At 68.4% G+C, this 917339-nt stretch carries 735 protein-coding genes, 2 tRNA genes, 3 rRNA genes, 12 pseudogenes and 3 riboswitches (1 of these 755 only partly in view); of the genes and pseudogenes, 344 read left to right on the forward strand and 408 right to left on the reverse strand.

What is annotated here, in order from left to right; translation table 11 throughout:
• Positions 1-74 precede the first annotated feature (74 nt).
• The gene (locus PM1_RS12715) at positions 75-815 is read left to right on the forward strand and encodes a sulfite exporter TauE/SafE family protein (protein WP_009622847.1); all 741 of its coding nucleotides are present in this window, start codon (positions 75-77) and stop codon (positions 813-815) included.
• 442 nt (positions 816-1257) lie between these two features.
• On the opposite strand, the gene PM1_RS12720 is transcribed toward PM1_RS12715, so the two are convergent.
• The 4 genes from PM1_RS12720 to PM1_RS12735 all read right to left on the reverse strand — a co-directional run bounded on the left by PM1_RS12720 (position 1258) and on the right by PM1_RS12735 (position 5323).
• Positions 1258-2109 carry a shikimate dehydrogenase gene (locus PM1_RS12720; RefSeq protein WP_009622846.1) on the reverse strand — a complete coding sequence of 284 codons (852 nt, stop codon included), beginning with the start codon at positions 2107-2109 and terminating at the stop codon, positions 1258-1260.
• A gap of 4 nt (positions 2110-2113) precedes the next feature.
• Positions 2114-2554, reverse strand: coding sequence for a type II 3-dehydroquinate dehydratase (gene aroQ / locus PM1_RS12725; protein ID WP_009622845.1), 441 nt, complete (start codon positions 2552-2554; stop codon positions 2114-2116).
• A gap of 193 nt (positions 2555-2747) precedes the next feature.
• Positions 2748-3587 carry an aldo/keto reductase gene (locus PM1_RS12730; RefSeq protein ID WP_009622844.1) on the reverse strand — a complete coding sequence of 280 codons (840 nt, stop codon included), beginning with the start codon at positions 3585-3587 and terminating at the stop codon, positions 2748-2750.
• A complete protein-coding gene (locus PM1_RS12735; protein ID WP_009622843.1) occupies positions 3554-5323 on the reverse strand; it encodes an FAD-dependent oxidoreductase in 1770 nt (589 codons plus the stop codon). The genes PM1_RS12730 and PM1_RS12735 overlap by 34 nt, the downstream gene beginning before the upstream one ends.
• A gap of 940 nt (positions 5324-6263) precedes the next feature.
• On the opposite strand from PM1_RS12735, the gene PM1_RS12740 reads away from it, so the two are divergent.
• The 3 genes from PM1_RS12740 to PM1_RS12750 all read left to right on the forward strand — a co-directional run bounded on the left by PM1_RS12740 (position 6264) and on the right by PM1_RS12750 (position 7701).
• Positions 6264-6533, forward strand: a complete 270-nt coding sequence (locus tag PM1_RS12740; protein WP_009622842.1) for a LasR-specific antiactivator QslA — start codon at positions 6264-6266, stop codon at positions 6531-6533.
• 24 nt (positions 6534-6557) lie between these two features.
• Entirely contained in the window at positions 6558-6860 is a 303-nt protein-coding gene (locus PM1_RS12745; RefSeq protein WP_009622841.1) for a helix-turn-helix domain-containing protein, read from the forward strand.
• 538 nt (positions 6861-7398) lie between these two features.
• Positions 7399-7701: a LasR-specific antiactivator QslA gene (locus PM1_RS12750; protein ID WP_009622840.1), complete on the forward strand. Its 303-nt coding sequence runs from the start codon at positions 7399-7401 to the stop codon at positions 7699-7701.
• Between the two features lie 113 nt (positions 7702-7814).
• Here the strand turns inward: PM1_RS12750 and lpdA are convergent, their stop codons facing one another.
• From lpdA to PM1_RS12770, 4 genes are read right to left on the reverse strand one after another with little or no spacing between them, the layout of a single operon-like run.
• Positions 7815-9221, reverse strand: coding sequence for a dihydrolipoyl dehydrogenase (gene lpdA / locus PM1_RS12755; protein WP_009622839.1), 1407 nt, complete (start codon positions 9219-9221; stop codon positions 7815-7817).
• A 5-nt stretch (positions 9222-9226) separates the two neighbouring features.
• Positions 9227-10498: a dihydrolipoamide acetyltransferase family protein gene (locus PM1_RS12760; RefSeq protein WP_009622838.1), complete on the reverse strand. Its 1272-nt coding sequence runs from the start codon at positions 10496-10498 to the stop codon at positions 9227-9229.
• On the reverse strand, positions 10499-11551 hold the full coding sequence (locus PM1_RS12765; protein ID WP_009622837.1) for an alpha-ketoacid dehydrogenase subunit beta: 1053 nt from the start codon (positions 11549-11551) through the stop codon (positions 10499-10501).
• Entirely contained in the window at positions 11548-12780 is a 1233-nt protein-coding gene (locus PM1_RS12770) for a 3-methyl-2-oxobutanoate dehydrogenase (2-methylpropanoyl-transferring) subunit alpha (RefSeq protein ID WP_009622835.1), read from the reverse strand. Before PM1_RS12770 ends, PM1_RS12765 begins: the two co-directional genes overlap by 4 nt.
• A 272-nt stretch (positions 12781-13052) precedes the next feature.
• On the opposite strand from PM1_RS12770, the gene PM1_RS12775 reads away from it, so the two are divergent.
• Positions 13053-13514: an Lrp/AsnC family transcriptional regulator gene (locus PM1_RS12775; RefSeq protein ID WP_009622833.1), complete on the forward strand. Its 462-nt coding sequence runs from the start codon at positions 13053-13055 to the stop codon at positions 13512-13514.
• Between the two features lie 195 nt (positions 13515-13709).
• On the opposite strand, the gene PM1_RS12780 is transcribed toward PM1_RS12775, so the two are convergent.
• The 16 genes from PM1_RS12780 to ccoN (PM1_RS12855) all read right to left on the reverse strand — a co-directional run bounded on the left by PM1_RS12780 (position 13710) and on the right by ccoN (PM1_RS12855) (position 29469).
• Positions 13710-14258, reverse strand: coding sequence for an adenine phosphoribosyltransferase (locus tag PM1_RS12780; protein ID WP_009622831.1), 549 nt, complete (start codon positions 14256-14258; stop codon positions 13710-13712).
• A gap of 99 nt (positions 14259-14357) precedes the next feature.
• On the reverse strand, positions 14358-15092 hold the full coding sequence (gene anr / locus PM1_RS12785) for a transcriptional regulator Anr (RefSeq protein ID WP_009622830.1): 735 nt from the start codon (positions 15090-15092) through the stop codon (positions 14358-14360).
• 158 nt (positions 15093-15250) lie between these two features.
• Positions 15251-16633, reverse strand: coding sequence for an oxygen-independent coproporphyrinogen III oxidase (gene hemN / locus PM1_RS12790; protein WP_009622829.1), 1383 nt, complete (start codon positions 16631-16633; stop codon positions 15251-15253).
• Positions 16634-17038: 405 nt separating this feature from the next.
• The gene (locus tag PM1_RS12795; RefSeq protein ID WP_009622828.1) at positions 17039-17731 is read right to left on the reverse strand and encodes a sulfite exporter TauE/SafE family protein; all 693 of its coding nucleotides are present in this window, start codon (positions 17729-17731) and stop codon (positions 17039-17041) included.
• Positions 17724-17951 carry a cbb3-type cytochrome oxidase assembly protein CcoS gene (gene ccoS, locus PM1_RS12800; RefSeq protein ID WP_009622827.1) on the reverse strand — a complete coding sequence of 76 codons (228 nt, stop codon included), beginning with the start codon at positions 17949-17951 and terminating at the stop codon, positions 17724-17726. The genes PM1_RS12795 and ccoS overlap by 8 nt, the downstream gene beginning before the upstream one ends.
• Positions 17952-17981: 30 nt before the next feature.
• Positions 17982-20438 (reverse strand): heavy metal translocating P-type ATPase, encoded by a 2457-nt coding sequence (locus tag PM1_RS12805; RefSeq protein WP_009622826.1) that lies wholly within the window; start codon positions 20436-20438, stop codon positions 17982-17984.
• Positions 20435-20971 (reverse strand): FixH family protein, encoded by a 537-nt coding sequence (locus PM1_RS12810; RefSeq protein ID WP_009622825.1) that lies wholly within the window; start codon positions 20969-20971, stop codon positions 20435-20437. The genes PM1_RS12805 and PM1_RS12810 overlap by 4 nt, the downstream gene beginning before the upstream one ends.
• A gap of 143 nt (positions 20972-21114) precedes the next feature.
• Entirely contained in the window at positions 21115-22530 is a 1416-nt protein-coding gene (gene ccoG, locus PM1_RS12815; RefSeq protein WP_009622824.1) for a cytochrome c oxidase accessory protein CcoG, read from the reverse strand.
• A gap of 216 nt (positions 22531-22746) precedes the next feature.
• On the reverse strand, positions 22747-23718 hold the full coding sequence (gene ccoP, locus PM1_RS12820; RefSeq protein ID WP_009622823.1) for a cytochrome-c oxidase, cbb3-type subunit III: 972 nt from the start codon (positions 23716-23718) through the stop codon (positions 22747-22749).
• Positions 23715-23906, reverse strand: a complete 192-nt coding sequence (locus PM1_RS12825) for a CcoQ/FixQ family Cbb3-type cytochrome c oxidase assembly chaperone (RefSeq protein WP_009622822.1) — start codon at positions 23904-23906, stop codon at positions 23715-23717. Before PM1_RS12825 ends, ccoP (PM1_RS12820) begins: the two co-directional genes overlap by 4 nt.
• A 6-nt stretch (positions 23907-23912) precedes the next feature.
• A complete protein-coding gene (gene ccoO / locus PM1_RS12830) occupies positions 23913-24521 on the reverse strand; it encodes a cytochrome-c oxidase, cbb3-type subunit II (RefSeq protein ID WP_009622821.1) in 609 nt (202 codons plus the stop codon).
• Positions 24521-25963 carry a cytochrome-c oxidase, cbb3-type subunit I gene (gene ccoN / locus PM1_RS12835; protein WP_009622820.1) on the reverse strand — a complete coding sequence of 481 codons (1443 nt, stop codon included), beginning with the start codon at positions 25961-25963 and terminating at the stop codon, positions 24521-24523. The genes ccoO (PM1_RS12830) and ccoN (PM1_RS12835) overlap by 1 nt, the downstream gene beginning before the upstream one ends.
• Before the next feature lie 332 nt (positions 25964-26295).
• Positions 26296-27225, reverse strand: a complete 930-nt coding sequence (gene ccoP / locus PM1_RS12840; RefSeq protein ID WP_009622818.1) for a cytochrome-c oxidase, cbb3-type subunit III — start codon at positions 27223-27225, stop codon at positions 26296-26298.
• Positions 27222-27413 carry a CcoQ/FixQ family Cbb3-type cytochrome c oxidase assembly chaperone gene (locus PM1_RS12845; protein WP_024128706.1) on the reverse strand — a complete coding sequence of 64 codons (192 nt, stop codon included), beginning with the start codon at positions 27411-27413 and terminating at the stop codon, positions 27222-27224. The genes ccoP (PM1_RS12840) and PM1_RS12845 overlap by 4 nt, the downstream gene beginning before the upstream one ends.
• A 5-nt stretch (positions 27414-27418) precedes the next feature.
• On the reverse strand, positions 27419-28027 hold the full coding sequence (ccoO, locus tag PM1_RS12850) for a cytochrome-c oxidase, cbb3-type subunit II (protein WP_009622815.1): 609 nt from the start codon (positions 28025-28027) through the stop codon (positions 27419-27421).
• Positions 28027-29469: a cytochrome-c oxidase, cbb3-type subunit I gene (gene ccoN / locus PM1_RS12855; RefSeq protein ID WP_009622814.1), complete on the reverse strand. Its 1443-nt coding sequence runs from the start codon at positions 29467-29469 to the stop codon at positions 28027-28029. Before ccoN (PM1_RS12855) ends, ccoO (PM1_RS12850) begins: the two co-directional genes overlap by 1 nt.
• A 115-nt stretch (positions 29470-29584) precedes the next feature.
• Here ccoN (PM1_RS12855) and PM1_RS12860 point away from each other — a divergent pair, with 115 nt between their 5' ends.
• Complete coding sequence (locus PM1_RS12860) at positions 29585-30289, forward strand: alpha/beta family hydrolase (protein WP_009622813.1); 705 nt, start codon at positions 29585-29587, stop codon at positions 30287-30289.
• Positions 30290-30641: 352 nt separating this feature from the next.
• On the opposite strand, the gene PM1_RS12865 is transcribed toward PM1_RS12860, so the two are convergent.
• Complete coding sequence (locus PM1_RS12865; protein WP_009622812.1) at positions 30642-32207, reverse strand: methyl-accepting chemotaxis protein; 1566 nt, start codon at positions 32205-32207, stop codon at positions 30642-30644.
• Positions 32208-32931: 724 nt separating this feature from the next.
• Entirely contained in the window at positions 32932-35664 is a 2733-nt protein-coding gene (acnA, locus tag PM1_RS12870) for an aconitate hydratase AcnA (RefSeq protein ID WP_009622811.1), read from the reverse strand.
• A 337-nt stretch (positions 35665-36001) separates the two neighbouring features.
• Here acnA and rlmM point away from each other — a divergent pair, with 337 nt between their 5' ends.
• Both rlmM and PM1_RS12880 read left to right on the forward strand, forming a co-directional pair.
• Positions 36002-37054 (forward strand): 23S rRNA (cytidine(2498)-2'-O)-methyltransferase RlmM, encoded by a 1053-nt coding sequence (gene rlmM / locus PM1_RS12875; RefSeq protein WP_009622810.1) that lies wholly within the window; start codon positions 36002-36004, stop codon positions 37052-37054.
• An 86-nt stretch (positions 37055-37140) separates the two neighbouring features.
• Positions 37141-38019, forward strand: a complete 879-nt coding sequence (locus PM1_RS12880) for a MaoC family dehydratase (protein WP_009622809.1) — start codon at positions 37141-37143, stop codon at positions 38017-38019.
• 1 nt (position 38020) lies between these two features.
• On the opposite strand, the gene PM1_RS12885 is transcribed toward PM1_RS12880, so the two are convergent.
• On the reverse strand, positions 38021-39580 hold the full coding sequence (locus PM1_RS12885) for an alpha/beta fold hydrolase (RefSeq protein WP_009622808.1): 1560 nt from the start codon (positions 39578-39580) through the stop codon (positions 38021-38023).
• A gap of 157 nt (positions 39581-39737) precedes the next feature.
• Here PM1_RS12885 and tusA point away from each other — a divergent pair, with 157 nt between their 5' ends.
• Together tusA and PM1_RS12895 are read left to right on the forward strand one after the other, a co-directional pair.
• Positions 39738-39977 (forward strand): sulfurtransferase TusA, encoded by a 240-nt coding sequence (gene tusA, locus PM1_RS12890; protein ID WP_009622807.1) that lies wholly within the window; start codon positions 39738-39740, stop codon positions 39975-39977.
• A gap of 274 nt (positions 39978-40251) precedes the next feature.
• Complete coding sequence (locus tag PM1_RS12895) at positions 40252-41115, forward strand: LysR family transcriptional regulator (RefSeq protein ID WP_009622806.1); 864 nt, start codon at positions 40252-40254, stop codon at positions 41113-41115.
• Positions 41116-41557: 442 nt separating this feature from the next.
• Here the strand turns inward: PM1_RS12895 and PM1_RS12900 are convergent, their stop codons facing one another.
• The 3 genes from PM1_RS12900 to PM1_RS12910 all read right to left on the reverse strand — a co-directional run bounded on the left by PM1_RS12900 (position 41558) and on the right by PM1_RS12910 (position 46259).
• Positions 41558-42127 carry a DUF4865 family protein gene (locus tag PM1_RS12900; RefSeq protein ID WP_009622804.1) on the reverse strand — a complete coding sequence of 190 codons (570 nt, stop codon included), beginning with the start codon at positions 42125-42127 and terminating at the stop codon, positions 41558-41560.
• A gap of 89 nt (positions 42128-42216) precedes the next feature.
• Positions 42217-44613 (reverse strand): ATP-dependent DNA helicase, encoded by a 2397-nt coding sequence (locus PM1_RS12905; RefSeq protein ID WP_009622803.1) that lies wholly within the window; start codon positions 44611-44613, stop codon positions 42217-42219.
• Complete coding sequence (locus PM1_RS12910) at positions 44610-46259, reverse strand: VRR-NUC domain-containing protein (RefSeq protein ID WP_009622802.1); 1650 nt, start codon at positions 46257-46259, stop codon at positions 44610-44612. Before PM1_RS12910 ends, PM1_RS12905 begins: the two co-directional genes overlap by 4 nt.
• Positions 46260-46760: 501 nt before the next feature.
• Between PM1_RS12910 and PM1_RS12915 the strand changes: the two genes are divergently transcribed.
• Positions 46761-47105, forward strand: coding sequence for a PilZ domain-containing protein (locus PM1_RS12915; RefSeq protein WP_009622801.1), 345 nt, complete (start codon positions 46761-46763; stop codon positions 47103-47105).
• On the opposite strand, the gene PM1_RS12920 is transcribed toward PM1_RS12915, so the two are convergent.
• Genes PM1_RS12920 through PM1_RS12950 form a run of 7 tightly spaced genes read right to left on the reverse strand, consistent with a single transcriptional unit; the run spans position 47106 to position 53364 of the window.
• Complete coding sequence (locus PM1_RS12920; protein WP_009622799.1) at positions 47106-49202, reverse strand: flagellar biosynthesis protein FlhA; 2097 nt, start codon at positions 49200-49202, stop codon at positions 47106-47108. It abuts the gene before it with no gap.
• Entirely contained in the window at positions 49199-50341 is a 1143-nt protein-coding gene (gene flhB, locus PM1_RS12925) for a flagellar type III secretion system protein FlhB (protein ID WP_009622797.1), read from the reverse strand. Before flhB ends, PM1_RS12920 begins: the two co-directional genes overlap by 4 nt.
• The gene (gene fliR, locus PM1_RS12930; protein ID WP_009622795.1) at positions 50334-51134 is read right to left on the reverse strand and encodes a flagellar biosynthetic protein FliR; all 801 of its coding nucleotides are present in this window, start codon (positions 51132-51134) and stop codon (positions 50334-50336) included. The genes flhB and fliR overlap by 8 nt, the downstream gene beginning before the upstream one ends.
• A 2-nt stretch (positions 51135-51136) precedes the next feature.
• Positions 51137-51409, reverse strand: coding sequence for a flagellar biosynthetic protein FliQ (locus tag PM1_RS12935; RefSeq protein WP_009622793.1), 273 nt, complete (start codon positions 51407-51409; stop codon positions 51137-51139).
• A 7-nt stretch (positions 51410-51416) separates the two neighbouring features.
• Positions 51417-52172 carry a flagellar type III secretion system pore protein FliP gene (gene fliP, locus PM1_RS12940; protein WP_009622790.1) on the reverse strand — a complete coding sequence of 252 codons (756 nt, stop codon included), beginning with the start codon at positions 52170-52172 and terminating at the stop codon, positions 51417-51419.
• Positions 52169-52528, reverse strand: a complete 360-nt coding sequence (gene fliN, locus PM1_RS12945) for a flagellar motor switch protein FliN (RefSeq protein WP_009622789.1) — start codon at positions 52526-52528, stop codon at positions 52169-52171. The genes fliP and fliN overlap by 4 nt, the downstream gene beginning before the upstream one ends.
• Entirely contained in the window at positions 52525-53364 is an 840-nt protein-coding gene (locus PM1_RS12950; RefSeq protein WP_009622787.1) for a FliM/FliN family flagellar motor switch protein, read from the reverse strand. Before PM1_RS12950 ends, fliN begins: the two co-directional genes overlap by 4 nt.
• 503 nt (positions 53365-53867) lie before the next feature.
• Between PM1_RS12950 and PM1_RS12955 the strand changes: the two genes are divergently transcribed.
• From PM1_RS12955 to PM1_RS13035, 17 genes are all read left to right on the forward strand, one after another.
• Positions 53868-55259 carry a sigma-54 dependent transcriptional regulator gene (locus PM1_RS12955; RefSeq protein WP_009622785.1) on the forward strand — a complete coding sequence of 464 codons (1392 nt, stop codon included), beginning with the start codon at positions 53868-53870 and terminating at the stop codon, positions 55257-55259.
• Between the two features lie 13 nt (positions 55260-55272).
• Positions 55273-55599, forward strand: a complete 327-nt coding sequence (locus PM1_RS12960; RefSeq protein WP_024128711.1) for a flagellar hook-basal body complex protein FliE — start codon at positions 55273-55275, stop codon at positions 55597-55599.
• Between the two features lie 20 nt (positions 55600-55619).
• Positions 55620-57302: a flagellar basal-body MS-ring/collar protein FliF gene (fliF, locus tag PM1_RS12965; protein WP_009622783.1), complete on the forward strand. Its 1683-nt coding sequence runs from the start codon at positions 55620-55622 to the stop codon at positions 57300-57302.
• Complete coding sequence (locus PM1_RS12970) at positions 57274-58317, forward strand: FliG C-terminal domain-containing protein (protein ID WP_009622780.1); 1044 nt, start codon at positions 57274-57276, stop codon at positions 58315-58317. The genes fliF and PM1_RS12970 overlap by 29 nt, the downstream gene beginning before the upstream one ends.
• A gap of 7 nt (positions 58318-58324) precedes the next feature.
• On the forward strand, positions 58325-59020 hold the full coding sequence (gene fliH / locus PM1_RS12975; RefSeq protein ID WP_009622779.1) for a flagellar assembly protein FliH: 696 nt from the start codon (positions 58325-58327) through the stop codon (positions 59018-59020).
• Between the two features lie 2 nt (positions 59021-59022).
• Complete coding sequence (gene fliI, locus PM1_RS12980) at positions 59023-60357, forward strand: flagellar protein export ATPase FliI (RefSeq protein WP_009622777.1); 1335 nt, start codon at positions 59023-59025, stop codon at positions 60355-60357.
• The gene (locus tag PM1_RS12985; protein WP_009622775.1) at positions 60354-60779 is read left to right on the forward strand and encodes a flagellar FliJ family protein; all 426 of its coding nucleotides are present in this window, start codon (positions 60354-60356) and stop codon (positions 60777-60779) included. The genes fliI and PM1_RS12985 overlap by 4 nt, the downstream gene beginning before the upstream one ends.
• 71 nt (positions 60780-60850) lie before the next feature.
• A complete protein-coding gene (gene flgM, locus PM1_RS12990) occupies positions 60851-61132 on the forward strand; it encodes a flagellar biosynthesis anti-sigma factor FlgM (protein ID WP_009622774.1) in 282 nt (93 codons plus the stop codon).
• On the forward strand, positions 61129-61569 hold the full coding sequence (gene flgN, locus PM1_RS12995) for a flagellar protein FlgN (RefSeq protein ID WP_009622773.1): 441 nt from the start codon (positions 61129-61131) through the stop codon (positions 61567-61569). Before flgM ends, flgN begins: the two co-directional genes overlap by 4 nt.
• Positions 61570-62200: 631 nt before the next feature.
• On the forward strand, positions 62201-63508 hold the full coding sequence (gene fliD, locus PM1_RS13000) for a flagellar filament capping protein FliD (RefSeq protein WP_009622772.1): 1308 nt from the start codon (positions 62201-62203) through the stop codon (positions 63506-63508).
• Positions 63505-63900 (forward strand): flagellar export chaperone FliS, encoded by a 396-nt coding sequence (gene fliS / locus PM1_RS13005; protein WP_009622771.1) that lies wholly within the window; start codon positions 63505-63507, stop codon positions 63898-63900. The genes fliD and fliS overlap by 4 nt, the downstream gene beginning before the upstream one ends.
• The gene (locus PM1_RS13010; protein ID WP_009622770.1) at positions 63884-64207 is read left to right on the forward strand and encodes a hypothetical protein; all 324 of its coding nucleotides are present in this window, start codon (positions 63884-63886) and stop codon (positions 64205-64207) included. The genes fliS and PM1_RS13010 overlap by 17 nt, the downstream gene beginning before the upstream one ends.
• A complete protein-coding gene (locus tag PM1_RS13015) occupies positions 64204-65316 on the forward strand; it encodes a flagellar hook-length control protein FliK (RefSeq protein WP_009622766.1) in 1113 nt (370 codons plus the stop codon). Before PM1_RS13010 ends, PM1_RS13015 begins: the two co-directional genes overlap by 4 nt.
• A 40-nt stretch (positions 65317-65356) precedes the next feature.
• The gene (locus PM1_RS13020) at positions 65357-65842 is read left to right on the forward strand and encodes a flagellar basal body-associated FliL family protein (RefSeq protein ID WP_009622764.1); all 486 of its coding nucleotides are present in this window, start codon (positions 65357-65359) and stop codon (positions 65840-65842) included.
• Positions 65843-65852: 10 nt separating this feature from the next.
• Positions 65853-66584, forward strand: a complete 732-nt coding sequence (locus PM1_RS13025; RefSeq protein WP_009622762.1) for a FliA/WhiG family RNA polymerase sigma factor — start codon at positions 65853-65855, stop codon at positions 66582-66584.
• A gap of 3 nt (positions 66585-66587) precedes the next feature.
• Entirely contained in the window at positions 66588-67460 is an 873-nt protein-coding gene (gene motA / locus PM1_RS13030) for a flagellar motor stator protein MotA (RefSeq protein WP_009622761.1), read from the forward strand.
• Positions 67457-68401 carry an OmpA family protein gene (locus tag PM1_RS13035; RefSeq protein ID WP_009622759.1) on the forward strand — a complete coding sequence of 315 codons (945 nt, stop codon included), beginning with the start codon at positions 67457-67459 and terminating at the stop codon, positions 68399-68401. Before motA ends, PM1_RS13035 begins: the two co-directional genes overlap by 4 nt.
• Before the next feature lie 208 nt (positions 68402-68609).
• Here the strand turns inward: PM1_RS13035 and PM1_RS13040 are convergent, their stop codons facing one another.
• From PM1_RS13040 to flgA, 4 genes are all read right to left on the reverse strand, one after another.
• Positions 68610-69071: a hypothetical protein gene (locus PM1_RS13040; RefSeq protein WP_009622757.1), complete on the reverse strand. Its 462-nt coding sequence runs from the start codon at positions 69069-69071 to the stop codon at positions 68610-68612.
• Entirely contained in the window at positions 69068-69913 is an 846-nt protein-coding gene (locus PM1_RS13045) for a winged helix-turn-helix domain-containing protein (RefSeq protein ID WP_009622755.1), read from the reverse strand. The genes PM1_RS13040 and PM1_RS13045 overlap by 4 nt, the downstream gene beginning before the upstream one ends.
• A 218-nt stretch (positions 69914-70131) precedes the next feature.
• Positions 70132-71028 carry a lateral flagellin LafA gene (gene lafA, locus PM1_RS13050; RefSeq protein WP_009622753.1) on the reverse strand — a complete coding sequence of 299 codons (897 nt, stop codon included), beginning with the start codon at positions 71026-71028 and terminating at the stop codon, positions 70132-70134.
• A gap of 604 nt (positions 71029-71632) precedes the next feature.
• Positions 71633-72301 (reverse strand): flagellar basal body P-ring formation chaperone FlgA, encoded by a 669-nt coding sequence (flgA, locus tag PM1_RS13055; protein WP_009622751.1) that lies wholly within the window; start codon positions 72299-72301, stop codon positions 71633-71635.
• Between the two features lie 219 nt (positions 72302-72520).
• Here flgA and flgB point away from each other — a divergent pair, with 219 nt between their 5' ends.
• The 14 genes from flgB (at position 72521) to PM1_RS13125 (ending at position 84450) form a co-directional block, all read left to right on the forward strand.
• Positions 72521-72889 (forward strand): flagellar basal body rod protein FlgB, encoded by a 369-nt coding sequence (gene flgB / locus PM1_RS13060; RefSeq protein ID WP_009622749.1) that lies wholly within the window; start codon positions 72521-72523, stop codon positions 72887-72889.
• Between the two features lie 2 nt (positions 72890-72891).
• Positions 72892-73323, forward strand: a complete 432-nt coding sequence (gene flgC / locus PM1_RS13065; RefSeq protein ID WP_009622747.1) for a flagellar basal body rod protein FlgC — start codon at positions 72892-72894, stop codon at positions 73321-73323.
• Entirely contained in the window at positions 73320-73985 is a 666-nt protein-coding gene (locus tag PM1_RS13070) for a flagellar hook capping FlgD N-terminal domain-containing protein (RefSeq protein ID WP_009622745.1), read from the forward strand. Before flgC ends, PM1_RS13070 begins: the two co-directional genes overlap by 4 nt.
• A gap of 20 nt (positions 73986-74005) precedes the next feature.
• Complete coding sequence (gene flgE, locus PM1_RS13075; RefSeq protein ID WP_009622743.1) at positions 74006-75193, forward strand: flagellar hook protein FlgE; 1188 nt, start codon at positions 74006-74008, stop codon at positions 75191-75193.
• Positions 75194-75202: 9 nt separating this feature from the next.
• The gene (locus PM1_RS13080) at positions 75203-75928 is read left to right on the forward strand and encodes a flagellar basal body rod protein FlgF (RefSeq protein WP_009622741.1); all 726 of its coding nucleotides are present in this window, start codon (positions 75203-75205) and stop codon (positions 75926-75928) included.
• Between the two features lie 53 nt (positions 75929-75981).
• On the forward strand, positions 75982-76767 hold the full coding sequence (flgG, locus tag PM1_RS13085; protein WP_009622739.1) for a flagellar basal-body rod protein FlgG: 786 nt from the start codon (positions 75982-75984) through the stop codon (positions 76765-76767).
• Positions 76768-76772: 5 nt separating this feature from the next.
• Positions 76773-77435: a flagellar basal body L-ring protein FlgH gene (gene flgH / locus PM1_RS13090; RefSeq protein ID WP_024128717.1), complete on the forward strand. Its 663-nt coding sequence runs from the start codon at positions 76773-76775 to the stop codon at positions 77433-77435.
• Between the two features lie 13 nt (positions 77436-77448).
• The gene (locus tag PM1_RS13095; protein ID WP_009622735.1) at positions 77449-78552 is read left to right on the forward strand and encodes a flagellar basal body P-ring protein FlgI; all 1104 of its coding nucleotides are present in this window, start codon (positions 77449-77451) and stop codon (positions 78550-78552) included.
• Positions 78553-78561: 9 nt separating this feature from the next.
• Positions 78562-79527, forward strand: a complete 966-nt coding sequence (locus tag PM1_RS13100; RefSeq protein WP_009622733.1) for a lytic transglycosylase domain-containing protein — start codon at positions 78562-78564, stop codon at positions 79525-79527.
• The gene (gene flgK, locus PM1_RS13105) at positions 79524-80891 is read left to right on the forward strand and encodes a flagellar hook-associated protein FlgK (RefSeq protein ID WP_009622731.1); all 1368 of its coding nucleotides are present in this window, start codon (positions 79524-79526) and stop codon (positions 80889-80891) included. The genes PM1_RS13100 and flgK overlap by 4 nt, the downstream gene beginning before the upstream one ends.
• Before the next feature lie 32 nt (positions 80892-80923).
• Positions 80924-81838, forward strand: coding sequence for a flagellar hook-associated protein FlgL (gene flgL, locus PM1_RS13110; protein ID WP_009622728.1), 915 nt, complete (start codon positions 80924-80926; stop codon positions 81836-81838).
• A 13-nt stretch (positions 81839-81851) separates the two neighbouring features.
• Positions 81852-82886, forward strand: a complete 1035-nt coding sequence (locus tag PM1_RS13115; RefSeq protein WP_009622726.1) for a hypothetical protein — start codon at positions 81852-81854, stop codon at positions 82884-82886.
• Between the two features lie 115 nt (positions 82887-83001).
• Positions 83002-83331, forward strand: a complete 330-nt coding sequence (locus PM1_RS13120) for a hypothetical protein (protein ID WP_009622724.1) — start codon at positions 83002-83004, stop codon at positions 83329-83331.
• Between the two features lie 408 nt (positions 83332-83739).
• A complete protein-coding gene (locus PM1_RS13125) occupies positions 83740-84450 on the forward strand; it encodes a 2OG-Fe(II) oxygenase (protein ID WP_009622722.1) in 711 nt (236 codons plus the stop codon).
• Between the two features lie 677 nt (positions 84451-85127).
• Here the strand turns inward: PM1_RS13125 and PM1_RS13130 are convergent.
• Positions 85128-85397: pseudogene (locus PM1_RS13130) on the reverse strand (acetoin dehydrogenase dihydrolipoyllysine-residue acetyltransferase subunit); the annotation flags it as partial.
• 7 nt (positions 85398-85404) lie between these two features.
• On the opposite strand from PM1_RS13130, the pseudogene PM1_RS13135 reads away from it, so the two are divergent.
• A pseudogene (locus PM1_RS13135) lies at positions 85405-85533 on the forward strand (helix-turn-helix domain-containing protein); the annotation flags it as partial.
• Positions 85534-85613: 80 nt separating this feature from the next.
• On the opposite strand, the gene PM1_RS13140 reads toward PM1_RS13135, so the two are convergent.
• The 10 genes from PM1_RS13140 to PM1_RS13185 form a co-directional block, all read right to left on the reverse strand.
• Complete coding sequence (locus tag PM1_RS13140; RefSeq protein ID WP_009622698.1) at positions 85614-86357, reverse strand: class I SAM-dependent methyltransferase; 744 nt, start codon at positions 86355-86357, stop codon at positions 85614-85616.
• A gap of 317 nt (positions 86358-86674) precedes the next feature.
• Complete coding sequence (locus tag PM1_RS13145; protein ID WP_009622697.1) at positions 86675-88066, reverse strand: efflux transporter outer membrane subunit; 1392 nt, start codon at positions 88064-88066, stop codon at positions 86675-86677.
• Positions 88063-91248 carry an efflux RND transporter permease subunit gene (locus PM1_RS13150; protein ID WP_009622696.1) on the reverse strand — a complete coding sequence of 1062 codons (3186 nt, stop codon included), beginning with the start codon at positions 91246-91248 and terminating at the stop codon, positions 88063-88065. The genes PM1_RS13145 and PM1_RS13150 overlap by 4 nt, the downstream gene beginning before the upstream one ends.
• Before the next feature lie 117 nt (positions 91249-91365).
• Positions 91366-92598, reverse strand: coding sequence for a multidrug efflux RND transporter periplasmic adaptor subunit MexE (gene mexE, locus PM1_RS13155; RefSeq protein ID WP_009622695.1), 1233 nt, complete (start codon positions 92596-92598; stop codon positions 91366-91368).
• A gap of 477 nt (positions 92599-93075) precedes the next feature.
• The gene (locus PM1_RS13160) at positions 93076-93978 is read right to left on the reverse strand and encodes a hydroxymethylglutaryl-CoA lyase (protein ID WP_009622694.1); all 903 of its coding nucleotides are present in this window, start codon (positions 93976-93978) and stop codon (positions 93076-93078) included.
• Between the two features lie 190 nt (positions 93979-94168).
• Positions 94169-96124, reverse strand: coding sequence for an acetyl/propionyl/methylcrotonyl-CoA carboxylase subunit alpha (locus PM1_RS13165; RefSeq protein WP_009622693.1), 1956 nt, complete (start codon positions 96122-96124; stop codon positions 94169-94171).
• 89 nt (positions 96125-96213) lie between these two features.
• Positions 96214-97011, reverse strand: coding sequence for a gamma-carboxygeranoyl-CoA hydratase (locus tag PM1_RS13170; protein WP_009622692.1), 798 nt, complete (start codon positions 97009-97011; stop codon positions 96214-96216).
• A gap of 88 nt (positions 97012-97099) precedes the next feature.
• Positions 97100-98707 carry a carboxyl transferase domain-containing protein gene (locus PM1_RS13175; RefSeq protein WP_009622690.1) on the reverse strand — a complete coding sequence of 536 codons (1608 nt, stop codon included), beginning with the start codon at positions 98705-98707 and terminating at the stop codon, positions 97100-97102.
• Positions 98708-98799: 92 nt separating this feature from the next.
• Positions 98800-99963, reverse strand: a complete 1164-nt coding sequence (locus tag PM1_RS13180) for an isovaleryl-CoA dehydrogenase (RefSeq protein WP_009622689.1) — start codon at positions 99961-99963, stop codon at positions 98800-98802.
• 43 nt (positions 99964-100006) lie between these two features.
• Positions 100007-100399, reverse strand: a complete 393-nt coding sequence (locus tag PM1_RS13185) for a MerR family transcriptional regulator (RefSeq protein ID WP_009622686.1) — start codon at positions 100397-100399, stop codon at positions 100007-100009.
• 210 nt (positions 100400-100609) lie between these two features.
• Here PM1_RS13185 and PM1_RS13190 point away from each other — a divergent pair, with 210 nt between their 5' ends.
• The 4 genes from PM1_RS13190 (at position 100610) to qhpG (ending at position 106439) form a co-directional block, all read left to right on the forward strand.
• Complete coding sequence (locus PM1_RS13190; protein ID WP_024128719.1) at positions 100610-102517, forward strand: sigma-54-dependent Fis family transcriptional regulator; 1908 nt, start codon at positions 100610-100612, stop codon at positions 102515-102517.
• The gene (locus tag PM1_RS13195; RefSeq protein ID WP_009622683.1) at positions 102517-104250 is read left to right on the forward strand and encodes an ABC transporter ATP-binding protein; all 1734 of its coding nucleotides are present in this window, start codon (positions 102517-102519) and stop codon (positions 104248-104250) included. The genes PM1_RS13190 and PM1_RS13195 overlap by 1 nt, the downstream gene beginning before the upstream one ends.
• Positions 104243-104911 carry a subtilisin-like serine protease QhpE gene (gene qhpE / locus PM1_RS13200; RefSeq protein ID WP_009622681.1) on the forward strand — a complete coding sequence of 223 codons (669 nt, stop codon included), beginning with the start codon at positions 104243-104245 and terminating at the stop codon, positions 104909-104911. The genes PM1_RS13195 and qhpE overlap by 8 nt, the downstream gene beginning before the upstream one ends.
• 220 nt (positions 104912-105131) lie before the next feature.
• The gene (qhpG, locus tag PM1_RS13205) at positions 105132-106439 is read left to right on the forward strand and encodes a flavin-dependent monooxygenase QhpG (RefSeq protein ID WP_009622680.1); all 1308 of its coding nucleotides are present in this window, start codon (positions 105132-105134) and stop codon (positions 106437-106439) included.
• Here the strand turns inward: qhpG and PM1_RS31350 are convergent, their stop codons facing one another.
• The 9 genes and pseudogenes from PM1_RS31350 to PM1_RS13245 form a co-directional block, all read right to left on the reverse strand.
• On the reverse strand, positions 106440-106994 hold the full coding sequence (locus tag PM1_RS31350) for a methyl-accepting chemotaxis protein (RefSeq protein ID WP_372242281.1): 555 nt from the start codon (positions 106992-106994) through the stop codon (positions 106440-106442). It lies immediately after the preceding gene.
• 303 nt (positions 106995-107297) lie between these two features.
• Positions 107298-108572: pseudogene (locus PM1_RS31355) on the reverse strand (HAMP domain-containing protein); the annotation flags it as partial.
• 92 nt (positions 108573-108664) lie between these two features.
• Positions 108665-109990 (reverse strand): hypothetical protein, encoded by a 1326-nt coding sequence (locus PM1_RS13215; RefSeq protein ID WP_009622676.1) that lies wholly within the window; start codon positions 109988-109990, stop codon positions 108665-108667.
• A 408-nt stretch (positions 109991-110398) separates the two neighbouring features.
• Positions 110399-111214 carry an ABC transporter permease gene (locus tag PM1_RS13220; protein ID WP_009622674.1) on the reverse strand — a complete coding sequence of 272 codons (816 nt, stop codon included), beginning with the start codon at positions 111212-111214 and terminating at the stop codon, positions 110399-110401.
• 10 nt (positions 111215-111224) lie between these two features.
• Positions 111225-112058: an ABC transporter permease gene (locus PM1_RS13225; protein WP_009622672.1), complete on the reverse strand. Its 834-nt coding sequence runs from the start codon at positions 112056-112058 to the stop codon at positions 111225-111227.
• Between the two features lie 9 nt (positions 112059-112067).
• Positions 112068-113183, reverse strand: a complete 1116-nt coding sequence (locus tag PM1_RS13230) for an ABC transporter substrate-binding protein (protein WP_009622670.1) — start codon at positions 113181-113183, stop codon at positions 112068-112070.
• 59 nt (positions 113184-113242) lie between these two features.
• Positions 113243-114328 (reverse strand): ABC transporter ATP-binding protein, encoded by a 1086-nt coding sequence (locus PM1_RS13235; RefSeq protein ID WP_009622668.1) that lies wholly within the window; start codon positions 114326-114328, stop codon positions 113243-113245.
• Positions 114329-114445: 117 nt separating this feature from the next.
• Positions 114446-115375: a LysR substrate-binding domain-containing protein gene (locus tag PM1_RS13240; RefSeq protein ID WP_009622667.1), complete on the reverse strand. Its 930-nt coding sequence runs from the start codon at positions 115373-115375 to the stop codon at positions 114446-114448.
• Between the two features lie 4 nt (positions 115376-115379).
• Positions 115380-116423, reverse strand: a complete 1044-nt coding sequence (locus PM1_RS13245; protein ID WP_009622665.1) for a helix-turn-helix transcriptional regulator — start codon at positions 116421-116423, stop codon at positions 115380-115382.
• Between the two features lie 103 nt (positions 116424-116526).
• Here PM1_RS13245 and PM1_RS13250 point away from each other — a divergent pair, with 103 nt between their 5' ends.
• Both PM1_RS13250 and PM1_RS13255 read left to right on the forward strand, forming a co-directional pair.
• Positions 116527-118272 (forward strand): amidohydrolase, encoded by a 1746-nt coding sequence (locus PM1_RS13250; RefSeq protein WP_009622663.1) that lies wholly within the window; start codon positions 116527-116529, stop codon positions 118270-118272.
• The gene (locus tag PM1_RS13255; protein ID WP_009622660.1) at positions 118269-119174 is read left to right on the forward strand and encodes a CobW family GTP-binding protein; all 906 of its coding nucleotides are present in this window, start codon (positions 118269-118271) and stop codon (positions 119172-119174) included. Before PM1_RS13250 ends, PM1_RS13255 begins: the two co-directional genes overlap by 4 nt.
• Positions 119175-119679: 505 nt before the next feature.
• On the opposite strand, the gene PM1_RS13260 is transcribed toward PM1_RS13255, so the two are convergent.
• From PM1_RS13260 to PM1_RS13270, 3 genes are all read right to left on the reverse strand, one after another.
• Positions 119680-120993 carry an NAD(P)/FAD-dependent oxidoreductase gene (locus PM1_RS13260; RefSeq protein WP_009622658.1) on the reverse strand — a complete coding sequence of 438 codons (1314 nt, stop codon included), beginning with the start codon at positions 120991-120993 and terminating at the stop codon, positions 119680-119682.
• A 202-nt stretch (positions 120994-121195) separates the two neighbouring features.
• Positions 121196-122560, reverse strand: coding sequence for a glutamine synthetase family protein (locus tag PM1_RS13265; protein WP_009622656.1), 1365 nt, complete (start codon positions 122558-122560; stop codon positions 121196-121198).
• Between the two features lie 149 nt (positions 122561-122709).
• Positions 122710-122895 (reverse strand): hypothetical protein, encoded by a 186-nt coding sequence (locus tag PM1_RS13270; protein ID WP_009622653.1) that lies wholly within the window; start codon positions 122893-122895, stop codon positions 122710-122712.
• A gap of 176 nt (positions 122896-123071) precedes the next feature.
• Between PM1_RS13270 and PM1_RS13275 the strand changes: the two genes are divergently transcribed.
• Together PM1_RS13275 and PM1_RS13280 are read left to right on the forward strand one after the other, a co-directional pair.
• On the forward strand, positions 123072-123341 hold the full coding sequence (locus PM1_RS13275; RefSeq protein ID WP_009622652.1) for a MoaD/ThiS family protein: 270 nt from the start codon (positions 123072-123074) through the stop codon (positions 123339-123341).
• A 17-nt stretch (positions 123342-123358) separates the two neighbouring features.
• Complete coding sequence (locus tag PM1_RS13280; RefSeq protein WP_009622650.1) at positions 123359-124462, forward strand: WD40/YVTN/BNR-like repeat-containing protein; 1104 nt, start codon at positions 123359-123361, stop codon at positions 124460-124462.
• Here PM1_RS13280 and PM1_RS13285 read toward each other — a convergent pair.
• The gene (locus PM1_RS13285) at positions 124459-124722 is read right to left on the reverse strand and encodes a hypothetical protein (RefSeq protein WP_009622648.1); all 264 of its coding nucleotides are present in this window, start codon (positions 124720-124722) and stop codon (positions 124459-124461) included. The genes PM1_RS13280 and PM1_RS13285 overlap by 4 nt on opposite strands.
• A 218-nt stretch (positions 124723-124940) precedes the next feature.
• Between PM1_RS13285 and PM1_RS31095 the strand changes: the two genes are divergently transcribed.
• Together PM1_RS31095 and PM1_RS31100 are read left to right on the forward strand one after the other, a co-directional pair.
• Complete coding sequence (locus PM1_RS31095) at positions 124941-125684, forward strand: CatB-related O-acetyltransferase (RefSeq protein ID WP_009622646.1); 744 nt, start codon at positions 124941-124943, stop codon at positions 125682-125684.
• Between the two features lie 105 nt (positions 125685-125789).
• Complete coding sequence (locus PM1_RS31100; RefSeq protein WP_009622644.1) at positions 125790-126542, forward strand: CatB-related O-acetyltransferase; 753 nt, start codon at positions 125790-125792, stop codon at positions 126540-126542.
• A 51-nt stretch (positions 126543-126593) separates the two neighbouring features.
• On the opposite strand, the gene PM1_RS13300 is transcribed toward PM1_RS31100, so the two are convergent.
• The gene (locus PM1_RS13300) at positions 126594-126851 is read right to left on the reverse strand and encodes a hypothetical protein (protein ID WP_009622642.1); all 258 of its coding nucleotides are present in this window, start codon (positions 126849-126851) and stop codon (positions 126594-126596) included.
• Positions 126852-127214: 363 nt separating this feature from the next.
• Here PM1_RS13300 and PM1_RS13305 point away from each other — a divergent pair, with 363 nt between their 5' ends.
• From PM1_RS13305 to PM1_RS13325, 5 genes are all read left to right on the forward strand, one after another.
• On the forward strand, positions 127215-127631 hold the full coding sequence (locus PM1_RS13305; protein ID WP_009622640.1) for a hypothetical protein: 417 nt from the start codon (positions 127215-127217) through the stop codon (positions 127629-127631).
• Between the two features lie 32 nt (positions 127632-127663).
• Positions 127664-127725: riboswitch (Fluoride riboswitch) on the forward strand.
• Positions 127726-127861: 136 nt separating this feature from the next.
• Positions 127862-129106 carry a cation:proton antiporter gene (locus PM1_RS13310; protein ID WP_009622639.1) on the forward strand — a complete coding sequence of 415 codons (1245 nt, stop codon included), beginning with the start codon at positions 127862-127864 and terminating at the stop codon, positions 129104-129106.
• Positions 129103-129522 carry a universal stress protein gene (locus tag PM1_RS13315; protein ID WP_009622637.1) on the forward strand — a complete coding sequence of 140 codons (420 nt, stop codon included), beginning with the start codon at positions 129103-129105 and terminating at the stop codon, positions 129520-129522. The genes PM1_RS13310 and PM1_RS13315 overlap by 4 nt, the downstream gene beginning before the upstream one ends.
• A 21-nt stretch (positions 129523-129543) precedes the next feature.
• Positions 129544-130014: an HAD family hydrolase gene (locus tag PM1_RS13320; RefSeq protein WP_009622635.1), complete on the forward strand. Its 471-nt coding sequence runs from the start codon at positions 129544-129546 to the stop codon at positions 130012-130014.
• 20 nt (positions 130015-130034) lie between these two features.
• Positions 130035-130661 (forward strand): histidine phosphatase family protein, encoded by a 627-nt coding sequence (locus PM1_RS13325; protein ID WP_009622632.1) that lies wholly within the window; start codon positions 130035-130037, stop codon positions 130659-130661.
• 762 nt (positions 130662-131423) lie between these two features.
• Here the strand turns inward: PM1_RS13325 and PM1_RS13330 are convergent.
• Together PM1_RS13330 and crcB are read right to left on the reverse strand one after the other, a co-directional pair.
• The gene (locus PM1_RS13330) at positions 131424-131768 is read right to left on the reverse strand and encodes a DUF190 domain-containing protein (protein WP_009622630.1); all 345 of its coding nucleotides are present in this window, start codon (positions 131766-131768) and stop codon (positions 131424-131426) included.
• Positions 131769-131781: 13 nt separating this feature from the next.
• Complete coding sequence (gene crcB / locus PM1_RS13335) at positions 131782-132165, reverse strand: fluoride efflux transporter CrcB (RefSeq protein ID WP_009622628.1); 384 nt, start codon at positions 132163-132165, stop codon at positions 131782-131784.
• A gap of 124 nt (positions 132166-132289) precedes the next feature.
• Positions 132290-132351: riboswitch (Fluoride riboswitch) on the reverse strand.
• Between the two features lie 163 nt (positions 132352-132514).
• Between crcB and PM1_RS13340 the strand changes: the two genes are divergently transcribed.
• Positions 132515-133783 carry an MFS transporter gene (locus PM1_RS13340; RefSeq protein WP_024128722.1) on the forward strand — a complete coding sequence of 423 codons (1269 nt, stop codon included), beginning with the start codon at positions 132515-132517 and terminating at the stop codon, positions 133781-133783.
• Positions 133784-133794: 11 nt separating this feature from the next.
• Here PM1_RS13340 and PM1_RS13345 read toward each other — a convergent pair whose 3' ends face one another.
• Positions 133795-135297 carry a MutS-related protein gene (locus PM1_RS13345; RefSeq protein WP_009622624.1) on the reverse strand — a complete coding sequence of 501 codons (1503 nt, stop codon included), beginning with the start codon at positions 135295-135297 and terminating at the stop codon, positions 133795-133797.
• Positions 135294-136898, reverse strand: coding sequence for a MutS-related protein (locus PM1_RS13350; protein ID WP_009622622.1), 1605 nt, complete (start codon positions 136896-136898; stop codon positions 135294-135296). The genes PM1_RS13345 and PM1_RS13350 overlap by 4 nt, the downstream gene beginning before the upstream one ends.
• Positions 136899-136930: 32 nt before the next feature.
• Positions 136931-136992, reverse strand: a riboswitch (Fluoride riboswitch).
• Between the two features lie 124 nt (positions 136993-137116).
• Here PM1_RS13350 and PM1_RS13355 point away from each other — a divergent pair.
• The 10 genes from PM1_RS13355 to PM1_RS13400 all read left to right on the forward strand — a co-directional run bounded on the left by PM1_RS13355 (position 137117) and on the right by PM1_RS13400 (position 149495).
• On the forward strand, positions 137117-138130 hold the full coding sequence (locus PM1_RS13355) for a LacI family DNA-binding transcriptional regulator (RefSeq protein WP_009622620.1): 1014 nt from the start codon (positions 137117-137119) through the stop codon (positions 138128-138130).
• A gap of 82 nt (positions 138131-138212) precedes the next feature.
• Entirely contained in the window at positions 138213-138989 is a 777-nt protein-coding gene (locus tag PM1_RS13360) for a xylose isomerase (protein WP_009622618.1), read from the forward strand.
• Entirely contained in the window at positions 138982-139935 is a 954-nt protein-coding gene (locus PM1_RS13365) for a sugar kinase (RefSeq protein ID WP_009622616.1), read from the forward strand. The genes PM1_RS13360 and PM1_RS13365 overlap by 8 nt, the downstream gene beginning before the upstream one ends.
• Before the next feature lie 70 nt (positions 139936-140005).
• Positions 140006-141283: an MFS transporter gene (locus tag PM1_RS13370; RefSeq protein WP_009622614.1), complete on the forward strand. Its 1278-nt coding sequence runs from the start codon at positions 140006-140008 to the stop codon at positions 141281-141283.
• Between the two features lie 12 nt (positions 141284-141295).
• Complete coding sequence (locus PM1_RS13375; protein ID WP_009622611.1) at positions 141296-142282, forward strand: 2-hydroxyacid dehydrogenase; 987 nt, start codon at positions 141296-141298, stop codon at positions 142280-142282.
• A 63-nt stretch (positions 142283-142345) separates the two neighbouring features.
• Positions 142346-143512 (forward strand): lactonase family protein, encoded by a 1167-nt coding sequence (locus PM1_RS13380; protein WP_009622609.1) that lies wholly within the window; start codon positions 142346-142348, stop codon positions 143510-143512.
• Positions 143513-144243: 731 nt separating this feature from the next.
• Positions 144244-145416: an IS4 family transposase gene (locus PM1_RS13385; protein WP_024128628.1), complete on the forward strand. Its 1173-nt coding sequence runs from the start codon at positions 144244-144246 to the stop codon at positions 145414-145416.
• Positions 145417-145619: 203 nt separating this feature from the next.
• Positions 145620-146378 carry a gluconate 2-dehydrogenase subunit 3 family protein gene (locus PM1_RS13390; protein WP_009622605.1) on the forward strand — a complete coding sequence of 253 codons (759 nt, stop codon included), beginning with the start codon at positions 145620-145622 and terminating at the stop codon, positions 146376-146378.
• Between the two features lie 4 nt (positions 146379-146382).
• Positions 146383-148170, forward strand: coding sequence for a GMC family oxidoreductase (locus PM1_RS13395; RefSeq protein ID WP_009622603.1), 1788 nt, complete (start codon positions 146383-146385; stop codon positions 148168-148170).
• An 11-nt stretch (positions 148171-148181) separates the two neighbouring features.
• Positions 148182-149495, forward strand: coding sequence for a c-type cytochrome (locus tag PM1_RS13400; protein ID WP_009622601.1), 1314 nt, complete (start codon positions 148182-148184; stop codon positions 149493-149495).
• Positions 149496-149751: 256 nt separating this feature from the next.
• Here the strand turns inward: PM1_RS13400 and PM1_RS13405 are convergent, their stop codons facing one another.
• On the reverse strand, positions 149752-149931 hold the full coding sequence (locus PM1_RS13405) for a hypothetical protein (RefSeq protein WP_009622599.1): 180 nt from the start codon (positions 149929-149931) through the stop codon (positions 149752-149754).
• Positions 149932-150276: 345 nt separating this feature from the next.
• On the opposite strand from PM1_RS13405, the gene PM1_RS13410 reads away from it, so the two are divergent.
• Both PM1_RS13410 and PM1_RS13415 read left to right on the forward strand, forming a co-directional pair.
• Positions 150277-150942 (forward strand): TIGR04211 family SH3 domain-containing protein, encoded by a 666-nt coding sequence (locus PM1_RS13410; RefSeq protein WP_009622597.1) that lies wholly within the window; start codon positions 150277-150279, stop codon positions 150940-150942.
• Positions 150943-151658: 716 nt separating this feature from the next.
• On the forward strand, positions 151659-152279 hold the full coding sequence (locus PM1_RS13415; RefSeq protein WP_009622596.1) for a DUF502 domain-containing protein: 621 nt from the start codon (positions 151659-151661) through the stop codon (positions 152277-152279).
• A gap of 13 nt (positions 152280-152292) precedes the next feature.
• Here the strand turns inward: PM1_RS13415 and yghU are convergent, their stop codons facing one another.
• From yghU to PM1_RS13515, 20 genes are all read right to left on the reverse strand, one after another.
• Positions 152293-153135, reverse strand: a complete 843-nt coding sequence (yghU, locus tag PM1_RS13420) for a glutathione-dependent disulfide-bond oxidoreductase (RefSeq protein WP_009622595.1) — start codon at positions 153133-153135, stop codon at positions 152293-152295.
• Between the two features lie 162 nt (positions 153136-153297).
• Positions 153298-154062 carry an SDR family NAD(P)-dependent oxidoreductase gene (locus PM1_RS13425; RefSeq protein ID WP_009622593.1) on the reverse strand — a complete coding sequence of 255 codons (765 nt, stop codon included), beginning with the start codon at positions 154060-154062 and terminating at the stop codon, positions 153298-153300.
• Between the two features lie 43 nt (positions 154063-154105).
• Positions 154106-154813 carry a GntR family transcriptional regulator gene (locus tag PM1_RS13430; protein ID WP_009622591.1) on the reverse strand — a complete coding sequence of 236 codons (708 nt, stop codon included), beginning with the start codon at positions 154811-154813 and terminating at the stop codon, positions 154106-154108.
• Positions 154814-154875: 62 nt separating this feature from the next.
• Positions 154876-155904, reverse strand: coding sequence for a proline racemase family protein (locus tag PM1_RS13435; protein ID WP_009622589.1), 1029 nt, complete (start codon positions 155902-155904; stop codon positions 154876-154878).
• Between the two features lie 10 nt (positions 155905-155914).
• Complete coding sequence (locus tag PM1_RS13440) at positions 155915-157393, reverse strand: aldehyde dehydrogenase family protein (RefSeq protein WP_009622587.1); 1479 nt, start codon at positions 157391-157393, stop codon at positions 155915-155917.
• Entirely contained in the window at positions 157390-158670 is a 1281-nt protein-coding gene (locus tag PM1_RS13445) for an NAD(P)/FAD-dependent oxidoreductase (protein WP_009622585.1), read from the reverse strand. The genes PM1_RS13440 and PM1_RS13445 overlap by 4 nt, the downstream gene beginning before the upstream one ends.
• Positions 158667-159710 (reverse strand): 4-hydroxyproline epimerase, encoded by a 1044-nt coding sequence (locus PM1_RS13450; RefSeq protein ID WP_009622583.1) that lies wholly within the window; start codon positions 159708-159710, stop codon positions 158667-158669. The genes PM1_RS13445 and PM1_RS13450 overlap by 4 nt, the downstream gene beginning before the upstream one ends.
• A 55-nt stretch (positions 159711-159765) precedes the next feature.
• A complete protein-coding gene (gene dapA / locus PM1_RS13455) occupies positions 159766-160644 on the reverse strand; it encodes a 4-hydroxy-tetrahydrodipicolinate synthase (RefSeq protein WP_009622581.1) in 879 nt (292 codons plus the stop codon).
• 28 nt (positions 160645-160672) lie between these two features.
• Positions 160673-161338, reverse strand: coding sequence for an amino acid ABC transporter permease (locus PM1_RS13460; RefSeq protein ID WP_009622580.1), 666 nt, complete (start codon positions 161336-161338; stop codon positions 160673-160675).
• A 10-nt stretch (positions 161339-161348) separates the two neighbouring features.
• Positions 161349-162020: an amino acid ABC transporter permease gene (locus tag PM1_RS13465; RefSeq protein ID WP_009622578.1), complete on the reverse strand. Its 672-nt coding sequence runs from the start codon at positions 162018-162020 to the stop codon at positions 161349-161351.
• Positions 162021-162030: 10 nt separating this feature from the next.
• The gene (locus tag PM1_RS13470) at positions 162031-162852 is read right to left on the reverse strand and encodes an amino acid ABC transporter ATP-binding protein (RefSeq protein WP_009622576.1); all 822 of its coding nucleotides are present in this window, start codon (positions 162850-162852) and stop codon (positions 162031-162033) included.
• 54 nt (positions 162853-162906) lie between these two features.
• The gene (locus PM1_RS13475; RefSeq protein WP_009622574.1) at positions 162907-163746 is read right to left on the reverse strand and encodes a substrate-binding periplasmic protein; all 840 of its coding nucleotides are present in this window, start codon (positions 163744-163746) and stop codon (positions 162907-162909) included.
• 390 nt (positions 163747-164136) lie between these two features.
• Entirely contained in the window at positions 164137-164892 is a 756-nt protein-coding gene (locus PM1_RS13480; RefSeq protein ID WP_009622572.1) for an IclR family transcriptional regulator, read from the reverse strand.
• 43 nt (positions 164893-164935) lie between these two features.
• On the reverse strand, positions 164936-165619 hold the full coding sequence (locus tag PM1_RS13485) for a sarcosine oxidase subunit gamma (protein ID WP_009622570.1): 684 nt from the start codon (positions 165617-165619) through the stop codon (positions 164936-164938).
• Between the two features lie 3 nt (positions 165620-165622).
• The gene (locus PM1_RS13490) at positions 165623-168526 is read right to left on the reverse strand and encodes a 2Fe-2S iron-sulfur cluster-binding protein (protein WP_009622568.1); all 2904 of its coding nucleotides are present in this window, start codon (positions 168524-168526) and stop codon (positions 165623-165625) included.
• On the reverse strand, positions 168523-168819 hold the full coding sequence (locus PM1_RS13495; protein WP_009622566.1) for a sarcosine oxidase subunit delta: 297 nt from the start codon (positions 168817-168819) through the stop codon (positions 168523-168525). The genes PM1_RS13490 and PM1_RS13495 overlap by 4 nt, the downstream gene beginning before the upstream one ends.
• A gap of 10 nt (positions 168820-168829) precedes the next feature.
• Positions 168830-170071, reverse strand: coding sequence for an FAD-dependent oxidoreductase (locus PM1_RS13500; RefSeq protein WP_009622559.1), 1242 nt, complete (start codon positions 170069-170071; stop codon positions 168830-168832).
• A gap of 5 nt (positions 170072-170076) precedes the next feature.
• A complete protein-coding gene (gene folD / locus PM1_RS13505; protein WP_009622558.1) occupies positions 170077-170964 on the reverse strand; it encodes a bifunctional methylenetetrahydrofolate dehydrogenase/methenyltetrahydrofolate cyclohydrolase FolD in 888 nt (295 codons plus the stop codon).
• Positions 170961-171827 carry a formyltetrahydrofolate deformylase gene (gene purU, locus PM1_RS13510; RefSeq protein WP_009622556.1) on the reverse strand — a complete coding sequence of 289 codons (867 nt, stop codon included), beginning with the start codon at positions 171825-171827 and terminating at the stop codon, positions 170961-170963. Before purU (PM1_RS13510) ends, folD begins: the two co-directional genes overlap by 4 nt.
• Positions 171828-173328: 1501 nt before the next feature.
• Entirely contained in the window at positions 173329-173922 is a 594-nt protein-coding gene (locus PM1_RS13515) for a helix-turn-helix domain-containing protein (protein ID WP_009622552.1), read from the reverse strand.
• Between the two features lie 287 nt (positions 173923-174209).
• Between PM1_RS13515 and glnT the strand changes: the two genes are divergently transcribed.
• The 7 genes from glnT (at position 174210) to PM1_RS13550 (ending at position 181435) form a co-directional block, all read left to right on the forward strand.
• On the forward strand, positions 174210-175544 hold the full coding sequence (gene glnT, locus PM1_RS13520; RefSeq protein WP_009622550.1) for a type III glutamate--ammonia ligase: 1335 nt from the start codon (positions 174210-174212) through the stop codon (positions 175542-175544).
• 91 nt (positions 175545-175635) lie between these two features.
• Positions 175636-176541, forward strand: coding sequence for a class II glutamine amidotransferase (locus PM1_RS13525; RefSeq protein ID WP_009622549.1), 906 nt, complete (start codon positions 175636-175638; stop codon positions 176539-176541).
• A 32-nt stretch (positions 176542-176573) separates the two neighbouring features.
• A complete protein-coding gene (locus PM1_RS13530; RefSeq protein WP_009622548.1) occupies positions 176574-177248 on the forward strand; it encodes a GltB/FmdC/FwdC-like GXGXG domain-containing protein in 675 nt (224 codons plus the stop codon).
• A gap of 22 nt (positions 177249-177270) precedes the next feature.
• Positions 177271-178596 (forward strand): FMN-binding glutamate synthase family protein, encoded by a 1326-nt coding sequence (locus PM1_RS13535; protein WP_009622547.1) that lies wholly within the window; start codon positions 177271-177273, stop codon positions 178594-178596.
• A gap of 759 nt (positions 178597-179355) precedes the next feature.
• Entirely contained in the window at positions 179356-180675 is a 1320-nt protein-coding gene (locus PM1_RS13540) for an ammonium transporter (protein ID WP_009622546.1), read from the forward strand.
• Positions 180676-180686: 11 nt separating this feature from the next.
• Complete coding sequence (locus PM1_RS13545) at positions 180687-181025, forward strand: P-II family nitrogen regulator (RefSeq protein WP_009622545.1); 339 nt, start codon at positions 180687-180689, stop codon at positions 181023-181025.
• Between the two features lie 68 nt (positions 181026-181093).
• Positions 181094-181435, forward strand: coding sequence for a DMT family transporter (locus tag PM1_RS13550; protein WP_009622544.1), 342 nt, complete (start codon positions 181094-181096; stop codon positions 181433-181435).
• Positions 181436-181883: 448 nt separating this feature from the next.
• Here the strand turns inward: PM1_RS13550 and PM1_RS31230 are convergent.
• The 8 genes and pseudogenes from PM1_RS31230 to PM1_RS13595 all read right to left on the reverse strand — a co-directional run.
• Positions 181884-182852: pseudogene (locus PM1_RS31230) on the reverse strand (methyl-accepting chemotaxis protein); the annotation flags it as partial.
• Between the two features lie 69 nt (positions 182853-182921).
• The gene (locus PM1_RS13565) at positions 182922-185267 is read right to left on the reverse strand and encodes a DUF1989 domain-containing protein (protein WP_009622542.1); all 2346 of its coding nucleotides are present in this window, start codon (positions 185265-185267) and stop codon (positions 182922-182924) included.
• A 49-nt stretch (positions 185268-185316) separates the two neighbouring features.
• Positions 185317-186687: a flavin-containing monooxygenase gene (locus tag PM1_RS13570; RefSeq protein ID WP_009622540.1), complete on the reverse strand. Its 1371-nt coding sequence runs from the start codon at positions 186685-186687 to the stop codon at positions 185317-185319.
• 25 nt (positions 186688-186712) lie between these two features.
• Positions 186713-187570 (reverse strand): formyltetrahydrofolate deformylase, encoded by an 858-nt coding sequence (purU, locus tag PM1_RS13575; RefSeq protein ID WP_009622539.1) that lies wholly within the window; start codon positions 187568-187570, stop codon positions 186713-186715.
• Positions 187571-187623: 53 nt separating this feature from the next.
• Entirely contained in the window at positions 187624-188754 is a 1131-nt protein-coding gene (locus tag PM1_RS13580; RefSeq protein WP_009622538.1) for an aminomethyltransferase family protein, read from the reverse strand.
• A 32-nt stretch (positions 188755-188786) separates the two neighbouring features.
• Positions 188787-189803, reverse strand: a complete 1017-nt coding sequence (locus PM1_RS13585) for a heme-dependent oxidative N-demethylase family protein (RefSeq protein WP_009622537.1) — start codon at positions 189801-189803, stop codon at positions 188787-188789.
• Between the two features lie 10 nt (positions 189804-189813).
• Positions 189814-190740 carry a PDR/VanB family oxidoreductase gene (locus PM1_RS13590; protein WP_009622536.1) on the reverse strand — a complete coding sequence of 309 codons (927 nt, stop codon included), beginning with the start codon at positions 190738-190740 and terminating at the stop codon, positions 189814-189816.
• Positions 190737-191267 carry a dimethylamine monooxygenase subunit DmmA family protein gene (locus PM1_RS13595; RefSeq protein WP_009622535.1) on the reverse strand — a complete coding sequence of 177 codons (531 nt, stop codon included), beginning with the start codon at positions 191265-191267 and terminating at the stop codon, positions 190737-190739. The genes PM1_RS13590 and PM1_RS13595 overlap by 4 nt, the downstream gene beginning before the upstream one ends.
• Before the next feature lie 244 nt (positions 191268-191511).
• Between PM1_RS13595 and PM1_RS13600 the strand changes: the two genes are divergently transcribed.
• The 4 genes from PM1_RS13600 (at position 191512) to PM1_RS13615 (ending at position 194467) form a co-directional block, all read left to right on the forward strand.
• Positions 191512-192642 (forward strand): sensor histidine kinase, encoded by a 1131-nt coding sequence (locus PM1_RS13600; RefSeq protein ID WP_084229696.1) that lies wholly within the window; start codon positions 191512-191514, stop codon positions 192640-192642.
• The gene (locus PM1_RS13605; RefSeq protein WP_009622532.1) at positions 192611-193237 is read left to right on the forward strand and encodes a response regulator; all 627 of its coding nucleotides are present in this window, start codon (positions 192611-192613) and stop codon (positions 193235-193237) included. Before PM1_RS13600 ends, PM1_RS13605 begins: the two co-directional genes overlap by 32 nt.
• 12 nt (positions 193238-193249) lie before the next feature.
• Positions 193250-193984 (forward strand): PAS domain-containing protein, encoded by a 735-nt coding sequence (locus PM1_RS13610; protein ID WP_009622530.1) that lies wholly within the window; start codon positions 193250-193252, stop codon positions 193982-193984.
• 84 nt (positions 193985-194068) lie between these two features.
• Entirely contained in the window at positions 194069-194467 is a 399-nt protein-coding gene (locus PM1_RS13615; RefSeq protein WP_009622528.1) for a DUF1801 domain-containing protein, read from the forward strand.
• A 7-nt stretch (positions 194468-194474) separates the two neighbouring features.
• Here PM1_RS13615 and PM1_RS13620 read toward each other — a convergent pair whose 3' ends face one another.
• Both PM1_RS13620 and PM1_RS13625 read right to left on the reverse strand, forming a co-directional pair.
• Positions 194475-194636, reverse strand: coding sequence for a DUF2474 family protein (locus PM1_RS13620; protein ID WP_009622514.1), 162 nt, complete (start codon positions 194634-194636; stop codon positions 194475-194477).
• A gap of 28 nt (positions 194637-194664) precedes the next feature.
• A complete protein-coding gene (locus tag PM1_RS13625; protein WP_009622512.1) occupies positions 194665-195564 on the reverse strand; it encodes a LysR family transcriptional regulator in 900 nt (299 codons plus the stop codon).
• A gap of 303 nt (positions 195565-195867) precedes the next feature.
• Between PM1_RS13625 and moaB (PM1_RS13630) the strand changes: the two genes are divergently transcribed.
• Entirely contained in the window at positions 195868-196407 is a 540-nt protein-coding gene (gene moaB, locus PM1_RS13630; RefSeq protein ID WP_009622510.1) for a molybdenum cofactor biosynthesis protein B, read from the forward strand.
• A gap of 42 nt (positions 196408-196449) precedes the next feature.
• On the opposite strand, the pseudogene PM1_RS13635 reads toward moaB (PM1_RS13630), so the two are convergent.
• The 4 genes and pseudogenes from PM1_RS13635 to PM1_RS13650 form a co-directional block, all read right to left on the reverse strand.
• Positions 196450-197339, reverse strand: a pseudogene (locus PM1_RS13635) (bestrophin family protein).
• Between the two features lie 407 nt (positions 197340-197746).
• A complete protein-coding gene (locus PM1_RS13640; RefSeq protein WP_009622504.1) occupies positions 197747-198916 on the reverse strand; it encodes a GGDEF domain-containing protein in 1170 nt (389 codons plus the stop codon).
• 126 nt (positions 198917-199042) lie between these two features.
• Positions 199043-203524 carry a PAS domain S-box protein gene (locus PM1_RS13645; protein ID WP_009622502.1) on the reverse strand — a complete coding sequence of 1494 codons (4482 nt, stop codon included), beginning with the start codon at positions 203522-203524 and terminating at the stop codon, positions 199043-199045.
• A 40-nt stretch (positions 203525-203564) separates the two neighbouring features.
• Positions 203565-205256 (reverse strand): putative bifunctional diguanylate cyclase/phosphodiesterase, encoded by a 1692-nt coding sequence (locus PM1_RS13650; protein ID WP_009622500.1) that lies wholly within the window; start codon positions 205254-205256, stop codon positions 203565-203567.
• Between the two features lie 263 nt (positions 205257-205519).
• Here PM1_RS13650 and PM1_RS13655 point away from each other — a divergent pair, with 263 nt between their 5' ends.
• From PM1_RS13655 to PM1_RS13670, 4 genes are all read left to right on the forward strand, one after another.
• Complete coding sequence (locus PM1_RS13655) at positions 205520-207211, forward strand: sensor domain-containing diguanylate cyclase (protein WP_009622499.1); 1692 nt, start codon at positions 205520-205522, stop codon at positions 207209-207211.
• 60 nt (positions 207212-207271) lie between these two features.
• Positions 207272-207724 (forward strand): GNAT family N-acetyltransferase, encoded by a 453-nt coding sequence (locus tag PM1_RS13660; RefSeq protein WP_009622497.1) that lies wholly within the window; start codon positions 207272-207274, stop codon positions 207722-207724.
• A gap of 69 nt (positions 207725-207793) precedes the next feature.
• Positions 207794-208081, forward strand: coding sequence for a hypothetical protein (locus PM1_RS13665; protein WP_009622496.1), 288 nt, complete (start codon positions 207794-207796; stop codon positions 208079-208081).
• A gap of 468 nt (positions 208082-208549) precedes the next feature.
• Positions 208550-209170 carry an START domain-containing protein gene (locus PM1_RS13670; protein WP_009622494.1) on the forward strand — a complete coding sequence of 207 codons (621 nt, stop codon included), beginning with the start codon at positions 208550-208552 and terminating at the stop codon, positions 209168-209170.
• Positions 209171-209462: 292 nt separating this feature from the next.
• On the opposite strand, the gene paaZ is transcribed toward PM1_RS13670, so the two are convergent.
• The 15 genes from paaZ to paaF all read right to left on the reverse strand — a co-directional run bounded on the left by paaZ (position 209463) and on the right by paaF (position 225354).
• Positions 209463-211514, reverse strand: a complete 2052-nt coding sequence (paaZ, locus tag PM1_RS13675) for a phenylacetic acid degradation bifunctional protein PaaZ (RefSeq protein WP_009622492.1) — start codon at positions 211512-211514, stop codon at positions 209463-209465.
• 354 nt (positions 211515-211868) lie between these two features.
• Positions 211869-212945, reverse strand: a complete 1077-nt coding sequence (paaE, locus tag PM1_RS13680; protein ID WP_009622490.1) for a 1,2-phenylacetyl-CoA epoxidase subunit PaaE — start codon at positions 212943-212945, stop codon at positions 211869-211871.
• Positions 212946-212970: 25 nt separating this feature from the next.
• Entirely contained in the window at positions 212971-213504 is a 534-nt protein-coding gene (gene paaD, locus PM1_RS13685) for a 1,2-phenylacetyl-CoA epoxidase subunit PaaD (RefSeq protein ID WP_009622488.1), read from the reverse strand.
• Positions 213491-214252 (reverse strand): 1,2-phenylacetyl-CoA epoxidase subunit PaaC, encoded by a 762-nt coding sequence (gene paaC, locus PM1_RS13690; RefSeq protein WP_009622487.1) that lies wholly within the window; start codon positions 214250-214252, stop codon positions 213491-213493. The genes paaD and paaC overlap by 14 nt, the downstream gene beginning before the upstream one ends.
• Positions 214253-214262: 10 nt before the next feature.
• Positions 214263-214544, reverse strand: a complete 282-nt coding sequence (gene paaB, locus PM1_RS13695; protein ID WP_009622486.1) for a 1,2-phenylacetyl-CoA epoxidase subunit PaaB — start codon at positions 214542-214544, stop codon at positions 214263-214265.
• Positions 214545-214564: 20 nt separating this feature from the next.
• Positions 214565-215560, reverse strand: coding sequence for a 1,2-phenylacetyl-CoA epoxidase subunit PaaA (gene paaA / locus PM1_RS13700; RefSeq protein ID WP_009622485.1), 996 nt, complete (start codon positions 215558-215560; stop codon positions 214565-214567).
• A 363-nt stretch (positions 215561-215923) separates the two neighbouring features.
• A complete protein-coding gene (locus PM1_RS13705; protein WP_009622479.1) occupies positions 215924-216277 on the reverse strand; it encodes a DUF1428 domain-containing protein in 354 nt (117 codons plus the stop codon).
• A 479-nt stretch (positions 216278-216756) separates the two neighbouring features.
• On the reverse strand, positions 216757-218391 hold the full coding sequence (locus tag PM1_RS13710) for a cation acetate symporter (protein ID WP_009622477.1): 1635 nt from the start codon (positions 218389-218391) through the stop codon (positions 216757-216759).
• Positions 218388-218693 carry a DUF485 domain-containing protein gene (locus PM1_RS13715; RefSeq protein ID WP_009622475.1) on the reverse strand — a complete coding sequence of 102 codons (306 nt, stop codon included), beginning with the start codon at positions 218691-218693 and terminating at the stop codon, positions 218388-218390. Before PM1_RS13715 ends, PM1_RS13710 begins: the two co-directional genes overlap by 4 nt.
• Before the next feature lie 422 nt (positions 218694-219115).
• Positions 219116-220435 (reverse strand): phenylacetate--CoA ligase PaaK, encoded by a 1320-nt coding sequence (gene paaK / locus PM1_RS13720; protein WP_009622473.1) that lies wholly within the window; start codon positions 220433-220435, stop codon positions 219116-219118.
• A 128-nt stretch (positions 220436-220563) separates the two neighbouring features.
• A complete protein-coding gene (gene pcaF / locus PM1_RS13725; RefSeq protein WP_009622471.1) occupies positions 220564-221790 on the reverse strand; it encodes a 3-oxoadipyl-CoA thiolase in 1227 nt (408 codons plus the stop codon).
• Positions 221787-222233: a hydroxyphenylacetyl-CoA thioesterase PaaI gene (paaI, locus tag PM1_RS13730; protein WP_009622469.1), complete on the reverse strand. Its 447-nt coding sequence runs from the start codon at positions 222231-222233 to the stop codon at positions 221787-221789. Before paaI ends, pcaF (PM1_RS13725) begins: the two co-directional genes overlap by 4 nt.
• A complete protein-coding gene (gene paaH, locus PM1_RS13735) occupies positions 222226-223743 on the reverse strand; it encodes a 3-hydroxyacyl-CoA dehydrogenase PaaH (protein ID WP_009622462.1) in 1518 nt (505 codons plus the stop codon). The genes paaI and paaH overlap by 8 nt, the downstream gene beginning before the upstream one ends.
• A gap of 1 nt (position 223744) precedes the next feature.
• Complete coding sequence (gene paaG / locus PM1_RS13740) at positions 223745-224536, reverse strand: 2-(1,2-epoxy-1,2-dihydrophenyl)acetyl-CoA isomerase PaaG (RefSeq protein WP_009622460.1); 792 nt, start codon at positions 224534-224536, stop codon at positions 223745-223747.
• 44 nt (positions 224537-224580) lie between these two features.
• Positions 224581-225354, reverse strand: coding sequence for a 2,3-dehydroadipyl-CoA hydratase PaaF (paaF, locus tag PM1_RS13745; protein ID WP_009622458.1), 774 nt, complete (start codon positions 225352-225354; stop codon positions 224581-224583).
• 510 nt (positions 225355-225864) lie between these two features.
• On the opposite strand from paaF, the gene paaY reads away from it, so the two are divergent.
• The 7 genes from paaY to PM1_RS13780 all read left to right on the forward strand — a co-directional run bounded on the left by paaY (position 225865) and on the right by PM1_RS13780 (position 232463).
• A complete protein-coding gene (gene paaY, locus PM1_RS13750; RefSeq protein ID WP_009622454.1) occupies positions 225865-226461 on the forward strand; it encodes a phenylacetic acid degradation protein PaaY in 597 nt (198 codons plus the stop codon).
• Positions 226462-226541: 80 nt separating this feature from the next.
• A complete protein-coding gene (gene paaX, locus PM1_RS13755; RefSeq protein ID WP_024128733.1) occupies positions 226542-227465 on the forward strand; it encodes a phenylacetic acid degradation operon negative regulatory protein PaaX in 924 nt (307 codons plus the stop codon).
• A 139-nt stretch (positions 227466-227604) separates the two neighbouring features.
• Entirely contained in the window at positions 227605-228522 is a 918-nt protein-coding gene (gene feaR / locus PM1_RS13760) for a transcriptional regulator FeaR (protein WP_009622450.1), read from the forward strand.
• 818 nt (positions 228523-229340) lie between these two features.
• On the forward strand, positions 229341-229742 hold the full coding sequence (locus tag PM1_RS13765; RefSeq protein WP_009622449.1) for a c-type cytochrome: 402 nt from the start codon (positions 229341-229343) through the stop codon (positions 229740-229742).
• Between the two features lie 67 nt (positions 229743-229809).
• Positions 229810-231300: an aldehyde dehydrogenase family protein gene (locus tag PM1_RS13770; RefSeq protein WP_009622448.1), complete on the forward strand. Its 1491-nt coding sequence runs from the start codon at positions 229810-229812 to the stop codon at positions 231298-231300.
• 75 nt (positions 231301-231375) lie between these two features.
• Positions 231376-232089, forward strand: coding sequence for a hypothetical protein (locus PM1_RS13775; RefSeq protein WP_009622447.1), 714 nt, complete (start codon positions 231376-231378; stop codon positions 232087-232089).
• Positions 232086-232463, forward strand: a complete 378-nt coding sequence (locus tag PM1_RS13780) for a cytochrome c3 family protein (RefSeq protein ID WP_009622446.1) — start codon at positions 232086-232088, stop codon at positions 232461-232463. The genes PM1_RS13775 and PM1_RS13780 overlap by 4 nt, the downstream gene beginning before the upstream one ends.
• Here PM1_RS13780 and PM1_RS13785 read toward each other — a convergent pair.
• The 4 genes from PM1_RS13785 to PM1_RS13800 all read right to left on the reverse strand — a co-directional run bounded on the left by PM1_RS13785 (position 232460) and on the right by PM1_RS13800 (position 236965).
• Positions 232460-233395 carry a FecR family protein gene (locus tag PM1_RS13785; protein ID WP_009622439.1) on the reverse strand — a complete coding sequence of 312 codons (936 nt, stop codon included), beginning with the start codon at positions 233393-233395 and terminating at the stop codon, positions 232460-232462. The genes PM1_RS13780 and PM1_RS13785 overlap by 4 nt on opposite strands.
• A gap of 61 nt (positions 233396-233456) precedes the next feature.
• The gene (locus PM1_RS13790; RefSeq protein ID WP_009622438.1) at positions 233457-233978 is read right to left on the reverse strand and encodes an RNA polymerase sigma factor; all 522 of its coding nucleotides are present in this window, start codon (positions 233976-233978) and stop codon (positions 233457-233459) included.
• Positions 233979-234130: 152 nt separating this feature from the next.
• Positions 234131-235519 carry an FAD-dependent oxidoreductase gene (locus PM1_RS13795; protein WP_009622437.1) on the reverse strand — a complete coding sequence of 463 codons (1389 nt, stop codon included), beginning with the start codon at positions 235517-235519 and terminating at the stop codon, positions 234131-234133.
• An 87-nt stretch (positions 235520-235606) separates the two neighbouring features.
• Positions 235607-236965: an MFS transporter gene (locus tag PM1_RS13800; RefSeq protein WP_009622436.1), complete on the reverse strand. Its 1359-nt coding sequence runs from the start codon at positions 236963-236965 to the stop codon at positions 235607-235609.
• A 269-nt stretch (positions 236966-237234) separates the two neighbouring features.
• Here PM1_RS13800 and PM1_RS13805 point away from each other — a divergent pair, with 269 nt between their 5' ends.
• Positions 237235-238119: a LysR substrate-binding domain-containing protein gene (locus PM1_RS13805; protein ID WP_009622435.1), complete on the forward strand. Its 885-nt coding sequence runs from the start codon at positions 237235-237237 to the stop codon at positions 238117-238119.
• 186 nt (positions 238120-238305) lie between these two features.
• On the opposite strand, the gene PM1_RS13810 is transcribed toward PM1_RS13805, so the two are convergent.
• Positions 238306-239175: a LysR substrate-binding domain-containing protein gene (locus PM1_RS13810; protein ID WP_009622434.1), complete on the reverse strand. Its 870-nt coding sequence runs from the start codon at positions 239173-239175 to the stop codon at positions 238306-238308.
• Between the two features lie 146 nt (positions 239176-239321).
• On the opposite strand from PM1_RS13810, the gene PM1_RS13815 reads away from it, so the two are divergent.
• Both PM1_RS13815 and phnX read left to right on the forward strand, forming a co-directional pair.
• A complete protein-coding gene (locus PM1_RS13815) occupies positions 239322-240437 on the forward strand; it encodes a 2-aminoethylphosphonate--pyruvate transaminase (protein WP_009622433.1) in 1116 nt (371 codons plus the stop codon).
• A gap of 51 nt (positions 240438-240488) precedes the next feature.
• Positions 240489-241316, forward strand: coding sequence for a phosphonoacetaldehyde hydrolase (phnX, locus tag PM1_RS13820; protein WP_009622432.1), 828 nt, complete (start codon positions 240489-240491; stop codon positions 241314-241316).
• Between the two features lie 350 nt (positions 241317-241666).
• Here phnX and PM1_RS13825 read toward each other — a convergent pair whose 3' ends face one another.
• Entirely contained in the window at positions 241667-242269 is a 603-nt protein-coding gene (locus PM1_RS13825) for a helix-turn-helix domain-containing protein (RefSeq protein ID WP_052059046.1), read from the reverse strand.
• A 50-nt stretch (positions 242270-242319) separates the two neighbouring features.
• On the opposite strand from PM1_RS13825, the gene rhtA reads away from it, so the two are divergent.
• Complete coding sequence (rhtA, locus tag PM1_RS13830; protein ID WP_009622429.1) at positions 242320-243207, forward strand: threonine/homoserine exporter RhtA; 888 nt, start codon at positions 242320-242322, stop codon at positions 243205-243207.
• On the opposite strand, the gene PM1_RS13835 is transcribed toward rhtA, so the two are convergent.
• The 3 genes from PM1_RS13835 to PM1_RS13845 all read right to left on the reverse strand — a co-directional run bounded on the left by PM1_RS13835 (position 243208) and on the right by PM1_RS13845 (position 247313).
• On the reverse strand, positions 243208-244107 hold the full coding sequence (locus tag PM1_RS13835) for a LysR family transcriptional regulator (protein ID WP_009622427.1): 900 nt from the start codon (positions 244105-244107) through the stop codon (positions 243208-243210). It lies immediately after the preceding gene.
• A gap of 452 nt (positions 244108-244559) precedes the next feature.
• Positions 244560-245363 carry a 2,5-didehydrogluconate reductase DkgB gene (dkgB, locus tag PM1_RS13840; protein ID WP_009622425.1) on the reverse strand — a complete coding sequence of 268 codons (804 nt, stop codon included), beginning with the start codon at positions 245361-245363 and terminating at the stop codon, positions 244560-244562.
• A 483-nt stretch (positions 245364-245846) separates the two neighbouring features.
• Positions 245847-247313, reverse strand: a complete 1467-nt coding sequence (locus tag PM1_RS13845) for a sodium:solute symporter family protein (protein WP_009622423.1) — start codon at positions 247311-247313, stop codon at positions 245847-245849.
• Between the two features lie 459 nt (positions 247314-247772).
• On the opposite strand from PM1_RS13845, the gene PM1_RS13850 reads away from it, so the two are divergent.
• A complete protein-coding gene (locus PM1_RS13850; RefSeq protein WP_009622421.1) occupies positions 247773-248657 on the forward strand; it encodes a Dyp-type peroxidase in 885 nt (294 codons plus the stop codon).
• A gap of 16 nt (positions 248658-248673) precedes the next feature.
• Here the strand turns inward: PM1_RS13850 and PM1_RS13855 are convergent, their stop codons facing one another.
• A complete protein-coding gene (locus PM1_RS13855) occupies positions 248674-248838 on the reverse strand; it encodes a hypothetical protein (protein WP_009622419.1) in 165 nt (54 codons plus the stop codon).
• Positions 248839-249029: 191 nt separating this feature from the next.
• Here PM1_RS13855 and PM1_RS13860 point away from each other — a divergent pair, with 191 nt between their 5' ends.
• From PM1_RS13860 to PM1_RS13880, 5 genes are all read left to right on the forward strand, one after another.
• Positions 249030-249392, forward strand: a complete 363-nt coding sequence (locus tag PM1_RS13860; protein ID WP_009622417.1) for a VOC family protein — start codon at positions 249030-249032, stop codon at positions 249390-249392.
• 186 nt (positions 249393-249578) lie between these two features.
• On the forward strand, positions 249579-249740 hold the full coding sequence (locus PM1_RS13865) for a hypothetical protein (protein ID WP_009622415.1): 162 nt from the start codon (positions 249579-249581) through the stop codon (positions 249738-249740).
• Between the two features lie 11 nt (positions 249741-249751).
• A complete protein-coding gene (ilvA, locus tag PM1_RS13870) occupies positions 249752-251266 on the forward strand; it encodes a threonine ammonia-lyase, biosynthetic (RefSeq protein WP_024128737.1) in 1515 nt (504 codons plus the stop codon).
• Between the two features lie 118 nt (positions 251267-251384).
• A complete protein-coding gene (locus PM1_RS13875) occupies positions 251385-251783 on the forward strand; it encodes a cupin domain-containing protein (protein ID WP_009622411.1) in 399 nt (132 codons plus the stop codon).
• Positions 251784-251847: 64 nt separating this feature from the next.
• Complete coding sequence (locus PM1_RS13880; RefSeq protein WP_009622410.1) at positions 251848-252372, forward strand: thioredoxin family protein; 525 nt, start codon at positions 251848-251850, stop codon at positions 252370-252372.
• Between the two features lie 179 nt (positions 252373-252551).
• Here the strand turns inward: PM1_RS13880 and PM1_RS13885 are convergent, their stop codons facing one another.
• Positions 252552-253001, reverse strand: coding sequence for a GNAT family N-acetyltransferase (locus PM1_RS13885; RefSeq protein WP_009622409.1), 450 nt, complete (start codon positions 252999-253001; stop codon positions 252552-252554).
• Between the two features lie 96 nt (positions 253002-253097).
• On the opposite strand from PM1_RS13885, the gene PM1_RS13890 reads away from it, so the two are divergent.
• The 4 genes from PM1_RS13890 (at position 253098) to PM1_RS13905 (ending at position 256514) form a co-directional block, all read left to right on the forward strand.
• Positions 253098-253658, forward strand: a complete 561-nt coding sequence (locus tag PM1_RS13890) for a GNAT family N-acetyltransferase (RefSeq protein ID WP_052059047.1) — start codon at positions 253098-253100, stop codon at positions 253656-253658.
• Positions 253659-253800: 142 nt separating this feature from the next.
• The gene (locus tag PM1_RS13895) at positions 253801-254229 is read left to right on the forward strand and encodes a nuclear transport factor 2 family protein (protein WP_024128739.1); all 429 of its coding nucleotides are present in this window, start codon (positions 253801-253803) and stop codon (positions 254227-254229) included.
• Between the two features lie 103 nt (positions 254230-254332).
• Complete coding sequence (locus tag PM1_RS13900) at positions 254333-255526, forward strand: MFS transporter (RefSeq protein WP_009622404.1); 1194 nt, start codon at positions 254333-254335, stop codon at positions 255524-255526.
• A 106-nt stretch (positions 255527-255632) separates the two neighbouring features.
• Positions 255633-256514, forward strand: coding sequence for a helix-turn-helix domain-containing protein (locus PM1_RS13905; protein ID WP_009622402.1), 882 nt, complete (start codon positions 255633-255635; stop codon positions 256512-256514).
• 206 nt (positions 256515-256720) lie between these two features.
• Here the strand turns inward: PM1_RS13905 and PM1_RS13910 are convergent, their stop codons facing one another.
• The 3 genes from PM1_RS13910 to PM1_RS13920 are packed head-to-tail and all read right to left on the reverse strand — an operon-like array spanning position 256721 to position 260519.
• The gene (locus PM1_RS13910; protein WP_009622400.1) at positions 256721-258016 is read right to left on the reverse strand and encodes an NAD(P)/FAD-dependent oxidoreductase; all 1296 of its coding nucleotides are present in this window, start codon (positions 258014-258016) and stop codon (positions 256721-256723) included.
• A gap of 14 nt (positions 258017-258030) precedes the next feature.
• A complete protein-coding gene (locus PM1_RS13915; protein ID WP_009622399.1) occupies positions 258031-259116 on the reverse strand; it encodes a polyamine ABC transporter substrate-binding protein in 1086 nt (361 codons plus the stop codon).
• Between the two features lie 44 nt (positions 259117-259160).
• On the reverse strand, positions 259161-260519 hold the full coding sequence (locus PM1_RS13920) for a glutamine synthetase family protein (protein WP_009622397.1): 1359 nt from the start codon (positions 260517-260519) through the stop codon (positions 259161-259163).
• Between the two features lie 533 nt (positions 260520-261052).
• On the opposite strand from PM1_RS13920, the gene PM1_RS13925 reads away from it, so the two are divergent.
• The 3 genes from PM1_RS13925 to PM1_RS13935 all read left to right on the forward strand — a co-directional run bounded on the left by PM1_RS13925 (position 261053) and on the right by PM1_RS13935 (position 262275).
• Positions 261053-261322, forward strand: a complete 270-nt coding sequence (locus PM1_RS13925) for a hypothetical protein (RefSeq protein ID WP_009622396.1) — start codon at positions 261053-261055, stop codon at positions 261320-261322.
• Positions 261323-261498: 176 nt separating this feature from the next.
• Complete coding sequence (locus PM1_RS13930) at positions 261499-262062, forward strand: GNAT family N-acetyltransferase (protein ID WP_009622394.1); 564 nt, start codon at positions 261499-261501, stop codon at positions 262060-262062.
• Positions 262063-262077: 15 nt separating this feature from the next.
• Entirely contained in the window at positions 262078-262275 is a 198-nt protein-coding gene (locus PM1_RS13935; RefSeq protein ID WP_009622391.1) for a hypothetical protein, read from the forward strand.
• 79 nt (positions 262276-262354) lie between these two features.
• On the opposite strand, the gene PM1_RS13940 is transcribed toward PM1_RS13935, so the two are convergent.
• Together PM1_RS13940 and PM1_RS13945 are read right to left on the reverse strand one after the other, a co-directional pair.
• Positions 262355-263251, reverse strand: coding sequence for a universal stress protein (locus tag PM1_RS13940; protein ID WP_009622389.1), 897 nt, complete (start codon positions 263249-263251; stop codon positions 262355-262357).
• Positions 263252-263357: 106 nt separating this feature from the next.
• Positions 263358-264059, reverse strand: coding sequence for a hypothetical protein (locus tag PM1_RS13945; protein ID WP_009622387.1), 702 nt, complete (start codon positions 264057-264059; stop codon positions 263358-263360).
• Between the two features lie 205 nt (positions 264060-264264).
• Between PM1_RS13945 and PM1_RS13950 the strand changes: the two genes are divergently transcribed.
• The 4 genes from PM1_RS13950 to PM1_RS13965 all read left to right on the forward strand — a co-directional run bounded on the left by PM1_RS13950 (position 264265) and on the right by PM1_RS13965 (position 266954).
• On the forward strand, positions 264265-264807 hold the full coding sequence (locus PM1_RS13950; protein WP_009622385.1) for an Hsp20/alpha crystallin family protein: 543 nt from the start codon (positions 264265-264267) through the stop codon (positions 264805-264807).
• 111 nt (positions 264808-264918) lie between these two features.
• On the forward strand, positions 264919-265659 hold the full coding sequence (gene fnr, locus PM1_RS13955; RefSeq protein ID WP_009622383.1) for a fumarate/nitrate reduction transcriptional regulator Fnr: 741 nt from the start codon (positions 264919-264921) through the stop codon (positions 265657-265659).
• Between the two features lie 144 nt (positions 265660-265803).
• Entirely contained in the window at positions 265804-266268 is a 465-nt protein-coding gene (locus tag PM1_RS13960) for a CBS domain-containing protein (RefSeq protein ID WP_009622381.1), read from the forward strand.
• Between the two features lie 14 nt (positions 266269-266282).
• A complete protein-coding gene (locus tag PM1_RS13965) occupies positions 266283-266954 on the forward strand; it encodes a phosphoribosyltransferase (RefSeq protein ID WP_009622379.1) in 672 nt (223 codons plus the stop codon).
• A 2-nt stretch (positions 266955-266956) separates the two neighbouring features.
• Here the strand turns inward: PM1_RS13965 and PM1_RS13970 are convergent, their stop codons facing one another.
• Positions 266957-267523 (reverse strand): phosphoribosyltransferase family protein, encoded by a 567-nt coding sequence (locus tag PM1_RS13970; RefSeq protein ID WP_009622377.1) that lies wholly within the window; start codon positions 267521-267523, stop codon positions 266957-266959.
• 190 nt (positions 267524-267713) lie between these two features.
• On the opposite strand from PM1_RS13970, the gene PM1_RS13975 reads away from it, so the two are divergent.
• The gene (locus tag PM1_RS13975; protein ID WP_009622374.1) at positions 267714-268622 is read left to right on the forward strand and encodes a universal stress protein; all 909 of its coding nucleotides are present in this window, start codon (positions 267714-267716) and stop codon (positions 268620-268622) included.
• Here PM1_RS13975 and PM1_RS13980 read toward each other — a convergent pair.
• Positions 268619-269305 carry a type 1 glutamine amidotransferase domain-containing protein gene (locus PM1_RS13980; RefSeq protein WP_009622372.1) on the reverse strand — a complete coding sequence of 229 codons (687 nt, stop codon included), beginning with the start codon at positions 269303-269305 and terminating at the stop codon, positions 268619-268621. The two genes, PM1_RS13975 and PM1_RS13980, sit on opposite strands and share 4 nt — an antisense overlap.
• 179 nt (positions 269306-269484) lie before the next feature.
• On the opposite strand from PM1_RS13980, the gene PM1_RS13985 reads away from it, so the two are divergent.
• The 8 genes from PM1_RS13985 to PM1_RS14020 all read left to right on the forward strand — a co-directional run bounded on the left by PM1_RS13985 (position 269485) and on the right by PM1_RS14020 (position 277151).
• Positions 269485-269802 (forward strand): DUF2388 domain-containing protein, encoded by a 318-nt coding sequence (locus tag PM1_RS13985; RefSeq protein ID WP_009622370.1) that lies wholly within the window; start codon positions 269485-269487, stop codon positions 269800-269802.
• 121 nt (positions 269803-269923) lie between these two features.
• Entirely contained in the window at positions 269924-270439 is a 516-nt protein-coding gene (locus tag PM1_RS13990) for a sigma-70 family RNA polymerase sigma factor (protein WP_009622368.1), read from the forward strand.
• On the forward strand, positions 270436-271410 hold the full coding sequence (locus PM1_RS13995) for a FecR domain-containing protein (protein ID WP_009622367.1): 975 nt from the start codon (positions 270436-270438) through the stop codon (positions 271408-271410). Before PM1_RS13990 ends, PM1_RS13995 begins: the two co-directional genes overlap by 4 nt.
• Positions 271411-271531: 121 nt before the next feature.
• A complete protein-coding gene (locus PM1_RS14000; RefSeq protein WP_009622365.1) occupies positions 271532-273970 on the forward strand; it encodes a TonB-dependent siderophore receptor in 2439 nt (812 codons plus the stop codon).
• A 609-nt stretch (positions 273971-274579) separates the two neighbouring features.
• Positions 274580-275038: an HvfA family oxazolone/thioamide-modified RiPP metallophore gene (locus PM1_RS14005; protein ID WP_009622364.1), complete on the forward strand. Its 459-nt coding sequence runs from the start codon at positions 274580-274582 to the stop codon at positions 275036-275038.
• A 61-nt stretch (positions 275039-275099) separates the two neighbouring features.
• Positions 275100-275945 carry an HvfB family MNIO-type RiPP peptide maturase gene (locus PM1_RS14010; RefSeq protein WP_009622362.1) on the forward strand — a complete coding sequence of 282 codons (846 nt, stop codon included), beginning with the start codon at positions 275100-275102 and terminating at the stop codon, positions 275943-275945.
• Complete coding sequence (locus PM1_RS14015; protein WP_009622359.1) at positions 275938-276729, forward strand: HvfC family RiPP maturation protein; 792 nt, start codon at positions 275938-275940, stop codon at positions 276727-276729. The genes PM1_RS14010 and PM1_RS14015 overlap by 8 nt, the downstream gene beginning before the upstream one ends.
• Positions 276726-277151: an organic hydroperoxide resistance protein gene (locus PM1_RS14020; protein ID WP_009622357.1), complete on the forward strand. Its 426-nt coding sequence runs from the start codon at positions 276726-276728 to the stop codon at positions 277149-277151. Before PM1_RS14015 ends, PM1_RS14020 begins: the two co-directional genes overlap by 4 nt.
• Positions 277152-277622: 471 nt before the next feature.
• On the opposite strand, the gene PM1_RS14025 is transcribed toward PM1_RS14020, so the two are convergent.
• From PM1_RS14025 to PM1_RS14035, 3 genes are all read right to left on the reverse strand, one after another.
• A complete protein-coding gene (locus PM1_RS14025) occupies positions 277623-278111 on the reverse strand; it encodes an HvfX family Cu-binding RiPP maturation protein (protein ID WP_009622355.1) in 489 nt (162 codons plus the stop codon).
• Between the two features lie 109 nt (positions 278112-278220).
• Positions 278221-279513: a sensor histidine kinase gene (locus PM1_RS14030; protein WP_009622353.1), complete on the reverse strand. Its 1293-nt coding sequence runs from the start codon at positions 279511-279513 to the stop codon at positions 278221-278223.
• A 5-nt stretch (positions 279514-279518) separates the two neighbouring features.
• The gene (locus PM1_RS14035) at positions 279519-280259 is read right to left on the reverse strand and encodes a response regulator (RefSeq protein WP_009622351.1); all 741 of its coding nucleotides are present in this window, start codon (positions 280257-280259) and stop codon (positions 279519-279521) included.
• A gap of 222 nt (positions 280260-280481) precedes the next feature.
• Here PM1_RS14035 and PM1_RS14040 point away from each other — a divergent pair, with 222 nt between their 5' ends.
• Together PM1_RS14040 and PM1_RS14045 are read left to right on the forward strand one after the other, a co-directional pair.
• Positions 280482-280736 (forward strand): DUF2790 domain-containing protein, encoded by a 255-nt coding sequence (locus tag PM1_RS14040; protein WP_009622349.1) that lies wholly within the window; start codon positions 280482-280484, stop codon positions 280734-280736.
• Positions 280737-280793: 57 nt separating this feature from the next.
• The gene (locus PM1_RS14045; protein ID WP_009622347.1) at positions 280794-281999 is read left to right on the forward strand and encodes a cytochrome c biogenesis protein DipZ; all 1206 of its coding nucleotides are present in this window, start codon (positions 280794-280796) and stop codon (positions 281997-281999) included.
• Positions 282000-282048: 49 nt separating this feature from the next.
• On the opposite strand, the gene PM1_RS14050 is transcribed toward PM1_RS14045, so the two are convergent.
• The 3 genes from PM1_RS14050 to PM1_RS14060 form a co-directional block, all read right to left on the reverse strand.
• Complete coding sequence (locus PM1_RS14050) at positions 282049-284049, reverse strand: peptidase U32 family protein (RefSeq protein WP_009622345.1); 2001 nt, start codon at positions 284047-284049, stop codon at positions 282049-282051.
• 126 nt (positions 284050-284175) lie between these two features.
• Entirely contained in the window at positions 284176-284556 is a 381-nt protein-coding gene (locus tag PM1_RS14055; protein ID WP_009622344.1) for a RidA family protein, read from the reverse strand.
• A gap of 239 nt (positions 284557-284795) precedes the next feature.
• Entirely contained in the window at positions 284796-285560 is a 765-nt protein-coding gene (locus tag PM1_RS14060) for an AraC family transcriptional regulator (RefSeq protein ID WP_009622343.1), read from the reverse strand.
• 135 nt (positions 285561-285695) lie between these two features.
• Here PM1_RS14060 and PM1_RS14065 point away from each other — a divergent pair, with 135 nt between their 5' ends.
• Positions 285696-287378 carry a 2-isopropylmalate synthase gene (locus tag PM1_RS14065; RefSeq protein ID WP_009622342.1) on the forward strand — a complete coding sequence of 561 codons (1683 nt, stop codon included), beginning with the start codon at positions 285696-285698 and terminating at the stop codon, positions 287376-287378.
• A gap of 636 nt (positions 287379-288014) precedes the next feature.
• Here the strand turns inward: PM1_RS14065 and PM1_RS14070 are convergent.
• From PM1_RS14070 to PM1_RS14080, 3 genes are all read right to left on the reverse strand, one after another.
• Positions 288015-288902, reverse strand: a complete 888-nt coding sequence (locus PM1_RS14070; protein ID WP_009622341.1) for an amino acid ABC transporter substrate-binding protein — start codon at positions 288900-288902, stop codon at positions 288015-288017.
• Entirely contained in the window at positions 288899-290236 is a 1338-nt protein-coding gene (potE, locus tag PM1_RS14075) for a putrescine-ornithine antiporter (RefSeq protein WP_009622339.1), read from the reverse strand. The genes PM1_RS14070 and potE overlap by 4 nt, the downstream gene beginning before the upstream one ends.
• Positions 290237-290782: 546 nt before the next feature.
• Positions 290783-291148: a hypothetical protein gene (locus PM1_RS14080; RefSeq protein WP_009622337.1), complete on the reverse strand. Its 366-nt coding sequence runs from the start codon at positions 291146-291148 to the stop codon at positions 290783-290785.
• 212 nt (positions 291149-291360) lie between these two features.
• Here PM1_RS14080 and PM1_RS14085 point away from each other — a divergent pair, with 212 nt between their 5' ends.
• Entirely contained in the window at positions 291361-291675 is a 315-nt protein-coding gene (locus PM1_RS14085; protein WP_009622335.1) for an I78 family peptidase inhibitor, read from the forward strand.
• An 83-nt stretch (positions 291676-291758) separates the two neighbouring features.
• On the opposite strand, the gene PM1_RS14090 is transcribed toward PM1_RS14085, so the two are convergent.
• Both PM1_RS14090 and PM1_RS14095 read right to left on the reverse strand, forming a co-directional pair.
• On the reverse strand, positions 291759-292022 hold the full coding sequence (locus tag PM1_RS14090; protein ID WP_009622333.1) for a hypothetical protein: 264 nt from the start codon (positions 292020-292022) through the stop codon (positions 291759-291761).
• A 254-nt stretch (positions 292023-292276) separates the two neighbouring features.
• Entirely contained in the window at positions 292277-293374 is a 1098-nt protein-coding gene (locus tag PM1_RS14095) for an FUSC family protein (protein ID WP_009622331.1), read from the reverse strand.
• An 88-nt stretch (positions 293375-293462) separates the two neighbouring features.
• Between PM1_RS14095 and PM1_RS14100 the strand changes: the two are divergent.
• A pseudogene (locus tag PM1_RS14100) lies at positions 293463-293706 on the forward strand (MHYT domain-containing protein); the annotation flags it as partial.
• Here the strand turns inward: PM1_RS14100 and PM1_RS14105 are convergent.
• Complete coding sequence (locus PM1_RS14105) at positions 293666-294532, reverse strand: LysR family transcriptional regulator (protein WP_009622329.1); 867 nt, start codon at positions 294530-294532, stop codon at positions 293666-293668. The pseudogene PM1_RS14100 and the gene PM1_RS14105 overlap by 41 nt on opposite strands.
• 112 nt (positions 294533-294644) lie before the next feature.
• Between PM1_RS14105 and PM1_RS14110 the strand changes: the two genes are divergently transcribed.
• Positions 294645-295100, forward strand: coding sequence for a nucleoside deaminase (locus PM1_RS14110; protein WP_009622328.1), 456 nt, complete (start codon positions 294645-294647; stop codon positions 295098-295100).
• Positions 295079-296311, forward strand: coding sequence for a CynX/NimT family MFS transporter (locus tag PM1_RS14115; RefSeq protein WP_052059058.1), 1233 nt, complete (start codon positions 295079-295081; stop codon positions 296309-296311). The genes PM1_RS14110 and PM1_RS14115 overlap by 22 nt, the downstream gene beginning before the upstream one ends.
• Here PM1_RS14115 and PM1_RS14120 read toward each other — a convergent pair.
• The 12 genes from PM1_RS14120 to PM1_RS14180 all read right to left on the reverse strand — a co-directional run bounded on the left by PM1_RS14120 (position 296287) and on the right by PM1_RS14180 (position 313512).
• Positions 296287-296457, reverse strand: coding sequence for a hypothetical protein (locus tag PM1_RS14120; protein WP_009622326.1), 171 nt, complete (start codon positions 296455-296457; stop codon positions 296287-296289). The genes PM1_RS14115 and PM1_RS14120 overlap by 25 nt on opposite strands.
• A gap of 531 nt (positions 296458-296988) precedes the next feature.
• On the reverse strand, positions 296989-298656 hold the full coding sequence (locus PM1_RS14125) for a methyl-accepting chemotaxis protein (protein WP_009622325.1): 1668 nt from the start codon (positions 298654-298656) through the stop codon (positions 296989-296991).
• Positions 298657-298807: 151 nt separating this feature from the next.
• The gene (locus PM1_RS14130) at positions 298808-299755 is read right to left on the reverse strand and encodes an alpha/beta hydrolase family protein (protein WP_009622324.1); all 948 of its coding nucleotides are present in this window, start codon (positions 299753-299755) and stop codon (positions 298808-298810) included.
• 598 nt (positions 299756-300353) lie between these two features.
• Positions 300354-302930 carry a LuxR C-terminal-related transcriptional regulator gene (locus PM1_RS31105; protein WP_009622323.1) on the reverse strand — a complete coding sequence of 859 codons (2577 nt, stop codon included), beginning with the start codon at positions 302928-302930 and terminating at the stop codon, positions 300354-300356.
• Between the two features lie 55 nt (positions 302931-302985).
• Complete coding sequence (locus PM1_RS14145) at positions 302986-304422, reverse strand: amidase (protein WP_009622322.1); 1437 nt, start codon at positions 304420-304422, stop codon at positions 302986-302988.
• Positions 304423-304537: 115 nt separating this feature from the next.
• Entirely contained in the window at positions 304538-305893 is a 1356-nt protein-coding gene (locus PM1_RS14150; RefSeq protein ID WP_009622321.1) for an MFS transporter, read from the reverse strand.
• Between the two features lie 89 nt (positions 305894-305982).
• Positions 305983-307593: a WS/DGAT/MGAT family O-acyltransferase gene (locus PM1_RS14155; RefSeq protein WP_238603254.1), complete on the reverse strand. Its 1611-nt coding sequence runs from the start codon at positions 307591-307593 to the stop codon at positions 305983-305985.
• A gap of 130 nt (positions 307594-307723) precedes the next feature.
• Complete coding sequence (locus PM1_RS14160) at positions 307724-308527, reverse strand: lipase family alpha/beta hydrolase (RefSeq protein WP_009622319.1); 804 nt, start codon at positions 308525-308527, stop codon at positions 307724-307726.
• 34 nt (positions 308528-308561) lie between these two features.
• A complete protein-coding gene (locus PM1_RS14165; protein WP_009622318.1) occupies positions 308562-310262 on the reverse strand; it encodes a long-chain-fatty-acid--CoA ligase in 1701 nt (566 codons plus the stop codon).
• Positions 310263-311454: 1192 nt separating this feature from the next.
• Positions 311455-311757 carry a Dabb family protein gene (locus tag PM1_RS14170; protein WP_009622317.1) on the reverse strand — a complete coding sequence of 101 codons (303 nt, stop codon included), beginning with the start codon at positions 311755-311757 and terminating at the stop codon, positions 311455-311457.
• On the reverse strand, positions 311754-312734 hold the full coding sequence (locus tag PM1_RS14175) for a 2-hydroxyacid dehydrogenase (RefSeq protein WP_009622315.1): 981 nt from the start codon (positions 312732-312734) through the stop codon (positions 311754-311756). The genes PM1_RS14170 and PM1_RS14175 overlap by 4 nt, the downstream gene beginning before the upstream one ends.
• A gap of 10 nt (positions 312735-312744) precedes the next feature.
• Positions 312745-313512, reverse strand: a complete 768-nt coding sequence (locus PM1_RS14180; protein ID WP_009622313.1) for a class II aldolase/adducin family protein — start codon at positions 313510-313512, stop codon at positions 312745-312747.
• Positions 313513-313734: 222 nt separating this feature from the next.
• Here PM1_RS14180 and PM1_RS14185 point away from each other — a divergent pair, with 222 nt between their 5' ends.
• Complete coding sequence (locus PM1_RS14185; protein WP_009622312.1) at positions 313735-314454, forward strand: Crp/Fnr family transcriptional regulator; 720 nt, start codon at positions 313735-313737, stop codon at positions 314452-314454.
• Positions 314455-314464: 10 nt separating this feature from the next.
• Here PM1_RS14185 and PM1_RS14190 read toward each other — a convergent pair whose 3' ends face one another.
• The 5 genes from PM1_RS14190 to PM1_RS14210 form a co-directional block, all read right to left on the reverse strand.
• Entirely contained in the window at positions 314465-316585 is a 2121-nt protein-coding gene (locus PM1_RS14190; RefSeq protein WP_009622311.1) for a PQQ-dependent dehydrogenase, methanol/ethanol family, read from the reverse strand.
• Positions 316586-316704: 119 nt separating this feature from the next.
• Positions 316705-318153, reverse strand: coding sequence for an aldehyde dehydrogenase family protein (locus PM1_RS14195; RefSeq protein WP_009622310.1), 1449 nt, complete (start codon positions 318151-318153; stop codon positions 316705-316707).
• Positions 318150-319373, reverse strand: a complete 1224-nt coding sequence (locus tag PM1_RS14200; protein WP_009622309.1) for an alpha-hydroxy acid oxidase — start codon at positions 319371-319373, stop codon at positions 318150-318152. Before PM1_RS14200 ends, PM1_RS14195 begins: the two co-directional genes overlap by 4 nt.
• Positions 319370-320764, reverse strand: a complete 1395-nt coding sequence (locus tag PM1_RS14205) for an FAD-binding oxidoreductase (RefSeq protein ID WP_009622308.1) — start codon at positions 320762-320764, stop codon at positions 319370-319372. The genes PM1_RS14200 and PM1_RS14205 overlap by 4 nt, the downstream gene beginning before the upstream one ends.
• Positions 320765-320777: 13 nt before the next feature.
• Positions 320778-324287 (reverse strand): indolepyruvate ferredoxin oxidoreductase family protein, encoded by a 3510-nt coding sequence (locus PM1_RS14210; protein WP_009622307.1) that lies wholly within the window; start codon positions 324285-324287, stop codon positions 320778-320780.
• A 179-nt stretch (positions 324288-324466) separates the two neighbouring features.
• On the opposite strand from PM1_RS14210, the gene PM1_RS14215 reads away from it, so the two are divergent.
• Entirely contained in the window at positions 324467-325177 is a 711-nt protein-coding gene (locus PM1_RS14215) for a Crp/Fnr family transcriptional regulator (protein WP_009622306.1), read from the forward strand.
• A 4-nt stretch (positions 325178-325181) separates the two neighbouring features.
• On the opposite strand, the gene PM1_RS14220 is transcribed toward PM1_RS14215, so the two are convergent.
• A complete protein-coding gene (locus PM1_RS14220) occupies positions 325182-326111 on the reverse strand; it encodes an AraC family transcriptional regulator ligand-binding domain-containing protein (RefSeq protein ID WP_161788531.1) in 930 nt (309 codons plus the stop codon).
• Between the two features lie 141 nt (positions 326112-326252).
• On the opposite strand from PM1_RS14220, the gene PM1_RS14225 reads away from it, so the two are divergent.
• The 7 genes from PM1_RS14225 (at position 326253) to PM1_RS14255 (ending at position 332062) form a co-directional block, all read left to right on the forward strand.
• Positions 326253-327857 (forward strand): arylsulfatase, encoded by a 1605-nt coding sequence (locus tag PM1_RS14225; RefSeq protein ID WP_009622304.1) that lies wholly within the window; start codon positions 326253-326255, stop codon positions 327855-327857.
• 84 nt (positions 327858-327941) lie between these two features.
• Entirely contained in the window at positions 327942-328475 is a 534-nt protein-coding gene (locus tag PM1_RS14230) for a 2,4'-dihydroxyacetophenone dioxygenase family protein (protein ID WP_009622303.1), read from the forward strand.
• A gap of 1 nt (position 328476) precedes the next feature.
• Entirely contained in the window at positions 328477-329517 is a 1041-nt protein-coding gene (locus PM1_RS14235) for an NAD-dependent epimerase/dehydratase family protein (protein ID WP_009622302.1), read from the forward strand.
• Positions 329514-330335 carry an SDR family NAD(P)-dependent oxidoreductase gene (locus tag PM1_RS14240; RefSeq protein ID WP_009622301.1) on the forward strand — a complete coding sequence of 274 codons (822 nt, stop codon included), beginning with the start codon at positions 329514-329516 and terminating at the stop codon, positions 330333-330335. The genes PM1_RS14235 and PM1_RS14240 overlap by 4 nt, the downstream gene beginning before the upstream one ends.
• 61 nt (positions 330336-330396) lie before the next feature.
• The gene (locus PM1_RS14245; RefSeq protein WP_009622300.1) at positions 330397-330582 is read left to right on the forward strand and encodes a hypothetical protein; all 186 of its coding nucleotides are present in this window, start codon (positions 330397-330399) and stop codon (positions 330580-330582) included.
• Between the two features lie 15 nt (positions 330583-330597).
• Positions 330598-331545, forward strand: a complete 948-nt coding sequence (locus PM1_RS14250; RefSeq protein ID WP_009622298.1) for a SphA family protein — start codon at positions 330598-330600, stop codon at positions 331543-331545.
• A 55-nt stretch (positions 331546-331600) separates the two neighbouring features.
• Positions 331601-332062 carry a DUF1214 domain-containing protein gene (locus PM1_RS14255; RefSeq protein WP_009622296.1) on the forward strand — a complete coding sequence of 154 codons (462 nt, stop codon included), beginning with the start codon at positions 331601-331603 and terminating at the stop codon, positions 332060-332062.
• Positions 332063-333243: 1181 nt separating this feature from the next.
• Here the strand turns inward: PM1_RS14255 and PM1_RS14260 are convergent.
• The 9 genes from PM1_RS14260 to PM1_RS14300 form a co-directional block, all read right to left on the reverse strand.
• Complete coding sequence (locus tag PM1_RS14260; protein ID WP_009622294.1) at positions 333244-334608, reverse strand: DUF1329 domain-containing protein; 1365 nt, start codon at positions 334606-334608, stop codon at positions 333244-333246.
• 17 nt (positions 334609-334625) lie between these two features.
• Positions 334626-336443 carry a DUF1302 domain-containing protein gene (locus tag PM1_RS14265; protein ID WP_009622292.1) on the reverse strand — a complete coding sequence of 606 codons (1818 nt, stop codon included), beginning with the start codon at positions 336441-336443 and terminating at the stop codon, positions 334626-334628.
• Positions 336444-336721: 278 nt separating this feature from the next.
• Positions 336722-337489: an SDR family oxidoreductase gene (locus PM1_RS14270; protein WP_009622290.1), complete on the reverse strand. Its 768-nt coding sequence runs from the start codon at positions 337487-337489 to the stop codon at positions 336722-336724.
• Between the two features lie 193 nt (positions 337490-337682).
• Positions 337683-338216: a cytochrome b gene (locus tag PM1_RS14275; protein WP_009622288.1), complete on the reverse strand. Its 534-nt coding sequence runs from the start codon at positions 338214-338216 to the stop codon at positions 337683-337685.
• Positions 338217-338901: 685 nt separating this feature from the next.
• Positions 338902-341001, reverse strand: a complete 2100-nt coding sequence (locus PM1_RS14280) for an HlyD family efflux transporter periplasmic adaptor subunit (RefSeq protein WP_009622286.1) — start codon at positions 340999-341001, stop codon at positions 338902-338904.
• Entirely contained in the window at positions 341001-342341 is a 1341-nt protein-coding gene (locus PM1_RS14285) for an efflux RND transporter periplasmic adaptor subunit (protein ID WP_009622284.1), read from the reverse strand. Before PM1_RS14285 ends, PM1_RS14280 begins: the two co-directional genes overlap by 1 nt.
• 6 nt (positions 342342-342347) lie before the next feature.
• Positions 342348-343133: an efflux RND transporter periplasmic adaptor subunit gene (locus PM1_RS14290; protein WP_009622282.1), complete on the reverse strand. Its 786-nt coding sequence runs from the start codon at positions 343131-343133 to the stop codon at positions 342348-342350.
• On the reverse strand, positions 343117-344721 hold the full coding sequence (locus PM1_RS14295; RefSeq protein ID WP_009622281.1) for a TolC family protein: 1605 nt from the start codon (positions 344719-344721) through the stop codon (positions 343117-343119). The genes PM1_RS14290 and PM1_RS14295 overlap by 17 nt, the downstream gene beginning before the upstream one ends.
• Before the next feature lie 44 nt (positions 344722-344765).
• On the reverse strand, positions 344766-355082 hold the full coding sequence (locus tag PM1_RS14300) for a VCBS domain-containing protein (protein WP_009622280.1): 10317 nt from the start codon (positions 355080-355082) through the stop codon (positions 344766-344768).
• A gap of 639 nt (positions 355083-355721) precedes the next feature.
• Here PM1_RS14300 and lapG point away from each other — a divergent pair.
• Together lapG and lapD are read left to right on the forward strand one after the other, a co-directional pair.
• Positions 355722-356423 carry a cysteine protease LapG gene (gene lapG, locus PM1_RS14305; protein ID WP_009622279.1) on the forward strand — a complete coding sequence of 234 codons (702 nt, stop codon included), beginning with the start codon at positions 355722-355724 and terminating at the stop codon, positions 356421-356423.
• A 10-nt stretch (positions 356424-356433) separates the two neighbouring features.
• Positions 356434-358386: a cyclic di-GMP receptor LapD gene (gene lapD / locus PM1_RS14310; protein ID WP_009622278.1), complete on the forward strand. Its 1953-nt coding sequence runs from the start codon at positions 356434-356436 to the stop codon at positions 358384-358386.
• Positions 358387-358735: 349 nt separating this feature from the next.
• Here the strand turns inward: lapD and PM1_RS14315 are convergent, their stop codons facing one another.
• Positions 358736-359068, reverse strand: a complete 333-nt coding sequence (locus tag PM1_RS14315) for a hypothetical protein (RefSeq protein WP_009622277.1) — start codon at positions 359066-359068, stop codon at positions 358736-358738.
• Positions 359069-359132: 64 nt separating this feature from the next.
• Positions 359133-372815: a retention module-containing protein gene (locus tag PM1_RS14325; protein ID WP_024128756.1), complete on the reverse strand. Its 13683-nt coding sequence runs from the start codon at positions 372813-372815 to the stop codon at positions 359133-359135.
• Positions 372816-373164: 349 nt separating this feature from the next.
• Between PM1_RS14325 and PM1_RS14330 the strand changes: the two genes are divergently transcribed.
• Genes PM1_RS14330 through PM1_RS14340 form a run of 3 tightly spaced genes read left to right on the forward strand, consistent with a single transcriptional unit; the run spans position 373165 to position 378068 of the window.
• Positions 373165-374514, forward strand: coding sequence for a TolC family outer membrane protein (locus PM1_RS14330; protein ID WP_009622251.1), 1350 nt, complete (start codon positions 373165-373167; stop codon positions 374512-374514).
• A gap of 37 nt (positions 374515-374551) precedes the next feature.
• Entirely contained in the window at positions 374552-376708 is a 2157-nt protein-coding gene (locus PM1_RS14335; protein ID WP_009622250.1) for a type I secretion system permease/ATPase, read from the forward strand.
• Positions 376698-378068, forward strand: a complete 1371-nt coding sequence (locus tag PM1_RS14340) for an HlyD family type I secretion periplasmic adaptor subunit (protein WP_009622249.1) — start codon at positions 376698-376700, stop codon at positions 378066-378068. Before PM1_RS14335 ends, PM1_RS14340 begins: the two co-directional genes overlap by 11 nt.
• A gap of 401 nt (positions 378069-378469) precedes the next feature.
• Here the strand turns inward: PM1_RS14340 and PM1_RS14345 are convergent, their stop codons facing one another.
• Positions 378470-378937: a YbaK/EbsC family protein gene (locus tag PM1_RS14345; RefSeq protein ID WP_009622248.1), complete on the reverse strand. Its 468-nt coding sequence runs from the start codon at positions 378935-378937 to the stop codon at positions 378470-378472.
• A gap of 263 nt (positions 378938-379200) precedes the next feature.
• Between PM1_RS14345 and PM1_RS14350 the strand changes: the two genes are divergently transcribed.
• From PM1_RS14350 to pcaD, 6 genes are all read left to right on the forward strand, one after another.
• Entirely contained in the window at positions 379201-379626 is a 426-nt protein-coding gene (locus tag PM1_RS14350; RefSeq protein ID WP_009622245.1) for a YciI family protein, read from the forward strand.
• Positions 379627-379644: 18 nt separating this feature from the next.
• Entirely contained in the window at positions 379645-380058 is a 414-nt protein-coding gene (locus PM1_RS14355) for a VOC family protein (RefSeq protein WP_009622243.1), read from the forward strand.
• 361 nt (positions 380059-380419) lie between these two features.
• The gene (locus PM1_RS14360; protein ID WP_009622241.1) at positions 380420-381268 is read left to right on the forward strand and encodes a CoA transferase subunit A; all 849 of its coding nucleotides are present in this window, start codon (positions 380420-380422) and stop codon (positions 381266-381268) included.
• Positions 381268-382050 (forward strand): CoA-transferase subunit beta, encoded by a 783-nt coding sequence (locus PM1_RS14365; protein WP_024128759.1) that lies wholly within the window; start codon positions 381268-381270, stop codon positions 382048-382050. Before PM1_RS14360 ends, PM1_RS14365 begins: the two co-directional genes overlap by 1 nt.
• On the forward strand, positions 382047-383252 hold the full coding sequence (gene pcaF, locus PM1_RS14370; protein WP_009622237.1) for a 3-oxoadipyl-CoA thiolase: 1206 nt from the start codon (positions 382047-382049) through the stop codon (positions 383250-383252). Before PM1_RS14365 ends, pcaF (PM1_RS14370) begins: the two co-directional genes overlap by 4 nt.
• 111 nt (positions 383253-383363) lie before the next feature.
• A complete protein-coding gene (pcaD, locus tag PM1_RS14375) occupies positions 383364-384152 on the forward strand; it encodes a 3-oxoadipate enol-lactonase (protein WP_009622236.1) in 789 nt (262 codons plus the stop codon).
• A 381-nt stretch (positions 384153-384533) separates the two neighbouring features.
• On the opposite strand, the gene PM1_RS14380 is transcribed toward pcaD, so the two are convergent.
• The 6 genes from PM1_RS14380 to pbpG all read right to left on the reverse strand — a co-directional run bounded on the left by PM1_RS14380 (position 384534) and on the right by pbpG (position 393120).
• Positions 384534-386486 (reverse strand): acetoacetate--CoA ligase, encoded by a 1953-nt coding sequence (locus tag PM1_RS14380; protein WP_009622235.1) that lies wholly within the window; start codon positions 386484-386486, stop codon positions 384534-384536.
• Between the two features lie 114 nt (positions 386487-386600).
• Complete coding sequence (locus PM1_RS14385; protein ID WP_009622234.1) at positions 386601-387371, reverse strand: 3-hydroxybutyrate dehydrogenase; 771 nt, start codon at positions 387369-387371, stop codon at positions 386601-386603.
• Positions 387372-387425: 54 nt separating this feature from the next.
• Positions 387426-388817 (reverse strand): GntP family permease, encoded by a 1392-nt coding sequence (locus PM1_RS14390; protein ID WP_009622233.1) that lies wholly within the window; start codon positions 388815-388817, stop codon positions 387426-387428.
• A gap of 73 nt (positions 388818-388890) precedes the next feature.
• Positions 388891-390156 (reverse strand): OprD family porin, encoded by a 1266-nt coding sequence (locus PM1_RS14395; RefSeq protein WP_009622232.1) that lies wholly within the window; start codon positions 390154-390156, stop codon positions 388891-388893.
• A 297-nt stretch (positions 390157-390453) separates the two neighbouring features.
• Positions 390454-391878, reverse strand: coding sequence for a sigma-54 interaction domain-containing protein (locus PM1_RS14400; RefSeq protein ID WP_009622231.1), 1425 nt, complete (start codon positions 391876-391878; stop codon positions 390454-390456).
• Positions 391879-392205: 327 nt separating this feature from the next.
• Complete coding sequence (pbpG, locus tag PM1_RS14405) at positions 392206-393120, reverse strand: D-alanyl-D-alanine endopeptidase (RefSeq protein WP_009622230.1); 915 nt, start codon at positions 393118-393120, stop codon at positions 392206-392208.
• A 441-nt stretch (positions 393121-393561) separates the two neighbouring features.
• Between pbpG and PM1_RS14410 the strand changes: the two genes are divergently transcribed.
• From PM1_RS14410 to PM1_RS14420, 3 genes are read left to right on the forward strand one after another with little or no spacing between them, the layout of a single operon-like run.
• On the forward strand, positions 393562-395232 hold the full coding sequence (locus PM1_RS14410) for an AMP-binding protein (protein ID WP_009622229.1): 1671 nt from the start codon (positions 393562-393564) through the stop codon (positions 395230-395232).
• Positions 395233-395247: 15 nt separating this feature from the next.
• On the forward strand, positions 395248-396303 hold the full coding sequence (locus tag PM1_RS14415; protein WP_009622228.1) for an AraC family transcriptional regulator: 1056 nt from the start codon (positions 395248-395250) through the stop codon (positions 396301-396303).
• A gap of 35 nt (positions 396304-396338) precedes the next feature.
• Positions 396339-398477 (forward strand): methyl-accepting chemotaxis protein, encoded by a 2139-nt coding sequence (locus tag PM1_RS14420; RefSeq protein ID WP_009622226.1) that lies wholly within the window; start codon positions 396339-396341, stop codon positions 398475-398477.
• Positions 398478-399072: 595 nt separating this feature from the next.
• Here the strand turns inward: PM1_RS14420 and PM1_RS14425 are convergent.
• Positions 399073-399777 carry a glutathione binding-like protein gene (locus PM1_RS14425; protein ID WP_009622225.1) on the reverse strand — a complete coding sequence of 235 codons (705 nt, stop codon included), beginning with the start codon at positions 399775-399777 and terminating at the stop codon, positions 399073-399075.
• Between the two features lie 96 nt (positions 399778-399873).
• Positions 399874-401259 (reverse strand): NAD-dependent succinate-semialdehyde dehydrogenase, encoded by a 1386-nt coding sequence (locus PM1_RS14430; protein WP_009622224.1) that lies wholly within the window; start codon positions 401257-401259, stop codon positions 399874-399876.
• A gap of 157 nt (positions 401260-401416) precedes the next feature.
• Between PM1_RS14430 and ptrR the strand changes: the two genes are divergently transcribed.
• Positions 401417-402289, forward strand: a complete 873-nt coding sequence (ptrR, locus tag PM1_RS14435) for a putrescine utilization regulator PtrR (protein WP_009622223.1) — start codon at positions 401417-401419, stop codon at positions 402287-402289.
• A gap of 131 nt (positions 402290-402420) precedes the next feature.
• Here the strand turns inward: ptrR and PM1_RS14440 are convergent, their stop codons facing one another.
• The 8 genes from PM1_RS14440 to PM1_RS14475 all read right to left on the reverse strand — a co-directional run bounded on the left by PM1_RS14440 (position 402421) and on the right by PM1_RS14475 (position 410897).
• Positions 402421-403950, reverse strand: a complete 1530-nt coding sequence (locus tag PM1_RS14440) for a nucleobase:cation symporter-2 family protein (RefSeq protein WP_009622222.1) — start codon at positions 403948-403950, stop codon at positions 402421-402423.
• Between the two features lie 430 nt (positions 403951-404380).
• Positions 404381-405328 (reverse strand): phospholipase D family protein, encoded by a 948-nt coding sequence (locus tag PM1_RS14445; protein ID WP_009622220.1) that lies wholly within the window; start codon positions 405326-405328, stop codon positions 404381-404383.
• A 475-nt stretch (positions 405329-405803) separates the two neighbouring features.
• Positions 405804-406328: a hypothetical protein gene (locus tag PM1_RS14450; protein ID WP_009622219.1), complete on the reverse strand. Its 525-nt coding sequence runs from the start codon at positions 406326-406328 to the stop codon at positions 405804-405806.
• Positions 406329-406333: 5 nt separating this feature from the next.
• Positions 406334-406855, reverse strand: a complete 522-nt coding sequence (locus PM1_RS14455; RefSeq protein WP_009622218.1) for a methylamine dehydrogenase light chain — start codon at positions 406853-406855, stop codon at positions 406334-406336.
• A gap of 20 nt (positions 406856-406875) precedes the next feature.
• Positions 406876-407514: a methylamine dehydrogenase accessory protein MauD gene (mauD, locus tag PM1_RS14460; protein ID WP_009622217.1), complete on the reverse strand. Its 639-nt coding sequence runs from the start codon at positions 407512-407514 to the stop codon at positions 406876-406878.
• A gap of 3 nt (positions 407515-407517) precedes the next feature.
• Positions 407518-408057: a MauE/DoxX family redox-associated membrane protein gene (locus PM1_RS14465; protein WP_009622216.1), complete on the reverse strand. Its 540-nt coding sequence runs from the start codon at positions 408055-408057 to the stop codon at positions 407518-407520.
• A 13-nt stretch (positions 408058-408070) separates the two neighbouring features.
• Positions 408071-409219, reverse strand: a complete 1149-nt coding sequence (locus PM1_RS14470; RefSeq protein WP_009622215.1) for an amine dehydrogenase large subunit — start codon at positions 409217-409219, stop codon at positions 408071-408073.
• Positions 409220-409406: 187 nt separating this feature from the next.
• Positions 409407-410897: a sensor histidine kinase gene (locus tag PM1_RS14475; RefSeq protein ID WP_009622214.1), complete on the reverse strand. Its 1491-nt coding sequence runs from the start codon at positions 410895-410897 to the stop codon at positions 409407-409409.
• A gap of 231 nt (positions 410898-411128) precedes the next feature.
• On the opposite strand from PM1_RS14475, the gene PM1_RS14480 reads away from it, so the two are divergent.
• The 8 genes from PM1_RS14480 (at position 411129) to PM1_RS14515 (ending at position 417959) form a co-directional block, all read left to right on the forward strand.
• The gene (locus PM1_RS14480) at positions 411129-412283 is read left to right on the forward strand and encodes an acyl-CoA dehydrogenase family protein (RefSeq protein WP_009622213.1); all 1155 of its coding nucleotides are present in this window, start codon (positions 411129-411131) and stop codon (positions 412281-412283) included.
• Positions 412284-412305: 22 nt separating this feature from the next.
• Positions 412306-412677 (forward strand): hypothetical protein, encoded by a 372-nt coding sequence (locus PM1_RS14485; protein WP_009622212.1) that lies wholly within the window; start codon positions 412306-412308, stop codon positions 412675-412677.
• A gap of 3 nt (positions 412678-412680) precedes the next feature.
• Positions 412681-413187, forward strand: coding sequence for a nuclear transport factor 2 family protein (locus tag PM1_RS14490; RefSeq protein ID WP_009622211.1), 507 nt, complete (start codon positions 412681-412683; stop codon positions 413185-413187).
• Positions 413184-414341: an amidase gene (locus tag PM1_RS14495; RefSeq protein WP_009622210.1), complete on the forward strand. Its 1158-nt coding sequence runs from the start codon at positions 413184-413186 to the stop codon at positions 414339-414341. The genes PM1_RS14490 and PM1_RS14495 overlap by 4 nt, the downstream gene beginning before the upstream one ends.
• 10 nt (positions 414342-414351) lie before the next feature.
• A complete protein-coding gene (locus PM1_RS14500) occupies positions 414352-415635 on the forward strand; it encodes an aromatic ring-hydroxylating oxygenase subunit alpha (protein ID WP_009622208.1) in 1284 nt (427 codons plus the stop codon).
• Entirely contained in the window at positions 415632-416129 is a 498-nt protein-coding gene (locus tag PM1_RS14505; protein WP_009622205.1) for an aromatic-ring-hydroxylating dioxygenase subunit beta, read from the forward strand. The genes PM1_RS14500 and PM1_RS14505 overlap by 4 nt, the downstream gene beginning before the upstream one ends.
• A gap of 10 nt (positions 416130-416139) precedes the next feature.
• Positions 416140-416880 (forward strand): SDR family NAD(P)-dependent oxidoreductase, encoded by a 741-nt coding sequence (locus PM1_RS14510; protein ID WP_009622203.1) that lies wholly within the window; start codon positions 416140-416142, stop codon positions 416878-416880.
• 125 nt (positions 416881-417005) lie between these two features.
• A complete protein-coding gene (locus PM1_RS14515) occupies positions 417006-417959 on the forward strand; it encodes a PDR/VanB family oxidoreductase (protein ID WP_009622201.1) in 954 nt (317 codons plus the stop codon).
• A 327-nt stretch (positions 417960-418286) separates the two neighbouring features.
• On the opposite strand, the gene PM1_RS14520 is transcribed toward PM1_RS14515, so the two are convergent.
• The gene (locus tag PM1_RS14520; protein ID WP_009622199.1) at positions 418287-418901 is read right to left on the reverse strand and encodes a response regulator transcription factor; all 615 of its coding nucleotides are present in this window, start codon (positions 418899-418901) and stop codon (positions 418287-418289) included.
• 238 nt (positions 418902-419139) lie between these two features.
• On the opposite strand from PM1_RS14520, the gene hpaC reads away from it, so the two are divergent.
• The 6 genes from hpaC (at position 419140) to PM1_RS14550 (ending at position 425939) form a co-directional block, all read left to right on the forward strand.
• Positions 419140-419652, forward strand: a complete 513-nt coding sequence (hpaC, locus tag PM1_RS14525) for a 4-hydroxyphenylacetate 3-monooxygenase, reductase component (protein ID WP_009622197.1) — start codon at positions 419140-419142, stop codon at positions 419650-419652.
• 141 nt (positions 419653-419793) lie between these two features.
• On the forward strand, positions 419794-420792 hold the full coding sequence (locus PM1_RS14530) for an LLM class flavin-dependent oxidoreductase (RefSeq protein WP_009622195.1): 999 nt from the start codon (positions 419794-419796) through the stop codon (positions 420790-420792).
• Positions 420793-421158: 366 nt separating this feature from the next.
• Positions 421159-422820 (forward strand): acyl-CoA synthetase, encoded by a 1662-nt coding sequence (locus PM1_RS14535; RefSeq protein WP_009622193.1) that lies wholly within the window; start codon positions 421159-421161, stop codon positions 422818-422820.
• Positions 422821-422834: 14 nt separating this feature from the next.
• Complete coding sequence (locus PM1_RS14540) at positions 422835-423605, forward strand: 3-hydroxyacyl-CoA dehydrogenase (protein ID WP_024128761.1); 771 nt, start codon at positions 422835-422837, stop codon at positions 423603-423605.
• 14 nt (positions 423606-423619) lie between these two features.
• Positions 423620-424801, forward strand: coding sequence for an acetyl-CoA C-acyltransferase (locus tag PM1_RS14545; protein WP_009622189.1), 1182 nt, complete (start codon positions 423620-423622; stop codon positions 424799-424801).
• A gap of 10 nt (positions 424802-424811) precedes the next feature.
• On the forward strand, positions 424812-425939 hold the full coding sequence (locus tag PM1_RS14550) for an acyl-CoA dehydrogenase family protein (protein ID WP_009622187.1): 1128 nt from the start codon (positions 424812-424814) through the stop codon (positions 425937-425939).
• A gap of 310 nt (positions 425940-426249) precedes the next feature.
• Here PM1_RS14550 and PM1_RS14555 read toward each other — a convergent pair whose 3' ends face one another.
• Complete coding sequence (locus PM1_RS14555; RefSeq protein ID WP_009622185.1) at positions 426250-427212, reverse strand: GlxA family transcriptional regulator; 963 nt, start codon at positions 427210-427212, stop codon at positions 426250-426252.
• 274 nt (positions 427213-427486) lie between these two features.
• Here PM1_RS14555 and PM1_RS14560 point away from each other — a divergent pair, with 274 nt between their 5' ends.
• Entirely contained in the window at positions 427487-427735 is a 249-nt protein-coding gene (locus tag PM1_RS14560; protein WP_009622183.1) for a DUF2790 domain-containing protein, read from the forward strand.
• A gap of 55 nt (positions 427736-427790) precedes the next feature.
• Here the strand turns inward: PM1_RS14560 and PM1_RS14565 are convergent, their stop codons facing one another.
• Positions 427791-428717, reverse strand: a complete 927-nt coding sequence (locus PM1_RS14565) for a LysR family transcriptional regulator (protein ID WP_009622181.1) — start codon at positions 428715-428717, stop codon at positions 427791-427793.
• 124 nt (positions 428718-428841) lie between these two features.
• Between PM1_RS14565 and PM1_RS14570 the strand changes: the two genes are divergently transcribed.
• From PM1_RS14570 to PM1_RS14585, 4 genes are all read left to right on the forward strand, one after another.
• A complete protein-coding gene (locus tag PM1_RS14570; protein WP_009622180.1) occupies positions 428842-429540 on the forward strand; it encodes a CoA transferase subunit A in 699 nt (232 codons plus the stop codon).
• Positions 429541-429566: 26 nt separating this feature from the next.
• Complete coding sequence (locus PM1_RS14575; protein ID WP_009622178.1) at positions 429567-430223, forward strand: CoA transferase subunit B; 657 nt, start codon at positions 429567-429569, stop codon at positions 430221-430223.
• 262 nt (positions 430224-430485) lie between these two features.
• A complete protein-coding gene (locus tag PM1_RS14580; RefSeq protein WP_009622176.1) occupies positions 430486-431667 on the forward strand; it encodes an acetyl-CoA C-acetyltransferase in 1182 nt (393 codons plus the stop codon).
• A gap of 98 nt (positions 431668-431765) precedes the next feature.
• Positions 431766-433190 carry a short-chain fatty acid transporter gene (locus tag PM1_RS14585; protein WP_009622174.1) on the forward strand — a complete coding sequence of 475 codons (1425 nt, stop codon included), beginning with the start codon at positions 431766-431768 and terminating at the stop codon, positions 433188-433190.
• Between the two features lie 474 nt (positions 433191-433664).
• On the opposite strand, the gene PM1_RS14590 is transcribed toward PM1_RS14585, so the two are convergent.
• Positions 433665-434870 carry an NAD(P)/FAD-dependent oxidoreductase gene (locus tag PM1_RS14590; RefSeq protein ID WP_009622173.1) on the reverse strand — a complete coding sequence of 402 codons (1206 nt, stop codon included), beginning with the start codon at positions 434868-434870 and terminating at the stop codon, positions 433665-433667.
• A 261-nt stretch (positions 434871-435131) separates the two neighbouring features.
• Here PM1_RS14590 and PM1_RS14595 point away from each other — a divergent pair, with 261 nt between their 5' ends.
• Complete coding sequence (locus tag PM1_RS14595) at positions 435132-435920, forward strand: SDR family NAD(P)-dependent oxidoreductase (protein ID WP_009622171.1); 789 nt, start codon at positions 435132-435134, stop codon at positions 435918-435920.
• 19 nt (positions 435921-435939) lie between these two features.
• Here PM1_RS14595 and pdxR read toward each other — a convergent pair whose 3' ends face one another.
• The gene (gene pdxR, locus PM1_RS14600) at positions 435940-437373 is read right to left on the reverse strand and encodes a MocR-like pyridoxine biosynthesis transcription factor PdxR (RefSeq protein WP_009622169.1); all 1434 of its coding nucleotides are present in this window, start codon (positions 437371-437373) and stop codon (positions 435940-435942) included.
• A gap of 154 nt (positions 437374-437527) precedes the next feature.
• Between pdxR and PM1_RS14605 the strand changes: the two genes are divergently transcribed.
• On the forward strand, positions 437528-437968 hold the full coding sequence (locus tag PM1_RS14605) for a carboxymuconolactone decarboxylase family protein (RefSeq protein WP_009622167.1): 441 nt from the start codon (positions 437528-437530) through the stop codon (positions 437966-437968).
• On the opposite strand, the gene PM1_RS14610 is transcribed toward PM1_RS14605, so the two are convergent.
• A complete protein-coding gene (locus PM1_RS14610; protein ID WP_009622166.1) occupies positions 437965-438132 on the reverse strand; it encodes a hypothetical protein in 168 nt (55 codons plus the stop codon). The genes PM1_RS14605 and PM1_RS14610 overlap by 4 nt on opposite strands.
• Positions 438133-438332: 200 nt before the next feature.
• Positions 438333-438761: an organic hydroperoxide resistance protein gene (locus PM1_RS14615; protein ID WP_009622165.1), complete on the reverse strand. Its 429-nt coding sequence runs from the start codon at positions 438759-438761 to the stop codon at positions 438333-438335.
• 138 nt (positions 438762-438899) lie between these two features.
• Between PM1_RS14615 and PM1_RS14620 the strand changes: the two genes are divergently transcribed.
• Positions 438900-439487: a CGNR zinc finger domain-containing protein gene (locus PM1_RS14620; RefSeq protein ID WP_009622164.1), complete on the forward strand. Its 588-nt coding sequence runs from the start codon at positions 438900-438902 to the stop codon at positions 439485-439487.
• A gap of 3 nt (positions 439488-439490) precedes the next feature.
• Here the strand turns inward: PM1_RS14620 and PM1_RS14625 are convergent, their stop codons facing one another.
• Entirely contained in the window at positions 439491-440636 is a 1146-nt protein-coding gene (locus PM1_RS14625) for a YbfB/YjiJ family MFS transporter (protein WP_009622163.1), read from the reverse strand.
• The gene (locus tag PM1_RS14630; RefSeq protein WP_009622162.1) at positions 440633-441511 is read right to left on the reverse strand and encodes a LysR family transcriptional regulator; all 879 of its coding nucleotides are present in this window, start codon (positions 441509-441511) and stop codon (positions 440633-440635) included. Before PM1_RS14630 ends, PM1_RS14625 begins: the two co-directional genes overlap by 4 nt.
• Positions 441512-441600: 89 nt before the next feature.
• Between PM1_RS14630 and PM1_RS14635 the strand changes: the two genes are divergently transcribed.
• Entirely contained in the window at positions 441601-442644 is a 1044-nt protein-coding gene (locus PM1_RS14635; protein WP_009622161.1) for an NAD(P)H-dependent flavin oxidoreductase, read from the forward strand.
• Positions 442645-442924: 280 nt separating this feature from the next.
• Here the strand turns inward: PM1_RS14635 and PM1_RS14640 are convergent, their stop codons facing one another.
• Positions 442925-443812, reverse strand: a complete 888-nt coding sequence (locus PM1_RS14640) for a DMT family transporter (RefSeq protein WP_009622159.1) — start codon at positions 443810-443812, stop codon at positions 442925-442927.
• Positions 443813-443906: 94 nt separating this feature from the next.
• Between PM1_RS14640 and PM1_RS14645 the strand changes: the two genes are divergently transcribed.
• Positions 443907-444698 (forward strand): AraC family transcriptional regulator, encoded by a 792-nt coding sequence (locus tag PM1_RS14645; protein WP_009622157.1) that lies wholly within the window; start codon positions 443907-443909, stop codon positions 444696-444698.
• Between the two features lie 208 nt (positions 444699-444906).
• Here the strand turns inward: PM1_RS14645 and PM1_RS14650 are convergent, their stop codons facing one another.
• The gene (locus PM1_RS14650; protein WP_009622155.1) at positions 444907-446253 is read right to left on the reverse strand and encodes an aryl-sulfate sulfotransferase; all 1347 of its coding nucleotides are present in this window, start codon (positions 446251-446253) and stop codon (positions 444907-444909) included.
• A 16-nt stretch (positions 446254-446269) separates the two neighbouring features.
• Positions 446270-448618, reverse strand: coding sequence for a TonB-dependent receptor (locus tag PM1_RS14655; protein WP_009622154.1), 2349 nt, complete (start codon positions 448616-448618; stop codon positions 446270-446272).
• 177 nt (positions 448619-448795) lie between these two features.
• Here PM1_RS14655 and PM1_RS14660 point away from each other — a divergent pair, with 177 nt between their 5' ends.
• The gene (locus PM1_RS14660) at positions 448796-449701 is read left to right on the forward strand and encodes a LysR family transcriptional regulator (protein ID WP_009622153.1); all 906 of its coding nucleotides are present in this window, start codon (positions 448796-448798) and stop codon (positions 449699-449701) included.
• 414 nt (positions 449702-450115) lie between these two features.
• Complete coding sequence (locus PM1_RS14665; protein WP_009622152.1) at positions 450116-451732, forward strand: alkaline phosphatase family protein; 1617 nt, start codon at positions 450116-450118, stop codon at positions 451730-451732.
• Between the two features lie 4 nt (positions 451733-451736).
• Here PM1_RS14665 and PM1_RS14670 read toward each other — a convergent pair whose 3' ends face one another.
• From PM1_RS14670 to PM1_RS14705, 8 genes are all read right to left on the reverse strand, one after another.
• On the reverse strand, positions 451737-452015 hold the full coding sequence (locus PM1_RS14670) for a gamma-butyrobetaine hydroxylase-like domain-containing protein (protein WP_009622151.1): 279 nt from the start codon (positions 452013-452015) through the stop codon (positions 451737-451739).
• Positions 452012-452977, reverse strand: coding sequence for a HEAT repeat domain-containing protein (locus PM1_RS14675; RefSeq protein ID WP_009622150.1), 966 nt, complete (start codon positions 452975-452977; stop codon positions 452012-452014). The genes PM1_RS14670 and PM1_RS14675 overlap by 4 nt, the downstream gene beginning before the upstream one ends.
• Positions 452974-453828: an ABC transporter ATP-binding protein gene (locus PM1_RS14680; RefSeq protein WP_009622149.1), complete on the reverse strand. Its 855-nt coding sequence runs from the start codon at positions 453826-453828 to the stop codon at positions 452974-452976. Before PM1_RS14680 ends, PM1_RS14675 begins: the two co-directional genes overlap by 4 nt.
• On the reverse strand, positions 453825-454613 hold the full coding sequence (locus tag PM1_RS14685) for an ABC transporter permease (RefSeq protein ID WP_009622148.1): 789 nt from the start codon (positions 454611-454613) through the stop codon (positions 453825-453827). Before PM1_RS14685 ends, PM1_RS14680 begins: the two co-directional genes overlap by 4 nt.
• A gap of 48 nt (positions 454614-454661) precedes the next feature.
• On the reverse strand, positions 454662-456068 hold the full coding sequence (locus tag PM1_RS14690; RefSeq protein ID WP_009622147.1) for an ABC transporter substrate-binding protein: 1407 nt from the start codon (positions 456066-456068) through the stop codon (positions 454662-454664).
• Positions 456069-456242: 174 nt separating this feature from the next.
• On the reverse strand, positions 456243-456488 hold the full coding sequence (locus PM1_RS14695) for a 4Fe-4S dicluster domain-containing protein (RefSeq protein ID WP_009622146.1): 246 nt from the start codon (positions 456486-456488) through the stop codon (positions 456243-456245).
• A 242-nt stretch (positions 456489-456730) separates the two neighbouring features.
• Positions 456731-458473, reverse strand: a complete 1743-nt coding sequence (locus PM1_RS14700; protein ID WP_009622145.1) for a fumarate reductase/succinate dehydrogenase flavoprotein subunit — start codon at positions 458471-458473, stop codon at positions 456731-456733.
• Positions 458470-459219, reverse strand: coding sequence for a GntR family transcriptional regulator (locus tag PM1_RS14705; RefSeq protein ID WP_009622144.1), 750 nt, complete (start codon positions 459217-459219; stop codon positions 458470-458472). Before PM1_RS14705 ends, PM1_RS14700 begins: the two co-directional genes overlap by 4 nt.
• A gap of 306 nt (positions 459220-459525) precedes the next feature.
• Between PM1_RS14705 and PM1_RS14710 the strand changes: the two genes are divergently transcribed.
• A complete protein-coding gene (locus PM1_RS14710) occupies positions 459526-460485 on the forward strand; it encodes an alpha/beta fold hydrolase (RefSeq protein WP_009622143.1) in 960 nt (319 codons plus the stop codon).
• Here the strand turns inward: PM1_RS14710 and PM1_RS14715 are convergent.
• Both PM1_RS14715 and PM1_RS14720 read right to left on the reverse strand, forming a co-directional pair.
• Entirely contained in the window at positions 460473-461690 is a 1218-nt protein-coding gene (locus PM1_RS14715; RefSeq protein ID WP_009622142.1) for an MFS transporter, read from the reverse strand. The genes PM1_RS14710 and PM1_RS14715 overlap by 13 nt on opposite strands.
• 73 nt (positions 461691-461763) lie before the next feature.
• A complete protein-coding gene (locus tag PM1_RS14720) occupies positions 461764-462681 on the reverse strand; it encodes an AraC family transcriptional regulator (protein WP_009622141.1) in 918 nt (305 codons plus the stop codon).
• Between the two features lie 104 nt (positions 462682-462785).
• Between PM1_RS14720 and PM1_RS14725 the strand changes: the two genes are divergently transcribed.
• The 8 genes from PM1_RS14725 to PM1_RS14760 all read left to right on the forward strand — a co-directional run bounded on the left by PM1_RS14725 (position 462786) and on the right by PM1_RS14760 (position 469889).
• Positions 462786-463340: a carboxymuconolactone decarboxylase family protein gene (locus PM1_RS14725; protein WP_009622140.1), complete on the forward strand. Its 555-nt coding sequence runs from the start codon at positions 462786-462788 to the stop codon at positions 463338-463340.
• A gap of 54 nt (positions 463341-463394) precedes the next feature.
• Positions 463395-464456, forward strand: coding sequence for an acyl-CoA dehydrogenase family protein (locus PM1_RS14730; protein ID WP_009622139.1), 1062 nt, complete (start codon positions 463395-463397; stop codon positions 464454-464456).
• The gene (locus PM1_RS14735; protein WP_009622134.1) at positions 464453-465289 is read left to right on the forward strand and encodes an ABC transporter ATP-binding protein; all 837 of its coding nucleotides are present in this window, start codon (positions 464453-464455) and stop codon (positions 465287-465289) included. The genes PM1_RS14730 and PM1_RS14735 overlap by 4 nt, the downstream gene beginning before the upstream one ends.
• Positions 465255-466454 carry an ABC transporter substrate-binding protein gene (locus PM1_RS14740; protein WP_009622133.1) on the forward strand — a complete coding sequence of 400 codons (1200 nt, stop codon included), beginning with the start codon at positions 465255-465257 and terminating at the stop codon, positions 466452-466454. The genes PM1_RS14735 and PM1_RS14740 overlap by 35 nt, the downstream gene beginning before the upstream one ends.
• Positions 466451-467212, forward strand: coding sequence for an ABC transporter permease (locus PM1_RS14745; RefSeq protein WP_009622129.1), 762 nt, complete (start codon positions 466451-466453; stop codon positions 467210-467212). The genes PM1_RS14740 and PM1_RS14745 overlap by 4 nt, the downstream gene beginning before the upstream one ends.
• 81 nt (positions 467213-467293) lie before the next feature.
• Positions 467294-468211, forward strand: a complete 918-nt coding sequence (locus PM1_RS14750) for a ketopantoate reductase family protein (RefSeq protein ID WP_009622127.1) — start codon at positions 467294-467296, stop codon at positions 468209-468211.
• A 410-nt stretch (positions 468212-468621) separates the two neighbouring features.
• Positions 468622-468912 carry a hypothetical protein gene (locus PM1_RS14755; protein WP_152604524.1) on the forward strand — a complete coding sequence of 97 codons (291 nt, stop codon included), beginning with the start codon at positions 468622-468624 and terminating at the stop codon, positions 468910-468912.
• 53 nt (positions 468913-468965) lie between these two features.
• Positions 468966-469889 carry a hypothetical protein gene (locus tag PM1_RS14760; RefSeq protein WP_009622125.1) on the forward strand — a complete coding sequence of 308 codons (924 nt, stop codon included), beginning with the start codon at positions 468966-468968 and terminating at the stop codon, positions 469887-469889.
• 116 nt (positions 469890-470005) lie between these two features.
• Here the strand turns inward: PM1_RS14760 and pheT are convergent, their stop codons facing one another.
• Genes pheT through PM1_RS14775 form a run of 3 tightly spaced genes read right to left on the reverse strand, consistent with a single transcriptional unit; the run spans position 470006 to position 474086 of the window.
• Positions 470006-472318 (reverse strand): phenylalanine--tRNA ligase subunit beta, encoded by a 2313-nt coding sequence (gene pheT, locus PM1_RS14765; RefSeq protein ID WP_009622123.1) that lies wholly within the window; start codon positions 472316-472318, stop codon positions 470006-470008.
• On the reverse strand, positions 472315-473304 hold the full coding sequence (locus tag PM1_RS14770) for a phenylalanine--tRNA ligase subunit alpha (protein ID WP_009622121.1): 990 nt from the start codon (positions 473302-473304) through the stop codon (positions 472315-472317). Before PM1_RS14770 ends, pheT begins: the two co-directional genes overlap by 4 nt.
• A 38-nt stretch (positions 473305-473342) precedes the next feature.
• Entirely contained in the window at positions 473343-474086 is a 744-nt protein-coding gene (locus PM1_RS14775; RefSeq protein ID WP_009622120.1) for a response regulator transcription factor, read from the reverse strand.
• Positions 474087-474510: 424 nt separating this feature from the next.
• Between PM1_RS14775 and PM1_RS14780 the strand changes: the two genes are divergently transcribed.
• Complete coding sequence (locus tag PM1_RS14780) at positions 474511-475641, forward strand: MFS transporter (protein WP_009622118.1); 1131 nt, start codon at positions 474511-474513, stop codon at positions 475639-475641.
• Positions 475642-475892: 251 nt separating this feature from the next.
• Here PM1_RS14780 and PM1_RS14785 read toward each other — a convergent pair whose 3' ends face one another.
• The 8 genes from PM1_RS14785 to PM1_RS14820 all read right to left on the reverse strand — a co-directional run bounded on the left by PM1_RS14785 (position 475893) and on the right by PM1_RS14820 (position 485933).
• The gene (locus PM1_RS14785) at positions 475893-476753 is read right to left on the reverse strand and encodes an efflux RND transporter periplasmic adaptor subunit (protein WP_009622115.1); all 861 of its coding nucleotides are present in this window, start codon (positions 476751-476753) and stop codon (positions 475893-475895) included.
• 13 nt (positions 476754-476766) lie between these two features.
• Positions 476767-476979: a DUF1656 domain-containing protein gene (locus tag PM1_RS14790; RefSeq protein ID WP_009622113.1), complete on the reverse strand. Its 213-nt coding sequence runs from the start codon at positions 476977-476979 to the stop codon at positions 476767-476769.
• Complete coding sequence (locus PM1_RS14795) at positions 476966-478963, reverse strand: FUSC family protein (protein WP_009622111.1); 1998 nt, start codon at positions 478961-478963, stop codon at positions 476966-476968. The genes PM1_RS14790 and PM1_RS14795 overlap by 14 nt, the downstream gene beginning before the upstream one ends.
• Positions 478964-479344: 381 nt before the next feature.
• On the reverse strand, positions 479345-480955 hold the full coding sequence (gene aceF, locus PM1_RS14800) for a dihydrolipoyllysine-residue acetyltransferase (protein WP_009622110.1): 1611 nt from the start codon (positions 480953-480955) through the stop codon (positions 479345-479347).
• A gap of 11 nt (positions 480956-480966) precedes the next feature.
• On the reverse strand, positions 480967-483615 hold the full coding sequence (gene aceE, locus PM1_RS14805) for a pyruvate dehydrogenase (acetyl-transferring), homodimeric type (protein WP_009622108.1): 2649 nt from the start codon (positions 483613-483615) through the stop codon (positions 480967-480969).
• Between the two features lie 218 nt (positions 483616-483833).
• A complete protein-coding gene (locus PM1_RS14810; protein WP_009622106.1) occupies positions 483834-484808 on the reverse strand; it encodes a DNA-binding protein in 975 nt (324 codons plus the stop codon).
• 152 nt (positions 484809-484960) lie between these two features.
• On the reverse strand, positions 484961-485275 hold the full coding sequence (locus tag PM1_RS14815; RefSeq protein ID WP_009622105.1) for a hypothetical protein: 315 nt from the start codon (positions 485273-485275) through the stop codon (positions 484961-484963).
• 148 nt (positions 485276-485423) lie between these two features.
• Positions 485424-485933, reverse strand: coding sequence for a DUF4142 domain-containing protein (locus tag PM1_RS14820; protein WP_009622104.1), 510 nt, complete (start codon positions 485931-485933; stop codon positions 485424-485426).
• A 169-nt stretch (positions 485934-486102) separates the two neighbouring features.
• Between PM1_RS14820 and PM1_RS14825 the strand changes: the two genes are divergently transcribed.
• The 3 genes from PM1_RS14825 (at position 486103) to PM1_RS14835 (ending at position 490140) form a co-directional block, all read left to right on the forward strand.
• Positions 486103-486600, forward strand: coding sequence for an RNA polymerase sigma factor (locus PM1_RS14825; protein ID WP_009622103.1), 498 nt, complete (start codon positions 486103-486105; stop codon positions 486598-486600).
• 52 nt (positions 486601-486652) lie between these two features.
• A complete protein-coding gene (locus tag PM1_RS14830; protein WP_009622102.1) occupies positions 486653-487615 on the forward strand; it encodes a FecR family protein in 963 nt (320 codons plus the stop codon).
• A gap of 164 nt (positions 487616-487779) precedes the next feature.
• Complete coding sequence (locus tag PM1_RS14835; RefSeq protein WP_372241104.1) at positions 487780-490140, forward strand: TonB-dependent siderophore receptor; 2361 nt, start codon at positions 487780-487782, stop codon at positions 490138-490140.
• Positions 490141-490534: 394 nt separating this feature from the next.
• Here PM1_RS14835 and PM1_RS14840 read toward each other — a convergent pair whose 3' ends face one another.
• Positions 490535-490912 (reverse strand): hypothetical protein, encoded by a 378-nt coding sequence (locus tag PM1_RS14840; RefSeq protein ID WP_009622100.1) that lies wholly within the window; start codon positions 490910-490912, stop codon positions 490535-490537.
• Positions 490913-491097: 185 nt separating this feature from the next.
• Here PM1_RS14840 and PM1_RS14845 point away from each other — a divergent pair, with 185 nt between their 5' ends.
• The gene (locus PM1_RS14845) at positions 491098-491643 is read left to right on the forward strand and encodes a GNAT family N-acetyltransferase (RefSeq protein WP_009622099.1); all 546 of its coding nucleotides are present in this window, start codon (positions 491098-491100) and stop codon (positions 491641-491643) included.
• On the opposite strand, the gene PM1_RS14850 is transcribed toward PM1_RS14845, so the two are convergent.
• On the reverse strand, positions 491619-493007 hold the full coding sequence (locus PM1_RS14850; protein ID WP_009622098.1) for an aminotransferase-like domain-containing protein: 1389 nt from the start codon (positions 493005-493007) through the stop codon (positions 491619-491621). The two genes, PM1_RS14845 and PM1_RS14850, sit on opposite strands and share 25 nt — an antisense overlap.
• A gap of 150 nt (positions 493008-493157) precedes the next feature.
• Here PM1_RS14850 and PM1_RS14855 point away from each other — a divergent pair, with 150 nt between their 5' ends.
• The 5 genes from PM1_RS14855 to PM1_RS14875 all read left to right on the forward strand — a co-directional run bounded on the left by PM1_RS14855 (position 493158) and on the right by PM1_RS14875 (position 497864).
• Positions 493158-494438: a hydroxymethylglutaryl-CoA reductase, degradative gene (locus PM1_RS14855; protein ID WP_009622097.1), complete on the forward strand. Its 1281-nt coding sequence runs from the start codon at positions 493158-493160 to the stop codon at positions 494436-494438.
• On the forward strand, positions 494435-495355 hold the full coding sequence (locus PM1_RS14860) for a hydroxymethylglutaryl-CoA lyase (protein ID WP_009622096.1): 921 nt from the start codon (positions 494435-494437) through the stop codon (positions 495353-495355). Before PM1_RS14855 ends, PM1_RS14860 begins: the two co-directional genes overlap by 4 nt.
• A gap of 33 nt (positions 495356-495388) precedes the next feature.
• Complete coding sequence (locus PM1_RS14865; RefSeq protein WP_009622095.1) at positions 495389-495880, forward strand: hypothetical protein; 492 nt, start codon at positions 495389-495391, stop codon at positions 495878-495880.
• Positions 495880-497262 (forward strand): tripartite tricarboxylate transporter permease, encoded by a 1383-nt coding sequence (locus PM1_RS14870; RefSeq protein ID WP_009622094.1) that lies wholly within the window; start codon positions 495880-495882, stop codon positions 497260-497262. The genes PM1_RS14865 and PM1_RS14870 overlap by 1 nt, the downstream gene beginning before the upstream one ends.
• Positions 497263-497396: 134 nt before the next feature.
• Positions 497397-497864 carry an aminoacyl-tRNA deacylase gene (locus PM1_RS14875; RefSeq protein ID WP_009622089.1) on the forward strand — a complete coding sequence of 156 codons (468 nt, stop codon included), beginning with the start codon at positions 497397-497399 and terminating at the stop codon, positions 497862-497864.
• Between the two features lie 15 nt (positions 497865-497879).
• Here the strand turns inward: PM1_RS14875 and PM1_RS14880 are convergent, their stop codons facing one another.
• Positions 497880-498797, reverse strand: a complete 918-nt coding sequence (locus PM1_RS14880; RefSeq protein ID WP_009622088.1) for a LysR family transcriptional regulator — start codon at positions 498795-498797, stop codon at positions 497880-497882.
• A gap of 99 nt (positions 498798-498896) precedes the next feature.
• On the opposite strand from PM1_RS14880, the gene PM1_RS14885 reads away from it, so the two are divergent.
• From PM1_RS14885 to ycaC, 3 genes are all read left to right on the forward strand, one after another.
• Positions 498897-499763, forward strand: a complete 867-nt coding sequence (locus PM1_RS14885) for a pirin family protein (RefSeq protein ID WP_009622085.1) — start codon at positions 498897-498899, stop codon at positions 499761-499763.
• 99 nt (positions 499764-499862) lie between these two features.
• The gene (locus PM1_RS14890; protein WP_009622083.1) at positions 499863-500549 is read left to right on the forward strand and encodes a hydrolase; all 687 of its coding nucleotides are present in this window, start codon (positions 499863-499865) and stop codon (positions 500547-500549) included.
• A 54-nt stretch (positions 500550-500603) separates the two neighbouring features.
• Complete coding sequence (gene ycaC / locus PM1_RS14895; RefSeq protein ID WP_009622081.1) at positions 500604-501230, forward strand: isochorismate family cysteine hydrolase YcaC; 627 nt, start codon at positions 500604-500606, stop codon at positions 501228-501230.
• A 419-nt stretch (positions 501231-501649) separates the two neighbouring features.
• Here the strand turns inward: ycaC and PM1_RS14900 are convergent, their stop codons facing one another.
• Positions 501650-502573, reverse strand: a complete 924-nt coding sequence (locus PM1_RS14900; RefSeq protein ID WP_024128771.1) for a LysR substrate-binding domain-containing protein — start codon at positions 502571-502573, stop codon at positions 501650-501652.
• A 115-nt stretch (positions 502574-502688) separates the two neighbouring features.
• Here PM1_RS14900 and PM1_RS14905 point away from each other — a divergent pair, with 115 nt between their 5' ends.
• From PM1_RS14905 to PM1_RS14925, 5 genes are all read left to right on the forward strand, one after another.
• A complete protein-coding gene (locus tag PM1_RS14905) occupies positions 502689-503516 on the forward strand; it encodes an FAS1-like dehydratase domain-containing protein (protein WP_009622076.1) in 828 nt (275 codons plus the stop codon).
• A 20-nt stretch (positions 503517-503536) separates the two neighbouring features.
• Entirely contained in the window at positions 503537-504697 is a 1161-nt protein-coding gene (locus PM1_RS14910; protein ID WP_009622074.1) for an acyl-CoA dehydrogenase family protein, read from the forward strand.
• Between the two features lie 25 nt (positions 504698-504722).
• Positions 504723-506072: an MmgE/PrpD family protein gene (locus tag PM1_RS14915; protein WP_009622073.1), complete on the forward strand. Its 1350-nt coding sequence runs from the start codon at positions 504723-504725 to the stop codon at positions 506070-506072.
• 138 nt (positions 506073-506210) lie between these two features.
• Positions 506211-507401 carry a CaiB/BaiF CoA transferase family protein gene (locus tag PM1_RS14920; protein WP_009622071.1) on the forward strand — a complete coding sequence of 397 codons (1191 nt, stop codon included), beginning with the start codon at positions 506211-506213 and terminating at the stop codon, positions 507399-507401.
• A gap of 24 nt (positions 507402-507425) precedes the next feature.
• Complete coding sequence (locus PM1_RS14925) at positions 507426-508241, forward strand: HpcH/HpaI aldolase/citrate lyase family protein (protein WP_009622069.1); 816 nt, start codon at positions 507426-507428, stop codon at positions 508239-508241.
• A 139-nt stretch (positions 508242-508380) separates the two neighbouring features.
• On the opposite strand, the gene PM1_RS14930 is transcribed toward PM1_RS14925, so the two are convergent.
• Positions 508381-508725, reverse strand: coding sequence for a cupin domain-containing protein (locus PM1_RS14930; protein WP_009622067.1), 345 nt, complete (start codon positions 508723-508725; stop codon positions 508381-508383).
• 284 nt (positions 508726-509009) lie between these two features.
• On the opposite strand from PM1_RS14930, the gene PM1_RS14935 reads away from it, so the two are divergent.
• The gene (locus tag PM1_RS14935) at positions 509010-509516 is read left to right on the forward strand and encodes a DUF3015 domain-containing protein (protein WP_009622065.1); all 507 of its coding nucleotides are present in this window, start codon (positions 509010-509012) and stop codon (positions 509514-509516) included.
• Between the two features lie 591 nt (positions 509517-510107).
• Here PM1_RS14935 and PM1_RS14940 read toward each other — a convergent pair.
• The 3 genes from PM1_RS14940 to PM1_RS14950 all read right to left on the reverse strand — a co-directional run bounded on the left by PM1_RS14940 (position 510108) and on the right by PM1_RS14950 (position 514326).
• The gene (locus tag PM1_RS14940) at positions 510108-511280 is read right to left on the reverse strand and encodes an IS4 family transposase (RefSeq protein ID WP_009618623.1); all 1173 of its coding nucleotides are present in this window, start codon (positions 511278-511280) and stop codon (positions 510108-510110) included.
• 622 nt (positions 511281-511902) lie between these two features.
• Positions 511903-513486, reverse strand: coding sequence for a GGDEF domain-containing protein (locus PM1_RS14945; RefSeq protein WP_009622061.1), 1584 nt, complete (start codon positions 513484-513486; stop codon positions 511903-511905).
• Positions 513487-513774: 288 nt separating this feature from the next.
• The gene (locus PM1_RS14950; protein ID WP_009622059.1) at positions 513775-514326 is read right to left on the reverse strand and encodes an RNA polymerase factor sigma-70; all 552 of its coding nucleotides are present in this window, start codon (positions 514324-514326) and stop codon (positions 513775-513777) included.
• 263 nt (positions 514327-514589) lie between these two features.
• Between PM1_RS14950 and PM1_RS14955 the strand changes: the two genes are divergently transcribed.
• The 7 genes from PM1_RS14955 to PM1_RS14990 all read left to right on the forward strand — a co-directional run bounded on the left by PM1_RS14955 (position 514590) and on the right by PM1_RS14990 (position 558899).
• Positions 514590-527597 carry a non-ribosomal peptide synthase/polyketide synthase gene (locus PM1_RS14955; RefSeq protein WP_372241090.1) on the forward strand — a complete coding sequence of 4336 codons (13008 nt, stop codon included), beginning with the start codon at positions 514590-514592 and terminating at the stop codon, positions 527595-527597.
• A gap of 231 nt (positions 527598-527828) precedes the next feature.
• Complete coding sequence (locus PM1_RS14960; RefSeq protein ID WP_009622055.1) at positions 527829-529247, forward strand: aspartate aminotransferase family protein; 1419 nt, start codon at positions 527829-527831, stop codon at positions 529245-529247.
• Between the two features lie 224 nt (positions 529248-529471).
• Complete coding sequence (locus PM1_RS14965; protein WP_009622053.1) at positions 529472-529690, forward strand: MbtH family protein; 219 nt, start codon at positions 529472-529474, stop codon at positions 529688-529690.
• Positions 529691-530443: a thioesterase II family protein gene (locus PM1_RS14970; RefSeq protein WP_009622051.1), complete on the forward strand. Its 753-nt coding sequence runs from the start codon at positions 529691-529693 to the stop codon at positions 530441-530443.
• A 209-nt stretch (positions 530444-530652) separates the two neighbouring features.
• Complete coding sequence (locus PM1_RS14975) at positions 530653-549264, forward strand: non-ribosomal peptide synthetase (RefSeq protein WP_009622050.1); 18612 nt, start codon at positions 530653-530655, stop codon at positions 549262-549264.
• Entirely contained in the window at positions 549264-557870 is an 8607-nt protein-coding gene (locus PM1_RS31110; RefSeq protein ID WP_009622048.1) for a non-ribosomal peptide synthetase, read from the forward strand. The genes PM1_RS14975 and PM1_RS31110 overlap by 1 nt, the downstream gene beginning before the upstream one ends.
• A gap of 66 nt (positions 557871-557936) precedes the next feature.
• Positions 557937-558899, forward strand: a complete 963-nt coding sequence (locus tag PM1_RS14990) for an alpha/beta hydrolase (protein ID WP_009622046.1) — start codon at positions 557937-557939, stop codon at positions 558897-558899.
• A gap of 422 nt (positions 558900-559321) precedes the next feature.
• On the opposite strand, the gene PM1_RS14995 is transcribed toward PM1_RS14990, so the two are convergent.
• From PM1_RS14995 to pvdM, 5 genes are all read right to left on the reverse strand, one after another.
• Positions 559322-561778, reverse strand: a complete 2457-nt coding sequence (locus PM1_RS14995) for a TonB-dependent siderophore receptor (protein WP_009622045.1) — start codon at positions 561776-561778, stop codon at positions 559322-559324.
• Between the two features lie 209 nt (positions 561779-561987).
• On the reverse strand, positions 561988-563643 hold the full coding sequence (locus PM1_RS15000; protein ID WP_009622044.1) for a cyclic peptide export ABC transporter: 1656 nt from the start codon (positions 563641-563643) through the stop codon (positions 561988-561990).
• A gap of 116 nt (positions 563644-563759) precedes the next feature.
• Complete coding sequence (gene pvdO, locus PM1_RS15005) at positions 563760-564614, reverse strand: dihydropyoverdine dehydrogenase (protein WP_009622042.1); 855 nt, start codon at positions 564612-564614, stop codon at positions 563760-563762.
• 27 nt (positions 564615-564641) lie between these two features.
• Positions 564642-565922, reverse strand: a complete 1281-nt coding sequence (gene pvdN, locus PM1_RS15010) for a pyoverdine-tailoring periplasmic protein PvdN (protein ID WP_009622041.1) — start codon at positions 565920-565922, stop codon at positions 564642-564644.
• A 19-nt stretch (positions 565923-565941) separates the two neighbouring features.
• Positions 565942-567288 (reverse strand): pyoverdine-tailoring dipeptidase-like protein PvdM, encoded by a 1347-nt coding sequence (pvdM, locus tag PM1_RS15015; protein WP_009622040.1) that lies wholly within the window; start codon positions 567286-567288, stop codon positions 565942-565944.
• Positions 567289-567460: 172 nt separating this feature from the next.
• Here pvdM and pvdP point away from each other — a divergent pair, with 172 nt between their 5' ends.
• A complete protein-coding gene (gene pvdP, locus PM1_RS15020; protein WP_009622039.1) occupies positions 567461-569089 on the forward strand; it encodes a pyoverdine maturation tyrosinase PvdP in 1629 nt (542 codons plus the stop codon).
• A 66-nt stretch (positions 569090-569155) separates the two neighbouring features.
• Here pvdP and PM1_RS15025 read toward each other — a convergent pair whose 3' ends face one another.
• The 8 genes from PM1_RS15025 to PM1_RS15060 form a co-directional block, all read right to left on the reverse strand.
• Positions 569156-570115: a hypothetical protein gene (locus PM1_RS15025; RefSeq protein WP_084229712.1), complete on the reverse strand. Its 960-nt coding sequence runs from the start codon at positions 570113-570115 to the stop codon at positions 569156-569158.
• Between the two features lie 5 nt (positions 570116-570120).
• A complete protein-coding gene (locus PM1_RS15030; protein ID WP_009622028.1) occupies positions 570121-571449 on the reverse strand; it encodes a hypothetical protein in 1329 nt (442 codons plus the stop codon).
• An 11-nt stretch (positions 571450-571460) separates the two neighbouring features.
• Complete coding sequence (locus PM1_RS15035; protein ID WP_009622026.1) at positions 571461-572924, reverse strand: hypothetical protein; 1464 nt, start codon at positions 572922-572924, stop codon at positions 571461-571463.
• 9 nt (positions 572925-572933) lie between these two features.
• The gene (locus PM1_RS15040) at positions 572934-575498 is read right to left on the reverse strand and encodes a type VI secretion system Vgr family protein (protein ID WP_024128923.1); all 2565 of its coding nucleotides are present in this window, start codon (positions 575496-575498) and stop codon (positions 572934-572936) included.
• Positions 575499-575633: 135 nt separating this feature from the next.
• The gene (locus PM1_RS15045) at positions 575634-577046 is read right to left on the reverse strand and encodes an efflux transporter outer membrane subunit (protein ID WP_009622022.1); all 1413 of its coding nucleotides are present in this window, start codon (positions 577044-577046) and stop codon (positions 575634-575636) included.
• An 11-nt stretch (positions 577047-577057) separates the two neighbouring features.
• On the reverse strand, positions 577058-579037 hold the full coding sequence (locus PM1_RS15050; RefSeq protein WP_009622021.1) for a MacB family efflux pump subunit: 1980 nt from the start codon (positions 579035-579037) through the stop codon (positions 577058-577060).
• Positions 579038-580210, reverse strand: a complete 1173-nt coding sequence (locus PM1_RS15055) for an efflux RND transporter periplasmic adaptor subunit (RefSeq protein WP_009622019.1) — start codon at positions 580208-580210, stop codon at positions 579038-579040.
• 131 nt (positions 580211-580341) lie between these two features.
• On the reverse strand, positions 580342-581349 hold the full coding sequence (locus PM1_RS15060) for a FecR family protein (protein WP_043300495.1): 1008 nt from the start codon (positions 581347-581349) through the stop codon (positions 580342-580344).
• Positions 581350-581633: 284 nt separating this feature from the next.
• Between PM1_RS15060 and pvdQ the strand changes: the two genes are divergently transcribed.
• From pvdQ to PM1_RS15080, 4 genes are all read left to right on the forward strand, one after another.
• On the forward strand, positions 581634-583922 hold the full coding sequence (gene pvdQ / locus PM1_RS15065; RefSeq protein ID WP_009622015.1) for a bifunctional acylase PvdQ: 2289 nt from the start codon (positions 581634-581636) through the stop codon (positions 583920-583922).
• 127 nt (positions 583923-584049) lie between these two features.
• On the forward strand, positions 584050-584352 hold the full coding sequence (locus PM1_RS15070) for a transcriptional repressor (RefSeq protein ID WP_024128922.1): 303 nt from the start codon (positions 584050-584052) through the stop codon (positions 584350-584352).
• 159 nt (positions 584353-584511) lie between these two features.
• Entirely contained in the window at positions 584512-585834 is a 1323-nt protein-coding gene (locus PM1_RS15075; RefSeq protein WP_009622011.1) for a lysine N(6)-hydroxylase/L-ornithine N(5)-oxygenase family protein, read from the forward strand.
• Positions 585835-585891: 57 nt separating this feature from the next.
• Complete coding sequence (locus PM1_RS15080) at positions 585892-586884, forward strand: GNAT family N-acetyltransferase (protein ID WP_009622009.1); 993 nt, start codon at positions 585892-585894, stop codon at positions 586882-586884.
• A gap of 549 nt (positions 586885-587433) precedes the next feature.
• Here PM1_RS15080 and fhuE read toward each other — a convergent pair.
• The 3 genes from fhuE to PM1_RS15095 form a co-directional block, all read right to left on the reverse strand.
• Positions 587434-589860 carry a ferric-rhodotorulic acid/ferric-coprogen receptor FhuE gene (gene fhuE / locus PM1_RS15085; RefSeq protein ID WP_009622007.1) on the reverse strand — a complete coding sequence of 809 codons (2427 nt, stop codon included), beginning with the start codon at positions 589858-589860 and terminating at the stop codon, positions 587434-587436.
• 99 nt (positions 589861-589959) lie between these two features.
• The gene (locus tag PM1_RS15090) at positions 589960-590958 is read right to left on the reverse strand and encodes a FecR domain-containing protein (RefSeq protein ID WP_306153370.1); all 999 of its coding nucleotides are present in this window, start codon (positions 590956-590958) and stop codon (positions 589960-589962) included.
• Positions 590925-591449, reverse strand: coding sequence for a sigma-70 family RNA polymerase sigma factor (locus PM1_RS15095; RefSeq protein ID WP_009622003.1), 525 nt, complete (start codon positions 591447-591449; stop codon positions 590925-590927). The genes PM1_RS15090 and PM1_RS15095 overlap by 34 nt, the downstream gene beginning before the upstream one ends.
• 211 nt (positions 591450-591660) lie before the next feature.
• Between PM1_RS15095 and PM1_RS15100 the strand changes: the two genes are divergently transcribed.
• Both PM1_RS15100 and PM1_RS15105 read left to right on the forward strand, forming a co-directional pair.
• Complete coding sequence (locus PM1_RS15100; RefSeq protein ID WP_024128920.1) at positions 591661-591810, forward strand: hypothetical protein; 150 nt, start codon at positions 591661-591663, stop codon at positions 591808-591810.
• Positions 591811-592201: 391 nt separating this feature from the next.
• Positions 592202-592579: a hypothetical protein gene (locus tag PM1_RS15105; RefSeq protein WP_238603258.1), complete on the forward strand. Its 378-nt coding sequence runs from the start codon at positions 592202-592204 to the stop codon at positions 592577-592579.
• A gap of 118 nt (positions 592580-592697) precedes the next feature.
• Here PM1_RS15105 and PM1_RS15110 read toward each other — a convergent pair whose 3' ends face one another.
• The 8 genes from PM1_RS15110 to PM1_RS15145 all read right to left on the reverse strand — a co-directional run bounded on the left by PM1_RS15110 (position 592698) and on the right by PM1_RS15145 (position 606223).
• On the reverse strand, positions 592698-593534 hold the full coding sequence (locus PM1_RS15110; protein ID WP_173427914.1) for a hypothetical protein: 837 nt from the start codon (positions 593532-593534) through the stop codon (positions 592698-592700).
• 48 nt (positions 593535-593582) lie between these two features.
• Positions 593583-595586, reverse strand: coding sequence for a UvrD-helicase domain-containing protein (locus tag PM1_RS15115; protein WP_009621997.1), 2004 nt, complete (start codon positions 595584-595586; stop codon positions 593583-593585).
• Positions 595583-597649 carry an ATP-dependent nuclease gene (locus tag PM1_RS15120; protein WP_084229711.1) on the reverse strand — a complete coding sequence of 689 codons (2067 nt, stop codon included), beginning with the start codon at positions 597647-597649 and terminating at the stop codon, positions 595583-595585. The genes PM1_RS15115 and PM1_RS15120 overlap by 4 nt, the downstream gene beginning before the upstream one ends.
• A gap of 320 nt (positions 597650-597969) precedes the next feature.
• Positions 597970-599316: an RES family NAD+ phosphorylase gene (locus PM1_RS15125; protein ID WP_009621993.1), complete on the reverse strand. Its 1347-nt coding sequence runs from the start codon at positions 599314-599316 to the stop codon at positions 597970-597972.
• 157 nt (positions 599317-599473) lie between these two features.
• Positions 599474-603355, reverse strand: coding sequence for a YobI family P-loop NTPase (locus PM1_RS15130; protein WP_009621991.1), 3882 nt, complete (start codon positions 603353-603355; stop codon positions 599474-599476).
• Between the two features lie 277 nt (positions 603356-603632).
• The gene (locus tag PM1_RS15135) at positions 603633-604271 is read right to left on the reverse strand and encodes a DCL family protein (RefSeq protein WP_009621982.1); all 639 of its coding nucleotides are present in this window, start codon (positions 604269-604271) and stop codon (positions 603633-603635) included.
• Positions 604272-604473: 202 nt separating this feature from the next.
• Complete coding sequence (locus PM1_RS15140) at positions 604474-604878, reverse strand: hypothetical protein (RefSeq protein ID WP_152604551.1); 405 nt, start codon at positions 604876-604878, stop codon at positions 604474-604476.
• 112 nt (positions 604879-604990) lie between these two features.
• The gene (locus PM1_RS15145; RefSeq protein WP_009621980.1) at positions 604991-606223 is read right to left on the reverse strand and encodes an NADH:flavin oxidoreductase/NADH oxidase family protein; all 1233 of its coding nucleotides are present in this window, start codon (positions 606221-606223) and stop codon (positions 604991-604993) included.
• A gap of 204 nt (positions 606224-606427) precedes the next feature.
• On the opposite strand from PM1_RS15145, the gene PM1_RS15150 reads away from it, so the two are divergent.
• Complete coding sequence (locus tag PM1_RS15150) at positions 606428-607423, forward strand: acetoacetate decarboxylase family protein (RefSeq protein WP_043300494.1); 996 nt, start codon at positions 606428-606430, stop codon at positions 607421-607423.
• Between the two features lie 324 nt (positions 607424-607747).
• Here the strand turns inward: PM1_RS15150 and PM1_RS15155 are convergent, their stop codons facing one another.
• Positions 607748-608209, reverse strand: coding sequence for a MerR family transcriptional regulator (locus tag PM1_RS15155; RefSeq protein ID WP_009621970.1), 462 nt, complete (start codon positions 608207-608209; stop codon positions 607748-607750).
• Between the two features lie 133 nt (positions 608210-608342).
• Between PM1_RS15155 and PM1_RS15160 the strand changes: the two genes are divergently transcribed.
• Both PM1_RS15160 and PM1_RS15165 read left to right on the forward strand, forming a co-directional pair.
• Complete coding sequence (locus tag PM1_RS15160; protein WP_009621968.1) at positions 608343-609173, forward strand: alpha/beta fold hydrolase; 831 nt, start codon at positions 608343-608345, stop codon at positions 609171-609173.
• Between the two features lie 130 nt (positions 609174-609303).
• Positions 609304-610290: an NAD(P)H-quinone oxidoreductase gene (locus tag PM1_RS15165; protein WP_043300506.1), complete on the forward strand. Its 987-nt coding sequence runs from the start codon at positions 609304-609306 to the stop codon at positions 610288-610290.
• Positions 610291-610473: 183 nt separating this feature from the next.
• Here the strand turns inward: PM1_RS15165 and PM1_RS15170 are convergent, their stop codons facing one another.
• From PM1_RS15170 to PM1_RS15190, 5 genes are all read right to left on the reverse strand, one after another.
• Entirely contained in the window at positions 610474-611247 is a 774-nt protein-coding gene (locus PM1_RS15170; protein WP_009621965.1) for an alpha/beta fold hydrolase, read from the reverse strand.
• A 67-nt stretch (positions 611248-611314) separates the two neighbouring features.
• On the reverse strand, positions 611315-611818 hold the full coding sequence (locus PM1_RS15175) for a cytochrome P460 family protein (RefSeq protein ID WP_009621963.1): 504 nt from the start codon (positions 611816-611818) through the stop codon (positions 611315-611317).
• 13 nt (positions 611819-611831) lie between these two features.
• A complete protein-coding gene (locus PM1_RS15180; RefSeq protein ID WP_009621960.1) occupies positions 611832-612821 on the reverse strand; it encodes an alpha/beta fold hydrolase in 990 nt (329 codons plus the stop codon).
• Positions 612822-612866: 45 nt separating this feature from the next.
• Entirely contained in the window at positions 612867-614216 is a 1350-nt protein-coding gene (locus PM1_RS15185) for an epoxide hydrolase family protein (RefSeq protein WP_009621958.1), read from the reverse strand.
• Positions 614217-614465: 249 nt separating this feature from the next.
• A complete protein-coding gene (locus PM1_RS15190; RefSeq protein ID WP_009621956.1) occupies positions 614466-614882 on the reverse strand; it encodes an organic hydroperoxide resistance protein in 417 nt (138 codons plus the stop codon).
• Between the two features lie 225 nt (positions 614883-615107).
• On the opposite strand from PM1_RS15190, the gene PM1_RS15195 reads away from it, so the two are divergent.
• The 3 genes from PM1_RS15195 to PM1_RS15205 are packed head-to-tail and all read left to right on the forward strand — an operon-like array spanning position 615108 to position 618568.
• A complete protein-coding gene (locus PM1_RS15195) occupies positions 615108-617501 on the forward strand; it encodes a PAS domain-containing protein (RefSeq protein ID WP_009621954.1) in 2394 nt (797 codons plus the stop codon).
• On the forward strand, positions 617498-617869 hold the full coding sequence (locus tag PM1_RS15200; protein WP_009621952.1) for a response regulator: 372 nt from the start codon (positions 617498-617500) through the stop codon (positions 617867-617869). The genes PM1_RS15195 and PM1_RS15200 overlap by 4 nt, the downstream gene beginning before the upstream one ends.
• 27 nt (positions 617870-617896) lie before the next feature.
• Positions 617897-618568 carry a response regulator transcription factor gene (locus PM1_RS15205; protein WP_009621950.1) on the forward strand — a complete coding sequence of 224 codons (672 nt, stop codon included), beginning with the start codon at positions 617897-617899 and terminating at the stop codon, positions 618566-618568.
• A 20-nt stretch (positions 618569-618588) separates the two neighbouring features.
• On the opposite strand, the gene PM1_RS15210 is transcribed toward PM1_RS15205, so the two are convergent.
• Positions 618589-619788 (reverse strand): MFS transporter, encoded by a 1200-nt coding sequence (locus PM1_RS15210; RefSeq protein WP_238603257.1) that lies wholly within the window; start codon positions 619786-619788, stop codon positions 618589-618591.
• A 281-nt stretch (positions 619789-620069) separates the two neighbouring features.
• Between PM1_RS15210 and PM1_RS15215 the strand changes: the two genes are divergently transcribed.
• Positions 620070-620819, forward strand: coding sequence for a creatininase family protein (locus tag PM1_RS15215; RefSeq protein ID WP_009621946.1), 750 nt, complete (start codon positions 620070-620072; stop codon positions 620817-620819).
• A gap of 92 nt (positions 620820-620911) precedes the next feature.
• Here the strand turns inward: PM1_RS15215 and PM1_RS15220 are convergent, their stop codons facing one another.
• The 9 genes from PM1_RS15220 to PM1_RS15260 form a co-directional block, all read right to left on the reverse strand.
• The gene (locus PM1_RS15220; RefSeq protein WP_009621944.1) at positions 620912-622351 is read right to left on the reverse strand and encodes a catalase; all 1440 of its coding nucleotides are present in this window, start codon (positions 622349-622351) and stop codon (positions 620912-620914) included.
• Positions 622352-622606: 255 nt separating this feature from the next.
• Positions 622607-625474: an ATP-binding protein gene (locus tag PM1_RS15225; RefSeq protein ID WP_009621942.1), complete on the reverse strand. Its 2868-nt coding sequence runs from the start codon at positions 625472-625474 to the stop codon at positions 622607-622609.
• A 108-nt stretch (positions 625475-625582) separates the two neighbouring features.
• Entirely contained in the window at positions 625583-625999 is a 417-nt protein-coding gene (locus PM1_RS15230) for an organic hydroperoxide resistance protein (RefSeq protein ID WP_009621941.1), read from the reverse strand.
• 40 nt (positions 626000-626039) lie between these two features.
• Positions 626040-626417, reverse strand: coding sequence for a hypothetical protein (locus PM1_RS15235; RefSeq protein WP_183029864.1), 378 nt, complete (start codon positions 626415-626417; stop codon positions 626040-626042).
• A gap of 127 nt (positions 626418-626544) precedes the next feature.
• On the reverse strand, positions 626545-627813 hold the full coding sequence (locus PM1_RS15240) for an MFS transporter (RefSeq protein ID WP_009621937.1): 1269 nt from the start codon (positions 627811-627813) through the stop codon (positions 626545-626547).
• Positions 627814-628038: 225 nt separating this feature from the next.
• Positions 628039-628734 carry a ribonuclease activity regulator RraA gene (locus PM1_RS15245; protein WP_009621935.1) on the reverse strand — a complete coding sequence of 232 codons (696 nt, stop codon included), beginning with the start codon at positions 628732-628734 and terminating at the stop codon, positions 628039-628041.
• Between the two features lie 10 nt (positions 628735-628744).
• Positions 628745-629530 carry an SDR family oxidoreductase gene (locus PM1_RS15250; protein ID WP_009621933.1) on the reverse strand — a complete coding sequence of 262 codons (786 nt, stop codon included), beginning with the start codon at positions 629528-629530 and terminating at the stop codon, positions 628745-628747.
• Between the two features lie 135 nt (positions 629531-629665).
• Entirely contained in the window at positions 629666-631012 is a 1347-nt protein-coding gene (locus PM1_RS15255; RefSeq protein WP_009621931.1) for an amidase family protein, read from the reverse strand.
• 40 nt (positions 631013-631052) lie between these two features.
• A complete protein-coding gene (locus PM1_RS15260) occupies positions 631053-631520 on the reverse strand; it encodes a RidA family protein (protein ID WP_009621929.1) in 468 nt (155 codons plus the stop codon).
• Between the two features lie 173 nt (positions 631521-631693).
• Between PM1_RS15260 and PM1_RS15265 the strand changes: the two genes are divergently transcribed.
• Positions 631694-632596, forward strand: coding sequence for a LysR substrate-binding domain-containing protein (locus PM1_RS15265; protein WP_009621927.1), 903 nt, complete (start codon positions 631694-631696; stop codon positions 632594-632596).
• A gap of 23 nt (positions 632597-632619) precedes the next feature.
• On the opposite strand, the gene PM1_RS15270 is transcribed toward PM1_RS15265, so the two are convergent.
• The 8 genes from PM1_RS15270 to PM1_RS15305 form a co-directional block, all read right to left on the reverse strand.
• The gene (locus PM1_RS15270) at positions 632620-633381 is read right to left on the reverse strand and encodes a maleate cis-trans isomerase family protein (RefSeq protein WP_009621924.1); all 762 of its coding nucleotides are present in this window, start codon (positions 633379-633381) and stop codon (positions 632620-632622) included.
• Positions 633382-633393: 12 nt separating this feature from the next.
• The gene (locus tag PM1_RS15275) at positions 633394-634728 is read right to left on the reverse strand and encodes a hypothetical protein (protein WP_024128911.1); all 1335 of its coding nucleotides are present in this window, start codon (positions 634726-634728) and stop codon (positions 633394-633396) included.
• A gap of 11 nt (positions 634729-634739) precedes the next feature.
• Complete coding sequence (locus tag PM1_RS15280; RefSeq protein ID WP_009621920.1) at positions 634740-635882, reverse strand: M20 family metallopeptidase; 1143 nt, start codon at positions 635880-635882, stop codon at positions 634740-634742.
• A 288-nt stretch (positions 635883-636170) separates the two neighbouring features.
• Positions 636171-637646: an aldehyde dehydrogenase family protein gene (locus PM1_RS15285; protein WP_009621918.1), complete on the reverse strand. Its 1476-nt coding sequence runs from the start codon at positions 637644-637646 to the stop codon at positions 636171-636173.
• Positions 637647-637690: 44 nt separating this feature from the next.
• Positions 637691-639322, reverse strand: a complete 1632-nt coding sequence (locus PM1_RS15290; RefSeq protein WP_009621915.1) for a GMC family oxidoreductase — start codon at positions 639320-639322, stop codon at positions 637691-637693.
• Entirely contained in the window at positions 639319-641346 is a 2028-nt protein-coding gene (locus tag PM1_RS15295) for an ABC transporter permease (RefSeq protein ID WP_009621913.1), read from the reverse strand. The genes PM1_RS15290 and PM1_RS15295 overlap by 4 nt, the downstream gene beginning before the upstream one ends.
• A gap of 11 nt (positions 641347-641357) precedes the next feature.
• Positions 641358-642392: a quaternary amine ABC transporter ATP-binding protein gene (locus PM1_RS15300; RefSeq protein WP_009621911.1), complete on the reverse strand. Its 1035-nt coding sequence runs from the start codon at positions 642390-642392 to the stop codon at positions 641358-641360.
• 77 nt (positions 642393-642469) lie between these two features.
• On the reverse strand, positions 642470-643369 hold the full coding sequence (locus PM1_RS15305; protein ID WP_009621909.1) for a glycine betaine ABC transporter substrate-binding protein: 900 nt from the start codon (positions 643367-643369) through the stop codon (positions 642470-642472).
• Positions 643370-643759: 390 nt separating this feature from the next.
• On the opposite strand from PM1_RS15305, the gene PM1_RS15310 reads away from it, so the two are divergent.
• On the forward strand, positions 643760-644698 hold the full coding sequence (locus PM1_RS15310) for a dihydrodipicolinate synthase family protein (protein ID WP_009621907.1): 939 nt from the start codon (positions 643760-643762) through the stop codon (positions 644696-644698).
• 3 nt (positions 644699-644701) lie between these two features.
• Here PM1_RS15310 and PM1_RS15315 read toward each other — a convergent pair whose 3' ends face one another.
• Positions 644702-645586 (reverse strand): LysR substrate-binding domain-containing protein, encoded by an 885-nt coding sequence (locus PM1_RS15315; protein ID WP_009621905.1) that lies wholly within the window; start codon positions 645584-645586, stop codon positions 644702-644704.
• Positions 645587-645842: 256 nt separating this feature from the next.
• On the opposite strand from PM1_RS15315, the gene PM1_RS15320 reads away from it, so the two are divergent.
• Together PM1_RS15320 and PM1_RS15325 are read left to right on the forward strand one after the other, a co-directional pair.
• Entirely contained in the window at positions 645843-646907 is a 1065-nt protein-coding gene (locus PM1_RS15320) for a Dyp-type peroxidase (protein ID WP_009621903.1), read from the forward strand.
• A complete protein-coding gene (locus tag PM1_RS15325) occupies positions 646900-647706 on the forward strand; it encodes a family 1 encapsulin nanocompartment shell protein (RefSeq protein WP_009621901.1) in 807 nt (268 codons plus the stop codon). Before PM1_RS15320 ends, PM1_RS15325 begins: the two co-directional genes overlap by 8 nt.
• Before the next feature lie 414 nt (positions 647707-648120).
• Here the strand turns inward: PM1_RS15325 and PM1_RS15330 are convergent, their stop codons facing one another.
• Positions 648121-650445, reverse strand: coding sequence for an FdhF/YdeP family oxidoreductase (locus PM1_RS15330; RefSeq protein ID WP_009621900.1), 2325 nt, complete (start codon positions 650443-650445; stop codon positions 648121-648123).
• Between the two features lie 490 nt (positions 650446-650935).
• Between PM1_RS15330 and moaA the strand changes: the two genes are divergently transcribed.
• Together moaA and PM1_RS15340 are read left to right on the forward strand one after the other, a co-directional pair.
• Positions 650936-651940 carry a GTP 3',8-cyclase MoaA gene (moaA, locus tag PM1_RS15335; RefSeq protein WP_009621899.1) on the forward strand — a complete coding sequence of 335 codons (1005 nt, stop codon included), beginning with the start codon at positions 650936-650938 and terminating at the stop codon, positions 651938-651940.
• Positions 651941-651960: 20 nt separating this feature from the next.
• A complete protein-coding gene (locus PM1_RS15340; protein ID WP_009621898.1) occupies positions 651961-652860 on the forward strand; it encodes a bestrophin family protein in 900 nt (299 codons plus the stop codon).
• Here the strand turns inward: PM1_RS15340 and PM1_RS15345 are convergent.
• Positions 652845-653861, reverse strand: a complete 1017-nt coding sequence (locus PM1_RS15345; RefSeq protein ID WP_009621897.1) for an AraC family transcriptional regulator — start codon at positions 653859-653861, stop codon at positions 652845-652847. The genes PM1_RS15340 and PM1_RS15345 overlap by 16 nt on opposite strands.
• 140 nt (positions 653862-654001) lie before the next feature.
• Here PM1_RS15345 and PM1_RS15350 point away from each other — a divergent pair, with 140 nt between their 5' ends.
• Together PM1_RS15350 and PM1_RS15355 are read left to right on the forward strand one after the other, a co-directional pair.
• Positions 654002-655060 (forward strand): 2Fe-2S iron-sulfur cluster-binding protein, encoded by a 1059-nt coding sequence (locus PM1_RS15350; protein WP_009621896.1) that lies wholly within the window; start codon positions 654002-654004, stop codon positions 655058-655060.
• 33 nt (positions 655061-655093) lie between these two features.
• Positions 655094-656275: an alkane 1-monooxygenase gene (locus PM1_RS15355; RefSeq protein ID WP_009621895.1), complete on the forward strand. Its 1182-nt coding sequence runs from the start codon at positions 655094-655096 to the stop codon at positions 656273-656275.
• A 428-nt stretch (positions 656276-656703) separates the two neighbouring features.
• On the opposite strand, the pseudogene PM1_RS15360 reads toward PM1_RS15355, so the two are convergent.
• A pseudogene (locus PM1_RS15360) lies at positions 656704-657006 on the reverse strand (molybdopterin molybdenumtransferase MoeA); the annotation flags it as partial.
• A gap of 14 nt (positions 657007-657020) precedes the next feature.
• Positions 657021-657560, reverse strand: a complete 540-nt coding sequence (moaB, locus tag PM1_RS15365) for a molybdenum cofactor biosynthesis protein B (protein ID WP_009621893.1) — start codon at positions 657558-657560, stop codon at positions 657021-657023.
• Positions 657561-658072: 512 nt separating this feature from the next.
• Here moaB (PM1_RS15365) and fdhD point away from each other — a divergent pair.
• A complete protein-coding gene (fdhD, locus tag PM1_RS15370; RefSeq protein ID WP_009621892.1) occupies positions 658073-658903 on the forward strand; it encodes a formate dehydrogenase accessory sulfurtransferase FdhD in 831 nt (276 codons plus the stop codon).
• A 167-nt stretch (positions 658904-659070) separates the two neighbouring features.
• Here fdhD and PM1_RS15375 read toward each other — a convergent pair whose 3' ends face one another.
• On the reverse strand, positions 659071-661794 hold the full coding sequence (locus tag PM1_RS15375) for an ATP-dependent Clp protease ATP-binding subunit (protein WP_404944713.1): 2724 nt from the start codon (positions 661792-661794) through the stop codon (positions 659071-659073).
• Positions 661795-662187: 393 nt separating this feature from the next.
• On the reverse strand, positions 662188-663126 hold the full coding sequence (locus PM1_RS15380) for a Dyp-type peroxidase (RefSeq protein WP_009621890.1): 939 nt from the start codon (positions 663124-663126) through the stop codon (positions 662188-662190).
• Positions 663127-664138: 1012 nt separating this feature from the next.
• On the opposite strand from PM1_RS15380, the gene PM1_RS15385 reads away from it, so the two are divergent.
• From PM1_RS15385 to PM1_RS15405, 5 genes are all read left to right on the forward strand, one after another.
• A complete protein-coding gene (locus tag PM1_RS15385; protein WP_009621889.1) occupies positions 664139-664411 on the forward strand; it encodes a DUF1652 domain-containing protein in 273 nt (90 codons plus the stop codon).
• 222 nt (positions 664412-664633) lie between these two features.
• Entirely contained in the window at positions 664634-666448 is a 1815-nt protein-coding gene (gene ftsH, locus PM1_RS15390; RefSeq protein ID WP_043300498.1) for an ATP-dependent zinc metalloprotease FtsH, read from the forward strand.
• Positions 666449-666626: 178 nt separating this feature from the next.
• Positions 666627-667049 (forward strand): hypothetical protein, encoded by a 423-nt coding sequence (locus PM1_RS15395; RefSeq protein WP_009621885.1) that lies wholly within the window; start codon positions 666627-666629, stop codon positions 667047-667049.
• 154 nt (positions 667050-667203) lie between these two features.
• Entirely contained in the window at positions 667204-667359 is a 156-nt protein-coding gene (locus tag PM1_RS15400) for a hypothetical protein (RefSeq protein WP_009621884.1), read from the forward strand.
• A 168-nt stretch (positions 667360-667527) separates the two neighbouring features.
• Positions 667528-667896 (forward strand): DUF3509 domain-containing protein, encoded by a 369-nt coding sequence (locus tag PM1_RS15405; RefSeq protein WP_009621883.1) that lies wholly within the window; start codon positions 667528-667530, stop codon positions 667894-667896.
• 1 nt (position 667897) lies between these two features.
• On the opposite strand, the gene PM1_RS15410 is transcribed toward PM1_RS15405, so the two are convergent.
• On the reverse strand, positions 667898-668863 hold the full coding sequence (locus PM1_RS15410; RefSeq protein ID WP_009621882.1) for an AraC family transcriptional regulator: 966 nt from the start codon (positions 668861-668863) through the stop codon (positions 667898-667900).
• 144 nt (positions 668864-669007) lie between these two features.
• Here PM1_RS15410 and PM1_RS15415 point away from each other — a divergent pair, with 144 nt between their 5' ends.
• The 3 genes from PM1_RS15415 to PM1_RS15425 are packed head-to-tail and all read left to right on the forward strand — an operon-like array spanning position 669008 to position 672422.
• Entirely contained in the window at positions 669008-669934 is a 927-nt protein-coding gene (locus tag PM1_RS15415) for a bile acid:sodium symporter family protein (protein ID WP_009621881.1), read from the forward strand.
• The gene (locus tag PM1_RS15420) at positions 669931-670671 is read left to right on the forward strand and encodes a sulfite exporter TauE/SafE family protein (RefSeq protein ID WP_009621880.1); all 741 of its coding nucleotides are present in this window, start codon (positions 669931-669933) and stop codon (positions 670669-670671) included. The genes PM1_RS15415 and PM1_RS15420 overlap by 4 nt, the downstream gene beginning before the upstream one ends.
• Entirely contained in the window at positions 670668-672422 is a 1755-nt protein-coding gene (locus tag PM1_RS15425; RefSeq protein WP_009621878.1) for an N-acyl-D-amino-acid deacylase family protein, read from the forward strand. Before PM1_RS15420 ends, PM1_RS15425 begins: the two co-directional genes overlap by 4 nt.
• A 230-nt stretch (positions 672423-672652) precedes the next feature.
• Here PM1_RS15425 and PM1_RS15430 read toward each other — a convergent pair whose 3' ends face one another.
• Positions 672653-674047: a spinster family MFS transporter gene (locus PM1_RS15430; protein WP_009621876.1), complete on the reverse strand. Its 1395-nt coding sequence runs from the start codon at positions 674045-674047 to the stop codon at positions 672653-672655.
• 266 nt (positions 674048-674313) lie between these two features.
• Between PM1_RS15430 and PM1_RS15435 the strand changes: the two genes are divergently transcribed.
• Positions 674314-674697: a cupin domain-containing protein gene (locus PM1_RS15435; RefSeq protein ID WP_009621872.1), complete on the forward strand. Its 384-nt coding sequence runs from the start codon at positions 674314-674316 to the stop codon at positions 674695-674697.
• Positions 674698-674704: 7 nt separating this feature from the next.
• On the opposite strand, the gene PM1_RS15440 is transcribed toward PM1_RS15435, so the two are convergent.
• Positions 674705-675751: an MBL fold metallo-hydrolase gene (locus PM1_RS15440; RefSeq protein WP_009621870.1), complete on the reverse strand. Its 1047-nt coding sequence runs from the start codon at positions 675749-675751 to the stop codon at positions 674705-674707.
• A 497-nt stretch (positions 675752-676248) separates the two neighbouring features.
• Between PM1_RS15440 and PM1_RS15445 the strand changes: the two genes are divergently transcribed.
• Together PM1_RS15445 and PM1_RS15450 are read left to right on the forward strand one after the other, a co-directional pair.
• Positions 676249-677118, forward strand: a complete 870-nt coding sequence (locus PM1_RS15445) for a 3-hydroxybutyryl-CoA dehydrogenase (RefSeq protein WP_009621868.1) — start codon at positions 676249-676251, stop codon at positions 677116-677118.
• A 196-nt stretch (positions 677119-677314) separates the two neighbouring features.
• The gene (locus tag PM1_RS15450) at positions 677315-678571 is read left to right on the forward strand and encodes an OprD family porin (protein ID WP_009621866.1); all 1257 of its coding nucleotides are present in this window, start codon (positions 677315-677317) and stop codon (positions 678569-678571) included.
• A 409-nt stretch (positions 678572-678980) separates the two neighbouring features.
• Here PM1_RS15450 and PM1_RS15455 read toward each other — a convergent pair whose 3' ends face one another.
• The 5 genes from PM1_RS15455 to PM1_RS15475 all read right to left on the reverse strand — a co-directional run bounded on the left by PM1_RS15455 (position 678981) and on the right by PM1_RS15475 (position 683060).
• Complete coding sequence (locus tag PM1_RS15455) at positions 678981-679481, reverse strand: VOC family protein (RefSeq protein WP_009621864.1); 501 nt, start codon at positions 679479-679481, stop codon at positions 678981-678983.
• 117 nt (positions 679482-679598) lie between these two features.
• Positions 679599-680705, reverse strand: coding sequence for a cell division protein ZapE (gene zapE / locus PM1_RS15460; protein WP_009621862.1), 1107 nt, complete (start codon positions 680703-680705; stop codon positions 679599-679601).
• A gap of 9 nt (positions 680706-680714) precedes the next feature.
• Positions 680715-681218 carry an OmpA family protein gene (locus tag PM1_RS15465; protein ID WP_009621860.1) on the reverse strand — a complete coding sequence of 168 codons (504 nt, stop codon included), beginning with the start codon at positions 681216-681218 and terminating at the stop codon, positions 680715-680717.
• Positions 681193-682500 carry a diguanylate cyclase domain-containing protein gene (locus PM1_RS15470; protein WP_009621858.1) on the reverse strand — a complete coding sequence of 436 codons (1308 nt, stop codon included), beginning with the start codon at positions 682498-682500 and terminating at the stop codon, positions 681193-681195. The genes PM1_RS15465 and PM1_RS15470 overlap by 26 nt, the downstream gene beginning before the upstream one ends.
• The gene (locus PM1_RS15475) at positions 682497-683060 is read right to left on the reverse strand and encodes a YfiR family protein (RefSeq protein ID WP_009621856.1); all 564 of its coding nucleotides are present in this window, start codon (positions 683058-683060) and stop codon (positions 682497-682499) included. The genes PM1_RS15470 and PM1_RS15475 overlap by 4 nt, the downstream gene beginning before the upstream one ends.
• A 275-nt stretch (positions 683061-683335) precedes the next feature.
• On the opposite strand from PM1_RS15475, the gene PM1_RS15480 reads away from it, so the two are divergent.
• Positions 683336-683977: an HD domain-containing protein gene (locus PM1_RS15480; protein WP_009621854.1), complete on the forward strand. Its 642-nt coding sequence runs from the start codon at positions 683336-683338 to the stop codon at positions 683975-683977.
• 17 nt (positions 683978-683994) lie between these two features.
• On the opposite strand, the gene PM1_RS15485 is transcribed toward PM1_RS15480, so the two are convergent.
• On the reverse strand, positions 683995-684894 hold the full coding sequence (locus PM1_RS15485; protein ID WP_009621852.1) for a LysR family transcriptional regulator: 900 nt from the start codon (positions 684892-684894) through the stop codon (positions 683995-683997).
• Positions 684895-685016: 122 nt separating this feature from the next.
• On the opposite strand from PM1_RS15485, the gene PM1_RS15490 reads away from it, so the two are divergent.
• The gene (locus tag PM1_RS15490) at positions 685017-685775 is read left to right on the forward strand and encodes an SDR family NAD(P)-dependent oxidoreductase (RefSeq protein WP_009621850.1); all 759 of its coding nucleotides are present in this window, start codon (positions 685017-685019) and stop codon (positions 685773-685775) included.
• Between the two features lie 405 nt (positions 685776-686180).
• Here the strand turns inward: PM1_RS15490 and PM1_RS15495 are convergent, their stop codons facing one another.
• The 6 genes and pseudogenes from PM1_RS15495 to PM1_RS15520 form a co-directional block, all read right to left on the reverse strand.
• The gene (locus tag PM1_RS15495) at positions 686181-686501 is read right to left on the reverse strand and encodes a DUF2025 family protein (protein WP_009621849.1); all 321 of its coding nucleotides are present in this window, start codon (positions 686499-686501) and stop codon (positions 686181-686183) included.
• Positions 686502-686564: 63 nt separating this feature from the next.
• Positions 686565-687737: a 5-demethoxyubiquinol-8 5-hydroxylase UbiM gene (ubiM, locus tag PM1_RS15500; protein ID WP_009621847.1), complete on the reverse strand. Its 1173-nt coding sequence runs from the start codon at positions 687735-687737 to the stop codon at positions 686565-686567.
• A 128-nt stretch (positions 687738-687865) separates the two neighbouring features.
• Positions 687866-689002, reverse strand: a complete 1137-nt coding sequence (locus PM1_RS15505) for a saccharopine dehydrogenase family protein (protein WP_009621845.1) — start codon at positions 689000-689002, stop codon at positions 687866-687868.
• A 327-nt stretch (positions 689003-689329) separates the two neighbouring features.
• Positions 689330-689488: pseudogene (locus tag PM1_RS15510) on the reverse strand (GFA family protein); the annotation flags it as partial.
• 81 nt (positions 689489-689569) lie between these two features.
• Positions 689570-689833, reverse strand: a complete 264-nt coding sequence (locus tag PM1_RS15515) for a DUF6021 family protein (RefSeq protein WP_009621843.1) — start codon at positions 689831-689833, stop codon at positions 689570-689572.
• Positions 689834-689912: 79 nt separating this feature from the next.
• A complete protein-coding gene (locus PM1_RS15520; protein ID WP_009621842.1) occupies positions 689913-690797 on the reverse strand; it encodes a LysR family transcriptional regulator in 885 nt (294 codons plus the stop codon).
• Between the two features lie 105 nt (positions 690798-690902).
• On the opposite strand from PM1_RS15520, the gene PM1_RS15525 reads away from it, so the two are divergent.
• Together PM1_RS15525 and PM1_RS15530 are read left to right on the forward strand one after the other, a co-directional pair.
• On the forward strand, positions 690903-691625 hold the full coding sequence (locus tag PM1_RS15525) for a CTP synthase C-terminal region-related (seleno)protein (protein ID WP_009621841.1): 723 nt from the start codon (positions 690903-690905) through the stop codon (positions 691623-691625).
• The gene (locus PM1_RS15530; RefSeq protein ID WP_009621834.1) at positions 691622-691954 is read left to right on the forward strand and encodes an antibiotic biosynthesis monooxygenase family protein; all 333 of its coding nucleotides are present in this window, start codon (positions 691622-691624) and stop codon (positions 691952-691954) included. Before PM1_RS15525 ends, PM1_RS15530 begins: the two co-directional genes overlap by 4 nt.
• A 258-nt stretch (positions 691955-692212) precedes the next feature.
• On the opposite strand, the gene PM1_RS15535 is transcribed toward PM1_RS15530, so the two are convergent.
• Both PM1_RS15535 and PM1_RS15540 read right to left on the reverse strand, forming a co-directional pair.
• A complete protein-coding gene (locus PM1_RS15535; RefSeq protein ID WP_009621832.1) occupies positions 692213-692527 on the reverse strand; it encodes an AzlD domain-containing protein in 315 nt (104 codons plus the stop codon).
• Positions 692524-693222: an AzlC family ABC transporter permease gene (locus tag PM1_RS15540; protein WP_009621830.1), complete on the reverse strand. Its 699-nt coding sequence runs from the start codon at positions 693220-693222 to the stop codon at positions 692524-692526. The genes PM1_RS15535 and PM1_RS15540 overlap by 4 nt, the downstream gene beginning before the upstream one ends.
• A gap of 202 nt (positions 693223-693424) precedes the next feature.
• Here PM1_RS15540 and PM1_RS15545 point away from each other — a divergent pair, with 202 nt between their 5' ends.
• A complete protein-coding gene (locus tag PM1_RS15545) occupies positions 693425-693970 on the forward strand; it encodes a C40 family peptidase (RefSeq protein ID WP_009621828.1) in 546 nt (181 codons plus the stop codon).
• Positions 693971-694246: 276 nt separating this feature from the next.
• Here PM1_RS15545 and PM1_RS15550 read toward each other — a convergent pair whose 3' ends face one another.
• From PM1_RS15550 to tpx, 5 genes are all read right to left on the reverse strand, one after another.
• A complete protein-coding gene (locus PM1_RS15550; protein ID WP_009621826.1) occupies positions 694247-695734 on the reverse strand; it encodes an efflux transporter outer membrane subunit in 1488 nt (495 codons plus the stop codon).
• Entirely contained in the window at positions 695731-698841 is a 3111-nt protein-coding gene (locus PM1_RS15555) for a multidrug efflux RND transporter permease subunit (protein ID WP_009621824.1), read from the reverse strand. Before PM1_RS15555 ends, PM1_RS15550 begins: the two co-directional genes overlap by 4 nt.
• Positions 698841-701966, reverse strand: coding sequence for an MdtB/MuxB family multidrug efflux RND transporter permease subunit (locus tag PM1_RS15560; RefSeq protein ID WP_009621823.1), 3126 nt, complete (start codon positions 701964-701966; stop codon positions 698841-698843). The genes PM1_RS15555 and PM1_RS15560 overlap by 1 nt, the downstream gene beginning before the upstream one ends.
• Entirely contained in the window at positions 701963-703273 is a 1311-nt protein-coding gene (locus PM1_RS15565; RefSeq protein ID WP_024128895.1) for an MdtA/MuxA family multidrug efflux RND transporter periplasmic adaptor subunit, read from the reverse strand. The genes PM1_RS15560 and PM1_RS15565 overlap by 4 nt, the downstream gene beginning before the upstream one ends.
• A 320-nt stretch (positions 703274-703593) precedes the next feature.
• A complete protein-coding gene (tpx, locus tag PM1_RS15570) occupies positions 703594-704094 on the reverse strand; it encodes a thiol peroxidase (RefSeq protein ID WP_009621821.1) in 501 nt (166 codons plus the stop codon).
• 600 nt (positions 704095-704694) lie between these two features.
• Here tpx and PM1_RS15575 point away from each other — a divergent pair.
• Positions 704695-705168 (forward strand): thermonuclease family protein, encoded by a 474-nt coding sequence (locus tag PM1_RS15575; RefSeq protein ID WP_009621820.1) that lies wholly within the window; start codon positions 704695-704697, stop codon positions 705166-705168.
• 51 nt (positions 705169-705219) lie between these two features.
• Here the strand turns inward: PM1_RS15575 and PM1_RS15580 are convergent, their stop codons facing one another.
• Positions 705220-705828, reverse strand: a complete 609-nt coding sequence (locus PM1_RS15580; RefSeq protein ID WP_009621819.1) for an FMN-dependent NADH-azoreductase — start codon at positions 705826-705828, stop codon at positions 705220-705222.
• 114 nt (positions 705829-705942) lie between these two features.
• Here PM1_RS15580 and PM1_RS15585 point away from each other — a divergent pair, with 114 nt between their 5' ends.
• Positions 705943-706848 (forward strand): LysR substrate-binding domain-containing protein, encoded by a 906-nt coding sequence (locus tag PM1_RS15585; protein ID WP_009621818.1) that lies wholly within the window; start codon positions 705943-705945, stop codon positions 706846-706848.
• A 6-nt stretch (positions 706849-706854) separates the two neighbouring features.
• Here PM1_RS15585 and PM1_RS15590 read toward each other — a convergent pair whose 3' ends face one another.
• Both PM1_RS15590 and PM1_RS15595 read right to left on the reverse strand, forming a co-directional pair.
• Positions 706855-707541: a DUF1294 domain-containing protein gene (locus PM1_RS15590; protein ID WP_043273017.1), complete on the reverse strand. Its 687-nt coding sequence runs from the start codon at positions 707539-707541 to the stop codon at positions 706855-706857.
• Positions 707542-707557: 16 nt separating this feature from the next.
• The gene (locus PM1_RS15595; protein WP_009621814.1) at positions 707558-708388 is read right to left on the reverse strand and encodes an undecaprenyl-diphosphate phosphatase; all 831 of its coding nucleotides are present in this window, start codon (positions 708386-708388) and stop codon (positions 707558-707560) included.
• 604 nt (positions 708389-708992) lie between these two features.
• Here PM1_RS15595 and PM1_RS15600 point away from each other — a divergent pair.
• The 6 genes from PM1_RS15600 to PM1_RS15625 all read left to right on the forward strand — a co-directional run bounded on the left by PM1_RS15600 (position 708993) and on the right by PM1_RS15625 (position 713937).
• Positions 708993-709439, forward strand: a complete 447-nt coding sequence (locus PM1_RS15600; RefSeq protein ID WP_009621812.1) for a hypothetical protein — start codon at positions 708993-708995, stop codon at positions 709437-709439.
• 1 nt (position 709440) lies between these two features.
• The gene (locus tag PM1_RS15605) at positions 709441-710016 is read left to right on the forward strand and encodes a hypothetical protein (RefSeq protein WP_009621810.1); all 576 of its coding nucleotides are present in this window, start codon (positions 709441-709443) and stop codon (positions 710014-710016) included.
• Positions 710017-710068: 52 nt separating this feature from the next.
• Positions 710069-711088 (forward strand): hypothetical protein, encoded by a 1020-nt coding sequence (locus PM1_RS15610; protein ID WP_009621808.1) that lies wholly within the window; start codon positions 710069-710071, stop codon positions 711086-711088.
• A gap of 75 nt (positions 711089-711163) precedes the next feature.
• A complete protein-coding gene (locus PM1_RS15615; RefSeq protein WP_009621806.1) occupies positions 711164-711844 on the forward strand; it encodes a C39 family peptidase in 681 nt (226 codons plus the stop codon).
• Positions 711845-711887: 43 nt separating this feature from the next.
• Positions 711888-712622 carry a hypothetical protein gene (locus PM1_RS15620; RefSeq protein ID WP_009621804.1) on the forward strand — a complete coding sequence of 245 codons (735 nt, stop codon included), beginning with the start codon at positions 711888-711890 and terminating at the stop codon, positions 712620-712622.
• 55 nt (positions 712623-712677) lie between these two features.
• A complete protein-coding gene (locus tag PM1_RS15625) occupies positions 712678-713937 on the forward strand; it encodes a hypothetical protein (protein ID WP_009621802.1) in 1260 nt (419 codons plus the stop codon).
• A 54-nt stretch (positions 713938-713991) separates the two neighbouring features.
• Here PM1_RS15625 and PM1_RS15630 read toward each other — a convergent pair whose 3' ends face one another.
• From PM1_RS15630 to PM1_RS15640, 3 genes are all read right to left on the reverse strand, one after another.
• The gene (locus PM1_RS15630; RefSeq protein WP_009621799.1) at positions 713992-715329 is read right to left on the reverse strand and encodes a sigma-54 dependent transcriptional regulator; all 1338 of its coding nucleotides are present in this window, start codon (positions 715327-715329) and stop codon (positions 713992-713994) included.
• Between the two features lie 258 nt (positions 715330-715587).
• A complete protein-coding gene (locus PM1_RS15635; protein ID WP_009621797.1) occupies positions 715588-716022 on the reverse strand; it encodes a carboxymuconolactone decarboxylase family protein in 435 nt (144 codons plus the stop codon).
• Positions 716023-716130: 108 nt separating this feature from the next.
• A complete protein-coding gene (locus PM1_RS15640; protein WP_009621795.1) occupies positions 716131-716559 on the reverse strand; it encodes an Lrp/AsnC family transcriptional regulator in 429 nt (142 codons plus the stop codon).
• Between the two features lie 265 nt (positions 716560-716824).
• Between PM1_RS15640 and PM1_RS15645 the strand changes: the two genes are divergently transcribed.
• Both PM1_RS15645 and PM1_RS15650 read left to right on the forward strand, forming a co-directional pair.
• The gene (locus PM1_RS15645) at positions 716825-718507 is read left to right on the forward strand and encodes a flavin monoamine oxidase family protein (RefSeq protein ID WP_009621793.1); all 1683 of its coding nucleotides are present in this window, start codon (positions 716825-716827) and stop codon (positions 718505-718507) included.
• A gap of 16 nt (positions 718508-718523) precedes the next feature.
• The gene (locus PM1_RS15650; RefSeq protein ID WP_009621791.1) at positions 718524-719312 is read left to right on the forward strand and encodes a carbon-nitrogen hydrolase family protein; all 789 of its coding nucleotides are present in this window, start codon (positions 718524-718526) and stop codon (positions 719310-719312) included.
• A gap of 864 nt (positions 719313-720176) precedes the next feature.
• Here the strand turns inward: PM1_RS15650 and PM1_RS15655 are convergent.
• Together PM1_RS15655 and fusA are read right to left on the reverse strand one after the other, a co-directional pair.
• The gene (locus PM1_RS15655) at positions 720177-721280 is read right to left on the reverse strand and encodes an IS110 family transposase (RefSeq protein ID WP_024128888.1); all 1104 of its coding nucleotides are present in this window, start codon (positions 721278-721280) and stop codon (positions 720177-720179) included.
• A gap of 208 nt (positions 721281-721488) precedes the next feature.
• A complete protein-coding gene (fusA, locus tag PM1_RS15660) occupies positions 721489-723597 on the reverse strand; it encodes an elongation factor G (protein ID WP_009620411.1) in 2109 nt (702 codons plus the stop codon).
• 251 nt (positions 723598-723848) lie between these two features.
• Here fusA and PM1_RS15665 point away from each other — a divergent pair, with 251 nt between their 5' ends.
• The 3 genes from PM1_RS15665 (at position 723849) to PM1_RS15675 (ending at position 727895) form a co-directional block, all read left to right on the forward strand.
• A complete protein-coding gene (locus PM1_RS15665; protein WP_009620409.1) occupies positions 723849-724352 on the forward strand; it encodes a sigma-70 family RNA polymerase sigma factor in 504 nt (167 codons plus the stop codon).
• Positions 724352-725326: a FecR domain-containing protein gene (locus tag PM1_RS15670; protein ID WP_009620408.1), complete on the forward strand. Its 975-nt coding sequence runs from the start codon at positions 724352-724354 to the stop codon at positions 725324-725326. The genes PM1_RS15665 and PM1_RS15670 overlap by 1 nt, the downstream gene beginning before the upstream one ends.
• A gap of 160 nt (positions 725327-725486) precedes the next feature.
• Positions 725487-727895 carry a TonB-dependent receptor gene (locus PM1_RS15675; RefSeq protein WP_009620405.1) on the forward strand — a complete coding sequence of 803 codons (2409 nt, stop codon included), beginning with the start codon at positions 725487-725489 and terminating at the stop codon, positions 727893-727895.
• Between the two features lie 36 nt (positions 727896-727931).
• Here PM1_RS15675 and PM1_RS15680 read toward each other — a convergent pair whose 3' ends face one another.
• Entirely contained in the window at positions 727932-729422 is a 1491-nt protein-coding gene (locus PM1_RS15680) for an AbgT family transporter (RefSeq protein ID WP_009620404.1), read from the reverse strand.
• A gap of 129 nt (positions 729423-729551) precedes the next feature.
• The gene (locus PM1_RS15685) at positions 729552-730712 is read right to left on the reverse strand and encodes a M20 metallopeptidase family protein (RefSeq protein WP_009620399.1); all 1161 of its coding nucleotides are present in this window, start codon (positions 730710-730712) and stop codon (positions 729552-729554) included.
• Between the two features lie 135 nt (positions 730713-730847).
• Here PM1_RS15685 and PM1_RS15690 point away from each other — a divergent pair, with 135 nt between their 5' ends.
• Positions 730848-731735, forward strand: coding sequence for a LysR family transcriptional regulator (locus tag PM1_RS15690; protein ID WP_009620393.1), 888 nt, complete (start codon positions 730848-730850; stop codon positions 731733-731735).
• A gap of 445 nt (positions 731736-732180) precedes the next feature.
• Entirely contained in the window at positions 732181-732840 is a 660-nt protein-coding gene (locus PM1_RS15695) for a DsbA family oxidoreductase (RefSeq protein WP_009620392.1), read from the forward strand.
• A 401-nt stretch (positions 732841-733241) separates the two neighbouring features.
• On the opposite strand, the gene PM1_RS15700 is transcribed toward PM1_RS15695, so the two are convergent.
• The 4 genes from PM1_RS15700 to PM1_RS15715 form a co-directional block, all read right to left on the reverse strand.
• Positions 733242-733577 (reverse strand): ribonuclease E inhibitor RraB, encoded by a 336-nt coding sequence (locus tag PM1_RS15700; protein WP_009620390.1) that lies wholly within the window; start codon positions 733575-733577, stop codon positions 733242-733244.
• A 150-nt stretch (positions 733578-733727) separates the two neighbouring features.
• Positions 733728-735986: a xanthine dehydrogenase family protein molybdopterin-binding subunit gene (locus PM1_RS15705; RefSeq protein WP_009620388.1), complete on the reverse strand. Its 2259-nt coding sequence runs from the start codon at positions 735984-735986 to the stop codon at positions 733728-733730.
• Positions 735987-735997: 11 nt separating this feature from the next.
• On the reverse strand, positions 735998-736456 hold the full coding sequence (locus PM1_RS15710; RefSeq protein ID WP_009620386.1) for a (2Fe-2S)-binding protein: 459 nt from the start codon (positions 736454-736456) through the stop codon (positions 735998-736000).
• 587 nt (positions 736457-737043) lie between these two features.
• Positions 737044-738063: a zinc-dependent alcohol dehydrogenase family protein gene (locus PM1_RS15715; RefSeq protein WP_009620384.1), complete on the reverse strand. Its 1020-nt coding sequence runs from the start codon at positions 738061-738063 to the stop codon at positions 737044-737046.
• A gap of 293 nt (positions 738064-738356) precedes the next feature.
• On the opposite strand from PM1_RS15715, the gene PM1_RS15720 reads away from it, so the two are divergent.
• The 3 genes from PM1_RS15720 to PM1_RS15730 all read left to right on the forward strand — a co-directional run bounded on the left by PM1_RS15720 (position 738357) and on the right by PM1_RS15730 (position 741111).
• Positions 738357-739274 (forward strand): LysR family transcriptional regulator, encoded by a 918-nt coding sequence (locus PM1_RS15720; protein ID WP_009620382.1) that lies wholly within the window; start codon positions 738357-738359, stop codon positions 739272-739274.
• A 73-nt stretch (positions 739275-739347) separates the two neighbouring features.
• On the forward strand, positions 739348-739914 hold the full coding sequence (locus PM1_RS15725; RefSeq protein ID WP_009620380.1) for a TetR/AcrR family transcriptional regulator: 567 nt from the start codon (positions 739348-739350) through the stop codon (positions 739912-739914).
• Between the two features lie 261 nt (positions 739915-740175).
• Positions 740176-741111, forward strand: a complete 936-nt coding sequence (locus PM1_RS15730) for an IS110 family transposase (RefSeq protein ID WP_009615021.1) — start codon at positions 740176-740178, stop codon at positions 741109-741111.
• Positions 741112-741524: 413 nt separating this feature from the next.
• Here PM1_RS15730 and PM1_RS15735 read toward each other — a convergent pair whose 3' ends face one another.
• Positions 741525-742319, reverse strand: a complete 795-nt coding sequence (locus PM1_RS15735; protein WP_024128885.1) for an SDR family NAD(P)-dependent oxidoreductase — start codon at positions 742317-742319, stop codon at positions 741525-741527.
• A gap of 304 nt (positions 742320-742623) precedes the next feature.
• Here PM1_RS15735 and PM1_RS15740 point away from each other — a divergent pair, with 304 nt between their 5' ends.
• Entirely contained in the window at positions 742624-742785 is a 162-nt protein-coding gene (locus PM1_RS15740) for a PSPA7_2676 family Cys-rich small protein (protein ID WP_009620367.1), read from the forward strand.
• 45 nt (positions 742786-742830) lie between these two features.
• Here PM1_RS15740 and peaD read toward each other — a convergent pair whose 3' ends face one another.
• The 5 genes from peaD to ccsA form a co-directional block, all read right to left on the reverse strand.
• Positions 742831-743952: a quinohemoprotein amine dehydrogenase subunit beta gene (gene peaD, locus PM1_RS15745; protein ID WP_009620365.1), complete on the reverse strand. Its 1122-nt coding sequence runs from the start codon at positions 743950-743952 to the stop codon at positions 742831-742833.
• 29 nt (positions 743953-743981) lie between these two features.
• A complete protein-coding gene (gene qhpC, locus PM1_RS15750) occupies positions 743982-744305 on the reverse strand; it encodes a quinohemoprotein amine dehydrogenase subunit gamma (protein WP_009620363.1) in 324 nt (107 codons plus the stop codon).
• 1 nt (position 744306) lies between these two features.
• Complete coding sequence (peaB, locus tag PM1_RS15755) at positions 744307-745737, reverse strand: quinohemoprotein amine dehydrogenase maturation protein (RefSeq protein ID WP_009620361.1); 1431 nt, start codon at positions 745735-745737, stop codon at positions 744307-744309.
• 77 nt (positions 745738-745814) lie between these two features.
• Positions 745815-747332, reverse strand: a complete 1518-nt coding sequence (gene peaA, locus PM1_RS15760) for a quinohemoprotein amine dehydrogenase subunit alpha (protein WP_372241114.1) — start codon at positions 747330-747332, stop codon at positions 745815-745817.
• A gap of 250 nt (positions 747333-747582) precedes the next feature.
• Positions 747583-749763: a cytochrome c biogenesis protein CcsA gene (gene ccsA, locus PM1_RS15765; protein ID WP_009620357.1), complete on the reverse strand. Its 2181-nt coding sequence runs from the start codon at positions 749761-749763 to the stop codon at positions 747583-747585.
• A gap of 377 nt (positions 749764-750140) precedes the next feature.
• Here ccsA and PM1_RS15770 point away from each other — a divergent pair, with 377 nt between their 5' ends.
• Positions 750141-751817 (forward strand): MFS transporter, encoded by a 1677-nt coding sequence (locus PM1_RS15770; RefSeq protein ID WP_009620356.1) that lies wholly within the window; start codon positions 750141-750143, stop codon positions 751815-751817.
• A 209-nt stretch (positions 751818-752026) separates the two neighbouring features.
• A complete protein-coding gene (locus PM1_RS15775) occupies positions 752027-753520 on the forward strand; it encodes an aldehyde dehydrogenase family protein (protein WP_009620354.1) in 1494 nt (497 codons plus the stop codon).
• Positions 753521-753683: 163 nt separating this feature from the next.
• On the opposite strand, the gene PM1_RS15780 is transcribed toward PM1_RS15775, so the two are convergent.
• Positions 753684-753914 carry a DUF7683 domain-containing protein gene (locus tag PM1_RS15780; RefSeq protein ID WP_009620352.1) on the reverse strand — a complete coding sequence of 77 codons (231 nt, stop codon included), beginning with the start codon at positions 753912-753914 and terminating at the stop codon, positions 753684-753686.
• The gene (locus PM1_RS15785) at positions 753911-755191 is read right to left on the reverse strand and encodes a colicin E3/pyocin S6 family cytotoxin (protein WP_009620350.1); all 1281 of its coding nucleotides are present in this window, start codon (positions 755189-755191) and stop codon (positions 753911-753913) included. The genes PM1_RS15780 and PM1_RS15785 overlap by 4 nt, the downstream gene beginning before the upstream one ends.
• A gap of 246 nt (positions 755192-755437) precedes the next feature.
• On the opposite strand from PM1_RS15785, the gene PM1_RS15790 reads away from it, so the two are divergent.
• The 3 genes from PM1_RS15790 to PM1_RS15800 all read left to right on the forward strand — a co-directional run bounded on the left by PM1_RS15790 (position 755438) and on the right by PM1_RS15800 (position 757008).
• Positions 755438-755767 (forward strand): O-methyltransferase, encoded by a 330-nt coding sequence (locus tag PM1_RS15790; RefSeq protein ID WP_372241113.1) that lies wholly within the window; start codon positions 755438-755440, stop codon positions 755765-755767.
• Positions 755768-755866: 99 nt separating this feature from the next.
• Positions 755867-756334, forward strand: a complete 468-nt coding sequence (locus tag PM1_RS15795) for a GNAT family N-acetyltransferase (RefSeq protein ID WP_009620346.1) — start codon at positions 755867-755869, stop codon at positions 756332-756334.
• A 383-nt stretch (positions 756335-756717) separates the two neighbouring features.
• A complete protein-coding gene (locus PM1_RS15800) occupies positions 756718-757008 on the forward strand; it encodes a LasR-specific antiactivator QslA (RefSeq protein WP_009620344.1) in 291 nt (96 codons plus the stop codon).
• 531 nt (positions 757009-757539) lie between these two features.
• Here PM1_RS15800 and PM1_RS15805 read toward each other — a convergent pair.
• Positions 757540-758532 (reverse strand): asparaginase, encoded by a 993-nt coding sequence (locus PM1_RS15805; protein ID WP_009620342.1) that lies wholly within the window; start codon positions 758530-758532, stop codon positions 757540-757542.
• A gap of 60 nt (positions 758533-758592) precedes the next feature.
• Positions 758593-760035 (reverse strand): alanine/glycine:cation symporter family protein, encoded by a 1443-nt coding sequence (locus tag PM1_RS15810; RefSeq protein ID WP_009620340.1) that lies wholly within the window; start codon positions 760033-760035, stop codon positions 758593-758595.
• 181 nt (positions 760036-760216) lie between these two features.
• Between PM1_RS15810 and PM1_RS15815 the strand changes: the two genes are divergently transcribed.
• The 6 genes from PM1_RS15815 to iadA all read left to right on the forward strand — a co-directional run bounded on the left by PM1_RS15815 (position 760217) and on the right by iadA (position 765843).
• Positions 760217-761032: a helix-turn-helix domain-containing protein gene (locus tag PM1_RS15815; protein ID WP_009620338.1), complete on the forward strand. Its 816-nt coding sequence runs from the start codon at positions 760217-760219 to the stop codon at positions 761030-761032.
• A gap of 188 nt (positions 761033-761220) precedes the next feature.
• Positions 761221-762096: a MurR/RpiR family transcriptional regulator gene (locus PM1_RS15820; protein ID WP_009620336.1), complete on the forward strand. Its 876-nt coding sequence runs from the start codon at positions 761221-761223 to the stop codon at positions 762094-762096.
• A 76-nt stretch (positions 762097-762172) separates the two neighbouring features.
• Complete coding sequence (locus PM1_RS15825; RefSeq protein ID WP_009620334.1) at positions 762173-762436, forward strand: hypothetical protein; 264 nt, start codon at positions 762173-762175, stop codon at positions 762434-762436.
• Entirely contained in the window at positions 762429-763955 is a 1527-nt protein-coding gene (locus PM1_RS15830; RefSeq protein ID WP_009620332.1) for a sodium:solute symporter family protein, read from the forward strand. The genes PM1_RS15825 and PM1_RS15830 overlap by 8 nt, the downstream gene beginning before the upstream one ends.
• The gene (locus PM1_RS15835) at positions 763937-764641 is read left to right on the forward strand and encodes a creatininase family protein (protein ID WP_009620330.1); all 705 of its coding nucleotides are present in this window, start codon (positions 763937-763939) and stop codon (positions 764639-764641) included. Before PM1_RS15830 ends, PM1_RS15835 begins: the two co-directional genes overlap by 19 nt.
• The gene (iadA, locus tag PM1_RS15840) at positions 764638-765843 is read left to right on the forward strand and encodes a beta-aspartyl-peptidase (RefSeq protein ID WP_009620328.1); all 1206 of its coding nucleotides are present in this window, start codon (positions 764638-764640) and stop codon (positions 765841-765843) included. The genes PM1_RS15835 and iadA overlap by 4 nt, the downstream gene beginning before the upstream one ends.
• Before the next feature lie 375 nt (positions 765844-766218).
• Here the strand turns inward: iadA and otsA are convergent, their stop codons facing one another.
• The 3 genes from otsA to otsB are packed head-to-tail and all read right to left on the reverse strand — an operon-like array spanning position 766219 to position 770227.
• Positions 766219-767631 (reverse strand): alpha,alpha-trehalose-phosphate synthase (UDP-forming), encoded by a 1413-nt coding sequence (otsA, locus tag PM1_RS15845; RefSeq protein WP_009620325.1) that lies wholly within the window; start codon positions 767629-767631, stop codon positions 766219-766221.
• A complete protein-coding gene (locus tag PM1_RS15850) occupies positions 767616-769409 on the reverse strand; it encodes a glycoside hydrolase family 15 protein (RefSeq protein ID WP_009620323.1) in 1794 nt (597 codons plus the stop codon). The genes otsA and PM1_RS15850 overlap by 16 nt, the downstream gene beginning before the upstream one ends.
• The gene (gene otsB / locus PM1_RS15855; protein WP_009620321.1) at positions 769406-770227 is read right to left on the reverse strand and encodes a trehalose-phosphatase; all 822 of its coding nucleotides are present in this window, start codon (positions 770225-770227) and stop codon (positions 769406-769408) included. The genes PM1_RS15850 and otsB overlap by 4 nt, the downstream gene beginning before the upstream one ends.
• A 330-nt stretch (positions 770228-770557) precedes the next feature.
• Between otsB and PM1_RS15860 the strand changes: the two genes are divergently transcribed.
• On the forward strand, positions 770558-770722 hold the full coding sequence (locus tag PM1_RS15860) for a hypothetical protein (RefSeq protein WP_009620319.1): 165 nt from the start codon (positions 770558-770560) through the stop codon (positions 770720-770722).
• On the opposite strand, the gene PM1_RS15865 is transcribed toward PM1_RS15860, so the two are convergent.
• Entirely contained in the window at positions 770719-772245 is a 1527-nt protein-coding gene (locus tag PM1_RS15865; protein WP_009620317.1) for a DHA2 family efflux MFS transporter permease subunit, read from the reverse strand. The genes PM1_RS15860 and PM1_RS15865 overlap by 4 nt on opposite strands.
• A 185-nt stretch (positions 772246-772430) precedes the next feature.
• Between PM1_RS15865 and PM1_RS15870 the strand changes: the two genes are divergently transcribed.
• The 4 genes from PM1_RS15870 (at position 772431) to PM1_RS15885 (ending at position 777584) form a co-directional block, all read left to right on the forward strand.
• A complete protein-coding gene (locus tag PM1_RS15870; protein ID WP_009620315.1) occupies positions 772431-772898 on the forward strand; it encodes a MarR family winged helix-turn-helix transcriptional regulator in 468 nt (155 codons plus the stop codon).
• A 477-nt stretch (positions 772899-773375) separates the two neighbouring features.
• Entirely contained in the window at positions 773376-773780 is a 405-nt protein-coding gene (locus tag PM1_RS15875) for a DUF2946 domain-containing protein (protein ID WP_009620314.1), read from the forward strand.
• 97 nt (positions 773781-773877) lie between these two features.
• Positions 773878-776190, forward strand: a complete 2313-nt coding sequence (locus tag PM1_RS15880) for a TonB-dependent receptor (RefSeq protein WP_009620312.1) — start codon at positions 773878-773880, stop codon at positions 776188-776190.
• 8 nt (positions 776191-776198) lie between these two features.
• The gene (locus tag PM1_RS15885) at positions 776199-777584 is read left to right on the forward strand and encodes a PepSY-associated TM helix domain-containing protein (protein WP_009620311.1); all 1386 of its coding nucleotides are present in this window, start codon (positions 776199-776201) and stop codon (positions 777582-777584) included.
• Here the strand turns inward: PM1_RS15885 and PM1_RS15890 are convergent.
• Positions 777560-778681, reverse strand: a complete 1122-nt coding sequence (locus tag PM1_RS15890) for an ATP-NAD kinase family protein (protein ID WP_009620309.1) — start codon at positions 778679-778681, stop codon at positions 777560-777562. The genes PM1_RS15885 and PM1_RS15890 overlap by 25 nt on opposite strands.
• Positions 778682-778868: 187 nt before the next feature.
• On the opposite strand from PM1_RS15890, the gene PM1_RS15895 reads away from it, so the two are divergent.
• A complete protein-coding gene (locus PM1_RS15895) occupies positions 778869-779051 on the forward strand; it encodes a PA1571 family protein (protein ID WP_009620307.1) in 183 nt (60 codons plus the stop codon).
• Between the two features lie 39 nt (positions 779052-779090).
• Here the strand turns inward: PM1_RS15895 and pdxB are convergent, their stop codons facing one another.
• Positions 779091-780239, reverse strand: a complete 1149-nt coding sequence (gene pdxB, locus PM1_RS15900; protein WP_009620306.1) for a 4-phosphoerythronate dehydrogenase PdxB — start codon at positions 780237-780239, stop codon at positions 779091-779093.
• A 158-nt stretch (positions 780240-780397) separates the two neighbouring features.
• Between pdxB and PM1_RS15905 the strand changes: the two genes are divergently transcribed.
• Complete coding sequence (locus tag PM1_RS15905) at positions 780398-781798, forward strand: MATE family efflux transporter (protein WP_009620305.1); 1401 nt, start codon at positions 780398-780400, stop codon at positions 781796-781798.
• 75 nt (positions 781799-781873) lie between these two features.
• A complete protein-coding gene (locus PM1_RS15910; protein ID WP_009620304.1) occupies positions 781874-782269 on the forward strand; it encodes an OsmC family protein in 396 nt (131 codons plus the stop codon).
• Between the two features lie 27 nt (positions 782270-782296).
• Here PM1_RS15910 and PM1_RS15915 read toward each other — a convergent pair whose 3' ends face one another.
• On the reverse strand, positions 782297-782857 hold the full coding sequence (locus PM1_RS15915; RefSeq protein ID WP_009620303.1) for a cytochrome b: 561 nt from the start codon (positions 782855-782857) through the stop codon (positions 782297-782299).
• Positions 782854-783915 carry a catalase family peroxidase gene (locus PM1_RS15920; RefSeq protein WP_009620302.1) on the reverse strand — a complete coding sequence of 354 codons (1062 nt, stop codon included), beginning with the start codon at positions 783913-783915 and terminating at the stop codon, positions 782854-782856. The genes PM1_RS15915 and PM1_RS15920 overlap by 4 nt, the downstream gene beginning before the upstream one ends.
• A 170-nt stretch (positions 783916-784085) precedes the next feature.
• On the opposite strand from PM1_RS15920, the gene PM1_RS15925 reads away from it, so the two are divergent.
• The 7 genes from PM1_RS15925 to PM1_RS15955 all read left to right on the forward strand — a co-directional run bounded on the left by PM1_RS15925 (position 784086) and on the right by PM1_RS15955 (position 790914).
• On the forward strand, positions 784086-784595 hold the full coding sequence (locus PM1_RS15925; protein ID WP_009620300.1) for a sigma-70 family RNA polymerase sigma factor: 510 nt from the start codon (positions 784086-784088) through the stop codon (positions 784593-784595).
• Positions 784592-785341 (forward strand): anti-sigma factor family protein, encoded by a 750-nt coding sequence (locus PM1_RS15930; protein ID WP_024128877.1) that lies wholly within the window; start codon positions 784592-784594, stop codon positions 785339-785341. Before PM1_RS15925 ends, PM1_RS15930 begins: the two co-directional genes overlap by 4 nt.
• Positions 785342-785733: 392 nt before the next feature.
• Complete coding sequence (locus tag PM1_RS15935) at positions 785734-788337, forward strand: TonB-dependent receptor (RefSeq protein ID WP_009620263.1); 2604 nt, start codon at positions 785734-785736, stop codon at positions 788335-788337.
• Between the two features lie 327 nt (positions 788338-788664).
• Positions 788665-789264, forward strand: coding sequence for a biliverdin-producing heme oxygenase (locus tag PM1_RS15940; RefSeq protein ID WP_009620261.1), 600 nt, complete (start codon positions 788665-788667; stop codon positions 789262-789264).
• Positions 789265-789331: 67 nt separating this feature from the next.
• Positions 789332-789742: a YbaN family protein gene (locus PM1_RS15945; RefSeq protein WP_024128875.1), complete on the forward strand. Its 411-nt coding sequence runs from the start codon at positions 789332-789334 to the stop codon at positions 789740-789742.
• Positions 789743-790120: 378 nt separating this feature from the next.
• On the forward strand, positions 790121-790483 hold the full coding sequence (locus PM1_RS15950) for a YajD family HNH nuclease (RefSeq protein WP_009620259.1): 363 nt from the start codon (positions 790121-790123) through the stop codon (positions 790481-790483).
• Between the two features lie 89 nt (positions 790484-790572).
• On the forward strand, positions 790573-790914 hold the full coding sequence (locus PM1_RS15955) for an FKBP-type peptidyl-prolyl cis-trans isomerase (protein WP_009620257.1): 342 nt from the start codon (positions 790573-790575) through the stop codon (positions 790912-790914).
• 12 nt (positions 790915-790926) lie between these two features.
• Here PM1_RS15955 and thiM read toward each other — a convergent pair whose 3' ends face one another.
• The 5 genes from thiM to PM1_RS15980 all read right to left on the reverse strand — a co-directional run bounded on the left by thiM (position 790927) and on the right by PM1_RS15980 (position 794539).
• Positions 790927-791790 (reverse strand): hydroxyethylthiazole kinase, encoded by an 864-nt coding sequence (gene thiM / locus PM1_RS15960; RefSeq protein WP_009620255.1) that lies wholly within the window; start codon positions 791788-791790, stop codon positions 790927-790929.
• A 61-nt stretch (positions 791791-791851) separates the two neighbouring features.
• Complete coding sequence (locus PM1_RS15965) at positions 791852-792871, reverse strand: hypothetical protein (protein ID WP_009620253.1); 1020 nt, start codon at positions 792869-792871, stop codon at positions 791852-791854.
• A 110-nt stretch (positions 792872-792981) separates the two neighbouring features.
• Positions 792982-793518 (reverse strand): cysteine hydrolase family protein, encoded by a 537-nt coding sequence (locus PM1_RS15970; RefSeq protein WP_009620251.1) that lies wholly within the window; start codon positions 793516-793518, stop codon positions 792982-792984.
• 69 nt (positions 793519-793587) lie between these two features.
• Positions 793588-794205 (reverse strand): FMN-binding negative transcriptional regulator, encoded by a 618-nt coding sequence (locus PM1_RS15975; RefSeq protein WP_009620249.1) that lies wholly within the window; start codon positions 794203-794205, stop codon positions 793588-793590.
• A gap of 103 nt (positions 794206-794308) precedes the next feature.
• Positions 794309-794539 carry a hypothetical protein gene (locus PM1_RS15980; protein ID WP_009620247.1) on the reverse strand — a complete coding sequence of 77 codons (231 nt, stop codon included), beginning with the start codon at positions 794537-794539 and terminating at the stop codon, positions 794309-794311.
• 232 nt (positions 794540-794771) lie between these two features.
• Between PM1_RS15980 and PM1_RS15985 the strand changes: the two are divergent.
• Positions 794772-794921 (forward strand): annotated as a pseudogene (locus PM1_RS15985) (general stress protein); the annotation flags it as partial.
• Between the two features lie 228 nt (positions 794922-795149).
• Here the strand turns inward: PM1_RS15985 and PM1_RS15990 are convergent.
• From PM1_RS15990 to PM1_RS16000, 3 genes are all read right to left on the reverse strand, one after another.
• Positions 795150-796010 (reverse strand): LysR family transcriptional regulator, encoded by an 861-nt coding sequence (locus PM1_RS15990; protein WP_009620244.1) that lies wholly within the window; start codon positions 796008-796010, stop codon positions 795150-795152.
• 316 nt (positions 796011-796326) lie between these two features.
• A complete protein-coding gene (gene cfa, locus PM1_RS15995) occupies positions 796327-797484 on the reverse strand; it encodes a cyclopropane fatty acyl phospholipid synthase (RefSeq protein ID WP_009620241.1) in 1158 nt (385 codons plus the stop codon).
• A gap of 37 nt (positions 797485-797521) precedes the next feature.
• Positions 797522-798901: a nitronate monooxygenase gene (locus PM1_RS16000; RefSeq protein ID WP_009620240.1), complete on the reverse strand. Its 1380-nt coding sequence runs from the start codon at positions 798899-798901 to the stop codon at positions 797522-797524.
• Positions 798902-799302: 401 nt separating this feature from the next.
• On the opposite strand from PM1_RS16000, the gene ccoN (PM1_RS16005) reads away from it, so the two are divergent.
• The 13 genes and pseudogenes from ccoN (PM1_RS16005) to PM1_RS31370 all read left to right on the forward strand — a co-directional run bounded on the left by ccoN (PM1_RS16005) (position 799303) and on the right by PM1_RS31370 (position 811154).
• Complete coding sequence (ccoN, locus tag PM1_RS16005) at positions 799303-800739, forward strand: cytochrome-c oxidase, cbb3-type subunit I (RefSeq protein WP_009620238.1); 1437 nt, start codon at positions 799303-799305, stop codon at positions 800737-800739.
• An 11-nt stretch (positions 800740-800750) separates the two neighbouring features.
• A complete protein-coding gene (locus PM1_RS16010) occupies positions 800751-800960 on the forward strand; it encodes a hypothetical protein (protein ID WP_009620237.1) in 210 nt (69 codons plus the stop codon).
• Positions 800961-801542: 582 nt separating this feature from the next.
• Positions 801543-802529 carry a methyl-accepting chemotaxis protein gene (locus tag PM1_RS16015; RefSeq protein WP_152604550.1) on the forward strand — a complete coding sequence of 329 codons (987 nt, stop codon included), beginning with the start codon at positions 801543-801545 and terminating at the stop codon, positions 802527-802529.
• 17 nt (positions 802530-802546) lie between these two features.
• Complete coding sequence (locus PM1_RS16020) at positions 802547-802912, forward strand: response regulator (protein ID WP_009620233.1); 366 nt, start codon at positions 802547-802549, stop codon at positions 802910-802912.
• A gap of 1 nt (position 802913) precedes the next feature.
• A complete protein-coding gene (locus PM1_RS16025) occupies positions 802914-803246 on the forward strand; it encodes an STAS domain-containing protein (protein ID WP_009620231.1) in 333 nt (110 codons plus the stop codon).
• Between the two features lie 4 nt (positions 803247-803250).
• A complete protein-coding gene (locus PM1_RS16030; protein ID WP_009620229.1) occupies positions 803251-805491 on the forward strand; it encodes a chemotaxis protein CheA in 2241 nt (746 codons plus the stop codon).
• A pseudogene (locus PM1_RS31360) lies at positions 805475-805975 on the forward strand (MCP four helix bundle domain-containing protein); the annotation flags it as partial. The gene PM1_RS16030 and the pseudogene PM1_RS31360, both read left to right, overlap by 17 nt.
• Positions 805958-806993, forward strand: a pseudogene (locus PM1_RS31365) (methyl-accepting chemotaxis protein); the annotation flags it as partial. The pseudogenes PM1_RS31360 and PM1_RS31365, both read left to right, overlap by 18 nt.
• A 130-nt stretch (positions 806994-807123) precedes the next feature.
• Positions 807124-807621, forward strand: coding sequence for a chemotaxis protein CheW (locus PM1_RS16040; protein ID WP_009620224.1), 498 nt, complete (start codon positions 807124-807126; stop codon positions 807619-807621).
• On the forward strand, positions 807621-808430 hold the full coding sequence (locus tag PM1_RS16045; protein WP_009620222.1) for a CheR family methyltransferase: 810 nt from the start codon (positions 807621-807623) through the stop codon (positions 808428-808430). The genes PM1_RS16040 and PM1_RS16045 overlap by 1 nt, the downstream gene beginning before the upstream one ends.
• 13 nt (positions 808431-808443) lie before the next feature.
• Positions 808444-809484, forward strand: coding sequence for a protein-glutamate methylesterase/protein-glutamine glutaminase (locus PM1_RS16050; protein WP_009620220.1), 1041 nt, complete (start codon positions 808444-808446; stop codon positions 809482-809484).
• Between the two features lie 170 nt (positions 809485-809654).
• On the forward strand, positions 809655-810302 hold the full coding sequence (locus PM1_RS16055; RefSeq protein WP_009620218.1) for a response regulator: 648 nt from the start codon (positions 809655-809657) through the stop codon (positions 810300-810302).
• Between the two features lie 372 nt (positions 810303-810674).
• Complete coding sequence (locus PM1_RS31370) at positions 810675-811154, forward strand: DUF2778 domain-containing protein (RefSeq protein ID WP_084229700.1); 480 nt, start codon at positions 810675-810677, stop codon at positions 811152-811154.
• Between the two features lie 411 nt (positions 811155-811565).
• Here PM1_RS31370 and PM1_RS16060 read toward each other — a convergent pair whose 3' ends face one another.
• Positions 811566-813845, reverse strand: coding sequence for a nitric-oxide reductase large subunit (locus PM1_RS16060; RefSeq protein WP_009620214.1), 2280 nt, complete (start codon positions 813843-813845; stop codon positions 811566-811568).
• 190 nt (positions 813846-814035) lie between these two features.
• On the opposite strand from PM1_RS16060, the gene norR reads away from it, so the two are divergent.
• On the forward strand, positions 814036-815601 hold the full coding sequence (gene norR / locus PM1_RS16065; RefSeq protein ID WP_009620209.1) for a nitric oxide reductase transcriptional regulator NorR: 1566 nt from the start codon (positions 814036-814038) through the stop codon (positions 815599-815601).
• 40 nt (positions 815602-815641) lie between these two features.
• Here norR and PM1_RS16070 read toward each other — a convergent pair.
• Positions 815642-815983, reverse strand: a pseudogene (locus PM1_RS16070) (choline transporter); the annotation flags it as partial.
• 673 nt (positions 815984-816656) lie between these two features.
• Here PM1_RS16070 and PM1_RS16075 point away from each other — a divergent pair.
• On the forward strand, positions 816657-818003 hold the full coding sequence (locus PM1_RS16075) for a chloride channel protein (RefSeq protein WP_024128868.1): 1347 nt from the start codon (positions 816657-816659) through the stop codon (positions 818001-818003).
• 604 nt (positions 818004-818607) lie between these two features.
• Here the strand turns inward: PM1_RS16075 and epsC are convergent.
• Positions 818608-819558, reverse strand: coding sequence for a serine O-acetyltransferase EpsC (gene epsC / locus PM1_RS16080; RefSeq protein ID WP_009620203.1), 951 nt, complete (start codon positions 819556-819558; stop codon positions 818608-818610).
• A 388-nt stretch (positions 819559-819946) separates the two neighbouring features.
• On the opposite strand from epsC, the gene PM1_RS16085 reads away from it, so the two are divergent.
• Complete coding sequence (locus tag PM1_RS16085; protein ID WP_009620202.1) at positions 819947-821518, forward strand: GGDEF domain-containing protein; 1572 nt, start codon at positions 819947-819949, stop codon at positions 821516-821518.
• A 22-nt stretch (positions 821519-821540) separates the two neighbouring features.
• Here PM1_RS16085 and PM1_RS16090 read toward each other — a convergent pair whose 3' ends face one another.
• From PM1_RS16090 to PM1_RS16155, 14 genes are all read right to left on the reverse strand, one after another.
• Complete coding sequence (locus PM1_RS16090) at positions 821541-821780, reverse strand: hypothetical protein (RefSeq protein ID WP_009620201.1); 240 nt, start codon at positions 821778-821780, stop codon at positions 821541-821543.
• A gap of 382 nt (positions 821781-822162) precedes the next feature.
• Positions 822163-822258 (reverse strand): NrsF family protein, encoded by a 96-nt coding sequence (locus PM1_RS16095; protein WP_084229699.1) that lies wholly within the window; start codon positions 822256-822258, stop codon positions 822163-822165.
• 34 nt (positions 822259-822292) lie between these two features.
• Entirely contained in the window at positions 822293-823078 is a 786-nt protein-coding gene (locus tag PM1_RS16100) for a cyclase family protein (RefSeq protein WP_009620200.1), read from the reverse strand.
• Entirely contained in the window at positions 823075-824058 is a 984-nt protein-coding gene (locus PM1_RS16105; protein ID WP_009620198.1) for an NAD-dependent epimerase/dehydratase family protein, read from the reverse strand. The genes PM1_RS16100 and PM1_RS16105 overlap by 4 nt, the downstream gene beginning before the upstream one ends.
• Positions 824049-825041 carry a fumarylacetoacetate hydrolase family protein gene (locus tag PM1_RS16110; RefSeq protein ID WP_009620196.1) on the reverse strand — a complete coding sequence of 331 codons (993 nt, stop codon included), beginning with the start codon at positions 825039-825041 and terminating at the stop codon, positions 824049-824051. Before PM1_RS16110 ends, PM1_RS16105 begins: the two co-directional genes overlap by 10 nt.
• Positions 825038-825610 (reverse strand): cupin domain-containing protein, encoded by a 573-nt coding sequence (locus PM1_RS16115; RefSeq protein ID WP_009620192.1) that lies wholly within the window; start codon positions 825608-825610, stop codon positions 825038-825040. The genes PM1_RS16110 and PM1_RS16115 overlap by 4 nt, the downstream gene beginning before the upstream one ends.
• Positions 825611-825681: 71 nt before the next feature.
• On the reverse strand, positions 825682-826872 hold the full coding sequence (locus PM1_RS16120; protein ID WP_009620190.1) for an MFS transporter: 1191 nt from the start codon (positions 826870-826872) through the stop codon (positions 825682-825684).
• 160 nt (positions 826873-827032) lie between these two features.
• Positions 827033-829504, reverse strand: coding sequence for an efflux RND transporter permease subunit (locus PM1_RS16125; RefSeq protein WP_009620189.1), 2472 nt, complete (start codon positions 829502-829504; stop codon positions 827033-827035).
• Positions 829505-829507: 3 nt separating this feature from the next.
• Positions 829508-830569, reverse strand: coding sequence for a WD40/YVTN/BNR-like repeat-containing protein (locus PM1_RS16130; protein ID WP_009620188.1), 1062 nt, complete (start codon positions 830567-830569; stop codon positions 829508-829510).
• A 129-nt stretch (positions 830570-830698) separates the two neighbouring features.
• Positions 830699-832063: a DUF1329 domain-containing protein gene (locus PM1_RS16135; RefSeq protein WP_009620187.1), complete on the reverse strand. Its 1365-nt coding sequence runs from the start codon at positions 832061-832063 to the stop codon at positions 830699-830701.
• Between the two features lie 14 nt (positions 832064-832077).
• Positions 832078-833748 carry a DUF1302 domain-containing protein gene (locus PM1_RS16140; RefSeq protein ID WP_009620186.1) on the reverse strand — a complete coding sequence of 557 codons (1671 nt, stop codon included), beginning with the start codon at positions 833746-833748 and terminating at the stop codon, positions 832078-832080.
• An 86-nt stretch (positions 833749-833834) separates the two neighbouring features.
• Complete coding sequence (locus tag PM1_RS16145) at positions 833835-834959, reverse strand: FAD-dependent oxidoreductase (RefSeq protein ID WP_009620185.1); 1125 nt, start codon at positions 834957-834959, stop codon at positions 833835-833837.
• Between the two features lie 141 nt (positions 834960-835100).
• Complete coding sequence (locus PM1_RS16150) at positions 835101-835448, reverse strand: Rieske (2Fe-2S) protein (protein WP_009620182.1); 348 nt, start codon at positions 835446-835448, stop codon at positions 835101-835103.
• A 3-nt stretch (positions 835449-835451) separates the two neighbouring features.
• The gene (locus PM1_RS16155) at positions 835452-836393 is read right to left on the reverse strand and encodes a VOC family protein (protein ID WP_009620180.1); all 942 of its coding nucleotides are present in this window, start codon (positions 836391-836393) and stop codon (positions 835452-835454) included.
• A 282-nt stretch (positions 836394-836675) separates the two neighbouring features.
• On the opposite strand from PM1_RS16155, the gene PM1_RS16160 reads away from it, so the two are divergent.
• Both PM1_RS16160 and PM1_RS16165 read left to right on the forward strand, forming a co-directional pair.
• Positions 836676-837614, forward strand: coding sequence for a LysR family transcriptional regulator (locus tag PM1_RS16160; protein ID WP_009620179.1), 939 nt, complete (start codon positions 836676-836678; stop codon positions 837612-837614).
• Between the two features lie 182 nt (positions 837615-837796).
• A complete protein-coding gene (locus tag PM1_RS16165; protein WP_009620178.1) occupies positions 837797-838954 on the forward strand; it encodes an alpha/beta hydrolase family protein in 1158 nt (385 codons plus the stop codon).
• Between the two features lie 586 nt (positions 838955-839540).
• Here the strand turns inward: PM1_RS16165 and PM1_RS16170 are convergent.
• Positions 839541-839921 carry a nuclear transport factor 2 family protein gene (locus PM1_RS16170; protein WP_009620177.1) on the reverse strand — a complete coding sequence of 127 codons (381 nt, stop codon included), beginning with the start codon at positions 839919-839921 and terminating at the stop codon, positions 839541-839543.
• Positions 839922-840181: 260 nt separating this feature from the next.
• Here PM1_RS16170 and PM1_RS16175 point away from each other — a divergent pair, with 260 nt between their 5' ends.
• Complete coding sequence (locus PM1_RS16175; RefSeq protein ID WP_009620176.1) at positions 840182-841525, forward strand: metal-dependent hydrolase family protein; 1344 nt, start codon at positions 840182-840184, stop codon at positions 841523-841525.
• 2 nt (positions 841526-841527) lie between these two features.
• On the forward strand, positions 841528-841971 hold the full coding sequence (locus PM1_RS16180; RefSeq protein WP_009620175.1) for a GlcG/HbpS family heme-binding protein: 444 nt from the start codon (positions 841528-841530) through the stop codon (positions 841969-841971).
• On the opposite strand, the gene PM1_RS16185 is transcribed toward PM1_RS16180, so the two are convergent.
• The 7 genes from PM1_RS16185 to PM1_RS16215 all read right to left on the reverse strand — a co-directional run bounded on the left by PM1_RS16185 (position 841962) and on the right by PM1_RS16215 (position 848806).
• Positions 841962-842891, reverse strand: a complete 930-nt coding sequence (locus PM1_RS16185) for a LysR family transcriptional regulator (RefSeq protein WP_009620174.1) — start codon at positions 842889-842891, stop codon at positions 841962-841964. The genes PM1_RS16180 and PM1_RS16185 overlap by 10 nt on opposite strands.
• 83 nt (positions 842892-842974) lie before the next feature.
• A complete protein-coding gene (locus tag PM1_RS16190; RefSeq protein WP_009620173.1) occupies positions 842975-843181 on the reverse strand; it encodes an FAD-dependent oxidoreductase in 207 nt (68 codons plus the stop codon).
• A 551-nt stretch (positions 843182-843732) separates the two neighbouring features.
• Positions 843733-844731: a GlxA family transcriptional regulator gene (locus PM1_RS16195; protein ID WP_134163521.1), complete on the reverse strand. Its 999-nt coding sequence runs from the start codon at positions 844729-844731 to the stop codon at positions 843733-843735.
• Between the two features lie 45 nt (positions 844732-844776).
• Positions 844777-846192: a GABA permease gene (gene gabP / locus PM1_RS16200; RefSeq protein WP_009620170.1), complete on the reverse strand. Its 1416-nt coding sequence runs from the start codon at positions 846190-846192 to the stop codon at positions 844777-844779.
• A 440-nt stretch (positions 846193-846632) separates the two neighbouring features.
• On the reverse strand, positions 846633-846842 hold the full coding sequence (locus tag PM1_RS16205) for a cold-shock protein (RefSeq protein WP_009620169.1): 210 nt from the start codon (positions 846840-846842) through the stop codon (positions 846633-846635).
• Positions 846843-847265: 423 nt separating this feature from the next.
• Positions 847266-847523: a hypothetical protein gene (locus PM1_RS16210; RefSeq protein ID WP_009620168.1), complete on the reverse strand. Its 258-nt coding sequence runs from the start codon at positions 847521-847523 to the stop codon at positions 847266-847268.
• A 155-nt stretch (positions 847524-847678) separates the two neighbouring features.
• Positions 847679-848806: an AGE family epimerase/isomerase gene (locus PM1_RS16215; RefSeq protein ID WP_009620167.1), complete on the reverse strand. Its 1128-nt coding sequence runs from the start codon at positions 848804-848806 to the stop codon at positions 847679-847681.
• Between the two features lie 200 nt (positions 848807-849006).
• Here PM1_RS16215 and PM1_RS16220 point away from each other — a divergent pair, with 200 nt between their 5' ends.
• Both PM1_RS16220 and PM1_RS16225 read left to right on the forward strand, forming a co-directional pair.
• Entirely contained in the window at positions 849007-849606 is a 600-nt protein-coding gene (locus PM1_RS16220) for an NAD(P)H-binding protein (RefSeq protein WP_009620166.1), read from the forward strand.
• 5 nt (positions 849607-849611) lie between these two features.
• Complete coding sequence (locus PM1_RS16225; RefSeq protein ID WP_009620165.1) at positions 849612-849962, forward strand: hypothetical protein; 351 nt, start codon at positions 849612-849614, stop codon at positions 849960-849962.
• Positions 849963-849984: 22 nt separating this feature from the next.
• Here PM1_RS16225 and PM1_RS16230 read toward each other — a convergent pair whose 3' ends face one another.
• From PM1_RS16230 to PM1_RS16265, 8 genes are all read right to left on the reverse strand, one after another.
• On the reverse strand, positions 849985-851679 hold the full coding sequence (locus PM1_RS16230) for an NAD-dependent malic enzyme (protein ID WP_009620164.1): 1695 nt from the start codon (positions 851677-851679) through the stop codon (positions 849985-849987).
• An 85-nt stretch (positions 851680-851764) separates the two neighbouring features.
• A complete protein-coding gene (locus PM1_RS16235) occupies positions 851765-853051 on the reverse strand; it encodes a dicarboxylate/amino acid:cation symporter (RefSeq protein WP_009620163.1) in 1287 nt (428 codons plus the stop codon).
• A 553-nt stretch (positions 853052-853604) separates the two neighbouring features.
• Positions 853605-853720 (reverse strand): 5S ribosomal RNA (gene rrf / locus PM1_RS16240).
• Positions 853721-853854: 134 nt separating this feature from the next.
• Positions 853855-856744 (reverse strand): 23S ribosomal RNA (locus PM1_RS16245).
• 235 nt (positions 856745-856979) lie between these two features.
• A tRNA-Ala gene (locus PM1_RS16250) sits at positions 856980-857055 on the reverse strand.
• Between the two features lie 27 nt (positions 857056-857082).
• Positions 857083-857159, reverse strand: a tRNA-Ile gene (locus PM1_RS16255).
• Positions 857160-857307: 148 nt separating this feature from the next.
• Positions 857308-858844, reverse strand: a 16S ribosomal RNA gene (locus PM1_RS16260).
• Together the 16S, 23S and 5S rRNA genes with 2 tRNA genes alongside form the textbook arrangement of a ribosomal RNA operon.
• Positions 858845-859455: 611 nt before the next feature.
• Positions 859456-860109, reverse strand: coding sequence for an alpha/beta hydrolase (locus PM1_RS16265; RefSeq protein WP_009620162.1), 654 nt, complete (start codon positions 860107-860109; stop codon positions 859456-859458).
• Positions 860110-860335: 226 nt separating this feature from the next.
• On the opposite strand from PM1_RS16265, the gene PM1_RS16270 reads away from it, so the two are divergent.
• The gene (locus PM1_RS16270) at positions 860336-862045 is read left to right on the forward strand and encodes an amidase (RefSeq protein WP_009620161.1); all 1710 of its coding nucleotides are present in this window, start codon (positions 860336-860338) and stop codon (positions 862043-862045) included.
• Between the two features lie 670 nt (positions 862046-862715).
• Positions 862716-864890 carry a TonB-dependent siderophore receptor gene (locus PM1_RS16275; RefSeq protein ID WP_009620160.1) on the forward strand — a complete coding sequence of 725 codons (2175 nt, stop codon included), beginning with the start codon at positions 862716-862718 and terminating at the stop codon, positions 864888-864890.
• A gap of 453 nt (positions 864891-865343) precedes the next feature.
• On the opposite strand, the gene PM1_RS16280 is transcribed toward PM1_RS16275, so the two are convergent.
• Positions 865344-865994, reverse strand: a complete 651-nt coding sequence (locus PM1_RS16280) for a cell wall hydrolase (protein ID WP_009620159.1) — start codon at positions 865992-865994, stop codon at positions 865344-865346.
• Positions 865995-866186: 192 nt separating this feature from the next.
• Entirely contained in the window at positions 866187-866969 is a 783-nt protein-coding gene (locus PM1_RS16285) for an alpha/beta fold hydrolase (protein ID WP_009620158.1), read from the reverse strand.
• A gap of 560 nt (positions 866970-867529) precedes the next feature.
• On the opposite strand from PM1_RS16285, the gene PM1_RS16290 reads away from it, so the two are divergent.
• A complete protein-coding gene (locus PM1_RS16290; protein ID WP_009620156.1) occupies positions 867530-867808 on the forward strand; it encodes a hypothetical protein in 279 nt (92 codons plus the stop codon).
• Here the strand turns inward: PM1_RS16290 and PM1_RS16295 are convergent.
• Positions 867805-869283, reverse strand: coding sequence for an MFS transporter (locus tag PM1_RS16295; RefSeq protein ID WP_009620154.1), 1479 nt, complete (start codon positions 869281-869283; stop codon positions 867805-867807). The two genes, PM1_RS16290 and PM1_RS16295, sit on opposite strands and share 4 nt — an antisense overlap.
• A 239-nt stretch (positions 869284-869522) precedes the next feature.
• Here PM1_RS16295 and PM1_RS16300 point away from each other — a divergent pair, with 239 nt between their 5' ends.
• A complete protein-coding gene (locus tag PM1_RS16300) occupies positions 869523-869744 on the forward strand; it encodes a DUF1654 domain-containing protein (protein ID WP_009620152.1) in 222 nt (73 codons plus the stop codon).
• A gap of 18 nt (positions 869745-869762) precedes the next feature.
• Here PM1_RS16300 and PM1_RS16305 read toward each other — a convergent pair whose 3' ends face one another.
• Positions 869763-869972, reverse strand: coding sequence for a DUF6434 domain-containing protein (locus PM1_RS16305; protein WP_009620151.1), 210 nt, complete (start codon positions 869970-869972; stop codon positions 869763-869765).
• A 181-nt stretch (positions 869973-870153) separates the two neighbouring features.
• On the opposite strand from PM1_RS16305, the gene PM1_RS16310 reads away from it, so the two are divergent.
• From PM1_RS16310 to PM1_RS16330, 5 genes are all read left to right on the forward strand, one after another.
• Positions 870154-871794 (forward strand): response regulator, encoded by a 1641-nt coding sequence (locus PM1_RS16310; RefSeq protein WP_009620149.1) that lies wholly within the window; start codon positions 870154-870156, stop codon positions 871792-871794.
• Positions 871795-871895: 101 nt separating this feature from the next.
• Positions 871896-875900 (forward strand): MBG domain-containing protein, encoded by a 4005-nt coding sequence (locus PM1_RS16315; protein ID WP_009620147.1) that lies wholly within the window; start codon positions 871896-871898, stop codon positions 875898-875900.
• Between the two features lie 2 nt (positions 875901-875902).
• Positions 875903-877648: a ShlB/FhaC/HecB family hemolysin secretion/activation protein gene (locus tag PM1_RS16320; protein WP_009620145.1), complete on the forward strand. Its 1746-nt coding sequence runs from the start codon at positions 875903-875905 to the stop codon at positions 877646-877648.
• A 267-nt stretch (positions 877649-877915) separates the two neighbouring features.
• On the forward strand, positions 877916-879301 hold the full coding sequence (locus PM1_RS16325) for an NAD(P)/FAD-dependent oxidoreductase (protein WP_009620144.1): 1386 nt from the start codon (positions 877916-877918) through the stop codon (positions 879299-879301).
• A 19-nt stretch (positions 879302-879320) separates the two neighbouring features.
• Positions 879321-879665 carry a cupin domain-containing protein gene (locus PM1_RS16330; protein WP_009620142.1) on the forward strand — a complete coding sequence of 115 codons (345 nt, stop codon included), beginning with the start codon at positions 879321-879323 and terminating at the stop codon, positions 879663-879665.
• Here the strand turns inward: PM1_RS16330 and PM1_RS16335 are convergent.
• The gene (locus PM1_RS16335; RefSeq protein WP_009620140.1) at positions 879655-881130 is read right to left on the reverse strand and encodes a PucR family transcriptional regulator; all 1476 of its coding nucleotides are present in this window, start codon (positions 881128-881130) and stop codon (positions 879655-879657) included. The two genes, PM1_RS16330 and PM1_RS16335, sit on opposite strands and share 11 nt — an antisense overlap.
• A gap of 224 nt (positions 881131-881354) precedes the next feature.
• Here PM1_RS16335 and PM1_RS16340 point away from each other — a divergent pair, with 224 nt between their 5' ends.
• Positions 881355-882389 (forward strand): ABC transporter substrate-binding protein, encoded by a 1035-nt coding sequence (locus tag PM1_RS16340; RefSeq protein WP_009620130.1) that lies wholly within the window; start codon positions 881355-881357, stop codon positions 882387-882389.
• Between the two features lie 322 nt (positions 882390-882711).
• On the opposite strand, the gene PM1_RS16345 is transcribed toward PM1_RS16340, so the two are convergent.
• A complete protein-coding gene (locus tag PM1_RS16345; protein WP_009620128.1) occupies positions 882712-883470 on the reverse strand; it encodes an SDR family NAD(P)-dependent oxidoreductase in 759 nt (252 codons plus the stop codon).
• A gap of 10 nt (positions 883471-883480) precedes the next feature.
• Positions 883481-884248 (reverse strand): SDR family NAD(P)-dependent oxidoreductase, encoded by a 768-nt coding sequence (locus PM1_RS16350; RefSeq protein ID WP_009620126.1) that lies wholly within the window; start codon positions 884246-884248, stop codon positions 883481-883483.
• A 198-nt stretch (positions 884249-884446) separates the two neighbouring features.
• Here PM1_RS16350 and PM1_RS16355 point away from each other — a divergent pair, with 198 nt between their 5' ends.
• A complete protein-coding gene (locus PM1_RS16355) occupies positions 884447-885385 on the forward strand; it encodes a LysR substrate-binding domain-containing protein (RefSeq protein ID WP_009620124.1) in 939 nt (312 codons plus the stop codon).
• A gap of 83 nt (positions 885386-885468) precedes the next feature.
• Here the strand turns inward: PM1_RS16355 and PM1_RS16360 are convergent, their stop codons facing one another.
• The 6 genes from PM1_RS16360 to PM1_RS16385 form a co-directional block, all read right to left on the reverse strand.
• On the reverse strand, positions 885469-886818 hold the full coding sequence (locus PM1_RS16360) for an MmgE/PrpD family protein (RefSeq protein WP_009620122.1): 1350 nt from the start codon (positions 886816-886818) through the stop codon (positions 885469-885471).
• Positions 886819-886886: 68 nt separating this feature from the next.
• Positions 886887-887918 (reverse strand): glycine betaine/L-proline ABC transporter substrate-binding protein ProX, encoded by a 1032-nt coding sequence (gene proX / locus PM1_RS16365; protein ID WP_009620117.1) that lies wholly within the window; start codon positions 887916-887918, stop codon positions 886887-886889.
• Positions 887919-887982: 64 nt separating this feature from the next.
• Complete coding sequence (proW, locus tag PM1_RS16370) at positions 887983-888930, reverse strand: glycine betaine/L-proline ABC transporter permease ProW (protein ID WP_009620115.1); 948 nt, start codon at positions 888928-888930, stop codon at positions 887983-887985.
• A 53-nt stretch (positions 888931-888983) separates the two neighbouring features.
• A complete protein-coding gene (locus PM1_RS16375) occupies positions 888984-890150 on the reverse strand; it encodes a quaternary amine ABC transporter ATP-binding protein (RefSeq protein WP_009620114.1) in 1167 nt (388 codons plus the stop codon).
• Between the two features lie 1178 nt (positions 890151-891328).
• On the reverse strand, positions 891329-892210 hold the full coding sequence (locus tag PM1_RS16380) for a DMT family transporter (protein WP_024128419.1): 882 nt from the start codon (positions 892208-892210) through the stop codon (positions 891329-891331).
• 124 nt (positions 892211-892334) lie between these two features.
• Positions 892335-893546 (reverse strand): aromatic ring-hydroxylating oxygenase subunit alpha, encoded by a 1212-nt coding sequence (locus PM1_RS16385; RefSeq protein WP_009620111.1) that lies wholly within the window; start codon positions 893544-893546, stop codon positions 892335-892337.
• A 242-nt stretch (positions 893547-893788) separates the two neighbouring features.
• Between PM1_RS16385 and PM1_RS16390 the strand changes: the two genes are divergently transcribed.
• On the forward strand, positions 893789-894739 hold the full coding sequence (locus PM1_RS16390; protein WP_009620110.1) for a LysR family transcriptional regulator: 951 nt from the start codon (positions 893789-893791) through the stop codon (positions 894737-894739).
• A 26-nt stretch (positions 894740-894765) separates the two neighbouring features.
• On the opposite strand, the gene PM1_RS16395 is transcribed toward PM1_RS16390, so the two are convergent.
• On the reverse strand, positions 894766-895794 hold the full coding sequence (locus PM1_RS16395; RefSeq protein WP_009620109.1) for a GlxA family transcriptional regulator: 1029 nt from the start codon (positions 895792-895794) through the stop codon (positions 894766-894768).
• Between the two features lie 709 nt (positions 895795-896503).
• On the opposite strand from PM1_RS16395, the gene PM1_RS16400 reads away from it, so the two are divergent.
• The 5 genes from PM1_RS16400 to PM1_RS16420 all read left to right on the forward strand — a co-directional run bounded on the left by PM1_RS16400 (position 896504) and on the right by PM1_RS16420 (position 902923).
• Positions 896504-897823: an NAD(P)/FAD-dependent oxidoreductase gene (locus tag PM1_RS16400; protein WP_009620108.1), complete on the forward strand. Its 1320-nt coding sequence runs from the start codon at positions 896504-896506 to the stop codon at positions 897821-897823.
• Between the two features lie 165 nt (positions 897824-897988).
• Positions 897989-899317 (forward strand): MFS transporter, encoded by a 1329-nt coding sequence (locus PM1_RS16405; RefSeq protein WP_009620107.1) that lies wholly within the window; start codon positions 897989-897991, stop codon positions 899315-899317.
• A 63-nt stretch (positions 899318-899380) separates the two neighbouring features.
• Positions 899381-900292, forward strand: a complete 912-nt coding sequence (locus PM1_RS16410; protein WP_009620106.1) for a dihydrodipicolinate synthase family protein — start codon at positions 899381-899383, stop codon at positions 900290-900292.
• A complete protein-coding gene (locus PM1_RS16415; protein ID WP_009620105.1) occupies positions 900285-901775 on the forward strand; it encodes an aldehyde dehydrogenase in 1491 nt (496 codons plus the stop codon). The genes PM1_RS16410 and PM1_RS16415 overlap by 8 nt, the downstream gene beginning before the upstream one ends.
• Positions 901776-902011: 236 nt before the next feature.
• Complete coding sequence (locus PM1_RS16420) at positions 902012-902923, forward strand: DMT family transporter (RefSeq protein WP_009620104.1); 912 nt, start codon at positions 902012-902014, stop codon at positions 902921-902923.
• A gap of 50 nt (positions 902924-902973) precedes the next feature.
• Here the strand turns inward: PM1_RS16420 and gabP (PM1_RS16425) are convergent, their stop codons facing one another.
• A complete protein-coding gene (gene gabP, locus PM1_RS16425) occupies positions 902974-904386 on the reverse strand; it encodes a GABA permease (RefSeq protein WP_009620102.1) in 1413 nt (470 codons plus the stop codon).
• A gap of 329 nt (positions 904387-904715) precedes the next feature.
• Here gabP (PM1_RS16425) and PM1_RS16430 point away from each other — a divergent pair, with 329 nt between their 5' ends.
• From PM1_RS16430 to PM1_RS16445, 4 genes are all read left to right on the forward strand, one after another.
• The gene (locus PM1_RS16430) at positions 904716-905480 is read left to right on the forward strand and encodes an SDR family NAD(P)-dependent oxidoreductase (RefSeq protein WP_009620100.1); all 765 of its coding nucleotides are present in this window, start codon (positions 904716-904718) and stop codon (positions 905478-905480) included.
• Between the two features lie 99 nt (positions 905481-905579).
• The gene (gene eutH / locus PM1_RS16435; protein WP_009620098.1) at positions 905580-906812 is read left to right on the forward strand and encodes an ethanolamine utilization protein EutH; all 1233 of its coding nucleotides are present in this window, start codon (positions 905580-905582) and stop codon (positions 906810-906812) included.
• A 105-nt stretch (positions 906813-906917) separates the two neighbouring features.
• A complete protein-coding gene (locus PM1_RS16440) occupies positions 906918-907724 on the forward strand; it encodes a helix-turn-helix transcriptional regulator (RefSeq protein WP_009620096.1) in 807 nt (268 codons plus the stop codon).
• Positions 907725-908150: 426 nt separating this feature from the next.
• Positions 908151-909599: a PucR family transcriptional regulator gene (locus tag PM1_RS16445; RefSeq protein WP_009620094.1), complete on the forward strand. Its 1449-nt coding sequence runs from the start codon at positions 908151-908153 to the stop codon at positions 909597-909599.
• Between the two features lie 57 nt (positions 909600-909656).
• Here PM1_RS16445 and PM1_RS16450 read toward each other — a convergent pair whose 3' ends face one another.
• From PM1_RS16450 to PM1_RS16475, 6 genes are all read right to left on the reverse strand, one after another.
• Positions 909657-911168 (reverse strand): CoA-acylating methylmalonate-semialdehyde dehydrogenase, encoded by a 1512-nt coding sequence (locus PM1_RS16450; RefSeq protein ID WP_009620092.1) that lies wholly within the window; start codon positions 911166-911168, stop codon positions 909657-909659.
• Between the two features lie 56 nt (positions 911169-911224).
• The gene (locus PM1_RS16455; RefSeq protein ID WP_009620090.1) at positions 911225-911575 is read right to left on the reverse strand and encodes a cupin domain-containing protein; all 351 of its coding nucleotides are present in this window, start codon (positions 911573-911575) and stop codon (positions 911225-911227) included.
• A 12-nt stretch (positions 911576-911587) separates the two neighbouring features.
• Complete coding sequence (locus tag PM1_RS16460) at positions 911588-912970, reverse strand: NAD(P)/FAD-dependent oxidoreductase (protein WP_009620087.1); 1383 nt, start codon at positions 912968-912970, stop codon at positions 911588-911590.
• A 35-nt stretch (positions 912971-913005) separates the two neighbouring features.
• Complete coding sequence (locus tag PM1_RS16465) at positions 913006-914400, reverse strand: amino acid permease (RefSeq protein ID WP_009620085.1); 1395 nt, start codon at positions 914398-914400, stop codon at positions 913006-913008.
• 499 nt (positions 914401-914899) lie between these two features.
• Complete coding sequence (locus PM1_RS16470) at positions 914900-916114, reverse strand: NAD(P)/FAD-dependent oxidoreductase (protein ID WP_009620083.1); 1215 nt, start codon at positions 916112-916114, stop codon at positions 914900-914902.
• Between the two features lie 9 nt (positions 916115-916123).
• A protein-coding gene (locus PM1_RS16475; protein WP_009620082.1) for an amidase crosses the window boundary here: on the reverse strand, positions 916124-917339 show its 3' portion. It continues 86 nt past the right edge of the window; the window shows 1216 of its 1302 coding nt (coding positions 87-1302); its start codon lies beyond the right edge, outside the window; the stop codon is at positions 916124-916126.

The following is a 917339-nucleotide window of genomic DNA, read 5'->3' on the forward strand; positions in this document are numbered from 1 at the left end:
GATCGCCCGCGGGGCCTGGCGCAGACGCGTCGACGCGGCATAATCGGCGGCTCCGTGTGCCGACGAGTTGCGTGATGACCCTCGAATTCCTTCTGGTGGCGATCCCCGCCGTGCTGCTCACCGGCGTCTCCAAGGGCGGCTTCGGCGGCGCCCTGGGCGGCATCGCCGTGCCGCTGATGGCCCTGGCCATGCCACCGACCCAGGCCGCCGCGCTGATGCTGCCGATCCTCTGCATGGCCGATTTCACCGGCCTGCGGCGCTTCTACGGCAAGTGGGACCTGCGCAACCTGAAGATCATGCTGCCCGGCGCGCTGCTGGGCGTGGCGGCGGGCGCGCTGAGCTTCGGCCTGCTCAGCGAGCGCTTCATCGCCCTGCTGATCGGCGGCATCGCCATCGCCTTCGTGCTGCTCAACACCCTGGTGGCCCGCGCTGCCGCCCAGCCAAAGCCGGCGGCGGTGGGCAAGGGCGTGGTGCTCTCGGGCATCGCCGGCTTCACCAGCTTCGTCGCCCACGCCGGCGGCCCGCCGGTGATGATGTACCTGCTGCCGCAGCAACTGGAGAAGGTGCGCTACATCGCCACGGTGAACTGCTTCTTCCTGCTGACCAACGCCATCAAGCTGGTGCCCTACGCGCTGCTCGGCCAGTTCACCTGGAGCAACCTGGGGACGAGCCTGCTGCTGGCGCCCATCGTGGTGCTGGGTGTGTGGCTGGGCATCTGGCTGCAGGACAAGGTCAACCATGTGTGGTTCTACCGCATTGCGCGGCTGGGGTTGCTGGCGACCGGGGTGCAGTTGGTTTGGGAGAACTGGCGCTAGGGGCTTTTCGTAGGAGCGAGGGGGACGCCTAGTTCTTGCTCGCGAACGGGCTGCCTCTGGAGTGGAGTCGAAGTCCGCAACCCTCTCCCCAGCCCTCTCCCTGAAGGGAGAGGGGGCTAGTCCGTGCCGAGATAAGTGATGGTTTCAACCTGATATCGCCGAGATTGCCGGCTAACACCATGACATCCAACTCTGCCCAACGGTCCCCTCTCCCTTCAGGGAGAGGGTTAGGGAGAGGGCGCTCTTCAACGCAAACACCATGGACCCAAGGAGCGTAGGGCGACGCTCCGCGTTATCCGCCGCCTGACACTGGTCGAACGCCCGCTGGTTGTAGAGCAGGGCTCCGCTTTGGTGGCCGATGAGGCGTCCAGCAGAACCTCGCGGCCGGGCAGGGGGGCCAGGTGTATAGGCGTATAACCGCGAACGGTTATACGCCCTACGCTCAATCCAGGCTGCGGAAGTGGGCCTGCATCCGCTGTGCATCGGCCGCTCGGCCGCTGAACAGCTCGAAGGCCTTCACCGCCTGGAACACCGCCATGGTGCCGCCGTCCAGCGTGCGGCAGCCGAGGCTGCGGGCGTGGCGTAGCAGTTCGGTTTCCAGCGGGAAGTAGATGATCTCCGCCACCCACAGCTCGGCGCGCAGCAGCTCCACCGGCAGCGGCGTGCCGGGCAGCTTGGCCATGCCCACCGGGGTGGTGTTGACCAGGCCGTCGGCCACCGCCATGGCGGCCGGCAGGTCGGTGCAGAGCAGCGCCCGGCCATGGCCGAAATGCTGGTTGAGGTTGTCCACCAGGGCCTCGGCGCGGGCCGCGTCCACCTCGTAGACGCTCAGTTGCTCCACGCCTTCGCTGAGCAGTGCGTGGGCCACTGCAGCACCCGCACCGCCGGCGCCCAGCTGCACCACGCGGTTGCGCTTCACGTCGGCCAGGCCGCGGCGAAAGCCTTCGGCGAAGCCCAGGCAATCGGTGTTGTGGCCGACGCGCTTGCCGTCCTTCAGCACCACGGTATTCACCGCGCCTATGCCGCGCGCTTCCTCGGAGAGTTCATCGAGCAGCGGGATGATCGCCTGCTTGCACGGGAAGGTGATGTTCAGCCCGGTGAAGCCCAGGCGCTGGGCGCCGTCGAGCAGTTCGGGCAGGGCGTCGAGGTTCAGCTTCAGCTGGTCCAGGTCGATCAGCCGGTACAGGTAGCGCAGGCCCTGGGCGTCGCCTTCGTGCTCGTGCAGGGCGGGGGTGCGCGAGGCCTGGATGCCGGCGCCGATCAGGCCGGCGAGGATGGCGGTCTTCTGGCTCATGGCATCAGCCCCGCAGCAGGTGGGCGAAGTGGTCGAGGGCCAGGCGGTAGCCGTTGCTGCCGAAGCCGGCCAGCACGCCCACGGCGATGCCCGAGACGAAGGAGTGGTGACGGAACTCCTCGCGCTTGTGCACGTTGGACAGGTGCACCTCGATCACCGGCAGCTCCACCGCCGCCAGGGCGTCGCGGATGGCCACCGAGGTGTGCGTCCAGGCCGCCGGGTTGATCACGATGCCGGCGCAACGGCCGCGCGCTTCGTGGATCCAGTCGATCAACTGGCCCTCGTGGTTGGTCTGCTTGAACGCCACCTGCAGGCCCAGTTCGTCGGCGCGCGCCTGGCAGAGGGCTTCGACGTCGGCCAGCGTCTCGTGGCCGTAGGTGGCCGGTTCGCGGGTGCCGAGCAGGTTCAGGTTGGGGCCGTTGAGGATCAGGATCGGGAGGGGCATGCGGGTGTCTCTTGTAGGTCTTGTCGCCGCTGGAGTGCGGTCATCAGAAAATGTACTAAATGGTTACTTTCGTCAATTGGCTCGCCGGACTCTGGGCGAAATCGCTGCAAGCCAGGCGCGGCAAGGCCCGGCGCGGTTTCTGGCCGGGCCGGGCGGAAGGAGGGATACGTAGAAGTGTGCGATCAGCGGACGGTCAGTCCCATTTCGGGGCGAACTCCGGGCTGACCAGGCGGACGTTTTTCGGCAGGGCGGCGATCTGCGCGCGGTCCTCGTCGTCCAGGCGCAGGTCGAGGGCGGCGAGGTTGGAGCGCTGGTTGGCCAGGCTGGCGGCCTTGGGGATGGCGGCCACGCCGTCCTGCTCCAGCAGCCAGGCCAGGGCCACTTGGCTGGGCAGCACGCCGTGGCGTTGGGCGATGGCCTGGATCGCCGGTTCCTCCAGCATGCGCCCGCGGCCCAGCGGGGTGTAGGCGGTGAGGGCCATGTCGTGGGCGCGGGCGTAGTCCAGCAGCGGTTGCTGGTTCAGCATCAGGTGGTATTCGACCTGGATGGCCGCCAGCGGCGCGCCCAGGGTTTCCACGGTCTCGCGCAGCAGCGCCAGGGGGAAGTTGGCCACGCCGATGGCGCGCGCCTTGCCGCTGTCGCGGGCGGCCACCAGGGCCTCGACGCTGCGCTTGAGGTCGTCGCCGACGAGGCTGCCGTTCTTGCCCGGCCAGTGGATCATGAACAGGTCCAGGTAGTCGCTGCGCAGCGCGCGCAGGCTGTCGTCCAGGGACTGAGCGAGGTCGGCCGGGGCCAGGCGGTCCCACCAGACCTTGCTGGTGACGTGGACGTCCTCGCGGGCCACCGGGCTGTCGGCCAGTGCCTGGCCCACGGCGTCCTCGTTGTGGTAGCCGGCGGCGGTGTCGATGTGCCGGTAGCCCAGTTCCAGGGCCTGGCGCACGGCGGCGCTGCACTCGGCGCCGGTCAGCGGCCAGGTGCCCAGGCCGAGCTTGGGCATGTTCAGGCCGTGGCGGTTGCGGATGCGTGCTTGCATGGGGTGGCTCCTGCTTGGGGTTCGTAGTCGTGGGCGCCGGCGGCGTGGCGGCCGGCGACGTAGCCGAAGGTCAGCGCCGGGCCGAGGTTGATGCCGCCGGAGGGGTAGTGGCCGCCGAACACGCTGGCCATGTCGGTGCCGGCGGCGTACAGGCCGGGGATCGGCTGGCCGTCGGCGCCGAGCACGCGGGCCTGGCCGTCGGTCTTCAGCCCGGCGAAGGTGCCGAAGCAACCCGGCTGCACTTTGACTGCATAGAACGGGCCGTGCTCGATGGGCGCGACGCACGGGTTGGGCCCGGAGTTGGCCGCATCGCCCTGCTTGCGGTTGAAGGCGGTGCTGCCGCGGCCGAAGGCCGGGTCCTCGCCGTTGCGGGCGTGGCGGTTGAAGTCGGCGACGGTCTGCGCCAGGCCCTGCGGGTCGATGCCGCACACCTGCGCCAGTTGCTCGATGCTGGCGCCGCGCTTGAGGTAGCCGCTGCGCAGGTGCGCGCCGATGGGCAACGGCGCCGGGCGCACGTAGCCCAGGCCGTAGCGGCGCAGGAAGCGCTGGTCGCAGACCAGCCAGGAGCAGGGCACCTGGTCCTCGGGCAGGGCGGCGAGCATCGCGCTGACGTAGTCGTAGTAGCCGTGGGCCTCGTTGACGAAGCGCTTGCCGTTGGCCAGCACGCCGATGATGCCGGGCTTGCCGCGCTCGATGATGTGCGGGAAGTGGCCGACGCTGCCGTCGCGGTGCGCCACCTTCGACACCGGGGCCCAGGCCACCGGCGAGCGCAGGTTCGTCTCGACGCTGCCGCCGGCGGCTTCGCCCAGGCGCAGGCCATCGCCGGAGCAGGACGTCGGCGGCAGGGCGAGGTTGGCGTGGCCGCTGGCGTCGCGGGGGAACAGCTGGCGGCGGCGCTCGGGGTCGTTGGGGAAGCCGCCGGCGGCGAGGACCACGGCCTTGGCGCGGATTTCCAGTTCGCCGCGCGGCGTCTTCACCACGGCACCGCGCATGGCGCCATCCTCCAGCAGCAGGCGTTGCGCCGGGCAGGATTCCATCAGGCGCACGCCCAGGTCTTGCGCCGACTTGGCCAGCCGCGCCACCAGCGCCACGCCGTTGACCAGGTGCATGGCACGACCGTAACGGGCCAGGTGGTAGAAGTGGGCGAGTACGCGCTTGGCCACGTGGACGAACGCGCGCGGCGAACGGGTCATGCTGAGGAAGGCGGCCAGGTCGGCGCCGGCCATGATCGGCATGCCGAGGAAGGAGGTCTCGCGCATCGTCCTGCGCAGGCGCGGCAGCAGGTCGCCGACCTCGCGGGCATCGTAGGGCGCGGCTATCACCTGGTGGCCGCCGCTGGCGGCGCCGGGGGTGTCGCCATGCATGTCGGGGATGCCGTTGCCGTCGGCGAACTGCAGGCGGGTGTGCTGCTCGAAGAAGGCCACCATGTGCGGCGCGGCTTCGAGGAAGGCATCAACCCGCGCGGCGTCGTAGTAGTCGCCCAGCTCGTTGCGCAGGTAGGTGCGCGGCTGCTCGATGTCTTCCTCGATGCCGGCGCGGCGCGCCAGCGGGTTGCGCGGCACCCAGGCCCAGCCGCCGGACCAGGCGGTGGCGCCGCCGAACACCGCTTCCTTCTCCACCAGGATGACCTTCTGGCCGTGCCAGGCGGCAGTGACGGCAGCGGCCAGGCCGGCGGCGCCGGAGCCTACTACCAGCAGGTCGCAGTCGGTGAGCGGCAGGTTCGGGGCAGGGGACATGGGCAGGGGACTCCGCGGGATTGTTTTTGGAACTTGGTTCCATAATCCTGTTTGGGGCGGAGAGAAGGCAAGCTGCCGGGCGCAACTACTGGTCGATAATCGGCCGGGGAGCGGACGTAGGATGGGTTGAGCGAAGCGATACCCATCATTCATCGGGGTGCTGGGCTGATCATTTCCATGCAAGGCTTGGTGGTGGGCTGGGCCTCGCCCCTCTCCCTAACCCTCTCCCTGAAGGGAGAGGGGACCGTTGGGCAGATGCGGATGTACAGGCGTTAGCCGGCAACGCCAAAAGTCTCAGGCTAATGCCATGCCTTCTCTCGGCACGGACAAGCCCCCTCTCCCTTCAGGGAGAGGGCTGGGGAGAGGGTTACGGACGCCAACCCAACTCCAGAGTTAAACCTGACGCCATTGTTCGCGAGCAAGCTCGCTCCTACAGATATTTCCGGCCTTCCCTGAAAATTGGGAAAGCTCACGCGAGAGCCTGCGATACTTCGCCTTGTTGCGCCTGAGTGGGGCTCGCTAGGGTTCGTCCGTCACGGCGATTGTCGTGATCGGGCGTGGAAACCCGGGTTGTCTTCGTAAGGGCGGTAGCACCATAGCTGTCCGGCAGGCGCTTCCTGTGCCGGTCGAACGCTGTTCTATGGTGGGCCGTGCGAGGCGGGCTTCGGCCCGGCCGGGTCCTACGAAGCCGGTATTTCCACCCTCGCACGGTCTGCCTCCTCATCCGTGGAAAGATAGAGGCAGGCTCCCATCACTTCGTAGGAGCTAACCAGGATGCATTCACCGGCTTTTATCCCCGCGCGCCTCCCAACCTCTCTCATTTTCAGGCGTCCCCGGCAAAAACCATTGTCCGCCTGAACGTTACCCGGCGTCAGGCCGGTCAGCGCCTGGCGCCGTCCATTCAGCCCTCGCTGTAGGGCAATGAGAGAGGGACCTTGCGATGCATGAAAAACTCTTCACCACCCACATCCCCGCCGCTGATGGCCAGCCGGCGCTGGAGCTGTTCTGGCTGCAGGATTGCCAGGCCGCCATCGATGCCGGGCAGCGACGTGCCGAGCGCTGGCTGATGGAAAAGGAGCCGGCCAGCCTCTGGGCGGTCCTGCTGGTCGGCCGCGAGGGGCAGGTTCCGGAGGGACAACGCACGGCATATGAGGTGGCTTTCCTGGCGCGCTTGCAGCAGCGTTTGCTGGCGCAGGATGCGAGTACCTAGCTGGCGTGCTATTGGAGGTGCATTGTGAGCAAGCTCATTGACTCCCTGCGTGACGACCTGGCTGTGCTCCATGAAGCGGGAGCGATCAGCAAGGTGACGATGCGCGAGTTCGACACGATCTGCCCGCCGCCGGTACGGGAGTTCAGTGCTGCCGACATCAAACGCCTTCGCGAAGAGCTGAAATTCAGCCAGCCGGTGTTCGCGCTCCATCTGCACACCATCGCTTCGACCGTGCGCAAGTGGGAGCAAGGCGAAACCCATCCGACGGGGCCTGCGCTCAAACTGCTCAACGTCATCGCCGACAAGGGCTTGCAGGCGATTCTCTGATAAAGGCATTCGGGCGTCCCCGGTCGAGCCGTGTTGCCGTGCTTCGCCCGGAAGGGGGACCGGCCAACTCCAGAACACCCAACTCTGCCCAACGGTCCCCTCTCCCTTCAGGGAGAGGGTTAGGGAGAGGGCCGGCGCTCAGCCCCGCACCTGACTCACCGGCAAACTCCATCCGCGAGCAAGCTCGCTCCTACAGATATTTCCGGTATTCCCTGAAAATTGGGAAAGCTCACGCACAAGCCTGCGATACTTCGCCTTGTTGCGCCTGAGTGGGGCTCGCTAGGGTTCGTCCGTCACGGCGGTTGTCGTGATCGGGTGTGGAAACCCGGACCAACTATGCAGGCGCGGTAGCGCCATAGCTGTTCAGCTGGCGCTTTTTTGTGCCCGCTGAACGTTGTTCTATGGCGGGCCGTGCAAGGCGGGCTTCGGCCCGGCCGGGTCCTGCATAGCCGGTATTTCCACCCTTGCACGGCCTGCCACCCCAACTGTGGAAAGTTTGGGTGGTGGCTTCCGAACCTACTATGCAGGAGTGATGGATATGCACCGCCCAGCTTTTACCCGCGCGCACCACCCGACTAAAAAACTCTTCACCACCCACATCCCCGCCGCTGATGGCCAGCCGGCGCTGGAGCTGTTCTGGCTGCAGGACTGCCAGACCGCCATCGATGCCGGGCAGCGACGCGCCGAGCGCTGGCTGATGGAAAAGGAGCCGGCCAGCCTCTGGGCGGTCCTGCTGGTCGGTCGCGAGGGGCAGGTTCCGGAGGGGCAACGCACGGCGTACGAGGTGGCTTTCCTGGCGCGCTTGCAGCAGCGTTTGCTGGTGCAGGAGGCGGGCAGCTAGCGGCGTGGGCGTCGATGGATTTCGCAGGCTCAACCCATCCTACGGGTGCCAGGTGTGTGCGACGTAGGATGGGTTGAGCGCAGCGATACCCATCGGCGGGTATCGCAGGGGGCTCAGATATGCAGCGCGTGCCCCAGGGCGCGCAGGGCGGTTTCCTGTACCGCTTCGCCGAGGGTCGGGTGGGCGTGGATGGTGCCGGCGATGTCTTCCAGGCGCGCGCCCATCTCGATGGACTGGACGAAGGCCGTGGAGAGTTCCGATACCGCCTTGCCCACCGCCTGCCAGCCGAGGATGAGGTGGTTGTCAGCGCGGGCCACCACGCGGACGAAGCCGTCGTGGGCCTCCAGGGTCATGGCGCGGCCGTTGGCGGCGAAGGGGAAGTTCGCTGTCAGCACTTCGTGTCCGCCGGCGCGGGCCTGGTCCGGGGTGAGGCCGACCACCACCACTTCCGGGTCGGTGAAGCACACCGCCGGGATGGCCGCTGGGGTGAAGGCGCGGCGCTTGCCGGCGATGAGTTCGGCGACCATCTCGCCCTGGGCCATGGCGCGGTGCGCCAGCATGGGTTCGCCGGCGATGTCGCCGATGGCCCAGACGTTGCGCATCGAGGTGCGGCACTGCTCGTCGATCTTCAGCGCGCGGCCGTCCATGTCCAGGTGCAGGCTCTCCAGGTTCCAGCCTTCGGTGTTGGGCCGGCGGCCAACGGCGACCAGCACCTGGTCGGCCTCGATCACCCGTTGCTGGCCCTGGCCGTCGCGCAGGCGCAGGCCCTTGCCGTCGGGTTCCAGGCCCACCACGCTGTGGCCCAGGTAGAGTTCCACGCCGAGTTTGCGCAGGGCGGCCGCCACCGGCTTGGTCAGTTCTTCGTCGTAGCTCGGCAGGATGCGCGGCTGCGCTTCCACCACCGTCACTTCCACGCCCAGCTTGCGGTAGGCGGTGCCCAGCTCCAGGCCGATGTAGCCGCCGCCGATCACCGCCAGGCGCTTGGGCAGGGCTTTGGGCGCCAGGGCTTCGGTGGAGGAGATGACCTTGCCGCCCACTGGCAGGAAGGGCAGTTCCACCGAGCGCGAACCGGCCGCCAGCAGCAGGTGTTCGGTGTGGATGCGCTGGGTGCCGCCGTCGGCCAGGGCGACTTCGACGGTCTTGCCGTCGACGACCTGCGCCCAGCCGTGCACCACGCCCACGCCGTGCTTTTTCAGCAGCGCGGCGACGCCGGTGGTCAGGCGGTCGACGATGCCGTCCTTCCATTCCACGGTGCGCTGGATGTCGATGCTCGGCGCCTGCACGCTGATGCCCAGTGCGGACTTGCCGGCGAACTCGCGGGCCTTGAGGTATTCCTCGGCGGCGTGGATCAGCGCCTTGGAGGGGATGCAGCCGATGTTCAGGCAGGTGCCGCCCAGGGCCGCGCCTTCCACCAGCAGGGTGCGGATGCCCAGCTGCCCGGCGCGGATGGCGGCGACGTAGCCGCCGGGGCCGCCGCCGATGATCAGCAGGGTGGTTTCCAGTGTCTGGTTCTGCTTCACGGCGGTCACTCCAGGAACAGGGTGGCGGGGTGTTCGAGCAGGGCGCGCACGGCCTGGATGAAGGCCGCCGCGTCCATGCCGTCGACCACCCGGTGATCGAAGGACGAGGACAGGTTCATCATCTTGCGCACCACGATCTGGCCGTTGACCACCATGGGCCGCTCGACCATGCGGTTGACGCCGACGATGGCCACTTCCGGATGGTTGATCACCGGCGTGCTGACGATGCCGCCCAGCGCGCCGAGGCTGCTGAGGGTGATGGTCGAGCCGGAGAGTTCCTCGCGGCTGGCCTTGCCGTGGCGGGCGGCCTCGGCCAGGCGCGCCACTTCCGCGGCGTTGCCCCACAGGTCGCGGGATTCGGCGTTGCGCAGCACCGGCACCATCAGGCCGCTGTCGCTCTGGGTGGCCACGCCCAGGTGCACCGCGCCGTAGCGGGTGATGACCTCGGCCTCGTCGTCATAGCGGGCGTTGAGCTGCGGGAACTCGCGCAGGGCCACCACCATCGCGCGGGCGATGAAGGGCAGCAGGGTGAGCTTGCCGCGGCTGGCGCCGTACCTGGCGTTGAGGTGCTGGCGCAGGTCCTCGAGGTCGGTGACGTCGATTTCCTCGACGTAGCTGAAATGCGGGATGCGCCGCTTGGCCTCGGCCATCTTCTGGGCGATCTTGCGGCGCAGGCCGATGACCTGGATCTGCTGCTCGTCGTGGCGCGCGGCGTAGCCGGAGGCGACCACCGCGCCGCCATGGGCCAGGTACTGGTCGAGGTCGTCGTGGAGGATGCGCCCGGCGGGGCCGGAGCCCTGCACGAATTGCAGCTCCACGCCCAGGTCGCGGGCACGCTGGCGCACCGCCGGGGAGGCCAGCGGCTTCTCGCCGGGGGCGCGGCGCGGGGCCGGCGCGGCGGCTGCCGGACGTGGCGCGGGGGCCGGTTTGGCTTCAGCGCGCGGGGCTTCCTTGGCCGGCTGGGGTTTCGCTTCGGCTTCTGCGGCGGGCGCGCTTTCATGGGCCTTGGCCGCGGCTTCGCGGTGGTTGCCGGCGCCTTCCACTTCCAGGCGCACCAGTTCGCCGCCCACGGCCATCACCTGGCCGGGCTCGCCGCCCAGGGCGAGAATCCTGCCGGAGACCGGCGAGGGGATTTCCACGGTGGCCTTGTCGGTCATCACTTCGGCCAGCACCTGGTCCTCATGGACCTCGTCGCCGACCTTGATGTGCCATTCCACCAGTTCCACTTCGGCGATGCCTTCCCCGATGTCCGGCATCTTGATCACGTGAATGCCCATTCAGACCTCCATGGCACGCTTGAAGGCGGCGCCGACGCGGGCCGGGCCGGGGAAGTAGTCCCATTCCTGGGCGTGCGGGTAGGGGGTGTCCCAGCCGGTCACGCGGGCGATGGGGGCTTCCAGGTGGTGGAAGCAGTTTTCCTGCACCAGCGACATCAGCTCGGCGCCGTAGCCGCAGGTGCGGGTGGCCTCGTGGACGATGACGCAGCGGCCGGTCTTCTTCACCGACTCGACTATGGTGTCCAGGTCCAGCGGCCAGAGGCTGCGCAGGTCGATGATCTCGGCGTCGATGCCGGTCTCCTCGGCGGCGGTCTGCGCCACGTAGACGGTGGTGCCGTAGGTGAGCACGGTCAGCTCGCTGCCCGGGCGGGCGATGGCCGCCTTGTCCAGCGGCACCCGGTAGTAGCCTTCGGGCACCTGGCTCTGCGGGTGCTTGGACCAGGGCGTCACCGGGCGATCGTGGTGGCCGTCGAAGGGGCCGTTGTACAGGCGCTTGGGCTCGAGGAAGATCACCGGGTCGTCGTTCTCGATGCAGGCGATCAGCAGGCCCTTGGCGTCGTAGGGGTTGGACGGCATCACCGTGCGCAGGCCGCAGACCTGGGTGAACATGGCCTCCGGGCTCTGGCTGTGCGTCTGCCCGCCGTAGATGCCGCCGCCGCAGGGCATGCGCACCACCATGGGCACGACGAAGTCGCCCACCGAGCGGTAGCGGATGCGCGCCGCCTCGGACACCAGTTGGTCGGTGGCCGGGTAGACGTAGTCGGCGAACTGGATTTCCACCACCGGGCGCAGGCCGTAGGCGCACATGCCCACCGCGGCGCCGACGATGCCGCTCTCGGAGATGGGCGCGTCGAACACCCGCGAGGTGCCGTACTTCTTCTGCAGGCCTTCGGTGCAGCGGAACACGCCGCCGAAGTAGCCCACGTCCTGGCCGAACACCACCACGTCGTCGTCGCGTTCGAGCATCACGTCCATCGCCGAGCGCAGCGCCTGGATCATGCTCATGCTGGTGAGCGCCTGGGCGTTCTCGTGTTGCGGATTCATGGCGTTCATACCCCGAGCTCCTGGCGCTGCCGGCGCAGGTGTTCCGGCAGGTCCTTGTAGACGTCGTCGAACAGGCTGGCGGCGCTGAAGACGTGGCCGTCCACCAGCGAGCCGTGGCGTTCGGCCTCTTTCTGCGCAGCCATCACTTCGGCTTCCAGTTCCTTGTGCAGCGCCTCGTGCTGTTCCTCGCTCCAGATGCCCAGGGCCAGCAGGTGCTGCTTCAGGCGGGCGATGGGGTCGCCCAGGGGGAAGTTGGTCCAGTCGTCGGCCGGGCGGTACTTGGACGGATCGTCCGAGGTGGAGTGCGGGCCGGCGCGGTAGGTGACCCACTCGATCAGGCTCGGCCCATGGCCGCGGCGGGCGCGTTCGGCGGCCCACTGCGAGGCGGCGTACACGGCGAGGAAGTCGTTGCCGTCCACCCGCAGCGAGGCGATGCCGCAGCCCACGCCGCGGTTGGCGAAGGTGGTGCCTTCACCGCCGGCGATGGCCTGGAAGGTGGAGATCGCCCACTGATTGTTGACCACGTTGAGGATCACCGGGGCGCGGTAGACGTGGGCGAAGGTCAGCGCGGTGTGGAAGTCCGACTCGGCGGTGGCGCCGTCGCCGATCCAGGCCGAGGCGATCCTGGTATCGCCCTTGATCGCCGAGGCCATGCCCCAGCCCACCGCCTGGATGAACTGGGTGGCGAGGTTGCCGGAGATGGAGAAGAAGCCCTTCTCGCGGCTGGAGTACATGATCGGCAGCTGGCGGCCCTTGAGCGGGTCCTGCTCGTTGGAGAGCAGCTGGCAGATCATGTCTTTGAGCGGGTAGTCGCGGGTGATCAGGATGCCCTGCTGGCGGTAGGTGGGGAAGCACATGTCGCCGCCCTGCAGGGCCATGGTGTGGGCGGTGGCGATGGCTTCCTCGCCCAGGCACTGCATGTAGAAGGACATTTTCTTCTGCCGCTGCGCGGTGAGCATGCGGGCGTCGAAGATGCGCGTCTTGAGCATCAGGCGCAGGCCGCGCAGCAGCTGTTCGTGGCTGAGTTGCGGGTCCCAGGGGCCGAGGGCGTTGCCCTGGTCGTCGAGCACGCGCACGAGGCTGTAGGCGAGGTCGGCGGTCTGCGCCGGCTCGACATCGACGTCGGGCTTGCGCACTTCCCCGGCGGGGGACAGGTGCAGGTAGGAGAAGTCGGTCTTGCAGCCCGGGCGCCCGGTGGGTTCGGGGACGTGCAGGCGGAGGGGGGCGTAGTCGGTCATGGTGGGTCTCCAGTTGTGATCGGGGGTGGGGATCAGCAGACGGAAGACGCCGGACCGGGCGGGTGCGACTGGCCTGGTTGGGCGACGGTGCGGGTGCCGCGCGCGGTAGCGCGGCGGGTGCTGACATCACTCATGGTGAGGTCCTCGTTCGTTGTTCTTGTGATTTCAGTATAGGTGTGACCGGCTGGTTTTTTGCTCCAATTTGACTAGCTTTGAGCAGAAGATTTAGTGTCTTTGAACTACAAAAACCCTCTTTCGTAGAAGTGAGCGCCATGGCCGACATCGACCGCACCGACCTCAAGATCCTCCGCGCCCTGGCCGACGACGGCCGCCTGAGCTGGCGCGACCTGGCGCAGAAGATCGGCCTGTCGCTGACGCCGACGCTGCGCCGGGTGCGGCGCCTGGAGGAAGAGCGGTACATCCAGGGCTACTTCGCTCAGCTCGACGAGGAGCGCCTGTCCGGGGCCATGAGCGTGTTCGTTTCGGTCACCCTGGAAAAACAGACCGGCGATTACCTGGCGCGGTTCGAGGAAAGCATCGTCCAGGCGCCGCAGGTGATGAGTTGCTTCCAGATGACCGGCGACGCGGACTACATGCTGCGCGTGGTGGTCAAGGACCTGGCGGCCTACCAGGCCTTCCTCACCACCACCCTGACGCAGATTCCCGGGGTGGCCGGGATCAAGTCGGCGTTCGCCTTGAAGTCGGTGCTCAAGCGCTCGGCGCCGCCGCTTTGAGGGGGCGGGCAACTGACTTGCCGGCTGCGCCGAGGCGCTTTCGTAGGATGGGTTGAGCTTGCGAAACCCATGCAGTGGCGGTGATGGGTATCGCTTCGCTCAACCCATCCTACGGGAAAGCGCCGTGCTTCCCGGCAACCTGTAGGAGCGGGCCCTGCCCGCGATTCGCGCGCAGGGCGCGCTCCTACATGCTCCTCACTGCTCGTCGAGGGCGAAGGCGGTGAGGCTGTAGGTGGGGATGCCGGCGTCGGCCAGCTTGGCCGAGCCGCCGAGTTCCGGCAGGTCGATGATGGCGGCGGCTTCCAGGACCCTGGCGCCCATGCGCCGTACCAGTTGCGCGGCGGCCAGCAGGGTGCCGCCGGTGGCGATCAGGTCGTCGAAGATCAGCACGCTGTCGCCTTCGCACAGGCTGTCGGCGTGCACTTCCAGCAGGGCTTCGCCGTACTCGGTCTGGTAGGCCTGGGCCAGCACGTCGGCGGGCAGCTTGCCCTGCTTGCGGAACAGCACCAGCGGCTTGTTCAGTTCGTAGGCGATGATCGAGCCGATCAGGAAGCCACGCGCGTCCATGGCGCCGATGTGGCTGAAATCCGCTTCGACGTAGCGCTGGATGAAGCTGTCGGCGACGAAGCGCAGCGCGCGCGGCGACTGGAACAGCGGGGTGATGTCACGGAACACCACGCCCGCCTTGGGGAAGTCGGGGACCGCGCGGATCATGGATTTCAGGTCGAGCTGGTTGAGGATCATGCTGGCAGGGTACCTGGTGACGGCTTTTCGAAGCCCCCAAGTATAACGGGCCAGCCACAAGGCGAGCCCGTTTTGCGCGATGACCGGAAGGTCGCGCCTTCAGCTTTCCATCTGGCCGCCGGCCAGGGCGCACAGCTCGATGGAGTCGAGGATGCGCACTTCCTTGCCTTCGGCGGCGATCAGGCCGTTCTGCTGGAAGCGGGTGAACACCCGCGACACGGTTTCCACCGCCAGGCCCAGGTAGTTGCCGATCTCGTTGCGCGACATCGCCAGGCGGAACTGCTGAGCGGAGAAGCCGCGGGCGCGGAAGCGCGCCGAGAGGTTGACCAGGAAGGTGGCGATGCGCTCGTCGGCGGTCTTCTTCGACAGCAGCATCATCATCTGCTGGTCGTCGCGAATCTCGCGGCTCATCACCCGCATCAGCTGGCGGCGCAGTTGCGGCAGCTGCTCGGACAACTCGTCCAGGCGCTCGAAGGGAATCTCGCAGACCGAGGTGGTCTCCAGGGCCTGGGCCGACACCGGGTAGGCCTCGGTGTCCATGCCGGACAGGCCGACCAGTTCGCTGGGCAGGTGGAAGCCGGTGATCTGCTCTTCACCGCCGTCGGTGATGCTGAAGGTTTTCAGCGCGCCGGAACGCACCGCGAACACGGAACCGAAGGCGTCGCCCTGGCGGAACAGGAATTCGCCCTTCTTCAGTGGCCGGCCGCGCTTGACGATTTCGTCGAGGGCGTCCATGTCGTCGTTGTTCAGCGACAGGGGCAGGCACAGCGGCGCCAGGCTGCAATCCTTGCAATGCGCTTGCGGCAAGGCGCGCACCTTGATGGTTTCGGCCATGGTTGATCCTTGGGTGGAAAGGCACAAGAAACGCAAGGGTAACGCACCCAAGGGTTCGGCTGCCAGCTTGCCGGGTGGATTTCGGAACATTCCGGCGTTTATTCCGAAACCTTATGTAAAAAAGGTCAGATTCGTACTTATTCTCTAAGCAAATTCCTTCAGATTACCCGCGAGAACCGTTGCAGGTTCTGGTGCGGCAGGTAGTGGTCGAAGAGCATGCACAGGCTGCGCACCAGCAGCCGGCCGGCGGCGGTAACGTCGATGCCGCGCGGGCTCAGCTCGATCAGGCCGTCCTTGGCGAAGCGCTCCAGCTCGTCCCAGATGTCGGCGAAGTAGCCGTGGAATTCGATGTTGAAGCGTTCCTCGATGCTTTCGAAGTCCAGCTGGAAGTGGCAGATCAGTTGCTGGATCACCGCGCGGCGCACGCGGTCGTCGGCGTTGCAGTAGAGGCCGCGGCGGGTGGCCAGTTGGCCGTTGTCCAGGCTGTTCTGGTAGTCGTTGATGTCGGTGCTGTTCTGGCAGTAGAGGTCGCCGATCTGGCTGATCGCCGAAACGCCCAGGCCCACCAGGTCGCAATGGCCGTGGGTGGTGTAGCCCTGGAAGTTGCGTTGCAGGGTGCCGTCCTCCTGGGCGCTGGCCAGTTCGTCGTCGGGCAGGGCGAAGTGGTCCATGCCGATGTAGCGGTAGCCGGCGGCGCTCAGTTGCTCGATGGTGCGCTGGAGCATTTCCAGCTTCTGCGCGGGGGAGGGCAGGTCCTGGGCGTTGATGCGCCGCTGCGGCATGAAGCGTTCGGGCAGGTGCGCGTAGTTGAACACCGAGAGGCGGTTGGGCTGCAGGCCGATGACCTGCTCGACGGTGCGGGCGAAGCTGTCGGGGTTCTGCTTGGGCAGGCCGTAGATCAGGTCGATGTTGATCGAGCGGTATTGCAGGGTGCGGGCCGCGTCCATGATGGCGCGGGTCTCGTCGAAGCTCTGCATGCGGTTGACCGCCTGCTGCACTTCCAGGTCGAAGTCCTGCACGCCGACGCTGACGCGGTTGAAGCCCAGCTCGCGGAGCAGGCCCATGGTCGACCAGTCGGCCTCGCGCGGGTCGATCTCGATGCCGTAGTCGCCGGAGTCGTCTTCCACCAGGTTCAGGTGCTCGCGCAGCTGGCCCATGAGTTCGCGCAGCTGGCCGGGGCTGAGGAAGGTGGGGGTGCCGCCGCCGAAGTGCAGCTGTTCCACGCACTGGTCCTTGCCCAGGTGGCGGCTGACGATCTCGATTTCGTGGATCAGCCGGGCGAGGTAGGGCGCGCTGCGCCCGCGGTCCTTGGTGATGACCTTGTTGCAGGCGCAGTAGTAGCAGATGTTGGCGCAGAACGGGATGTGCACGTAGAGCGACAGCGGCCGGTCGGCCTTCTGGCTGTTGCGCAGGGCATGCAGCATGTCGAAGGGGCCCACGCCTTCGTGGAACTGCACGGCGGTGGGATAGGAGGTATAGCGCGGGCCGGACAGATCGTAGCGACGGATCAGATCTGTGTCCCAGCGGATATCGTCGAGCATGCCGCAGTCCCCGAATCAGGCGAGCTTTTCGGCGCAGTCTAGGGAGACTGTGGGAAAAGCCTCTTGACCTGCATCAAGCGGTCGCAGGGGGTACCTCGTTGGAGGGGCTTGCTTGTGAGCAGTGGTGTTGGGGTTGGCTTTGGAGTTGGGGTGGAGTCCGTGACCCTCTCCCCAGCCCTCTCCCTGAAGGGAGAGGGGGCCGTTCGTGCCGAGAAGGGGAATGGTTTCAACCTGCCACTTCGGCACTAGCCGGATGACTCCTTGCTACCCGCCTGCTCCGAACAGTCCCCTCTCCCTTCAGGGAGAGGGTTAGGGAGAGGGCGCTCTTCGGGCCAGGCACCAGGGTGAATCCTGTTCGCGAGCAAGAGCTAGGCGCCCCCCTCGCTCCTACGAAAAGCGGGGGCTTCAATGCATCGCATGCCCCATCAGCCATGCCTGGTGCGGGCCGGGCAGGGTCCACAGGCCGAAGAGGATCACCAGCAGACCGCCGGCCATGCGCACGCTGCGCTTGCGCAGCAGCGCTGTGATGCGTTCGGCGGCAAGCCCCGTGGCCAGCAGCACCGGCCAGGTGCCCAGGCCGAAGGCCAGCATCAGCAGCGCGCTTTCCAGCGCCGAGCCCTGGCTGCTGGTCCACAGCAGGGTGCTGTAGACCAGGCCGCAGGGCAGCCAGCCCCATAGCGCGCCGAGCAGCAGCGCGCGCGGCACGCTGGCCACCGGCAGCAGGCGGCTGGCGAAGGGCTGGATGTATTTCCACAGGCCGCGGCCGAGGGCTTCGATGCGCGTCAGGCCGCTCCACCAGCCAGCCAGATACAAGCCCATGGCGATAAGCAGCAGGCCGGCGACCACGCGCAGCGCCGAGGCGAAGGGGGTGCTGGCGATGGCCCAGCCGGCCAGGCCCAGCAGCAGGCCGGCGGCGGCGTAGCTGAGGATGCGCCCGAGGTTGTAGGCCAGCAGCAGCTGCAGGCGGCGCCCGCGCTGTTCCGCTGGAATGGCCAGGGTCAGCGCGCCCATCAGGCCGCCGCACATGCCCAGGCAGTGGCCGCCGCCGAGCAGGCCGAGGATCAGCGCGGACGCCAGCATGGGCGCCAGCTCAAGCATCGCGCGAGTCCTTGTCCCGGGCTTCGGTCTGCGCATCCTTGGCGCCTTCGGCCTCGTCGATGCCGGCCTGGTGCTTGGGGTCCTCGTCGTCGAACAGGATGCTGTGGGCCGGGCCGTCCATGTCGTCGTACTGGCCGCTGTTCACCGCCCAGAAAAAGATCCAGACGGCGATGGCGACGATGATCAGCGCCACCGGGATCATTACGTAGAGAGCGGGCATATCGACTCCGTTGAAAAGGCCTGCGCGCCTTCAGTGGGCGGCGAGCGGGATGGCCAGCGGCGCGGCTTCGGGGGCCGCCGGCAGGGCGCGCACGCGGGTCAGGCGCAGGGCGTTGAGCACCACGGTCAGCGAGCTGACCGACATGCCGATGGCCGCCCAGGCGGGGGTGATCCAGCCGAGGGCGGCGAAGGGCAGCATCAGGCCATTGTACAACCCCGCCCAGACCAGGTTCTCGACGATCACCCGACGGGTGCGGCGGGCCAGGACGAAGGCCTGCACCAGGCTGTCCAGGCGGTTGGACAGCAGCACCGCGTCGGCGCTGGTCTTGGCCAGGTCGGTGGCGCTGCCCATGGCCACGCTGATGTCGGCGGCGGCCAGCACCGGCACGTCGTTGACGCCGTCGCCGAGCATCAGCACGTGGCGGCCTTCGCCGTGCAGCTGTCTGAGGATCGCCAGTTTGTCGTCCGGGCGCAGGCCGCCGTGGACTTCGTCGATGCCCAGTTCGGCGGCCACGCTCTGCACCATCGGCGAGCTGTCGCCGGACAGCAGCAGGGTGCGCCAGCCGCGCTCGCGGCAGGCCTGCAGCAGGGCCGGGGCGTCGTCGCGCAGGCGGTCGTCGAGCACCAGCCAGGCCAGCGGGCCGCGCGCGTCGCCCAGCAGCAGCCACTGGCCGTGCTCATTGGGCATGGCCGGTGCGGGCTGGCCGCTCAGGGCGCAGACGAAGGCGGTCTGGCCGATGCGCAGGCGCTGGCCGTCGACCACGCCTTCCAGGCCCAGGCCGGGGTGGCTTTCCACCGCCTCGGCGGGTTGCGGGGCGCGGCCGAAGGCGCGGGCGATGGGGTGTTCGGAGCGGTTCTCCAGGGCCGCGGCCAGGGCCAGGCAGCGTTCGCCATCGAGTTCGCCCAGCGGCTGCACGGCGCGCAGGGTCAGGCGGCCTTCGGTGAGGGTGCCGGTCTTGTCGAAGATCACCGTGTCGATGCGCTTCAGGCCTTCCAGCACGTGGCCGCGGGTGAGCAGCAGGCCGAGCTTGTGCAGGCTGCCGGTGGCCGCGGTGAGGGCGGTGGGCGTGGCCAGGGAGAGGGCGCAGGGGCAGGTGGCGACCAGCATCGACAGGACCACCCAGAAGGCCCGCGAGGCGTCGTGCTGCCACCAGAACAGGCCGACCACCGCGGCCAGCGCCAGCAGCACCAGCAGGAACCATTGCGCGGCGCTGTCGGCGAGCTGCGCCAGGCGCGGCTTGTCGGCCTGGGCGCGCTCCAGCAGGCGGACGATGGCCGACAGCCGGCTGTCGTCGCCCAGGGCCTGCACCTGCAGGGTCAGCGGGCCTTCGACGTTGAGGGTGCCGCCGGTGACGCTGTCGCCGGCCTGGCGCGGTTGCGGCAGGTATTCGCCGGTGAGCAGGGATTCGTCGACGCTGGACTGCCCGGCGAGGATCAGGCCGTCGGCCGGCAGCACCGCGCCCGGCGGCACCAGCACGCGGTCGCCGATGCGCAGTTCGCTGAGCAGGATGCGCTGGCTGTTGCCGGCTTCGTCCAGGCGCAGGCAGGAGGCCGGCAGCAGGTTGACCAGCTGCGCGGTGGCCGCCGCCGTGCGCTCGCGGGCGCGGCGCTCCAGGTAGCGGCCGGCGAGCAGGAACAGGGCGAACATGCCCACCGCGTCGAAGTACAGGTCGCCCTTGCCGGTGATGGCGGTCCAGATGCCGGCCAGGTAGGCGCCGCCGATGGCCAGGGACACCGAGACGTCCATGGTCAGGTGGCGCGTGCGCAAGTCGCGCAGGGCGCCGCGGAAGAACGGCTGGCAGGAGTAGAAGACGATCGGCGTGGTGAGGAACATCGCTACCCAGCGCAGGATTTCGTGCATCTCGGCGCTGAGGTCGATGTTGAATTCCGGCCAGGTGGCCATGGTCGCCATCATCGCCTGGAACCACAGCATGCCGGCCACGCCCAGCTGGCGCAGGGAACGGCGGTTCTCTTCGGCGAGCTGCTCGGCGGCCTTGTCCGGCCGGTAGGGGTGGGCGGCGTAGCCGATTTTGCGCAGCTCGGCGAGCAGGCCGCTGAGCGGCAGCTGGCCGTCGGCCCAGCGCACGTGCAGGCGGTGGTTGGACAGGTTGAGCCCGGCCTCGGCCACCGCCGGCAACCGCCGCAGATGTTTTTCGATCAGCCAGCCGCAGGCGGCGCAGCTGATGCCTTCGAGGATCAGGGTGGTCTCGGCCAGTTCGCCCTGGTGCTGGACGAAGGGCTGCTGCACGTCGGGGCGGTCGAGCAGGGCCAGTTCGTCGCCGAGTTGCGCGGGCAGCGCCTCGGGGTTGGCGGCCGATTCGGTGCGGTGCCGGTAATAGCCTTCCAGGCCGCCGGCGACTATGGCCTCGGCCACGGCCTGGCAGCCGGGGCAGCAGAATTCGCGGGTCTCGCCGAGGACCCGGGCGGTGAAGCGGCTGCCGGGCGGAACCGGCAGCGCGCAGTGGTAGCAGGGCAGGGGGGCGCTCATGGGCGCTGGACTTCATCCCCCTTGAGGGGTTCGTCGCCGAGAAGGATCTCGCCGTCGGCGATGAGCTTCTCTTCTTCGAACAGGCGCCAGGCCTTGCCATCCTGTTCGCCGAGCAGTTCGACGAAGCGGCGGCCTTCGACGGCGCTGTCCAGGCGGCCGGTGTAGCGGCCCGGTTCGTTGGCCGGCAGCAGGGCGACGTGGCGGTCCTGGGATTCCAGGGTGGGGGAGATCAGGTTGAGGGTCAGCTGCGCCGGCTGGCTGTCGCCCTTCAGGCGTACCTCGACCTCGCCGGTGAGCTTGTCCAGGCGCACCTGGGCCTGCATGTGCAGTTGCTGGGCCAGGTGTTCGCGGTCCAGCGAGCGGTTGATGCCCTTGCCGGCCTCGTAGTAGTTGTCGTTGACCAGGGTGTCCTGGTTCTCCACGGCGATGCGCACCATCGTCAGGCTGAGGAACACCGAGGTGGCGAGCATGCCGATGATGATCCAGGGCCAGAGGTGCTTGTACCAGGGTTGTTGGGCGGGCGCCGACTGCATGGGTTTTCTCTCTCGTGGTCCGCGGGGCGGAAGCGGCCTGCCCGAGGGGTGGGCGGCGCGCCTGGGTGGGGCGGATTCTACGTGCTCCGCGTGCCGCTGGCATCCCGCCGCGGGGGCGGGATGCGTTGCGGTTCAGCCGGGGTTCAGCGTACCACCGGGCCGATGAAGCGGCTGTCGGCTTCCTTGCTGATGGACGGCTCGTCCACCGACTGGATAGTGAAGGTGATCTTGTTGGTGCTGGACGGCAGCTTGTCCGGGTCCACCGCCAGTTCCACCGGCATGGCGAGGATGTCGCCGGCGGCCACCTGCACTTCCTTGCGGCCTTCCAGGGTCAGGCCTTCCAGGCCCTTGGCGCCGAGCACGTAGGTGTGGTCGCGCTGGTCCTTGTTCATGATCTTCAGGCTGTAGACGTTCTCGATGCGGCCTTCGGCGTTCTCGCGGTAGAGCACGCGGTCCTTGCTGACGTCGAAGCCCACCAGCGGGCGGATCACGATGGCGGTGGCCAGCAGGCTCATCATCACGCACAGGGCGATGGCATAGCCGATCAGGCGCGGGCGCACCAGGTGCGTCTTCTGCCCGGACAGGTTGTGCTCGGTGGTGTAGCTGATCAGCCCGCGCGGGTAGCCCATCTTGTCCATGATGCTGTCGCAGGCGTCGATGCACGCGGCGCAGCCGATGCACTCGATCTGCAGGCCGTCGCGGATGTCGATGCCGGTGGGGCAGACCTGTACGCACATGGTGCAGTCGATGCAGTCGCCCAGGCCCTGGGCCTTGTAGTCCAGGGTCTTCTTGCGCGGGCCGCGCTTCTCGCCGCGGCGCGGGTCGTAGGAGACGATCAGGGTGTCCTTGTCGAACATCACGCTCTGGAAGCGCGCGTAGGGGCACATGTAGATGCACACCTGCTCGCGCAGCCAGCCGGCGTTGCCGTAGGTGGCCAGGGTGAAGAAGCCGACCCAGAAGTAGGCCCAGCCGTCGGCTTCGCCGGTGACCAGGTCCATCAGCAGTTCGCGGATGGGGGCGAAGTAGCCGACGAAGGTCAGGCCGGTGACCAGGCCGATCAGCAGCCACAGCGTGTGCTTGGCGGCCTTGCGCAGCAGCTTGTTGCCGCTCATCGGCGCCTTGTCCAGCTTCATGCGCTGGTTGCGGTCGCCTTCGGTGACCTTCTCGCACCACATGTAGATCCAGGTCCACACGCTCTGCGGGCAGGTGTAGCCGCACCAGACGCGGCCGGCGAACACCGTGATGAAGAACAGCCCGAAGGCGCTGATGATCAGCAACCCGGAGAGGAGGATGAAGTCCTGCGGCCAGAAGGTGGCGCCGAAGATGTAGAACTTGCGCTCGGGCAGGTCCCACCACACCGCCTGCCGACCGTTCCAGGTCAGCCACACGGTGCCGAAGTAGAGAAGGAACAGGAAGGCGCCGCCGACACGGCGCAGGTTGCGGAAGAACCCGGTGAAGGCCCGGGTGTAGATCTTCTCGCGGGAGGCATATAAGTCGACGTTCTCCCCACCCTTCTTCGCGGGCGGTGTGACGTCTTGCACGGGAATCTGTTTGCTCATCAGTGCGTACCACGGCAGTGGGAGGGCGCCCTGTCGATACGTGCCGAAAGGGTCAGGATATGGCTGCACGCCTAAACATGATACGACTTGGCCCGGTGTGCAACGGTGCGACCGTTGGTCGCGTCAGAATATTCGGAAGATTTTTCGTTCCCCGAAATAGAGCGGCGCCGGTAGGAACCGGCGCCGCTGGGTGTTGCGAGGGGAGGGCGGAAGCGCTTATTCGCTCTTCTGCGCATCACCCTGGGACAGGCTGTACACGTAGGCGGCCAGCAGGTGCACCTGGTCGGCGCCCAGGCGTTCCAGCTGGGCCGGCATCTGGCCCTGGCGGCCGTAGCGGATGGTCTGCTGCAGCTGGGAGAAGCTCGAGCCGTAGATGAAGGCGGCCGGGTGCGTCAGGTTCGGCGCGCCCATGGCGGCGGTGCCCTTGCCTTCCGGACCGTGGCAGGCGACGCAGGTGGTGGCGAAGATCTTGCCGCCGTTGGCCACCTGCTCGTCGGTCACGCCTTCGGGCAGCTTGCGGCCGTCCAGCTTGCTGGTGACGAAAGCGGCCACGTCGTGCACGCCCTGGTCGCCCAGGACTTCGCCCCAGGCCGGCATGGCGGCGTGGCGGCCACCCTTGATGGTGGTCTCGATGTCCGCGGTGGCACCGCCCCAGCGCCAGTCCTGGTCGGTCAGGTTGGGGAAGCCGTAGGCGCCCTTGGCGTCGGAGCCGTGGCACACCGAGCAGTTGGAGGCGAACAGGCGGCCGCCCATCTTCAGCGCCAGCGGGTCCTTGGCCACATCTTCGATGGGCATGGCGGCGAATTTGGCGAAGATCGGGCCGTACTTCTCGTCGGCCTTGGCCATTTCCTTCTCCCACTGGTGCACGCCGGTCCAGCCCGGCTGGCCATTGGCGAAGGGCTTGCCGTCGCTGACTTCCTGGTAGCCCGGCAGCAGGCCCTTCCAGTTGCCCAGGCCCGGGTACAGGACCAGGTAGCCGAGGGCGAAGACGAAGGTGGCGACGAACAGCATGAACCACCACTTCGGCAGCGGGTTGTCGTACTCCTCGATGCCGTCGAAGGCGTGCCCGACGGTCTCGTCGGTGGCTTCGCTGCGCTGGCCGCGGCGGGTGGCGAACAGCAGCCAGGCCAGGGCGAAGATGGTGCCCAGGGTAAGTACGGTGACGTACAGACTCCAGAAGGTTGTCATTCTTTGTTGCTCCTAGAAGCTTGTTCTTTCTCGACGTGCTTCATGGCTGCCGGGTCGTCCGCGAAGGGCAGCAGGGCGTCGTCGTCGAAGCGCTGCTTGCGCTTGCCGCTGTAGGCCCAGAGCAGTACGCCGATGAAGGCGACCATCACTACGACGGTGCCGAGGCCGCGAATCGTCCCGATATCCATCTGCTGTCACCGTTTGCTCTTGATGATGGTGCCCAGGCTCTGCAGGTAGGCCACCAGGGCGTCCATCTCGGTCTTGCCTTTCACGGCATCGCGAGCACCGGCGATGTCTTCGTCGGTGTAGGGCACGCCGAGGGTGCGCATGGCCTTGAGCTTGCCTTCGATGTCCTTGCCGTCGAGCTTGTTCTCGACCAGCCAGGGGTAGGCCGGCATCTTCGACTCGGGCACCACGTTGCGCGGGTTGTACAGGTGCGCGCGGTGCCAGTCGTCGGAGTAGCGGCCGCCGACGCGGGCCAGGTCCGGACCGGTACGCTTGGAGCCCCACAGGAAGGGGTGGTCCCAGACGCTTTCGCCGGCCACGGAGTAGTGGCCGTAGCGCTCGGTCTCGGCGCGGAACGGGCGGATCATCTGCGAGTGGCAGCCGACGCAGCCTTCGCGGATGTAGATGTCACGGCCTTCGAGCTCCAGCGCGGTGCGCGGCTTCATGCCTTCCACCGGCTTGTTGGTCACGTCCTGGAAGAACAGCGGGACGATCTGCGTCAGGCCGCCGATGCTCACGGCGATGACCATGAAGAAGGCCAGCAGGCCGATGTTCTTCTCGACTGCTTCGTGCTTCATCAATGAGCTCCTACAGCGGGAATGCGGGCAGCGGCATCGACTTCAGCAGCGTTGTAGCCACGCACGGTACGGAAGGTGTTGTAGGCCATCAGCAGCATGCCGAAGGCGAAGAAGAAGCCGCCCAGCGCGCGGACCATGAAGCCCGGGTGGCTGGCCTGCAGCGCTTCGACGAAGGAGTAGGTGAGGGTGCCGTCGGTGTTCACCGCGCGCCACATCAGGCCCTGGGTGATGCCGTTGACCCACATCGAGGCGATGTAGAGCACGGTGCCGATGGTGGCGAGCCAGAAGTGCGCGTTGATCAGGCCGGTGCTGTGCATCTGCTCGCGGCCGAACACTTTCGGGATCATGTGGTACAGCGAGCCGATGGAGATCATCGCTACCCAGCCCAGCGCCCCGGCGTGCACGTGGCCGATGGTCCAGTCGGTGTAGTGGGACAGCGAGTTCACCGTTTTGATGGCCATCATCGGGCCTTCGAAGGTGGACATGCCGTAGAAGGCCAGGGACACCACCAGGAAGCGCAGGATGGGGTCGGTGCGCAGCTTATGCCAGGCGCCGGAGAGGGTCATCATGCCGTTGATCATGCCGCCCCAGCTCGGGGCCAGGAGGATCAGCGACATCACCATGCCCAGGGACTGCGCCCAGTCGGGCAGGGCGGTGTAGTGCAGGTGGTGCGGGCCGGCCCAGATGTACAGGGTGATCAGCGCCCAGAAGTGGACGATGGACAGGCGGTAGGAGTAGACCGGGCGCTCGGCCTGCTTGGGCACGAAGTAGTACATCATGCCGAGGAAGCCGGTGGTCAGGAAGAAGCCCACGGCGTTGTGGCCGTACCACCACTGGACCATGGCGTCGGTGGCGCCGGAGTAGATGGAGTAGGACTTGAACCAGCCGACCGGGATCTCCAGGTTGTTGACGATGTGCAGCATCGCGGTCACCAGGATGAAGCCGCCGTAGAACCAGTTGCCCACATAGATGTGTTTGGTCTGGCGCTTGACGATGGTGCCGAAGAACACCACGGCATAGGTGACCCAGACGATGGCGATCAGGATGTCGACCGGCCATTCCAGCTCGGCGTACTCCTTGGAGGAGGTGTAGCCCAGCGGCAGGGTGATGGCGGCCAGTACGATCACCGCCTGCCAGCCCCAGAAGGTGAAGGCGGCCAGGCTATCGGAGATCAGACGGGTCTGACAGGTGCGTTGCACCACGTAGTAGGACGTTGCGAACAGAGCACAGCCGCCGAAGGCGAAGATCACCAGGTTGGTGTGCAACGGGCGAAGTCGCCCGAAACTGGTCCACGGCAAGCCGAGGTTCAGCTCGGGCCATACCAACTGTGAGGCGATGAAAACACCCATCCCCATTCCTAGTATTCCCCAGACCACCGTCATGATGGCGAACTGGCGGATTACCTTATAGTTATAAGCAGTCGGACTGATTGCTGTGCTCATTCTAAGGTTCCACGGTTTTTTTGCTATTTAGGGACAAAAAACGGCGGCAAGTATGTAGAAAGCCACTAGGCAATGCAACGCGCCGGAATAAGCCCCGGAGCCGCTGCGCATGCTGCTTTGAAGGCATTTCTGCCAATGTTTTTCTGGCTTTCTATCGGCGTGGAAACCCTGATAAGCGTAGGGATTCCCCCAATTACTGCCGACTCACGGATGGAATGAGCTTAGTCTTGATCTAGAGCAGTGTGAAGGAATGGCGCGCGCGAGGTGCGACACTTGGTCGCGTAACTGCGCGGAAGTTGCTCGCGCCCGGGCGGGCGCGAGCGGAGGGTGGATCAGTTGGCGTTTTCCGGGCGGGAAATGTTGTAGATGTACGCGGCCAGGACGTGGACCTTGTCCTTGCCCAGGTAGGCTTCCTGTGCCGGCATCTGGCCCTGGCGGCCATGGCGGATGGTCTGCTGCAGCTGGGCGAAGCCCGAGCCGTAGATGAACGCACCCGGATGGGTCAGGTCCGGCGCGCCCAGGGCGGCGGTGCCCTTGCCTTCCGGGCCGTGGCAGGCGACGCAGGTGGTGGCGAAGAGTTTCTCGCCATTGGCCACCTGGGCGTCGGTCACGCCTTCGGGCAGCTTGCGGCCGTCCAGCTTGGTGGTGACGAACGCGGCCACGTCATGCACGCCCTGGTCGCCCAGCACCTCGCCCCAGGCCGGCATCACCGCGTGGCGGCCGCCGAGGATGGTGGTCTGGATGGTTTGCGCGTCGCCGCCCCAGCGCCAGTCCTGGTCGGTCAGGTTGGGGAAGCCCATGGCGCCCTTGGCGTCGGAGCCGTGGCAGATCGAGCAGTAGGTGGCGAACAGGCGTTCGCCGGTCTTCATGGCCTGTGGGTCCTTGGCCACGTCTTCGACGGACATGGCCGAGTACTTGGCGAAGATCGGCGCGTATTTCTCGTCGGCCAGGGCCTGCTCGCGTTCCAGCTGCTTGACCTGGGTCCAGCCGTCGGTGTAGCCCGGCAGCACGCCTTTCCAGTTGCCCAGGCCCGGGTACAGGGCCAGGTAGCCGACGGCGAAGACGATGGTGCCCACGAACAGCAGGAACCACCAGCGCGGCAGCGGGTTGTCGTATTCCTCGATACCGTCGAAGGAGTGCCCCATGGTCTGGTCGGTGGCGCCCTTGGTTTCGCCGCTGCGGGTGGCGAAGACCAGCCATAGCAGGGCGATCAGCGATCCGACGGTCAGTACGGTGATGTACAGACTCCAGAAGGTAGTCATGCTTTGTTGCTCCCAGAAGCTTGTTCATGCTCGGCGTGGCGCAGAGCCTGCGGATCGTCGGCGAAGGGCAGCAGGGCGTCGGCGTCGAAGCGCTGCTTGCGCTTGCCGCTGTAGGCCCAGAGGGTGACGCCGATGAAGGCGAGCATCACCACGACGGTGCCGAGGCCGCGGATGGTTCCGATGTCCATGGCCATCACCGCTTGTTCTTGATCGCTGTGCCCAGGCCTTGCAGGTAGGCCACCACGGCGTCCATCTCGGTCTTGCCCTGAACGCTCTCGCGGGCGCCGGCGATGTCCTCGTCGGTGTAGGGCACGCCGAGGGTGCGCATGGCCTTGAGCTTGCCTTCGATGTCCTTGCCGTCGAGCTTGTTCTCGACCAGCCAGGGGTAGGCCGGCATCTTCGACTCCGGCACCACGTTGCGCGGGTTGTACAGGTGCGCGCGGTGCCAGTCGTCGGAGTAGCGGCCGCCGACGCGGGCCAGGTCCGGACCGGTACGCTTGGAGCCCCACAGGAAGGGGTGGTCCCAGACGCTTTCGCCGGCCACGGAGTAGTGGCCGTAGCGCTCGGTCTCGGCGCGGAACGGGCGGATCATCTGCGAGTGGCAGCCGACGCAGCCCTCGCGGATGTAGATATCGCGGCCTTCCAGTTGCAGGGCGGTGTAGGGCTTCATGCCTTCCACCGGGGTGTTGGTCACGTCCTGGAAGAACAGCGGGACGATCTGCGTCAGGCCGCCGATGCTCACGGCCACGGCCATGCACAGGGCCAGCAGGCCGACGTTCTTCTCGAGTACTTCGTGTTTCATCAGTGGGCTCCTACGACGGCGGGAATCCGGGCGGCCGCTTCAGCTTCCTCGGCTTTGGAGGAGGCGATGGTGCGCCAGGTGTTGTAGGCCATGATCAGCATGCCGCTGAGGAACACGGCGCCGCCGATCATGCGCACGACGAAGCCGGGGTGGCCGGCGGCGAGCGCTTCGACGAAGGAGTAGGTGAGGGTGCCGTCGGCGTTGACTGCACGCCACATCAGGCCCTGGGTGATGCCGTTGACCCACATCGAGGCGATGTAGAGCACGGTGCCGATGGTGGCGAGCCAGAAGTGCGCGTTGATCAGGCCCACGCTGTGCATCTGCTCGCGGCCGAACACTTTCGGGATCATGTGGTACAGCGAGCCGATGGAGACCATGGCGACCCAGCCCAGCGCGCCGGCATGCACGTGGCCGATGGTCCAGTCGGTGTAGTGGGAGAGGGCGTTGACGGTCTTGATGGCCATCATCGGGCCTTCGAAGGTGGACATGCCGTAGAAGGCCAGGGAGACCACCAGGAAGCGCAGGATCGGGTCGCTGCGCAGCTTATGCCAGGCCCCGGAGAGGGTCATCATGCCGTTGATCATGCCGCCCCAGGAGGGCGCCAGGAGGATCAGCGACATCACCATGCCCAGGGACTGCGCCCAGTCGGGCAGGGCGGTGTAGTGCAGGTGGTGCGGGCCGGCCCAGATGTACACCGCGATCAGCGCCCAGAAGTGCACGATCGACAGGCGATAGGAGTACACCGGACGCTCGGCCTGCTTGGGCACGAAGTAGTACATCATCCCCAGGAAGCCGGCGGTGAGGAAGAAGCCCACGGCGTTGTGGCCGTACCACCACTGCACCATGGCGTCGGTGGCGCCGGAGTAGATGGAGTACGACTTCATGAAGCCGACCGGCAGCTCCAGGTTGTTGACCACGTGCAGCAGCGCCACGGTCAGGATGAAGCCGCCGAAGAACCAGTTGCCCACGTAGATGTGCTTGGTCTTGCGCTTCACCAGGGTGCCGAAGAACACCACGGCGTAGGCGACCCACACGATGGTGATGAGGATGTCGATCGGCCATTCCAGCTCGGCGTACTCCTTGGAGGAGGTGTAGCCCAGCGGCAGGCTGATGGCGGCCAGCAGGATCACCAGCTGCCAGCCCCAGAAGGTGAAGGAGGCCAGGGTGTCGGAGAACAGGCGTACCTGGCAGGTACGCTGCACCGCGTAGTAGCTGGTGGCGAACAGGGCGCAGCCACCGAAGGCGAAGATCACGGCGTTGGTGTGCAGTGGGCGCAGGCGCCCGAAGCTCGTCCACGGCAAGCCGAGGTTGAGTTCCGGCCACACCAGCTGGGCGGCGATGACGACGCCGACCAGCATGCCGACGATTCCCCAGATCACCGTCATCACGGCGAACTGGCGGACCACCTTGTAGTTATAAGCGGTCTGATTGGTTGTGCTCATGGTATATGGGCTTCCATCCACGGTTATGGGCTAGCCCATCCCGGCGGGTTCCTTACGGCGAACGCCGCCCCTCCCCCAGGGACAGGTACTAATTACGCAACTAGCGGAGCGAAGAATGGATAAACCCCGGAAACCGAATATTGATTTTGATCAATCGCCCTCGGCGCCCGGCCCGGCGGGGGAGTGTGGCGCTTTGTCGCTGCTGTGGAACCGGCCGGCCGGTGCGTTGTCGGCAACCCTCGTCCTGGCCCATGGCGCCGGTGCGCCCATGGACAGCCCGTTCATGGACGAAATGGCATGGCGCCTGGCCGCCCGGGGCGTGGCGGTAGCGCGCTTCGAGTTCCCCTACATGGCCGCCCGCCGCGAGGACGGCCGCAAGCGCCCGCCGAACCCGCAGAAGCAACTGCTGGAGTGCTGGCGCCAGGTGTTCGAGCAGGTGCGCGGGCAGGCGCAGGGCCCGCTGGCCATCGGCGGCAAGTCCATGGGCGGGCGCATGGCCAGCCTGCTGGCCGACGAACTGGGCGCCGACGCCCTGGTGTGCCTGGGCTACCCCTTCTACGCCGCGGGCAAGCCGGAGAAACCGCGGGTGGCGCACCTGGCCGAACTGCGCACGCCGACGTTGATCGTCCAGGGTGAGCGCGATGCGCTGGGCGACCGGGCGCATGTGGCGGAGTACGTGCTGTCGCCGGCGATCCGTGTCGAGTGGCTGGCGGCGGCGGACCATGACCTGAAGCCGTTGAAGGCGTCAGGGCTGACTCATGAGCAGCACCTGGAGAGTGCGGCGGGGATGGTGGCGGGGTTTTTGGAGGGGCTTTCGTAGGAGCGAGCTTGCTCGCGAACAAGGGCGTCGCCAGGTTCGGCTTCGGAGTGGCGTGGGAGTCCGCAACCCTCTCCCCAGCCCTCTCCCTGAAGGGAGAGGGGGCCGTCCGTGCCGATGGTGGGATATGGATTCAGCCGGAGCCCCCGGCTGACTCCAACCTCGTCAAACGCGCCGACCAGTCCCCTCTCCCTTCAGGGAGAGGGTTAGGGAGAGGGAGCGGAGTCAATCCAGACACCGAAACCGCCGGGAGCGTAGGGCGAATAACCGTTCGCGGTTATCCGCCGCCTGACCTCGGTATCCGCGCGCTGTGGACCCCGAACCCGAAGCCCCCGTTACGAACGAACACCAACACTCAACGGTTGAACCGCTCCACCAGCGAATACTGGCTCTGCGCCGTCCCCGTCAGCTCCTCGCTCAGCTGCGCGGTGCGCTGGGCCTCGTCGGAGGTCTGGTCGGCGAGTTGAGCGATGGTGGCGATGTTGCGGTTGATCTCCTCGGCCACCGCGCTCTGTTCCTCGGCCGCTGCGGCGATCTGGTTGGCCATGTCGGCGATGTTGGCCACCGAGTCGCTGATGCCCGACAGCGCCTGGTCGGCCAGCAGCACCCGTTCCACGCCTTCGTCGGCCTGGCGGCGGCCGACTTCCATGGCGCTCACCGCGCCCTCGGCGGTTTGCTGCAGCTTGGCGATCAGGCCGTGGATCTGCTCGGTGGATTCGGCGGTGCGCTGGGCCAGCGAGCGCACCTCGTCGGCCACCACGGCGAAGCCGCGGCCCATCTCGCCGGCGCGGGCCGCTTCGATGGCGGCGTTGAGCGCCAGCAGGTTGGTCTGGTCGGCGATGCCCTTGATCACGTCGACCACGCCGCCGATCTCGTTGCTGTCCTGGGCCAGCTGGCTCACCGCCAGGCCCGTCTCGCCCACCGAGGCGGACAGGCGCTGGATGGCCTCGCGGGTCTCGCTGGCCACGCTGCGGCCGCGGCGCGTCAGCTCGTTGGCCTGGCGCGTGGCGTCGGCGGTGCGCTGCACGTTGTTCGCCACTTCCTGGGTGGTGGCGGCCATCTGGTTGACCGCGGTGGCCACCTGCTCGGTCTCCACGCGCTGGCGTTCCAGGCCGGAGGAGCTGTGGTGGGCCAGGGTATCGGCCTGGCGGGCCTGCTCGGTGAGCTGCTCGGCGGTGTCCTGCAGGCGCGTCAGGCAGGTCTTCAGGCGCGCTTCCTGGCTGAGGATGGCCATTTCCAGGCGCGCCTGGGCGCCGCGGCTGTCGGTGTACATCTGCGCGATCAGCGGGTCCGAGGTGGTCTGCTCGGCCAGGCGCAGCAGGCGCTTGAGGCCGCGCTGCTGCCAGCCCAGGCCGGCCAGGCCGAGGGGGACGGCGAGCAGGGCGGCGAGGGCGAAGCCCCAGTGCGAGTCGAGCCAGACGCCGATGAGGAAGGCCACCTGGCTGATCAGGATGAACGGCAGCCAGTCCAGCAGCACCGGTAGCCACAGGTCGCGGCGCGGGATCGCCGGCTTGCCGGTGTTGATCCGCTGGTACAGGGCCTGGGCGCGCTCCACCTGCTCGGCGGTGGGGCGCACCCGCACCGACTCGTAGCCGACGATCTCGTTGCGCTCGAAGATGGGCGTGACGTAGGCGCTGACCCAGTAGTGGTCGCCGTTCTTGCAGCGGTTCTTGACGATGCCCATCCACGGCTTGCCGTTCTTCAGCGTGGCCCACATGTGGGCGAACACCGCGGGCGGCACGTCGGGATGGCGCACCAGGTTGTGCGGCGAGCCCACCAGCTCGTCCCGCGCGAAGCCGCTGATGTCGACGAAGGCATCGTTGGCATAGGTGATCACGCCACGGCTGTTGGTGGTGGAGATCAGGCGTTGTTCCGCCGGGTAGGTGCGTTCACGCTGGGTGACGGGCTGGTTGTTGCGCATTCAGGGCAAGGTCCACGAAGAAGGCATGTGACGGTTTTGTTATCGGCTGGGATCAACGGAAGTTGAAGCCTTGTTCGATATTTGGCGTGGGAATATTGGCAGTGGACGATATCAAAATGCTACTTGTCACATAGTCGTAAGAGATTTTCCTATGAGCTCATAGGTTTTTCTGCAAGACCTGGGCCGGGTGAAAGGCGGGGCATGGCTTCTCGTAGGAGCGAGCTTGCTCGCGAACAAACTCCTCTGCGGGGCTTGTTCGCGAGCAAGCTCGCTCCTACAAGGGGGGTATGGTGCGAAAGGGGAAACCGTAGGAGATCTCATCCGCGAACCGCGCCGATACCTCCGGCTATCGCGGACAAGGTCCGCTCCTACGGGGGAGGAATACCGTGCCTCCCGGTAACTTGTAGGAGCGGGCCCTGCCCGCGATTCGCGCGCAGGGCGCGCTCCTACAGGGGAATGGCGCGGGTGGGGCAGCGTAGGAGCGGATCTCATCCGCGATCCGCGCCGATACCTCCGGCTATCGCGGACAAGGTCCGCTCCTACGGGGGAGGCATACTGTGCTCCCCGGCAACCTGTAGCGGGCCCTGCCCGCGAATCGCGCGCAGGGCGCGCTCCTACAAACACCACGCTCCGTAGGATGGGTTGAGCGAAGCGATACCCATCACTGCAACCGCATGGGTTTCGCAAGCTCAACCCATCCTACGAAAGCGTCCTCGCGCAGCCCTCAGATCAAGCTACGCAGCACGTAGTGCAGGATGCCGCCGGCCTTGAAGTACTCCACCTCGTTGAGGGTGTCGATGCGGCACAGCACCTCGAAGCTCTCCTGCTGGCCGTCCTCGCGGGTGACTTCCACCTTCAGCGTCATGTGCGGCTTCAGCTCGCCGTCCAGGCCGCGGATGTTCAGCACTTCCTTGCCGGTGAGGTTCAGCGCCTTGCGGTCCTGGCCGCCGGTGAACTGCAGCGGCAGCACGCCCATGCCCACCAGGTTGGAGCGGTGGATGCGCTCGAAGCTCTCGGCGATCACCGCCTTCACCCCCAGCAGATTGGTGCCCTTGGCCGCCCAGTCGCGGGACGAGCCGGTGCCGTACTCCTTGCCGGCGATGATCAGCAGCGGCGTGCCCTCGGCCTGGTAGCGCATGGCCGCGTCGTAGATCGCCAGCTTCTCGCCGCTGGGCACGTGCAGGGTGTTGCCGCCTTCCTCGCCGCCGAGCATCTCGTTCTTGATGCGGATGTTGGCGAAGGTGCCGCGCATCATCACCTCGTGGTTGCCGCGCCGCGAGCCGTAGGAGTTGAAGTCGGCGTAGGCCACGCCGTGCTCGCTGAGGTAGCGCCCGGCGGGGCTGTCCTTCTTGATGTTGCCGGCGGGGGAGATGTGGTCGGTGGTCACCGAGTCGCCCAGCACCGCCAGCACCCGGGCCTTCTCGATGTCGGCCACCTTCGGCGGGGCGTCGGCGATGTGCTCGAAGAACGGCGGGTGCTGGATGTAGGTGGAGTCGGCCTGCCAGGTGTAGGTCTGTGCCTGGGGTACCTGGATGGCGCGCCACTTCTCGTCGCCCTGGAACACCTCGGCGTATTCCTTGTGGAACATGGCGGTGTCGACCTTCTGGATCGCCTCGGCGATTTCCCGCTGGCTCGGCCAGATGTCCTTCAGGTACACCGGCTGGCCGTCCTTGCCGGTGCCCAGCGCGTCCTTCGTCAGGTCCAGGCGCACGCTGCCGGCCAGGGCGTAGGCCACCACCAGGGGCGGCGAGGCCAGCCAGTTGGTCTTCACCAGCGGGTGCACGCGGCCTTCGAAGTTGCGGTTGCCGGAGAGCACCGAGGCCACCGTCAGGTCGGCCTGCTGGATGGCCTTCTCGATGGGCTCCAGCAGCGGCCCGGAGTTGCCGATGCAGGTGGTGCAGCCGTAACCCACCAGGTCGAAGCCCAGCTCGTCCAGGTACTGGGTCAGGCCGGCGGCCTTGAAGTAGTCGGTGACCACCTTGGAGCCGGGCGCCAGCGAACTCTTCACCCAGGGCTTGCGCTGCAGGCCCTTCTCCAGCGCCTTCTTCGCCAGCAGCCCGGCGGCCATCATCACGCTGGGGTTGGAGGTGTTGGTGCAGGAGGTGATGGCGGCGATGACCACCGCGCCGTCCTGCAGGTGGTAGCTCTTGCCTTCGTGCTGGTACTCGACGCCCTGGCTCTCGGCGCTGCCCACCGCGGCGCCGCCACCGCCTTCATTGAGCAGGCGCGAGACCTCCGGGCTGCGCGCGGCCTTGGGTTGCAGCGCGAGGAAGTCGGCGAAGGCCTTGCCCACCTGGCCCAGCGGCACGCGGTCCTGCGGGCGCTTGGGCCCGGCCAGGCTGGCCTCGACCTCGCCCATGTCCAGTTGCAGGGCATCGGTGAACACAGGTTCGTGGCCCTTTTCGCGCCACAGGCCCTGGGCCTTGCAGTAGGCCTCCACCAGCTTGACCGTCTCTTCCGGGCGGCCGGACAGGCGCAGGTAGCCCAGGGTGATCTCGTCCACCGGGAAGAAGCCGCAGGTGGCGCCGTATTCCGGGGCCATGTTGGCGATGGTGGCGCGGTCGGCCAGGGGCAGGTCGGCCAGGCCGTCGCCGTAGAACTCGACGAATTTCCCCACCACGCCCTTCTGCCGCAGCATCTGGGTGACGGTGAGCACCAGGTCGGTGGCGGTGATGCCCTCCTTGAGCTTGCCGGTGAGCTTGAAGCCGACCACCTCGGGGATCAGCATCGACACCGGCTGGCCGAGCATCGCCGCCTCGGCCTCGATGCCGCCGACGCCCCAGCCGAGCACGCCCAGGCCGTTGATCATGGTGGTGTGCGAGTCGGTGCCGACCAGGGTGTCGGGGAAGGCGTAGGTGCGCCCGTCCTCGTCCCTGGTCCACACGGTGCGGCCCAGGTATTCCAGGTTGACCTGGTGGCAGATGCCGGTGCCCGGTGGCACCACGCGGAAGTTGTCGAAGGCGTTCTGGCCCCAGCGCAGGAAGGCGTAGCGTTCGCCGTTGCGCTGCATCTCGATCTCGACGTTCTCGGCGAAGGCGGCGTGGCTGGCGTAGCGGTCGACCATCACCGAGTGGTCGATGACCAGGTCCACCGGCGACAGCGGGTTGATCTTCTGCGGATCGCCCCCGGCCTTGGCCATGGCGTCGCGCATGGCGGCCAGGTCGACCACCGCCGGCACCCCGGTGAAGTCCTGCATCAGCACCCGCGCCGGGCGGTACTGGATCTCGCGGTCGGAGCGGCGCTCCTTCAGCCAGCCGGCCAGGGCCCGCAGGTCGTCGGCGTTGACCGTATGGTTGTCCTCCCAGCGCAGGAGGTTTTCCAAGAGCACCTTGAGCGACTTCGGCAGCTTGTCCAGGTCGCCGAGCTGCTTCGCGGCTTCCGGAAGGCTGTAATAGTGGTAGGTCTTGCCGCCCACCTCGAGGGTGCGAAGGCTGTTCAGGCTGTCCACTGCGGGCATGACGTTCTCCTCAGGCTGGATTCTGCCGGTGATCGACGGCACCGCTGCGATACTGGCGGAAAGTCCGGGCGGACTTCCTGGCTTGGCGCAAAAGGAATGCAGATTGGCAGTCATCTTCTGCATATCGGGCGGCATCCTGGCGACTTCCGGCATGCGCTCTCCGGGGCACGGCAAGCCCTGGATCGCGACTTCGGAACTCTCAAACTAGACCGCTGCGCGCGGTCCTGCCATGGGTTCTGGACCTTTTGCCGCAGCCGGGGGTTCCCCCGGCATGCGGCGAATACGGGTGAAAGCCGGCCGCGCAGCGACTATAGTGCGCGGCCAAGGAGACACCCCGATGAACACCCTGCTACTGCATTGCCGCCCGGGCTTCGAGAACGAGGTCTGCGCGGAGATTTCCGACCTGGCCGCCGGCCTCGACATGGCCGGCTACGCCCGCGCCAAGCCGGCCACCGCCTATGCCGAGTTCGTTTGCCAGGAGGCCGACGGCGCCGACCGGCTGATGCGCCAGCTGCGCTTCGCCGAGCTGATCTTCCCGCGCCAATGGGCCCGCGGCACCGGCTTCGTGCAGTTGCCCGAGCAGGACCGCATCGGCGCGCTGCTGGAGGAACTGGGCCCGTACCCGCTGTGCGGCAGCCTGTGGCTGGAAGTCTTCGACAGCAACGAAGGCAAGGAACTGTCGACCTTCTGCCGCAAGTTCGAAAAGCCCCTGCGCGCCGCCCTGGTCAAGGCCGGCAAGCTGCGCGAGGACCCGAGCCTGCCGCGCCTGCTGCTGACCTTCCGCTCCGGCCGCGAGGTCTTCGTCGGCCTCGCCGAGCCGCGCAACAGCGCCATGTGGCCGATGGGCATCCCGCGCCTGCGGTTCCCCCGCGAGGCGCCCAGCCGCTCCACCCTCAAGCTGGAAGAGGCCTGGCACCACTTCATCCCGCGCGGCGAATGGGACAAGCGCCTGGCGCCGGGCATGCTCGCCGTCGACCTGGGCGCGGCGCCCGGCGGCTGGACCTGGCAACTGGTCAACCGCGAGATGCGGGTGATCGCCGTGGACAACGGGCCCATGGCCGAGAACCTGATCTACTCCGGCCTGGTGGACCACCAGCGTGCCGACGGCTATGTGTTCCGCCCGCGGCAGACGGTGGACTGGATGGTCTGCGACATCGTCGAGAAGCCGGCGCGCACCGGCTGGCTGATCGACACCTGGATCGGCGAGGGCCTGTGCCGCGAGGCGGTGGTCAACCTCAAGCTGCCGATGAAGCAGCGCTACGCCGAGGTGCGCAAGATCCTCGAACGCCTGCGCGAGAGTTTCCGCGAGCGCGGCCTGCGCGTGGCCATCGGCTGCAAGCAGCTGTACCACGACCGCGAGGAAGTCACGGTGCACCTGCGACGCCTGTAGGCGCCGGCGACCCGCGACCTTCGGCGACTTGCCGTTGCGCCGCGCAGCGACCATGCTGTGCGGCGCACCCCCTCCCGGAGCCGCTCGTGAAGCGAAAGTTGCCCTCGCTGCTGGGCAGTTACAGCCGCATGTTGTTGCCGCGCCGTGGCCTGGGCCGCGGCGAGCGCCTGCCGAACCTGGCCATGGACAGCCGCAGCCTGCGCTTCGACGCCCGCCACCTGCGCGCCTACCGCCAGCACTTCGGCCTGGACCCGGCGCTGGGCGTGCCGCTGCTCTACCCGCAGGTGATCAGCCTGCCGCTGCACCTGCGCCTGCTCAGCCGCTCGCGCATGCCGCTGTCGATCCTCGGGCTGATCCACCTGCGCAGCCACATCCAGCGCTACCGCATGCTCGACGAGCACGCCCAGCTGCAGCTGGACTGCCGCATCCTCACCAGCCGGCGCAGCCCGCTGGGGCTGGAGGTGGACGTGGCGACCGAGGTCTGGCACCACGACATGCTCTACTGGCAGTCGATCACCACCTACCTGCGCCGCGGCGACTTCCTCGACGACCACGCCGAGCCCGACGCGCTGCCCGAGCGTGCCCAGTGGCACACCCTCGACGTGCCCGCGCACCCCGGCGTGCAGTGGCGCGTGCCGAAGATCGCCGGCTGGCGCTACGCCGGCCTGAGCGGCGACTTCAACCCACTGCATCTGTCGCGCCTGATGGCCTCGCGCTACGGCTTCGGCAAGCCCTTCGCCCACGGCATGTGGAGCCTGGCGCGCAGCCTCACCGGCCGGCGCCTGGCCGAGCAGGTGCGCCTGGACGTGCACTTCAAGGCGCCGCTGCCGCTGGGCAGCCAGGTGCGCCAGAGCCACCGCCGCCTGGGCCACAAGGAACAGTGGGCGCTGCTGCCGGTGGACGGCGGCGACGAGCCGATGCTGCTGGCCCAGCTGGACGAGGCGCCCGCCGGGCCGCTGCGCTGATTCAGCGGCCGGCCGCCAGGCGCGGCTGCAGCGGCAGCAGGGCGGGCAACTGCACTTCGCCCTGCAGGTCCACCGCGGCGAACTTCCAGGAACCGTTGAACAGGTATTGGCCGCTGAAACCGCTGACCAGCAGGCCGATCTCGTCCCCCGCCGCCAGGCTGGCGCTGACCGCGTTGAGCCGCGTGGCGCCCTGGTTGAGCAACGGCTTGACCTGTTCGTCCAGCACCCGCGTGCGGCCGTCGGCGCCACGGATCGCCAGCGAGGCGAACAGCAGCGCCTGGTCGCCCGGGCCGAGCGGCCGGGCCAGGCGAATTTCCGCGCTGCCGAGCAGGGCGCTGGGTTCGGCGACCTGCTGCAGCGGGATGAAGGTGCGCGGCTGCAACAGCCCGCTGCTGACCGGGCGCACCGGCGTTGGCGGCAGGGCCACGACGGAGCCGGGGGCGGGCAGCTCGTCCAGCGCCAGGCCCTGGTCCAGGCCGAGGCTGACGCACAGCGACGGCACGCTGTCGGCGGCGCCGGGGCGTTGGCGCAGCTTCTCCTCGTACCAGGCGAGGATGCCCTGGTAGAGGTCGATGGCGCGCCCGCCGCAGTGGATCACCGGCTCGTTGTTGAATGGCGGCAGGCCGCTCCAGGCCTGCAGCGGCGGCGGCAGGATGTGCCCGCCCTGCATGCCCAGCAGGCGCACGTCGGCGCTGCCCTGGCGCAGGCACTGGCGGATCTGCAGGCCCTGGTCGAGGGGGAACAGGGTATCGCGCAGGCCCTGGATCAGCAGGGCGTCGGCGTGGGGCCGGCGGCCCTCGGCGCAGTAGCGCGCCAGGCTGTGGGCGGCCAGTTCGGCGCGCACCGGTTCGGCCATGCGCCCGCTGGCGCTGTGCAGGTAGTCGGCCTGGGCGAACTTGCCCAGGTCGTAGCCGGTGGCGATGCCCAGGCCCAGCAGCACGCCGCCCCAGCCCATCTTCAACTGGCCGCCCGGGGCCAGGGCGTCGCTCAGGTCGTACCAGGTGGCGATGGGCACTATGGCGTCGATGCGCGGGTCCTCGCTGGCCGCCAGCAACTGCACGGCGCCGCCGTAGCTCTCGCCGAGCATGCCCACGCGCGGGTCGCCCGGGCCGTCCATGCGCAGGCGCGGCAGGTGCGCGGCGGCCCAGTCGATCACCGCGCTGGCGTCGCTCACCTCGAAGCGCGGGTCCATCATCTCGATGCGCCCGTCGCTGCCGCCCCAGCCGCGCTGGTCGTAGCTGAGCACCCAGTAGCCGGCCTTCCAGGCCTTGAGCGCGGCGCGGCCGGACATCATGTTCTTGCCGTAGAAACCCTCCGGCCCGGTCACCCGCCAGCCGCCCCAGCCGTGGGTGTGGACGATCAGCGGCGCCGTCTCGCCGGCCTTGAGCGCTGGCTGGAACACGGTGGCGGACAGCCGCGTGCCGTCGCGGGCGCTGATCACCGCGTCGTACCAGGTGGCGGGCAGGTCCTGGCCGGTGCTGGCGGAATAGTCGGGGAGGTTGTCGCGGGCGGCGCAGCCGGCGAGCAGCAAGGCGAGGCAGAGCAGGGCGGGCAGGCGCATGGGCGGGGTCATCCGCTGTCGGGGAAGGCGCCGAGCTTAGCCCAGCGGGCCAGGCCACGGGCCCGACGAAAGATTGGCCCGCCGCCGTTCGCCCGCCAGGCGTGACCCTGCCCCCGCTTTGGGTGACAATGCGCCATTCGTTTTGCGGAGCCTTTCCATGTCCCAACCTGTCGACGCCATTCTCGACGCCACCGGCCTGAACTGCCCCGAACCGGTCATGATGCTGCACAACAAGGTGCGCGACCTGCCGGCCGGCGGCCTGCTCAAGGTCATCGCCACCGACCCCTCCACCCGCCGCGACATCCCCAAGTTCTGCATCTTCCTCGGCCACGAACTGGTGGAGCAGCAGGAAGAGGCGGGCACCTACCTGTACTGGATTCGCAAGAAGCTCGATTGAGCCTCTCATCGCCGACGATGTTTCCTGGACGTAGGGCGAATAACCGTTCGCGGTTATCCGCCGTTTGGCCTTGGCCGAACCCCGCTCGGGGCCGAGCCTGGACATGCTTGCGGGAAGCGCCAGGCCCGGCCATGGCGTTGACGATGAGATAGGCCAGTCGGCGGATAACGCCGTAGGCGTTATGCGCCCTACGCCGGCCACCACGAAACACCTCGCGCTTGACCTTTCCATGGCGAAAACGAATGCTGCCCGTTCTCCATCATTGGAAATGGACATGCCCGCCATGAAAGCCCTGGACATCGAGGCCGTGCAGGCCTTCGTGCTGGTCGCCGAGCTGAAGAGCTTCACCCGCGCCGCCGAGGCCCTGGCCAGCACCCAGTCGGCGGTGAGCCTGAAGATCAAGCGCCTGGAAGACCACCTCGGCCGCCGCCTGCTGGAGCGCACGCCGCGCCTGGTGCGCCTGTCCGCCGACGGCGGGGTGTTCCTGGAGGCGGCCCGCGGCCTGGTGGCGGCGCACCGCCAGGCGCTGGGCGCGTTCGCCGGCGGCCAACCCAGGCGGCTGGTGGTGGGTATCAGCCACCACATCGTCGGCGCCGAACTGCCGGGTCTGCTGCGCCAGCTCACCCGCGCCGAGCCGGGCCTGCTGCTGGAACTGCGGGTGGACAGCTCGCGGGAAACCCTGGAACGCTTCGACCGTGGCGAACTGGACGTGGCCCTGGTGCTGCAACAGGGCCCGCCGCGCCAGGATGCGGAGGTGGTGCTGCAGGAACCCTTCGCCTGGATGGGCGCCGCCGACTTCCAGCCGTTGCCCGGCCAACCGCTGCCCCTGGCCACCCAGGCCGAGCCTTGCAGCGTGCGGCGCATGGCGGTAGACGCCCTGGACCAGGCCGGGGTGGCCTGGCGCGAGGTGTTCGTCGGTGGTGGGCTGATGACCATTGGCGCGGCGGTCAGCGCCGGGATAGCCGTGGCGGCCCTGGGCCGCCGGGTGGCGCCGGCGGGTTGCGAGGACGTGGGGACGCGGCTGGGGCTGCCGGCGTTGCCGGGGCGGGATGTGCTGCTGTTCTCCCACCCGCGGGATGCGCAGGCGCGGGGGATGTTGCGGACGTTGGTGGCGGCGGTGCGGAGTACGGTGGGGTAGGGGATGGCTATCCGACCTGGGGGCTTTTCGTAGGAGCGAGCTTGCTCGCGAATGGAGTTTCCCGGTAACTGCGGTGTTTTGGATTGACTCCGTTCCCTCTCCCTAACCCTCTCCCTGAAGGGAGAGGGGACCGTTGGGCAGACGTTGATGTTCTGGAGTCAGCCGGCTAGAGCAGAGATTGCCGGCTAAAGCCAGGCCTTTTCTCGGCACGGACAAGCCCCCTCTCCCTTCAGGGAGAGGGCTGGGGAGAGGGTGCTCTTGGTTTGGCGCCGAAGCCCCAGGAAACCTCGTTCGCGAGCAAGCTCGCTCCTACGAAAAGCCCACCCTCAGCCCACCAGCACCCGCGCCACCCGCGCCACGCCCCAGGCCATGCCCAGCACCAGGAAGGCGCCGAAGGCCAGCCCTGCCAGCTGTGCCGCCAGTTCCCGTTTCTGCCTGTCGTTCATGGCAGTCGCTCCAGCCCTGGCCGTGCCAGGTACAGGACTTCGTAGCCGACGCTGTCCGCACGAAGCTCCAGCGCCCCGGCGCTCACGCTGAAACGCAGCAGCCTCCAGCGTTGCAGGTCGGCCACTACCCAGACCGCCAGCACATCCTCCCGGTCCAGCAACGCCTCGCCGGCGGCCAGGGCACCGTCGCGCAGGGCGGCGGCGCCTCTACCTGGCAAGGGTAGTTCCTCACAGTACAGCGCGCGGGCCGGGCGATCGAAGGCCGGGCCGCGGCGGGCGTCCAGGGGCAGCCAGGTTTCCACCGCCGGCCTGCCGAAGGCGTCGATCACCCCCTGAAAGGCTTCGCCGGCCAGGAAGGCCGCGGCGGCGGCTGGTTCGTGCCAGAGGTAGACCGAGGCGTAGAGGTGGCCTTCGGCGCCGTGGCGGCCCTTTTCCTGGAGGACGAAGGCCTTGCACGCCAGGCCCGGCCAGGCGTCCCACTGCGGGCCCTTGGCGGCGGCGCGTTGGCGGATGGCGTCGAGATCGTGCTGCGCCGGCAGGCGGTGGCTGTATTGCATGGCGAACATGGCGGGCTCCTTTTCAGCATGGGCTGGAAGGAGTCTGCGCGGCCGCTTTCATGTGAAACAGGTATGGATGCTTGTTTCAGTGATTCGATCTAGAAATCATTGAAACCCAGCTCGCCCTGGGCCTGCTCCGGCTTCGGACGTGCCGGGCGCTGGCGGGCCGGCGGCACGGGCGCCTTGCGTGGCGCGCTGTTTTCCGCCTCCGGCTCCGGCGGCGGCAGGGCCAGGCGGCAGCTGCGCACCGTCCACCAGCGCGGTAGCAGCTGGCGCACTTCGCTGCGGCCGAAGCGGTCGTCGATCAGCCAGACCACGCCTTCGTCCTGCTGGGTGCGGATCACCCGGCCGGCCGCCTGCACCACCTTCTGCAGGCCGGGGTAGAGGTAGGTGTAGTCGTAGCCGTCGCCGAACTGGTTATGCATGCGCTGGCGGATTTCCTCGTTCACCGTGTTCACCTGGGGCAGCCCCAGAGTGGCGACGAAGGCGCCGATCAGGCGGTCGCCGGGCAGGTCGATGCCCTCGCCGAAGGCGCCGCCGAGCACCGCGAAGCCGATGCCGCGGCCGCCGTTGCGGAACTGTTCGAGAAAGCCCTCGCGCGCGGTCTCGTCCATGTTGCGCGCCTGCACCCAGACCGGCACGCCCGGCTCGTCGCGGACGAAGCGTTCGCGCACCTGCTCCAGGTAGGCGTAGCTGCTGAAGAAGGCCAGGTAGTTGCCCGGCCGCTCGCGGTACTGGCGCGCCATCAGCTCGCAGATCGGCCGCACCGACTGGGCGCGGTGCTGGTAGCGGGTGGACAGGTTGCGCACCACCTGCACTTCCAGCTGCTCGGCGCGGAACGGCGATTCCACGTCGATCCAGGCGGTGTCCTCGGGCAGGCCCAGCAGGTCGCGGTAGTAGTGCGCCGGCGTCAGGGTGGCGGAGAACAGCGTGCAGCTGTGCGCTTCCTCGAAGCGCGGGGCGAGGAAGGGCGCGGGGATGACGTTGCGCAGGCACAGCGTGGAGTAGACCCGGCCGCTTTCGGTCTGGCGGCGGGTGATGTCGAACAGCGAGTGCTCGCCGAAGGCCTCGGCCAGGCGGCAGAAGGCCATGGCGTCGAGGTAGAAGCTCAGCAGCTCAAGGCTGTTGCCGTCGGGCTGTTCGCTGAGGTGGTCGGTGATGGCGGTCACCGCCTTCTGCAGCGCGAGGATGAACAGCTCCGGGGCCAGCGGGTAGACCTGGTATTCCAGCTCCTGGTCGCGGTGCAGCTGGTTCCAGTGGCGGCCGACGCGTTCCAGCGCGCCCTTGAGCTTGGCCGGGGCGATGCGGCGCAGGTCCTGGAAGTCGGCCTGGTCCAGCTCGCCGGTGTACATCTTGCGCCCGCGCTCCACCAGGTTGTGGGCCTCGTCCACCAGCAGCGCCACCTTCCATTCGTTGAGCGCGGTGAGGGCGTAGAGCAGGGCGCTCATGTCGAAGTAGTAGTTGTAGTCGCACACCACCACGTCGGCCCAGCGGCTCAGTTCCTGGCTCAGGTAGTAGGGGCAGATGCCGTGCTCGCGGGCCACCTCGCGGACCCGCGCCTGGTCCAGCCAGGCGCCGTCAAGGGCGGCCAGGCGCGCGGCCGGCAGGCGGTCGTAGAAGCCCTTGGCCAGCGGGCAGGAGTCGCCGTGGCAGGCCTTGTCCGGGTGTTCGCAGGCCTTGTCGCGGGCCACGTGCTCCAGCACTCGCAGCGGCAGTTCGGGCTCGTCCTGGCGCAGGCTGGCCAGGGCTTCCAGGGCCAGGCGCCGGCCGGGGGTCTTGGCGCTGAGGAAGAACAACCGGTCCAGGCCCTGGCCGGGCATGGCCTTGAGCTGCGGGAACAGGGTGCCGAGGGTCTTGCCGATGCCGGTGGTGGCCTGGGCCATCAGGTGGCGGCCGTCGCGGGCGGCGCGGTATACCGCCTCGGCGAGCTGGCGCTGGCCGTGGCGGAACTGCGGCCAGGGGAAGCGCAGGCTTTCCAGGGCGCCATCGCGGGCCGCGCGGTGGGCCATCTCGCGTTCGGCCCAGACCACGAAGCGCTGGCAGTGCTCCTCGAAGAAGGCGTGCAGTTCGTCGGCGCTGAAGCTTTCCTGGAACACCGTTTCCTTCTGCGTCATGACGTTGAAGTAGACGATCGCCAGGTCGATTTCCTCCAGGTCCTGCAGGGCGCAGAGCAGCCAGCCGTAGACCTTGGCCTGGGCCCAGTGCAGCTGGCGGTGGTTGTCGGGGATGCGCGAGATGTCGCCGCGGTGCGTCTTGATCTCTTCCAGGCAGTTGCGCGCCGGGTCGTAGCCGTCGGCGCGGCCGCGCACCAGCAGGTTGCGGTAGGCGCCGGCCAGCGGCAGCTCGGCGAGGTAGCCGGGGCCGCGGCGGCCGACCACGGTGGCGTGGCCGGCCATGCCTTCCTGGGCTGTGGGCGAGGGAGTGAAGCGCAGGTCGAGGTCGCCGACCTTGGCGGTGAATTCGCAGAGGGCGCGCACCGCGACCTGGTAGTTCATGCGGCCGGCTCCCCGGCCCAGGTCACGTAGCAGACCTCCACCGGCATGCCGTGCTCGGCGCAGAAGGCCAGCCAGCGCTTCTGGTTGTCCTGCAGGCGGTCGCCGGGGCCCTTCACCTCGATCATCCGGTAGCCGCGCTCGGCGGGGTAGAACTGGATCAGGTCGGGCATGCCGGCGCGGTTGGCCTGCAGGTCCTGCAGCAGGCGGCCGAACCAGGCCTTCAGGTGCGCCGCCGGCAGGCAGGCCAGGGCCTGTTCCAGCAGGCTTTCGTCCAGCAGCTCCCAGAACACGAAGGGCGATTGCAGGCCCTGCTTCTGGCGGTGGATGCGGCGCATTTCGTCGGCGTAGGCGCCGCTGTCGAGCAGTGCCAGGCGTGCTTCGAACAGCTCGGCGCGGCGGGTGCGGAACCGGCTGTCGTAGAGGTCCGCGGGGCCGGCGTGGAAGGGGTGGAAGAAGGCGCCGGGCAGCGGGGCGAAGACGGCCTCCCAGCAGAGCAGGCCGAACAGGCCGAGGACCAGGGTGTTCTCCACGTAGTGCACCGGCGCTTCGGGGCGGGCCAGGTGCAGTTGCACGCACTGCTCGACGCTCAGGCCGGGCTGCGGCTCCAGCTCCAGGTCGATGCGTGGCGGCGGCGCGGCCTTGGCCTTCGCCGGCTGGGCGTGGCCGAGCTGGCGGCGCAGGCGCACCAGGGCGCGCTCGATCAGCTGCGCCTCTGCGGCGTCCTGGGGCTGGGCCGCGGCTTGCAGGGCCAGGTCGTAGGCTGCGGCATGGCGTTCCAGGCGCTCCAGCACGCGCACCTGACGTTGGCGGGCGGCGACGTGTTCGCTGGCGGCATAGACCTGCAGGGCGCCTTCCCAGTCGGCCTCGCGCTCCAGTTGCTGGCCGATGTGGAACAGCACGCGCCCGCGACGGCGCTGCAGCTGGGCGGTGCCGCAGTCGACGCTGGCGATCAGCGGCAGCAGTTCCTGGGCGGCGGCGCCCAGGTCGAAGGCTTCGCGGCAGCGTTGCAGGAACAGGTGCGCGTCTATCTCCTCGCGGCTGGCGAAGCCGCGGGATTCGCGGGTCAGCGGGACGGTTTCGTAGCGCAGGATGCCCAGGTCGGTGAGGACGAATTCGGTCCAGTCCTGGTACAGGTTGCCGAAGAACATCAGGCGCAGGCGCTCCACCTGGGGCGCGATGGCCAGGCTGTAGACCGCCTCGTCCAGTTGCGGGCACCAGGCAGCGAAGGTGCGCGGTGCGGGTTCGGCCTCGGCCAGTTCGGCCAGCAGCTCCGGCTTGCGCAGCTGGCGGCTGGACAGCTGGGCGCCGAAGCAGTCGAGGATTTCGTCCTTGCGCAGCAGGCCGAAGAGCTCCTCCAGGCCCAGCGCGGCGGCGCCATCCAGCCAGCCGGCCTCCAGCAGCGGCGCGGCGGCCCGGCGCGGGCAGCCGATCTCGGCGTAGTCCAGCTTGCTGGCGCGAAAGTGCGGGCCCTTGCGCATGATCAGCCGCACCAGCAGGGCGCGGGCCTCCAGCGGCATGGCCTGGAAGTCGCGGAGGAAGGCGCGCTCGGCGGTGTCGAAGAGGTCGTCGTAGCGTTCTTCCAGCCAGGCGAGGGCGCGGTGGAAGTTGGCCAGGTAGTAGAAGCGCGGATCGGTCTGGAAGGGCATGGGCGAAGGCAGGGGCTGTATCTTTATACAGATATCAGGCGGGATGGGGATTGGCAATCGGTGGGGGATGGGCGGGGGGATTTGTTGGTGGGGGGTTGGGCTTTTGGGCTTCTGGGCTTTTCGTAGGAGCGAGCTTGCTCGCGAATGGTTTCTCCCTGTCGCTAAATCGCCTGGGGTTGAGTCCGCTCCCTCTCCCTAACCCTCTCCCTGAAGGGAGAGGGGACCGTTGGGCAGGGCTGGGTGTTCTGGAGTCAGCCGGCAACACCGAAGGTTTCCGGCTGAAACCATTCCTTCTCTCGGCACGGACTAGCCCCCTCTCCCTTCAGGGCGGGGCGCGCAGCCGAGGGCTGGGGAGAGGGTTACGGACTTCGGCCCTGCTCCGGAGCCAGGCTTGGCACCGCTGTTCGCGAGCAAGCTCGCTCCCGGTTTCAACGTAGGCCTTAAGGTTTCCCGCCCCCCGGTCGCCCTGCATTTCAAATTCCCCGCACGACGAGGTCGGGTATGCGCCAGCACAACCGTATCGTATTCCGCTCCATGTTCCGCATCCGCGTGCTCGACGCCGGCGGCGAGCTGCTCGGCTATGTCGCCGACCTGTCCGAAAGCGGCCTGAAGATCCGCTGCGACGTGCTGCTGGCGCCGGACAGCCAGTTGGAGCTGCGCCTGCGCATGCGTGACCGCGAGGAGCGCATGCGCGAGGCGCAGGTGAAGGTGCGTTGCGTGTGGTCGGGGGAGAACGCCCAGACCGGCCAGTACGAGGCTGGCCTTGCGCTGGAGCAGCCTTCGGTTTCCTTCAACGAGCTGATGACCGAGCTGCGCGCCGGGCGCCGCAGCGCCACGCCCAACTGATCAGCCGAGAGTGCCGAGGACGTTCACCGCGACCCGCTCGGGTATCTCGTTCTGCGACAGCACGTGCAGCCCCGGGCTGAAGACCCTTGCATAACGCGCCAGCAGCGGGCGCAGCTGCGGCATCACGGTGAGGATCGGCGGGTGGCCTTCCTTGCGCAGCTTCTCCTTCACCACCGGCATGGTGTTCTGCAACTGGTTGAGCAGGTTGGGCTCCACCGGGATGTTGTCCAGGCTCACCGGGCCGGCCTGCTGGGCGATGGCCAGGGCGCTGAGCAGGGTGTTCTCCAGGTTGTTGTCGAGGATGAACACCGACAGCTCGCTGCGCTCACCGGCGATGCCCGAGACGATGCTGCGGCGCAGCGCGTAGCGCACGTCGGAGGCCAGCAGCACCGGGTCCTTGGTGGTCTCGGCTGCCTCCACCAGGGTGGTGGCGATGCTCACCAGGTCGCGCAGCGGCACCTGTTCCTGCAGCAACTGGCGGTACACCCGGTGCTGCAGGCTGAAGCTCAGCTGCGCGCGCAGGTGCTCGGCGAGCTTCGGCGCCTGGGCCGCCAGGCGCTGCATCAGGTGCTCGACGTCGTCGTGCTTGAAGATGTCCGGCAGGTGCTCGCGGATCACCTTGTTCAGGTGGGTGGCGATGACGCTGGCGCAGTCGATCACCTGGTAGCCCAGGTTGAGCGCGCGCGGCTTGTCCTCCGGGCGGATCCACACCACCGGCATCAGGTAGGCCGGGTCGTGGCCGAGGATGCCGTCGACCTCGCCGTAGGTTTCCGCCGAGGGAATGGCCATCAGGCGGTCGGCGTGCAGCTCGGCGCCGTCGATGCGCTCGCCGCTGATGTGGATGGCGTACTGCGAGGCCTTCAGCCGCAGGCTGTCGCGGATGTGGATTTCCGGCAGCAGGAAGCCCAGGCTCTCCGACAGCGTCTGGCGCACCCCGCGCACGCGCTGCACCAGGGGCGCGCCGCCGGCCTCGTTGACCAGCCCGACCAGCTTGTAGCCCAGGGAGATAGACAGCCGCTCCACCAGCGGGATGTCTTCCCAGCCGAGCTGCTGGGCGCGCTCCTGGTCCATGGCCTTGCCGATGGCCTCGACCTGCTCCAGGCTCTGCGCCTCGCCCGGCGGCTCGGCCAGGGATACGCGCCAGGCGACGAAGGCGATCAGTGCGGCGAAGCTGAGGAACGCCAGGTGCGGCATGCCGGGGACTATCGCCAGCACCGTGACGATGCCCGCCACCGTGTACAGCAGCGAGGGCGAAGCGAGCATCTGCCGGCGCACCAGCGCGGTGATCTCCGCCGACTCGTTGACCCGCGTGATGATGATCGCCGCCGCGGTGGACAGCAGCAGCGCCGGGATCTGCGCCGCCAGGCCGTCGCCGATGGTCAGCAGGGCGTACTGGCGGAAGGCGTCGGCACCGGCCATGGCGTAGACGAACACGCCGATGGCCACGCCGCCGAACAGGTTGATCAGCAGGATCAGGATGCCGGCGATGGCGTCGCCGCGGACGAACTTGCTGGCGCCGTCCATGGCCCCGTAGAAGTCGGCCTCCTTGGACACCTCGGCGCGGCGCTTCTTGGCCTCGGCCTGGTCGATCAGGCCGGCGTTGAGGTCGGCGTCGATGGACATCTGCTTACCCGGCAGGGCGTCCAGGGTGAAGCGCGCGGTGACCTCGGAGATGCGCTCGCCGCCCTTGGTGATGACCATGAAGTTGATGATGGTGAGGATCACGAAGACGATCAGGCCGACGATGAAGTTGCCGCCGATGACCACGTGGCCGAAGGCCTCGATCACCTTGCCGGCGGCCGCCGAGCCGGTGTGCCCGTCGAGCAGCACCACCCGCGAGGAGGCCACGTTCAGCGACAGCCGCAGCAGGGTGGTGACCAGCACCACCGTGGGCAGCAGCGAGAAGTCCAGCGGGCTGCGCGAGGACACGCTGACCATCAGCACCAGCAGGGCGATGCCGATGTTGAAGGTGAAGAGCACGTCCAGCAGCAGCGGCGGCAGCGGCAGGATGATCATCGCGAGGATGGAGAGGATGACCAGCGGGATGCCGATCCGCCCGCTGCGCAGTGTCGGCAGGAGCTGCTCGAGGAAGTTCATGGTTGGCCTCTGCTTGCCAGGCTGTCGGGGATGGGGAGGTTCTTGGCCAGTTCCGGCTTGCGCAGCCGGCGCCCCTGGCGGTAGGCGCGCAGCTGCAGGATGTAGGTGAGGACGTGGGCCACGGCGGTGTACAGCCCGGCCGGAATCTGCTGGTTGACCTGGGTGCTGAAGTAGATGGCGCGGGTCAGCGGCGGCACCTCCAGCACTTCAAGATCGTGCTTGGTGGCCATCTGGCGGATGTACAGGGCCATGTCGTCCATGCCGCGGGCCAGCACGTAGGGCGCCTGGGCCTTGTGCGGGTCGTACTTGAGGGCCACGGCGAAGTGCGTCGGGTTGGTCAGCACCACGTCGGCCCTGGGCAGCACGCGGTTGATCTGGCGCTGCAGCAATTGGCGCTGTACCTGGCGGATGCGCGCCTTCACTTCCGGGCGGCCTTCCTGGGTCTTGTGTTCCTCGCGGCGCTCCTGCTTGGTCATGCGCATGCGCTTGCGGAACAGGAAGCGCTGCAGCGGGATGTCCAGCAGGGCGAAGAACACGAACACCGCCAGCAGGCCGATCAGGGTGTCGAACAGCAGGCCCAGGGCGCCGCCGATGGCGCTGCGGATGTCGCTGCGCTGCAGGGCGATGAGCTGCGGCAGGGCATCCAGCAGCAGGTACCAGGCCACGCCCAGCAGCACCGCCATCTTCAGCAGCGACTTGAGCAGCTCGGTGAGGTTCTGCAGCGAGAACATCCGCGCAAGACCCGTGATGGGGTTGAGCTTGCCGGCCTTGAAGGCGAGGTTGGCCGAGGCGAATATCCAGCCGCCGGGGACCATGCCGAAGGCCACCACCAGCAGCGGGGTGAGCAGCAGCGGCAGCAGCAGCTGGACCATCAGCCAGATGTGCTGGCCGAGGATCAGCGCCAGGTCGTCCAGGCCCACCTCGCTGCGGTGCAGGTCCAGGTAGGCGAAGCGGAAGCTGTCGGCCAGGCCGTCGAAGAAGCGCCCGACGCAGGCCTTGAGCACCAGCAGGGTGCAGAGCAGCGCCACGGTGCCGGCCAGGTCCTTGGAGCGCGGCACCTGGCCCTTCTGCCGGCTCTGGCGCAGCTTGTGCTCGCTGGCCTCTTCGGTCTTTTCCTGGGAGCCGCCCTGTTCAGACATGGCCGGTGCCTCGCAGCAGCTGGCCGAGGTTGTCCAGCAGCGCGCGGGTGAGCTGCAGGTAGGTGTCGGGCAGGCCCGGCAGGGTCAGGCGGATGCACGCAAGGCCGGTGAGGATGGCCATGGGGAAGCCCAGGGAGAACAGGTTCATCGCTGGCGAGATGCGGTTGAGCAGGCCGAAGCAGAACTGCACGAGGAACATGCAGAAGGCCAGCGGCAGGCTGATCAGGGTGGCCGCGGAGAACACCCAGGCCAGGGCGTAGGCCAGGGTGGCGAAGCCGGCGTAGGCCAGGCCGCCGCCCACCGGCCAGTAGTGGAAGCTCTGGTAGAGCACGCTGACCACCAGCAGGTGGCCGTCGCTGGCGAGGAACAGCAGGGCCAGCAGCAGGAAGTACAGTTGGCCGACCACCGAGGACGAGGACACGCCGTTCACCGGGTCGTTGTAGCGCGCCATGGCCATGCCCATCTGGGTGGAGACCACCTCGCCGACCAGGCTGAAGATCACGAACACCAGTTGCAGCGCAAGGCCCAGCACGGCGCCCACGGCGATCTGCTCCAGCGCCGCCAGCAGCCCTTCGGCCGACAGCGCTTCGATGGCCGGCGGGCGGGGCAGGGCGCCGGCCAGCGCGAGGGTCAGGCCGATGGCCAGGAGGATGCGCACCTGGCGCGGCAGCGAGCGGTGGTTGAGCAGCGGCGCCATGGCGAGCATGGCCATGATCCGGCAGAACGGCCACCAGTAGCGCTGCAGTTCCTGCAGGTACTGGCTGGCCTGCAGCAGCGACTCGTTGGCGTGCATGGCTAGCCGACCAGGTGCCCGGCCTGCTTGAAGGTTTCGATGAACAGGTCGCTGAGCGTGCGCAGTATCCAGTGCCCGGCGAACACCAGCATGCCCAGGGTGATCAGCAGTCGCGGGAGGAAGCTGAGCATCTGCTCGTTGATCTGCGTGGCGGCCTGGAAGATGCTCACCAGCAGGCCGCCGAGCAGGCTCGGCAGGACCAGCACGCAGACCACGATGGCGGTGATGTGCACGGCGTTGGCGATGATCTCGACGGCGTATTCCGGGGTGAGCATGGCGGCCTCAGAACGGCTGGATGCTGGAGGTGAGGGTGCCCATCAGCAGCGCCCAGCCGTCGACCAGGACGAACACCATGAGCTTGAACGGCAGCGAGATCATCATCGGCGAGAGCATCATCATGCCCATGGCCATGAGCACGCTGGCCACCACCAGGTCGATGACCAGGAAGGGCACGAAGATCATGAAGCCGAGCTGGAAGGCGGTCTTCAGCTCGCTGAGCACGTAGGCCGGCAGCAGCAGGGAGAAGTCCAGGTCGGCCTTGTCCGCCGGCATCTTCTCGCCGGCCAGGGCCAGCAGGGTGTCCAGCGAGGTCTTGCCGGTCTGCGCGAGCATGAAGCGGCCGAGGCTGGCCTTGGCCTTGCCCAGGCCTTCCTCCAGGGTGATGGCATCGGCCTGGAAGGGCTCGTAGGCCTCGGTGTACACCTCCTTCCACACCGGGCGCATGACCAGCAGCGTCATGCACAGGGCGATGCCCACCAGCACGTTGTTCGGCGGGCTCTGCTGCAGGCCCATGGCCTGGCGCAGGATGGCCAGCACGATGATGAAGCGGGTGAAGCTGGTCATCATCAGCAGCATGGCCGGCAGCAGCCCGAGCAGCGTCATCACCACCAGGATCTGCAGCTTCACGCTCAGCTCCTGGCCGTGGCCGGTGTCGTTCAGGCTCAGCAGGGAAATCTCGCCGCCGGCGGCCAGCACCACGCCGGGCAGCATGCCGGCCAGCGCCAGGCCCAGGGCCAGCCAGTGCCGCGCGCGCTTCATCGGGCCAGGTCGTCCAGGCCGGCGCCGCACAGTTCCAGCACGCGCAGGCCGTAGTTGCCGTTCATCACCACCACCTCGGCCTTGGCGAACAGCGCGCCGTTGACCTTCAGGTCCAGCGGCTCGCCGGCCAGCTTGTCGAGGGCGATGACGCTGGAGGCGTCGACCTCCATCAACTCCTTCAGGGAAATCTCGGTGGAGGCCACCTCCAGGGTGAGGTTCACCGGGATCTTGCCGAAGAAGCTCAGGTCCTGGCGCGGCGCGGCCAGCGCCTCGGGGCCGGCCGCTGGCGCCTCGTCCAGGGCCAGGCCGGCGTCGTTGAGGAGGTTGTCCAGTTCGCTGTCGGTGACTTGGCTCATGGGCTTTTCACGCTCTCGAGGGAGGTCAGGAAGAGGCCGCCGTCTTCTTCGAAGAGGGTGCCGCGGAAGAGTTTCTGCTGGTTCACCTGCACCTCGCAGCGCTCCAGCAGGCGCACCGGCAGGATGTCCCCGGGGCGCAGCTGCAGGGCCTGGGCCAGCGGCATCTGCAGCGCGGCGATGACGCAGTCCAGGCGCACCGGCAGGTGCAATAGATGCTGCGCCGGGCTGCCGCCCAGGCGCGCCGGCGGCGGGCCGGCCAGGCGGGTGGTGAGCGCGTCGGCCAGCTCCGCGTCCAGGTAGATGAATAGCGAGGCCTGGCTGCCGGTGATGTGGCTGAGGAAGTGGAACTCGGCCACGTACTCCCAGCTCACCAGCTCGTAGTCGTTGTCGTGGGGCGTCAGCTCGCCGAAGGTGTCGCCCAGCAGCAGCGAGCGGGCGAACAGCTGGGTCACGTCCACCCCCAGGCGCTTGCGCATGCGCTGCTCGGAGGTGCTGATCGGCGGGGTGTCGTGGCTGGGCAGCGAGGTGCCGCCGTAGTAGCACTCCAGGGCTTCGGTCAGCAGCGGGCGGTCGATGGCGAAACCGACCTTGCCGGAAGGGCAGCGGAAGATGCATTCGGCCGGCCGCGGCGCACTTTCCTGGACCTCGACTTTCTGCAGTTCCAGGTTGATGCGGTAACTACGCAGGAAATAATCGCTGATGATGCGCGGATGCTTGTGGGCGATCTCGCGAATATATTGCGGAACCTTGTGGTAATGCCGGCCCAACTTGTGCGGCTGCAGGCGCACGAGTCTTTCCGAGGGCACGCCGTGGTGGACTTTGGATTGGCCAGTCATGGGTTGGGTCGACTTCCGGAAGTGGGGCTGCGCAGGGGGTCGCCGGGGCGCGGCCTGAGGCGGCGCGGGGTGAGCCCTGGGTGCTCGCCGCGGGCATCGGTTCGACGCGCGGCAGAGCCTGCGATTGGGGCGGAAGTCTAGGCAGGCGGGCCCTGGCGGTTAAATCAATAGATATCAAATGACGTTTTTGATCGTCATTCCCGCGCGCCTGAGCGGATTTGACGACAACTGACTCGGCGGTCGCCGTGTGCGCTGGTTAACGTTGCGCCTGTGACGAGGTTCTGCTGGAAAAGTTCCCTCGCACAGTTGAAGGGCGACAGGAAAAAGTCATTCCTTAAGGCCCCCTTCGTAATAAAAGGGAAGGCGTTCGGTAATTCCTTCCTATAGCGGCCGGAAGTTCATCCGGCCACTGCCTGCCGGCAAATGAAAGTTCATCGCCGCCATGGCTTCGATGGAATAACCGAGCGCCGTCCCGAGGGCGGTCCAGACGCAGGAAAGTTGCATTGAAACAGTTCAGTCAATTGGCCAGTTGCAATGAAGAAGCCAGCCTGGCGGCGCAACAGGTGGTGATCGTCGGCGGCGCCGGCGAGATCGGCCTGGACCTGCTCAATGACGGCCTGGCGCGCCTGGGCCGGAACGTGCTGCGGGTGAAGAACGCGGCCGGGCTGGACGCCGTCGACCTGGCGGCCTGCGGCCCGGTCTTCGTCTTCGCCGAGCGCCGCCCGCAGCGCAGCTTCCCGCAGATCGGCGAACTGCTGCAGCGCGTGCCGCAGCTGAGCCTGGTGCCGGTGGTGGAATACGCCGACCAGGAAATGGCCGCCCAGCTGCTGGAAATGGGCTGCATCGACTACCTGCTGGCGCCCTTCAGCGAAAGCCAGCTGGCCGCGCTGCTGCACCGCCAGGAACAGGCGGCGGTGGCCGGCGAGGGCTTCGTCTCGCAGTCGCGCGCCGGGCGCCGCCTGCTGGCCCTGGCCCAGCGCGTGGCGCAGACCCGCGCGCCGATCCTGATCACTGGCGAGACCGGCACCGGCAAGGAGCTGATGGCACGCTACATCCACCGCTTCTCTGCCGAGCCGCAGGCGCCCTTCGTGGCGGTGAACTGCGCGGCGATTCCCGAGCAGATGCTCGAATCCATCCTCTTCGGCCACGAGCGCGGCGCCTTCACCGGCGCGGTCAGCGCCCAGCCGGGCAAGTTCGAGCAGGCCAACGGCGGCACCCTGCTGCTGGACGAGATCGGCGAACTGCCCCTGGGCCTGCAGGCCAAGCTGCTGCGCGTGCTGCAGGAGCAGCGCGTGGAGCGCCTGGGCGGGCAGCGCGAAATCCGCCTGAACGTGCGCGTCATCGCCGCCACCAACCGCGACCTGCAGGAAGAAGTCAGCGCCGGACGCTTCCGCGCCGACCTGATGTTCCGCCTCGACGTGCTGCCGCTGCACATCAGCCCGCTGCGCGAGCGCAAGGACGACATCCTGCCCCTGGCGCAGCGCTTCATCCAGCAGTACGCGCCCCAGGAGCGCCACGCCGAGCTGCTCACCGAAGCGGCGCGGCAGGCCCTGCTGGCCCACGACTGGCCGGGCAACGTGCGCGAGCTGGAGAACGTCATCCAGCGCGCCCTGGTGCTGCGCGCCGGGCTGTTCATCCAGCCGCGCGACCTGGGGCTCGCACCGCCGGCCGAGCAGCTGGCCAGCGTGGCCGCGGCGGCGCCGCAGCCGGGCGAGGGCGGCAAGGCGGCCCTGCGCGCCAGCGGCAAGTGGGCCGAGTACCAGCACGTGATCGACACCATCCGCCGCTTCGGCGGGCACAAGACCAAGGCCGCGGAAAGCCTCGGCATGACGCCGCGGGCCCTGCGCTACCGCCTCAACGCCATGCGCGAGCAGGGCGTGAACCTGTCCTTCTGAAACGAGAGTCGCGATGAACCCCATCGAGCAGGCCCGCAGCGAGATGCTCGGGCAGATGCAGCAATTGCGCGCGCTGTCGGCGGCGCTCATCCGCCCGGCCAGCGAGGCCCCCGGCGCCGAGCCGGGCTTCGGCAACGCCTTCGAGGACGCCCTGCGCGCCGTCGACGCCCAGCAGCACCAGGCCAGCGAGGCCATGGCCGCGGTGGATGCCGGGCGCAGCGACGACCTCGCCGGCGCCATGGTCCAGAGCCAGCAGGCCAGCGTGTCCTTCAGCGCCTTGCTGCAGGTGCGCAACAAGCTCGCCACCGCCTTCGACCAAGTCATGAACATGCCGCTGTGACGGCGCACAAGGGCTGAACCGTGCTGCAGAAGATCAAAGACCGCCTGCCCCTGGGCAAGCTGCGCCTGGACCCGCGCCTGAGCCTGCTGGGCCTGGCCGGCGGCGCCGCGCTGCTGGCCCTGGGCAGCACCTGGTACCTGTGGCGCGACCAGGGCGCCTTCCACCCGCTGTACGGCGCCGGCGAAGCCTACCCGGCGGCCGAGGTGATGCAGGTGCTGGACGCCGACAGCATCGCCTACCGCCTGCACCCGCAGAGCGGCCAGGTGCTGGTGCGCGACGACCAGCTGGCGCGGGCGCGCATGTTGCTGGCGGCCAAGGGCGTGAAGGTCGCGGTGCCGGCCGGCTACGAACTGTTCGACAAGGACGAGCCGCTGGGCACCAGCCAGTTCGTCCAGGACGTGCGCCTGAAGCGCAGCCTGGAAGGCGAGCTGGCGCGCACCGTGATGGCCATGGAAGGGGTGCAGCAGGCCCGCGTGCACCTGGCCATTGACCAGCAGAGCTCCTTCGTGGTCAGCCAGCGCGAGCCGGCCAAGGCCTCGGTGATGCTGCAGCTGGCCCCGGGCTTCCGGCCCAAGCCGGAGCAGGTGGCGGCGGTGGTCAACCTGGTGGCCAACAGCGTGCCGCAGCTGCAGCCGGAGAACGTCAGCGTGGTCGACCAGCACGGCGTGCTGCTCTCCCGCGGGCTCGCCGCCTGGGGCGGGGCGCAGCAGAACGGCCAGCTGGTGGATGACTTCCAGCAGAAGGCGGTGGCCAACGTCGAGCAGGTGCTGGCGCCCATCGTCGGGCCGGGCAACTATCGCGTCAGCGTGGCCGCCGACATCGACTTCAGCCAGAAGGAAGAGACGCTGCAGAGCTACGGCGACACGCCGCGCCTGCGCCGCGAGACCCTGCGCGACGACAGCACCCTGGACGAACTGGCCCTGGGCGTGCCCGGCTCGCTGAGCAACCGCGCGCCGGTCAAGCCGCCGGAGCCACAGCAGGGCCAGGGCAACGCCCAGGCCGGCGCCGCCCAGGCCAGCAACACCCAGGACAAGGCGGCCACCTCGCAGCGCAAGGAATCCAACCGCCAGCTCGACTACGACCAGAACATCACCCACGTCAAGCACGCGCCCTTCAACCTGCGCCAGCAGAGCGTGGCGGTGATGATCAACGCCGCCGCGGCCCCCGAGGGCGGCTGGAGCGAGGAAACCCGCAAGCAGCTGGAACTGGCGGTGAAGAACGCCGTGGGCTTCAACGCTGCGCGCGGCGACAGCCTGTCGGTCTCGGTGCTGCCCTTCGTCGCCGCCGCGCCGCTGGACGAACCTGTGCGCTGGTGGGACGACGCCCAGCTGCAGGGCTGGGTGCGCCTGGGCATGTTCGGCCTGGTCAGCCTGCTGTTGCTGCTGCTGGTGGTGCGCCCCGCGGTGCGCAGCCTGACCCAGCGCAAGCCGGCGCCGGCCGCGGGCGAGGAGGGCCTGGGCACATTGCTGGGCAACGAGCACGGCGAACGCCTGCTGGCGCGGGTGGGCGATGCGCCGCGCGCCCTGGGCGTGTTCAGCGAACTCAACCCGCTCTCGGAAATCCGCCTGCCGGCGCCGGGCTCGGGCCTGGAACACCAGATCGAGCACCTGCAGATGCTCGCCAAGAACGATCCCGAGCGGGTCTCCGAAGTGATCAAGCAATGGATAGGGCGCAATGAGCGAGACCTCAACCCCGTCGGCTGACGAAGCGCGCGTGCCGGTGCGCCGGCGCGCCATGAGCTCCATGGAGCAGGCGGCGATCCTCATGCTGAGCATGGGCGACGAGACCTCGGCCGGGGTGCTGCGGCACTTCTCCCGCGAGGAAATCATCAGCATCAGCCAGGCCATGGCGCGGCTGAACAACGTCAAGCTGCCCATGGTGTCGGACGTGATCGGCCGCTTCTTCGAGGACTACAAGGAGCAGAGCAGCATCAAGGGCGCCTCCCGCGGCTACCTCGCCGGCATGCTCGGCAAGGCCCTGGGCAGCGACATCACCCGCAGCCTGCTGGACAGCATCTACGGCGAGGAAATCCGCGCCCGCATGGCCCGCCTGGAATGGCTGGACCCCAAGCAGTTCGCCGCCCTCATCGCCAACGAACACGCACAGATGCAGGCGGTGTTCCTCGCCTTCCTGCCGCCGTCCATGGCCAGCCAGGTGCTCGAATGCCTGCCGGCCGAGCGTCAGGACGAGCTGCTATACCGCATCGCCAACCTCAGCGAGGTCAGCGGCGAGGTTATCGCCGAGCTGGAACAACTGATCGACCGCAGCCTGGCGGTGCTCTCCACCCAGGGCTCGCAGGTGCGCGGCATCAAGCAGGCGGCGGACATCATGAACCGCTTCAAGGGCGACCGGAACCAGATGTTCGAGCTGCTGCGCAGCCACGACTCCGGCCTGGTGGAGCGCATCGAGGAAGAGATGTACGACTTCTTCATCCTCTCCCGGCAAAGCCAGGACACCCTGCAGGCGCTGCTCGAAGCCATTCCCCTGGAGGAGTGGGTGGTGGCGCTCAAGGGCGCGGAGCCGGCGCTGGTCAAGGCCATCCAGGGCGCCATGCCCAAGCGCCAGGCGCAGCAGATGGACGCCATCAAGCGCCGCCAGGGCCCGGTGCCGCTGAGCCGCGTCGAGCAGGTGCGCCGCGACATCATGGCGATGGTTCGCGAGCTGGCCGCCGAAGGCGAGATCCAGTTGCAGCTGTTCCGCGAACAGACGGTGGAGTGAGGCGCCCATGACGGTCAAGGTGATCCGCGGCGGCGCCCGCGACTGGCGGCCGTACCGCTTCCCGCCGCGTTGCAGCGGGGCGTTGCAGGAGCAATGGCAGGGCGGCGACCCGGCCGAGCTGCAGAAGGCGGTGGCCGACGGCTACCAGCAGGGCAGCGACAAGGGCTACCGCGAAGGCCTGGAGCAGGGCCGCGAGGCCGGCCATGAAGAGGGCTTGCGCCTGGGCCGTCAGGAAGGCCTGCGCCAGGGGCGCGAGGAAGGCCGCGAGGAGGGCCGCCGCGTCTTCGAGACCGCCGCCCAGCCGCTGGACAGGCTGTGCGAGGAATTCCGCCGCTTCGCCGAGGCCTTCGAGGCGCAGCGCCGCGAACAACTGCTGGAACTGGTGCAGAAGGTGGCGCGGCAGGTCATCCGCTGCGAGCTGACGCTGCACCCCACGCAACTACTGAGCCTGGCCGACGAGGCCCTGGCGGCCATGCCGGAACAGCCGGACAGCGTGCAGCTGCTGCTCAACCCCGAGGAATGCGCGCGCATCCGCGAGCTGGCGCCGGAACGCGCCGCCGCCTGGCGCCTGGTGCCCGACGAGCGCCTGGCCCTGGGCGAATGCCGCCTGCTCACCGCCGAGGAAGAAACCGACATCGGTTGCCAGCAACGCCTGGACAGCTGCATGCAGGTGCTCGGCGAACACCTGCTGGGCGACGACTGACGATGGCCCTGGGCAAAAGCTTCAGCCTCGACGTCGACCAGGCCCTGCGCTCGCTGGACTCGGTGCAGTTGGCCAAGGTCAGCGGGCGCCTGGTGCGCGTCTCCGGGCTGCTGCTGGAAAGCCTCGGCTGCCGCCGCGCCACCGGCCAGCGCTGCCTGGTGGAACAGGCCGACGGCAGCCTGCTGGACGCCCAGGTGGTCGGCTTCAACCGCGACACCACCTACCTGATGCCGTTCAAGAAGCCGGTGGGCCTGGCCGCCGGCTCGCGGGTGTTCCCGGCCGAGGAACAGGCCGCGCTACGCATCGACGAATCCTGGCTGGGGCGGGTGGTCAACGGCCTCGGCGAACCCTTGGACGAACGCGGCCGCCTGGGCGGGCGTGACGCGCTCTCGGCGCAGTTGCCCACGGTCAACCCGCTCAAGCGCCGCCCGGTGACCGAGGCGCTGGACGTCGGCGTGCGCGCCATCAACGCCCTGCTGACCCTCGGCAAGGGCCAGCGCGTCGGCTTGTTCGCCGGCAGCGGGGTGGGCAAGAGCGTGCTGCTGGGCATGATCACCCGGCAGACCAAGGCCGAAGTGGTGGTGGTCGGCTTGATCGGCGAGCGCGGCCGCGAGGTGCAGGAATTCATCCAGCACTCCCTCGGCGAGGAAGGCCGGCGCAAGGCCGTGGTGGTGGTGGCGCCGGCCAACGAGTCGCCGCTGATGCGCCTGAAGGCCACCGAGCTGTGCCACAGCATCGCCGCCTACTTCCGCGACCAGGGCCGCGACGTGCTGCTGCTGGTGGATTCGCTGACACGCTACGCCATGGCCCAGCGCGAGATCGCCCTGGCCCTGGGCGAGCCGCCGGCCACCAAGGGCTACCCGCCGTCGGTGTTCGGCATGCTCCCGGAACTGGTGGAAAGCGCCGGCAACGGCGTGGCCGGCAGCGGCAGCCTGAGCGCGCTGTACACGGTGCTGGCCGAGGGCGACGACCAGCAGGACCCGATCGCCGACAGCGCCCGCGCCATCCTCGACGGCCACATCGTGCTGTCGCGCCGGCTGGCCGACGTTGGCCACTACCCGGCCATCGACATCGGCGCCTCGGTCAGCCGCTGCATGGCCCAGGTCGGCGAGCCGGCGCACCTGCGCGCGGCGCGGCAGTTCAAGGAACTGCACGGCAGCTACGAGAAAATCCGCGAACTCATCCCCCTGGGCGGCTACACCGCCGGCCTGGACGCCCGCACCGACCGCGCCGTGCAACTGGCCCCGGCGCTGGAGCGCTTCCTGCGCCAGGAAGTCAACGAAGGCGCCGACCTGGCCGCCAGCCTCGACCACCTGCAACAGGCCCTGCGGCTATGAAGGAACAGATCGACACCCTGCGCCGCCTGGCCAGCGTGCGGAGCAACCGCGTGCGCGAGATGCTCGGCCGGGTGAACTACCAGCGCGGCCTGTGCCAGCGCTACCGCAACAACATCACCGGCCTGACGCGCCTGTGCGGCTTCGTGGTGCCCACCAGCACCGAGCTGCAGCGCGGCAACCAGCAGCAGTACAAGGCCACGCTGTTCAGGATGCTGGCCCTGCAGAAGCGCGAGCTGGAGGTGGCCGAGCAGACCCTGGAGCGCATCCAGGGCGAGCTGCTGCAGGCCATGCGCGGCGAGAAGGTGCTGGAGCAGGTCATCGAATCGCGCCTGGAGCAATGGCAGACGCAACTGGCGCGCCAGGAGCAGAAGATCCAGGATGGCCTGGCGGCGCAGAGCTGGTGGCGGAGCCAGGGCGCATGAGGCAGCATTTAAGTTCTTCGCCGAGCCGGTCGCCTGTCGGTCGGTAGAACCCCTTTTTTCTGGACGCGAACATGGAAATCACCCGGCAACTCAAGCCCGTCATCGGCGCCCCCGTGCAGAGCGCCGCACCCCAGCGCAGCCCGCGCGAGGAAGCCGCGCGCCCCGCCGCCCAGGCGCCGGCCGGCAGCGGCGCGCTGCCGCTGGAGCAGGTCCAGGAAACCCTGGGCGCGCTGCCGGAAGTGGACCTGGACAAGGTCGCCGCGATCCGCGACGCCCTGGCCCGCGGCGAAGTCTCCCTCGACCCCGAGGCGCTGTCGCGCAGCATGCTCGACTTCCACGGCGGCGGTGCATGAGCGAAAGACGCGCCCGCCTGCTGCAACTGATCGAGGCCGACATCCGCCTCGACCGCGCGGACTACCTGTACCTGCGCAGCGCACTGCTGGACCTGCACGACCAACTGCTGGCCCGCGACAGCGAGGCCATCGCCCGCAGCAACACCCGCATCGGCGAACTGGTGGAAGCCGTGCGCCAACGCGCCGAACGCCGCGCCAAGGTGCTCCAGGCCTTCGGCCTGGACATCGGCCGCGCCGGCATGCAGCGCCTGCTCGAACACTTCCCCGGCGCCGGCCGCCAGGCCCTGCAGCGCGACTGGCAGGCGCTGGCCGAGCAGGTGGAAGAATGCCGCCTGCTCAACGAACGCAACGGCCGCCTGCTGGCGATGCACAACGAGATCATCGGCCAACTGCTGGCGGGGCAGGGCGGGCACGGGGTGTATTCGCCGGAGTATTGAGGTTTTCCTCTCGCGGCGCCTTCGGGCGCCGTTTTTTTGCCTGGCGAAGGGCTTTTCGTAGGAGCGAGGGGGACGCCTAGTTCTTGCTCGCGATCAAAAGCACCCTCACCCCAGCCCTCTCCCAGAGGGAGAGGGGGCCGTCCTGAGCTGCCGGAGAGTCCGGAGTCATCCTGATGCTCCTTACCATCCCCGTCATTCCCGCGAACGCGGGACGCGGCTCCATCGCGAACAGCGCTTGCGTTGGCCCGAAGGGGAATAACCCAGTGACTACAAGGTTCGCGAGCAAACTGCAGTCACAGGATCACGCCGAACCCGCAGCGCGCAGAGGACAGCCCCCTCTCCCTTCAGGGAGAGGGTTGGGGAGAGGGGGCGGAATATCCACCGCGCACCTGAGTAACCGGTTTGCACTCTTCGAAAAACCTTCCCCCACTTAACCCACCCGACCCAACGGTCGCCTTGAAAGCAAAGCACCTCCCGCACCGCCAGGCGGAAACGACATTTCCGGCCCGGCTTCCGGTTCCTCCGTGCGGAAGCGTCCTTTCACCTCGCCTTTGCCCGCAACGCCCGGAATACGGGCCTTCCAGGCGTTGGCACCGATATTGCTCCCAGGCTCGCAAAGGGGTACCCGACCATGGCAACCATAGATTCCGATTACGTCCAGCAGATGGCGACCCAGCTGGCCCAGTACGACATCCAGGCATCGCAGACGCGGCTGAACCGCAACAAGACCAGCTACAACAGCGAGCTGTCCGCGGTCACCCAGCTGAAGTCGGCGCTGAGCACCTTTTCCTCGGCGGTCAGTGGGCTCAAGAGCAGTTCCAGCAGCACCAGCAACATGCTGGTCAACAGCGCCACCTTCAGCGCCGAGGGCTATGCCACCGCCAGCGTCGGCTCCACCGCGGTTTCCGGCAGCTACCAGTTCTTCGTCAAGCAACTGGCGACCAAGGACCAGGTGGCCCTGCAGGGCCTGAGCGATGGCGACCTGGGCAGCGGCGAGCTGACCATCGGCCAGGGCAGCGACAGCTTCAGGATCGACATGAGCGGCATCACCAGCCTCAGCGCCCTGGCTTCGGCCATCAACGGCGCTTCCGACAACACCGGGGTCAAGGCCACCCTGGTGCGCAGCGACGGCGCGGTGAACCTGGTGCTGACCAGCGACGAGAGCGGCGAGGACCAGGCCATCACTCTGTCCAGCAGCAATGCCGCGATGCAGGGCTCCATCGATGCCCGCAAGCAGCTTTCCAGCGCCCAAGACGCCATCGTCTACCTGGGCGGGCAGGGCGGCATCGAGCTGCGCAACGCCAGCAACACCTTCGACAAGGCCATCGACGGCGTGAGCCTGACCTTCACCAAGGTCAGCGACCCGGCCGAGGCGCCGCTGAGCCTCGACATCGGCCGCGACAAGGACGCCACCACCAAGAAGCTGCAGGGCTTCCTGGATGCCTACAACACCCTGATGAGCAGCATCGGCACGCTGACCGCCAGCGGCAGCGGCAGCACAACCCGCGGCGCGCTGGCCGGAGACTCGGCGGTGCAGGCGATCAAGTCGGCGGTCAACGGCCTGATCCGCACCAGCTTCGGCGGCGTCAACCTGATCGGCTACGGCGTCAGCGCCGACAGCAGCGGCAAGCTGACCCTCGACAGCAGCAAGCTGGAGAAGGCCCTGGCGCAGAACGCCGACGGCTTCGAGCAGTTGTTCAGCGACAAGGGCAACCTGATCGACAGCCTGAGCAGTGCGCTCAAGACCTACACCAGCTCCACCAGCGGCCTGCTGACCTCGCGGGTGAACAGCCTGAACGACAAGCTGGCCGACATCGACGACCAGTTCGACGACCTGCAGACGCGCTACAACAACTCGTACGCGCGCTACCTCAAGCAGTACACCAACCTCATGCAAGTCATGAATTCCATGGACCAGACCTCCAGCATGTTCACATGACCTATTCGATGAACGAAGGCTACGACAGCTACCGCACCACGGACCTGGAGGCGCGCGCCGCCGCGGCGTCGCCCTACGAGCTGGTGCTGGTGCTGTTCGACGGCCTGCTCGACGAACTGGCCCGCGCCCGCGGGCATATCGAGGCCAAGCGCTTCCAGCACAAGGGCCGCTCCCTGGACAAGTGCATGAACATCCTCAACGGCCTGTCCAGCGCCCTCGACTACGAGGCCGGCGGGCAGGTGGTGCAGGACCTGGCGCGGCTCTACGACTACTGCATCTACCGCCTCTCGGACGTCAGCGTGAACCTGTCGCTGGAGGGCCTGGACGAGGTGGCCGGCCTGCTCGGCACCCTGCGCGAAGGCTGGGCCGGTGTCCATGCCGCCCGTGGCTGACCCGCGCGTGCACGCGCTGCGCAGCCTCCACGCGCGCCTGGGCGAGGTGCTGGCGCGCGGCGAGTGGGCGAACCTGGGCGAGGTCGACGGCGCCATCCGCGCGCTGCTCGAACGCCTGGCCGCCGGCCCCTCGCTGGACGCCGCCGGCATGGAGGCCAAGCGCCGTTTGCAGCAGTTGCACGAGCAGGCGCGGCGCGCCTGCGCGCAGGAGGTGGAGCGCCTGCGCCAGTTGCTGGCGAGCCACCTGGAGTACGCCGAAGGACGCTCCGCCTACATGCAGATAGACCGCCTGCTGGCCGGGAGATGACAGTGTTGCAGCTGAACAGCCGCCTGGCCGCGGACGCCGCGCCGGGCAAGGACGCGCCCCTGCCGGCCGTGGCCGCCATGGGCGCCGGGCAGATGGCCGAAGGTGTTGCCGCCAGGGGCTCGGAGGCGGCGGGCGAGGTGCTGCCGGCCTTCGCCGCGCAATTGGCCAAGGGCGCGGAAGCGGCCGAGGCGCCGGCGGAAACGCCATCGACCCCCGCCGACCCGGCCGTATCGCAGGACGCACAACCGCAGCCCGACCCGAGCCTGGGCGCCTTGCCGGGCGCCGAGCAATGGCTGGCCAGCATGCTCGGCCAGCGCGAGGTGACACTGCAGGCCCGCGATGCCGGACAGGCCGGCGATGCCGCGAGCGCCCCGATATCCCGTGGCTTGCCCGCCAACCTGCCGCTGCCGCAATTGCCCCAGGGCGTGGTCGAGGCCGCGCCGACGCCGGCCCAGGGCCAGCCGCTGCCGAGCCTGGCGCTGCCGGCCAAGGCCGAGGAAGCGCCGCCGGCGAATACCGAAAGCGCCGGCGACGAACTGCTGCGCAGCCAGCTCGACAAGCTTGCCGGCCAGGCGCAGCCGAGCGCTGCGTCGGTGCAGGCGAACGCCCCGGCCGTGGCGAACGATGCCCAGCCGCTGCCGGCCAGCCACGTGCCCGAGCGCCAGTTGAACCTGCAGGCGCCGGCCGAGCGCTGGGGCGAACAGTTGCTCAATGCCCTGCGCGACAACGTCGAACTGCAATTGCGGCACAACCAGCAGAGCGCCGCCATCCGCCTGGACCCGCCGGAGCTGGGGCGCCTGGAGATCTACCTGAGCCGGGACAACGCCGGCCTGACGGTGCAGATCCACGCCGCCCAGGGCGACGTCGCGCGCCTGCTGCAGCAGGGCGCCGAACGCCTGCGCCAGGACATCGCCGGGGCCAGCCAGCAGCCGGTGGAGGTGCAGGTCTCCGACGGCCGCGCCGGCCAGCAGCAGGCGCAACAGCAACAGGCCCAGCAGGGACGCCCGGCGCCCTGGCTGGACGATGCGCCGAGCCGCGCGGCAGTTCTGGAACCCGAAGCGGCGCCGGACGACGCACGCCGCCCGGGCGACGTGCTGGTCACCGTCTAGCGCCGGGCAATCAATGCAAACCGAGGATCGGGAAACCGTCATGACGATGCGCCGCATCATGTTGTTGTTCACTGTTCTGAATCTGCTGATCGCCGCCGGTGGCGTGGCCGGCACCTGGTACCTGGCGCGCCCGCTGCTGGCCGCCCAGGCCAAGGCCGGCGAGGCGGCCGGCGCCGGGCAGGACGCGGCGCAGGAAGAGGAAGCGCCGGGCGAATACGAGTTCTTCCCGGTCAACAAGATCATCGTCAGCCTGCCGGGCAGCGATGGCCGCGAGCACTACTTCGTGCTTGACCTGGTGCTGCAGGCCGAGCTGGGCACCGAGCAGAAGAAGCTGCAGCAGATCGACCCCGTGGTGCGCAACTCGGCGGTGGCGCACCTGTCCGCGCTGACCTACGAGCAGCTGCGCGGCAAGAGCATCCCGGCGCTGCAGGGCGAGCTGGAGCAGGTGCTGCTGGCCGACTTCGCCACGCGCAAGGTGGCCGCGCCCTTCCAGCACGTGCTGGTCAGCAAGCTGATCGTGCAATAGGGGCCCGCCCATGAACGCCCACTGCGCCCTCGACTACCGCAACCCCGCCGAGGCGGGCCACCCGGCCTTCGCCCCGGGCGCCGAGCAGCAATGGCTGATGCGCTACCTGCCGCTGGTGCGGCGGGTGGTCAGCCAGCTGTCGCTGCAGGCCAACCAGGTGCTGGACCGCGAGGACATGGAGCAGATCGGCCTGATGGGCCTGCTGGAAAGCCTGCGCCGCTACGGCACGCCCGACGAGCAGTTCGCCGGCTTCGCCGTGCTGCGCATCCGCGGCGCCATCCTCGACGAGCTGCGCCGCCAGGACTGGCGTCCGCGCCAGGTGCGGCTGCAGGCGCACAAGGTGCGCGACGGCATCCGCGAGCTGGCCCGGCGCCTGGGACGGGTGCCCACGGACAAGGAAATCCTCGCCCACACCGGGCTCGACGAGCGCGCCTACCAGGACTACCTGCAGGCCGAGGCCTGCGAGGCTATCGAGAGCCTCGACGCGCTGCTCGGCGAAGGCCTGGAGAACCTGGTGGACGGCGAGTCGGCGCTGGAGGCGCGAGTGCTGCGCGAGCGCATGTTGGCCCAGGCCCTGGCGCAGCTCAACGAGCGCGAGCGCCTGGTGCTGACGCTGTACTACCAGCACGAGCTGAGCCTGAAGGAAATCGCCCTGGTGCTCGACGTGAGCGACGCCCGGGTCTGTCAACTGAGCAAGCAGGCACTGAACAAGGCCTGCCGCTACCTGAGCGAGAGAAGCTGAATCATGCAGAAAGTCATAGGCGCGCTGATCATCGTCGCCTGCGTCCTGGGCGGCTACGCCATGGCCAACGGCGACATGGGCGTGCTCTGGCAGCCGGCCGAGGTGGTCATCATCCTCGGCGCCGGCCTGGGCAGCCTGGTGGTGGCCAACCCGCGCGAAGTGCTGCTGGAGATGCTTTCCCAGGTCAAGGGCGTGTTCGTCTACAAGCGCCGCGGCGAGGAGTTCCAGCGCCAGTTGCTGATGCTGCTCTACCAGCTGCTGGAGATGGTCGAGGTGGGCGGCCTGAAGGTGCTCGACGAGCACATCGAGGAGCCGGAGCAGAGTGAGCTGTTCGCCCGCTACCCGCTGATCCTCCAGGAAAGGAACCTGATGGCCTTCATCGCCGACAACTTCCGCCTGATGGCCATGGGCAAGATCAGCGCCCACGAGCTGGAAGGCTTCCTCGAACAGGAGCTGGACGCCATGGAGCACGCCCTGCTGCAGCCGTCGAAGTCGCTGCACAAGGTCGGCGAGGCCATGCCCGGCTTCGGCATCCTGGCGGCGATCATGGGCATCATCATCACCATGGGCAGCATCGGCGGCACCATCGGCGAGGTGGGCGCCCATGTGGCCGCGGCGCTGGTGGGCACCTTCCTCGGCATCTTCTTCTGCTACTGCCTGCTCGACCCGCTGTCCAACGCCATGGCCCAGCGGGTGAAGACCGAACTCTCGGCGCTGGAATGCGTGCGCACCACCCTGGTCGCCCACGTCGCCGGCAAGCCCACGCTGCTGGCGGTGGACGCCGGGCGCAAGCTGATCGAGCAGGACGTCAAGCCGGCCTTCCGCCAGCTCGAGACCTGGGTCAACCAGTACGAGGATGAAAGGGAAGCGGCATGAGGAAGCGTGGCGAGCAGCCCCACGAAGTCATCATCAAGCGGCGCGGCAAGAAGGGCCACGCCGAGGAGCACAGCTCCGCCTGGAAGGTGGCCTTCGCCGACTTCACCCTGGCGATGATGGCGCTGTTCATGGTGCTGTGGATCGTGCAGCCGCGCAGCGTGGTGCAGAACCCGGCGGTGGGCGACCTGCAGAGCAACCCGCTGGTGGACGGCGGCGCCGGGGTGTTCGACGGCTCCAGCCGCACGCCGGTGGAACTGGACGGCCTGCCCATGCCGGTGCAGCCGCAGAACCCGCCGCGCACGCCCGAGGGCACCCGCGCCAGCGTCGACGGCAGCCAGCCGGGCGAGGGCAGCGAGCCGCGCCACTACGATTCCAGCGTCGACCTGCAGGAGCTGGCGGCGCTGATCCGCGCGGTGTCCGCACAGACCGACGCGCTGGCCAACATCGAGGTCAAGGTGGTGCCCCAGGGCCTGCGCGTGCTGATCAAGGACGACCCCAAGCGCTTCATGTTCCCCCGCGGCAGCGCCATCCTCGATCCACATTTCCGCACACTGCTGGCGGCCCTGGGCGGCGTGCTGGCGAAGGTCGACAACCGCCTGATCCTCAGCGGCCACACCGATGCCGTGCCCTACCGCGGGGCCAACGGCTACAACAACTGGAATCTCTCCGGCGACCGCGCCCTGCAAGCGCGCAACGTGCTGGTGGATGCCGGCCTGCCGGCGAACAACGTGCTCCAGGTGACCGCCCAGGCCGACGGCATGCCGCTGCTGCCGGAGGACCCGCAGAACGGCGCCAACCGCCGCATCGAACTGCTGCTGCTGACCGACAGCGCCGAGCAGTTGTACCGCCAGTTGTTCAGCGACGAACAGGCGCGTGTGCAGGTTGGTTCCGAGGGGGCGAAGTTCAGTGGTGGGCAGGGGGCCTCTGCGGCCAAGCCTTGATGGTTCTTTAGAGCCTGTTCACGATCTCGCGAGCTAGAGCAGAACAAGGCGCAACGACCAGCGGGAGTAACAGCCGAAGGGCGAGCGCAGCGAGTCAAACAGGCGAGGGAGGCATCGGGCTCGCGTTCGAGTTTAGTCCGCTAAATGAGCATCACTCGCCTGTTTTTAACGCAGTTATGCCGACGCGCAGCAGATCGTGGATAGGTTCTCAAGGTTCGCCGGCGAAGCGCTCGGTACAATAGAGCTGGCGGGTTTCCTCGGCTAACAGGCAGTCGCCGTGGGGCTGCAGGTTGAGCACGCTGTCGTTGTCGCTGCCGTAGAGCAGGTTGAACAGCAGCTCGTTGTCCAGCTGCGCGGCCTGCTGCAGTTCGGCCAGCTCGCTCTTTTCCACGCGCAGGCGCAGGTGGTCGAGGAAGCCCGACTCGACGTGGCCGGAGGTCTTCTGCACGGTATCGCCTTGGCGCGTCACCGCATAGAAGCGGCCGTCGCGCAGCAGCAGGCTGTGCTCCAGGCGCAGGACGCGGCCGTCGGCGAGGATCAGCTGGCCGCTGCTGCGGTAGCGGCCGTCGAACTCGCTGGCGGAGCGGTAGTTGAGCCAGGTGGCGGTCATCCCGCTGAACAGGCCCAGGCTCAGCATTGCGCTGCCGGCGAGCAGGTGCAGACGCTTCATGGCAGGCAGCTCCGCAGTTGCTCGTCGCCCAGGCGGGCGAGCTGGTCCTGGTGGATCAGCAGCAGGCGAGTGGAGGCCTGGGCGCTGCTGCAGGCCACTTCGTAGAAGCCGGCATGGCGCGACAGGGTGAATTGCGCGGGCTGCTCGCTCAGCGCGGCCAGGCGCGCGCTCAGGGCGCCGGTGCGCTCGCGCAGCTGGGCCAGGCCCTGGGCGCGCGCATCGAAATAGGTGAAATGCTTGTTGCCGATGTCCAGGTCCGCGCGCAGGTCCTGGGTTCGCTGCAGGGCATAGTGCAGCGTGGCGGCCAGGGCCAGCCCGACCAGCAGCAGCGGCGCCGCCACGGCCAGCAGCTCGGGCCTGCGCCAGCGGCGGGCCGGACGCAGCGGCGGGGTGGCGGGCATGGCGGCCGGGGCCGGTTCCTGATCGGGGAGGGGCGCGTCCTCGGCTTCGACCGGTGCGCGCACGGCGAAGCGCGGGTTGAGCATGTAGCCGCGGCGCGGCAGGGTCTGGATGATCTCGCGGCGCTTCTCGTCGCCGAGTATCTGCCGCAGCGTGTAGATCTGCTGGTTGAGGCTGCCCTGGCCGACCACCCGGTCGCTCCAGGCGTGGGCCAGCAATTCGTCGCGCGCCACCACCTCGCCGGGTTCGCGCAGCAGGCGTTCGAGCAGGCGGCTGCCGGAGAAGCCCAGCTCGACCTTTTCCTCGAAACCCTCGCGCTGCAGCACCAACTGGTACAGCTCGGGCTGGAAGTGGGCGAGGCAACCGTCGGCCAGGCCGGTACGGATGAGGCGGGCGGGAAGGGGGCGGGCGTCGGCGACGGGCGTGATCTGAATCATGTCCATGAAGCGTCTGGCGGCCTGTCCCTGTACGAATTCGTATCGGTTCTGATGAAGAGGGACGACATTCTGGCGTCAATAAAATGTAGAGACAAGTCCCATTTCTATACCTTTCTTGCTTGACAGATTGCTAATTCCACTCGCGTCGCCGGATTCCCCGGCCCCAACGGCAAACGCCCCGAACGGGTCGGGGCGTTTGCTTTCGGTCAGTTGCGCGGGGCGGATCAGCCCAGCAGGGACATGACCATGCCCGGCATCTGGCCGGCCTGCTTGAGCATGGAGATGCCGGACTGCATCAGCATGCTGTTCTTGGTCATGGCGGCCGATTCGGAGGCGAAGTCGGCGTCCATGATGGTGCCCTTGGCCACGTCGGTGTTGTCCTTCATGTTGGCCAGGTTGTTGGCGGTGTGGTTCAGGCGGTTAATGTTGGCGCCGAACTGGGCGCGCAGGGTGCCGATGCTGTCCAGGGCGGTGCTCAGCTTGTCGATCATGCCGTTGGCGTTGGCCGCGCTCAGTTCGCTGCCGCTGGCGGCGGTGGCTGCGCCGCTGGCGGCGTAGACCGAGGAGATGTCGCTGAGCTTGGTGGCGACGTCGGTCAGGTTGCTGGAGGCGTTCACTTCCAGCGTCTCGGCGCTGCTGGCACCGATCTGGAAGTTGATGGCGGCGGAGAACTTGCCGTCGCTGCCGTCGACCTTGGTGCCGTCGCTGAACAGCTTGTCGCCGGCGTAGCTGGTGTTCTTCATGATGTTGGCCAGCTCTTTGCCCAGCTCGTCGTACTCGGACTGCATGGAGTCCTGGTCCTTGGAGCTGTTGGTGCCGTTGGAGGACTGGGTGGCCAGGTCCTTCATGCGCTGGACGATGTCGGTCATTTCGCTGAAGGCGCCTTCGGCGGTCTGCAGCAGGGACACGGAGTCGTTGACGTTGCGGGTGGCCACGGCCATGCCGCGGGACTGGGCGTCCAGGCGGGTGGCGATCTGCAGGCCGGCGGCGTCGTCGGCGGCGCTGTTCACGCGGTAACCGGTGCCCAGGCGCTGCTGGTTGGTGGCCAGCTTGGCGTTGGTCTTGTTCAGGTTGGTCTGGGTGGTCAGGGCGGAATAGTTGGTATGGATCGACAGAGCCATGGAATGAATCCTCGGATTGGGCTTGTGTAAAGCCGGCTTTGATCGCCTGCTGAAGGGGTAGGGCGACCGGGATGGAAAAGGGCTTAAGGGCCGATTCGAGAAATTCTTGCGGGAGGCGGGAAGAGGGCATCGCGGGCAGGGCCCGCTCCTACAATTCCAGGGAAGCACGGCTTTTCGTAGGAGCGAGCTTGCTCGCGAATGAGCCCTGCAACAGACCTGTTCGCGAGCAAGCTCGCTCCTACGAAGAGCACCTCGGCGCGATCGACAAGGCAACTGCTCCGGCCGCACCAGGGACGCACGGACGTAGGACCTTGTCCGCGATGACCGGACGTCCCGGCGCGATTCGCGGATAAGATCCGCCTACGCTGCCCCACCCGTGTCATTCCCCTGTAGGAGCGCGCCCTGCGCGCGAATCGCGGGCAGGGCCCGCTCCTACAGATTGCCGGGGGGCACGGTATTCCTCCCCCGTAGCGGACCTTGTCCGCGATAGCCGAAACCATCGGCGCGATTCGCGGATAAGATTCGCTCCTACGCTGCCCCACCCGTGTCATTCCCCTGTAGGAGCGCGCCCTGCGCGCGAATCGCCGGCAGGGCCGGCGCTCGTTCATTCGAACGTGCTGCTGACCACCCCCGTCTCGATCACCCGCGCCTGGATCACCTTCTCGCTGCTCAGGTTGCGCACCTTGATCACTTCGCCCTGCTGCCCGTTGGCCAGGGCCTGGCCCGGGGTGCTGGCCTGGATGCCGTCGCGGCTGGCGTTGATGCGGACCTGCTGGCCGCGCTTGACCAGTTGCGCGCCGCTGAGCACCTGCGGGGTGAGCAGCTGGCCGGCGCGCAGGCGGCGGCGCGCGCCCTGGCCGATGACCTGTTCGGGGCGGGTGAAGAAGCCGTGGTGGGCGCGTGCGATGTTCTGCGCTTGCAGCTTCAGGTCGCCGGCGCCCAGGACCTGGCCGCGGTCGATGATGGCGGCGGTCACCAGCACCGGCAGGAAGACGTCGGCCTGGCTGCTGACCGTCACCGCCCAGCCGGCGCCGTCCGCGCAGCGGACTTCGTAGCGCTGGCGGGCCAGGGCCGAGGGTTCGTCGCTGCGCCTTTGCAGTTGCAGCGGCTGGCTGCAGGGCGCTGGCGGCAGGCTGCCGAGCAGTTCGTGGCTGAACTGGCTGCGCAGGCCCTGCCAGCCGTTGCGCCGGGCTTCTTCACGCAGTTGCGCATCCAGTTGCGCGCTCACCGCCTGTTCGACCTGCGCGCGGGCTTCGCCGGCGGCCTCGCACATGGGGCTGGCCAGGCCGGCGGCGAGGACCAGGAAAAGGGCGGAAAGGCTTTTTCCGCCCCGGCCCGCCAGGCGACGCGAAAGCGGAAGCCGGGGGGCGACCGGGGGCTGGCGGTGTGGGCTGGAGGTCAGTGAAATCAAGGCTTCGCTCGCTGTTCTCAAGTTAGGCACGGTTCCTGCTGAAGGGGACGCCAGCAAGAGTCAGGCCGGAGACAGCCACCGATGAGCATACGGGTAGAAGAATCCCTCGCCGTGCACGTGCGTGCGCTGCAGGTGCGCACCCAGCGCAGCGAAATCCTCGCCGCCAACCTGGCGAACCAGGACACCCCGGGCTTTCTCGCCCGCGATATCGATTTCGCCGGCGAGATGCGCCGCCTCGACCCGCAGGCCGAGGACGCCGGCCTGGCCTTCGCCGATGACGACGCGCAGCTGAAGTACCGCATCCCCAACCAGCCGTCGGAAGACGGCAACACCGTCGAGCAGGGCGTGGAGCAGTCGGAGTTCGCCCGCAACGCCATGGGCTTCCAGACCAGCCTGACCTTCCTCGGCATGAAGTTCCGCGGCCTCAAGCAGGCCATCGAAGGACGTTGAGCATGGCACTGGACTCCATCTACCGCATCGCCGGTTCCGCGATGACCGCGCAGACCGTGCGCCTGAACACCGTGGCCAGCAACCTGGCCAACGCCGACTCCGCCGCCTCCAGCGCCGATGCCGCGTACAAGGCGCGCAAGCCGATGTTCGCCGCCGTCTACGGCAACGACGAACTGGTGCGCGACGCCGGCATGGGCGGCGCCCGCGTGCAGGTGCTGGACGTGGTGACTTCCGGCACCGAGCCGCAGCGCCGCTACGAGCCGAACAACCCGCTGGCCAACCGCGACGGCTACGTCTACTACCCGGACGTCAACGAGATCGAGGAAATGACCGACATGATGTCGGCCACCCGCAGCTTCGAGACCAGCGTCGACGTCCTCAACCGCGTACGCAGCATGCAGCAGGGCCTGCTGAAGCTGGGAGAACAGTCATGACCAGCAGCGTCAACGGCACCAACTCCGCCAGCGGCAGCAGCACTGGCGGTGACAGCGTCGGCGTCAACCTGACCGACGTGTCGCAGCTGCAGAACAACTTCATCACCCTGATGGTCGCGCAGATCCAGTACCAGGACCCGACCGACCCGGTGGACAGCACCCAGTTCGTCAACCAGTACTCGCAGCTGTCCCAGGTGCAGAGCCTGGAGAACCTCAACACCATCCAGAAGAACAGCCTGGTGCTCGCCGACAACCTGCAGAACCTCACCGCCGCCGGTCTGGTGGGGCAGAAGGTGATGGTCTCGGTGGACAGCCTGCAGCTGGACGACGCCGTGGTCGACGGCCAGGTGCAGCTGGAGCACGCCTCCACCAGCACCACCCTGAAGCTGACCAGCGCCGCCACCGGCGAGGTGACCAAGCTCGCCCTCGGCCCGCAGGAGGCCGGCAGCGTGGCCTTCAGCGTCGACCCGCAGAAGCTCGGCCTGGCGCCGGGCAAGTACGGCGTCGAGGTCGAGACCAGCAGCGGCGAGAATCCCAAGGTTGAGGTCGGCGGCAAGGTCAGCCACGTGCGCGTCAGCGAAAGCGGCCCGGTACTGGAAGTCGAGGGCGCCGGTTCCGTGCCCTTCTACAACATCGTCGAATTCGGCAGCGCGGCTGCCTGATCCCGCCCAGGAGAACCCCGATGAGTTTCAATATTTCCCTGACCGGGCTGAACGCCGTCAGCGAGCAGCTGGACACCGTCAGCAACAACATCGCCAACGTCGGCACCGTCGGCTTCAAGTCCTCGCGCACAGAGTTCGGCAGCGTCTACGCCGACAGCCAGGCGATGGGCGTGGAAGTGCTGGGCAGCACCCAGAGCATCAGCCTCGGCGGCAGCCTCACCAACACCAGCCGCAACCTCGACCTGGCCATCTCCGGCGCCGGCTTCTTCATGGTCAAGAGCGCCACCGGCGAGACCCAGTACACCCGCGCCGGGGTGTTCAACACCGACAACGCCAACTACATGGTCAACGCCTCCGGCCAGCGCCTGCAGGGCTACTCGGTGGACGCCGCCGGCAACCTGCAGGCCGGCGTGCTCGGCGACCTGCAGGTGAAGACCGCCAGCCTGCCGGCCAAGGCCACCGACAGCCTGGACTTCGTCGCCAACCTCGACGCCGACGGCGAAGTGCCGGCCCTGGCCTTCGACCCGGCCGACGCCTCCACCTACAACTCCACCTACACCACCAAGGTCTATGACTCCCAGGGCAAGGAACACACCCTGACGCAGTACTTCGTGAAGACTGGCGACAACACCTGGACCAGCCACTACTACGCCGACGGCAACGCCGTGGGCACCCAGGCGCTGAGCTTCGACAGCGCCGGCATGCTGACCTCGCCCAGCGCGCCCTTCACCCTCAACGTCGGCGGCCTGGCCGGCGGCGTGAACGCCCTGGCGATCAACGTCGACTACACCGGCACCACCCAGTACGGCTCCGACTTCGCCGTCACCACCAACAAGGCCTCCGGCTATGCCTCCGGCGACAAGACCGGCCTGACCGTCGACGAGGACGGCATGGTCTACGTCAACTACAGCAACGGCCAGCGCCTGCTGCAGGGCCAGGTGGTGCTGGCCAGCTTCGTCAACCCCGAGGGCCTGCGCGCGGTCAGCGGCACCGCCTGGACCGAGACCTCGGCCTCCGGCGGCCCGCTGGTGGGCGCCCCCGGCGGCGGCCAGTTCGGCGACCTGGTGGCCGGCGCGCTGGAAGGCTCCAACGTCGACCTCACCGCGCAACTGGTGAGCCTGATGGAAGGCCAGCGCAACTACCAGGCCAACACCAAGGTGCTGACCACCGACAAGGAACTCACCCAAGCGCTGTTCGGCGCCGTCTGAGGCTGACCCATGGACCGCCTGGCCTATACCGCGATGAGCGCCGCCAGCCGCACCCTGCAGTCGCTGCAGGTGCGCGCCAACAACCTGGCCAATGCCAACACCCCGGGCTTCCGCGCCGACATGGAGCGCGTTAGCGCCGTGGATGTGAGCGGCTACGGCTACGACAGCCGGCACCTGGCGCGCCTGGAGAACAACGGCGTCGACATGGCGCCCGGCACCCTCACGGTGACCGGCCGCGACCTCGACTTCGCCATCCGCGGCCAGGGCCTGATCGCCCTGCGGGACGGCGAGGGCGAGGCCTACACCCGCCACGGCAGCATGGTCGTCGACAGCGAGGGGCGGCTGACCATCAACGGCCGCCAGGTGCTGGGGGAGGGCGGCCCGATCGTCCTGCCCGAGTACGACAGCGTGAACATCGGCGAGGACGGCACCGTCTCGGTGATGCCCCGCGGCGACTACCTGATGACCGAGGTGGACCGCATCAAGCTGGTCGACGCCCCGGCCGCCGAGCTGCAGAAGAACGCCGCCGGCCTGCTGGTGCGCAAGGACGGCCAGCCGGCCGAGGCCGCCGACAACGTGCGCCTGGTCAGCGGCTACCTGGAGGCGAGCAACGTGTCGTCGATCGACCAGCTCACCGCGACCATGAGCCTGAACCGCATGTTCGAGACCCAGGTGAAGATGATGAAGGCCGCCGAGGACATGGCGTCCGCCGGCGACCGCCTGCTGCGCGACTGACGCGCCCCGTACAACCCGGCCGCGCCGCGCGCGGCCCGCGAAGGAGATACCGCATGAGTTCGGCACTGTGGGTGAGCAAGACCGGCCTGGCCGCGCAGGACACCGCGCTGTCGGCGGTGGCCAACAACCTGGCCAACGTCAACACCACCGGCTTCAAGAGCGACCGGGTGGTCTTCGAGGACCTGTTCTATTCCATCGACCGCCAGCCCGGCGCCCAGGCCGACCAGGTCAACACCGTGCCCTCGGGCATCCAGTTGGGCAGCGGCGTGCGCGTGGCCGGCACGCAGAAGGTGTTCACCGAAGGCAGCATGCAGACCACCGGCCAGCCGATGGACCTGGCCGTGGTCGGCCGCGGCTTCTTCCAGGTGGAGGCGCCCAACGGCGACACCCTGTACACCGAGAACGGCCAGCTGCAGCTCAACTCCGACGGCGTGGTGGTCAACGCCCAGGGCCTGCCGCTGATCCCCAACATCGAGGTGCCGGCCGGCAGCAGCAGCTTCACCGTGGGCAGCGACGGCACCGTCACCGCCATCATGGCCGGCGAGACGCAGCCGACCCAGCTGGGCCAGATCACCCTGGTCAACTTCACCAACCCGGCGGGCCTGGAGGCCCTGGGTGGCAACCTCTACCGCGAGACCGTGGCCAGCGGCCAGCCGGTGGAAGGCGTGCCCGGCGAAGACGGCCTGGGCACCCTCAAGCAGGGCGTGCTGGAAGGCTCCAACGTGCAGGTGGTGGAGGCCATGGTCAACATGATCGCCATCCAGCGCGCCTACGAGGCCAACGCCAAGGTGCTGGACGCCGCCTCCGGCATGCAGCAGTTCCTCAACCAGACCGTATGACCGCCATGAGCCGCCTGCCGACGCTGCTCGCCCTGCTGCTATTGGGCGGTTGCGCGAGCTTCAACGAAATGCTCCCGGACGAGGACTCCAGCGCCTACCAGCCGCCGACCCTCGACTACAGCCTGCCGCCCACCACCGGCGGTGGGCTGTACCGCCCCGGCTACTACGGCGGCCTGGTGCAGGACCAGCGCGCCCTGCGCGTGGGCGACGTGCTCACCGTGGTGCTGGAGGAGCAGACGCAGTCGAGCAAGAGCGCCGGCACCAGCTTCGACAAGAGTTCCAGCCTGGGCATTGGCATCCCCACCATCCTCGGCCACAGCTACGACCGCCTGGAAAGCTCGGCGGACAGCTCGCGGGACTTCAAGGGCGACGCCAAGAGCGAGCAGCAGAACTCCCTGCGCGGCGCCATCGCGGTGACCGTGCACCAGGTGCTGCCCAACGGCACCCTGGTGGTCCGCGGCGAGAAGAATCTGCGCCTGAACCAGGGCTCGGAGTTCATCCGCCTCACCGGCCTGGTGCGGGTGGAGGACATCAACCGCAACAACCAGGTGTCCTCGCAGAACGTCGCCAACGCCAACATCTCCTACGCCGGGCGCGGCGTGCTCAACGACAGCAACTCGGCCGGCTGGCTGACGCGCTTCTTCACCCATCCTCTGTTCCCGCTGTGAGGCGCTGCCGGTCATGCGAGCCATCCTGAAGTACCTGCTGCCGCTGACGCTGTTCTGCTGGCCCCTGGCGAGTCACGCCGTGCCGCTGCTGGAACTGGTGGACGTGGAAGGCATCCGCGGCAACCAGCTGATCGGCTACGGCCTGGTGGTCGGCCTCGACGGCACCGGCGACAAGACCCAGGTGAAGTTCACCAGCCAGTCGGTGGTGAACATGATCAAGCAGTTCGGCGTCAACCTGCCGGCCAACATCGACCCCAAGCTGAAGAACGTCGCCGCGGTGAGCATCACCGCCGAAGTGCCGCCCTCGTACAGCCCCGGGCAGACGGTGGACGTCACCGTGTCCTCGCTGGGCGACGCCAAGAGCCTGCGCGGCGGCCAGCTGCTGCTCACGCCGCTGCGCGGCATCGACGGCGAAACCTATGCCCTGGCCCAGGGCGCGGTGGCCGTGGGCGGCCTCAACGCCAGCGGCCAGAGCGGCTCCAGCGTGACCATCAACACCGCCAACGGCGGGCGCATCCCCAACGGCGCGACCATCGAACGGATGATCCCCAGCGACTTCGCCAGCCGCCCGGACATCATGCTCAACCTGCGCCAGCCCAGCTTCCAGACCGCCGCGCACATCGTCACCGCGCTGGACAACCTGCTCGGCGCCGGCAGCGCCCAGGCCCTGGACGGCACCAAGGTCAGCGTGCGCGCGCCGGTCTCGGCCAACCAGCGCACCAGCTTCATGGCCCTGCTCGAAGGCGTGGAGGTGCAGGAAGGCCGAGAACGGCCCAAGGTGGTGTTCAACAGCCGCACCGGCACCGTGGTCATCGGCCAGGGCGTGCGGGTGAAGGCCGCCGCGGTGTCCCACGGCAGCCTCACCGTGACCATCAGCGAGAACCCCCAGGTCAGCCAGCCGGCGCCGTTCTCCGGCGGCCGCACCACGGTCACGCCGCAGTCCGACGTCAACGTCGCCCAGGACAAGAAGCCGATGTTCCGCTGGCCCGAGGGCGCCAGCCTGCAGGGCATCATCGACACCGTGAACAGCCTCGGCGCCACCCCGGACGACGTCATGAGCATTCTCCAGGCGCTGGAGAAGGCCGGCGCGCTGAACGCCGAACTCATCATCATCTAGGGCGCGCGCATGAGCATCGTTTCACTCCCCACCGCGCTGAACGCCGCGCGCGGCCAGGACGGCAACCCCCAGGCGCGCCTGGAGGCGGCCGCCGAGCAGTTCGAGGCGCTGTTCCTGCAGCAGATCCTCAAGCAGATGCGCAAGGCCGGCGACGTGCTCTCGGCCGGCGGCATCGGCCGCAGCCGCGACCTGGACACCATGCGCGACTTCTACGACGGCGTGCTCGCCGACAACCTGGCCGAGCGCAAGCAGACCGGCATCGCCGCGCTGCTGGTGCGCCAGCTTTCCGGCCACGACTCCGACAGCCGCGGCGAGGCGCTGGCCGGCGGCGACCAGCTGGGCCTGCCGCGCAGCCTGCAGCAGGCCGTGGCGGCCGACTGGCAGCGTGGCGTGCAGGCCGCCGGGCGGCTCTGGCAACGCGGCAGCGCGGCCTTCGGCGAACTGGTGGACAGCCTGATCGACCACGAATCCGCCGGCGACGTCGCCGCCGTCTCGCCCAAGGGCGCCCGCGGCCTGATGCAGCTGATGCCCGACACCGCGCGGGAAATGGCCGCCAAGCTGGGCCTGGAGTTCGACCCGCAGCGCCTGACCCAGGACGGCGCCTACAACCGCCAACTCGGCAGCGCCTACCTCGACGAGATGCTGCAGCGCTACGACGGCCACCGCGCCCTGGCCCTGGCCGCCTACAACGCCGGCCCCGGCCGGGTGGACGAGTGGCTGAAGAGCAACGGCGACCCGCGCCGCGGCGAGATCAGCGGCGAGGCCTGGATCGAACGCATCCCCTTCGAGGAAACCCGCCGCTACACCCGCGGCATCCTCGACGACCTCGATCGCCGCGGCCAGGCCGCAGCGCCGGCGCCGCTTAAGCCGGCGGCCGAACCGGTCGCCTATCAGCAGCAGGGCAGGCAACACCAGGCATTGTCCGCCGCCTTCGCCCAACCGATCCGCCTTCAGCCCAAAGGGAAGCAGTCGTGAGCAATTTGACGCAGATCGCCTACAGCGGCGTGCGCGCCTCGGAGATCGGCCTGTCGATCACCGGGCAGAACACCTCCAACGTCAACACCCCGGGGTTCAGCCGCCTGTCGGTGCTCACCAGCTCCCTCGGCGGCCAGGGCTCGCTCAGCCCCGGCGGCGGGGTGAAGGTGACCGGCATCCGGCGCATGTCCGACGACTTCCTCAACCAGCAGCTGTGGCGCGCCACCACCGCGCAGAACTACTACAGCAACGCCCAGCAGTACCTGGGGTCGCTGGAGGACCTGATGTCCAGCGACGGCGCCAGCATCAGCGTCGGCCTCGACAACTTCTTCGCCGCCCTCAGCGAGGCCAGCGCCACCCCGGACTCCACCGCCCTGCGCCAGCAGATCATCGCCGAGGCCGGCAACCTGGCGCAGCGCTTCAACACCCTCTCCGGCAACCTCGACACCCAGCTCAAGTCCCTGCAGGAACAGCGCGGCACCATGGTCGGCGAGATCAACGGCCTGACCGGCAACATCGCCCTGCTGAACAAGAAGATCGTCGCCGCGCAGTCCGCCGCCGCCGACCCCTCGGCCCTGCAGGACCAGCGCGACGCGCTGATCACCCAGCTCAGCCAGTACAGCAGCATCCGCACCAGCGCCGCCGCCGACGGCTCGGTCTCGGTGTCCCTGGCCAACGGCCAGCCGCTGGTGGCCGGCGCCTCCGCCGCGCAGCTGAAGGTCAGCCTGACCAGCAGCGGCGAGCAGGACGTCAGCCTGGCCTTCGCCGGCACCCAGTTCGCCATCCACCAGCAGGACCTGGGCGGCGCCATGGGCGCGCTGTACGACACCGAATACCAGACCCTGCGGCCGAACCTCGACAGCCTGGCGCAGATGGCCACCCAGGTCGCCGACCTGGTCAACTCCACCCTGGCCGGCGGCTACGACCTCAACGGCAACCCCGGCCAGGCGCTGCTGCAGGCCAACCCCGGCAGCACCGCCAAGCTGCTCAGCCTCACCGGCCTGCAACCCACCGAACTGGCGCTGTCCGACAGCGCCGGGGAGAAGGGCAACAACGGCAACCTGCTGAAGCTGATCGACCTGAAGAGCCAGGTCATCAGCGTCGACGGCAACCAGGTGACGCTCAACGACGCCTACGCCGGGCTGATCGGCCGGGTGGCCAGCGACAGCCGGCAGAACCAGGCCGACCTGGACACCGCCAAGACCGTGACGCAGCAGGCACAGAACCAGCGCGACAGCGTCAGCGCGGTGAACCTGGACGAGGAGGCGGTCAACCTGATGACCTATCAGCAGGCGTACCAGGCCAACATGAAGGTCATCAGCACCGCCAAGGACCTGTTCGACAGCATGCTCGCGGCCTTCTGAACGCCGTAGCCCGCCACCCGACGAGACGCCCCATGCGCATCACCAATTCGCAGAGCACCGCCATCCTCCTGGACTCGATGAGCCGCAACACCGAGAAGATGTCGCAGCTGATGCAGCAGATGTCCAGCAGCAACCGCATCCAGCACCCCTCGGACGACCCCATCGCCGCGGTGCGCATCCTGCGCATCCAGCGCTCGGAGGCCAGCCTGGCCCAGTACGGCAGCAACATCGCCGGGGTCTCGGGCAACCTGTCGATCCAGGAAACCAACCTGCAGTCCACCTCCGACACCCTGCTGGACATCCGCGACCTGCTGCTGTGGGCGGCCAACGGCTCCAACGCCAACGAGCAGCTCGGCGCCATGGCCGGCGAGCTGTCGAACCTGGAGAAGACCCTGGTCAGCTACCTCAACGTCAAGGACGAGGAGGGCCGCTACCTGTTCTCCGGCACCCTCACCGACCAGCCGGCGGTGACCTACGACGAGGCCAGCGGCACCTACAGCGCCACCGGCAACGACAAGACGCGCCAGGCGGTGGTGGCCAACGGCGTGATGGTCGACGAGAACGTCGCCATCCGCCCGCTGTTCGGCAACGGCATGGACCTGCTCAACGGCCTCCATGCCCTGGTGGCCAAGCTGCAGGACCCGGCCCTGGACAGCAGCGACCCGGCCGTGCAGCAGAGCATCGAGGCCACCATCGACCTGCTGGACGACAGCCACGGCAGGGTGCTGTCGGCCATCACCGACCTGGGCGGGCGGCAGAACACCCTGACCCTGCTGGACAACAGCAACCAGGACAGCTCCCTGGTCAACCAGAAGGTCGAGGGCGACCTCTCGGCGCTGGACTACGGCAAGGCCAGCATCGACCTGGGCAACTACAAGCTGGCCCTGCAGGCGACGCAGAAGACCTACCTGACGGTCAACGGCCTGTCGCTGTTCAGCCTGCTCTGAGGACCCTGGCGCGATGAAGGTCGAGAACCCGTTCCCGGCGGTCGCCGCCATCGACGGCCAGCCGCGCCAGGCGCCGGCGGCACTGGGCGAACGCACCCTGCGCCAGCGCAAGCCGGCGCGCAGTGCGGCCAGCGCCGGCGAACGCAGCGTGGGCAAGGCCGCCGGCTTCAGCATCCAGCTCAACCAGCAGCTCAGCGCCATGCAGAGCGCCGAGGGCTACCTGGGCGAGCTGGCCGACCGCCTCAACCAGCTCAAGCTCAGCCTGGGCCGCGAGCTGGGCAGCGGCCAGGGCGGCAACCGCAAGCAGCTGGAGCAGCCGCTGCAGCAGGCCGCCGAGCTGCTGGCGCAACGCCGCGAACGCAGCGCCGGCGGGCTGGACGCCAACCTCGACCTGCACCTGCACGAAGCGGCGCGCACCCGCTTCGCCATCGACGGCCTGGCCACCCCGGACGAGGCCCGCGCAGGTGGCCGCGAGACCCTGCTGTTCCAGACCGGCCGCGCCCAGGGCGAACCCGGGGTGGTGGTGCTGGACGACGCCATGAGTGACCAGCAGTTGCTGCGCAGTTTCAACATCGGCCTGGCATCCAGCGGCATCCGCGCAGAACTCGACGCCGACGGCCAGCTGAGCTTCTCCATGGCCGAGGCCGACTGGCGCAAGCAGGGCGGCCAGCTCAACGTGCAGGGGGAGGGCAAGCGCTTCGCCAAGGACCGCGCCAGCCCCGCCCGCACCCGCGAGCAGCGCCTGCTGGACCTGCCGCAGAGCCTGGCCGGCAGCGACCAGCGCGAACTGCGCCACATGCTCGACCAGGTGATAGACGCGCTGGACCGCATCGGCACCCTGCGCGACCAGCTGCGCCAGCGCCAGGGCGAGATCCGCGAGTTCCTCGCCCGCCAGGCCAACCGCGACGAGCAGCAATGGGCGCAGGACTACGCGGCGTCGGTGTTCAACCTGGTGCGCGACAGCGGCTCCAGTTACGCGGCGGTGACCCAGACCGTGGTGGCCCAGGCCAACCTGAGCCGTTTCGCGGTGGTCAGCCTGCTTTCTTGAGCCGACCTTGTTAAGCTGCGCCGAACCCTGGGGCCGATCGACGGTCCCAGTTCGCAGACGACGGACAGGAAGGCTCCGTTCGTACCCCTTGACAATGACGGTTAGGTCGACCCGCATGGTTTACGTACAACGCGATGGGCAAGGAAATCTGTTGAGAGTGGAAAGCCAGCCCTTCGAAGGCATGAACGACACGCTGGCCTACCAGAGCGACGAGCTTCGGCAATGGCTGGATGCGCGCACCGAGGTGCGCAGCCGGCTGGACCTGCTGCGCCAGTCCGACCTGGAAGTGATTCGTGTGCTGGAAGACGTGGTCAACGTGCTGGTCGAGCGCGGGGTGATCCGCTACACCGACCTGCCCGAAGCGGCCCGCCGCAAACTTGATGAACGCGCCGTGGCGCGCGCTGAGCTGGAAGGCCTGGCGGACCACCCCGGCGACGACGACTGAGCGGCCGCACCGAGGCGCTTTTCGCAGGATGGGTATCGCTTCGCTCAACGCCATCCTGCGAGAGGCCGTGCCCGTCCGTAGGGTAGGAGCGGACCTTGTCCGCGATGGCCGGACGTTCCGGCGCGGATCGCGGATGAGATCCTACGCCGCCCCCACCTGCGCCATGCCCCTGCAGGAGCGACTGTCTTGCCCCGCGCGCCGAGGCGCTCTTCGTAGGATGGGTTGAGCCGAAACCCATCGGGCCATGGTGATGGGTATCGCTGCGCTCAACCCATCCTACGAGGGCATTCCTCCTGCGACTGTAGGAGCGAGCTTGCTCGCGAACCCCCGGGTTTGAAAGTCGGCATCGGGGCGCAGGGCGGCTGGCCGCTCGCCTAGACTGGCGGCATCGCCCCGCGGAGCCCGCCCATGACCCCACTCGCCGAGCGCATCGCCGCCCTGGACTGGCCAGCGCTGGCCGCGCGCCTGGACGCCGGCGGCCACGCCCTGGTCCCCAGGCTGCTCGACCGGCGCCAATGCCAATGGCTGCGCGCCCTGTACGCCCGCGACGAATCCTTCCGCAGCCGGGTGGTCATGGCCCGCCACGGTTTCGGCCTGGGCGAGTACCGCTACTTCGCCTATCCCTTGCCGGCGCCGCTGCAGACGCTGCGCGAGGCCTTCTATCCGCCCCTGGCGAACATCGCCAACGCCTGGCAACGCCGCCTGGGCCTGGCGCCGGAATACCCGCCGCGGCACGCCGAATTCCTCGAACGCTGCCACGCCGCCGGCCAACTGCGCCCCACGCCATTGCTGCTGCGCTACGGCGAGGGAGACTACAACTGCCTGCACCAGGACCTGTACGGCGAACTGGCCTTCCCGCTGCAGGTCGCCATCCTGCTGTCGCAGCCGGGCGAGGAGTTCGGCGGCGGCGAGTTCGTCCTCACCGAACAGCGCCCGCGCATGCAGTCGCGGGTGGAGGTGGTGCCGCTGCGGCAGGGGGATGCCGTGGTGTTCGCCGTTTCGCAGCGGCCGGTGCGGGGCGCGCGTGGGGACTATCGGGTGAGCATGCGCCATGGGGTCAGCCGGTTGTTGTGGGGGGAGCGGTTTACATTGGGTGTCATCTTTCACGATGCGCTTTGAGGGGGAGTCTGCAACCCTCACCCCAGCCCTCTCCCAGAGGGAGAGGGGGCTGTTGGGCAGGGTTTGATGTTATGGCGTTAGCCGGCAGCCTCGGCGGTTTGGAGTGCGCTGATATTTCCGAGTTAGCCGGCTAGCACAGAGATTGCGGGCTGACACCAAATCCTTTCTCGGCACGGACAAGCCCCCTCTCCCTTCAGGGAGAGGGCTGGGGAGAGGGTTGCGGATTTGCGGCAAGCACCCAAGTCCGAAATTATTTGACCACCACATCCCTACCTGGGCACCCCACACAAAAAAACCAACCTGAGCTGAAACCTCAATGAGGCACGGCTCCAGCATCGGCAGGGACTGAGCCTGCTTAAGAGCCCCTCTCCCTAACCCTCTCCCTGAAGGGAGAGGGGACCGTTGGGCAGGGTTTGATGTTATGGCGTTAGCCGGCAGCCTCGGCGCTTTGGAGTGCGCTGATATTTCCGCGTTAGCCGGCTTGTACCGAGTTGCCGGCTGACACCAAGTTCTTTCTCGGCACGAACGGCCCCCTCTCCCTCTGGGAGAGGGCTGGGGTGAGGGTTGCGGGCCTGCAGCAAACACCCAAAACCCCATCTGGGCACCCCCAAAAAAAGCCCCAGCCTGGCGCCAGGGCCGGGCCGCCATCCGCGGCCCAAGGTCAGAGGCTCCTGTTTTCAGTGACGCCCGAGGAAATCCATCAGCAGCGCATTCACCGCTTCCGCCGCCTCCATCTGCAGCATGTGCGCCTGTTCCGGCAGCACGTGGACTTCGGCGCTCAGGCCCTGGGCGTGGCTGGCCGGGATGATGGCGTCGGCCTCGCCCCGGATCACCAGCGCCGTGTCCACGCCTTCCAGGCGCTTGTACTTGAGCATGTCTTCCAGCATCTGCCGGTTCACCAGCGCGGCGTCGGAGAACAGCTGTACCAACTGCGGCTTGAGGGCATTGGCCAGCCCCGAGCGCCAGGCCCTGCTCGACGCCCTGGTGCGCCACCGCTGGCAGCCGGGCCCCGCGGCCCAGGCCCTGGGCATCTCGCGGGCAACGCTGTACCGCCGGGTGAAGCAGCACGGCATCGAGATGCCTCGGGCGAAACGCGAACCCGCCTGCTCTTCGCACGGCGGAAACCATGGCCCGGCAGGCTCCCCCTACGGGAAGCCTGCGCCTTATACCCTGCCCAGCCTGATGGTCAGCGGCCAGCTCACCTGGCGCGTTTCCACCTCGCCCCAGGCCGCCTGCAACTCCCCGCGCAGCGCCTCGACCGGGTCCTGGCCGGTGGCCTGGCGGTAGCTGGCCACCGCCGACCAGCTGTACAGGTAGTCGACCAGGCGCTGGAAACTCCACTGCGCCTCCAGGGCGAAGGGTGGCGTCTCCACGCGCTCGAAGGGGAAGGGGATGGTTTCGTAGCCGGTCTCCACATGCTTGCGTTCCGGCGCCCAGTAGGGGCCGACCAGGTCGTGGTAGAGGTGGCGGATCAGCGCGTCCAGGCGCTCGTCGATGTTCAGCAGGTTGTAGGAGACCACCGCCAGCAGCGCGCCGGGGCGCGACACGCGGCGCACCTCGGCATAGAAGCGCTCGACGTCGAACCAGTGCAGGGCCTGGGCCACCAGGGTGAGGTCGACGCTGGCCGGCTGCAGCGAGGTGCTTTCCGCCGGTTCGCAGCGGTAATCGATGTTGGCCTCGCGGGGGGCCTGTTCCAGCTGCTTGGCGTTGATGTCGGTGGCCACCACCTGCTGGAAGTGCCGGGCCAGGTCGAGGCTGGCCTGGCCCGAGCCGCAGCCGCAATCCCAGGCCAGGGCGGTGGAGGGCGCCACCTGCGCCAGCCAGGCGAAGAACGCCGGATCGTAGGTCGGGCGACCGGTGCGGTAGGCGTCGGCCTGCTGGCTGAACAGCTGGCGGGTGTCGGTCATGGGGGAGCTCCGGGGGCGGCGGGCGGGGGACTATCTTGCCGGTGGGGGTGGGAGGGGCTCAAGGGGCGGAGTCAGCTCGATGCTCCGGCACAACCGGGAAACTCCGTTCGCGAGCAAGCTCGCTCCTACAGGTGCAGGAGATATGCTGTCGTAGGATGGGTTGAGCGAAGCGATACCCATCGCCACGGCCACATGGGTTTCGCAAGCTCAACCCATCCTACGAAAAGCACCTCGGCGCAGCGGGCATAAAAAAGCCCCGCGATCAGCAGCGTGCGTCGCGGGGCCAAGTGGCCGGAGAGTGGCCAGGGAGGAACCTGTCAGGCCCGGGGTTGCCAGCCGCCGCCGAGGGCCTTGTAGATGGCGACTATGCCGCGGTAGACGTCGACTTCGGCCAGGGCCTGGGCGTCTTCGGCGGCCAGTTGTTCGCGCTCGGCGTCCAGCAGGTTTAGGAAGTCCAGGGTGCCTTCGCGGTATTGCACGCCGGCCAGTTCGGCGGCCTTGCGGCTGGCCTCGGACTGGCGCACCAGCACCAGCATGCGCTGCTGGCGCTTGCCGTAGTCGCTGAAGGCGTTGGAGGACTCTTCCAGGGCCAGCAGCACCTGCTGCTCGTAGCTGGCGAGCGCGGCGTCGGCGTCGGCCCTGGAGGCGCGCAGGCGGGCGCGCACGCTGCCCAGGTCGAAGGCGGCCCAGCTGATGGTCGGCGCCACGCCCCAGGCGCGGGCCGCGCCTGAGCCTATCTGCGAGCCGCGCCCGGCGGTGTAGCCGAGGAAGCCGCCGAGGCTCACCCGCGGGAACAGGTCGGCGGTGGCCACGCCGACATCCGCCGTGGCCGCGGCCAGCCGGCGTTCGGCAGCGGCGACGTCGGCGCGGCGGCGCAGTAGGTCGCCCGGGTCGCCGATCGGCAGGGCCTTGGCGATGGCCGGCAGCTGCCTGGGCGAGAGGTCCACCGTCAGCTGGTCCGGGCGCTGGCCGAGGAGGGTGGCGATGCGGTTGCGCTGGCGCACTTCCTCGGCCTGCAGTTGCGGCAGGGTGGCTTCGGTGGCGGCCAGGCGCGCCTCGGCGCGCTGCACGTCCAGTTCGTTGCCCACGCCGTTGTCGCGTAGCTGGATGGTCAGGTCGCGGGATTCGCGCTGGTTCTTCAGGTTGTCGCGGGCGATGCCTTCGCGCAGCTGCGCGCCTCTCAGCTGCCCGTAGGCGTCGGCCAGCTCGGCGACCAGGCTGACCTGCAGCTGCTGCAGGTCGGCCTGGGCGGCCTGGCTCTGGGCGTCGGCCGATTCCAGCTCGCGGCGCACGCGGCCGAACAGGTCGACTTCCCAGATCATGTCCAGGCCCAGGTCGTAGCGCTCCTGGTTGACGCGGTCCTCGGTCTGCCCGGGCACCTGGCCCTTGCCGATCTCCGAGGAGACGCGGCTGGTCACGGTGGGGAAGCGGTCGTTGGAGACGTCGTCGCGGATCGCCCGCGAGGCCAGCACGCGGTCGTAGGCCACGCGCAGCTCGCGGTTTTCCTGCAGGGCCTGGTCGACCAGCTGGCTCAGCACCGGGTCGTCGAACTGTTTCCACCAGGCGTCCTCGAAACGGCTGCGGTCGAAGACCGCTGCGCCGGTTTCGAGCTTGGCCGGCGCGGTGTCCGGCTGCTTGTAGTCGGGGCCGACCATGCAGGCGCTGAGGCTCAGGGCCAGCAGCGCCGGGGCGAAGTGTTTCAGGTTCATGCGTGGCTGGCCTCGTGGGTCAGGCGGGCTTGTTTCTTCGCTTCGCGGGCTTCCATGAAGCGGCGGATGAGGACGTAGAACACCGGTGTCAGCAGCAGGCCGAAGAAGGTCACCCCGAGCATCCCGGAGAACACCGCGACGCCCATGGCATGGCGCATCTCGGCGCCGGCGCCGGTGGACAGCACCAGCGGCACCACGCCCATGATGAAGGCGATGGAGGTCATCAGGATCGGCCGCAGGCGCAGGCGGCAGGCCTCCAGCACGGCGGCGACGCGGTCCATGCCTTCTTCCTGCTTGTCCTTGGCGAACTCGACGATGAGGATGGCGTTCTTGCACGCCAGGCCCACCAGCACGATCAGGCCGATCTGGGTGAAGATGTTGTTGTCGCCGCCGGCGACGATCACGCCGCCGATGGCCGACAGCAGGGTCATCGGCACGATCAGGATCACCGCCAGCGGCAGGCCCCAGCTCTCGTACAGCGCGGCCAGCACCAGGAAGGCCAGGAGCACGCAGAGCGGGAAGACGAAGGCCGCGGTGTTGCCGGCGAGGATCTGCTGGTAGGTCAGGTCGGTCCACTCGTAGGTCATGCCGTTGGGCAGTTCCTGCTTGAGCAGTTTCTCCATCGCCGCCTCGGCCTGGCCGGAGCTGTAGCCGGGCGCCGCGGCGCCGTTGATCTCGGCGGTGATGAAGCCGTTGTAGTGCATCACCCGGTCGGGGCCGGAGGTGTCGCTGATCTTGATGAAGGTGGCCAGGGGGACCATTTCACCCAGGTTGTTGCGCACCTTCAGCTGGCCGATCTGTTCCGGGTCCAGGCGGAAGTTCTGGTCGGCCTGGACGTTGACCTGGTAGGTGCGGCCGAAGCGGTTGAAGTCGTTGGCGTACAGCGAGCCCAGGTACACCTGCAGGGTGTCGAAGATGTCGCTGATGGCCACGCCGTGGGTCTTGGCCTTCTCGCGGTCGATGGCGGCGTCCACTTGCGGCACGTTCACCTGGTAGCTGGTGAACACCGACATGGGGTTCAGCTCGGGCAGCGCGCGGGCCTTGGCGAGGATGTTCTGGGTCTGCGTGTAGAGCTCCTCGTAGCCCAGGCTGCCGCGGTCCTCGACCTGCACGCGGAAGCCGCCGATGGTCCCCAGCCCCTGTACCGGCGGCGGCGGGAAGATGGCGATGTAGGCGTCCTGGATGTCGGCGAACTGCTTGTTCAGCTCGGCGGCGATCTCGCCGGCGGACATGCCCGGGCCCTTGCGCTGGTCGAAGTCCTTCAGCGGGGTGAAGACGATGCCGCTGTTGGGGCTGTTGGTGAAGCCGTTGATCGACAGGCCCGGGAAGGACACGGTGTGCTCGATGCCCGGGTGCTTGCCGGCGATTTCCGACATGCGCTTGATCACCGCCTCGGTGCGGTCGAGGGTCGCCGCGTCGGGCAGCTGGGCGAAGGCCACCAGGTACTGCTTGTCCTGTTGCGGCACGAAGCCGGTCGGGGTGCTGGAGAAGCCCAGGTAGGTGAGGGCGATCAGCCCGGCGTAGATGAACAGGGCGATGGAGCTGCCGCGCAGCACGCGGGTGACGGTGCCGACGTAGCCATGGCTGGCGCGGTCGAAGAAGCGGTTGAACGGGCGGAACAGCCAGCTGCCCAGCAGCTTGTCGAGGATCAGCGAGAAGCGGTCCTTGGGCTCGTGGTGGCCCTTGAGCAGCACGGCGGCCAGCGCCGGCGACAGGGTCAGCGAGTTGAATGCGGAGATCACCGTGGAGATCGCGATGGTCAGCGCGAACTGCCGGTAGAACTGCCCGGTGAGGCCGGAGATGAACGCGGTCGGCACGAACACGGCGCACAGCACCAGGGCGGTGGCGATGATCGGCCCGGTCACTTCCTTCATGGCGCGCTTGGTGGCCTCGATCGGCGTCAACCCGAGGCCGATGTTCCGCTCGACGTTCTCTACGACCACTATGGCGTCGTCCACCACGATGCCGATGGCCAGCACCAGGCCGAACAGCGACAGCGCGTTGAGCGAGAAGCCGAAGGCGTGCATCACCGCGAAGGTGCCGATCAGCGACACCGGCACGGCGGCCAGCGGGATGATCGAGGCGCGCCAGGTCTGCAGGAACAGCACCACCACCAGCACCACCAGGATCAGCGCTTCGAACAGGGTGTGCACCACCGCTTCGATGGAGCCGCGGACGAAGATGGTCGGGTCATAGACGATGGAGTAGTCCACGCCCTGGGGGAAGGCCTTCTTCAGTTCGGCCATCTTCTCGCGCACCTCGTTGGAGATGGCGATGGCGTTGGAGCCGGGGCGCTGGAAGATCGGGATGGCCACCGCCGGCTGGTTGTCCAGCAGCGAGCGCAGGGCGTACTGGCTGGAGCCCAGTTCGATACGGGCGATGTCCTTCAGGCGGGTGATCTCGCCGTCAGGGCCGCTGCGGATGATGATGTTCTCGAACTCTTCCTCGCTGACCAGGCGGCCCTGGGTGTTGATCGACAGCTGGAAGCTGGTGGCGCTGGGCGCGGGCGGCGCGCCGAGGGCGCCGGCGGCGACCTGGCGGTTCTGCTCGCGGATGGCGTTGACCACGTCGGTGGCGGTCAGGTTGCGCGAGGCCACCTTGTTCGGGTCCAGCCACACGCGCAGCGAGTAGTCGCCCATGCCGAACAGCTGCACGTCGCCCACGCCGTCCAGGCGCGCCAGCTCGTCCTTGATGTTGAGGATGGCGTAGTTGGACAGGTAGAGCATGTCGTAGCGGTTGTCCGGCGAGGTCAGGTGCACGACCATGGTCAGGTCGGGCGAGGCCTTGTCGACGGTGATGCCGATGTGGGTGACCTCTTCGGGCAGCTTCGGCTCGGTGCGCGTCACGCGGTTCTGCACCTGTACCTGGGCGTTGTCCAGGTCGGTGCCCAGGGCGAAGGTGATGGTCAGCGTCATCTTGCCGTCGGCGGTGGACTGCGAGGACATGTAGAGCATGTTCTCGACGCCGGTGATGGCCTGCTCCAGGGGCGCGGCGACGGTCTCGCCGATCACCTTGGGGTTGGCGCCGGGGAAGGTGGCGCGCACCACCACGGTGGGCGGCACCACTTCGGGGTATTCGCTGATCGGCAACTGGAACAGCGAGATGGCCCCGCCGATCAGGATGATCAGCGAGAGCACGGCGGCGAAGATCGGCCGCTGCACGAAGAATTGCGAGAAGTTCATGGTTCGTTCCTGGCGCGCGGGGCGCTAAACCCTGGGCAAAAGGTCACCCGCGACCCTGGGTGGGGCCAGGGCCGGGTACTGCGTTGTCGATGTGCCCCGCTCAGGGGCGGGTCGTCGTCAGATGCGGCTGGGCTTGCCCGGCGACTGTTCGGCGACCTTCGGCGGCTCGCTGTCTTCCACCGCCTGGCGCGAGCGGGCGAGGGCGGCGAGGGTGTCCGGACTGGCCATGGGCACACCCTGGGCATCCACCTCGGCGCCGGGGCGCACGCGCTGCAGGCCGTTGACCACGATGCGGTCGCCCTTGGCCAGGCCGCTGCGGACGATGCGCAGGCCCTCCAGCTTCGGCCCCAGCTCGATGGCGCGGTAGGCCACCTTCTTGTCGGCGCCGACCACCAGCACGAACTTTTTGCCAAGGTCCGTGCCGACCGCTTCGTCCTTGATCAGCGCGGCGTCGTAGGTGCCGGAGCCGACCAGCTTGATGCGCGCATAGAGGCCGGGGGTGTAGAGGCCGTCCTTGTTGTCGAACACCGCGCGGCCGCGGATGGTGCCGGTCTTGGGGTTGACCTGGTTGTCGAGGAAGTCCAGGCGGCCCAGGTGCGGGAAGCCGTCCTCGCCGGTCAGGCCGAGGTACACCGGGGTGCTGCCGCGGGCGTCCGGGCCGCCGGCGCGGGCCATGGCCACGTACTTCAGGTAGACGCGCTCGTCGGCGTCGAAGTAGGCGTAGACCTTGTCGGTGGAGACCAGGGTGGTGAGCAGGCTCTGCCCGGAATTGACCAGGTTGCCGGCGGTGACTTCGGCGCGCGAGACGCGGCCGTCGATGGGCGCGGTGATCTGGGTGAAGGACAGGTTCAGCCGGGCGTTGTCCAGCTCGGCCTGGGTCGCCGCGACCTGGGCGCGGGCTTCGGTGGCGGCGGCGCTGCGGGCGTCGGCCAGCTCGGCGGAGATGGCGTTGGTGGCGCGCAGGCGGTCGCCGCGGGCGGCTTCGTTGGCGGTGCGCGTCTGGTTGGCGCGGGCCTGCGCCAGTTGGGCCTCAAGGCGATGGACCTCGGCCTGGAACGGGCGCGGGTCGATCTGGAACAGCAGGTCGCCTTTCTTCACCAGGGCGCCTTCGCGGAAGGTCACCTTGTCGATGTAGCCGGAGACGCGCGGGCGCAGTTCGACGGATTCGGGCGCCTCCAGGCGGCCGGTGAACTCGTCCCACTCGTTGACCGGCTGCTCGATGACCTCGGCGACGCTGACCTTGGGCGCGGGCATGTTCTGCGCGGCTTCCTGGGGCTTGCCGCAGGCACTGAGCACCAGGACGGCGGCCAGTGCCAGGGGGATACGCAAGGGTTTGAGTGAACGCTCCATGGGGAAGACTCCGGCATTTTTTCTGTAATGGGCGGAGTCTGCGTTCCAGGCGTCTAAGTCGCTAATCGAACGGGAGCATTCTTATTATCACGGCCAGTGATAAACCCTGTTGCATTATCCGTATCAATCGATGGGGGATTTTCTGCTACTCGCTGTGCGGTGGACCGTTTGCGTACATGGATTCAGGGAGCTTCCAGGTTTCGCTTCACGCCGAACGGTCCCCTCTCCCGCTTGCGGGGGAGGGTTAGGGAGGGGGCGCGGAGTGCAGATTCGGCAGCGGAGTGTCGGCGAAGTCCGCAACCCTCACCCCAGCCCTCTCCCAGAGGGAGAGGGGGCCGTCCGGCGCGGGCGGCGAAGCCGGAGTCATCCTGATATGCCGGAGGCGTTATGCGCCCCAGGCTACAGGAGAGACGCCATCGTAGGATGGGTTGAGCGAAGCGATACCCATCGCCATGACCGAGCGATAGCGGCGCGGGATCAGGCCTTGGCCAGGCGGGCGCGGGCCACGCGCGAGCCGTTTTCCTTGCCGAGCACCTGGCAGATGCGCTGGCCGGCGGCGATCAGGGCGTCGAGGTCGATGCCGGTGTGGATGCCCAGGCCGTCGAGCAGGTAGAGCACATCCTCGGTGGCCACGTTGCCGGTGGCGCCCTTGGCGTAGGGGCAGCCGCCGAGGCCGGCGACCGAGCTGTCGAACACGGCGATGCCTTCCAAGAGGCTTGCGTAGATGTTGGCCAGGGCCTGGCCGTAGGTGTCGTGGAAGTGCCCGGCCAGGCGTTCGCGCGGCACGCGGGCGCCGACCGTTTCGAACATGGCGCGGGTGGCGCCGGCGGTGCCGACGCCGATGGTGTCGCCCAGGGACACTTCGTAGCAGCCCATGGCGTCCAGCTCGGCGGCCACGGCGGCCACCTGCTGCACGTCCACTTCGCCCTGGTAGGGGCAGCCGAGCACGCAGGACACGTAGCCGCGCACGCGGATGCCGTGCTCGCGGGCGGCGTCCATCACCGGCACGAAGCGCTCCAGGCTCTCCTTGATGGAGCAGTTGATGTTCTTCTGCGAGAAGGCCTCGGAGGCGGCGGCGAACACCGCCACTTCCTTCACCCCGGCCTCCAGCGCGGCCTCGAAGCCCTTGAGGTTGGGCGCCAGGGCGGCGTAGGTGACGCCGGGTTTCTGCCGGATGCCGGCGAAGACTTCGGCCGAGCCGGCCATCTGCGGCACCCACTTGGGCGAGACGAAGCTGCCGACCTCGACGTAGGCCAGGCCGGCGGCGCTCAGGTCGTCCACCAGGCGCACCTTGTCGGCGACGCTGATGGGCTGTTTCTCGTTCTGCAGGCCGTCGCGCGGGCCGACTTCGACCAGGCGGACGTGTTGGGGCAGGGGCATGCTGGGTCCTCGTTGTGTTCTGTGGGGGAGGGTGCCGGGCTCGGCCGTTGCCCTCTCCCTAACCCTCTCCCTGAAGGGAGAGGGGACTGTCCTGCGCAGCGGTGGCTTCCGGCTCACACGGACGGTCCGCATGGCACGAATGCTCCCTCTCCCTTCAGGGAGAGGGCTGGGGAGAGGGGCTCTTCGGCTGTTACGCCGAAGCCTCTTCCAGTTCGACCAGCGCCGTACCCTCGGCCACCAGTTCGCCTTCGCTGCAATACAGCGATTTCACCACGCCGGCGTGCGGCGCGCGAATGCTGTGTTCCATCTTCATGGCTTCCAGCACCACCAGGGCGGCGCCGGCTTCCACCGTTTGGCCGGGCTGGACCAGGATGCGCACGATGCTGCCGTTCATCGGCGCGCCCAGGCCGCCGTGGTGGGCGTGGGCGGCCTCGGCTTCGGCGATGGCGTCGTAGCGGCGCACCGGCACCAGTTCGCCCTGCCATTCCAGGTACAGGCTGTCGCCCTGGCGCAGGGCCAGGTGGCGGCGGCGCAGGCCGTCGAGGTCCACTTCCAGCCATTCGCCCTTGAGCGTCGCGCCGCGCACGCCATCGGCATGGCGCAGGCGCACCACCTGGGACTCGCCCTTGGCCAGCAGGTGCAGGTCGGTTTCCCCCGGCAGGCCGCTGCGCCAGCCGTCGCGGGCGCTCCACGGGGAGTGGGCGTCGTCGTTGCGCACGCGTTCGGCTTCGCTTTGCGCCCAGGCCTCGCCGGCCAGTTGCCAGAATTGCGGCGGCAGTTCGCCGGGCGCCGGCAGCAGTTGTTCCTGGTGGCGGGCGATGAAGCCGGTGTCCAGTTCGGCGGCGGCGAAGGCCGGGTGGGCCAGCACGCGGCGCAGGAACGCCAGGTTGGTCTTGAAGCCGCCCACGGCGGTTTCGCCAAGCATCGCCAGCAGGCGCTGACGGGCTTCCTCGCGGTTCTCGCCCCAGGCGATCAGCTTGGCCAGCATGGGGTCGTAGAACGGCGAGATGTCGTCGCCCTCGCGGATGCCGCTGTCCACCCGGCGGCCGGGGCCGGCCGGCGGTTCGCGGTACAGCGCCAGGTGGCCGCTGGCGGGCAGGAAGCCGCCTTCCGGGTCCTCGGCGTAGAGGCGCACTTCGATGGCGTGGCCGTTCAGCGGCACCTGTTCCTGAGTGATCGGCAGCGGCTCGCCACGGGCCACGCGGATCTGCCAGGCCACCAGGTCGAGGCCGGTGATGGCTTCGGTGACCGGGTGTTCCACCTGCAGGCGGGTGTTCATCTCCATGAAGAAGAACTGGCCGCTGCCTTCGTCGTAGAGGAACTCCACGGTGCCGGCGCCGACGTAGCCGATGGCCTGGGCGGCGCGCACGGCGGCCTCGCCCATGCCGCGGCGCAGTTCCACCGAGAGGCCGGGGGCGGGGGCTTCCTCCACCACCTTCTGGTGGCGGCGCTGGATCGAGCAGTCGCGCTCGTTGAGGTACAGGCAGTTGCCGTGCTTATCGGCGAACACCTGGATTTCCACGTGGCGCGGCTTGGTCAGGTATTTCTCCACCAGCATGCGCGAGTCGCCGAAGCCGGACTGCGCTTCGCGCTGGGCGGATTCCAGGGCCTCGGCCAGCTCGCTTTCGCGCTCCACCACCTTCATGCCCTTGCCGCCACCGCCGGCGGCGGCCTTGAGCAGCACCGGATAGCCGATGCGCGCGGCTTCGCGCTGGAAGGTCGGGTAGTCCTGGGCCTCGCCGTGGTAGCCGGGCACCAGGGGCACGCCGGCGTCTTCCATCAGCGCCTTGGCCGCGGACTTGCTGCCCATGGCGTCGATGGCGCTGGCCGGCGGGCCGAGGAACACCAGCCCGGCCTCTTCGCAGGCGCGGGCGAAGCCGGCGTTCTCCGAGAGGAAGCCGTAGCCGGGGTGGATGGCCTGGGCGCCGGCGGCCTTGGCCGCGGCCAGCACGGCGTCGGCGCGCAGGTAGGATTCGGCCGGCTTGGCGCCGCCCAGGTCGATGGCGATGTCCGCCTCTTCGACATGGCGGGCGTGGCGGTCGGTGGCGCTGTGCACGGCGACGGTGGTCAGGCCCAGGGCCTTGGCGGTGCGCATCACCCGGCAGGCGATCTCGCCGCGGTTGGCCACCAGTAGCGTTGTAATCATTGTTTTGCTCCGTTGAAGAGCTGGAAGCCGGAAGCTATAAGCTGGAAGCTGGAGAGCACTCCCCGCTTCAAGCTTCCGGCTTCAAGCTTCTAGCTGCTCTTCTGCCATTTCGGTTTGCGTTTCTCGAGGAAGGCGTGCAGCCCTTCCTGGCCTTCGGGGCTGATGCGGATGCGGGCGATGGCGGCCTCGGTGTAGCGGCGCAGGTTGGGGCTCAATTCACCGCTGCCGATTTCCTGGAACAGCGCCTTGCAGGCCACCAGCGCGGCCGGACTGTTGTTCAGCAGGTTGGCGACCCAGGCCTCGACCTTCTCCTCCAGTTCCTCGGCGGCGTAGCACTCGTCCAGCAGGCCCAGCTCGCGGGCGCGGGCGCCGTCGAAGCGCTCGGCGGTGAGGGCGTAGCGGGTGGCCGCGCGCTGGCCGATGGCCTTGGTCACGAAGGGCCCGATGGTCGCCGGGATCAGCCCGATGCGCACTTCCGACAAGCAGAACTGCGCCTGCTCGCTGCCCAGGGCCATGTCGCAGCAGGCCACCAGGCCCACGCCGCCGCCGAAGGCCGCGCCCTGGACCACGGCCAGGGTCGGTTTCTTCAGCAGGTGCAGGTTGTTCAGCAGCTCGGCCAGTTGCTGGGCGTCGGCGAGGTTGCCCTGGTAGTCGAGCTTCACCGCCTCCTGCATCCAGGCCAGGTCGGCGCCGCCGCAGAAGTGCCTGCCGCGGCCGCGCAGCACCAGCAGGCGCACCTCGGCGTCGTCGGCCACCTGGTCCAGCGCCCGGATCAGCTCGGCGATGGTCTGGGCGTTGAAGGCGTTGTTCTTGTCCGGGCGGTTCAGCCACAGGGTGGCGACGCCGCGGTCGTCTTTCTCTAGCTGGATGTTTTCGTAAGTAGGCATGGTCGTTTCCTGGCTGGAAGCCGAAAGCCGGAAGCTGGAAGCGAAAGCCGCGCGACTTCCAGCTTCCGGCTTCAAGCTTCCAGCTTTCTTACATCCTGAATACACCGAAGCGGGTCGGCTCGATAGGCGCGTTGAGCGAGGCGGACAGGGCCAGGGCGAGCACTTCGCGGGTCTGCGCCGGGTCGATCACGCCGTCGTCCCACAGCCGCGCGCTGGAGTAGTAGGGGTGCCCCTGGCGCTCGTACTGGGCGAGGATCGGTGCCTTGATCTTCGCTTCCTCCTCGGCACTCAGCGTGTTGCCGGCGCGTTCGGCCTGCTCGCGCTTGACCTGGGCCAAGACGCCCGCGGCCTGCTCGCCGCCCATCACGCCGATCCGCGCGTTGGGCCACATCCACAGGAAGCGCGGGTCGTAGGCGCGGCCGCACATGCCGTAGTTGCCGGCGCCGAAGCTGCCGCCGATGATCACGGTGAACTTCGGCACCTGGGCGCAGGCCACCGCGGTGACCAGCTTGGCGCCGTGCTTGGCGATGCCGCCGGCCTCGTACTTCTGGCCGACCATGAAGCCGGTGATGTTCTGCAGGAACAGCAGCGGGATGCCGCGCTGGCAGGCCAGTTCGATGAAGTGCGCGCCTTTCTGCGCGGCCTCGGCGAAGAGGATGCCGTTGTTCGCCAGGATGGCGATGGGGTAGCCGTGCAGGTGGGCGAAGCCGCACACCAGGGTGGTGCCGAACAGCGCCTTGAACTCGTCGAACTCGCTGCCATCGACCAGGCGGGCGATGATCTCGCGCACGTCGAACGGCTGCTTGCTGTCCACCGGAATCACCCCGTACAGCTCCTCGGCCGGGTACAGCGGCGCGCGCGGGGGCTGGGTGTTGAGCTTGCCCTGCTTGGTCCAGTTGAGGTTGGCGATGCAGCGGCGGGCGATGGCCAGGGCGTGCTCGTCGTCCTCGGCGTAGTGGTCGGCCACGCCGCTGGTCTTGCAGTGCACGTCGGCGCCGCCCAGGTCCTCGGCGCTGACCACCTCGCCGGTGGCGGCCTTCACCAGCGGCGGGCCGGCGAGGAAGATGGTGGCCTGCTCGCGGACCATGATGGTCTCGTCGCTCATCGCCGGCACGTAGGCGCCGCCGGCGGTGCACGAGCCCATCACCACGGCGATCTGCGGGATGCCCTGGGCGCTCATGTTGGCCTGGTTGAAGAAGATCCGCCCGAAGTGCTCGCGGTCGGGGAACACCTCGTCCTGGCGTGGCAGGTTGGCGCCGCCGGAGTCCACCAGGTAGATGCACGGCAGGCGGTTCTGCTGGGCGATGGCCTGGGCGCGCAGGTGCTTCTTCACGGTCAGCGGGTAGTAGCTGCCGCCCTTCACCGTGGCGTCGTTGCCGACGATCATGCATTCCACGCCTTCCACGCGGCCGATGCCGGCGACCACGCCGGCGGCGGCCACGTCCTCGCCGTACACCTCGTGGGCGGCGAGGGCGGAGACTTCGAGGAACGGCGAGCCGGCGTCGAGCAGGCGGTTGATGCGCTCGCGCACCAGCAGCTTGCCGCGCGCGCTGTGCTTGGCCTGGGCGGCGGCGCCGCCGCCTTCATGGACGCGGCCGAGCAGGGCGCGCAGGTCCTGGACGCTCTCCAGCATGCTCGCGGCGTTGGCGGCGTATTCGGGGGAGCGCGGGTTGATCTGGGTATGCAGTAGGGCCATGAAAACCTCGAGAAGAGCACTGTAGGCTGGAGGCTGGACGAGGACTGGAGCGGCTTTTTCGTCCAGCCTTCAGCCTCCAGCGGCTTTTATCGTTATTTGGTTTCGTTGAAGAGCTCGCGCCCAATCAACATCCGACGGATCTCGCTGGTGCCGGCGCCGATCTCGTAGAGCTTGGCGTCGCGCAGCAGGCGGCCGGTGGGGAACTCGTTGATGTAGCCGTTGCCGCCGAGGATCTGGATGGCGTCCAGGGCCATTTGCGTCGCGCGCTCGGCGGTGTAGAGGATCACCCCGGCGGCGTCCTTGCGGGTGGTCTCGCCACGGTCGCAGGCCTGGGCGACTGCATAGAGGTAGGCGCGGCTGGCGTTGAGCTGGGTGTACATGTCGGCGACCTTGCCCTGGATCAGCTGGAACTCGCCGATGCTCTGGCCGAACTGCTTGCGGTCGTGGATGTAGGGGACGATCACGTCCATGCAGGCCTGCATGATGCCGATCGGGCCACCGGCAAGAACCACGCGCTCGTAGTCCAGGCCGCTCATCAGCACCTTCACGCCGCCGTTGACCGCGCCCAGCACGTTCTCTTCCGGCACTTCCACGTCATCGAAGAACAGCTCGCAGGTGTTCGAGCCGCGCATGCCCAGCTTGTCGAACTTGTTGCCGCGGCTGAAGCCCTTCCAGTCGCGCTCGACGATGAATGCGGTGATGCCGTGGGCGCCCTTTTCCGGCTCGGTCTTGGCGTAGATCACGTAGGTGTTGGCGTCCGGGCCGTTGGTGATCCAGGTCTTGCTGCCGTTGAGCACGAAGCGGTCGCCGCGCTTGTCGGCGCGCAGCTTCATGGAGACCACGTCGGAACCGGCATTGGGCTCGCTCATGGCCAGCGCGCCGACGTGCTCGCCGCTGATCAGCTTGGGCAGGTACTTGGCTTTCTGTTCGGCATTGCCGTTGCGCTTGATCTGGTTGACGCACAGGTTGGAGTGCGCGCCGTAGGACAGGCCGACCGAGGCCGAGCCGCGGCTGATTTCCTCGATGGCGATGACGTGGGCCAGGTAGCCCATGTTGGCGCCGCCGTATTCCTCGCTGACGGTGATGCCGAGCAGGCCCATGTCGCCGAACTTCTTCCACATGTCCATGGGGAACAGGTTGTCGGCGTCGATCTGCGCGGCGCGCGGGACCAGTTCGCTGGCGACGAAGCCCTGCACCTGCTCGCGGAGCATGTCGATGGTTTCGCCGAGGCCGAAGTTGAGGGACGGGTAGCTCATGGTTGCACCTGCTTTCTTGTACTTGGATAAGGGTAGGGCGCGCTCAGGCGCGCTGTTTCTTCTCGGTCTCGGCCAGGGCCGCCAGGCAGCGTTCCTCGGCCGTGTCCAGTTCCAGCTTCATCTGCTCGATGTCGAGCAGCTGCTGCTCCAGCTGCGCGCGGCGCGCGGCGATCTTGCCCATGAAGGTCTCGAGCTGCTTGCGGTTGCCGCTGCTGGGGTCGTAGAGGTCGATCAGCTCCTTGCACTCGGCCAGCGAGAAGCCGATGCGCTTGCCGCGCAGGATCAGCTTCAGCGCCACCAGGTCCTTGGGGCTGTAGATGCGTTCCTGGCCGCGGCGCTCGGGGCTGAGCATGCCCTGCTCCTCGTAGAAGCGGATGGCGCGGGTGGTCACGTCCAGTTCGCGGGCCAGGTCGGAAATGCTGTAGGTGGTCGGCATCGGGCTTGCTCGTTCGTTTACCTTTACGTTAACGTAAACCTGTGTCGAGGGACTGTCAATCACTTCGCCGCCGGCCGGCTGGCCCGCTAATTGCGTGCGTTGCCGGGCAACCGGGAGTCCTCTTTACTGAAGGGGAGGACGGGTGTAGACAGTCCCTGACCAGCCTGACGTCCCGCGCGGCAACGCACCGCGCGGGCAAGCGGAGCCGAGATCGACATGACAAGAACAATAGGCAGCGACCTGCTGCGCGAGGCCCACCGGGCCCGCGAACGCCTGCAGCGCGAGGGCGAGCTACCCGCCGGCGTGCTGCGCGAGGAAATCGACGCCTCCTGGCGGCGCAGCCTGGGCCACGGCCTGGACTGCGGCAGCGGCAACGACCAGGAGCTGGACAACCGCGCCGGCATCGAGCTGCTGCTGGAGAACAACCGCCTGCTGCTCGACGCCGCCACCCCCGAACTGGACTTCCTGCGCCAGCGCCAGGGCCACGACGCCCTGGTGATCCTGGCCAACGCCGACGCCACCATCGTCTCGGTGGCCGGCGCCCACGAGCGCCTGCGCCGCATCGGCCTGGAAGACATCACCCCGGGCGCCTGCTGGAGCGAGGCCGCGCGCGGCACCAACGCCCTGGGCACCGCCCTGGTCGAAGGCCGCGCCACCCAGATCGACTGCGGCGAGCACTACCTGGAGCGGCTCAGCCGCTTCTCCTGCACCTCCGTGCCCATCAGCTGCCCCCGGGGCAATCTGCTCGGGGTGCTCGACCTGACCCGCGAAGGCCCCCTGGCCGGCCCGGTGGAAAGCCTCAGCCTGCTCAACCGCGCCGCGGTGCAGATCGAGGAGCGGCTGTTCGCCGCCAGCTTCCCGGGGCAGGTGGTGCTGTCCTTCCACAGCCGCCGCCAGTATTTGGACTCGCCCTGGCAGGGCCTGCTGGCGCTGAGCCTGGAGGGCCGCATCCTGGCCCTCAGCACGCCGGCCTGCCAGTTGCTCGGCGCGCCGCGCGAAACGCTGGTCGGGCGCCGCTGCGAAGACCTGCTGGGCGCCAGGGGCGAGCAACTGCTCGCGCGCCTGCAGTCCGGCGCCCTGGGCAGCCTGCAGACGGCCAAGGGCGAGTTCTTCTACAAGGTGCTGCAGGCGCCGCTGCGCGCCAGCGCGGTGTCGGTGCCGGCGCGCCAGCCGCAACGCCCGGCCCCGGCCGCGCCGGATCTGGAAGCCCTGGCCGGCGGCAACCCGCGCTACGCCCGCGCTTTGCGCATGGCTCGCCAGGGCCTGCTGAACGAACTGCCGGTGCTGCTGCTGGGCGAGACCGGCAGCGGCAAGGAAGTGGTGGCGCGCGCCCTGCACCAGAGCAGTGCGCGCTCCGGCAAGCCGTTCATCGCGGTGAACTGCGCGGCCATCCCCGAAGGGCTGATCGAATCCGAACTGTTCGGCTACCGCGAGGGCGCCTTCACCGGCTCGCGCCGCGGCGGCATGGTCGGCCGCCTGCAACAGGCCCACGGCGGCACCCTGTTCCTCGACGAGATCGGCGACATGCCCCTGGCCCTGCAGGCCCGCCTGCTGCGCGTGCTGCAGGAGCGCAAGGTGGCGCCGCTGGGCGCGGGTGAGGAGCAGGACATCGACGTGGCGCTGATCTGCGCCACCCACCGCGACCTCAAGCGCCAGGTGGAAGAGAAGCACTTCCGCGAAGACCTCTACTACCGCGTCAACGGCATCAGCGTGCGCCTGCCGGCCCTGCGCGAGCGCGACGACCTCGGCCAGCTGGCCCAGGGCCTGCTGGTCAAGCTGGGCGCGCCCGAGGCGCGGCTGGACGACGAACTCTTCGCGCTGCTGGCCGACTACCACTGGCCGGGCAACATCCGCCAGCTGGAAATGGTGCTGCGCACCGCCCTGGCCATGCGCGAGCCGGGCGAAAACACCCTGGGCCTGGAACACCTGCCGGACAGCACCCTGGAAGAACTCGCCGCCGGCGAACGGCAGCCCTGCGGGCGCATCCGCGAGACCGAGATGGAGCTGATCCGCCAGGCCCTGGACCGCCACCAGGGCAACGTCTCGGCGGCCGCCGACGCCCTGGGCATCAGCCGCGCCACCCTGTACCGCAAGCTCAAGCAACTGAAGGGCGGCTGATGTTCTTCACCCGCCTGATCGACAGCGACGACCCCAAGGCCCTCAAGGAGGCGCTGCACTGGCTGTACGGCTTCGTCCGCCCGCAGCGCCTGGCCATCCTCGGCCTGCTCGGCCTGGCCCTGTGCGCCTCGCTGCTGGCCCTGGCGCAACCCTGGCTGACCAAGCTGCTGATCGACGACGGCCTGCTGGCCCGCGACTTCCCCCTGCTGGCGCTGCTGGCCGGGGTGATGATCGTGGTCGGGCTGGTCGGCACGGTGCTTTCGGGGCTCAACCGCTACCTGCACACGCGGCTGTCCGGGCGCATCCTGTTCGCCCTGCGCGACGCGCTGTACCGCCACCTGCAAAGCCTGTCGCCGACCTTCTTCGCCCGCCGCCGCATCGGCGACCTGATGTCGCGGCTGGATGGCGACGTCGCCGAAATCCAGCGCTTCGCGGTGGACTCGCTGTTCTCCGCGGTGTCCGCGGTGATCGGCCTGGTCGGCTCGCTGGCGTTGCTGCTGACGCTCAGTTGGCAGCTGTCGCTGCTGGTCGTCGTGCTGATCCCGCTGGACGTGCTCTGGCTGCGCTGGATGCGCAAGAAGGTCGAGCGCGAGGCGCGCCAACTGCGCGAGCGCTCGGCCGACCTGTCGTCGTTCTTCGTCGAGACCCTGCCGGCGATGAAATTCATCCAGTCCGCCGGCCAGCAGGGCCGCGAGGCGCAACGCCTGGAGGGGCTGGGCCAGGGCTATCTGGGCCAGCTGCTGCGCCTGCAACTGACCGAATTCTTCACCCAGGCCCTGCCGGGGACGCTGATGTCACTGTCGCGCGCCTGCGCCTTCCTGGTCGGCGGCTACTGGGTGGTGCAGGGCACCTGGCAACTGGGCTCGCTGATCGCCTTCTCCACCTACCTGGGCATGGCCATCGGCCCGGTGCAGAGCCTGCTCGGCCTGTACGTGGCGCTGCAACGCATGACCGTCAGCCTGGGCCGGGTGATGGAACTGCGCGGCGAAGCGCCGGGCGTGGCGTCGCCGGCGCAGCCCAGGCCGATGCCGAACGTCGGCGAACTGCGTTTGGAGGGTGTGAGCTTCAACCACGCCGGCCGCAGCCAGCCCCTGCTGGACCAGGTGGACGCCTGCATCCCGGCCGGGCGCAAGGTGGCCCTGAGCGGGCCCTCGGGCGTCGGCAAATCCACCCTGACCGACCTGCTGCAACGCTTCTACGACCCCGACCAGGGCCGCATCCTGCTGGACGGCGTGGACCTGCGCGAGCTGGACCTGTTCGAGCTGCGCCGGCGCATCGCGGTGGTCAGCCAGGAGCTGGTGCTGTTCCGCGGCAGCCTGGCGGACAACCTGTCGTACAGCGCGCCCCACGTCAGCCGCGAGGAGATCGAACGGGTGGCGACCCTGGCCCAGCTGGACGGCCTGATCGCCAGCCTGCCCGAAGGCCTCGACAGCCCCCTGGGCGAGCGCGGCCAGCAATTGTCCGGCGGGCAGAAGCAGCGCATCGCCATCGCCCGCGCGCTGCTGCAGGACCCGCTGGTGCTGATCCTCGACGAAGCCACCTCGCAGGTGGACGAAAGCACCGAGCGCGAAGTGATAGCCGCCATCGGCCGACTGTTCGCCGGGCGCACGCGCATCCTCGTCAGCCACCGTCCCTCGACATTGGCCGAGGCCGACCTGCGCCTGGAGTTGCAGGACGGCCGGCTGAGCGTGCGCGAGACGCCGCTGGTGGCCGTGGGAGGGCAGGGTGGCTGAGGTGCTGGTGGGGGTGGTCGACAGCGGCCATGCCGTGGAGCAGGCGGGTTGCGTGGTGGCTGGGCAGCGTTTCTGTCTGGCCGATGATGGATTGGAGCGATTGCCACTGGCGGCTGATGTTTTGGGCCATGGCTCGGCGGTGATCCAGGCGGTGCTTGCCCGGGCGCCGCAAGCGCGCTTCAGCGTGGCCCAGGTGTTCGACGGTCGCGGTGTGACCAGCCCGCTGCAGATCGCGGCCGCGTTGCAGTGGCTGGGTGGGCAGGGTGTGCGTGTGGTCAACCTGAGCCTGGGTGTGCGCCAGGATCGGCCGATCCTCCGCGAGGCCGTCGCCGAACTGGTGGAGGCGGGCGTTCTGGTCTGCGCGTCGAGCCCGGCGCGGGGCGAGCCGGTGTTTCCGGCGGCCTATCCGGGGGTGGTGCGGGTGACCGGGGATGCGCGGTGTGGCGAGGGAGAGTGGTCGTGGCTGGGGAGTGCGCAGGCGGATTTCGGGGCGGCTGTGCGGGTTGCGGGGCAGGCGGGGGCGAGTTTGGGGTGTGCGGCTTTTTGTGGGCACGTGGCGGCTTTGCTGGTGGAGCGGCCGGGGGTGTCGAATGAAGAATTGTTGGCGCTGATGCGTGAGGGTGCCGTGTACAAGGGCATCGAGTGGAAGGTGAGTTTATGAGTGGGGTTGGGGTTCCTTTCCCTCTCCCTAACCCTCTCCCTGAAGGGAGAGGGGACTGTTTGGAGTGGCTGCGAGGTTCGACATTCCGCCGGCCACGTCGGAATAGCAGAATGACTCGGAATTCAAGTTCGCACCGAACGGCTCCCTCTCCCTTCAGGGAGAGGGCTGGGGAGAGGGTGCGGACCTACAGCCAACACCAAACCCCCCAGCGAACACCCCCATGCCCCCAATCCTGATCCTCGGCGCCGGCCCCGCCGGAGCAGCCACCGCCATCGGCCTCCACCGCCTCGGCCACCCCGTTGCCGTCATCAGCGAATGGCGTCGCTTCGCCGCCGTCGAAGGCGTCTCCCAGCGCGTCCTCGACGGCCTGCGCCATGCCGGCCTCAACCACGCCATGGCCTGCACCGCGCCGCCTTCGCAACGCCGGGTGAACTGGAACGGCAGCGAAAGCGCGCAGAACGTCGAATTCATCCTCGACCGCCCGCTGTTCGACCAGGGCCTGCGCCAGGACCTGCACGACGCCGGCATCCAGGTGCTGGAAGACCGCGTGCTCGGCGTGGAGTCCGACGCCACGGGCCATCACATCCGCCTGGAAAGCGGCCAGCACCTGCACACCCCTTTCCTCGTCGAAGCCCGCGGCCGCCAGGCGCCGCTGAACCAGAAGGCCGGCAAGGCCCGCCGCGGCCCGGAAACCCTCAGCCTGCTCAGCCGCTGGCAGGGCGCGCCGGGGCCGGTGGCCAGCGCGGTGCAGAGCCTGGCCGATGGCTGGGCGTGGATGGCGCGGCTGGCCGACGGGCGCTGCTACTGGCAGCTGACCCTGGACGTGGCCAGCAGTGCGCTGCCGCCCAAGGAGCAGCTACTCGACTACTGCCGCGAACGCCGCCAGCGCTCTGAACTCAGCCAGGCATTCTTCGGCGGGCAGCCCGAACAGGACCTGGAACTGCACGCCCGCAGCAGCACGCCGATCCTCTGCCTGGAGGCCTGCGGCGAGAACTGGATTCGCGTGGGCGATGCGGCCATGGCGGTGGACCCGCTGTCCGGCAACGGCATCTTCCAGTCGCTGTCCTCGGCGTTGCAGGCACCCGCTGTCATCAACACGCTGTTGCGCGCCCCGCAGCGCGCCGAGTTGGCCAAGCGCTTCCACCAGCGCCGGGTGGAGCAGCTGTTCCTGCGCTTCGCCCGCGTTGGCCGCGACTTCTATGCCGAAGAAAGACAATGGGCCGAGCAGCCCTTCTGGCAGGCCCGTCGCGCCTGGCCGGACACGGTGCCCAGCCATGCCCCGGCGGACTTCGAGGCCCTGCGCATCGAACGCGCCCCGGTGCTGCGCGACGGCCTGGTGGACGAGGCCGAGGTGGTGGTCAGCCCCGACCAGCCCCTGGGCATCTGGCACCTGCAGGGCCTGGAGCTGGCGCCCTGGCTGCGGCGCCTGCGCAGCGAACCGCAGGCGCAGGTGCTGGCCGCGCTGCCGGAGCAGCAGCGGCGCATCTTCCAGGGTTGGCTGCTGAGCCAGGGTTACCGCCCGCGCTGATCAGGCCTTGAACTGCTGCACCAGGTGGTGCTGCTGCTCGGCGCTGTGGTTCAGCTGCTGGCTCAGGTGCGCCGAGCGCTCGGCCTGGTCCGACAGGGCCTGGGTCACGTCGCGGATGGCGCCGATGTTGCGGCCGATCTCCTCGGCCACGCTGCTCTGCTCCTCGGCGGCGCTGGCGATCTGCAGGTTCATGTCGCTGATCAGGTTCACCGCGCCGGTGATGCGTTGCAGCGCGTCTATGGCCTGGCGCGCCTGCTGCACGTTGTCCTGGGCCTGGCGGTAGCTGGCGTGCATGGCGTTGGCCACCGACAGGCTGCGCGCCTGCAGGTTCTCGATCACCCCGCGAATCTCCTCCACCGAGTCCTGGGTGCGCCTGGCCAGGCCGCGCACTTCGTCGGCGACCACCGCGAAGCCGCGCCCGGATTCCCCGGCCCGCGCCGCTTCGATGGCGGCGTTGAGCGCCAGCAGGTTGGTCTGCGCGGCGATGCTCTGGATCACCTCGAGGATCGCGCCGATCTGCTCGTTGCTGCTGGCCAGGTTCTGCAGCTCGCCCATGGCCTGGTTCATGTCGCCGGCCAGGGCGTCGATGCCGGCGCTGGTGGCCTCGATGGTGGCGTAGCCCTGCTGGCTGGCGCGCTCGGCCTCGCTGGCGGCCTGGGCGGCGCTGGCCGCGCTCTGCGCCGAGGCGTTGGCGGTGGCGGACATCTCCTGCAGCGCGGTGGCGACCATGTCGATCTCGCGGAACTGCTGCTGGATGCCGTCGCTGGTCTGGCGGGCGATGGCGGCGGTCTGGTCGGCGCCGGCGCGGGCCTCGCCGCTGGCGGTCTGCACCGCGGCGATGCTCGGCTGCAGCTTGTCGAGGAAGCGGTTGAAGGCCAGGGCCAGGCGGCCCAGCTCGTCGTGGCGCGGGTAGTTCAGGCGGCGGGTGAGGTCGCCTTCGCCGTCGGCGATGTCCTCCAGCATGCGCGCAAGGCCGAGGATCGGCCGGCTGATGCCGCGGGCGGTGAGGGTGATGATGCCCAGGCCGAATAGCGCCACCAGCGCGCCCAGGCCGATTTCCAGCCAGGTGCTGCGCGCGCGCAGGCCCTCCAGGGTGTGCTTCAGCGACTGCGCCGGGGCCAGCAGCACCTGCCGGGGCACGCTGAGCAGGATGCCCCAGGGCTTGGCGCCGGCCAGCGGCGCCAGGCTGGCGAGCACGCTGACGTCGTCGCCCTGGTCGTAGGTCGGCGAGCGGCCCTGGGCCATGTCGCCCAGCACCTGGGGCAGCGCCGCGTCCTTGAACGGCTGGCCGAGGCCGGCGGCGTTGGCGCTGTCGCTGGCCAGCAGGCCGTTGGGGCTGAGGATGCGGATGCGCCCCTGGCCGTCGAAAAGCTGGCGGCTGCCCTCGACGCTGCTCTGCTGCAGCGCCGCGAGGTCGATGTCGAAGCCGATGGCGGCGAGGAACTTGCCGTTCTCCAGCAGCGGCAGGGTGATGCTGGTGACCAGCCGGCGTTGCCCGGAGGCGTCGTCGAAGTAGGGGTCGAGCACGCAGGGCGCGAGGCTGGCCCGCGAGCAGGTGAAGAAGGCGTTGTACGGCTGGCCGCTGGGGCCGGGGGTGGTGTCGGCCAGCACCTGCTCGGTGCCCACCACGTTCTGCTGCTGGCCGCCGCTGCGCAGCAGGTACAGGGTGAAGCGGCCGTTCTCGTTGCTGCCCAGCTCGTCGCGGCCCTTGAAGCGGGCGTCGGCGCCGTCCAGCGCGTCGACGCCGAAGACCACGAACAGCCCCAGCAGCTCCGGGTGCGCGGCCAGGGTGCCGCCCATCTCGGCGACCACCTTGCGCCGCAGCGCCTCGGCGTCGAGGTTGCCCAGGCGCTGCTGCTCGCGCAGCGCCTGCAGGGTACGCGACAGGCCCTCGCCGAGCAGCAGCTTGTCCTGCAGCTGGCGTTGCAGTTGCAGGGCCTGCACCTGGCCCTGGGTCTGCAGGCTGGCGTGGGCGGCCCCGGCGAACAGCTTGCCGCTGTCGTCGGCGATCACCTGGCTGTCCTGGCGCGCCTGGTACAGCGACAGGCCGATCAGGGTGGCGGCGATGCCCAGCAGGCACAGGCCGGCGAGCCAGGTGATGCGGCCCTGGAGGGTGGAGTGGATGCTGCGCATGGGAGGCCTCCCTGGAAACCGCGAAACCCGCCGGCGCGCCACCGCCGGGATGGGGCCGGCGGTGGCGCGGAGGCGGGTTCGTGGCTTGTGGCTTAGAAGGTGCTGGTGAAGATCAGTTGGGTGTAGAGGTTGTCGTCATTGCCGCCGATCTGGGTGCCGCCTTGCTCGGCGCTCTTCTTCGGCTTGTACACGCCGACCAGCGGGGTGATGGTCAGGTGCGGGCTGACGGTCCAGTCGGCGTACAGGTCGATCTCGTGGCCGCCGAGGTTGCCCAGGTCCTTGTCGATGGTGTCGAAGCGGAACCATTGCAGGCCGACGTCGAAGGTCTCCGTCGGCTGGATTTTGGCACCGACGTTGTGGACGCGGGTGTTGCTGTTGAAGGGGCCGGAGTAGTTGCCCGCCACCTCACCCTGGAACCAGGTGCCGAAGCCGCGGCTGAAGCCGTAGAACAGCGGATCGAAGCCTTCGGAGAAGCGGCTGAAGCGGTAGCTGACGTAGGGCTTCCAGGCGGCGTCGGCGAAGGTCCAGCCGGCCTCCAGGTACCAGGCGTTCTCGTCGTCGGCGTGGCGCTTGTCCTGCCAGGCGTACTCGCCGGAGAGGAACAGGTTCTCCACGCCGGCGTTGCCCTGGCCGCGCAGGCTGTAGGTCTTCATGTCCTTGCGGTCGAGCTGGGCGGGGGAGGCGTACTGCTCGTCGATGTCGGTGACGTCGATGTAGGTCAGGCCCAGGGTGCCGGCGTCACTGACGTGCTCCAGGGTGCCGACGTACAGCTCGGGCTTGGCCTGGGCCGGGTTGTCGGACTTCAGGCGCATGATGTCGCCGCGCCAACCCTGCTTGCCGCCGATGCGCAGCACCGCGGTCTCGTCGAAGCTGCGGCGGCCGGCCAGGTAGTAGGCGCCGCCGCGGTCGAACATGCCGTCGGCCAGGCCATTGCCGAAGTTGAGGGCGTCGCCGTTGATCAGGAAGCCGTCGCCGACCACGATGTTCTGGCGGCCGAAGGAGAAGTCGATGCCGTCCTCGCCCAGCACCGGGAACAGCGTGCCCGAGCGCCAGCCCAGGTAGGCGTCCTCGATCTTGGTGGTGCGCTCGGAGCCGTCGGTGAAGCCGGCGGCGTCGCCATCGCCCCAGGTCGCCGAGCTGAGCAGGGCGAAGGCGCCATACACGCTGCCGGCGCCGCCCAGGCGCTGGTCGCCGCTCAGGCCGTACTTGATGAAGCCTTCCTGCCAATAGGACGAGCCTTTGTCCTTGGTGCCGCTTTGCGCGTAGTTCTCCTGGCTGTGCAGCAGCGCATAGACCGCGGTGAGGTCGGCGTTGAGGTGGGTGTCGTCGGTGGAATACAGCGAATAGGCGCTGGCCTGGCCGCTGCCCGCGATCAGCAGGGCGAGCAGCGTCGGGCGCAGGACGGTGGATCGGGTCATGGCGTGCATCCGTATCGTTATTGTTGGCAGGGGACGAAACTGCCTGGGATGCTAAGGCCATGGGCGCAGCTGGCCTTGTGCCTGTCTGCCAAGTGCTTGGATGTGCTTGCCAGATGTCTGCGGGATCGCGGAGAGAGTCCGTTTCTACGGTGGGACAGGTGCCTCACGGAAACCTGTAGGAGCAGGCCCTGCCTGCGATTCGCGCGCAGGGCGCGCTCCTACATGGGAATGGTGTGAGTGGCGCAGCGTAGCGGATCTCATCCGCGAACCGCGCCGGAATTCCCGGCTATCGCGGACAAGGTCCGCTCCTACCATACGGGCGGCACCGTGGTGCCTGTAGGTGAACCAGGCCGGCGGCGCTGTCCGGGGCGCCGACAATCCCCCGGACAACGCCGCCGGCTTGGCTGCTCAGTGCCCGGCCGGCTTGGCGGCGGCGCGCCCGGCGAGCATTCGGCCGAGCAGGGCGAGGAGGGTGATGGCGATCAGCAGCACCGAGATGGCCGCCACCGCCGGGTCGATGTTGTCGCGCAGGCCGGACCAGATCTGCCGCGGCAGGGTGTTGACCTCGGTGCTGGTGACGAACAGCGTCACCGCGATCTCTTCCCAGGAGAGCGCGAAGCACAGCAGCGCGGTGCTGGCCACGCCCAGCTTGAGGTTCGGCAGCACCACCAGGAAGGTGGTCTGCGCCAGGCTGGCGCCGAGGTTGCGCGCGGCCAGTTCGATGCGCCGGTCCAGTTGGCTCAGGGCCACCAGCATGGTCACCACGCCGTAGGGCACCACCATCACGATGTGGGCGATGGTCAGGCCGAACAGGGTGTCGTAGCCCAGGCCGGGGGCGAACTTGCTCACCGTGGTTTCCATGAAGTACAGCACCATCGCCGAGATCATCGGCGGGATGGCCATGGGCAGCAGCACCAGGCCGATCAGCAGCGCCGCCCAGCGCGAGCGCAGGTACCAGATGCCCAGGGCGAAGCTCACCGCCAGGGCGGTGGCGACCACGCAGGCGGCGCTGGCCACCACCAGGCTCTGGCCCACCGCCGAGAGCCACTCGGGGCTGTCCAGCAGGGCCTTGTAGTGGCGCAGCGACCAGTTGCCGTCGGGCATGGAGAGGAAGCGCTTGCCGGTGAAGGACACCGGGATCACCGCCAGCAGCGGGAACAGCATGAAGATCATCGCCATGGCGGCGAGCAGGCGGCTCGGGGCGCGGCTTTCGTGTGCGTTCATTCGGCGACTCCTATCCCACCAGCTTGTCGACGCGGGTCATGCGCAGCAGCGCCCAGATCAGCCCCGCCACCAGCGCCAGCAGCACCACCGAGAGCGCCGCGCCCAGGCCCCAGTTGCTGGTCTGGAACATCTGCAGGTAGACGTACTCGGCGACCATCACCGTCTGCCCGCCGCCGAGGATCGCCGGGGTGATGAAGAAGCCCAGGCAGAACACGAAGACGATGATGAAGGCGCCGAGGATGCCGGGAATGGTCTGCGGCACGAAGATGCTCCAGAAGGTGCGCAGCTGCCCGGCGCCCAGGCCGCGGGCGGCCAGCAGCACGCGCGGGTCGAGGCGGCGCATGGTCGACACCAGCGGGAACAGCGCGAAGGGCACCATGAAGTGGACCATGCCGATCACCACCCCCAGCTCGTTGCGCGTCAGCTGCAGGGGCTCGCTGATGATGCCCAGCGCCTGCAGCCAGCCGTTGAGCAGGCCGTTGCTGCGCAGGGCGATCAGCCAGCCGAAGGCGCGCACCAGCACCGACAGCCAGAAGGGGATGAACACGCAGATTTCCACCATGCGCTGCCAGAACGGCGGGCTGTACACCCAGCAGTAGGCCATCAGGTAGGCGATCAGCAGCGACACCACGCTCACCGTGGTGCACAGGCGGAAGGTGCGCCAGAGCACGTCGCGGATCGCCGGGTCGCTGGCGATGCGCTGGTACTGCTCGATGCCCGGGGTGGGCAGGCTGAAGCTCCAGCCCACCACCCCGGCGAAGGGCAGCACGTAGAACAGCAGCAGCACCAGCGGCAGCGGCGCCAGCAGCAGGGCCAGCTTCAGCCGCGAGGGGTTCTCCGCCATGGGCTCACCTCACTTGGAAACGTGGGTCAGGTACTGCTCCAGGGCCACCGCGTAGTGGTCGGTGTACCACTCGTGGCTGAGCATGATCTGCCTGGGCAGGTTGTCCGGGTCGGTGCAGTTCAGGTGCCTGCGGTCGGCCGGGATCAGCGAGGCGGCGGCCGGGTTGGCCGGGCCGTTGCCGAACAGCTTGAACAGCTCCACCTGGGATTGCGGGTCCTGGGCGTAGGCGATGAAGCGCATGGCCGCGTCCTTGCCCGCCGGGTTGCCCTTGAGCACGCCCCAGTTGCTGCAGCCCAGCAGGGCGTTGTCGAAGGTCCACTGGATGCGGCCCTCGCTGTCCTCGGTGATGACCTGGGCGCGGGTGTTCCAGATGGCGCCCATGCTCACCTCGCCCTCGATCAGCAACTGCTGGGTCTCGGCGCCCGAGCCCCAGAAGGCCAGGATGTGCGGCTTGAGTTCGTCGAGCTTCTTCAGCGCGCGCGGCACGTCCAGCGGGTAGAGCTGGTTCGCCGGCACGCCGTCGGCTAGCAGCGCGGCCTCCAGCATGCCGTTCATCCACTTGTACAGGGTGCGCTTGCCGGGGAAGGCCTCGACGTCCCAGAAGTCCTTCCAGGTCTTCGGCGCCTTGTCGCTGAAGCGCTCGCTGTCGTAGGCGATCACGTAGCTGAGCATGTAGTCGGCGATGCCGTATTCGTAGGCGAAGCCCGGCAGCACCTTGTCCCTGGAGACGATGCCGTAGTCGATCGGCTCCACCAGGTTCTCCTTGCCCAGGTTCTGCAGGATGGAGCTTTCCGCGTCGACCACGTCCCAGCTCACCCGGCCGCTGCTCATCTGGGTGCGGATGGCGCCCTCGGTGGGGCCGCTGCCGTCGATCTTCACCGGGATGCCGGTGCTCTTGGAAAAGCCCTCGGTCCAGGCCTTGCCGAACGCCTTGATGGCGTCGCCGCCCCAGTTCACCACCACCAGCGGCTTGTCGCCGGCGGCGAAGCTGACGCCGCTGCGCAGCGCCAGGGGCAGGGCGGCCAGCAGGCCCATGCCCTTGAGGAAGGTGCGGCGGTCGATCTGCCCGCGGCGGGCCTTTTCCATGAGGACTTCGATGCAGTCTTGCTGATGCGGGTTGAACATGAATGCAGCTCCCAGGCGGGGATGGCGAAAAGGGGTAGGGCGCGCGGGCGCCCCGGGAATCAGGCGAGCAGCAGGCTCTTCTCGATCGGCCAGCTCAGCCACACGCGGGCGCCCTGGTCCAGGCGCGCGGCCTGGTGCTCGGCGTGCACCGCCAGGCTCATGGGCAGCGCGCCCTCGGCGGCGGTGGCCAGGCCCAGCTCGGTGCTGGCGCCCTGGTAGGTCTTGGCGGTCAGCACCGCCTGCACCACGTTGTGGCCTTCCACTTGCGGCGGCGCGCTGTGCAGCTGCATGTGCTCGGGGCGCACCGCCAGCAGCGGCGCGGCGGCGTCCAGGGCGGCGGAGGGTTCGGCGTGCAGCTGGGCGTCGCCGAAACGCCCGCAGGCGAGGGCGCCGGCGCGGCCCACCTGGCTCAGCGGGAACAGGTTCATCTTGCCGAGGAACTCGGCGACGAAGCGGTTGGCGGGCTGGTTGTAGATGGCCTGCGGAGTGTCGATCTGCGCCACCTGGCCGCGGTTGAAGATGGCGATGCGGGTGGACAGCGCCAGCGCCTCGTTCTGGTCGTGGGTGACGAACACGAAGGTGGTGCCGACCTGGCGGTGGATGCGCTGCAGTTCGGCCTGCAGCTGTTCGCGCAGGTTCTTGTCCAGCGCCGAGAGGGGTTCGTCGAGCAGCAGCAGGTCCGGCTCGAACACCAGCGCGCGGGCGATGGCCACGCGCTGCTGCTGGCCGCCGGAGAGCTCGCCGGGGCGCTTGCCGCGGTGCTCGCCCAGGCCCACCACCTCCAGCATGTGGCGCACCCGGCGGTTGCGTTCCTCGGCTTTCACGCCACGGATTTTCAGCGGGAAGGCGACGTTGTCGTCAATGCTCATGTGCGGGAACAGCGCGTAGCCCTGGAACACCATGCCGAAGTTGCGCTTCTCCGCCGGGCGCCGGGTGATGTCCTGGCCGAGGGCCTCCAGGCGCCCGCTGGAGGGGTCCTGGAAGCCGGCGAGGATCATCAGGAAGGTGGTCTTGCCGGAGCCGGAGGGGCCGAGGAGGGTGAGGAACTCGCCCTGCTGGATATCGATGGACACATCGCTCAGGGCGCGGAAATCGCCGTAGCGCTTGCCGATGTCGATGGCACGAAGTTGGGGCTGTCGCTCCACTGCATTCACCTCGTCTTATTCTTGTTCTGTGGCGCGGCGACCCAGCGGTCAGCCGTCCTTTTGCGCAGTATTGTCAAATCCTCCTGCGCTTCAATCGCGTTTTTTCGCCGTCATTGTTCAAATTCCTTCACCAATCACCCCGCCGCGGCTGCCCTTGCGGAACTGTTCGGACAGCCGCAGCTCGGCCTTCATCCAGGCCTTGAAGGCCTGCACGTCGGGGCGCTCGCTCTTGGCCGCGTCGGTGACGAAGTAGTAGCGGTTCGGCGGCTCGATGGAGACGTTGAACAGCCGCACCAGCTGCCCCTTGGCCATGGCGTCGCCGCTGACCAGGGCGTCGCCCATGGCCACGCCTTGCCCGGCGATGGCCGCCGACTGCACCAGGTGCGCGTCGGAGAAGACGATGCCGTTGCGCACGTTGAGGTCGCGCACCCCGGCCGCCGCCGCCCACAGCAGCCAGTCGGAGTGGTCGACCATGTGCAGCAGCGGCAGGTTGGCCAGGTCCTCCGGCGAGTCCAGCCCGCCGGCGGCGTTGAGCAGCGAGGGGCTGCACACCGGGAAGGTGTCGAGGGTGGCGATCAGTTCCACGCGCAGGTCCGGCCAGTCGCCCACGCCATAGGCGATGAACAGGTCGACGTCGCGGTTGCTGACGTCGTCGGGAATCCGCGGCGACACCAGGTTCAGTTCGACCTGCGGGTGGGCGCGCTGGAACTTGCCGATCTGGTGGCACAGCCAGTAGGTGGCGAAGCCCGGGGTGCAGCTCACGCACAGGCGCCCGGCGATCTCCTGGGCGTCGGTGAAGCGCCGCGCCTCGTTGAGGATGCCCAGGGCGCGCTGGGTCTCGCGGGCGAAGTACTCGCCGCGGTAGGTCAGCACGATGCCGCGCCCGGATTTCTCGATCAGCGCGGTGCCCAGGCATTCCTCCAGGCTGCGCAACTGGTGGCTCACGGCGCTGCGGGTCAGGCTCAGCTCGCTGGCGGCGGCGGACAGGCTGCCCAGGCGGGCGACGGCGTCGAGCACGCGCAGGGCGGTCATCGAAGGGAAGCGCATGGGCTCACTCCTGATTAGTGCGGGCGCGCCGCTGGCGGAAGCCTTCCGGGGTGGTCCCGGCGTGGCGCAGGAAGGCGCGGTGGAAGCTGGTGACGTGTTCGTAGCCGAGCAGGAAGGCGATCTCCTGCAGGCTCATGCGGCTGGCCAGCAGGTAGCGCTCGGCCAGGGCCATGCGCACCTCGTAGACCACGCCCTTGAAGGTCAGGCCGTGGGCGCGCAGGCGCCGCTGCAGGGTGTGCGGCGGCAGGCGGAAGTGCGCGGCGGCCTGCTCCAGGTCCGGCAGCGGCACCCGGGCGTTCTGTAGCAGGTAGAAGCGCAGGTCGTCGGGCAGCGCCTCGCCGCTCTCGAAGCTGGCCAGGGTGGCCGCGCCCTGGGCCTGGCACAGGCGCAGCACCGAGGGGTTGGAGGTGGAGAAGGGGCGCTCGTGGAATTCCCGCGGGATGCGCAGCTCGGCGCGGCTGGCGGCGAACTCGCTGCGGCCGGGGAACAGCTCGGCGTAGAGCGCGGCGTGGGGCGGCGCGGCGAACGGCAGGCGCACCTGCATGCCGGCGCACTCGGCCAGCTCCGGCAGGCGCTGGCACAGCCAGCGCCAGGTACTGCTGAACCATTCCTCCAGCAGCGCCTGGGTTTCCATGGGGCTGTAGGGCGGCGCCTGCAGGGCCAGCACCAGGTGCTCGCCGTGTTCCTCGCGGGTGACATGGATGGGGTGCGGCAGCAGGCTGGAGGGCTGGCCCAGGGAGATGTCCCAGGAGCGCCGCAGGTTGGCCGCGCTGATCAGCGCGTAGCCGATCACCCCCAGGTCGAACAGGTTGTAGCGCTGGCCCAGGCGCAGGAAGAAATCGCTGGCGCCGAGCAGCCCGGCGGCCTGGCGCAGCAGGCGGTAGTAGCGGGCGAAGGTCATGTTGGCGGCGGCCTCGGCAGCGGGCACGCCAAGCCCCGCGAGCAGCGGCGCGAGCGGCGGCAGACGGGGCCGGGCCTGCCATTCCTCGAGGAAGCGCTGGTACAGCTGGCGCGCGGCGTAGTCGATGTCGGACTGCTGGTCGGGCATGCTCTTGCTTGTTATCTGAGGCTAGCGAGTTGTCATCTTATGCTAGTCAAAGGCTTCTGGCAGCTCCCTATACTCGGCGCAAAACAACAAGGGGAGCACCGACATGACGGCGCCCGATACATTCCGTTCGTCCCATTCGCCTGCCAACCGCCACGCCGACCTGCTGCTGCGCAACGGCCGCTTCTACACCCTCGACCCGGCGCAGCCCTGGGCCGAGGCCGTGGCCATCCGCGACGGCCGCTTCCTCGCCGTCGGCCGCGCCGAGGACCTGGCGCACCTGGTCGGCCCGCAGACCCGCCAGCACGACCTCGGCGGCGCCTTCTGCATGCCCGGCCTGCACGACATGCACACCCACCCGGACCTGGCCCTGGCCCCGCGCTACGCCGACGACCTCGACGTGGGCATCGAGGACCCGAGCCCCGAGCAGCTGGCCGCGGCCATCCGCGCCTACGCCGACAGCCACCCGGGCGACGGCTGGGTCTACGGCCAGTACTGGGTGCGCTACACCTTCCGCGAGGCCGGGCTGAAGCCGGGCCGCGAGTGGCTCGACAGCGTGATGCCGGACCGCCCGGTAGCGCTGCTCGACCGCATGTGGGGGACCATGATGGTCAACTCCCGCGCCCTCGAACTGGCCGGCATCGACGCCGCCACGCCCGACCCGCGCAACGGCTACCTGGAGCGCGACGAGCTGACCGGCGAGCCCAACGGCCTGCTGATCGACGGCGCCTACGCGCTGATTCACGCCGCCATGCCGCCCACCCCCATCGAGGTGCTGCGCCGCGCCTACCGCGACGGCGTGCACTTCCAGAGCGCCCGCGGCGTCACCGCCAGCAAGTACGTGCACGTCTGCGAACGCCGCCTGCAGGCGCTCAAGGAACTGGACGACGCCGGCCAGCTGACCCTGCGCGTGGAAGCGGCCATCAGCTGGCAGGACGACATCTTCCCGGTGCGCCGGCGCTGGGAACTGCTCAGCGGCGAGCGCCACTACTACCGCAGCGCGCGGCTGTCGGCCAACGCCGTGAAGTTCCACTTCGACGGCACCGTGGAGCCGCGCTCGTCGTTCCTCATCAGCCCCTGGCCGGGCGAGGACAGCTGGCGCGGCAAGCTCAACCTGACCCCCGAGCACATCACCGACATGGTGGTGGACATGGACCGCCGCGGCATCCGCGTGATCGCCCACTGCACCGGCGACGGCGCCTCCGACGTGTTCCTCGACGCGGTGGCCGAGGCGCGCCGGCGCAACGGCTTCAGCGGCATCCGCCACCAGTGCGCGCACAGCACCATCCTGCACCCGGGCAACCTCAAGCGCTTCCGCGAGCTGGAGGTGATAGCCGAGTTCTCCCCGGCGGCCTGGTACCCCACGCCCTTCGCCAGCGGCGCACGCTCCGGCTACGGCGCCGAGCGCCTGAAGCGCATCTACGACTACAAGGGCGTGCTCGCCGCCGGCGGCATCGCGGTGATGGGCACCGACTGGCCGGTGGCCTCCATCGACCCCTGGCTGGCCCTGGAAACCATGATCACCCGGCAGAACCCCTGGAACGACGACCCGGCCTGCTTCGGCGAGCCGATCGGCCTGGAGCAGGCGCTGCAGGTGGTGACGCTGAACGGCGCCCACGCCATGGGCCTGGAACACCTGGCCGGCAGCATCGAGGCCGGCAAGTCGGCGGACTTCATCGTGCTTGACCGCGACCTCTTCGCCCAGCCGCCGCGCGGCTACATCCACCGCACCCAGGTCGAGCAGACCTTCGTCGAGGGCCGCCCGGTCTACGACCGCCAGGGCGTGTTCGACGGCCCGCTGCAGGCGGTGTGGCAGGGCGAAGTGCCGCAGATCATGAGGGACGACCGATGAGCATCCCGGTGACCGTGGTCGCCGGCTTCCTCGGCGCCGGCAAGACCACCCTGCTGCGCCGCCTGGTGCAGCAGTGCGCCGGGCAGCGCCTGGCGCTGATCGTCAACGACTTCGGCGAGCTGAACGTGGACGCCGAGATGATCGCCGAGCAGAGCGACGCGGTGTACGCCCTGCAGAACGGCTGCCTGTGCTGCACCATGCAGGACGACCTGCTGGCCCAGCTCGGCCGCCTGGCCGCCATGCAGCCGCCGGTGGAGCGCATCGTCATCGAATGCAGCGGCGTGGCCGACCCGCAGCCGATCATCCAGGCCCTGGGCTACCCGCAACTGCGCAAACACATGCACCTGGACGCGCTCATCACCCTGGTGGACGCGGCCCGCAGCCAGCCGCTGGAAGGCGAATACGCGCAACTGGAACGCCGCCAGGCGGCCGCGGCCGACCTGCTGCTGCTGAACAAGGCCGACATAGCGACGCCGGAACAACTGCAGGCCCTGCGCCAGCGCTTCGGCGAGCCGCGGCGGATGCTGCAGACGGTGCAGGCGGAAATACCCGACGAGCTGCTCTACGGCGACCGCCCGGAGCGCGCGCAACGCCTGGCGCCGCTGGGTGTCGATCACAGCCGGCTGTTCGACAGCTGGACCTGGCGCCACGCCGGCCAGCTCGACCCCCGGCGCCTGCGCGCCTGGCTCGATCAGTTGCCGGAAGGCCTGTTCCGCCTCAAGGGCCGGGTGCAGGTCAGCGGCCGCGAGCAGCCGCTGTGGCTGCAATACGTCGGCGGCCGCAGCCAGTTCCTGGCGGCACAGGCGCAGGAGGGCGACAACTGCCTGGTCTTCATCGCCAGCGCCGCTGCCGGACTGCGCGAGCGCCTGGAAGCCAGCCTGGAACAGTGCCTGGCCGCCTGACGCAGGGCTCTTCGTAGGAGCGGGCCCTGCCCGCGATTCGCGCGCAGGGCGCGCTCCTACATGGAATGGCGTGGGTGGGGCAGCGTAGGAGCGGATCTCATCCGCGAAGCGCGCCGGAGGTTCCGGCTATCGCGGACAAGGTCCGCTCCTACGGGGGGAGGAATACCGTGCCTCCCGGCAACCTGTAGGAGCGGGCCCTGCCCGCGATATCGCGCGCAGGGCGCGCTCCTACATGGGGACGATTGTTGGTGGGGCAGCGTAGCGGATCTCATCCGCCAATCGCGCCGGAGATTCCGGCCATCGCGGACAAGGTCCGCTCCTACGGGGGGAGGAATACCGTGCCTCCCGGCAACCTGTAGGAGCGGGCCCTGCCCGCGATATCGCGCGCAGGGCGCGCTCCTACATGGGGACGACTGTGGGTGGGGCAGCGCGGATCTTATCCGCGAATCGCGCCGGAGGTTCCGGCTATCGCGGACAAGGTCCGCTCCTACAGGAGTCACGAAGCTCAGCGGAATTTCTCCAGCAGCTGGTAGTACCACATCCCCGCCGCCAGCATCGGGTTGCCGAACACGTCGCCCAGGGGCACCTTCACGTGCTTGCACTGGGCGAAGGTGTCGAATTGCTCCAGGTCGCCGCTCATGGCCGTGGCCATGATCTCGCCCATGATGTGGGTGGTGGCCACGCCGTGGCCGGAGTAGCCCTGGCAGTACCAGACGTTGTCCGAGAGCTTGCCCAGCTGTGGGATGCGGTTCATCACGATGCCCATGGCGCAGCTCCACTGGAATTCGATCTCCACGCCCTTGAGCGCCGGGAAGGTGCGTTCGATGCACGGGCGCAGTTCGCCGGCGATGTCCCGCGAGTCGCGCCCGGAGTAGTTGGCGCCGCCGCCGAACAGCAGGCGGCCATCGGCGGTCAGGCGGTAGTAGTCGAGCACGAAGCGGCAGTCGTAGACGGCCAGGTCCTGCGGGTTGATGCGCCTGGCCAGCTCGCCCAGCGGCTTGGTGGTGACGATGCCGCCCATGGCCGGGAAGATCATGCCCTTGAGCTGCTTGCGCTCCAGCTTGTGGTAGACGTCGCCGGCCAGCAGCACCTGGGCGGCGTTGATCCGCCCGCCGGTGGTGACCACCGCCGGCCGCGGGCCGTGGACGATGTCCAGCACCTCGGAGTGCTCGAAGATCAGCCCGCCCAGGCTCTCCAGGGCCTTGGCCTCGCCGATGCACAGGTTGAGCGGGTGCAAGTGCATGTTGCGCATATTCTTGATGGCGCCGCAGTACAGGTCGCTTTCCAGGTGCTGGCGCACGCCGGCGGCGTCGAGCAGGTTGACCTCGGCGCCCATGCCGCGGCGCACGGCCTCTTCATAGGAGGCTTCCAGCTCGGCCATGTGCGACGGCTTTATGGCCGCGTGCAGGTGGCCGAACTTGAGGTCGCAGGCGATGCCGTATTTCGCCACGCGGCTCTTGATGATCTCGTGGCCACGCCAGCGCAGGTGCCAGATAAAGTCGTCGACGTCGTTGCCCAGCCACTGCTGCATCTGCTTGCGCATGGCCGAATCGCCGGACAGGCTGCCGGTGACCTGGCCGCCGTTGCGCCCGCTGGCGCCCCAGCCGACCTTGTTGGTCTCGACGATGGCCACCTTGTAGCCGCGCTCGGCCAGCTCCACGGCGGTGGTCACGCCGGTGAAGCCGCCGCCGATGATGGCGATGTCGACATTCACTTCGCCTTGCAGGGTGGGGTAGTCGGTTTCCGTGTTGAGGCTGGCGGAATAATAGGAAGGGGCGCGCTCGGGGGCGGCTTTGGCGGGTTTCAGTGCGGCGTTCATTTTTTGTGTTTTTCCTGTTGTCTGGTTTCCCTCTCCCTAGCCCTCTCCCTGAAGGGAGAGGGGACTGGATCGGAGCGGGCTTTTGATTCGGTTTCAGCCGGTTGCGCTGGTGTTTCCGGAGGGCACGATTCCCATCTCGGCACGGATGCTCCCTCTCCCTTCAGGGAGAGGGCTGGGGAGAGGGGCTCTCAAGCCTTAAGCCTCAAGCCTGATGCAGATACCACCGCCAATCCTGCTCCCCGACCTCACCCATGAACTGCCGGTACTCCGCCTGCTTCACCTTCAGGTACACGCCCAGGAACTCCCGCCCCAGCGCATCCCGCGCCCAGCTCGACCGCTCCAGCGCGCGCAGCGAGGTGAGCCAGTCGGTGGGCAGCAGTTCCTTGGCCTGGGCATAGCCATTGCCCTCGACGGGCGCGCCCGGGTCGATGTCTTCGCGGATGCCGCGATGGATGCCGGCAAGAATCGCCGCCGCCGCCAGGTAAGGATTGGCATCGGCCCCGCAGATGCGGTGCTCGATGTGCCGGGTGTGCGCCGGCCCGCCCGGCACGCGCAGGCTGACGGTGCGGTTGTCGACGCCCCAGGTCGGCGCCAGCGGCGCGTAGCTGTTGGCCTGGAAGCGCCGGTAGGAGTTGGCGTTGGGGCAGAACAGCAGCAGCGAGTCGAGCAGGCTGGCGAGCATGCCGCCCACCGCCTGGCGCAGCAGGGGCGTGCCGGCCGGCTCTGCGCTGGCGAACAGGTTCGCCCCGGCGGCATCGGCCAGCGACACGTGCATGTGCATGCCGGTGCCGGCCAGGTCGTCGAACGGCTTGGCCATGAAGCAGGCCTGCATCCCGTGCTTGTGCGCCACGCCCTTGACCAGGCGCTTGTAGCGCACGGCCTGGTCCATGGCGGTGAGGGCGTCGCCGTGCTCCAGGGTGATCTCCACCTGGCCCGGGGCGTATTCGGAAATGGCGGTGCGCGCCGGGATGCCCTGGGCCTTGCAGGCGGCATAGAGGTCGGCGAGGAAGGGCTCGATCTGCTCCAGTTCGCGCAGGCCGTAGACCTGGGTGGAGCGCGGCCGGCCGCCGTCGGCGTCCAGCGCCGGTTGCGGGCGGCCGTTGGCATCGCGCTTGGCGTCCAGCAGGTAGAACTCCAGCTCGCAGGCCATCACCGGGTGGTAGCCGGCGGCCTTGAGGTCGTCGATCACCTTGACCAGCACGTGGCGCGGGTCGGCGATGTCCGCCGGCTTGCCTTCGACCGGGTGCATGCTGACCTGCACGGCGGCCGTGGGAATCTGCCGCCAGGGCAGGCGCACCAGGCTGCCGGCCAGCGGGTAGGCGCGGCAGTCGATGTCGCCGACCTCCCACACCAGCCCGGAATCCTCCACGTCGTCGCCGTGCAGGGTCAGGCCGAGAATGGTGCTCGGCAAGGGCCGGCCGGACTCGTAGACCGCCAGCAGTTCCTCGCGGTGCAGCAGCTTGCCGCGGGGCACTCCGTTGGCGTCGAGGATGAACAGCTCGACCATCTCGATGTCGGGATTGGCGGCCAGGAAGGCCAGGGCCTCTTGCACGGGGGCGAATTTCATCGTTGTTCTCGCATAGCGCCAATGGGCGCGCTGATGGCCTGCGCGGCCGGGCTGCGGCGGGGCAGGCGATGCAATGGCTACGCCAGCTCGCGCAGCGTCGGGCGCCTGCGTTCAGCGTAGTTCCAGCAAAGGGGTGGGCGGGGCGCCCGTCAGCGTGCGGCGCTATCCGGTGGACGCGCGTGGCGGCAGTGCCAGAGCGCCCAGAAGGCCAGCTCCAGCGGCAGCGAGAGGGGTTGCAGGCGCAGCCAGCGGCAGCGTTCGCGCGGCAGGCGCTGGGGCTCTGCCTGGGAGGCGGAGGCGCTGGCGGCGGCGAAGTGCTGTTGCAGAAGGTGCATGGGTGGCTGCGTGGGGGACGATGCCGGCAGACTGGCACAGGCGATGGGTGCTTTAAATGTGAATCTAGTGGAACTCAGTTGAGCGAAATCGAAACTGATTGCCGCCCGGTCGATCCGCGCCGCCAGCGCCGGCCCTGGTGCCTAAACTGAGCGAAACCCGTCACGCCGCGCAGCCCATGGCCCATATCGTCTTCGCCCCGTCCATCCAGCGCCACGTCGAAGTGCCCGAGCAGGACCTGCCCGGCGCCACCCTCGGCGCCCTGCTGGAGGGCGTGTTCGCCCGGCATCCGCGCCTGCGCGGCTACCTGCTGGACGACCAGGGCGGCCTGCGCCGGCACGTCACCGTGTTCATCGACGGCCTGCGCCTGCGCGACCGCCGGGGCCTGGGCGACGTGGTGGCGGACGACAGCGAGGTATACGTGGTGCAGGCGCTGTCCGGCGGCTGAAACCCGGAGGAGGACAGATGGAAGACCGACTGCTGGTGGCCACGCGCAAGGGCCTGTTCAGCTTCCTGCAGGATCGCGGCACCTGGCACGAGGCGGGCCAGGACTTCCTCGGCGAGCCGGTGAACATGGTGCTGGCCGACCCGCGCGACGACACCCTCTACGCCGCCCTGGACCTCGGCCACTTCGGCTGCAAGCTGTGGCGCAAGCCCTGCGGCGGCGACTGGCAGGAATGCGCGGTGCCGGTCTACCCGCCGCAGCCGGACCCGCTACCGCCACCGGCCGAAGGCGAGGCCCCGCAGGCGCCCTGGAGCCTGCAGCTGATCTGGTGCCTGGAGACCGGCGGCACCGACCAGGCCGGCACCCTCTGGGCCGGGACCATCCCCGGCGGCCTGTTCCGCAGCGACGACCATGGCGACAGCTGGACGCTCAACCGCCCGCTGTGGGACCGCCCCGAACGCGCCCGCTGGTTCGGCGGCGGCTACGACTGGCCGGGCATCCATTCCATCAGCGTCGACCCGCGCGACAGCCGCCACCTCACCGTCGGGGTGTCCTGCGGCGGCGTCTGGCAGAGCCACGACGAAGGCGCCAACTGGCGCAACACCACCGCCGGCATGTACGCCGACTACATGCCGCCGGACCTGCGCGAGGAGGGCGCCATCCAGGACCCGCACCGGCTGGTGCACTGCCCGGCGCGGCCGGACCGGCTGTGGGTGCAGCACCACAACGGCATCTTCGTTTCCAGCGATGGCGGCGCCAACTGGCGCGACGTGCCGGCGCAACCGTCCAGCTTCGGCTTCGCCGTGGCCGTGCACCCCACGCGGCCGGACACCGCCTGGTTCGTCCCGGCGACGAAGGACATCTGCCGCATCCCGGTGGCCGGGCGATTCTTGGTCAACCGCACGGAGGATGGCGGCCAGAGCTTCCAGGCCCTGGACCACGGCCTGCCCCAGGGCCCGTGCTACGACCTGGTGTACCGCCACGGCCTGGCCGTGGACGACGACGGCGAGCGCCTGGCCATGGGCTCGACCACCGGCGGCCTGTGGCTGTCGGAGGACGGCGGCGAGCGCTGGGAATGCCTGTCCGCGCACCTGCCGCCGATCTACTGCGTGCGCTTCGGCTAGGTCTGCCCGTCGCGCTCGTCCTGCTTCTGGTAGTGCGCCAGGATCATCCGCGCCGGGATCAGCGCCGCCAGGCCCAAGGCGCCGCACAGGGTGATGATGCTGGTGCCGGTGGGGTCTTCCAGGCTGTCGCCCAGGGCCGCCAGGCCGATGGTCAGCAGGATCATCACCAGGCCGAACCATTGCGCCAGCTGTGCCCAGCGCAACAGCATGGCGCGGCGCGCCTCGTGCAGGTGGAAATCCGGGTGGCTGTGGTGCCGCATGCTCGCGTCCTCCTCGTGTTCTCGCACCAGCCTACGCCGCTGGCGGCGTTGGCGGCGGCGGCCGGCCGAGCGGTAGGCGCCGGGGGCGCTTTCTTGGCGCGAGCATCGCCCCGCAGTTGACCGGCTTAGCCGCGCTGAAAACTTCGGCGCAGGCCTGCCATGTACGCACAGGTACAGTAAAATGCCGGCCCCCTTACAAACGGCAAGGCCCGACCTTCATGTTCAAGACCTGGCGCGACAGCTACTGGAAACGTTGGCTGGAACGGCACGATACCGAGTTCCGCAGCGGCGTCAGCCAACTGGGGCGCAACAAGCGCCTGATCGTCGAGGCCCCCGCGCGCATCGGCGAGGCCGATTTCAAGCTGCGTGACCAGGAACTGCACATCGGCGCCTTTGCCGTATTGCGCAAGACGCTGTTCCACCGCGTGTCGCACATCGGCCGCTATGTCACCACCGGCCAGGACTCGCGCGTCGGCCTCGGCGCGCGGGCCCACCCGCTGGACTGGCTGAGCACCAACTCCGTGCAGTACGAGCCGGGCTTCTTCGACCGTTTCGACGCGCCGCGGCTGCGCTACGAAAGCGTGGGCGACAGCGATACCTGGATCGGCAACGACGTCTTCATCGGCGAGGGCGCGGCAGTGCTGAGCGGGGTGAAGGTCCACGATGGCGCCGTGGTGGCCGCTATGTCGGTGGTGACCCGCGACGTGCCGCCCTATGCCATTGTCGCCGGCTCGCCGGCGAAGATAGTGCGCTACCGTTTCGCGCCGGACATCTGCGAACGCCTGCAGGCCAGCCGCTGGTGGGACCTGGCGCCGCAACAGGTCGCGGCCCTGCCGATGAACCGCATCGAGGACGCCCTGGAGCGCATCGAGGCCTTGCGCGCCAGCGGCGAGGCGCAGGACGCGCTATTCCCCCGGGTGGAAATCCGCCGCCAGGGCTGCCGCGTGCTGGCCGGAGGGTAGGGCGCCGCCACGACGGCCGCCGCGTGATCCATTTCGAGCGAACCTTGCAGCCATCCCGCCTGTCAGAGGTCCGTATCGGAAAACATACAAAGGATCACGGACCCCATGTTGAAGCGTTGGCGCAACAGTCACTGGAAGCACTGGCTGGAAGGCTACGACATCGAATTCCGCAGCGGCGTCAGCCGCCTGGGGCGCGGCAAGCGCCTGTTGGTCGAGGCGCCGGGCAGCATCGGCGAGGCGGAGTTCAAGATCTACCGGGACGAGATGCACATCGGCGCCTTTTCCACCATCCGCGCCACCAGCTTCCACCGCATTTCGCACATCGGCCGCTTCAGCTCCACCGGCCAGCTCTGCCGCATCGGCCTGGCCGCCCGGGCGCACCCGATGGACTGGCTGAGCACCAGCTCGGTGCAGTACGAGCCGGGCGTGTTCGACCGCTACGACACGCCGCGCCAGCGCTACGAGGACACCGACGCCGACACCTGGATCGGCAACGACGCCTTCATCGGCGAGGGCGCAGTGGTGATGAGCGGGGTGAAGATCCACGACGGCGCCGTGGTGGCCGCCATGTCCGTGGTGACGCGCGACGTGCCGCCCTACGCCATAGTCGCCGGCTCGCCGGCGAAGGTGGTGCGCTACCGCTTCCCGCCGGACATCTGCGAGCGCCTGCAGGCCAGCCGCTGGTGGGACCTGGCGCCGGCGCAGATCGCCGCGTTGCCGTTGCAGCGCATCGAGGAGGCGTTGGAGCGCGTGGAGGCCTTGCGGGCCAGCGGCGAGGCGCGGCCGCCGATCTATCCGAACATCGAAATCCGCCGCCAGGGCTGCCGCCTGCTGTCCGAGGGGCCGGCCAGCTCGTGAAGCGCGGGGCGGCACTGCTGCGCCGCCCCGCACGCAAGCGTCCAGGGGCGCTCAGCTCCGGCTCTGGGCCAGTCGGTAGAGTTGCCGAGCTTCCGCCGCCATCGGCAGCAGGGCCGAGACCAGGCGGGCCTGGCCTTGTACCAGCGGCATTTCGTCGGGGCAGTCCGCCAGCAGGCAGAGCAGGTCTTCCAGGGCTATCAGGCGACGCTCGGCGGCTTCGTACAGATGCTCGGCGGGGGCGCTGGCATCGACGAACAGCACGTCGTCGTGGGGTTGCGAGAGGGTGGTGACGGGTTGCAGGTCAGACATGGCGCGCCTCCGAGGTGTGGAGGGCGAAGTGCGGATAGTGCATGTTCCATTGCTCCTGAGTGGGACCAAGAGCCGCCTCCCGGAAAAGGGAGGCGGACCGTGCGGGGGTAGGATCACCGGTATGAGGAAAACGGCAGGCCGAAGCCTCCCCGCACGGTCCGCCACGGAACGCGAATACAGACGGCGATGGATCACTTGTACTCGCGACATGACGCACCACTCCTCATACCAACGGGATCCTACCCCCGGCCACAGCAACGCTGCGGCAGGGCGGAATCTATCCAGCGCCCTCGTAGGACCTCAAGGCGATTTCAGCGTGGGAATTTTCACGAAGGGTAGCGGCGCGGAGCCGGCCGAATCGCTATGCTCGACGCCATGAACGGCCAGCTCCCCCTCCGCCAACCCTGCCCGCCGGGCGCCTGCGATTGCGGGCGCGAGGCGCTGCTGGCCGAGCCCCATGGCGACATCCGCATCCTCCTGCTCACCCGCCAGGAAGAACAGCGCCTGGTGCAGCGCCTGGAACAGCTCAAGGACCTGGCCGACCTGCAGCACATGCAGCAGCGCATGTACGAACAGCTCGGCCTGCGCCTGAGCATTGCTCCCGGCTTCAACGAGGTGCGCAGCATGCGCGGCCTCGACATCCGCATCGCCGCGCAGCCCGGCCTGTGCCGCAAGACCCGCCAGGCCATCCCCGCGGCCATCCGCCGGGGCCTGGAACGCACCCCGGAAATCGCCTGGCGCCTGCTCGACTCCTTCGACCTGCTGGGCGGCAGCCACTAGCTGCGTGCATTTTCCCAAGGCTTTGCTAATGTCGTTAGGCAGGAGATGGCATTCCTCCTCTAACCGCCCCCCGGCTGATGATGCCTACGCATAACCCTTCATGGGCGGCGTAGGCATTGTTCTGCTGTCCATGGTCTGCCCGTGGACAGCGAACATGCCCAACCCATCCCGTTCCGCCGCTTTTCCTCTTGCGCACCGCGCCGTCCCCCGGCTTCAGCGGAGCCGCCGCCATGACTGAGATCTGGGCCCAGGCCGCCCTGTGGCTGGGGTTGGCGCTGCTGGCGACGCTGGTGTCGATCTTCCTGCGCATCGCCACGGCATTGTCGGAAATCGTCGTGGGGACCATCGCCCAGCTGATCATCGGCGCGCTGCTGGGCATGGCGGTGCTGCAGGGCGACGCCAGCTGGATCAAGTTCCTCTCCGGCGCCGGGGCCATCCTGCTGACCTTTCTGGCCGGCGCCGAGCTGGACCCGAAGGTGTTCCGCGCGCACTGGAAGCAGGCCACGGTCATCGGCCTGGTCGGCTTCGTGGTGCCCTTCCTCGGCTGCGCGGCGCTGGCGTACTGGGGCCTGGGCTGGAGCGCGCAGGCCAGCTGGCTGGCCGGCATCGCCATGTCCACCACTTCGGTGGCGGTGGTCTACGCGGTGATGCTTGAGCTGGGGCTGAACACCAGCGAATACGGCAAGATCGTGCTGGCCGCCTGCTTCGTCAACGACCTGGCCACGGTGATCGCCCTGGGGCTGATCTTCGCCCCCTTCACCCTGAAGACCGCCGGTTTCGCCGGGGCCCTGGTCCTGGCCGCGCTGCTGTTGCCGTGGCTCACGCCGCGCTTCTTCCGCCGCTTCGGCGGCCGGCCCTCGGAGCTGGAGGCCAAGTTCCTTATGCTCTGCCTGTTCGGCCTGGGCGCGGCGGCGACCTGGGCCGGCAGCGAGGCGGTGCTGCCGGCCTACCTGATCGGCATGGTGCTGGCCGGCACCGTGGGCAAGGACCATGCGCTGATCCGCCGCCTGCGCACCCTGACCTTCGGCCTGCTGACGCCGTTCTACTTCATCCGCGCCGGCTCGCTGGTGTCGCTGCCGGCCCTGGCCGCCGCGCCCGCGGCCTTCGTGCTGCTGTTGCTGGTGAAGATGCTCAGCAAGCTGGTGGGCGTGTACCCCACCTGCCTGGTCTACGGCTCGCCGCGCCGGGAAGGGGCCTACACCACGCTGCTGATGTCCACCGGGCTGACCTTCGGCACCATCTCGGCGCTGTTCGGCCTGGCCCACGGGCTGATCGACCAGGGCCAGTATTCGGCGCTGGTGGCCGCGGTGATCGGCAGCGCCGTGGTGCCGACGCTGATCGCCAACGCCTTCTTCCTGCCCCGGCACCTGCTGCCCAAGGGCGACCCGCAGGAGGAGGGCGCCGCCCCGCCGGCAGAGCCCGCGCGCCACGACGACTTGCGCCCGCAGACGCGGAGCAGAGGAGGTGAAGCATGATCAAGCGCATCCTGGTGGCCTACGACGCCTCCACCGCGGCGGAGCTGGCCCTGAACTTCGCCAACGAGCTGGCCGAGCGCTTCGGCGCCGGCCTGCACATCCTCTCGGTGGCGCAGCCGCCGGAGTTCGGCGACGAGGTGGAGACCGAGGCGGTGATCGAACGCTCCCGCGCGCATTTCCACCACGCCTTCAAGCTGCTGGGCTACAGCCGCCTGCCGGTCGAGGAACGGCCGACCACCCACGTCTCGGTGGGCCGCCCGGCCGAGCAGATCGTGCGCTACGCCGAGGAGCACCACATCGACCACATCGTCATCGGTCACCGCGGCCACTCGGGCTTCGAGCGCTGGCTGCTGGGCTCGGTGGCGCGCCAGGTGATCGACCACGCACCCTGCGCGGTCACGGTCATCCGCGGCTGAGCGGGCAGGGGAGGAAGCGACATGCTGCAGATCGACATTCCCGGACTGGGGAGCTTGCAGTTGAAACACATGATCTGTGACTACAACGGCACCCTGGCGGTGGATGGCCGGATGATCGACGGGGTGGCCGAACGCCTGGAGGCGCTGGGCCGCAAGCTGGCGCTGCACGTGGTCACCGGCGACGCCTTCGGCAGCGCCGAGGCGGAACTGGCGGCGCTGGACGTCAACCTGCTGGTGCTGTCGGAGAAGGACCAGGCCATTTCCAAGGAGGACTACCTGCGCACCCTGGGCCTGCACGGCGTGGTGGCCATCGGCAACGGCAGCAACGACCGCTACATGCTGCAGCAGTCGGCCCTGGGCATCGCGGTGATCGGCCCGGAGGGCGCGTCCTCGGTGGCCATCGGCTCGGCGGACCTGGTGGCGCTGGACATCCTCTCGGCCCTGGATATGCTGAGCCACCCGCAGCGCATCATCGCCAGCCTGCGCTGCTGAACCTTCGAAGGAGCAGGACGATGACCAGGATCATTCTGACCCGCCATGGCCACGTGGACTGGATCGCCCCGGAACGCTTCCGCGGCCGCGCCGAACTGCCGCTGTCGGCCCTGGGCCGGCGCCAGGCCGAAGCGGTGGCCCGGCACATAGCCGAAAGCTGGCAGCCGGTGGCGATCTATACCAGCCCGCTGTCGCGCTGTATCGACACCGGCGCCGCCATCGCCCAGGCCACCGGTGCCCCGGCCCAGGTGCTGGAGGGGTTGGCCGACACCGACTACGGCCAATGGCAGGGCCTGACCCACGATGAAGTCCGCGCCCGCTGGCCGGAAGAACACCGCACCTGGCTGGAGACGCCGGACCTGGCGGCCATCCCCGATGGCGAGAGCCTGGCCGACGTTCTGGCCCGGGGTACCCGGGTGCTGCGTGAGGTGTTGCGGCGTCACGCCGGGCAGACGTTGGTGTTGGTGGGGCATGACAGCATCAATCGGGTTCTGCTGCTGCAGGCGCTGGGGTTGCCGTTGGCACGGTATTGGCGGTTGAAGCAGGAGCCTTGTTGCGTCAATGAGATTGGCGTTGAGGGGGATGTGTTTACGTTGTATCGGATCAATGAGACCTATCATCTGGTTGGGCTGAAGGCTGAAGGCTGAAGGCTGAAGGCTGAAGGCTGAAGGGGTGAGGCTGTTTTTAACGATGGATGATCGCGGACGGAGTCCGCTCCTACGGTTCCAGGACGCACGGCTTTTCGTAGGAGCGAGCTTGCTCGCGAACGGTGCTCGCCGGTGGCGTAGGTGCCGGGTTTAAGAGCCCCTCTCCCCAACCCTCTCCCTGAAGGGAGAGGGGGCTAGTCCGTGCCGAGAGAAGGTATGGTTTCAACCAGAAAGCACAGTGCCAGCCGGCTGACTCCAGAACATCAGACCCTGCCCAACGGTCCCCTCTCCCTTCAGGGAGAGGGTTAGGGAGAGGGAAAGGCGTCCAGCCAAAACACCGTAGCCGCAGGTGAGCACCGTTCGCGAGCAAGCTCGCTCCTACGAAGAGCACCTCGGCGGCTCCAGGGAACCTCGGGCGTAGGAGCGGACTCCGTCCGCGATTGGATTCGCCGGCCACGCCGGACGTCCCGGTGGCACAGCCAACGGCGCAGTATCAGGATGACTCCGAAGTCTCCGCTCGCTCCAAACGGCCCCCTCTCCCTCCGGGAGAGGGCTGGGGTGAGGGGGCGGAGTCAACCCAATGCGCCATCGCCAACGGTAAATACGGCTCGCGCGCAAGAACAGGGTGCCGCTTCGCGCCTACGAAAGCAGTGAGCACCTCAATGCCTGGAAGTCGGTGCCTTGCCAGTGGGCGTGCACGCCACCGATTCGTGGGTTTCCTCGCGGGTAACGACCTGGATGTCCAGCGGATCTGCGTAAGCGTCAGCTGGCAGGAGCGTCGCGGTCGGCCTTACGCTTGCCCACGGTGCCCATTTCCACGGGGGTCTTCACGTAGAACAGGGCGAGGTCCTCGGCCTCCAGGCGTTCGAACAGGCGCTCGCACTCGTCTTCGGTGACGGCCAGGCAGATTTCCACCGGCTGGTCGGCCAGTTCGAAGAAGTGGTAGGAGTGCACCCGCCCGGCGTGGCCGAAACCTTCCGCGCCGACGACCAGGGTGGCGCCCTTGAGCTTCATGCCCCGGGCCAGGTCGACCATCCAGTCGGTGATCAGCTTGCCGCCGTGGCGGCGGCTCTGTTGGGTGAAGAATGTCACCAGGTAGCCTTTCATGATTGCGCCTCCGTCAGCGTGCGCCCAGCAATGTGTAGGTTAGAACGCCCGCGGCGGTCGCCAGCAGCGAACCTACGACGTGCACCGCGATTTCCCCCAGTGCCCAGGCCACGCGCCCGGTCTGCAGCAGCGAGAAGGTTTCCGCGGAAAAGGTCGAGAAGGTGGTCAGGCCGCCGCAGAAGCCGGTGATCAGCAGCAGGCGCCATTCCGGGCTGAGGCTCGGGTTGGCGGCGAAGAAGGCCACGGCCAGGCCGACGACGTAGCCGCCGATCATGTTGGCGGCCCAGGTGCCCGGCGGGATGGTGGGGAACAGGGCGTTGAGCTGCAGGCCGAGGAACCAGCGCAGCAGGCAGCCGATGGAGCCGCCGAGGACGATCACCAGGATGGATTTCAACATGCCGGCGAGCCCCCATGGAAAGAGGGTACGGGCGATGCGGGGGAGGGGAATGGGTGGGGTGTTGCGGTCACGGTCCGGTCCTTTTGCAAAAGGACAGGACGCACACCTACGCACCCTGTCCAGGGTTCACGTAGGCATCATCAGCACGGGGGCGGTTAAAGGAGGAATGCCATCTCCTGCGGCGAAAGCTAGCACTTTTGCCGCGCCGGGGGAAAGCCCCCTGCGTGCGCCTTGCAGCCATGGGCCGAACAGGTTCTTCTAAGCTGCAACGGGTGACGCCCGGCGGGTATTCCGCTGGACCCCGGAGCCGCCTGCCTGCGCAGGGCCCGCGCTCCGCCAACGAGGAGGCATGATGGAGCCATCGCAGCAGCGGGCCCCGGAGGCGACCGGAAAGACAGGTCGCGCCGCCTGGCTCAACGCCACGGTCGTGGGGGCGGGGGTGACCAGCGCCCTGGGCGATTTCTGCTACGAGACCACCACCGTGATCCTGCCGGGGTTCCTGGCGGTGCTCGGGGTGCCCGCCGCCGCGCTGGGCACCATCGAGGGCATCGCCGATGCCCTGGCCGCCTACACCAAGATGTTCTCCGGCTACATCGCCGACAAGCTGGGCCATCGCAAGCTGCTGGTGGTGGTCGGCTACGGGCTGACGCCGGTCGGCCAGGTGCTGTTGGCCCTGGCGCTGGGTTGGCCGCTGATCCTCCTCGGGCGGCTGGTGTCCTGGTTCGGCAAGGGGCTGCGCGGCCCGTTGCGCGATGCCATCGTGATCCAGGCGGTGACCGCCGAGACCCGCGGCCGGGCCTTCGGCTTCCACCGCGCGATGGATACTGTGGGCGCCGTGGCCGGGCCCCTGCTGGGCGTCGCGCTGCTCGGCTGGGCCCAGCAGCTGCACTGGGACGATGACAGCGGGCCGTTCCGCCTGGTGCTGTGGCTGAGCGTGATTCCCGGCGCGCTCGCCGTGCTGGCGTTCCTGACCCTGGTGCGCGACCCGCAGCATTCGCCGAACCCGCAACTGAAACTGCTGCAGACGCTGAAGGGCCTGCCCCTGCGCTTCAAGCGCTACCTGGGGGCGGTCGCGGTGTTCGGCGTCGGCGACTTCAGCCACAGCCTGCTCATCCTCGCCGCCACGCAGCTGCTGGCCGGCGGCCTGGGCCTGGTCCAGGCGGCGCAGGTGGCCGGTCTGCTGTACGTCTGGCGCAACCTGGTGCAGGTGCTGACGTCCTATCCCGTCGGCGCGCTGGCCGACCGCCTGGGCTCCCTGCCGGTGCTGGTGGCCGGCTATGCCCTTGGCGTCCTGACGGCGCTGCTGGCGGCCCTGGCCTTCTGGCTGCGGGTGGACAGCCTGCCGCTGCTGGTGCTGCTGTTCACCGTCGCCGGGCTCTACGTCTCGGTGCAGGAGGCCCTGGAGTCCACCGTGACCGCCGACATGGTGGAGCCGCAGACATTGGCCCTGAGCTATGGCGCGCTCGGCACGGTGAACGGCACCGCTAAGTTCATTTCCAGCGCCACCGTCGGGCTGCTCTGGAGTGCCGTTTCGCCGGTGCTCGCATTCGTCTGCGCCGCCGTGCTGATGGCCGCGGGCACAGCCGCGCTGGCCCGGCTGCCGGCCCGCGCCGGCTAGCCGTTGCGGTCTCAGGCCGGCTCGCCGAAGACCTGCGCATACAGGTCGGTGCCGAAGGCGGTGGCCAGCGGCTCGCCCTCGACGATGCGGAAGGTCCGCCCGCCGTCGTCCCGGCGTTCGGCGCGCAGGAACAGGCTGCCCGCGGGCGGCTCGCAGTAGAGGCTTTCGGCGAAGTCGTGGAGGTGGGTGACGAAGAAGGTCTTCACCCCGGCCTCGGCCAGGGCGCGCACGACCTGGCGGGCGATTTCCGAGCCCTCGCGCTCGTTGGTGGCGGCGAAGGATTCGTTGCACAGCAGGATGGAGCGCGGGCTCAGGTGATCGACGATTTCGCTCATGCGCGCCAGTTCCTCGTCCAGCTTGCCGCGCCTCATGCTGGCGTCTTCCTCGCGCTTGTAGTGGGTGTACAGGCCGTCGCAGAGGTTGGCGCGCAGGCGCCGGGCCGGCACGAACAGGCCGCACTGCAGCATCAGCTGGGCCAGGCCGATGCTGCGCAGGAAGGTGGACTTGCCGCCCTGGTTGGCGCCGGTGATAACGAACAGCCGGCGGCCGTCGCCGGCCAGGTCGTTGCCCACCACCTGGCGCCGCATGTTCAGCGCCAGGCAGATGTCGTAGAGGCCTTCGAAGGCCTGCTGGCACTGCCCGGCGGGGGCGACCTCGGGGAAGCCGATTTCGCAGCGCAGCTCGCTCAGGCGCTCGCGCAGGTTCAGGCAGCCGATGTAGAACGCCAGCTCCGTGCGCAGCATCTCGAAGAAGCTGGTGATGTGCTCGGCGGCCTGGGCGAGGGCGTTGGCGACTTCGTTGGCGCCCCTGTCCTGCAGCTCCGCCAGCGCCGTGGCGCCGGTTTCGTCGCGCTCGGCGATCTCGTAGACGTAGCTCTCCGGTTTCTTCTGCACCAGGCGCTGCAGCCAGTTGCCCCGGGGCTTGGGGTAGCGCCGCAGGCAGTAGTCCACGCCGCGGTTCAGCGGGCCCAGGCGGGCGCTGACGAGGAAGCCCTTGCGCAGCTTGAGCTGCTCGAAATGCGCGTTGAGTTCGGCGAAATACTGGTCGCTGATTTCCTCGCGGATCAGCCCGAACAGCTTGCCGAAGCCGTCCGAGGCGAAGCGCCCGGCCTGCTCGTCGGCCATCCGCCGCAGGCGCCGGAGCAGGTCGATCTGCAGGTGCAGCAGCTTCAGCGAGCGGTGCATGATGCTGCTGGGGTACTTGGTCATGAAGCTCAGGTAGACGTTTTTCTCCAGCCCCAGCACATCCAGCGCGAGCTGGTACAGGTCGCGCACCAGCGCCTGGTTGGCCAGGCAGTCGCGCAGCACCGCCTGGCGATGGCCGACCACTTCCGGGGTGCTGTCGAAGGCGGTCAGCAGGGCGCAGCGGGCGACCTGGCGGAGGAACTTGTCGTCGCCGGCCATGGCGTCGAACAGGCTGTCCAGGGCCAGGTCCTGGACCAGGTCGTCGGCGTGCAGCGGCGGCTGCTTGTCCAGGTCGAAGTCGGCCTGCGGGTACATGAGGTGGGCTTTCATGGCCGGATGCGCTCCTTCACGCTGGCGTAGGTGAGGCGGTGCTTGCGGGCGATGGAGAGGGCGTAGGACAGCCGGTCCGGCGGCTTGCGCAGGACCTTGAAGGTGCGCCGGGACGGGTCGTCCGGGTCGACGCAGCTCATCATGCTGACGATGGTCTCGCCCATCTGCGTCAGCTCGTGGATGAAGGTGACGCACACGCAGAGGGCGTCCAGTTCGATGATCCGCCCGAGGATCTTCTGGCCGAGGAAGGCGGCGTCGGCGGCGGTGGTCGAGGAGAAGATTTCGTTGATCAGCACCAGGCTGCGCTCGCTGGCGCCTTCGAGTATGCCGCGGGCGCGGAGCAGGTCGTCTTGCAGCTTGCCGCGCAGGTCGCCGGGGCGCTCCTGTTTCTCGAACAGGGTGAACAGGCGGTCGAAGAGGAACAGCTCAGCGGACCCGGCCGGCACCCGGCAGCCGATGCAGGCCAGGTAGTGCAGTTGGCCGAACAGGCGGGCGAAGGTGGTCTTGCCGCCCTGGTTGGGGCCGGAGACCACCAGGATGCGCTCGCGCCCGGCAAGCTCGAAGTCGTTGCACACCACCTCCAGCTTGTTGCTGTTGCGCACCAGGCGGCTGGCCAGGGCGAGGTCGAAGGCATTGCGGGCGAACACGGCCTTGCTGTCGGTGCGCACGCCGGGGAAGCAGAAGCTCATGCCGGCCTCCACCAGCGGCTGGATGTAGGCCAGGTACGCCAGGTAGAACTGCACCTCGCGGTCGAAGGCCTGCACGGTGGCGTCGAGGAAGCCGGCATGCCTGTCGCAGAATTCCGCCTGCTCGGCGAAGACCTCCGGGTAGAGCTGCGCCACCATGTCCAGCACCGCCGCCTCGACGTGGTTCATGCCCGGCCATTCGTTGAACTTGGCGTGGTAGTCGCGCACGTCGCCCTGGCGGAACTTGGCGAAGGTCCTGCCGATGGCCGTGCCGATGTCCTCGGTCGGCTCGTAGCGCTGGACGCGGACCTGGTTGCCGCTGATCAGCATCGAGTAGGTGACGGCGCCGAGCCCGTCGAGCAGGTGCCGGGTGTCGCCGGCCAGGCCGGTGAAGCGTTCCGAGGCCAGGTAGCGCCCCAGGTACGCCAGCAACCCGCGCAGGCCGCGCGACTCGAAGGGGCGGGCGGCCAGGGCCTGGGCCAGCTGGTTGAGCGTGGCGCAATAGACGCGCACCGCCTCGACGAAGCTGCGCTGCTGCTGGCGCGGGTAGTAGAGCTTCTCTTCCGGCACCAGGTGGCGGCGCACGGCGCGCATGCCGGCGGCGAAAGCCTGGAGGTCGGCGAGCAGGCTGGGGTCGAGCAGGTCGTGCATCACCTCCTGGCGGTAGACGATGGCGTCGAGGTCGTCCAGGTGGGTGTAGAAGAACGGCTCCAGGTCGTACTCGTGGCGGTCGGCGGTGATGGCGTCGACCACCTGGTCGAGGTTCAGGTCCTTGAAGCAGGGCGGCGGCGCGCCGGCCAGGGGAGGGCGCCGGGCGCCGGGGAAGAGGATGCTGTGGAAGTCGCCGGCTTGGGTCTCCGCGACGTGCGGATCGAGCGCGGCGGTGCCGGAAAGCGGCTGCATGGCTGATGACATGATCCATTCCTCCGGGGGCGGATGTCGTCCGGGGTCATGCAGGCATCATCAGCACGGGGGCGGTTAAAGGAGGAATGCCATCTCCTGGGTTTCAACCCTAGCAGAATCCCATTGCGTCCGCCGGTGCTTGACGACAGACTTCATCCCTGATTTATTGAAACCGGTTTCATAACCCTTCCAGCAGAAGCGCATACAAAAGGATCGAAAGGGTGAACGACATGCTGCCGCCTGCCCGCGGGCGGGTCACCATCAGCGAGGTGGCCCGTGCTGCCGGCGTCTCCAAGGCCACGGTCTCGCGCTATATCGGCGGCGACCGGCAACTGCTCGCCGACGCCACCGCCCAGCGCATCGAGGCGGTGATCGAGCAGCTCGGCTACCGCCCCAACCGCATGGCCAGCGGCCTCAAGCGCGGCCGCACGCGGCTGGTCGGCATGCTCCTGGCGGACATCCGCAACCCTTACTCCATCGCCGTGATGCACGGCGTGGAGACCGCCTGCCGCCAGCACGGCTACAGCCTGGTGGTGTGCAACACCGACCGCGACGACGAGCAGGAGCGCCTGCACCTGGAAGCGCTGCAGTCGTACAACGTCGAAGGCCTGATCGTGAACACCCTCGGCCACCACGCCGGCGAGCTGGCCAGCCTGGCCCGCGAGCTGCCCATGGTGCTGGTGGACCGCCAGTTGGAAGAGCTGCGCTCCGACCTGGTGGGGCTGGACAACGCCGATGCCGTGGAGCAGGCCCTGGACCACCTGCAGGCCCGCGGCTACCGCGACATCCTGGCGGTCAGCGAGCCGCTGGACGGCACCAGCTCGCGGCAGGAGCGGGTGGCCGCCTTCCAGGCCTCCATCGCCCGCCGGCCCGGCCTGCGCGGCCAGGTGCTGGAAACCGGCGGCGACCTGCGCGGGCAGCTGGCCGCCTTCCTCGCCGGCGCCGGGCACGGCCCGCAGGCGCTGTTCACCTGCAACGGCGTGGCCACCCTGTGCGCCACCCGCACCCTGCACGAGATGGGCGTGCGCCTGTTCGACGAGGTCGGCCTGCTGGCCCTCGACGAACTGGACTGGTACCCCCTGGTCGGCGGCGGCATCACCGCCCTGGCCCAACCCACCGAACGCATCGGCCAGGCGGCCTTCCAGTGCCTGCTGGAACGCCTGCAGGGCGCCACGCTGCCGGCGCGGCGCCTGGACCTGCGCGCCGAACTCATCGTCAGAGGCTCCACCCCAGCACGCGGCTGAAACCGGGGCGGCCCGGCGCCACCCTGGTTTTCGGCTAGAAATGAAACCGGTTTCATCCGGCTGAACGAGAAGGACAAGAACAATGCACGCGAACCCCGTATCCATCAGCCTGTCCAGTTTCGGCGCCGATGCCGTGCGCCAGCGGGGCCAGGCCGCCTACCTGGCGCTGCTGGCCGAGGCCGGCGCGAGCCGCGTCGAATGGCGCGAAGAACTCTTCGACGCGCTGCCCGATGCCGCCACCCTGGCTGCGGCCAGCGCCGCCCAGGGCCTGGAAAGCCTGTACTCGGCGCCGCTGGAGCTGTGGCGCGCCGACGCCAGCCTGGAGCCGGCGGTGGCCGAACGCCTGCGCCTGGCAGGGGAGGCCGGCGCCGTGGCGCTGAAGGTTTCCCTCGGCCACTACCGCGACGAATGCGACCTGGAGGCCCTGCGCCCCTTGCTGGCGCAGGGGCCGGCGCTGCTGGTGGAGAACGACCAGACCGCCCAGGGCGGCCGCGTCGAGCCGCTGCTGCGCTGCTTCCGCCGCGCCGCCGAGCTGGGCCTGCCGCTGGCCATGACCTTCGACATCGGCAACTGGCACTGGCAGGGCGAGTCGCCGCAGCAGGCCGCGCGCCTGCTCGGGCCCTGGGTGCGCTACGTGCATTGCAAGGCGGTGCGCCGCCGCGAGGACGGGCGCCTGGTGGCCGTAGCGCCGCAGCCCGCCGACCTCGACGAGTGGGAGGCGCTGCTGGCGCGCTTCGCCCCCGGCGTGCCGCGCGCCATCGAATACCCGCTGGCCGGCGACGACCTGGCCAGCCTGACCCGCGAGCAGGTCGCGCAACTGGCGCAGCTGGGCCGCGCCGCGGAGGTGCGCCATGGCTGAACACGACGTGCTCTGCTTCGGCGAGACCATGGCCATGTTCGTCGCCGAGCAGTGCGGCGACCTGGCCGAGGTGGAAGGCTTCGGCAAGCGCATCGCCGGCGCCGACAGCAACGTGGCCATCGGCCTGGCGCGCCTGGGCCTGCGGGTGAACTGGCTGAGCCGGGTGGGCGACGACTGCCTGGGCCGCTTCGTGCTCGCCAGCCTGCGCCGCGAGGGCCTGGATTGCGGCGGCGTGGAGGTAGACGCGCAGCATCCCACCGGCTTCCAGCTCAAGGCCCGCTGCGACGACGGCAGCGACCCGCGGGTGGAGTACTTCCGCCGCAATTCGGCGGCCAGCCGCATGTCGCCGGCGCTGCTGCGTCCGGGCCTGCTGCGCGCCCGCCACCTGCACGCCACGGGCATAGTGCCGGCGCTTTCGGCGAGCTGCCGCGAGCTGTCCCACCAACTACTGGACGCCATGCGCGCCGCCGGCCGCAGCGTGTCCTTCGACCCCAACCTGCGCCCCTCGCTGTGGCCGGACCGCGCCACCATGGTGCGCGAGATCAACGCCCTGGCGTCCAAGGCCCATTGGGTGCTGCCGGGCCTGGAAGAGGGTCGCCTGCTGACCGGCCGCCAGTCGCCCGAGGCCATCGCCGGCTTCTACCTTGAGCGGGGCGTGGAATGCGTGGCCATCAAGCTCGGCGCCGAGGGCGCCTACTTCCGCGATGCCGACGGCCGCGAAGGCGTGGTGCCGGCGCAGCCGGTGGCGCGGGTGGTGGACACCGTGGGCGCCGGCGACGCCTTCGCCGTGGGCGTGATCAGCGCCCTGCTGGAGGGCTGCGACCTGCGCCACGCGGTGGCCCGCGGCAACTGGTGCGGCAGCCGCGCGGTGCAGTCGCGCGGCGACATGGAAGGCCTGCCCCTGCGCCATGAACTCGAAGCCCACGACGCCCGCCTGCGCGCCTGACCCGGACCTTAAGACCGCCGGCCCGGCCGGCACCTGTTGCGACAAGAACAACAAGCTCAGGAGAAATGCCATGCAGATCGACCGACTCGCCCCACGCCGCTGGTGGCACATCATGCCCATCGTCTTCGTCACCTACAGCCTGGCCTACCTGGACCGCGCCAACTACGGCTTCGCCGCCGCCTCCGGCATGGCCGAGGACCTGAACATCACCCCGGCGCTGTCCTCGCTGCTGGGCGCGCTGTTCTTCCTGGGCTACTTCTTCTTCCAGGTGCCCGGCGCCATCTACGCCGAGAAGCGCAGCGTGAAGAAGCTGATCTTCGCCAGCCTGATCCTCTGGGGCGGCCTGGCCACGCTCACCGGCATGGTCCGCGACGTCTACCTGCTGGTGGGCATCCGCTTCCTGCTGGGCGTGGTGGAGGCGGCGGTGATGCCGGCCATGCTGGTCTACCTCTGCCACTGGTTCACCCGCGCCGAGCGCTCGCGGGCCAACACCTTCCTGATCCTCGGCAACCCGGTGACCATCCTCTGGATGTCGGTGCTCTCCGGCTACCTGGTGAGCCAGTTCGACTGGCGCTGGATGTTCATCATCGAGGGCCTGCCGGCGGTGCTCTGGGCCTTCATCTGGTGGCGCCTGGTGGATGACCGCCCGGCCCAGGCCAAGTGGCTGGACGAGGCCGAGAAGGCCGCGCTGCAGCGGGCCCTGGCCGCCGAGCAGCAGGGCATCAAGCCGGTGAAGAACTACCGCGAGGCGTTCCGCTCGCCCAAGGTGATCATCCTCTGCCTGCAGTACTTCTGCTGGAGCATCGGCGTGTACGGCTTCGTGCTCTGGCTGCCGTCGATCCTCAAGCAGGCCTCGGGCCTGGACATCGTCAGCGCCGGCTGGCTGTCGGCGCTGCCGTACCTGGTGGCGGTGCTGGCCATGCTCGGGGTGTCCTGGGCCTCGGACCGCCTGCAGAAGCGCAAGCGCTTCGTCTGGCCGCCGCTGCTGGTCGCCGCCCTGGCCTTCTACGGCTCCTACGCCCTGGGCAGCCAGCACTTCTGGGCTTCCTACGCGCTGCTGGTGATCGCCGGCGCCTGCATGTACGCGCCCTATGGGCCGTTCTTCGCCATCGTTCCGGAAGTGCTGCCGAGCAACGTCGCCGGCGGCGCCATGGCGCTGATCAACAGCATGGGCGCGCTGGGCTCGTTCTCCGGCTCCTGGCTGGTGGGTTACCTCAACGGCGCCACCGGCGGGCCCGGCGCCTCCTACCTGTTCATGTGCGGCGCGCTGCTGGCGGCCGTCGCCCTGACCGCCATCCTCAACCCCTCGCAGAAAGCCGAGCGCCTTCGTCCGGCGCTGGGCCACTAGGAAGATTCGACCATGAAGAAACGCATCGTCCTCTACAAGCGCCTGTCCGACGCGCTGATGCAGCGCCTGCAGGCTCATGCCGAGGTGACCCTGATAGAGGACCCGGCCGCCGACGGCCTGGCCCGCCTGCGCGCGGCGCTGCCCGGCGCCCAGGGCCTGCTGGGCGCCAGCCTGCGCCTGGACGCCGGGATTCTGGACCTGGCGCCGCAGCTGGAGGTGGTCTCCAGCGTCTCGGTGGGCGTGGACAACTACGACATCGCCGAGCTGGAGCGCCGCGGCGTGCTGCTCACCAACACCCCCGACGTGCTCACCGAGACCACCGCCGACACCGGCTTCGCCCTGCTGCTGGCCAGCGCCCGGCGGGTGGCCGAGCTGGACCGCTGGATCCGCGCCGGGCACTGGCAGGCCGGCATCGGCCCGGCGCAGTTCGGCTGCGACGTGCATGGCAAGACGCTTGGCATCGTCGGCATGGGCCGCATCGGCGAGGCCCTGGCGCGCCGCGCCCAGGCCGGATTCGGCATGCGGGTGCTGTACAGCGCGCGGCGGCCGCGGCCGGAGGTGGAAGCCCGCTACGGCGCGCGCCACCTGCCACTGGATGCGCTGCTGGGCGAGGCCGACTTCGTCTGCCTGTGCGTGCCGCTGAGTGCTGAAACGGAGGGGCTGATCGGCGAGCGCGAACTGGCGCTGATGAAGCCTTCGGCCATCCTGGTGAACATCTCCCGCGGCCGCGTAGTGGACGAAGGGGCACTGCTGCGGGCCTTGCGCGAGCGGCGCATCCGCGGCGCCGGCCTCGACGTGTTCGTGCGCGAGCCGCTGCCGGCGGATTCGCCGCTGCTGCGGCTGGACAACCTGGTGGCGACGCCGCACATCGGCTCGGCCACCGAGGAAACCCGCGAGGCCATGGCCCGCTGCGCGGTGGACAACCTGCTGGCGGCCCTGGCCGGCGAGCGCCCGGCGAACCTGGTCAACCCCGGCGCCTGGGCGCGTCGATCCGGTTGAACCGCCGCCTTTTCACCCGGTCCGACCCGTGACCAACCCTGTGCCTGCAAGGACCTGCCCATCATGATCAAACCCGCCGCCCTGACCCTGCTGCTGTGCGCCGGCACCGGCCTGTTCGCCGGGCCGGCCAGCGCCGCCCAGCAATACGACCTGCTGGTCGGCACCTACACCGGCGCCGGCAGCCAGGGCATCTACCGTTACCGTTTCGACAGCGCCAGCGGCCACATCCAGGCCGAGGCGTTGCAGGTGATGCCCAGCGAAAACCCCTCCTGGCTGACGCTCAATGCCGACCAGACGCGGCTCTACGCCGTCAACGAGAACGGCCCCGGCGCGAGCGACCCGCTAGGCAAGGTCAGCGCCTTCGCCATCGACCCGGCCAGCCACCAGCTGAGCCTGCTGAACCAGGTGCAAAGCCGCGGCGACGAGCCCACCCACTCCAGCTTGGCGGCCGGGGGAGGGCACCTGTTCGTGGCCAACTATGCGGTGCACCCGGACCCGGGCGGCAACCTGGCGGTGCTCGGCATCGACGAGCAGGGCCAGCTGACCGGCGTGGTACAGCAGGAGCGCCATGGCGCCTCCCGCGTCAACCCCGAGCGCCAGGCCAGCAGCCACGTGCACTCGGTGGTTTCCGGGGTGGACGGGCGCTACGTCTACGTGCAGGACCTGGGCGCGGACAAGGTCTTCATCTACCGCTACGACGCGGCCAACCGCGAGCACCCGCTGAGCCCGGCGCAACCGGCGGCGGTGGACCTGCCGCCGGGCAGCGGCCCGCGCCACCTGCTGTTCAGCCGCGATGGCCGTTATGCCTACCTGACCCTGGAGATGGCCGGGCAGATCGCCGTGTTCGAGGTACGCGACGGCCAGTTGCAACGCACGCAACTGGTGGACATGGCCGCCGGCCAGGACGCCGCGCACAAGGCTGCCGCTGCCGTGCATCTTTCGCCGGACGGGCGCTTCCTCTATGCCAGCAACCGTGGCAAGGCCAGCGAGCTGCTGGTGTATGCGGTGGATCCGGCCAGTGGCCAGTTGAAGGAATTGCAGCGGCGCTCGGTGGAGGGCATCGAGCCGCGCGAGTTCAGCCTCGATCCCAGTGGGCGCTTCCTGCTGGTGGCGAATCAGAAGAGCAACCAGGTCGTGGTCATGCGCCGCGATCCGGCCAGCGGCAAGCTGGGGGAGACGGTGCAGAGGTTCGCCATCGACTCGCCTTCCGATTTGAAATTCCTGCGGTGAGGTTGGCGTGATGAAGAGCACCCTCTCCCCAGCCCTCTCCCGCAAGCGGGAGAGGGGGCTGTCCTGAGCCGCTAGGGAGTTCTGAGTCATCCTGATACTCCTCAGTCGGAAATCACCGAGGCTGCCGGCTAACGCCATGACATCAAGCCCTGCCCAACGGTCCCCTCTCCCTTCAGGGAGAGGGTTAGGGAGAGGGGGCGGAGTTGAACCAGTGCGCAGATGTCACCGGGCGGTTCGCGAGCAAGCTCGCTCCTACGAAGAGCAAAAGCGCGTTTGCTCTTGGACTTCCAGAGAAACACCCGAGCGCACCGAAACGCCCCTTCAGAAGGCCGAACGAAACCCGCGCTCAGGAGGTCATGCGACATGGATGTCGCGAGAGCCCCGTGGGCTACAGGGACGTACCCTCGGGGCGGGCCTCCGTGGCGGGGGAGTTCGTGAGGGTAGCCCGGCTCCATCGGGCCCGTATGGCGGGGCAAGCCTTTTTGGTTCCTTTTTGCGGGGGTGGCCTCCCACCGATTGACAAAAGGGACTCGCCCGAGGGGGCGAAACAAAAAATCTCCGCAGACTCGGAGCGGCGCGTTACACCAAACCCCCAATCCAAAAGTCTCTGGGTTCCCGCGTTCGCGCACTACTGTCCGGAATATTTTCGAGGGGGCGTCTGGAGGGCTTGCGGGGGCTGAAGGCACGGGTTAAACCGTTGAGCGCCAACTCAACCTCACAGCCCCCGCAAGATGTTCAGGATAAGCCGTTTTCACGATGTACTAAAAGCGCTGCCTCGCGGCGTCTTCGACCGACTGGTCGCCGAACACGGCGCCGACAAGCACAGCAAGCGCTTTGGCAGCTGGGATCACCTGGTCGCCATGGTGTATGCCCAACTGGCCGGCGTGAGCAGCCTGCGGGCGCTTGAAACCAGCTTCAACAGCCATCCCCATCAGCACTATCACCTGGGTACGGGCCCGATCCGGCGTTCCACCCTGGCCGACGCCAACGAACGCCGTAATACCGAGGTCTTCGCCCAGGTTGCGCACTACCTGATGGCGGGCGTCTGCCGGCAGTTACGCCGTGACGGGAAGGAACTGCTGTACCTGCTGGACTCCACCACGATCACCCTCAAGGGCCCTGGCTTCGACGAATGGACGCTGTCCAATCGAACCCGCTCCCAGGGGCTGAAAGTCCATGTGCTGTATGCCGAGCAGGCGGCAGCACCGGTGCATTGCAGCTTCAGCGCAGCCAACGTCAACGACATCGACGAAGGCCGGACGCTGGGTATCGAGCCACAGGCCACCTACGTATTCGACAAGGGCTATTACGACTTCAACTGGTGGGCGAGCCTGGATGCCCAGAAGGCCCGCTTCGTCACACGATTCAAGTCCAATGTGCGGCTCAAGGTCCTGGCCCAGCGCGAGGTTCCCCAGCAAGACCGGGAAACGATCCTGCGAGACGAAGAGGTGAACTTCTCCAACCGCAACCCAGGTGGCCGACGGCGTAATCACTACACCCAGCCCCTGCGGCGGATCCTGGTGAACCGCCCAGGCGATGAGCCGCCTCTAAGCCTGGCGACCAACGACCTGAGCAGCCCGGCGGCAGAAATCGCCGAGCGCTATCGGGATCGCTGGCGGATCGAGCTGTTTTTCAAATGGATCAAGCAACACCTGAAGGTCAGGCGTTTCCTGGGCCGTAGCGAGAATGCCGTGCGCATCCAGATTCTCTGTGCGCTGATCAGCTACTTGCTGCTGAACCTTTACCAACGCAGGACGGGAACGCGGCAGAGCCTGTGGATGCTGATGGTGGAGGTACAGGCGACGCTGTTTCAGCGTCCTGGCCTGGAGGCCGAACGTTACCGACGACGGCAGGAGCGAATACGCGAGATCAACCTGCGTCAGGGGCAGCTGTTAATAGCATGAGGCGTGCCGGACAGCAGTGCGCGTTCGCGGGAATGACGAGGGGAGATCGGCTCACCAGACCGATGACCCCAGCGCGCTTTCGATAGCCACCTATGCTTACCGACACGAACAACAGCCCCACGCGCCCAGCACCACCGGCCGCAAAAGGGGCGAGAAGACCTACACGACCTGATTGACCTGTTGGAAAAAGGAGAGACCCAGCCATGTCCAACGACGACCCAGCCGCCGCACAACCGGCGCGGCGTGACTTCCTGCGCAAGTCCCTGGCGCTGATCCCCGTGGCCACCCTGGCCGGCACTGGCGTGGGCAGCGTGGTGCTTGGTGGCCCGAGCACGCCCGCGGCCGACCCGCAGCCCGCCGCCGAGCCGCAGCAGGGCGGCGCGCGCGCCTACCAGCCGACTTTCTTCACCGCCCAGGAATGGGCCTTCGTCCAGGCCGCCGTGGCTGTGCTCATCCCCACCGACGCGCTGGGCCCGGGGGCCGCGGACGCCGGCGTGCCGGAATTCATCGACCGCCAGCTGAACACCCGCTACGGCAGCGGCGGGCTCTGGTACATGCAGGGGCCCTTCCACCCGGATGCCGCGCCGGAGCTGGGCTACCAGCTCAAGCTCAGCCCGCAGGAAATCTACCGCCTGGGCATCCAGGAGACCGACGCCTGGTGCAAGGCCAAGTGGAACAAGCCCTTCGCCGAACTGGACGCGGCGCAGCAACAGCAGGCGCTGGAAGCCCTGGACGGCGGCAAGGCCGAGTTCCAGGCGGTGCCGGCGGCGACCTTCTTCGCCATGCTCTGGCTGAACACCCGCGAGGGCTTCTTCAGCGACCCGCTGCACGGTGGCAACCAGGGCCTGGCCGGCTGGAAGCTGATCGGCTTCCCCGGCGCCCGCGCCGACTTCATGGACTGGGTGGAGCGCGACGAGCGCTATCCCTTCCCGCCGGTTTCCATCAGTGGCGAGCGAGGTTGAGGCAATGGCCCAGGTATTGAAGAAAGTCGATGCGGTCATCGTCGGGTTCGGCTGGACCGGCGCCATCATGGCCAAGGAACTGACCGAGGCGGGCCTGCAGGTGGTGGCCCTGGAGCGCGGCCCGGCCCGCGACACCTACCCCGACGGCGTCTACCCGCAGACCATGGACGAGCTGACCTACAACTCGCGCAAGAAGCTGTTCATGGACATCTCCCGCGAGACCGTGACCCTGCGCCACGGCCTCAACGACCTGGCCGTGCCCTACCGCCAGTTCGGCGCCTTCCTGCCCGGCACCGGCACCGGCGGGGCGGGGCTGCACTGGTCGGGCGTGCATTTCCGCGTCGACCCGGTGGAGCTGCGCCTGCGCAGCCACTACGAGGAACGCTACGGCAAGGCCTTCATCCCCGAGGGCATGACCATCCAGGACTTCGGCGTCAGCTACGACGAGCTGGAGCCGTACTTCGACTTCGCCGAGAAGGTCTTCGGCACCTCCGGCACGGCCTGGTCGATCAAGGGCCAGGTGGTGGGCCGCGACAAGGGCGGCAACCCCTTCGCCGCCGACCGTTCCAGCGACTTCCCGCTGCCGGCGCAGAAGAACACCGTGTCCGCGCAACTGTTCGAGAAGGCCGCCCGCGAGGTCGGCTACCACCCCTACAACCTGCCCTCGGCCAACACCTCCGGGCCCTACACCAACCCCTACGGCGCGCAGATGGGGCCGTGCAACTTCTGCGGCTACTGCAGCGGCTACGCCTGCTACATGTACTCCAAGGCCTCGCCCAACGTGAACATCCTGCCGGCGCTGCGCCAGGTGCCCAATTTCGAGCTGCGCAACAACGCCCACGTGCTGCGGGTGAACCTCAACGCCGAGAAGGACCTGGCCACCGGCGTCACCTACGTCGACGCCCAGGGCCGCGAACTGGAGCAGCCGGCGGACCTGGTGATCCTCGGCGCCTTCCAGTTCAACAACGTGCGCCTGATGCTGCTCTCGGGCATCGGCAAGCCCTACGACCCGCTGAGGAACGAGGGCGTGGTGGGGCGCAACTTCGCCTTCCAGAACATCTCCACGGTGAGCGCCTTCTTCGACAAGGCCAGCCACCACACCAACCCCTTCATCGGCGCCGGCGGCAACGGCGTGGCGGTGGACGACTTCAACGCCGACAACTTCGACCACGGCCCCCACGGCTTCGTCGGCGGCTCGCCGTTCTGGGTCAACCAGGCCGGCACCAAGCCCATCGCCGGGGCCAAGGTGCCGCCGGGCACGCCCAAGTGGGGCAGCGCCTGGAAGGCCGCGCTGGCCGACAGCTACCGGCACATGCTGGCGATGGACACCCACGGCGCGCACCAGTCCTACCGCGACAACTACCTGGACCTCGACCCGGTGTACAAGGACGCCTACGGCCAGCCGCTGCTGCGCATGACCTTCGACTGGAAGGACAACGACGTGAAGATGAACCGCTTCATGGTCGCGCAGATGCGCAAGATCGCCGATGCCATGGGCGCCAAGGTGGTCACCGCGCCGATGAAGGAATTCGGCCAGCACTTCGACGCCACCGTCTACCAGACCACCCACCTCAACGGCGGGGCGATCATGGGCACCGACCCCAAGACCAGCGCCCTGAACCGCTACCTGCAGGTGTGGGACGTGCACAACGTGTTCGTCCCCGGCGCCTCGGCCTTCCCCCAGGGCCTGGGCTACAACCCCACCGGGCTGGTGGCGGCGCTGACCTACTGGTCGGCGCGGGCCATCCGCGAGGTGTACCTGAAGCACCCGGGCCCGCTGGTGCAGGCATAGGAGGCCGGAACATGAAGACATTCCTCAGCGCCGCCCTGGCCATGGCCACCAGCACCGCGCTATACGCCGCCGATGCGACCGATCCCGCGCAGGTGAAGCAGGGCGAATACCTGGCCCGCGCCGGCGACTGCGTGGCCTGCCACACCGCCAAGGGCGGCGAGCCCTTCGCCGGCGGCCTGCCGATGGCCACGCCCATCGGCACCATCTACTCGACCAACATCACCCCGGACAAGACCGGCATCGGCAACTACAGCTACGAGGACTTCGAGCGCGCCGTGCGCCAGGGCATCGGCAAGGGCGGCAGCACCCTGTACCCGGCCATGCCGTACCCGTCCTATGCCCGCGTCAGCGACGAGGACATGCGCGCGCTCTACACCTACTTCATGCACGGCGTGGCGCCGGTGGTGCAGGAGAACAAGGACAGCGACATCCCCTGGCCGCTGAGCATGCGCTGGCCGCTGGCGATCTGGCGCGGGCTGTTCGCCCCCGAGGTGAAGCCCTTCGCCGCCGCCGGGCAGGACCCGATCCTGGCCCGCGGCGCCTACCTGGTGGAAGGCCTGGGGCACTGCGGCGCCTGCCATACGCCGCGGGCGCTGACCATGCAGGAGAAGGCCCTGGACGCCGCCGACGGGCCCGAGTACCTGTCCGGCAGCGCGCCGCTGGAAGGCTGGATCGCCAAGAACCTGCGCGGCGACCACAAGGACGGCCTGGGCAGCTGGAGCGAGGCGCAGATCGTCGCCTTCCTCAAGACCGGGCGCAGCGAACGCAGCGCGGTATTCGGCGGCATGAGCGACGTGGTCGAGCACAGCATGCAGTACATGACCGACGCCGACCTGACCGCCATCGCCCGCTACCTGAAGTCCCTGCCGCCGGTGAACCCGGACGACAAGCCGTTCCGGGAAGACCGCCAGGTCGCCGGGGCGCTGTGGAAGGGCGACGACGGCAAGACCGGCGCCGCGCTCTACGTCGACAACTGCGCCGCCTGCCACCGCACCGACGGCAAGGGCTACGCCCGGGTGTTCCCGGCGCTGGCCGGCAACCCGGTGCTGCAGAGCGCGGACGCCACCTCGCTGATCCACATCGTGCTCGACGGCAGCACCCTGCCGGCCACGGCGACGGCGCCGTCCACCTTCAGCATGCCCGGCTTCGCCTGGCGCCTGTCGGACCAGCAGGTGGCCGAGGTGGTCAACTTCATCCGCAGCAGTTGGGGCAACCAGGCCGAGCCGGTGGACGCCGGGCAGGTGAAGGCCTTGCGCAGCCAACCCAGGCCGGAGCTGAAGGCGGCGACGTTGATCGGCGATACCACGAGGAAGGAGGCGCCGTAGGGGGCGCCGCCGGCGGGTCCAATCGCGGACAAGGTCCGCTCCTACGACCGTGCTTCCTGGAACCGTAGGAGCGGACTTTGTCCGCGATAGCCGAAACCACCGGCGCGATTCGCGGATGAGATCCTACGCCTCCGGCAAACACCACACCCCGTAGGATGGGTTGAGCGAAGCGAAACCCATGCGGCCACGGTGATGGGTATCGCTTCGCTCAACCCATCCTACGAAAAGCACCCCGGCACCGCCGCCAATCCAAACCTCAATACCTGGGCAACGACTGAATCCGCGGATCGATCTGTTGCCTGGGAATCTGCTGGCGGCTGTCGCGTTCCTTGCAGTCCGTCTGCTGCCCGGAGGCGCAGTCCCGGCTGCTGCAGGCGGCCGTTCCCAGCGTCAGGACGATCAGCGTGGCGAGCGAGAACAGGATCTGCCGGCGCATGGCGGGCCCTCCGCGAAGGTGGTGCTTAAAGCAAACACGCGAATGCCCGCGGGCGCCCGGGCGGGCGACGAGCGGAGGCGGGTGGTGCGACGAACTACAGGCGCGCCGTCAGTCATCAGTGCGCCACCGACCACCCATCCCCCCATCACGGCGCCCGGTGAACTCATTGCGCCGTTGCGCTGTCTGTCTGCTGTCGGCCCCCCGGGCGGCGGGCCCGGGCCCGCACCAGCCGGGTGATTGCGCCGCGCCGATAGCAAGATCGTAGCCGCCCCGGAGCATCTGTCTGGCCGGCTTTTTACCGCGCCCGCTCGCCGGGGTTCGTTTATCGCCATGTGAAGATTGCCCATGTCCCTATCCCGTCATTTCCCCGCCTCCGTATCCCTTCCCACCCGCGTCCTGGGCGCCTGCCTGCTGGGTGGCCTGCTGGCGGCCGGCGCCGCGGCGCAGGCCGAGGAGGGCGCCGGCAATGCGCGCTGGGTGAGCGACAGCCTGACGACCTACGTGCGCAGCGGCCCCACCGACGGCTACCGCATCGTCGGCACCCTGACCTCGGGGCAGAAGGTCGAGCTGCTGAACACCCAGGGCGACTACAGCCAGGTGCGCGGCGAAAGCGGCAGCAGCGTGTGGATCCCCAGCCGCGACCTGCAGGACAAGCCCGGCCAGGCCGAGCGCCTGCCGCAGCTGGAGCAGAAGGTGAGCGAGCTGAGCGCTGAACTGGCGGGCATCAACGACAGCTGGAAGACCCGCGTGCAGGGCATGCAGGAAACCCTGGACTCGCGCAAGAAACTCATCGACGAACTGCAGGCGGCCCGCGCCGGCCTCGACGACGAACTCACCAAGGCCCGCTCCGAACTGCGCGCGGCGCAGGCGCAACTGGGCGACGAGAACAAGCAGGTGCTGATGCGCTACATGGCCTACGGCGGCAGCATCGCCGGCGCCGGCCTGCTGGTCGGGCTGATCCTGCCCACCCTGCTGCGGGTACGGCGCAAGCGCAACGATCAGTGGATCTGAGGCGCTGGTTGCGGTGGGATCAGGGGTGCCTTGGTTCAGCGAAGGCGCCCAGTCCAGACTCCGCACCCTCACCCCAGCCCTCTCCCGGAGGGAGAGGGGGCCGTTCGGCGTGGGCGGCGAGTTCGGAATCATCCTGAGCGCGTAGGGCGTATAACCGTTCGCGGTTATACGCCGTTGGCCGAAACACCGAAGCCTGACGATTCTCGACCCGTAGGAGCGGACTCCGTCCGCGATTGGTTTGGCTAGACGGATGTGGTGGCAGGGAGCTTCGTGATTGCGTTTCATGCCGAACGGTTCCCTCTCCCGCTTGCGGGGGAGGGTTAGGGAGGGGGAGCGGAGTCAGGGTTGGCAGAGGTGTGTGGGGGAGTCCGTAACCCTCTCCCCAGCCCTCGGCTGCGCGCCCCGCCCTGAAGGGAGAGGGGGCCGTTCGGAGCGGGAGGAAAATCCTGAGTCATCCTGAAACGCCTAACCATCCCCCGTCATTCCCGCGAACGCGGCAACCCAGTGACTGCGGGGTTCGCGAGCAAGCTCGCTCCTACGAAAAGCAAAAGTGGCTCTTGCTCTGGTTTTTGGTCTTCCAGAGCCAAGGGAAAGTGAAACGACCCACCGTCGTCTAGGCTATCTCCAAGCCCTGCCGGCCTCCCGCCGGCACGCGTGGCCGACCCTGCGCAGGTGTTTTCCACGGGCCGCGGCCAGCAACCCGAGGAGGTGCTTCCGTGAAAAACGCCGTCGCTTTCATCGGCAGGTGCGTGCTGGCAGGCCTGCTGGTCATCCTGCCGATCTACCTGGCCCTGCTGCTCCTGCTCAAGGGCATCGCCTCGGCCGGCCAACTGGTCCGGCCCTTCACCCAGCTGCTGCCGGAGAGCCTGCCGGCCCAGCAGATATTGTCCGTGCTGCTCGTGCTGGTGATCTGCTTCGTCATCGGCCTCGCCGTGCGCACCCGCCTGGGAAAGCTGGCCCGTGGCCGGCTGGAGCGCTCGGTGTTCGAGCGCATTCCGGGCTACGAACTGCTGCGCAGCCTGACCCTGCAGGTGGCCGGCGAGAAGAACGACGGCATCTGGAAGCCGGCCCTGGTGGAAATCGAAGAGGCCCTGGTGCCCGGCTTCATCATCGAGGCGTTCGAGGACGGCCGCTACACCGTGTTCGTGCCCTCGGTGCCGACACCCTTCGCCGGCGCCGTGTACGTGCTGGATGCGCATCGCGTGCACCCGGTCGACGTGCCTTTCACCGAGGCGGTGAAGGTCATCACCAAATGGGGCTCCGGCGCCCGCGGCCTGGTGCAGGCCATGGAGGCGGCCCGTGGCCGGGAGTCGCCGCCCGGCGGCGGTTCCGCCTGACCGGCCGCCCGTCTCAGCGCCGGAAGTCGTCGGGCCCGTGGCGTTCGGGCACTTGCTCGTGGGCCTCGCCCCAGGTCCGGTTGACCTTGACCCCGCGCTGCACGGCGGGGCGCTTGCCGATTTCGTCCGTCCAGCGGCGCACGTGGGTGTAGGTCTCGACGTCGAGGAACTCGGCGGCGGCATAGACCTGGTTGTTCATCAGCGCGCCGTACCAGGGCCAGATCGCCATGTCGGCGATGCTGTATTCGCTGCCGGCGACGTAGCGGTTGCTCGCCAGCTGCCGGTCGAGCACGTCCAGCTGGCGCTTGACCTCCATGGCGTAACGGTTGATGGGGTACTCGAACTTTTCCGGCGCGTAGGCGTAGAAGTGGCCGAAGCCGCCACCCAGGAAGGGGGCGCTGCCGACCTGCCAGAACAGCCAGTTCAGGGTTTCGGTGCGCCCGGCAATGTCGCCTGGGATGAAACGCCCGAACTTCTCGGCCAGGTAGAGCAGGATCGAGCCGGACTCGAAGACGCGCAGCGCGGGCTCCAGGCCGGTATCCAGCAGGGCGGGGATCTTGGAGTTCGGGTTGACCTCGACGAAGCCGCTGCCGAACTGCTCGCCCTGGCTGATGCTGATGGGCCAGGCATCGTATTGCGCGCCCTCCAGGCCCAACTCCAGCAGCTCTTCGAGCAGGATGGTCACCTTGACGCCATTGGGCGTGGCCAGCGAATACAGCTGCAGCGGATGCTTGCCGCGCGGCAGGGGCTTGTCGTGGGTGGCCCCGGCGACCGGACGGTTGATGCCGGCGAAGGCGCCGCCATTGTCCTTGTCCCAGGTCCAGACGCGCGGTGGGGTGTAGGTTTCGTTCGGCATGTCGATCCTCGCCTTGGACGGAGTTCGTCGGTCGCCACGGGCTTGGTTCTGTCGTGGCCGCTAAAGCCCTTCAGAAAACCCTGTCAGCCGCCTGATGTCCAGCCTCTCGTTGTAACGGGCGGGACGGCCTCCGGCAACCTGGTCGGCGACCAGGGCCAGCCGCTAGCGGATATAGCTGCCGCCGTTCAGGTCCAGCGTCGCGCCGCTCAGGGACGGCAGCGAGGGCCGCAGGGCGAAGGCCACCAGTTCGGCCACTTCGTCCGGCTCGGCCATTTCGCCGATGGGGATCTCGGCGACCGCCGCGGCCTTGCCGTGCCTGGCGATGAAGTCTTCGGCCATGTCGGTGCGCACCCAGCCGGGGGCGATGGCCACCGCCGCCACGCCGTCCTGGCCGAAGCTGCGGGCGATGGATTTGGTGAGGTTGATCAGCGCCGCCTTGGTCGCGCCGTAGGGCATGGCGTCGGCGGCATAGCCGCGTTGCCCGGCGCGGCTGGCGAGGTTGACGATGCGCCCGCCGCCGAGGGCGCGGAAATGGCGCAGGGCTTCCTTGCACAGCGTGGCGGCGGAGAAGAGGTTGACCTGGAATTCCCGTTGCCAGGCCGCCGTCCAGGCCGCCTCGTCGGCATCGATGGAGATTTCCGTGCGGATGCCGGCGTTGTTGACCAGGCCGTGCACCCGCCCGGCCAGAGCCTGGGCCTCGCGCCACAGCTGGAAGGGCCCCTGCGTGTCCGACAGGTCGGCCTGGACCAGCCAGCCCTCGCCGCCGACAGCGGCGAGCAGCGCCTCGGCGCCGGCCCGGTCGCGGCCGAAATGGATGATCGGCCGGGCGCCTTCCTGCGCCAGGCGGCGGACGATGGCCGCGCCGATCTGGCCGGAGGCGCCGGTGACCAGAATGTTTTGCCCGCACAGCGGTTTCGCGGAAGACATCCCTTGCTCCTATTGGTGGTTGAAGTTCGGGGGTGGTTGAAGTTCAGGCCAGGCTCATTTTCGCCGTCAGGTTCTGCTGCATGTATTCCAGGAAGCGGCGCTGGAACAGCATGGTGTGCTCGTGGGCGGCCTTTTCGGCGGCTTCCGCGTCGCGGGCGGCGATGGCTTCGATGATTTCCTCGTGGTCGCGGCCCAGGCGGGCGGTGCCGGCCGAGCTGACGATGTAGTCGAAGTGCAGGTGCAGCAGGCGCTGGCCTTCGCCCAGCAGGCGTTCGTAGTAGCTGACGAAGTAGGGGTTGCGCCCGGCCTCGGCGATGGCCATGTGGAAGGCCTTGTTCAGCTCGGACATCGCCTGGAAGTCGCCGGACTCCACGGCCGCCATGTAGGCCGCGTCGGCCTTGCGGATCGCCTGCAGGTCCTCGTCGCTGCGCTGGAGCGCGGCCAGGCGCGTGACCGCCCGCTGGATGAGGTCCAGCGCGGCCACGTAGTTGGGGAACTCCTCGATCTCGAAGGGCGTGACCAGGGTGGTGCGGTTGGGCAGGATGGTGACCAGGCCTTCGCTGGTCAGCCGGGCCAGGGCATCGCGCACCGGCGAGCGGGACAGGCCGAACTGCGCCGCCAGGGAGACCTCGTCCAGCTGCACGCCGGGCTTGAGCTTGAGGGTGAGGATCTGCTTGCGCAGCTCCTCGTAGATATAGCGTCCGCCATGGCGGCGCCCGGGGCTTTCCACTTCTTCTTCTTTGGCCATCATCAGGTCTCGGTGTGCGCGGGCTGTGTCATACAGACCAGCCCGCCATCTTAGCGTGGCCGCGTTCAGCGCGGAAACGCCGGGCCCCAGGTGTCGCTGAGCATGAAGCCCGCGGCCAGCGGGTCGTCCGGGTCGACGCCGATCTGCTGGATGCCGTACAGCCAGGCGCGGCCTTCCACCCGCGGCAGCACCGCCGGTTTGCCGGCCACTTCCGTGGCGCCGAGCAGCTCCACCTGGAACTCGCCGCCGATGGTGGAGCGCGACACCAGGCGCTCGCCGGGCCGCACCAGGCCGCGCGCGCTCAGCGTGGCGAGGTTGGCCGAGCTGCCGGTGCCGCAGGGCGAGCGGTCGACGCGCCCCGGCGGCAGGGTGGTGCAGGTCTGGTAGGTGCGCGCGTCCAGGCGGTTGCGGAACATCACGTAGGCCACCTCGTCGATCTGCGGGTACAGCGGGTGGCGCACGCGCACCTGCCGGTTGATCAGGCCGCGCAGCTTCACGCCGGCATCGGCCAGTTCGCGGGCGTTCTCCGGGGCGATGGCCAGGCCGACCTGCTCGACGTCGATCAGCGCGTAGTACACGCCGCCGAAGGCGATGTCGGCCTTCAGCGGGCCGAACTCGCCGCCGTCGATCGGCACGTCCAGTTGCTCGACGAAGGCCGGCACCATGTCCAGCGACACTCCCAGGCAGCGCCCGTCGGCGCAGCGCGCGCGGGCGGTGACCAGCCCGGCGGGGGTGTCCAGCACCACGGTCGTCTCCGGCTCCTGCATCGGCAGCATGCCCAGCTCCAGCAGCGCGGTGACCACGCAGATGCAGTTGCTGCCCGACATCGGGTGGGCCTTGTCCGCCTGCAGCACGATGAAGCCGGCGTCGGCCGCAGGGTTGGTCGGCGGCAGCAGCAGGTTCACCGACATCTGCAGGCAGCCGCGCGGTTCCATGACCACCAGGCGGCGCAGGCTGTCGTCGACCTCGTTGATGTAATTCATCTTGTCCAGCATGGTCTCGCCGGGGATGCCCAGCACCCCGCCGGTGATGACCTTGCCGATCTCGCCTTCGCAGTGCACGTCGGCCAGTTGCAGCGTCTTCTTCCAGCGCATCAGTCGCACCTCACTTGATGTACCAGCCCCAGGGCTGCTCGCTGTCGTAGCGGGTGATCTGCTTGGTTTCCAGGTAGTTGTTCAGGCCCCATTCGCCCAGCTCGCGGCCGATGCCGCTGTGCTTGTAGCCGCCCCAGGGCGCCTCGCTGAAGGTCGGTTGCGAGCAGTTGATCCACACGATGCCGGCACGGAACCGCCGGGCGACGCGCTCGCAGCGCGGCAGGTCGCGGGACATCACCGCGGCGCCCAGGCCGAAGCGCGAGGCGTTGGCCGAGCGCACGGCTTCGTCCTCGCTGTCGAACGGGCGCACGCAGACCACCGGGCCGAAGATTTCCTCGTTCCAGATCCAGGCGTCTTCGGGCACGTCGGCGAACACTGTCGGCTGCACGTAGTAGCCCTTGTCCAGGCCGGCCGGGCGTTCGCCGCCGCAGACCAGCCGCGCGCCTTCTTCCTGGCCGCGGGCGATGGCCTGCAGCACCTTGTCGTACTGCGCCTTGTTGACCAGCGGGCCGAGCAGCACGCCTTCGCGCAGGCCGTTGCCGATGGTGATCTTCCGCGCCTCTTCGGCCAGGCGCGCCAGCAGCGGTTCGTACAGCGCCCGCTGCACCAGCACGCGGGAGGTGGCCGAGCAGACCTCGCCCTGGTTCCAGAAGATGCCGAAGAGGATCCACTCCACGGCGGCCTCGATGTCGCTGTCGGCGAAGATCACGAAGGGCGACTTGCCGCCCAGCTCCAGGCTGATGTTTTTGATGTCGCGGGCGGCGGCCTGCATGATCCGGCTGCCGGTGGGCACGCTGCCGGTGAAGGCCAGCTTGTCCACGCCCGGGTGCTCGGCCAGCGGCGCGCCGGCGTCGGCGCCCAGGCCGGTCACCACGTTGAGCACGCCCGCCGGCAGGCCGGCTTCATGGGCGATCTGGGCCAGGTGCAGGGCGGTCAGCGGCGTCAATTCCGAGGGCTTGAGCACCATGGCGCAGCCGGCGGCCAGGGCCGGGGCGACCTTCCAGGCGGCCATCAGCATGGGGAAGTTCCAGGGGATGATGGCACCGGCCACGCCCACCGGCTCCTTGCGCGCCACCGAGCTGAAGCGCTCGTCGGCCAGGGCGATTTCCTGCTCCTGGCCAGCGTCGAGCTTTTCCGCCAGATCGGCGTAGAAGTCGAAGCAGCCGGCGGTGTCGCCGATGTCCCACAGCGCCTCGGGCAGCGGCTTGCCGTTGTCGCGCACTTCCAGTTCGGCCAGTTCCTGCTGGCGGCCGCGGATGCCTTCGGCGATACGGCGCAGCACGGCGGCGCGCTCGGCCCCGCTCATGCGCGGCCAGGGGCCTTCGTCGAAGGCGCGGCGGGCGGCGCGCACCGCGGCATCCACGTCCTCGGCGGTGGCGGCGGCCACCCGGGCGAGGAGGGTTTCGTCGCTGGGGTCGAAGGTGTCGAAGCTGCCGCCCTTGGCGGGGGCGAGCCATTGGCCGTCGATGTAGAGCTGCTGGTAGTTCATGCGGTTCCTCCGATGAAGACGAAGCGGCGAGCGCTGAAGGGGCTGAGGTCCTGGGCCGGGCGGCGGCCGGCGGCGAGGTCGGCGACCAGGCGGCCGGTGGTGGCGCCCAGGGTGAGGCCGAGTTGGCCGTGGCCGAAGGCCATGAGCACGTTGCCCAGGCGCGGCGAGCGGTCGATCACCGGCTTGGTGTCGGGCAGGAAGGGGCGGTAGCCGACGCCGAACTCGACCTTGGCGGTGTCGAGTTGCGGCAGCACGCGGCGGGCCTTTTCCAGGATGATCTCGGCGCGCCGGAAGTTGGGTTCTGCGTTGGGGCCGGCGAACTCGATGGTGCCGCCGATCTGCAGGCCGCGGGTCATGGGGGCGAAGCAGAAGCCGCCGTCGGCGTAGATCACCGAATGGCGGATGTCCACGCCCGGGGTGGGCAGCACCGCCTGGTAGCCGGCGATGCCGGCCAGCGGGATGCTCACCCCGAGCTGCTCGAAGAACTGCCGCGAGCCGGTGCCGGCGGCCACCACCACCAGTTGGGCGGGGTAGCGGCTGCCGTCGGCCAGGGTGACGCCGGCGGCGCGCTCGGCGCTTTCGTCGATGTGCTTCACCTGCTCGCGCACGCGGATGCCGCCCTGGGCGACGAAGCTTGCGGTGAGGGCGGCGATGAAGCCTTCGGTGTCGTTCACCGCGCGCCAGTCGGGGAACAGCAGGCCGTGCTGGAACTTGCCGGCCAGGGCCGGCTCGAGGTCGCCGATGGCGGCGCCGTCGAGTTCCTCGGACTGGAAGCCCAGCGACTTGCGCAGCTCCAGGTGCGGGCGCTCGTGGACCAGGGCGGCGGGCGAGTCGAACACCTCGATGATCGGCCGCTGGCCGAGCAGGCTCTTGTCCGCGCAGGCGTCGAGCAGCGGCGCGTAGTCCTCGTAGACGTGGTGGGTGAGGCGCGCCATGTCGCGGGCGATCTCGGCGATCTTCGCATGCCGCGCGCAGGCGACGAAGCGCAGGAACCACGGCAGGATGCCCGGCAGCGCGCTGGGGCGCAGGGCCAGCGGGCCCCGCTGGTCGAGCAGCCAGCCGGGCACCTTCATCAGGATGCCCGGCTTGGACAGCGGGATGACCTCGCTCACCGCCATCTGCCCGCAGCTCCATTTCGCCGTGCTGTCGCCCGGCGCGGCCGGGTCCACCAGGGTGACGCGGTAGCCTTCGCGCTGCAGGTACAGGGCGCAGCAGACACCGACGATGCCGCCACCGACGACGATGGCGTTTTGCGAAGCGGCTTGCGGGTCGTTCATTTCAGGGTCTCTTCCGGGCTGCGGTGGTCGGTGAAGTCTTCCAGGCTGAAACCCTGCCAGTAGGGCTGGGCCCTGTCGACGTAATGTTCGGCGCGGCCGGTGATGCAGGCCCGGCCCTCGATGCTCGGACGCACCGCCGGCGTGCCGTCGGCCAGGGCCAGGACTTCCTCGACGCGGCCGTCGAAGCGGCTGCCGATCAGGCTTTCATGGCGGAACACGGCGTCGCGCGCCAGCAGGCCGCGGGCATGGCGCTGGGCCACCCGGGCCGAGGTGCCGGTGCCGCAGGGCGAGCGGTCGATCAGGCTGTCGCCGGCAATCACTACGCTGCGCCCATCGGCGTCGGCTGCCAAGGGGCGGCCGGCCCACATGCAGTGCTTCACGCCGCGGATGCTGGCGTCCTCGGGGTGCGCTACGGCGAACTCGCGGTTCACCAGCGCCTGCACTTCGCGCCCCCAGGCCAGCAATTGCTGCGGGGTGAAGTGCTCGCAGCCGGGGTAGTTCGGCTGCGGCTCGATGATCGGGTAGAAGTTGCCGCCGTAGGCGATGTCCAGGCGCAGCTCGCCGAGGGCCGGCAGCCGGATGCTCAGGTCGCGCTGCAGGAGGAAGCTCGGCACGTTGGTGAAGCGCACGCCGCCGACCTTGCCGTCCTGCATGCGGTATTGCGCGCTGACGCGCCCGGCGGGGACGTCGACGATCACCGTGCCCGGCGTCTTCGGCCGGACCAGGCCGGCTTCAAGGGCGAAGGTGATCGAGCCGAGGGTGGCGTGGCCGCACATGGGCAGGCAGCCGGAGGTCTCGATGAACAGCAGCGCGAGGTCGGCGTCCTCGCTCACGGGCGGGTAGAGCAGGGTGCCCGACATGTGCGCGTGGCCGCGCGGTTCGAGCATCAGCGCCCGGCGGACCCAGTCGTGCTCGGCCAGAAAGTGCTGGCGCCTTTCGCTCATGCTGGCGCCGTGCAGCTCGGGGGCGCCGTCGATGACCATGCGCACGGGCATGCCTTCGGTATGGCCTTCGATGCAGGTGAAACTCTGTCGGCTCATGGGGTGCGTCCTCCAGGGGGCGCCGCTGCCGGGGCGGGCAGCGGCGTCCATGCGCTCAGCGCTGGGAAGCCTCGAATACCTTGCGGAATTCGGCCTTTTCTTCGTCGGTCAGCGGCAGCAGCGGGGCGCGCGCGTTGCCGGCGCTGAAGCCGGCCAGCTCGCAGCCGTACTTCACCTTCTGCACGAACTTGCCGCTTTCCAGGCTGGCCATCACCGGGAACAGGCTGCGCATCACCTCCTGGGCGCCGGCCAGGTCGCCGGAGGCGAACTTGCGGTAGAAGTCGGTCACCTGGTCGGGGAAGCAGTTGGCCGGACCGCAGATCCAGCTGCTGGCGCCCCAGAGGAAGAAGTCCAGGGCCTGGTCGTCGGAGCCGCAGGACAGCTGCACCTTGTCCTTGTAGCTGGTGCCGATCTCGATGGCACGCAGCAGGTTGCCGCTGCTTTCCTTGATGGCGATGACGCGCGGGTGCTCGGCCAGCGCCTGGACCACGCCCATGCCGACCTCGACGTTGGTGCGCACCGGGTAGTTGTAGAGCACCAGGTTGATTTCCGGGAAGGTCTCCAGGATGGTCCGGTAGTGCGCCAGCAGTTCTTCCTGGGACGGCAGCGCGTAGTAGGGCGGGGCGATCAGCAGGTTGGTGTAGCCGGCCTCGACGGTCTGCTTGACCTGCTCCAGCACCTCGCGGGTGCAGGAGCCGTTGGCGCCGGCGATCAGGGTGCCGCGCTCGCCGACCACTTCCTTGACCGTGGCCAGGACCTGGCGGCGCTCCTCGTTGGTCAGCGCGTAGTACTCGCCGGTCGAGCCCAGCGGGACGAAGCCGCTGACACCGGCCTTGAGCTGGTATTCGAGGATCGAGGCCAGGGTGTCGTGGTCGACCGCGCCGGACTTGTCGAAGGGCGTGACGAGGGCGGGCAGGATGCCAGTGAGTTGCATGGTGGATCTCCGCATCGGTGGTGGGGGGTTAGTAGGCGTAGCGCCTGAGCATCCGGGCTTCGATCACGCCGACCAAGCGGGTCAGCGGGAAAGCCACGAGGAAGTAGATGACCGCGACGGCGGAGAGGAACTCGACCGGCCGCGCGGTGCTGTTGGAGATGTTCTGGCCGACGAACATCAGGTCGGCGACGCCGACGGAGGAGATCAGCGCGCTCTCCTTGAACAGGCTGACGACGTTCGACAGCAGCGGCGGCACCGCGCGCAGCAGGGCCTGCGGGAAGACCACGTAGAGCACCTTCACCCGCGGCGTCAGGCCCAGCGCGGTGCAGGCGTCGTGCTGCTCGCCGGCGATGGACTTGAGCGCGCCGCGGAAGGTCTCGCTGGTGATGGCGGCCATGTACAGCGTCAGCGAGATCACCACCGAGACGTAGGGCGGGATGTCCAGGCCGAACACCACCGGGAAGCAGAAGAACACCCAGAACAGCTGGATCAGCAGCGGCGTGCCGCGGAAGAACTCGACGAACAGCGTCACCGGCAGCTTCAGCAGGCGGCTGCGCAGGTTGCGCAGCAGGGCCAGGACGAAGCCGGCCAGGCTGCCGATGAGGGCGCAGCCGAGGGTGAAGGCGAGGGTCAGGGCCAGGCCCTTGAGCAGCACCTGCCAGTAGGAGAAGACGACGGAAAAATCGAGGCTCATGGCGGTTTCCTCAGCGCTGCGTCGCCAGGTCCTGGCGCCGTTCGAGGTACTGCACCAACTGGCCGATGGGCAACGACAGGGCGAAGTAGACGAGGGCGATCAGGGTGTAGGTTTCCAGGGGGCGGTAGGCCTCTGTGGCCAGGCTCTTGCCGACGTACATCAGGTCGGACACCGCGACTATCGCCACCAGGGCGCTCTGCTGCAGGCTGCCGATGCCGTTGGTCATCAGCACCGGCACCGCGCTGCGCAGGGCCTGTGGCAGCACCACGTAGAGCGTGCGCTGCCAGGGCTTCAGGCCCAGGGCGACGCAGGCGTCCAGGTGCTCGCGCGGCACCGCCTGCACGCCGGCGCGGTAGGCCTCGGCGTTGAACGCGGTGAGGTTCAGGCCCAGGGCCAGGAAGCCCATGGCGATGGGGTCGATGAATACGTTGAAGAGCATCGGCACGCAGTAGAAGAACCAGACGATCTGCAACAGCGCCGGGGTGCAGCGGAAGAACTCGATGAACAGCTGCGCCGGCCAGCGGACGAAGAACCAGCGGCTGAGGGTCATCAGGCACAGGCCGAAGCCGCAGACCAGGCCGATCAGGTTCGACACCAGGGCCAGCTCCAGGGTGACCTTCAGGCCGCCGAGCAGCGCCGGCAGGCTGCCGCTGAGGAAATGGAAGTCGAATTGGTAGTTCATGGCGCCGCCCTCAATCCAGGTGCACGACCTTTTCCAGGAACTCGCGGGTGCGGGCTTCCCTGGGTTGGCTGAAGATCTGCTCTGGCGGGCCCTGCTCGACCACCTTGCCGTTGGCGCAGAACACCACGCGGGTGGCGATGTGGCGGGCGAAGTGCATGTCGTGGGTGACGATGATCATCGCCATCTTCTGCTCGGCCAGCTGCAGCATCACGTTCTGCACCTCGATGACCATCTCCGGGTCCAGCGCCGAGGTAACTTCGTCGAACAGCATCAGCTTGGGTTCGAGCATCAGCGCGCGGGCGATGGCCACGCGCTGTTTCTGGCCGCCGGAGAGCTGGCTGGGGTAGGCGTGCAGCTTGCTCTCCAGGCCCAGGCGGGCGAGGTAGGCGCGGGCCTTCTCCGTCGCCGCGGCCCGGGACAGGCCATGGACCTTGCACGGGGCGAGGATCAGGTTGCCCAGCACCGACAGGTGCGGGAACAGCGTGTAGTGCTGGAAGACCATGCCGATCTGCGTGCGCAGCGCCTCGTTCAGCGGCTTGCCGCGGCGCTGGCCGCCGCTGATGTAGGGCTGGCCCTGGAAGGCGATGCTGCCGCCCTGGATGCCCTCCAGGCCCATCAGCACCCGCAGCAGCGAGCTCTTGCCGCTGCCGGACGGGCCGATGATGACCAGGCGGTCGTCGGCGCGCATGTCCAGGTCCATGTTGTCCATCACCACCAGCTGTTCGCCGTAGGCCTTGCACACGCCTCGGAGCTGGATGAAGTCGCCGCCGGCGGTGGAATCCGGGGCGAACGGAGCCTGTGGCTGGGCAGCCACCAAACGCGGGGTATTCATGAGCGGTGTTCTCCACGGGGGCCGCCGTTGCGCGGCCCCCGGTGTCGGCGGGAGTTACTTGGCGGCGGTCTTGGCGTTGACTTCGGCGGAGGCCTTGTCGACCAGGCGGTCGATCTCGCCGGTCTCGCGGCGCTGGGTCACGTAGATGTTCAGCACCTGCAGGTCCGCCGCGGAGATGTCGCGGCGCATGCCGAAGGCCACGCCCTGCTTGGCCAGGGCCGGCTTGGGCAGGACTTCCCTGGCCCAGTCGTTGGCCATGGCGAACAGGTGGTTGGTGTCGCTGGCGTCGACCAGCACGTCGGCGCGCCGCGACATCAGCGCCAGGCGCGTTTCGTCCATGCCCGGCAGGCGCATGACGGTGCCCTGCTTGACCACAGAGGAAATCGCCTTGTCCTGGGCGGTGCCGGACATCACCGCGAAGGTCACGCCGGGCTTGTCGTAGTCGGCGATGGCGTTGCCGGCGCCGCTGAACTTGGGGTTCTCCTTGTTCACCACCAGCGACACCTGGTAGTCGGTGGCCGGCGCCGAGAAGGCCACCGCCAGGGCGCGCTCGGGCGTCTGGTTGAGGGCCATGGCCAGGTCCCACTTGCCGCTCTGCAGGCCGGCGACGAGGTTGTCCCAGTTGGTGTCGACGAACTCCACCTTGACCTTCAGCACCTTCTCGCCGAAGTCGCGGCACAGGTCGACGAAGTAGCCGCTGTACTGGCCGCTGCCGGCGTCACGCATCACATAGGGCGCGGCGACCGCCGCGCCGCAGCGCAATACGCCGGCCTTCTGCACGCCCTGCCACATGGACGTATCGGCGGCCTGGGACGGGGTCTGGGTGAGCAGCGCGCCGACGGCGGCCGCGCAGGCGAGGGCCTTGCGGATGGAGCGGGGGAACATACGAGCCATTTTGACCTCTCCGTAAATTTGTTTTTGTAGGCAGAAGGCAAACAACTTTCATCGCTGTGTGGTGTGTTGTGCGCTTTGATGTGTGCAGCGATGTATTCAGCGTATGAGCGATGGGCAAAACCTGTCAACAGAGGTCGCGGGCTTTTTCTTCAGCGAATGACCGACCGGTCGGCTGCGTCGGCCGGGCACAGGGCGCAATGGCCGGTCGCGTCAGGCCGCCAGGCAGCCGCCGACGTGCGCCGGAGGCGGGCTGGGGCGCTGGGGAAAGGGATTGAAGGGGGAGGGCTTGCGTGAGGTTTTTGAAACCTGAAGGTGAGAAAAAGCGTACTCAACCAATCTGTCGGGGCGAGGTGAGCGGCACGGGGTGGCTGGGCCGCCGCCCCGGCTGGCCTAGAGCACCAGCTCGGCGGAAATGTCCGCCGCGGTTTCCCGCAGCAGGCCCAGGTAGCGGCCTTCCGCGCTGGGCGTGGCCAGCACCGCCTCCGGGCCGGACAGGTTGATGGCGGCCACCACCTGGCCGCTGCGGTCGCGGATGGCGGTGGCGATGGCGGTGGAGTAGTCCGAGCGGTGCAGCACCCAGCCGCGTTCGCGGTCCTCGGCGATGGTGTGCTGCAGTTCCAACAGGGTGCGCGGCGCCGGCGGCGGGTAGTCGTCCAGGCGTACCTGCTGGTAGAGCTGGGCCAGGCCGTCCTCGTCCAGGGCGGTGAGCAGCACCCGGCCCAGGGCGGTGACGTGGCAGGGCAGGCGGGTGCCCACCGGGATGTTCACCGTCAGCCGCTGCGGGGCGAAGGCGCGGTAGATGTACAGGCTGTCGGTCTGCTCGCGGATGCTCAGGTGGCACGACAGCGAGGTGCTGTCGCGCAGGGCGTTGAGGTGCGGCAGGGCAATTTCCACGATGTCGCGGCTGCTCAGGTAGGCGAAGCCGTCGGAGATCACCCGCGCGCCCAGTTCGTACTGGTTGCGCTCCAGGCGGTTCAGGTAGCCCATGTCCTGCAGCGTCTGGACGATGCGGTAGAGCGCCGAGGGGCTCACCCCCAGGCGCTCGGCCATCTCGTTCATGCCCAGGCTGCGCTGGCGGGCGTTGAACAGCCCGAGCAGGTTCAGGCCGCGTTCCAGGGCCGGCACGCGGTAGTCGCTTTCACTCATGGGGCCTCCACGGCGGCGCCCGTCGCGGGGCGCCGCCGGCCGGTCAGTCGAGCAGGGCGTCGATGCCCACCGGGCGGCCGTCGAACTCGGCCATGGCGTCGAGCAGCGCTTCCCAGAAGTACTGCACCGAGGCGCGGTCGCAGAGGATCTGCAGGTTGGGCAGGTCGTCGTCGCTGGCGTTGATGACGATGACGTTGAGCCGCGCCGCCGAGGTCTGCGCCACCGCGCCGGGGCCGAAGGCCGTCGGGCGCAGGTCGACGCCGCAGAGCTTGGCCATCACCTGCGCGTAGTGCTCGCCGCTCAGTTGCAGCCAGGCGTGGCTGTCCTGGCGCGGCAGCAGGTAGTTGGCGCTGTCGTCCAGCTGCCAGGCGGCCTCTTCGGCGGCGACGCGCGCGCCGCCGTCGTGGAGGCTGCCCAGCAGCAGGTACTCGGTCTGCGACAGGCGCGCCACCAGGCCGCCGTCGGCCTGGCGCAGGGCGCGGTTGGGCGCCTCGGGCAGGGCGTAGCCGCGGGCTTGCAGGTAGGCGGAGGCGTCGGCCCCGCGCAAACCGGCGCGGGGCAGGTTGCTCAGGTCGATCAGCGCGCAGCTGCGCAACTGCGCGTGCTCTTCCTGCTCGCCGTAGCGCGCGACTATGGCGGCGCGGCCCAGGGCGGCCAGGCGCGCGCCGCGGTGCAGCGGGTACAGCGGGCTGCGTTCGATGAAGTCTTCGGCTTTCAGGCTGGACATGGCTCAGAGCTCCTGGCGCAGGTTCTGCGGGTCGTAGAAGGGCAGCTGGACGACGGTGGCGCGCACCACCGCGCCGCCCTCCACGCGGATCGGGATCTGCATCCCCGGGGTGGCCTGGTGGGCGCCGGCGTAGGCCAGGCCGACGATCTGGCCGAGGCTCTGCGAGTACTCGCAGGAGGTGACGTTGCCGCTGATGTCGGCGCCGTCGAGCACCAGGTGGCCCTCCAGCGGCTGGGCGCTGCCTTTGGGCAGGACGAAGCCCACCAGCTTGCGCTTGAGCGGCTGCGCCTCGAGGATTTCGATGGAGCGCTTGCCGACGAAGAACGGCTTCTTGCGGCCGATCGCCCACTGCATGTCGATCTCCGCCGGGTGGGTCATGCCGTCGGTGTCCTGGCCGATGATCACGTGGCCCTTCTCCAGGCGCAGCAGGCGCTGGGTCTCCACGCCGAAGGGGCGGATGCCGTGCTCGGCGCCGGCTTCCATCAGCGCGTCCCACAGGCGCTCGGCGAAGCGCGCTGGCACGTGGACCTCGTAGCCCAGCTCGCCGACGAAGCCCACCCGCAGGATGCGCGCCGGGATGCCGGCGACCTTGCCGCTGCGCACGCCCAGGTAGGGGAAGGCCGCGGCGGACAGGTCGACGTCGTCGCAGAGCTTGGCCAGCACCTGGCGCGACAGCGGCCCGGCCAGGTTTACCGCGGCCAGCGCGGCGGTGACGTTGGCGATGTCCACGTTGAGGCGCCACTGCGCATTCCACTTGAGCATCTGCTGGTAGATGCGGTCGACGCCGCTGGTGGTGGCGGTGACGTAGAAGTGCCGCTCGCCCAGGCGCGCGCACACGCCGTCGTCGATCACCACGCCGTGCTCGTTGGTCATCAGCGCGTAGCGGGTGCGGCCGACCGCCAGCCTGGCGAAGCCGAAGGTGTACAGGCGTTCCAGCAGCTCGGCGGCGTCGGGGCCGCGCACGTCGAGGCCGCCTAGGGTGGAGACATCGATCAGGCCGACCTGCTCGCGCACGTGGCGGGCCTCTTCCTGCATGCAGCGCTCGCGATCCTCGGCCTTGCCGTAGAACGCCGGGCGCTGCCAGATGCCGGCGGGCATCATCTTCGCCCCGGCCTCGACATGGCGGCGGTGCATGGGCGTCTGCCGGTAGGGGTCGAAGGCGCGGCCGGCGACGTGGGCGAGCTTCTCCGCCTCGAACGGCGGGCGCGCGGTGGTCACGCCGGTTTCGCCGATGCCGCGGCCGGTGGCCCGGGCCACCAGGCGCGCGGTGGGCAGCGCCGAGTGGCGGCCCTGGGACGGGCCCATGCCGACCGTGGAGAAGCGCTTGACCAGCTGCACGTCGCGGTAGCCGCTGCGGGTGGCGTTGACGATGTCGCGCACCTGCAGGTCCTCGTCGAAGTCGACGAAGTCCTTGCCCTTGGGGTGGGGGAAGATCGGCCAGGGGAAGTTCACCTGCGCCTCGCCGGCGAAGGCGGCCGGCGCCGGCGCGTCCAGGCCCAGCGCGGCGAGGGCCGCGGCGGCGCCATGGGCGCCGTCGGCGAGCACGTTGCCCAGGGCGTGGCGGCCGTTCACCGAGCCGGCGATGTCCAGCCCGGCGGGCAGGCCGCTGATGGCGAACTCGGCGCGCTCCTCCTCGTAGGCCAGCTTGCCGCCGGCCTGGCACAGCAACTGGTAGACCGGCATGTAGCCGGCGGACATGCACAGCAGGTCGCAGGCCAGCTGCGTGCCTTGCGCGGCGACCTCGCCCTGGCCGGCGATGCGGCGGATGTCGACGCCGCTGACGTGGCGCATGCCGGCCTCGTGCAGGGCTTCGTAGACGGTGCTGCCAACGTGCAGCGGGATGTGCCGGCGCTGCAGTTCGGCGGCCAGCTCGGCGTCGGCCGGGGCTGCGCGCATGTCCACCACCGCGGCCACCTCCACGCCCTGTTCCTGCAGGTCGAGGGCGGCCAGGTAGCCGTCGTCGTTGCCGGTGAGGACCACGGCGCGCTTGCCCGGCTTCACCGCGTAGAGCTTCATCAGCCGCTGCGCGGCGCTGGTCAGCAGTACGCCGGGCAGGTCGTTGTTGCGGAACACCACCGGCTGGTCGAAGGAGCCGGCGGCCACCAGGCAGCGGGTGGCGCGCACCTTGTACATGCGCTTGTGCTGGATGACCGGCAGGTAGTTGTCGGTGAACCAGGCGTTGCAGGTGGCCTGGGTCAGCACCTGGATGTTCGGGTGGCCCTCGACGGCGCCCACCAGCTCGGCGCGCAGCGCGGCGGCGCGGCGGCCGGCGATGTCGAAGCGGGCGTAGTTCAGCGAGCCGCCGAGCACCGGCTGCTGTTCCACCAGCAACACCCTGGCCCCGGCGTTGGCGGCGTCCAGCGCGGCGCGCAGGCCGGCGGGGCCGGCGCCGATCACCGCCAGGTCGACGAACAGGTAGGCCTTGTCGTAGTACTGCGGCTTGAAGCCAAGGTCGAGCACGCCGAGGCCGGCTTTCTTGCGGATCAGCGGTTCCCACACCTTCCACATGCCCTTGGGCTTGTAGAACGAGCGGTAGTAGAAGCCCACCGGCATGAAGCGCGAGAACTTGCCCAGGTAGGCGTCGCGGTCGTTGTCGAGGCTGCCGGAGAAGTTCTGGCCTTCCACCGCCAGGCCTTCGCGGGTGGGGTGCATGTCGGCCAGCACGTTGGGCTCGTCGGGCAACTGCACCAGGGCGTTGGCGTCCTGCCCGGCGAGGGTCAGCGGGCCGCGCGGGCGGTGGTACTTGAACGAGCGCGAGAGCAGCCAGCGGCCGTTGCCGAGCAGGGCGCTGGCGATGCTGTCGCCCTCGTAGCCCTGGTAGTCGCGGCCGTCGAAGGAGAAGCGCAGCGGCCGCGTGCGGTCGATCAGCAGGCCCATGGGGGCGGGCAGGCGGGTGAGGGCGCTCATTGGGCGGTCTCCTGCGGGGCGAAGTCGATGCGGCGGTCGAATATTTCCTTCGGGTCGAAGGTGCGGATCACCTGGTCGCTGACGGTGTGGCGTTCGGCCAGGAACCAGTAGCTGGAGGCGTTGTGCAGCCACCATTCGAGCACCACGCCGGCGGCGTTGTCGCTGTTGAACACGTAGTCGGCCCACTCCGCGTCGGAGCAGCCGGCCGGGTCGGGCATGCGCTTGAATTCGCCGCCGTAGGTGAACTCGCTGATGTTGCGGGGCCCGTTGAGCGGGCAGGTCATGATCTTCATCTGCGCATCCTCAGTGGCTGGCCGCGGTGGCGCCCATTTCGTTGACCTGCTGGAAGCGGCTGAAGCGCTCCAGGGCGAAGGGCGCGATCAGCTCCGGCACCTTGCCGCCGCTGGCCACAAGCTCGGCCATGGTCTTGCCGCAGATGGGCGTGGCCTTGAAGCCCCAGGTGCCCCAGCCGGCGTCGAGGTAGTAGTTCTCGACCGGCGACAGGCCCATGATCGGGCTGTAGTCGGGGGTCATGTCGGTGATCCCGGCCCACTGGCGCATCAGCTTGGCGTTGGCCATGAACGGGAACATCTCGATGGCGTGGGCCAGCAGGCTTTCCTTCAGGTCCAGGGTCGAGCGGGTGTTGTACAGCGGGTAGGGGTCGGAGCCGCCGCCGAAGACGATCTCGCCGCGGCTGGTCTGCTGCACGTAGCAGTGCAGCGCCGAGGAGCTCACCAGCGGGTCGAGGAACGGCTTGAACGGCTGGGTGACCATGGCCTGCAGCGGGTAGGTGTGGATGGGCGCGCGGATGCCGGCCTTGGCCATCAGCAGCGAGCTGGCCCCGGCGATGGCCTGGACCACGCAGCCGCACTGCACGGTGCCGCGGTTGGTCTTCACGGCCTCGATGCGGCCGTTGCGCACCACCAGGTCCTGCACTTCGGTGAGCTGGTGGATTTCCACGCCGCGCTTGGCCGCCTGCTTGGCGTAGCCCCAGGCCACGGCGTCGTGGCGCGCGGTGGCGCCGTCGATGTGCCAGAGCCCGGCGATCACCGGCAGGTGCCCGGGGTCGAGGTTGAGGGTGGGCACCAGCTCACGGATCTGCTGGCGGTCGAGCATCTCGGTGCGCCCGCCGAAGTGCTTGTTCACCTCGGCGCGCTGGCGGAAGGCGCGCACCGTGGCGTCGGTGTGGGCCAGGGTCAGTTGGCCGCGCTCGGAGTACATGATGTTGAAGTCGAACTCGTTGGACAGGCCCTGGAACATCCGCACCGACTCGGCGTAGAACTTCACGCCCTCGCTGGTGAGGTAGTTGGAGCGGATCACCGCGGTGTTGCGCGCGGTGTTGCCGCCGCCCAGGTAGGCCTTCTCCAGCACCGCGACGTTGGTCACGCCGTGGTACTTGGCCAGGTAGTAGGCGGTGGCCAGGCCGTGGCCGCCGCCGCCGATGATCACCACGTCGTAGCGCGGCTTCAGCTCGCAGGGCGGCGGCAGGTCGACTTCCACCGGGTAGTCGGCGCTCAGGCCGTATTTCAGGAGGGCGAAAGGCATGCTGCTTACTCCGCGGTGGCGCCGGCGCGTTGCAGGCGCGCGGCGGCCAGGGTGTTCTTCATCAGGTAGGCGATGGTCATCGGCCCGACGCCGCCGGGCACCGGGGTGATGGCCGCGGCCTGGGACAGGGCGCTGGCGAAGTCGACGTCGCCGACCAGCTTGCTGCGGCCGTCTTCGTCGATGCGGTTGATGCCCACGTCTATCACCACCGCGCCGGGCTTCAGCCAGCTGGCGTCGACCAGGCGCGGCTTGCCGACGGCGGCGACCACGATGTCGGCCTGGCGGCACAGCTCGCGCAGGTTGGCGCTGCGCGAGTGCACCACGGTCACCGTGCAGTGGGCCTTGAGCAGCAGCGCGGCCATCGGCTTGCCGACGATGTTGGAGCGGCCGATGACCACCGCGTGCTTGCCGGCGAGGTCGCCGCAGGTGTCCTGCAGCAGGCGCATGCAGCCGGCCGGGGTGCAGGGCGTGAGCACGTCGCGGCCCTGGCTGAGGCCGCCGACGTTCTCGCTGTGGAAGCCGTCGACGTCCTTCAGCGGGTCGATGGCCTGGAGCACGCGGTTCTCGTCTATGTGCTTGGGCAGCGGCAGTTGCACGAGGATGCCGTTCACCGCCGGGTCGTCGTTGAGTTCGGCGATCAGCTGGAGCAGGGCGGCCTCGCCGGTGTCCGCCGGCAGCTTGTGCTCCAGCGAGCGGATGCCGACTTCCTCGGCGCGCAGCACCTTGTTGCGCACGTAGACCTGGCTGGCCGGGTCGCTGCCCACCAGCACCACGGCGAGGCCCGGCTGGATGCCATGCTCGCGCAGGGCCAGGACTTCCTCGCGGACCTCGGCGAGCACCCGCGCCGAGGTGGCCTTGCCGTCGATGAGCTTGACGCTGGGAATGGCATTCATTTGAAGATCACCGTGCGGTCGTGGTTGAGGAAGACGCGATGTTCCAGGTGGTACTTCACCGCGCGGGACAGCGCGATGGTCTCGGTGTCGCGGCCGATGGCCACCAGGTCGTCGGGGGCGTAGGCGTGGTCCACGCGCTGCACTTCCTGCTCGATGATCGGGCCTTCGTCGAGGTCGCTGGTGACGTAATGCGCGGTGGCGCCGATCAGCTTCACGCCGCGCTCGTAGGCCTGGTGGTAGGGCTTGGCGCCCTTGAAGCCGGGGAGGAAGGAGTGGTGGATGTTGATGGCCTTGCCGGAGAGCTGTTTGCAGAGGTCGTCGGAGAGGATCTGCATGTAGCGGGCGAGGACCACCAGTTCGGTGCCGGTCTCGGCGACTATCTTCAGCAGCTCGGCTTCCTGCTGGGCCTTGGTGTCCCTGGTCACCGGCAGGTAGATGAAGCGGATGCCTTCTCGCTCGGCCATGGGGCGCAGGTCGAGGTGGTTGGAGACGATGGCGGTGATCTGCATCTCCAGCTCGCCCTTGGCATGGCGGTACAGCAGGTCGGACAGGCAGTGGTCGAACTTGCTGACCATCAGCAGCACGCGCATCGGCTTGGCGCTGCTGTGCAGGCTCCAGTCCATGTCGAAGCGGCTGGCCACGTCGGCGAAACCGGACTCGATATTGCCGATGTCGCCCTCCAGGCCCTCGTTGAAGCGGAACACGGCGCGCATGAAGAAGCGGCCGCTGCCTTCGTCGTCGAACTGCGCCATCTCGCTGATGTAGCAACCCTGCTCGGCCAGGTAGGTGGTCACCGCCGCGACTATCCCGGACACCGCCGGGCAACTGATGCGGATGATGAAGTGGCTGGGGGCGTGGTGCATGTCGGGTCCTCGTGATGTGTGGAGGCAGCTCGGCGCGCAAGGGCGGAAGTTTCACCGGCGGGGACGGCTTTTGCCGGTGAATTGATTTTTACTGTTGGGAATATAAATTTCCTTTCGCGCTTTTATAGGCGAAGCGAATCCGTGGGTCCATACCCTGGGGAAAATTTTTATCCTGGCAGGAAAGTTTTCGGCCGAGCGGTCGGGAAAGGCTTTTCGTAGGAGCGAGCTTGCTCGCGAACAAACGCGGTGCCATGCGGTTCGCGAGCAAGCTCGCTCCTACAGGGGGAGGGTGCAGGAATTGACATCGGCGGATAACCGCGAATGGTTATGCGCCCTACGCGGGAATCACGCCTCACCTTGGACCGTAGGAGCGGGCCCTGCCCGCGAATCGCGCGCAGGGCGCGCTCCTACATGGGAATGGAACGGTGGGGCAGCGTAGGCGGATCTCATCCGCGAATCGCGCCGGTGATTCCGGCTTTTCGTAGGAGCGAGCTTGCTCGCGAACAAACGTGGTGCCATGCGGTTCGCGAGCAAGCTCGCTCCTACAGGGGGACGGTGCAGGCATTGACATCGGCGGATAACCGCGAACGGTTATGCGCCCTACGTGGAATCACGCCTCACCTCGGACTGTAGGAGCGGGCCCTGCCCGCGAATCGCGCGCAGTGCGCGCTCCTACATGGGAATGGAGCGGTGGGGCAGCGTAGGAGCGGATCTCATCCGCGAATCGCGCCGGTGATTCCGGCTATCGCGGACAAGGTCCGCTCCTACGTTGCAGGTGGGCACGGCTTTTCGTAGGAGCGAGCTTGCTCGCGAACAAACGTGGTGCCATGCGGTTCGCGAGCAAGCTCGCTCCTACAGGGGACGGTGCAGGCATTGACATCGGTGGGTAACCGCGAACGGTTATGCGCCCCACATGGGAATCACGCCTCACCTCGGACTGTAGCGGGCCCTGCCCGCGAATCGCGCGCAGGGCGCGCTCCTACATGGGAATGGAGCGGTGGGGCAGCGTAGGAGCGGATCTCATCCGCGAATCGCGCCAGTGGTTCCGGCTATCGCGGACAAGGTCCGCTCCGTTGCAGGTGGGCACGGCTTTTCGTAGGAGCGAGCTTGCTCGCGAACAAGCGCGGTGCCATGCGGTTCGCGAGCAAGCTCGCTCCTACAGGGGGACGGTGCAGGCATTGACATCGGCGGATAACCGCGAACGGTTATGCGCCCTACGTGGAATCACGCCTCACCTCGGACTGTAGGAGCGGGCCCTGCCCGCGAATCGCGCGCAGTGCGCGCTCCTACATGGGAATGGAGCGGTGGGGCAGCGTAGGAGCGGATCTCATCCGCGAATCGCGCCGGTGATTCCGGCTATCGCGGACAAGGTCCGCTCCTACGTTGCAGGTGGGCACGGCTTTTCGTAGGAGCGAGCTTGCTCGCGAACAAACGTGGTGCCATGCGGTTCGCGAGCAAGCTCGCTCCTACAGGGGAATGGCGTGCCTGGTCTCCCGGCCGCTCAATCGTTGCCGTAGTTCATGATCGACAACAGCCGGATCGGCACCTGCACCAGCTTCTCCGGGCCGTGGGGCGTTTCGCCGTCGAAGGTCAGGCTGTCGCCGGCCTGCATGGGATAGAGCTGGTTGCCGTGGCGGTACACCAACTCGCCCTCCAGCAGGTGGAGGAACTCGGTGCCGGGGTGGGAGAAGGTCGGGAACTCCTCGCTGGCGTCGTCCATGCTGACCATGTAGGCCTCGAAGTTCTTCTTCGGCCCGCGGGTGTGGTTGAGCAACTGGTAGGTGTGACCCTTCTCGGTGCCGCGGCGCACCACTTCCAGGCCGTCGCCGGCCTTCACCAGCAGGGCGTTGCCGTCGGGCTGGTCGTACTGGCTGAAGAGTTTCGACATCGGCATGCCGAGCACGTCGCACAGGCGGCTCAGGGTGTCGAGGCTGGTGGAGACCTGGGCGTTCTCGATCTTGCTCAGCATGCCCTGGCTGATCCCCGCGATGCGCGCCACGTCCGCCAGCTTGAGCTCCTGCGCCTGGCGCTGGCGCTTGATCTGCATGCCCAGGTACTGCTCCAGGCGGAGGCGCGGTTGGGTCTCGGTCGACATTCAGGGTTCCTGCACGGTTTAGGTTCAAGAATAATTATTTCGCACTGAGAAAGTGCGGAGGGGCGGCTGCGGCTTGGCAACTTTCCCACAGTGAAAGCAAGTTTCCCATATATACAGAAGAAAAGCCGCCGTGGCTGCCTCCCATCACGGCGCTCCGGACTTGGCACTGGCATTGCATTCCTAATGGGAAAGTAAGTTTCCTGAGCGGAATTCGAGGGGCGGAAGCCCCGGCGCAAACCGCCCCAGGCACCGACAACGCCTTGCCCATTCAACCGGAGAGCTCCCCCATGTTGCCAAGCGAAACCCAGCGCACCATCGACCAGCACGGCATCAAGTACGTGCTGGCCCAGTTCGTCGACATCCACGGCGCGGCGAAGACCAAGTCGGTGCCGGTGTCCGGCCTCAAGGCGGTGGCCGAGGAGGGCGCCGGGTTCGCCGGGTTCGCCATCTGCGGCATGGGCATGGAGCCCCACGGCCCGGACTTCATGGCCCGCGGCGACCTCTCCACGCTGATCCCGGTGCCCTGGCAGCCGGGCTACGGCCGCGTCGTGTGCATCGGCCACGTCGACGGCAAGCCGCACCCCTACGACAGCCGCTTCGTGCTGCAGCAGCAGGTGCAGCGCCTGGCCGATAAGGGCTGGGTGCTGAACACCGGGCTGGAGCCGGAATTCAGCCTGTTCCGCCGCGACGCCCAGGGCAAGCTGCAACTGGTGGACGCCTCGGACAACCTGGACAAGCCCTGCTACGACTACAAGGGCCTGTCGCGCTCCCGCGAGTTCCTCGAACGCCTGACCGAGGCCCTGCAGCCGGTGGGCTTCGACATCTACCAGATCGACCACGAGGACGCCAACGGCCAGTTCGAGATCAACTACACCTACAGCGACGCCATGGAATCGGCCGACCGCTTCACCTTCTTCCGCATGGCCGCCGGCGAGATCGCCAACGACCTGGGCATGATCTGCTCGTTCATGCCCAAGCCCGACCCCAAGCGCGCCGGCAACGGCATGCACTTCCACCTGTCGATCGCCAGCGCCAGCAACAAGAACCTCTTCCACGACCCGTCCGACCCCAGCGGCGTGGGCCTGTCCAAGCTGGCCTACCACTTCGCCGCCGGCCTGCTGGCCCATGGACCTGCGCTGTGCGCCTTCGCCGCGCCCACGGTCAACTCCTACAAGCGCCTGGTGGTGGGCCGCTCGCTGTCCGGCGCCACCTGGGCCCCGGCGTTCATCGCCTACGGCGCCAACAACCGTTCGGCGATGGTGCGCATCCCCTACGGCCGCCTGGAGTTCCGCCTGCCCGACGCCGGCTGCAACCCCTACCTGGTCACCGCCGCCATCATCGCCGCCGGCCTGGACGGCATCGACCGCCAGCTGGAGCCGGGCGAGATGTGCAACGAGAACCTCTACAACCTCAGCCTGGAGGAGATCGCCGCGCGCGGCATCAAGACCCTGCCGCAGTCGCTGAAGGAAGCCACCGACGCCCTGGAGGCCGACCCGCTGTTCCGCGAGGTGCTCGGCGCCGAGATCGTCGACGAGTTCATCAAGCTCAAGCGCATGGAGTGGGTGGAATACAGCCGCCACGTCTCCGACTGGGAGATCCAGCGCTACACCGAATTCTTCTGACCGCCGCGCCCGCCGGGCGCACCCCATTTACCCCTCTGGGCGACCGTGACGACCAAGCGGCGGCCGCCTGCTGCCTCGAAGGAGACGAACCATGTGCGGAATCGTAGGCCTCTACCTGAAGAAGCCCGAACTGGAGAGCCAGCTCGGCAAGCTCTTCGAACCCATGCTGCAAGCCATGACCGACCGCGGCCCGGACAGCGCCGGCTTCGCCATCTACGGTGACGAAGTGGCCGACGGCTGGGTCAAGCTGACCCTCCAGGCCAGCGACGCCGGCTACCCCTGGGCCGAGCTGATGGGCGCTTTGGAAGCGCGCCTGGGCTGCTCGCTGGACTGGTTCCAGAACGCCAGCGCCGCGGTGCTGAAAATCCACTGCGACGAAGCCGCGGTGCGCCAGGCCCTGGCCGAGCTGGCCCCGGCGGTGCGCATCATGAGCGCCGGGCAGAGCATCGAAATCCTCAAGGGCATGGGCCTGCCGCAGGAAATCTCGCAGCGCTTCGGCCTGGCCGGCATGAAGGGCAGCCACATCATCGGCCACACCCGCATGGCCACCGAGAGCGCGGTGACCATGGAGGGCAGCCACCCGTTCTCCACCGGCGCCGACCTGTGCCTGGTGCACAACGGCTCGCTGTCCAACCACTTCCGCCTGCGCCAGGAACTCAAGCGCCAGGGCATCGCCTTCGAGACCGACAACGACAGCGAGGTGGCCGCCGGCTACCTGACCTGGCGCCTGCGCCAGGGCGACAGCCTGGCCCAGGCCCTGGACGGCGCGCTGAACGACCTGGACGGCTTCTTCACCTTCGCCATCGGCACCCGCAACGGCTTCGCCGTGATCCGCGACCCCATCGCCTGCAAGCCGGCGGTGCTGGCCGAAACCGACGACTACGTGGCCATGGCCTCGGAGTACCAGGCCCTGGCCAGCCTGCCGGGCATCGACAAGGCGCGCGTCTGGGAACCGGAGCCGGCCACCCTCTACGTCTGGGAGCGCGAAAGCGCCTGACCCGCACCGAGCAGAACATTGGAGACCCTTGCATGAAGACCATCGACCTTTCCAGCGCCTCGGTGCGCGAACTCAACCAGGCCCTGCACGGCGAGGTGCAGGACCGCGAATGGCTGGTGACCCACCCCGACGGCAAGCACAACCTGGCCGTGGGCATCGACCAGGCGGTGTCCGTGGATATTCAGGGCCACGCCGGCTACTACTGCGCGGGCATGAACCAGAAGGCCAGCGTCACCGTGCACGGCAACGTGGGTGTGGGCGTGGCGGAGAACATGATGTCCGGCAGCGTGCGGGTGAAGGGCAGCGCCTCCCAGGCCGCCGGCGCCACCGCCCACGGCGGGCTGCTGGTGATCGAAGGCGACGCCGGGGCGCGCTGCGGCATCTCGATGAAGGGCGTGGACATCGTGGTCGGCGGCAGCATCGGCCACATGAGCTGCTTCATGGGCCAGGCCGGGCGCCTGGTGGTCTGCGGCGACGCCGGCGACGCCCTGGGCGACTCGCTCTACGAGGTGCGCATCTACGTCAAGGGCGAGGTCAAGTCCCTGGGCTCGGACTGCATCGAGAAGGAAATGCGCGCCGAGCACCTGGTGGAGCTGAAGGAGCTGCTCAACCGCGCCGGCTTCGACGAGGACCCGGCCGCCTTCAAGCGCTACGGCTCGGCCCGCCAGCTGTACAACTTCAAAGTCGACAACGCTTCGGCCTACTGATCGCGCCGCGAGGAGACCCCCCATGAGCGAGAAACACACCCCGGTGCTGCGCGAGTCCGCCACCTTCGACCGCCTGACCATCCAGGAAATCCAGCGCGCCGCCGAGACCGGCATCTACGACATCCGCGGCGGCGGCACCAAACGCAAGCTGCCGCACTTCGACGACCTGCTGCTGCTGGGCGCCAGCGTTTCGCGCTATCCGCTGGAAGGCTACCGCGAGAAGTGCGGCACCGACGTGGTGCTGGGCACCCGCTTCGCCAAGAAGCCGATCCACCTGAAGATCCCGGTGACCATCGCCGGCATGAGCTTCGGCGCGCTCTCGGCCAACGCCAAGGAAGCCCTGGGCCGCGGCGCCAGCATCGCCGGCACCAGCACCACCACCGGCGACGGCGGCATGACCCCGGAAGAGCGCGGCCAGTCCCGGCACCTGGTGTACCAGTATCTGCCCTCGCGCTACGGCATGAACCCCGACGACCTGCGCAAGGCCGACGCCATCGAGATCGTCCTGGGGCAGGGCGCCAAGCCCGGCGGCGGCGGCATGCTGCTGGGCATGAAGGTCACCGAGCGCGTCGCCGGCATGCGCACCCTGCCGATCGGCGTTGACCAGCGCAGCGCCTGCCGCCACCCGGACTGGACCGGCCCGGACGACCTGGCGATCAAGATCGCCGAGCTGCGCGAGATCACCGATTGGGAAAAACCCATCTACGTGAAGATCGGCGCCAGCCGCCCGTACTACGACGTCAAGCTGGCGGTGAAGGCCGGCGCCGACGTGATCGTCCTCGACGGCATGCAGGGCGGCACCGCGGCCACCCAGGAAGTGTTCATCGAGCACGTCGGCATCCCCATCCTGCCGGCTATCCCGCAGGCGGTGCAGGCGCTGCAGGAAATGGGCATGCACCGCCAGGTGCAGCTGATCGTCTCCGGCGGCATCCGCAACGGCGCCGACGTGGCCAAGGCCATGGCCCTGGGCGCCGACGCGGTGGCCATCGGCACCGCCGCGCTGGTGGCCCTGGGCGACAACCACCCGCGCCTGGATGAGGAACTGAAGAAGATCGGCTCGGCCGCCGGCTACTACGACGACTGGCAGAACGGCCGCGACCCGGCCGGCATCACCACCCAGGACCCGGAGCTGTCCAAGCGCCTGGACCCGGTGGAAGCCGGCCGCCGCCTGGCCAACTACCTGCGGGTGCTGGTGCTGGAGGCGCAGACCATGGCCCGCGCCTGCGGCAAGTCGCACCTGCACAACCTCGACCCGGAAGACCTGGTGGCCCTGACCGTGGAAGCCGCGGCCATGGCCCGCGTGCCCCTGGCGGGCACCAACTGGGTGCCGGGGCAGGTGCAGTACTGAGCCACGGCGGGTAGTCCCGAAGGCCGGCGAGCGATCGCCGGCCTTTTTGTTTTCGCCGGCAGGGCATCGCGGACGGAGTCCGTTCCTACGGTTACAGGGAAGCACGGGCGTAGGAGCAACTGTCTTGCGCCGAGGTGCTTTTCGTAGGATGGGTTGAGCTTGCGATACCCATGCTGCCGTGGTGATGGGTATCGCTTCGCTCAACGCCATCCTACGAAAAGCCGTGCTTCCTGGCACCGTAGGACCTTGTCCGCGATGGCCGGAACCAACGGCGCGAATCGCGGATGAATCCGCTACGCCGCCCCACCCACACCATTCCCATGTAGGAGCGCGCCCTGCGCGCGAATCGCGGGCAGGGCCCGCTCCTACAGGTTACCGGGAGGTACGGTATTCCTCCTCCGTAGTAGCGGACTCCGTCCGCGATTGGATTTACCGGCCACGCCGGACACCCCGGCGCGGGCCTGCCATATTGCTTGACAGGAAATTCAAATTCGCACCAAGAAAATGCGCAACCCGCCGGCCACAACCCTGGCCCGCTCACCACCCCTCCGGAACAAAGCCTTTCCATTCAATCACCTAGGAGAAATTACCGGCTTCCGGCGAGCCTTGGCAGGCCAATTGCTATGCCTCCAGGGAAATAAAGTTGCCCTACAGGAAGGCACTGGCTACGGCCCGGCCACCTGCCCAGGGCGCTCGAAACGCCGGCCCGTGCCCCGACCGCGGGCCGGCCCCGTCCCCGTCGGTTGGAGGCAACAGGCAATGATCCGGTTTTCACACGTGAGCCGCAGTATGTTGGGCCTTTCCCTGCTGTTCGGCAGCGTCGCCGCCCTGGCGGACGAGGCGCCGCCGGCGATCAACAGCGGCGACACCGCCTTCGTCGCGCTCTGCTCGCTGGTGGTGCTGCTGATGACCCTGCCGGGCCTGGCGCTGTTCTATGGCGGCATGGCGCGGACCAAGAACGTGCTGTCGATCCTCATGCAGGTGTTCTGCACCGCTTCGCTGATGTCGGTGCTGTTCGCCGTGTACGGCTACAGCCTGACCTTCACCGACGGCGGCGCGCTGCAGTCGGTGGTCGGCGGCCTGGACAAGCTGTTCATGGTCGGCATCACCAAGGACTCGGTGGTCGGCACCATCCCCGAGTACCTGTACTTCCTGTTCATGCTGCTGTTCGCCGCCATCACCCCGGCGATCATCGTCGGCGCCTTCGCCGAGCGCATGAAGTTCGCCGCGGTCATGGTGTTCATGGCGGTGTGGCTGACCATCAACTACATCCCCATGGCGCACATGGCCTGGGGCGGCGGCTGGGTGTTCGACCTGGGCGTGCAGGACTTCGCCGGCGGCAACGTGGTGCACCTCAACGTCGGCATCGCCGCGCTGGTGGGCGCCTGGCTGCTGGGCCGGCGCCGCGGCTTCGGCACCGCCACCCTGGCGCCGCACAACATGACCATGACCCTCACCGGCGGTTCGCTGCTGTGGGTGGGCTGGCTGGGCTTCTGCGGCGGCTGCGCGCTGGCCGCCAGCGGCTTCGCCATGCTGGTGATGGTCAACACCATGCTCGCCAGCTGCGCCGGCGCCCTGGCCTGGATGCTCGTCGAATGGCAGCACAAGGGTAGGCCGAGCCTGTTCGGCGCGGTGTCCGGCGCCATCGCCGGGCTGGTGGCGATCACCCCGGCGTGCGGCTACGTCGGCCCCATGGGCGCCATCCTGCTCGGCCTGATCGCCGGCCCGGTGTGCGTCTGGTCGGTGGACAAGCTCAAGCCGATGATCGGCCTGGACGACGCCTTCGACGTGTTCGGCGTGCACGGCGTGGCCGGCATCCTCGGTGGCCTGCTGACCCCGGTGTTCGCCCTCACTGCCATCGGCGGCCAGGGCTTCCCCGAAGGCCGCGGGCTGTTCGACCAGTTGCTGGTCAATGGCGGCGCCATTCTCTTCAGCATCTGCTTCTCCGGCATCACCAGCCTGGTCGCCTTCAAGGTGGCCGCGGCGCTGTGCGGCGGGCTGCGTGTGGACGAGGAAGCCGAGGTGGACGGGCTGGACCTCTCCGCCCACGGCGAAGTCGGCTACAAGTACTCCAACTGAGGATGGCCGTCATGAAACTCATCACCGCGATCATCAAACCCTTCCGCCTGGACGACGTGCGCCTGGCGCTGACCGAGGCCGGCGTGCACGGCGTGACCGCCACCGAGGTCAAGGGCTACGGCCGGCAGAAGGGCCATTCGGAGGTGTACCGGGGCGCCGAGTACGTCGTGGAACTGCTGCCCAAGGTGAAGCTGGAGGTGGTGGTCGGCGACGCCCTGTGCCAGGCCGCCGTCGACGCCATCCTCAAGGCGGCGCGCACCGGCAAGATCGGCGACGGCAAGGTGTTCGTCCAGGACCTGGAGAGCATCGTGCGCATCCGCACCGGCGAGCTGGGCGAAGACGCCGTCTGAGCCCCTTGCAGCACCCAGCGCCGACGCCTTCGCGTCGGCGTTGTTTTTTGGCAAAGGAGAAACGACCGATGGCCTGGTTGAACGGCTGGGGCTACCTGATCCTGGCGGGGCTCTGCGAAGTGCTGTACGCCTCGATCATCCCCCGCACCGAGGGCTTCACCCGGCTGGGGCCGAGCCTCTACTGCGGGGTGTTCCTGGCGCTGAGCATCTACCTGCTGAGCCTGGCGGTGCGGGAGCTGCCGCTGGGGTTGGCGTATGCGGTGTGGGTGGGTATCGGTACGCTGGGTACGGTGGCTTACGGCAGCCTGTTTCTCGGGGAGCCGTTGGGGGCGTTGAAGGCGCTGTGCCTGGTGATGATCGTGGGGGGGATCGTTGGGTTGAAGCTGGTGGGGGGAGGGGAGGTGGTGTAGGGGGCATCGTGGGCGTTATCCCGTTCGTGCCATTGCCATGTAGGAGCGCGCCCTGCGCGCGAAATCGCGGGCAGGGCCCGCTCCTACAAGAGCAAGGTGTGGGGGCGATCCGTAGGAGCGGATCTTATCCGCGAATCGCGCTGGAACCCCCGGTTATCGCGGACAAGGTCCGCTCCTACGGTGGGATAGGTGCTGGGGTTGAGAGCGCCCTCTCCCTAACCCTCTCCCTGAAGGGAGAGGGGACTGTCCTCTGCCGTCTGGAACATCAGAGCACTCCTGTCATTTCCGGCTGAAGCCATACTTGCAGCGCACGCCGAACGGCCCCCTCTCCCTTCAGGGAGAGGGCTGGGGAGAGGGGACGGCGTTCATCTCAAGCACAGCTGCTACCGGCGAGCACCGTTCGCGAGCAAGCTCGCTCCTACGAAAAGCGCGTCCTGCTGGTTCAGTGCTGCTGCAGCATCGCCTGGATCTGCTGCACCGACTCCTGGGTGCGCCTTGCCAGGTTGCGCACCTCGTCGGCCACCACGGCGAAGCCGCGGCCCTGTTCGCCGGCGCGGGCGGCTTCGATGGCGGCGTTCAGGGCCAGCAGGTTGGTCTGCTCGGCTATGCCGCGGATCACCCCGGCCACCTGGGCGATCTGCCCGTAGGTGGTCTGGATGTTCGCCTGCTCGCGTTCGTGCAGGGCGGCGGCGGCTTTTTCGTCGCTGATCTCGCGCACCGCGCCGGTCACGTACAGCAGGCGGCCGCGGTTGTCGCGCAGGCAGCGGCCGCGTTCGCGGAACCAGATTTCGCCGCGGCTCTTGTGGCGCATGCGGTATTCCACCGCGTAGGAGCCGTCGCCGTTGCTGTCGGCCATGGCGGCGTTGAAGGTCTGCATGACCGTCTTCAGGTCGTCCGGGTTGACCACGCCGAAGTAGCTGTCCCAACCGTCGGGGAATTCCTCGCGCCGGTAGCCGATCAGCTCGCGGAACTGCTCGGACCAGCGGATCAGGTTGTGCGGGTGGTCCGGGTCGCCGTTGACCACGTTCATCGCCCAGCAGCCTTCGGTGAGGGTGCGCTGGGTCAGTTCCCAGACCTGGCGTTCCTCCTGCCATTGCCGGCGTTCGGCCTCCAGCTCGCCGAGCTGGCGCTGCTGCTGTTCCAGCTCGTCGCGCAACTGCTGGTTCTGCTGCTCGGCCTGGGCCAGGCGCCGTGTCAGGTCCTGGTATTCCCCGGCGCTGCAGGGCGCTGGCGGCTGCCGTTCGGCGTGCTGGCGGAAGCTCAGCAGCTCCTGCCAGCCACGCTGCAGGCGTTCCAGGCTGGCGCGCAGGCGCGGCTCGCAGTGCCGCGGCGGCGCCGTGTCAGGTTCGCTGGAAAGCTGGTCGAGCCACTGGCCGAGCTCCTCGGCCAGGTTGCGGGATGCTTTGCTGAACCACATCGGCCGTTCCTCCTTGGTCTGCGAGCGACGCGTTGCCTACACACTGCAAAAGCCACTCCAGAAAGCGCCTCAGGCGCGCACGCGGCTCTTCTGCGGGTCGTAGGCCACGGTGCCGGCGGCCACTTGCGCGCGGATGCGCTTCTGCTGGCCGTCGAGCTTGCCGACCTCCACCGCCGTGCCCGGCTCGCAGTAGCCCACGTCCAGCCGGCACAGGGCGATGTTCCTGCCCAGCAGCGGCGAGCGGGTGGCGCTGGTGACGACGCCGACCTGGGCGCGGCCGACGTGCACGCAGTCGCCGTGCGCGGCCGGCTCGTTGCCTTCCAGTTCCAGCCCCACCAGGCGGCGTTGTGGGTTGGCGCTGCGCCTTAGCAGGGCATCCTTGCCGATGAAGTCGGCCTGCTTGCTCTTCAGCGGCACGCAGAAGCCGATGCCGGCCTCGAAGGGGTCGGTCTGGTCGTCGAACTCGTAGCCGGCGAACACCAGCCCGGCCTCGATGCGCAGCATGTCCAGCGCGTGCAGGCCCAGGGGCACCAGGCCCAGCGGCTCGCCCAGCTGCCACAGGCGTTGCCACACGGCCATGGCGTCGCTCGGGTGGCACCACAGCTCGTAGCCCAGCTCGCCGGTGTAGCCGGTGCGCGAGACCATCAGCGGCGCGCCGTTGTAGTCGTCGAGGCGGCCGCTGAGGAAGCGGAACCAGCCCAGGTCTTCCAGCTGCGGCTGGGTGCCCGGCGTCCAGACCATGCCCTTGAGCAGTTCGCGGGCCAGCGGGCCCTGCACGGCGACGTTGTGGATCTGCTCGGAGGCGCTCTTGATCCACACCTTCATGCCCAGCTTCTGCGCCTGTTCGCGCAGCCAGTCGCCGGCGTAGTCCTCGCCGCCGATCCAGCGGAAGGCGTCCGGCCCCAGGCGCAGCAGGGTGCCGTCGTCGAGCATGCCGCCGTGTTCGTAGCACATCGCCGAGTACACCACCTGGCCGACCGCCAGCTTGCGCACGTCGCGGGTCAGGCAGTAGTCCAGCAGGGCCTCGGCGTCCGGGCCCAGCACCTCGAACTTGCGCAGGGCGGAGAGGTCCATCACCGCCACTTTCCCGCGGCAGCCGTGGTATTCCTCGATGGCGCCGTAGCCGTCGAAATGCGTCGGCGTCCAGAAGCCGCGGTAGTCGATGAACTGCCGGGTGAGGGCGGCGGTGCCGGGGTGGAAGCCGCTTTCGCGGGTCAGTTGCGGGTCGGCGTCGGGCGTCTTGCGGTTGGCCATGGCGATACTGAAACGCTCCTTTTCGCTGTACACGCGGACGTGGATGTCGGTGGGCTGCCAGCCGTTGGCCGGGTCGATGTCGTCGGGGCAGGAACTGCTGGCGCAGACCAGGTCGGTGAGGGCGCGCAGCAGCACGTAGTCGCCGGGGCGCGACCAGGGTTCGTCGAGGGTCAGCTGCTGGTGCGCGTCGACCCCGGTGTTGAAGAAGAAGTTGATCGCCGGCCAGCCGGCGCGGCCGCGCACGCCATGGCTGGCGAGGGCGCGGCTGAGGTTGTCGCTGCAGTTGGCGTGGCCGAAGTAGCCCTGGGCTTCGTAGTAGCGCGCGGTGCAGGCCAGGGCGAAGGTGTCGTGGCGGCCCACGGTGTCGCGCACCACCTCCAGCATCGGCTGCAGGTCGCGGTCGTAGAAGCGGCTGTACAGGCCCGGGCCGGGGTAGGCGTTGCCGTTGAGGGTGCGGGTGACGGTGGGGTCGAGGTCGATCTCGCGGCCGGCGTCCAGGCCGCGGCGGTCGAAGGCGACGAAGTCCGAGCACTGCCGGCCGGCGACGTCGAGCACCTGGATGTACTGCCCGGCGGCGACCGTGTAGGCGTTGGCGCTGCCGGGGCGGATGGTGAATTCGTCCAGCACCTCGCCCAGCGGCGCCGGCAGCGGCGGGGCGAGCAACTGGCGCGGGTTGGCGCGGTGCACCAGCAGGCGCAGCTCGCTGGCCCGCGCCTGGCTGTCTACCGGCGTGGGGCCGCCGGGCGCGGCGACTATCACCAGCAGCGCCGCGCCGGCGTCGAGGGTGCGGCTGAAGCCGGCCGGCGTGCCGCCTTCCCACAGCCGCGCGGTGCTCGGCAGGTGGCGGCAGTCGATGCCGCGCCGGGCCAGGCCGGCGCTGACGTGGGCGGCCTCGCGGCTGCCGTCGTGCAGCAGGTGGTGGATGAAGTCGGTGCCGGGGCTGGGCGCCAGGCCGAGGTCGGCCAGGGCCGGGCGGCCATCGGCGGCGAAGGCCAGCAGTTCGGCGCCCTGGTCGCCTTCCAGGTCGATGGCCTGCAGCCGGTCGCCGGCTTCCAGGGCCAGCACGGTCAGGCCGCCGGGGGCGACGCGGTGGCGCTCCAGCGCCGGGGCGCGGGCGAACAGGGCCGGCTCGAAGGGCCGGCTCGTCACGGGCAGGTTCATTCTCGTGCTCCACGCAAGGCGGGGCGGCGGGGCCGCCCCGGGAGAAGGCTCAGAGGGCTTTCCTGAGCTGGTCCACCGGCTGGTCGGCCAGGTAGGCCTCCAGCGAATCGTCCAGGGCCTGCAGCCAGGGCGTGTGGTGCGGCGTGGCGAGGGTGCCGGTGATCAGCGAGCGGTGGCACTTGTCGCGGTAGCCCATGATGTTTTCGTACTTGTCCTGCTTCCATTGCAGGAAGGTGTTGTTCACCTCGGCGATGTCGAAGCTGGGGTAGTCGGTGGCCTCGATCAGCTGGCGGATGTACTCGCCCTGGAACTCGAACATCTGCCGGGCGTTCTCCAGGGTTTCCTCCTCCTGGCGCCAGGCCAGGTCCTCGGCGCGCATCAGCGCCGGGCTCGGCAGGGCGATGCGCCCGAGGATCACGTCGCGGGCGTACCAGGCCTGGGCGTCGAACATGTTGAAGCTGTACCACTGGTCCTGCATGCCGAGGTAGACCAGCCGCGGGTTCTGCTCCCAGAACACGCCCTTGTAGAGGTTCAGCGGCCACAGGCGGTTGTCGGTCTTCAGCCGCAGCTCCTCCGGCAGGAAGGGGAAGTGGTGCTTGTAGCCGGTGCACAGGATGATGGCGTCGACGCGCTTGCTGCTGCCGTCGGCGAAGAAGGCGGTGCTGCCCTTGACCTGGGTGAGCAGCGGTTTCTCCTCCCAGTTCTCCGGCCACTTGTAGCCCATGGGCGCGCTGCGGTAGCAACTGGTGATGCTGCGCGCGCCGTATTTGAAGCACTGCGAGCCGATGTCCTCGGCCGAGTAGCTGCCGCCGACGATGAGCACGTCCTTGCCCTGGAATTCCAGGGCGTCGCGGAAGTCGTGGGCGTGCAGCACGCGCCCGGCGAAGCTCTCGAAGCCGTCGAAGTAGGGCACGTTGGGCGTGGAGAAGTGGCCGCTGGCGACCACCACGTAGTCGAAGGCCTCGCTGTAGGTGCGGTCGTCGTCGTAGCTGTGGGCGGTGACCTCGAAGGTGCCGCCGGCCTCGTCCCAGGTGACGTTGCGCACCGTGGTGTTGAAGCGGATGTAGGGGCGCACGCCGGCCTTGACCACGCGGCCCTTGATGTAGTCCCAGAGCACCTCGCGCGGCGGGTAGGAGCCCATGGGCCGGCCGAAGTGCTCGTCGAAGCTGTAGTCGGCGAACTCCAGGCATTCCTTCGGCCCGTTGGACCAGAGGTAGCGGTACATGCTGCCGTGCACCGGCTCGCCGTGCTCGTCCAGGCCGGTGCGCCAGGTGTAGTTCCACATGCCGCCCCAGTCGGCCTGCTTCTCGAAGCAGACCAGTTCGGGGATCTCGGCGCCCTTGTCGCGCGCCGACTGGAAGGCCCGCAGCTGGGCCAGGCCGCTGGGGCCGGCGCCGATGATGGCGACTCTTTGCTTCATGTCCGGTGCTCCACGTTCGTCGTTGTCAGGAGAAGATCACGGTCTTGTCGCGGTTGATGAACACGCGGTGCTGCAGGTGGTACTTGAGCGCCCGCGACAGGGCCACGGTTTCGGTGTCGCGGCCGATGGCCACCAGCGCCTCGGGGCTGTAGGCGTGGTCCACGCGCTGCACTTCCTGCTCGATGATCGGGCCCTCGTCGAGGTCGCTGGTGACGTAGTGCGCGGTGGCGCCGATCAGCTTCACGCCGCGCTCGTAGGCCTGGTGGTAGGGCTTGGCGCCCTTGAAGCCGGGGAGGAAGGAGTGGTGGATGTTGATGGCCTTGCCGGAGAGCTGTTTGCAGAGGTCGTCGGAGAGGATCTGCATGTAGCGGGCGAGCACCACCAGCTCGGTGCCGGTCTCGGCGACTATCTTCAACAACTCGGCTTCCTGCTGGGCTTTGGTGTCCTTGGTGACCGGCAGGTAGATGAAACGGATGCCTTCGCGCTCGGCCATGGGGCGCAGGTCGAGGTGGTTGGAGACGATGGCGGTGATCTGCATCTTCAGCTCGCCCTTGGCATGGCGATAGAGCAGGTCCGCCAGGCAATGGTCGAACTTGCTGACCATCAGCAGCACGCGCATCGGCCGCTGGCCGTCGAACAGCTGCCAGTGCATGTCGAAGGGCACGGCGACGTCCTCGAAGCCGTCGCGCAGGGCCTGGATGTCGCCCTTGGCGTCGGCGTCGAAGCGGAACACGGCGCGCATGAAGAAGCGCCCGGTGATCTCGTCGTCGAACTGCGACAGCTCGCTGATGTAGCACTGCCGCCCGGCCAGGTAGGTGCTGACGGCGGCGACTATCCCGGAGCGCGCCGGGCAGTCGATGGTGAGGATGTAGTGGGTGTCCATGTTCGGTCTCGCAGCAGGGTGGAAGGCCGCCCGGCGCACCGGGCGGGCAGGGCTCAGCCCTTGGCGGTGCGCTTCTTCTTCTCGGGGTCGTCGAAGGGCAGGGTGTGGGCGATGGCGCCGGCCTGCAGGCTGCCGCGCACCTGCAGCGGCACGCCCTGTTCGGCGCAGTCGGTGCTCAGCCGGGCGATGGCCATGGAACGGCCGGTCAGCCGCGAGTACATGGCGCAGGTGATCAGCCCCACTTCCTGCCCGGCATGCCACAGGGTGTCGCCGGCCTGGGCGGCCTGCTCGCCGTCGAGCAGCACGCCGAAGATGCGGAAGCGCTCCTGGCCCTTGAGCCGGTAGTGCTCGCCGGCGCCGCGGAAGTCCTGCTTGCCGGGCGACACGGTGAAGTCCAGGCCCAGCTCCCAGAGGCTGTCGCCGGCCTTCTCGTCGGCGAAGGGGTACATCTGCGAGTTGTCGTAGGGGTAGAACAGCAGGTAGCTCTCCACCCGCAGCCAGTCCAGGGCGGTGAAGGCGCAGGGGATGATGCCCAGGTCCTTGCCCTGTTCGAGGATGCCGTCCCAGATGGCCGGGGCGTCGGCGGCCTTGCAGAAGATCTCGTAGCCGCGCTCGCCGGTGTAGCCGGTGCGCGAGATCATCACCGGATGCCCGAACAGCTTGCCCTGCAGGTGGTGGAAGTAGGGCAGCTCGCGGATGCCCGGCACGTGCCTGGCGAGGAAGTCCACCGCCAGCGGGCCCTGCAGCGACAGGTCGTGCAGGTCGTCGTCGAACAGCACCGCCACCTGCCGGCCCTGGGCCGAGCGGATGAGCATCTCGTGGCCGACGCCGGCCCCGTGCACCACCATGAAGGCGTTGGGGCCGGTGCGGTAGACGATGCAGTCGTCGGCGAACCTGCCGTCCTCGTCGAGCATGCAGGCGTACACCGACTTGCCCGGGTAGAGCTTGGAGATGTCGCGGGTGGTGGCCCAGTCCAGCAGGCTCTCGGCGTGGGGGCCGACGTAGTGCACCTTCTTCAGCCCGGACACGTCCATCAGCCCTGCGCGGGTGCGGATCGCCTCGTGGTGGTCGGCGAGGTCGCTGGCGTAGGTCCAGGCGGTGCCCATGCCGTTCCAGTCCTCGAGTTTGGAGCCAAGCGCCAGGTGGCGTTCACGCAGGGCGCTGATGCGCCAGGAATTGGCCATGGGGTAATCCTCTTGTAGTGGGTGGCGGTTCTTCAGGCTTGCGGATCGAACGGCCGCAGCCAGTCGAGCAGGGCGCCGCGGTAGCGGCTCAGGCCCTTGTAGTCGGCGATCGGCTCGGGCAGGTCGCGCAGCACGCGGTACAGGCGCCGGGCCCAGTGCGGCTGGGTGGCCAGCTCGTTCATGCTGATCAGGTAGGTGCGGATGCTGAACATCAGCGCGTGGCTGCGCGGCAGGCGCGCCATCACCTGCAGCTCCACGCGCAGGTGCACCAGCTCGCCGGCGTTCTGCGCGGTGACGCTGCCGCGGTCGGCGCCCCACTCGTGGTAGGTCTCCGGCGAGGTGTCCAGGCGCGGGTTGATGGTCATGGTCCAGTTCAGCCGGCGCATCGGCTGGCCCACCTGCAGGTTCAGCAGGTACTTCAGGGCGCGGTCGAACACGCCCATCTGGTGCGCCATGGGCACCGGCGAGTGCCACTGCTTGAAGCTCATGCCGGCGTCGAAGGCCAGCGACCAGTCGGCCGGGCCGGTGACCATGCCGGCGTCCATGAACAGGTCGCCGTCGCGCTGGTCGAGCAGGGCGAAGTCGCCCTGTACCTGGCGGGTGATGTATTCCAGCGGCTCGCAGGGCAGGCTGCCGGCGTCGCCGTAGGTGAAGCGCTGGTGGATGCCCAGCACCAGGTTGCGCCACTCCCACTGCGCGCCCTCGCGGCGCAGCTGGAAGTACTGCGGGTAGTCGCTGGAAAGGCGCTCCATCAGCAGCGCCAGGGCGTCCCAGGCGGCCGGCTGCATGTGCGGCATCACCAGGCAGCGCGTCGGGTCGCGCTGCAGCACCAGGGCGCGCTCGGCCACCTCGGAGCGGTAGTGCTCGTCGATGTCGAACAGGTGCTCGAACACCGAGCCCGGCTCGCGCGGCACGGCCGGCTCGATGTTCACCGAGTACTGGTAGCGGTCTTCCGGGAAGGGGAACGGGAAGCGGCGGATGGCCTCCGCGCTGTTGGCGAAGCTGAAGGCCTCGCGGTAGCGCTCCACCGGCTTGAGGGTCGTGGGCATCGTGGTTCTCCTAGAGGTCGAGCAGGATCGGGCCGCAGCCGCGGGATACGCAGGGCATCAGGCTGCCGGCGCGTTCGCCGGCGTCGAGGACGTGGTCGCGGTGCTCCACCTCGCCCTTGAGGTAGCGCGTCTGGCACTGCCCGCAGACCCCGCCGCGGCACAGACTGGGCACTTCCACGCCGGCGCCTTCCAGGGCTTCGAGCAGGCTCTGCTCGGCGCCCACTTCCAGCTGGCGGCCGCTGCGCGCCAGCTCCACGCGGAACGGCTGGCCCGGCTCGGGCGAGGCGAAGGCTTCCCAGTGCACCCGCGAGTCGCTCCAGCCCAGCGCCGCGGCCTGCTCGCGCAGGGCCAGCAGAAGGCGCTGCGGGCCGCAGACGTAGACGTGGCTGCCCAGCGGGCGGTGGCGCAGCAGCTGATTGAGGTCCAGCGCGCGCTGGGCGCCGTCGTATTCGTGCAGGCGCTCGCCGAGCAGGTCGCGCAGTTCGCCCAGATAGGCGTCGCTGATCCCGCTGCGGTAGGCGTAGTGCAGTTCGAAATCCGCGCCGCGGCGCAGCAGTTCGCGGCAGTGGGCGAGGAAGGGTGTGATGCCGATGCCGCCGGCCACCAGGATGTGCCGGCGCGCCTCGCCGTGCAGGGCGAACAGGTTGGCCGGGGCGCCGACGCGCAGCCGGTCGCCGACCTGCAGTTGCTCGTGCAGGTAGCGCGAGCCGCCGCGGGACTTTTCCTGGCGGCGCACGGCGATGCGGTAGTGGCTGGCGTCGGCCGGGTCGCCCAGCAGCGAGTAGGCGTTGCGCAGGCCGTTGGGCAGGCACAGCTGCACGTGGCTGCCGGCGGAGAAGCCGGGCAGCGCGCCGTCCACGGCCTCGAAGGTGAATTCGCGGATCACCGGGGTGAGGGCGCGCACGGCGCTCACCCGCACGTCGAAGAAGGCGCTCATGGGCGGGCCTCCGCATAGGGTTGGTCGGCGTCGGCGCACACGCCCAGGTAGGCGCCCAGGCGCTGGGAGAAATGCCGCCGCACTTCCAGGCGCACGCCGCATTGGCGGCAGTCGTGGTGGTCGGCGGCGCCGGCGCTCTGCAAGGTGCTGCAGTGCACGCAGTACAGCGTGCGGGCGGCCCCGCCCTGGCGCAGCAGGTGGATCTCGTCGGGGCGCAGGCCGGCCTGGCGGGCCAGGGCATGCAGCGGCCAGAGGAAGGCCTCGTCGCCCCACAGCAGCAGCTGCAGGCCGACGCTGGCGCTGGCCAGGCGTTCCTGCAGGGCGCGCGGGGCGTTCTGCGCATCGGTGGCCAGCAGTTCCAGTTCGCCGGCGGCCAGCCCGAGGCGGGCGGCCACGGCGCGGGCCTGGTCGGCGTCGGCCTGTTGCATCACCAGCAGCGCCTGGCCGCCGGCCAGGCGCGGCGGGGCGTCGTAGCGGGGCAGGCTGGGCAGCGGCGGGGCGCTGGCGCAGAGAGCGGTATCGGTCATGGCTTCCTCGCTGGGTGGGTCGCCGCCGTGCCCGATCCTGAGGCGCGGGGCCTTGTGTTGGTGCGCATCCGGGCGCTGGCGGCGGCGAACTTTCGTATTTCGCGTTGGGGAAAATATTTTCCTGTTGCGAATAACCGCTCAATCCGCAGGAGGTGATATCTCCAAAGGGGTAAGGGCCGCGGGGAGGCCCCGCCGAGGGCATGAAAGTTGCTGCCGCTAGCGCAATTGCGAACGAGGGCTGGGCATGGGCGCACGGCGTGCGGGGTGGCTGGATCGCTGGCGGCAACGATGGCTCGCAGGCGCCGTCGCGTCCGCGCCACGGCGCGCCGAGGCCGAGCTGCTGCGCGGGCTGCTGGAGGAACCGGGCAGCTGGGCGCCGCTGGCGCGCCTGCTCGCCGACCTGGCGGCGGCCCACCCCGCTGCCGCGCCCTGCCTGCTGCTGGACGAGCCCGGCCTGGCGGAGCCGCTGCGCCGTCCGGCGGCCTTCTGCGCCGAGCCCGACTGCCCATTGCGCGACCTGCCGGCCCTGCGCGCCGGCCCCTGCCGGCCCTGCCGGGCGCGTGGCGAGCCAAGGCAGCTGTGGCCGCTGGAGCCGGGCGGCCACGCCGCGCTGGCGCTGCAGGACGCCACTGGCCGCCAGCACCGGGCGCTGCTGGCCTGGCTGCCGCTGCTGGCCGCCAGCGCCCACGGCATCGCCCGCCAGCGCGCGCGGCTGCGCCTGGAGCGCCATGGCCAGGACACCCTGCTGGCCCGCGAACTGCACGACTCGGTGGCCCAGCAGCTGGGCTTCCTGGCCTTCCAGGCGAACCGCCTGCAGGGCCAGTTGCAGCGCCCGCAGCAGGCCGCGCCGCTGCTGGAGGAATTGCGCCACGGCCTGCAGGCGGTGCAGCGCCAGGTCCGCGAGCTGATCGGCAATGCCCGGCTGAGCCTGGACGGGCGCAGCCTGCGCCAGTCGCTGCTGGATTCGGTGGAGGAGTTCGGCCGGCGCAGCACCATCGTCTTCGAGCTGGACAACCGCCTGCCCGACGGCCTGCTCGACGACGAGCAGGCCCTGCAGGTATTGCAGATCGTCCGCGAGGCGCTGGCCAACATCGTCCGCCACTCCCACGCGCGCACCGCGCGCATCGACCTGCGCCTGGCCCGGGGCGAGCTGCGGGTGACGGTCGAGGACGACGGCGTCGGCCTGCAGGCCTGCGGCGAGACCGGCCACTTCGGCCTGTCGATCATGCGCGAACGGGCCCTGGCCATCGGCGCCGGCCTGAGCGTGAAGACCATCCCGCCACGGGGCACGCGGGTCGCGTTGCGGCTGCCCGGCATGGCCCTCAACCCGGAGGAGAAAGCCGATGCACAGCGCCACCTTGCTGCTGATCGATGACCACCCGCTGTTCCGCCGCGGCCTGGCCGAGCTGCTCAGCGAAAGCGGCGAGTTCACCGTGGTCGGCCAGGCCTCCAGCGGCCGCGAGGGCATCAGCCTGGCCTGCCAGCTGAGCCCGGAGCTGATCCTGCTGGACCTGCACATGCCCGGCCTGGGCGGTCTGCAGGTGCTCGACGAGCTGCGCCAGCTGGAGCTGGACAGCCAGGTGATAGTGCTCACCGCCTCGGCCGACCGCGCCGAGCTGGCCGCCGCCCTGCGCCTGGGCGCCGAGGGCTACCTGCTCAAGGACACCGAGCCTGAGGCGCTGCTGGACTACGTGCGCGGCTGCGGCCGCGGCTCGGTGCAGCTGGACGGCAGCCTGGTGGCGCTGCTCGCCGAGCCCGGTCCCGCCGCGCCGCCGGACGAGCTCACCGCCCGCGAGGGCCAGACCCTGGCGCTGATCGCCCAGGGCCTGAGCAACAAGCGCATCGCCCGCGAGCTGGGCATCAGCGACGGCACCGTGAAAATCTACGTGAAGAACCTGCTGCGCAAGTTCCACCTGGGCTCGCGCCTGGAACTGGCCGCCTGGGTCCACCGCGGCGGCGGCCCGCACTGAGGAGGACGGCACATGGCAACCCCTTTCGCCGATGGCCGCGACGACGGCGACCGCTACCCGGTGGCGCTGCTGCGCCTGGACGGCCGCGGCCGCATCCGCCGGGCCAACCGCGCCTGGCGCCTGTTGATGGGCGACAGCGGCCTGGGCGAGGAACTGGCCGCCTGCCTGCACCAGGAAGACCTGCCCGGCTGGCGCGCGGTGCTGCGCCAGGCCCGCCAGGGCGACGGCGCGCGGCAGTGCCTGCGCTTCATCGACGCCCACGGGCGCCTGCGCTGGTTCGACGTGCAGTTGGACGGCGACGCCGAGACGCTCTACCTGTCGCTCAGCGACGCCACCAGCCAGCGCCGCCAGGACGCCCGCCTGGAGGCCAGCCGGCGCGGCGCCGCCAGCCTGCTCGACGGCCTGCCCGGGCTGATCTACCGCGGGCGCAACAACCGCCAGTGGACCATGGAATTCGTCAGCGCCGGCTGCCTGCAGCTCACCGGCTACCCGGCGCACTACCTCACCGACACCTACGAACACAGCTACAGCACGCTGATCCTCGAGGAATACGCCGAATACGTCTGGGCCGGCGTGCAGCAGGCCCTGCTGCGCCGCGAGCCCTACGAGCTGACCTACCGCATCCGCTGCGCCGACGGGCGGATCAAGAACGTCTGGGAGAAGGGAGTGGGCATCTATGCCGACACCGGCGAGGTGCTCGGCATCGAGGGGGCCATCTTCGAGGTGGGAGCACCGCCGCCGACGTGACGATTTCGCCTGCCGCGGGCCCGTACCTGGTCGATACTCAAGCGGTCATGCCGGCGGCCGCCGGCGCGCGAGAGGACGAATGCGATGAGCGAAGACAAGCCTGTGGCGGCGGACGACGCCAGCGCCCTGATCAGCGCGCGGATCGCCGAGCTGGGCGACTGGCGCGGCGAGATGCTGGCGCGGGTGCGGGCGCTGGTGCGCGAGGCCGAGCCGGAGGTGGTCGAGCAGTGGAAGTGGCGGGGCGTGCCGGTGTGGTCGCGGGGCGGCATCCTCTGCACCGGCGAGACCTACAAGCAGGTGGTGAAGTTGACCTTCGCCAGGGGCGCGACGCTGGAGGACCCGGCGGGGTTGTTCAATGCCAGCCTCGAAGGTACGACGCGGCGGGCCATCGATATCCATGAGGGCGACGCGCTGGACGAGGCGGCGTTTCGCGCGCTGATCCGCGCGGCCGTGGCGGCGAACCTGGCGAAGCGCCGCGGCTAGCGGCGCGTCAGTGAGTCTTGAGGCCGGCGGCGGCCATGGCCAGGCGGATCGCCTCGGCGGCCAGCAGCACGCTGCCGACGCCGCCCAGCCACAGGGTGAGCAGCCACAGCAGTTGCTTGCGCAGGGGCTGGCTCGGCTGCTGCGGCGCGGGGTTCGGGATAGGGCTCATGTGGGCTCCGTGGCTGGGTTTCAGTGGCTCATTCGGCCGGGCTTTCGCCGGCGAGGATGGTGCGCGCCTCGGCGAAGCATTTCTCCGCCAGGGCCGAGCGCGGCTCGGTGCGCCGCTGCAGCAGGCCGATGGGGCTGTGGATGCTGGCGCCGGCGATGGGGGTGATGCGCAGGTGCTCGCTGAGGGTTTCCAGGCCGCAGTTCAGCGGCATGATGGCGCAGCACATGCCTTCGCCGATGGCCTGGATCAGTTGGAAGGTGGAGTCGCTCTCCAGCACCGGCAGCGGGTCCATGCCGCGGCTGCGGAAGCTCAGGTCGACGGACTGGCGGTAGTGCATGCCCTTGCTCAGCAGCCCCAGGGGCAGGTCGTTGAGCTTGTCCCACTTGAGCTCGCCGTCCTCGAACTGGAAGTGCCGCACGTCGTGCAGCAGGCCCATGGTGGTGGTGGCCAGTTCCAGCACTTCGAAGTAGGTGGTGTTGACCTGGTCGAGGTAGCAGATGCCCAGGTCCAGCTGGTTGCGGCTGAGGCCGTCGATGATCTGCTCCGAGCTCATCGACGATAGCTGGAACTGCAGCTCCGGGTAGCGCTGGGACAGCGGCTTGAGCACCTGCATCGGGTTGAAGCTGGACAGCGGCACCAGGCCCAGGCGCAGGCTGCCCACCAGTTGCCCGCGGCAGCTGGCGGCCTCGGCCTGCAGGCCGTCGTAGGCGGCCAGCAGGGTGCGGGCCCAGGCCAGGATGCGCTCGCCGGCCTCGGTGAAGCCCTCGAAGCGCTGGCCGCGGGTCACCAGCACCAGGTCCAGCTCGTCTTCGAGATTGCGCAGGCGCATGGACAGCGTGGGCTGGGTGATGTGGCAGAGCGCGGCAGCCTGCCCGAAGTGGCGGGTCTGGTCCAGGGCGATGAGGAACTTGAGCTGCTTGATGTCCATGGGAGCTGCCTGTCGGGTAGTGGGGGCCAAGGCCTGGCCGGCGTCATTTATCAGTATGTAGCCGAACGTGCGGCGCGGCGCCGTCGGTCTTGTCGTGGGAACGCGGATGAGCGGCACGTTACCGGGCGCGGCGGGCGGCGTCCAATCGTTGCTGCCGACCGCCCGATAGGCCGGCCTTATCGCGCCGCGAAAGGTCGCCGGCGCCGATAGAGGGCGTCGATCACCCGGTCTGCCATATCGATTGGACGGGGTAGGGGTTTGTCTCTAGCGTGGCTGCGAGTTCAATTTCGCGGAGACAAGGGCGTGAGCGTCAAACCCAATGCGGAATTCGTTCCGCTGAATATTGCCGTGCTGACCGTCAGCGATACCCGGACCTTCGACAACGACACGTCCGGCGAACTGCTGGCCAGCCGCAGCGTGGAGATCGGCCACCGCCTGGCGGCCCGCGTGCTGCTCAAGGACGACCTCTACAAGATCCGCGCCCAGGTCGCCGCCTGGATCGCCGACGACGACGTCCAGGTGGTGCTGGTGACCGGCGGCACCGGCTTCACCGCCCGCGACAGCACCCCCGAGGCGGTCGCCTGCCTGCTGGACAAGCAGGTCGAGGGCTTCGGCGAGCTGTTCCGCGCCCTGTCGATCCTCGACATCGGCACCTCCACCGTGCAGACCCGCGCCCTGGCCGGCCTGGCCAACGGCACCCTGGTGTGCTGCCTGCCGGGCTCCACCAATGCTTGCCGCACCGCCTGGGAAGGCATCCTCGCCGAACAGCTCGACGCCCGCCACCGCCCCTGCAACTTCGTCGCCCACCTCAAGCCCGGCCAGCGCTGCGAATCGCGGCAGTGAGCCCTCGTCGCCCGGCGCACTCTGCGCCGGGCGCCGCCGTCTTCAGCTGAGGATGCAGTCCACCGGCTCCAGCGGCCGCGGCAGCGCGCGCTCGCCGAGGGCGCCGAGGATGTCGCGCTCGATGACGCGGACCACGGCGTCCAGGGGCAGGTCGTTCTCGTCGCGGCCGAAGGGGTCTTCCAGCTCGTTGCCGATGGCGTCCAGGCCGAAGAAGGTGTAGCTGACGATGGTGGTGAACAGCGGCGCCATCCAGCCCAGCGGCTCGGCCATGGCGAAGGGCAGCAGGATGCAGAAGATGTAGATGGTGCGGTGCAGCAGCAGGGTGTAGGGGAAGGGCAGCGGCGTGCTCTTGATCCGCTCGCACACCGCCTGCGCCTCGCTGAGCCCGACCAGGCGCTGCTCCAGGGTGACGTAGCGCCACTCGCCCAGGGCGTTGCGCCGGGCCTGCGCCGAGCAGGCCGCGCCGATCTGCTGGAGGATGCCGTCGCTGACGTTGTGCAGCGCCACCGGCGCATCGGCCGCCAGCCAGGGCCGAGTTCGTCCTCGTTGCGCAGCCGCGCGTTGAGCGCGTGGGCATAGCCGCAGAGCGCCCGCAGCAGGCGTTCGCGCAGGGCGGCGTCGGTGATGGCGACGCTTTCGCGGATGAACGAGCGCATCTCGACGACCACCTGGCCCCAGGCCTTGCGGCCCTCCCACCAGCGATCGTAGCAGGCGTTGTTGCGGAAGCTCATGAAGATCGACAGCGACAGCCCCAGCAGGGTGAAGGGCGTGGCGCTGACCCGCGCGAAGAGTGCCGGATGGCGGCTTTCGACCAGCACGATCAGCGAGGCCAGCAGGGTGACCAGCAGGCTGCGCCAGGCGATGCGTTTGGCGATGGAGCCCTTGAGCGTGAACAGCACGCTGAACACGTTGGGCTGGGGGTGAACGATCATGGTGCTTCCGTGGACAGGGGGCGGTCGGCCGCCGGGTTCATGCAGCGTCGCCGGCCGCGCGGCGGTGGCGTTCGCCTTCGCGCCCGGGCATGGCCGGTCGAGGGCTTGCGGCGTATTCGGAGGAACTGTCTTCACAGCCTTGCGCCGAGGCTAGAGAGACGCCCCGGGAGCGTCAAATCGCTTTTGGTTACCAGCCGATAAGTGTGCTCTATCGGCCTCTTGCGACCAGGCTCCGGGCGCTTTGCCACGGGCTTTTCAGGACGATGGCCGACAGGGGTGGCGTGGTCGGAAGTTCCGCGGATGACGGCGTTCTTTCAATTGCAGCGGGCCCTGGAAAGTTCGCCTGGAATAACGTTTAGCGAACTATCCCGGCGGGACTTTCCCGGCCCGGGAACTGGCAGCGGCGGCTAGTCGCCGGCCAGGCACACGCGGTCGCGGCCCTGTTGCTTGGCCTGGTAGAGCAGGCGGTCGCAGCGGTCGAGCAGCTCGCCCGCTTCGGCGGCGCCGTCGGACAGCCCGCCGCCCAGGCTGATGGTCAGGTGGCAGAGGCGGTCGGGGCGCTTCAGGTGCTCGATGTCCAGTTCCGCCACGCGCTCGCGCAGGCGCTCGGCGACCTGGCGCAGCTCCAGCGGGCTGGCCACCTGCAGGAGGATGACGAATTCCTCGCCGCCGTAGCGGAACACCCGGGCCTGGCCGCTGCGCAGGGTGTCGGCCATGCAGTTCGCCACCTCGCACAGGCAGCGGTCGCCGGCGGGGTGGCCGTAGTGGTCGTTGAACGGCTTGAAGTAGTCGATGTCGGCCAGCAGCAGGGCGAAGGGCCGGCCGTGGCTGCGCATCTGCCGCCAGCTTTGTTCCAGGTGCAGGTCGAAGGCGCGGCGGTTGCCCACGCCGGTCAGCGCGTCGGTGGCGGCCAGGGCCTGCAGGCGCTGGTTCAGCTCGGCCAGTTCGGCGCGCTGGCGCTGGCCTTCCAGGTCGGCGAGGAAGGCCCGGCGCACGCCGTTGATGTTGGTCCAGCTGATGAACAGGCTGAAGGCCAGCACCGGCAGGTAGACCAGGGTGAACACCAGCAGCTCCTTGGGCTCGCCGGCGTGGATCAGCGCCACGTTGCCGAGGATCACCGCCGAGATCGCCAGGGAGCAGGCCAGGATGCCGGCGAAGGAATAGCGCACGCCGAGGTTGCCCAGGACGATGAACACCACCGAGGCGTAGAGGAAGGTGGGCACCTCCGGCGAGGCGCTGCGCTTGAGCAGCTCGAACCAGGCGATGGCCGAGACGATGTCGTGCAGCGGCATCAGCAGGTCCATCAGCAGCACGCTGCGGCTGTGGCGGAACACCAGGTAGATGTTCAGCAGGCCGACCAGGCTGAGCCCGCCGCGCAGCAGCAGCGACTGCAGGGCCATGTCCGGGATCAGCGCGGCGTCGGCGAGGACGTAGGCGTCGTAGGCCGCCATGGCGATGAAGTTGATCGCCAGCAGGAAGCCGCGGTAGTGCTGCAGCACATAGGCGCGCAGGGCCGGCTGCAGGTGCGCGGGGATGTGCCGCTCGCTGCTGGCCGTGGGGTGCTCGGGTAAGCTCATGACGCCTGCCTGTGGCCGGTCCATCGGGGTGTCGCGCGCCGGTCCACGCCCGACACGCTACTGCTGGATTGTGTCGGCAGGATGTAGGCCGTCTTGAACGGGCCTGGGCGCCGGCCGCCGCGCGGCTCACAGCTCATCGAGCATCTCCCGGCCCAGTTGCAGCGCGCCCTTGAAGTCCAGGGCCTGGACCAGGTCGTTGAAGCGCAGGAACTGCCGCGGCCAGGCGTGCTGGTGGCGGGCCAGCGCCTCCAGGCGTTCGAGGGCGTCTAGGTTGCCCGACTCCAGCAGGGCGAGGATTTCCCCCACCCGCTCGCGCACCTGCGGGCGGCTGAGTTGCGCGGCGGTGCCCGGGGCCAGGCCGGGCGGTTCGGCGAACAGCGCCTGCAGCTCGGCCAGTGTCACCGCCAGCAATTGCCGCAGCTCGTCCACCGGCAGCGTGGCGAGGGCAGCGGCCTGCGCCTCGGCCGGGGTGCGCAGCAGGTCGCTCTCCAGGGCCGCGCAGCGCGCGGCGAGGGCGCTGGCGCCCATGGTGCCGGCGCTGCCCTTGAGGGTGTGCAGCAGGCCGGCGCTGGCGCTCACGTCGCCGCTGCCGCGCAGGCTGTCGAGGCGCCCCAGCAGCTTGTCCATCTCCGGCTCGAAGCTGCGCAGCACGCGGTGGATCAGCTTCTCGTCGCCGCCGAAGCGGCCCAGCACGCTGTCGCGGCCCTCGACGATGGCGTCTTCCTCCGGCAGCTGCGGCGGCGCTTCCCGCGTGCGCTGCGGCGCCTCCAGGTGGGCCAGCAGGCGGTTGACCATGTGTTCCTTGTCGATCGGCTTGGCGATGTGGTCGTTCATCCCCGCCAGCAGGCAGGCCTCGCGGTCGGCCTGGGCGGCGTTGGCGGTCATGGCGAGGATCGGCAGGGCGGCGAAGCGGCCGTCGGCGCGGATCCGCCGGGTGGCCTCCAGGCCGTCGATGTCGGGCATCTGCACGTCCATCAGCACGGCGTCCAGGGGCACGCCGCCGTGGCAGACCTGCTCGACGCCCTCCAGCCCGCCCTCGGCCAGCAGCACCTCGGCGCCCTCGCTGGCCAGCAGCTCGGCGGCCACCTGGCGGTTCAGCGCGTTGTCCTCCACCACCAGCAGGCGCCGCCCGGCCAGGCGCCTGCTGTCGGCGGCGGGCGCCGTGGCCGGCTCGGCGGCCTGGCCGCCCAGGGCCTGCTGCACGCTGTCGGCCAGTTGCCGCGGGGTGACCGGCTTGGTCAGGAAGTCGATGAAGGGCGGGGTGTCGCCGTCGCGCACGTCGGCCAGCACCTCGCGGCCATAGGCGGTGATCATGATGATGGTCGGCGGCGTGTGCGCCCCGGCCTCGCGCTGGATCAGCCGCGCGGCGCGCAGGCCGTCGAGGTCGGGCATGCGCCAGTCCATCAGCACCACGTCATAGCTCAGGCCCTGACCCGTGGCCTCGCGGTAGCGCGCCACCGCCTGCATGCCGCCGCTGACCTGGTCGGCCTGCCAGCCCAGGGATTCGCAGGTGCGCAGCAGCAGCTCGGCGGCGCTGGGGTTGTCGTCCACCACCAGCAGCCGCAGCGGCCGGTCGATGACGGCGCAGCCGGCCTTCAGCGGACGCTCGCCGACCACCGCCAGGTCCAGGTCGAACCAGAAGCGGCTGCCGAAGCCCAGCTGGCTTTCCACCTGCAGGCGGCCGCCCATCAGTTCCACCAGGCGCTTGCAGATGAACAGGCCCAGGCCGGTGCCGCCGAAGCGCCGGGTGGTGGAGGCCTCGGCCTGGGTGAAGCTATCGAAGATGCTCTGCAGCTGCGCCGGGCCGATGCCGATGCCGCTGTCGCGCACGCCGATGCGCAGGCGCAGGCGCTCGCCGTCGCGGCCCAGTTGCCTGACGCTGACCACCACCTGGCCGTGGTTGGTGAACTTGATGGCGTTGCCGGCCAGGTTGATGAGGATCTGCTGCAGGCGCAGGGCATCGCCCAGCAGGCTGCCGGGCAGGTTGGGGTCGATGTCGAAGAGCATCTCGACGTCCTTGCTGCCGAGGTTGCCGGAGAGCACCACGGCGAGGTCGCGCATCAGCGTCTCCAGCTCGAAGGGGTGTTCCTCCAGCAGCAGCTTGCCGGCCTCGATCTTGGAGTAGTCGAGGATGTCGTTGAGCAGGCCGAGCAGGGCGGTGGCGGCGGAATGGGCCTTGTCGACGTAGTCGCGCTGGCGCGGGTTCAGCTCGGTCTGGCGGGCCAGGAAGAGCATGCCCAGCACGGCGTTCATCGGCGTGCGGATCTCGTGACTCATGTTGGCCAGGAAGCTGGACTTGGCCGCGTTGGCGGCGTCGGCCTGCTCCTTGGCCTGGCGCAGCGAGGCCTGCATCTCGCGCTCGCGGGTGATGTCCAGGTTGATGCCGGTGACGCGCAGCGGCGTGCCGTCGGCGTCGCGCTCGACGCGGGCGGCGGCCTGGATGTAGCGCACCTGGCCGTCGGGGCGGACGATGCGGAAGGTCGGCTCGTAGTTGCCGTGGCCCTGCACCGCGGCGTTCAGGCTGGCGAGGGTGGCATCGATGTCGTCCGGGTGCAGGCGCTCGCGCCAGTGCTCCAGGCACAGGCCATTGCCGTTGAGCGCCGGCGGCTGCTGGTAGAGCTCGAACATGCGCTCGTTCCAGTGCAGGGTGTCGTCTGCCGGGCGCCACCACCAGATACCCAGGCCGGCCGCTTCGGCCGCCAGGGCGAGCTGGTCGTGGGCCAGGCGCAGGCGGTCCTCGGCGGCCTTGCGCTCGGTGATGTCGACGGCGATGCCGAGGTAGCCGCTGACCTGGCCGGCCTCGTCGCGCATGGCGGTGACCACCAGGCTCATCGGCACGCGGCTGCCGTCCTTGCGCAGGTAGGTCCATTCGCGGGTCTCGGCGCCTTCGTCCTCGGCCTTCTGCACCAGGGCGCGGAAGCCCGGCACCGGGCGGCCGTATTCCTCGCCCAGCTGGGCGGCGCGGCTGGCCACCTCGTCCTCCGGGTGCAGGCGCTGCGGCGTGGCCTGGCCGACCAGTTCCTCGGCGCGGTAGCCCAGCAGGCGCTCGGCGCCGCGGTTGAAGATGCGGATGATGCCGTTGGCGTCGGTGGCGATGATCGACACCTCCGAGGCCGAGTGCAGCACGCCGCTCAGCAGGCGGTTGGCCGCTGCGAGTTCGGCGGTGCGCTCGGCCACCTGGCGCTCCAGGCCGCTGTTGAGTTCGTGGATGCGCGCCTCGGCGGCCTTCTGCGCGGAGATGTCGCGCACCGTGGTCGAGGTGCCCACCACCTCGCCGTGGGGGCCGCGGATGGGCGAGGCGCTCAGCGATACGTCGATCAGCCGGCCGTCCTTGTGCCGGCGCTGGGTGTCGAAGGGCGGCAGGCGCTCGCCCTGGGCCACGCGGCGCAGCAGCGGTTCCTCTTCGGCCACCCGCTCGGCGGGCACCAGCAGGCCGTTGGCCTGGCGCCCGAGGACTTCCTCGGCGGTATAGCCGAGCAGCTTCTGCGCGCCGGCGTTCCAGCTGGTGATCTCGCCCTGCAGGTTCTTGCCGGCGATGGCGTCGGCGGAGGATTCGACTATCGCCGCCAGCCGCGCCTGCTGCTCCAGCACCTGGGCGCGGCGCTGGCGGCTGACCGCGGTGGCCCCGAGCAGGGCGGCCAGCAGCAGGCTGCCCAGGCAGCCGGCGCCGAACACCAGGGGCGGGGAGAGCGGGTGCAGGCGCTGGACGAACGCCGGGTGGGCGCTGAAGTCGATCTGCCAGCGGCGGCCGAACACGTCGCGCTGCAGGCTCTGCGGGTACAGCCGCGGCGCCTTGGCGTCGTCGGCGCTGCTGTAGAAGGTGTCGCCGGGCTCGCCGTCGGTCACGTCGGCGAGCTGGAAGTGCACGGCGGCGTCGTCCAGGCGCAGGTCGTCGAGCACCTCGCGCATCAGCAGCGGCGCGTAGCCCAGGCCGATGGCCTGGGCCTCGCGCTGTTCGATGCTGGCCGGAGTGACGCCGCCGCGGTAGATGGGCAGCAGCATCAGGAAGGACTGCTGGGTCGCGCCGGAAGCCTGCACCAGGGTGATGGGCGCGGAGAGCCGCGGCAGCCCGGTGCGCAGCGCCGCCTGGGCGGCCTGCTGGCGGCGCGGCTCGGAGGCCACGTCCAGGCCGATGGCGGCCAGGTTGGGCTGTTCCGGTTCGATGTACTGGATGACGTAGCGCTCGCCGGGGTTGGGCTTTACCTCGTGCACGGCGAAGTCCGGCCGGCCTTCGGCGCGGGCGCTGCGCAGGAAGTCGTCGAGCGCCCTGGCCGGCACCCGGCGGACGAAGCCGAAGCCGCGGGCGCCGGGAAACTCCCGGGTGACGTCGCGGGTCTGGGCGTAGCGGTGGAAGACCTCGCGGCTGATGTGCGCCTCGCCGGCGGTCAGCACCGCGCCGCGGGCGCCACGCAGGCCGTACTGGTACAGCTCGATGCGCGCCAGCACGGTGTCGGCCAGGCGGTTGGCCTCCTGGGCCACGGCGGCGCGCGCCTGCTGCTGGTTGCCGCGCTGCACCAGGGCGGCGCCGAGGGCCGAGCAGAGCACGCCCAGGGCCAGGGCGGCCCAGGACCAGCGGTTGAACCTGAGGTTGCCCGGTGTCGTCTTCACCCGATCCTTCCCGTTGCGGTGGTGCCCGTGGCACGGAGGTTCATGCTTGCAGGCCGTCGGCCAGCAGGCGGCTCATGTCGTCGCGCGGCACCGGGCGGCAGTAGAGGTAGCCCTGCATCACCGGGCAGCCCAGCGCCGCCAGCGCGCGCTCCTGGTTCGGGCATTCCACCCCTTCGGCCACCAGCTCCAGGCCCAGGGCCTGGGCGAGCTTGATGATGGCCTCGATGATCGCCGCGTCGCTGCGGTCCTGGAGCATGTCGCGGACGAAGCTCTGGTCGATCTTCAACACGTCCACCGGGAAGCGCTTGAGGTAGGCCAGGCTGGAGTAGCCGGTGCCGAAGTCGTCGATGGCGATGCGCACCCCCAGCTCGCGCAGCGCCGCCAGGGTCTGGCGCGAGGCGTAGCGGTCGCTGGCCAGCACGCCCTCGGTGATCTCCAGCTCCAGGTTGCCCGGCTGCATGCCGGTCTGGGCGAGGATTTCGGCCACCTGGTCGACGAAGCTCTCGCTGCGGAACTGCACCGCCGAGATGTTCACGCTGACCGTCAGCGCGTGCCCGGCATCGTTCCAGGCGCAGGCGTCCTGGCAGGCGCGCAGGAGGATCTGCTGGCCGATGGGCACGATCAGCCCGGTTTCCTCGGCCAGCGGGATGAACTCCGCCGGCGGCACCAGGCGGCCCTCGCCGTCGCGCCAGCGGATCAGCGCCTCGACGCCGACGATGGCGCGCGTGGCGGCGTGCACCTTGGCCTGGTAGAACACCTCGAACACGCCCAGCTCCAGGGCCAGGCGCATGTGCCGTTCGAGCAGGTGGCGCTCGCGCATGCGCGCCTCGATGTCCGCCGAGAAGAAGCTGTAACCGTTGCGCCCGGCGGCCTTGGCCTGGTACATGGCGGCGTCGGCGTGGCGGTAGAGGTCCTCGGCGCCGTCGCTGTCGTCGGGGTAGAGGCTGATGCCGATGCTGGCGGTGAGGTGGTAGCTGGTGCCGCGGATGACGTAGGGCTCGCCCAGGGCCGCCTGCACCCGCGCGGCGAAATCGCCGATGGCCTCCAGGCTGTGCACCTCCGGCAGCAGCACGGCGAACTCGTCGCCGCCCGGCCGGCACACGGTGTCCATCGCCCGGCACTGGCGGCTGAGGCGCAGGGCGGTCTCCTGCAGGATGGCGTCGCCCAGGGAGTGGCCCTCGGCGTCGTTGACCGCCTTGAAGTTGTCCAGGTCCAGCAGCAACAGGCCGACGCGCTGCTGGTTGCGCCGCGCGCCTTCGATGGCCTGGGCCATGCGGTCGGCGAGCAGGGCGCGGTTGGGCAGGTTGGTCAGCGGGTCCTGGTTGGCGAGGATCTTCGCCATGTGCCGCAGGCGCGCGTGGGTGCGGATGCGCGCGCGGGCCACCGGCAGGTTCATCGGCTTGGTGATGAAGTCCACGCCGCCCATCTGCAGGGCGCGCAGCTCGTGGGACACCTGGTCGTAGGCGGTGACGAAGATCACCGCGGCGTCGTTGAGCTTGGCGTCAGCCATCAGCGCCTGGCACACCTCGAAGCCGTCCATGCCGGGCATCTCGATGTCCAGCAGGACCACGTCCGGGCGGATGCGCCGGGCCAGTTCGAGGGCCTGGCGGCCGTCCGAGGCGAAGTGCGTCACGCCCAGCCCCCTGGCCGCCTCGCCCAGCAGCTGTATGTCGCTGACCTGGTCGTCGACGATCAGGATGACCGAGTCGAAGTTACGCGGATCTTCCGGCATTCCATTGCTCCAGCGGAACACTTCTGTAGGAAAATTCTGGTGTAGGAAAATTCTGGCATGAGGCTAGCCTAGATTACGAAAGCCTACCTCTGCATGATGGCGAATTGGCATGTTTTCTCGGGAATGCCGCGCGGACAGTGGCCGATGAGCTGTGTCTGTCAACTGATGGGCTGTCATGACGCCAGAACGCCATTATGGATAGACTCGAAACGACGGCCGACTTTCCCGGCGGTTCCCTGGGTGCCTGAGCGAGCAGTGTGCAGATGCAGTCCGTGAGTACGGGATACGCGATGGAGAGTATGGGCGAGCGCCACCATGCCGGGCTGTTGCGCCTGGCGTTGGGCCACTTGGCCCTGGATGCGGCGGCGCTGATGCGCGATGACGGCGGCGCCTGGCGGCTGTGCGCCTGCCTTGGCCTGGGCGCCGAGGACAGGGCCTGGCTGGAACGCCCGGGCGGGCTCCCCGACGACGGCGCGGCGGCGCTGGCCGCGCGCTGGGCGTTCCGGCACCTGTGCCCGCTGCGCTCGGCCGACGGCCTGCCGCTGGGGCAGCTCTGGCTGCTGGGCGAGCGCCCGCGCGAGCTGGACGCTCCCCAGGCCGAGGCCCTGGCCGAATACGCCGGCCTGGCCGCCGCGCTGCTGGAACTGGAGTGCGGCGCCGAGCGCACCCGCATCACCGAGCGGCGCCTGGCGCTGGCGGTGGAGGGCAGCGGCACCGGCATCTGGGACCGCCACGTGCCCAGCGGCGTCATCCATTACTCCTCCGGCTGGAAGGCCCTGCTGGGCTACGCCGAGGACGAGATCGGCGAGCGCATCGAGGAAAGCTACGCCCGCGTGCACCCGGACGACCTGGCCTACGTCAGGGCAACCATGGAGGCGCACTTCGCCGGGCAGACCGCGGCCTACGAGGTGGAGCACCGCATCCGCCGCAAGGACGGCAGCTACATGTGGGTGTGCAGCCGCGGCAAGGTGGTCGAGCGCGACGAGCAGGGACGGGCGCTGCGCATGCTCGGCACCACCACCGACATCACCGCCCAGCGCGTGCTGGCCGAGAAGCTGCGGCAGAACCTCGAACTGCTGACCAACCTGACCAACGAAATTCCCGGCATGGTCTTCCAGTACCGCCGCCTGCCCGACGGCTCGGCGCGCTTTCCCTACGTCAGCGCCGGCAGCCGGGAAATCTACGGCATGGCCCCGGAGGAACTGGCCGACGGCCCCACCGAGCGCATCCGCGCGGTCATCCACGACGAGGACATGCCGCGCTACCTGGCCGCACTGGAGGCCTCGGCGCGGACCCTGGTGCCCTGGCAGCTGGAGTACCGCGTGCAACTGCCGGAGCAGGGCGTGCGCTGGCGCCAGGGCCATGCCCACCCGCGCCGCCAGGCCGACGGCAGCGTGCTCTGGCACGGCTTCATCACCGACATCACCGAACGCAAGCGCATCGAGGCCGAGCTGCAGGTGCTGGCCACCACCGACTTCCTCACCCAGTTGCCCAACCGACGCTGCTTCATGCACCAGCTGCAGGCCGAGCTGGGCCGCGTGCAGCGCGGCGGCGAGCGCAGCGCCGCGGTGCTGATGTGCGACCTGGACCACTTCAAGGCGATCAACGACCGCTGGGGCCACGCGGTGGGCGACCTGGCGCTGCGCCACTTCGCCGACGTCCTCGCCGGCCTGGTGCGGCGCAGCGACAGCGTCGGGCGCATGGGCGGCGAGGAGTTCGCCGTGCTGCTCAGCGACGCCAGCCGCGACAACGCCGTGGCCTTCGCCCAGCGCCTGCAGGAGCACCTGGCGCAGACCCCGCTGGTGCACGCCGGCGAGCGCATCCCGCTGACGCTGAGCATCGGCGTCGCCGACATGCTCGCCGGCGACGCCACGGCCGAGGCGGTGCTGTCGCGCAGCGACCTGGCGCTGTACCGCGCCAAGCAGGCCGGGCGCAACCGCATCGAGTACCTCTGAACGGGCCGGATGGCCTGCCTTGGGCTATGGTGCAGGGAGCACCGCCCAAGGGAGGCCACCGTGAACCCGCAAGTCGAAGTGCAGGTCGCCGGCCCGGACGAGGAGCCGCTGCTGGCGGCCATGCTGCCGGGCTACCTGCGCGAGCTCGGCGTCGAGTCGGACCTGTACCCGTACCTGGCGCTGTACTGGCTGGAGCCCGGGCGCCGGCCCTACCTGATCCGCGTCGACGGCCAGGTGGCCGGCTTCGCCCTGGTGCGCGCCCTGGAGCGGCCGGGGCTGCACGAGCTGGCCGAGTTCTATGTCGGCCAGGCGTTCCGCCGCCAGGGCGTGGGCCGCGCCGCGGCCTGGACGCTGTTCGAAGGGCAGCCCGGCGACTGGCAGCTCAACGTGCTGACCGGCAATCGCAACGCCCTGGCGTTCTGGCTGCGGGTGGTGCCGTGCGGCACCGTGCCGCTGCCGGTGGACGATCCCGAGGCCTGGCCGCACCTGCGCTTTCGCTTTCACGTCGGCTGACCCTTGCCAGGCGCCGCCGCGCCGGGCAGATTGGCGCCCGCATTCATTTCCCCAGCCCTGGAGCACTTCATGCCGCACTTCACCGCCACCGTCACCGTCAGCGCCGAGCACCGGGGGCGCGAAACCGAGGCCGTGGACAACCCGGCCATCGCCGTCGAGCTGCGTACCCTGGAGCCGGGTGTGATGGAGCTGGTGTTCCAAGGGCAGCTGGATGCGCCGGAGGAGCCGACCCACGTCTGCGTGAGCCTGGATAACGGCCTCAACTACTACGGGCCGATCACCGGCGGCAGCGCCGATGAGGCCGGTGGGCGGATCAGCTTCGAATGCGACATGGTCGAGCCGGAACTGCTGGTCTGATCGCGCCATCCCTGTAGGAGCGAGCTTGCTCGCGAACCTTTATCCGCCGAATCGCGGACAGAGTCCGCTCCTACGGTTCCATGAAGCACGGTCGTAGGAGCAACTGTCTTGCGCCGATGTGCTCTTCGTAGGATGGGTTGAGCTTGCGATACCCATGCTGCCGTGGTGATGGGTATCGCTTCGCTCAACGCCATCCTACGAAAAGCCGTGCTTCCCTGGAGGGGTAGGAGCGGACTCCGTCCGCGATTGAAAACGACTATCGCACAACCTGCGGACATCCTCGGGGTGCCGGTGGGCACGGTGATGAGCCGCTCGGCGGCGGCCCGCTTGAAACTGGCGGAATCTGCGACGCCCGGCCAGGGGAGGACGGCGATGAACGAACACGGCACAGACCTGCGAAGTGGAGGCGCGGATCGCCGCCGACGCCGAGCTGGCCCCGCTGCAGCGCCTGGGAGGCGGGGGTGGGGCGTGACGGCCTGGCTGGCGGGGTTGCTGCTGGCCGCCAGCGCTGCGTCGTTGCAGGCGGCGCCCCGGGAACACTGGCGCCTGGCCCGTGACGAGGATGGCATCCGCGTCTACCTGACCGCGGTGCCCGGCTCGCGCTACCAGAGCTACCGCGGCGTGGCCGACATGCGCGCCGACGTGGGCACTCTGGCCGACCTGCAGGAAAACCTGCGGGTGGCCTGCAAATGGCTGTACGCCTGCGCCGAGCTGCGCCTGCTGAAGGCCAGCGGCGACGACGTGTGGCTATACATGAGCACCCAGCTGCCCTGGCCGGTACAGCCGCGCGACATGGTGTTGCTGGTGACTACCCGGCGCACTGCCGACGGTGGTCTGCTGCGCGACATCCGTGCGTTGCCGGACTACCTGCCGGTGGTGCCGGGGCAGATTCGTGTGCGGGAGTTGAGCGGTATCTGGAGCCTGACGCCGTTGGGGGATGGGCGGACGCGGGTGACTTACCAGATGCGTGCGGAGCCTGGCGGAAGTGTGCCGTCCTGGTTGGCGGATAGTTTTGTCGTCGATGCGCCGTTGGATACCCTGAGGACCCTGCGGGCGGTGGCGGAGCGGCAGGCGCCGCGGCGGCCGTAGTTTTGGCGTTTGGCTTTTCGTTGGATGGGTTGAGCCTTGGCGAAACCCATGCGGTCGGGGTGATGGGTATCGCTTCGCTCAACGCCATCCTACGAAAAGCCGTGCTTCCTGGAACCGAGCGGACTCTATCCGCCCTACGATGAAACATCCGATCGGGATGACCCCGAACTCCCCATTCACTCCGAACGGCTCCCTCTCCCTCCGGGAGAGGGCTGGGGTGAGGGGGCTCTGCACGAACGCGAAAAAAGACCGGCCCTGGGGCCGGTCGAGGGTGACACCGGAGTAGGAGAGATCAGCTGCGCTTGAGCACCAGCGTCAGGATGTCGTAGCTGGCCACCAGCTCGCCGAGCTGGTTGGTGACTTCCACGTCCCAGGCCACCACGCCTTGCGGCTCGCCCTTGGGGCTCTTCTTGCCCTGGTCGATCTTGCGCTTGCAGGTCAGGCGGGCCTGGATGGTGTCGCCGATGCCCACCGGGTTGATGAAGCGCAGGGTGTCCAGGCCGTAGTTGGCCAGCACCGGGCCGACGCCGGGGGAGACGAACAGGCCGGCGGCCGCCGAGAGCACGAAGTAGCCGTGGGCGATGCGCTTGCCGAACTGCGAGTCCTTGGCCGCCAGCTCGTCGAAGTGCATGTAGAAGTGGTCGCCCGACAGGCAGCCGAAGTTGACCAGGTCGGCCTCGGTGACGGTGCGCCGGTGGGTCAGCAGGGATTCGCCGATCTTCAGCTCGTCGAAGTAGCGGCGGAACGGGTGCACGTCGGTCTCGTAGACCTGGGCGCCGCGCACGTATTCGCCGGTGACCGCCATCAGCATGGTCGGCGAGCCCTGTATCGCGGTGCGCTGCAGGTAGTGCTTGACCGCGCGCACGCCGCCCAGCTCTTCGCCGCCGCCGGCGCGGCCCGGGCCGCCGTGCTTGAGCACCGGCAGCGGCGAGCCGTGGCCGGTGGATTCGGCCGCCGACTCGCGGTCGAGGATGTGCAGGCGGCCGTGCAGGGCGCCCATCACCGGAACCACCTTGGCCGCGACCTGCGGATCGCGGGTGATCAGGCTGGCCACCAGGCTGCCCTTGCCGCGCGCGGCCAGGGCGATGGCTTCGTCGAGGTCGTCGTAGGCCATCAGGGTGCTGACCGGGCCGAAGGCCTCGATGTCGTGGGCGCCGCCTTCGGCGTGCGGGTCGCGGCTGCGCAGCAGGGTCGGGGCGAAGAACGCGCCTTCGCTCACGCCTTCGCCGCGCGGGGCGAAGCCGTCCTTCGCGCCGAAGACCAGCTCGCTGGATTTCAGCAAAGCTTCCACGCGCTCGGCCACGTCGGCCTGCTGGGCGTGGGAGGCGAGGGCGCCCATCTTCACGCCTTTCACCGACGGGTCGCCGACCACGACTTTGGCCAGGCGTTCGCGCAGGCGTTCGGCCACGGCGTCGATGTGCCTGGCCGGGACGATGGCGCGGCGGATGGCGGTGCATTTCTGCCCGGCCTTGGCGGTCATCTCGCGGGCCACTTCCTTGACGAAGAGGTCGAATTCCTCGTCGTCCGGGGTGACGTCCGGGGCCAGGATGGCGCAGTTCAGCGAGTCGGCCTCGGCGTTGAAGGGCACCGAGTTGCGGATCAGGTTGGGGTTCACCCGCAGCTTGGCGGCGGTGTCGGCGGAGCCGGTGAAGGTGACGATGTCCTGGCCCAGCAGGCGGTCGAGCAGGTCGCCGGTGCCGCCGATGATCAGTTGCAGGCTGCCGGACGGCAGCAGGCCGGATTCGTGCATCAGGCGCACGGCCGCTTCGGTCACGTAGCTGGTGGCGGTGGCCGGCTTGACGATGCAGGGCATGCCCGCCAGGAAGCTGGGCGCGAACTTTTCCAGCATGCCCCAGATGGGGAAGTTGAAGGCGTTGATGTGCACGGCGATGCCGCCGCGCGGCACCAGGATGTGGCTGCCGGCGAACTTGCCGGTCTTGCCCAGGGGCATGGCCGGGCCTTCGTGGACCACGTTGCCCGAAGGCAGCTCGCGGCCGCCGACGCCGGCGTAGGCGAACAGGGTGCCGGCGCCGCCCTCGATGTCGATCCAGCTGTCGGCGCGGGTGGCGCCGGTGTGCCGGGAAATCTCGTAGAGCTGTTCCTTGCGCTCGGTCAGGTACAGGGCCAGGGCCTTGAGGCGCTGGGCGCGCTGCTGGAAGTCCATGGCCAGGAGCTCGGCCAGGCCGCTCTGGCGGGCGTGGGCCACGGCTTCGGCGAAGTCCAGGGCCTCTTCGTGGGTGCGTGCCACGAGCTGGCCGTTCAGTGCGCTACGCAGCGCCTGGGCGCCATGCTGGCCGATCCAGCGGCCGCCGATGAAACTCTGCAGGGTGGGCTCTTGGGCCATCACTCTATCCTCCAAAAGGTACGCAAGGGTTCCGGCCGCGGCCGGTGACCACCGTAGCCGGGTGGGCTGCGGCGGCGCGTTGGAACGGTGGCGGGGAAAACCGCCGGGTCAGGGACGCCAGGGGCCTTTTGGGCCCGGGGCGGTGAAACCTGAATCTTTGCCTGTAGGAGCGAGCTTGCTCGCGAACCCACCCAGCGCCGGCCCTGCCGGCGAATCGCGGACAAGGTCCGCTCCTACAAAAGCCGTGCCTCCCCTGTAGGAGCGGACCTTGTCCGCGATCGATGTCTCCGCGCGCACCGAAACAGCGGCAGAGTGCGGTTCGCGAGCAAGCTCGCTCCTACGAAGAGCCGGAGGTCAGAGCTGGTCGAAGTCGAGGACCACCTTGTCGCTCAGCGGGAAGGCCTGGCAGCTGAGCACGTAGCCGGCCGCCACTTCGTAGTCTTCCAGGGCGAAGTTGCTGTCCATTTCCACTTCGCCTTCGATCACCTTGCACTTGCAGGTCGAGCACACGCCGGCCTTGCAGGAGTAGGGCAGCTCGGCGCCCTGGGCGTTGCCGGCGTCGAGCACGCTGACGCTGTTGCGCGCCAGTTCGAAGGACAGTTCGCGGCCGTCGCTGATCACCGTGACCTGGCTCTTGCCGCTGTCGCTCGCGGCGGCGGCCTGGCGGGTTTCGCGCCTGCTTTCGCTGCCGGCGGCGGCGAACAGCTCGAAGTGGATGCGCTCGGCCGGCATGCCGTTGGCCTTGAGCTGGTCGCGCACGGTCTCGGTCATCGCCTGCGGGCCGCAGATGAAGGCGGCGTCGAGGCTTTTCACGTCCAGCCAACGGCTGAACAGCTGGCCGCACTTGTCGGCGTCGATGCGGCCGTTGTACAGGTCCACGTCCTGCTGCTCGCGGCTGAACACGAAGATCAGGTTGAGGCGCTGCAGGTAGCGGTTCTTCAGGTCTTCCAACTGCTCGCGGAACATCGCGGCGTTGCTGGAGCGGTTGCCGTAGAGCACGGTGACGCGGCTGTGCGGCTCGCTTTCCAGGGTGGTCTTGACGATCGACAGGATCGGCGTGATGCCGCTGCCGGCGGCCACCGCCAGGTAGTTGCCGTGGCGCGCCGCATCCAGCTGCACGTTGAAGTGGCCGGCCGGCGGCATCACTTCCAGGCTGGCGCCGGCCTTCAGCGCCTCGTTGGCGTAGGCGGAGAAGCGCCCGCCGGGCACGCGCTTGATCGCCACGCGCAGCTCGCCGTCGTTGACGCCGCTGCAGATGGAGTAGGAGCGGCGCACTTCCTCGCCGTCCAGGTGGGCGCGCACCACCAGGTGCTGGCCCTGCTCGAAGCGGAAGCTGTCCTGCAGGTCCTGGGGGACGTCGAAGGCGATGGACACGGCGTCGCGGGTCTCCGGGCGCACTTCGCGGATCTTCAGGCTGTGGAATTTGCTCATTGTTCTTCTCCGGCGGCGGCGCCGCTCAGATGCACTTGAAATAGTCGAAGGGTTCGCGGCAATCGACGCAGCGGTACAACGCCTTGCAGGCCGTGGAGCCGAACTGGCTGAGCTGCTCGGTGTGCAGGCTGCCGCACTGCGGGCAGCGCACTTCCGGGGTCTCGCCGAGCAGGCTGCGCTTGCTGGTGCTGCCGGCCGGCGGGGCGATGCCGTATTCGCGCAGCGCCTGGCGCCCGGCGTCGCTGATCCAGTCGGTGGTCCAGGCCGGGTCCAGGCGGCGTTCCAGTTGCGGCGCGGCGAAGCCGGCGTGTTCCAGGGCGTGCTGGATGTCCTGCTCGATGACCTCGGTGGCCGGGCAGCCGGAGTAGGTGGGGGTGACCACCACGTGCAGGTGCCCGCCGTGCCACTCCAGGCCGCGGACGATGCCAAGATCGACCACGCTGACCACCGGCACTTCCGGGTCCATCACCTGGCCCAGCACGTGCCAGGCGCGGCTGAGGTCGTCGGCGGAGCCTGCGCGCGCGCCGCGGTCGCTGGCGATCAGCTCACCAGGTCGCATCGGGGTAGGCCCGCTGGAGGAACTGCATCTCGGCCAGGAGGATGCCCAGGTGCTCGGTGTGCAGGCCGCGGCGGCCGCTGAGGTAGAAGTTCACCGCGGGCTCGGGCAGCGGCAGGGTGGCGCTGGCGAAGATGTCGGCGACCTTGGCGCGCCAGGCGGCGGCCAGCTCTTCCGGGTTGGGCGTCACGCCTTCGGCGAACAGGCGCTGTTCCACTTCGTCGGCGTTGGTCATCTCGACGGTGAAGCGCCATACCTGCGGAATCGCCGCCAGCATGCGCGCGTGGCTTTCCTCGGTGCCGTCGCCCAGGCGTTCGACCCACTCGCCGGAGCGGCGCAGGTGGTAGGTGACTTCCTTCAGGCCCTTGGCGGCGATGGCGGCGATGCGCGCGTCGCTGGAGTTGCTCAACTGGCGCAGCACGTGGAAGTGCCAGGCGTCGTAGAGGAACTGCTTGGCCATGGTCACGGCGAAGTCGCCGTTGGGCTGCTCGACCAGCAGCAGGTTGCGGAAGGCGCGCTCGTCGCGGCGGAAGGCCAGGTGGTCGGCGTCGCGGCCGTCGTCCAGCAGCTCCGCTGCGTACTCGTACCAGTTGCGCGCCTGGCCGACCAGGTCGAGGCCGACGTTCATCAGCGCCAGCTCTTCTTCCAGGGCCGGGGCGCGGCCGCACCATTCGCACAGGCGCTGGCCCTGGATCAGGGCGCTGTCGGCGAGGCGCAGCAGGTATTCGATCTTGTCGTTATGCGGGTTCATGCACGCGATCTCACATGTGGCCGACTTCGGGTGGCAGCTCGTAGAAGCTGGCGTGGCGGTAGACCTTGTCCTGCGCCGGGTCGAACAGCGGGTCCTTCTCGTCGGGCGAGGAGGCGGTGATCAGCGCCGAGGGCACCACCCAGAGGCTCACGCCTTCGTTGCGGCGGGTGTACAGCTCGCGGGCGTTCTCGATGGCCATCGCGGCGTCGGCGGCGTGAACGCTGCCGACATGCTTGTGGTTCAGGCCGTGCTTGCTGCGCACGAAGACTTCGAAAAGGGTCCATTCAGCCATGGCGGTTATCTCCTCGCGGCTCAGGCGGCGTCGCGTTTGCGTTGTTGTTTTTTACGGGCATGGGCGACCGCGGCCTCGCGGACCCAGGCGCCGCTCTCGATGGCGTTGCGGCGGGTGGCGATGCGCTCGGCGTTGCACGGGCCGTTGCCCTTGAGCACTTCGTAGAATTCTTCCCACTGGATTTCGCCGAAGTCGTAGTGGCCGCGTTCCTCGTTCCACTTCAGGTGCGGGTCGGGGGCGGTGCAGCCGAGCAGTTCCAGCTGCGGCACGGTCTGGTCGACGAAGCGCTGGCGCAGCTCGTCGTTGCTCTGCCGCTTGATCTTCCAGGCCATGGACTGGGCGCTGTTGGGCGAGTGTTCGTCGCTGGGGCCGAACATCATCAGCGCCGGCCACCAGAGGCGGTCGATGGCGTCCTGGACCATGTCCTTCTGCGCCTGGGTGCCGTGGCGCATCATGGTCAGGAGGATTTCGTAGCCCTGGCGCTGGTGGAAGCTCTCTTCCTTGCAGATGCGGATCATCGCGCGGGAGTAGGGGCCGTAGGAGGTGCGCTGCAGCACCACCTGGTTGACGATGGCGGCGCCGTCCACCAGCCAGCCCACCGCGCCCATGTCGGCCCAGTTCAGCGTCGGGTAGTTGAAGATGCTGGAGTATTTGGCGCGGCCGGAGTGCAGCTTGGCGACTTCCTCGTCGCGGTCGGCGCCGAGGGTTTCCATGGCGCTGTACAGGTACAGGCCGTGGCCGGCTTCGTCCTGGATCTTCGCCATCAGCTGCAGCTTGCGCTTGAGCGTCGGCGCGCGGGTGACCCAGTTGCCCTCCGGCAGCATGCCGACGATTTCCGAGTGGGCGTGCTGGGAAATCTGCCGGATCAGGGTCTGGCGGTAGGCGTCGGGCATCCAGTTCTTCGCCTCGATCTTGATCTCGGCGTCGATCTTCTCCTGGAAGGCACGCTCCTCGGGGGACATGTCCTCGAGCGACTTGACGCGCTTTACGCCAGTCTCGACCAGTTGTGCGTACATGCTGTGTCTCCAGCCTTTGTTCTGTTGTGGGGGAGGCCTTGGCCATGGCGTTATTTTTAAATGATACAGAAAGCAATGTCTAACACTAAATAGTGTGTCGTATACGTTTTTTGTATCGCTTTGGGGGTAGGCGCGGGTGGGGCGTTGGGCGCCAGTGGAAGGCTTGTAGTGACTGATTGCTGGAATTTGCGGCTATCTGGCGGTGAGCGTGATGATAGAGGAGGGTGTGGATCAGGCGGGTGGTCGCGGCTCCGGCGCGATACCGGAGTGACGAATGGAGGGGTTAAAGCGATACGTAAAATTCGACTAAGGTTGGAATGTGTGTCTCCGATGGCGCCCGCTGGGGCGGGCGCCGGTATCGGTTCAGGCGTCGACGATCACCTGGAAGCCGCCGAAGATCATGCGCTGGCCGTCGAAGGGCATGGACTGGAAGTTGTCCTTCAGGCGTGGGTCCTCCATGACCTTCTTCATCCCGGCGTCACGTACCTCGCGGGACGGCCAGGTGATCCAGGAGAACACCACGGCCTCGTCCTCCTTGCGTTTCACGGCCATGGGGAAGGAGGTCACCTTGCCTTCGGGGACGTCGTCGCCCCAGCACTCGACCACGCTGAGCGCGCCGTACTCCTTGAAGACCACCGCCGCCTTGCGGGCCAGCTCGGTGTAGGCCTCGCGGTTGGCGGTGGGGACGGGGACGATGAAGCCGTCGATGTAGTTCATGGTGGGGCTCCCTTTGCTGTTTGGGGGGGGAGGTGGGTCTCCCATGGGGTCGATTGCTAGTCGTTCAGGGTGGGGGAGGATCGACAGGGGGGTGGCGGAAGGTGATGGGCGGTCGGGGAGTGGGCTGGATGTTTTTGGTGTTGGGGGTGAGTTGGGTTCCCTCTCCCCAGCCCTCTCCCTGAAGGGAGAGGGGGCTTGTCCGTGCCGAGAAAGGTGATGGTTTCCGCCGGCAGCCACTGCGCTAGCCGGCTAACGCCATAACACCAAACCCTGCCCAACGGTCCCCTCTCCCTTCAGGGAGAGGGTTAGGGAGAGGGAGCGGAGGTCCGCTTGACGATGAAGCCAAGCCTTATCACTCAATAGCCAAAGGCCGCAGGAGTGCTCGGATGTTTCAGCAGGTAGAGGACGGCTCCCTCTCCCTTCAGGGAGAGGGCTGGGGAGAGGGAGCGGAGGTCCGCTTGACGATGAAGCCAAGCCTCTCAATGCCGACTGGCCACCGCCGCCCCAATCCCCGTCATCGACCGGATGAACTGCCCCATATACCGCCCACGCTCCGCCTCCGCCCGCGCCGAGCGGTCGCTCACCGAGAAGCCCCAGGCCGCCAGGAAGGCCGCGCTCATGGAGAACAGCGCCGGGTTGCTGTAGGGGAACACCGCCTCGGCGTTGCCCAGCACCGCCACCCACACCGGCGGGCCGAGCACCAGCAGGGCGATGGCGGTGAGCAGGCCGGCCAGGCTGCCGGCCACCGCGCCGCGGGTGGTCAGGCCGCGCCAGAACATCGAGAGGAACAGCACCGGGAAGTTCACCGAGGCGGCGATGGCCAGCACCAGGCCGGAGAGGAAGGCGATGTTCTGCGACTCGAAGAGCACGCCGAGGATCACCGCCAGCACGCCGATGCCCAGGGTGGCCAGGCGCGACACGCGCATTTCCTCGGCCTCGCTGGCCTGGCCCTTGCGCAGCACGCAGGCGTAGAGGTCGTGGGACACCGCCGAGGCCGCCGACAGCGCCAGGCCCGCTACCACCGCGAGGATGGTGGCGAAGGTCACCGCGCAGATGAAGCCGAGGAACAGGTTGCCGCCCACGGCCTGGGCCAGGTGCACGGCGACCATGTTGCCGCCGCCGATCAGCGCGCCCTCGGCGGTGCGGAAGGCCGGGTCGTCGCCGACCATGACGATGGCGCCGAAGCCCACGGCGATCAGCAGCAGGTAGAAGTAGCCGATGAAGCCGGTGGCGTAGAACACGCTCTTGCGCGCCTCGCGGGCGTCGCTGACGGTGAAGAAGCGCATCAGGATGTGCGGCAGGCCGGCGGTGCCGAACATCATGCCCAGGGCCAGGGAGATGGCGTCCACCGGGTTCGCCAGCAGGCCGCCCGGCGCCATGATCGCCACGCCCTTGGCGTGCACTTCGGTGGCCGCGGCGAACATCGCCTCGCTGCTGAAGCCGAAGTGGCGCAGCACCATGAAGGCCATGAAGCTGGTGCCCGAGAGCAGCAGCACGGCCTTGATGATCTGCACCCAGGTGGTGGCCAGCATGCCGCCGAAGGTCACGTAGCAGACCATCAGCGCGCCCACCACCAGCACCGCCTGCAGGTAGCTCAGGCCGAACAGCAGTTCGATCAGCTTGCCGGCGCCGACCATCTGCGCCACCAGGTACAGCAGCGCCACGATCAGCGTGCCGAGGGCCGCGGTGATGCGGATCGGCGCCTGCTCCAGGCGGTAGGAGACCACGTCGGCGAAGGTGTACTTGCCCAGGTTGCGCAGGCGCTCGGCGATCAGGAAGAGGATGATCGGCCAGCCGGCGAGCACGCCCAGGGCGTAGAGCAGGCCGTCGTAGCCGCTGGCGAACATCATCGCCGAGATGCCCAGGAAGGACGCCGCGGAGATCATGTCGCCAGCGATCGCCAGGCCGTTCTGCATGCCGGTGAGGCCGCCGCCGGCGGTGTAGAAGTCCGCCGCCGAGCGGGTGCGCAGGGCGGCCCAGCGGGTGATGGCCAGGGTGGACAGGACGAAGGCCAGGAACAGGCCGATGGCGTGCCAGTTCAGCGGGCGTTCGGCGCCGGCGGCCAGGGCCGGCTCGGACAGCGCCAGGCCGGCGAGCAGGAACAGGGCCTTCATGCCTGGGCCTCCTGCTTGAGCCGGTCGTTCAGCGGGTCCAGCACCTTGTTGGTCTGGTGCACGTAGAGGCCGGTGAGCAGCACCGAGAGCAGGATCAGACCGACGCCGGCGAGCATGCCGACGCTGGTCACCCCGCCGGCGAGCGGGCGGCCCAGCAGGTCGGGGGCGAAGGCCACCAGCAGGACGAAGCCGTAGTAGGCCAGCAGCAGGGTGGCGGTGAGGGACCAGGTGAGACGTTGCTTGCGGCGGACGAGCAGGAGGAAGTCCGGGTGTTCCCGGAGGCGTTCCAGGGGCAGGGTCATGGCGCGCTCTCTGTTGTTGTGAGGTTGTCGAGGCGATTTGTTTGATACGTAAATATATTGTTTATTTGTAATTACGTATCGGAATTGATTGTCGCTCAGCGGACGTGGGGCGGGGAGGGTGGTGCGGGCGAAGTTCGTGTCGGGATGTTGCCGGGAGAGGGCTTTTCGTAGGAGCGAACCGCCCAGCGCAAGAGCGTTCGCGAGCAAGCTCGCTCCTACAGGGTGTGGGGTCGCGTGCCAACGAGAAACTCCCCGCCGCAGCCCCGTAGGATGGGTTGAGCTTGCGATACCCATCGGGCCATGGTGATGGGTATCGCTTCGCTCAACCCATCCTACGAAAAGCATCACGGCGCAATCGCCGGCAGGGCACCGCGTGCAAACGAAAAACCCCGCCGAAGCGGGGTTTTCGTGGCGCGGGGCGATCAGCCCTGGTTGCGCTTGTCGAACACGTGGCAGGCCTTGCCTTCCGAGCGCTTGAGGCTGTGGAACGGCTGGATCAGGATGCGCGCGCTGATGCCGATGTGCGTCTTGACCTGCTTGCTCAGCTCGTTGGCCACCTGCTTCTGCTGCTCGGCGTCCAGGTGCTGCAGTTCGTGCTTGAGCTCGACGTGCACGTCCATGCTGTCCATGTTGCCGTTGCGATACAGGTGGATTTCGTAGACTTCGGCCAGCTGTTTCACTTTCAGCACCTGCTCCTCGATCTGCGTGGGGAACACGTTCACCCCGCGGATGATCAGCATGTCGTCGCTGCGCCCGGTGATCTTGTCGATGCGCCGCATCGGCCGCGCGGTGCCCGGCAGCAGGCGGGTGAGGTCGCGGGTGCGGTAGCGGATCATCGGCAGCGCTTCCTTGGACAGCGAGGTGAACACCAGCTCGCCGTATTCGCCGTCGGGCAGCACCGCGCCGGTGGCCGGGTCGATGATCTCCGGGTAGAAGTGGTCTTCCCAGACGGTCGGGCCGTCCTTGGTCTCGGCGCACTCCATGGCCACGCCCGGGCCCATGATCTCGGACAGCCCGTAGATGTCCAGGGCGGTGATGCCCAGGCGCTCTTCCACGGCGCGGCGCAGTTCGGCGGTCCACGGCTCGGCGCCGAAGATGCCCAGGCGCAGCCTGAGGCTGTGCGGGTCGATGCCTTGGCGTTCGATCTCGTCGGCCAGGTTGAGCATGTAGGACGGGGTGACCATGATGATGTCCGGCTGGAAGTCGCGGATCAGCTGGACCTGCTTCTCGGTCTGGCCGCCGGACATCGGGATCACCGTGCAACCCAGGCGCTCGGCGCCGTAGTGGGCGCCCAGGCCGCCGGTGAACAGGCCGTAGCCGTAGGACACGTGGACCTTGTCGCCCTTGCGCCCGCCGGCGGCGCGGATCGAGCGCGCCACCACGTTGGCCCAGGTGTCGATGTCGTTCTGCGTGTAGCCGACCACCGTGGGCTTGCCGGTGGTGCCGCTGGAGGCGTGCAGGCGCACGATCTCGCGCTGCGGCACGGCGAACATGCCGTAGGGGTAGTTGTCGCGCAGGTCGTTCTTGTCGGTGAAGGGGAACTTCGCCAGGTCGTCGAGGGATTTCAGGTCGTCCGGGTGCACGCCGGCTTCGGCGAAGCGCTGGCGGTACAGCGGGACGTTGTCGTAGGCGTGCTTGAGGCTCCAGCGCAGACGGTCCAGCTGGTGCTGGCGCAGTTCATCGACGCTGGCGGTCTCCAGCGGGTCGAGCAGGGCACGTTCGGCATCATGGTACATATTCATGGGTTCACTCGATTTGTTCTTGTACGCCAGCCCGCGTACGGGCTGCGAGTGTCATGGGGGGAGGATACGCCCCCCGTGGAATCGGGTCTTTGCGCTTCTGGCCAGGGTCTTTGGCGTCTCTGCCAGAATTACTGCGGCAGGCGCTCGATGACCATGGCGATGCCCTGGCCGACGCCGATGCACATGGTGCACAGGGCGTAGCGGCCGCCGCGCTCTTCCAGCTCGTGCAGCGCGGTGGTGACCAGGCGCGCGCCGCTCATGCCCAGCGGGTGGCCCAGGGCGATGGCGCCACCGTTGGGGTTGATGCGCTCGTCGTCGTCGGCCAGGCCCAGTTCGCGCAGCACGGCCAGGCCCTGGGCGGCGAAGGCTTCGTTGAGTTCGATCACGTCCATGTCGTTGAGGCTCAGGCCGGTCAGCTCCAGCACCTTGCGCGTCGCCGGCACCGGGCCGATGCCCATGATCCGCGGCTCGACGCCGGCCACCGTCATGCCGACCACCCGGCCGCGGGCCTTCAGGCCGTGGCGCTGGGCCGCTTGCGGGCTGGCCAGCAGCAGCGCGCAGGCGCCGTCGTTGACCCCCGAGGCGTTGCCGGCGGTGACGCTGCCTCCCTCGCGGAACGGCGTGCCGAGCCTGGCCAGCTGTTCCAGGGTGGTGTCGCCGCGCGGGTGCTCGTCATGCTCGACCACCTTGGCCGGGCCCTTGCGCTGGGGGATTTCCACCGGGACGATTTCCTTCGCCAGGCGGCCGCGGGCCTGGGCGGCGGCGGCCTTGTGCTGGCTGCGCAGGGCGAAGGCGTCCTGGTCGGCGCGGGAGATGCCGAACTGTTCGGCGACGTTCTCCGCGGTTTCCGGCATGGAGTCGATGCCGAACTGCGCCTTCATCAGCTTGTTGACGAAGCGCCAGCCGATGGTGGTGTCGAAGATCTCCGCGCTGCGGCCGAAGGCCTGCTCGGACTTGCCCATCACGAAGGGCGCGCGGGACATGGATTCGACGCCGCCGGCGAGCATCAGCCCGGCCTCGCCGCAACGCAGGGCGCGGGCGGCGTTGCCGATGGCGTCCAGGCCCGAGCCGCACAGGCGGTTGATGGTGGTGCCGGGCACTTCCTGGGGCAGGCCGGCCAACAGCGAGGCCATGTGCGCGACGTTGCGGTTGTCCTCGCCGGCCTGGTTGGCGCAGCCGAGGATGACGTCGTCGATGGCGCTCCAGTCCAGCTGCGGGTGGCGCTGCACCAGAGCCTTGAGTGGGATGGCGGCGAGGTCGTCGGCGCGCACGCTGCTGAGGGCGCCGGCGTAGCGGCCGATGGGCGTGCGCACCGCGTCGATGATCAGGGCGTCGCTGAGGGTGGCGTTGGTCATTCGGGGGTCTCCTGCGTCAGCACGGTGCCGCGCACTTTGTAGGATTTGCCGTGGAACAGGGCGATCAGCTGTCCGTGCTGGTTTTCGATGCGGACGTCGTAGTTGCCGGTGCGGCCGCTGCGGCTCTGCTCGCTGGCCGTGGCGGTCAGTTCGTCGCCCAGGCGCGCCGGGGCCACGTAGTCGATGCTGCAGCCGATAGCCACGGTGGCCTCGTCATAGCTGTTGCAGGCGAAGGCGAAGGCCGAGTCGGCCAGGGCGAAGAGGAAGCCGCCGTGGCAGGTGCCGTGGCCCTGGATCATGTCCTCGCGCACCGGCATGCTCACCTGCGCGCTGCCGGGGCCGGCGTCGAGCAGGGCGATGCCCAGGCGCTGGGTGGCCAGGTCGCGGCTGAACATGGCGTCGGCGCAGGCGCGGGCCAGTTGTTCGGGGGTGCGCTCAGTCATGCAGGCGGCTCCCTTCGGCGTGCTTGCGGCGCAGCAGCAGGGACGGGCGGTAGCGCTCCTCGCCGTAGCTGCGTTGCAGGTTGTCTAGGGTGTTCAGCACGTAGCCGACGCCGATGGCCTCGGCCCAGGCCAGCGGGCCGCGCGGGTAGTTCACCCCGGCGCGCATGGCCAGGTCGATGTCGGCGGCCGAGCCTACGCCCTGCAGCACGGCGTCGGCGGCCTCGTTGGCGAGCATCGCCACGGTGCGCAGCACGGCCAGGCCGGGCAGGTCGGCCAGCGCAGTGACCTTCAGGCCGGCGCGGCGCAGCAGGGCCACGGCCTGGTCGCGGGCTTCGGCGCTGGTGTCGGCGGACCAACTGATGGCGATGCGCGAGGCCTTGGCGTAGTCCAGCGCCAGGTCGAACAGCACCAGGTTGCGCAGGCCGTCGTCCTTGCCGCGCTGGCTGGCCAGGCGGCCGTCGGAGAGTGCCAGCACCGCGTCGCCGACGCGCAGCAGGCCGCTGCCGGCGCGCTCGACCACCTGCACGCCGGCGTCCTTCAGGCGTTGCACCAGCGGCTGGGCCACGCCCAGGTCGCCTTCGACCACGCAGCTGGCCACTTCGGCTGCGCTGGTCAGCTCGGCCGCCTGCGGGCGTTCGGCGCCTTCGGCGTAGTCGTAGAAGCCGCGGCCGCTCTTGCGGCCCAGGCGGCCAGCGTCCACCAGCTCCTTCTGGATCAGCGAGGGCTGGAATCGGAAGTCGCCGTAGTAGGCGGCGAACACCGAACAGGTCACCGCGTAGTTGACGTCGTGGCCGATCAGGTCGGTCAGCTCGAAGGCGCCCATGCGGAAGCCGCCGGCGTCGCGCAGCAGCGCGTCGAGGCTGGCGCAGTCGGCGGCGCCTTCCTGCAGCAGGCGCAGGCTTTCGGCGTAGAAGGGGCGGGCCACGCGGTTGACGATGAAGCCGGGGGTAGAGCGGGTGTACACCGGCTGCTTGCCCCAGTTCTTCGCGGTGGCGTGCAGGGCCTTGGCCAGTTCCGGGCAGGTCGCAAGGCCCGAGACGATCTCCACCAGGGCCATCAGCGGCGCCGGGTTGAAGAAGTGCATGCCGATCACCCGCTCGGGGTGCTTGAGGCCTGCGGCGAGGCTGGTGATGGACAGCGAGGAGGTGTTGCTGGCGAGGATGCAGTCGGCCGCGCACAGCGCTTCCAGCTGGTTCAGCAGGCCGCGCTTGACCTCCAGGTTCTCGACGATGGCCTCGATTACCAGGCGCGCATCGGCCAGGGCCTCGATGGCTTCCACCGGTTGCAGGCGAGCGACTATGGCGCTGCGCTGCTCGGCGTCGAGCTTGCCTTTCTCGATCAGGCGGCCGAGCTGGCGGTCGATGCCGTCGATGGCCTGGGCGGCGGCGCCCGGGCGGTTGTCGTAGAGCTTCACCGGGTGGCCGGCCTGGGCCGCCACCTGGGCGATGCCGGCGCCCATGGCGCCGGCGCCGATCACCGCGACCTGGGCATTGATATCCAGTGCGTGCATGTCAGCGGCCCTTGAAGCTGGGGGTGCGTTTTTCCATGAAGGCGCCGACGCCTTCGCGGTAGTCCTCGCTGCGCCCGGCCAGGCGCTGCAGGTCGCGCTCCAGCTCCAGCTGCTCGTCGAAGCTGTTGTTCAGGCTGGCGTTGAGGCTGCGCTTGATCAGCGCCAGGCCGTAGGTCGGCTGGGTGGCCAGGTGACGGGCGAGCTTGAGGGCTTCCTCGCGCAGGTTGGCATCGTCCACCACCTGGTAGATCAGGCCCCATTGCTCGGCCTGCTCGGCGGACAGGCGGTTGCCCAGCAGGGCCAGGGCCTTGGCGCGGGCCAGGCCGACCAGCCGCGGCAGCGTCCAGGTGCCGCCGGAATCGGGGATCAGGCCGATCTTGCAGAAGGCCTGGATGAAGCTGGCCGAACGCGCCGCCAGGACCAGGTCGCAGGCCAGCGGGATGTTCGCCCCGGCGCCGGCGGCCACGCCGTTGACCGCGCAGATGACCGGCAGCGGCAGGTCGCGCAGGGTGCGGATCAGCGGGTTGTAGAACTTCTCGATGGACTCGCCCAGGTCGGGCATCTCGGCGCCCGGGGCGACGTTGCGGTCGGACAGGTCCTGGCCTGCGCAGAAGCCGCGGCCTTCGCCGGTCAGCAGCAGCACGCGGGCCTCTTCGCTCTGGCGCACCTGCTTGAGCGCTTCGCGCACCTCGCCGTGCATCCTGGCGTTGAAGCTGTTCAGCTGCTCCGGGCGGTTCAGGCTGAGGAGGGCGACGCCGTCCTCGATGGAAAACAGGATGTGCTCGAAGGTCATGGGCGGGCTCGCTCCATCAATCGGTATATGGAAAGGAAGAGGCTTCAGCGGCCGAGGAAGCGCGCCGGACGCTTTTCCTGGAAGGCGCGGATGCCTTCCTCGCGGTCGGCGGTGCCGGCCAGCAGGGTGAAGGCGTGGCGCTCGAAGCGCAGGCCGCTGGCCAGGTCGGTGTCCTGGGCCTTGAGCAGCGCTTCCTTGGCCATGCGCACGGCCAGCGGCGCCTTGCGCGCGATGACGCGGGCGACCTGCAGGGCGCGCTCGACGGTGAACTCGGGTTGGGTGACTTCGCTGACCAGGCCGGCGCGCAGGGCGTGGCGGGCGTCTATGGCCTCGCCGGTGAGGACCATCTGCATGGCCAGGGACTTGCCCACGGCGCGCAGCAGGCGCTGGGTGCCGCCGGCGCCGGGGATGATGCCGAGGTTGATTTCCGGCTGGCCGAAGCGGGCGTCCTCGCCGGCGATGAGGATGTCGGCGTGCATCGCCAGTTCGCAGCCGCCGCCCAGGGCGAAGCCGTTGACCGCGGCGATCAGCGGCTTGGCGAAGGCGGTGATGCGCTGCCAGTGGGCCACACGTGGGTCGTCGAGGATGCCGACCAGGTCGCGCTCGGCCATCTCCTTGATGTCGGCGCCGGCGGCGAAGGCCTTGCGGCTGCCGGTGATGACCACCACGCGGGTCTCGGCGTCGCGCTCGGCGGCGTCCAGTTCCGCGGCCAGTTCGCCCAGCAGTTCGGTGTTCAGGGCGTTGAGCGCCTCGGGGCGCTGCAGGGTGATCAGGCGGACGCCGTCCTCGGGCGCCTGCACGGCGAGGGTACGAGGCATGTAGAACTCCTCAGGCTGCACGCACGGCCTGGGGCCGGCTCATTGGAATTGTTATGTGGGCCCGTCGCGCCTCTGTGGGTGCGGACGGGCCCTGGCTGGCATCCAGTATATGCCTTAAGTGATACAAAACAACAATAACAAAATTGATTTATGTGTCTCGTGTGTCGAGCGAGCTGCCAGGTTCGGGCTTCCGCAAGGGGCTGCGAAGCCCGTTGGGCAAGGGCTGAGAGCTATAGGATTTGCGGCTTGGCAGGCGTGCCGGTGGTCGCTCGGGAAAGCGATACAGCATCGGGCGCATTGACGATCGGATTTGTTGTGATACAAGATTTTCCAAACAACGAATCGCGACGGGTCGCTTTCCCGTCCCGCCTTGCCGGCGCCCCTGGCGCCGCCGTGCACAAGGAGCCACCCCGATGCCGTCCGTCGCCTGCGCGCTGGAACCCTTCGCCGAAGCTGGATGCCCGCTCAGGGTGCAGCGCCACCTCGATCTGCCCGAAGAGGAGGCCTGAGATGCCCTGCTACAGCCTCGAAGGTCTGACACCGGTGGTCGACCCGACCGCCTACGTGCACCCCACTGCGGTGCTGATCGGCGACGTCATCGTCGGCCCCGGCTGCTACGTGGGGCCGCTGGCGGCGCTGCGCGGCGACTTCGGGCGGATCATCCTGGAGGAGGGCGCCAACCTGCAGGACACCTGCGTCATGCATGGCTTCCCGGACAGCGACACGGTGGTCGAGCGCAACGGCCACATCGGCCATGGCGCGGTGCTGCACGGCTGCCGCATCGGCGCCGACGCCCTGGTGGGGATGAACGCGGTGGTGATGGACAAGGCGCGCATCGGCGAGCGCTGCATCGTCGCCGCCACCGCCTTCGTCAAGGCCGGCTTCGAATGCCCGCCGCAGAGCCTGGTGATGGGCTCGCCGGCCACGGTCAAGCGCGAGCTGAGCGAGCAGGAGATCGCCTGGAAGCAGCGCGGCACCGCCGAATACCAGCAACTGAGCAAGCGCTGCCTGGCCAGCCTGGTGGAATGCCAGCCGCTGGCCGCGGTGGAGGCCGACCGCCCGCGCCTGGGCGATTCCGGGTTCCGCCCGAAGGGGCAGGGCGCATGAGCCTCATTGGGGTTCGCTCCAATGGCCAGGCGGCCCGGCGGGCAGGTATAGTCGGCGCTTTATCCGCGCCCGACCGAGCCATGAGCAGTCTCGCCCCGCTGAACCAACTGATCGCCCGCTTCCAGGAACAGACGCCGATCCGCGCCAGTTCGCTGATCATCACCCTCTATGGCGACGCCATCGAACCCCACGGCGGCACCGTCTGGCTGGGCAGCCTGATCGGCCTGCTGGAGCCCATGGGGATCAACGAGCGGCTGATCCGCACCTCGATCTTCCGCCTGACCAAGGAAGGCTGGCTGACCGCCGAGAAGGTCGGCCGGCGCAGCTACTACAGCCTCACCGGCACCGGCCGGCGGCGTTTCGAGAAGGCCTTCAAGCGCGTGTACAGCCCCGGCCTGCCGGCCTGGGACGGCGCCTGGACGCTGGTGCTGCTGTCGCAGCTGGCGGCGGACAAGCGCAAGCAGGTGCGCGAGGAGCTGGAATGGCAGGGCTTCGGCGCCATCGCCCCGAGCGTGCTGGCCTGCCCGCGCTGCGACCGCGCCGACCTCACCGCGACCCTGCTGGACCTGGACGCGCTGGACGACAGCATCGTCTTCGAGACCCACGCCCAGGAGGTGCTCGCCTCCAAGGCCATGCGCCTGCAGGTGCGCGAGAGCTGGAAGATCGACGAGCTGGGCCAGCACTACAGCGAATTCATCCGCCTGTTCCGCCCACTGTGGCAGGCGCTGCGCGAGCAGGGCGAGCCGGATGCCCAGGACTGTTTCCTGGCGCGCACCCTGTTGATCCACGAATATCGCAAATTGCTACTGCGCGACCCGCAATTGCCGGACGAACTGCTCCCCGGCGACTGGGAAGGGCGCGCGGCGCGGCAGCTGTGCCGCAACCTCTACCGCCTGGTGTACGCCAGGGCCGAGGTGTGGCTGAACAGCGCCCTGGAGACCGCCGATGGCCCCTTGCCGGATGCCGGCGAGAGCTTCTACCGGCGCTTCGGAGGGCTGAACTGAGCCAGGCTGGCTCGAAACATGCTTCACAAGCGCCGGACCGAGGCGGCGCTGCGGGACCACCGGCCGAACGGCCGGGCCATGACGGATGCCTGCCTGAGCGTCCGCTGATAAAAACAATGCGTGCATGAGGCTTTAGGTCATGAACCCTTCATCGATTTCCAGGGATGAGGCTTTCGAAGCGTGGTTGTGCCAGGTCAACCAGGCGTGCGGGCGTTTCGACGCGCGCACCCTGGGGCCGTCCTTCCACGGGAAGCTGCGGGAGTACCAGGGCGGTGCCATCAAGCTCAGCGTGGTCGACATGTCCCAGGTGCACCTGTACCGCACCAGCAAGGAGGTCAGCGCCAGCGGCAACGGCCACTTCTACGCGGTGTTCCAGCTCGAAGGGCGCTCGCGCCTGGAGCAGGACGGCAGCCGCGTGCAGCTGGCCCGCGGCGACATCACCCTGGTGGACGCCAACCGCCCCTGCGACATGACCTACGAGGAGGACTCGCGGCAGCTGTCGCTGATCCTCCCGCGCCAGGTGCTGGAGCGCGGCCTGCGTTTCTCCGGCATCGACTGTGCGCGGCGCATCCCGGCGAGTTCGCCGGTGGCGGTGCTGGCCAACACCCTGATCCTCGAAACCACCCGCCAGAACGGCCTGGGCATGCAGGAAAGCGAGGCCACCCTCGACGCCCTGGTCAGCCTGCTGCGCCCGGCACTGGCCGGCGCGGAAGCCGAGGGCGACAGCCATGAAAGGCTGTTCCGCAAGGCGCTGGCCTTCATCGACGAGCACATCGGCGCCGAGGAACTCTGCCCGGAACTGATCGCCCGCGAAGTGGGCGTGTCGGTGCGCGGCCTGTACCGCATGTTCGCCAAGAAGGGCCTGGTGGTGGCGCAGTACATCAAGAACCGCCGCCTGGACTTCTGCGCCGAATCCCTGCGCAACGCGGCGGGCGAGCAGAAGCTGTCGGCGCTGGGGTATGCCTGGGGGTTCTCGGATTCCAGCTACTTCTCCACGGCGTTCAAGTCGCGCTTCGGGGTTTCGCCGGGGGAGTATCGGAAGCGGTATGTGCATTGATGTAAGAGCCGTTGGAGGCTGGAAGCTGGAAGCTGGAAGCAAGAGCGCCAAGAGCCCTCTCTGAAGGGAGAGAGGCAGCTTCGTAGGGCGAATAACCGTTCGCGGTTATCCGCCGTCGGCCAGAACGCCACCCCGGCTGCAAGCTGCAAGCAAGAGCGTGAAGAGCCCCTCTCCCCAACCCTCTCCCGCAAGCGGGAGAGGGGGCTGTCCGTGCCGAGAGGAGAAATGGTTTCAGCTGGAGTCCGCGGTGCTAGCCAGGCCGGCTGCGCGCACCTGCTTTTCGTAGGAGCGAGCTTGCTCGCGAACGGGGGCTCCCTGTGGCACTGGCATATCAGGTCGACTCCGCTCCCTCTCCCCAGCCCTCTCCCTGAAGGGAGAGGGGGCTTGTCCGTGCCGAGAGGGGGCCTGGCCCCAGATGGCAATCCCTGCGCTAACCGGCTAACTCCAGAACATCCGACCCTGCCCAACGGTCCCCTCTCCCTTCAGGGAGAGGGTTAGGGAGAGGGGGCTCTTGGGCCCGGCACCATAGCTTCCCAGCTCCGTAGGATGGGTTGAGCGAAGCGATACCCATCACCCCGGCAGCATGGGTATCGCAAGCTCAACCCATCCTACGAAAAGCCCCTCGACGTAGCCGGCGGTTGCCCCTACCGCTCTTGCTTCCAGCTTCCAGCCTCCAGCCTCCAGCGGCTCTTCTGGCACCCCCACCAACACGACTGGCACACAGAAAAACACCCGCACTCGCGCCCCTGGCGACAATCGTCCTCGACCGGCACCTGCCTTGTGTCCGGCCGATAAGAATCGATCGAGAGTGCCCCTGCATGCTTTTCACCGTGAAAACCCGAATCAAGACCGGCCTCTGCGGCCTGCTGCTGGCCGTGGCCGGTACCCAGTCCGGGCTGGCCCTGGCCGATGACCTGGCCGCCAAGGGCCAGGCCGTTTTCGAGCGCGACTGCTCCGTTTGCCACACCGCCAATGCCGGCGGCGCCAACATCATGGGGCCGAACCTGCATGGGGTGATCGGCCGCAACGCCGGTTCCCTGGCCGGTTTCAGCTATTCCCAGGCGATGAAGGACAGGGGCGCGGCCTGGAGCCGCGAGAGCCTCGAAGCCTTCGTCACCCAGCCCCAGGCCGCCGTGCCGGGCACCTACATGCCCTATCAGGGCCTGGCCGATGCCGACGAGCGCAAGGCCCTGAGCCTGTGGCTCAGCCAGCAGCACTGACCTTTCCCGGCCGCTCCCGGCGAGCGGTTCCCTGCCTGGCCCGCGGGCCGCAAGAACAGGAGTCACCATGAGCATCACCGCAACCCTGCCGCAGGTCGCCGAGTTCCTCCAGCGCCGCCACGGCTGCTTCATCGACGGCGCCTGGGTGGCCTACGACGGCCCCACCAGCGACGTGCTCAACCCGGCCACCGGCGAAACCATCGCGCAGATCGCCGACATCGATACCGAGATGCTCGACCGCGCCGTGAAATCCGCCCACGCCGCCTTCAAGTCGCGCGTCTGGTCCGACCTGCGCCCGGCCGACCGCGAGCGCATCCTGCTGCGCTTCGCCGACCTGGTGGAGCAGCACGCCGAGGAACTGGCCCAGCTGGAAACCCTCAGCCAGGGCAAGTCGATCAACCTGACGCGCATGCTCGACGTCGGCGCCACCGTGGAGTTCATGCGCTACATGGCCGGCTGGGCGACCAAGATCGAGGGCCAGTCCCTGGACGTGTCCATCCCGCTGCCGCCGGGCACCAAGTTCACCGCCTTCACCCGCCGCGAGCCGGTGGGCGTGGTCGCCGGCATCGTGCCCTGGAACTTCCCGCTGATGATCGCCGTGTGGAAGCTGATGCCGGCACTGGCCACCGGCAACACCGTGGTCATCAAGCCCGCTTCGGAAACCCCGCTGACCGCCCTGCGCCTGGCCGAGCTGGCCTTCGAGGCGGGCGTGCCGGCCGGGGTGTTCAACCTGGTCACCGGCGACGGCGCGCGCATCGGCGGCGGCCTGGCTTCGCACAAGCTGATCAGCAAGGTGTCCTTCACCGGCTCCACCGCTGTCGGCCGCAGCGTCGGCATCGCCGCCATGCAGAACATGACGCGCTTCGCCCTGGAACTGGGCGGCAAGAACCCGATGATCATCCTGGCCGACGCCGACATCGACAAGGCCGTGCAGGGTGCGCTGCTGGGCGGCCTGCTCAACAGCGGCCAGGTGTGCGCCGCGGCCTCGCGCTTCTACGTGCACGAGTCGCGCTATGCCGAGTTCGTCGACAAGCTCGGCGCGGTGGTCGCCGGTATGAGCATCGGCCAGGGCATGGACGACACTGCGCAGATCACCCCGCTGGTGTCGCGCAAGCAGCAGGCCTCGGTGCTCAAGCACATCGAGACCGCCCGCCGCGAAGGCGCCCGGGTGGTCTGCGGCGGCGAGCCGATGGACTGCGACGGCTTCTTCGTGCGCCCGACCGTGCTGGCCGACGTCACCCAGGACATGGCCGTGGCCCACAATGAAGTCTTCGGCCCGGTGCTGGCGGTGCTTTCCTTCAAGGAAGAGGACCAGGCCATCGAGATGGCCAACGACAGCGAGTACGGCCTGGGCGCCAGCCTGTGGACCAACGACCTGACCCGCGCCATGAACCTGGTGCCGCGCATCGAGTCCGGCACCGTCTGGGTCAATGCCCACGTGCTGCTGGACCCGAGCATGCCTTTCGGCGGCGTCAAGCAGTCCGGCATGGGCCGCGAGTTCGGCCGCGCCGTGGTCGAGGCCTACACCGAGATCAAGTCGGTGTGCATCGCCCACTAAGGGCGGCTTGCGTAGCGTGCCGCGCGGCGGCACGCTACGCCGCTTTTCCGGATGGCGGCAGAGGAGGCTGATCGCATGTTCGCCCTGACCCTGCGCGTGGCGCTGGCCTGCCTGCTGCCGTTCGCCGCCATCTTCCTGCTCGACGCCATGCCCGGCGTGCACCCGGCCTGGGACTTCGCCAACGTCGCCGGCTTCGTCGCCGGGGCGCTGTTCCTGCTGCTGTTCGCCTACACCGGCAAGCCCATGGCCCGGCCGCGGCACGACGGCAAGTTCTTCATGGTGCTGCACCGCGACCTGTCGTTCGTCGCCGCCGTATTGCTGGTCGTCCACGTGGCGGTGCTGCTGGTGGACGAGCCGCTGGTGCTCGACGAACTGCTGCCCGGCGCGCCCTGGCACATGCTCGCCGCCGACGGCGCGACGCTGCTTCTGCTGCTGATCCTGCCGCTGAGCCTGACCGCCGTGCGCCGGCGCATCTGGCCCAGACATGCGGACTTCCGTCGTTGGCATTATGGGTGGAGCGCGGCCATAGTCGCGCTGGCCGGCGTGCACATGATCGGCGCCGGCTACTACAGCGGCGCCACCTGGAAGGCCGTGCTCTGGGGCGCGCTCAGCGTCGCCGCGCTGGCCTGGCCGCGGCTGCCGCGGCCCACGCCGCACTATGCCGAGGGCGGGCGCCGGCGGCACAGCGCCTACCTGGCCAGCCGCCTGAGCCTGGGCGTGCTCTGCGCCGGCCTGGCGTTGGCCGGGCTCTATGCGCTGCTCGGCAGCGTGGACCTGCCGCTGCTATGAAACGCTGGTACCTGCTGTTGGCCATCCCGCTGCTGGCGGCCTTCGTCCTCGGCGCGCGGCACGGCCACGACCAACTGGTGCGCCAGCACCCGTTGCTGCCGATGAACTTCGACCACACCAACCATGGCAGCATCAACTGCGTCACCTGCCACCACGACTTCGTCGACCGCTCCACCTCGGCCTCGCCCAGCGGCAGCCGCACCTGCGTGCTCTGCCACAAGGAGTCGCCGCAGCTGGCCGTGACCATCGAGCACGACTTCCACCAGTTCTGCGAAAGCTGCCACCTCAAGCGCCTGCAATCCTTCCAGCAGGCCGGCCCGGTGCGTTCCTGCAAGGGCTGCCACACGCCGCCCGCGATGGCGGGCGCGCCTTAGTTGAGGATCAGCAGGCGCGGGTATTCGCGCAGGTGCGAGGAGGTGATCTGGGCGAGGGAGCGCATGGCCCCCAGCGGGTCGTCCAGGCGGTAGTTGGCGGTGATGCTGACGTCTTCCAGGCGCTCGTCGGCGTTGACGATCCAGCCCGGGTAGTAGCGCCGCAGCTCGGCCAGCACCTGGCTCAGCGGGCAGTTCTCGAACACCAGGCGGCCCTGCACCCAGGCCAGCAGGCGCTGGCTCTCGCCGTTGTGGCGGCGCTCGCCGAAGCCGCCGGGGCCGACGCGGATGCTGTCGCCGGCGCCGAGGCTGACGCGGGTGTCGTCGCCGGCGCTGCGCAGGTCCACCTCGCCGTGCTGCACGCTGACTTCCGCCTCGTTGCCCAGGTAGCGCACGGCGAAAGCGGTGCCGCGCACGCTCACCTGCACCGGGCCGGCCTCCACCTCGAAGGGGCGGCTGCGGTCGTGGGCCACGTCGAAGTAGGCTTCGCCGCGGAACAGCCGGGCGCTGCGGCGCTGCTCGTCGAGGTGGCTGGACAGGGCGGTGTCGGTGTTCAGCAGGATGCGCGAGCCGTCGGCCAGTTGCAGGCTCTGGCGCTGGCCCACGGCGGTGTAGTGGTCGGCGCGGATGTGCGTCAGCAGGTCGCCCTGTAGGGCCACGCCCACTGCCAGCAACAGCCCCGCGGCGGCGGCGAAGGAACGCCAGCGCCGGCGCTTGCGTTGCCGCGCCTGGTGCTGCGCCTGGGACTCCAGGCCGGTGGCGGCCAGGCCGAGCAGCGGCGAATCCCACAGGCTGCTGGCGTGCCGGAAGGCGCTGGCGTTGGCCGGGTGCGCGGCCAGCCAGGCGTCGAAGCGCGCGCGGGTGGCGGCGTCGGCGTCTTCCAGCTGGATCAGCCAGTCCAGCGCTTGGGCCAGGTGCGGGTCCGGGGCGGTCACGCGGCGTTCCTCGAATCGGGGGCGCACATTGTGGGCCAGCCGCGGGCCGATGGGTAGCCCGTCATGCCGGCGGCTCCAGGCGCCCGAGCACGCCGATGCAGATGGCCATGATGAGCTTCAGTTCCTTCTGCACCGTGCTGGGCGACACCCCCAGTTGCTCGGCGATTTCCGCGTAGCCGCAGCCGTGCAATCGGCTGAGGATGAAGATGCGCTGCTGGCGCGGGGTGAGGCGTTCCAGGGCCGAGCCCAGGCGCTCCAGCAACTGCTCGGCGTGCAGGCCGTCCTCGGCCGAAGGCTGGCTGGAGGGCACCGCCTGGAGCACCTCCTGGGGCACGTCGTCGAGCAGGGTGCGCGATTGCATGCGCAGGTGGCGCAGGTGGTCCAGGGCGAGGTTGCGGCCGGTCTGGAAGAGGAACGGCTCCAGGTGCTCCACCGGGCGCTCGCGCAGGGTGCGGGCCACGCGCAGGTAGGTTTCCTGGACCAGTTCTTCGGCGATGCTGGGGTTCTTCACCATTCTCGCCAGGGTGCGCAGCAGCGGGGTGCGTTGGGCGAGGAACACGGTGTCGAGGTGGGAAAGGCTCACGCGACGTCCATGCAAGTCATTTTCTGATGAGAATAATTATCGTTCGACGGGCGTGCTCGGCACAAGCCGGGGCGCCGAGAAAAAAAGAGCGAGGCCCGCAAGCGCGCCTCGCTCGTCCCTCAGCCGGCTTGTGAGGGAAAAGGGGGAGGGGCTCAGGCCTTGTCGGCCTTGCCGGCGGCCGCGGCGAACTTCGCCAGGCGCACGTCCAGGCGCCGCGGGCGGCGGCCGTGGTCCTCGGCCTGCTCCTTGCGGCGGATGGCGTTGCGCACCATCAGCGAGCCCAGGTAGCGCACCGGCTCCGGCGGGAAGTGGCCGAGCGGCCCCTGGGCCAGCGGCGAGCGCGTCCACTCGTTGTCCAGGCCCTGCACCAGCGAGGCGAGGAGCTGCCCGCCCATGTGGCAGGGGCCGACGCCGCTGCCGGAGTAGCCGAAGCCGTAGAAGATGTTGCCGCCGGCGCCGAGCCGGCCGAAGAACGGCAGGCCGGTCACCGAGCGGTCGGAGGGGCCGTTCCAGCTGGCGGCGATGGGCACTTCGGCGAAGGTCGGGAAGAACTCGCCGAGGCTGCGCCGCAGCAGGTCGAGGTAGGGCGAAGGCTGGTCGAACACCGGCAGCATGCGCCCGCCGTAGGCGAAGGTGTTGCCGCCCTTGCCGAGCATGAGCCGGCCGTCCGGGGTGTTGTGGTAGTAGTGCACGAAGATGCGCGAGTCGAGCACGGTCACCCCCGAGGTCAGGCCGATCTGCCGCAGCAGGTCCGGGCGCGGCTCGGTGATGATCATGTCGCTGGAGACGATGGCCACCGTGCGCTCGAACTGCGGGAAGGCCCGCGCCATCCAGGCGTTGATCGCCAGCACCACGCGGTCTGCCGCCACCTGGCCATGGGGCGTGTGCACGCGGGCCGGGTGGCCTTCCTCCAGGCCGGTCATGGGCGTGCCCTCGTACAGGCGCACGCCCAGCTGCAGCGCCACCCGGCGCAGGCCGCGCACCAGCTTGCCCGGCTGCACGCTGGCGGCGGCGGGGGAGAACCAGCCTTCCAGGTGCTTGTCCGAGCCGGCCATGCGCCGCACGTCTTCCAGCGGGCGGCGGGTGAAGGAGTTGATGCCGTGCTTCTCCAGCGCGGCGATCACCCCGTCGGTGGCGCCGACCTGGGCGGCATTGGTCGCCGTGTACAGGGTGCCGTCCAGGCGGTAGTCGGCATCCACCCCGTATTTTTCGCAGAACTCGCCGATGGCCTGGATGCTGCGCTCGGAGGCCTTCACCAGGCGGATCGCCTCGGCCAGGCCGAACAGCCGCTCCAGGGTGAAGAACTTCGCCGACCAGGACAGCGCGCAGCCGCCGTTGCGCCCGCTGGCGCCGGCGCCGCAGATGTCGGCTTCGACGATCACCACGTCCAGCTCCGGGTTCTGTTCCTTGAGCTGGATGGCGGTCCACAGGCCGGTGTAGCCGCCGCCGACGATGCACACGTCGGCGCGGGTGTCCTGTTGCAGCGGGGCGGCCCTGTCGCTGTCGTGCTGCAGGGCCTGGGCGAGCCAGAAGGGGCGCATGGGGGTTCTCCGTGATCGGGGCGCGGGGTAGGGGCGTTCGGTATGCGGTTTATCGGGCGGGGTGGGCACGTCCCTGTGCCCCGGGAATCAGGAGCGTGCCGGGCGCACCTTCAGGGGGCGGTTCGGCGTGGCCGGGGCGCTCTTGCGCGCGCCTTCGGGCAGGCTGTTCCAGTGCGGCACCAGGATGGCAGCGGCGATCAGCGCGGTGACGGTGAAGCCGATGAACACGCTGTAGGTGTCGAAGTAGCCGGGCAGCAGGCCGCCGAGGATGGCGCCCACCGAGCCGCAGCCGTTGACGAAGCCGGCGGCGGTGCCCGCGGCCTTGCCGGTGCCGAAGTCGATGGCGGCGGCGCCGCTGATCATCGAGTCCGGGCCGTAGAGGGTCAGGCCCATCATGAACAGCAGGGCGAACACCAGCATCGCGCTGCCGGTCTGCATGGCCGGGACGAACAGCGCCAGGCACGCGGTTAGGCCGATCAGGCTGATGACGCAGGCGGGCATGCGCCGGGCGCCGAACAGCTTGTCCGAGGCCAGGCCGATGAGGATGGGGCCGAGCAGCCCGGCGATCTCGAAGGCGGTCGGCAGCACCGCGGCGCCCACCTTGCCCAGGGCCGGCATGCGTTCGTAGACGATTACCGGGCCCCACAGCAGGATGGCGTAGCGCGCCGGCTTGAGCAGGAAGTAGGCCAGGCCGAGGGTCATCACCGTGCGGTTGCGCAGCACGGCGCCGAGGGTTTCCCAGAAGCCGGGGTTCTTGCCCTGCTCATGGAAGCCGGCATAGTGCACGGCCTGCGGCTCGTCCGCCTCGATCGGCGGCAGGCCGACGTCCTGCGGGCGGTTGCGCTGCAGCAGCAGGAACAGCAGGGCGACGCCGCCGACCACCGTGGCGGAGGAATAGAAGGCCGCGTGCCAGGTGCCGAACACGCTGTAGGCCCACCAGCCGGCGAAGGGCGAGGCGACCAGGCCGCCGAAGGCGTAGCAGGTGCTCCACAGGCCGAGGATGCGCCCGCGCTCGTGGGCGGCGAAGAAGCTGCCCATGTTCTTGCACAGCCCGGACCAGCCGGTGGACTGCGCCAGGCCCTGGATGACCATGCAACTGGCGAAGATCGGCACGGTGGCGAAGGTGCCCATGACCAGGGCGGCGAGGGTGGAGATCGCCAGGCCGCCGAACACCACGATGCGCGGGCCGAAGCGGTCGGCGAAGACGCCCCAGGTGAACTGGCCCACGGCGTAGGCGGCCAGGTAGATGGCATCCATGTCGGCCATCATGGCCTTGTCCAGTTCGAAGGTCGTGTCCTCGGCGATGCCGAGCTTGGCCACGGAGAAGGCCTTGCGGGTGAAGTAGAAGGCGGCGTACGCGAGCCAGGTGATCGCGAAGATCTGCACGCGCCAGCGCTGCATGGAACCTTTGCCCGCGTGGGCTGCGGTGCCGGTGGGGTTGCTCATCTGATCTGACCTCGTTGTTGTTGGAGTGCCGGCAGTCAGGGAAAAACTTGTTGTTGTTATATGAGCGGGCCGTACCTTTCCGGAGGTGACGGGTCAGGGCGGATGCGGTGAGGTTGCCGTGGGCCGGAGCCCTTGGTGAAACGCATGGAAACAAGTTCGGATAAATAAATAAAATCGATTTATCAAATTTTAAAAATAAGTCTGACTTGTAAGTCACGGCGCCGGGTGACTACAGTGGCGACCTTCCCGATCCCTACGGAGCCAGGCCCATGCAGGTTTCCCACGCGCAACTGAAGGCCTTCCACGCCGTGGCGCTGACCGGCAGCTTCACCCGTGCCGCCGAGCGCCTGTTCCTCACCCAGCCGGCGGTTTCCGACCAGGTGCGCAAACTGGAGGAGCGCTACGGCGTGCTGCTGTTCCACCGCAACAAGCGCTCGGTGCGCCTGACCGACTTGGGCGAGCGCCTGCTGGCGGTGACCCAGCGGCTGTTCGTCATCGAGGCCGAGGCCCACGAACTGCTGGCGGCCTCCAGCGCGCTGCAGACCGGCAACCTGACCCTGGCGGTGGACGCCGCGGTGCACCTGCTGCCGCAGGTGGCGCGTTTCTGCCAGCGCTACCCGGGCATCCACGTGCGCATCGAGAGCGGCAACACCGACGAATCGCTGCAGTCGCTGTTCAACTACCGGGCCGACCTGGCGCTGCTGGGGCGCACGGTGGAGGACGAGCGGTTGCTGTCGGTGACCCTGCGCAGCGACCCCATAGTCGCCTTCGTCGCCAGCGGCCATCCCTGGGCCGGGCGCGAGTCGATCCGCCTGGCGGACCTGGACGACGCGCCACTGGTGTTGCGCGAGCAGGGCTCGGTGACGCGCCAGACGCTGGAAGAGGAAATGCACCGCGCCGGCCTGCGCATCCGCCCGGCCATCGAGGTGGAAGGCCGCGAGGCCGCCCGCGAGGCGGTGGTGGCGGGGATCGGCCTGGGCGTGGTGTCGGCCGCCGAGTTCGGCGCCGACAGCCGGGTGCATGCGCTGCCGATAGTCGATTGTGAAAGGCGGATGAGCGAGACCCTGGTGTGCCTGCGCGAGCAGAGTTCGCGGCGGATAGTGTCGACCTTCCTCGATGTGGTGCGCGAGGATTTGTGGGAGGGGGCTGGCTAGTCCGGCGTCGCCTTGGGGGCAATCGCGGACGGTACACCTTCCAGTAACACCCCGTAGGATGGGTTGAGCGGAGCGATACCCATCACCGCAACCGCATGGGTTTCGCAAGCTCAACCCATCCTACGGTGCCGTGCCTATGCGGGATGCGTAGGACTCCGTCCGCGATTATCCGTCGTCAACGGCAGGTCAGGCCCCGCCATCCTCCGCCAGCTCCAGGAACGCACTCACCACCCGCAAGCCGCGGCGCCGCTCCAGGCAGCCGAGGGAATGCCGGTTCACCAGCGCCTCGCCGAGCAGCGGCACGGCGCGCACCCGCGGGTCGCGGCTGACTTCCAGCGAGGAGACGATGCCGATGCCCAGTTCCGCCGCCACCGCCTCGGTGACCGCCTCGCGGCTGCTCAGCTCCATCAGCACCCGTGGCTGTATCGGCAGGGCGCCGCAGGCGCGGTCGAAGGTGCGGCGGGTGATGGAGTCCGGCTCGCGCAGCACCATGATCTGCTGGTCCAGCTCTGCCAGCGGGATGCCCTCGCCGCGCCCGCACCAGACGTGCTCCGCCGGCAGCAGCGCGCACAGGTGAGATTCCACCAAATCGCGCAGGTACAGCCCCGGCCGCTCGTCCACCTCGGTCACCACGGCCACGTCCACATGCTCGCTGAGCAGCGCGTTCAGCGTCTCCTGGGCATTGCCCAGGCGCAGGTTGACGGTGATGCCCGGGTAGCGCGCGCGCAGGCGGGCGAGCAGGGGCATGACCAGGTGCGGGCCGTCGGCCGCCACCTCGATGCGCCCGCTGAGCAGCTTGCGGTTGGCGTCCAGCAGCGTCTCGGCCTCTTCCTCCAGGGCGAACAGCGTGCGGCTGATGGCCGCCAGGCGGCGGCCTTCCTCGGTCAGCTCCACGGCGCGGGCGGTGCGGCGGAACAGGTTGACCTGGTAGTGCTCTTCCAGCGCCTTGACGTGCCCGGTCACCGCCGGCTGGCTGATGAACAGGCGCTCGGCGGCGCGGGTGAAGCTGCCTTCGCGGGCCACGGCGTCGAAGGCGCGGAGCTGGAACAGGTTCATAGGGTATAGGTCCGACTTATGCCTGGGATCATGACAAACAATTTGAGCGATAACTCGTCGCTTGGCAACGTATGTCCAGGCCCGCTCGACGGGCCGCGACAAGAACCTCACCCCGCACAGGTTTTCCCCTGATAGAGGAACCGAGCATGAGCACTGCCGAGCGCGCGCCCATCCTGTTGACCCCCGGCCCCCTGACCACCTCCCCGCGGACCCGCCGCGCCATGCTGGTCGACTGGGGCTCCTGGGACAACGATTTCAACGCCCTGACCGCCGATGTCTGTTCCCGCCTGCTGGCCATCATCCATGGCGAAGGCAGCCACACCTGCGTGCCGCTGCAGGGCAGCGGCACCTTCTCCGTCGAGGCCGCGGTGGGCACCCTGGTGCCGCGCGACGGCAAGGTGCTGGTGCTGATCAACGGCGCCTACGGCAAGCGCCTGGCGAAGATCTGCCAGGTGATCGGCCGGCAGTTCAGCACCTTCGAGACCGAAGAGGACGTGCCCACCACCGCCGAGGACGTCGACCGCCTGCTCGCCGCCGACCCGGCCGTGACCCACGTGGCGCTGATCCACTGCGAGACCAGCACCGGCATCCTCAACCCGCTGGAAGCCATCGCCAAGGTCGTCGAGGCCCACGGCAAGCGTCTGATCATCGACGCCATGAGTTCCTTCGGCGCCCTCGACATCGACGCCCGCAAGGTGCCCTTCGACGCGCTGATCGCCGCTTCCGGCAAGTGCCTGGAAGGCGTGCCCGGCATGGGCTTCGTCTTCGCCCGCAACGAGTCGCTGGCGGCCAGCGCCGGCAACTGCCATTCCCTGGCCATGGACCTGCAGGACCAGCAGGCCTACATGGCCAAGACCGGCCAGTGGCGCTTCACCCCGCCCACCCACGTGGTCGCCGCGCTGCACGAGGCGCTGAGCCAGTACGAGGAGGAGGGCGGCCTGGCGGCCCGTCACAATCGTTACGCAGACAACTGCCAGACTCTGCTGGGCGAGATGGCCAAACTCGGATTCCGCAGCTTCCTCCCGGCGGCGATCCAGGCGCCAATCATCGTCACCTTCCACGCCCCGCGCGATGCCCGCTACAGCTTCACCGAGTTCTACAACCGGGTGCGCGAGAAGGGCTACATCCTCTACCCGGGCAAGCTGACCCAGGTGGAAACCTTCCGCGTCGGCTGCATCGGCCAGGTCGACGCCCAGGGCATGCGCGAGGCGGTGGCGGCCATCGCCCAGACGCTGCGCGAGATGGAAGTCTTCGAGATCTGAACCCCTTTCCCGGCGCAGGCCCGGCCTGCGCCCGACAACAGGATGCAAACGATGAACTACGAACAACCCAAGCAACTGCAAGCCGTGGTACTGGACTGGGCCGGCACCGTGGTCGACTTCGGCTCCTTCGCGCCGACGCAGATCTTCGTCGAGGCCTTCGCCGAGTTCGGCGTGCAGGTCAGCCTGGAAGAAGCCCGCGGCCCCATGGGCATGGGCAAGTGGGACCACATCCGCACCCTCTGCGACATCCCGGCCATCGCCGAGCGCTACCAGGCCAAGTTCGGCCGCACCCCGACCGACGACGACGTTACCGCCATCTACGAGCGCTTCATGCCGCTGCAGATCGAGAAGATCGCCGAGCACTCGGCGCTGATCCCCGGCGCCCTCGACGCCATCGCCCAACTGCGCGAACAGGGCCTGAAGATCGGCTCCTGCTCCGGCTACCCGGCGGTGGTGATGGAAAAGGTGGTCAAGCTGGCCGCCAGCAACGGCTACGTCGCCGACCACGTGGTGGCCACCGACGAAGTGCCCAACGGCCGCCCGCACCCGGCCCAGGCCCTGGCCAACGTGATCGCCCTGGGCATCGACGACGTGGCCGCCTGCGTGAAGGTCGACGACACCTGGCCGGGCATCCTCGAAGGCCGCCGCGCCGGCATGTGGACCGTGGCGCTGACCTGCTCGGGCAACGCCCTGGGCCTGACCTACGAGCAGTACAAGGCGTTGCCGCAGGACAAGCTGGAACAGGAGCGCCGGCGCATCGGGCAGATGTTCGAGGGTTCGCGACCGCATTACCTGATCGACACCATTGCGGAGCTGCCGGCGGTGGTGGCCGACATCAACGCCCGCCTGGCGCGGGGGGAGATGCCGCAGAGTTTCTGAGGTTTTCCGGTACGAGAGAAAGGCCCGCTTCGGCGGGTCTTTTTCGTTGCTGGGTGGGGGGCTTTTCGTAGGAGCGAGCTTGCTCGCGAATGGTGCTCGCTGGGGATTGCAGGTGCTGGGGTTGAGAGCGCCCTCTCCCTAACCCTCTCCCTGAAGGGAGAGGGGACCGTTCGGAGTGCGCTGATGTTTCCGTGTTAGCCGGTTTGTACCGAGTTACCGGCTGAAACCATCACTTCTCTCGGCACGGACTAGCCCCCTCTCCCTTCAGGGAGAGGGCTGGGGAGAGGGTTGCGGGCTCAATCCAATGCACCATGACCGCCGGGAGGCACCATTGAAAGCAACCCCACCCCTCAATTCACCACATTCCGCACAAAACGCAGCAACCCATCCCCCAGGTTCCGATAGGAAAACCGCTGGTTGCTCTTGAACACATGGAACCCCCCGCAAGCCACCTCCCAACGCTGGTCCCCAATCTCCAGCGTCAGCTGACCCTCGATGACGTAAACCATGTCATACCACCCCTCGGCATCGGGCTCTGCGTCATAGCTGTCCCCCGGCGCCAGGGCCCAGTGCCACAGCTCGGCCTGGCCGCGGGCCGGGGTGCTGGCCAGCAGGGTGCCGCGGCTTTCCGCCTGGCGGCCGGCCCAGGCCACCACGTCGACGCGGGAGAGGTCGCCGGTCTGCGGGGCGCGCACCAGGTCGGCGAAGGTCACCGAGAGGGCCGCGGCGATGCGGTCCAGGGTGGCCAGGCTGACGTTGGTGTCGCCGCCTTCGATGCCGACCAGCATGCGCCGGCTGACGTCGCTGGCCTTGGCCAGGGCGTCCTGGCTCAGGCCCGCGGCGCGGCGCAGCGTCTTGACGTTGTCGGCGACGTGGACGAGCACGCTGGGGCGTTCGTTGGTATTGGGCAATATATTGCTCATTCGACCGATTTTGCGCATTATGTTGCGCATAAGCATACGCCAGGTCCCTGGCTGCATTTCAACCTTTTCGGTCTGCCTCCATGCCGCGTTCCCGTTTCGCCACGCTGTTCTTCCCGGTCGCCGTGCTGCTGGTCTCCATGGCCTCGATCCAGGGCGGGGCGGCCCTGGCCAAGAGCCTGTTCCCGGTGCTCGGCGCCCAGGGCGTGACGGCCATGCGCCTGCTGTTCGCGGCAATCATCCTGCTCGCCGTGCTGCGTCCCTGGCGCAAGCCCGTCGCGCGCAGCTCCTGGGGGCCGCTGCTGGCCTACGGCATCACCCTGGGCGGCATGAACCTGATGTTCTACATGGCCCTGCGCACGATCCCGCTGGGCGTCGGCGTGGCCCTGGAGTTCACCGGGCCGCTGGCGGTGGCGCTGTACTTCTCGCGCAAGCCCATCGACTTCCTCTGGATCGCCATCGCCGTATGCGGCCTCTGGCTGCTGCTGCCCATCGGCGAGCTGGGCCATGGCGTCGACCCGCTGGGCGCCGCGCTGGCCCTGGGCGCGGGCGCCTGCTGGGCGATGTACATCCTGTTCGGCCAGCGCGCCGGCAACGACCATGGCACCCAGACCGCCGCCATGGGCGTGACCATCGCGGCGATATGCATCTTCCCCGTGGGCCTGGTGCATTCCGGCGCCGCGCTGTTCGACCTGCAGCTGATCCCGGCGCTGCTGGGCGTGGCGGTGCTCTCCAGCGCCTTGCCCTACACCCTGGAGATGATCGCCCTGACACGCCTGCCGGCGCGCACCTTCGGCACCCTGATGAGCATCGAGCCGGCTTTCGCCGCGCTGTCCGGCCTGGTGTTCCTCGGCGAGCAGCTGACCGTGCTGCAGTGGCTGGCCATCGCCGCGATCATGCTCGCCTCGGTGGGCACCACCCTGACCAGCCAGCCGAAGCAGCCCGCCGCGAGCGCGGTGGCGGCCGACTGATCAGCCGCCGAGGGTGGTCGCCAGCCGTTCCTGGATGAAGTCCAGGAAGCACTGGATGCGCAGGGCCAGCTGCGAGTTGCGGTAGTACACCGCGTTGATCGGCTGGCGCTGCTCGCGCACCAGTTCCGGCAGCACCTTGACCAGGCGCCCGGCGGCGATGTCGTGGCAGGTCATGAAACCCGCCAGGCAGACGATGCCCTGGCCGGCCAGGGCCAGCTGGCGCAGCGTCTCGCCGCTGGAGGCGGAAAGGTCGGGGGTGATCACCAGGCTTTCCCCGCCGGCATGGGGCAGTGGCCAGACGTTCAGGCTTTCCGGCTGGGTGAAGCCGAGCAGACTGTGCCGGGCCAGGTCCTCCACGCTCTGCGGCGCGCCGTGCTTTTCCAGATAGACCGGGCTGGCCAGCAGGTTCAGCCGGCTGCTGCCCAGGGGCCGGGCATGCAGCGTCGAATCGCTGAGGGTGCCGATGCGGATGGCGACGTCGGTGCTCTGTTCCAGCAGGTCGATGTTCAGGTCGTTGGTGTTCAGCTGCAGCTCGATGTCCGGGTACTGCGCGCGGAAGGCGTCGATGTGCGGCACCACGGCGTGCAGCATGAAGGGCGAGGCGGCGTTGATCCGCAGGCGCCCGGCCGGCCGTTGTTGGCGCAGCGCCAGGCGTTCTTCCAGCTCGTCCATCTGCGCCAGGATGTGCCGCGCGCTATCGAGGAAGAACTGGCCTTCCTCGGTGAGCTTCATGCGCCGCGTGGTGCGGTTGAGCAGGGTGGTGCCGAGTTTGTCCTCCAGGCGCGCCAGGGTGCGGCTGACGGCCGAGGCGGTGAGGCCCAGCTGCTCGGCGGCGGCGGTGATGGAGCCGCTGTCGATGACGGTGGTGAAGGTGCGGAGTTCGTCGGATTGGACTTTCATCGGGGGCCCTGGAGGCAGTTTTTCGTAGGAGCGAGCTTGCTCGCGAATGGGCTTGTCCGTGCTGAGAGAGGATTTGATTTCAACCGGCAACTCTGGAGCTGCCGGCTGACTCTGGAAAACCCAACCGCTCCGAACGGTCCCCTCTCCCTTCAGGGAGAGGGTTAGGGAGAGGGCGCTCTCAAATCCAGCAACTGCATTCCCGGTGAGCTCTGTTCGCGAGCAAGCTCGCTCCTACAAGTAAAGCCGCCCCTCAAAACGTCCCCGGATAAGCCCCGCCATCCAGCAACAGATTCTGCCCGGGCATGGGCACTGCAGACAAAGGCACGCAGCGCACCTCGATGCCTGGCGCGTGCTGGCGCAGTTCCGCGGCGGTGGCTTCCAGCGCCTCGGCGCCGCGAAAGTGGCGGCCACGACATTTACCCGCGCCGTGGCTGCAGCGCAAGCCGCCGGCTTCAGTCCCAGGCCGGGGCCAGGCTGGCCGGGCTGGTGATGCGCTCGTTGCGCTCCAGGGCGGCGATGGCGGCCATGTCCGCCTCGCTCAGGCGCAACTCGCGGGCGGCCAGGTTGCTCGCCAGGTTGGCGCGCTGGGTGGAGGAGGGGATCACCGCGTAGCCCAGCTGCATGGCCCAGGCCAGCACCACCTGCGCCGGGGTGGCGCCGTGGCGCTGGGCGATCCCGCCGATCCCCGCGTCGCCCAGCACCTTGCCGTAGCCCAGCGTCATGTAGGAGGTGATGCGGATGCCGTGGCGCTCGGCGAACCCGGCGACCTTGCGGTTCTGCAGGTAGGGGTGCAGCTCCACCTGGTTGGTGGCGATCTCGCCGGCGCCGACCACGTCGATGGCCTGCTGCATCAGCGCCAGGGTGAAGTTGGACACGCCGATCTCGCGGGCCAGGCCACGCGCCTTGGCCTCGGCCAGGGCCGTCATGTATTCGGCGACCGGCACCGCGCCGCCCGGCGAGGGCCAGTGGATCAGGCAGAGGTCGACGTAGTCGGTCTTCAGCTTGTGCAGGCTTTCCTCCAGGCTGGGGATCAGCCGGTCGCGGGAGAGGTTCTCGGTCCACACCTTGGTGGTCAGGTACAGCTCGCCGCGCGGCACGCCGCTGGCCGCCACGGCCTGGCCGACCTCGGCCTCGTTGCCGTAGATCTGCGCGGTGTCGATGGCGCGGTAGCCCAGCTCCAGGGCGGTGGATACCGAGTCGATGACCACCTGGTCCTTGAGGCGGAAGGTGCCGAGGCCGAGGGCGGGAATGCTCATGGGAAGCTCCTGTGGGGGTAGCGGTTGCACTGGAGCTTAGTATCCGGGGATGCACTGCTGAGAAAAACGCGGGCGGCGGCAAAGGATATTTGTCGTGGAATCACGAATGCTTGGAGCGGGCAATTGCTCCACTCACATGGCGGAAGGCGCACCGTCGTAGGATGGCGTTGAGCGAAGCGATACCCATCACCACGGCAGCATGGGTATCGCAAGCTCAACCCATCCTACGAAGAGCATCTCGGCGCAAGACAGTTGCTCCTGCGAAGAGCGCGCAAAAGAAAAGCCCCGCCAAGCAGGCTGTGTGAAAACCCGAGCGGCTCTTCGAAGAGTGCGTTCCTACGTGAAATCTGAAAAGGCTTGGCTATTCAGCCAACCCAGAATCCGCGTAGAAACGCGAAATCCAGGTTGTTTTTTAACCAGCTGGACCGATCCGGAGGTTTTCACACAGCCTGCAAGGCGGGGCTTTTCCATTCAGCGCGAGGCTCAGTTGCCAGCGGCAGCTGCTGCGGCCTGCTCGGTCAGCGTCTCGGTGTGGTCGCCGTGGTTCTTGCTGAGCTGCGGGGCCAGGGAGCCGATGATCATGCCGAAGGCGCTGCAGATCAGGCCCACCAGCTGCGGCGGCCAGAAGTCGCCTTCCTGGTGGCCCATCTCCAGCGAGATCCAGCCGATCAGCCCGCAGGCGATGGCGGTCAGGGCGCCCTGGGTGGTGGCGCGCTTCCAGAACAGGCCGAAGAACAGCGGCACCACGGCGGCGACCAGGGTCACCTTGTACGCGTTGCCGACCATCTCGTAGATGCTGGCGTTGGAGTAGAAGGCGAACAGGCAGGTGGCGATGGTCATGGCCAGCACGCTGGCGCGCATCAGCTTCAGCGCCTGGTGGTCGTTCAGGTGCGGCAGCATGGGCTTGAGGATGTTCTCGGTGAGGGTCACCGACGGGGCCAGCAGGGCGCCGGAGGCCGAGGACATGATCGCCGAGAGCAGGGCGCCGAAGAACATGATCTGGGCGAACATCGGGGTGCGCTCCATGATCAGGTGCGGGAGGATCTGCTGGGCGTCCTCGTTCAGCCAGTGCTTGACCATCTGCGGGTCGATCATCGACGCGGCGTAGGTCAGGAAGATCGGCAGCATGCAGAACACCAGGTAGCAGGCGGCGCCGGTCATGGTGGCGCGCGAGGCGATCTTCTCGGTCTTGGCCGACATCACCCGGGCGTACACGTCCTGCTGCGGGATGGAGCCGAACATCATGGTCACCGCCGCGCCGAGGAACGCGACTATGTCCTTGGCCGAGGTGCCCTGCAGGAAGTGGAACTTGCCTTCGGCCGCGGCGTGGCTGATCACCACCTGCGGGCCGCCGGCCATGTCGCCGATCAGCCAGACCAGGTAGCACAGGCCGCAGACGATGATGATCATCTGCAGGAAGTCGGTCAGGGCCACCGACCACATGCCGCCGAACAGGGTGTGCAGCAGCACGATCACGGTGCCGATGAGCATGCCCTGGGTGGTGGTGATGGCGCCGTCGGAGAGCACGCTGAAGCACACGCCGAGCGCGGTCAGCTGGGCGGCCACCCAACCCATGTAGGAGACGATGATCACCAGGCTGGTAAAGATTTCCACGTGCTGGCCGAAGCGCTTGCGGAAGAAGTCACCGATGGTCATCAGGTTCAGGCGGTACAGCGGGCGGGCGAAGACCAGGCCCACCAGCATCAGGCAGCCGAAGGAACCGAAGGGGTCTTCGATGATCCCGGCGAAGCCTTCCTGGAGGAAGGTGGCGGGAATGCCCAGAACGGCCTCGGAGCCGAACCAGGTGGCGAACACCATGGTCACGACCAGGGGGAAGGACATGCTGCGGCCGGCCGCTGCGTAGTCCGAGGAGTTGTGCACGCGGGTCGCGGCGTAGAAGCCGACGATGACCGTAATCAGCAGGTAGATCCCGACAAACCAGATCAGCATTTGTTCGTTCTTTCCATTGGCTGGCCAGGTGCGCTTGGCGGGTAGGGGAGGCGCAGACTGGCGGTTTTTGTTTTTGGACTTGGCGGCCCCGGCGGGTGCCGGGCCCGGTCGGCAGGAGGGACTGCCGGCCGGAACGCAACGGGCGAGCAGTCTGCCAAAGACGTAAAATATGTCAAACAATTACAGAGCGATTGAATGAAAAAAATGACAGGCGAGCAGGCTTGATTCGTTCAACTGTTTGATTTAGTGCGGTTGAGCTGCGCCGGTAGTCAGAAATATTTGACAGTAGGTGTTCGATAAGAACAACGAATGTGCGGCTCTGGGCTGACCTGCAAAGCGTTTCGTGACCGCTGCGTCCGGCCTGCCCGGCATGGGCAGAAGCGCCGCAGCGGGCGCCGCGCATTGACGCGGAGCCGCCGCCAGCCAGTAGAATCGCGCCTTTTCGCCCAAGGACGCCCCATGAGCCTCTACCAGCCCGGCATTCTCGCCACCCCGGTTCCCGCCCAGGCCCGCCACCTGTTCTTCGACCTGCAGGCCGCGGAACACCTGCCGGCCGCCCTCGACCGCCTGCTGCAGCTGGCCGACGGCGAGCGCGCGGTGGTCGGCTTCGGCGAATCGCTGGTGCGCGTGCTGGGCTGCCAGGTCGAGGGGCTGCGCGAGTTCCCGGCGCTGTCCGGCGCCGGCGTCGACAACCCGTCCACCCAGCACGCCCTGTGGGTGTGGCTGCGCGGCGAGGACCGCGGCGACCTGCTGCTGCGCACCCATGCGCTGGCGCGCGAACTGGCGCCGGCGTTGACGCTGGTGGAGCAGGTCGAGGCCTTCCGCCACGGCGCCGGCCTGGACCTGACCGGCTACGAGGACGGCACCGAGAACCCGCAGGATGAAGACGCGGTGGATGCGGCGGTCGTCGCCGGCGCCGGCGCCGGCCTGGACGGCGGCAGCTTCGCCGCCATCCAGCAGTGGCGCCACCAGTTGCAGGCCTTCGCCGCGCTGCCCCAGGCCGAGCAGGACGACATCATCGGCCGGCGCAAGAGCGACAACGAGGAACTGGACGAGGCGCCCGAGTCCGCCCACGTCAAGCGCACCGCCCAGGAGAGCTTCGAGCCCGAGGCCTTCGTGGTGCGCCGCTCGATGCCCTGGACCGCGGGCGCCGAGGCCGGGCTGATGTTCCTGGCCTTCGGCCGCAGCCTGGACGCCTTCGAGGCGCAGCTGCGGCGCATGAGCGGTCTGGAAGACGGCATCGTCGACGCCCTGTACCGTTTCAGCCGCCCGCTGACCGGCGGCTACTACTGGTGCCCGCCGCGCCGCGACGGCCTGCTCGACCTGGGTGCGCTGCTCGGCTGAGGCGGGGCGGGCGCTCTCAGCGGCTGAGGTGGATGCGCATCTGCGTATAGCCGTTGACGAAGCGCCCGGTGCTGCCGAAGGCCGCATAGCGGAAGGCCCGGTGCACGGCGGTGAGGCCGCTGCAATGCAGGTTGCGCAGCTTGCGGTAGGCGGCTTGGTAGTGGTGAAGGAAGTTCTGCACGAAGGACGTCTCCCTGTTCGCGGTTGGGCGATCCCTGCATCGAGCGGTATCGACAATATGGCCAGGCCTGGGATTTCTGCCGGCTTGCCTGCATGGCGATGGGGCGCGCTGCCGGCGATTTCCTGGCCTATCCTGGAAAGACCCTTGAAGATCGCCACTGTTCCCCGGCGAATTGAGAAATGGAGTAGGCCATGGCTGTCAGACGCCTGGTTGCCAACCTGGCCGTGGACGATCCGGCGGCGCTGGCGGCCTTCTACCGGCAGGTATTCGAACTGGACCTGCTGATGGACCACGGTTGGATTCTCACCCTGGGCAGCGAGGGCCGCGCCCGCGCGCAGTTCTCCCTGGCCAGCGAGGGCGGCGGGGGCGCCCCGGTGCCGGCGCTGTCGGTGGAGGTGGACGACCTGGAGGCCGTGCTGCAGCGGGCCCGCGAGGCCGGCGCGGCAATCCTCTTCGAGCCGCGGGACGAGCCCTGGGGCGTTCGCCGCTTCTTCCTGCGCGACCCGGCCGGGCACATCGTCAACGTCCTGGTCCACCTCGACGCCGACGCTTGACGGCCGCCCCCGGCTTCGCCTAAGTTGGCCGGCATGACCCGCACAACCCTGAACTTCGGCCGAATCATTATTACCGCCATTACGCAATTGGCGGGTTAGCCGACGTCCACCGAACCCGCCCTGGAGGCGGGTTTTTTCTGACTGTCTCCCGGGCACCGTGAAAAAGCCCAGCAGGAGACAGGCCCAATGAGCCCCCACCGCGTCACCCAGGCCATCGAACAGGCGGATCGGCTGATCAACGCCCGGCAGTTCGAGCCCCTCATGGATTCCCAGACCGATGACGCCTGCGGCGCCGACCTGCTCGACAGCCTGCCGGCCGGCGGCCGAACCCGGGAGGCGCGCGCATGAGCCAGGACGCGCTGCTCAAGGAATACGTGCGCAAGATCCTCGCCGCGCCGGTCTACGACGTGGCCATCGAAACCCCGCTGCAAGCGGCCCGGCAGCTCTCCGAGCGCCTGGGCTGCCAGGTGCTGCTCAAGCGCGAGGACCTGCAGCCGGTGTTCTCCTTCAAGATCCGCGGCGCCTACAACAAGCTGGCGCAACTGAGCACCGCGGAGCGTTCGCGCGGGGTGATCGCCGCCTCCGCCGGCAACCATGCCCAGGGCCTGGCGCTGGCGGCGAAGGAACTGGGCGTGAGCGCGACCATCGTCATGCCGCGCACCACGCCGGAGCTGAAGGTGCAGGGCGTGCTCTCCCGCGGCGGCAAGGTGCTGCTGCACGGCGACGCCTTCCCCGAGGCCCTGGCCCACGCCCTGCAGCTGGCCGAGGCCCACGGCTACACCTTCGTGCCGCCCTACGACGACCCGGACGTGATCGCAGGGCAAGGCACCGTGGCCATGGAAATCCTCCGCCAGCACCCCGGGCGCCTGGACGCCATCTTCGTGCCGGTGGGCGGCGGCAGCCTGGTTGCCGGCATCGCCGCCTACGTGAAATACCTGCGCCCGGAAGTGAAGGTCATCGGCGTCGAGCCGGACGACTCCAACTGCCTGCAGGCCGCGCTGGCCGCCGGCGAGCGCGTGGTGCTGCCACAGGTGGGCTTGTTCGCCGACGGCGTGGCGGTGGCGCAGATAGGCGCGCACAACTTCGAGGTGTGCCGCCATTACGTGGACGAGGTGATCACCGTCAGCAGCGACGAAATCTGCGCGGCGATCAAGGACATCTACGACGACACCCGCTCCATCACCGAGCCCGCCGGCGCCCTGGCTGTGGCCGGGATCAAGAAGTACGTCGAGCGCGACGACGCGGCGGGGCAGACCCTGGTGGCCATCGATTCGGGCGCCAACATCAACTTCGACCGCCTGCGCCACGTCGCCGAGCGCGCCGAACTGGGCGAGAAGCGCGAGGCCATCCTGGCGGTGACCATCCCCGAGCGCCCGGGCAGCTTCAAGGCCTTCTGCGAGGCGGTGGGCAAGCGCCAGATCACCGAGTTCAACTACCGCTACGACCGCAGCGAGGAAGCGCAGATCTTCGTCGGCATCCAGACCCACCCGCAGAACGACCCGCGCCCGGTGCTGGTGGAACAACTGCGCGAGCGGGGCTTCCCGGTGCTGGACCTGACCGACAACGAGGCCGCCAAGCTGCACATCCGCCACATGGTCGGCGGCCGCGCGCCGCAGGTGGAGCAGGAGCGGCTGTTCCGCTTCGAATTCCCCGAGCGGCCGGGGGCGCTGTTCAACTTCCTCGAACGTCTCGGCGGGCGCTGGAACATCAGCCTGTTCCACTACCGCAACCACGGCGCCGCCGACGGCCGTGTGCTGGCCGGCCTGCAGGTGCCCGAGCACGAGCGCGACGAGCTGGGCGCGGTGCTCGACGCCATCGGCTACCGCTACTGGGACGAGAGCGAGAACCCGGCGTACCGGCTGTTCATCGGCTAGGGCAGGGCAGTGGACTGGCGAACTTCGCCGCGATTGGCCCTTGGGCCGGCCCCGGGGCCGGGGTAGCTTGGGCAGACGCCCTTCAACCCGCTGGGCCCCTGGCCCGAGGAGCCGTCCGATGTCCCTTCGCAATCTGCTGTTCGCCGGCCTGGTGCTGGCGCTGCCCGCACTGGCCCACGGGGCCGAGCACGAGAAGATCGCCACCCTGCAGGAACACGCGCTGCCCGACGCCCCCGGCAAGAAGGGCCTGCTGATCGAGGTCAGCTACAAGCCCGGCGAGGCGTCGGCACCCCACGTGCATGCCGGCGCTGTGTTCGCCTACGTGCTGGAAGGCGCGGTGGTGTCGCAACTGCAGGGCCAGCCGCCGGTGACCTACAAGGCCGGCCAGTCCTGGTACGAGGCGGCCAACACGCCGCACCTGGTCTCGCGCAACGCCAGCGCGACGCAGCCGGCCAAGCTGCTGGTGTGGATGCTGCTGGACGAAAAGGCCCCGGTGCTGACGCCGCTGAAGCAGTGAGATTGCCGCCGCCGGCCATTTCTGCTGGGATGCCCCGATCGACCGACAAACGAGGGAGCCCGCAATGGCCAGCTACCAGGAACTCTTCGCCATCGGCGAAGGCTTCGACGCCTTCGTCGCCCGCGGCCTGCCGGCGGAAATCGCCGCGGTGCGCGCGGTGCAGCAAAGGCTCGAAGAGCCGGGCCTGATCAGCGCCGCCACCCGCGAACGCCTGGCCGCGGTGCAAGGCCGCTACCACCTGCTGGTGGCCGGCGAGATGTGGTGCCCGGACTGCCAGCTCAACATCACCGCCCTGGACTGGCTGTGCCGCCAGCAGCCGCGCATCGACCTGGCGGTGATCTCCAAGGGGCGTGCCGAGGATGAACTGCAGCAGCGCCTGGGGTTGGAGCGCGTGGCCATTCCGCTGGTGGTAGTGCTGGATGCCGGGTTCGAGGTGGTCGGGCGCTTCATCGAACGGCCGCAGGTGGTGGTGGCGGGGTGGAATGGGGTGAAGCCGGCGTATCGGGCGGGGGATTATCTGGAGAGTACGGTGCTCGATCTGGTGGCGGTGTTTGAGGGGGTGGAGGGGAGGGTGTTTGCTGGTGGGTGAGGTGTTTGGGGGGACGCCGCTCCCTCTCCCCAGCCCTCTCCCTGAAGGGAGAGGGGGCTAGTCCGTGCCGAGAGAGGGCCTGGTTTCAGCCGGAAACCTTCGGCGTTGCCGGCTAACTCCAGAACACCCAGCCCTGCCCAACGGTCCCCTCTCCCTTCAGGGAGAGGGCGCTCCCCAGGTCACACACCACAACCATCCGGCCCCACCAACCGCTTCTTCAGATAAAACCGCTGATGCCCCGGCGGGCAATCCTCCAGCACGCCCATCAGCTCGAACCCCTGCTTCCGATAGAACCCCGGCGCCTGGAAGCTGTAGGTATAAAGGAACACCCCCACACACCCTCGACGCCGCGCTTCCTCCTCGGCCAGCGCCAGCAACTGCGCCCCCAACCCCGCACCGCGCTGCCTCGCATCCAGCCACAGATAGTCCACGTACAACCAGCCCATCCCCGAATGGCCGAACAACCCGCCCACCACCTGCCCCTCGGCATCACGGGCATACAGCTCGAAACCCTCGTAGCCATACGCCGTACCCATTCGCTCGACGTTATAGGCGCGCAGGCCTTCCTCCACGACGGCCCGGGCCTGGGGATCGGCGCCGGGGGTGAACTGGTAGCGGGCTTGCGACATGGCGCCTCCTGGGCGTGGGAAAGCGCCTAGTCTAGAGGGTAAGCGGGGCCCGTGTCCGGTGCCCCGCGCTGGCACCGGCGCGCGCTTTGGTGAAGAATGCGCGCCCGCGCCAGACACCGAGCACCCCATGACCGCCACCCGCGAGCACCGCCCATGAGCACCACCACCGTCGAGCTGCTGCGGACCGGCCCCGAGCACAGCGAGCTGATCCGCAACCTCTACCAGTTCTATGCCTACGAGTCCTCGGACTGGGAGCAGGAAGACGTCGAGGCCGACGGCCGCTTCTACATCCACGAGGAACACCTGGCGCGCTACTGGCAGGCGCTGCAGTGGAGCGCCGAGCTGGTGCTGGTGGACGGCTTCATCGCCGGCTTCGTGCTCATCGAGCGCAGCGAACTGCCGGGCATCGACGCCCTGGAGCTGGCCGACCTGTTCATCCTGAAGAAGTACCGCCGCCAGGGCATCGGCCGCGCCGTGGCGACCCAGGTGCTGACGCGCGGGGAGGGCGCCTGGCTGGTGCGCTTCTACCGCCAGGACGAGGCGGCGCGGGCCTTCTGGCAGGCGGTGCTGGACGTGCTGCCGCGGCCGGCGCTGTCCGTCGAGCCGGGCGACGACGAGCAACTGCTGAGCTACCTGGTGACGCCGGCCATCCATTGAGCCGCTGTGCGCGCGGGTCATAGGTCTGTCATTTGCGATCATTGAGCCGCGCCGGGGCCGGTCTTATGGTTCCTCTGACCACAGCGTCCGGCGCTGCCGGATGGCCCTGCATTACAAGAACGACGAGACAGAGGAACCGATGATGAGCGAATTGCAACTGCAACCCCGGGCTGCCGCCTCCCTCCAGCACTGGCACCGCATGATCGCGCAGCGCGACTTCGGCGCGCTGCCCGAGCTGCTGGCCGAGGACGTGGTGTTCCGCTCGCCCATGGCGCACACGCCCTACCCGGGCGCGAAGGTGGCGGCGACCATCCTCAACACCGTGCTGCAGGTCTTCGCCGACTTCACCTACCACCGCGAGCTGGCCAGCGCCGACGGCCTGAGCGTGGTGCTGGAGTTCAGCGCCAAGGTCAACGGCCGCGAGCTCAAGGGCATCGACATGATCCGCTTCGACGAACAGGGTCGCATCGTCGAGTTCGAAGTCATGGTGCGCCCCATGAGCGGCCTGCAGGCCTTGGGCGAGGAAATGGGCCGGCGCGTGGGCGCCTACCTGGCGACGGCCAAGGCCTGACCGGAAACCCCATCGGCCCGGAATACGCGCCGGGCCGAACCCCGGGTGCGGCGGCGCCCTGTGCTAGGCTGAGGCGGTTGTCCTTCCAGCCGAGTGAACACGGATGCTCGCTGCACTCAAGCGTTACCCGCGGTCGGTGAACCTGCTGTTCTGCGCCACCTTCGTCCTGACCCTGGGGCGAGCCATCAGCCTGCCGTTCCTGGTCGTCTACCTGTCCTCGGCCTTCGCCCTGCCGATCGCCCGCATCGGCGCCATCGTCGGCGGCGCGCTGATCGCCGGCTCCGTGCTGAGCCTGTACGGCGGCTACCTGACCGACCGCCTGTCCAGCCGCGGACTGATCCTGGGCTACACCGCGTGCTTCATCGCCGGCTTCGTCGGCATGTGCCTCACCGCCAACCTCTGGCTGTTCTTCGGCTTCCTGGTGGCCTTCAACTTCGCCTATTCGGCGGTGGACGTGGTGGTGAAGGCGAGCTTCGGCCGCCTGCTGCCGGCGCAGGAGCAGGGCCGCGCCTTCTCCATCCGCTACACCTTCATCAACATCGGCTACGCCGTCGGCCCCTTCCTCGGCGCCGGGCTGGCGCACTGGGCGCCGAAGCTGCCGTTCGTGGTTTCCGCGCTGCTCGGCGCCGGCTTCCTGCTGCTGTACCTGGGCTACGGCGAGCGCAGCCAGCGTCCGGCGCCGACGGGGCAGGCGCCGGTGTCCTTCCTGGCCCTGGGCCGCGTGCTGCTGGATGACCGGCGCCTGGTCTGCTTCACCTTGGGTGGGGTGCTCAGCGCGGTGGTGTTCGGCCAGTTCACCGCCTACCTCTCGCAATACCTGGTCACCACCCGCAGCGCCGAGGTGGCCTACCAGGTCATCAGCACCGTGGTGGCGGTCAACGCCCTGGTGGTGATCGCCCTGCAGTACCCGCTGGGCCGGCGCATCGACGAGAACCGCCTGGAGACCTGGCTGCTGGCCGGGCTGGCGCTGTTCCTGGCCGGGGTGATCGGCTTCGCGCTGTCCACTAGCGTGCTGCACTGGGTGTTGGCGATGACGGTGTTCACCCTGGGCGAGATCATCGTGTTCCCCGCCGAATACATGTTCATCGACCGCATCGCCCCGCCGCAGCTGCGCGGCATGTACTACGGTGCGCAGAACCTATCGAACCTCGGCGGCGCCCTGGGGCCGGTGCTCTGCGGCTGGGTGCTGGCGAGCCTGCCGGCGCACTGGATGTTCGTGATGCTGGGCGCCTTCGTCGTCGCCGGCGGGGTGTTCTACCGCCTGGGCGCGGCGCTGCCGGCCGCACGGCAGGCCTGAGTGCCGGAACCGCCGCCTTCCGGGCCCGCCGGCACGGGTTGCCGCTTGCACCACCTTCGCCGCCATTGATAGCCTTCGCGGCCTAAGAAGAACACAGGCCCCGGGTATGGTGATCAGGGTTGTCGAAGCGCAGGAAGTCGATCAGCAGCGGATAGCCATTCCGGGTTGGGAGCAGCAGTACACGCAGATGTCCGCCGGGCGTTTCGCCGGGCGCATCCTGCATGCCGAGGTCGAGGGCATCGAGCTCTACGAGGAGCAGATGAACCTGCGCGTGGAGCAGGAGTTCCACGCGCCGCCCGGCGCGCTGGTGTTCAGCTTCGACATGTCGGAGAACACCCTCTACCTGCTCGATGGCGAGACGCGCAACGCCTGGGTCACGCCGGAGAACTACCGCGAGGTGGCGGTGGTGATCAAGCAGGCGGGGCAGTGGGGCCAGGCGCTGGACGACTTCGCCGACCTGGTGCTGACGCCCCTGCGCTCCGACGGCTGCCGCTCGCTGGCGGCTTCGCTGAGCGACCTGCTCGCCGGCGCAGGCGCCGGGCGCCATCCGGTGGAGGCCCCCGGCGTGGCGCAGGCCATAGTCGCCAATTGCTTCTCCCTGCTCTGCGAGGCGCCGGCCGGCGACGAGCAGCGTTCGCGCTCCATCGTCCAGGCCAAGCGCGTGGTGCAGCGGGTCAAGGACGTGGTGAACGATTGCCCCGAAGAGAACTTCGCCATGGCCGAGCTGGCGGCGAAGGCGGGCGTTTCGCCGCGCACCCTGCAGCAATCCTTCCTGCGTTACGCCGGCATGCCGCCCATCGTCTGGCTGCGCAATCGCCGCCTGAACGCCGCCCGCCGCGACCTGCTGGGCGCCGCCGAGTCGGGCATGACCGTCGCCGAGGTGGCGATGAAGTGGTCGTTCTGGCACCTGGGGCGCTTCTCCCAGTCCTACCATGCGCTGTTCGGTGAGTACCCCAAGGCTACTGTCAGGCAGGGTGCCCGACCTTAGCGCCGTTACCTTCGGCCAGCGGCGGATAACCGCGAACGGTTATGCGCCCTACGGGGCAGGGAGCAGCTGTCTTGCCCACCGCACCGGGGCGCTTTTCGTAGGATGGGTTGAGCCTGCGAAACCCATGCGGCCACGGTGATGGGTATCGCTTCGCTCAACCCATCCTACGGGTGTTGTGTTTGCCGAAGAGCATTTCGGCGCGGGCCTCAGCCCAGCTTCTCGCGTATCCGGTACCAGGCCATGCCCAGGGCCAGCAGTGGCGAGCGCAGCAGCTTGCCGCCGGGGAAGGTCAGGTGCGGCACCGCGCTGAACAGGTCCAGGCCCTGGCTGTGGCCACTGTGGATGGCCTCCGCCAGCAGCTTCGCCGACCAGTGCGTGACGTTCAGCCCGTGGCCGGAGTAGCCCTGGGCGAAGAACACGTTCGGGTACGCCTTGAGCCGCCCCACCTGGGGGAAGCGGTTGGCGGTGATGCCGATCATGCCACCCCACTGGTAGTCCAGCCTTACGTCCGCCAGTTGCGGGAACACCTTGAGCACCTTCGGCCGCATGTAGGCGCCGATGTCCTTCGGGTCGCGCCCGGAATAGTGGCAGGCGCCGCCGAACAGCAGGCGTCGGTCGGCCGTCAGGCGGTAGTAGTCCAGGCCCACCTTCTGGTCGCACAGCGCCATGTTCTGCGGGATCAGCTGCGCCGCCAGCGCCTCGGGCAGCGGCTCGCTGGCCACCACGTAGCTGCCGGCGGGCAGCACCTTGCCGGTCAGGCGCGGTTCCAGTTCCTCCAGGTGCGCGTTGCAGCCGAGCACCAGGTTGTCGGCCAGCACCCGGCCCCGCGCGCAGTGCACTACCACTTGGCGGCCATGCTCGATGCGCAGGGCGGGGGTGCGCTCGAACACCTTGGCGCCCAGGGCGGCCGCCGCGCGGGCCTCGGCGCGCACCAGGTCGAGCGGGTGCAGGTGCCCGGAGCCCATGTCCACCAGGCCGCCGGCGTACTGGTCGCTGGCCACCACCTCGCGGATGCGCTCCGGCGCCACCAGATGCGTCTCGTGCGGGTAGCCCTGGGCGCTCAGCTGGGCGTGCTCCTCCACCAGGCCGGCATACTGCGCCGGGGTGTTGGCCAGCTCGCAGAAGCCCCAGCGCAGGTCGCATTCAATGGCCAGGTCGCGGATGCGCTGCGCCACCAGTTCCACCGACTCGGTGCCGGCCCGCTCCAGGTAGCGCACGCCTTCCGCGCCGACGTACTTGGCGAAGCCGCTGACGTCGTGGCCGATGCCGCGGATCAGCTGGCCGCCGTTGCGCCCGCTGGCGCCCCAGCCGATGCAGCGGGCCTCCAGCAGCACCACGCTGAGGCCGCGCTGGGCCAGCTCCAGCGCGGTGTTGACGCCGGTGAGCCCGCCGCCGACGACACAGACGTCCGCGCGAACCTCGCCCTCCAGCGCAGGGTAGGGCTGTTTGTCCCGGGCGCTGGCGGCGTAGTAGGACGCGACCTGCTCGTCGGTGTGGCTCATGGCTCGCTCTCGCTTCATTGGTTGAACTTGATCTTGCTCCAGCTGCGGGTCATCAGGCGCATGATCTTGGGCGGCGGCGCCTTGGAGATGTACAGCTTGTCCAGCACCTGCTGGCTCGGGTAGACCTCGGGGTCGTTCTGCATCTGGGCGGGCAGCAGCGCCTTGGCGTCGGCGTTGGCGCTGGGGTAGCCGACGTACTCGCTGATGCCGGCGATCACCTGCGGATCGAGAACGTAGTTGATGAAGGCCAACGCCTGCTCGGGGTGCGTCGCGTCCGAGGGAATGGCCATCAGGTCGAACCACAGGTTCGCGCCTTCCTTGGGAATGGCGTAGGCGATCTCGATGCCGTTCTTCGCTTCCCGGGCCCGCGCGGCGGCCTGGAACACGTCGCCGGAGTAGCCGAAGGCCACGCAGATGTTGCCGTTGGCCAGGTCCGAGATGTACTTCGAGGAGTGGAAGTAGGTGACGTAGGGGCGCACCGCCGCCAGCTTGGCCTCGGCCTTCGGGTAGTCCGCCGGGTTGGTGCTGTTGGGGTCCAGGCCCAGGTAGTTGAGCACCGAGGGGATCATCTCGTCGGGCGAGTCCATGAAGGCCACGCCGCAGGCGCTGAGCTTCTTGATGTTCTCCGGCTCGAACAGCACCGCCCAGGAATCGATGCGGTCGACGCCCAGCACCTGCTTGACCTTCGCCACGTTGTAGCCGATGCCGTTGGTGCCCCACAGGTAGGGCACCGAGTGCTTGTTGCCCGGGTCGTTCTGCTCCAGCAGCTTGAGCAGCCGCGGGTCCAGGTGCTTCCAGTTCGGCAGCTTGCTGCGGTCCAGCTCCAGGAACACCCCGGCCTGCACCTGGCGGGTGAGGAAGTGGTTGGAGGGCACCACCACGTCGTAGCCGGAGCGGCCGGCCAGCAGCTTGCCTTCCAGGGTTTCGTTGGAATCGAAGACGTCGTAGACCGGCTTGATGCCGGTGGCCTTCTGGAAGCCGCCAAGGGTGTCCGGGGCGATGTAGTCGGTCCAGTTGTACACGCTGACGGTCGGTTCGGCGTGGGCGCCCGCGGCCAGCGTGGCCAGGGCGAAGGGCGCAAGGTAGCGCAGCAGTCTCATGACGACTCCTGAATTGTTGTTGTGGTTGAGGCGAAAAGGGCGGATCAGACGCTCAGCAGCAGGAACTCGCGCTCCCAGGAACTGATCACCCGCTTGTAGTTCTCGTGCTCGGTGCGCTTCACCGCGACGTAGCCCTGCACGAACTTGCGGCCCAGGTATTCGCCGAGCACCTCGCAGTCTTCCATCTGCGCCAGGGCGTCCTCGATGGTGATCGGCAGGCGCAGGTTGCGGCGCTCGTAGGCGCGACCCTGTACCGGGGCGCTGGGGTTCAGCCGCTCGATCATGCCCAGGTAGCCGCACAGCAGGCTGGCGGCCAGCGCCAGGTAGGGGTTGGCGTCGGCGCCGGGCAGGCGGTTCTCCACGCGCATGGCCGCGGGCGGGGCGGCCGGTACGCGCAGGCCCACGGTGCGGTTCTCCTCGCCCCACTCGACGTTCACCGGCGCGGAAGTGTCCGGCAGGAAGCGGCGGAAGGAGTTCACGTTGGGCGCGAACATCGGCAGCACCTTGGGGATGTACTTCTGCAGGCCGCCGATGAAGTGCAGGAACAGCTCGCTCATGGAGCCGTCCTCGTTGGCGAAGACGTTTTTGCCGGTGGCGATGTCCAGCACGCTCTGGTGGATGTGCATGGCGCTGCCGGGCTCGTCGGTGATCGGCTTGGCCATGAAGGTGGCGCTCACGTCGTGCTTGAGCGCGGCCTCGCGCATGGTGCGCTTGAACACGGTGATCTGGTCGGCCAGGTGCAGCGCGTCGCCGTGGCGGAAGTTGATCTCCATCTGCGCCGGGCCGTCCTCGTGGATCAGCGTGTCCAGGTCCAGCCCCTGCAGTTCGCACCAGTCGTAGACGTCCTCGAACAGCGGGTCGAACTCGTTGGCGGCGTCGATGGAGAAGCTCTGCCGGCCGCTCTCGGCGCGGCCCGAGCGGCCCACCGGGGCTTCCAGGGGGAAGTCCGGGTCGCTGCTGCGCTTGGTCAGGTAGAACTCCATCTCTGGCGCCACCACCGGGCTCCAGCCCTTGTCGGCGTACAGCTTCAGCACGCGCTTGAGCACGTTGCGCGGCGACAGCTCGATGGGGTTGCCGTATTTGTCGAAGGTGTCGTGGATGACCATCGCGGTCGGCTCCAGCGCCCAGGGCACCACGAAGATGGCGTCCGGGTCGGGCTTGCAGAGCATGTCGATGTCGGCCTCGTCCAGCAGGTCGTAATAGACGTCGTCGTCGACGAAATCGCCGGTGACGGTCTGCAGCAGCACACTTTCCGGGAGCCGCATGCCCCCTTCGCCGAGGAACTTGTTGGTGGGGGAAATCTTGCCGCGGGCGATGCCGGTCAGGTCGCTGACCACGCATTCGACTTCGGTGATTTTCTGTTGCTTCAGCCGTTGCTCCAGTTGCTCGGCGGGGGTGCTCATACAAGCCTCGGATGGTTCATGGGTTCTGGGTGGGGGCGCCGGCAGCGTGGCGCTGCCTGGCCGCGGGGCTAGTTTCGTCCGCCGGGCGGGGGCGTTCTATCCACTTTCCGCACGCTTGAGGCCGCGGGGGGCGCAGGGCGGGGGACTTGTGGCGATTCTTCGGGCGGAATCAGGGGAAGTTTCCGTCGCGGCAACTGCCTTGAGCCCTTACAAGGCGCATCCGTAGATTCCGTCTGCCACGGTTCGCCCGTGGTGGGGCGTAGGAACCCCTGAACGACAACAGAGCACGGCGGCGCCATAGCCGCAGGGAAAGGCAGCTTCTTGTGTCTGACTCCCTGCGTTTCCATGGCGGGCCGTGCGAGGAGGCTTCGGCCTGCCGGTTTCTCTGTTGTCCGGTATTCCTACCCTGGCACGGTCCGCCTCTCCCTTCCAGGAGGCGGCTCCCATATCCCATAGAGGAGCAAGACGGAACATGCATCGCCTTGTCGTTCAGTCCAAGCAACACCCCCGCAGCACCCGCCAGGAGGTCCGTCATGGCTGACCTCATCCCCCTCATTCCCCTCAGCCCGGCCACCGAGCCCCACGACGACGTGCTGTACGTCAACCCCAACGCCCCCGCCGACCACCTCCACGAAGCCGCCGTCCGCCGCCTGAGCGCGCTGGAAGACCTGCTGCACATGCTGGAGGACAGCGCCGACGAAATGCCCCTGACCCACCTCCAGGCCCGCATGGCTGCCGCGCTTGCGCCGCTGGCGGCGGAAGCGCGGCAGCTGTACGAGCTGGCGCAGGTCAAGCGAGGGTAATGCCCCGGCCCCGGGCGCGCCGGGGCCATGACGGGGCGGCGCTGGCGGCGTACCGTTCGACCGCCGGCAGCGTCGTCCTCCCCGTGATTTGATCGTGGTCAAACTTCCGTTCGCCCCGCGGCGTACAAGTGACCCGGCGGTTCCTTCCCACGCCGGCGCCACGCCAGGAGGTTTCCATGCCCACCACCCAGCCTTCACAGCCCACCACCGAAGCCCCCGACGAGCATTGGGTCGAGGCCCTGCCCGACGGCAGCCATGTTCTGATCCGGCCGTTGCGCGCGGAAGACCGCCAGCGCGAGGCGGACTTCATCGCCCGGCTGTCGCCAGAGGCGCGGCATTTCCGCTTCCTGTGCAGCATGCGCGAGGTCAGCCCGGCGCTGCTCGACCAGTTGATGACGGTGGACTTCCACGACAGCGCCGCCTACATCGCCCTGGTGCACCAGGACGGCGAGCTGGTGGAAGTGGGCGTCAGCCGCTACGCCCGCGGCGCCGACGCCGGCCATTGCGAGTGCGCGGTGACGGTGGCCGATGACTGGCGGCACCGCGGCCTGGGGGTGGCCCTCATGCGCCACCTGATCGAAACCGCCCGGCGCAACGGCATGACGCAGATGTATTCGATCGATTCGGCAGCCAACGCGCCGATGCACGAGCTGGTGCGCTTCCTCGGCTTCAGCAGCCACCAGGACCCCGAAGACCCCACGCAGACCATCCATACCCTGCAGCTGCAACCGGCGACCTGAAGCGGGGAGGCTGCCATGCACATCCAACTGCTGTGCACCGGCGACGGGCGCTGCTACGTCCAGCTCGACCAGTTCCGCGTGCCTTTCCGCAACGCGGAGCAGGCCAACGCCTACCTTGAGCGCCTGCAGCAGCGCATCGCCGCGCCCCACGTGCTGGCCGAGGCGCAGCGCCGCGACGCCGACAAGCGCCAGGCCCAGCGCCGCGCCGGCTGAGCCTTCCACGGGCCGCGGTCACGGCCGGCGCGCCGTGGGCCTCCTGGCCGCCTACAAGGGGCGGCCGCTCACCGGCCGTTCAGGGGCGTATCGCCAGGATGCTGGAGTGCACCCGGTACAGCGCCTGCTCGGTGGTGCTGCCGACGATCTTCGCCAGCCCGGCGTGGTAGAGGGTGCCCATGACCACCACATCCATGCGGTAGTCGTCGACGAATTCGGCGATGACGCGGTTGGCCGCGCCCTTGATAAGGTGCAGGCACTTCTGCTCGATGCCGAAGCGCTCGCCCAGGCGCTGCATGCGCTCGGTGGCGCGGCCGCTCATCTGCTCCTGTATTTCGCTGGTCCAGGCCACCGGCCCCACGGCATAGGCGAGGAAGCTGCTGCTCAGGTCGTAGGCCTGCAGCAGGTGCAGCTCGGCGTCGCATTGCAGCGCGAGCTGCTGGGCCGATTCGACGATGCGTTCGTTCAGTTCGTCGACGCGGGTGTCGTCCTGGGACAGGTCCAGCGCCGCCACCACCTTGCGCGGCAGGGGATGCTCTGCGTGGCTGACCAGGTGCAGCGGCACCGCGCACTGGCGCAGCAGTTGCCAGTCCAGCGGCGTCATCAGTGCCCGGCTCACGGCCGTTTCGTAGTGGATGTCCTTGATCAGCAGGTCGAAGCCGCGTTCGCGCACCCGGTGCAGGACTTCCTGCAGCGGGTCGTCGCTCCACACCGCCTCGGCGCTGGCCTCGATGCCGCGCCCGCGCAGCAGCTCCACCTGGTCGTCGAGCCAGGCCTGGTGCCGCTCCTGGATGGTGTTGCGGGCGCGTTGCTGCAGGTCGTAGTCGAGGGTGTTCAGGGCTGGCGCCAGGCTGTCGATCATCAGCATGTGCAGGCTGGCACCGGCGGAGCCGGCCAGGGCCTGGGCGCGGGCCATGGCGGCGGAACAGTGCTGGTGGGTGTCGCAGATCAGGAGCAGGCGCGAGTAGGCGTTCATGGCGGTCTCCGCAGCGGCGCCCGCGCCACGGGCGGCGCGGGCTGGGTGGCTGTGAGCCTGGGCCGGGGCGCGTGCGGGCACTTTGATGCGCATCAAGAACGATGCATCAAGAACGATAGTGGAGAGGGGGCGGCAGGCGGTCGAAGCGGACCACCGGTCCTTCGCCCGGGGACGGCGACTGCAGGCGCTCGTTGCGCAGCCAGATGCTCGCCGCCGGCACCCCGCTGCGCAGGCACGCCTGGGCCGCGCTGCGGCCGAGAAAATCCGGGGTGGCGCAGAACACCACGTCGGGCAGCCGCTCCAGCAGCTGCCGGTGCAGGCGTTCCAGCAGGCAGGCGCCGTGGACCCTTTCGTCGAGCAGGCCCAGCGAGTGCAGCCAGCGCCGGCATTCCTCGGGCAGGCCCGCCAGGCTGGCGGCGTCGGCGATCAGGTCCAGGCGCAGCGCGGGCATCCAGCAGGCCAGTTCGTCGATCGCCGCCGCCACCGACAGCAGGCCGTTGCCGCTGGCCACCACCAGCAGCCGGCCGGCGCGCAGCGGCAGGGGCCAGCCGACGCCCAGGGGGCCGCGGTAGTCCAGCCAGCCGTCCGTGGCCGCGAACCGGCCGGGGTGGCTGGCGCTGACGATGAACGGCCCGTGGTGCTCCGGCAGGCTGATGTAGCTGCACGGCTGCAGGGCCCCGCCATGCGCGCCCAGCAGGCAATACTGGCCGGGTATGACGGCGCTGCCCGCGTCGTCCTCCAGCAGCAGGCGCAGGCATTGCCCCGTGCCCGGCAGGCAAAGCACTTCCAGTAGCCGTACCCGTTCCATTGCGCGCCCCCTTGGCGAGGTCGACCAGACGCGTCGCTTCGGTCCAGGCTAGGCGCCGCGGGCCGGGCCGCCTTGACCGTCATCAAGTTCTGCGCCGCGGGGGCCGATGCCGGCGTTTTGACCGGGATCAAGGACAGCCGCCATGGCCGTCGCAGAATCGATTCGCCCCATTTCCGAGGCGGTTCATTCAGCGGAGGAATTCCCCATGTCCGACCCCGCAAAGCAAGTCCCCGTCACGCCGTCCCCCAGCCAACCGGCCAAGGCGCCAACCCCCGGCGCCAGCCCCTTCGATACGCTGCGACGGCAGATCGACAGCCTGTTCGACGACTTCGGCCGCACGCCGCTGCGCCTGCCCTTCGGCCACAGCGCCTTCGACGTGGAGCCGTTCTGGCGGCGCGAGCCGTTCAGCCGCGGCCTGCCCGCGGTGGACGTCAGCGAGCAGGCCGAGGAGTACCGCATCAGCGCCGAGCTGCCCGGCATGGATGAGAAGGACATCGAGGTGAAGCTGGCCAACGGCAACCTGGTCATCAAGGGCGAGAAGAAGGAAGAGAAGGACGAGAAGCGCAAGGAGTACCACCTGTCGGAACGCCACTACGGCAGCTTCGAGCGGGTGTTCCGGCTGCCCAAGGAAGTGGACGTGGAGAAGGTCCACGCGCAGTTCTCCAAGGGCGTGCTGCAAGTGCACCTGCCCAAGCGCGCCGAGGCGGTGCACCCGGAGAAGGTCATCCCGGTGAAGAACGGCGATTGATGCACTCGGGCGCGCCTGCTGGCGGCAGGCGCGCCCCTTCGTCGAGTGGCGTAGCGCGGCCAAGCGCAACGGCTATAGTGGGAAAATCCCCTTATTGCCGGAGGCGCCGCCATGTCCGACGCTTACCGCTCCCCGCCGCGCCCGCAGGTCAACTGCCAGGCGTGCTCGTTGAGCCGCCTGTGCCTGCCGGCGAGCCTCAGCGACGGCGAGGTCGAAGAGCTGGACCGCATCGTCCGGCGCAGCCGCCCCCTGCAGAAGGGTGAGTACCTGTTCCGCGCCGACGAGCCGATGCAGCACGTGTTCGCCGTGCGCTCCGGGGCGCTGAAGAGCTACCTGCTCGACGCCAACGGCGGCGAACAGGTGACCGGTTTCGTGCTGCCGGGCGAGATGCTGGGGCTGGACGCCATCGGCTCGCCGCGCTTCCCGGGCTATGCGGTGGCGCTGGAGGTTTCCATGGTGTGCAGCATCGGCCTGGAACAGCTGGAGGACCTGTCCGGGCGCATCCCCGGCCTGCGTCACCAACTGCTGCACATCCTCAGCCAGGGCATCCAGGGCGAGTACGCGCACATCCGTTGCAGCCGCGAGCGCGCCGAACAGCGCCTGGCCGGCTTCCTCCTCGGCCTGTCGGCCCGCTACCAGCAGCGCGGCCTGTCGCAGGACCGCTTCACCCTGCCGATGAGCCGCGGCGACATCGGCAACTACCTGGACCTCACCATGGAGACGGTCAGCCGGCTGTTCACCCGCTTCGTGCAGACCGGCCTGATCGAATGCCACGGGCGCGAGGTGCGCCTGCTCGACCGTCAGGGCCTGTGCCGGATGAGCGGCGTGGAGGCGCAGCCGGAGCGACCGTGAGCCGCTGAGCGGGCCGTTCATCCGCTGGCCGCGGCGCGGGCGCCGGGCGCGCCGCCAATCTGATCGAGATCAAAGTCGGGCCGTGGCGTCGCGCCCATCGTGCAAGGCGAGCGAATGTCCGCTTGCCCGCACAGGAGACGAGCCATGGCCATCGGCGAATACTGCAACCGCGACGTCGTCATCGCGGCGCCTACCGTATCCATCCTGACCGCCGCCCGGTTGATGAGCGAATACCACGTCGGCGACCTGGTGCTCGCCGAGCAGGTGGAGCGCGAGCGCTACCGGCCCGTGGGCATCATCACCGACCGCGACATCGTGCTGGAGGTGGTCGCCAACAACGAGCCGGAGCCGGGCAGCATCCAGGCCGGCGACATCCAGCTGCGCAACCTGGTCACCGCCCAGGAAAGCGACGATGTGTTCGACGTCATCACCCGCATGCGCCAGGCCGGCATCCGGCGGATGCCGGTGGTCGACGAGCAGGGGCTGCTGGTGGGCATCGTCTCGGCGGACGACCTGCTCGGCCTGCTGGCCGACAACCTGCGCGACCTCTCGCGGCTGGTGGGCTTCCAGAACCTGCGCGAAGAGGGCGAGCGCGAAGCCGACTACTAGGCGAGGTGGCTGCCATGCATGACCTGACGCTTCCCTTCGTCGACCGCGCCGCTGCCGGCAAGGCCCTGGCGCGGTTGCTGCCGGCCTACCGGGGCCGCCCCGGGGCGATCGTGCTGGCCCTGCCGCGCGGCGGCGTGCCGGTCGGCTATGAGGTGGCCAGCGAACTGGGCGTGGAACTGGACCTGATGATCGTGCGCAAGCTCGGCGTGCCTTCGTACCCGGAGCTGGCCATGGGCGCCATCGCCAGCGGCGGCGTGCGGGTGCTGAACGACGACGTGCTGCGGATGCATGGCGTCGACGCGCACGCCCTGGAGACGGTGGAGCGCAGGGAAAGCGCCGAGCTGCACCGGCGCGAGCGCGCCTACCGTGGGCAGCGGCCCGTGCCGACGCTGGCTGGCCGCCAGGTGCTACTGGTCGACGACGGCCTGGCCACCGGCGCCACCATGCTGGCCGCCGTGCGCGCGGTACGCCAGCAGGCGCCAGCGGCCATCGTCGTCGCCGTGCCGGTGGCGCCGGCGGAAGTGCTGGAAGAGCTGCGCCACGAGGTCGACGAGGTGGTCTGCCCGTTTACCCCGGAGCCGTTCAGCGCCATCGGCCGCTGGTACCTGGACTTCTCCCAGACCTCCGACGCCGAGGTGGTGGAACTGCTGCAACGGGCCTGGCGGCGGGAGGCGGGCGAAGCCTAGCCTCAGGTGCAGCGCCGGCCGTGGCGCAACACGTCGATGCGCAGCTCCGGCTCGTAGGGCGGCACGTTGCATTCGACGATGTCGTCCGGCGCCACCTGCAGGCGCAACCCCACCACGTCGGCGTGCACCGGTTGGCGGCTCACGCAGCGGTCCACCAGTACGCCGGCCAGCACGTGCCGCGCCCCGAGCTGGGCCAGGTAGGCGCAGGCGCGCAGCAGCGAATGGCCTTCGTAGAGCACGTCGTCCACCACCAGCAGCGTGGTGCGGCTGAGGTCCATGCCGGCCAGTTGCGGGTTCTCCGTCAGCTCCGTCTCGGGGTGCAGCAGGCTCAGGTCGTCGGCGTAGCGCTTCACCTTCAGGGCGTGGACGGGCAGGGGCGGGTGGCCGCATTGCACCAGGTGTTCCTGCAGCCGGTGCGCCAGGGGTTCGCCACGCCGGACTATGCCGACCAGCGCGCTTTCGCCTGGGGGCAGCAGCGGGGCGGCCTTTTGCGCCATGGCCTGGAGCACGGCATCCAGCTCCCGGGCGTCGTACAGGGTCAGGCGTTGCGGAGCGTTCGGGGTCGCCATGGTGGGCCTCCAGGCCGTTGCCGGGCATGGCTTTCACCATCGCGCGTCGGGCGAGGGGCGAATTTGATCCAACGCAAATCCGGCGCAGGCCAGGGGGCTGAAACTCGTCCGTAGTTCCCCCATCGAGCCCGATGCGGGCCCCTGCCTTCCGGCGCGCTGGCGGCGTGGCCGGATACCCACGAGGTGCGCTATGAGCCAGCCACGCAAGCTCCTGTTCCTGACCCACCCCGAGCAGCACGATTCCCCCGGCCTGCAGCGCGCGCTCGCCCTGGCATCGGCCTGCAATGCGGCCTTGCACGTGCTCGTCTACGTGGGGCCCTTCGCGACCTTCCTGCTGGACCGCAAGGTCATGGAGCAGGCCCGGGAAAGCCTGGTGCAGGCGCAGCGCAAGGCCTGGGAAGGCGAATGCGCGGCCCTGCGCGGGCGGGGGCTGGAGGTCACGGCCTCGGTAGTGGCGGCGGACAACCTGCGCGAGGAGATGCTCCAGGACATCCGCGAACAACAGCCGGACATGGTGATCAAGGACGTGCGGCACGAATCGGCGCTCAAGCGTTCCTTCGTCACCCCGCTGGACTGGCACCTGCTGCGGGAGTGCCCGGCGCCCCTGCTGCTGGTCAACGACATCCGCCAGCCGATGCCGCGCAAGATAGTTGCCGCGGTGGACCCGTCCGACCCGCAGACCCAGTTCAGCGACATCAACGACAGGATCATCGCGGCCGCCAACGGCCTGGCACTGCAATGCGACGCGGAGCTGCACCTGCTGTTCGTCTACGACTGCATGCCGGCCTACATGGCCAACGGCGGCGAGGGCGGCGTGGCCTGGGTCGACCTGGTCGAGGAGATGCGCGGCGCGCTGCACAAGCCCTTCGTCGCCCTGGCGGACAAGTACGGCGTGCCCGAGGAGCGCCGCCACTTCCTGATGGGCACGGCGGTGCGCGGCATCGCCAACTTCGTCCAGCAGAACGCCATCGACGTGACCGTGATGGGCCGCATCCACCGCAGGGCCGTGGACAGGCTGATCGGCAGCACCACCGAGCACCTGATCGAGCATGTGCAGGGCAGCGTGCTGGCGCTGCAGCCGGGCGAGCAGGGCGCCTAGCGCAGCAGTTCGGCCACCCGCAGCGCCGTGGCTTTCGCCGACTGCGGGTTCTGGCCGGTCACCAGGCGGCCATCCACCACCACCTTGGGCACGAACGGCAGCAGGGCCTTCTCGTAGCGCGCGCCGCGCCGCTTCATTTGCTCTTCGGCGTTGTAGGGCATCTTCTTCGCCACGCCGGCGAGGATTTCCTCGCGCCAGGAGAAGCCGGTGAGCCTGCGCCCCGCCACCAGCAGGCTGCCGTCCGACAGCGTTGTGTTCAGCAGGCCGCAGTAGCCGTGGCAGACCGACGCGACTATGCCCCCGCGTTCGTAGATGGCGCGGGTGAGGCGCTGCAGGCCGGCGTCGTCCGGGAAGTCCCACATCACCGCGTGCCCGCCGGTGAAGTAGATGGCATCGAAGTCCGCCGGGTCGATGTCCCCGGGCTTGGCGGTGTTGGCGAGCAGCGCCCGGTGGGCGTCGTCGGCCAGCCAGGCCTTGGCCGAGGCATCCCGGTTCGGCCATTTGAGCGAGCGCGGCTCCAGCGGCGTGACGCCGCCCTTGGGGCTGACGATCCGCTGCACATAACCCTGGGCGGCGAACAGGTCGTAGGCGTGGGTCAGCTCCGACAGCCACAGGCCGGTGGGGTCGGCCGGGTCGGCGTAGTGCGCGACGTTGCTGACGACGTGGAGAATGCGCTTGCTCATTTGCCCTTCCTTCCCGGTGGTTGACCTTGCCGGCCTGTATCGGCGGCGTGGGGGAACTCTAAGCTTAAATATAACTTTAAGGTCAAGGGGCCTGGGGATGGGAGATGAAGGGGCTGACCTGGCCGCCAGCGCCAGGGCGGGGTAAAAGAGCGGGTTCATTGCCGCAGGATGCCCATGCCTTGAAACACGCAAGCCCATTGCTGATCGCCACGCTCCTGGCCGCCGCCGGCCAGGCGGGGGCCATGGACGGGAAAGGCAACTCGTCCGATCACTTCACCGTCGCCACCAGCCTGGGCAGCGCGGCGCTCAGCGAGTCCACCAGCCAGCCGCTGCGGACCTACCGGGCCGCCCGCGACGATGCCCTGGCGTACATCGCCTCCGACGGGCGCATCCATGGCGCGCAGCTGGAACAGGCGCTGCGCTTCTACCGGGAGGCGCATCCACGCTCCGGCCTGAGCGACATGCAGCTGGCCCTGGCCATCGCCAGCCCGGGCTGAGCCCTGCTCGCCGGGGCGCGGGGCCGGCGAGGTCCGCATTGTGGAAATGCACGGCATTGAAATAAAATGAGACGCTTTCTCATTTTCACTCTTTTGGCGTTCCCGCCAAGGATGCCCGCGCATGTTTTCCGCTTCGTCCCACGCTTCGCCGGCCGTCGCGCTGGAGCGCCTGTATGGCGACCACCACGGCTGGCTGTTCGGCTGGCTGCGCCAGCGCCTGGGCAATGCCCCGGACGCGGCGGACCTCGCCCATGACACCTACCTGCGCATCCTCAGCACCGGGCGCACGCCGCCGCTGGCGGACTCGCGGCGCTACCTGGTGCAGGTGGCCAAGGGCCTGGTCATCGACCTGTGGCGCCGCCAGGACGTGGAGCGGGCCTACCGCGAGGCCATCGCGCACCTGCCCGAGGCGCAGGTGCCGGCGCCGGAAACCCACTGGCTGATCGTCGAGTCGCTGCTGCGCATCGACGCGATGCTCGACGGCCTGCCGAGCCAGACGCGCGAGGTGTTCCTGCTGGCGCAGTTCCACGAACTCACCCTGCAGCAGATCGCCGAGCGCACCGGCATGGCGCTGATCACCGTGCGCCGGCACATCCACAAGGCGCTGGTGGCCTGTATGACGGCCTGCGAGCCATGAGCCGCGGGGAAGCCCGCGCCGCGCCGGCGGCCAGGCTGCTGGAGGAGGCCGCCGAGTGGGTCATGACGCTGCGCTTCGACGCCCCCGGCGAGGCGCAGTGGCAGGCCTTCGAGCGCTGGCGCGGGCAGAGCGATGCGCACCGCGAGGCCTGGGCGCGCGCCGAGCGGGTATTCGGCACCTTCGATGCGGTGCCCACGGAGCTGGGCCGCCAGGCGCTGCATGGCCTGGAAGGGCTCAAGGGCCTGAGCCGCCGCCGCGCGCTGCGCCTGCTGAGCGCGCTGCTGATGGCCGCGCCGGCGGGCTGGCTGGTGGCGCGCAGCGCCCCCTGGGACAGCTGGATGGCCGACGCCAGCACCGCCACCGGCGAGCGCAAGGCGCTGACGCTGGCCGATGGCAGCCGGGTGGTGCTCAACACCGTGTCGGCGCTGGATGTCCACTTCGACTCTACGGCGCGCCGCCTGCGCCTGCGCACCGGCGAGGTGCTGGTGACCACCCATGCCGACCCGCTGGCGCCGCGGCGGCCGTTCCTGGTCGCTGCGCAGCAGGGCGTGGTCGAGGCGCTGGGCACGCGCTTCAGCGTGCGCCAGCTGGGCGAGCAGTGCCAGGTTGCGGTGTTCGAGCACCAGGTGGAGATCCGCCCGCACGCTGGTGCGGCAATGCGCCTTTCCGCCGGCCAGCAGGCCTGGTTCGATGCCCGCGGCGTGCTGCGCAGCGCGCCGGTGGACGACAGCGCCGCGCTCTGGGAGCAGGGCATGTTGGTGGCCCGCGACCAGCCGCTGGCGGAGGTGCTGGCGGAGCTGGCGCGCTATCGCCACGGCCTGCTGCGCTGCGACCCCGAGGTGGCCGGGCTGCGCGTTTCCGGCGCGCTGTCGGTAGCGGACACGGACCAGGCGCTGAACGCCCTGGAGCTGACGCTGCCGGTGCGGGTGTCGCGCCTGAGCCGCTACTGGGTGACGGTTTCGGCCCGCTAGCGAAAAAATTTCCCGCCCCCCTGAGCACTTTTTCCGTCTCGTCCGGGATAGAGGGTGAACACGCCTCATGGGGAGGGGTGGGCAGCCCGCGCGAGGCGCGGCTTGAAGGATGGCAAAGCACATGGCTTCGAAGCACCGACGGCATTCCGGCACTCGTCGATTCACCCACCTGGCCCTGGCGGCGGCGATCCATGGCGTAGCCCTGGGCTGCGCCGGGCTGGCCCCGTCCGTGGCCATGGCCGCCGAGGCCGCGCGCGACTATGCCATCGGCGCCGGCGCCCTGAGCGACGTGCTGGCCCGCTTCGCCGCCAGTGCCGGGGTGCAGCTGGTGTTCGACCCGGCCAGGCTGGCCGGCCGCAGCAGCCCGGGTCTGAAGGGCCGCTACACGCTCGAGCAGGGCTTCCAGCAACTGCTGCGCGGCAGCGGCCTGCAACTGGTGCAGCGCGGCGCGGGCATCTACGCCCTGCAGGACGCCGGCACAGCCCTGCAGATGCCGGCCGAAACCGTGGTCGGCAAGGGCGGCGATACCCTGGCCATGTCCGCGACCGTGATCCAGGCGAACGCCAACGGCGCCGGCACCCCCACCGGCTACCAGCAACTGAGCGACAGCAGCACCACGCGCCTGGGCCTGACGCCGCGGGAAACGCCCCAGGGCGTCACCACGCTGTCGCGCCAGCAGCTGGACGACTTCAACATGAACAGTGTGAAGGACGCGCTGCGCAGCGCGCCCTCGGTGACGGTGGAGCAGTACGAGACCGACCGCACCAACTTCACTTCGCGCGGCTTCGACATCAACAACTTCGAGTACGACGGCATCGGCTCGCCGTTCAGCGCCGGCCTGCTCAGCGGCGACCTGGACCTGGCCGAGTACGAGCAGGTGGACATCCTCCACGGCGCCAACGGCCTGATGAGCGGCACCGGCAACCCCTCGGCCACCGTCAACTTCATCCGCAAGCGCCCGACCTACACGCCGCAGGCGCAGGTGAAACTGTCGGTGGGCTCCTGGGGCACCCGCCGCATCGACCTCGACGCCTCCGGCCCGCTGACCGACTCGGGCAAGGTGCGCGGCCGCTTCATCTACGCCAACGAGACCGGCAATTCCTACCTGGACCGCTACTCTCACGAGAAGAACGTGCTCAGCGGCATGCTGGCCTTCGACCTCTCCGAGGCGGACACCCTGACGGTCGGCTTCTCCGACAACAAGAGCAACTCCAACGGCAGCAGCTGGGGCGCGCTGCCGCTGACCGACCAGGCCGGCAACCTGATCCACTACAGCCGCCGCGGCGCCAACATCGGCCAGGACTGGACCTACTGGGACGTGCACACCCAGCGCGCCTTCGTCGAGCTGGCCCACGACTTCGGCGGCGGCTGGAAGGGCAAGCTCAACGTCACCGGCGTGGACCAGAGCCAGCAGGCGGATATGTACTACCTGATGGCCAACGACGCCGACACGCCCTGGCTGGCCGACCCCAGCCACAGCCATTCCGGCGAGAAGCAGCTGCTGGGCGAGGCCCAGCTGAACGGCCCGTTCAGACTCGGCGGGCGCCAGCACGAGCTGACCCTGGGCGTGGACTACGGCCGTTCGCGGCACAGCGACCGCGGCTACTACAACAACGAAGACGAGTTCATGGACGCCGACCTGGGCCAGACCCTCAGCGGCGCGGTGCCCAGGCCGAGCCTGACCTACACCAACGACACCATCGAGATGGCGCGCTTCACCGACCGGCAGAAGAGCGTCTACGCCGGCACGCGACTGAACCTCACCGACCAGCTGCACTGGATCCTCGGCGCGCGCATGCTCAGCGTCGACAGCGACGGCACCGACTACGGCAGCGCCCGCGACGTGCGCATCCACGGCGAGGTGACGCCCTACACCGGCGTGGTCTACGACCTCGACGAGCAGTATTCGCTGTACGCCAGCTACACCAAGATCTTCAACCCGCAGTACGTGATGGACGCCCAGGGCAAGGTGCTCGACCCGCTGGAGGGCAAGAGCTACGAGGCCGGCATCAAGGGCAGCCTGCTCGACGACCAGTTGAGCGTGTCGGCCGCGCTGTTCAAGACCGACCAGCGCAACGTCGCCGAGGCCACCGACCAGAGCCTGCCCGGCGGCGAGACCATCTACAACGGCGAGGACTTCAAGAGCCGCGGCGCGGAGCTGGAAGCCAGCGGCCAACTGGCCCCCGGCCTGCAACTGCAGGGCGGCTACACCTACGTGCACATCGAGGACCCGGACGGCCACAAGGCACGCCAGTACGTGCCCCGGCACAGCCTGCGCAGCAGCCTGACCTACCAGCTGCCCGGCCTGCCCCAGGCGAAGGTCGGCACCCGGGTGAGCTGGCAGAGCGCGATCCAGCTCGACGACGACAGCCGTGTGCGGCAGAACGCCTATGCGCTGGTGGATTTGATGGGGAGCTATGACATCGACAAGCACTGGAGTGCGTCGTTGAACCTGAACAACCTGACCAATCGCAAGTACCTGATGAGCTTGTATAGCGGTGGGTCCGGTTTCTATGGGCCGTCGCGCAATGTGACGGCTTCGGTGAGTTATAACTTCTGAGGTTGGGGTTTTGTGGGGGTGAACCCCGCTGTTCTCGATGGCCGGCGCCTGTCGGCGCGGATCGCGGATGAGATCCGCTCCTACAAGGTACGGGGGAGCGCCATCGTAGGATGGTGTTGAGCGAAGCGATACCCATCGCCGCAACCGCATGGGTTTCGCAGGCCCATCCTACGAAGAGCACCCCTCTCCCTAACCCCCGGCTGCGCGCCCCGCCCTGAAGGGAGAGGGGACCGCTGGGCAGGGCTTGATGTTGTGGCGTTAGCCGGCAGCCTCGGTGATTTCCGGCTGGAGCCAATTCTTTTCTCGGCACGGACGGCCCCCTCTCCCGCTTGCGGGAGAGGGCTGGGGTGAGGGGCTCTTGAACCCCGCACCCACAGCACCAGCCAACCCCACGCCCTCCGCTGTATCCCAATGTATCCAACCCGCCCCTCCGCAAGGCACGCATACAAACCCAACCCCCCTCCGATACGCCACCGATACATGGCGCGGGCCAAATGGCCACACCCGGACGCGACACCCGGCGGGCTTCGAAAGCCAGCCCCTCGCGCATCCCGGTTCGACCAAGCCCCTTGAGCCGCGCACCACGCGCCCAGCATCGGAGAAACACCCATGTCCCGTAACCCGATCCAGACCAAGACCCGCATCGGCCTGCTCGCCATCGCCCTGGTGGGCGGCGCCAACCTGGCCACCTCGGCCTTCGCCGTCGAGGCGCTGCCCCAGGGCTACCAGCTCGCCGCCGCCGACAAGGCCGGGGAGGGCAAGTGTGGCGAAGGCAAGTGCGGCGCCAGCAAGGCCAAGGTCACCCAGGCCGAAGGCAAGTGCGGGGAGGGCAAGTGCGGCGACGCTTCCTTCACGCGCACCGACAGCGACCACGACGGCAAGGTCTCGCGCGACGAGTTCCTGGCCGTGGCCAGGGACCGCGCCGGCGACTTCGACAGGATCGACGCCGACCACGACGGCTTCATCTCCGAAGCCGAGGCCTACCAGCACCTGAAGAACGTCTTCGAATCCAACGGCAAGCCGATGCCGGCCGGGCTGTTCGCCAGGTTCCAGGGCGACCGCCACTAAGCCGGAGCCACCACCCAGCCCTCCCTGCCGGGAGGGCGTTCCTCCTCCGCGGAGCCTTGCCATGAATGCCCATTCCCTACCGCGCGGGGCCGGCCTCGGCCTGCGTCGCGCGCTGCTGCCCGAGCTGCTGGCGATGCCTGCCGCAGCCGTGGACTTCCTCGAATGCGCGCCGGACAACTGGATCGGCGTCGGCGGTGCCTACGGCGACGGCCTGGCGCAGCTCGCCGAACGCTTCCCGCTGGCCTGCCACGGCCTGTCGCTGTCCCTCGGCGGCCCCGGGCCGCTGGACCTGGAGCTGCTGCGGCGCACCCGGCAATTCCTCGACCGCCACCGCGTCGGCCTGTTCAGCGAACACCTGAGCTATTGCTCCGACGACGGCCAGCTCTACGACCTGCTGCCGCTGCCCTTCACCGACGAGGCGGTGCATCACGTCGCCGCGCGCATCCGCCAGGCCCAGGACGTGCTGGGGCGGCGCATCGCGGTGGAGAACATTTCCTACTACGCCGCGCCCTACCAGGCGCTTAGCGAGATCGAGTTCCTGCGGGCCGTGCTGGCGGAAGCCGACTGCGACCTGTTGCTGGACGTCAACAACCTGGTGGTCAACGCCTGCAACCACGGCTACGACGCCGCCGCCTTCCTTGCCCAGGTGCCCGCCGAGCGGGTGGCCTGCATTCACGTGGCGGGGCACTACGACGAGGCGCCGGACCTGAAGATCGACACCCACGGCGCCAGCGTGCAACTGCCGGTGTGGGACCTGCTGGCTCAGGCCTATGCCCACTGCGGCGTAGTGCCGACGCTACTGGAGCGCGACTTCAACCTCCCGCCGCTGGCCGAGCTGCTGGCGGAAGTGGAGCACATCCGCACCCTGCAACGGGCCGCCACAGCGCGGGAGGTGCGCCATGGCTGACACCCTGCGCGAGCAGCAGCTGCAACTGGCCCGGCACATCCGCGACCCGCAGCGCAACGCGCCGCCGCCGGGCATCGAAGCACGGCGCCTGGCCGTGTACCGCCAGCTGTTCCTGGGCAACGTGCAGGCGCTGCTGGCCGGCAGCTTCCCGGTGCTGCGCGCCAGCCTGGCCGAGGCCCAGTGGCAGGCGCTGACGGAAGCCTTCTATGCCGACTACCGCTGCCAGACGCCGCTGTTCACCGAGTTGGCCGGCGAGTTCGTCGCCTTCCTCGAACAGGGCGGGATAGACGCGCCAGCCTGGGCCGCCGAGCTGGCGCACTACGAATGGGTGGAGACCGCCCTGTTGCTCAGCGACAGCCAGGAGCCGGCCCACGATCCGCAGGGCGACCTGCTGCACGGCGTACCGCTGCTGTCGTCCCTGGCCTGGCCGCTGGCCTACGCCTGGCCGGTGAGCGAACTGGGCCCCGGCCACCTGCCCGAGCAGCCGCCGGAGCAGCCGACCCTGCTGCTGGCCCGTCGCGGCGACGACCGGCAGGTGCATTTCGCCCGCCTGGCGCCGCTGGCCCACGCGCTGCTGGAGTCGCTGCGCGACCGCCAATTGAGCGGTCGCGAGCACCTGCAGGCGCTGGCCGAAGCCATCGGCGCCGACCCCGAACCCATCCTGCAGCAGGGCCTGGCCCTGCTGCGCAGCCTTCACGCACAAGGCGTGGTGCTCGGCACGCGCAACCTGTGCGCCACCCACCGCCGACAGCCTTCCCCAGCCCCCAAGGAGACACCGCGATGACCGACATCCTGGACAGCATCCTCTACACCGCCCACACCCGCACCACCGGCGGCCGCGACGGCCGCGGCAGCTCCAGCGACGGCGAGCTGGACGTGCGCCTGAGCCCACCCGGCTCCGGCCGCCCCGGCAGCAACCCCGAGCAGTTGTTCGGCGTGGGCTGGTCCGCCTGCTTCATAGGCGCCCTGCGCCGCGCCGGGCAGAAACTGGACATCCGCCTGCCGGCCGACGTGGCGGTGGCCGCCGACGTGACCCTGGGCACCACCGACAACGGCAGCGGCTTCGCCCTGGCGGCCAGGCTGACGGTGGAACTGCCGGGGCTGGCCGCCGAGGACAAGGCGAAGCTGGTGGAGACGGCGCACCGGATCTGCCCGTATTCCCGGGCTACCCGGGGGAATATCGAGGTGACTTTCGATATTCCGTGAGGGGAGTGAGGTGATGATTGGAAAGCCCGCGTGCCTGGTCAGGTGCGCGGGCTTTTTCGTTTGGGGGAGGCGAGGGCTTGGAGATTGCTGGTGAAGGGTGTTTACCGTTGGCGAGGGCTTTTCGGATCGCCTCCGTTCCCTCACCCCAGCCCTCTCCCAGGGGGAGAGGGGGCCGTCCTGAGTGGCCGGAGGATTCGGAGTCATCCTGATACGTCGCGGTTCGCGAGCAAGCTCGCTCCTACGCCTTCTGGAAGCCCGCAGGGCAGCGGTAAAAGGACAGCGCCGAGCTTCCAAAGCGCACGGGACAGCCCCCTCTCCCCCTGGGAGAGGGTTGGGGTGAGGGAGCAGGGTCAAGCCAAGACACCTGCGCAACAGGTGACAGCTGTTCGCGAGCAGGAACTGGGCGTCCCCCTCGCTCCTACACAAAAGAAAACCCGCCATGCGGCGGGTTCGTCAGTGCTGTGCGGCAGCCTACGCAAACCGCCGCCGCAACCACGCATCCAGGCTCAACCGCCCGGCCCCCTTGAGCAGCAGCGGCACCAGCGCCACCAGGTAGATCAGCGGCAGCTTGTAGTTGCCGTAGCCGTTATCGCTGATCGAATACCCCATGGCCAGTTCGCCCAGGCTGGACCAGTGCGCCGGCCAGTGCACGGCGGCGATGGCCACCAGCGTCAGCACCATCAGCACCGCCGAGGCGAAGCGGGTGCCCAGGCCCAGCAGCAGGAGCGCCGGGGCTATCAGTTCGGCCCACAGGGAGATTTGCCAGTCCAGGCTCGCCGGCAGTCGGTCGAAGGGAAAGGGGAAGGCGTCGTGGATTTGTGCGAACCAGTTTTCGCCGTTCCACTTCTCCAGGCCGGATTCGAGGAATTCCCAGGCCAGGAACAGCCGCAGGGGGATGTCGGCGCCCCAGGCGCCGAGGCGGTCGAGGGGGCGCAGGGGGGTGGTGAGGGTGCTTTGCATGGCGGTGTCTCCTTGGGCCGGTTGGTCGGCGGGTGGAGCCATGCTGGCAAGGCGGCTTGTCCCGGATGTGTCCCGCCGGGGGCCGCCTTGTATCGGCTTGTACGCTCGCTCAGGCCGGGAGCGGCAGTTCCAGTTGCGCGCACAGGCCGCCGCCGTCGCGGTTGGCCAGGGTCAGGCGGCCGCCCAGGGCCTGGCTCAGCTGGTGGGCGATGGCCAGGCCCAGGCCGGTGCCGCCGGTGCTGCGGTTGCGCGAGCTTTCCACGCGGTAGAAGGGCTTGAGGACTTCTTCCAGTTCTTCCTCGGCGATGCCCGGGCCGCGGTCGAGTACGCGGATACACAGCTTGCCGTCTTCGCGGCCCACCTCCAGTTGCGCGGCGCCGGAGAATTTCACGGCGTTGTCCAGCAGGTTGCCCAGCACCCGGCGCAGGGCGTGGGGGCGGGTTTCCAGGGGCACGTCGGCGCGGCCCTGCAGGCTGACCTGCTGGCCGGCGTCCTGGTAGTCGAGCACCAGGCTGTCGAGGAAGGCGTCGAGGTCGACGCGGCGTTGCGCCTCGCTGGCGCCGTCCATGCTGCGGGCGTAGGCCACGCCTTCGCGGACCAGGTGCTGCATTTCTTCCAGGTCGCTCCACAGGCGTTCGCTTTCCGGCGATGGCTCCATCTGTTCGACGCGCAGTTTCATGCGCGTGATGGGCGTCTGCAGGTCGTGGGAGATGGCCGCCAGCAACTGCATGCGCTCCTTCAGGTAGTCGCCGATGCGGCCCTGCAGGGCGTTGAAGGCGCGGGCGGCGTAGGCCACTTCGTTGGGGCCGTTCTCGTCCAGCGGCGCGGCCGGGGTGTCCGGGTCGAGATGGTCGACGGCCTGGGCCAGGCGCGTCAGCGGGCGGATCGCGGTGCGCACCGCCAGCCAGGTGCAGAGCAGCAGCACGGCCAGTTGCAGCACCAGCACCACCGGCAGCCAGCGCGCCACCGCCGCCACCCCGCGGGGGGTTACGTCTATGGTCAGCGGGCTGCCGTCGGCCAGGCGCAGGTGCGCCTGGAAGTGCGCGGCCGGGCCGGGGAGGGTTTCGAAGCGCAGGGCGTAGCGCGAGCCGATGGCGCTCTCGATGCTGCTCGCGGCCATGGGCGCCCGGGCCATGTCCATGGCCTGGCCGGGTTCGCCTTCGTCCAGGCGGTAGCGGTAGTTGGGCCGGTCGACCATGGGCAGCCACTGCTCGCGCTCGTTCGCCGGCAGGCGGTCGAGCAGGGCCACGGCGGTGCTCACGTCGCTTTCCAGGTTGCCGAGCATCATGCTCCGCGCGCTGACGTAGCGTTCGTAGAACTGCGAGCTGAAGGACAGGCCGTAGGCCAGCACCAGTCCGGTGAGGAAGATCAGCGCCAGGCGCGCTGCCAGGGTGCGGGGCATGAGGGTCACTCGGCGGGTTCGATGAGCTGCACCGGCAGCGAGAAGACGTAGCCTTCGTTGCGCACCGTCTTGATGCAGTCCGGCTCGCGGGCGTCGTCGCGCAGGCGCTGGCGCAGGCGGCTGACCAGCAGGTCGATGGAGCGGTCGAAGACGTCCGCCTCGCGGCCCTGGGTCAGGTTCAGCAGTTGCTCGCGGCTGAGCACCCGCTGCGGGTGGTCGAGGAACACCCGCAGCAGGCGGTACTCGGCGCCGCTCAGGGCGACCAGGGTGCCCTCGGCGTCCAGCAGGTGGCGCGCGCTGGTGTCCAGGCGCCAGGGGCCGAAGCCGATCAGCCGGCTGCTCTCGGTGATCGACAGGTTCGGCGGCAGCATGCGCGTGCGGCGCAGCACGGCGTTGATCCGCGCCAGCAGCTCGCGGGCGGAGAAGGGCTTGGTCAGGTAGTCGTCGGCGCCCATTTCCAGGCCGATGATGCGGTCGGTCTCGTCGTTGCGCGCGGTGAGCATCAGCACCGGGGTGGCCTTGTGCTTGCCCACGCGCAGCTCGCGGCACAGCTTCAGGCCGTCGTCGCCGGGCATCATGATGTCCAGCACTATCAGGTCCACCGCGTTGGCTTCGAGGAAGGCGCGCATCTGCCGGCCGTCCGCGGCCAGGCTGACGCGCAGGCCGCTCTTCTTCAGGTAGTTGCCGACCAGCTCGCGGATCTCGCGGTCGTCGTCGACGATCAGGACGTGATCGACATGTTCCATGGTGGTTCCCCAATCGGTGCGTTCGTTGGGGCAAGTGTATAGAGCAAGGCGGTGCATTCCCGCCAGGGTTTGTATACCAGTGTATCTATTCGCCGCGCCGATACCTGGGGCGGCATTCGCGGGCGGCGGCGGACACAGGCGGGATACCCGCGGCGGGTGAAATGGGCACCAAGCGGAAGGCACAAGGCCTCCGCGCCACGAACCCACACTGAGGACACCGCCATGAAAACCCTGACTCTTGCCGCCGCCCTGTTCGCCTTCGCCGCGCCCCTGGCCAGCTTCGCCGCCAGCGCCCCCGCACCGGTGGAGCAATACCACTACGGCCAGCAGCTGGACGTGAAGAAGGTCCTGGCCCTGCACGAAGACCCCGGCAGCTGCCAGGTGGTGCAGGCACGCATGGACTACCTGGACTCCAACGGCCAGCCCCACAGCCTGGCCTACCAGAAGTTCTCCAGCGACTGCAACGAAGGCGGCTGATGCCCGCCCCGGCCAGGGATGGCCATGACGCCCCAGAGCCCTTCAAAGGAGATTCCCATGCTGATCGTCGCCTTTCTCGGCGGGGTGCTGACCCTGCTCAGCCCCTGCATCCTTCCTGTATTGCCGCTGCTGCTGCAGCGCGCCGGCGGGCCGGCCTGGTCGCCGCTACTGACCTTGGCGGGCCTGGCCAGCGGTTTCGCCGTGCTGGCCAGCCTGGCGGCGGTGTCCAGCGCCTGGGTGGTGGAGGCTAGCGAGGTCGGCCGCTACCTGGCCCTGGGGCTGCTCGGGCTTTCCGCCCTGGCATTGCTGTCGCCACGCTTCGGCACCTGGATTTCTCGCCCCTGGGCCTGGTTGGGCGACCGCCTGCATGGCCAGGCCCGTGGCTTGCCGCCGGCGCTTTCCGCCTGGCTGCTGGGCTTCGCCGCCGGCCTGCTGTGGGCGCCTTGCGCCGGGCCGATCCTCGGGCTGATCCTCTCCGGGGCCATGCTCCAGGGGCCCAATGCGTCCACCAGCCTGCTGCTGTTCGCCTATGGGCTGGGCAGCGCCGTCGCCCTGGGCGCCGCGCTGTTCCTCGGTCGCGGCCTGTACCAGCGCCTGCGTCCGTCGCTGGGTGCGCTGGAGTGGCTGCGTCGCGGGGCAGGGGCCCTGGCCCTGCTGGCGGTGGTGGTCATCGGCAGCGGCGCCAGCGCGCAGCTGGTGGGCTCGGGCTCTTCGCAGGAGCTGGCCGGCCTGGAGCGCAAGGTGCTGGACGGTGTGCCCAAGCTGCTCGACAAACTGATGCCCAGTGCCAATGCCGCCGACCTGGCCGACCTGGGCGCCATGCCCAGCCTGGACGGCGCCGTGCAGTGGCTCAACAGCGCGCCGCTGACCAGCGAAGCGTTGCGTGGCAAGGTGGTGCTGGTGGACTTCTGGACCTACGACTGCATCAACTGCCAGCACACGCTGCCGTATGTCAACCAGTGGGCGAAGCGGTATGCCGACCAGGGCCTGGTGGTGATCGGCGTGCACACCCCGGAGTATCCCTACGAACGCATCCCGGCGAACGTGGCGAAGGCCGTGGCGCGCAACGACATCCACTACCCGGTGGCGCTGGACAACCAGTACCGCATCTGGAACGCCTTCGCCAACCAGTACTGGCCGGCGCACTACTTCATCGATGCCAAGGGCCACGTGCGCTACCAGCACGTGGGCGAAGGCGATTACCAGGGGCAGGAGGCGATCATCCGCCAACTCCTCAAGGAGCGCGGGCAGCCGGCGGGCTGAACAGCGGCGGGGCGGTCATGGGGCCGCCCCGCGCTGTCGTGTTGGGGCCTCAGTGCGGCGCGCGGCGGATGGTCTTGAGCAGGTCTTCCGGGCTGATCTGGCCGACCACCTGGCTGACCGCGCTGCCCGGCTGCGGCAGGTCGAGGATGTGGCCCTTCATCTTGCCGATCACGTGCATCTCGCAGGGTTTGCAGTCGAACTTCAGCGTCAGCACCTCGTCGCCGTGCACCAGCTGCATGGGCGCGACCTTGGTGCGCACGCCGGTGACGCCCTTGGCCTGCTTCGGGCACAGGTTGAAGGAGAAGCGCAGGCAGTGCTTGGTGATCATCACCGGCACCTCGCCGGCTTCCTCGTGGGCCTCGTAGGCCGCGTCGATCAGTTGCACGCCGTGGCGGTGGTAGAACTCGCGGGCCTTGTGGTTGTACACGTTGGCCAGGAACGACAGGTGCGCCTCGGGGTACACCGGCGGCGGGTTCGTCTCGGCCTTGCGGCTGCCGCGCGGGTGGGCGGCGACGCGGGCGGCGGTGAGCGCCTCGATGGCCTCGCGGCGCAGGGCCTTGAGCTGCGAGTTGGGGATGAAGAATGCCTTCGGCGCATCCAGCTCGATGCGCTCGGCGTGGTACTGGGTAGTGCCCAGCTGGCCGAGCAGGTCGTGCAGTTGCTCCAGGGCCTGTTCCGGCTTGTTGGCCACGCCGAAGGGGCCGTCCAGGGCGACGCTGACGCTCACGCCTTCCTCGCTGGTGGCGGTCAGCTCCAGGCGTTCCTCGCGCAGGCGGGCCTGCCAGTCCAGGCCCACGCGGCGCTCGGCGGAGGTCTTGAGCAGGGCCTGCTGCCAGTTGTGGTCGAGGTTGCGCGACAGCGGGTGGTTGGGGCGCAGACGGTACAGGCCCTCGGGCATTTCGTTGGGCTCGACGCGGTAGCGATAGCGCTTCTCGCCGTCTTCCTCGAATTCACCCTTCGGCTCGGCGATGTTGGCGCGGAAGCCCACCACCTCGCGCTTGACCAGCACGTTGAGGCCGTCGCCGTTGGACAGCGGCTGCTCGGTGGCGACGATCAGGTCGCGCTTGCCGACCTTTTCCACCACACCCACCGGCAGGCCGGTGAAGGTCGGCGAGTCGAAGGCGCCGATGTCCACCTTGCGCTCATTGACGAAGTAGTCGGTGCTGCCGCGGTGGAAGGTCTTGTCCGGGTCGGGCAGGAAGAAGTGCTCGGTGCGGCCGCTGGAGGCGCGGGCCAGGTCCGGGCGCTCGGCGAGGATGCCGTCCAGGCGCTGGCGGTAGTAGGCGGTGATGTTCTTCACGTAGCCCATGTCCTTGTAGCGCCCTTCGATCTTGAACGAGCGCACGCCGGCGTCGACCAGGGCGCTGAGGTTGGCGCTCTGGTTGTTGTCCTTCATCGACAGCAGGTGCTTCTCGAAGGCCACCACGCGGCCCTGGTCGTCCTTCAGGGTGTAGGGCAGGCGGCAGGCCTGGGAGCAGTCGCCGCGGTTGGCGCTGCGCCCGGTCTGCGCGTGGGAGATGTTGCACTGGCCGGAGAAGGCCACGCAGAGCGCGCCGTGGATGAAGAACTCGATGGCCGCGTCGGTTTCGTCGGCGATGGCGCGGATTTCCTTCAGGTTCAGCTCGCGGGCCAGCACCAGTTGGGAGAAGCCGGCCTGGTCGAGGAACTTGGCCCGGCCCAGGGTGCGGATGTCGGTCTGGGTGCTGGCGTGCAGCTCGATCGGCGGGATGTCCAGGTCGAGCACGCCCAGGTCCTGCACGATCAGCGCGTCGACGCCGGCGTCGTAGAGCTGGTGGATCAGCGCGCGGGCCGGTTCCAGCTCGTCGTCGTGGAGGATGGTGTTGAGGGTGACGAAGATGCGCGCGTGGTAGCGGTGGGCGAATTCCACCAGCCGGGCGATGTCGCCCACCTCGTTGCAGGCGTTGTGCCGGGCGCCGAAGCTCGGGCCGCCGATGTACACGGCATCGGCTCCATGCAGGATGGCCTCGCGGGCGATGCTCACATCGCGGGCAGGGCTGAGCAGTTCCAGATGGTTCTTGGGCAGGGACATGGTTTCTTCTTCATCAGGCGTGACACGGCAAGGCGCGCATTGTAGCGGCGAAACGCCGGCGCGGCACCCGTGCGCTGCCCGATGGCGGCGCCGTCCGGCGGGGTGCCGGGCGGCGTCGCAGCGGCATCAGGCCTTGGCGGCCAGCGCGGTGACTTCCACGCGCATGCCTTCCACCGCCAGGGCGGCCACGCCGACGGCGGCGCGTACCGGCCAGGGTTTGGCGAAGAAGCGCTGGTAGACCTCGTTGAAGGCGGCACGGTCGGCCATGTCGGTGAGGTAGATGGTCAGGTGCAGCACGCGTTCCATGGAGCTGCCGGCGCGTTCCAGGGCGCTTTTCAGCGCGCGCAGGGTGCATTCGCTCTGCTCGACGATGCCGCCCAGCTCCAGGCTGCCGTCCTCGCGGGTGGGGATCTGGGTGGAGACCAGCAGGCCGCCGAAGCCGGCGACGTCGGAGGAAATCGACTGCGGGTCGGCGTCGGGGAGGAAGGTGAGGTCGTTGTCAGCCATGGGGGCCTCTTCTGCGGGTGGGACGAGGGGCGGCAGCTTACCCGCCGGGGCCGGTGGCGTCATCCGCGCGGGACCGCACATCGGGCAACGCCGGTGCCGGGGCGTAAGGCGCATAACGCCTACGGCGTTATCCGCCGTTTGGCCTTGATTCCCGGCGGCTCCGGGGTTGGCCTGGGCGTTGGCTGTGGCCGTGGTGTATCGGCGGATACCCGCGAACGGTTATGCGCCCTACGTCCAGGTCAGCGGTAGAAGGCCGAGGGCGCCACGCCGAACTGCCTGCGGAAGGCCGCGGCGAAGGCGCTCTGGCTGTCGTAGCCGTGCTGCAGCGCCACTTCCAGCACCGGCAGGCCCTGGGCCAGGGCTTCCAGGGAGAGCAGCAGGCGCGCCTGCTGGCGCCAGCGGCCGAAGGTGATGCCGGTGCTGCGCTGGAAGCGGCGGTGGAAGGTCTTCGGGCTCATCGCCAGTTGCTCGGCCCAGTGCTCGGCGCTGCTGCCTTGCGCCGGGTTTTCCGCCAGGGCGCGGCAGACCCGGGCGATGCGCTCGTCGTCTGGCCAGGGCAGGTGGAAGGGCAGCACCGGCAGGCTGCGCAGTTCGTCGAGCAGGAAGCGCATCAGGCGGCCGTCGCGGCTGTCGCCTTCGTAGCGCCCGGGCACCTGGGTGGCGGCCTGGATGAGTTCGCGCAGCAGCGGCGACACGTCGATCACGCAGTCGCCGACCGGCAGGCCGTCGATGGCGTCGGGGTTGACGAACAGGCTGCGCACCCGCGTCACGCCGCGCATGCGCAGCGAGTGTTCGACGCCCGCCTGCAGCCAGACGCCGCGGGTCGGCGGCGTCACCCAGCGCCCCGCCGGGGTCTCCACCACCAGCACGCCCTCGATGGCGTAGATCAGCTGCGCCCGCGGGTGGCTGTGGGGCGGCACCACGTGGCCGCTGGGGTAGTCGATGGCGACGCCGGTGACCGGCATCTCCAGGGATTCGTAGGGCAGGCTGGCGTGGTCGACCATGGGGCGCGTCCGTTGCGGGGGAAGGGCGAGCTTAGCGCAGGATGACCCTTTCGCGACAACGATGGACCCTTTGGCGCAAGTTGGACGGCTGCGCCCCGCCTATGCTGGGCCCGAACACCCGTTCGAGGCCAGACCATGCAAGCGAACCCACAAACCAAGTACCGCCCGTTCCCCGCCATCGACCTGCCCAACCGCCGCTGGCCGTCGCAGACCATCGCCCAGGCCCCGGTGTGGCTGTCCACCGACCTGCGCGACGGCAACCAGGCGCTGTTCGAACCCATGAACCGCGAGCGCAAGCTGCGCCTGTTCGCCGAGCTGGTGCGGCTGGGCTTCAAGGAGATCGAGGTGGGCTTCCCGGCCGCCTCGCGCACCGACTTCGAGATCATCCGCCAACTGATCGACGAAGGCGGCATCCCCGACGACGTCACGCCCATGGTGATGACCCAGCTGCGCGAGGACCTGATCGACGAGACCGTGCGCGCCGTGGCCGGCGCGCGGCGGGTGATCGTGCACCTGTACAACGCCATCGCGCCGGTATGGCGGCGCGTGGTGTTCGGCCTGTCGGTGGACGAAGTGGAACAACTGGTGGTGCGCCACGTGCAACTGCTGAAGGAGAAGGTGGCGGCGCACCCGCAGACCGAATGGGTGCTGCAGTACTCGCCGGAGACCTTCTGCATGGCCGAGCTGGAGGTGTCGCTGCGCATGTGCAACGCCGCCATCCGCACCTGGGACGCCGGCCCCGGAAGGCCGATCATCATCAACCTGCCGACCACCGTGGAAGTGGCCACGCCCAACGTCTTCGCCGACCAGATCGAGTGGATGCACCAGCGCCTGGAACGCCGCGAGCACGTGGTGCTGTCGGTGCATCCGCACAACGACCGCGGCACCGGCGTGGCCTGCGCCGAGCAGGCGCTGCTGGCCGGCGCGCAGCGGGTGGAGGGCTGCCTGTTCGGCAACGGCGAGCGCAGCGGCAACCTCGACCTGGTGACACTGGCGCTGAACCTCTACACCCAGGGCATCCACCCGGGCCTGGACTTTTCCGACATCGCCGGCGTGGCACGGGTGGCCGAGGCCTGCACGGGGCTGCCGATCCACCCACGGCATCCCTACGTCGGCGACCTGGTGTTCACCGCCTTCTCCGGCTCGCACCAGGACGCCATCGCCAAGGGCTTCGCCGCCCAGGCCGCGGATGGCTTCTGGGAAGTGCCCTACCTGCCGATCGACCCCCGGGACCTGGGGCGCACCTACGACAGCATCGTGCGGGTCAACAGCCAGTCGGGCAAGGGCGGCATCGCCTACCTGCTGCAGCGCGACCACGGCGTGGTGATGCCGAGGCGGATGCAGGTGGAGTTCAGCGCCATCGTGCAGCGCCAGGCCGACAGCAGCGAGACCGAGCTGAGCAGCGAGGCGCTGTGGCAACTGTTCGCCCGGACCTACCTGGCCCCGGCGCGGCCCGGCGGCTCCCTGGCCTACGTCGGCCACCGGCTGTTCGAGGCCGAGGGCGGGCAGGGCATAGTGCTGGAGGTGGAACTGGCCGACGGCCGCCGCCAGTTGCAGGGCGTGGGCAACGGCCCGATCGACGCCGCCGTGGCGGCCCTGGGCCTGCCGATCCGCATCGACAGCTACGAGGAACGCAGCCTCGGCGGCGGCGCCGACGCCCAGGCCCTGGCGCTGGTGGAAGTGGCCTGGCCGGGCGAGCCGGGCACGCGCTTCGGCGCCGGTTGCCATGCCAACATCGTCAGCGCGTCGATTCAGGCTGTGCTTTGTGCGGTGTCGCGCTTTGCTGGGGGGCGTGTAGTGCCTGGTGGCTTTTTGTAGGAGCGCGGGGGACGCCTAGTTCTTGCTCGCGAATGGGGTTTACTGGTGACTTCGGCGTGTTCGGCTGACTCCGCTCCCTCTCCCTAACCCTCTCCCTGAAGGGAGAGGGGACCGTTGGGCAGAGGTTGATGCTCTGGAGTCAGCCGGCTAGCACAGAGATTGCCGGCTAAAGCCAGGCTTCTTCTCGGCACAGACAAGCCTCCTCTCCCTTCAGGGAGGGGGCGTTGGGCAGATGCTGATAGTTCGGTGTTAGCCGGCTAGCACAGTGATTACCGGCTGAAACCATTCCTTATCTCGGCACGGACAAGCCCCCTCTCCCTTCAGGGAGAGGGCTGGGGAGAGGGCGCTCTTGCACCCAACACTGTAGCCACCGGCAAACCCCATTCGCGAGCAAGCTCGCTCCTACGAAGAGCGCCCCGGAGCGGCCTACGAAAGCCCGCCGCCCACTAAAGCGGAAAAGGCCGCAACCGCCCCCGCGCACCATCCACGGCAAGGGCACCCAGCACCAGCCGGCTCACGCTTTCAGCCACCGCCCGGTAGTCCGCCTCCGCCGGCCGGGCCTTGCCGGTGATCAGCGAGGCCTGCCAGCCGATTGCGCAGGCAGGCGAGGCCTTGTCCCCTGGACCTTGCGCCGCCTCAGGGCAGGGTGTACAGGCGCAGCAGCATGCGTTGCTGTTCCGAGGGCCGGCCGAAGTAGCGGCTGTACAGCGCCTCGCCGCCGGGGCCGCGCAGGGTCTCGCTGATGGAGCGGTCCACCAGCAGGCGGAAGGCGTCGTCGTCGCGGGGCAGGGCCAGGGCGACGCGGGCCACTTCGAACAGGCGCTCGGAGACCTGCAGGCGGTCGCCTTCGGCCGAACGGGCCTGGTAGTTGAGCAGCGACAGGCGCTCGCCGAAGAAGGCGTCCACCTGGCTGCGCAGCACACGCTCGACGCCTTCCTGGTAGCTGGCGACCTCCTCCAGGCGCGACTGCAGGCCCAGGGTGCGGACCTGCTGCTGCGCCCATTGCAGGTTGGTGCTGCCGCGCAGCACGGCGAAGCTGCGCCGGTTCAGCCCCTGGTTGATGGTTGCCCGCCAGGTCGGGGTGCGTTCGCGCGGGGCGCCGCTGAGCGCGGCCAGCAGGGTGGGGTCGGCGTCGCGGCGGAGGATCACCCCGAGGCCGGCGGTGAACACCGGCAGCGAGAAGCTGACGCTCTCGCGGCGCTGCAGGGTTTCCACCAGCGGGCTGCAGAACAGGTCGACCTGGCCGCCGTGCACGGCTTCCAGGGCCTGCTCCAGGGGCAGCGGGCGGTAGCGGACCTGCAGGTCGCCCAGGCCCGGCTCGCTGCGCAAGCGGGCGACCAGCGCCTGGCACAGGTCGATGGCGTAGCCGCTGGCCGTGCGCTCGTCGCCCTCGGAGAAGGGCGCGTTGTCGGCCAGAAAGCCCAGCGTCAGGGTATGGCTGGCCTGGATGCGCGCCAGGGTGCCGGCCTGGGCGGCGGGCACCAGCAACAGCAGCGCGAGCAGGGGAGCGAGCAGGCGGTTCATGGCGACTCCGGCGGCGCGGCGAGGCGCTCGTAGGCCTTGACGAAGCGCTTGGCGATGAAGCCGAACAGCAGGTAGCCGACCACCATCACCAGGGCCGCGCCGAACACCGCTTCCAGCCCCGAGGCATAGAGCGCGTAGAAGCAGTAGCAGGCGGCGACCAGCATCACGGCGGTGTTGCGGCGCACCAGCTCCAGGCCGACGCCGGCCTTGTAGAGGATCACCACCAGCCCGGTCAGCGAGGTGATGTAGGGGATGATGTTGGTGACCGCCGCCAGGTTCACCAGCTTGTTGAACTGCGCGGTGGCGTTGGGCGAGATGGTCGACAGGGCGATCAGGCTCTGCAGCACCGCGCAGGTGACCAGCCCGGCCAGGGGCGCACCGGCGTTGGTGACGCGGGTGAACAGCTGCGGGAACAGGCCCTGGGCGGCGGTGACCTTGGCCGTCTCGGCCAGGGTGAACTGCCAGCCCAGCAGCGAACCGACGCAAGCCATCACCGCCAGGGCCATGACCAGGTTGCCCACGCCGTCGTTGAACAGGCGCGCATAGGCCAGGGCGAAGGGCGCGCTGGAGTTGGCCAGCTCCGGGTTCGGCACTAGGCCCTGGATCACGGTGGTGGACAGCACGTACACCACCGCCGCGCCCAGGGTGCCCAGCAGGCAGGCCAGCGGCACGTTGCGCTTGGGGTTGTCCACCGCGTCGGAGTTTTGCGCCGCCGACTCCATGCCGAGGAAGGCCCAGAGCGTGAGCGGGATGCTGTCGGTGATCGCCTGGCTGACCGGCAGGTCGTTGGGGTTCCAGGCGGCGGCGAAGACCTCGGGGCGGAACCAGAACCAGCCGAAGAAGCCCAGCCCGGCCACCGGGATTATCACCCCCCAGACGGTGACCGAGCCCAGCCGCCCGGTGATCCGCGGGCCGCCGAAGTTGGCCAGGGTGGTCAGCCAGATCAGCCCCAGGGTCCCGAGGAGCAGGGGCACCGAGCCGCTGCCCAGCCAGGGGAAGAAGGGCGTCAGGTAGCCCACCGCGGAAAGGCTGATGGCGACGTTGCTGATCACCAGGGACAGGAAATACAGGTACGAGCAGAGGAAGAACGCCGACTTGCCATGGGCCTCCTCGCTGTAGGCGGACATGCCGCCGGAGCGCGGGCAGTAGATGCCGCACTGGGCGAAGCAGTAGGCGATGGCCATGGAACCGACGGCGGTGAACACCCACGACAGCAGCGAGACCGCACCCAGCTGGGCCATGCTGGAGGGCAGCATGATGATCCCCGAGCCCATCATGTTGACCATCACCAGGGTGGTCAGCCCGGTGAGGCCCATCTTCCTGGTCGTGGCCATGCAGGCCTCCTGGGGCGGTAAGCGAAGCGGCGGAATGCTCAAAGAATAGGCACGGCCTGGCGGGACGGCCATCGGGGGGCGGGGTGTTTTTCAGGAATGGGATTGGGGTGGCATTTGCGGGGGAGTGGAGTACAGGGTTGGCAGCGGAGTGGCGGTGCAGTCCGTTGCCCTCACCCCAGCCCTCTCCCGGAGGGAGAGGGGGCCGTTCGTGCCGCCGGGGCGTCCGGCGTGGCCGGTGAATCCAATCGCGGACAAAGTCCTACGCCCGTGCTTCCCTGCAACCGTAGGCGCAATTGTCTTGCCGACTGCGCCGAGGTGCTTTTCGTAGGATGGGTTGAGCTTGCGATACCCATCGGCCCCAGGTGATGGGTGTGGTGGCGATGGAGCCGCGTCCCGCGTTCGCGGGAATGACGAGGTCAGGACCGGCGCGGAGGGTAGGGCTCGCAATCAACCCTCACCGAAATACCAAAGCGGATGCCCCAGAAAAAACGCCGTTCCCTTCAACAGGAAACGGCGCTCTTCCAGACCCCAGGCACTATCCATCCATCACCAGTGCCGATACCCACGATAGTAACCATGGGGCGGCCCGTAATAACGCGGCCCATAGTATGCCGGCCCGTAGTACACCGGCCGGTAATAGCGCACCGGCGGCGCCACCACCACGGCCACCGGAGGCGGCGGCGGAGCGTAGTACACCGGGGCCGGCGGATAGTAGGCCGCCGGCGGCGGGGCAGGTTGCACGTAGACCGGGGCAGGCGGCGCGGAGGCGCCGGCGACGACAGCGCCACCCACGACGGCGCCGACCACCGCGCCGATGGCCGCCGCATCGGTATTGCTGTTGGCCGATGCCTGCCCGGCCAGGGCGAAGGACGCGCACAACACCAGGGCGAGTTGCGGGATCCGGCGAATCATCTGTCTTACCTCCTGAAATTCCCGGCCTGGGGGCCGGATACTTCTAAGACATTCTGTTCCCGCAAAGTGTAACCGGCGCTGTGTAAATCCTGTGTAAAGGGCGCCGTACGGTCGTTCCGGGGCCGATTCGATGCAGCCGGCAACACAAAAACCGGGCCGGCTGCGGCGCGGCTTGTTATGGTTGCGGTTTTCCCTCAAGCCAAGGAGGCTTTATGCCCTTGAATCGAGCCCTGCCGGCCATGCTGTTCGGCGCCATCCTGCTGGCCGGTTGCAGCAGTGCCGACAAGCCCGCCGAATCCCCGGCCGCCGCCGCGCCCGAAACCGGTCGCTGCAATGCCGGGGCGGTGCAGTCGCTGGTCGGCAAGCCGCTGTCCCAGGCGCTGGTGGAGCAGGCCCGGCGCGACTCCGGCGCGCAGAGCGCACGCGCGCTGCACCCCCATGACGCGGTGACCCTGGAATACAACTCGCAGCGCCTGAACATCAATGTCGACGACAGCGAAATAGTGCGCGGGCTCAACTGCGGTTGAGGCGAAAAACGGCGCCCGGCGTGCAATGCCCGGGCGCGGGGTGACGGGAGCCCGGCGAGCGCTCCCGCACCCCGGCTACCCGGTCAGCGGTTGGCCGGTTTGCGGATGATGCGCAGCGCCTGGGTGGTGTGGTTCACGCAGGACTCGTAGTCGCCGGCGGCGCGGGCCTTCTCGGCCTGGTCGATATGCTCCTGGACCACGTTGACCTTCACGCCCGTGGCGTTCTTGCTGGCCGTGGCGATGAAGTCCTTCAACTGCGTCAGGTTGGCGTCGCAGAGCTTGCTGTCGGCCATGGCCGCCAGCGGCAGGGCAAGGGTGGCGGCGAGGACGAGGGCGATCTTCTTCATGGGGCTGTCTCCTGGATGGGTTCACCATGAACCTGAGGGCGCAGGGCCTTGGCAGGGCGAGCCTGCGGGTCCGTGGATGGCGCTTCACCCGATGCCGATCGGGGCGGTCAGGAATACCTGACGCCTGTTTCGACCTTGCCTTTTGCCGGACGTGTCATTTTTTTCGCGCGACAGCGCATCGCCAGTGCGCTCGGCATAGCGCCGGCGCAATTGGAGCTGTAGTTTCCCGGCACCCGCACCGAGCGCCCGAAGACTCACCGCGCCGGCACCCGGTCGCGGCTCTGGATGTTCCAGTGCGCGGCGCTGCCGGCCAGTTGTGCGGAGAGCTGTTCCACCTGCTCGTACAGGCGCAGGGTCAGCCAGTAGAAGCCCTGTACCTCGAAGGAGCCGGCCAGGCTCTGCGGGCGCGGCGGCAGGTGGCCGCTGCCCTGGCACTCCTGGACCAGGCGCGAGGTGCGGCTGAACTTCAGGGCGTGGGCCGATTGCAGCAGCAGGCGGCCGATGGCCTGGCGCATGGGCTCCAGGTCGGCGGGCGGCGGGGCGATGTCGCCGGCCTGGGCGGCGAACTGGCGCGAGGCGAGCAGCGATTCCAGGGTGCCCATGATGGCCCGGTGGGCGCGCTGGATCAGTTCCAGTTCGCGCAGCGGCATGCCGGTTTCCCGTGCCACCGGCGCCAGGTGCGCGCGGGAGGCCACCAGGCGCTGGTCCAGTTCCTCCAGTTGGCTGGCGAAGTGCTCGGCGCGCAGGTCGGCGCTGCTGCTCAGCTGGCCGAACAGGCGGGCGCAGGCGCGCAGGTTGTCCGACAGCAGGTAGCGCCAGACGTAGACCGCGCGCAGCGGGTAGATCTGCGCGAAGACCAGCGCCAGGGCCACGCCGATCAGCACGTTGAGCATGCGCCAGAGGCCCTCGGTCATGCTGTTGTCGCCATGCCCGGCCACGGTGCACATGGTGATGCCCGCCAGCAGCGCCACGTAGCCGGGGCGGCGGATGGCGTAGAAGGCGGCCACGGCGCCGGCCAGCGACATCAGCAGGTAGACCAGCACGCTGGAGCCGCTGAGGTTGTGCACCAGGATGATCGCCAGGCCCACGGCGGCGCCCAGCAGGGTGCCCAGGATGCGGTCGCGGGACTTGCCGCGGATGGTGCCCTGGTGCACCAGCCCGCCCATCACCACCAGCACCGTGACCGAGGCCCAGAGGCCGTGGGGGATGTCGATGCCGGTGGTCAGCAGGATGGAGGCCAGCAGCGCCAGGCCGACGCGCACGCAATGGATCCAGGCGGCGTAGCGGTAGCGCGTATAGGGGTTGGCCAGGCGGCGCCAGGGCAGGGCCAGGGATTGCAGGATGTTCGCCAAGGGGGTTCCTCGCGGAGTGGACCTGCTCAGCTTAGGTGTTGTGGCCGACGAGCGGCAAACCCGGCGGCGCCCCGGCATGGAAATGCATCTGGTTGAAGGTACTGGCGCTTGGGGCTGCGGCATCGCCGGCATGCGCTACCTGGGCATGTACGCCATGCTCATGCAGCCGGGCATCGACTACGACCCGCTGTTGTTCGGCCTGCCCCTGGTGGTCGCCGGCCGGGCTGGACAGCGGCTGGCTGGCGCTGCTGGTGATCCCCGTGACCCTGGCCATCCTCGCCATCGCGCTGCTCACCTCCGTGCTCGACGCCTGCCTGGAGGCGCGCACAGCTCGCGCAGTTGCTCGCACAGGCTGCGGCCGGCGCTGGGCAGGTCGGCGCGGGCGTAGAGCGCCAGTTCCAGGCCGGTGATTTCCGCGAAGCCCTCGGCGGCGGTGAGCACCCGGTGCCCCGGCAACCGGCAGCGCTGCGGCAGCAGGCTGACGCCCAGGCCCGCGGCCACCGCCGCCGACAGGCTGGCCAGGGCGGCGCTGCCGTAGGCGATGCGCCAGCGCCGGCCCTGGGCCTCCAGGGCGTGGATCATCTCCTGGCGGTACAGCGCACCGAGCGGGAAGGCCACCAGCGGCAGCGGCTCGCGGGCGGCCGCCGGGTTGGCGGCGCTGTCCAGCCAGCACAGCGGCTCGGGCCAGCGCGCCAGGCAGTCGCTGTCGGCGCCCCATTGCTTGACCAGGGCCAGGTCCAGTTCGCCGTTGCGGTACTGGCGCAGCAGCTCGTGGCTGAGGCCGCTGGAGACCTCCAGGCGCAGGCGCGGGCGGTGCGTGGCGAAGGCCGCCAGCAGCGGCATCATACGCTCGCCGGCGAAGTCCTCGGGCATACCCAGGCGCAGCACGCCCTCGCTGTGTTCCTCGCCGAGGGCGGCGCGGGCCTCCTCGCCGAGCTGGAGGATGCGCCGGGCATAGCCCAGCAGGCGCTCGCCGGCCTCGGTGGGCAGCACCTGGCGGCGGCCGCGCTCCAGCAGGCGGCAGCCGAGCTGTTCCTCCAGGCGCAGGATCTGCTGGCTCACGGTGGACTGGGTAAGGTGCAGCCACTCGCCGGCGCGGGTGAAGTTGCCGGCGTCCACCACCATGACGAAGCTGCGCAGCAGGGTCGGGTCTAGCATTTGGAAATCCACTGGAAGTCATTTTTCCATTTAATTTCACCATGGAAGGTCATGCCGGGATAATCCTTTCGACGAAGGGGCGCCGCACGGGCCCCGCTGAGGAGGATTCCCCATGCAACACCTGGCATTCATGCGCGAAGCCCTGGCCCTGGCGCGGGCCAACGTCGAGGCCGGCGGCCGTCCGTTCGGCGCCGTGCTGGTGCGCGACGGCGAGGTGCTCGCCCGCGCCGCCAACGGCATCCACCTGGACCACGACCCCACCGCTCACGCCGAACTGCTGGCCATGCGCGAGGCCGGCCGCGCCCTGGGCAGCCCGCGCCTGGACGGCTGCGTGATCTACGCCAGCGGCCACCCGTGCCCGATGTGCCTGGCGGCCATGCACCTGAGCGGCGTCAGCGCCGCCTACTACGCCTATTCCAACGCCGACGGCGAGCCCTACGGGCTGTCCACCGCGGCGGTGTACGCGCAGATGGCGCAGCCGGTGGAGTGGCAGGCGCTGCCGCTGCAGCCGCTGCGCCCGGAAGACGAGGAGGGGCTCTACGGGTTCTGGCGGGAGCACCAGGGGTGAGCGGCGACAAGGCGCGGGTCGGCTGGATCGGCCTGCTGGTCATAGTCGCGCTGGGCATCAACCTGCGGCCGATCCTCACTTCCATCGGCCCCTTGCTCGCGGAAATCCGCCAGGCCACCGGGCTGGGCTTCCAGGGCGCGTCGCTGCTGACCGTGCTGCCGGTGCTGTGCATGGGCCTGTTCGCCCTGGCGCTGCCCTGGGTGGGCCCGCGCCTGGGCGAGAGCCGCGGCATGCTCGCCGGGCTGCTGGCCATCGCCGTGGCCTGCGCCTGGCGCCTGCTGCTGGACAGCGGCCTGGCGCTGATCGCCAGCGCGGTGCTGGCCGGCACCGGCGTGGCGATCATCCAGGCCCTGGTGCCGGGGGTGGTCAAGCGCTGGTTCCCGCAGCGGGTGCCGGCGGCCATGGGCCTGTACTCGGCCTCGCTGATGGCCGGCGGCGGCACCGCCGCGGTGCTGGCGCCGGTGCTGGCCGGTGGCTCCGGGCACTGGCAGCTGGGCCTGGGCGCCTGGGTGGTGCTGGCCGTATTGGGGCTGCTGCTGTGGGCCCTGGTGCGCCCGCGCGAGGCGGCGGTGCCCAGCGTGGCGCGGCGTGGCGAACACTTCTTCGGCAGCCGCCGGGCCTGGCTGCTGGCGCTGTACTTCGGGCTGATCAATGGCGGCTACACCAGCATGGTGGCCTGGCTGCCGATGTTCTACCGGCAACTGGGCTGGAGCGCCCAGGGCAGCGGCCAGTTGATCGGCCTGATGACCATTTTCCAGGTGCTCGGCGCATTGAGCATGCCGGCCCTGAGCCGTGGTTCGGCGGACCGCCGGCCCTGGCTGTGCCTGTGCCTGCTGATCCAGCTCGGCGGCTTCGCCGGCCTGCTGCTGTCGCCCCTGGGGCTGCCGGCGGCCTGGGTGGCGCTGATCGGCTACGGCCTGGGCGCCTGCTTCGCGCTGAGCCTGACGCTGACCCTCGACCACCTGGCCGAACCCGGCCCGGCGGGCAGCCTGGCGGCCTTCGTGCAGGGCATCGGCTTCATCATCACCGGCATCATTCCCTACGTCACCGGCTGGCTGCGCGACGCCACCGGCAGCTTCCAGGCCTCCTGGACGCTGCTGGCACTGTCGGTGCTGCTGATGTTGGGGGTGACCCTGCGCTTCGCCCCGGCCGGCTATGCCCGGGCGATGCACGGCTGGCGCGGCGCTCAGACCGCCGAGGTGGCGAGGTAGATGCGGTAGGTGATGATCGACAGCATGCTCAGCACGCCGACCCACATCAGCAGCACGCCCGCGCCCCGCTCGCGGATGGTGAAGCCGATGCCGAGCATGAACATGCCGAAGATGATGACTGCGAGGGTGACGCCGAAGGAGTCCATGGGTGGGCCTTATCCATTGTGTCGATAGGACAAGTCTAGGCCAGCTGCGGCTCGAAAGGGGTTGATCCGGGGCAAATCCGGCGTCATGGCACCTGGTCTTTTCGTGTAGGCGCGGGCCTTGCCCGCGATTCGCGCGCAGGGCGCGCTCCTACAGATGGGCATACCCCAGGCGCAAGAGTCTTGCCGACCGCGCCGATGCGCTTTTCGTAGGAGCGAGCTTGCTCGCGAATGGAGTTTACCGGTGGCTACGGTGTTGGGTGCAAGAGCGCCCTCTCCCCAGCCCTCGGCTGCGCGCCCCGCCCTGAAGGGAGAGGGGGCTTGTCCGTGCCGAGAATGGATTTGGCGTCAGTCGGCAACTTCGTGCTAGCCGGCTAACGCCGAAACACCAACGCACTCCGAACGGTCCCCTCTCCCTTCAGGGAGAGGGTTAGGGAGAGGGAGCGGAGTCAGCCGAACACGCCGAAGTCACCGGTACCTTCCGTTCGCGAGCAAGCTCGCTCCTACGAAGAGCAGGTCGGCGCACGGTCGTTTCTACAGGCGGAAGCGCTGCACCAGGCCGCTGAGGTCCACGGCCAGGCGCGACAGTTCGTGGCTGGCGCTGCTGGTCTGCTGCGAGCCGGCGGCGCTCTGGTTGGACAGGTCGCGGATGTTGCCCAGGTTGGTCTCGATGTCGCGGGCCATGGCGGCCTGGTGTTCCACCGATTCGGCGATGCGCCGGTTGCGCTCGTCGATGCTGCGCGCGGCCTCGATGATCTGCGCCAGGGCGCGGTCGGCGGCGCTGGCCTGGCCCTGGGTGTGCTCGGCCTGCTCGGCGCTCTGCTGCAACGCCTCGACGGTGCGCCCGGTGCCTTGCTGGATGGCGCCGATCAGTTGTTCGATCTCGCGGGTGGAGTCGCCGGTGCGCTTGGCCAGCGCGCGCACCTCGTCGGCCACCACCGAGAAGCCGCGCCCGGCCTCGCCGGCGCGGGCCGCCTCGATGGCGGCGTTGAGCGCCAGCAGGTTGGTCTGCTCGGCGACGTTGCGGATCACGTCCAGCACCTTGCTGATGTTCAGCGTCTGCTCGGCCAGGCCCTGGGCCTGCTGCGCCGCGTGGCGCACGCCTGCGCCCAGCTCGCGCAGCGAACCCAGGGTGGTGGCCAGCTGCCGCTGGCCGTCCAGGGCCTCGTCGTTGGAGCGCCGGGCCACCGCGGCGGTGCTCTGCGCGTGCTCGGCGACGTCGCCCACCGCCGCGCTCATCTGGCTCATGGCGCGGCTGACGTTGTCGATCTCGCCGTGCTGCTGGTGCAGGCCGCGGCTGCCTTCGTCCATCACCATGCTCATCTGCTCGCTGGAGGTGGCCAGCTGTTCGGCGGCCTCGCCGATCTGGCGGATGGTGCCCTGCAGGTTGTCGCGCATGCGCCCCAGGCGCTCCAGCAGCTGCGCCGCCTCGTCGCGGCCGCGGCTGTGCACGCCCTGGCTGAGGTCGCCGCCGGCGATGCGCTCGGCCACCTGCAGCGCCTCGGCCAGCGGCCGCACCAGGCTGCGCGTCAGGCGCCAGGCCAGCAGCAGGGTGACCAGCAGGGCGCCGCCCAGGGCCGTCCAGACGATGCGCAGGGCCTGGGCATAGGCGCTGGCGGCCGCGCTGGTGGCGCTGTCCGCGGCCTGGCGGTTGAGCTCGCGCAGCAGCTGCACCTGGGTGTCGATGGCTTCGCCCTGCTGGTCGATGTTGGCGATCAGCAGAGTGCGCGCCTCGTCCAGCTTCTGCTGCTCCAGCAGTTGCTGTTCCTCGCGGATGGTCTGGATGAACTGGCCGAAGGCCTGGTGCAGCGCCTCGATGGCGCCGCGCTCGGTGTCGTCGCTGATCAGCGCCTGGTAGTCGCGGAATTCCTGTTCGATGTCCAGGGCCAACTGCTCGATGATCACCTTGTTGCCGCTGCGCACCATGGGATCGGGGTTGGCCACCTGCTGCATGGAGCGCACACGCAGCTGGGCGAGGTTGAGGGCGATGCTGTCGGCCAGGGCGATGCTCGGCAGCTGGTCGCTGTCGATGGCCTCGCCCTGGGCGCGGATGGCCGCCATCTGGTACAGGCAATAGGCGCCGACGCCTCCCAGCAGCGCCGCGCTGAAGAGGAAGCAGAGCAGGGTACGCTGGCCGATGCGCAGGCGCCGCAGGGGCTCCCAGCGGGCGAATCGGCCGAGGAGGGCTTGGAGTGTCTTCATCACGGGCTACCACGGACTGCTGTGATGCTCTGGCGAGCGGGTTTCGGACGCGCAGAGCATATGAAAGCCATGTGACAGTCTTGTGTAATGGCCAGGGGATATCACTGCCTTCGGTCGGGCAGTGCCTTGATTTACCTGGGGAATTTCGCTGTCAGGCGGGCGTCGGATGGCGCCGGGCCGGCTGTACCAGGTAGGCGGCGAGGCTGTCGTCCAGTTCGCCGTCGCGCAGCCAGCGCAGGGCGATGGGCCAGAGGCTGTCCCGGAAGCGGCTGTGGAAGAAGGCGAAGTGGCCGATGCTGGCGAAGCCCATGGCCCGGGGCGGCAGGCGCAGGTGCAGGCAGCGGCTGTTGCGGTAGTAGTCGAGCAGGCGCTGGATGGCCGGGCCGGTGCCGAATTCGTCGTCGGTCACGCTCAGGGCCAGGGTGTCGCCGCGCAGCCCGGCGAAGCCTTCGGCCAGGCGCCTGCGTTCTTCCGCCGACATGGCCCGCGGGCCGCGCCGGTAGGCGTCCTCGAAGCGTGGGGAGCGGTGCGTCCAGTCGCGCACCACGCCGTGGGGCGTGTCTTCCATCCAGCCCAGGCGCTTGGCCGGGAAGTAGCCGAACAGGCCGCTGAGCACCGGCATCGCCAGGTGCCACTTAAGCAGCATGCGCAGGCGCCGCTGCGGGTGGTAGTCGCGCCAGTGGGCGAACTGCGCGCCCATGCTGAACACGCGCTGGATGAGGTGGTTGGAAGGGGCCAGGCCGACGAGGAAGCCGCCGACGCTGTGCGCCACCACCTGGATGGGTTGCTGCGGGGCGTTGGCGACGGCCCATTGCAGGGCGCCTTCGAAGTCCAGGCGGCCCCAGTCCAGCCAGCTTGCGGAAAAGCCGCGCAGCGAGGCCGGGCGCGAGCCGCCGATGCCGCGGTAGTCGTAGCAGAGCACGTCGAAGCCCTGGCCGTGCAGGTAGTCGGCGAAGCGTGCGTAGTAGTCGCTGCGCACCGAGGTGGCCGGGTTGACGATCACCAGCGGGCGCGGCTGCGCCGCCGCTTCGGCATGGCGCCAGAGGCGGCCCCGGAGCGGGTAGCCGTCGGTGGCGTCGAAGGTCAGTGGCTGGCCCATGGCGTTCTCTTTTCCCGTTGCGCAGCAGGCACTCTAGCGCCGGGCGATGGGGCGCTACCAGTACAGTTGCGGGAAAAAAGCCGCCGCACCCATCCCGGGTGCGACCGGGGTTGGGGCGGCGGAGGCTGCAGATCGGCAGCGGGGCGATTGGCCTCGCTGATCCGGTTGATAGTATGTGCCGGGGCGGGGTTGGGGGTAGGTTCAGGTGGGGTGGGAAAAAGCGGTGCAGAGGGTGGCTCGCTCCTACGAGAGGCCGTGCCTGGCTGTGCCGTAGGGGTAACTGTTTATTGGGTTCCCGCGAATGCGGGAACCCAGAAACAACGGAGCGGACTTTGTCCGCGATGGAGTTTGTCGGTGGCTGCGGTGTTGGGTTTAAGAGCGCCCTCTCCCTAACCCTCTCCCTGAAGGGAGAGGGGACCGTTCGGTGTGCGTTGGTGTTTCGGCGTTAGCCGGCTGGCACAGAGATTACTGGCTGAAACCATTCCTTCTCTCGGCACGGTCTAGCTCCCTCTCCCTTCAGGGAGAGGGTTGGGGAGAGGGAGCGGACTAACCCCAGTGCGCCGATCCCCCAGGAAAAAACACCCACCAAGACCCCCCGTCAAGCCAACAACCCACTCGCCTTGGCCCTTGCCACCGCCTGGGTGCGTCTTTCCACTTCCAGCTTGATGTTGATGCGCCGGGCGTGGGTTTTCACCGTGTGCAGCGAGATTTCCAGCTGCTCGGCGATTTCCTGGTTGGAGCAGCCCTGGGCGATCAGTTCCAGCACTTCCAGTTCGCGCTGGCTGAGCATTTCCGTCGGCGCCGGGGCGGGGGCCGCGGTGGGCTGGGCCTGGGGGGCCGTGGGCAGTTGCGCCAGCAGTTGCCGCGACCAGTTGGCGTCCTTGCGCTGCAGCCTTGCCAGGGGGCGCAGCAGGGACAGCCGGCGGCAGTCCTGCAGGGCTTCGCGCAGGTGTTCCTCGGCGGCGGCCGGGTCCAGGCCGTGCAGGGCCTCGGCCAGGCGCAGCTGGCTTTCGCAGGCCAGGCTGCGCAGGCCCAGGCGCTGGCAGTCGCGTTGCAGGGCCAGCAGTTCCTGGCTGGCGCGGGTGGTTTCGCCCAGCTCGCCATGGGCCTGGGCCAGCAGCAGGCGCACGCGGTACTGCAGGTCGTAGAAGCCGGTGGGCGCCAGCAGCGGGTTGAGGCGCAGCTCGGCGAGCACGCCGAACAGCTCGTCGCGGGCCTTGGCCGGTTCGCCGCTGGCCAGCCACAGCCGGGCGCGGGCCAGGCGCAGCACTTCGCGGTAGCGGATCTCGGGGATGCACAGGCGCTGCATGCGCCGCTCGGCGGCCAGCAGCAGCTGGTGGGCGCGTTCCACCTCGCCGCGCTCGCAGGTCAGGCTGATCAGCGCGTGGTAGGCATAGAGCAGGTAGGCGTCCTGGCATTCCTCGGCCTCGCGCAGGCCCTGCTGGAGCGCGGCTTCGGCGGCGACGTCCTCGCCGCGCAGGGTCAGCAGTTCGCCGCGCAGCACGTGCAGGCGGGCGCTCATGGGGCCGCCGTGGGTGCCCTTGCGCAGCTCGGCGAGCATCTGCTCGGCGTAGTCCAGGGCGTGGTGGTGCTCGCCGGAAAGGGCCAGCAGGTGGATGTGCTCGACGCTCAGCAGGGCCTCGAAGCACAGGCTGGCGTGCCGCCGCGACAGGCGCAGGCCGGCCTGGCAGTGCTGCCGCGCGACGATCAGGTCGCCCTCGACCATGGCCTGCTGGGCCAGGGCCTGGTGGCAGAGGATGTGCTGGCCCCAGTAGTGCTCCTCCAGGTGTTCCAGGGCGTCGCTGCAGTTGCGCCGCGCATCGGGCAGGGCGAACTGGCGTTGCAGCACGCCGAGGATGGACTGGTAGTGCGCCAGGCTGAGCCGCTGGCGGTGGGCGTCCGGCCGCGGCAGGAAGCGCGCCAGCGCCTGCAGGCAGTCCATGGCCTCGTCCAGGCGGGCGCAGATGATCAGCGCCCAGGTTTCCAGGAGGATCAGCTTGGGGCTGGACTGCAGCAGGCCGGCGGGCAGTTCGTCGCGCCAGCGCAGCAGTTGCACGGCGCTGTGCTCGACCATCATCTGGTCGCTGTTGGCGTCCTGCAGCAAGGCCACGGCGCGTTCGATGGAGCCGGCGGCCAGGGCCAGCTGGGTGGCCTGGCGCAGGTCGCCGTGCTCGGCGAACCACTGGCTGGCTTCCAGCAGGGCGACGGTGGGCGGCGCGTCGTCCTGTTCCTGGCGCAGCAGCTCGGCGAGCGGCGGCCACACGGCGAACCAGCCCGAGTTCTCGTCCAGGCGCCGGAGCAGCTGCAACTGGCCCAGTTGGGCGAAGGCCGCCTCGCCGACCGAGCCCAGGTGCCGGCACAGGCCGGCCTTGAAGCGGGGCAGGTGGCTGAGCACGCGCAAGGCGCCGCGCAGTTGCGCCGGCAGCGGGGCGAGCACCTCGCGGCGCAGATAGTCGTGCAGCAGGCCGCCGCCGGCCTCGGGCCAGCGCATGCGGCCCTGCAGGGCGAGCAGGCCGAGCAGCGCCGGCCAGCCGGCGCTGTGGCTCAGCAGGTCGACGCTGTCGCCGTCGCTCGCCTCGGCCTGCTGCTTGCGCAGCAGGTGCTCCAGTTCGTCGTGGTCCAGGGCCAGGTCGCTGGCATCCAGCTCCAGCAGCTCGCCCTGCAGCAGCAGGCGCGGCAGGTTCCAGTCCGGGCGGCGGCGCGAGCCGATCCACCAGCGGATGTCGCTGGCGCTGGTCTCCAGCAGGCGGGCCACGCAGGCGTCCAGCTGCACATCGCCCTGCCGCGGGTAGTCGTCGAGCACGATCCACAGCGGCTGCGCGCTGCCCTCCAGCAGGCGCTGCAGGTCTTCCTGCCAGTTCCGCGCGCTGGGGTCCAGGTCCAGCACTATGGCCAGGCGGCTGAGGAAGTCGCCCTCCTGCAGCGGCCGGCCGCGCAGGTCCAGCCAGGCGACGCGGCCGCGCGGGCCGGCCTGGCGCGCGCATTCGTTGAGCAGCACGCTCTTGCCGAAGCCGGCGGGGGCGTGCAGCAGGCTCACCCGCTGGCGTCCGCCGAGCAGGCGTTGCAGCAGGCGCGGCCGCGCCACGTGGCGGGCCGGCAGCAGCGGCAGCGCGCCACTGAGGGGGCGTGGGGCGGGACGGCTGGCGATGGCGTGGAGGTTGGGGTGCGAATTCATCTGCGGAACTCCTGGCCCCGGGCTGCCGGGGCGCTGATGCGGATGTGCTGCCGGCTCAGCCGCGCAGCGGCGGCAGGCGCGAGGCCCAGGGGCGCGCGCGTTCGAGCTCGGCGGCGAGACGGAACAGGGTGCCCTCGTCGCCCAGGCGCGCGGCGAACTGCACGCCGATGGGCGCGCCGCCGGCGGTCCAGTGCAGCGGCACGCTCATGGCCGGCTGGCCGGTGGCGTTGTACACGGAGGTGAAGGCGGCGAAGGGACCCGAGCGGGCGAAGAAGGCCTCGATGGACTCGCCCTCGCGGAAGGCCAGTTCGCCGATGGCGCTCGGCGGGCAGGCCATCGTCGGGCTGAGGATCAGATCGTAGTGCTCGTGGAAGGCGGCGATCTCCCGCGCCATGCGTTGCAGGGTGCGCTGGGCCAGCACGTAGTCGGTGGCGCTGACCTGGCCGGCCAGGCCGACCACCGCACGGGTCAGCGGCTCGATGTCGTGCTCGCCGGCCTGGCGGCCCACCTGTTGCTCCAGGCTGCGCAGGTGCAGCGCCGCGGACACCACGAAGAGCCGGGCGAAGGCCTGGCCGACGGCGGGCATGTCGCTCACCGTCGGCGCCTCGTCGGTGACCTCGTGGCCCAGGCCACTGCAGAGCAGGGCGGCCGATTCCAGCGCGGCGAGGCAGTCGGGGTGCACCGCGACGCCGGTGAGCGGGGTGCGCAGCAGGCCGATGCGCAGGCGGCGGTGCGGCGCGTCGACTTCCTGCAGGTAGGGGCGGGTCTTGGACGGGGCCACGTAGGGCGCGCCGTAGTCCGGCGCCGAGGTGGCGTCGAGCAGGGCGGCGCTGTCGCGCACCGAGATCGAGCAGCAGTGCTCGGCGGGCAGGCCGCCGGTGCCTTCGCCGACCTTGGGGCCGGCCGGGTTGCGCCCGCGGCTGGGCTTGAGGCCGAACACCCCGCAGGCCGAGGCGGGAATGCGGATGGAGCCGCCGATGTCGCTGGCGTGGGCCATGGGCACCAGGCGCGCGGCCACCGCGGCGGCGGCCCCGCCGCTGGAGCCGCCGGCGGAGAGGCCGAGGTTCCAGGGGTTGAGGCAGGGTCCGAAGGCCGCCGGCTCGGTGGTGGGGGTGATGCCGAATTCCGGGGTGTTGCTGCGCCCGACGGTGATCAGCCCGGCGCTGCGGTAGCGGCGCACCAGCTCGGTGTCGTGGTCGGCGCGGTTGCCCAGGCCCAGGCGGCTGCCGTAGGACAGCGGCTGGCCGCTCTCGGCGCCGCCGGCCAGGTCCTTGAGCAGGAAGGGCACGCCGCGGAAGGGGCCGCCGGGCAGCGGGCCGCGGGCGCGCTCGCGGGCCAGTTCGAACTGGCGCCAGATCACCGAGTTGAGCGCCGGGTCGTGCGCTTCGATGCGGGCGATGGCGGCGTCCACCAGTTCCAGCGGGGTGACTTCGCCGCGGTAGACCAGTTGGGCCTGGGCGGTGGCGTCGAGCAGGTGCAGCGAATCGTTCATGCGGGGGCTCCTGTGCGGGCGGCGGCGAGGAATGGGTCACGGGCATGCCTGTAGCGTAGGGCGAAGCAGGCGGGTGCGTGGATCGGCGATGACATGTCTGTTCCTCGGGGCCGGTTCAGGCCGGCTGCTGCGGCGCCGCCAGGGCCTTGCGCATGCCCAGGGCCATGGCCAGGGCGGCGATCACGAACAGCGCGCAGAGCAGGTAGATGGCATCGTCCAGGCTGCCGGTGCGGGTCTTGATGGCGCCGACCACGGCCGGGCTGATGCCGGCGACGCTGGCCAGGGTGTTGACCAGGGCGATGCCGACGGCGGCGCGTTCGCGCGCCAGGTAGCGGGTGACCATGGCCCAGAACACCGGGGTGGCCGCCACCAGGGCCGAGCCGCCGGTGCTGATGGCGACCAGCGTCCAGGCCAGGCTGCCGTTGCCGATGGCCCAGGCCAGCAGGAGGAAGCCGGCGGCGGCGACGACGAAGGCCCAGGCCCAGTGCAGGCGCTGTTCGTCGCGGCGGTCGGAGCGGCGGCCGTACCAGAACATGGCGAACAGGGCGAAGACGTTGGGGATGACCGCGTAGAGGCCGACCAGCTGCAGGTCGGCCACGCCCAGTTCGCGGATGATGGTCGGCGTCCAGAAGGCCAGGAAGTAGCCGGCGCAGCCGGAGACGAAGGCGCCGAAGGCCAGCAGGTAGACCCGTGGGTCGCGCAGCGCCGCGGCCAGCGCGCCCTTGCCGTGGCCGCCGCCGTCGACGTCGGCGCCGGTGGTGCCCTGCACGCCCTGGCGCACCAGTTCGCGCTCGTCCGGGGTCAGCCACTTGGCGTCCTGCGGGCCGTTGGGCAGCAGCCACAGCACCAGCAGGCCGAGCAGCACCGTGGGCATGCCCTCGATGAAGAACATCCACTGCCAGCCTTCCCAGCCGTGGGCGCCGTGCAGGTTCTTCAGGATCCAGCCCGACACCGGGCTGGTGATGAAGGCCGCGGCCACCTGGGCCATGCAGAAGAACGCCAGCACCCGGGCGCGGCGCTGCGGCGGGTACCAGAAGGTGAGGTAGAGGACGATGCCGGGGAAGAAGCCGGCCTCGAACACCCCGAGCAGGAAGCGCACCACGTAGAACTGGGTGGGTGTGGTGACCAGCAGGGTGGCGCTGGAGGCCAGGCCCCAGAGCAGCATGATGCGCATGATGGTCAGGCGCGCGCCGATGCGCTGCAGAAGCATGTTGCTGGGCACTTCGAAGAGCACGTAGCCGACGAAGAACATGGCCGCGCCGAGGCCGTAGACGGCGTCGCTGAAGCCCAGCGAGGTCTTCATCTGCAACTGGGCGAAGCCGATGTTGGCGCGGTCGATGAAGTTCAGCAGGTAGCAGATGAACAGGAAGGGAATGAGGCGGCGGGTGATCTTGCCGTAGACGGCTTCGGCGTCGCCCTGGGGCGCCAGGGCGGCCTGTGCCGCGGCGGGGGCGCTGATGACTGTGGACATGCGAGGCTCCGGGGTGGGGTCTACCGCGGGTTACCGGCCGCCGCCACGGGGCCCTCGTGGGGCCGCCGCGCGGCGGGCCGGCGCCGGGATCACTGGACCTGTGTGGCTTCGGCCGCTGCCGGCTGCGGCGCGGGGCTGGGCTGTTGCGCCGCGGCGCCGTTCGCCTTGCGCCGCGGCGGGGCCGCCGGCCGGGCCTTGGGCAGCGCCTTGGCGGGGTTCCCGGCCTTGGCTGCCGGTTTGTCTGCGGCTTCGCCCTGCTTGCTGGCGACGGCCTTGACGGCGGCGCTGTGCTTCTGGCTGGCCGGCTTGTCGCCGCCCTTGTCCTGCGCGGCCGCGGCGGCCTTTTTGCGCGCCAGTTCGAGCAGGCGGCGGTGTTCGGCCAGCAGGTGGTCGCCCAGGTCGTTGAGGTCCGGCAGGGCGCGGCGGCAGGCGATCAGGCCGTAGTCCAGGCGGTCGTGGTAGCTGGTCACGGTGACATTCAGCGCCATGCCGTGGGAGGGGATGGACACCGGGTAGTAGCACAGCACCTTGGCGCCGGCGAAGTACAGCTGGGCGGGGATGCCGGTGACGTTGGAGATCACCAGGTTGGCCGGCGGCGGCATCCAGTTGGCCAGGCGCGAGCGGCCGTACATGGCGGCCATGCCGGAGAGCAGCCAGGGCGCGGCGAAGATCGGGAAGTCCATGGGGATGGCCGAGCGGAACTTGTTCATCGCCGCCTTGCGCTGCGTCGAGGAGGCGTTGATGCGCTGCAGGCGCTGCAGCGGGTCGGCCTCGTCGGTGGCCAGGTCGACCACCAGCATGCTCACCTGGTTGTTGGCGGTGTCGTCGCCGGGGGCGCGCAGGCTCACCGGCGCGGCGGCGGTCAGGGGCTTCTCCGGCAGCTCGCCGCTGGCCTTGAGGTAGCGGCGCAGGGCGCCGGAGACGGTGGCCATGACCACGTCGTTGAAGCTCACGTCCAGTTGGCGCGCCATGTCCTTGATCTCGGCCAGGGGCACGGTGCGCCCGGCGAAGCTGCGCTGGTTGGTGATGGCCACGTTCAGCGGGGTGCGCGGGGCCAGCAGCTTGCGCGGGTCGAGGCTGCGCCAGTTGCGCAGGTTGCCGTCACCGATCACCGGCAGCATGCTGCGCCCGGCGCGCAGCATGTCCGGCAGCATCTTCGCCAGCTTGACGTACTGGCGGCCGGCATTGCCGATGGCCGCCCCGGCCAGTTCGGCGACGCCGAGCTGGTACTGGTTGCGCCGCAGCCTGGGCTGCGCCGGCGGGATGACGCGGCCGCTGGGCACGTCGTCGAACAGCGAGCGGACCAGCTCGATGCCGGCCTGGCCGTCGACGTTGGCGTGGTGCACCTTGGCGTACAGCGCCACTTCGCCGCTGCGCAGGCCGTCGATGATGGTGACTTCCCACAGCGGCCGGCTGCGGTCGAGCAGGCTGGCGTGGCTGCGCGCCACGGCCTGCTGCAGCTGGCGGTTGCTGCCCGGCTTGGACAGGGTGATGTGGCGGATGTGGTGCTCCAGGTCCAGCTGTTCGTCTTCCACCCACACCGGGTCGGACAGGTCGAAGGGCATGAACGCCAGCTTGCGGGTGAAGACCGTGGCCAGGTGCAGGCGCCCGGTCAGGTACTGCTTGACCTCCTCGAAGAAGTCGCCGTCATAGCCCTCGGGGAGTTGCAGCACATGCAGCGAACCGACGTGTGTGGGCATCTCGGCCGATTCCATGTGTAGGAACAAGGCGTCCATCCCGCTCAAATGTTTCATTGCATCACCAACCTTCGTTCTTGTCGTTGCAGGGAAAGTACTCGCAAGGCCCATTGCCGCCGGGCCGGTGTTCCCCTCAGCGCCGGGGGGCGTGGAAGGGATAGAGCGCGCGCTTCAGGCCACGCGGCCGGAACTTCCGCCACTGGTCCTGCGCTTGCGCCAGGCGGTCGCCGATGGCGTACCAGACCAGTGGGTGTACGCCCAGGCCGATATGGCTGGCGCAGTTGACTTCGATGTTGTCGGTCAGGCGCCCCCGGCGCTCGACGCTGCCGCCCCAGCCGACGATGCCGTCGGCGCGGCTGTAGATGGAGGTGGTGGGCACCGGCGGCGCCTCTTCGCCACGCTCCTCGCTCTCGCGATTGAAGCTGCGCACCAGGCGGTACAGCTCCCAGGCGTTGGTGCTGGTCTGCGGCGGGCCGTACAGCGGGCTGCCGAGGGTGATCACCTGGCGCACGCTGCCGGGCATGGCGCGGGCCAGTTCGCGGGCGAAGATGCCGCCCAGGCTCCAGCCGATCAGGCTGACCTTGCGCCCGGACGTCTCGTGCAGCTCCTGCAGCTGTGCCAGCAGGCGCTCGACCACGCCACGGCTGGGGCCGCGGTTGAGGCCCTGGCCCCAACCGTGGGTGTCGTAGCCGCGGTTGTCGAGGAAGCGCCGCAGGGGCAGGGTGGTGCAGTCGTTGGCCATCAGCCCGGGCAGCACCAGCACGCTGTGGCCATCGCCGCGCGGCACGTTGAGCAGCAGCCAGGGCATGGCCGCCGGGATCGAGGCCCATTCCAGCAGGGCGCGCGACTCCAGTGCCCAGAGCATGGGCGAGGGGCGGCGCTCCACCGGGTGCCGGCGGAAGGGGGCGGTGAGGGACTCGTAGAAAGCGGCGGGCATGATGGCAGTTTCCTTGTACGGGGGTACTACGGGTTCAGTTACCGGCGCTCGCTTGAGCGGCGGCGATTTCGTCCTTGAGCAGCTTCTTGGACAGTTTGCCCACGGCGGTCTTGGGCAGGTCGGCGCGGATTTCCAGGGCCTGCACCATCTCGTGCTTGCCCAGGCGGTCCTTGAGGAAGTCCTTGAGCGCGTCGAGGTCGAAGGCCGGGTGGCCGGGGCGCAGCTTGACGTAGGCCTTGGGCGACTGGCCGCGGTAGGCGTCGGGGATGCCCAGGACCATGACTTCCTCCACCGCCGGGTGGGCGTAGATGGCTTCCTCGATCACCCGCGGGTAGACGTTGAAGCCGCCGCACAGGAGCATGTCCTTGGTGCGGTCGACGATGTAGATGTAGCCGTCCGCGTCCATGTAGCCGACGTCGCCGGTGCGGAAGTAGCCGTCGTGGGTGAAGGACTCGGCGCTGGCCTGGGGGTTGTTCCAGTAGCCGCGCATGATGTTCGGCCCGCGGATGGCCAGTTCGCCGTTCTGCCCCGGCGGCACCTTGCGCCCGGGGTCCTCCAGGTCGAGGAAGCAGATGTCCACGCCGATGTGCGGCACGCCGCAGGAGCCGGCCTGGGGCCGCTCGGCGGGGGTGAAGGTGCCGCCGGTGCAGGTCTCGGTCATGCCCCAGCCCTCGGTGATCTGGCAACCGGTCAGGGCCTTGAACTGCTGCATCAGCTCCACCGGCAGCGGGGCGCCGCCGGAGGCGCAGATCTTCAGGCAGCGCAGGTCGTACTCGCTGACCTGCGGGTGGCTGAGCAGGGCGGTGAACATGGTCGGCACGCCGGGGAAGCAGCTCACCCGGTTGTCGTGGATGTCGCGCAATACGGCGCCGGCGTCGAAGCGCGTGTGCAGGCGCATTTCGGCGCCCGCGGCCACCGGGAACAGCAGGCAGCCGACCATGGCGTAGACGTGGAACAGCGGCAGCACCACCAGGATGCTCTCGCGGCCCTCGTGCAGGCGCTGGTCGTTGTCGACGTTGATCATCATCACCTGGGCCGCGGCGGCGCCGAGGTTGGCGTGGGTCAGCATGGCGCCCTTGGGCAGGCCGGTGGTGCCGCCGGTGTACTGCAGCACGGCCAGGGCCTCGTCCAGCGGCGGCAGGGCGTGGGGCTGCCAGTCGCCTTCGTTGTCCAGCAACTGTTCGAAGGGCAGGCATTGCTCGCTGTAGTGCACCTGGGCGAGCTGGCCCTCCTGCTGCAGGCGGGCGCGGATCTCCCGCGGCTGCGCACCGAACTCGCCCAGCGAGCCGACCACCAGGGTGTGCAGGCGGGTGCTGTCGAGCAGGCGGGCCATCAGCGGGTAGAGGCTGTTGAGGTCGAGGGTGACGAGGATGTCGGTGCGGCTGTCCTCGATCTTGTGCGCGAGCACCTCGCCGGCATCCAGCGGCGAGTAGTTCACCACGGTGCCGCCGGCGCGCAGGATGGCGAAGAAGGTGATGACGTATTGCGGCACGTTGGGCAGGTACAGGCCGACGTGGACGCCGGGGCCGACGCCCAGGTCCTGCAGGCCCTTGGCGGCGCGGTCGATCAGCGAGGCGAGTTCGCGGTAGTCGATGTTGCGGCCCATGAAGTCGATGGCCGGGCGGTCGGCCCAGCGGCGCACCGAGTCATCGAGCATGTCCAGCACGCTGAGGCCGGAGAGATCGGTGTTCCAGCGCACGCCGGCAGGGTATGAGCGAGTCCAGGGGGTTTGCACTTGCTGGTGTCTCCTTATTGTTTGCAAGCATGGTGAGGCTGCGGCGCTTGTATGAACTGTCCGGAATTTGCGGCTTGGAGAAAGTGCCGATGGTGGGGGCTGGCGTTCGTGCCAAAGGCTGATAAGCGGGGGCTGGAGGGGCTCTGGGGCGGGGGTTCTGGCGTGATCAGCGGCGTGGAGGGTGGAGGATTCATGGGGGTTATGGGGTGGTTGGCGTGGGGGATAAGCAGTTGTGGTTTGAGGCTGTTGTGTCCGCCGTTCGCGTTGTGCTCCTGCAGGTTGGCGGGGGGTGTTTCCTGTAGGAGCGAGCTTGCTCGCGAACAGTGTTTCCCGGTGGCGTGGGTGCTGGGGTTAAGAGCGCCCTCTCCCCAACCCTCTCCCGCAAGCGGGAGAGGGGGCCGTTCGGAGTGGACGGGGAATCAAGAGTCATCCTGATACTCCTCACGACCCCTGTCATTCCCGCGAATGCGGGACGCGGCTCCATCGCGAACAGCGCTTGCGCTGGCCCGAAGGGGAATAACCCAGTGACTGCTGGGTTCGCGAGCAAGCTCGCTCCTACGAAAAGCAAAAGCGCGTCCGCTCTGGCTTTTGCTCTTGAGACTTCCAGAGAAACCTCCGCGCACTCCGAAACGCCCCTTCAGAAGGCCGAGCGAAACCCGCGCTCAGGAGGTCATGCGACATGGATGTCGCGAGAGCCCCGATGGGCTACAGGGACGTACCCTCGGGGCGGGCCTCCGTGGCGGGGGAATTCGCGAGGGTAGCCCGGCTCCATCGGGCCCGTATGTCGGGGCAAGCCTTTTTGGTTCCTTTTGTGGCGATTGACAAAAGGGACTCGCCCGAGGGGGCGAAACAAGACGGTCGGGCAGACTCGGAGCGGCGCAGAAACACCCAAGCCAAGGCAGCGCAAGCGCTGTTCGCGGGAATGACGAGGGTGGGAGGATTGCGCCTGACCGACGCATCGCTCAGGACAGCCCCCTCTCCCGCTTGCGGGAGAGGGTTGGGGAGAGGGCGCTCTTGCACCCAACATCCACGCCACCGGGAAACTGTTCGCGAGCAAGCTCGCTCCCAGGAAACACACCATGCCTCCCTGGACTGCAGGAGCGCGCCCTGCGCGCAAATCGCGGACGGAGTCCGCTCCTACGGTCGACCCCTGTGCCAGGCGCCGTAGGAACGGACTCCGTCCGCGATTAACTCAGGTCTCGAAATAGAAACTCTGGAACCGCTCCGCCAGTTGCACGGTGAGTTGTGCCGCCTGCACATGGTTGGGATGGGGCCCATAGTCCTGGGCCGCCTTGAACGACTCGAAACTGATGATCATGGCGAAATCGAAGCTGTCGTCCGAGCCGACGCCGCCCAGGTTGGCCCGGGGGCCGAAGCGGACTTCGCTGACGCCGGGGATCTGCCGCAGGCTTTCGCAGGCGGCGGTCAGTTGGGCGATGTGTTCCAGGTTGCCCGGCTCTTTCAGCCAGGACACGACTACGCAATGCACGCTCATGGGCAGCATTCCTCTGTTGGTTGCGGGTTGATGCAGTTGCGCAGCGGCGCGCCCTGCAGGGCGTCGAGCAGGTTGTCGAAGGCCTCGAGGGTCATGCGCTTGTGCGTCTCGCGGGTGGAGGCGCCGTTGTGCGGCGACAGCACCAGGTTGGGCAGGCCGAGCAGCGCCGGGTTCACCGCCGGCTCGCCTTCGGTGACGTCCAGCCCGGCCGCCGCCAGCCGGCCTTCGCGCAGGGCCGTGGCCAGGGCGGTTTCATCCACCAGGCCGCCGCGGGCGGTGTTGATCAGGATGGCCTCGGGCTTCATCTGCGCCAGCTGCGGCGCGCCGATGATGTGGTGGGTGGCGGCGCTGTAGGGCAGCTGCAGGATGAGCGCGTCGCTCTGCTCCAGCAGGCTGTCGAAGTCCAGGTAGCGCACGCCGAGCCGGACTTCTTCCTCCACCGGCAGGCGCCGCCGGTTGCAATAGGTGACGTCCATGTCGAAGCCGCGGGCGCGCTTGGCCACTTCCATGCCGATGCTGCCCAGGCCGAGGATGCCCAGTTGCTTGTGGTGCACGTCCTGGCCGAACAGCGGCGAGGAGTCGGCGCGCCAGCCGCCGCCGCGGACGAAGGCGTCGGCCTCGACGATGCGCCGGGCCGCGGCCAGCAGCAGGCCGAAGGCGAGGTCGGCGGTGGCCGCGGCGACCGCCTTGGGGGTGTTGCAGACGCTGATGCCGCGGGCCGTGCAGGCGGCCACGTCGATGTGGTCGAAGCCGGCGCTGACGGTGCTCAGCACCTTCAGGCGCGGGCAGCGCTCCAGCAGGGCGGCGTCGATGCGGTCGGCGGGCAGCACCAGGGCGTAGTCGGCCCCGCTCAGCAGCTCGCCCAGGTCATCCGGGAGGCCGCGTTCGGGCATGCGGAGCTCGGCCCTTTCGCGCAGGCTTCCCAACAGCGCATCGGGTACCTGGCGCGACAGGGCGATGCAGGGAGTGGTGTTCATCGCTGGCTCCTCAGTCGCGATAGCTGGTGTCGATGCGGTTGAGCCTGCGCAGCAGCGCCGGCCAGACGAAGTCGCCGCCCTGGCCGCCGGTCTGCTTGTCGACCACCTCGGCCACGCCGTCGATGATCTGCGGATCGACCTGCACCAGCTGGCCGCCGGCCTGGGCCGCCAGCTGGATCTGGCAGGTGGTCTCGAAGGTGTACATGTTGAGGAAGGCGTCGGCGACGCTGCGGCCGACGGTGAGCAGGCCGTGGTTGCGCAGCATGAAGAACAGCTTGTTGCCCAGGTCCGCCTGCAGGCGCGGCTTCTCGTCGTCGCGCAGGGCCACGCCTTCGTAGTCGTGGTAGGCCAGCGAGGAGAGCACGAAGGTGGACTGCTGGCTGATCGGCAGCACGCCGCATTCCTGGGCGCTGACCGCGACGCCGGCGCGGGTGTGGGTGTGCAGCACGCACTGGATGTCGTGGCGCGCGGCATGGATGGCGCTATGGATGACGAAGCCGGCGCGGTTGGCGTCGTAGGGGCTGTCGATCACCTTGTTGCCGTCCTGGTCGATCTTCACCAGGTTGGAGGCGGTGATCTCGTCGAACAGCAGGCCGTAGGGGTTGATCAGGAAGTGATGCTCGGGGCCGGGGACGCGGGCGCTGATGTGGGTGAAGACCAGGTCGGTCCAGCCGAACAGGGCGACCAGCCGGTAGCACGCGGCGAGGTTGACGCGCAGTTGCCATTCTTCGTCGCTCACCTGGTCGCGGACATGGGGGAGGGCGAGTTCGTGGGCCATGGGGCATTCCTTCTTGTAGGTGTTCTTGTAGATGTTGTGGTGGAGCGCCCGAGGCTAAGGCGTGGCGAGGTGCGGCGACTGTCCTGAATTTGACGTCCGTCCTGCTGGCGCCCGGTCCCCCCTTTGCGGCCGATTGGGGGAGGCCGTCGATGCGCCTTGTGCTGGCTCGCCCGTCGGCCGAATAATGGGAGCAACGTCCCGGATTCCATGGAGCCTTCAGGCGTGACCTTCCCCTCGATGTTGTCGGAGTCCCATCTCGCCGTGCTGCTGGCCAGCCCCTGGTTCGGCGGCCTGCCGGAACAGGTTCGCGACGACATGCTGGCCCGCGCCGGCGTGCGTGCCCTGAACACCGGCCAGCAGCTGTTCCGCTGCGGCGAGCCGCCGGATGGCCTGTACATCGTGCTGCAGGGCATCATCCGCCTGAGCAACACCACCCGCGACGGCCAGGAGGCGGTGCTGAACTTCTACGAGCCGGGCAGCTGGCTGGGCGAGGTGTCGATGCTCGACCACAGCAACCGCCTGCACGACGCCCATGCCCACGAGCCCTCCCAGGTGCTGCACATCAGCCCGCTGGCCCTGGGCGAGCTGTGCGAGCGGCACCCGGCGCTGGTGCGCATGCTGCTGGACCTGGAGGTGTCGCGCCTGCGCGCCATGCTGGTGGCCTTCTCCGCCTTTTCCACGCAGTCGCTGGAGCAGCGCCTGGCCGGGCGCCTGCTGGGGCTGAGCGAGTCCTTCGGGACGAAGGAGGCGCAGGGGGTGGCCCTGGACCTGCGGTTGTCCCAGGAGTCCATGGCGCAGCTCATCGGCGCCACCCGCCAGCGCGTCAACCAGGTGCTCAAGCAGTGGGAGCAGCAGGGCCTGATCCGCCAGCGCTACGGCCAGCTCCTGCTGCTGCGCCCGGACGCCCTGCAGACGCTGGCCCAGGAGCGGCCGGACCGCTAGCCCAGCGACCCTAGGTGCCCGATGGCGGCTTGCCCGCGGCCTGCAGTTCGGCGCGCCGGTCGTGGGCGCGCTCGATCAGGTAGGCGCGGATCTGCTCCACCTGCTCCGGCGCCAGCCGCCCGGCGAACGGCGGCATGCCGCGGCCGGCCCGCGCGCCGGCGACGATGCCCTGGAAGTCCTTGTGCGTCTGCGCCGTCATGTAGCGCAGGTCGGGAATCACGTTGGCACTGAAGGCGCCCAGGCCGTGGCACACCCCGCAGTGCTCGCGGAACAGCTGGTCGCCGGCCGCCACCGTGGCCGCGTCGGCGCTCAGCGGCGGCGGTTCGGGCAGTACGAGGGCGCGCCGCCTGACCTCGGGCATGGGCGCGTTGCCGCCGAGCCTGAAGGTGAACACCCGGGCGTCGGGCACGGTGCGCGTGCGTTCGGACAGGGCGCCGAGGGTGATCGGGTAGGCGCCGCCCCAGCCGCTGCTGAAGGTCACGTACTGCTCGCCGTCCACGCTGTAGGTGATGGGCGCGGCCACCACGCCGCTGCTGACTTCGCGCTGCCAGAGCAGCTTGCCGCTGTCGGCCGCGTAGGCCAGCAGGCGGCCATCGTGGGTGCCTTGGAACACCAGGTTGCCGGCGGTGGCCAGGGTGCCGCCGTTGGCGATCTGCGCGTAGGGCACCGACCAGGCTTCCTTCTGCCGCAGCGGGTCCCAGGCCTGCAGCTTGCCGGTGTAGATCCGCGCGAATTCGTCGATGCTCTTCTTGTCCCTGGGCATCGGCGGCAGCTCTACCCCGGAGTTCCACTGGCCCTTGGCGGGTATGTCGATCTTCGCCTTCGGGTGGAGGATGTCGGCCGTCGATTGCGTGGGGATGTAGACCAGGCCGGTCTTCGGGCTGTAGCTCATCGGGTGCCAGTTGTGAGCGCCCTGGGAGCCGGGGAACACCAGCTTGGTCTCGCCCTTGCTCCAGTAGTCGGCCGCCTCCAGGTCGACGATCGGCCGGCCGCTGTGCAGGTCCACGCCCTTGGCCCAGTTGACCTTGGGCGCGTACTGGGCGGCCGAGAGCAGCTTGCCCGTGGCCGCGTCCAGCACGTAGAAGAAGCCGTTCTTCGGCGCCTGCATCACCACCTTGCGCGGCTTGCCGTCGATGGCCAGGGTGGCGACCATGATGTGCTGGGTGGCGGTGTAGTCCCAGGCGTCGCCCGGCGTGGTCTGGTAGTGCCAGACGTACTGCCCGGTGTCGGGGCGGACCGCGACTATGGAGGAGAGGAACAGGTTGTCGCCCTTGCCCTGCGAGCGCTGGCCGTAGTTCCAGAAGGAGCCGTTGCCGACGCCGAGGTAGAGCAGGTCGAGCTCGGCGTCGTAGGCCATCGAGTCCCACACGGTGCCGCCGCCGCCCTGCTTCCAGTACTGGTCGCCGAACCAGGTCTTGCGGATCATGCCGATGGTGTCGGTTTCGTCGCCCTGCGCCGGGTCGCCCGGCACGGTGAAGAAGCGCCAGGCCTGCGCGCCGGTCTCGGCGTCGTAGGCGGTGACGTAGCCGCGCACGCCGAACTCGCTGCCGCCGTTGCCGATCACCACCTTGCCCTTGATGATGCGCGGGGCGCCGGTGATGGTGTAGTTGCGCGCGTGGTCGAGCACGGTGTCCACCGACCAGACGCGTTGCCCGCTGCGCGCGTCCAGCGCCTCCAGCCGGCCGTCGTAGACACCCACGTAGACCTTGCCGTTCCACACCGCCACACCGCGGTTGGCCGCGTCGCAGCAGCCCGAGCCCTGGATGCCGCGGTAGACCCCCGGGTCGTACTGCCACAGCAGCTTGCCGGTGCGCGCGTCCAGGGCGTGGACGATGCTGTAGGCGCTGGTGGTGTACATCACGCCGTCCACCACCAGAGGCGTGGCCTCGACCACGCGGTCCAGCCCGAACCCGTAGTCCCAGGCCAGGCCCAGCTGCCCCACGTTCTGCTCGTTGACCTGCTCCAGCGGCGAATAGCGCTGCTCGCCGTAGGTGCGGCCGGTGCTCATCCAGTTGCCGGGCTCGCTGTCGGCGGCAGTCAGGCGCTGGGCGTCGACCGCCGCCGGGCCGCCCGCCCAGGCCAGCGGAGCCGCGAGCAGCAGCGCCGCCCCGGTATTCCAAGGTGCTTTCATGCTGGGTTCCCCCATGGTGCCGCCAGCGGCGGCGCGTTTCGGGCGAGGCTCGGTGCGCAGGACGGTGCCCCGGCGGCAGGTCGCCGGGGCCGGCCGTCAGGCGTGACGCGCTGTGCAGGTCACGGCTCCAGCCCCAGCGCAGCTGCCACCTGCGGATAGGCCACCGTGTCGATCAGCTGGCGCGTGGCGGCGCCGTAGGGCGGCGTGATCAGCTCGAAGCTGCCGCCGGCGCGGCGCTCGTAGAAGCCGCGCGGGTTGGAGAACTCGCGGAAGCCTTCCTCGCCGTGGTGCCGGCCCATGCCGCTGGCGCCCACCCCGCCGAAGCCCATGGACGCCAGCGCGCCCTGCATCACGGCGATGTTGAAGCACACGCCGCCCGAGCGGGTGCGCGTGGCGATCGCCTGGCGCAGCGCCGGGTCGTCGCTGAAGAGGTAGATGCCCAGCGGCGTGTCGCCCTGGTTGATGCGCGCGATGAGGTCGTCGGTGCTCTTGTAGGTCTGCACCGGCAGGATCGGGCCGAAGATTTCCTCGCGCACCACCTGGGCGTCGTCGCGCGGGTTGACCACGATGTGGAAGGGCATGTCGCGGGCGCCGGCATCCATCTCGCGGCCGATGCGGATCACCTGGTCGCTCTTGTCCTGGGCGTCCTCCAGCAGGCGTTGCAGGCGCTCGACGTGGCGCTGGTTGATGATGCCGCTGGCGCTGCTGGCGCCGTTGTCGTGGCCGAAGCTGTGCTGCATCACTTCGCTCAAGGCCTTCACGAAGTCCTGCAGGCCCTCCTCGGGCACCAGCAGGTGGTCGACGGTGATGCACAGCTGGCCGCGCTTGATGGCCTTGATGCCGGCGATGGCCGCCAGCGTCTGCGCGTCGCCGAGCTTGTCGCGGCCGACGATGGTGGGGTTGCGCCCGCCCAGTTCGAGGGTGACCGGCACCAGGTTCTCGGCGCAGCGCTTCATGATCTCGCGGCCCACCGCGGTGCCGCCGGTGAACAGCAGGTGGTCCCAGGGCAGCGTGGCGCAGTGCCGGGCCAGTTCCAGGTCGCCGTTGACCACCGCGACCTCGTCCTCGGCGAAGTAGGCCGCGAACATTTCCTGCAGCAGGGCGCCGCTGTTGGGCGTGAGGTCCGAGGGCTTGAGGATCACCCGGTTGCCGGCGCCGAGCATGTCGATGAGCGGGCCGATGCCGACGTCGAAGGGGAAGTTCCACGCCGCCATGTTGCACACCACGCCCTTGGGGCTGTACTGCACGTAGGCCAGCGACTCGCCCTGGGTGGCGGGGTCGACCGGCTTGGCGATGGGCTTCATCCACTGCTGGACGTTGGCGCAGTCGAAGCGCACGCGCTCGACCATCGACAGGATTTCGGTGAGGTCCGCCGCCGCGCCCGAATGGCTGCCGAAGTCCGCCACCAGCGCTTCGTGGATCCTGGTGCGGTAGCTGTACATCATCGGCACGATGCGCGACATGCGCTCGATGCGCGTCTCGGCGCTGGGGAACATGTCCTGGGCGAAGGCCGCTTTCTGCAGCGCGAACAGGCGCTCCAGGCGCTGGATGGGGGTTTGCGTGGTCATGACAGGTCTCCGGTGGGTAGCCGCGCGTCCCGTCCCGGATGGAGCGGGCCGTGCGGGAGGGCGCTGGCCCCCGGCCAGGGGCACGGGGGCAGCAGGATGCTCGGGCCGACGGCCTCGATGTCGGTGTGGCCGCAGAAGGCCATGCTCAGGCTCAGTTCGTTGTGGATGATCTCCAGCGCGCGGCTCACGCCGGCCTCGCCGAGGGCGCCCAGGCCGTAGACGAAGGCGCGCCCCAGCAGGCAGCCGCGCGCGCCAAGGGCGCGGGCGCGGAGCACGTCCTGGCCGCTGCGGATGCCGCCGTCCATCCAGACTTCGGTCTGCGCGCCGACCGCCTCGACTATCGGCGGCAGCGCACGGATGCTCGACTGGGTGCCGTCGAGCTGGCGGCCGCCGTGGTTGCTGACCACGATGGCGTCGGCGCCGTGGGCCACGGCGTTGCGCGCGTCGTCGACGTCCTGGATGCCCTTGAGCAACAGCGGGCCGTCCCACCAGCGGCGGATTTCGGCGACGTCGGCCCAGTTCAGCGACGGGTCCAGCTCGCCGCCGCGCCAGCGCGCCATGTCGGCCATGCTGTCGATGCCGGGCGCGTGGCCGACCACGTTGCCGAACGCGCGCCGCGGCGTGCCGGCCATGCCCAGCGCCCAGCGCGGGTGCCTGGTCACGTCGAGCAGCTGGCGCAGGTTCATGCGCGAGGGATCGGTCAGGCCGTTCTTCAGGTCCTTGTGGCGCTGGCCCACCAGCGACAGGTCGAGGGTCAGCACCAGCGCCGTGCAGCCGGCGGCCCTGGCGCGCTCGACCAGGCGCCGGGCGAAGGCGCGGTCGCGCATCACGTAGAGCTGGAACCAGAAGCCGGGGCCGGCGTGTTCGGCCACGTCCTCGATGGAGCAGATGCTCATGGTGGACAGCGTGAAGGGCACGCCGAAGGTCCGCGCCGCCCGTGCCGCGAGGATTTCGCCGTCGGCGTGCTGCATGCCCAGCGCGCCCACCGGGGCGAGCGCCAGCGGCATGGACAGGCGCTGGCCGAGCAGCGTGGTGACGGTGCTGCGCCGGTCGATGTCGATGGCCACGCGCTGGCGCAGCAGCAACTGCTGCAGGTCGGCCTGGTTGGCGCGGTAGGTGCTCTCGGTCCAGGAGCCCGAGTCGGCGTAGTCGTAGAACATCCGCGGCACGCGGCGCTGGGCCAGGGCACGCAGGTCCTCGATGCAGGTGATGCAGGTCATGGCGCGCCGCCGTCGAGCAGCTTGCCCGGGTTGAGGATGCCGGCGGGGTCCAGCGCGCGCTTGATCGCGCCCATCAGCGCGCGTTCCTGCGGGCTGCGGGTGATCGACAGCCAGGGCTTCTTCTCCAGCCCGATGCCGTGCTCGGCCGATACCGAGCCGCCGCGCGCCCGCAGTTCCGCGTAGACCAGCGCCTCGATGCGCGGCTTGAACCGTTCGAGGTCGGCGTGGGGCAGGGTGACGACCAGGTGCAGGTTGCCGTCGCCCAGGTGGCCGAACACGTAGAGCCAGTGCGCCTTGGCTTCCGCGAGCAGCAACTGCTGCACCTGGCGCACGTAGCCGTCCATCTCGGCGATCGGCAGGGAGATGTCGAAGCCCAGCGGCATGCCGTGCCGCATCACCTGTTCCACGTCGTCGCGCAGCGCCCAGAAGGCCTGCGCATCGGCATCGGAGCGGGCGAGCACCGCGTCGCTCAGCAGCCCTTGCTCCAGAGCCGCTTCGAGCGCGGCCTCGAAGCGCTGGCCGTCGGCTTCGCGCTGGCTGCCCTGGGCCTCGACCAGCACGTAGAAGGGGTGCTCCTGGCCCAGCGGCGGCAGGCTCCTGGCCGGCGGCGTGGTCACCAGGCGGTAGAAGGACTGCCACATCACCTCGAAGGACGACAGCGAGCCGCCCAGCGCGCGGTCCATGTGGCGCAGCAGGCCGGCCACGGCATCGAAGCCCGGCGCCGCCAGCAGCGCGGTGTGGCTGGCCAGCGGCTTCTCGCGCAGGCGCAGCACCAGGCGGGTGATCACCCCCAGGGTGCCTTCGCTGCCGATGAACAGCTGCTTGAGGTCGTAGCCGGTGTTGTTCTTGATCAGTGGGCGCAGGGACGACACCACGGTGCCGTCGGCCAGCACGGCCTCCAGCCCCAGCACCATGTCGCGGGTCATGCCGTAGCGCAGCACGCGGGTGCCGCCGGCGTTGGTGGCGGCGGTGCCGCCCAGGGTGGCGCTGCCGCGCGCGCCCAGGTCCAGCGGGTAGAGCAGGCCCTGGGCCTCCACGGCTTCCTGCAGGGCCTGCAGGGTGACGCCGGCCTGTACGGTGGCGGTGCGTTGTTGCGGGTCGATGGCCTCGATGGCGCGCATGCGCTCCAGCGACAGGATGATCTCGCCGGGCCCGGCATCGGCGCCGCGCACCAGGCCGGTCAGGCCGTCCTGGGGTACTACCGGCAACTGCCGTTGGTGGCACCAGCGCAGCACGGCGGCGACTTCCCCGGTGCTGGCCGGGCGCACCAGGGCCCGCGCCCGCAGGTGGTCGGCGCGCAAGGCGCCGGCCGAACGGCTGGCGAGATCGGCCGCGCAGAGCACGCCGTTGTCGCCGACGATGGCGCGCAGCGCCTCGACTATGGGGTCCATATGCGATCGTCTCCTAGCGGGGAGCGGCGGGCGCTCGGGCGGTGTCGTGCAGCGAGGCCTTGAGCTGGGCGCGTTCCTTTTCCACCTGCTCGACATGGCGCTGGCGCACGTGGCCATAGCCGCGGATCTTCTCCGGCAGCGAAGCCAGGGCGACGACGGTGTCGAGGTTGCCGGCATCGAGGCTGGCGATCAGCCCGTCGATCTCCCGCTCGTACTCGGCCAGCAGGCGCAGCGCGAGCCGGCGTTCGGCGCTGTTGCGGAAGGGGTCGAGGAGGGTGCCGCGCAGGCCCTTGCAGTGCTTGAGCAGGCCGAAGGCCTTCAGCAGCCAGGGCCCGACTTCCTTCTTGTAGGGTTTGCCGTGCTGGTCCAGGCCGCCGAAGGGCCAGGCGCCGACGTTGAAGTGGACCTTGTAGTCGCCCTCGAACACAGCATCGAGTTCTTGCCTGAAGGTGGCGGAAGCATAGAGGCGGGCTACCTCGAACTCGTCCTTGATCGCCAGCAGCTTGAAGTAGTAGCGCGCCACCGCCGTGCTGAAGCGCTCGCCCAGGCCCTGCCCGCGCTCGGCTGCCATGGCGCGGTCCACCAGGGCCTTGTAGCGCCGGGCATAGGCCTTGTTCTGGTACTCGGCCAGGTAGGCCATGGAGCGCTGGACGATGGCGTCGAGGGACATGTCGATGCGCGGCGCGGGGGCGACCGGCTCGCCGGCGCAGGCGGCCCGTTCCACCGCCTGCAGGTCGACTGCCGCGCGGCGGCCCCAGAGGAAGCTGGCCTTGTTGAAGTCGACCTGCACGGCGTTGAGTTCCAGCGCGCGCATGATGGCCGCGTGGGACAGCGGCACGCTGCCCAGCTGCCAGGCCGCGCCGAGCATGAACATGTTGGCGGCGATGCTGTCGCCCATCAGCTGCGCGGCGATGCGCAGGCCCTCCATGGCCAGCAGCTGGCCGTCGCCGCAGCGCTGGCGGATGCGCTCGACCAGCGCGCCGGCATCCATCTTCCAGTCGGGGTTGCGCGCGAAGTCGCTGGTGGGCACCAGGTCGCTCGCCACTATCACCCGCGTGCGGCCGGGGCGCACGCGCAGCAAGGCCTCGTCGCCGGCGGTCACCACCAGGTCGCAGCCCACTATGGTGTCGGCTTCGGCCGTGGCGATGCGCGTGGCATGCAGGCGCTGCGCATCGGCGGCGATGCGCACGTGGGACATCACCGCGCCGTACTTCTGCGCAAGACCGGTGACGTCCAGCACCGAGACCGCCAGCCCCTCGATGTGCGCGGCCATGCCGAGCACCTGGCCGATGGTGACCACGCCGGTGCCGCCGACGCCGGTGATCAGCAGCGAGAACTCGCCGGCGAGCGCCGGCAGCGCCGGTTCCGCGATGGCCGGGAAGTCCGCCGCGGCCACGCCCGCGGTGCGCGTCTTGCGCAGCCTGCCGCCGTGCACGGTGACGAAGCTCGGGCAGAAGCCCTCGACGCAGGAGTAGTCCTTGTTGCACGAGCTCTGGTTGATCTTGCGCTTGCGCCCGAAGGGGGTTTCCAGCGGTTCGATGGACAGGCAGTTGGAGGCCCTGGAGCAGTCGCCGCAGCCCTCGCAGACGGCCGCGTTGATGAAGCTGCGCTTGGCCGGGTCGGCCCACTTGCCGCGCTTGCGCAGGCGCCGGCGCTCGGTGGCGCAGGGCTGGTCGTAGACGATCACCGACACCCCTTCGATCTCGCGGCAGCGCAGCATCACCGCGTCGAGTTCGGTGCGGTGCAGCAGCGGCACGCCGGCCGGCAGGCTGCCGGCGGGGTGCTTGGCCAGGTCGTCGGTCAGCACGAAGATGTGCCGGACGCCCTCGGCCATCAGCTCGGTGACCACCTGCGGCACCGTCAGCTCGCCGTCGATGGGCTGGCCGCCGGTCATGGAGACGAAGCCGTTGAACAGCACCTTGTAGGTCATGTTGGCCTTGGCCGCGATGGCCTGGCGGATGGCCAGGAAGCCGGAATGGAAGTAGGTGCCGTCGCCGATATTGACGAATACGTGCTTTTCCCGGGTGAAGCGGTGCTGGCCCAGCCAGTGCATGCCTTCGCCGCCCATCTGGGCGAACATCGGCGGCGTCTTGACCGGGTCGTGCAGCACGGCCATGGCGTGGCAGCCGATGCCGACCATGGCCCGCGAGCCGTCGGGTACCTGGGTCGAGCGGTTGTGCGGGCAGCCCGAGCAGAAGCCGGGGTTGCGGTTGGGCGCGGCCGGGTCGGGCAGGCCGGGCAGTTTGTTGGTGGCCGGCGGCAGCGCCATGTCGGGCAACTCGGGGTGCAGCTTGCGCAGTTGCCCGTGGATGGCGTGCATGACCTGCGTCGGCGACAGCTCGCCCCAGCCTTGCAGCACAGCCTCGCCATGCTCGGGGGCGAAGGCCTGGGCCGCTTCGTATTTACCGGCCACGCGCGGGTGGTTGGGCAGCGCCAGGTCATAGAGGATGCCCTTGACCTGGTCTTCGAGGATGCCGCGCTTTTCCTCGACCACCAGGATGGCGTCCAGCCCGTCGGCGAATTCGCGGACGAACTGCGGGTCCAGCGGCCAGATCAGCCCGGCCTTGCCGATGCGCAGGCCCAGCTCGCGCTGGCGCGCCTCGTCCAGGCCCATCCCGGCCAGGGCCTGCAGCACGTCCTGGTACGACTTGCCGGCCGACAGCACGCCGAGCCGGGCGCCGGGCACCTCCTGCAACAGGTGGTTGAGGCGGTTGGCGCGGGCATAGGCCACGGCCGCCGGCAGCCGGTGGTTGACCAGGCGCTCCTCGCCCATCAGCGGGATGTCGAAGGTGCGGATGTTCAGGCCCTGCGGTCCCAGGTGCGGGGCAACCTGCAGCTCGGGCAGGACGATGCGCGGCGAGTCCGGGCCGACGCGCACCGAGCCGCCGCCCTCGACCACGTCGTTGTGCACCTTGAAGCCCACGGCGCAGCCGCAGAAGCGGCTCATGGCGAAGCCGTGCAGGCCCAGGTCGAGCAGTTCCTGGGTGTTCGACGGGTAGAGGATCGGCAGGCCGGCGGCGATGAAGATCGGGTCGGAGAAGTTGATGACCGAGGAGGACTTGACGCCGTGGTCGTCGCCGGCGATGGCCAGCACGCCACCGTGCCTGTGGGTGCCGGCGCTGCCCAGGTGGCGCATGGCGTCGGCGCTGCGGTCGGTGCCCGGGCCCTTGCCGTACCAGATGCCGAACACGCCGTCCACGCTCGAACCGGGCAGCAGGCCGACGTACTGCGAGCCCCACACCGCGGTGATCGCCAGGTCCTCGTTGACCCCCGGCATGAAGTGGATATTGTTGGCCTCCAGGCGCGCCTGCTGGGCCCACAGCTCCATGTCGTAGCGGCCCAGCGGCGAGCCGCGGTAGCCGGAGATGAAGCCGCCGGTGTCCAGGCCCGCGGCCTGGTCGCGCCAGCGCTGCTGCAACGGCAGGCGCGACAGGGCCTGGGTGCCGGTGAGGTAGATCCAGCCCTCGCGGGTTTCGAACTTGTCGTCGAGGCTGACGCTCGGGTGGGGCAGAGGGGCGTTCATCACGGTGTCTCCTGCTTATTCTTGTTCTGGCGTCTCTCGCGGAGTACAAGCGGCGGGGGCGGGCAGGGCATGCCCGCCGGGCGGCTCATGGCGCCACGACGGTCATTGGAAAATAGTGCGGCGCGATACCGCGGGAGACTGTTAGGTATTTGCAATGCGAGGACGCTGTAGGAGTACTCATGACTACCCCTTCCGAGGTATCGGCAAGCCACCTGCGGACGCTGCTGGGCAACCCCTCGTTCGCCCTGCTGCCGGCGGAGGTGCGCGACGAGGTCCTGGCCCACGGCCGGCAACGCCGGCTGGCGGCCGGGCAGCGGCTGTTCCGCCGTGGCGACAGGGCCGATGGGCTGTACATAGTGCTGGAGGGCTCGCTGCGCCTGAGCGGCACTTCCCGGGATGGGCTGGAGGTGGTGCTGAACTTCTACGAGCCGGGCTGCTGGGTCGGCCTGGTGTCGCTGCTCGATGGCCAGCCGCGCATCCATGATGCCCAGGCGGCCATGCCGTCCCTGGTGCTGCAGCTCACCCCGGCGGACGTCGAAAGCCTGATCGGCCGGCATCCCGCCTTCGCGCGCTTTTTGCTGCACCTGCAGAGTTCGATGCTGCGCGCGTTGCTGGTCGGCTTCGAGGCCTTTTCCACCCAGTCGCTGGAACAGCGCCTGGCCAGCCGCCTGCTGGCGCTGGCCGCGGCCTTCGGCTCGGCCAACGCCGATGGCGGGCTGGCCATCGAGCTGCGCCTGTCCCAGGAGACCCTGGCGCTGCTGCTGGGCAGCACCCGCCAGCGGGTCAGCCAGTTGCTGAAGAAGTGGGGCCAGGACGGCATTATCGAGCAGAAGTACGGCTGCATCGTGGTGCTCGACCGGGGCCGGCTGGAGGCGCTGGCCCGGGAATGAGGCTTCAGCCTTCCTGGCACTCCTGCCAGCGCTTGCGCGCGCGCAGGTAGGCGGCGGTGTCGGCGTAGCCGAGGCGGGCGGCGATGCGTTCGCGGTCCAGGCCCTGCAGCTCCAGGTACTGCTCAAGCTCCGTGCGCACCGCGGCCAGCACCTGGCGGTAGCCCAGGTCCTGCTCCAGCAGGCGCCGGCGCAGGGTGCGCGGGGTCATGTGCAGCGCCGCGGCGGCGCTCTCCAGGCTGGGCGCGGCGCCGCTTTCCAGCTCGCCGCGGATGTGCCGCGCCACCCGCGCGGCGGCCCCGCTGAACCGCTGCAGGCGCGCCAGGCGCTGTTCCAGGCCGCTGACGATCAGCTCCACCAGCACCGGGTGGTGGCCGCGCATCGGCACCTCCAGCACGCGACTGTCGAAGACCAGGCGGGTGCGTTCGCAACCGAACTGCAGGTTCGGCCCGAACCACTCCCGGTACTGCGCATGGTAGGGCGGCCGCGGGTAGGCGAACTCGGCGCGTAGCGGCAGCACGGGTTCGACGCAGCCTTCGCGCATCTGCGTCATGGTCATGGCCAGGGCATGTTCGCTGTAGTGCCGGCGCAGGCGCTCCGAGGCCTCTATCTGCACCTCCAGCGCCACCTCGCCTGCGGCTTCGACGACACGCAGGCGATCGAGGTCCGAGCCCAGGTGGGCGAAGCGCTGCCAGTAGCGCAGGGCCTCGCCGACGTTGGCGCAGCACAGCGTCAGGGGCACCAGCACGAAACGCTCCCTGGGCAGGAAATGGCTGAACAGGTGCAGGCCGACGGCCGGATCGATGTGCGCCGCGCGTTGCCATAGCTGCTCCAGTTGCGTCCGGTCGAATTCCTCGGCTTCGCTGTGCTCGCTGAGGAAGCGCGCCAGCACCCGGCCCATGGCGCCGCGGTGCCGCGGCTGGACCGGCGTGGCCACTTTGGTTCGGTTTTTGTCCTCTTCGGGCATGTTCGCCAGCGTCCTCTTGCCGTTTCATGTGACCGTTCGAGCGTGCTGTCTCGCCCTGCCGATCGATGACCAGCCACGCCTGCCGTTGATGATAAACCGAGAACGAGAAACATGATCCTTACCTGTCTGCCTCGCTTCGCCGCGACATTAGCCGCGCCGCTGCTGCTCCTTGGTCTGTCGATATTGGGCGGCACCGCCCAGGCGGCGGAAAAACCCAACATCGTGGTGATCTTCGGTGACGACATCGGCATGTGGAACCTCAGCGCCTACAGCCGTGGCGCCATGGGTTATCGCACGCCGAACATCGACAGCATCGCCAAGGCCGGCGCCATCTTCAGCGACCACTACGCCCAGCCCAGCTGCACCGCCGGGCGCGCCGCCTTCATCACCGGCCAGCTGCCGATCCGCTCGGGCATGACCACCGTCAGCCAGCCGGGCGGGCTGCTGGGCCTCAAGCCGCAGACCGTGACCCTGGCCGAGGTGCTCAAGACCCAGGGCTACACCAGTGGCCAGTTCGGCAAGAACCACCTGGGCGACCGCAACGAGTACCTGCCGACGGTGCACGGCTTCGACGAGTTCTTCGGCAACCTCTACCACCTCAACACCGAGGAGGAGCCGGAGGACATCGACTACCCGACCGACCCCAACTTCAAGAAGCGTTACGGCCCGCGCGGCGTGCTGCACTGCTACGCCACCGACAGCGAGACGCCCGGCGAGGACCCGCGCTTCGGCAAGTGGGGCAGGCAGCGCTGCGAGGATACCGGCGCGCTGACGCGCAAGCGCATGGAAACCGTGGACCAGGAGCTGATCCAGGCCTCGTTCAAGTTCATGGACAAGGCCGTGGCGCAGAAGAAGCCGTTCTTCGCCTGGATCAACACCACGCGCATGCACGTCTTCACCCACACGCCGAACCAGTACCTGGAGCGCTGCAAGCAGTTCACCAGCGGCGAGGACGAACACTGCGCCGGCATGCTGCAGCACGACGAGGACGTCGGCACGGTGCTGAAGAAGCTCGACGACCTGGGCATCGCCGACAACACCATCGTCATCTACTCCACCGACAACGGCCCGGAGCACGAGACCTACCCGTTCGGCGGCACCAGCCCCTACCGCAGCACCAAGATGACCACCTGGGAAGGCGGCGTGCGCGTGCCGATGATGGTGCGCTGGCCGGGGCACATCCCGGCGGGCGAGGAGCTCAATGGCATCCAGTCCCACGAGGACCTGTTCACCACCCTGGCGTCGGCCGCCGGCATGCCCGACGTGCGCGAGCGCCTGGCCAAGGGCGACGACCTGGGCACCGGCGTGGTGAAGAAGAACTACATCGACGGCCTCGACAACCTGGCCTACTGGGAAGGCAAGACCGACCAGTCGGCGCGCCACGAGATCTTCTACTACGCCGAGAGCCGCCTGCAGGCCGTGCGCCTGGACCAGTGGAAGGCGCACTTCTACACCCGCGACGGCTACTACGGCAGCACCAAGACCCTGGAGATGCCCTGGCTGTTCAACATCCGCCAGGACCCCTTCGAGAGCTACGACCAGGCGCCCGGCCCGCGCGCCAACCTGCTGCAGAAGAAGACCTACGTGTTCAACCGGATGACCGACGCCATAGTCGCGCACCTGAAGACCTTCAAGGACTTCCCGCCGGCGCAGAAGGGCGTGTCGCTGAGCTTCGACCAGCTCAAGGAACAGATCACCAAGTCCGCCGAGAAATGATCTTGCCGGGCGGCCGCGAGCGGTCGCCCGACATACCCGTGCGCCAGCGCGCGCGCATAACAACAAGATTGGAGTTCTACCCCGATGAGTCAGCTCAGCCCCGCCGCCATGCAAGTCTTCGCTGCCATGCAGAACGCTCCGGTGGTGTCCCGTGACCACGCCCGCGAAGCGATCCTGCTGCTGGAAGACGACCTGCCCTGGGTCGCCCTGCCCGACGGTTCCACCATCCAGCTGCTGCACGTGGACCTGAACCAGAACCTGTGGATCAACCGCACCCGCATGAAGCCGGGCTTCGGCGTCGACACCCACTACCACACCGGCCCGGTGTTCGCCGTCACCCTGCAGGGCGAGTGGTTCTACCGCGAATACCCGGACAAGGTGAACAAGGCCGGTTCCTACCTCTACGAGCCGGCGCATTCGCTGCACACCCTGTGCGTGGCCGAAGACGCCAGCGAGATCGCCGACGTCTGGTTCGCCATTTTCGGCAGCAACGTCGACATCGACGAGAAGGGCGACGTCATCCGCATCCTCGACGCCAAGACCGCCCTGGCCGTCTACCGCGCGTTGTGCGCGGCCGAAGGCAAGAGCTGCGACAAGCTGATCGTGCTCGGTGAGTGAGATGAGTCGGTTGCAGAGCGCATTCGTCACCGGCGCCGGCGGCTTCATCGGCCGCCACCTGGTGCGCCAGTTGCTGGCCGAGCAGGTGGCCGTGGTCGCCCTGATGATGCCCGGCGAGCCCGTGCCGGCAGAGTGGGGCGACAGGGTCCGCATCGTGGTCGGCGACGTGCGCCGGCTGCTCGAACTGCGCGAGCAGATCGGCCCGGTGGACGCCATCTTCCACCTGGCCGCGGTGGTCAGCGACTGGGGCAGCACCCAGTCCCACGTGGAAGTGACCGTCAAGGGCACCGAGCACGCCATCGAACTGGCCCTGGGCTGGGACGCGCACTTCGTGGTGACCACCAGCGTCTGCGCCTTCGCCAGCGCCCTGGCCAAGGGCCGGCTGAGCGAGGGCAGCCCGGTCGGCGTGCCGTCGTCGGCCTATGAGTTCTGCAAGCAGGAGCAGGAGCGCGTCACCCGCGAGGGCGTGGCGCGCGGGCTCAAGGGCACCATCGTGCGGCCGGCCAACGTCTTCGGCGTCGGCAGCATGCCCTGGGTGAACTCGCTGGTGCAGGTGCTGCGCGAAGGCGCGCCCTGCCTGCTGGGCTCCGGCGACTGGGACGCCGGGCTGGTGCACGTGAACAACCTGGTGGCGCTGCTGATCGCCGCCGCGCGCTCGGAGTACGTGCACGGCGATGTGTTCATCGCCGCCGACGGCTTCGGCGTGACCTGGAAGACCTACCTGGAGGCCCTGGCCAAGGCCGCGCAGACGCCGCCGCCGAAAAGCCTGCCGAACTGGCTGGCGCGCTTCATGGCCAGCGCCCTGGAGTGGTGGGGCCACCTGCGCAAGCAGACGCAGCGTCCGCACCTGACGCGGCAGACCTTCCGCCTGATGGGCGGGCCCAACGAGTTCGCCATCGACAAGGCCCGGCGCCTGCTCGGCTACCGGCCGCCGGTGAGCTTCGAGGCGGCCATGGCGGAGCTGACCGAGCATTTCCGCACACAGCGCCAGGCGTCGGCAGGCGCCGCCGGTGCAACAGCAGGACTGGAGAGCCAGGCATGAGTCAGTGGACCCACGGCACGCCACGCGTCGCCTTCATTTCCGGCGCCGGCAGCGGCATCGGCCTGCAGATCGCCAAGGCCCTGGTGGGCGAGGGCACCAGCGTGGCGCTGTTCGACCTGCGGGTGGACGAGAACGTGCTCGCCGAGCTGCGCGGCCTGTGCCGGCAGCCGCAGCAGAAGGTCGAGGCCTTCATCGTCGACATCACCCGCGCCGCCGAGGTGGGCGCGGCGGTGGATGCCGCCGCGACCAAGTTGGGCGCGCCGGACTTCGCCTTCAATTCCGCCGGCATCCTGCGCACCGCGCTGTTCACCGAGCTGCCGGCGGAAACCTTCGAGCTGGTGGTGCGTATCAACCTGATCGGCAGCCGCAACTTCGCCGCCGGCGTGCTGCGCTACATGCAGCGGGGCAGCCACCTGGTGCTGGTGGCCTCGCTGTCGGGAGTCATCGGCGGCTACACCCAGGCCGCCTACTGCGCCTCCAAGTTCGGCGTGGTGGGCCTGGCCGAGGTCCTGCGCCTGGAGCAGAAGCCGCGCGGCATCGACGTCTCCGTGGTGTGCCCCGGCGAGATCGCCACGCCCCTGCTGAGCTACGAGCGCCAGCATGGCAGCAAGGTCACCGAGGCGCTCAACGCCACCGCCGGCGTGCTGACGGTGGAGGAGGCCGTGGCCGGCATCCTCGCCGGGCTGCGCAAGCGCGAATTCATGATCACCCCGGGCCTGCGCGCCCAGCTGCTGCGCGGCATGGCGCGCAAGACCAGCGCGCTGCTGCGCTGGATCACCGACCAGACCCTCGCCAAGGCCCTGCAGGCCGAGCGGTAACGGGGTTGCCGTCCGTCCGGCGGGTGGCAACTCGGATTTTCCTTCAGGAGGAGTTCGGAGCATGCGCGTCCATCGAAAAGAACTTCTGATCACCGCAAGCCTGATCCTGGCCGTCGTCCTCGGTCTGGCTGCACAGGTTTTCATCACATCTGCGGAGGGCGATCTGCTGTTCCTCGGGGCCGTGCCGGCGACCCCCGGAGCTGGTGGAGCCCCGGTACTGGCGATGGGCAGTCACCTGCTGCCATGACGGATGCCGTACTGCATGCGCCGTGAATCCTTGTTGCTGGCCGGCTGCCTGCTGTTCGGCGCCGGCCAGGCCGGGGCGGTGGAGAACGGCGCCGGCTTCTACCTGCTCGGTTCCCGCGGCCCCATGGCCGGGGTACTGCCGCCGCCGGGGCTGTACCTGCAGAACGACCTCTACCGCTACAGCGGCAGCGCCGGGGCGAGCCGGGACTTCCCCCTCAACGGCAAGGTGGTGGCCGGCATCGACGTGGAAACCTGGCTGGCAATGCCGACGCTGCTCTGGTCCACTTCCGCGCAGTTGCTCGGCGGCAACCTGGGGCTGTCCTGGAGCCAGCCCCTGGGCGGGCCCGGCCTCGACGTCGACGCCGAGCTGACCGGACCCCAGGGCGGGCGCTTCGCCAGCGACGTGCACGCCTCCAACTACACCTACGGCGACCCGGTGCTGGCGGCCTTCCTCGGCTGGCACCGCGGCAACTTCCACTGGCAGGGCGGGGTGTCGCTGAACGTGCCGGCCGGCGACTACGACGACCAGGCCCTGGCCAACCTCGCCTTTCACCACTGGGGCGCCGACCCCTTCGCCGCGCTGACCTGGTTCGACCCGGCCATCGGCCTGGACCTGTCCGTCGCCGCCGGCGTCACCGTCAACGCCGCCAATCCCAGCACCGACTACCGCAGCGGCAACGAGGCGCACCTGGAATGGGCCGCCGAGCAGCACTTCGGCCCGCGCTTCTCCGCCGGCCTGGTCGGCTACCACTACCGCCAGCTGACCGGCGATAGCGGCCGCGGCGCCAGTCTCGGGCCTTTCCGGGGCCGCGCCCGGGCCCTGGGCGCGACCCTGGCCTGGAACTTTCCCGGCGCGCGGCCCTGGTCGCTGCGCCTGAAGGCCTACAAGGAGCAGGGCGCCTACAACCGCCTGGAAGGCCACGCCGCCTACCTGACGCTTTCCGTGCCCCTGGCTTCGTTCTGATGCCGTCGATCGACGGCGACGAACTGGGCTTCTTCACCCACCTGGGCTACGCAACGTGGCCTTGGTCAAGGCGTTCGGCTACGACTACCCGGGCCGCTCGGTCATGGCCGGCGCCTACCTGGGCGGCAACCTGGCGGAGGAGGCGGTCTACCCGATCCGCTTCACCGACGAGCAGGGCAAGCCGCTCAACGGCGAGAACCCGTACCGCCTGACCTTCGCCAAGGCGCCGCCGGTGAGGGTGTTCTGGTCGCTGACGATCTACAACGCCGGCGACAAGATGCTGGTGGACAACCCCATCGACCGCTACAAGGTCGGCTCGGACACCCCGGGCCTGCAGGTCGCGGCGGACGGCTCGATCAGCATCCCCATCCAGCACGCCCAGCCGGCCGGGGCGGACAAGGCCAACTGGCTGCCGGCGCCCAAGGGCGACTTCTACCTGCTGCTGCGCCTGTATCAGCCGGACGCCAGCATCCTCGATGGCAGCTACGCGCTGCCGCAGGTGACCCGCGCCCGCTAGCGGCGCGGCGGATCGCGGACGGAGTCCGCTCCTACAAAGAGGAATGCCGTGCTTCACGGCGACCTGTAGGCGCGGGCCCTGCCCGCGATTTCGCGCGCAGGGCGCGCTCCTACATTGGAATGGCACGGGTGGGGCGGCGTAGGTGCGACTGTCCTGCGTCCCGCGCCGAGATGCGGCGGATAACCGCGAACGGTTATGCGCCCTACGAACTCGCCGGCTGACGCTGAACTATCCGACCGCTCCGAACGGCCCCCTCTCCCGCTTGCGGGAGAGGGCTGGGGAGAGGGCGCTCTTCCGCGAGTCTTTTCGTAGGAGCGAGCTTACAGGGAGGAATACCGTGCTTCACGGCGACCTGTAGGAGCGGGCCCTGCCCGCGATTCGCGCGCAGGGCGCGCTCCTACATTGGAATGGCGTGGGTGGGGTTGCGTAGGAGCGGATCTCATCCGCGAACCGCGCCGGAGGTTCCGGCTAATCGCGGACAAGGTCCGCTCCTACGGGGGAGGAATACCGTGCCTCCCGGCAACCTGTAGGGCCCTGCCCGCGATTTCGCGCGCAGGGCCCGCTCCTACAGGGGAATGGCGCGGGTGGGGCGGCGTAGGTGCGACTGTCCTGCGCCCCGCGCCGAGATGCGGCGGATAACCGCGAACGGTTATGCGCCCTACGAACTCGCCGGTTGACGCTGAACCACCCGACCGCTCCGAACGGCCCCCTCTCCCGCTTGCGGGAGAGGGCTGGGGAGAGGGTGCTCTTCCGCGAGTCTTTTCGTAGGAGCGAGCTTACAGGGAGGAATACCGGATTTCACGGCGACCTGTGTAGGAGCGGGCCCTGCCCACGAAATCGCGCGCAGGGCGCGCTCCTACAGGGGAATGGCGTGGGTGGGGTTGCGTAGGAGCGGATCTCATCCGCGAAACGCGCCGGATCGTCCGGCTATCGCGGACAAGGTCCGCTCCTACCGCATGAGCGAGCATGGCTTTCGTAGGATGGTGTTGAGCGAAGCGATACCCATCACCGCAACCGCATGGGTTTCGCCAAGGCTCAACCCATCCTACGAAAAGCGTCTCGGCGCGGCCGGCAAGACAGTTGCTCCTACGAAGAGCACTGGAGGCGCCATGGTTCGGGTGGCCCGGGCCACAAAAAAAAATGGCGACCCGAAGGTCGCCCAAAACCACAGGTGCTGCTGCTCAGCGAACCCCGTCGCTGCGCAGGGCAGCCGGGGTGAATTTGGCGGCGGAGGAGGGCTCGCCGAAGCGGATCCAGCTCTTCTCCTGGTTCATCATGCCGCTGACCGCGTAACGGCCGGAGATCAGGTCATACAGGGATTCCAGGGCGTACCAGGGCACCTGCTGCTTGTAGTCCTGGGTCAGCATGGCCTCGCCTACGCGCCACAGCTGGCCGCGGCCGTCGTACTGGTCGGACAGGGCGATGCTCCAGGAGTCTTCGTCGACGTAGAAGCGGCGCTTGGCGTAGATGTGCCGCTCGCCCTGCTTCAGGTTGGCTTCCACCACCCAGACGCGGTGCAGCTCGTAGCGCGCCAGGTCCTGGTTGATGTGGCCGGCCTTGAGGATCTCGTCGTACTTGTGCTTGGGCGAGGCCAGCTCGTAGTTGTTGTAGGGGATGTAGATTTCCTTCTTGCCCACCAGCTTCCAGTCGTAGCGGTTGGGCGCGCCGTTGTACATGTCCAGGCCGTCGGAGGTGCGCAGGCCGTCCACCTCGGTGGTCGGGCTGTCGTAGGCCACCTGCGGGGCGCGGCGCACGCGGCGCTGGCCGGCGTTGTACTGCCAGGCCATGCGCGGTTCCTTCACCTGGTCCAGGGAGTCGTGCACCAGCAGCACGTTGCCGGCCAGGCGTGCCGGCTCGGTGACCCGCGACTTGTAGTAGTACAGGAGGTTTTCCGCGTCCTTGGGATCCAGGTCGGCCATGCCCTTGGGCACCGCCAGGTCTTCCTCGTAGCGGATGGCGGTGAAGCTGCCGTTGGTCTGCGGCGCGGCGGTGACCGAGGCGCGCAGGATGTTCACGCCGCGGAAGCGGGTGATGTGGTTCCACACCACTTCCAGGCCGTCCTTGGGAATCGGGAAGGCCACCCAGCGGCTGTCGGCGAAGCCCTGCAGGCCGTTGCCGCCCTGCACCAGGCTGGTCTTCAGCGCGCTGGTCTTGGCCGCCTGGTAGATGAAGTCCGGGACCACGGTGCTGCGGTGGCTCGGGTAGACGTTCATCTTGTAGTCGGGGTAGCGCTTGAACATCGCCAACTGGCCTTCGGACAGCTTGGCCTTGTACTGCTCGACGTTCTGCGCGGTGATGGTGAACAGCGGCTTCTCGCCGGCGAAGGGGTTGCCGGGGAAGCCCTTGGCATCCACCGCGGCGGCGTTCTGCGCCAGGCCGCCGGTCCAGGCCGGGATGCTGCCGTCGGCGTTGCCGGCCTTCTCCGCGCCCAGCGGGGTGAGGCTGGTGCCCAGCTTGGCGGCTTCGTCCGGGGACACCGCGGCCAGCACGCTGCCGGCCAGCAGGGACAGGGTGAATGCGCCGATCACTCGTAGTGCTTTGTTCATCGTTGAGTCCTCGCGGATCAGAAGTTCACGCCGACACTGAACGCGAGGAAATCGCGGTCGATCAGGGTGTTGTAGTCGCCGCCGAAGAAGTTGGTGTACGACAGGCTGGCGGTGTAGGTGTTGCGGTAGTCGGCATCCAGGCCGAGGCTGATGGCCTTGGCGCCTTCGTTGAAGGTCGGGCCGTAGCCTTCCACGTCGTGGGACCAGGCGATGTTCGGCTTCAGGTTGATGCCGGCGATGGCGTTGCCGTAGTCGAGGATGCCGCGGGCGCGGTAGCCCCAGGAGGTGTTGGTGTAGAAGCCGTGGGTGTTGCCCGGCGCCCACTGGCCGTACTCGGGGGAGCGGCCGTAGCGCATGGAACTGGTGGGTTCCAGGTCGCTCAGCTGGGTCAGGCCCAGTTCGCCCACCAGGGTCAGGCGGTCGGCGCCCATCACCTGTTCGAAGAAGTGGGTGAAGGTGGTCTGCACCTGGGTCATCGGCTTGCGTTCGTAGCCGCGGTTGATGCCGCCGGGCACGTTGGGCATGGTCGGCGAGCTGGTCGCCGCGATCGGGTTGAGCACCGCCAGGGAGACGTCCGGGGTGTTGATCTGCAGCGGCATGTTCGGCCGGTAGCTGATCTCGCCGTTCCAGGCGGTGCCGGTGGGCAGGCTGGTGGCGAAGCTCAGGCCGTAGAGGCGGATGTCCTCGGGGTACTCGATGAAGTAGTTGCTGTTGCCCAGCACGGTGCTCAGGGCCATGCCCTGGACCACCGAGGAGCAACCCGGGCGGCCACCGCAGGCGGCGCCGGTGGCGGCCAGGATGCGCCCCAGCGAGGCCAGGGTGGCGCCGTTGGCGGTCTGGCTGCTGTAGTAGGGGTTGCGGCTGTGGTAGTTCATGGCGTAGGCGCCGTACTCGACGTCGTCGGTCATCCAGCGCAGGGCCAGGCCCCACTGGCCGCTGTCGCCCGGCTCGCGGTCGCCGCTGCGCGGCAGGATCACCCCTTCGTCGTTGGCGATGAAGCCCTGGCCTGCGGCCGCGGCGATGGGCTCGAACTGCGCCATCAGCGAGCCGAAGCCGGGCGCGGCGTTGTTGGCGTTGTTCAGGTTGCAGCCGTGGGGGACCACGTCGGTGCCGAAGAAGGTGCCGCAGTTGTCCAGTACCGTCTTCTCCCACTTGAGCTGGTAGAAGCCCTCGACGGACAGGCTGTCGGTCACGCTCTGCGACAGGTAGAACATGTTCACCGGCAGCAGCGCTTCCTTGATCTCGGCGCCGGGGCGGCGGATGGCGGAAACGTCGATGGGGTTGATGCTGTTGATGCTGTTGGGGATGAAGGTGCTCTCGCCCCAGCTCACCACCTGCTTGCCCAGGCGCACGCTGCCCGGCAGGTTCTTGATGTCGTAGTTGTGGTAGACGAAGGCATCGAGCAGCTGCGCGCCGGAGGAGCGGGCGCCCTTGTCGCGGCCGTCGTCGCTGATGTCCTTGAACGGCCGGCTCTCGTCCTTGAGCTCGAAGTCGTACCAGTACTTGCCGCGCACGAACAGGCCGGTGTCGCCGTATTTCAGCTCCAGGTCGTGGATGCCCTTGAACAGCTTGGAGAAGGTCTCGCCCTTCTCGAAGTTCACGCGGCCGTCGTCGGTGGTGTGGGTGGCGATGTTGCCGCCGTTGTTGTAGCCGATGAAGTCCTGGTGGGGGCTCTGGGTGCTCCAGCTGGCGCCCAGGGACAGGGAGGAATCGAACTGCCCCTCGATCTCGCCGATGTTGAAGTTGACCGCCTTGGCAGGGGCGGCCACGCCCAGGGCGACGGCCAGCGCGAGCAGCTGCGGTTGGAAGAATCCAGGTCTTGTTATTGTTCTCATGAAACGCTCCAGTGCAGGGGGTGGAAGACTGCAGGCACAAGCTATGTGGAGCGCCGGGGGCGGATAAGCGCGCGAAAGTACGAGTGGCGCATCGGAAGAAGGTATGAGTCGCGCTGTGGCGCGGGTTCCAGCGGGGTCCAGCAATACGCTGAATGGTCCTTCATTCACTGGCTCGGTGAGATGTGGGAGTTGTCTGAAGGAATTTCGCGGGGCAACGCGCGCACCGGGCCAGGGCCCGGTGCGTCAGGAGGTCGGAAGGGCGCCCGCGGGCGCGCGGATCAGATGAGGTAGCCGCCGTCCACCGCCAGGCTGATGCCGGTGGTGTAGCTGGAGGCGTCGCTGGCCAGGTAGAGCACGGCGCCGGCCATTTCCTCGGGGTTGGCCACGCGCTTGAGCGGCACCCGCTGCAGGATGCCGTCGAGCACCGCCTGGTTCTGCACCAGGGCGGCGGCGAACTTGGTGTCGGTGGGCCCCGGCAGCAGCGCGTTGCAGCGGATGCCGAAGGGCGCGCATTCCTTGGCGAAGACCTTGGTCATGCTGATCACCGCGGCCTTGGTCACCGAGTAGATGCCCTGCAGCTCGCCGGGGGTGATGCCGTTCACCGAGGCGACGTTGACGATGCTGCCGCCGCCTTGCGCCTGCATCAGCTTGCCGGCTTCCACCGACATGTAGAAGTAGCCGCGGATGTTGACGTCCACGGTCTTCTGGAAGGCGGCGACGTCGGTGTCCAGCACGTTGCCGTACTGCGGGTTGGTGGCGGCGTTGTTGACCAGGATGTCGAGGCGCCCGAAGCGTTCGCGGATCCAGGCGAAGGTGGCCTGGATCTGCTCCGGCTCGCCGATGTGGCAGGCCACGGCGCTGGCCTTGCCGCCGGCGGCCTGGATGGCCTCGGCCACCGCCTGGCAGCCCTCCAGCCGGCGGCTGGATACGATGACCTGGGCGCCCTGGCGGGCCAGCAGGTGGGCGATGGCTTCGCCGATGCCGCGGCTGGCGCCGGAAACGAAGGCGACCTTGCCGCTGAGGTCGAAGGGGGCGGGTGTGGACATGGGCTGCTCCGGGAACGGTTGCGAAAGGGGCCGGCCACCGCCCCCGGTCGGATCAGGAGGCGCGTCTAGGGGCGGGGCCGGCCAGGCGAGGATAGGCTGCGGGGCGGTGGGGCGATATCGCTCGGAAGTGCGATCAGGATGATGAATGGGGATGATGGGGCCGGCATGTGGCGAGCCGGCCCCGGCTGGCGCCTCAGGCCTGTTCGCGGGCCGGCAGCATGGCGCGCAGCACGCCGTCGCGGCGCACGTGGTGGTGCCAGATGGCCGCGGCGGCGTGGCCGAGGATGAGGGCGAAGAGCAGGTACTGGGCGGTGACGTGGAAGGCCTTGGCCGCCTCGCGCGCGGCATCGGACAGCGGCAGCGGCGGGATTTCCACGAGCCAGAACAGGTTCACCGGGCGCTTGCCGAACAGCAGGCCGGTGAGCGGCATGAGGATCAGCAGCGCATAGAGCAGGGCATGGCCGGCCTTGGCGGCCATCAGCTTGAGGCGCTCGTCGGCCGGCAGCAGCTGCGGCGCGCCATGGCGGGCGCGGACCAGCAGGCGTGTGACGGTCAGGGCCAGGACGGTCAGGCCCAGGGACTTGTGCAGGGTGAACACCCCGCCGACGCCGCCGAGCAGGCCGGCGAACAGGTCCTTGCCGTAGGGCAGGGCGATGATGGCCAGCACCAGGAGGGCGCTGAGCCAGTGCAGGGTGATCTGGGCGGGGGTGTAGCGGGCTTGGGTCACGGGGGTTCCTCTTTGCGGACGCCGGCCTTGCCGAGGGGGCTTGGGGCGGGTCGTTTTTTCGTGGGAGCCGGGGAGGGTAACCGAAGGGGCTGGCTGTTATGGGGAGGAAGGCGTTGCAATTTGTTGTGGGGGGTGAGAGCGCCCTCTCCCCAGCCCTCTCCCGCAAGCGGGAGAGGGAGCCGTTCGGAGCGGTCGGATAGTTCAGCGTCAACCGGCAAGTTCGTAGGGCGCATAACCGTTCGCGGTTATCCGCCGCATCTCGGCGCGGGGCAGGACAGTTGCGCCTACGCCGCCCAACCCACGCCATTCCAATGTAGGAGCGCGCCCTGCGCGCGAAATCGTGGGCAGGGCCCGCTTACGTTCCAGGAAGCACGGCTTTTCGTAGGATGGTGTTGAGCGAAGCGATACCCATCACCACGACCGCATGGGTTTCGCCAAGGCTCAACCCATCCTACGAAGAGCGCCTCGGCGCAGCTCCCATGCAGGAGCGCGCCCTGCGCGCGAAATCGCGGGCAGGGCCCGCTTACGTTCCAGGAAGCACGGCTTTTCGTAGGATGGTGTTGAGCGAAGCGATACCCATCACCACGACCGCATGGGTTTCGCCAAGGCTCAACCCATCCTACGAAGAGCGCCTCGGCGCAGCTCCCATGCAGGAGCGCGCCCTGCGCGCGAAATCGCGGGAGCGCTAGAACCCACTCTCGCGCATGAACACCGCCGCCAGGTGCATCAACCCATCGGCCAGCAGGCTGCGGCGCTGGCCTTCGATCTGCAGGTGGCCGCGGGTTTCGTGGAGGTTCGGTGGGGCTTCGTCCAGTTGCACCAGCACGTGGAACAGCGGGCTGCTGGGCACCAGTTGGTCGCCGTGGGGTTGCACCGCCAGGGGGCCGCCGTGGCGGGAGGCGAGGGCCGGTTGGCCCAGCTGGCCGATGCGCGTGGTGCCTATCTGCAGGACTTTGCCGGTGATGGCCCGGGGCACGCCCTCGGGGTAGAAGCGCACCGGGCTGCCTTCGCCCAGGCGCTGGATTTCGTCGGGGCCGACGTAGGCGTCCACCTGCCAGCTGCGTGGGTCGATGAGTACGCCCAGGGGCTCGCGGGTGCCTATCCATTGGCCGCCGCGCCAGTCCGGGTTCAGGTCCAGCCACTGGCCGGCGAAGGGCGCCTGCAGGTTCAGCCGGGCGATTTCCGAGCGGGCGGCGCGGGCTTCCTGGAATTGCACGCCGTAGCGCTGGCGGGTGGCGGCTTCCTCGGCCAGGCCGCCGGGGTCGGCCAGCAGGCCGGCCAGGCGGGCGCGGTAGCCTTGCATGCTGGCTTCGTTGCCGGCCAGGCGGATGGTGATGTCCGGCTGGTCGAGCACCACCAGGGTCTGCCCGGCCTGCACCGGGCCGGCCTTGCGCACTTGCTGCAGCAGCGCCGGGAAGGGCGCGTAGAGGCGCACCTGGTGCTCGGCGCGGGCCAGGCCCACGGCGTGGATCTGGCTGCGCCAGGGCACCGCGACCAGCAGCAGGGCGGCCGCCAGCAGGAGGAGGAACAGATGGCGGCGGCCGCGGCGCACTTCGCCGCGGTGCTGCCACCAGTGTTTCAGTTCGCGCCAGATCGGCTGCACGATGAACCAGGAGATTTCCACGGCGAAGAGAAAGATCCCGAGCAGTTTGAAGAAGAACAGGTAGACGGTCACCGCGATGCCCAGGAACAGCACCAGGCGGTACACCCAGGTGACCATGGCGAAGGCTACCAGCAGGCGCCGCTGGCGCGCCGGGAAGGCTTCCGGCCAGGCTTCGTCGAGCCCCAGCAGGTTGCGCCGCAGGGTGACCTTGGCCAGGGCCGTGGCGCGCTCGTGCAGGTTGGGGAAGTCGAGCAGGTCGGAGAGGATGAAGTAGCCGTCGAAGCGCATGAAGGGGCTGGCGTTCAGCGCCAGGGACAGCGCCCAGCTGGTGGTGGCCAGGTAGAGCAGGGCGTTGCGCAGCGGGCCCGGGTCGCTCAGCGCCCAGCCCAGGGTGGCCAGCCCGGCCAGGCCCAGCTCGGTGAGGATGCCGGCGCTGGCGATGGCCAGGCGCTGTTTCGAGCTGCGCAGCTTCCAGCTCTCGCCGGTGTCGGTGTAGAGCATCGGCCACATCACCACGAAGGCGATGCCCATGTGCGCCACCTTCAGCCCCAGGCGCGTGGCCACCAGGGCGTGGCCCAGTTCGTGGAGGGTCTTGGCCACCACCAGGGCCAGGGCGAAGCTGAGCAGGCCCTCGGTGGAGAAGGATTCCACCACGTCGTGGCGGAAGGTGTCCCACTGGTGCGCCACCAGGACGATGCCGAGCAGGCCCAGGCCCACCACCAGCACGCCCATGAAGGGGTGGAACAGCCAGCCCAGGGCGCCGGCCAGGCGCCGCAGGTGGCGTTGCGGGTGCAGCAGCGGGATGCGGAAGAACAGGTAGTGGTGCAGCCACCATTTCCAGGTCAGGAACTGGTTGCCCTCGCTGGCCTCGCGCAGGCGTTCCAGGGCCTGGGCGCCGGGGCGCACCAGCTGGTGGCGTTCGAGGAAGGCGCGGAAGCCCAGCACCTGCTCGACGTCGGGCTTGAGCGCGGTCTGCTCGGCGATGTCTTCGGCGATGCGCCGCGGCGTCTGCTCCCAGCGCAGCAGGCATTCGAACTCCAGCCAGCCGATGCGGAAGAAGCGGTTGGTGACGTTGTCGTGGATCACCCAGGCCGGCTCGCCGTCGGCATTGCTGCCGGCCTCGGCGATGTCGAGGTCGTCGCGCAGCGGCGGCGTGGGCAGGTCTTCGGCGGCGGCGTCCATCACCAGCCGGTCCAGGCGCGGGCGGCGGCCAGCGGCCGGCGCAGCAGGTAGTAGCCCAGCGGCACGCGCTCGCCGTAGAGCTTGGCGGTGCCGTGCAGACCCAGGCGGGCGTGGGCCGGGGCGCCCTCGACGCTGGCCAGCAGGCGGTAGGAGGCCACGTCGTCGTCGCCCGGGCGCGCTTCGTAGCTGGTCTCGAGGATTTCCCCGTGCAGCGGCGAGAGCGGGTAGGCGGTGAGGAACAGGGTGACCGGCGCGCCGCTGTCCAGGGCGATGGCGTCGGCCACCGGCAGCTGGATGCGCATGCCCGGCTGGCTGGGGTCGGCGACCTGGAGGATGCGCTCGCCGGTGACCACCGGCTTGCCCAGCCAGTCGTTGGGGTCGCTGTACACCGCCACCCCGGCGCGCGGCGAGAGCACCGTGGTGCGCGCCAGCTGCGCCTGCACCGCGGCCAGTTCGGCGCGGCGTTGCCGCGCGGTGCCGTTGAGCACTGCCAGCTCGCCCTTGCTCTGCGGGTTGTCGAAGGCGCGCTGGCTGGCGGCCAGTAGCTCGGCGTCGGCCACCGCGACTTCCTTGGCCAGCACTTCGGCGCGGCTGCGCAGGGTGGTTTCGTCGAGGGCGAACAGCGGCGTGCCGACCTCGACGCTCTGGTTCGGCCGCACCAGCATGCGGGCGATCACCCCGTCGATCGGCGAGCTGATCACCTGGGCATTGCGCGACACCACTTCGGCCGGGGCCAGCGCGGTCTGCCGCACCGGCACCAGCAGCATCACCGCCAGCACCGCCACGCCCAGCAACAGCTGGCGCCGGCTGGGGCGCCAGAAGCGCAGCGAGCGCGGCTTGCCGAAGGCGGCCCAGCAGTGCGCCCAGGTCTGGAACACGCCCTGCAGCAGGTGCTCCACCGAGGGCGCCGGGGCTTCGTCGAGGAGGAACACCAGCAGCCCCAGGCGCTGGCCGTGGCGGTCATGCAGGGGGATGACCCAGAGCCCGCTGGGCCACCATTCGGCCCAGCCTTCGGCGATGTCCTCGGGCACTTCCAGGGTTTCGCGGGGCAGCCAGCGCGGCGCCGCGTCCGCCACCTGGCCGCTCAGCCAGCGTCCGGCGCGGCGCAGCCAGACCAGGTAGGGCGAGTCCTCGGTGGGCCGTGCAAGGCCGGAGATGCACAACAGCTCCAGCTGCTGGCCGTGCTGGGCCAGCACCAGCGCCTGGTGGAAGCGCAGCAGGGCGTAGAGGTCGTTGGCCATGGAGAAGGCCAGGGCGTTCAGCGACTCCGCGGCCAGGGCGCGGTCGCGCAGGTTGGCCAGGCTCAGCAGCAGCTGGGGTGGCGGAAACATCTCGCTCATGGCTGCCTACTCTTGCGCGTCGGGGAAGCGCGCGGTACCGCTCATGCCCGCGATCAGTTCAGGATAGGCCGCATCCAGGCGCGCCTCCAGCTCGACGGTCTGGGCCACGGCGTCGACCCGCGCGTTGATGGCGCTGACCTTGGCCGAGTAGCGCTTGCCGGTCTCGTGGATCTCCACTTCCACCGGCATGCCGGGCTTGAGCTGCGGCAGCAGGGTGGAGGGCACGTTCAGGCGCACCTTGAGGGCGCCGTCGCTGACCAGGTCGAACAGCGGCGCACCGGCCTGCACGGTCTGGTACGGCTTGACGTAGACCTTGGCCACGCGCCCGGCGAAGGGCGCCTGCACCTGGCAGTAGCCGGCCTGGGCGCGGGCCAGGGTGAGGGCGCCCTCGGCCTTGCTCACCTCGGTGGTGGCCATGGCCACTTCCAGCTCGCCGGCGGCGTCGAGCTTCTGCAGGTTGCGCTTGGCCGCCAGGTTCTGCCGGGCCATGCCCAGCTCGGCGGCGGCGACCTTGGCGCGGGCCTGCACTTCGACGCATTGCAGCTGGGCCAGCAGGGCGTCCTTGCCGACCTTCTGGCCGAGGCTGGCCTTGAGTTCGCCGAGGGTGCCGTTCATCTGGCTGGACAGGGTGGTCTCCAGGTCCGATACCAGCAGCACGCGGATGGCGTTGGGTTCGTCGCCGGCGGCCGGCGGCGGGAGAGTGGGATCGCCGTCGGCGGCGAAGGCCGACGGCAGCAGGGCGAGGAACAACAGCGGCAGGAACGACAGGCAGGACTCACGGCTGTGCGGCATTGGCGCTTCCTTCGTGGCTGCTGGAGGGGGCGTTGCTGGAGAGGTTGCTGCCAGAGAGACTGCTGCTGGGCAGGCCCGCGCTGCTGGCGGTGAGCAGGTTGCTGCCGCTTTCCTGTTCCAGGGTGCGCTGGATTTCCCGGGCCAGGGTCTTCACGTCGTGATTCTCCACCTTGTCCGGCAGCACGGCGAAACCCACCGAGTTGTACAGCCGGCCCCAGGCGGCCTGGGCGTCGGAGTAGGCGGCCTCGCGCTGGTAGCGCGAGAGCAGGTAGCGGCCTTCGGCGCGGATCAGTTCCAGCTCGGTGCCCAGGGCGGCGCTGCGGGCCTTCTGCGCGTAGTCCAGCAGGCTCTTGTCGACGCGCAGGCTGTCGTCGGCGAATTCCACTTCCTGGCGCGCCAGCTGGTAGCGCAGCAGGCCGACGCGAACCTGGGTAAGGATGGCCATGGACAGCGCGGTGCGGCGCATGTCGTCGGTCTTAGCCTGGGTCTGCTGGGCGGTGTTCAGCGCCGGGTACTGCAGCAGGCGCAGCAGGTTGATGGAGACCTGCACGCCGGTCTCGTTCCAGTGGTTGTTGTACAGGTACTTGTTGGAGTCGTACTGGTAGCCGTAGTTGACGCTGACGTTGGGCCACAGCTGGGCCTTGGCGATCTTCAGGTCGTTCTCGTCGACGCGCTTGCGGTACCACTCCTCCATGATTTCCGGGCGGTGCTGCAGCGACAGCTGCTCCAGTCTCTCGACGTTGCTGGTGACCAGCGGCAGCGGCGGCTCGCTGGTGTCGGCCAGGAGCATCTTCGAGTTCGGCGGCAGCGACATCAGCGCGGCCAGTTCGGCGCGGGCGAACTCCAGGTCCTGGCGGCGCACGGTGAGCATGTACACCGAGTCGAGCAGGGCGCGCTGGTAGGCGAGGATGTCCTGGCGCGGCAGCAGGCCCTGGTTCTCGGCCTCGCGGGCGGCGGTGAGGGCGCGGTGGGTGCGCATCAAGAGGTTGTCCACCTCCGGCAGCAGGCGCTGGGCGCCCAGGGCCCGCCAGTAGGCGTTGCGCACGTCCTGCATGACGTTCTGCGCCACGCGCTCGCGGCGTTCCTCGGCCATGTGGATCTGGTCGGCCTTCTGCTGGGTGCGGTAGTAGGCCACGCCGAAGTCCAGCAGGCTCCAGGACAGGCCCAGGCTGTCGATGTCGCGGTAGCGCTCCTCGGAGGTGGACGGACGCAGGGACACCTGGCGGTCCTGGATGCCGATGGAGGTGCCGCCGGAGTCGTTGTTGCGCCCGGCGTAGCCGGCCGAGGCCACCAGGCGCGGCAGCATCTCGTGGGCGGTGACGTCGCGCAGGTCGGCGGCCAGGGCGCTTTCCAGCAGCTTCAGGCGGTAGTCGAGGTTGTATTTCAGGGCCCGCGCCGCGGCCTCGTAGAAGGTGATGGGCGCGTTCACCGGCTCCTGCTCGCGGTACATGCGCGCCTGGTCGTCGATGACGCGCTGGCGCATCTGCTGTTCGTCGTAGGGTTTGGACTCCATCAGCGAGGAGCAGGCGCCAAGCACGGTGCTGACGGCGATGATGGCACTCAAGGCCTTGAGGCGTTGTCCCGGCATAAGCATTCCTTGTTCAATGCGTGTTTTTTTCTGTCGATCCCGATTCAATTCGCGCTCCCCCTGCGTTGCGCGGCTTCGCGCAGCTGTTGGCGGAAGCCGCGGGCGGTCTGCGCGGGCTTCTCGGCGGCCGGCACCAGGTCGCTGGCGCGCGGCGCCCAGAGCGAGGGCTCGCTGAGCAGGCCGTCGGCGCTGAGGTTGGCGCGGCCGTGGCGGCCGTCGATCCAGGCCCTTTCCCGTTCGCTGGCTTCGCGGCTCTCGGCCACCGCCTGGGCCACGTACTGACCGGGCACCAGGCCCAGGCCCGCGCCGATCGAGTCCGCCTCGACCTCGGGGGTGAGGAACAGGTCGGCGCGGTTGCCGTCTACGTGCCACATGGATTGCATGAGGCGCTGCTCGATGCTCTCGACTTCCGGCAGCACGAAGATCGCCGGCTCCAGGCCCAGGCCGGGGGCATTGCGCTGGCCGTCGCCGGGGCGCTGGCCGAAGTAGGGGCCGGCCGGCGGCTGGATGTAGGGCGAGGCGATCTCCAGGGTGATGGTCAGCTCGGCCTGGTCGGTGGCGCCGGCGAGGTCGGCGACGGTGTAGGTGAAGACGTCCTGCAGCACCCGGCCCAGGCCGGCGGCGGCGAGCACCTCGGGGTTGGTCTGGTCGATGCTGTAGGTGTAGCTGCCGTCGGCATTGAGGGTGAGGAAGCCGTAGCGCCCGGCCAGCACCTGGCCGACGCTGCCGGCCGCGCCGCTGGCGTTTTCCGCGCCGACGCGCACGCCGACCACGCTCAGGCGGTCGCCGCCGTCGACGTCGCTGTCGTTGGGCAGCACGTTGCCGCTGGCCTGGGGCGCGACCACCTGGTCGCTGGCGGTGTTGCTGTCGTTGCGCGCCACCGGGTTGTCGTCGGCGCCCTGGATGGTCACGGTCAGGCGCGCATCGGAGGTGGCGCCGGCGGTGTCGCGCATGCGGTAGGTGAAGACTTCGCGCAGGGTCTCGCCGGCGGTGCGCAGGGCCTGCACGACCGGGTCCGCGTTGTTCACCTCGTAGCGGTAGCTGCCGTCGGCGTTGAGCAGCAGCACACCGTAGCGCCCGGCAAGACGTTGCCCGGCCTGGGCCTGCTGGCCGTTCTCGCCGCTGAAGAAGATCACTTGCCTGGTCTCGCCGTATTGCACGCCGTCGACGTCGCTGTCGTTGTCCAGCACGTTGCCGGTCGGGTCCACCCCCGGGGTGGCGTTGTTCACTCCGCCGGCCTCCACGGCGATGGCGGCGTCGTCCTGGGCGATGGGGGTGTCGTTGCGGCCGTCGATGGTGATGGTCAGCACGCCGTTGCTGGTGGCGTCCCAGATGTCGGTGACCTGGTAGGTGAAGCGTTCCACCAGGGTCTGGCCGCTGACGCGCAGGGCCTGCACCGCTGCCAGGCTGTTGTCCAGGATGTAGCTCCAGCTGCCGTCGGCGTTGATCCGCAGGGCGCCGTACTGGCCGCGCAGGGTCTGCCCGGCCGCGGCGGCGTCGCCGGGCAGGGGGCGGTCGCCGCTCCAGAACGCGAGGATGGTCATCTGTTCCGGGAACAGGTCGATGGTGTCCGGGTCGTGGTCGTTGTCCAGCACGTTGCCGCCGGGGTCGCTGCCCGGCGTGGCGTTGTTCAGGCCGCCGGCCTCCACCGCGGTGCCCTGGTCGGGCGCGGTGATCGGCGGCTGGTCCTGGCCGCGGATGACGATGTTCAGGGTGGCGGTGTCGCTCAGCCCGCCGTCGTCGGTCACCTGGTAGGTGAACTGCTCGATGACGAAGCCCAGCGGGCCGAGGGCGATGATGACGTCGTTGCTGGAGTCGACCACGTACTGGTAGCTGCCGTCGGCGCCGATGGTCAGGGTGCCGTACTGGCCGACCAGCACCTGGCCGTTGGCCTGGGTGGTGCCGCCGGGCACGCCGGTCAGCGCCGGGTTGTCGCCTTCGGCGCCCAGGCCGATGCCCGTCAGCGTCTTGTGGTCGCCGGCGTCGACATCGGTGTCGTTGGGCAGCACGTTGCCGATCGGATTGCTGCCGCCATTGCCGTCGTCGTCGGTGGCCACGGCGAAGTCCAGGTCGTCGTGAGCCACCGGCGCGTCCCAGGCGCCCTGGATGGTGATGCGGATCTGCGCCTGGGAGGTGGCCCCGGCGGTGTCGTGCATCTGGTAGGTGAAGACTTCGCTGAGGCTTTCGCCGGCCTTCAGTGCCTGCACCGCGGCCAGGCCGTTGTTGACCGTGTAGACGTAGTTGCCGTTGGCGTCGATGCTCAGGCTGCCGTAGCTGCCGGCCACCGAGGTGTTGCCGGCGCCGACCTGGACGAAGCTCCCGCCGGCGGCCAGGGCGCCGGTCCGCAGGCCATCGACGGTCTTGCCGTCGCCGCCATCGACGTCGGTGTCGTTGAGCAGGGCGTTGCCGCTGGGGTCGGTGCCCGGGGTGCCGTTGTCGGTGCCGCCGGCCTCGACGGCGATGGGGGCGTCTTCGCTGGCGATGGGGGTGTCGTTGCGGCCGTGGATCACCACGCTGAAGGTGGCGGTGACGGTCTTGCCGTTACCGTCGCTGACGCTGTACTGGAATACCTCGGTCAGGCGCTCGGCGTCGGTGCGCAGTGCCTGAACGGCGGCATTGTTGTTGTCGATCACGTAGCTGTAGTTGCCCTGGGCGTCGAGCACCAGGCTGCCGTAGTTGCCCGCCAGGCTCTGGCCGACGGTGCCGTTGGCGCCGGTGGGGCTGACGATGGCGGTGATGCTCAGGGTATCGCCGTCCGGGTCGCTGTAGGACGCGGCGATGTTGCCGCTGGGGTCCAGGCCCGCGGTGGCGTTGTTCAGGCCGCCGGCCTCGATGGCATCGACAGTCACCGGGTTGATCTGTGGCGGGTCGTTGACCCCGGTGACGGTGATCACCAGTTGCGCCTGGTCGGTCAGCCCGCCGCTGTCATGGATCTGGTAGGTGACGATCACCTCCAGGCTTTCGCCGGCGCCCAGGGCGCGGATGTCCGGGTTGGCGCTGTTGACGAAGAAGCTGTAGCTGCCGTCGGCGCTCAGGCTGAGCTGGCCGAAGTTGCCGTTGATCAGGCTGCCGTTGGCCAGGCGTGCCACTTCGGTGGTCAGGCTCACCGAGCCGCTGGCCGGCACCGCGGTGAAGCTGCCGCCGGCGCTTTCCAGGCCGCTGCGCACGCCGTCGACCTTGAGCACGTCGGCGTTGGGCTGGTCGAGGTTGTCGACGTCGGTATCGGTGCCGACGCCGGCAGCGCCGGTGATCACGTTGCCGCTGGCGTTCACCGGCGCCGGGCTGCCGTCGCTGGCGCCGGCGCTGGCGCTGCCCTGGTCGTCGACCGCCAGCGGGGCGTCGTTGGCGCCCTGGATGGTGATGGTCAGGGTGGTGATGGCGCTCAGGCCGCCGGCGTCGGTGACCTGGTAGGTGAAGATTTCGGTGAGTGTCTGGCCGGGGGATAGCGCCTGCACCGCCGGGCTGTCGTTGTCGATCACGTAGCGGTAGCTGCCGTCGGCGTTGAGCGTCAGGCTGCCGAAAGCGGTCTGTATCACCGCCGGCTGGCCGCTGGCGACCGGAATCACGCGCCCGCCACCCGGGCCGTCGTAGCGGGCCAGGCTGACCGTCTTGGTCTCGCCCAGGGCCACCGAGTCGACGTCGGTATCGTTGCCCAGCACGTTGCCGGTGGCGTCCTGGCCGGCGGTACCGTTCAGGGTGCCGCCGGCCTCGATGGCGATACCGGTGTCGGGCGCGGCCACCGGCGTGTCGTTGGCGCCGTGGATGTTGATCTGCAGCACGGCGCTGCTGGTCAGGCCGCCGCTGTCGACCAGGTCGTAGTCGAAGAAGTCGCTGAGGCGGTCGTTGGCGGTGCGTAGCGCCTGCACCATCGGGTTGCTGTTGTCGACGATGTACTGGTAGCCGCCGTTGGCGCTGATCAGCAGGGTGCCGTAGCGCCCCTGGATGCTGATGACGCCGCTGGACGGCAGGTCCAGCCCGGCGGGGTTGGCGTTGCTGGCGATGTGGGTGACGCTGAGGAAGTCGTTGTTGGTCTGGATGTCGACGTCGGTGTCGTTGGCCAGCACGTTGCCGGTGGGGTTGGTGCCGGGGCTGGCGTTGTTGGAGCCGCCGGCCTCCACGGCGATGGCGATGTCGTTGTTGGCTTGAGGCGCGTCGTTCACCGGGTCGATGACGATGTTCACCGTGTCGGTGTCGCTCAGGGCATCGTCCAGGTTCTCGCCGGGGATGCCGTCGCCGTCCTTGTCGCCGAAGTTGCCCTGGTCGTTGGTGACCATGGTCAGGGTTTCGCTGTCGCGGAAGGTGTTGAAGTCCTGGTCGCCCTTGTAATAGAGCTGGCCGAGCAGGATGTTGAGCTGTTGCAGGGTGCCGCTCAGCACCAGGGTGCGCCCGGCGCCGGTGGGCGGCGTGGCATCGGCGGCGGGCGGCGTGGCCGACTGCCAGAGCACGCCGTGCTGCACGCTCAGGGTGATGGTCATGATGCCGTCGGCGTTGCCGGCGTTGACGTCCACGTCGCTGGTGACCAGGCCGACGATGTGCAGCACCGTGTCTTCCGTGCCGTGCTGGTCGGCGACGGTGTTGATCGGCGCCTCGTTGAGGTGCACGTAGCCCGAATCGGCGGTGCCGGTGGCGCCTTCGCCCAGGGCGAGGCTCACCGTGCCCAGCCCGGCGGCGCTGGTGCCGGTGTCGGTGTCGATGCGGATGTGGAAGCGGTTGTTGGCCGCCAATTGATAGTCCTGCGGCACGGCGATCAGGTAGTTGCCGGCGGGCAGGATGGCGAACTGGTAGATGCCGCCGTTGGCGGTGACGGTATTGAACACGCGGTCGTCGGCGGTGCCGAACTGGCCGTCGGCGCCGGCCCAGGTCAGCTGTACGGCCACGCCGTCCAGACCCGGGCCGTCCGGGGTGGCGCTACTGGTGGCGGACCGGCTGTCGTTCCATAGGGTGCCCTGAACCACGCCCATGCCCGCGCCCTCGCTGAGGACGTAGTTGTTCAGCCCGCTGGCGCCGTCCTGGCCGTTGCGTTCGCCATCGGTGCTGCCGCCGCTGCCGGGCAGGGAGCCGCCCCAGCCGGTGTTTTCGAAGTCCGTCGGCAGGCTGGTCCAGGTGAGCACCGCGGCGCTGCTGGCGTCGTCGGCGATCACGCCGTTGGGCAGGGTGACGCTGTAGATCACCTGCACCTGGTCGTTGGGGGCGAGCCGGGCGAAGTCCACCGAAATGGCGCTGCCGTCGCTGAAGGCGACGCCTTCCGGCAGGTTGGCCAGGTTCAGCGCCACGCCGTTGAGCAGGATGCCCTGCACCTGGTAGTTGCTGCCGTTGGGGAACTGGTCCTGCAGGTGGATGTTGTAGGCCGGCACGCTGCCGTTCTGGGTGAAGCTGACCGAGACGGTGGTATCTGTGGTGTTTCCGGCGCCGGGCTGGATGTCGATGACGTGCTTGTCCAGCCCGGCCAGGCTGGGCTCCACCACGGTTTCGAAGAGGGTGTCGCTCTTGCCGCGGTCGACCCCGCCGTCCAGGCCGACGTGTTCGTGGGCGCTCACGCCGAGCTGCTTGCCGGCCTGGTTGCCGCTGACATTGGTGACGCGCACGTTGAACTCGAGGACCACCCCTTCGAGGTCGCTGTCGTTGGCCTCGGTGTTGGTCAGGTTGCCCAGGTTGAAGGTCACCGTCTGGCTGCCGTCGGCGTTGGTGACGATGTCCAGGCGGCCGCCGCTGGCGTCGAACCGGCCGACGGGCACGGTGCCGCCGAGGCTGGCGCTGATCGGCTGGGCCACGTCGCTGGCCTCGTTGCCGTTCATCCATAGCTGGCCGTTGCTGGTCAGGGTGATGTCGCTGGACAGACCGTTGAGGTTGCTCGAGACCAGGGCGATGAGGATGTTGTTGAGGTCGGCGGGGATGAATTCCAGGCCGGCGGCCAGTTCGATGCGGACCTGGTAGTTGGGGTTGTCGCCGGTGGGCACCAGCACCGCCACGCGGTAGCGGATCACTTCGCCCACCGCCACCTGTTCGTCGAGGGCCGCGGTGTTGGTGCCGCCGGCATCGCTGGGCGGCGGGGTGTCCTGCATGCCGCCGACGCGGGAAATCTGGATGCCGTTGGCCACCGGGATCAGCAGCGGCGAGATGACCCGGTAGTCGTTCAGGGTGCCGCCCCCGAGCAGGCCGTCGTCGCCGCTGCGCTCGCCGTTGGCGGTGTCGGTGGCGCTACTGCTGCCGTCGAGGCTGGTCCAGCGCACTTCGGCGTTGTTCGGAATGGCCGCCTCGCCGGCGGCGCTGGCGTTGACCACGCCGCTCAGGCTGATGACGATGCTGCCGCCGTTGGCGATGTCGATATTGGCGCCGCCGGCGCTGACCAACTGGCCGTTGAGGATGACGAAGCCGGGCCCGCCATTGTTGGTCGCGCCACCGTTGTAGGTCACGTTGGTGATGGTCAGGCCGTCGATTTCCGTCGGCAGCAGGTCGAGCAGGCTGAGGTCGAAGGCATCGGTGCCGGAGTTGTTGGCGATGGTGATGTCGAAGCTGATGGTGTCGCCCTGGTCGTAGCCGCCAAGGCCGCCGCTGGAGGTGATCTGCTGGGTCACCGTGAGCGTCGGCTCGACGATGGCCACGCCGGGCTGCTGGGCGCTGGCCACGGTGCGGTCGAGGGCGGTGGCGCCGTTGGGGGCGTCGCCGTCCGGGTCGCTGTAGACCAGTTGCGCGCCGTTGTTCAGGCTGACCCCGGCCTGGTTGCCCGGCACGTTGCTGGCCACCAGCACCAGGCGGATGACGAAGGCATTGTTGCCGGTGTTGTTGTCGGCCGTGGCGCCGGCAGTGCTGAACACCAGGCGCATGTCGCCGCCGTCGCTGCCGTCGGCGCTGAAGCTGGAGACGCTCAGCGTGCCGTTGAAGTCCTGGCCCAGGGCGCCGCTGCCGGCCGCGGTGGTGATGATCTGGTAGCCGAGGTTGCCGTTGAAGCGCGGGTCCAGGCGCAGGCCCGGGGGGATCAGGTCGTCGATGCGCAGGTTGGCGGTGCCGCCTTCTGGCAGGGTGACGACGATGTCGTAGGTCATGCCCTCGCCGATCACCAGGTTGCTGCCGCTGGTGTGGCCGGCGCTGGAGTCGTCGTCGCTGAGGCTGCCGTCCTTGTAGTTCTTGACGAGGGTCGGCGCGGCCACCTGCTGGTTGGCGATTTCCGTCAGGTCGGTGGGGGTGAAGTCCTGGCCGCCCTCGACGCTGGCGTAGTTGGTCAGCGCGGCGCTGCTTTGCAGGGTGCGCGAGGCGAGGATGGCGTTGTCGACGGTGACGTCGTAGGTGATCACCACCAGGTTGGCGCCGGAGAGGTCGTTGGCCGTGCCGCTGCGCCCGGCCAGCAGGGTCGCCTGGCCATTGGCGTCGAGGAAGGTGATGGTGTTGCCGCTGATGCTGTAGTCGGTGCCGAGCGCCAGCAGCGTGCCGTCGCCACGGTAGACCTGCAGGTTGGCCGCGCCCAGGCTGCCGCCGACGAAGGCCAGCCCCGGCGGCAGGGTGATGCTGGTGCTGACGTCGTAGGCGGCGCCGCCACCGCTGTTCTCGATGGCGGTGGCCAGGCGCAGGGTGTCGCCGCCGTCGATGCCGCTGACGTCGCCGTTGATCGCCGCAAGGTCGGTGACGTTGCCGCTGAAGGGCTTGCCGCCGGTACCCGGCGCCGTCCAGTTGCCGCTGGTGCCGGTGACACTGCCGTTGCTGCTGGAAACCACGCCGTGCTTGATGTCCAGCACCGGCTCGGCGATCGAGGCGATCACCGCGACATCGGAGGAGACCAGCACGTCCTTGTCGATGGTGGTGGTCTGGCTGGATTGCGCCAGCACGTCCAGCGAGCGCTGGTCGGCGAAGGGCTGGTCGCCGACGACCATGGTGAAGTGCACCTGCACCGTGCCGCCGTCGAGGCCGCCGGAGATGAAGTCGCCGAAGTCGAAGACGATCGAGTTGCCCGGGCCGGTGGTGACGCTGTCCGGCACGTCGAGAATGGTGTTGTCCGGCCCGAAGGACCACTGGCCCACGCCGCTGCCGACGCTCCAGGCGATGCCGGTGGCGTCCAGCAGCGGCAGCGGCAGGTAGGCGACGAGCTTGAAGTTCTCGTAGTCGGCCACCAGCAGGTCGTAGCTGATGGTGAAGGTGACCACGTCGCCGGGGCGCAGCTCGCCGTCGGCCGGCGGCGTGCCGCCATTCACCGTGGTCAGTTCGATGTCGACGCTGGAGCTCTGGATGGTGCTGGTGGTGCTGGAACCATCGGTCTGTTCGCTACCGAGGTTGACGGCGTCGCGTATCACGGTGGCGTTGACCGTGGCGCTGTTGCCGATGCTGTCGCCCTCGTTGAGCTGGTCGTGGGGCGGGTGGTCGGTGGTGTAGGTGGTGTCCACCGTGGCGTCGTAGGTGATGAAGGCGTGAACGGCGCCGTCCTGCACGTCGTCCCGGGCCAGGTCGCCGAACAGGGCGCCCAGGCCGGCGCCGCCCACCGCGTTGAGAATCGACTGGGCGATGTCGAAGACCAGGGTGGTGCTGCCGTCGGCGTTCTGCGTGGCGGTGTAGACCAGGGCGATGGTCTGGCTGTTGGCGCCCTGGCGGATGACCAGGGTCGGTGGGTTGGCCGTATCGAAGGTCTGGCCGTCGCCGAGCTGGTCGGTGATGGTGAAGCGGCCCTGCTGGAGGATGTTCTCGCCGAAGCCGAAGAAGTCGGAGATGGCGATGTCCATGGTGTAGCGCAGGGTGTCGCCGGGGGTCAGTCCGGGGGTGCCGACGTCGCTCTGCAGGTTCACCTGCTTGAGCAGGGTGATGGACTTGGCGACGAAGGTGATGCCCTGGCCATCGCCGGTGATGGTGAAGGGGTAGCCATCCGGGTCGGTGGGCCGGTCGCGCGGGTCGAGCGGGTTCCAGTTGCCGCTCGCGGTGGCGGTGCCGAAGGTGATGGTCACCGGGTTGCCGGTGCTCGGGTCGATCACCGGGCTGCCGTTGGCGTCGATTTCCGGTACGTAGAAGCTGACCTGGGTGGTGCTGGGGCCGCTCAGGGTGTCGTAGTGGATGCTGTAGCTGCTGATGAAGACGCTCGGGTTGGCCAGGGCCACGGCGATCAGCGCCGGGTTGGTCAGCACGGTGCCGTCGTGCAGGGTCACCGAGGTCAGGGTACCGCCGGCGCCGGGGGTGATGGCGCTGACGTGGACCTGGGCGGGCACCGTCTGGGTGATGGTGACGTCGGTCAGCGTCTGGCCGTCGGCCGGGGTCACGGTGACGCTCTCGGTACGGGTGTAGTTCGGGCCGGTGACGGTCTCGCCCTCGGGCATGTCCAGCGTCTGCGTCACGCTGAGCAGAGTCGGGGTGACCACGAAGGCATGCAGCGAGCCTTCCACCCGGCTGGGGTCGAGGGTGGGGTTGTTCAGCGAATCGTTGCCGTACTCGAAACCGCCGCGGGCGTTGATGGTCAGGTTGGGGGCGCCGTCGGAGAGGCTGGTGTCGGCCAGGTCGCTCAGGTGCGCGGTGACCTGCACGTCGATGCTCGGCTGGCCGTTGGTGACGCTGGCGTAGGGCAGCTGCAGTACCACCATCTGATCGCCCGGCTTCATGCCGACGCTGGCGGCGTTGATCACCAGGGCGTTGCCGTTGGCGTCCTTGGCCAGCGGGTGGGTGGCATTGCCGTTGGCGTCGAAGGTGACGACGAAGGACTTCACCGTCTGGCCCAGGTAGGTGGCGCTGACGAAGCTCAGGCCGTCGTCGCCGTCGCGCCCGGTGGCCGGCAGGAACAGGTCGATGTAGGGGGCGAAGCCGACCTGGGCCGAGGGGTTGCTGAAGCTGACGGTGAAGGTGACGTCGTCGCCCAGGCGCACCGCGGCCCCGCTGCCGATGCTGGTGGTGGGGTCGGCGTCGGCCAGCAGGCCCTGGAAATGGTCGAGGGTGCTGGCGGACAGGGCGATGCTCTTGTCGAGGTCGCCGTGGCGCACCTCCAGGTTCCAGTCGCCGCCGGCGGCGCTGGCGCCCGTGGCGTTGCTGGAGGCGCCGACGTCGGCGCCGGTCCATTGCGCCAGGCGGTCGACCAGGGCCTGGCCGGCGCTGCCGGCGCCCACGGCGCAACCGTAGAGCTGGATGTCGGCGCCGGCATCGAGTTCGCCGCGCCAGCTGTTCAGGGTGCTGCCGAACTGGTCGAGGTTGGCCGCGGTGAAGGTCTGATTGCCCAGGGTGAACTGGCCGGAGGCGCCGTGGGAGAAGATCTGGATCGAGTCGACCTTGCCCAGCTGCGCCAGCGCCGCGCTGATCGCCGCCAGGGCGTCCTGGCCGGCATCCACCAGCAGGGTGGTGACGTTGGCCGCGAGGTTGGCGGTCAGTTGCTCGCGGTTCTCCACGCGGCTGTCCAGCACCACCAGGGTGCGTGGCTGGCCCGGGGCCTTGGCCGCGGCGGCGTCCGGGGTGCTGGGGGGGGTGGCTGGCGTCGCTCTGGTCGGCGTGGTCGCTGGCGTGGTGCTGCTGGTCGGCCGCGGAAGCGGCGGCGCCGTCGAAGAGAATCCTGGGTTCCAGGGCCAGGGCCTGGCTACGGGGCCGGAACGCAGCGATAGGACGGCTTGGTTTCGACATGTCCATACGAATTCCCACATCAGAAATCAGCGATCGAAAAACAACGCCCGGACTTCTAACGCGAGCTTTTCCCTGGCCATTAGCCTAGTCAGGAATCGTGGATTTGCTCAGTTTTGTTACATCAATTTCTTAAGGAAGTTTCTGAGGTATATGCACTTGATGAATGAAGCCGCAGGTAAGTATTTCATGACCTGATGGTCATGATTCGCCAAGCGCTCTGGATCGCTTCTTCCACTGCACAACTGCGCCTCGGGAAACCGCCGTGGCCCGGATGTATTCCTTTTGTGACACGCGGCTGCGGGCAGGCGGGGGAGCCTGCAGCACTGTTCCGATGATTTCATATTGCCATTGCCTTTTCCCGCGCCAGCCCGCACCATGCGGCGCCGGCCCCCGTGGGGCGCCGGATGGTCCGCTAGCAGGAAGTGACGATGTTGTCGAACGGGCGAATGGGTGGCCCGCGGCGGAGGTTGCCGTGGCTGGCCACCGTGGTCGTGACCGCTACCTTTGCATGGTTCCCCGGGTGGCTGGAGGCGGACTGGGATTTCACCCTGATCGCCCGCCGCGCCGAGGCGCTGTATGGCCCGCTGGGGGCAGGGCGCGCACGCATCGAGGCCTGGCAGCGGGTGCTGGCCGACGAGGCGGGCGCCGACGAGCAGGAGCAGCTGCGGGCGGTCAACGATTTCTTCAATCGCCAGCTGCGTTTCACCGACGACCTCGGCCTGTGGCACCAGGTGGACTACTGGGCCACGCCGGTGGAGGCCCTGCTCAAGGGGGCCGGCGATTGCGAGGACTTCGCCATCGCCAAGTACGTCAGCCTGCGCCACCTCGGGGTGCCGGCGCAGAAGCTGCGCATCACCTACGTCAAGGCGCTGCGCCTGAACCAGGCGCACATGGTGCTGACCTACTACCCGCGGCCCGAAGCGGTGCCGCTGGTGCTGGACAACCTGATCGGCAGCATCCTGCCGGCCTCGCAGCGCGACGACCTGCAGCCGGTGTACGCCTTCAACGGCGAGGGGCTGTGGCTGGCCGACGGCGGTGGAGGCAAGCAGGTGGGCGACAGCAAGCGGCTGTCGCGCTGGCAGGACCTGTTGCGGAAAATGGAGGCCGAGGGGTTCCCCTCGCGCGAGTAGCGGAGTCGAGATGTCCCTGTTCAAACAACTCCTGATCGCCATCTGCCTGTTCCTGGTGGTGGCCTTCGGCGGCAGCTTCATGGTCGGCCTGGAAAGCTCCCGCGAGCAGTACGTCAACCAGTTGCGCTCCCACGCCCAGGACGCCGCGACGGCGCTGGGCCTGTCGCTCACCCCGCACATCGACGACCCGGCGATGGTCGAGCTGATGGTCAGCTCGATCTTCGACAGCGGCTATTTCGAGCGCATCCGCGTAGTCGACCTGGCCACCGGCAAGGTGCTGGTGGAGCGCCAGGGCGTGCCGGACGCGGTGGCCTCGGGCGCGCCGCAATGGTTCGTCTCGCTGATCGGCCTGCCGTCCGCCGGCGGCGACGCCGTGGTCAGCCGCGGCTGGACCCAGGCGGCGCGGGTGGAGGTGGTGAGCCACCCGATGTTCGCCATCGCCAGGCTCTGGCAGAGCGCCCTGGGCAGCCTCGGCTGGCTGCTGCTGTGCGGGGTGGTCAGCGCGCTGCTCGGCGCCTGGCTGCTGCGCCGCCAGCTGCGCCCGCTGGACTACATGGTGGCGCAATCCCACGCTATCGCCCGCCGCGAATTCCTCAGCCTGCCGGAGCTGCCGCGCACCCCGGAACTGCGCCGCGTGGTGCAGGCGATGAACCAGATGGTGGAGAAGCTCAAGGCGCTGTTCCAGGAACAGGCCGAACGCAGCGAGCGGCTGCGCGACGAGGCCTACCAGGACAGCCTGACCGGCCTGGGCAACCGGCGCTTCTTCGACCTGCAACTGCAGGCGCGGCTGAGCGCCGAGGACCAGGTCAGCAGCGGCTACCTGCTGTTGCTGCGGGTGCTCGACCTCGCCGGCCTCAACCTGCGCCTGGGCGCCCAGCACACCGACGCCTTGCTCAAGGCGGTGGCCGAGCAACTGCAGCGCGCCAGCCAGGGCCTGGGCGCCGGGCGCACCCTGGCGCGCACCCGCGGCGGCGAGTTCGCCCTGCTGGCCCCCGGGCTGCTGGAGGAAGACGCCGAGCAACTGGCCACGCGCCTGGAAGGCATGCTCGCCAGCCTGGCCAGCACCGGCGCCAGCGACCAGCCGCGGGTGGCGGCCTTCGGCCTGGTGCCGTTCCACCCCGGCGAGGCGCCGGCCAGCCTGATGCTGCGCGCCGACCAGGCACTGGCCCAGGCCGAACGCCAGCAGCACAGTGCCTGGGCACGGCTGGACAGCGAGTCGGCGCCGGTGGCCGACGCGCGCCATAGCTGGCACCAACTGCTGGAGCGGGCGTTGCGCGAGAAGCGCTTCGAGCTGTACTTCCAGCCGGTGGTGGCCTGCGAGGACACCGAGCTGGTGCTGCACCACAAGGTGCTCTCGCGCCTGCCGGACGGGCAGGGCGGCAGCCTCGCGGCGGGCCGCTTCCTGCCCTGGCTGGAGCGCTTCGGCTGGTCGGCGCAGCTGGACCTGCTGATGCTCGACCTGACCCTGGCGCACCTGGCCGGCCACGACCAGGTGCTGGCGCTGAACCTCTCGGGCGCGCTGCTGCGCGACGAACGCGCCCTGGCCCGCGCCTTCGAGCGCCTGCGCCAGCACCCGCAGTACGGCGGCCGCCTGGTGCTGGAGCTGGAAGAAGACCAGTTGCCCGACCAGGCGGCGCTGGAGGCACTCACCCGCCGCCTGCGCGAGCTGGGCTACGGCCTGGCGCTGCAGCACTTCGGCGGGCGCTTCAGCATGATCGGCAACCTGGCGCGCCTGGGCCTGGCCTACCTGAAGATCGACGGCAGCCACATCCGCGCCATCGACACGGAGAACGACAAGCGCCTGTTCATCGAGGCCATGCAGCACGCGGCGCACAGCATCGACCTGCCGCTGATCGCCGAACGCGTCGAGACCGAAGCGGAATTCCGCGTGCTGCGCGGGATGGGCATCGAGGGGGCGCAGGGGCAATTGTTCGGCGCGCCGCGGCCGTGGGGGCGGGGTTAGCGACGGCTGTTCCGTCCCCCCGTTGGAGCGGACTCTGTCCGCGATTCGCGCGCAGGGCGCGCTCCTACGCCCGCGCTTCCTGGAGCCGTAGGAGCAACTGTCTTGTGCCGAGGTGCTCTTCGTAGGATGGGTTGAGCTTGCGAAACCCATGCGGTTGCGGTGGGTGATGGGTATCGCTTCGCTCAACGCCATCCTACGAAAAGCCGTGCTTCCTGGAACCTACGCAGAAATATCCGCACGCATCGGAACGTTTCTTCAGAAGACCGAGCGAAATCCGCTCAGGAGACCAGGCGACATGAAGGTCACTGGGTCATTCCCCTTCGGGCCGGCGCAAGCGCTGTTCGCGATGTCAGATCAACCCCCCATCCTCCTCCTCGTCGATCAACCGATGCAGGCCTCCCAGCGCCTCACGCGCCTGGGTACGGCTGAGCAGCTTGGAGCGCGCCGCCTCGGGCAGGTCGGTAATACGGATCACGCCCTTGGCCATCAGCACCGAGATCAGGTCCTCCAGCACCCGGATCATCTCCAGGTCGCTGCGTTGCAACTGGCGCAGGCTGTATTCGGCCTCGCGCCAGGCGTGCACTTCCTCGTCGTCGTCGGCCAGGCTGCCGCTCATGCCGGCGAAGGCGGCGCTTTCGACGCGTATCAGCCGGCCTTCGGCGTCACGCTGGATGTAAGGCATCGCCTCGTCTCCATCAGGTGTTCGGGATACCTGGCGACGCCCCGTGGGGCGCCGCCAGGCGGGCTCAGTGGTGCTCGGTCTTCACCAGCGGGTCGGCGCCGGCCACCAGCGACTTGACGATGTCCGCCGAGGTCGCGCCGTAGGTCTTGAGGTCGACGCCGGTGAGCTTGATGGTCACGTCGGGCGAGCTGTTCACCTGGCCGGTGGTGCTGATCTGCAGGGTCGAGGTCGCGGTGTCCACCTTCAGGTAGCTGAGGATGTCGTTGTGCGCGGCATCCGGCAGCAGGTCCACCAGGTCGATGCGGTCGCCGTCGGTGGGCTTGAAGTCGGTGATGGTGTCGTTGCCGGTGTCGCCGGCGCGCCAGATGAAGGTGTCGGCGCCGTCGCCGCCGGTCAGGGTGTCGTCGCCCTTGCCGCCGACCAGCAGGTCGTTGCCTTTGCCTCCGTCGAGGGTGTCGTTGCCCAGGCCGCCATACAGGGTGTCGTTGCCGGTACCGCCATTGAGGATGCTGTTGCCCGCGCCACCGTAGAGGATGTCGTGGCCGTCGCCGCCGTTAAGGGTGTCGGTGGTGCTATTGCTGCTGTTGGTGCCGTAGCCGTGCAGCAGGTCGTTGCCGCTGCTGTTGGTCGAGGCCACCGTGACGCTCAGCGTTTGCGTAGCGCTGGCCGTGCTGCCGTCGGACTCGGTGGCGATGGCGGTGACGCCCAGTGTCAGGGTGCCGTTGTAGCCGCTGGCCGGCAGCAGTTGCAGGTCGTGCAGCTGCGCCTGGGTGAAGCTCCAGCTGCCGTCGGCGTTGTGGGTGCCGCTGGTGAAGGTGGCGTCGTTTGGTACGCCGGTGATCTTCACCGCGAGGCTTTCCGAGCCGTCGGTATCGCTCAGGGCCGCGTTGATGCCGACGTTGATCGGCGCACCGTAGGTCTTGCCGCCCAGGGTGAAGGTGGGGGCGTCGAGGTTCAGGCTGGAGTCCTTGTTGGCGTCGCCGCCGTTGAGCACCAGCCAGTCGAAGTGATAGTTGCCACTGCTGGTGGCGGTGTAGCTCTGTACGCCACTACCGTTGCCCTTGGCACTGGGATTGCCACTATTGTTGACGTTGGCGCCTAACTGCTCCGATGAACTCACCTGGATCAGTTGACGGGCACCGGTGGGGTCGGTGACCACCAGAGCGACCACATCATTGAAACCTCTGCTGATTTCATCGGTGTCGTTTTCGCCGTTGATGAATTTCCAAGAGAAGTTGACTGTGGTGCCGGCCTTGAGCGTGTAATCCGAGCTGGTCAGCGAGCCGTCGATGACGTCGACGTTAGCGTTATGGGTGAGGGCGCCGCTCGGCGGGTTGATTCCGTCCAGGGCACCCGACTTCAGGCCGGTCTCGGTTTCCAGGTTGGCCTGGGTGATGGCCTGGTTGGTGGTGATGCTGGTGGCGCCGGGGTTGAGCGCGAAGATGCTGCCGCTATTGAGCAGCGGCACGTCGGCCACCGGCGTGACGCTGAGCGCCACCGTGGAGCTGGCGGTGCCGCCGTGGCCATCGCTGATGGTGTAGGTGATGCTGTCGCTGCCGCTGAAGTTGGCCTTGGGCGTGTAGGTCAGGGTGCCGTCGGTGTTGATCGTCACGCTGCCGTTGCTGGCGGAGGCGCTGGTGACGCTCAGGGCGTCGCCATCGACGTCGCTGTCGTTGGCCAGCACGTTGAGGGTGACGGGCTTGTCTTCCTGGGTCGAGGCGTTGTCGGGCTTGGCCACCGGCGCATCGTTCACCGCGTTGATGCCGACGGTCACGCTGGCGGTGGAGGTGCCGCCGTGGCCGTCGCTGACGGTGTAGGTGAAGCTGCCGGTGCCGTTGACGTCCTTGGCCGGGGTGAAGACGACGTTGCCGTTCTCCAGCTTCACCGTGCCGTTGACCGCGCCCTGCACGCTGAGGATGGACAGGCTGTCGCCGTCGATGTCGCTGTCGTTGCCCAGCAGGGTATTGGCGGCGATGGTCAGGGCGGTGTCTTCGTTGGTCACCAGTTCGGCCAGGGGGTGGCTGAGGCTGCTGCCGCCGAGCACGCTGTGGCTGCCGCCGGCGGGGGCCAGCTCGACCTTCAGCTGGGCGTTGCCGCCCTGGTCCCAGTAGAGGATCTCGATCTGGTGGTTGCCGCCCTGGGCGACGGTGAAGACCGGCGACACCAATGTATTGGCGCTCTGGTTGGCATCGACCTTGGCTACTTCCACACCGTCGATGCGGATGCTGTAGCCGTCGTCCGCCGTCACCTTGAACGTGTAGTTGCCAGCGGCGAGGTTGACCAGCCCGGTGAGCTGGACGATGGCGTCGGAGGTGTTGGCCGGGTCGGTGCTCAGCGAGGCGGCGTCGCTGCCGAGGAACTTCTGCAACTGCTTGTCGCCGCCCAGGTTATTGCTTACGCCATTACCGTAGTCCAGTGCGGTAGCGGTGAAAGTCGCGCTGGGGGTGTTCTTGGCGATGAACGCGCTGACCATGCTCAGGCTGGTCAGGTTGTTGCCATCAGTGTTTTCCCGATAGCCCCAGTAGTTGCCCTGCAGGCCGCCGACCAGGTAGTGGTCGTTGACCGCCACGGGGTCGTCGTTGACCGGGGTGACGTTGACGGTGAGCTTGTTCGGCGTGCTGTCGAAGGCGCCGTTGCTGTCCTTCACCGAGAAGGTGAAGCTGGCGTAGTTGTTGCCATTGGCGTTGGCCGCCGGGGTGAAGGCCAGCTTGCCCAGGTCGGCCGCGGCGATCACCTGGCCCTGGGTGACGGCGACGCCGTTGAAGGTCAGGCTGCCGGCGCCCGGCAGGCTGTCGATGCGCACCGCGCCGAGGGCGTCGTTGTGGTCGACGTCGTTGAAGCCGAAATCGAGGGCGCTGAAGCTGCGGCTGCTGTCTTCATTCAGCGTGATGGTGCCGTCGCTGCCGGTGGGCGCGTCGTTGGCGCCGGTCACGGTGATGGTCACGGTGGCCGGGGCACTGGTGGCGCCGGCGCTGTCCTTGGCGGTGTAGGTGAAGCTGACCTGGCGGCTTTCGCCCGGGGCCAGGCTGTCGAAGTCGCTGCCCGGGTTGAATACGTAGCTGCCGTTGGCGTTGAAGGTCAGGTTACCGTTGCCGGTGCCCGGGCCGCTGACCAGGGCGTAGCCATTGGGGTTGACCGGGCTGTCGATGTCGCTGGCGGCCGGCACCTGGTCGCTGAGCACGCTGTTCTCGCCGGTGGTCTTGCTGTCGCTGGCGGCCACGGGGGCATCGTTGACCGGGGTGACGGTGATCGTCACCAGTTGCTCGGCCAGGCCACCCTGGCCGTCGCTGACGGTGACGGTGAAGCTGTCGGTGCCGTTATAGTTGGCCAGCGGGGTGTAGCTGTAGCTGCCGTCGCCGTTGACCACCACGCTGCCATGGGCCGGAGCGCTGCCGTTCTTCAGGGCGTAGGACAGGTCGTCGCCGTCGACGTCGCTGGCGCCGAGCTGGCCGTGGAGCACGTCGTCTTCCGCGATGCTCTGGCTGGCCGGGCTGGTGAATACCGGGGCGTCGTTGACCGGGGTGACGGTGACCGTCACCAGTTGCTCGGCCTCGCCGCCATGACCGTCGCTGACTGTGACGACGAAGCTGTCCGGGCCGTTGTAGTCGGCCGCCGGGGTGTAGCTGTAGCTGCCGTCGTCGTTGACCACCACGCTGCCATGGGCTGGGTTGCCGCCGTTCTTCAGGGCGTAGGTCAGGTTGTCGCCGTCGATGTCGCTGGCGCCGAGCTGGCCGTGCAGCACGCTGTCTTCCAAGGTGCTCTGGCTGGCGGCGCTGGTGAATACCGGGGCGTCGTTGACCGGATGGACCTGCACCGTCAGCGTCTGGCTGCTGGTGGCCTGGTCGCCGTTGGCCGTTTCGCTGGCGGTGGCACTGACCTGCAACTGGAAGCTGCCGTTGAAGTCCTGCGGCGGGGTGATGGTGAGTTTGCCCAGGTCCCAGCCGGTGACGTCGACGCTGGTCTTGCCGGCCCCGGCGGTGAAGCTGAGGGTGCCGTCGCTGAGGACCGCGCCGAGCGGGATCGAACCGATGCTGACCTTGAGGGTTTCCGAGCCGTCGGTATCGACCAGCGCGGCGTTGACCTTCGACAGCGGAATGCTGCTGTCCTCGCGGCCTTCGTTCAGCCCGTAGACCTGGTAGTAGCCCTGGCCGTTGCTGCCGGCCAGGTCCGCCAGGCGCTCGCCGGCGGCGGTGAGTTCGCTGCCGTCGTGGTAGAGCAGGGCGCTGCCAGTGCCGAGGGTCTGCGCCGGGCTGCCGTTGTCGGAAAGCGTCAGGCTGTAGTTGCCCGGGCCGCTCTGGTTGTGCTGGTAGAGCGCCAGGGTGTAGTAGCCGCTCTCGCTGGGGGTGAAGGTGCCGCTGAACTTGCCGCTGGAGCCGCTCCAGGTGGCTTCGGCGACCTTGGTGCCGCCGACCACCAGGCGGATGCTGTCGTCGCCGACGCCGGCGAAGGTATAGGTGTGGCCGGCCTCGAGGAAGATCAGGCCGCTGACCTTGGTGGCGGTGCCTGCACTGACGCTGCCGTTGCTCACGCTGTTGGTGGAGGACGTGCTGGCCGGCGCGCCGGCGGCGTCGATGACGCTCTGCAGGGTGTCCGGGTTGATGCCGTTGCCGTTGCTGCCCAGGGCCAGGCCGGTCCAGGTCTGCACGGTGAGGCCGGTGGACGCCGGATGACCGCTGGAGGCGTCGAGGCTGAGCAGCGGTGCGTCGGCCACCGGGGTGATGCCGACGGTCACGCTGGCGCTGCTGGTGCCGCCATCGCCGTCGCTGATCGTATAGACGATGGTGTCGCTGCCGCCGTAGTTGGCGTCCGGGGTGTAGGTCAGGGTGCCGTCCTGGTTGATGGTCACGCTGCCATGGCTGGCACTGGCGCCGGTGACGCTCAGGCTGCTGCTGTCGATGTCGGTGTCGTTGGCCAGCACGTCGATGGTGACGCTGTGGTCTTCATCGATCGTGGCGCTGTCATCGTGTGCGATGGGGGCATCGTTCACCGCCGTGACGGTGATGCTGACGACGGACTCGACGGTGCCGCCCTGGCCATCGCTGACCACCACGGTGAAGCTGTCGTTGCCGTTGTAGTCGTGGTCCGGGGTGTAGGTGTATTTGCCGTTGCTGGAGTCGAGTACCAGGGTGCCGTTCACCGGTCCGCTACTCGGCTTCAGGGTGTAGGTAAGGGCATCGCCATCGACGTCGCTGGCGACGACCTGGCCGGAAACCGGCGTGTCTTCCAGGGTGGTCTTGTTGGCGTTCTCGGCCACCGGCAGGTCGTTCGCCGAGTTCACGGTGATGTCCAGGGTCGAGCTGGCGCCGGTGTTGGTGGTGTAGGTGATCTGCGGCACGGCGCCGTGGTAGTTGGCGTCCGGGGTGAAGCTGTAGTGGCCGTTCGCATCGATCACTATGCTGCCGACGCCGACGATGGTGGTGCCGGTGCCGGCGGCGATGTTGCCGCTGAAGCCGGCGACGCTGTAGCTGCTTACGCTCAGCGTGTTGTCCACGTCGCTGTCGTTGTCCAGCACGTTGCCGGTCGCGCTGCCGTAGTCCTCGTCCATGCTCGCGACGTTCGGGAGCAGCACCGAGGGATCGTCCACCGGGGTGACGTCCAGGGTGAAGGTGTGCGAAGCGCCGTCGAAGGCGCCGGCGCTGTCCTGCACGCTGAAGCCGAAGCTGGCGTAGGGAGCGCCATTGTCGTTGGCGGCGGGGGTGAATGTCAGCTTGCCGAGGTCGGCGGCGGCGATCACCTGGCCCGGGACGACGGCGACGCCGTCGAAGGTCAGGCTGCCGGCGCCCGGCAGGCTGTCGATGCGCACGGCCTGCAGGTGCTGGCCGGCATCGGTGTCGTTGAAGGCGAAGTCGGCGGCGCTGAAGCTGTGGCTGCTGTCCTCGTCCAGGCTGGCGCTGCCATCGGCGCCCTGCGGCGGGGTGTTGCCGCCCACCTGCACGGTCAGGCTGCTGCTGGCGCTGGCGCCGTGGCTGTCGCTGATCTCGTAGTGGATCACCACGCTGCCGCTGACGTTCTCGGCGGGCACGAAGTTCAGGGTGCCGTCGGGGTTGATGCTGACGCTGCCCTGGCTGGGGTCGGCGAGCACGGCCTTGGTGACGCTGAGCGCATCGCCGTCGACGTCGCTGTCGTTGCCGAGCACGTCGATGCTCGGCAGCGCCACGTTGATCGGCGTCAGCGCCTGGTCGGCGTTGGCCACCGGCGCATCGTTGGTGCCGGTGATGGTCAGGGTCAGGGTGCTGCTGCCGGTGGCGCCGTGTTCATCGGTCACCGTGAAGCCGATCTGCAGCACTTTCACCTGGTTCGCGGCCAGGCTGTCGTAGGCCGCGTCCTTGGCATCGAAGACCCAACTGCCGTCGCTGTGCAGGGTGAAGCCGGCCGGCGCGGCGCCGTCGACGGAGTAGCTCAGCTGGGCGCCATGGTCGACGTCGCTGGCCTGCAGCTGGCCGGTGATCTCGCTGACCGGCTTGAGCTGGTCGACCAGGGCCTGATTGTTCGCGCCGTTGCTGGTGAGGGTCCAACCCGTGCCGTCTTGTACCGCCTGGCCGACCGAGCCGACGACGCTGGCTTGCGGCGGCAGGTTGCTCAGCACCAGGGTGGAGTCGACGGAGCTGTCGCCGCTGTCCGCCACGCCGATCACCAGGGTGTAGGTGCCCGGCTGGTCGAAGGTGTGGCTGAAGGTCTGCGGGCCCGAGGTGCCGTAGTCGCCCACCGCGGCGACGCTGCTCAGCAGGGTGACGACCTGGCCGTTGACCTGCACGAAGGCGAAGTCGTTGTAGGGCGCGTAGTCCTGGGTGGTGAAGGTCCAGTTGAAGCTGATGGCTTCGCCCGGCTGGGTGGTGGTGATGGTCAGCGTCAGCGCCGAACCATCGGTGGCGCCGGCGACGACGCTCGGCTGCAGGCTGCCGCCCTCCACGGCGCTGGCGCTGGCGGCCTGGGCCACCGGTGCATCGTTGCTGCCGACGATGTTGACGGTGACGCTGGACTGGGTGCCGTCCGCGCTCTGGACATTGAAGGTGTCGGTCAGGGTTTCGTTCAGCTTGAGCTCGTTGTAGGCCGAGTCGGCGGTGTAGCTCCAGGTGCCGTCGGCAGCCAGGCTGAAGTGGCCGTACTGGCCGGCGACGTTGGTTTGCTCGACGAAGGTAGCCGGGCTGTCGACATCGGTGACGGTCAGTTGGCCGCCGGTGCTGATCGGGGCGTTGGTCTCGTTGATGCTGACCTGGGCGCCGGTGATGACGGCGGCGTCGTTGGTGCCGTCGATGGTCACGCTGACGCTGGAGGTGGTGCCATCGGCGCTGGTAACGGTGAAGGTGTCGGTCAGCGACTGGCCGACGCTCAGCTCGTTGTAGGCCGAATCGGCGGTGTAGCTCCAGGTGCCGTCGGCAGCCAGGCTGAAGTGGCCGTACTGGCCGGCGACGTTGGTCTGCTCGACGAAGGTGGCCGGGCTGTCGACGTCGGTGACGGTCAGTTGGCCGCCGGTGCTGATCGGGTCGTTGGTCTCGTTGATGCTGACCTGGGCGCCGGTGATGACGGCGGCGTCGTTGGTGCCGGTAACCGTGATGGTGATGGTTTGCGGATCGCTCAGCGCGCCGCTGTCATCCTTGGCCTGGTAGGTGAAGGTGACGTCGCGGCTGACACCGGCCGGCAGGCTGTCGAAGTCGTGGCCCGGATCGAAGGTATAGCTGCCATCTCCGTGGAAGGTGAGCGTGCCATTGCCGGTACCGACATCGGTAGTCAGCTGGTAGCTGGCAATGGTGCCATCGACATCGCTGGCTGCCGGGACCTGGCCGTCGAGGATGGTGTTCTCTTCGGTCGTCGCACTGCCGGCCTGAGCGACCGGTGCGTCGTTGGTGCCGGTAACGGTAATGGTGATGGTTTGCGGGACGCTCAGCGCGCCGCTGTCATCCTTGGCCTGGTAGGTGAAGGTGACGTCGCGGCTGACACCGGCCGGCAGGCTGTCGAAGTCGTGGCCCGGATCGAAGGTATAGCCACCATTGGAGTTGAAGGTCAGCGTGCCGTTGCCGGTGCCGACATCGGTAGTCAGTTGGTAGCTGGCGATGGTGCCGTCGACATCGCTCGCGGCCGGGACCTGGCCGTTGAGTACGGTGTTTTCTCCGGTAGTCGCGCTACCGGCCTGAGCTACCGGTGCGTCGTTGGTGCCGGTAATGGTCAGCGTCAGGGTGCTGGAGCTGGTGGCGCCCTGATCGTCGGTGACGATCACCGGGATGCTGATGACCTGGGTTTCGTCATTGGCCAGGTGCTGGTAGGCCGGGTCCTTGCCATCGAAGGTCCAGCTGCCATCGGATTGCAGGGTGAAGCCGGCGGGCGCATTGCCGTCGATGCTGAAGGTCAGGACCGCACCGTCGTCGGTGTCGGTGGCCGTCAGTTGGCCGGTGCTCACCTGATCTTCGTCGGCCGCTGCGCTGGCAGCTTGGGCGACGGGGACATCGTTGGTTCCGGTGACGGTGATGGTCAGGGTGCTGCCACTGGTAGCGCCCTGGTCATCGGTGACGACCACCGGGATGCTGATGACCTGGGTTTCGCCTTTGGCGAGGTGCTGGTAGGCGGCATTGCTGGCGTCGAAGCTCCACTTGCCGTCCTGATCCAGGGTGAAGCCGGCGGGAAGCGGGCTGTCCGAGCCGAACTGCAGTTGGGTGCCCTGGTCGGCATCGGTGGCCTGCAACTGGCCGTTGATCTGGCTGTCTTCGTTGACCGCCGCAGTGGCCGCCTGAGCTACCGGCACGTCATTGGTGCCGGTGACGGTAATGGTGATGGTCTGCGGAGCGCTCAGTGCGCCACTGTCATCCTGGGCTTGGTAGGTGAAGCTGACATCGCGACTGATACCGGCTGGCAGGCTGTCGAAGTCGTGGCCCGGATCGAAGGTATAGCCACCATTGGAGTTGAAGGTCAGCGTGCCGTTGCCGGTGCCGACATCGGTAGTCAGTTGGTAGCTGGCGATGGTGCCGTCGACATCGCTGGCGGCCGGGACCTGGCCGTTGAGTACGGTGTTTTCTCCGGTAGTCGCGCTACCGGCCTGAGCCACCGGTGCGTCGTTGGTGCCGGTGACCGTGATGGTGATGGTCTGCGGAGCGCTTAGTGCGCCGCTGTCATCCTTGGCCTGGTAGGTAAAGGTGACGTCGCGGCTGACACCGGCCGGCAGGCTGTCGAAGTCGTGGCCCGGATCGAAGCTATAGCCGCCATTGGAGTTGAAGGTCAGCGTGCCGTTGCCGGTGCCGACATCGGTAGTCAGTTGGTAACCGGCAATGGTGCCGTCGACATCGCTGGCCGCCGGGACTTGGCCATTGAGGATGGTGTTCTCTTCAGTCGCAGCGCTGTCAGCCTGAGCTACCGGCGCGTCATTGGTGCCAGTGACGGTAATAGTCAGAGTGCTGCCACTGGTAGCGCCCTGGTCATCGGTGACGACTACCGGGATGCTGATGACCTGCGTCTGACCGGCCGCCAGGTGTTGGTAGGCGGCATTGCTGGCATCGAAGGTCCATTTGCCGTCCTGATCCAGGGTGAAGCCGGCGGGGAGAGGGCTGTCGGAGCCGAACTGCAGCTGGGCGCCTTGGTCCGCATCAGTGGCCTGCAGTTGGCCATCGATCTGACTGTCTTCGTTGACCGCGGCACTGGCGGCCTGGGCCACTGGCGCGTCGTTGGTACCGGTGATGGTAATGGTCAGGGTGCTGCCGCTGGTAGCGCCCTGGTCATCGGTGACGACCACCGGAATGCTGATGATCTGGGTTTCGCTCTCGGCCTGGTGCTGGTAGGCGGGATTGCTGGCGTCGAAGGTCCATTTGCCGTCCTGATCCAGCGTGAAGCCTGCGGGCAAGGGGCTGTCCGAGCTGAACTGCAGTTGGGCGCCTTGGTCTGCGTCGGTGGCCTGCAACTGGCCATTGATCTGGCTGTCTTCGTTGACGGCGGCATTGGCGGCCTGGGCCACCGGCGCATCGTTGGTGCCGGTCACGGTAATAGTGATGGTCTGCGGATCGCTCAGTGCGCCGCTGTCATCCTTGGCCTGGTAGGTAAAGGTGACGTCACGGCTGACACCAGCCGGCAGGCTGTCGAAGTCGTGGCCCGGATCGAAGCTATAGCCGCCATTGGGATTGAAGGTCAGCGTGCCGTTGCCGGTGCCGACACCACTGGCCAACTGGTAACCGGCAATGGTGCCGTCGACGTCGCTGGCGGCCGGGACTTGGCCATTGAGGATGGTGTTTTCTTCGGTCGTGGCGCTGCCAGCCTGGGCGACCGGTGCGTCATTGGTCCCGGTGACGGTAATGGTCAGGGTGCTGGAGCTGATAGCTCCATGGTCATCGGTGACGATGACCGGGATGTTGATTACTTGCGTCTCACCATCTGCCAGATGTTGATAGGCCGGGTCCTTGCCGTCGAAGGTCCAGCTGCCATTGGATTGCAGGGTGAAGCCGGCGGGTAGGGGGCTGTCCGAGCCGAATTGCAACTGGGCCCCCTGGTCGGCATCAGTGGCCTGCAGTTGGCCATCGATCTGGCTGTCTTCGTTGACCGCGGCACTGGCGGCCTGGGCCACCGGTGCGTCGTTGGTGCCGGTAATGGTCAGCGTCAGAGTGCTGGTGTTGGTGGCGCCATACTCGTCGGTAACGATCACCGGAATGCTGATGACTTGGGCCTCTCCATCGGCCAGATGCTGGTACGCCGGGTTCTTGCCGTCGAACGACCAATTGCCATCGGTTTTCAGGGTGAAGCCGGCCGGTGCATTGCCGTCGATGCTGAAGGTCAGGACCGCGCCGTCGTCGGCGTCGCTGGCCGTCAGTTGCCCGGTGCTCACCTGGTCTTCATCGACTGCAGCGCTCGCAGCCTGGGCCACTGGTACGTCATTGGTGCCAGTGACGGTGATGGTCAGGGTGCTGCCACTGGTAGCCCCCTGATCATCGGTGACGACCACCGGAACGCTGATGATCTGCGTCTGACCGGCAGCCAGGTGCTGATAGGCGGCATCGCTGGCGTCGAAGCTCCACTTGCCGTCCTGATCCAGCGTGAAGCCGGCGGGGAGGGGGCTGTCGGAGCCGAATTGCAGCTGGGCGCCCTGGTCGGCGTCGCTGGCCTGCAGTTGGCCGTTGATCTGACTGTCTTCGTTGACGGCGGCAGTGGCAGCCTGGGCCACCGGTGCATCGTTGCTGCCGGTCACGGTGATGGTGATGGCCTGCGGATCGCTCAGTGCGCCGCTGTCGTCCTGGGCCTGGTAGGTGAAGGTGATGTCACGACTGACACCCGCCGGCAGGCTGTCGAAGTCGTGGCCCGGATCGAAGGTATAGCTGCCATTGGGGTTGAAGGTCAGTGTGCCGTTGCCGGTGCCGACATCGGTGGCCAACTGGTAGCTGGCAATGGTGCCGTCCACATCGCTCGCAGCCGGAACCTGGCCATTCAGTACATCGTTCTCGGCGGTAGTCGCGCTGCCCGCCTGGGCCACGGGCGCATCATTGGTGCCGGTCACCGTGATGCTCAGGGTGCTGGAGCTGGTGGCGCCATGCTCGTCGGTGACGAGTACCGGCACGCTGATGACCTGGGTTTCGCCATCGGCCAGGTGCTGGTAGGCCAAGTCCTTGCCATCGAACGTCCAGCTGCCGTCGGCTTTCAGGGTGAAGCCGGCCGGTGCGTTGCCGTCGACGCTGAAGGTCAGGACCGCGCCGTCATCGGCGTCGGTGGCCCTCAGTTGGCCGGTGCTCACCTGATCTTCGTCGGCCGCTGCGCTGGATGCCTGCGCTATCGGCGCATCATTGATGCCGGTGAGGGTGATGGTCAGGGTGTTGCCGGCGACTGCGCCCTGGTCGTCGGTGACCAGGTAGGGAATGCTGATGACCTGCGTCTGGCCTTCGGCAAGGTGCTGATAGGCAGCATCGCTGGCGTCGAAGGTCCACTTGCCGTCCTGATCCAGCGTGAAGCCGGCGGGGAGGGGGCTGTCGGAGCCGAACTGCAGTTGCGCCCCTTGGTCGGCATCGCTGGCCTGCAGCTGGCCACTGATCTGGCTGTCTTCATTGACCGTGGCACTGGCAGCTTGGGCGACCGGCGCATCGTTGCTGCCGGTGACGGTAATGGTGATGGTCTGCGGATCGCTCAGCGCACCGCTGTCATCCTTGGCCTGGTAGGTGAAGGTGACGTCACGGCTGACACCAGCCGGCAGGCTGTCGAAATCCTGGCCCGGATCGAAGCGATAGCTACCGTCGCTGTTGAAGGTCAGCGTGCCGTTGCCAGTACCGACACCATTGGCCAGTTGGTAACCGGCAATGCTGCCGTCGACATCGCTAGCAGCCGGAACCTGGCCATTCAGCACATCGTTCTCGGCGGTAGTCGCGCTGCCCGCCTGGGCAACCGGCGCGTCATTGGTGCCGGTGACGGTAATGGTCAGGGTGCTGGAGCTGCTGGCGCCCTGGTCGTCGGTGACTACCACCGGGACGACGATCACCTGGGTCTGGCCTTCGCCCAGGTGCTGATAGGCCGGGTCCTTGCCGTCGAAGCTCCAGTTGCCGTCGGGCTGCAGGGTGAAACCGGCGGGAGCTTTGCCGTCCACAGTGAAGATCAGGCTGCTGCCGGTGTCGGGGTCGCTGGCGGCGATCTGGCCGGTGAGCTGCCCGTCCTCGGTGGCCTGGGCCTGGGCGTTGCTGGCCTGCGGCGTGTCGTTGGCGCCCTGGATGTCGATCTCGATCACCCGGGTATCGCTGGCCCCGGACGGATCGCGGACGGTGACGGTGAAGCTGTCCTGCGGGTGCTGGCCGGCCGGCAGGGCGTTCACCGCGGCGGCGTCGACCACGTAGACGTAGCTGCCGTCGGGGTTGACCGTGAGCTGGCCGAAGGCGCCCTTGGCGCTGCCGCTCCAGGTCAGCTGGTCGCCGTCGACGTCGCTGGCCTGCAGCTGGCCCTTGATGTCGGCGAAGCTGTCGTTGGCCGCGGTGTCGACCAGGGTGGCGCCGTAGCTGCCGCGGGCCACCGGGGCGTCGTTGACTGCGCTCACGCCGATGTCGACGGTCAGGCTGCTGGACGCGCCGCGGTTGTCGGTGACCGTCACCACGAAGTTGTCGGCGCCGTTGTAATCGGGGTTGGGCAGGTACTGCCAGGTGCCGTCGGCATTGACGATCAGGCTGCCGTTGGCCGGGCCCCGGGCGAGGGAGTAGGTGAGGCTGTCGCCGTTCGGGTCGCGGGCCTGGAAGGCGCCTTGCAGCAGGGTGTCCTCGGCGGTGCTCAGCTGCAAGCCGGCGAGGGCGTTGCCCTGGTCGTCGACGAAGCTGGGCGCGAGGTTCGGCGCCTGCTCCTGCTGACGTTCGCCGTCGCCCTGGCCGGCAGCGCCCGGGCCGCTGGTGGTGTAGCCGATGCTCGGGTCGACGTGGCCGCCGGTTTCCTCCAGCAGCACGAAGCTGTGGCCGCCGCCGGCCGGGCCGCTGCCACCGGCGCCGGCGCTCGGGCCGGCCGCGGTGGGGGCGAGGGTCTGGGTCGGGTCGGCGCCGGCGGCGATGGCCTTCTGCAGCTCCTCGGTGCTGGCCGTGACGGCGGGCTGGGCCGGCGCATGGGGTGCCAGTTCGCTGGCGCTCAGCTGGCTGTCGCGGCCCAGGTCGAGCACGCGGCCGTCGGGCAATTGCAGGGCCACCGCGCCGGCGTCGCCGGTCTGCACCAGGTCGCCCAGGAACAGGCGGTCGCCCTCGACCAGCACCCTGCGCTGCCCCTCGGCGGATACCGCCAGCACTTGCCCGATGACGCTTTTCACCACTGCGACGACGCTGCTCATTGCACTTCTCCCCTGAGGCGGATGCTGGCGTGCCGGCCGGGTCGCGGCCGTGATTGCGGCGCGCCAGGTGGCATTCCCTTGTCGATTGGAGCTGTAAAACTGGCGTCAACTAATTGGCTTAATGAGTTTTCGCGATTAGGTTTATGCCAATCTATTGACCATTTCCGAGGCATCCTAAACAATTGGCAAAACGATGTCACTGTGATGTCAAAGAGCCCCGCGAAAAAATTTCCAACGGGGTTCCGGGCGCCAGTGACCTCCTCACGTGCAGCGCATTCGCCGGTCCTCCGATGCCACCCCTGGGTACACGAATCGCTGTCCATATCCCTGCGATAAGGATGTTCAAACCATGCGTTTGCGTTTCGTGCCTCTGTTGCCTCTCGCGTTCTATTGCGCGGCCCCGGTCCATGCCACCACCCTGAACGAAGCCATGCAGCGCGCCATGGACGTGCACCCGGAGATCCAGGCCGGGGTGAACAGCCGCCTGGCCGCCGACCAGCAGCTGCGCGCCGCCCAGGGCGGCTACCTGCCTTCGGTCGACCTCACCGCCGGCTATGGCCGCGAGGGCGCCGACAACCCCACCACCCGCGGCGAGGGCGACCACTGGCGGACCATGAACCGCGGCGAGTCGGCGCTGAGCCTGCGGCAGATGGTGTTCGACGGCTTCGCCACCTCCAGCGAGGTGGGCCGCCAGAAGGCCACGGTGAATTCCCGCGCCTATGCGCTGCTGGGCACCGCCGAGCGCACCGGGCTGGAAGTGGCGCAGGTCTACACCGACGTGCTGCGCCGCCAGGAGATGGTCCGCCTGGCCGAGGAGAACCTGAAGAGCCACCAGCGCATCTACGACCAGATCAGCCTGCGCAGCGCCCGCGGCGTCGGCCGCCTGGCCGACCAGGACCAGGCCGAGGCGCGCCTGGCCCAGGCGCGCAACAACCTGCTCACCGAGCAGACCAACCTGGCCGATGCGCGCACCAACTACCTGAGCGTGGTCGGCGCCGAGCCGCTGGAGCTGAGCGAGCCGGCCGGTCTGCCGGGCCTGCTGCCGCAGGACCTGCAGGACGCGCGCCGGCAGTTGCTGGAGAACAGCCCGATCCTGCGTTCGGCCGAGTCCGACGTGGCCGCCGCCGAGAAGCAGTACGAAGCGGCCAAGGCGCCGTTCTACCCGCGCTTCGACGCCGAGCTGTCGCGCAATGCCGACAACAACCTCTCCGGCGACCCGGGCCACAACAACGATTGGCAGGCCATGCTGCGCATGCGCTACAACCTGTTCGCCGGCGGCAGCAACAAGGCCGAGCTGCAATCCAAGTCGTACCTGGCCAACCAGGCCCTGGACGTGCGCAACAACGCCCTGCGCCAGCTCAACGAGGAACTCGGCCTGGCCTGGAACGCCCTGGCCAACGCCCGCGATCAGCTGCCCATCGCCCGCCAGTACGTGGATTACAGCAGCCGCGTGCGCGAGGCCTACCAGAAGCAGTTCAGCATCGGCGAACGCACCCTGCTGGACCTGCTGGACAGCGAGAACGAACTGTTCAACGCCTCGCGCCGCCTGGTCGACCTGCGCTACACCGAGCTGTTCACCCAGTACCGGGTGAAGGCCACCCTGGGCGAACTGCTCAAGAGCCAGGGCGTGGTCGCGCCCCTGGCCAGCGTCGCCAGCGAAGACGTCAAACCCCAGGTGCAGCTGCCCGGCCTCAACTGAGCCGGCCGCGCGCCCAACCCTCCCGGAGTAGCCCCGCGTGGATCAGGAAACCAGCCGAGTCCCCTTGAGTCGTGATCCGCGCGTCCTGCTGGACGACCCCCTGCTGGACAGCCTGCTGAGCCTCTGCGCGCTGCACCGCAAGCCGGCCAGCCGGGCCATGCTCACCAGCGGCCTGCCGCTGCCCGGGCAGCGTCTGTCCGCCGAGCTGCTGCCGCGCGCGGCAGCCCGCGCCGGCCTCCAGGGGCGCCTGCTGCGGCGGCCGCTGGAGCGGATCCCGGCCATCGCGCTGCCGGCCATGCTGTTGCTGCGCGACGGCCGCTGCGCCGTGCTGCTGGGCTGGGAGGCCGGCGGCGAGGCGCGCCTGCTGCTCAGCGAAAGCGACGGCGGCGAAGTGCGGGTGGCCCGCGAGCTGCTGGCCGAGGACTACGCCGGCCAGGCCTTCTTCGCCCAGCCGCAGCACCAGCACGACCTGCAGCACGGCGAGATGATCCCCCGCGCGCGGCGCTGGTTCCGCGACACGCTGCTGCGCTCGCGCTGGCTGTACGTCGACGCGGTGGCGGCCAGCCTGCTGATCAACCTCATCGCCCTGGCCGCGCCGCTGTTCGTGATGAACGTCTACGACCGCGTGGTGCCCAACCAGGCCGCCGCCACCCTGTGGGTGCTGGCCGTCGGCATCAGCGGCGCCTACCTGTTCGACCTGCTGCTCAAGACCTTGCGTGGCCTGTGCCTGGACCTGGCCGGCAAGAAGACCGACCTGATCATCAGCGCGACGCTCTTCGAGCGCATCGTCGGCATGGACCTGAAGCAGCGCCCGGCGCGGGTCGGCAGCTTCGCCCAGAACATCCACGAGTTCCAGACGCTGCGCGACTTCCTCGCCTCGCTGACGCTGACCAGCCTGATCGACCTGCCGTTCACCCTGCTGATCCTGCTGGTGATCGGCATCATCGGCGGGCCGCTGGTGTTCGTCCCGCTGCTGGCTTTCCCGCTGGCCGCCGGCATCGGCTGGCTGCTGCAGAAGCCGCTGGTGGAAACCATGAACCGCACCATGGCCCTGGCCGCCGAGCGCCAGTCGAGCCTGATCGAGACCCTCGCCGGGCTCGACGCGGTCAAGGTCAACAACGCCGAGAGCGAGCGCCAGTACCTGTGGGAGCAGACCATCGGCACCCTCGGCCGCCTGGAGCTGCGCGTCAAGCTGCTGTCCAGCCTGGCGATGAACCTGACGCTGCTGATCCAGGCCCTGGCCGGGGTGGTGATGATCATCGGCGGCGTCTACCTGATCATCGCCGGCGACCTCAGCATGGGCGGCCTGATCGCCTGCTACATGCTCAACGGCCGCGCCCTCGGCCCGCTGACCCAGCTTTCCGGGCTGATCCAGCGCTACCAGCAGGCGCGCCTGACCATGCACAGCACCGACCAGATGATGGCCCTGGAACAGGAGCGCAACAGCAGCGAGCGCCCGCTGAGCCGCCAGCAGCTGCGCGGCGGCATCGAGCTGCGCCAGCTGAACTTCGCCTACCCGAACCAGCAGGTCGAGGCGCTGCACGACATCAACCTGGTGATCCGCCCTGGCGAGAAGGTCGGCATCATCGGCCGCAGCGGCTCGGGCAAGAGCTCCCTGGCCAAGCTGATCGTCGGCCTGCACCGTGCCGACAGCGGCAGCCTCTTGGTGGATGGCGTCGACACCCGCCAACTGGACGTCAGCGACCTGCGCCACAACATCGGCTACCTGCCCCAGGACATCAACCTGTTCAGCGGCAGCCTGCGCGACAACCTGGTGGCCGGCGCGCGCTACGTCGACGACGAGACGGCGCTGCGCGCCGCCGAGCTGGCCGGTGTGCACGAGTTCGCCCGGCTGCACCCGCAGGGCTACGAACTGCAGGTGGGCGAGCGCGGCCTGAACCTCTCCGGCGGCCAGCGGCAGAACGTCGCCCTGGCCCGCGCGCTGCTGCTGGACCCGCCGATCCTGCTGCTGGACGAGCCGACCAGCTCCATGGACAACGCCGGCGAAGAACTCCTGAAGCAGCGCCTGCAGCCGCTCATCGCCGACAAGACGCTGCTGCTGGTCACCCACCGCGCCTCCATGCTCAGCCTGGTGGAGCGCCTGGTGATCGTCGACCGCGGGCGGATCATCGCCGACGGGCCGAAGGACGTGGTGCTGGACGCATTGAAGAAGGGGCAGATCAGTGTCGCTTAATCCGTTCGGCCTCTTCGGCCAGTCCATCCGCGGCTATTTCCGTGGCAGCGAAGACCTTTCCGGGCAGCCGCTGCCGGAAGTCAGCAAGGCCCTGGTGGAGGACGCCCCGCGGGTGGTGCGCCTGACCATCTGGGCGCTGGTCGGCTTCGCCCTGTTCCTCGGCCTGTGGGCGCACTTCGCCGAGATCGACGAGGTGACACGCGGCGAAGGCAAGGCGATTCCCTCGTCCAAGGTGCAGAAGATCCAGAACCTGGAGGGCGGCATCGTCTCGCAGATCTTCGTTCACGAAGGCCAGGTGGTACAGGCCGGCGAATCGCTGATGCGCCTGGACCCGACGCGCTTCCAGTCCAACGTCGGCGAGACCGAGGCCGACCGCCTGGCCATGTTCCTGCGCGTGGAGCGCCTTTCCGCCGAGGTGGAGGACCGCGAGCTGCGCATCCCCGACGACGTCCGCGCCAAGGTCCCGGGCCAGGCCGGCAGCGAGGAGGCGCTGTTCCAGAGCCGCCAGCAGCAGCTCAAGGACGAGGTCGCCGGCCTGGAGCAGCAACTGGTGCAGAAGCAGCAGGAGCTGCGCGAGTTCGCCTCCAAGCAGGCGCAGTACCGCAACAGCCTGGAGCTGCTGCGCCAGGAGATCGCCATGTCCGCGCCGCTGGTGGGGCAGGGCGCCATGTCCCAGGTGGAGCTGCTGCGCCTCAAGCGCGCCGAGGTGGAGAACCGCGGCCAGTTGGACGCCACCAGCCTGGCCATCCCCCGCGCCGAGGCGGCGATCAAGGAAGTCGAGCGCAAGGTCGCCGAGACCCGCGCGCGCTTCCGCAGCGACGCGCTCAAGGAACTCAACGAGGCGCGCACCGACCTGAGCAAGGCCGAGGCCACCGGCAAGGCCCTGGAGGACCGGGTCAATCGCACCCTGGTCACCTCGCCGGTGCGCGGCATCGTCAAGCAGCTGCTGGTGAACACCATCGGCGGGGTGATCCAGCCGGGCAGCGACCTGGTGGAAATTGTCCCGCTGGACGACACCCTGCTGGTGGAAGCGCGCATCCGCCCGCAGGACATCGCCTTCCTGCACCCCGGGCAGAAGGCCATGGTCAAGTTCACCGCCTACGACTACACCATCTACGGCGGCCTGCCGGCGGAACTGGAGCAGATAGGTGCCGACACCGTCACCGACGAGGACGGCAACAGCTTCTACCTGATCAAACTGCGCACCCGCAAAAGCCACCTGGGCAGCGACGAGAAACCGCTGCTGATCATCCCCGGGATGGTCGCCAGCGTGGACATCATGACCGGCAAGAAGAGCATCCTCAGCTACCTGCTCAAGCCCATCCTGCGGGCGCGGGCCGAAGCGTTGCGGGAGCGTTGAGGCGTAACCGCTGGACGCTGGCATTTTCGTAGGAGCGAGCTTGCTCGCGAACTGTGTTTCCCGGCGGCTGCGGTGCTTTCGGTGGACTCCGTACCCTCTCCCCAACCCTCTCCCTGAAGGGAGAGGGGGCTGGTCCGTGCCGAGAGGAGGCCTGGTTTCAGCCGGCAGCCACGGTGCTAGCCGGCTGATTCCAGAACATCAGCGTCTGCCCAACGGTCCTCTCTCCCTTCAGGGATAGGGGCTGGTCCGTGCCGAGAGGAGGCCTGGTTTCAGCCGGCAGCCACGGTGCCAGCCGGCTGACTCCAGAACATCAGCGTCTGCCCAACGGTCCTTTCTCCCTTCAGGGAGAGGGCGCTCTTCGTGCTCTTCGAATGCTCCCGCCCCTCAACCCCCACATGACCTCAGACCGGCTCCTGACAGACATCCACCCAATCAGCCTCGACCAGGCTCGCCAGGCGCTCCGGGGCGATGCGCACGGCGCTGTGCAGGGCGCCGGCCGCCGGCAGCACTTCGTCGAAGGCGCGCAGCGACACGTCGCAGTACACCGGCAGCGGGCTGGCCAGGCCGAAGGGGCAGACGCCGCCCACCGGGTGGCCAGTGAGTTCCACCACTTCCTCGGCGCCGAGCATCTTCGCCTTGCCGCCCAGGGCTTCCTTGAGCTTGCGGTTGTCCAGGCGGGCGTCGCCGCGGGCGACCACCAGCACGGTGCGCTCGCCCACCCGCAGCGACAGCGTCTTGGCGATGCGCCCCGGCTCCACGCCGTGGGCCTCGGCGGCCAGGGCGACGGTGGCGGTGCTGGTGTCCAGTTCGATGATGGCGATGTCGGGGGCCTTCTCGGCGAAGAAGGCGCGGACCGATTCCAGGCTCATGCTGGGGCTCCTTGCTCGGGATTTCTCGGGAACCGGCCAATCTAGGGCCTCGGGCGGCGGGCGTCCAGCCTGGCGCGTGCGTTCGTCGCGCCGGCTTGCCCGGTCGCCGGGCCTGTCTATCGTTCTTCCTGTTTGCCGCCACCACCGCCCAGGCGCTGCCGACGAACGGTCTGCGCTGTTGTCGATTGCGCCCCGCGCGCATCGACTACCAGGCAGAGCGGGGCAGTGGGCCCACTCGACTTCACGAGAAGAGGAGAACCACCATGCGCTTCATGGCGATAGTCAAGGCCACCGCGGATTCGGAGGCCGGCGTCATGCCCTCGGAAGAACTGCTGACGGCCATGGGCAAGTTCAACGAGGAGCTGGTCGCCGCCGGGGTGATGCTCGCCGGCGAAGGCCTGCAGCCCAGTTCGAAGGGCGCCCGGGTGCGTTTCGACGGCGCCTCGCGCACGGTCGTCGACGGCCCCTTCGCCGAGACCCGCGAGCTGATCGCCGGCTTCTGGCTGCTGCAGTGCGATTCGCTGCAGGAATGCATCGACTGGATCAAGCGCTGCCCCAGCCCCTTCGACGGCCCGTCGGAGATCGAGATCCGCCAGGTCTTCGAGGCCGAGGACTTCGGCGCCGAATTCACCGAGGAACTGCGCGAGCAGGAAGAACGCCTACGCGCCCGCATCGCCGGCAAGGACTGAGCCGGCAGGAGACTCCAGATGAAAATCCAGGCCTACCTGATCTTTGACGGCAACTGCGAGCAAGCCTTCACCCGCTACGCCGAGGTGCTTGGCGGCAAGCTGCCGATGCTCATGCGCTTCAAGGACGCCCCGGATATGGGGCAGACTCCAGCCGACGCCGCCGACCGCGTGATGCACGTGCGCCTGGAGGTGGGCGACCAGGTGCTGATGGGCTCGGACAACTGCCCACCGATGCCCTACGAGGGCACCAAGGGCGTGTCCGTCTCCCTGCAGGTGGACAGCAAGGCCGAAGCCCGGCGCATCTACGAGGCCCTGAGCGAAGGCGGCCAGGTCACCATGGAACTGCAGCAGACCTTCTGGGCCGCCGCCTTCGCCATGTTCACCGACCGCTTCGGGGTGCCCTGGATGATCAACTGCGAGCAGGACCGCTGATAGGCATATGCCTCCACCGTAGGAGCGCGCCATGCGCGATTGCGGGCATGGCCCGCTAGCGCACGAACGATCATGGCTTTTCGTAGGATGGTGTTGAGCGAAGCGATACCCATCAGCGCAACTGCATGGGTTTCGCAAGCTCAACCCATCCTACGAAGAGCGCCTCGGCGCGGCCTGCAAGACAGTTTCTCCTGCGGGTCCCTGGTCATTTTCGTGGTTTGGGCGGTAGGGGCCTGCAGGTTGGAATTGTTCGATAACCGCACCGATAGTCGATAATCGCATTGTTTGGTTCCCGGCCCCGGCGCTACTGTCTTGCCCATCGGCATCCGCGGATGCCCTGGACCCCAAGACGAGACCGACAATGGCTGAACTCCTGACCCTGCGCGAAGCGGTCGAGCGTTTCGTGAACGACGGCGATACCGTCGCCCTCGAAGGCTTCACCCACCTGATCCCCACCGCCGCTTCCCACGAACTCATCCGCCAGGGCAAGAAAGACCTGCACCTGGTGCGCATGACTCCCGACCTGGTCTACGACCTGCTGATCGGCGCCGGCTGCGCCCGCAAGCTGACCTTCTCCTGGGGCGGCAACCCCGGCGTGGGCTCGCTGCACCGCCTGCGCGACGCGGTGGAGAAGGGCTGGCCGCAGCCGCTGGAAATCGACGAGCACAGCCACGCCGACCTGGCCAACTCCTACGTCGCCGGCGCCTCGGGCCTGCCGTTCGCCGTGCTGCGCGCCTACGCCGGCTCCGACCTGCCGAAGGTCAACCCGAACATCAAGTTCATCAACTGCCCGTTCACCGGTGAGCAGTTGGCCGCCGTGCCCTCGGTGCGCCCGGACGTCACCGTGATCCACGCGCAGAAGGCCGACCGCAAGGGCAACGTGCTGCTGTGGGGCATCCTCGGCGTGCAGAAGGAAGCCGCCCTGGCCGCCAAGCGCTGCATCGTCACCGTGGAAGAGATCGTCGACGACCTCAACGCGCCGATGAACGCCTGCGTGCTGCCGACCTGGGCGCTGTCTGCCGTCTGCCACGTGCCCGGCGGCGCGCACCCGTCCTACGCCCACGGCTACTACGAGCGCGACAACCGCTTCTACCAGGCCTGGGACCCGATCGCCCGCGACCGCGAGACCTTCACCGCCTGGATCGACACCTACATCCGCGGCACCAAGGATTTCGCCGAGTTCCAGAAGAAAATCGCGGAGGGCAAATGATGAGCGCCTACAGCACCAATGAAATGATGACCGTGGCCGCCGCCCGCCGCCTGAAGAACGGCGCGGTCTGCTTCGTCGGCATCGGCTTGCCGTCCAAGGCCGCCAACCTGGCTCGCCTGACCTCCTCGCCGGACGTGGTCCTGATCTACGAATCCGGCCCCATCGGCGCCAAGCCCAGCGTGCTGCCGCTGTCCATCGGCGACGGCGAGCTGGCCGAAACCGCCGACACCGTGGTGCCCACCGGCGAAATCTTCCGCTACTGGCTGCAGGGCGGGCGCATCGACGTCGGCTTCCTCGGCGCCGCCCAGGTCGACCGCTTCGGCAACATCAACACCACCGTCATCGGCGACTACGACAAGCCGAAAGTGCGCCTGCCCGGCGCCGGCGGCGCCCCGGAGATCGCCGGTTCGGCCAAGGAAGTGCTGATCATCCTCAAGCAGTCGCACCGCACCTTCGTCGACAAGCTGGCCTTCATCACCTCGGTCGGCCATGGCGAGGGCGGCGACCACCGCCAGCAGCTCGGCCTGCCCGGCAAGGGCCCGGTGGCGATCATCACCGACCTGTGCATCATGGAGCCGGAGGCCGGCAGCAACGAATTCATCGTCACCTCGCTGCACCCGGGCGTGAGCCGCGAGCAGGTGATCGAGAACACCGGCTGGGCCATCCGCTTCGCCGAGCAGGTCGTCGAGACCGTGGCGCCCACCGAGGTCGAGCTGCAAGCCCTGCGCGCCCTGGAAGCCCGCACCGCGGCCGCCCACGGCCAGCAAGGGGGTGAGGAATGAGCCGCGAGGTCTACATCTGCGACGCCGTGCGCACGCCCATCGGCCGCTTCGGCGGCTCGCTCTCGGCGGTGCGCGCCGACGACCTGGCGGCCACCCCGATCAAGGCCCTGGTCGAGCGCAACCCGCAGGTCGACTGGGCGCAGCTGGACGAGGTCTACCTCGGCTGCGCCAACCAGGCCGGCGAGGACAACCGCAACGTCGCGCGCATGGCGCTGCTGCTGGCCGGCCTGCCGGAGAGCATCCCCGGCGTGACCCTCAACCGCCTCTGCGCCTCGGGCATGGACGCGGTGGGTACGGCCTTCCGCGCCATCGCCAGCGGCGAGATCGAGCTGGCCATCGCCGGCGGCGTGGAGTCCATGTCCCGCGCGCCCTACGTGATGGGCAAGGCGGACAGCGCCTTCGGCCGCGGCCAGAAGATCGAGGACACCACCATCGGCTGGCGCTTCATCAACCCGCTGATGAAGGCCCAGTATGGCGTCGACGCGATGCCGCAGACTGCCGACAACGTCGCCGACGACTACAAGGTCAGCCGCGCCGACCAGGACGCCTTCGCCCTGCGCAGCCAGCAACTGGCCGGGCGCGCCCAGGCCGCCGGCTACTTCGCCGAGGAAATCGTCCCGGTGGTGATCAAGGGCAAGAAGGGCGAGACCGTCGTCGACACCGACGAGCACCCGCGCCCGGACACCACTCTCGAAGCCCTGGCCAAGCTCAAACCGGTCAACGGCCCGGACAAAACCGTCACCGCCGGCAACGCCTCGGGCGTCAACGACGGCTCGGTGGCGCTGATCCTGGCTTCCGCCGAAGCGGTGAAGAAACATGGCCTGAAACCCCGCGCCAAGGTGCTGGGCATGGCCAGCGCCGGCGTCGCCCCGCGGGTGATGGGCATCGGCCCGGTGCCGGCGGTGCGCAAGCTGCTGGAGCGCCTGAACCTGGCGGTGGGCGACTTCGACGTCATCGAACTGAACGAGGCCTTCGCCGCCCAGGGCCTGGCGGTCACCCGCGAACTGGGCATCGCCGACGACGACGCGCGGGTCAACCCCAACGGCGGCGCCATCGCCCTCGGCCACCCGCTGGGCGCCAGCGGCGCACGCCTGGTCCTGACCGCCGTGCACCAGCTGGAGAAGAGCGGCGGCAAGCGCGGCCTGTGCACCATGTGCGTGGGCGTGGGGCAGGGCGTTGCGCTGGCTGTCGAGCGCGTCTGAACGGTCGTCACTCCCGGTAGGATGGGTGGAGCGCAGCGATACCCATCTTCCTGGCAAAATCCCCGACGCCCGCCCCGAGCGGGCGTCGTTCCTGATTCAACGGAGTCCCCGATGCCTACCGTCAAGCTCGCCGACGGCGAACTGAACTACCGCCTCGAAGGCCCGGCCGGCGCGCCGGTGCTGGTGCTGTCCAACTCCCTGGGCACCGACCTGCACATGTGGGACGCGCAGATCCCGGCCTTCACCCAACACTTCCAGGTGCTGCGCTACGACACCCGCGGCCACGGCGCCTCGCTGGTCAGCGCAGGCCCCTACAGCATCGAGCAGCTCGGTGGCGACGTGCTGGCCCTGCTGGACGCGCTGAACATCGCCAGGGCCAGCTTCTGCGGCCTGTCCATGGGCGGCCTGATCGGCCAGTGGCTGGCGATCAACGCCCCCGAGCGCATCGAGCGCCTGGTGCTGTGCAATACCGCTGCGAAGATCGGCACCCCGGAAGTCTGGAATCCGCGCATCGACACCGTGCTCTCCGGCGGCGCCCAGGCCATGCGCGACCTGCGCGATGCTTCCATCTCGCGCTGGTTCACCGCCGACTTCGCCGAGGCCCAGCCGGGCAAGGTCGAGCCCATCGTGGCCATGCTGGCGCAGACCTCGCCGGAAGGCTACGCGGCCAACTGCGCCGCGGTGCGCGACGCCGACTTCCGCGAACAGCTGGGCGCCATCCGCGCGCCGACCCTGGTCGTCTGCGGCAGCGGCGACCCGGTGACTACCACCGAGCACGGCCGCTTCATGCAGGAGCGCATCCAGGGTGCCGAGCTGGTGGAATTCCACGCCGCGCACCTGTCCAACGTCCAGGCCGGCGAGGCCTTCAGCGACAAGGTGCTGGCCTTCCTCCGCGCTTGATGCGCCTATCTTGCCGACTGCACCGAGGTGCTTTCGTAGGATGGGTTGAGCTTGCGAAACCCATGCTGCCATGGTGATGGGCATCGCTTCGCTCAACCCATCCTACGGGGGGCCAGCCGCGGTGTGTCCATGTAGGAGCGCGCCCTGCGCGCGATTCGCGGGCAGGGCCCGCTCCTACAGGTTCACGCCGAACGGCTCCCTCTCCCTCTGGGAGAGGGCTGGAAGTCAGGCGTAATCGCGGATAAATCCGCTCCTACAGGTTGACGCCGAATTTTCCGTTCGCGCCGAACGGCTCCCTCTCCCTTTGGGAGAGGGCTGGGGTGAGGGAACGGAATCCCCTCGAACCCCAGCGGCCCCGGCCAACACCGTCGATTGCCCGCATCAGGATTTCAACTCCTCCAGCTCCCGATACAACTCCAGCGCCTGCGGGTTGGCCAGGGCGTCGGTGTTCTTCACCGGCCTGCCGTGCACCACGTTGCGTACCGCCAGCTCGACTATCTTGCCGCTGAGGGTGCGGGGGATGTCGGCCACCGCGATGATCTTCGCCGGCACGTGGCGCGGGGTGGTGTTGGCGCGGATGGTCCGGCGGATTTTCTCTTGTAGCGACTCGTCCAGCTGCACGCCTTCGCGCAGGCGCACGAACAGCACCACGCGCACGTCGCCTTGCCAGTCCTGGCCGATGGCGATGGATTCCAGCACCTCGTCGACCTTTTCCACCTGGCGGTAGATTTCCGCCGTGCCGATGCGCACGCCGCCGGGGTTGAGCACGGCGTCGGAGCGGCCGTGGATCACCAGGCCGCCGTGGGCGGTTTCCTCGGCGTAGTCGCCGTGGGCCCAGATGCCGGGGAAGGTGGCGAAGTAGGCGTCGTGGAATTTCTCGCCCTGCGGATCGTTCCAGAAACCCACCGGGATCGACGGGAAATGCCGGGTGCAGACCAGCTCGCCCTTGCCGCTGCGCAGGCGCCTGCCGTCGTCGTCCCAGACCTCCACCGCCATGCCCAGGCCCTTGCATTGCAGCTCGCCGCGCCACACCGGCGCCGTGGGGTTGCCCAGGGCGAAGCAGGAGACGATGTCGGTGCCGCCGGAGATGGACGACAGGCACAGGTCGGCCTTGATGTCGCGGTAGACGTAGTCGAAGCTCTCGTGGGCCAGCGGTGAGCCGGTGGAGAGGAGCGTCTGCAGGCTGTCCAGGCTATGCGTCTGCGCCGGGCGCACGCCGGCTTTCTCCAGCGCGGCGATGTACTTGGCGCTGGTGCCGAAGACCTTGATGGCCTCGGCGTCGACCAGGTCCATCAGCCGCTCCGGGCCGGGGTGGAAGGGCGAGCCGTCGTAGAGCACCAGGCTGGCGCCCACCGCCAGGCCCGAGACCAACCAGTTCCACATCATCCAGCCGCAGGTGGTGTAGTAGAACAGCACGTCGCCGGAGTACAGGTCGGTGTGCAGCGCGTGTTCCTTGAGGTGCTGCAGCAGCACGCCGCCGGTGGAGTGGACGATGCACTTGGGCACGCCGGTGGTGCCGCTGGAGTAGAGGATGTACAGCGGATGGGCGAAGGGCACCGGGGTGAATTCGGGTTCGCCGCCGCTCTGGTAGAAGTCGTTCCACAGGGTAGTTAGAGCAACTGACTTGTAATCAGTTGGGCGAGCCTCTGGCCGCGCGTAGGGCACCACCACCAGTTGCTGCAGCGATGGCAGCTTTTCCAGTATCTCGTTGAGCTTGCCGGTCAGGTCCAGCACCTTGCCGGCGTAGCGGTAGCCGGCGCAGGCGATCAGCACCTTGGGCTCGATCTGGCCGAAGCGGTCGATCACCCCCTGGGTGCCGAAGTCCGGCGAGCAGCTCGACCAGGTGGCGCCCAGGCTGGTGGCGGCGAGCATCCCCACCAGGGTCTGCCAGGTGTTGGGCATGAAGGCCGCCACGCGGTCGCCCACGCCCACCCCGGCAGCGCGCAGGCTGCGTTGCAGGCCGGCGACCTGGGCGGCCAGCTCGGCATGGCTGAGGCTTTCGCGGCTGCCGTCTTCGCCTATGGCCACCACTGCCGTGGCTTCGTCGCGGCGGCGCAGCAGGTGTTCGGCGAAGTTCAGGGTGGCGCCGGGGAACCAGCGCGCGTCGGGCATCCGCGGGCCTTCCTCCAGCACCGTGCGCGGCGGGCTGTGGAAGCGCACGTCGAAGCTGTCGACGATGGCCTGCCAGAAGGCCTCGCGGTGCTCGATGCTCCAGGCGTGCAGGGCGGGGTAGTCGGCTAGCGCCAGGCCATGGCGCTGGTTGACCTGCCGGCGGAAGGCGTCCATCCGGCTGGCGGCGATGCGTTCGGCGGAAGGGGTCCACAAGGGCTTCATAGGGGCGTCCGTCCATCCACTGCTTGTCCAGCAAGTGTGGCACGGGATTGCGACGTCTTCCGCCCGGCGACGATCCGGCGCTGGCCCCCGCCGGCTGGCGGCGGGGGCGGACGCTCACTGGGCGACCCAGCCGCCGTCCATGTTCCAGGCGGCGCCGCGCACCTGGGCGGCGGCCTCGCTGCAGAGGAACAGCGCCAGCTCGCCCAGTTGTTCGGGGGTGACGAACTCCAGCGACGGCTGCTTTTCCGCCAGCAGGTCGTGGCGCGCCTGCTCGGGGCTGGCGCCTTCGGCTATGCGCGCGTCTATCTGCTTCTGCACCAGCGGCGTCAGCACCCAGCCGGGGCAGATGGCGTTGCAGGTGATGGGCGTGGTGGCGGTTTCCAGGGCGACACTCTTGGTCAGGCCGATCACCCCATGCTTGGCGGCGACGTAGGCGCTCTTGCCGGCGGAGGCCACCAGGCCGTGGGTGGAGGCGACGTTGACGATGCGCCCCCAGTTGCGCCGGCGCATGCCCGGCAGCGCCAGGCGCGTGCTGTGGAACACCGCGGAGAGGTTGATGGCGATGATCGCGTTCCAGCGTTCCACCGGGAAGTCTTCCACGGCGTCCACGTGCTGGATGCCGGCGTTGTTGACCAGGATGTCCAGCGCGCCGAACTCGCGCTCGACGTAGGCGATCATCTCGGCGATCTGCGCCGGCTCGGCCATGTCCGCCGGGTGGTGGCCGATCCGCGTGCCGTGGCGGCCCAGCTCGGTCAGGGCGCCCTCGACATCGCCGAAGCCGTTGATCACCACCTGGGCGCCGGCCGCGGCCAGGCTGTGGGCGATGCCCAGGCCGATGCCGCTGGTGGCGCCGGTGACCAGCGCGATCTTGCCTTTGAGGTTCATGGTCGTTTCTCCTGCCTGTGGCGGCCCCAGCGGGCCGCCGGGTGGTGCTCGGCATCAAACGATGCCGGTTGCGTAGAAGGTAGCGATCACCACGAAGACCGCCAGGGTCTTGATCAGGGTGATGGCGAAAATGTCCTTGTAGGCCTCGCGGTGGGTCAGCCCGGTGACCGCCAGCAGGGTGATGACCGCGCCGTTGTGCGGCAGCGTGTCCATCCCGCCGCTGGCCATGGCGGCGACGCGGTGCAGCACCTCCAGGGGGATGTTGGCGGCGTGGGCGGCGGCGATGAACTGCTCGGACATGGCCGCCAGGGCGATGCTCATGCCGCCGGAGGCCGAGCCGGTGATGCCGGCCAGGGTGGTGACGGTGATGGCTTCGTTGACCAGCGGGTTGGGGATGCTCTTGAGCGCATCGGCCAGCACCAGGAAGCCCGGCAGCGAGGCGATGACCGCGCCGAAGCCGTATTCCGAGGCGGTGTTCATGGCCGCCAGCAGGGCGCCGGACACCGCGGTCTTGCTGCCTTCGGCGAGGCGGCTGCGGATCGCCCGGTAGCTGCTGACCAGTACCAGCAGGATGCCCAGCAGCAGCGCCGCCTGCACCGCCCAGATGCCGGTGAGCTTGCTCACGTCGCTGGCCACCGGCGCGGCCATGCCGGCCAGCTGCAGGCTGTGAGTCTTGCCGTAGAGCTGCGGAATCCAGTGGGTGAACAGCAGGTTGGCCACGCCCACCAGCACCAGCGGCGACAGCGCCAGCAGCGGGTGGGGCAGGGCGATGTCGCTGGCGGTTTCCGGCTCGTTGCGCAGCTCGTGGCCGTAGCCCTCGCCGGCGGCGCGGGCGCGTCCGGCCTGGCGGCGCAGGAACAGCATGCCGACGAAGAACACGAACAGGCTGCCGATCAGCCCCAGCCAGGGCGCGGCCCAGCCGTTGGTGCCGAAGAAGGCGGTGGGGATGATGTTCTGGATCTGCGGGGTGCCGGGCAGGGCGTCCATGGTGAAGCTGAAGGCGCCCAGGGCGATGGTCGCCGGGATCAGCCGCTTGGGGATGTCGCTCTGGCGGAACATCTCGGCGGCGAAGGGGTACACCGCGAACACCACCACGAACAGCGACACGCCGCCGTAGGTGAGCAGGGCGCACACCAGCACTATCACCAGCATGGCCTGGCGGGTGCCGAGCAGGCGGATGGCCGCCGCGACTATGGAGCGCGAGAAGCCCGACAGCTCGATGAGCTTGCCGAACACGGCGCCGAGCAGGAACACCGGGAAGTAGAGTTTGACGAAGCCGACCATCTTCTCCATGAACACGCCGGTGAAGGCCGGCGCCACCGCCGACGGGTCGGTGAGGAGCACGGCGAGCAGCGCCGCGATAGGGGCGAAGAGGATGACGCTGTAGCCGCGGTAGGCGGCCAGCATCAGCAGGGCGAGGGCGGCGAGGGCGATGACCACGCTCATGGGCAGTTCTCCTGGAGCCGCGCGGCGCCGTGGCCGCGCATGATTATTGTGATGGTGGCGCGAATGCCGGCGATTACCAGAGCGGCAGCACGTAGCTGAGGATCAGCCGGTTCTCGTCCAGGTCGTTGCCGAAGTGGCTGGAACGCACGGTAGCGTTGCGCCATTTGACGCCGAAGTTCTTCAGCGGGCCGCTCTGCACCACGTAGCCGATGTCCGTGTTGCGCTCCCACTCCTTGCCCTCCGGCTTGCCGGCGCCCAGCTCGATGTCGTCGCCGAACAGGTAGCGCGTCATGAAGGTCAGGCCGGGCACGCCCAGGGCGGCGAAGTCATAGTCGTAGCGTAGCTGCCAGGACTTCTCGTCGCGGTTGGCGAAGTCGCCGATCTGCACGAAGTTGACCAGGAAGGCGTCGGTGCCGCCGATGTAGGCGAAGCCGGTGTCGCCGTTCATGACCTGGTAGCCGGCGCCGAAGGCATGGCCGCCGAGGCTGTAGGTGAGCATGGCGCCGAAGGCGCGGTTGTCGACGTTGCTGTGGCCGTCGTCCTTGGAGCGGGCGAAGCGCAGGTCGGTCTTCAGCGATTGGCCTTCGGCGATGGGCAGCACGTGCAGCAGGTTGACGATGTGCTGGTCGTACAGGCCGTCGAGCCTGGCGTAGTTGTAGCCGGTGGTCAGCTGCGGCGTCCATTTGTAGCTCAGGCCGGCGAAGTCGAAGCGGTCGCTGTCGGCGCTGGCGACGATGCCGCGGGCGTTGCCGGTGGTGAGCGTCATGTCCTCGCTGTCGGAGGAATCGCGCTGGCTGACCTGGCGCAGGCGGCCGGCGTCGAAGGTCAGGCCGGCGAATTCGGCGGAATTCAGGTGCGCGCCCTGGAAGGTCTGCGGCAGCAGGCGCGAGTCGTTGGCCAGCACGCTGGGCAGCTTGGGCAGCAGGGTGCCGACCTTGAGCACGCTGTGGGAGGCGCGCAGCTTGGCGGTCAGGCCCAGCTCGCTGTAGTCGTCCTGGGCGCCGTGGACCTTCTCGCGATCGCGCGGCAGCAGGCCGGAGCCGGCGCGGTCGGGGCTGGAGTCGAGCTTCACGCCCAGCAGGCCGATGGCGTCGACGCCCACGCCTATGGTCCCCTCGGTGAAGCCGGATTCGTAGCGCAGCAGGAAGCCCTGCGCCCATTCCTCCTGTTTCGACTGGGGCGCGGCGTCCTGGCGGAAATCACGGTTGAAGTAGAAGTTGCGCAGTTCGAGGCTGGCCTTGCTGTCGGCGAGGAAATCGGCCTGGACGGGGAGCGCGATGCCGAGGGTGGAGCCCAGGGTGGCGAGGGCGACGGCATGGTTGAGCGGGGTTCTGCTCATGTTTGCTAGTACTCCTGGCGCGGCGCGGCGGCGAACCGGGGCGGGCCGTGGGCCCCGTGGGTAACGTTCGTGCGCGGACGGCGTTGGTTGTTGTTATGTCGGCGTGCGGCGGATGGCCGCTCGGGCCGGATAGCGAGAACCGTGCCAGATGTTTAACTAGTTGATTTTAAAGGGATTTATTTTGGTTTGCGGAAAGCGTGCGCCGGGCTTTGTCTCCATTCGTGGACAAAGACGGTTGCCATGTACCTGAAGGCGCGTGGAATCCGGGTTGTCTCTGAATATAGAAAAGTCTCTATTTCAGGACGAAAGGCCCAGGGCGGCCATCTTCTTGTACAGCGTCGAGCGGCCCAGCCCCAGGCGCCGCGCGGCCGCCTCGACGTTGCCGGCCTGTTCGGCCAGCACGTTGCCGATCAGCTCGCGTTCGAAGGCTTCGCGCGCGGCGTAGAAGTCCTGGCCCTCGGCCAGGCTGGCGCGGTTGCCGTCCGTTTGCGCCGGCGGCGCCTGCAGCGGGCCGAGGGCGGCGCGCAGGGCCTGGGCGTCCAGTTGCGCCCGGTCGTTGAGCAGCACGGTGCGCTCCAGCAGGTTGCGCAACTCGCGCACGTTGCCCGGCCAGGCGTGGCGGCGCAGCAGGGCGAGGGCGTCGGCGTCCAGCTCGTAGAGGGCGTGGTTGTCCTCGCGCAGGTCGTCGAGGATCGCCTCGCACAGCGCCGGCAGGTCCTCCAGGCGCTCGCGCAGCGGCGGTATCCCGATGGGTACCACGTTGATGCGGTAGTACAGGTCGGCGCGGAAGCGGCCCTCGCGCACGGCCTTGTCCAGGTCGATGGAGGTGGCCGCGATCAGCCGCACGTCGCTGCGCAGCACTTCGTTGGAGCCTACCGGCTCGAATTCCTTTTCCTGCAGCACGCGCAGCAGCTTGCTCTGCAGCGGCAGGGGCATGTCGCCGATCTCGTCGAGGAACAGGGTGCCGCCCTGGGCGATCTGCAGCTTGCCCGGGCGGCCCTTGCGGTCGGCGCCGGTGAAGGCGCCCGGCGCGGTGCCGAAGAATTCCGCCTCCAGCAGGGTTTCCGGAATGGCCGCGGCGTTGATGCTGACGAAGGCCTTGCCGGCCCGCGCCGAGGCGCTGTGGATGGCGTGGGCGAGCAGCTCCTTGCCGGTGCCGGTCTCGCCCAGCAGCAGCACCGGCGCCTCGCTGGTGGCGGCGCGGCGGGCGCGGCGCTTGACCTCCAGGCTGGCGCTGCCGTTGCCGATGAAGTGCGCCAGGCTGTACTTGGCTTGGCGCGCCTGCAGCAGCGAGCGGGTGGAGGCCAGCTCCTGGCGCATGCGCTGGTAGCGGCTGAGCAGCGGCGACAGCGAGCGCAGCTCGTCGAACAGGGCGAAGCCGATGGCGCCGATGACCTGCCCGGCATCGTCGCGGATCGGCATGCGCATCACCACCAGCGGGTCGCGCGGCATGTCGAGGATGTCCAGCAGCATCGGCCGGCCACTGCGCACCACCTCGCGCATCAGGCTGCCGGGGATCACGCTCTCCACTGGCCGGCCGACGGCCTGCTCGGCCTCGTCCAGGCCGAAGCGCTGGGCATAGCGCTGGTTGATCCAGACGATATTGGCGTCGCGGTCGACGATCACGGTGCCCTCGCTGAACTGCTCGAAGATCTCGAACAGCGAGCGGATCGCCAGCTGGCGGACGCTCTGGTAGTCCGTGAGGGGGGAGTTGTCGTGCATGGGCGGCCTGGTGCTTGGGGGGCTTTGAGCGGGCACTGTACCGGGATGTGGGAGGTGGGTCAGTAGGGAAGGGCGGAGTATGGGTTGGGCTCTGGTGTGGCGAGGGAGCCCGTAACCCTCTCCCCAGCCCTCGGCTGCGCGCCCCGCCCTGAAGGGAGAGGGGGCTAGTCCGTGCCGAGAGAAGGCCAGGTTTCAGCCGGCAGTCTCTGTGCTAGCCGGCTAACGCCGAAACACCAACATACTCCGAACGGTCCCCTCTCCCTTCAGGGAGAGGGTTAGGGAGAGGGCGCTCTCAATCCCGAACACCCAAACCCCCGGGAAACACCATCACTCCGCCGCCTGCATCCCCTGCGTCTGCTTCGCCTGCTTGTAACGCAGCGCCACCGCCGGCACCGGCGAGGCCTTGCCGGTTTCCACCCAGCGGCGGATGCGCGCGGCGTCGGCCACGTGGGTGCGCTTGCCGAAGGCGTCGAGCAGGGCCAGGGCCACCGGGCGGCCGTTCATCACCGTGACCATCACCAGGCAATGCCCGGCCTGGTTGGTGAAGCCGGTCTTGGTCAGGCGGATGTCCCACTTGCCGGCGCGCACCAGCGGGTTGGTGTTGAAGAAGCTCAGCGCGTAGTTCGGGTGGCTGAAGCGCGCATCCTTGGTCGCGGTGGTGCTCAGCTCGCGGATCAGCGGGTACTGGTAGGCGGCCTTGACCAGGCGGATCAGGTCATGGGCGGTGGAAGTGTTGTCGATCGACAGGCCGGTGGGCTCGACGTAGTGGGTGTGCAGCATGCCCAGGGACTTCGCCTTGGCGTTCATCGCCTTGACGAAGGCCACGCTGCCGCCCGGGTAGTGGTGGGCCAGGCTGGCGGCGGCGCGGTTTTCCGAGGACATCAGCGCCAGCAGCAGCATCTGCCGGCGGTCGATGCGGCTGCCCAGGTGCACGCGGGAGAACACGCCCTTCATCTCGGCGGTCTCGGAGATGTCCACGTCTATCTGCTCGTCCAGCGGCAGCTTGGCGTCGAGCACCACCATGGCGGTCATCAGCTTGGTCACCGAGGCGATCGGGCGGACCATGTCGGGGTTGCTGGAATACACGACCTTGTCGGAGTTCAGGTCCACCACCAGGGCGCTGCCGGAGGCCAGGACCAACTGGCTGGGAGTGACTTCCGCCTTGCTGGCGGCGAGGGAGGGCAGGGCGAGGGCAAAGGTACAGGTGAAGAAAAGGCCCAGGATCGAACGACGAGTGTTCATGGATGTGATTCGCACAAGTGGGAGGGGCTACATCCATGTAGGCAATTTCCCAGAATTCTAATCCATGACCGGTGAGCGTGCATCAGCCTGGCAGCGGGCCAGGGGAAAGAATTTCAAGGGCTTGCATGCACAAGTGCGTGTATCACTTTGAAAGCGCAGCGGCGGGAATGAGAAAGTGTCTCGCCAAGTGTTGCGAAATGCGAATCCCGCGCCTGGGTGTCGGCTGTCGGATTATTCCAAGTATCTGATTCTCAAGGTGTTCTGATTCTGTGGCATGAAGCTTGACTGGCTAAGCTGTAGAGAACGAGGCGGATCGCGGGCTTGCGTTTACCTTTACGTTAACGTAAAGATGCTCCGCGAGCCGCCGAGCGGCCGGTCATGCCCATGCCTGTGGGCCCGGTCGTGAGTCCAGTCCCAGAACAAGCACAACAAGGGAACGCCATGAACCACCCGAGCTATACCCGTGGCCGCCAGGACAAGCCGCTGCTGGCCATGACCATAGGCGCTGCCTTCGACGACACCGCCAGCCGCTTCGCCGACCGCGAGGCGCTGGTGGTGCGGCACCAGAACCTGCGCTACACCTGGGCCCAGCTGGCCGAGGCGGTGAACGCCACGGCCCGCGCCTTCCTCGCCCTGGGCCTGCGCCAGGGCGACCGCCTTGGCATCTGGGCGCCGAACTGCGCGCAGTGGTGCATCACCCAGTTCGCCAGCGCCAAGATCGGCGCCGTGCTGGTCAACATCAACCCGGCCTACCGCGCCAACGAGCTGGAGTACGCGCTGAAGCAGTCCGGCTGCCGCTGGCTGGTGTGCGCCGACGCCTTCAAGACCTCCGACTACCACGGCATGCTCGCCGAGCTGCTGCCGGAGCTGCGCGACTGCCGCCCGGGCGAGCTGAACAGCGCGCGCCTGCCGGAGCTGAGCGGGGTGGTCAGCCTGGCCGCCCAGGCCCCGGCCGGGTTCCTCCGCTGGGACCAGCTGGAAGGCATAGGCGCCTCGGTATCCGCCGAGGAGCTGGCGCAGCGCCAGGCGCTGCTGCAGTTCGACGAGCCGATCAACATCCAGTACACCTCCGGCACCACCGGCTTCCCCAAGGGCGCCACCCTCAGCCACTACAACATCCTCAACAACGGCTACATGGTCGGCGAGAGCATCGGCCTCACCGAGCACGACCGCCTGGTGATCCCGGTGCCGCTGTACCACTGTTTCGGCATGGTGATGGGCAACCTCGGCTGCATGACCCACGGCGCCACCATGATCTACCCGGCGCCCAGCTTCGAGCCGGAAGCGACCCTCGCTGCCGTGGCCGAGGAACGCGCCACCGCGCTGTACGGCGTGCCCACCATGTTCATCGCCGAGCTGGACCACCCGCGCCGCGCCGAATTCGACCTGTCCAGCCTGCGCACCGGGATCATGGCCGGCGCCACCTGCCCGATCGAGGTGATGCGCCGGGTCATCAATGAAATGCACATGGCCGAGGTGCAGATCGCCTACGGCATGACCGAGACCAGCCCGGTGTCGCTGCAGACCGGCCCGGACGACGAGCTGGAAATCCGCGTGACCACCGTCGGCCGCACCCAGCCGCAGCTGGAGAGCAAGATCATCGACGGCGACGGCCGCATCGTCCCGCGCGGCACCATCGGCGAGCTGTGCACCCGCGGCTACAGCGTGATGCTCGGCTACTGGAACAACCCCCAGGCCACGGCCGAGGCCATCAGCCCGGCGCGCTGGATGCTCACCGGCGACCTGGCGGTGATGGACGAGGCGGGCAACGTGCGCATCGTCGGGCGCAGCAAGGACATGATCATCCGCGGCGGCGAGAACATCTACCCGCGCGAGATCGAGGAATTCCTCTACACCCACCACGCCGTGGCCGACGCCCAGGTGATCGGCATTCCCGACGACAAGTACGGCGAGGAGCTGGTGGCCTGGGTCAAGTTCCACCCCGGCCACGGCGTCGACGAGGAGGAACTGCGGGCCTTCTGCAAGGCGCGCATCGCCCACTTCAAGGTGCCGCGCTACTTCCGCTTCTGCGACGAGTTCCCGATGACGGTGACCGGCAAGATCCAGAAGTTCCGCATGCGCGAGATCAGCATCGAGGAACTGCGTGGCTGACGGACGCGAGGCGCCATGCCGGTAGAGAAGGGCACCATCTCCATCCGCCTGGTCAACGAGGCCCTGGCCGAACCCGTTCGCCAGGGCCTCGACGCGTCCGCGCTGCTGGCCGCGGCGGGCATCGCCGGCGAACTCGTCGGCAAGCCCTACGCGCGGGTGCCGATCCAGGCCTATTCGCGGCTCTGGCTGCGCCTGGCGAAGGCGCTGGACGACGAATTCTTCGCCATGAATCCGCGGCGGATGAAGTCCGGCAGCTTCAACTTCATGGCCCGCACGGCGATCCACGAAGCGACCCTGGAGGCCGCGCTGGAGCGCGCGCTGGCCTTCCTCGGCCTGGTCTTCGACGGCCTGCAGCCGCGCCTGGTGAGCCAGGACGGGGTGGCCGCCATCCAGCTCGACGAGGGCGCGGCGCCGCCGCAGCGGGCCTTCTGCTACTTCACCCTGTACCTGATGGTCCACGGCCTGGCCTGCTGGCTGGTGGGCCGGCGCATCCCCATCCTCGCCATCGACCTGCGCAGCCCGCAGCCGGACTACATCGAGGACTACCGGGTGATGTTCAGCGACAACCTGCGCTTCGCCCGCCGGCAGACGCGCCTGCTGTTCAACGCCGAGGCCCTGGCCCTGCCGGTGCGCCGCGACGAGCGCGAGCTGCGGCGCTTCCTGGTCGGCGCCCCGGCCAACATCCTGGTGCGCTACCGCGACCCGCAGAGCCTGGCGGCGCGCATCAAGGCCTACCTGCGCAGCCAGCGCTGCGAGCGCTGGCCGGACCTGGAGGCGCTGGGCAGCCACTTCTACATGGCATCCTCGACGCTGCGCCGCAAGCTCGCCGCCGAGGGCCAGTCGTACCAGGCGCTGAAGGACCAGCTGCGCCGCGACCTGGCCATCGCCCGCCTGGACGCCGGCGAAGGCAACTTCGCCGAACTGGCCGAGGAACTCGGCTTCGCCGACACCAGCGCCTTCTACAAGGCCTTCCGCAAGTGGACCGGCTCCACCCCCGGCCAGTACCGCGCGCTGATGCAGCAGGAAAACGACTGGCCCAACGCCTCCAGAAATCCCCCGCCAGGCCGATAGCCTGGGGCACTCCCACGTTCCAAGGACCTCCGCCCATGTTCCTGACGCGCCTTTCGATCCAGTGGAAGATCACCCTGCTGGCCGGCCTCTGCCTGCTGTGCACCGTGGCCTTGCTGGTGGGCAGCTCGCTGCTGCGCATGAACCACAACCTGCAACTGGTGAAGACGGCCAACGCTCAGATGCTCGAGGACGCGGCCCAGGCGCGCATGCAGGCGCGGGCCGAGCAGCAGGCGGAGACCATCCAGCGCTTCTTCACCGACGTCTACCACTTCGGCGACCAGTTCAGCCGCCAGGTCGCCCAGCTGCGCGCCCAGAGCGCCCGGCACGGCGTCGATGCGCAGGTGCTGCGCGAAGACCTGGTGAAGCTGGTGCACGACGGCCTGAAGTCCAACCCGACGCTGCTCAGCCTCTACGTGGTGTTCGAGCCCGAGGCCCTCGACGGCCAGGACGCCCGCTTCGTCGGCCAGGAAGCCCTGGGCAGCAACGAGAAGGGCCGCTTCGGCGCCTACTGGGCGCAGAAGGCCAGTGGCGACAGCAGCCTGGCGGTGACCGAGGCGATGATCGCCGACACCACCGCGATGCTCGACGGCACCCCGTTCAACACCTGGTACCAGTGCCCGAAGCAGAACCTGCGGCCCTGCGTGCTCAACCCGTACTTCGACGACGCCTCCGGCCAGCGCGTGCTGATGACCACCGTGGTGTTCCCGCTGATGGAGAACGGCAAGCTGCTGGCCGTGGTCGGCGCCGACATCAGCCTGAGCCGCCTGCAGCAGCTGGCCCTGGACGGCGACCGCGCGCTCTACGACGGCCAGGGCGCCATCCGCATCCTCAGCCCGGCCGGGCTGCTGGCTGGCGACAGCCAGGACGCCAATCAGCTCGGCCAGCCGCTGGGCAAGTCCCTGGCCAACGCCGCCGAACTGCTCGCCGTGCAGGCCGCCGGCACGCCCAGGGCGCTGATGGGCGAGGACAGGCTGCAGGTGGTCGAGCCGCTGCAGGCCATCCCTGATTCGAAGAACTGGGGCGTGCTGCTGGAAGTGCCGCGCGCGGTGCTGCTGGAGCCGTCGCTGAAGCTGCAGGGCGAGCTGGATGCGCGCAACCTCAGCGGCGCGCTCTGGGAAACCGCCTTCGGCGTCGGCCTGGCGCTGGTGGTGCTGGTCCTGCTGTGGCTGACCGCCCGCGGCGTGACGCGCCCGATCCTCGGCGTGGCCGGCATGCTGCGCGACATCGCCAGCGGCGAGGGCGACCTGACCCAGCGCCTGAAGTACCAGGGCCAGGACGAACTGGGCGAGCTGGCCGGCTGGTTCAACCGCTTCCTCGACAAGCTGCAGCCGATCATCCGCGACGTGAAATCCTCGGTGCAGGACGCCCGCGCCACCGCCGACCAGTCCGCCGCGCTGTCGACCCAGACCAGCGCCGGCATGCAGCAGCAGTTCCGCGAGATCGAGCAGGTGGCCACCGCCTCCCAGGAAATGAGCGCCACCGCCCACGACGTGGCCAACAGCGCGGCCATGGCCGCCGACGCCGCCCGCGGTGCCGACGGCGCCACCCGCGACGGCCTGGCGGTGATCGACCAGACCACCCGCGCCATCGACGAACTGGCCCGCGACATGAGCCAGGCGATGACCCAGGTCGAAGGCCTGGCCGCCAGCAGCGAGCAGATCGGCTCGGTGCTGGAAGTGATCCGCGCCATCGCCGAGCAGACCAACCTGCTGGCCCTCAACGCCGCCATCGAAGCGGCCCGCGCCGGCGAGGCCGGCCGTGGCTTCGCGGTGGTGGCCGACGAAGTGCGCAACCTGGCCAAGCGCACCCAGGACTCGGTGGAGGAAATCCGCCAGGTGATCGAAGGCCTGCAGAACGGCACCCGCGAAGTGGTCACCGCCATGCACAGCAGCCACCAGCAGGCCCAGGGCAGCGTCAGCCAGGTCGAGCAGGCGGTGGCCGCGCTGCAGCGCATCGGCGAGGCGGTGGGGGTGATCAACGACATGAACCTGCAGATCGCCAGCGCCGCCGAGGAACAGAGCGCGGTGGCCGAGGAGATCAACCGCAACGTGGCGGGCATCCGCGACGTGACCGAATCGCTGTCCGGCCAGGCCCAGGAGTCGGCGCAGATCAGCCAGTCGCTGAACGACCTGGCGAATCACCAGCAGGGGTTGATGGGGCAGTTTCGGGTGTGATCGGCGGGCTCCCATACACCCGTAGGATGGCGTTGAGCGAAGCGATACCCATCGCCACAGCCGCATGGGTTTCGCAAGCTCAACCCATCCTACGAAGAGCGCCTAGGCGTAGGGACGTAGGGCGCATAACCGTTCGCGGTTATCCGCCGTTGGCCGGTACACCGATGCCCCGGTCCACACCCCCGTAGGATGGCGTTGAGCGAAGCGATACCCATCACCCCGCCTGCATGGGTTTCGCAAGCTCAACCCATCCTACGAAGAGCGTCTCGGCGCAGGGAGTACATCGCATAACCGTTCGCGGTTATCCGCCGCTGGCCGGTACACCGATGCCCCGGTCCACACACCCGTAGGATGGCGTTGAGCGAAGCGATACCCATCACCCCGCCCGCATGGGTTTCGCAGGCTCAACCCATCCTACGAAGAGCGTCTCGGCGCAGGGACGTACATCGCATAACCGTTCGCGGTTGTCCGCCGTTGGCCGGAAACACCAATGCCTCGGTCCACACCCGTAGGATGGCGTTGAGCGAAGCGATACCCATCGCCACGGCCGCATGGGTTTCGCAGGCTCAACCCATCCTACGAAAGCACCTCTGCGTCAGCCCTTGCTCACACTGGCCGCGGTCTGCCCGAAGAGGATCTTCTTGCCTTCCTCGGTCACCGACGGCCGCGACGAATACGCCTGGCCCTTCTCGTAGGCGCGCACGGTCGCCGGCCGCGCCGCTATGCCTTCGAACCAGCGCTTGAGGTGGGGGAAATCGTCCAGGTCCTGCTGCTGGCGCTGCCAGGGCACCACCCAGGGATAGCTGGCCATGTCGGCGATGCTGTACTGCTCGCCGGCGAGGTAGGGCACTTTCGCCAGGCGCTTGTCCATCACGCCGTACAGGCGGTTGGTCTCGTTGACGTAGCGCTGCATGGCATAGGGCAGCTTTTCCGGCGCGTACTGCACGAAGTGGTGGTTCTGCCCGGCCATCGGGCCCAGCCCGCCGACCTGCCAGAACAGCCATTCCAGCACCGTCTTGCGCCCGCGCACGTCGGCCGGCATGAACTGGCCGGTCTTTTCCGCGAGGTAGACGAGGATGGCGCCGGATTCGAACACGCTGATCGGCTCGCCGCCGTCCGCCGGGGCGCTGTCGATGATGGCGGGCATGCGGTTGTTCGGCGAGAAGGCGAGGAACTCCGGCTTGAACTGGTCGCCGGCGCTGATATCGACGGGGTGGATGCGGTAGTCGAGCCCCGCCTCTTCGAGGAACAGGGCGATCTTGTGGCCGTTGGGGGTGGGCCAGTAGTACAGCTCGATCATGGGACCTCCTGAAATGGCGACGCCCCGGCACCATGCCGGGGCGTGCAACGCCCGCGTCCAGGAGAGCGGCGCGGGCTGAAAGCCAAGGCTATAGCTTTACTTGCGGTCGATCCAGACGGTCTGCGGGTTGAGGAACTCGCGCAGGCCGAAGTGCGACAGCTCGCGGCCGAAACCGCTCTTCTTCACGCCGCCGATCGGCACGCGCGGGTCGGAGGCGGAGAAGCCGTTGATGAACACGCCGCCGCTGACCAGGCGCCGCGCCATGTGCTGGGCCTTGGCCTTGTCGGCGCTCCAGATGGCGCCGGACAGGCCGAACTCGCTGTCGTTGGCCAGTTCCAGGGCGTGCTCGGCGTCGCGCGCGACTATCACCGAAGCCACCGGGCCGAAGATTTCCTTGGCGAAGGCGGTGTTGCCCGGCTTCACGTCGGCCAGCACGGTCGGCGCGTAGTAGTTGCCTTCGCCTTCTAGCTTGTGGCCGCCCAGCAGCAGGCTGGCGCCGTCGGCGATGGCCTGTTGCACCTGGCCGTGCAGTTCGTCGCGCAGGTCGAAACGGGCCATGGGGCCGACGAAGGTGTCGTCCGCCAGCGGGTCGCCGATCTTCAGCGCCTTGACCGCGGCCAGCAGCTTCTCGGTGAAGGCCGGGGCGATGGATTCTTCGACGATCATGCGCTTGGCGGCGATGCACACCTGGCCGCAGTTGCCGAAGCGGCTGGCCACGGCAGCTTTCACGGCGGCGTCCAGGTCGGCGTCGGCCAGCACGATGAAGGCGTCGGAACCGCCCAGCTCCAGCACGCACTTCTTCAGCGCGGCGCCGGCCTGGGAGGCGATGGCCGCGCCGGCGCCCACGCTGCCGGTCACGGCGATGGAGGCGATGCGCTCATCGGCGATGGCCTTGGAGACCAGCGGCGGCTCCACGTTCAGCACCTCGAACACGCCTTCGGGCAGGCCGGCCTGCAGCCAGGCATCGCGCAACTGGTAGGCGCAGCCCATGACGTTCGGTGCGTGCTTGAGCACGTAGGTGTTGCCGCCGAGGATGATGCTCACCGCGCCACGCATGACCTGCCAGGTGGGGAAGTTCCACGGCATCACGGCCAGCACCGGGCCCAGCGGCAGGTAGGAGATGTACGCGCCTTCGATGCTGGTCTTCTCGTCTTCCAGCATGGCCGGGCCGTGCTCGGCGTACCAGTCGCAGAGGTTGGCGCACTTGTTGATCTCGCCGCGCGCCTGGGTGACCGGCATGCCCATTTCCCGGGCTTCCATGCGGGCCATGGGCTCGACGTTGGCGCGCAGCACCTCGGCCATCCTGCGCAGCACGGCGACGCGCTCGGCCACCGGGGTTTCGCGCCACTGGCGGAAGGCGGCGTCGCTGCGGGCCAGGGTGCTTTCCAGCTGGGCGGCGTCCTCGAAGGGGTAGCGGGCCAGTTCCTGGCCGGTGGCGGGGCTGCGCGAGATGGCAGCGGGGATGGCGGCGATCTGGTTCATGGAAGGTCCTTGCACGGCAGGTGGGGCTGGCCGCCGTCGGTCGGCGGCGTCGGTTGTCCGGCGGCGTCACTGGCGCCGGCATGGGGAAGAAAGTAAGGTGGCGCTTCATTCATGACAAATGAATAATTAAGAAAGGATCATTCTCCCGGAGAGAAACATGGACCTGACCCAACTGGAGTTCTTCCGCGCCGTCGCCCAGGACGGCAGCATCACCGCCGCCGCGGGCCGCCTGCACCGCGTGCCGTCGAACCTGACCACGCGCATCAAGCAGCTGGAAAGCGAGCTGGGCGCCGAGCTGTTCATCCGCGAGAAGTCGCGCCTGCGCCTGTCGCCCACCGGGCGCAGCTTCCTCGACTACGCCGAGCGCATCCTCGACCTGGTGGAAGAGGCGCGCCAGGTGGCCAGCGGCGCCGAACCCCACGGCAGCTTCTCCCTGGGTTCGATGGAAAGCACCGCGGCGGTGCGCATCCCCGAGCTGCTGGCGCGCTACCACCAGCGCTTCCCCAAGGTGCAGCTGGACCTCTCCACCGGTCCGTCGGGCGAGATGATCGACGGCGTGCTCTCCGGGCGTTTCATCGCCGCCTTCGCCGACGGCCCGGCCAACCACCCGCAGCTGGACGGCCGCCCGGTGTTCCAGGAGGAACTGGTGCTGATGAGCGCCCAGGGCCACCCGCCGGTGCGCGACGCCCGCGACGTGGCGGGGGAGACGGTGTTCGCCTTCCGCGACACCTGCTCCTACCGCAAGCGCCTGGAAGGCTGGTTCGCCGAGCAGCGCGTGGTGCCGGGCAAGATCATGGAGATGGAGTCCTACCACGGCATGCTGGCCTGCATAGCCGCCGGCGGCGGGGTGGCGATCATCCCCAAGGCGATGTTCGACAGCCTGGCCGGCGGGCGCAACGTGACCATCCACCACCTGGCCCCCAGCCACGCTGAAGCCACCACCTGGCTGTTCTGGCGCCGCGGCACCGACACCCCGGCATTGCGCGCCTTCATCGGCCTGCTGGAGCCGGAGCAGCGCGAGGCGGCGTAGGGCGTATAACCGCGAACGGTTACGCCCTACGGTGCTGTTAGGGATCAGGATGACTCTGAACTCCCCGGCCCCTCAGGACAGCCCCCTCTCCCGCTTGCGGGAGAGGGTTGGGGAGAGGGCGCTCTTCGTCATCAATGCGCCGCAGCCTTCACCGTCCTTGGCGGCGCGTGCTCGGCGTGCTCGTGCTCCTCGTCGATCACCGGCACCTCGTTGCCGTCCTTGTCGTGCAGCCTGCCGTTGAGGAAGTAGTCGCCCTCGTTCAGCGCGGCGATGTCGCGGTAGCGCAGGGTGCGTTCCTCGGCGGCGACGAACACCGACTGCTGGTCCGAGTTGCCGGTCTTGAAGTGGTTGAACAGCAGGTTCAGGGCGATGGCCATGATCGCCGAGGAGCTGATGCCGGAGTGGAAGATGGTTTCCACCCAGCCGGGGAAGTTGTGGTAGAAGTTCGGCGCCGCGATCGGCAGCATGCCGAAGCCCAGGGCGGTGGCGACTATCACCAGGTTCATGTTGTTGTGGTAGTCCACCTTCGACAGGGTGCGGATGCCGCTGGCCGCCACGGTGCCGAACAGCACCAGGCCGGCGCCGCCGAGCACCGCCGGGGGCACCGCGGCCACCACCCGGCCGACCACCGGCAGCAGGCCGAGGGTCACCAGGATCAGCCCGCCGGTGGCCACCACGTAGCGGCTCTTCACGCCGGTCACCGCCACCAGGCCGACGTTCTGGGCGAAGGCGCTCTGGGTGAAGGAGCCGAAGATCGGCGCCAGGATGCTCGACAGCATGTCGGCGCGCAGGCCGTTGCCCAGGCGCTTGGAGTCCACCTTGGTGCCGATGATCTCGCCCACGGCGAGGATGTCCGCCGAGGTTTCCACCAGGGTCACCAGGATCACGATGCACATGGAGATGATCGCCGCCAGGTGGAAGGTCGGCATGCCGAAGTGGAAGATTTCCGGCATGGCCAGCATCGGGCCTTCGGCGACCTTGGAGAAGTCGGTCATGCCCAGGGCGTAGGCGATGCCGGTACCGATTACCATGGCCAGCAGGATCGACAGGCGCGAGATGGCGGCGCTGCCCAGCTTGCTCAGCAGCAGCACGATGACCAGGGTCACCGCGGCCAGGCCGATGTTCGCCGTGCTGCCGAATTCCGCCGCCTTGGGGTTGCCGCCCATGGCCCAGCGCGCGGCCACCGGCATCAGCGTCAGGCCGATGGTGGTGATGACCACGCCGGTGACCAGCGGCGGGAAGAACTTGGTGATGCGCGAGAACACCGGGGTGATCAGCAGGCCGATGGCCGAGGCCGCCATCACCGCCCCCAGCACCGCGGGGATGCCGCCGCCCTCGTAGCCGGTGGTGAGGATGGCGAGCATGGTCGCCACCCCGGCGAAGGACACGCCCTGCACCAGCGGCAGCTGGCTGCCGAAGAAGGGCAGGCCGAGGGTCTGCAGCAGCGTGGCCAGGCCGCCGGCGAACAGCGACGCGGCGATCAGGGTGCCGATCTCGGCGGGCGACAGGCCGGCGGCCTGGCCGAGGATCAGCGGCACGGCGACGATGCCGCCATACATGGTCAGAACGTGTTGCAGGCCGTACGCCAGGTTGGCGCCGACACCGAGGTTCTCGTCTTCCGGGCGGGAGCTGGAAGACGCTACAGCTGAACGGTCATTCATGGCTGGAGGACTCGCTTGTTTTTGTTGTGCCGAGCACTGTAAACACGGTTGTTCCTGTTTGGCTACTACCTTGTATACAAAATCTTGTTCGACAATCTGAACTATCTGATTCGAAAGAGAAAATAATCTTCCGAGAAATGCGCAAGCGACCGCCTGCACGCCGTCCGGAGCGAAGCAAGAACCTGGCCAGGTCGTCAGGAATTTTGGATACAGGGGTGTCGCTGGTCGGCACGGCCCGCGTGGCGCGAGGGCACGGCCATTGCGTTGGTCGGGGAGCAAGGTGGAGTAGGGAAGAAGTGCACGGAAGTCGGGCGCCGCGGCCTCAAGATGGTGCCGCCTACGCCCGGCTTCACGGAATGCGGGCGCGCAAATGAAAAACGCCGCGACGGGGAACCGTTCGCGGCGTTTTCGCAGGGCGCGGGGAGGGGCTTCAGATCATGAAGCGCAGGATGTCCGCCCGGTTCATCTCGGTGCGGCCTTCCTCGTACCAGCGCGGGATGACGTCCTTCAGGCCTTCCTTGGTGTCGTCCAGGTTGAACGGCGCCGGGTAGCGCTTCTTGCGGTAGGAATAGATGTAGTAGGTGCCGTCGCGGTAGAGGATGCGGTCGAAGGTGTAGAAGCCGATGTGCGAGCCGTTGCAGCGCGCGGTCAGCACCACGTCGCCTTCCTCGTAGGGCAGGGCGCCCTCGGCGCATTCGTAGGTGAAGAACTCGCGCACGTCGTCCCAGTCCACGCCGCTGCTGGCGCGCAGGAAGCCCTCGGCGGTGGTCTCGGAGTCCTCGGAGTGGTCGCTGTACCAGATGAACAGCGGGATGCTCTGGTTGGACTCCTCGCCCAGCCAGCTCTCGCCGTCCAGGTACTGCGCGGTGCGCGCCAGGCCCGCCTGCATGCGGCGGTGGTTCCGGCGGTAGGTTTCCAGGGCCTCGTCGAAGGCCTCGGTCTGGGTGCTGGGCAGCACGCCTTCGGTGGCCTTCAGCTGTTCGACGCGGGCCAGGTGCTGCTGGTAGAGCGCGGCGTCCTGGATGACCACGGCGTTGTCGCGGGACAGGCCGACGCCCAGTTCGGTGAAGTTGGCGCTGCCGAGGATGACCACGTCCGGCTCGATCAGGTAGAGCTTCCAGTGGATGCTCTTCTGGTAGCGGAAGTCGACGGACAGGGCCAGGTCGTCGCCGCCTTCGCCGATGCAGTACTCGATGAAGTCCGGCGAGGTGAAGGAGTTGATGGTCCCGACCACTATGTCCAGACGGTTGCCGTTGGCGCGCAGGCTTTCCACCAGGGGTTCGGTGCCGGCGGCGAAGGCGGTGACGACCGTGATCTTCTTGTCGCGCTGTTGGCCGAGGTAGCCCGCGAGGTCGTTCTGATTATCGAGGATCTGCATAGGTTCTCCAGCAGCATGGGTTCCGCAAAATGCAGGCATTGTCGCACGCCGTTGGGGGAGGTTTCACGCTTGGCGCGTAAAGGCTTGCGGTAGAGCAGGGGGCTTGGTTTTTTTGTAGGAGCGAGCTTGCTCGCGAACGGAGTTTGCCGGTTGCGCTGGTGCAGGGGTTGAGAGCGCCCTCTCCCTAACCCTCTCCCTGAAGGGAGAGGGGACCGTTCGGCGCAGTCTGGTTTTCCCGAGTCAGCCGGCAAGCACGGCGGTTTCCAGCTGAAACCATTCCTCATCTCGGCACGGACTGGCCCCCTCTCCCTTCAGGGAGAGGGCTGGGGAGAGGGTTCGGAGTCAACCGGAAACACCATGGCTGCCGGCGAGCACGGTTCGCGAGCAAGAACTAGGCGTCCCCCTCGCTCCTACGAAAAGCCGACCCAAAAAAAGCCCGCCATACGGCGGGCCGAAGCGGAACCAAAGGAGTCTTTCAGTCGCCCATGCCATCCTCGATGGCGATGCCCTGCTTGCGCATCTGGGCGATCAGCTGGGCGCGGGTTCCCGGCAGGTTGAGCATGGTTTCGTGGCGAATCCCCGCCACTTCTTCCGCGGTGTAGGGCTGGTAGCTGGCCGGCATGCTGTTGCCGGCCATGCCGTCCTTGCGCAGCAGCCAGTTGAGCATGTCCGCCAGTTGCGCGTCGTTGAGCGCCGACATCGACATGCCCGGCACCCGCACCAGGAACTGGCGGCCGCCCTCGACCTTGAGGAAGTTGCCGACGAAGCCGAGCATCCTCGGCACGTCGTTGGCCTTGGAGCCGGCGCCGTTGGACAGGTGGCAGCCCGCGCACTGCAGCTGGTAGTTGGTGGCGTTGCTGTAGCCGGCCTCGGCGATCGGCGTCTGCGGCGCCTCGTTGCCCGGCGCGTGTTTCTGGTGCGGGTCGGGGATGCTGCGGGCCTGGGCCGCCGAGGCGGCCAGCAGGCACAGCAGCGCGAGGGTCGGCAGCGAGCGCTTCATCTGCCTTATACCGCGACGCCGCGGATGACCGAGACGGTGCAGTGGTAGATGTGCGACTTGGCCGCCAGGCACCAGTTCACGTCGTTGTTGTTGAACGGACGGTAGGCCGGCTCCTCGCTGTCGTTGCGGGTGCAGGCGCACTGGTTGCAGCTGTGCTTACCGCAGCAGTCGTTATAGGAAATGATGTAGTTCTTGCCGTCGGCCGGGTTGTGGCAGGTGCCCACCCAGGCTACCTGGGACACCTCGGTGCCCGGCGGGCAGCTGGACACGCTGCCGCCGCAGCAGGAGCAGAGGAAGCCGTCGATGGAGCAGTAGCGCCAGTAGTCGCAGCTGTTGGGGTCGCCCGGGTCGCCGGCCATCGGCTTGTCGGCGGCCAGGGCCTTGCCGGTGCGGTCGATGGGCAGCAGCACCGGCAGGGCGGCGCCGGCCACCAGCAGCGAACCCATGCGCGAGAGCAGCTTGCGCCGCGAAGTGGTGTCGGCGATGCGACGGGAGGAGCGCTCGAAGAGCTGGTCGAGGAATTTCATCGGTTATCCCTTTTTATTGTTCAGTGGGCGCTGTGCGAGTGCGCGTGGCCGGGCTCGTGGCTGTGAACCTGAGGCTGCTGGGCCTGCAGGTACTGCTGCAGGGTGGCGCTGCCCAGGTGCTCGGCCTCGAACAGGCTGTCCAGGTGCTCGCGGGAGTTGACCAGGCCCTTGGCGCGGAGGATGCCGTTCCGGTCGATCAGCGCCGCGTAGGGCAGCTTGCCGATCTGGTAGGTCATGCCCACTTCCGGGCCGACCACGTAGGTGGCGCCTTCGAGCTTGTGCTCGGCGATCAGCGCCTGCTGCGCGGCCGGCTCGCCGTCGCTGACGAAGACCACGTCCAGGCGCTGCGCCTGTTCCTTGGCGATGGACTTGATCGCCGGCAGCAGCGACTTGCAGATCGGGCAGGTGGGCGAGAGGAAGAACAGCAGTTGGGCCTTCTCGCCGGCGTAGCCGAAGTTCACCGGGCGGCCGTGGCGGTCGGCGGCGGTGACCTGCGGGGCCGGTTCATTCACGGCGACGCCCTTGTCGACCATCAGCGCGCCGGCCGGGGCGATGCGCCCGTGCAGCACGCCGATCTGGCGCACCAGGCCCATGACGACGAATGCCAGTGCCAGCAGCAGGCACCAGAGCAGGATGTTGGAAACGATCATGGCTTCCATGGTTCACCTTCCAATGAGTTTGAGCAGACGGGGGCCGTTGGCCAGCAGGCCGTCGGCGGAGACGTAGAGGAGCAGGGCGACGGCGCTGGCGGCCAGCGTCACGAAGCCGTCGAACAGGCCCAGCTCGCGGGCCTGCGGCTGCAGGCTGGCGAGCAGGGCCAGGGCGATGAGCACGGCGTTGCGCGCCAGCAGCACCGGGCGCAGCGGCTGGGCCTGGTCGGGCCCGGCGCAGCCGCAGTCGATGTCGCGGCGGCCGCGCCACAGGTTGACGCCGATGGCCGCGGCGTACAGCGCCAGCAGCGCGGCGGCGGCCAGGGCCGCCAGCGAACGGCTGGCCGGCACCAGCAGGGCGAAGGCGACGGCGCCTTCCAGCAGCGGCAACACGCGGGCGGCGGGCTTGAGCAGGGCCTGCGGCAGCAGCTGGTAATCCTCCAGCTGCCGCGCGAAGCGCCCCGGCGCGCGCCACTTGTGGCTGGCGGCGCTGGCCAGGATCACCGCCACCGAGACGGCGCCGGCGATCACGTAGATGGGATCGGCTTGCATGGTCGTGCCTCTGTCAGTGGGTCAGGACCTGGGTGGCGGTCTTGGCGATCTTTTCCACGGTGCCGGTGTGCTTGCCGGCCTTCAGGTCGAAGATCTCCAGGCCGCCTTCGACGTTGGCGCCGTACAGCAGCGGGGCGTCGTCGCTGGTGGCGGTCATGCTCCAGACCGGGGCCGGGGCGCTGAGGGTGCCGATCTTCTTCTGCGTCTTCAGATCGTAGACCCAGATGTCGGTGCTCGGGTCTTCCCACTTCATCGGCTCGTGCTGGTCGTGCATCAGCACGTACAGGCGGTTCAGCTTCGGCGCCAGAGCCAGTTCCTGCCAGCCGCCCGGGGCCCAGCCGGCCTTGCGCTCGGCGTCGGTGACCAGCGACCAGCTCGGCAGCACCTTGGGCTGCTTGCCGGAAAAGTCGATGGCGTGGATGACGCCCTCGGTGGTGGTGAAGTAGTAGGTCTCGCCATCATTGATGGCGCGCTCCACCAGCTTCTCCTTGTTCGGGTCGAAGAACGGTGTGCGGCTGCGGGCGGTTTCCTTGCCGTCTTCGCCGAGGGTCACCAGCTGCACGCTGCCGTCGCCGCACAGCGAGGCGAAGGCGCGCTTGCCCACCGGGTAGTTGAGCACGCAGCCGGGGATGGCGATCTCGGCGGTCACCGCCTTGGCCTGGGTGTCGACCACGGTAACCGAGGTGGACGGGGTGAAGTTGTAGACGTAGGCGAAGCGGTCGTCGCCGCTGACCGCCAGGCCGTAGCGCTGGGTCAGGGACTCGGAGCGCTTGCTGGGGATCACCACTTCCCAGGACGGCGACAGGGTGGAGGTGTCCCAGGCGGTCAGCACGTCGGTGCGGGTGCCGCGGGTGCCGCGCGAGTAGTACAGGTCGGCGGTGTACAGGGTGTGCTGGTCGTGGCTGAGGGTCGAGGGCGCGGCGAAGCCGGTGCTGACCATGCCGAGCATCTTCTTCTGCGCCGGGTCCACCACGGTCACGCGGCCGGTCACGAAGCTGTCGAACTCCACGTCGACGACGTAGGCGCGGTGCGGGTCCGGCGGGAACGGCAGGGTCGTCTGGCCGACGGTCTCCGGCGGCAGGTCGGCGAATGCGCCGCCGACGGCGGCCAGCGAGACGCCTAGCGCCAGCGTGGTACGAGCAAGGATCCTGGTTATTCGCATGGGGGGTGGCTCCCTCGATTTTATTGGATGGTCGGACCGCGGACCGGTGTGGACAGAAGACTGCAGCCCTAGTCTGCCCGGCGTTGCCCGCTGCTGCCTTGTTCTGCGTGCCAAGCCCTTGTCTGTCCCTGACAGGGCTTGTGCCGGCGTGCCAGGGCAAGCATCGGCGGGGTTCGCGCGGCGCGCCCTACCGTTGGTCGGCGGGCCTCACGCAGGGCAGGGCGATGCAGAACATGGCGCCGTGGGGCTCGACGTTCTGCGCCCAGATGTCGCCGCGGTGGCGCGAGACGATGTTGCGGCACAGCGCCAGGCCAATGCCGTTGCCGCTGACCTTGGAGCTGAAGAAGCCGTCGAACAGCCGCTCCCGCGCGCCGGCGTCGATGCCGCGGCCGCGGTCCTCGACGCAGAGCAGGGCGCTGTCGCCCTCGCGGCGGGTGTGGATGCGCAGCCGGCGGCGCTCGGCGGGCAGCTCGGCCATCTCCTCGATGGCGTTGAAGGCCAGGTTGAGGATCACCTGGCCGATCAGCACCTTCTCGCAGCTCACCGGCAGCGCCTCGGCGCAGGGCGCCAGCTCCAGGCGCACGCCGGCCGGCTGGCCCTTTAGGTCGATGAAATAGCGGGCGTCGGCCAGCAGCTCGTTGAGGTCGACGCACTGCTCGGCCTGCTCCAGGCGCACCACGTACTCGCGCACGCTCTTGATGATCTCCGAGGCGTGCTCGATCTGCCGCACCGCGCTGTCCAGGCCCCAGGCCACGTTCGGCTCGACCGCGCCCTGCTGGCCGAGGCGGATCACCGAGCCCTCGATGAAGTTGCGCGTGGCCGCCAGCGGCTGGCTCAGCTCGTGGGCGATGGCCACGGCCATCTCGCCCATGGCGTTGTAGCGCGCCAGGTATTCCAGCTTCTGCTCGCTCTGCCGCCGGGCTTCCTCGGCGCGCACCTGCTCGCTGACGTCGCGGAACAGCAGCAGGTGGCCCTTGAGGTCGTCCTCGATCTCGATGTAGCGGCAGGTGGCGTGGTGCCAGCGCCAGTCGCCGTCGCAACGCCGCAGGTGGTAGCCGACGCTGTAGGGCTCGCGGCTGGGTGGCGTGCGCGAGAGGTGCTGGAGCAGGCGCTGGCGGGATTTCTCGTCGCAGGCGTCGAGGAAGTTGCGCCCCAGGTGGCGGCGGTCCGCGGCGCCCAGCAGGGCCAGGGCGGAATCGCTGATGAAGCGGATGTCGCCGTCGGGGCCGAGCACCGCCACGCCCTCGGCCAGGTCCTGCATGAAGGCCTTCAGCCGGCTCTCGGTGCGCTTCAGCTCGCGCTTGACCTTGTCTTCCTTGGAGATGTCGCGGAACTGCACCATCAGCACGTCGCGCTCGGCCAGATGGACCAGGGTGGCGGTCGCCTCGGAAAGGATGTCCACGCCCTGCTTGGAGCGGTAGCACCACTCGATGGCGCGCTGCCCGGTGCGCGCCGCGCCCTCCAGCCAGCGCAGGCCGATGGCGCGGCGGTACTTGGGCGCCGGGTTGGTCATGTCCGGGGCCTTCAGCGGCACCAGTTCCTCCAGGCTGAAGCCCAGGGCCTGCAGCGCGGCGCTGTTGGCCCAGAGGATCTCCTTGGTCTGCGCGTCGTGCAGCAGGATGCACAGCGGCATGGCCTCGATGAGCGCGTGGAAGTCGGTTTCGGCAGGCTGGAACATGGCGGGCAACTCTTGGCGATGCGCGTTCCCGGACGCGGGGCACGGCTTTTATAGCGCGCAGCCTAGCGCGTCGGCGCTAGGAAACAACCCGGCGGGCACTAGGGGATTCCTTTAGCGCGCGGGCGGCACGCCCCAATAGAGGCGCGCTCGGCACGCTCCCTACACTGGGCCCCATCGACGGCCGCCGGCTCCCACCGGACGGCCGGCCCACAAGAACACAGGGAGACGCCCATGCCGCGTTCAGCCGCCGCCGCCACAAATTCGCCCCTCGCCAGCCGTGCCAGCCTGTTCGAGCAGGTGCTCGACGAGGTCCGCCAGCGCCGCGACGAGTTCGATGTCCGCTCCCACGTGCCGCGCGACATGATCGAGCGCTTCATCGAGGCCGGCATCTACCGCTCCGCCACCCCGCGCTGCTTCGGCGGCGACGCGCTGCCGCCGGCCGAGTTCCTGCGCCTGGTCGAGCGCATCGCCGAGGCCGACGGCTCCGCCGGCTGGGTGGCCAGCTTCGGCAGCGCCAGCACCTACCTCACCGCGCTGCCGCGCGAGACCCTGGCCGAGCTGTACGCCGAGGGCCCGGACCTGGTGTTCGCCGGCGGCCTGTTCCCCATCCAGCCGGCCGAGCAGGTGGAAGGCGGCTGGCGCGTCAGCGGCACCTGGAAGTTCGCCAGCGGCTGCAAGGGCGCCGACGTGCTCGGCGTCGGCATCGGCCTCGGCGGCCCCGGCGGCAAGCCGCGCACCGCGCTGCTGCGGGCCCGCGACGTGGAGATCGTCGAGAACTGGGAAGTGGTCGGCCTGAAGGGCACCGGCAGCCACGACCTGCGCCTGGACAAGGTCTTCGTGCCCGACGCCTGGACCTTCATCCGCGGCGGCCAGAGCAGCATCGACGAGCCGCTGTACCGCTACCCGACCATCGCCTACGCCGCCCAGGTGCTGGCGGTGGTCAACCTCGGCCTGGCCCGCGCCGCCCTCGACGAGATCGCTCGCATGGCCTCCGGCAGCGGCGTGACCGGCGCGCCCAGACTGGCCGACCGCGCCTACGTGCGCATCGAGCTGGGCAAGGCCGAGGCGCAGCTGCACGCCGCGCGCGGCTTCTTCTACGACGCCACAGGGCAGGTCTGGGAGTCCATCCTCGCCGGCAATGCCGTGACGCCCGAGCAGGTCAGCCTGCTGCGCCTGTCCGCCGTGCACGTGTCCCGCGCCGGCGCCGAGGTGGTGCAGCGCGCCTACGCCCTGGCCGGCACCACCGCCATCTACCTGCGCCACCCGCTGCAGCGCTACCTGCGCGACGCCATGGTGGTGACCCAGCACGCCTTCTTAAGCGACGGCATGTACGACGGCGCAGGCTCCGTGCTGCTCGATGTGCCGCCGTTCCCCGGCTACCTCTGATCGACCACAAGGACAACAAACCATGACCCGACCCACCGCCGAACCCATGCGCGTGCTGTTCTGCATCGGCATCACGCAGAACTTCTTCGACCTGCCCACCGGCGAAGGCATCAGCGTCTGGAAGGGCTTCAGCCAGATGCTGGGCGAACTGGGCGCGCTGCCCGGCATGAACGTGCTCGGCGTGCTCGACGACGACCGCCTGATGGTCGGCGCCTCCAACACCGCGCCCTGGACCGTGTACATCATGGCCGACGTCGACTGCCACCAGACCGTGGTCGACGCCTGCAACCTGTTCCGCACCGTGCAGGTCGGCCAGTACAGCCTGTGGAAGTACGCCCGGATCGAGGCTCGCGTCGGCCGCCCGCTGAGCATTCCCGAAGCGGCGCGGAGCTGAGCCATGGGCCAGGCCCTGGAGCAGTTGCAAGCACGGTTGGAGCGCCTGGAGGGCGAGGCCGCGGTGCGCCGCCTGATGGCCCGCTACATGGACCTCTGCGACGTCCCGCGCGACAGCCTGGCGCTGCAAGCCGAGCTGGCCGGGCTGTTCGCCGAGGACGCCGTTTGGGAAGGCCTGGGCGCCCGCGCCGGGCAGAGCTTCGGCCGCCATGAAGGGCGTGCGGCGGTGGCGGCGTTCGTCGCCGGCTACCTGCCGCCGGCCGAGCATTTCGCGCTCAACCTGCACTTCCTCGGCAGCGAGTCGATCGAGGTCGGGGAGAGCGGCGACACCGCGCGCGGCCAGTGGCTGATGCAGCAGCTGTCGACCTACGTCGACGGCCGTAGCGAGCTGTTCGGCACCCGCCTGAACCTGGACTTCCGCCGCGTCGGCGAGGCCTGGCAGATCACCCATTTCCGTACCCGGCGGCTGCTGGCCATGCCGCTGGGCGCACTCGCGGAGGGCGAGGCATGAGCATCTTCGTCAGCGAATTCGTCATTGAATTAGAACCTGGCGGCGCCGGCAAGCGCGTCGCCGTCAAGGACACCATCGACATCGCCGGCCATCCGACGCGCTGCGGCAGCCGCGCATTGGCCGACAGCGCGCCCGTGCAACACCACGCCGAAGTGGTGCAGCGGGTGCTGGATGCCGGCTGGCGCATCGTCGGCAAGACCAACCTGCACGAGCTGGCCTTTGGCGTCACCGGCATCAACGACTGGAGCGGCACGCCGCTCAACCCGCAGGCGCCGGAGCGCGTGCCCGGCGGCTCGTCCAGCGGCTCCGCCGCGGCGGTTGGCGCGGGCCTGGCCGATATCGCCCTGGGCACCGACACCGGTGGCTCGGTGCGGGTGCCGGCGGCCTGCTGCGGCGTGGCCGGGCTCAAGCCGAGCTTCGGCCGCGTCAGCCACGTGGGCGTACATCCGGAACACAGCAGCCTGGATTGCGTCGGCCCGTTCGCCGCGAACATGGCCGACCTCGTCGCCGCCATGCAGGTGCTCTGCCCCGGCTTCGGCGCCGTGAACCTGCCCGGCGCCAACGCCCGCGTGGCCTTCCTCGAAGTGCCCGCCGACCCGCACATCCAGGCCTGCCTGGGCGCCGCCGCCGACCGCGCCGGCTGGCGCCGGGCGAGCCTCTACCTGGGCGAGTTCGAGGCGGCCTTCGAAGCTGGCCTCGTTGTCATCAACCACGAGAACTGGGCGGCGCTGGGGCAATTCACCGGCAAGGGCCTGCTGGGCGCCGACGTCGAGCAGCGCCTGCTCGCCGCCGGGCGCACCAGCGCCGCGCAGCTGGCCGAGGCCGAAGGCGTGCGCGCGAGCTTCACCCGCGCCATCGACTCCGCCCTGGACGATTACGAAATCCTGCTGCTGCCGACCCTGGCCAGCCTGCCGCCGCTGCTCAGCGATGCGCGCAGCGGCAAGAGCGTGGCGGCGCTGACCTCCCTGGTCCGCCCCTTCAACCTCAGCGGCCACCCGGCGCTGAGCGTGCCGGTGGAGCTGGAGCACGGCGGCCTCAAGGTCGGCCTGCAGATCGTCGGCCGCAAGGGCGACGACGAACGCGTCTGCGCCTTCGGCGCGCAGCTGGAACAGGCACTGGCCGCCGAGCGGCCGACGAACAAGAAAATGGCATGAGGAGACACCCATGAGCGCCCCCGAGTACCGGCTGATCGCCAAGACGGGCAGCCCCGAGCAACTGGTCCAGAGCGACCGCGTCGACGTTTCGCTGTACCACGACCCGGCGCTGTTCGAGGCCGAGCTGGAAAAGATCTTCTACCGCACCTGGGTGTGGGTCGCCCACGACAGCGAAGTGCGCAACCCCGGCGACTTCAAGACCACGATGATCGGCCGCCGCCCGGTGATAGTGGTGCGCGACAAGAAGGGCCAGGTCAACGTCCTGGAGAACCGCTGCCGCCACCGCGGCGCCACCGTCTGCGAGAAGCACAAGGGCAACGCCACCGGCTTCACCTGCCCGTACCACAGCTGGTCCTACGGCCTGGACGGCAAGCTGCGCGCGCTGCCGTACCCGGACGGCTACGAGGACATCCTCGACAAGGCCGAGCTGCCGCTGACCAGCCTGCGGGTGGAAAGCTACGCCGGCATGATCTTCGCCAGCTACGACGCCGACATCGAACCGCTGGAAGACTTCCTCGGCGGCGCCAGGCACTGGATGGACCTGTTCATGAAGCAGGGCGCCGGCTTCCCGATCAAGGTCCAGGGCGAACACAAGTTCACCTTCAAGGGCAACTGGAAGATCCAGCTGGAGAACACCACCGACGGCTACCACTTCCCCATCGTGCACAAGTCGTGGATGTCCTCGGTGGACGACGAGACCAGCGAGATGCTCTCGTTCATGACCGACCCGCAGGCGGTGACCCACGCCCTGGGCAACGGCCATAGCGTGATGGTGATGGTGCCCGAGCACGTCGACCTCGACCACGACGACGGCACCGAGCAGCTGCAGGAGCGCTTCGCCCACGTCACCGAGGAACTGTCGAAAACCATGGAGCCTGCGCAGGTGCGCCGCATCGTCCGCTCGCTGCACGGCGCCGGCTTCAACCTCAACCTGTTCCCCAACGTGGCCATGTCCATGTCGTTCTTCCGCGTGCTGCGCCCGGTGTCGGTCACCGAGACGGAAATCCGCCACGTGGCCCTGGGCATGGACGGCGGCCCGGAGATCGCCAACCGCGAGCGGCTGCGCATCCACGAGCACTTCCAGGGCCCGTTCGGCTTCGGCAGCCCGGACGACGCCGAGGCCTGGGACCGCGTGCAGCGCGGCTCCTACGCCGGCCCCGAGGCGCCGATCCTGGTCAACCGCGGGCTGAACCGCGAAGTCGTGGCCGAGAACGGCGACAAGGTTTCCCACGCCACCGACGAAGGCGGCATGCGCGAGGCCTACCAAATGTGGAAAAGGATGATGAGCCAATGAGCAACGACACCCTGAACGGCTTCTCCGGCCCGCTGGCCAAGGCCGTCGAATTCATCTGGCGCGAGGCCGAGCTGCTCGACCGCAAGGACTACGCGCAGTGGAGCGGACTGTGGAGCGAGGAGGGCATCTACGTGGTGCCCATCGACGCCGAGGGCGACGACTTCGCCGCCAGCCTCAACTACGCCTTCGACGACGCACGCATGCGCGCCCTGCGCATCGAGCGCCTGAGCGCCGGCTTCTCGCCCTCGGCGGTGGATTCGGCGAAGACCGTGCGCACGGTGTCGCGCTTCCGCCTGGTGGAGGCCGCCGGCGATCTGGTCGAAGTGCATTCGGCGCAGATCCTCTACGCCTACAAGCGCGGCGTGCACACGCCCTTCGTCGCCGACCTGGAGCACCGCATCCGCTTCGCCGCCGAAGGCCCGTGCCTGGAGCGCAAGGTGGTGCGCCTGATCAACGCCCAGGACGCCCTGGGCGCCATCGGCTTCCTGCTCTGAGGATGCAGCCATGACCCGTACCGCACTCGTCACCGGGGCCTCGCGCGGCCTCGGCGAATGCATCGCCCGGCGCCTGCACGGCGCCGGCTACCGCGTGGCCCTGGCCGACGTGCGCCTGGGCGACGCCCAGCGCCTGGCCGATGAACTCGACCCCAGCGGTGCCAGCGTGCTGGCGGTGGAGCTGGACGTGCGCGAGAAGGCCGACTTCGAGCGCGCCCGCGACCTGCTGCAGGCCAGGTGGGGCGGCTGCGACATCCTGGTGAACAACGCCGGGGTGTCCAGGGTCGCCGCTCTGATGGACATCACCCCCGAGGAGTTCGACGCCTCGCTGGCGGTGAACCTGCGCGGCACCTTCGTCGCCTGCCAGGTGTTCGGCGCGCACTTCGCCGCCCGGGGCTTCGGCCGCATCGTCAACATCGCCTCCCTGGCCGGGCAGAACGGTGGCACCGCCACCGGCGGCCACTACGCCGCGGCCAAGGGCGGTGTGGCGACGCTGACCAAGGTCTTCGCCCGCGAACTGGCGCCGGCCGGCGTCACCGTCAACAGCATCTCCCCGGGCCCGCTGGACCTGCCGGTAGTGCGCGAGACGGTGGCCCCGGAGCGCCTGGAACAGATCCTCAAGACCATCCCGGTGGGCCGCCTGGGCGACCCGGACTACGTCGCTGACAGCGTGCTGCTGCTGGTCGCCGACAACGCCAGTTCGGTGACCGGCGCCTGCTGGGACATCAACGGCGGCCTGTTCATGCGCTGAGGTTTACGCAGGACTTCCAGCACACACCGTACAACCCCCTCTCCCTTCAGGGCGGGCCGCGTAGGCGAGGGCCGGGGAGAGGGTTGCCGAGCCCATCAATACACTACGCCTTGCAGGTAACAACAATGATGAAGGTAAGAATCGAAAGGATCGTCGACGAAGCCCTGGACATCCGTTCCTTCCGCCTCGTGCGCAGCGACGGCCAGCCGTTCGATGCCTACGAGCCGGGCGCCCACGTCGACGTCACCGGCCCCACCGGGGTGACCCGCCAGTACTCCCTGTGCAGCCCGCCGGAAGACCGCGCCGCCTACCTGGTGGCGGTGAAGAAGGAAGCCGCCTCCCGCGGCGGCTCCGCGGCCCTGCACGAGCAGGTGGAAGAGGGCATGGAGCTGGAAATGGGCGCCCCGCGCAACCTGTTCCGCCTGGCCGCGGAAGCCCGCGAGCACGTGATGTTCGCCGCCGGCATCGGCGTGACGCCGCTGCTGAGCATGGCCTACAAGCTCAACGCCCGGGGCGAGCCCTACGTGCTGCACTATTTCGCCCGCTCGCCGGAGCACGCGGCCTTCGTCGAGCTGCTGTCCGGCCCGGTGTTCGCCGGCAAGGTGGAATTCCACTACGGCGTGGAGCCGGCCGACCTCGAAGCCGAGCTGGCCGCCTGCCTGGCGCGCGCCCCGGCAGCGGCCCACGTCTACACCTGCGGCCCGGCGCCGTTCATGAACAAGGTGGTGGACGTCGCCAAGCGCAGCCGCAGCGAAGACGCCATCCACCTGGAACACTTCCAGGCCGACCCGGCCGCCAACAGCGCCCCGACCGGCAGCTTCGAAGTGGAACTGGCCAGCAGCGGCGAGGTGCTGCAAGTGCCGGCCGACGCCAGCCTGGTGGACGTGCTCCAGGCCCACGGCTGCGACATCGACACCGAATGCCGCGAAGGCATCTGCGGCACCTGCATCGTGGAAGTGCTGGAAGGCGAGCCGGAGCATCGGGACAACTGCCTGTCGAGCAAGGAGAAGGCTTCGAACAGGCAGATTTGCGCCTGCGTTTCGCGGGCGAAGTCGGCGCGGTTGGTGCTGGACCTCTGACACCTGCTCTTCTCCTCGTAGGAGCGAGCTTGCTCGCGAACGGGAGTCTCCCGGCGGCACTGGTGCCTTGGGTTGACTCCGCCCCCTCTCCCCAGCCCTCTCCCTGAAGGGAGAGGGGGCTTGTCCGTGCCGAGAAAGCTGATGGTTTCCGCCGGAAACCGTCGAGGTCGCCGGCTAACGCCAAAACATCAAACCCTGCCCAACGGTCCCCTCTCCCTTCAGGGAGAGGGTTAGGGAGAGGGAGCGAGGCAGGCCGAAAGCACCGTTGTTCCAGGGAGATACGGTTCGCGAGCAAGCTCGCTCTTATAGGAAAGCCCCGAAGCCCCCCTACGGCCCCCCCAGGTCCAACACCTCCCGCACCAACAGCGCAATGCTCGAAACCCCCATCTTCTCCTTGATCTTGGTGCGGTGCACATCCACCGTCTTCACGCTGATGTTCAGCTCGCGGGCGATCACCTTGCTGGCCTTGCCGTCGATCACCATGCCCAGCACCTCGCGCTCGCGCCCGGTGAGCAGGTCCAGGCGCTGCTGCAGCTGGCGCTTCTGTTCGGCGCCGGCGTGCACCTGCACCGCGGCTTTCAGCGCGGCCTGGATGCGCTCCAGCATCTGCTGCGGGTTGTAGGGCTTCTCGACGAAATCCAGCGCGCCGTTCTTCATCGCCTGCACCGACATGGGGATGTCGCCGTGGGCCGAGACGAAGATGATCGGCAGCGCCGCGCCGCGCTCGTTGAGCATGGCCTGCAGCTGGAAGCCGCTGGTTTCCGGCATGCGCACGTCGAGCACGAGGCAGGCGGGGCTGCTGGGATCGTAGTGGGCGAGGAATTCCTCGGCGCCGGCGAAGCACTGCGCCTGGATGCTGACCGACTCCAGGAGCCAGGCCAGCGAGGTGCGCAGGTCCTTGTCGTCGTCGACGATGTAAACAACGGGTTTGCGGGTATCCATCAGGGCACTGCCACGGTTCTTCTTATTAGGTCTGGCTCGCAGTCTTCGCTGCGGCACGCACGGGCGGGCGCACAGGCGCCCAGGGGCCAGCATACCCAGGCGGCGCCGGGCTGGCGATAAAGAAACCCCCTAGTCGACTAAAGGCCAGCCACCGCCGCCATGGGATTCGCCTGGATACCGCGCCTGGCCGCGGGGCCGTAGATTGGCAAGCATCGACAACCGGCCACAAGGGCGCGCCATGAACAACCTGAGCCAGACCCAGATCGACTTCCGCAACGCCATGGCGCGGCTGCCCGCCGCGGTGAACATCATCACCAGCGACGGCCCCGGCGGGCGCTGCGGCATCACCGCCAGCGCGGTCTGCTCGGTCACCGACTCGCCGCCGACGGTGCTGGTGTGCATCAACCGCGGCAGCGCCAGCCACGAACCCTTCCGCGCCAACGGCCACCTGTGCATCAACGTGCTGCGCGGCGAGCAGGAAGAACTGGCCCGGCACTTCGCCGGCATGACCCGCGTGCCCATGGAGGAACGCTTCGCCTCGGCCCTGTGGGAAGAGGGCTGCGCCGGCGTGCCGGTGCTGCGCGACGCCCTGGTCACCCTGGAAGGGCGCATCAGCGAGTGCAAGGAAGTCGGTTCGCACTCGGTGCTGTTCGTCGAGCTGGAGCGCGCCGCGGTGCGCGAGCAGGGCGACAGCCTGGTGTACTTCAACCGCCTGTTCCATCGCCTGGACGGCGTGTCGGCGGCGGCCTGAGGGCCGGGGCAGGGGGCTTTCATCACTGCGCGGCATGATGACTATCGACGCCGACGCGTGGTCATGCGCGAGGCATGTGGTTAGAGTCCGGCTCAAAGCCACGCCCGCGCGCCTGCCGCGCGGGCCCTGACCGGAGCCTCCATGAAGTCCCTGTCCGAAACCGCCTTTTCCATGCTCGACCTGGTGCCCATCCGCGACCAGGGCACCGTCAGCGAGGCGCTGAACAACGCCGTCGAGGTGGCCCGCCACGTCGAGCGCCTCGGCTTCACCCGCTACTGGCTGGCCGAGCACCACAACATGGACGGCATCGCCAGCTCGGCGACTTCCGTGCTGATCGGCCACATCGCCGGCAAGACCGCGCGCATCCGCGTCGGCTCCGGCGGGGTGATGCTGCCCAACCACCCGCCGCTGGTGATCGCCGAGCAGTTCGGCACCCTCGCCAGCCTCTACCCGGGGCGCATCGACCTGGGCCTGGGCCGCGCGCCCGGTGCCGACCAGGCGACCATGCGCGCCCTGCGCCGCGACCGCATGCTCGGCGACGGCGAAGACTTCCCCGAACAGGTCGCCGAGCTGGAAATGCTCCTCGGCCCGCGCCGCCCGCAGCAGAGCCTGCTGGCCATCCCCGGCGAGGGCACGCGGGTGCCGATCTGGCTGCTCGGCTCCAGCCTGTTCAGCGCCCGCCTGGCCGCTGAGAAGGGTCTGCCCTACGCCTTCGCCTCGCACTTCGCGCCGCGCTACTTGCACGACGCGCTGCGCATCTACCGGCAGAACTTCAAGCCCTCGGCCATCCTCGAACAGCCCTACGCGATGATCGGCGTGCCGCTGATCGCCGCGCCCACTGATGAAGAGGCCGAGTACCTGGCGACCACCGCGTTCCAGCGCGTGCTGGCGCTGATCCGCGGCGAAAGCCTCAAGCAGAAGCCGCCGGTGGAGCGCATGGCCGGCCTGTGGTTGCCCCACGAGCAGGAGGCGGTAGGCAACTTCTTCGGCCTGGCGGTGATCGGCGGCCCGGAGAAGGTGCGCAGCCGCCTGGAAATCCTCGTCGAGCAGACCGGGGCGGATGAGATCATCTTCACCAGTGATATCTACGACCATGCCTTGCGCTTGCGTTCGTTGGAGATCGTTGCCGGGTTGCGTTGATTCCAGCGGCGCTTTGGTGTTTGTCGGTTACGTCGGCGCCGGGGGAATTCCTTTCCCTCACCCCAGCCCTCTCCCAGAGGGAGAGGGAGCCGTCCGTGCCAGCGGTGAGAATGGTATTCGCCGGCAGCGCCAGAGTGGCCGGCAGGCATAGAACTTCCAGCTTGCGCCGAACTGGCTCCCTCTCCCTCCGGGAGAGGGCTGGGGTGAGGGGGCGGAGCCAACCCCAGGCACCGCCACCCTCGGCTACTCCCCATCCCCCCGCTGTCCAATCCGCTCATCCACATAAGTCCCTTTCGACATTGCCGCGGCAACCGCCCGGCGCGAACATCCCGCTACTCCCTACAAGAACAAGCCAGGAGTTCCGCGATGCGCCCCTATGCCGCCGCCGCTGCCGAATTCGATTACGCGGCCACCGCCCGAGACACCCTCGCCGGCAGCCTCGACGCCCTCAACGCCTGCGTCGAGTGCTGCGACCGCCATGTTCCGTCCGGGCGCGTCGCCCTGTACTGGGAAGGCCGCAACGGCGAGCGCGCCGAATACAGCTTCGCCCAGCTGCAGGCCCTGTCCGCGCAGTTCGCCAACCTGCTCCACGACCTGGACGTGCGCCCCGGCGACCGTGTCTCCGGCATGCTGCCTCGCACCCCCGAGCTGCTGGTCACCATCCTCGGCACCTGGCGCCTGGGCGCGGTCTACCAGCCGCTGTTCACCGCCTTCGGGCCCAAGGCCATCGAGCACCGCCTGGGCATCGCCGGCAGCCGCGTGCTGGTCACCGACGCCGGCAACCGCGCCAAGCTCGACGAAGTGCCCAACGCCCCGCAAATCATCACCGTCAGCGGCGGCCAGGCGATCCCGGCCGGCGACCTCGACTTCCGGCAGGCCCTGGAAGGCCGCTCCGAGCAGTTCGAACCGGTCCTGCGCACGGGCGACGACCCCTTCCTGCTGATGTTCACCTCCGGCACCACCGGCCTGGCCAAGCCGCTGGCGGTGCCGCTCAAGGCCATCCTGGCGTTCACCGGCTACCTGCGCGACGCCGTGGACCTGCGCCCCGAGGACCGCTTCTGGAACCTGGCCGACCCGGGCTGGGCCTACGGCCTCTACTACGCCGTCACCGGCCCGCTGGCCCTGGGCCACGCCACCACCTTCTACGAAGGCGCCTTCACGGTGGAAAGCACCTGCCGGATCATCCGCCAGTACGGCATCACCAACCTGGCCGGCTCGCCCACCGCCTACCGCATGCTCAAGGCCTCGGCCGCCGAGGTGCAGCGCGAACTCAAGGGCCGCCTGCGCGCGGTGAGCAGCGCTGGCGAGGCGCTGACCCCGGAGGTGATCCGCTGGTTCGCCGAGGGCCTGGGGGCGACCATCCACGACCACTACGGGCAGACCGAACTGGGCATGGTCCTGGCCAACCACCATGGGCTGCAGCACCCGGTGCACCTGGGCGCGGCCGGCTACTCCATTCCCGGCCACCGCGTGGTGGTGCTGGGCGAGAACGGCGAGGAACTGCCCGCCGGCCAGCCGGGCATCCTGGCCATGGACCGCAAGCGCTCGCCGCTGATGTGGTTCGCCGGCTACCAGGGCATGGAAACCAAGGCCTTCGTCGGCGACTACTATCTCAGTGGCGATACCGTGGAGCTGAATGCCGACGGCAGCATCAGCTTCGTCGGCCGCTCCGACGACCTCATCACCACCTCCGGCTACCGCGTCGGCCCCTTCGACGTGGAGAGTGCGCTGATCGAGCACCCGGCGGTGATGGAAGCGGCGGTGATCGGCAAGCCCGACCCGGAGCGCACCGAACTGGTCAAGGCCTACGTGGTGCTCTGCCCGCAGCACCAGCCCAGCCCGGAGCTGGCCGAGGAGCTGCAGCAGTACGTGCGCAAGCGCCTGTCGGCCCACAGCTACCCGCGGGAAGTGGAGTTCATCGCCGAACTGCCGAAGACCCCCAGCGGCAAGATCCAGCGCTTCCTCCTGCGCAACCAGGAGATAGCCCGGCAACAAGAGGCGGCCGAACGCGCGGCCGCGCAACACTGATTCGGAGAGATTCCATGCACATCCAGGACAAGGTATTCCTCATCACCGGCGGCGGCTCCGGGCTCGGCGCGGCCACCGCGAAGACCCTGGTGGAGGCCGGCGCCCGCGTGCTGCTGGCCGACGTCAACGCCGAGGCCGGCGCCGCCCGCGTGGCCGAGCTGGGCGAGGGCAGGGCGCGCTTCGTGCGCACCGACGTGACCAGCGAGGCCGACGGCCGCGCCGCCGTGGAAGCCGCGCTGGAAAGCTTCGGCGCGCTGCACGGGCTGGCCAACTGCGCCGGCGTGGCGCCGGCCGAAAAAGTCCTCGGGCGCAACGGCCCGCACGGCCTGGACAGCTTCGCCCGGGCCGTCAACATCAACCTGGTGGGCAGCTTCAACATGCTGCGCCTGGCCGCCGAGGCCATGGCCCGCAACGAGCCGGACGCCGGCGGCGAGCGCGGCGTCATCGTCAACACCGCCTCGGTGGCGGCCTTCGACGGGCAGATCGGCCAGGCCGCCTACGCGGCGTCCAAGGCCGGGGTGGTCGGCATGACCCTGCCCATCGCCCGCGAACTGGCGCGCCACGGCATCCGCGTGATGACCATCGCCCCCGGCATCTTCGAAACGCCGATGATGGCCGGTATGCCCCAGGAAGTCCGCGACTCCCTCGGCGCCAGCGTGCCCTTCCCGCCGCGCCTGGGCCGCCCCGACGAATTCGCCGCGCTGGTCCGCCACATCGTCGAGAACAGCATGCTCAACGGCGAGGTGATCCGCCTCGACGGCGCCATCCGCATGGCCGCCAAGTGACAGGAGTAACGAAAATGAACGATCCCGTAGTCATCGTCAGCGCCGTCCGCACGCCCATGGGCGGCTTCCTCGGCGACTTCAAGGACGCCAGCGCCGCCACCCTCGGCGCCGCCGCCGTGCGCGCCGCCATCGAGCGCGCGCAGCTGGGCGCCGACCAGATCGACGAAGCCATCCTCGGCTGCGTGCTCTCCGCCGGCCAGGGCCAGGCCCCGGCGCGCCAGGCGGTGCTCGGCGCCGGGCTGGACCGCGGCACGCCCTGCACCACCATCAACAAGATGTGCGGCTCGGGCATGAAGGCCGTGATGCAGGGCCACGACGCGCTACTGGCCGGCAGCGCCGGCGTGGTGCTGGCCGGCGGCATGGAGAGCATGTCCAACGCCCCCTACCTGCTGGAGCGCGCCCGCACGGGCTACCGCATGGGCCACGGCAAGGTGCTCGACCACATGTTCCTCGACGGCCTCGAAGACGCCTACGACAAGGGCCGGCTGATGGGCACCTTCGCCGAGGACTGCGCGCAGAGCTACGGCTTCACCCGCCAGCAGCAGGACGACTACGCCATCGCCTCGCTGACCCGCGCCCAGCAGGCCATGCGCGACGGCCGCTTCGCTGCCGAGATCGTCCCGGTGACGGTCAAGGCCGGCAAGGAAACCCGCGAGATCGCTCAGGACGAGCAGCCGCCGAAGGCCAGGCTGGACAAGATCCCGACGCTTAAACCGGCGTTCCGCGAGGGCGGCACCGTCACCGCGGCCAACTCCAGCTCCATCTCCGACGGCGCCGCCGCGCTGGTGCTGATGCGCTTGTCCGAGGCCGAGAAACGTGGCCTGGCGCCGCTGGCGGCGATCCGCGCGCACTCGTCCTACGCCGCCGCGCCGAACCTGTTCCCCACCGCGCCGGTGGGCGCCATCCAGCGCCTGCTGCAGCGCAGCGGCTGGGGCCTGGTCGAGGTGGACCTGTTCGAGGTCAACGAAGCCTTCGCCGTGGTGGCCATGGCCGCCATGCGCGAGCTGGACATCCCCCACGCCAAGCTCAACGTCCACGGCGGCGCTTGCGCCCTGGGCCACCCGATCGGCGCCTCGGCGGCGCGCATCCTGGTAACCCTGCTCTCGGCGCTGCAGCAGTACGACCTGAAACGCGGCATCGCCTCGGTGTGCATCGGCGGCGGCGAAGCCACGGCCATCGCCGTCGAGCGCCTGTAAGGAGCGAAGCATGATTCCCAGCGAAGAAGACCTGCAGATCCGCGACGTCGCCCGCCAGTTCGCCCAGGAGCGGCTGAAACCCTTCGCCGCCGAGTGGGACCGCGAGCACCGCTTCCCGGCCGAGGCGCTGAAGGAAATGGCCGACCTCGGCTTCCTCGGCATGCTGGTGGCCGAGGAGTGGGGCGGCGCGCAGACCGGGCACCTGGCCTACGCCATGGCCCTGGAAGAAATCGCCGCCGGCGACGGCGCCTGCTCCACCATCATGAGCGTGCACAACTCGGTGGGCTGCATGCCCATCGCCAAGTTCGGCAGCGAAGAACAGAAGCGCCAGTTCCTGGTGCCCCTGGCCCGCGGCGAGATGATCGGCGCCTTCGCCCTCACCGAGCCCCAGGCCGGCTCCGACGCCAGCTTCCTGAAGACCCGCGCGCGCCGCGACGGCGACCACTACGTGCTGAACGGCAGCAAGCAGTTCATCACCTCCGGCAGCCACGCCGGACTGGTGATCGTCTTCGCCGTCACCGACGCGGCGGCCGGCAAGAAGGGCATCAGCGCCTTCATCGTGCCCACCGACACCCCCGGCTACCGTGTGGTGCGGGTGGAAGACAAGCTCGGCCAGCACGCCTCGGACACCTGCCAGATCGCCTTCGACGACCTGCGCATCCCGGCTGGCTACCGCCTGGGCGAGGAGGGCCAGGGCTACGCCATCGCCCTGGCCAACCTGGAAGGCGGGCGCATCGGCATCGCCTCCCAGGCGGTGGGCATGGCCCGCGCCGCCTTCGAATACGCCCGCGACTACGCCCACGAAAGGGAAACCTTCGGCAAGCCGATCATCCAGCACCAGGCGGTGGCCTTCCGCCTCAGCGACATGGCCACCGAGATAGCCGTGGCCCGGCAGATGGTCCACCACGCGGCGAGCTTGCGTGAGGCGGGCCTGCCGTGTCTGACCGAGGCTTCCATGGCCAAGCTGTTCGCCTCGGAGATGGCCGAGCGGGTGTGTTCGGCGGCGATCCAGACGCTGGGGGGGTATGGCTACCTGCAGGATTACCCGGTGGAGCGTATCTATCGGGATGTGCGGGTGTGCCAGATCTATGAGGGCACCAGTGATGTGCAGCGGTTGGTGATTGCGCGGAGTTTGTGAGGAGCTTTTGTAGGAGCGAGCTTGCTCGCGAATGGCGTTCGTCGGCAACGCAGGTGCCCTGGCTTGACTCCGTCCCCTCTCCCCAGCCCTCTCCCTGAAGGGAGAGGGGGCTTGTCCGTGCCGAGAGAAGGCCTGGCTTCAGCCGGCAGCTTCTGCGCTAGCCGGCTGACTCCAGAACATCCAAGCACACCGAACGGTCCCCTCTCCCTTCAGGGAGAGGGTTAGGGAGAGGGCGCTCTTCGGGGCCAACACCATAGGCCCAGCTGATGCACCGTTCGCGAGCAAGCTCGCTCCTACGAACCCCCAACCCCTACCCATCCCCCCGAAACCGCCCCCGATACTCCGTCGGCGTCACCCCCAGCCTCTGCACGAACACCAACCGCATCCGCGCCGCGCTGCCGAAGCCGCAGCGCCAGGCCACCACCTTCAGCGGCAGCCCGCTACCCTCCAGCAACCCCCGCGCCGCGTCCAGCCGGGCGCGCTGGACGAATTCCGCCGGGGTGATGCCCGCCTCGCGGACGAACACCCGGGCGAAGGTGCGTTCGCTCATGGTCGCCACCGCCGCCAGTTCCGCCACCGACAGCGCATCGGTGAGATGGGCCTGCACGTGGCGCTGCACCCGGGCGATGGGCGAGTCGCCATCCGCTGGCGCCTGCAGATAGGGGCTGAACTGTGATTGCCCACCCTGGCGCTGGGCTACCACCAGCAGGCGCTTGGCCACGCTCAACGCCACCGCCGGGCCGTGGTCCTCGGCCAGCAGCGCCAGGGCCAGGTCGATGCCGGCGGTCACCCCTGCGGAGGTCACCAGCGCGCCGTCGCGCACGTGGATGCTGTCGGGCTCCACCCTTGCCTGCGGAAACAGCTGAGCCAGGCGCGCGGCGTCGCCCCAGTGGGTGGTGACGCGCTTGCCGTCCAGCAAGCCGGCATGGCCGAGGAGGAAGGCGCCGGTGCAGATCGAGCCATAGCGCGGCGTCTCGGCGCAGGCCTGGCGCAGCCAGGCGAGGAGGGCGGTGGAAGGCTCCTCGGCGGGCAGTTGCGGGCCGCCGGGCACCAGCAGGATGTCGAAGCCGCCGACGGCGCCGTCCAGCTCGTGCTGCGCGCCCAGCAACTGGCCGTTGGAGGCGGGGATGGGGAAGCCGCGTTCGGCCAGCGTCAGCACCTGGTAGCCGCTGCCCGGCGCGACGAAGGCATTGGCTTCGGCGAAGACGTCCAGCGGGCCGGCGACGTCCAGCGCCTGCACGCCGGGGAACAGCAGCATGGCCACGCGTTTCATGGCGGAGTCCTGGCGACGAATGGGCTTGCCATTGTGGCGCCGTGATTGGTTGGCAGCAAAGCGGAAAATGAATCGAATCCTGCCAGTCCAGGGGCTTTTTACCGCAGGTGAAAGGGCGGTCAATCCATTCAGCCAGGTTGGCAAGCCCTTATTGTTACGTGTTGCGCAGTAATCCCTTGTCGTATTGCCTCTGTGTCCGGAACGGCCGTTCAACTAAATTTGTATACACGGCAAGGCCAAATGGCCAGCACGCCGGAAACCGGAGAATCCCACCATGAAACGCACCCTGTTCAGCCTGTTCGCCATCCCCCTGATGGGCGCCGCCCTGGCCGCCAATGCCGCCGACGCCGCGCCCGTGGTCTACCACTACGGCATGCAGCTCGATGTGGCCAAGGTGATCAGTATCGAGCAAGCCAACGACCGTTGCGAAGTCGCCCCGGCGAAAATGACCTACGCCGACTCCAAGGGCCAGGTCCACGTGCTCGAGTACCTGCGCCAGACCGAGATGTGCAGCGACATCTGACCCTCCCAGCGCAACGGGCGGCGTTCTTCCGCCGCCCGCGCCGCGCGACTCTGCCTCACTCTGCTCGGCCTTCCTCGCAACCTTCCTTCTGCAACCGTGGCCAGTCGGCTATCTGCAAGAGCACGTCGCTCAGCGCCTGGGCGGCGCTGGAGAGCTTGTGCTCGGCCAGGCTGAACAGGCCCACGCGGCGTTCCACCGTGGGTTCGTAGAGGTCCACGCAGCGCGCGCCCAGCTCCTCCATCTGCTTCACGCACAGGCGCGGCACTGCGCTCACCCCCAGCCCCTGGGCGACCATGCGCCCGACGGTGACCAACTGGTGGCTCTCGAAGGCCACCGCCAGCTTGCCGTGGCTGGCCGCCACGCTATCTTCCAGCAGCAGGCGCACCGCCGAGGGCCGCTGCAGGGTGATGAAGGGCTGCTCCAGCAACTGCGCCCAGGTCAGCCGGCGCTGCCCGGCCAGGGGCGAGCCGGCCGGCAGCACGGCGACGAAGCGGTCGCTGTAGAAGGCCTGGAAGCTCAGGCCGTCGAGGCTGTCCGGCTCGAAGGCGATGCCCAGCTCGACGCGGCGGTTGCGTACCATCTCCAGCACCTGTTCGTTGATCACGTCGTGCACCGCCACGTTCACCTTCGGGTAGCGCTGGCGGAAGGCCATGAGCGCGCCCGGCAGCAGGTTGCCGGCGAAGGAGGGCATGGCGGCGATGGAGACCTTGCCCAGTTGCAGGGTGAAGTGCTGGCGCAGCAGTTCCTCGGCGTTGTCCCAGTCGGCCAGCAGGCGCCGGGCGATGGGCAGCAGGGTCTCGCCCTCGGGGGTGAGGGCGACGCTGCGGGTAGTGCGCACCAGCAGCTGCCCGCCGAGGGATTCCTCCAGGTTCTTGATCGCCAGGCTCAGGGCCGGCTGCGACAGGTGCAGGCGCTCGCCGGCCTGGGCGAAGCTCAGGCTCTGCGCCACGGCGAGGAAGGCGCGCAGTTGCTTGACGGTCATTGATAAGAAAAGCCGAATAATCGATTGGAAAAACAAACTTAACAAATCAGTCCCCAGCGGTGAAGCTGCAGACGCTCTCCGACCGGCCGGTCGGAAACCCAAACTACAAGAGAGGCAGCAGCAGATGGCAGGACTCGACAAGCGGGTTGGCAGTTACGCGGAGGCCCTGGCCGGGCTCACCGACGGCATGACGGTACTGGCGGGCGGCTTCGGCCTGTGCGGCATCCCCGAGAACCTCATCGCCGAGATCCGCCGCCTGGGCGTGAAGGGCCTGACGGTGGTGTCGAACAACTGCGGCGTCGACGGCTTCGGCCTGGGCGTGCTGCTGGAAGACCGGCAGATCCGCAAGATGATCGCCTCCTACGTCGGCGAGAACGAACTGTTCGAACGCCAGCTGCTGTCCGGCGAACTGGAAGTGGAACTCACCCCGCAAGGCACCCTGGCCGAGAAACTGCGCGCCGGCGGCGCCGGCATCCCGGCCTTCTTCACCGCCACCGGCTACGGCACCCCGGTTGCCGAAGGCAAGGAAGTGCGCGAGTTCAACGGCCGCCCGCACATCATGGAACAGGCCATCACCGGCGACTTCGCCATCGTCAAGGGCTGGAAGGCCGACCACTACGGCAACGTCATCTACCGCCACACCGCGCAGAACTTCAACCCGGTGGTGGCCACCGCGGGGCGCATCACCGTGGTCGAGGTGGAGGAGATCGTCGAGCCGGGCGAACTGGACCCCACCCAGATCCACACCCCCGGCATCTACGTCGACCGCATCATCCAGGGGACCTTCGAGAAGCGCATCGAAAAGCGCACCGTGCGTTCCTGAGCCCACCGGACAAGAGAGACAAGAAGATGGCATTGACCCGCGAACAGATGGCCCAGCGCGTGGCGCGCGAACTGCAGGACGGCTACTACGTGAACCTCGGCATCGGCATCCCGACCCTGGTGGCCAACTACGTGCCCGAGGGCATGGAAGTGATGCTGCAATCGGAGAACGGCCTGCTCGGCATGGGCGCCTTCCCCACCGAGCAAACCCTAGACGCCGACATGATCAACGCTGGCAAGCAGACCGTGACCGCCGTGAAGGGCGCGTCGATCTTCTCCTCCGCCGAGTCCTTCGCGATGATCCGCGGCGGCCACGTCGACCTCACCGTGCTCGGCGCCTTCGAGGTGGACGTGCAGGGCAACATCGCCTCCTGGATGATCCCCGGCAAGCTGGTGAAAGGCATGGGCGGCGCCATGGACCTGGTGGCCGGCGCCGACAACATCATCGTCACCATGACCCACGCCTCCAAGGACGGCGAGTCCAAGCTGCTCGACCGCTGCAGCCTGCCGCTGACCGGCGCCGGCTGCATCCGCAAGGTGCTCACCGACCTGGCCTACCTGGAAATCATCGACGGCGCCTTCGTCCTGCGCGAGACCGCGCCGGGGGTGAGCGTCGAGGAAATCGCCGAGAAGACCGCCGGACGGCTGATCGTGCCGGATGACGTCAAAGAGATGACCTTCTGACACCCCCTGTAGCGGGCCCTGCCCGCGATCGCGCGCAGGAGTAGCACCCGTAGGATGGCGTTGAGCGAAGCGATACCCATCACCACCACTGAGTTAGTCGCGCTGTAAGAGCACCCTCTCCCTAACCCTCTCCCGCAAGCGGGAGAGGGGACTGGTCCGGCGCCGGGATGAGCACATGAGTCATCCTGGCACGGACAGCTCCCTCTCCCTTCAGGGAGAGGGCGGGGGAGAGGGCAGCCCAAGCCACCGGAGTGAGCCAATCATGCAAGACGTAGTGATAGTCGCCGCCACCCGCACCGCCATCGGCGCCTTCCAGGGCAGCCTGGCGAACATCCCCGCCCACGAACTGGGCGCCATCGTCATCCGCGAGCTGCTGCAGCGCAGCGGCGTGAAGCCCGAGCAGGTGGACGAGGTGATCCTCGGCCAGGTGCTCACCGCCGGCTCCGGGCAGAACCCCGCGCGCCAGGCCGCCATCGCCGCCGGGCTGCCCCATGCGGTGCCGGCGCTGACGCTGAACAAGGTCTGCGGCTCGGGCCTCAAGGCCCTGCACCTGGCCGCCCAGGCCATCCGCTGCGGCGATGCCGAGGTGGTGATCGCCGGCGGCCAGGAGAACATGAGCCTGTCGCCCTACGTGCTGCCCAAGGCCCGCACCGGCCTGCGCATGGGCCATGCGCAACTGGTCGACAGCATGATCGTCGACGGCCTGTGGGACGCCTTCAACGACTACCACATGGGCATCACCGCCGAGAACCTGGTGGACAAGTACGGCATCAGCCGCGAGGAACAGGACGCCTTCGCCGCCGCCTCGCAGCAGAAGGCCGTGGCCGCCATCGAGGCCGGGCGCTTCCGTGACGAGATCGTCCCGGTGAGCATCCCGCAGCGCAAGGGCGAGGCGCTGAGCTTCGACACCGACGAGCAGCCGCGTGCCGGCACCACCGCCGAGGCCCTGGCCAAGCTCAAGCCGGCCTTCAAGAAGGACGGCAGCGTCACCGCCGGCAACGCCTCCAGCCTCAACGACGGCGCCGCCGCGGTGCTGCTGATGAGCGCCGCCAAGGCCAAGGAACTGGGCCTGCCGGTGCTGGCGCGCATCGCCTCCTACGCCAGCGCCGGCGTCGACCCGGCGATCATGGGCATCGGCCCGGTGTCCGCCACCCGCCGCTGCCTGGACAAGGCCGGCTGGCAACTGGCCGAACTGGACCTGATCGAGGCCAACGAAGCCTTCGCCGCGCAGTCCCTGGCAGTGGGCAAGGAACTGGGCTGGGATGCCGCCAAGGTCAACGTCAACGGCGGCGCCATCGCCCTTGGCCACCCCATCGGCGCCTCCGGCTGCCGCGTGCTGGTCAGCCTGCTGCACGAAATGCTCCGCCGCGATGCGAAGAAGGGCCTTGCCACCCTGTGCATCGGCGGTGGCCAGGGCGTGGCCCTGGCCCTGGTCCGCGACTGATCGAGCCCCGCGTGCCCGTGTGACGGACGCCCCGGACGAACTCCGGGGCGTTCGGCGTTACAAAGAAAAATAACTCCAAGAAAATCGAGGTAGGAAAAATGAACGCGAAACTGCAACTGCAGGAAAGCCGTTCCGCGCGCTTCGCCATGGCCTGCTCGGCCTGGGCCGAGCGCTGGTTCCCGGACTCCTGGGTGTTCGCCACCCTGGCGGTGCTGATCGTGGCCGTGGCCACCCTGGCCATGGGCGCGTCCCCCGGCGACACCGCCAAGGCCTTCGGCGACGGCTTCTGGAGCTTGATCCCCTTCACCATGCAGATGGCCTTCGTGGTCATCGGCGGCTACGTGGTCGCCAGTTCCGGCCCGGCCTCGCGGCTGATCGCGCTGCTGGCGCGGGTGCCGAAGAACGGCCGCTCGGCGGTGGCCTGGGTGGCCGTGGTGTCGATGCTCGCCTCGCTGCTCAACTGGGGCCTGAGCCTGGTCTTCGGCGGCCTGCTGGTGCGCGCCCTGGCCCGCCGCACGGACCTGAAGATGGACTACCGCGCCGCCGGCGCCGCCGCCTACCTGGGCCTGGGCGCCGTCTGGGCGCTGGGCCTGTCGTCCTCCGCCGCGCAGCTGCAGGCCAACCCTGGCAGCCTGCCGCCGTCGATCCTCGCCATCACCGGGGTGATCCCCTTCACCGAGACCATCTTCCTCTGGCAGTCCGGCCTGATGCTGCTGGCCCTGGTGGTGGTGTCGGTGGTGATCGCCTACATGACCGCGCCGGGCGACGCCAGCGCCCGCGATGCCGATGCCTGCGGCGTGGACGTCAGCTTCACCCCGCCGAAGATGAGCAAGCCCAGCCGTCCCGGCGAGTGGCTGGAGCACAGCCCACTGCTGATCCTGCTGCTGGTGGCCCTGGCCGCCGGCTGGCTGTTCCACGAGTTCGCCACCAAGCCGGCGATCCTCGCCATCTCCGGGCTGAACACCTACAACCTGCTGTTCCTGATGGTCGGCGCGCTGCTGCACTGGCGCCCGCGCAACTTCCTCGACGCCGTGGCCCGCGCGGTGCCCACCACCACCGGGGTGCTGATCCAGTTCCCGCTGTACGGCTCCATCGCCGCCATCATGACCACCGTGAAAGGCACCGACGGCGCCACCGTGGCGCACCACATCTCCACCTTCTTCGTGCAGATCGCCTCCCACGACACCTACGCGCTGCTGATGGGCGTGTACTCCGCGGTGCTGGGCTTCTTCATCCCCTCCGGCGGCGGCAAGTGGATCATCGAGGCGCCCTACGTGATGCAGGTGGCCAACGAACTGAACTACCACCTGGGCTGGGCGGTGCAGATCTACAACGCCGCCGAGGCGCTGCCGAACCTGATCAACCCCTTCTACATGCTGCCGCTGCTCGGCGTGCTGGGCCTGAAGGCCCGCGACCTGATCGGCTTCTCCTTCGTCCAACTGCTGGTCCACGTGCCCCTGGTGCTGTTCCTGCTCTGGGCCCTGGGCACCACCCTGCAGTACCTGCCGCCGGTCATGCCGTAACCACGCAGACGGCCGCCAACGGCAGAGCCCGGGCACCGCGAGGTGCCCGGGCTTTTTCATGGGCGGCCCGCCGGAGGTTCCGGCAATCGCGGAGATGGCTCGCTCCTACGAAGAGCGCTTCGGCGCGGCCTGCAAGACAGTAGCGTAGGGCGTATAACCGTTCGCGGTTATACGCCGTTGGCCCGAAACACCGTTGCGACGGCCAACCTGTAGGAGCGGGCCCTGCCCGCGATTCGCGCGCAGGGCGCGCTCCTACAGGGAATGCTGTGGGTGGGGCGGCGTAAGCGGATCTCATCCGCGAATCGCGCCGGAACCTCCGGCTATCGCGGACAAGGTCCGCTCCTACGCTGTTTTCCGGGTTCCCGTAGGATGGGTGGAGCGAAGCGATACCCATCGCCATGGCCGGAGGCAAAGCCCGGTTCGACCATGGCGTTGGGGAATGACACAGATGTAGCGGCGAAGGACCGCGAACGGTTACGCCACCACCACCCGTTGCGGGTCGGCGGCTTCGAGGGCGGCCTTGCGGCTCGGCTGGGGCGGGTAGATCCACTGGGTGTTGATCTGCCGCTTGAGGGCCTTGGCCTCGGCGCCCTGCAGCTTCACCTGGCGTTCCCAGCCCTCGGTGTAGACCGCGCCCCAGGGGCCCAGATCGAGGCAGGTGACGTAGACCGGCTGGGCGTAGGCCTGGGTGGGCAGGCCGAGAAGGTCGGCGGCGACGTTGTAGCCGGCGCTGCGGCCCATGTTCATCGCGTGCTGGCAGGACATCAGCGAGTGGTTGCCCGCATCGTCCACCTGCGCCAGGGCCACGTCGCCGGCGGCGAATACCGCGTCCACGCCTTTTACCCTCAGGTCGCGCGTCACGTGCAGGCGGCCGAGGGCGTCGCGTTCGCCGGGCACCTGGGCGGTCAGCGGGCTGGCCTGCATGCCGGCGGTCCAGATCACCGTCTTGGCTTCTATGCGCTCGCCGGTGGTAGTGCTCAGGCCGTCGGCGTCGATGGCGTTGACCGCGGCGCCGAGGAAGCGCACCACGCCCAATTCGTCCAGGGCCTGCTCGATCTGCGGGCGCGGGCCGGGGCCCAGGTCGGGGCCGATGACGTGGCTGCGCTCGACTATCACCACCCGTACCTCGGCATCCTCGCCCAGCACGCGGCGTACCCGCGCGGGCAGTTCGCAGGCGATCTCGATGCCGGTGAAGCCGCCGCCGGCGACCACCACCGTGTTGCGCGCGTCGCTCGGCGGCAGGTCGGCCAGGCGCGCCAGGTGCACGTCCAGGGCGCTGGCTTCGTCGGTCTGGTCGATGCTGAAGGCGTGCTCGGCCAGGCCGGGGATGGCCGGGCGGAACAGGCGGCTGCCGGCGGTCAGCACCAGGCGGTCGTAGGCGAGGCTGAAGCGTTCGCCGCGCGCGTTCACGGCCTCGACGCTGCGCTCGCCGGTATGGATGCGCTCGACGCTGCCCTGCACGTAGCGTACCCCGGCGGCTTCGAACAGCGGCAGCAGCGGCGTGGTCATGGCGTGCGGGGCGGCCTCGTGCAGGCGCGGGCGCAGGTGCAGCAGCGGCTCGGGGGCGACCAGCGCGACTTCGACGTCGCCGCGGCCGTGCTGGTCGAGGACGCGGGCGGCGCCCAGCGCGGCCCACATGCCGGCGAAGCCGGAACCGATGACGAGGATGCGTTGTTGCATGGCGGGACTCCTGGGAAGGGAAATTTCGTGAAGGGGATACTAGGCGTTCGGCGGGCGGGGAATAACGGACAATCCGGGCGAAAAGCGGCAGTCCAATCCAGCCGGTGCTTGGACGTGGTTGCCGGCAGCGCCTAGGCAGCTTTGGGTTCGCTCACCACATCGGCTTCCAGCCCTTGTTCGCCTACCCCCGCAGCGGAATCCGTTCGCGAACAAGCTCGCTCCTACGAAAATCGAGAACCGAAAACAACCGAGAGCAGTGCCATGAATTTCAATCTGCAAGACAAGCTCGCCCTGGTCAGCGGTTCCACCAAGGGCATCGGTTTCGCCATCGTCCAGGGCCTGGCGCGCGAAGGCGCGCGGGTGATCCTCAACGGCCGCAGCCAGGCTTCGGTGGACGCCGCCCTGGCCAAGCTGCGCGCCGCCCAGCCCGATGCCCGCGTCGAAGGCTTCGCCGGCGATCTGTCGCAGCCTTCGGTCATCGCCGAGCTGGTGGGGCGCTACCCGCAGGTGGATGTGCTGGTGAACAACCTGGGCATCTTCGATCCCAAGCCCTTCGCGGAGATTCCCGACGAGGACTGGGAGCGCTTCCTGCAGGTCAACCTGCTCTCCGGCGTGCGCCTGAGCCGCGCCTACCTGCCGGGCATGAAGCAGCGCAACTGGGGCCGGGTGGTGTTCATCAGCAGCGAGAGCGGCGTGCAGATCCCGGTGGAGATGATCCACTACGGCGTCACCAAGACCGCCCAGCTCGGCCTGTCCCGCGGGCTGGCGGAGGACTGCGCGGGCACCGGGGTGACGGTCAATGCGGTGCTGCCGGGGCCGACGCATTCCGAGGGCGTCGACGAGTTCGTCGGCAAGCTCTCCGGCGGCCAGCCGTTCGCCGAGTTCGAGGCGGAGTTCTTCCGCAGCGCGCGGCCCAGCTCGCTGCTCAAGCGCTTCACCACGCCGGAGGAGGTGGCCAACCTGGTGGTGTACGTCTGCTCCGAGGTGTCCTCGGCCACCAATGGCGCGGCCCTGCGCGCCGACGGCGGGGTGGTGCGTTCGGCCTTCTGAGGCGCGTGGCTGCGCGGCTTCAGGCGATCTGCCGGAGCAGGTCGCGCAGCTTGTCCAGGGCCGGGTCGATGTCCAGCTTCTCGATGGCGCCGAAGCCCATCAGCAGGCCCTGGCGCACCGGCTCGCGGTCGTAGAAGCCGTCCAGCGGATAGATGCCGACTTCCAGCTTGCGCGCCAGCTCCACCAGCAGCGGCAGCTTCACCGGCACCCTGAACAGCAGCGCCAGGTGGAAGCCGGCGTTGGACGGCACCGCCTGCAGCCAGGGCGAGAGGTCGCCTTCGACGCGCGCCAGGATGCGTTCGCGGCGCGTGGCGTAGATGCCGTGGCAGCGGCGGATGTGCTTGAGCAGGCAGCCGTCGGCGATGAACTTGGCCAGCGCCCACTGCGCCAGGGTCGAGCTGTGCCAGTCGTTCAACTGCCGCGCGCGCAGCAGGGCCGGGCGCAGGCCCGGCGGCACCACCAGATAGCCCAGGCGCAGTTCCGGCAGCAGCGTCTTGGAGAAGGTCCCGACGTAGGCCACCAGGCCCAGGCGGTCGAGGCTGTGCAGCGTCTCGTGGGGGCGGCCTTCGTAGCGGAACTCGCTGTCGTAGTCGTCCTCGATTATCACCGCGCCCAGCTCCGCGGCCCGCGCCAGCAGGGCCTGGCGCCGCGCCTCGCTCATCGGCATGCCGAGGGGGAATTGGTGCGCCGGGGTGCAGTAGATCAGTTGGGTGCCGTCGGGGATGCGCTCCACGCACAGGCCCTCGGCGTCCACCGGCACGCTGGCGATTTCCGCGCCCTGCATGGCGAACTGCAGGCGCGCCGGCGGGTAGCCGGGGTCTTCCATGGCCACCCGGGTGCCGGGGCGCACCAGCACCCGGGCCAGCAGGTCGAGGGCCTGTTGCGCGCCGTTGCAGACGATGACGTCTTCGTCGCGGCACTGCACGCCGCGGCTGTAGGCGATGTGCCGGACGATGGCGTCGCGCAGGCTGGGCAGGCCCTCGGGCTGCGCGTAGACCGCCCGCGGGCCCTGCATCTGGCGCAGGGCGAAGTGCACGCAGCGGCGCCAGTCCTCGTGGGGGAAGGTATTGAGGCTGTTGGCGCCGCCGAGGAAGTCGGCGCGCAGGGTGACGCCGGCGTGGGGGTGGACGATGCGCGTCTGCAGCGCCTCCCAGGTGTCGATGGCCTCCTGGGCGGCGTAGCGGATGGCCTGTGGGCGCTGCTCGTGGCGCGGCACCCGGGCGTTGACGAAGGTGCCGCTGCCGACACGGCCGACCAGCACGCCCTCGTAGGTGAGCTGGGCGTAGATGTCCGACACCGTCTTGCGCGACAGGCCCAGTTGCTCGGCCAGCAGGCGGCTGGGCGGCAGCCGCGCGCCGGCGGCCAGGCGCCCGCTGTCGATGGCCTCGCGCAGCTGCGCGTAGAGTTGCCCGCCAAGGTCCTTCTGGCCCTGGATGACGATGTGCAACTCCATGAATGCCTCTCCGCGCTCGCTGTGTATTGGCGCAAGAGTAGCCAGCGGCCGGGCCGGGCGCGAAGTTGCGTAGCGGTTTTTCGTCGGATTGGCCACCCCGGCGTGGCGGCGCGCCCGGCAGAATGGCCTTCATCTACCTTCGAGGAATTTCGCCATGGAACCACGCCTGGACTACTACACGGCCTCGCCGGAAGCGCTCAAGGCGATCCTGGCGCTGGAGGCGGCGACCTTCGACCTGTCCATCGAGAAGCCGCTGCTGGAGCTGGTCAAGGTGCGCGTCTCGCAGGTCAACAACTGCGCGTTCTGCGCCGACATGCATGCGCTGGAGGCGCGGCGCAGCGGCGAGTCGGAGCGGCGCCTGTACGCCGTGGCGGTATGGCGCGACTCGCCCTTCTTCACTGAGCGCGAGCGGGCCGCGCTGGCCTGGTGCGAGGCGGTCACGCTGCTGTCGCAGTCCAACGTGCCCGACGAGGTCTACCAGCAGCTGCGCAGCCAGTTCGACGAGCGCGAGGCGGTGGACCTGACCGTGGCCATTTCCGCCATCAACTGCTGGAACCGCCTGGCGGTGAGCTTCCGCCAGCTGCCGGCGCTCTAGCGCCGCCGGGGTTGCCGCGGCAGGCTGCCGGGCAGGGCGTAGTAGCGGGCCCGCGCGGCCGGGCTGGCGCGCCAGCGGCGTTCGGCGGCGAGGTCGTCGGCCCAGCGGTCCAGGTCTTTTTCGGCGGGGTGCGGGAAGAGTCGGCGCAGCAGTCGGGCGAACATGGCGGTCACCTTTGTAACTCTTTAAGTGTGTTTATACGGTTACTCAAGACTGTATTCTGCGCTCGCCTTGTAACCTGTCAATAACTGTTTAAAGAGTTACTGCGCCATTCGTCCGGGCAGGCGCAGCCCGGCATCCGGGATAGGCCTTGGCGGGGAAGGGGAAAAGTCGGCTGCGGTGGGCGCCGCAGCCGGGGCGGGGCTCAGTCGAGGATGGTCAGGGTGACGTCGATGTTGCCGCGGGTGGCGTTGGAGTAGGGGCAGACGATGTGCGCGCGGTCCACCAGGGTCTGCGCCTGGTCGCGCGGCAGGCCGGGCAGGGAGATGCGCAGCTCCACCTCAATGGCGAAGCCGGTGGGCACCGGGCCGATGCCGACCACGCCTTCGATGGACGGGTCCTTGGGAATCGCCAGCTTGTCGCGGGCGGCGACGAACTTCATGGCACCAAGGAAGCATGCCGAGTAGCCGGCGGCGAACAGCTGCTCCGGGTTGGTGCCGCGGGCGCCGTTGCCGCCCAGTTCCTTGGGCGTGGTCAGCTCCACGTCGAGTACGCCGTCGGAGGAAATGGCGCGTCCCTCGCGGCCACCGGTGGCTTCGGCGTAGGCGCGGTACAGCACGTTGTCGATGGACATGGCAGGGCTCCTGATCAGGGGAAGGGGACTGAACAGTCTTGGCCAGGCTGGCGCGGCTCGCCAGTCGCCCGATGCTGTAACTTGAAAACGCCTGGACGAGGGTTACCATGGGCTCGACACCCCGATCCCGGAGCGAGCATGCGCGAAACCACCCCCCAGCCGCCCTACATCCTCGCCGACCACCCGGTGCTGGACTTGCTCAACAGCCTGAGCCGCGCCGATGCCGCGGCCCTGTCGGCTTCCGATGCCTGGCACAGCGACGCCGACGTGCAGCACTGGTTGCGCCTGCTGGGCCTGCCGGCGGAAGGCGCGGACTTCGCCGAGGGCGAACTGCTGGCCGCCGCCATCGAGCTGCGCGAGACCCTGCGCGAGCTGGTGAGCAAGCGCAAGCGTGGCGAGGCGGCCGACCCGGCGCGCTTCAACGCCTTCCTGAGCAAGGTTGCCAGCTATCCGCAGCTGGATTGGGACGGGCAGGGCGCGTATCTGCGCCACCAGGCCGTGAAGCCCGGCGCCGAGTGGCTGCTGGCGCCGCTGGCGGAGCAGGGCGCGCAATTGCTTGCCGAAGGGGATTTCGATCTGGTCCGCGTGTGCGAGCACCCGGACTGCACCCTGTGGTTCTACGACCGCACCAAGTCGCACCGCCGGCGCTGGTGCAGCATGGCCCTGTGCGGCAACCGCCACAAGGTCGCCGAGCACCGCAAGCGCCAGCGCCAGGGCGACGCCTGAGGCTCAGCGCGGGCAGCTTGCGGCGGCCCGCGCCGGCTGCCAGGTGCAGGCCGCCCCCAGCAGCAGGGCGGCGCCGGCCGCCAGCAGCGCCGGGCTGAAGCTGCCATCCAGGTGGTAGAGCGCGCTGGAGGCCAGCGGCCCGACGATTTGCCCCACGCCGTACACCGCGGTCATGGCCGCCAGCATGTTGAAGCGCACTTTCGCCGCCGCCAGGCGCGCGGCGGGCAGGGCGATGGTCGGCGTGCCCATGAAGGTGCCGCCCACCAGCAGGGCGCTGGCCAGGTAGGCCGGGGCGCTGTGCTGCAGCACCGGCAGGATCACCCCCAGCGCCTGCACCAGCAGGTTCGCCGCCAGCGCCCGGCGCGTGCCCAGGCGCCCGTGCAGCCAGTGCCAGAAGAAGCACGACGGCGCCGCCGCCAGGCCGAATACCGCCCAGGCCTGCAGCGGCGACAGCGCGCCGCCGCGCATCAGCAGCGGCAGGTAGGTGGCGGTGATGATGTAGCCGAAGCCGGCCAGGCCGTAGATCAGCAGCAGGCTCGCCGGCGCCATGGGCACGGCGGGCGCTACGTGCGGCGCCGTCTTGACGGGTGCGGGCGCGGGGCGGCTCAGCGCCGGCCAGGCCAGTAGGGCGAGAACGCTCCCGGCGCCGGCCAGCAGCAGCCAGATCGCCGGGCTGCCCAGGCCCGCGCCATGGCCGCCGGCGATCAGCTCGGCGGAAATCAGGATGCCCAGGCCCACCCCGGAGAACATCAGCGGCGCGCCGCCGTGGCGTTGCATCACGTGCAGCAGCCACACCGAGGCGCCTACCAGCGCCACCGCGCTGAGCACCCCGGCCAGCAGGCGCACGCCGATAGCGAACCAGGCCGGCGCCGGCACCGCCATGGCCGCCAGCCCCAGCAGGGTGCCTACCAGGGCCACGCGGCACAGGCTCGCCGCCAGGCGTTCCGGGCAGCGCGCCAGGGCCAGCGCACCCAGCAGATAGCCGGCGTAGTTGGCCGAGGCGGCCAGCGAGCCGCCATTCACGCTGAGCACGCCTTCGCCGACCATCAGCGGGTAGAGCCCGGTGAAGGCGAAGCGGCCGAAGCCCATGCCGATGGCCAGGATGAGCGCGGCGCTCAGCGCCAGCGTGAGTTCGCTGCGTTGCTTCACGAGGCGGCCCCCAGGGTTTCGCGGAAACGTTCGAAGGCGCCGGTGGCGTAGCCTTCGCGCCAGACCAGGAGAATGTCCACGCTCATGATCGGCAGCAGTCGCAGCGCCGGCGGCTCGCGCTGCAGGTCGAGCAGCGAGCGCGGCAGGATGCCCACGCAGGCGCCGGCGGCGACGCAGGCCAGGATGCCGTGGTAAGAGCCCACTTCCTGCACCTGCACGCGCGGACCCTCGGCGTTCAGCCAGTCCTCGGCGATCTGCCGGTAGGTGCAGCCGCGGGAGAAGCCGGCCAGGGTCCGCACCTGCACGTCGCCCGGCCCGCGCACCGGCGGGTGGTCGCCGGGCAGGGCCAGCAGCAGTTCCTCGCGGAACACCGCCTGGCCCAGCAGGCCGCGCTCCAGGGCCGCCTCGAAGCCGGGTTCGGCGCGCAGCGCATCGGGGTGGGCGATGAGCGCGCAATCCAGGCGCCGCGACAGCACGCCGTCCACCAGCGCCTGGCTGGTGCCGGTGCTGACTTCCAGTTGCACCTGCGGGCAGGCGCGGTGGTAGGCCGCCAGCGGGCCGGGCAGGCGGCTGGCGGCGGTGCTCTCCATGCTGCCCAGGCGCAGGCTGCCGCTGGCCTCGCGGGGGTGCAGCGACTGCCGCGCCTCGGCGGCCAGGGCCAGGAGCTTCTCGGCGTAGGCGAGGAACTCGCGGCCCGGGTCGGTCAGCGCCATGCGCTTGCCGTCGCGCAGGAACAGCGCCACGCCCAGGTCTTCCTCCAGCTGGCGGATGCGCGTGGTGACGTTCGACTGCACCCGCTGCAGGCGCGCGGCGGCGCGGGTCACGCTCTGCTCCTCGGCGACGCAGCGGAAGATTTCCAGGCTGGACAGGTCCATCGATGATCTCTGTTGGAGAATGTATTGCGTAGAATATTCTCTTTATGAGATTTTAAGTCAACCATCGATCAGCCCAGGAGATCATCGCCATGCCCCTTCGCCAACTGCTCGGCATCGAACACCCCATCATCCAGGCGCCCATGGTCGGTGTCTCGACCCCGGCGCTGGCCGCCGCCGTGTCCGAGGCCGGCGCCCTGGGCTCCATCGGCCTGGGCGCGAGCAACCCGGCGCAGGCCCGCGAGCTGATCGCCCAGGTGCGCGGGCTGACGGCGAGGCCGGTGAACTTCAACCTGTTCTGCCACCGCCCGGGGCAGGCCGACGCCGCCCGCGAGGCCGCCTGGGTGGAACACCTGCGGCCGCTGTTCGAGGAGCTGGGCGGCGAGCCGCCGGCGGCGCTGCGGGAGATCTACCGCAGCTTCGTCGATGATCCGCAGATGTTGGAGGTGCTGCTGGAAGAGCGCCCGGCGGTGGTCAGCTTCCACTTCGGCCTGCCCGCGCAGGGCTGGATCGACCGGCTGAAGGCCGCCGGCATCGTCCTGCTCGGCTGCGCCACCAATTTGGCGGAGGCCCGCGCCGTCGAGGCCGCCGGCCTGCACGCGGTGGTCGCCCAGGGCTACGAGGCGGGCGGGCACCGCGGCATCTTCGAACGCGACCACGATGAGCGCATCGGCACCCTGGCCCTGGTCGGCAGCCTGGCGCCGGTGCTGAAGCTGCCGGTGATCGCCGCCGGCGGCATCATGGACGGCCGCGGCATCCGCGCCGCCTTCGCCCTGGGCGCGCAGGCGGTGCAGATGGGCACGGCCTTCGTCGCCTGCCCGGAATCCTCGGCCAACGCCGCCTACCGCGCGGCGCTGCAAAGCGAGCGGGCCTGGCACACCGAGGTGACCGCCGCCATCTCCGGGCGCCCGGCGCGCGGCCTGCCCAACCGCCTGTTCAGCGACCTGCAGCGCGCCGATGCCCCGGCACTGCCGGACTACCCCATGGTCTACGACGCCACCAAGGCCCTGGTCGCCGCGGCCAAGGGCAATCCCGACTTCGCCGTGCAATGGGCTGGCCAGGGCGCGCCCCTGGCCCGCGAGTTGCCGGCAGCGGAACTGGTAGCCACGCTGGTTGAAGAGTTGAATCGGGCGTAGGGCGCATAACGCCTACGGCGTTATCCGCCGTTTGACCTCGGCCGACCGTCTGCTCGGTGTCGACCTGGAGATGGGTCGTCGAAATGCCCAGCTGAGCCCTGACGCAGAGGATGCGTTCGGTGTAGCGGCGGATAACCGCGAACGGTTATACGCCCTACGCTCCCTGTCGGTTCGTCGTCAGTCGCGGTGATGGGTATCGCTTCGCTCAACCCATCCTACGGGTGCCATATTTGCCGGCTGCGCCATTCCCTTGTAGGAGCGGATTCATCCGCGATAGGCCTCAGTCGGCAGCCAGACCCGCCGCCGGCCGAGGCCGCCAACGTTCTGCAAGAAGCACCCCGGCAAGAGTCAGCGCGCCGCCGTACAGGTGGTGCACGCCCAGGCGCTCGTCCAGCAGCACGGCAGCGATGGCCGCGGTAACCAGCGGCAGCAGGTTGAAGAACAGCGCCATGCGGTTCGGGCCCATCTCCTGTACCCCGCGCATCCACGCCAGCGGCGCGGCGATGGAGGCCAGCAGGCCGGCGTAGGCCACCAGCGGCAGGTTGCCGGCGTCCAGTCCGTGGTGCGGCGAGAGCAGGTACATCGGCAGCATCGCCAGCACCGCCACCAGCACCTGCAGGTACAGCAGCTGCAGTCCCGGCAGGCGGATCTGCCATTTCTTCAGCAGCACGCCGTAGAGGCCGTAGGCGAGGGTAGCCACCAGCATCATGCCGTCGCCCAGGCCGATGCCCTGGTGCAGCAGGCTGGCCAGGTCGCCGTGGGCGATCACCAGCAGCACGCCCAGCAGCGACAGCAGCGAGCCGAGCACGCCGCCGGCATTGAGCCGCTGGCTGAGCAGGGCGCTGGCCAGGCCCAGGGACATCAGCGGCATCAGCGCGAGGATGATTCCCATGTTGGTGGCGCTGGTCAGGGACGCGGCGTAGTAGGCCAGGCTCTGGTACACGGCCATGCCCAGCAGGCCGAGCACCACGATCTTCGGCAGCAGCGGGGCGATCTGTGCGCGCCGCGCCAGCAGCGGGCGCAGCACGAAGGGGCTGAGCAGCACGGCCACCGCCAGCCAGCGGAAGAAACCGATCTCGGCCGGGGCGATGCGGCCCACGGCGAGCTTGTTGACCACGGTGTTGCCGCCCCAGACGAGCACGGCGAAGAGCGGGAAGAAATAGGTCATTGCAGCGGACATCTGTGACGGACGGGCGCCATTGTCCCGCCGTCCGGAATGGCGCTTATACTTCATTCCGGACAACTCGCCACGCCATCCGGACATGCCCACGAAGAAATACATCCCCCTGCCGCTGCCGGACCATGCGGCCCTGCCGGCGCCGCTGTACTTCCGCTACGACGAGTTCGGCGCCGACACCCGCTCGGCGCCCCACAGCCACCCCTGGGGCCAGCTCAACTACGCCTCCCACGGGGTGATGCAGCTGGACGTCGGCGGCCAGCGCTTCCTCTCGCCGCCGCAGTACGCGGTGTGGGTGCCGCCGGGCGTGGAGCACGGCTGCTACAACCGCGAGGCCATCGTCTACCGCTCGCTGTACGTCAGCGCCGAGCTGTCCCGCCAGTTGCCGACAGGGCCCTGCACGCTGCAGATCGGCGACATCCTCAAGGCCATCCTCTCGGATTTCGCCGCGCGCGGGGTGAATATCCCCGAGAGCGCGGCCGACAAGCGCCTGGCCCAGGTGGTGCTGGACCAACTGCAAGCCTCGCCGCGCCACGAGGACTACCTGCCGTTCGCCCAGAGCGCGCTGCTGGGCGAACTGCTCGCCGCGCTGCAGGCCGAGCCCGGCGACAACCGTTCCCTGGCCGACTGGGCCAGGCAGGTGCACAGCACCGAGCGCACCCTGGCGCGCATGTGCCAGCGCGAGCTGGGCATGAGCTTCGGCGAATGGCGCCAGCGCCTGCGTTTCCTCGCCGCCATCGAGGCGCTGGAAGCCGGGCGCGGGGTGCAGGAAATCGCCTTCGACCTGGGCTACAGCAGCGCCTCGGCCTTCATCGCCATGTTCCGCCGCCAGGCCGGCACCACGCCGGAGCAGTACCGCGTGGCGAGCCGGGGGTGAAAGGGAAAACGGCGTAAGCGAGCCGCGCCGAGGTGCTTTTGTAGGATGGGTTGAGCTTGCGAAACCCGTGCGGTCGTGGTGATGGGTATCGCTTCGCTCAACGCCATCCTACGGGGTGTTCCGTGACGCCACAGGATTCCCCTTGTAGGAGCGGGCCCTGCCCGCGAATCGCGCGCAGGGCGCGCTCCTACAGGTGGCGATGGACGGTTCAGCGCGCCGCGGTCACCGGCTGCGCGCCCGGCACCGCGGCCTGCACGGCCTTTTCCTCGCGCGGGGTGCCTTCCGGTACCCAGCTGTAGTCCACCGGCAGGGCGCGGTATACCCAGTTGCTCACGGCGTCGCCCAGCGGCGCCTTGCCGAAGTAGGGGCTGACGTATTCCCAGACGATCTCGCCGCCCGGGGTGACCTGGAAGAAGCGGCCGTTCTGCCCCTCGTCGATCAGGGTGTTGCCGTTGGGCAGGCGCCGGGCGCTGCTGATGAACGAGCTGAAGAAGGCCCAGCCCGGCTGCTTCGAGCTTTCCGCGGTGTACTGCCAGACGATCTGCTTCTTCAGCGGGTCGATCTCCAGCACCCGCGAACCGGAGATCACCCCGCGCTGCACCGAGGGGTAGCCGGCGTCGCCCTGGTTGTCGAACACCAGCAGGTTGCCGGCGCCGGGAAGGCCCTCGGGGATGATGTGCGCGTCGTGCTGGCCGCTGATCTGGTCCACCGGGCGCGGCAGCTTCTGCGCGTTGCGCGGGTCGATCGGCGGCAGGTTCGGGCCCAGGCGCCAGACCACCTCGCCGCTGGCCTTGTCGATGATGGCGATGAAGTTGGCGTTGCGCGAATCGAACAGCAGGTTGTCCGGGGCGAAGCGCTGGTCGCCGGCGGCGTGCCAGCGGTTCGCGCCCAGCGGCGCCAGGTTGTTGATGTGCAGGTAGTCCGGGTTCTTGCTGGCGTGCACCAGCTTGAGCTGCTCGGCGCCGAAGCCGAACTCGTGCAGGTGCTCGGAGGCGGTCCAGCTCCAGGCCACCTGGCCTTGCGGGGTGACTTCGTAGATCACGTCGTCGATCACTTCCGGCACCTGGAAGCCCTTCACCGCGTGCACGCGGTTGGCCAGCACCAGGGTGTTGCCGTTGGCCAGCCGGCGCAGGTCGTGGTGCTGGCGGGCGGCGCCGCCGGGGGCCTGGTCGCCCCATTGCCAGACGGTCTTGCCGGCCCAGTCCAGCTCGCCCACGGCCTGGTTGCGCAGGCCGTTGCCGGCGGAGGCGAGCTTGCCCGGCTCGGCCAGGTCGGCGGTCTGCAGCAGCACGTGGCCGCGCTCGCCATTGGCGAGTTTCGGCTCGAGGATGGCCGAGGGGAAGCCGGGGCGGTCCCAGCGTTTCACCTCGTTGCCGTTCATGTCGATCAGGTGCGTCCTGTTGTCGGCGCCGCTGAAGATCACGTACTGGTTGAAGGCCTTCTGCGGGTCGTAGCGCGTCACCCCGGTGGGGTAGACGCTGGGCGCGGCGCTGACGGCGGCGGCCAGCAGCGGGGCGGAGAGAGCGAGCAGGGCGGTGGCGCGGGCATGCTTCATGGCAGTGGTCCTCGGGTCAGAAGTCGTAGCGGGCGGTCACGCCCAGGGTGCGCGGGGTGCCCAGCACGCCGGCGTAGCCGCCGTTGGCCGAGTTCCACAGGCTGGTGTAGTAGGTCTTGTCGAAGGCGTTCTTCAGCCACAGCGACAGGTCCCAGCGGCCGTCGCCGTAGTCGCCGCGCAGGCCCAGGGCGGTGTTGACGATGGCGTAGCTGGGGATCTGCCCGTAGTCGGAGTCGTCGATGGTGCCCACGGCCTTGGAGCGGAAGGCGTAGCTGGCGGTGACGTAGGGCTCCAGGTTGTCTTCCAGGCGCCACTTGTATTCGCCGTTGGCGTTGAAGATGTACTTGGAGGCGCCCACCACCTGGTGCCCGCTGAGGTCGCAGGACGCCGGTGCGCCGCTCTGGAAGGAGACTTCCGGCGGGCAGGGCGCGTTCTTGTACGACAGGTAGCGCACGTCGTTGTACGAGCCGTTGAGGTTCAGCGTCAGCCCACGGACGGGCAGGGCGGTGGCCTCGAACTCCATCCCGCGCGAGCGCACGTCGCCGGCGTTGGTCAGGTAGGAGGTGCGGGTGGCCTCGTCGTAGGCGTTGGCCTGGTAGCCGTGGACCACGGTGGCGAACAGGTTGGCATTGAGGATCAGGCGGTGGTCGAACAGCGTGCTCTTGATCCCCAGCTCGGCGTCGTTGGCCCGCTCGCTGCCCACCAGCAGGGAGTCGGCGCCGGCGGTGGGGGCGCTGGCCACGGTCAGGTTCACCCCGCCGGACTTCTCGCCGTGGGACAGCGAGGCGTAGCCCATCAGGTTGTCGTTGAAGTGGTAGTTCAGGCTGAGCAGGCCCGAGGGCGAGAAGCTGTACACCGAGAGGTCGCCGGAGTCGTAGGCGCCGGCCCGGCCGTTGCGCGCGGCCAGGGCCGCGCCGCTGACGGCGGCCCCGCCGAGGGGCGCGTCGCGGCTGACCCAGGCGGATTTCTCCTCGTAGGTGCCGCGGATGCCTGCGGTGAAGTCGAGCCTGTCGGTGAGGTGCCAGGTGCCCTGGGCGAACAGCGCGTAGCTGTCGGTGTCGATGTGGCCGTCGCCCAGGCTGGTGACGTTGGCCAGCGCGCCCGTGGCGGTGCCGTTCCAGATGTCCGCCTGGGGGCCGTAGAGGTTGAAGGAGTGGTTGTCCAGGTCCTGGCCGAAGTAGTAGGCGCCCAGCACGTAGTCGAAGAAGCCGCCGGTGGGCGAGGCCAGGCGCAGCTCCTGCGACCACTGCTTGTCGCGCACCGAGACGCCGGCGTTGTAGGACGCCGCCACGTTCAGGCCGTCGTCGTTGCGCGGGGTGAAGTCCCACCAGCGGTAGGAACTGATGGAGGTCAGCGAGAAGTCGTTGGCCAGCTTCCAGTTGGCCTCCAGCGAAGTGCCGCCCTGGAACACGGTGACGCGCTGGGCGGCGTCGAAGTTGACCTTGCGGTCGTCGCCGTACACCAGCGTGGCGCCGGCGGCGCGGGCGCGCTGCTCGTAGCGGTTGACGCCGTTGAGGGTCGGCCCGGTACTGAACAGGGTGAGGATGCCGTTGCTGGAGTTCTCCTCGTTGTAGTCGCCGATCCAGCGCAGGCTGAAGTCCTCGTCGGGCTTGTACAGCAGCTGGCCGCGGAAGCCCTGGCGGGCGCCGCCGTTGAGGGTGTTGCCGTCGAAGACGTTCTTCACGTAGCCGTCGTCGCGGGTGCGGTAGGCCGAGAAGCGCCCGGCCAGCTCGTCGGTGAGCGGCCCGGAGACCGTGGCCTTGCCCTGGAAGTAGCCGTCCTCGCCGCCGGACACCTCGACGCTGCGCTCGGGGGTGAAGCTGGGCAGGCGGGTGGAGATGTTGATCACCCCGGCGGTGGTGTTCTTGCCGAACAGCGTGCCCTGGGGCCCGCGCAGCACTTCCAGCTGCTCGATGTCCAGCAGGTCGAAGGAGGCCATGCCGGGGCGGCCCAGGTAGACGTTGTCCAGGTACAGCCCGACGCTGCCTTCCAGGCCGTCGCTGGCCGGGTTGTTGCCCAGGCCGCGGATGGACACGCTGGACTGCCGCGCGTGGACGTAGGCGACGTTGGTGCTGGGCACCAGCTGCTGCAGGTCTTGCACGCGGTAGATGCGCTGGCTTTCCAGGGTCTCGCCGCCGAGCACGCTCATGGCGGTGGGCACGTCCTGGGAGTTCTCCTCGCGGCGCCGCGAGGTCACGGTGACGGTGCCCAGGGTGCTGGCCTCGCCCTGGGCCTGGGCGGCGGCCTCCTGCGGGGTGGCTTCCTCGGCGTGCAGGGCGCCCATGGCCAGGCCGCCGGTGGCCAGCAGGATGGACAGCGGCAACAGCCGGCGGCGGAAACGGGGCGCGGAATCTCGGTGGTGCATGGAAAGGTCCTGGAGAAGAGGTCGTGTCGCGCAGGACCGGTTTGGCCTGCAATCTTTTTATTCCGTATCGATCTTTATTTATGTATTTCGATTTATTTACGGAATAAGAGATTGCCTTTATAAGAAGGCCGTCCACCTTCGGACAATTGCATTTGCCCAATATTTTTTATGTAGAAAATGCATATAGACCTTCGCCAGCTCCGCCATTTCATCGCCCTTGCCGAGCACCGCAGCTTCGTCGCCGCGGCCGACGCCGTGTGCCTGTCGCAATCGGCCTTCAGCCGCAGCATCCAGGCCCTGGAACACAGCGCCGGCTGCCGCCTGGTGGACCGCGCGAGCAAGGAACTCAACCCCACCAAGCAGGGCCTGATCGTCCTGGAGCACGCGCGCCGGCTGGTCAGCGGCGCGCACAAGCTGGCCAACGAGATCGCCCTGTTCAATGGCCTGGAGGCGGGCGAACTGCGCTTCGGCGCGGGCCCCGCGCCGGCGGCCTGGCTGGTGCCGCGGGCTATCGCCGCGTTCAACGGGCGCTACCCCAAGGCGCGGGTGGCCTTCCAGGTGGAGCACTGGCAGGTACTGGGCAAGCGCCTGCAGGCCGAGGACTTCGAATTCTTCGTCGCCGACACCCGCCATTTCGAGGCCAATCCCGAGTACCGCACCCTGCGCCTGAAGCCGCGCAAGTGGCACTTCTGCTGCCGCCCCGGCCACCCGCTGGCCGGCCAGGGGCAGGTGAGCGCGGCGCAGCTGCTGAGCTACCCCATCGCCACCAACCTCAGCCCGCCGAACATCCGCAAGGTGCTGGTGGACCTCAGCGGCCGCCCCGACTTCCGCCCGGACATCGAATGCGAGAACGGCCACGGCCTGAACGCCGTGGTGCTGGCCTCCAACGCCATCGGCATCGCCAGCGGCCCGGGGCAGGGCGCCGGCGAGGCGCTGGTGGCGCTGACGGTGGCGGAGCTGCCGGAGGACCTGGAGGAGCTGCATACCCGCTACGGCATCGTGCACCGCGCGGGGTACAGCCTGTCGCCGCTGGCGGAGGCGATGATCGGGGAGTTGCGGCGGATCGATGAGGAGACGGTTTAGGGCTTTTCGTCTTTTCGTAGGAGCGAGCTTGCTCGCGAATAGAGTTCACCGGCGGCTATGGCGTATTGGGTTTACTCCGCCCCCTCTCCCCAGCCCTCTCCCTGAAGGGAGAGGGGGCTAGTCCGTGCCGAGAACAGGAAGGTTTCAAATGGAGACCTTCGGTGTTGCCGGCTAACTCAGGAAAACCAAACCGCGCCGAACGGTCCCCTCTCCCTTCAGGGAGAGGGCTAGGGAGAGGGCGCTCTCAACCCCAATCCCCACAACTCCCGGTGAACTCCATTCGCGAGCAAGCTCGCTCCTACACCAACCCCACCCCATGCATTCCACGCATGCAAATCTTGCTGCAAATGCGTTTGCCAGAACGCCCCCGCGCCCCGCGAAATGACCGCTCCATCCGTCATCCCCGAACGTCCCATGAGCCAGCCCCAGCCCATCCGCAACGTCCTCTACATCATGTGCGACCAGCTGCGTCGCGATTACCTGTCCTGCTACGGCCACCCGCACCTGCACACGCCGAACATCGATCGCCTGGCCGCCGAGGGCGTGCGTTTCGCCCGGGCCTATACCCAGGGCACCATCTGCGGGCCGTCGCGCATGTCCTCGTACACCGGGCGCTACGTCAGCAGCCACCAGGTGAGCTGGAACGCCGTGCCGCTGCCGTTGGAGGAGCTGACCCTCGGCGACTACCTGCGCCCGGCCGGCATCCGCACCGCGCTGGTGGGCAAGACCCACGCCACCGCCAATCTCGAAGGCATGCAGGCGCTCGGGGTGGACCCGCAAAGCGAGCGCGGCCAGCAACTGGCCGAGGCCGGCTTCGAGCCCTACGACCGCAACGACGGCATCTACCCCGACGGCGAGCTGTTCGCCGACAAGCGCGAAAGCGCGCCCTACACCCATTACCTGCGCGGCCTCGGCTATGCCGGCGACAACCCCTGGCACGACTGGGCCAACGCCGCCGAAGGCGCCAACGGCGAGGTGCTCAGCGGCTGGCAGATGCGCAACGCAGGGCTGCCCACGCGCCTGCCGGAGCCGCACAGCGAAACGGTCTACGCCACCAGCCGCGCCATCGACTTCATGCGCGAGCAGGGCGATAGGCCCTGGTGCCTGCACCTGTCGTACATCAAGCCGCACTGGCCCTATATCGCGCCCGCTCCGTACCACGCGCTGTACGGCCCCGGGCAGGTGCTGCCGGCCCTGCGCGCGGCGCCGGGGGAGGAGAGCGAACACCCGGTGTACAAGGCCTTCCAACAGCACCAGGAGAGCCTGAACTTCTCCCGCGAGGAGGTGCGCAACACCGTGATCCCCACCTACATGGGGCTCATCAGGCAGATCGACGACCAGCTCGGCCGGCTGTTCGAGCACATGCAGTCCAGCGGCCGCTGGGACGACACCCTGATCGTCTTCACCAGCGACCATGGCGACTACCTGGGCGACCACGGCCTGGGCGAGAAGGAGTTCCTGCTGGAGCCGGCGGTGGGCGTGCCGCTGCTGATCCGCGACCCGCGCGCGGCGGCCGACGCCAGCCGCGGTAGCGTCGAGCAGGCCCTGGTGCAATCCATCGACGTGCTGCCGACCCTGCTCGACGCCTTCGCGATACCGCCGGCGGCGCACCGCGTCGAGGGCCGCTCGCTGCAGCCGCTGCTGCATGGGCAACGGCCGGCGGACTGGCGCGACTACGCCATCGCCGAATACGACTACGCCTTCCAGGCCCCGGCCCGCGAGCGCCTGGGCCGGCCCATCGACGCCTGCCGCATGTACATGGTGCGCAGCGAGCGCTGGAAGTACCTGGCCTACGACGGCTTCCGTCCGCAGCTGTTCGACCTGCAGGCGGACCCGAGCGAGCTGCGCGACCTGGGCGCCGAGCCGGCCTACGCGAACGTCCGCGAGCAGCACCAGCGCTACCTGTTCGACTGGCTGCGCGGCCTGAAGCGGCGCACCACCATCAGCAACGAGGAGATCGACCTGCGCGGCCAGGCCTTCCGCTATGGCGAGCCGGAAGGCGGCAAGCTGGTGCGCATCGGCGAGTGGTAGCGGCTCAACCCAGTTCGCGCAGGTAGCTCCAGGGATAGATGCCGCGCTCGTGGCCGTCGTCGAACACCAACTGTACGCCGTAGCCCTGGGGGTTCACGGCGCGCAGCCCGACTTCGGCGCCGACCAGCGTGATGCGCCCCTGCAGGCGCGCCGCGCGGCACTGCGAGCAGGGGCAGGCGCCGCGCAGGCGGGCGAAGGCGATGCGCTGCACTTCGCCGTCGCCCCAGTCGATGCGCAGCTCGCGCTCGTTACTGGAACGGTGCAGGGCGCGGGGCGCGTTCATGCCGGCGCGCCCAGTTGGGTGAGGGCGATGCGCACGGCCTTGCGCACTTCCGGGTCGCCGTCGGTCTGGGCCTGTTGTAGGGCGGGCAGGGCGCGGATGTCGCCCAGCTCGCCCAGGGCCAGGGCGGCTTCCTTGCGCAGGTTGCTGATGGCGTGGCCGAGCAGGCCCTGCAAGGCCTCACGGGCGGCCTGGTAGCGCAGGTTGCCGAGGGCCCGCGCGGCGCGCAGGCGCACCTGCCAGAAGTCGTCTTCCAGCGCTTGCAGCAGCGCCTCGCCGGCCTCCTGCAGGCCCAGCTTGCCGAGGGTGGCGGCGGCTTCCTCGCGGACCTTCCAGGCCTTGTCGCGCAATGCCGCGCCCAGCGCGGGCAGCACGCTGGCGTCGCTGGCCAGGCCGAGGGCGCCGGCGGCGGCGCGGCGCACTTCGCTGTCGGCATCGTCGCTGGCCAGGGCGGCCAGGCGCGGCAGGGCCTCGATGCGCTTGAGCCAGCCGAGGATGCCCACCGCCTCGCGGCGCACACCGGCGTCGGTGTCGTCCAGGGCGGCCAGGGCCGGGGTCGCGCTTTCTTCCAGGCGCAGTTCGCGCAGGGCGCGCAATGCGCTGCGGCGCACGAAGGTGTCGGCGTGGGCCGCCCAGGGCAGCAACAGGCGCCCGGCCTCGGCGGTCTTCAGTTCGCTGAGGCTTTGCGCGGCGGCTTCGCGCACCGTCTCGTCGCTGTCGGCCAGGGCCTGGCACAGGGCCTGGACCACTTCGGGTTCCTCCCAGGCTTCCAGCAGGCGCGCGGCCTCGGCGCGCACGGCGGCGGCCGGATCAATGGCCAGCGCCCGGGCCAGCCAGGGCAGGGCCTCGGGCTCCTCCAGGTCGGCCAGTTCGATCAGGGCGATGCGGCGCACGCCGGGGTCGGCGTGCTGCAGGCGCGGTTGCAGGTCGAGGATGCCGGGGTTGTCGGTCGTGAACGGGGTCATATGGCGAATCGCGCTCTTGTCGGGTCGTTGTCGGGCAGGCCCAGGGGCGTCAGGCGCGGCAGTTGGCGGCCGTCCTCGTGGCGCAGCAGTTCCAGGCAGTGGCGTTTGAGGCGGGCGAAGCCGGCGCTGGTCAGCAGCTCGGCGTGGCGCGGGCGCGGGAAGCCCAGGCGGATTTCCTCGAGGATGCGTCCCGGCCGCGGGCTCATCACCAGGATGCGGTCGGCGAGGAATAGCGCCTCGTCGATATCGTGGGTGATGAACAGCACGCTGGTGCGCAGGCGCGTCCAGATGTCCAGCAGCAGCTCCTGCATCATCATCCGCGTCTGCGCGTCGAGGGCGCCGAAGGGTTCGTCCATCAGCAGCAGGCGCGGCTGGTTGATCAGCACCCGGGCGATCTCCACGCGCTGCTGCATGCCGCCGGAAAGCTGCGACGGCCAGCGGTTGGCGAAGCCGGAGAGGCCCACCAGCTGGAGCATTTCCTCGGCCCGGGCGTGGCGTTCGGCGCGCGGCACGCCGCGCATCTTCAGGCCGAAGGCGACGTTGTCGCGCACCCGCCGCCAGGGCAGCAGGGTGTGCTGCTGGAACACCATGCCGCGCTGCGGCGAGGGGCCGCCCACCGGCTGGCCGTCCACTTCCAGGCGCCCGCCGCTGGGGCGCAGGTGGCCGGCCAGGGCGCCGAGCAGGGTGGACTTGCCGCAGCCGGAGGGGCCGAGCACGCAGACGAATTCGCCGGGCTCGATGGCGAAGCTCAGCGAGTGCACCGCTTCGAAGGCGTCGCGGCCGCTGCCCAGGTGGATCGACAGGCCCTCGACGCGCACGTGCCCGGCGGGCACTCGTTCAGGCAGGCTCATGGCTTGCCTCCGGCCTGGCGCTGCCAGGGCGTGGCCAGGGCGCCGAGCTGGCGCACCAGCAGGCTGCTGGCCATGCCGAGCACGCCGATGAGCAGCATGCCGACGACGATGTCGGGGTAGTTCTGCAAGGTGTAGGACTCCCAGGTGTAGTAGCCGATGCCCCATTGCCCGGAGATCATCTCGGCGGTCACCAGGCAGAACCAGGAGGTGCCCATGCCGATGGCAAGGCCGGTGACGATGCTCGGCAGGGCGCCGGGCAGCACCACCTCGCGCAGCAGCGCCAGGCGGCTCGCGCCGAGGCTGCGGGCCGAGGCGAGCAGGCGCGGATCCACCGCCTCGACGCCGTGGATGGTATTGAGCAGGATGGGGAACAGCGCGCCGGTGAAGGTGATGAAGATCATCGACAGCTCGGAGCTGGGGAACATCAGGATCGCCAGCGGGATCCAGGCCACCGCCGGGATCGGCCGCAGCACTTCCAGCGGCGGCAGCAGGCCGTCGCGGGCCCAGCGTCCGCGGCCGATGGCCAGGCCCAGGAGCACGCCGGCGACGGCCGCCAGCAGGTAGCCGGCGAGCACCCGCGCCAGGCTCGCGCCCAGGTGCCGGCCGAGCTTGCTGGACTGCGCCAGTTGCACGGCGGCGTCCAGCACTTCGCCGGGGCCGGGGACGTTGGCGAAGGTGACCAGGCCGAGGTTCAGGTGCCGGGCGCTGGCCAGCTGCCAGAGCGCCAGGCAGGCCAGCAGCGAGGCCAGGCGCAGGCTCCAGTGGGACAGGGTTGTGAGGTTCATTTTCGTGGCTCCGCAAGGGCCCGGCGCGCAGGGCGCCAGGCGTGGACGTCAGCGGCTGGCGACGGCCTGCTGGCTGGCACCGGCGAAGTCGCGCACTTCGCCGCCGTTGCTCTGCGCGTAGCGCTCGGCCTGCTCCTTGAGCAGGAAGGCGTCCAGCGCGCCGTCCTTGCCCTGGACGAACCAGGCCTGGCTGGCCAGCAGCTTGATGCCGCTGTCGCTGGCCTGGGCGTAGACCGCGCGGATGTCCTTGCCTTGCTGCTTCAGCTTGGCCGCTTCGCCCAGGGCTTCCCGGGCCGAGGCGTAGCTGCGCACCCTGGGTTCGCCGCGCACCCACACCTGCGCCACGTGGCGCGGGTCGGCGATGGCCTTGCCGGTCAGCGCGTCCGTGGCCGTTAGCGGCTGCTGGGCGTAGTTCTTCAACGCGGCGTCGTAGTCGGCGCCGGCGGCCTTGAAGGCGGCGCGGATGTAGCGGTCGTCGACGAACTGCTCGACGTTTAGCCCGCGGTCGGCCTTCTTCAGCAGCTTCAGGGTGTCGATGGCGGTGGTCACGGCCTGGCGGTACTCCGGCTTCCAGGTCAGGTCGCGGGTCTGCAGGCCGAGCGGGCCGTGGAACAGGTAGTTCACCTCGGCGGGGATGCCGGCGACCTTCTCGATCAGCTCGCTGTACTTCTCCGGTTCCGCGGCCAGCAGCTGGTTGGCCTCGTAGGTGGCGCGCAGGTAGGCCTCGACGATTTCCGGGTACTTCTGCGCGTAGTCCGCCTCCACCAGGGCGCCGTGGAAGGTCGGCGCCTTGGCCTGCGAGCCGTCGTAGATCTTGCGGGCGATGCCGCGGCTCTCGAACAGCTCGGCGAAGGGCACGAAGTCGGCGTGGGCGGCGATCTTGTTGGCCTGCAGCGCGGAGCCGGCGACTTCCGGCGGCTGCGCGATGATGGTCACGTCCTTGTCCGGGTCCCAGCCCTGGGCGGCGATGGCGCGCAGCAGCAGACCGTGGGCGGTGGAGGCGAAGGGCACGGAGATGGTCTGGCCCTTCAGCTCGGCCAGCGACTGCACCTGGGACGAGGCCGGCACCACGATGCCGTTGCCGCTGCCCTCGATGCTGCCGGAGAGCACGCTGATGAACAGGCTGCGTTTGCCGGCGGCTTCATGGGCCACGCCGTTGAGCGAGCCGGGGAAGTCGGCCATGGCGCCGAAGTCCAGCTTGCCGGCGACCATCTCGTTGGTCAGCGGCGCGCCGCTGGTGAAGTTCTTCCACTGGATGTCGTATTGCGCGTCCTTGTACTTGCCGTCGTGGGGCAGGTACTTGGGCAGCAGGTTCAGCTCGCGGACCAGCAGGCCGCCGGCGGCGCAGTTGATGGTGGTGTCCTGGGTGCCGATGGCCACGCGGAGGGTCTCGGCATGGGCAGAAAGGCTGGCGATGGCCAGCGAGAGGCCGGCCAGGGTGGTGCGCAAGGTCATGGGTGTTCCCCTCGAATCATGAGTGTTGGAATCGTCTCCGCCGCCGGTGTGCGGTGGGAAACGAGGGGGCGTTGCATCAGGCGTCCGGTGGCGTGTCCGGTTGTCGTTGTGGGTGCAGGAGCGCGCCCTGCGCGCTAATCGCGGGCAGGGCCCGCTCCTACAGGAAGCTGTCGTTCAACGCAGCAGGTAGGGAATCTCCACCTTCACCGCACCGGTCGGGCAGTCCTTCTCGCAGGGCATGCAGTACCAGCATTCGTCGAAGGCCATGTAGGCCTTCTGGGTGGCCGGGTTGATCGCCAGCAGGTCCATCGGGCAGACCTCGACGCAGACGGTGCAGCCCTTGTCGGCGATGCACTTGTCCTCGTCCACGGTGACCGGGGCGCTGGAGCGGAAGAAGATTTCCTGGGGTTGGTGGGGCATGGCACGGTTCCTCGTGGTGTTGCTGGCCGGTCTTGGTGACGGTGGTTTGGTGGTTCGGGGGAGGCGGCGGCTCACCACCCTCTCCCCAGCCCTCGGCTGCGCGCCCCGCCCTGAAGGGAGAGGGGGCCGTTCGGAGGTGCTTGGTAACTTGGCGTCATCCTGAAATCTGCGGGTTCCCGCTGCACGGACAGCTCCCTCTCCCGCTTGCGGGAGAGGGCGGGGGGAGAGGGGCTCTAGGGCTCCTAGGCCGCCTCGTTCTTCACCCGCAACCGCCCGTAGGCCTTCTGCTCCTCGTCGTCCAGGGCGATCAGGTACGGCTCCACCGGCTTCTTGAAACTGGTCATCTCGCCGCTCTCGTCCTTCTTCAGGTGCGCATGGCAGAACCACTCGGCGTCATTGCGCTGCGGATAGTCCACGCGGTGGTGGTACAGGCCCCAGCGGCTCTCGGTGCGGAACAGCGAGGCGCGGGCGGCCATCTCGGCGCAGTCGCGGATCACGCTGACTTCCATGGCGCGCATCAGCTCGTGGGGGTTGTTCGCCTTCAACTGCTCCAGGTCGCGGCCGATCTCGGCGAAGCGCTGCAGGCCGATCTCCATCTTTTTGGTCACCTTCGGCGGCTGCAGGTAGTCGTTGACCATGCGCCGCAGCTTGTACTCCACCTGGGCCGGCGGCAGGCCGTGCTCGCGCCTGAGCGGGGCGAAGACGCGTTCGCGCTCGCGCTCCACCTGGGCCTGGTCGACTTCGCTGAAGTCGCGCTCGGCCACGTACTGCGCGGCGTTGCTGCCGGCGAACCAGCCGTAGGTGAAGGCGCCGAGCATGTAGTTGTGCGGCACTGCGGCCATGTCGCCGGCGGCGTACAGGCCCTTGACGCTGGTCTCGGCCTTCTCGTTGACCCACACGCCCGAGGCCGAGTGGCCGGAGCAGAAGCCGATCTCGGAGATGTGCATCTCCACCATCTGGCTGCGGTAGTCGGTGCCGCGGTTGGCGTGGAACTGGCCGCGGCTGGGGCGCTCGTTGCCGTGGAGGATTTCCTCGATGGTCTGGATGGTCTCCTCGGCCAGGTGGTCCAGCTTGAGGAACACCGGGCCGTTGCCGCCCTCCAGCTCCTGGTGGAATTCCCACATCATCTGCCCGCTCCAGTAGTCGCACTCGATGAAGCGCTCGCCCTTGGCGTTGGCGGTGTAACCGCCCAGCGGGCCGGTGACGTAGGCGCAGGCAGGGCCGTTGTAGTCCTTGATCAGCGGGTTGATCTGGAAGCATTCCAGGTTCGAAAGCTCCGCGCCGGCGTGGTAGGCCATGGCGTAGCCGTCGCCGGCGTTGGTCGGGTTCTCGTAGGTGCCCATCAGGTAGCCGGAGGCGGGCAGGCCCAGGCGCCCGGCGGCGCCGCAGGCGAGGATCACCGCCTTGGCGCGGATCACCTGGAACTGCGCGGTGCGGCAGTCGAAGCCGAGCACGCCGTTGACCGCGCCCTCGGCGTCGGTGAGCAGCCGGGTGGCCACCAGGCGGTTGGTGATCTCCACCCGCGCGCGCTTGAGCTGGCGGTAGAGCACCTTCTTGATGTCGTGGCCCTCGGGCATCGGCAGCACGTAGGCGCCCATGTGGTGGACCTTCTTCACCGCGTAGTCGCCCACCTCGTCCTTCTCGAACTTCACGCCCCAGCGGTCGAGCTGTTCGATGGTCTCGAAACTGTGGGTGGCGTAGGCGTAGACGGCGGCCTGGTTGACGATGCCGTCGTTGGCCACGGTGATTTCCTTGGTGTATTGCTCGGGCGTGGCGTGGCCGGGGATGACGGCGTTGTTCAGGCCGTCCATGCCCATGCTGATGGCGCCGCTGCGCTTGACGTTGGCCTTGTCCACCAGCAGCACGCGCAGCTCGCGGTTGGCTTCCTTGGCCTTGATCGCCGCCATGGGGCCGGCGGTGCCGCCGCCGATGACGACGATGTCGTAGGCGCTTTGCTTGTCTTCTGGGAGGTCGCTGTGGCTCATGCTCGGGGGCCCTTGTGACGGTCGATGCGCAGGCGGTACTGGAAGGCGTCGCCGCGGTAATAGAGGTGTTCGTAGTCCAGCGGCTGGCCGTCGGCGCCGTGGGTGAGGCGCTCGATGCGCATCACCGGCGAGCCTTCCTCCAGCTCCAGGGCGGCGGCCAGCTCGGCGTCGGCGAGGATGGCGTCGATGGCCAGGTCGGCATGCCCCAGGGGCAGGCCGCAGTCGTTCTCTAGGATCAGGAAGATGTCGCGGCTCACCAGGTCGGCCTTCTCCAGCCGGCGGCCGACGGCCTCGGGCAGGTAGGTGACCTCCAGCGACACCAGCTCGCGGTTGACCAGGCGCGCGCGCTTGATCTGCGCCACGCTGTCGCCCTCGGCCACCTGCAGGCGCACGGCCACCTGGGCGTCGGCCGGCACGAAGCGGAAGCTGCGCAGGCGGTTGATCACCTCGTAGCCGCGTTCGCCCATGGACTCGGCCAGGCCCTGCAGGGTGCTGACGTTCTGGAACGCCTTGGGCCGGGCGACGAAGGTGCCCTTGCCGTGGATCTTGAAGATCAGGCCTTCCTTCTGCAGGTCGCCCAGGGCCTGGCGCACGGTGATGCGGCTGACGCCATGGGCCTTGCCCAGCTCGGCCTCGGAGGGCATGCGGCTGAGCGGCGGGTAGCTGCCGTCGAGGATGCGCGTGCGCAGCAGCTCCTTGAGCTGGCTGTACAGCGGGACAGGGGAGAGGGGGAGTAGTTCGGTCATGGCTATGACTTGTTATGACGAGTTGTGGGGCGACTATAGGGGAATAAGAATCGGGGTGTGAAAGATCGGATTTGCATATGGATATATGCATGTAGGGCGTATAACCGTTCGCGGTTATACGCCGATACGCCGGGGTCATAGCCAACGCCCAGGTCAACCCCGGCGTCGCCGGGAATCAAGGCCAAACGGCGGATAACGCCGTAGGCGTTATGCGCCCTACAAAAGCCCCGCTATTCGTCCAGCGAATGGAAATGACGTCGTCACACCCCTGCTGCTAGCGTCCCGACAAAACCCCGGAGATTCGCCATGCAACCCATTGAGCGACGCCTGCTGCCGGTCAACGGCATCCACCTGTGCGTACACATCGCCGGCCCCGCCGATGGCCGTCCGATATGGCTGCTGCACGGCTTCCCCGAATGCTGGCACTCCTGGCGCGCGCAGATTCCGGCGCTGGTGCAGGCCGGCTACCGCGTGCACGTGCCGGAGATGCGCGGCTACGGCCGCAGCGACGCGCCCGAGCCCATCGAGGCCTACGACCTGCAGAGCCTGTGCGGCGACGTCCTCGGCGCCATGGACGCCCTCGGCCAGGGCCGCGCGGCGGTGCTCGGGCACGACTGGGGCGCCCTGGTGGCCTGGCACCTGGCGCTGCTCGCCCCGGAGCGGGTGGCGGCCCTGGCCACGCTGTCGGTGCCCTATGCCGGGCGGCCCAAGCGGCCGGCCACGGAGATCCTCCGCGAGGTCTTCGCCGGGCGCTTCAACTACATCCTCTACTTCCAGCGGCCCGGCGTGGCCGAGGCCGAGCTGGACGCCGACATCGAGCGCAGCCTGCGCCTGTTCTTCCGCGATGCCGGCGACGACGACCCCTTCCTCCAGGACAAGCCCGCCGACGCCCGCCTGTTCGAAGGCCAGCCCACGCCTCGGCAACTGCCGGCCTGGTGCGGCGAGGCGGACCTGGCGCATTACATCGAGACCTTCGCCGGCCGCGGCTTCCGCGGGGCGCTCAACTGGTACCGCAACTTCGAGCGCAACTGGCGCTTCAGCGAGCCCCTGGCCGGGCGCCAGGTCGGCCAGCCGACGCTGTTCCTGGTGGGCGACCGCGACCCGGTGGCGAGCCTGGAGGCCTATACCCTCAAGCGCATGCCCGAGGTGGTGGCGGACCTCGAACAGCACCGCCTGCAAGGCTGCGGCCACTGGGTCCAGAACGAGCGCCCGGCCGAGGTCAACGCCTTGCTGCTGGACTTCCTGGCGCGCCGCTACCCGGCCTGAACGGCGTCGGCGGCCGGTTCCGGCCACAGCGCCACCAGCACCAGCAGGGCGCCGACCAGCAGGTACGGCAGGCGCGGCTCGACGCCATAGAGCAGGCTGCCGGCCAGCGGCCCGAGCACCACGCCCAGGCCCTGGGCCGCGCCCATGGAGCCGGCGGTGGAGCCTTGCTCGTCGGCGTTCACCGCGTTGGCCGCCAGCGCCGAGAAGGCCGGGAACACCCAGCCCATGCCCGCCGCGGCGACGAAGAAGGCCAGCCACAGCTGCCAGGACTGCAGCGCCAGGCTGGTGCCGGCGAAACCGATGCCGGCCACCAGCGCGCCAACGCGGATCAGCCGCTGCGGCGCCCAGTCCAGGCGGCGCACCAGCAACTGGGCGAGGATCAGCGCCACGCCCACGCAGGTCAGCGCCACCCCGGCGGCCTGGGCCGCCGCGCCCGGGGCCAGGCCCAGGCGGTCGAGGGCGAAGAAGCCCACGGTGATCTGCGCCACCGCCACGCAGAACATGGCGACGAAGGCCACCAGCATGGGCCGGCGCAGGCGCGCATCGCCCAGGCGGATGCTCTGCGCCACGCGCTGCAGGTGGTGCTCCTGGCTCTGCAGGCGGGTGAGCAGCGCCAGGAACCCCAGCAGCGGCAGCACGCTCATGGCGTACAGCGGCAGGCTCAGGCTGTGCCGGGCGAGCAGGGCGGCGATGGCCGGGCCCAGCACCATGCCCACGGCATTGGCCGCGCCCAGGCTGGCCAGGGCGGCGGCGCGCTGGCGCGGCGGGTAGTTGTCGGCGACCAGCGCCTGCCCGGCGGCCGGCAGCGCGGCGTAGAAGGCGCCCACCGCGCCACGCCCGAGCAGCAGGCCGAGGAACGACAGCGCGGCGATGGGCTGCAGGCGCAGCGCGGTATCGACGAAGACCGCCAGCAGCACGTAGGACAAGGTCACCCCGGCGCTGCCCAGCAGCAGGATGCGCCGCCGGCCCAGGCGGTCGCTGGCATTGCCCCAGGGCCGCGCCAGCAGCAGCCAGAGCACGCCGGACACGGTGACCGCCGCGCCTGCCTGCCAGGCCTGCAGGCCGAGCAGCCGGGCGATGGGCCCGACCAGCGAGACGAAGGCCATCATCGCCATGGTCCCGGCCATGCTGGAGAACAGCAGCGGGCGCAGGTCGAAACGGGCGTCGGCGGTAGCGGGCTGCGCGGCTTCGGTGGAATCGGACACAGCGGGCTCCTTGGGGTGAGGGAAGGCGCAAGGCTAGCACGGCGCTGAGAATTATTCTCGTTTGCTGGGCCTGTCAGCGCCCCTGGCCGCCGTCGCGGCCGCGCCGGTACGCCCCCGGCTGCTGCCCGGTGCTCTTGTGGAAGGCGCGGGTGAAGGCCGCCACCGACTGGTAGCCGACCGCCGCGGCCACCTCGGCCACGCTCTGGTCGGCCTTGAGCAGGCGGCAGGCCTGGCCCATGCGCAGGGCCAGCAGCACCTGGCCGGGGGATTGCCCGCAGGTTTCGTTGAAGCGCTTGAAGAAGGCCGAGCGCGACAGCCCGGCGCAGGCCGCCATGTCCTCCAGCGTCCAGGGCCGCTGCGGCTGCTCGATCATCCTTTCCAGCAGGCCGGTGAACTGCGGCTGCCGGGCCAGGGCCACCAGGCCGCCGAGGCCGGGGTTGTCCAGCACCTGCTGGCGCAGCACGTAGAGGAACAGCAGGTGGCTCAGGCGCTCCAGCAGCTGCTGCGAGGGCGCCGGCTGGCGCGCGCATTCCTCCAGGATGAGTTCGAACAGGCTGCGCGCGGCGCGTTGCGAGGGTTCCCCGGCGCGCAGCACCAGGTAGGCGGGCAGCGCCTCGATGATCAGCGCCGAGAGCCCGGAGTGGAAGTGGAAGAAACCGCAGACCAGGCCGACGCCGTCCTCGGCCTGCAGCTCCAGGGCGCTCATGGCTTGGCGCGGCTGGCAGGCGGCGGCCTCGGCGCTGGCGGCGTCGGACAGCCGGTAGGGCAGGTCGCGCAGCAGGAACACCGCGTCGCCGCCCTCCAGGCGCACCGGCGCCTCGCCTTCCAGGTGCAGCCAGCAATGGCCCTGCACCACCAGGTGGAAGCTGGCCCGGGCCAGGCCCTGGGTGGAGGCGTGCCAGCCGCCGCAGTAGCGGCCCACGTGGAACAGGCTGGCGTCCAGCTCCAGGCTGTCTAATAACCAATCGACAAGGGGGCTCGACGAAATCATCTAATGAAAAGACTCAGGAGCAAGTGATAGCGACTTTAGAATATTGAACGGTTTTCTTATTACCAACAGACTTTTCGACACCTACCGCACACGGAGTCGAACCCATGTCCCGCCTGCCCATCCAGACCCTCGACAGCGCCCCGGAAGCGGCAAAGCCGTTCCTGCAGAACGCGCTGAAGAACTCCGGCTTCATTCCCAACCTGCTCGGCGTGCTGGCCAACGCCCCGGCCGCGCTGGAGACCTACGTCACCGTCTCCGGCCTCAACGGCAAGGCCGAGCTGGGCCTGGCCGAGCGCGAGGTGGTCCAGCTGATCGCCGCCACCACCCACGGCTGCGACTTCTGCGTGGCCGGGCACACTGCGGTGGCGGCCAACAAGGCCAGGCTCCCCGAGGAAGTGATAGCCGCCCTGCGCGAACAACGCGAACTGCCGGAGCCGCGCCTGGAAGCCCTGGCCGCCTTCGCCCGCGAGGCCATCGCCAGCCGCGGCGCGGTCAGCGACGCGGGGCTCGCGGCCTTCCGCGCCGCCGGCTTCAGCGACGGCAATGCCCTGGAAGTGCTACTGGGCATCAGTCTGGCGACCCTCTGCAACTTCGCCAACGTGCTGGCGCAAACGCCGCTCAACCCCGAACTGGGCAAGTACCGCTGGGAAAAGGCCTGAGTTGCGCATGACCGGGTGGCTGCCCCGCGGCTGCCCGCCAAAAGGAGAGCGACCATGCTCGATCCGACCCTGAGCCACTGGCTCGACGCCCAGGCCGAGGCCCTCGACCTCGGCCATGCCGACCCGCAGTCGGTGCTGCCGCGACTGGCCGGCGCCGGGCTGTTCGGCATCGGCGTGCCCGAGGCGCGCGGCGGCGCCGGCGGCAGCCTGCTCGACGCGGTGGAGGCCATCGCCGCGGTGGCCGGCCATTCGCTGACCGCCGCCTTCGTCTTCTGGGGCCAGCGCGCCTTCATCGAATACCTGCTGCAGAGCCCCAACCAGGCGCTGGGCGAACGCCTGCTCGGCGAGCTGCTGGACGGCCGCCTGGCCGGCGCCACCGGGCTGTCCAACGCCATGAAGTTCCTCTCCGGCATCGAGAGCCTGCAGGTGCGGGCCACCCCGGCCGACCACGGCTGGACCCTGGACGGCCGTCTGCCCTGGGTGACCAACCTGCGCAAGGGCCACTTCGTGGTGGCTGCGGCCATCGAGCGCGAGGGCGCGGCGCCGCTGGTGGCGGCCATCCCATCGGCCAGCGCCGGCCTTGCGCGCTCCGACGACCTGCAACTGCTCGGCCTGCAGTCGAGCAACACCGCCGCCCTGGACTTCGACGGCGTGGCGTTGCCCCGCGAGTGGCTGCTGCACGACGACGCCCGGCGCTACCTGCCGCAGGTGCGCCCGGCCTTCCTCGGCTTGCAGTGCGCCATGACCATCGGCCTCACGCGCCGGGCCCTGGAAGCGGTGCGCGAGCACCTGGGCGGCAGCCGCTCGGTGCTGTGCGAGGAAGAGGAACGCCTGCGCGGCGAACTGGACGGCCTGGTCGAGCGCCTGCGCGCGGGCCTGTCCAGCGGCGAGTTCGCCAGCGAACCGGCGCGGCTGTTCCGCATCCGCATCGGCCTGGCCGAAGGCGCCGCCGCGGCGGTGCAGCTGGAGCTGCAGGCCAGCGGCGGCAAGGCCTACCTCAGCCGGCACGGCGCGGCCTTCGCCCGGCGCTGGCGCGAGTCGGCCTTCGTGCCCATCGTCACGCCCAGCCTGGTGCAGTTGCGCACTGAGCTGCAGCGCCAGGAGGCGCGGGCATGAGCGAGGTGCTGCTGCAGGCCGCCGGCGTCGCCCTGGGCTACCCCGAGGGCAAGGGCTGGCGCAGCGTGCTGGAAGGCTTCGAGCTGAGCCTGGCACCGGGGGAGGTGGTGTCCATCCTCGGCCCCAGCGGTGTCGGCAAGTCCAGCCTGCTGCGCGTGCTGGCCGGGCTGCAGAAGCCGGCGGCGGGCGGCGTGCGCCTGCTCGGCGAGGCCATCGACGGCCCGCACCCGTGCGTCGCCGTGGCCTTCCAGGACCCGAGCCTGCTGCCCTGGCTGAGCCTGGAGAAGAACGTCGCCTTCGGCCTGGACTTCGCCCGCCAGCCGAAGCTGGACAAGGCCACGCTGCACCAGCGCGTCGACCAGGCGATCGCCGCGGTCGGCCTGCAACAGGCGCGCGGCTACCTGCCGGCGCAGCTTTCCGGCGGCATGGCCCAGCGCGCCGCGCTGGCCCGCTGCCTGGCGCGCCAGCCGCAGGTGCTGTTGCTGGACGAACCCTTCGGCGCGCTGGACGAAGTGACCCGCGCCGACATGCAGCAACTGCTGCTGCAGGTGATCCACGAACGGCGCACCGCCGCCGTGCTCATCACCCACGACATCGACGAGGCCCTGCTGCTCTCCGAACGCATCCTGCTACTGGGCGACACCCCGGCGCGGACGTTGGGCGAATGGCGCATCGACCTGCCGCAACCCCGTGCGGAGCTGGTCGAGGAACTGGGCGCGCTGCGGGTCGAGATCCTCAAAACCCTACGGCGGGCGAGCCGATCCCACGCGAATTCCCACCCTGCGCCGGAGGCTGCCCATGTGCCTGGACGATCCCACTCATTCTCGACGTGACATTCTCAAACTCGCTGCGCTGCTCTCCGCAGCCGGCGCGCTGCCGCTGCTGACCAGCCTGCGCGCCCGCGCCGCCAGCGAGCCGGACGCCCCGGTGCGCATCGGCTACCTGCCGATCACCGACGCCACGCCGTTGCTGGTGGCCCACGCCAACGGCCTGTTCGAGGCCGAGGGCATCAAGGCCGAGCGCCCGGTGCTGCTGCGCAGCTGGGCGCAGGTGATCGAGGCCTTCATCTCCGGGCAGGTCAACGTCATCCACCTGCTGTCGCCGATGACCGTCTGGGCCCGCTACGGCAGCAAGGTGCCGGCCAAGGTGGTGGCCTGGAACCACGTCGGCGGCTCCGGCCTGACCGTGGCGCCGGACGTGACCGAGGTGAAGCAGCTGGGCGGACGCACCCTGGCCATCCCGTTCTGGTACTCGATCCACAACGTGGTGCTGCAGCAACTGCTGCGCGACAACGGCCTGGCGGCGGTGAGCAAGCCGGCCGACGCGGCGCTGGCGGCCAACGAGGTCAACCTGGTGGTGCTGCCGCCCTCGGACATGCCGCCGGCCCTGGCCGGCGGGCGCATCGCCGGCTACATCGTCGCCGAGCCGTTCAACGCCCTGGCGGAGAACCTCAAGGTCGGGCGCATCCAGCGCTTCACCGGCGACGTCTGGCGCAACCACGCCTGCTGCGTGGTGTTCATGCACGAGCACGACCTGAACGGCCGCCCGGAGTGGTCGCAGAAGGTGGTCAACGCCATCGTCAAGGCCCAGCTGTGGACCCGTGACAACCGCGCCGAGGCGGCGAAGCTGTTGTCCAAGGACGGCGCCAACCGCTACACCCCGCACGCGCCGGAATTGCTCGGCCGGGTGCTGGCCCCGGCGCCCGGCGAGCGCGAGAAGTACTTGGCCGACGGCGCCATCCGCCACGCCGACTGGCACGAGGAGCGCATCGACTTCCAGCCGTACCCGTTCCCCAGCTACACCGAGGAACTGGTCAGGCGCCTGAAGGACACCCTGATCCAGGGCGACAAGGGCTTCCTCGCCGCGCTGGACCCGGCGCACACCGCGCAGGACCTGGTGGACGACCGCTTCGTGCGCAACGCCCTGGCCCAGGTCGGCGGCCTCGGCGCCTTCGGCCTGCCCGAGGGCTTCGCGCGCAGCGAGGAGATCGCCACGTGACGGCGCCGGCACTCTCCGGCCGCCGCCACTGGCTGCTGGGCCTGGCCGGGCTGCTGGCGTTGCTCGGCCTGTGGTGGAGCGGCGTGCACCTGTTCGGCGGCGACGGCCTGGGCCAGCTGTTCTCGCCCCAGGCCACCCTGGCCAGCCTGGGCGAGCTGCTGGGCCGCGCGGAGCTGTACCAGCACGTGCTGGTGAGCCTCAGGCGCGTGCTGCTCGGCCTGCTCCTGGCGCTGGCGGTGGGCGTGCCCCTGGGCTTGCTGGTGGGCGCCTCGCGCAGCCTGGAGGCGGCCACCACGCCGGCCTTCCAGTTCCTGCGGATGATCTCGCCGCTGTCGTGGATGCCCATCGCGGTGATGCTGATGGGCGTGGGCGACCAGCCGATCTACTTCCTGCTGGCCTTCGCCGCGGTCTGGCCGATCCTGCTCAACACCGCCGCCGGCGTGCGCCAGCTCGACCCGCGCTGGCTGCAGCTTTCCCGCAGCCTCAGCGCCACGCCCTGGGAGACGCTGCGCAAGGTGATCCTGCCCGGCGTGCTCGGCCACGTGCTGACCGGCGTGCGCCTGGCCATCGGCATCCTCTGGATCGTCCTGGTGCCCTGCGAGATGCTCGGCGTCAGCGCCGGGCTGGGCTACTACATCCTCGACACCCGCGACCGCCTGGCCTACTCGGAACTGATGGCCATGGTCCTGCTGATCGGCGCCCTGGGCTTCGCCCTCGACGCCCTGGCGCGCAGCCTGTACCGCCGGCGGACGGGCTAGGCCATGCATTTTCCCGGCACTGCGTCTATATACAGGCAATGAGCCGGCGCCATCGCGCCGGGCAGCCGAGGAGGGTGGGCCATGCGCATTCTGGTGGTCGGGGCGGGTTCCACGGGTGGTTTCTTCGGCGCGTGCCTGGCCCGGGCCGGGCGCGACGTGACCTTCCTGGTGCGCGCCGGGCGGGCGCACCAGTTGCAGCAGGAAGGGCTGCAGGTGTTCAGCCCCCATGGCGATTTCGTGCTGACGCCGCAACTGGTCGGCGCCGAGCACCTGGACGGGCCCTACGACCTCATCCTGCTGACGGTGAAGGCCTACGCCCTGGAGGCGGCGCTGCGCGACATCGCCCCGGCGGTGGGGCCGGGCACGATGATCCTGCCGGTGCTCAACGGCATGCACCAGGTCGACGCCATCGTCGATCACTTCGGCCGCGGGCCGCTGCTGGGCGGCGTGTGCAAGATCGCCAGCACCCTGGACGAGCGCGGCCGCATCGTCCAGTACGGCACCCTCAACGAACTCTCCTACGGCGAGATGGACGGCGCCCGCAGCGAGCGCATCCTGCGCCTGGACGCACTGCTGCAGGACGCCGGCTTCGACGCCCGCCTGAGCCCCGACATCCACCGCGAGATGTGGGAGAAGTGGGTGCTGCTGGCCGCCCTGGGCGGCATCACTTGCCTGATGCGCGGCAACGTCGGCTCGGTGGTCGCCGCGCCCCAGGGCGAGGCCTTCGTCAACCGCCTGCTGGACGAGGTGGTGGCGGTGGTCCGCGCGGTGGGCCTGGAACCGCGCGATGCCTTCCTCGCCGAGGCGCGCCGGCAGCTGACCCTGCACGGCTCGCCGCAGACCTCGTCGATGTACCGCGACCTGGTCGGCGGCCGCCCGGTGGAAGCCGAGCAGATCATCGGCGACCTGCTCGGCCGCGGCCAGGCGGCCGGGCTGGACCTGCCGCTGCTGCAGGCGGCCTTCGTGCACCTGGCGGTGTACGAGCAGGGGATGGGCTGAGCGGGGTTGGAAGGACCAGTCGCTTCCTGAGTGCCTGCAGGAATAGGCCAGGCGTTGCAGGCAGCACTATAGCGGGGTGGCAATCGGATGGCCATTTCGATATCCGCCTGCTGGCCTCATCCGACGATCCTGAGTACTCCCCCCTGAGCGGACGGAGCGGTGCGCTTTGGGCCTGGCTATCCATCCATGGCGGCCATTGCCAGGGGCGGAGCCGGCAGATACTGGCAGCCGGATAACGCTGCTATTCATGCTCTCCACACGCCCTGGCACGAAGCGAGTCCGAGTCACTCATGGAATAACGGGCCATCGGACATCAGCACGAATGAGCGTTATCACACCAGAGTGAAATCCCCTCAGGATTCTCCAATAATCCGGGGCTTATGGAGGAAACCTCCTGTCAGTACTTTCAAGTGTCTTCCAATATCATGGGTTTATTGTTCCTTGTTGATATCTATAGCTGGCGGGCTGTTGAGATTTTTTGTTTCGCCTCCTTCCTGTTCGATCGGATAGTTGGAAAGTTCTCTATAGAGAATTACGTTGGTTTCCGTCGGGCGCTGATCTGGTTCTGTGCCTGGCTTAATCAAGAAAATCAACTGGAGACTGAAAACATGAAAAATCAAAACAGTGATGCTCTGGACGCCTCGGGGTTTAGTTGGCCGCCGCTTTCCTGGTCGCCTGCGCATGACGAGACGTCCATCTGAGTGCTGAATGTGAGGGAGGCGAAAGCCTCCCTCACTAGTGGAGGAGATGTGAGATGCATAGACAAAATGGAATTCTTGATCTATTCGACTCGAGTGAAGTCATCATCCTTAGCGACAACGAGACGTTTAATTCGCTGGTTTCCGAGCAGGGTTGGCCAACGGCAAATTTGGCTGAGTTATCGCGTGCTCCGCAATGCTCCGTGGTTTTTTCATTCAGTGATGCCGCAGCAATCCGTTCGCATGATTTGGCTGCACAGTATCCGGAGTCGCGGATGGTCTTTTGCGCTCTTCACGTCTTCGATGCTTCGCTGGAAACCGCCCTCTATTCCTTCGATCTCATGTGCGCCAGCGATTTCAAAAACGCATTGGAAAAACAATGCATTGCAGCGGAAATGATGGAAACCTCTTCTCGTTTGCGACTTTGTGGGCAGGGTGCCGATGGCTGGGTCGATCTGGACAGCTCGGTCAAGCCTTACGCGCTGCTCAAGAGTGTCGAGGGGCCCTTCGTTCATTCGGTAGCGGAGTTCTTCGAAGTGCACCACGCGCATTTGCATAGGAAGCAGGCCGCGCCCTTTTGGGTGAGTGGTGAGTTTTTGGTATCAGGCGTGCTTTCAGTCATGCGTCCGACGGGGCGACTCCCTTATGAAAACTCCACTCGTGACGTGGATGCATTCGTGCAGAAAGTGGCCGCCGCCAACTCGGTAAAAATGATCGTCACTGACAATAAGGTGACGTCATTTTGCATTGATGCCGAGGAACAAGTAGATTTCCTGCGAATTTTGGGTGGTGATCGTCAAGAGTTGGTAACAGAGTTTGCGATAGGTGTGAATGAAGCGATCGAGGAGAAAATCGACTATGCCAGAAACTCCCAGTTGAATGAGGGTATAGAGGGTATTCACCTGGCAATTGGTGACGGTGTTTCCGGATATCACATCGATTTTCTGTGCCCCTCGGTTGGTGTTGAAGTAGAAGGGTAAGTATTGGGGGCGGAATATGCACTTCGTTATGAGGTGCATATTCCGCCCGTTGAGCAGCTGGACTTGCAGGAAACTTGGCGACGTCCGCCGTAAAAGAGCAGGAAATGGTGACTTCGCTATTCTCGAAGTGAGATTCCTTCTCCCAGAATGGCCTCCCTTGTTTTCCTCATTAACTCAACTATGTCTGCTTCGGTCAGTGAACGTTCCGGGTGCCTGAACGAGAGGCGTACCCCCAGACTCATCGTTCCTGCTGGCAGGTTTTCCCCTTCATAGCGATCAAATAGGCGGATTTCTTCCAGCAGGGGCGCGCTAGACATCTTGATCAGTTGTTCCAGTATCCGATATTCGTAGCCTCTTGGCAGTAATACCGAAATGTCCCGTTCCGCGGCGGGGTGGCGCTGGAGACTTGAGAATGTCGATGGATTGCTTGGCAGGGGCAGATCGAGTTCCGCCAGATAGATTTCTTTTCGCCCAAGCCTGTCTTCCAGGCTCGGGTGGATTCGCCCCGCATGGCCAATGACCTTGCCACCGTAGCCTATGCTGGCCGTGATGCACGGGTGTAGACCAGGTACCGTCGCCGGGCGCCAGTCGAGGCTGATATTGGCGCTAGCGGCCAAGGATTGCAGGATTCCTTTCAACAAGAAGAAATCCACTTTCCTTCCAGGGAGCCAGGAAGGTGCCTCGAAATGGCCGCATACCAGCAGCCCGATCTTTTCTTTTTCCTGCTTGCCGAAGACATGGCCGATTTCGAATAGCATGAGGTCGGTTTGCTGGTGATTGTTCCTGGCCAACTCCAGCAACCCCGGCCATAAGCTGTTTCTCAGTACGGATTTTTCATTGCTGAGGGGTTTGGTGAGTGCTACGCGCATCCCCTCGGCATCGAATACCTGATGCTCCTGGGGGCTGATAAACGCGTAATTTATCACCTCCTGGAAACCCGAGGCGGCCATCCAGCCGCGAATCGCGCGATGAGTGCAGTCGTTGATTCCTGGCGTGAAGTCCAGCTTCGGCAGTGTTTCCGGGATGTGCTCATAACCAACGAGTCTGGCAATCTCTTCCACCAGATCTTCTTCGTGCTGTAGATCGAACCGCCAAGTGGGTGGGATAACCTCCCAGGTCCACTTTGCGGGCGAAATGACACACCCTAGGCTGCCCAACAGCCGCTGCTGAATCTCCTCTGGAACATCCAGGGCCGCTATCTGTAGAAGTCGGGAGGGACGGTAGTGGATTGGCGCGCGAATGACGTCCGTTCCTGTGTCCACCATGCATTCACTCCTGTTGCCGCCCGCCAGTTCCACGATCAGCGCTGCCGCGCGGGCCAATGCGATGGGAGCCAGATTCGGGTCGACCCCTCGCTCGAAGCGGTACTGGGCATCGCTACCCAACTTGTGTCTCCTGGCACATCTGCGGACGGCCTGCGCATCGTAGTTCGCCGCCTCCAGAAGCAGGGAGGTGGTGCTATCGTTGATTTTTCTCGACATGCCCACCACCACTCCCGCCAGGCCAATGACTTCATGGCGCCGAGAGGAGAGTTGGGCGCTTACCACCATATCGGATGAAGTGAGTTGAACGGTTGTGCCGTTTCCCAACTCCAGGCTCTCTTTGGGGGACGCCCGTCGAACGGCAATCGAGATCATGTCCTGCTTTCGGTCGTAGGCCTGGAGCGGCTGGCCCAACTCGAAGGTGACGTAGCGGGTGATGTCGCTGACGTTGTTCTCCGGTGCCAGGCCTAGGGCGACCAGGCGGCGTTGAAGCCAGATCGGGCTGGGGGCGGGCCTGACTTCGTCAATGCTTGAGGCGACGAGACGCTTGCAAAGCGCGTCGGTGTAGAGGCGTAACGGTTTTTGCGGCGCACTGGCTGGTGCGGGGGCTGGGTTCTTGTACGGGATTTGCAGTTTGGCGGCAAGATCGCGAGCGACGCCCAGGATACTCAGGGCGTCAGCGCGGTTGGGCGTGACTTCCAACTCGAATACGACCTCGGGAGGCCAGTCCAATTTCATGCCAGGCGACATATCGGCGCCGAACTTCAAGGTTTGTTTTCCAGTCTCCGGCAGCGCTACGTCCGCTGTCGTGCAGATCGACGCCAAGGTCGCGGGTGTTCTGCTTCCCGGCAAGTCCGGGGGCGGTGTCGTTACGGATTCGGGAGGAAGGAAGACGACGCCAACTCGGTCGCCCTCGGTGAGATCGGGCAAGTCGCTGAGAACTGTATGGGTTGTGTTTCCGTCCCGGAGTTTTACCGGCCTGGGTGTCAGATTTGGCGCCAGTGGCGCGAGCGTTTCCACTTCGACGACAACGGCTGTTCGGGGGAGGCCGGCGAGTTGGATGCTCCTCTCGACATTCAAGCCAATGCCACAAAGCAGTTCGGCAGTCTCGGCGGGAGAGGGCAGGCCTGGCACCCATTCGGCCAGCCAGGAATAGGGCACTTTCATACGGCTGTCCCCCGAACCTGGCGGAGGAAACGAGTGTCATTCTGATGGAAGTAGCGAATGTCTGGAATTCCATAGGCAATCATTGCAAGGCGTTCGATACCCAGGCCGAAGGCGAACCCGCTGACGTTTCGATAGCCGACGCCCTCTAGAACATTGGGATGCACCATCCCGCAACCGCCGAGTTCCAGCCATTCCTGCTGGCCGCTGCGAGGGTTGTGCCACCAGACTGAAAATTCGGCCCCGGGTTCGACGAAGGGAAAGTAGGAGGGTTGAAGGCGGGTTTTCGCGCTGTCACCAAACAGGGCTGTCGCTACGGCGTTGATGGCGCCCCGCAAGTCACTCATGCTGATGCCCTCGCCCACTACCAGAGCTTCCAATTGATGAAACTGGGCTTCATGGGTCTGGTCTACCGCCTCGTTGCGAAACACCTTGCCGGGGGAGACGACCCTGAAGGGTGGGGCGTGGGTCTCCATGTAGCGCACCTGGACCGAACTGGTGTGTGTTCTGAGCAGACGGCCGTCGTGAGTCCAGAACGTATCCTGGGTGTCTCTGGCGGGGTGGTCGTCGGGGAAGTTGAGCGATTTGAAGTTGTAGTGGTCGCTTTCCAGTTCCGGGCCCGCGATAACTTCGTATCCCAGCGACTGGAAGATATCCAGCAACCGGCCGATGGTGCGGGTTAGAGGGTGCAGGCCTCCACAGGAGAGCGCGGCACCAGGGAGGGTGACATCCACGGACTGGTCGTTCAGGGCTTGCAACCTGGCTGCCGTCGCTAGATTGTCCTTCTGGATTTCTATCGCACCTAGGCAGTTTCTCTTCAACTCATTGAGACCTGCGGCCACCGATGCTCGCTCTGCTTCGGGCAGCTCTTTGAGGCGACTGAGTTCTCTGGTAATTAACCCTGACTTTCCTAGGTATTTTACTCTGAGTGTGTTCAGTTCCTCGATTGTGCTGGCCTTGTGTATTTCCGCGAGAATGTTTTCTATCAAGGTTTTTTCTCCTTGTTTTCCTGATCGGTGCTGGCTGGCTATATCCAGCCGTGGCTGATCGCGTGGCTCAAGGCTTGTGCGCGAGAGGTGACTTGGAGTTTCTTGTAGATATTCGAGAAGTGAAACTTCACGGTGGGCTCCGAGATAGAAATCAGCTGTCCTATTTCCCATGCTGTTTTCCCCATGGCGGACCACTTCAGTACCTCGAGTTCGCGGTCGGATAAAGGACTGCCACGGGCGTGCAGGCATTCGACCAACGCGGTCCGAATGGCCGGAGCTAAGGCACTGATAACGTATTTGTCTGTATCATCCAGTTGGTGGCTTTCCGTCAGGACCGAACAGATGACTGCCGAGTTTGTCTTCGCTGACTTCTGACAGGGTGGGGGAAGGTAGATGAACTCATGGAGGGACTTTCCTTCGGCGCTGCCATGGCCGATTGACTCCGGGCCCGGCGGCTTTGCCGCTTTCCACCAACGCGAGGAAGGGCTTTTCATTAAAGGGATCAATGAGCGTGGAGTGATATTGGACGCATAGGGCGGATGGCTCTCTGCAATGCCGTCCGAGTGGCGGGCCGACTCTATCGACAAAATAAGTGCTGGCGTTTCGCCTCCGCTTATCTGGAGAATGCTTACCTGGACCACCTCAAGGGCCTGGCGCATCCAGATAATGGCCTTTTCGACTGCGTCTTTGTTCTTCTCGGTAACACAGGTGATGACATGATCGGTCAGTGCTTCTTGGTCTTCTGGGCTCAACCATATTTTTGTCGTCTGTTTTTCTTTCATGGCAATGTCCCTTGCTGTTGTGTCCGATAGCTTTCCTTTTTCCGGGTTACAGACTGCCTTGCGGCGCCCTCAATGAAGAATTGCGTCGTTTCAGATTGTGGCAGGTCGGCGGATTTTTCAATTGACGACTTGCCAGGTGATTATCCACTTCTTTGTACGAAAAGTATTAGGTGTGTGAATTTTCTGTTTGGTTCTAATGGATAGGGATTACTGGGTGTAACTTTTTGAGGAGTTTTTAGGGTTGACCGTGAAAGTTCCTGTCTTGGATTGCAGCGTTTACCTTTCGTGTCGAAGAATTTTCTTGCAAGGTTGTCTGAGCCAACAAAATCTTCAACCTGTGGCTGCGGCATCTAAAGCCTTCTGGCTCGGCAGACGGGCGCGCATCGGGTAAGGTGCGCGCTTGCCTTGTCGTCCGGGAGGGACCATGTCGTCAGACCCCGCGCAGCCGCGCCTGCGCCGCGCCGATAACGATTCCCGCCGCGCCGCCCAGGTCCTGGGCCTGTGCCTGCCCGGCGACGTGGTGCTCTACCTGTTGCTGCCCATGTACGCCGCCGACTTCGGCGTCAGCCTGGCCCAGGCGGGCATCCTGCTGGCGGCCAACCGCCTGGTGCGCATCGTCGGCTACGGCTGGGTGGTGCGCTTCTACGCCCGCCACGGCGACCGCGCCACCTGCAGCCTGGCGGCCTGCGCCTCGGCGTTGTGCGCGCTGGGGTATGCGACGCTCTCCGGCGTCACCGCGCTGCTGGTGCTGCGCCTGATGTGGGGCCTGAGCTACGCCAGCTTCAACCTCAGCACCCAGACCCTGGCCACCGCCGAGGCCCAGGGCGCCGCGCGCCGCGCCGGGCGTTCGCGGGCGACCATTTCCATCGGGCCAATGCTGGCGCTGCCGCTGGCGGCGCTCATGGCCCAGGCCTGGGGGCCGCGCAGCGTGTTCTTCGTGCTCTTCGCCAGCGCGTTGCTGGGCCTGTGGCGGGCGCGCTCGCTGCCGGCCCGGGGGCACGACCTGCATACCCCGAGCGGGCGCCGCCTGCGCCTGCCGGACAGCATCGCCACCTGGTCCTTCATCGAGGGCGTGACCCTCGACGGCCTGTTCATCTTCGGCCTGTCGCTGTACGCGGAAAGCCACCTGGGCGGCACCGGCGTGCTGGTGGCGGGCATCCTGATGGCGGTGCGCTACCTCAGCGAGATGCTCTTCAGCCCCTTCGGCGGCCGCCTGGCCGACCACTTCGGCGCGCTGCGCATGCTGGTGACGCTGTCCCTGGCGACTTCGGCGGCGCTGCTGGTCTTCGGCAGCCACTGGCTGTTCGTCGGCGCCTTCCTGGTCCTGCTGCTGCGCGCCCTGCAGCTGCCGCTGGTGATGACCCTGGTGGCCCAGCGCAACCCGCAGAACCGCATCCAGGCCCTGGCCGGCAACGCCGTCTGGCGCGACATAGGCGCGGGCCTGGGGCCTATGCTGGCCGGCGTGCTGCTGCCGCTGGTGCCGGCCTTCTGGGCCTACGCCGGCGCTGCGGCGGTGCTGGCGCTCAGCGCGCTGGGGTGTGCCTGGCGGCGTTGAGCGTGTGGGTTCGATCGCGGACGGAGTCCGCTCCTACCCCTCCGGCAAACACAATGCCCGTAGGATGGTGTTGAGCGAAGCGATACTCATCGCCATGACCGCATGGGTTTCGCAAGCTCAACCCATCCTACGAAGAGCACCCCGGCGCGGCTTGTAGGAGCGCGCCCTGCGCGCGATTCGCGGGCAGGGCCCGCTCCTACAGGGAATGGTGCGGGCGGGGCGGCGTAGGAGCGGATCTCGTTCGCGATGCTCTAAGGGCTGGCCTCGATATTGACCGTGGCGGTCATGCCGGCGCTGAGGTGGATGTCCTTCGGCACTTCCAGCAGTTCGATGCGCACCGGGATGCGCTGGGCCAGGCGCACCCAGTTGAAGGTCGGCTCGACGTTGGCCAGCAGCTGGGTGTCGGGCAGGGCGTTGCGGTCGGTGATGCCGCTGCTGATGCTCTGCACCCGGCCCTTGAGCACGCGTTCGCCGCTCATCAGCGTCACCCGCGCGCGCTGGCCGACGTGGATGCCGGGCAGCTTGGTTTCCTCGAAGTAGGCGGTGACGTAGAACGAGCCCTGGTCCACCAGGGCCATGGCGGCCTGGCCGGTCTGCGCGTAGTTGCCCTGGGCCAGGCGCAGGTTGGTCACCTGGCCGTCGCGCGGGGCGCGCACCTCGCTGCGCTGCAGGTTGATCTCGGCCAGGCGCGCCGCGGCCAGGGCTTCCTGGTACTGGCTGTTGGCGATGTTGGCGTTGAGCTGCGCGGTCTCGCGGTCCTCGGCGCTGATCGCCGCGCTGGTCAGGCGCTTGCGGCGGTTGGCTTCGCTCTGCCGCAGCAGGTATTCCTGCTTGCGCGTCTCGGCCAGGGCGCGGGCCTGGTCGAGGTTGGCCTGGTAGCGGTCGCGGTCGATGCGCATCAACAGGTCGCCGGCCTTGACCTTCTGGTTGTCGACGATGGGCAGCTCGGTGACCCAGCCGGACACGTCCGGGGCGATCACCACCACGTCGGCGCGCACCCGGGCGTCCCGCGTCCAGGGCGAGAGCATGTAGTAGCGCCACAGCCAGAGCCCCGCCAGCACGGCGGCGGCGACCACCAGCAGGGTGGTCAGCACTCGCAGGAAGCCTCGCACGCAACGCTCCTCGTTATCCGTTGACGACGCCGGCGCACCAGGTGACGGCGGCCAGCAGCAGGGTGAACAGGGCGCAGTCGAACAGCGCCTCGTGCCAGATCCAGCGCCCCGCCGGCGTGGCCTGCAGCAGCTTGCGCAGCGCGATGGTCAGGGCCAGGGCGAGCAGCGCGTAGAGGAACATCGGGCTGACGTAGACGCCGCCCAGGGGCTGTTCAACCAGGGCCATGCTCGTCCTCCAGGTGGCACCAGGCGCGCCAGGTGTTGCTCAACTGGCGCAGCGCGGCGCGGGCCAGGCGGTTGTTCTCGGCCTGGTGGCCGGGGTCGCTGCGCAGGGCGGCGTCCAGTTCGTCGCAGAGTGCGTCCAGGCGCGCCTCGCGCCCCGGCGCCGGGCCGGCCTGGAACAGGTCGCCCAGGTTGTCGAGGAAGGCCTGCCGGCGCTTGCGCAGCACGCCGCGGGCGCCGGCCAGGCAGTGGCGCAGGTGCAGCAGTTCGCTGCCCATGTCCAGCGCCAGCAGGCCGTCGAGCCAGCGCCGCTGCATGGCCTGGGGCAGCAGCGCGTAGTGCCGCGCCAGGCGGATCAGGCGGTCGGCCATGCGCCCGCCGAACCAGCTTTCCGCCTGGTCCAGCGGGTAGCGGGTGAGGCGCCCCAGGTCCAGCGCCATGGCCTGGCCCAGGCGGCGGATCACCCAGTCCGGCGGCAACGCCAGCAGGCGGAACACCATGGCGGCGAAGCCCACGCCGATCACCGTGGCCTGGGCCGAGTTGAGCAGGCTGGCGAAGTCGTAGTGCATGTCGTTGCGCGGCGCGATGAAGGTGATGAACTGGATGGCGAAGGTGGTGGCGGTGCCGATCAGCGCCGGCGGCCCGGCCATGCCCAGGGCGGCGAAGAACAGCGGCACGCCCAGGGCCATGCACAGCAGGGGGAAGCCGTTCCACTGCGGCAGCAGCCACTGGTCCACCACTATGGCGGCCAGCAGCGCGTAGAGGATGCCGCGCAGGAAGCTCATGCTCAGCTCCACGGCGTTGTCGCGGTTGGCGAACAGGCTGCAGAGGATGCCGGCCATGAGCATGCCGCCCACCGCCGCCGGCCAGGCGCTGGCCAGCCAGAAGGCGGCGATGCCCAGCAGCGCCAGGGCGCTGCGCAGACCGTAGAACAGCGCCATCAGCCAGTCGCGGTGCCAGGACAGGCCGCTGCTGGCGGCGCCGCTGAACTCGCCGCTGGCCACCCCGGCGGCGGCCTTTTCGGCGGCTTCGACCTTGATCAGCAACACCGCGCAGCGCGCCAGGCAATAGCGCAGGTCGTTGTCCAGGGCCTCGTCGGCGCTGGCCTGCAGCAGGCGGTCGCGCAGCGCCTGCAACTGTTCGGGGGTGTGGCGCGGCAGCAGTGTCAGCAGCTCGTCGAGCCAGGGTTGCAACTGCGCTTGCGCTTCGGGCGAGAGCACCTGCCGCTGGCGCGACGCCCCGCGGGCGGTGCGCAGCAGGCTCAGCACGTCGCGCGACAGGGTGCGCAAGGCCAGCGCGCGGCGCTGGCCCTGGTGGCCTTCGAACCAGGCGTGGTCGCGCTGGGCGTCGGCGGCGACGATCCGGCCGAGCAACTGGAGGATGCCCTCCGGCTCGCGGGCCTGGCCGCGCAACGCGTTGGCTGCCGCCTGCAGAGCGGCGTCCAGGGTTTCGCGGGCGACCCGCGCGAGGTTTTCCTCGACCCGCTGCGGCCACAGGGTGGCGCTGACCACCGAGGCGCAGACGATGCCCAGGCAGATTTCCGTGCAGCGCGCCACGGCCTGGTCGAACACCTGCAGCGGCACGTTGATCGCCGGCAGGGCGATGATCGCCACCGTGTAGCCGGACAGCACGAAGGCGTAGGAGACGTGGTTGCGCAGCAGGGTCGAGGCGGCGGTGCACAGGCCCATCCACAGTGCCACCACCAGCAGGAACAGCCAGGGCGTCTGGGCGAACAGGGCCATGATGAGCACCGCCATGCTGGTCCCGACCAAAGTGCCGAGCAGGCGGAACAGGCCCTTGGCGACGACCATCCCGGACAGCGGCTGGGACACGATGAACACCGTCATCAGCGCCCATTGCGGCTGTTCCAGGTCCAGGCGGAAGGACAGCCAGAGGGCGATGCCGCCGGCCAGCAGGGTCTTGCCGGCGAAGCGCAGGGCAGGGCCGCTGGGGGCGATGAAGGCGGTCAGGGCAGGGCTGGCTAACACGGCGTCGACAGGCTCCGGCTTAGGCTTGCGGCCCGCTCAGGTGGCGCGCATCAAGGGCGGCGCGGCCCCGTTATCGGGAAGCATAGTCGATGGGGGCGGTTCGCTTTGGGGCATGGGGGTTAGAGGGAAGGAGGTTGGCAGTGGAGTGCGGGTGGCGTCCGTTGCCCTCACCCCAGCCCTCTCCCGGAGGGAGAGGGCGTTCGGAGTGGGGGGATAATGCGGCGCCAGCCGGCGGGGGCGTAGGGCGGATAACACCATAGGCGTCAGGGGCTTTTCGTAGGATGGTGTTGAGCGAAGCGATACCCATCGCCATGACCGCATGGGTATCGCTTCGCTCAACACCATCCTACGGGTCGTTTCCGGAAGGTTGGGCGGCGCGGATCACAGCAGCAGCGTTCGGATGTCCCCCAGCAGTTCGCCCAGGCGTTTGGTGAAGCGCGCGGCGGCGGCGCCGTTGATCACCCGGTGGTCGTAGGACAGCGACAGCGGCAGCATCAGCCGCGGCTGGAAGGCCTTGCCGTCCCACACCGGCTGCAGGGTGGCCTTGCTCACGCCCAGGATCGCCACTTCCGGCGCATTGACGATCGGCGTGAAGCCGGTGCCGCCGATGTGGCCGAGGCTGGAGATGGTGAAGCAGGCGCCCTGCATGGCGTCGGCCGAGAGCTTCTTGGTGCGCGCCTTTTCCGCCAGTTCGGCGGCTTCGGCGGCCAACTGCAGCAGGCTCTTGCGGTCGACGTCGCGGATCACCGGCACCAGCAGGCCGTCCGGGGTGTCCACGGCGAAGCCGAGGTGCACGTACTTCTTGCGGATCAGCGCCTTGCCGCTGGGGGCCAGGGAGCTGTTGAAGTCCGGTAGTTCCTTCAGCAGGTGCGCGCAGGCCTTGAGCAGGATCGGCAGGATGGTCAGCTTGGTGCCGGCCTTTTCCGCCACCGCCTTCTGCGCCACGCGGAAGGCTTCCACCTCGGTGATGTCGGCCGACTCGAACTGGGTCACGTGGGGCACATTCAGCCAGCTGCGGTGCAGGTTGGCGGCGCCGACCTGCATCAGGCGGGTCATGGCCACTTCTTCCACTTCGCCGAACTTGCCGAAGTCGACTTCCGGGATCGGCGGGATGCCCGCGCCGCCGGCGCCTGCCACCGCACCTTTCGGCCGTTGCAGCTGCTGCTTGACGAACAGCTGCACGTCTTCCTTGAGGATGCGGCCTTTCGGGCCGGTGGCCTGCACTTCGGCCAGCTCGACGCCGAACTCGCGGGCCAGCATGCGCACGGCGGGGCCGGCATGGACCTTGGCGCCGTCGCGGCTGGGCGCGCCTACCGGTGGCGGCGCCTCGGCCTTCGCCGGCGCGGCGGCGGGCTTGGCTTCCGGCGCAGGTGCTTCCGACGCTGCCGGTACCGAGGGTGCTGGAGCCAGGGCCGCCTCGCCCTCGGCCTCCAGTTCGAGGATTTCATCGCCTTCCTTCAGGGTGTCGCCGAGCTTCACCTTGAGGGCCTTGACCACGCCGGCGGCGGGCGAGGGGATTTCCATGCTGGCCTTGTCGGATTCCAGTGTCAGCAGGCTCTGGTCGGCCTCGATGCGCTCGCCGACCTTGACCATCAGCTCGATGATCTCGCCCTGGCCGTTGCCGATGTCTGGCACGCGCACGGTCTGCACGCCACCGCCGCCGCTTGCCCGAGGCGCCGGCTCGGGCGCTGCGGCCGGTGCCGCCTTGGGTTCCTCGGCTGCGGGAGCGGGTGCCTCGGCCTGGGTTTCAGTGGCGCCACCCTCGGCCTCCAGTTCGAGGATTTCGTCGCCTTCCTTCAGGGTGTCGCCCACTTTGACCTTGATGCTTTTCACCACCCCGGCCTTGGGCGCGGGGATTTCCATGCTGGCCTTGTCGGACTCCAGGGTCAGCAGGCTCTGCTCGGCCTCGATCTTGTCGCCGACCTTGACCAGCAACTCGATGACTTCACCCTGGCCGTTGCCGATGTCGGGTACGCGGATCAGCTCACTCACAATGCTTCTCCTCAGCAGTCCAGGGGGTTGCGCTTGTTCGGGTCGAGGCCGAGCTTGACGATGGTCTCGGCGACCACCTTGGGCTCGATGTCGCCGCGGTCGGCCAGGGACTCCAGCGCGGCCAGGACGATCCAGCGGCGGTCCACCTCGAAGAAGTCGCGCAGCTTGCGGCGGCTGTCGCTGCGGCCGAAGCCGTCGGTGCCCAGCACCTTGTATTCCTTGCCCGGCACCCACTGGCGGATCTGCTCGGCATACAGCTTCATGTAGTCGGTGGAGGCGATGACCGGGCCCTTGCGGCCTTCCAGGCATTGCTCGACGTAGCTCAACCTGGGCTTCTGCTCCGGGTGCAGGCGGTTCCAGCGTTCGGTGGCCAGGCCGTCGCGGCGCAGCTCGTTGAAGCTGGGCACCGACCAGACGTCGGCGCCGATGCCGAAGTCCTCGCGCAAAATCTTCGCCGCGGCTTCCACCTCGCGCAGGATGGTGCCCGAGCCCAGCAACTGCACGTGGTGGGCGGCGTCCTTCCTGTCCTCCTCCAGCAGGTACATGCCGCGGATGATGCCTTCCTCCGCGCCGGCGGGCATCGCCGGGTGCGGGTAGTTCTCGTTCATCACGGTGATGTAGTAGAAGATGTTTTCCTGCTCCTGCAGCATCCGCCGCGCGCCGTCGTGGATGATCACCGCCAGCTCGTAGGCGTAGGTCGGGTCGTAGGTGCGGATGTTCGGGATCACCGAGGCGAGCACGTGGCTCTGGCCGTCCTCGTGCTGCAGGCCTTCGCCGTTCAGGGTGGTGCGCCCGGCCGTGCCGCCGAGCAGGAAGCCGCGGACCATGGCGTCGCCGGCGGCCCAGGCCAGGTCGCCGATGCGCTGGAAGCCGAACATCGAATAGAAGATGTAGAACGGCAGCATCGGCTGGCGGTAGTTGCTGTAGGCGTTGCCGGCGGCGATGAACGAGGACATGGCGCCGGCCTCGGTGATGCCTTCTTCGAGTATCTGGCCCTTCTTGTCCTCGCGGTAGAACATCAGCTGTTCCCTGTCGACCGGCTCGTACAGCTGGCCCACCGAGGAATAGATGCCGAGCTGGCGGAACATGCCCTCCATGCCGAAGGTGCGCGCCTCGTCGGGGATGATGGGGACGATGCGGGGGCCCATTTCCTTGTCCTTGAGCAGCTGCGAGATGATCCGCACGAAGGCCATGGTGGTGGAGATTTCGCGGTCGCCGGTACTGTCGAGCAGGGCCTTGAGGGTGTCCAGCGGCGGCACCGGCACGCTGAAGGCGTTGCCCGGGCGGTGCGGCACCGAGCCGCCCAGCTCGGCGCGGCGCTCGGCCAGGTACCTGGCCTCGGCGCTGCCGGGCTCGGGTTTGTAGAAGGGCACTTTCTCAAGGTCCGCGTCGCGGATCGGGATGTTGAAGCGGTCGCGGAAGGCGCGCAGGCTGGCCACGTCTATCTCGTGGATGTTGTGGGCGATGTTCTTCGCCTCGCCGGTGCCGGTGCCGTAGCCCTTGATGGTCTTGGCCAGGATCACGCTCGGCTGGCCCTTGTGGTTCACCGCCGCGTGGTAGGCCGCATAGACCTTGTAGGGGTCGTGGCCGCCGCGGTTGAGGTTCCAGATTTCCTCGTCGGAGAGGTCCTTGACCATCTCCAGCAGCTCCGGGCGGGTGCCGAAGAAGTGCTCGCGCACGTAGGCGCCGTCCTTGGCCTTGTAGTTCTGGTAGTCGCCATCCACCGCCTCGTCCATCCGCGCCTGCAGCAGGCCGGCGGTGTCCTTGGCGAACAGCGGGTCCCAGAGACGGCCCCAGATGACCTTGATGACGTTCCAGCTGGCACCGCGGAACACGCCTTCCAGTTCCTGGATGATCTTGCCGTTGCCGCGAACCGGGCCGTCGAGGCGCTGCAGGTTGCAGTTGACCACGAAGATCAGGTTGTCCAGCTTCTCGCGCCCGGCCAGGGAGATGGCGCCGAGGGACTCGGGCTCGTCGGTCTCGCCGTCGCCGAGGAAGCACCACACGCGCTGCTGGCCCGGGGGGATGAAGCCGCGGCTTTCCAGGTACTTCATGAAGCGCGCCTGGTAGATCGCCTGGATCGGCCCCAGGCCCATGGACACCGTGGGGAATTGCCAGAAGTCCGGCATCAGCCAAGGGTGCGGGTAGGACGACAGGCCGTGGCCGTCCACCTCCTGGCGGAAGTTCTCCAGCTGTTCCTCGCTCAGGCGCCCCTCGATGAAGGCGCGGGCGTAGATGCCGGGGGAGGCGTGGCCCTGGAAGTAGATGAGGTCGCCGCCGTGTTCTTCGGTGGGGGCGCGGAAGAAGTAGTTGAAGCCGATGTCGTAGAGCGTCGCCGAGGACGCGAAGGTGGAGATGTGCCCACCCAGGGACGGGTCCTTGTGGTTGGCGCGCATCACCATGGCCAGGGCGTTCCAGCGCACCAGCGAGCGGATGCGCCGTTCCATGAACAGGTCGCCGGGCATGCGCGCCTCGTGGGTCACCGGGATGGTGTTGCGGTACGGGGTGGTGATGGCGTAGGGCAACTGGGTGCCGGTGCGGCTGGCCAGCTCGCCCATGCGCGTCATCAGGTAGTGGGCGCGCTCTTCGCCTTCGCGGTCGAGCACCGACTCCAGGGCGTCCAGCCACTCCTGGGTTTCAACGGGATCGATATCGTGCATTGCGGAATACCTTGCCGGTTGCGATAGGTCCACGCTTGTTCAGCGCCCCGGGCAATCCCCCGGCCGAAGGGGCCGGAAAGCCGCTGGACCAATCGCCGGCAGGGCCGACGTCCCGGCTTGCGGGAGGCTGCTGGTCGCTGCGAAAGAAACCCGGGTGGTCGCTATAGCCTAGCTGGCAAGACGCGGGGCGCCACCGGCAATAAGTCGCAGAAGGCCCTTCAGGGCGCGCCCGGCGCTTCGTCGCGCAGCGCCAGGCTCAGCTCCTGCAGGCGCTGTTGCAGGGCCTGCAATTGCCGGGACTGCTCGCGGCCGTGCTGTTCCAGGCGCGCCAGTTCCTCGCCCTGGGCCTGGTTGCGCTGTTCCAGCACCGAGCGGGCGCCGTCGGCCTGGGCCCGCTCCTGGCGCAGGGCTTCCATCGCCAGGGCGTGGCGGGCCAGTTGTTGCTGCTGTTCCTGCTGCTGGTCGCGCAGCAGGCGGGCCTCGGTGAGCAGGCGCGCGTTGTCGCGGTTCAGCCGCGTCAGCTCGTCCTGGCGCGCGGCCAGGTGCTGCTGCGACTGGCGCAGTTCTTCCGTCAGCTGCTGCAGCTGGGCCTGGTGCTGGCGTTGCTCCTGTTCCCGCTGTTCCTTCGTGGCCTGGCGCTGCTGCTCCAGGGCGAAGCGGGCGTGGTTGTGCTTTTCCTCCAGCGAGGCGATCTGCGCGTCACGCTCGCGCAGGCGGCTTTCCAGGTCGCCGGCGGCCTGGCGCAGGCGCGCGCTGGTCAGCTCGCCCTGGTGCTTCTGCTGGCGCGTCTGTTCCAGCTGCTCGCGGGTTTCCCGCAGTTGCGCCTCCAATGCCTGGTTCTGCGCCTGTAGCTGCTCGATGTGCGCCTGGGCGCTGCGGACCTGCTGCTGGTAGTCCAGGCGCTCGCGGGACAGCCGGGCGCGGTCCTCGGCCACCGAGTCGCGGGCTTCCTGCTGCAGGCGCTCGGCCAACTGAGTGACCAGGTTGCCCAGTTCCTCGCTGAAGGCGAGGGGGCGTCCGGTCGTGCCGCCGGCTTCCGCCTCCAGTTCCTTCAGGTAGCGGTGGATGGTGGTCTTGGAACCGGTGTTGCCCAGCTCGACGCGCAGGGCATCGATGCTCGGGTTTTCCCCGCGGGCCAGTATGGCCATGCGTGCTTTCTGTACCAGTGCCTTGTTGATTCCGCCCCGTGCCATGGCCGCTCCAGTAATTTCGTACCGTACTACGTAGCATGTAATTACATACTAAAAATACGCAAGACGAAAGCGTCCAATGCGCCGCCCGTGAGGGCGGCGCGTAGGGGGGATTCGAAGGTCGATGAGCAGAGTGAGGCGGACGTGGCGCCGGTTCAGCGCCGACGGCTCACCAGGCAGACGGCGGCCAGTGCCCCGCAGGTGGCGGCGAGGATGAGCGCGACCTGCCAGGGATGCTCGCTGGCGTAGTCGCCGCCACGGCGCAGCGCGCGCCGGCCCTGGTAGGCCAGGCGGTCGCCGATGGCCTGGCAGTCGTCGCTCAGGTGGCGCAGGCGCGCCTTGAACGCGGGGATGTCCTTGGCGGCCAGCTCGCGGCCGCCATCGAGCAGCGCCGTCAGCTCGTCGACCAGGTTCTGCAGTTCGGCCACGCCGTCGTGGCGGCGGGAGGGAAACCATCGATGCGGGGTCATGGGGTTCTCCTGTGGTGTCTTCGGGCGGCCTGGTCCGGGGCGTTGCCCGGCGCCGTCCGCGGTTGATCGTCCCCAGTAGGTTTAGCCTGTTTCCTTCGGCAGAGGCCGGCGCCCGACGAGGGTTCGGGGATTCGGATGGCCGCGGCGCTCAGCCGGAACCGTGGGCCTGGGCCAACTGGCGGGCCATCTGCAGGTGCAGGCGCAGCACCGCCAGGTTGTTCTGGGCGAATTGCCGCAGGTCCTCGTCCTCGGTCTGTTGCGCCGCTTCGCTGAACAGCTGCAGCGCCTCTTCCTGGGCGCGGACCTGGCTGCTGGCGAAGGCCGCGTCGAAGTCGTCCTGGCGCGCCTCCAGGTCCTTCAGCCTGGCGCGGCTGGCCTCGTCGGGCCCATCCGCCAATTGCAGCCGGCGGCTTTCGGCCAGGGTCTTGAGCTGGACCTGGGCCTTGGTGTTGTCGTCGATGAGGTGGACGGCGAAGGTCTTCACGTCCGCCGAGCGGCTCTTGCTCAGCGCCAGCTTGGCCGCGCCCACATTGGCCAGGCTGGTGGCCGAGGCGCGGCTGACGAAATCCTGCACCCCGGCATCGGCCGCCAGCAGCGGTGCGGATACCAGCAGGGCGCCCCAGAGCAGGGCGCCGCGGAGGATGCCAGTGCCTTTCATATTCGATGCTCCTTACTCGTTGCGTTGCGTCTACATGGGTTGACGGGCGCAGGCGCCCCGGGGTTCCGGAGGCTTGCCGGGGAAATGCCGCGGGAAGTTGCCGGGCGGAGATTGCACGTGGAAAACAGGAAGCATTACCATTTGCTGATTCTTCGCGTTTATTCCTCCCATGCCCGCCAAACCCCCGCGCAAGCCTGGCCTCTTCGAACACTACGAGGAGCTCATCGGAGCCTGGACCCGCCGCCTGCGCAATCGGCACGAGGCGGAGGACCTGGCCCACGACACCTACCTGCGCCTGCTGGAAGCCCCGCAGGCCACGGTGGCGCAGCCGCGCGCCTACCTGCACCGCACGGCGCGCAACCTGGCCATCGACGCCTTCCGCCGCGAGCAGGCGCACCCGCCGGTGGGCATGGAGCACCTGGACGAGCACGAAGCGCCCGACGGCGACCCGGAGACCACCATGCACGCGGTACAGCTGGCCAGTTCCATCGAACGCGCCCTGGCCGAACTGCCGGCCAATTGCCGCAAGGTATTCGTCTGGCAGAAGCTGGAGGGGCTGTCCCAGGCGGAAATCGCCGAGCGCCTGGGGTTGAGCAGGAACATGGTGGAAAAATATATGATCCGTACCCTGCGCCACCTCAGGGACTGCCTGGGCGACACACCGTGATGAAGGACCAGCCAGTGAAACCGAGCCCAAGCACCTCGCCGGGGAGCGCCCCATGGCGTTGACCGAACACCCGCGCGACGCCGCCGCCCGCTGGTTCGCGCGGGTGCAGGACGGCGCCCTGGACGCCGCCGAGCAGGCCGCCTTCGACGCCTGGCTGGCGACGCCGGAACACCGCCATGAATTCGAGCAGCTGCAGCGCCTGTGGGGCGCCGCCGACCTGATCCCGGCGCAGCGCCTGCGCGAACTGGCTGCCGACGAGCCGGTCGCCTTGCGTCCGCAAAAGACCCGACGGCGCTGGCCGGCGTTCGCCGCGGCGGCCTGCGTGGCCGGGCTGGCCGCCGGCGTCGCGCTGTTCAGCGGCTGGGGCCGCGACTACAGCGCCGAGTTCCACACCGCCCTGGGCGAGCGCCGCCAGGTGGAGCTGCCCGACGGCAGCCAACTGGAGCTCAACGGCAATACCCGCCTGCAGGTACGCTTCCGAGACCTGCGCCGCGACGTGACCCTGGAGCGCGGCGAGGCCATGTTCAGCGTCGCCCATGCCGCCGACAGGCCCTTCGTGGTCGACGCCGGCCTGGGCGCGGTGACCGTCACCGGCACGCGCTTCGACGTGCGCCGCGACGCCGACGAAGTGCGGGTGGCGGTGGAGGAGGGCAAGGTACGGGTCGCCGGGCGTGAAGCGGCCAGCGCCGAGCAATTGCTGACCGCGGGCCTGGGCACGCACATCGACGCCCAGGGGCGGGTGGCGCCGGCCACGGCCACCGACGTCGCCGCGCAGACCGCCTGGCGCGACGGGCGCCTGGTGTTCAACGGCGCGAGCCTGGCCGAAGTGGCCCGCGAGGTTTCCCGCTACCGCGCCCAGCCGCTGCGCGTCGGTAGCCCGGAAGTGGCGAAGATGCGCCTGACCAGCGTGTTCCGCGTGGACGACACCAACGCCCTGCTGATGGCGCTGCCGCACCTGCTGCCGGTCAAGGTGCGGACCTTGGCCGACGGCTCAAGCGAAATAATTCTCCGTTAGATTCAGGTTTTCATCGCCCTGTTTCGTCTTCCCCGGCAAAGGCTCGCAAGGCCCGTTTCCTGCGCGCCGCCATTGGGACCTCAAGGAACAGGAACATCGTGACCAACCCTTCGCTCCGCCGCTCCAACCGCACCGCCCGCCACCTGCTGCCGCTGGCCCTGAGCCTGGCCATCGGCGCCGCCATCGGCCAGGCCCAGGCCGCCCAGGTGGACATCCGCCCGATGCCGCTGAACGACGCGCTCAAGCAACTGGGCCAGCAGACCTCGCTGCAACTGTTCTTCACCCCCGACCTGGTGGAAGGCAAGCAGGCCCCGGCGGTCAGCGGCGAGCTGACTCCGGAACAGGCCCTGGAGCGCCTGCTGCGGGGCAGCGGTCTGGACTACGAAGTGGTCGGCAACGGCATCGTCCTGCGCAAGCGCGCGGCCGGCGCCGACGAACCGCTGCAGATGGAGTCCTCCGAGGTGAAGGTGGTCGGCGACTGGCTGGCCGACGCCCAGGAGCGCGACGTGCAGAACCACCCCGGCGCGCGCACCGTGGTGCGTCGCGAGGCCATGCAGGAGAAGGGCGTGGTCAGCGTGCGTGAAGCCTTGCGCGGCATTCCCGGCGTGCAGGTGCAGGACAACAATGGCACCGGCGGCAGCGACGTTTCCCTCAACGTCGGCGTGCGCGGCCTGACCTCGCGCCTGTCGCCGCGCTCGACCATCCTCATCGACGGCGTGCCGGCCGCCGTGGCGCCCTACGGCCAGCCGCAGCTGTCGATGTTCCCCGGCGTGGCCGGCAGCTACGACAGCATCGACGTGGTCCGCGGCGCCGGCTCCGTGCGCTACGGCCCGCAGAACGTCGGCGGGGTGATCAACTTCGTCACCCGCGCCATCCCTGAGAAGTTCTCCGGCGAAGTCGGCACCACCGTCGAGCACGCCGGCCACGGCGGCTGGAAGCAGATGCACAACGCCTTCATCGGCGGCACCGCGGACAACGGCATCGGCATGGCCCTGCTGTATTCCGGGGTGAAGGGCGACGGCTACCGCGACAGCAACAACCACAACGACATCGACGACGTCACCCTGAAGACCCACTGGGCGCCCACCGACGCCGACGATTTCGCACTGAACCTGCACTACTACGACGGCACCGCCGACATGCCCGGCGGCCTGACCCAGGCGCAGTACGACCACGACCCCTACCAGTCGGTGCGCGACTACGACAACTTCCGCGGCCGCCGCAGCGACGGCTCGTTCAAGTGGACGCGCAAGATCGACGACCTGACCCAGCTGGAAGTGCTGACCTACTACAGCGACAGCTTCCGCGGCAGCGACATCGCCAACCGCGACCTCAAGACAATCGCGTCCTACCCGCGCGACTACCACACCTTCGGCTTCGAGCCGCGCGTCTCGCGGATCTTCTTCGTCGGCCCGACCACTCAGGAGGCGAGCATCGGCTACCGCTACCTGAAGGAAGACATGGAAGAGCGCGCCTCCCAGGTGGCCCTGGTGAACAACGTGCCGACGCCGCAACCCGGCGCCGACGGCCACATCTACCAGGACCGCACCGGCGGCACCGAGGCCAACTCGCTGTACATCGACGACAAGATCGACGTCGGCAACTGGACGGTCACCCCCGGCATCCGCTTCGAGCGCATCTCCACCGACTGGCAGGACCGCCCGGTGCTGGACAACAAGGGCAAGCCGGTGCAGGCCAAGAGCCGCAGCAAGGACTACAACGAGCCGCTGCCGGCGCTGAGCGTGATGTACCACGTCTCCGACGCCTGGAAGCTGTTCGCCAACTACGAGACCTCCTTCGGCAGCCTGCAGTACTTCCAGCTCGGCCAGGGCGGCCGCGGCGACCAGACCGCCGACGGCCTGGAGCCGGAGAAGGCGCGCACCTACGAGATCGGCACGCGCTACGACGACGGCGCCTTCGGCGGCGAGGTGACGCTGTTCTACATCGACTTCGACGACGAACTGCAGTACATCAGCAACGACGTGGGCTGGACCAACCTGGGCGCCACCAAGCACCAGGGCATCGAGACCTCCGCGCACTACGACCTGGCCGCGCTGGACCCGCGCCTGGAAGGCCTGACCGCCTACGGCACCCTGACCTATACCCGCGCCACCTACGAAGGCGAGATTCCCGGCTTCAAGGGCCGCGACCTGCCATTCTACTCGCGCCAGGTAGCGACCCTGGGCCTGCGCTACGTGCGCGACCGCTGGACCTACAACGTCGACGCCTTCGCCCAGTCCGCCCAACGCGCCCCCGGCCCGAGCACCAACGCCGACGGCAGCTTCACCCACGACTACATCACCGAGCCGACCGCCGACGGCCAGTACGGCGACATCCCAGGCTACGCCTTGTGGAACGCCCGGGTGGGCTACGACTTCGGCCCGCAACTGTCCAACCTCAAGCTTGGCGCGGGGGTGAAGAACCTCTTCGACAAGGAAAGCTTCACCCGCTCCAGCGACAACAACGCCGGCATCTATGTCGGCCAGCCGCGGACGTTCTTCGTGCAGGCCAGTGTGGGGTTCTGAGGGGACAGTTCGGCGTCAGCCGGAAACTCCGATGTTGCCGGCTGGCACGGCGTTTCGCCTGAGCACGGAAGCCCCCTCTCCCTTCAGGGAGAGGGCTGGGGAGAGGGAACGGAGTTTGATCCGAGGTACGGTGTTTCTCCGGACGCCATGTTTCCCCCTCCCTAACCCTCCCCCGCAAGCGGGAGAGGGGACTGTCCGGTGTGAACAGGAAGTCCTGAGTCAGCCGGAAAGGTCTGCACCGCGCTCGCGTTCCGTAGGATGGGTTGAGTTTGCGAAACCCATGCGGCCATGGCGATGGGTATCGCTCCGCTCAACCCATCCTACGCCGGGGTTTCGGCTGGCACGGCTTCTCGTAGGAGCACGCCCTGCGCGCGATTTCGCGGGCAGGGCCCGCTTACACGCTGAACCGGCGAATCGCCTCCAGCACCGTTTCGCGGTCACCACGCAAGGGCTGCCTGCCCAGGTATTCGACGAACCGCGGATCATCCAGCAGCGCCAGGAAACGCCCACCATCCTCGGTCAGGCGTTCGCCGTCGCTGGGAGTGCCGACCTCGTTGCCGTGGTAGATGCCCTCCAGCAACCCCAGGCGGCGCAACAGATCGGTGAGGATCAGGGCGTTGGCGATGACCACGTCGGCATCCGGCGTTTCCGCGCCCAGGCGGCGGTGCAGTTCGGCGTGGTAGTGGCGGGCGATGGCCTCCACCGGGAAGGGCCCGCCGTCGGCGCGAAGGGCGCCGTCGAGCAGGCGCCGGGTCAGTTCCAGGTCGATCATGGCTTGGCCTCCGTCACTGCGTGCGGTCTCCTCGCATGGATATTTCAATGGTTCCGCAGCCCCCTGGAGCGGCGGGCCGGCCCTGCTCGTAGTAAAGCAGGCGCCAGGGCTGCCGTCAGCGCAGGTGCCGACAGCGCCAGGCTGCGCTAGGCTGGCGAACCGTCATCGCCCGAAGAACCCCCGCCATGTCGACGCCACCCGTGGAGTACCGCCTGACGACCCGCGACGCCGTGCTGGTGCGCCCCAGCCTGGCGCTCTGCGAGCCCTTGCGCCGGGCGCTGCAGGACAGCTACGCGGAGCACGCGCCCTTCCTCGACTGGGTGACCCCGCAGGTGAGCGCCGAGCAGGTGCTGCGCTCGCTCAAGGGCGCCATCGCCAACTACGCCGCGCCATTGGCGGAGAAGCGGCTGTTCCTGCTGTCCGCCGACCGCGCCGAGGTGATCGGCTGCATCGGCCTGCAGCCGCGGGGCAGGGGAGAGAGCTACGTGATCGGCTACTGGGCCAGTTCGCGCTTCGCCGGCCAGGGCTACCTGAGCGCGGCGCTGCGCGAAGTCTGCGGGCAGTTGCCGCGGGCCCGGCTGTACCTCACCACGTCCTCGGCCAACCCGCGCAGCCAGCGCCTGGCCGAGGCCGCCGGCTTCCGCCTGGTGCGCACCCTGCGCGGGGTGCGCAACGATGCCTGGCACGGCACCCAGGACACCCTCATCTACCGTCGTGAGCCACGGGCTTGACGCACGCAGGCGGCGAACAGCGGGTCCTGCAGGTAGGCCACGTTCAGGCGCATCCAGGGGTTGGCCTGGCCGCGGTCGGTGCTGAAGATCGCGCCCGGCGCCAGGGCCAGGGCCTGGGGCAGCACGTCGCGGGTGAAGGCCTCTGCGTCGTCGATGTGCGGGAAGCGCGCCCACAGGTACAGGCTCTGCTGCGGGCGGCACAGCACTTCGGCGCCCAGCGCGTCCAGCACCGCGAGCCCGGCGTGGGTGGCGGCGGCGACCTGGGCCTGCAGGCGGGTGAGGTGGCGCAGGAAGTAGCCTTCGCCCAGCGCCACGTCCACCGTGCGCTCGCACAGCTCCGAGCAACTGGTGTGCAGCAGCATCTTCAGGTCCGCCAGTTCCTCGATGCGCTCGCGGCTGCCGGCGATGAAGCCGACCCGCAACGAGGCCGAGATCGACTTGGAGAAGCTGCCGACGTAGAGCGTGCGGCGTAGCTGGTCGAGGGTGGCGACCTTGATCGCCGAGCTGGGCTTGAAGTCGGCCATGGCGTCGTCCTCCACCAGCAGCAGGTCGTGCTCGTCGGCCAGTTTCAGCAACTGGTGCGCCTTCACCGGCGAGATGTCCGAGCCGGTGGGGTTGTGCCCCACCGACTGCAGGAAGAACAGCTTCGGCCGCTCGCGGCGCAGCAGTTGCTCCAGCGCCTGCAGGTCCGGCCCGTCGGCCAGGCGCGGCACGCTGAGCATGCGCGCGCCCTGCAGTTGCAGCTTGCCGAACAGCGGGTAGTAGCCGGGGTTCTCCACCAGCACCGCGTCGCCGGGGGCGACGAAGCGCCGGACGATCAGGTCCAGCGCATGGTTGGCGCCGTGGGTGGTGAGGATCTGCCGCGGGTTGCCGTCGATGGCGTAGCCGGCCAGGCGGCGCACCAGGCTCTGGCGCAGGGCCGGGTTGCCCAGGCGGTTGCCGTAGCGGAACAGCGAATTGGCGTCGGTGCGCAGCACCTGGCGGGTGAAGCGGTCCAGGCGCATGTCCTGCAGCCAGGCCACCGGCGGGAAGCCTTCGCCCAGCGGCGCCCGGGCCGGCTCGTGGACGAACTGCTGGCGCATCATCCAGATGGTGTCCAGGGCGCGGGTGTAGGGCAGGGGTTCCTCGGCCTCGCTGCTGCGCGGGGCGCTGGCGCGGACGAAGAAGCCCTTGCCGTGGCGCGCTTCCACCAGGCCCTGGGCGGCCAGCAGTTCGTAGGCGGTGATCACGGTGTTCTTCGAATGGCCGTGCAGGCGCATGTATTCGCGCAGCGAGGGCAGGCGGTCGCCGCGCTGCAGCGCGCCTTCGCGGATCTGCCGGGCGAGGGACTGGGCGACCTGTTCGGCGAGGGTCTGGCGGGGCACAGCGGTCTCCGGGGTGTCATGGGTACAGTGTGGGTACTGTTGGGGCGAACTGTACCTTCATCGGCGGGACCAGTCATAGCACCTTGGGGCCTCGGGCGGCCCGGCGCCACCCGCATCCCACTCCACACAAGAATGACAATGGACGCCCCGATGCTCATCGATTCCCGCCTTCCCGCATTCCGCAACCTGTCGCCACGCCAGCGCCTCGACCACCTCGCAGCCCTGTTGCAGCTGCCCGAGCTGCAGCACCTGGCCACGCCCGGCGCACTGCCGCTGGAGGTGGCCAACGGCATGATCGAGAACGTGCTCGGCACCTTCGAGCTGCCCTACGCGGTGGCCAGCAACTTCGTGGTCAACGGCCGCGAGCTGCTGGTGCCGATGGTGGTGGAGGAGCCGTCGATCGTCGCCGCCGCCTCCTACATGGCCAAGCTGGCCCGCGCCGGCGGCGGCTTCCAGACTTCCAGCAGCGCGCCGCTGATGCGCGCCCAGGTCCAGCTGGTGGGCCTGGGCGACCCGTTCAACGCGCGCCTGGCGCTGCTGCGGCACAAGGACGAGATCGTCGAGCTGGCCAACCGCAAGGACCAGCTGCTCAACAGCCTGGGCGGCGGCTGCCGCGACCTGGAAGTGCACTGCTTCGCCGACAGCTCGCGCGGGCCGATGCTGGTGGCGCACCTGATCGTCGACGTGCGCGACGCCATGGGCGCCAACACCGTGAATACCATGGCCGAGGCCGTGGCCCCGCTGATGGAGCGCATCAGCGGCGGCCAGGCGCGCCTGCGCATCCTCTCCAACCTCGCCGACCTGCGCCTGGCCCGGGCCCAGGTCCGTATCGCCCCACAGCAGTTGCAGTCGCCGGACTACAGCGGCGAGGCGGTGATCGAGGGCATCCTCGACGCCTACTGCTTTGCCGCCGTCGACCCCTACCGCGCGGCCACACACAACAAGGGCATCATGAACGGTATCGACCCCCTGATCGTCGCCACCGGCAACGACTGGCGCGCCGTGGAGGCGGGCGCCCACGCCTACGCCTGCCGCGGCGGCCACTACGGCTCGCTGAGCACCTGGGAGAAGGACGCCGAAGGACACCTGGTGGGCAGCATCGAGATGCCCATGCCGGTGGGCCTGGTCGGCGGCGCCACCCGCACCCATCCGCTGGCGCAACTGTCGCTGCGCATCCTCGCCGTGCGCAGCGCCCAGGAACTGGCCGAAATCGCCGTGGCCGTGGGCCTGGCGCAGAACCTCGGGGCCCTGCGCGCCCTGGCCTGCGAAGGCATCCAGCGCGGCCACATGGCGCTGCACGCGCGCAACATCGCCCTGGTGGCCGGCGCTCGCGGCGAGGAAGTGGACTGGCTGGCCCGGCGCCTGGTGGAAGCCGGCGACGTGCGCGCCGACCGCGCCGTGGAGCTGCTGCGCGAAAGGCGCGGCGCATGAGCGGCTTCGTCAGGATCGTCGAGGTCGGCCCGCGCGACGGTCTGCAGAACGAGCCACAGGTGCTGCCGGTGGAGGCGCGCATCGATCTGGTCCGGCAACTGGCGGACGCCGGGCTGCGGCACATCGAGGCCGGCGCCTTCGTCTCGCCGCGCTGGGTGCCGCAGATGGCCGGCAGCGACGAGGTGCTGCGGCGCCTCGGGCACCGGCCCGGGGTGCGCTTCAGCGCCCTGGTGCCCAACCTGGTGGGCCTGGAGGCGGCGCTGGCGGCCGGCTGCGAGGAGGTGGCGGTGTTCACCGCCGCCTCCGAGGCCTTCTCCCAGCGCAACATCAACTGCTCCATCGACGACAGCCTGCTCCGCTTCGAACCGGTGCTGGCCCTGGCCCGCGAGCGGGGCGTGCGGGTGCGCGGCTACGTGTCCTGCGTGCTCGACTGTCCCTACAGCGGCCCGGTGGCGCCGCAGCAGGCCGGCGAGGTGGCCGAGCGCCTGCATGCCCTGGGCTGCTACGAGATCAGCCTGGGCGACACCCTCGGCAAGGGCACCCCGGACGCCACCGCGCGGCTGCTGGAGCATTGCGCCCAGCGCCTGCCGCTGACGGCGCTCGCCGGGCACTTCCACGACACCTTCGGCATGGCCCTGGCCAACCTGCACGCGGCGTTGCAGGCCGGGGTGCGCACCTTCGACAGCTCGCTTGCCGGCCTCGGCGGCTGCCCCTATTCGCCGGGCGCCGGCGGCAACGTCGCCACCGAGGACGTGCTGCACCTGCTGCACGGCATGGGCTACGCCACCGGTATCGACCTGCCGGCCGTGGCCCGCCTGGGCACCCTCATCAGCCGCCGCCTGGGCCGGCCCAACGCCTCGCGCGCCGGCCGCGCCCTGGTGGCCGCCGAGCGCCGCTGCACCGCGCCCGCACTCTGACAACAAGAAGCCCGGCAGGGCAGGAGACTCACCATGGACACCCGCGACAGGGCGCCGCTGCCAGCGCCGAACCCGCATCCCGATTCCCGCCTCTACGAAGTCTGGGGCGACACCGTCGACAGCCGCCACCTGGCCGGCGCCATCGCCATAGGCGCGCTGGTCAGCCTGGGCGCCTTCCTGCTCGCCGAGCGGCTGTTCCTCGGCCTGGTCGAATCGGCGCAGATGGCCCGCGCCTACGCCATGCTGGTGGGCATCCTCGGCTGCCTGGCCGGCGGGGCGATCAGCGCCGTGCTGTTCAAGCCCAAGCGCCGGGTGGTCGAGCACGTGGCCGACGCCGCCTGGCGCGAGCGCGCCCTGCGCGAGCTGGAGGTCGAATACGGCGGCCTCGGCGAGCTGGACGACCTGCCGCCGGAGGTGCTGGCGGAGCTGAAGGCGGTGCAGCTGTACGAACTCTTCGCCCAGGCGCGCACGCCCCGGGAGAAGCCCGCGCCCGCCGGGCTGCCGGCAACGGGAGGGGCGGCCTGATGGAGCTTTTCATCGAGCAGTTGCCCATCGCCCTGCTGATGGCCGTGACCGGTGCGCTGCTGTTCGCCGCCATCGGCCTGGTCTCCGGCAGCGACGAAACCACCACCCTGGCGCCGCTGACGCTGCTGGTGGTGCTGCTGGGCGTGGCGCCGGCCGGGGTGTTCGCCTTCTTCCTCGCCGGCGCGGTGGCCAAGCACATGACCCACGCGGTGCCCACGGCGCTGCTGGGCATCCCCGGCGACACCATGGCCACGCCGCTGATGCGCGAGGCGAACTTCCTGCGCAACCTCGGCGTGCCGCACATCGCCCTGCGCAAGATGATCTCCGGCGCGGTGTTGGCGGCGTTCATCGCGGTGCCCCTGGCGGTGCTCTTCGCGGTGCTGCTGGCGCCCTTCGGCGCGGCCATCAAGCAGGCGGCGCCCTGGGTGTTCCTCTGCGCAGCCCTGGCCATCGCCTGGTTCTCCGCCGGGCGATGGGCCGCGCTGCTGGCCCTGGGGCCCTTCGTGCTGCTGATCGTGGCGCTGCAGGCGCTGACCGCCCAACACGGGGTGAAGCTTACGGTCAGCTACTTCCTCGGTATCGCCGTGGGGCCGCTGATCGTCTCGCTGTTCGCCCTGCTGGCGCCCGCCGAGCGCCAGCGCATGCGCCGCAGCGAGCCGCGCACCTTCGCCCTGGCGCCGGACGTGAAGGGCTGGGACGGCTACTTCCCCAACCCGCTAAAGGTGCTCGACCGCCGCCAGACCGGCTGGACCCTCGGCGCCGCCGCGCTGTCCAGCGCCACCTTCGTGTTCAGCCCGGTGGCCATGACGGTGATCCTCGGCGAGGTCGTCGGTTCGCGCATCCGCCACGCCTACCACCGCCTGACCTCGGTGCTGGCCGTGCGCAACGGGGTGACCGAATCCACCTACATCGCCGAGGCGATGATCCCGCTGATCGCCTTCGGCCTGCCGCTCAGCCCGGTGGCCGCGGGCCCGGCGGCGCCGCTGTTCAACGCGCCGCCGCGCTTCCACGTGGACGCCGCCGGCGGCCAGGTGCACAACCTGCACAGCCTGATGGGCCCCTGGGAATTCCTCGTGGTCGGCCTGCTGGCGGTGCTGGTGGCGGCGCTCGTCGCCTATCCCTTCGCGATGAACTTCGCCCACCGCGCCGCCGCGTTCGTCGCGCGGCGCGTCAGCCACGAGGCGGTGATCGCCACCTTCGTCGGCCTGATCCTGGTGGTCGGCCTGTGGGAGGGCGGGCTGCTGGGCCTGCTGGTGATCCTCAGCATGGGCCTGGTCGGCGGCCTGCTCGGGCGCTTCCTGGGCTTCAACATCGGCGTGCAGTTCATGGGCTTCTACAGCGCCGTGCTCAGCGTGCCGGCGCTGCTCGCGCTGGCCGGCTGACGCCCCTGGTCGGCCCGCCGCCCGCGCCGGGGCGGCGGCGCTAGACTGGAGCAAAAGGGGGCGGGAAGCCCCCGCCAGCCGGCCGCGCCGGCGCCACGGGGCAGTGGGGCGGCGCCGCTTCCCGGAGGTGAGCCATGAGCATGTCCAGTCGCTTGCAGAATTGCCTGTCGCAGCATCGCAGCCGCTACGATCTGCTGCCCCACGCCACGTCCATGACCACCCGTGAGGCCGCCCGCCGCGCCGGCGTGCCGCCGCAGCAGATGGCCAAGCCGGTGATCCTCGACGACTTCCAGGGCCACTGGCTGATGGCCGTGGTGCCGGCCAGCCGCCAGGTCGACCTGCACAAGGTGCACAAGCTCACCCGGCGCAACTGGCGCCTGGCCCGCGAGGGTGATTTCTCCGCGCGCTTCGAGGACTGCGCGCCCGGCGCCATCCCGGCGGTGGGCAGCCTGTTCGGCCTGGAAACCCTGATCGACGAGTCCCTGGGCGAGCAGGCGGACATCTACTTCGAGGCCGGCGACCACAACGCCGTGGTGCACATGAGCGGCCGCCAGTACCTGGAACTGATGCCCGAGGCGCGGCAAGGGCGCTTCTGCGAATAGCCGGGTCGGTGGGCGTCAGGCCATGTCGCTGTGGGCGAAGCCCTGGCCGAGGAAGTCCAGCAGGCCGCGCACCGACGGCAGCAGGCCGCGCCGGGAAGGGTAGACGGCATGCACGATGCCGGTGCGCGGCGCCCAGTCCGGCAGCAGGTTGACCAGGCTGCCGTCGGCCAGTTGCTCGCGCACCACCACCGAGGGCAGGTGCACGGCGCCCACGCCGGCCACCGCCGCCTGGCGCAGCGCCATCAGGTCGTCGGTGATCAGCCGCGGCTGGTAGCGGGCCTGGGCGCGCACGCCGTCGGGGCCGTCCAGCTGCCACTGGTAGTCGCGCTGCGGCGAGCCCCAGTGCAGCGTCGGCAGCGCCGCCACCTCGGTGGGCGAGGGGCGCTGGCCCAGGCGCTGGCCCAGGCGCTGGCGCAGGGCTGGCGCGCCCACCACCATCTGCCGGCTCTCGCCCAGCACCTTCATCACCAGCTCGCTGCCTTCCAGCGGCGGGAAGCGCACACGCAGGGCGATGTCGAAGCCTTCCTGGATCAGGTCCACCTGGCGGTTGGTGGCCTCCACCTGCAGCTCCACCAGCGGGTAGCGCAGCATGAACTCGGCCAGCATCGGGCCGACCCAGAAGTTCAGCAGCGCCGTGGGGCAGCTCAGCCGCACCCGGCCCTGGGGCTCGGCGCGGTGGCGCTCGATGACCTCGGCGGCGCCCTCGGCCTCCACCAGCATGGCCAGGCAGTGGCGGTGGTAGTCCTGGCCGATCTCGGTCACCGAGAAGTGCCGGGTGGAGCGCTGGATCAGGCGCACGCCCAGGTGTTCCTCCAGGGCGGCGATGCGCCGGCTGAGCTTCGACTTGGGCTCGCCCAGGGCGCGCCCGGCCGGGGCGAAGCCGCCATGCTCGACCACCTGGGCGAAGTAGTAGAGGTCGTTGAGGTCTTCCACGGCGCTGTTCTCCAAATGGAACGCTGAAGGTGATTTTCGCAGTCTACCGGCTATAGCGTTGCAGTTCTAAGGTGTCTCCATGCACTCAGGAGGCACCCCATGAAAGACATCCTCGGCATCTACAGCGCCCCGCGCCCGCACTGGGTCGGCGACGGCTTCCCGGTCCGCACCCTGTTCTCCTACGACCGTCTGGGCAACCAGCTCAGCCCCTTCCTGCTGCTCGATCACGCCGGGCCGCAGGACTTCCCCGGCGACGGCGCCCGCCGCGGCGTCGGCCAGCACCCGCACCGCGGCTTCGAGACCGTCACCCTGGTCTACCAGGGCGAGCTGGAGCACCGCGACTCCAGCGGCGCCGGCGGACGCATCGGCCCCGGCGACGTGCAATGGATGACCGCCGGCGCCGGCATCCTCCACGAGGAGTACCACGCCCCGGCCTTCAGCCGCAGCGGCGGCACCCTGCACATGGTGCAGCTGTGGGTGAACCTGCCGGCGCGCGACAAGCTCACCGCGCCGGCCTACCAGACCCTGCTGGACGCCAGCATCCCCCGCGCCGAGCTGCCTGGCGGCGCCGGCCAACTGCGGGTGATCGCCGGCGACTACCGTGGCCACCGCGGCCCGGCCCACAGCTTCAGCCCGCTGGACCTGTGGGACCTGCGCCTGAACGCCGGCAAGGCCTTCGAGCTGCGCGTCGAGCCAGGCCGCAACACGGCGCTGGTGGTACTGCGCGGCAGCCTGCGGCTGAACGGCGGGCAACGGGCGGAGGAGGGCCAACTGGTGCTGTTCGAGCGGCAAGGCGATGCCATCCACATCGAGACCGACAGCGACGCCCTGGCGCTGCTGCTGTCCGGCGAGCCGCTGGACGAACCCATCGTCGGCTACGGCCCCTTCGTCATGAACAGCCGCGAGCAGATCGAGCAGGCCCTCGACGACTTCCGCCGCGGGCGTTTCGGACAGATGGCCGGCTGAGCGTCACGTGCCGGACTCGGCCAGCGCCTAGTCTGGTTGGATGCCCGCCCGGGATGCGCGGGCCATTGGGGCAGGGTGCCCATTTGCGAGGAAACGGAAATGAGTAACTTCGGCAACGTCGCCAACTTCGACGGCCAGCGCCCGGTGATCGACCCCGACGACACCGCCATGCTGCTGATCGACCACCAGAGCGGGCTGTTCCAGACGGTCAAGGACATGCCCATGACCGAACTGCGCGCCAACGCCATCACCCTGGCGAAGATCGCCAGCCTGGCGAAGATCCCGCTGATCACCACAGCCTCGGTGCCCCAGGGCCCCAATGGCCCGCTGATCCCCGAGATCCACGAGGCCGCGCCGCATGCGCAGTACGTGGCGCGCAAGGGCGAGATCAACGCCTGGGACAACCCCGACTTCGTCGCCGCAGTGGAGAAGACCGGCAAGAAGACCCTGGTCATCGCCGGCACCATCACCAGCGTGTGCATGGCCTTTCCGGCGATCGCCGCGGTCAACGCCGGCTACCGGGTGTTCGCGGTGATCGACGCCTCCGGCACCTACTCCAAGGCCGCCCAGGAAATCACCCTGGCCCGCGTGGTGCAGGCCGGCGTGGTGCCCATGGACACCGCCGCGGTGTGCTCGGAAATCCAGCGCACCTGGAACCGCCCCGACGCCGCCGAGTGGGCCGAGGCCTACAGCCACATCTTCCCGCACTACCGCCTGCTGATCGAAAGCTACACCAAGGCCCAGGCGGTGGTGAGCAACCACGAAGCGCTGGATTCGCAGCGCTGATGCCCCCCTTGCCCGGCGTGGGCCGGGCGTTTCCCCCAGCAAGAGGAAAGCGCAATGAGCAAACCCTATGTTCGCCTCGACAAGACCCAGGCCGCCGTGCTGCTGGTCGACCACCAGGCCGGACTGCTGTCCCTGGTACGCGACATCGAACCGGACAAGTTCAAGAACAATGTGCTGGCCCTGGCGGACCTGGCCAAGTACTTCAAGCTGCCGACCATCCTCACCACCAGCTTCGAGAGCGGCCCCAACGGCCCGCTGGTGCCGGAGCTGAAGGAACTCTTCCCCGACGCCCCGTACATCGCCCGCCCGGGCAACATCAACGCCTGGGACAACGAAGACTTCGTCAAGGCGGTGAAGGCCACCGGCAAGAAGCAGCTGATCATCGCCGGCGTGGTCACCGAAGTCTGCGTGGCCTTCCCGGCGCTGTCGGCCCTGGAGGAGGGTTTCGACGTCTTCGTGGTGGCCGACGCTTCCGGCACCTTCAACGAAGTCACCCGCGACGCCGCCTGGCGCCGAATGGAAGCCGCCGGCGCGCAACTGATGACCTGGTTCGGCGTGGCCTGCGAACTGCACCGCGACTGGCGCAACGACATCGAGGGCCTGGCGGCGTTGTTCTCCAACCACATCCCGGACTACCGCAACCTGATCAGCAGCTACAGCACGCTGACCGCTAGCAAGTGAGCCCGGCGCGCACCGGTGCAGCGGTGCGCGTGGACCAACAGACCGCCGACCGGGGACGCCCGGTCGGCGGTTTTTTGGCTGAGCTTCGAGGGCGAAGTCTGTAGCCCGGCTCCCTGAGGGGCCGTTCGTGGCACCGGGACGTCCGGCGTGGCCGGTGAGTCCAATCGCGGACAAAGTCCGCTCCTACCCAAATCGGCGGGCACGGCTTTTGCTCTTCGTAGGAGCGCGCCCTGCGCGCGAATCGCGGGCAGGGCCCGCTACGGTTCCAGGAAGCACGGCTTTTCGTAGGATGGGTATCGCTTCGCTCAACACCATCCTACGGGGTGGTTTGCCGGCGGGCGTAGGAGGACTCTGTCCGCGATTCGGCGGATAACGCCGTAGGCGTTATGCGCCCTACGAACGCGCAGCCGAGGGCGCTCTTAAACCCCATCCGCAACCGCCCCCACGCTACCCCCATCCCCCACCCGCCGCAGCAACTCCACCAACGTCCGCGCACACCCCGGCAGCGCCTCGCGCTCACGCATCAACACACTGCGCTCACGCACCACCCAGGGCTCGTCCAACTGCAGGATGCTCAACCCCATGCTGCGCTGGTGGCGGCGCGCGGCGGTTTCCGGGAGCACGCCGATGCCCACCCCGGCCTCGATCATCCGGCAGGCCGCCTCGAAGCTGGCCACCTGGATGCGCAGGTTGAGGGTGCCGCCCAGGCGTTCCACCTGCTCGCGCAGGAAGCTCTGCAGGGTGCTGCCCTCGTGCAGGCCGACGTGGAAATAGCCGAGGGTGTCGGCCAGGGTAGGGCGGCCCAGGCGTTCCAGGGCATGGCCGGGCGGCACCACCAGCACCAGGTGGTCGGTGCTGAAATGGAGGATCTCCAGGCCCTCGGCGCGCACCGGGCCGGCGACTATGCCCAGGTCCGCCGAGCCGTCGAGGATGGCGCGGACGATGTCGCGGTTCAGGCGCTCCTGCAGGTCCACGGTGACGGCGGGGCGCTCGGCGAGGAAGCCGGCCAGCACTTCCGGGAGGAACTCGGTGACCGCCGTGGTGTTGGCGAAGATGCGGATGTGCCCGGCCTGGTCGCCGCCCTGTTCGCCGAAGTCGTCCTTGAGCCGTTCCACCTGGCGCAGGATCAGGCGCGCGTGTTGCAGCAGGCGCTGGCCACTGGGGGTCAGCTCCACGCCACGGTTGTCGCGGTACAGCAGGCGGCTGTCGAGCTGGCCTTCCAGGGCCTTGACGCGGGCGCTGGCGGCGGCCGCCGAGAGGTGTGCGCGGCGGGCGCCCTGGGTCAGGCTGGGGGATTCGGCGATGTGCACGAAGAGGCGCAGGTCGGCCAGGTCGAAGTGCATGGTGAAGGTATCCGGGTGGCGTTCGGTTTCGGTTAACGCCGGATTATGGAAATGCGGATTCTCGGAACGCAAGCCCCTCGGCATCCTGTTCGGAAACTTCCACGGAAGAGAAACCATGAGTGAAATGTCCTACGCAGCCTGGATAGGCCGCACCCAGGAAAGCCAGGAAGAACTGAGCACGTTGCTGGTCAGCCGCCTGGCCGCCACCCTCGGCGAGCCGGCCCCCGCCGCCGGCGACGCGCTGCCGCCGCTGTGGCATTGGGCGTTCTTCCAGGACGCCGTGCCCGAGGCCGGCCTGGGCGCCGACGGCCACCCGGCGCGCGGCGGCTTCCTGCCGCCGGCGGACGGGCGCAACCGCATGTGGGCCGGCGGCCGCCTGGAGTTCCACGAGCCGCTGCTGGTCGGCCACGAAGCCAGCCGGGTGACCACCATCCTCAAGGTCGAGGAAAAGCACGGGCGCACCGGCGCGCTGCTGTTCGTCACCCTGCGCCACGACTACCTCCAGGACGGCCGCCTGGCCCTGCGCGAAGAGCAGGACATCGTCTACCGCGAACCCAGCCCGCCCAAGCTCGGCGGCACCGAGGCGCTGCCCGAAGGCGCCTGGCGCGAGGCGGTCGAGCCCAGCCCGGTGCTGCTGTTCCGCTATTCCGCAGTGACCTTCAATGGCCACCGCATCCATTACGACTGGCCCTACGTCACCGGCGCCGAAGGCTACCCCGGCCTGGTGGTGCACGGCCCGCTGATCGCCACCCTGAACCTGCGCGCCTTCTGCCGCGCCAACCCCCAGGCGCGCCTGCGCCGCTTCGCCTACCGCGGCCTGCGCCCGCTGATCAGCCCCGAGCCGTTCGAGCTGGGCGGCCGCCCCAGCGGCCCCGGCAAGGCCGAGGTCTGGGCCGGCAACGCGGCCGGCATCGCCCAGCGCGGCGAAGTGGAATTCGACTGAACCCCCATCGAGGAACCCCCATGAGCAGCACCCCGGAAGAACTGCAGGCCATCCGCGAAGGCGTGCGCGCCCTCTGCGCGGAATTCCCCAGCGCCTACTGGCGCGAGATCGACGAACGCAAGGGCTTCCCCGAAGCCTTCGTCAAGGCCATGACCGAGGCCGGCTGGCTGTCGGCGATGATCCCCGAGGAGTACGGCGGCTCCGGCCTGGGCCTGGCCGAGGCTTCGGTGATCCTCGAAGAAGTGAACCACTGCGGCGGCAACTCCGGGACCATCCACGGGCAGATGTACAACATGTTCACCCTCCTGCGGAACGGCAGCGAGGAGCAGAAGCGTTATTACCTGCCGAAGCTGGCCAGCGGCGAGCTGCGCCTGCAGTCCATGGGCGTCACCGAGCCGACCACCGGCACCGACACCACCAAGATCAAGACCACCGCCGTGCGCCAGGGCGACAAGTACGTCATCAACGGCCAGAAGGTGTGGATCTCCCGCGTGCAGCATTCCGACCTGATGATCCTGCTGGCGCGCACCACGCCGCTGGCCGAGGTGAAGAAGAAGGCCGACGGCATGTCGATCTTCCTGGTCGACCTGCGCGAGGCCATCGGCAACGGCCTGACCGTGCAGCCGATCGCCAACATGGTCAACCACGAGACCAACGAGCTGTTCTTCGACAACCTGGAAATCCCCGCCAGCAGCCTGATCGGCGAGGAAGGCAAGGGCTTCCGCTACATCCTCGACGGGCTCAACGCCGAGCGCACGCTGATCGCCGCCGAATGCATCGGCGACGGCCGCTGGTTCATCGAGAAGGCCAGCCAGTACGCCCGCGACCGCGTGGTGTTCGGCCGCCCGATCGGGCAGAACCAGGGCGTGCAGTTCCCCATCGCCGAGGCGCACATCGAGGTGGAAGCCGCCGACCTGATGCGCTGGAAGGCCTGCGCGGAATACGACGCCGGGCGCAACGCCGGGGCCGCGGCGAACATGGCCAAGTACCTGGCGGCCAAGGCCAGCTGGGAGGCGGCCAACGCCTGCCTGCAGACCCACGGCGGCTTCGGCTTCGCCAACGAGTACGACGTCGAGCGCAAGTTCCGCGAGACGCGCCTCTACCAGGTGGCGCCGATCTCCACCAACCTGATCCTGTCCTACGTGGCCGAGCACCTGCTCGAACTGCCGCGCTCCTTCTGACCTGCGAGCCCAAGGACGACAAGCGATGAACAATACCCACGCCCTGGCCGAATTCCTTGCCGGCCTGCGCTACGAAGACCTGCCGAGCGCGGTGGTCGCGCGCACCGAAGACCTGTTCCTCGACTGGCTCGGCTCGGCCCTGGCCAGCCAGGGCCGCCACCCGATCCCGCTGTTCCAGCGCCATGCACAACGCATGGGCCCCGTGGACGGACGCAGCCGCGTGCTGGTCGACGGTTCATCGACTTCGGCGTACTTCGCCGCGCTGGTCAATGGCGCCAGTTCGCACCTGGTGGAACAGGACGACCTGCACAACAGCTCGGTGCTGCACCCGGCCACGGTGGTATTCCCGGCAGCCCTGGCCGCCGCCCAGGACCTGGGCAAGTCCGGCCGCGAGCTGATCCTCGCCAGCGTCGCCGGCTACGAGGCGGGCATCCGCATCGGCGAGTTCCTCGGCCGCTCGCACTACCGCATCTTCCACACCACCGCCACGGTCGGCACCCTGGCCGCCGCCGTAGCCGTTGGCAAGCTGCTGGGCTTCGACAGCCGCCAGTTGGTGAACTGCCTGGGCAGCGCCGGGACCCAGGCCGCCGGGCTCTGGGAATTCCTCCGCGACGCCGCCGATTCCAAGCAGCTGCACACCGCCAAGGCCGCCGCCGATGGCCTGCTCGCCGCCTACCTGACCGCCGATGGCCTCAGCGGCGCGCAGAACATCCTCGAAGGCGATCAGGGCATGGCCGCCGGCATGTCCAGCGACGCCGACCCGCGCCGGCTGGTGGACGGCTTGGGCAGCCGCTGGGCGCTGGTCGAGACCTCGTTCAAGTTCCACGCCTCCTGCCGCCACACCCATCCCGCGGCCGACGCCCTGCTGGCGCTGATGCAGCGCGAGGGGCTGCAGGCCGAGGACATCGCCCGCGTCACCACCCGCGTGCACCAAGGCGCCATCGACGTGCTCGGCCGCGTGGTGGTGCCGCAGACGGTGCACCAGGCGAAGTTCTCCATGGGCACGGTGCTGGGCCTGATCGCCGTGCACGGCAAGGCCGGGCTGGTGGAGTTCGAGCAGTTCGCCCTGCAGGACCCGCGCGTGGCCGCCTTCCGCGACAAGGTGGGCATGCAGCTGGATGCCGAAGTGGACGGCGCCTACCCGCAGCGCTGGCTGGGCCGCGTCGAGGTGCTCACCAGCGACGGCCGCCAGTTGCGCGGCGGCATCGACGAGCCCAAGGGCGACCCGGGCAACAGCCTCAGCCGCGCCGAGCTGGAAGACAAGTTCCGCCGCCTGCTGGCCTTCGCCGGCGCCCGCGGCGAAGCCGAGGCCAGCCGGCTGATCGACGCCAGCTGGCGCCTGCACGACCTGCCGAGCCTGGAAGCCTTTGCCTGAGTAGCCCACGGCCCGGGCGGGCGGCCTCCGGAACCCGGGGGTTCACAGAGCGCGGGGCGCCGCCCGCCCGGACCGTGGATACACACCGATAGCGCCGCGCCGTCCATGGCGGCGGCGCACGAGATACCTGGAGCACCCATGAACCCGCGTCCCCTCGACGGCATCACCGTCATCAGCCTGGAACACGCCATCGCCGCGCCGTTCTGCACCCGCCAGCTGGCCGACCTCGGCGCCCGCGTCATCAAGGTCGAGCGCCCCGGCGTCGGCGACTTCGCCCGCGGCTACGACGAGCGCGTGCGCGGCATGGCCTCGCACTTCGTCTGGACCAACCGCTCCAAGCAAAGCCTGGCCCTGGACCTCAAGCAGGGCGAGGCCCACGCCGTGCTGGAGCAGCTGCTGGAACAGGCCGACGTACTGGTGCAGAACCTCGCGCCCGGCGCCGCCGCGCGCCTGGGGCTGTCGTTCGAGGCGCTGCACGAACGCTTCCCGCGCCTGATCGTCTGCGACATCTCCGGCTATGGCGAAGGCGGCCCCTACGAGCAGAAGAAGGCCTACGACCTGCTGATCCAGAGCGAGAGCGGCTTCCTCTCGGTCACCGGCGGCCCCGGCCCGGACGAAATGGCCAAGGCCGGCTGCTCCATCGCCGACATCTCCGCCGGCATGTACGCCTACAGCGGCATCCTCTCGGCGTTGCTGTTGCGCGGGCGCACGGGGGAGGGCAGCCGGGTGGAGGTCTCCATGCTCGAAGGCATGGCCGAGTGGATGGGCTTCCCCATGTACTACGCCTTCGAAGGCCAGGCGCAACCGCCGCGCGCCGGCGCCGCCCACGCCACCATCTACCCCTATGGACCGTTTCCCGCCGGCGACGGCAAGAACGTGATGCTCGGCGTGCAGAACGAACGCGAGTGGAAGGTCTTCTGCGAAATGGTGCTGCAGCGCCCGGAACTGGCGGAAGACCCGCGCTTCACCGCCACCAGCCTGCGGGTGGCCAACCGCGACGCCCTGCGCGCTCTGATCATCGAGGCCTTCGCCGGGCTGAACGCGGCGCAAGTGGTGGAGCGCCTGGAACAGGCGCAGATCGCCAACGCCCACGTCAACGACATGCAGGGCCTGTGGAACCACCCGCAACTGCAGGCCCGCGACGCCTGGCGCGAGATCGACAGCCCGGTGGGCCGCCTGCCGGCGCTGCTGCCGCCGGCCCGCAGCAACGCCTATGCGCCGCGCATGGACGCCGTGCCGGGCCTGGGCGAGCATACCGACAGCCTGCTCGCCGAGCTGGGCTACAGTGCCGCCGACATCCAGCGCCTGCACGAGCAGGGCGCAGTGTGAGCCGAACCTGACCAAGGACCCCGCATGAGCCCCATCGTCCGTTCCGCCCTGTTCGTCCCCGGCAGCCGCCCGGAGCGCTTCGCCAAGGCCCTGGCCAGCGGCGCCGACGCCGTGATCGTCGACCTGGAAGACGCCGTCGAGGCCTCGCTCAAGGCCCGCGCCCGCAACGACCTGGCGGCCTTCCTCGAAGCCAATCCGCAGGCCCGCGTGCAGGTGCGGGTGAACGCCGCCGGGCACCCCGAGCACGTTGCGGACCTGGAACTGTGCCGCCTGCCGGGAGTGGCGGGCATTCTTTTGCCGAAGGTCGAATGCGCCGGCGACCTGCGCGAAGCGGCGGCCTGCGGCAAGCCGATCTGGCCGTTGATCGAAAGCGCCCGCGGCTTGCTGGCCGTGGGGGAGATCGCCGCCTGCGCCGGCGTCGAGCGCCTGACCTTCGGCGGACTCGACCTGGCCCTGGACATCGGCATGAGCAGCGGCACCGCGGCGGCGGCCATGGTCTACGACCAGGTGCGCCTGAGCCTGCTGCTGCATTCGCGGGTCAACGGCCTGCAGGCGCCGCTGGACACCGTCTACCCGGCCTTCGACGACGCCGAAGGCTTCGCCGCCACCCTCCGCCACGGCCGCGACCTGGGCCTGGTGGGCGCGCTGTGCATCCACCCGAAGCAGGTCGCCGTGCTCCATGCCGCGCTAGCCCCCAGCGCCGAGGAACTGGCCTGGGCGCGCCGGGTGCTGGCCGCGGCCGAAAGCGGCGCGGCGGCCTTCCAGGTGGACGGCCAGATGGTCGACGCCCCGGTCCTGGCCCGCGCCCGCCGCCTGCTCGCCAATGCAGGCGAGCCGTAGGGCGTACAAAGTCCTACACCTTCCGGTAATGCCTCGTAGGATGGTGTTGAGCGAAGCGATACCCATCGCCACGGCCGCATGGGTTTCGCAAGCTCAACCCATCCTACGAAGAGCACTTCGGTGCCGTAACGTAAACTAATCAGGCAAACACGAAATACTTGCGCACCGTCTCCACCACTTCCCAGGTGCCTTTCAGCCCCGGCTCGATGACGAACACGTCGCCGGCCTTCAGGTGCACCGGCTGCTCGCCCTCGGGGGTGATGATGCAGTAGCCGTCGAGGAAGTGGCAGTACTCCCACTTCTCGTAGTTCACCTCGAACTTGCCGGGGGTGCAGATCCAGGTGCCCATGATCTTGCTGCCGTCCGCCGAGGTGTAGGCATTGAGGTTGACGGTGTGCGGGTCGCCGCCGATGCGCTTCCACTTGGTGGCATCCAGCACGGGGGTGGGGCAGGTTTCGCGCAGTACGGTGATGAAGTCGGACATGACAGCTCCAGGTCGGTGGGATGTGGCCCGCCACCATAGGGGCAACGGCCACGCCGGAGTTGCCTGGATTCGACGCCGATGTGCCTGGAAACGCTGCGGCCTTGACCCGTGGCAATCCATGCGAGGGGTGTTCCTGTATTCATTGTGCGAATCCTGCCGCCGGTAGGTTTGAAACCTGGCGATTCCTTGCCTACACCTAAAGGCGAGCCAGACTGTTGCAGCGATGCTGCGCAGCCGGGGAGTAGGGCACGCCAAATACGTCAAACGACCAAGGAACGACATCCATGACAAGCAAACTGCTCGGCAAGAGTGCGATCTTCGCGGTTCTCGGCGCCGCCAGCCTGTTCGCCCAGGCGGACCAGGCCGGGGGCAACGGCTGCGGTTGGGGCAACATGCTGTTCGAAGGGCAGCGCGGGTTGTTCCCGCATCTGCTGGCTACCACCACCAACGGGACTTCGGGCAACGCCACCTTCGGCCTGACTTCCGGCACCAACGGCTGCAACTCCGATGCGCGGCTGGGGTATGGCGGTCGTTCGATCTTTGCCATGAACGGCATGCTCGACAACATTGCCGAGGATATGGCCAAGGGGCATGGAGATGCGCTGGATGCCTATGCCACCCTGCTGGGGGTGCAGGCTCAGGATCGTGCGCATTTCGCGCAGGTTACTCAGCGGCACTTTGGGGAGATTTTTGCCAGTAAGGATGCGACCGGGGAGCAGGTCTATGCCAACACCTTGGCGGTGATGCAGCGTGATCCGACGCTGGCGCGCTATGCCAAGCAGCCTGCCTGAGGTTCGCGTAACGAGGCTGTTCACTTAAGAGAGAATGCCGTTTCTCTTCATGGGGGAAACGGCATTTTCATGTGGGGTGGGGCTAGGGCTTCGATTTTTAACTCGTCATTCCCGCGAACGCGGGACGCGGCTCCATCGCGAACAGCACTTGCGCTGGCCCGAAGGGGAATAACCCAGTTGCCTTCTTGCTCGGTGTAACGCGCCGCTCCGAGTCTGCGGACATTTCTCGTTTCGCCCCCTCGGGCGAGTCCCTTTTGTCAATCGCCACAAAAGGAACCAAAAAGGCTTGCCCCGACATACGGGCCCGATGGAGCCGGGCTACCCTCGCGAATTCCCCCGCCACGGAGGCCCGCCCCGAGGGTACGTCCCTGTAGCCCATCGGGGCTCTCGCGACATCCATGTCGCATGACCTCCTGAGCGCGGGTTTCGTTCGGCCTGCTGAAGGGGCGTTCCGGTGCGCTCGGGTGTTTCTCTGGAAGTCCAAACGCCAGAGCAAGAGCGAACGCGCTTTTGCTCTTCGTAGGAGCGAGCTTGCTCGCGAACCCCGCAGTCACTGGGTTCCCGCGTTCGCGCACTGCTGTCCGGCACGCCTCATGCTATTAACAGTTGCCCCTGACGCAGGTTGATCTCGCGTATTCGCTCCTGTCGTCGTCGGTAACGTTCGGCCTCTAGACCAGGGCGCTGAAACAGCGTCGCCTGCACCTCCACCATCAGCATCCACAGGCTCTGCTGCGTTCCCGTTCTGCGTTGGTAAAGACTCAGCAGCAAATAGCTGATCAGCGCACAGAGAATCTGGAGGCGCACAGCATTCTCGCTACGGCCCAGGAAACGCCTGACCTTCAGGTGTTGCTTGATCCATTTGAAAAACAGCTCGATCCGCCAGCGATCCCGATAGCGCTCGGCGATTTCTGCCGCCGGGCTGCTCAGGTCGTTGGTCGCCAGGCTCAGAGGCGGCTCATCGCCTGGGCGGTTCACCAGAATCCGCCGCAGGGGCTGGGTGTAGTGATTACGCCGCCGGCCACCTGGGTTGCGGTTGGAGAAGCTCACCTCTTCGTCTCGCAGGATCGTTTCCCGGTCTTGCTGGGGAACCTCGCGCTGGGCCAGGACCTTGAGCTGCACATTGGACTTGAATCGTGTGACGAAGCGGGCCTTCTGGGCATCCAGGCTCGCCCACCAGTTGAAGTCGTAATAACCCTTGTCGAACACGTAGGTGGCCTGCGGTTCGATGTCCAGCCTCCTGCCTTCATCAACGTCGTTGACGTTGGCTGCGCTGAAGCTGCAATGCACCGGCGCCGCCGCCTGCTCGGCATACAGCACATGGACTTTCAGCCCCTGGGAGCGGGTTCGATTGGACAGCGTCCATTCGTCGAAGCCAGGGCCCTTGAGGGTGATCGTGGTGGAGTCCAGCAGGTACAGCAGTTCCTTCCCGTCACGGCGTAACTGCCGGCAGACGCCCGCCATCAGGTAGTGCGCGACCTGGGCGAAGACCTCGGTATTACGGCGTTCGTTGGCGTCGGCCAGGGTGGAACGCCGGATCGGACCCGTACCCAGGTGATAGTGCTGATGGGGATGGCTGTTGAAGCTGGTTTCAAGCGCCCGCAGGCTGCTCACGCCGGCCAGTTGGGCATACACCATGGCGACCAGGTGATCCCAACTGCCAAAGCGCTTGCTGTGCTTGTCGGCGCCGTGTTCGGCGACCAGTCGATCGAAGACGCCACGAGGCAGCGCTTTTAGTACATCGTGAAAACGGCTTATCCTGAACATCTTGCGGGGGCTGTGAGGTTGAGTTGGCGCTCAACGGTTTAACCCGTGCCTTCAGCCCCCGCAAGCCCTCCAGACGCCCCCTCGAAAATATTCCGGACAGTAGTGCGCGTTCGCGGGAATGACGGGGATAGATAGGTGCTTCAGGATAACTCTGGATTCTCCCTTCGCTGAGGACAGCCCCCTCTCCCTTTAGGGAGAGGGTTGGGGAGAGGGCGCTCTTGAAGCCAGCGCCTACGCCACCGGCAAACCCCGTTCGCGAGCAAGCTCGCTCCTACAGTCATGATGGCATCGGTGTATCGGCCAACGGCGTATAACCGCGAACGGTTATACGCCCTACGAACCTGCCGGCTGACACTGCGTTATCCACCCACGCCGAACAGCCCCCTCTCCCTCCGGGAGAGGGCTGGGGTGAGGGCAACGGACTCCACCAACACTCCGCTACCAAACCTGTAACTCCGCTCCCCCTCCCTAACCCTCCCCCGCAAGCGGGAGAGGGGACTGTTCGGTGTGATGCTCAACCACGAACCCGCCTGAAATAGCCAATGGGCAACGGCGCATAACCGCGAACGGTTATGCGCCCTACGTTCTGGCGCGCTACCGCCGGATGCTCCGGGCCGGGCCCTCAGGACGGATGAGGCTGCGCCACGCCAACCGGCCGCTCGTCCGCCACCATGACGCGGTTGCGGCCGGCCTGCTTGGCCTGGTAGAGCAGGGCGTCGGCGGTCGCGAGCACCGCGCCGACGTCCGTCCGTCCCTCGCTGCTGAAGGCCACGCCCAGCGACAGGGTCACCCGGCCCACCTGCGGGAAGTCCGTGCGTTCCGTCGTCAGGCGGATGCGTTCGGCGACTTCCGCCGCCACGCCGAGCGAGGTGGCCGGCAGCAGCAGGATGAACTCCTCGCCGCCGGCGCGGCACGGCAGGTCGCCGCTGCGCGAGTTGCACCGCAGTACCTCGGCGAAGGCTTGCAGCACCTGGTCGCCGGCGGCATGGCCGAAGGTGTCGTTGACCTGCTTGAAATGGTCGATGTCCATGCTGATCACCGCGAAGGGCTCGCCGCGCGCCACCCAGCTCGCCAGGGTGGCCTCCAGCGCGCGGCGGTTCGCCAGGCCGGTCAGCGGGTCGCTCTGGGCCTGGCGGTTGAGCTGGCCGATGCGCTCCTGGGTCATCTGCCCGCCGATGATCAGCGCCCGACGGATGCGCCAGGCCTCGAAGTACCAGGCGCGCACTCCCTCGATGCGCTCGGTGTTGTCCAGCTGCGCCGCGTAGTCGGCCAGCCGGCGCAGGGGATGGCTGATCCGCGCGGCTATCCACCACAGCAGCGGGAAGCCGAGCAGGATCATCGGCACTATCCCCGCCAGCACCTGCAGCATCAGCGCGCGCACGGCGCCGAGGGTGACGCTCAGCGGCTGCTGCGAGACCACGCCCCAGCCGCTGTCCGGCACCGCCGCGTAGCCGGCGAGCATCTCCAGGCCCTCGTGATTGGTGACCTGCATGGCGCCGCTTTCGCCGCGCAGCGCGGCGTCCACCGCGGCGTTGACGCCGATCGTCTGGCCGATGCGCTCGCGCTCGGGGTGGTAGAGCAACTGGCGCTGCTCGTCCACCAGGTAGACGAAGGAGGTGTCCTTCTGGAAGTGCCGGCTGACGATGTGGTTCAGCGAATTGGCGCGGTTCAGGTAGATGGTCCCGCCGACCAGGCCGAGGTAGTCGCCGCGGGCGTTCCACACCGGATGGGAGACGAACACCACCCGCTCGCCGGACTGCGAATGGAAGGCCGGGCTGATCATCGCCTGGCGCATTTCCAGGGGGCGCTTGGAGAGGATCTTGCGGCCATTGGCGCTGAGCCACTGGGGCAGGGCGCTGAGGATCCGCCCGGTCGCGTCGACGATGACCACGGTGTTGAAGCTGCCGTCCTGGCGGGCCAGGCGTTCCACCTCGGCGCCGCGGACCGCCGCATCGGCGAAATCACGCCCGAGGACAGTCGCGCTGTAGGCCAGGCGGTCCAGGGACGAGGCGAGGCTCTGGTTGATGCTCAGCGCAACCTTGGCCGCATAGGCCCGGTTGTGTTCCAGCGCACTGAGGACCAGCGTCTCCCGCTGGATCCGGTAGGTGGCGAACAGGTCGTTGGCCAGGGTCGCGATGGCCGCCAGGGAGGCGAACAGAAGGATCAAGGTGCGCAGGTTGAGCCTGGGCATGGGCCCCAAGGACATGGTGGATTCCGTCGATACTGTGGAGATCGCCGCGCCATCCACCCGGGCCGGACATGCCTGGCGCGAGCGCGCTTTCGAGGGGCTCGACGCCGTGGCTGGAGGCGGGTGGATGGCAGACGCCAGGGCGCCATTATGGACAAGGCTGGGCGCCGCGCCGGGGGTATTGGCGGAGATTCAGGGGCGGGGGCTGTAAAGCAGGAAGATTCCGTCGGGAATATGGGACAGGTCGGGGGCGGCTGCCCCTTGCCCCGGCAATGCATGGCATCCGGCACCGGGGCGCAAGGGGCTTCAGGCGCGGCGGGCGGGCTGTTCGTCCTTGGCCACGCTGGCGCAGCAGTGCAGCAGGGCATCGCGGATCATGAAGTTGACCAGGGTCGGCGAAACCCCCAGCTCGCGGGCGATCTCCTTCTGCTGCACGCCGTGCAGGCGGTACATCTCGAAGGCGTAGCGGGTGCGCTCGGGCAACTGGCTCAGGGCCTCGTCGATCTGCTCGAGGGTGTCGAAGTTGATGTGCAGGGTTTCCGGCGTGGCGCCGTAGGCCGCCTCGGCCTCTATCAGCTCCTGCGGCGCGCCGGTGTGGCGTTGCTCCAGCGCCTGCTTGCGGTAGTGGTCGATGGCCAGGTTGCGCACCACCTGGAACAGGTAGCTCATCTGCGCCTTCAGCGGAATGGAGGAGCTGGAGGCGTTCTGCAGGCGGAAGAAGGTGTCCTGCACCACGTCCTCGGCATGGGAACGGCAGCCGAGGAAGCGCGAGGCGAACTTGACCAGGATGGAACGATTCTCGATGAAGGTCGCGACCAACGGGGAGGCATAACGGGAGGTGGGCAGTTCATCCAGCATGAGAATCACCTAGCGGCAGTGTGGGTGGGCAAATCGCTAGTCAGGTACGCATCCAGCGAGCCGAGCCGGAAAGTATTTGAAATGAGAATCATTGTCAACAATTGTAAATGAATGTTCTTGCTGGCCGGAAAGCCCCGTGCAGACTGGCTTTGTGCCATCCGGGCGGGCTCGCCGGCCTAGCTGAGAACACTAATTATTTCGAATGATCGTCCGTACACCTCTGAGAGAACCGGCTGAAGGCCCAAGTGGGACTTTTCCGGTCGATGACCAGTCGCGGTTGCACTCAGCAGGAAATCCAAATGGACGCGTTCGAACATCCCTCCTCAATGGCCCAGGCCCTGCGCCAGCGTGCCGGCACCCAACCCGACCGGCTGGCCTTGCGCTTCCTGGCCGAAGACGGCGCCGGCGACCTGGTGCTCAGCTATGCCGAGCTGGACCGCCGCGCCCGCTGCATCGCCGCCGCCCTGCAGGCCCGGGCGGGGCAGGGCGAGCGCGCGGTGCTGCTGTTCCCCAGCGGCCCGGACTACGTCGCCGCCTTCTTCGGCTGCCTGTACGCCGGCATGGTCGCGGTGCCCGCCTACCCGCCGGAGTCGGCGCGCCGCCACCACCAGGAACGCCTGCTGTCGATCATCGACGACTGCGCGCCGCGCCTGGTGCTGACCCAGGCCGAACTGCGCGGGGCGTTGCTGGAAGGCTGCCCGGCGCTGTCCGGCGCCGCCGCGCCGCAGCTGCTGTGCGTCGACGAACTGGACCTGGCCGGCGCCGAGGCCTGGGTGGAAACCGAGGTCCGCCCCGAACACATCGCCTTCCTGCAGTACACCTCCGGCTCCACCGCGCTGCCCAAGGGCGTGCAGGTCAGCCACGGCAACCTGGTGGCCAACGAGCGGCTGATCCGCGGCGGCTTCGGCATCGGCGCCGACGATGTGATCGTCAGCTGGCTGCCGCTGTACCACGACATGGGCCTGATCGGCGGCCTGCTGCAGCCGGTCTACAGCGGCGTGCCCTGCGTGCTGATGTCGCCGCGCTACTTCCTCGAACGCCCGCTGCGCTGGCTGGAAGCCATCAGCCAGCACGGCGGCACCGTCAGCGGCGGGCCGGACTTCGCCTACCGCCTGTGCACCGAGCGCGTCAGCGAGTCGGCCCTGGCCGGGCTGGACCTGAGCCGCTGGCGCGTGGCCTTCTCCGGCTCCGAACCGATCCGCCAGGACAGCCTGGATAATTTCGCCGCCAAGTTCGCCGCCAGCCGCTTCGAGGCCTCCAGCTTCTTCGCCTGCTACGGCCTGGCCGAGGCCACCCTGTTCGTCAGCGGCGGCCAGCGCGGCCAGGGCATCGCCGCCCTGGGCGTGGACGAGGCGGCCCTGGCGCAGAACCGCATCGAAGCGGGCAGCGACAGCGTGCTCATGTGCTGCGGCCGCAGCCAGCCGGAACATGCGGTGATGATCGTCGACCCGCAGGGCGGCGCAACCCTGGGCGAGAACCAGGTGGGCGAGGTCTGGGCCGCCGGGCCGAGCATCGCCCACGGCTACTGGCGCAATCCCGAGGCCACGGCCAAGGCCTTCGTCGAGCGCGACGGCCGCACCTGGCTGCGCACCGGCGACCTGGGCTGCCTGCGCGACGGCGAGTTGTACGTCACCGGGCGCCTGAAGGACATGCTCATCATCCGCGGCCACAACCTCTACCCGCAGGACATCGAGCGCGCCGTGGAAACCGAGGTGGATGCGGTGCGCAAGGGCCGGGTGGCCGCCTTCGCCGTGCAGGTCGATGGCGAGGAGGGCATCGGCATCGCCGCCGAGGTCGGCCGCGCGCTGCAGAAGCGCATCCCGGCCGACGCCCTGATCGACGCCATCCGCCAGGCGGTGGCCGAGGCCTGCCAGGAGGCGCCGAAGGTGGTGGCGCTGCTCAACCCCGGCGCGCTGCCGCGCACCTCCAGCGGCAAGCTGCAACGCTCGGCCTGCCGCACGCGCCTGGCCGACGGCAGCCTGGACGCCTACGCCGTCTACCCCGGCCTGGCACCCCGGGCCGAAGCCGCGCCGGAGCAAAGCGCCGATGCCTTGCAGGCGCGCATCGCCGAACTCTGGCGCGAGCACCTGGGCGTCGAGCGCGTAGGCGCGGACGACAACTTCTTCCTGCTGGGCGGCAACTCCATCGCCGCCGCCCAGGTCATGGCCGCGCTGCGCGAGGCCCTGGGCGTCAACCTGAACCTGCGCCTGCTGTTCGAGGCGCCGAGCCTGGCCGCCTTCAGCGCCGCCGTGGCCGCTCGCCTGGCCGATGGCGCCGCGGCGGAAGCGCCCATGGCCCAGCTGCCGCGCGGCGGCGACCTGCCGCAATCCGCGGCCCAGCGCCGCCTGTGGCTGAACTGGCAGATCGAGCCCCGCGGCTGCGCCTACAACATCCCCGGCGGCCTGCTGCTGCGCGGCGAACTGGACGAAGACGCGGTCTACGACAGCTTCGCCCGCCTGGTGCAGCGCCACGAATCGCTGCGCTCACGCTTCCTCGAACGCGACGGCCAGGCGCTGCAACGCATCGAGCCGCGCGGCGAGTTCCATTGGCAGGTGCTGCAACTGGACGCCGGCAAAGCCGAACAACGCCGCGAGGCCGAGGCCCGCGAGCCGTTCGACCTGGAAAAGGGCCCGCTGCTGCGGGTGAGCCTGGTGCGCCTGGACGACGACCTGCACCAGCTGTGGGTGACCCTGCACCACATCGTGGCCGACGGCTGGTCGCTGAACCTGCTGCTGGACGAATTCGCCCGCCTGTACGCCGAGGCCCTGGGCGGCCAGGCCGCCGAGCTGGCGCCGCTGCCGGTCGGCTATGCCGAGTTCGCCAGTTGGCAGCGCCAGTGGCTGGAGGCGGGCGAGGGTGCCCGCCAACTGGCCTACTGGCGCGAACAGCTGGGCGAGGAGGCCCCGGTGCTGGAACTGCCCACCGACCACCCGCGCGGCAACGCCGCCTCGCCGGCGGCGCGCCTGAGCCTGCGCCTGGACGACAAGCTCGGCCAGGCCCTGCGCGAAGCGGCCCAGGCCAACCAGGCCAGCGTCTTCATGTGGCTGCTGGCGGCCTTCCAGGCCCTGCTGCACCGCCACAGCGGACAGGCCGACATCCGCGTCGGCGTGCCCAGCGCCAACCGCCAGCGCCAGGAAGTCCAGGGGCTGGTCGGCTTCTTCATCAACACCCTGGTGCTGCGCGCCACGCCCGCTCCGCGGCAGGCCTTCGGCCAACTGCTGGCCCAGGTGCGCGAAGCCACCCTGGGCGCCCAGGAACACCAGGACCTGCCCTTCGACAGCCTGCTGGAAGCCCTGCCGGGCCACGCTGGCCAGCCGTTCCAGGTGCTGTTCAACCACCAGCAGCGCGACCTTTCCGCCCTGCGCCAGCTGCCCGGCCTGCTGGCCGAGGAACTGCCCTGGCACAGCCGAGAGGCCAAGTTCGACCTGCAACTGCAGACCGAGGAAGACTCTCGCGGCCGCCTGCGCCTGAACTTCGACTACGCCGCCGAACTGTTCGACGCCGCCAGCATCCAGCGCCTGGCCGACCAGTATGTGGCCCTGCTGCGCCAGGTGGTGGCGCAGCCGCAGCTGTGCCTGGGCGACATCGCCCTGGCGACGGACGCAGAACTGGCGCACCTGGAGCGGTGGGGCAGCGCGCCCTGCGAGCCGGCGCGCAGCTGGCTGCCGGAGCAGCTGGAACGCGCATTGCCGGCCCATGCCGAACGCGTGGCGCTGCAATGGGACGGCGGCGAACTCAGCCACGCCGAGCTGCACGCCCAGGCCAACCGCCTGGCCCACTACCTGCGCGACAAAGGCGTGGGCCCCGACGTGCCGGTGGCCATCTGCGCCGAACGCTCGCCGCAGCTGCTGGTGGGCCTGCTGGCCATCCTCAAGGCCGGCGGCGCCTACGTGCCGCTGGACGCGGACTACCCCGCCGAGCGCCTGGCCTACATGCTCGACGACTGCGGCGCCAGCCTGCTGCTGACCCAGTCCCACCTGCTGGAGCGCCTGCCGAGCCTGGAGGGCGTCGCCACCCTGTGCTTCGACGGCCTCAAGCTGGACGGCTGGCCGGGCAGCGCGCCGGGCCTGCACCTGCACGGCGACAACCTGGCCTACGTCATCTACACCTCCGGCTCCACCGGCCAGCCCAAGGGCGTGGGCAACACCCACGCGGCCCTGGCCGAGCGCCTGCAATGGATGCAGGCCACCTATGCGCTGCAGGCCGACGACGTGCTGATGCAGAAGGCCCCGGTGAGCTTCGACGTCTCGGTGTGGGAATGCTTCTGGCCGCTGCTGGCGGGCTGCCGCCTGGTGCTGGCCGGCCCCGGCGAACACCGCGACCCGGCGCGCATCGCCCAACTGGTGCGGCAGTTCGGCGTGACCACGCTGCACTTCGTGCCGCCGCTGCTGCAACTGTTCATCGACGAGCCGGGCGTGGAGGAATGCACCAGCCTGCGCCGCCTGTTCTCCGGCGGCGAGGCGCTGCCGGCGCAGCTGCGCGACCGCGTGCTGCAACGCCTGCCCGGCGTGGCCCTGCACAACCGCTACGGCCCGACGGAAACCGCGATCAACGTCACCCACTGGCACTGCTCGCTGGAGGATGGCGCGCGCTCGCCCATTGGCCGGCCGCTGGGCAACGTGGTCTGCCGCGTCCTCGACAGCGAGCTGAATCCGCTGCCGCCGGGCGCCGCCGGCGAGCTGTGCATCGGCGGCGCCGGCCTGGCCCGCGGCTACCTGGGCCGCCCGGGGCTGAGCGCCGAACGCTTCGTCGCCGACCCGCTGGGCGCGCCCGGCGCGCGCCTGTACCGCACTGGCGACCGCGCGCGCTGGAGCGAGCAGGGCGTGCTGGAATACCTCGGCCGCGAGGACGGCCAGGTGAAGCTGCGCGGCTTCCGCATCGAGCTGGACGAAATCCGCGCGCGCCTGCTGGCCCTGCCCGGCGTGGCCCAGGCCGTGGTGCTGATCCGCCAGGCCGGCAATCTCGGCAGCCAACTGCTGGGCTACTACACCGCGACCGCCGACGCGCCCGCCGAGGCCGAACACGGCCAGGCCCTGCGCACCGCATTGCAGGCAGCGTTGCCGGAATACATGGTCCCGGCGCAACTCATGCGCCTGGACAGCATGCCCCTGGGCCCCAGCGGCAAGCTGGACCTCAAGGCCCTGCCCGAGCCGAGCGGGCAGCAGCGCGAGCACGTCGCCCCGCGCGACGAAGTGGAACAGCGCCTGGCCGCCATCTGGAGCGAAGTGCTGGGCCTACCGCAAGTGGGCCTGGACGACGACTTCTTCGAACTGGGCGGCCACTCGCTGCTGGCCACCCGGATCGTTTCCCGGGCGCGCCAGGCCTTCGCCATCGAACTGCCGCTGCGCGAGCTGTTCGACGCCAGCCGCCTGGGCGCCTTCGCCGAGCGGGTGTGCCAGCTGCGCGCCGCCGGCAGCCGCGACAGCCAGGGCGCGATCCGCCCGGTGGACCGCAGCCAGCGCGTGCCGCTGTCCTACTCGCAGCAGCGCATGTGGTTCCTCTGGCAACTGGAGCCGGACAGCCCGGCCTACAACGTCGGCGGCATGGCGCGGCTGCGCGGCGTGCTGGACCTGGACTGTTTCGAGCGCGCCCTGCAGGCCCTGGTGCAGCGCCACGAGACCCTGCGCACCCGCTTCCCCAGCGTCGACGGCGTGCCGCATCAGCAGGTGCAGGCGGACAGCGGCCTGCGCATGCAGCGCCTGGACTTCACCCACCTCGACACCGAAGCCCGCCAGCAGGCCCTGCAGCAACTGGCTGACGACGAGGCGCACAAGCCCTTCGACCTCGAACAGGGCCCGCTGCTGCGGGTGTACATGGTCCGCCTGGCGGAGGACGAGCACTACCTGGTGGTGACCCTCCACCACATCGTCACCGAAGGCTGGGCCATGGACATCTTCGCCCGCGAGCTGAGCGCGCTCTACGAGGCCTTCCTGGCCGGCCGCGAGTCGCCCCTGGCGCCGCTGCCAGTGCAGTACCTGGACTACAGCGTGTGGCAGCGCGACTGGCTGGAGGCCGGCGAACGCCAGCGTCAGCTGGACTACTGGACCGCCCAGTTGGGCGACGAGCATCCGGTGCTGGAACTGCCCGGCGACCGCCCGCGGCCGCCGGTGCAGAGCCACCGCGGCGACCTCTACCGCTTCGACCTGGCGCCACAGCTGGCCGAGCGCGTGCGCCGCTTCAACGCCGGCAACGGCCTGACCCAGTTCATGACCATGACCGCCGCCCTGGCCGTGCTGCTGTACCGCTACAGCGGCCAGCAGGACCTGCGCATCGGCGCGCCGGTGGCCAACCGTATCCGCCCGGAGAGCGAAGGGCTGATCGGCGCCTTCCTCAACACCCAGGTGCTGCGCTGCCGCCTCGATGGGCAGATGAGCGTGGCCGGGCTGCTGGAGCAGGTGCGGCAGACGGTGATCGACGGCCAGTCGCACCAGGACCTGCCCTTCGACCACCTGGTGGAGGCCCTGCAGCCGCCGCGCAGCGCCGCCTACAACCCGCTGTTCCAGGTGATGTGCAACGTCCAGCGCTGGGAGTTCCAGCAGACCCGCCAACTGGCCGGGATGACAGTGGAATACTGCGTCAACGACGCCCGCGCCACCAAGTTCGACCTCAACCTGGAAGTCACCGACCTCGACCAGCGCCTGGGCTGCTGCCTGACCTACAGCCGCGACCTCTTCGACGAGCCGCGCATCGCCCGCATGGCGCGCCACTGGCAGAACCTGCTGGCGGCGATGATCGCCGACCCGCAACAGCGCCTGGGTGAGCTGCCGATGCTGGATGCCGGCGAGCGGGACGCGCTGCTGACCTGCAGCGGGCCGCAACTGAACGACACCCTGCACGGCCTGTTCGCCGCCCAGGCCGCGGCCACGCCGCAGGCCCCGGCGCTGACCTTCGCCGGCCAGAGCCTTAGCTACGCCGAACTGGATGCCCGCGCCAACCGCCTGGCGCGCCTGCTGCGCGAACGCGGCGTGGGCCCGGAAGTGCGCGTCGGCCTGGCCCTGGAACGCTCGCTGGAAATGGTCGTCGGCCTGCTGGCGATCCTCAAGGCCGGCGGCGCCTACGTGCCGCTGGACCCGGAATACCCGCTGGAGCGCCTGCACTACATGATCGAGGACAGCGGCGTGCGCCTGCTGCTCGGCCAGCCGGCGCTGTTCGAGGCCCTGGGCGCGCTGCCCGAAGGCGTCGGCCGCTGCTGCCCGGCGGAGGAGGGCGCGGCCCTGGCGGCGCTGGACGACGGCCCGCTGCCGGCCTTCGCCCAGCCGCAGCACCTGGCCTACCTGATCTACACCTCCGGTTCCACCGGCAAGCCCAAGGGCGTAGCGGTGTGCCACGGCGAGATCGCCATGCACTGCCGCGCGGTGATCGAGCGCTTCGGCATGCGCGCCGACGACTGCGAGCTGCACTTCTATTCCATCAACTTCGACGCCGCCAGCGAGCGCCTGCTGACGCCGCTGCTGTGCGGCGCCCACGTGGTGCTGCGGGCCCAGGGCCAATGGGGCGCCGAGGATATCTGCCAACTGATCGCCGAGTACCGCGTGAGCATCCTCGGCTTCACCCCCAGCTACGGCAGCCAACTGGCCCAGTGGCTGCAGACCCAGGGCCGGCAACTGCCGGTGCGCCTGTGCATCACCGGCGGCGAGGCGCTGACCGCCGAGCACCTGCAACGCATCCGCCAGGCCTTCGCGCCGCGCTACTTCTTCAACGCCTACGGCCCCACCGAGACGGTGGTCATGCCCCTGGCGGCCCTGGCCCCGGAGCAGGTGGAAGCCGGCGCCAGCGTGCCCATCGGCAGCCTGGTGGGCGAGCGCAGCGCCTGCCTCCTCGACGCCGACCTGGCCCTGGTGCCCCAGGGCGCCGGCGGCGAGCTGTACGTCGGCGGCGCCGGCCTGGCCCGCGGCTACCACGAGCGCCCGGCGCTGACCGCCGAGCGCTTCGTGCCCGACCCCTTCGGCGCGCCCGGCGGGCGCCTGTACCGCACCGGCGACCGCGTGCGCCAGCGCGCCGACGGCCAGGTTGAATACCTCGGGCGCATCGACCAGCAGGTGAAGATCCGCGGCTTCCGCATCGAACTGGGCGAGATCGAGGCGCGCCTGCAGGAACACCCGCAGGTGCGCGAGGCCGCCGTACTGGCCATCGACGGGCCGAGCGGCAAGCAACTGGTGGGCTACGTGGGCTGCGCCGAGGCCGGCGCCGACGAGGCGGCCCAGGCCGACTTGCGCGAGGCGCTCAAGGCGCACCTCAAGCAGCAACTGCCGGACTACATGGTGCCGGCGCACCTGCTGCTGCTGGAGGGCCTGCCGCTGACCGCCAACGGCAAGCTCGACCGCCGCGCGCTGCCGGCGCCGGACGCCAGCCTTGGCCAGCGCGCCTACGAGGCCCCGCGCAGCGAGCTGGAACGCCAGCTGGCGGCGATCTGGGGCGAGGTGCTGAACGTCGCCCAGGTCGGCCTGGACGACAACTTCTTCGAACTGGGCGGCGACTCCATCCTCTCCATCCAGGTGGTCAGCCGCGCCCGCCAGCAGGGCATCCAGTTCAGCCCGCGCGACCTGTTCCAGCACCAGAGCGTGCGCAGCCTGGCCGGCGTCGCCCGCAGCGCCGGCGCCAGCCTCGCCGAGCAGGGCGAAGTGCAGGGCGAGAGCGCGTTGACGCCGATCCAGCAGTGGTTCTTCGAACTGCCCCTGGAGAACCGCGCGCACTGGAACCAGTCGCTGCTGCTGGAGCCGCGCCAGGCGCTGGACGCCGAGCTGCTGCGCCAGGCCCTGCTGCAACTGATCAAACACCACGACGCCCTGCGCCTGACGTTCCGCCAGGAAGGCGGCCGCTGGCACGCCGAACACCGGGCTGCGGACGATGGCGCCTGGCTGCTCTGGCAGGCGCAGGTGGCGAGCTTCGACGACTGCGCCGAAGTGTTCGAGCGCGCCCAGCGCAGCCTGGCCCTGGACGGCCCGCTGCTGCGCGCGGTGCTGGTGGACGGCCCCGGCGCCCAGCGCCTGCTGCTGGCGATCCACCACCTGGTGGTGGACGGCGTGTCCTGGCGCGTGCTGCTGGAAGACCTGCAGCAGGTTTATCGCCAACTCGCCGCCGGCGAAGCACTGCAACTGCCGGCCAAGACCAGCGCCTTCCGCGACTGGACCGCGCGCCTGCAGGCCTATGCCGGCAGCGAGCCGCTGCGCGAGGAACTGCACTGGTGGCGCGGCCAACTGGACGGCGTCCCCGGCGCCTGGTTCTGCGACAACCCGCAAGGCCGCAACGACGAGGCCCTGGCCCGCAGCCTGAGCCTGCGCCTGGACCGCGAGCACACCCGCCAGCTGCTGCAACAGGCGCCGGCGGCCTACCGCACCCAGGTTAACGATCTGCTGCTGACCGCCCTGGCCCGCGTGCTCTGCCGCGTCAGCGGCGAGGCCTCGGTACTGGTGCAACTGGAAGGCCACGGCCGCGAGGCGTTGTTCGACGACATCGACCTCAGCCGCACGGTCGGCTGGTTCACCAGCGCCTTCCCGCTGCGCCTGGCACCCGCCGGCGAGGCGGGCGAAGCGGGGCTGGCGGCGTCGATCAAGGCGATCAAGGAACAGCTGCGCGCCGTGCCGCACAAGGGCCTGGGCCACGGCGTGCTGCGCCACTTGGGCGACGAGGCCGGGCGCCGCGCCCTGGCCGCGCTGCCGCAGCCGCGCATCACCTTCAACTACCTGGGCCAGTTCGACCAGAGCTTCGCCGAGGACGCCCTGTTCCACCCGATGGACGAGCCCACCGGGGCCATCCACGACGCCGCCGCGCCGCTGCCCAACGAGTTGAGCGTGGACGGCCAGGTGTACGGCGGCGAACTGGTGCTGCGCTGGACCTACAGCGCCGAGCGCTACGAGGAACGGACCATCGCCGAGCTGGCCAACGCCTACCGCGACGAACTGCAGGCGCTGATCGCCCACTGCCTGGACGACAAGGCCGGCGGCCTGACGCCTTCCGACTTCCCCCTGGCGCGCTTGAGCCAGGCGCAACTGGACGCCCTGGCGGTGCCGGCGGCGCAGATCGACGACGTCTACCCGCTGACGCCCATGCAGGAGGGCCTGCTGCTGCACACCCTGCTGGAGCCGGGCACCGGCATCTACTACATGCAGGACCGCTACCGCATCGACAGCGAGCTGGACCGCGAACGCTTCGCCGCCGCCTGGCAGGCCGTGGTGGCGCGCCACGAGGCGCTGCGCGCGTCCTTCTCGTGGAACGCCGGCGAGGCCATGCTGCAGGTGATCCACAAGCCCGGGCGGCTGCGCATCGAGTTCCTCGACTGGAGCGAGCTGCCCGCCGACGGCCACGAGGAGCGCCTGCAGGCCCTGCACAAGAAGGAGCGCGAGGCCGGTTTCGACCTGCTCGAGGAGCCGCCCTTCCACCTGCGCCTGATCCGCCTGGGCGCGGCGCGCTACTGGTTCATGATGAGCAACCACCACATCCTCATCGACGCCTGGTGCCGCGGCCTGCTGATGAGCGATTTCTTCGAGATTTACGCCGCCCTGGGCGAGGGCCGCGCGCCGCAACTGCCGGCCGCGCCGCGCTATCGCGACTATATCGCCTGGCTGCAGCGCCAGGACCTGGAGCATTCGCGCCGCTGGTGGCAGCAGAACCTGAACGGCTTCGAGCGCGCGACCTACATCCCCAGCGACCGGCCGATCCTCCACGAGCGCGCCGGGGAAAGCGGCGGGATGATCGTCGGCGATCGCTACACCCGCCTGGACGCCGCCGACGGCGCGCGCCTGCGCGAACTGGCGCAGCGCTACCAGCTCACCGTCAACACCTTCGCCCAGGCGGCCTGGGCCCTGGTGCTGCGGCGCTACAGCGGCGAGCGCGACCTGCTGTTCGGCGTCACAGTGGCCGGGCGCCCGGTGGGCCTGCCGCAGATGCAGCGCACCGTGGGGCTGTTCATCAACAGCATCCCGCTGCGCGTGCAGCTGCCGGCGCCCGGCGCGCGGCAGACGGTGCGCGACTGGCTGACCGGGCTGTTCGAACGCAACCTGGAACTGCGCGAGCACGAGCACCTGCCGCTGGTGAGCATCCAGGAAGCCAGCGAACTGCCCAAGGGCCAGCCGCTGTTCGACAGCCTCTTCGTGTTCGAGAACGCCCCGGTGGAAGTGGCGGTGCTGGACCGCGCGCAGAGCCTGAAGGCCAGCTCCGATTCCGGGCGCACCCACACCAACTTCCCGCTCACCGTGGTCTGCTACCCCGGCGACGACCTGGGCCTGCACCTGTCCTACGACCAGCGCTACTTCGAGGCGCCGACCATCGAGCGCCTGCTCGGCGAGTTCAAGCGCCTGCTGCTGGCCCTGGCCGACGGCTTCCATGGCGACGTGGCCGAGTTGCCGCTGCTGGGGGCCGAGGAACGGCGCTTCCTGCTGGAAGACTGCAACCGCAGCCAGCACGCCTACCCGCTGGAGCAGGGCTACGTGCGCCTGTTCGAAGCGCGGGTGGCCGCGCACCCGCAGCGCATCGCCGCCAGCTGCCTGGACCAGCGGTGGAGCTACGCCGAGCTGAACCGCCGCGCCAACCGCCTGGGCCACGCGCTGCTGGCCGCCGGCGTCGGCTTCGACCAGCCGGTGGCCCTGCTCGGCGAGCGCGGGCTGGACCTGCTGGGCATGATCGTCGGCAGCTTCAAGGCCGGCGCCGGCTACCTGCCGCTGGACCCGGCGCACCCGACGCAGCGCCTGACGCGCATCCTCGAACTCAGCCGCACGCCGGTGCTGGTGTGCAGCGCCGCCTGCCGCGAACAGGCCCTGGCGCTGCTCGCCGAACTGGGCTGCGGCAGCCGCCCGCGCCTGCTGGTGTGGGACGAGGTGCAGCGCGGCGCGGCCGCCGAGCACGACCCGCAGCGCTACAGCGGGCCGCGCAACCTGGCCTACGTGATCTACACCTCCGGCTCCACCGGCCTGCCCAAGGGCGTGATGGTGGAACAGGCCGGCATGCTCAACAACCAGCTGAGCAAGGTGCCGTATCTGGCGCTCGGCGAGGCCGACGTGATCGCCCAGACCGCCTCGCAGAGCTTCGACATCTCGGTCTGGCAGTTCCTCGCCGCACCGCTGTTCGGCGGCCGCGTGGCCATAGTGCCGAACGCCATCGCCCAGGACCCGCAGGCCCTGCTGGAACACGTGGTGGAGCAGGGCGTGAGCGTGCTGGAAAGCGTGCCCTCGCTGATCCAGGGCATGCTCGCCGAGGAACACAAGGCATTGCCCGGCCTGCGCTGGATGCTGCCCACCGGCGAGGCCATGCCGCCGGAACTGGCGCGGCACTGGCTGCAACGCTACCCGCAGGTGGGCCTGGTCAACGCCTACGGCCCGGCGGAATGCTCGGACGACGTGGCCTTCTTCCGCGTCGACGCGGCCTCCACCGAGGCCACCTACCTGCCCATCGGCAGCCCCACCGACAACAACCAGCTGTACCTGCTGGATGCCGAAGGCGACTTCGAGCTGGTGCCGCTGGGGGCGGTGGGCGAGCTGTGCGTGGCCGGCACCGGCGTCGGCCGCGGCTACGTCGGCGACCCGCTGCGCACGGCCCAGGCCTTCGTCCCGCATCCCTTCGGGGCGCCGGGCGAGCGCCTGTACCGCACCGGCGACCTGGCGCGGCGCCGCGCCGACGGCGTGCTGGAGTACGTCGGGCGCGTCGACCACCAGGTGAAGATCCGCGGCTTCCGCATCGAACTGGGCGAGATCGAGGCGCGTCTGCACGAGCTGCCGGATGTGCGCGAGGCCGCCGTGGCGGTGCAGGAAAGCGCCGCCGGCAAGTACCTGGTCGGCTACCTGGTGCCCGCTGCGACGGTAGTAGAGGAGGGCGCCTGGCTCGAACAGGTGCGCCAGCACCTGCGCGCCGACCTGCCGGACTACATGGTGCCGCTGCACTGGCAGGTGCTGGCGCGCATGCCGCTCAACGCCAACGGCAAGCTCGACCGCAAGGCCCTGCCGGCGCTGGACATCGGCCAGGCCCTGGCGCACGCCTACCAGGCGCCGCGCACCGAGCTGGAAGGCACCCTGGCGCAGATCTGGGCCGAGGTGCTCAAGGTCGAGCGCGTCGGCGTGCTGGACAACTTCTTCGAACTGGGCGGGCACTCGCTGCTGGCCACGCAGATCGCCTCGCGGGTGCAGAAGGCCCTGCAACGCAACGTGCCGCTGCGGGCCATGTTCGAGTGCAGCACGGTGGAGGAACTGGCCAGCTACATCGAGGCCCAGGCCGCCAGCGCCATCGACGAGCGCAAGGCGGCGCGCCTGGACGACCTGATGTCGCAGCTGGAAATGCTCTAGCCCGGCACTTCCCGCGGGGCTGCCGAGGCCCCGCGGGGGTATCGCGAAACACCCGCAGCCCACGCGCGGTTCGTCGCGCGCAGGCCGCCCCGCACCCGCGGAAAGGGCGCCGGGGCAGGGCGCGGCCGGCAGTAAATCCCGAGCGCCGCGCTGCGTTATCCACTACAGCCGCTCCGCCATCGCGGGGCACCCGTCAACCGTGGCACACCACCACGTCTCGAGGTTGAAGACATGCAAGTCGCTACCAGCGTCATCGATGACCAGCCTGCCCATGCCGAACCGGCCGCGGGCGAAACCCTCTACGAATTCAGCGAGTCGCCGCTGCTGGCGCGCCAGCGCCACCAGGAATCCAACGCGCGCAGCTACCCGCGGCGCATCCCCCTGGCGCTGAAGAAGGCCCGCGGGCTGTACGTCGAGGACGTCGAGGGCCGCCGCTTCATCGACTGCCTGGCCGGCGCCGGCACCCTGGCCCTGGGCCACAACCACCCGGTGGTGATCGAGGCGATCCAGCAGGTGCTGGCCGACGAACTGCCGCTGCACACCCTGGACCTGACCACCCCGGTGAAGGACGCCTTCGTCCAGGACCTGTTCGGCCTGCTGCCGCCACAACTGGCGCGCGAGGCGAAGATCCAGTTCTGCGGGCCCACCGGCGCCGACGCCGCGGAAGCCGCGCTCAAGCTGGTGCGCACGGCCACCGGGCGCAGCACCGTGCTGTCGTTCCAGGGCGGCTACCACGGCATGACCCAGGGCGCCCTGGGGCTGATGGGCAACCTCGGGCCGAAGAAGGCCCTGGGCGCGGTGCTGGGCAACGGCGTGCAGTTCCTGCCGTACCCCTACGACTACCGCTGCCCCTTCGGCCTCGGCGGCGAGGCCGGGGTGCGCGCCAACCTGCACTACCTGGAGAGCGTGCTGAACGACCCGGAAAGCGGCGTGCCGCTGCCGGCGGCGGTGGTGGTGGAAGTGGTGCAGGGCGAGGGCGGCGTGGTCCCCGCCGACCTGCACTGGCTGCGCGGCCTGCGCCGGATCACCGAGAAGGCCGGGGTGGCGCTGGTGATCGACGAGATCCAGACCGGCTTCGGCCGCACCGGGAAGATGTTCGCCTTCGAACACGCCGGCATAGTCCCCGACGTGGTGCTGCTGTCCAAGGCCATAGGCGGCAGCCTGCCGCTGGCGGTGGTGGTCTACCGCGACTGGCTGGACACCTGGCAGCCCGGCGCCCATGCCGGCACCTTCCGCGGCAACCAGATGGCCATGGCCGCCGGCTCCGCGGTGATGCGCTATCTCAAGGAACACGACGTACCCGGCCACGCCGCGGCCATGGGCGAGCGCCTGGCCGAGCACCTGCGCATCCTCCAGCGCAGCTACCCGCAACTGGGCGACATCCGCGGCCGCGGGCTGATGCTCGGGGTGGAAGTGGTCGACGCCGAAGGCGCCGCCGACAGCCTCGGCCACCCGCCGGCCAACCCCGCGCTGGCCTCGCGCATCCAGCGCGAATGCCTGCGCCGCGGGCTGATCCTCGAACTGGGCGGCCGTCACGGCGCGGTGGTGCGCTTCCTGCCGCCGCTGGTGATCAGCGCCGAGCAGATCGACGAAGTGGCCCGCCGCTTCGCCCGCGCCCTGGCCGCGGCGGTGCCTGCCGGCAAATTGTAGGGCCCTGCCCGCGAAATCGCGCGCAGGGCGCGCTCCTACATGGGAATGGCGCGGGTGGGGCAGCGCGGATCTCATCCGCGAATCGCGCCGGCCCCCCGGCTATCGCGGACAAGGTTCGCTTACGAAGACGAAGAGCCTCACCACCTAATTTTCCCGCCACCCACTTCGTTAACCCATAGCGGCCACCCCCGGGGCGGCCGGCCCATCCAGTTGAGGAAAGCGCAATGACTTCTGTATTCGACCGCGAAGACATCCCATTCGAAGTGGTGGTGAACCACGAGGAGCAGTACTCCATCTGGCCGCAGTACAAGGAAATCCCCGCCGGCTGGCGCGCCGTGGGCAAGAGCGGGCTGAAGAAGGACTGCCTGGCCTATATCGAGCAGGTCTGGACCGACATGCGCCCGCTGAGCCTGCGCCAGCACATGGACAAGGCGGCCGGCTGAGTGGCGCTGCGACTCTTCTGCCTGCCGTACTCCGGCGCCAGCGCCATGGTCTACAGCCGCTGGCGGCGCAAGCTGCCGGCCTGGCTGCAGCTGCGCCCGGTGGAACTGCCGGGGCGCGGCGCGCGCATGGCCGAGCCGCTGCACACCGATCTGGCCGGCCTGGCCCGGCAACTGGCCCGCGAGCTGCACGACGAAGTGCGCCAGGGGCCCTACGCGCTGTTCGGCCACAGCCTGGGCGCGCTGCTCGCCTGCGAGCTGCTCTACGCCCTGCGCGAGCTGGGCAGCCCGACGCCCCTGGGGCTGTTCGCCTCGGGCACGGCGGCGCCGTCGCGGCGCGCGGAATACGACCGCGGCTTCGCCGAGCCGAAGAGCGACGCCGAGCTGATCGCCGACCTGCGCGAGCTGCAGGGCACCCCCGAGGAAGTGCTGGCCAACGCCGAGCTGATGAGCCTGACGCTGCCCATCCTGCGCGCCGACTTCCTGCTCTGCGGCAGCTACCGCTATCAGCGCCGCGCGCCGCTGGCCTGCCCCATCCAGGTGCTCGGCGGCAGCGCCGACAAGGCCAGCGAGGAACAGCTGCTGGCCTGGGGCGAGGAAACCTGCGCCGACTTCGAACTGCAACTGTTCGACGGCGGGCACTTCTTCATCCATGAGCAGGAGGCCACCGTGCTTCCCTGCATCGAGCGGCGCCTGCAACGCTGGCGCGCGGGCGAGGGTTCGCTCGCTCCGCTGGCGCAAGCCGCGACCTTCTGAGCCCATCGGCAACGCGCGGGCCGGGTGCTGGCGACGGCACCCGGCCTTCGCCGCCTCCTGCTTATAACTATTTGATATTTAGGTAGAAATTATTTCCTGCCGGCCGTCCCGATCAGCGCCGCGAAGCTAATTTTCCGCCGTTCCTGTCCGTTCCCCATGAGCCCACTCGAGCCCTGGCGCTCGTTGCCCACGTGCACGGAAGAAGACAGATGAACGCAGAACAGTCCCTGAAACTCGCCCGCCGCTTCATAGAGCTGCCCCTGGAAAAACGCCGGATGTTCCTGGACAGCCTGGCCGCGGAAGGCGTCGACTTCTCGCTGTTCCCAATTCCGGCCGGGGTGGAGAGCGTCGAGCGCAAGCGGCCTTCCTACGCCCAGCAGCGCATGTGGCTGCTCTGGCAGCTGGACCCGCACAGCGGCGCCTACAACCTGCCCGGCGCCGTGCGCCTGCAGGGGGCGCTGGACCGCCAGGCCCTGGAGCGCGCCTTCGCCAGCCTGGTGGAGCGCCACGAAACCCTGCGCACTGTCTTCGTCGCGGATGCGGACGGCACCCCGTTGCTGGCGCCCATGCCCGGCGAACTGCGCGTGGCCTACGAGGACTTCAGCGCCCTGGCCGCGGACGAGCGGGAAGCGCGCGTGCGCGAGGAAGCCCAGCGCGAGTCGCTGCAGAGCTTCGACCTGGGCCGCGGCCCGCTGCTGCGGGTGCGCCTGATCCGCCTGGGCGAGCAGGAACACGTGCTGCTGCTGACGCTGCACCACATCGTCTCCGACGGCTGGTCGATGAACCTGCTGATCGAGGAGTTCGGCCGCTTCTACAGCGCCTATGCCGAGGGCCGCGAGGCGCAGCTGTCGGCGCTGCCGGTGCAGTACGCCGACTACGCCCTGTGGCAGCGTAGCTGGCTGGAGGCCGGCGAGCAGGAACGCCAGCTGGACTACTGGCGCAAGCAGCTTGGCGAGCATCACCCGGTGCTGGAACTGCCGGCCGACCACCCGCGCCCGGCCCAGGCCAGCTACCGCGGCGCCCGCTACGAATTCGCCGTGGAACCGGCGCTGGCCGAAGCGCTGCGCGCCGCCGCGCGGCAGCAGGGGCTGACGCTGTTCATGCTGCTGCTGGGCGGCTTCGACGTGCTGCTGCAACGCTACAGCGGCGAGGGCGACCTGCGCGTCGGCGTGCCCATCGCCAACCGCAACCGCGCCGAGGTGGAAGGGCTGATCGGCCTGTTCGTCAACACCCAGGTGCTGCGCGCGGTATTCGATGCGCAGACGCCGGTGCGGGACCTGCTGGCCCAGGTGCGCGACAGCGTACTGGGCGCCCAGGCCCACCAGGACCTGCCGTTCGAACGCCTGCTGGACGCCTTCCAGGTGGAGCGCAGCCTCAGCCACAGCCCGCTGTTCCAGGTGATGTACAACCATCAGCCGCAGGTGGCCGACATCGAGGCCCTGGACGACGTGGCCGGCCTGCGCCTGAGCCGCCTGGACTGGCAGAGCCGCACCACCCAGTTCGACCTTTCCCTGGACACCTACGAGAAGGGCGGCCGCCTGTACGCCGCGCTGACCTACGCCACCGACCTGTTCGAGGCGGCGACCATCGAACGCATGGCGCGGCACTGGCAGAACCTGCTGCGGGCGATGATCGACACCCCGCAGCGCGCGGTCGGCGAGCTGCCGATGCTGGAGGCTGGCGAGCGCGAACTGATCCTGCAGCAGTGGAACGCCACGGCCACCGAATACCCGCTGCATCGCGGCGTGCACCAGTTGTTCGAAGAGCAGGCCGAGCGCCAACCGGATGCGCCGGCGCTGGCCTTCGGCGAGCAGCGCCTGAACTATGCCGAGCTGAATGCCCGCGCCAACCGCCTGGCCCATGTGCTGATCGAACGCGGCGTCGGTCCGGACAGCCTGGTCGGCATCGCGGTGGAGCGCTCCATCGAGATGGTCGTCGGCTTGATGGCCATCCTGAAAGCCGGCGGCGCCTATGTGCCGCTGGACCCTGAGTACCCCGCCGAGCGCCTGGCCTACATGCTGGAAGACAGCGGCGTGAAGCTGCTGCTGAGCCAGCCGCACCTCGACCTGCCGTTGGCCGAGGGTGTGCAGCGTATCGATCTGGATCAGGACGGCGACTGGCTGGAAGGCTACAGCGAGGCCAACCCCGCTGTGGTTCTGGACGGCGAGAACCTCGCCTACGTGATCTACACCTCCGGTTCCACCGGCAAGCCGAAAGGCGCGGGCAACCGCCATCGCGCGCTCACCAACCGGCTGTGCTGGATGCAGGAAGCCTACGGCCTCAACGCCGGCGACACGGTATTGCAGAAAACGCCCTTCAGCTTCGACGTGTCGGTCTGGGAGTTCTTCTGGCCGCTGATGACCGGCGCTCGCCTGGTCGTCGCGGCGCCGGGCGATCACCGCGACCCGGCGAAGCTGGTGGAGCTGATCAACCGTGAAGGCGTCACCACGCTGCACTTCGTGCCTTCGATGCTGCAGGCCTTCCTGCAGGACGCCGCAGTCACCAGTTGCTCCAGCCTGAAACGCATCATCTGCAGCGGTGAAGCGCTGCCGGTGGATGCCCAGCAACAGGTCTTCGCCAAGCTGCCGCAAGCCGGCCTGTACAACCTCTACGGCCCCACAGAAGCGGCCATCGACGTCACCCACTGGACCTGCGTGGAGGAGGGCAAGGACGCCGTCCCGATCGGCCAGCCCATCGCCAACCTGGGCTGCCATATCCTCGACGGCAATCTGGAACCCGTGCCGGTAGGCGTCCTGGGCGAACTCTACCTGGCCGGCGAAGGCCTGGCCCGCGGCTACCACCAGCGCCCATCACTGACCGCCGAACGCTTCGTCGCCAGCCCCTTCGTGGCCGGCGAGCGCATGTACCGCACCGGCGACCTGGCCCGCTACCGCGCCGACGGCGTGATCGAATATGCCGGCCGCATCGACCACCAGGTGAAGCTGCGTGGCCTGCGCATCGAACTGGGCGAGATCGAGGCGCGGCTGCTGGAGCACGAATCGGTGCGCGAAGCGGCGGTGCTGGCCGTGGATGGCAAGCAACTGGTCGGCTACGTCGTGCTCAATACCGAGCAGGATGACTGGCGTGAAATCCTGGCTGCGCATCTGGCCGCCAGCCTGCCGGAATACATGGTCCCGGCGCAGTGGCTGGCCCTGGAGCAGATGCCCCTGAGCCCCAACGGCAAGCTCGACCGCAAGGCACTGCCCAAGCCCGATGCGACCGTGGCCCAGGCCGACTACATCGCGCCGCGCAACGAGGTGGAACAGCGTCTGGCGGCCATCTGGCAGGACCTGCTGAGCATCCCCCAGGTCGGCCTGGACGACAACTTCTTCGCCCTGGGCGGCGATTCCATCATCGCCATCCAGGTGGTCAGCCGGGCGCGCCAGGCCGGGCTGCAACTGAGCCCGCGCGACCTGTTCCAGCACCAGAGCGTGCGCGGCCTGGCCCAGGTCGCCCAGCCCCTGACGGCTACTCCGGTGGAACAGGCACCAGCCCATGGCGAGGCGGCGTTGGCGCCGGTGCAGCACTGGTTCTTCGAGCAGGCCATCCCCGAGCGCCAGCACTGGAACCAGTCGCTGCTGCTGCAAGCCCGCCAGCCGCTGGATGGCGAACGCCTGGAGCGGGCGCTGCTGCGCCTGCTGGCGCACCACGACGCCCTGCGCCTGCGTTTCCGTGAAGAAGACGGCGTGTGGCACCAGGCTTATGCCGAACAGGCCGAAAGCCCGCTGTGGCGCCGCCAGGCCGCTTCGCCCGAGGCGCTTACCGCACTCTGCGAAGAAGCCCAGCGCAGCCTGGACCTGCAACAGGGCCCGCTGCTGCGCGCGCTGCTGGTGGACCTGGCCGACGGCGGCCAGCGCCTGCTGCTGGCGATCCACCACCTGGTGGTGGACGGTGTGTCCTGGCGCATCCTGCTGGAAGACCTGCAGCGCCTGTACGCACAGCCGGACGCCGAGCTGCCGCCGCGCAGCAGCGCCTACCAGGCCTGGACCCGCCAGTTGCAGGAACAGGCCCGACAATGCCAAGGCGAGCTGGCCTACTGGCAGGCGCAACTGGCCGACGCCCCGCGCAGCCTGCCATGCGACAACCCGCAAGGCGCGCTGGAGAACCGCTACGAACGCAAGCTCGCCCTGACCCTCGACGCCGAGCGCACCCGCCAGCTGCTGCAGGAAGCCCCGGCGGCCTACCGCACCCAGGTCAACGACCTGCTGCTGACCGCCCTGGCCCGGGTGATCTGCCGCTGGAGCGGCGAGGCCAGCGTGTTGGTGCAACTGGAAGGCCACGGCCGCGAGGATCTGGGCGGCGGGCTGGACCTGAGCCGCAGCGTCGGCTGGTTCACCAGCCTGTTCCCGCTGCGCCTGGCCCCGGCCGCCGACCTCGGCGCCTCGATCAAGGCAATCAAGGAACAACTGCGCGGCGTACCGGACAAGGGCGTCGGCTACGGCCTGCTGCGCTACCTGGCCGGCGCCGAAAGCGCCCAGGCCCTGGCGGCGCTGCCGCAGCCGCGCATCACCTTCAACTACCTGGGCCAGTTCGACCGCCAGTTCGACGAAAACGCCCTGCTGGTACCGGCCACGGAAAGCGCCGGCCAGGCCCAGGACCCGCGCGCGCCCCTGGCCAACTGGCTGAGCATCGAAGGCCAGGTCTACGGCGGCGAGCTGAACCTGAGCTGGGCGTTCAGCCAGGAGATGTTCGCAGCGGCCAGCGTGCAGCGCCTGGTGGACGACTACGCGCGCGAGCTGCAAGCGCTCATCGACCACTGCCGCGACCCGCGCCACGCCGGCGCGACGCCCTCGGACTTCCCCCTGGCCGGCCTGGACCAGGCGCAGCTGGACGCGCTGCCGCTGGACCTGGCCTCGGTGCAGGACCTCTACCCGCTGTCGCCGATGCAGCAGGGTATGCTGTTCCACAGCCTGCACGGCCAGGCCGGCGACTACGTGAACCAGTTGCGTATGGACATCGGCGGGCTGGACCTGGCGCGTTTCCGCGCCGCCTGGCAGGCCGCGCTGGACGCCCACGACAGCCTGCGCAGCGCTTTCCTCTGGGCCGACGGCTGGGCGCAGCCGCTGCAGGCCGTGCTCGGCCACGTGGAACTGGACCTGCGCCTGGCGCCGGCCGGTAGCGACCCGCAGGCCCTGGCCGAGGCCGAGCGCGCCGCCGGCTTCGACCTGGCCCGTGCGCCCCTGCAGCGCCTGCTGCTGGTGCCCCTGGCCGACGGGCAGATGCATCTGGTCTACACCTACCACCACATCCTCATGGACGGCTGGAGCAACGCCCGGCTCCTCGCCGAAGTGCTGCAGCGCTATGCCGGCCAGGCGCCCGAGGTGGCGCCGGGGCGCTACCGCGACTACATCGCCTGGCTGCAGCAGCGCGACCTCGGCGCCGCCGAGGCCTTCTGGCGCGAACAGCTGGCCGCGCTGCCGGCGCCCACCCACCTGGGCAACCGGGAGCATGCCCAGGCCACTGGCCAGGGCGAGCACCTGCACGAACTGGATGCCGCCACGACACAGCGCCTGACGGCCTTCGCCCAGGCCCGGCGCGTCACCCTCAACACCCTGGTGCAGGCTGCCTGGTCGGTGCTGCTGCAACGCCACGCCGGCCAGTCGACGGTGGCCTTCGGCGCCACCGTCGCCGGCCGTCCCGCCGAGCTGCGGGGCATCGAAGGGCAGGTCGGCCTGTTCATCAACACCCTGCCGGTGATCGCCACGCCGCAGCCACACCAGAGCGTGGCGGACTACCTGCAGGGGTTGCAGGCGGCGAACCTGGCCTTGCGCGACTTCGAGCACACGCCGCTGTACGACGTCCAGCGCTGGGCCGGGCAGGGCGGCGAGGCGCTGTTCGACAGCATCCTGGTGTTCGAGAACTTCCCGGTGGAGCAGGCCCTGGACCGCGCGCCCGCCGGCCTGAGCCTGCGCATGGCGGCCAACCACGAGCAGACCAACTACCCACTGACCCTCGGCGTCACCCTGGGCGAGCGCCTGGCGCTGCAGTTCGTCTACGCCCGCAGCGCCTTCGACGCCGCTGCGATCGCCAGCCTGGAGCAACAGCTGCGCCGGGTGCTGCTGCAGATGGCCGAGGCGCCGCAGCAGCGCCTGGGCGAACTGGCCTTGCTGGACGTCGGCCAGCGTCTCGCGGCGCTGGCCGACTGGCAGCAGCCGCTGCAAGGGCTGCCGGGGGAGGGCGTGGCCGCGCTGTTCGACCGCCAGGCTGCCGCGACGCCCGATGCCGTGGCATTGGTCCAGGGCGATGCGCAACTGACCTACGCCGAGCTTGCGGCCCGCGCCGAGGCCATCGCCCGGGGCCTGCGCGCCCGCGGCGTGGGTGCCGAGAGCCTGGTGGCGATCGCTGCCGAGCGCTCCTTCGCGCTGGTGGCGGGCCTGCTGGGCATCCTCAAGGCTGGCGCCGGCTACCTGCCGCTGGACCCGGACTACCCGGCCGAACGCCTGGCCTACATGCTGCGCGACAGCCGCGTGGCCTGGCTGCTGCACGACGCCGCCGCGGCGGCCCGCCTGGCGCAGCTGGAAGGCATAGAGCGCCTGGCCTTGGACGATGCCGGCTGGCAGGCCCAGGCCCCGGCCGGGGCGCTGCCGCCGGTGAACGGCGGGCAACTGGCCTATGTGATCTACACCTCCGGCTCCACCGGCCGGCCCAAGGGCGTGGCGGTGAGCCAGGCGGCGCTGGCCGGGCACTGCCTGGCGGCGGCCCGGGCCTACGAGATGGAGCCGGCAGACTGCGTGCTGCAGTTTGCCTCCATCAGCTTCGATGCCGCCGCCGAGCAGCTCTTCATGCCGCTGCTGGCGGGCGCCAGGGTGCTGCTCGGCGCGGCCGGGCAGTGGAGCGCCCAGCGCCTGGCCGATGAGGTGGAGCGCCACGGGGTGAGCGTACTCGACCTGCCCCCGGCCTACCTGCAACAACAGTCCCAGGAGCTGCTGCGCAGCGGTCGCAGCATCGTCGTGCGCGCCTGCATCCTCGGTGGCGAGGCCTGGGACGCGAGCCTGCCGGAGCAGGGCGCCCTGCGGGCGCGGCAGTGGTTCAATGCCTACGGCCCCACCGAGGCGGTGGTCACGCCCCTGGCCTGGCGCTGCCAGTTGCCGCTGGCGGCGAGCCCGGCCATCGGCCGGGCCCTGGGCGCGCGCCGCGTGTGCATCCTCGACGCCGCTCTGCAACCCTGCGCGGCGGGCATGGTCGGCGAGCTGTACATCGGCGGCGAGTGCCTGGCGCGCGGCTATCTCGGGCGAGCCGGGCAGACGGCCGAACGCTTCGTCGCCGACCCCTTCGCCGGCGACGGCGCCCGCCTGTACCGCACCGGCGACCTGGCGCGCTACCGCGCCGACGGGCAGATCGAATACCTCGGGCGTATCGACCAGCAGGTGAAGATCCGCGGCTTCCGCATCGAGGCCGGTGAAATCGAGAGCTGCCTGCTGGCCCACCCGCGGGTGGCCGAGGCGGCCGTGCTGGCGCTGGACGCCGCCAGCGGGCCGCAACTGGCGGCCTACCTGGTGGCCGCCGGCGAGGCGGGCGACGCCTGGCTGGCCGAGGTTCGCCAGTGGGCGGCGCAGCGCCTGCCGGCGCACATGCTGCCGACAGCCTGGCAGGTGCTCGCCGGCCTGCCGCTGAACGCCAACGGCAAGCTCGACCGCCAGGCCCTGCCCAGGCCGGACCTGGCGGCCGGCCGCACTGCCGGCGAAGCGCCGCAGGGCGCCCTGGAGCAGCGCGTGGCGGACATCTGGGCGGAACTGCTGGGCGTCGAGGGCATCACCCGCGACGAGCACTTCTTCGAGCTGGGCGGCCATTCCCTCAGCGCCACCCGGGTGATCTCGCGCCTGCGCCAGGAACTGGGGCGGGAGGTGCCGCTGCGCAACCTGTTTGAGCAGCCGACACTGGCCGCCTTCTGCGCCGCCCTGCAGCGCCTGGAGGCGCAGGCCGCGCCGAGCCTGCGGCCGCTGCCCAGGGACGGCGAGCTGCCGCTGTCCCACGCCCAGCAGCGCATGTGGTTCCTCTGGCAACTGGAGCCGGACAGCGCCGCCTACCACCTGCCCAGCGTGCTGCACATCCGCGGCGCGCTGGACCGGGAGGCGCTGCAAGGGGCCTTCGACTGGCTGGTGCAGCGCCACGAGAGCCTGCGCACCCGCTTCGAGGCCGTGGAGGGCCGCGCCGTGCAGCGGGTTTCGGCGGCACTGCCGCTGCCCATTGCGAGCCGCGACTGCGCCGGCCTGGACGACGACGCCCTGCGCCAGCGGGTGGCGGAAGCCATCCGCCAGCCCTTCGACCTGGCCAGCGGCCCGCTGCTGCGGGTGTGCCTGCTGGATCGCGGCGATGATGAGGCCGTGCTGGTGGTCGTCCTGCACCATATCGTTTCCGATGGCTGGTCGATGCAGGTCATGGTCGACGAGCTGCTGCAGGCCTACGCCGCCCTGCGCCGCGGCGAGCAGCCGGGCCTGGCGCCGCTGGCGCTGCACTACGCCGATTACGCGGCCTGGCAGCGCGCCTGGCTGGACGGCGGCGAAGGCGAGCGGCAGCTGGCCTACTGGCGCCAGCGCCTGGGCGCCGAACAGCCGCTGCTGGAATTGCCGGCCGACCACCCGCGCCCGGCCCAGGCCAGCGGCCGCGGCCGGCGCCTGGAACTGGCGCTGCCCGGCGAACTGGGCGAGGCGCTGCAGGCTTGCGCGCGCCGCGAAGACGTCACGCCGTTCATGCTGCTGCTGGCGTCCTTCCAGGTGCTGCTGCAGCGCTACAGCGGCCAGTCCGACATCCGCGTCGGCGTGCCCATCGCCAACCGCAACCATGCCGGGACCGAGCGGCTGATCGGCTTCTTCGTCAACACCCAGGTGCTGCGCAGCGAGATCGACGGCCGCCGGGACGTCCGCAGCCTGCTCGGCCAGGTGCGCGAGGCGGCCCTGGGCGCCCAGGCGCACCAGGACCTGCCGTTCGAGCAAGTGGTGGACGCCCTGCAGCCCGAACGCAGCCTCAGCCACAGCCCGCTGTTCCAGGTGCTGTACAACCACCAGAGCGACGAGCGCCAGGGCGCGGAAGTCGAAGGCCTGCGTATCGGCAGCTTCCCCTGGGAAGGCGCCACGGCGCAGTTCGACCTGGCCCTCGATACCTGGGAAAGCCCGGCCGGCCTCGGGGCGGCTCTGACCTACGCCACCGACCTGTTCGAGCCAGCCAGCATCGAGCGCATGGCGCGGCACTGGCAGAACCTGCTGCGGGCGATGATCGACGACCCGCAGCGCGCGGTCGGCGAACTGCCGATGCTGGAGGCTGGCGAGCGTGAGCTGATCGTCGAGCGCTGGAATGCCACGGCTGCTGAATACCCGCTGCAGCGGGGCGTGCACCAGCTGTTCGAGGAGCAGGCCGAGCGTCATCCGGATGCACCGGCGTTGGCCTTCCGTGAGCAGCGCTTGAGCTATGCCGAGCTGAATGCGCGTGCTAACCGCCTGGCCCATGCGCTGATCGAGCGGGGTGTGGGGCCGGATAGCCTGGTCGGCATCGCGGCGGAGCGCTCCATCGAGATGGTCGTCGGGCTGATGGCGATTCTGAAAGCTGGCGGCGCCTATGTGCCGCTGGACCCGGAGTATCCCGCCGAGCGCCTGGCCTACATGCTGGAAGACAGCGGCGTGAAGCTGCTGCTGAGCCAGTCGCACCTCGATCTGCCGCTGGCCGAGGGCGTGCAGCGTATCGATCTGGATCAGGACGGCGACTGGCTGGAAGGCTACAGCGACATCAACCCCGCTGTGGTTCTGGACGGCGAGAACCTCGCCTACGTGATCTACACCTCCGGCTCCACCGGCAAGCCAAAAGGCGCGGGCAACCGCCATCGCGCGCTCACCAACCGGCTGTGCTGGATGCAGGAAGCCTACGGCCTCAACGCCGGCGACACGGTATTGCAGAAAACGCCGTTCAGCTTCGACGTCTCGGTCTGGGAGTTCTTCTGGCCGCTGATGACCGGCGCTCGCCTGGTCGTCGCTGCGCCGGGCGATCACCGCGATCCGGCGAAGCTGGTGGAAGTGATCAACCGCGAAGGCGTCACCACGCTGCACTTCGTGCCCTCGATGCTGCAGGCCTTCCTGCAGGACGCCGCAGTCACCAGTTGCTCCAGCCTGAAACGCATCATTTGCAGCGGTGAAGCGCTGCCGGTGGATGCACAGCAGCAGGTCTTCGCCAAGCTGCCGCAGGCCGGCCTGTACAACCTCTACGGCCCAACCGAAGCGGCCATCGACGTCACCCACTGGACCTGCGTGGAGGAGGGCAAGGACGCCGTCCCGATCGGCCAGCCCATCGCCAACCTGGGCTGCCATATCCTCGACGGCAATCTGGAACCCGTGCCGGTAGGCGTCCTGGGCGAACTCTACCTGGGCGGCGAAGGCCTGGCCCGCGGCTACCACCAGCGCCCGGCGCTGACCGCCGAACGCTTCGTCGCCAGCCCCTTCGTGGCCGGCGAGCGCATGTACCGCACCGGCGACCTGGCCCGCTACCGCGCCGACGGTGTAATCGAGTACGCCGGGCGTATCGATCACCAGGTGAAGCTGCGTGGCCTGCGCATCGAACTGGGCGAGATCGAGGCGCGGCTGCTGGAGCACGAATCGGTGCGTGAAGCGGCGGTACTGGCCGTGGACGGCAAGCAACTGGTCGGCTACGTCGTGCTCGATGCCGAGCAGGACGACTGGCGCGAAATCCTGGCCGCGCACCTGGCCGCCAGCCTGCCGGAATACATGGTGCCGACCCAGTGGCTGGCGCTGGAAAACATGCCCCTGAGCCCCAACGGAAAGCTCGACCGCAAGGCGCTACCCAAGCCGCAACAGGACCCGCAGCAGGAACGCGTCGCGCCACAGAACGAGATGGAACGGCGCATCGCCGCCATCTGGGCCGAGCTGCTGAAGCTCGACGACGTGGGCGCCACCGACAACTTCTTCGCCCTGGGCGGCGACTCCATCGTCTCCATCCAGGTGGTCAGCCGCGCCCGCGCGGCGGGCATCCACTTCACCCCGAAGGAGCTGTTCCAGCACCAGACCGTACAGGCCCTGGCAAGGGTTGCCCGCAGCGGCGCTACGACCCAGGCCGACCAAGGCCCGGTAGTCGGCGAGACGCCGCTGCTGCCGTTCCAGCGGCTGTTCTTCGAACAGGCCATTCCCAACCGCCAGCACTGGAACCAGTCTCTGCTGCTGCAGCCGCGCCAGGCGCTGGATGCCCAGGCGCTGGAAGCGGCCCTGCAGGCCCTGGTCGAGCACCACGACGCCCTGCGCCTGCGCTTCACCGAGGTCGATGGCCAGTGGCGTGCCGAACACGCCGGAGTTACCGGCGAACCTCTGCTGTGGCTAGCCGAGGCCGAGAACAGCGAGGTCGTAGAGACCCTGTGCGACGAAGCCCAGCGCAGCCTGGACCTGGCTCGCGGGCCGCTGATCCGCGCGCTCTTGGTGAGACTGGCCGACGGCAGCCAGCGCCTGCTGCTGGCTATCCACCACCTGGTGGTGGACGGGGTGTCCTGGCGCATCCTGCTGGAGGACCTGCAGCGCGCCTACGAACAGCGCCTCGCCGGCCAGGCACCGCAACTGCCGGCCAAGACCAGCGCCTTCAAGGCCTGGGCCGGGCGCCTGGCGGAATACGCCCGCGGCCCGGCGCTGCAGGTCGAGCGGCAGTACTGGCAGGACAGCCTCGGCGGCGTCGAGGCCGACCTGCCTTGCGACAACCCCGCCGGCAGCCTCAGCCAGCGCCACGCCGCCCACGTGCAGAGCCGCCTGTCGCGGCCGCTGACCGAGGCGCTGCTGAAGCAGGCCCCGGCCACCTACCGCACCCAGGTCAACGACCTGCTGCTGACCGCCCTGGCGCGCGTGCTGTGGCGCTGGACCGGCCGGCGCGCCAGCCTGGTGCAGTTGGAAGGCCACGGCCGCGAGGCGTTGTTCGACGACCTCGACCTGAGCCGCAGCGTGGGCTGGTTCACCAGCCTGTTCCCGGTGCGCCTGGAACCCGCCGAGGACCTCGGCGAGTCGCTGAAGGCGATCAAGGAGCAACTGCGCGGCGTGCCGAACAAGGGACTGGGCCATGGCCTGCTGCGCTACCTGGCCGACCCGCAGAGCGCCGCGGCCCTGGCCGCGCTGCCCCAGGCGCGGGTGACCTTCAACTACCTGGGCCAGTTCGACGCCCAGTTCGACGAGGCGGCGCTGCTGCGGCCCGCCGCCGAGCGCGCCGGCGCCGAGGTGGACGCCGACGCGCCGCTGGACAACTGGCTGAGCCTCAACGGCCGGGTCTACGACGGCGAGTTCAGCCTGGACTGGAGCTTCAGCCGCGAGCAGTTCGCGCAAGCGACCCTCCAGCGCCTGGCCGAGGACTACGAACGCGAACTGGCCGCGTTGGTGGAGCATTGCCTGCAACCCCGGCAACGCACCCTCACGCCCTCGGACGTCCCCCTGGCCGGGCTGGCCCAGGCGCAGCTGGATGCGCTGCCGGCGGCGCTGGCGACAGTCGAAGACCTCTACCCGCTGTCGCCGATGCAGCAGGGCATGCTGTTCCACAGCCTGTACGAGACGGACCAGACGGCCTACGTAAACCAGCTGCGCATGGACCTGCACGGCGTCGACCCGCAACGCCTGGCAAGCGCCTGGCAGCGCGCGCTGGACCTGCACCCGAACCTGCGCGCGGCCTTCGTCTTCGTCGACGACCAGCCGCTGCAGGCCATACCCGCGGCCGTGGAACTGCCCTTGGAAATGCTCGACTGGCGCGAGCGCGCCGATGCCCCGGCGGCGCTGCAAGCCCTGGCGCAGGCGCAGCTGCAACGCGGCTTCGCCCTAGACGAGGCACCGCTGCTGCGCCTGCACCTGGTGCGCCTGGGCGCGGAGCACTACCACTGCCTGTTCACCCATCACCACATCCTGCTCGACGGCTGGAGCACCGCGCGCCTGCTCGGCGAGGTGCTGCAGGCTTATGCCGGCGAGACGCCGCAGCCCGCCGCAGGCGCCTACCGCGACTACATCCGCTGGCTGGGCGAGCGCGACGCGGCGGCGGCCGAGGCCTTCTGGCGGCAGCGCCTGGCGCCGCTGCAGGTGCCCACGCGCCTGGCCAGCGTGCTGGGCGCCGAGGCGCCGGCAGCCGAGGAGGGGCACGGCGACCACGTGCTGCGCCTGCCCCAGGCGCTGGTCCAGGCCCTGGACGGCTTCGCCCGGCAGCAGCGGGTGACGCTCAACAGCGTGCTGCAGGCGGCCTGGCTGCTGTTGCTGCAACGCTACACCGGGCAGGACTGCGTGGCCTTCGGCGCCACCGTGTCCGGTCGGCCCGGCGAGCTTGCCGGCATCGAACAGCAACTGGGGCTGTTCATCAACACCGTGCCCCTGATCGCCAGCCCGGCGCCGCAGTGCAGCGTCGCCGACTGGGTGGCCCAGGTGCAGGACGCGGCCAGCGCCGCCCGCGAGTGGGAACACACCCCGCTGTACGACATCCAGCGCTGGAGCGGGCACGGCGGCGAGGCGCTGTTCGACACCCTGCTGGTGTTCGAGAACTACCCGGTGGCCGAGACCCTGCAGCGCGGCCTGCCCGGCGGCCTGCGGGCCGAGAACGTGCAGGCCTTCGACCAGACCCACTACCCGCTGAGCATCGCGGCCCTGCTCGAAGGCGAGCTGCGCCTGGAGTTCCGCTACCAGCGCCGGCTGTTCGGCGCGGCGCGGGTGGCGGCCATCGCCGGGCACCTGGCGCAACTGCTGGAAGCCTTCGTCGCGGCGCCCGAGGCCAGGCTGGCCAGCCTCGACATGCTCGGCGCCGACGAGCGCCGGCTGCTGCTGGATACCTGGAACCCCTGCCTGCCGGTGGCCGACAAGCGCTGCGTGCACCAGCTGATCGAGGAACAGGCGCGCCTGCGCCCGCAGGCGACGGCGCTGATCTTTGGCGACCTGCAGCTCAGCTACGCGCAGCTCAACGCCCGCGCCAACCGCCTGGCGCACCACCTGCGCCGTCTTGGTGCCGGCCCCGAGACGCTGGTGGGCATCTCGCTGCAGCGTTCGGTGGAAATGGTCGTCGGCCTGCTGGCCACCCTCAAGGCGGGCGCCGCCTACGTGCCGCTGGACCCCGACTACCCGGCCGAGCGCCTGGCCTTCATGGTCGAGGAAAGCCGCATCGCGCTGTTGCTGACGCAGTCGCACCTGCAGGGGCGCCTGGCGCTGCCCGCGGGCGTGCCCAGCCTGAGCCTGGACACCCTGGCGCTGGACGCCGAGCCGGACGGCGACCTGCCGAACCTCAGCCGGCCGCAGCACCTGGCCTACGTGATCTACACCTCCGGCTCCACCGGCCGGCCCAAGGGCGTGGCGGTGGAGCACGGCCCGCTGGCCATGCACTGCCTGGCCATAGGCGCGCTCTACGGCATGACCCCGCAGGACCGCGAGCTGCAGTTCGCCTCGATCAACTTCGACGGCGCCCACGAGCGCTGGCTGGTGCCGCTGATCCATGGTTCGGCGCTGATGCCCCGCGACAACGAGCCGTGGAGCGTGGAGCGCAGCGTCGAGGAAATCCGCCGGCACGGCATCACCATCGCCTGCTTCACGCCGAGCTACCTGCAGCAGATGGTCGACCACGTCGAGCAGGACGGCATAGGCCAACTGCCGATCCGCTCCTTCACCGTCGGCGGCGAAGGCACCTCGCGGCACACCTTCGAGCGTATCCAGCAGGTGCTGGCGCCCGAGCGCATCATCAACGGCTACGGGCCCACCGAAACCGTGGTCACCCCGCTGATCTGGCGCGCCTACCGCGGCGACGGCTTCAGCGCCCAGTACATGCCCATCGGCCAGCCGGTGGGCGAGCGCAGCGCATACATCCTCGACGAGCAGCTGCGGCCGTTGCCGCTGGGCCTGGTCGGCGAGCTGTACGTCGGCGGCAGCGGCCTGGCCCGCGGCTACCAGGGCCGCGCGGAACTGACCGCCGAACGCTTCGTGCCCGACCCGTTCGGCCAGCCGGGCGGCCGGCTGTACCGCACCGGCGACCTGGCGCGCTATCGCGAGGACGGGGTGGTGGAGTACCTCGGCCGGGTGGACCACCAGGTGAAGGTCCGTGGCTTCCGCATCGAACTGGGCGAGATCGAGGCGCGCCTGCTCGAACGCGAAGAGGTCGGCGAAGCCCTGGTGATGGCCGTGGAAGGCCCCACCGGCGCGCAACTGGTCGGCTACCTGGTGGCCGCGCCGGGACGCTCGGAGGCCCTGGATGAAGAGGCGCTGAAGGCGGCGCTGCGCGAAACGCTGCCCGACTACATGGTGCCGGCCCACCTGATGCAACTGGCCGCCATGCCGCTGTCGCCCAATGGCAAGGTGGACCGCAAGGCCCTGCCGCGCCCGGCCCTGGAACGCGCCGGCGGCGCCGGCGCGCGCCCGGTGACGCCGCTGCAGCGGGCCCTGGCGGCGATCTGGGCGCAGCTGCTGCAACTGCCGGAGGTGGGCCTGGACGACCACTTCTTCGAACTCGGCGGGCATTCGCTGCTGGCGACCCAGGTGGTCTCGCGGGTACGCCGCGAACTGGGCCTGGAGCTGCCGCTGCGCAGCCTGTTCGAACAGCCGGTCCTGGCCGCCTTCGCCGCCCTGGCGGCCCGCGCCGGGGCCGACCAGGCACCGCCGCTGCAGGCCCTGCCGCGCAGCGGCGACCTGCCGCTGTCCTACGCGCAGCAGCGCCAGTGGTTCCTCTGGGAACTCGACCCGCAAGGCTGCGCCTACAACATGCCGCTGGCCCTGGAACTGCGCGGCGAGCTGGACGTGACGCGCCTGGGCCGGGCCTTCAGCGCCCTGGTGCAGCGCCACGAGAGCCTGCGCACGCGCTTCGTCCGGCAGGACGGCGAGGTGCGCCAGCGCATCCTCGACAGCCAGGCGCCGGAGCTGGCCTTCCACGACCTCGGCGAGCTGCCCGAGGGCGAGCGCGAGGGCCGCGCCATGGCCATCTTCGCGGCGGCCCGTGCGCAGCCCTTCGACCTGGAGCAGGGCCCGCTGCTGCGCATCGACCTGGTGCGCCTGGGCACCCGCCGGCACCGCCTGGGGCTGGTGCTGCACCACATCGTCTCCGACGCCTGGTCGATGCGCGTCATGGTCGCCGAGCTGAGCGCTCTCTACGCCGCTGGCGGCGACGCGCGGGCGGCGGGGCTGCAGCCGTTGCCGCTGCAGTACGCCGACTATGCACAGTGGCAGCGGCAGTGGATGGACAGCGGCGAGGGCGAGCGGCAACTGGCCTACTGGCGCGCCTGCCTGGGCAGCCAGCACCCGGTGCTGGAACTGCCCGCCGACCGGCCGCGGCCGGCCCAGCGCAGCCAGCGCGGGGCCAGCCTGGCGCTGCAGCTGCCGGCGGCGCTGGTCAGCCGCCTGCGGGCCCTGGCCAGCGCCCATGACAGCACGCTGTTCATGCTCCTGCTGGCGGCCTTCCAGGCCTTGTTGCATCGCCTCAGCGGCCAGGAGGAAATCCGCGTCGGGGTGCCAGTGGCCAACCGCACCCGCCAGGAAACCGAGGGCCTGCTGGGCTTCTTCATCAACACCCTGGTGCTGCGCGCCGACTTCGCCGACGACCAGGCCTTCCCGGCGCTGCTGGGCCAGGTCCGCCAGCGCATGCTGGAGGCACAGGCCCACCAGGAACTGCCCTTCGAGCAACTGGTGGAGGCGCTGCAGCCGGAGCGCAGCCTGAGCCACAGCCCGCTGTTCCAGGTGCTGTTCAACCACCAGGGCGAGGCGGGCCCGCAGGCCGGGGCGGCGCTGGACGGCCTGCAGCTGGAGATGCTCGAGGGCGGCGCGCCCGGCGCCCAGTTCGACCTGCTGCTCGACACCGCCGAGCACCAGGGCGCGATCGCCGCCACCCTGGTGTACTCCACCGACCTCTTCGATGCGTCGAGCATCGAGCGCCTGGCCCGCCAGTGGACCTGCCTGCTGCAGGCGCTGGCCGAGGACCCGCAGCGACGCGTCGCCGAACTGCCGCTGCTGGACGAGGCACAGCGCGCCGCGCGCGCGGCCGAGGGCCAGGGGCCGCGGCGCGACTACCCGTTGCAGCTGTGCGTGCACCAGTTGATCGAGGAACAGGTACGCCGCACGCCCGAGGCGGAAGCGCTGTACTTCGCCGGCGAACGCCTGAGCTATGCCCAGGCGAACCGCCGGGCCAACCAGCTGGCGCGCCTGTTGCGCCAGCGCGGGGTCGGGCCGGAAGTGCTGGTCGGCGTGTGCATGCAGCGCTCGCTGGAGATGCCCATCAGCCTGCTGGCGATTCTCAAGGCAGGCGGCGCCTACGTGCCGCTGGACCCCGACTACCCGGCAGAGCGCCTGGCCTACATGCTGGAGGACAGCGGCATCGGCCTGCTGTTGACCCAGGCCGGGCTGCTGCCGTCGCTGCCGCCGGTCGCCGGCGTCGAGGCCCTGGCGCTGGAGCACCTGGCGCACGAGCTGGCGGCGCAGGAGGATTCGGACCTGGAGAACCTCTGCCAGGGCGAGAACCTTGCCTACGTCATCTACACCTCCGGCTCCACCGGCCGGCCCAAGGGCGCTGGCAACCGCCACCTGGCCCTGCACAACCGCCTGGCCTGGATGCAGGAGGCCTACGGCCTGGGCGCGGGCGACAGCGTGCTGCAGAAGACGCCGTTCAGCTTCGACGTCTCGGTGTGGGAATTCTTCTGGCCGCTGATGACCGGCGCGCGCCTGGTGGTGGCGCGGCCCGGCGAGCATCGCGATGCGCAGCAGCTGATCGAGACCATCCGCGAGCAGGGCATCAGCACGCTGCATTTCGTGCCCTCCATGCTGCAGGCCTTCCTCCAGCATCCGCATGCCGGGCAGTGCGAGAGCCTGCGGCGCATTATCTGCAGCGGCGAGGCGCTGCCGCTGGAAGCCCAGCAGCAGGTGTTCGCCAGGCTGCCAGCGGCGGCCCTGTACAACCTCTACGGCCCCACCGAGGCGGCCATCGACGTCAGCCACTGGACCTGCCGCGAGCGCGCCGGCCACTCGGTGCCGATCGGCCAGCCCATCGCCAACCTCGGCTGCCACGTGCTCGACGCCGAACTGGAACTGGCGCCCGGCGGGGTGACCGGCGAGCTCTACCTGGGCGGCACCGGCCTGGCGCGCGGCTACCACCGCCGCCCGGCGCTGACCGCCGAGCGCTTCGTGCCCGACCCGCGCGGCAACGGTGAGCGCCTGTACCGCAGCGGCGACCTGGTGCGCTGCGGCGCCGACGGCGTGCTCGACTACCAGGGGCGCATCGACCACCAGGTGAAGATCCGCGGGCTGCGCATCGAACTGGGCGAGATCGAGGCGCGCCTGCAGCAACTGCCGGGCATCGCCGAGGCCGTGGTGCTGGCCCTGGACGGGCGCACCGGCAAGCAACTGGTGGCCTACCTGGTGCCGGACGAGCGGCGCTGGCTGGACGACCCGCAGCAGGCCGAGGCCGCGCGCCAGGCAGTGCGCCAGGCCCTGCGCGAGACGCTGCCGGAGTACATGGTGCCGGCGCACTTCTGCCTGCTGGAGCGCATGCCGCTGTCGCCCAACGGCAAGCTGGAGCGTAAATCGCTGCCGGCGCCGAACGTTCAACAGACACACCGGAACCACAGAGCGCCCGAGAGCGCGCTGGAGCAGGAACTGGCGGAGGTCTGGCGGGAAGTCCTGCAGGTCGATGAAGTGGGGCTGGACGACAACTTCTTCGACCTCGGCGGACACTCCCTGCTGGCCTCCCAGGTGATCGCCCGGCTGCAGCAGCAAGGCCGCAAGGTTCCCCTGAAATGGCTGTTCGAGGCCGCCGATCTCGACGCGTTCGCGCGCCAGGTGGCCACGTTGCAGTCCCCCGCGGCCGATGCCGACCTGGGGGAACTGGAAGCCTTCCTCGACGAGTTGGAGAACGTGTGATGGACAAGACCACCGCCTTGCGGATCGCCCAGCGCTTTGCCGGACTGGGCCCGCAGCAGCGCCGGCAGTTCCTGGACAAGATGCAGGCGCAGGGGGTGAGCTTCGAGCAACTGCCGATACCGCCGGGGGAGCCGGCGGCGGAGGGCGAGCCGCTGTCCTATGCGCAGCAGCGGCTGTGGTTCCTCTGGCAGCTGGAACCGCAGGGCAGCGCCTACAACATGCCCCTGGCGCTGCGCCTGCACGGGCCGCTGCAACTGCCCGCGCTGCGCTCGGCGTTCGCCGCGTTGCTGCAGCGCCATGCGGTGCTGCGCAGCGTGTTCCGCATGGGCGAGGCGGGGCCCCGGCAGGTGCTGCGCGAGGACGTCGCGGTGGACCTGGCCGTGCAGGCGGTGGCCGACGAGGCGCAGCTGCGCGCCGCCGTCGAACACGAGACCGCGCGGCCCTTCGACCTGCAGGAGGGGCCGCTGCTGCGCACCCGCCTGTTGCGCCTTGGGGAGCAGGAGCACGTCCTGGTCATCACCCAGCACCACATCGTCTCCGACGGCTGGTCGATGCGCCTGCTGGTGGACGAACTGCTGGAGAGCTACGCCGCCTTCGCCGCCGGCAGGCTGCCGGAGCTGGCCGAGCCGCCGATCCGCTACGCCGACTACGCGGCCTGGCAACGCCGCTGGATGGAGGCGGGGGAAGGGCAGCGGCAACTGGACTACTGGCGCGAACGCCTGGGCGAGGCCGGCCAGGCACTGGAGCTGCCGCTGGACCGCCCGCGGCCCCGCGAGTTGCAAGGCGAGGGGCGGCGCCTGGGCTTCCAACTGCCGGCGGAGCTGGTCCAGGCTCTGGAGCGCCTGGCGCGCGCCGAGGGCGCCACGCTGTTCGCCCTGTTGCTGGCCAGCTTCCAGGCGCTGCTCTACCGCTACAGCGGCCAGGAGGACATCCGCGTCGGCGTGCCGGTGGCCAACCGCAGCCGGGTGGAAGTCGAGGGCGTGCTCGGCTTCTTCGTCAACACCCTGGTGCTGCGCGCCCAGGTGCAGGGCTCGCTGGGCTTCCGCCAGTTGCTGGCCCAGGTGCGCGACAGCGTGGTGGGCGCCCAGGCCCACCAGGACCTGCCGTTCGAACAGGTGGTGGAGGCGCTGCAGGCCGAGCGCAGCCTGGAGCGCAACCCGCTGTTCCAGGTGATGTTCAACCACCAGCAGGCCGCGACCTCGCTCGCAGCGCCCGGCGCGGCCCCCGGCGGGCTGCGCCTGGAGATGCTCGAATGGGAGAACGTCAGCGCCCAGTTCGACCTCACCCTGAATACCGAGAGCACCGCCGACGGCGGCCTGGCGGCCTCGCTGATCTACCCCCGCGAGCTGTTCGACGAGGCGACCATCGAACGCCTGGCCGGCGACTGGCAGCGCCTGCTGGAAGCGGCCGCCGCGGACCCGCAGGTACGCATCGGCGAGCTGCCGCTGCTGGCCGCCGAGGAACGCCAGGCCACCTTGCAGCGCTGGAACGGCGGCCTTCGCGAATACCCGGTCGCCGATGGCCTGGCGACGATCGTCGCCGGCTGGGCGGCGCGCACCCCGGACGCGGTGGCGGCCAGCCTGGGCGAGGCGCGGCTGACCTACGCCGAGCTGAACGCCCGCGCCAACCGGCTGGCGCGCCACCTGGCGACGCTAGGGGTGACCGCGGAAGTGCGGGTGGGCATCGCCCTACCGCGCACCCTGGACATGCTGGTGGCGTTGCTGGCCACGCTCAAGGCCGGCGGCGCCTACGTACCGCTGGACCCGGACTACCCGGCGGAACGCCTGGCCTACCTCGCCCAGGACAGCGGCATCGGCCTGGTGCTCGGCGACGCGGCGGCCGCGGCGTTGCCCTGGCCGGCCGGCGTTCGCCTGCTGCGCCTGGACGAGCTGGAAGCGAGCCTGGCGCAATACTCCACGGACAACCTGCCGCCACGTTCCACGCCCGACAACCTGGCCTACGTCATCTACACCTCCGGCTCCACCGGCAAGCCGAAGGGCGCGTTGCTCAGCCAGCGCAACGTATTGCGCCTGTTCAGCGCCACCCGGGACTGGTTCGGCTTCGACGCCGGCGACGTCTGGACGATGTTCCACTCCTACGCCTTCGACTTCTCCGTCTGGGAAATCTTCGGCGCGCTGCTGCACGGCGGGCGCCTGGTGCTGGTGCCCTTCGAAGTCAGCCGTTCGCCCGAGGACTTCCTGGCGCTGCTGCGGCGCGAGCGCGTCAGCGTGCTCAACCAGACGCCGTCGGCGTTCCGCCAGTTGCTGCCGCTGGCCTGCGCCGCCGGCGACGACCTGGCGCTGCGCTACGTGGTGTTCGGCGGCGAGGCGTTGGAGATCGCCAGCCTGCGGCCCTGGTTCGAACGCTTCGGCGAGCGCCGCCCGCAACTGGTGAACATGTACGGCATCACCGAGACCACGGTGCACGTCACCTATCGCCCGCTCGGCCTGGCCGACCTGGAAGGCGGCGCCAGCAGCCCGATCGGCGAGATGATCCCGGACCTGGGCGGCTACGTGCTGGACGCCGACCTCAACCCGGTGCCGCGCGGCTGCATCGGCGAGCTGCACGTCGGCCATGCGGGCCTGGCGCGCGGCTACCACCAGCGCGCGGCGCTGACCGCCGAGCGCTTCGTGCCCAATCCCTTTGCCGGCGACGGCAGCCGCCTGTACCGCACCGGCGACCTGGCGCGCTACCGCGCCGATGGCGTGCTCGACTACATCGGGCGGATCGACCACCAGGTGAAGATCCGCGGCTTCCGCATCGAACTGGGCGAGATCGAGGCGCGCCTGCTCTGCCACCCGGCGCTGCGCGAAGCGGTGGTGCTGGCGCTGGACGCGACCCATGGCAAGCAACTGGCCGCCTACCTGGTCCCCCGGGATGCGAGCCTGGCGCAGGAGGGCGCCGAAGAAGCCCGCCAGGCCCTGCGCCAGGCATTGAAGGCGCACCTGCTGGAAACCCTGCCGGAATACATGGTACCGGCGCAGATGCACCTGTTGCCGGTATTACCGTTGACCACCAACGGCAAGCTCGACCGCAAGGCCCTGCCCAGCATGGGCGGCGGCGAGCTGCGCCAGGCCTGGGCGGCCCCGCAGAACGAGGCGCAGGCGCGCCTGGCGCAGATCTGGGCCAGCGTGCTGGGCCTGGAGCAGGTGGGCCTGGACGACAACTTCTTCGAACTGGGCGGCGATTCCATCATTTCCATCCAGGTGGTCAGCCGCGCGCGCCAGGCCGGGCTGCACTTCACGCCCCGCGACCTGTTCAGGCACCAGAGCGTGCGCGCCCTGGCCGAGGTCGCCCAGGTTGGAACCGAAGCAGGACCGCGGGTAGCGGCCGAGGGCGAGCTGCCGCTGCTGCCGATCCAGCGCTGGTTCTTCGAGCTGCCGCTGCCCGTGGCCGCGCACTGGAACCAGTCGCTGCTGCTGCGCGCCGAATCCGCGCTGGACGGCCAGGCGCTGGAGCGCGCCCTGGCGGCCCTGGTGGAACAGCACGACGCCCTGCGCCTGGGCTTCGTGGCGCATCCCCAGTGGCATGGCGTCTACCGCGACGCGGCAAGCCAACGGCAGTTGCAGCGACAGGACCCGCTGCTGTGGCGCCGGCAGGCACGCGACGCCGCCGAGCTGGAAGCACTGTGTACGGCGGCCCAGGCCAGCCTGCGCCTGGACGGCCAGCTGCTGCGCGCGCTGCTGGTGGACATGGCCGACGGCAGCCAGCGCCTGCTGCTGGCCATCCACCACCTGCTGGTGGATGGCGTGTCCTGGCGCATCCTGCTGGAAGACCTGCAGGGGCTCTACCAGCAACAGTTGGAGGGCCAGCCGGCGCAGTTGCCGCCGCGCACCAGCTCCCTGCAGGACTGGCACGCCGCCCTGCAAGGCTATGCCAGCGGCGCCGCCCGCGAGCAACTGGACTACTGGCGCGCCCAGCTCGATGGCGCCCCCGCGGGGCTGCCCGGCGTGCCCGCCGAGCTTCCGCCAGGCGCCCTCGACGGCCGCCTGGCCGCCAGTGCCTGTACGCGGCTGGACGCCGAGGCGACCCGCCAACTGCTGCAGGATGCTCCCGGCGCCTACCGCACCCAGGTCAACGACCTGCTGCTGTGCGCCCTGGCGCGTGTGGTGACGCGCTGGAGCGGCGAGCCGTCCATGCTGGTGCAGCTGGAAGGGCATGGCCGCGAGGACCTGTTCGACGGCATCGACCTGACCCGCAGCCTTGGCTGGTTCACCAGCCTGTTCCCGCTGCGCCTGGGCGTGCCCGCCGAGCCCGGCGCGGCCATCCGCGCGGTGCGCGACCAATTGCGCGCGGTGCCGGACAAGGGCCTGGGCTTCGGCGCGCTGCGCTACCTGGGCGATGCCCGCGCGCAGGCCGAGCTTGCCGCGCTGCCGGCGCCGCGCATCACCTTCAACTACCTCGGCCAGCTCGACCGCAGCCTCGCCGCCCTGGGCCCGCTGCAGCCGGCCGGCGAATCGCCCGGCGCCGAGCGCGCCGAAGGTTCGCCGCTGGACAACTGGCTGGCGATCAACGGCCAGGTGTACGGCGGCGAGCTGCACCTGTACTGGACCTACAGCAGCGCGCTGTTCGACGCCGGCGTGGTGGAGGGCCTGGCCGCGGCCCTGGAGGACGAACTGCGCGCCCTGCTAGAGCATTGCCTGGGCGCCCGCGGCCAGGCGCGCCCGGAGGACTTCCCCCTGGCCGGCCTCGACCAGGCCGCGCTGGACGCCCTGCCGCTGGAGCTGGCGCGGGTGGAAGACCTCTACCCGCTATCGCCGATGCAGAAGGGCATGCTCTTCCACAGCCTCGAAGACAGCGAGCCGGGGCTGTACGTCAACCAGTTGAGCATCCGCGTCGACGGCCTCGACCCGGCGCGCTTCGCCGCCTGCTGGCAGCAGGCCTGCGCGCGCCACGCGATACTGCGCAGCGGCTTCCTCTGGCAGGCGGGGCTCGGCGAGCCCCTGCAGTTCGTGCTGCGCCAGGCGCCGGTGCCGATCCGCGAGGTGGACTGCCGCGCCGCGGCGGACGCTGCGGCGCAGGTGGCCGAGTTGGCGGCGCAGGACTGCGCCCAGGGCTTCGATTTCGCCGCGCCGCCGCTGCAGCGCATCACCCTGGCGCGGTTGGAGGACGATGCCTGGCAGCTGATCTGGACCAGCCACCACATCCTGCTGGACGGCTGGAGCAGCTCGCAGCTGGTCGGCGAGGTGCTCGGGCTGTATGCCGGCGAGACGCTGCCGGCGCCGCGGGGGCGCTATGCCGACTACATCGGCTGGCTGCAGCGGCTCGACGCCGGGCAGCTGCAGCGCTTCTGGCGCGAACGCCTGGCGCAGCTGGACGAACCCTGCTACCTGGCGCCCGGCATGGCGCCGCGGCCCGAAGGCGGGCGCAGCGGCCACGCAGCCATCTACTCCACCTTCGATGCGCCGACCACGCGCCGCCTGCAGGCCTTCGCCCAGGCCCAGCGGGTGACGGCCAACACCCTGGTGCAGGCGGCCTGGCTGTTGCTGCTGCAGCGCCACACCGGCCAGGCCAGCGTGGCCTTCGGCGCCACCGTGGCCGGGCGCCCGGCGGCGCTGCCCGGCGCGGAGAACCTGCTGGGGCTGTTCATCAATACGGTGCCGGTGATCCAGCGCATCGAGCCGACGCAGCGGGTGGGCGACTGGCTGCGGCAGCTGCAGCACTACAACGTCGAGGCCCGCGAGCACGAGCAGGCGCCCTTGCACGACATCCAGCGCTGGGCCGGGCAGGGCGGGCAACCGCTGTTCGACAGCCTGGTGGTGTTCGAGAACTACCCGCTGGACCGCCGCTTGCAGGAGGCCGCCGGCGGCGGGCTGCGCTTCGGCGAGTCGAACATGCGCGACGTCACGCACTTCCCCATGGACCTGGCGGTGCACCTGGGCGAGACCCTCAGCATCGAATTCCTCTACCTGCGCCAGTCGTTCGCCGACGCAGGCGTCCTGGCCATCCGCCGGCATTTCGAGCACCTGCTGCTGGCCCTGCTGGAGGATGCCGGGCGCGCCCTGGGCTGCCTCGGCCTGGAGCCGCCGCCCGGCATCCGCGCCTTGCCGCAGGAGACGCCGGCCGCGCTGCTGCCACAGCGCATCGGCGACTGGGCGGCGCGCCAGCCGCAGGCCACCGCGCTGGTCTGCGCCGGCCAGCGCATGAGCTACGCCGAGCTGGACCGCCGCTCCAGCCAGCTGGCGCACTGGTTGCGCGCCCGCGGCATCGGCCCCGAGGCGCGGGTGGGGGTGGCGCTGGAGCGCTCCTGCGAACTGCTGGTGGGCCTGTTGGCGGTGCTCAAGGCCGGCGCGGCCTATGTGCCGCTGGACCTCGGCTACCCGGCCGAGCGCCTGGCCTTCCTGGTGCGTGACTCGGCCATGGCGCTGCTGCTGACGCGCCAGGCCCTGGGCGAACGGCTCGGCCTGCCCGAGGGGCTGGCCCGCGCCGACCTGGACGCGTTGCAGGCGGAGCTCGACGCGCTGCCGGCGCGGGCGCCGGCCGTCCAGCTGCACGAGGACAACCTGGCCTACCTGATCTACACCTCCGGCTCCACCGGCACGCCCAAGGGCGTGGCCGTGGCCCACGGCCCCATCGCCCGGCACTGCCGCGCCATAGGCGCGCTGTACGAGCTGGACGAGCGGACCTGCGAGCTGCATTTCCTCTCCTTCGCCTTCGACGGCGCCCACGAACGCTGGCTCAGCGTGCTCGGCCACGGCGGCAGCCTGCTGCTGCGCGACGAGGAGCTGTGGACTCCCGCGCAGACCCTGGAGGCCATGCGCGAACACCGGGTGGACGTGGCATGCTTCCCGCCGGCCTACCTGCTGCAACTGGCCGAGGCGGCCGAGCGCCAGGGCTGGGCGCCGCCGGTGGGCACCTACTGCTTCGGCGGCGACGCCGTCGCCGAGGCCAGCTTCGAACGGGCCAAGCGCGCCCTGCGGCCGCGGCGCCTGGTGAACGGCTACGGCCCGACCGAGACGGTGGTCACGCCGCTGCTCTGGCGCGCCGACGGCGACGCCCATTGCGACGCCGCCTACGCCCCCATCGGCAGGGGCGTGGGCCCGCGCCGCCTGCGCCTGCTGGATGGCGACCTGAACGCGCTGCCTGCCGGCGTGGCCGGCGAGCTGTATCTCGGCGGCGCTTACCTGGCGCGCGGCTACCTCGGCCGTCCCGCCCTCACCGCCGAGCGCTTCGTCCCCGACCCCTTCGGCAACGGCGAGCGCCTGTACCGCAGCGGCGACCTGGTGCGCGAGCGCGACGACGGCCTGCACGACTACCTCGGCCGCCTCGACCACCAGGTGAAGATCCGCGGCTTCCGCATCGAGCTGGGCGAGATCGAAGCCGCCCTGCGCGCCCTGGAGACGGTGCGCGACGCCGCGGTGATCGCCCGCGACGGCGAGCAGGGCCGGCAGTTGCTGGGCTACGCGGTGGCCCCCGCCGGCAGCGAGGCCGGGCTGCTGGCGGCGCTGCGCCAGCGCCTGCCGGAGTACATGCTGCCGGCGCGCCTGCTGTGCCTGGAGCGCCTGCCGCTGCTGCCCAACGGCAAGCTCGATCGCCAGGCCCTGCCGGCGCCGGAGGCGGCCAGCGAGCGCGCCTACCTGGCCCCGCGCAACGACCGGGAGCGGCGCCTGGCGGCCATCTGGGCGGAAATCCTGGGCGTCGAGCGGGTGGGCCTGGACGACAACTTCTTCGAGCTGGGCGGTGATTCGCTGCAGGCGCTCAAGGTCATCGCCAGGGTCCGCCAGGCGCCGGAGCTGGGCCTGGAGCTGCGCCTGCGCGACCTGATGCAGAAACCCAGCATCGGCGCCCTCTGCGGCCAGGCCCGGGAACAGGACCTGAACCCGCTGCTGGCGCTCAACGGCGCCGGCGCCGAGGCGACTCTGTTCTGCCTGCATGCGGGCTTCGGCACCGTGTTCGACTACGAGCCCCTGGCCCGCGCACTGGAGGGCAGCCACCCGGTACAGGCGGTGCAGTGCCGCATGCTGCTGAGCGGCGAGTGGACGGACGATTCGCTGGAGGGCATGGCCATCGACTACGCCCAGTACATTCGCCAACAGCAGCCCCGGGGCCCGTACCACCTGTTCGGCTGGTCGCTGGGCGGCACCCTGGCGACACTGGTGGCCGCGGAGCTGGAGCGCCAGGGCCAGGAAGTGGCCTTCCTAGGCCTGCTCGACAGCTACGTGCCGGGCGAGGAGGGCGTGGCCGACGGCAACTGGCAGGACGACCTCAAGGCCTTCCTCGGCGTGGTCCTGGGCCTGCCGCCGGGGGCGGCGGAGGACGAAGCGCCGAGCGCCGCGCCGCAAGCCGCCGAGGTGGCGCGGCGGACGGCCGCGGCCCTGGCTCGCGCCAATGGCGACAGCGCCTACGCGGCCCTGGGGGCGGACGAACTGGCCCGGGTATTCCTCGTCGCCTGGCGGCTGAAGCAGCTGTCCCTGGCGCTGCCGTCGCTGCCGGCCACCCGCGTCGCCACGCACTGCTGGTGGGCCGCGCAGCGCCAAATACCGCTGCTGCCGGGGCGCCAGGCGCTGCACGAGGCGATCGACGCCGGCCACTTCGAGCTGCCGCGCCACCCGCGCTTCATCGCCGCCCTGCGCCAGGCGCTGGCGAGCCGCACGGCGCTGGCCTGAAACCTTCCCCAACGCGCCGGCCAGGGTACCTCCTGGCTGGCGCCGGTCTTCCTGCGGAGTGATTGCATGTCCCTACATCTGGATCTCGAGGCCTTTCTCGAACTGGTCGAACTGGGCCGCCTGAGCGGCAAGAGCCAGGCCTTCCAGGACCTCGGCGCGGAACGCGCGCGGCGCGATTTCGAGGCGGCCTCGCTGTCGCTCGACAGCCCCGTCGCCGCCGGCCTGGAGGTCGAGCGGCTGAACTACCCCAGCCGCGACGGCCAGGAACTTGCGGCCCGTCTCTATCGCCGCAGCGGCGCGACAGGGCCGGCGCCGGTGCTGCTGTACCTGCACGGCGGCGGCTACGTGGTCGGCAGCCTGGACTCCCACGACGCCCTCTGCCGGCGTCTGGCACTGGCGAGCCGCTGCGCGGTGCTGGCGGTGGATTACCGCCTGGCGCCGGCCTGGCGCTTCCCCACGGCGCTGGAGGACGTGGCGGACGCCCTGGTCTGGCTGCGCGAGCAGAGCGCGGCCCTGGGCCTGGACCCCGCGCGGGTGGCCTTCGGCGGCGACAGCGTGGGCGCCAGCCTGGCCCTGGTGCTGGCTTTGCAGGCCGCCGCCGCGCCCGAAACCGCGGCGCTGCGACCGCGCGCGCTGCTGCTGGCCTACCCGGTGGCCGACGCCAGCCGCCAGCGCCCCTCGCACCAGCGCTACGCCAGCGGCTATCTGCTGGAGAGCGCGACCCTGGAATGGTTTTACGACAGCTACGCGCGCAACCCGCAGGACCGCCTCGACTGGCGCTTCTCGCCACTGCTGGCGCCGAGCCTGGACGGCCTGCCGCCGGTCCACCTGGCGCTGGCCGGCCACGACCCGCTGTACGACGAAGGCCTGGCGCTGGCCGAGCGCCTGCGCGAAGCCGGCAACGACCTCACCCTGGACCTGCGCCCGGACCTGACCCACGACTTCATGCGCATGCACGGGCTGGTGGGAGAGGTGGCCGCCATCCATGCCAGCCAGGCTGCCTGGCTGGATCGTTGGCTGGTGGGGTGAGCGTTTTGCCGGTTGCTTCCCTCACCCCAGCCCTCTCCCGGAGGGAGAGGGTGCCCTCGGAGCGGGCGGCGAGTCCAATCGCGGACAGAGTCCGCTCCTACGCCCCCGGCAAACACAACCCGTAGGATGGCGTTGAGCGAAGCGATACCCATCACCGTGGCCGCATGGGTTTCGCCAAGGCTCAACCCATCCTACGGAAAGCGCCTCGGCGCAGCCGGCAAGACAGTCCGCAACCCTTTCCCCAGCCCTCTCCCTGAAGGGAGAGGGAGCCGTTCGGAGCAGGCGGTGAGTCCGGAGTCATCCTGCGTAGGATGGCGTTGAGCGAAGCGATACCCATCATCACCTGTCGCGCAGACACGAAAACGCCGTTTCCCCGTGAAGGGAAACGGCGTTGTCGTTCAGGCCGACGGCCTGCGGTTCGCTCAGAAGTCCCAGCGGGTGGTGAGCATCAGGTTGCGCGGCTCGCCGTAGTAGCCGGTGTTGTAGAACCCGAGGTTGCTGAAGTACTTCTTGTCGAACACATTGTTCAGGTTGAGCGTGGCCGACAGGTTGTCGGTGACCTGGTAGCGCGTCATCAGGTCCACCAGCCAGTAGCTGCCCTGGGTGTATTTCACCGTTTCGTAGTTCTGGTCGCTGACGTCCGTCCAGATCTTGCTCTGGTAGCTGGCGCCGCCGCCGACGGTGAATTGGTTCAGCTCGCCCGGCAGCTGGTAGGTGGTGTACAGACGGAACAGCTGGTCCGGGTTGAGGGTGCGAATGCGGTGGCCATCCTTGTCGCGGCTGACCGCGTGGGTGTAGCCGGCCTGCAGTTGCCAGCCCGGCAGGAGTTCGCCGGAAATCTCCGCCTCGAAGCCGCGGGTCTTGGTGCCGTCGGCGCTTTCGTAGGCGATGCCACCGGAGGGGGTGACGTCGCTGGTCTCGACTGCGAGGTTGTCCTGCTGCGACTCGAACACCGCGAAGCTGGCGTTGAGCAGGCCGTCGTAGAACTCGCCCTTCACGCCCAGCTCGTAGCTCTTGCCTTCTTCGGGCTCCAGCGGCTTGTCGTTGATGTCGCGCAGTTGCTGCGGCTGGAAGATGCCCGTGTAGCTGGCGTACACCGAGTAGTTGTCGTTCAGGTCGTACACAGCGCCGAGATAGGGCACCACCACGCCGCTCTTGCGGGTGCTCTGCGGGGTGACGTAGTAGCCGTACTGGCTGTCGGAGATCTGCTCGGCGCTGTCGTGGTAGTCGGCCACGCGGGCGCCGGCGATCAGCGCCAGGTCGTCGGTCGGCTTCAGGCGCACGGTGCCGTAGTAGCCGGACTGGTGCAGCTGCGAGTAGTTCTTCAGGTTGGCCTTGGAGCCCCAGTCCGGCTCGGGGAACTTGCCGTTCCAGGTGAAGATGTTGGGGATGCTGGGGTCGTAGGGGGTGGGGTAGTCCCAGTAGCCGTTGCCCTTGGTCACCGAGCGCGAGGCGTTGTAGCCGAACACCGCCTCGTGCTCGCGGCCGAACAGTTCGAAGGGGCCGGAGGCGTACATGTCCACCGAGTCGCGGCGGGTGTCGCCGGTGTACTTGCCGTGGAAGAGGATGCCGCCTTCGCCGGTGACCGGGTCCGGGTAGCCGCCGCCGGCGGAGCCCAGTGGGGCGTGGTAGCCGCTTTCCTGGTGGTTCAGGTGCAGCTTGAGCGTCCAGTTGTTCTCCAGCGTGTGCTCGAGGGTGGCGAAGACCGTGCGGTTGTACTGCTCCCAGGAACTCCAGTTGGCGCCGGGGTTGAAGGATCGCGGGAAGTCGGTCTTGGAACCGTCGGAGTAGAACAGCGGCACCCCGGCCCAGTTGGAGGCGGTGGGGGTGGTGTCCTGGTAGTCCATGCCGATGCTGAACAGGGTACTCGGCGTCAGGTCGGCTTCGAGGATGCCGTAGTAGGTGGAGTTCTTCTGCTCGTAACGGTCCATGTAGGAGTTCTTGTCCTGGTAGGCCGTGACGAAGCGTCCGCGGATGTTGCCTTCGTCGGTCAGCGGGCCGCCGACGTCCAGCTCGCCGCGGTAGTTGTCCCAGGAGCCGGCGCCCAGCGACACGTGGCCGGCGAAGCTGCGGGTCGGGCGCTTGCGGATCAGGTTCAGGGCCGCGCCGGGCTGGCCGCTGCCGGTGAGCAGGCCGGTGGCGCCCTTGATCACCTCGATGCGGTCGTAGATGGCCATGTCGCTGAGGGTCTTGCCGTCGGCATAGGCGGTATCCAGGTAGGAGGGGATGCCGTCGTACTGGAAGTTGGTGATCTGCGAGCCGCGCGCCCAGTAGGCGCTGCGCTCGCTGTCGAGCTTCTGCACGGTGACGCCCGGGGTGTGCTTCATGACGTCGTCGATGCTGTTGAGGCCGAAGTCGTCCATCTGCTGGCGGCTCATCACGGTGACCGTCTGCGGGGTTTCCCGCGGCGTCAGCGGCAGCTTGGTGATGCTCGACACCAGGCCGGTGGTGTAGGAGCCGGTGCCGTCGGTGGTGGCGCCCAGCCCGCGGCCCTCGATGGTCACCGCGCCCATCTGCAGGAGGTCGGAGGTGACCGCGCTGAGGGTGATGGTATTGCCTTCGCGGTGATAGGAGATGCCGCTGCCCTGCAGCAGCGTGTCCAGCGCTTCCTCGGGCTCCAGCGAGCCGCTGACTCCCCTGGACTTCACGCCCTTGACCACGTCCGGGCTGTAGAGGACTTCCAGGCCGGCCTGCTTGCCGAACTCGCGCAGGGCGCTGGCCAGCGACTGGGCGGGAATGTCCAGCTTCACCGGCTCGGCGTGGGCCACGCCGGCGCTCAGCAGGGCGGCGAGCAGGGCGCCGGGCAACAGCCGGCGCTGAGGGGCAACGGGGTGGATGGCCTTGGCCAGCCGGCTTCGGCTGATGCGGGGGCGGGACATGGGGGGATGGACTCCTTATGGTGGATGCAGAATCTATATGCTGATGAGAAGCATTATTTTTATGAAGATGCAGTTGCTCTGATGGCATTCGCCCTGATAACGAACCAGGCGCAGCGGAATTTAGAAAAAAGTGGCGCTCTGCTATCGTCTGCCTCGGGCGCCGCCTTGGCGCCCGAGGCATCCGGCCGGGGAGGGCTGTGGCCCGGCCCTCAGGCCAGGGCCCGCTCGCTGACCAGTTGCCCCTGCTCCATGCGCATCAACTGGTCGGCAACGTCGAAATAGCGGTCGTCGTGGGAGATGACGATGAGTGTCCGGCCCTGGCGCTTCAGGTCGGGCAGCAGCTCGGTGTAGAAGATGCGGCGGAAGGTCGGGTCCTGGTCGGCGGCCCATTCGTCGAACACCAGGATCGGACGCTGGTCCAGCCAGGCGTGTACCAGGGCCAGGCGCTTGCGCTGGCCGGTGGAGAGGTCGGTGGTGGTGAAGGCGCCGTCGGCCACCCCGACCTTGTGTGCGATCTCCAGGCGCTCCAGGTAGCGCGCGGCTTCGGCGGGTATGTCGCGCTGCCCGTCCATCAGCTCCTCGAAAAGGAAGAAGTCGGCGAAAATGGTGGTGAACAGTTGCCGGTAATCGTCGCGGCTGCTGGCCTCGACGACCTTGCCGTTGACCAGCACCTCGCCGCTGTGGGGCGTGTACAGGCCCAGCAGCAGCTTGATCAGGGTGGTCTTGCCGCCGCCGTTCTCGCCGACCACGAAGAGCAGCTCGCCGGCCTCGATCTTCAGGTTCAGCGGGCCCATGACGAAGGGCGGGGCGTCGCCCACCGCCGGGTAGGCGTAGCGCACGTCGCGCAGCTCCAGGGTGCGCAGGGGCTCCATGGCCGGCTCCCGCGCGTCGCCCTCCAGCAGCAGGTAGGGCTCGGGGTTGGAGAAGCGCTCGTTGAGCTCGGCGATGCGGCGCAGGGCGATGCGGTTGCGGCCGAGCAGCGGCAGCAGGCCGAGCACGCTTTCCAGCGGGCCCTTCATGAACAGCAGGGTCATGATGAAGCCGCTGAGCACGCTGCGATCGCTGGTCGGCCACCAGGTCTGCACGGCGAGGGTGGCGCCTATCACCACGAAGAACAGCAGCGAGCCGAAGGTGCTGGCGGCGAGGAAGATGTTCACCGAGCGTACCTGCAGGCGGCAGATGTTGTCGGCGGTCTCGCCCAACTGGTGGCGGTGCAGGCGTTGCCGGCGCGGGCGGTGGATGCGCAGTTCCTTGGCGCCCTCGGCCATGCCCCGGTAGTGCTTCTGCAGCAGGTCTTCCTGTTCTCGCGCCTGTTCGAAGCCGGCCAGGCCGCGGCCGCGGGCGATGTACTGGGCGATGGTGCCGAGGACCACGGCGCCGGCGGCGACGAGGAACATCGGCAGGGACAGGGTCGCCAGGTAGCCAAGGCACCCTAGGGTGACGGTCAGCGAGATGATCAGCTGCGGCAGGCCGAAGGCCAGGTCGCTGACGGTGTCGATGTCGTGGGTCAGCACCGGGATCAGGCGGTGGCTGCGGTAGCGTTCGAGTTGCTCGATGGGCGCCGAGAGCACCCGCCCGCCGAGGTCCTTGCGCAGCCGCGCGATCACCTTCTGGCCGACGTAGTTGGTGCCGACGTTCGACAGGATCGAGCTGAGCAGGGCCAGGGCGCAGATGGCGGCGAAGGCGAACATCATGCCCTGGGTCATGCCGCCCTCGGCGTTCAGCACGCGATTGATGGCGGTGAGCAGGGCGGTGATGCTGATGCCGCCGACCACGCCCAGGGCGATGGACAGGGCGAGGGTCGCCCAGAAGGGCTTGAGGATACCCAGGAGTTCCCGGGTGGCGCTGCGCTGCGTTGCGGACATGGGGTTACCTCGGCGCGTCGGGGCGCGACGCACGGGATGCGAAGGTTGAAGTGGCGCCCACCCCGGTAACGAGCGCGGGCGCGGGAAAATTAGCCGGTCGGCCGTCGAGGCCGCGCTCAGAGTTCGCGGGCGACGCGGAAACCTATCCAGTCGCCGCGGTCGCTCTTGTAGGCGTTGTTGCGGTTGCCCGAGCGGGAGAAGATCGGCGCCTCGCCCCAGTCGTTGCCGCGGATCTGCACCAGCTTGCAGTCGCTGTCGATCCAGGCGCTGCCGTCGCTGGGGGCGCCGTCGTAGTTGTCGTGCCAGCAGTCGGCGACCCATTCGTAGACGTTGCCGTGCATGTCGTACACGCCGAAGGCGTTGGGCGGGAAGCTGCCCGCCGGCGAGGTGAAGTTGTAGCCGTCGGCGGCACCGTAGGTGTTGGCGTGCTTGGCGATGCTGTACTCCTTGCCCTCGTCGAAGGGGAACGGGAAGGGCCCGGCGCTGCCGGCGCGGGCGGCATATTCGCGTTCGGCTTCGCTGATCATCCGGTAATGCTGGCCGGTCTTCTTCGACAGCCAGGCCGCGTAGCCCTTCACGTCCTCGTAGTCGACGCACACCGCCGGCTGGCGCGGGCCCTGCCTGTAGCGCGGCTTGCCGGCGATGCATTCGCGGCCGGGGCGGGTGTCGCCGTTGGCCAGGCGCACGCCGGTGGCCTTCAGGTAGGCGTCCAGCTCGGCGGCGGTGACCTGGTAGCGGCTGATGGCGAAGGGCCGGGCGAAGGTCACGGTGTGCAATGGGCCTTCGTCCGGCTGGCGGCCCGTCTCGTCGTCCGGGGTGCCCATGGTGAAGCTGCCGGCGGGCAGCACCACCATCTCGGGGCAGTCCTTGCAGTCCTTGAACACGGCGCCCGGCTTGTGCGCCTCGGCGGCGAAAGCGGTGGGGGCGGCCAGGAGCAGGGTGGCCAGGGCCAGGGGCGGTAATGCGTGCATGGCGGTTCTCGTGAAGTGGGAAGCGGGTCAGGCGAGCTGCGGAGCGAGAATGTCCAGCACCCGGTCGATCTGCGCCTCGTCGTTGAGCAGGCTGGGCGCCAGGCGCACCACCGGGCCAACGTCGCGGTCCACGGCGTCGCTGATCACCTTGTGCGCCATCAGGTGCCGGGCCACGGCGTCGCAGTCGCGGCCGTCGACGCGGAAGAAGGTGAAGCCGGAGGACAGTTCCGGACTGGTCGGCGTGATCATGCGCACTTTCGCGTGCTCGGCCAGGCGCTGCTTGAGGTAGCCGTTGAGCTGGTGGATGCGCGCCTGGACGTCGGCCTTGCCCAGCTGCAGGTGCAGCTCGAAGGCCTTGCCCAGGGCCAGGCGGTGCTCGAAGGCGTGGTAGCCGCCGGGGGTCATCAGGGTGCCGAAGCTGTCGGCGCGGGTGAAGGTGGGGACGCTCGGCACCAGGTGGTCCTGCAACTGCTCCTCGCGGGCGATGATGACGCCGGTGCCGCGCGGGCCGAACAGCCACTTGTGGGTGCCGGCGATGAAGTAGTCGCAGCCGAAGTCGGCGAAGTTCGCGTCCTCCACGCCGAAGCCGTGCACGCCGTCGACCACGTAGATGATCCGCTCGGCGGCGTCGCGGTTGCGGTTGGCCTCGGCCACCAGTTGGCCGATCTCGCGCACCGGCAGCTTCACGCCGCTGCCCGACTGCACCCAGGTCATGCCCAGCACTCGCGTCTCGGGGCGGATGTTGCGGTGGATATTGGCGAGGATTTCGTCGGCCGAGGCCCGGTGCGGGTCCTTGAACAGGGGAAATTCGCGTACCTGTGTGCCCATGCGCTTGTGGCGGTATTCCAGGGTGGTGTAGGTGGAATAGTGTTCGTGGCTGGAGGTGAGGATTTCCTTGCCCGGCGCCACCAGCAGGCCGCCGTAGATGGCCGCGAGGCCGTCGGTGGTGCTGCCGGTGAGGGCCACCTGGGCCGGCTTGACGCCGAAGTAGCGGCCGGCCCAGGCGCGCGTCTCGTCCTCGTATTTCCAGACCTCTTCGCGGTCCCAGTCCACCGCCTCGCCGGGGTTGGCGTTGAAGCGCGCACGCAGCGCGTCTATGGCCTGCTGCACCGGGCGCGGGTGCGAGGTCAGCAGGAAGTTGGCGAAGTGCAGGTAGTTCGGATCGAGGTCGAATTGCCGGCGCAGGGCCTGCCACTTGTCCGCGCCGGCCGGCGCGGCGGCGGCCAGGGCCAGGTCGGAAGTCTGCAGCAGGGGTAGGCTGGCGGCGAGCAGCCCGGCCTGCTTGAGGAAGGTACGGCGGTCGTTCATGGAATGTCCTTGGCGCGGTTCAGCGGGTGGCGACGGGCGGCTTGGCGCGCTTCTGCACCTCGCCCCATACGCGCAGGAAGTTGCCGCCCCAGAGCTTGGCGATGTCGGCGTCGGAGTAGCCGCGGGTGATCAGCTCGGCGGTGACGTTGCGGATTTCGCTCTCGTCCTTCCAGCCGTCCAGGCCGCCGCCGTCGTTGAAGTCGGAGCTGATGCCGACGTGGTCGATGCCGACCTTCTTCACCGTGTAGTCGATGGCGTTGACGAAGTCGGCCAGGCCGGCCTTGGGCTCCTCGTCGAGGATGCCGTAGAGGCTGCTGGCGTATTCGCCGAACTTCTTCTCCGGCCAGATGGCGATCACCGGGTCGCCGGGCATCAGCGCGTAGTCCAGGCCGGCCAGCGGCGGCAGGTCGAAGCGCGCGCGCAGGGCGTCGAGCTTCTCCAGGGTGGGCTTGCTCAGCGGGCGCAGGTAGGCCGGGAAGCCGACCACCTGGATGACTCCGCCGCTGTCCTTGATCAGTTGCATCTCGTGGTCGCTGAGGTTGCGGCGGATGTCCACCAGCGCGCGCGGCGCCGAGTGCGAGGCGACGATGGGCGCGCGGCTGAGGGTGGCGACCTGCTCCAGTGCCTTGGTCGACATCTGCGAGACGTCGATGATCACCCCCAGGTCGTTGAGCCGTTGCACCGCCTGCTTGCCCAGGGGCGAGAGGCCGCCCAGGGCGTCGGGCGAATCGTTGAAGAAGGGCAGGGGGCGGGAGGAATCGGACCAGCTGTTGTTGCCCACGTAGTTGAAGCCGAACATGCGCACGCCACGGGCGGCCCACAGGTCCAGCTGGGACAGGTCGTCGCCCAGCGGGTAGGCGTTGAGCATGCTCATGACGATGGCGAACTTGCCTTCCATGGCCAGGCGGCGGAAGTCCTCCGGCGTGTAGGCGATGCCCACCCGCTCGGGGAAGTCGCGGACCATGCCGGTGAGAATCCTGTAGCGGATTTCCTGCTGGTGCCGCGCCTCGTCGACGAAGCCTGGCGTGGGCTTGTGCGGGGCGTCGGGGCCGCTCCACATCTCCGGCCAGCCGAAGATCGCCAGGGCCGCGCCGGACAAGCGGCCGCGCCCGGCCTTGACCAGGTCCAACTGCGAGGGGCCGTCGCGGTCGGCCTCGTGGCCTTCGGTGCCGAAGTCCAGGGGGACGGTCACCCGGCTGTCGAAAGACAGGATGCGCTCGTGCAGCGCCTCGGCGTGGGCCATCACCTCGCGCGGGTAGGGCTGGGCGCGGGCCAGCAGCAGCCAGGCCGCGGCGCCCGCCACGAGGACCAGTACGAGCAGGGGCAGGGTGAGCCAGAGGATCTTTTTCGTGCGGGTGCTAGTCATTGCCGTCCCAGTCAGCGTTGGAGTCGGATGGCAGCCCGGGGCAGGGCATCGCCTGTGGGGGAGGACGAGGCGTGCGGGCGGAAATTTAGCGCCGGCGCACCGCTAAATTTGCCGCCGGGCCGACCGTTCTAGCCTCGGTACAGCCTGCTTGGCGACGGACACAGGACGGACGATGACGGTTTCTCGACGCGGTTTCATGGCGGCCCTGGCGGTGACGGGGGCGGCGGCGTTGCCGACGGCGGCTTACTTCGGCTACCGCGAACTGCAACGCCGCGAGCTGGACGCGCGGGAGCCGGAGACGCCCGGCGAAGCCAGCCTGGAAACCAGCGCCGGCGCCGAGCTGCGCCTGGCCGACCGCCTGCGCGGCATCTGGGACCTGCGCCTGCTCGATGCCGGGCCCGGGCTGCCGGGCCTGCCCGCCGAAGGCCTGCAGTTGATCCTCGACTGCGGCCCACGCGGGCGCGGGCTGATCGGCTGGCTGGACACCCCCGAGCGCCTGCGCGGCACGGAACCGCCGCGCTACCGGGTGCTCGGCGACCTGGTCGGCGCCAGCTCGGCGAACATCCGCTGGCGACTGCTGGGCGAAGGCAACACGCCCAGCCACGAATGCAGCGCTGTGTTCGACGAGGTGTGGGACAACTTCGCCAACGCCGGCGACGGCACCCTCAGCGGCCGCCTCCAGCGCCTGGACCGCGACCTGTCCCTGCCGCAGCAGGACTGCCGCTTCGTCGCCAGGAAGCAGCCCTTTCCCCTGGCCCGCGAGCGCCTGCCGCTCAACGAGGCGCTGCTGGCCTGGCTGGTGTCGCCGCAGCACCGCCTGTTCCACCAGCTCTGGCATGCCTCGCGGGACAAGTGGCACCACCTCGACGAGGCCCAGCGCAACGCCCTGCGCGGCGTGGGCTGGCAGCCCGGGCCGCTGGACGCCGAACGCGACGCGCGCGGCCGGCACAAGGACCGCAACGCCTCGGGCATCGACTTCCTCTTCATGCACCGCCGCATGCTGGCCAAGGCCCGTTCGCTGCAGGACCTGCCGTCCTGGCAGCGCCTGCCGCCGCCGGCGGTGCCGCTGGAATACGACCGCGCCGGCTTCATCCGCTACTTCGAGAACGCCGACGGCTGCTCGGTGCCGCCGGCCTGGGTGGCGGTGGACGATGACGAATACAGCCAGTGGCTGCGTGGCCTGAAGAGCGCCGATGCCTACCACGGCAATTTCCAGGTCTGGGAGTCGCAGTACCAGGACCCGGCCTACCTGGCGAAGCTCACCCTGGGCCAGTTCGGCTCGGAGCTGGAACTGGGCCTGCACGACTGGCTGCACATGCGCTGGGCCAGCGTGACGCGCGACCCGTCCAACGGCGCGCCGCTGATGACCGACCGCAACTACGCCGACTTCGCGCCGCGCTGGTTCCTGCGCGAGAACGACTTCCTCGGCGACCCTTTCTCGTCCCACGTGAACCCGGTGTTCTGGTGCTTCCACGGCTGGATCGACGACCGCATCGAGGACTGGTTCCGCGCCCACGAGCGCTTCCACCCCGGCGAGGTGCGCCGCGCCGAGGTGCTGGGCATGCCCTGGTTCGCCCGCGGCCGCTGGGTGGAGATCGACGACCCCTGGCTGGGCCCATCCACCCACGGCTGCGGCCTCTCCGACCTGCAGGCGAGCAGCAGCGACCTGGCCCTGGACGTGGAGACCATGAAGCTGGCGTTGCGCGTCATCCTCACCGAGGACGACGAGCGCAAGGGCTGGCTCAAGCGCGCGCCGCGGCGGCCGTGGTACGCGCGCAACCTGAAGCTGGCGGAGCGCTGAGCGGGTAGATCGCAGAAAGACACGGCGGGCCTGATTGCATCAGACCTGAGAAGTGGTTGAAAGCGCCTATGCGCCGTCCTGTTCTTCATCCCATAGCCAGAGCACATGGCCCTTGGCGAGGCCGCGCGGCACTTCGGGGAAAATCTCGCCCTGCTGGAAGTGGCGGCGCGAATCGTGCTGAGCGAGGGTGAACCAGAAGCCGGCACGTGGGCAGGGCTGGCCAGCGTAAACAGGTGGCACGGGCAAGGGGCCGAGTCCTTCTTCGAAGGGTACGGTTTCACCGGGTATACGTTCGACCAGGGTCCAGAGGGTTGGCTGCTTGGAGGCACATTGAAAACCGCTAGGGCTCAAACCGACCCTGGTTTCAGGAGCATTGCGTGGATAGGTAGTGAAGTGTTGGGAGGCGATCAGGAACTGTGCGCATGAATCATCCAAGTTCGGAAGATAGACACCCGTCTGTGGAACCGGCTCTCCAGTACAGACCTGTACCTGGGAATTCAGGCGATAGCCTGGCCAGACGGAGGGCGGGTCGAGTGGGCCACGAACGGAGGGATTGAAGCGTGTCGAGAGGTTCCCTTTATCCCAGTAGGAATCAGCAGTTGCCAGAATATTACTTGCGAAATGCGAAGCCCGCCCGATCAGGTTCCAATATTGTTTTTCGGCACCAGGTTCCACCTCATCTAGCCAACCGCTCCAGTAATCCTTGACACCTCGTAAATCACCTTGGACACCTATGGCTCCGAGTAGGCCGCTATGATCGCCATGGGTCAGGCTGATAAAGCCTCGGTCCACATAGATCATCGTTTCGCGGAAATTCGGCAATACGGTGTCGCCCCAGACGATATCCGGTTGCATCGGCAGGCCGCGCTTGCGGTAGTCCGTCGGTAACTGCCGCATGAAGCGTTGCAGGCAGTCTTCCACATGTTTGAGCATTGCCGCCCAGGCGTCTTGCATCTGCTGGTAGTACTCCTTGGAACTGAAGCGTTCGAGCAGGTAGATTTCCTGGGGTCTCAAGGGCGTGGGCATCGTCGTCAACTGCCGCGTACCAGCTTCCAGGTTACGTTGCGCCCTTCCACTTGTGGCAGGGGCACACCATGCATGAAGGTCTGTTTACCGGTTGGCCAGTCCTCGCAACTCCATACGCCAGGGTAGGGACAAGGCTGGCCGGAGGTGGCGCGCAAACCTGTTCCGGGCTGTTCGATCCACTGCCAGCGCAGCGGCTGGCCCTGGTAGGTAGGCAAGACTTCGCCTGCCTGACCGGCGCGGAACTGAACGCTGGGGTTGTCTAGCGCCTGCCACAGCCCTGCGTGGGGCGCCGGTTCGCCGCTGTTGGCAAACGCGCTGGGGGTATCCGCCACTGGCGCGGGCAGGTCGACCGTGGCAGCGCTGGAGGATAAAACCGCTGGTGTGCCGTCCTGTTCTTCATCCCATAGCCAGAGCACATGGCCCTTGGCGAGGCCGCGCGGCACTTCGGGGAAAATCTCACCCTGCTGGAAGTGGCGGCGCGAATCGCGCTGGGCGAAGGTGTACCAAAAGCCGGCACGTGGGCAGGGCTGGCCAGCGTAAACAGGTGGCACGGGCAAGGGGCCGAGTCCTTCTTCGAAGGGCACGGTCTCGCCGGGTACACGTTCGACCAGGGTCCAGAGGGTTGGCTCTTGGGAGGCGTAGTTGAGGCCGCTTGGTCTCAGTCCCACACAGGCTTTGGGAGCGTTACGCGTATAAGTGGTGAAATGGTGGGAAGCAATCAGGAACTGTGCACTGGCGTCATCCACATCGGGCAGGTAGACACCTGTTTGCGGAACCGGCTCTCCAGTACGGACCTGTACCTGGGGATTCAGGCGATAACGTGGCCAGGCGGGAGGAGGGTCAAGGGGGCCGCGCTCTTCGCTGTATCCGGTGGTTAGAAAGGTTGTTACCCAATATGCTTCAGCGGTTGCCAAAATATTCCCAGCGAAGTGCGAAGCCCGCCCGATCAGGCCCCAGTATTGGTCATCCGCACCGGGCTCCACTTCGTCCAGCCAGCCGCTCCAATACTCCCGCTGGCCTCGCATGTCATTTGAAACTCGATGAGCCGCAAGCAAGCTGCTGTAATCACCATGGGTCAGATTAATGAAGCACTTGTTCAGCGCATCCATAGTTCGGCGGAAGTTCGGCAATACGGTGTCGCCCCAGACGATATCCGGTTGCATCGGCAGGCCGCGCTTGCGGTAGTCCGTCGGTAACTGCCGCATGAAGCGTTGCAGGCAGTCTTCCACATGTTTGAGCATTGCCGCCCAGGCGTCTTGCATCTGCTGGTAGTACTCCTTGGAACTGAAGCGTTCGAGCAGGTAGATTTCCTGGGGTCTCAAAGGGGTCGGCATAAGGCATCCTTTCAGAGATCGAGTTTGGAATCGGGTGGCAGGTTGCGCCCATCGATATGGTTGGTCAGTTTGGGTAGGCCGAGGAATTCATCGCTCTCGCCGGGGAAGTCGCTGTAGCCCCACTGGGTGGGCCGGCGCCGGCTAAGGTGCTCTGGCTGCAACTGCCGGGGATCGAGGACGATCTGCATGGCGCCGCCTTCGAGGACATAGGGACTGGCCTCTTCCAGCTTCTGGCTGGCAGCCGGCCCTTCCCAGGCATTCAGGCCCTTGCCCGGCGGCACGGTGTAGACGACATACTCGCCGTTGCGGTTCCAGTAGCGCCAGACGGCGAAGCGGCGACGCCAGTCGTCACGACCGCTCAGGGCGAGGAACTCGGCCTCGCGCATCCAGCAGATGCTGTTATCGAAGGAGTTGGGTGCCACCACACGGTACAACCTCTCACCAGGTTGCAGAGTCACCGGTAGGGCGTCCTCGAAAGTTTCGAAGGCGTTACCCAGTGGTCCAGGGGCTGTCTTGCTGATATCCGGCCAGCCGGGTTTCGAAGGAGCCTTTGCCATTTCTTTGTGAACCAACTCCCCCGTCTTATCCACCCACTCCGGCTTGTTCCGCTCGAACTCCAGCGCATCGTCTTCCGCCTGAAGGCGTGGCGTCCCGTGGTGATTCCGGGCGTTCACCTGGGCCCGGTAGTTCATGTCCGCCTCGATATCCAGGCGGCGGGCTAGCCGCTCCAGCCAGTCGCGCACGGGGCCGAGCAGGCCTTCGAGCTTCTGGTTGGCCATGCGCCGTACGTTCAGCACGGACTCCAGCAACTGCCCGGCGCGGCTGGCCATGGCCGCGCTGCCCCAGCGCCGGACCAGGTCGAGTAGTTGGCGCAGGGCATCGATCAGTTCGTCGAAGACCTTCGTCAGTTCCGCCACCTTGAGCTGCGCGATCACTTCCCGCAGCTTGCCGGCCAGCCAGCGATAGGGGTTCTGGATGTTCAGGGCGCGCAGGCTACGACGCACCGCGGGCGTTTGCAGGTGCTGGTTGAGCTTGCCGATACCGGCTTCGACGAAGGGCCGGCTGGCGTCCCAGAAGCCTTCGGCCTTCAGCGCCGCGCCGGAGCGCACGGCGAACTGGCGCCCGTAGGCGAAGAGGATCTTGCAGCAGCCCTTGGCCAGCGAGCCGAGCACGGGAAACAGGCCGATCAGGGTCAGGACCAGGGCGATCCAGGCCCAATGATTGCTGCTGTCGGCGTTGATCTTCCGGCAGTTGGCCACCAGGTCGCGCACATCGCACAACTGGTCGACGATGGGGATCATCGAGATCACCGTGCCGGTCACCACCTGGGCGGTACTCTGCTCTTCGGCGAAGTCCCCTTGCAGGACGATCCAGAGCCATTCGGCGGCAGCGCCCAGGTCCTGCCGGGCGCTACCGAGCCAGCGCGCGGGGGCGGCGGCGTACCAGGCCAATGCGTTTTCGAGTTCTTCCCACATAGGTCGTCCTTAACCCAGCTTGTTTCGGGCTGCGTCGATCAGGTGCCGCAGGGGTTCCCAGGTGGAATCCTCACGCGGTTCGAGGGGGGTGTATTCGACCTTGACGGCTTTCTCGGGCACATTTTCGTGGCGGGCGCACCCCTGGGCGTCGAGCTTCCCGGTGATGTTCTGGCCGTTCTCGAAAAGAATCCGGTATTCCTGCCCTGCGAACGGCTGGTCGTCGGCACCGCGGTGGTTGATCTCGATCCAGTTGCCGGCATCGCTTTTCGACCATCGAGGCAGGGGGAGGCTGGCGGAACCCGGCCCCACCAGGCTGTGCTTGCCCGCCTTGACGACAAAATCTCCCGGCATGCCCATCTCGATATTGCCGTCGGCGATCTTCACGTAGGCGCCGCCGCAGAGCAGGGTGAGGTGCGTCTTGGCGTTGACGATGATGTGCTCCTGGCTGGCCGAGACCTCCACGCTCTGGTCGGCTTCCAGGCGTGCGCTGTTGTGCTGCGCCTGCAGGAGCAGTTCGCCCTGGTGGGCGATGTGGCGCATGTCGCCGCTCTGGGCAAAGGTGCCCAGGCCCTGGCCGGCGTTGAGCAGCATCTGTTCGCCGGCGGTCAGTTGCACCTGCTCGCGCGCGACGGCATCGATGTGCTCGCCGGCGCCCAGGGCGATGCTGCGCGGGCTGGCCAGGGCGATGCCGGCCGGGGCGGAGAGGGCGATGACCGGTTCACTGCCATTGCCGCCGCCGTCGGCCTGGTCGTTGGCGCCATGGCCCATGGCGCGCACGGCCTCGGTCAGGTTTTCCTGGGGCTTGGCCTGGTGGGCCAGGCCCTGGTGTTCACCGGCGTAGTCGCCCAGGGTCCTGGCCAGCTCCAGCGCCGCCTCCAGGGTGCTGACCAGTTGCGCGCGGTCGAGCAGGCCGCCGTTGGCGTTGGCTTGTGCCTCGGTGCTGAGCAGCATGCCCTGCGCCGCACGCAAGGCGCCGTGCAGGTCGGTGCGCAGCTCGAAGCCTTCGCCGCGCGGCTGGCCGCCGTCGGGCCGCGGGTGGGTGAGGTAGCCCAGGTGGAGATGGCTTTGGCCATGGTCGTTCATCAGCGCGGCGCTGATTTCGCTGGTGGTGTCGTCCAGGCGCAGCTCGCTGGCGCGCTGGCCCTTGTGTTCCTTGCTCTTGAGGGTGCTGAGCACCTGGTGCCTGGGTAGTTCGTAGGGCGGGCGGTTGCCCACCCGGTAGCTGCGGCCCGCGACCACGGGTTGGTCCGGGTCGCCATCGAGGAAGTCGACGATGACCTCCTGGCCGATGCGCGGCAGGGTGATTTGCCCCCAGCCGCTGCCGGCCCAGCCGTGCAGCGGGCGAATCCAGCAGGAGCTGTGTTCGTTGTGCGCGCCTTCGCGGTCCCAGGGGAACTGCACGCGCACGCGGCCGAATTCATCGACGTGGAACTCTTCGCCCTCGGGGCCGACGACGGTGGCCACCTGCGGGCCCGGGATGAGTGGCCGCGGCCGCGGCGCGGGGCGCCATTCGATGCGGTCGGGCACCAATTGGGCGGTATAGCCGTAGTAGGTGCCACTCTCGGCCCCGGCGCTCTCTTCGGCCTGGCTGGTGTGCTGGCGGCCCTCATGGCGGATGTGCACCGGGCGCCAGCCGTGGTTCCAGTCCTGGCGGGGATGGCCGATGAGGTCGAAGGCCAGGCCGGGGACCAGGCGCGGGTCGTCGCCTTCGACCGTGGCGGTCTGCGCGTCACCCCGCAGGCCGCGCAGGCGGTCACGGGAGAAGGCTTCGCCACTTTCTCCCTGCTTGTAGCGGCCGGGATAGGCATAGTGCTCGTAGTCCTGCTCGGCCGCGCGTGGACGTTCGGCTACGGCGCTGTGCTGCTGATCGTGCTGCGGGTATTTGAAGGTGTAGTCGCGCTGGGTCTGGCGGGTGGTGCGCACGTGCTCGGCGTAGGTGAAGGTGCGCAGGGCCGGTTCGGGCCGGTCGCCGCCGGGCGTGGGGTTGTAGGGTACCGGGCCGCCGGCGATGGTGCCCTGGATATAGAGGCGGTCGCCGTGAATCAGGGTGCAGCCGTCGGGGCGGTGCTCGAAGCGGTGGAAGAGACCTTCCTCGGCGGCCAGGCGCAGGAGGAAGTCCAGGTCGGTGTCGCCGGCCTGGACGCAGTACTCGCGGGTGAGGTGGTCTTCGGTGAGGTTCTGTTGGTAGGGGTCGATGCCGTGCTCGGCGAGCAGCAGGTTCAGGATTTCCGGCACGGTTTTTTGCTGGAAGATGCGCCAGTCGGCGCACAGCTCGAGCCGTGCCAGGGGCGGTTCGACCAGGGCGCGGTAGCGGGTGCGACGGAAGCCGGTGGTGCCTTGCTCGAAGCGGCTGACCTGGCCATGGACATGGCGTACCGGTTGCTCGCCCTGCCAGAGGATGAAGTGTGCCGGCGCATCCAGAATCTTGGCGAAGTCGATGGCCGGGTCGCGGCTGGCCAACTCCAGCGCCAGTTGGTAGCTCTCGCTGAGGCCCTCGTCGAGGGTGAATTCGATGACCTCGAATTCGGTTTCGCCCACGCTGAAGGTGAAGCGCAGGTCGCTTTGGCGGGGCATGGCGGACATCCTCGGCTCGCAGGGAAAAGCGGCAATCTATCGAGGGACGCCTAAATGAAATGCCGGCCAACTCTCTTTGCGTTGAGGGATATTTCGCTCAATAGCTGTTTGGAGGCCGACGCGGCAGAAAGCGCTTCAGGGCAATCGGGAGAGGGCGTTGCCAGTGCTCCAGCCGCCCCCCAATGCCTTGAACAACCCCACCGCCGCCTGCAGGCGCGCCAGGCGCAGCTGCACCGCGGCGTCCTGCGCCTGGTAGAGGGTGCGCTGGGTGTCCAGCACCGTGAGCAGGGTTTCCGCGCCGGCCTGGTAGCGGCTGTCGGAGAGTTCGAAGGCGCGCTGCGCCTGTTCCAGTTCCTGCTGCTGCCAGTGCAGCTGGCGGTCGATGCCGTCGATGCCATTGAGCGAGCGTTCGGTGTCGGCGAAGGCGCCGAGGATGGCCTTGCGGTAGTTCTCCAGCAGCTCGCGTTGCAGCGCCAGGCGGCGGTCGCGCTCGGCGCCCAGGCGGCCGTGGTTGAAGATGGGCGCGAGTAGGTTGGCGCCCAGGTCGTAGTAGGAGGTGCGCAGCAGGTCAGAGGCGTGGTTGGCGCCGGAGGACAGGTTGGCCGTCAGCGTCAGGCTGGGCAGCATGGCGGCGCGGGCCACCTGCACGTCGGCCTGGGCCGCCGCCAGCTGCGCTTCGGCGCGGGCGACGTCCGGGCGGCGGGCGAGCAGTTCGCTGGGCAGGCCGGCGCCGATCCGTGGCCACTGCACGCTGTCGAACGGCTGGCCGCCGAGTTTCAGGGTCGGCAGCGGTTCGCCGATCAGGGTGGCCAGGGTGACCTGGGCATCGCGCTCCTGCTGTTGCAGCAGCGGCAACTGGCGCTGTTGGGCGGCCACCAGGCCGCTCTGCTGGGCCACCTCCAGCTCGGTGGCGGAGCCGGCCTCGCGGCGGCTGCGCACCAGGCCCAGGACCTGCTCGGCGTTCTCCAGGTTGAGCCGGGCGATGCGCTGCTGTTCGCGCAGGGCAAGCACCTGCAGGTAGGCGTCGGCGACCCCGGCCACCAATGTCAGTTCCACGGTGGCGCGGTCGTATTCGCTGGCCTTGAGGCTCTGCAATGCGCTGCGGTAGGCGGCGCGGCGGCCGCCCCAGAAGTCCACTTCGTAGCTGGCACTGAGGCCGGCGCTGAAGGTATCCACCGCTTTGTCGTCCTCGCTGGCGTCGATGCCGCTGTAGCCGGCGCCGTGCAGCAGCTTCTCGCGGGTAGCGCCCAGTTGCGCGTTGACTTCCGGCAGCAGCGGCGCGCCGGCGATCACCGCGCTGGCGCGGGCCTGGTCGACGCGGGCGATGGCCGCCGCCAGGTCCTGGCTGTTGTCCAGGGCACGCTGGACCAGGCCGTCCAGTTCGCCGGCGCCGAAGCGCGTCCACCAGCGCTGCAGCTCGCCGCGGCGGGTGTCGCCGGCGCCATACTGCCAGGCGGGCGGGGCGGCGATGCCGCTGTCGAGGGGGTGCGGGGCGCCGGCGCAGGCGCCCAGCAGCAGGCAGGCGGGCAGTAGGCTCAGGGCTTTCATTCGGGTGTCCGTCATTGGCTGGCCAGGGCGGCCACCGGGTCGAGGCGGGCGGCCTTGCGTGCCGGCATGAAGCCGAACACCAGGCCGGTGGCCAGGGCGCAGGCGAAGGCGCCGAGGATGGCCGCCGGGGAGAACGCCACCGCTACCTTGCCCAGCAGCAGCGCGCCGCCGATGCCCAGGGCGATGCCGACGCCGGCCAGGCCGCCGACCACCGAAAGCAGCGTGGCCTCGGTGAGGAACTGGCGCAGGATGTCGCTCTGCCGCGCGCCGGTGGCCATGCGAATGCCGATCTCGCGGGTGCGCTCGCGCACGGTCATCAGCATCACATTCATCACCCCGATGCCGCCCACCAGCAGGGAGATGGCGGCGATAGAGCCGAGCATCAGCGATAGGGTGTTCTGGGTGTGCGCCTCGGCCTGGATCAGCGCGGCGTTGTTGGTCAGCTCGTAGTCGCGCTGGCCGCGGTGCAGGCGCTGCATCAGGCGGTCGATGGCCTTTTCCGTCTCGTGCACGCGGCGCGCGTCGGCGGCGGCGATGATCACGTATTCCGGGTTGCGCGTGCCGAACAGGCGGATGCTGGCGGCGGAGTAGGGCACCGCGATGCGGTTGTCGGCGTCCTGGTCGCCGGAGCTGGAGCCCTTGGCCTGCAGCACGCCGACCACCTGGAAGGGCACGTTCTCGATGAGGATGTAGCGGCCGATCGGGCTAGCGCTGCCGAACAGCTTCTCGCGCACCTTGGCGCCGATCACCGCGACCGTGGCGGCGTTGGCCTCGTCGCGTTCGGTGAAGTAGCTGCCTTCGCTCACCGGCCAGTTGAGGATGGTCGGGAAGTCGGTGTTGTTGCCGCCGACGTAGGCGTGGTAGTCGAGGCTGCCGTGGCGCACCACCAGTTCGCCGCCGTTCACCGGCATGGCCTTCTTCACCTGGGGCAGGGTGGCGATGGCCGCGACGTCGTCCAGGCTGACGACGCCCATGGGCGTGCGCGGGTTGGGCGAGTAGCCGCTGAGGTAGATGATGTTGGAGCCGAAGGCGCCCATCTGCGCCATCACCTGGCGCTTGCTGCCTTCGCCCACGGCGAGCATCACCACCACCGAGGCCACGCCGATGACGATGCCCAGCAGGGTGAGGGCGGTGCGGAAGCGGTTCAGCCACATTACCCGCCAGGCCGCTCGGATGGCTTCCAGCAGTTCGGCGCGCCAGGCCCCGGCGGGCTCGGCGCTGCCCTGCAGCAGGCGCTCGCGCAGCTCCTCGGCGCGCAGGCCGGGGGTGGCCGGTTGCGACGGCGCGCCATTGGCGCTGTCGCTGACGATCTCGCCGTCGAGCACCTCGATGACGCGCTTGGCGCGGGCGGCGACGTCGCGGTCGTGGGTGATCAGGATCACCACGTGGCCCAGGGCGGCCAGCTCGTCGAGCAGCGCCATGACCTCGGCGCCGCTGTGGCTGTCGAGGGCGCCGGTGGGTTCGTCGGCGAGGATGATGTGGCCGCCGTTCATCAGGGCGCGGGCGATGGAGACGCGCTGCTGCTGGCCGCCGGAAAGCTGCTGCGGGCGGTTGCCGGTGCGCTCGCCCAGGCCCAGGCGCTCGAGCAGTTGGCGGGCGCGGCCGTGGCGTTGCAGGGCCGGGGTGCCGGCATAGATGGCCGGCATCTCGACGTTTTCCTGGGCCGAGGCCGAGGGGATCAGGTGGTAGCCCTGGAACACGAAGCCGAAGGCCTCGCGGCGCAGCCAGGCCTGCTCGTCGCTGTCCAGCTCGGCGACGTCGCGCCCGGCGAACAGGTAGCGGCCGCTGCTGGGGCGGTCGAGGCAGCCGAGGATGTTCATCAGCGTCGACTTGCCGGAGCCGGAGGCGCCGACGATGGCGACGAACTCGCCGGGGTGGATGCTCAGGGAGATGCCGCGCAGCACCTCGACCTCGGGGCTGCCGTTGCCGCCGTAGCGCTTGCGTACGTCGCGCAGTTCGATCAGCGGGATGTCCTGGAGGGTTTCGCTCATTCAGCCCTCGCCATTGTCCGGGGCGGCCATCAGCAGGCGCTCGCCTTCCTGCAGGCCGGACAGCACCTGGACGTGCAGGCGGTCGCTGATGCCGGTCTCGACCTTGCGGCTCTCCGGCTTGCCGTTGCGCCCGACCACCCAGACGTAGTGGCCACCCTGGCCGTCTTCATGCAGCGCGGCCACGGGGGCGGTGAGGGTGCCCTGGGCGGTGGCGGCGACGAAGAACACCTGGGCGGTCATTTCCGCCATTAGCTGGTGGTCGCTGTTGTCCACGTCCACCAGCACCGTGTACAGCACCACCCGGCCGCTGCCGCTGGAAGCGCCGGCGGAGCTGCTGCCGGTGCTTTCCTGGTTGTTCGGGTCCAGCGGCTTGGGCGGCACCGGCAGTATCTGCCGTACCGTGCCGCTCCAGCGCCGCCGCTCGCCGGCGAGGGTGGTGAAGTAGGCTGGCATGCCCGGCTTGACGCGGCCGATGTCGGCCTCGGAGACCTGGGCCCAGACGGTCATCGGCGAGAGCTTGGCGATACGCAGGATCAGCGGCGTCTGCTGCTGGGCGTTGAGCGTCTGGCCCTCGCGGGCGTCCACCGCCACCACGGTGCCGGACATGGGCGCATAGATGCGCGTGTAGCCCAGCTCGGCCTCGTCGCTGCGCAGGGTAGCCTTGGCCTGGTGGATCTGCGCCTGGTACATGTCTATCCGCGCCTGGGTCGCCTGCACCTGCGCGTAGGCGGTCTGCACGTCTTCCTCGCGGGTGGCGCTGGCGGCGGCCAGGCGCTGCTGGCGCTGGTATTGCTGGCGCGCCAGCAGGTGCTGGGCGCGCTGCTCGGCCAGTTGCGCCTTGAGCACTTCGATGGAGTAGCGGCCGGCGTCGACCCGCGCCTGTTGGGTGGAGGGGTCTATCTCCACCAGCAACTGGCCTTCCTTGACCTCGTCGCCGGGTTCCACGTGCAGTTTGAGTATCTGCCCCGACGCCTGGGCGCCGACGTCCACGTAGCGCCGTGGCTGCAGGGTGCCGAGGGCGGTGACGCTGCTTTCGATGTCGCCACGGGCGACCGGGGCGGTGATCAGGTCATCGCCGCCGAAGGGGTGGGTCTGCCAGGCGGCGACGGCGAGCAGGGAGACGAGAAGGGCTGCGATCAGCAGTGTGCGACCAGTACGACGGGGGCGTTTCATTCGGGGTTCCGGCCAGGGCTTGGAAGGCATGCCGCCGCGGGGGCGCGGCCAGGCATGCGCTTTCGGGAAGACGGATGATGCCCAAGGAAATTTAGCGCCGACAGGGCTGGCGGAGCTTTATTCGCGCGCTGTTACAACTGCGCGTAGCGGCTGCTGATGCGGATGCTGCCGTTGTCCAGGCGCTGTAGCTCGACCGGCAGCACCCGGGGCAGGGCGTTGACCAGTTCCTGCAGGTTGCGCGTGCGATAGGTGCCGCCGATGCGCAGGTTGGCCACCGTCTGGTCGGCCAGCACCAGCGGGGCGTCCAGGTAGCGGTTGATCAGCGGCAGGGCGGCGCCCAGCGACAGGTCGTCGAGCACCAGGCGGCCGTCGCGCCAGGCCAGGACCTGGACGGGGTCGGCGCTGGCCACCAGGGGCTGGAGCATGCCGGCGCGGTAGCTGGCCTGCATGCCGGGGGTCAGGCTGCTGTCGTTGCCGTCCTTCTCGCTGCGCACCCGCACCGAGCCTTCGGTGACGGTCACGGTGACCTGGTCCTGGTACTTCCACACGTCGAAGCGCGTGCCGGTGACGGTGATGCTGCCCTTGGCGGCGCGCACCACGAAGGGGTGGCTGGCGTCGTGGCTGACGTGGAAGTAGGCCTCGCCCTGGTCCAGCACCACCCGGCGCACGTCGCGGAAATTGGCATAGGACAGGCGGGTATTGAGGTTCAGCTCGACCTCGCTGCCGTCGGGCAGCAGCACTTTGCGCAGGGTGGCGTCGGCCTGGTAGCGGTGGCAGCTGTCCGGCACCCAGCCCTGCAGCCAGCCCAGGTAGCCGGCGGCCGGCAGTACCAGCAGGGCGAGGGCGGCGGCGCGCAGTTGCTTGCGCCAGGAACGCCGGCGGCGGCCCGCCGGTGGGCGTGGCAGCGGTGGGCGGCGGCCGGTAGTGCGCGGGGTGGGGCGGACTTCCAGCAGGTGCGCGCTGAGCTTCCAGATCTTCTCCACTTCGGCGTACTTGGCCGCATGCCGCGAGTCGCTTTCCAGCCATTGCTGGAACTGCGCACGCTCGGCATCGCTGCAGTCCGGCTCGTGCAGGCGCATGCACCAGTGCGCGGCGGCCTGCGCCACGGGATCGCTCGAAGGGGAAGGGGGGGTAGTCATGAGGGGGCCGGTTGAACCTTGCCGCGCCTGGATCCGGCGCCGCCATGGCGGAGGGATGATGGGCGCAATTATAGGAGAGCTCGCATCCTACGGAAAGCCGCGGCCGGGCGCCAGCCACCCCGATCCAGCCTTGCCGGGGCGCCTACGGCGGGCGTCGGTAAAGTTTCCCGGGTGCGCTTCGTTCCCTGAATGCCGGCGTTCGGGGCGGAGCATTCATGCCGCCGAAGGCCGCGACTCCCAGTCGTCCTGCGCCATCCGCGGCGCGCTCGTACAGAGATGAATCGATGCAAAAGCGCACCCTCGTGGCCGGCCTCGCCGGCGCCTTGCTCGGCCTGCTGCCCCAGGCCCAGGCCGACAGCGCCCGCCCGGCCGCACTGGCCGCCGACATCCGCTGGACCGCCTACGGCGTACCGCACATCCGCGCCACCGACGAAGGCGGCCTGGGCTTCGGCGTCGGCTACGCCTACGCCCGCGACAACGCCTGCCTGCTGGCCGACGAGATCGTCACCGCCCGCGGCGAGCGTTCGCGCTATTTCGGCGCCGAGGGCGAGTCCTCGGCGCAGGTCGGCAACCTCGCCTCGGACGTCTTCTTCACCTGGCTCAACCGTCCGGAATCCGTGGAGGCCTTCCGCAAGGCCCAGTCCACGGAAGTGACACAACTGCTGGAAGGCTACGCGGCGGGCTTCAACCGCTTCCTGCGCGAGGCCAGCGCCGACACCACCAGTTGCCTGGGCCAGCCCTGGCTGAAGCCGATCGACAGCGGCGACCTGGTGCGCCTGACCCGTCGCCTGCTGGTGGAGGGCGGTGTCGGCCAGTTCGCCCAGGCTGTGGTAGCCGCGGCGCCGCCGGGCGCTGCCAGTGCAGCCCTGACCGGCGCGGAGGGCTTCCGCCTGGCCGAGCAGCGCCGCGAGCGCTTCCGCCTGGAACGCGGCAGCAACGCCATCGCCGTCGGCGCGGAGCGCTCGGCTAGCGGCCACGCCCTGCTGCTGGCCAACCCGCACTTCCCCTGGCAGGGCGCCATGCGCTTCTACCAGCTGCACCTGAGCATCCCCGGCAAGCTCGACGTCATGGGCGCGGCGCTGCCTGGGCTGCCGGTGGTGAACATCGGCTTCAACCGGCACCTGGCCTGGACGCACACGGTGGACACCTCCAGCCACTTCACCCTCTACCGCCTGGAGCTGGACCCGCAGAACCCGCTGCACTACCGCCTGGACGGGCGCTGGCAGCCGCTGGAGAAGCGCGTGGTGAAGGTCCAGGTACGCGGCGCCGGCGGCCAGTTGCAGACGGTCGAGCACAACGTCTACGAGTCGGTCTACGGCCCGGTGCTGGTCTGGCCCGGCAAGCTCGACTGGAGCGCCGGCGAGGCCTATGCCTTGCGCGACGCCAACCTGGGCAACACCCGGGTGCTGCAGCAGTGGTACTCGATCAACCAGGCGCGCGACGTGGCGGACCTGCGCCACCGCGTGGAGTCCCTGCAGGGCATTCCCTGGGTGAATACCCTGGCCGCCGACGAACACGGCGACGTGCTCTACCTGAACCAGTCCGTGGTGCCCAACCTGACCCCGGGGCAGCTGCAGGCCTGCGCCATTCCCGCGCTGGTCGCCGAGGGCCTGCCGGCGCTGCAGGGCAACCTCGGGCGCTGCGGCTGGAGCCGCGACCCCGGTGCGGCGCAGCCCGGCATCCAGCCGGCCACGCAGTTGCCGGCGCTGGTGCGCCGCGACTTCGTGCAGAACTCCAACGACAGCGCCTGGATGACCAACCCGGCGGCGCCGCTGGAAGGCTTCTCGCCGCTGGCCAGCCGCCAGGACCAGCCCCTGGGCCTGCGCGCCCGCTTCGCACTGCAGGCCCTGCAGGGCAAGGGGCCGATCGACGAGCCGCTGCTGCAACGGCTGGTCACCGGCAACCACGTCTACGCCGCCGACCTGGTGCTGCCTGACCTGCTGCAACTGTGCCGCCAGGCGCAGGAAGCAGCGCTGTCGTCCGCTTGTGGCAGCCTCGCCAAGTGGGACCGCAGCGCCAACCTCGACGCCGGCCCGGGCTTCGTCTATTTCCAGCGCTTCATGACCCACTTCGACGGCCTGGAGGGCGCCTGGAAGGTGCCGTTCGACCCCGCGCGCCCGCTGCAGACGCCCAGCGGCATCGCCCTGGACAAGCCCGAAGTGGCGAAACAGGTGCGCGAAGCGCTGCTGGCCGCGACGAAAGAGGTGCATGAACTGGGGCTCGACCAGCGCGAACGCTGGGGCGAAGTGCAGGTCAGCAGCACGGCCAAGCCGCCGATCCCGATCCCCGGCGGCGACGGCCACCTGGGCATCTACAACGCCATGCAGAGCGTGCCCCAGGGCGACCACCTGGAGGTGGTGAGCGGCAGCAGCTACATCCAACTGGTCAGCTTCACCGCCGAGGGCCCGCAGGCCAAGGGGCTGCTGGCCTTCTCCCAGGCCAGCGAGCCGCGTTCGCCGCACCACGCCGACCAGACCCGGCTGTTCTCGCGCCAGGCCTGGTCGCCGCTGCCCTTCACCGAGGCGCAGATCGACGCGGACCCCGGCCTGCAGGTGCTGCACCTGGCGCAATGAAAGGAGGCGTACTCCCATGATTTCCAATGAGCTTCAGGCACCTGCGCAACGGATTCGAGCATGCAAGAGGAGGGCGGCGCACCCGCAGCACTGGCTGCGCCCGGCCCAGGGGGACAAGGAGAAGCCAATGACCCAATCCAGAGCCAGCGAGCCCGCCCGGCGGATTCTGGCCCATGCCGGCCTGCGCACCAGCCTGCCGCGGCTGGTGGTGTTGAGCGCCTTCCACGAGCAGGACGCCTATACGGTGGAAGAGCTCTACCAGCGCCTGCGCGAGCCGACCAACTCCATCACCCAGGCCTGCGTGCAGAGCACCCTGCGCAGCCTGGGGCGCAGCGGCGTGCTGGTGCGCGATGCGCAGCGCCGCTACCGCCTGGCGCCCTCGTTCGCCATGGCGCTGAACGAAGAGGGCGAGGCTCGCCGCCTGCAGTGATGCGTCACTAGAGATTCCTACAGAAAACGCTAATAAGACGCATTCTAAATTTCCGCAAAGCGGTCTCGTCTTTCAGAAACAAGGCGCCGATGCGGCGTCCCCATGGGCCGGCGGACCGCCGTCGCGCCTCCTGGCAAACGGGCTAAGGATATTGGCAGCATGAACCAGATGATCACCCCCACCTACGACGTTCTCGGCATCGGTTTCGGGCCTTCCAACCTGGCGCTGGCGATCGCGCTGCAGGAGCAGGCGCAACGCGAGGGCCTCGACTACCATGCGCTGTTCCTCGACAAGCAGGGCGACTACCGCTGGCACGGCAACACCCTGGTGGCGCAAAGCGAACTGCAGATCTCCTTCCTCAAGGACCTGGTGAGCCTGCGCAACCCCACCAGCCCCTACAGCTTCGTCAACTACCTGCACAGCCAGGGGCGCCTGGCGGACTTCATCAACCTCGGCACCTTCTACCCGTGCCGCATGGAGTTCAACGACTACCTGCGCTGGGTCGCCCGGCACTTCGCCGAGCAGGCCCGCTACGGCGAGGAGGTGCAGCGCGTGGAGCCGGTCGCCGGCGCCCACGGCATCGACCTGCTCAAGGTGGTCTCGCGCGATGCAGAAGGCCACGAGAACTTCCGCCTGGCGCGCTCCATCGTCCTCAGCACCGGCGGCACGCCGCGCATTCCGCAGGCCTTCGCCAGCCTGCGCGGCGATGCGCGGGTGTTCCACCATGCGCGCTACCTGGAGCGCATGGCCGAACAGCCCTGCGTGCGCCACGAGCCGATGCGCATCGCCGTGGTCGGCGGCGGGCAAAGCGCCGCCGAGGCTTTCATCGACCTCAACGACAGCTATCCCTCGGTGCAGGTCGACATGATCCTGCGCGCCGCCGTGCTCAAGCCGGCCGACGACAGCCCCTTCGTCAACGAAATCTTCGCGCCAAACTACACCGACCTGGTGTTCCAGGAGCCGGAAAGCGAGCGCGAGAAGCTGATCGCCGAGTACCATAACACCAACTACTCGGTGGTCGACCTCGACCTGATCGAGCGCATCTACGCCATCTTCTACCGCCAGAAGGTCTCCGGGCAGGCCCGCCACGGCTTCCTCTGCCGCCGCCACGTCGAAGGCGTGCGCGCCGACGCCGCCGGCGTGCACCTGAGCCTGCGCGACAGCGCCACCGGCGAGGTGGAGCAGAAGCAGTACGACGCGGTGATCCTGGCCACCGGCTACGAGCGCAACTCGCACCGCGAACTGCTGGCGCCACTGCAGGCGCACCTGGGCGACTTCCGCGTCGACCGCGACTACCGCCTGCAGACCGACGCGCAACTGCGCGCGCCCATCTACCTGCAGGGCTTCAGCCAGGCCAGCCACGGCCTCAGCGACACCCTGCTGTCGGTCCTGCCGGCCCGCGCCGAGGAGATTTCCGCGTCGCTGTTCCGGCACCTGCAGGCGCAGCCGGCAGCTCGCACAGTCGCCGCCGAGACCGCCTGAGCCCATGGGCCCGTTGCCGCCCCCATCGGGGCGGCGCCTCCAAGCGAGAGTATCCGCATGTCCAGTCCGCTTCCCGAATCCATCCTGCCACTGCCCGACGGCCGCCAATTGAGTGCCGAGACGCATGGGCGACGCCTGACGCTGTCCCTCGATGGCGCGGCGCTGCTCGCCCTGGAAAGCGATGGCCATACCTGGCAGCTGCTGTCCGAGGTGTCATCCTTCGCGCTCTGGGCCTTCGCCTACTGGTGCTTCGCCCATGACGAACAGCGCCAGGTAATCCTCCTGCAAGGCGCCGGCTGCCCGGCGCAGGCCTACGCCGAAGGGCTGCTCAGCCGCAATGGCGACGGCTTGGCGCAAGTGGAGCGCAGCGCCTTCTGGCAACTGCCGCAGCCCTGGTTGCACCAGCCCCGCGAGGTGGCGTTCCCCCAGGTGTTCCGCATCGACGCCGGCAAGCGCCACCCGCTGCGCCCGCCCAAGCCCGAAGGCGAGGTCTACCGGCGCTTCGATGTCCGCCTGGGAAGCTGGATATCCCTGCGCACCCTGGATATCGACGCCGACCTGGAGCGCTTCAACCGCTGGCAGAATCACCCGCGCGTGCTGGAGTTCTGGCAGGAGGGCGGCAGCCTCGCGCAGCACCGGGCCTACCTGGAAAAGCTCGCGCTCGATCCTCACGCGCTGACGCTGATCGGCTGCTTCGACGACCAGCCCTTCGCCTATTTCGAAGCCTACTGGGCCAAGGAAGACCGCATCGCGCCGTTCTACGCAGCGGACGACTACGACCGCGGCATCCACATGCTGGTGGGCGAAGACAGCCAGCGCGGCCCGCACAAGGTACAGAGCTGGCTGGATGCCCTGGTCCACTACCTGCTGCTGGACGAACCGCGCAGCCAGCGCATCGTCGCCGAGCCCCGCGCGGACAACGCCCGCATGATCGGCCACATGCAGCGCCTGGGCTTCTGGCGGGAAAAGGAATTCGACTTCCCGCACAAGCGCGCGGCGCTGATGGTGCAGAGCCGGGAGAACTTCTTCGAGCGCTGCGCGCTGCGCTGACCGCCTCAGCTCCAGGCGGGGGCCTGCTTTTCTACGGGGCTACGGGTTTACGACGGTGTTGAGGCAGAGGTTAAAGCGCACCCTCACCCCAGCCCTCTCCCGCAAGCGGGAGAGGGGGCCATTCGTGCCACCGGGGGGGGGCCGGCGGGGGCGTTGAATCCAATCGCGGACAAAGTCCGCTCCTACGCCCTCCGGCAAACATCAGCCCCGTAGGATGGCGTTGAGCGAAGCGATACCCATCAGCATGACCGCATGGGTTTCGCCAAGGCTCAACCCATCCGTTGAAGCGCGCCTTGGCGCAGCCGGCAAGACAGTTGCTCCTACGCCCGTGCTTCCTGGAACCGTAGGAGCGGACTCTGTCCGCGATTCGGCGGATAACGCCGTAGGCGTTATGCGCCCTACGGATTTCCAGAGAAACATCCGAGCGCTCGGAGCGGCGCGCTACACCAAGCCCCCAACCCCACCCCACATGAAAATGCCGTTCCCCTCATAAAGAGAAACGGCATTCTTCCTTGACTGAACAGCGCCCAGGGCTTTGTCGTTCGCCGCTCAGAACTTGTAGTTCAAGGTGGCCAGGACGTTGCGGGGGGTACCCCAGACGCCCTGGCCGTACCAGTTCACCGCGGTCTGGTACTTCTCGTCGAACAGGTTGTTGACGTTCAGCTGCGCCGAGATCTGCGGGGTGATGTCGTAGCGGGCCATCAGGTTGGCGACCAGGTAGTCGGACTGCTCCTGGCGCTGGCCCTGGGGCCCTACGCCGTCGTAGTAGATGCGGCTCTGCCAGTTGGCGCCGCCGCCCACCGTCAGTTGCTTCCATTGCCCCGGCAGGCGGTAGGTGGTGAACAGGCGTGCCATGGTGCGCGGCAGCTGGGTGTTCACGTCGTTGTCGTCGGAGTCCTTGGCGCTGTAGTGGGTGGCGAAGAAGAAGGCGTTCCAGTTCTCGGTGAGGGCGCCGGACAGTTCGAACTCCACGCCCTTGGAGGTGGCGCCGTCGGTGGCGTAGTAGGCCGGGCTGTCGGGGTTGCCGGGCACGGAGTAGCCGACGTCCTGCTGGCCGAGGTTGTCCTGGACGATACGGAAGGCGGCCAGGGATGCGTTCAGCCTGCCGTCGAGGAACTCGCCCTTGATGCCGGCCTCGTAGGCGTCGCCGGTGACCGGGTCGAGCCAGGCGCCGTTGCGGTCGCGGTAGTCCTGGAAGTTGAAGATGCTGGTGTAGCTGGCGTACAGCGAGTAATTCTGGTTCAGGTCGTAGACCAGGCCGGCGTAGGGGATGAACTTGTGGTCGCTGTAGTCGTACTCGCCCGAGGAGGCCCAACCGGCGCCTTCGCGGTCGTACTGGGTGAAGCGGCCGCCGAGGATCAGCTTCAGCGGGTCGGCCAGGGACAGGCGCAGGGCGGCGTAGCCGGCCTTCTGCTTGGTGTGGTTGCGCTCGGAGAGTTCGCGGTTCTCGTAGTCCCACTCCGGTTCCGCCACGTGGCCGAAGTCGTACACGCTGACCGGGGATTGCCAGGGCGTCTTGTTGCCGATCCAGTCGAACGAGTACTTGTGGTCGAAGTAGGTGGCGCCGACCACGGCCTCGTGGGTGCGGCCGAACAGTTCGAACGGGCCGGACAGGCGCAGGTCGGTGCTCTGCTGCTTGCGCTCGCCGGGGAAGCGCGACTGCGAGGGTTCGGCGTCGATCAGGCCGGTCTCCGTGTCGGGAAAGCCCCAGTTGAAGATACGCGCGTTGTCCACTTCGTTGCGGTTGTGCATGACGCGGAACTGCGCCTGCCAGTCGTTATCGAAGCGGTGCTCGAGGTTGGCGAAGAAGTTCTTGACCTCGACTTCCTCGGTGTTCCACTTCGGCGCGATGCTGAACGAGCGGCTGTAGTGGGTCTTCGAGCCGTCGCTGTTCCACAGCGGCACGCCGCCGTAGGTCAGGCCGTCGGCGTCGGACTTCTGGTAGCTGGCGCCCAGGCTCAGGGTGGTGGCGTCGGTCAGGTCCACGTCGACCACGCCGTAGATCACGTGGCCCTCGCGGGAATAGCGGTCGAAGAAGTTCTTCTTGTCCTGGTAGGCGCCCACCAGGCGGCCGCGCACGTTGCCGGTGGGCGTCAGCGGGCCGGACAGGTCCAGGGTGCTGCGGTAGTTGTCCCAGGAGCCGGCGCTGACCTGCGCCTCGCCGCGGAACTCCTTGCTGTCGGCGCGCTTGCGCACCAGGTTGACCGAGGCCGAGGGCTCGCCGGCGCCGGTGAGCAGGCCGGTGGCGCCGCGGACGATCTCGATGCGGTCGTAGATGATGGCGTCCAGCTCGGACTCGCCCGCGGCGTAGTTGCTCTTGTAGTAGCTGGAGATGCCGTCGTACTGCAGGTCGTTGATGAAGAAGCCGCGCGAGGCGAAGACGGTGCGCTCGCTATCCAGTTGCGGCGCGGAGATGCCCGGCGCGTTGGCCAGCACGTCGCCGAGGGTGGTCATGTTCTGGTCGTCCATCCGCTGGCGGGTGATGACGCTCACCGACTGCGGCGTCTCGCGCGTCGACAGCGGCAGCCCGGTGGCGGCGGCGGTGGCGCCGGTGGTGTAGGAGCCGGTGCCTTCGGTGGTGGTGCCCAGGGGGCTGGAGATGACCTGGGTAACGCCCAGGTTCACCGGCTCTTCCGAGACCGGCTTCATGGTGTAGCGGCCGTCGCTGTCCTGCACGGCCTGCAGGCCGGAGCCATCGAGGAGCCGTTGCAGGGCTTGCTGCACGTTGTAGCGGCCGTCCAGGCCGTGGCTCACGCGGCCGTCGGTCAGCGCCGGGTCGAAGGAGATCAGGACCTTGGCTTCGGTGGCGAAGCGCGTCAGCACTGCGCCCAGGTCGCCTTTGCCGATGTGGTATTCGCGCACGTCGGCGCCATCGGGCTCGGCCTGGGCGGGGACGCCCAGGCCCAGTACGGCGGAAAACAGCAGAGCCTGGGCCAGCGCCAGGGGGAGGGGACGTGGGGCGAAGGGTGCTCTCATGGTGGTGTCGTGCTCTTCCAGGTTGGCAGTGGGGCGTTTGCCCTCTGCTTGATGAGTCGAAGGAGCACGGGGAAACCTATCAGCGGCCCGCAGAAATTTTCAGCGAGGCACGACCTTGACCCAATAGCGGGTGCGCTGGACGACCCGCACCGGCAGGCTGGAGGCCACCGCCCGCAGGGCCTTGTCGGTGTCGTCCAGGGAGAAGGTGCCGCTGATCCTGAGCCCCGCGATGGCGGGGTCGCAGTGCAGCCAGCCGCTGCGATAGCGAGCCAGCTCGGTCAGGAACTCATCCAGCCGCTGCCGGTTGGCGACCAGCAGCCCGCTGCTCCAGGCATCCTGGCCCGGAGAAACGGGGAAAGGCCTGCCGGCAGCATCGGCACTGAGCGAGCACTGCTGGCCGGCCTCGAGCAACAGCGGCTGGCCGTGGGCCGGCGTGAGGCGGACACGGTGCTCGAAGACCGCGACCTGGGCGCTGTCGTCCTGCAGGCGCACGGCGAAGCGGGTGCCCAGCGCCTGCACCGTTCCTTGCGGCACCTGGACCAGGAAGGGGCGGTTCAGGCTGTCGGGGGCCGTGGTCACCAGCAGCTCGCCGCGACGCAGGATCAACTGGCGCTGGTGGGCGTCATAGGCGACATCCACCGCGCTGTCGCTGTTGAGCTGCACGCGGGTGCCGTCCGGCAGGGTGGCGCTGAACCGTTCGCCCAGCGGGCTGCGCAGGTCCGCATCCCAGCCCGCCGTCCTGCTGTAGCGCAGGCCGCCATAGCCCAGCGCCGTGCCGCCCGCGACGAGCACGAAGCCCTTGAGCAGCGTGCGCCGGTTCAGGCGTCCGTTCCGCTCGGCCTGGAGCAGGGCCCGGGGCGCGAGCGAAGCGGGCAGGCGGCCGAACTGGCCGAGCGTCAGCTCCACCTGGCGCCAGGCCCAGGCGTTCTCGCCGCGCTCTTCCAGCCAGCGCTGCCAGGCGTTGCGGTCGTGCTCGGTGGCGCGTTCGCTCTGCAGCAGGCTGTGCCAGGTGGCGGCCTGCTCCAGTGCTTCGCGCTGCTGCCGGTCGAGGCGGTCCAGGAGGCTCAGGGCAGGGCTCCCAGGCGGAAGAGCATGCAGTGATGGGTGGCCTTGGCGATGTAGCGGGTGATGGTGACCTCGCTGAGGTCCTCGGCTTCGGCGATCTTCCGGTAGGTCATGCCCTCGAGTTGGGAGAGCAGGAAAGCGCGCCGCACTTTCGGGCCCAGCCCGGCCAGCATACGGTCCAGCTCGCAGAGCGTTTCGAGCAGGATGGCCCGGTCCTCTTCGCTGATTTCCAGCGCCTCGGGCTGGCCGGCCAGCTCCGCGAGCCAGGCGCGCTCCAGGCGGTCGCGCCGATAGTGGTCGATCATCAGCCTACGCGCGATGGTGGCCAGGTAGCCCCGGGGCTCGCGTACTGCCTGCAGACGATCCGGGGCGTCCTGCGCGGTCAGGATGCGGATGAACACATCCTGCACCAGGTCCCGGGCAAGCTCGGTGCAGTTGACCCGCGGCCGCAACCAGCCGAGCAGCCAGCGGTGATTGTCTTGATAGAGGTGACTCACCAATTCCCTGGTACGCGATGCCGACATGGATAGCCCGGGTTGTGAAATTGAGACTTATTACCATCTTATGATTTTCGCCAGGCGTCCGGCAAGGCTGGCACGGAAGAGGGGATGCCTGCCTGGCAGGCTTGTTTTGCGGGCGTCAGCCAGGCTGTAAATGATAAGGCTGGCTCAAGGGCTGACTGCACAAGCGCCTTGGCAATGCAGCCGATGCAGCGGGCATGGCCCCTGACGTGTTTTGCGCCTGCTGCTCAAGCCTGCCTCGCACGGCTTCTCCAGCCCGGTGGATGCGCGTGCCAACCTGCGCACGATGGCCCGCGGGATATGCATCGACCTGTGGCGCCGGCGCGAGGTGGAACAGGCCTGGCTGGACACGCTGGCGGCCTAGCCGGACGGAGCCTTTCGAGCCGTCGCCTGAGTTCCGCAGAGATCGAGCTTCAGATTGGCGGACTGGGAATACGAAGTCGGTTCGTAACCGGGAGCGAGGCCAGGTGCGGACATGAATGCCGATCGAGCGGAGCTGCCAAGGCAGATCGACGGATCGACTCAGGAAAGATGCCGAGACGGGCAAACGAGCGGTTTTCCCTGGTGAATTCTGCAGGGGCCATCTGCAGCTGCGCTTATCCATGACTTCGCATAATGTATATTATGTTAAACGATAAGCCATGTTCATAATGTTCATAATGTTCATGAGCTTTACAAGCTCTTGATTCGACCCACCCCCATTCCACGTCCATGCTTGCTAACGGGCTATGTTCAGTTGTTCATGGGGACCTGCGATGAAACTGATTCAGTGTCGCCTGTCTGCAGGCAGTCGAATGCCACTGCTGGTGCAGGATGGCGCTGCTGCGCCGTTACCGGTGCTCGTTCCGTTTCTCTATGTCCAACTCAAACTCAAGTACCGTGCCTATAACACCGCTGCAGCGCACCTGAGAGCTATCCAGGCGTTCTATATCTATGCGGAGAGCCGCAGCCTCAGTATCGATGAGGCCATCCTGGCGTGCCGCTTTGAGTCTATCCTGGCCGTGCTGGACGGCTACGCCGTTTGGCTTCGCTACCAATTCCTCGTTGAGAGTGGGCGTCGATACGTCGACGGCGATGACGCCGTGCAAATGAGCGGCCAATGGATTGACAGACGCGTCATCTATCAATGCTGAGACCAGAGGGATGAGGTGTATAACAAAGTGTATGCAACACCTTGGCCGATTCCTGATGCAACACCACTGCGGCACGCACCGTTTGCGGGCCACCACCGAATCCGCCCCCAAAACCCACTCACCCCCGCCTACGGCTGATGCGCTTGACCGTTGGCTCGTTCCTTAAGATGAGCAGTTCAGAGTCCAGAACTGTGCGAGATATAAATGCAAGCGTCCTCAACGTAGGCTGGTCATCGATTGCCCGCGCTACCTCATCCGGATTGACCGACTTGTGGCCAACGAGTGAGCGACGCGTTCTGCTCTTACGAAGCACGTCCACGATTGTCTGACCAATTTGACGAATCCCGGCTTCATTGAGATCCCGAGTAGCACGTTGGTCCTGAGCTACTCCTAGGAGATCCGCCATCAGCTGAGTTTTGACTAGCGATGGTTCGTCTGAGCATCGGTATGCCATGGGAAGGCTGTTGAACACGACGTAGTGCTCATTTTCATCGGGCAAGACGCCGATATCACCTGGGCGGAAACCGAACGAGCGATTGACGATCTGCTTCGACAGGTAATGCGCGTTCAGTTCTGCTGTTTGGTGGAAGCCTGGGGCGACGTAATAGACTTCGTTGCCTTTACTTTCAAGCTCCAGCAACAAATCATGCTGGGCGGAGTGCCGTAAGGCATGAAGATGCCAACGGTAGTAGGCGCCTCCCATCAAAGTGTATTCCTTGCAGTTTGTACGCTCCAGGTAATGGCTCAGCTTGAATTGGAGGAAGAGCGGTGATCCGAACGGAATCTTGACGTCGTAACCGCCACCAGGCTTGCCCTCTTTCTGCAGCGAAGGGAATTCGGGGGCGGCTACGACGTGAGAGCCGGGCAATGTAATCAGTTCGTTGGTGAAGGCGAAGCCGTAGGAAAACTCAGACATCTCGGGTTTCATTGCTGCTGCGTCCTTGCTCTTGATCATTCATGTCGGAAGGAATTGAGGTCGCACGTACGCCAACGCGTGGAGTGTTTATGGCACGGATCCCTGAGCCGCCAGTTCCAAAATCGACCACCCCGCAGCCTTGAGTGCCATCCTCCGCTTCTCGCCTGCCGCCCCCTCCCCCAGTGAGCCCTGCCGTATGGCCAAGCACAGCATGTGGGTCGGCCGGGTCATCCCAACGTACATCAGCATCATGTCTTTCTTGGCGCTGTCCGGTGGTCTCTTGGCAGCGGCTTTTTGGCCTTCAAGCCACGGCATGAGCTTCTGAATGAAGTGGGTTTTCCTAAAGGTCTCAAGGATCAGCGTCGCAGCGTGGGTTTTGCCTTTTTCCGAGTGAATGGATGACATCCGAATATCGACGCCGTCGGCACCGTCCTGGAATCGGTAGGTGTTGATTAGGGAGCCTCCGCTTTCTCCGGCTTCAGTGGCTGCTGGAGCAGGTTCCCAAGCAAGGTACTGGTGGCTTTGGCGATCCGCTGTCACGGCCTCGGAATCATGAAGAGCGGCTGCTAGCAACAAGAGCTTCGGAGAGATGACCTTGACCCAATCCTGCTCAGTGACCTCCGACGGCACGAACAGAATCTGCTGGAGGCACTCGCGGTACCGAGCGAAGGCGTCTGGCTTGGTTTTGAGTTTCTCTTCCACTGAGGCGTGATATCGGCCTCTCAGCTTCACCTGGCTGCCAGGAAACGCCAATGAGCCCAGGTTGGCGAGGCATGAAGCCAACAACTCGACGGCTGAAGAGGCTGTGGATTCGCGCATCGCGTACCGACGAGCAATGTGGGCGCCTTCCGCGTACGTGCGAGGATTGAACGACGTCTTAGTCGTGTCAGATCTGTAGGATGGCCAGTAATGCTCCAGAGCCTTCGGATACTGGTTCGCTTTGTAGTTCTCAAGCCGGTGCACGGCGCCGACGGCGAACACACCTGCCTTGCGGGATTCCGCCGGCAGATGTTTCAGCACCAGCTTTCCAAATTCATCCAGCACCCCGGTCGCATCCTCGTCGGGGAAGACGATGATTGTGTTAGGGACACTGCCTGCGTCACGCGGAGCCCGAAGCCCTATCAATCCATTTGTAATAGGGGCATACGCAAAAGGGTTGGCGATCGATGCAATGGACTGATCAAAGCGGAAGCTACTGGCGATCTCCAACTGACGCTCTGGGTCAGGGAAGGGGTCCCGCAATGGCCTGTTCTTCTCGAAGATTTCTTGGTTGGGATCGCCGACGCGAATGACACGGACGTCTGGATCATCGTGGGGAAAAACGCGCTGAAGCACATCCGCCTGTTCAGGTTGAGTGTCCTGCATCTCATCGATCAGGACACATGGGAAGCGCAGACGTAGTGCGGCGCCGACGCTCGCCTCCTGATCGAGTAAGGCGTGGCCCAGCACAAATACCTCGTCGAAGCAGAAGTAGCCTGCCTTGGCTGCGCCGCTGAGCGATTTCACCACACTCTTGTAGGTATCTGTGTGTGGCGCAAAACCAATATCTTCATCGCCAAGTGGTAGGTTGAAATCGACAGATCGGATCCGCAAGCTGTAAAGACTTTTGAATTTTTTCTCGAAGGCGACTTGCGCACCTAAATGCTCTTTGTACGTCAGTTCCCTTCGGCGTGCTTTGTGCGTGGCCTCATCGTCAATGGCTTGAAGCGCAATCCCTTTCGAGCGTAACCATGGCGAAGCAAGGAATCGGCCGGTGAAGCCATGGATGGTGTCGATATAGTGAGGGAAGCGCAGCAGCCGTTGCCCCACCTCGGTGCCGCCGAGGCGCTTCTCGATCTCTTCTCGCGCTGCATTGGTGTGCGATAGCACGCAGATCCCCTGCACGCGGCTCTTCCAGTGGCGGGCCAGGATGGCAAGCTTGGCGACGACTAGGGTCGTTTTTCCGCTACCAGGACATGCCGCCACATCTACGGTATCCATGGACTTCAAGAAATTACGACGGGGCTCGTCCAGCACTTCCAGCCCCATCAGCCCAATGACCCAGTCCACATCGGCGTCAGTGATGGGGGCAACCAGTTGGCTGAACGTCATTTGGCGACCTCTTTCACCGAATCAGCAGATCCTGGATTCGGTGCGGCGGGTACCATAGTGGGGTGAGCCGGGCTGGTGTTGGTCAGTGCTGCCCCCCGCGTCGCATATTCAATCGCATGGACAACGTAGGCGGGCAGCAGCCCCCGCAGCGTTGTAGCATCAAGGGAGCGGTCATCGAAGCGCTGGTCGATCAAGTCGATCAGGTGCTGGGCTGCAATCGCTTTGGATGCCCTTTTGAACAGCTTGTAGATCGCGGAGCACCGAGCTTCTTCGGTAGCATGGGCCGTCTGAATCTTCTCGAAGGCCGTCTGCGCCTTCTTCAACACGCTGGTCTTGGTTTCCTTGCCTTCGTCGATCTTGTCTTCATTGATGGCCAGGTAAGCGGCATGATGGACTTCCTTCGAGAGCCCTTTGAACGCTAGGTCGTATTCGAGCGTCCAGTGATCGGCAACGAACGTGCGCACACATTGCCCATCACTCTCGGCTCGATTGTCGCGATGCTCTTTGAGGCCTCTTTCAATGTCGGACGAGGTAGCACCAAAGTCTTTCACGGCGCGCCAGCGCCGGTCGGCTTTGTCTGGCCAGACCGCCCCTTTCACTCCTTTCAGGCTCAGAATCTCGGGCGCGCAGTCCGGCATCACGTCCATGTCTGTGATGCATGCCGTAGGCACGGTGATCTCGCCTTCCGACGTATCTTTGCGCTGCAGGATTTTTGAGTAGCGCCGCAGCCCCACACCGCCCACATTGATGATCGATACGCCGTGTTTGGTGAGGTCCAGGCCCAACCGCCGAGCAAGCGAAGGCAGCAGAATGGCTTCCGCATCGCCTTCTACGACAAGCAAACCCTTTGCGAAAAAAAGGCCCGCCTTGGTGACGTCAAGGAAACGACTGAGGAAGCGATAATCATCAGCTGCCAAGCAGGTCTTGTTCTCCGCTAGCGAGAAGGCCTGCTGCCTCTGCATCAATACCAGGTTCTGCAGGGGGATTTTCGAGCTCAGGCTAGGGCTGTGCGTGGTCAGGATGATTTGAACCGGCCTTAAGTCTGTGGATGGCTGGGCCGCGGCCTCAAGAAATTCCATCAATTGGAGCTGGCGCTGTGGGTGCAGGTGCGCTTCGGGCTCCTCGATAAGGAGCAGCGGTAGCCCATCAGGCTCTTTACCGAGCAGCAGCAGTTCGCAGGCCATGAACAACACATTGTTGGAGCCTAGCCCGTAAACTCCACGGGCTTCACCTGTGGTGTGATCCAGTAACCCCAGCTCCAGGCGCTCCAAAATTTGTTTCAGCTTGGCGGGGTCCGTTCCGGCCTCGCCGAAACCGATGCGGCTCGTGAGGGGCTGGCCGGCAAGTGATAGCGGTCGCAGGTAAGTCTCGTTGATCTCTTTCTGAGCGGAGACAATGGCGCTGTGACTGTTCACTAGGTGGCGAAGAAAGTCGCCCATGCCGGCAATACTCAAAGCCTCGGCACCAGCGAGATCAGCCGGGAGTAAGGCAGGGTCGAAGGAGCTGCCGGCATCAATATTGGGGAAACTACTCAGGACTTGGGAAAGCCTTGAGTTTCTGCCCGGGGACATTTCCCGCTCCGCATCGCGCAGAGGTTTCAGGTATGCGGTGGCCAGTAGTTGCCGTACACCTATGTCGAAAGACGGGCCATCTCCGTTCTCACCCGAACGAACCGAGATATCGACCCATTTGCGGGTTGAGGCGGATGCGACGACGCGGCGAGCTGACCAGTGAACGTACAGCCGACCCACGCCGTCTTTGTAGGTCACGTACTCAGCGAAAGCACCGAGTTCCGCAAGGCTCAGTCCTTCCAGGGTGCATCTGAGGGTGATGGTTTCCGCTTGAGTGCCATCTTTGGCAATGTGGAAGTCCTCAATCTGCAGGCGAATATATTCAGCATCCCGGGTTTGTAAAACGTAACGGATCGCATCAATGATGGCGGTTTTACCGGCATCATTTTCACCAACGAGAGCAGTGACGCCTTTGTTGAACTGGATGTTCAACGCATGGCCACCATTGCCAAACTGGCGGAAATTTTCGATTTTCAAAGCTGAAAGGAACAAAGCGCTACCCTCACCTGATTCAGAGGGTTGCCAGCCTGGCCGACACTTTCCCTCCCTGGATGTGCTAGCTATATGCCATGAAAAACCTGTGTGAGCTACGCGATTCATCGACGCGTTGCTTCAAGTCTCCGTCAGGTAGCCTGAGCACTGCTTCCAACAGCGGGCGAAATGCGCGCGTGGGTGTCGACGTAGTGCGGCCGAAAAAATTTGGGTACCGCACGCCCCGCCAACATGAATGCCTCAGGCGGTTCTCCGCGGAATATGCACTGAGAGTGCGGTATTTCAATGTGGCGCCGCTTTGCTATTACCGGGCAGCCACCCTATCTAAATCCATGGTATTTCCTGTCCTTCGACCAAGGAACATAACGAACGGGATCGGCCTCAGTACTAAAGCGCACACCTTGGACTTTGTGAATCACGATGCAATCTCGCGCTAGCCGCAGGCTTGGTTCGGGGGGCGGCACCAAAAGCAAATACTGGGAGTTTTCATCATCGGATTTAGGTTCAGCTTCCCACATTTCGGGGTAGTAGATCCATCTATCCTCATCAGGCTCATAGAGGCTCACATGCTCTGCCTCATCCGCAGCTTTGACTCGCTCCACCCCACTGGCTTTATGGAAAAGAATCACGTTTTGGCCCGGCGAAGCATCCTGGGCCACCTGTACAGAAGGGAATAAGATCCCATCGAGATTCAGCTGATCATGAGTTGCGAGGTAGTCGGCAATCGCTTGGGTGATCAGGTATCCGCTTTCTGCCCAATCAGGCATAACCGGCATAGTTAGCTGCCGTTGTAAGGCTTTGAGAAAAGCGCAGCGCTCAGAAAGGCTCTTGCGAACTGGATCGAAATAGCTCAGCTCACGGTGCGGACGCATTGAAGCCAGATCGTGCAAGTTGAGAAGCCGCAAAGGCCGAATGACGTCGAAACGTGCGGTGACAACCATACTGCCAACGGGAGGACGCACTTCGGCAATTGCCGTATGGTCATCTGTTGCACCGTAGAAAACCGAGATCCCTTTGGCATTCATTCGACCAGGGGCCCCCTTACCTCTGGGTACCGGACCCAGATACTTTTCGGGGTGTTTCAGGGCTTCCTCCATTGTCTTGTCGTCCTGAAACACCCGCCCCCGCTGGAATGATGTGATCTGCTTTCCCTGACCCACCTCGACGATTGCTGATCGATTGTCCTTCGAACGCAAATCTTCAATGCCGTCGAAAACCATCGCCAGGATCTTCCCGACCATGGGATTTGCCAGTCGCGATTCAAACTGCAGGCTGTGTTCCATTTTGCGCCAGCCCGTCGTTAATTCGGACGAGGCTTCAGTCTCTTCGACAAAATAGGGGTCGTCCTCAGCACCGTGGTAGCTCCACGAATCGAGCAACCGCTCATGGATATCCGAAAGAAGCGTCTGATTGGCACCCAGTATCCGCTCCAGCACGTCGTACAGACTTTCGCCGATTGGAGGGTAGCCGTGATGAATTACTGAGTCCGGCTGCTGGATAGGTTGGAACGAGGCTTGGATTGCCGCATCGCAAAGCTCAACCAATTCTTCCATATCCATGACTGGAAGCTCTCGGGCACAGTAATCGCATTCCCCAGCATCATTGCCTGCGGCCTTATCCTGCAGATAGCCCTCGGTGAGGCAATCGGTACACACCAGTTGACTCATCACGTGCTCCTTGGCTGTTTCACACGATAAATACCTGCTGCTAGGCAAAGGCCACTCTCTGTCCTCAGCTGCCGAGCGGCATCGTGCCCATGCAAGTTACTAGCTACATCAATTTCAACGTCGCCATCCCAACCATGGAGGTCTAACGGAACCGGATTTAAATCATGCCTTTAGGTTTAGTAGTCGCGCTGATGACATCTCCTTTCTCCGTTACAGTCTGAACGAAACCCTTCGTTCGAAGTGCGTTGACCAGCCTTATGTTGAGATCGGTGTATGGCACCTCAATTTTTTTGACATGCGGTGAAAGCTTAGTGAAGCCTTCATCACCTAGCATACCAAGAATGGACGCTGATTCAGCCCAACTGCAAGATGGTAAGCATTGGATCAGCATTTCAGAGCGCTCAGCTGAGGTCAACCTCTCGTCACATGCGAACTTCTTGAGTACGAGAATAAAATCCTGAGGAAAACTTGTCGAGTGTCGATTTGCGAGGCTGCAGATTTTAGCGACCTCTTTGATGGCCAAGTAATTGGCCTCGATGGCTTCAATCGGTAATACCGCCCACATTCGGATTTTTTCATTCAACTCAAGCGCGCCGCTTTGGCTGAGTGGCAACGCCAAGTCGATCGATATTTGAGATAGATCAACTTGATCGCGTGCTTGCATCCAATGTGTCGCGATATACGGAGCTTCCAAATGAACATGGAACGACTTGATGAATTCCCGGATCTCATGGCTATATGGCAGAAACGGCGCACTTGCAAGCATCTCCCAGCGCTCCGTTGACTGCGCTCCTTTGAGGATCTCGAGATCGTTCAAGACTAGATTCTCGAAGAGTAATTCAATCGCTTCGTTCGACACCCCTGTCACACCGAGTAGGTATTTTTGTAGTTCAGGATGCATTGAGGTGTGGGAATCCCAAAGATCACCTCGGAGTTCCTGTGCATGGCGCTGGACAAAGCTTGCGAACGCCTCCATATCCGAGGCTTCGCAACCTTTATCTTCCAAAGCAGGTGCGAGTATGTCCTGAAAGAACGCCCAAACCGCAGCGGCCTTTATCGTCACCCGATCAGACAGCAGAATTTTCGCCCACAACGATGGGGTTGTGTCTTCAAGTCGGTCGAAGGTGCATGTCGTTCGATCAAATAGCTGAGCCACGGTGTCTGAGTCATCTGACTCTTCCAAAATGGCGTGTAGCAGTTCGCAAAAGGAGGCTGAAGATTCGTCCAGAACTCCAACTTGAGCTAAAAGCGTATTTGCAAATTCTCCTGGAGATGCCAGCAGGAGATCATCCAGGCAATCAATCTCCAACGTCTTCAGTCGACGATATGAGATCAGGTCCAGACTGGGCTCAGACTTATTTCGTTTTACCAATTCGGCTTTTTGGCAAACCAGCGCCAGCATCCTTAGGTTTACCTCAACGCACCCCCACTTGATCAATTTCTTGAGATCTTCGTTTGCAATGCTGTCATTCAGAGCTGAGAAACGTATTGGCATCTCTCTCAGCCAAGGCCAACCGTTACGTCCTGCTTCAATTCCTGGCGTCAAACGTGAGACATCTTCTAGGCTCGCGATGGCATCATAGATCTCATTGCCCGGCATAGAATTAAGCTGCCTTAGCTGGGCAACATCTAATGCATCCAAGATTGCACTTATCAATAATTGCCTTGATACCGTTGATTCGAATCGCTCAGCATTCAGCAAGGCCCGAAGCAAGCCTGGCTCTAAAGAGAAAACAGCTTTAATAAACTTCAGCGATGCTGCAGTTGATATCAACGATTCAGCCGCCTGCGCCATCCTATTCAGATGCCCGTCAAGCCCAGCCCTCAGGATAGTCGCGAGTTTGTTGTGCTCAGGGCTAATACCCGGATCATTGTAGGGACAATCAGAAAGGTATTCGATCAGCGCGACGATAATGCCTCTGCCATCATTCAGATCATCCGCATCCAACTTTTCCACTATCTTTTTCGGGGCACTGATCACGGTCTCGACGTCTACGGAGACGCCACGTCTAAGCTCAAGAATCAGGTTCTTGTCATCAGATGTGAGAGATCCCTCATAGAAATATCCGAAGTAATCCGTGTAGTCAGTATCGAAGTATTCGTGGCGCATCAAATAAATGACGACATCCAAACCTTGAAGATTTTGCGAAACCACATCACCGTAAGCTCCTTTGACAGCAGCTCGAAAGGTTTGGTGGTTAATGCGGCTAGCCTCAGCTCGCAGCCTAGTCATTTCATCATCAATATCCACTAGCGACCGCTGGAGTAGATCATGCCTTTTTTGGTACGACGTCGATGCCAGTAGCTCCTTCGAACTAATAGACGTTGGAGACTGCTGAATATTTCTGTAGCCATCAGTGATGACCATTGTTAGATAAGCATCTTGAGCAAACATTGACATAAAAATATTATCATCAATGAATTGACCCAAGGTAAATTGACCGCCATTTCGCACATGAACATGCGTTGCGCCATTAATTCCAGATCTCTTCATAAGTTCGAGCCAAACATACGCGCGGAGCTCAGACACGCTCGAGGCGATTTCCTGTATGCGCATCTCCCGCATTCCCCGCAGCGCCTGGTAGGAAACTTCAGCCTGTTTGGACTGCTGGAGCCGCCACTCACTGAAACCCTGAATGGCCTCGTAAATGGCTCCACGTCTCTTTACTAAGTCAGCGTATTCAGCTGGATGCAAATTACGAATCGTGATGATCGCAAATAGTTTATTCGGGTCAAGCTTTAATCCGGAGCCAGCGCCAAGGATGCTGGAGAACATGTCAAATTCGTTGACGATGTTTTTGATTAACCGCATGTCATCGATGTAGTAACAAACAGTTTCGACCAACGTTTCATTAAGCCCGGCATCCAGCGGAACCCCATTAAGATCTCGCTCACGAAGCATTTTCATCATTTTCTCGCGAGAGTTCTCGGAGTTGATCACCGGGATTACGGGAATGATCAGGTCGAAAAATTTCGTTTTCTCCCCCACGGCGAATAGCTCATCCCGGATCGCATAGATAAAGTAAATCGGTCGTTTAATTTGTGGCGACTGCTTGATGATAAAATTTATTTCACGCAGACGCGTGAATACGTCATGAATGCCAAACCTGTCGAGATCCTCTATAACTACGATATCGATTTGGCTACGTTCAAAGCAGTAGATTATTTCATCAATATTTTTGTGCAGCACAGAGCCGTGGTGAGTTGCTTCTAGTTTTCCGCCCTTGATAGTGAAGCCGTCAATGCTAAACAGAGACAATAGCTTCAACACCGAGAACAGCATGTAGATACCACCAAGCCCCAATACCAGAACAGCCGCCACCCCGGGGATCCATAGAAGCCATTCGACCAACCACGCCGGGTCGACTTTCGGTAGCTTCTCGATTGTTGGGACATAAAGTCGCAGTACGCTTGCGATCATCAGAACGTAGAAAACTGTACGCCCCCATATGATGGACGACGGTGCTTGGATTATTCGCTTCAATCGACTCTTCGGTAATTCTTCTGACGGTACCGCGTACAGCAGTTGCTGAACGATGGTTTCCTCAATGCGGGTCAAGATATCCGAATCGGCTTTTTTCTCTGCACCTTTTGGGTCTGTAGCGATTGGACTGGATTCAGCGGGAGCGACAGGAAAATCAGTCAGGCTCCCCACTCTATCCTTATTCAGGTCCTTTCCGAAGGCGGCCAGCGATACAAATGCATAGGTGAGTTCAGGATGACGATCGACAAATGTGCGAATGACACTGCTCTTTCCGGCACCGTACTCGCCAGTAATCGCAATATTGCGAATTTGGTCGTTGCTCAGTGCATTCAGTAGTTCGCTCTCGTAGCGCTGTGAGCGATCCATATCCAAAAGGACAGGAGTCAATGGCTCAAAGACATTTGTATTGCTGGCTGTAGCTAGATATTCACGCGCAGCGGCCACTGCTTTGGCGCTAGCCTTTCTGTAACGTCTGTACTGACCCATAGCATGATTTAGGAGAGAACTGACGTGATCGCATTTCGAAAAATAAAATTGAGTCAGACGGCGAAACATCCCTTTCTCCTGTGCCACTGAAAGGCTGCTCGGGAGAACCGCCCCAATGATCATTGCTTAATCCACAGCCAACGCTACGTATCTGTACAGCAGGCAGTAATGATAGCGCAGCGCCATCCCAGAATGCGACGAACGCGCTATAGCCCACGGAGAGGCGTGGCCTACCTCCGCGCAAAAGGTGTTCCTACACGGCAAGACGCTGAAAAACCAAAGCTAGGTGAGAAAGCGTTTGTACTGGCCTTACTCAGCAAAAGCCATCCTCGCGGTCACCAGGAAACTAAAGCCTTCCTCCTTTCAGGGCATTCGCGGTTTTGCTGGATGGTTGGAGTTCAGCATGGGTCATGTGGAATGCTTGAAAGGCCTCGCTAATCTCCCGATCAACCAAGGCCAATGCCTCCCCGCTTCCGACCGTATCAAGCATGGATAGGTCAATTCCATGAATCTCCGAGAAGGCCTGCAGCAGCCGCCAGAACGGAATCTTGTGATCTATATGTAGATCACTACGATGCACGATGTCCTCGCCGCTGATCGCACATTTAGCGGGTAGCGTCAGCGTCTCTCGAAACGCTATTAACTGTGAACGAACCGAGAACCTAAGCGCCTCGCAGACTTTCCCGTAGGATGATTGGCGTACACCGCTGATACAGAGCTTGTAGGAGAACGACTCTTCTGTGCCGTCGCTGCGAACGAGCCAAAGTCCCTGGCCTGCGCCTAACACATTCCGCTTGACTTTGAAATGGTCAATGCCTGACCCAATCTTCCGCTCTGCGTCTGGATGTAGCGCAATGAGTAGATGAAGCTTTTGGATGGCAATGTTGTGCGAAACCCTGCCAACCGGTGCGGTGGCCACGAAGACCTTGAGCCTATCAAGCAGCTCTTGTTTGGATGAGTACTGAAATGGCCCTAACCAGTACAAACCTGCATCTCCTCAGCCCCCGCGTCTTTCAGCTCAGCCAACGGAATCGTTGCGTGCAGAGGGCGGCTTCTTTGCATGAGCTTCTCATGAACGTGGAGCTATGAACATCGGAAGCTATCGCGGAGCCGCATGGTCAGTGGTGCTTATGGCGAGGACGTTCATGAACGGAATACATCGCCCATAAGTTAAATTAAATATCTGTTCATGGAATCCTGAGCCAATCCTGGCAAGGTCTCCTCCTCGCAAGCTCTTTCGCTTCTTCTTGCCACAAAGGCAATGCCTGACTATCGACTTCTACCAGCAACAACCATTCCGGGCTGAATGGTCGTTGAGCCGCTCTTGCGTCTTTCATGCCGCTCTCGTCGGCGTCCAAGCGTTCCACGACGAATTTAATAAAGCGCCCTTCGTCCTCGATTTCCCGCAGCCGTGGAACTAGCCGGGCGCCAGGAGCAATTCCAGTTGCTGCAGGTCGCTGCGGGAAAATTCCAGCAGCTCGTCGATCATCGATCAGTCGCTCCTTCAACGGAATCCACTGCGGGACATAGAACAGGTAGCCGTTGACCACGCAGCACACCAGGCCGCAGGCCATGATCGCCAGGGCGTTCATGATCAGCAGTTACGAGCGGCGGTGCATGGTAGTTCTCCCCATTCTGGCTACTCTGGCCTATTCATGGGAGCGCCTAATCCAGCCGTATCTCCGAGGAGCCCCCGGCAAATGATCAGCCGGCAAGCCCCCTCACCCAGCGCCGATACCGCCAGGTGCGAACCTGCGTATCCAGCTGCTGCTCCAGCAGCGCCAGCGCCGGCGCGACATTCGGGTTGGCCAGCTTGCCGAGGCTCAGGCGGCGCAGCTGGTGTTTCACCATCGCCATGTAGCCGATCGACGCCAGCACCTTGTTCTTCCAGGTGATGGGCCTGAGCATGGGCGCGCTTGCCTGCCCCGCCCGCCAGTCCCTGGGCAGGTTGGGGTCGATGGCCAGCGCGGTGCCCATGCCGACCATGTCGATGCCGCTGTCCAGGACCTGCTCGGCCACCGGCAGCCGGCGCACGCCGCCGGTGACCATGACCGGCATCTTTGCAACGGACGAGATGTCCTTGGCGAACTCCAGGAAGTAGGCCTCCCGGGCCAGGGTGCGGCCGTCGCGGGCCTGGCCGTGCATCGCCGGCGCTTCGTAGCTGCCGCCGGACAGCTCGATCAGGTCCACGCCCAGCGGGTTGAGCAGCGCGACCACCTGCTTCGCATCGTCCGTGCTGAACCCGCCGCGCTGGAAGTCGGCCGAGTTGAGCTTCACCGACACGGCGAACGCGGGGCCCACGGCTGAGCGGACTTCCCTGACCACGTCGAGCAGCAGCCGGGCGCGGTTCTCCAGCGCCCCGCCCCACTGGTCCGTGCGCTTGTTGGTGATCGGCGAGAGGAACTGGCTGATCAGGTAGCCGTGTGCGGCATGGATCTGCACGCCGGTGAAGCCGAAGCGTTCGGCGAGCACGGCCGTCCTGACGAAGCGCGCCTTGACGTCAGCGATGTCCGCCTCGGTCATCGCCCGCGGCGGTATGAACTGTTTGGAGAAGTTGCCCAGGTCCATGGGGACTTCCGAGGGCGCGATGGTGTCCTGCCTCAGGGCCGCGGGCATCTGCCGGCCCGGATGGTTGATCTGCATCCACACCTGCCCGCCGTGGGAGCGGGCGGCTTGCGCCCAGGCCCGGAAGCGCTCGCCGAAGCGCTCGGACTCCAGCACCACCCCGCCCGGCCCGGTCATGGCGCGGCGGTCGATCATGACGTTGCCGGTGATCATCAGCCCGACCTCCCCTTCGGCCCAGGTGCGGTAGAGGCGGATCAGGGCGTCCGAGGGCGCATGGTCCTTGTCCGCCATGTTTTCTTCCATGGCGGCTTTGGCGAGACGGTTGGAAATGACGGCCCCATTGGGCAGGGTCAACGCAGTGAACACTGTCATCACAGGCTCCAGGATTGGCGACTGCCGCACCGTAACCTTTAAGTCAACTTTAATGTCAAGGGTGTTTTCGCGTTCCGTGCCAACCACTCGGAATCCGGGATTGCAGGGGCTTGACCTTAAAGTTCAGTTAAAGGTTAGGGTTCGCCGGCAAGCTGCTGGCCAGCGTGCCGCAAGCCCCACGCCTAACCCTGGAGAGAGTGAACAGTGAAACTCGGAAGTGTTGCCGCGATAGCCGGACTTTTCGTCAATGCCCTTGCAGCCTCCGCATGGGCCGAGGTTCCAGCGACCGAAAGCACGATGATCGACATCGCCGGCCATGAAGTGCCTGTGGTGAAAGGCGGGTTGTACGACCGCTACCGTTCGAACCCGCCCCTCTCGGTGATCGCCGCCGAGGCGCCGGACGTCGACCTGAGCTGGTTCAAGGGGCTCGCCAAGACGAAGGTGGACATAGGCTTCGAATCCTACTCGCCGAACTTCTACTACAAGAACAGCCGGGTCACCGCCGTCTACACGGCGGACATCGACAAACTGAGGGAGCTGATACCCGCCAAGGTCCTGGAAAAGGTGCAGCCCCTGCAGGTCTGGCCGGGGCGCGGCCTGGTGGCATTCACCGCCTACTCCTATCACTACTGCGACAACGACAGCTATAACGAAGTCGCCCTTTCCATCATCACCAACAAGCCTGGCCGCTCGAACCTCGGCCCCCTCACGCTGGTTGGCCAGTCGCTGTCCAAGGATTATTGGGGGTACGTGCTCAAGCTCCCGGTGAACACCGAACTCGCAAGGGTTCGTGGCGTGGTTGGCTACAACCTGCCGAAGTGGCTGACCGGCATCGACGTCACGGAGGATGCGCACAAGGTGACCTACGACATCGTCGATAGCCGGACAGGCAAGGTGGATGTGGTGTTCCAGGCGGCCAAGCTTGCCGAGCTTTCGCAGAAGGACGAGTTGGTGACCAACAGCTTCACCAATACCGACCGGAACGGCGAGCTGACCTATGGCTACGCGGTGTCGCGCCAGCTCAGCCATGCCTCCAGCAGCGACGGGGATTCGGCGCGGCTGATCCTCGGCGACGGCGAGCTTTCCAGCTACATCAAGTCGCTGAAGCTCGGAAAGATGCTGAAGTACGAGTACGTCCCGCAGTTCCAGAGCGCGCTTTATGCGCCCAAGCCGCTGGGCGCGCTTGTCGGCAAGGACTGACCAGGCGTAGGGCGGATAACCGTTCGCGGTTATCCGCCGTTTGACCTTGACCCCCGGCGCGCCGCGGATTCCATCCGCGATCGCGGACAAGGTCCGCTCCTACGAAAAGCCGTGCTCGCCTGCAACGTAGGAGCAACTGTCTTGCGCCGAGGTGCTCTTCGTAGGATGGGTTGAGCTTGCGAAACCCATGCGGTTGCGCTGATGGGTATCGCTTCGCTCAACGCCATCCTACGAAAAACCGTGCTTCCTGGAACGTAAGCGGACTCTGTCCGCGATTCGGCGAATAACGCCGTAGGCGGAGAAACAACCGGGAGCTCCGATGGCTCACTCGGCAGAAACGCTACCGACCTTGGCCTGCCTACGGACCGGCATTGCCACACTGCCCTCCTCCCGCAGCCGCTCCAGCACCCGCTGGGTGTTGTCTGCGCACTGCATCCCTTCCGGCTTGCTCTCGATGCTCTCGATGGCCACCAGCAGCTGCGCCTTGTTCTGCTCCAGGCGCTTCTGCAGCACCTCGATCTCGCCCACCTTGCGCCTGAGGCCCTCCAGCAATTCGCCATGCTGCCAGCCACTGGCGTTCAACGGCAGCAAGGGGCGGATCTCCTCCAGCGAGAAGCCTGCGCTCTGGGCGCCGGTGATGATCTCCAGGATCACCAGCGTCTCCGGCGCGTAGTCGCGGTAGCCATTGGCCTTGCGCTCGACCGAGTTGATCAGGCCGCTGGCCTCGTAGAAACGAATGCGCGAAGGCGCCAGCCCACTGAGCTTCGCCAGCTCTCCAATTCTCATGCCGCACCCTCGAAAAAGCGTTGACCTTAAAGCTTACTTTAAACCTACAGTGATTGGACGGCCAAGCGATGGGGCGTTCACGCGGTGTCGCATCGCTGGTCACCGAACTCCACCTCACACAGGAGATGCGAACATGGGATATGTCACCACGAAGGACGGCGTCGAGATCTTCTACAAAGACTGGGGCCCCCGCGATGCCCAGGTGATCCACTTCCACCATGGCTGGCCGCTCAGCGCCGACGATTGGGATGCCCAGATGCTCTTCTTCCTGGCCAACGGCTTCCGTGTCGTCGCCCATGATCGCCGTGGGCACGGGCGTTCGAGCCAGGTGTGGGACGGCCACGACATGGACCACTACGCCGATGACGTGGCCGCGGTGGTCGATCATCTCGGCACCCGGGGCGCGGTTCACGTCGGCCACTCTACCGGCGGCGGCGAGGTCGTCCACTACATCGCCCGCCATGGCGAGGACCGTGTTTCCAAGGCCGCCATCATCAGCGCCGTCCCACCGCTGATGGTGAAGACCGACAGCAACCCCGGCGGCCTGCCCAAGGCGGTTTTCGACGACCTCCAGGCCCAGCTCGCGGCCAACCGCGCACAGTTCTACTACGACGTGCCCGCAGGCCCCTTCTACGGCTACAACCGCCCAGGCGCGAAGCCCTCGCAAGGCATCATCTGGAACTGGTGGCGCCAGGGCATGATGGGCTGCGCCAAGGCCCACTACGACGGCATAGTCGCGTTCTCGCAAACGGACTTCACCGAGGACCTGAAGAAAATCACCATCCCGGTCCTGGTGATGCATGGCGACGACGACCAGATCGTCCCCTATGAGGATTCGGGCCTGCTCTCGGCGAAGCTGCTTCGCAACGGCACGCTGAAGACCTACTCAGGCTTCCCCCACGGGATGCCGACCACCGAAGCCGATACGATCAACGCCGACCTGCTCGCCTTCATCCGCGGCTGACGAGCCCGGGAGCCAGGTGCGCCTATCCTGGCTCCCCTTCTTTCCTGGCCGATCAGGTCGGCCATTTCCACGCTGCGTCAATGCTTATACCGAGGTTCGCAATATGAACGCGCCCAACATTCCTTCCCAGATGACAGCCATTGAGATCAGCCGCCCGGGAGGACCGGATGTTCTGGTCCCGGTCCAGCGGCCCACTCCTCGCCCGAGCGAAAGGGAAGTGCTGATCAAGGTGCATGCCGCCGGCGTGAATGGGCCCGACGTCCTCCAGCGCAAAGGCCTCTATGCTCCGCCGCCTGGCGCCTCGGATATTCCCGGGCTGGAAATATCCGGCGAAATCGTGGCGCTGGGCGCCGAGGTAAGCAATTTCGCCATTGGTGACAAAGTGATGGCCCTGGTTCCCGGTGGCGGCTATGCCCAGTACGCCGTTGCAGACGAGCGCACCACCCTCCATCTGCCCGAAGGCTTGAGCCTGGAAGAAGCGGCGGCCTTGCCGGAAACCTTCATGACCGTCTGGACCAACCTGTTCCAGCGAGGGCAGTTCAAGGCCGGGGAAACGGTGCTGATCCATGGCGGCGCTTCCGGCATCGGCACAACGGCCACCATGCTGGCCAGGGCTTTCGGCGCCTCGCAGATTTTCACCACAGTGAAGAACGAGGAACAGCAGGCTGCCAGCCGGTCCCTGGGCTCGGATCACCCCATCGACTACACCCGGCAGGATTTCGTGGCAGAGGTCATGCGCGAGACCGGGGGGCGCGGCGTCGACGTGGTGGTCGACATCATCGGCGGGGACTACGTCGATCGAAACTTCCAGGCAGCGGCCATGAACGGCCGCATCGTTCAGATCGGGCTGGTCAAGGGGCCCGCGGCCACCGTCGATTACTTCCAGATGCTGGTGAAGCGCCTGACGCATATCGGCTCGACCCTGCGTTCTCGAAGCCACGACGAGAAAAAGGCGATCATCGATGAGCTCGAGAGCCAGGTCTGGCCCCATGTCCGCAAGGGCGAGGTCAAGCCCCTGGTTTTCAAGGTCTTCGGCCTGACGCAGGCAAGTGCAGCCCATGAGTTGATGGACTCGGGCCTGCATATCGGCAAGATCGTTCTCGCAAGCCAGTCTTGACGATTCGACCGGCTCGCCATGAAACCTCGGCCAGGCCGGTCTCCCCGCTATCTCCTTTTCCCTGCATCTCATAGCGACGCCGTTTCCCGGAGCCTGCGCGGGAAAGACCAGGGGCCAGCGAATCTGGGTGTCGCTGGCCGCTCCGCAAGGAGTGGCCAGCGCCGTCACCGGCCGAGCGAACCTTTACAGCGAAGCCGCAGCCTTCTCGATCGAGCGCGCCACCGCATCGGGATGCGAGACCATCACCACGTGGGAGGCGCCGCGGACCACTTCGACGTCTTTCGCGTGGGCCCGCTGGGCCATGAAGGCCAGGGCCTGCGGGGGGATGTTGCGGTCCTGGTCGCCGTAGACGAACCACGAGGGGATGCGCTGCCAGGCGGCGGCGCCGGCCTTCTCGTTCAGCGCGGCTTCGGTGACCGGGCGCTGGGCCGCGGCCATCAGCTTGGCCTGCGCAGCGGGCACGTCGGCGGCGAACTGGTCGTGGAACTTGTCCTGCTGGATGTACAGGTCCTTGCCGCCGCCGGCGAGCGTCACCGGCGGCGCCAGGGTCGGGCCGAGGGTGCTGCCGGGGAACTTGCCGGCCAGGTCCGCGGCGCTCTCCCCCGCCTCCGGGGCGAAGGCGGCGACGTAGACCAGCGCCTTGACGTTGCCGGCGTCGCTGGCCGCGGCGCTGATGACGTTGCCGCCGTAGGAGTGCCCGACCAGCACCACCGGCGTCTTCAGGCTGGTGAGGATGTTGGCGACGTAGGCACCGTCGCTGGCGACGCCGCGCAGCGGGTTGGCGGCAGCCACCACGGTGTAGCCGTCGTGTTCGAGGATGCGCGTCACGCCGTTCCAGCTGGAGGCGTCGGCGAAGGCGCCGTGGACCAGCACCACGGTGGGTTTCGCGGCGGCGGACGCGCCGGCGGCCATGAGCAGGCCGGCGGCGCAGGCCAGGGCACCGAGGGTTCTTTTCATCGGAGATTCTCCTTGCAGGGGAATGAGGCCGGGGCGCGCGGCCCCGGCCGGTGGTGGGAAATCGGCGCTAGGGCGCGTAGCGGGTGAACACCAGGTCATGGTTCTTCACCCGCGCCTGGTGGCAGGCGTAGCAGGTCTGGTGCTGTGCCTCGTCGGCCGGCTTGCCGTCGATGAAGCGGGCGAAGCCCCAGCCGCCGGTGGCCGCGTACTTCTTCGAGTCCTTGACCATGAACTGCACGGTGGTGGCCGCGCCGGGGATCGAGGCCGGCTCGAACTCCGGCGACTGCACGTGCTTCCAGGCCAGCTTGGCGAGCACGCTGCCGTCGGGGAACGGCAGCTTGCCCGCGCGATAGGCCCGCATGGCGATGTCGTTGCCGAGCACCGCGCGCAGCTCGTTCAGCGGCGCCGCTTCCTGCGCCGGGGCGACCAGCTGCCAGGTGCGGTAGCCCTCGGGCATGCGCACGCCGTAGATCGGCGAGGCGTCCGCGGTGGGCGCCGGGTCGGCACTGGCGCCGGCGGCCAGGGCGAGCGCCAGGGCCGCCGCGGCGAGTGCGGTGAGTCTGGGTGTCATGGCTGCGCTCCGCTCACAGGTGGTCGGCGTCGACCACCGCCTGGACGAAGGCCTGGGGCGCCTCCTGCGGCAGGTTGTGGCCGATGCCGCCCTTGATCAGGCGGTACTCGTACTTGCCGCTGAAGCGCTTGGCGTAGGCCTCGGCCGGCGGGTGCGGCGCGCCGTTGGCGTCGCCTTCGAGGGTGATGGTCGGCACGCCGATCGTGGGGAAGGCCGCCAGGCGCTTCTCCAGTTCCGCGTAGCGCGCCTCGCCCTCGGCCAGGCCCAGGCGCCAGCGGTAGTTGTGGATGGCGATGGGGCCCTGGTCAGGGTTGTCCAGCGCCGCCGCGCTGCGCTCGAAGGTGGCATCGTCGAAGTTCCACTTGGGCGAGGCCAGCTGCCAGATCAGCTTGGCGAACTCGTGGCGGTACTTGTCGTAGCCTTCGCGGCCGCGCTCGGTGGCGAAGTAGAACTGGTACCACCACTGCAGTTCGGCGCTGGGCGGCAGCGGCGCCTTGCCCGCCGCCTGGCTGCCGATCAGGTAGCCGCTGACCGAGACCAGGGCCTTCACCCGCTCCGGCCACAGCGCCGCGACTATGTCGGCCGAGCGCGCGCCCCAGTCGTAGCCGGCGAGCACCGCGCGCTTGATCTTCAGCGCGTCCATGAAGTCGACGACGTCCACCGCCAGGGCCGCCGGCTCGCCGTTGCGCAGCGTCTTGGCGGAAAGGAAGCGGGTGTCGCCATAGCCGCGGGCATAGGGGATGAGCACGTGGTAGCCCTTGGCCGCCAGCTGCGGCGCCACTTCGCTGTAGCTGTGGATGTCGTAGGGCCAGCCGTGCAGCAGGATGACCGCCGGGCCGTCGGCCGGGCCGGCTTCGGCGTAGGCAACCTTCAGCAGCCCCGCATCCACGTGGCGCAGCGCGCCGAACGCGTCGTCCGCGGCCTGCGCCAGCGGGGCGGCGAGGTTCGCCAGGGCGAATGCGAGCGCCGGGACGCCCAGGGCTTTGTAGTTGAACAGGTTCATCGGGGTTCTCCCTTGCAGGGTGCCGGGAATCGGCGGGATGTCGGTCTAGCGTTCGACCAGCGAGGCGCGCTGCGGGCGGAAGGCCTCGCGCAGCTCCTCGCTGAACAGCTGCGGTTGCTCCCAGGCGGCGAAGTGGCCGCCCTTGTCCACCGCGTGGAAGTAGTCCAGCGAGGGATAGGCGCGCTGCGCCCAGCTCTTCGGCGCGCGGTAGATTTCGCCGGGGAACACGCTGATGGCCACCGGCACCTTGATCTGCGCGGTCTTCTGCGCGGCGGCGCTGAAATTGTTGTTGTTGTTTTCCCAGTAGAAGCGCGAGGACGAGGCGCCGGTGTTGGTCAGCCAGTAGAGGGAGATGTCGTCGAGCATCTCGTCGCGGCTGAGCACGCGCTCCGGCTCGCCGCCGCTGTCGGTCCAGGCGGCGAACTTCTCGTACATCCAGGCGGCCATGCCGGCCGGCGAGTCGGCCAGGGAATAGCCGATGGTCTGCGGCCGCGTCACCATCATCGCGCCGTAGGCGGCGTTGCGCCCGAAGAAGGTGCTCAGCGCCTGGTAGGCGGCGCGCTCGTCGGCGGACAGGCTACTGGGCGCCGGGTCGCCGCTGTTGATCGGCTTGACCAGTTCCGCCGGGATGGTCGCCGGCATGTTCAGGTGGATGGCCAGCAGCCCGGGCGGCGCCAGGCGGCCCAGGGCGTCGGAGATCACCGAGCCGTGGTCGCCGCCCTGGGACACGTACTGCCGGTAGCCCAGGCGCTTCATCAGCACGTCCCAGGCCCGGGCCACCCGGTCGGGGTTCCAGCCCAGCTCGGTCGGCTTGCCGGAGAAGCCGTGCCCGGGGATCGCCGGGATCACCACGTCGAAGGCGTCCTCGGCCTTGCCGCCGTAGGCGGTGGGGTCGGTCAGCGGGCCGATGGTCTTGAGGAACTCCAGCGGCGAGCCGGGCCAGCCGTGGGTGAGGATCAGCGGCATGGCGTGGGGCTGGCGGGAGCGCACGTGGATGAACTGGATGTCCACGCCGTCGATGCGGGTGACGAACTGCGGCAGGGCGTTGAGCTTCGCCTCGGCCTTGCGCCAGTCGTAGCCGTTGCCCCAGTAGTCGACCAGCGCCTTCAGCCTGGCCAGTTGCACGCCCTGGGAGGCATCGGCGACGGTTTCCTTGTCCGGCCAGCGGGTGGCGGCGATGCGCCGGCGCAGGTCGTCCAGTTGCGCCTGGGGCACCTCGATGCGGTACGGCCGCACGCTGTCGTCCTCGCTCGCTGTGGCGTTGGCGGACGCGACCAGCGCCAGCGGCGCCAGGTGCGCGTGGCTGCCGCCGAGGAGGAACAGGCCGACGGCGCCGGCCAGGAGCGAACGGGTGAACAGGTGCTGAGTCTTCCGTGGGTGCGATGCTGCGAGCATGGTCGATCTCCTTGAGTGGGGGCCGGGGCGTGGACGCAATCGTTCGCCCTCGGCGAAGCGCGAACCTGGCCACTGTCGGTCGCGCCCGCCCCGCTTCGGAGGCGCTGCGCAACCCGTGGCATCGATCAGAACAAAGGGCGGCGGGCCTGGGGATTGCACGAAGGTGTCGGTCGATACCTTCGTATCGTTCGCCCGCCGGCGTTGGAGGCGCTGCGGCCACGCCGGCCTGGCGTGCCGCAGCGGGCCCGCTCAGGCGAGTGAGAGCGCCACGTCGATGTTGCCGCGGGTGGCTTTCGAATAAGGGCAGGTCTGGTGGGCCGTCTCGATCAGGTCCAGGGCGGCGTCCCGTTCCAGCCCCGGCAGGCTGACCTGCAGGCGCGCCCGCAGGAAGTAGCCGTCGCCGCCCTGGCACAGCTCCACTTCGGCGTCGATGGCCAGGTTCGCCGGCAGGGCGATCTTCTTCCGCCGCGCGGCGAGGCCCAGCGCGCCTTCGAAGCAGGCCGACCAGCCGGCGGCGAACAGTTGCTCCGGGTTGGTGCCGGTGCCCGGCGTGCCGGGCAGCGAATGGCGGATGTCCAGGCGCCCGTCGTCGCTGCGCGAGGTGCCGCCGTCGCGGGCCCCGGTGGTGTGGACCCTGGCGGTGTAGAGAACGGTTTCGGTGGTCATGGCTGCCTCCTGGCATGTGCTCGTGCATACCGGGTTCGGTATGTGCCGCCGATCAGAGCAGAGGCGCTCTGCCGGGGACGATTGCACGAAGGTATCGGGCTCCGGCGCGCAACCGTTCGTCCCGTCAACGGCGGCGCTTTCGCCCAGCCGACACCAAGGTATGATGGGCAGCTCCGCCAAGGTGGCGCATGCTCGCGAAACGGCTACCGCCGAGAGAGGATCGGTATGCACAACGAACCCGGCCCTGTCGTCGACAGGCTGCCCGGCCTGGCCTGGACCGCCGCTGCCGACGGCCGGGTCGACTCCGTCAACCGCCCCTGGTGCGCGTACACCGGCCACTGCGCCGACGCGGCGCTGGGCGATGGCTGGCAGTCGGCGGTACACCCCGACGACCTGCCGGCGCTGCTCCAACGCTGGGCCGCCATCCTTCACACAGGCCAGGCGCAGGACATGCAGGCGCGCCTACGGCGTTTCGACGGCGCCTACCGGCGCTTCCTCCTGCGCGTCGAGCGCCTCGACGCCGCCGCCGGCACCTGGTGCGGCCTGGCCATCGACATCGAGGACCTCGGCCCGGGCCCGGCGACCACCAGCACCCCGGCCCTGGACGCGCTCATCGACAGCATCCCCGGCTTCGTCTGGCGCACCGCGCCTGACGGCAGCGTCGAGTTCCTCAACCAGCGCTGGTTCGACTACACCGGCATGACTCCCGACGAGGCCCGCGGCACCGGCTGGATGAACGCCGTGCACCCGGGCGACGCGCCGGCGCTGGGCGCCTACTGGCAGGGCCTGCTGGCCGCGGGGCTGGCGGGCGAGTTCGAGGCCCGCCTGCGGCGCTTCGACGGCAGCTACCGCTGGTTCCTGATCCACGCCGTGCCGCAGCGCGACGAAGCCGGCCGCGTGCTCAAGTGGTACGGCGGCAACACCGACATCGACGCACGCAAGCGCGCCGAGCTGCTGCTGGCCGGCGAGAAACGCCTGCACAGCCTGATGGCCGGCGCCGCCGCCCTGCCCCTGGTGCTCGAAGCGCTGTGCCAGCTGGTGGAAGCCAGCCTCGACGACTGCCTGTGCGGCATCACCCTGGTCGCGCCCCGCCGCAGCCGCCGCGCCGTGCAGGCACCGGGCGAACTGCGCCTGCAACCCGGCGCCGGCCCCGGGCTGCCGCCGGGCCTCATGGCCAGCGACGGCCAGGCGGTGGACGCCGGCAGCAGCCCTGAATCCCTGGTCGTGCTCGGCGGCGAAACCCTGGTGGTGGCCGACCTCTCCGCCGAAACGCGCTGGCCCGCCTGGTGCGCCGCCGCCCTGGCCCACGGCCTGCGGGCGAGCTGGGCGACGCCGGTGATCGCCACCGGCGGCGAAGTGAGCGGCGTCCTCTCGCTGTTCTTCCGCCACGCCTGGCCGCCCGACGAGGCGCAGCGCAACCGCATCGCGCAGTTCAGCCAGCTGGCCAGCATCGCCATCGAGCGTGCCCGCGGCGAGGCCGCGCTCAAGCAGAGCGAGGCCTTCCTCGCCAAGGCCCAGCGCATCAGCCTGACCGGCACCTTCTCCTGGCACGTGGACAACGACGAGATCGCCTGGTCCGACGAGATCTACCGCCTGCTCGACCTGGACCCGGGCCTGACGCCGAGCTTCGAGCTGGTCTACTCGCGGGTCCACCCCGACGACCTCTCCCGCCTCGACGAGGTGTTCCAGCGCCAGCGCCACGCCGCCCGCGACTTCGAACACGAGCACCGGTTGCTGCTGCCCGGCGGCGTGATCCGCCACGTGCACATCGTGGCCCAGGCGATGCGCGACGCCGACGGCGCCCTGGAATACATCGCCGCCGTGCAGGACGTCACCCAGCGCCGCCTTGCCGACGAGGCCCTGGGCCGGGTCCGCGCCGAGCTGGCGCACGTGGCCCGGGTCGCCAGCCTGGGGGCGCTCACTGCGTCCATCGCCCATGAAGTCAACCAGCCGCTGGCCGGCATCATCACCAACGCCAACACCTGCCTGCGCATGCTCGGCGCCACTCCGCCCAACGTCGACGGCGCCCGCGAGACCGCGCGGCGCACCATCCGCGACGGCAACCGCGCGGCCGACGTGATCAAGCGCCTGCGCGCGCTGTTCGCCAAGGATGGGGTGGCCAGCGAACCGGTGGACCTCAACGCGGCGGCCCGGGAAGTGCTCGCCATGCTGCAGAACGAACTGCAGCGCAACGGCGTGGCCGTGGTGCCGCAGTTCAACGAGCAGCTGCCGCCCGTGCCCGGCGACCGCGTGCAACTGCAGCAGGTGATCCTCAACCTGATCATCAACGCCATGGACGCCCTGGCCGAGGTGCACGGCCGCCCGCGGCAGTTGCGCATCAGCAGCGGCTACGACCTGGACTCCAGCGTGTTCCTGGCGGTGCGCGACAACGGCAACGGCTTCCCCCCGCAGGACGCCCACCGGCTGTTCGACGCCTTCTACACCACCAAGCGCGCCGGCATGGGCATCGGCCTGCTGGTCAGCCGCTCCATCATCGAACACCATGCCGGGCGGATCTGGGCCACGGCCCACGACGGCCCCGGCGCGACCTTCATCTTTTCCATCCCGCTGCCGGCCGCCGACGCCGACGACGACCACGCCAGGGGGAACGCCCGATGACCACGCCTTTGCTCGTGTCGCTGGTGGATGACGACGAGTCCGTGCGCGAATCGCTGCCGGACCTGCTGCGCGAGTTCGGCTTCGCCGTGCAGGCCTTCGCCTCGGCGCCGGCCTTCCTCGACTCGGACTGCCTCGCGCAGACGCGCTGCCTGATCCTCGACGTGGCCATGCCGGAAATGTCCGGGCCGGAGCTGCAGAAGGAGCTGGCCCGGCGCGGCTGGCGCATCCCCATCATCTTCATCACCGCCCATGGCGACGCGGCCACCCGCCCGCGCCTGATCGCCCAGGGCGCCGTGGATTGCCTGCTGAAGCCCTTCAGCGAGGCGGAACTGCTCAAGGCGCTCAGCGCCGCGCTACCGGTCGGCTGACGCCGCAGGCCACCAGGAGAACCAGGCATGTTGAACGCTGTCCCTGCCCCCCAGGGGGGAACCCGGCCACAGGCCGACGCCACGCCGCTGGTCTACGTGGTCGACGACGACGTCTCGGTGCGCGAGTCGCTGGAGCTGCTGATCCGCTTCGCCGGCTGGCAACCGGTACTGTTCGACTCCGCCCGGGCCTTCCTCGACCAGCCCGCGGCCCAGGTGCCCAGCTGCCTGGTGCTGGACGTCAACCTGCCCGACCTCAACGGGCTGGACCTGCAGCGCAGCGTGGCCGGCGAGCGCCCGGCCATGCCGATCATCTTCATCACCGGCTACGGCGACGTGCCGCTCACGGTGCGCGCCATGAAGGCCGGCGCGGTGGAATTCCTCACCAAGCCCTTCGACGACGACACCCTGCTGCGCGCCATCGCCGAGGCCCTGGCGCACAGCCGCGTGGCCCTGCAGCAGCAGGAAAGGCTGCGCACCCTGCGCGCCGCCTACGCCAGCCTCACGCCGCGCGAACGGGACGTGCTGCGCATGGTGGTCGCCGGGCGCCTGAACAAGCAGGTGGCCGCCGACCTGGGCATCAGCGAGATCACCGTCAAGGCCCACCGCGGCCGGGCCATGCGCAAGATGAAGGCGCGCTCGCTGCCGGACCTGGTGAAGATGGCGGCGCTGCTGGAGATCGCCCCCGACGGCGAGCGCTGAGGCGCCCTCGCCGCCCGGGCTCAGGCCGGGACCGACAGCGGCCGCCGGCAACCCCACCAGACCAGCAAAGCCGCCAGCAACTGGCTGCTGGCGAAGAATCCGAACAGTTCCTGCGTGCTCCAGCGGGCATCGAGCAGCACCCCCGCGATGGCCGGTGACAGGATCGCCCCCAGGCGCCCGGTGGCCAGCACCAGGCCCACGCCGCTGGTGCGAGCCGCGGTGAGGAAGGCCTGGGGCGCGAGGATGAAAAGCGCCGCGATGGCGCCATTGAGCGACAGCCCCGCGCCGAAGCCCACGGCGATGGCCAGCGGCGGGACGCGGGTGGCCGGCACCAGCAGCGCCATCAGCACGGCATTGAGCAGCAGCAGGCCCAGCAACAGCTGGCGGCCCCCTGCGCGATTCGCCGCCAGGCCCACCAGCAAGGCGCCGAGCATGCCGCCGAGGCCCAGCAACAGCCCGCCGGTGGAGCCCTGCTTTTCGGAAAAGCCGTTGTGCAGCATCAGCGTCGGCGTCCAGCTCATCACGAAGTAGTAGCCGAACATGAGCAGCAACAGCCCCAGGGCCAGCGAAGCGGTCAGTTGCCACTGGCCGGGCGCGAACAGCTGCCGGTACTCCACGCCTCGCGCTGGCCGCAACCGGGCTTGCCGGTCGAGGGCCAGGAATTCCGGCGACTCGCGCAGCCAGAGCGCACCCGCCGCCACCGCCGCGAGCGTGACCACGCCGCCGGCGAGAAACACGTAGCGCCAGCCGAGCCACTCGTTGAACAGGTGGGCCAGCAGGCCGCCCAGGCTCACGCCCAGCGCGAAGGCCAGGGACTGCAGGGCGATGGCCAGGCTACGCCGATCCGCCCCGGTGTACTCATGGGCCAGCACGTTGGCCCCCACCAGCACCGCGCCGGTGCCGACGCCGGTCAGCATGCGCAGGAGCATCAGCACGTAGTGGTTCGGGCTGCAGAACGACAGCAACATGCTGATGCCGCTGAGCGAAAGGCCCGCCAGCAGCAAGGGCCGGCGCCCGTAGCGGTCCGCCCGGGGGCTGATGAAGGAACCGCAGGCCATGCCCACCAGGCTGGCGCTGAGCAGCGCGCCGAGCTGGGTCGCATTCAGCCCCCACTCCGCCGACACGCTGCCGCCGGTGAACGCCATGGCCATCGCATCCAGGCCGTCGATCACGTTGAAGAGCATGCACAGGCAGACGACGCCCCACGGGGACGGGGCCATTGCAGCATTGTTGTTCATAGCCTTGGGCACGCAGCCTGTTTCCTTTTTGACGCGCGGTTCGAAGCGCTGCTCGGCCATGCCCTTGCGGGCATACCTAAGTATCGACCGACACCATCGTGCAATCGCCGAAGCGACACCCGGGTGCTTTGATCGATCTGCGCAAGCGGCGCCGAATGCAGGGCCGGAAGCATATTACGTCCCGACCGCTACAGACAGGGCCCCGCGCCTCGAACCCCACCCCACCGGGTTCCGCCAGGAACCTTTCCAAGGAGAGCCCCCAGATGTTCCTGCATCTATCGACCTGGGCCGAGATCGGCCAGTTTCTCGAACGCAGCCGCACCATCGTCATCCCCATCGGCTCCAACGAACAGCACGGCCCCACCGGCCTGCTGGGCACCGACTGGATGTGCCCGGAGATCATCGCCGGCGAAGCGCAGAAACTGGCGGACATCCTCATCGCCCCGACCTTCAACATCGGCATGGCCCAGCACCACCTGGGCTTCCCCGGCACCATCTCGCTGCGGCCCTCGACCTTCATGGCCGCCATCGGCGACTGGGTGCGCTCGCTGGCCGGCCACGGCTTCGAGAAAATCTTCTTTCTCAACGGCCACGGCGGCAACATCGCCTCGATCGAAGCGGCCTTCTCGGAACTCTATGCCAAAGCGAGTTTCGCCCGGCGCCGCGCCGGCTTCGCCCTGAAGCTGTGCAACTGGTGGGATCTGGAAGGCGTCGATGCCCTGGCGCGGGAGCAGTTCCCCACGGGCCACGGCATCCACGCCACGCCCACCGAGGTCGCCGTGACCCAGTGGGCCTATCCGGACTTCATCAAGTCCGCCGAGTATTCGCCACGGATCGCCAACTGGGGCCCCATCCGCGAAGCGCTCGACTTCCGCGCGCGCCACCCGGACGGCCGCATGGGCTCGGACCCGGCGCAAGCCTCCATCGAAAAGGGCCGGCAACTGGTGGCCCTGGCCGCCCAGGGCCTGGTGCAAGAGGTCCAGGCCTTCGGCGACGAGTCGATACCGGGCTAGATCCGCTGCGAACCGGCCGCGCGCCCATGGATGGGCGCGCGGCTTTTTTCTATGGGCTGCAGAAGCGGCAACGGCCGCTTCTGCCCCGGGCGCTAGCCCCGGCCCAGCCGTTCGATGGCGCTTGCCACGCCCGCGCCGTACGCCGGGTCCGCCTTGCTGCAGTTATCGATATGCCGCTGTTTGGTCTGCGCCGAGGCGCCCTGGATCGAACGCGCGGTATTGTCGAACAGTGCCTGTTGCTGCTCGAAGGTCATCAGGCGGAACAGCGCGCCGGGCTGGGAGAAATAGTCCTGGTCCTCGCGATGGTCCCAGTGGCCCGCGCTGCCTTGCAGCGCCAGGGGCGGCTCGCTGAAGTCCGGCTGTTCCTGCCATTGCCCGTAGCTGTTGGGCTCGTAGCCCAGGGTGCTGCCGGCGTTGCCGTCGGTGCGCATCTGCCCGTCCCGGTGATAGCTGTGGAACGGACATTTCGGCGCGTTCACCGGAATCTGGTGATGGTTGACGCCCAGGCGGTAGCGCTGCGCATCGCCATAGGAGAACAGCCGCGCCTGCAGCATCTTGTCCGGCGAGAAGCTGATGCCGGGCACCACGTTGGCCGGGCTGAAGGCCGCCTGCTCCACCTCGGCGAAGTAGTTCGCGGGGTTGCGGTTGAGTTCGAGGACGCCGACCTCGATCAGCGGATAATCGCCGTGCGGCCAGACCTTGGTCAGGTCGAAGGGGTTGATCGGGCAGGTCGCCGCGTCCGCCTCCGGCATGATCTGCACATACAGCGTCCAGCGCGGGAAGCGGCCTTCCTCGATGCTGCCATACAGGTCGCGCTGGGCACTTTCGCGGTCCCGGCCGACCAGGGCTTCGGCCTGCTGGTCGGTGAGGTTCTCGATGCCCTGCTGGGTCTTCCAGGTGAACTTCACCCAGGAGCGCTCGTTCTGCGGGCTTATGAAGCTGAAGGTGTGGCTGCCGAAGCCGTGCATGTGCCGGTACGAGCGGGGCAGCCCGCGGTCGCTCATGACGATGGTGACCTGGTGCAGGGCTTCGGGCAGCAGGGTCCAGAAGTCCCAGTTGTTTTCGGCGCTGCGCAGATGGGTGCGTGGGTCGCGCTTGACCGCATGATTGAGGTCGGGGAACTTCAACGGATCGCGCAGGAAGAATACCGGCGTGTTATTGCCCACCAGGTCCCAGTTGCCCTGTTCGGTATAGAACTTTATGGCGAACCCGCGAATGTCGCGCTCGGCATCGGCGGCGCCGCGTTCCCCGGCCACGGTGGAAAAGCGCACGAAAACTTCGGTGCTCTTGCCGATCTCGGAAAACAGCCGGGCCTTGGTATAACGGCTTATGTCGTGGGTGACGGTGAAGGCTCCATAGGCGCCCGAGCCCTTGGCGTGCATGCGCCGCTCGGGAATCACCTCGCGGTCGAAGTGCGCGAGCTTTTCCAGCAGCCAGACGTCCTGCAGCAGCACCGGGCCCCTGGGGCCTGCGGTCTGCGAATTGTTGTTGTCGACCACCGGCGCACCAGCGGCTGTCGTGAGCTTTTTCATGGTTTTGTCCTGGATGATTGGCGCAATGAACAAACAAGGGGAAACGCCAACCCATCAAACCAAGTTATGCAACCGCCAACCATGATACGAAGGTGTCGCCCGGTAATAGGAAAGTTGTTCGAAGCCTTCCGGTGCCGGATAAAAAAGAATAAACAGGCGGGATATGAATACAGTGGCCAGTTAAGGTAAACAGTTCTGTTTCGTTATATAGGGCGCACTCTTCTGCAACGTGCAGAAGAGTGCGCTCTACCCGTCTCAGCCCAGCCGCTGGCGCAACTGCGCCAATTGGCGCATGTCCAGGCTGTCGAAGCCTTCGCTGAGCGCGCAGGCATCGAGCAACTGCGCCGCCTCCGCGTTGCGCCCCTGCTCCAGGTGCAGCTTCGCGCGGTCCATGCTCGCGCGCAGCTCCCAGGCCCGCGCGCCTTGATGGCGCGCCAGGGTCAGCGATTCGTCGAGCACTGCATCGACCGCCGCGGCGCTCTCGCCCAGCGCCTTGAGCACCTGGGCCTGCAAGCGCAGCAGTTCCGGCAGGGCGAAGGCATCGCCGCTGCGCCGGCAGTGCTGGACGCTGCGCTGGATCACCGCCAGGGCCCGCGCGTATTGCCCATCGAGGATCAGGCCTTCGGCCAGGGAAATCTCGAAGGAGGTGGTCAGCAGCTCGTAGCGCATGCCCTGCAGCCGCGACAGACTCTCCTCCAGCAGCGGCACCGCGTCGCCGGGCTGCTCGCGGCGGATGGCGATGGCCCCGCGCAGGCCCAGAGAGGCCGCCACGTACGGGGCGAAGGCATTGGCGTGGGCGATCTGGCTGAAGGCCTGCAGGCTCGCCTCGGCCTGCGCCAGGTCGCCGTTCCAGATGTGGATGCACAGCGTCCACACCAGGGCGATGCAGTAGGTGGCCGGGTGCTTCAGCTCCGCGGCTTCCGCCTCCACTTGCGTGGCGAGGCGCCGCGCCTGGTCCGGGAAGCCCAGCAGCCACAGCGTGCGCGCCAGCGCCAGGCCGGTGCGGTTGTGGTGGTCGAAGCCGTAGTGCAGGGTCCGGCTGCGCTCGGAGGGCAGGCTGTTGCGCAGCGAGCGCTCCAGTTCCTGGCGCGCCAGGCGCTGGTCGCCCAGCAGGTGGTGGGAAATGCCCGCCAGCGAGGCGGCGATAGCGATGGCTTCCGGCTCGCCCAGGCTGTCGCCGATCGCCAGCGCGCGCTCGGCCCAGGCCAGCGACGAGGCGAAGTCGCCGATGCGCTCGTAGAAGATCTGCAGGCGGCCCAGCAGGCGCAGCTGCGCCCAGCGGTCGTCCAGCGCCACGGCGATGTCCAGGGCCCGCAGCAAGGCGGTTTCCGCCGCGCCGCTGTTGCCGCGGGTGAACATCAGCACCAGGCCCAGCGCGGCCTGCAGCTCCATTTCCGTGGGCGTGCCGTGGTAGCCCAGCTCCAGCAGTTCGGTGGCGCGCGCGCACCAGGTGCGGCATTCCACCTGCAGCGAGAAGTGCAGGAACAGGGGCGCGCTGGCCGCCGCCAGGGGCAGCGCCAGGCCCGGGTCGCCCTGGGGGCCGAAGCTCCACTCCAGGGCGCTGCGAATGTTGCCGAGCTGGCTGGCCAGGCGCGCGCAGCCGTCAAAGATGTCTTCCGGCGAGCTGCCCAGGCCCTCCAGCAGCTTCAGGTAGAAAAGCGCATGGCGGAAGCCGAGGCTGTGCATCTCGGCCGCGCCGTGGGCCGGCAGCTTGTCGCGCACGTAGGCGCGGGTCATCTCCAGCAGGCGGTAGGTGACCGTCGTTTCGCTGCGGTCGACCGTCACCAGCCCCTTGGCGGCGAGTTCGTCCAGGGTGGCGGCGGCTTCCAGCTCGTCGATCCGGGCATCGGCGACGATCTGCGAGGCCGCCTGCAGCGAGAACGGCCCGACGAACACCGCCAGGCGGTCGAACACCAGGCGCTGCGGGGCGCTGAGCAGGTCGTAGCTCCAGTCGAGCATCGCCCGCAGCGTCTGGTGGCGCGGCTGCGCGGTGCGCCAGCCGGCCCAGCCGAGCGAGAAACGTTCCCCCAGCAGGGCGTGGGTGGCCTTGACGCCGTGGCTGGCAGCGCGCATCGCCGCCAGCTCGATCGGCAGCGCCATGCCGTCCAGGCGCCGGCACATGTCGGCGACCAGCTGGGCGTCGCCCTCCTCCAGCGCCAGCGAGGCGTTGCCGGCCTTCGTCCGTTCGACGAACAGCCGCAGCGCCGGGAATGCCAGCAGTTGCTCCAGGCTCAGCCCCTCGCTGTCGGCTGGAAAGCCCAGCGGCCCCAGCCAGTGCACCTGCTCGCCGCGCACCCGCAGCGGCTCGCGGCTGGTGGCCAGCAGCGCGACGCCGGGCGCGGCCTCGCCGATGCGCTCGGCAACGGCGGACACCGCGTCCACCAGGTGCTCGCAGTTGTCGATGATCAGCAGCAGCCGCTGCCCGCGCAGGTGGGCGAGCAGCACGAACAGCGGGTCCTCGACCTGCACGGGAATGCCCAGCGAGGCGGCCAGCGCGGAAGGCACCAGCGCCGCATCCTCGACCTGCGCCAGGTCGACGAAGCGCACCGGCTCCAGGCGCTCGCCGGCGGCGCGGTGGCCCACCTCGACGGCCAGGCTGGTCTTGCCGACGCCGCCGGTGCCGACGATGGTGAACAGCCGCGGCTGCGTCAGACGCTCCAGCACCAGGGCGACGTCCGCTTCGCGGCCGAACAGCCTGGCCCGCGGCGGCAGGCCGCCCACGCTTTCGCCGAGCGGCGCCACGGGGGCGGCCGAAGGCGCTGCGTCCAGGGCCGGGCGCCGGTTCACCGGGGCGACGAAGGCATAGCCGACGCCGACCTGGGTGGCGATGTAGCGCGCCCCCTGCTCGCCGTCGCCGAGGGCGCGGCGCAGGCTGTTCATGTGAAAGCGCAGGCTGCCCTCTTCGACCACTACGTCGGGCCAGACGCGCTTGATCAGCTCACGCTTGGACAGCACCTGGCCCGGCTTCTCCAGCAGGGCGATGAGCAGGTCGAGGGCGCGGCCGCCGATCTCCACCGGCTCGCCATCGCGGCTGAGCAGGCGCTTGCCGGGCATGACGCGGAAGGGACCGAACTCGAGGGACGGGTCAAAGGAATCGTGCAATGCGTCCGTTACGGACTCCACGGGAAATTCTCTCGGGCTCGGAAATCCTACGAGGATAGGCGTTTTGCTCGGGCAATCAAGCACATCCTGTAGCGGCCGTGTGGACGCCGCCACAGGATGCGCACCTGTCTACTGCAGGCTCAGCAGCAGCGGAATGTTGCCGTGGGTGGCCTTGGAGAAGGGGCAGCTCTGCCGGGCGGCGTCCAGCAGGCACTTCGCCAGCTCCGGCTCGACGCCGGGCAGCGAGATGGCCAGGTGCGCCCGCAGGAAGAAGCCGTGCTCGCCGTGCACCAGGTCCACGTCCGCCTCCACCGTGGCATCGGGGGGAAACGGGACTTTCCGGGCATTGGCAGCATGCCGCAGCGCGCCAATGAAGCTGGCCGACCAGCCGACGGCCAGGAGCTGCTCCGGGTTGGTGCCCTGCCCCGGCGCGCCCGGCGGCGAAAAGCGGATGTCCAGCCGGCCGTCGTCGCTGCGCGCGATGCCGTCGCGGCCGCCGAGGGTGCGGGTGTGCGCTGTGTAGAGAACCTTCTCGATCGACTGCATCGGTACTTCCTGGCGAACGATGACCGGCGGGCCCGGCAATTCAGAGCACCCGCGCGCACTTGCGGCTGGTGCGGGACAGGCGCTGCCTGGCGTCGGCCTGCGGCAACACCACCTGCGCCGCCGCGCGCCGCTGGTATTCGCCCAGCTCCTGCCGGGCGATATCCAGCAGCCAGGCACGGAAAGGGCCCGCGGGATCATAGCTGGCACGCTGTGAATCCACGGCCTTCAACGTAGCCCGCAGGACCTCGCCGAGGTCTTCCCCGCGCATCCGCCCGGCCTGTACCTGCCCTTCGAAGAACGCCACGAGCAGCGGAACCAACGCCTTGAGCAGGCGCGGCGACGCCTCGCCACCGCCCTGTTGCGCCTGGACCAGCAATGCACCGAATTCCGCATTGCTGCAGCGCCCTGCCAGGCTCATGCAGCCGATACCTTCAGTCATCCGCCCAACCTCCCTTTCCCAAGCAGCCCTGCATTGACTGTCCTGCGCCTTGGCGCGAGGACAGGGACTGCTCATGAGAATGGGGCAGGAGTGCCAAAGTCGCCCGTTATATGCTGTTAGCGCCTGTTAGGCGGGTGCTGCCCCGGGGCACCGGCCCCGCTGCCGGGGGCGTGCGGCTCCCGACCAGCCTGGGGCCGACGAGCGTCATCAGCAGCATGAGCGCCATGGGGAAGAACAGCAGCACGTCCAGGCCATAGTGATCGACCGCCAGCGAGATGCCGGCCGGCCCGACCAGCATGCCGGAGAAGCCCACGCAGTTGACGATGCCGATATTCCGGCCGGCGTTGCGCGGGTCCTTGCGGCCGGCGCTGGACAGCAACAGCGGGGCCAGGCAGGACATGCCCAGCCCGAACAGCGCGAACCCGATCAGGGCGAGCCGGGCGTCGCCGAGTTGCGCGAGAACCAGCCCGGCCAGCGACACCGCGCCGCTGGCCATGACCACCCGTGCGGCGCCGAAACGCTGGGTGAGGCGGTCGCCGATCAGCCGCCCGATGAATTCGGCGCCGGTGAAGCAACTGATGGCCAGTCCGGCGAAGGCCGTGGTCGCACCCAGTTCGCGGTGGATGAACTCCTGGCCCCAGTCGCCCACCGCGCCCTCTCCCACCATGACCGCAAGCAGCAGCAGGCCGAAGCCGAGCATCAGCAGGAACGGGCGCCCTTCGCCACGCTCGGCGGGCAGCGCTGTAGCGTGCCCGCTTTGGGTTTGCGCCAGCACCTCGTCCTTCTCCAGCATGAAACCGCTGAACGCGAGGCTGAGCAGCAACAGCAGCGTCCCCGTGATCGCGAACGGGTACAGGGCGCTCTGTGGCTGCAGGCCAGCGAAATAGCTGCCCAGCATGCCGAACAGGAAGCCTCCGAGGGAGAAACAGGCGTGGAAGTTGGACATGATGGGCCGGCCGTAGAAGCGCTCGACCTGCACGCCATGGGCGTTCAGCGCCGTCTCGGTGGCACCGCGGAATACGCCTAGCAGCACGCCGACGGACAGTGCGAAGCAGAATTCGCTGGCGAAGCCCAGGGGAATGATCGAAAGCGGATAGAGGATCACCGCGACGCGCACGACCTTACGCGCGCCGAAGCGGTCCAGCAGGCGGCCGGTGAACAGCGCGCCCGCCGCCGCCCCGGCCCCGATGCCGAAGGCGAGCATGCCGTAGTTCAGGTCGCCGGCGCTGCCCGCCAGACCTAGCTGGTGGCGCAAGGCGCTGACGCCTGTGGACCAGATGTACATCATGCCGCCGATCATCATGAAGCCCAGGATGGTGGCCAGGCGCGCATGGCGGATCCTGCGCGCGATTCCGGTGTCGTTGCGTATTGTCATTGTTCTGAGCAACCCGTTGGAAAGGAGGTTCGAAGCGGAAAAGGGGCCGCGATGACGGCCCCCTGGATCACCGGGAGGAATCTACCCTGCCCGGCGGGCCGGACGCCAAGCCGGCGGATAGCCGGGCAGCGAATGGCCGCGGATGGGATGAAGGCAAACGCCGGGCCGCCTTGTGGGCGCCCCGGGTGGAACCCCGCCGGGCGAGCCGGCGAGACAGGCGGCGGATTATCTCTCGGCTTCGTAGCGCGCGCGGTTTTCCGCGTTCGGTGGGTACAGGCCCGGCAGCGAGGCGCCGGCATCCACCTGTTGCATGATCCAGCCCTCCAGGCGCTCCTGTTCGGCGGCGATTTCCACCACCTCTTCCAGCAGCCCCTTGGGAATGAGCACCGCGCCGTCGTCGTCGACGACTATCACGTCGTCCGGGAACACCGCGACACCGCCGCAGGCGATCGCCTCCTGCCAGTTGACGAAGGTCAGCCCGGCCACCGACGGCGGCGCCGCCACGCCCTGGCACCAGACCGGCAGGCCGGTGCCGAGCACGCCGGCGACGTCGCGCACCACGCCATCGGTGATCAAGGCGGCCACACCGCGCTTGTGCATGCGCGCGCAGAGGATGTCGCCGAAGATGCCGGCATCGGTGACGCCCATGGCGTCGACCACGGCGATGCAGCCCTCCGGCATGGCTTCGATTGCCGCGCGGGTGGAGATCGGCGAGGACCAGGATTCGGGCGTCGCCAGGTCTTCGCGGGCCGGCACGAAGCGCAGGGTGAAGGCCCGCCCGACCAGGCGCGGCTGGCCCGGGCGGATTGGCCGGGTGCCGCGCAGCCAGACGTTACGCAGCCCCTTCTTCAGCAGTACGGTGGTCAGCGTCGCGGTGGAGATGCCGCTGAGAATCTCGCGGATGGAAGGATCGAGTGTCATCGCCATGTCCTCAGATGCTGGAGATCAGCCCGCCATCCACACGGATGACGGAACCGGTGATGTAGGAAGCGCGAGCGCTGGCGAGGAAGGCCACCGTGTCGGCGTATTCCTGGGGTTCGCCGTAGCGGCCCACGGGGATGGAGTCGGTGCTCTCGCGGGATACTTCTTCCACGCTGCGCCCTTCCCGCTCGGCCTTCTTCTGGTCGAGGAAGCGGATGCGGTCGGTGGCGATCCGTCCCGGCAGGATGATGTTGCTGGTGATGCCGTCGCGGGCGACTTCCCGGGCGAGGGTCTTCGACCAGCCCAGCAGCGATAGGCGCAGGGCATTGGAAATGCCCAGGTTGGGAATCGGCGACACCACGCCCGACGAGGCGCTGGTGATGATCCGCCCCCACTGGCGCTCGCGCATGCCCGGCAGCAGCCGGTCGGTGATGGCGATCACCGACAGCACCATGGCCTGGAACTGCTTCTGCCACAGCACCGGATCCTGGCCGGCGACCGGCGTCGGCGGCGGGCCGCCGGTGTTATTGACAAGGATGTCGACACCACCGAAGCGCGCCTCGATCGCTGCGGCATGGCCTTCCACCTGGGCGAGGTCGCCGAGGTCCCAGGTGAGCGCCATGCCCTGGGCGCCAGCGGACAGCAGCGCATCCAGGGTGGCCCGGGCCGCCTGCGGGTCGATGTCGGCGACCACCAGGTTCGCCCCTTCCGCAGCCAGGGTGCGTGCGATGGCGCCGCCCAGCCCTCCTCCGGCGCCCAGTACCAACGCGGTCCTGCCTTTCAATTGAAGATCCATGCCTTGCCCTCTTTTTGGTTCGCGCGCCCTGCGGGCGCCTTGGGTAATGGGTGGACGCCGGCCGCCCCGAACCGCGGGCAGCCGCACGCCTGCGCCAGGGCCGCAGGCCCGGGCGTGAATCGGAAAAACCGTGTTTCAGCGGTGCTCGGCGAAGGCCGCTTCCACCGCCAGGCCCAGGGCCAGAACCTCGTCGTCGCGGCCCTGGACCGCGGAGATCAGCGCCGAGGTCGGCAGCCCCTGGGGATCGACGCCGGAGGGGATGGCCACGCCCGGCATGTTCAGGAAGCTGCCGATCATGGTCAGGGACAGCGTGGCCATGTTCGTCGTGGCGAACAGCGCGTCGTCCCGTTCCAGCGGTGCCAGTGGCGGCGCGACGTGCCTGACCGTCGGCATCGCCAGGAAGGCGCCGTCCAGCTCGGCGGCGATGGCTTGCAGCAGGCGCTGGCGGGCCGCGCGGATCGCCGCCACCCGCTGCGCGGGAATGTCCGCCGCGCTGCGCAGGCGGCTGCTGACCCGATGGTCGATGACGCCGCCCTGCGGACCGCTGACCAGGTCCTTGAGGAAATCCCAGCCTTCGATGGCGCCCAGCCAGCCATCGCGTGGAATCAGCTGGCGCACCTCCGCCACCGCCGCGAGCCGCCGCCATTCGAGCCTGGCGCCCTGCGCTTGCAGGTGCCGCATCAGCGTTAGAAAATTGCAGCGCACCGCCGGCTCGATGCCGCCGTCGTCGAGAATGCCCGCCTCGATGACCAGCCGGCTGCCCGCGAGGGGCGCCGCCTCGATCAACGGCGCACGCAGCCCGCGCATCGCGGCGTCGAGCAGTACGCAGTCGCCCACGGTACGCGCGATGGGGCCAAGGCTGTCGAGGCTGCGGGCCAGCGGATGCACGCCCACCATCGGGTAACGTTCTGGCGAACTCTTGAACCCCGCCAGCCCGTTGAAGGCCGCCGGCACCCGCACCGATCCGCCGGTGTCGCTGCCCAGCGCGGCGCTGACGATGCCGCGCTGCACCGCCACCGCCGAGCCCGCCGACGAACCGCCGGGGGCCCTGGGCTCGACGCCCGGGAAATCCGGGGTGGGCGTGCCGAAGTGCGGGTTGAGGCCCAGCCCGGAGAACGCCAGCTCGCTCAGGTTGGTCTTGCCCAGGGCAATCATGCCGTTGGCCCTGAGGGCAGCCACCACCGCGGCATCGGCCTGCGCCGGCGGCACCTCGCGGCGGGTCAGGGAGCCGGCGAGCGTCCGGCTGCCGCGCACGTCGAAGATGTCCTTGATCGCCAGCGGTATGCCGTCCAGCGCGCTCAGCGCCTGGCCCCGGGCGCGCCGGGCATCGGCGGCGCTGGCCTGCGCCAGGGCCTCCGCGGCGAAGAGCTCGGTGAACACGTGAGCGCTGCTGCGGGCCCTTTCCAGCGCCGCAGTCACCAGCGCCAGCGCCGTCGTTTCGCCCCGTTCGAGGGCGCGGGATGTTTCTGCCAACGTAGCCATGGGTTCCTCGACTTCCTTCAGACCGGGTACCGGAATGCGCCTAGCGCAGTTCTGCGACCAACTCCACCTCGACGCAGGCGCCGCTGGGGATCTGCGCCACGCCGAAGGCGCTGCGGGCATGCTTGCCCGGCGCGCCGAGGATGTGTTCGAGGGTTTCCGAGAAGCCGTTGGCGACGATGTGGTGTTCCCGATACTGCGAACCGCTATTGACCAGGCAGAGCACCTTGACGATGCGCGCGATGCGGTTGAGGTCCCCGGTCGCCGCCTGCAGGGTGCCCAGCACGTCGATGGCGATGTTACGCGCCGCGCGGACGCCGGTTTCGGTGTCCATGTCCGTGCCCAACTGGCCCACCCAGGGCTGGCCCTTCTGCTTGGCGATATGCCCGGACAGGAACAGCAACTTTCCCGATTCCACGAAAGGCACATAAGCGGCCACCGGAATACCCGGCGGGCTCAATACGATACCGGCTTCTTCGATGCGTCCGTAAATGGAATTCGAATCACTCATTTCGACTCTCTCGGGATATTATAAGCAGCAATAAAACTCAAACTTTAGAGCGGCACTAACAGCTGAACTTTCGACGCTAGATTCTTTCAATCCGAGGCTTGATACAAGTTACTCTTTTCATCTAACCTGTAAATCAAACTAACATCTCAGCCTCGTGCAAGAGGGACTCCGAAATGCCCAGCATTCCTCCGCTCGCCAGCCTCCGCGCCTTCGAGGCCGCGGCGCGCCTGCGCAGCGTCACCAAGGCCGCGGCCGAGCTGAACGTCACGCATCCGGCCATCAGCCACCAGATCAAGCAGCTCGAGGACCACTTCGGCGTGCAGATGGTGCAGCGCGTCGGACGCGGGATAGTGCCCACGCCGATTGGCGAACAACTCTCAAATCTACTAACGGATTCATTCCAGCAGATCGAGAACTTCTGCGATGAAATAATCCGCTCCAAGAAAGGCAAGACACTGTCCGTCGCCTCGGTTGCCTCATTCGCTTCACGCTGGCTCATTCCGCGACTGCCGAAGTTCATGGCGGCCCATCCGGATATCGATATCCGGGTCATTTACGCGCCCCATGAAATATTCGAGATGCGCAGTGACTGCGATGTCGTGATCCGTTACCAGGCACACCCCGTCGCGGCCAATGAAGTGGGCGTCGAACTCTTTTCCGGTGAATCCCGCCCCCTGTGCAGCCCCGCCTTCGTGGCCCGCTACGGCGACCTCTCGACGCCGGAGAAGATCGCCCGCGTACCGCTGCTGCACGACAACGACCGCGAGGTCTGGGCCTCCTGGTTCAAGTCCGCCGGCGTCGAGCTCAACGCCCCGCTGGCCGGCATCGTCTACGAAGATTTCAACCTGATGAGCACCGCCGCCATCGCCGGCCACGGCGTGGCCCTGTGCCCGGTGGAGCTGGTGCGCGAAGACATCGCCCAGAACAACCTGGTGGTGCTGTCCGACATCGGCGTCAAATGCGATGGCAACTACCTGCTGTTGCACCGCAAGGTACCGAGCAACACCGTGCTGACCTTCCGCGACTGGATGCTCAAGGAAGTGAAGCGCGACGCAGGCAAGCCGGCTCGCGACTGACTTGCGCCGCCCAGGGCTCCGGCTCAGTGCTCGAACAGCCGGCCGAAGCCCTTCACCGGCGCAGCAGCCTTGCCCAGGCGCAGGGCATGCCAGAAGGTGGCCTGGTTGCTTGAGATGACGAACTTGCCGGTTTCCCGTTCGAGCCTTTCGATCACGTTCAACGAACGGATGGCGGTGCACGACAGGAAGATCGCGTCCGCGCTTTGCCAATCCAGCGCAAGCGCCTGTTGCAGCAACAGCTCCTCGCTGATTCGCGCATGGTTGTCGTCCAGGTCGACGCCCAGGCACGCCACGCTGCTTAGCTCCAAGCCATTGGATTCGAAGAACGCCACGGCCGCCTCGGTCACCGACAGCGTATAGGGCGTCAGCATGGCCACGCGCTTCGCACCGACCGCGCGCAGGGCCTCCACTACCGCGATCGCCGGGTTGGTCACCGCGATGCCCTCGCGGCCAAGCTGCACGGCGGCCTCCACTTCCGGCGTGCCGATCAGCATCGAGGCGGCGGTGCAACCGAACACCGCCACGTCCAGCCGTGAACGCGGCAGGATGAGCTGCGCGATGTTGGGCAGCTCGCGCTCCAGTTCGCGGAAGGTCTCCTCGGTGTTCGGCTCGCGAAGCCGTATCCGGGTGGTGAACACGGCCACCTCGTCGGTATTCGCCATGCGGTGGAAGTCACGCTCGATGGCGACATCGGCGGATAACGCGATCAGGCCGACGCGCAGCTGTTCGCCATAGGCGGGGCCGGCGGGGGTGGGAATGCGGATTTCGTTGATTTCAGCGCTCATCGTTGCTCCAGCTCAGAAGAAGGTACGTATGGCCGAACGGACGTCGTAGGCGTCGTCCACCACGGGGATCAGTTGCCACTTGTCGAAGGTGGTGCAGGGATGGGAAATGCCGAAGCCGATCAGGTCGCCGACCTGCACGTCAGCCTGCGCGTCGCACTGCACGAATGCGTGCTGGTCGTTGAGGCGGGTCACCCGGTACTGCGCATCCAGCGCCCTGGGCCGGGCGCCGAAGGCCGGCCGGTAATGCAGGCGCGCCACCGGCATCTCGAAGTCGAAGCTGATGTCGCGCTTGCCCACGGTGACGATGAAGGTCCCCGGCTCCGGGCGGGACTGGACGATGCCCCACACCTCCAGCGCCCCCGCCAGGTGCGGGGCGATGCCATCCAGTTCCGGCTGGCGCGCGAGCAGGCGGTCGAAGGCCCGCGCATAGGCCAGGTGGTCGTGGGCGAGGTAGCAGCCGCTGCGGATCACCACCACCTGCCCTTGCGGCGCGCGCCACTCGCTCAGCCGCTTCACGACGATGTCGAAGTATTCCGACCCGCCGCTGGACAACACGATCTCCCCTGCCGCGAACCACCCCGCCGCCAGGCAGTCGCTGGCGAGCCCGAGCATGGCCTGGAGCATGCGCTCGATGCGCGGCAGCTTGTCTTCCTCCGGCAGCCCGGGGAACACGCTTTCGTAGGACTCCAGGCCACGCAGCTCGACAATATCGCTACCAGCTATGCGCTGCGCCAATGCGCACGCTTCGGCTGCATCGCGCAGGCCCGTGCGGCCACCCGGCGCGCCGACTTCCAGCAGCACGCCGAGGCGGCGTTTCAGCGCCCTGCCCCGCCCGCCTTCGAGCAGCGCCTCCAGGGACGACGCGGAGTCGACTATCACCAGCAGCTCGGCACCCTCCTCGCGCGCCAGCTCATCGAACAGCAGGGCGACGTTCTGCCGGCCGAGCACCTGATTGGCGATGAGGATGCGCGGCACACCGAAGCGGCGCAGGACCGCCACCTGGTTCGCGGTGGCAGCCGTCAGCGCCCAGGCGCCGTCTTCCAGCTGGGCCTGGAACAGCTGCGGCGACATGCTGGTCTTGACGTGGGGCGCGATCCGCGCGCCGGTATGGCGCAGGAACGCTTTCATCCATTCGCGGTTGTTCTGCACGGCGCTGCGCTTGAGCACCGCGACGGGGAACGCCAGATCCTGGTTCAGCAGGTTCCAGCCCTGCTGGCCGATCTCGCGGAACGCGATGGGCGCCAGTGTCGGCGGCAGACCCTTGCAGGTGCCGTCGACCGGCTGCGCATCCAGTGCCTGCATGGCCCGCTCGAAGGCGGCGGGCAGTTTCGGCTCGATGTCGTTCATCGCGCGGCCCGTCATGCCAGGTAGCGCAGGGCGATGTCGGCGAAGATGCGCGCGGAGGCTTCGAGCTTGTCGAGCTCGACGTACTCGTCCACCGAGCCGCTTTTGCCCACTTCGCCGGGACCGATGATGACCATGGGGACGTTGAGCGCGGGCGCTATCACCGCGGCGTCGGAGTAGTAGGAAACCCCGGTCACCACCGGCTCGGCGCCGCGCTCGGCGGTCACCGAGGAAACGCACAGCGAGACGAAGGGGTGCTCCAGCGGGGTGTCGATCGGCGGCTTCTCGTCGACGACTTCCAGGCTGACGTGGGGGCCGGCGATGGCCTGGAACTGCTGGACCACGTCGTCCGCGGTTAGGCCCGGCACGGTGCGGATGTCGATGCAGGCGTGGCACTCGGGGGCGATCAGCGGCCAGGAAATGCCGCCCTCGATCATGCCGACATTGACGGTCGGCGAGCCTAGCATCGGATGCACCGGGGCCTGCAGCTTCAGGTCGCGCACCCGGCAGAGGAACTCGGCCATGCGCAGGATCGCGCTGCCGCGATCGCCAGTGCGGTCCGCGGAGAAGGCGTTGTGGCCGTACTCGCCCTTGGCGGTGGCGCGAATCCACAGGGCGCCCTTCTCGGCGGTGAAGACGTCGAGGGAAGTCGGCTCGCTCACCAGCAGCGCACCGGCGCCGGCCAGCGCGCCACTCTCCACCAGGTGCTTGGCGCCCAGGCAGCTGGAGTTCTCCGCCGCGCTGAAGGCGAGGATCAGGTCGCCCTGGAGTTCGTCCTTGCGCTGCTGCATGGCGATGCCGGCCACCACCATGGCGGCCAGCGCGGCCTTCATGTCGGTGGCGCCGCGGCCGTAGAGGCGGCCATCCTTCACCAGCGCGCCGAAAGGCGGCACGCTCCACTCGGCCTCGTTGACACTGATGGTGTCCAGGTGGGCGGAGAAGATCAGTGCCGGGCGCTGGCCCTTGCCCTTGATCCGGGCGACCACGTTGGCGCGGTTCTCGCCGATGGATTGCAGTTCGCTTTCGATGCCGAAGTCGGCGAGTACCGAGGCGACCAACTGGGCGGCCGGCAGCTCGTTGCCCGGCGGATCGAAGGTGACCAGTTGGATCAGCCGGCGGGACAGATCGAGAAGCAGGGTGTTGTCGATGTCGCTCATGAAACCTTCTCCAGGGCAGTGAGTGTCGCTCCCGCGTCGGCGCGGGCGGCGAGCATGATCGGTACGGCAGGAGCATCCACGGGGGCTCGTCCCGGCCGCTGGAGCCAGTTAACTGTCTCCCGCACGGGGGCTCAATTGATTAAATTTGCGTACCTGTAAGCTGGGCTTACACGAGCCCGGGCCCAGCAAGGACGCGCCTCGCCGGCCGGCGGTCGGGCATAAAAAACTGCCGCCGCACCGGGTGGGCGCGGCGGCAGAAAGCGTGGCAAACGGGTGTTTCGAGGCGCCTCAGCGGGCGTTGAAATGGCCCCAGGCATCCGCGCTGGTGTAGGTGGTGACCTGCTTGAGTTCGAGGAACTCGTGCATGCCCCACTCGCCCAGCCCGCGACGGAACCCGCTCTGTTTCACCCCGCCCCAGGGCGCCTGGATGAAAGCCGGCCCCGAGCAGTTGGCCCAGACGATGCCGGCGACCAGTTGCGCGGCGACCCGCTCGCGGCGTTCGCCGTCGTCGGAGAGCACCGCCGCCGCCAGGCCGTAGCGGCTGTCGTTGGCCAGTTCGATGGCCTGCGCCTCGTTGCCGAAGCGGGCGACGCAGAGCACCGGGCCGAAGACTTCCTCGCGCCACAGCACGTTGTCGCGGGAGACATCCAGCGCCACCGTCGGCAGGTAGAAATAGCCCTTGTCCAGTTGCCCGGGAGCCTCGCCGCCGCATAGCAGCCGGGCGCCCTGCTCCACGCCCTGGCGGACCAGGGCGGCGACGCGCTCGCGCTGGGCCGCGCTGATCAGCGGGCCGACCTGGGTCGAGTCGTCCAGCCCCGCTCCGACGCGCAGGCCCTGCACCGCGTGCCGCAGCTTCTCCAGCAGCGCGTCGAAGATCGAGTCCTGCACCAGCACGCGGCTGGTGGCGGCGCAGACCTGCCCCTGGTTGTACATCGAGCCCATCAGAATCCACTCGACCGCATGGTCCAGGTCGACGTCGTCGAAGACAATCATCGCCGACTTGCCGCCCAGCTCCAGCGCCAGGTCGCCGATCAGGTTGGCGCGCGCCTGCATGACCTTGCGGCCCGACTCCGTGCCGCCGGTGAAGGACACCTTGGCGATGCCCGGGTGCGCGGCCATGGCGGCACCGCATTCGCTGCCCAGCCCGCACACCACGTTCAGCACGCCGGCCGGCAGCCCCGCTTCTTCGGCGATGCGCGCCAGGCACAGGGTGGTCAGGGAGGCTAGCTCGGAGGGCTTGAGCACCACCGTACAGCCCGCTGCCAGAGCCGGCGCCACCTTCCAGGCGGCGTTCACCAGGGGGAAGTTCCACGGCACGATCAGCCCGACGACGCCCGCCGGCTCATGGCGCAGCTTCACTTCGAAACGCGGGTCGGACACTTCTACCGGCGTGCCCTGCTGGCCGTCCAGCGCTTCGGCAAGCCCCGCGTAGTATTCGAAGCAGGCCACGGCGTCGCTCATGTCGTAGCGCGCCTCGGTGATGGGCTTGCCGCAGTCGCGCACTTCCAGCTCGGCCAGGGCGCCGGCCTGTTGCTGGATGCCGGCGGCGATCGCCCGCAGCAGACGGGCCCGCTGCGCGCCGGTGGTGCGGCGCCAGCCGGCGGCCAGGGCGGCTTCGGCGGCCTGCACCGCGGCGTCGACCTCCGCCGCGCCGCTGCGCGGGATTTCCGCGAAGTTTTCTTCGCTGGCCGGGTCGGTCACCGGCAGCGTTTCGCCGGACAGGCTCTGGCACCAGCGCCCATTGATAAAGTTGAGATTCTGCATCGTTGCCTTCTTCGGTGTTGTTGCTGGACAGCTGTCGTCGAGCCTCAGGCCGGGATCTTCAGGCCGTTGCGACGCTCTTCGACGATGAGTTCCGCAGCGCGCTCGCCGATCATGATCGAGGGCGCGTTGGTATTGCCGCCGACGATGGTCGGCATGATCGACGCATCCACCACCCGTAGCCCGCGGATGCCATGGACGCGCAACCGGGCATCGACCACGGCCATATCGTCGCTACCCATCTTGCAGGTCCCCACCGGGTGGTAATGGCTGCCGGAGAGGTAGCTCATGTACTGGTCGATCTGGGCGTCGGTGGTGCAGTTCCGGCTTTGCGCGAACTCTTCGCCCACCAGGGCCCGCAGCGGCTCCTGGCGGAACAGTTCGCGAGCCAGGCGGAACGCGCGGCGGTTGGTGGCCTTGTCGGCCTCGTCGCTGAGGAAGCGGTGGCTGATCCGCGGCGGGTCCAGCGGATCGGCGGAATTGAGCGTGACCTCGCCGCGGCTCCGGGGGCGGCAGACCGCCCACTGGATCGCCAGGGCATGGCGGCGCGGCCAGGGGTCGTTGGCGCTGTTGGGGTTGACCGCGCTGGGGAACATCAGGAACTGCACGTCGGGCCGGGCAAGCTCCGGCAGCGTCTTGACGAAGGCCAGGGCGTTCATCGGGAATACCGAGAACGGTCCCTCGCGGCGCACCACGTACTGCAGCAGCGCGGACACGGCGTTCACCGGGTTCATCAGGCGGTAGTAGGTGTCCGAGGTGCGGCTTTCGTACTGGATGGTGGAACCGAAGTGGTCCTGCAGGTTCCGCCCCACGCCGGGCAGCACGTGGCGGGTGGCGATGCCGTGCTCGGCGAGCAGCTCGGGATCGCCGACGCCGGAAAGCATCAGCAGTTGCGGGGACTGGTAGGCGCCGGCGGACAGCACTGTGTCCATTCGCGCGCGGAAGGTCGCCTCCCTGCCCTTGTGGCGCACCACCACGCCCTCGCAGACGTCGCCGTCGAGCAGCAGGCGACAGGCGACGGCGCCGGTCAGGATGGTGAGGTTGCCGCGGTCCTTCGCCGGCCGCAGGTAGGCGCGCGCCGACGAGCAGCGGGCCACCGATTCATGGGTGTGTGTGTACTGCGACCAGGCGAAGCCTTCCTGGCTGGGGCCGTTGTAGTCCGGGTTGGCGGCGAAGCCCATGCGCGTGCCGGCATCGATGAAGGCCTGGTAGACGCTGTGCTGGTAATGCCCGAACGAGGTTTCCAGCGGCCCGCTGTCGCCGCGCAGCGGGCTCGGCCCCGCCTCCCAGCGCTCGGAGCGCATGAAGCACGGCAGGACCGAGTCGAAGCCCCAGCCCGGGTTGCCCAGCGCTTCCCACTCGTCGTAGTCCAGGGCGTTGCCGCGCACATAGAGCTTGCCGTTGATCGACGAGCTGCCGCCCAGCACCCGCCCGCGCGGCAGGTCGAAGCGCTGGCCCTGCAGCTCGGGCTCCGGCTCGGACTTGAACGACCAGTCGTAGCGGGTGCCCACGGTGACGGCCTCCCCCAGGGGGAAGGAGAAGCGTGGGTCCCAGTCCTTCGGCCCGGCCTCCAGCAGCAGCACCGAGACCGCCGGGTCCTCCGAAAGTCGGCCCGCCAGGGCGCAGCCCGCCGATCCGGCGCCGACGATGATGTAGTCGTATTGCTTGGAGCCACTCATGCTTTCTTCCCCGAAACCCGCTTCTCGCCGGGTGTTAGCTTGTTGACGGCCGCCCGCACGATGCGGTCGACCGAGATGGCCAGCGCCGCGATGCCCAGGCCCGCGATCAGGCCCTGGCCCGGCTGCACGCGGCCGATGGCCGAGAGTGTTTCCGCCTCCAGCCCCTGCGCGCCCACCAGGGCGACCACGATCAGCATGCCGAAGGACAGCATGATGGTCTGGTTGACCCCCAGGAGCATCTGCGGGAACGCCAGCGGCAGTTGCACGTGGAAGAACTCCTGCAGCGGCGTGCAGCCGTTCATGCGGGCGACTTCCTTGTACTCGCCGCCCACCTGCTGGAGGCTCGCGGCGACGTAGCGGCTGACCGGCGCGAGGCCGAACAGGACGATGGCGACGAAGGCGGCGAAGTCGCCCACCTCGAAGAGCACCACCACCGGAATCAGGTAGACGAAGGCCGGCAAGGTCTGCAGGGTGTCGGCGAATACCTCCAGCACCGCGTAGGCCCGGCGGTTGAGGCCGGCCAGGATGCCCAGCGGCAGGCCCAGGGCGATGGCGGTGAGGGTCGAGACCATCACCAGGTACAGCGACAGCATCGCCTTGGGCCACAGGCCGAACAGCGCCACGGAGCCGAGCAGCAGCACCACCATCGCCGCCAGCCTGCGCCCGCCGACCGCCAGCGCCAGGGCGCCCATGCCCAGCAGGGTGGTGAGCCAGCCGAAGGCGCCGAACAGCTCGCGAGCCGGGCGCAGCAGCCAGGAAATCATGCCGTCACGCAAGGCCGACAGCTCGGCCTGGTAGGCGAGGTTGAAGACCCGCAGCTGCTGGTTGAGGAACTTGCCCGGCTGGAACTCCAGCGCGCTGGGGAAGTGCGCGGCCGCCGGGAAGAACCACACGGCAACCACGCCCAGCAGCACGATGGCCAGGCACAGCGGCAGCAGCGGCAGCCTGCTGGGCGCCTGACACTGCTCGGGGCGTCGCATGACCCAGGTACGGCAGGCGCGATCGAGCATGATGGCCATCAGGGTGATCGCCACGCCAGCCACCAGGGCCCCACCCAGGCGCATGGACTTCAGGCCCTTGAGTACCTCGGCGCCCAGGCCTTCGCCGCCGATGATCGCGCAGATGATTACGGTGGAGAACGTCAGCATGATGACCTGGTTCAGGCCCGTTAGCAGCGTCGCCCTGGCCGCCGGGACCTGCACGCTCCAGCAGCGCTGGCGCGGGGTGCAGCCGGTGATCTCGGCCAACTCGATGATCGAGCGCGGGGTGCGGCGCAGGGCGAAGGTGGTGATGCGCGCCATCGGCGGCATCGCGTACACCACCAACGCCACCAGGCCGGCGACCGGACCGAAGCCGAAGAACACCACGATCAGCACCAGGTAGGAGAAGATCGGCAGCGTCTGCATGGTGTCGTAGAACGGCTCCAGGATCGCCTCGGCCAGCGGGTGCCGGTACGCCAGGATGCCCAGCAGCAGCCCCAGCCCGCAGCCGATGGGAATGGCGACCATCACCGTCACCAGTGTCTGCAGCGCGGAGTCCCACAGGCCGGTGAACAGGAAGTACGCCAGGCACGCGCCCACCAGCAGGGCCAGGCGCTTGCCACCGAAACGCAGGCTGGTCAGCAGGCACACCAGGGCCACGGAGAACCACGGGATGGCGGGAATCCACAGCGGGCCGCCGCCGAACAGGCTGAACCTGAAGCCTTGGGTCAGCACGCCGGTGAGTAGGCGCTCCGGCCACGATAGCAGCGACGCTATTGCCCGGGTGAGATCGACGAGGGTCCAGGGCCCGACGCTGAGCGCGGTGACCGCGCCGAGAAAGCGGGTGACGTAGCTGCCGGCATCGACCGCCCAGGCCTGCGGGAAAGTGCGCGCCCACTCCAGTTGGTTGAGCAAGGCCAGCAGGCCGAGGGCAAGCGCCGTCAGGGCGACACTCAGCAGCGGGCGCAGGGCCTTGCCCGTGCGCGGCTTGCCGGCGGAAGCGTTGTTGTCCGGGGTGGCCGGCTCTGCGAGCAGGTTCGTCATGGCAGGACTCGTCATTTCTTCAACCACTTCGAGTAGGAGGCCCGGGAAACCTGGCCGACGACGGCGCCGTCGGCGTCCACCACGGCGATGGGGCGGTCCGCTTCGATGAGGCGCTGGGCCGCCTGGCCGACCTTCATCTCCAGGCTGAACGGCGCTTCGCCGTCCATGTCGGCGCTGGCGGGTTCCAGCAGCGCCCGCAGCGAAACCACCTTCTCCCGCGGGATGTCCTGCACGAACGCCTTCACGTAGTCGTTGGCCGGCCGCAGCACCAGGTCCTCCGCGGTGCCGATCTGGAGGATCTCGCCGTGCTGCATGATCGCGATCCGGTCGCCCAGGCGCACGGCCTCGTCGAAGTCGTGGGTGACGAAGACGATGGTCTTGCGCAGGCTCGACTGCAGGCGGATGAACTCGTTCTGCATCTCCTTGCGGATCAGCGGGTCGAGCGCGGAGAACGGTTCGTCGAGGAACCAGATCGCCGGGTCGGTGACCAGGCTCCGGGCGATGCCCACGCGCTGCTGCTGGCCGCCGGACAGCTCGTGAGGGTAGAAGGATTCGCGGCCGGCCAGGCCGACGAGCTCGAGAACCCGCCGGGCCTCCTGCAGGCGCTGTTCGCGCGGCATTCCGTTCATGCGCAGCGGGAAGGCGATGTTCTCCAGCACCGTGAGGTGCGGCAGCAGGCCGAAGTTCTGGAAGACCATGCTGATCTTGCGCCGGCGGATGTCCCTGAGCTGCTGGCTGGTGGCGCTGGCCAGCGACTGATTGGCGATCATCACCTCGCCACAGCTGAGCGGGTAGAGCCCGGTCAGGCAGCGCAGCAGCGTGGACTTGCCCGAGCCGGAGAGCCCCATGAGGATGAAGATCTCACCCTCGCGCACTTCGAAGCTGGCTTCGCGCACGCCGGTGATGTAGCCGAGCCTGCCGAGCGTTTGCGCATCGCGCGGCTGGCTTGCATTGCTGAGATAGCGCTCGCAGTCGGTCCCGAATACCTTCCAGACGTCGACGGCCTTGAGGGCAAGAGACTCGTTGTTCTGTACAGAAGTCGACACAATCATTACTCCCACGAAACCCGATGTTCGGCTGTTCGACGATTGCCCCAGGGCAATGCCCGTTGAACGGCCGACCGCTATTTCGCCCAGCCTTGCACCAGGTCCGCGTGCGCGGATATCCAGGTGTCGGCCTCCTCCTCGGGGGAACTTCCTTCGTTGTCGATCTGGTCCATCGCCTTGGCGACGGCGCCCTTGTCCAGGGTGAACTTCTGCAGGATCTTCTCCGCCACCGGTATTCGCGCGAACGCGGCCTTGTTGCCCAGCTTCAGGACGTCCACCTCCGGGCGCGAGTCGGGGAATTGCACGAAGGCGCCGGGGTTCTTCTCGGTGAACCAGTTGGGCGTGTACATCCAGCCCAGGATGGGTTGCTTGCGATCGATCGCGCCCTGGAAGGTCGCCAGCAGCGCGGCCGGGGAACCCGAGTTCACCAGGGCGAAGGGCAGTTCGAAGTGGCTGATGCGCTCATCCGAGCGCGAACCCCAGTCCGCCGGCGCATCGACGAAGCGCCCCTTGGGCGCGGTACCGGCGGTGGCGAGGGCCGCCGCGCACTTCGGCTGCTTGAGCGCTTCCCACGAGGGCAAGCCCGGGCAGACCTCCACCAGGTACTGCGGATACCACCAGCCCTCGGTGACCTTCACGCCGGTAGGCCCGTAGTTGTTGACCTTGCCGGAGGCCAGGGCGGCCTTGGTCATCTCCACACCCGTGGTCTGCCATGCGCCCAGGGTCACGTCGATATCGCCCGTCTGCACCGCGGTGTACTGCGCGGCGGAGTCCACGGTGACGTATTTGACCTCGTAGCCCGCCTGCTTGAGCGCCTGGCCGTACACGGCGGCGATGAAGTCCGAATCCGATGAGTTGATGAACGAGATCTTCACCGGTTCGGCCACCTCGGGAACGGCCGCCTGGACCGTGGCGATGGAGGCTCCCAGCAACGCCAGCATGCTGATGATCAACTGGCCTGACTTACGATTCTTCATACTCGAACGCCCTCGATGAATTGTTCTTGGAGGATTGGGCAGTGGTCATGGGTACGGCAGGAATTCGTTCTTGTTCTTCACTTCGGTTCAGCAATGGCCGCTCCGGTAAAAACGGATTACAGGAGCGACCGCCGTGGACTCACAATGCCCCCGAGGACGGGGCCCAACAAGTCACTTTTTTTGGCCACCTGTAAACGCCATGAACGGTTCCGGCAAAGCCCGCGCAGGCCCATGGCCGTGCGGCTTCTGGGCTGTTCCGAAGAGGCCGTTCGCGCCCTCGCCCGCCTTCGCGAAACGCATGGGTTCCATGAGTTTTGCCCGTTTTGGAAAAGCCCCGGGCGCGGCCTAGTCTGGGTTCGCCCTGCAACCCAAGCCTCCAAGGAGCACCCGATGCGACTGACCGCCCATGCCCAAGGCGTTTATCCGATAGCCCCGACGCCGTTTCTCGAGAATGGCAGCGTCGACCACGCCTCTATCGACCGACTGATCGACTTCTACCTGTCCTCCGGCGCCAGCGGCATCACCGTGCTCGGGCAACTGGGGGAAGCGGCGAAGCTGGAACACGGCGAATCGCTGGAGGTGGCCACGCGGATGATCCGCCGCGCCGGCGACCTGCCGGTGGTGGTGGGCGTGACGGCGCCGGGCTTCGCGGCGATGCGCGCGCTCACCCGGGAAGTCATGGAGCGCGGCGCCGCCGGGGTGATGATCGCCCCGCCCAATACGCTGCGGACCGACGACCAGATCGTCGGCTACTACCACCAGGCCGTGGAGGCCATCGGCAGCGACGTCCCGTTCGTGCTGCAGGACTACCCGCTGACCTTCTCGGTGCAGATGTCGCCGGGCGTCATCCGGCGCATCGTCAACGAACTCGACACTTGCGTGATGCTCAAGCACGAGGACTGGCCGGGCCTGGAGAAGATCAGCGCGCTGCGCCGCTTCGAAGCCGAAGGCAGCATGCGGCGCATCTCCATCCTCTGCGGCAACAATGCCCTGTTCCTGGACCAGGAGCTTCGACGCGGGGCGGACGGGGCCAACACCGGTTACTGCTTCCCGGACATGCTCTGCGAGATGCTCGCCACGGTCCGCGCCGGCAACATCGAGCAGGCCCTGGACCTTTTCGATGCGCATCTGCCGCTGCTGCGCTACGAACAGCAGCCCGGCGTAGGGCTCGCCGTGCGCAAGTACGTGCTGATGCGCCGTGGCCTGCTGCGCAGCGATCGCCAGCGGCGCCCGTTCACACCGCTGTCGGAGCGGGCGACAGAGGAAGTCGAGACGCTGCTCGCCCGGCTGGCCCGGCGCGACTCCCGCGCCGCCCTGGAACCGCGCTGAGGGCTACAGCTCGCCGAGCAGCCAGTCCCTGAATGCCAGGAAAGCCTCGTCGTGGACCCTGTGGCCCGGTGCGACGAGGTAATAGCCGGTGCCGCGCAGCCGCGCCGAGTCGAGCGGAATCCTCAGCGCTCCGCTGGCCAGTTCGTCCTCCACCAGGAAGCGCGGCACCAGCCCGGCGCCGAGGCCGGCGCAGACCGCCTGGAGCAGGTGGGCGGTGAGTTCGAACTGCGGCCCGAGCCTCAGCGCTTCACCGCCCAGGCCCTGTGCCCGGAACCAGTCGCGCCACAGGTCGGGCCTGGCCACCACCCGCAAGAGCTGCAGCGCGGCGAGGTCGGCGGGCTGCCGGAGGGGTTCCGGCAGGCGGGCCCGCCCGCTGACCACCGGCACCAGTTCCTCCTCGAACAGTGGGTAGGCGGCGAGGCCCTGCCAGCCCCCCTCGCCCACCACTATCGCCGCATCCAGCTCGCCGTCGAAATCGACGGGGCCGACCCGCGAGTGGATATGCACCTGGATGCCGGGATTTGCCGAATAGAAGCGCGGCAGCCGCGGCAGCAGCCACTTGGAGCCGAACGCCGGCAGCACCGCCAGGTTCAGCGTCGCCGCGTGGCGCCCCAGGCGGATCACCCGCTCCGTCGCCTGGCGTATGGCAGCCAGCGCGGCGGCGACATCCTCGGCATAGTGCTTGCCGGCCTCGGTCAGCAGGATATGCCTCCCCGTCCGCTCGAACAGCGTCACCCCGAGCGACTCTTCCAGCACCTGTATCTGCCGGCTCACCGCGCTTTGGCTCAGGCACAACTCTTTTGCAGAACGCGTGAAACTGCGGTTCCTGGCGGAAGCCTCGAACGCCAGCAGCGACGACATGGACGGACAGAGCACACGAGGGTTCATCGGGTTGGCTCCCCTGGGAAACGGGTCGACAGGTTGAGGGGCTTCCGGGAAGGGAACAAGTGAGCTTTATGGACGTTTCGTCAGGCTGATTTACAACTGGCGAACGGCCGAGGCTGGCCAATGTGCTCGGAGTCTGCCGGAGATGCTGCATTGGCCTGCAAAAGCAACATGAACTTTACTGAAACATCTTCCTCGGTGTCGCAAGCCGATAGTCGTCGACCGGCTTCACGCCCGGCGCCCGGTCCTACCCGTTGAAATGAGCCTGCAAGAGGAGCAACGCGTGTCCACAGCCGTTCCCCAGTCGGTCACCGCCCCGCTGAGCCGGGCCGCCATCTTCCTGGTGCTGACGATCAACCCCGGCCAGGCCGGCGAAACCGCCGTGCGCGCGTTGTGCGCCGACATGCCCGGCCTGTTGCGGGCCATCGGGTTCCGCGCCCCGCAGGGGCTGCTGTCCTGCGTCATGGGCTTCGGCTCGGCGGCCTGGGACCGCCTCTTCGGCCAGCCCAGGCCGCGGGAGCTGCGCCCCTTCCGCGAAATCCAGGGCGCGCACCACGCCGTATCCACCCCGGGCGACCTGCTGTTCCACATCCGCGCCGAGCGCATGGACCTGTGCTTCGAGCTGGAAACGCAGATCATGGCCCGCCTCGGCGACGCCGTGGCCACCGCCGACGAGGTGCAGGGCTTCAGCTACTTCGATGCCCGCGACCTGCTGGGCTTCGTCGACGGCACGGAGAACCCGGCGGGCCAGGCCGCGCTGGACGCCACCCTGATCGCCGGCGAGGACGAGAACTTCGTCGCCGGCAGCTACGTCGTCGTGCAGAAGTACCTGCACGACCTGGCCCGGTGGAACGCGCTGCCGGTGGCCGAGCAGGAGCGGATCATCGGCCGGCACAAGCTCTCCGACATAGAGCTGGACGACGCCGTCAAGCCGAGCAACGCGCACAACGCCCTGACCACGATCGTCGAAGACGGCGAACAACTGGAGATCCTGCGCGACAACATGCCCTTCGGCGATATCGCCAAGGGCGAGTTCGGCACCTATTTCATCGGCTACGCCCGTTCGCCGCGGCGCATCGAACGGATGCTCAAGAACATGTTCATCGGCCTGCCCCCGGGCAACTACGACCGCCTGCTGGACTTCAGCCGCGCGGTGACCGGCAGCCTGTTCTTCGTGCCTTCGGCCAGTTTTCTCGAACAGGTAACCCCGGACGCCAGCGTAGCTGCCGCCCCTGCCCTCCCCGCGCAGGACGGCGTGCCTCCGCTGGCGCCCCGCGACGGCTCCCTCGGCATTGGCTCACTAAAGGAATCAGGCAATGAATAACCTGCACCGTGAACTCGCCCCCATCTCCGACAAGGCCTGGGCCCAGATCGACGAAGAGGCCACGCGCACCCTCAAGCGCCACCTCGCGGCCCGCCGCGTGGTCGACGTGCCGCAGCCGGGCGGCCTCGGCCTGTCCGCGGTGGGCACCGGCCACCTGCATGCGCTGCAGGCCCCGGCGGAAGGCATCCAGGCCGCCCAGCGCGATGCCCGGGCGATCGTCGAGCTGCGCGTGCCCTTCGAGCTGAGCCGCCAGGCCATCGACGACGTGGAGCGCGGTTCGGACGATTCGGACTGGGACCCGCTGAAGGACGCCGCCCGCAAGCTGGCCTTCGCCGAGGACCGCGCGGTGTTCGATGGCTACGCCGCGGCCGGCATCCAGGGCATCCGCCAGGCCAGCAGCAACGCCGGCGTGGTGCTGCCGGCCAACGTGCGCGGCTACTCCGGCGCAGTGGCGCAGGCGCTGAGCCAGCTGCGCCTGGCCGGCGTCAACGGCCCCTATGCGCTGGTGCTGGGCGCGGACGCCTATACCGCGGCGAGTGGCGGCAGCGACGAGGGCTACCCGGTCTTCCACCACATGGAGCAGCAGGTGGACGGCGGCATCATCTGGGCCCCGGCGCTGGAAGGCGGCTTCGTGCTCAGCACGCGCGGCGGGGACTTCGAGCTGGACATCGGCCAGGACATTTCCATCGGCTATGCCAGCCACAGCGCGACGAGCGTGGAGCTGTACTTCCTGGAGACCTTCACCTTCCGGGTGCTCACCAGCGAGGCCAGCGTGGTGTTGACACCGGGCAAGAAATAGCGCCGTACGGATAATCGCGGACGGAGCCCTACAACGCCAGGGAAGCCCCGTAGGATGGGTTGAGCGAAGCGATACCCATCACCGTGGCCGCATGGGTTTCGCAAGCTCAACCCATCCTACGAAGAGCACCTCGGCGCAGCCGGCAAGAACAGTTGCTCCTACGTTCCAGGACTCACCAGCCACGCCGCCCGGCGTGATTCACGGATGAGCAGGCGCCGGCGAAATGCCGACGCAGGATGGTGTTGAGCGATGCGATACCCATCACCCCCGGCCTTCTGGTATTTCGCCGTCGTGCTCGCCCATCAGCTCGCGGGGCGATTCCACGAACGCCTGGTTGTCGAGGATCGTTCTTCATGGCAAGGCTCCGGCCACCGCCAGCTGTCGTGCGGCTCGCGGGGAGTTTGGGAGTCCGCCTCAGGCGACAGTCGAATGGATCCGATTGTCTTCCCGGGCCTTCTCCAGCCTGATCGCGATGAACTTGGAAGTTGGCGTGAAGGTGCGCTCTCCATAGCTTTCCAGCGGCACCAGCGGGTTGGTCTCCGGGTAGTAGGCCGCGGCCTGCCCGGCCGGCAGGTCGTAGGCCACCAGCTGGAAGCCGTGGACGCGGCGCTCGATGCCGTCTTCCCAGAGCGACACCAGGTCGACCTTCTCGCCCGGCTCGAAGCCCAGGCGGCGGATGTCCCGCTCGTTGGCGAAGACCACCTCGCGCAGGCCGAACACCCCGCGGTAGCGGTCGTCCAGGCCGTACAGGGTGGTGTTGTACTGGTCGTGGGAGCGCAGCGTCTGGAGGATCAGGTCGGGCCGCTCGCCGCGGGCCAGCACCGCCTGGTTGACCAGCTCCAGCGGCAGTTCGCTGGGGGTGAAGCCGGCCTTGCCGCTGGCGGTCTTCCAGACCCGCTCGGCCGCGTCGTTGCCCAGGTGGAAGCCGCCGGGGTGCTGCAGCCGCGCGTTGAAGTCGGCGAAGCCGGGGATGACGTCGGCGATCAGGTCGCGGATGTGCCCGTAGTCGGCGATGGCCCAGTCCCAGTCGATCGGGCGGTTGCCCAGGGTGGCCTTGGCGATGCCGGCGATGATCGCCGGTTCCGAGCGCAGGTGCGGCGAGCGCGGCTTCAGCTGGCCGTGGGAGATGTGCACCATGCTGAAGGTGTCTTCCACGGTGACGCCCTGGGGCCCTTCGGCCTGCATGTCGACCTCGGTGCGGCCCAGGCACGGCAGGATCAGCGCGTCGCGGCCGGTGACCAGGTGCGAGCGGTTGAGCTTGGTGGCGATGTGCACGGTCAGCTCGCAGTTGCGCAGCGCGGCGTGGGTGCGCGGGGTGTCCGGGGTGGCCTGGGCGAAGTTGCCGCCCAGGGCCAGGAACACCTTGGCGCGCCTGGCTTCCATGGCCTGGATGGCCAGCACGGCGTTGTCGCCGTGGCCACGCGGCGCCTTGAACTTGAAGCGTTTCTCCAGGGCATCCAGCAGCCAGGTCGGCGGCTTCTCGTCGATGCCCATGGTGCGGTCGCCCTGCACGTTGCTGTGGCCGCGCACCGGCGACAGGCCGGCGCCGGGCTTGCCGACGTTGCCGCGCAGCAGTTGCAGGTTGACCACCTCCTGGATGGTCGGCACCGAGTGGCGGTGCTGCGTCAGGCCCATGGCCCAGCACATGATCACGCGCTCGGCGCGGCGGTACATGCGCGCCGCCAGCTCGATCTCGGCCAGGCTCAGGCCGGACTGGCCGACGATGTGCGCCCAGCTGGTGGCGTCCACCGCCGCCAGGTAGTCGTCCAGGCCGCTGGTGTGCTCGCGGATGAAGGCATGGTCGAACACCGGCGGCTCGCCGTTGGCCTGGGCCTCGCGCTCCCACTGCAGGAGGAACTTGGCCATGCCGCGGAACATCGCCATGTCGCCGCCCAGGGCCGGGCGGAAGTAGGCGGTGTTGGTCGGCTCCGAGCCGTTGCTGAGCATCTCGAAGGGGTGCTGCGGGTGCTGGAAACGCTCCAGGCCGCGTTCCTTCAGCGGGTTGATGCAGATCACCTGGGCGCCGCGGTGCACGGCCTCGCGCAGCGGTTCGAGCATGCGCGGGTGGTTGGTGCCGGGGTTCTGGCCGATGACGAAGATGGCGTCGGCCTTTTCCAGGTCGTCGAAGACCACGGTGCCCTTGCCCACCCCGAGGGTTTCCGCCATGCCCAGGCCGCTGGCCTCGTGGCACATGTTCGAGCAGTCGGGGAAGTTGTTGGTGCCGAAGGCGCGGACGAACAGCTGGTAGAGGAAGGCCGCCTCGTTGCTGGCCCGGCCGGAGGTATAGAACTCCGCCTCGTCCGGCGACTTCAGCGCCTTCAGGTGCCGGGCGATCAGGGCGAAGGCCTCGTCCCAGGTGGTTTCCACGTAGTGGTCGGTGGCCGCGTCATAGCGCATGGGGTGGGTCAGGCGACCCTGGTATTCGAGCCAGTAGTCGCTCTGCCCGGCCAGCGCGCTGACGCTGTACTTGGCGAAGAAGTCGGGGTCGACGGAGCGCCCGGTGGATTCCCAGTTGACCGCCTTGGCGCCGTTCTCGCAGAACTTCACCAGGCCGTTCTCGGGCGACTCGCCCCAGGCGCAGCCGGGGCAGTCGAAGCCGCTGTTCTGGTTGGTCTTGAGCATCGCCCGCAGGTTCTTGACCGCGTTCTCGCTGCCCAGCCAGCTCTTGGTCACGCTCTTGAGCGCGCCCCAGCCGGCGGCCGGTCCGGTGTAGCGCCTTATATGTTCGTCTTGGCTCATTCAGGCATTCCTCGATTACACGCAGAGAATGAAAGTTCTCAGGCAGAAAAAGGCGACGCTAAAAGCACGCCAATATCGGAACGCTGAGCGAGCAACTTCCTTGCGCGAAACTTGCTGTTCGCAACACCGGGTGAGTTGTGTTCAGGTCCAATTTCCAGGGCCTTTTTTCGAACAATCGGCCTGAAAGCTGGAAAGACATTGGTTCGCCTTGTGACATCAGGCTATTGAGAAGCGGAGATTGCGTCCAATCGAAATAAATTAAACCTTGATCAGAACCATCTATCAGGCCTGGAATGTCCGCAGTAGAAGGGCGGAATGGACAATTAAGGCGCTTGATAGACCACTCTTATCAACCGGTAATCAAAAGCAATTTGACGCCCCTGGGCGAACTGACTAGCCTCACCTCGAAGATCGCCAGAGCATTAATAAAAAGATGCCAACGCTTGCGTGCAAAGAGCAATGAACGACCACTTCGAGAGGCAACTCGGAATTGAATGAAAATACTGGCGAACTCATCGACGGTTTCAATCGGAAGATCGATTACCTGCGCATGTCGGTAACCGACCGCTGCGACTTCCGCTGCGTGTACTGCATGGCCGAGAACATGCAGTTCCTGCCGCGCCAGCGCATCCTCACCCTCGACGAGCTGTACCGCGTGGCGGAGCGCTTCGTCGCCCTGGGCACGCGCAAGATCCGCCTCACCGGCGGCGAGCCCCTGGTGCGCCAGGGCATCGTCGAGCTGTGCGCGCGCATCGCCGCCCTCCCCGGCCTGCGCGAGCTGTGCATGACCAGCAACGGCTCGCAGCTGCAGCGCCTGGCGCAGCCGCTGCACGACGCCGGCCTGGCGCGCTTGAACATCAGCCTCGACAGCCTGGATGCGCAGCGCTTCAAGGCGCTTACCCGCACCGGCGACCTGCAGCAGGTGATCGCCGGCATCGACGCCGCGCGCCGCGCCGGCTTCCGCCACACCAAGCTCAACTGCGTGGTGCTCAAGGGCCGCAACGACCACGAGGTGGTCGACCTGGTGCGCTTCGCCATCGACCGCCAACTGGACATCTCCTTCATCGAGGAAATGCCCCTGGGCGTGATCAGCGAGCACCAGCGCGGCGAGTCCTACTGTTCCAGCGACGAGGTGCGCCAGCGCATCGGCGAGCGGTTCACCCTCATCGAATCCGCCGAATCCACCCAGGGCCCGTCGCGCTACTGCCGCCTGGCCGAGGCGCCGGAAATCCGCATCGGTTTCATCTCACCGCACAGCCACAACTTCTGCGGCAGTTGCAACCGCGTGCGCCTGACCGTCGAGGGCCGCCTGCTGCTGTGCCTGGGCAACGAGCATTCGGCCGACCTCAAGCAGGTGCTGCGCGCCCACCCCGGCGACGCCGAACGGCTGGACAAGGCGATCCGCCAGGCCATGCGGCTCAAGCCCCAGCGCCACCATTTCGAGATTGGCGGCGAAGTGCAAATCCTGCGCTTCATGAACATGACCGGCGGCTAGCCGCCCCTTCCGGAATCGCCATGATCGTCCAATCGCAACCCGACATGCTGCGCGTGCTGTTCACGCTCAAGGGCTCCATCGCCAAGCGCATCGCCTTCCGCAGCCTGCTGGTCACCCTGCTGGCTTCGCTGATCGTGCTCGTCGAAAGCCGCCATCCGGCGTTCTTCGCGCGGGTCAACGCCACGCCCTTCACCCTGCTGGGGCTGTCGCTGTCGATCTTCATGAGCTTCCGCAACAACGCCTGCTACGACCGCTGGTGGGAAGGCCGCAAGACCTGGGGCAAGGTGATCATCGACATGCGCTCGTTCATCCGCGAGAGCGTCGCCATCAGCGACGCCGCCCTGCGCGAACGCCTGCTGCGCGCGCTCTGCGGCTACGCCCACGCGCTCAACGCGCGGCTGCGCAACGAGGACGAGCTGAAGGCCGCCCGCCCCTGGCTCGCCAGCGACACGCCGATCGCCGCGCACAACATCACCGACGGCATCCTCCAGCACATCGGCAGCGTCTGCTCGCAGCTGGCCAAAGAGAAGCGCATCAGCGAATGGCGCTACGTGACCCTGGAGCAGCGCCTGGCCGCCTTCACCGATGCCCAGGGCGTGTGCGAGCGGATCAAGGCCACGCCCATCCCCTTCCCCTACACCCTGCTGCTGCACCGCACCATCTACATCTTCTGCATACTGCTGCCCTTCGCCATGGCCGAGCCGCTGGGCTGGATGGCGCCCATCTTCACCACCATCGTCAGCTACACCTTCTTCGGCCTGGACGCCATCAGCAACGAGCTGGAAGACCCCTTCGGCCGCGAAGAGAACGACCTGCCCACCGACGCCATGGTCCGCGTCATCGAGCGCGACATCCTCGGCGCCCTGGGCTACAGGGACCTGCCGCCGCCCCTGCAGCCGGTCGACTACGTCCTCAGCTGAGCGGCACGGTACGCCGAGGGCGGCATGCCCTCCCAGCGCTTGAAGGCCCGGCGGAAGTTGGCCAGGTCGGTGTAGCCCAGGGTGTAGGCGATCTCCTCGATGCTCAGGTGGCCGGCCTTCAGGTGCTCGATGGCCAGGGTGCGGCGTACGTCCTCGAGGATCAGCTTGAATGACGTTCCCTCCGCCAGCAGGTAGCGGTGCAGGGTGCGCGGCGTCATGTGGAACAGGCGCGCGGTGACCTTCAGACTGGGGAAGCCGTTGTGCTTCTCCAGCATGGCGCGCCGCACCCGGGCGCCCATGGAGGCGGTTTCGCCCAGCCGCTCCAGCTCCCGCCGGCATATGGCTTCGGCCTCGCGGAAGGCCGCGGGGTCGGCCAGCTTCAGCGGCTGGTCGATAACCGCCAGGTCCAGGCTGAAGCCGGCCCAGGGCTGCCCGTAGGCCACCGGGCAGCGGAACAGCTCCTCGGCCAGCGCGGCGTAGGGCTGCTCCGCGAACGGCAGCCTGACCTGGAGCAGCGGGCAACTGCCGAGGGTCATCGCCGCGAAGATGTTGCTGACCGCCAGCATCACCGCCTCCAGCACCGTGCGCTCGATGTCGCCCAGGGCATAGCCGGGCTGGAAGCGCACCTGCACCTGCCCTGCCCGCTCATCGCATTCGTAGCTCAGGCTGAACAGCGTGGTGCGCAGCGCCAGGTAGCGCTGCAGCAGTTCCAGGGCCTGGCGCAGGGTGCCGCTCTGCATCGCCGCGTAGCCGAGGATGCCGTGGGTGTTGACCACCAGGCGCTCGCCGATCAGCAGCCCCAGCGCCGGCTCGGCCGTCAGCGCGATGGCGTCGCGCAGCAGTTGCTGGAACTGCGGGAAACCGAGCTGGAAGCCCGGCTCGTCGAGCTGGCGCTCGTCCAGGCCGCTACGGGCGAACCAGGCCTGCGCGTCCTTCTGCATGGCCCGCAGCTGCTCGGCGATCTGCCGCAGGTAGGGCATTGGCAACACGAAGTCCGACAAGGGCTCGACCTCACAGGGTTCCAGGGGCGCGAAGATGTCAACAAATGACCCCTGGAATGTCAATCGGGAACCTCTCCGCCGCCCGCCGCCGTCCCTAGCATTGAAGCGTCCCGACCCACAACGATCAGAACGGAGGACGCATGTTTGCCTTCCTGAACAGAAACCGTGCGGCAAACGCCTCGATCAACGGCGCCAGCATCCGTGTCGAGCCCGGCGAGACCCTGCTGCAAGCCGCCTTGCGCAACGGCATCGACTTCCCCCACAGCTGCCGCGTCGGCGGTTGCGCCAGCTGCAAGTGCCGGCTGCTGCAGGGCAAGGTCAGGGAACTGACCGAGACCGGCTACATCCTCAGCGCCGAGGAACTCGACCAGGGCTATATCCTGGCCTGCCAGAGCGTGCCGCGCGGCGACGTGAGCATCGAGGTCGACAGCGCGCAGCAGGAGGCCCGCCAGGTCCGCGGCAAGGTAGTGGCGCAGGAGCGCCTCACCCACGACATCACCCGCCTGACCCTCCAGCTCGAAACGGGCCTGCCCTACCAGGCCGGGCAGTACGCCGAGCTCAGCCTCGACTGCCTGCCCAATCACGCCCGGAGCTTCTCCTTCGCCTCGCCCCCGCGGGCCGACGCCAAGGTCAGCTTCTTCATCCGCAAGGTGCCTGGCGGCCGGCTCACCACGCTGGTCGATAGCCACTCGCTGGTCGGCCAGGGCGCGAGCCTCAAGGGCCCGCTGGGCCAGTTCCACCTGCGCCCGGCCGACGCCCCGCTGCTGCTGGTGGCCGGCGGCAGCGGCCTGGCCCCGCTGCTGGCCATCCTCCAGGACGCGCTGGCCGGCAACGTGCGACGCCCGGTCACCCTGCTGTTCGGCGCCCGGCAGGAGCACGACCTCTACGCCCTGGAGGAAATCCAGGCGCTCGCCCGGCAGTGGCCCGGGCCCTTCCACTTCGTCCCGGTGCTTTCCGAAGCGGACCGCCACGCCGCCTGGGAGGGCGCGCGGGGCCTGGTCAGCGAACAGATACCGGTGCTGCTGCAGGCCGGCAGCCACGCCTACCTGTGCGGGCCGCCGGGGATGATCGACAGCGCCAGCGCCCTGCTGCAACGGCATGGCGTGGCCCGCGAAAACATCCATGCCGACCGCTTCACGCTGCAACAGGCTCCCCATGCCGCCCCGGAAAGCGCAGCCACGCAACCCGCAAGCCTGTAACCCGAAACCCAATAACAAGAGAGACAGATGCCCATGAAAGCGCTGCACTACCTCAAGTACTTCCTGTTCCACGCCGTCGGACTGTGCTCGGCTGCCGCCCTGCTCGCCGGCGGTCCCTGGATCGCCTATGGCCTGGCCGCCGTGCTGACGCTCTACGTGGTCGGCGACCTGGTCTGCGGCGACGACACCAGCACGCCCGAGTTCCATCACCCGGGCATCCTCACCTTCCAGCTGTGGCTGGCCCTGCCGCTGCTGTGCTTCATCGTCTTCGCGGCGCTCTGGGGCGTCAGCGACGGCGACTTCCTCGGCTTCGGCGCCGCCCTGGGCCAGGCGACGGGCTACGACCTGATCGCCGCCCGGGACACCACCAACCTTGGCCAGCACCTCTGCGCCTGGGTCCTCACCGGCCTGATGATCGGCACCATCGGCACCATCACCGCCCATGAGCTGACGCACCGCACCTGGGACCCGGTCTCCATGCTCATCGGCCGCTGGCTGCTGGCGTTCAGCTTCGATACCACCTTCTCCATCGAGCACGTCTACGGCCACCACCGCTACGTCTCCACCACCGAGGACCCGGCCACCGCGCCGCGCGGGCGCAACGTCTACGCCCACGTGCTGATCTCGACCCTGCGCGGCAACCTCAGCGCCTGGCACATCGAGAAGCAGCGCCTGGCGCGCAAGGGCTACTGGCTGCTCGGCTGGCGCAACGCGGTGCTGCGCGGGCACGGCATGAGCCTGCTGCTGGTGGCCGCGGCCTACGCCATCGGCCAGTGGCCCGCCGCGTTGTTCTTCATCGCCTGCGCGCTGTGGGGCAAGGCCCTGCTGGAGATCGTCAACTACATGGAGCACTACGGCATGGTGCGCAACCCGGCCACCCCCGTGCAGCCGCGGCATTCCTGGAACACCAACAAGCGCATCAGCTCCTGGACCATGTTCAACCTGACCCGCCACTCCCACCACCACGCCCAGGGCGAGGTGCCCTACCAGGACCTGAAGCCCTTCCCCGATGCACCGATGATGGTCGGCGGCTACCTGACCACCATCATCGTCGCCATGCTCCCGCCGCTCTGGCACAAGTTGATGACGCCCAAGGTGCTGGCCTGGGACCGCGAATACGCGAGCGCCGAAGAACGCCAACTGGCCGCGACCGCCAACGCCCGCAGTGGTATTCCGGCGCTGATGAAATATTCGAACTATCCGTCCCCTTCCTGATGAGCGTTACCTGCAAGTTCGAAGTTCCAGGTCGGGTTGTGAGTGTTGGTTGAAGGGCGAGAGCCAGGAGCCCCTCTCCCTTCAGGGCTGGGCCCAAAAGCCACCTTTGTAGAAGGCCGCACCAGGATGCTCTTCGTAGGAGCGAGCTTGCTCGCGAACAGGTTCGGTGCCATGCGGTTCGCGAGCAAGCTCGCCCCTACGAGAAGCCGTGCTCGCCTGCAGCGCCCTTTTGCTGGAGCACGCAGTGCGTCAGCAGGTCCAAAGGTATCTGCCCACCCTGAACGACCCGCGCAGCCACTCCCCCATCCTCCATCACCGGCGCTAGCTCAGCGCGTGCCATTCGCCGCGCCCCAGAGCCCGTCGAACGGCAGGAAGTCCAGCCAATCCCCCGCCGCGAAGGTCCTACCCGCCGGGACTTCCAGCAAGCCGTCGGCCACTGCCGGCAGCGGCGCGCCCGTGTAGATGCGCGCGCAGGTGCCGGGCTCCAGCGGCACCGGCGCCTGGCCGGCGAAGATCGTCTGGGAGATGCGCAACGCCCGCCCGTCCAGGTCTGCAAGCCTGAAGGCATAGCCGTCCATGGCGCTGTTGGCCCAGGGCGGCGAGTCGGTCCGCGCGAACAGGTTGCGCGCCAGCACGCGGCCATCGGCCAGGGCCAGCTCCAGTTCCTCGATATCGGCGGGCGAGCCTTGCGCCAGGTCGAGCAGGCGGCCCAGGGCCTCGTCGACCGGCATCGGCACCGCGCCCCTCATTGGCGCGGCCCGCAGGCGTTGCCGGGCTTGAGGTGCGCGACGAAGTTGCAGGGGCGGTGCCGCGAATCGAGCTGCTCGACCAGGATGCCCTCCCAGGCCGTCCGGCAGGCCCCGGTGGAGCCCGGCAGACAGCACACCAGGGTGCCGTTGGCCAGGCCGGCCAGGGCGCGGGATTGCACGGTGGAGCTGCCGATGTCGAGGATCGACAGCGCGCGGAACAGCTCGCCGAAGCCTTCGACCTGATTGTCCAGCAGGCAGGCGACGGCCTCCGGGGTGCTGTCGCGGCCGGTGAAGCCGGTGCCGCCGATGATCAGCACCACCTGCACCTCCTCCTCGGCGATCCAGGCGGCGACCTGCGCGCGTATCCGGTAGAGGTCGTCCTTGAGCAGCACGCGCGCCACCAGGCGATGGCCGATCTCGACGCAGCGGCTCGCCAGCAACTCGCCCGACGTATCGTTTTCGAAAGTTCGCGTATCGCTGACGGTCAATACCGCGATGTTCAGTGGAATGAATTCCGTATTCGGTTTGACACTCACGGGGCATCGCTCCAGTTGGAAGTTTCCGTGGAAACTAGAGACAAAGACCGGCGTCGTCCAATCGATATGGCAAACCCTCCGATCGGAGGCTTCTATCGACAAGAAGAGTGTTCCCGATAAGGCGCATCTATCTTCCGGTAAGCATTTGCAATTGGACGCATCCGCTGCAAGTTCTGCAGTTTTCCGCCTTCGATTCCGAGCCTTCGGATACAACGAGCATGAGCACTATCGAAATACCCTGCTCCAGACTTCTGCTCGCCGGTGGAAAGGGCCGGAGAATGGGAGGAAAGGCCAAGGGCCGCCCTGTGCCTGCAGAACCTGAACAGCCCAGAAATGCTGCTGGCGGCGCAGAGCGGCCCCATCGAACCCGGCCGTGAAAGCGACTTCCGGCCTGCATCGAATGCGTCGTTTCCGTCATAGAGGAGTCTTATTGACGGATCGGAACAAGCGATTGGACGTTATTTGATCGCCTGCGTAACCTGAAAACAGGCAATAAGACACAAGGTGCCGTGATGGAGCTGATCGACGAAGCTCGAACCGATATATCCGATATCAATGCGCCGCCCGCGCCCGCGCAAACCTATAGTTATGTCGAGTTGGGCGAGAGCTGGATAATCGGCGAGACTGTACTTGCCCGGGAAACGGCATTGGCCATCAGTTATAACGGCATCAACCAGGCGGTGATGATGATATCGCCAGGTAATATGGAAGACTTCGTCAGGGGGTTCAGCCTGACCAATGAAATCGTCACTTCCCCGGATGAAATCCGCGATATAAAAATCACCGGTTCCGGCGAGTCGTACCTGGCCCAGGTCGAAATAACCAACCGCGCCTTCTGGGCGCTGAAGAACCACCGCCGGCAACTGGCCGGCACCAGCGGCTGCGGCATCTGCGGGGTCGAAGCGCTGGACCAGGCGCTGCCGGCGCTGACCCCGCTGCGCCTGGCGCCGCTGCCGGAAGCGCGCCTGCTGGAGGGCCTGCGCGAGCGCATCAACGCCGCCCAGACGGTCGCCCGCGACAGCGGCGCCCTGCACGCCGCCCTGTACCTCGACGCCCAGGGCGAGGTGCGCCTGTGCCGCGAGGACATCGGCCGGCACAACGCCCTGGACAAGCTGATCGGCGCCATGGCCCAGGCGCGCTTCGAGCCCGCCGAGGGCTTCGTCGTCGTCACCAGCCGCTGCGGCCTGGAACTCATTCACAAGGCGGTGCGGGCGCGCATCGGCACCCTGGTCAGCCTCTCGGCGCCCACCGCCCTGACCGTGGAATGGGCGCGCCGCAACCAGCTCAACCTCATCCACCTTCCCCACCACAGCCTGCCCAGGCTCTACAGCCCGGCGCCCTGACCCGCGCGCCCCTGAGTCTCGATGAAGCAAGCCCATGAGTCCGCGGCGACGAGGTGGCGTTCTTCCCCACGGTGACCGGAGGCTGAATGAGCCAGGGCTTCGATGCCGGCGAGCGCTGGTGACGGCACGGGTAGCGCCCGCCGGGAGCGCTACCCGTCCGCCCGTCTTCAGGTTCCGGTCTGCTCCGCGTCGGCCGTCGGGGGCTGGGCGCCGCCCTTCTCCAGCGTTACCTTGCCGGCCTCCTTGTCGTAGCCCAGGGCGATGCTGTCTCCGGAAACCACCTTGTCCCCGAGGATTTCCCGCGCCAGGCGCGTCTCCACTTCCTGGCGTATCTGCCGCTTCAGCTCGCGGGCGCCGAACTCGGGCTGGTAGCCCACGTCGACCAGGTGGTCGACCAGGGACTCATCGACCGTCAGGCTGATGTCCTGCGCGGCGGCCGTGCGCACCACCCGCTGCAGCTGGATGCGGACGATGGCGCGGATGTCGTCGCGGGACAGCGCATGGAACACGATGATGTCGTCGACGCGGTTGAGGAACTCCGGACGGAAGTGCCCCTTGAGCACGCCCATCAGCTCGTCGCGCAGCGCCTTGTCGTCCATGCGCTCGGCCTCGGGGCGTTCGAGGTTGTCCATGATGATCGAGGCGCCGAGGTTGCTGGTGGCGATGATGATGGTGTTGCTGAAGTCCACCACCCGGCCCTTGCCGTCGGTGAGCCGGCCGTCGTCGAAGACCTGCAGCAGCACGTTGTTGACGTCGGGGTGGGCCTTCTCGATCTCGTCCAGCAGTATCACGCTGTACGGCCGCCGGCGCACGCGCTCGGTCAGCTGGCCGCCCTCGTCGTAGCCGACGTAGCCGGGCGGCGCGCCGATCAGCCGGGCCACGGCATGGCGCTCCATGTACTCGGACATGTCGATGCGGATGATCGCCTGCTCGTCGCCGAACACGCTCTCCGCCAGCGCCTTGGCCAGCTCGGTCTTGCCCACCCCGGTCGGGCCGAGGAACAGGAAGGTGGCGATGGGCCGGTGGGCCTGGCCGAGGCCCGCGCGGGACAGGCGCACCGCATCGCTGACCGCCACCACCGCGTGCTCCTGGCCGATCAGCCGCTCGCGCAGCGTCTCTTCCATCTTCAGCAGCTTCTGGCGTTCTTCCTGGGTCAGCTCCGCCACCGGGATGCCGGTCAGCCGCGAGACCACCTCGGCGATGGACGAGGTGGTGACCTCCAGTGTCTCGGAACCGGTCTTGCGTTCCCAGGCCTCGGAGCGTTCCTCCAGCTGCGTCTGTTTCTCGCCGATCAGCTCCTCGAAGCTCTTCGCCTCGTCGAAGCGCTTGCGCGAGGTGGCGTAGTCCTGCTCGCGCTTGAGCTGGGCGATCTCCGCCTCCAGTTCCTGGATGTCCGCCGGCCGCGAGGTGGCGCCGATGCGCACGCGGGCGGCGGCCTGGTCGATCAGGTCGATGGCCTTGTCCGGCAGGAAGCGGTTGGTGATGTAGCGGTCGGCGAGCTCCGCGGCGGCGACGAAGGCGTCGTCGGCGAAGGTCACCTGGTGGTGGGCTTCGAGCTTGTCGCGCAGACCCCGGAGGATGACGATGGTCTGCTCCACCGTCGGCTCGGGGACGAACACCGGCTGGAAGCGGCGTTCCAGCGCGGCGTCCTTCTCGATGTACTTCTGGTACTCGTTGAGCGTGGTGGCGCCGATCAGGCTCAGCTCGCCGCGGGCCAGGGCCGGCTTGAGCACGTTGGCGATGTCCAGCCCGCCCTCCTCGCCGCCCTGCCCGGCGCCGACGATGGTGTGCAGCTCGTCGATGAACAGCACCAGCTCGTCGTGCTTGGCGGTGACTTCGTCGATCAGCTGCTTGGCCCGCTCCTCGAATTCGCCGCGGTACTTGGCGCCGGCGACCATCGAGTTCAGGTTCACCTCCACCAGGCGCTTGCCGCGCAGCACTTCCGGCACGTCGCCGTTGACGATGCGCTGGGCCAGCCCTTCGACGATCGCTGTCTTGCCGACGCCGGGCTCGCCGATCAGCACCGGGTTGTTCTTCTTGCGCCGGGCCAGCACCTCGATGGCGTTCTCGATCTCCTGGGCCCGCCCCAGCACCGGGTCCAGCTTGCCCTGGCGCGCCAGCTGGGTGAGGTCACGGCCGAACTTGTCCAGCGTCGGCGTGCCGCTGGGGGTATCCACGCGGCCGTCTTCGGCGCCCTTGCCGACGATCTTGACCACCTTCTGGCGCAGCGTCTCGGGGGTCACGCCGTACTTCTTCAGCAGTGTGCCGGCCAGGCTCTCGGGCACCGAGGCCAGGCCGATCAGCAGGTGCTCCGGGCCGACGTAGGAATGCCCCAGATCCCGCGAGGCCTGGAAGGCCAGCTGGAAGGCCTTCTTCAGGCGCGGCGAGATGGTCATGCGGTCCACCGGCGCATCGGCGGAGGCGTTGCCGGTCTGCGCGTGCTGGTCGATGTAGCCCTTGATGTCCTGCGGGGACAGCTTCATCTCCTTGAGCAGGGCGACCACCACGTCGGTATCGGCCAGCACGTACAGCAGGTGCTCGGTGTCCAGCTCGTTGCGCCTGAGTTCGTGGGCCTTTTCCGCGGCTCGCTGGAGTATCTCCAGGGTCTGGGCGCTGAAGGCGTCGGTGGCATCGACCGACTCGCGGGGCACTTCGGCGGCCATGCCGAAGCCATCGCCCTCCTCGCCCGCGCCGCCGAACCTGTCGAAGAAGCGCGAAAGCCCGCCGCCCCCCAGCAGCGAGTCGAACGGATTGAGCATGCTCTGGTGCCGCATCAACTGACGATAGTCGTGGTCGCAGATCGACATCGACTTGCGCTCGCCATTCTGTACGACGGTCACGCGGGCAACGGCGGGTCGCGCATTACAGATTTCACAGAGAGTCGCCATGATGAACTTTCTCCACGCAACAAGTGGGCGCTTGTAATCGAGCGGCCGCATCTCCAGCAGCGCATACCCGTGGATGAGTTCAATAACGAACCCGAAGCCTGGACATGCACTGTTTTTTTCGAAACGAAAGAGACAGGAGAACTCGAAAAGCAGGAACGGCTATTACACCGTCCGTTCACCATAGTCCGGGAAGTGGAAGAACGCCAGACGAAATCGACGATAGCCAAGCAACGAAAGATGATAAGCAACGACGCTATAGTTACAAAACAATGAAACGGCGGAAACTCAGCGGAACATGCCGGAGCAACTTCAGAGTTGCTGCGAAACTATTGCGGCGAAGTGAGTCGCCGCAATAGTCCGGGGAAGTTTCCGGGAAAATCGTCCGGATAGGGAAAGTTATTCGCCGAGCTGTTCCAGCAGGTCGGCGGAAGGCACGAAGAACAGGCTGCCGGTCACCGCGCGGCTGTAATCCAGCAGGCGGTCGTAGTTGCCCGCCGGGCGCCCGACGAACATGTTCTGCAGCATTTCCTCGATGGGCTCGGGAGAGCGGGCATAACCGATGAAATAGGTGCCGAACTCCCCCGCCCCCGGCCGGCCGAAAGGCATGTTGTCGCGCAGGATCTTCACTTCCTTGCCGTCCTTGACCAGGGTGGTGAGGGAGCTGTGCGAGCAACTCGGCTTGACCGATTCGTCCAGCTCGATGTCGGACAGCTTGGTGCGCCCGATGATGCGCTCCTGGGCCTCGATGGACAGCTGGTTCCAGCCGGCCATGTCGTGCAGGTACTTCTGCACGATGACGTAGCTGCCGCCGGCGAAGCCGGGGTCCTCGTCACCGATCAGGGTGAAGTGGGCCGCCTCGCGGCCCGCAGGGTTCTCGGTGCCGTCGACGAAGCCGACCATGCTGCGCATGTCGAAGTAGCGGAAGCCCTGGACTTCGTCGACCACTTCCACCGCCTTGCCCAGCCGGATGACCACCTGGGTCGCCAGTTCGAAGCACAGGTCCATCTGGTCCGCGCGGATGTGCAGCAGGATGTCGCCCGGCGTGGAAACGGCCACGCGCTCGCCGGAACCCACTTCGCGGAAGGTGTGCAACGCCGCCGGGCGAGGCGCGCCGAACAGCCTGTCCCAGGCCTCGGAACCGAAGCCGACGACGCAGGAAAGATTGCCCGCCGGCGCCCGCTTGCCGACCGAACGCACCAGGGCGGCGATATCCCCGCACAATGCGCGCACGGCGTCGCGGTTTTCCTCGCCGGAAACCAGCGTCATCACGAGAAAGATCGCGCTACTGGTGATCGGACTGTCGACTGCCTGGGGATTGGGGAGTTCTTCTGTCATTTTGCTTGGCAACTACCATCACGGTTGGGCGTTCGAGACTACCAGATAATAGCGGGCGCATGACAATCGTCATCGCGCGTGCCGAATGGTTTTATTCCGAACTGCAAGCAAGGCTGAAAAATAACGGGGTGCCATTTGCACCCCGGTTATATATTGGGCAACTTGATTCAGTTGACTTCCGAGCGCATCACCCGAACCGGCACGGATTTATAGGAAGGCGTTCCGCTGTCGACGTCCATGTAGTCCAAACGATCATTCCAGGCCCGGTAATTCTATACGGCGATATCGTATATCCGCCCGTGGATAGCCGCTCTTTATCTGGAGTCCTGAAACATACCTGCCGCTGCGATATCCGGATGCGCTTATAAGTAACTGTCTATTGGGTTATTCCCCTGCGGGCCAGCGCAAGCGCTGTTCGCGATGGAGCCGCGTCCCGCGTTCGCGGGAATAACCCGGAAAACAATGTAGGAGCAACTGTCTTGCCGACTGCACCGAGGCGCTTTTCGTAGGATGGGTTGAGCTTGCTGATGGGTATCGCTTCGCTCAACGCCATCCTACGAAAAGCCGTGCTTCCTGGAACCGTAGGAGCGGACTCCGTCCGCGATTATCCATCGTTGAAACCTCCACAAAAACAACCGGGTGAATCGCACACAGGCACCTAGCGCGCCTCCCCCAACTGCCGCCACATCCGCCGTGTCAGGCGTTGGAGAGTGTCGCGCCAGGGTGGCCCAGGGATCGTCCCAGCCGCGCAAGGCCAGGCGCTCACCGCGTTCCCCCGGGTCCGTCGCCGGGCCCGCCCTGCCCCTGCCGCCATGGCGCTGCCGGGCGGCGAGGCGGTTGCCGAAAGGAGCGTTCGCTGGTTGCAGATGAGAAATCGTTATAACGGCAACTCGCTAGCAAGCTACTGTTCATTTCCTGACGTCGGCTTTTCGGCGTGATCGGACGACCGATCCCAGCTTCGCCGTACCCTGCGGACCCGCTTCAATCAAGTCGATAACTCGGGAGCCACCCGATGCAAACCTATTTGCAGGCCAAACGCATTCTCGAAGACAGCTTCACGCCCTACCGCTGCCAGTGCACCCTCGAAGCGGACGGTTCGATGACCGTGCAACTGCTAGCGCCCAACAGCTGCGACGTGGAACTGACCATCCCGCAGATCCCCCGCCACGACTGGGACAGCCTGCGCGCCGTGGCGAAACTGGCGCTGGAGCTGCGCCAGGCGCTGGACATGGCGCTGTCGGAACAGCAGCGGCCGGCCAAGCCCCTGAGCCTGGCGCCCGGCTAGCCACTCTTCGGGCCACCCTGGAGCCTGCTGCGCGGCGGCCAGGTCGCCGCTTCCAGCTGCAACGCGGCGGCTACTGAGCCCGGCGGCTATCCTTCGCACACGCCGCCTCCGCCTTTGTTTGATCCCGGCCAAGTTCCCGCGCCGCGGTTCGTGCCTCAATGGCGCCAACGCCGGAGCCCGGCGTGCATCCATTCCCCTGCAGGCACGGGAGCGAGCATGGCCATGGAAAAGCACCATCAATGGAACCTCGGCTATTTCGTCGTGGCCTTCGTGGCCATGCTGCTGGTGCAGAACTGGCTGGGCGAGTACTCGGCCGAGGCGCCGATTCCCTACAGCGAATTCCAGCGCCTGCTGGACGCCGGCAAGGTCACCGACCTGCGCATCGACCAGGAGCGCATCAGCGGCACCCTCAAGGAGCCGATCCAGGGCCGCACGCGCTTCACCACCAACCGCGTCGAGCCGCAGCTGGCGGCGGAGCTGGAGAAAGCCCAGGTCGACTTCTCCGGCGTCACCCAGAGCGGCCTGGCCAAGCTGCTGGGCTGGCTGCTGCCGGTGCTGCTGTTCTTCGGCCTGTGGGTGTTCTTCTTCCGCGGGCTGGCCGAGAAACAGGGCTTCGGCGGCATGGTCAGCGTCGGCAAGTCGAAGGCGCGAGTGTTCGTCGAGCGCGACACCGGGGTGACCTTCGACGACGTGGCCGGCATCGACGAAGCCAAGGCCGAGCTGCAGGAAGTGGTGTCCTTCCTCAAGGACCGCCCCACCTACAGCCGCCTGGGCGCGCGGATTCCCAAGGGCATTCTGCTGGTGGGCCCGCCCGGCACCGGCAAGACGCTGGTGGCCAAGGCCGTGGCCGGCCAGGCCGGGGTGCCGTTCTTCTCCATCTCCGGCTCGGAGTTCGTCGAGCTGTTCGTCGGCGTGGGTGCTGCGCGGGTGCGCGACCTCTTCGAGCAGGCGCGCAAGGCCGCGCCCTGCATCATCTTCATCGACGAGCTGGACGCCCTGGGCAAGATGCGCGGGCTGGGCGCCTTCGGCGGCAACGACGAGAAGGAGCAGACGCTCAACCAGCTGCTCGCCGAGCTGGACGGCTTCGACCCGCGCGAAGGCGTGGTGCTGCTGGCCGCCACCAACCGCCCGGAAGTGCTCGACCCGGCCCTGCTGCGCGCCGGCCGCTTCGACCGCCAGATCCTCATCGACCGCCCGGACCGCCGGGGCCGCGAGGCCATCCTGCGGGTGCACCTGAAACGCGTCAGCGCCGCCGCCGACCTCGATTGCGGGCAGATCGCCGCCATCACCACCGGCTTCACCGGCGCGGACCTGGCCAACCTGGTCAACGAAGCCGCCATCGGCGCCACCCGGCGCGGCGCCGAGGCGGTGGGCATGGCCGACTTTACCGCCGCGGTGGAGCGCATCGTCGCCGGCGCCGAGCGGCGCAGCCGGCTGCTGCTGCCGCAGGAGCGCAAGGTAGTGGCCTACCACGAGATGGGCCACGCCCTGGCCGCGGCCTCGCTGCCGCGCATGGACCCGGTGCACAAGGTCTCCATCGTCCCCCACGCCATCGGCGCCCTGGGCTTCACCCTGCAACGGCCCACCGAGGACCGCTTCCTGATCGGCCGCCAGGAACTCAAGGACCGCATGGTGGTGCTGCTGGCCGGGCGCGCCGCCGAATCCCTGGTGTTCGACGAGATTTCCACCGGCGCCGCCGACGACCTGGCCAAGGCCACCGACATCGCCCGCCAGTTGGTGACGCGCTTCGGCATGAGCGAGCAGCTCGGCCAGGCCGTGCTGGAGCGGCAGAACGCGCCCTATCTGGCAGGCGACAACGACCACCTGGCGGGGCTGCGCGAGAAGGACTACTCGGAGCAGACCGCCCGCGAGGTGGACCTGTGCGTGCGCGAGCTGATCGACGAAGCCTTCCGCCGCGCTCGGGCCCTGTTGGAGCAACGCCGCGCCGACCTGGAGGCCGGCGCGCAACTGCTGCTGGAGCGGGAAACCCTGACCCCGGAGGATTTCCCCGCCCTGGCCGGCGCGCCGGCGCCTTGAGCGGGCCTGCTTCGAACCCCTGGCTATTTGCAGCGCCGCGCATATGCCGGGGAACTCATTGACAGATTGGCGCCAGACAAGTGTCATGGGCGTTGTCGTCCGGCGCGGTCGAGGTGTGGCGCCGGGATTACGTGGTCCGTTTGCGTGTTTCCTTATCCCCCGCACAGGAGCCGCCGGCATGTACGACTCTGCACCCAGGGCCTCGGGGCCCGCGGAGGAAGATTTCCTCTTCACCTTCGAGACCCACGTCCTGCAGAAGGCCCTGCCCGCCTTCGAGGAAGCCAGCCGCTTCGCCCGCGACCGCGGCCTGGATTGCCAGGTCGAACTGCTCGTGGACGAGGACGACCACCTGCAACTGTGCCTGTTCGCCCGCCTGGGCGGCAGCCAGCAGCCGAGCTTCTACCGCATCGTCGCCGATACCGAACTCCAGGGCCTGGTCCACGAGCAGTACGCCACCCATGGCCAGCGCATGCGCCGCCTGGGCGCGCAACTGGACTCGCTGGACGGCGAGGTGCTCGACGAACAGCTCGCCGAGTTCTTCCAGCTGGCCTTCGGCATGCACCTGGACGAGCCGGGGCACCGACGAGTCAGCGGCTTCTAGCAGCCGCCCCTTTGCCTTGCCTGCCGTTCCTCGCCTCGCCTTGCGCGGGCGGGTTTTCGCGCGACACTGTGCGCATGAAATGGATCGCACGCGCCCGCCTGCGTGCGGTCCGAGCAAAGGTAAGGGCCGCGATGCCCCTTGCAGGAGTGCCCCTATGAAAAGCCCCGTGGATACCCCGCACCCCGATCCGGTGGTGACCAGGGAAGCCGACGAACTGGAAGAACTGGTGGAGCTGGACCCGGTCGACAGCGGCCAGGAACCGCACCTGTCCGCCGCCCACCAGGAAGGCGTGATCGACGAGCAGCACTGAGCTTGCATTCTGCCGTGCAGGCTTCGTGCAATCGTGCGAAATGCACGGGCGCGTCTCTATCGCTATCAAATAACCGACTGATTAAAAAAGAGAAAATTTTCAAGCGAAGCTGGAACGCATGCTGCAACGGCTCTCCCATCGGCTTCACGGATACCAAGGGAGAGCGTCATGCACAACGACCGTAGCCAAGCCCCGCAACTCCTCGGCGAACAGTTCAGCGACTACCGCGTCGACCTCCAGCAGCGCCCGGACGGCGGCCTGCTGCTGAGGCTGCGTGACCACGAAAACCGGCGCCTGCTGACCACCTGGGCGATTCCGGCCAGCGAATGGCGCGACCCGACGCGCCTGAACAACTTCATCGAACGCATCCGCCGCGACCTGCTGACCGCCGAGGGCCGCCCCCTGCAGGAAGACGAGGTGGACTGCTTCCGCAAGCGCATCGAACTGCAGACCTTCAACCCCGGCCAGGGCCGCCACCGCCAGCGCAAGATCGTGGTGGCCGGCGAGCGCCTGCGCGCCCTGGCGGCCCACGCCTGAGTCAGTCCGCGCCCTGGCGGAACTGCCCGGGGGTCATGCCGCTCCAGCGGCGGAAGGCCTTGGCGAAGGCGCTTTCGTCGGAAAAGCCCAGGCGCTCGGCCACTTCCGCCAGCCGCGCGGGGCCGTGCAGCAGTTGCTCGGCCATGGCGTGCAGCACCCGCTCGCGCAACAGCTTGAAGCTGCTGCCCTCCTCGGCCAGGCGCCGGTTCAGGTGCCGCCCGCTGAGGCCCAGGCGTTCGGCGATGCGTTCCTTGCCCCACTGCGGGTGCTCGCGCAGCAGGCCCTGCACCTGCGCCGCCAGGCTCTGCGCGCCCAGGCGCTGCAACTGGGCGTCGGCGAGCTGGCGCAGGTGTTCGCGCATGGGCGCGTTGGCCTGGATCAGCGGCACCTGCAGGTCGTTTTCGGCGAACAGCAGGCCATCCTCGCCGGCGCTGAAGTCGGGCAACAGGCCCAGCAGTTCGCGGTAGCGGCCCGCTTCGCCACGGGCGCTGTGGTCCATGCGCAACGCCAGTGGATGCACGCGCTCGCCGGTGATCCAGGCGCTCAGCCGCACCAGGCTGGCCAGCACCGCTTCCACCCGCGCCTCGCGGCGCACGCGGTAGCTGGGGCGGTAGACCAGGGCCACGCCGCCGGCCTCGCGGCGCAGGGCGAATTCGCTGCCCTCGGCGATGATCGGGTAGTACTCCAGCAACGCCTCCAGGGCTTCGCCGAAGCTCTCGCAGCTCATCAGCAGGGCGCCGACCATGTCCAGGTGGCCGACCTGCAGGGCGCTGCCCAGGCGCAGGCCCAGCAGCGGGTCGGCGCTGGCGGCGCACAGGCCCTCCCACAGCTCGTCCTGGCGCGCCAGCGGGATGCGCGCCTGGCGGCCCAGCTCGCGCAGGTCGGCGGGCAGTTGCAGGCCCAGGCGCGTAGCGGCCTGGAGGATGCCCTGGGCGTAATGCACGGTGATCGAGGGGCTGTTGGGCATGGTCCCGAAATAACCGGAAAAAGTCCTGATTGAGCCAGCAAAGCGCGGCGCGGGGCGGGTATCCTTGCCCATTACAACGAGAAACACAAACGAGCCGCGCATGCCTTGCAAACCGTGCCCCGCGCCCCTTAGGGAGGCGCGCTGATGCCCACCGTCCACCTGGAATTCGCCGGCGCCTCGATGCTGGCCCTGAACGCGATCATCGCGCTGATGATGTTCGGCGTCTCCCTGGAACTACGCCGCGAGGACTTCGCCCGCATCGTCCGCGCGCCCAAGGCGCCGCTGATCGGCATGTTCATCCAGTTCCTGCTGCTGCCGGCCAGCGCCTGCCTGCTGGCCAACCTGTTGCCGATCGACCCGCAACTGGCCCTGGGCATGCTGCTGGTGGCCACCTGCCCCAGCGGCAGCTTCTCCAACGTCATGACCTGGCTCGCGCGCGGCAACGTCGCGGTGTCGGCCAGCGTCACCGCGGTGTCCGGGTTGTCCGCCGGGTTCTTCACTCCGTTCAACTTCGCCCTCTACGCCAGCCTTGCGCCGGAGACCCGCGCGCTGCTCACGCAGATCCGCATCGACCCGCTGGAGCTGCTGGCCTCGGTGCTGCTGGTGCTGGTGGCGCCGATGCTCGCCGGCATGGCCCTGGGCCGCCGCCGCCCGCAACTGGCGCGGCGCCTGGAGAAGCCCATGCGGGTGTTCTCGCTGCTGGTGCTGGCGGCCTTCGTGGTGATGGCCTTCATCAAGAACTACGCGCAGTTCGTCGCCTACTTCCACCTGTTCTTCTGGCTGGTGGCGCTGCTCAACGGCGCGGCCCTGGGCCTGGGCTACCTGTGCGCGCGGGCCTGCCGGCTGGGCGAGGCCGACGTGCGCGCGGTGACGCTGGAAAGCGGCATCCACAATTCGGCGCTGGGCATGGCGCTGATCCTCACCTTCTTCCCCGAGGCCGGCGGCATGCTGCTGATCGCCGCCTTCTGGGGCTGCTGGCAACTGCTCACCGGGCTGGGCCTGGCGCTGTTCTGGTCGCGCCGCGCGCCGCTGGCCAAGCTTGCTGCCGCTGCCGGGGGGAGAACGCCATGAGCTACGTGGCCTCTGCCCTGGGCAGCTTCATCCTGCTGGCCTACACCCTGGAGGCGGTCACCGGCTTCGGCAGCGTGGTGCTGGCGCTGTCCCTAGGCGCGCTGCTGCTGCCCATCGAACAGCTGCTGCCGGTGCTGGTGCCGCTGAACGTCGGCCTGACCAGCTACCTGGCCTGGCGTCACCGGCGCCTGGTGCAGTGGCGGCTCTTGCTGGCCACCCTGCTGCCGGGCATGTTGCTGGGCATGGTGGCCGGCTACCTGCTGCTGCCCTGGCTGGACCCGCAACTGCTCAAGCGCGGTCTCGGCCTGCTCATCCTGTGGTTCGCCGCCCGCGAATTGCACCGCAGCGCCAAGGGCACGCCCAGGGGCCAGGTGCCGGCCTGGGCGATGCGCCTGGCCACCGGCGCCGCCGGCGTCTGCCAGGGCCTGTTCGCTTCCGGCGGGCCACTGCTGGTCTACGCCCTGGCCGGCCAGCAGCTGGACAAGTCGCGCCTGCGCGCCACCCTGGTGTGCGTCTGGTTCAGCCTCAACGGCCTGCTCACCCTGGCCTTCCTGGTCGACGGCCGGCTGCGCCCGGCCCTGCCCCAGGTGCTGGCCTACGCGCCGCTGCTGCCGCTGGGCCTGTGGCTGGGCGAATACCTGCACCGGCGCTGCCCGGAACGCCACTTCCGCCTGGCCATCCACCTCCTGCTGCTGGTCAGCGGGGTCCTGCTGCTGTCTCCCTGGAGCCTCCTGTGAGCTACGACATCATCGTCAAGAACGGCCTCTACTTCGACGGCAGCGGCGCCCCCGGCGCGCTGCGCCACCTGGGCATCCGCGCCGGGCGCCTCGACACCCTCAGCGCCTCGCCGCTGGACGAGGCCGGCTGCCCGCAGGTGCTGGACGCCGCCGGCAAGTGGGTGACCCCGGGCTTCCTGGAAATCCACTCGCACTACGACGCCGAGGTGATAGCCGCGCCGGCGCTGAAGGAATCGGTGCGCCACGGCGTGACCACGGTGGCCCTGGGCTCCTGCTCCATCAGCATGGTGCTGGGCGAGGCGGAGGACTGCTCCGACCTGTTCACCCGCGTCGAGGCGGTACCGCGCGAGGTGGTGCTGCCGATCCTGCGGGAGAAACGCACCTGGCGCGACGCCGCCGGCTACCGCGCCTTCTACGAGCGACTGCCGCTGGGGCCGAACCTGTGCTCCTTCCTCGGCCATTCCGAGCTGCGCGTGGCGGTGATGGGCCTGCAGCGCGCCACCAGCGGCGCCAAGCCCACCGAGGCCGAGCTGCAGCGCATGGAGCAGCTGCTCAACGAGGCGCTGGACGCCGGCTGCTTCGGCCTCTCGGTGATGACCACGCGGCTGGACAAGATGGACGGCGAGCGCGCCTGGTCCAGCCCGTTGCCCTCCACTTTCGCCAGCTGGAAGGAATTCTCCCGCCTGTTCGCCGTGCTGCGCCGGCGCGGCGCGCTGATGCAGGGCGCGCCCAACGCGGTGACCAAGATCAACGTGTTCGCCTTCCTCTGGCAGGCCCACGGCTGGTTCCGCCGGCCGCTCAAGTGCAGCATGCTCACCGCCCTGGACCTCAAGTCGCAGCCCTTCATGCACCGCATCACCCGCGCCTCCGGCTGGCTGGCCAACCGCGTGCTGCGCGGGCGCTTCCGCTGGCAGACGCTGCCGGCGCCGTTCAACGTGCGCATCGAGGGGCTGAACATGAACGGCTTCGAGGAGTTCGGCGCCGGCGAAATCCTCCGCGACATCAAGGACCCGGAAGAGTTGTACGCGCGCATCCAGGACCCGGCCTTCCGCGAGCGCTTCCGCAAGGACATCAAGGCCACCCTCAGCCTCGGCCTGTGGCACCGCCGGCTGTCCGACTGCTGGGTGCGAGAATGCCCGGACGCCAGCCTGATCGGCCGCAACTTCGAGGACATCGGCCAGCAGCAGGGCAAGGATGCGGTGGACGCCTTCTTCGACCTGGCCAGCCAGTACCGCAACGCACTGAAGTGGACCACCTGCTACGGCAACCACCGCCCGCAGGTGATGGCCAGGCTGCTGGCCAGCCCCTGGACGCAGCCGGGCTTCGCCGACTCCGGCGCGCACCTGGCGTCCCACGCGCAATACAACTTCCCGCTGCGCCTGCTCAAGTACGTGCGCGACGCCGAACTGGCCGGCCAACCGTTCATGGACGTCGGCCGCGCGGTGCAGCGCCTGACCGGCGAACTGGCCGACTTCGCCGGGCTGGACGCCGGCTACCTGCGCGTGGGCGACCGCGCCGACCTGGTGATCGTCAACCCCGAGGGGCTGACCGACGAGCTGGACGAAGTGAGCGAAGCGCCCATGGAAAACCTCGGGCTGGTGCGCCTGGTGAAACGCAACGATGCGGCGGTGGACGCCACCGTGATCAACGGGCGCGTGGCGTACCGGCGGGAAAGCGGCTTCGCCGAGGAGCTGGGCAAGGAACGCGGCTTCGGACGCTTCCTGCCGGGCCGCGAAGTGGTGCCGGCGTAGCGCGGATGAATCCCACCCACGCCATTCATTCCCCTGTAGGAGCGCGCCCTGCGCGCGATTTCGCGGGCAGGGCCCGCTCCTACAGGTTTCCGGGAGGCACGGCATGTCCCCGTAGGAGCGGACCTTGTCCGCGATAGCCGGAACCACCGGCGCGGTTCGCGGATAAGATCCGCTCCTACGCTGCCCCACCCACGCCATTCCCTGTGGCACGAAGCGCGGACGGAGTCCGCTCAGGCACGCTCCGCCTGTTCACGCACCAGGCTCGCGCGGTAGCTGCCGCAGCCCTTCCACAACAGCCCGATGGTCAGCAACGCAGCCACCGCGGAAACGATGGCGATCGACGCCCCCACCGCCGCCGGGTCGCCGAACACCCGGTCGGTGATCAGCGCCACCAGGGTGGTGCCCAGGCCCACCGCCAGCAGGTTGCTGACCAGCAGGAAGATCGCCGAGACCTGCGCGCGCACCTGGTTCGGCGCCAGGTTCTGCATGGCCGTGGTGGAGGTCGGCAGGGGGAAGGAGGCGAAGAACATCGCCGGCACCAGCAGCGCCAGGGACAGCCACAGCGGTTCGACCACGGCGAACAGGGCCACCGGCACGAGCATGCCGATGGCGCCGATCACGCCCGTGCGCATGGCCGCGTCGCCGTGGCCGCGGCGGGCCAGCAGGTCGGTCAGCCAGCCGCCGCAGTACACGCCGGCGGTGTTGGCCAGCAGCAGCACCACGCCCAGGGTGTAGCCGGTGCTCACCGGGTCCAGGCCGTGCTTGCGCATGTACAGCGCCGGGGTCCAGCTGAGCATGGCGTACAGGGCCATGGCGTAGCAGGAGAAGCCCAGGTACAGGCAGGTGAAGGTCAGCCGGTGGCGGCCGAGGAAGCGCACGCCGTCGCCCGGCGCCACGGCCTTGGCCTGGCCGCTGGCGTCGCGGCTCAGGCCCTGGCGCTGCGGGTCGCGCACGGTCAGCCAGATCAGCAGGCCCACCAGCACCCCGGGCAGGCCGACGATGAAGAAGGTCAGTTGCCAGGCCTTGACCTCGCCCAGCACTGGCAGCACCAGCGCGTGGGTGTCCTTGAGCAGGTCGATGACGTAGCCGCCGACCAGGAAGGCCAGGCCACCGCCGAGGAAGGAGCCGATGGAGTAGATGCCCACCGCGCGGCCCAGCTTCTCCCGCGGGAACAGGTCGCTGAACATCGAGTAGGCCGCCGGCGACAGCGCCGCCTCCCCTACGCCGACGCCGATGCGCGCCAGGAACATCTGCAGGAAGTTCTTCGACAGCCCGCAGGCGGCGGTGGCCAGGCTCCAGAAGACCACGCCGACGGCGATGATCCGCGGCCGCGAGAAACGGTCGGCCAGGTAGGCGATGGGCCAGCCCATCACCGCGTAGAACAGCGAGAAGGCCAGCCCGTGCAGCAGGCTGAACTGGGTGTCGCTGAGCTGCAGGTCGGCCTTGATGGGCTCGATCATCAGCGCCAGGATCTGCCGGTCCACGAAGGAGAAGATGTACGCCACCATGCACAGGCTGACGACATACCACTCGTAGGCGTAGCGCTTGCGCGCCGGGCGCGCCGCGCAGGCGTCGATGGCGGCTGGAGCCGTGCGCGGGGCGCGGCACGAGGAGGAAGGGTTCATGGCGAGGTCTCTTGTCGTTATGGGCAGGCGTGTCGCTGCAAGGCGCCCTCGCCTTCGAAGGGCGGGGCCAGGGGCACCTTAGGGGATGGGCCCCGGGGCGGACCATACGGGGAAACGGCCTCGGCATGGGGGTAGGCTCCCGTAGGCATTGGGGATTTCCTTAGGCGGAAAATCCGCCCCGCCACCGCACCCATGCGCAGGAATATGCAAGACGCCCGCGCCCTGGGCGCCCTACCCTGGCCGCTCGATGATCCAGGAGCTGAAACATGCCGCAAACATCCCCACGTCCCTACCAGCCGGTCAACTTCGCCGCCAAGCTGGCGGCCATCCACGAGCAGTGGCAGCCGCGGGTGGTGGCCGAGATGAACGACTACCAGTTCAAGCTGGTGAAGCTGGAAGGCGAGTTCGTCTGGCACAGCCACGCCGATACCGACGAGACCTTCATCGTGCTCGACGGCGAACTGCGCATCGACTTCCGCGACGGCGCCGTGCAACTGCGCGCCGGGGAGATGTACGTGGTGCCCCGCGGCGTGGAGCACAAGCCCTTCGCCGCGCAGGAGGTGCAGGTGCTGCTGATCGAGCCGCGCGGCGTGCTCAACACCGGCGACCAGGGCGGCGAGCGCACCGCGCCCAACGACGTGTGGGTCTGAGCCCGCCTCAGGCCAGGCTGTACCAGGCCACGCCCTGCCCGTCCTCGCTGGCCGTCACCCGGCCGCGCTGCACCAGGTAGTTGAGGTTGGCCAGGCACTCGCCGGTGGCCAGGGCCAGCAGGTCCTGGTCGATGCGCCGAGCAAAGAGCGCGCCGAACAGGTCGATGGCGCGTTTCGGGCCTTCGCCCAGTAGTTCCTGCAGGCGTTCCAGGCCGCGCTGGTGGCCGCGTTCCAGGTGCTCCAGGCGTGCGTGCAGGGGCTGGAAGGGTTCGTTGTGGGCCGGCAGCACCAGCACGTCGTCGGGCACCTCGCGGCGCACCTTGGCCAGGGATTCCAGCCACTGGCCCAGCGGGTTGGCCGCCGGCTCCGTGGGGAACACCGAGACGTTCGGCGAGATGCGCGGCAGCACCTGGTCGCCGGCCACCAGCAGGCGCAGGCCGGGGCAATGGAAGCTGGCGTGCTCGGGGGAATGCCCGGAACCCACCACCACCCGCCAGTCGTGCGCGCCGATGCGGATGCGCTCGCCGTCGCGCAGGCGCCGGTAGCTTTCCGGCAGCGGCCAGATGAACTTGCCGAAGCCACCGAAGCGCGCCCGGTAATGGGCGATGGCCGCCTCGTCCCAGCCGGCGCGGCGGTAGAAACGCACGCCTTCCGGCGGCGCCTCACGGCCGCTGTCGGCGGCCGGCACGCGGCAGTTCATGTACTCGCCGAAGGTCATCCAGAGTTCGCAGCCGTACTCGCGGGTGAGCCAGCCGGCCAGGCCGACGTGGTCCGGGTGCATGTGGGTGACGAACAGCCGCGTCGGCCGCCGCCCGCCCAGCGCGCCGCCGGGGGCCAGCAGCGCGCGCCAGGCGTCGAGGGTGGCCTGGGTGTGCATGCCGGTGTCGAACAGCGCCCAGCCGTCGCCGTCTTCCACGGCCCACAGGTTGATGTGGTCGAGGCTCAGCGGCAGGGGCATGCGCAGCCAGTGCACGCCCGGAGCGATCTCGCGGCTGGCGCCGGGGTCCGGAGCGGGGCCACAGGGGTAGTCCAGGGGGATGCGTTCGGGTTTCATGGGGTTGCCTGGGTTGTTCATGCCGAAGGGGCGTTCCGGTGCGCGCGGAGATTTCTCTGGAAGTCCGAATCGCGGACGGAGTCCGCTCCTACGGCATGAGCGAGCATGGCTTTTCGTAGGATGGTGTTGAGCGAAGCGATACCCATCACCTCGGCCGCATGGGTTTCGCAAACTCAACCCATCCTACGAAAAGCAGCTCGGCGCAGCCGGCGAGACAGTTGCTCCTACAGCTCCAGGGAAGCACAGGCGGTAGGAGCGGACTTCGTCCGCGATTGGACTCACCGGCCACGCCGGACGCCCACGACAATACTGTGCCAAAGACTCGTCCCCAACCCCACCCACATGGACTAACCCGCCATGAAATGGCGCATATGCCCTCGGCAAAGTCACAGCTGCCAGCCCCCCGTCCCGCAGGAGGCTCGCCCTGGGCCGGCGCCTGCGCTATCGTCGCCGCCGGCGCCGCGGGGCGCTTCATTCATCGCAGAGGAACGACAGGCATGAGTACAGCAGACACCACTCCCGGCATCCGCAAGATCGGCGTGATCGGCGCCGGCACCATGGGCAACGGCATCGCCCAGGTGTGCGCCGCCGCCGGGCTCCAGGTGGCGATGATCGACGTGTCCGACGCCGCCGTCGAACGCGGCCTGAAGACCATCGACGGCAACCTCGAACGGCTGATCAAGAAGGACAGGCTGGCCGCCGCCGACAAGCCCGGTATCCTCGCGCGCATCCAGGGCGGCACCGACTATGCCGTGCTGAAGGACGCCGACCTGGTGATCGAGGCCGCCACCGAGAATCTCGAACTCAAGCTGCGCATCCTGCGCCAGGTCGACGAGCTGGTCGGCCCCGACTGCGTGATCGCCAGCAACACCTCGTCCATCTCCATCACCCAGCTGGCGGTGGTGGTGCGCAACCCGCAGCGCTTCATCGGCCTGCACTTCTTCAACCCGGTGCCGGTGATGGGCCTGCTGGAAGTGATCCGCGGCCTGCAGACCGCCGACGAGACCCACGCCCGCGCCCTGGCCTTCGCCGGCCTGGTCGGCAAGACCGCGGTGAGCGTGAAGAACGCCCCGGGCTTCGCGGTCAACCGCATCCTGGTGCCGATGATCAACGAGGCCATCTTCGTGCTCCAGGAAGGCCTGGCCAGCGCCGCCGACATCGACGCCGGCATGCAACTGGGCTGCAACCACCCGATCGGCCCGCTGGCCCTGGCCGACCTGATCGGCCTGGACACCCTGCTGGCGATCATGCAGGTGCTCTACGACGGCTTCGACGACTCCAAGTACCGCCCCGCCCCGCTGCTCAAGGAAATGGTCGCGGCCGGCCGCCTGGGCCGCAAGAGTGGCCAGGGTTTCTTCAGCTACTGACCGCCCTCGAAGAAGGGGCCTTGCGCCCCTTCCGCCAGCCAAGCGCCATTAGATAGCTATCACACGATTCTCAGCGGCAGGCTCTAGCACGCGGTTTCCAGCCGTAGGAAATTTCCGACGAATGACAACCCGGTCACTGGTGATAGCACGAAAAACTGCTAAAACCTGAAAGTTGGAAACCAAAGGAGCTATATCCATGAGGATCATGAAACGCCACGCGCTGGCCTTCGCCGTGATGGCCGCGGGCACCCAACTGGCCCAGGCCAGCGCCCAGGACGAGGCGAAGGGATTCATCGAGGACGCCAGGCTCGACCTGCTGCTGCGCAACGTCTACTGGAACCGCGACTACAAGGACCACACCAACGACGCCAAGGTCTGGGGCCAGGGCTTCATCGGCACCTTCGAGTCCGGCTTCACCCAGGGCACCGTGGGCTTCGGCGTCGACGCCTACGGCCTGCTCGGCCTCAAGCTCGACAGCGGCCGCGGGCGCAACTACACCGGCATCTTCAACGAACACGACGACGGCAAGCCGGTGGACAGCCTGTCCGAGGCCGGCGGCGCGGTGAAGCTGCGCTTCTCCAACACCGTGCTCAAGTACGGCAACCAGTTCCCCGACCTGCCGGTGCTCTCCCGCGACGACTCGCGCATGCTGCCGCAATCCTTCACCGGCACCCTGCTGACCAGCGAGGAGATCAAGGGCCTGCAGCTGAACGTCGGCAAGTTCACCGCCGACAGCCCCATGGGCAGCCCGGCGCGCGACCCCAACCACCTGGACGAGATCTACCTCTACGGCGGCAGCTACGCGGTCACCGACGACCTCAGCGTGGCGCTCTACCACAGCGACGTGCGCGACGTCTTCGCCAAGACCTACGCCAACGTCAACTACAGCCTGCCGCTGGCCGCCGAGCAGGCGCTGAACTTCGACTTCAACATCTACCGCACCAAGTACGACGACGGCTCCCAGGCCGCGCTGGACTTCGGCGGCGACGGCGACAACGACCGCAACACCATCTGGAGCCTGGCGGCCAAGTACAGCGTCGGCCCGCACGCCTTCATCCTCGCCCACCAGCGCAGCAGCGGCGATGCCGGCTACGCCTACGACTACGGCGACGGCGGCGGCACCATCTACCTGGCCAACTCCTACTACGCCGACTTCAACCTCAAGGACGAACGCTCCTGGCAGGCCAGCTACGAGCTGGACTTCGGCGGCTACGGCGTGCCCGGGCTGACCTACAAGATCGCCTACGTGCGCGGCGACAACATCGACACCGGCGGCGACTCCGACGGCACCGAGCGCGAGCTGTTCAACCAGGTCAAGTACGTGATCCAGAGCGGCCCGGCCAAGGACCTGTCGTTCAAGCTGCGCAACTCCATCTACCGCGCGGACAACGACGTCGGCCCGGACCTCAACGAGGTGCGCGCCTTCATCGAGTACCCGCTGAGCATCCTCTGATGCCCGGGGCCCGCGGCGAACCATCGTTCCGGCCCATATGCACTATCAAGCGCATTCATCATTAGCCTGCGAACAATTTGCTAGCTTATTACCCCATCAGGTGTTGCTCGCCTGGTTTTGAAGCATCAAGGCCGTTACCACCCCCGCTTCCCCCGCGACTCGGTAACGGCCTTTTTTTCGTCTGCGATTCAGGGTTGGGATTGCGCGGCGGGCTCCAGAGCCCCCTCACCCCAGCCCTCTCCCGGAGGGAGAGGGGGCCTGCGGCGGAGGCGTTGAGTCCGCTCCACACCCGCCGGCAAACCACCCCGTAGGATGGTGTTGAGCGAAGCGATACCCATCACCACGACAGCATGGGTATCGCAAGCTCAACCCATCCTACAAAAAGCACCTCGGCGCACAGGTACGTAGCTCACGCCCCATCGTAGGCCCTGCGCAACGCCGCGATATCCAGCTTCTTCATGCCCAGCAGCGCCTGCATCAGGCGTTGCGACGCCGCCGTCGCCGGGCCGGCTATCAAGTCCGCGAGCACGGCCGGCACTATCTGCCACGACAGGCCGAACCTGTCCTTCAGCCAGCCACACTGCTGCGCCTCCACCGGGCCGCCGGCGGACAGGCGTTCCCAGTAGTAGTCGATCTCCTCCTGGCTGTCGCAATTCACCTGCAGCGACAGCGCCTCGCTGAACTTGAACAGCGGCCCGCCGTTGAGCGCGGTGAAGGCGATGCCGTCCAGCTCGAAGGCCACTGTCATCACCGAGCCCGGCGAGCGGCCGTGGATTTCCTGGCCGGCCTCGCCGTAATGGCTGACGGCGCCGATGCGCGAGTTGGGGAAGATGGCCGTGTAGAAGGCCACGGCCTGCTCCGCCTGGTCGTCGAACCACAGGCAGGGGGTGATGCGCTGGATGCGGGACATGGGCTGTCTCCTCGTCTGGGCGCGCGGCCACCGTGGCCGCGCCCTGTTCCTGGTCGTCCGGCGGGACGCGGAATCGACAAGTCTGGAACAGCTCCGACGAATGCGCCCGCGGGCCGCTCAGCGGCCGAAGCGGCTGGTCTGCATCTCGCGCAGGCGGCTCAGGGTGCGGCGGAACGGGAATTCCAGGCCGCCCCGGGTGTAGAGCGCCTCCAGCACCACCTCGGCCTCCAGGTACAGCGGCACGCCACGGTCGTAGCATTCGTCGACCAGGGCGATGAAGCGGCGCACGCCGTCGTCCCGGGCCGACAGCGCCGGCAACTGGCGGTCGCCGGCGGCCACACGCCGGGCGCCGTCCTCGGTGCCGCGGGCGATGCGCGCCTCGCGGCGCTCGCCGCCCAGCTCGGGGATGTCGCCGAGCAGGATGGCGTGGAAGCGGTCGCACAGGCCGATGAAATCCTGGGCCGACCAGGGCCGCTCGCAGAGGTCGGCATAGCGGCACCAGAGCACCCCGCGGCCGTGGCGCACCACGGCCAGCTCGCGGTGGCCCAGCGCCAGCGGCGCCTCGCTGCCGCTGCCGGCCAGCGCAGCGAACACGTAGCCCAGGGCGCTGGGCACTCCGGCGCGGCACAGCCAGTAGCGCTGCACCGGCGCGCCCGGGTGCAGGCGGTGGTCCTGGCCGCCGTCGGTGGCCAGCACCTGCATGTGGCGCTCCAGGGCGGCGATGGCCGGGAGGAAGCGCTCGCGGTTGAAGCCGTCGGCGTACAGCCCCCGGGGCGGCTGGTTGGAGGTGGCGACCACCACCACGCCCTGCTCGAACATGGCCTGCAGCAGGCCGCCCAGCAGCATGGCGTCGCCGATATCGCTGACGAAGAGTTCGTCGAAGCACAGCACCCGCACCTCGCCGGCCAGTTCGGCGGCAAGCGCCTGCAAGGGCGAGGCGGTGCCGGACAGCTGGAACAGGCGCCGATGCACCCACTGCATGAAATGATGGAAATGCTGGCGCCGCGCGGGCACCCGCAGGCTGGCGTGGAAGCGGTCCAGCAGCCAGGTCTTGCCGCGCCCCACCGGGCCCCACAGGTACACGCCCAACGGCCGCTCGCCACGGTGCAGGGCCGCCTGGCATTCCTCCAGGCGCTGTGCCGCGTGCCATTGCGCGGCATCCTCGACGAACCCCCGCTCGCTCACAGCGAGGCGGTAGGCAGCCAATGGCGAAGACCGCTCCACGGCGACTCCTTACTCGGCCGGGACGATGATGGAGACCCGGCGGTTCTCCATGCGCCCGGCGGCGCTACTGTTGTCCGCCACCGGGCGCTGCATGCCGCGGCCGATGACTTCGAGGTTGTCCCGGGGCATGCCGATGCCGGCCAGCACCTGGGCCACAGACTGTGCCCGGCGCACCGAGAGCTGCTGATTGTAACCCGCATCGCCGTAGGAATCGGTATGGCCTTCCAGGCGCAGCTTGTCGATGCCCACCGCCAGCAACGCGTGGCCGATGCGCTCGACCTCGCCGCGGCTGGACGGGTCGATGCTGTCGACGTTGTTGCCGAACAGCACCTTGCTCGACAACCCCAGTTCCCAGCCCTCGTCGCCCAGCTGGAAGCCCTGCTGCTGGAGGGCTGCGACCTGTTCGGCGCTCAGCCCCTTCTGCGGCGCCGGCGGCGTCTGGCAGCCGGCCAGCAGCAGCGTCAGCAGCAGGCCGATGAACAGACGGCTAGGTTTCAGGGGCTTGGCTATCACGGGCTATCTCCTTGTAGTCCTCGGTGTTGGAATCCGTGTCCTCGCCGGCCAGGCTGCGCATGCCCCGGCCGCGGCGCTTGGCCTGGTACATGGCGCCGTCGGCGCGGTGCAGCAGCTCGGCCAGGGTGCGTCCGTGGCGCGGATAGAGCGCCACGCCGACGCTCAGCGAGGTGCTGATGCTGCTGCCGTCCGGCAGGGCGATGGGCGCCGCCATGCTGGCCAGGATGTCGTCGGCGACGCGCAGCGCCGCGCGGCTGTCCGGCAGCGGCGCCAGCAGCACGGCGAATTCGTCGCCGCCCAGGCGCGCCACTAGGTCGCTGTCGCGCAGTTGGCCGCGGATGCGCTCGGCGATGGCCACCAGCACCCGGTCGCCGGCCGCGTGGCCGAGTTCGTCGTTGATCGCCTTGAAGCGGTCGGAGTCGATGTACAGCACCGCCGCCTGCTCGCCGCGCTGGGCCAGCTCGCGCAGGGTGCGGCTCAGGCGGCCCTCGAAGAAGGCGCGGTTGGGCAGGTGGGTGAGGCTGTCGTGATTGGCCTGGTGCGCCAGGGAGGCGTTCTCGCGCTCCAGGTGCTGCTGCCAGGCTTCCAACTCGTCGAGCAGCGCGTTGAAGTCGCCGCCCAGCTCGTCCAGCTCGGCGATGCGCGCCGAGGGCACGCGCCGCGAGAACTGGCGGTCGCGGCGCACCGCGTGGGCCACCCGGGCCAGGCGGTCGAGCGGCGTGACGATGCGGCTGACCATGCGCCGCGACAGGTAGAAGGCGCCCAGGGCGGTCAGCGCCAGGCAGCCGAGCATGCCGCCCAGGCCGGTGATCAGGAAGGTCAGCAGGCGCCCGCCGGTGCCGGTCAGGCGGATTTCGCCGATCTGCCGGCCGTCGTGGACGATGGGCTGCACTTCCTCGTGGTTGAGCCACCAGCGCCCGACGAAATGCCGCAGCGCGCTCACTCCGTGGCCGCGCTCCCAGGTCGCCAGCAGGCGGCCCTGGGCGTCGTACACGGCGCAGCGGCGCACTTCCTCGGTGCTGGCCACCAGGCGCAGGGCTTCCTCGGCGGCGGCGCTGTCGTTGAACACCACCGCGGCCTCGACGGTATAGGCCATCGAACGGCCGATCAGGTGCAGGTTGTGCTCGGCATAGGCGCGCAGGGTGAGCAGGCCGACCACCGCCACCGCCAGCCCGGCCATGCACACCGAGGCCAGGGCCACCCCCAGGTGCGCGCGGTACAGCAGGCGGCCCAGCGACTTGCGCCGGGTGCTGCGGCGCTCGGTCAGGCGCGGCAGGTTCATGGCTGGCCCCTCCGCCGGCCGAGGTTGAGCACGTTGGGGTGCACCCGCACGCCGCTGTGCGCCACTGAATCCAGGTTCACCGCGAAGGATGGCGGCGTGGCGCTGAAGTCCAGGCAGAACACGCTGCCGACGCTGCAGTCGGGGTCGTGCTCGCTGAGCGACAGCACCGGATGCCCGGCGACCCCGGCGAACGCGCGCCGGCGCTGCGCCTCATCCAGCAGGCCGAGATAGAGGACGTTGCAGCGCTCGCCCAGGACGGGGTCGTCCACCTGCGCGCGGCGCACCTCGACGCGGCGGCCGTTGGCCTGCAGCAGGCTGCCCCGGCGCAGCAGGTCCTCGGCGTATTCGCTTTCGCCCAGCACGCACAGCTCCAGGGTCTGCGGCTCCCGCGGCCAGCGCACGTAGCTGAGGATGCCCAGCAGCATGCCGCGCAGGGCCGCGCCGTCGCCGTCCGCGGCGCCGGAAGCCGCCAGGCACAGGGGCGCCGCCAGCACCCACAGGGTGAGTACCAGGGCACGCTGCAGCAGTGCGGGACGAAGGGAGGGAAAAACGAAGGACACGATGACGGCTCGGCGAGTACCAATACGGCGACAGCACGCGCGGCATCTTAATGGATTGCGGCAGGAATGTGACGTAGAACTGACTTTTAGCTTGACCTTGAACAAGTTTCGTCAGTTTTATGACGTCATTTTCAGCGGAGTCTTACCAGCAGTTGGCAGCGCATCGGCTTCACTTGGCAGGATTTGGCTCTCTGAATCGATTGCTGCCAACGCGGCGCGGGCTTCCAATGAGGGCACGGCAGCACAGCGCCGCAACCACTCACCAGGAGGCCGCCATGACCCTCGACATCCAAGGGGTGAAAGTCCCCGACAGCCAGCTCGCCCGCGAGATCACCGAACTGGTGCGCGACACCGCCACCCCGCTGCTGTTCCACCACTCCTCGCGGGTGTACTACTGGGGCGCGCTGGCCGGCGCGCGCCGGGGCCTGCAGTACGACGCCGAGCTGCTGTACGCCGGCGCCATGTTCCACGACATGGGCCTGCTGCCGCGCTACTGCAGCAAGTGCGAGCGCTTCGAGGTGGACGGCGCCGACTGCGCCGCCGAGTTCCTGCGCAGCCACGGCATCGCCGAGCGCGACGTGGAGACCGTATGGACCGCCATCGCCCTGCACACCACCCCGGGCATCCCGCAGCACATGCGCGCGGAGATCGCCCTGGTCACCGCCGGGGTGGAGATGGACGTGCTGGGCATCGACTACGCCGAGTTCCCCGAAGCCGTGCGCGACGCCGTGGTGGCCGCCCACCCGCGCGGCGGCGACTTCAAGAACGACATCATCGAAGCCTTCTACCAGGGCATCAAGGACAAGCCGCAGACCACCTTCGGCAACGTCAAGGCCGACGTCCTGGCCCTGAAGGATGCGCAGTTCGAACGCGCCGACTTCTGCCGGATCATTCTCGACTCGGACTGGCCGAGCTGAGGTTGTCCGCGGCCGGCTCAGAGGCCGGCCACCTCCTCCACCAGGCCCTGCAGCCACTGCATGAACAGCCGCACCCGCGGCGGCTGGCGGCGGTGCGCGTAGAGCAGCGTCACCTCCAGCGGCGCCGGGCGCAGGTCCGGCAGCACCTCCAGCAGACGGCCGTCGGCCAGGTAGTCGCGCAGGCCGTGGCGCGGCGCCTGGATGATGCCCAGCCCGCCGAGGCAGGCGCCCTCGTAGGCCTCGGCGTTGTTCACCGTCACGCTGCCGGCCATCGGCAGAAAGTGCGTCCTGCCCTCGCGGCGGTATTCGAAGCCCGCCGGGCGTGTGCCCAGCACGGGGACGTAGTGCACCAAGCGGTGCCCGGCCAGGTCGTCCAGGCTGCGTGGGGTGCCGAAGGCCTGCAGGTAGGCGGGGCTGGCGCAATTCACCTGCTCGAAGCCGCCCAGCGGGCGCGCCACCAGCGAGGCGTCCGCGGCGCCGCCCACGCGCAGCACGCAGTCGAAGCCTTCGCGCACCAGGTCGACGCGGCGGTCGGTGCTGCTCACTTCCAGTTCCAGCTGCGGATGGCGGGCGGTGAATTCGCCCAGGCGCGGCATCACCACCTTGCGCGCCACTATGGTCGGCATGTCCACCCGCAGGCGCCCGGCGAGCACCTCGCCGTCGCGGCGGAACAGCCCCTGCAGCTCGTCCATCTGCGCCAGCAGCTCCTTGCTACGCTCGTAGAACACCAGGCCGTCCTGGGTCGCCCGGACCTTGCGCGTGGTGCGCTGCAGCAGGCGGGTGCCGAGCAGTTCCTCCAGCGCCTGGACCTGCTCGGAAACGCTGGAGCGCGGCAGCCCCAGCTGCTCGCCGGCCTGGGTGAAGCTGGAGAGTTCGGTGACGCGCACGAAGGTGCGCAACAGTTCGGGCTTGATCATGGGCGGCGGGGCCTGCGGATTGTTCGGTTATGGCGAGCAGTATTTCCGATTCCGCCAGGTTTATCAGCAACCAGCAGGACAATAACCTTGTCCCCGAAGCCAACCCCCACAGGAGCCACGCCATGTCCCGCAAGATCGCCCTCATCACCGGCGCCAGCCGCGGCCTGGGCCGCAACGCCGCGCTGCACCTGGCCGAAGCCGGCGTCGACATCATCGGTACCTACCGCAGCCAGGCCGACGAAGCCCGCATCGTCGCCGACGAGATCGAACAGCACGGCGCCCGGGTGCGGATGCTGCCCCTGGACGTCGCCGACAGCGCCAGCTTCTCCGACTTCGCCCAGCGCGTGGAGAGCGTGCTGAAGGAGCACTTCGGCCGCCCGCAGTTCGACTACCTGGTGAACAACGCCGGCATCGGCATCCACGCGGCCTTCGCCGAGACCACCGAGGCGCAGTTCGACCAGTTGCTGAACATCCACCTCAAGGGCCCCTTCTTCCTCACCCAGAAGCTGCTGCCGCTGCTCGCCGATGGCGGGCGCATCCTCAACGTCTCCACCGGCCTCACCCGCTTCACCCTGCCCGGCCATGCCGCCTACGCAGCCATGAAGGGGGCGATGGAGGTGCTGAGCCGCTACCAGGCCAAGGAACTGGGCGGGCGCGGCATCTCGGTGAATATCCTCGCCCCTGGCGCCATCGAGACCGACTTCAGCGGTGGCCTGGTGCGCGACAATGCCGAGGTCAACCGGCAGATCGCCGGCAACACCGCGCTGGGCCGCGCCGGTCTGCCGGACGACATCGGCGGCGCCGTGGTGGCGCTGCTGGCCGATAACAGCCGCTGGATCAATGGCCAACGGGTGGAGGCCTCCGGCGGGATGTTCCTCTGAGCCTGCCGGCCATCCTGGCGCCCTTGGGCAACGGCGTTATCCGCCGAATCGCGGACGGAGTCCGCTCCTACCCCTCAGGCAAACACGCCGCCGCGTAGGATGGCGTTGAGCGAAGCGATACCCATCGCCACCACCGCATGGGTTTCGCCAAGGCTCAACCCATCCTACGAAAAGCACCTCGGCGCAAGACAGTTGCTCCTACCCCACCGGCGAACACGACGCCGCGTAGGATGGTGTTGAGCGAAGCGATACCCATCGCCACGACCGCATGGGTTTCGCCAAGGCTCAACCCATCCTACGAAGAGCGCCTCGGCGCAGCCGGCAGGGAAGCTCGGGCGTAGGAGCGGACTCACCGGCCACACCTGGCGCCCCAATGCATTGGCCGACGCTTCCAGGCGGCGCCGGCTACTTCAGCTGGCGCTGGGCGCAGATTTCCGGCAGGTCGGTGCGCCGCAGGTAGGTCTGCAGCGCCTCGCCGAATTCCAGGCGCTCGGCGATGTTCTGCGCCTGGAGGATCTGCAGGCATTCGCGGCTGAGGGTCATCAGCTCGCCGGTCTTCTGCGCCCAGACGAACTCGCAGGCCGGGACGATGCTGTCCTCGTCCACGTCGAGGCCGAAGGAGTCCTCGCTGAAACGCACCAGGTACTTGCCGGTCTTGCGGTTGAAGCCGACGAAGCCCTTCAGGCGATCGGCGGCGGCGCAGATGTCGGCGGATGTCAGGGCCATGGTCTTTCCTCCCGTTCTTTCTCGAATCGCGGCCCGCGCCCTCCCCCGGGCCAGGCCGGTGTGTCAGGCGTTCTGCGTCAGGTGCCGGGCGATGGCCTGGCGCAACGGCGGCAGGCCCTGGGCCAGGCGCAGGCCGGCGTTGCGCAGCAGGCGCGCCGGCGGGCGCGGGTCGTTGTACAGCCCGGCGATCAGGCTGGTGGCCTGGTACAGCGGCCAGGTCGCCAGGCGGTGCGCCAGGGCGTAGCGGCGCAGCGGACCGGCGGCGCCCGGGTCGCCGCCCTTGCGTTTGGCCGCCAGCACTTCGGCGGCCAGGCGCCGGGCGCTCTGCAGGCCGAAGTTGAAGCCGTGGGCGGTGACCGGGTGCATGCCCACCGCGGCATCGCCCAGCAGCGCACAGCGCGGGCCGGCGAAGCGGTCGGCGTAGACGCCCACCAGCGGGTAGCAATGGCGCTGCCCGAGCAGGGCCATGCTGCCCAGGCGGTGTTCGAAGCGGCGCTCGATGTCGCGGGCGAAGGCTGCTTCGTCCAGCGCCATTACCTGGGCCATCTCGTGCTGCGGCAGGGTCAGCACCACCGACGAGACGTCGCCGTTGAGCGGCAGCAGGGCCAGGGTCTGGCCGTAGCCGAACCATTCCCAGGCCACCTGCTGGTGGGGCTTGGCGTGGGCCATGCGGCAGACCAGCATGGTCTTGCCGAAGTCTTCCATGCGCGCGCCTATGCCGAGCATGCGGCGGGTTTCCGAGAAGCGGCTGTCGGCGGCCACCAGCAGGTCGGCGGTCAGCTGCTCGCCGTTGTCGAGGGTGAGCCGGGCGCGGTCGCCGGCGACCCTGGCCGATTGCAGTGCGCGGCCGTCGAGCAGGGTCACGTCGGCGCAGTCCTGCACCTCCTCGAAGGCGGCGCGGCGGATCGCCCGGTTCGGCACCAGGTGGCCGAGCTGGCCGGCGCCGGCCAGGCCGGCATCGATGCGCAGGGCGAATAGAGAGGGGCCGTTGAGCACCTGGGCATCGCGCAGCGGCGCGATGTCCTGGGCGGCCAGCCGCGGCCAGATACCGAGCCGTTGCAGTTGGTTGCGCGAGGCGTGCGTCAGGGCGATCTCACGGCCGTCTTCCGCCGGCTCGGCCAGGGCGGCGCGGGCCTGGCGCTCGATCAGCAGGATCGACAGGCCATGGCCGGACAGGGCGCGGGCCAGGCAGAGCCCGGCGGGGCCGGCGCCGACGATGGCGATATCCACGTGCATGGGTGACTCCTCTCGCGGGATGGGCGGTCACGGAGTCTAGGGCGGGCGCCCGGCGCGTTTCTTGTCGTGGATCAGTAGCCGGCGGCGGACGGGCCTGCGGCGCCGGCGCGCATACCGCTTCCGGGGTATCAGCCGCGGGCGCTCTCCGGCCCCAGCTCGCGCAGGCCATGGCGCACGCTCAGGCCTTCCAGCTCGGCGAGGTAGTCGTCCAGGCCCAGCAGGCCGACGCAGGGCGTGGCGCCGCGTTTGTCCAGGCGCCCGGCCGCCAGCTTGCGGGCCAGGGCCACCGCCGCCATGCAGGGGATGTTCGGCCCGTGGTCGTCGGCCGCCTGCAGCTCCCAGCACAGGCGCAGGGGCCGGCCGTCGGCGCCCTCGCCTTCCAGGCGCACGAACATGCCGCTGCGCCCGTCGCCCAGCGGCTCCAGGCCCTGGGCCAGGCGCTGCAGCCAGGGGCTCAGGCGGCTGGCGTCACGCAGCACGCCCAGGCGCACCAGCCAGGACAGAGCCCAGGTGCCGAAATGCGTGCTGCGCAGGCCCAGGCCGGCGCCGAAGCGCACTTCGCGCACCGTCGGGTAGCGCTGCGGGAAGAGTTCCAGGTCGGGCACGTCGCAGTTGGCCAGCCAGCGCCGCCCCAGGGGCGCCGGGAAGCGGTGGGCGACCAGGTCCTGCCAGCCGTACACCGCCTGCCAGCGGCCGTCGCGCAACTGGCGCAGCGGCTTGCCGCAGTAGCCGAGCACGGCCGCCAGGGTGGCCTGGCCGGGAATCTTCGCCGACGAGCTGATGCCGTGGTGGATGGCGTCCAGGCGGGCGAAGCGCGGCAACAGTTCATCGACCACCGCGGCGCTGAGCGCCGGCACCGAACTGGCGCCGGCGCACACCAGCACCCCCGCACTGCGCGCCGCCCGGTCCAGCTCGCCGATGGCGCAGACGAATTCGCGGGCGTCGGCCAGGTCGACGTAGTGCGCCCCCGCCGCTACCGCGGCGCGCGCCGCCCGGTAGTCCTGGGCCTGGAACGGGCCGGCGGTGGAAATCAGCAGGTCCACCCCCAACTCGCGCAGGCGCCCGGCGAGGGTCGGCTGGTTCATGTCCAGGCACACCGCCTCGCCGCCCACCTCCGCGGCCAGCAGGCCGGCGCGCTTGCGGTCGCGCCCGGCGACCAGCACGCGCATGCCGTCGATGCCGGCCAGGCGGCGGACGATCAGGCTGCCGAAATTGCCATAGCCGCCGAGCACCATGACGCGAAAATGGCCGGGTGATGCCGACATCGCTCCTCCTTGACGATCAGCCACTCAAACGGCCCACAGGGTAACGCGCGGTGAACGCAACGAACATGACAACCTCGCCGCCGCGCTCAACCGGGCTTGCCGGCGGGATGGCGCGGCAGGTCGTCGTCCAGCGGCCACCAGTTGGCCGCCGAGGCCACGTAGTAATGAGCCTCCGGGCGGCTCGGCAACTCCCCGTCGAGGGCGCCGGCACGCAGCCGCAGGATGCCGGGCAAGGCGTCGCGCTCGCTGTAGATCGGCGAGCCGCAGCGCGCAGAACCAGCGGCGCTTGCCCGGCGAGGACTCGAAGGCGCGCAGCTGTTCCTGGCCCGCCAGCAGGCGCAGGGCCTCGCGGCGCACCGGGATGTTGGTGGCGAAAGGCCCGCCCTGGGCCTTGCGGCACTGCCCGCAGTGGCAGACCTGGATGGGCGCCAGCTCGCCTTCGAGCACGAAGGCGATGGCGCCGCACAGACAGCTTCCCCGGTACATGCCTTGCTCCCCTATCCATGAAAGACGCCAGTCTAGGGGATGTGCGCAGGCGCTGCAGCCCTGCCGTTGGCTGGTCCGGCCTCAGTCGCCATAAGGCGGGTACTGCTCGCCCGGCGCGCGTTTGTGGCGCTGCGGGCTGGGGCCTTCGCGGGGTGGGTGGGGTGGCTGCGGCGGGTCGATCTGCGGGTCGGCCAGGTCCGGCGAGTCGGGGTCGAAGCCCAGGCTCCTGACGATTTCCGCGTCCTGCTCGGCGTCCCGCGGGTAGCCCGGCAGGCCGCGGGCGGCGTTTTCGCCGTCGCGTTGCGGCCAGGGGTTGCCCAGCCATTTGTGCAGAGTCGGGTTCATGGCGACCTCCGGTCGATGCGGCGATGGCCATTGGAGGACGATGGCGGGCGCAGGTTCGCTCTTTTCGTCGGACAGCCGTTCAATGTCCGGCCGGCGGTGGCAGACGGATGTGCCGCGCCAGTTCCTCGAACAGCGTGACCACGGTGCGCAGGGCCCGGCAGTCCGGCCGCGTCAGCAACCACAGCGCGGTGGCGCAACCCGGCAGGTCGTATTGCAGCACGCGCAGGCCGTCGCCTTCGCGCAGCAGGTAGTCCGGCAGCGCCGCCAGGCCCAGGCCGGCGCGGCACAGTTCGAGCACCGAGAGGATGCTGCCGCAGCGGTAGGCCGGGGTGAGCGCCGGGTACAGCTGGCGACGCCAGGCGACGCTGGGGTGGTCGGGCATGAATTCGTCCGGAGCGATCCAGCTCAGTTCGCTCCAGTCGCGCCCGGCCTGGGCGGCCAGGTAGCTTTCGTGGGCGCACAGGGCGTAGCGCACCTCGCCCAGGCAGCGGCCCACCAGGTAGTCCGGCGGCGCGGTGGTCAGGCGCAGAGCGACGTCGGCGTCGCGCCGGCTGAGGTTGGCGAAGGCGTTGGAGGTGGAGAGTTCCAGGTGCAGGCCGGGGTAGCCGCCCATGAAACGGCCCAGCGCCGGCAGCAGCAGGCCGTGCAGCACGGCGTCGGTGCAGGTCAGGCGCACCGTGCCGCTGAGCACTTCGCGACCCTGCTCCAGGCCCACCCGCGCCGCCTCCAGGGCCTGCTCAGCCAGTTCCGCCTGGCGCGCCAGCTGTTGCGCGGTGGCGCTGGGCAGGTAGCCGGCGCGGCCCTTCTCGAACAGCGCCATGCCCAGGGCCTTCTCCAGCCGGCGCACCGCGCGGAACACCGTGGACACGTCCACCGCCAGCAGTTCCGCGGCCCGCGCCAGGCTGCCGCCGCGCACCAGAGCCAGTACCAGGGAAAGGTCGGCGTATTCCAGTCGATATTGCATTGACGCACTCTTGAATTGCGCAACCGCCCATTTCGATTGCATCGGCGCAACTATAAATTGCCCGGAGAAGCCCGCCAACGGGCGCCAGCGCAGGGGGAACGAGCGATGCGGAAGGTGCGGAAACTACTGCGGATCGGCCTGATCGGCGACCGCGACAGCCGGGTCACCGCGCACTGGGCCATTCCCCTGGCGCTGCAGCAGTCGCTGCTGCCCCATGCCGGCGCCTTGCGCCTGGAGTGGCTGGATACCGAGCGGCTGGCCAACGGCCTGGCGCTGGACGCCTACTCCGGCTTCTGGTGCACCCCCGGCAGCCCCTACCGCAGCACCGAGGGCGCGCTGCGCGCCATCACCTACGCGCGCACCCGCGGCGTGCCCTACCTGGGCACCTGCGCCGGCTTCCAGCACGCGCTGCTGGAACGCGCCCGCAACGTCCTGGGCTGGGACGACGCCGCCCACGGCGAGGTCGAACCGCGCGCGGCGCGGCCGGTGATCCACGCCCTGCCCTGCTCGCTGATCGAGGTGCGCGAGGACATCCGCCTGCAGCCCGGCTCGCGCCTGGCCAGCGTCTACGGCAAGCCGAGCATCCGCGAAGGTTATCGCTGCAGCTATGGCGTCAACCCGGATTACCAGGCGGCGCTGTTCGACAGCGGCCTGCACGCCAGCGCCCACGGCGAGGACGGCAGCATCCGCGCCCTGGAGGCCAGCGACCATCCGTTCTTCGTCGCCACCCTGTTCCAACCCGAGCGCAAGGCCCTGGCCGGGGTCAGCGTGCCCCTGGCCGAAGCCTTCCTGCGCGCCGCCAACCAGTACGCCAGGAGCGCAGCATGACCGCCACGACGCCCGAGCCACCCTACTACGCGGTGATCTTCACCTCCCTGCGCACGCCGCTGGAGGCCGGCTATGGCGAGGCGGCCGAACGGATGCTCGAACTGGCCGCCGAGCAGCCGGGGTTCCTTGGGGTGGAGTCGGCGCGTGGAGAGGACGGGCTGGGTATCACGGTGTCGTACTGGCAGGACGAAGACAGCATTCGCCGGTGGCGGGAGAATGCCGAGCACAAGCTGGCACGTGAAGGTGGACGGCGGGATTGGTACGAGCGTTTTCGCGTGCGGGTGGCGAGGGTCGATCGGGCCTATGGGTTCGAACGCCACTGCCCGTAGGGCGCATAACGCCTCCGGCGTTATCCGCCGTTTAGCCTTGATCCCCGGCGACTCCAGGGGAGACCTGGGCGTTGGCCATGGCGTCGGTGTATCGGCGGATAACCGCGAACGGTTATTCGCCCTACGGATCCAGGGACGCACGGTCGTAGGATGGGGTGACCTGCGAAACCCATGCTGCCACGGCGATGGGTATCGCTTCGCTCAACACCATCCTACGAAAGACGCCGCCATGTAGGAGCGGACTCCGTCCGCGATTCGCTACAACCACCAGCGCAACAGGAAGAACACCCCCATGCTCAGCAGCACGCTGAGCAGCGTGTTGCGCGTCCACAGCACCAGCCCCACCGCCACCAGCGAGCCCAGCAGGTAGGGGTTGTCCAGGCGCAGGTTCAGCTGGTGCTCGGGCAGGAACACGATGGGCCCGCAGATGGCCGTGAGCATCCCCGGCACGGCGAAGCCGAGGAACTGCCGGACGTTGCTGCCCAGGCGGATGGGCAGGCGCGGTTCGAGGAACACGTAGCGGTTGAAGAAGACGATCAGCCCCATGCCGATGATCACGGCCCACACCATCATACCGACCTCCCGCCGAACTTGTTGCAGACAAAGCCCGCGGTCATGCCCGCCAGGCCCGCGAGCACCAGGGCCGAGCCCAGTTGCCAGTAGCTGAACAGCACCGAGCAGAACAGCGACACCGCCACGCAGACCACCGTCGGCACGCTGCGCACCACCGGCGCGATCAGCGCCACGAAGGTGGCGGCCACGGAGAAGTCCAGGCCCAGGTGCTCCAGGCCCGGGATGCTGCTGCCCAGCAGCACGCCGGCCAGGGTGAAGAGGTTCCAGGCCACGTAGAAGGTCAGGCCCACGCCCAGGGCGTACCAGCGGTTGAAGGTCTCGCGGTCGTGCTGGCTGGTCAGGGCGAAGAACTCGTCGGTGAGCAGGAAGCCCAGGCCCAGGCGCCAGCGCCCGGGCAGTCCGGCGATCACCGGGCGCATGCTCATGCCGTAGAGCAGGTGCTGCGAGGTCAGCAGCAGCGTGGTGATCATGATCGAGAAGAACCCGGCGCCGCCCTTGAGCATACCGATGGCCACCAGTTGCGCGGCGCCGGCGAAGACGATGGCCGACAGGCCCTGGCCGTGCAGCGGCGAGAGGCCGGCCTCGATGGCCAGCGAGCCGGCCAGCAGGCCCCAGGGCAGCACCGCGATGGACAGCGGCAGGATGGCGATGGCGCCCTTGAGGAAGGCGCGGGAGGGAAGCAGTTGTTCTGACATGGATGACGCTTTCGAGGCAGTAAGGCGCCCAGCTTGGCAGAAACCTTCGTCGCCCGCCTTGAACGTTCTTGCGCACTTGCCAGTGGCGCATTGGAAAGTGTTAGGCACTTTCCGCCTGGAGTAGATGAATTTTCCGACTGACCGTTCGTAGGCCGATACCTAGGATGGCTACAGCTCCCACTACCTCCTTGCGGTCCCTGTCGTGCGTATCTTCCTGCTGTCGTTGTTCTGCCTGTTTCCCCTGGCCACATCGGCCGACCTGCTGGACGCGCCGACCTGGCGCAGCTACCAGGCGCAGGAAGGCGCCCTGACGCAGTTCTTCCGCCCCGGCGCGCAGCCCGGCCTGAAGCCCGGCGCCCCGGACGGCGACATGCACCGCCTGCTGCAGAGCGCGCAGGAACTGGTGGGCACGCCGTACCGCTGGGGAGGTACCTCGGCGAAAACCGGCTTCGATTGCAGCGGCCTGCTGGTCTACCTGTTCCGCAAGGAGATCGGCCTGGAGCTGCCGCGCACCACCCGTTCGATGATCCGCCAGAAGCACCGCCAGGTGCCGCGCCACGCGCTCAAGCCGGGGGATGCGGTGTTCTTCAGTCACAATGGCGGCGCGCGGGTCAGCCATGTCGGGCTGTACCTGGGCGACGACCGCTTCATTCACGCGCCGCGCAGCGGCAAGTCGGTGCGCATCGATTCGTTGAGCAACAATTATTGGGATCGTAATTTCACCACGGCGCGGCGGTTCAGGCACTGAAGTTCGCGGTTATACGCCGATACACCGAGACCACAGCCAACGCCCAGGCCAACCCCGGAGCCGCCGGGAACCAAGGCCAAACGGCGGATAACGCCGTAGGCGTTATGCGCCCTACGCCAGACCCGAGCTTGACGTAGGGCGTATAACCGTTCGCGGTTATACGCCGATACACCGAGGCCACAGCCAACGCCCAGGCCAACCCCGGAGCCGCCGGGAACCGAGGTCAAACGGCGGATAACGCCGTAGGCGTTATGCGCCCTACGGAGAGGGGCGGGGTCAATCGGCCTTGGCCGCCTTCTCGCCTTCGGTGGCGATCTGGCCGGCGTCCCAGCCGCCGCCCATGGCGGCTATCAGTTGCACGCTGGCCACCAGGCGGTTGCCGTAGAGGCTCAGGACGTTGCGCTCGTTGGACAGCGCGGCGGTCTGGGTGGTGACCACGCTGTTGTAGTCCACGGTGCCGGCCTTGTACTGGTTGCTGGTCAGGCGCAGGGCTTCGCGGGCGGCGTCCAGGGCTTCGTTCTGCGCCCCGCTCTCCTCTTCCAGCACCTTGAGCTGGACCATGTAGTCCTCCACCTCGCGCATGCCGTCGAGCACGGTCTGGCGGTAGCTGGCCACGGTCTGGTCGTAGCTGGCCTCGGCCTGTTCCACCTGGGAGGAAATCAGGCCGCCGTCGAACAGCGTCATGGCGAACTGCGGGCCGATGGACCAGTAGCGGTTGGGCGTCTCGATCCAGTCGTGGAAGCTGCCGCTGCGGTAGCCGCCGGCGGCGCTGAGGGTCAGGTCCGGGTACCAGGCGGCCTTGGCCACGCCGATCTTGGCGTTGGCCGAGATCACCTGGCGCTCGGCGGCGGCGATGTCCGGGCGCCGCTCCAGCAGCTGCGAGGGCACCAGCGCCGGGATCGCCGGCAGCTTCGGCACCTGGCCGGTGGCGGCCAGGCCGAAGTTGGCCGGGGCCTGGCCCACCAGCACGGCGATGGCGTGCTCCAGCTGCGCGCGCTGGTACTTGAGGTCGATGGCCTGGGCCTCGGTGCTCTTGAGCTGGGTGCGCGCCTGGGCCACGTCGGCCTTGGTGACGATGCCGGCGTTGTACTGGTTGGTGGTCAGCTTGAGCGCGCGCTCGTAGGCCTCGACCGTGTCGTTGAGCAGCTTGATCTGCTGGTCCATGACGCGCAGCTGCAGGTAGTTCTGCGCCAGTTGCGACTGCAGCGACAGGCGCGAGGCAGCCAGGTCCGCGGCGCTGGCGTCGCGGCTGGCGGTGTCGGCTTCCAGCTGGCGGCGCAGCTTGCCCCACAGGTCCAGTTCCCAGCTCACGCCCAGGCTCGCGCTGTAGCTGTTGCTGATGCCGCCGCTGCCGCCACTGCTGACCGTGGAGCCATCGGGCAGGCGCACGCTGCCGCTGCCACTGCCGCCCTGGCCGGAGCGGGTCTTGCCGACGTCGGCGCTGATGGTCGGGAAGAAGGAAGCGCGCGAGCCCTTCACCAGGGCCGCGGCCTGGCGGTAGGAGGCCTCGGACTGCGCCAGGGTCTGGTTGGCCTTGAGCAGGCGCTGCTGCAGGTCGTCCAGCACCGGGTCGGCGTACAGCGTCCACCACTGGCCGTGGCCCGCCAGGTCGGCCGGCTGCGCCTGGCGCCAGCCCTCGCCTTCCTTGAAGGCAGCCGGCACGCTCAGCTCGGGGCGCTTGTAGTCGGGGCCGACCGCGCAGCCGGCGAGCGCCGCGCACAGCGCCAGGGCGAGCAGGCTGCGGGATGGGTTCGGGCGGTTCATAGCGGAGTCTCCAGGGCGCCGTCGGTGCGCACGCCGCGCTTCTGGTTGACCCAGTGGCGCAGGCGGTCGAGGTAGAGGTAGACCACGGGGGTGGTGTAGAGGGTGAGCAGCTGGCTGCCGATCAGGCCGCCGACGATGGTCATGCCCAGCGGGCGGCGCAGCGCGGCGTCGCCGCCGATGCCGAAGATCAGCGGCAGCGCGCCGAGGATGGCAGCCAGGGTGGTCATCATGATCGGCCGGAAGCGCTTCATGCAGGCTTCGAGGATGGCTTCGCGCGGCGACAGGCCGAGGGTGCGTTCGGCGTCCAGGGCGAAGTCGATCATCATGATGGCGTTCTTCTTGACGATGCCGATCAGCAGGATCACCCCGATCAGCGCGATCAGCGACAGCTCGGTGCGGAACAGCATCAGCGTCAGCAGCGCGCCCACCCCCGCCGAGGGCAGCGTGGAGAGGATGGTCAGCGGGTGCACGTAGCTTTCGTAGAGGATGCCCAGGACGATGTAGACCGCCACCAGCGCCAGCAGGATCAGCCAGGGCATGTCGTTCTGGGTGTCCTGCACGGCGCCGGCGTTGCCTTCGAAGCTGGCCTGGATCTCCAGCGGCAGGTGCAGCGGCTCCAGGGCTGCCATCACCGCGTCGCGGGCCGGGCCGATGAGCGCGCCGGGAGCCAGGTTGAAGGAGAAGGTGGTGGCGGCGAACTGCCCCTGGTGGTTGACCGCCAGCGGCGCGCGGCTGGGCTCCACGTGGGTGAAGGCCGACAGCGGCACCTGCTGGCCGTCGGCGCCGATCACGTAGACCTGGCGCAGCTCTTCGGGGGTCTGCTGGAACGGCTGGTCCACCTCCATCACCACGTGGTACTGGTTCAGCGGGTTGAAGATGGTCGACACCTGGCGCTGGCCGTAGGCATTGTTCAGCACCGCGTCCACCGCCGCCACGTCGATGCCGAGGCTGGCCGCGCGATCGCGGTCGATCACCAGGCGGCTCTGCACGCCCTTGTCCTGGGCGTCGCTGTTGACGTCCACCAGTTGCGGGACCTTGTTCAGCACCGCCTCGACCTTCGGCGCCCAGTCGCGCAGCAGGGTGAGGTCGTCGCTGCGCAGGGTGAACTCGTACTGCGCGTTGCTCTGCCGACCGCCGATGCGCACGTCCTGGCCGGCGGTGAGGTAGAGGTTGGCGCCGGGGATTTCCGCCAGCTTCTTGCGTAGCCGCGCGACTATGGCCTCGGCGGAGTCGCGCTCGGTGATGGGCTTGAGGGTGACGAAGAAGGAGCCGGTGTTGCTCGACTGCCACCTGCCGCCGCCGACGAAGCCGACCACGTTCTCCACCCCCGGGTCCCGGGAGAGGATGTTGCGGAACTCCGCCATCTTCTTGTCCAGGGCCTGGAAGGAAATGCTCTGGTCGGCCACCGCGAAGCCGCGCAGGCGCCCGGAGTCCTGCTGCGGCAGGAAGCCCTTGGGCACGATGGCGAACAGGTAGAGGTTCAGCGCGATGCAGCCGAACATGATCACCACCATCAGCCGCGAGTGCTCCAGCGCCCAGGCGAGGCTGGCGCGGTAGCGCAGCATGAAGGCAACGAAGTAGCGGTTGCTCTGCCGCGCCACCGATGCCTTCTGCGGCCGCTCGGCGCGGCGCAGCAAGCGCGCGCAGAGCATGGGCGTGAGCGTCAGGGAAACCACCAGCGAAACCAGGATGGCCGCCGCCAGGGTCACCGAGAACTCGCGGAACAGCCGCCCGGTGATGCCGCCCATGAGCAGCAGCGGGATGAACACCGCCACCAGCGAGAGGGTCATCGACAGCACCGTGAAGCTCACCTCGCGGGCGCCGCGGATGGCCGCCCGGATCGGGTGGTCGCCCTCCTCGATGCGCCGGGCGATGTTCTCCACCACGACGATGGCGTCGTCCACCACGAAGCCGGTGGCGATGATCAGCGCCATCAGCGACAGGTTGTTCAGCGAGAAGCCGCACAGGTACATGACGGCGAAGGTGCCCACCAGCGACACCGGCACCGCCAGGCTGGGGATCAGCGTGGCGCGGCCGTTGCGCAGGAACAGGTAGACCACCAGGATCACCAGCAGCACCGAGATCACCAGGGTCAGCTCGGCCTCCTCCAGGGAGGAGCGGATCGAAGGGCTGCGGTCATCCATGACGCTGAGCTTGACCTGCGGGCCGAGCACGTCCTGGATGATCGGCAGCTGCGCGTGGATGGCGTCGGTGGCCTCGATGATGTTGGCGCCGGGCTGGCGGGTGACGATCAGCAGCACCGCCGGCAGGTTGTCGGAGAAGCCGGCATTGCGCACGTCCTCCACCGAGTCGCTGACCTTGGCCACGTCGCGCAGGCGCACCGCGGCGTTGGTCTCGGCGTTGTAGTGGATGATCAGCGGCGCGTACTCGCTGGCCTTGCGCAGCTGGTCGTTGGCGTCCACCTGCCAGTGCCGCTCGCCGAACTCCAAGGCGCCCTTGGGCCCGGTGGCGTTGGTGTTGTCGATGGCGGTGCGCACCGTGTCCAGGGAAATGCCGTAGTGGCTGAGCTGGTCCGGGTTGACGTCCACCCGCACCGCCGGCAGCGAGGAGCCGCCGATGCTCACCTGGCCCACGCCCTTCACCTGGGACAGCTTGGGCGAGACGATGGTCGAGGCCAGGTCGTACATCTGCCCGCGGGTGTAGGTGTCCGAGGTCAGGGTGAGGATCATGATCGGCTGGTCCGACGGGTTCGCCTTGCGGTACGTCGGGTTGTTCGGCATGCCGGTGGGCAGCAGGCTCATGGCCGCGTTGATCGCCGACTGCACCTCGCGGGCGGCGCCGTCGATGTCCTTGGACAGGTCGAACTGGACGATGACGGTGGTGTTGCCCAAGGAGCTGGTGGAGGTCATGTCGGTGACCCCGGCGATGCGCCCCAGCGAGCGCTCCAGCGGCGTGGCCACGGTGCTGGCCATGGTCTCCGGGCTGGCGCCGGGCAGCGCCGCCTGCACCACGATGGTCGGGAAGTCGACGTTGGGCAGCGGCGCCACCGGCAGCAGGCCGAAGGACAGCGCCCCGGCCAGCAGCAGCGCCAGGGTCAGCAGCAAGGTCGCCACCGGCCGCAGGATGAACGGGCGGGAGATGTTCATCAGCCCTGCTCCAGGCCTTCGTCGGGGCTGTTCACGTCCAGCCCGTGGCGCTTGCGCCAGTCGGCCCAGCGCAGCGCCAGGCGGTCGAAGTAGAGGTAGATCACCGGGGTGGTGAACAGCGTCAGCAGCTGGCTCAGCAGCAGGCCGCCGACCATGGTCACGCCCAGCGGCTGGCGCAGCTCGGCGCCGGCGCCGCCGGCGAGCATCAGCGGCAGCGCGCCCAGCAGCGCGGCCATGGTGGTCATCAGGATCGGCCGGAAGCGCAGCAGGCAGGCCTGGTAGATGGCCTCATGGGGCGGCTTGCCCTCGTTGCGTTCGGCGTCCAGGGCGAAGTCGATCATCATGATCGCGTTCTTCTTGACGATGCCAATCAGCAGGATGATGCCGATGATCGCCACGATGCCGATGTCCTGCCCGGCCAGCATCAGCGCCAGCAGCGCGCCCACGCCGGCCGAGGGCAGCGTGGAGAGGATGGTGATCGGGTGGATGAAGCTCTCGTAGAGGATGCCCAGCACGATGTACATGGTGACGATGGACGCCAGCACCAGCAGCAGGGTGTTGGACAGCGACGCTTCGAAGGCCTCGGCGGCGCCGCGGAAGCTGCCTTCCAGGCTGGCCGGCATCTGCATCTGCGCCTCGACGTCGCGGATGGCCTGCACCGCCTCGCCCAGGGCCACGCCCTTGGCCAGGTTGAAGGACAGCGTCGCCGAGGGGAACTGGGCGATGTGGTTGACCGCCAGCAGAGTGTGGCGCTCCTCCACCTTCGCCAGGCTCGACAGGCGCACCTGGGTGCCGTCGCTGGCCGGCACGTAGAGGTTCTCCAGCGACTGCGGGCCGAGCTGGAAGTCCGGCGCCACCTCCAGCACCACGCGGTACTGGGTGGCCTGGGTGAAGATGGTGGAGATCAGCCGCTGGCCGAAGGCGCTGTAGAGCACGCTGTCGATGCTCGACAGGCTCACGCCCAGGCGCGAGGCGGTGTCGCGGTCGATGTCGATGTAGGCCTGCAGGCCCTTGTCCTGCCAGTCGCTGGCCACGTCGGCCAGTTGCGGCAGCTGCTGCAGGCGCTCGACCAGCTTGGGCACCCATTCGGCGAGCACCTCGGGGTCGGCGTCCTGCAGGGTGAACTGGTACTGGGTGCGGGCGATGCGGTCCTCGATGGTGAGGTCCTGCACCGGCTGCAGGTACAGCTTGATGCCGGCGACCTTGTCCAGCTTCGGCTGCAGGCGGCGGATCACCTCGCTGGCGGTGAGGTCGCGCTCGCTGTGGGGCTTGAGGTTGATCAGCATGCGCCCGGTGTTGAGGGTGGCGTTGCTGCCGTCGACGCCGATGAAGGACGACAGGCTTTCCACGTCCGGGTCGGCCAGGACTACCTTGGCCAGTTCCTGCTGGCGGCTGGCCATGGCCTGGAAGGAGATCGACTGCGGCGCCTCGGCGATGCCCTGGATCACCCCGGTGTCCTGTACCGGGAAGAAGCCCTTGGGCATGAACAGGTAGAGCGCGGCGGTCAGCAGCAGGGTGCCGATGGCCACCAGCAGGGTCAGCCCCTGGTGGCGCAGCACCACGCGCAGGGCGACGGCGTAGCGCTCGATCATGCGTTCGATGAAGCGCCCGGCGGCGCGGGCGAAGCGGCCTTCCTGCTCCGGCTCGATGTGCTTGAGCAGCTTGGCGGCGAGCATCGGCGTGAGGGTCAGGGAGACGAAGCCGGAAATCAGGATGGCCACCGCCAGGGTCACGGCGAACTCGCGGAACAGCCGCCCGGCCACGTCGCCCATGAACAGCAGCGGGATGAGCACGGCGATCAGCGAGAAGGTCAACGAGATGATGGTGAAGCCGATCTGCCTGGAGCCCTTGAGCGCCGCTTCCAGGGGGCTGTCGCCCTGCTCCAGGTAGCGGGCGATGTTCTCCACCATGACGATGGCGTCGTCCACCACGAAGCCGGTGGCGATGGTCAGCGCCATCAGCGTCAGGTTGTTGATGGAGAAGCCGGCCAGGTACATGACGCCGAAGGTGCCGATCAGCGACAGCGGCACGGCGAAGCTGGGGATCAGGGTGGCCGAGAGGTTGCGCAGGAACAGGAAGGTGACCATCACTACCAGGCACACGGCGAGGAACAGCTCGAACTGCACGTCGGCCACCGAGGCGCGGATGGTGGTGGTGCGGTCGGTGAGCACCGTGACTTCCAGGTTGCCCGGCAGGGTCGCCTGCAGCTGCGGCAGCATCTTCTTGACGCTGTCCACCACCTCAATGACGTTGGCCCCCGGCTGGCGCTGGATGTTCAGCACCACCGCCGGGGTGTCGTTGGCCCAGGCGGCCAGGCGCACGTTCTCGGCATCGTCCTCGACGCTGGCGACGTCGCGCACCCGCAGCGGCGAGCCGTTCTTGTAGGCGATGATCAGGTCGCGGTAGGCGTCGGCGGACTTGAGCTGGTCGTTGGCGTCGAGGGTCGAGGAGCGCGTCGGGCCGTCGAAGCTGCCCTTGGGCCCGTTGAGGTTGTTGCTGGTGATGGTGCTCTGCAGGTCTTCCAGGCTCAGCCCGGCGGCGGCCAGGGCCGCGGGGTTGGCGCGGATGCGCACGGCCGGGCGCTGGCCGCCGCTGATGCTGACCAGGCCGACGCCGGAGATCTGCGAGATTTTCTGCGCCAGGCGCGTATCGACCAGGTCCTGGATCTTCGGCAGCGGCATGTCCGGGGACATCACCGCCAGGGTCAGGATGGGCGCGTCGGCCGGGTTGACCTTGCTGTACACCGGCTGGTTGGGCAGGTCCTTGGGCAGCAGGCTCTGCGCGGTGTTGATCGCCGCCTGCACTTCCTGCTCGGCTACGTCCAGGTCGACCTGCAGGCTAAACTGCAGGGTGATCACCGAGGCGCCGCCGGAGCTGGTGGAGGACATCTCGTTGAGCCCGGGGATCTGCCCCAGCTGGTTCTCCAGCGGCGCGGTGACCGAGGAGGTCATGATGTCCGGGCTGGCGCCGGGGTACAGGGTGACCACCTGGATGGTCGGGTAGTCCACCTCCGGCAGCGCCGAGATCGGCAGGAAGCGGTAGGCGATGATGCCCGACAGCAGGATCGCCACCATCAACAGCGTGGTGGCGACCGGCCGCAGGATGAACAGGCGCGACGGGTTCATTCGCTCTTACCGCTGTCCTGGGCCGGGGAGCCCGAGCCGAAGGGTTTCGGCGAGGCCGCCTCGCCCTCCTCGGTGGCGGCGGCGCGGGCCTGTTCGTCGCTGGCGACTATGTGCAGGAGGGTGCCGTCGCGCAGGCGGTCGGTGCCTTCCACCACCACGCGCTGGCCTTCCTTCAGGCCCTCGGTGATGACCACCCGCTCGTTCTCGCTGGTGCCCAGGCTGACCAGCTGGCGCTTGGCCTTGTTCCCGGCGTCGGCGATGTACACGTAGGTGCCGTCGTTGCCGCGCTGCACGGCGTTGGCCGGGATGGTCAGCACGCCATGCAGTGTCTCGGCGAGCAGCCGCACGTTGACGAACTGGTTGGGGAACAGCTTCTGGTCGGCGTTCTCGAAGACGGCCTTGAGCTTGACCGTGCCGGTGGTGGTGTCGATCTGGTTGTCGAGGGTCTTGAGCACGCCGCTGGCGAGGGTCAGGTTCTGGTTGCGGTCCAGCGCCTCCACCGGCACCGGCTGGCTGCCGGACAGCTGGCGGGCGACGGTGCCCAGCTGCTGCTGCGGCAGGCTGAACACCACGGAGATCGGCTTGACCTGGGTGATCACCACCAGCGGCGTGGTGTCGCCGGAGGTGACCAGGTTGCCGACGTCCACCTGGCGCAGGCCGACACGGCCGGAGATGGGCGCGCGCACCTGGGTGAACTCGAGGTTGAGCTTGGCGTCGTCGACCTGGCCCTGGTTGGTGCGCAGGGTGCCTTCGTACTGGCGCACCAGGGCTTCCTGGGTGTCGAGGGTCTGCTTGGCAATGGAGTCCTCGGCATACAGCCCCTTGTAGCGCGCCAGGTCGATCTGCGCGTTCTTCAGCTGCGCCTGGTTCTGCTGCAGGGTGCCCACCGCCTGGTCCAGCGCCGCCTGGAAGGGCCGCGGGTCGATCACCGCGAGGACGTCGCCGGCCTTGACCTGCTGGCCTTCCTGGAACGGCACCTTGACCAGCTGGCCGCTGACCCGCGCCCGCACGTTCACCGTGTTGTAGGCGGTGACGGTGCCCAGCGCGTGGTAGTGCACCGGCAGGTCGCCCTTGGCCACCGGCGCCACGCTGACGGTGATGGCCGTGCCGCCGCCCTGCCCGCCCGGCCCGCGCCCGGCCATGGCCGCCCCGCGAGCGCCGCGCCCGCCGCCGGCCTGGGGCTCCGGCGCCGAGCTGGTCTTGTGCAGCCACATGCTCAGCCCCACCACGGCGGCGAAGACGGCGGCGGTGATCAGCCAGGGGCGCAGCTTGCGGAGTTTCGAGGGCGTTCCATTGCTTGGAGTCATAGCGGTCATCAGGCGGCCAAAGGTTAGGATGATAACGAGGCGCAAGGCAAAGCGCCGCATCCACGACGCGGCGCCCACACTTCTATACCTTCAGGGTCGAACGATAAGCACAGCAAGGCGCCGGGCAAAGTCTCTTTACCCGCTATTTACCTTTGTTTTACCGAGAGTTACGGCGCCCGGGCGAGGTTGCGCCGCAACTGTTGCCACAGCAGCAGGGCCAGGGCTGCTGCTCCCCGCACAACGCCAAAAACGAAGATGCCGCCCGGCCATTGGGCGGGGCGGCATCCGGGGCCTGCGGCAGCCGGGGCTGCGGCGGGCGATCAGCTCAGCGCGGCGACGGCGGCGGCGTAGTCGGGCTCGTCGGCGATCTCACCGACCAGTTGGCTGTGCAGCACCTGGTCGTTCTCGTCCAGCACCACTACGGCACGGGCGGCCAGGCCGGCCAGCGGGCCGCTGGCGATGGCCACGCCGTAGTTGGCCAGGAAGTCGGCGCCACGCATGGTCGACAGGTTGACCACGTTCTCCAGGCCTTCGGCGCCGCAGAAGCGCTTCTGGGCGAACGGCAGGTCGGCGGAGATGCACAGCACCACGGTGTTGGCCAGTTTGCTGGCCTCGACGTTGAACTTGCGCACGGAGGTGGCGCAGGTGGGGGTGTCGACGCTGGGGAAGATGTTCAGCACCTTGCGCTTGCCGGCGAAGTTCTCCAGGGTCACGTCGGCCAGGTCGCCGCCGACCAGCTTGAAGGCCGGGGCCTTTTCGCCTTTCTGCGGCAGTTTGCCGTCGACGTTGATCGGGGAGCCCTTGAGGGTGACTTGAGCCATTGCGGTATTCCTTCTATCGAGGGGATGGCCCCGCCGGAGAGGTCGGCGGGGCCGGGGATTTCGGGGCCGGGCGTCATCCTAGCATGAACTTGTCCGAGTGAATCTGTCGGGAATGACGGGGTAAGGTGAGGCGTATCAGGATGACTCAGGATTCTCCCCCCACTCCGAACAGCCCCCTCTCCCTCCGGGAGAGGGCAACGGACTTCGCCCACACACTCTGCCAAACCTCTACTCCGCTCCCCCTCCCTAACCCTCCCCCGCAAGCGGGAGAGGGAACCGTTCGGCATGAAGCGCAATCACCAGGCTCCCTGAACCACAATGCGCAAACCGCAGGCGAACGGCTCCAGGAAAGCACGGTCGTAGGAGCAACTGTCTTGCGGGCCGCACCGGGGCGCTCTTCGTAGGATGGGTTGAGCTTGCGAAACCCATGCGGTTGCGCTGATGGGTATCGCTTCGCTCAACACCATCCTACGAAAAGCCATGCTCACTCATGCGGCAGGAGCGGACTCTGTCCGCGATCACCCCACCAGCCGCACCGGACCATCCGACGACACAGCCCCATTGCGACGCTATCCTGCAACCACACCCTCAGGAGGCTCCATGCGACCGCTTTATCCCGCCCTGCTCCTCGCCCTCTCCCTCCCCGCTCTCGCCCAGTCCGACGGCCCCTGCCAGGTCACCGCCGTCGCCAGCGGCGATCGCCTGACCTGCCGCCTGGCCGAGCGCAGCGTCGATGTGCGTCTGCGCGGCATCGAGGCGCCCAGGGCCGGCGAACCCTATGCCCAGGCTTCCCTGGACAACCTGCGGCGCCTGGCCGAGGGCCGCAGCGCCACCCTGGTGCTGCCGCGCGAGGAAGCTGCCGGTGCGCTCAGCGCCGCCGTATGGGTGGAGCCCGCGGACTGTCCGGGCTGCGGCCATACCCTGGACGTCGGCCGGGCGCAGCTTGCCGTGGGCATGGCGCGCTGGCGGGTGGACGATCCCCAGGGCGAGGAAGAGCGCGCCCAGTACAACTTCGAGGAACAGGAAGCGAAGGCGCGCAAGGTCGGCCTGTGGCGGCCGGCGCGCACGCCCTGAAAGCACGAAGCCCCGGCACTGCCGGGGCTTCGTCGCTCTACTCGCAGCGGATCAGGCGCTGGCGAAGGCCGAGGCGATCTCGGCGCGGGCGCCCTTGATGGCGTTGGCGCGCGGTTCCTCGCCGTAGGCCAGGCCCTCGGCGCGGATCACTTCGATGTCGGTGATGCCGAGGAAGCCCAGCACCAGCTTCAGGTAGTCCTCGTGGGCGGCGCCGCTCGGCTGGCCGGCGTGCAGGCCGCCGGCGGTGGAGACGATGATCACCTTCTTGCCGCCAGCCAGGCCCTGCGGGCCGTTCTCGGTGTAGCGGAAGGTCTTGCCGGCCACGGCGATGCGGTCGATCCAGGCCTTCAGCTGGCTGGGCACGGTGAAGTTGTACATGGGCGCGCCTATGACGATGGCGTCGGCGGCGAGGAACTCCTCGATGCTGTTCTCGCCCAGGGCGGCTTCGTGCTTCTGCGCGGCATCGCGCAGTTCCGCCGGGGTGCCGGCGGCGACCAGGCTGGCGGCGGACAGGTGGCTGATGGCGTCGGCGGCCAGGTCACGGTAGGTCACCTGTACGCCCGGCTCGGCGGCGGCCCAGGCCTGGACCACTTCCTGGCTGAGCTGGCGGGAGGCGGAGGCGTCGCCGAGGATGCTGGAATCGATGTGCAGAAGTTTCATGGGGTGGCTCCTGTGAATGGGGGTAGGAAGCGATGGGACGGATGCTACGCATGTAGCCAATGAGCGATAAGTCGGCAAAAATGCGATGAATCGTCCCACCAGCAGGACAATCCCATGCAGGACCTCAACGATCTCTTCTATTTCGCCAAGGTGGTGGAAGCCGGTGGCTTCGCCGCCGCGGGCCGCGAACTGGGGCTGCCGAAGTCGCGGTTGTCGCGGCGCGTCGCCGAGCTGGAGGCGCGCCTGAACGCGCGCTTGCTGCAGCGCACCACGCGCAAGCTGGCGCTCACCGACATCGGCGAGCGCTACTACCGGCACTGCCAGGCGATGCTGGTGGAGGCGGAGATGGCCGACGAGGTGGTCGCCCAGCTCAGCGCCGAGCCCCGCGGGCGGGTGCGCCTGTCCTGCCCGGTGGCGATGGCCGAGACGTCGCTCAACGCCATGCTGCCGGGCTTTCTCGCCAGCTATCCGCAGGTCAACCTGGAGCTGCTGCTGACCAACAGGCGCGTCGACCTGGTCAACGAAGGCGTGGACGTGGCGCTGCGCGTGCGCGCCCCCAGCGACGAGGACCCGTCGCTGGTCACCCGCCGCCTGCGCCCGGCCGCTGCGGTGCTGGTGGCCGCGCCGGAGCTGCTGCGCGGCCGCCGGTTGCAGGGCCCGGACGACCTGGCCGGGCTGCCGGTGCTGGGCGCCATCGGCAACGACCGCAAGGTGCACCTGCAGTTGCACGGCCCCGGCGGCGCAGTCCGTGAACTGGCCCTGGAAGCGCGCCTGGCGGCGGAAGACTTCAACCTGCGCAAGAACGTGGCGCTGGCCGGCCTGGGCATCACCACCCTGCCCCTCTATTACTGCCTGGAAGAACTGGCCAGCGGCCAACTGGTGCGGGTGCTGCCCGACTGGCAGGAACCGGCGGCCTTTATCCAGGCGGTGTACCCGCACCGGCGCGGCCTGCTGCCGGCGGTGCGGGCGCTGATCGATTACCTGGCCGAGGGCTTCGGCCGCAGCGACGAACCGCTGTAAGGCGGCTCAGAACGCCGGCAGTACCCGCGCCAGCAGCACGCCACCGAGCAGGCGGTCCAGCCAGAACACCTGGTGCAGCAGCACTATCGCCCAGAACACCAACTGGTAGCTGGGCTTGCGCGTCTTGTGGCGCAGCAGGCGCTGGGCCAGGAAGGCGCCCGGCCAGCCGCCCAGCAGTTCCAGCAGGTGCAGGGTCTGTTCCGGCGTGCGCCAGGCGCCCTGCTCGGCGCTGCGCTTGTCGCGCCAGTAGGCGAAGAAGGCGACCAGGCTGAACAGCGGGTAGGCCAGCAGCCACCAGGGCGCGGCGCCGGCGAGCAGCAGGCGGCCGGCGCCAACCGCAGGCAACAGCAGCAAGGCGGCGAGCCAGCCCAGCGCCCTGCCCCAGCCGTTCGGCCGGGACGGCTCGGCGATCTGCCGGCCGCTGCGGACCTTGGCGCGGGTCGCAGGCGCCGCCGGCTTGCGGCGGATCTCGGGCAGGTCCACGGCCAGCCCGGCCAGGCGCGCATGTTCGGCGCGCGGGCGGCCCTGGCGATCGGAACCTGCGACGAAGCGCACCGCATCGCCGGCCTGGGGCCGGCGGTCGCCGCGGAATGCCGAGATGTGCAGGAAGAATTCCTCGCCGCCGGCGCGCGGGCGGATGAAGCCGAAGCCCTTGTCGTCGTCCCAGCGGCTGATGACGCCGTCCTTTTCCATGTTCATCCGCGCGGCCTCAGGGAGCGGCACTGCTCCAGTCGATCAGGCTGAACTGCCAGGTCGCCAGGATCAGCAGGCCGAAGCCGATGCGGTACCAGGCGAACATCGCGTAGCTGTGGTTGGCGATGAACTTCAGCAGTCCGCGCACGGCGATCATGGCGAAGATGAAGGAGGTGACGAAGCCCACGGCGAACACCGGCAGGTCGCTGGGCTGGAACAGGTCGCGGTACTTGTAGCCGGAATAGACGGCGGCGCCGACCATGGTCGGCATGGCCAGGAAGAAGGAGAACTCCGTGGCTGCCTTGCGCGACAGGCCGAACAGCAGGCCGCCGATGATGGTGGCGCCGGAGCGCGAGGTGCCGGGGACCAGCGCCAGGCACTGGGCGCAACCGACCTTCAGGGCGTCCTTCCAGGTCATGTCGTCGACGCTCTCGGCGCGGATGCGATGCTCGCGCTTCTCGGCCCAGAGCATGACCACCCCGCCGACCACCAGCGCAGCCGCCACCGTGATGGGGTTGAACAGGTAGTGGTGGATCAGGTCGGCGAAGGCCACGCCCAGCACCACGGCGGGGAAGAAGGCGACCAGCAGGTTGACGGTGAAACGCTGTGCGCGAGGCTGGCTGGGCAGGCCGCAGATGACCTCGAGGATTTTGCCGCGGAACTCCCAGACCACCGCCAGGATGGCGGCCAGCTGGATGATGATGTTGAAGGCCTGGGCCCGCTCACCGACGAAGCCCAGCAGGTCGGCGACTATGATCTGGTGCCCGGTGCTGGACACCGGCAGGAACTCGGTCAGCCCCTCGACCACTCCCAGGACGAACGCCTGAAAGGCATTCCAAAACTCCATACTGCTTCCCCCGAAGGCGCATTTTTCGTGTTTCTTCTGTTTTGTGTGCAGCCATCCGGCCCCGCTGGTGGGCCCGACGAAAGGCTGGGCATGCTACTGCATTGCAGTGCCGCGGGTCAGCGTGTAACGAAAATTTCTCGCATCTGCGCAATCCACCCTCCGGCCCTGGCCGCGAACAGGCGGTGGAATGAGACAGGCAGCGCTCGCGATCATTCCCTTAACACTCGCATTCCCTTCGCTAAGCCCTTGAAATGAAAAGTGCACATTCGTACCAAAAGCCCCTCTGAGTGGCCATCATGTATCAGCCCTGAAACAGCCCGAGAGTGCTCAGCCTCAGGAATGACGCAAACAACGATGGCATCACGAAAAACTGTTTCAACGCTGATACGCCTGCACGCAAAGCCCCATTCCAGAGGACTTGCCCCACTTTTGGTGGGGATGGCCACCCGCCCTTCTGTCTCAACGGCGAAACAGGTTTCTCTCAGAGGTTTCTGACAGCAATTCGTAAGCCCATGAATTTCAAGCGATAAGCAAAAGCGGCACGGCTTCTGCTCCATCCCGGTACTGCTGTTTAGGGCACAGCGCACCAGAAGGGATCGCCATCATGGGGAACATCGACTCAAGGATCGTCGGACTGCTCGCCTCCCTCGCCTGCATGACCGCTGCTGCGTTGCCGCCGACGGTCCAAGCAGGTGACGGCACCATCGTCATCCAGCGCACCGTACAGCCACGGGTCGCCACCCGCCCGACCATGGTGCCCGATCCGAATCCGATCACCGTCAATCCGAACATCTCCGCCCAGATCAACCGCCAGGTCGGCAACGCCGAACTGGATGACACCGAGTTCGCCCGCGTCACCAGCGGCTCGAGCCTGTCCCAGCGGATTCTCCCGGGCGGCAACCTGGTGGGCATGGACAATGGCGTCAACCAGACGCTGCAGTCCGGCAGCCTGGGTGGCGGCGGCGGCAGTGGCGCCGGCATCTCCAACTCGGTCAATCGCACCGTGCAGCAGGGCCTGTCGCCGCTGCGCATGCTGACGGGAGATCGCTGACATGAAAGCACGCCTGCCCCTTCTCGCCCTGCTCTGCTGCTCCAGCGCCTTCGCCGCCGACCCGCAGCTGGTGAACAACGCCAGCATCGACAACGCCGGGCGCGGCTACAACGGCGTGGCCAGCGTCAACCAGGCCGCCGGCGACGAACAGCAACAGGCCAACGGCCGCGCCATCGCCATCGGCACCAGCGGCGGCGCCAGCACCCGGTTCCAGCAGACCGTCATCACCACCGCCGACCCGAGCCAGGCCGCCAAGGCCTCGATCACCGGCAACTCGTTCTCCAACGGCAGCGGCGCCCTGGGCGTGAACCAGGCCGCCGGTACCGCCAACCAACAGGTCAACGCCATGAGCATCAGCGTCACCGCGGTGCCTCAGAGCGTCGACGACAACGTGCTGTCGCAGCAGAACATCACGTTGTCCCAGAACTCCGGCCCAGCCGGTTCCACCATGGGCAGTCGGCAGGTCGTCACCAGCGACCAGGCATTCGCCGGCAGCCGGGGGGTGGTCCAGGTGAGCCAGAGTGCCGGTATCGGCAATCGCATTGCCAATACCTTGAGCATCCGGGTCGCAGATTGACCCACGCCAACAACCAGAAACACTAAGCACACTAAATGCAAGGAGATACACCATGAAACCTACAATGGCCCTCAAGCCTCTGGTTTTCGCTGTTACGGCAGTCATGGCTGTAAGTGTTTACGCAGGCAATGACCATGATCGTGACCGTCGCCACGGCCATGACCACGACAACCATCACGGCCAACAGCAGTACGATCCGTACAAGGACCCGCGGATTCAGGCCGGCGCCAGCGCTACCGTTACCGATAGCCAGAACAGCTACGACAACAACGTCATCAACCAGGGGACCAAGAACACCGCAGGTGTCAGCAACTCCCTGGGTGGCGCTTCGGGCAACGTCGGGGCCAACGTCGCCGCTGGCGACATGAACCAGCAGGCCAATGCCGCCGCGCTGGCCACCGCGGATGAACACTTCATCTTCGGCTCCGCCTACGCGTCCACTTCGGTGACCCAGACCAACACCAACAACACTGCCTGGAACTTCTCCACCGCCAACAACGCCGCTCTGAACAACTCGGCCAACGGCGCCTCGGGCAACGTCGGCATCAACATCGCCGCCGGCAACTACAACCAACAGAAAAACGACATGGCCGCCGCCGTTTCCGGTGGGCGCCTGGCCGGTGCCAACAGCGGCGCCAGCCAGACCTCCAGCGGCAACAACGTAGCCAACCTGGGCATCGCCACCTTCGACACCAAGACCCTCAAGTCCAGCTTCTACGCTCATGGCACCTATCAGGGCCATGGCTCGGGCGTAGTGCTGGATGACCCGGAAAAAGGTGGTCATCACGACTACAAAGACAACGACCGCAACAAAGTGGACAAGGATCCGCTGTACTTCAGCGAGTCGGGCTCCATCGATCTGCGTGGCCAGGCTACCTATCAGGTCCTGGTTCCCAGCGGCTGGAAGGACCCGGTCGTGAACAACGCGTCCATCAACAGCTCGCTCAACGGCGTGTCGGGTAACGTAGGCGTGAACGTTGCTGCCGGCGTCGGCAACCAACAGAGCAACTCGCTGTCCATCGCCGCCGGTTGCCAGGCTTGCGTAAGCACTGGCGCAGTCACTGGCTTCTAAGCGACATCGTGCTGTACCTGGAGGCTCCGGCAACGGAGCCTCCCCTTTCTCAGCGCTGGCATAGGCGTCACGATCATGCGCACGCTCGCTTTCCTGCTCCTCGCACTCTGCTCCGGCCTGCTCCAGGCCGCGCAGCTGCCCTTCGCCATACTGCCCGGGGGCACGCTGGCCTATAAGCATGTGGAGAGCATCCGCGAACGTCGCTTCAGCAACCTGGTGGAGCAGAAGACCGACTTCAGCTGCGGCGCCGCCGCACTGGCCACCATCCTGCGCACCGGCTACAACCTCGACGTCGACGAGGAGTTCGTCATCCGCGGCATGCTGGTCAAGGCCGACCCCCAACTGGTGCGTACCCAGGGCTTCTCCATGCTGGACATGAAGACCTACCTGGAAAGCATCGGCATGCGGGCCCGCGGCTACCGCATCCCGGTCTCCTCCCTGGAGAAGCTGACCATTCCGGTGATCGTGCTGCTGGACGTGCGCGGCTACAAGCATTTCGTCGTGCTGCAGCGCACGCACAACGGCCACGTCTACGTGGGCGACCCCGTGCTCGGCCACAAGCGCTACACGGAAGAAGATTTTCTCAAGGGCTGGAACGGCATCATCTTCGCCATCATCGGCCCCGGCTACGACAGGGCCAACGCCCTGATGAGCCCGCCGGAACCCCTGACCGCGAAGAACCGCCTCGATACCTTCCGCCCCGTCAAGGACGCGGAGCTCATGGATTTCGGATTCATCCAGAGCGACTTCCTGTGAGCCAAACGATAACGAGAGGTGGGATCCTCTCGGGGAGCGAACGATGAGAACCATTCCGCTGCTCGCCACCGCCTGCCTGGTGGCCAGCCTGCCGATCCAGGCCTCCGAGATTTTCCGGCCGATCGAGCTGCACGACCAGGAGCTGGCCCAATTGCGCGGCCGCTACGTCATGCCCGGGCGCATCATCAGCTTCGGCATCGTCATGAGCAGTACCTGGAAAAACGCCGTCGGCGACAACATCGGCGCCAAGGTGAGCATGCAGATCCAGGAATCCACCATCAAACCGCAGTTCTACGTCACCACCACCAAGGAAACCGGCAACGGCGGCACACCCTCGGCCGCGACCGGCAGCATCGTCGGTGGCGCGGGGCTCAACCAGACCCAGGGCGTCACCCAGAGCGCACGCTCGGCGGGTGACTACAACACCGCCTACAACAATGTCGGCATCAACGTGAGCGAAGCCGACCAGGCGCCCGCCGCAAGCAACCAGGGCACGCCCCTGAACGGCCCGGTCAGCGCCAGCAACGGCGCCGGCACCGTCACCGTGTCCCCCGGCAACGGGAACATCCAGTTGGCGATCAACGCCAACGGCCAAGGCTCGAGCCTCCAGCAACTGGGGGCCGGCGGCCTGGTGCAGGCCACCAACCTGCTGGGTAGCAGCAACCTGGTCAACAACCTCACCCAGCTGAACGTGGTCCTGCGTAACAACGCACCTTCCGTCGGAGCGCTGGATTGCAATCTCGACCAGCTCAAGGGCCTGCGATCCATGGGAATGTGATCTACGCTCAGTGGCGGAAGTAGTGCCCAAACGATAAAGATAGGGATAGCGCGCCATGCACCGATCGCTCACGCTTCGCACTGCAATCTGTGTATCCGCTTTGCTCCCCTCGACCTTCGTCCATGCTGCGACGGAGGCCGAGGTGGAGGCTCTGAAACAGGAACTCATCGAGCTCAAGCAACGCTACGAGTCGCAACAGAAAGCGCTCATGGTGCTCGAGCAGCGGGTTCGCCAGGTAGAGGAACAGCCGGCGGCGACCCCGGCGCAGCCCAAGCGCCTGGTCACTGCCACCAACAAGCCGACGCCGCCGGGCACCGGAAGCTCCTACGGCGAATCGCTCAAGGACGACAGCAACAACCCGCCCAAGAGCGTGGAGAACCTCTACGACGAGGCCAGCGGCTTCTTCGGCAACGGCGCCTTCAGCTTCGAGACGGGCCTGACCTACACCCACTACGACACCAAGCAGCTGATCCTCAACGGCTTCCTGGCGCTGGACACCATCTTCCTGGGCAACATCGGCGTGGACAACATCAAGGCCGACAACTGGACCCTGGACCTGACCGGCCGCTACAACTGGAACAACCGTTGGCAGTTCGACATCAACGTGCCCGTGGTCTACCGCGAGAGCACCTACTCCTCGGCCGGCGCCGGCAACTCCACCGCGCAGTCCACCGACGAGAAGGTCGACCGCGACCCGACCCTGGGCGACGTCAACTTCGGCATCGCCTACAAGTTCATGGACGAGACCGAATCGCGTCCGGACGCGGTGTTCAGCCTGCGGGTGAAAGCCCCCACCGGCAAGGACCCCTACGGCATCAAGCTGGTCCGCGCGCCGGACAACGACAGCCTCAACGTGCCCGACGACCTGCCCACCGGCAACGGCGTCTGGTCCGTCACACCGGGCATCTCGCTGGTCAAGACCGTCGACCCGGCGGTGCTCTTCGCCAGCCTGAGCTACACCCACAACTTCGAGCGCGACTTCAGCGACATCAGCCCGCAGCAGGGCACCAAGCTCGGCGGCAAGGTGGACCTGGGCGACTGGTTCCAGGTCGGCGCCGGCGTGGCCTTCGCGCTGAACGAAAGGACCAGCATGTCGTTCTCCTTCTCCGACCTGATCTCGCAGAAGAGCAAGCTCAAGCCCGACGGCGGCGACTGGCAGTCGATCACCGACAGCGACGCCAACGCGGCCTACTTCAACTGGGGCCTGACCTACGCCTGGAGCAACAACCTGACCATAGTGCCGAACCTGTCCATCGGCATCAGCCCCGATGCCCCGGACTTCAGCTTCAGCGTCAAATTCCCCTACTACTTCTGAACCCCGCATACGACAACGGCCCCTTTCGGGGCCGTTGTCGTTGCTGCGCTTCGCTCAGCGCAGCTGGTGTTTGTGCAGCAGGCGGTAGAAGGTCGGCCGCGAGATGCCCAGCATGCGCGCCGCCAGGCTCAGGTTGTCGCCGTGGCGGGCCAGGGCGTCGCACATGGCCTGGCGCTCGGCGCCCAGCTTGTACTCCTCCAGGGTCACCAGCGGCACCTTGCCGGAGCCGCCGCGCTGGCGCTCCAGGCCCAGGTCGCGGGCCTCGATCTGCCTGCCTTCGGCCAGCACCAGGCCACGGCGCACGCGGTTGGCCAGCTCGCGCACGTTGCCCGGCCAGGCGTGTTCGGCCATCGCCGCCAGGGCGTCGTCGCTGAAGCGCCGCGGGCGGCGGCCGGTCTCGACGCTATAGAGGTGGGCGAAGTGGTTGGCCAGCAGCGCCAGGTCGCCATTGCGCTCGCGCAGCGGCAGGGTCGACACCTGCAGCACGTTCAGACGGTAGTACAAGTCCTCGCGGAAGCTGCCGGTGCGGATGGCGTTCTCCAGGTCCAGGTGGGTGGCCGCCAGCACCCGCACGTCCACGGCGATGGGCTGGCTGCCGCCGACGCGCTCGATCTGCTTCTCCTGCAGCACCCGCAGCAGGTTGGCCTGCAGTTCCAGGGGCAGGTCGCCGATCTCGTCGAGGAACAGGGTGCCGCCGTTGGCCTGCTCGAAGCGGCCGATCTTGCGCTGGTGCGCGCCGGTGAAGGCGCCCTTCTCGTGTCCGAACAGCTCGGACTGGATCAGATGCTCGGGAATGGCCCCGCAGTTGATCGCGATGAACGGCCGGTTGGCCCGCCGCGACTGGCGGTGCAGGGTACGCGCCACCAGCTCCTTGCCGGTGCCGCTCTCGCCGCGGATCAGCACCGGCGACTCGGTGGGCGCGAACTTCGCCAGCAGGCGGCGCAGCTCCTGCATCGAGCGGCTCTCGCCGAGCAGCTCGTGCTGGTGCTCCAGGCTGTGGTAGGTGCCGCCGCGCCCGCGCAGGCGCGCCATGCCGAAGGCGCGGCCGAGGGTGACCTGCACCCGCGCCACGTCGAACGGCAGGGTATGGAAATCGAAGAACCATTCGCAGACGAAATCGCCCACCTCCTGGATGGGCAACGCGTCCGGGCTGAGCACCGCGATCCACTCGGTGCCGCTGCGGGTGATGAGGTCCTTCACCGACTCCGGGCGCTCCAGGTGTTGCGGATGCAGACGCAGCAGGCCGACGTCGCAGTTGCGTTCGCTCGCCACGTCGAGCCCGCAACTGTCTACCTCCCACCCTGCTGCCCGGAGCCCGGGCAATAATCGCTGGCAGTCATCGCAGGGATCGACCACCAGCAGGCGACGCCGTTTCGACGCTACTTCGAGCATGCTCCCTTCCTTGGCGCCATTTTTTTGAAAAACTTTATAAAACAGAAACTTGGCGCTCCAAGTTGTAAAGCTAGCAATATCTTGACGCGCCCATTGACCGTTTTCCTATAAGGCCGATGCCGAAACGATCTCAGCAGCCCGTTCCGGCCTATTGACTTATGCCGAAAGCCTCTGGGAAAGCCCTCCTTCATGCCCTTTCCACTCACCTCGCGTCGGAAAATCGTCTTTTCCGGGTGACGAGGGCCCGCAGCCGGCTGTTCAGGGCACCATGGCCATGCCGACGCCGAAGCGGTTCCAGGCGTTGATGGTGGCGATGGCCAGGGTCAGGTCGACGATCTCGGTGTCGTTGAAGTGTTCGCGCAGGGCGTCGAACTGCGCCTGCGGGGCGTGCTTCTCGGCCAGCAGGGTGAGGCTTTCCACCCAGGCCAGCACGGCGCGCTCGCGGGCGCTGAAGAAGTTGGTCTCGCGCCAGACGCTTAGGGTCTGCAGGCGCGCCTCGCTCTCGCCGGCCTTGCGCGCGTCGTCGGCGTGCATGTTCACGCAGTAGGCGCAGCCGTTGATCTGCGAGGCGCGCAGGCGGATCAGCTCCAGCAGGCCATGGTCCAGGCCGGACTTCGCCAGCGCCTGCTCCAGCCCGAGCATGGCCTTGTAGGCGCTGGGGGACTGCCCGGCCCATTCGATACGTGCACTCATGTCTCTCTCCAGTGGGGCCCGCCGGTTGCGGGAATGCAGATACCTTAGCCGCCGTTGCGGGGCCGCCGAATAGCCAATGCCGGGCAATAGCGGGAGTCCATTGCGGCCCTAGCGGTCGATGCGGGTGGAGAGAACGATCGACGACATGGTGCGCTCCACCCCGTCCAGTGCGCCGATGCGGTCGAGCAAGGCATCCAGGTCGCGGATCGACAGGGCCTCGACGATGGCGATCATGTCGAACTGGCCGCTCACCGAGTGCAGCGTCTTCACCTCGGGGATCTTCTCCAGCGCCTGCACCACCTGATGCGACAGCTTGGGCAGCGCCGTCACCAGCACGTGGGCGCGCACCAGCGACTGCGCGTAACTGTCGGCGACCTTGATCGAATAGCCGCTGATGATGCCCTGCTGCTCCAGGCGCTCGATCCGGCTTTGCACCGTGGAGCGCGACACCCCGAGCTTGCGCGCCAGTTCGGAAACCGACTCGCGGGCATTGGCGCGCAGGAGGCTGAGCAGGGCCGCATCGGCGTTTCTCGTCATTTTGTCGAATCCATTGGTTGAATTGCCTGGAATAGCTCCGTCATTTTGCAGATTGGCGGATTCATTTCAACGACCGGCTTTGCCACCATGTGCACCAGCGCCGGCCCGCCAGGGCCGGCCGACAAGCCTGGCCAGGCTTGCCCTCTCCGCGTTCGCGCCATCCATCGGAAGGCCCGCCGCGGAGCGCGTGCGGCGGTGCAAGAGACACCTGCCTGGGCAATGCTGGAACAAGGGCCAGGCACGCCAGAATCCTTGGGAGAGATAAATGCACAACAACCGCCACCCCCATACCCCCGGCAAGCAACCGGTGACCATCTTCGGCCCGGACTTCCCCTTCGCCTTCGACGACTGGCTGGAGCACCCGGCGGGCCTGGGCAGCATCCCGGCGCACAACCATGGCCAGGAAGTGGCCATCGTCGGTGCGGGCATCGCCGGGCTGGTGGCGGCCTACGAACTGATGAAGCTGGGCCTGAAGCCGGTGGTCTACGAGGCCTCGAAGCTGGGCGGCCGGCTGCGCTCGGAGCCCTTCGAGGGCGCCGAGGGCGTCATCGCAGAACTCGGCGGCATGCGCTTCCCGGTCTCCAGCACGGCCTTCTACCATTACGTGGACAAGCTGGGCCTTGAGACCAGGCCCTTCCCCAACCCGCTGACGCCGGCCTCCGGCAGCACCGTGGTGGACCTGGAAGGCACCAGCCACTACGCGGAGAAGATCGACGACCTGCCGCAGATCTTCCGCGAAGTCGCCCAGGCCTGGGCCGACGCCCTGGAGGACGGCGCGCGCTTCTCCGAGATCCAGGACGCCATCCGCGCACGCGACACCGTCAAGCTCAAGGCGCTGTGGGACGAACTGGTGCCGCTGTGGGACGACCGCACCTTCTATGACTTCGTCGCCACCTCCAAGGCCTTCTCGCGCCTGTCCTTCCACCACCGCGAAATCTTCGGCCAGGTCGGCTTCGGCACCGGCGGCTGGGACTCGGACTTCCCCAACTCCATGCTGGAAATCTTCCGCGTGGTGATGACCAACTGCGACGACCACCAGCACCTGGTGGTGGGTGGCGTCGAGCAGGTGCCGCGCGGCATCTGGAACCACGTGCCGGAGCGCTGCGCGCATTGGCCGGCCGGCACCTCCCTGGCCAAACTGCACAACGGCGCGCCGCGCCCGGGGGTGAAGAAGATCGCCCGCGCCGCCAGCGGCAACCTGGCGGTCACCGACTACTGGGGCGACACCCGCGAATACGCCGCGGTGCTGACCACCTGCCAGAGCTGGCTGCTGACCACCCAGATCGAATGCGAGGAAGCGCTGTTCTCGCAGAAGATGTGGATGGCCCTGGACCGCACCCGCTACATGCAGTCGTCGAAGACCTTCGTCATGGTCGACCGGCCGTTCTGGAAGGACAAGGACCCGCAGACCGGCCGCGACGTCATGAGCATGACCCTCACCGACCGCCTGACCCGCGGCACCTACCTGTTCGACAACGGCGACGACAAGCCCGGGGTGATCTGCCTGTCCTACTCCTGGATGAGCGACGCCATGAAGATGCTGCCGCACCCGGTGGAGAAGCGCGTGCAGCTTGCGCTGGATGCCTTGAAGAAGGTCTACCCGAAGGTGGACATCGCCAGCCACGTGATCGGCAACCCCATCACCGTGTCCTGGGAGGCCGATCCGCATTTCCTCGGCGCCTTCAAGGGCGCCCTGCCTGGCCACTACCGCTACAACCACCGCATGTACTCGCACTTCATGCAGGACGACCTGCCCGCCGAGCAGCGCGGCATCTTCATCGCCGGCGACGATGTATCCTGGACCCCGGCCTGGGTCGAAGGCGCGGTACAGACCTCGCTGAACGCCGTGTGGGGCATCCTGCACCACTTCGGCGGCGCCACCCACCCGGACAACCCCGGCCCCGGCGACCGCTATGCCGAACTGGGCCCCGTGGCCCTGCCCGACTGACCAAGGAGGAAGCGCCATGCGCCTCGCCCTCTACCAGTGCCCCCCGGGGCCCGACGACCTCGCCGGCAACCTGCGCCGGCTGCGCGAGGCCGCGCAACGCGCGGCCGCCCAGAGCGCGGACCTGCTGGTCTGCCCGGAAATGTATGCCAGCGGCTACAACATCGGCGCCGAACGCGTCGCCGCCCTGGCCGAAGCCGCCGACGGCGCCATCGCCGAGACGGTGGCGGGGATCGCCCGGGAGTTCGACGTCGGCATCCTCTACGGCTACCCGGAAAGCAACCCGGCCGGCGCGCCGTTCAACAGCGTGCAACTGATCGACCGCCACGGCGAGCGCCGCGCCAACTACCGCAAGACGCACCTGTACGGCGACCTCGACCGCGACCAGTTCAGCCCCTCGGACGAGCCGCCGGCGATCGTCGAGCTGGACGGCTGGAAGCTCGGCCTGCTGATCTGCTTCGACGTCGAGTTCCCCGAAGCCGTGCGCACCCTGGCCCTGGCCGGCGCCGACCTGGTGCTGGTGCCGACGGCCAACATGCACCCCTACGAGTTCGTCTGCCAGGTGCTGGTGCCCACCCGCGCCTACGAGAACCAGGTGTTCCTCGCCTACGCCAACTTCCAGGGCAGCGAAGGCGAACTGGAATACTGCGGCCTGAGCTGCGTGGTGGCCCCGGACGGCCAGGTGATGGCCCGGGCGAAACAGGCCGGGGAACTGCTGATCGCCGACCTTGAGCCGGAACGCATCGCCATGGTCCGCGAGGGCTACAGCTACCTGCGGCTGCGCAGGCCGATGCTGTATCGGTCCTGATGGAGCGGCTGCAAGGTATAGGAGCAACTGTCTTGCGCCGAGGCGCTCTTCGTAGGATGGGTTGAGCTTGCGAAACCTATGCGGTCGCGGCGATGGGTATCGCTTCGCTCAACGCCATCCTACGAAAAGCCGTGCTTCCTGGAACCTAGGACCTTGTCCGCGATAGCCGGACGCTCCGGCGCGGATCGCGGATAAGATCCGCTCCTACGCCGCCCCACCCACACCACGCCCTGTAGGAGCGCGCCCTGCGCGCGAATCGCAGGCAGGGCCTGCTCCTATGTATGGACTCACCCCCACCGTCAACCCGCTTTTGAACATGAAAACCCGACTGCATCTATGTATTAGGCCTGTTCGAGGAAGCCACGTCGGGCTTCTGGCCAACATTGGGTAAGCCCGCGGAATGCCGATTACAAAGAGGCCTCGAAGGCCGGTAGGAGCGTAGGCATCGATCCGCGACGGTCTGACCAGGGGTCAATGTTCTTCAGCAAGGGTTGGAGCGACTTGGCGCCCCGTTGGCGGGAACTCGTTGATCAGTGGCTCATTTCCATCTCCCGGCAAGCATTCGGCTTGCGCTGGTAGGTTTGTTCGCTGCACAGCAGCACCCAGGCGATATGTATGGACTCACCCCCACCGTCAACCCGCTTTTGAACATGAAAACCCGACTGCATCTATGTATTAGGCCTGTTCGAGGAAGCCACGTCGGGCTTCTGGCCAACATTGGGTAAGCCCGCGGAATGCCGATTACAAAGAGGCCTCGAAGGCCGGTAGGAGCGTAGGCATCGATCCGCGACGGTCTGACCAGGGGTCAATGTTCTTCAGCAAGGGTTGGAGCGACTTGGCGCCCCGTTGGCGGGAACTCGTTGATCAGTGGCTCATTTCCATCTCCCGGCAAGCATTCGGCTTGCGCTGGTAGGTTTGTTCGCTGCACAGCAGCACCCAGGCGATACGCAGGTTGCGGTTGGCCAGTCGCACTGCCGCGCCCTTGCGCCCCAGACGTTGTAGCCAGCGCTGCAGGCGCCGATCGTCCGGGTGTTCGGAATCGGGCCGCAGTTGCTTCAACACCGCATGCGAGCCTACGACCATCAGGCTGCGCACATAGGCGTCGCCACGTTTGGTCATCTTGCCCAGCCTTACCTTCTGCCCGCTGCTGTGCTGGTCGGGCACGATGCCGAAGTAGGCAGCGAACTGACGCGCATTGGCGAAACGTTCCGGCTCGACCTGTTTGGCCAGCAAGGCCGTAGCCGTGATCGGACCGATACCACGTACCGTCATCAGCCGTTTGGCTGTCGGGTCGGCGGCGGCACAGGCTTCCAGACGCCCGGTCAGCGCGGCGATACGCTCGCCCAGCCGTTGCCATTCCTTCAGCATCTCGTCGATCAGCTCGCGCAGCAGCGCCGGCAACGGCTGGCGGGCGTCTTCCAGCACCCGGGTGACACCTTGCTTCAAGCCCACATCCCCCTGTGCCAGGACGACGCCCTGCTCCAGCAGCAGCCCGCGGATCTGATTACCCATGGCGGTGCGCCGCCGCACATAGCCCCGCCGGACACGGTGCCAGGCCTGCATCGCCAGTGCCGCGACGCTCTTCACCGGTACCGACGCAATACTGCTATCCCGGCCCGCCCGCAGAATGGCGTGGGCATCATTGCGATCATTCTTCGCTCCGCTCCGGTGCTCGGCCACCCGCTGGGCCGGCAGGATACGCACCGGGTTGCCCTGCGCCTGCAGCAGCCGGGCCCAGGCTTGTGCTCCAGGGCCGGTCTCCATCAGCACCGTCACGCCCTCCGGCAGCTTCTGCAGAAACACCTGAAACGCTTCACGCGACTTGATTCGCTGTTCGTACGCCAGTTGACCCTGGGCGTCTTCCCCCGCCACCTGGAAGACCTTTTTCGCCAGATCCACGGCGACTGTCGTGCACACCGATACATCGGTTGCAGACACCGGCTTATTCATCGTCGTATGCTTTTTCATGGACTCACCCTCATTGTCGGTGGCTTCTTAGACCGCCACCGTGGCGCCTCGACGCCTCGGTGAGGGTGAGTCCATCCAATTACAGTCCCCGGGAGGCACGGCTTCTCGTAGGAGCGAGCTTGCTCGCGAACCGCAGTCACCATGAGGCATCGCATCCCGCCCCAATGAAAAACGGCGCCCGCAGGCGCCGTTCTTCATCCCGCAAACCTCACCCGTTGTTCTTCTTCACGATGGCATCGGCGATATTCGCCGGCGCCTCGGCGTACTTGGTGAACTCCATGGAGTAGCTGGCGCGCCCCTGGGACATGGAGCGCACGTCGGTGGCGTAGCCGAACATCTCGCCCAGCGGCACCTCGGCGCGGATCACCTTGCCCGCCGGGGTGTCTTCCATGCCCTGGATCAGGCCGCGGCGGCGGTTCAGGTCGCCCATCACGTCGCCCATGTAGTCCTCGGGGGTCACCACCTCGACCTTCATCACCGGCTCCAGCAGCACCGCGCCGCCCTTCTGCGAGAGCTGCTTGGTAGCCATGGAGGCGGCGATCTTGAAGGCCATCTCGCTGGAGTCGACGTCGTGGTACGAGCCGTCGTACACCGTGGCCTTCAGGCCGATCAGCGGGTAGCCGGCGAGCACGCCGTTCTGCATCTGCTCCTCGATGCCCTTCTGGATCGCCGGGATGAACTCCCGCGGGATCACCCCGCCGACCACCTCGTTGTGGAACTCCAGGCCGTCCTTGCCCTCGTCGCCCGGCTCGAAGCGGATCCAGCAATGGCCGAACTGGCCGCGCCCGCCGGACTGGCGGACGAACTTGCCCTCGATCTCGCACTTCTTGCGGATCGCCTCGCGGTAGGCCACCTGCGGCTTGCCGATGTTGGCCTCGACGTTGAACTCGCGGCGCATGCGGTCGACGATGATGTCCAGGTGCAGCTCGCCCATGCCGGAGATGATGGTCTGCCCGGTCTCCTCGTCGGTCTTCACGCGGAACGAGGGGTCTTCCTGGGCCAGCTTGGACAGGGCGATGCCCATCTTCTCCTGGTCGGCCTTGGTCCTGGGCTCCACCGCTACCGAGATCACCGGGTCGGGGAAGTCCATGCGTTCGAGGATGATCGGCTTGTCGATGGCGCACAGGGTGTCGCCGGTGGTGACGTCCTTCATGCCGATCAGCGCGGCGATGTCGCCGGCGCGCACTTCCTTGATCTCTTCGCGCTGGTTGGCGTGCATCTGCACCATCCGCCCGACGCGCTCCTTCTTGCCCTTCACCGAGTTGAGCACCGCGTCGCCGCTGCTCAGCACGCCGGAGTAGACGCGGGTGAAGGTCAGGGTGCCGACGAAGGGGTCGGTGGCGATCTTGAAGGCCAGCGAGGAGAACGGCTCGCTGTCGTCGGCGTGGCGCTCGTCGTGCTTCTCCTCGTCGTCCGGGTGGGTGCCCTTGATCGCCGGGATTTCCGAGGGCGCCGGCAGGTAGTCGATCACCGCGTCCAGCACCAGCGGCACGCCCTTGTTCTTGAACGAGGAACCCAGCACTGCCGGGACGATCTCGTTGGCCAGGGTGCGCTGGCGCAGGCCGGCCTTGATTTCCTCCAGGCTCAGCTCCTGGCCCTCGAGGTACTTGTTCATCAGCTCGTCGTTGGCCTCGGCGGCGGCCTCGATCATGTGCGCGCGCCACTCCTCGGCCAGCGCCTGCAGCTCGGCGGGGATCGGTTCCTCGCGGTAGCTGGTGCCCTGGTCGTCGTCGTTCCAGTAGATGGCCTTCATCTTCACCAGGTCGATCTGCCCGTTGAAGTTCTCCTCCGCGCCTATGGCCAATTGGATCGGCACCGGGTTGTGGCCCAGGCGCCGCTTGATCTGCTCGACCACGCGCAGGAAGTCGGCGCCCTGGCGGTCCATCTTGTTCACGTAGGCCAGGCGCGGCACGTGGTACTTGTTGGCCTGGCGCCACACCGTCTCGGACTGCGGCTCGACGCCGTCGGCGCCGCTGAACACCACCACGGCGCCGTCGAGCACGCGCAGCGAGCGCTCCACCTCGATGGTGAAGTCGACGTGGCCGGGGGTGTCGATGATGTTGAAGCGGTACTTGTGCGGGTACTGCTTGGTCGAGCCCTGCCAGAAGGCGGTGGTGGCCGCCGAGGTGATGGTGATGCCGCGCTCCTGCTCCTGCACCATCCAGTCCATGGTCGCCGCCCCGTCGTGCACCTCGCCCATCTTGTGGTTGACCCCGGTGTAGAACAGGATGCGCTCGGTGGTGGTGGTCTTGCCGGCGTCCACGTGCGCGACTATGCCGATGTTGCGATAAAGCTCGATGGGCGTGGTGCGAGCCATGATGTGCTCCGTTTCTGCTGGATGACTTGAGGTTTCGACCGCGAACGGCGAAGCCGTCCGCCGAAGAAGGCAAACCCTCGAATTATGCATTCGGGACAGGCTCAAGGTAGCGCGTCTGCGCGGCAATTCCAGTGCCGATGACGGCGCCCGGCACATGCGCCGACCGGCTGCGGCATCGCGGCATTGCGCCGCGCGGCGGAACCGACATAAAATGAGAGTCATTCGCAAATGATCATCTGGCGCACGACACCGTGGCATTCGCCGAACCCTCCGCCGACCAGCACCTGCACACCCTCTACGAACGCCACCACGGCTGGCTGCAGCAATGGCTGCGCGGCCGCCTGGGCAACACCTGGGATGCCGCCGACCTGGCCCAGGACACCTTCCTGCGCCTGCTGCGCCGGCCGCTGAGCGAGGTCGGCGAACGCCCGCGCGCCCTGCTCACCCACATCGCCAAGGGCCTGCTGGTGGACCGCTGGCGCCGCCAGGAACTGGAACGCGCCTACCTAGAAGCCCTCTCCGCGCTACCCGAGGAACTGGCCCCCGGCCCGGAAGCCCGCGAACTGATCCTGGAAACCCTGGGGCGCATCGACGCGGCGCTGGGCGAACTGCCCGCCCTCACCCGCGAAGCCTTCCTGCTCGCGCAGCTGGACGGCCTCACCTACCCGGCCATCGCCGAGCGCCTGGGCCTGTCCCTGGCGACCGTCAAGCGCTACATGCGCGCGGCCTTCATCGCCTGCCTGAGCCTGGCCTGATGCACGAACAGACGCTGGACCCGCGCATCCTCGGCGAAGCCGCCGACTGGCTGGTGCGCCTGGGCGAACGCCCGGCCAGCGCCGCCGACCTGCGGGCCATCGAGCAATCCATCGAGCAATGGCGCGGGCGCAGCGCGCAGCACGCCGAAGCCTGGCGCCGCGCCGAAAGCCTGCTCGGCGGCCTGCAGCAGCTGCCGCCGGGCACGGGCCGGCAGAGCCTGCAACGCCTGGGCGAGCGCGGCCTGAGCCGGCGGCAGATGCTCAACCGCCTGGGCCTGCTGCTGGCGGTGGCGCCCGCGGCCTGGCTGGGCGCGCGCCAGCTGCCCTGGGCCGAATGGAGCGCCGACCAGCGCACCGCCACTGGCGAGCGCAAGCGCGTGCAACTGCCCGACGGCAGCCTGCTGACGCTCAACACCGGCAGCGCCGTGGACATCCGCTTCAGCCCGCGGGAACGCCGCCTGCGCCTGCTCGACGGCGAAATCCTCGTCGCCACCCACGCCGATCCGGCGCCCGAGCCGCGGCCGTTCCTGGTGGAAAGCCGCCAGGGCCTGCTGCGCACCGCCGGCGCGCGCTTCGCCGTGCGCGACCTGGGCGAGGCGTGCCGGGTAGCCGTGCTGGAAGGCAGCGTCGCCGTGGAACCCTTCGCCACTGCCGCGCGGCGCCAGGTCGAGGCCGGCCAGCAACTGCTGTTCAGCGCCGGCGCCCTGCAGGCCGTGCAGCCGGCGGACGCCAATGCCAGCAGCTGGGAAAACGGCATGCTGCTGGCCCAGGACCTGCGCCTGGACGCCCTGCTGGCCGAACTGGGCCGCTACCGCAACGGCGTACTGCGCTGCGCGCCCCAACTGGCCGGGCTGCGCGTCAGCGGTGCCATTCCCCTGGGCAACGACGACGCCGGCCTGCGCCTGCTGGCCGACATGCTGCCGCTGAAGATCAGCAGCCTGACGCGCTACTGGGTGACTCTGGAGCCCGCCTGAACCCCTCCGCCCGTAGGATGCGGTTGAGCGCAGCGATACCCATCGCCACGCCGCCCCAACGAACCCCGAAAAATTTTTCATCCGCCATGACACCTTTTTCCTGCTCGTCCGGTGAAGGAGGAAACACCCCATTCACTCTTCGCGCCGACAGGACCACCGCATGACCACCCGCCTCCGCCTGAAGCCCCACACCCTCGCCCTGGCCATCGGCCTCGCCCTGCAGGGCGCTACCCTGCCCGCCCTGGCCGCGGAAACCGCCAGCGTGCAACGCCAGTACGACATCGCCCCGGGCCCGCTGGGCGAGGTGCTGGCCCGCTTCGCCGCCCAGGCCGGCGTGCCCCTGGCCTTCGAGGCCGCCACGTTGAACGCCCGCCACAGCGACGGCCTGAAAGGCAGCTACGACGCCGAGGACGGCCTGATGCGCCTGCTGGAAGGCAGCGGCTACCGCCTGGTGCGCAAGCCCAGCGGCTACGGCGTCGAAGCCATCGCCCGGGACGGCGAGGCCCTGGAGATGGGCGCCACCACCGTCAGCGCCGTGGCCCAGGCCCCCGGCGAACTGCCGCCGGCCTATGCCGGCGGCCAGGTGGCCCGCGGCGCCCGGCTGGGCATGCTGGGCAACCAGGACATGCAGGACGTGCCCTTCGCCTTCTCCAGCTATACCGCGCAGGCCATCAAGGACCAGCAGGCGCAGACCGTCGGCGACGTGCTGCTCAACGACGCCGCGGTGCGCCAGGGCAACGGCTACGGCAACTTCTCGCAGATCTTCGTCATCCGCGGCCTGCCGCTGAGCACCGACGACGTCTCGCTCAACGGCCTGTACGGCGTGACGCCGCGGCAGATCATCGGCACCGAGTCGCTGGAGCGCGTCGAGCTGTTCAAGGGCTCCAACGCCTTCATCAACGGCGTGACGCCCAGCGGCAGCGGCATCGGCGGCGCGGTGAACCTGCAGACCAAGCACGCCGAGGACGTCCCCACGCGCAGCTTCGCCCTGGATTACGGCAGCGACAGCCAGGTCGGCGAACACCTCGACCTGGGCCAGCGCTTCGGCGAAGACAACCGCTTCGGCGCGCGGCTCAACCTGGCCCAGCGCGAAGGCGACAGCGCCATCGACGACAACGCCCAACGCTACAAGCTGGCCAGCGTCAACCTCGACTACCGCGGCGAACGCCTGCGCCTGAGCAGCGACTTCGGCTACCAGAAGCAGCGCATCAACCAGGGCCGCCCGGTGGTCTACGTCGGCAGCGGCGTCACCAGCATCCCCCACGCGCCCGACGCCGACAGCAACTACGGCCAGGCCTGGAGCTACTCGCAGCTGGAAGACACTTACGGCATGTTCCGCGGCGAGTACGACCTGAACGACAACTGGACCGCCTACCTCTCCGGCGGCGCCAAGCACACCCGCGAGAACGGCAGCTACTCCTCGCTGACCTTGAGCGACAACAACGGCGGCGCCGGCGGCGGCACCATGGACGCCACCCACGACGAGGACAACAAGAGCGCCATGGCCGGCCTCAACGGCCGCTTCCACACCGGAGCGGTGAGCCACCAGCTGAACCTCGGCCTGGCCGGCATCTGGGCCGAGCAGCGCAGCGCCTACCGCATGGCCCTGAGCAAGTACCCGGCCAACCTGTACCGCCCCGTGCAGGTCGCCAAGCCGGCCACCACCTACTCCGGCGGCGACTACAACGACCCCGGCATCGTCGGCAAGACGCGCAACCGCAGCGCCGCCGCCTCCGACACCCTGGGCTTTCTCGACGACCGCGTGCTGCTGACCCTCGGCGTGCGCCGCCAGAGCATCGGCACCGACGGCTGGAGCTACGCCGGCGTGCGCAGCGCCGACTACCGCGAGTCCATCACCACGCCGGTGTACGGCATCGTGGTCAAGCCCACCGACTACCTGTCGCTGTACGCCAACCGCATCGAAGGCCTGGCCGCCGGCCCCACCGCGCCCTCCACCGCGGTCAACGTCGGCGAGGTGTTCGCCCCGCAGCGTTCCAAGCAGATCGAAGTGGGCGCCAAGCTGGACTTCGGCAGCTACGGCGGCAACCTGGCGTTCTACCGCATCGAACAGCCCACCAGCGTCACCGACCCGGACACCAAGGTCTTCAGCGTCGACGGCGAGCAGCGCAACCGCGGCGTCGAGCTGAACCTATTCGGCGAACCGCTGGACGGCCTGCGCCTGCTGGCCGGCGCCACCTGGATCGACACCGAGCTGCGCAACACCGCCGGCGGCGCCAACGACGGCAACCGCGCCATCGGCGTGCCGCGCTTCCAGTACAACCTCGGCGCCGACTGGGACGTGCCCGGCCTCGACGGCCTGGCGCTCAACGGCCGCCTGCTGCGCACCGGCGGCCAGTACCTGGACCAGGCCAACGAGCTGAGCATCCCGGCCTGGACCCGCGTCGACCTGGGCGCCCGCTACCGCTTCAAGGTCGAGCAGCGCGAGGTGACCCTGCGCGCCAACCTGGAAAACGTCGCCAACGAGGACTACTGGGCCTCCACCATCGGCGGCTACCTGACCCAGGGCGAGCCGCGCACCCTGCGGGTGTCCGCCACCGTCGACTTCTGAAGCCGCGGGCCGGGCGCGCGTTCGCCCGGCCCTCGCTCAGTCGAGGTACAGGCCCACACCGGGGGCTATCGGCAGCCCCAGCTCCATCCAGAGGATGAGGAACAGCGTCCAGCACAGCAGGAAGCCCAGGGCCACCGGAATGGTCATCGACGCCAGGGTGCCGATCCCGGCGTCCTTCTGGTAGCGCTGCAGGAAGGCCAGGCACAGGCTGAAGTAGGGGCTCATGGGCGTGACTATGTTGGTCGAGGAGTCGGCGATGCGGTACGCCGCCTGCACGAAGGCCGGCTCGAAGCCCACCAGCATCAGCATCGGCACGAAGATCGGGGCCATCAGCGACCACTGCGCCGAACCCGAGGTGATGAACAGGTTCATCAGCGTCACCAGGCCCAGGAACGCCAGCACCAGCGGAATGCCGCCGAAGCCGCTGCTGTCGAGCAGGTGCGAGCCGCCGACGGCGATCCACTCGCCCAGGTGCGTCCACTTGAACCAGGCGAGGAACTGCGAGATGGCGAAGAACAGCACCAGGGTCGGCGCCAGTTCCTTGATCGCCTCGGCCATGAAGCCGATGGCATCGCGGGCGTCGCCGATCTTCCCCACGCTGCGGCCGTAGACCCAGCCCAGGACCAGGAAGAAGATGGCGAAGACGGCCACCGCGCTGGTGAGGAACGGCGAAGGCACCAGCCCGCCCTCGGGGTTGCGCAACGGCGAGCCGGCCGGCAGCACCGCGGCGAGGACCAGGGCGGCCAGCACCAACGCCGCCCAGCCGGCGCGCTTCAGCCCCTTGAGCTCCCGCGCGCTGATCGGCTGGATGTCGACCACCACGCTGCCGCGGTACGGGCCGGCCAGGGGCTCGACGATGCGCTCGATGATGAAGGCGCCGATCACCGACAGCAGCACGGCGGAGCAGGCGACGAAATAGTAGTTGTCGATGGGCGAGACATAGGCCGCAGGGTCGATCGTCTGCGCGGCGCTGGTGGTGATCCCGGAGAGGATCACGTCGGTCGGGGTGATCAGCAGGCTGGCATCGTAGCCCGCCCCCACCGCGACGAAGCCGGTCACCGCGCCGACCAGGGGGTTGCGCCCGGTGGCCTGGAAGATCATCGCCGACAGCGGGATGAGGATGACGAAGGCCGCGTCGGCGGCCACGTGGCTGCACATGCCGACGAGGAAGATGACGAAGGTGGTCAGGTAGCGCGGGGCCTTCATCACGCTCACCTGCATCAGCGCCCCGACCAGCCCGGTCTTGTCGGCCACGCCGATGGCCAGCAGGATGACCAGCACCGCGCCCAGCGGCGGGAAGCTGACGAAGTTCCTGACCACCGAGGTCAGTGCGAAGACCAGGCCCTCGCCGGAAACCAGGCTCCTGACCGTGACCAGGTCGCCGGTCTTGGGATGGACGCCGGACACCCCGGACGCCGCCAGCGCCCAGGACAGGAGCGCGACGCCCAGGCACAGCCAGGCGAACAGGATGACCGGGTGCGGGAGCTTGTTGCCCGCCCGCTCGATGGCGTTGAAGAAACGCTGCATGGTGAATTTTCCTTTGCCAGCCGCCGGCCGCTCGGGGGCGCGGCGAAGCTGGCCTGCACGGATTGCCGGATGGCCCGCCTCGGCGCCGGCGAGAACGCCGGCGCGCCGCGGGCCCGTGAGTGCCTTCGCTCAGGCGTCGAGCCTGAGGCGCCGCTCGGCGATGGCGACGAACATGCCCGCCGCGACGGGCAGGATTTCGTCGCGATAGTCGTAGTGCGGATGGTGAAGGTAGGCGCCGTCCTCGCCGTTGCCGACGAAGAAATAACAACCCGGCACTTTCTCCAGGTAGAAAGCGAAATCTTCCGCCCCCATGGTGGGAAGCTGGTGCATGTAGCCGGCCTTGTCCGCGCCGAGGGCGTCGATGGCGGTCTCAACCACGAAAGCGGTTTCGTCGGCGTCGTTGACCAGCGCCGGGATGCGCATCGTCCGCACCAGCTCGGCGCTGGCGCCATGGGCCTGGCAGACCTGGGCGACGACGCGGCGCAGCGCTTCGTCGATCACCGCGGCGGCTTGCGGCGAGCCGTCGCGGGTGTTGATCATCAGCGTCGCCTGGCCGGGGATGACGTTCTGGCTGTTGCCGCCATGGAACTGCGTGACCGTCACCACGCCCGACTCCAGCGGCGACAGACGGCGGCCGACCACGCCCTGCAGCGCCTGGACCACCGCCGCGCCGACGAAGATCGGGTCGATGGCCAGGTCCGGGCGCGAGGCATGGCCGCCCTTGCCGCTGATGGTGACCTCGTACAGCGAGCTGCCGCCCATGCTCGGCCCGGCCTTGGCGAACACCCGGCCCAGCGGATAGCCCGGGCGGTTGTGGTAGCCGAAGATGGCCTCGACGCCCTCCAGCGCGCCCTCCTCGATCATCCGTTCGGCGCCCAGGCCGCCTTCCTCCGCGGGCTGGAACAGCAGCTTGATGCGCCCGCGAAGGTGGTCGTGATGCCGGGCGAGCCGGCCGGCGGCCAGCAGCAGCGAGGCGGTGTGCCCGTCGTGGCCGCAGGCGTGCATCTTGCCCGGCGTGCGCGAGGCATAGGGCAGCTCGGTGTCCTCCAGGATCGGCAAGGCATCCATGTCGGCGCGCAGGCCGATGCAGGGGCCGGGGCGGCCGGTGTCGAGCAGCGCGACGACGCCGGTCCCGGCCACGCCGGTGCGCACTTCGTAGCCATGGCGGCGCAGGAAGGCGGCGACGAGGTCGGCGGTGGCGTGCTCTTCGTACTTGAGTTCGGGGTGGCTGTGCAGTTGCTGGCGGATGGCGGTGGCCTCGGCAATCGCCTCGCCGGTGAATACGGACATCGATGACCTCCCAGAGGGGTTTCGTTGTTGTTGTTCTGCCCGGTCTGTCGGCGAGGATTGTTAGCAGTCCGCGCGCGATGCCACAATTTCATTAATTCGCAGCCACCCTTGCCTTTTATGCAAAGCACAACCGCCATGCAGCATCTAGCCCTGCGTTACTTCCTGGAAGTGGCCCGCAGCGGCTCCATCACCGAGGCCTCGGCCCGGTTGCACGTCTCCGGCTCGGCGATCAGCCGGCAGATCGCCCGCCTGGAACAGGAACTGGGCGTCGAGCTGTTCGAACGGCGGCCGCGCGGCATGCTGCTCAGCCCGGCCGGCGAACTGCTGGCCCAGCGCGCCCGGCGCATCGCCCTGGACACCGAAAGGGCCCTGGCGGACGTGCGCGAACTGCAGGGCCCGCACCGCGGCCTGGTGCGCCTGGCGGCCTACGAGGGCTTCGCCATCGACTGGCTGCCGCGGATACTCGCGGATTACCGCCGCACCTACCCGGGCGTGCGCTTCCACGTCTGGGTGGGCAACTCGGCGGACATCTGCGCGCGCGTCGGCGACGGCAGCGCCGACATCGGCATCACCTACAGCTATTCCGCGCCGGCCGGGGTGAAGGTGGAACGCATCGTGCGCCGGCCGATGCACGTGCTGGTGCCGCGCGACCATCCGCTGGCCACGCGGGAACAGGTCACCCTGGCCGACCTGGCGTCCGAGCCCATGGCCCTGCCGGACCAGCAGCGCACGCAACGCCAGTTGGTCGACACCGCGCTGGCCACCCAGGGGCTGTCCATGGAGCCGGTGTTCGCCACCAACTCCATGGCAAGCCTGAAGGCCTTCGCCCTGGCGGCCGGGACGCTGATGTTCATCAGTTCCCTGGGCAGCCGGGGCGGCAACCTGCCCGAAGGCGTGGTCGCGGTGCCGGTGGCGGACGACACCATGCAGGCCAGCGTGCTGCAGATCGTTACCCTGCAGGGGCGCCATCTGCCTGCCGCCATCGTCGAATTCCTGGGTTTCCTCGATCGGGCGATCGAGTGAGGGCGGGTTGCCGGGGCGTGGGCGGGACAGCTAGCAAATCTCGAAAATAATTCCTTTATTTTCAGTATATTGCATGTCATTTCTAATGTCGAACATACAATTTCCGGCAGGAATAACCTGCGCACTCGCATAATAAATTATTGAATATCAACAACTTATGATTGATATAGGGAAACAATCTCACATCCGGTCGCTTCCTCCTCATCCCGCCATCGCGCCGGAGTCCAGGCAGGGCAAGGCCTGTAGCCTGTACCTGGGTAGCTGGAAGCATGCCGGAGTTAAAGTAATTTCTAGAATAGAAATACTTCTTATAGATCAAATAGATAAGAATAAAATCTAAAGTCATTAGGAAGAAGTAGCTACGCCACGCCCCACCGGCACTGGATCACCCGGGGCAAAAAGGTCCATGCTTGAACACCGAAACCCCAAGGCGGAGATCGCCCGTATGCGCGAAGCCATCACCCTCGATTTCGTCTCAGACGTGGTCTGCCCCTGGTGCGCCATCGGCCTTTGCGGATTGCTCGAAGCCATCCAGCGCGTCGACGGCGAGATCGACGTCGAGCTGCGGATCAAGCCCTTCGAACTCAATGCCGACATGCCCGCCGAAGGCGAGGACCTGGTCGAGCACCTGCAGCGCAAGTACGGCAGCAGCGCCGAAGACATCGCCAGCAACCACAAGCGCATCCGCGACTTCGGCGAGGAAGTCGGCTTCCATTTCGACCTGCACAAGCGCCAGCGCATCTACAACACCTTCGACGCCCACCGCCTGCTGCACTGGGCCGCCGAACAGGGCCGGGACCTTGCGCTGAAGCAGGCGCTGCTGCACGCCTACTTCGGCGAAGGGCGCAACATCAGCGACAGCGAGGAACTGCTGGACCTGGCCGCCGGCATCGGCCTGGACCCGGTGCGCACCCGCGAGATACTCGACAGCGACGCCTACGCCAGCGAAGTGATCGAGGAAGAGGAATTCTTCACCAGCCACGGCATCCGCGCCGTGCCGGCGGTGATCATCAACGGCCGCCAGCTGATCTCCGGCGCGCAATCGGCCGACTACTACGAAAAGGCCCTGCGCCAGGTGGCCGAGAAATCCGAGCCGATGCCGTAAGCCGGCTACGCCAAGACGCTCTTCGTAGGAGCGGACCTTGTCCGCGATGACCGGACGTCCCGGCGCGATTCGCGGATAAGATCCGCTCCTACGCCACCCCACCCGCGCCATTCCCATTGTAGGAGCGCGCCCTGCGCGCGAAATCGCAGGCAGGGCCTGCTTACAGTTCGCCATCAGGTATGGCGTTTCCCCGTAGGAGCGGACCTTGTCCGCGATGACCGGACGTCCCGGCGCGATTCGCGGATGTGATCCGCCTACGCCGCCCCACCCGCGCCATTCCCCTGTAGGAGCGCGCCCTGCGCGCGAAATCGCAGGCAGGGCCTGCTCCTACAGGTGAATGATGAACCCGCGCCCACAAAAAAGCCGGGGACCTGCCCCGGCTTTTTCCACCACATCCCGCCTCAGAGCGCCGACCAGCCGTCGGTCTTGCCGCCCAGCGGTTCGGAATGCTCGGCCAGCAGTTCCTCGTAGCCGCTGATGCTCTCGTGGGTCGGCTCCATCACCGGGTAGGCCAGGACCTGCCAGGGGTTGGCCGGGTCGCCGTCGTATTCGGAATAGGCCACCTTCTGGCCGTTCTGCAGCAGGAGGATGGCGAAATCCAGCGCCGCCTGCTCTTCCGGGAAGATCACGGCGAATTCCACCTCACGCTCGAACGAAAGGTCCTCGCCATCTTCCTGCAGGGCCCACAGGGCGTCACCGATCTCGTCGTCGGGGAAGAGTTGCTTGTCGCGGGTCATGTCACAGCTCCAGTAGAAAGGGGCATCCGGGCGGACGCCTGCCGACAAGGATACCTGCCTTGGCGCGGCCGCGCCGGAAATATCGGGTGCTGGCCGCGGAAAAAGCAACGGCCCGCTGCACGAGGCAACGGGCCGCCCTCACCACCGGCCTCAGGCCTGCAGCTGGTTGCCGATCGGCAGGTTGCGGATGCGCTTGCCGGTGGCCGCCGCCAGGGCGTTGGCCAGGGCCGGCGCCGCCGGCGGCACGCCGGGCTCGCCGACGCCGGTGGGCGCCTCGCTGGACGGCACTATGTGCACCTCCACCGCAGGCATCTCGTTGATCCGCAACACCTGGAAGTCGTGGAAGTTGGACTGCTCGACCACGCCCTCCTTGAGGGTGATGGCGCTGTGCAGGGCCATGGCCAGGCCGTAGCCGATGCCGCCTTCCATCTGCGCGCGGATCACGTCCGGGTTGATCGCCAGGCCGCAGTCCACGGCGCAGACCACGCGGTCGATGCGGAAGCTCTTGTCGGCCTTCACCGTGACTTCCACCACCTGCGCCACGAAGCTGCCGAAGGACTCGTGCACGGCGATCCCGCGGCCGCGCTTCTCGCCTTCCCCGCCGGCCTTCAGCGGCTGCTTCCAGCCGGCCTTGTCGGCCACCAGGTCGAGCACGCCCAGGTGCCGCGGGTGTTTCTCCAGCAGGGCGCGGCGGAATTCGTAGGGGTCCTTGCCGGCGGCCACCGCGGCTTCGTCGATCAGCGTTTCGGTGGAATAGGCCGTGTGGGTGTGGCCCACCGAGCGCCACCACTGCGTCGGCACCTTGACCTCCGGCACCAGGGTCTGCTCCACGCGCAGGTTGGGCACCGCATAGGGCAGGTCCGCCGCGCCCTCCACCGCCACCTGGTCGATGCCGTCCTTGACCATCACCTTCTCGAAGGGCGTGCCGACGATGAACGACTGTCCCACCAGATGCTGCTCCCAGCCCACCAGGTTGCCCTGGCCGTCCAGCGCCAGGCGCGCGCTGTGCAGGAAGGCCGGGCGGTAGTAGCCGCCGCGGGTGTCGTCCTCGCGGGTCCAGACCATCTTCACCGGCCCCTTGTGGCCGTGCTCGCGGGCCGCCTTGGCGATCGAGACGGCCTCCAGCACATAGTCCGAGTGTGGGTTGGCGCGGCGGCCGAAGCTGCCGCCGGCGTACAGCTGGGTGATCGAGACCTTCTCCGGGGCGATGCCCAGCAACTGCCCGACCGCCATCTGGTCGCCGGTCTGCCACTGCTCGCCGTTCCAGATCTCGCAGGCGCCGTCGGAGAGCCTGACCACGCAGTTCAGCGGCTCCATGGAGGCATGGGCCAGGAACGGGAACTGGTACTGCGCCTCGATCAGCTTGGCCGGCTTGTCCAGCGCCTTGGCGATGTCGCCCTCGTTGCGCGCCACCACGCCGGGCTTGGCCGCCAGTTCCTGGTACCTGGCGAAGATTTCGGCGCTGCCCATGCGGAAGGCGTTGCTCTCGTCCCACTCCACCTGCAGGGCGTCGCGCCCCTGGCGCGCGGCCCAGGTGTTCTTCGCCAGCACGGCGACGCCGGCGAAGCGCGAGTCGCTGCCCGGGAACTGCACCACCGCCACCACGCCGGGCACGGCCTTGGCCTTGCTGTCGTCGACCTTTTTCGGCACCCCGCCGAAGCGCGGCGGGTGCGCCACCACGGCCACCAGCATGTCCGGCAGGTGCACGTCCTGGGTGAAGCGCGCCTGGCCGTCGGTCTTGTCCTGGCTGTCCTTGCGCGGCAGCTTCACCTGGCCGATCAGCTTGAAGTCCTCCGGCGCCTTGAGCTTCACCTCCGCCGGCACCGGCTGTTTGGCCGCCGCCTCGGCCAGTTGGCCGAACCCGGCCTTGTGCCCGGAAGCCTTGTGCTCGACCACGCCATCGTGCACCTCGATCTGCTCGGCCGGCACCTTCCACTGCTGCGCCGCCGCGGCCACCAGCATGGCCCGGGCCGTGGCCCCGGCCTTGCGCATCTGCTCGAAGGAGTTGGCCATGGCACTGCTGCCGCCGGTGCCCTGCAGGGTGCCGAAGGCCAGGTTGGCGTAGCGCTTGGCGTCGGCCGGGGCGCCTTCGACGCGGACCTTGCTCCAGTCGGCGTCCAGTTCCTCGGCCAGCAGGGTGGCCAGGCCGGTGTAGCTGCCCTGCCCCATTTCCACGTGCTTGGCGATCACCGTCACCGTGCCGTCGGGGGCGATGCGCACGAAGGCGTTGGGCTCGAAGGCCTTGGCCGCGGCGGCCTGCGGGTCGCCGAAGCGGCCCAGCAGCGGCGCGAAGTAGATGCCCAGGGCCAGGCCGCCGGCGCCGCGCAGGAAATGCCGGCGGCTGACGTTGAGGATGCCGTCGCCGGCGTCTTCCGGCTCACGGCTGGCTCGTTGCTGCAGGTCTGCCATGTCGCGCCTCCTCAGGCCAGGTTCTGCGCGGCTTCGTGGATGGCCGCGCGGATGCGTACGTAGGTGGCGCAGCGGCAGATGTTGCCGCTCATGGCCGCGTCTATGTCGGCGTCGCTGGGGCTCTTGTTGCCGGCCAGCAGCGCCGTGGCCGACATGATCTGGCCGGACTGGCAGTAGCCGCACTGCACCACGTCCAGCTTGCGCCAGGCCTCCTGCACCGCCTTGCCGGCGGCCTGCTCGGCCACCGACTCGATGGTGGTGACCTGCTTGCCGGCCACCGCCGCCAGGGGCGTCACGCAGGAGCGCGTGGGCTGGCCGTCGACGTGCACGGTGCAGGCCCCGCACAGGGCCATGCCGCAGCCATACTTGGTGCCGGTGAGCAAGGCGACGTCGCGCAGCGCCCAGAGCAGGGGCATTTCCCCGGGCGCGTCGAATTCGTGGTCCTTGCCGTTGAGTTTCAGCTTGATCATCAGGCGCTCACCTCTTTGTTCGGGTGATGTGGAAGTCCGGAGCCAAGGCCGCTCCGTGGGGAATGGATTCAGCCTAGGCGCTTCCCTGGCCGAATGCCGCGACGATACGGGAAAACCCCGCCCAGTGGCTTGCCCGGTCCTGCGCAGGCTTGCCCGATCCTGCGGTGGATGCGGCCCACCCACGCCATTCCTTGCAGGAGCGGCCCTTGTCTACGATAGCCGGACATCCCGGCGCGATTCGCGGATGAGATCCGTTCCTACGGGTTGCCTCGCGCCATGCCCCTTGTAGGAGCGCGCCCTGCACGCGAAATCGCGGGCAGGGCCCGCTCCTACAGGTCTCAGGGAGGCACAGCATGTCCCCGTAGGAGCGGACCTTGTCCGCGATAGTCGGAGGTCCCGGCGCGATTCGCGGATGAGATCCGCACCTACAGGTTGCCTCGCGCCGTGCCCCTTATAGGAGCGCGCCCTGCGCGCGAATCGCGGGCAGGGCCCGCTCCTACAGGTTTGGCGCTCCTACGAAAAACGGGGACGCAGAAACACCGAAGCCACTCCGGAGAGTGGCTTCTGGCATTGCGCGGGCAGGTAGGTCAGTCGGCAACCTTCATCACCACCCGGCCGCCGCCGGGGCAGCTTTCCATGTAGTTGCTGGCCTCGCGGAACTTGGCGAAGTCGAAGACCTTGTCGATGCTCGGCTTGAGCAACTGGTCGGCGGTCATCTGGTTGATCGCCTGCAACGCCCGCTGCACCGCCTCGTCGTTGCGCGTCAGGCCGATTTCCGGCTGGCCGGTGAAGTCCAGCACGCAGTGGCGGTAGAACTGCAGGTGCTTCTTGAAGGCCGCGCAGGCCGGGAAGGTGGCGTCGTTGCCGCCGTTGATGCCGTAGAGGATCAGCTTGCCGCGCGGCGCGGCGACGTCGCCCAGCAGCTTCATCTGCGGGCCGGCGCACTGGTCCAGGACCACTTCCACGCCCTTGCCGTCGGTGAAGCGCTCGACTTCCAGCACCAGGTCCTGCTCCTCGGTGTAGATCACCTTGTCGGCGCCCAGGCTGCGGATGAAGTCGCGGGTGTTCTCGTGGCTGGTGGTGGCGATCACCTTGGCGCCCAGGGCCTTGGCCAGCTGGATCGACTGCGGCGCCAGGCAGTGCCCGGCCTCGGTGATCAGCACGTGCTGGCCCGACTGCAGCCCGGCCAGCTCGACCAGGGCGAAGTAGGCGTACAGCAGGCCGGTGTAGTGCACCGCGGCCTCGACGGGGGTGAGGTTGTCCGGGTAGCGCGTCAGCGAGGTGCGCGGCATCACCACGTAATCGCCCCAGGCCGGGTACTGGTTCGGCGAGTCGGCCGGGAAGCTGGCCACGGCCATGCCGGGCGCAAGATCGGTGACGTTCGCGCCCACCGCCTCGACCACGCCGGCCAGTTCGTAGCCGATCCCGGCGGGCAGCTGGGCCTGGTCGGGCGCCAGGTTCTGCCGCCAGAGCACGTCGCGCCAGCTCACGCCCAGCGCCTGGGTGCGGATCAGGACTTCATCCGGCCCCGGCCGTGGGGTCGGGACTTCCTCGAGTTTGAGTACCGAGGCATCACCGAACTGGTGGAATCGGATCATGCGGGACATCACATACCTCGCCTTTGATGCTTTATAGCCACGGACTCTATCCGGGCTTTCTTGTGCTTGCTACCCACCGCTATCGATAGTCGACATAAATGCCGATGATTCCGCAGGCATATCGATCGCGCAGGCCGGAGCGCCAGGCAACGCCCGAAAAATACGGCTGCGCAGTAGGGAAGGATAACGGCAATGAAGCGTCTTGCTAAGGAAGAATGCGGAAAATGATCAAGGACTTATCCGTCAGACCTTGACGCCAGACGCGCCGCGCTTCACTTTTCCCCCATCGTCAGGGAGCCCCCATGAACCGCAACGACCTCCGCAAGGTTGACCTCAACCTGTTGATCGTCTTCGAAACGCTGATGCACGAACGCAGCGTGACCCGCGCCGCCGAGAAGCTGTTCCTCGGCCAGCCGGCGATCAGCGCGGCCCTGGCGCGCCTGCGCAACCTGTTCGACGACCCGCTGTTCGTCCGCACCGGCCGCAGCATGGAGCCCACCGCGCGGGCCCAGGAGATCTTCGGCCACCTGTCGCCGGCGCTGGACTCCATTTCCACCGCGCTGAGCCGCGCCGCCGACTTCGACCCGGCCACCAGCAAGTCGGTGTTCCGCATCGGCCTGTCCGACGACGTCGAGTTCGGCCTGCTGCCGGCGCTGCTGCGCCGGTTGCGCTCCGAGGCGCCGGGCATCGTCCTGGTGGTGCGCCGCGCCAACTACCTGCTGATGCCGCAGTTGCTGGCCTCCGGCGAGATTTCCGCGGGCGTCAGCTACACCGACGAGCTGCCGGCCAATGCCAAGCGCAAGACCCTGCGCCGCAGCAAATGGAAGGTGCTGCGCGCCGACTCGGTGCCCGGCCCGCTGAGCCTGGACGACTACTGCACCCGGCCCCACGCCATGGTGTCCTACGCCGGCGACCTGGAAGGCTTCGTCGACGAACAGCTGGCGACCCTCGAGCGCAAGCGCCAGGTGGTGCTGGCGGTGCCGCAGTTCAACGGACTGGGGGCGCTGCTCGCCGGCACCGACCTGATCGCCACCGTCCCGGACTACGCGGCCCTGGCGCTGACCGCCGCCGGCGGCCTGCGCGCCGAGGACCCGCCCTTCACCCCGCGCCCGGCGGAGCTATCGCTGGTCTGGCGCGGCGCCCAGGACAACGACCCGGCCGAACGCTGGCTGCGCTCGCGCATCAGCATGTTCGTCGGCGATCCCGATAGCCTGGTCTGAAGTCCTACGACGCAGGATCGGTCCTGGGGGTTAGAATGACGACCGACATGTCATTCAGCCCGGGAACACGTCCATGCGCTACCCCGAAGACCACAAGGCCCAGACGCGCCAGCGCATCATCGACGAGGCCTCGCGGCGTTTCCGCAGCGAGGGCGTGGAAGCCACCGGCCTGCAGACGCTAATGAAGGCCCTGGGGCTGACCCACGGCGGTTTCTACGCGCACTTCAAGTCCAAGGAAGAGCTGGTGGAAATCGCCCTGCAGGCGGCCTTCGAGCAGCTCGCCGAAGTGGCCGGCAGGACTTTCGGCGGGCCGGACGCGCTGGCGAACTTCATCGACGACTACCTCTCCGAGCAGCACCGCGACCACCCCGAGCGCGGCTGCCCCTTCCCCACCCTGAGCGCCGAGCTGGGCGCCCGCGGCAAACCCAGCCCGACTACCGACCTGGCCCTTGTCCAGCGCCTGGAGCGCCTGGAGAAGGTTCTGCCCGAGGGCCATGATCCGGACCAGGCGGTGGCGACCCTGGCGACGCTGGTCGGTGCACTGCTGCTGTCGCGCAGCGTGGCCGATCCGGCGTTGTCCGGGCGCATTCTGGAAAGCACCCGGCGTTACCTCAAGCGCGATATTGCGGGTGAACTGTAGAGCGGATCTCATCCGCGAATCGCGCCGATATGTCCGGCTATCGCGGACAAGGTCCGCTTGTGTCAGCGACTTTCGATAGGATCGAAGGTGAGAGCGACGGGAGGCAAGCTGCAGGTCCGCGGTGTTGCGAGCACGAGTAGGAGCCCAAGCTGCCTCCCGCCGTCCTCTGACTCAAGCCCGAACAGTTGAACGAGCTAAACCTCGAACCACAAGCGTGGGCAGTCAGAGTGCTCTCGCCGTGCAGTTTACGAGGGTTTGGTCATGACGTGTTGGGTCGGTATCGATGTCGCCAAGGATTCGCTGGCCGTATGGCTGCGTCCACAAGGCAAGAGCTTCAGCGTTTCCAATGACGAGCAGGGCCACCAGCAGTTGCTGGCGCTGTTCGCCGAGGAAAAGCCCGAACGTATCGTGCTGGAGGCGACCGGCGGTTATGAGTGCGGAGTGATGTTCAGCCTGTCTCGTGCCGGTCATAGGGTTTCACGGCTTAACCCCACACGGGTGCGAGCCTTTGCCACGGCCATGGGCAAGCTGGCCAAGACCGATCCCATCGATGCAGCCGTCCTGGCGCATCTGGCGCAGACGCTGGAGGAAGCGCCCAGCACGGTGCCTTCGCCAGAGCGCGAGCGGCTACGGGAATTGGTGCAACGCCGAGAGCAACTGGTCAGCCAGCGCGATGATGAACGTCGTCGTTTGCATCAAGCCCGGGACTCCTTCGTCCGCCAATGCCTGGAAGGCGCCATCAAGGCGCTTAAAGAAACGATCCGCGGCTATGACAAGGAAATTGCCAAAGCGATGAACGTCGTGGACGCAGAACAGGCCCAGCAATTATGCCAAGTCAAAGGCGTGGGGCCGGTCACCGCGGCTGGGCTGCTGGCCTATCTGCCGGAGCTGGGACAACTGAACCGCCGCCAGATCGCCGCCCTGGTGGGCCTGGCCCCGTACAACAGCGACAGCGGGCAGAAGTCGGGACAGCGCCGAATCCGGGGAGGACGAGGAATGATCCGGCGCATCCTGTACATGACGACCTTGTCGATTATTCGCTATCAGGAAGACTTCGCCCGCCGCTACCAAGGCCTGCGCGAGAACGGTCGATGCGCCAAGGTTGCCCTGGTGGCCTGCATGCGTGTGCTCATCGTGCGGTTGAACGCCATGGTCAGGGACGGTACCTGCTGGAGAACAGGTACCGTGCAGCAGTGAAAGACAGTTGCTCCTACGGGAAACGCGGTGTTCTCGGCCAGTGTAGGAGCGGGCCCTGCCCGCGATTTCGCGCGCAGGGCGCGCTCCTACAGGGGAATGGTGTGGGTGGAGCTCGCCGGCAGCGCTGGCGCCTCGGGTTAACTCCGCTCCCTCTCCCCAGCCCTCTCCCTGAAGGGAGAGGGGGCTTGTCCGTGCCGAGAAAGGATTTGGTGCCAGCCGGCAACTCGGTACAAGCCGGCTAACGCAGAAATATCAGCGCACTCCGAACGGTCCCCTCTCCCTTCAGGGCGGGGCGCGCAGCCGAGGGTTAGGGAGAGGGCGCTCTCAGCTCCGGCACCCGCAACCCCAGGCAAAACACCGTTCGCGAGCAAGCTCGCTCCTACGAAAAGCCGCGCGCTCCGGAATGCCCCGGCTCAATCCACCCGCACCCCATACCGCTCCGCCGGGAAGCGCCCGGAGAGCAGCGGCGCCAGGTTCTGCCGGGCGCGGGTGTAGGCTTCGAAGTCCTGCATGTCGGGCAATGCCGGGATGGTGATGACCTCGCCCTGGGCCAGGCCGGCCAGGGCGGCGTCGACCATGTGGCCGACTTCCATGAGGATGTCTTCCGGCACGTCGGTGCCCGAGCGGTCCCAGATTTCCGTGCGGGTCGCGCCCGGCAGCACCGCCTGCACGCGCACGCCCAGGGGCGCCAGTTCCTGCTGCATGGAGATGCTCAGGTTGAGCAGGAAGGCCTTGGTGCCGCTGTACACGCCGTTGAACTGCTCCGGCGCCAGGGCCAGGATCGAGGTGAGGTTGACGATGGTGCCCCGCCCCTTCGCGGCGAAGGCCTTGGCCGCGCAGCCGGCCAGGCGCGCCGAGGCCAGCACGTTGAGGGTGATCATCTGTTCCAGCTGATCCAGCCCCGCCTCCACCATGCTGCCCTTGACCGCCATCCCGGCATTGTTCACCAGCATGTCGATGTCGGCGTCCGCGGCCAGGCGGGCTTCCACCCGGGCGCGCTCCTTCGGCTCGGTCAGGTCCGCCGGCAGGATGTCGACGTCCACCCCGTACTCGGCCTGCAGGCAGGCGGCCAGGGCCATCAGGCGCTCGCGGTCGCGGGCCACCAGCAGCAGGTCGTGGCCCCGCGACGCCAGGCGCTGGGCGTAGGCCGCGCCTATGCCGGCGGAGGCGCCGGTCACCAGCGCGCGGCCGTTCTTGTTCTTGCTCATTGCTTCACCCCGGGCCCTCGTGGCCCCCATCGTTCGAAACCTGGCGTCCGCACCGGGTGCGGAACCGCCGCCACCCCGGATGCTAGGGATATGCCCCGGCGGGTCAATCGACCGAAAAGGTGACGCCAGTTGGAGCGACAAGGCCGCGCAGCCCCGTCCCGCGGGCCCTGCGGCGATTAGATTGCCCATTCTAGAGCGCCGGGCGGATGCTGGCCGCGACCGTCGCCAGACAAGAACAAGCCGGGACGATCCGAACCCACGCTGCCTGTTCTGCGGTCGGGAGCCATTCCCGACGGGAGGTCTCATGCGATTACGTTGCTTTTTCCTGGGCTGCCGCTGGAGCGAGGGCGTGCCCACCCGCGTGGGCGAGGTGCTGATGCTTCATCAGCGCTGCAGCCATTGCGGCGCACAACGCTACCTGAGCGCGGAGGAAGCGGAGCCGGAAGTCGTCGACCCCGGCGCCTGAAAAAAAGCCCGACCGGGCGCCGCCAGCAGGCGGCGCCCGGCGTTTTCAGCGGATGAAGGCCTGGCTGGTGGTGATCGCCATGTCGCCGCCGGGCAGCTTCAGGTCGCCGATGCGCTCCAGGCTGTCGGCGTCGAAGATCGCCACGTCGTTCAGGGTGCCGGTCAGGTACAGCTTGGTGCCGGCCTTGTTGGCGCTCAGGCAGTAGTAGGAGTGGTCGAGGTTGGCCGCCTTCTCCACCTTCTGCGCCTTGATGTCGTACTTGACCAGGCGGTTGAGCACGCCGTAGATCACGTTGCGGTCCTTCGGCGAGCGGATGCCGCTGAAGTACACCTCGGTGACCGGGCCGAAGTCCACGGTCTCGGTCTTGCCGGTGGCCAGGTCGATGTTGAAGAAGCCGTACAGGTAGTCGGCGGTGGCCGGGTCCTGCTTGGCGTCCTTGAACTTAGCGGTGGTGTACAGCAGCGAGAAGTCGCGCGGGTAGGTCTGCTGGTTCCACACGTAGAGCACGTCCGGCGGCGAGTAGTTCGGGCGCTTCCAGTTGCGGCTGGGGATCAGCACGTCGAACTTGCCGGTCTTCACGTCCACCTTGTAGATGTCCGGGCCGGCCACGTACAGGGTGCCGTCGTCGCCGGTCTGCATGATGGTCAACTGGCGCGGCGCCGGGAAGGTGCGGATCGGCTTGGCGTCCATGCCGCCGTCGGCGGCGTAGACCTGCAGGCGCGGCTGCTGCACCTCGTAGTGCTCGGCGAGGATCAGCGTCGGGTTGGCGATGGCATAGACCTCCTTGCCGTCGTGGCTGACGGTCATGGAGAACATCGAGCGCGCGTTCTCGCCCGGCTTCTGCGCGATGGTGGCGTGGAACACCGGCTTGCAGTCGTCCAGTTGCAGGCCGTAGATGTCCGCGTAGTGATTGCTCAGCACGTAGGCAATCTTGCGGTCGGGCGACAGCTGGATCATGCCCGGGCCATAGGCGCCGGGAATGGTGCAGGTCTTGTAGAGCTTGTCGGTCTGCATGTCGATGACGTGCAGGTTGTTCGGGTAGTTGGTGGACACCAGGTACTCGTGGCCACTTTCCAGGGCCTTGTTCTCGTTGGCGGCGGCTGCGGCGTGCAGCGCGCAGGCCAGCGAGAGGCCACCGAGGACGGCGGCGAATGCTTTTCTGGACATGCAGTGCTTCCTCTTGTTCTTCTGTCCGCTCATTTGTCGTCCGGGAATACGGTGCCGAGGTTGCGCCAGTTCTCCGCGGAGGCCTGCGCGTCCTTGTTCCAGTCGGGGTAGGTGCTCATCATGTCCGGCACCTGGGCCGGCCACCAGCAGGGGTCGGAGCAGCCGTAGAGGTCGGCTTCCATCGGCTGGCACAGCGAGGAAACCCCGCCGAACACGTCGATCTCCCAGCCCGGGTCGGTGGTGGAGGCGCAGCCGGCGACCGAGTTCATCGCCACCACGTCCTCGATGCGGTCCTCGGCGGCGGCCTGCTCCAGCTGCTGCGCCTTGTTGTTGATCGCTTTGAGATGTTTCATGTCAGTGCGCCTTCCGCGGAGTGATGTGGCGGTCGATGAAGCTGGGGTTCGAAGCCATGATCCGGCTGTAGACCTCGATGCCGAAGTCCACCCAGTCCCTCATCAGTTCGCAGTAGTGGTAGGTGGGGTGCGCCGGGTCGCCGTAGCGCGCGTAGCTCTCGTGGTAGCAGCCGCCGGAACACAGGTTGCGGATGCGGCAGCTGGCGCAGCCGGTGTCGGTGCGGTCCAGGCGCTGGGAGAGGAACTCGTTCAGCTCGGCCTGCTTCACCCCGTTATGCACGTTGCCGAAGGTCGGCAGCGACGAGCCGGTGAAGCGGTGGCACAGGTTCAGCTCGCCCTTGTGGTCCACCGCCAGCATCTTCAGCCCGGCGCCGCACGGCAGGGCCTTCTTCTGCCCCTCGTGGATGTCGGTGATCAGCTGGTGCAGGTTGGAGAAGCCGATGTTGCGCCCCTCCAGCGCCTCCGCCAGGTAGCGGCGGCCCAGGGCCTTCATGTTGGCGAACACCTGCTGCAGCTCGTCGGTGGTGAGGTTGTAGCTGCTGATGTCGCCCGAGGTCACCGGGGCGAAGCCGACCTCGGCGAAGCCCATCTCGTTGAACAGGTGGTTCCAGATGGTCTCGACGTCGGTGACGCCGGTGGTCAGGGTCACCCGCGCGCCCACCGGGCGGCTGGTGTAGCGCGACAGCAGCATGTCGGCCTTGCGCCGCACTACGTCGTAGGTGCCCTGCCCGCCCACGGTGATGCGGTTGCGGTCGTGCACCGTCTTGGGCCCGTCGATGCTGACGGAAAGCCCGAAGCGGTGGGCGTTGAGCCAGTCGACGATCTCCTCGGTGAGCAGCGTGGCGTTGGTGGTCATGACGAACTCCACCTGCTTGCCCAGCTCGCCGAAGCGGCGCTCGCAGTAGGCCACCATGTGCTCGATCAGCGGCCGGTTGGACAGCGGCTCGCCGCCGAAGAACACCACGGTGTAGCGCTTCTCGTCGGGCGATTCCTTGAGCAGCATCTCCACCGAGGCTTCGGCGGTTTCCGCGCCCATCTTCTTGCCGGCCGAGGGCTTGTCCAGGTCTTCCTTGTAGCAGTAGGTGCAGCTGAGGTTGCAGCCGGTGTTGACGTTCAGCACCACGGTGTTGAGCGCCGTGCGATCAACCTTCTTGATGCCGATTTCAGGGGTGAGCGGCGAGCCGTCGCTGACCAGCTCCAGCGCGATCAGCTCGCGCAGGGTCTCGTCGATCTCGTTGGCCTCGAAACGTCCGGCCAGGCGCTGCGAAAGCTCTTCCGGCGAGCAGGCGTGCCCGCGCAGGGCATCGATGATCCCGCCGGTCAGCTCGTCGCTGGCGAACAGCGAGGAGCTGGGGATGTGGAACAACAGGCGGTCGGCGTCCACCCGCACTTCGTGCAGGTTGCGTTCGACCAGATTCAAGATGGCGCCCATGGCGACCTCCCGGAACTTGCTTGGTACGCCCCGCCCGCGGGCGGGGGTTCATGCGTTCAGTTCATCCGAACCCGGCTCTACGGGATCGGCGGGTTGTTCCAGCGCTGCACGGTGACGATCATGTGGCCTTCGCCCTGGTGCGTCTTGCCGGCGTCGTCCACGGCGGCGATCACCTTCAGGTTGCCGGCGTTGTTGGTCATCATCTTGCGCTCGGGGTTGGGGCCGGCGTCGCCGGGGGTGAAGATGCCGGTATCGGCGTCCATCACACCGGCGAACTTGACGTCCTGGTCTTCCTTGGCGCGGTCGTCGAAGGGCTCCACCGACCACTTGGCCGGGAACACGCCGATGCGGAACGGCTTGCCGTCGGCGCCCTTGCCCCAGGCCTCGGCGTCGAAGCTGCCCTGGACCTTGGGCGTGGAACCGCCGTTGCCGCCGATGCGCGAGACGGAGAACTCCGGCACCACCTTGACCTCGGCTATGTCCTGGTAGACCGCCAGGCTGCCGCCCTTGGCGCTGCCGACGCTGACTTCACGCTCGCCGGCGGCGGCCGAGGCGTCGGCCTTGACCTTCACGGTCACGCGCTCGGGGGTTTCCGAGACCACGGAGACCACCTCCACGCCCTTGCCGAACGACGGCTTGCCCTTCAGGCCGCTGCCGATGACGCTCACCTCGGCCTCGCTGCCAGCCTTGAGGAACGCCGGCTGCACGCCCAGCACGTGGCTGGTGCCCTTCTGCGCGGCGACGAAGTCCAGCCCGCGCTCGTCATGGGCCTTGTCGAACATGCGGCCCTGCATCTGGCCCTTGAGCGCCGCGAACACCTGGCGCAGGGTCACGTCGCCGACCTTCACGTTGCCGCGCCACTCGTAGCCGTTGTACAGCACCGCGCTGCCCTCGCCGTCGAACGGCGTGCCGTCGGCGTACCGGCCCTTGACGCTGACCTTGAACTGGTCGTCCGCGCCGCCGGAAACGCTCATGGTGCCGGCCACGTCGCCCTTGCCCGGCATGTGCCCGGCGAAGCTCCACTCGCCGGCCAGGGACTCGGCCTTCGGCCGGTTCTTCTGCCAGTCGCTCCAGGCCTTGCTGTCCAGCGGGTAGCGCTTGGCCAGCTCGGGGACCATCTCCTTCTTCGCCAGGTCGAACCAGTCGCGGTCGCGGGACAGCGCCTGGTATTCCAGCGACGGCCAGCGGCCCAGGTGGAAGTTCACCAGCTTCTCCCATTCCGCCGCCGGGCGGCGCTGCAGGGCGATGCGCGCGGCCGAGTGGCAGCGGGCGCACATCTGCTCGAAGTTGCTATCGAAGTGCTCGACGGTGTTCAACCGGCGCTCCAGGGCGTAGCGCACGCCGTCGGTCTCGCTCGGCGCCAGGCCCTGCTTGTCGGCGAGGAACTTGACCACCGCGCGGCGATCCTCGTCGCTGATCTTCAGGCCGTACATCACCTGCATCCGCGCGATGCTCATCAGCCAGCCCTCCGGCGTCTTGCGCTGGTGGCTGATGCGGCTCAGGGAATTGTTGCCCTCAGGGGTGTGGCACGCCATGCACTTGGCGTTGATGATGGTCTGGCCATCGGCGGCATGGGCCGGTTGCTGTAGCGCCATGGCCAGCGTGGCCAGGGCTCCGGCGCCCAGGTAGTGCCGAAGTCGTGTCATCTTCAAGATCAGGCCTCCTCGGTGTTTCTTGTTGAAATTGTTCTGTGCCCACCGCTGGGCGAACAGCTGGTTCCGTCTAGCTCTCCAGCTGTTTAGCAGGTTGTGTGCCACTACCCTGGAAGCCCCGTCGAATCAGGCTTTCGACGGTATTCCGAGCCACCCTGCGACAAGTTGGCGCGTCTAATTTCGCGATTGCTGTCTAACTCTGAGACAGGCCATCGAGGCGCGCCTGGGATGCAGTATGGACGCGCTTGCGCGATACGCCCGCGCCGGGCAGCAGCAAGGCGCCGAGCAGCATGCAGGCCAGCCCCAGCCAGACGAACGACAGCAGCGGGTAGCTGCGGATCACCACCAGGCTCTCGATGGCCTCGCCCTTCTGCCCCATCAGCCGCGGCGAGGCCGGCACCCACACCTGCAGGTCGCCCAGCCAGCCGCGGATGATGAACGGGTGCAGCACGTAGCCGCGGTCCGAGGCGAAGCGCGCGTAGTGGTAGTCGAGGATCTCGCACAGCTGGCGCACCGGGCCCTGGTAGGCCGGCGGGTTGCCGCGGCTGTCCTGGAACAGCGCGTGGCCCTCCAGCTGGCGGCCGCCCTCGCGCAGCTCCACCCGCGCCACCGAGTGGTAGCCGGCGCGGTCCGCCCGGGTGCTGTCGGGCAGCACCCGCAACTGCATGCCGTTGGCCAGCGCCTGCCACTGCTCGAAAGAGGCGCCGGGCGGGATGGTCACCTGCAGGTAGGTGTTCAGCGCCGTGGCCGCCAGCCCGCCGACCAGGGCGACCACCGCGCCGCCATGGATCAGCGCCACCCCGCCGCTGTAGCGCAGGTTGCCCAGGCGCCGGCTGCGCCACAGCGCTAGCACGCACCAGAACGCGCAGGACGCCAGCAGGAAGGCGCCGCCCAGCAGCGCCGCATCCAGCCAGGGCAGCACCACCACGACGTTCTGCGAAAGCATGCCCTGGCCGCTGTAGCCGGCGCTCAGCCAGCCGCCGTGCCAACCCACCAGCAGCATGGCCACGGCCATCGCCAGGCTCGCCAGCAGCGCCAGCTTCGGCCAACCACTGCGGCGCAGGAAGCTGTAGCCGCCGACCAGGCCGAGCAGGCCCAGCAGCGGCAGCAGCCAGCGCACCAGGCCGTAGCCGTCCACGTCCCACTGGTCGAAGGCGCGGCGCAGGCCGTTCATCTCGTCGGTGGTGGCCCAGGCGGTGAGCGTCTCGAAGAACGGCTTGAGATCGCTCGGCCGCTCCAGCCCCAGCCATTCATAGAGGTGCGCCTGCAACAGCGCGCCCAGGGCCAATAGCGCGCTGCCGGCGAACAGGTAGATGGCCAGGTCCATGGTCCAGTCCGAACGCGTCTTGCGCCCCGCCGTGCGCCGCACCCGCAGCGTCGCCCAGCCGGCCAGGGCCAGCAGCACCGCCGCCAGGCCCAGGTGGGCCAGCCAGGACGTGGTGCCTATGTAGCGGTGCGAGCTGGCCAGCACTGTGCTGCGGGTAACGGCCAGGGCGCCGCAGGCCATGGCCGCCGCCAGCAGGCTGAGCAGTGGCAGCAGGCGCCGGTTGGCCCCGTCCGGGCGCCAGCGCCGCGCGCCGTGCAGCACCGCGCCGAGCAACGCCCAGACCACGAAGGCCGAGGTCTGCACCGGGTCCCAGTGCCACAGCTGGCCAAAGGTGAAGTCCTCCATGGCCCAGGCCATGCCCGCGCCGATGCCGGCGCTGAGCACCAGCCAGGCGCGCCGGCCGTAGCGCAGGGCCACGGCGGCGTAGGCCTCGCCGCCACCGCCCAGCGCATCCAGCGCCGCCCCGGCCGGCGCCAGGGCCCAGGCGTAGGCGGCCAGCACCAGGGGCGCGTGGAAGGCCATCCAGAAGGTCTGCAGGTGGGCATTCATGCCCTGGCTGGGCTGCGCCGCCAGCCAGTCCGCCGGCGTCGCGGAAAAGGGCCCGAGCCAGGCCGCGGTGGCCACGTACCAGGCGGCCACCAGCGCCATGCCGCGCCCGGCCCAGCCGGTCTCGCGCGCCTGGCCGGCAGCGATGCCCGTGCAGAAGGTCGCCAGCAGCAGCACGGTGCCCTCGTCGCCGCCCCAGAGGTTGGCCATCTTCAGGTAGCCGGGCAGCCCGGCGCTGCTGTAGAGCCAGGTGTAGCGCAGCTGGAAATGGTCGGCCAGCAGGTGCAGGGCCAGCGCCAGGCAGGCGCCGCACAGCGCCCCCAGGGCCGGCGGCCAGGCCATGGAACGCCACTGAGGCCGCGCGGCGCCGAGGACGATGAGCACGGCGGCGATCCACAGCCAGGCGTTGCCCAGCAGCGGCAGTAACCAGAGCAGCAGGCAGGTGGCAACCAGGGCGCCAAAGCCGGGCAACACGGGCAACGGAGTGAACGTCCTCTTCAAATCGGGCCTCCTTGGAATGTCTCCCGCTTGTGTCCGCGGGATTGCGCATCCGGGCCTCTACATATTGTGTGCCAGGGCCGAAAACACCTTGCGCGACAGTGGCTTGGCGCAAAGCCGGGGGCGGCGCGGCGTTGCAATTCGCGACAGCCATTGCAGCCTGAGACAGCTCCCTTAGTTCTAGCCGATCCGCCACGGCTGGATATCTGGAAGATGGCGTTTATGCTTCTAGATGGCCCGCACGCCTTGCCGGGCCAGCCTGAAGCCTGTCTGCAGTCTCGCTTCGACTATCCGTGTTCCGCTGCATCAACCCCATGGCCCGAGTGCGGCAACGGTGGTTAAGGACTCCGGCCCATCACAAGAACAAGACGGAGAAGAACATGGCGCAGACCTACAGCCCGACCGCGGGCAACACACCCCACAACGGCATCACCCGGGAGGAGCGCAAGGTCATCTTCGCCTCCTCCCTGGGCACCGTCTTCGAATGGTACGACTTCTACCTCTACGGCTCGCTAGCGGCGATCATCGCCAAGCACTTCTTCGCCGGGGTCAACGAGACCACTGCCTTCATCTTCGCCCTGCTCGCCTTCGCCGCCGGCTTCGCGGTGCGCCCCTTCGGCGCCATCGTGTTCGGCCGTCTGGGCGATTTAGTGGGACGCAAGTACACCTTCCTCATCACCATCGTCATCATGGGCATCTCCACCGCCGTGGTGGGCATGCTGCCCAGCTACGCCAGCATAGGCGTGGCGGCGCCGATCATCCTCATCAGCCTGCGCCTGCTGCAGGGCCTGGCGCTGGGCGGCGAGTACGGCGGCGCGGCGACCTACGTGGCCGAGCACGCGCCCAAGGGCAAGCGCGGCTTCTTCACCTCGTGGATCCAGACCACCGCCACCCTCGGCCTGTTCCTCTCGCTGCTGGTGATCATGGCCTGCCGCACCGGCCTGGGTAACGAGGCCTTCGAGGACTGGGGCTGGCGGATCCCCTTCCTGCTCTCCATCCTGCTGCTGGCCATCTCGGTGTACATCCGCCTGCAACTCTCCGAGTCGCCGGTGTTCAAGCGCATGAAGGAAGAAGGCAAGGCCTCCAAGGCGCCGCTGACCGAATCCTTCGCCCGCTGGGACAACCTCAAGGTGGTGATCATGGCGCTGCTCGGCGGCACCGCCGGCCAGGCCGTGGTCTGGTACACCGGGCAGTTCTACGCGCTGTTCTTCCTGCTGCAGACGCTGAAGATAGACGCGCAGACCGCCAACCTGCTGATCGCCGGCTCGCTGCTGCTGGGCACGCCCTTCTTCGTGTTCTTCGGCAGCCTGTCCGACCGCATCGGGCGCAAGAAGATCGTCATGGCCGGCTGCATCCTCGCGGCCCTGACCTACTTCCCGATCTTCAAGGGCCTGACCGAGTTCGGTAACCCCGAGGTGTTCGCCGCCCAGGAGAAGAACCCGGTCACCGTGGTCGCCGACCCGTCCGCCTGCGCCTTCCAGTTCGACCCGGTGGGCAAGGCCAGATTCACCAGCTCCTGCGACCAGGCCAAGAGCCTGCTGGCGAAGAAGGCCATCCCCTACGAGAACGTCAAGGCCGAAACCGGCGCCGTGGCCCAGGTGCACATCGGCGACAAGGTCATCGCCAGCTTCGAGGGCGGCAGCCTGCCCGCGGCGGACTTCAAGGCGCAGTCCGAAGCCTTCACCGCGCAGATGAGCGCCGCGCTCAAGGACGCCGGCTACCCCGAGAAGGCCGACCCGGCCAAGACCAACCACCTGGCGGTGCTGTTGCTGCTGACCGTGCTGGTGATCTACGTGACCATGGTCTACGGCCCCATCGCCGCCTGGCTGGTGGAACTGTTCCCGGCGCGCATCCGCTACACCTCCATGTCGCTGCCCTACCATATCGGCAACGGCTGGTTCGGCGGCTTCCTGCCCACCGTGGCCTTCGCCATGGTGGCGGCCACCGGCGACATCTACTACGGCCTCTGGTACCCCATCGTCATCGCGGTGATGACGGCCATCCTCGGCACCTTCTTCCTCCCGGAAACCAAGGACCGCGAAATCCACCACGCCTGAGCCGCGCCCGCCTCGCGAAACAGCCCGCCCCGTGCGGGCTGTTTCGTTGGAGGCTGTCTCAGGGCTGTCGCAAGCTGCGACAGCGGGGCGCGGAATTGCTCGGCTCTTTTTCGATTAAATCGTTTTGATTCAATAGGTTGAATGACATTGACCGGCTTGGCATAGCGGTTGCGATAGCTGCCTGGACAACTCAACAAGAGGCAACCGCAATGCTCGCTTCCCTGCCCATCAAGCCCGAATCCCGCGCCTTCCTGCAGCGCGCGCCGAAGATGCTCATCGGTGCCGATTGGACCGGTGCCGCCGATGGCGCCCTCATGGACCTGCGCAATCCGGCCACCGGCGAAGTGCTCTGCCAGGTGCCCTCCGCCAGCGCCGCCGACGTCGACCGCGCCGTGCGCGCCGCCCGCCAGGCCTTCGACGATTCGCCCTGGAGCCGCATGCGTCCGCGCGAGCGGCAGAACCTGCTGTGGAAGCTCGCCGACCTGATGGAACGCGACGCCGACCTGCTGGCCGAGCTGGAATGCCTGAACAACGGCAAGAGCGCCGCCGTGGCGCGCGTGATGGACGTGCAGCTGGGCATCGACTTCCTGCGCTACATGGCCGGCTGGGCCACCAAGATCGAAGGCTCCAGCGTCGAGGTGTCCATGCCGCTGATGCCCAACGACGACTTCCACGGCTTCATCCGCCGCGAGGCCGTCGGCGTGGTCGGCGCCATCGTCGCCTGGAACTTCCCCCTGCTGCTGGCCTGCTGGAAGCTCGGCCCGGCGCTGGCCACCGGCTGCAGCGTGGTGCTCAAGCCGGCCGACGAAACCCCGCTCAGCGCCCTGAAGCTGGCCGAGCTGGCCCTGGAGGCCGGCTACCCGGCGGGCGTGTTCAACGTGGTCACCGGCACCGGCATCAACGCCGGCGCCGCCCTCACCCACCACCCGCTGGTGGACAAGCTGACCTTCACCGGCTCCACCGCCGTAGGCAAGGAAATCGGCAAGGCGGCCATGGACAACATGACCCGCGTAACCCTGGAGCTGGGCGGCAAGTCGCCGACCATCGTCCTCGCCGATGCCGACCTGAACAGCGCCGCCGCCGGCGCCGCCCAGGCCATCTTCTTCAACCAGGGCCAGGTGTGCTGCGCCGGCTCGCGGCTGTACGTGCAGCGCAAGCACTTCGACAACGTGGTGGCCGACATCGCCGGCATCGCCAACGGCATGAAGCTGGGCAACGGCCTGGACCCGAGCGTGGACATGGGCCCGCTGATCTCCGCCCGCCAGCAGCAGCGCGTGCACAACTACATCGAACTGGGCCGCGAGAAAGGCGCCACCATCGCCTGCGGCGGCGAACAGTTCGGCCCCGGCTACTTCGTGAAACCGACAGTGATCGTCGACGTGGACCAGAAGAACCCGCTGGTGCAGGAAGAAATCTTCGGCCCGGTGCTGGTGGCCATGCCCTTCGACGACCTCGACGAAGCCATCCGCCTGGCCAACGACAGCCCCTACGGCCTGGGCGCCAGCATCTGGTCCAACGACCTGGGCGCGGTGCACCGGATGATCCCGAAGATCAAGTCCGGCTCGGTCTGGGTCAACTGCCACAGCGCCCTGGACCCGGCCCTGCCCTTCGGCGGCTACAAGATGTCCGGCCTGGGCCGCGAAATGGGCGCCGCCGCCATCGAGCACTACACCGAGGTGAAATCGGTGCTGATCAAGCTGTAAGGCAAAAGGTCCTACCGCGTCCGGCGCGTTACCCCCTGCGCCGGCGTTTTCATCCCCCGGCCGCGCGAGTGGTCGGGGGATTTTTTTGCCCGCGGCGCGTAGGGCGTATAACCATTCGCGGTTATACGCCGATACACCGCGTCCTCATGAACTCCGAGCAGTCTCACCCATTGCAAGTCAACTGAAAGGTATACCCAGGATCGCGCAGGGTTCTTCCTACAATCCCTTCAATGGCGAGCAACTGCTGCTCAGTGAGATCGTACCCTTCGATTCCGTGTTGAACCTCTGTCCAACCCATTATCTTCGCCAGGTCGCCTGCATAAGACTCCGAGACTTCAATCTTGAACAGCAGAAACTCGGTTTCATTATCGAAGGCCTCCAGGAAGTACCTCATGGCTCTACTCTCCGAACTGGATCAGCATCTTTGTTCTTTTCGCCGGTAACAGGGTTGAACTCTCCCAGATGCCTTCCCCTCCTGTCATATTTTTCAACCGCGCCATGAGCGGAATCCCACTCATAGATATAGCCCTCGTCATCCTTCCAGCGCTTTCTCTTGCCGCCGCCACCTGAAATAGGCGTTTTCCGCTTGGCCTCCTTCGCCGCTGGAAAGGCCAGCAGGTGGTCTGGTGGCGGCTGGTAGTGCGAATGCGGTATGGCGTAGGCGATATACAGCGACTTCATCCCGCTGTCGGCAGGAAACGTCAGGATGAAATCGTCGGTAGTGATGTCCTCGCTGCCCGGGTATATCTCGATCTGCGAGTCGGTATCGGTCGCAATCGGGTGCACCAGGATATTGTCGATCCGCTCGCCCGTATGTTCCGGATGAATCAGAGGTGGAATGGGCTGTGAGCCCTTGTTGGGAATCCAGAGAATGGTCAGGCCGTTGACGTGCGCCTCCATCGTACGACGGTCGTCACGCCAGATAGCCTTGACCGTGCGTACGGCGTCATCTCCATCGGGATGGGCATGGATACCATAGACCTGCAAGCCACCATGGGCATCGCGGCGAATCTGGAAACGTACACGGGTCGGCACCTGCTCCAGGTCACGCAACCGGCTGTCGGTGTACAGGGCGCCGTCACCCAGGCGCGTAGGCAGCAGGCCAAGGAGGAACAGGCTGGCCGGATTGCTGGCCACACCCGGCCCACGTAGCGCCCAGGTGAAGCCGTGCTGCATGATGCCGCCGCCAGCGATGCGTACCAAAGCCGCCTCCGCGCCAGCATTGAGCGCAGTGGTCGCTGAAACCGGCAACGCCATCGCCCCGGAAAGCATGACGTTGCCGAAGCGCGAAGCGGGTTCCACTTCGACGCCGGGCCGGGTCCGACCCCAATTGTCCGGGCGGCAGGACTTGGCGAATACCAGGTCCTCGCGCACCTTGGGTAGCGGCCAGCGGTCTTCGAAGATATAGGCTCGCGGCGGCGAGGACTCACTCCCCGGCAACAGGCCGCTGGCGCTGGACGAAGCCACCTCATCCGCCACCAGCAGCCATTCGCCACGGCGTACCGCTTCGACGATGTCGGCGTCGCGCACGATATGGGACGTACGTTGGAGCGCTTCCAGCCCCTTCAACGTATGCCGCCCCTGGGTCAACGCATTGCTGACCAACCCCTGGGCAAAATACGGGTCCTCCGCACACTGCGCGGCGGGGGCGGTATTGGGGATGAGGCGCATGGGCTCTCCAGACCGGAAGCATCAGTGCGGCCGGAGTATGAGAGCGGCGAGAGCGCCGTTTTAGAGGGCAGGAACTGCTTCGGAAACTACCGACACCCTATACATGTTTTTTGAGCTGTTATCTGTCAGAACAGGCATGAATCCACGTCCTAGGCGCCTGCCGGTTCGATGTCCAGCTAGTCGGGCTGCTCCCGCTCCTGCTGCGGGCCAAGCACAACGACCAGCGGGTCTGAGCACCCTCAGCCAATAGCCTTCAGAGGTGAAGCGCTGCACGCCCAGGCCAACCTGAACACCGCCGGTCTGGCCGACCTGGTGGAAATCCGCGAGGGCGATGCCCTGCAGACCCTGGCGCGCGACTTGCCGCAGCGCATCGACCTGCTGCTGCTCGACGGCGCCAAGGCGCTCTACCCGGAAATCCTCGCCCTGGTGGAAAGCCGCCTGCGGCCCGGCGCGCTGATCGTCGCCGACAACGCCGACCACAGCCCGGAATACCTGGCGCGGGTACGCGATATCGGCAACGGCTACCTGTCGGTGCCCTTCGCCGAAGACGTCGAGCTGAGCCTGCGGCTTGGCTGAACGAGCGCTGCCGCCCCGCCGGCCCATGGCCGGCGGGAAGCCGGGGAACGGCGAATCCGCTAGAGTGCCCTATCCGCCAGCCATGACCAGGCACAGACAATGGACGCAGCAGAAATCCGCAAGGCTCTTCCCGACGACGCACCCGCCATCGCCCGGCTGGTGAACGAGGCCTACGGCCCCTACATTCCGCGCATCGGCCGCAAGCCCGCGCCCATGCTCGACGACTACCGGCAGGTGATCGCCGAAGCCGATGCGTTCGTGTGTACCCGCGATGGCGAAGTCGCCGGCGTGCTGGTGCTGCGCCCCCAGGGGCCGGCATTGCTGCTGGAGAACATCGCGGTGGCGCCGGCGTTCAAGGGCCAGGGCATCGGCAAGGCGTTACTGGCGTTCTGCGAGGAACGTGCGCGGGCCCAGGGCTTCCAGGCCATCGAGCTGTACACCAACCAGCTGATGACCGAGAACATCGCCCTTTACACAAAGCTGGGCTACCGCGAAACGCACCGGGCCACGGAGAACGGTTTTGCCCGGGTGTTCATGCGCAAGGTCGTTGCGGGCCCGGCGCTGTAGTTCTTTCTTCCTACACTGCTTCCCTTCTTCCGCATCGGTGCCCGTTGCGGGAAATATCCGATACTCTCCTGCAGCGTGTTTCTGCCCTTGTTGCGCTACCGGCCGGTTCCTAAGCTGCGCCGGTCGCGGCTCATCCGCGACCGGGTTTGACAGCCTGAAGAAACGGCGCGATTGCCCTCCGAGGTGCATGCGAAAGCGGCGAACGCTTTTTGCAGGCCCTCTCGTGTCCGCGGTTCGTACCGCAAGTGTCATGGCAGATCGCGCGGGGAGACCTTCGGGTCTGCCGGCTCCGTTTCCCGGTCTGTCAACCCCGCGCGGTCTGCCTCCATTGGTTGACAGCTTTGGCGGCAGCTCCTGAATCCAACGAAACGGAGCAGCTCTAGATGACCAATTCCAACAACCTGATCGTCCTCCCCAGCAACACCCATCCCGTCGAAATCCCCGCCGCCGACGGCCAGCCCGGCCTGACGCTGACCTGGCCCATTCCCACGCAGCCAGCCGCCGACCAAGGCATTCTCCTGGCCGAAAGCTGGCTGGCCGGCGAAGCCGACGGCTACCTGTGGACACGCCTCGTCCATGGGCGCATAGAGCACATGGACAACTGGCGGCGAATGGCCTTCGAGATCGGCTTCCTGACGCGCCTGCAACAGCGGCTGGGGCGAATGCCGGAGTGACGCGCTTTTCGTAGGAGCGAGCTTGCTCGCGAACAGGAGTTGCCGGGGACTTTTGGTGCTGGCCTCAAGAGCGCCCTCTCCCCAACCCTCTCCCGCAAGCGGGAGAGGGGGCCGTCCGTGCAGAGAAGAGGCCTGGCTTTAGCCGACAATCTCTGTGCTAGCCGGCTGACTCCAGAGCACCAACGTCTGCCCAACGATTCCCTCTCCCTTCAGGGCGGGGCGCGCAGCCGAGGGTTAGGGAGAGGGGCGGCGTTGAACCGGTGCGCAGATATCACCGGCCAGTTCGCGAGCAAGCTCGCTCTTGCTCTGGCTTTGGGACTTCCAGAGAAATACCCGAGCGCACCGAAACGCCCCTTCAGAAGGCCGAGCGAAACCCGCGCTCAGGAGGTCATGCGACATGGATGTCGCGAGAGCCCCGCGGGCTACAGGGATGTACGCTCGTGGGGGACGCCTAGTTCGGACCTCGTGGCTGGGGAGTTCGTTATGAAAAATGCCGTTTCTCCCATGGAGAAAAACGGCATCAGGCCCATACTAACCAGCCAGCTCCCCACACAGATCCAGGCCAAACCAACGCTCAGCCTCTTCCACATCCAGCCCCGCCCCCAGCAGGGCAAACAACTTGCCCAAAGCCGCCTCACGGGTCATGCCACCACCAGACACCAAGCCAGTGTCGCGCAGACGACTGCCTGCGGCGTAGGTATCGAACACCACACTACCCGCCGGACACTGGCTGATAGCAGCCAGCAACACACCACGCTTACGGGCCGCGCCCAGCGCAGCAAGCAAAGCTTCATTGTCAGAAGGACCGGTACCACTGCCATAGCACTCCAGCAGCAGCCCCTGCACGCCGCTATTCAGCACAGCCTCCAACTGTTCGGCCTGCAGACCGGGGAACAACGGCTGCACAGCCAGCCTCACCGGCTGACGCGGCTGGCGATAATCCAGGACTGGCGGCACCTGCCCTGCACGCTGGCCATCGCGATGACGCGGCAGCGTGGTAAAGGCGTCGAAGGCCTCACTGTGCAGCTTGGTAGCCCGAGCACCGTGCAGCAGCGCGCCGCCGAAGTAGAGTTGCACACCATTGGCCTGGCCACCTTCCAGCACGTCCAGGGCGCCGCCAAGGTTGGCCCAGGCATCACTGCCGGGCGCACCGGCAGGCAACATGGAGCCGGTCAGCAACACCGGCACATCCAGCCCCAGCAGCACAAACGACAGCGCCGCCGCGGTGTAGGCCAGCGTGTCAGTGCCATGCAGCACCAGCACGCCGTCATGGCCGCCCTGCTCCACCGCGTCGACTATGGCGTCGCGCATGGCCAGCCAGTTGGCCTGCTGCATGTTGGCGCTGTCCAGCAGCGGCTGCATTTCCCGGAAGGCCCAGGCGAAGGTCGGCTGCCGGCCACTACCGGCCAGCCACTCGCGCATGCGCGCCTCGAAGCCGCTGGCCGGGGCCAGGCCTTCGGAGGTCTGCAGCATGCCGATGGTGCCGCCGGTGTAGAGGACGAAGAGGTTCTTGACTGCGCGCATGGGCTGATCCTGCGTTCTTGTAGTGGCGCGGGCCGACCGCCGGGACGGCCCGCGCGGCCGTCAGCCCTGCGCCTGCGGCAGGCCGGCGGGGATTTCGCGGGCGGCCTCGGCGCGCTGGCTGGCCGGCCAGGCTTCGCGGTCCAGGTCGAGGTCGGCGAACTGGGCGGAGTCGAACACCGGCTGCTGAACGCCGGCGCGACGCTGTGCATCGTAATCGCCCATCACCCGCAGGCCAACCTTGAACAGCAGCGCCAGGGCCAGCAGGTTGACGAAGGCCAGGCAGGTCATGGTGATGTCGGCGAAGGCGAACACGGTGGACAGGTTCTGCACCGAGCCCCAGACGATCAGCGCCAGCACCAGGGCGCGGTAGCCGATCAGCACCAGGCGGTTGCGGCTGAGGAACTGCAGGCTGTTCTCGCCCAGGTAGTAGTTGTAGAGGATGCAGGTGAAGACGAACAGCGACAGCGCGACGCTGACGAACAGCCGGCCCCAGTCACCGACCACCGCGGCCAGGGAGTTCTGCGTGAGGACGATGCCGTCGCCTTCGAAGCCCGGGGTGTAGAAGCCCGAGAGCAGGATCAGCAGCGCGGTGCAGGTGCAGATGACGAAGGTGTCGAGGAACACGCTGAAGGCCTGCACCACGCCCTGGGACGCCGGGTGGCGCACGGCGGCCACGGCGGCGACGTTGGGCGCGCTGCCCAGGCCGGCTTCGTTGGCGAACACGCCGCGCTTCACGCCCATGACGATGGCGCTGCCGAGCAGGCCGCCGAAGGCCGGGTCGAGGCCGAAGGCGCTCTTGAAGATGGTTTCCAGCATGGCCGGCACGTGCTCGATCTGGCTGCCGATCACGTACAGGGTCACGCCGATGTAGGCCAGGGTCTTGACCGGCACCAGCAGGTCGGACACCGCGGCGATGCGCTTGATGCCGCCGATGAAGACGATGGCCAGCAGCACGGCCAGGGCGATGCCGGTGTGCTGCGGGGCGAAGCCGAAGGCGTTCTGCAGCGAATGGGTCACGGTATAGGACTGCAGGCCGTTGAAGGCGAAGCCGTAGGTCACCAGCAGCAGCACCGAGAACACCACGGCCATGCCCTTGAGCTTCAGGCCGTGCTGGATGTAGTACGCCGGGCCGCCGCGGTACAGGCCGTCGCCGTCGGCGCGCTTGTAGACCTGGGCCAGGGTGCACTCGAAGAAGCTGCTGGACATGCCCACCAGCGCGGTCACCCACATCCAGAACACCGCGCCCGGGCCGCCGAGGGTCACGGCGATGCCGACGCCGGCGATGTTGCCCGCGCCCACGCGCCCGGCAAGGCTCAGCATCAGCGCCTGGAACGAACTCAGCTGGCCGGCCTGGCCGCGGATGGACTCCTTGAACACGCCGAACATGTGGCCGAAATGGCGGAACTGGACGAACCGGGAGCGCAGGGTGAAGTAGCTGCCGAGTCCGACGATGAGCACGATGAGAACCTTCCCGGAAAGGAAGTCGTTGAGCGCTTCGAGCATGGGGTGTGACCTCGATTCTTGTTCTTCGGTTGGAAGAGAGGCGCCAGGCGCGCGGGTTGGGCCTGGCGCTGGCGGGCAAGGTTGGCCAAGACGAGGGGGCGTGACAATTTCGCATCTTGTTACGTTCTGGCGCGAGTTGGTGCTAGGCTTGCGCCACTCGCATCACACCGGAATATCGTCGATGTCCGATCACCTGGGCGAAAACCTCAAGCTCGCCTGCAGCCATTACCGCTCCATCTCCGAGGTCTGCCGCCAGCTGCAGATCAACCGCGCGCAGTTCAACAAGTACCTCAGCGGGCAGAGCCGCCCCACCCCGTTCAACCTCAAGCGCATCGGCGATTTCTTCGGCGTCGAGGACTACGAGCTGGGCCTGCCGCCGGAGCAGTTCGCCCGCCTGATCGGCGCCCGCGCAAGCCAATCCGGCACGCAGGCGAACGACCCGCTGCTGCGCCTGCTCGAACCGCTGCGCGAGCAGGGCGGCAACCTGTCGCGCTACTGCGGCTACTATTTCGAATACTCCAACTGCATGTCGGTGCCCGGCAGCATCCTGCTGTCGCTGGTGCACCTGTGGGAGGAGGACGGCAACTTCCTGTTCGAGCGCCAGGAGCGCCAGGAACGCTCCAGCAGCACCGACGTGCAGGCCGAGGACTGGGTGCGCTGCCGCTACCTGGGCGCGGCCTTCCAGCTGCAGGACCGGCTGTTCCTGATCGACTACGAATCGCTCACCGTCAACGAGATGAGCCAGACCATCCTCATCCCCAGCTTCAAGAGCCGCATTACCCGCCTCAACGGCCTGAAGACCGGCGTCTCCAGCGGCGACCGGCGCACCCCGGCGTGCACCCGGGTGGTCTGGGAATACCTGGGCGCGGAGATCAACCGGATCAACGCCTACCGCCAGGTGAAGCTGTACCGCCCGGACGACCCGCGCATCGACGACGACGTGCGCGAGCGCCTGAGCGTGGGGCCGATCCGCAACGGCCTGTTCGAGATCGAATGACCGCCGCGATCAGGCTCCGGGCGCGGGCCTGATCCAGTCGCACAAGTTCTTCGGAATATTCCCTCCCAACTATTCAGCGAGGCCGATAAGTGCCTGCCTGTAAATTAATTTTCAGGCAACACGAAAAGTAAAAACCGATTTCCAGACAGTAGCGCTTTCCAGGCACAAGCGCAGCGGGGCCCGCCGCCATGCCCGATGAACCTTCCCATTTGCTGCTCGGCGCCATCGCCCGCGCCCGCCCGGGTTATTCCCCGGCCTTCCGCAAGCTGGCCGACTTCGTGCTGAACAACGCGCTGGCGGTCTCCACCATGAACATCGACGAGCTGGCCAGGGCCGCCGGCGTCTCGGTCGCCACCATCAACCGCTTCGCCCACCGTTGCGGCTGCGACGGCTACCCGCCCTTCCGCGCCACGCTGCGCAAGCTCTACGAAAGCGCCTACGCCCCGGTGGAGAAGCTGCGCCTGGGCCTTGCGCGGGACATCGGCGCCGCCGGCGTCGTGCGCGAATCCCTCGACAGCGCCGCCGGCAACATCCGCCGCAGCCACGAGTTGCTGCGGGACGAGCAGGTGCGCCGCGCCGTCGAGCTGCTCGCCAATGCCAGCCAGGTGTACGTCGCCGGCCTCGGCGTCAGCGCCATCCACGCGGCCTTCGCCGCCAACTGCCTGGAGCCGTTCCGCGCCGGGGTCAAGGACCTCGCCGCCATGGGCGGCGTCGAGTCGGCCCTGCGGCGGATCAACGTACTGCGCGAAGGCGACCTGGTGATCGGCATCGCCCTGCCCCGCTATTCCCGCGGCATCGTCGAGCTGCTCGGCCTGGCCCGCCAGCGCGGCTGCAAGGTGCTGGCCCTTACCGACGGCCCGGCCTCGCCCATCGCAGCGCTGGCCGACACCGCGCTCTATGCCGTTGCGGAGCACCCGCTGCTGTACGCCTCCAACGCCGGCATGGTCGCGCTCATCGAGGCCCTGGGCGCGGCATTGGCCCAGCACACCGGGGATTCGCTCGAAGCCATCAGCGCCCAGACCGAACGGCTGCTGCCCTACCTCTACCTGGACGAGCCTCCGTAGCCCGCCCTTGCACGCACATGTGGGGCCCCGCGTTCGCCGGGCCCCTCACCACACTTCGCATTCAGGAGCAGTAACGATGGGCGTCTGGGAAAACCGATTCGAGCGGGGCTGGTTCCTCGTCTTCATGTTCATGTACGGGCTGATCATGCTGCCGCTGCCCTGGTACTACAGCGAAACCTACGTGGCCGGCCCCTGGGGCGTGCCGCTGTTTCTCTTCGGCTGGATCGTCCACGGCGGCGTGGTCATCGCACTCACCGCGCTGTTCGCCGTGCAATGCCTGAAGCGCCCGGAATACCGCGGCTTCCAGGCGGAACCGGAAGGAGCCGACGCGCATGTCTGACATCGATCATCTGCTGACGCCCACGCCCGGCCCCTTCCTGCTGACCATGGGCGTCTACTTCCTGGTCATCGCCGCCATCGGCTACGTCGCCGCGCGCCAGACGCGCAACATGAAGGAATTCCTGGTGATGGGCGGCAAGGCCGGCGCCATCGTCTCGGGCATCGCCTATTTCGCCACCCAGTACAGCATGAGCACCTTCATGGGCGTGCCGGCCATCGCCTACGGCAACGGTTTCGCCGGGATGAGCATCACCATCCCCGGGGTGGCCTTCTCCATGCTGATCCCCGCGCTACTGGTCGGCCGCCGGTTGATGGAGCTGGGCCGGCGCAACCACTACCTGACCATGAGCGACTACCTGGCCGACCGCTACCAGTCCTCGCCGATGCGCGCCATCCACGCCATCGCCATGGTGGTATTCCTGGTCGCCATGACCGGCGCGCAACTGGTGGGCGCCGGCATCATCGTCAAGACCTTCACCGGCTACCCGGAGTGGGTCGGCGTGGTGGTGACCGGCGGCATCGTGATCCTCTACTGCATGTACGGCGGCATGCGCGGCGCCATGCTCACCGACGTGTTGCAGGGCAGCCTGATGGTGCTCACCGCGGTGGTCACCTTCGTCATCTCCGTCCGCGCCGGCGGCGGCCTGGAGGCCATCAACGCGCAGCTGGCGGCGGACAGCCCCGGCCACCTCGCCCACCCCGGCAGCAAGGGCGAGTACGGCTGGAGCGTCTACGTCACCATGATCCTGATGTGGAGCTTCTTCACCATCGGCCAGCCGACGCTGTTCACCAAGTTCTACGCCATGAAGAGCCACGCCGTGCTGTTCAAGAGCGTGCTGCTGGGCACCCTGGGCATGCTGGTCTCGGCCACCCTGATCGAGTGGGCCGGGGTCAACGCCTTCGTCTCGCTGCCGGGCCTCGTCGGCCGTGACGCCGACTTCGTGGTGCCGATGCTGCTGCAGCGCTCTCTGGACCCGATCCTGGCCTCGGTCATGATCGCCGGCATCGTCTCGGCGGGCATGTCGACGGTGTCGGCGCTGATGGTGGTGGCCACCGGCGGCATCAGCCGCGACCTCTACCAGAAACTGATCAACCCCGCGGCCAGCGACGCCAGGGTGCTCCGGCTGTCGCACTGGGTCACGCTGCTGATCGGCCTGGCCGGCATCGCCATCGGCGTGCTCAAGCCCGCCAGCATCTTCGAGATCGTGCGCTTCGCCTTCGGCGGCCTGGGCATCTGGGTCATCGCCGTGATCCTCGGCATGTACTGGAAGCGCGCCACCGCCGCCGGCGCGCTGGCCGGCGTGCTGCTCGGCGAGCTGTGCTTCGTCGTGCTGAAGGCCGGCTGGCTGGACGGCTGGCTGAGCTTGCGGACCGACCCGCTGCTGCCGGCCTGGCTGCTCGGCATGGCCGTCGCCGTGATCGTCAGCCTGGCCACCCCGGCCGTCGAACGCGAAGTGCTGGAACGGCACTTCACAACCGCCCGCAACGACAGGAGCAAGCCATGTTCATCGGCGACATGAACTGGATGCAGGTGGAGCGCCAGGTGCAGTTGGACGACCGCGTCCTGCTGCCCCTGGGCAGCACCGAGCAGCACGCCTACCTCAGCCTGATGACCGACGTGATCCTCGCCCAGCGGGTGGCCATCGAGGCCGCCGAGCCCCTGGGGCTGCCGGTGTTCCCGGCCCTGCCCTACGGCATGACGCCCTACTTCGGCGACTTCCCCGGCACCGTCTCGCTGCGCCCGGCGACCTACTTCGCGCTGCTGGTCGACGTGCTGGACAGCCTGCACCAGCAGGGTTTCCGCCGCATCCTGCTGGTCAACGGCCATGGCGGCAACTGCCCGGTGCAGGCGGAAATCCAGCAGTGGCTGTGCCGGCACCCGCAGGCGCGGGTCAAGCTGCACAACTGGTGGAGCACGCCGCGCACCCTGGCGAAGGTTCGCGAGATAGACGCGCTGGCCTCCCATGCCTCGTGGATGGAGAACTTCCCCTGGACGCGCATCCCCGGCCAGAGACCGCCCGAGGAACGCAAGCCCATGGTCGACCTGGCCCGCCTGCGCCAACTGGGCGCCCAGGCCGTGCGCGCCTACATCGGCGACGGCAACTACGGCGGCGCCTACCACAAGGATGACGCGCTGATGCAAGAGCTGTGGCAGGTCGGCGTCGAGGAAACCCGCGAACAACTGCAAGGCGGCTGGGCCGAATGACGATGACCAACGCGGCCCCCGCGCCGCCGGCGTTCCTGCTGCTGCGCGGCGGCGAACTCTACGCCCCCGAGAAGCTCGGCCGGCGCGACCTGCTGATCGGCGGCGAACGCATCCTGGCGATCGCCGAGCACCTGGAAGCGCCCAACCTGCCGGGCTGCCAGGAGGTCGATGCGCGGGGCCTGACGCTCTGCCCCGGCCTCATCGACCAGCACCTGCACCTGATCGGCGGCGGCGGCGAAGCCGGGCCCCACAGCCGCACGCCGGAGGTGCGCCTGTCCAGCCTGCTGGAGGGCGGCATCACCACCGTGGTCGGCCTGCTCGGCACCGACGCCATCACCCGCCACCCCGAATCGCTGCTGGCCAAGGCCCGCGCGCTGAATAGCGAGGGCATCACAGCCTTCATGCTGACGGGCGCCTACGGCGTCCCGACGCCCACCATCACCGGCAGCATCCAGCGCGACATCGCCTTCATCGATCCCATTATCGGGGTGAAGACGGCCATCTCCGACCATCGCTCGTCCGCACCAAGCATCGGCGAACTGGCGCGCATCGCCGCCGAAGCCCGGCTCGGCGGCCTGCTGGGCGGCAAGGCGGGCATCAGCGTGTTCCACCTGGGCAACGGCCGCCGGGCGCTGGAGCCGCTGTACGGCATCCTCGAACACAGCGACATCCCCATCGGCCAGCTGCTGCCGACCCACGTCAACCGCACGGCCGCGCTCTACGAGGCGGCCATCCGCTTCGCCCTGGACGGCGGCAACATCGACCTCACCAGCGGCATCAACCCCGAACTGGGCGCCAAGCAGGCGCTGAAGTCCAGCCGCGCGGTGATCCAGGCGCTGAGCGCGGGCGTCGCGCTGCAGCGGCTGACCATCAGCTCGGACGCCAACGGCAGCCAGCCGGTGTTCGATAGCGACGGCCGGCTGACGGGGCTGGCCCTGGCAGGGTGCAAAAGCCTGATGAACGAGTTGCGTGATCTGGTCCTGCGCGAGCAACTGCCGCTGGAGCAGGCGCTGCGGCCGTTCACCAGCAACGTGGCCGACCTGCTGCGCCTCCAGGGGCGCAAGGGGCGCCTGGCTGTGGGGTTGGAGGCGGACGTTCTGTTGCTGGATGAGCGGTTGGAGTTGGTGCATGCCTTTGCGCGGGGGCGGCAGGTGGTGAGTGGTGGCAGGGCTTGCTTGTGGGGGACGTTTGAGGGGGAGTGAGTTTTTGGTGCCGGCCGGGAATGACGGTGTTTGGGCTTGGTCCCGTCCCCTCTCCCTAACCCTCTGGGAGAGGGGACCGTTCGGCGAGCGCTGATGTTTCCGCGTTAGCCGGCTTGCACCTTGTGGCCGGCTGACACCAAATCCTTTCTCGGCACGGACTAGCCCCCTCTCCCTTCAGGGAGAGGGCTGGGGAGAGGGCGCTCTTGAACCCTATGCCACCACAGCACGGCTTTTCGTAGGATGGTGTTGAGCGAAGCGATACCCATCAGCGCAACCGCATGGGTTTCGCAAGCTCAACCCATCCTACGAAGAGCACCTCGGCGCAAGACAGTTGCTCCTACGAAGAGCATCTCGGTGCAACCTGCACCATCCCCCTCAGCGGTTGGCCCCGCGGCTGGACAGCCAGTTCAGCGGCACGCCCGGGCGCGTCAGGGCCTCGATGAAGCCGTGGCCCCAGTAGCGGATGTGGTTGGCCTCCAGCACCGAATACATCTCCTGGTGGCGCGCCTGGCGTTCTTCCAGCGGCATTTCCAGGGCGCGCTCGATGGCATCGGCCAGGGCGTCGCGGTCGTGGGGGTTGACGATGAGCGCGGCGCCCAGTTCGGCGGCGGCGCCGGCGAACTGCGAGAGGATCAGCACGCCGGGGTCGGCCGGGTCCTGCGCTGCGACGAACTCCTTGGCCACCAGGTTCATGCCGTCGCGCAGCGGCGTGACCAGGCCGATGCGCGCGCGGCGCATGACCAGGGCGATGTCCTCGCGGCCCAGGTTGCGGCTGACGAAGCGCAACGGCACCCAGGACACCGCGGCGAAACGGCCGTTGATGTGCCCCACGCGGGCGCTGACCGCGGCGTCGATCTCGGCGTACTCGGGAATCTCCTGGCGGCTGCCGGGGGCGATCTGCAGGCAGGTCACCTTGCCTTGCCGCTCGGGGTATTTCTCCAGGAAGCGCTCGTAGGCGTCCAGGCGGTTGGTGATGCCTTTGGAGTAGTCCAGGCGGTCCACCCCGACCATCAGCGCCCGACCCACCAGGCTCTCCTCCAGCTTGGCAGCCAGCGGGCCGTGTTCGGCCTCCTCGGCCAGGCGGCGGAAGCCCTCGACGTCCACCCCCACCGGGAACACGCCGACGCGGAAGTGCTGGTGGCCCAGGCTGAAGCGCCGCGAATCGGGGGTGGCCGCGCCCACCACGCGGGTCAGGTAGCGGGCGAAGTTGTCGGCGTCGTTCTCGGTCTGGAAGCCGATCAGGTTGTATTCGGTGAGCGCACGCACCAGCTCCTCGTGGTGCGGCAGCGCGGTGAGCAGGTCCGGCGGCGGCATGGGGATGTGCAGGAAGAAGCCGATGCGGTTGCGGTGGCCGCGCTCGCGCAGCGCCACGGCCAGGGGGATCAGGTGGTAATCGTGGACCCACAGTACGTCGTCCGGCTGCAGCAGCGGGCTCAGGCGCTCGGCGAAGAACTCGTTGACGCGCAGGTAGCCGCCGAAGTCGGCCTCGGTGAACTCGGCCAGGTCCACCCGGTAGTGCAGGATCGGCCAGAGCACGCGGTTGGCGAAGCCGTTGTAGTACTCCTGGAAGTCCTGCGGCGGCAGGTCGGTGACCATGTAGGTGATGTTGTCGTTCTGCAGGGTGGTCGGCTCGGCCGGCACCTCCGCCACCTGGCCGCTCCAGCCGAACCACAGGCCCTCGCGCTCGCGCAGGGTGGCCGCCACCGCCACGGCCAGGCCGCCCGGCGCGGGCCGGCCCTCGGCATCGGGCATGCCCACCCGGTTGGAAATCACTACAAGCCGCGACATAGGCCCTCCTCCCAGCTCATGGACAGACGCATGGCGGTGTTGATCAAGCCGGCCATGGAGTAGGTCTGCGGAATGTTGCCCCACATCTCACCGGTGTGCGGATGCAGGTCCTCGGACAGCAGGCCGAAGCTGTTGCGCGCGGCCAGCAGCTCGGCGTACAGCTCGCGGGCCTGGTCGCCGCGGCCGATGGCGGCCAGGGCGTCCAGGTACCAGAACTTGACCACCAGGAAGGCGGTCTCCGGCACCCCGAAGTCGTCGGCGGCGGCATAGCGCAGCAGGTGGCCGTTGACGTTCAGTTCGCGGCCGATGCAGTCGACGGTGGCGACGAAGCGCGGGTCGTCGGCCTCGATCAGCCCCAGCTCGTGCATCAGCAACACGCTGGCGTCGAGGTCGTCGACGCCGAAGCTGCCGGTGAAGGACTGCCGCCGCTCGCTCCAGGCCTCGCGCAGGATGCCCTCGCGGATGCGCGTGGCCTCCTTGCGCCAGCGCGCCGCCGACTCGCCGTGGCCCAGGCGCGCGGCGATGCGCGCCACGCGGTCGCAGGCGGCCCAGCAGAGCATCGCCGAATGGGTGTGCACGCGCTGCCGGCCGCGGTATTCCCAGATGCCCGCGTCGGGCACGAAGGCGTTGCGCGCGGCGCGCTCGGCCAGGCTTTCCAGCAGGCGCAGCATACCTTCGTCGCCGGGGTGCGGCAGGCGCTGGTCGACGAAGCTCTGCAGCACCGCCAGCACCACCGAGCCGAACACGTCGTGCTGCACCTGCTCCACCGCCTGGTTGCCGACGCGCACCGGGGCGTGGCCGAGGAAGCCGGCCAGGTCCGGCTCGATGCGCTCGGTCAGGTCCATGGCCGGGACCACGCCGTACAGCGGGCGCAGCTCGGCGCCCTCCACCGCCACCGTGGTGATGAAGTCGACGTAGCGCTCCATGGTCTTGGTGGCGCCCAGGCGGTTCAGCGCCAGCACCACGAAGTAGGCGTCGCGCAGCCAGCAGTAGCGGTAGTCCCAGTTGCGCTGGGTGCCCGGCGCCTCGGGCACCGAGGTGGTCACCGCGGCGATGATCGCCCCGGTCTCCTCGAAGCTGCACAGCTTCAGGGTGATGGCCGCGCGGATCACCACGTCCTGCCATTCGAAGGGGATGGCCAGCGAGCGCACCCACTCGTACCAGCCGGCGCGGGTGCGTTCGAGGAAGCTGCGCACCACCTGCTCGGGGGATTCGTCCAGCGGTTCGTCGACGCCCATCACCAGGCTCACCGGGTGCTTGAGGGCGAAGGGCGTTTCCTGCATGACGTAGGACAGCGGCGCATCGGTGGTCAGGCGCAGCGCCTGGTCGCCGCCCAGGTAGCGGATGTGGCTGGAGCCGGCCACCGCCTCGCACGGCTTGCCGTAGTGATGCGTGGGGCGCATGCGCAGGGTCACCCGCGGCAGCCCCTGCACCGGCTCCACCACCCGGCACAGCTGCGCCGGGCGGAAGTAGCGGCCGTACTGCAGGAAGCGCGGGGCGAAGTCGGTGATGCGCACGGCGTTGCCCGCGGCGTCGGTGAGGGTGGTGCGGATGATCGCGGTATTGGGCTGGTACTCCGAGTGGCTGCTGACCATGCCGTCGAGCAGCACGTCGCAGAAGCCCTTCTCCTCGTCGCCGGCCAGCAGCCGGGAGAAGGCCGGGTCGCCGTCGAAGTTCGGGTAGCACCACCACACCAGGCGCGCCTGCCGGTTCACCAGGGCGGCGACGCGGCAGTTGCCGATCAGCCCCAGGTCCAGCGCGCCGTTGTGCTTGCTCATGCCTGTGTTCTCCTCGTGGCCTGTATGAGTGTTTCGCGCACCGCGCGCGGGTGGTCGAAGGCGGCCCGCGCGCCGGGCGCCAGGCGCCCGACCGAAAGGCCCAGGCCGTGCAACTGCGGCATCAGCGCCAGGGCCGGCTCATCGGTATGGTCGTCGCCGATGAACAGCGGCCGGCGCCCGGCGAAGGGCGGCTCGCCGAGGAAGCGGCGGATGGCCTGGGCCTTGTCGCTGGCATGGGCCAGCACCTCGAACACCATCTTCCCCGGCAGCAGCCGCAGCCCGGCGCCCCCGGGGCCGCGCAGCAGGCGCTCCAGGGCCGCCGCCAGGGCCGGGCCGGCCTCGGGCACGGCACGGTAATGCAGGGCCAGGCTGCTGCCCTTGTCCTCGGCCAGCACGCCGGGGTGGCGCCGGGCCAGGGCCAGCAGCTGGTCGCGCTGCGGCGCGCCAAGATGGGCCGCCGGCAACTGTTGCATGGGTTGCCCGCCGGCCAGGCGCCACTGCGCGCCGTGGCCACCGCTGGCCGGCAGGCGCAGGGGAGCGAACAGGTCGTCGAGCTGCGCCAGCGGGCGTCCGCTGACCAGCGCCAGGGCACCGTCCAGTTGGCGGTGCAGGCTTTGCAGGGCGGCGCGCAGGTCGTCGGGAACGCGCACCGCGTCGGGGGTCTCGACGATATCCAGGAGGGTACCGTCGACATCGAGAAAGAGCGCGCAGGGTGCGTCGCGCTCGCTCAACCAGTCATCGAGCAGGGCCCTGGCCGAGGCATCACCGCAAGCAGCAATGGCCGCGTCGGCCAGACCTGAATCGATCGGGCGGGACATGGGCCGATCTCCACGTTTCGGGCCGCCCGCGAAAAGTCGCTGCGGACGGCGAAGCGAATGAGAATCCAAAAGACTAACACGGGAAAATCCATCGGGCGGCCAGCGCGCCGGCTGCATCTTCCGCCCTGGGACGGACCTTCCAGGGGCCCGGCAAGTTCAGCAAGGTCCATGCCTTGGCGCCCTGCCCGGCTGCCACCCGCGCCGCCACGACGCCCGCTCTGCCGGGGCTGGCGCCGTTCGTCGTGTACCGCTCATGGGCAAGCCGCCACTCCCCGGCCGCAGTGTGAATGCCCACAAGCGGTGCGCTGGCTAGACTGCGGGAACCGACCGATGGATGCCCTGATCAACGCCGCCGCTCGCGCCGAACTGGGCTGGCCGGTGGCGCGCCTGGAAGCGGCGCTGGCCACCCTGGAGGCCCACGGCGACCGGTTGAACGCCGCCCAAGTCCGGAGACTGAATGACCCGCCGTGCCCCGCGCGGGCACGGCGGCCCTAGTGGTCCGCCACCGCCACCCGCGCCTTGCCGCTGAACGGCGGGCGCGTCAGCCAGATCACGCTCATCAGTATCAGGAAGATCCAGCCCAGGGCGTGGAACAGCTCGTTGAAGCTGATCTGGTAGGCCTGCTGGGTGATCATCTGGTTCAGCAGGCTGGCGCCCAGCTGCGGGTCGCCCTGGCCCAGCAGTTCCAGGCTGTTGCGCGTGCCGCTGTCGAACGTGGTGATGCTCTCGCTGAGCTGGGCGTGGTGCAGCACCGCGCGGCGGTCCCAGAGGAAGGTGGTGAGCGAGGCCGAGAAGCTGCCGGCGAGGGTCCGCAGGAAAGTCGACAGCCCGGAGCCGGCGGCTATCTCGTGGGCCTCCAGGTCCGACAGCAGGATCACCGTGGTGGGCATGAAGAACAGCGCCACGCCCACGCCCATCAGCGCCTGCATCAGGGCGACGTGGCGGAAGTCGATGTCCAGGGTGAAGTCCGAGCGCAGGAAGCAGGTGGCGCCCATGGCGACGAAGGCCACCGAGGCCACCAGGCGCAGGTCGAAGTTGGCCGCGTAGCGCCCCACCAGCAGGCTCAGCAGCAAGGGCGCGATGCCCAGCGGCGCCGCCGCCAGGCCCGCCCAGGTGGCGGTGTAGCCGAGGTTGCGCTGCAGCCACTGGGGCAGCAGCAGGTTGATGGCGAAGTAGGCCGAGAACGACAGCACCAGCGCCAGGGTGCCGTAACGGAAGTTGTGGTGGCGGAACAGCCGCAGGTCCACCACCGGCTCGTCCTCGGTCAGCTCCCAGATGAGGAAGGCCGCCAGGGCGATGGCCGCCACCACCGCGCAGGCGATGATGAAGGGCGAGGAAAACCAGTCCTCGTCGTTGCCCTTGTCCAGCAGGATCTGCAACGCGCCGACGCCGACCACCAGGGTCGCCAGGCCGACGTAGTCGATGCGGGTGCGCTGCAGGCGTTCCGGGCGGCCGCGCATCTGCCGGCTGACCACGAACACGGCGAAGGCGCCGATGGGCAGGTTGATGAAGAAGATCCACGGCCAGGAATAGTTGTCGGTGATCCAGCCGCCGAGGATCGGCCCGGTGATGGGCGCCACCACCGCCACCATGGACAGCAGCGCCAGGGCGGTGCCGCGCTTGTGCGGCGGGTAGATGCTGATCATCAGGCTCTGGGTGATCGGGTACATGGGCCCGGCCACAGCGCCCTGCAGCGCGCGGAACAGGATGAGCATGCCCATGTCCTGCGACACGCCGCAGAGGAAGGAGGCGACCACGAACAGCAGCGAGCAGCCGATGAACAGCGGCACCTCGCCGAAGCGCCGGGAGAGGAAGCCGGTCAGCGGCAGGGAGATGGCCTGGCTGACGGCGAACGAGGTGATCACCCAGGTGCCCTGGTTGGCGCTCACCCCCAGGTTGCCGGCGATGGTCGGCAGCGCCACGTTGGCGATGGTGGTATCCAGCACCTGCATGAAGATGGCCAGGGCCAGGCCGAGGGTGGTGAGGGCGAGGCTCGGCGGGCGGAATTCGGTGCTCATGGAAGGCGAACCTGGGGTGGGTCGTGAGGTGCCGGTGCTGCCGCCGGCCTGGGCGAATTCTGGAACCGGCGACAAATTACTGTCAATGCAATTATTGACTTTGCACAGATAAGCCGAGGCGGGTTTGGTACTCGCCGCCCGGGTCCGTATCATCGGCGCGAAATCCACCCGCAACGGACCGCCCCATGCCCAGCCCGCCCCAGGATCACCTGTTCGCCCTCACCGGCTCGCTGCAACCGGCGCGCCGCGCCTGGCAGCAGGCCGCCAGCCTGGTGCTGGCCGAGAGCGGCCTGTCGCTGGCGGTGGCCACGCCGGTGCTGCTGGTCTCGCGCATGGGCGACGGGGTGCTGCAGAACGTGCTGGCCGACTGCATCGGCGTGCACCCGGCGGCGCTGGTGCGCACCCTCGACCAGGCAGAAGCCGCCGGCCTGCTGGAACGGCGCATGGTGACGGGCAACCGGCGGTTGCGCGCCATCCATTTGCAGGATGCGGGACGGGAATTGGCCGAGCGCCTGGAGAAAGCCCTCAACGCCTTGCGCGCCGAAGTGCTCGGCAGCATCCCCCGGGAAGACGTCGAGACCGCCACCCGGGTGCTGCGGCTGATGGAGGAAAAGGCCCGCGCCTACGCCCAGCAGAAGCCGGGGGATACCTAGGCTGCGGGTCCTGGTAACTTCACCTCGCCATTCCTACGAACACAGGAACGTAGGGCGCATAACCGTTCGCGGTTATCCGCCGTTGGCCGTGCCACCGGATAGTTCGGCGGGGCCAGTGAGTCCAATCGCGGACGGAGTCCGCTCCTACATCCTCCGGTAAACACAACGTCCGTTGGATGGGTTGAGCGAAGCGATATCCATCACCATGGCCGCATGGGTTTCGCTTCGCTCAACCCATCCTACGAAAAGCACCCCGGCGCAGTGGGCAAGACAGTTGCTCCTACGCCCGTGCTTCCCAGGAACCGAGCGGACTCCGTCCGCCCTGCGTTCCTGCGTTCGCGGGCATGACGATGACGCCAGATTCGCCGCCCGCTCCGAACGGCCCCTCATTCTCAGCCCCCCACATTGAAGCCCCCACCCCCGGCATGGCAGCATAGCGCCCCCAGACCCCGGCCCCACCGATCGGGACGTTCCATCTTGCGCCGTCACTCAGCACAGTACCGCCTCGCCACCTGGCTGGCCGTCATGGCCCTCGGGCTGCTGCTGTTCGCCCCGACCTTCTCGCGCACCCTCGAGGCCGTCGAGCATTCCCCGCCGCCGCAGGGCGCCTGGTGTTCCGCCCATGACATGGGGCAGATGCCCATGGACCACGGGGCCATGCAGCATGCCCCGGCCGGCGACCACGGCGGCATGGTCCACAACAGCCTCGACCCCGCCTGCGGCTACTGCACCCTGTTGCACGACAGCCCGGCGCTGCTCTGGGCCATCGCCATGGCCCCGGCGCTGGGGCCGGTCAATGCCCAGGCGCCGCCGCCGGCGCTGCCCCTCCCGCCCTTCCTGCACCTGCTGGACGTCCGTCCGCGCGGCCCGCCCCTGGCCTGATCCCGTTCCACGACACCCCGAACCCGCGCCCCCGGCGTGCGTGCCCCTGCGCGCATGCCTGGCCGCGCTCCCGTCGTCCTGAACAAGGATCATCCGGATGTCCACATCCCTGCGCCGGTGCATTGCCTACGCACTGAAGCCCCCGGCCGCCCGCACCCTGCTCTGCGGCCTGGCCGGCAGCCTGCTGCTGCCAGCCCACGCCGAAACCGCCGCCGACGGCGACGCACCTACCCGCCTGGCCGACGTAGTGGTCAGCGCCGAAGGCCAGCAGCCGCTGCCCGCGGCCCTGGCCAGCGCTCCCGCCGTGGTCGAGAGCCGCACGGCCGAACAGCTGCGCGAGAGCACCAACCTGGTCACTTCCGCCCAGGCCCTGAAGTACCTGCCCAGCCTCGAGGTGCGCGAGCGCTTCATCGGCGACCGCAACGGCATTCTCGCCACCCGCACCACCGGCACCCTTTCCAGCGCGCAATCGCTGGTCTACGCCGACGACCTGCTGCTCTCCAACCTGCTCGGCAACAGCTACGCCTTCCCGCCGCGCTGGGGCCTGGTGACGCCCGCCGAGATTTCCCGCGTCGACGTGCTCTACGGCCCGTTCAGCGCGCTCTACCCGGGCAACTCCCTGGGCGGCGTGGTGACCCTGGAAACGCGCATGCCCACGCGCCCGGAATTCCACGCCTCGGTCACCGGCTCGCGGCAGGACTTCGACCTCTACGGCAGCCACGACGACTACGCCACCGGCAATATCAGCCTGGCCGCCGGCGACCACCGCGGGCCGCTGTCGGTGTGGGTGTCCTACGACCACCTGGACAGCCAGGGCCAGCCGATGAGCTACGCCACCGCCGGCCTGTCGAGCAAGGCGCCGGTGGCCGGCGCGCCCACGGCCGGCGGCGCCCACGCGGACAACGACCAGAACGGCAAGCAGCGCCTGGTGTTCGGCGGCTACTCCATCGACCACAGCCTGCAGGACCAGGGCAAGCTCAAGCTGGGCTGGGACCTGAACGACGACATCACCGCGGTGTACACCCTGGGGCTGTGGTCCAACGACTCCCACACCGGCGTCGACAGCTACCTGAAGGACGCCAGCGGGCGCACCCTGTACAACGGCACGGTCAACATCGACGGGCATTCGTACAAGGTCTCCGGCCTCAACCCCAGCCGCACCGACGAGCTGCACCTGCTCAACGGCCTGTCGTTCGCCAGCCACAGCGGCGGCCTCTTCGACTGGCAGGCCTCGGCCAGCGACTACCGCTACCTCGACTCCTCCACCCGCACCGCCTCCAACTACGGCCAGAGCCAGGCCGGCACCCGCCAGGTGCAGGACGGCACCGGCTGGCAGACCGGCGAGCTGCGCGGCATCTGGCGCCCCGACAGCCACGAGGTCACCTTCGGCTACCACATCGACGACTACCTGCTGAAGCAGCGCACCTACCAGTTGGACGACTGGAAATCCGCCGACAACGGCGCCAAGGTCGCGGCCTCCGGCGGCGAGACGCGCACCCAGGCGCTGTACCTGCAGGACGCCTGGAAGTTCGCCCCGCGCTGGACCTTGACCCTGGGCGCCCGCGCCGAACACTGGGAAGCCTTCGACGGCTTCAACCGCGACGTCACCACCACCCCGCAGCAGGTCCACTACGACGACCAGCAGCGCAACGACATCTCGCCCAAGGCGGCGCTGGCCTTCGACATCACCGACGCCCTGCAGACGCGCTTCTCCTACGGCCGCGCGGTGCGCTACCCGACCGTGGGCGAGCTGTTCCAGCAGATCAGCAGCGGCACCCAGCTGGTGCAGAACAACCCGGACCTCAAGCCCGAGGACGTGCGCTCCTTCGACTGGACCACCCAGTACGGCTGGGACCGCTACCTGCTGCGCGTCTCGCTGTTCCAGGAAGAACGCCACGACGCGCTGTTCTCGCAGACCGACACCAGCGTCAGCCCCAACGTCACCCGCATCGACAACATCGACCGCGCCCGCCTGCGCGGCATCGAGAGCGCGCTGGATGCGAAGGACGTCGGCCTGCCCGGCCTGGACCTGTCCGCCAGCCTGACCTGGACCCAGGCGCGAATCCTCGAAGACGCCCTGACCCCGGCCGCCGAAGGCAACGACTACCCGCGCATCCCGCGCTGGCGGGCGCGCCTGTCCGCGGTCTACCACCAGGATGCGCGGCTGACCTACGCCCTGGGCTACCGCTACGCCAGCGCCTCCTACGGCACCCTGCTGAACACCGACGACAACCACGACACCTACGGCGGCATCAGCCGCTACAGCGTGTTCGACGTCAAGGCCAGCTACCGCATCGACGAGCACCTCACCGCCTCCGCCGGGATCGACAACCTGGGCAACGAGAAGTACTACGTCAGCCACCCCTACCCACAGCGCACGGCCTTCCTCGGCCTGAGCTACGACTACTGAGGCCCGCCATGAAACCAGCCAACCGCGCCGCGCTGTACCGCCTGATCTGGCGCTGGCACTTCTACGCCGGGCTGTTCTGCATCCCGTTCATCCTCGCCCTGTCGCTCACCGGCTCCATCTACCTGTTCCGCCCGCAGATCGACGCCCTGCTCGACAGCCCCTACAACCGGGTGGACGCGGCCGCCGCGCGGCTGCCGGTCAGCGAACAGGTCCGCGCAGCCCTGGCCGCGGTGCCCGGCGCGCGGCTGAATGCCTACCAGTTGCCGGATGGCCCGCGCGACGCCGCGCAGGTCCTGGTCGGCAACGGCGAGGACCTGCGCCGCGTCTATGTCGACCCCACCAGCGCCCAGGTGCTGCACCAGGTCGTCGAGGACCAGCGCTTCACTCGCCAGCTGTTCCACCTGCACGGCGAGCTGCTGATGGGCAGCACCGGCTCCTACCTGGTGGAACTGGCGGCCTGCTGGACGGTGCTGTTGCTGGTGACCGGCCTGTACCTCTGGTGGCCGCGCGGCACGCGCCTGGGCGGGGTGCTCTACCCGCGCCTGGGCCAGCGCGGCCGGCTGTTCTGGCGCGACCTGCATGGGGTGACCGGGTTCTGGGTGTCGCTGTTCGCCCTGCTGCTGATCCTGAGCGGCCTGCCCTGGGCGACCTTCTGGGGCGGTGCGCTCAAGGAGGTCCGCCAGTGGGCGGCGAAGCAGACGGTGCAACAGGACTGGACCACCGGCCGCGCCGAGGAGATGGCCCAGCGCCGCGCGCAGAATGCCGCCCCGGCGGACGAGCACGCCAACATGCCGGGCATGCACCACGCCATGCCCGACATGCCGCCGCCGACGCCGGACTACACCGCGCTGGACCGCATGTTGCCGACCGTGCAGGCGCTGGACCTGCCCTACCCCGTGCTGCTGGCTCCACCTTCGGCCATGGCCCCGCAGTGGACCGCGCGCTCGGACGCGGCCAACCGCCCGCAGCGCGTCAACCTGGTGCTCGACGCGCAGACCGGTGAAGTGCTCAAGCGCGTGGACTTCGCCCAGCGGCCGCTGCTCGACCGCGTCATCGGCTATGGCGTGGCGGCTCACGAGGGCCAACTGTTCGGCGTAGCCAACCAGGCGCTCGGGCTGTTCACCACCCTGGGGCTGATCTGCCTGGCGCTCAGCGCCCTGGTGCTGTGGTGGCGGCGCCGCCCGCAAGGCGTGCTGGGCGCGCCGGCGGCCATGGCGGGTGCGCGCTACCCGGCGCTGGCCCTCGCCGTGCTGGTGCTGCTGGGGCTGTACCTGCCGCTGCTGGGCGCCTCGCTGCTGCTGGTCTGGCTGCTGGAGCGCTGCCTGCTGTCGCGCATCGCCCCGCTCGCCCGCTTCCTCGGCCTGGACGGCTACAGCGCCTCGGCCAGCGGGTAGAGCAGTTCTTCCTTGTAGCCGGCCCAGACCCGCAGCGCGTCGGGGAAGCTTGCGTCCAGCTGCGGGTCGCCGCTGTCCACCAGCAGCGGCCGGCCTTCCAGGGTGCCGAGCTTGCGCTTGGTGGCCACCACCCGCAGGCGCTCCAGGCCGATGGCGCGCAGCACCCGCGGGCTGATCTGCTGGTTGCCGCGGCCGATCACGTGGCCCTGGCCGCCGATCACCGTCACCAGCAGCCAGCTGGGGTAGTCGTCCACCAGCTCGAACAACTGCTGCTCGGTGACGTCGCGGGCGATCACCTCGCCGTTCTCGATCACGTCCACGCCCAGCAGCGTGGTCTCCAGGCCCAGTTCGCGGGCCAGGCCGTGCAGCGTCGAGCCGGGGCCGAAGACGTAGCGCACGCCGTCTTCCCAGGTGTCGCGCAGCCAGTCGGCGATGTCGGCCAGCACCAGCTCCTCGGTCTCAACCCCGGCCTGCTTGACGTGCTGCATGAAGCGGCCTTCCTCCGGCACCGTCAGCTCGGCGTACCAGCGCGCCGCCACCCGGCCCTCGCGCAGCGCCGCCTCGTCGAGGTCGCGCACCTCGCCCTGGGCCAGGCGCACCAGGCCTCCTTCCACCAGGCGCCGGGCCAGCTCGCCGGCCGCCCGCGGGCTGACCGCATAGACCCCGGAATGGATCTTCACCCCGGCCGGGATGCCCAGCACCGGCTGGCCCTCGCGCGCCACCGCGGCGACGTCGCGGGCGGTGCCGTCGCCGCCGGCGAAGAGGATCAGCGCCACCCCGGCGTCCTGCAGCAGGGTCACGGCGCGGCGGGTGTCCTCGGCGCTGGTGCGCTCGCCTGCCAGTTCGCCGATCACCTCGAAGTGGAAGCCCATGTCGGCCAGCAGGTCGCCGCCCATCGGCCCCGGGAAGGTGAGGAAGCGCAGGCGCTCGCGTAGCGGCAGCAGCACCTCCAGCGCCTGCCGGGTACGCTCGGCCGCGCGCGGCGCGGCCCCCAGCGCCAGGGCCTGCTCAGCGACGCCGTCGCTGCCCTTGAGCGCGGCGGCGCCGCCGATACCGGCCAGCGGATTGACGATCAGGCCCAGGTGAAATCCGTCCATACTCAACCTCAAAGGACTTTCCCACGGATACCAGGTCCGGGAGGGACCGGCTCATAACAAGCATTCACCGCCCCGCCGCCCGGCTCGCGCCCGCGGCCATGGCGGTCGTTTCGCCCGGCGCGCGCTGTCACCGGGACTTCATGTGATTCTGCCTAGACTGCAGCAGCTTTCGATGAGGAGTTTGGCCATGAGCTCGCACCCCACCCATGACAACGCCCCGCGTCGCGAACCTCCGCGTCCCGCCCCGGACCAGCCGGTGGGCGGCTCGATCATCGACGCCCAGGGCCGTGAGATACCCATCACCGAAGACATGATCCAGCGCGCCTGCCGCGAACTGGAAGGCAGCTGCGTGCAAAAGCGCGCGCGCTGACCCCTCCGGCCCGCCGCCCTGGCGGGCCCTTTCCCCTGTCTACTCGCCGACGCGGTTGGCGCCCAGCGCCTGGACCAGGCGCTCCAGCGCCGGCGCCTCACCCTGGATGTCCACCCACAGGCCGGTGATCTCGCGGCGCGGCGGGTAGTGCTTGCGCAGCGCATCGAAGGCCTCGCGGCGCGCCTCGGCGCTGCCCACCAGGCTACGGCGGAAGGCCGCGTCGTCGCCGCGCGGGTCGTACACTGCGCGGCACAGCAGGCCCAGCGCCCAGTCCGGCGCGCAGTCCTCGCCCAGGCTCAGTTCCATCAGCCATTGCGCCGGCAGCAGGTCGTCCAGCTGCACGCTGGGCTCGATGCCGCGCCAGGCGCAGAAGGCCTCGTAGATCTGCGCCGTGCCGCGCAGCTTGCCGTCCAGGCTGTAGCCGGCGATGTGCGGGGTGGCGATGCGGCATAGCTGGGCCAGTTCGGGGTCGGCCTGGGGCTCGCCCTCCCATACGTCCAGCGCCACGTCCAGGTCGGCGCCGCTCTCCAGGCGCTGGCGCAGCGCCAGGTTGTCCACCACCGCGCCGCGGCTGGCGTTGAGCAGCCAGGCGCCGGGGCGCAGGTGGGCCAGGCGCTCGGCGTCGATCAGGTGGCGCGTCATGTGCGCGCCCATGCTGGTCAGCGGCGTGTGCAGGCTGATCACGTCGCATTCGTGGACGATCTCTTCCAGGCTGACGAAGTCGCCGCCCTCGGCGGCCTGCCGCGGCGGGTCGCACACCCGCACGTCCCAGCCCAGGCCGCGCAGCACGTCCACCAGGCGCCCGCCGACCTGGCCGGCGCCGACCACGCCGTAGCGGCGCTTGCCCAGGTTCGCGCCGTGGGCCTCGGCCAGCGCCAGCAGGCTGCCCAGCACCCAGTCCACCACGCCGCGGGCGTTGCAGCCCGGCGCGCTGGACCAGGCGATGCCGGCCTCGGCGAAGTAGCCCAGGTCCAGGTGGTCGGTGCCGATGGTGCAGGTGCCGACGAAGCGCACCGCGCTGCCCTGCAGCAGCTCGCGGTCGACCTGGGTCACCGAGCGCACCAGCAGCACCTCGGCGTCGCCCAGGGTGGCGCGGTCGATGGCGCGCCCGGGGACGCGGCGGATCTCGCCCTGGGCGCCGAAGAAGGCCTCGGCCAGGGGAATGTTCTCGTCGGCAAGGATGCGCATGAGGAAAGCTCCTATTGGGAAAGCTCCTACGGATGATTCCCGTCACTTTACCAGCGCCACGGCCGGGGGTCGCGGCCCGCGTGCGCGGCGCTTTCCTGACCCTACCGTCAGGCGATAGACTGGCCGGCTTCCCCACGTAAGCTCAGCCAAGGACAGCCGTGACTGCCATTGCCCAGCCCGTCTCGCGCGGACGGCGCCTCGCCACCGAACTCAGGGAGCTGCTCACCCTCGCCGCGCCCATCATGATCGCCCAGCTGGCCACCACCGCCATGGGCTTCGTCGATGCCGTCATGGCCGGCCGCGTCGGCCCCCGCGACCTGGCCGCGGTGGCCCTGGGCAACTCCATCTGGATTCCGGTGTTCCTGCTGATGACCGGCACCCTGCTGGCCACCACCGCCAAGGTCGCCCAGCGCTTCGGTGCCGGCGACCAGCCCGGCACCGGCCCGCTGGTGCGCCAGGCGCTGTGGCTGGCGCTGCTGGTGGGGCCGCTGGCGGCGGCCGCGCTGTGGTTCCTTTCCGAGCCCATCCTGCGGGCGATGAAGGTCGAGGAGGCGCTGATCGAACCCAGCCGCTTCTACCTGCGCGGCATCGCCTGCGGCCTGCCGGCGGTGGCCCTGTACCACGTGCTGCGCTGCTTCAGCGACGGCCTGGGGCGCACCCGGCCGAGCATGGTGTTGGGCGTCTGCGGGCTGCTGCTGAACATCCCCCTCAACTACGTGCTGATCTACGGCCACCTGGGCGTCCCGGCCCTGGGCGGCGCCGGCTGCGGCTGGGCCACCGGCACGGTGATGTGGTTCATGCTGCTGGGCATGCTGGTGTGGGTGAAAAGCGCCCGGGTGTACCGGCCCAGCGCCCTGTTCGCCCGCTGGGAGCGGCCCGACCGCAGGGTGATCGGCGGCCTGGTCGGCGTCGGCCTGCCCATCGGCATCGCCATCTTCGCCGAGTCGAGCATCTTCTCGGTGATCGCCCTGCTGATCGGCGAGCTGGGCGAGAAGGTCGTGGCCGGGCACCAGATCGCCCTGAACATCAGCGCCCTGGCCTTCATGATCCCCTACGCCCTGGCCATGGCGGTGACCGTGCGCGTCGGCCAGGCCCTGGGCGCCAGCCGCCCGCGCGACGCACGCTTCTCCGCCGGCACCGGGATGGCCACGGCGCTGGCCTGGGCGGCCATCTCGGCCAGCGCCATGCTGGTGTTCCGCGAACACATCGCCGCGCTCTACACCCGCGACCCCGAGGTGCTGACGCTGGCCGCCGCGCTGCTGGTGTACTCGGCGCTGTTCCAGTTCTCCGACGGCCTGCAGGTCACCGCCGCCGGCGCCCTGCGCGGCTACCAGGACACCCGCGCGGTCATGCTCATCACCCTGTTCGCCTACTGGGGCATCGGCCTGCCGGTGGGCTACAGCCTCGGCCTCGCCGACTGGCTGCAACAGCCCACCGGCCCGCGCGGGCTGTGGGAAGGCCTGATCGTCGGCCTGACCTGCGCGGCGATCCTGCTCGGCATCCGCCTGGCGCGCAGCGCGCGGCGGCATATCAGGTTGCAGCAGATGCGCGGGGTCTGACCCCGAGCGCCGTGTAAGCCCGTGGCAGAGCGGTTAGACTCCCAGGCCTCCCCTTCCAGGCCAAGGAGCCCTGCCATGAGCGACGCCACCGTCACCGCCAGCCACGCCGGCATTCCCTACCAGGTCAGCCTGTCCGACGGCCTGCACCAGTGGCTGGCCGACGAACCCGCCGAGCTGGGCGGCGGCAACCAGGGCCCGGGGCCCTTCCAGTTGCTGCTGTCGTCCCTGGGCGCCTGCACCGCCATCACCCTGGCCATGTACGCGCGGCGCAAGCAATGGCCGCTGGACGGCATCCAGGTGCAGCTCAGGCTCAGCCAGGAGAAACCCGGCAACAGCCGCATCGCCCGCGACATCGGCCTGAACGGCGCGCTGGACGACGCCCAGCGCCAGCGCCTGCTGGAAATCGCCAACGCCTGCCCGGTGCACAAGCTGCTCAGCGGCGAAATCCATATCGACAGCCAGTTGCTGTGACACCGCGCTGAAGCCGGCCGGCTTCCCTCAGGGCTCGTCCGCGCCGCTCGGCAGGCGGCCGCCGGTCATGCTGGGCAGCACATCGTCTCGGCGAATCAGGCCGTGGAACAGCGCGGCCGCCAGGTGCAGCAGGATGGTCGCCATCAGCAGGTAGGCGATCACGCTGTGGGCGCTGCGCAGCAGGCTGTGCAGCCACACCGAGGGGTCGACCAGGGCCGGCAGCTCGTGGCCCTCGAACAGCACCACCGGGTAGCCGCCGGCCGACTGCATGGTCCAGCCCACCAGCGGCTGCAGGATCAACAGCGCGTACAGCAGGTAGTGCGAGGCGTGGGCCAGGCGCCGCTGCCACGCCGGCATTTCCCGCGGCAGCGCCGGCACCCGCCGGCTCAGGCGGATGGCCAGGCGCACCAGCACCAGCACCAGCAGCGCCGCGCCCAGGGGCTTGTGGATCGCCACCAGGGTGGCATGGGCGGGCGAAGCGCTCGCGACCATGGCCAGGCCGATCAGCAGCATGGCGATCACCAGCGGCGCCATCAGCCAGTGCAACACGCGCAGCGGCAAGGGGAAGTAGCGGGGTTCGGCTTTCACGGCTGCGGCTCCTTGGCCGGCATTGCGGCCTGCTCGCGGGTACGGCGGTTGAAGGATTCCGAATAGGCCGCCGAGCGCGCGCTCAGCAGCGGGTCGTCCGAGGCGCGGATGCCGTCGGGAAGGATCAGCGGGTCGTAGTTGACGTCCTGGCAGGGCCCGCCCTGCTCGGGCAGCGCGCGCTCGATGACCAGCTCGCCGGCATCGATGCTGCGGCGCTGCGCCGGCCAGGCCCGGGTGGCGTCGGCGGTGGAGTCGCCGGGTTCGCCGAGGGTCAGCAGCAGCCGCCATTTCAGCGGCCCCTGGGCCAGGCGCTGCTGCAGCTCGGCGGCGAGGAAGTCGGCCTCGCCGCGCTGCTCGGCGCTCATCGGCTGGTAAGGCGCTTCCGGCTGCACCGACCAGCGCACCGGGTGCTCGCGGCCCTGCCCGTCCACCAGGAAGAAGGCGTTGAGGCCGTAGTAGGCGCTGTTGGCGTAGCTGGACGAAGGCGTGGAACTCTTCACCCAGGCGCGGAAGGCGGCGGTTTCCGGATGCGCCTGGAAGAACGCGGCCAGCTTCGCCGGGTCGGGCTTGCCGCTGCCCGGCTGCGGCTGCGAGGCCTGCTGCAGCGCGTAGAAGCCCTGCACGCTGTTCACCACGAACACCGGCATGGCGTTCATCCCGGTGCGCCATTCCCCGCCGTGCCCGGGCAAAAAGCGCAGGGCCAGGCTGCGGATGGGCGCGGCGCCGTCGCTGGCGGCCGGGTTGCCGCCGGGAATGGCCAGGCGCCCTACCACCGGCACGCTGCCTTTGGCGAACACCGCGGCGCGGGAAACTTCGCCGCCGGCGCCGTTGCTGTCGAAATGGCCGACCACGCAAAGGCCCTTGGCATGGTTGCGGCGGTAGGCCGGGTAGACGCCGGCGTTCTGCTCCAGGCTGTCCACCAGGCGCGCCGGGGTCAGGCGCTGCGGGCCTATCCAGCCGGCGGCGTAGGCGAAGGCTGCGGCCAGGCCGCCCACGGCCAGGGCGATGGTTGCCAGGCGCAGGGGCAGGTTCGGCGGCGCCGAGTCGGGTTGGGTCATGGGTAGGTCCTCATTGGGCCAGGTTCGATGAGCCCGTACGACGCACCAGGCGCCGGGTTATTCCCGGCAGCGGAAATTCGCCCGAAAGCCGAGCGGCGGTGGAATAAACTGCGCGGGGATTCGTCCCACCGGCTCGACGAACCACGGAGACGGCCGACGGCCACGGCGCGATGAACGAACTGGATGACCAGCAACTGCGCGAACTGCTGCCGCGCCTGCGGCGCTTCGCGCTGTCCCTGACGCGCGAGGCGGCCAGCGCCGACGACCTGGTCCAGGCCACCCTGGAAAAGGCCCTGTCGGCCTGGGGCGGCAAGCGCGGCGACGGCGACCTGCGCGCCTGGCTGTTCGCCATCCTCTACCGCCTGTTCGTCGACGGCCAGCGCCGCGCCCGCCGCTACGCGCGCATCCTCGCGCTGTTCGGCGGCGGGGAAGAACGCAGCCCCTCCGCCGAGGACATCGTCAGCGCGCGCTCCACCCTGGAGGCCTTCGAACGCCTGCCGGCCGAACAGCGCGCCCTGCTCACCCTGGTCAGCGTCGAGGGGCTGAGCTACCGCGAGGTCGGCGAGGCCCTGCAGATCCCCATCGGCACCGTGATGTCGCGCCTGTCGCGCGCACGCCAGGCCCTGCGCGCGCTCAGCGAAGGCAGCAGCGGCGCCCCTTCCCTACGGGTACTCAAATGAGCGAACTGACGCCTACCGAAAGCGACCTGCACGCCTACCTCGACGGCCAGTTGGACGCCGAGCGCCGGCAATGGATCGAAGCCTGGCTGGCCAGCCACCCGCAGGAGGCCCGCCGCGTCGAGCAATGGCGGCAGGACGCCCAGCACCTGCGCGCCGCCCTGGCCAGCCGCGCCCTGCCGCCGGCCGGCCCGGCGCTGGACCCGGCGCGCATCCGCCGCCAGCTGCGCGAACGCCGCCGCGCCCGCCTGGCCACCGCCGCCGCCCTGCTGCTGGCCCTGGGCGTGGGCAGCCTGGGCGGCTGGCAGGCCCGCGAAATGAGTCTGGTCAGGCACGGCAAGCCGATGGAGGACGCGGTGCAGGCCTACCGCCTGTTCGCCGCCAACGGCAGCAGCGCCCCGCTGGACACCCGCGCCGGAGAGAACGTGCGCAACTGGCTCGGCCGCTACCTGGAGAACGCTAACCTGCCGTCCGACCTCGACCGCCTGGGCCTGCGCAGCGTCGGCGCGCGCCTGCTGGCCACCGAGCAGGGTGCGGCGGCGCTGGTGATCTACGAGGATGCCCAGGGCCATCGCCTGAGCTTCTTCATCCGCCCGCCGGGCCCCGGCCACCTGCTGCTGCCCCACGGCCAGCGGCAGGACGGCGAGCTGCTGACGCGCTACTGGAGCCAGGGCGACTACAACTATGCGCTGGTGAGCCGCAGCGACAACCCGCAGGGGGACCAGGTGGGGCAGTTGCTGGGGTTCTGAGCCAGGCGCCCAATCGCGGACAGCGTCCTCCTACTCCCGCCGGCAAACCACCCCGTAGGATGGTGTTGAGCGAAGCGATACCCATCACCGCGACTACGAAGCTGGAAGCAAGAGCGGTAGGGCAACTGTCTCGCCGGTCGTGCTGATGTGCTTTTCGTAGGATGGGTTGAGCTTGCGAAACCCATGCGGTTGCGCTGATGGGTATCGCTTCGCTCAACGCCATCCTACGAAAAGCCGTGCCTCCTGGAACCGTAGGCCTCCGTCCGCGATTGCCCCCCGGCCGCCCCCCGAAAACTATTTTTACGCGATCCCGAAGCCTCGTTCGTTTCGTCAGATGCCAATGCAACTGATTCGCATTTTAAATGCGGCGAAACTTCAGAAGAGAGCCTTCGATGACCACCCACGCCCGACGCTCCCCCCTGCAACGCCTGTGTGCACCCGCCAACCTGTCGCTGCTGGCGCTGTCCGTCGCCCTGGCCGCCGTGCCCGCCGCCGGCGTCCAGGCCGCCGAGCCCAGCAGCCAGGCCCAGGCCGGCTACCGCTTCGCCATCGAGCGCCAGCCCCTGGCCGGCGCGCTGAATGCCTTCAGTTCGGTCACCGGCTGGCAGGTGGCCCTGCCGGCGGAGCTGGCCAGCGGCGTCACCTCCCCCGGCGTCAGCGGCCGCCTGGGCGCCGAGCAGGCGCTCAAGCGCCTGCTGGCCGGCAGCGGCCTGGACTACCGCCAGGTCTCCGAGCGCAACGTCGTGCTGTTCCGCGCCCCGGGCGCCCGCGCCATCGAACTGCAGCCGCAGACCGTCACCGCCACCCGCCAGGCGCAGAACGTCAACGAAGTGCCGAACACCGTCAGCGTACGCAGCCGCACCGACCTGGACCGCAACAACGTCAACAGCATCAAGGACCTGGTGCGCGACGAACCCGGCGTCAGCGTCGGCGGCACCGGCCAGCGCTCGGGCATCACCGGCTACAACATCCGCGGCATCGACGGCGACCGCGTGCTGACGCAAATCGACGGCGTCGAGATTCCCGGCTCCTTCTTCAACGGCCCCTACGCCCAGACCGAGCGCAACTACGTCGACCCGGAGATCGTCAAGCGCGTGGAAATCCTCCGCGGCCCGGCCTCGGCGCTGTACGGCAGCAACGCCATCGGCGGCGCGGTGAGCTACTTCACCCTCGACCCGAGCGACATCATCAAGGACGGCAAGGACGTCGGCGCACGCCTGAAGGCCGGCTACAGCTCGGCCGACGACAGCTGGTTGACCTCCGCCACCGTCGCCGGCCGCCACGACGACTTCGACGCCCTGCTCCACGTCAGCCAGCGCAACGGCCACGAGACCGAGTCCTACGGCAGCCACGGCGGCACCGGCCTCTCCCGCACCGAAGCCAACCCCGAGGACGTGCGCACCACCAACGTGCTGGCCAAGCTGGGCTGGAACTACGCCGAAGGCTCGCGCTTCGGGCTGACCTACGAGCACTACAAGGACGACGTCGATTCCGACCAGAAGAGCGCCTACGGCGGCCCCTACTCCAACGGCGCGCCGGCCCTGCCGCCGAGCATCCTGCCCGGCGGCATGTACCAGTGGCGCAAGGCCAGCGACACCATCACCCGCGAGCGCTTCGGCCTGGACCACCAGTTCCTGCTCGACAGCGCCCTGGCCGACCACGCCAAGTGGACCTTCAACTACCAGGTGGCTAAGACCGACCAGGGCACCGAGGAGTTCTACTACCCCATGACCCGCCAGGTCCTGCGCACCCGCGACACCCTCTACAAGGAACGCCAGTGGGTGTTCGACCTGCAACTGGACAAGAGCTTCGAGCTGGGCGAGACCGACCACCTGCTGACCTACGGCACCAACCTCAAGCGGCAGAAGGTCACCGGCTACCGCGAAGGCAGCGGCACCTGCCTGGCCGTGGGCCGCGGCTGCACCGCCGTGGGCGCCAGCAGCGCCAGCGACGCCCTGGCGCGCAGCAGCGACTTCCCGGACCCGACCATCGACACCTACGGCCTGTTCGCCCAGGACGAGATCCGCTGGAACGCCTGGACCTTCCTGCCCGGCCTGCGCTACGACTACACCCGGCTGAAGCCGCACATCACCGAGGAGTTCCTCAACACCGCCGACCAGAGCGGCGACGGCGAGGTCAGCAGCGAGGACAAGACCTGGCACCAGCTCTCGCCCAAGCTCGGCGTGACCTATGCCTTCAACGACAACTACCTGTGGTACGGCCAGTACGCCCAGGGCTTCCGCACCCCGACCGCCAAGGCGCTGTACGGCCGCTTCGACAACCCCACCAGCGGCTACCGCGTGGAGCCCAACCCGGACCTGGACCCGGAACGCAGCCAGAGCTACGAGACCGGCCTGCGCGGCACCTTCGACATCGGCTCCTTCGATGTCTCGGTGTTCTACAACAAGTACCGCGACTTCATTAACGAAGACGCCATCACCGCCGGCTACAACGAGGTCACCTTCCAGAGCAACAACATCAAGCACGCCATCATCAAGGGCGTGGAACTCAAGGGCCGCCTGGAACTGGCCCCGTTCGGCGCGCCGCAGGGCCTCTACAGCAAGGGCTCGGTGGCCTACGCCTACGGCCGCAACAAGGACACCGGCGAGCCGCTCAACAGCGTCAACCCGCTGACCGGGGTGTTCGGCCTGGGCTACGACGCGCCCAGCCAGGTCTACGGCGGCCTGCTGAACTGGACCCTGGTCAAGCGCAAGGACCGTGTCGACGACACCACCTTCAACGCCCCGGACGGCACCAGCAGCCAGTTCAAGACCCCCGGCTTCGGCATCCTCGACCTGACCGCTTACTACAAGCTGACCGACGACCTGACGCTGAACGCCGGCGTGTACAACCTCACCGACAAGAAGTACTGGCTGTGGGACGACGTGCGCGGCTACGACAGCGTCGGCGAAGCCTCGGTGCTGGCTCCGGCCAACCTCGACCGCCTGACCCAGCCGGGGCGCAACTTCTCGGTCAACCTGGTGTGGGATATCTGAGGTAACCGCTCTTCGTAGGATGGGTCGAGCCTGCGATACCCATGCGGTCATGGCGATGGGTATCGCTTCGCTCAACACCATCCTACGGGGTGTTGCGGGTACCGACGGTGTAGGACCTTATCCGCGATAGCCGGAACCACCGGCGCGATTCGCGGATAAGATCCGCTACGCCATGCCCACCTCCAGATTCACCTGTAGGAGCGCGCCCTGCGCGCGAAATCGCGGGCAGGGCCCGCTCCTACAGGGGAACCTCTCACCGTTCTTTACGTTTTTCCCTCTCTCGTTCGTCTCGTCTTCTGTGAATCCATCGCTCAAGGAACCTGCTGCATGACCACCCTGGAAGCCCCCGCCCTGCGTTCCCAGCGCCTGAATCTGGCGACCCACGCCCCGCACCAGCGCCTGGACGCCGCGGTGAAGGCCCACGATCCCTTCGCCAGCCGCGAGAACTTCACACCCTTCGTCGTCGCCCAGTACCTGTTCCAGTCGGAGTTGCAGGCGCTGTACCAGGATGCCGAGCTGGGCGCGATCTTCCCCGACCTGCCCGAACGCTGCCGCGCCCGGCAGGCGAAGGCCGACCTCGCAGACCTTGGCGCCCAGGTCCCGGCGCCGGTGGCCGGCGCGCTGGCCAACCCGTCCCGCGCCGAAGCCCTGGGCTGGCTGTTCGTCTCCGAGGGCTCCAAGCTCGGCGCCGCCTTCCTGATCAAGCGCGTGGCCGCCCTGGGCCTGGACGAGAACTTCGGCGCCCGCCACCTGGGCGAGCCGGCCGGCGGCCGCGCCGAAGGCTGGAAGCGCTTCACCCGCACCCTCGACGGCCTGGACCTGAGCGCCGAGGAAGAACGCGCGGCCGAAGCCGGCGCCCTGGCCGCCTTCGAGCGTTTCGGCGCCCTGCTGCAGCACGCCTACGAGCATGCCGCCGCCCACGCCTGACGCGGTGATTGACGCGCATCCCGGCAGCCGCCAGGATGCGCCTTTCACCCCCGTCGCTGCCGTCCCGATGTCCCAGCCCGCCCGTTCGCGCACCGCCCGCCTGCTCTATGCCCTGCTCGCCTACACCAGCCTGGGCGTGGGCATGGTCGGCCTGGTGGTGCCCGGCCTGCCGACCACCGAGTTCGTCCTGCTGGCGGCCTGGGCCGCGGCCAAGAGCTCGCCCAGGCTCAGCGCCTGGCTGGAGAACCACCGGCTGTTCGGCCCCATCCTCGCCAACTGGCGCAACGGCCGCGCCATCGCCCGCCGGGCCAAGGTCGCCGCCAGCCTGGCGATGCTCGCGGCGCTGGCGATCATGCTGCTCACCCTACCCCATGGTTACTGGCTGTATGCGGTGGTGCTGGGCATGGCGATCGGCAACCTGTGGATCTGGTCGCGGCCGGATGAGCGGCCGGCGACGGGGTCGGAGCGGAATTCGTAGGGCAGGCAGGCTCCAGGCTCTTGTAGGAGCGAGCTTGCTCGCGAACCGTGCTCGCCGGGGGCCATGGTGTTGCCGGTTGCTCCGTTCCCTCTCCCTAACCCTCTCCCTGAAGGGAGAGGGGACCGTTGGGCAGATGCTGATAGTTCGGCGTTAGCCGGCTAGCACAGTGATTACCGGCTGAAACCATTCCTTATCTCGGCACGGACAAGCCCCCTCTCCCTTCAGGGAGAGGGCTGGGGAGAGGGCGCTCTCATACCCAACACCAGCGCAACCGGGAAACTCCATTCGCGAGCAAGAACTCTCGCCCCCACAAAAAGCAAATCCCCCCCAACGGAGGTATGCTGAAAACCTCCCCCCAACCACCCTCGAGCCACCACCATGTCCACCCCCGCCAAACCCACCAGCAAGGTCGACCAGCTCCTGGCCGAGGCCCAGCAGCGCCGCGAAAGCAGCTACCGGGAAAAGGCCCTGAAGATGTACCCCTGGATCTGCGGGCGCTGCGGCCGCGAGTTCTCCGGCAAGCGCCTGAGCGAACTCACCGTGCACCACCGCGACCACAACCACGACAACAACCCCGAGGACGGCTCCAACTGGGAGCTGCTGTGCCTCTACTGCCACGACAACGAGCACCAGCGCCAGGTCGACGCCCACTACCAGGGCAACGACGCCGGCGCCAGCGGGCCCAAGGTCACGCACAAGGCCCTGGCCGGGCTAGCCGCGTTGCTCAACAAGGATTCCTGAGCGCGCCTGTTGCCTTGCGCGGCGTTTCCTGCGAAAACGGCGCCCCGAAACGGCCCGGCCGGGCCGCCACCTGCGACAGAGGCACAGACATGAGCGACGAACTGCGTATCGAGGACATCCGCCCCGGCGACGGCAAGGCGGTGGTCAAGGGCGCGCTGATCACCACCCACTACCGGGGCACCCTGGAAGACGGCACCGTCTTCGATTCCTCCTACGACAAGGGCCGCCCCTTCCAGTGCGTGATCGGCACCGGACGCGTCATCAAGGGCTGGGATATCGGCCTCATGAACATGCGCGTCGGCGGCAAGCGCAAGCTCTTCGTGCCGGCGCACCTGGCCTATGGCGAGCGGCAGATCGGCGCGCACATCAAGCCGAACTCCAACCTCCTCTTCGAAATCGAGCTGCTGGAAGTGCTGACCCGCGACGACTGAGCGTGCCCCGCCTCAGGCCGTGGACTGCACCGACATGAGCCTGGCGCGCTGGCGCAGCAGGTTGGCGTCCACCGCATCCAGGGCATCGATGAAGGCCACGGCGAAGGAGCCCGGCCCGCGGCTGGCCGCCTCGGCGATTTCCGCGGCCACGGCGAAATGCACGTGGGCCGCCGCCAGGGCGGTGAAGGCGTCCACCGCCACCGCCGTGTAGGCCGCCACCAGCGCGCCCAGGGCGCAGCCGGAGGCGGTCACCCGCGGCAGCAAAGCGCTGCCGCCGCCGATGCGCAGCAGGCGTGGCACGGCGCTTTCGCGGCTATCGCCGACCCAGCCCAGCAGGTGGTCCACCGCGCCCGAGGCCGATACCGCCTGGCAGTTGCGCAGCAATTCCACCGCCGCCGGCACCGCGCGGGCCGGGTCGTCGGAGCTGTCGAAGCCCGGCGCGCCCTGCCCCAGCCCGGCCAGGCCGATGATTTCCGACGCATTACCGCGCACCACCGCCGGGCGCTGCTGCAGCAGCTCGGCGGCCACTCCGCCGCGCCAGGGCAGGCCGCCGGCGCCGATGGGGTCCAGCACCCAGGGCGTGCCATGGACCACCGCCGAACGCACCGCCTGGCGCATGCCCTCCACCTGGGCGCTGGTCGGGGTGCCCAGGTTGACCAGCACGGCGCCGGCCACGCGGGCGAAGCCGGCCGCCTCCTCAGGGTTGTCGACCATTGCCGGCGAGGCCCCGGCGGCCAGCAGCACGTTGGCCATGAAGTTGGCCGACACCACGTTGGTCAGGCACTGCACCAGCGGCCGCGCGGCGCGCAGTTCGGCGTGGGCGGCGATGATCGAATCCAGGCTGGGCATGAACCTGGCGGGCGCGGCGGTGGACATGGGGCGGCTCCGGGAGGGCGGCGGAAAGTGCGCCTAATCTACCCGTTCCGCGCCGCGCCCTCTATGGCTGCGCGGCCCAGGGCGTGGCCGCGCCCGCCTCCACCTGCAGCGACAGGTAGTGCACGCCGGCCAGCACGCCGCTCTGGCTGTTGCCCATCAGCGCCAGCCACTGCTGGTCGAAGGCGTCGTTGAGGTCCTTGCGCAGCTGCGCCTCCAGTTGCGGGCGCTCGCGGTCGCGAGACAGCGCGGTGAGCCCGGCGCTGCCCAGCGACAGCACCGTCCCCGCCGCTTTGCCCACCGCCGCGGCGATGGCGCCGACGGCGCCGCTGACGGTCACCTCGCCCAGCAGTTTCTCGCTGGTGCGCCGGGCCACGGCGGACACGCCCTGGTCCGGCTCGTCCACGTCCACGCCGGTGCGCGTCGAGGCATCGTGCACCCGGGCGATCAACGCCTGGTAGGCCGGCAACTGGTCCAGGCGCTTCGCCTGCAACAGCTGGTACAGCGAGGCATCCCGTGTGGCGGGTGGGCCCAGGGCGATGGCGGGGATGGCCTGCAAACGCTGGTCCAGCTGCGCGCGCGGCACGCCCAGGCGTTCGGGGATGGCGTCCAGCTGCCCGGCGAGGGCCTGCACGTAGAAACGGGTGGCAGCCTCCATCACCGCGGCGGGGTCGACCTGCCGCGCCACCGGTTCGAGCACACGGCGCTGGTACTGGCCCTGCAGGTAGACGGACAGGCGGCTGACCGCCGGGCTCTTCTGGCTGTCGCCGAGCTTGTACCAGGCCACCCGCAGGCCCAGCCACTGCTGCGTCCAGTAGCCGGAGAACCAGGGGACGAAGTCGCTGTCGGTGCGCTGGTAGACCAGGTCCATCCAGTTTTCCATGGCGCCGCGGGCGTAGTCCTCGGCCTTGTCGGCGGCGGCCATGGAGGCAGAGGCGATGTCGCGGTCCACCTGTGCCCAGGTGGCCGCCGTCACCGGCGCCAGCGGCTCGGCGGCCTTGTGCCCGGCGCAGGCCGCAAGCGCCAGCAACGCCGCCAGCAACAGGCAGCGCAGCGGTCGCCAGGCTGTCGCTCGGCTGGCCATCGACTATCCCTCCGCCACGGGCGCCGCCGGCGCGGGAAAGTCGCCGGCGCCCTACTCCACCTTATCCGCAGCGCCGCCGCAGGGGCTGGCGGCCGGACGCACGGCAGGCGTCAGTCGAAGGCCACCGCGGCGCTGGGCAGCACGTCCAGGCGCGGGGCGAAGCTGCTCATGCGGCTGAACACCTCGTTGTGGTGGGCGATGATCTGCTCGGCGCGCAGCACGCGGTTGTCCAGGGTGCTGTGGGCGTCGCCGGCCAGCACCACGTCGTAGCCCTCGGCCAGGGCGCGGCGCACCGTGGTGTCGACGCAGAAGTCGGTCTGCATGCCGCAGATCACCAGGCCGGTCACGCCCAGCTTGCGCAGCAGGGCATCCAGTTCGGTGCCGTGGAAGGAGTCGGGTGTGGTCTTGCGCACCCGCGGGTCGCCATCGGCCACCTGCAGCGCCGGAGCCAGCTGCCAGCCTTCGCTGCCAGGGCGGAAGTCGCCCTCGGGCTCCTCGTGCTGGACGAAGATGACCGGCAGGCCGAGGTCGCGGGCGCGGCGGCCCAGGCCGTTGATGCGCTCGACCACGCCTTGGTGGTCGAAGCAGGCGTCGGCGCCGCCGCACAGGGCGTGCTGGACGTCGATGACGAGCAGGGCGACGGACATGGTGGAACTCCCCGGTAGCGATAAAAGGACCAACGATAGCCGGCGGCGGCGGGGCCGGCCAGCGCCGCGTCAGGACGGCAACTGCTCGCGCATGGCCCCGGCCAGCTCGGCGGCGCCCTCCTCGTCCAGGCGCCCGGCCGCGCCGCGGATGTCGTCGGCCACCTTGTTCTGGCTGAGCTTGGACTTGCCGATCAGCTCGTCGATCCGCACCTCGATGCCGACCACCCTGGCCAGCATCCCGGCGATGAATTCCGGGGTGGAGTCGGCCATGCGCCAGGGCCGCGCCTCGCCGGCCTCGTGGGTACGCGTGAGGCGGCCCACCAGGCCGCGGACGAAGCGCTCGTCGTCGACCACCCGCAGGGTGCCGCGCACGTGCACCACCTGGTAATTCCAGGTGGGCACCTGCTCGTGGGCCAGGTGCTTGCTGGGGTACCAGTTGGGCGAGATGTAGTGCTCCGCGCCGCGGAACACCACCAGCACCTCGCTGCCATCGGCGTGCTGCCACAAGGGGTTGGCCCGGGCGACGTGGGCGCGCAGGCAGCCCTCTTCGGGAAGCAGTTCGAAGGGGATGTGGTCGGCGTCCAGCCCCCCGCTGCTGCCGTGCACCAGCATGCCCAGCGGGTGGGCCTGGATCAGGCGGTGCAGCGCGTCGATGCGGGTCTCGCGGAAATGCTCGGGCAGGTACATGCCGTTCTCCGGGTACTGGGAAGGCCCCCATGATGCGCGGGGATTGGCCCACTACAAAGAGCCATTTCCTTTTCGCCACAGGGAGCCATTCCCCGGCGGCCCGTCATTCGCGGGTGATGCCCGTGATGGTGATGCCATACAGGCGCAGCAACGCATCGGTCGCGTCGCCCTCGGGAGTCTCGTGGGCGGCGCCGTACTCGCCCTTCTCCAGGTTGCGGCGCGCCCACTCCAGCAGGTAGCGCTCCGCCTCCTGCATGCTCGGCTTGTGCGCGGACGGCATGGACAGGACGCTCGTGTTGTTGTCCTTGTGGTAACTGATCTTCCAGCGTGCCATGGGCCTCTCCCTCTCGAAGCATGGGTATCAGGGTAAGAAGCGCATGCGCCGCCAGGGTTCAAACCGATCGATCGCCTGCCGCCCGGCAGGCCCCGAGCAACCGCTGGCGAAACTTCTTCGAACCATTCGGCCACATGGCCTTCCCACTACATGTGCGGGCCGATGACGGTTCGCCCATTCAGTGGAAACCAACCCTGAGGAGTTCATCATGACTTCGAAGAGCAGCAACCCCGGCAACTTCGCCAACGACCGCGAGAAAGCCTCGGAAGCCGGCAAGAAAGGCGGCTCCCGCAGTGGCGGCAACTTCGCCAATGACCGTGAAAGAGCCGCGGAGGCCGGCCGCAAGGGTGGCCAGCACAGCCACGGCGGCGGCAGGAGCTAGGCCGTAGCCCTGAGCGGGCCCGGCGGAGCCCCGGGTTCCGCCGGGCTTCTTCATGAAGCGCCTAGCCGTGGTGGTCCCGCTCGCCGTCCAGCGGCAGCGCCACGCCCGCTCCCCCGCCGCCACCGAGGCCGCCGCCCAGGCCGCCCTTGCCTGGCCTCCCGAGGCGCTGAAGGTTGGCGCGCCCGGCGGAAACAGGCTAGCCGTTGGGCAGTGTAGCCCCGTGCCCCGTCAGAGCGTCGGGTCCCAGCGCTGCGACCAGTCCGGGTCCTCGCGCACCAGCTCGCGCAGCAGCGTGAAGGCCTGCTGCAACTGCGCCGAATCGCGCTCGCGGGAATACACCAGGTAGGTCGGGTAGCTGAACTCCGGGGCACGCGGCACGCGGCGCAGTACGCCCTTGTCGAGGTAGCTCTGCACCACCCGCGTGCGGAAGTAGCCCGAGCCGCCGTTCTCCAGGATGTACTGCAACGCCAGCGGCCCGAGGTTGAAGGCCACCGGCGCGCGGGCCTTGTCCGGCAAAGCGCTGTCGTGCTGCTGGCGGAAGCCCTCGCCCCAGTCGATGTACACGTAGGGCTCGGGGTTCTTGGCGCGCACCAGGATGAGCTTCTCTTCCAGCAACTGCTCCACCTGCATGCCCGGCCAGTAGTGCGGCTGGTACACCAGCGCGGCGTCCAGCACGCCCAGCTCCAACTGGCGCAGCAGGGCCTCGCCGCTGCCGATCTCGGCGCGCACCGCGTAGCTGTCGATGGTCTGCCGGATGCGGCTGACCCAGCGCAGCATCAGCGGGTTGCACAGGCTCACCTCGCCGCCGATGTGCAGCACGTTGTCCACGCCCTCGGGCAGCGGCAGGTCGCGCTGCGCGGCTTCCCAGGTCTGCAACATCTGGTTGGCGTAGATGATGAAAGCCTCGCCGTCGGCGGTCAGGCGCGCGCCAGCGCGGTTGCGCACGAACAGCTTGCAGTTGAGGTGGCTTTCCAGCTTCTGGATGCGCGCGGTGATGGCCGTCTGGGTGACGTGCATGCGCTCGGCGGCGGCGACGAAGCTGCCGTGGCGGGCGATTTCCAGGAAGGTGCGGGTGAGGTCGATGTCCATGCTGTGGGGCGGGGCTGGGGGCGGGTGGCGGCATTCTAAACCAGGGTGGGGGGGACTGCTGGGGGAATGACGGTGGTTTTTTCCGGTGGGGAGTGGTGTTGGGTGAAGGTCCGCAACCCTCTCCCCCCGCCCTCTCCCTGAAGGGAGAGGGGGCTTGTCTGTGCCTGCTGGAAGAATTGGTTTACGCCGGCGCATATCGGCTGACACGGAAACACCAGCGCACACCGAACGGTCCCCTCTCCCTTCAGGGCGGGGCGCGCAGCCGAGGGTTAGGGAGAGGGCGCTCTGCCTTGGCACCGAAGCCCGGGGAGCCCCTTCAGCTCACCCGCCGATACCCACCCAAGACCCCTCGCCGCGACAGCACCCACTGCCACAGCTGGATATCCCTCGCCCGGAAGGCCCCCGCGCAGGACAGCAGGTAGTAGCGCCACATGCGGTAGAAGCGCTCGCCCAGCTCCTCAGCGAAGCGCGGCCAGTTGGCCTCGAAGTTGCGTGCCCAGGCCATCAGCGTGCGGTCGTAGTCGGCGCCGAAGTTGTGCAGGTCTTCCACCACCAGCAGGCCGTCGGCGGCGTCGCCGATCTGGCCGATGGAGGGCAGGTCGCCGTTGGGGAAGATGTATTTGTCGATCCAGCGGTCCGGCACGCTGCGGCGCTGGTTCTTGCCGATGGTGTGCAACAGGAACAGGCCGTCGTCGTCCAGGCAGCGCGCCGCGACTTCCATGAAGGTGCGGTGGTTCTTGCGCCCGACGTGCTCGAACATGCCGATGCTGACGATGCGTTCGAAGCGCTCGTCGAGGTCGCGGTAGTCCAGCAGGCGGAACTCCAGCGGCAGCCCGGCGTAGCGCTTGCGCGCCCATTCGCACTGCTCGCGGGAGATGGTCACGCCCACGCATTCCACGCCGTAGCGCTCGGCGGCGAAGGCCATGAAGCTGCCCCAGCCGCAGCCGATGTCCAGCACGCGCATGCCCGGGCGCAGGTCGAGCTTGCGGCACACCAGATCGAGCTTGGCCTCCTGGGCCTGGGCCAGGTCCTCGGCGTCCTTCCAGTAGCCGCAGGTGTAGGTCATGCGCGGGTCGAGCATGGCGGCGTAGAAGTCGTTGCCCAGGTCGTAGTGGCGCTCGCCCACCGCCCAGGCGCGGTTCGCCGTCTGCAGATTGCACAGGCGCGCCTGCAGGGCGTGGAAGATCAGCGAGGCCGGGCTGACCTGGTCGACCACGCCGCTGCGCAGCAGGCGGGCGAAGAACTCGTCGAGTTGGTCGCAGTCCCAGTCGCCGTCCATGTAGGCCTCGCCGAGGCCGAGGTTGCCCTGGGCCAGGGCGCGTTGCGGCACGCCGGGGTGGTTCAGGCGCATGTCCCAGGGCTGGTGGCCGTCCAGGCCCAGGCCGGCCTGCTCGAGTAGCGAGCGGGCGAAACGCTGGGCGCGGCTGTCGGCAGCCGCCGGGGTCGGGCGGGAGGTGGAGAGCTCGGAAGGCATGGTGTTTCCCTTGTGTTTTCTAGATATCCGTTGGCGCTCAGGCGTCGTCGCGGTGCAGGCGCAGGACCGCGCGCAGTTCCTCGCGCAGCCAGGCCTGGCGGATGCGCGGCAGGCGCTGGGCGAGGCGCCGCGCCACCCAGCGCTGGCCGCGGGCGACGAAGCGCAGGCGCTCGGCCATCTCCTCGATGGCCATGGCCTTGGCATGGAAGGCGCCCAGTTCGCGTCCGGGCTCAGCGCCCAGGCGCTGCAGGCTGCGGCGCAGGCGGCGACAGCTTTCCGCCTCGCCCTGGTGCAGCGCGTGCAGGCGCTCCAGAAGTCGTGGGTCCTCGGTCTGCCGGGCGCTGTCGAGCATCACCCGGGCGCCGGCGCGCTCGGCGCTCAGCAACTCCTGCAGCCAGTCGACGAGGTCGGCGTCTTCATCGCCGCCCTGCAGGCGCGCCAGTCTGGCATCGGCTTCCGCCACCAGCTGCTCCAGGCGCTCGGCGGCCGGGCGGATGTCGTGCAGTTGGGCGCAGGACTGGCCGGCGTAGATCGGCATGTCCTCCAAGCGGCCATAGGCGCCACGCAACGGCGAGTCGGTGGAGAACAGGTAGATGGGGCCGCCGTCCTGCTCGCCGATAACCGGCGTCTCGCGGCGCTCGTGCAGGTTCGCGTAGTCGCCGCGGGTCACCGCGTTGGGCAGCACGCGCACCGGCGCCGGCATCGGCCAGTTGCGGAAGAAGGCCTCGGTCAGCAGCGTCTGCTCCGCCTCGGCCTCGACCAGGCAGCGCTTGTGGTAGTCGTGGGCGTAGGATTCGTCGGTGGCGAGGAAGGCCGAGCCGCAGGCCACGCCCTGGGCGCCCAGGGCCAGCGCAGCGGCGATGGCGGCGCCGCTGGCGATGCCGCCGCAGGCCACCACCGGCACCTCGCCCAGAGCCACCAGCTCCGGCACCAGCGCGAAGGTGGAAACCTGGCCGCGCACGTGCCCGCCGGCTTCCACGCCCTGGGCGATCAGCACGTCCACCCCGGCGCGCAGCGCGGCCTCGGCATCGGCGCGGTTACCCACCTGGTGCAGCACCAGCATGCCGGCGTCCTTGAAGCGGCGGACCACGTCGGCCTGCACGTCCCAGAACAGCGCCACCGCCGGCACCCGCAGCTCCAGGCAGACGGCCACCTGCGCCTCCAGCAGTTCGGCGGGAGTGGCCGCGGGGATCAGGTTGACGGCGAAGGGTTCGTGGCTGAGCTCGCGGTAGGCCGCCACCTCGCGGCGGATCAGCGCCACCGGCTCGCGCACCATGCCCAGGCAGCCGAAGCCGCCGGCGTTGCTCACCGCCGCGACCAGTTCATGGCGTGCCACGCCGCCCATGCCGGCGCAGAGGATGGGGACCCGGCAACCCAGGAGTTCGACCAGGGGGGTGTTCAGCGCGGGATGAGGCATGGCGGTACTCCTGAAGCCGCAAGGCAGAGCGGCGACAGGACAATGGTAGGCCTTGGGCTTAACTGAATTTAAATGAAATATAATGGCCGATTAGTTCATTAAAATGAATATGTAAGCCGTATTCGAAAAACCGGATCTACCCCCTGCAAGCCACACTTTCCTTGCCCATGCCCGCCTGCGGCAAAGGGTCGCGCGGGCGACGGTCGCAGCGTTCATATCAAAATAAGTTTATTCAGCCTTCATTATTATTAATTTGTTGCATGCCTTGACGTTCCGCAGACTGTATCGGCTCCCTGCAAAGGTTCTGGCCCCCCACTCCGACCAGGGTCTTGCACCCGCTGCCACGTTCCCCGTGCAGTGGGGGGAGCAGCCAGTCACCGCGCATTTCGACGGAACCCAAGATGGCCAGCGTGCAAGCCCTCGACAAGAACGACACCTATAACTACGAGATCGTCCGCCGTTTCACCCTCACCACCCTGTTCTGGGGCGTGCTGGGCATGAGCATGGGCGTGGTGATCGCCGCCCAGCTGGTGTGGCCGGAACTCAACCTCGGCCTGCCCTGGACCAGCTTCGGGCGCATCCGCCCGATCCACACCAACCTGGTGATCTTCGCCTTCGGCGGCAGCGCGCTGTTCGCCACCTCCTTCTACGTAGTGCAGCGCACCTGCCGGGTGCGCCTGGTCTCCGACAGCCTGGCCAACTTCGTGTTCTGGGGCTGGCAGGCGAGCATCCTGGCGATGCTGGCGAGCTACCCGCTGGGCATCACCACCTCCAAGGAATACGCCGAGATGGAGTGGCCCATCGCGCTCTGGGTCACCGTGGTGTGGATCGCCTACGCCTACCTGTTCTTCGGCACCATCGCCCGCCGCAAGGTGCAGCACATCTATGTGGGCAACTGGTTCTACGGCGCCTTCATCGTGGTCACCGGCATGGTCCACGTGGTCAACCACCTGGCGCGCCCGGTCAGCCTGCTGAAGTCCTACCCGATCTACTCCGGCGCCACCGACGCCATGATCCAATGGTGGTACGGCCACAGCGTGGTCGGTTTCATCCTCTCGGTGGGCTTCCTCGGCATGATGTACTACTACGTGCCGCGCCAGGCCGAGCGGCCGGTGTACTCCTACCGCCTGTCCATCGTGCATTTCTGGGCGATCATCACCCTGTACATCTGGGCCGGCCCGCACCACCTGCACTACACCGCCCTGCCCGATTGGGCGCAGTCCCTGGGCATGGTGATGTCGCTGATCCTCCTGGCCCCGAGCTGGGGCGGCATGATCAACGGCATGATGACCCTCTCCGGCGCCTGGCATAAGCTGCGCACCGACCCGATCCTGCGCTTCCTGGTGGTGTCCCTGGCGTTCTATGGAATGTCCACCTTCGAAGGCCCGATGATGGCCATCAAGACGGTGAACTCGCTGTCCCACTACACCGACTGGACCATCGGCCACGTACACGCCGGGGCGCTGGGCTGGGTGGCGATGATCTCCATCGGCGCGCTGTACCACATGATCCCCAAGCTCTACGGCCGCGAGCGGATGTACAGCGTCGGGCTGATCAACGCGCACTTCTGGCTCGCCACCATCGGCACCGTGCTCTACATCGCCTCGATGTGGGTCAACGGCATCACCCAGGGCCTGATGTGGCGTGCGGTCAACGCCGACGGCACCCTCACCTACTCCTTCGTCGAAGCCCTGCAGGCCAGCCACCCCGGCTACATGGTGCGGCTGTTCGGCGGCGCCCTGTTCGCCAGCGGCATGTTCCTGATGGCCGGCAACACCTGGCTGACCGTGCGCGCCGGCCAGCGCATCGACCGCATGCCCATCGCCAGCGCCGCCTGAGGAACCCCGCCATGCAACTGCTGCTCGCCCTGGCCACGCTGCTGGTCGTGGCCGTCGCCCCCTGCCTGCACCTGCGCCGCGCCAGCCGCCACGACCTGCAGCAGGCGGCGCTGCTGCCCTTCGCCGACGACCCCGAGGCCGCCGAACGGATGAGCGCCGCCACCGGCCAGCACTGCGACCGCCTGTTCGACCCGCGCCGCGAGTGCCGCCTGCGGGCCTGATTTACCCGATCCAGGGACGGATCCCTCCCGCGTGCCTGTCTGGCACTTTTCGGGGCCCACCTCGTTGTTCCGTGAGGTGGGCCCTTTTTTTCGTGGCACATGATGCGTTGGCGTTTTCCGGCGATGCGGGGTGGCGTTTCCAGCTCACCTCCGAGGGGGATTCGGCCATGGTCAAACGGCGGATAACCGCGAACGGTTATTCGCCCTACGTGGCTGAGCCCCCCATCCTGAAGGGGGCCAGTCCGTGCCGGAAGAGGATTCGATGCCAGTCGGCAACGCTGGAGCCGCCGGCTGACGCCGTAATGCCCGTTCCTGCCCAACGTCCCCTCTCCCGCTTGCGGGAGAGGGTTAGGGTGAGGGGCTCTTGAAATGGCCCCCTACGCCCCGCCCTCACCTCCCCCTAGGGGCCCGTAGGGGTTTCCCCGATTTTCGCGCCGCCGCGCCGGCCCTATCGTTCGCAGCCATATCCCCCACTGCGTGAGCGCCGCCGTGTTCGCCTATTCGATCTTCTGGACAGGAATCGCCCTGGGCCTCGCCGGCCTGGGTTTCGCCCAGCCATGGCTGGCCGCGGCCGGGCTGGCCATGGCCGGCGCCGCCGGCATCGTGCTGCGTCCCCGCGCGCAGCGGCCGGCCGAACTTCCCGCGCCCGCCGCCGAGGCGCCTGCCGCCGTCGATTGCCAGCCCCTGCTGCACGCCGTGCTGCCGGCCTGGCAGCAGAACCTGGAGCAGGTGCGCAAGCTGCTGGCCGGCAACGTCGGCGAGCTGTTCGCGCGCTTCGCCGCCCTGGCCGAGCGCCTGCAGCAGACACTGGCCCGCTCCGAGAGCGTCACCGGCGGCGAAGGCCTGAGCCACGACCTGCGCCAGGCCCAGCAGCGCCTGCACGAAGTCACCGAGGCCTTCCACGCCGCCAGCGTGCGCAAGAACGAGCTGCTGGCCACCATCGGCAACCTCAGCGGCTACGCCAGCGAGCTGCAGGGTATGTCCAAGCACGTGCAGGACATTGCCAGCCAGACCAACCTGCTGGCCCTCAACGCCGCCATCGAGGCGGCCCGCGCCGGGGAGTACGGGCGCGGCTTCTCGGTGGTGGCCGACGAGGTGCGCAAGCTGTCCAGGCTCTCGGCCGAGACCGGCCAGCGCATGGTCGAGAAGGTCGGCGAGATCAATCAGGCCATCCACGCCACCGTCACCGCGGCGCAGGAGCTGTCCAGCCGCGAGGAAGACAACCTCGACTACCTGGACGGCGTCGCCGCCGACATCCTGCGGAACCTCTCGCGCAACCTCGAAGCGCTCAGCGCCAGCGCCGGCGAGCTGCAGCACGACACCCGCGTCACCCAGGCGGACATCCAGGAAATCATCGTCGGCCTGCAGTTCCAGGACCGCAGCGACCAGATCCTCGACCACCTGCAGGGCGACATCGGCCGCCTGCACCAGGCCGTCGCCAGCAGCGATGCCGCCCTCGCCCAGCCGCAACGCTGGCTCGGCGAGATGCGCCGCCAGTTCACCACCGACGAGGAACGCAGCGCCCGCCCGGCGAGCCGCGGCGCCGCCTCGGACGTCACCTTCTTCTGATCGCCCCGGAGCCCAACATGGCCAAGACCATTCTCATCGTCGACGACTCCACGTCCATGCGCCAACTGGTCAAGATGACCCTCGCCGGCGCCGGCCACCAGGTCATCGAGGCCGTCGACGGCCGCGACGCCCTGGCCAAGCTCGGCGGCCAGAAGGTGCACCTGGTCATCAGCGACCTGAACATGCCCAACCTCGACGGCATCGGCCTGGTCAAGGCGCTGAAGGCGCGCCCCGAGTACCGCTTCACGCCCATCGTCATGCTCACCACCGAAAGCGAACAGGGCAAGAAGGCCGAAGGCCAGGCCGCCGGCGCCCGCGCCTGGATCGTCAAGCCGTTCCAGCCGGCCCAGTTGCTGGCCGCCGTGGACCGGCTGGTGGGCTGAGATGCTGCACCTTTGCGACGAGCCCGGCCGCCCCCTGGCGCTGGCCGGCAGCCTGACCATCTACGAGGTGGGCCAGGCCTGCGCCGCCCTGCGCGAGGCGGTCGCCGGCGCCCGCCTGGAAGTGGCCGGGCAATGGCCGCTGGACCTGTCCCGCCTCGACGAGATCGACACCGCCGGCGTGCAACTGCTGCTGGCACTGCGCACGCAACTGCAGCGCCACGGCGCCGTACTGGCGCTGCACGCGCCCAGCGAGGCGGTGCGCGAACTGGTCGACCTGCTGCGGCTGCACGCCGCCCTGCCCTACGCCGCCGCGGCGGCCCAGCCCGAGGCCTGATGCCATGCTCGACGGCGAACAATGGAGCGAACTGCTGCGCGGCTTCATCGAAGAGGCCCGCGACCTGGCGCGGCAGGCCGAGGAATGCCTGCTGGAGCTGGAGCGCAACCCGGCCGACGGCGAGGCCATCACCCGCCTGTTCCGCGCCATGCACACCCTCAAGGGCTCGGCCGGACTGTTCTCGCTGCTGCCGCTGGTGAACTTCACCCACCACCTGGAAAACCTGCTGATGGCCGTGCGCGACGGTGAGCGCGCACTGACCGCCGAGCTGGTCTCGCTGATGCTGCGCTGCCTGGACGAGATCACCTCGATGGTCGCGCTGATCGACCCGGCCAGCGGCGAGCTGCCGGTAGACGCGGCGCACCAGCGCGAACTGCTAGATGCCCTGGCCGCGCTGACCGGCAACGAGCCGGAACTGATCCCCACGCAAGCCATCGACTGCCCGGCCCGCGGCCGCCTGGACGCCTGCGCCAGCTGCGAGGCGCAAGGCGCCTGGCACATCTCGCTGCGCTTCGACGGCGAGCTGCTGCGCAACGGCTTCGACCCCGCCACTTTCGTGCGCTACCTCGGCCGCCTGGGCGAGGTGCTCTGCCTGCACCTGATCGACGACGCCGTGCCGGCGCTGGAAGAGCTCGACGCCGAGCGCTGCTACCTGGGCCTGGAGATCGCCCTGTGCACCTCGGCGGAACGCGCCGCCATCGAGGAAGCCTTCGAATTCATCCGCGATTTCTGCAGCCTGCGCCTCCTGCCGCCGGGCAGCCAGGTGGACGACTACCTGGCGCTGATGCGCGAGCTGCCGGAAAGCGACGAGCGCATCGGCGCCATCCTGGTCGCCAGCGGCCTGCTCGACGAGCAGGACCTGGCCCGCGGCCTGGCGTTGCAGGCGCAGCACAGCGACGCGCTCAAGCCCGCCCTGGGCAGCGTGCTGGTGGACCAGGGGCTGGTGCCGGCGCAGGCGGTGAACGCCGCCCTGGCGCAACAGCAGAAGGCCCGCGAGCGCGCCCCGGAAAGCAGCCTGATCCGCGTCGCCGCGCACAAGCTCGACGAGCTGATCAACCTGGTGGGCGAACTGGTGATCAGCGCGGCCGCCGCCCAACTGCACGCCCGCGCCAGCGGCGACAGCGCCAGCAGCGAAAGCGCGCAGACGGTCAACCGCCACGTGGAGCTGATCCGCGAGGCGGCGCTGAAGCTGCGCATGGTCGAGATCGGCGAGACCTTCTCGCGCTTCCACCGCGTGGTGCGCGACGTCAGCCAGCAACTGGACAAGCGCATCCGCCTGGAGATCCACGGCGCCGACACCGAGCTGGACAAGTCGGTGATCGACAAGCTGGCCGACCCGCTCACCCACCTGGTGCGCAACGCCATGGACCACGGCATCGAGCCGGCCGGGCAGCGCATCGAGGCGGGCAAGGCGCCCGAGGGCCTGCTGCGCCTGAACGCCTTCCACGAGTCGGGCACGGTGGTCATCGAAGTCAGCGACGACGGGCGCGGCCTGGACACCCGGCGCATCCGCGCCAAGGCCGTCGAGCGGGGCCTGATCGAGGCCGGCGCCACCCTCGGCGAGCAGGAGCTGCAGCGGCTGATCTTCGCCGCCGGCTTCTCCACCGCCGACAGCGTCTCGGACCTGTCCGGCCGCGGCGTGGGCATGGACGTGGTGCGCAGCGCCATCGAAGCGCTGCGCGGCAGCATCGAGATCGACTCGCGCGCAGGCCAGGGCAGCACCTTCCGCATTCGCCTGCCGCTGACCCTGGCGATCATCGACGGCTTCCAGGTGAGCCTGGGCGACGAACAGTTCGTGGTGCCGCTGGGCCTGGTCACCGAATGCATGGAGCTGCCGCCCCACGCCGGCGACGGCGCCTGCGGCTACATCGACCTGCGCGGCCGGCCGCTGCCGTGCATCGACCTGGCCGCGCACTTCGGCCTGCCGGGCAGCCGCGGCGGGCGCCGCAACATAGTGGTGGTCAGCCACGGCCGGCAGCAGGCCGGGCTCGTGGTCGACCACCTGCACGGCGAGCTGCAGACGGTGATCAAGCCGCTCGGCCCGCTGTTCCAGCACCTGCAGGGCATCGCCGGCTCGACCATCCTCGGCTCCGGCCAGGTCGCCCTGATCCTCGATATCGCCACGCTTTTCGCCAGCCTCGACGAACAGCCGACGCACCACCCCGTGGACAGCGATCCACAGCAGAGCCACAGGCACCCGCAAGCCGCCGGTGCGCAGGAGACACCCCATGAAATTCATCCGTAACCTCCGGATCGGCATCCGCCTGATCGCCGGCTTCTCCCTGGTGGTGGCCCTGACCACCGCGGTGGGCGCGCTGGGCATCTTCAACCTGAGCAAGGTCAACGACCTCTCCGACCAGATGTACAACCGCGAGATGCTCGCCCTCGACGCCATGCAGGTGGCCAACCTCAACCTGGTGTACATCGGCCGCCACCTGCGCAGCTCGCTGCTGGCCGCCAGCGTCGAGGAACGCGACGCGACCATGGCCCAGGTGCCCCAGGCCATCAAGACCCTGCACGACAACCTGGAGGCGGCCCGCGCCAGCTTCGTCAGCGACGAAGCCAAGGCGCGCCTGGCGCAGCTGGACCAGCAACTGGCGGAGTACGAGAAGACCGCCCTGCACATCCTCGACCTGAACAAGGCCAGCGGCCGCCTCGACGAAGGCAGCGAGGCCAGCGCCCTGCTGCCGAAGCTGCGCCAGCTGAGCAACGCCGCCGACGACAACATGAGCGCGCTGGTGGAGCAGAAGAAACTCCGCGCCCGCCAGGCCAACGACAGCATCACCGACATCTACCTCGCCTCGCGCCTGCAGATGATCGTGCTGGTGCTGGTCGCCGCCGGCCTGGGCTTCGCCATCGGCATCCTGGTCACGCGCAGCATCGTGCGCCCGCTCAACCGCGCCATGGGCGTGGCCAACAGCCTCGCCGAGGGCGACCTGGGCGTGCGCGTGGAGGTCGACAGCGCGGACGAGACCGGCCGCCTGCTGGGCTCCATGGGCCACCTGGCCGAGCGCCTGCGCAACGTCATGGGCGACGTGCGCGGCGCCGCCGACGCCCTCTCCTCGGCCTCCGAGGAAGTCAGCGCCACCTCCCAGTCCCTCAGCCAGGCGGCCACCGAGCAGGCCGCCAGCGTCGAGGAAACCACCGCCTCGGTGGAACAGATGTCCGCCTCCATCGCGCAGAACACCGAGAGCGCCCAGGTCACCGACGGCATCGCCGGCAAGGCCGCCAGCGACGCGGTGGACGGCGGCCGCGCGGTGCGCGAGATGGTCCAGGCCATGAAGCAGATCGCCGACAAGATCGGCATCATCGACGACATCGCCTACCAGACCAACCTGCTGGCCCTCAACGCCGCCATCGAAGCGGCCCGCGCCGGCGACCACGGCAAGGGCTTCGCGGTGGTGGCCGCCGAGGTGCGCAAGCTGGCCGAGCGCAGCCAGGTGGCCGCGCAGGAGATCGGCGGCGTGGCCGGCAGCAGCGTGCAGCTGGCCGAGCAGGCCGGCCACCTGCTCGACGAGATAGTGCCCAACATCCAGAAGACCTCCGACCTGGTCCAGGAAATCACCGCCGCATCCCAGGAGCAGAGCGCCGCCGCCGGGCAGATCAACATCGCCATGGGCCAGATGAACCAGATCACCCAGCAGAACGCCTCGGCCTCCGAGGAGTTGGCCGCCACCGCCGAGGAAATGAACGCCCAGGCCAGCCAGTTGCTGGAGCTGATCGGCTACTTCCGCTTCGACGAGCAGGCCCGCGCCCACGCGCCCTACCGCGGCAGCGTCGCCAGCACACCGCGCGAACCCCATCGACCGATGCGCAAGGCGACCGCCGCGCGGGTGGACGAAGGCCAGTTCGTCAGCTTCGACTGAGGAAAGCGAGCATGGACAACCTGCAGAGCACGGCGCCCGGCGCGGTACAGCACCTGTCGTTCCGCGTGCGCCAGGCGCGCTACGCGCTGCCCATCGAACTGGTGCGCGAGATCATCGAATACGGCCAGGTCACCGCGGTGCCGATGATGCCCGGCTTCATCCACGGCGTGATCAACCTGCGCGGCAACGTGGTGCCGGTGCTGGACCTGGCCGCCCGCTTCGGCATGCCGCTGAGCGTGCCGGACAAGCGCACCTGCATCGTCATCATCGAACTCGACCTGGGCGACACCCAGCAGCGCACCGGGCTGGTGGTGGACGCCGTGGACGCGGTGCTGGACATCGAGGCCGCCAGCATCGAGCCGGCGCCGCCGTTCGGCGCCGGCATCCGCACCGAGTTCATCGCCGGCATGGCCCGCGACGAGGCGGGCTTCACCATCGTCCTCGACGTGCGCCGCGCGCTGTCGCTGGACGACATCCGCCAGCTCGGCCTGGCCGCGCAGGCCGGCTGATGCCCACGCGCAACCTGCCGCGCCTGGGCGACGAGGACTTCCGCCGCCTGCAGCGCCTGATGCAGCAGGCATCGGGCATCCGCATGGGCGAACAGAAACGTACCCTGATGGCTGGCCGCCTGATGTGCCGCCTGCGGGCGCGCGGGCAGCCCGACTACGGCGCCTACCTGCGCCTGCTGGCGCAGCCGGCCGAGGCCGCCGAGCGGCGCCTGGTGGTGGACCTGCTCACCACCAACGAGACCTTCTTCTTCCGCGAGCCGCAGCACTTCGAGGTGCTCGGCGACTGGGCCGCGCGCCGGCGCCGGCCGCTGCGGCTGTGGAGCGCCGCCGCCTCCTCGGGGCAGGAAGCCTTCAGCATGGCCATGACCCTGGCCGAGCGCGGCGCGGCGGACTGGTCCATCCTGGCCACCGACCTCAGCCTGCGGGTGCTGGACAAGGCCCGGCGCGCCATCTACCCGATGGAACAGGCGGCCCACCTGCCGCGGGGCTGGCTGGAACGCCACTGCCAGCGCGGCATCGGCGAAAGCGCCGGCAACTTCCGCATCGGCGCGCACCTGCGCGAGCGGGTGGCCTTCGCCGAACTGAACCTGGCCCGCGAACTGCCGGCGGACGTCGGCCCCTTCGAAGTCATCTTCCTGCGCAACGTGCTGATCTACTTCGGCGCCGAGGAAAAGCGCGGCATGCTCGCCCGGCTGTTGCAGCGCCTGGCGACGGGCGGGCTGCTGTTCATCGGCCACGCCGAGAGCCTGCACGGCCTGGGCCTGCCGGTGCGCACGCTGTGCCCGTCGGTCTTCGAACGCACGCGATGAGAGGAGCACGGGCGTGATCAAGGTCTTCATCGTCGACGACTCGGCGCTGGTGCGCCAGGTGCTCACCGCCTGCCTGGGCGGGCACCCGGGCATCCAGGTCATCGGCCAGGCGGCCGACCCGCTGTTCGCCCTGGAGAAGATGCGCCAGCAATGGCCGGACGTGCTGGTGCTGGACGTGGAGATGCCGCGCATGGACGGCATCACCTTCCTGCGCCGGATCATGGCCGAGCGGCCGACGCCGGCGATCATCTGCTCCACCCTCACCCAGGCCGGCGCGGCCGTCACCCTGGAGGCCCTGGCGGCCGGCGCCGTGGGCGTCTTCGCCAAGGCCAGCGTGGGCCTGCGCGAAAGCCTGCAGCAACTGGCCGGCGAACTCATCCGGCAGATCGAGGCGGCCGCCCGCAGCCACCCACGGGCCACGCCGCCGCGCACGCCGGCCACGGCCGTACCGCCAGCCACCCGCAGCGGCCGGTTCGCCGGCGAGCGCATCGTCGCCCTGGGCACCTCCACCGGCGGCACCCAGGCGCTGGAGCAGGTGCTGCGCCAACTGCCGGAGGACTGCCCGGGCATCGTCATCGTCCAGCACATGCCGGAGAAGTTCACCGCCGCCTTCGCCCAGCGCCTGGACGGCCTGTGCCGCATCGAAGTACGCGAGGCGCGCCACCTGGACCGCCTGCGTCCGGGCCTGGCCCTGGTGGCGCCGGGCGGCTTGCACATGCAGCTCAGGCGCAGCGGCGCGCACTACCTGGTCGAAGTGCTCGACGGCCCGCCGGTCAACCGCCACAAGCCCTCGGTGGACGTGCTGTTCCGTTCGGTGGCGCGGCACGCCGGGCCCGACGCCCTGGGGGTGATCATGACCGGCATGGGCGACGACGGCGCCCGCGGCCTGCTGAGCATGCGCGAGGCCGGCGCGCGCACCCTGGCCCAGGACGAGGCCAGCTGCGTGGTGTTCGGCATGCCGCGCGAAGCGCTGCGGCTGGGCGCCGCCCAGGCCAGCGAGCGGCTGGCCAACCTGCCACGGGCTATCCTTCAGTTCGCGGGCGGCGACGAATGAGCGCGCCGCCCGCGCGCAAGAGCCGAACCTTGGCCGGAAAAAAGGCTCTGTCCTGAAGCGAAGGCCGTCGCGCGCGGCCATGGAACATGGATACAGGAGCTTGTCGCAATGAACCCACAACGGTCGACTGCCCAGGGCCCGGCGAACGCCCGGGGGCAGGTCGCACGGCCATGAGCTGCCGCCTGCTGCTGGCCGACGACCATGCGCTGATCCGCTTCGGCGTGCGCGCCATGGTGGCCAGCCTGGAGGGCTACGAGATCATCGGCGAAGCGGAGAACGGCCGCCAGACGGTGGAACTGGCCCGTGCCCTGCGCCCGGACATCATCCTGCTGGACGTCACCATGGAAGGCTCCAGCGGCCTGGACGCCCTGTGCGAACTGGGCAGCGTGGCGCCGGCCTCGCGGGTGCTGATGCTGTCGATGCACACCGACGCCGAGGTGGTGCTCGCGGCCCTGGAGCGCGGCGCCCAGGGCTACCTGCTCAAGGACGCCGCCCTCAACGAACTGCACATGGCCCTGCGCGCCGTGGGCCGCGGCCAGCGCTACCTGAGTTCGGCCATCGCCGCCCCGGTCATCGCCCAGGCCCTGGCCCGGCAGAAGCCGGCGGCCAACGACCCCGAGCTGACCCAGCGGCAGATCGAGATCCTCCGCCTGATCAGCCGCGGCGCCTCCACCCGCGCCATCGCCACCGGCCTGGGCCTGAGCGTGAAAACGGTGGAAGCCCACCGCGCCCAGATCATGCGCCGCCTGCGCATCCACGACGTGCCCAACCTGGTGCTCTACGCGGTGCGCCAGGGGCTGATCGACCCCAATGACTGACCGGGGCCGCCAGCCCAGCCTATGAAAAGCGTCTAGGCGCAGCCTTGCCGAATCCGGGCAATGCCTGCGGCGCAACCAGCCATAGCCGCTAAAACTTCATAGCCGCAGATTGTGGTGCCTGGGACTTCATCTTTTTCCGCCCCCGAGCTGAATCATACAAGTGAATTTTCCTTTGCCAGTCATCTTGGTTGACGCAACTTTTCACGCCACATAAGTTCCGCACACCAAATACGGATAATTGAACAAGGAAGCTTGCATGGTAATTCCTGCATATCCATGGCTAAAAACGGAACCCAGTATCTACACGGTGCTTATCTTCGAGAAAGAACTCGATACCTCAAGCCCCTGCCTTTCCAATAGCAGGAGCAAACGATGATCCGGTGTACTTTTCACCTTAATGGCGGAAGGCTTTCCAACTTGAGCTGCCCCGGCATAGGTTTCTTCCCAGCATATTCCGGCAATGCCGGTCCACACAGAAACAACCCGGGCTCGGCTGTACTACAAGACATTGGCCCTTTGCCCCCAGGAAAATACCACATCGTAAATAGACCCAAAGGCGGCGCCATGGGTATCTTGAGAGACCAAATAAACTCCTTACTCAGTGGCTCGGATCGTACGCTCTGGCTTGGCCTATTTCGTGATGACGGCACAATCGATGACTACACCTTTATCGAATATGTGAGGCGCGGAAACTTCAGACTACACCCTGCTGGTTATCAAGGTGTCAGCAATGGGTGCATCACACTGCCAAATCATTTTCATTATGCTATCCTGCGCAAGGCTTTATTAAGAGCACCGACAACGCCCCTATCCGGCGGGCTAATTTCTTATGGAACAATACAGGTTTACTGAATGAAGCCCTTGAAATTCCTATTGCTTTGGCATGTCTTTGCATTTTCGTATGTAGCGATATTTCTACTAACTTATACACTGATACCGGAGAAATGGATATTTTCGAAACTTTCGGAACGTTATGGCTTCATTGACATAATAATCTGGGATAACGCATACATGACAACCGTGCTGCTTTCGGCCCTTCTGGTAAATGCGATTGTCATTTTCGGCTCAATGCAACTGCTGAAGAGAATCCAAATAACCGCAACCGGGAAATAGGCCCATAGGTATCACCGAAAGAAGCCTCACCGTAGGAGCGGACTCCGTCCGCGATTCCATCGGCAGGGCCGACGGACACATGCAAAAACGCACGCGGCCCACCTCCCTGGCGGGCCGCGTGCGTTACCAACGCATATTCCTAACGAATCGTCAGACCTGTTCCTGCACACCTCCTTCCGCGAAGACTTTCACGGGCTTGCCGCTCGGGGAAAGCACGCCGGTCACCACCTGCCAGGCCATCGACAGGGCCCCGACGATGAACACCAGGTCGCCGAAGGTGCGCACCCAGCGCAGGGTTTGCAGCAGCGGTTGCTGCATGAACTCCTCGCTGCGGGCGTACCAGAGGCCGACGCTGGCGCTGGCGTGGAACTGGATGATGCCGATGGGCAGCAGGCTGGTGGCGAGCATCAGCACCAGGCCGCCGTTGAGGCACCAGAAGGCGGTCTTCATCAGCCTTTCGTTGAAGTGCAGCTGCGGGCGGATGTAGCGCAGCACCAGCAGGGTGAAGCCCAGGGCGAGGAAGCCGTAGACGCCGAACAGCGCGGCATGGGCGTGGGTCGGCGTGGTGTTCAGGCCCTGGATGTAGTAGAGCGCCACCGGCGGGTTGATCATGAAGCCGAACACCCCGGCGCCGAGCATGTTCCAGAAGGCCACGGCGACGAAGCAGGCCAGCGGCCATTTCACCCGCTGCATCCAGGCGGCACGGTTCTTCAGGCGCCAGTTCTCCCAGGCCTCGTAGCCCAGCACTACCAGCGGCACCACTTCCAGGGCGCTGAAGGTGGCCCCCACCGCCATCACCGGCGTGGTGGTGCCGGCGAAGTACAGATGGTGGAAGGTGCCGGGCACGCCGCCGAGCATGAACAGCGAGGCCGAGGCCAGGCTGGCGGTGGTGGCGGCGCGGCCGGAGACCAGGCCCATGTTGGAGAAGATGAAGGCCAGCGCGGTGGTGGCGAAGACCTCGAAGAAGCCCTCCACCCACAGGTGCACCACCCACCAGCGCCAGTACTCCATCACCGACAGGTTGGTGCGCTCGCCGTAGGCCAGGCCGGCGCCGTAGAACAGGCCGATGGCGATCACCGAGGCCGACAGCAGCGCCAGCAGGTTCTTGTCGCCCGGCTTGGCGAAGGCCGGCAGGATGCCGCGCAGCATCAGCAGCAGCCAGAAGGCGATGCCGAGGAACTTGCCGATCTGCCACAGGCGCCCCAGGTCGACGTATTCGTAGCCCTGGTGGCCCAGCCAGAAGTTCCACTCCGGCGGCATCAGCTGGGCGATGGCCAGGTAGTTGCCGATGAACGAGCCGACCACCACCACGACCAGTGCCCAGAACAACACGTCGACGCCGAGCTTCTGGTGTTTCGGGTCCTTGCCGCCGTTGATGACGGGTGCCAGGAACAGCCCCGCGGCGAGGAAGCCGGTGGCGATCCAGAACAGCGCGCTCTGGATGTGCCAGGTGCGCAGCAGCGAATAGGGGAACCACTGCGACAACGGGATGCCGTAGAAGTCCTGCCCTTCCACCGTGTAGTGCGCGGTGGCGCCGCCCAGCAGCACCTGGAAGCCGAACAGCCCGACCACCAGCAGTAGGTACTTGCCCAGCGCCCGCTGCGACGGGGTGAGCGCCATCAGGCTGAGCGGGTCCTGCAGCGGCGGCTCCGGTTCCGCCTCCTCATGCCCGCGCAGGAAGGCCCAGGCCCAGACCAGGAAGCCCACCCCGGCGATCAGCAGCACCACGCTGACGATGGACCACATGACGTTCTCGGCGGTCGGCTGGTTGCCGATCAGCGGCTCGTGGGGCCAGTTGTTGGTGTAGGTGGCGGCCGAGCCCGGGCGCTCGGTGGCGGCAGCCCAGGCAGTCCAGAAGAAGAAGTGCGTCAACTCCTGGCGCCGCGCCAGGTCCGGCAGGGTGCCCTCCTTCATGGCGAAGCTCTTGCGGCTGTGCTGCAACGCCGGGTCGTCGCCGAACAGCGCGATGTAGTAGTCGGCGGTGTGGCGGATTGCCTCGACGCGGCGAGCGCTCAAGGTCAGCACGCCATCTTCGGCGCGGTTGCCGCGGTACTCGCGCTTCAGGCGGGCGAGCAGCACGGCCTGCTGGTCGCCGTCCAGTTCGCCGAAGGCCTTGTCGTACTGCTCGTGGGCGCCGATGTCGAGCCAGGCGCTCAGCTCGCGGTGCAGCCAGTCCGCGGTCCAGTCCGGGGCCTGGTAGGCGCCGTGGCCCCAGATGGAGCCGAGCTGCATCCCGCCCACGCTCTGCCAGGCGGTCTGGCCGTCGAGGATGTCGGTGCCGGTGAACAGGGTTTCGCCGGTCTCGCTGCGCACCTGCGCGGGGATCGGCGGCGCCTGGCGGTAGACCTCGCGGCCGAACCAGCCGAGTATGCAGAAGGTCACGCCGAGCACGGCGATCAGCGCCCACCACAACTTGCGGTATTCACCCATGATGGCGCTCCTCCCCGGCGACCGGGCGAATGGGGCTGGCGGATTTGACGTAGGCGCGGCGGCCTGGGATGTTGCTGAGCGGGACGTGCATGGGATGGCTCCTTGGTCAGGCACTGCTTGCGCTATCGCAAGCTGTGTGCCATCCCATAAACCTCTCAGGATCAATAACTTGCGAAACTCACGAGTCGAAATGACCGCACCCGGAACGGGTTCAAATGACCTCGCAAAGGTAAAAAATACCTCATTGTTGGACAGGCTCCTGGCGGACCTGGCCGACGACCTGCCCACCGCCGAGCGCCTGCAGCGGCTGGTGGTGGCTTTGCGCGACGAGTTCGCCTGCAGCGCCGTGGTGCTGCTGCAGCTCGATGGCGACAGCCTCCAGCCCCAGGCCGCCGTGGGCCTGGACCGCGAAGTGCTCGGCCGGCGTTTCGCCGTGGCCAGCCACCCGCGCCTGGCGCACATCCTCGCGCAGCGCGAGCCGCTGCAGTTCAGCGCCGACAGCGAGCTGCCCGATCCCTACGACGGCCTGCTCCTGGACAGCCCCGACAAGCCCCTGCCGGTACACGACTGCATGGGCATGAGCCTCTACCTGGAAGGCCGCGCCTGGGGCGCGCTGACCCTGGACGCCCTACGCCCCGGCAGCTTCTCGCCGGTGCTGGTCCGGCGCCTGGAGCATTACGCGCCGCTGATCGAGGCCGCCGTGCGCGTCGGCCGCCTGGAAAGCGAGGTGCGCCGCCTGCGCCTGACCCGCAGCGTTCTGGCCGAGCCGGCCCTGGAACCCGGCGCCGGCATCCTCGGCGAGAGCCCGGTGCTGCACCAGTTGCTGGACGAGCTGAAGATAGTCGCCGACTCCGAGTTGCCGGTGCTGCTGCAGGGCGAGACCGGCGTCGGCAAGGAGCTGTTCGCCCGCGCCCTGCACGCCAGCTCGCCGCGTTCGCGCAAGCCGCTGGTCTACGTGAACTGCGCGGCGCTGCCGGAAACCCTCGCCGAAAGCGAGCTGTTCGGCCACGTGCGCGGCGCCTTCTCCGGCGCCGCCCAGGACCGTCAGGGCCGCTTCGAGGCGGCCAACGGCGGCACGCTGTTCCTCGACGAGATCGGCGAGCTGCCGCTGTCGATCCAGGCCAAGCTGCTGCGCGCCCTGCAGGGCGGCGAGATCCAGCGCCTGGGGGCCGACCGGCCCAAGCACGTCGACGTGCGCATCATCGCCGCCACCAACCGCCACCTGGCCGACGAGGTGCGCGGCGGGCGCTTCCGCGCCGACCTCTATCACCGGCTGTCGGTGTACCCGGTGCACATCCCGCCGTTGCGCGAGCGCGGCCAGGACGTGCTGGTGCTGGCCGGGCACTTCCTCGAACTCAACCGCACCCGCCTGGGCCTGCGCTGCCTGCGCCTGACGCCGGATGCCGAGCAGGCCCTGCTGGACTACGCCTGGCCGGGGAACGTGCGCGAGCTGGAACATCTCATCAGCCGCGCGGCGCTCAAGACCCTGAGCCAGGCGGCCTCGCGGCGCGAACTGCTGAGCATCGACGCGGCAGGGCTCGGCCTGGAGCTGCCGGCGGCCGAGGATGCCGTCGAAATACCCGCCCCCTCGACCGAGGACGCCCGTTCCCTGCAGGAGGTGGTCGACGACTACCAGCGCCGCCTGCTGCAACGCGCGCTGCAGCGCCATGGCGGCAAGTGGGCGGCGGCGGCCCGCGCGCTGAAGATGGACCCGAGCAACCTGCGCAAGCTGGCGCGCCGCCTGGACCTGCGCTGAGCGCGGCGAAGCGCCCCGCGGGCTGCTCGCGCCGGAGGCTTCAGCGCACCATGTGCAGGTAGTGCAGGTGGCGCTCGTACTGGTCGAGGATGTCGCCGATCACGTCCTCGCGGCTCCAACCCATGATGTCGTAGTCCTGGCCGCCTTCGCGCAGGTGTACCTCGGCGCGGAAGTACTTGCGGGCGTCGTTGCCCTCGTCGCTGTCCTGCACCACGAAGCTGGGCGAGGCGAAGGCCCGCGGGCGCACCTCGTAGAGGAAGCGGCCTTCGCCGGCATGGTCCAGCGCCAGGCTCACGCGGCCGTCGCCGCGCTCCTCCACCTCCACCTCGTAGCCCTGCTTGCGCAGTTCGTCGGCCACCTGCTCGCAGGCCGGGCGCACCAGCGCTGGTTCGACATGACGCCCCCGGAGCACCGGCGCCTGCACGGCGACGCCAACATCGTGTCGATGGCCGCCGCCGACTGGCCGCGTGTCGTCGGCCCGGCGCAGCGAACTCTCGAAACCCTCGACTGCGCCACACTTCGCCAGCGAAGCGGCCACAGCCATCGGCTATACCTGGGGTGTCGCCCACCCGGTTCCGGGCGGGCGGCTCTCGTGTTCCGATGCAATGACCTACTGGCCCGCCACGTTGCGGGCGAGCGCTCCCCGCCGGGCCCGGCCAGGCTCCTGGACCAGGCCCTGGCGGGGGCCTGTCGTTCAGGAAGGACGAGGGCATTCTTATGCCCGCTCGCCAGCCCAACCGTAGGGCGCATAACGCCCCAGGCGTTACCTATGTGTCCCGGCAGAACATTTGCAAAACCCATCGCCTACCCTGCCGGCACAATCGCGGACAAAGTCCGCTCCTGCGCGGCAGGCGAGCACGGCTTTTCGTAGGAGCGAGCACCCCGGCGCAGTGGGCAAGGCAGTTGTTCCTACGGGATAACATCGCGTCTCCGCCCACGATTCGCATGCAGGGCGAGCGCCTGCACGGGAAAACGTGGAGACGCCTGAACGCGAAGTGCAAGGCGATGGCAAGACGGCCATAATCCGCCCTTGCCCCGCGATCCAGGCCCCGTCGATGTCCGAACAGCCCAGCCCTGCCAACGCAGAACCCGCCCCCACCGCCCGCCTCCGGCGCTTCCGACGGCCACGCTGGCTGGAATGGCGACAGCGCCTGGCGTTCTGGGTCGGCGCGCTGCTGGTGGGCCTGGTGGCGCTGGCCTTCGCCTGGCTGGCGGACCAGTCCTTCGCGCTGTTCAAGCGCATGCTCGGCATCGCGCCCTGGCTGCCGCTGCTGGTCACCCCGGCGGGTTTCGCCCTGCTGGCCTGGATCACCCAGCGCTGGTTCGGCGAGGCCAAGGGCAGCGGCATTCCCCAGGTGATCGCCGCGCTGGAGTCGCCCTCGCGGCGCTTCCGCGCCCGGGTGCTGGCGCTGCCGGTGGCCGCCGTGCGCATGCTCTTCACACTGGGCGCGTTGCTGGTGGGCGGCTCGGTGGGCCGCGAAGGGCCCACGGTGCACGTCGGCGCCGCGGTCATCTACGCCTTCGGCCGGCGCCTGGGGCTGCATGGCCGGCGCACCATCGCCGGGCTGATCCTCGCCGGCGGCGCGGCCGGCATCGCCGCGGCCTTCAACACCCCGCTGGCGGGCATCGTGTTCGCCATCGAGGAACTCAGCCGCACCTTCGAGCAGCGCTTCAGCGGCCTGGTGCTGACCGCGGTGCTGATCGGCGGCGCCGTCACCCTCGGCCTGATGGGCCATTACTCCTATTTCGGCGAAATCGGCGGCAGCCTGCCGGCCGGCTGGGGCTGGAGCGAGGTGCCGGCCTGCGCCCTGCTCGGCGGCCTGCTGGGCGGGCTCTACGTCAAGCTGGTGCTGCCCACCCAGGCCGGCTGGCTGGGCCGCATGTTTCGCCTGCGCGAGCGCTGGCCGGTACGCTTCGCCGCCGCCTGCGGCCTGCTGCTGGCGCTGCTGGGGCTGGCCTCGGGCAACCACGTGTTCGGCACCGGCTACGAGGAAACCCGCGCCCTGCTCGAAGGCCACCCGATGACCGACCAGGGCTTCGTGCTGTGGAAGTTCCTGGCCAACGTGGTGTCCTACCTCTCCGGCATCCCCGGCGGCCTGTTCTCGCCCTCGCTGAGCATAGGCGCGGCCTTCGCCCCGCTGCTGTCGCAGTTGCCCGACGTCAACCCGCAAACCTGCGCGCTGCTGGGCATGGGCGCCTACCTCGCCGGCGTGACCCGCTCGCCGCTGACCGCCTCGGTGATCGTCCTGGAACTCTCCCACAGCCCCGACCTGCTCATCCCCATGCTGGCCGCCACGGTCATGGCCGCCAGCATTTCCGGCTGGATCGCCCCGGTCTCGCTTTACCACGCCCTGGCCCGGCAGGTGCTGGACAAGCTGGCGCCGGCGCAGGGGCCTCGCTGACGAGGCCGCGCCAAGACGCTTTTCGTAGGATGGCGTTGAGCGAAGCGATACCCATCAGCGCAACCGCATGGGTTTCGCAAGCTCAACCCATCCTACGAAAAGCACCTCGGCACAAGACAGTTGCTCCTACGGCTCCAGGAAGCACGGCTTTTCGTAGGATGGCGTTGAGCGAAGCGATACCCATCGCCACGACCGCATGGGTTTCGCAAGCTCAACCCATCCTACGAAAAGCACCTCGGCACAAGACAGTTGCTCCTACGATTCCAGGAAGCACGGCTTTTCGTAGGATGGCGTTGAGCGAAGCGATACCCATCAGCGCAACCGCATGGGTTTCGCAAGCTCAACCCACCCTACGAAGAGCACCTCGGCACAAGACAGTTGCTCCTACGGTTCCAGGAAGCACGGCTTTTCGTAGGATGGCGTTGAGCGAAGCGATACCCATCAGCGCAACCGCATGGGTTTCGCAAGCTCAACCCATCCTACGAGGGCCGTGCAGTTGCATAGTTCGGTGCAACGGATCGGACCGATCGTGGACGGAGTCCGCTACGGTTCCAGGAAGCAGGGTCGCAGGAGCGGACTCCGTCCGCGATTATCCACCCTACGCCTAGTCCAACCCCGCGTCGTTGGCCTGCTGCTGCAGGCTGGCCTGGCTGATCTGGCTGCCCGGCGGCACGCTGCGCGTCAGCCAGACGTTGCCGCCGATGGTGGAGCCCTTGCCGATGGTGACGCGCCCCAGGATGGTGGCGCCGGCGTAGATCACCACTTCGTCCTCGACGATGGGGTGGCGCGGCTGGCCCTTGTGCAGTTGGCCGGTCTCGTCGGCGGTGAAGCGCTTGGCGCCCAGGGTGACCGCCTGGTAGATGCGTACCTGCTCGCCGATGATCGCCGTTTCGCCGATCACCACGCCGGTGCCGTGGTCGATGAAGAAGCTGCCGCCGATCTGCGCGCCGGGGTGGATGTCGATGCCGGTGGCCGAGTGCGCCAGTTCGGAGATGATCCGCGCCACCAGCGGCAGGCCGGCGCGGTACAGGTGGTGCGCCATGCGGTGGTGGATGATGGCCAGCACCCCCGGGTAGCACAGCAGCACCTCGTCGACGCTGCGCGCCGCCGGGTCGCCCTGGTACGCGGCCAGCACGTCGGAGTCCAGCAGTTGGCGCAGCAGCGGCAGGGCCAGGGCGAAGTCACGGACGATCCCCAGCGCCCGCTCCTCGATGCCGTCCTCCGCTTCGCCACGCTGGCGCGCGCTGTAGCGCAGCTCCAGGCGCGCCTGGATCAGCAGCGCGTTGAGGGCGCTGTCCAGGGTGCGCCCGACGAAGAAGTCCTCGCTCTCGTCGCGCAGGTCGTTGGGCCCCAGGCGCATGGGGAAGAGCGCGCTGGCCAGGCGCTCGACGATCTCCTCGATGGAGCGCCGCGAAGGCAGCTCGCGCCCGCCCTGCTCCCGCGGCCGGCCGCTGCGGCTGCGCCATTCGCTGCGCGCCGCGCGCAGTTCCTCGACGATGCGCTCCAGTTGCCAGCCCGCCGGGCCGTTCTCGTTCTGTTTGCCGATCTCGTGCATGTATCGATACTTCCAATGCCATGGTTCTTTTCAAGCGTAGGCCGGCTGGGCAGCCTTCGTCACCATTACCGGCCTATCCTGGGGTTTCCCGGGCCCGTCGACAAATCGCTGGCGGTTCTAAGCTCATGCCTGGCGACCGAGTGTCCCGGCCCGACGAAGGCCCGGTTCGCCAACCGGCGGGCCAGAGCAAACCGCGAACGGACAAGCCGTCGCACGCCATTGGTCAAATAATGGCTATATGCCACCAATTTCTCACCTAACATGAACCTTGGCAGGATAGACGGACGCAGCACCGGAGGACCGGCCGCTGACGGGCCGCTGCCTTCCCAGAACCCGGCGGCCCCGCCGTTTCCGGCCGCCATCTACCACGCGCCACTGGAATACGTCCATGCCATCCGGGGCCATCCCCAAGCTCAACCTGCGCACGCTGATCCTGCTGTTCACCTCGCTGGCCATCCTCGCCACGCTGTTGAACGACCTCTATGCCACCTACCGGATCCAGCGCGAGACGCTGGTGCGCAATTCGCTGGAGACCAACCGCGCGTACGCGGCGAAAGTCGCCCTGACCCTCGGCCAGAGCCTCGACGCCGACCTCGGCCGGCTGCGCTACAGCGCCCAGGTGATGGGCAAGGACTTCGCCTCCCGGGCGACGATGCAGGCCGAGGCCCGGCGCCTGGCGGAGCAGGACCAGAGCTTCAACACCCTGGTGATCGCCGATGCCCAGGGCCGGATTCTCGCCTCGCACCCGCCGGCGCTCAGCGTGGCCGGCCAGAACCTGCGCTCGCGGGAGCCGCTGGAGCGGCGCCAGGCGATGATCAGCCCGGCCTTCAATTCGCTGGTGGGCAACCTGATCGTCTTCGTCTCCCACCCCATCCGCAGCCCGCAAGGCGAGTACCTGGGGCTGGTCGGCGGGACCATCTACCTGCGCAAGAACAACGCGCTCAACGAGATCGTCAGCAAGCACTTCCAGACCGACGCCTCGCACCTGTACCTGGTGGACGGCAACCGCCACCTGCTGTTCCATCCCGATGCCGACCACATCGGCAAGGCCGTGGGCCGCAACGCGGCGGTGGACGCCGTGCTGCGCGGCGAGAGCGGCGCGACGCAGGTCACCGATGCCGACGGGGTGCAGATGCTGGCGGGCTATGCCCCGGTGCCCAACAGCGGCTGGGGGGTGGTCGTCCAGCAACCGATGAGCGCGCCCCTCGCCGCCCTGCGGGCGCTGATGCTCCAGGTGGTGCAGGGCATAGTGCCGATGATCCTGCTGGGGCTGGTCCTGCTCTGGTGGGCCGCCTCGCGGATCAGCCAGCCCCTGAGCAGGCTCGCCGACTACGCCGAGCAACTGGACGACTCCCGCGGCATCGGCCAGGTGAGCGCCTGGTACTACGAGGCCTGGCGCATCCGCCGCGCGCTGATCCAGGGCGCGCTGCTGACCCAGGAGCGCATCGGCAAGCTCAACCGCCAGGTGCTCAGCGACCCGCTGACCGGCCTGGCGAACCGGCGGATGCTGGAGGACTGCCTGCGCGACTGGGCGCTGCTGGAGAAGCCTTTCGCGGTGATCAGCATGGACATCGACCATTTCAAGCGGGTCAACGATGCCTTCGGCCACGACGTCGGCGACAAGGTGCTGCAGGCCTTCGCCGACCTGCTGCGGCAGAACTGCCGCGACGGCGACGTGCCCTGCCGGGTGGGTGGCGAGGAGTTCATCCTGCTGCTGCCGCTGACCGGCCTCGCCGACGCCGCGGAAGTGGCGGAACGGATCCGGCGCTCGCTGGCCGAGGCCGTCATGCCCCCGGCCGGGCAGGTCACCCTGTCGCTGGGAGTGGCCTGCTGGACGGCGGACCGGTCCGACGTCGCCGCCACGCTCAAGGAGGCGGATGAGCTGCTCTACCAGGCCAAGCAGGCCGGCAGGAACCGGGTGATGGTCCACGGCAAGGGGACCTCGACGACCGCAGCCTGACGAGCGCGCCGGCAAGGCAGGCTCAGTCCAGTGGCGCGAGCCCGGCCACGCCCTCCTCCCGGGTGTCGGGGTGCAATGTGAGTTCGATCCGATGCGCGGCATGAAGCAGCGCATCGGCATTCTCCTCGAGGCGTTTCGCAGCGGTGAGCAGGGCCGCGGCGGTAACGGGCGAGACGGCCTCCGCCGCGGCCTGGCGCAAGACCTGGACGGCAGACGTCTCGTTGATGGCAGAAGCCAGCAACACCTTCCTTAGTCGTTCCATTTCCTCCTCCATTGTCGGCTGGAGCAGTGCAGGAATAGCTCCGATTTGGCCTGGCCAGCGGACGAGCCGACAGTCGGCAGTGTGTGGGTAGGTTTTTGTTTGGTTGGAATTTGGCTTCAGGCTCTGGTCCCAGCCCCGTTATGCCTGCGAACGCAGGAACGTAGGGCGGGGGCGTTGAGTCCGCTCCCTACGCCCGGGCTCTCCTGTAAGCATAGGAGCGGACTCCGTCCACGATTCGACGGGCATGATGAGGTGGGGTTAGGCGTTTCAGGATGACGCCGAACTCTCCGCCCACTCCGAACGGCCCCCTCTCCCTCTGGGAGAGGGCTGGGATGAGGGAACGGCCGCCAGGATCGAACGCTTTTGCCGACCCCGGGCACCCTCACCAACGCAACAAACGCGGCCCCAGCATGGCGCCCAGCAGCGTCGGCAGGAGCATACCCGGCAGGTGCCAGATGCTCCAGAAGGGCACACCCATTTTCCGGGCCGGCCAGAGTGGCGGTGGCGCCGCCTCAGCCCTCGAAGATCGCCACGGCGCGGACGAACCCCGCCGAGGCGTGGCGGATCTTGTAGGGGAAGCAGCTGACCAGGAAGCCGTCGGCCGGCAGCTGGTCGAGGTTGGCCAGTTTCTCCATCTGCCCGTAGCCGATGTCGCGGCCGGCCTTGTGGCCTTCCCAGATGAGCGCGGCGTCACCGCTTTCGGCAAAGCGCTCGCGGGTGTACTTGAAGGGCGCGTCCCAGCTCCAGGCGTCGGTGCCCACCACCCGCACGCCGCGCTGCAGTAGGTAGAGCGTGGCCTCGCGGCCCATGCCGACGCCGGCTTCGAGGTAGCCCGGCTGGCCGAACAGGCTGCCGGCGCGGGTGTTCACCAGCACGATGTCCAGCGGTTGCAATTCGTGGCCGATGCGCGCCAGTTCCATCTCCACTTCGGCCGCCGTCACCACGTGGCCGTCGGGCAGGTGGCGGAAGTCCAGCTTCACCCCCGGTTGCAGGCACCACTCCAGCGGCAGCTCGTCGATGCCGAAGGCCGGCTTGCCGCCGTCGGTGGTCGAGGCATAGTGCCAGGGCGCATCCATGTGGGTGCCGCTGTGGGTGGTGATCTGCAGGCGCTCGGCGGCCCAGGCCTCGTTGCCCGGCAAGTCTTCCTTGCGCAGGCCGGGGAACATCGCGGCCATTTCCGGCCAGCCCTGCTGGTGGTCCATGTAGTCGATCTTCGGCAGCAACGGCGGCGGGTCGGTATAGGGGTTGTTGTCCAGGCTCACCGAGAGGTCGAGCAGGCGGCGTTTGCTCAGGTTCATGCGGAAACTCCTTTGCGGGCCGCCGCGCGGCTGCGGCGCGGCGCAAGGTCGAGGGCGTTGCGCAGCAGCGCGGCGGCCGATCCGTCGTGGCGGAAGCCCAGGGCGCGGGCCTGCGGCGTGCGCAGCGGCGGGAAGCGGCCGAACAGCGCTTCCAGCTGCGCGTCGGGTTCGAAGGCGATGCGCGCGCGGTTGGCCTCGCCGAAGCCGGCGGCCAGGGCGTCGAGCACCTGGGCGATGGACAGTTGCAGCACCGGCAGTTGCCACACGCGCCGCGCGCCGGGGTTCTGCAGCTCGGCGGCGTGCAGCAGGTTGTCCACGCAGCAGCGCGCCGACATCCACCAGGCACTGGCCTGGGGCGACACCGGGCAGGTGTAGGGCTCGCCGGCGGCGTAGGCGTGCAGCAGGTCGCTCATGAAGGCCGAGCGCAGGCCGTTGGGCTGCCGCGGCCGGGCGATGATGCCGGGCAGGCGCAGGGCGCGGCCGTCCACCTCGCCGCGGCGGGCCAGGTCCTCCAGGGCGGTTTCCACCATCAGCTTGTGCGCGGCGTAGGACAGCTGCGGGTGCGCCGGCTGCGCCTCGTCCATGCGCGCCGGCAGCTCGCCGCCGTACACCGCCACGCTGCTGGCGTACACCAGCACCGGCGGGTGCTCGCGGTGGCGCAGTTGCTGCAGCAGTTCCAGGCTGGCCTGCAGGTTGACCTGGTAGCCCAGTTCGTACTGCGCCTCGGCAGCGCCGCCGGGCACGCTGACCAGGTGGAACACCACGTCGATGCCGTCGGCCAGCACCCGGCGCAGCAGCGCCGGGTCGGTGACGCTGCCGTAGTGGCGGCGCAGGCGGCGGTCGTCCGGCAGGCCGTCCAGTTGCTGGTCGAGCAGCAGCAACGCGTCTATCCGCCGCCCGCGCAGCTCGCCGCGCTCCAGCAGGCGACGGGCCAGCTCGCGGCCGACGAAGCCGTTGGCCCCGCTGACCATCACGCGCATGGCCAGCCCCCCTGCACCACGCGCTGGTCGATGGCGCCGAACAGCGCTTCGCCGTCCGCGCCGCGGGCTTCCATGCGCACGCGGTCGCCGAAGCGCATGAAGCCGGTGCGCGGCGCGCCCTGGGCGAGGGTCTCGATGGCGCGGCGCTCGGCGATGCAGGCCGAGCCCACCGTGCGGTCGGCGTTGGACACGGTGCCCGAGCCGATCAGGGTGCCGGCGCTCAACCTGCGCGTCAGGGCCGCATGGGCGATCAGCTGATGGAAGCCGAAGTGCATGGCGCCGCCGTGGGGGTGGCCGAACCATTCGCCGTTCCACTCGACCTTGAGCGGCAGGTGCACGCGGCCGTCGCGCCAGGCCTCGCCGAGCTCGTCCGGGGTCACCGCCACCGGGGCGAAGCTGCTGGCGGGCTTGGCCTGGAGAAAGCCGAAGCCGGTCTTCATTTCCCGCGGAGCCAGGGCGCGCAGGCTGACGTCGTTGAGCTGCAGCACCAGGCGCACGTGGGCCAGGGCGTGCTCGGCCGGGCAGCCCATGGGCACTTCGTCCACCAGCACGGCGAACTCGCCTTCGAAGTCGATGCCGTGGGCCTCGCTGGGCAGCGGAATGTCCGCCCGCGGGCCGAGGAAGTCGTCGCCGGCGCCCTGGTAGATCAGCGGGATGCTGTCGATGCCGTCGATGGGCTCCAGGTCGAAGGCCTTCTGCATCAGTTCGCCATGGCTGAGGAAGCAGGAGCCGTCCAGCCACTGCCAGGCGCGCGGCAGCGGCGCGGCCAGCTGCGCCGGGTCGAGGGCGAAGGCGCCATCCGCCTCGTCGGCGTTCAGGCGCTGGTAAAGGCGTTGCAGGGCGGGTTCGACGGCGGGCCAATCGTCCAGCGCCGCCTGCAGCGTGGCGGCGATGGCGCCGGCCGACACCGCCCGCTGCAGGTCGCGGGAGACCACCAGCAGGCGGCCGTCGCGGCTGCCGTCGTCGAGGCTGGCGAGCTTCATGGCAGCAACTCCTTCAGCGCCTCGGTGTAGCGCCCGTCGAGGAGGATGAAGACCATCCGCGCCATCTGCTCGGTGCGGTTGCTCCAGGCGTGATTGGTGCCGCGCTGGACCACGATGTCGCCGCGCTTGAGGTGCACCTCGCCCTCATCGAGCACCAACCACAGCTCGCCTTCGGTGACGATGCCGTAGTCCAGGGTTTCGGTGCGGTGCATCAGCTTGTGCTTCGAATCGGCCTTGCCGGTGCCGGCATGGGCCTGGCCGATCTCGGCGAAGGCAGCCGCGGCGTCCTCCGCGCTGACCTGGTTCTGCAGGCTGTCCGGCGGGATGTCCACCACGCGGATCACGCTGCCCAGCGGGCCGGGGCTCAGTTGCAGCGGCTGCTCGGTCGGGTCGTCGCCATTGTCCAGCGGCGCCGGGCTGGCTGCGCTGTTCCACACCTCGTAGAACACGGTGCCGGGCACCGCCTTGAGCGGGAAGACGTTGGGCGTCGGGCCGCTGCTGGCGACCACTGCCTGGCCCTGGGCGTCGTGCCCGGTGACTACGCGCTTGAATTCGGGAAGCTGTTGCATGCTGACTCCTTTGCGATGGGGTTCCGCCCACGGGCCGGACGCGGCCTGGGCGGCCTGGGAGAAACGTTCGTTCATAGCGCCTGCGCCATCGGCGCCGGCCGGCCATGGCGCAGCAGCACCAGGCACAGCGGCGCCAGGATCAGTTGGCCGATGGCGACCGCCAGCAAGGCCTGGGGCAAGTGCGGGTTGGCGCCGCCGGTGATCGCCAGCACCAGCAGCGGGCTGAGGAATTCGCCGGCGAAGATGGACGCGGTGAAGCCGCCGGTGGCGCGGCCGCGCTGCTCGAAGCCGACCTGTAGCATCACCTGGGTGATCAGCGTCGGCAGCAGCAGGCCCACGCCCAGACCGTTGACCAGCACCGCCAGCACCACAAGCGCGTGGCTGTCGGCCAGGGCCATGAGCGCGCCGCCCAGGCCGGCGGTGGCGAAGCCCAGGGCCAGCAGGCGCCGCGCCGGCAGCGTGGCGAGCAGGCGGAAGGCCAGGGCCCCGGCGAGCACGCCGAGCTGGTTGGCGCCCATGGTCATGCCCACCTGCTGCGGGGCGTCCACGTGCAGCAGCTGCAGCAGGTAGCCGGCCTGCACCGGGACGATGAACAGGCTGACGCCGGCCAGCAGGGTCAGCAGGTACAGCGGCGCCAGCGCGGCCCAGGGGAAGCCTTCGACGTCCGCGCGCAGCGGTCCGGCATGGCGTACCTGCGGCTCCCACAGCAATGCCGCCATCAGCGGCAGGCACAGCAGGCCCACCGCGTAGAGCGCGAAGGGCGTGCGCCAGCCGCTCTCCCCCAGCGCCCCGCCCAGGCCCATGAACAACGCGGCGGACAGCGAGGTGGCGACCATCTGCAGGGCGAACAGGCGCTCGCGGCGCTGGCCGTCGAAGTAGTCGCCCATCAGGGTGGTGCAGCAGGTCATGATGCCCGCCTCGGCCAGGCCGATGCCGGCGCGGCTGGCGACGATCAGCCCCAGCGAGTCGAGCCACAGCGGCAGCACCCCGCACAGGCTATACAGCAGCATGCTGGCCAGCAGCAGCGGACGGCGGCCGATGCGGTCGGCGAGCAGCCCGGCCAGCGGCGCCAGGAAGGCGATCACCAGCGCCGGCAGGGTCAGGGCGACCGGCACCAGCACGGCGGCGCCGGGGGTTTCGGCGAAATGCGCCTGCATGCGCGGCAGCACCGGGGCAATGAGCACCGCGCCGAGCACCGGCAGGCAGCTGCCGAACAACAGGAGCAGAGCTTGCGCGGTTCCGGCGGGGCGTTGGGCGGTCATTGCGCACCTCCGCGCCGGAAACCCATGGGACCGTGGCGATGGGTATCGTTCCGCTCAACCCATCCTACGCAGGTGTTCCTGTCGCACCTGTAGGAGCGGGCCCTGCCCGCGATTCGCGCCCAGGGGGCACTCCTACATGTGAAGCCGGCATTCGATGGATTCAGGCATGGCATCGGGCGGTCCTCTGGCTGGTATTCGGCTCGCAGCAGTCGCGGTCGTGGTGGACTTCCTCCAGCTGGTGCGCCGGCACGGCGGGTTGCGCCTGGCGCCGGGGCAGCAGGAAGTAGGCCAGCGCCGGCAGCAGGACCAGGGCGCCGACCATGTTCCAGACGAACATGAAGGCCAGCAGCACGCCCATGTCGGCCTGGAACTTGATGGGCGAGAAGATCCAGGTGCCCACGCCGATGGCCAGGGTCACGCCGGTGAGCATCACCACCTTGCCGGTGAACAGCAGTGCCCGGTAATAGGCGCTGGACAGGCTGGCGCCCTGGCGCAGCTGGGCCAGCACGATGCTCATGACGTACAGCGCGTAGTCCACGCCGATGCCCACGCCCAGGGCGATCACCGGCAGGGTGGCGACCTTCACGCCGATGCCCAGGGCCACCATCAGCGCCTCGCAGAGGATCGAGGTGAGCACCAGCGGCAGCACCGCGCAGAGCACCGCGCGCCAGGAACGGAAGGTCACCAGGCAGAGCAGGATGACCGCGCCATAGACCCACCAGAGCATGTCGTGGTTGGCCTGCCTGACCACGATGTTGGTGGCCGCCTCGATGCCGGCGCTGCCGGCGGCCAGCAGGAACTTCGCCTGCTCGCTGTCGTTGTCGCGGGCGAAGGCCTGCACGCTGTCGACCACCCGCGCCAGGGTGTCGGCCTTGTGGTCGGTGAGGTAGGCGTACAGCGTCAGCAGGCTGCAGTCGTCGTTGTACAGGCCGCGCGGGGCGTTGGCGGTGACCATGTTCAGGGTGGCCTGGTTATTCACCAGTTCGTACCACTTCGGGCTGCCCTCGGAGAGGCCCACCAGCACCCGGCGGTTGAGCAGCGCCAGGGAGTTGGTCGAATCCACGCCGGCCAGGCCGCGCAGTTGCCAGTCCAGGTCGTCGACGCGCTTGAGGGTATCGTAGGCCGAACAGGCGCCGGCCGGGGTCTGCACCATCACCGCGAACACGTCGCTGCTGGCGCCGTAGTGCGCGGTGACGAAGGCGTTGTCGCGGTTGTAGCGCGAGTCCGGGCGCAGTTCCGGGGCGCCGGCGTCGAGATCGCCGATCTTCAGATTGAGGCTCACCGCGTAGCCGCCGGCGGCCAGCAGCGCGGCCACGGCGATGCACGCGGCCGCCCAGCGGCGCCGGGTGAACAGGTCGAGGAAGCGCCACACGGCGTGCTTGTCCGCCCCGCTTGCTTCGGCCTCCTCCGCGCGCAGGCTGCGCCGCGCGGCTTTCGGGCTGACGCCGACGTAGGACAGCAGCACCGGCAGCAGGATCAGGTTGGTGAAGATCAGCACCGCCACGCCCAGGCTGGCGATCACCGCGAGGTCCTGAATGACCTGGATGCGGATGATCATCAGCACGGCGAAGCCCACCGCGTCGCACAGCAGCGCGGTGAGCCCGGCGAGGAACAGCCGGCGGAAGGTGAAGCGCGCGGCGACCAGGCGGTGCATGCCGCGGCCGATGTCCTGCATGATGCCGTTCATCTTCTGCGCGCCGTGGCTCATGCCGATGGCGAACACCAGGAAGGGCACCAGCACCGAGTACGGGTCCAGCTCGTAGCCCAGCAAGGGCAGCAGGCCGAGCTGCCAGACCACCGCCACCAGCGAGCAAAGCACAACCAGCGCCGTGCTGCGCACGCAGCGGGTGTACCAGTAGAGCACCACGGCGGTGATGGCGATGGCCGCGGCGAAGAACAGCAGGATCTGCTTCAGGCCGTCGATCAGGTCGCCGACCACCTTGGCGAAACCGGTGATGTGGATGTCCACGCCCTGGGCCTGGTACTTGCCGCGCAGGGCCTCCAGCTCATGGGCGAAAGTGGTGTAGTCCAGCGCCTGGCCGTCGGGGGTCTTCTCCAGCAGCGGCACGTAGAGGATGCTGGAGCGCTGGTCGAAGGCCACCAGCTGGCCGATCTCGTTGGAGCGTTCGACGTTGCGCTTGAGCGCCTCCAGGCTGGCGGCGCCGCCGTCGTAGCCGTCGGGGATCACCGGGCCGCCTTCCAGGCCGTCCTCGGTCACGCCGGTCCAGCGGGTGGACGGCGTCCACAGCGATTTCATCGCCGCGCGGTCCACGCCGGGCAGCAGGTACACCTCGTCGTTGAGCTGCTGCAGGACCTGCAGGTAGTGCTTGTCGTAGATGCTGCCCGCGGGGTTGGCCACGGCGATGCGCACGGCATTGCCCAGCCCGGCCAGTTCCTGGCGGTGGTCCAGGTAGTTGAGGATGAACGGGTGCTCGCGCGGGATCATCTTCTCGAAGCTGGCGTTGAGCGTCAGCCGCGTGGCCTGCCAGCCCAGCAGCAGGGTCGCCGCCAGGCACAGCAGCAGGACCAGGCCGCGGTGGTTGAACAGGGCGCGTTCCAGCAGCGAGCCGGAAGCGCTGTCGAAGTCGTCGAGGCGGCCGCTGGACGGCGCGGGGGAAGTCGGGGCGTGCATGGCTCAGTCCGCTGTGCTGGAGGAGGAAGAAGGCGCCAGGCGGCGCGCGCCGGCCATGCCGACGGCCACCAGGGCGCCGTCGGCGGCGATGGTGGCGGCGCTCAGCGGCAGGCCGTCGGAGACCGGCAGCGGCCTTGCGGCGAACTCGCCCAGGCCGCTGCGCAGGAGCATGCCGGCCTGGTTGGCGAGCAGCAGCTGGCCGCCGGCCACGCGGATGCCGTTGAGCGAGGCCGGGATGGGATTGGCCAGGGCCTGGAAGCTGGCGCCGCCGTCGTCGGAGGCGAACAGCTTGCCGCGCAGGCCGCCCACCAGCAGGCGGCCGCTGGGCAGCACGGCGGCGGCGAAGTAGCTGCCCTCGTAGGGGCCCTGCAGCGCCTGGAAGTGTTCGCCCGCGTCGCGCGAGCGCAGCAGCAGGCCCTGTTCGCCGGCGATGTAGAGGTCGCTGCCCTGCCCCGCCACGGCATAAAGGTGCAGGCCTTGGGGATTGGGCAGGTGGCCCATCCACGACTGCCAGCTGCGGCCGCCGTCGGCGGTGGCCAGGGCCAGGCCGTAGGCGCCGAGCACCAGGCCATGGCGGGCGTCGCTGAAATGCACGGCCAGCAGGGGCTTGTCGGCGCCGTCGGCTACCAGACGCTGGGCAGCGGCGACGCGGCCGGCATCGGCCGAGGCCTCGGCGGCCAGCAGTTCCAGGGCGGCGGCGCGCCTGCCGTCCAGTTGCAGGCTCCAGTGCTCGCCGCCGTCGTCGCTGTGCAGCACCACGCCGGCATGGCCTACGGCCCAGCCATTGCGCGCATCGACGAATTGCACGGCGACCAGGCTGGCGCTGACCGGCACCGAGTTCGCCTGGCGCCAGTTGGCGCCGTTGTCGTCGGAGAGCAGCACCACGCCGCGCTCGCCCACCGCCACCAGGCGCTGGCCGGCGCGGGTGACGTCCTGCAGCACCGAGTGCTGGGCCTGGGGGCCTTGCACGGCGGGCTGCGCCAGCACGTCCGGGGGACTTGCCGCGAAAGCCGGCGGCAGGGCGCAACAGGCCGCCAGGAGCAGGCCGGAAAGCATTTTGTTCATCGCACGCAACCTTGGTTTTTCTTGTAGTCGGGCCTGTCGAGGCCGGGTACCGCGAGGTCTCCCGTAGGAGCGGGCCCTGCCCGCGATTCGCGCGCAGGGCGCGCTCCTACAGGAGCAGGGTGCTAACGCTCAGCGCACGCCCTCGCCCGCCATGGCATCGGCGGTGAACACCGCGTCCTTGTACGGCGGCACGATGCGGTACTGCTCGTTCTTGCCGGCGAACAGGTCGCCGGCGAACCAGGCCCCGGAGAGCAGGTCGTAGAAGCCGTTGGTGAGGGTCACCACCCCGGGCAGGTCGGGCAGCACCACCGGCGAGGTCCACAGCGCCTTGGCCAGTTGGCCGCGGGCGTCGTAGCGCTCGCCGAGCACGGCAGTCCAGGTGTCTTCGTCGAGGTAGTAGGTGCTCCTGGGCATCACGTGGCGCTGGCCGTTCTTCAGGGTCGCCTCCACCACCCAGACGCGGTGCTTCTCCCAGCGGATGGCGTCGGACTTCAGGTGGTGCGCATCCAGCAGCGCCTCGGGGCCTGCGGCGGTGAACACCTTGTTGGCGTTGTACGGGATGTACAGCTCCTTCTTGCCCACCAGCTTCCAGTCGAAGCGGTCGACGCGGCCGTCGAACACGTACAGCTCGTCGAAGCTCAGGACCCCGGCGGTGGCCGGCGTCGGGGTGTCGCAGCAGGCGTTGGGCAGGCGGCGCACGCGGCGCTGGCCGGGCAGATAGGTCCACACCGTGGTCTTGTCGGCATTGAGGTTCTCCAGCCCGGTGATGGCCTCGCCAGCACGCAGCGGCGGGCCGTCGTTGATCATCCGGATGGACCAGAACACGCCCCGCTCGCCGGCGCCGCCGGGCAGGTACCAGGGCATCTGCAGGTCGGCGCGCGAGTCGTTGGTCAGCACGTGCTTGCCGTCGGCGGTGGTCAGGTACTGGGTGAAGCTGGCGTGCCAGGAGGCGCCGCGCCAGCGCAGCAGGTGGTTCCAGATGGCCTCGGCACCGCTGCCCGGGATCGGGAACGGGATGCCGCCGGCGGCGCCCTCGGGCATCAGCCCGGCGGGGCCGTCCACCAGCTTGCCGCTGGTGGCGTTGGCGAAGGTGGCGTCGTACACCGACTGCGGCGCGGCGGCGCTGCGGTGGCTCGGGTAGACCTCCAGGCGGTAGCTGTCCGGGTACTTGCGGAGCATCGCCTGGGTCCCGGCGGACAGGTTGTCGGCGTACTGCGCCATGTTCTGCGCGGTGATGGTGAACAGCGGCTTCTCGTTGGCGAAGGGGTCGCCGCGCTTGCCGCCGTCCTTGTAGGCCGGGTCGGCCTGGGTGTAGCCGCCGGTCCAGGCCGGGATGCTGCCGTCGGCGTTGCCGGCGCGCTCGCCGCCCAGCGGGGTGAGCGTGGTCCTGAGCTTGCCCGCCTCCTCGGCGGAGACGGCGGCCAGGGCGCCGTGGGCGAACAGCAGGGAGGCACTCAGGGCGGTGAGCAGGGAAACGACTTTCTTGTGTTTCATCGGGCAGTCCTCGGTCAGAAGGTGCGGCTGACGGTGAAGGCGATGAAGTCGCGGTCTTTCAGCGACTGTTCGAAGGTGTAGTGGTTGTCGGCGTCGAGGAAGGTGTTTTCCGGGCCGTAGTAGTGCGTGTAGGTCAGGCCCAGGCTCCAGGTGTTGAGGTAGTTGCCCTTCAGGCCGATGTTGATGTCGCCGCCGTGGTCGCTGCCAAAGCCAGTGCCCAGGGCCTCGGAGGCGCCGTTGGTGTAGCTGGCGCCGAGCGGCACCGAGAGGTCCAGGCCCGGGTAGATCTGCCGGTACATCGGCTCGTAGACCAGGCGCAGGCTGGTGGCGTCGCGGTCGGCGTTGGGGTCGATGGCGTCGCGGTTCTTGCTCACGCTCAGCACCCGGTTCCAGGCGATCTCGCCGAGGAAGCTCGACTCGCCGGCGATGAAGTTCGGCTCAAGGCTGGCCAGCCAGGAGAAGTTGGCGTGCAGGGTGCGGCCGGTGGCGTAGAGCGGGTCGTCGCTGTTGTTGATCGCCTCGCCCACGGCCAGGGCGTGCTGGTTGGTGGAGGCCAGCGGCTGGTTCCAGCGGGTGGAGACTTCCCCAGCGACGTTGAAGTTGCCCAGGGTGGTGGAGAAGCTGCCGCCCAGGGCGCTGATGCCCTCCGGGTACACCCAGTAGAACTCGCCGGCCTTGCCGGTGAGCGGGTTGAGGTTGGCGAAGTCGCTACGCACGTTCAGCTGCGGCGACTTGTCGTGGAAGCGGATGGCGTACAGGCCCCAGTCCACCGTCTCGGTGCGCCAGCGCAGCTGCACGCCGCCCTGCCCCGAGTCCTTCGCCTCCTTGTCGTTGCCGTGGTAGAAGGCCAGCGGCTGGCCGCCGGGCATCACCGGCGAGCCGATGTACATGCGCTCGGCGCCGTCGCCGAAGAAGTCGTCGGTGGAGAAGTAGCTGCCGGCGGCCGGCAGGCGGTTGGCCTCCCACTCGAACTGGTAGTAGGCGCCGATGGACACGTCCGGGGTCAGCTGCAACTGGCCGGAAACCTGCTGCACCGGGCGGATCAGTTCCTTGAACTGGGTGTTGGGCACCGACAGGCCCTTGACCACGTCGATGGGCGCCATGCCGCCGGCGATGCCGTTCATGCCGTAGAACAGGCTCTCGCCCCACTGCATGGCGTACCGGCCCAGGCGCCCGGACAGCGGCATGCCGGCCAGCTCGGTCTTGCCGAAGACGAAGGCGTCGAGCAGCTCGCCCTTGCGCCCGTGCAGGGTGCGGGTGTCGTCGGTGAATTCGTCGTAGTCCACCGAGTAGCTGTTGGCGCGGCTGGGGTCGTTGGCGTCGCTGCCGCGGTTGTAGACGTCGTCGTACCAGGCCGCGCCGCTGACCCGCGCGCCGACGTCGCCGTAGGTGACGTCCAGCTCGGAGAGCAGGTCCAGGCGGTTGGAGATCAGGCCCTTGTCGAAGTTGCGGTCGCCGTCGTCGAGGTTCAGCGCGGTCTGGCCCTCGCTCAGCTTGCTGCTGGCGTCCTGGGTGCGCCAGGCGGCGCTGTACTTCAGGGTGTTGTCCCAGCGCGCCCGCAGGTCGGGGTTGCCGGTGTCGAATTCGAAAGCCTGGGCGTGGCCGGCGGCCAGGGCCAGCAGCGCCAGGGTGAGGGGCTTGAGCGGCGGCAGCGGCCGCGCGGTTGCACGCTTGTCAGCGGACATCGAGGTCACCTCTTTCTTGTTCTTGTGCGTTGGTGTTGGCGTGGGCCGCGGCGCGCCGGCAAGGCGGGGCGCGCCGGGCCGTGGGGTCAGATGGGGCGCGCGGTGACCTCCAGCATCTGCTTCACCAGGCCGATGCGGTCGAAGGACGGGTCCTGGGCGATCTCCTTCTCGCCGGCCAGCAGGGACTTCTCGGCGATGAATTTGCAGCGCTCGAAGCGCCGGCCCATGAAGCGCTGCAGTTGCTCGGCCAGGCTGCCGCCGGTGGTGAGTTCCTCGGCCAGCACCACCGCGTCCTCGATGGCCATGCCGGCGCCCTGCCCCAGGTGCGGCGTGGTGGCGTGGGCGGCGTCGCCGATCAGCAGCACCCGGCCGCGGTGCCAGGGCTCGTCGACGAATACCGCTTCCAGCGGCTTGTAGACGACCTCGGCGCTGTCGGTGATCTGCTCGCGCAGCTCGCCGATCAGCCCGCCGAAACCGGCCAGGCGCTGGCGCAGGCCCTCGGCCAGGCCGGCCGGGTCCATCCAGGGGTTGCCCGGCTCGTGGGAGGTGGTGAACAGGTACATCAGGTCGTCGGCCAGCGGCACCAGGCCGGCGTTGCCCGAGGGGCCCTGGTAGTTGGCCAGGTGGTCGATCTGCGCGGCGCGGCGGAAGTTGTGGCGCCACACCGACTGGCCGGTGAAGCGCGGCTGGTACTTGTCGCCGAACAGCAGGCCGCGGACCCGCGAGTACAGCCCGTCGGCGCCCACCAGCAGCTGGTAGCGGCCCTGGCTGCCGTCGCTGAACAGCACGTCGACGCCGCTGGCGTCCTGCTCGAAGCTCTCCACCGAGGTGCCCAGGCGCACGCGGGTGCCCAGATCGATGGCGGTTTCGCTGAGCACCTTGTGCAGCGCGCGCCGGGAGATGCCGACGTTGGCCGGGTACTGCGGCTCCGCCAGGCGCTGGCCGGGGATGCGCACCAGTTGCTGGCCGGCGGTGGTGTAGATGGCTACGTCCTCGAAGGCGTAGGCGGCGTCCAGGTATGCATCGAGCAGGCCCAGGCGGTGCATCTCGCGCACCACATTGCTCTGCTGGATGATGCCCACGCCGTAGACGGTCCACTCGGTCTTCAATTCGACCAGGTCGACGGCGATGCCCTTGCGGCGCAGGGCGATGGCGGCGCACAGCCCGCCGATGCCGCCACCGACGATCAGCACCTTGCTCACAGTGTTCATGGCGTCTCTCACGTGTTGTTCTTGTTGTCCGCACCGACTGGCGGTGCGGCCGTTCTCGGTGCCCTGGGGCACAGCTTCCCGGCGGGGCCGGGCCTTGACCAATCGAGTCCGCGGATGCGACCTATCGCGCGGCGCGATACCTCAGCCCTGCAGTTGCGCCAGCGGCAATAGCAGCCAGCCGTCCTTCTCTTCATGCACCAGCGCCGCCAGCGATTGCCCAAGGCACGGGCCGTACACGCATTCGCCGTCGTGCGGGCGGAAGCGCGCACCGTGGGCGTAGCAGACGACCCACTGGCCATCGGCGCTGAGGAACCTGTCCTTGCGGTACTCCAGCGGCACCTGCAGGTGCGGGCAGCGGTTGCGGTACAGGCGCACCTGGCCGCGGTGGCGCAGGGCGAACAGCGCATCCGCGCCCTCGCCCTGCGGGTCGAAGCCGCGCGCCTGGCCCTCGCCCAGCTCGTCGAGCCGGCACAGCGCCACGCAGTCCACGGCTCAGCCCTGCTTCGGCGGCGGGCCGCCCGGCGCCCACTTCTCCCGCGCGGTGAAGAGGAACAGCTGCGAGTTGTCCGCCGACATCGGCGCCTGGCGCGCGGCCCAGGCGTCGTCGTGCTTGTCCATGTCGGCGTCGTACTCGATGTGGCAGCCCAGCGGGCTGTTGAAGTACCAGAACCAGTTGGAGCCCAACAGGTGCCGGCCCGGGCCCCAGAAGCTGGTCCAGCCCTTGTTCTGCAAGCGCGTGCCGGCCAGCAGTACCTCGGTGCCGCTGCCCAGGTGGAAGGTGAAGTGCTCGCAGCCCTGCATGTGCGGCGGCGTCTGGATCATGAACAGGCAGTGGTGGTCGTCCATGCCCGCCGAACGCATGAAGGGGCCGACGCCGACGAAGCTGTCGGTGGTGACGAAGCCCAGGCGCTCGCGGTAGAAGGCCTCGCCCCTGGCGGCATCGGGCACGAAGTACACGACGTGGGACAGGGTGCGCGGCAGCGCCGGCATGTCCGGGGTGATGCCCAGCTGGTTGAGCGGGCGCTGCGGCGCGCTGCCGGGGGCGTTGGTCAGGTCGGCTGGGGCCTCGAAGGGGCGCCGGCAGCTGACCTGGAAGGCAATGGCGAAGCCCAGGTCGTCGACGCAGTGCAGCATGCCGGCGGCATCGCGGCGCACCTCGCGGTCGCGCCCCAGTTCGTCGGCGATGGCGTCCAGGTCTGCGGCGCCGGCCACGCCGTAGACGGTCTCGCGCAGCGATGGCGCTGGGCCCAGGGCCGGCGGCAGGCTCGCGTCGTCGCCGCGGCGGATGACGATGGCGGTGCCGTCGAGGGCTTCGAAGCGCCCGCTGTCGGCGGTGAGTTGCACGGCCGTGAGGCCATAGTCGCGCAGGCAATCGGCACAGGCCTGGATATCGTCGACGCCGAAGACCAGGGCGTCGAGGCCAAGGATGTTCATGGCTACCACTCCATTGAAATTATGATTCGGCGCCGGGCAGGGGGCCGCCGGTGGTGGGTCGCCGCGGCTCGGGGCCGCTCGACTGGAGCGCAGGTTGCTGGGTGGCGCGGCGGGCTGACCAATCGCATGTGGGGATGCGAGGCATCGCCGATCGCGATACCTGGGCGCGGGCCCATGGCGGCGGGCGTTTGCCGCCCACTCCCGGCGGGGCGCTATTGACGTATCGGGAATGCGGCGGGAAGGTATCGCGAAAATAACTACAACAAGCCTGAGCCATCTGCCATGCGATTCCACCACTTGGACCTGAACCTCCTGGTGGCGCTGGATGTGCTGCTGGAAGAGCAGAACATCACCCGCGCCGCCGAACGCCTGCACATGACGCAGTCGGCCACCAGCGGCGTGCTCGGCCGCCTGCGCACCTTCTTCGAGGACGAGCTGCTGGTGCAGGTCGGCCGCAAGATGCAGCCCACCCCCTATGCCCTGGAACTGGCGGTGCCTGTGCGCGAGGTGCTGCTGACCATCCGCTCCTCGATCACCGCCAAGCCGGTGTTCGACCCGGCCAGCAGCAAGCGCCACTTCCGCCTGGTGACCTCGGACTACCTGATCAGCGTGCTCTTCGCCCAGGTGATCCAGAAGATCCACCAGCAGGCCCCGCACATCACCTTCGAGATCCTCACCCCCGGCGACAACAGCGCCGAGCTGCTGATGCGCGGCGAGGTGGACATGATGATCGTGCCCGAGCGCTACATCATCGACGGCCACCCGGCGCAGCTGCTGTTCGAGGAGGACCACGTCTGCGTGGTCTGGCGCGACAACCCCGTGGTGGGCGAAAGCCTGACCCTGGAGCAGTACATGCAGATGGGCCACATCTCGGTGGGCTTCGGGCGCAACCGGCACCTGAGCATCGAGGACTGGTTCATGAGCCAGTACGGCTTCAACCGCCGCCTGGAAGTGATCACCAACGACTTCAACACCCTGCCGCAGCTGCTGGTCGGCACCCAGCGCGTGGCCACCATGCACCGCCGCCTGGCCGAGCTGTACGCGCGCTACCTGCCGCTGCGCATCCTGCCGCCGCCGGTGAAGATCCCGGTGATGCGCGAGTACATGCTCTGGCACCGCAGCATGGAGGGCGACCCCATGCACCGCTGGCTGCGCGAGCGCATCCGCGACTTCATCCAGAGCCTCGATCAGCAGCCCGAAGCCCTGCGCCACACCGGCTGAGCCCGTCCCATCGCCCCGGCCGCCGGCATGGCGCCGGGGCATCGCGTTTGGCGATACCTCGCATCCCCACTCGCGATTGGCGCGCAGCCGCCCCGCCTGCGTACCTTGCCGTCGAACCGCGCCCTGCGTGCCTGCCGCCATTCCCGGGCGCCGGATACATCGACCGCAGAAGGACAACAAGAATGTTCCGCTACTTCCCCACCAATTACGTCTGGAATCTCTCGGTGGACCTGGCCATCGAAATGGGCGCCCGCCTGGGCGAGATCGAGGAAATGTGCGCCCCGCTGCAGGAGGCCGCGAAGCAGCCCGACGCCGCCGGCACCCAGGCCTTCCGCGAGACCTGGTCGAAAATGGCCGACAAGCTCTGCGGCCTGGCCGAGGAAGACGAAGCCGCCGGCCGCCTGCTCTCCGCCGGCGAGAAATACAACCGCGCCGCCACCTACCTGCTCACCTGCGAACGCCTGCAGGCCCATGGCGCGCCGGGCCGCGAGGCGCTGTACCAGCGCTTCCTGCAGACCTTCGCCCGCGGCATCGCGCTGGCGAAGGAGAACTGCGAGCGCGTGGAGATCCCCTACGAGGGCAAGCACATCGCCGGCCTATACGTGCGCGCCGAAAGCGTCGAAGGCCCGGCGCCGCTGCTGGTGCAGGTCAACGGCCTGGATTCGACCAAGGAAATGAAATACCGCGTCGGCCTGCCGGCCTGGCTGGCGAAACGCGGCGTGGCCTCGCTGATCATCGACCAGCCCGGCACCGGCGAGGCCCTGCGCCTGCACGGCCTGACCGCGCGCTACGACAGCGAGCACTGGGCCAGCCGCGTGTTCGACTGGCTGGAAACCCGCGCGGACGTCGACGCCAAGCGCATCGGCCTGGAAGGCGTGTCCCTGGGCGGCTACTACTGCCCGCGCGCGGTGGCCTTCGAACCGCGCTTCGCCTGCGGCGTGGCCTGGGGCGCCAACCACGACTGGCGCGACGTGCAGAAACGCCGCCTGGAGAAGGAAGGCGACTTCCCGGTGCCGCACTACTGGGCCCACGTGCGCTGGGTATGGGGCGCCAGGGATATGGACGAGTTCATGCGCATCGCCGAGAACGTCCACCTCGACGGCGTGCTCGAGCGCATCCGCGTGCCCTTCCTGGTCACCCACGGCGAGAAGGACTCGCAGATCCCGCTGAAATGGGCGCACCGCACCTACGAGCAACTGGTGAACAGCCCGAAGCGCGAGCTGAAGATCTTCACCGAACGCGAAGGCGGGGTGCAGCATTCGAGCTTCGACAACAGCATCAATGCCGGACACTACATAGCCGACTGGGTGGCGGAGATGCTGGGTGGGCGTACGGCCTGAGGGTTTGTCGGCTCGGACTTCACCGAAGCGCTTTCGTGGGATGGGAGGCGATGGTGCCGGACCTGAGAGCACCCTCTCCCTAACCCTCTCCCTGAAGGGAGAGGGGACCGTTGGGCAGGGTCGGATGTTCTGGAGTTAGCCGGCTAGCACGGAGATTGCCATCTGGAACCAGACCTCCTCTCGGCACGGACGGCCCCCTCTCCCGCTTGCGGGAGAGGGACCGTTGGGCAGGATCGGATGTTCTGGAGTTAGCCGGCCAGCACAGAGATTGCCGTCTGGAACCAGACGTACTCTCGGCACGGGCAGCCCCCTCTCCCGCTTGCGGGAGAGGGTTGGGGAGAGGGGCTCTTCGCTCTGGAAGCAGACGCGGAATCGGCGGATAACGCCTGGGCGTTATCCGCCCTACGATCCCGCCATCCGGCAACCTGTAGGAGCGGGCCCTGCCCGCGATTTCGCGCGCAGGGCGCGCTCCTACAGGGAAATGGCGTGGGCGGGGCGGCGTAGGAGCGAGCTTGCTCGCGAACAGGCCTCGCTGCTGGGCTGATTCGCGAGCAAGCTCGCTCCTACGAAAAGCAACAGCCCTGCCCTACGCCAGCACCCGCGTCCCGTGGAACGACGCGATCCGCCAGCCCGCCTCTTCCTTCACCCACAGCTGCGTGGCGAAGCCTTCCGCGCGCACCGGCTCGCCGCCGCCGCGCTTCTGCAGCAGGTTGCACTGCGGCCCGCTCATCAGCGCCAGGCCATCGCCGAACAGGCGCACCTGCAGTTCACCGCGCTCCACCGCCAGGTAGCGCACGGCGTGGCGGGCGTAGTCCAGGTACTGCGCCTTGTCCTGCACCAGGCCTGTGGTGTGCACGTACAGCAGGTCGTCGGCGAACAACCGCTCCAGGCCGGCGTGGTCCTCTTCCACCAGCACGCGCTGGCGTTCCCGCTCCAGGGCCAGCAGTTCGCTACGGATATCGTTCATCGGGTTTCCCTCTGGGTTTGATGGCGGCGGCATCCTCGCCCCGGCCGCCCCGGCGGGAAAAATCGCCATTGGCCATGCCAGGCATCGCCACTGCCGATACCTGCCGACAGGCGCCTGCCCTCCTTCCCCAGCCCAGGCGCCACGGGCCCTAGGCCAGGTATCGACACCATCGATGGCCGCGCATCGACAGCATCTGTTGGTCAGCCGGGCCGACACCGCCCTAGCCTGCCGGCACAACAAGAAGCCGAGGAGAAACGCCCATGGGCGCCCTGCACCTGCACTGCTCCACCCTGTTCGACGGCACCGGCCTGGAGGCCCGCCACGCCCAGACGCTGATCATCGACAACGGCCTCATCCGCCATGTCGGCCCGACCGCCCAGGCCCCGCGGCCGCAACCGGGCGACCGCGAGGAACGCGCCGCCTTCGTCATGCCCGGGCTGGTGGACGTGCACACCCACCTGGCCTTCGGCAACGCCCAGAGCGAGGAAGACATCGATATCTGGACCAGCGACGAATTCCGTGCCCTGCGCGGGCTGTTCTTCGCCCAGCACGTGCTCGCCGCCGGCGTCACCTCCATGGTCTGCCCCGGCGACAGCGGCCAGCTCAGCATCGCCGTGCGCAACACGGTCAACGCCGGGCTGTTCGAAGGCCCGCGCATCGCCGCCAGCAGCCGCGTGATCACCAACCGGCAGAGCCTCAACGACTGGTTTCCCAGCCGCGTCGGCGCGCCCGAATACTTCACCGCCGCCCTGGTCACCAGCCGCACCGAGGCCATCGCCGAGATCCGCAAGCAGGCCAAGGACGGCGTCGACCTGATCAAGATCGCCATGGACGGCACCCACCGCCGGCCCAACGGCGAGATCATCGCCGCCTTCACCGCCGACGAGACCCGCGAGATGGTCGAGGAAGCCCACCGCCTGGGCTGCCGCGTGGCCACCCACGCCTATGGCCGCGAGGCGGTGATGTACGCGGCCAGGGCCGGGGTGGACCTGGTGTTCCATGCCTTCTACATGGACGACGCCTGCATCGAGGCGCTGCTGGAGGCCGGCAGCGTGCTGGCCCCGACCATGACCTTCCCGCAGAACACCGTGGACTTCTGCCAGCCCCACGACCCGGCCATCGCCACCGGCTACGCCGGCTACTGCGCACGCACCCTGGAGCTGGGCACCCCAGTGCTCAAGCGCGCCAAGGCCGCCGGCATCCCCTTCGCCTGCGGCAGCGACAGCGGCTTCGCCGTCACCCCCTACGGCGAATGGCATGCCCGCGAGCTGGAGCTGCTGGTCACCCGCCTGGGCTTCACCCCGGCCGAGGCGCTGTACGCCGCCACCAACGTCGGCGCCCGGCTGATGCCGCGCGGCGAGACGCTGGGCGCGCTGGAAGCGGGCAGGCAGGCCGACCTGCTGCTGCTCGACGGCTCGCCCCTGGACGACATCCGCATCCTCCAGGACCGCCAGCGCCTGCAGGCCGTGTACAAGGCCGGCGAACCGGTGCGCCTGCAGCGCACGGCGTACAACCCCAAGCAGGTGTCGGACTTCAATTCGCTGAAATGGACCGACCTCTACACCCGCGACCGCGTCGCCCAACTCGGCAAATGGAGCCTGTGAGCATGCCCACCCTCGATTTCGAACGCGCCGCGCAGTTGGCCGCCGCCACCCTGCGCCATGCCCGCGCGCTGGGCCTGCGCCCGCTGGCCGCCGCGGTGCTGGACGCCGCCGGCCACCCGCTGGCGGTGCTGCGCGACCAGCAGGCCAGCTTCCTGCGCCCGCAGATCGCCAGCGGCAAGGCCCGCGGCTGCCTGGGCATGGGCTTCGGCGGCCGCGAACTGGCGCGCCGCGCCCAGGCCATGCCGGCGTTCTTCGATGCGATCAACAGCCTGACCGGCGGCGAGGTGATCCCGGTGCCCGGCGGCATCCTGCTGCGCGACGCGGCCGGCAACCTGCTCGGCGCCATCGGCGTGAGCGGCGACACCTCCGACAACGACGAGCGCTGCGCCCTGCTGGCCATCGAGGAACTGGGCCTGCACGGCGACACTGGCGACGCTCAGGCCTGATCCAGCCGCGCGGCCTGCTCCGCCAGCAGCCCGCGGAGCCAGGCCAGCGCCGGGTCCAGGTCCTGCTGCGGGTGCCACTGCAACAGCTGCGGCGCCGCCGGGAAGGCCAGCGGCGCCGGCAGCACCCGCAGCGGGTAGCGCCGCGCCAGGGCCTGCGCCTGACGACGGAACAGCGTGGCCACCCGCGACGTGCCGACGATGAACTCGGCCATCAGCGCGAAGCTCTGCACCGCCACCGCCACGCGCCGTTCGATGCCCAGCTCGCGCAGGTGCAGCGCGTCCATCGCCAGGTTCTGGCCGTCGGCGAACTCGCGCAGCACATGCTCGGCGGCGCAATAGTCGGCCAGGCTCAGGCCCTCGGCGAAGGCCGTTTGCCCGGCGCAGACGATGCAGCACAGCTCGTCGCTGAGCAGCGGCATCTGCGGATAACGGGCATTCACCCGGCGCTGCGGCACTATCACCAGGTCGCTGCGGCGGTATTCCAGGGCTTCGGCCACCACGTCTCCATCACGCGGCAGCGGCAGGTCGCGCACCACCAGCGAGGCCCCCGGCGCCAGCCGCGACAGCTCGCGGCTGACCGCCGGCAGCAGGGTCGCCGCCACGTAGTCGGAGGCCACCAGGGTGAAGCGACGGTCGCAGCGCGAAGGGTCGAACACCACCGCCGCATCCACCACCTCGCCGGCCAGGGCCAGCGCCTCGCGCACCTTCGGCAGCAACTGGCGGCCCAGGGCGCTGGGCACCAGGCGCCGCCCCACCGGCAGCAGCAGCGGGTCGTTGAAATGCTCGCGCAGGCGCGCCAGCGCCGCGCTGGTGGCCGACTGGCCCAGGTGGAGGCGTTCGGCGGCCCGGCTGACGCTGCACTCGTCGAGCAGCGCGGCCAGGGCCACCAACAGGTTGAGATCGAGGCGACGGTAGCGCATGGGCGCTTTATACCCCGCGCGACGCCGGCGACGGAGCGCGTTTGCCGCTGGCAGGTATCGCGCCGGGCGATACCTGCCGGCGCTTACCCTGCGAAACGCCGCGCCAGGAAGGGCGCCAGCGGCACCGACGGCGCCAGCCCCGAGGCCTGTTCGGCCAGCAGTTGGCCGGTGATGGCGCCCAAGGTCAGGCCGATATGGCCGTGGCCGAAGTTGTAGAACACCTGCGGCAGGCGCAGGAAGCGCTCGAACAGGCGCCGGCTGAGGGCGTAGGGGTCGAGCGTGCGGCTCACCCCGGCAGCTCCACCGCGCAGGCGGCGCGGGCGTTGAGCGCCGGTTCCAGCTCGCGCAATTCCGGGCCTTCCACCAGGCGGATGGGCACCTTGAAGCGCCGGTGGTAGTCGACCATCTCCAGCACCGCCTGGCGAAACCCATGCGGGCGTGGCGATGGGTATCGCTTCGCTCAACCCATCCTACGGTGGCGTGGGGCGCATGACCGTTCGCGGCTGTCCGTCCTACGTTCAAGGCAGCGCGGGGTTCGCCGGGCGTTCTGGTGCTCGGGTTCGAGACCGCCCCTCTCCCTAACCCTCTCCCTGAAGGGAGAGGGGACCGTTCGGAGCGCGCTGGTGTTTCGGCGTTAGTCGGCTTGTACCGAGTTCCCGACTAACACCAAAGCTTGTCTCGGCACGGACAAGCCCCCTCTCCCTTCAGGGCGGGGCGCGCAGCCGAGGGCTGGGGAGAGGGAACGGAGTCAATCCAAAACACCTCGGCCCCCGGCCCCCCCCTCCCGAATCGTAGGGCACATAACGCCCCAGGCGTTATCCGCCGTCTCCGCAAGGCCAACCTACCGCACCGACTTCACACATCCATGGCGCACTTCCTTCGACGGCGGATACCCGTAGAAGGACGTGTAGCACTTGCTGAAATGGCTGGGCGAGACGAAGCCGCAGGCCAGGCCCACCTCGAACATCGGCAGGTCCGAGTGCTGCAGCAGGCGGCGGCTCTCGGTGATGCGCAGCTCCAGGTAGTAGCGTACCGGCGTGGTGCCCAGCTGCTGCTGGAACAGCCGCTCGATCTGCCGCTTGGAGCGGCCGACGTAGCGCGCCAGCTGTTCCTGGCTGAGCGGCTCCTCGATGTTGGCGCTCATCAGGTTGATGGCCTCGCGCAGCGGCTCGCTGAGCTTCTCGTGCAGCGCCGGCCGGGCGCGGCGGAAGCGCGATTCCTCGAAGGCGAGGATGTCCGCCACGGCTTCCACCAGTTCGCGGCCGTGCAGCGCGTCCATCCACTCCAGCACCATGTTGAAGGCCCCTGTCGGGCTCGCCGCGGTGAGGCGGTCGCGGTCGACCATGTGGCTTTCGCTGGTGACCTCGCTGTGCCGGGCGATCTCCGCCAGCGCGGCGCGGTTCTCCGGGTGTACTGCGCAGCGGTAGCCGTTCAGCAGGCCGGCCTGGCCGAGGAACCAGGCACCGTTCCACAGCCCGGCCAGGGCCACGCCCTTCTCCGCCGCCAGTTGCAGCAGGCGCGTCAGTTCCGGCGCGGCGCGCAGCGGGGTGCGCAGGCCGCCGCAGACCACCAGCAAGTCCAGCCCAGCCAGGTGCGCGGGCGCCAGGGCCGAGCCGGGGCAGATGACCAGACCCAGGTCGCTGGTGACCGATTCGCCGTCCAGGCTGAAGGTGCTGGTGGCGAAGGCCCCGGCGCGGATCAGGTTGGCGGTGACCAGGGTGTCCAGCGCTTGGGTGAAGGCCGGCAGGGAGAAATGCTCCAGCAGCAGGAAGCCCACCCGCCCCTGGCGTTGCGCGCCCGCCCGGGGTGCGGAAAGGAACCTGAGGTTGCGGCCCTGCATGGCGCCGCTGAATTGCCGCCGTTCTACCAATCGCGACTCCTGTCTTCAGCCGGCCGAACGCAACGGCTCGAAGCGGCTGCCGGCATGGGCGTCCTGGCGCCGGGTGGTGAAGCTCAGCAGCACCGTGGCCACGGTCAGGCCGAGGGTGGAACTCACTTCGACGCGGTGCTCCGGCAGGATGAACATCACCACCAGCACGGAGGTGATGAAGGCGATCACCGCCCAGGTCAGCCAGGGGAACAGCCACATGCGGCAGGCGATCTCCTGGTTGCTGCGCTGCAGATTGGCGCGCATGCGCAGCTGCGAGACGGCGATGGCCAGGTACACCAGCAGGGCGATGGAGCCGGAGCTGGCGAGGAGGAAGTCGAACACCCGCGCCGGGGCGATGAAGTTCAGCACGGTGGTGAGCATACCGATCAGGGTGCTGGCGATGACCGCGGCCCGCGGCACGCCGGCCGCCGAGGTGCGCTGGATGAAGGCCGGCGCGTCGTTGCGGCGGCTCAGCGAGTAGATCATCCGCGAGGCGATGTAGATCGAAGAGTTCAGGCAGCTGGCCACGGCCACGAGCACCACCACGTCCATCATCAGCTTGGCGTGGGGCACGTTCATCAGTTCCAGGGCGCGCTGGTAGGAGCCCTGCGCCGTGAGCATGGGGTCGTTCCAGGGCACCACGGAGATGATCACCAGGATCGACAGCAGGTAGAACACGCTGATGCGCCAGATCACCGCCCGCGTGGCCTTGGCGATGTTGTGCCGCGGGTCGCTGGATTCGGCGGCGGCGATGGTCACCGCCTCGGTGCCGATGAAGCTGAACAGCGTGGTGACCAGCGCGGTGAAGATGGCGCCCCAGCCGTTGGGCAAGAAGCCGCCGTGCTCGCGCATCAGGCTGCCCAGGCCGCTGACCTCGTGCCCCGCCGGCAGCACGCCGAGCAGCGCCGCCACGCCCAGGCTGATGAACAGCACGATGGCGCCCACCTTGAGCATGGCGAACCAGAACTCGAACTCGCCGTACTTGGCCACGCTGAACAGGTTGGTGACGGTCAGCAGCAGTGTCATCACCAGGGCGAACACCCAGGTCTGCACCTGCGGGAACCAGCTGTTGAAGATCACCCCGGCGGCGATCGCCTCGATGGGGATCACCAGTACCCAGAACCACCAGTACAGCCAGCCGATGGTGAAGCCGGCCCAGCGGCCGATGGCCTGGTCGGCGTAGGCGGAGAAGGAGCCGGTGTCGGGGCGGGCCACGGCCATCTCGCCGAGCATGCGCATCACCAGCACCACCAGCAGCCCGGACAGCGCGTAGGCCAGGATGGCGGCAGGCCCCGCGGCGGCGATGGCATGGCCGGAACCGACGAACAACCCCGCGCCTATGATCCCGGCAATGGACAGCATGGTCACATGGCGCGGCTTGAAGCCCTGGACCAGTTCGCCACTGGCGCCTTTCGCACTTGGAATACTCATCGGTCGGCCTTTGTTGAATTTGTTATGCGGTGGCAAAGCGCCACCTGGCGGGCGTCCCGGACTGCGGGACGCGGGCACAACCCTATTCCAGGGTGTCATCCGGGCATTTGTCCAGGATCGCCATGGGTATGAGCAAAAACGACATGGCCTCGCCCACGAGCGCCCAGGCCCGGCGCTGGCGACGGCATGAAAACGACATCGGCGGGAAGAGGAAGAAGAGGAAGGACAGCGACGCTGCTAGATGCAGCGACCGTCCACGGACAGCGTCTGCGCGGAGATACGGAGCGCCCGGTCAGGGGCGAGACAGGCGACGGCGTCGGTCATCGAGTACCAGATTGCCCGGCCGAGGTAGCGGAGTTTCGATTGCGAGAGGGAATTTTTCGAGCACAAACGAAAAGCCCCGCAATGCGATGCGGGGCTTCGGGCACCAGAAGGTGCGATTACAGGGCTTGAACCTGCTCGGCCTGCGGGCCTTTGGCGCCGGCAGTCACGAGGAAGCTGACGCGCTGACCCTCGTCGAGGCTCTTGTAGCCGGTGGATTCGATCTGGCGGAAGTGAACGAAGACGTCCGGGCCGCTTTCCGGGGTGATGAAGCCGAAGCCCTTCTCAGCGTTGAACCACTTGACGGTACCAGTTTGGCGGTTTGCCATGATGTAGATCTCCAAGGTAGGAACGAGCACAGGCGACATGCCTGGCTGAAACTGAATGCAGAGTGAAGAGAAACCGAGGAGATGGAAATCAGAACGGACTGAACATCAAGACGGAGGCGCTAAACTGGCAGGCAGTGGCAGCAGAATACAGGGTTCGACGGATTTGAACAGCATTTTCTTTTCCGCATCGCGATTCTGGACGGCCGGTCGCCTTTCCACGACGCGCAGGAAGCGTCTCCCAACACCTGTAGGAGCGGGCCCTGCCCGCGATTCGCGCGCAGGGCGCGCTCCTACAGGTAGAGCCGGAGGTGGGCATGGCTCGCTCATACGAAGAGCATCCCAGCGCGGCCTGCAAGAAACGAAAGCACCTCGGCGCCCCATATGCCCCGGGAATGCGCTAATGGATAACGCGAAAAGCCCGGCTCAGGTCCTCCCGTCGAGCTGGTCCACCCAGCGCTCGGCGGCGGCGAAGGAGGCCTCGAAGGCGGCCTCATGGGATTCCCAGGGCCCGATCACCACGTCCAGCGGCGATACGCTGGTGGGCACCTTCGCCAGCGAAAGCAGCATCTCGGCGACCTTGCCGGGGCCGGCGTAACGCGGCGAGATGAGCACCGCCACCCCGCTGGAGGTGGTGTACTCGCTGGGTGGCATGAAGTTCGGCTCACTGGTTCGCTGTTGCATGCATCGTTCCCCCTGGCCTGCTGGCAGGCCGTTCACATGGCTGGAGTTGCGCGAGATGGCGGACGCTCGCCCACCCTTTCACGGACTCTCCAGCTTGCCAGCGGTTCCGCCGGATCGCCCCTGCCAAAGGCATGGCCGCCGGGCGGTACAAGGAGTCAGACGCGCCCAACCAGGGCCTGCAGCGCCTGGTAGGCGCCCAGCAGGTGGTAGGGCGTGGTGGAAGGCATGTCCGCGCGTAGCACCTCGCCGTCCGGCCCCAGCACCTCGTGCCAGCCGCCGTCGTGGAGGAAGCGCGAACGGAAGCGCTCGGTCCAGAGCGCCAGGGTATCGAGGGATCGGGCGCTACCCTCCACGGCCAGGGCGCGGGCGAACTCGGTCTGCGCCCAGATGCGCTGGGTGGCGTCCTGCAGCGTGCCGTCCGCCGCCAGTGCGGCACTGACGCCGAGGGTATCGGCGGCCACGCCATGCTGCCGGGCGAAGACGAAGGCGCGACGCAGCGCGGCCTCCAGGGCCGAACCGGCGAACAACGCCGGCGCGCCCATGACCAGCGAGAACCATTCGAACTGATGCCCCGGCTCGATGCGGTTGCCCGCTTCGCCTTGCGGCAGCTCGGCGATGCAGCCGCTGGCCGGGTCGACGAAGCGCGCCAATACCGCGGCGCCGATCGCCTGCAGGCGCTCCCCGTACCAGGGCTCGCCGGCGATGGCATAGGCCGCCAGATAGGCCTCGGTGAGGTGCATGATGGGGTTCTGCAGCACGGGCGCGCCGTCGTCTGCGAAATCCTCGGCCAGCGCGGACAGGTACAACCCCTGGCCATCGGCGAAGCGCTGCTCGATCAGCTCGGTGGTGCGCGTCATCAGCTCCAGCGCAGCCGCGTTGCCACTGAGCTTGTGATATTGCGCGCAGGCGAACACCACGAAGGCGAAGGTGTAGAGGTCGCGGCGGCTGTCCAGCGGCTTGCCGGCCGCGTCGATGCTATAGAGCCAGGCCCCGTGGCCATCGCCGAAGTGGCGTTGCAGCGAGTCGAACAATGCCTCGGCCCGAGCAGCGCCGGCAGGCCCCGCGTGGCTGAAGACGAACAGCTGGCGGGCGCAGGCCATGGCGCGGTAGCGCACCGCGGGCAGGGGCTGCCCGCTGCGGTCGTCGAGCGACTCGTAGGGCAGCTGCAGCGCCTCGTTCCAGCCGGCGGCGCGCCACAGCGGCAGGACGGTGTCGGCGTAGTGACGGGTCAACGCCTCGATACCGGCGGTGAGGGATGGCGAAAGGAACGACGGGACGGGCATTCGACGAGTCTGCGTGAGGAAGGAAGGCGCAAGCGCAGAAGATAGAGGAAAAGCCCCTCGGAAAGAACCCGCCCGCACTCGACACCGGACTGCGTGTTCCGCACCCTGCCCCGGCCAACTGCCAGGCCGGCGGAACCTCCGCCCTCGCCAAGGCTTCGATATGCATAGGCCCGCCCTGCCCTTCAATCGGAGGAAGCGCCATGCACAACCTCGAGACCCCCACGCTGAAGCTGGGCGTGTTCCGCCCCTTCGACAGCCTCGGCCAGGCCCTGGTCGCCGCCGCGCTGCACCGGCAGCACGAGGTCAGCGCCCTGGTGGAGGATCTCAACGACCTGCGTGCGCGCCCCGGCCTGCGCTGCAAGCTGGGCGGCCTGGCGTCGTCCATCGAGGTCAGCGAGGCGGTGACGGGGCTCGACGTGGTCTTCGCCATGCTCGGCGACCAACCGCCGCAACAGCTGCCGCCGCAGTGCGGCGCGCTCATCGACGGTGCGTTGCGCGCCGGCATGCCGCGGCTGTTCCTGGTGGGCCACTGGCAGTGGCTGGTGGCGCCGCAAGATGCCGCCGACGAGCAACTCGGCGCCGGCCTTGCGCGCAGCCTGGAGGTGAGCGGCCTGAACTGGACGCTGGTGGAGGCGCCGGACTTGACCGAAGGCCTGCGCATCGATGACTTCAGCCGCGCCGCCGCGCCCATGGACAAGGCGAGCCAGCAGGCCCTGTCCTGTGCCGAGGCGCTGCTCGACGAGGTGCACCTGGGGCTGCACAGCCGCCAGTGCCTGCGTCTGCGCGAGGCAGGGAGGTGATGGCCATGTCCGGTCCTGATGCGCTCAGCCAGACGCTGGGCACTCTGCTCCTGGCGCTGGCCTTCAGCGCCTTCATCCTCTTCGTTCGCGGTTACCGCCCCGCCGGGGTCGGCGCCTTCTGGTACGACCTGGTGCTGGGCTTCGTCGGCCTGTGGCTGGCGCTCTGGCCGGAAGCGGCGACCTTCCTGCACGAGATGAACGCCGCCAGCGCGCTGGGCCTGCTGCTGCAGGTCGTTGCCACCCTGCTGGGCGGACTGCTCGGCGCCGGCGCAGCCAAGGCCCTGCAGTTCGCCCTGCAGGAGCGCCGCGCAGGGCGCCCGGCAGGCGAAGAGCGCCACGGGCGCTGGAAGCGCTAGCGCACCTCCTGCAGCGGCGACCTCACAACGAGCGACGGCGGTACTCGCGGTAGCGCGGCACCCAGAAGTTGCGCTCGATGGCGGCATGGAGCATGTCGTCCGGGGTTTCCAGCGCCACGCCCTCGGCCTGGGCCTGCTTGGCCACGGCGAAGGCGATGCGCCGGCTGACCTGCTGGATGTCGCGCAGCGGCGGCAGCACCGCATCGCCCTCCCCCGTCACCACCGGCGAGCACTCGGCCAGGGCGTTGGAGGCGGCCATCAGCATCGCCTCGGTCACGCGCCGGGCGCCGGCGGCGATCACCCCCAGGCCGATGCCGGGGAAGATGTAGGAGTTGTTGCACTGGGCGATGTGGATGCTGCGCCCGCCGTGCTCCACCGGCTGGAACGGGCTGCCGGTGGCGACCAGCGCGCGGCCCTCGGTCCACTGGAGGATTTCCGCCGGCGTCGCCTCGACCCGCGAGGTCGGGTTGGACAGCGGCATCACCAGCGGCAGCGGGCAGTGCTTGTACATCTCGCGGATCACCGCCTCGCTGAACAGCCCGCGCTGCCCGGAAACGCCGATCATCACCGTCGGCTTGGCCCGGCTGACCACTTCGAGCAGGCCGATGCCGTCCTCGCCGCGCTGCCAGTCGGCCACGTCGGCAGCCTTCTGCGCCAGCTTGCGCTGGAAGTCCAGCAGGCCGTCCATGCCCTCCACCAGCAGGCCGTGGCGGTCGACCATGAAGATGCGCTGGCGCGCCTGCGCCTCGGACAGCCCTTCCAGTTGCATGGCGGCGATGATGTGCTCGGCGATGCCGCAGCCGGCGGAACCAGCGCCGACGAAGGTGATCACCTGCTCGCTGAGCTTCTGTTGCTTGACCTTGCACGCCGCCAGCAGGGTGCCGACCGCCACCGAGGCGGTGCCCTGGATGTCGTCGTTGAAGCAGCACAGCTGGTCGCGGTAGCGCGCAAGCAAAGGCATGGCGTTGGTCTGGGCGAAGTCCTCGAACTGCAGCAGCACGCCCGGCCAGCGGCGCTGCACGGCGCGGATGAACAGCTCGACGAAGTCGTCGTAGTCCTTGCCGCTGATGCGCGGGTGGCGCCAGCCCATGTACAGCGGGTCGTCCAGCAGCGCCTGGTTGTTGGTGCCCACGTCGAGCACGATGGGAAGCGTGTAGGCCGGGCTGATGCCGCCGCAAGCGGTGTACAGCGACAGCTTGCCGATGGGGATGCCCATGCCGCCGATGCCTTGGTCGCCCAGGCCGAGGATGCGCTCGCTGTCGGTGACCACGATGATCTTCACCTTGTCCTTGGTGGCGCTGCGCAGCACGTCGTCGATGCGCTCGCGGTCCGGCCAGGAGACGAACAGGCCGCGGTGGGTGCGGTAGATCTTCGAGAAGTCCTGGCAGGCCTGGCCTACCGTGGGGGTGTAGATGATCGGCAGCATCTCCTCCAGGTGGCCTTCGAGCAGGCGGAAGAACAGCGTCTCGTTGTTGTCCTGGATGGAGCGCAGGTAGACGTGCCGGTCGAGGTCGGAGGCGCATTGCAGGTACTGCTGGTAGACGCGCTCGGCCTGTTCCTCGATGGTCTCCACGGTCTGCGGCAGCAGGCCGATGAGGTTGAAGTCGATGCGCTCCTGCGGGCTGAAGGCGCTGCCCTTGTTCAGCAGCGGCATCTCCAGCAGGGCCGGGCCCGAATAGTGGGTGTACAGCGGGTAGTTCGACTTGCGTTCGGTCATGGCTTTCTCCACTGCCTGCATGACGGGCTTCAGGAAACGACAGCGCCCCGTGCAGGGGCGCCGTAGAGGGTAGCGCGTGAAGCTTTCAATGATCCATCGATGCTTCGAGCGCCGAGGGTCCGGCGGCCAGTTCGCGATGCAGGGTTTCCTCGTCCAGCTCCTTGCACCACTTGGCTACCACAACGGTGGCCACGCCGTTGCCCACCAGGTTGGTCAGGGCGCGGGCCTCGGACATGAAGCGGTCGATGCCGAGGATCAGCGCCAGGCCGGCGACCGGCAGGTGGCCCACGGCGGACAGGGTGGCGGCCAGGACGATGAAGCCCGAACCGGTGACGCCGGCCGCGCCCTTGGAGGCGATCAGCAGCACCGCCAGCAGGGTCACCTGATGGATGATGTCCATCTGCGTATCGGTGGCCTGGGCAATGAACACCGCGGCCATGGTCAGGTAGATCGAAGTGCCGTCGAGGTTGAAGGAATAGCCGGTGGGAATCACCAGGCCGACCACGGTCTTGTCGCAACCCAGCTTCTCCATCTTGGCGATCATCCGCGGCAGCGCGGACTCCGACGAGGAAGTGCCGAGAACGATCAGCAGTTCCTCGCGGATGTAGTTGATGAAACGCAGGATGTTGAAGCCATGGAAGCGCGCGATGCTGCCCAGCACGAGGAGCACGAAGAGGATGCAGGTGAGGTAGAAGCAGGCCATCAGCTCGCCCAGTTGCACCAGCGAACCCACGCCATAGGCTCCGATGGTGAAAGCCATGGCACCGAAGGCGCCGATGGGAGCGACCTTCATGATCACGTTGATGATGTTGAACATCACCTGGGTGAAACGCTCGATGAACAGGAAGATCGGCTGGCCCAGGCTGCCCATGCGGTGCAGCGCGTAGCCGAACAGCACGGAGAAGAACAGCACCTGGAGGATGTCACCGTTGGCGAAGGCGCCGACCACGGTGTTGGGGATGATGTTGAGCAGGAACTCGATGGTGCTCTGTTTCTCGCCGGCCGAGGCGTAGGCGGCGACCTTGCTGGTATCCAGGCTGGCCGGGTCGACGTGCATGCCCACACCTGGCTGGACGATGTTGACCACCGCCAGGCCGATGATCAGGGCGATGGTGGAAACCACCTCGAAGTACAGCAGCGCCATGCCACCGGTCTTGCCCACCGCCTTCATGCTCTGCATGCCGGCGATGCCGGTGACCACTGTGCAGAAGATGATGGGCGCGATGGCCATCTTGATCAGTTTGACGAAGCCGTCGCCCAGGGGCTTCATCAGCACCGCGGTCTGCGGATAGAAGTGGCCCAGGGCGATGCCGATGGCAATGGCGATCAGCACCTGCACGTAGAGGCTCTTGTAGAAGGGTTTCTTGCTCATGGCGGCTACCTTTCTCCAGATCGGCGCCGGCCCTCCTGGCCACGGCACCCGACTCCACGACCGGGCCTCCCCATCCTCGAGAGCGCGTCCTGCAGACGGTGGACTCCCGGCGAGCAGTGGCGGTGGCCGGGAACTTGTTACCTATTGTTTCTGACTATAGGCGCTACACAGCGAGGCGAAGTTCCGAACGTCTGCCCGCGATTTCGCGCGCAGGGCGCGCTCCTACAGGGGGAATGGCGCAGGTGGGGCGGCGTAGGATGGTGGCATCGGCGGGACGCGTAGGATGGCGTTGAGCGAAGCGATACCCATCGCCGCAGCCAGCCCAGGGCAAGCCGTAGGGCGAATAACCGTTCGCGGTTATCCGCCGATACACCGAGGCCACAGGCCGTGCCCAGGCCAACCTCGGAGCCGCCGGGGGCCAAGGCCAAACGGCGGATAACGCCGTAGGCGTTATGCGCCCTACGCCGGGAGCGCTTCTGCTGTACTCCGGCTTTTCCACGCGCAAAAGCAAAACCCCCGACCAGCCAGGCTGATCAGGGGTTTTGGGATAGGTGCTTGACGATGACCTACTCTCACATGGGGAAACCCCACACTACCATCGGCGATGCGTCGTTTCACTGCTGAGTTCGGGATGGGATCAGGTGGTTCCAACGCTCTATGGTCGTCAAGCAATTCTTTCGGATGCTCGTGGCTTACGCTCACGCTCATCCCGATTCGGGTATGTGACAGGTCTTCTTTGCGGTTCACACGAACTTTCGGTTCGTCGACTTCACCGTCTAACACACAAATTGTTTGGGTGTTATATGGTCAAGCCTCACGGGCAATTAGTATCGGTTAGCTCAACGCCTCACAGCGCTTACACACCCGACCTATCAACGTCGTAGTCTTCGACGGCCCTTCAGGGGAATCAAGTTCCCAGTGAGATCTCATCTTGAGGCTAGTTTCCCGCTTAGATGCTTTCAGCGGTTATCTATTCCGAACATAGCTACCCGGCAGTGCCACTGGCGTGACAACCGGAACACCAGAGGTTCGTCCACTCCGGTCCTCTCGTACTAGGAGCAGCCCCTCTCAAATCTCAAACGTCCACGGCAGATAGGGACCGAACTGTCTCACGACGTTCTAAACCCAGCTCGCGTACCACTTTAAATGGCGAACAGCCATACCCTTGGGACCGGCTTCAGCCCCAGGATGTGATGAGCCGACATCGAGGTGCCAAACACCGCCGTCGATATGAACTCTTGGGCGGTATCAGCCTGTTATCCCCGGAGTACCTTTTATCCGTTGAGCGATGGCCCTTCCATACAGAACCACCGGATCACTAAGACCTACTTTCGTACCTGCTCGACGTGTCTGTCTCGCAGTCAAGCGCGCTTTTGCCTTTATACTCTGCGACCGATTTCCGACCGGTCTGAGCGCACCTTCGTACTCCTCCGTTACTCTTTAGGAGGAGACCGCCCCAGTCAAACTGCCCACCATACACTGTCCTCGATCCGGATCACGGACCAGAGTTAGAACCTCAAGCATGCCAGGGTGGTATTTCAAGGTTGGCTCCACGCGAACTGGCGTCCACGCTTCAAAGCCTCCCACCTATCCTACACAAGCAGGCTCAAAGTCCAGTGCAAAGCTACAGTAAAGGTTCACGGGGTCTTTCCGTCTAGCCGCGGATACACTGCATCTTCACAGCGATTTCAATTTCACTGAGTCTCGGGTGGAGACAGCGCCGCCATCGTTACGCCATTCGTGCAGGTCGGAACTTACCCGACAAGGAATTTCGCTACCTTAGGACCGTTATAGTTACGGCCGCCGTTTACCGGGGCTTCGATCAAGAGCTTCGCTTTCGCTAACCCCATCAATTAACCTTCCGGCACCGGGCAGGCGTCACACCCTATACGTCCACTTTCGTGTTTGCAGAGTGCTGTGTTTTTAATAAACAGTCGCAGCGGCCTGGTATCTTCGACCGGCGTGGGCTTACGCAGTAAATACTTCACCCTCACCGGCGCACCTTCTCCCGAAGTTACGGTGCCATTTTGCCTAGTTCCTTCACCCGAGTTCTCTCAAGCGCCTTGGTATTCTCTACCCGACCACCTGTGTCGGTTTCGGGTACGGTTCCTAGTTACCTGAAGCTTAGAAGCTTTTCCTGGAAGCATGGCATCAACCACTTCGCTCTCTAAAAGAAAGCTCGTCATCAGCTCTCGGCCTTGAACACCCGGATTTGCCTAAGTGCCCAGCCTACAACCTTAAACTTGGACAACCAACGCCAAGCTGGCCTAGCCTTCTCCGTCCCTCCATCGCAGTAACTAGAAGTACAGGAATATTAACCTGTTTCCCATCGACTACGCATTTCTGCCTCGCCTTAGGGGCCGACTAACCCTGCGTCGATTAACGTTGCGCAGGAACCCTTGGTCTTTCGGCGTGGGAGTTTTTCACTCCCATTGTCGTTACTCATGTCAGCATTCGCACTTCTGATACCTCCAGCAAGCTTCTCAACTCACCTTCACAGGCTTACAGAACGCTCCTCTACCGCGCATCTTGCGATGCACCCGTAGCTTCGGTGTGTGGTTTGAGCCCCGTTACATCTTCCGCGCAGGCCGACTCGACTAGTGAGCTATTACGCTTTCTTTAAAGGGTGGCTGCTTCTAAGCCAACCTCCTAGCTGTCTAAGCCTTCCCACATCGTTTACCACTTAACCACAACTTTGGGACCTTAGCTGACGGTCTGGGTTGTTTCCCTTTTCACGACGGACGTTAGCACCCGCCGTGTGTCTCCCACGCTGACACTTCCAGGTATTCGGAGTTTGCATCGGTTTGGTAAGTCGGGATGACCCCCTAGCCGAAACAGTGCTCTACCCCCTGGAGTGATACGTGAGGCGCTACCTAAATAGCTTTCGAGGAGAACCAGCTATCTCCGAGCTTGATTAGCCTTTCACTCCGATCCACAAGTCATCCCCTACCTTTTCAACGGGAGTGGGTTCGGTCCTCCAGTCAGTGTTACCTAACCTTCAACCTGCTCATGGATAGATCGCCCGGTTTCGGGTCTATACCCAGCGACTAAACGCCCTATTAAGACTCGCTTTCGCTACGCCTCCCCTATTCGGTTAAGCTCGCCACTGAATATAAGTCGCTGACCCATTATACAAAAGGTACGCAGTCACCCAACAAGTGGGCTCCCACTGCTTGTACGCATACGGTTTCAGGTTCTATTTCACTCCCCTCTCCGGGGTTCTTTTCGCCTTTCCCTCACGGTACTGGTTCACTATCGGTCAGTCAGTAGTATTTAGCCTTGGAGGATGGTCCCCCCATGTTCAGACAACGTTTCACGTGCGCCGTCCTACTCGATTTCACTTCCTGGAACCTTTCACATACGGGGCTATCACCCACTATGGCCGCACTTTCCAGAGCGTTCTGTTAGATTCCAAGAAGCTTAAGGGCTAGTCCCCGTTCGCTCGCCACTACTAAGGGAATCTCGGTTGATTTCTGTTCCTCAGGGTACTTAGATGTTTCAGTTCCCCTGGTTCGCCTCACACACCTATGGATTCAGTGTGTGATAACCAGCTTGTGCTGGCTGGGTTCCCCCATTCAGAGATCTCCGGATCAAAGTCTGTTTGCCGACTCCCCGAAGCTTATCGCAGGCTACCACGTCTTTCATCGCCTCTGACTGCCAAGGCATCCACCGTATGCGCTTCTTCACTTGACCATATAACCCCAAGCAATCTGGTCATACGTCTCGAACGTGAAGACGACATTCGCCGAAAATTCGCGCTTGAACTCGCAAATTTTACCTTGACTTGAACAATCCCCAGTGAAAGAGATCATTCAGTCTACTTCTATCACATACCCAAATTTTTAAAGAACGGTTCCGGTACAAAGACCAGACAGCAAGGTTCGTTTCTTCGAACATTCCTGTCTGAGCTTTCACGACGATTTGGAGATGGTGGAGCCAAGGAGGATCGAACTCCTGACCTCCTGCGTGCAAAGCAGGCGCTCTCCCAGCTGAGCTATGGCCCCATCGGATCAAGGCACCACCACAACAATTGGTGGGTCTGGGCAGATTCGAACTGCCGACCTCACCCTTATCAGGGGTGCGCTCTAACCAACTGAGCTACAGACCCAATCGTTTTGGCCCTGCAGGTCGACCTCACCCTGCTCTCTATCCAAGAGCCTGGGGTGCGCTCTAACCAACCGAGCAACAACCTAATCGTCTAACCAGTGAATCAAGCAATTCGTGTGGGAGCTTATGAGAAAGCCGGGATCTTCGATTAAGGAGGTGATCCAGCCGCAGGTTCCCCTACGGCTACCTTGTTACGACTTCACCCCAGTCATGAATCACTCCGTGGTAACCGTCCCCCTTGCGGTTAGACTAGCTACTTCTGGAGCAACCCACTCCCATGGTGTGACGGGCGGTGTGTACAAGGCCCGGGAACGTATTCACCGTGACATTCTGATTCACGATTACTAGCGATTCCGACTTCACGCAGTCGAGTTGCAGACTGCGATCCGGACTACGATCGGTTTTCTGGGATTAGCTCCACCTCGCGGCTTGGCAACCCTCTGTACCGACCATTGTAGCACGTGTGTAGCCCTGGCCGTAAGGGCCATGATGACTTGACGTCATCCCCACCTTCCTCCGGTTTGTCACCGGCAGTCTCCTTAGAGTGCCCACCATGACGTGCTGGTAACTAAGGACAAGGGTTGCGCTCGTTACGGGACTTAACCCAACATCTCACGACACGAGCTGACGACAGCCATGCAGCACCTGTGTTCCGATTCCCGAAGGCACCCTCGCATCTCTGCAAGGTTCCGGACATGTCAAGGCCAGGTAAGGTTCTTCGCGTTGCTTCGAATTAAACCACATGCTCCACCGCTTGTGCGGGCCCCCGTCAATTCATTTGAGTTTTAACCTTGCGGCCGTACTCCCCAGGCGGTCGACTTATCGCGTTAGCTGCGCCACTAAGATCTCAAGGATCCCAACGGCTAGTCGACATCGTTTACGGCGTGGACTACCAGGGTATCTAATCCTGTTTGCTCCCCACGCTTTCGCACCTCAGTGTCAGTATCAGTCCAGGTGGTCGCCTTCGCCACTGGTGTTCCTTCCTATATCTACGCATTTCACCGCTACACAGGAAATTCCACCACCCTCTACCGTACTCTAGTCAGGCAGTTATGGATGCAGTTCCCAGGTTGAGCCCGGGGATTTCACATCCATCTTACCAAACCACCTACGCGCGCTTTACGCCCAGTAATTCCGATTAACGCTTGCACCCTTCGTATTACCGCGGCTGCTGGCACGAAGTTAGCCGGTGCTTATTCTGTTGGTAACGTCAAAACAGCAAGGTATTAACTTACTGCCCTTCCTCCCAACTTAAAGTGCTTTACAATCCGAAGACCTTCTTCACACACGCGGCATGGCTGGATCAGGCTTTCGCCCATTGTCCAATATTCCCCACTGCTGCCTCCCGTAGGAGTCTGGACCGTGTCTCAGTTCCAGTGTGACTGATCATCCTCTCAGACCAGTTACGGATCGTCGCCTAGGTGAGCCATTACCCCACCTACTAGCTAATCCGACCTAGGCTCATCTGATAGCGTGAGGTCCGAAGATCCCCCACTTTCTCCCGTAGGACGTATGCGGTATTAGCGCTCCTTTCGGAACGTTGTCCCCCACTACCAGGCAGATTCCCAGGCATTACTCACCCGTCCGCCGCTGAATCCGGGAGCAAGCTCCCTTCATCCGCTCGACTTGCATGTGTTAGGCCTGCCGCCAGCGTTCAATCTGAGCCATGATCAAACTCTTCAGTTCAATACTGATCGGGTTTTGAGAAAACCCTAAACTTGGCTCAGCAATCGCAAAAAACTCTCGAATTCACGAGTGTTACTTGTGATGCTGATAATCTTGCGATCACCAGTCTTAACTCACAAGCACCCACACGAATTGCTTGATTCAACTTGTTAAAGAGCAGTTGGTTGATTCTTTCGTCTCAACCGAGGCCGCGCATTCTACAGCAACCTCGCTTCCCGTCAACACCTGATTTAAAAAATATTTTCTTTAAATTCAGCGTCTTATGTAAAACCCAGTGGGCTTTGCCAGTTGACGGGCGGCGAATTATATAGACATCCGAATAGCTGTCAACAGCTTCTTTCAAAACGATGCTTCTCGCTGCCGATTCAGGCGCACACGCTCATCTATATATAGAACGGGCCGTAGGGCTGCTGCCCGAGGCCAGGGAGGTGATTCCCCACCCCACCGCTGAAGCATCGCCCGATGCCGACGGGGCGGGGAACCGCTTCTGTAGACATCTCTACGGCAACAAGTTCCCCTCCCGCTGCATCCCCGCGATATCTCTCCGAGAAGGCGATGCATTCGCCGCGCGCCCTGCATCCGTGCGCACGGCCAAGGCCGGCTGAGGCACCTCAGCCCAGCGACCGCTCCATACTGCGCAAGTGGGCCAGCACCTGGTCCACCGCGCGGTCCAGGCAGCCCTTGAAGAAGTGGTTGGCGCCGGCGAACAGGGTGACCGGGCGCTGTTCGGGCCGCGCCCAGTCCAGCAGATTGGCCAGCGGCGCCATTTCATCGGCCTCGCCGTGCAATAGAAGGCAGTCCGCCGGCAGCGCCATGGGTTCGTAGTGCCGGCCGCCGGGCACCGTGCCCACCGGCAGGCCCATCAGTACCACGGCCTCGGCCGGCTGCGCCAGGTCGCGGGCGGTGCGGGCAAACACGTAGGCGCCGAAGGAAAAGCCCACCAGCGCCAGCGGCAGGTCCGGGTAGCGCTCGCGCAGATAGGCAGCCACCGCCTGGCTGTCCTGCGCCTCGCCGATGCCCTCGGCGTACTCGCCCTCGGTACCGTCCACCCCACGGAAGCTCGGGCGCACCGCCAGCCAGCCGGCCTTGCTCAGGCGCCGCGCCAGGGTCAGCGGCACCAGGTGTCGCGGGCTGCCGCCGAGCAGCGGCTGCGGGTGGCTGACCATGGCTACGCCGCGGAGCGGGCCGGCCGGGGCGTCGATGAGCAGTTGGATCCGGCCTGCCGGGCCATCGATCAGCAGCGGGTTGCGGTCTTCATCGGGCATCGCGGTGTTCTCGTTCATAAAGCGGGCGGCCAGGGTACTGCAGGCGGGCGCAGGAGCACGAGCGGATGACGGCAGCCGCCGGTCCCCGCCACTGATACACTGATCAACTGCCGCCGGCCCAGTGCCCGGCGGCCTGCCCCGGAAACCGGGGTGCCGAACAAGAAGTGAACGAGGACAGTATGAAAGCCGATTTCGCGACCACCCACCTGCAAGCGGCGGTGACAGCATGATCGAGGTAACCGAGGTTTCCATTGCCGAGCTGCGCGACGCGCTCGAGTCCGGCCGCACCACCGCGGTCGAGCTGGTCAAGGCCTATCTCGCGCGGATCGACGCCTACGACGGCGCCGACACCCCCACCGCGCTGAACGCGGTCGTGGTGCGCAACCCCGATGCGCTGGCGGAAGCCGAGGCGTCCGACGCGCGCCGCGCCAGGGGCGAGACGCTGGGCCCGCTGGACGGCATCCCCTACACCGCCAAGGACAGCTACCTGGTGAAGGGCCTGACCGCGGCTTCCGGCAGCCCGGCCTTCAAGGACCTGGTGGCCTACCGCGACGCCTTCACCATCGAACGCCTGCGCGCCGCCGGCGCCATCTGCCTGGGCAAGACCAACATGCCGCCCATGGCCAACGGCGGCATGCAGCGCGGCGTGTATGGCCGCGCCGAAAGCCCCTACAACGCCGCCTACCTCACCGCGCCCTTCGCCTCCGGTTCGTCCAACGGCGCGGGCACGGCCACCGCGGCCAGCTTCTGCGCCTTCGGCCTGGCCGAGGAAACCTGGTCCAGCGGCCGCGGCCCGGCCTCGAATAACGGCCTGTGCGCCTACACCCCGTCGCGCGGGGTGATCTCGGTGCGCGGCAACTGGCCGCTGACGCCGACCATGGACGTGGTGGTGCCCTACGCCCGGACCATGGCCGACCTGCTGGAAGTGTTGGACGTGGTGGTGGCCGAGGACGCCGACAAGCGCGGCGACCTGTGGCGCCTGCAACCCTGGGTGCCGATCCCCGACGTCGCCTCGGTGCGCCCGGCATCCTACCTGGAACTGGCCGCCAAGGCCGACGCCCTGGCCGGCAAGCGCCTCGGCGTGCCGCGCATGTTCATCAACAAGGATGAAGCGGCCGGCACCAGCGAGAACCCCGGCATCGGTGGCCCGACCGGGCAGCGCATCCACACCCGGCCCTCGGTGATCGCCCTCTGGGAACAGGCCCGCAAGGCCCTGGAAGCGGCCGGCGCCGAAGTGGTCGAGGTGGACTTCCCGCTGGTTTCCAACTGCGAGGGCGACCGCCCCGGCGCGCCGACGGTGTTCAACCGCGGCATCGTCTCCCAGGAGTTCCTCCACGACGAGCTGTGGGAGCTGAGCGGCTGGGCCTTCGACGACTTCCTGCGGGCCAACGGCGATCCCAAGTTGAACCGCCTGGCCGACGTGCAGGGCGAGCTGATCTTCCCCCACGACCCCGGCACCCTGCCCAACCGCGAGGGCGACCTCGCCGCCGGCATGGACGAATACGTGCGCATGGCCCAGCGCGGCATCAAGCCCTGGGACCAGATCGCCACCCTGCCCGATGGCCTGCGCGGCCTGGAGAAGACGCGCAAGCTCGACCTGGAAGACTGGATGGACCAGCTCGGCCTCGACGCCGTGCTCTTCCCCACCGTGGCCGACGTGGGCCCGGCGGACGCCGACGTCAACCCGGCCTCGGCGGACATCGCCTGGAGCAACGGCGTGTGGGTCGCCAACGGCAACCTCGCCATCCGCCACCTGGGCGTGCCCACGGTGACGGTGCCCATGGGCGTGATGGCGGACATCGGCATGCCGGTGGGCCTGACCTTCGCCGGCCGCGCCTACGACGACTCGGCCCTGCTGCGCTTCGCCGCGGCCTTCGAGTCGACCGGCAAGCGCCGCATCGTCCCGCCGCGCACCCCGCCGCTGGCGCACGGCTGACGAGACCACGGGCAGGCTTCCGACACCTGGGCACCTCACCCAACGGCTACCTGCGGTACGCGCTGCAAGTAGCGCCATGTAAGGCGCATGGGTAGCCGACCTGCCCCACACCAAACGCCTACGACATTCCCCCTCAGCCGGAAATGAAAGCCCGGTCGCAGGAAGAATCCTCCTCTGCCGACAGCGCGTAGGGCGAATAACCGTTCGCGGTTATCCGCCGCTGGCCGGAGCACCGATGTCCGACGACTTGCATGGCCGGTGGCCAATCGCGGACGGAGTCCTACGGTTCCAGGAAGCACGGCTTTTCGTAGGATGGCGTTGAGCGAAGCGATACCCATCACCACGGCAGCATGGGTATCGCAAGCTCAACCCATCCTACGAAGAGCACCTCGGCGCAAGACGGTTGCTCCTACATTGCAGGTGGGCACGGCTCCTACGTCCGTGCTCCCCCGGACTCCGTCCGCGATGATCCCTCCCTGGAAACAGCCGCCCCTCAAGGCCACCTTGGCGACAATCTGTAAATGCTAATTGTTTTTATTTACAACATATTTACCTTTCCTTACCATTTTGCCGACGGAGAAATCCCTCTCCGATTTCCTACGTAAACAAGAATCGCAGCCGGCCTCTGCCACGGCCTCATGCGGCTTACATCCGACCAGGACCCTGCAAAATGAGACAAGTAGTATCCAGCGCCCTGTTGCTAAGCCTCTCCGCCCTCCCCCTGGCCATCCAGGCCGCGGCCAAGGATGACCGTGTGGACCTGGGCGCCACCGAGGTGCTCGGTACCCAGGACCCCGCCGCAGCCGCCACCACCGAAGGCAGCGGCTCCTACACCACCAAGGCCATGCGCACCTCGACCAAGATCCCCATGTCGATCCGCGAGACGCCGCAGTCGGTCAGCGTGGTGACCCGCCAGCGCATGGACGACCAGGGCATGAACGACCTCAACGACGCGGTGAAGGGCGTCACCGGCCTGACCGTCCAGCAGTACGGCCCGGCGCGGGTGAGCTACGCCTCGCGCGGCTTCGACGTCGACAACATCATGTACGACGGCCTGCCCACCAGCATCTCCACCTACACCCAGGACGTGATCTCCGCGGCGGACCTTGCGATGTTCGACCGCGTCGAAGTGGTGCGCGGCGCCACCGGCCTGATGCAGGGCGCCGGCAACCCGGCGGCGGCCATCAACATGGTGCGCAAGCGCCCCACCCAGGACTTCCACATGAGCCTGGAGGGCAGCGCCGGCACCTGGGACCGCTACCGCAGCGAGGCCGACGTCTCCGGCCCGCTGAACAGCGAAGGCACCCTGCGCGGCCGCGCCGTGATGGCCTACCAGACCAAGGACAGCTTCCAGGACTACGTCAGCAGCGAGCGCGGCGTGCTCTACGGCATCACCGAGGCCGACCTGAGCCCGGACACCACCCTGGCCATCGGCGCCTCCTACCAGGACGACAACCGCAACGACAACTGGGTGGGCCTGCCCGCCCCGCTGGGCGGCCGCCACCTGGACCTGAAACGCTCCGACTACTACGGCGCCGACTGGTCCTACTGGGATACCAAGACCACGCACCTGTTCAGCGACCTGACCCACCGCTTCGACAACGGCTGGCAGATGAAGCTGGCGGCCGACAAGCTGTGGGCGCGCATCAACATGCTCGGCCTGTACAACAGCTGCTACTACACCTACGACTGCCCGACCATGACCCAGGGCGCCGGCAAGTACGACTACACCGACGACCACGAAAGCTACGACGCCTTCGCCAACGGTCCCTTCCAGTTGCTTGGCCGCGAGCACGAACTGGTGGTGGGCGCCAGCTACCGCCAGGAGCGCTTCGACGGCCACGGCGGCTGGGGCGACCTGTTCAAGAAGGACGGCACACCGCTGGGGGAAATGGACCCGACGCAGTGGGACCCGGCCTCGACCCTCAAGCCGAGCATCGACATGAACCTCTGGGGCATGAAGCTCGACCAGGAGCAGAAAGGCACCTACGTCACCACCCGGCTGAACATCGCCGACCCGCTCAAGGTGATCCTCGGCGGCCGCCTGGACTGGTACGAGGCCGACGCCCACGGCGACACCGACGTCTTCAAGGTCACCCGCAAGGTCACCCGCTACGCCGGGGTGATCTACGACCTCAACGACACCTACTCGGTCTACGCCAGCTACACCGACATCTTCAAACCCCAGGACACGCTGGACGCCACCGGCAACGTACTCACCCCCATCACCGGCAAGAACTACGAGATCGGCCTGAAGGGCGAGCACTTCGGCGGCGCGCTGAACTCGCAGATCGCGCTGTTCCAGGTGGACCAGGAAAACCGCGCCACCGACGACACCAGCAGCCCCAACCCGTGCCCGGCCAACCCCAGCTCCTTCGACTACTGCCAGCGCGCCTCCGGCAAAGTGCGCAGCCAGGGCGTGGACATGGAACTGAGCGGCGAGCTGAGCGAAGGCTGGCAGGCGATGGTGGGCTACACCTACGTCGACGCGAAGTACAAGCATGACGCCGACGAATCCAACGTCGGCAAGCCCTTCGACCCGAGCAAGCCGCGCCACCTGTTCAAGCTGGCCACCACCTACAATCTGCCGGGCGACCTGCACAAATGGCGCGTGGGCGGCAACCTGACCACCCAGAGCAAGACCGAAGATACGGAAACCGGTTTCCAGCAGGGCGGCTACACCGTGGTCGACGCCATGCTCGGCTACCGGGTCAGCGAGAACATCGACACCCGCGTCAACTTCAACAACATCTTCGACAAGTACTATTACAGCGGCATCAGCTTCGGCAACCTGAACTACGGCGAGCCGCGCAACCTGATGTTCAGCGTCAAGTACTCCATGTAACGCCCCCGGAGCACCGAGCAGCTGTCTTGCAGGCTGCGCCGAGGTGCTCCTCGTAGGATCGAGAGGGACGCCTGGTTCTTGCTCGCGAACAGACTCCGCTGCGGGGCTTGTTCGCGAGCAAGCTCGCTCCTACGAGAAGCCGTGCCCGTTCGGGCCTTAATCCACGATCACCAATACACACCGGCCTGTCCCTTGCACCCTCCCTGTAGGAGCGGGCCCTGCCCGCGAATCGCGCGCAGGGCGCGCTCCTACATGGGAATGGCAGGGGTATGAGACTCCGTCCGCGGTCACCGACACACGCCGGCCTGCCGGCCGGATCGCGGATGAGTCCGCTCCTACGGTTTGCCCCTTGCACCGTCCCTCCCCGTAGGAGCGGATCTTATCCGCGATCCGCACCAGAACCTCCGGCTATCGCAGACAAACCCCGCCCCCCGGCAAGACCGCCGCTCCCGCTCACGGCCGCCGTCCCGCCCCGCTGCGGGCTATCGGCTCGCCGCCCAGGCGCGGTTTGTAGAACAGGAAATGCTCGGTCCGCGCCGTCCTCAGGTAGGTCCTCGCCCAGGACGGCCTGACGTGGCGGTCGTGGAAGTACAGCGCGCCGTCGGTGCGATCGGGCAACTGGCGGTTGAGCGCCTTGCGCGCTATGTCGCGGGCCAGGTCGTAGCGCTTTTCCTCCACCACCTGGTCGGGGCGGCCGTCGCACCACCAGGAGAACTGGCAGCTCTTGCTCTCCGAGCCCTGCTTGACCACGGCGCAGACGGTATCGGGGAAGTCCTTGCTGGCCACCCGGTTCATCACCACGTTGGCCACCGCCTCCATGTCCCCGCGCGATGCGCCCTTGGCCTCCCAGTAGACGGAGCGGGCCAGGCAGGTGATGGCGTCGTCCAGCGGCGCCTCCCCGGCCGGGTCCACGGCGCGGGCCTCGCTGCGGGTGATGGGCCTGACCTGGGCGGCCGTGCCGGTCGCCCCCTGCTCGGCCGCCTGCTCCTCGAGCACCTCGGCCTTGTTCTCCGCCACCGCGGCCTTCTGCCCGAGCGGCCCGGCGAATGCCGGGGCGCCGAACAGCAAGGCGACGATGCACGCTACCCGGACTCTCCAGCGCATGATCGACCCCACTCGCCGGCACCTGGCGCGCCACGCCTGTTCGCGGCGCTGCCGGCCGGCTTCGCTCGGTTCTGTAGACCGCCGCGCTGGCGGATCATTCATATTGATTCCGCCACAGCCCACGGCTGGCGCGGCCTGCAACGCAACGGCGGATGTCCGCGAGGGCTCTGGCGCGCCTCTCGCCGGCCTCGCTCAGCCCAGGAAGGCGCACACCTGCGCCAGCACCTCGGCGGCCTTCTGCCGGTGCGGAACGTGGCCGCAGTCCGCCAGCAGCTTCATGGTGGCGGGCCCGGCGGCGCGGGCGACGAAGCGCTCGGGGTGGCGGGCCGAGCCGAACTCGTCCTGCTCGCCGTGCAGGCACAGCAGCGGGCACTGCAGGCGCGCCAGCTGGGCATCCAGGTTCCAGTCGCCGAAGGCATCGGACAGCCAGGTATCCACCCAGGCCCGCAATACCCAGCGCGCCTTGTCGCCGTGGTATTTCGCCAGGCGTTCCAGTCCGCCTGGCCGGGCGAAGTCGCGCTCGGCAGCGCGGATGCCTTCCAGGGTGCGATCCTCGACGAAGGCCTGGGCCGACTCCAGCACCAACGCCTCGCAAGCCGCGCCGAAGGTCGCGGCGCAGCCCACCGCCATGCCGCCGCCAACGCTGTGGCCGAAGGCGACGAAGCGCTCGAAGCCCAGTTGCTCGCGCAGCGCGGCGAAGCCCTGCCGCGCCTCGTCCTCGACGAAGCCCCGCGCCAGCGTCCCCGGATGGGCGTCGGACTGGCCGAAGCCCAGGCGGTCGTAGGCGATCACCTCGCGCCCGCTGGCCCGCGCCAGTTGCCCGGGGAACTCGCGCCACAGCGCCACGCAGCCCAGGGAGTCGTGGAACAGCACGATGGGCGCCGCGGCACTGCCCCCAGTCGGCGTCCAGCGCCGGGCGAAGAGCCGGCCGTGCGGCGTGTCGATCCAGTGTTCGCGGGTGCTGACCGCTGTCATGGGGGCTTCTTCCTCTGCTGCTCCGGTGGCCGGCCACTGCCCGGCGGGGCGGCGGCGCGCTGAAGGGATTCGCTTTTAGGCCGGCAGCGGCCGGAATGCAACCCCGGCGACGTACGGCCGAGTGGGAAACCACCGGCAGGTCAATACTGGTGAACATGCCCTGCCCTGCGCGGTAGTCGATCATCCGGCCATGCGGTGCAGAGGCGGGGCATCGGCTCCGTCGGCGAAGCGCAGCGGCCACGCGGCCCCATGGGCCGCCACGCCTGACCGCCGGGCAAGACTTTGTGAACTCCTGCGAACGGGCACCCTCGACTGTTCAGCTCTTACCGGGGAGGCGCGGGCCATGAATACCTTCTTCATCCTGCTGATCATCGCCGTGGCGGCCCTCATCATCATCATGGACCTGGGCCACCGCTAGGGCGCCAGCAGCGGACGGCAGCACCCATGGCGGCTCGCAGGGCCGCAGGGCAGACGTGGCCGTCTCGCCGGCACAGGGCGAAAGCACCAGGGACGGCCCTGCGAAGCACATCCCACTCCACCTACCGACAGGAAATCGAACAATGAGCCCGGAGCGCATCGCCGAAATCCTCGAGCAATATCTGCCGTTCTACGAATGCCGCATTTCGCGGGAGGCGGACGGCCAGCTCACCCTCCACTTCGACAGCCGAGTCACCACCCGAACGCACTTCACCATCCCCGGCGTACAGCCCGAACTGATCACCAGCGAACCGGCCGTGCGCGCGCTCAGCCGCGCCCTGGGCAACGAGTTCGCCCTGGTGCGCGCCGGCCAGCGCCGCGCACCGCAGGTCGCCGCCTTCGGCCTGCACCAGGGTCGCTAGCGAGGGATCTTCGCCCGCCCCGGAGCGCCGTCCTCCTGCGCCGCCAGCGACAGCGGCGGCGCCACGGCCTCCAGGGCGCGGCGCTCGGCCGCCACGCCCCAGCGCGCCTGCACCAGCCCGGCGAACACCATCAGCCCGGCGCCTATCCCGTAGCCGATGAACAGGTTCTGCCGGCTGGCCGTCTCGATCAGCTGGCCGAACAGCAGCGGCCCGGCGATGCCGCCCAGGCCGGTGCCCAGGGCATAGAACACGGCGATGGCCAGGGCGCGGATCTCCAGCGGGAAGGTCTCGGCCACCGTCAGGTAGGCCGAGCTGGCCGCTGCAGAGGCGAAGAAGAAGATCAGCGTCCAGGCCAGGGTCTGCTGCGTCGCGTCCAGCCAGCCGCGCAGGAACAGGTAGCCGCTGGCCAGCAGCAACACGCCGGAGATGAGATAGGTGGCGCTGATCATCACCCGCCGCCCCACCACGTCGAACAGCCGCCCCAGCAACAGCGGCCCGCAGAAATTGCCCAGGGCGAAGGGCAGGATGTACCAGCCGACCCGCTCCCCCGGTACGCCATAGAACTCGCCCAGCACCAGCGCATAGGTGAAGAAGATGGCGTTGTAGAAAAAGGCCTGGGCGGCCAGCAGCGTCAATCCGACCAGCGAGCGACGCAGGTGCCGGCGCAACAGCGTAGCGGCCACCTCCCCCAGCGGCGTGTGGTGGCGCCCGCGCAGGCACAGCGCCTGGCCAGGCGCCACCGGCGCCAGCACGTGCCCCTGGGCGCGCAGCTGCGCCTCCAGGCCCTCGACGATGCGCCTGGCCGCCTCGGGGCGCTGGTGGATCAGCAGCCAGCGCGGGCTTTCCGGCAGCCACAGGCGCATCGCCAGGATCACCAGGCCCAGCGCCGCGCCGATGCCGAAGCACAGCCGCCAGCCCAGGTCGCCACCGACCCGCTGCGGGTCCAGCAACACCAGGGAACCCAGCGCGCCCAGCGCCGTGCCCACCCAGAAGGTGCCGTTGATGGCGAGGTCCACCCAGCCGCGGAAGCGCGCCGGGGTGAACTCCTGGATGGTCGAATTGATGGCCGAGTACTCGCCGCCGATGCCCGCCCCGGTGAGGAAGCGAAACAGCAGGAAGCTCCACAGGCTCCAGGAGAAGGCCGTGGCCGCCGTGGCGCCGACATAGACGAACAGGGTGACGAAGAACAGGCGGCGGCGGCCGAGCCGGTCCGCCAGCCAGCCGAACAGCAGCGCCCCCAGCACCGCGCCGGCGATGTAGACGCCGCCGGCCAGGCCGACCCCGGCATTGTCCAGGCGCAGCGCCGGGCTGGCCTTCAGGGCGCCGGCCACCGCGCCGGCCAGGGTCACCTCCAGCCCGTCCAGCAGCCAGGTGATGCCCAGCGCCACCACCAGCCGGCTGTGGAAGCGCCCCCAGGGCAGGCGGTCTAGCCGCGCGGGCAGGTCGGTGCGGTACACGGGGGCGGGCGTGCTCATGCGGCCGTCCTCTTCTTCCTCCTGGCTGCGAACAGCGCAGCGACCCATGGCTGGCCACTGCGCCCTGTGCAGGTAGGGCCGCTGCGGCGCGCGGGAGTTCAGTGCAAACGCAGGCGCGCGCGCCCGCCCCCACGCCGGTCATCTTCTCGTCGTAAGAGAGGCTTTACAGCAATACTGTATGCACATACAGTATTTTCCACAGAGCCAATCAGCCACTTCCCAGACGCCAGGGGGACACCATGCACGCCGATACCTACCAGCAGCTCGCCGCCCGGGTTAACGCCCAGATCGCCGCCCACGACGCCCGCCAGCGCCCCGGCCTGACCCTGCAGCGCATCCCCGGCGACGACGCCAAGGCCTGGGAACGGGTGCTGACGGAACTGCGCGGCGCAGACAACCTCACCGTGCTACCGCTGCGCGACGGCGCGGTGCGCCTGGCCTGGCACAGCTGGCTGGACTGAGCCGGGGCGAACGCGCCCCTACGGGCCGTGCCGCCGCAGCCATTCGTCCACCACCTCGCCCATGGTCGCTGGGGCGCCGCTGCGTATCCAGGCCATGAAGGCACGCTCGAAACGAAAGCCCTCGCCGCACTGCTCGCGCAGGAAGCGGCGGACGTTCTGGGTGTTGCGGTAGCCCGGATCGACCGGGGTCTGCCGGGTGATCGGCTGGCTGTGCCAATCGAAGCGCATGGGGCCACTCCCTGGTTGCGGCATGGAAGGAGTTAGCCTGACAGGATGCGGCGTTGCGGACCAGGGGCCGTGCAGCCCCAGCAAGGATCAGCCTCTACGCCATGGACGGGGATTCCTCCACGCACCACCCAAGCGCGCCTGAACTATCCTTCCGGAACCCGATCGCACAGCGGGCAGAGGGATGAGCCGCATCATCATCATCGACAACCACCCCATCACCTGCGTGGGCGCCAGGGCCCTGCTGGAAAGCCAGGGCCACCAGGTCGTCGGCGTGGCCGACAATGGCGTCGAGGGCCTGGACCTGTGCCGGCGGCTGGCGCCGGAGCTGGTCGTGCTCGACCTCAAGGTGCCGCGCCTCGGCGGGCTGGACGTGATCCGCCGTATCCGCGCCCGCCAGGAGAGTACCCAGGTGCTGGTGTTCACCGACCTGCCGGCGGACGTCTACGAGCACGCCTGCGTGGAGTGCGGCGCCGCCGGCTTCGTCGCTAAGTCCGACACCCGGGCGCCGCTGCTGGAAGCGGTGTCGGCGGTGCTGGCCGGGCGCACCTTCTTCAAGGTCGGCGCGCTGCACCAGGAACCCATCGGCGCGGCGGCCCACGGCGCCGCCCAGGCCGAGGTGCTGACGCCACGGGAAATCACGGTCCTGCACTACCTGGCCGACGGCTACCGGGTCAAGGACATCGCCACCGAACTGGCGATCAGCGACCGCACCGTCAGCACCTACAAGGCCCGGCTGCTGGAAAAGACCAACACCAGCTCGCTGGTCGAGCTGATCCAGGTCGCCGCGCAGCACGGGCTGGTGGAGCGCCCGGGCGACGCACCCGCGCAGGCAGGCGCCCTGCCGTCTTTCGACAGCCTGATCGACCGCGTCCCCTACCCGGTGAGCCTGCGCGACGGCGAAGGCCGCGTGCTGGCGGCGAACGCGGCCTTTCTCCGGCTGACCGGCCTCGGCCATGACCAGGTCGCGGGCAGCACCATCAGCGAGCTGGGGGTGGTGGACGCCGAGCACCTGGAGTACGTGCGCAAGACCTTCCAGGCCGCGGTGCAGGCCAGGATCCCGTACATGACGGTATGCGTGGTCCACATCAACGGCGTGCGCCACGTGTTCAAGCAGGGCGGCATCCCCGTCAGCGGCGAGGATGGCGGGTTCATCGGCATGCTCTGCTCGGCCGTCGACATCGGCGAGCAGGACCAGGAGATCCAGATGCTGCGCGACAGCCTGGAACAGGTCCGCAGCATCCGCTCGCGGCGCGGACGCTACCTGGTCGACTTCGGCGAACAGGCCCTGCGCGAGCTGGCGGCGCTGCAGCAGCCCGGCCAGGACGACGCCCTCGCCCAGGGCCTGGCCCGGTTGCGCGGCGACATCGAGCTGCTGACCGACCTGGCCCGCCTGGAACTGGGCCAGATGACGCCCATGCCCAGCCGGGCCGATCTGGATGCCTTGACCGAGCAGGCCCTCGCCACCCCCGCAGCGCCGGCTTGCCGCTTGCAGAAGGCCGGGACGCAGCCCTGGGTCTGGGTGGACGCGCAGCGCTACCGCCAACTGGTCGGCGCCCTGCTCCTGTATGCGCAAAGCCTGGGCGCCGGCCAGGTCGACCTGGCGGCGAAGGCCATCGAGGTTTCCGGCGCCCGCCTGCACTGGCGGCTTTCGTTGCGGGCGGGGCCCTTGCCGGCGCGCGTGCCGCCCTTCGTCGCGGCCCTGGTGCTGGCCGAGACGCTGGCCGGCCTGCTCGGCGGCAACCTGCAGGTCCATGAGCAGAACGGTGCGGAGCTGCACGTCGAACTGCATCTGGAACTCCCCCGCAGCGCGCGGCAGCCCTGACGTCTCAGGGAAGCACTACAAGCCTTTCGTGGCGCGCCTGATTAATCCCCGCAGGGAATTCCCCAAAGCTTTCTCCTAGTAAATTTCCTAGGAGACAAGCGATGAAACGTCGCCATTCGGGGAACCGCGGCCCCTCCCCTCTGCCGCTGCACACGCTCTGCGTCGCGATAACCCTGGCCTCGGCCGGCCTGTCGCTGCAGGCCCAGGCCGACGCCCTGCCCGAGGGCGGCCAGGTGGTCGGCGGCCAGGCCAGCATCACCCGGAACGGGCCGAACATGGAGGTGAACACCGCCAGCGCACGCACCGCCATCGACTGGCAGCGCTTCAACGTCGGCCCGGACAACAGCATCACCTTCCGCCAGCCCGACGGCCGCTCGGTGACCCTCAACCGGGTGATCGGCAGCGATCCGTCGAAGATCTACGGCGCCGTCACCTCCAACGGCCAGTTGATCCTGGTCAACCCCAACGGCATCTGGCTCGGCCCGAACTCGCACATATCCGCCAGCGCCCTGGTGGCCAGCGCCGGCTTCCTCACCGACGAGCAGGCCCGCGAGTTCGCCCGCAGCGGCAAGCTGGACCTGCAGCTCAAGGGCGTGGTCAGCAACCACGGGCGCATCACCGTGCACGACAACGGCATGGTCGCCCTGCTCGGCGCCCAGGTGGAGAACCACGGCATCATCCAGGCGCGCAAGGGCAGCGTGCAACTGGCCACCGGCCCGCGCGCGACCCTCGACTTCCACGGCGACGGGCTGATGAACATCGCCGTCCAGGGCAGCCCCGGCGAGAAGGACAGCGTCAACGCCGACGTCACTGGCGGCGTGCACAACAGCGGCGAGATCGACGTCGGCAACGGCGTGGTGGCCATGAGCGCCGAGCGCGCGGCCAGGCACCTGGACTCGGTGATCAACCTCGGCGGCAAGGTGGCCGCCGACTCGGTGAGCGAGCAAGGCGGCAGCATCGTCCTGGGCAACGCGGCGCAGACCAACGTGACCGGCACCCTCAGCGCCAGGGGCACCAGCGGCGGCAGCGTCAAGGTGCTGGGCGACGCGGTGAACCTCGCCGGCAGCGCCAGGATCGACGCCTCCGGCAGCCAGGGTGCCGGCGGCAAGGTGCTGGTCGGCGGCAGCTACCAGGGCAAGGGCCCCGAGCCGGCGGCGAAGTCCACCGGCGTGGCCAAGGGCGCGCAGCTCAGGGCCGATGGCAGGACCGACGGCGGCCAGGTGGTGGTCTGGTCGAACGGCCAGACCAGTTTCGCCGGCAGCGCCAGCGCCCGTGGCGAACAGCGCGGCGGGGTGGTGGAGACTTCCGGCAGGCAGTTGCGGGTGACCAGCGACGCCAAGGTCGACACCGGCGGCAAGGTCGTCGGCAAATGGCTGCTGGACCCCGAGACGGTGAACATCGTCGCCGACGCCGATGCCGACCCCGGCACCAGCGTCACCGGCGGCACCGCCCAGGGCCCGAGCACGGCCGACCTGTGGCAGGTCTCCGCCCAGGCCATCGTCAATGGGCTGGCATCGGGCAACGTCGAGGTCAGCGCCAGCCAGCGCATCAACGTCAACTCGGCGATCGTCGCCACCAACATCGGCCAGGACGGCAACGGCAACCCTGCCACCCTGGCCCTGATCGCCACCGGCAACCCGCGCCAGGGCCAGGCCTACGCCGGCGCCGACCTTTCCAACGACAGCGGCTCGGTGTACATCAACGCGCCCATCCTGCTCAAGGACGGCAACCTGTTCATCGCCGCCACCGGCGACATCCGCCTGAACAACACCGGCGACAGCTACGGCCAGCGCGCGATCATCGACGTCGGCCAGGGCATCGCCTGGCTGAAGACTTCCAACGTCGCCTCCATCGTCCAGCAGGAAGGCACCGCGCTGATGGGCGACAAGGTGGCCCTGGAAGGCGCCAGCGTGCGTATGGAGAGCAACCTGAACTACGCCGGCACCCTGGCCGGCAAGGCCAGCAACGGCATCTTCCGCTTCAACCAGACCAACGCCAGCGGCACCACCACCACCGGCAGCGTGGCCTCGCCTTACTCCAACGAAAGCCTCAGCGGTGTCACCGCCCAGCAGCTGGAGTATCGCGGCTATCAGGACATCGTGGCCGACCCCGGTACAACCTACGGCTCCGCGACCCGCTCGGTGACCCTGCGCGCCGAGAACGGCGACGCCTTCGACTACCTGGTGTTCGAGGCCACCGGCTTCGTCACCCCGGACGGCAGCGGCGGCTACCGCGAGCTCGATCCGGCCCTGCTGCTCAACTACCTGGACAGTTCGGACTACCTGGTCAACGGCCTGAGCTTCACCGACGCGGCCGGCGTGCTCTGGAAAATCTCACCCGATGCGGCCGACCCCAGCCTGACCAAGGTGACCCGCACCGACCCCGGCGGAAGCCCGGTGGAAACCACCCTCCCAGTGGGTTTCGCCTTCGGCGCCAACGGCGGCCTGGAGGTGGTGTCCACCTTCGGCACGGCGGGCTGGGGCGTGGAACCCTACCAGTACATCCCCGGCGCCACCGATCAGAAGGAGATCCAGCACAACGCCCAGGACGGCAGCAGCCAACAATTGATCGTCAACCTCGGCGGCAAGTACAACACCGTCGAAGCGCTGATCGGCGCCCTGGTCAACGACACCCCCTGGTTGCAGAAAGCCGATCAGAACGGCCCGTCGCTGCAGCCCGACGAGCAGACACTGGAGCGCGCCCGGGTGCATTTCTACGAGACCGTGGACAAGACCAACGAGCCCGGGGTGATCCTCAACAGCGCCGCCCCGGCCACGATCACCGTCACCGCCGACGACCAGGCGCGCACCTACGGCGACAGCAACCCCACGCTGACCAACCGCACCGAGTACGACGCCAACGCCCAGGCGGTGAAAGGCGTCGACGACTACGTCAACCAGCAGCTCGGCCGCGACGGCACCCAGGTCGGCACGCCGACCACCACGGCCACCGAACACAGCGATGTGAGGCCCGGCGGCTACGCCATCGACAACAACGTCAGCCAGGACCAGCGCGCCCAGGGCCGCTATCGGCTGGAGGACAACAAAGGCACCCTGAGCGTCCGGCAGGCCGAGCTCAAGGTCAGGGCCGACGAGAAGTCCAAGGTCTATGGCGACGCCGACCCGGCGCTGACCTACCAGGTCAGCGGGCAAAAGTTCGGCGAGAACGCCGCCGACCTGGTGGGCGGCAACCTCAACCGCGCCCCCGGGCAGAACGTCGGCGACTACGCCATCGGCCAGGGTGGCGTCGGCAGCCTGAACGGCAACTACCGCCTGAGCTTCGAAGGCAACCTGCTGCACATCACCCCGGCGCAACTGGAAGTCATCGCCCACGACAAGACCAAGGTCTACGGCGATGCCGACCCGGCGCTGAGCTACTCGGTCAGCGGGCTGAAGAACGGTGACAGCGCCGCTGCCGTGCTCAACGGCGGCCTGCAGCGCGAGCGCGGCGAGAACGTGCGGCCCCGGGGCTACGCCATCGGCCAGGGCAACCTGGGCCTGAGCAGCGGCAACTACAGCCTGGTATTCAAGGAGGGCAACCTGCAGATCACCCCGGCGCCGCTGGTGGTGAGCGCCGACGACAAGCGCAAGGCCCAGGGCCAGCCCGACCCGAGGCTGACCTACTCGGTCAGCGGACTGAAGAACGGCGACCCGGCCGACGTCGCCAGGGGTTCGCTGAGCCGCGCCCCGGGCGAAGAGCCCGGCAGCTACGCCATCGGCCAGGGCCAGGCCTTCGAGGCCGGCAGCAACTACAGCGTGGTGTTCCGCGACGGCGCCCTGACCATCACCGGACCGCTCGCGCCACAGCCGCAACAGGGCATCCCGCTCACCGCCCAGGCTCCCGGCAATACCCGCTGCACCGCGCTGGAATCGCCCTCGGCGGTCTCCGCCAACTACTCGGTGTCGCCGGCGGTGATCCGCACCTACGCCGTGCAACTGATCTGCAAACCCCGCGCCTACGGCGGCAAGACCAGCACCACGCCGGACATCCGCGACGTGCTGACCTACGCCAACAGCCTGATCAGGGACGGCCAGTTCATCGCCCCCGACTGGAACCGCAGCGTGATCCCCCACGACCTGAAGGCCGGCCAGAAGGGAGGGAAATAGCCATGAAACCGCTTCCGTCGAAACTGAGCATCCTCGCCCTGGCCGTCTGCTCCGGCCTGTTCGCCGCCGGCGCGCTGCAGGCCGCCCCGCTCGGCCAGCTCAACCCCGGGCGGGTCGAGGTGCCGGACGCCTCCGGGCACCGCAATGCGCCGACCGAAATGCCCGCCACGCTGCAATTGCCGGACACGGTGGTCACCCCGAGCGCGGAGAACGTCCCTGCCGAGATGACCGCGCTGCCCGGCGGCGAGACCCGCTTCAAGGTCGCCAAGGTCACCCTCAGCGGCGTGACCAGCTACCCGCCCGCCACCTTCGCGCCGCTGCTCGCGCGCCTGGAAGGCAACAGGGTGTCGTTGCCCGAAGTGAACGCCGTGGCCGACATCATCACCCAGCGCTATCGCCGCGCCGGCTTCCTCCTGGCCAGGGCCTACGTGCCCGAGCAACGCCTGGAGAACGGCAACCTGGTCATCCACGTCTTCGAGGGGCGGATCAACCAGGTGACCTTCCAGGGGCCGAGCAACAAGGCGCTGGAAGGCTATGCCGGCAACATCCGTGAAGAAGTGCCGGTGAAGAGCGCCACGCTGGAACGCAACCTGCTGCTGATGAACGACGTGTCCGGCAACCAGAGCCGCGGCACCTTCGTCCCCTCGCCGGTCGCCGAAGGCACCGACCTGCTGGTGGAGAACACTCAGCGCAAGTACGAAGGCTTCTTCGGCTTCGACAACCGCGACAGCCGCTACTTCGGCCCCTGGCAGGTGTACGGCGGGGTGGGCGTCAACGACCTGACCGGCCACGGCGACCACCTGGGCGTGCGCGCCGGCAAATCGGTGGAAGGCAACAAGATGACCTTCTTCGAAGGCCAGTACGAACTCCCGGTCGGCAACCGCGGCGACGTGCTCAGCTTCCTCGCCCAGCACAACGACGGCCACGCCGACACCTACTCCTTCCTCAACGCCAACAGCTCCGGCGACACCTTCGCCGTGCGCATCACCCGGCCGTGGATCCGCCAGCGCGACGAGACCTTCAAGACCTCGGCGGCCTTCACCTGGTTCAACGGCAAGTCCGAGTACCTCGACGACCCGCACAACCCGCCCTCCAGCGACGACCGCATCCGCGCCCTGCGCCTGGGCGCCAGCTACGACTTCTTCGATGCCTACGGCGGCAAGAACCTGGTCAAGGCGGAACTGAGCCGCGGCCTGAAGATCATGGGCGCCAGCAGCGAAAACCGCGCCAACCCCTCGCGCGAGGGCGGCGAGACCGACTTCACCAAGCTGCAGTTGGATGCCCAGCGCCTGCAGGACCTGTCGAAGATCATGGACGGCCTCAACCTGTACCTGGCGATGACCGCGCAGACCTCCTTCGGCCAGCCGCTGCTCAGCCCCGAGCAGTTCGGCGTGGGCGGCAGCGAGTTCGGCCGCGGCTACGACCCGTCGGAGATCACCGGCGACAAGGGCTTCGCCGGCAAGGTCGAGCTGCAGTACAACCGCCTGCACACCTTCAGGGACCACGAGGTGCCCACGCAGTACTACGCCTTCTGGGACTTCGGCAAGGTATGGAGCGAGGAACCGAGCTGGGTCAGCGCCGAGAGCCTGTCCTCGGCCGGCGTCGGCGCCCACCTGCAGGTGTTCAAGGACATGTACGTGTCGCCCGAGCTGGCCTTCCCGCTGACGCGCAAAGTCTCGGCCGAAGAGCTGGACGACGACAACGGCAAGGCGCCGCGCTTCTACTTCAACTTCCTCAAGCTGTTCTGAACCCGCCGCGCCGGAACCTCCAGGGTTCCGGCGAGTGAGGACGGGCAACGCAGGATGGCGTTGAGCGAAGCGATACCCATCGCCACGGCCACATGGGTTTCGCTCACCCCATCCTGCGAAGAGCGCCGTGGCCGGGGCACCCTGGCCTCAGCGCCGGGTTCGTATGTTTGTATGAAAACCCGCCGCCCAATCGTTAGAAATGCACGATGGGTGGCGCCGGCGCTGCTCGGCGAGATTATGGGAAACAACAACCCATGGGCTCTCGCCATGAAACGCTCCCTCTGGCTCCAGGAAATTGCCGACGAACTCACCCCGACCGCGCCCCTGCGGGAGGACCTCAGCGTCGACGTCGCCATCATCGGCGGCGGCTTCGTTGGGCTATGGACGGCGCTGCGCCTGCTGGAACTCGAACCGCAGTGCCGGATCGTGATCCTCGAGCGCGACATCTGCGGCGGCGGCGCCTCGGGGCGCAACGGCGGCTTCGTGATGTCCTGGTGGCCGAAGATCAGCTCGCTGGTGGCGCAGTGCGGCAAGGAAGAAGCCCTGCGCCTGGCCCGCGCCTCGGAAGCGAACATCGGCGAGATCGGCGAGTTCTGCGCGCAGCACGGCATCGACGCGCACTTCCGCCGCGGCGGCTGGCTGTGGACCGCCACCAGCGACGCCCAGCGCGGCGCCTGGAAAGGCGTGCAGCGCACCTGCGAAAGCCTGGGCGAGCAGGTCTTCCGCTCGCTGCCGGACAACGAAGTGCAGCGCCGCGCCGGCTCGCGCCAGCACCTGGAAGGCGTGATCGAGGCCAGCAACGCCACCGTGCAGCCCGCCCGCCTCGCCCGCGGCCTGCGCCGGGTGGCGCTGGAGAAAGGCGTGCGGATCTTCGAGAACACGCCCGTGGACGACATCCAGCGCAGCGAACCGGCGGTGCTGCGCACGCCCTCGGGCTCGGTCACGGCGCGGCGCGTGGTGCTGGCCACCAATGCCTGGGCCGCGCAGATCCCCGAACTCAGCCGCGTCGTCCTGCCGGTCACCAGCACCATAGTGGCGACCCACCCGATCCCCCGGCGCCTGGAACAGATCGGCTGGACCGGCGGCGAGTCGATCACCGATTCGCAGCTGATGGTGGACTTCTACCGCACCACGCAGGACGGCCGCATCGCCTTCGGCAAGGGCACCGGCATGATCAACTACGCCAGCCGCATCGACGCCAGCTTCGACGACAACCCGCGGCTGAGCGAAGAGACCGAGAAAGACTTCCGCCGCACCTACCCCAACCTCGCCGACGAGCCCATCAGCCACGCCTGGTGCGGCCCCATCGACCGCACCTACGACAGCATGCCGGTGTTCGGCCACCTGGAAGGCGCGCCGCACATCTTCTACGGCATCGGCTGGAGCGGCAACGGCGTCGGCCCCAGCCGCCTGGGCGGGCGCATCCTCGCCAGCCTGGTGCTGGGGCGCAACGACGAATGGAGCCGCTGCGGCCTGGTGGGGCGCCGGCCCAAGAGCTTCCCGCCGGAGCCCATCCGCTACTTCGGCGGCCTGCTGGTGCGCGGCGCGGTGCAGCGCAAGGAGGAGCAGGAGGCGCAGAACCGCAAGCCGTCCTGGCTCGACCTCAGGCTGAGCAAATTCGCCCCCGTGGGCCTGGAAGACAAGAGCGCCTGAACAGGCGAGGAGACCCCCGATGCAGCACCTGATCCATCTGCCCGATACCGCCCGCTTCCCGCTGCCCGCCGGCGTACCGGCCAAGGCGCCGGTCGGCACGCCGGTGGCCGAGGCCGCCACCTACGCCGCCGAAGGCCAGGGCGGCCTGCTGACCGGCGTGTGGGAATGCACCCCGGGGCGATTCCGCCGCCAGGTCATGGAGCGCGAGTTCAGCCACTTCATCAGCGGCCACGGCTTCTTCATCCCCGACGAGGGCGAGCCCATCGAGCTGCGCGCCGGCGACGCCATCCTGTTCCCGGCGAACTGTCACGGCACCTGGGACATCCGCGAAACCCTGCGCAAGAGCTTCGTGATCATGCCTTGAGGCCGGCGATGTCCGCCGCGCGCAGGGCGATCCACAACACGGCGACGTCCTCGGTGGAGTCCAGCGAGAGGCCGGTGATCTCCTCGATGCGGCGGATGCGGTAGACCAGCGTCTGACGGTGCACGTTGAGCCGCTCGGCGGTCTTCTGCCAGGAGCGGTTCTGTTCGAGGAACACCTGCAGCGTGTGCTGCAGCTGCGCGCCCTGCTGCTGGTCGTAATCGGCCAGGGCGCCCAGGGCGCGGCGGTAGACCAGCTGGGCCTCCTCCAGGCTGGACGGCAGCCACAGCAGCTCGCCGGAAGCCCGCCCGTAGTGGGCGACCTGGCGGCTGGCCGAGGTATGCGCCAGGGCCAGGCGCGCCTCGCGCAGCGCCTCCGGGGTGCGGCCCGAGTGCCCCAGCGGGTTGGACAGCCCCAGCGGGCAGCCGAGCACCTGCTGGACCTGCTCCGCCGCCGCGTCCGAGGCCAGCAGCAGGATCAGTTCCTCGCCCTGCACGCGCGACAATAACGCCACGCCCTGCAAGTGCAGCCGCTGCGACCAGCGCTCGGGCAAATCCGCCTGGCAACGGGCAACGGCGAAGACCGCCTGGCCGACGGGGTAGCCCAGGGCGCCCAGGCGCTCGTGGGCGGGCCGCTCGCTCAGGCGCTGCTGCAACAGGTCATCCAGCAACTCCCAGCCCTGGCGCAGCAGGCGCTCATGCTCGACCTGCTGGCGCTCCAGCTCGATGCCCAGCACCGCCGTCACGTGGTGCAGCAGGCCGTAGTCGATTAGGCCGCCGCCGCACGCGAGAATCTTGCAGGCCGGCACCGAAGGCAGCGCCATGACCAGGGCGTCGCCCTCCTCCGTCGAATGGCGGGTGACGGTGGTGGTGGTGTTCGCACGCTTGCCCAGGGCCGCCCGCCAGTGCGCCGGCAGCGGCGCCAGGCCCGCATGCCAGGGCTCCAGCGAGGCGGCGTCGAACAGGTACAACTGCGTGCGCAAGTCCGCCGCCAGGCGCTGCAGCAGGAACTCCACGCCGACGTGGCGCAGGCCCATGCGCGCGCTTTCGTAGATGCGCGCCACCGCGCTGCGGCGCTCCTGCTCCTCCTGCTTGCTGGCGTCGATGATCGCCCGGGCGACCGCCGAGAACGGCACCGAGCTATGCGTCAGCAGCAGCGGGAAATCCAGCTGCATGGCGGTATCGAACAGCGCTTCCATGTCGCTGGGCGCGTGCATGTTCTCGCCGATCATCAGCCCCGCCACCCGGGCCCTGGCCAGCCGTTCGATGTACTCGCGCTGCGCCGCGGCATCGGCGGGGATGCCCAGGCCGGTGGTCATCAGCAGCTCGCCCTCACCCAGCCATTGCGAGGGGTCGGGCAGCTCGCAGACGTGCGCCCAGCGCAGCAGCCGCCCGACGTGGCTGGCGCCGCTGACCAGGCGCGTGGACAGCGCGTTGTCATCGAGGATGTCCTGAATCGAAATCGGCACGGCGCCTCCGGCAGGTGGGTTCGCAGCAGCGAATCAGAGGATCGCATCGGCCCCGGGCCGTTGAATCCATACAAAGGTATGAACCAGCTGCTGGCGAATTGTAAATCTGTCTGATGTCGCCGCGCCCGGGCCCTGGGGAAACTGGAGGTCAGGCCACGCGCAGTCCAGCGCCCCGGCCCATTGCCCTCACCGGACATTCCCTCGACTCATCGGAGCCCATAACAATGCCAAAGTCTCTGAGCAGCGTCATCGCCCTTTCCATCGCGTGTCTTTCCACCCACGCCCTGGCCGACCTCACCGTGGCCTCCCAGGGCGGCGCGAACAAGAACGCGCAGCAGCAGGCCTATTACCAGCCCTACAGCGCACAGACCGGCAGCAAGGTCATCGCCGACGAATTCAACGGGGAGATGGCCAAGGTCAAGATCCAGGTCGACACCGGCAGCGTCTCCTGGGACGTGGTGGAGCTGGAAACCCCGGAACTGCTGCGCGCCTGCGATGAGGGGCTGCTGGAGGAGATCGGCGACGACCCGGCCATCGCCGCCCTGGCGCCCAAGCTGGTCAAGGGCGCGATCAACACCTGCGGCGCGGGCATCTTCGTCTGGTCCACGGTGCTGGCCTACAACGCCGACAAGCTCAAGACCGCGCCCACCGGCTGGGCCGACTTCTGGGACGTGAAGAAGTACCCGGGCAAGCGCGGGCTGCGCAAGGGCCCGATGTACACCCTGGAGTACGCGCTGATGGCCGACGGCGTGCCGTACAAGGACATCTACGCCGTGCTCGCCACCAAGGAAGGCCAGGACCGCGCCTTCCGCAAGCTCGACGAGATCAAGCCGTACATCCAGTGGTGGGAAGCCGGCGCGCAGCCGCCGCAGTACCTGGTCTCCGGCGACGTGGTGATGAGCGCCGCGTACAACGGGCGCATCTCCGCCGTGCAGAACGAAAGCAACCTGAAGGTGGTGTGGAACGGCGGCATCTACGACATCGAGTCCTACGCCATTCCCAAGGGCGCCAAGCACGCCGAGGAAGGGCGCAAGTTCATCCGGTTCGCGCTGCAGGAGCCGCAGCAGAAGGCCTATTCCGACCACATCGCCTACGGCCCGGTGAACCTCGAAGCAGCAGCGCAGATAGCGCCCGCGCAGAGCCAGAACCTGCCCAGCGCGCCGGATAACCTGGGCAAGCAGTTGGCGATGGATGCGGCCTTCTGGGCGGACCATGGGGAGCAGCTGCAGCAGCGGTTCAATGCCTGGGCGGCGCGCTGATCCTTGGGTGTGTTTGCGCCGCTTCGGCGTGCGCGGAGGTTTCTCTGGAAATCCGAATCGCGGACGGAGTCCGCTCCTACGGCCGCTCCGAGGCGCTCTTCGTAGGATGGGTTGAGCTTGCGAAACCCATGCGGTGGCGCTGATGGGTATCGCTTCGCTCAACGCCATCCTACGAAAAGCCGTGCCTCCCTGTAACCGTAGGACTCCGTCCGCTTTGGGGGGAAATATCCCAGATCACAGGCCCCGCACACTCGAAACACCACCGCACGACGCAATGAAGAAAGCCCACCGCCAAGGTGGGCTTCCCGGCGCCGCTCGCGCCTCAGAACGGCAGCGGCAGCTTGGCCGTGCGGCCGCCGTCCACGACTATCACCTGGCCGGTGATGAAGGCCGCCGCGTCGCTGGCCAGGAACACGGCGACGCCGCCGATGTCCCCGGGCTCGCCGGTGCGGCCCACCGGGTGCAGCTTCAGCAGGCCGGCGCGGGCCAGCTCGGGTTGCGGCTGGGCGTCGATGTAGGCATCGCTCAGCTCCGAGTTGATCCACCCCGGGGCGATGGCGTTGCAACGGATGCCGTCGCGCCCCAGGTCGACGGCCATGGCCCGGGTGAAGCCATGCACGCCGGCCTTGGAGCCGCAGTAGGCGGTATGCCAGGGGTTGGCGCCGATACCTTCGATGGAGCCGATATTGACGATGCTGCCGCCGCCGCGCCGGCGCATCTGCGGCAGCAGCGCCTTGGCCAGGAACACCGGGGCGCGCAGGTTGACGGCCATCATGCGGTCCCAATCGTCCTCGTGCATGTCGTCGAGGGATTTCTCGAACATGAAGCCGGCATTGTTGACCAGGATGTCGGCGCCGCCGAAATGCGCCTCGACGGCGCGGGCGATGGCATAGGGCGCCTCGCGCTCGCCCAGGTCGGCCTCGCACCATGCCACCCGCGGGTTGGCGCTCAGGTCCTCATCCAGCGGCTGGCGCTGGGCGACCAGCACGCGGGCGCCGGCCTCGAGCATTTTCTCGCTGATCCCGCGGCCGATGCCACGTCCGCCGCCGGTCACGACGGCTACCTTGTCATTGAGCAGCATGCTGGCCTCCTCAGCCCGAAACCGGTTTGGCGCCGGTGACTTCGAGCGTTTCCGCGGCAATGTAGCGCGCCTGGTCGGAGGCCAGGAAGGCGATCACGTCGGCGATGTCCTCCGGCTCGGCGATGCGGCCCAGCGGCACGGTCCTGTTCAGCTCCTCGATGGCCTTTTGCGGGTCCAGGCCACGGCGTTCGAAGCCGCTGCGGATCATCGGCGTGTTGATCTCATGCGGGCACACGGCATTGACGCGGATGCCGAAGGGCGCGGCGTCCCGGCCCAGGTTCTTGGTCAGCGCGGCCACCGCGCCCTTGCTGGTGCAGTAGGCGACGTGCCCGGGGCCGGGGTAGACGCCCCAGACCGACGAGGTGTTGACGATGGCCCCGCCGCCGCGGCGCTTCATGTGCGGTATCGCCGCGCGGCAGAGGAAGAACACGGCGTTCAGGTTGACGTCCAGCGCCGTGAACCACATGTCGTCGGTGGTTTCCTCGACCGTGCCGCGGGGAATGATGCCGGCATTGTTGAGCAGGATGTCGACGCCGCCGAAGCGCTCGACCGCCCGGTCGATGATCGCCTCGCAATATTCCTTCTCGCGCAGGTTGCCGGCCAGGCACTCGGCCTCGGCGCCCAGGGCGCGCGCCTCATCGACCATGGCCTGGCAGCCCTCGGCGTTGATGTCCGAGATCATCAGCCGGGCCCCTTCGGCGGCGAACAGCCGTACCAGCGCCTGGCCCACGCCGCCGGCGCCACCGGTAATCACCACAATCCTGTTTTCGAATCGCATGGCCTTGCACCTCAGTGGGATGTGTGAGGCCGATGATCGACAGGCCGGGGGCCGGCGACAAACGACTTCTGCGCTGCATTCGATTGACTTTTGGTTAATCGAAATACCCATGAATGGAAGGAAAGCGAGAAAGCACTGCCCTGCACGCTTGAGTTTTGCTTAACTGCCCAGGCGTCTTTCCATAGCAGGTGAGCCCCCATGAGCAACCTCCGGCATTCGCTGCCGCCACTGAATGCGCTGCGGACTTTCGAGGCCGCCGCCCGCCACGGCAGTTTCAAGATGGCGGCGGAGGAGCTCTACGTGACCCAGGCGGCGGTCAGCCGCCAGATCCAGGTGCTGGAGGATTTCTACGGGCTCAAGCTGTTCCTGCGCGGCAACCGCAAGGTCGAGCTCACCGACGACGGGCATGCGCTGTACCTGGCCGCATCGTCGGCCCTGCACCACATCGCCAACGCCTCCAGCGACCTGCTGCGGCGCAACGGCCAGGATCATCTCGCCCTGATCACCACCACGGCCTTCGCCCAGCTGTGGCTGATGCCGAGGCTGAAGCAGCTGCGCGCGCAATATCCCGAACTGCAGCTGCACCTGATCAGCACCGAAGGCAACCCCGACTACCAGGAGAACTTCACCGCAGCGGTGACCCTGGGGCTGGAGGAACATCCGCGCTACGTGGCCGAGTACCTGTTTTCCGAGGAGGTGTTCCCGGTCTGCACCCCGGGCTTTCTCGAACAGCATCCCCAGGTCGCGACATTGCCCGGGCTGCTGGACGCCACCCTGCTCAACCTCAGCGCGAGCCACTGGAAGGCCAGGCTGTGGGCGCCCATCGACTGGGCGTTCTGGCTGCGGCAGTTCGGCCTGGACGTTTCCGGAAGCCGGGAGGCCATGAACTTCAGCCACTTCTCCATGCTCATGGACGCGGTGCACCAGGAGGTCGGCGTCGGCCTGGCCTGGCGCCACCTGGTCCAGCCGCAGCTGGACAGCGGCAGGCTGGTGCGCCCCCTGCAGGAAACCTACTTCGCCGACGACAGGAAGCATTACTTCGTCTGCCGCCGCGACCTGGCCGGTTCGACGGGCATCCGCATGCTGCGCGAGTGGCTGCTGGCGCAGACCCAGGCGCTGAGAAACCCGGCCCCGTAGCAGGGCGCCGCCTGGCGCTGGGCAAGGCGGCGAGCGCCGCGGCGAAGGCCATCGCTACAGACGATGGCCACCCGCCGCGGTACTCAGGCGCCCTGCCCGGCCGCCTCGAACAGCAGCCCGAACAAGCCTTCGCAATCGGCGCTGGCGGGCAGCGCCGCTATCGCCCCGGCGATCTCCTGCCGGAGGGCCTCGTCCAGGGTGATGCCGGCCAGCAGGTCGAACTTGGCGCGGAACTCTTCGCGGCTCATGGCGGTTGCGGGGTCGCCCTTGGCCGCGGTCACCGGGCTGGTGAAGACCTGGCCGTCCTTGAGCGACACCGAGACCCGCGAAAGGATCTCGTTGGGGAAGCGCGCGGAAAGCTCGTCGCTTTCGACGATGTCAACGCGCTGGCTGACGGCCAGGATGTCCGAGGCGTGCACCGCATCCCCGGTCACTTCCAGCGGCCCCACCTGGCCACGCACGGCCAGGGCCGCCAGCGGGAAGGCCAGGGCGTACTGCGCCTCGTCGGCGTTGGCCGGCGTGTGCCCCTGCAAGCGCATGGATTCGTGGAAGGTCTGCACCTTGATGCGCTCGATGTTCTCGCCGCGGATCTGCGGGTGCTCGGCCATCAGCGCGGTCAGCGCGGTCAGCGCCGGCTGGGCCCAGCGGCACACCGGCCAGGGCTTGAAGTACTGGGCGTCGATCTCCCAGCGCTGGCCCAGGTCGCGCCAGTGGCCGGCGACCTCGTCGAACTCGACCGTTTCGGCCGGGGCCCCGGTGACGCCGGCCTCGGCCAGCAACAGCGCGTTGAGGCCGGCGAAAGCGCCGGCGCCGTGGGCGTCCCGCAGCATGGAGGGGTGGTCCACCAGTCGCATCATCGGGCAGCGCGGGCCGAAGTATTCGGCAATGCCCAGGGCGTGGCGGAACTGCTGTTCGTCGAAGCCCAGCAGGCGCGCGCCGCCACACACCACACCGATGCCGGAGAACGCGCCGGAGGCATGGTATTGCGGCGCCGTGGCCATGAGCGCGGCGCCGGCGCGCAGGGCGGTTTCGTAGCCGATGGTCAGGGCGCTGAGCAGTTCCGCGCCGCTGATGGTGCGGCCCTGCTGGCGGCAGGCGTCCACCAGTGCCAGCAACGCCGGCACCACGGTGGCGCCGGCGTGGCCCTTGGAGGTGAAGTGGCCTTCGTGGGCATCCAGGCTGTCGACGCAGAAGCCGCCGGCCCAGGCCGCACCCAGCGGGTGCACTGCGCGGCCGTCGAACAGCAGGCGGCTGGAAAGCACGCCCGCCGGGTAGTGGTTCAAGGCATAACGGCGCAGCGCCTGGCTGGTGGCGTTGTCGCGGGCGCCGGCGGCGACGCCGAGGATGTCCAGCAGGCAGGTCTGCATGAGTTCGCGGGTGTGCGCGGGCGCCTGCTCGAAGCGGAATTCACGGACGAACGAATAGAGCGACATGCGGGGGCTCCACAGACGGGGATCAGGAATCGGAGGAACGGGTGCCCGGCGGCGGGCACCCGCTGGCGTCACTGCCTGGCCTGGCTGGCGACCGCGCGCGAGGCCTGCAGCCAGCCGTCCCACTGCTGGCGGTGGGCGGCGATCCATTCCTGGGCGTGGCGGCGGACGTCGGCCGGCTTGTTCTCGCCCTTCTGCATGCGCAGGTTCTGCTGGCTTTCGTCGTCGGCGCTGATCTGCAGCTGCGAAAGGAACTTGAGCGCGACCGGGTTCTTGTCGGCGAAGTCCTTGTTCAGCAGCGCCTCTACCTTGTCGATGGCGAAGCCCAGGTTCTTGCCCTGGTAGGTGGTATTCACGTCGTTGTTGCCGTCGGGCAGGTCGGTCTTGGGCACCTCCAGCCAGACCACGTCGCGGCCTTCCACCAGCACGCCGGCGATCCACTGCGGCACCCAGGTGAAGTAGAGGATCGGCTGGCCCTGCTTGTAGCGGGCGATGGTGTCGGCCATCAGGGCGAAGTAGGAGCCCTGGTTGACGTTGACGCTGTTCTCCAGGTCATAGGCCTTCATGTGGTGGGAGATCACCAGTTCGCAGCCCCAGCCGGGGTTGCAGCCGGTCAGATTGGCCTTGCCGTCGCCATCGGTGTCGAACAGCTTGGCGATCTCCGGTTTCTTCAGGTCGGTGATGTAGCGGATGTGGTACTGCTCGGCGGTCTTCTTGTCGATCAGGTAGCCCTGCAGCACGCCGGGGATCACGTCGCCGGCCTTGACCAGCGTGTGCGGCCCGTCGACCTTCTGGTAGAAGGCGTCGTGCAGCTTGTCCCAGAAGTGCACGGTGAAGTCCGCATCACCATAGGACAGCGCCACCATCATCGCCGCGTATTCGGTTTCCTTCGGCTCCTGCACGTCGTAGCCCAGCTCGCGCAGGCCGGCCATGGCCAGTTCGCCGCGGAAGCGCTCCTCGGCGATCGGCGGGAAGATCGGCGTGACCTTCACGCCCTCCCCCGGCTTGTCCGCCGAGGCGGCCATCCCGTACAGCGACACCAGGCTCAGGGTGATGGCCGCGGCACAGTGCACAAGCTTGTTCTTGAACGTCTCGAAATGCATCGCTGTATACCTCTTGTTCTTTTCGTTGGGTCGGCAGAATGAATGCAGAACAGTGGCGGCTCGTTCAGGCCGCCTTGTGCGGCACCGGCTGGCTGCCGAACAGGCGCAGCAGCAGGCCCACCGGGCCGCTGTGGTACCAGCGGCGGCTCGGGTCGGAGCGGGTGCGCTCGCCCATGGCCTGGGTCAGGCGGTCGAGGAAGATCGCCAGCAGCACCAGGCCGACGCCGCCGACCGTGGCCAGGCCCATGTCCAGGCGGCCGATGCCGCGCAGGACCATCTGGCCGAGCCCGCCGACGGAGATCATCGAGGCGATCACCACCATCGACAGCGACAGCATCAGCGTCTGGTTCACCCCGGCCATGATGGTCGGCGTGGCCAGCGGCAGCTGGACGCGCATCAGCATCTGCCGCGGCGTGCAGCCGAAGGCGCGGGCCGCCTCGATCTTGTCTTCGGGCACCTGGCGGATGCCCAGGTTGGTCAGGCGCACCAGCGGCGGCACGGCGAACACGATGGTGACCAGCACGCCCGGCACGTTGCCGATGCCGAACAGCATCACCACCGGCACCAGGTAGACGAACGCCGGCAGCGTCTGCATGGCGTCGAGCAGCGGGCGGACGATGCGCTCGATGCGGTCGCTGCGGGCGGAGAGGATGCCCAGCGGGATGCCGATCACGGCGCAGAAGAGCACCGAGGTCAGCACCAGCGACAGCGTGGTCATCGACTCGGACCACACGCCGATCAGCCCCAGCAAGGTCAGGGTGACGGCGCACAGCGCGCCCATGCGCGGCCCGGCGAGCTGCCAGCCGAACAGCGCCGCCAGCACGATGGCGATCGTCGGCGGGACGCTCTGCAGCACGTACTCGAAACCGTTGAGCACGTGGTCGATGGGCCAGCGAATGGCGTGGAAGACATCGCGGAAATTGCGTACCAGGAAATTCAGGCTGGTTTCGACCCAATCGCCCAGCGGAATGACCGCGTTCTGGAAGGGATCGAGGAAACTGGACTCGGACATGCTCGCTACCTGCTTCTAGGAATGACGAGGACGGCTGTTGCGCAAGGCTGCGCTCAGTGCCGGCTGAGGGTCTGCAACAGCTGGTTCTTGGAAATGGTGCCCTGCAGCGCGCCGCTGCGATCCAGAACCGGCACCGGGTACGGCAGCTCGGCGACGATGTCGAGCACGTCGTGCAGCGGCGTGTCGGTGTAGACCGGGCTCCGCTCGTGCAGGGTGTAGTGCCCCGCGCCCGCCTCGCCGGCGGCGCCGGCTTCGGCACCCATGACGCCCATTAGCTGGTTGCGCTCGTTGACCAGGTAGCTGTACGGCACGCCGGCGTTGGGCTGCGGCCCCTTGCCGTTGAGGCGGCAGAGCACCGCCTGGTCGAGTTCGGCGACGTCGCCGGCCTTGAGCACCCGCGAGCTGTCGAAGCCCTTGAAGAAGGTCCGCACGTAGTCGTTGGCGGGCTGGTTCAGCAGCTCCTGGGGGGTGCCGATCTGCACCACGCGGCCGCCTTCCATGATCGCGATGCGGTGGCCGATGCGGATGGCTTCCTCGATGTCGTGGGAGATGAAGATGATGGTGCGTTGCTGCTCGGCCTGCAGGCGCATCAGCTCGCCCTGCATCTCGTTGCGGATCAGCGGGTCGAGCGCCGAGAAGGCTTCGTCCATGAGCAGGATGGTGGGGTCGTTGGCCAGCGCCCGGGCCAGGCCGACGCGCTGCTGCATGCCGCCGGAGAGTTGGTGCGGGTAGCTGTGCTCGTGCCCTTCCAGGCCCACCTGGCGCAACGCCTCGCGGGCCCGGCTGTGGCGTTCCTGCTCCCCTACCCCGGCGATCTCCAGGCCGAAGGCGGTGTTTTCCAGCACGCTCATGTGCGGCATCAGAGCGAAGGACTGGAACACCATGCCCATTTCCTTGCGCCGCACGTCGAGCAGGGCCTTGTCCGACAGCCCGGTGATCTCGCGGCCGTTGAGGTGGATGCTGCCGGAGGTGGGTTCGATCAGCCGGTTGAACAGGCGAACCATGGTGGACTTGCCGGAACCGGACAGGCCCATGATGACGAAGATTTCGCCACGCTTGACCGAGAAGCTGGCATCGAACACCCCGACGACATGCCCGGACTTGCGGAATATCTCGTTCTTGTCAGCGCCCTTGCGCAGCATCTCCATCGCTTCGTTCGGGCGCGGCCCGAAGACCTTGAAGATGTTGCGTACCGAAAGGATATCGTCGGTCTGACTCATACGTTCCTCACCTTATGCTTATTCTTGTGGCCAAGGTCTTGCTGCGGGGGACCTTGCGGCCTCGTAGCACCGGTACCGCCGGAAGAATCACGGCCGCCGCCGGCGGGGCGGCCCTTCCGTTGCGCAGAAGCTCCTGCAAGGCTTTACAGCGGCCGTCGAAGGCGACGGCGGCGTGTCTTCAAATTAGGGTTCCGCCTGTCGAGCGTCCAACGACATTTGTTCGCTCAAAACCATAACTTGATGTTATTGATCCGGGTCCGTGCCCTGTGCCACGGGGGCTTGGGGCGTTATGAGTCCTACATGGTTGAGCGGCTTGTTGGTTAGGCAGAATCCTTCAACCCCGTCATTCCCGCGAACGCGGGAACCCAGTTGCCTTGGTTTGGGTGTTTCTGCGCCGCACCGAGTCTGCCCGACCGTCTTGTTTCGCCCCCTCGGGCGAGTCCCTTTTGTCAAACGCCACAAAAGGAACCAAAAAGGCTTGCCCCGCATACGGGCCCGATGGAGCCGGGCTACCCTCACGAATTCCCCCGCCACGGAGGCCCGCCCCGAGGGTACGTCCCTGTAGCCCGCGGGGCTCTCGCGACATCCATGTCGCATGACCTCCTGAGCGCCGGTTTCGCTCGGCCTTCTGAAGGGGCGTTCCGGAGTGCGCGGATGTTTCTCTGGAAGTCCAAACGCCAGAGCAAGAGCGGGCGTGCTTTTGCTTTTCGTAGGAACGAGCTTGCTCGCGAACCCCGCAGTCACTGGGTTCCCGCGTCCGCGGGAATGACGAGGGGTAAGGAGTATCAGGATGACTCTGGACTTCCCGGCCACTCCGAACGGCCCCCTCTCCCTCCGGGAGAGGGCTGGGGTGAGGGCGCTCTCAAGCCCTGATGCGAGGCCCCCAGGCAAGCTCGGTCGTAGGAGCGGACTCCGTCCGCGATCGGATTCACCGGCCACGCCGGACACCTCCGAGGTGGAAGGATCGTGCCAGACCCCAGCGCCACTCAGGACGGCCCCCTCTCCCGCTTGCGGGAGAGGGTTGGGGTGAGGGCGCTCTCAAGACCTGGCGCATGTGCTCCAGGGAAGCTCGGTCGTAGGAGCGGACTCCGTCCGCGATCGGATTCACCGGCCACGCCGGCCCCCCCAGCGGCACAGCCAACGGCGTATAACCGCGAACGGTTATACGCCCTACGTTCCTAAGTCACGGGCGCCAGCGGCGTTTCCGCGGGGCTCGGGCGGGCCAGGGCGACGGCGGCCAGCAGCACCATGCAGCCGCCGACGAGCATCGACAGGGTCAGCCGCTCGCCCATCAGCAGTACGGCGATCGCCACCGCCACCAGGGGCTCGACAGTGGACAGCGTGGCCGCCGCCGAAGGACCGATCGCCGGCGCCCCGGCAAGGAACGCGGCGACAGGTATCAGCGTGGCGAAGACCGCCAGCCCCAGGGTTGCCAGCCACGCCTGGCCACCCACCGGGAAGGCGGCGTGCTGGAACAGCGCGGCGACGGCGAAGGTGGCGGCGCAGCCCAGCAGGACGATGGCCGCCGAGGCCAGCGGGTGCTCATGGCGAACGCGGTGTGTGCCGTAGATGACCGCCGCTCCGTAGGCCATCGCCGCGAACAGTGCCCACAGCGCGCCGATGGAAGCGCCGGCCAGGCTCAGCCCCGTAGCCAGCGCCACCCCGCCCAGCGCCAGCAACAGGCTGAACAGCTTCGGCAGGCTGGTGCGTTCCCCCAGCCAGACGATGGAAACCAGGGTGACGAAGGCCGGAAAGCTGTAGACGAGGATGATCGCCAGGCTCACCGAGCTGGCCCGGCTGGCGCTGTAGTAGCCCAGCGCCGCCAGGCCGTAGCCCACGCCCAGCAACAGGTTCTGCCGGACCAGGCGCAGGCTCGGCAAGCCGATGCGCTGCCGGTACAGCAGCGCCAGCAGCACCGCGGCGGCGATGGAGAAGCGCGCCAGCAGCAGGCCGATCGGGTTGGCGCCGCCGGCATAGGCGAAGCTGGCGAACAACGGCTGCAGGCCATAGCAGAACGCGGCCAGCAGAACGAGAAGAAAGCCTCGGGAATGAGCGCTCATTCCGGGAAGAAAACGCGGGGTCCGCATGACCTGCTCCCTGGGTATCAGATCGACCGGGCATTCGAAAAAGCCCCGCTTCACCAGAGGGCGAAGCGGGGCCTGTCCGCAGCGAACGGGAAAGGAATCAGTCGGCCAAACGACTGGTCATCTCGGTGCAGTACCAATCCACGAACTGGCAGACGCCATTCTCGGCAATCGACGAGTACGGGCCGGGCTCGTAGGCCGGCGAGTTCACCCCCGCCTGCGCGCCCTCGACCAGGCGCCGGTCCTGGTCGTTGGTGGCGATCCACACGCGGGTCAGGCGCTCCAGGTCGTAGTCGATGCCTTCCTGGGCATCCTTGGGCACCAGCCACTTGGTGGTCACCAGGGTCTCGTTGGGGCCCTGGGGCAGCACGCGGAAGCTCAGGGCGTGGTCGCCGAGGAAATGGTTCCAGGTGGAGGGGTAGTTGAAGTACAGCAGCGCGCCGATGTTCGGCTCGCCGCTCTTGTCCAGGCGCCGCGCCACCGCCGGCTTGCCGTCCATGGTGTAGCTCACGGCGCCGGCCGAGAGCGGGATGCGCGTCATGCGGAACTGCCCGGCCTCGTCCATCACCAGGCGGCTGGGCAGGCCGGCGGCCTCGCAGCGGTCCCAGTGGGCGCTCAGCTCGGGGTCTTCCTCGCCGCCCACGCCGGCCACGGAGAGGTTCTCGACGAAGGAGTTGAGCAGCTCCGGGTGGGTGCCGTCGCAGTGGTAGCACTCGCGGTTGTTCTCGAACACCAGCTTCCAGTTGCCGCGCTCGACCAGGTTGGATTCGAAGGCGACCTTGCAGTCTTCCAGGTTGTGCGGCCCGATGAAGGGCGAGACCGCGTCGCGGAAGCGCGAGAAGTCCGGCGCGGTCTCGGCGACGCACACGTAGATGTAGGTGTTCACCACCTCGCAGTGCGCCAGCTTCAGGCCGTAGTCGGCCGGGTTGAATTCCGGGCCCATGTTGCCGGCGAACAGCAGCTTGCCGTCCAGGTCGAACACCCATTTGTGGTAGGGGCAGACCAGCTTGGCCACCTTGCCGCTGTTCTCCGTGCACACCTTGGAACCACGGTGCCGGCAGGCGTTGTGGAACGCCCGGACCTGGCCGTCGCCGCCGCGCACCACGGCGATGGGATAGTCGCCGATCTGCAGCGTCAGGTACTGGCCCGGCTTCTCCAGCTCGAAGGTGTGGCCGGCGAAGATCCACTCCTTGTGCCAGAGTTGCTCCAGGTCCTGGCGGTACACCTCGGGGTCGCTATAGACGGCGCGGGGCAGCGCGTGGCGGGCCTTGCGTTGGCGAATCAGGTCGAGCACAGCGGCTTTCTTATCCATTGTTGTATGCACTCCAGAGCAGACGCGGTTTGGATCGGTGCATGCGTGGATCGGCTGGCGGCGGCGTCCGGCGCTGACGCAGGGGCCCTGCGGCGCGGAGGCTTTCTGTCGTCGGTCGCTTCGGCTAACCTCCATCCACGGAGCCTGCCAGCCCGCCGCGATCACAGCATTTGCGGCAGTCTAGGACCGGGGCCGACGCGAAAGAACCGACATTTTCTCCAAGGTCTTGATTACCTGAAGTTATGGTCAAACACACCGAACCCGATCAGACGCTGATCAAGATGCCGTCGCTGCGCGCGGTGAAGTCCTTCGTGGCCGCGGCCAAGTACCAGAACTTCACGCGGGCGGCCGAGGCGCTGTGCGTCACCCAGGCGGCGATCAGCCGGCAGATCCGCGAGCTGGAAACCTACCTGGGCGCCGACCTGTTCAAGCGCGTGGGCCGCGCCGTGGAGCTGACCCCGGCCGGCTCGATCTTCTTCGACGCCGTGCAGCTGTCCTTCGTCAACATCTCCCAGGCGGCCGAACGCATCCGCCACAACAGCACGTCCAAGTCGATCGTCACCCTCTGCTGCTCGCCGGCCTTCTCGGCGCTCTGGCTCGCCCACCGCCTGCCGGGCTTCTTCGAGGCCAACCCGGACGTGGAGCTGAACCTGATCACCACGCAGAACTTCCTCTCCATGGAGCCGGGGACGCGGCCCGACATCTTCGTCACCAAGATGGCGAGGATCCGCGAGGGCTACCGCAGCTACCCGCTGGTCCACGACGTGATCTACCCGGTGTGCACCCCGGCCTACCTCGCCCGGCACCCGGAGATCGCCAGCCTGGAAGGCCTGTGCCAAGGCGTGCTGCTCAACCTCAGCCCCTACGGCCGCTCGCAGGTGGCCGAGCACGTCGACTGGAGCGTGTGGATGGCCTTCCAGAACATCGACCTGGACAACGGCCCGGGCAAGCGCCCGCACTTCTTCAACGCCAACGACTACAACCTGCTGGTGCAGATGGTCTTGAGCCATCAGGGCGTGGCGCTGGGCTGGAACCACCTGGTGGGGCACCTGGTGGCCGAGGGTTCGCTGGTGCGCCCCGTGGAGCAGGAAGTGGTGCTGCACGACAGCCAGCACTACCTGACCTTCAACGAGGACAAGGAAGACGACGACGCCTGCCGCCGCCTGCGCGACTGGCTCATGGCGCAGTTCTGAGCGGCCGGGCCCGGCGGCCCGCCCCGCTACTTCGCCCTGGCGGAACGCACGCAGCCGTGGCGGATTTCCTTCGACGGCGGGTAGCCGAAGAACGAGGTGTAGCACTTGCTGAAGTGGCTCGGCGAAACGAAGCCGCAGGCCAGCGCCGCCTCCACCAGGGACAGGTCCGAATGCTGCAGCAGGCGGCGGCTCTCGGTGATGCGCAGCTCCAGGTAGTAACGCACCGGCGAGGTGCCCAGTTGCTCCTGGAACAGGCGTTCGAGCTGGCGCTTGGAGCGGCCCACGCACTGTGACAGCTGGTCGGTGCTCAGCGGCTCCTCGATGTTCGCGCTCATCAGGTTGAGCACGTCGCGCAGCGGTTGCGACATCTTCTCGTGCAACGCCGGGCGGGTCCGCCGGTAGCGGGACTCCTCGAAGGCCAGGATGTCCACCACGCCGTCGACCAGCTCGCGGCCATACAAGCGGTTGATCCATTCCAGCACCATGTTGAAGGCGCCGGCCGGGCTCCCCGCGGTCAGGCGGTTGCCGTCGACGATGTAGCTCTCGGCGGTCACCACGCTGTTCCTCGCCACCTCGGCGAGGGCCGCGCGGTTTTCCGGGTGCACCGCGCATTTGTGGCAGTCCAGCAGCCCCGCCTTGCCGAGGAACCAGGCGCCGTTCCACAGGCCGGCCAGGTCCACGCCCCGGTCGTCGGCGAGCTGCAGCAGGCGGTTGAGCGAGGGCAGCTCGCGCAGCGGAGTGCGCAGGCCGCCGCAGACCACCAGCAGGTCCAGGTCCAGGTGACGGCTTTCCAGGGCGGCGGAGGGGCAGATGACCAGGCCCAGGTCGCTGGTCACCGGCTCGCCGTCCAGGCTGAAGGTGTGCGTCGAGAAGGCGCCCTCGCGGATCAGGTTGGCGGTGACCAGCGTGTCCAGCGCCTGGGTGAAGGCCGGCAGTGAAAAGTGCTCCAGTAGGACGAAGCCCACGCGTCGCTGACGCTGCGGCTCGGCCTTCTTCTCGGCCATGAAGCGGAGATTCTTGCCTTGCATGGCTTCGCTGAATTGTCGTCTTTCCACCGATGGCAGCCTCTATGAGTTCTTGTGGGCAGTTGCGGCGTTCATCAGCCTCGCGGCGGGCCTGGCAGGGCGACGCGGCGATGGCTGTTCTGTATACCGTCCGCAGGCAAATGTTATACAGGCGCTCTGCCTCCGGCCACTCCCCCACGCAGCCCGCAGGCCTGCGCAATCCCTCAACCCCGGTCATGGCTGGCTCGCAAGCGGCCTCGGCGCGCGCCGCCTGCTCTCGCGTCATAGCTGGCCGGAACCCTCGCCCCGGCAGTGGAAACACCTGTGCCCGCAAAGAAAACCCAGTGATTTCCGGCTGGGAAATGCCCGGCCGACAGAGGCGCCCGGGGCCCTCGCCAGCGCCTCTTCGGCGCCCGAAACCCGCTGTATGCGTATGAATTGATCCCAGAAAATGTAATTAGACACCCCGTCGGCGCGCTCCCTATAGTCATTCCACGAACGGCAGGGATCGCCGGCGACGGGCAGGAGGTCCTGCCCGCTCCCCGCACGAGCGGATGATCGACACCACCCAACGACACGACCCGCAAGCCACAGCGGACATCTTCAAGGCGCACTTCGAAGCGTCGCACAGACGCCGGCATCGAGGCCGCGCCGCAACAGTGAAACTCGGGTAATCCCCCGACTCTGGTTTTCTCGCGTGAGTGAGTCACTCCACGCAACGGATAGCTATTGGCTGAAATAAATAGAACAGGCCCCTGAAATGACGAAGATCACCCATTTACCTGCCGATGACAAAAGCTGTGGCTGGTACCACCTGAGCAAGGCCAGACAACCCAGGCCCACGCATACCGGCCGGACTTCGGCACCTTGGGTGATCGTCGGAGCAGGCTTCACCGGACTGGCCGCGGCGCGCCAGCTGGCGCTGCATTTCCCCCATGAGGAAATCGTCCTGGTCGAGGCCCAGGAAGTGGGCTTCGGCACCTCCGGGCGCAATGCCGGCTTCGCCATCGACCTGCCCCACGACATCGGCGCCGACGACTACATCGGCGACATTGACATCGCCAGGACCAGCCTCAAGCTCAACCTGATGGGCCAGGACCTGCTGCGCAGCCAGGTGGAGCGGCACGGCATCGATTGCCAGATGAAGGCCTGCGGCAAATACCAGGCGGCCATCGAGGACCGCGGCATCGCCGTGCTGGAAGCCTATCGCCGCGGCCTGGACCGGCTCGGCCAGGCCTACGAGATGATCGAGGCCGACGCGCTGCCCGGGCACATCGGCACGCACTTCTACCGCAAGGCGCTGTTCACCCCCGGCACCGTGCTCATCCAGCCCTCCGCGCTGGTCAAGGGCCTGGCGGACAGCCTGCCGGCGAACGTCAGCCTCTACGAGAACACCCCTATCACCGAGGTGGAGTACGGCGACAAGGTCGTGCTCCGGCACGAGCGCGGCAGCTTCGTCGCCGACCGCCTGGTGCTCACCAACAACGCCTTCGGCATGAGCTTCGGCTTCCTGCGCGGCAAGATGCTGCCGATCTTCACCTATGCCAGCATCACCCGCCCGCTGACCGCCGAGGAACAGGCGCGCCTCGGCGGCAAGCCCTACTGGGGCGTCATCCCGGCGGACCCGTTCGGCACCACGGTGCGCCGCACGCCCGACAACCGCCTGCTGATCCGCAACAGTTTCAGCTTCAACCCCGACGGGCGCAGCAACGCCAAGTACCTGGAGCGCTTCGTCAACCGCCACCAGGCCTCGTTCGACGCGCGCTTCCCGATGCTGCCCGAGGTCGATTTCGAATACACCTGGGGCGGCGCGCTGGCCCTGTCGCGCAACCATTCGGGCTACTTCGGGCAACTGGCCGCCAACGTCTTTGGCGCGCTGTGCTGCAACGGACTGGGTGTTACCCGCGGCACGGTCACCGGCAAGCTGCTGGCCGACTGGCTGGCCGGCGAGCGCAGCGAGCTCATCGACTTCCTGCTGAACTCGCCGGGCCCCAACGGCAACCCGCCGGAGCCGTTCCTCTCCGCGGGCGTCAACCTGAACCTGAAATGGGGGCAATACCGCGCCGGCAAGGAAAGCTGAGCCCCCACCGGTCATTTGCCAGGGAACGTCCGGCCGAGATTGGCCGCACAACGAGATTCCCGGCGTGCAGACCTGAAGCCGCAGCGATGCGCATCCGCCGGCCGAAGCGCCTTCGGCTGCCGGGCGCGCGCTGCGGCTTCCGGGAAACCTGAAACGAGGAAAACAATGACAATTACGACTCCATCCATCGAAGACGTGCCCATCAAGCGCTTTCACCAGTTGCTGACGATCCGCTCCGGCGGCGGCTCCTTCGTCGACGGCTACGTGCTCAGCATCATCGGCGTATCCATGGTGCAGATGACCGCCGCCCTGGGCCTGAGCACCCTCTGGCAGGGCATGATCGCCGCCGCGGCGCTGATCGGCATTTTCTTCGGCGGCTTCATCGGCGGCTGGCTGACCGACCACTTCGGGCGCAAGCGCATCTTCTTCGTCGGCCCGGTGCTGTTCATCCTCAGTTCGCTGGCGCAGTACTGGGTGGAGTCGGCCCTGGCGCTGTTCCTGCTGCGCCTGCTCATCGGCATCGGCGTGGGCATCGAATACCCCGTCGCCACCTCCCTACTGGTGGAGTTCCTGCCGAAGAAGCACCGCGGCCCGCGCCTGGCGACCCTGACCATCCTCTGGTTCGCCGGCGCCGCGCTGGCCTACATGGTCGGCAACGCCCTGCTCAGGCACGGCGGCGACGACGCCTGGCGCCTGGTGCTGGCCAGCGCCTCGGTGATAGGCGCGGCCCTGTTCCTGGTTCGCCTGGGCACCCCCGAATCGCCGCGCTGGCTGCTGGGCAAGGGCCGCGCCGCCGAGGCCGAGCAGGTCATCAAGAGCGTCTACGGGCCGCGCTTCTCGCTGCGGAACCTGCCCGAGCAGCCCAGGCAGAAAAAGCTCTCGGTGTGGAACCTGCTGCACTCCGGCTACGGCAAACGCATGCTGTTCGTCAGCATGTTCTGGACCTGCTCGGTGATCCCGGTGTTCGCCGTCTACGCCTTCGCGCCCAAGGTGCTGCTGGCGCTGAACCTCCAGGGTAACTGGGCCTCCTTCGGCTCGGAAGCCATCACCCTGCTGTTCGTGGTGGGCTGCATCATCGCCACCCGCCTGATCAACGTCATCGGCCGGCGCAGCATGCTGATCTACAGCTTCCTCTGGTCCGGCCTGGCGCTGCTCGGCCTCGGCGCCTTCCACGCCTCCTCCGAAGCCGTGATCCTCGCGCTGTTCGGCGCCTACGCCCTGTTCATCGGCGGCGCCCAGGTGCTGCAACTGGTCTACCCGAACGAGCTGTTCCCCACCGAGATCCGCGCCTGCGCGGTCGGCGTGGGCACCTCGCTGTCGCGGGTCGGCGCCGCGGTCGGCACCTACCTCGTCCCCCTGTCCCTGGACAGCCTGGGCATCGCCCAGACCATGTACGCCGCGGCCATCGTCACCCTGGTCGGCCTGCTGTTCGCCTGGGCGCTGGCCCCGGAAACCCGCTCGCTCAACCTGCAGCAGGCGGCTTCGCTCACCTGATCAAGGGCCGCCGCGCCGCTGGGCGCGGCGGCCGACCACCACGACCCCACTGGAGAACGCATCATGCAATTCGAAGGCATCTACACCCCCGCCATCACCCCCCTGGCGGCCGACGGCCAGATCGACCATCCGGCCTTCGCCGAAGTGCTGGAATACCTGATCGCCTCGAAGGTCCACGGCATCATCATCGGCGGCTCCACCGGCGAGTACTACGCCCACACCGCCCAGGAGCGCTTCGACCTGGCGGCCAAGGCCAAGGACGTGATCAACGGCCGCCTGCCGCTGATCGTCGGCACCGGCGCCATCCGCACCGAGGACTCGGTGGCCTACGCCAAGGCGGCGAAAGAGATCAAGGCCGACGCCCTGCTGGTCGGCTCGCCGCCCTATGCCCTGCCCACCCAGCAGGAGATCGCCGACCACGTGCTGGCCGTCGACGCCGCCGCCGACCTGCCGATCATGCTGTACAACTACCCGGCGCGCATGGGCGTGGACATGGGCGAGGAATTCTTCGCCGCCGTCGCCGGCTGCAAGAACATCGTCGCCATCAAGGAAAGCTCCGGCTCCACCGGCCAGCTGCACCGCCTGGCCTGCAAGCACCCGCGCATCGCGCTGTCCTGCGGCTGGGACGACCAGGCCCTGGAATTCTTCGCCTGGGGCGCGCGCAGCTGGGTCTGCGCCGGTTCCAACTTCATCCCCGGCGAGCACGTCGCCCTGTACCAGGCCTGCGTGGTCGAGAACGACTTCGCCAAGGGCCGCCGCATCATGGCGGCGATGATGCCGCTGATGGACTTCCTGGAAGGCGGCAAGTTCGTCCAGTCGATCAAGTACGGCTGCGAGCTGGCCGGCCTGCGCAGCGGCGGCGTGCGCGCCCCGCTCAAGGGCCTGACCGAGGCCGAAAAGGCCGAACTGAAAGAGATCGTCGCCGTACTCAAGCGCGAAGTCGCGCAGATCACCGAGGGCACCCACAATGGCTGAATTGCTGAGCAAGGCGCAATACGCCGCCATCGCCGCCGAACTGCGCTTCCCCACCCAGGCCTTCATCGACGGCGGCTTCCGTGACGCTGTCTCCGGCCGCACCTTCGCCAGCAGCAACCCGGCCACCGGCGAGCTGCTAGCCAACATCGCCGCCTGCGACGCCGAAGACGTCAACCTGGCCGTGGCCAGCGCCCGCCTGGCCTTCGAAGACGGCCGCTGGAGCAAGCGCTCCCCCGGCGAGCGCAAGGCGGTCATGCAGCGCTTCGCCCAGCTGCTCGAAGACCACGCCCACGAACTGGCGGTGATGGAGAGCCTGGACAGCGGCAAGCCGGTGCGCGAATGCCAGAACATCGACGTGCCGGAGACCATCCACACCCTGCGCTGGCACGCCGAGCTGATCGACAAGATCTACGACAGCACCGCGCCGGTCGGCTCCGGCGCCGTGACCATGGTGGTGCGCGAGCCCATCGGCGTGGTCGGCCTGGTGCTGCCGTGGAACTTCCCGCTGCTGATGCTGGCCTGGAAGATCGGCCCGTCGCTGGCCGCCGGCTGCTCCATCGTGGTCAAGCCGGCCCGGGAAACCACCCTCACCGCCCTGCGCGTCGCCGAGCTGGCGCACCAGGCCGGCATCCCCGCCGGGGTGTTCAACGTGGTGCCCGGCGGCGGCCGCGAGGCCGGCGAGCCCATCGGCCGCCACCCGGACGTGGCCATGGTCAGCTTCACCGGATCCACCGAGACCGGCCGGCTGTTCCTCAAGTACGCCGCCGAGTCCAACCTCAAGCGCGTGGTGCTGGAATGCGGCGGGAAGAACCCGGCGGTGGTGATGAACGACGTGGAAGACCTCGACCAGGTCGCCCAGCACGTGGTCAACGGCGCCTTCTGGAACATGGGCGAGAACTGCTCGGCGTCCTCGCGCCTGATCGTCCACGCCGACATCAAGGACGCCCTGCTCGAACGCATCGGCGTGCACATGCGCGACTGGAAGATGGGCGACCCGCTGGACCCGGACAACCGCCTCGGCGTCCTGGTCAGCAAGGCCCACTTCGAGAAGGTGCGCTCGTACATCGAGCAGGCCCGCAACGAGCGCCTGGACTTCGTCTATGGCGGCCAGACCCAAGGCGACATCTTCGTCGAGCCCACCGTGGTCGACGACGTCGAACCGCAGAGCCGGCTGTTCCGCGAGGAGATCTTCGGCCCGGTGCTGTCGGTCACGCCCTTCACCGACATCGACGGCGCCATCGACCTGGCCAACGACACCGTCTACGGCCTGGCCGCCTCGGCCTACACCGGCAGCCTGCGCAACGCCCTGCGCCTGGCCCGGGAAATCCGCGCGGGCATCGTCACCGTCAACTGCTTCGGCGAAGGCGACGCCTCGACGCCCTTCGGCGGCTACAAGGAGTCCGGCTTCGGCGGGCGCGACAAGTCGATCTGGGCCCACGACCAGTACACCGAGCTGAAGACCATCTGGATCGATGCTTCGTGAGACCCGCGGTAAAATCCTGACCTGACCCGCAGTACAGCCCCCTGCGCCGCCCGGCGCCGGGGGCGCCACCCATCCAGGGCGGCGAACGAACAGCACGGCTCACGGAAGAGCTTCTCAATGCTGCATCGCCGTCGGTGTCGGCCCGTGCCGCTCACCACACACAACCTTCTCGACCAGACCCCCAACCGTTGCGCACGGCGCAGCGGCGCGCACACCATTTTTGAAGAATCACTGCCATGCTTACATCCGACCTCCCCCACACAACTTGCGCCTCGGCGCACCGCAACGCCCTGCTGGTGGCCCACGTCGCCGCCGTACTGTTCGGCCTGACCGGTATCCTCGGCGCCTTGATCCAGGCCGACGCCAGCGTCATCACCTACGGCCGCGCCGCCTTCGCCATCGTCGCCCTGGGCGCCGTCGCCCAGCTGCAGCGGCGCCCGCTGCTGCGTGGCCTGGGCTGGCGCAAGATCGGCGTGCTGGCGCTGACCGGGGCGCTGCTGACTTCGCACTGGGTAAGCTTCTTCATCGCGGTCAAGGTCGGCGGCGTCGCGGTCGCGACCCTCGGTTTCGCCAGCTTCCCGGCCTTCATCGCCCTGCTGGACCTGGCGGTGTTCCGCGAGCGGATCGGCTTCGGCGAAGCCTGCCTGCTGCTGATGGCCACGGCGGGGCTGGTGCTGGTGGTGCCGTCGTTCGACCTGGCGGACCAGGGCACCCTGGGCCTGCTCTGGGGGCTGGGCTCAGGCCTGTCGTTCGCCCTGCTGGCGATCGCCAACCGGCGCGCCACGCGCGGCATGGACGCCATGCAAGTGGCCTTCTGGCAGAACCTGACCGTCGCCGTGCTGGTTTCGCCCTTCGCCCTGACGCACCTCGCCCACCATGCGCTGCTGCCGGCGGACTGGGTCTACCTGGCGCTGCTGGGCATCTTCTGCACGGGCCTGGCGCAGTACCTGTTCGTCAAGAGTCTGGATGCGCTGGAAGCCCGCAGCGCGGGCATGATCATCGCGCTGGAGCCGGTCTACGCCATCGCCTGCGCCTGGCTGCTGTTCGGCGAGCAACCCTCGCTGCGCATGCTGCTGGGGGCGGCGCTGATCATCTTCGCCACCCTCCTCTCGGCTCGCAGCAAGCTGTCCCAATCCACTGTGCACTGACGCGACGACGGGAAGCCGGCCCTGGCCTCCCGTCGCTTTCTACGCGGGCCTCAGGCGCCCTGCTCCACCGTGCCGGAACGCGCGGCCGCCGTGGCGTGCCGGCGCGCGGTGAGGTTGCCGAGCAGCAGGATGACCACTGCCAGCGCCAGGGTGGAACTCACCTCCAGGCGGTGCTCCGGCATCACGAACATCACGCCCAGGGCGAACACGATGAAGCCGATCACCGCCCAGGTCAGCCAGGGGAACAGCCACATCTTGAAGGCGATCTCGGCGTTGCGCCGCTGCAGGATCGAGCGCATGCGCAGCTGCGAGAAGGCGATGACCAGGTATACCAGCAGCGCGATGGAGCCGGAGCTGGCCAGCAGGAAGGCGAACACCTGGGCCGGGGCGAAGAAGTTCACCGCCGTGGTCAGCATGCCGATGACGGTGCTGGCGATCACCGCCGCCCGCGGCACGCCGGCTGCCGAGGTGCGACGGATGAAGGCCGGTGCGTCGGAGCGCTTGGCCAGGGAGAAGATCATCCGCGAGGAGATGTAGATCGACGAGTTCAGGCAGCTGGCCACCGCCACCAGCACCACCATGTCCACCAGGAACTTCGCGTAGGGGATGTGCATCACCTCCAGCGCGCGCTGGTAGGAGCCCTGCACCGGCAGCAGCGGGTCGTTCCAGGGCACCACGGAAATGATCACGAAGATCGACAGCAGGTAGAACACGCAGATGCGCCAGATCACCGAGCGGGTGGCCTTGGCGATGTTCTTCGCCGGGTTGCCCGACTCGGCGGCGGCGATGGTCACCGCCTCGGTGCCGAGGAAGCTGAACATGGTGGTCAGCAGCGCGCCGATGATCGCCGTCCAGCCATTGGGCATGAAGCCGCCGTTGCTCGCCATCAGCTGCGAAAGGCCGCTCACCTCGCGGCCCGGCAGGCCGCCGGCCAGGGCCACGCCGCCTAGGGCGATGAACAGCACGATGGCGATCACCTTGAGCATGGCGAACCAGAACTCGAACTCGCCGTACTTGGCCACGCTGAACAGGTTGGTCAGGGTCAGCAGCACGGTCATCGCCAGGGCGAAGAACCAGGACTCCACCTGCGGGAACCAGTTGTTCAGCACCACGCCGGCGGCGATCGCCTCGATGGGGATCACCAGCACCCAGAACCACCAGTACAGCCAGCCGATGGTGAAGCCGGCCCAGCGGCCGATGGCCTGGTCGGCATAGGTGGAGAAGGAGCCGGTGTCGGGGCTGGCCACGGCCATTTCCCCCAGCATGCGCATGACCAGCACCACCAGGGTGCCGGCGAGCACATAAGCCACTATGGCGGCGGGGCCGGCAGCCGCGATGGCGTGCCCCGAGCCTACGAACAATCCCGCGCCGATCACGCCGGCGATGGAAAGCATGGTGACGTGCCGCGGCTTGAAGCCTTGCGCGAGCTCGCCATTGCGGATTTGCGTTCTTGTCGTTGTCATCCTGAGGCCTTCTTCGTTGTTCTTGTCATGTCCGTGCCCAATGCCGCCAGCCAGGGCCGCATTGCGCGAAGCCAAGCTAGTTCACGTGCACTGCCGGGCAGTTGTTCCAGCGCGCCGCTTCCTTGACCAGGCCCGACAGCGACGGCCGCAACGCTGCGTCGCCGCCCTCCCCGCGCGGCGCTTTCCGCCCATCGGAAAAATGACTTTTATTGCTTTTGAAACAAAGACATAGGCCAGCGTATATCCGCCGGCATATGGACACCCACAAGGCCCGTCCCTAGCGTGGAGCCCCACGGCAATCCCACACCAACAACAATCAGGAGATACCCATGGGACGACTGAACGGCAAAGTGGCGCTGATCACCGGCGGCGCGGGCGGCTGCGGCCTGGCCGCGTCCGAACTCTTCGCCCGCGAAGGCGCCAAGGTCGCCTTGCTCGACCTGCCGCACAGCGACGGCAAGGCGGTGGCCGAGCGGATCAACGCCGCCGGCGGCACGGCCCTCTTCGTGCCCACCGACGTCTCCGTCGCCGAGCAGGTCGAGCGCGCGGTAGCCCAGGTGGAGGAACGCTTCGGCGCCATCACCGTGCTGATGAACCACGCCGGCACCATCCAGGTCGGGCCCTTCCTGGAAACCCGCGAGAGCGACTGGGACCGGCTGATGAACATCAACGTGAAGAGCATGTTCCTGGTCACCCGCGCCGTGCTGCCGAAGATGATCGAGGCCGGCGGCGGCAGCATCATCTGCACCTCGTCGATCTCAGGCGTGGTCGGCACCCCCATGGAAGTCCTGTACTGCACCACCAAGGGCGCCTGCCACATGTTCGCCCGGGCGATCTCGGTGGAGTTCCGCGACCGCAACATCCGCAGCAACGCCATCTGCCCGGGCTTCATCGGCACCGCCCACGGCCGCCGCGAGCTGGACCTGTTGCGCGAATTCGGCACCGAGGTTTCCGACGAGGCGCTGCGCGCCATGCAGGGCCGCCTGTGCGACCCGCGCGAGGTGGCCTCGGCGGCGCTGTTCCTGGCCAGCGACGACGCCAGCTTCGTCAACGGCGCCCACCTGTTCGTCGACAACGCCTACACCGCGGCCTGATCGGCCCGAGCCGCGCGCCCAGACCAACAACAACGCCCGGCTCGCAAGACACTTAGCTCTGCCAATAGACAAGAAACCTACAAGAGACAGAGGCAGCTAATGGAAAACATCGGCACGTACGTCATCTACCTCATCATGGCCTGCGCCGTGGTCGGCGCCATCGCCTCCATCCTCGACGCCGAGTCGGAGCTGGGCAAGGAGTTCAACGCCGGCCTGCACAGCATCGGCCCGATCTTCATCCCGGTCGCCGGCATCATGGCGGCGATCCCCTTCATCTCCAGCTTCATCAGCCACTACGTGGGCCCGCTGTTCACCGCGCTGGGCGCCGACCCGGGCATCGCCGGGGCGATCTTCATCGCTTCCGACCTGGGCGGCTACCAGCTGGCGCAGGCCCTGGCCCACGACCCGGAAGGCTGGATACTCGGGCTGATCACCGGCTTCCAGTCCGGCTCGACCATCATCTTCGTCATCCCCGTGGGCCTGGCCATGCTCGCCAAGGCCGACCACAAGTACATGGCCCTGGGCATCATGGCCGGCCTGCTGAGCATCCCCATCAGCATCGTGTTCATCGCCATGGGCATGCAGCTGCTGGGCCTGGGCGTGCGCCCGGACATCGCCACCAGCGGCGCCGCCACCCTGCAACTGCACTTCGACCTGCCGATGCTGCTGCGCAACCTGCTGCCGCAGATTCTCTTCTGCATCGCCCTGGCCGCCGCGCTGCGCTACGTGCCGGGGCTGATGGTGCGGCTGTTCCTCAAGCTGGGCAGCATCATGTACGCGGCGGTCACGCTGATCCTGGTGGCATCCATCGTCGAATACTTCACCGGCTTCTTCACCGCCAACTTCGGCAGCTGGGGCTTCGCCCCCATCATCGCCGACAAGCAGGACCAGTTCCGCGCGCTGGAAATCTCCGGCTACGTGGGCATCATGCTCTGCGGCGCCTTCCCGATGGTCTACCTGATCAAGCGCTTCCTCTCCCGCCCCATCGAGCGCGTGGCCTCGCACCTGGGCCTGTCGCCGGTGGGCGCGGCGGGCATCCTCGCGGCGTCGGCCAACATCCTCGCCATGTTCCGCCTGGTGGCGGACATGCCGCCCAAGGACAAGGTGCTGGTCATCGCCTTCGCGGTGAGCGCGGCCTTCACCTTCGGCGACCACCTGGCCTACTCCGCCAACTTCCAGCCGAGCTTGATCCTGCCGCTGATCATTGGAAAACTCGGCGGTGGCCTGATCGGCATGCTCCTGGCCTACTGGCTGGCGGTGCCCAAGGCGCAGCAGCTGGGCAGCCAGGAAGCACCGCAGGACGCACTGCGCGCCTCGACCGGACTGTCCTGACGCACCCGCGCAGGGGCGCCCCGCGGCGCCCCTGCCAGGCCCAGGCACCCGCCGGCCCCGCGCCGGCGCGACAACACCGGCTCAAGACAGGCGACGCAGCCCTCCATGAACAGCCAAGACGCGAAGAAGCTGGCGGACCTGATGGCCGCCGTCGGCACCGACAAGCTGGGGCACGCCATCGGCTCGCTGCTGGACGACAGGGTCGGCTTCGACATGAGCTGCGGCTACCTGTTCCGCTTCGACCGCAACGCGCAGCTGCTGCACGACGGCTACAACGGCCAGGTGTCGGCGAAGACTCTGGAGGCCTATTCCCGCGGCGGCTACCTGCTCGACCCCTTCTACGTGGCCAGCATGAACCGCCACCCGGCCGGCCTGTGGCGCATGAGCGACCTGGCGCCGGACAGCTTCTTCTCCTCCGGCTTCGCCATCTCCCGCGACCTGCACCCCTGCGTGTCGTCCACCCACGGCACCCAGGTCGAGGAGATCGGCTACATCATCCACCTGCAGCCGCGCACGGCCATCGTCTTCTCGCTGATGAAGGCCGAGGACCACGGCCCCTTCGCGCCGCAGGAAGTCCGCCACCTGGAAACCCTGGCGCCAGTGATAGCCGCGGCCTGGGAACTGCACTGGCGCACCGCCCTGAAGCCCGCCGAAGCCACCACGGAAGCGCCCGAAAGCGAACTGGAGAGCGCCTTCGTCGACATCCTCCAGGGCCAGTTGACCGACGCCCAGCGCTACATCGCCAAGCTCATCCTGCAAGGCCACAGCAACGCCTCCATCGCCCACCTGCTGGGCATCTCCGAAGGTACCGTGAAGGTCCACAAGCACAACATCTACCAGCGCCTGGAAATCTCCAGCAACTCCGACCTGTTCCGGTTGTTCATCGGCTATATCGCGCAGTCGGCGAGGTAGCGGCGTTTGCCCTGCTGGCAGAGTCCGCTCCTTGGCTCCAGGGAAGCCCCGTAGGATGGGTTGAGCTTGCGAAACCCATGCGGTTGCGGTGATGGGTATCGCTTCGCTCAACACCATCCTACGAAAAGCCATGCTCGCTCATGCGGTAGGAGCGGACTCCGTCCGCGATTGGGTCCACCGACCACACCGAACGCCCCGGTGGCACAGCCGACGGCGGATACAGGAGTCCCAGGATGACTCCGGACTCCCCGCCCACTCCGAACGGCCCCCTCTCCCTCCGGGAGAGGGCTGGGGTGAGGCTGCTCTTCCGTTCCAATCTCAACCTCATCATTCCACGCTCACAAGAATGACAAGAGAGAGCTAGGCGCCCCCGGATAACTCCGGATAATGAACGGCATCCCGCCCGCGTCGAAACAAGAGGCCCCCATGCTCACCGTGCAAGACCTGATCGAGATCGAGCTGCTGAAACTGCAGGCGGTCGCCGGCCTCGCCGGCACCGGCAGGCTGATCACCTGGGCCCATGCCGTCGACCTGCCGGACCCGTGGCGCTGGGTTTCCCCGGGCGACCTGGTCATGACCACCGGCGTTGGCCTGCCCGCGGCCGCGCAGGAGCAGGTCGCCTGGCTGGAGCAACTGGTACAGAGCAACGCCAGCGCACTGGTGGTCGCGCCCCGTGACGACGCCCCGGCGCTGTCGGACGAGCTGCTGGCGGCGGCCGATCGCCTACTGTTTCCCATTCTCCGCGGCAGCTTCGAGCTCGAGTTCGTCAAGCTGTCCCACCATGTGATCGAAAGCGTGCTGCAGGCCCAGCGCGAGCGCTTCAATGCCAGCGAGCGGCTGTTCCAGACCTACGCCGAAGCCCTGCGCAAGGAGCCCGACATGGCCGGCCGCCTTTCGATCCTGGCCGCCTCGCTGGATATGTACCTGGCGATCGAGGACGCGGTCAGCGGCGTCGACATCGTCGAAACCCGCTCGGCCCGCAGGCCGCCCCCGGAGCGGCTGGAACGGATACCCATCGCCGGGCGGGCGCGGGCCAACCTGGTCATGGCCCGCAAGGGCGAAAGAATGCTGGACGACCCCCTCCTGGTACGTTCGCTGGTCGGCCTGCTCGGCGTCGAGCTGGAACGCCTGATGATCCACCGCGACCAGCAGCGCGAAGAGGGCTCGGCGCTGCTGCGCAGCCTGCTGGAAGGCGAGACGGAGTTCAGCCTCGCCCGCCCCCTCCTGGAACAGCGCGGCCTGCTCGGCACCCTGGTGTGCCTTGCGATCAAGCCGGGCGGCAACGGGCCCTGGGGGCCGGACGAACTGCACCAGGCGCCCGCCCTGCACCAGGCCAGTCCCCTGCTGCTGAACGACAAGGGCCTGCTGCTGGCGATCAGCCGCGACGACAACGAGCTATTCGATGCCCTGCGCAGCAATCTCGGCGAGGGCACCGTGATCGGCGTGAGCGGGCCGATCGCCGCGGCGACGGGCTTTCGCGAAAGCGTCAGGCAGGCGCGCCTGGCCCTGGCCCAGGCGCAGGAAGTGGAGGCCGGCGTGCTGCGCTATGGCGAGGCGGAGACTGGCCTGATCATGGCCCCGAAGTCCCTAGCCGAAGCCCGGGCGCTGGTGGGGCGCTACCTGGGCCCGCTGATCGAGCACGACCGCACCCAGGGCGCCGCGCTGCTGCCCACGCTGCTGGCGTTCCTGGAAAACGACGGGAACTGGAAGGCCACCGCCTTCGACCTGGGCATCCACCGCCAGACCCTGGTCTACCGGCTGAAGCTCGTGGAGCAGCTGACGGGCCTCAAGCCCACCTCCACCAACGGCATCGCACGCTTCTGGATTGCGCTCCAGGCCGCGAAGAACACCGAGCTGTTCGATCGGACACCTTGAATGCAAACGGCCCCGCACCTGGGGTGCGGGGCCGTCGGAGCCCACTCGCCGCCAGCCTCAGTCGCTGGTCGGCATCGCGAACTCGGCCCCCTTGGCGATGGCCTGCGGCCAGCGCTGCATGATGCTCTTCTGCCTGGTATAGAAGCGCACACCCTCCTCGCCATAGGCATGCATGTCGCCGAACAGACTCTTCTTCCAGCCGCCGAAGCCGTGCCAGGCCATCGGCACCGGGATCGGCACGTTGATGCCGACCATGCCCACCTGGATGCGCCGGCCGAACTCGCGGGCGATGTGGCCGTCGCGGGTGTAGAGGCTCACGCCGTTGCCGAACTCGTGGTCATTGATGAGCTGCACCGCCTCGGCGAAGTCCTTGACGCGCAGGCACGCCAGTACCGGGCCGAAGATTTCTTCCCGGTAGATGCGCATGTCGCGGGTGACGTCATCGAACAGCGTGCCGCCCAGCCAGAAGCCATCGCCGCAGCCCTCGCCCGCCGTCTCGCCGTCGAAGCCGCGGCCGTCCACCAGCAGCGTCGCCCCTTCCCGGACGCCCTGCTCGATGTAGCCGGTGATGCGCTCGAGCGCGGCGCGGGTAACGATCGGCCCCATCTCGGCCGCCAGGTTGCTGCCCTCGAGCACCTTGAGCGCGCGGGTGCGCTCGATCAGTTTCGGCATGACCTTCTCGGCGGTCTCGTCGCCGACGAAGACCGCCACGCTGATGGCCATGCAGCGCTCGCCGGCCGAGCCGTAGGCCGCGCCGATCAGCGCATCCACCACCTGGTCGATGTCGGCATCGGGCATGACCACCAGGTGGTTCTTCGCTCCGCCCAGGGCCTGGACGCGCTTGCCGTGGCGCGCGCCGGTCTCGTAGATGTGGTTGGCGATGGGTGTGGAGCCGACGAACGAGATGGCCTGCACGTCGGGATGTTCGAGCAACGCATCGACCGCCCCCTTGTCGCCCTGCACCACGTTGAACACGCCGTCGGGCAGGCCGGCCCGCTTGAGCAGCTCGGCGATGAACAGGCTCGGGCTGGGGTCGATCGGGCTGGGCTTGAGCACAAAGGTATTGCCGGTGGCCAGGGCCACGGGGAACATCCACATCGGCACCATCACCGGGAAGTTGAACGGCGTGATGCCCGCCACCACGCCCAGCGGCTGGCGCAGCGTCCAGTTGTCGATGTTGCTGCTGACCTGGTCGGTGAAGTCGGTCTTCAGCAGTTGCGGCGCGCCGCAGGCGAATTCGACGATCTCGATGCCGCGGGTGACTTCGCCCTGGGCGTCGGTGAACACCTTGCCGTGCTCGGCGGTGATCAGCCGGGCCAGTTCGTCGCGGTGCTCGTTGAGCAGGGCCAGGAAGCGGTTCAGCACCCGCGAGCGGCGCAGCGGCGAGAGATTGCTCCAGGCCGGGAAGGCGGCCTTGGCGGCAGCCACCGCCGCGTCCACGTCGGCGTGGCTGGCCAGTTGCACCTGGCCGGTGACGACGCCGGTGGCCGGGTTGTAGACCGGCAGTTGCTGGCCGCTGGTGGCCGCCACCCGGGCGCCGGAGATCCAGTTCATGATGGTTTGGGTCATTGTCTTTCTCACATCAAGGGATAACAGCGGTAGCGCTCAGCCACCACCTTGCAGAATCAGTAGATCGCGTACACCTTGCGCACGGTCTCCAGCACGTCCCAGCGCCCTGTCCAACCCGGAGGCAGGATGATCAGATCGCCACCGGTCACTTCCACCACCTCGCCGCTACCGCTATCGGTGAGCAACGCCTTACCGGAGATGATGTAGGTGAACTCGGTGTCGGGACGTTCGATCACTGGCCAGCCACCGGGCTGGCATTCCCAGACGCCGAGGTTGCCGGTCGCCTCGGGCGCCAGCTGCTGGATGGCGATCTGCGGGTCGCCCTTGTCCGCCCCGGCGCGCTGGCCGGCGGGGGTCAGGGGCAGGGACTGGATGGCGGCGGACTTGATGATCGTGAAAGTGCTCACGGCGTACTCCTGTTAATGCGCACCTGTCAGCTTCTCGAGCAACATCGCGGTGCGGGATGGACGATGGGTGATGCGCTCTTCGATGTCGCTCAGCGAGGCTGCGGCGAGCCCGCTGTTGACACCCAGCCAGCGCAGCGGCTCGGGCTCCCAGGACGGGGAGCGGTGGTTGACCAGGGGCAAGGCGTTGATCGCCTCGTCGCGGCCCTGGATCAGGTTGCGCAGGATGCGCCCCGCCAGGTTGCTGGTGGCGACGCCATCGCCCACGTAGTTGCCGGCCCAGGCGATGCGTTTCTTCCGGTCGATGCTCACCGTGGGGCACCAGTCGCGGGCCACGCCCAGCGCGCCGCCCCAGCGGTGGGTAATGCGCGCATCGGCCAGGTCCGGGAAGAATTCCAGCAGCGTCTGGTGGATCTTCGCGTGGATGCCGTCCACCAGGTCGGCCTCCTCGGTGATCCGGGAGCCCAGGCGATACGGCGCGCCGCGGCCGCCGAAAACCAGCCGCCCCTCGGCCGTGACCTGCCCGTAGACGCGAAGGTGGCGCATGTCGTTGAAGGCCAGGCGGTGGTCGAGCCCCAGCCTGCGCCTCAGCTCGGCGGGCAGCGGCTCCGTCGCCAGCACCAGCGAATACAGCGGGATGACGAAGCGCGAGTGCCCGGGTTGCTGCGAGGTGAACGCCTCGGTGGCGCGCACCGTGAACTTCGTGCGCACCGAACCACGCCCGGTGCGCACCACGCCCTCGGCAAACTCGGTGACGGCGGAATGCTCGTGGATGGTCGCGCCCATCGTCTCCACCAGCCGCGCCAGGCCACGCACCAGCTTGCCGGGGTGGATCAGCGCGCAATGCTCAGTATAGAGCCCGCCCAGCGTGCCTTCGGCGCCGACCCTGGCGCCGGCCTGGGCGCCATCGAGCAGTTGCCACTGCTCCGGCAGCCCGAAGCGCGCCGAGCCTTCCACCGTCGCCCGCGCACGGGCCAGCTGCGGCGCGCTGCGGGCCAGGGAGAGGAAGCCCTGCTTGGCGTAGTCGGCGTCGACGCCTTCCAGCGCCAGCACCCGGCCGATCTCGTCCACCGTGTCGTTCATGGCCGCCTGCAGCTTCAGCGCGGCATCGTGGGAATACATCTCGGCCACGCGGGACAGCGAGATCGGGAAGATCGCCGAGGCCCAGCCGCCGTTGCGCCCGGAGGCGCCGAAACCGACTTCGCGCTTTTCCAGCAGCACCACACGCAGGGAGGGGTCGCTCTTGAGCAGGTAGTAGGCCGTCCACAGGCCGGTGTACCCCGCGCCGACGATGACGACATCGGCGTCCGTGGTGCCCTCCAGCGCAGCGCGGACCGGGCCTTGTTCGAACCAGAGCGGCTTGTTGGGTAACTGGGTCAGATCGAATTTTGCGGTCATGGGGTTGGCTTCCAATTGACGGCCATGGGTGGGGGCTACGAAGCGCTGCGTGCGGGTAGCGCGACGGCTTGCCGGCGGCAGCGGGACAGCCGCACCAGCGCGTAGGAGGCGGCGATCGCGGCGATGGCGATCAGGCACTGCAGCAGGCTGATCTGCATCGAGGGGTCGAAGGCCATGCTCACCAGCACCGCCACGATCGACGCGGTCACCAGCAGCGGCAGCCAGGGGTGGCCCCACATCGCGAACTTCAGGCTGCCCTCCTCCACCCATTTGCGGCGCAGCTTGAGCTGCGACAGGCAGATCATCAGGTAGACGAACAGGAAGACGGTGCCGGAGGAGTTGATCAGGAACTGGAACACGGTATCGGGCCAGAGCGCCGCGATGACCACGCAGCCATAGCCCACCAGGGTGGAGGCGATGACGCCGCGCACCGGCACGCCCTTGCGGCTCACCCCGGCGATCCAGCGCGGCGCCTCGTCGTTGGAGGCCAGCACGTACAGCAGGCGTGACGAGGTGTAGAGCCCGGCATTGAGCACCGACAGCACCGCCACCAGGATCACCGCGGTCAGCATGTGGCCGGCGCCGGGAATGCCGATGTGCTCCAGGGTGGCCACGAACGGCGACTTGCCGGCCTTGATCTCGGTCCACGGCTGCGCGACCACGATGAAGAAGGTCGCCAGGACGAAGAACACCAGGATGCGCAGCATCACGGTATTGACGGCCTTGCGGATGTTGCGCGAAGGGTTCTCGGACTCCGCCGCGGCGAGGGTGGCGACTTCCACGCCGGTCATGGAGAAGATGACCACCACCACGCCGGTGAACAGCGACGTCACGCCGTGGGGCAGGAACCCGCCATGCTCGGTGAGGTTGCCGAAGCTGGCGGTGGAGCCCGGCCACAGCCGGAAGGCATAGGCCCCGGCGACGACCAGGAACACGACGATGGCCGCGACCTTGACGCCGGCGAACCAGTATTCGGCCTCGCCGAAGGAGTGCACCGACATCAGGTTCAGCAGCGTCATGCCCACCATCAGCCCCAGGGCGATGGCCCATACCGGGATGTCCGGGAACCAGCCGTTGATGATCTGGCCACCGACCACGGCCTCGAAGCCCACCACGATCACCCAGAAGTACCAGTACAGCCAGCCGGTCATGTACCCGGCCGGACGGCCGAAGGCCAGCCTCGCGTAATCGACGAAGGAACCCTTGGCGGGATGCGCGGCGGCCATCTCGCCGAGCATGCGCATCACCAGCGCGACGATCAGCCCGGTGATGGCATAGGTGATGAAAGCGCCGGGCCCGGTCGAGGCGATGACCGCGCTGGAACCCACGAAAAGCCCGGCGCCGATGACGCCGCCCAGGGCCAGCATGCTGATGTGCCGCGTCTTGAGCGCACGCTTCAGGCGCGGGTCGTGTTCTGTCTGAATAGGCACTGGTCGTCTCCTTTTATTATTCGTAATCAACGCTGCCTTTTCAGAAGGTTAGGGACCTCCACCGGGGCTGAACATCGACAAAATCCAAGGGACGGGCAGTTGCGCTAGACAAATGTATGAAGGGAGTCGTTGGGGGGTAGCGTGCCGGAGCACCCGGCGGCCGATGCCGAACGTTTGTATGCCGCCGCAGAGAAATTCGGCGTAGGGCGGATAACCGTTCGCGGTTATCCGCCGCTGGCCGTACCACCAGGACGTCCGGCGTGGCCGGTGAATCCGATCGCGGACGGAGTCCGCTCCTGCGCCCGTGCTTCTCTGAAACTGTCTTGCCGACTGCGCCGAGGTGCTTTTCGCAGGGTGGATCGCGCATACCGGCTGGCACGGCTTCTCGTAGGAGCGAGCTTGCTCGCGAACAGATTCCGCTGCGGGGCTCGTTCGCTAGCAGGAACCAGGCGTCTCCCTCGATCCTGCGAAGAGCTTCTCGGCGCGGCCGGCAAGACAGTTACAAGAGACTACGCAGGTTGCTGGCACTGTCGGCCAACGCGACCGCATCGAGGGATTTGCCAGAAGCGGCCAGACGTTTGAAAGCCGCCATGTCACGCCCCTGGTTCACAGTCGCAACCGCCAGTAGACGCCCCTCGGCATCCAGTTCGATGACGCTGAACATCCCCTCTTCCACCTTGCCGCGCAGCAACACCTGCCCGGTGCCGCTGAAGAATCCGAGAGTCTGCAGGTTGCACCGATACTGATCGGACCAGAGCCACGGCAGTTGCGCGTAACTTTCCTCGTTGCCGAGCATGTTCGCAGCCGCCACCTGGGGCTGGTGCTCGGCCACCTGCCAGGACTCCACCCGCACATGGCGGCCCAGAAGCGGGTTGAAGTGACAGGTCACGTCGCCGGCGGCGAAGATGTGCGGGTCGCAGGTCCTGCATCGCTCATCGACCACGATGCCGTTTTCCACCAGCAGGCCGATCTCCGTCGCCAGTTCGACATTCGGCAGCGCACCGATCCCAACCAGAACCTCATCGGCTTCATAGGTGCCACGACTGGATTCGATGAGCAGGCCATTGGCACCTCGCGTGATCTTGCCCGGGAGCGTATCCAGGCACACGTCGACACCAGCCTGGCGATGCAGCGCCAACAAGTAATCGCCGATGACCTTGGGCATCACTCGCTGCAGCAGGGATGGCGCCGGCTCCAGAACGGCAACCTCGCAGCCGAGCTTGCGCGCAGTAGCAGCCACTTCCAGACCGATGAAGCCACCACCGAGAATGACCAGGCGTTTACCTGCCGCCAGCCGATCGCGCAACCGGCGAGCCTGCTCCAGAGTGCGCAGGTAAAGCAGTTCCACGCCCTCCCCAACCTGCCCGGGATAGGGGCGCGCGCGTGATCCGGTCGCCAGCAGCAACTTCTCGTAGGTGATCCTTTCCCCATTGGCCAGCTCGACCTGCCTGGCGGCACGATCGACCTTCGCCACCCGGCTGCCGAGGCGCAGCTCGATCCGCTGGCTCTCGTAGAAGCCCCTTTCCTGGATGAAGGCCTTGGCCTCGTCTTCGGCGTTGAACAGGGCCTCCTTGGAAAGGATGGGACGGTCGTAGGGAAGCTCCGTCTCCTCGCCAACGAGGCAGACGCGCGCCGCAGGGGCCAGGGAACGAAGCGACTCGGCAGCACGACGGCCAGCCTGGCCCGCGCCGACGATCAGATAATCCGCATGCATGGCGTACTCCTAGAGAAGCGAAAACCGGGGACGGTCGGAAAGCACGCTTTCCACCCATTGAGCCGCACGCAGCAGGCGATCATCGCCAAACCGCGCGCCCACCAGCTGGATACCGATGGGCAGCCCGTTCCGGCCGGTCAGGGCCGGCAGCGAGAGAGTCGGGACGCCCAGCAACATCCACAGGCGACTGAACAGCGGGTCTCCCGTGCCGTCGCTGGCAAGCGGGGCGGTGCCAGGCGCGCTCGGCGCCAACAGCACGTCCCACTCTTCGAAGATCGAGGCGCTCGCGATCACGCCCTGTTCGGCACTGGACCGCGCTTCGCCGTACTCCTCGGTGGAGATCCCCTGGCCGTAGTCGATAAGGGCAAGCAGCGGCTCGCTGAGCTGTTCCCGGTAGCCGTCGTACTCCGGAGCGAGGCTGCGGGCGGCTTCGTAGGCCATCACCTTGCGCTGCAGGTCGGCGAATGCCGTGAAACTGGGCGGCAATCGGGCATCGCCGACACGGGCCCCGCACTCGCCCAGCGACAGCAGCAACTGTTCGAGTCCGTGACGTGTTTCGGGAGAGGCCTGCAGCCAGTCCGGAGTGCGGCACAGGCCGATGGAGGGAATCCAGCGCTCGCTGCTGCTGAAAGGGAAAACGCTATCGGCCGTGAGCACGAAGCGCAGCAAGCGCGCATCGTCGACAGAGCGCGTAAGGACACCCAGCGTATCCAGCGAGTGAGAGAACCCCTTCACCCCGGTGGTGGGGAAATCGCCATAGGTGGGCTTGTAACCCACGACCCCGCAGTACGACGCCGGGCGGATCAGCGAACCGGCCGTCTGCGAGCCCAGCGCCGCCGGCACCATATGGCTGGCCACCGCGGCGGCCGAGCCGCTGGAAGAACCGCCCGGCGTGTGTTCCAGGTTGTGCGGGTTGCGGGTCTTGCCGGCCTTGAAATAGGCGAATTCAGTGGTGACGGTCTTACCCATCACCAAAGCACCGGCGCGCTTGAGCAACGCCACGGATGCGGCATCCATGCCGGGGCGACGCCCGGCGTAGATCGGCGAGCCGTTGCAGGTCGGCATGTCACAGGTATCGATGATGTCCTTGATGGCAACGGGGACGCCGTGCAATGGGCCACGAACGGGTTCGTTGTCCAGCCGCCGGGCCTCGCGCAGAACCTGTTCCGCGTCGATGTGGACCCAGGCTCCTACCTGGGCCTCGCGCGCCGCAACGATGGCCAGG

This window comes from Pseudomonas sp. M1 (genome assembly GCF_022760135.1).
GTDB lineage: Bacteria > Pseudomonadota > Gammaproteobacteria > Pseudomonadales > Pseudomonadaceae > Pseudomonas > Pseudomonas citronellolis.

Coding starts and splice junctions, on each gene's coding strand:
- ccoP (WP_009622823.1), bottom strand. CDS start 23,718: ATGACAACCTTCTGGAGTCTGTACGTCACCGTACTTACCCTGGGCACC.
- phnX (WP_009622432.1), top strand. CDS start 240,489: ATGAACTACGAACAACCCAAGCAACTGCAAGCCGTGGTACTGGACTGG.
- PM1_RS16090 (WP_009620201.1), bottom strand. CDS start 821,780: ATGGAACGACTAAGGAAGGTGTTGCTGGCTTCTGCCATCAACGAGACG.
- PM1_RS15540 (WP_009621830.1), bottom strand. CDS start 693,222: ATGTCAGAACAACTGCTTCCCTCCCGCGCCTTCCTCAAGGGCGCCATC.
- PM1_RS13225 (WP_009622672.1), bottom strand. CDS start 112,058: ATGGCGGAGAACCCCTCGCGGCTGAAGCTGGCCCTGCTGCTGGCGCCG.
- PM1_RS16405 (WP_009620107.1), top strand. CDS start 897,989: ATGACAATTACGACTCCATCCATCGAAGACGTGCCCATCAAGCGCTTT.
- PM1_RS14505 (WP_009622205.1), top strand. CDS start 415,632: ATGAGCAACGACACCCTGAACGGCTTCTCCGGCCCGCTGGCCAAGGCC.
- PM1_RS15610 (WP_009621808.1), top strand. CDS start 710,069: ATGAAACCTACAATGGCCCTCAAGCCTCTGGTTTTCGCTGTTACGGCA.
- PM1_RS14700 (WP_009622145.1), bottom strand. CDS start 458,473: ATGAGCCACAGCGACCTCCCAGAAGACAAGCAAAGCGCCTACGACATC.
- PM1_RS12845 (WP_024128706.1), bottom strand. CDS start 27,413: ATGGACATCGGAACCATCCGCGGCCTCGGCACCGTCGTGGTGATGCTC.
- PM1_RS14080 (WP_009622337.1), bottom strand. CDS start 291,148: ATGATTCGCCGGATCCCGCAACTCGCCCTGGTGTTGTGCGCGTCCTTC.
- PM1_RS14065 (WP_009622342.1), top strand. CDS start 285,696: ATGCAAGCGAACCCACAAACCAAGTACCGCCCGTTCCCCGCCATCGAC.
- PM1_RS14150 (WP_009622321.1), bottom strand. CDS start 305,893: ATGTCCACAGTCATCAGCGCCCCCGCCGCGGCACAGGCCGCCCTGGCG.
- fliR (WP_009622795.1), bottom strand. CDS start 51,134: ATGCACGCCAACGAGTCGCTGCTGCAGGCCAGCCAGTACCTGCAGGAA.
- PM1_RS15230 (WP_009621941.1), bottom strand. CDS start 625,999: ATGCAGTCGATCGAGAAGGTTCTCTACACAGCGCACACCCGCACCCTC.
- PM1_RS14360 (WP_009622241.1), top strand. CDS start 380,420: ATGGCTGAACTCCTGACCCTGCGCGAAGCGGTCGAGCGTTTCGTGAAC.
- PM1_RS16300 (WP_009620152.1), top strand. CDS start 869,523: ATGCACGCCGATACCTACCAGCAGCTCGCCGCCCGGGTTAACGCCCAG.
- PM1_RS12860 (WP_009622813.1), top strand. CDS start 29,585: ATGGATAAACCCCGGAAACCGAATATTGATTTTGATCAATCGCCCTCG.
- PM1_RS14235 (WP_009622302.1), top strand. CDS start 328,477: ATGAGTCGGTTGCAGAGCGCATTCGTCACCGGCGCCGGCGGCTTCATC.
- PM1_RS15310 (WP_009621907.1), top strand. CDS start 643,760: ATGCGACTGACCGCCCATGCCCAAGGCGTTTATCCGATAGCCCCGACG.
- PM1_RS14740 (WP_009622133.1), top strand. CDS start 465,255: ATGTGCCTGGACGATCCCACTCATTCTCGACGTGACATTCTCAAACTC.
- pvdQ (WP_009622015.1), top strand. CDS start 581,634: ATGCAAAAGCGCACCCTCGTGGCCGGCCTCGCCGGCGCCTTGCTCGGC.
- PM1_RS14720 (WP_009622141.1), bottom strand. CDS start 462,681: ATGATTTCGTCGAGCCCCCTTGTCGATTGGTTATTAGACAGCCTGGAG.
- PM1_RS12780 (WP_009622831.1), bottom strand. CDS start 14,258: ATGATCCTCAACCAGCTCGACCTGAAATCCATGATCCGCGCGGTCCCC.
- PM1_RS13610 (WP_009622530.1), top strand. CDS start 193,250: ATGGCAACCCCTTTCGCCGATGGCCGCGACGACGGCGACCGCTACCCG.
- PM1_RS12765 (WP_009622837.1), bottom strand. CDS start 11,551: ATGAACGCCATGAATCCGCAACACGAGAACGCCCAGGCGCTCACCAGC.
- PM1_RS14330 (WP_009622251.1), top strand. CDS start 373,165: ATGCGTTTGCGTTTCGTGCCTCTGTTGCCTCTCGCGTTCTATTGCGCG.
- PM1_RS16235 (WP_009620163.1), bottom strand. CDS start 853,051: ATGAGCAAGAAACCCTTCTACAAGAGCCTCTACGTGCAGGTGCTGATC.
- PM1_RS13195 (WP_009622683.1), top strand. CDS start 102,517: ATGTTCTTCACCCGCCTGATCGACAGCGACGACCCCAAGGCCCTCAAG.
- PM1_RS14630 (WP_009622162.1), bottom strand. CDS start 441,511: ATGGACCTGTCCAGCCTGGAAATCTTCCGCTGCGTCGCCGAGGAGCAG.
- PM1_RS16000 (WP_009620240.1), bottom strand. CDS start 798,901: ATGCCTCATCCCGCGCTGAACACCCCCCTGGTCGAACTCCTGGGTTGC.
- PM1_RS16280 (WP_009620159.1), bottom strand. CDS start 865,994: ATGCGCTGGAGAGTCCGGGTAGCGTGCATCGTCGCCTTGCTGTTCGGC.
- PM1_RS14690 (WP_009622147.1), bottom strand. CDS start 456,068: ATGACCTTGCGCACCACCCTGGCCGGCCTCTCGCTGGCCATCGCCAGC.
- PM1_RS13540 (WP_009622546.1), top strand. CDS start 179,356: ATGATCCGGTTTTCACACGTGAGCCGCAGTATGTTGGGCCTTTCCCTG.
- ccoG (WP_009622824.1), bottom strand. CDS start 22,530: ATGAGCAAACAGATTCCCGTGCAAGACGTCACACCGCCCGCGAAGAAG.
- dapA (WP_009622581.1), bottom strand. CDS start 160,644: ATGCAACTCACTGGCATCCTGCCCGCCCTCGTCACGCCCTTCGACAAG.
- PM1_RS13765 (WP_009622449.1), top strand. CDS start 229,341: ATGCTTTTCACCGTGAAAACCCGAATCAAGACCGGCCTCTGCGGCCTG.
- PM1_RS16350 (WP_009620126.1), bottom strand. CDS start 884,248: ATGCGATTCGAAAACAGGATTGTGGTGATTACCGGTGGCGCCGGCGGC.
- PM1_RS14615 (WP_009622165.1), bottom strand. CDS start 438,761: ATGTCCATCGACAACGTGCTGTACCGCGCCTACGCCGAAGCCACCGGT.
- motA (WP_009622761.1), top strand. CDS start 66,588: ATGCAGAAAGTCATAGGCGCGCTGATCATCGTCGCCTGCGTCCTGGGC.
- PM1_RS15165 (WP_043300506.1), top strand. CDS start 609,304: ATGACAGCCATTGAGATCAGCCGCCCGGGAGGACCGGATGTTCTGGTC.
- PM1_RS15680 (WP_009620404.1), bottom strand. CDS start 729,422: ATGCAGCGTTTCTTCAACGCCATCGAGCGGGCGGGCAACAAGCTCCCG.
- PM1_RS12910 (WP_009622802.1), bottom strand. CDS start 46,259: ATGCCCTTCCAGACCGATCCGCGCTTCTACTACCTGGCCAACTTCCAC.
- PM1_RS13995 (WP_009622367.1), top strand. CDS start 270,436: ATGAGCCGCGGGGAAGCCCGCGCCGCGCCGGCGGCCAGGCTGCTGGAG.
- PM1_RS15245 (WP_009621935.1), bottom strand. CDS start 628,734: ATGACACTCGATCCTTCCATCCGCGAGATTCTCAGCGGCATCTCCACC.
- PM1_RS15525 (WP_009621841.1), top strand. CDS start 690,903: ATGCGGAAGGTGCGGAAACTACTGCGGATCGGCCTGATCGGCGACCGC.
- PM1_RS14590 (WP_009622173.1), bottom strand. CDS start 434,870: ATGCAACAACGCATCCTCGTCATCGGTTCCGGCTTCGCCGGCATGTGG.
- PM1_RS16085 (WP_009620202.1), top strand. CDS start 819,947: ATGCCATCCGGGGCCATCCCCAAGCTCAACCTGCGCACGCTGATCCTG.
- PM1_RS15770 (WP_009620356.1), top strand. CDS start 750,141: ATGGCGCAGACCTACAGCCCGACCGCGGGCAACACACCCCACAACGGC.
- PM1_RS13285 (WP_009622648.1), bottom strand. CDS start 124,722: ATGCGGCACCACAGCCACCCGGATTTCCACCTGCACGAGGCGCGCCGC.
- folD (WP_009622558.1), bottom strand. CDS start 170,964: ATGAATGCCATTCCCAGCGTCAAGCTCATCGACGGCAAGGCCACCTCG.
- PM1_RS13570 (WP_009622540.1), bottom strand. CDS start 186,687: ATGAAGCAAAGAGTCGCCATCATCGGCGCCGGCCCCAGCGGCCTGGCC.
- PM1_RS13250 (WP_009622663.1), top strand. CDS start 116,527: ATGACGGCGCCCGATACATTCCGTTCGTCCCATTCGCCTGCCAACCGC.
- PM1_RS13945 (WP_009622387.1), bottom strand. CDS start 264,059: ATGGAACGGGTACGGCTACTGGAAGTGCTTTGCCTGCCGGGCACGGGG.
- PM1_RS13980 (WP_009622372.1), bottom strand. CDS start 269,305: ATGAGCAAGCGCATTCTCCACGTCGTCAGCAACGTCGCGCACTACGCC.
- PM1_RS14230 (WP_009622303.1), top strand. CDS start 327,942: ATGAGTCAGCTCAGCCCCGCCGCCATGCAAGTCTTCGCTGCCATGCAG.
- PM1_RS14610 (WP_009622166.1), bottom strand. CDS start 438,132: ATGTTCGCCCGACTGCTGCGCCGACTCTTCCCGCACCCCGCCGAAAAA.
- PM1_RS13485 (WP_009622570.1), bottom strand. CDS start 165,619: ATGTCCAGCCTGAAAGCCGAAGACTTCATCGAACGCAGCCCGCTGTAC.
- PM1_RS12950 (WP_009622787.1), bottom strand. CDS start 53,364: ATGACTGGCCAATCCAAAGTCCACCACGGCGTGCCCTCGGAAAGACTC.
- PM1_RS14685 (WP_009622148.1), bottom strand. CDS start 454,613: ATGAACCTCACAACCCTGTCCCACTGGAGCCTGCGCCTGGCCTCGCTG.
- PM1_RS13015 (WP_009622766.1), top strand. CDS start 64,204: ATGACAGTGTTGCAGCTGAACAGCCGCCTGGCCGCGGACGCCGCGCCG.
- PM1_RS15675 (WP_009620405.1), top strand. CDS start 725,487: ATGACCACCCGCCTCCGCCTGAAGCCCCACACCCTCGCCCTGGCCATC.
- PM1_RS15580 (WP_009621819.1), bottom strand. CDS start 705,828: ATGAAACTTCTGCACATCGATTCCAGCATCCTCGGCGACGCCTCCGCC.
- epsC (WP_009620203.1), bottom strand. CDS start 819,558: ATGCACGAGATCGGCAAACAGAACGAGAACGGCCCGGCGGGCTGGCAA.
- PM1_RS14025 (WP_009622355.1), bottom strand. CDS start 278,111: ATGCAAAGCACCCTCACCACCCCCCTGCGCCCCCTCGACCGCCTCGGC.
- PM1_RS13475 (WP_009622574.1), bottom strand. CDS start 163,746: ATGGCTCGTATGTTCCCCCGCTCCATCCGCAAGGCCCTCGCCTGCGCG.
- gabP (WP_009620170.1), bottom strand. CDS start 846,192: ATGAGTATTCCAAGTGCGAAAGGCGCCAGTGGCGAACTGGTCCAGGGC.
- ccoN (WP_009622820.1), bottom strand. CDS start 25,963: ATGAGCACAGCAATCAGTCCGACTGCTTATAACTATAAGGTAATCCGC.
- PM1_RS15555 (WP_009621824.1), bottom strand. CDS start 698,841: ATGAACATCTCCCGCCCGTTCATCCTGCGGCCGGTGGCGACCTTGCTG.
- PM1_RS13370 (WP_009622614.1), top strand. CDS start 140,006: ATGCAGATCGACCGACTCGCCCCACGCCGCTGGTGGCACATCATGCCC.
- PM1_RS14865 (WP_009622095.1), top strand. CDS start 495,389: ATGGACACCCGCGACAGGGCGCCGCTGCCAGCGCCGAACCCGCATCCC.
- PM1_RS15445 (WP_009621868.1), top strand. CDS start 676,249: ATGAGTACAGCAGACACCACTCCCGGCATCCGCAAGATCGGCGTGATC.
- PM1_RS13500 (WP_009622559.1), bottom strand. CDS start 170,071: ATGCCTTTCGCCCTCCTGAAATACGGCCTGAGCGCCGACTACCCGGTG.
- PM1_RS13590 (WP_009622536.1), bottom strand. CDS start 190,740: ATGAGCGCCTTCTTCGACGTGCGGGTGAGCGCCGTGCGCGCCCTCACC.
- PM1_RS14775 (WP_009622120.1), bottom strand. CDS start 474,086: ATGAAAGAAAAACAGACGACAAAAATATGGTTGAGCCCAGAAGACCAA.
- paaE (WP_009622490.1), bottom strand. CDS start 212,945: ATGAGCAAATTCCACAGCCTGAAGATCCGCGAAGTGCGCCCGGAGACC.
- PM1_RS14650 (WP_009622155.1), bottom strand. CDS start 446,253: ATGAAGCATGCCCGCGCCACCGCCCTGCTCGCTCTCTCCGCCCCGCTG.
- PM1_RS15250 (WP_009621933.1), bottom strand. CDS start 629,530: ATGGATCTTCAATTGAAAGGCAGGACCGCGTTGGTACTGGGCGCCGGA.
- PM1_RS31100 (WP_009622644.1), top strand. CDS start 125,790: ATGTTGAAGCGTTGGCGCAACAGTCACTGGAAGCACTGGCTGGAAGGC.
- PM1_RS14515 (WP_009622201.1), top strand. CDS start 417,006: ATGATGAAGGTAAGAATCGAAAGGATCGTCGACGAAGCCCTGGACATC.
- PM1_RS15485 (WP_009621852.1), bottom strand. CDS start 684,894: ATGATCAAGCCCGAACTGTTGCGCACCTTCGTGCGCGTCACCGAACTC.
- PM1_RS16115 (WP_009620192.1), bottom strand. CDS start 825,610: ATGCAACAGCTTCCCGAATTCAAGCGCGTAGTCACCGGGCACGACGCC.
- paaY (WP_009622454.1), top strand. CDS start 225,865: ATGCCCTGCTACAGCCTCGAAGGTCTGACACCGGTGGTCGACCCGACC.
- PM1_RS15170 (WP_009621965.1), bottom strand. CDS start 611,247: ATGAAAAGAACCCTCGGTGCCCTGGCCTGCGCCGCCGGCCTGCTCATG.
- PM1_RS14450 (WP_009622219.1), bottom strand. CDS start 406,328: ATGAAGCGCTCGCTGCCGACCCTCGCGCTGCTGTGCCTGCTGGCCGCC.
- PM1_RS13400 (WP_009622601.1), top strand. CDS start 148,182: ATGAAGACATTCCTCAGCGCCGCCCTGGCCATGGCCACCAGCACCGCG.
- PM1_RS15450 (WP_009621866.1), top strand. CDS start 677,315: ATGAGGATCATGAAACGCCACGCGCTGGCCTTCGCCGTGATGGCCGCG.
- proX (WP_009620117.1), bottom strand. CDS start 887,918: ATGCATTTCGAGACGTTCAAGAACAAGCTTGTGCACTGTGCCGCGGCC.
- PM1_RS12810 (WP_009622825.1), bottom strand. CDS start 20,971: ATGCAGTCGGCGCCCGCCCAACAACCCTGGTACAAGCACCTCTGGCCC.
- PM1_RS13515 (WP_009622552.1), bottom strand. CDS start 173,922: ATGTCGACCGAGACCCAACCGCGCCTCCGCCTGGAGCAGTACCTGGGC.
- PM1_RS14665 (WP_009622152.1), top strand. CDS start 450,116: ATGAGCCAGCCCCAGCCCATCCGCAACGTCCTCTACATCATGTGCGAC.
- PM1_RS16265 (WP_009620162.1), bottom strand. CDS start 860,109: ATGCCCGATGAAGACCGCAACCCGCTGCTGATCGATGGCCCGGCAGGC.
- PM1_RS14595 (WP_009622171.1), top strand. CDS start 435,132: ATGAATTTCAATCTGCAAGACAAGCTCGCCCTGGTCAGCGGTTCCACC.
- PM1_RS16275 (WP_009620160.1), top strand. CDS start 862,716: ATGAGACAAGTAGTATCCAGCGCCCTGTTGCTAAGCCTCTCCGCCCTC.
- PM1_RS13565 (WP_009622542.1), bottom strand. CDS start 185,267: ATGAACCTGCCCGTGACGAGCCGGCCCTTCGAGCCGGCCCTGTTCGCC.
- PM1_RS15295 (WP_009621913.1), bottom strand. CDS start 641,346: ATGACGAACCTGCTCGCAGAGCCGGCCACCCCGGACAACAACGCTTCC.
- PM1_RS14465 (WP_009622216.1), bottom strand. CDS start 408,057: ATGCAAGCCGATCCCATCTACGTGATCGCCGGCGCCGTCTCGGTGGCG.
- PM1_RS13545 (WP_009622545.1), top strand. CDS start 180,687: ATGAAACTCATCACCGCGATCATCAAACCCTTCCGCCTGGACGACGTG.
- PM1_RS14000 (WP_009622365.1), top strand. CDS start 271,532: ATGGCTTCGAAGCACCGACGGCATTCCGGCACTCGTCGATTCACCCAC.
- PM1_RS15740 (WP_009620367.1), top strand. CDS start 742,624: ATGCGATTACGTTGCTTTTTCCTGGGCTGCCGCTGGAGCGAGGGCGTG.
- paaB (WP_009622486.1), bottom strand. CDS start 214,544: ATGGCTGAATGGACCCTTTTCGAAGTCTTCGTGCGCAGCAAGCACGGC.
- PM1_RS15925 (WP_009620300.1), top strand. CDS start 784,086: ATGAACGAACTGGATGACCAGCAACTGCGCGAACTGCTGCCGCGCCTG.
- PM1_RS13900 (WP_009622404.1), top strand. CDS start 254,333: ATGCTCGCTGCACTCAAGCGTTACCCGCGGTCGGTGAACCTGCTGTTC.
- PM1_RS12895 (WP_009622806.1), top strand. CDS start 40,252: ATGCCCGCCATGAAAGCCCTGGACATCGAGGCCGTGCAGGCCTTCGTG.
- PM1_RS14280 (WP_009622286.1), bottom strand. CDS start 341,001: ATGGACGCCGCCGCCGAAGACCTGCCCACGCCGCCGCTGCGCGACGAC.
- PM1_RS15140 (WP_152604551.1), bottom strand. CDS start 604,878: ATGAACGCCCTGGCGATCATGGCCTGCGGCCTGGTGTGCTGCGTGGTC.
- PM1_RS14290 (WP_009622282.1), bottom strand. CDS start 343,133: ATGCCGCACAGCCGTGAGTCCTGCCTGTCGTTCCTGCCGCTGTTGTTC.
- PM1_RS15060 (WP_043300495.1), bottom strand. CDS start 581,349: ATGACTACCCCCCCTTCCCCTTCGAGCGATCCCGTGGCGCAGGCCGCC.
- PM1_RS15825 (WP_009620334.1), top strand. CDS start 762,173: ATGGGCGTCTGGGAAAACCGATTCGAGCGGGGCTGGTTCCTCGTCTTC.
- PM1_RS14965 (WP_009622053.1), top strand. CDS start 529,472: ATGACTTCTGTATTCGACCGCGAAGACATCCCATTCGAAGTGGTGGTG.
- PM1_RS16030 (WP_009620229.1), top strand. CDS start 803,251: ATGCTCGACGGCGAACAATGGAGCGAACTGCTGCGCGGCTTCATCGAA.
- flgA (WP_009622751.1), bottom strand. CDS start 72,301: ATGTGCGAGGCCGCCGGCGAAGCCCGCGCGCAGGTCGAACAGGCGGTG.
- feaR (WP_009622450.1), top strand. CDS start 227,605: ATGAACCCTTCATCGATTTCCAGGGATGAGGCTTTCGAAGCGTGGTTG.
- PM1_RS31370 (WP_084229700.1), top strand. CDS start 810,675: ATGATCCGGTGTACTTTTCACCTTAATGGCGGAAGGCTTTCCAACTTG.
- PM1_RS14355 (WP_009622243.1), top strand. CDS start 379,645: ATGAAAATCCAGGCCTACCTGATCTTTGACGGCAACTGCGAGCAAGCC.
- PM1_RS13525 (WP_009622549.1), top strand. CDS start 175,636: ATGTGCGGAATCGTAGGCCTCTACCTGAAGAAGCCCGAACTGGAGAGC.
- PM1_RS14440 (WP_009622222.1), bottom strand. CDS start 403,950: ATGAATGACCGTTCAGCTGTAGCGTCTTCCAGCTCCCGCCCGGAAGAC.
- PM1_RS15435 (WP_009621872.1), top strand. CDS start 674,314: ATGCCGCAAACATCCCCACGTCCCTACCAGCCGGTCAACTTCGCCGCC.
- PM1_RS16045 (WP_009620222.1), top strand. CDS start 807,621: ATGCCCACGCGCAACCTGCCGCGCCTGGGCGACGAGGACTTCCGCCGC.
- PM1_RS13270 (WP_009622653.1), bottom strand. CDS start 122,895: ATGCACCTTCTGCAACAGCACTTCGCCGCCGCCAGCGCCTCCGCCTCC.
- PM1_RS14905 (WP_009622076.1), top strand. CDS start 502,689: ATGAGTGAAATGTCCTACGCAGCCTGGATAGGCCGCACCCAGGAAAGC.
- PM1_RS14695 (WP_009622146.1), bottom strand. CDS start 456,488: ATGCCCCACCAACCCCAGGAAATCTTCTTCCGCTCCAGCGCCCCGGTC.
- PM1_RS15105 (WP_238603258.1), top strand. CDS start 592,202: ATGAAACTGATTCAGTGTCGCCTGTCTGCAGGCAGTCGAATGCCACTG.
- PM1_RS14195 (WP_009622310.1), bottom strand. CDS start 318,153: ATGACCACGCAAACCCCCATCCAGCGCCTGGAGCGCCTGTTCGCGCTG.
- PM1_RS13405 (WP_009622599.1), bottom strand. CDS start 149,931: ATGCGCCGGCAGATCCTGTTCTCGCTCGCCACGCTGATCGTCCTGACG.
- PM1_RS16320 (WP_009620145.1), top strand. CDS start 875,903: ATGAAACCGCTTCCGTCGAAACTGAGCATCCTCGCCCTGGCCGTCTGC.
- PM1_RS16420 (WP_009620104.1), top strand. CDS start 902,012: ATGCTTACATCCGACCTCCCCCACACAACTTGCGCCTCGGCGCACCGC.
- PM1_RS14205 (WP_009622308.1), bottom strand. CDS start 320,764: ATGGACCCCATAGTCGAGGCGCTGCGCGCCATCGTCGGCGACAACGGC.
- PM1_RS12960 (WP_024128711.1), top strand. CDS start 55,273: ATGAACCCCATCGAGCAGGCCCGCAGCGAGATGCTCGGGCAGATGCAG.
- rhtA (WP_009622429.1), top strand. CDS start 242,320: ATGCCGCGTTCCCGTTTCGCCACGCTGTTCTTCCCGGTCGCCGTGCTG.
- PM1_RS15420 (WP_009621880.1), top strand. CDS start 669,931: ATGAGCTACGTGGCCTCTGCCCTGGGCAGCTTCATCCTGCTGGCCTAC.
- PM1_RS16015 (WP_152604550.1), top strand. CDS start 801,543: ATGGCCGGCGCCGCCGGCATCGTGCTGCGTCCCCGCGCGCAGCGGCCG.
- PM1_RS15400 (WP_009621884.1), top strand. CDS start 667,204: ATGAAAAGCCCCGTGGATACCCCGCACCCCGATCCGGTGGTGACCAGG.
- PM1_RS13390 (WP_009622605.1), top strand. CDS start 145,620: ATGTCCAACGACGACCCAGCCGCCGCACAACCGGCGCGGCGTGACTTC.
- potE (WP_009622339.1), bottom strand. CDS start 290,236: ATGGCCACGACCAGGAAGATGGGCCTCACCGGGCTGACCACCCTGGTG.
- PM1_RS15645 (WP_009621793.1), top strand. CDS start 716,825: ATGCACAACAACCGCCACCCCCATACCCCCGGCAAGCAACCGGTGACC.
- PM1_RS13255 (WP_009622660.1), top strand. CDS start 118,269: ATGAGCATCCCGGTGACCGTGGTCGCCGGCTTCCTCGGCGCCGGCAAG.
- PM1_RS13360 (WP_009622618.1), top strand. CDS start 138,213: ATGCACGCGAACCCCGTATCCATCAGCCTGTCCAGTTTCGGCGCCGAT.
- PM1_RS13120 (WP_009622724.1), top strand. CDS start 83,002: ATGGTTTACGTACAACGCGATGGGCAAGGAAATCTGTTGAGAGTGGAA.
- PM1_RS13100 (WP_009622733.1), top strand. CDS start 78,562: ATGAGCATCGTTTCACTCCCCACCGCGCTGAACGCCGCGCGCGGCCAG.
- PM1_RS15630 (WP_009621799.1), bottom strand. CDS start 715,329: ATGCTCGAAGTAGCGTCGAAACGGCGTCGCCTGCTGGTGGTCGATCCC.
- PM1_RS13940 (WP_009622389.1), bottom strand. CDS start 263,251: ATGAACGCCTACTCGCGCCTGCTCCTGATCTGCGACACCCACCAGCAC.
- PM1_RS13260 (WP_009622658.1), bottom strand. CDS start 120,993: ATGAACGCCGCACTGAAACCCGCCAAAGCCGCCCCCGAGCGCGCCCCT.
- hpaC (WP_009622197.1), top strand. CDS start 419,140: ATGAACAACCTGAGCCAGACCCAGATCGACTTCCGCAACGCCATGGCG.
- PM1_RS14580 (WP_009622176.1), top strand. CDS start 430,486: ATGCAAGACGTAGTGATAGTCGCCGCCACCCGCACCGCCATCGGCGCC.
- PM1_RS15850 (WP_009620323.1), bottom strand. CDS start 769,409: ATGAGCAAGCACAACGGCGCGCTGGACCTGGGGCTGATCGGCAACTGC.
- PM1_RS16100 (WP_009620200.1), bottom strand. CDS start 823,078: ATGAACCTGAGCAAACGCCGCCTGCTCGACCTCTCGGTGAGCCTGGAC.
- PM1_RS15185 (WP_009621958.1), bottom strand. CDS start 614,216: ATGCTCGCAGCATCGCACCCACGGAAGACTCAGCACCTGTTCACCCGT.
- PM1_RS14845 (WP_009622099.1), top strand. CDS start 491,098: ATGTCGACGCCACCCGTGGAGTACCGCCTGACGACCCGCGACGCCGTG.
- PM1_RS13170 (WP_009622692.1), bottom strand. CDS start 97,011: ATGCCTACTTACGAAAACATCCAGCTAGAGAAAGACGACCGCGGCGTC.
- PM1_RS15615 (WP_009621806.1), top strand. CDS start 711,164: ATGCGCACGCTCGCTTTCCTGCTCCTCGCACTCTGCTCCGGCCTGCTC.
- PM1_RS15110 (WP_173427914.1), bottom strand. CDS start 593,534: ATGATCAAGAGCAAGGACGCAGCAGCAATGAAACCCGAGATGTCTGAG.
- PM1_RS15035 (WP_009622026.1), bottom strand. CDS start 572,924: ATGTGGGAAGAACTCGAAAACGCATTGGCCTGGTACGCCGCCGCCCCC.
- PM1_RS15720 (WP_009620382.1), top strand. CDS start 738,357: ATGAACCGCAACGACCTCCGCAAGGTTGACCTCAACCTGTTGATCGTC.
- PM1_RS16385 (WP_009620111.1), bottom strand. CDS start 893,546: ATGGATAAGAAAGCCGCTGTGCTCGACCTGATTCGCCAACGCAAGGCC.
- PM1_RS15835 (WP_009620330.1), top strand. CDS start 763,937: ATGTTCATCGGCGACATGAACTGGATGCAGGTGGAGCGCCAGGTGCAG.
- PM1_RS14950 (WP_009622059.1), bottom strand. CDS start 514,326: ATGCTGGATGAACTGCCCACCTCCCGTTATGCCTCCCCGTTGGTCGCG.
- PM1_RS14930 (WP_009622067.1), bottom strand. CDS start 508,725: ATGTCCGACTTCATCACCGTACTGCGCGAAACCTGCCCCACCCCCGTG.
- PM1_RS12915 (WP_009622801.1), top strand. CDS start 46,761: ATGCGCCAGCACAACCGTATCGTATTCCGCTCCATGTTCCGCATCCGC.
- PM1_RS16295 (WP_009620154.1), bottom strand. CDS start 869,283: ATGAGCACGCCCGCCCCCGTGTACCGCACCGACCTGCCCGCGCGGCTA.
- PM1_RS14410 (WP_009622229.1), top strand. CDS start 393,562: ATGAACCACCCGAGCTATACCCGTGGCCGCCAGGACAAGCCGCTGCTG.
- PM1_RS13600 (WP_084229696.1), top strand. CDS start 191,512: ATGGGCGCACGGCGTGCGGGGTGGCTGGATCGCTGGCGGCAACGATGG.
- paaZ (WP_009622492.1), bottom strand. CDS start 211,514: ATGGCCCAAGAGCCCACCCTGCAGAGTTTCATCGGCGGCCGCTGGATC.
- PM1_RS13160 (WP_009622694.1), bottom strand. CDS start 93,978: ATGCCCCTGCCCCAACACGTCCGCCTGGTCGAAGTCGGCCCGCGCGAC.
- PM1_RS13340 (WP_024128722.1), top strand. CDS start 132,515: ATGATGGAGCCATCGCAGCAGCGGGCCCCGGAGGCGACCGGAAAGACA.
- PM1_RS31095 (WP_009622646.1), top strand. CDS start 124,941: ATGTTCAAGACCTGGCGCGACAGCTACTGGAAACGTTGGCTGGAACGG.
- PM1_RS13410 (WP_009622597.1), top strand. CDS start 150,277: ATGTCCCTATCCCGTCATTTCCCCGCCTCCGTATCCCTTCCCACCCGC.
- PM1_RS14385 (WP_009622234.1), bottom strand. CDS start 387,371: ATGAACCTCAAAGGCAAGATCGCGCTGGTCACCGGCGCCACCAGCGGC.
- paaA (WP_009622485.1), bottom strand. CDS start 215,560: ATGTACGCACAACTGGTCGAGACTGGCGTAAAGCGCGTCAAGTCGCTC.
- crcB (WP_009622628.1), bottom strand. CDS start 132,165: ATGTTGAAATCCATCCTGGTGATCGTCCTCGGCGGCTCCATCGGCTGC.
- PM1_RS14245 (WP_009622300.1), top strand. CDS start 330,397: ATGCGCGTCCATCGAAAAGAACTTCTGATCACCGCAAGCCTGATCCTG.
- ycaC (WP_009622081.1), top strand. CDS start 500,604: ATGAGCAAACCCTATGTTCGCCTCGACAAGACCCAGGCCGCCGTGCTG.
- PM1_RS13535 (WP_009622547.1), top strand. CDS start 177,271: ATGAGCGAGAAACACACCCCGGTGCTGCGCGAGTCCGCCACCTTCGAC.
- PM1_RS15315 (WP_009621905.1), bottom strand. CDS start 645,586: ATGAACCCTCGTGTGCTCTGTCCGTCCATGTCGTCGCTGCTGGCGTTC.
- PM1_RS15980 (WP_009620247.1), bottom strand. CDS start 794,539: ATGGCACGCTGGAAGATCAGTTACCACAAGGACAACAACACGAGCGTC.
- PM1_RS15970 (WP_009620251.1), bottom strand. CDS start 793,518: ATGTCCGTCGCCCTGCTCGTCATCGACGTCCAGCACGCCCTGTGCGGC.
- PM1_RS15635 (WP_009621797.1), bottom strand. CDS start 716,022: ATGAGTGCACGTATCGAATGGGCCGGGCAGTCCCCCAGCGCCTACAAG.
- PM1_RS15040 (WP_024128923.1), bottom strand. CDS start 575,498: ATGCCCCGCCAAAGCGACCTGCGCTTCACCTTCAGCGTGGGCGAAACC.
- PM1_RS15355 (WP_009621895.1), top strand. CDS start 655,094: ATGAAAGCGCTGCACTACCTCAAGTACTTCCTGTTCCACGCCGTCGGA.
- pvdP (WP_009622039.1), top strand. CDS start 567,461: ATGACGGTTTCTCGACGCGGTTTCATGGCGGCCCTGGCGGTGACGGGG.
- rlmM (WP_009622810.1), top strand. CDS start 36,002: ATGAACACCCTGCTACTGCATTGCCGCCCGGGCTTCGAGAACGAGGTC.
- PM1_RS16355 (WP_009620124.1), top strand. CDS start 884,447: ATGAGCAACCTCCGGCATTCGCTGCCGCCACTGAATGCGCTGCGGACT.
- PM1_RS14210 (WP_009622307.1), bottom strand. CDS start 324,287: ATGAACGCCCCTCTGCCCCACCCGAGCGTCAGCCTCGACGACAAGTTC.
- PM1_RS14215 (WP_009622306.1), top strand. CDS start 324,467: ATGACTACCCCTTCCGAGGTATCGGCAAGCCACCTGCGGACGCTGCTG.
- ccoN (WP_009620238.1), top strand. CDS start 799,303: ATGGCCAGCGTGCAAGCCCTCGACAAGAACGACACCTATAACTACGAG.
- PM1_RS14575 (WP_009622178.1), top strand. CDS start 429,567: ATGGCATTGACCCGCGAACAGATGGCCCAGCGCGTGGCGCGCGAACTG.
- PM1_RS13860 (WP_009622417.1), top strand. CDS start 249,030: ATGGCTGTCAGACGCCTGGTTGCCAACCTGGCCGTGGACGATCCGGCG.
- PM1_RS15145 (WP_009621980.1), bottom strand. CDS start 606,223: ATGACAGTGTTCACTGCGTTGACCCTGCCCAATGGGGCCGTCATTTCC.
- PM1_RS16410 (WP_009620106.1), top strand. CDS start 899,381: ATGCAATTCGAAGGCATCTACACCCCCGCCATCACCCCCCTGGCGGCC.
- PM1_RS14250 (WP_009622298.1), top strand. CDS start 330,598: ATGCGCCGTGAATCCTTGTTGCTGGCCGGCTGCCTGCTGTTCGGCGCC.
- PM1_RS16430 (WP_009620100.1), top strand. CDS start 904,716: ATGGGACGACTGAACGGCAAAGTGGCGCTGATCACCGGCGGCGCGGGC.
- PM1_RS14725 (WP_009622140.1), top strand. CDS start 462,786: ATGTCCCGCCTGCCCATCCAGACCCTCGACAGCGCCCCGGAAGCGGCA.
- PM1_RS16075 (WP_024128868.1), top strand. CDS start 816,657: ATGTCCGAACAGCCCAGCCCTGCCAACGCAGAACCCGCCCCCACCGCC.
- PM1_RS14855 (WP_009622097.1), top strand. CDS start 493,158: ATGCTCATCGATTCCCGCCTTCCCGCATTCCGCAACCTGTCGCCACGC.
- PM1_RS13815 (WP_009622433.1), top strand. CDS start 239,322: ATGAGCACTGCCGAGCGCGCGCCCATCCTGTTGACCCCCGGCCCCCTG.
- PM1_RS12795 (WP_009622828.1), bottom strand. CDS start 17,731: ATGCTTGAGCTGGCGCCCATGCTGGCGTCCGCGCTGATCCTCGGCCTG.
- flgL (WP_009622728.1), top strand. CDS start 80,924: ATGCGCATCACCAATTCGCAGAGCACCGCCATCCTCCTGGACTCGATG.
- PM1_RS15505 (WP_009621845.1), bottom strand. CDS start 689,002: ATGTCGGCATCACCCGGCCATTTTCGCGTCATGGTGCTCGGCGGCTAT.
- PM1_RS14655 (WP_009622154.1), bottom strand. CDS start 448,618: ATGCACCACCGAGATTCCGCGCCCCGTTTCCGCCGCCGGCTGTTGCCG.
- PM1_RS15920 (WP_009620302.1), bottom strand. CDS start 783,915: ATGACCCAACCCGACTCGGCGCCGCCGAACCTGCCCCTGCGCCTGGCA.
- PM1_RS14490 (WP_009622211.1), top strand. CDS start 412,681: ATGGGCCAGGCCCTGGAGCAGTTGCAAGCACGGTTGGAGCGCCTGGAG.
- PM1_RS13920 (WP_009622397.1), bottom strand. CDS start 260,519: ATGAGCACCCCCGCCGAGCAACTGGAGCAACGGCTGAAGCAACAGAAA.
- flgN (WP_009622773.1), top strand. CDS start 61,129: ATGAGCGAAAGACGCGCCCGCCTGCTGCAACTGATCGAGGCCGACATC.
- PM1_RS12760 (WP_009622838.1), bottom strand. CDS start 10,498: ATGGGCATTCACGTGATCAAGATGCCGGACATCGGGGAAGGCATCGCC.
- PM1_RS14420 (WP_009622226.1), top strand. CDS start 396,339: ATGTTCCTGACGCGCCTTTCGATCCAGTGGAAGATCACCCTGCTGGCC.
- PM1_RS15705 (WP_009620388.1), bottom strand. CDS start 735,986: ATGGCAGACCTGCAGCAACGAGCCAGCCGTGAGCCGGAAGACGCCGGC.
- PM1_RS15220 (WP_009621944.1), bottom strand. CDS start 622,351: ATGAAAAAGCTCACGACAGCCGCTGGTGCGCCGGTGGTCGACAACAAC.
- PM1_RS14890 (WP_009622083.1), top strand. CDS start 499,863: ATGAGTAACTTCGGCAACGTCGCCAACTTCGACGGCCAGCGCCCGGTG.
- pdxR (WP_009622169.1), bottom strand. CDS start 437,373: ATGGAGTTGCACATCGTCATCCAGGGCCAGAAGGACCTTGGCGGGCAA.
- PM1_RS15910 (WP_009620304.1), top strand. CDS start 781,874: ATGAGCGACGCCACCGTCACCGCCAGCCACGCCGGCATTCCCTACCAG.
- PM1_RS14085 (WP_009622335.1), top strand. CDS start 291,361: ATGCCCTTGAATCGAGCCCTGCCGGCCATGCTGTTCGGCGCCATCCTG.
- PM1_RS13345 (WP_009622624.1), bottom strand. CDS start 135,297: ATGAAAGCCCACCTCATGTACCCGCAGGCCGACTTCGACCTGGACAAG.
- PM1_RS15070 (WP_024128922.1), top strand. CDS start 584,050: ATGACCCAATCCAGAGCCAGCGAGCCCGCCCGGCGGATTCTGGCCCAT.
- PM1_RS12735 (WP_009622843.1), bottom strand. CDS start 5,323: ATGTCCCCTGCCCCGAACCTGCCGCTCACCGACTGCGACCTGCTGGTA.
- PM1_RS16225 (WP_009620165.1), top strand. CDS start 849,612: ATGTCCGGTCCTGATGCGCTCAGCCAGACGCTGGGCACTCTGCTCCTG.
- paaD (WP_009622488.1), bottom strand. CDS start 213,504: ATGCGACCTGGTGAGCTGATCGCCAGCGACCGCGGCGCGCGCGCAGGC.
- PM1_RS14395 (WP_009622232.1), bottom strand. CDS start 390,156: ATGAGCAGAACCCCGCTCAACCATGCCGTCGCCCTCGCCACCCTGGGC.
- PM1_RS16445 (WP_009620094.1), top strand. CDS start 908,151: ATGCTCACCGTGCAAGACCTGATCGAGATCGAGCTGCTGAAACTGCAG.
- PM1_RS16160 (WP_009620179.1), top strand. CDS start 836,676: ATGCGATTCCACCACTTGGACCTGAACCTCCTGGTGGCGCTGGATGTG.
- PM1_RS16390 (WP_009620110.1), top strand. CDS start 893,789: ATGGTCAAACACACCGAACCCGATCAGACGCTGATCAAGATGCCGTCG.
- PM1_RS13080 (WP_009622741.1), top strand. CDS start 75,203: ATGGACCGCCTGGCCTATACCGCGATGAGCGCCGCCAGCCGCACCCTG.
- PM1_RS14560 (WP_009622183.1), top strand. CDS start 427,487: ATGAAACGCACCCTGTTCAGCCTGTTCGCCATCCCCCTGATGGGCGCC.
- PM1_RS16415 (WP_009620105.1), top strand. CDS start 900,285: ATGGCTGAATTGCTGAGCAAGGCGCAATACGCCGCCATCGCCGCCGAA.
- PM1_RS13040 (WP_009622757.1), bottom strand. CDS start 69,071: ATGAAGCGTCTGCACCTGCTCGCCGGCAGCGCAATGCTGAGCCTGGGC.
- PM1_RS13905 (WP_009622402.1), top strand. CDS start 255,633: ATGGTGATCAGGGTTGTCGAAGCGCAGGAAGTCGATCAGCAGCGGATA.
- pcaF (WP_009622471.1), bottom strand. CDS start 221,790: ATGACCAACGCCACCCTCAGCGACGCCCTGATCATCGACGCGGTGCGC.
- PM1_RS13780 (WP_009622446.1), top strand. CDS start 232,086: ATGAAACGCTGGTACCTGCTGTTGGCCATCCCGCTGCTGGCGGCCTTC.
- flgB (WP_009622749.1), top strand. CDS start 72,521: ATGAGCATACGGGTAGAAGAATCCCTCGCCGTGCACGTGCGTGCGCTG.
- PM1_RS13245 (WP_009622665.1), bottom strand. CDS start 116,423: ATGCCCGACCAGCAGTCCGACATCGACTACGCCGCGCGCCAGCTGTAC.
- PM1_RS15195 (WP_009621954.1), top strand. CDS start 615,108: ATGCACAACGAACCCGGCCCTGTCGTCGACAGGCTGCCCGGCCTGGCC.
- PM1_RS15385 (WP_009621889.1), top strand. CDS start 664,139: ATGCAAACCTATTTGCAGGCCAAACGCATTCTCGAAGACAGCTTCACG.
- PM1_RS15975 (WP_009620249.1), bottom strand. CDS start 794,205: ATGTACCTGCCCGAGCATTTCCGCGAGACCCGCATCGACGCGCTGCAC.
- PM1_RS13350 (WP_009622622.1), bottom strand. CDS start 136,898: ATGTCATCAGCCATGCAGCCGCTTTCCGGCACCGCCGCGCTCGATCCG.
- PM1_RS13375 (WP_009622611.1), top strand. CDS start 141,296: ATGAAGAAACGCATCGTCCTCTACAAGCGCCTGTCCGACGCGCTGATG.
- PM1_RS14910 (WP_009622074.1), top strand. CDS start 503,537: ATGAGCAGCACCCCGGAAGAACTGCAGGCCATCCGCGAAGGCGTGCGC.
- PM1_RS13115 (WP_009622726.1), top strand. CDS start 81,852: ATGAAGGTCGAGAACCCGTTCCCGGCGGTCGCCGCCATCGACGGCCAG.
- PM1_RS14260 (WP_009622294.1), bottom strand. CDS start 334,608: ATGAACAAAGCACTACGAGTGATCGGCGCATTCACCCTGTCCCTGCTG.
- PM1_RS15410 (WP_009621882.1), bottom strand. CDS start 668,863: ATGCCCAACAGCCCCTCGATCACCGTGCATTACGCCCAGGGCATCCTC.
- PM1_RS14545 (WP_009622189.1), top strand. CDS start 423,620: ATGAACGATCCCGTAGTCATCGTCAGCGCCGTCCGCACGCCCATGGGC.
- PM1_RS14380 (WP_009622235.1), bottom strand. CDS start 386,486: ATGAAGCCCTTGTGGACCCCTTCCGCCGAACGCATCGCCGCCAGCCGG.
- PM1_RS14620 (WP_009622164.1), top strand. CDS start 438,900: ATGCGCGAAACCACCCCCCAGCCGCCCTACATCCTCGCCGACCACCCG.
- PM1_RS13025 (WP_009622762.1), top strand. CDS start 65,853: ATGAACGCCCACTGCGCCCTCGACTACCGCAACCCCGCCGAGGCGGGC.
- PM1_RS15945 (WP_024128875.1), top strand. CDS start 789,332: ATGTCCCAGCCCGCCCGTTCGCGCACCGCCCGCCTGCTCTATGCCCTG.
- PM1_RS14295 (WP_009622281.1), bottom strand. CDS start 344,721: ATGCCGGGACAACGCCTCAAGGCCTTGAGTGCCATCATCGCCGTCAGC.
- PM1_RS16220 (WP_009620166.1), top strand. CDS start 849,007: ATGCACAACCTCGAGACCCCCACGCTGAAGCTGGGCGTGTTCCGCCCC.
- PM1_RS14445 (WP_009622220.1), bottom strand. CDS start 405,328: ATGCAGATCCTCGATAATCAGAACGACCTCGCGGGCTACCTCGGCCAA.
- PM1_RS15080 (WP_009622009.1), top strand. CDS start 585,892: ATGTCCAGTCCGCTTCCCGAATCCATCCTGCCACTGCCCGACGGCCGC.
- ccoO (WP_009622815.1), bottom strand. CDS start 28,027: ATGAAACACGAAGTACTCGAGAAGAACGTCGGCCTGCTGGCCCTGTGC.
- PM1_RS13220 (WP_009622674.1), bottom strand. CDS start 111,214: ATGAACGCACACGAAAGCCGCGCCCCGAGCCGCCTGCTCGCCGCCATG.
- PM1_RS14520 (WP_009622199.1), bottom strand. CDS start 418,901: ATGGATACCCGCAAACCCGTTGTTTACATCGTCGACGACGACAAGGAC.
- PM1_RS14125 (WP_009622325.1), bottom strand. CDS start 298,656: ATGAAGACACTCCAAGCCCTCCTCGGCCGATTCGCCCGCTGGGAGCCC.
- PM1_RS14955 (WP_372241090.1), top strand. CDS start 514,590: ATGACCAGTCGCGGTTGCACTCAGCAGGAAATCCAAATGGACGCGTTC.
- PM1_RS12730 (WP_009622844.1), bottom strand. CDS start 3,587: ATGCAAGCACGCATCCGCAACCGCCACGGCCTGAACATGCCCAAGCTC.
- PM1_RS14145 (WP_009622322.1), bottom strand. CDS start 304,422: ATGAACGATTCGCTGCACCTGCTCGACGCCACCGCCCAGGCCCAACTG.
- pbpG (WP_009622230.1), bottom strand. CDS start 393,120: ATGAACACTCGTCGTTCGATCCTGGGCCTTTTCTTCACCTGTACCTTT.
- PM1_RS12770 (WP_009622835.1), bottom strand. CDS start 12,780: ATGACCGACTACGCCCCCCTCCGCCTGCACGTCCCCGAACCCACCGGG.
- PM1_RS16020 (WP_009620233.1), top strand. CDS start 802,547: ATGGCCAAGACCATTCTCATCGTCGACGACTCCACGTCCATGCGCCAA.
- PM1_RS15405 (WP_009621883.1), top strand. CDS start 667,528: ATGCACAACGACCGTAGCCAAGCCCCGCAACTCCTCGGCGAACAGTTC.
- PM1_RS13365 (WP_009622616.1), top strand. CDS start 138,982: ATGGCTGAACACGACGTGCTCTGCTTCGGCGAGACCATGGCCATGTTC.
- PM1_RS14365 (WP_024128759.1), top strand. CDS start 381,268: ATGAGCGCCTACAGCACCAATGAAATGATGACCGTGGCCGCCGCCCGC.
- PM1_RS15395 (WP_009621885.1), top strand. CDS start 666,627: ATGTACGACTCTGCACCCAGGGCCTCGGGGCCCGCGGAGGAAGATTTC.
- PM1_RS13175 (WP_009622690.1), bottom strand. CDS start 98,707: ATGGCCCTACTGCATACCCAGATCAACCCGCGCTCCCCCGAATACGCC.
- PM1_RS15520 (WP_009621842.1), bottom strand. CDS start 690,797: ATGCAATATCGACTGGAATACGCCGACCTTTCCCTGGTACTGGCTCTG.
- PM1_RS14810 (WP_009622106.1), bottom strand. CDS start 484,808: ATGGCACGGGGCGGAATCAACAAGGCACTGGTACAGAAAGCACGCATG.
- anr (WP_009622830.1), bottom strand. CDS start 15,092: ATGGCCGAAACCATCAAGGTGCGCGCCTTGCCGCAAGCGCATTGCAAG.
- PM1_RS15530 (WP_009621834.1), top strand. CDS start 691,622: ATGACCGCCACGACGCCCGAGCCACCCTACTACGCGGTGATCTTCACC.
- PM1_RS13620 (WP_009622514.1), bottom strand. CDS start 194,636: ATGAGCCCTATCCCGAACCCCGCGCCGCAGCAGCCGAGCCAGCCCCTG.
- PM1_RS13640 (WP_009622504.1), bottom strand. CDS start 198,916: ATGAGCTTACCCGAGCACCCCACGGCCAGCAGCGAGCGGCACATCCCC.
- PM1_RS16010 (WP_009620237.1), top strand. CDS start 800,751: ATGCAACTGCTGCTCGCCCTGGCCACGCTGCTGGTCGTGGCCGTCGCC.
- PM1_RS13925 (WP_009622396.1), top strand. CDS start 261,053: ATGGCTGACCTCATCCCCCTCATTCCCCTCAGCCCGGCCACCGAGCCC.
- PM1_RS15565 (WP_024128895.1), bottom strand. CDS start 703,273: ATGACTCCAAGCAATGGAACGCCCTCGAAACTCCGCAAGCTGCGCCCC.
- PM1_RS15860 (WP_009620319.1), top strand. CDS start 770,558: ATGGATGCCCTGATCAACGCCGCCGCTCGCGCCGAACTGGGCTGGCCG.
- PM1_RS15890 (WP_009620309.1), bottom strand. CDS start 778,681: ATGGACGGATTTCACCTGGGCCTGATCGTCAATCCGCTGGCCGGTATC.
- PM1_RS14315 (WP_009622277.1), bottom strand. CDS start 359,068: ATGCCTTACATCCAGCGTGACGCCGAAGGCCGGCTGATACGCGTCGAA.
- PM1_RS15535 (WP_009621832.1), bottom strand. CDS start 692,527: ATGATGGTGTGGGCCGTGATCATCGGCATGGGGCTGATCGTCTTCTTC.
- acnA (WP_009622811.1), bottom strand. CDS start 35,664: ATGCCCGCAGTGGACAGCCTGAACAGCCTTCGCACCCTCGAGGTGGGC.
- PM1_RS14940 (WP_009618623.1), bottom strand. CDS start 511,280: ATGTTCAGGATAAGCCGTTTTCACGATGTACTAAAAGCGCTGCCTCGT.
- PM1_RS16130 (WP_009620188.1), bottom strand. CDS start 830,569: ATGAACAAAATGCTTTCCGGCCTGCTCCTGGCGGCCTGTTGCGCCCTG.
- PM1_RS13835 (WP_009622427.1), bottom strand. CDS start 244,107: ATGAAAGTCCAATCCGACGAACTCCGCACCTTCACCACCGTCATCGAC.
- ccoP (WP_009622818.1), bottom strand. CDS start 27,225: ATGACTACCTTCTGGAGTCTGTACATCACCGTACTGACCGTCGGATCG.
- fliD (WP_009622772.1), top strand. CDS start 62,201: ATGGCAACCATAGATTCCGATTACGTCCAGCAGATGGCGACCCAGCTG.
- PM1_RS31350 (WP_372242281.1), bottom strand. CDS start 106,994: ATGGGCGAGCTGCAGAACCTGGCCAGCAGCAACGAGCAGATCGGCGCG.
- PM1_RS13970 (WP_009622377.1), bottom strand. CDS start 267,523: ATGGCGACCCCGAACGCTCCGCAACGCCTGACCCTGTACGACGCCCGG.
- aceE (WP_009622108.1), bottom strand. CDS start 483,615: ATGCACGATATCGATCCCGTTGAAACCCAGGAGTGGCTGGACGCCCTG.
- PM1_RS12825 (WP_009622822.1), bottom strand. CDS start 23,906: ATGGATATCGGGACGATTCGCGGCCTCGGCACCGTCGTAGTGATGGTC.
- PM1_RS14010 (WP_009622362.1), top strand. CDS start 275,100: ATGAATGCCCATTCCCTACCGCGCGGGGCCGGCCTCGGCCTGCGTCGC.
- PM1_RS16180 (WP_009620175.1), top strand. CDS start 841,528: ATGCCCACCCTCGATTTCGAACGCGCCGCGCAGTTGGCCGCCGCCACC.
- flgC (WP_009622747.1), top strand. CDS start 72,892: ATGGCACTGGACTCCATCTACCGCATCGCCGGTTCCGCGATGACCGCG.
- glnT (WP_009622550.1), top strand. CDS start 174,210: ATGTTGCCAAGCGAAACCCAGCGCACCATCGACCAGCACGGCATCAAG.
- PM1_RS13890 (WP_052059047.1), top strand. CDS start 253,098: ATGCGCGCCCGCGCCAGACACCGAGCACCCCATGACCGCCACCCGCGA.
- fdhD (WP_009621892.1), top strand. CDS start 658,073: ATGGAGCTGATCGACGAAGCTCGAACCGATATATCCGATATCAATGCG.
- flgM (WP_009622774.1), top strand. CDS start 60,851: ATGGAAATCACCCGGCAACTCAAGCCCGTCATCGGCGCCCCCGTGCAG.
- PM1_RS16175 (WP_009620176.1), top strand. CDS start 840,182: ATGGGCGCCCTGCACCTGCACTGCTCCACCCTGTTCGACGGCACCGGC.
- PM1_RS15785 (WP_009620350.1), bottom strand. CDS start 755,191: ATGCGCCTCATCCCCAATACCGCCCCCGCCGCGCAGTGTGCGGAGGAC.
- otsB (WP_009620321.1), bottom strand. CDS start 770,227: ATGTCCCGCCCGATCGATTCAGGTCTGGCCGACGCGGCCATTGCTGCT.
- PM1_RS16145 (WP_009620185.1), bottom strand. CDS start 834,959: ATGAACACTGTGAGCAAGGTGCTGATCGTCGGTGGCGGCATCGGCGGG.
- PM1_RS16400 (WP_009620108.1), top strand. CDS start 896,504: ATGACGAAGATCACCCATTTACCTGCCGATGACAAAAGCTGTGGCTGG.
- fusA (WP_009620411.1), bottom strand. CDS start 723,597: ATGGCTCGCACCACGCCCATCGAGCTTTATCGCAACATCGGCATAGTC.
- PM1_RS13435 (WP_009622589.1), bottom strand. CDS start 155,904: ATGCGCTGGAAGAAGACGCTGCAACTGGCCGACGTGCACTGCGAAGGC.
- cfa (WP_009620241.1), bottom strand. CDS start 797,484: ATGCCTTCCGAGCTCTCCACCTCCCGCCCGACCCCGGCGGCTGCCGAC.
- pvdN (WP_009622041.1), bottom strand. CDS start 565,922: ATGAACGACCGCCGTACCTTCCTCAAGCAGGCCGGGCTGCTCGCCGCC.
- PM1_RS14670 (WP_009622151.1), bottom strand. CDS start 452,015: ATGAACGCGCCCCGCGCCCTGCACCGTTCCAGTAACGAGCGCGAGCTG.
- PM1_RS13380 (WP_009622609.1), top strand. CDS start 142,346: ATGATCAAACCCGCCGCCCTGACCCTGCTGCTGTGCGCCGGCACCGGC.
- PM1_RS13595 (WP_009622535.1), bottom strand. CDS start 191,267: ATGACCGATACCGCTCTCTGCGCCAGCGCCCCGCCGCTGCCCAGCCTG.
- PM1_RS15935 (WP_009620263.1), top strand. CDS start 785,734: ATGACCACCCACGCCCGACGCTCCCCCCTGCAACGCCTGTGTGCACCC.
- PM1_RS16170 (WP_009620177.1), bottom strand. CDS start 839,921: ATGAACGATATCCGTAGCGAACTGCTGGCCCTGGAGCGGGAACGCCAG.
- pcaD (WP_009622236.1), top strand. CDS start 383,364: ATGCCTACCGTCAAGCTCGCCGACGGCGAACTGAACTACCGCCTCGAA.
- PM1_RS15470 (WP_009621858.1), bottom strand. CDS start 682,500: ATGAACCTGCCGCGCCTGACCGAGCGCCGCAGCACCCGGCGCAAGTCG.
- ftsH (WP_043300498.1), top strand. CDS start 664,634: ATGGAAAAGCACCATCAATGGAACCTCGGCTATTTCGTCGTGGCCTTC.
- PM1_RS14960 (WP_009622055.1), top strand. CDS start 527,829: ATGCAAGTCGCTACCAGCGTCATCGATGACCAGCCTGCCCATGCCGAA.
- PM1_RS16135 (WP_009620187.1), bottom strand. CDS start 832,063: ATGAAACACAAGAAAGTCGTTTCCCTGCTCACCGCCCTGAGTGCCTCC.
- hemN (WP_009622829.1), bottom strand. CDS start 16,633: ATGCTCGACGATATCCGCTGGGACACAGATCTGATCCGTCGCTACGAT.
- PM1_RS15260 (WP_009621929.1), bottom strand. CDS start 631,520: ATGAGTGATTCGAATTCCATTTACGGACGCATCGAAGAAGCCGGTATC.
- PM1_RS15865 (WP_009620317.1), bottom strand. CDS start 772,245: ATGAGCACCGAATTCCGCCCGCCGAGCCTCGCCCTCACCACCCTCGGC.
- PM1_RS12865 (WP_009622812.1), bottom strand. CDS start 32,207: ATGCGCAACAACCAGCCCGTCACCCAGCGTGAACGCACCTACCCGGCG.
- PM1_RS14200 (WP_009622309.1), bottom strand. CDS start 319,373: ATGACCTGCATCACCTGCATCGAGGACCTGCGTGCCCTGGCCCAGCGC.
- PM1_RS15190 (WP_009621956.1), bottom strand. CDS start 614,882: ATGACCACCGAAACCGTTCTCTACACCGCCAGGGTCCACACCACCGGG.
- aroQ (WP_009622845.1), bottom strand. CDS start 2,554: ATGCCCCTCCCGATCCTGATCCTCAACGGCCCCAACCTGAACCTGCTC.
- fliS (WP_009622771.1), top strand. CDS start 63,505: ATGACCTATTCGATGAACGAAGGCTACGACAGCTACCGCACCACGGAC.
- PM1_RS13715 (WP_009622475.1), bottom strand. CDS start 218,693: ATGACCCTGCCCCTGGAACGCCTCCGGGAACACCCGGACTTCCTCCTG.
- paaG (WP_009622460.1), bottom strand. CDS start 224,536: ATGACCTTCGAGCACATCCTGTTTTCCATCGAGGACGGCGTCGCCCTC.
- mauD (WP_009622217.1), bottom strand. CDS start 407,514: ATGGAAGCCATGATCGTTTCCAACATCCTGCTCTGGTGCCTGCTGCTG.
- PM1_RS13320 (WP_009622635.1), top strand. CDS start 129,544: ATGCTGCAGATCGACATTCCCGGACTGGGGAGCTTGCAGTTGAAACAC.
- PM1_RS15240 (WP_009621937.1), bottom strand. CDS start 627,813: ATGACAATACGCAACGACACCGGAATCGCGCGCAGGATCCGCCATGCG.
- PM1_RS15780 (WP_009620352.1), bottom strand. CDS start 753,914: ATGAGGTACTTCCTGGAGGCCTTCGATAATGAAACCGAGTTTCTGCTG.
- PM1_RS14830 (WP_009622102.1), top strand. CDS start 486,653: ATGGCGTTGACCGAACACCCGCGCGACGCCGCCGCCCGCTGGTTCGCG.
- flgG (WP_009622739.1), top strand. CDS start 75,982: ATGAGTTCGGCACTGTGGGTGAGCAAGACCGGCCTGGCCGCGCAGGAC.
- PM1_RS14565 (WP_009622181.1), bottom strand. CDS start 428,717: ATGACCGTCAAGCAACTGCGCGCCTTCCTCGCCGTGGCGCAGAGCCTG.
- PM1_RS15880 (WP_009620312.1), top strand. CDS start 773,878: ATGTCCACATCCCTGCGCCGGTGCATTGCCTACGCACTGAAGCCCCCG.
- PM1_RS15455 (WP_009621864.1), bottom strand. CDS start 679,481: ATGTCCCGCATCCAGCGCATCACCCCCTGCCTGTGGTTCGACGACCAG.
- PM1_RS15350 (WP_009621896.1), top strand. CDS start 654,002: ATGTTTGCCTTCCTGAACAGAAACCGTGCGGCAAACGCCTCGATCAAC.
- PM1_RS13280 (WP_009622650.1), top strand. CDS start 123,359: ATGGAAGACCGACTGCTGGTGGCCACGCGCAAGGGCCTGTTCAGCTTC.
- PM1_RS16210 (WP_009620168.1), bottom strand. CDS start 847,523: ATGCAACAGCGAACCAGTGAGCCGAACTTCATGCCACCCAGCGAGTAC.
- PM1_RS12740 (WP_009622842.1), top strand. CDS start 6,264: ATGCATGAAAAACTCTTCACCACCCACATCCCCGCCGCTGATGGCCAG.
- PM1_RS15715 (WP_009620384.1), bottom strand. CDS start 738,063: ATGTCCCGCATGATCCGATTCCACCAGTTCGGTGATGCCTCGGTACTC.
- PM1_RS14885 (WP_009622085.1), top strand. CDS start 498,897: ATGAAAGACATCCTCGGCATCTACAGCGCCCCGCGCCCGCACTGGGTC.
- PM1_RS15210 (WP_238603257.1), bottom strand. CDS start 619,788: ATGGCCCCGTCCCCGTGGGGCGTCGTCTGCCTGTGCATGCTCTTCAAC.
- PM1_RS14990 (WP_009622046.1), top strand. CDS start 557,937: ATGTCCCTACATCTGGATCTCGAGGCCTTTCTCGAACTGGTCGAACTG.
- lapD (WP_009622278.1), top strand. CDS start 356,434: ATGTCCCTGTTCAAACAACTCCTGATCGCCATCTGCCTGTTCCTGGTG.
- PM1_RS13180 (WP_009622689.1), bottom strand. CDS start 99,963: ATGAGCTACCCGTCCCTCAACTTCGGCCTCGGCGAAACCATCGACATG.
- PM1_RS15670 (WP_009620408.1), top strand. CDS start 724,352: ATGCACGAACAGACGCTGGACCCGCGCATCCTCGGCGAAGCCGCCGAC.
- PM1_RS15940 (WP_009620261.1), top strand. CDS start 788,665: ATGACCACCCTGGAAGCCCCCGCCCTGCGTTCCCAGCGCCTGAATCTG.
- PM1_RS14915 (WP_009622073.1), top strand. CDS start 504,723: ATGAACAATACCCACGCCCTGGCCGAATTCCTTGCCGGCCTGCGCTAC.
- PM1_RS13965 (WP_009622379.1), top strand. CDS start 266,283: ATGCATGACCTGACGCTTCCCTTCGTCGACCGCGCCGCTGCCGGCAAG.
- PM1_RS13865 (WP_009622415.1), top strand. CDS start 249,579: ATGAGCCCCCACCGCGTCACCCAGGCCATCGAACAGGCGGATCGGCTG.
- PM1_RS14605 (WP_009622167.1), top strand. CDS start 437,528: ATGGAACCACGCCTGGACTACTACACGGCCTCGCCGGAAGCGCTCAAG.
- PM1_RS15430 (WP_009621876.1), bottom strand. CDS start 674,047: ATGAACCCTTCCTCCTCGTGCCGCGCCCCGCGCACGGCTCCAGCCGCC.
- PM1_RS13165 (WP_009622693.1), bottom strand. CDS start 96,124: ATGATTACAACGCTACTGGTGGCCAACCGCGGCGAGATCGCCTGCCGG.
- PM1_RS15820 (WP_009620336.1), top strand. CDS start 761,221: ATGCCCGATGAACCTTCCCATTTGCTGCTCGGCGCCATCGCCCGCGCC.
- PM1_RS13845 (WP_009622423.1), bottom strand. CDS start 247,313: ATGCTGATCTGGTTTGTCGGGATCTACCTGCTGATTACGGTCATCGTC.
- pheT (WP_009622123.1), bottom strand. CDS start 472,318: ATGAAAGTGCCCTATTCCTGGCTGGCCGAATGGGTGCCAGGCCTGCCC.
- PM1_RS13070 (WP_009622745.1), top strand. CDS start 73,320: ATGACCAGCAGCGTCAACGGCACCAACTCCGCCAGCGGCAGCAGCACT.
- PM1_RS14120 (WP_009622326.1), bottom strand. CDS start 296,457: ATGGACTCCTTCGGCGTCACCCTCGCAGTCATCATCTTCGGCATGTTC.
- PM1_RS15130 (WP_009621991.1), bottom strand. CDS start 603,355: ATGTTTCGCCGTCTGACTCAATTTTATTTTTCGAAATGCGATCACGTC.
- qhpC (WP_009620363.1), bottom strand. CDS start 744,305: ATGAAACATCTCAAAGCGATCAACAACAAGGCGCAGCAGCTGGAGCAG.
- PM1_RS16185 (WP_009620174.1), bottom strand. CDS start 842,891: ATGCGCTACCGTCGCCTCGATCTCAACCTGTTGGTGGCCCTGGCCGCG.
- PM1_RS16095 (WP_084229699.1), bottom strand. CDS start 822,258: ATGGGTGTGCCCTTCTGGAGCATCTGGCACCTGCCGGGTATGCTCCTG.
- PM1_RS14825 (WP_009622103.1), top strand. CDS start 486,103: ATGCCCGCCAAACCCCCGCGCAAGCCTGGCCTCTTCGAACACTACGAG.
- PM1_RS13450 (WP_009622583.1), bottom strand. CDS start 159,710: ATGAGCCGACAGAGTTTCACCTGCATCGAAGGCCATACCGAAGGCATG.
- PM1_RS13800 (WP_009622436.1), bottom strand. CDS start 236,965: ATGAGCAACCCCACCGGCACCGCAGCCCACGCGGGCAAAGGTTCCATG.
- PM1_RS16380 (WP_024128419.1), bottom strand. CDS start 892,210: ATGAGCGCTCATTCCCGAGGCTTTCTTCTCGTTCTGCTGGCCGCGTTC.
- PM1_RS15215 (WP_009621946.1), top strand. CDS start 620,070: ATGTTCCTGCATCTATCGACCTGGGCCGAGATCGGCCAGTTTCTCGAA.
- PM1_RS15560 (WP_009621823.1), bottom strand. CDS start 701,966: ATGAACCCGTCGCGCCTGTTCATCCTGCGGCCGGTCGCCACCACGCTG.
- PM1_RS14020 (WP_009622357.1), top strand. CDS start 276,726: ATGACCGACATCCTGGACAGCATCCTCTACACCGCCCACACCCGCACC.
- fliP (WP_009622790.1), bottom strand. CDS start 52,172: ATGAAGCGCGCGCGGCACTGGCTGGCCCTGGGCCTGGCGCTGGCCGGC.
- PM1_RS13705 (WP_009622479.1), bottom strand. CDS start 216,277: ATGAACTACATCGACGGCTTCATCGTCCCCGTCCCCACCGCCAACCGC.
- PM1_RS12900 (WP_009622804.1), bottom strand. CDS start 42,127: ATGTTCGCCATGCAATACAGCCACCGCCTGCCGGCGCAGCACGATCTC.
- PM1_RS16375 (WP_009620114.1), bottom strand. CDS start 890,150: ATGAGTCAGACCGACGATATCCTTTCGGTACGCAACATCTTCAAGGTC.
- otsA (WP_009620325.1), bottom strand. CDS start 767,631: ATGTCGCGGCTTGTAGTGATTTCCAACCGGGTGGGCATGCCCGATGCC.
- paaX (WP_024128733.1), top strand. CDS start 226,542: ATGAGCAGTCTCGCCCCGCTGAACCAACTGATCGCCCGCTTCCAGGAA.
- PM1_RS15255 (WP_009621931.1), bottom strand. CDS start 631,012: ATGGCTACGTTGGCAGAAACATCCCGCGCCCTCGAACGGGGCGAAACG.
- PM1_RS14945 (WP_009622061.1), bottom strand. CDS start 513,486: ATGTCCTTGGGGCCCATGCCCAGGCTCAACCTGCGCACCTTGATCCTT.
- yghU (WP_009622595.1), bottom strand. CDS start 153,135: ATGCCGAACGAAACCTACACCCCACCGCGCGTCTGGACCTGGGACAAG.
- PM1_RS14345 (WP_009622248.1), bottom strand. CDS start 378,937: ATGAGCCTGGAATCGGTCCGCGCCTTCTTCGCCGAGAAGGCCCCCGAC.
- PM1_RS13990 (WP_009622368.1), top strand. CDS start 269,924: ATGTTTTCCGCTTCGTCCCACGCTTCGCCGGCCGTCGCGCTGGAGCGC.
- pvdO (WP_009622042.1), bottom strand. CDS start 564,614: ATGCACGCATTACCGCCCCTGGCCCTGGCCACCCTGCTCCTGGCCGCC.
- PM1_RS13580 (WP_009622538.1), bottom strand. CDS start 188,754: ATGGCCAATTCCTGGCGCATCAGCGCCCTGCGTGAACGCCACCTGGCG.
- PM1_RS14640 (WP_009622159.1), bottom strand. CDS start 443,812: ATGACCTATTTCTTCCCGCTCTTCGCCGTGCTCGTCTGGGGCGGCAAC.
- PM1_RS14060 (WP_009622343.1), bottom strand. CDS start 285,560: ATGGTCGACCACGCCAGCCTGCCCTACGAATCCCTGGAGATGCCGGTC.
- PM1_RS16230 (WP_009620164.1), bottom strand. CDS start 851,679: ATGACCGAACGCAAGTCGAACTACCCGCTGTACACCCACTATTCGGGC.
- PM1_RS15795 (WP_009620346.1), top strand. CDS start 755,867: ATGGACGCAGCAGAAATCCGCAAGGCTCTTCCCGACGACGCACCCGCC.
- PM1_RS16305 (WP_009620151.1), bottom strand. CDS start 869,972: ATGCGCTTCGATTGGCACAGCCAGCCGATCACCCGGCAGACCCCGGTC.
- PM1_RS15050 (WP_009622021.1), bottom strand. CDS start 579,037: ATGAGCGAAACCCTCCAGGACATCCCGCTGATCGAACTGCGCGACGTA.
- PM1_RS14160 (WP_009622319.1), bottom strand. CDS start 308,527: ATGCCCGCCGCTTTCTACGAGTCCCTCACCGCCCCCTTCCGCCGGCAC.
- ccoN (WP_009622814.1), bottom strand. CDS start 29,469: ATGAGCACAACCAATCAGACCGCTTATAACTACAAGGTGGTCCGCCAG.
- PM1_RS16060 (WP_009620214.1), bottom strand. CDS start 813,845: ATGGGTGAATACCGCAAGTTGTGGTGGGCGCTGATCGCCGTGCTCGGC.
- PM1_RS14710 (WP_009622143.1), top strand. CDS start 459,526: ATGCAACCCATTGAGCGACGCCTGCTGCCGGTCAACGGCATCCACCTG.
- PM1_RS16360 (WP_009620122.1), bottom strand. CDS start 886,818: ATGTCGCTCTATTCGTTCGTCCGTGAATTCCGCTTCGAGCAGGCGCCC.
- PM1_RS13275 (WP_009622652.1), top strand. CDS start 123,072: ATGGCCCATATCGTCTTCGCCCCGTCCATCCAGCGCCACGTCGAAGTG.
- PM1_RS14975 (WP_009622050.1), top strand. CDS start 530,653: ATGAACGCAGAACAGTCCCTGAAACTCGCCCGCCGCTTCATAGAGCTG.
- PM1_RS15285 (WP_009621918.1), bottom strand. CDS start 637,646: ATGCAGAATCTCAACTTTATCAATGGGCGCTGGTGCCAGAGCCTGTCC.
- PM1_RS16215 (WP_009620167.1), bottom strand. CDS start 848,806: ATGCCCGTCCCGTCGTTCCTTTCGCCATCCCTCACCGCCGGTATCGAG.
- PM1_RS14730 (WP_009622139.1), top strand. CDS start 463,395: ATGCTCGATCCGACCCTGAGCCACTGGCTCGACGCCCAGGCCGAGGCC.
- PM1_RS13805 (WP_009622435.1), top strand. CDS start 237,235: ATGCAGGTTTCCCACGCGCAACTGAAGGCCTTCCACGCCGTGGCGCTG.
- PM1_RS12750 (WP_009622840.1), top strand. CDS start 7,399: ATGCACCGCCCAGCTTTTACCCGCGCGCACCACCCGACTAAAAAACTC.
- PM1_RS14860 (WP_009622096.1), top strand. CDS start 494,435: ATGAGCGGCTTCGTCAGGATCGTCGAGGTCGGCCCGCGCGACGGTCTG.
- PM1_RS15965 (WP_009620253.1), bottom strand. CDS start 792,871: ATGGCCAGCCGAGCGACAGCCTGGCGACCGCTGCGCTGCCTGTTGCTG.
- PM1_RS13495 (WP_009622566.1), bottom strand. CDS start 168,819: ATGAAGATCATGACCTGCCCGCTCAACGGGCCCCGCAACATCAGCGAG.
- PM1_RS13020 (WP_009622764.1), top strand. CDS start 65,357: ATGACGATGCGCCGCATCATGTTGTTGTTCACTGTTCTGAATCTGCTG.
- PM1_RS31105 (WP_009622323.1), bottom strand. CDS start 302,930: ATGAATTCGCACCCCAACCTCCACGCCATCGCCAGCCGTCCCGCCCCA.
- PM1_RS13665 (WP_009622496.1), top strand. CDS start 207,794: ATGCCGCACTTCACCGCCACCGTCACCGTCAGCGCCGAGCACCGGGGG.
- PM1_RS15695 (WP_009620392.1), top strand. CDS start 732,181: ATGCGCGAAGCCATCACCCTCGATTTCGTCTCAGACGTGGTCTGCCCC.
- gabP (WP_009620102.1), bottom strand. CDS start 904,386: ATGACAACGACAAGAACGCAAATCCGCAATGGCGAGCTCGCGCAAGGC.
- PM1_RS13655 (WP_009622499.1), top strand. CDS start 205,520: ATGCAGTCCGTGAGTACGGGATACGCGATGGAGAGTATGGGCGAGCGC.
- PM1_RS15650 (WP_009621791.1), top strand. CDS start 718,524: ATGCGCCTCGCCCTCTACCAGTGCCCCCCGGGGCCCGACGACCTCGCC.
- paaC (WP_009622487.1), bottom strand. CDS start 214,252: ATGAACCCGCATAACGACAAGATCGAATACCTGCTGCGCCTCGCCGAC.
- PM1_RS14325 (WP_024128756.1), bottom strand. CDS start 372,815: ATGAGCAGCGTCGTCGCAGTGGTGAAAAGCGTCATCGGGCAAGTGCTG.
- PM1_RS15125 (WP_009621993.1), bottom strand. CDS start 599,316: ATGAGTCAACTGGTGTGTACCGATTGCCTCACCGAGGGCTATCTGCAG.
- PM1_RS13930 (WP_009622394.1), top strand. CDS start 261,499: ATGCCCACCACCCAGCCTTCACAGCCCACCACCGAAGCCCCCGACGAG.
- PM1_RS14090 (WP_009622333.1), bottom strand. CDS start 292,022: ATGAAGAAGATCGCCCTCGTCCTCGCCGCCACCCTTGCCCTGCCGCTG.
- PM1_RS15730 (WP_009615021.1), top strand. CDS start 740,176: ATGACGTGTTGGGTCGGTATCGATGTCGCCAAGGATTCGCTGGCCGTA.
- PM1_RS31110 (WP_009622048.1), top strand. CDS start 549,264: ATGGACAAGACCACCGCCTTGCGGATCGCCCAGCGCTTTGCCGGACTG.
- PM1_RS14110 (WP_009622328.1), top strand. CDS start 294,645: ATGCAACACCTGGCATTCATGCGCGAAGCCCTGGCCCTGGCGCGGGCC.
- PM1_RS13430 (WP_009622591.1), bottom strand. CDS start 154,813: ATGATGGCCAAAGAAGAAGAAGTGGAAAGCCCCGGGCGCCGCCATGGC.
- flgH (WP_024128717.1), top strand. CDS start 76,773: ATGAGCCGCCTGCCGACGCTGCTCGCCCTGCTGCTATTGGGCGGTTGC.
- PM1_RS14035 (WP_009622351.1), bottom strand. CDS start 280,259: ATGGAACATGTCGATCACGTCCTGATCGTCGACGACGACCGCGAGATC.
- PM1_RS14350 (WP_009622245.1), top strand. CDS start 379,201: ATGCGCTTCATGGCGATAGTCAAGGCCACCGCGGATTCGGAGGCCGGC.
- PM1_RS13795 (WP_009622437.1), bottom strand. CDS start 235,519: ATGCGCCCCTTCTGGCTCGCCCAGGCCCTGCAGCACGACAGCGACAGG.
- PM1_RS15155 (WP_009621970.1), bottom strand. CDS start 608,209: ATGAGAATTGGAGAGCTGGCGAAGCTCAGTGGGCTGGCGCCTTCGCGC.
- PM1_RS13480 (WP_009622572.1), bottom strand. CDS start 164,892: ATGAGTGAAAGCGACTACCGCGTGCCGGCCCTGGAACGCGGCCTGAAC.
- dkgB (WP_009622425.1), bottom strand. CDS start 245,363: ATGAGCATTCCCGCCCTCGGCCTCGGCACCTTCCGCCTCAAGGACCAG.
- tpx (WP_009621821.1), bottom strand. CDS start 704,094: ATGGCTCAAGTCACCCTCAAGGGCTCCCCGATCAACGTCGACGGCAAA.
- ccoS (WP_009622827.1), bottom strand. CDS start 17,951: ATGCCCGCTCTCTACGTAATGATCCCGGTGGCGCTGATCATCGTCGCC.
- PM1_RS16470 (WP_009620083.1), bottom strand. CDS start 916,114: ATGCATGCGGATTATCTGATCGTCGGCGCGGGCCAGGCTGGCCGTCGT.
- PM1_RS15025 (WP_084229712.1), bottom strand. CDS start 570,115: ATGCCCACGCCCTTGAGACCCCAGGAAATCTACCTGCTCGAACGCTTC.
- PM1_RS16270 (WP_009620161.1), top strand. CDS start 860,336: ATGATCGAGGTAACCGAGGTTTCCATTGCCGAGCTGCGCGACGCGCTC.
- PM1_RS16140 (WP_009620186.1), bottom strand. CDS start 833,748: ATGTCCGCTGACAAGCGTGCAACCGCGCGGCCGCTGCCGCCGCTCAAG.
- pvdM (WP_009622040.1), bottom strand. CDS start 567,288: ATGACTAGCACCCGCACGAAAAAGATCCTCTGGCTCACCCTGCCCCTG.
- PM1_RS13315 (WP_009622637.1), top strand. CDS start 129,103: ATGATCAAGCGCATCCTGGTGGCCTACGACGCCTCCACCGCGGCGGAG.
- PM1_RS14425 (WP_009622225.1), bottom strand. CDS start 399,777: ATGATCGAGCTGTACTACTGGCCCACCCCCAACGGCCACAAGATCGCC.
- PM1_RS15000 (WP_009622044.1), bottom strand. CDS start 563,643: ATGTCCGCAACGCAGCGCAGCGCCACCCGGGAACTCCTGGGTATCCTC.
- PM1_RS13895 (WP_024128739.1), top strand. CDS start 253,801: ATGAGCGAATTGCAACTGCAACCCCGGGCTGCCGCCTCCCTCCAGCAC.
- PM1_RS16290 (WP_009620156.1), top strand. CDS start 867,530: ATGAGCCCGGAGCGCATCGCCGAAATCCTCGAGCAATATCTGCCGTTC.
- PM1_RS13625 (WP_009622512.1), bottom strand. CDS start 195,564: ATGGACATCAAGCAGCTCAAGTTCCTCATCGCCCTGGACCAGACCCGC.
- PM1_RS16315 (WP_009620147.1), top strand. CDS start 871,896: ATGAAACGTCGCCATTCGGGGAACCGCGGCCCCTCCCCTCTGCCGCTG.
- PM1_RS16195 (WP_134163521.1), bottom strand. CDS start 844,731: ATGCAGGGCCGCAACCTCAGGTTCCTTTCCGCACCCCGGGCGGGCGCG.
- PM1_RS14995 (WP_009622045.1), bottom strand. CDS start 561,778: ATGTCCCGCCCCCGCATCAGCCGAAGCCGGCTGGCCAAGGCCATCCAC.
- ubiM (WP_009621847.1), bottom strand. CDS start 687,737: ATGCACGTGGATATCGCCATCGTCGGCGCCGGCCCCGCCGGGCTCTGC.
- PM1_RS14550 (WP_009622187.1), top strand. CDS start 424,812: ATGATTCCCAGCGAAGAAGACCTGCAGATCCGCGACGTCGCCCGCCAG.
- PM1_RS16155 (WP_009620180.1), bottom strand. CDS start 836,393: ATGAACATCCTTGGCCTCGACGCCCTGGTCTTCGGCGTCGACGATATC.
- PM1_RS16310 (WP_009620149.1), top strand. CDS start 870,154: ATGAGCCGCATCATCATCATCGACAACCACCCCATCACCTGCGTGGGC.
- PM1_RS15655 (WP_024128888.1), bottom strand. CDS start 721,280: ATGAAAAAGCATACGACGATGAATAAGCCGGTGTCTGCAACCGATGTA.
- PM1_RS14475 (WP_009622214.1), bottom strand. CDS start 410,897: ATGTTCCAGCCTGCCGAAACCGACTTCCACGCGCTCATCGAGGCCATG.
- PM1_RS12720 (WP_009622846.1), bottom strand. CDS start 2,109: ATGAGCCAGAAGACCGCCATCCTCGCCGGCCTGATCGGCGCCGGCATC.
- PM1_RS14015 (WP_009622359.1), top strand. CDS start 275,938: ATGGCTGACACCCTGCGCGAGCAGCAGCTGCAACTGGCCCGGCACATC.
- PM1_RS13010 (WP_009622770.1), top strand. CDS start 63,884: ATGCCGCCCGTGGCTGACCCGCGCGTGCACGCGCTGCGCAGCCTCCAC.
- PM1_RS14840 (WP_009622100.1), bottom strand. CDS start 490,912: ATGATCGACCTGGAACTGACCCGGCGCCTGCTCGACGGCGCCCTTCGC.
- PM1_RS12920 (WP_009622799.1), bottom strand. CDS start 49,202: ATGAACTTCCTCGAGCAGCTCCTGCCGACACTGCGCAGCGGGCGGATC.
- PM1_RS13465 (WP_009622578.1), bottom strand. CDS start 162,020: ATGAACTACCAATTCGACTTCCATTTCCTCAGCGGCAGCCTGCCGGCG.
- PM1_RS14535 (WP_009622193.1), top strand. CDS start 421,159: ATGCGCCCCTATGCCGCCGCCGCTGCCGAATTCGATTACGCGGCCACC.
- PM1_RS15515 (WP_009621843.1), bottom strand. CDS start 689,833: ATGAACCCGACTCTGCACAAATGGCTGGGCAACCCCTGGCCGCAACGC.
- PM1_RS15175 (WP_009621963.1), bottom strand. CDS start 611,818: ATGACACCCAGACTCACCGCACTCGCCGCGGCGGCCCTGGCGCTCGCC.
- PM1_RS15710 (WP_009620386.1), bottom strand. CDS start 736,456: ATGATCAAGCTGAAACTCAACGGCAAGGACCACGAATTCGACGCGCCC.
- PM1_RS14055 (WP_009622344.1), bottom strand. CDS start 284,556: ATGGCTGACAACGACCTCACCTTCCTCCCCGACGCCGACCCGCAGTCG.
- fliI (WP_009622777.1), top strand. CDS start 59,023: ATGGCCCTGGGCAAAAGCTTCAGCCTCGACGTCGACCAGGCCCTGCGC.
- PM1_RS14585 (WP_009622174.1), top strand. CDS start 431,766: ATGAACGCGAAACTGCAACTGCAGGAAAGCCGTTCCGCGCGCTTCGCC.
- qhpG (WP_009622680.1), top strand. CDS start 105,132: ATGCCCCCAATCCTGATCCTCGGCGCCGGCCCCGCCGGAGCAGCCACC.
- PM1_RS13960 (WP_009622381.1), top strand. CDS start 265,804: ATGGCCATCGGCGAATACTGCAACCGCGACGTCGTCATCGCGGCGCCT.
- iadA (WP_009620328.1), top strand. CDS start 764,638: ATGACGATGACCAACGCGGCCCCCGCGCCGCCGGCGTTCCTGCTGCTG.
- PM1_RS13265 (WP_009622656.1), bottom strand. CDS start 122,560: ATGAAATTCGCCCCCGTGCAAGAGGCCCTGGCCTTCCTGGCCGCCAAT.
- PM1_RS12985 (WP_009622775.1), top strand. CDS start 60,354: ATGAAGGAACAGATCGACACCCTGCGCCGCCTGGCCAGCGTGCGGAGC.
- PM1_RS14540 (WP_024128761.1), top strand. CDS start 422,835: ATGCACATCCAGGACAAGGTATTCCTCATCACCGGCGGCGGCTCCGGG.
- paaK (WP_009622473.1), bottom strand. CDS start 220,435: ATGAATATGTACCATGATGCCGAACGTGCCCTGCTCGACCCGCTGGAG.
- PM1_RS13460 (WP_009622580.1), bottom strand. CDS start 161,338: ATGAGCCTCGATTTTTCCGTCGTCTTCTCCTACTGGCAGGTGCTGCTC.
- tusA (WP_009622807.1), top strand. CDS start 39,738: ATGTCCCAACCTGTCGACGCCATTCTCGACGCCACCGGCCTGAACTGC.
- PM1_RS15205 (WP_009621950.1), top strand. CDS start 617,897: ATGTTGAACGCTGTCCCTGCCCCCCAGGGGGGAACCCGGCCACAGGCC.
- PM1_RS15180 (WP_009621960.1), bottom strand. CDS start 612,821: ATGAACCTGTTCAACTACAAAGCCCTGGGCGTCCCGGCGCTCGCATTC.
- PM1_RS14635 (WP_009622161.1), top strand. CDS start 441,601: ATGCCCCTTCGCCAACTGCTCGGCATCGAACACCCCATCATCCAGGCG.
- peaD (WP_009620365.1), bottom strand. CDS start 743,952: ATGTCCAGAAAAGCATTCGCCGCCGTCCTCGGTGGCCTCTCGCTGGCC.
- PM1_RS15625 (WP_009621802.1), top strand. CDS start 712,678: ATGCACCGATCGCTCACGCTTCGCACTGCAATCTGTGTATCCGCTTTG.
- PM1_RS14645 (WP_009622157.1), top strand. CDS start 443,907: ATGCCCACGAAGAAATACATCCCCCTGCCGCTGCCGGACCATGCGGCC.
- PM1_RS14240 (WP_009622301.1), top strand. CDS start 329,514: ATGAGTCAGTGGACCCACGGCACGCCACGCGTCGCCTTCATTTCCGGC.
- PM1_RS14155 (WP_238603254.1), bottom strand. CDS start 307,593: ATGCCCACACACGTCGGTTCGCTGCATGTGCTGCAACTCCCCGAGGGC.
- PM1_RS13975 (WP_009622374.1), top strand. CDS start 267,714: ATGAGCCAGCCACGCAAGCTCCTGTTCCTGACCCACCCCGAGCAGCAC.
- PM1_RS15490 (WP_009621850.1), top strand. CDS start 685,017: ATGTCCCGCAAGATCGCCCTCATCACCGGCGCCAGCCGCGGCCTGGGC.
- PM1_RS13145 (WP_009622697.1), bottom strand. CDS start 88,066: ATGAACCTGAAACACTTCGCCCCGGCGCTGCTGGCCCTGAGCCTCAGC.
- pdxB (WP_009620306.1), bottom strand. CDS start 780,239: ATGCGCATCCTTGCCGACGAGAACATTCCCCTGGCCGAGGCCTTCTTC.
- PM1_RS16105 (WP_009620198.1), bottom strand. CDS start 824,058: ATGCGCGTGATGGTCAGCGGGGCCAACGGCTTCGTCGGCCGCGAGCTG.
- PM1_RS13490 (WP_009622568.1), bottom strand. CDS start 168,526: ATGAGCGCCCTCACCCGCCTGCCCGCCCCCATGGGCCTGCTGATCGAC.
- PM1_RS14820 (WP_009622104.1), bottom strand. CDS start 485,933: ATGAAAGGCACTGGCATCCTCCGCGGCGCCCTGCTCTGGGGCGCCCTG.
- PM1_RS14480 (WP_009622213.1), top strand. CDS start 411,129: ATGCCGCGTTCAGCCGCCGCCGCCACAAATTCGCCCCTCGCCAGCCGT.
- PM1_RS15990 (WP_009620244.1), bottom strand. CDS start 796,010: ATGGACATCGACCTCACCCGCACCTTCCTGGAAATCGCCCGCCACGGC.
- PM1_RS15955 (WP_009620257.1), top strand. CDS start 790,573: ATGAGCGACGAACTGCGTATCGAGGACATCCGCCCCGGCGACGGCAAG.
- PM1_RS14040 (WP_009622349.1), top strand. CDS start 280,482: ATGAAAACCCTGACTCTTGCCGCCGCCCTGTTCGCCTTCGCCGCGCCC.
- PM1_RS13045 (WP_009622755.1), bottom strand. CDS start 69,913: ATGGACATGATTCAGATCACGCCCGTCGCCGACGCCCGCCCCCTTCCC.
- PM1_RS15340 (WP_009621898.1), top strand. CDS start 651,961: ATGATCGTCCAATCGCAACCCGACATGCTGCGCGTGCTGTTCACGCTC.
- PM1_RS15550 (WP_009621826.1), bottom strand. CDS start 695,734: ATGAACCGCCCGAACCCATCCCGCAGCCTGCTCGCCCTGGCGCTGTGC.
- PM1_RS13915 (WP_009622399.1), bottom strand. CDS start 259,116: ATGAGACTGCTGCGCTACCTTGCGCCCTTCGCCCTGGCCACGCTGGCC.
- PM1_RS13385 (WP_024128628.1), top strand. CDS start 144,244: ATGTTCAGGATAAGCCGTTTTCACGATGTACTAAAAGCGCTGCCTCGC.
- PM1_RS16450 (WP_009620092.1), bottom strand. CDS start 911,168: ATGACCCAAACCATCATGAACTGGATCTCCGGCGCCCGGGTGGCGGCC.
- PM1_RS16055 (WP_009620218.1), top strand. CDS start 809,655: ATGAGCTGCCGCCTGCTGCTGGCCGACGACCATGCGCTGATCCGCTTC.
- PM1_RS14045 (WP_009622347.1), top strand. CDS start 280,794: ATGCTGATCGTCGCCTTTCTCGGCGGGGTGCTGACCCTGCTCAGCCCC.
- PM1_RS13310 (WP_009622639.1), top strand. CDS start 127,862: ATGACTGAGATCTGGGCCCAGGCCGCCCTGTGGCTGGGGTTGGCGCTG.
- PM1_RS14875 (WP_009622089.1), top strand. CDS start 497,397: ATGAGCATGTCCAGTCGCTTGCAGAATTGCCTGTCGCAGCATCGCAGC.
- PM1_RS14285 (WP_009622284.1), bottom strand. CDS start 342,341: ATGAGCGAGATGTTTCCGCCACCCCAGCTGCTGCTGAGCCTGGCCAAC.
- paaI (WP_009622469.1), bottom strand. CDS start 222,233: ATGACTGAGCGCACCCCCGAACAACTGGCCCGCGCCTGCGCCGACGCC.
- PM1_RS12905 (WP_009622803.1), bottom strand. CDS start 44,613: ATGAACTACCAGGTCGCGGTGCGCGCCCTCTGCGAATTCACCGCCAAG.
- PM1_RS14030 (WP_009622353.1), bottom strand. CDS start 279,513: ATGCCCCGCACCCTGGCAGCGCGCCTGGCGCTGATCTTCCTCACCGGA.
- PM1_RS16325 (WP_009620144.1), top strand. CDS start 877,916: ATGAAACGCTCCCTCTGGCTCCAGGAAATTGCCGACGAACTCACCCCG.
- PM1_RS15800 (WP_009620344.1), top strand. CDS start 756,718: ATGACCAATTCCAACAACCTGATCGTCCTCCCCAGCAACACCCATCCC.
- PM1_RS15265 (WP_009621927.1), top strand. CDS start 631,694: ATGCCCAGCATTCCTCCGCTCGCCAGCCTCCGCGCCTTCGAGGCCGCG.
- PM1_RS15640 (WP_009621795.1), bottom strand. CDS start 716,559: ATGACGAGAAACGCCGATGCGGCCCTGCTCAGCCTCCTGCGCGCCAAT.
- mexE (WP_009622695.1), bottom strand. CDS start 92,598: ATGGAGCGTTCACTCAAACCCTTGCGTATCCCCCTGGCACTGGCCGCC.
- PM1_RS14680 (WP_009622149.1), bottom strand. CDS start 453,828: ATGAGCCTGCCTGAACGAGTGCCCGCCGGGCACGTGCGCGTCGAGGGC.
- PM1_RS15415 (WP_009621881.1), top strand. CDS start 669,008: ATGCCCACCGTCCACCTGGAATTCGCCGGCGCCTCGATGCTGGCCCTG.
- flgE (WP_009622743.1), top strand. CDS start 74,006: ATGAGTTTCAATATTTCCCTGACCGGGCTGAACGCCGTCAGCGAGCAG.
- PM1_RS12775 (WP_009622833.1), top strand. CDS start 13,053: ATGGCCGACATCGACCGCACCGACCTCAAGATCCTCCGCGCCCTGGCC.
- PM1_RS13950 (WP_009622385.1), top strand. CDS start 264,265: ATGTCCGACCCCGCAAAGCAAGTCCCCGTCACGCCGTCCCCCAGCCAA.
- PM1_RS12715 (WP_009622847.1), top strand. CDS start 75: ATGACCCTCGAATTCCTTCTGGTGGCGATCCCCGCCGTGCTGCTCACC.
- PM1_RS14070 (WP_009622341.1), bottom strand. CDS start 288,902: ATGAACCGCCTGCTCGCTCCCCTGCTCGCGCTGCTGTTGCTGGTGCCC.
- PM1_RS13615 (WP_009622528.1), top strand. CDS start 194,069: ATGAGCGAAGACAAGCCTGTGGCGGCGGACGACGCCAGCGCCCTGATC.
- PM1_RS15330 (WP_009621900.1), bottom strand. CDS start 650,445: ATGAGCCAAGACGAACATATAAGGCGCTACACCGGACCGGCCGCCGGC.
- PM1_RS14500 (WP_009622208.1), top strand. CDS start 414,352: ATGAGCGCCCCCGAGTACCGGCTGATCGCCAAGACGGGCAGCCCCGAG.
- PM1_RS13530 (WP_009622548.1), top strand. CDS start 176,574: ATGAAGACCATCGACCTTTCCAGCGCCTCGGTGCGCGAACTCAACCAG.
- PM1_RS15690 (WP_009620393.1), top strand. CDS start 730,848: ATGCAGCATCTAGCCCTGCGTTACTTCCTGGAAGTGGCCCGCAGCGGC.
- PM1_RS13185 (WP_009622686.1), bottom strand. CDS start 100,399: ATGCCGACCACCTACAGCATTTCCGACCTGGCCCGCGAACTGGACGTG.
- PM1_RS15775 (WP_009620354.1), top strand. CDS start 752,027: ATGCTCGCTTCCCTGCCCATCAAGCCCGAATCCCGCGCCTTCCTGCAG.
- PM1_RS14705 (WP_009622144.1), bottom strand. CDS start 459,219: ATGACCGAACTACTCCCCCTCTCCCCTGTCCCGCTGTACAGCCAGCTC.
- PM1_RS14510 (WP_009622203.1), top strand. CDS start 416,140: ATGACCCGTACCGCACTCGTCACCGGGGCCTCGCGCGGCCTCGGCGAA.
- lafA (WP_009622753.1), bottom strand. CDS start 71,028: ATGGCTCTGTCGATCCATACCAACTATTCCGCCCTGACCACCCAGACC.
- PM1_RS14390 (WP_009622233.1), bottom strand. CDS start 388,817: ATGAGCGTGGTCATCGCCCTCGCCGCCCTCGCCCTGCTGATGCTGGCC.
- PM1_RS13775 (WP_009622447.1), top strand. CDS start 231,376: ATGTTCGCCCTGACCCTGCGCGTGGCGCTGGCCTGCCTGCTGCCGTTC.
- PM1_RS15380 (WP_009621890.1), bottom strand. CDS start 663,126: ATGACAGAAGAACTCCCCAATCCCCAGGCAGTCGACAGTCCGATCACC.
- PM1_RS15895 (WP_009620307.1), top strand. CDS start 778,869: ATGAGCTCGCACCCCACCCATGACAACGCCCCGCGTCGCGAACCTCCG.
- ccoO (WP_009622821.1), bottom strand. CDS start 24,521: ATGAAGCACGAAGCAGTCGAGAAGAACATCGGCCTGCTGGCCTTCTTC.
- PM1_RS15325 (WP_009621901.1), top strand. CDS start 646,900: ATGAATAACCTGCACCGTGAACTCGCCCCCATCTCCGACAAGGCCTGG.
- paaF (WP_009622458.1), bottom strand. CDS start 225,354: ATGCCTCGTACCCTCGCCGTGCAGGCGCCCGAGGACGGCGTCCGCCTG.
- PM1_RS14815 (WP_009622105.1), bottom strand. CDS start 485,275: ATGACCCCGCATCGATGGTTTCCCTCCCGCCGCCACGACGGCGTGGCC.
- PM1_RS15605 (WP_009621810.1), top strand. CDS start 709,441: ATGAAAGCACGCCTGCCCCTTCTCGCCCTGCTCTGCTGCTCCAGCGCC.
- PM1_RS15095 (WP_009622003.1), bottom strand. CDS start 591,449: ATGTCGGCATCGCGTACCAGGGAATTGGTGAGTCACCTCTATCAAGAC.
- PM1_RS14920 (WP_009622071.1), top strand. CDS start 506,211: ATGAACCCGCGTCCCCTCGACGGCATCACCGTCATCAGCCTGGAACAC.
- PM1_RS16165 (WP_009620178.1), top strand. CDS start 837,797: ATGTTCCGCTACTTCCCCACCAATTACGTCTGGAATCTCTCGGTGGAC.
- PM1_RS14415 (WP_009622228.1), top strand. CDS start 395,248: ATGCCGGTAGAGAAGGGCACCATCTCCATCCGCCTGGTCAACGAGGCC.
- PM1_RS14455 (WP_009622218.1), bottom strand. CDS start 406,855: ATGAAATTCCTCGACCAGCTCTTCGAGCGCTCCTCCCGTCGCATCGCC.
- PM1_RS14750 (WP_009622127.1), top strand. CDS start 467,294: ATGCGCATTCTGGTGGTCGGGGCGGGTTCCACGGGTGGTTTCTTCGGC.
- PM1_RS13710 (WP_009622477.1), bottom strand. CDS start 218,391: ATGAAGGCCCTGTTCCTGCTCGCCGGCCTGGCGCTGTCCGAGCCGGCC.
- PM1_RS16330 (WP_009620142.1), top strand. CDS start 879,321: ATGCAGCACCTGATCCATCTGCCCGATACCGCCCGCTTCCCGCTGCCC.
- PM1_RS13605 (WP_009622532.1), top strand. CDS start 192,611: ATGCACAGCGCCACCTTGCTGCTGATCGATGACCACCCGCTGTTCCGC.
- PM1_RS15805 (WP_009620342.1), bottom strand. CDS start 758,532: ATGCGCGCAGTCAAGAACCTCTTCGTCCTCTACACCGGCGGCACCATC.
- PM1_RS15480 (WP_009621854.1), top strand. CDS start 683,336: ATGACCCTCGACATCCAAGGGGTGAAAGTCCCCGACAGCCAGCTCGCC.
- PM1_RS13880 (WP_009622410.1), top strand. CDS start 251,848: ATGGCCAGCTACCAGGAACTCTTCGCCATCGGCGAAGGCTTCGACGCC.
- PM1_RS13825 (WP_052059046.1), bottom strand. CDS start 242,269: ATGCGCAACATAATGCGCAAAATCGGTCGAATGAGCAATATATTGCCC.
- PM1_RS15115 (WP_009621997.1), bottom strand. CDS start 595,586: ATGACGTTCAGCCAACTGGTTGCCCCCATCACTGACGCCGATGTGGAC.
- PM1_RS16025 (WP_009620231.1), top strand. CDS start 802,914: ATGCTGCACCTTTGCGACGAGCCCGGCCGCCCCCTGGCGCTGGCCGGC.
- PM1_RS15495 (WP_009621849.1), bottom strand. CDS start 686,501: ATGGCCCTGACATCCGCCGACATCTGCGCCGCCGCCGATCGCCTGAAG.
- PM1_RS15595 (WP_009621814.1), bottom strand. CDS start 708,388: ATGGAGTTTTGGAATGCCTTTCAGGCGTTCGTCCTGGGAGTGGTCGAG.
- PM1_RS13935 (WP_009622391.1), top strand. CDS start 262,078: ATGCACATCCAACTGCTGTGCACCGGCGACGGGCGCTGCTACGTCCAG.
- PM1_RS13305 (WP_009622640.1), top strand. CDS start 127,215: ATGCTCGACGCCATGAACGGCCAGCTCCCCCTCCGCCAACCCTGCCCG.
- PM1_RS14900 (WP_024128771.1), bottom strand. CDS start 502,573: ATGCACTTCGACCTGGCCGACCTGCGCCTCTTCGTGCACATCGCCGAA.
- PM1_RS13355 (WP_009622620.1), top strand. CDS start 137,117: ATGCTGCCGCCTGCCCGCGGGCGGGTCACCATCAGCGAGGTGGCCCGT.
- PM1_RS13470 (WP_009622576.1), bottom strand. CDS start 162,852: ATGAATACCCCGCGTTTGGTGGCTGCCCAGCCACAGGCTCCGTTCGCC.
- PM1_RS13095 (WP_009622735.1), top strand. CDS start 77,449: ATGCGAGCCATCCTGAAGTACCTGCTGCCGCTGACGCTGTTCTGCTGG.
- proW (WP_009620115.1), bottom strand. CDS start 888,930: ATGTCCGAGTCCAGTTTCCTCGATCCCTTCCAGAACGCGGTCATTCCG.
- purU (WP_009622539.1), bottom strand. CDS start 187,570: ATGGACACCCACTACATCCTCACCATCGACTGCCCGGCGCGCTCCGGG.
- ptrR (WP_009622223.1), top strand. CDS start 401,417: ATGGACCTGACCCAACTGGAGTTCTTCCGCGCCGTCGCCCAGGACGGC.
- PM1_RS14400 (WP_009622231.1), bottom strand. CDS start 391,878: ATGCACGACAACTCCCCCCTCACGGACTACCAGAGCGTCCGCCAGCTG.
- PM1_RS16040 (WP_009620224.1), top strand. CDS start 807,124: ATGGACAACCTGCAGAGCACGGCGCCCGGCGCGGTACAGCACCTGTCG.
- PM1_RS13035 (WP_009622759.1), top strand. CDS start 67,457: ATGAGGAAGCGTGGCGAGCAGCCCCACGAAGTCATCATCAAGCGGCGC.
- PM1_RS13885 (WP_009622409.1), bottom strand. CDS start 253,001: ATGTCGCAAGCCCGCTACCAGTTCACCCCCGGCGCCGATCCCCAGGCC.
- PM1_RS13150 (WP_009622696.1), bottom strand. CDS start 91,248: ATGAACTTCTCGCAATTCTTCGTGCAGCGGCCGATCTTCGCCGCCGTG.
- PM1_RS16125 (WP_009620189.1), bottom strand. CDS start 829,504: ATGCACGCCCCGACTTCCCCCGCGCCGTCCAGCGGCCGCCTCGACGAC.
- PM1_RS13140 (WP_009622698.1), bottom strand. CDS start 86,357: ATGACCGACACCCGCCAGCTGTTCAGCCAGCAGGCCGACGCCTACCGC.
- PM1_RS14935 (WP_009622065.1), top strand. CDS start 509,010: ATGACAAGCAAACTGCTCGGCAAGAGTGCGATCTTCGCGGTTCTCGGC.
- PM1_RS15620 (WP_009621804.1), top strand. CDS start 711,888: ATGAGAACCATTCCGCTGCTCGCCACCGCCTGCCTGGTGGCCAGCCTG.
- PM1_RS13850 (WP_009622421.1), top strand. CDS start 247,773: ATGAGCCTCTACCAGCCCGGCATTCTCGCCACCCCGGTTCCCGCCCAG.
- PM1_RS15160 (WP_009621968.1), top strand. CDS start 608,343: ATGGGATATGTCACCACGAAGGACGGCGTCGAGATCTTCTACAAAGAC.
- PM1_RS13215 (WP_009622676.1), bottom strand. CDS start 109,990: ATGACCCGATCCACCGTCCTGCGCCCGACGCTGCTCGCCCTGCTGATC.
- PM1_RS15830 (WP_009620332.1), top strand. CDS start 762,429: ATGTCTGACATCGATCATCTGCTGACGCCCACGCCCGGCCCCTTCCTG.
- PM1_RS14735 (WP_009622134.1), top strand. CDS start 464,453: ATGAGCGAGGTGCTGCTGCAGGCCGCCGGCGTCGCCCTGGGCTACCCC.
- fliH (WP_009622779.1), top strand. CDS start 58,325: ATGACGGTCAAGGTGATCCGCGGCGGCGCCCGCGACTGGCGGCCGTAC.
- PM1_RS15590 (WP_043273017.1), bottom strand. CDS start 707,541: ATGGAAAAGGACGGCGTCATCAGCCGCTGGGACGACGACAAGGGCTTC.
- peaA (WP_372241114.1), bottom strand. CDS start 747,332: ATGGCGCTACAGCAACCGGCCCATGCCGCCGATGGCCAGACCATCATC.
- eutH (WP_009620098.1), top strand. CDS start 905,580: ATGGAAAACATCGGCACGTACGTCATCTACCTCATCATGGCCTGCGCC.
- PM1_RS13810 (WP_009622434.1), bottom strand. CDS start 239,175: ATGAACCTGTTCCAGCTCCGCGCCTTCGACGCCGTGGCCCGCGAAGGC.
- PM1_RS13550 (WP_009622544.1), top strand. CDS start 181,094: ATGGCCTGGTTGAACGGCTGGGGCTACCTGATCCTGGCGGGGCTCTGC.
- PM1_RS14170 (WP_009622317.1), bottom strand. CDS start 311,757: ATGAGCGTGCATTGCGTAGTCGTGTCCTGGCTGAAAGAGCCGGGCAAC.
- PM1_RS13650 (WP_009622500.1), bottom strand. CDS start 205,256: ATGCCGGAAGATCCGCGTAACTTCGACTCGGTCATCCTGATCGTCGAC.
- PM1_RS15810 (WP_009620340.1), bottom strand. CDS start 760,035: ATGCTCGAAGCGCTCAACGACTTCCTTTCCGGGAAGGTTCTCATCGTG.
- peaB (WP_009620361.1), bottom strand. CDS start 745,737: ATGGGCGCCATCTTGAATCTGGTCGAACGCAACCTGCACGAAGTGCGG.
- PM1_RS13910 (WP_009622400.1), bottom strand. CDS start 258,016: ATGAGCCACACCGACGAGCAGGTCGCGTCCTACTACGCCGCCAGCGCC.
- PM1_RS14780 (WP_009622118.1), top strand. CDS start 474,511: ATGTCGTCAGACCCCGCGCAGCCGCGCCTGCGCCGCGCCGATAACGAT.
- PM1_RS16205 (WP_009620169.1), bottom strand. CDS start 846,842: ATGGCAAACCGCCAAACTGGTACCGTCAAGTGGTTCAACGCTGAGAAG.
- PM1_RS14870 (WP_009622094.1), top strand. CDS start 495,880: ATGGAGCTTTTCATCGAGCAGTTGCCCATCGCCCTGCTGATGGCCGTG.
- PM1_RS16340 (WP_009620130.1), top strand. CDS start 881,355: ATGCCAAAGTCTCTGAGCAGCGTCATCGCCCTTTCCATCGCGTGTCTT.
- PM1_RS15235 (WP_183029864.1), bottom strand. CDS start 626,417: ATGAGCCTGGCAGGGCGCTGCAGCAATGCGGAATTCGGTGCATTGCTG.
- PM1_RS12805 (WP_009622826.1), bottom strand. CDS start 20,438: ATGAGCGCCCCCCTGCCCTGCTACCACTGCGCGCTGCCGGTTCCGCCC.
- PM1_RS14675 (WP_009622150.1), bottom strand. CDS start 452,977: ATGACCCCGTTCACGACCGACAACCCCGGCATCCTCGACCTGCAACCG.
- PM1_RS15275 (WP_024128911.1), bottom strand. CDS start 634,728: ATGAACGACATCGAGCCGAAACTGCCCGCCGCCTTCGAGCGGGCCATG.
- PM1_RS15320 (WP_009621903.1), top strand. CDS start 645,843: ATGAGCCTGCAAGAGGAGCAACGCGTGTCCACAGCCGTTCCCCAGTCG.
- PM1_RS16285 (WP_009620158.1), bottom strand. CDS start 866,969: ATGACAGCGGTCAGCACCCGCGAACACTGGATCGACACGCCGCACGGC.
- PM1_RS14265 (WP_009622292.1), bottom strand. CDS start 336,443: ATGAGAACAATAACAAGACCTGGATTCTTCCAACCGCAGCTGCTCGCG.
- PM1_RS16345 (WP_009620128.1), bottom strand. CDS start 883,470: ATGCTGCTCAATGACAAGGTAGCCGTCGTGACCGGCGGCGGACGTGGC.
- flhB (WP_009622797.1), bottom strand. CDS start 50,341: ATGTCTGAACAGGGCGGCTCCCAGGAAAAGACCGAAGAGGCCAGCGAG.
- PM1_RS13770 (WP_009622448.1), top strand. CDS start 229,810: ATGAGCATCACCGCAACCCTGCCGCAGGTCGCCGAGTTCCTCCAGCGC.
- fliN (WP_009622789.1), bottom strand. CDS start 52,528: ATGAGCCAAGTCACCGACAGCGAACTGGACAACCTCCTCAACGACGCC.
- fhuE (WP_009622007.1), bottom strand. CDS start 589,860: ATGAGAGCACCCTTCGCCCCACGTCCCCTCCCCCTGGCGCTGGCCCAG.
- PM1_RS13875 (WP_009622411.1), top strand. CDS start 251,385: ATGTCCCTTCGCAATCTGCTGTTCGCCGGCCTGGTGCTGGCGCTGCCC.
- PM1_RS14760 (WP_009622125.1), top strand. CDS start 468,966: ATGCATAGACAAAATGGAATTCTTGATCTATTCGACTCGAGTGAAGTC.
- PM1_RS15270 (WP_009621924.1), bottom strand. CDS start 633,381: ATGAGCGCTGAAATCAACGAAATCCGCATTCCCACCCCCGCCGGCCCC.
- PM1_RS16440 (WP_009620096.1), top strand. CDS start 906,918: ATGAACAGCCAAGACGCGAAGAAGCTGGCGGACCTGATGGCCGCCGTC.
- PM1_RS15045 (WP_009622022.1), bottom strand. CDS start 577,046: ATGAAAGCCCTGAGCCTACTGCCCGCCTGCCTGCTGCTGGGCGCCTGC.
- PM1_RS14925 (WP_009622069.1), top strand. CDS start 507,426: ATGAGCCCCATCGTCCGTTCCGCCCTGTTCGTCCCCGGCAGCCGCCCG.
- PM1_RS14180 (WP_009622313.1), bottom strand. CDS start 313,512: ATGGCCCACGAACTCGCCCTCCCCCATGTCCGCGACCAGGTGAGCGAC.
- PM1_RS14190 (WP_009622311.1), bottom strand. CDS start 316,585: ATGAAAGCACCTTGGAATACCGGGGCGGCGCTGCTGCTCGCGGCTCCG.
- PM1_RS12885 (WP_009622808.1), bottom strand. CDS start 39,580: ATGCGCCTGCCCGCCCTGCTCTGCCTCGCCTTGCTGCTCGCCGGCTGC.
- PM1_RS15685 (WP_009620399.1), bottom strand. CDS start 730,712: ATGTCCGTATTCACCGGCGAGGCGATTGCCGAGGCCACCGCCATCCGC.
- PM1_RS15030 (WP_009622028.1), bottom strand. CDS start 571,449: ATGCCGACCCCTTTGAGACCCCAGGAAATCTACCTGCTCGAACGCTTC.
- PM1_RS15735 (WP_024128885.1), bottom strand. CDS start 742,319: ATGAGCAAGAACAAGAACGGCCGCGCGCTGGTGACCGGCGCCTCCGCC.
- PM1_RS15950 (WP_009620259.1), top strand. CDS start 790,121: ATGTCCACCCCCGCCAAACCCACCAGCAAGGTCGACCAGCTCCTGGCC.
- PM1_RS13125 (WP_009622722.1), top strand. CDS start 83,740: ATGACCCCACTCGCCGAGCGCATCGCCGCCCTGGACTGGCCAGCGCTG.
- PM1_RS15700 (WP_009620390.1), bottom strand. CDS start 733,577: ATGACCCGCGACAAGCAACTCTTCCCCGACGACGAGATCGGTGACGCC.
- PM1_RS15575 (WP_009621820.1), top strand. CDS start 704,695: ATGCGACCGCTTTATCCCGCCCTGCTCCTCGCCCTCTCCCTCCCCGCT.
- pcaF (WP_009622237.1), top strand. CDS start 382,047: ATGAGCCGCGAGGTCTACATCTGCGACGCCGTGCGCACGCCCATCGGC.
- PM1_RS13395 (WP_009622603.1), top strand. CDS start 146,383: ATGGCCCAGGTATTGAAGAAAGTCGATGCGGTCATCGTCGGGTTCGGC.
- PM1_RS13585 (WP_009622537.1), bottom strand. CDS start 189,803: ATGCCCACGACCCTCAAGCCGGTGGAGCGCTACCGCGAGGCCTTCAGC.
- PM1_RS15600 (WP_009621812.1), top strand. CDS start 708,993: ATGGGGAACATCGACTCAAGGATCGTCGGACTGCTCGCCTCCCTCGCC.
- PM1_RS15055 (WP_009622019.1), bottom strand. CDS start 580,210: ATGAAACGCCCCCGTCGTACTGGTCGCACACTGCTGATCGCAGCCCTT.
- PM1_RS15885 (WP_009620311.1), top strand. CDS start 776,199: ATGAAACCAGCCAACCGCGCCGCGCTGTACCGCCTGATCTGGCGCTGG.
- PM1_RS15200 (WP_009621952.1), top strand. CDS start 617,498: ATGACCACGCCTTTGCTCGTGTCGCTGGTGGATGACGACGAGTCCGTG.
- PM1_RS12935 (WP_009622793.1), bottom strand. CDS start 51,409: ATGCTCACCCCGGAATACGCCGTCGAGATCATCGCCAACGCCGTGCAC.
- PM1_RS14430 (WP_009622224.1), bottom strand. CDS start 401,259: ATGAACCAGATCGCCGCCATCCCCGCTGCCATCTCGCGCAGCCCCGCC.
- PM1_RS13300 (WP_009622642.1), bottom strand. CDS start 126,851: ATGTCTGACCTGCAACCCGTCACCACCCTCTCGCAACCCCACGACGAC.
- PM1_RS13330 (WP_009622630.1), bottom strand. CDS start 131,768: ATGAAAGGCTACCTGGTGACATTCTTCACCCAACAGAGCCGCCGCCAC.
- PM1_RS14790 (WP_009622113.1), bottom strand. CDS start 476,979: ATGGCCCTGGTTGAACAGCCCCTGGGCGGCGTCTACGTCAGCCCGATG.
- PM1_RS14555 (WP_009622185.1), bottom strand. CDS start 427,212: ATGAAACGCGTGGCCATGCTGCTGTTCCCCGGCGTGCAGGCGCTGGAC.
- purU (WP_009622556.1), bottom strand. CDS start 171,827: ATGCACCACGCCCCCAGCCACTTCATCATCCGCATCAGTTGCCCGGCG.
- PM1_RS14130 (WP_009622324.1), bottom strand. CDS start 299,755: ATGGGCCAGCCACTGACCTTCGACGCCACCGACGGCTACCCGCTCCGG.
- PM1_RS15585 (WP_009621818.1), top strand. CDS start 705,943: ATGCAGGACCTCAACGATCTCTTCTATTTCGCCAAGGTGGTGGAAGCC.
- PM1_RS15290 (WP_009621915.1), bottom strand. CDS start 639,322: ATGAGTGGCTCCAAGCAATACGACTACATCATCGTCGGCGCCGGATCG.
- PM1_RS16110 (WP_009620196.1), bottom strand. CDS start 825,041: ATGAAGCTCGCCAGCCTCGACGACGGCAGCCGCGACGGCCGCCTGCTG.
- PM1_RS14570 (WP_009622180.1), top strand. CDS start 428,842: ATGGCAGGACTCGACAAGCGGGTTGGCAGTTACGCGGAGGCCCTGGCC.
- norR (WP_009620209.1), top strand. CDS start 814,036: ATGACCGCACCCGGAACGGGTTCAAATGACCTCGCAAAGGTAAAAAAT.
- PM1_RS13325 (WP_009622632.1), top strand. CDS start 130,035: ATGACCAGGATCATTCTGACCCGCCATGGCCACGTGGACTGGATCGCC.
- thiM (WP_009620255.1), bottom strand. CDS start 791,790: ATGTCCACCGCCGCGCCCGCCAGGTTCATGCCCAGCCTGGATTCGATC.
- PM1_RS14485 (WP_009622212.1), top strand. CDS start 412,306: ATGACCCGACCCACCGCCGAACCCATGCGCGTGCTGTTCTGCATCGGC.
- PM1_RS14530 (WP_009622195.1), top strand. CDS start 419,794: ATGAAGTCCCTGTCCGAAACCGCCTTTTCCATGCTCGACCTGGTGCCC.
- PM1_RS13445 (WP_009622585.1), bottom strand. CDS start 158,670: ATGAACGACCCGCAAGCCGCTTCGCAAAACGCCATCGTCGTCGGTGGC.
- PM1_RS15280 (WP_009621920.1), bottom strand. CDS start 635,882: ATGAGCGACATCGACAACACCCTGCTTCTCGATCTGTCCCGCCGGCTG.
- PM1_RS12970 (WP_009622780.1), top strand. CDS start 57,274: ATGAGCGAGACCTCAACCCCGTCGGCTGACGAAGCGCGCGTGCCGGTG.
- PM1_RS15440 (WP_009621870.1), bottom strand. CDS start 675,751: ATGAAACCCGAACGCATCCCCCTGGACTACCCCTGTGGCCCCGCTCCG.
- PM1_RS14470 (WP_009622215.1), bottom strand. CDS start 409,219: ATGCGAATAACCAGGATCCTTGCTCGTACCACGCTGGCGCTAGGCGTC.
- PM1_RS14495 (WP_009622210.1), top strand. CDS start 413,184: ATGAGCATCTTCGTCAGCGAATTCGTCATTGAATTAGAACCTGGCGGC.
- PM1_RS13240 (WP_009622667.1), bottom strand. CDS start 115,375: ATGCGCTTCCCTTCGATGACCGCCCTGCGCGTGCTCGACGCCGTCGCC.
- PM1_RS14105 (WP_009622329.1), bottom strand. CDS start 294,532: ATGCTAGACCCGACCCTGCTGCGCAGCTTCGTCATGGTGGTGGACGCC.
- PM1_RS13425 (WP_009622593.1), bottom strand. CDS start 154,062: ATGTCTTCCGCGAAACCGCTGTGCGGGCAAAACATTCTGGTCACCGGC.
- PM1_RS13440 (WP_009622587.1), bottom strand. CDS start 157,393: ATGAACTACCAGCAGCTCTACATCGACGGCCAATGGCTCGCCCCCGCC.
- PM1_RS14005 (WP_009622364.1), top strand. CDS start 274,580: ATGTCCCGTAACCCGATCCAGACCAAGACCCGCATCGGCCTGCTCGCC.
- PM1_RS15305 (WP_009621909.1), bottom strand. CDS start 643,369: ATGAAGAATCGTAAGTCAGGCCAGTTGATCATCAGCATGCTGGCGTTG.
- PM1_RS15815 (WP_009620338.1), top strand. CDS start 760,217: ATGTCCGATCACCTGGGCGAAAACCTCAAGCTCGCCTGCAGCCATTAC.
- PM1_RS14050 (WP_009622345.1), bottom strand. CDS start 284,049: ATGTCCCTGCCCAAGAACCATCTGGAACTGCTCAGCCCTGCCCGCGAT.
- PM1_RS14175 (WP_009622315.1), bottom strand. CDS start 312,734: ATGAACACCACTCCCTGCATCGCCCTGTCGCGCCAGGTACCCGATGCG.
- PM1_RS15930 (WP_024128877.1), top strand. CDS start 784,592: ATGAGCGAACTGACGCCTACCGAAAGCGACCTGCACGCCTACCTCGAC.
- PM1_RS14225 (WP_009622304.1), top strand. CDS start 326,253: ATGATCCTTACCTGTCTGCCTCGCTTCGCCGCGACATTAGCCGCGCCG.
- PM1_RS14660 (WP_009622153.1), top strand. CDS start 448,796: ATGCATATAGACCTTCGCCAGCTCCGCCATTTCATCGCCCTTGCCGAG.
- PM1_RS15075 (WP_009622011.1), top strand. CDS start 584,512: ATGAACCAGATGATCACCCCCACCTACGACGTTCTCGGCATCGGTTTC.
- fnr (WP_009622383.1), top strand. CDS start 264,919: ATGTCCGACGCTTACCGCTCCCCGCCGCGCCCGCAGGTCAACTGCCAG.
- PM1_RS15870 (WP_009620315.1), top strand. CDS start 772,431: ATGCCCAGCCCGCCCCAGGATCACCTGTTCGCCCTCACCGGCTCGCTG.
- PM1_RS16460 (WP_009620087.1), bottom strand. CDS start 912,970: ATGACCGCAAAATTCGATCTGACCCAGTTACCCAACAAGCCGCTCTGG.
- PM1_RS13230 (WP_009622670.1), bottom strand. CDS start 113,183: ATGTTCAACCCGCATCAGCAAGACTGCATCGAAGTCCTCATGGAAAAG.
- PM1_RS14270 (WP_009622290.1), bottom strand. CDS start 337,489: ATGTCCACACCCGCCCCCTTCGACCTCAGCGGCAAGGTCGCCTTCGTT.
- PM1_RS15725 (WP_009620380.1), top strand. CDS start 739,348: ATGCGCTACCCCGAAGACCACAAGGCCCAGACGCGCCAGCGCATCATC.
- PM1_RS16120 (WP_009620190.1), bottom strand. CDS start 826,872: ATGACCGCCCAACGCCCCGCCGGAACCGCGCAAGCTCTGCTCCTGTTG.
- paaH (WP_009622462.1), bottom strand. CDS start 223,743: ATGCACGCACTGGATATCAATGCCCAGGTCGCGGTGATCGGCGCCGGC.
- lapG (WP_009622279.1), top strand. CDS start 355,722: ATGTTGTCGAACGGGCGAATGGGTGGCCCGCGGCGGAGGTTGCCGTGG.